This is a genomic window from Streptomyces sp. NBC_01264, from assembly GCF_026340675.1.
In the GTDB taxonomy this organism is placed as follows: Bacteria; Actinomycetota; Actinomycetes; order Streptomycetales; family Streptomycetaceae; genus Streptomyces.
Window position 1 is genome coordinate 5452593 of sequence record NZ_JAPEOX010000001.1, and the last position, 912161, is coordinate 6364753.

The window sequence follows — 912161 nt, forward strand, 5'->3', positions numbered from 1 at the left end:
GTAGACGGCGATGCCGGCGTTCCTCGCGCGCATCAGCATGTCCCGGGCTTCCACGTGCCCGACTAGATTCCCGCGGGTCGTGGTCAGGCCCTTGTCGGCGAGCCACCGGCACCAGCCCTTGATGGTCCCGCCCGACAGGAGCATGTCGATGCCGACCCGGACCGCCTCGGCCTCCTCGGGGACGAGCTGGTCCATGTCGAGGACGGGCACTTCGACCTCCTCGCCCGTCGCCCTGTCGACCTTCTTGCGCGTCTCGCCGGTGGGCAGGCCCCACCCGAACGGACGGATGCCACCGCCCCACTTTCCAGCCTGCGCCTTCTGTAGGCGGGACCGGGCGACGCGTTCGGCCTTGTGCTCCGACTCGTGCCGGGCGACCGCGCCGTGAATGCGCGCCGTCATCCGGCCCGATGAGGTCGACAGGTCGAGGTCGCCGGCCTGCACGGTGTGGGTATCGACGCCGCGGCGCTGGCTCAGGTCGATGTACTCCTCCAGCTCGGTGGGGGAGCGGTGCAGGCGGTCGGTGTGCCAGGCGATGACGACGGTGGCGGTGCCCTGCTCCAAGTCGTCAAGCATGCGGCGGTAGTCGGGCCTCTTCTTGCCCGAGTAGGCGGAGATGTCGTTGTCGATGTAGGTCTCGACGACGTCCCACCCGCGGCTGGCTGCGAGGGCTTTGCAGTCTTCCATCTGGCGGTCGACGCCGAGGTGGGCGCCGGTGCGGTCCTGGGAGATGCGGACGTAGATGACGGCGCGGATGAGCCGGTCGGATCCGGGGCGAATGGGCTTCATCGGCCAAGTCTGGCACCAGCGAGGTGTCTTAGTCTCAGGTTCGGGAAGACCACCCTGCTCAGCGCCCTGCTCGGGCTGGTCGGCCCCGGGGAGCGGATCGTGCTCGCCGAGGACTCGGCCGAGCTGCGGCCCGACCATCCGCACGTGGTCCGGCTGGAGACCCGGCCCGCCAACCAGGAGGGCGCCGGCCAGGTCACCCTCGCCGACCTGGTCCGCCAAGCGCTGCGGATGAGGCCGGACCGCCTCGTCGTCGGCGAAGTCCGGGGAGCCGAGGTCGCCGACCTGCTGGCCGCCCTCAATACGGGTCACGAGGGGGGCTGCGGCACGGTCCACGCGAACGCCGCCGCCCATGTGCCGGCCCGGCTGGAGGCCCTCGGGACGGCCGCCGGGCTCGACCGGGCCGCCCTGCACAGCCAGTTGGCGGCCGCGCTGACCCTGGTGGTCCACCTCGTACGGGACCGGGCCGGCCGGCGCCGGGTCGCCGAGGTGCACGTCCTGGAGCGGGACCCGGCCGGGCTCGTGGTCACCGTGCCGGCGCTGCGCTGGGGCGCCCGGGGGTTCGTACGGGACCGGGGCTGGGAGCGGCTGCGCCCGCTGCTGGCGGGTGCCCGGTGAGCGCCGGGGCGGCGGCGCCGGCGGTGTTCGCCGGGGTGCTGGGGGCCGGGGTGCTGTGCGCTGGGGTGCTGGGCGCCGGAGCGGCGGCCTGGGCCCTGGCCGGGGCCGACGGGGTGTCCCGGCGGGCCAGGGCGGTGCTGGCCGGGTCCGGGCCGCCGGTACCGGTGGGACCGCCGCCCTGGGAGCGGCTGCTGGCCGGGGTCCAGGTCAGGGCCGCGCGCAGCCGGGAGTGGGCCTGCCTCGGGGCAGGGCTGGCGCTCGCGCTGCTGGGCGGGTCGGTGATCCCGCTGCTCGCCGGGGCGGCGGCGGTGCCGCTGGTGCGCCGGTGGCTGCGGACCGGCCGGCGGGCGCGTGCCCGGACGGTGCGGGCCGCCGAGGTGGTGGCCCTGTGCGGCGCGGTGGTGGGCGAGCTCCGCGCCGGGGCGCAGCCGGGCCGGGCGCTGACCGAGGCGATGCGCCGGACGGTGTCGGGCCCCGGCGGGCCGGGAGCCGCGGAGGCCGGGGTCCTGGCGGCCGCGGCCTTCGGAGGGGACGTCACCGCGGCACTGCGGCAGGCGGCGCGGGAGCCCGGCGCGGAGGGGCTGGCGGCGATGGCGGCCTGCTGGCGGGTCTCGGTGGACGGCGGCGCCGGGTTGGCCGCCGGACTGGACCGGCTGGAGGTGGCCCTGCGGGCCGAGCGGGACCGGGAGGAATCACTGCGCGCCCAGCTCACGGGAGCGAGATCGACGACGGCGGTGCTGGCCCTGCTCCCGGGAGTCGGCCTGCTGATCGGTACCGGGCTGGGCGCCGATCCGCTGCGGGTGCTCCTGCACACGCCGGTGGGGTGGGGCTGCCTGCTCACGGGCGCGGTGCTGGAAACGGTGGGGCTGCTGTGGTGCCGACGGATCGTACGGGTGGGGGAGCGGTGATGGACGGCTTCGCCATCCACAGGCTGGGGGCGGCCCTGTGCCTCGCGGCGGCGGCGCTGTGCGCGGGGTCGGTGGTGGCGGCCCGCATCAGGGCGCGGGCCACCCGGCGCCGGCTCGCCCGCCTGCTCGCGGTGGAGGCGGCGCGCAGGCGGCCGCTGCCCGGGCCCCGGCTGCGGGCGGCACCCGCGGCCTGGGCGGGGCCGGCCGGAGCGCTGGCGGTGGCCTGGTTGCTGATCGGCGGGCTCGCGGGCGTGGCGGTCGGCTGCGCGGCGGGGTTCGCGGTCCGCAGGTGGCTCGCGCGGCGACGGCCGGCGGCGGGGGTGGACCTCGGGGAGGCTGAGCGCCAGCTTCCGTTCGCCGCGGACCTGTTGGCCGCGTGCCTGGCTGCCGGAGCGGGGCCGGTGGACGCAGCCGAGGCGGTCGGGGAGTCGCTAGGCGGCCCGGTGGGCGAACGGCTGGCGATGGCCGGGGCGGAGCTGCGGCTCGGAGGCGATCCGGGAGCCGCGTGGGGGAGGTTGGCGGAGATACCGGGAGCCCGCGCCCTGGCCGAGTGCCTGGAACGCTCCGCGCGCACGGGTGCGCCCGCCTCGGAACCCGTCTCCCGGCTCGCGTCGACGCTCCGGGCGGACCGCGCGCGCCGGGCGATGGCCCGCGCGCAGCGGGCGGCGGTCCTCGTCACGGCTCCGGTGGGCCTGTGCTTCCTCCCCGCCTTCCTCGCGCTGGGAGTGGCGCCGGTGGTGATGGGAATGGCCTCCGGCCTCCTCTCCGGCGGGTGAGGACGGCAGTTGGAGGGTTGGGGAGTGCCACCGGAGGGGCCGTCCGGAGGCCTGTCCGCTTGGAGGGGCGCCTGATCTGACCGGGCGAACGATCAGGTAAATGGACGGGCGAATGACCGGCTGGACGACCGGCGAATGATCAGCCGCGTCCGCCACCTCAAAGGCCACCTCAAATGACCACCTGAAATGACCATCTGAGGTCACGTCAAAAAGCTGAATCAACGGGAGGTTCTCATGTCGATCAACTGGTTTCGGATGCGGGCGGTACTGACGGGGCTTGCGGGACTGAGGCGTCGTGCGGGCGATGCGGGAATGTCCACATCTGAATACGCCATGGGCACGATCGCGGCGTGTGCGTTCGCCGCCGTTCTGTACAAGGTGGTGACGAGTGAACTGGTCGCGACGGCACTCCAGTCGACCATCGGGAAGGCACTCGATGCGCCGTTCTGACCACGGATTCGTGACGGCGGAGACGGCCTTGGTGATTCCGGCGCTGGTGCTGTTCGCGGCGCTGCTGGTGTGGGCGCTGATGGCGGCCTCCGCGCAGATCCGGTGTGTGGACGCCGCTCGGGCCGGTGCCCGGGCGGCGGCCCGGTCGGAGCCGGCGGACGCGGCGGTGGCGGCGGCCGTGGCCGCGGCCCCGCCCGGGGCGCGGGTAGAACTCGCGCGGACGGGTGACCTGTGGCGGGTCCGCGTCTCGGCTCCGGCCCCGGGCCCGGCCGCACTGCCGGTACGGCTCACCGCCCTGGCCGCCGCCCTGGCGGAGGACACCGTGGGGCCGCCACCATGACCCGTCGCGGGGATGGCCCGGCGGAGCCGCAGCAAGGCCGCCTGCGGGGCCCGGGCCGGGGTCCGGGCTGGGGCCGGGGTCGTGACCGGGGTCGCGGCCGGGACTGGGGTCGGGACCGGGACCGGGGTCGGGACCGGGGTCCCGGTCGGTGTTGGGGCCGGGACTGGGGTCCGGGCTGGGACGGGGATCGGGATCGGGGGTCCGCCACGGTGTGGGGGGTCGTGGTGGTGACCGTGCTGATGGCGGTGTTCGGCGGGGTGCTCCTGCTCGGGCAGGCGGTGGTCTCCCGGCACCGTGCCGCGGCCGCCGCCGACCTGGCCGCCCTCGCCGCGGCGGCGAGCTGGGCCCACGGCCCGGAGGCCGCCTGCGCCACGGCGGTACGGGTGGCCGTGGCGCAGGGCGCGCAGGTCACCAGTTGCGTGGTGACGGGCGAGGTCGCGGAGATCACCGCCCGCGCCCCCACGGGCCCCTTCGGACCCGGGCTCCGCTCCCGCGCGGGCCCGCCACTGCCCGGGGAGCCCCGGTGAGGGCCTCGTACGGCCCGGTCGCCGGGGAAGGCCGGAGTCCGCCGGAAGCCGCGGCCCCGGAGGGACTCGATCCCCAGGCAGGGCAGGGTCCCACGGGGCCTGGGCCGCCCGGACCCAAGGCCGTGCGGGCAGTGCGGGCCATGCGTGCCCGGTCGGCGCGGTCGGGAGGGCCGTGAGCGCCCCGGCCCAGGAGCGGCCGAGGCCGAGGGCGTCCGCCCTCCTGTCCGGGAGGGGCTGAGGGCGTCTGCTCCCCCGTCCGGGAGGGGCCGAGGTGGCCCGTTGCCCCGTCCGGGAGCGGCCGAGGGGGCCCGTTCTTCCGCCCAGGAGGGGCGAGGGTGCCCGGGAGGTGGGGCTGGGAGGGGGATGGGGTGGACGGCGGGGGTTCGGGGCGGGGGTGGCAGGGGCAGTAGGGGCGATATTCAGCCAATCGCCGACCGATCTGTGGGGCCTTGGTTTCCGGGGTTTCCGGTGGTTGGGCCGCCGTCGGGAACTCAGGGGGTCGCTGGTGGGGCGGGGGGTGGGGATTCCGCGAGGAGGTGGGTGAGGAGGCGGACGGCGCCGCGCTTGTGCAGGGGGTCGTTGCCGTTGCCGCACTTGGGGGACTGGATGCAGGAGGGGCAGCCGGCCTCGCATTCGCAGGCGGCGATCGCGTCGCGGGTCGCCGTCAGCCAGGCGCGGGCCGTGTGGAAGGCGCGCTCCGCGAAGCCGGCTCCGCCCGGGTGGCCGTCGTAGACGAAGACCGTCGGGAGGAGGGTGTCGGGATGCAGCGGGACGGAGACCCCGCCGATGTCCCAGCGGTCGCAGGTGGCGAAGAGCGGGAGCAGGCCGATGGAGGCGTGCTCGGCGGCGTGCAGGGCCCCGCCGAGGATCTCCGGGTTGATCCGGGCCTCGTCGAGCTGGTCCTCGGTGACCGTCCACCACACGGCCCGGGTGCGCAGGGTGCGGGGCGGCAGGTCCAGTTTGGCTTCGCCGAGGACCTCGCCGGTGATCAGTTTGCGGCGCAGGTAGGAGACCACCTGGTTGGTGACCTCCACCGAGCCGAAGCAGAGCCTGCCCCGGCCCCAGGGGATCTCCGTCTCGGTCTCCAGGACGGAGATGGCGGTCGTGTCGCGGGCCGTCGTGGAGAAGGGCGGGTTCGCCTCCTCGACCAGCGCGACGGAATCCTCCAGGTCCAGGTGCTTCACCAGGTACGTGCGGCCCTGGTGGAGGTGGACCGCCCCGTCGTGGACGGCGCTGTGGGACGCCTCCTCGTCCACCGTGCCCAGCAGCCGGCCCGTGGCGGCCTCGACGATCTGGACCGGGCGTCCGCCGCCGCCCCGGATGTCGGTGAGGTCCGAGGCCCGTTCCCGGCGGGTCCAGTGCCAGGCCGTGGCCCGGCGGCGCAGCAGTTTCGCCCCTTCGAGCTGGGGGAGGAGCTCGCGCGCCGCCGGGCCGAAGAGGTCGAGGTCGGGCTCCGTCAGCGGCAGCTCGGCCGCCGCCGCGCACAGGTGGGGGGCCAGGACGTACGGGTTGTCGGGGTCCAGGACCGTGGCCTCCACCGGCTGCCGGAAGAGGGCCTCGGGGTGGTGGACCAGATAGGTGTCCAGCGGGTCGTCGCGGGCGATCAGCACCGCCAGGGCGCCGTGGCCCGAGCGCCCGGCACGGCCGGCCTGCTGCCACAGGGAGGCGCGGGTGCCCGGGTAGCCGGTGATCAGTACGGCGTCCAGGCCGGAGATGTCCACGCCCAGCTCCAGGGCGGTCGTCGCGGCCAGGCCGAGCAGCTCGCCGGAGTGCAGGGCCCGCTCCAGGGCCCGGCGCTCCTCGGGCAGGTAGCCGCCCCGGTAGGCCGCGACCCGCCGGGGCAGCGAGCGGTCCACGGCGGCGAGTTTCTCCTGGGCGATCACCGCGATCAGCTCGGCTCCGCGCCGGGAGCGGACGAAGGCGACCGTCCGGACGCCCTGGACGACCAGGTCGGTGAGGAGATCGGCGGTCTCGGCGGTGGCCGTGCGGCGTACGGGTGCGCCCCGCTCGCCCTTGAGGTCGGTCAGGGGCGGCTCCCACAGGGCGAAGACGACCTCGCCGCGCGGGGAGGCGTCGTCGGCGACCTCCACCACCGGCAGGCCGGTCAGCCGGGACGCGGCGGTCGCCGGGTCGCTCGCGGTCGCGGAGGCCAGCAGGAACACGGGATCGGAGCCGTAGCGCGCACACAGCCGCCGCAGCCGCCGCAGGACCTGGGCGACGTGGGAGCCGAAGACGCCCCGGTAGGTGTGGCACTCGTCGATGACCACGTAGCGCAGGGCCCGCAGGAAGGAGGCCCAGCGCGGGTGGGCCGGGAGGATCCCGCGGTGCAGCATGTCGGGGTTGGTGAGGACGTAATTGGCGTACTGACGCACCCACTCGCGCTCCTCGAAGGGCGTGTCCCCGTCGTAGACCGCGGGCCGGACGGCGTTTCCGAGCGGACCGGCCAGTTCCCGTACGGCGCGCCGCTGGTCGGCGGCCAGGGCCTTGGTCGGGGCCAGGTACAGGGCGGTCGCCCCCCTGCCGTTGGGCGCCTCGGCCCCGTCGGCGAGGGCGGAGAGCACGGGCGCGAGGTAGGCCAGCGACTTGCCCGAGGCGGTGCCCGTGGCGACGATCACGGACTGCCCGTCGAGGGCGTGCTCGGCGACCGCGGCCTGGTGTTCCCACGGATGGTCGATCCCGGCGGCCGCAATCGCGGCTACGACATCAGTTCGGATGCGATCGGGCCAGACCGCATGACGACCCTCCCGAGGGGGCAAGTGCTCCGTATGGGTGATGCGCGCAGCCCGGGAAGGCCCCCGTGACAGCCGGTCCAGGACCGTGTCGGGAGTGGGTCTGATGTCCTCGGGTGCCGTGGGCGGACCGGGACGGTGAGTGTTGGCCATTGGAACCGAGTGTGTCATCGGCGTGCGGGACAATGGTCCGAAGGCGTCGTGCGCGCCTGCCGGTAAGTGATTGAATGCCATCGCGGCAGCCAATCCCTCTCCCACCTCCGGGTGGGGAGGCCCCTGGGGGGCGCCGCTCGATAGCAAGGTGCTGGAGGATCCGTGGACCTGTCCCTGTCGACTCGCACTGTCGGCGACCGTACGGTCGTGGAGGTCGGTGGCGAGATTGATGTGTATACCGCGCCCAAGCTGCGCGAGCAGTTGGTCGAGTTGGTGAACGACGGCAGCTACCACCTGGTTGTCGACATGGAGCGAGTGGACTTCCTCGACTCCACCGGGCTTGGTGTGCTCGTGGGAGGCCTCAAGCGCGTCCGCGCGCACGAGGGCTCGCTGCGTCTGGTCTGCAACCAGGAGCGCATCCTGAAGATCTTCCGAATCACCGGTCTGACCAAGGTGTTTCCGATCCACAACTCGGTGGAAGACGCCGTCAACGCCACCGACTGACGGCGCTCGGCGGCGAAACTGCCGAAGATGGAGCGGGGGGTACCGGGCCACAAGCGGTCCGGGCCCCTGTAAGGCACGCCCGTAGTCCGAGGGGGACGCGCATGGCCACCGTTGAACTGCGCTTCAGCGCCCAGCCCGAACACGTCCGGACGGCCCGCCTGGTCGCGGCCGCCGTGGCGCGGCGGGCCGGTGTGGAGGAAGCCGTCCTCGACGAGGTCCGCCTCGCCGTGGGCGAGGCCTGCTCGCGTGCCGTCGGACTGCACCGCACCAACGGACTCACCGCGCCCGTCCGGGTGGTGCTGACCGAGGAGGAGAAGGTGTTCTCCATCGAGGTCAGCGACGAAGTACCCGGACCGGCCGGCGGTCCGGCTGACGCCGTGCCCGGAATCGACGCCGTACTGGACCCCGACATCGACGGCGAGGACGAGATGGGCCTCGCCGTGATCAGCGGCCTGGTCGACGACGTCGAGGTCATCAGCGGTGAGACCGGTGGAACCATCCGGATGAGCTGGCCCGTCGCGGGGACGTCCGAACTGGCGTAGCCGGCTGCTGCTCGGGCCTTTCCGGCCACTGACGGCTGCCGCTCGGGCCTTTCCCGGCGGCTGACGGCTGCTGCCCGGCCCTTCCCGGCCGCTGGCGGCCGCCGGTCGGCCTCCGGCGCCGGTCGGTCGTTGCCCGGCCGCCGCTGGGCCGCGCACACGTTTCGTGCCCGCCGGGCTGCCTTCGGGCCGCCCGGCGGGTTTTCGTGCTGCCCGGGGGTGGTGCCGTGTCGCCCTGGGTGGGGGCTTTCTGCTGCCCCGGGACGGGGCTGGCGGGTTCTCGTGGGGCCCGGCGGGTTTTCGTCCCGCCCCTTTGGTTTGCCGCTTCCCCGTCGGTTTCGTGCCCCGGTCGGGCTCTGACGCGGGCAGTGCCCGGAGGGTGGTCGTCCGGCGACGGGGGACCGGGCGGGCGCCGGTAAGGCGTGGGAAGCACCGGGTGAGTGGGCGCCGATGATGTTCCGCCGCGCGTGCCGACGTATCTTCCGATCTTATTCAATGCCCTGCCGAGCAGGGCCTTTCGGGTGAGTGTAGATCCATTGAGTGATCGTTCTCCGCCGGGTTTATTGATCGCTGATCAAGCGTCAATGCTTTTGCCCCGTTACCGCTTTCGAGCGTAATGGAGTGACCAGATCTATTGGTGAGGAGCAAGTGCGGGCCAATTCCGTTTCCTGCGTACTGTTTTGATCGGGTCGCGCTCCCTACAATCCGTCCACATCTTGAGCTCATCACGTCAAGGAGGACGAATGACGGGGCTCTTCACCCCTATCGCGCCGGGTCGCACCACGGACCTGGCATCCGCAGTACTCACGGATGACAATCGGCTCATCGTGATCGTCATTGCGGCCGTGGCCATCGCCGCGCTCGTCGTCGCGCAGATCCTGGTCCGCCAGGTCCTCGCCGCCGACGAGGGAACCGACTCCATGAAGGAGATCGCCGCCGCCGTCCAGGAAGGCGCCAACGCCTACCTCGGCCGGCAGCTCCGCACGCTCGGCGTCTTCGCCGTCGTCGTGTTCTTCCTGCTCTTCCTGCTCCCCGCCGACGACTGGACGCAGAGGTCGGGGCGCTCCGCCTTCTTCCTCGTCGGCGCCATCTTCTCGGCCGCCACCGGCTACATCGGCATGCGCCTCGCGGTCCGTGCCAACGTCCGCGTCGCCGCCGCCGCGCGCGAGGCCACCCCCGCCGAGGGCGAGCCGGCCAAGGACCTCACCGAGGTTTCCCACAAGGCCATGCGGATCGCGTTCCGCACCGGCGGCGTGGTGGGCATGTTCACCGTCGGCCTCGGCCTGCTCGGCGCATCCTGCGTCGTGCTCGTCTACGCCGCCGACGCGCCCAAGGTCCTGGAGGGCTTCGGCCTCGGTGCCGCGCTCATCGCGATGTTCATGCGTGTCGGAGGCGGCATCTTCACCAAGGCCGCCGACGTCGGCGCCGACCTGGTCGGCAAGGTCGAGCAGGGCATTCCGGAGGACGACCCGCGCAATGCCGCGACCATCGCCGACAATGTGGGCGACAACGTCGGAGACTGTGCGGGAATGGCCGCCGACCTCTTCGAGTCGTACGCCGTCACCCTCGTGGCGGCCCTCATCCTCGGCAAGGCCGCCTTCGGCGACCTGGGTCTGGCCTTCCCGCTGATCGTCCCCGCCATCGGGGTCGTCACCGCGATGATCGGCATCTTCGCGGTCTCCCCGCGGCGCACCGACCGCAGCGGCATGACCGCCATCAACCGCGGCTTCTTCATCTCCGCCGCCATCTCGATGGTCCTCGTCGCGATCGCCGTCTACGCGTACCTGCCGGGCACCTACAAGGAGCTCCGCGGTGTCGAGGACACCGCGATCTCCGGGCACGCCGGCGACCCGCGGATCCTGGCGCTCGTCGCCGTCGCCATCGGCATCGTGCTCGCGGCCCTGATCCAGCAGCTCACCGGCTACTTCACCGAGACCAACCGGCGTCCCGTCCGGGACATCGGCAAGTCCTCCCTGACGGGCGCGGCAACGGTCGTGCTCGCCGGCATCTCGGTCGGCCTGGAGTCCGCCGTCTACACGGCGCTGCTCATCGGGCTCGGCGTGTACGGGGCGTTCCTGCTCGGCGGCACCTCGATCATGCTGGCGCTCTTCGCCGTGGCGCTGGCCGGCACCGGTCTGCTCACCACCGTCGGCGTCATCGTCGCCATGGACACCTTCGGTCCGGTCTCCGACAACGCCCAGGGCATCGCGGAGATGTCCGGGGACGTCGAGGGCGCCGGCGCGCAGGTCCTGACCGACCTGGACGCGGTGGGCAACACCACCAAGGCCATCACCAAGGGCATCGCCATCGCCACGGCCGTGCTCGCCGCGGCCGCGCTCTTCGGCTCGTACAACGACGCCATCGCCAACGCGGTCAAGGAAGTCGGCGTCAAGGCCGCCGGGGAGATGAACCTCAGCCTGGACATCGCGCAGCCCAACAACCTGGTCGGGCTGATCCTGGGCGCGGCCGTCGTGTTCCTGTTCTCGGGCCTCGCCATCAACGCCGTCTCCCGCTCGGCGGGCGCGGTGGTCTACGAGGTGCGCCGCCAGTTCCGGGAGCACCCCGGGATCATGGACTACACCGAGAAGCCCGAGTACGGGCGCGTCGTGGACATCTGCACCAAGGACGCGCTGCGCGAACTCGCCACGCCCGGGCTGCTCGCCGTCCTCACCCCGATCGCCGTCGGGTTCACGCTCGGCGTCGGGGCGCTCGGATCCTTCCTCGCCGGTGCGATCGGCACCGGCACCCTGATGGCGGTCTTCCTCGCCAACTCCGGTGGCGCGTGGGACAACGCGAAGAAGCTCGTCGAGGACGGGCACCACGGCGGCAAGGGCAGTGCGGCGCACGAGGCGGTCGTCATCGGCGACACCGTCGGCGACCCGTTCAAGGACACCGCCGGGCCCGCCATCAACCCGCTGCTCAAGGTCATGAACCTGGTGGCGCTGCTGATCGCCCCCGCGATCGTGCAGTTCAGCTACGGGGACGACGCCAGCCCGACCGTACGGGCGATCGTCGCCGTGCTCGCCATCGGCGTCATCGTCGGTGCGGTCTACGTCTCCAAGCGCCGCGGCATCGCCGTGGGCGACGACGGGGCGGACGAGGGCGCGACCGCGGAACGGGTGGGCCAGCAGGCCGACCCGGCGGCGGCGGTCTCCTCCTGAGACGGCTCGCGCGGGCCTGAGACGGCCGTCTCGGGCCCGACCCGGTTCCACCCGGCTCGACTCGACTCGACCGTACGCCCGAACGGCGGACGGGGGGCGCGGACTGACGCGCCGTCCGTCCGCCTTTGCGTTTCCCCGATGGTGGACGTGTATCTTCCGGGCCGAGAGCCTTCGAAGGGACCAATCCGGTGAACAAGAAGCTTGCGGCCGCGGTATCGGGCGCTGCGGTGCTGATGCTCGTCCTGTCCGGCTGTGGCGGGGACGACGGCGACAAGAAGACCGACGCCTGGGCCAAGAAGGTCTGCGACAACTGGCAGCCCCAGCTCGAGAAGATCGAGAAGGCGAATGCCGACATCAAGCGGGTGGCGACCGAGAGCAGCAAGCCCGAGGAGGTCCAGTCGACCGACTCGGCGGCCTTCGGGACCATGTCCGAGTCGTACAAGGCGATGGGTACGGCCTTGACGGACGCGGGAGTTCCGCCCGTCAAGGACGGGGAGAAGACCTCGGCCGCGGCGGTCATGGGCTTCGAGTCCACGTCGGCGGGCTACACCGCCCTGAAGACGAAGATGGACGCCCTCGACGCCAAGGACCAGGGCAAGTTCGCCGAGGGCCTCAAGGAGGTCGCGGGCGGCCTGGAGGAAGCGACCAAGGGCGGCAAGGAAGCCCTCGACCAGCTCAAGGCGGGCGGGCTCGACAAGGCGATGAACAGTCAGAAGGGCTGCCAGGTGACGACTCCGTCGCCGGCGAAGTCCTAGCGGTTCCGGAAGTCCTGGCAGTTCCAGAAGTTCCGCAAAGTTCCGCACCGGGGCGGCCGGGATCCTTCGGGACCCCGGCCGCCCCGGCGCATGCCCGGGCGCCTGTCCGGGGGCGGGGCCGCGGACAGGACGGCCGACACTCCGCGGACGGCGCGAGCCGTACGGAGCTGCGCCCCGTCGGGGCCCGTCCCGGGCCGCCGTCCCCGGGCGGGAGCTCGCGGGGCGCGCCGGGCGCCCACGCCGAAGGCCGTGTGGCGCGGGCATTGGCGGCGGCAGCGGCCACAATGGGCGGGTGAGTACCACCAGCCTTCCCCCCGGTCTGCCCGCCCACCTCCCCTCGTCGGCCCGCGCGGCCGAGCTCCGCGCCGCGTTGCTCGCCGCGGGCTTCACCGCCGACGGGCTGCTCGACCTGCTCGGCGCCCCGGCGTACGCCGCCCTGGCCCGCAGCGAGACGGTCCCCGCCCTGCGCGCCACGCGGAGCCACGGCGACGGGCCGCTCGCGAGCCTGACCCGGCTGTTCCTGCTGCGGCAGCCGGTGCCGTACGTGCACGCCGCGGCCGCCCTGCCCGTGGACGCGGCGCTGGCCGACGGCTGGTTGAGGCAGGAGGGTGACGAATTGCACGCCACCGTGGACGTGCGCCCGTACGGCGGTCCCGACGGCGAGGACTGGTTCATCGTCTCCGACCTCGGCTGCGCCGTCGGCGGGGCCGGTGGCATCGGCAGCCGCGAGGAGGGCGTGGTCCTCGGCGTCGGTGGCGCCTCCACGACGCTGGCCGGGATCACCGTCCGTACGCCGGTCGGCTCGGCCCTCGACGTCGGCACCGGATCCGGGATCCAGGCGCTGCACGCCGCCCAGCACGCGACCCGGGTCACGGCGACCGATGTCAACCCGCGGGCCCTGGAATTCACCCGGTTGACGCTGGCGTTGTCGGGAGCCCCCGAGGCGGAACTGCTCGCCGGGTCGCTGTTCGAGCCGGTCGGCGAGGCCACGTACGACCTGATCGTGTCGAATCCGCCGTTCGTGATCTCCCCGGGAGCCCGGCTGACGTACCGGGACGGCGGGATGGGCGGCGACGACCTGTGCCGGACCCTGGTCCAGGAGGCCGGGGCGCGGCTCAACCCGGGCGGATACGCGCAGTTCCTGGGCAACTGGCAGCACGTGGACGGCGAGGACTGGCACGACCGGGTACGGGCCTGGGTGCCGCGCGGCTGCGACGCCTGGATCGTGCAGCGTGACGTGCAGGACGTGACGCAGTACGCGGAGCTGTGGCTGCGCGACGCGGGCGACCACCGCACCGACCCCGCCGAGTACGAACAGCGGTACGAGGACTGGCTGGACGAGTTCGAGGCCCGCAAGACCAAGGCGGTCGGCTTCGGCTGGATCACGCTGCGGCGCAGCGACGCGGCCGAGCCGTCGATCGTGGTCGAGGAGTGGCCGCACTCGGTGGAACAGCCGCTCGGTGAGGCCGTCCTGGAGCACTTCGCGCGCCAGGACTACCTGCGCGACCACGATGACGCGGCCCTGCTCGCGGGCTATTTCCGGCTGACCGCGGAGGTCGTGCAGGAGCAGGTCGGCGCGCCCGGCGCGGAGGATCCGGAGCACGTCGTGCTCCGGCAGAACCGCGGCATGCGGCGTGCCACCAAGGTCGACACGGTCGGGGCGGGCTTCGCCGGGGTGTGTGACGGATCACTGAGCGCGGGGCGGATTCTGGATGCCATCGCCCAATTGGTGGAGGAGGACCCGGTGGTCCTGCGGGACCGGACGCCCGAGGCGATCCGGATGCTGGTGGAGCAGGGGTTCCTGGAGCCGCTGACCGGGGCGGAAGCCGGAGCGGAAGCCGCGGGGGAGTAGGCCGGCGGTGGCCGTGCGCCCGGCGCACACCGGCGTCCGGGCGGTCGGAGCCGGGGCAGGACCTGCGCCGGGGCCGGGGCGGGACCCTGAGCCGGAGCCGGGATGTCACCCGGGGTTCGCCTGCTGTCCGCCCCGGGCTGCGATCCTCCGGTCAGCGGGTTCCGGGGGGAGCCCGAGAGCGGCCCGGGGGATGAGGGGGACGGCATGGAGCACGGTCCGGCGATCTTCGCGGCGGCCGTGTTCCTGCTGTTCGGGGGCGCTCTGCTGGCCTGGACGGGGGCGCGCGCAGTACGCGGCGCGCCGGTGGCCGAGGGTGTGCGCCCCGTCGTGGCCGTACCGCTGGCGCTGCTCGCCGGCGGGGTCTCGCTGGCCCTCGGGGTCTGGTGCCTCGGACGGCTGTGAGGGCGGGGGCGGTGCCGCTCCGGCGATGACGCCCGGGCGGTGCCCGCTCCGGCGGGGGCGCCGGATGGTGTCGCTCCGGCGGCATCGGACCGGCCGTGCGGCTCCGGTGCTGGTCGGACCGGCCGTGGTGGGCGCTTCGGGCCGGCCGGGGCGTGGCTCACGGTTCGTGGCCCCGGCTGATCGGCCGGATGTCGCTCACGCTCCGGCGGCGCGCCGGGTTTCGCCTGGTCGTCCCGAATGCGCGCAGGACCGTAAAGACACAAGAACACCGACGTGAAGAGGGGTCCGGGGGCGGGGCCAGACGGCCCTTCGGCCACCCTGCCCGGTGAGTGCGCAGGGCCTGGCGCGGCATCCGGGCGGCAGAAATGGCACTTGTCGGGTTACCGTTCGAGTGGCCGTTGCGGGCTTCTGCCGTTTGACACGGGGGCGGGTTGTACCGTCACACTCCGCAGCGTCGCCGTACTGCGACCGAGTGCCGACCGGAGAGAAGAGCCAAGTTGTCCCCGACTAGCGAGACCGCAAAGGGCGGCCGCCGACTCGTCATCGTCGAGTCCCCTGCCAAGGCGAAGACGATCAAGGGCTATCTCGGCCCCGGATACGTCGTCGAGGCGAGCGTCGGGCACATCCGCGACCTCCCCAGCGGCGCGGCCGAGGTTCCCGACAAGTACACCGGTGAGGTCCGCCGTCTCGGTGTGGACGTCGAGCACGACTTCGCGCCGATCTACGTCGTCAACGCCGATAAGAAGGCCCAGGTCAGGAAGCTCAAGGAGCTGCTGGCCGAGTCCGACGAACTCTTCCTCGCCACCGATGAGGACCGCGAGGGCGAAGCCATCGCGTGGCACCTGCAGGAAGTCCTCAAGCCCAAGGTCCCCGTCCACCGGATGGTCTTCCACGAGATCACCAAGGACGCGATCCGCGACGCCGTCGCCAACCCGCGCGAGCTGAACCAGCGCATGGTCGACGCCCAGGAGACCCGCCGCATCCTCGACCGCCTCTACGGCTACGAGGTCTCGCCGGTCCTGTGGAAGAAGGTCATGCCGAAGCTGTCGGCGGGCCGCGTCCAGTCGGTGGCCACCCGCATGGTGGTCGAGAAGGAGCGCGAGCGCATCGCCTTCCGCTCGGCCGAGTACTGGGACCTGACCGGCACCTTCGCCACCGGCCGCGCCGGTGACGCCTCCGACCCCTCCACGCTGGTCGCCCGCCTGAACACGGTGGACGGCAAGCGCGTGGCGCAGGGTCGCGACTTCGGTTCGACGGGGCAGCTCAAGAGCGAGGTGCTGCACCTCGACGAGACGAACGCGCGGGCGCTGGCCGCCGCGCTGGCGGAGACCTCGTTCGCTGTCCGGTCGGTCGAGTCCAAGCCGTACCGCCGCTCCCCGTACGCCCCGTTCCGTACGACGACGCTCCAGCAGGAGGCCTCGCGCAAGCTCGGCTTCGGTGCGAAGGCGACGATGCAGGTGGCGCAGAAGCTGTACGAGAACGGCTTCATCACCTACATGCGTACCGACTCCACGACGCTCTCCGACACCGCGGTGTCGGCGGCCCGTGCGCAGGTCACGCAGCTCTACGGCGCCGAGTACCTGCCGGAGAAGCCCCGCGTCTACGCGGGCAAGGTCAAGAACGCGCAGGAGGCGCACGAGGCGATCCGTCCTTCGGGTGATCGTTTCCGCACCCCGGCCGAGACAGGTCTGACCGGCGACCAGTTCCGCCTGTACGAGCTCATCTGGAAGCGCACCGTCGCCTCCCAGATGAAGGACGCGGTCGGCAACTCGGTGACCGTGAAGATCGGCGGCCGGTCGGCCGACGGCCGGGACGCCGAGTTCTCGGCCTCCGGCAAGACGATCACCTTCCACGGGTTCATGAAGGCCTACGTCGAGGGCGCGGACGACCCGAACGCCGAGCTCGACGACCGTGAGAAGCGTCTCCCGCAGGTCGCCGAGGGCGACGCGCTGTCGGCCGAGGACATCACGGTCGACGGCCACTCGACCAAGCCGCCGGCCCGCTACACCGAGGCCTCGCTGGTCAAGGAGCTGGAAGAGCGGGAGATCGGCCGCCCGTCGACGTACGCGTCGATCATCGGCACGATCCTGGACCGCGGGTACGTCTTCAAGAAGGGCACGGCGCTCGTGCCGTCCTTCCTGTCGTTCGCCGTGGTCAACCTGCTGGAGACGCACTTCGGGCGGCTCGTCGACTACGACTTCACCGCCAAGATGGAGGACGACCTCGACCGCATCGCGCGGGGCGAGGCCCAGTCCGTGCCGTGGCTGAAGCGCTTCTACTTCGGTGCGGAGGACGCGACCGAGGTCGTGCCGGCCGATGGTGACGCGCTCGGCGGTCTGAAGGAGCTGGTGACCGACCTGGGCGCGATCGACGCCCGGGAGATCTCCTCCTTCCCCGTCGGCGAGGGCATCGTGCTGCGCGTGGGCCGCTACGGGCCGTACGTGGAGCGCGGCGAGAAGGACTCCGAGGGCCACCAGCGGGCGGACGTCCCCGAGGAGCTGGCTCCCGACGAGCTGACGGTCGAGTACGCGGAGGAGCTCTTCGCGAAGCCGAGCGGCGAGTTCGAGCTCGGCAAGGACCCGATCAGCGGGAACGAAATCGTCGCGAAGGACGGTCGCTACGGGCCGTACGTGACGGAGATCCTGCCCGAGGGCACGCCGAAGACGGGCAAGAACGCGGTGAAGCCGCGGACAGCCTCGCTGTTCCAGTCGATGAGCCTGGACACGGTCACGCTCGAGGACGCCCTGCGCCTGATGTCCCTTCCCCGGGTCGTCGGCGTGGACGCGGAGGGTGCGGAGATCACCGCGCAGAACGGCCGCTACGGCCCGTACCTGAAGAAGGGCACGGACTCGCGGTCGCTGGAGACCGAGGACCAGCTCTTCGCCATCACCCTGGAGCAGGCGCTCGCGATCTACGCGCAGCCGAAGCAGCGGGGGCGCGCGGCCGCGAAGCCGCCGCTGAAGGAGCTGGGGACGGACCCGGTCAGCGAGAAGCCGGTGGTCGTCAAGGACGGCCGGTTCGGTCCGTACGTGACGGACGGCGAGACGAACGCGACGCTGCGGCGGGACGACGACGTCGAGACGATCACGCCGGAGCGGGGCTACGAGCTGCTGGCGGAGAAGCGCGCCAAGGGGCCGGTCAAGAAGACGGCCAAGAAGGCTCCCGCGAAGAAGGCCCCGGCGAAGAAGGCCCCGGCGAAGAAGGCGACGGCGACGAAGACCGCTGCCGCCAAGACGACGACGACGGCCAAGAAGGCGACGGCCAAGAAGACGGTCGCGAAGAAGACGACCGCGAAGAAGACGGCGGCGGCCGCTCCGGCGGACGAGTAGTCGCAGAAGCGGGGCCCGCGCACTGCGCGCGGGCCCCGCTTTGTGCTTTTCAGCCGTCCGGCGTTTGAGGACCGGGGTCTGGGGCGGAGCCCCAGGAGCCTCGGGCGCAGCCCGGGGTCCGAGGGTCAGGGCGGAGCCCTGGGAACGGTGGAAGGGCGGGTAGGGGACCAGCCCCGCGCAGCGGCGGCACGGGCCCGGGGCCGGACCCCGGAAGGTGGGTCCGGGGTCACACTCCGACCTTGTCCACAGCCCTCCGCACCCGCCCAGCGCAGCGGATAGGCTGGGCGGATGACGCGAGCCGAGCAGCCAACGGTCGTGACCGCCACCGCCGAGACCCCCGACACCGCCCCCTCCTACGACGAAGCCCTCGCCGCGGACTCCCGCGAGCGCGCGGTGCGCGCCCTGCTGCGCACCCCCGGGTTGCGCCGTCTGTGGAGCGCGCAGCTCGTGAGCGGCATCGGCGATGCCCTCGCCCTGCTGGTCCTGGTGCTGCTGGTCCTCCAGGCGGCAGTGGACCAGGGGGCCTTCGGCGGTGGTTACGCCGGCTGGGCCCTCGCCGTCGCCGCCGTCTTCGGCGTCCGCGTACTGTCTACCGTCCTGTTCGGCGCGGTCCTCCTCGGGCCGCTGTCCCAGCTCACCGCCCCCGGCGGCAAGCTGGACCGCCGCTGGACGATGATCGGGGCCGACGCGATCCGGCTCGGACTCTTCGTCGTGGCCCCGCTGTGGCTCGACTGGATCGGCCCGAACGCGCTGACCGCCCTGCTCGCCACCGTCTTCGTCTCCGGAGCCGCCGAGCGGCTGTGGGGGCTGGCCAGGGACAGCGCCGCGCCCGGTCTGCTGCCGGCGCCGCCGCCGGAGGGGGCGACCGTACGGCCGCTGCCCGATCACCTCGACGCCCTGCGCCGGCTGAACCTGCGTACCGCCTTCGCCGCCCTGCCGGTCGCCGCGGCCGCGCTGCTCGCCGCGACGCTGATCGGCAAGGCGCTCGGCCTCGGCATCGGCTGGTTCGCCGAGAACCAGGCGGCCCTCGGCTCGTACGTGGCCTCCGGCCTCTTCGCGGCCTCCGTGTCGCTGCTGCTCCCGCTCGTGCTGCCTGCGACGAAGACCCCGCGGCCCCGCTCCCCGCTGGAGGGCCTGCGGGCCCCCAAGGCGGGGGACCGGCCGGAGAAGGGGCGTACGGGGGCCATCCCGCTGCTCGTCCTCGTCTGCGGAGCCGTCGCCGGAGCCATCGCCTCCGCCGCCGCCGTGGCGGTCCTGCACGCCGCGGACCTGGGGGGCGGAGCGGCCGCGTTCTCGCTGTTCGTACTGGCCCTGCTCGGCGGCACCGCGCTGGGCATCCGCGCCACGCAGGCCGGCAAGGTCCTGCCCGCCCTGTCCCGGCGACGCCTGCTGGCGCTGGCCGTCGGCGTGGCCGGGCTGGCGCTGCTGCTGACCGGGCTGGTTCCGGACACCTCGACGGTGGTGTTCCTCTCGCTGCTGGCCGGTGGCGCCGCGGGAGTCGCCGCGAACACCGGGCACACGCTGCTCGACCAGGAGACCGAGGAGTTCCGCAGGGCCCGGGTCACCGAGCACCTGCAGGCCGTCGTCCGGGTCTGCGTGGCCGTCGGGGCCGTGGCCGCCCCGCTGCTGGCCGCCCTGATCGGACCGCACCGGCTGGCCGCCGGCGAGGTCGTCTTCGCGCACGGCGGCGCGGCCTTCACCCTGATGCTGGTCGGCGCCCTGCTGCTGCCGGTCGCCGTCATCGTCCTGGCTAAGGCCGATGACCGCGGCGGCGTACCGCTGCGCCGCGACCTGCGCGAGGCGCTGCGCGGCGGGGAGCCGGTGCAGGCCGCGTCCGACGCCGGGTTCTTCATCGCCCTGGAGGGCGGCGACGGCGCCGGCAAGTCCACCCAGGTCGAGGCGATGGCCGACTGGATACGGGCCAAGGGCCACGAGGTCGTCGTCACGCGCGAGCCCGGGGCCACCCCGGTCGGCAAGCGGCTGCGCTCGATCCTGCTCGACGTGTCGTCCGCCGGCCTGTCGAACCGCGCCGAGGCCCTGCTGTACGCGGCCGACCGCGCCGAGCACGTGGACACCGTCGTACGGCCCGCCCTGGAGCGCGGCGCGGTGGTCATCTCCGACCGCTACATCGACTCCTCGGTGGCCTACCAGGGCGCCGGCCGGGACCTGTCCCCGACCGAGATCGCCCGTATCTCGCGCTGGGCCACCAGTGGCCTCGTACCGAATCTGACCGTGCTGCTCGACGTGTCGCCGGAGACGGCCCGGGAGCGGTTCACGGAGGCGCCGGACCGGCTGGAATCGGAGCCTGCGGAGTTCCACCAGCGGGTGCGGTCCGGATTCCTGACCCTGGCCGCGGCCGACCCCGGTCGCTACCTGGTGGTCGATGCGGGCCAGGACCCGGAGTCGGTCAGCACCGTCGTGCGCCACCGGCTGGACCGGATGCTCCCGCTGTCGGAGGCCGAGGTGGCCGCGCAGGCGGAGGCCCGCCGGCTCGCCCTGGTGGAGGCCGCGCGCAAGGCCGAGGAAGAAGCGGCGCGCAAGATCGAGGAAGCCCGGCTGCTGGCCGAGGAAGAGGCCCGCAAGGTCCGCGAGGCGGAGGAGGCCCGGATCGCGGCCGAGGCCGAGGCCGCCCGCAAGGAGCGTGAGGCGCGGCTGCGCGCCGAGGAGGAGGCCCGCGAGCGGGCCGAGGCCGAGCGGCTGCGGCGGGAGGCCGAGGAGAAGGCCCGCGCGGTGGAGGCGGAGCGGCTGCGCAAGCAGGCGGAGGAGGAGGCCCGGCTGCACGCCGAGGCCGAGGAGCGCCGGCTGGAGAAGCAGCGGCGGGCCGAGGAGGCCCTGCTGAGGGCGGAGGAGGCGCGGCGGCTGGCCGAGGCCTCGGCGGCGGAGGCGGCGGCGAAGTCCGCGGGTGCTGCGGCTGCTGCTGCCTCGGCGTCCGTGGCGGCGGCTGCGCCTGCTGCCCCGGCGGCTCCCGTCGCCCCCGCGGCTCCGCCGGCCCCGCCGGCTTCCGCGCCCAAGGCGGACCTGCGCAAGGACTCGCACCCCCCGCACCCCGACGAGGCCGTGACGATCGAGACCCCGGTCGTCAAGCGGGTCGTGCAGCCGGACGACGTCACCCAGACGGTCCCGGTCCCGAAGGCCGATCCGGCGACGGGTCCGGCGGACGAGACGGCGGTCCTGCCGCCCGTACGCCCCACGGGCGCGGGTGAGGCGCCGGCCACGCGGCCGGCGGCGCCCCGGGCCTCGTACTCCGCGTCGCGGCCGACGGCCCGGCGCCCCGAGGAGAACCCGGCCGACCGGGTCCCGCCGGGCATCTTCCGTGACTCGGGCAACGACGCGACCCGTGAACTGCCGCTGCTCACCGACGTCACCGACGTCACCGAGGCCGGCCGGCCGCGCCGGCCGCGCTCGGACTGGGCGGAGGAGACTCCGCTGGACGATCTGCCGACGCTGGCGGACGAACTGCTGGGGCGGGGCCGGGACGACGAGGACGACCAGGGCCGGGGCCGGGGGCCGCGCCGCGGCTGAGGTGGCCGACTTGGCCGACGCCGCCCGCGCGGCCGACGGCGGTGGCGGGTACGGCGGGTGACGGCCGGGGTCGTCGTGGGGGCCGGCTGACGGGGATTGTCAGGGGGAGCCGCCACACTGGGTGAGCAGACGGCACGGACGGTACGCGAGGGAAAGGCGGTGGGCGGGATGCCCGTATGGGACGACCTGGTGGGACAGGAGCGGGTCCAGAAGCAGCTGGCCGCCGCCGCGGTCGACGCCGACGCCCTGGTCACCGCCATCGAGGCGGGCGAGCCGCCGCCGGCCGCCTCCAAGATGACGCACGCCTGGCTGTTCACCGGACCGCCCGGCTCGGGGCGGGCCACCGCCGCCCGGGCCTTCGCCGCCGCGCTCCAGTGCACCAGCCCGGACCGCGCCCTCGGCGGCGAGCCGGGCTGCGGGTTCTGCGACGGCTGCCACACCACCGTGATCGGTACGCACGCGGACGTGGAGATCGTCCGTACCGATCAGCTGTCCATCGGCGTGAAGGACACCCGGTCGCTGGTGCGCCGGGCGCAGCTCTCCCCGGCCGTCGGACGGTGGCAGGTCATCGTCCTGGAGGACGCCGACCGGCTGACGGAAGGTGCCGGAAACGTGCTGCTCAAGGGCGTGGAGGAGCCCGCTCCGCGCACCGTGTGGCTGCTGTGCGCCCCCTCGCTGGAGGACGTGCTGCCCACCATCCGCTCCCGCTGCCGGCACCTTTCGCTGCGCACCCCGCCGGTGTCCGCCGTCGCCGAGGTGCTCGTGCGGCGTGACGGCATCGAGCCGGCCGTCGCGCAGGCGGCCGCCCGCGCGACCCAGGGGCACATCGACCGGGCCCGCCGGCTCGCCACCGACGAGGCGGCCCGCTCACGGCGCGCCACCGTCCTGAAGATGCCGCTGCGCGTGGCCGACGTGGGCGACTGCCTGAAGGCGGCGCAGGAGCTGGTGGACGCCGCCGCGGAGGACGCCAAGCAGGTCGCGGAAGAGGTCGACACCAAGGAGACCGAGGAGCTGAGGGCCGCGATGGGCGCCGCGGCGGGCACGGGCGGGCGGATGCCGCGCGGTACGGCGGGCGTGATGAAGGAGCTGGAGGACCGGCAGAAGCGCCGGCGTACGCGTACGCAGCGCGACAGCCTCGACCTGGCCCTGACCGACCTCACCGGCTTCTACCGGGACGTCCTGGCGCTCCAGCTCGGCTCCTCGCTGGCCATCGCGAACGAGGAAATACGGCAGGACCTGGACCGGATCGCCCGGGAGTCGGGACCGGAGCGCACGCTGCGGCGCATCGAGGCGATCATCGCGTGCCGGCAGGCGCTGGACCGCAACGTCGCCCCGCTGCTGGCCGTCGAGGCGATGACGATGTCGCTGCGCGCGGGCTGACGGGCGGGCCGGCGCGCGCGACACGTGCGACACGTGCGCCGCGCACGACGCCGGTGACTCAGGTTGACGGCCTCACCCGTTCGAGGGGTCCGCGGGGCGGGCGGCGGACGCCGCCGGTCCGTGCGGGGTGGCGGCCCGCGCCCGGGCGGCCGTCCGCCGCCCGGCGCGGGTGCCACCGCCCGGGTGTGCCCGCAGGCCGTAGGCTCCGGGAATGGACACCAGTCGCCTGCTGCGCACCACCGGGACCGTGATCGCCGCCGCGGGGCTACTGCTCTCCGGGTGCACCTCGGGCGGTTCGGGGACACCCCGCGCCGCCGCGTCGTCCGGGGGGTCCTCGGAGGCGCCGTCGGCCGACCCGACCGCCGTTCCGGCCGCGCTGCGCCCGTACTACGACCAGAAGCTGAGCTGGCGCGAGTGCGGCGTGCCCGGCTTCGACTGCACCACCATGAAGGTCCCGCTGGACTACGAGCACCCCGAGGCCGGGGACATCGACATCGCGGTGTCCCGCCGCAAGGCCACCGACCCCTCCAAGCGGCTCGGCTCCCTCGTGGTGAACCCGGGCGGCCCGGGCGGCTCCGGCATCGGCTACCTCCAGGCGTACGCCGGCATCGGATACCCGGACCCGGTCCGTGCCGCGTACGACATGGTCTCCTTCGACCCGCGCGGCGTGGACCGCAGCAGCCCCGTGAAATGCCTGGACGGCCCGGCCATGGACACGTACACGCAGGTGGACCAGACGCCGGACTCGGCGGCGGAGCAGGCCCTGCTGGTGGCCGCCTTCAAGGAGTTCGCGGCCGCCTGCCAGGCGAACTCGCAGCGGATCCTGCCGCACGTGTCCACGGTCGACGCCGCCCGTGACATGGACGTCCTGCGTGCGGTGCTGGGGGACGAGAAGCTGAACTACGTCGGAGCCTCGTACGGCACCTTCCTCGGGGCGACGTACGCCGACCTCTTCCCGGGCCGGGCCGGACGCCTGGTCCTGGACGGGGCGATGGACCCCTCCCGGCCCGCGGTGGACCTGAACCGGGACCAGACCGAGGGCTTCGAGACCGCCTTCAGGGCCTTCGCGGCGGACTGTGCGAAGCAGCCGGACTGCCCGCTCGGCCAGGGCAGCCCGGAACAGGTCGCGGAGCGCCTGAAGGAGTTCTTCCGCAAGGTCGACGCCCAGCCCATCACCACGACCGACCGGTCGCGCCCCGAGCTCGGCGAGTCGCTGGCGACGACCGGGGTGATCGCCGCGCTGTACGACGAGAACTCCTGGCCGCAGCTGCGCGAGGCCCTCAGGTCCGCGATCCAGGACGGCGACGGTGACGGGCTGCTCGCCCTCGCCGACAGCTACTACGAGCGCGGGCAGGACGGCAAGTACGCCAACCTCATGTCGGCGAACGCCGCCGTCAACTGCCTCGACCAGCCGCCGGCCTTCGCCGGGCCCCAAGCGGTCGAGAAGGCACTGCCCTCCTTCGAGAAGGCCTCTCCGGTCTTCGGCTCGGGCCTGGCCTGGGCCTCGCTGAACTGCACGTACTGGCCGGCGAAGGCCACCGGCACGGCCGAGGAGCTGCACGCGAAGGGCGCCGCGCCGATCATGGTGGTCGGCACCACCCGAGACCCGGCGACCCCGTACAAGTGGGCCCAGGCCCTGGCGGGCCAGCTCGACTCGGGCGTCCTGCTGACCTACGACGGCGACGGCCACACGGCGTACGGCCGGGGCAGCGACTGCATCGACTCGACGATCAACAACTACCTCCTGGAGGGCACCGCTCCGAAGGACGGGAAGAAGTGCTGACCCCGCCGGCTGCCCCCGCCGACCCGCGCCGACGACCCCTGTTCGGGGCACCCCGTTTAACCCTGTAGACTTGGCGCCGCTGCTGATGAGAGCCTCCCACCAGGGAAATTCTTGTCTTCCCAGCGGTGCCGCCTTAGCTCAGCTGGCCAGAGCAACGCACTCGTAATGCGTAGGTCTCGGGTTCGAATCCCGAAGGCGGCTCGGATGAATACTGGCAGGTCAGAGGCCACACAACGATGGGCCCCCGGAAGATCACTCCGGGGGCCCATACGCATTTAGTACACCCTGCTTCGATCATCCGGAGAGGGTGACCGGCGCATTTCGCAATGCCAGTGCGACCTTTCGGCCTACGTCCAGTGCGTCTGCGACCTCGTCAAGCCGGTCCGGGAACAGGTGCCCGTACACGTTCAGCGTCATCGAGGCATCCTTGTGGCCGAGCATCAGCTGGACCACCTTCACGTCCGCGCCAGCCGCGATGGCCAGCGACGCCGCGGTATGCCGCAGCTTGTGAGGCGTCACCCCCATGCCGGCCAGGCCAGCGTCACGTACTGCCGGATCAAAGACCCGGTTGCGGAAGTTGTTGTACCGCAGCGGACCACCCTCGGGGGCAGTGAACAGCAGATCGCCCTGCCCCTTGTCGCGGGCCAGCGTCCCCAGCTCGTCGGCAAATGACCGAGGCAAAGGCACAGACCGCTTCTCGTGGTTCTTCACCGGCCCCAAGGCCAGTTCCCCTCGGACGTCGGTGTAGTTCTGCACGATCCGGATGCGCCGCTGCGGCACGGACAGCCGGCCAGTCTTGATCGCAGAGGCTTCGGCCCACCGGATCCCGCAGTAGCCGAGGGTCAGGATCATCAGCCGGTACTCGCCGGCCGCCTCGGCAAGGTTCTCGAGCTGGTCGTAGGTGAGGTAGACGTGCTCGTCCTCGTCGTCCGGCCGCGGCAGGTCATGGTCGTGGCAGGGGCTCGAGGAAATCCGCTTCGAGAACACGGCGTGCTTCATGGTCATCGAAAGCACGCGGTACGTCTTGACGATCCGTTGCGCTCCGAGGGGTCGTCCGGACTTGCCGGGCTTGTCGCAGAGTTCCGTGATCCAGGCGGAGACGTCCTCCCACTGAATTGCCGAGACCTGCCAGTCTCCCCACTTAGGGATGACGTAGTTGTCGAGGAGCTCCCGGTAGTCGTGCCGGGTGGTCCGGCCGATCTTCCGCTTGGACGCGAACCATTCCTCGGCGACCAGCTTGACCGCGGTCTTCCCGGACTTCGGGTCTCGGTACGAGCCCTTGTCTAGCTTCGCGGTCAGGGCATGTACCTCAGCTTCGGCCTGCGGCAGCTTCTGGAAGGTCAGCGCCTTCGGCTTGTTGTCGGGCCCGTACCAGCGGACCCGCCACCGGCCGGGCGGCAGCCGCTTGGAGCCCTCGCGCTTCGCGGCCTGCCACTTCTCGAAAGCCGCCTGGTAGTCGGCATGATTCTCTCGGTCTTCGATCCAGACTCGGGCCATCAGTCCTCCTTCTTGGTCTCCGGGGCCGGCCCGCGGAAGACCTCCTGGCCAGCGGGTGTACGAAGGACCCACTGGTCGCCTTCCATCACCCAGTCCACCGGGCCGCTAAGGGCCTCGCGCTGGGCCGGTCCCTGCAGCGCTTCGTTGTACATCTTGCGGATCGGGTCGCGATCCCATGCTGGCCGTGAGTCAAGACGGAAGCGCAGCAGGTCCCCATAAGGGGCAGAGGTGGATCGGGCGAGGGGCTTCTGACCGTCCGCCCATTCCCAGGCTGCGCCGACGGTCACCTCTAGACCTTCTGTCAGCGTCAGGGGGGCGGCCGAGTCGCCGTCCGTCGGCAGCAGCAGGGCGGACGGACTGACGCTGAGTGCCACCGCGAGGGATACGAGGTCATCCGCGTCTACTCGCCGCTCGCCTCGCTCGATCTTGCTGATGACGGTCGGCAGCATCGGCCGCCCGATCTCCCCCAAAGCCGCTGACAGATCCTTCTGCTGCATCTGGCGAGCCTTCCGCCACTTCAGGACGTTCGCCGCGACTCGCTTTGACGTGGGGCCGGGGATCACTGCATTGGAAGCCATGATGGCAAGTCTGGGGCATGCAGTAGACATCACGCAAGCTACCTCCATATACTTTCCACATCGGTCCGCAGGATCCATGAGGTGGAGATTTCGTGCCGCATTTCATGCATGAGCGCGACGAGTGGCTCACGCCACGACAGGTCGCTGCGATGGCGCAACTCAGTGAGCAGACCCTGGCCAACCACCGCTACCGGGGGATCGGGATCCCGTTCTCAAAGCTCACCCCCGGGCGGAGTGGTCGTGTGCGGTACCGCCGCAGCGACGTAGAGCGATGGCTCGCCGGGGAACCGATCGCCGCCTGAACGCAAAGCGGCCCCGCCTGGACGCCAATCCAGACAGGGCCTGAGACACCCAACCAGCCCTAGAAAAGCCAAACGGCCACGCGGGAGTGCAATCCCATATGCGCGGCCGTGAAGGAGTCTCGTGAACGAGCTTAAGGCCCCACCGCCAGAGATCGCCACCCACGACCCCAACGAGATCGCCGGCCTCTGGGCCGACGCCAAACGCCTGTACCTCGCCGAGGACTACCCGCCCTACGCCAGCCCCGCCTGGCAGGCACTCCACCCCGACGACCCCGCCCGCCTCGCCAGCGTCCTCGAAGCAGCCGAACTCTGGCGCAAACAGTGGGACGCCCTCGAGTACCTGCCCACCGCCGACTGGTACGCGCACGTCTACGGCGACGCACGCCGCCTCACCTCGCAGGTCATCGCCGCCACCAACCGACTCCGCGCCTACCGGGAGATCCAAGCCGCACGGTCCAGGCGAGAGCCCCACACCCTCGAGGCCACCCCCGGGTGGCCGCCCATCGCCATCCCCGGACAGCCCGGACGCTGGCTCACCCACCGTCAGGAGATGGCGGCTTGACCACGCACCACGAAGCGGATGCTCCGCCGGGGGAAGGTCCCTGGGCGGAGCATCCGCACGATCAAACCGAAGGCCTCACGTCCGAACAGCACTTCGAGAACCGCGTTGCCGGGCTGATCGACGAGCTGCTCGACACCGACGACCTCGACAAGATGCCCTCGCTCGAGCCCCTGCTTGGGGACCTGCTGTACCTGAACACCCTGTCCCGCGTCGTCGGCCCCTCAGGACAGTTCAAGTCCTTTGCGGTCATCGACATGTGCGGCCACATCGGCACGGGTACACCCTGGCACGGCCACTACGTCCGGCAGGGCAGGGTCGTGTACCTGGTCGCCGAGGGCGCCGAAGGCATCCGCAAGCGCGTCCGAGCCTGGGAGCACCACCACCGTCGGAAGATGGCCAACGTCCTCTTCCTGCCCCGCCCCGTCCAGGCCATGGACCCGGAGTGGGAAGTCCTCGCCGAGGCCCTGCACCGTATCGAGCCGGCCTTCGTCGTCGTCGACACTCAGGCCCGCGTCACGGTCGGCGTAGAGGAGAACTCCAACACGGAGATGGGCAAGGTCGTTGACCGCCTCGAGCGCCTCAGAAGCCGCACGGGCGCCTGCGTGCTGGTCATCCACCACACCGGCCACATCGGCGAGCACGGCCGCGGCGCCACCGCCGTGAAGGGCGCCCTGCAGACCGAGCTGCACGTCTCCAAGAAGGGCGACAAGACCTCCAACACGGTGGTCACCATCAAGAGCGGCAAGCAGAAGGACGAAGACACCGAGTCCGACCTGCAGTTCGGTCTGAAGATCGTGGCTATCCCGGGTGAGGCCAAGCCGGACGGCCGACCCGTCACGTCGGTCGTCCTGGTGCCGCGCGAAGAGGTCGACGTGCAGGAGCTCGCCTACGTCGAGGGCTCCATCGAGTGGATCGTCCGGCAGCTGGACATCGCCGAAGTGCCGAACGACTGGGGGCGTGACCGCGTCCTGGCCAAGTGCACCGAACTCGACCTCAAGGTCGGCAAGGACAAGGCCGCATCCGTTGTTCGCGTGCGAAAGGCCCGGGGCGTAACCCTGCCCGCGAGCCTGCCCGGACCGGATCTGTTGACACCTGCCCTAGGGCAGGGGGCAGGTCCGGATGAAACCGCAGATCAGACCTGCCCTGGGCAGGACGAGGGCAGGTCAGGGCAGGCCCCAAACCAGCTGCCTGCCCCCTCCTCTTTTCCAAGGAGGGGGCAGGTGGTGGAGCTGCACCCGGAATGCATCGTCTGCCATACCGCCCTTGATGCCGCTTGGGCCTCGCTCGGCAACGACCGACACGTCGCCTGTTAACCCCCTGACCTGCGGAAGTGGTGGGTTGTGGTGGGTCGCCTGATAACCCCCTATGTGCGCACGCGTAGAGAGTTTCAGAAAACCCACCACAACCCACCACCCACCACCGATTGGAGACCCGTGACCAACCACCAGGAAGCAACCGAGAACGGCGTCATGCAGGCCTTCGACAACTGGCTGTGGGACCGCGGAGAGACAACGCAGGTAGGCATCGAAGCCGCCGCCGGCAAGGCGTTCACCCACTGGCTCGAGAACCACACCGACGAGCTACTAGCCGCCATCGCAAGCGCCGTGGCTCGCAAGCAGTCTCCGTAACCGCCACGGGACGGGCCTGTGTAACGCAGGCCCGTCCCCCCGTGTACACGCCAGCCGTTACACCAAGCCCTCGGAGAGGCCCCGTGAACGTCGACGACATAGTCCGCGCCAAGATCGAAGCCGCTCGCCGGAAAGCGGCAGAAGAGAAGAAAGCCCGAGCCGCTTTTGCTGCTGCCCGTTCTAAGGGTCTGGCCCGCCGGCATGCAGCCAAGCTCCGGCACCTCGCCGAGCAGGCGGAGAAGGCCGCGGGCATGACGAAGGCCCCGGAGCTCGCCAGCCCCGAGGCCTCTGACCCGTCCACCACGCCAACCCATAACCCACACCTATGGATCCATGAGTAACGATAGGTCACGCTTATGGAAGTGACAACGATGTCAGCCCGGCAACCCCTGCCACGGCAACTTCCCCAGACCACACCCTCCCGTAACCACCGGAGCGAACATGACCGACTACCCCCGCAGCTGGCGCATCAACGCCCGCGCCGGGACCACCGTCCCAGCACCCCCCACCGGCCGCGACTGGTACCGCATCCGCAACGCCACCAGCAGCACCGCGGAGATCCTCGTGTACGACGAGGTCGGCTACTACGGAGTGACCGCCAAGGACTTCACCGCGGCCCTCGCAGACGTCACCGCCTCGAGCATCAACGTCCGCCTCAACTCCCCGGGCGGCGACGTCCATGACGGACTGGCCATCTACCAGGCCCTGTTGCGACACCCCGCCAACGTCACGACGTACATCGACGGCATCGCGGCCTCCATCGCCTCGGTCATTGCGATGGCCGGTGATCGGCGGGTGATCGGGCGGAATGCCAGTTTCATGATTCACGAGGCCTCGGCACTTTGCTTGGGTCAGGCCAAGGACATGAAGGAGATGGCCGACCTCCTCGAGCGGATGTCCACCAATATCGCGGACATCTACAACCACCGGACGGGCCGCGGCAGCGTCGCTGACTGGCGCCGCCTGATGAAGGCCGAGTCCTGGTACACGGGCGCCGAGGCCGTGAAGGCCGGCCTGGCCACCGAGGTCGACGACGGCAGCAGCAAGACCGAGGACGCGTGGGCCACCTTCGCCGCGAACCTCAAGGGCAGCCTGGCCGAGCAGACCGAATGGGCCCGCCTGACAGCCCACCTGTCCACCAGCCGCGGCCGTGACCAGGTCGCCCAGTACACCGAGCTCGAGCGGATGACCGCACACCTCTGGAGGAACCAGTGACCACCCTCAACCTCACCGGCTACCCCGCGGAGACCGGCTACTGGATCGAGGTGTCCCAGCCTCGCCTCGACCTGCCCCGCGACCTGATGGAGTTCTTCGGTCGGACCGGCCAGTGGCTGCAGTCGCCGCCCGGGCGGGTCGTGACTGAGCAGCTGTGGCCCGCCCTCGGCGGTGGCATCGCTGACGCGGGCTGGACGCCTCCCTCGCCGACGGTCTCCATCAACCTGACCGGTCTCACCCGGCCGGAGAAGGCCACCCTGGCCCGTCACCTCGACGAGTTCGCCCGGTCCTACTCGAGCACAGGCATGATCCGCGCCCTGGTTGCCGCGATCGTCGCCGAGGACGAGGCCGCTCGGACCGACCCGCACGCGCCCGGCCTGCTCGGCTGACCCACACCCCTGACCCTTAGGAGACACCCATGGCAACCCAGCAGGACATCGCGCGCGTGGCCATCGATCTCGAGGAGGCTGAGGCCACCGTCGAGAAGCTGCGCCGGAAGAGGTTCATCAGCATCGAGGCCGGCGCCAGCTACTCCGCTGCGAAGGGCCGTATCGAGCTGGCCCAGCAGGAGCTCGACCGCCTGAACGCCGAGTGGGAGGCGGAGCAGGAAGCGCTCGCCAACCGGCCCAGCGTTGAGAAGTCCGTCGCGAAGGACATCGACGCCGCGCAGAAGCAGCTCGAGGCGTCCCGCAAGCGACTCACGGAAGCGGCCACGAGGGCCCAGCAGGCCCTCGTTGAGGTCGCGGCTGCATCAGACGACCACAACGCGCTCATAGCCCAGCAGAGCGCCGCGCTGGCTGTCCGCGGCTTGCGTCTCGAGGACAACCACGACCATCAGACCGGTGGCGGGCCGAAGGGTGCGAGGGTCCGCGGGGCCTGGTGGGTGCCGGTCGAAACCCCGGCGCTCCTTGTCTGGGTCATGCACCGCGCCGCGGCGGCAGCTCTGCCCGGCCGGCACCAGCTCGTCGGGTCCCTCAAGTACGCCCACGGGCGATACGAGTTCGAGAGGAAGGCAGCACATTTGCTCGCCGGGGTGCCGGCTCTGTCGCCGCTTCCCGTCGTGCCCATGCTTCGCCCCGACGCGGTCGACCTGAGGGTCCCGGCGTACATCAAATCGCGGCAGCTGGCCGAGGAGCAGATCCGGCGGCGGCTGCAGGGCCACACGAAGCCGGTGATGGGGGACGACGGCGTGCTCTACCCCGAGCCGTGCGAAGCGTCTGCTGCCGTGAAAGCAGAGGTCGAGCAGGAGCTGAAGACGCTCCGCGACAACATCAAGTCCGGTCGCATCGTTGCGAAGTACCCGTGAGCGCCGACGAGCCCACGTACAGCGTGGTCCGCATGGCGGCGGGTGACGGGAAGGGCCTGCCCGTACTGCTGCTGTGCGTCACCGATGACGACGTGGCCGCGGCCCGCGAGCAGGTACGGGCCGGGAATCTTGACCACCTCGCGGTCATCATGATCGTCGTGTCGTTCTTGCACAGCCTCGGCGTGGACCCTGCTGCCCATGACTGGAGCAGCGCCGAGTACATCGGGCTCCTCGAGATGCTGGGCATGCCGCCCTTCGAGTGGTCGCCGCTCGACGACACCGAGCTGACCCGCCTCCTCGCCGAGGCGGTGAGCTCACATGGCCAATGACATTGAGATCAACGTCAGGGTCGCGAACAACACACGGGCCGGCCTGTCCGCCATCCAGCGGTCCATGGATGGCCTGCGGCAGCACGCCCGGACAGCCGGCACATCCCTCACCGCGCTGGCCCCCCGTGCGACTGCTGCGGCGGCTGCCCTTGAGGTCCTCGCGCACGCGGCTGATGAGGCGGGTGACGCACTGCGAACCCTGCAGGGCCGGGCATCTCTGGCCGGCGTCGCACTGGCAGAGGTCCGGACGTCCAGCCAGGGAACATCGACGTCCCTCCGCAGCGTCTCGAGGAGCGCGGGGAGTGCCGACACCCAGATGGAAGCGCTCACCGGCCGGACGCGGGCGCTCCGAGACAACATGAACGAGCTGGACGGCACGTTCAGTCGGGCCGGGGCCAGCATGGGCACGCTCCGCGGCAACCTCGGAACCCTCAGCACGTCAGCCGGTGGGGCTGCAGACGGGCAGCAGAGGCTCATACAGGCCGCTGTCGCCCTGGGCCCGGCACTCATCCCCATCGCCGCCTCGATAGCGCCGGTAGCTGTGGGCCTGGGCGCCGCCGCGGTCGCGGCCGGAGCGTTCGGTGCCGCCTTGGCCCCTCAGCTGCTGGCCATGGGGAAGATCACCGAGGCACAGAAGGCGTACAGCGAATCCCTGGAAGAGAACGGCCGGTACGCCGCGGAGACTGCGCAGGCTGAGAACGAGTGGCTGAAACAGGTTCAGAAGGCGTCGCCTGAGGTGCGGAAGGCCGCTGCCTCGCTCAGCGTGATGAAGGACCAGTACAAGGGCTGGACGGACAGCCTTGCTGGGGACACGCTGCCCGTCGCCACGAAGTCGTTCGCCGCGTTCGGCGCCCTCTTCCCGAAGATGACACCGCTTGTACAGGGAGCCTCGGGCCAGCTCAGCCGGTTCGTGACGCTGGCGGCGGGCGGCATCCAGTCGCCGGCCTTCGACCGGTTCATGGACAGCTTCAGCACCTTCGCGACGGAGACGCTGGCGAAAGCGAACAGCGGCCTGGTCCGGTTCGCCACGAACCTGGACGCGGGGAAGATGTCCAGCGGCATCGCCGAGTTCATGCGCTACGCGAAGGAGAACGGGCCGCTCGTCGCCGAGACGCTCGGCAACCTGGGTGAGGTGCTCGTCCGCATCGTCCGCGCGGCCGCGGACACGGGTGTCTCCGTCCTCTCGCTGGTCAACGCGTTCGCTGGCCTGGTCAACGCGATACCGACGGGCCTGCTGACGGCGCTGGTACAGACGGCCGTGGCCCTCAACGCGGTGAAGCTGGCGGCGGCAGGGTTCGCCGTGGTGGGGCCCGCCATGCTTGCCGCGGCCGGCGGGATCCGCACCTTCATCGCGTCCGCCCGGTTCGCTGGTCTGTCGATGGCGATCTCCGGTGTGGCGGCCAGCCTGACCGCTCTCCAGAAGGCCTCGGTAGTTGTTGCGGTCATCGCAGGAATCGGCATGGCGATGAACTCGCTGGCGGAGAAGGCGCGGGGTGCGCCGCCGGACGTCGACAAGCTCACCCTCTCCCTGAAGGAGCTGGGCGCGACCGGAAAGTTCACGGGTGAGCTGAAGAAGTCGTTCGGTGACATGGATGGGCTGGTCCAGAAGATGGGGCAGCTGCAGGAGGCGACGAAGAAGGCTGGCGACGCGGGCAAGGGTGCGTTCGGATTCAAGATCCCCGTCCTCGACGACATCGGCAATTGGCTGGGCACGAAGTCGGTTGAGATGGCCAAGGGAGAGGAGTCGGCCCGTGCCCTGGGGGACGCATTCAAGGGCATCGACGCAGCCCTGGCTAATGTAGTGAAGAGCGGCAACGCCGACCTCGCCGCCGCCGCCTTCGATGGGATTGCAGAGTCCGCGGCGAAGGATGGGCGCTCGCTGCAAGAGGTCAAGGACCTGATGCCGTCTTACGGCGAGGCTCTGGCCAACGTGGCAGCGGAGCAGGAGATCACAGCCCGGTCCATGGGCCTCTTCGGAGAGCAGGCCGTTGCCGTGCAGGCCAAGCTGGACCTTCAGAAGCAGTCCGCTGATGGGCTGCGGCAGTCCATCCAAGCCCTGAACGACGCCAACAGGTCTGCCCTCGACGGCATGATCGGATTCGAAGCTGCGATCGATGCGGCAGCGAAGGGGGCCGCCGAGAATGCCGGATCCCTCGACATGGTTAACGGTGTCCTCGACCTCAACGGGGAGAAGGCACGAACGGCCGCATCGCTGCTCTCGGCCTTGGCGGCGAAGACCGGCGAGGCAGCGCTGGCGGCCCGTGAGAACGGCGCGTCGTGGGAGACCGTGGGCGGTATCTACGAGCGCGCCCGTGAGCAGATGATTGCCAACGCTCGTGAGATGGGGCTGAACAAGGACCAGGCGAAGGCCCTGACGGACCAGCTCCTGGCCGCGCCAGGTGAGATGACGTCTTATCTGAGGGGCGACATCAAAGACCTGGATGCGAAGCTGAAGGACGCGCGGGCCCGGCTGGCCGCAGCCCCGTCCTCCAAGCAAGTGGCGATCCGTGCGGAGATCTCAGACCTGCTTGCCAAGAAGAAGCAGGCGCAGGCGGCCCTAGACTCCCTCGACTCCAAGACCGTGTATATCCGCACCATCTATCAAAACTTCACGTCTAACCACCCGGGCGGTCAGGCGCAGGCCCACGGCGGGATCATCGGCGCTGCGGGTGGTGGGCCGCGATCACGGATGACGCTTGTCGGTGAGCAGGGACCTGAGCTGGTGGACCTGGCTCCCGGGTCTCGGGTCCGCTCTAACCCTGACTCGAAGCGGATCGCCGCCGGCATGGCCGGCGGTGGGGGTGGCGGAGGCCCGATCCTGGTGCAGGTCATGCTCGACGGCCGGCAGCTCGCCCAAGTGTTGGTCGATCCGCTGCAGTACGAGATCGGCACGCGAGGCGGCAACGTGCAGTCGGTACTTGGAAAGGGGACGGGTAGCTGACACCTCTGACACCCGCTGACACCTCTGACACCCGCTGACACCCCGGAGGGTCGGGCGGCCCTTTTTCTTAAGGTGGGGTGGGGTGTCAGCCGCCCCTGACACCTGACTGACACCCCCGCTGACACCTGCTGACAGCAGCCCTGACACCCCGGCTGACACCTGTCTATCGGCCGTCTAGACCCCGTCTTTTACCCGTCTATAGCCCGTCTAGGGATCTCTGGGCGCCGCTCGGTAGCCGGGCTATAGACGGGGTCTAGACGGGTCATAGACGGGCGACAAGACGGGGCATATGTTGCGGATCGGCGGCTGCTCAACTGCTGCTCACGACTGCTCCGTCGCAGGTCACAGCCGCTCAGGTTGCTGCTCAGGCCCTGCTCGTGGATCTTCTGAGCACCAGCTTGAGCAGCGGATTGAGCGGCTGTGACCTGCGACGGAGCAGAGCTGAGCAGCTCGTGAGCAGTGGACAAACCTGCCGGAACTACCCCGGACGCTGTCCCGGTATGTCCCGGACATCCCCCCGGACAGAGGGCGGGCAGGTTGGACAGTGGCCGGGTGCTGTCCGGCCCGCATTCCGGGGCATATTAGGGCGCTGTCCGGCCCCTGTCCGGGGCCACACCGGGGCCACGCGTGGACACGCAGGTCAGAGCGCTGGCACACCCCAGGGTCACGGCCAGGGCCGTTGGAACATGGGGCGGTCCTACGCCTACAGGATGATCGCCTCTGCCGAGACAGTGTCGCCAATTGGCGACACTGGACTCCCTGTTCCGACCAACGAGGCACAGGCCCGCGAGCTCGCCCGAGTCCCCGAACCGCAGCGCGTCGATGTCTGGCGGGAGACCGTCGAGCGAACCGGTGGCCAGCCGACCGCGGCCGCCCAGGCTTTCAATTCTGAAAGCCTCCCTGCCCGCACTCAAGGTGCCGATGGCAAGAGCTACGCGGCAACGCGGAGCGCGGCCGAGCCAGACCTCCTCGCCGGCGATGACTGGCAGCAGCCTGCGGGCCCGGGCTTCGAGGCCGCCGTCACCCGGCGCCTGCCCGGTATGCACCCGGCAGCACCCCGGCGGACACCCGGCAGGAACGCCCGGTGGCCCCGGACTTCGCCGGCCTCGCGCCGGGTCTATGCCGGGTCTACGCCGGGCTGTTGCCGGGTCTGCGCCGGGTACGTTCACTCGTTCGTTCACTCGGGGTAGACGTGAACGTCTTCCTCTACTACGCGCGCACGTGCGCGCAGGCGCGCGGCGGCGCGTTGGGGGTGAACGGCTCACCCCGGACGGCTTGAGCCGAGCCGTTGAGCCATCGCCGTGGCGCCACAGACAGCCCGCCACGACAGAGGCAAAAGCGCCACGGGAAGGCGCCACGGCGGCACAGCAGGAGGCGCCACGAGAGCGCCACAGCAAAGCGCCACGGGCGGAACTTTGACTGCGACTGCGACTGCGACTGCGACTCTCACTCTGCCCTCCCCCACCCGAGCAGGGGGGATAGGGGGTGAGTCGCAGTCGCAGTCAAAGTAAGAGTGGAAGCTGTGGCGCCCCCATGGCGCTCTGCCATGGCGCCCCGCTTACCGTCCCCGGTAGGAGTCGGGGGCGGGCGACAGGGCGCCACAGTGGAGCGTCAGTTGGCGCCGATAATCGCGGCCAACTGGTCGCGCATCAGCCGCAGGCGGGCCGTGTAGTCCGTCAGCTGGGCGATGAGGTCGTCGGTCTCCTCGACGCCCATGTCGACTGTGTTGTCCCAGCCGTCCAGGGACACGAAGATGACGGCCGCGTCCGGGGCCAGGCCGCCTTCCGTGGTGTGCACCATCAGCCGTGCCGTCAGCAGGGCCTGCACGTCGGGGAAGTCGCCGGACGGGGCCCGCATCGGGACGACGCAGATCGGTGCCGACTCGTGGAAGTCGTCGGACAGCCGGCGGTGGGTGCCGTTGGCCCAGTCAGCGGTGTGGTCTTCGGCGCACCAGTCCGGGCACTCAACTTGCAGGACCAGGCCGGGGACGGCACCGGGTCCCTGGTAGCGCCGCGGTCCGACGCGGACGGTCCGGTCGGTGTCGAGGCTGCCGGCGAGAAGCTGCGTGGACATCAGCGGTACTCCTTCAAGGGCTTGGGAGGCTTGGGCGTAAAGGGCTCCGAGGCCTTCTGAATATTGGGCTCGGAGCCCTACGGGGGATTGGGTCGGAGCCCTTTACCCCCTAGGGCCGGGGCCGCTCCGCAGGGCCGGAACACTTGCGATGCGACCTGCGGTTCGGGGCGCCCCGAAGCAGGGGGGCACTTGCGATACACGCTGCAGCGATGCGGCCCGCAGAAGGCCAGGCATTAGGGATTCGACCTGCGTCGTTCCCGCCTCCGGGAAGGGCCTTCACTTGGATCGCACGCTGCACCGTTCCCCCCTCCGAGGGGAGGGGGGAGATCGGTCACACGCTGGGCTGACCCGGCACCGCGTACCGGTGGGCGTAGGCGGCCAGCTCCGCGTTCTCGAACTCGACCTCGTCCGCCTCCGGGCACCGCCGACCCGCCTCCGGGGAACCCGCCACGGCACCGCACAGGAAGCAGTCAACGAACTCCCACGAGTGGCCGAGCGAGTCCAAAGGAATCGGCCGCGGGATGTACGCGAGCGAGCCGCGCCCCTCATCGAGCCGGACCAGAACCATGCTGCTCATTCGCCCACCCGTCCGTCCCGCGCAATGCGCTGAACCAGCCGCCGGCAGAGCCGGGCCCCGTACAGGTCCCCTGCCCGCTCCGCGACCACCAGCCCCTGGAACGCCACCCCCAGGGGCGGCAGCGTCTCCGTCACACGCCCCAGAGCGGCGGCCTCCGTCGGCCTGCGAACCACCGCGGTCCCCATCACTGGCCACCCTCCTGAAGCGCCTGCAGGCGGTCCCTCAGGGGCAGCAGCCCGTACAGGGCGTGCGCGGTGATCGCCTGCGCGAGGTCGCTCAGACCGGCCGGGTCGAACTCCGGGTGCTCCCCGTCGATCTCAACGACGACCTTTACGTCCCGGCTGCCGGACTCGGAGAACGGGAACTGTGTCAGGTTCGCCCGCAGCAACTCCACCCGCCGGCCCTCAACCTCGACCACCGCCGCGTGCTGTACGCCGTCATGGCGGATCCCGGACCGGTGGTTGCCTGCCGGGTGGTCCACCACGCACCACGAAGGCTCCTCGAGGACGACCAGGCCGTGGTCGAGGGTTTCCACGATCACGGTGCGCGGGGCGGTCACAGCTGCACCCGGCCCTGCTCGCGCAGCTCGACCAGCTGGGCGTGAACCTCGCGGAACCGGGTCAGCTGGGCCTCGAGCGTCAGGATGACCGTGGCCAGCCCGTCCGGGTCGAGGCTCTCCATCCAGTGGTCATCGACGATCTCGACCTGCGCGTGAGGCACACGCTCGTGCAGGTGGCGGGAGAACGGCTCCTGCCGGATGAACGCGGACAAGACCCGGAACTCCTCGACCTTGCCGCTCTCAGCGATGGGCAGGTACACGTCCCGGCTGGCCGTGCAGCACCAGATGTCGTGCGGGTGCTGCGGCGACTCCATGTCCAGGGTGTGGTCGGCGACGCAGCCCTGCAGGCAGGTGACGTCCTGCATGTTGCCGGTCGTGCGGTCGAGGAACGACCACGTGCGGGCCGGCGGGCCGGCGGGGAGGGTCTCGCGGGTCTTCGCCGTCGGCTGGACGGGGACCGCGGTCAGCTTCGGCTCCGGGCGGAACATGCGGGGCAGGTTGGCGGGTACGGTGTTGCTCATGGTTCGACTCCCTGTGTCTGAGGGTTCGGATCCAGGCCCCGTTCCGGCGTTCGCGCGCCGGGCGGGGCTGCTTGCGTTTTAGGCGGCGTCGTACTCGGGGTCGTAGCCGTAGCGGTCCGACCAGTACTCGCGGTCCTCACGGGCCAGCTCACGGGCCTCGACGGTCGGAACGTTCACGGTGACCCGCAGGCCGAACTCGTTCACGGCCGGCGGCTCGGCGAGGACGAACGCCGTCCGGTGGACCGTGTACGCCTCGACGCGGTCGAGACGGAAGGTGCGGGACTCGCCCGACTCCCGGTCCATCGCCTTCAGGACGATGTCGCCGGCCTTCGTGAGCTGCGTGTCGTAGACCTCGATGGTGCGGACCGTCCGGGAACCGTCGGCCTTCGTGTAGGAGATGGTCACCGGGTGCTTGGCGTCCATCGCCTTGAGGAAGCGGACCATCGTGCGGTCCAAGGTCTCGTTCGCGGTGCGGTACATCGTGGCCCCCTTGCTTGACCCGGGCTCCCGGTGTCATGACACCCACGATAGACCCTGGTGTCATGACACCGCAAGGGCTAACCTCAAGGACATGCCGAACGTAGAGAAGACCCCCCGTCAGACCATCCGGGTCGACAAGGAGCTGTGGGATAAGGCCGGCCTGGCGGTAGGTCCCCGTCGCCGAGGCGAGGTCATCCGCGACTTCCTTAGGTGGCTCACCTATGAGACCAACGAGCTTCCGCCCCGCCCTGCAGTACACACGCCGTACACATCAAAGGATGAAGAGGCGGGATAGATCGAGATAGGCAGTGATGCCAAACTTGCAGGTCAGTCGACTGGCGGGACGTATCCGCTGGTCTGGCGGGGCCCTAAAGTGACCTCGTAATGCGTAGGTCTCGGGTTCGAATCCCGAAGGCGGCTCGGATTAGCCCCAGGACTCACTCGCCGTGACCTGGGGCTTTTTCATGCCCGCGATCCGTGCGGGGCTACGCGGGAGTAGCGGGGCCGTGGTGCGCGATCAGTTCTGCGGGTGGGTGGCGTTTCTTCGCGACAGGTGGGACTGCCATGCCCAGCGGGCCAGGCCGCCCACGGCGAGCGAGGTGATGATCGCGCCCCAGTCGATGACGTGGGGGAGGCCCGGGAAGAAGGCGAAGAACGCGAAGGATGCTGCCGTGGCGACAAAGAAGGCGGCCAGCCCGGCGCGGCGGCGCTTGGCTTCCCACGCGGAGTCGTCGGGCGAGGGCTGGGGGGTCATGTGAGGCTCACTTCGTGATGTGGTGGCACTGGCTGACCCGGCGCACACCGTTGACGTTGATGTGAGCGCACGCCTTGCCGTAGCGGGGCAGGGTCTGGGGTGCGTTGTCGCGCATCGGGTGGATCTCGCACTCGGTGTGCGTCCTGCCTCGGGACGTGCGGTAGGTCTTGTTGTCGGTGTCCGCGTAGGTGAAGTCGATGCGCCAGTTGCAGAAGCCCGCGCAGTCGACGCCGGCGTTCTGGTAGGTGATCTTCTTGCCTTCGCCCCGGACGATGTGGGTGAACATGCAGCCCGTTGGCACTTTCATGGTGACCCCGCCGACCTGGTAGTCGAAGCCGGTGACGGGTGTGGAACCGATGGCGCCGGCATGTGCCTGCGCGGGGGGTAAGACGGCGAGCCCGACCGTCGTGGCGAGAGTGGCGATGATCCGGGGTGCTAAGAGCTTGCCCATCGGTGTCCCTGCAGGCGGAGTGTGTCTGCCAGAAGGGAACGCTTGTCGTCGACTCGGAGTTCTGCCCCGACGGGCAGTGCACTACGAAGAGCGATCAACAGATTGGCGTGCTGACCACCCGTAACCGCCGCCCTCGGATGTCGGCTTCCTGCGTGCGTGGAGTGCGGACCGGATCAGCCCGGGCAGCGGTGAGCTGGGTGACTGGCCGTTCCGGCGTCCGCAGTGCCGGCCGAGCTGAGACGGCACGCTGAACTCGGCTGGACCGGGCCCGGTCGTGCCCGGTGTGCGGGAGGGTATGGGGGTGGACGCCGATGTGGTGGCCGGACTCGTTCTGGGGGGGCAGATGCCACCAGGTGTACGTGGTGGTGGACCGGTTCGGTTTTCTGTTCGGCGAGGACGCGGTGCTCGGGATGTTCGCGGGGCAGACTGGCCGCAGGTCGGCGGTGGTTGGTGGGGCGGTAGCCGTGCGAGAGGACAACTGAGATGAGCTTGGCAGGTGACATGATCCTGCTCGCCTTCGATGAGGAGGGCGGTCGGCTTCCCGTCCGGCAGTCCCTGGCCCCGGCGGTGCGTGGGGCATTGCTGGCCGAGCTGCTCGACTGCGGCGCCCTGAGCGATGAGGCGGGTACGGCAAGGACCGTGGGCGGGGCTCCGCGGGATGCCGCGCTGCGGCAGGTGTGGCAGTCGGTGGCGGTGGAGCCCGGCAGGAAGTGGCTGTACTGGGTCCGCAAGGACGGCCGCGCGTCGGTCCGTGAGGTGCTGCGGGGTCTGGAGAAGGACGGACTGCTGGAGCAGAGCGCCCACCGGGTGGTCGGCCTCTTCCCGCTGAACCGGGCCGGCCTCACACCTCCCCGGCCTTGCCGCAGCCGGGGAGGTGCGGGCCGCGGTGGTCGCGGCGGCTGAGGAGGGTCCGGCGGCCGGTGCGGGGGGTGATGCGGCTGGTGGTCGGGTCGTGCTGCTCGCCGGTCTCGCTCACGCGGGCGGGCAGTTGGGCACTGCGCTGGGCGCCGATCGGCGGCACGTGCTCAAGGACCGGCTGACGGGACTGTCCGAGGGCGCCGCCCCGGTGTCGGACGCGGTGCGGAGGGCCGTACGGGACCTCCAGGGCGCGGCCACCTCGTAGCGGCGGCTGCTCCGGAGGAGGTGCCAGTTCCGGAGATGGTGCCAGGTCCGGGGAAGGTGCCGCTGTCGGTGGAGGTTCCGGTGCTGGTTCCGACTCGCCCACCCCGGGGGCCGGGGAGCGTCGCCCGTTGTCGGATCCGGTCGCGTTCGCGGCCACCAAGGCGTCCCGCGAGGTGTCGTTCGGGTCGATCGGGACCAGCGCGGTGCGGCGGTTGTGGGCGGGGGCGCGCTTTGAGGGGTCTGGCTCCGTCCCGATCTGCGGTTCCTGGGGGGTGAGTTCGCGTAGGTGGCCGGCGGGCAGCGGATTGGCGGGGGGCCCGTGGAGAACCACGTTGCGGACCTGGACGCCCCGGTTCGGAGTACGGCTCCACGGACAGGATCTCCTCGCAGGGGGAGGGGGCAGGGTTGTCGATCCGGGTGTCGGTGACCTCCTGCCGTTCCTGGTGCGGTTCGCGCGGTCGCAGGTTGTGGTGAGTCGGTCCACCGCGATCACCGGATCGGTCGTCGGGTGGATGGGTTGCCGGTCGGTCGGTCGGAGGGAGGTGCGGGACGAGCTCGCGTAGCCGGACCTGGGGCCGGGATGCGGCCTTCGCCCGCTTGGACAGCCCCAGTACGCGCATCGCTGCTGGGGGCCCGTCAGGGGTGGCGGCTGGGGAGGCGGGACGCGGGGAGGAGGGACAGGGCCAGGAGGAGGGCGGCCACGGCGTACGTGGTGCGGAAGGTCGTGGTGGTCAGGGTGATCGAGAGGAGGGCCGTGCCGATCGAGGCGCCGATCTGGGAGTTGATGCTCAGGATGGTGCTTGCCGCGGTCAGGCGGAACTTCGGGAGGGTGCGGCTCGCGGTGGTCATGGTCGGCATCAGGACCATTCCGGCGCCGATGCCCATGACGACCGAGGCGGCGACGAAGCGCCAGGGTGCCGCCTCCGGGGATCCGGCCTGGAGGGCGGTCAGGGCCATGCCCAGGGCGCCCGTCGCGATGCCGGTGCGGATCAGGTGGCGCGGGGAGACCTTGTCGACGCGGCGCGAGGCGATCTGCATGACCAGGCCGACCGTGAGGCCGGTCGGCGCGCCCAGCAGTCCGGCCGCCGTCGCGCTCATACCGCGGGCCTGCTGCCAGTACATCGGTGCGAGCAGCATGGAGCCGAAGTAGCCGCAGGTGAAGAGGGCGAGCGTGAGGATTCCGGCGCCGAAGGTGCGGTCGCGCAGGAGGCGCAGGTCGAGGAGCGGCTCGCGGGTGGTGAGGGCCCGTCGGGCGAAGGCCGTCACGAGCGCGGCGCCGGCCAGGGTGGGGAGCAGGGCGTCGGGGGCGGTGAAGCTGCCGCCTTCCCCGGCGCGGGTCAGGCCGTAGAGGAGCAGGGCGAGGCCGGGCGACAGCGTCAGCAGGCCGGGTACGTCCAGCCGGGGCGCGGTGGACGGGTCGCCCGGGGCGTCGGAGTGCAGCAGCTTCGCGGCGAGCAACAGGGCGACCGCCCCCACGGGGAGGTTGACCAGGAAGATCCACTGCCAGGACACCGAGTCGACGAGCCAGCCGCCCAGCACGGGGCCGGCCACCGGCCCGACGATGATGGGCAGCCCGAGCAGGGCCATCACCCGCCCGAGCCGGGCCGGGTCGGCCGTACGCATCACCATGGCCATGCCGACGGGCATGAGCAGTCCGCCGCCGAGGCCCTGTACGGCGCGGAAGGCGATCAGGCTCCCCGCGCTCCAGGCGCACGCGGCGAGCAGTGATCCGAGGGAGAAGAGGATGAGGGCGCCCAGGTAGGTGCGTTTGGCGCCGAAGCGGCCCATCGCCCAGGCCGAGGCCGGGATGACGGCGGCGAGTGCGAGCGTGTAGGCGCTGGCGGCCCACTGGATGGTGGCCAGGGGGGCGTGGAAGGCCTCGGAGAGGCGGTGCAGGGCGACATTGACGATCGTCATGTCGAGCACCGACATGACCGAGCCGACGATGACGACGACGGCCACGCCCGTGGTGCGGTGGGGGCCGCCCGCCGAGGGGGTGGGGGGCGGCCCGGCCGCCCGGCCGGTGAGGGGTGCGGGGTCCGTCGGATCCGACGGGAGGGGGAGGGGCGCGGTCTCCGCCGGAGGTGTTGCCGGCGGGGTCGCGGCTCGGTGGTCGTGGGGCGTACGCATGGTCCTGCCGCCCCTCAGCCCTGGTACGGGCGGCTCGTGCGGGCGGTGCGCAGCGCGCGTCCCCACCAGCTCAGCTGGCCGAGCATCCCCTTGACGGCGCCCTCGGCCACGGCGGTGTCACGCGGAACGCCGTCCGGGCCGAGCCCGGACCACGGCCCGTGCAGGCTGACGGAGTCGCGCACGGTCACGGCGTGCAGCTCGGCGAAGACCAGCCGGAGCTGCTCGACGGCGCGCAGGCCGCCGCCGAGGCCGCCGTAGGAGACGAAGCCGGCGGGCTTGGCGTGCCATTCCTCGCGGTGCCAGTCGATGAGGTTCTTCAGTACCGCCGGGAAGCTGTGGTTGTACTCGGGGGTGACGACGACGAAGGCGTCGGCGGCGGCCAGTCGCGGGCTGACCTGCGCGAGGGCTGCGGCCGCCTGCGGGCTCGGGGAGCCGCCCCAGCCGGGCATGACCAGCGGCAGGTCGATGTCGGCGAGGTCGATGAGGTCGAGGTCCAGGCCGCCGAGGGCGCCGGCCGCGCCGAGGAACCAGTCGGCGACGGCGGGGCCCTGACGGCCCTCGCGGACGCTGCCGAGGATGACGGCGACGCGCAGCGGCGCGTCCTCGCCGGGGGCGGAAGCGGGGGTGGAAGCGTGGGTGGAAGCGTGAGCGGTCGTCATGTCAGGGTCCCCTCGTCAGTGGTGCGGCGGCTCGGTGCCGCTGCTCCTCCGGTAAAGTACAACGAGCGTTGTAAAAAATGCAACGGTCGTTGTACTTATCGTGTGGAGGCGAAGTGAGCAGCGCAACCAGTGCCAAGAACAAGAAGCTGGAGAAGCAGGTCGCCATCGCGAGCGCGTCCTGCAGGGTCTTCGGCCGTGAGGGCTACACCCGGGCGACGGTCGACGAGCTCGCCGCCGCGGCCGGCATCTCGACCCGCACGCTCTACAACCACTTCCCGGGCGGCAAGGCGATGCTCTTCGCCGCCGTCGTCACCTGGACCTCGGGGCAGGTCCGCGACGCCCAGATCGCCCAGATCGCAGCCGCCCTGGACCCCGAACGCCCGCCCCGCCCCGAGGATCTGGAGCGGGACCTCGTCGCCTTCGCGCACCGGGTCATCGGGCTCATGACCGACTACGCCGACCACTTCGCGCTCGTCCGCCACATCCACGCCGAAGCCGACCACGTGCCGCCGGAGGTGCTGGAGGCCTGGGTGAACGCCGGCCCGGGCCCGGTGTCCCGGGCGCTCGCGGACGCGCTGGCGGGCCTCGATGCCGCCGGGCTGATCGACGTACGCGGTGACGCGATGCTGGCCGGCGCCCACTTCATGGCGCTGACCTCGCACTCCATCTCGCAGCTCTCCCACTACGGGGTCCTGCCCCTCCCCAAGGAGCAGACCGACCACCTGATCTCGGGCGGCGTGGGCGCCTTCCTGCGGGCCTATCGGGCCAATTGAGCCCGAAACCGGGGCGCCGCGCCCGGCGGTGGGCTATGCAGGGGCGGGGCCGGGCGAACTCCTTACCGTGGAGCCGGCCGGTGGCGACGCGTGAGGGGGGGCTCTGTGGAGGAGTTGGCGGCGCTGGCCGCGGCGGCGGCCGCGCAGTTCGTGGGACTGGCGGTCTCCGACGGCTGGGAGTCGGCCAAGGGCCGGCTCGCGGGCTTCTTCGGCCGGCGGGGCGGGGAGGCGGACGCGGCGGCCACCGGGGAGGCGGCCACCGGGGAAGCCGCCGGGGAAGCCGAAGCGCTCGCCGAAGGGGCCGCGGGCCCGGCGGAGCTCGCCGTCGTCGACGGACTCGCCGAGGGCGGCCGGGACGCGTGGCGCGGCGGACTGCTGCGCGTACTCCTGGAACGACCCGGGGCCGAGGCGGAACTGCGGGCGCTCCTCGGCGAACTCGGCGGACCGCGCCACGCAGGCGGACAGCCGGGCCTCGTGGTCAACTCCGGCGCGCAGTACGGCCTCTACCAGGGCGCCGTCATCAACGGCGGCGTGAACTACCACGTGACGGCTCCGGAAACCCCCGAGGTGCCCGACGAGATCCCCGCGCTGCGCACCCGCTTCCACAACCGCACCGGCGAACTGGCCGCGATCGACGGGCTGATCCCCGAAGGCACCGACCACGTCGGCGTGCTCCTGCTCGGCGGCACGCCCGGTGTCGGCAAGACCGCGACGGCGACCCGCTGGGCGCACCGGTCGCGGCCCCGGTTCCCGGACGGGCAGCTCTACGTGGACTTCGCCGCCCTGCGCGGTCCGTCCGGCGGCGCGGACGTCTCGGCCGCCGTCGGGATGTGCCTGCGGTCCCTGGGGGTCGGGGAGGACTACCTCCCGCACTCCCTGGCCGAGCGCACCCGGCTGTACCGCAAGCGGTCCCAGGGCCGCCGGATGCTGCTCATGCTCGACGACGTCAGCGACCCCGCGCAGGTCAGGGCCCTGATGCCACAGGGTGCGGGCAGCGCCCTGGTGGTCACGAGCAGCAGCGCCCGGCTCACGGAACTCTTCGCCGACGGGGCCGTACCGCTGGACCTGGAGCCGCTGGACACCGCGAGCGCGCTGCTGATTCTCGCCGACCGCTGCGGGGAGCGGGTGACCGCCGCCGAACCCGGGGCGGCCGAGCGGCTCGTCGCACTGTGCGGCGGTCTGCCCGTCGCCCTGCACATCGTGGCGGCCCGGCTGCTGGCCACCCGCCGGCTGACCCCGGCGGGCCTCGCCGACGAACTGGCCGACGAGTCCCGCCGGCTGACCGCGATGTCCCTCCGAGGGGAGCGCACGGTGTCCGTGTCCGCCGTCTTCGATTCCGCCTACCTCCAACTGGAGCCCGAGGAAGCCCGGTTGTACCGCCTGCTGGGCCTGCTGCCCGGCCGGAGCTTCGACGCCGCCACGGCCGCCGCCGCCGCGGGGCTCGGCGTGCGGGAGACCGAGTCACTGCTCGACGTACTCCAGGACGCGCGCCTCCTGGAGTACGGGCCGGCCGGGCAGGGCCGCTACCACCTGCACGACCTCGTACGGCTGCACGCACGCGAGCGCGCCGCGGCCGAGGAGGGCCCCGGGGGCCACCGGGACCTCGTGGAGCGGGTCGCGCGCCACTACGTCGTGCGCGTCGGGCACGCCGACCGGGCCGTCCGCGCCGAGCGGCTGCGCATCGCGGACTTCGACCCCGGTCCGGAGCCGAGCCCCTTCCCCGGCGGGGCGGACGGCCGGGCGAGGGCCCTGGAGTGGCTGGAGGCCGAGCGGGCCGGCATCGTCGCCCTGCTCCGCGAGGCCTCCGCGCTCGGACTGCGCACGCCCGTATGGCAGCTCGCGGAGGGCTTCACGGCGCTGTTCCTGTACCGCCGCCACCTGGGGGACTGGCGGGAATCCCTCGAACTGGGCGCCGAGGCCGCCGCCGAGGATCTCGTACCGGCCGCCGAGGCGCGGCTGCGCAGCATGCTGTCGCGGCCGCTGATGGACCTGGGGGAGGCGGCGCGGGCCCGCACCGAGCTGGACAAGGCCGTGGCCTGCGCCGAGGTGTCCGGCCGGACCGTGCTGCGGGCCTCGGTCATGGAGTTCCTCGGCCGCTACCTGGACCGCGTCGAGCCGGTCCGCGCCATCGAGGCGTACGAGCGCTCGCTGGCGCTGAACACCGAGGCCGGTGAGGCCCGGGGCGCGGCCATCGCGCTGTTCTTCCTCGGCTGCGCCCAGGACGCCGCCGGGGATCCGGCCCGGGCGCTGGAGACGCTGACCCGGGCGCGGGAGGCGTTCCTCGCCGGAGCGGAACCGGACCGGCGGATGGCGGCCCGGGCGGCCGTCGCCCTGGGCCGGGCCCACGACCGGCTCGGGGAGAGCGCGCGGGCGGTGGCCGTACTGCGCCAGGCGGTACGGGCGCTGGCGGAGCAGGGGGCCACGCACTACGAGGCCGAGGCCCTCCTGGCCCTCGCCGACATGGCGGAGCGGCCGGGCGGCGACCGGTCCGACCTCGCGGCGGACCTGGCACGGGCCCTGGAGATCCACGAGGCGGGCGGCAGCCCCCTCGCGGAGGCCCTACGGGAGCGGCTGCGCGCCGCCCTGGAGGCTTAGGCGCAGTCGTAGTCGTACGAGGCCCTGCCCCGGGACCGTCCCCAGCCGCAGGGTCACCTCCGCGTCGGCGAGGGGCGGGCCCGAGCGCAGGCAGGCGTACACGGCGGCCGCGGCGAGCCCCGGGTCCCCGGAGCCTTCGACGGCCAGGGTCCGGCCGTCGCGCAGTCCGACGAGAACGGCGCCGGGCTCCGCCGTGACCGCCGCCAAGGCCGCGCCGGGCCAGGCCGCCAGGGTGTCCGCGACCCACCCCGCCGGATCCCCCGCAGCGCGGCCGAGCACGACGGACGCACTCTCCGCCAGGTGCCGGTCCGGCTCGGTGTCCTCACAGGCGAGATGGGTGGAGCCGGTCCCGGAGCCGTCCCCGGGGGCCGGTTCCCCGGCCGCCGCCGGGAAGCGGCGCACCGCGATCGGCCCGGCGCCGGGCCCGGTGACACCGGAGCCGCCCCCGGTGGTCACCCACCACGCGGTGCAGGGCGTGGCCCGGGGTGGCTCGGGGAGCGGGAGGGAGGGCGCGCAGGGCGGGGCGGAATCCGGCTCGGCCAGCCGGAGCAGCCGGTACAGGGCGCCGCGCAGCCGGGCGTGGGCCCGCCCCGGCTCGGCGAAGGCCTGCCGCGCGACGGGGACGTAGCGCCCGGGCTCGTACCCCTCGACGGCGGCTGCGACCGTCGCCGCCAGCTCCGTACCCCCCGCTCCGGGCTCCAGGCGGGGCGCGAGCCGGGCGAGCGAGGCGGCGGCGGTGCCGGGGACGGACTCCTCGCCGAAGGCGCCGAGCAGGACGGGTGTGCCGAGGGCGGCTCCGTACAGGGTCACGGAGCCGTGGTCGCCGATCACCAGGTCGGCGGCGACGAGGGCGGACCGCCAGTCGTGGACGGGCGGCACCAGGATCAGACCGGCGGCGAGCGCGGAGGCCAGCTGGGAGGTGCGCAGCTGCCAGGCGCCGTGCCGGGACCAGATGTTCGGGTGGAGGACCAGAGCGACCCGGTACTCGTCGTACGGCAGCGCGGCGAGCAGCCGGGCGGGCAGCTTCGGGTCCTGGCCGATGAGGGAGGACCGGGCCCAGGTGGAGCTGACCACGACGAGCCGCCGGTCGTCCGGCACCCCGAGGGCCCGCCGGTGCGCGGGGCGCCGGGCCAGGCCCGCGAGGAGCTCGTCGTAGCAGGGGTCGCCGACGAGGAGGGTGTGACCGGCGGTCTTGGGATGCGCGGCGAGGAGCTGTTCCTCCTGGCCGGGGTGGGAGACGGCGAGCCAGGCCCGGCCGGCTTCGAGGAGCGCGTCCGGGACGAGCCCGGAGAGCCGGACGCGGTCGGCGCGGGAATCGGGGACCAGCTTCTGGAAGCCGATGCCGTGCGGGAGGACGAGGACGGGGCAGTCGCCCGCCGGGACCTCGATGTTCTCGCTCGCGGAGAGGATCAGGTCGGGTGCGGCTTCGGGGATCCGGTCCCAGGGGATCACGCGGCAGCCGGCGTCGTGGAGGAGGTCGAGGACCCCTTCGCCGAAGGCGGAGGTGGGGTCGTGGGCGAACACCACGGAGATCCGGCCGTCGTCGCGGACGAGGGCGGGCAGGCATTCCAGGACGCGGACGGTCGAGGTGACCGTACGGGCGGCGACGACCAGGGTGCGGTCGGCGTGGAACGTGGCCCAGCGATCGGTGCGGGGGCCCTGGCCGGTGCCGGGTTCCGACCCGGTGCCGGTTTCGGCCGGGGCGGCCGGGCTAGGCGGGGTGGTGTTCATGGCCACCCCGGAAAACTACGTGCCCGCCGCCCGAATCACCGTCGCGGATCGCGGATCGCGGATCGCGGATCGCGGATCGCGGATCGCGGATCGCGGATCGCGGATCGCGGATCGCGGATCGCGGATCGCGGATCGCGGATCGCGGATCGCGGATCGCGGATCGCGGATCGCTCCAGCATGCGCGTATCGCATCCCATGCCGGCAAACAATCCTTTCCCGTCGGCGAAAGCCCAGTTGGGCCGGGGCCTCACACCGTACTGGGGTACCGGCCCTCCGGGTCGCCCGGCCCCCGCACCGGGGCTACGTTGGACGGGTGAGCACGACACGGTTGCGCAGGGCGGCTGTGGGAGCGGCCGCCGCGGGGCTCCTGATGGTGCCCGTGGGGGCCGGCATCGGGTACGCCGTGGACGTGCCGGCACCTCCGGCGGCGAGCAGTGCGGCCGTCTCCGACGAGTTTCCGCAGCTCACCCCCGCCGTGGCGCGGCAGTTGGACGACGCCATCCTGAAGGTGATGGACGAGGCCGAGGTGCCCGGGGTGCAAGTGGCGCTGTCGGCTCCGGGCAAGGGGGAGTACGTACGGGCCTTCGGCACGGCCGACAAGGCCACCGATGCGTCCATGACCGACCGCCTCAACATGCGGATCGGCAGCGAGACCAAGACCTTCACCGTGACCGCGATGCTGAAGCTGGTCGACGAGGGCAGGATCGGGCTGGACGACCCCATCGGCAAGTACGTCGAAGGTTTCCCCAACGGTGACCGGATCACGCTGCGCGAGCTGGCGGGCATGCGCAGCGGGCTGTTCAACTACTCGGCCGACGAGGACTTCTACAAGGCGCTGACCAGCGATCCCGAGCGGCCCTTCACCCGCAGGAGCTGCTCGCCTACTCCTTCAAGCACCCGGTGCTCTTCGAGCCGAACGCGGAGTTCGACTACTGCAACACCAACCTGATCCTGATCGGGCTCGTCGTGGAGAAGATCAGCGGGCAGACGCTCGCCGACTACATCACCGAGGAGGTCGTCGAGCCCGCCGGGCTGAAGAACACCCTCTTCCCGACCGGCGCCGAGTTCCCGGCCCCGCACGCCCAGGGCTACACGGACCAGACCGCCTCGGGGAAGACCGAGGACGCGGCCGACTGGAACCCCTCCTGGGGCTGGGCCGCCGGAGCGATGATCTCCGACCTCACGGACCTGCGGCAGTGGGCCAAGGTGCTGGCCACGGGTGAGCTGCTCACCCCCGCCACCCAGGCCGAAAGGCTCGACGTCGTACCGGCCCTGCCGGGCACCGGCTACGGACTGGGGATCTTCAACGTCCAGGGGTGGATCGGGCACAACGGATCGCTGCCCGGCTACCAGTCGCTGACCGTCTACAGCCCGGAGCAGTCCAAAGCCACCCTGGTGGTGCTGATCAACACCGACATCTCCGCCGAGGGCGAGGAGCCGAGCACGCTGTTCGGCGAGGCGATCACCAAGATCGTGACCCCGGAACACGTCTACACGCTGCCGGCCCAGCCCGTCACCGGGGACGAGAACCACTGACCACGGGGGCGGGCCGCCGCCCCCGGGCGCAGGCTCCGTCCGCCGCACCCGCCTCGCCCGCGCACAATGGCTCCGGCGCGCGGGAGTGGACGAGGGAGAACGATATGAACGGTCGGAACACGGCGGGCGCGGCCCAGGTGGCGGCGGACCCGGGCAAGGTGGTCCTGCGCGAGGCGGGCGAAGCGGATCTGGACACCGCCGCCGAGCTCTTCCGCGGCTACCTGGAGTTCTACGAGGTGGAGATCGAGGACCCGGAGCGCCCGCGCGCCTTCCTGGCGGAGCGGCTGGCGGGCGGGGACTCCTTCATCCTGCTCGCCGAGGTCCCGGGTGCGGGCACGGTCGGCTTCACGCAGGTCTACCCGATGTACTCCTCGCTGGCCATGAAGCCCGCGTGGCTCCTGGGCGACCTGTACGTGGCCCCCGCCGGCCGCCGTACGGGCGCCGGCCGCGCGCTGCTGCGCGAGGTGCTGCGCCGGGCGCGGGAGGCCGGGGTCTCGGGCGTGCAGCTGGAGACGGCGTACGACAACCTCGTCGCGCAGGGGCTGTACGAGGCGGAGGGGTTCGTCCGGGAGGAGTTCCACATGTACTTCCACGACCTCTCCGAGACGGGCTCCTCCGCATCAGGCGGATCAGTCGCATCAGTTTGAGATCGACTGAAACATTCCGCGTTCCCGTCGCGTCATTGGGGTGAGACGGACGCGAGGGGGAGCGGATGGGGGACGGACGCAGAGATGGGTTCCGTGAGTTCGCGACGGGCAGATCGGCGCACTTGTACCGGTCGGCCTGTCTGCTGACGAGCGGTGACACCCATCTCGCGGAGGATCTCGTACAGGAGACCCTCGGCCGGATGTACCTCCTCTGGGCGCGCGTCGCGCGGATCGACAATCCGGCGGCGTACGCGCAAACCGTGCTGGTGCGTGCCTTCCTGACGCACCAGCGCCGCCGGTCGGCGGGGGAGCGCCCGGTCGGGGAGTTCCCCGACGCGGGCGCGCCGGCCGGCGGCGATCCCGTGCTGCGGCTGACGCTGCTGGAGGCGCTGGGGCGGCTGGCGCCGAAGGACCGGGCGGTCCTGGTGCTGCGGTACTGGGAGGACCGCAGCGTCGAGGAGACCGCCGACGCGATGAACGTCAGCTCGGCGGCGGTACGGACCCGCAGCTCGCGCGCGCTGTCCCGGCTGCGGGAGCAACTCGGCGGTTCGCTGGCGGAGTTCGCGGGGCGCTGAGTCCGGCCTCCGCGCGCGTGCACACCCTCTCCGCTCTACCCATCTCATCCCGTGATCCCTTTGGACGGAAGGTCTGATTCCGCATGCCCTTTGAAGATGAGCTCGCCGAAGCCCTCCGGCGTACGGGTGACGGCTTCACGCCCGAAGGGCTCGGCCTCGTGGACGCCGGGGAGCGGCGCGGGCGGCGCATGGTGGCCCGTCGCCGGGCCGCCGTGGCCGGCGGTTCGGCGCTCGCCCTGGCCCTGATCGGCACCGCCGGGGCCTATGCGAACGGGCTGCTCTGGTCGAGCGGCGCGGGCGGGTCGAACGTGGCGTCCTCGCCCGAGCCGCCCGCACCGCAGCCGCCGGTGCCGGCGCCGGGCCGAGACCGTGCCGGCACCGGGGCCGTCACGGCCGATCAGCTGACCGGAGTGCTCAAGCAGCTGCTGCCGCAAGGTGAACTCAGCGACATCGAGGCCAGGGGCACGGACGAGGGCCCGATGGTGACCGGGGCCTTCGACGACGGCGACGGCAAGGGCCGCATCGGCTTCAGCCTCAGCCGGGTGGACCCGACGGGGCAGATGGCCGACGACATGGTGAAGTGCCCCGCCAAGGTCACCCTGGAATACGAAAGTTGCTCCTCCAAGAAGCTCGAGGACGGGTCGCGGCTGCTGCTCTTCAAGGGCTACGAGTACCCCGACCGCCGCGTGGACACCAAGTGCTGGCGCGCCACGGTGGTCACCCCGCAGGGGTTCCTCATCGACGCCCAGGAGTGGAACTCGGCGACGGAGAAGGACTCGCCGATCAGCCGGCCGACGCCGCCGCTGTCCCTCGCGCAGCTCCAGGCGCTCGTGACCTCGCCGCTGTGGCACCCGGCCCTCAACGACCTTCCCGCTGCGCCCGCCGAGTCGTCCGGGTCGGCCTCCTCGCGGCCCTACGCGGGGGCGAAGGCGGTGGCCACCCTGGAGGAGCTGCTGCGCCTGGACGGCATCCCGGTCGTGAGCCGCGACGAGGACGGGTCCGATCTGGGCTACCTGGTCCTCGACGAGGGCAAGGGCAAGTCGCTGGTCTCCCTCCAGATCCAGCCGGCCAGCCCCAAGGAGCCGAACATGTGGGCCGACCTGTTCACGTCCGCCGAGACGCTGCCGAGCGGAACGAAGGTCCTGACCCGGCAGCAGGCCGGGGAGAAGGGCGGGGCCGGCGTCGTCTGGTGGAGCGCCGAGGCGCTGCTCCCGAACGGGACCCGGGTGATCGTGTCCGCGTTCAACGCCGAGAGCCAGAGGACGGCGGCGACCCGCAAGGAGCCGGTGCTGACCCTGGCGCGGATGAAGGAGCTCGCGACGAGCCCCAAGGTGGCTTCGGAGTACGGTCGGTAGGAGCGATCGGCGCTGCTTCGCGTACGCGCTCCTTCGCCTCCGGGCTACTTCGCGTCCGCGTAGCACTCCACGACGGCCGTGGTGAACGGGAAGCGGACCGGGGTCTCGCCGAAGGTGAGGCGGCCGGCCAGCTCGCCCGCCTCGCGGATCGCCGCGACCACGGCCGACGCCTCCTCCTCGGGGCAGTGGACGATGACCTCGTCGTGCTGGAAGAAGACCAGCTCGGCCCGCATCCCCGCCTCCGCGAGGGACCGGCGCAGGGCCGCGAGCAGGAGCAGCGCCCAGTCCGCGGCGCTGCCCTGCACGACGAAGTTGCGGGTGAAGCGGCCGCGCGCCCGGGCGTCGGTCGAGGCGTAGCTGGGGACGTAGCCGTCGGGGAGCTCCTCGGCGTCCCCCGGTTCGGCCGCCGGCGGGCAGGTCCGGCCCAGCCAGGTCCGTACGAGCCGCCCCTCCTCGCCCGCCTTCGCGGCGTCGTCCACGTAGGCCACGGCCCGGGGGAAGCGGCGGCGCAGCGCCGCCAGGTTCTTCAGGCCGTCCCCGGAGGTCTGCCCGTACACCGCCCCGAGCACGGCGATCTTGGCCATGTCGCGGTCGCCGGAGAAGCCCTGGCGGGAGATGGAGGTGTACAGGTCCTCGGGGCGGCCGGCCACCTCCATGAAGGCGGGGTCGCGGGAGATCGCGGCGAGCACCCGGGGCTCCATCTGGTCGGCGTCGGCCACGACGAGCCGCCAGCCGGGGTCGGCGACGACCGCGCGGCGGATCACCTTCGGGATCTGCAGGGCGCCGCCGCCGTTGGTGACCCAGCGGCCGGTGTAGGTGCCGCCGGGGATGAACTCCGGGCGGAAGCGGCCGTCGTGGACCCAGTCCGCGAGCCAGGACCAGCCGTGGGCGGTGTAGATCCGGTACAGCTTCTTGAACGCGAGCAGCGGCTCCACGGCGGGGTGTTCCAGGTCCTGGATCTCCCAGCGGCGGGTGGACTTGAGCTTGATGCCGGCCTCCGCGAAGGCCTTGATGACGTCGGCGGCCAGATCGGGCCGCACGCGCCGCCCGAACGCCGCCGAGACCTCGTCGGCCAGCTCCGCGAGCCGGCGCGGCTGACCGCGGCCCGCGTACCGCTCACCGAGCAGCTCGGTGAGCAGGGCCCGGTGGACGTCGGCCCGCCAGGGCAGGCCCGCACGGTTCATCTCGGCCGCTACGAGGAAGGCCGCCGACTCGGAGGCCACGAGCAGCCGCATCCGGTCGGGGTGGGCGGTGGCGCCCTGCCGCTTCGCCTGGTCGGCGTGGACGGCGATCAGGGCGTCGAGCGGGACGGGGGCGGGCCGGGGGTCGAAGAGCGAGTGCTGGCTGCCGGGTTCCGCGGCGCGCTGCGGGGGATCGGGCGGTACGGGCGCGTTCGTCAGGCGGGCCCAGGCGGCGACCGCGGAACGGGGTTCCCCGAGGCGGCCCTCGTGGGCGAGCAGGAGCAGCTCGGCGTCCTCGATGTCGTGGCAGCGGTCCACGCGGGCGCCGGCGGCGAGGAGCCGGGGATAGACGGCCGGGGTGGACCGCCAGACCCAGCGGGTGCCGGTGGGGGCGGCGCGGATCGCCTCGGCGGGGTCGGTGGTCGTGACACGGGCTCCGCCCGTGGGCCCGTCCAGGGGGGCGGCGTGCCAGCGGCCGTCGCCGTCCTCGGCGAGGGCCCACCGGGGAGTGCGATCGCTCATGAGTGCGAGTGTCCCACCGGGGTCTGACAGCGCCGGTGCGCGGCGCGCTGGCACAGGTGTGCGTCGCTGCGCGGGCGCTGAGTCCCCTACCCGCCCTTCGCCCCTTCCCCGGGGCTCCGCCCCGGACCCCGGTCCTCCTGGCCCACCGCCCGCAGATCGCGGCTGCCAGGGCATGCCAAGCTGAAGAGGTGAGAGACATTGTCGACCGGGCCTGCGAGGCCGCGCTGTACAACCAGGACGACGCCGGGCTGGACGCCGGGGCGTCGGTGCTCGTCGCCGAGGGGGACCGGTGGGCCGGGGTCGGGCAGGCGCTGCTGGCGCGCGGTGAGGAGTACGTCCGCCAGGCCTGGGAGCGCGGGTGGCGGCCGGCCGACGTGCTGCGGCTCGTACGCCGGGACCTGGAGCAGACGCACCTGCGGATCACCGAGGACCTGATCGCCGCCGAGGCGCGGCGGTACGCGCGGCTGCCCGAGCGGTGGACCGACGCCGAGGTGTGGTGGGGGGACGACACGCAGTACGGCGAACGGCTCGTGCTGCGCGAGCGCACCGACCGCTTCAGCCTGGCCGGGACCGTCCTGGAGGTGTTCCGGCTGCTGATCCGGCTGCCGTCCATCGAACCGGTCGGGCCGCTGCCGGGGGACCCGGCCGACGTACTCGAACACGCGCACATCGAGCCCCGCATGCTCGGGCGGATCCGGGCCCTGCTCGCGAAGGCCGAAGCGACCACCTTCCCGGAGGAGGCGGAGGCGCTCAGCGCCAAGGCGCAGGAGCTCATGGCCCGGCACACCGTGGACGCGGCCCTGCTCGCGGTGAAGTCCGGCACGGCGCAGATACCCGGCGCGTGCCGGATCGGGGTCGAGGCCCCGTACGAGGAGGCCAAGGCGGTGCTGCTCGACGCGGTGGCGAGCGCGAACCGGTGCCGGTCCGTGTGGAACAGCGCCTACGAGTTCTCCACCGTCGTCGGCTTCGAGAGCGACCTGGAGGCGGTGGAGCTGCTGTACACCTCCCTGCTCGTCCAGGGGACCGCCGCGATGACCCGTGCGGAGGCCGGGCAGCGGGCGGGTGGGCGCAAGCGCACCAAGACCTTCCGGCAGTCCTTCCTCCTGGCCTACGCGAGCCGGCTGGGCCAGCGCCTCGCCGAGACGGCGGAGCACACGGTGGCCGACACCGTGGCCGAGGCCCCCGACAACCTGCCGGCCCTCGTCGCCCGGGACGTGGCCGTCACCTCGCGGGCCGAGGAGATGTTCCCCCGGACCACGACGACCCGGTTGCGCGGGGCGACCGACCTCGCGGGCTGGGAGGACGGCACGGCGGCGGCCGACCGGGCGCATATGGCGGAGGGCCGCCGGGCCTCCCTGCGGCAGTAGCGCGGATCAGCGCTCGGCGGGGTTCTCCTCGCGCAGCGCACGGGCCTCCGCCTTCAGGATGCGGGCGGACTTTCCCAGGCCGCGGGCCATCTCGGGGAGCTTCTTCGAGCCGAACACCATCAGGCAGACGAGCACGATGATGGCGACGTGCCAGGGTTCCAGGGCGTTCCTGAGCATGGGTGTGTCCGCCTTCCGGTGGGTGCCGGCGGGTTGCCGGGACGGCGCCGGGAACGGCCCGTCGGGCCGATGATCGGCGCATGGCGGGTGGCGGCGCCATAGATCACGCCAAGCCTGAAGAACACCTGAAGCCCGGGGCACGCCCGCGCCCCGGCTGCCCTGCGGGGCTGTCCCCTACCCGCCCTTCGCCCGTTCCCTGGGGCTCCGCCCCAGACCCCGCGCCTCAAACGCCGGCGGGGCTGGATTTTCGCCGGGGTGGGCTGGATTGCCCGCAGGGCAATCCAGCCCGTCCGGCGTTTGAGAACCGGGTGCGGGCGGAGCCCGGGGAACGGTGGAAGGGCGGGTAGGGGACTTCGCCCCGCGCAGCGGCACGCTCCCGGGGTCGGCCCCGACGCGCGGGCCCGTCCGGCCGGGGCTCCCGGGTTCCGCACCCGGCAGGGCTACGCTCGGGGCATGAGCTGGGTCCGGGCGTTGAAGGACACCGCCCGGGCCGGGCTGCGGGTCGAGCGGACCCGGCTGCAACCCCTCCTCGCGCTCCGCGCGGCCGTCGGGCTCGCGATCGTCGTCGGCGTCGGGCTCGCACTGCTGGGGCCGGGCGCCGCCGCCAGTTCCGCGTTCGGTGCGTACATGGCGGCCGTCGCCACCTTCCAGAAGAGCTGGCGGCCCCGGCCCGTCCTCGCGCTCGCCGCGGGGCTGACGCTGGCCGTGTCCACCTTCATCGGCTACCTCGTCGGGTCCTCGCACATCCTGGCCTTCATGTCGCTGCTCGCCGTCTGGAGCTTCGCCGCCGGGCTGATGTGGTCGGCCGGTCCCACCGCCGGCATGATCGCCTCCGGCAACGTCGCGATCATGCTGGTCACCGTCACCCTGCCCACCTCCGTGCCCCAGGCCGCAGGGCACGCCGCGATGATCGCCGCGGGCGGGGTGGTGCAGGCCCTGCTGATCGCCCTGTTCCCCATCCGGCGGTGGGGCGCCCAGCGCGACGCCCTCGCCGACGCGCTGGCCGCCGTGGCCGACTACGCGCGCCGCCTGCGCCAGGACCCGGTCGCCTCCTTCGACCCGCAGCCGCTGATGAGGGCGCGCGACGCGGCCACCGTGACGGCGCGCCAGGCCCGCCGCCGTCCCTCCGAACTGCACGGCGCGCGGGGGCTCGCGGAGCGGATCCGGCCGGTGCTGGCCCTGCTGGCCGATCCCGCGGTCGGGGCCCCGGCCGAGGGCCCGGCGCGGGACCGGGCCCGGGAACTGCTCGCCGCGACCGGGTCGGTGCTCGACGCCGCCGCGTCCGCGATCCGGCACGGGGAGGCGGTGCGGCTGCCCGCCCCGGCCCTGGCGGTGCTCAAGGCATCCGACACCGCCGACCTGTTGCAGGGCGCCGCGCTGCGCGCCGCGCGCCGGCTCTCCGCCCTGCTGGACGACGTACTCGACACCGCCGAGCCGGGCTCCGGGCGCACCGTCGATCCCGACGAGTCGATGCTGCGGCCCACCCTGCCGGCGCTCGCGCCGATGGTGCTGGCCGCCGTACGGGCCGAGCTGCGTCCCGGGTCGCCGATCCTGCGGCACGCCGTACGGGTCACCGCCGTCGCCTGCGCCGGCTACGGCATCGGCCACGCGCTGCCGTTCGGCCACGCCTACTGGGCCCCGATGACCTCCGTCATGGTCATGCGGCCCGATTTCACGCAGACCTACACCCGCGCCGTGGCCCGCTTCGGCGGCACCCTGGTCGGGGTCGCCCTCGCGACGGCCGTGGTCCAGCTCGCACACCCGGGGATGTACGTGTCCGGGCTGCTCGCCGTCGTCAGCGCGGGCCTGATGTACACCTTCATGCGCACCGGCTACGCCGTCTCGATGGTCTTCGTCTCCGCCTACGTCGTGTTCCTGCTCGGCATGGGCGGCCTGCGCTGGGACCAGACCGTGCCGGACCGCGTCACGCTCACCCTGGTCGGCGGGGTCCTCGCGATGATCTCCTACGCCGTCTACCCGGCCTGGGAGACCCCGCGACTGCGGACCCGGCTGGCCGACTGGGTGGCCGCCGGCGGGCGGTACGCGGCAGCCGTGCTCGGGCAGTACGCCGACCCGGCCGGAGCCCACCGCGACGAGGTGCGCGAAGCCCTGCTGGCGCTGCGCGACGCCCGGGTCGCCTGGCAGGAGGCGGTGGACCGGGCCGCGGGGGAACCGGTGCGCCACCGCGGGATCTCCGGGGCCGCCGCCGAGGAAGCGGGCCGGGCCCTGGCCGCGATGGGCCGCCACACGATGCTGCTGGAGGCGCACTTCCCGGACCGGTCCCGGCCCCCGGTGCCGGGCGCGGCCGAGCTGGCCAGGGCGCTGCGCGAGGCGACGGAGGCGGGTGCGAAGGCGGTACGGGAGCGCCGGGTGCCCGACTGGGAGGGGGTCCGGGCGGCGCTGTCCGACGCGGACACCCCCGACCCGGGGGTGCTGCGCGGGGCGGCGCGGCAGCTGCTGGCCTCCCTGGAGGAGGTCTCCGACGCGCTGCGCACCCCACTCCGGCCGGAGCTCCGGCCCGAGTCCGGGGAAGGTCGTCACGCTTAGTGGTGCCTTGCACTCCGCTCGTGCACGTGCATCTGCCCATGCAGGCGTTCATGAACACAGCTATGATCCGGTGCAGTTGACATCTGCACTATCGGGGGCTTCCTGTGGACCACGCGTACAACGGGATGGCAGCTGCAGAGCTTGACGGGGTGACCTGGCAGAAGAGCAGACACAGCAACTCACAAGGTTCCTGTGTGGAGTTCGCGAAACTGCCCGGGGGCGACGTTGCCATGCGCAACTCGCGGTTTCCGGACGGACCGGCACTCGTCTACACGCCGGCCGAGATAGAAGCGCTGCTGCTGGGTGTCAAGGACGGCGAGTTCGACCACCTGATCAGCTGAAGACAGGCTGCACACCAGCCGAAGATCAGCCATGCACGTGCAGCGGCCGGGATTGATCGTCATGATCAGTCCCGGCCGTTTGTGGCATATGCAGTGGTTCAGTCGGTGATTCAGTCCTGGAGCGTGAACAGCGCCCAGACCACCTTGCCGGTCAGCCGCCCCGCGAGCGGGTGCCAGCCCCAGCTGTCGCTGTAGGAGTCGACGAGGAAGAGCCCGCGTCCCGACTCCAGGTCGCTGTTGCGCTCCGTCGCGTCCGGCGCGAAGCACCCGCCGGGCCGGTCCTCGCTGGGGTCGCGCACCGCGCACACCAGCCGGGTGCTCCACCGCATCAGGTGCAGGCGTACCGGCGGCTCGCTCTCGCCCGCGGCCGGCCGGGAGCCGTCCGGGAGGGCATGGCGCAGCGCGTTGGTGACGAGTTCGGAGACGACCAGCGACACGTCGTCGAACCGGTCGTCGAGACCCCACTGGGAAAGGGTGGAACGCGTGAAGGTGCGTGCACCGCGCACCGCTTCGAAGCGGGCGGGCAGGGCGCAGGACGCGGACCCGGAGACAGCCGTGGGGTCGACCGGGGGAAGCCCCTGCCGTAACGGCTCGAGCATGGTCGATCCATTCGTCCCCATGCGAGGCACTCCCGGGATTCGAAAGAACTGCGGGGCACGCAGGTGCGCGGGACCATGGTTCCGAATGCCGGAGCCGGATGCAAGGGCAGATGCACGTGCACGCGCCGGACCTGTCCGACCCCGTGACGGTTCTTGCTCATTTCTTCCTACGCATACTTACGGACTTCTTTTACAGCGCGGCTAAATCCGTTACAGAACGAGTACGGGCAGATGCGTTTTGGTGGCAGACTGCGGGCCTTGAGGGGCACGGGGGCCCCTGCGACGCAGCCGGACGCGCAGCCGTACACGCGTGCCCGTACGTATCCATCCACCGCATGGGGAGGGGCAGGACTCGTGACCGCAGAAGCGAGTGGTTCTGTGGTGCGCCGCATCCTCCTGGGCTCCCAGCTCAGGCGACTCCGAGAATCCCGCGGCATCACCCGTGAGGCGGCCGGTTACTCGATCCGCGCATCCGAATCGAAGATCAGCCGCTTGGAGTTGGGAAGGGTGAGCTTCAAGGCCAGAGACGTCGAGGACCTCCTCACGCTCTACGGAGTCACGGACGGCACCGAGCGGGAGTCCCTCCTGGGGCTGGTCCGCGAGGCCAACGTGGCCGGCTGGTGGCACAGCTACGGCGACGTCCTGCCGGGCTGGTTCCAGACGTACGTGGGCCTGGAAGGCGCCGCCTCCCTCATCCGCATCTACGAAGTGCAGTTCGTGCACGGCCTGTTGCAGACCGAGGCCTACGCCCAGGCCGTGGTCAGCCGCGGCATGCCCGGCGCCGGCCGGGCCGAGATCGACCGCCGGGTCGCGCTGCGCCTGGAGCGGCAGAAGGTGCTCGTCTCCGAGAACGCCCCCGTCTTCCACGCCGTCCTCGACGAGGCCGCGCTGCGCCGCCCGTACGGCGACCGGGACGTGATGCGCGGTCAGTTGGAGCACCTCATCGAGATCTCGCAGCGGCCGAACGTGCACCTCCAGGTCATGCCCTTCTCCTTCGGCGGCCACGCCGGCGAGAGCGGCGCCTTCACCCTCCTGCGGTTCCCCGAGTCCGACCTCCAGGACGTCGTCTATCTGGAACAGCTCACCAGCGCCCTCTACCTCGACAAAGACGAGGAAGTGGGTCAGTACGAGCGGGCGATGCTGCGCCTCCAGGCAGACTGCCCCGACCCCGGACAGACCCGCGATCTCTTGCGCGGCCTGCTTCAACTGTCTTGATGCACACGTACTATGACGCCTGATCAGGCCGTGATATGCAGAGCGTGACGATGACCCAGATGACCACTGGGTCTCCGGTGCAGCGCAAGGAAGCGCGTTCGACGTAAGGGATGGCATGTCCATATTCGAGGACCTGGCTCACCAGTACATCGACGGCGAATGGCTGGCCGGAACCGGGTCGTGGGACATCATCGACGTGAACCCGTACAACGGGGAGAAGCTCGCGGCCATCACCGTGGCCACCGTCGAGCAGGTCGACCTGGCCTACCGGGCGGCCGAGCGGGCCCAGAAGGAATGGGCCGCCACCAGCCCCTACACCAGACGAGCCGTCCTGGAACGCGCCCTGCGGATCACCGAGGAGCGCGAGAAGGAGATCGTCGAGGGGATGATCGACGAACTCGGCGGGACCCGTCCCAAGGCCGAGTACGAGGTCCACCTCGCCATGGAGTTCATCCGCGAGGCCATGCAGCTGGCCGTCCGCCCCGAGGGCCGCATCCTGCCCTCGCCGGTCGAGGGCAAGGAGAACCGGATCCAGCGCCTGCCCGTCGGGGTCGTCGCCGTGATCAGCCCCTTCAACTTCCCCTTCCTGGTCACCCTGAAGTCGGTCGCCCCGGCCCTGGCGCTGGGCAACGCCGTGGTCATCAAGCCGAACCAGAACGCGCCCGTCGTCGGCGGCGGGGTCATCGCCAAGATCTTCGAGGAGGCGGGCCTGCCGGCCGGCCTGCTCAACGTCCTGGTCACCGACATAGCCGAGATAGGCGACGCGCTCCTGACCCACCCCGTCCCCAAGGTCATCTCCTTCGCCGGGTCCGACCGGGTCGGCCGGCACGTCGGCGCCGTCGCCGCCCGCCACTTCAAGCGGACCGTCCTGGAGCTCAGCGGCAACAGCGCGCTGGTCGTCCTCGACGACGCCGACCTCGACTACGCGGTGGACGCGGCCGTCTTCAGCCGCTTCGTCTACCAGGGCCAGGTCTGCATGGCCGCCAACCGGATCCTGGTCGACGCCTCGGTCGCCGAGGAGTTCACCGCGAAGTTCACCGCCCGTGTGCGCGCCCTGAAGACCGGCGACCCGCACGAGGCCGACACCCACATCGGCCCGCTGATCAACTCCTTCCAGGCCGACGCCCTCACCGCGCTCGTCGACCGCGCCGTCGAGTCCGGAGCGCAGGCGCTCGTACGCGGCTCTACGCGCGGCAACCTGGTCGAACCGACCGTCCTGGCCGGACTCCCCGAGGACTCCCCGCTGCTCGGCCAGGAGATCTTCGGCCCCGTCGCCCTGCTCGTCGTCTTCGACGGCGAGGACGAGGCGGTCCGCCTCACCAACGCGACCCCGTACGGGCTGAGCGGCGCCGTCCACACGCGGGACGTCGAGCGCGGGGTCCGCTTCGCGCGGCGCATCGAGACCGGCATGATCCACGTCAACGACTCCACCATCGGCGACGAGCCGCTCGCGGCGTTCGGCGGGGAGAAGGCCTCCGGCATGGGCCGCCTCAACGGCGACGCCACCGTCGAGGCCTTCACCACCCAGAAATGGATCTCGGTCCAGCACGGCCGGACGCAGTTCCCGTTCTAGCCCTGCGGGGGATCTAGACTCGGACGGGTCAGGCGAGGACCAGTCCGGGGGAGAGCCGAGTTGAGCAACATACCGGAGACCGGGCGCACACCCCGGGTCCAGAACCGGCTCGTCATGATCCAGATCGTGGTGTTCTCGCTGCTGCTGACCCTCGGCGGGCGTCTGTGGTACCTCCAGATACGCAACGGCCAGGAGTACACGGACGAGGCGAAGAACAACAACACCCAGCAGGTGGTCCAGCCCGCCGTGCGCGGCTCCATCCTGGATTCCCGCGGGGTCCCGCTCGCCGACAACGAGACCCGCATGGTGGTCTCCGCCAGCCGCACCGAGCTCTCCAAGATGAAGGACCGCGGCAAGGGCGTCCTGACCCATCTCGCCGGGGTGCTGGGCCTCGACCCCGAGGACGTGGTCAACGGCGTCCGGCTGTGCGACGCCAAGACCCCCAAGCCCTGTTGGAACGGCTCCCCGTACCAGCCGATCCCCATCACGGACGAGGCGACGACCGACCAGGTCCTGGAGATACGGGAGCACGCCGAGCAGTTCCCCGGCATCACCGCCGAGCCCACCGCGCTGCGCCGCTACGCCGGCCCCGACGGCGCCAACACCTCCCAGGTGCTCGGCTACCTCTCCCCGGTGACCGACGAGGAGATCACCAAGGCGAAGGGCTCCGGCTCCCCGTACCTGCGCTCGGACCAGGTGGGCCGCAGCGGCCTGGAGCGCACCTACGACAAGGAGCTCCGCGGCAAGGCGGGCATCACCCGCTACGAGGTGGACAACCTCGGCCGGATCATCGGCGAGGGCGTGAGCGACAAGCCGCAGGCGGGCGCGAACATCGTGACCTCGATCGACTCGCGCGTGCAGGCGGTGGCCGAGCGCGAGCTGAACAACGCGATGATCGAGGCCCGCAAGGGCATCGACAAGAACAACACCGGCCGCCACTACGAGGCCGACTCGGGCGCCGTCGTGGTCATGGAGGCCAAGACCGGCCGGGTCGTCGCGATGGCCTCCAACCCGACCTACGACCCGAACGCCTGGGTCGGCGGCATCTCCGCGAAGGACTACGCCTCCCTCACCGACAAGGAGTCGAACTACCCGCTGCTGAACCGCGCCATCCAGGGCCAGGCGGCCCCCGGCTCGATCTTCAAGGTGGTCTCCTCGACGGCCGCGGTCAACGCCGGCTACCCCTTCAACAGGCTCTACGGCTGCCCGAGCTCGTACTCCGTCGGCAGCCAGGTCTTCACCAACTTCGAGTCCCAGGGCTACGGCGACATCACCATCGGCAAGGCCCTGGAAGTCTCCTGCGACACCGTCTACTACGGCATCGCCGACAAGGAGTGGAAGAAGGACGGCGGCATCAAGCCCAAGGCCAAGCCGAGCGACTGGTTCTTCAAGACCGCCCACGAGTTCGGCCTCGGCAAGCGCACCGGCATCGACCTGCCCAGCGAGGTCCCGGGCCGGGTCCCCGACCGCCAGTGGAAGAAGGACTTCTTCGAGGCGAACAAGGCCGCCTGGTGCCGCGACGGCAAGAAGAACGGCTCGTACGCCGAGAAGATCGCCTACGAGAACTGCCGCCAGGGCAACCAGCTCCGCGAGGGCGACGCGATCAACTACTCCATCGGCCAGGGCGACACCCTCGTCACCCCGATCCAGATGGCCTCCGTCTACGCGGCCATCGCCAACGGCGGAACCCTGCACCAGCCCGGCATCGGCAAGGCCGTGGTCAGCGCCGACGGGACCTCGGTCAAGGAGATCGCCCCCAAGGAGCAGGGCAAGCTCCCTATGAACTCCAAGCTCCGCAACGACATCGACGGGGCCCTCGCCGACGTGGCCACCACCGGCAGCGCGGCCTGGCGGTTCGGCGGCTGGCCGCAGAAGCAGATCCCGATGCACGCGAAGACCGGTACGGCCGAGGTCCAGGGCAAGCAGACCACCTCGTGGTTCGCCTCCTACACCGAGGACTACGCGATCGTCATGACCATCTCCCAGGGCGGCACCGGCTCCGGGGCCTCGGGACCGGCCGTCCGCAAGATCTACGAGGCGATGTACGGCCTCGACGAGAAGGGCGCCCAGGACCTGAAGAAGGCCCTGCTCCCCAAGCCGCAGAAGGAACTCCCGCCGGTCCGGCAGGAAAATCAGTGACTCCGGTGATTGCGGACAGGAACTGACCGCAAGGGTTCGTAACGTGGTTCTTGTCAGCAGGCGGGACACGCAGAACGCACCCGCAGAACACACGGAACAGAAGGCGGTCAGGTCATGGCTCAGATTTCCATGGAGATCCCCGGTGACGAGCGCGGCACGCTCCTCGCCTTCGTCGAGGCCCAGCGCACGGCGCTGCGCGAGGCGGCGCAGGGGCTGACCGAGGAGCAGGCGGCGGGCAAGCCCAGCGCCAGCGAGCTCTCCCTGTCCGGTCTGCTCAAGCACGCGGCCAACTGCGAGCTGGGCTGGCTGCGGATGGCCCAGGGCGAGACCGAGTACCCGGGGGGCGACTGGGCCGACGGCTTCCGGCTGGTCGGGGACGAGACCATGCCGTCGGTGCTGGCCTACTGGGACGGGATCCGGCAGGAGACGGAGGCGTTCATCGCCGCGGTCCCCAGCCTCGACGACAGCTTCCCGCTGCCCCCGGCCCCGTGGTTCCCGCAGGACGCCAAGGTCTCGATGCGCTGGATGCTGCTGCACCTGGTGGAGGAGTTCGCCCGGCACGCGGGCCACGCGGACATCATCCGCGAAACCATCGACGGCACCCGCGCCATGGGCTAGTACGGACTGCGGTGGACGGGTCAGTAGCCTGGCCCCATGTCAGCGATCCGCCTCCTCGTCCTCGGCGCCGTCCGCCAGCACGGACGGGCCCACGGCTACCAGGTCCGGGCCGATCTGGAGTTCTGGGGCGCCCACGAGTGGTCGAACACCAAACCCGGGTCGATCTACCACGCGCTCAAGCAGATGGCGAAGCAGGGCGTCCTGCTGGCCCACGAGGTGGCCCCGTCCGCGGCGGGCGGGCCGCCCCGGACCGAGTACGAGCTCACGGAGACCGGCCGCGCGGAGTACTTCAAGCTGCTTCGCGAGGCGCTGTCCTCCGCCGACCAGAAGGCCGATGTCCTCGCCTCCGCCCTCGGCTTCATGGTCGACCTGCCGCGTGCCGAGGCCCTGGCCCTGCTCCGCGAGCGCCTGGGCCGGCTCGCCGCGTGGCGCTCCGCCGTCACGGACCACTACGTCCCCGAGGAGGGCCCCGAGCCGCTGGGCCACATCGGCGAGATCATGCACCGCTGGATCCACTCGGCGGACGCCGAGGCGGACTGGACCCGGGGGCTGATCGCCCGGATCGAGGGCGGCGCGTACTCCTTCGCCGACGACCCGGGCGACGCCTTCGCCGGGGTCCTCGCCCCCTCCCCCTGAGCCGCGCCGCCCGCGGGCTTGCACCTCACGCGGCGTGAGGGACCAGGCTGGACGCGTACCCGAGAAGAGGAGCGGAAAGCGATGGGCTACTCAGTGGGCCAGGTCGCCGGATTCGCCGGAGTCACGGTGCGCGCGCTGCACCACTACGACGAGATCGGGCTGCTCTCCCCGAGCGGCCGCAGCGGAGCGGGACACCGGCGGTACGACGACGCCGACCTCGACCGGCTGCAGCGGATCCTGTTCTACCGGGAGCTCGGCTTTCCGCTCGAAGAGGTCGCGGTCCTGCTGGACGATCCGGAAACGGACCCGAGGGAGCACCTGCGCCGGCAGCACGCCCTCCTGTCCGGGCGGATCGCCCGGCTCCAGCAGATGGCCGCGGCCGTCGAGCACGCCATGGAGGCGAAGAAGATGGGCATCAACCTCACGCCCGAGGAGAAGTTCGAGGTCTTCGGGGATTTCGATCCCGAGGAGCACGCCGAGGAGGCCGAGCGCCGCTGGGGCGACACGTACCGGGAGTCCGCCCGCCGGACCGCCTCGTACACCAAGGAGGACTGGCTGCGGATCCAGGCCCTGGCCGAGGACATCAACCGGCGGTTCGCCGCCCTGCTGGACTCCGGGACGCCCGCGGAGTCCGAGGAGGCCATGGACCTGGCCGAGGAGCACCGCGGCTGGATCAACGGCAGCTACTACTTCTGCACGTACGAGATCCACACCGGCCTCGGCGAGATGTACGTGGCGGACGAGCGGTTCACGGCCTACTACGAGGCGGTCCGGCCCGGACTGGCGGTGTTCGTGCGGGACGCGATCCTGGCCAATGCCGTTCGCAAGGTCCAGGACATCTCCCTGGAACCAGGTGGTGGTGGTGTGCGTTCATAATTGGACGGACACCCCCACCTGATCCAGGAGAGCCCGGAACCCGTGAACACGCTTGCGCTCGGTCCTGAGTGGATCTCCCCGGAGTACCTGATCGGCCATTTCGGCCTGATCGGCATCCTGGTCATCGTCTTCGCGGAATCCGGTCTCTTCGCCTTCCTGCCCGGAGACTCCCTGCTCTTCACGGCGGGCCTGTTCGTCGCGAGCGGCACCATCAGCCAGCCGCTGTGGCTGGTGTGCACCCTGATCGTGGCCGCCGCGATCCTCGGTGACCAGGTCGGCTACATGATCGGCAAGGTCTTCGGTCCGAAGATCTTCAACAAGCCGAACTCCAAGCTCTTCAAGCGCGAGAACCTCGACGCGGCGCACGAGTTCATGGAGAAGCACGGCCCCAAGGCCATCGTGCTCGCCCGCTTCGTGCCGATCATCCGCACCTTCGCGCCGATGGTCGCGGGCGCCACCGCGATGAAGTACCGCACCTTCCTGACCTTCAACGTCATCGGCGGCGTCCTGTGGGGCGCGGGCGTCACGGTGCTGGGCTACCAGCTCGGCCAGTTCGAGGTCATCAAGAACAACGTCGAGCCGATCTTCATCGGCATCGTCCTGATCTCGGTGATCCCGGTGATCTTCGAGGTGCTCAAGTCCCGCAAGCAGAAGAAGGCGGCGATGGAGGCCGGCGGCACGCAGCCCGGCGCCGGCGAGGAGCAGGCCCCGGGCCAACAGCGCAGCGGCCGCCACGCGAAGCGGTAGGGCCCGCGCGAAGGCTCGTACGATGCCCCGCCGACCGGGATGACCGGTCGGCGGGGCATCTGCGTGTCCGGGCCGCGGGGCCCGGCAAGATCCGAAAGAGACGGCCTAGAAGCCGCGGGTGCGCTTCGCCGCGCCGCGCTTGGCCGCACTGGCGGCGCCGGGGATGCGCATGAACAGGCGGGAGGTCTCGGAGCCGAGGTTGACGCCGATCGCGATGGCCAGGGCGATGGCCGCGGCGTTCGTCAGCGAGCCCAGCCCCTCGTTCAGCCGGTTCTCGGCGATCAGCAGGAGCCCGTAGTACGTGGCCGAGCCGGGCAGCAGCGGGCCGATGGCGGCCGTGACGAAGGGGAGCGCCGAGGAGAACCGGTGCCGGGCGAGGAGCTGTCCGAAGAGGCCGACCAGCCCGGCGGCGATCGCGGTGGACGGCACCGGCGGCATCTTGGCGGCGTAGTGCAGGGACCCGTAGATCACCCAGGCGATCCCGCCGTTCAGCGTCACGAACCACACGGTGGAACGTTCCTGCTGGAGCAGGATCGCGAACGTGAACACCAGAACCATCGAGGCGGCGATCTGGAGCAGCGGCCGCTGCTCGATCTGCAGGATGTCCTCCGGCTGCGGATTGGAGCCGAACTGGACGCCGATGTAGAGCACCACCAGGACGCCCATGATGATGCCGATGAAGAGGTACATGACCTCCAGCAGCCGGGCGGAGGCGGTGATGTAGTAGCCGGTCAGACCGTCCTGCACGGCCGCGACCAGGGCCCGTCCCGGCAGCAGCGCGAAGAGCCCGCCGGTGATCACGGCGGAGGAGCGCACGTCGAATTCGGTGAGCTTCAGCGCCACGCCCATCGCGGCCGGGGGCATCGCCGCGACCACGAACTGGTAGAACTCCGGCAGCCCGCGCCCGGCGCACAGCCAGGCCAGCCGGTCGCCGAGCACCGCCCCGAGTGCGGCTGCGAAGAACACCAGCACGCCACCGCCGACCAGCGTGGAGGCCGCGCCGGCGAGCAGCCCGGCGGCGGCGGTGAGCACCCAGCCGGGGTACGGGTGCCGGTTGCGGCGGATCTCGGCGAGCCGGCGGTAGGCGTCCTCCAGCGAGATCTCGACCTCGTGCGCGGTGATGTCGTTGACGAGGGCGAACACGGCCGAGAGCCGGGTGTAGTCCGTGCCGCGGCGGCGGACGGTGCGGTTCGCCGACACGGGGTCGTCCACCAGGGAGGGCTGGTGGGTGATCGACAGCAGGGTGAAGGTGACGGTGGGCTCGCAGCGGTCCAGGCCGTAGCTGCGGGCCACGGCGAACATCGCGGCCTCCACGTCCTCGGCGCCCTCGCCGCCCGAGAGCAGCAGCTCGCCGATGCGCAGCGTCAGGTCGAGCACGCGGCCCACGGCGGGCCCGGTCTCCACGGCGAGGCGCTGCGAGGGCTCCGGCACCGGCCGGACGTCGACCGGCATGCGCAGCACCGTGCGCATGCGGTCCTGCCAGGGGGACTCCTTCAACCGGGTGACGGGGAAACCCGTGGGGCCGGTGTAGGCCGGCGGGGAGTGGGCGGCGCTGTAGGTGTGCGGGGTGGCGAACGCGGACGCCGGCCCGTCGGGGTCCACGGGCAGCGAGGCGAGCCCCTCGGGGACGGCGAACTCCGAGGTCGGCTGGTCCTCCTCGGTCACCTCCGGGTCCACACCGACCCCGTCCGGCACGGAGAACGCGCTGTGCGCCTCGTCCGACTTCGGCTTCCGGTCCTCGGTCCCCGATCCTTCGCCTTCCGCCACGCGTCCTCCCAGTCCCCGACCCAGCCCGTATCAGTATGCGGAACACCTTGATCCGCGGCGAAAGCGCACCGGCCGCCCCGCCCCGGACACGACGACGGGCGGCACCCCGTTCAAGGGGTACCGCCCGCGATGTCACAGGGGCCGGAGGGGCCTCAGGCCCGCTCCGTCACCGAGCCGTGCTCAGTGGTGGCCGCCCTGGGCCTCGAGGCGCTTGAACGAGGCCTCGATCTCGGCCTCGGCCTCGGTGCGGCCGACCCAGTTCGCGCCCTCGACCGACTTGCCCGGCTCCAGGTCCTTGTAGACCTCGAAGAAGTGCTGGATCTCCAGGCGGTCGAACTCGGACACGTGGTGGATGTCGCGCAGGTGCTCCACACGCGGGTCGGACGCCGGCACGCACAGCAGCTTGGCGTCGCCGCCCGCCTCGTCCGTCATATTGAACATGCCGATCGCGCGGCACTTGATCAGGCAGCCCGGGAAGGTCGGCTCGTCAAGGATGACCAGCGCGTCCAGCGGGTCGCCGTCCTCGCCGAGGGTGTTCTCGACGAAGCCGTAGTCGGCCGGGTAGCTGGTCGAGGTGAAGAGGCGACGGTCCAGACGGATCCGGCCGGTCTCGTGGTCCACCTCGTACTTGTTCCGCGAACCCTTGGGGATCTCGATGGTGACGTCGAACTCCACGTCCTGCTCCTCCATGATCAGCTTCAGCAGCTTGATTGCTTCGGGACTGCGCCGGCTCAGCTGCGTGCGTGGCCGGCCCGGCCCTGCCGGGTGGGGTGCCATGCTCGCGGCAAGACGCAATGGTTAAGTGTCCCTCACGCATATGTGTGATCGCGAAAGGGGCTGGTCCGAGGTGCCATTGGTCAAGACGTGGCAGCTCATCGCGGTGTCGGCCGTCGCCGGCCTCGCCCTGTCGGCCGCGACGGTGGCCGCCGCGGGTCCCTGGGACTCCGGCCAGCGTAAGGCCGAGCGGGACAGGGCCGCCTCCTGGGGCCGTACGGGTGGCGCAGATCACGGTACGGACCCCGCCGCGGAGCTCCCGCGGGCGGCCCCCAGCGCTCCCGGAGTGCTCGCGGGCGTGCGCCCGGGCGGAGCCGTCTCCGGCGAGGCCTCCGGGGATCAGGCCGGCGCGGGGGACCCCGGCGCCCTGGCCGCGGCCCTGCGGCCGCTGCTCGCCGACCCCGCACTCGGAACCCTGCAGGGCGCCTCCGTGATCGACACCGCCACCGGGAAGGTCCTCTTCGAGGCCGGGGCCCGCGATCCCATGACCCCCGCCTCCACCGTCAAGATCGCCACGGCGGCGGCCTCCCTCGCGGCCCTCGGTCCCGACCACCGGATCCGCACCACCGTGACCCCGGGCGCCGGACCCGGCCAGATCGTCCTGGTCGGCGGTGGAGACCCCTCGCTCACCGCCAAGAAGAAGGCCCCGGCCGGCTCCGGCGGCAGCCTCGTCGCCCTCGCCGCGGACACCGCGCAGGCCCTCAAGGCCGCCGGCACCACCTCCGTGACCCTCGGCTACGACGACTCGCTCTACACCGGCCCCGTCCTCCACCCGATCGGCGCCAACCCCAACCTCGCGCCCGTCACGGCCCTGACCGCCGACGAAGGCCGCCCCGACGAGTCCTTCTCTGGCCCCGTCAAGCGCAGTGAGGACCCCTCCCGCGACACCGCACGGGCCTTCGCCGCCCTGCTGAAGGAACGCGGGGTCAAGGTCACCGGCGCGCCCGCCAGGGCCAAGGCCCCCGCCGGCGCCGTCCCGCTCGCCGCCACCCTCTCGCCGCCGCTCGCCGGACTCGTCGAGCGGATGCTGACCCACAGCGACAACGACATCGCCGAAGCCCTGGCCCGCCAGACCGCCCTCGCCTCCGGAGCGCCCGCGAGCTTCGACGGCGTCGCCCGGGCCACCGGCGCCAGACTGGCCGCCCTCGGAGTCGACACCTCCGGATCCCGCTTCGCCGACGGCAGCGGCCTGAACCGGGCCGACAAGGTCAGCGCCGGCCTGCTCACCGCCCTCCTCGCCAAGGCCGCCGACCCGCAGCGGCCCGAGCTTCGGCCCGTCCTGACCGGACTGCCCGTCGCCGGATTCACCGGCACCCTGCGGGTCCGCAACTCCGGCACCTCGCCGGCGGCCGGCCTGCTGCGGGCCAAGACCGGCACCCTGAGCGGCGTGAACGCCCTCGCCGGCACCGTCGTCGACCCCACCGGCCGACTGCTCGCCTTCGCGTTCCTGGCCGCGAACACCCCCGACGCGGGCCCCGCCGAGAAGGGCCTCGACAAGCTCGCGGCGGCCGTGGCCACCACTTCCTGAGGATCCCGCCCGCTCCCTGGGGATCCCGCCCGCGCCGAGGTCCACGTACGGTTGACGCATGACGAGCTTCGGTGGTGCGGAGATGGTCGACTGGAACCTCGCGGTGGCGACCGCGACCAGGCTCGTGCGGCCCGGCCCGGAGGTCAGCCGGGACGAGGCGCGGGCCGTCGTGGCGGAGCTGCGCAGGCACGCCAAGACCTCGGAACGGCACGTACGCGAGTTCACGCGGATGATGCCCGAAGGCATGACCCCGGTTGACACGCCCGTCCTCGTCGTGGACCGGGCCGGCTGGGTCAAGGCCAACGTGGCGGGCTTCCGCGAGCTCCTGTCCCCCCTCCTCGGCACGATGCGGGACCGCCGCTCCGGTACCCCCGGCGGCGCCGTGCTCGGCGCGGTCGGCGGCAAGGTCACCGGCGTCGAGCTGGGCATGGTGCTCAGCTTCCTGGCCTCCCGCGTGCTCGGCCAGTACGAGACCTTCGCGCCCGCGGGCCTCGACCTCCCGGGCTCCGCGACGGGCGGCCGGCTGCTGCTCGTCGCGCCGAACATCGTCCACGTCGAGCGGGAGCTGGAGGTGGACCCCCACGACTTCCGGCTCTGGGTCTGCCTGCACGAGGAGACGCACCGTACCCAGTTCACGGCCGTCCCGTGGCTCCGCGAACACCTGGAGGGTGAAATCCAGACGTTCCTCGGAGCCACCGAAATGGACCCGATGAACGTGCTGGAGCGCCTGCGCGAGGCCGCCCAGTCCTTCGCCGGCGCCCGCCCCGCCGCGGAGAACGGGGACGAGGGCCGCTCCCTCGTCGAGCTCGTCCAGACCCCCGAGCAGCGCGAGGTACTGGCCCGGCTCACCGCCGTCATGTCCCTCCTGGAGGGCCACGCCGACTTCGTCATGGACGGGGTCGGCCCCGAGGTCGTGCCCTCGGTCGCCGAGATCCGCGAGAAGTTCCAGCAGCGCAGGGCCAGCGGAGCCGGGCGGCTCGACGCCGCCCTGCGCAAGCTCCTCGGCCTCGACGCCAAACTGCGCCAGTACCGCGACGGGGAACGCTTCGTGCGCGCCGTCGTCGCCCAGGTCGGCATGGACGGCTTCAACCGGGTCTGGACCTCCCCGAACACACTGCCGACCAAGTCGGAGATCGCCAGGCCCGCGGACTGGGTGGCCCGCGTCCACCGCAAGGGGAGCGAGCAGAGCGAGGCGAGCGAAGAGGTGTGACCACAGAGGCGTGAAGATGTCCCTCTGGGGGAAGCAGCGTCACCCGTCCGAGGGACCGTGGGGCGTGGAAGGGCGTGCGATGCTCAGGGAACGGCTCGGTTCTGTCACCATCGACGCACTCTGAGTGACAACCCCTCGCCCGCGGGGGGAGCCGGGCAGCACCCCGGCGCACCACCTCCCCAACGCCTCCCCAGCGCCTCCGAGGCACCGAACTCCACCGAAGGGCACCGGACATGGGTCCCCATCCTGCGGTCGCGGCGATACGCCTGGCGGTCCGCCGCGTACTCCACGACGTCCTCACCGACCTCACCGAACGGGGCGGCCGTCCCGCTCCCGCCCCCGCACCCCGGGTCGGCCGTCCCGGCCGCACCGTCGGCTCCTCGGCCGGTGCCGCCCCCCACGACCCCCTCCCCGACACCGCACCGCTGGTCCTCGTCGCCTGCTCCGGCGGCGCCGACTCCATGGCGCTCGCCTCCGCCCTCGCCTTCGAGGCCCCCAAACTCGGAATCCGCGCCGGCGGCATCACCGTCGACCACGGCCTCCAGGACGGCTCCGCCCTGCGCGCCGCCGAGGTCGTCTCCCGCATGACCGCGCTGCGCCTCGACCCCGCCCTGTCCGTCGCCGTGCGCGTCGGCCGCGACGGAGGCCCCGAAGCCGCCGCCCGCGACGCCCGCTACGCGGCCCTGGACGAGGCCGCCGACCGGCTGGGCGCCGTCGCCGTGCTGCTCGGCCACACCCGCGACGACCAAGCCGAAACCGTCCTGCTGGGCCTCGCCCGCGGCTCCGGCATCCGCTCGCTCTCCGGCATGGCCGAAGTCTCCGGAGGCCCCGGAGATCCCGGCGCACGCGGCGGCCGCAGCCACCGCTACCGCCGGCCGTTCCTCCAGGTGGACCGGCAGACCGCCCGCAAGGCCTGCATGGTCCAGTCCCTGGCCGTCTGGGACGACCCGCACAACATCGACCCCGCCTACACCCGCTCCCGGCTGCGCCACGAGGGACTGCCCGCCCTGGAGAAGGCGCTCGGCAAGGGGGTCGTGGAGGCGCTCGCCCGCACCGCCCAGCTCTCCCGCGACGACGCCGACGCCCTGGACGCCTGGGCCGCCGAGGCCGAGAGCGGCGTACGCGACGAAGACGGCCGCCTGGAGTGCGCCAAGCTGTACGCGCTGCCCCCCGCCGTCCGCCGCCGCGTACTGCGCCGGGCCGTCGTCGCCGCGGGTTCCCCCGCAGGCTCCCTCTTCGCCCGCCACATCGAGGAAGTCGACCGGCTCATCACCGGATGGCGCGGTCAGGGAGCCATCAACCTGCCCGGCCGGGTCGAGGCCCAGCGGCAGGGTGGCAGACTGGTCATCCGGCAGGGCTGATTGATGCTGAAACACGGCTGAGACCTCCGGGGTCACCCCCCGGAGCCCCAGCCGACAACGAAAGTGATGCGGGTGGACGAGAAGGACATGGGCAGCGACCTCCAGTCGGTGCTCATCACCAAGGAAGAGATCGACGCGAAGCTGGCCGAGCTGGCCGCGAAGATCGACGCGGAGTACGCGGGCAAGGACCTGCTCATCGTCGGCGTCCTCAAGGGCGCGGTGATGGTGATGGCGGACCTGGCGCGTGCCTTGTCCACCCCGCTCACCATGGACTGGATGGCGGTGTCCTCGTACGGCGCCGGAACCCAGTCCTCGGGCGTGGTGCGGATCCTCAAGGACCTGGACACCGACATCAAGGACAAGCACGTCCTGATCGTCGAGGACATCATCGACTCGGGCCTGACCCTGTCGTGGCTGCTGTCGAACCTCGGCTCCCGCCAGCCGGCCTCCCTGGAGGTCGTCACGCTGCTGCGCAAGCCCGACGCCGCCAAGGTCGCGATCGACGTGAAGTGGGTCGGCTTCGACATCCCGAACGAGTTCGTCGTCGGCTACGGCCTCGACTACGCCGAGAAGTACCGCAACCTGCCGTTCGTCGGCACCCTCGCGCCCCACGTCTACGGCGGCTGATCCAGCGCCCGACAGGGGAACCCTGGAGCGTTTCCCGCCGTTGGAGCATGGAAAGGCGGGTCTGTCAGCCGTCCCATGAGGCCGCGGGTGACAATGCAGGGGTACATTCCGAAGAACAGTCTTTACTCACAGCAGCATTTACCTACGGGCAGGAGGGACGGGGCGCCTAGCGCCCCGTATGGATGGACGTGAAGCGATACTTCCGTGGGCCGGTTATGTGGATCGTGCTGGCCGTCCTCGCCGTGGTCGTGTTGATGAACGTCGTCGGCTCCGGCGGCGGCTACAAGTCGGTGGAGACCAGCGAGGTCATCAAGGCGATCAACAGTGGCCAGGTGGACAGCGCCAAGCTCACCACCGGTGACAGCCAGATGATCAAGATCGAGCTGAAGAAGGACCAGAAGCTCGGCGACAACGACGGCACCAAGTTCCAGGCCAACTACATCGGGGACCAGGGCGTACAGCTCGCCCAGAACCTCCAGACCAAGTACGAAGCCGGTCAGATCCCTGACGGATACTCCGTCACGCCGGACAAGACCAGCCCGTTCCTGAGCGTGCTGCTCTCGCTGCTGCCGTTCGTCCTCATCGTCGTGGTCTTCCTGTTCCTGATGAACCAGATGCAGGGCGGCGGCTCCCGAGTCATGAACTTCGGGAAGTCCAAGGCCAAGCTCATCACCAAGGACACCCCGAAGACGACGTTCGCCGATGTCGCGGGCTCCGACGAGGCCGTCGAGGAACTCCACGAGATCAAGGAGTTCCTCCAGGAGCCGGCGAAGTTCCAGGCCGTCGGCGCCAAGATCCCCAAGGGCGTGCTGCTCTACGGCCCGCCCGGCACCGGTAAGACCCTGCTCGCGCGTGCCGTCGCGGGCGAGGCCGGTGTCCCCTTCTACTCGATCTCCGGTTCCGACTTCGTCGAGATGTTCGTCGGTGTCGGTGCCTCGCGTGTCCGCGACCTGTTCGAACAGGCCAAGGCCAACGCCCCGGCGATCGTCTTCGTCGACGAGATCGACGCAGTCGGCCGGCACCGCGGTGCGGGCCTCGGCGGCGGTCACGACGAGCGCGAGCAGACCCTCAACCAGCTGCTCGTCGAGATGGACGGCTTCGACGTGAAGGGCGGGGTCATCCTGATCGCCGCCACGAACCGTCCCGACATCCTCGACCCGGCGCTCCTGCGCCCCGGCCGCTTCGACCGCCAGATCGCGGTCGACCGTCCGGACATGCAGGGCCGTCTGGAGATCCTCAAGGTCCACCAGAAGGGCAAGCCGGTCGCCCCGGACGTGGACCTGGGCGCAGTCGCCCGCCGCACGCCCGGCTTCACGGGTGCCGATCTCGCCAACGTCCTGAACGAGGCCGCGCTGCTCACGGCCCGCTCGGACCAGAAGCTGATCGACAACCACGCGCTGGACGAGGCGATCGACCGCGTCGTGGCGGGTCCGCAGAAGCGGACCCGGATCATGTCGGACCGGGAAAAGAAGATCACCGCGTACCACGAGGGCGGACACGCCCTGGTCGCGGCGGCTTCCCCGAACTCCGACCCGGTCCACAAGATCACGATCCTGTCCCGCGGCCGGGCCCTGGGTTACACCATGGTCCTGCCCGACGAGGACAAGTACTCGACCACGCGCAACGAGATGCTCGACCAGCTGGCGTACATGCTGGGCGGGCGCGCGGCCGAGGAACTGGTCTTCCACGACCCGACCACGGGCGCCGCGAACGACATCGAGAAGGCCACGGCAACGGCCCGCGCGATGGTCACGCAGTACGGCATGACCGAGCGTCTCGGCGCGATCAAGTTCGGCGGGGACAACACCGAGCCGTTCCTGGGCCGCGAGATGTCGCACCCGAGGGACTACTCGGAGGAGGTTGCCGCGCTGGTCGACGAAGAGGTCAAGAAGCTCATCGAGACCGCGCACAACGAGGCCTGGGAGATCCTGGTCGAGAACCGCGACGTCCTCGACAACCTGGTCCTCGCCCTCCTGGAGAAGGAGACGCTGAACAAGGAGCAGATCGCCGAGGTCTTCTCGACGATTGTGAAGCGCCCGGCCCGCCCGGCGTGGACCGGCTCCTCGCACCGCACGCCGTCCACCCGTCCGCCGGTGCTCTCTCCCAAGGAGCTCCAGCTGACGAACGCGGCGAACGGTACGTCGGCGGCCTCGGCCGCCGTATCGGTGGAGAAGACCCCGGAGCCCTCCCCGGAGGAGCACCCGGAGGCCTAGTACCTCCCGGAATGGATGCCGCGCCCCCCAGGTTCTAGCCTGGGGGGCGCGGCACTTTCACATGCCCGCGACTGCACAGACAGGAACGAGGAAGAGATGACCGACCCAGTGACCCTGACCGGTGGCGAGGGCACGATCGGCGAGTTCGACGAGAAGCGTGCCGAGGCGGCCGTCCGTGAGCTCCTGATCGCGGTCGGCGAGGACCCGGACCGCGAGGGGCTGCTGGCGACGCCGGGGCGGGTGGCGCGGGCGTACAAGGAGATATTCGCCGGCCTCTACCAGAAGCCCGAGGACGTCCTGACGACGACGTTCGACCTCGGCCACGACGAGATGGTTCTGGTGAAGGACATCGAAGTCATGAGCACCTGTGAGCATCACCTGGTGCCGTTCCACGGCGTGGCGCACGTCGGCTACATCCCGTCCGTCGACGGCAAGATCACCGGCCTGTCGAAGCTCGCCCGCCTCGTGGACGTGTTCGCCCGCCGCCCCCAGGTGCAGGAGCGGCTGACCACCCAGATCGCCGAGTCGGTCATGGAGATCCTCGACCCGCGCGGGGTCATCGTGGTCATCGAGTGCGAGCACATGTGCATGACCATGCGCGGGGTCCGCAAGCCCGGCGCGAAGACCATCACCTCGGCCGTCCGCGGCCAGCTCCGCGACCCCGCGACCCGCAACGAGGCGATGAGCCTGATCATGGCCCGCTAGCCCCCCGGGAGGGCCCGCGCGCTATCGGCGAGCCGGGAGGCCGGGGGCATGGCAGCATCGGGATCATGCTCTACAGGGTTGCCGCAGCTGCCGACGCGCCGGCCATGGCGGCGCTCTTCGCCGCCAACCACCATGACGCACTGAGCGCGCAGGAGCGGGCCCGGCAGGGGTTCGTACAGGGGGCCCTCGACGAGGACGCGTTGCGGGTGATGGCCGAGGGGGGCGGGCTGCTCGTCGCGGACGACGGCGGGGAGATCGCCGGGCTGCTGGGGCTCGTACGGGCCGAGAGCGTGCCGGGGCCGCCAGCGCCCGTGCGCGCGCTGCTGGAGGCCCAGGACTCGCTCCTGTGGGACGGGCGGCCGCTCGGATCCGTGCGCTGGCTGCTCTACGGGCCCGTCGTGGGCGCGGCCACCCCTTAGGCGCGGGCCGGGGACTCCGGGGCCGGGTCCTCGTCGTCCGGGAGTTTCAGGACGTGTTCCAGGAAGAGGGCCGCCGCGACGACCGCCGCGCCCGCCAGGACCGAGAAGCCGGCGTACCAGGTCTGGTCGCGGCGGGCGGGGACGTCGAGGGCGCTGGTGAGCAGGAAGACGCCGACGCCGCCGTAGGCGCCCGCGACCAGGGCCGCCACCAGGGCGCTGGCCTGGCCGAAGACCACCGCGCGGGCCGCCATCAGCGGCTCCACGCCCTTGGCGCCGGGCACCCGCTCGCGCTGGGCCTTCAGGCGGGAGCGCAGCGACAGGGCCGTCGCGAGCAGGACCACCGCGATGGCGCCGAGGACGATCGGCGCGGCCACCGGGACCCCGGGAAGCGTGCCGTACGCGTTCCACAGCCGGGCCCCGGCCCAGGACAGCACCGCGGCGATCGCGAAAATGCCCGCCAGGACCGCCGGCCTCAGTTGCTTCACGTGCGCTTCTCCCGCCATTCCCGCCATCCGCGCCACGCCCGCTCTCCGTGCGTGCGTATCCCGTGATCCTAAGGGTGCGACGGCCCCGCCCCGCGGGCGCGGCTCACTCGGGGAGGCGCAGTTCCAGGTCCGTGCGCTGGGTGAGCCCGGAGAGGCCGACCGCGGCTAGGAGCGCGGAAACGGACCCGTGGCCCGGGATCTGCGCTTCGGGGTCGACGTCGTTCCAGGGGGCCAGCACGAAGGCGCGCTCGTGGGCGCGCGGGTGCGGGAGGGTGAGGACCGGGTCGGCGGAGACCACGTCGGCGTAGGCGATGATGTCGACGTCGATCGTGCGGGGCCCCCAGCGCTCCTCGCGGACGCGGTCGAAGGCTTCCTCGATGGCGTGACCGCGCTCCAGCAGCGAGCTGGGGGGCAGGGTGGTCTTCACCGAGATGACGGCGTTGAGGTACGAGGGCTGCGAGCCCGCCTCCACGCCCCACGGCTCCGTCTCGTAGACGGGGGAGACGGCCTTGACCCGAAGGCCCGGGGTGTCGCCCAGGGCGTCGATGGCGCCCTGGAGGGTCTCCAGACGGTTGCCCAGGTTCGCGCCGAGCGCGACGACGGCCCACTTCGGGTTCGACAGGGTCACGTCCGCCGCGTCGACGGCTTCGACCACGGCGGCGGGAACCGGCTGGACGGTGGGGTCGCTCTGGGCGTTCATTCCGTTGTTCACGCGCGGCTCCGGGTGATCGTGATGGTCACGTCGTCGAAGGGGACGGTGATCGGCGCGTCCGGTTTGTGGACGACGACCTCCACCTGGGCGACCGCTTCGTGCTTGAGGCACTGCTGGGCGATCCGCTCGGCGAGGGTCTCGATCAGGTCCACGGGCTCGCCCTGGACCACGTCGACGACTTCTTCCGCGACTACCCCGTAGTGCACGGTCTTAGCCAGGTCGTCGCCGGCCGCCGCGGGGCGGGTGTCGAGGTGGAGCACCAGGTCGACGATGAAGGTCTGGCCTTCCTCGCGTTCCCGGGGGAAGACGCCATGGTGCCCGCGAGCCTTGAGGCCGCGCAGCGCGACACGATCCACGCGAATCACTCCTGCTTTTCGTAGGTGCTTCCGGTCCGGGACTCCCCGGATCCATGGCCGGAGCCGAGTGCGGTCGGCGTCGTCCATCTTCGAATTTACCTGCGAAATACCTCGGACCCCGCCAGCATCCCGGCCGAGGGGCTAGGAGGACTCCTCCTCGTCGTCCTCGTCGGAGTCCGTGAGGACGGGAGATCCGTGGTGCGACCAGAGCCGCCAGCCCTCCGGTGTGCGTCGGAACACATTCGTGGCGACGACGAGCTGGCCCACCAGCGGGCCCAGTTCCCCGCCGTCCTCGGCGGGTCCGCCGCTGAGGATGTTCTCGGTGCAGGTCACCAGGGCGGTGTCGCCTATGACGGTGACCTTGGTGTCGGTGAGGAAGAACTGGATGTACTCGGTGTGCGACATGATCAGCGCGTAGGAGCGCAGCACTTCGCCGCGTCCCGACAGCACCGGCCAGCCCGGGTGCACGCAGGAGATCTCGTCCTCGAGCCAGAGCGCCGACAGCGAGTCGAAGTCCCCCCGCTCCATGGCCTCGTAGAAGGCCGTGTTGACCTCTTCGACGGATTCGATGTCGGTACGGCTCACCGTGCCCCTTCCTCGCTGCTCCGGGTCGTACGCAGTGCCCCTTCCACGGCGCGGGCCACCCGAACCGCGTCGGCGCTCGCCCGTACCTCGTGGACCCGTACGGCCCAGGCCCCCTGGGAGGCGGCGAGGGCGGAGACGGCGGCGGTGGCGGCGTCGCGTTCGCGGGCGGGCGGCGGGGAGGCGTGGTCGGCGCCGGCCAGCACCCGGCCGAGGAAACGCTTCCGCGAGGCGGCGACCAGCAGCGGGAAGCCGAGGTCGCGCAGTTCGGCGAGGTGGGCGACCAGGGCGAGGTCGTGCTCGGCGTTCTTGGCGAAGCCCAGGCCCGGGTCGACCAGGAGCCGTTCGGGGGCGATGCCGCCGGTGACGACGGCGTCGATGCGGGTGCGCAGTTCCGCGGTGACCTCGGCGAGGACGTCCTCGTAGACGGCGAGGCTGTTCATGCCGTCGCTGAAGCCGCGCCAGTGCATGACGACGAAGGGCACCTCGGCGGCGGCGACGGCCGGGATCATGTCCGGGTCGGCGAGGCCGCCGCTGACGTCGTTGACCAGGGTGGCGCCGGCGGCGACGGCCCGGGCGGCGACGGAGGCGCGCATGGTGTCGACGGAGACGACGACCCCTTCGGAGGCGAGGCCGCGGACGACGGGGACGACCCGGCGAAGCTCCTCCTCCTCGTCGACGCGGGAGGCGCCGGGGCGGGTGGACTCGCCGCCGACGTCCACGAGGTCGGCGCCCTGGGCGACGAGGTCGAGGCCGCGCTTGACGGCGGCGGTGGTGTCGAACCAGCGGCCGCCGTCGGAGAAGGAGTCGGGGGTGACGTTGACGACCCCCATGACCGCGCAGCGGTCCCAGTCGGGGAGGCCTGTCACCAGGCCCCTGGGGGCGGGGCCGCTGTTCGTGTTCATGGTTCCCAGGGTAGGGCCCTTGCCCTGGCCGGGCGGGTGGGCCGGGTGGGGGTGGAGTGCGGGCGGGTGCCGCTGCGCGGGCTGCTCCCCGCCCCGCCCTTCCTCCGTTCCCCGGGGCTGCGCCCCGGACCCCCTCGGGGGCTCCGCCCCCCGGACCCCCGCGCCTCAAACGCCGGCGGGGCTGGGTTCGGCCCGCAGGGCCGGATTCGGCTCAGGCGGCCCGGACCTCGCGTTCCTTTGTCTGGGCCGGGACGGCGGTCTGCACGTGGTGGTGGGCGCAGGTGCGGACCGGCTTGGGGCGGCGGCGGGCGGCGAACAGGCGGGGCAGGGCGAGGGTGACGAAGCCCTCGGCCTGCATCGCGGCGAAGCCGATGCGGGGCAGGTCCCGGGTGGTGCGGAAGACCACGAAGCGGGGCTCCCAGCGCGGGCGGAACTTGGCGTTGAACTTGTAGAGCGACTCGATCTGGAACCAGCGCGAGAGGAACACCAGCAGGCTGCGCCACATCCGCAGGACCGGGCCGGCGCCGATCTTCTCGCCGCGGGCCAGTGCCGAGCGGAACATCGCGAAGTTCAGGGAGACCTTCTCGATGCCGAGCGCCGGGGAGGCCTCCAGGGAGGCGACGATCAGCAGTTCGTTCATGCCGGGGTCGGCGGCGCGGTCGCGGCGCATCAGCTCCAGCGACATGCCGTCCTTGCCCCACGGGACGAAGTGCAGGACGGCCTTGAGGTCGCCGAAGGGGGAGGTGTCGCCCTCCTCGACGCGGTGCGCGGTGGCGATGTAGCAGTCGCCGTCGCCGGGGTCGCCGACGCGGCCCAGCGCCATGGAGAAGCCGCGTTCGGTGTCGGTGCCGCGCCAGGCCTCGGCGGCGCCGCGGACCTGCTCCAGCTCGGTCTCGGTCAGCTCGCTGACCCGGCGGACCCGGGTGGTGTAGCCGTTGCGCTCGATGCGCTTGACCATCTGCCGGACGTTGCGCATGGCCCGGCCGGAGAGGGAGAAGTCTTTGACGTCGACGATCGCCTCGTCCCCGAGTTCCAGGGCGTCGAGGCCGGTCTCGCGGGTCCAGACCTCGCCGCCGGTCTCGCTGCAGCCCATGACGGCGGGGGTCCAGGAGTGGGTCTTGGCCTCCTCCATGAACCGTTCGATGGCGCCGGGCCAGGCCTCGACGTCGCCGACGGGGTCGCCGGAGGCGAGCATCACGCCGGAGACCACGCGGTAGGTGACGGCGGCCTTGCCGCTGGGGGAGAAGACGACGGCCTTGTCGCGGCGGAGCGCGAAGTGGCCCAGCGAGTCGCGGCCGCCGTGCTTGGCGAGCAGCTCGCGGAGCTTGACCTCGTCGTCGGCGGTCAGCCGGGCGGCCGGGTGCTCGGGCCGGAAGGCCAGGTAGATGGTGGTGACGGCGGTCAGCATGCCGAGGGCGCCGAGCGAGTAGCCGACGGTCCAGGAGACCCGGCCGGCGTAGTCGACGGGGCCCTCGAAGCCGAAGAGTCCGTAGACGACGTGGCTGATCTGTTCATAAACACCCGGATTGCCTACGACGCGGCCGGGGTGCGAGTTGACGATGACCAGGCCGAGGCCGATGGAGCCCGCGCTCATCAGCACGAAGTTGGCGAGCGCCTTCCAGCGGCTGCGCGGATCGGGCAGCGCCTTGAATTCACTCTGATGGCGCAACAGGAGTGCCAGCAGCACCGCCGCGATGACCACGCCGATGATCGAGTGGCGGTACGTGAACTGCGCGACGGCGCCGGCCGGCAGCAGCACCACGGCGGCCCGCCAGGCGCGCCGCTTGCGGCGCTTGAGCCCGTGGGCGAGCAGCAGGAGCAGGACGCCGGCGCTGAGGGCCAGGGCGGCGGCGAAGGGGCCGACGGAGCCGGGCAGCACCTCGGTGACCGCGTGGATGCGGCTGTGCCGGAAGCGCGGGAAGACCCCCGCGGCGATGTCCAGCAGGCCGACGACCGTGACGGCGGTTCCCACGACTCCGGGGACGGACTCCGGTCGTGGGCCTCGGAGGATTCGGCTGACAGGCTTCGGAACCTGTCCCGACTTATCGCCATCTATCCTGCTAGACATCGCTTCCCGTTGCTCTGCGAGAGATCATGTGGCCGAAGGCCGCTGGGGCCTTTCGTTGGGTGGTGCGTCCCCTAGGACGACATCGAAGGGGAGCGGGTTCACTCTTCCCTCGAGAAAAAAACTAGTCCTGCCATAGAAAGTCGACTGACTGCTCATGGGTCTCACCAGTAATACGGTTCTGGCGCTGGCCATCCTTGCCGGTGTGCTGCTGTTCGCGGCCACGGTGTGGTTCTGGCCGAAGCTCTCGGGCCGCTCCTGGCGCTCGGTGCTCGGCCGGATCGGCCTCCTCCTTGCGACACAGCTGGCGATGTTCGCGGCGATCGGTCTCGCCGCGAACAAGTCGTTCCTCTTCTACGGGTCCTGGGCCGACCTCTTCGGTCAGGAGACGTCGATCGGCAAGGTCGTCGACCACTCGATGAGCAGCGACGACATCAAGGTGGTCGACAAGCAGCACCTCGACGTGCCCGGCGGTGCCAAGCCCCCGGTCGCCGGACAGATCCTGAAGGTGTCCATAACGGGCCAGAAGTCGAAGATAACGAGCCCCGGGTACGTGTGGCTGCCGCCGGAGTACTTCCAGCCGCAGTACAAGAACCAGAACTTCCCGGCCTCCATCGTCCTCACGGGCTACCCGGGCATGGCGGAGAACCTGATCAAGGGGCTGGACTACCCGATGAAGGCCTTCAGCCTGTCCAAGGCGGGCAAGATGAAGCCGATGATCCTGGTCATGATGCGTCCGACGCCGGGTGCGCGCGACACCGAGTGCGTGGACATACCCGGTGGCCCGCAGACCGAGACCTTCTACGGCCAGGACCTCCCGCAGGCCATCCAGAGCACCTTCCGGGTCGGCAAGAAGCCCGGGAACATGGGCTTCATCGGCAACTCCACGGGCGGTTACTGCGCCCTGAAGATGACCGCGCACTACCCGCAGACCTTCGGCGCCGCCGCCGGCCTGTCCGCGTACTACGAGGCCGCGGACGACCCGACGACCGGTGACCTCTTCCACGGGGACGAGAAGCTGAAGGCCCGCGCGAACGTGCTGGAGTCCATCAAGGCCAAGCAGCCGACCGGTACGTCGTTCCTGGTCACCAGCAGCGAGAAGGGCGAGCCGAACCTCGCCGGCACGAAGAAGTTCATCAAGCTGGTCAAGGGCCCGGACCGGGTCTCCTCGATCATCCTCGACAGCGGCGGCCACAACTTCAACACCTGGCGCCGCGAGATCCCGCCGATGCTGGTGTGGATGAGCGGCAGGATCCAGGCGTAACCGGGCGGCCGGGGGCTCAGGCCTCCTGCAGCCGGGCCCGGCGCAGCGCCCGGTGCACCCCCTCCGGGGTGAGTACGCCGATCAGCGCGCCGGTGTCGGGATCCGTGACCCCGATCCGGCCCGAGTCCTCCTGGAGCAGCAGCGCGAGCGCCTCGCGCAGACTGGCCCCCAGCGCCACTCCGGCGGTGGGGGCCTTCGCGTCGGCGGAGGCCGGGTCGGTGAAGTCGGTGAGTTCGGCCAGGTCGTCCTCGGCCACCGCCGTGACGGCGAGCCGCTTCAGCCCGCGGTCGGCGCCGACGAAGCCGGCCACGTAGTCGGTCGCCGGGGCGCCCAGGACCTGCGCCGGGCTGGCGAACTGCTCGATGGTGCCCGCTCCGTAGACCGCGATGCGGTCACCGAGCCGGACCGCCTCCTCCAGGTCGTGCGTGACCAGCAGGATCGTTTTGCGCACGGTCCGCTGGAGCGTGAGGAACTCGTTCTGGAGCCGCTCGCGCACCACCGGGTCCACCGCGCCGAACGGCTCGTCCATCAGCAGCACCGGCGGGTCCGCGGCGAGCGCCCGGGCCACGCCGACGCGCTGGCGCTGGCCGCCGGAGAGCTGCTCCGGGTAGCGGCCGCCGTAGACGGCCGGGTCCAGCCCGACCAGGTCGAGGAGTTCCGCGGCCCGCGCGCGGGCCTTGGCCTTCGGGGTGCCGATGAGCTGCGGCACGGTGGCCGTGTTCTCCAGCACGGTCTTGTGCGGGAACAGCCCGACCTGCTGGATGACGTAGCCGATGTGCCGGCGCAGTTCGACCGGGTCGGCGGCGGCGATGTCCTCGCCGTTCAGCAGGATCCGGCCGGAGGTCGGCTCGATGAGCCGGTTGACCATCTTCATGGTGGTCGTCTTGCCGCAGCCGGACGGGCCCACCAGGGTGACCAGTTCACCCTCGGCCACCTCGAAGGACAGGTCCGCGACGGCCGTGGTCCCGTCGGGGTACCGCTTGGTCACTTGCTCGAATCGGATCACCCCGCCATCTTTCCCTACCGGCGGGGTCCGTTTGTGAAGGGCGTGTTGCCCGCGTGCGAAGGATTCCGGCCATTGTCGGTGCCGGGGGTTATGGTCGCTCCTACGTACGATCCGTGACGGGGGGTGAGGAGCGATGGCCGGGCAGAGCTGCCTGATGGCGAACGACTGGATCTGCTGGGAGTACGTCACGTCCCGCTCCCAGGAGCTCACCGACGCCACCCTCGAACACGTGTGGATCACGGCCGTGTCGGTGCTGATCGGCATCGCCGTGTCCGTTCCGCTCGCGCTGCTGGCCCGGCGCGGCCGCCGCTGGGCGGCCCCCGTCCTCGGCATCACCACCCTGCTCTACACGGTTCCCTCGCTCGCCATGTTCTCCCTGCTGCTGCCCGTGTTCGGGCTCTCGGCGGCGCTGGTGGTGACCGGCCTGGTGCTGTATTCGCTGACCATCCTCGTGCGCAACGTGCTGGCCGGTCTCGAAGCCGTGCCCGAGGACGTACGGGAAGCCGCGCGCGGGATGGGGTACGGCCCGGGCCGGCTGCTGTGGCAGGTCGAGCTGCCGCTGGCGCTGCCCGCCCTGCTGGCCGGCGTCCGGATCGCGACCGTCTCCACCGTCGCGCTGACGACGGTGGGCTCGATCGTGGGCAAGGGCGGCCTCGGCAACCTCATCGCACCCGCCGTGAACAGTTCCTTCAAGGCCCAGGTGCTCACCGCGTCGGTGCTGTGCGTGCTCCTCGCGCTGGTCGCGGACCTCGCGCTGCTCGGCCTGCAGCGGCTGCTCACCCCCTGGACCCGGGCGAGCCGCGCGAGCCGCCCCAAGCGGGCCGCGCGCACCGCCCGTACCGCCGATGTCAGCGGGGGAGTCTGATGGGAGTGCTGGGACAGGTCTGGGACTGGCTGGCCGACGGGGCCAACTGGTCAGGGGAGAGCGGGGTCTGGCACCGGCTCGGCGAGCACGTGTACGTCAGCGGGATCGCCCTGGCACTGGCCTGCGCCCTCGCCCTCCCGGTCGGGCTGTGGCTGGGCCACCTCGGCAAGGGCGGCGGCCTCGCGGTCAACGTCTCCAACATCGGGCGGGCCGTCCCGGTCTTCGCGGTGCTGGCGCTGTTCATGGTCTCCCCGCTGCGCAACGCCGGGTACGTGCCCACCATCGCCGCGCTGGTCCTCTTCGCCATCCCGCCGCTGCTGACCAACGCCTATGTGGGCATGCGCGAGGTCGACCGCTCCGTCGTGGAGGCGGCGCGGGGCATGGGCATGTCCGGGCGCCAGCTCTTCTGGCGGGTGGAACTGCCCCTCGCCCGCGGACTGGTGATGACGGGGCTGCGCTCGGGAGCCGTCCAGGTCATCGCCACGGCCACCATCGCCGCGATGGTCGGCCAGGGCGGCCTCGGCCGGATCATCACCGCCGGTTTCAACACGTACAACACCCCGCAGGTCGTCGCGGGCGCCCTGCTGGTCGCCGCGCTGGCCCTGCTCGTGGAGGGCGCGCTGGTGGTGGCCGACCGACTGCTGCCGGGCGCGGCCACCCGCTGAGCGGTACCCCGACACGTTTGCCCACCCCTTGAAGGAGATTGAGATGAGCAAGTCCACGCGCGCCCTCGGCGCGGCCCTGGGCGCCGTCGCCCTGACCGCCTCGCTCGCCGCGTGCGGTGGCGACAGCCTGGAGAAGACCAAGGACGGGGGCTCCTCCGCCGCCGCCTCCGGGTCGTCCGAGGGCGGCAAGGGCGGCAAGCTGGTGATCGGCGCCGCGGGCTTCACCGAGTCCAACGTGCTGGCCGAGCTGTACGCGCAGATCCTGAAGGACGCCGGCTACGACACGTCCATCACCACGGTCAACAACCGCGAGCTGTACGAACCCTCGCTGGAGAAGGGTGAGATCGACGTCGTCCCGGAGTACGCGGCGACCCTCGCGGAGTTCCTCAACGCCAAGGTGAACGGCTCCAAGGCGCCGACGGAGAAGCCGGTCGCGTCGAGCGATGTGACGGCGACGGTGGCGGCCCTGGAGAAGCTGGCGGGCCCGCTCGGGCTGAAGGCGCTGCCGGCGGGTTCGGCGGTCGACCAGAACGCCTTCGCGGTGAGCAAGGAATTCGCCACGAAGAACAATCTCAAGAGCCTTTCCGATCTGGGCAAGTCCGGCCTGAAGGTGAAGATCGCGGCCGGTGACGAATGCGCGGTGCGGCCCTTCTGCGCACCCGGATTGAAGACCACCTACGGAATCGACGTTTCCGGTATCGACCCCAAGGGCGTCGGAACCCCGCAGGCCAAGCAGGCGGTCAAGGACGGCGCGGACCAGCTCGTCCTGACCACCACCACGGACGCCACCCTGGACAGCTTCGGCCTGGTCCTGCTGGACGACGACAAGAAGCTCCAGAACGCCGACAATGTGCTCCCGGTGGTCAACACCAAGGACGCCGGCGCCCCCGAGATCGCGGCCGCCCTCGACAAGATCACCAAGGCGCTCACCACCGCCGACCTGGTCGAGCTGAACCGCAAGGTCGACGTCGAGCGCGCCAAGCCGGCGGATGTCGCGAAGGCCTATCTGGAGTCCAAGGGCCTGCTGAAGAAGTAGGAGTTGCGCCTTTCGTGCGCCAAGTGCGGTAACCGCTCGGGAACAGATTCCCGGGCGGCTACCCCACACCCTGTCCACGCCCTGTAAATTTCAGGCCATGCCCCGTGGACGCCACCGCAATCCCGAACCTCTTCACCGGCTGCTCACGCCGAGCGCCGTCGCCTGTGTGTCCGTCGTCGGCGCCGGCGCCGCCTGGCTGCTCGCGGAACCGATGGCGCTGCGCCTGCTCGTGGCCCTCACCGCGGCCGCCGGTCTGGCCGGCGCCGTCGTCATGCGCTCGTGGGACCTGGCGGCGGGCCGCCGGGTCACCGAGCTCGGGCGCGAGCGGGTCAAGGACGAGTGGCGCACGGACGAGCGGATAGCCGAGCTCGAATCCGACCTCGAAGAGGCCCGGGTGCTGCGCGGCAAGCTCGACGCCAAACTGCGCGCCAAGCGGGTCGAACTCGCGGGCCTGCGCGGGGAGCACGCGTCGCTGCTGCGCCGGTACGCCACCGCCGAGACCGAGCGGGCGAGCGCCCTGGAGGGACGCCGGCTGCTGGCCATCGAGGCCGCGGCCCCGGCCGCTGCCGCCGCTCCCAAGGAACTTCCCGCGGTCAGCGAGGAGCGCACCAGCGCCGGTGCGGCCACCTCCGTGGGCTTCGCCCGGGCCCACGCCGCGCTGGTGGCGCTGGCCGCCAAGGCGGCCGGGGTCACCGGGCCCGGCCCCGAGGGCCCCAGCGGCCCGCCCGCCCTCCCGGCCGGCACCACCGGTCCCGGGGCTGCGGCCCTTCCCGCCGGCCGGGCCGCCCCTGCGGCTCCCGCAGCTCCCGCAGCTCCCGCTTCTCCCGCCGGCCCGGCGAAGTCAGCCGGCCCCGCCGGCCCCGCCGGCCCAGCCGTCCAGGCGAAGCCCGCCGAGCTGGAAGCGCACTCCCGTCCCGCGCTCGCCGCTCCGGCCCCCGCGGGCCCGGCGGCCGCCGTCCCCGCGCGCCGCCTCGCTGCCGCCGTGGCCCCGTACGCCGCTCAGCGCCGGCCGGCCTCGCGCGTCGAGGGCGGGTTCGACTTCTTCGGTACGAAGACCGCGGCGCAGGCCCGCGCGGTCATCGAGGCCGTCCAGAACGAGGACCTCGCCGATGTCGTCGGTGCGGAGGCCCTCGCCGTCCACGAGGCGGAGTCCGCGCAGGGCGGGACGGAGCCGGAGTTCAAGGCTCCCGGCGCCGAACACCACGCCGTGGGCCAGGTCATCGACCTGACCGCCCACGACGAGACCGAGCCGATCGACGTGGTGCAGCTGCGCGCGGCCAGCTCCTAGTCCACGGCGAGCTCCTGGCGCAAAGTGAGCTCCTGGCGCAGGGTGAGCTAGCGCAGCGAGTCGAACCAGCGGACCGCCTGGGGCGCCGAGCGGATCGCCGAGGTGAAGTGGTCGGCGTCCGCCCCCTGGTCGACGACCTTCGCCCGGACCCCGTGGCGCGCCAGATCGGCCGCACAGGCAAGGGTGTTGTCGAACGGGACGTCGGTGTCGGCGGTGCCGCCGTAGAGGCGCACCGGCGCGGCGGGTTTCCAGTCGCAGGCGTCGTCGTTGACCTTGAGGGCCGTGCGCAGGGCCCCGCGCGGGGCGCGGATGTTCTCGTACCAGTCCGGGGTGAGCAGCTCCTGCGGTGACGCGGGGAGCCCGGCCACGATCTCCTCCGTCGTGTGGCTCCCGTCGAACAGGCTTTCCACAGCCTGTGCATAAGGTGCGCGGAACGCCTCGGCCGGGTCCGCGTAGAGCGGGTGCAGCCGGTTCTGGGCGGTGAGGAAGTACGTGAGGTAGAAGACGGCGGTGTGCGGTGCGACCCGGCCGTCGGTGATGCCGGGCAGCTCGGAGCCGTCCAGGTCGTACGGCCCGGCGATCGGGGCCAGCGCGCGCAGCCGGAAACCGCTGCCGGGGCGGGAGAGTTCGCGGCCCAGGGCCATCGACACCTGGGCGCCCTGGGAGAAGCCGGTGGCGTACACGTCCCGGGTGACCGGGCGCCCCAGCCGGTCCGCGGCGGTCCGGGCGGCCTTCAGCATGTCGACGGAGGCGGTGACCGAGGACCGGGTGTCCATGTACGGATGCGCGCCGGGCCCGCCCCCGAGGCCCAGGTAGTCCGGGGCGGCGACGGCGCGGCCCGCGGAGGAGTGCAGGTAGGGGGTGAGCCGGTTGTCGCCCGGGCCCCCGGACGGGGCGTCGTCGCGGGTGGCCACCGTGCCGTGGGTGTCGGAGACCAGGTCGAGCCGGTGCGGGCCCCCTCGGGGGAGGACGAACAGGCCGGTGGCGGTGGTCGGGCGGCCCTGCGGGTCGACGGTGGCGTAGGTGAGCCGGTAGGCGGTGACCCCGTACCGGACGGTGGACGCGTCGAAGCCGAGGGTGGCGAGGCGGGCGGTGACGTCCGCGGGGGCGAGCCGCTCCAGGGCGGTGAGGGAGATCAGCTGCCCGCGGCCGCCGTGCGCGGACGCGCCGGACGCTACGGACGCGGTGGACTCGACGGACGCGGGACTCCCCGCCGGGGCGGCGAGCGCCACGGGCGCGGCGAGCCCTCCGGGTACGGCCGCGAGGGCCACGGCGGCGGCGCCGCGGCGGAGCCACTGGCCGCGGTTGCTCTGCTTCTGCTGGGTCGTCATACCCCGAAGCTACGGATCCCGGGCCGGCCCCGACATCCGGCTGCCCCGTGCCTGCCCCGGGTGCTGACCCCCCTAAAAGAGGGGGAGTTGGCCCGGGAGCGGGGACAGGGTGAAGCCGTCCAGAGTGGGGGCGCAGGCGCCGAGGGTCACGCGGGCGCGGGAGCCGGGGCAGGAGACGAGGTCCCCGCGGCCCCGCCCGGCGGGCGGGTCGTGGCGGGCGATCCGCCCGGCGGTGACGGCGCAGTCGCGGCCGCAGGAGGGGCAGGCCCGGCGGGGTGAGAGGGACATCCCCCCAGTCTGCCCTGCCCCTGCGACATCGGCTCCGGCGGTCAGCCCGCGCGGCGGGCGGCCCAGTTTTCGTGGGCCCGGTCCACCCGGGTCCACAGGGCCGTGCGGTCCGTCGGGGTCAGATCGTCGAGCGCGCGGCCGAAGACGCCCTCCAGCACGGCGTAGAACTCCTCCGGGCCGTCGAGCACCCGCTCCGTGTTCCCCTTCACGGGGTCGACCCGGCTCAGCACCCGCCCCCGCAGGGCGTCGATGCCGTCCGCGTCGCGGCGCAGGGCCGCGAAGGTCCGTACGAAACCGGAGTCCGCGGAGGTCGACAGCCGGACGTGCTCGGCCTCGAAGCCGGCCGCTCCCGCCGTCCCGGCGGGCTCCGCGCGGAAGGTCACGAGCGGGGCGGAGCTGCCCGGATGGCGGTAGAGCCAGCGCGCGTCGGGCAGCCGCTCCAGGGAGTAGGCGAAGGCCCCCTGGCGGTACGGGCCTTCGCGCAGCGGCAGCGGCTCGTGCGGGCCGTCCCCGAGCCCGGCGTCCACGTAGAAGACGCGGTCACCGGCGGGCGCCGCCCCCGGCACGCGGACGGTGAGCGCCAGGTGGTCGCCGCTCACGCCCCGCAGGGCTTCCTCGGACTGGGACTCCTTGTACACGCCGCCCACATGGCGGGTGACCTCGTAGCCGAGGTGGTCGAGGAGCAGCGCGAGGGCCCCGTTGAGGTGGAAGCAGTAGCCGCCGCGTCCGGCGGCGAAGCGGCGTGCCGACAGCTCGGGGTCGATGCCGGGGGCGCGGCCGAGCTGGATGTCGAGGTTTTCGTACGGGACGCGCTCCAGGTGCGCCCGCTGGAGGGCGAACAGCCCCTCCACGGAGGGCGCGCCGGGCTCCTCGATGCCGAGCCGCCGCAGGTAGGCGGCGTATATGTCGGAGGTCATGCCCGCAGCCTAGGCGGCGGGCAGGACAGCGGCCGAGAGCCCGGGCAGGACGGCGGCCGAGGGGCCGGGCAGGACGGCGGCCGAGGGTCCGGTCACTTGTCGATGTCGCCGACGACGAAGAACAGCGAGCCGAGGATCGAGACCATGTCCGCGACCAGCTGCCCGGGCAGCAGCACCGCGAGCGCCTGGATGTTGTTGTACGACGCCGAGCGCAGCTTGAGCCGGTACGGGGTCTTCTCGCCCTTGGAGACCAGGTAGTAGCCGTTGATGCCGAGCGGGTTCTCGGTCCAGGCGTACGTCTCGCCCTCGGGCGCCTTCAGCACCTTCGGCAGCCGCTGGTTGATCGGGCCGGGGGCCAGCTCCGCCATCCGGTCCAGGCAGGCGACCGCGAGGTCCAGGGCGTTGTGGGTCTGCTCCAGCAGGACCTCGAAGCGGGCCAGGCAGTCGCCCTCGGTGCGGGTGACGATCTTCAGGACGTCCTGGAGCTCGCCGTAGGCGAGGTACGGCTCGTCGCGGCGCAGGTCGAAGTCGACGCCGGAGGCGCGGGCGATCGGGCCGGAGACCCCGTACGCGTGCACGGCCTCGGCGGACAGGACGCCGACGCCGCGGGTGCGGGCGCGGAAGATCTCGTTGCCGCGCACCAGGTCGTCGTAGACGTGCATGCGGGTGTTGACGTCGGCGATGGCGGCGCGGGCCCGGCCCAGCCAGCCGGCCGGGAGGTCCTCCTTGAGGCCGCCGACGCGGTTGAACATGTAGTGCATGCGGCCGCCGGAGATCTCCTCCATGACGGCCTGCAGCTCCTCGCGCTCGCGGAACGCGTGGAAGATCGGGGTGATGCCGCCCAGCTCCAGGGGGTACGAGCCGAGGAACATCAGGTGGTTCAGGACCCGGTTCAGCTCGGCGAGCAGGGTCCGCATCCACACGGCCCGCTCGGGCACCTCCATGCCGAGCATCCGCTCGACGGCCATGACCACGCCCAGCTCGTTGGAGAACGCGGACAGCCAGTCGTGGCGGTTCGCGAGCATCACGATCTGGCGGTAGTCGCGGGCCTCGAAGAGCTTTTCGGCGCCTCGGTGCATGTAGCCGACCACCGGCTCGGCGCTGACGATGCGCTCGCCGTCCAGGACGAGGCGCAGGCGCAGCACGCCGTGCGTGGAAGGGTGCTGGGGGCCGATGTTGAGCACCATGTCGGTGCTCTCCGCCGCGCCGCCGATGCCGACCGTGGTCTCCGTCATGGCGGCATTGTCTCAGCCGGCGGGGGTGGGTCGCGGCCCGGTCCGGATTCCGGATCCGGGGGCGGCGGCCGAAGGACGACGCAACCCCGGCCCGATCCGGGAGCCACGCGCCTAGGGTGGGGGGATGGACACGGGGACAGAGGGTGCGGCGGGTCCGCCGGAGTGGGTGGGGCTGCGGGGAGGGCTGCTGACTCTGCGCAGGCTCCTGCTGGCGTTGTGGATGTCCCTCTTCGCGGTGGTGACGGCCGTCGTACTGGGGCTGACGGTCGGACCGGGCTGGGCGGCGCTCGGCGGGTTCTGGCTGGTGGTGCTGGCCTGGGGCTGGGTGATGCTCGGCCGGAACTGGCGGTCCTGGCGGTACGCGGAGCGCGCGGACGACCTGCTGATCAGCCGGGGCGTGATGTGGCGGGAGCAGACCGTGGTCCCGTACGGGCGGATGCAGCTGGTGGAGGTGACCTCGGGCCCCCTGGAGCGCCGCTACGGGCTGGCCACCGTGCAGCTCCACACGGCCGCTGCGGCGACCGACGCCACGATCCCCGGACTCGCGCCCGAGGAGGCGGAACGGCTGCGCGACCGGCTGACGGAGCTCGGCGAGGCAAGGTCGGCGGGGCTGTGACCCCGCCGGCGGAGGCGGGTTCGGGAGCGGGTGCGGAGGCCGGCGCCGCGGTCGGGGCCGACGTCGGCGCCGAGCTCGGTTCCGGCGGTGTGGTGGGCACCGAGGGGGTCGGGGCGGCGCCCCGCGAGCCGGACGCCAAGGCGCCCGCGCAGGAGCGGCGGCTGCACTTCCTCACCCCGCTGCGCCGTGCCTGGGTGCCGATCGCCGCGACCATCGGCATCGTCGCCCAGCAGGGCGAGAACGTCACCGACTGGGTGACGGCCGTCTCCGTCGCCCTGCGGGTCCTCGCGCTGGCCGCGCTGGTCCTCGTCTTCGGCGTGTACGGCTTCCTCAGCTGGTGGTTCACGCACTACGCGGTCACCGACACCGAACTGCGCATCCGCAGCGGGCTCCTCTTCCGCCGCACCGCGCACATCCGCCTCGACCGGATCCAGGCGATCGACGTCACCCGGCCGCTGCTGGCCCGCATGGCCGGCGTGGCCAAGCTCCGCATCGACGTCATCGGCACCGACGACAAGGACGAGCTGGCCTTCCTCGCCGAGGACGAGGCCGTCGCGCTGCGCGCGGAACTGCTGGCCCGCGCGGCGGGCTTCGCCCCGGCCGAGGCCGTCGTCCTGGGCGAGGCCCCCGAGCGGTCGCTGCTGCGGGTGGCGCCGCGCGATCTGGCGGTGTCGATGCTGCTCACGCTGTCCGCCTGGGCCGCACTGGCCGCGGGGCTCGCCGGGCCGCTGGTGGTGTGGTGGCTCAGTGCCAGCCCGTGGGCGGCCCTCGTCACCCTGCTCCCGCTGCTCGGCGCGGTCTGGAAGGGCACCGCCGGGCGCTTCCTCGCCGAGTACGACTGGACGGTCGCCGAGTCCCCGGACGGGCTGCGGCTCGACCACGGCATGCTCGACCGCGCCCACGAGACGGTGCCGCCGGGACGCGTGCAGACCGTACGGATCGTCGAGCCGCTGCTGTGGCGCCGGCGCGGCTGGGTCCGGGTGGAGCTGGCGGTGGCCGGCTCGAAGAACGACGTCCTGGTCCCGGTGGCCACCCGGGCCGCCGCCCACGCCGTCGTGGCGCGTGTGCTGCCCGGCGTGGACCTGGGGGGCCTCGTCTTCGAGCCCTCGCCCCGGAGCGGATCGCGCTGGGTGGTCCCGGTGTGGTGGAAGGGGTACGGCCTGGCCGTCTCCGAGGACGTGTTCGCGGCCCGCCACGGCCGCCTGTGCCGGCGTACGGAGATCGTCCCGCACGCCAAGGTGCAGAGCGTGCGGCTGTCCCAGGGCCCCTGGAAGCGGACCCGCGGGGTGGCCGACGTCCACGTGGACACCGGCGCGAACGCCACCGTCACGGCCCGCCTGCGGGGCGCGGCGGAGGCTGCCGACCTGCTCCGCGCCCAGGCGGCCCGCTCCCGCACCTCCCGTGCGGCGGCCCGCCCGGACCGCTGGATGACCTGAGGCCGGACGGGATCCGCGGCCCGCGGGACGGGATCCGCGGCCCGCGGAGCCTGGGCCGGGCCCCTGCCTGGGCCGGGACCTGGCTAGGCCGCCCCGCCGCCGCCCGCGCGGACCAGCCCCGTCTCGTACGCCAGGACCACGACCTGCACCCGGTCGCGCAGGTCCAGCTTGGTCAGGATGCGGCCCACGTGGGTCTTGACCGTGGCCTCCGACAGGACGAGGCGGGCGGCGATCTCGCCGTTCGACAGGCCCTGGGCGACCAGCAGCATGACCTCGCGCTCGCGCTCCGTCAGCCGCTCGACGTCCTTGTTCCGGGGTTCCGCCGAGGTCGACGGGAGCATCGGCGCGAACCGGTCCAGCAGCCGGCGCGTCGTGGACGGGGCGACGACCGCGTCGCCGCTGTGCACGGAGCGGATCGCGGCCAGCAGCTCGCCGGGCGGGACGTCCTTGAGCATGAACCCGCTCGCGCCCGCCTTCAGCCCCGAGAAGGCGTACTCGTCGAGGTCGAAGGTGGTCAGGATGATGACCTTGGGGTGTTCCTCGGGCTCGCAGATGCGGCGGGTCGCCTCGACCCCGTCGAGGCGGGGCATGCGGACGTCCATCAGCACCACGTCCACCTTGGTGGCCCGCAGCACCTCCAGCGCCTCCAGGCCGTCGCCGGCCTCGGCGACGACCTCCATGTCGGGCTGCGCCGCGAGCACCATCCGGAAGCCGGTGCGCAGCAGTACCTGGTCGTCGACCAGCATTACGCGGATGGAGGGGCCGGTGGGGAAGGACATGGTCACCTTTTCTTCAGGGGGAGCAGGGCGCTGATCCGGAAGCCGCCACCGGGCCGGGGGCCCGCGTCGAGGGTGCCTCCGACCATACCGATGCGTTCGCGCATGCCGATCAGCCCGTGTCCGGCGCCGTCCGCGCCGCCGTCCGTGTACAGCTCGTGGGCCGCGCCGCGTCCGTCGTCCTCGACGAGCAGGCCGAGCCCGTCGTCGAAGTAGACGAGCCGGACGCTGGCCTTCGCGGCCGGGCCGCCGTGCTTGCGGGTGTTCGTCAGTGCTTCCTGGACGATCCGGTACGCGGTCAGCTCCACGCCGCTGGGCAGCTTGCGCGGTGCGCCCTCGACCTCGAAGTCCACCGAGAGCCCGGCCGTCCGTACCTGCTCGACCAGGACCTCGATCTGCTCCACGTCGGGCTGCGGCACGTAGTCCTCGGACTCCTGCGGTTCGCCGGTGCGCAGGACGCCGAGCAGCCGGCGCATCTCGGCGAGGGCCAGGCGCCCGGTGCCGGAGATGGTCTGCAGGGCCTCCTTGGCCTGCTCGGGGGCCGCGTCCATCACGTAGGCGGCGCCGTCGGCCTGGACCACCATCACCGACACGTTGTGCGCGACGACGTCGTGCAGCTCGCGGGCGATCCGGGCCCGCTCGGCGGCGACGGCCACCTTGGCCTGCGCCGCGCGCTCCTGCTCCAGGCGCTGGTTGCGCTCGACGAGCTGGGCGTAATAGGCCCGGCGGGTGCGCAGGGAGTCGCCCATCACCCAGGCGAGGGCGAACGGGATCATCATGAACACGACGAAGAGCAGGTTGTCGGTGGTGGAGTTCGACTTGTCCACGCCGTTGCGCAGGAAGTACAGCGCGGAGGCGCTCAGCCCCCAGCCCAGCGCCGTGCGCGAGACCCAGCGGGGCACGTCGGAGGCGGCGACCGTGAAGAGGACCACGAGCATCGCGAAATCGTAGAAGTTCGCATCCGCGCCGATGGCCAGTTGGTAGAGGCCGGTGGCGACGGTGAGCCAGAAGACCGGAACGGTCCACTTGCGTCGCAGCGCGACGGCGCTGCTCAGCGCCACCACACAGGGGGTGGCGAGCAGCGCGGCGGTGGTGCCCTGGTGCATCGAGGCGACGACAGCCATCGAGAACCCGAAGAAGAGGACAGCCCAGAAGCTGTCGACGCCCGTCGGGTGTCTGCGGAGGAAATCGTAGAGGCGCTGCACGTAACCCAGAGTAGGGACAGCCGATAGGTGCTGGAGTCAACCAGAGGGGCGATCCGTGCGACGCGCGAGTACTACCCGAGGTGGAGGCGACCATAACCTTTCAGCGATGAGCACTCAGGGTGAAGGCACGGCGCAGGTGGGTCACGTGCGCTGGCGGACGGCGATGGAGCGGGCCCTGTACGGCCCCGACGGCTTCTACGTATGCCCCGGCGGGCCCGGTCCCTCCGGGCATTTCCGCACGTCCGTGCATGCCTCGCCGCTCTACGCGCGGGCCGTGGCCCGGCTGCTCCTGTGGGTGGACGGGGAGCTCGGCCTCCCGGAGGAGCTGGACCTCGTCGACGTGGGGGCCGGGCGCGGGGAACTGCTGGCCGGGGTGCTCGCGGCGCTCCCGCCGGAGACGGCCGCGCGGGTGAGGCCGTACGGCGTGGAACGCGCGGGGCGGCCCGCCGGGCTCGACGGGCGGATCCGCTGGGTGAGCGAACCGCCCCGGGGGGCCCGGGGCCTGCTCTTCGCCAACGAGTGGCTCGACAACGTACCGCTGGACCTCGCCGAGGACGGGCGCTACGTGGAGGTCGCGCGGGACGGTACGGAGCGTCCGGGCGAGCCGCTGGACGGGGCGGACCGGGCGTGGCTGGAGCGGTGGTGGCCGCAGGCGGGTTCCGGTTCGGGCCGGGCGGAGATCGGACTGCCCCGGGACGAGGCCTGGGCGGCGGCCGTCGCGACGCTCGACCGGGGCCTGGCGGTCGCGGTGGACTACGCCCACACCCGGGAGGCCCGGCCACCCTTCGGGACGCTCACCGGATTCCGGGCCGGCCGGGAGACCGCCCCCGTGCCGGACGGGAGCTGCGACGTCACCGCGCACGTGGCGCTCGACGCGTGCGCGGGGCCGGGGGCGGTGCTGCTGACCCAGCGGGACGCGCTGGCCGCCCTCGGCGTCTCGGGGGCCCGGCCCCCGCTGGCCCTGGCCTCCACCGACCCGGTGGGGTACGTCCGCGCGCTGTCCCTGGCCGGGGAGGCCGCGGAACTCACCGCCCGCGGCGGCCTGGGCGACTTCGGCTGGCTGGTCCAGCCGGTGGGGGTGGGCGGCTGGCCGGGGTAACGGTGGCCGCGCAGCGGCCACCGTTACCCACCCGGGGCGGACTACTCCGACGCGTGGTCGTGGCCCTCGTGGAGGCCACCACCGCTGCCCGAGCCGTCGGTCGGCTGCGCCGGCACCGGCTTCGACAGCGGCGCCAGGTCGTACGCGTAGTGACCCACCGCGTCCGCGATGACGTCGACGTTGATGTCGAGCGCCTTCTGGTCGATGTTCGCGAGGGTGTCACCCTTGCCGTGGTAGTTCACGTCGTACGCGACCCCGGCCTGTCCGCCGAACTTCGCCGCCTGCTCCGGCGTCTTGATGCCCTCGGCGCCCGTGAACGTACCGCCCGAGGGGATGCCGACCGCGATGAACGGGCCGTAGTCCGAGCGGCCCGAGAAGTCGGTGCCCTCGCGCGGGATGTTCTTGGAGTCGAGGAAGTCGTTGATCCCCTTCTCCAGCTGCGCCGAGCCCTCGGGGCCGGGGCCCGAGCCGACCTTGTCCGAGTCGTCGCCGTCGTAGACGAAGTACGCGGCGTTCGGCGAGGCGATCATGTCGAAGTTCAAGTAGAGCTTGATCTGCTTCTTCTGCTCCTCCGTCAGCCCGTCGACGTACGCCTCGGAGCCGAGCAGGCCGAACTCCTCCGCCGACCACCAGGCGAACTTGACCTTGTTCTTGATCTTCGTCTGGCTGCTCGCGAGCCGCTGTGCGACCTGGAGGATGCCGGCCGAGCCGGAGCCGTTGTCGTTGATGCCCGGGCCCGCCGCGACGGAGTCGAGGTGCGCACCGAGGAAGACGGTGTTGTTCGCGTCACCGCCCCGGGTCTCCGCGACGACGTTGTACGTCTTGCGGTTCTCCCGGAACTCGCGGATGTCGAGGGTGACCTCGACCGGCCCCGCGGCGGCGTCGGCGGCGAGCCGCTCGCCCTCGGCCTGCGTCACACCGCCGGTCGGGATCCTGCCCGCGTCGGCCGCGCCGATGGTGCCGTTCAGGGCGCCCGCGGTGTTGTTGTAGATCACCGCGCCGACCGCGCCGGCGTCGGCCGCGTTCTGCTGCTTGACGGCGAAGGCGCAGCCTCCGCGCTTGATCAGCGCGACCTTGCCGGTGAAGGCGCCCGCGGCGAAGTCGGCGGGCTCGCAGCCGCTGGTGCCGTCGGCGTCGACCGGGGCGGCGGCGATCTGCGCCGTCACACCGTTCGCCGGGCCGCTGGCGGTGTACGTCATCAGCTTGATCGGGACGTCGCGGCCGGCCGGGCCGTTGACCTTCAGGGTCTCGGCGATCGTCTCGACGTACACGAAGTCGAACTCGTTCTTGGTGACCTTGTATCCGGCCGCGCGCATGACGAGCTCGACGTACTGGGCCGACTGGACGTGGCCCTTGGAACCCGCCACACGGGTGCCCTTGTTGTAGTCGGCGATGGCCTGGAAGACCTTCAGGTGGTTGTTGGCACCCTTGCCGGTGGAGTCCTTGACCAGCTTTCGGGCCAGGGCGTCACCCCGGGCGGCGTCGCTCTGCGGGCTGCCGGTGGCGCCGGCGGGTCCGGCGAGGAGCAGCGGGGAGACGAGGGCCGCGGCCGCCAGGGCGGCGGTGGCTGCGGCTATACGGCGTGAGGGCATGAAGGTCCTTCCACGGCAGATGCGGGAGCGCATGCGGAGGCGTGCGGCGTCGTCGTCGTGCGTCGTGCGTCGTGCGTCTTTCGTTGGCATGGGCGTACGGGCGTACGGGGGTGCGGCGTACGGCGGTGCGGGGACGCGGACGCAGGTCAGGTGCGTTGCGCCGGTGGGGGAGCTGTGTGAGCGGTGGACGCACGTTAGACATCAAGTGGCGGCCGTGACCAGACCTTTCACTGATTCCGGTTTGTGAAATCCGTATATCGGAGTATCTGAGCCGTCGAAATCCGGCCAACGCCCGCTCTCCGTGCTGCCCGGCTGCCCGGCTGCCGCCGCGCTGCCGCGGGACTACCGCAGGATGCCCTCGATGAAGTCGGAGCCGATCCGCGCGACCGCCGCCAGATCCAGCTGGTGCTGGACGTACCGCCCTTGGCGGCGGGTCTGGAGCAGCCCGGCCTTCTTCAGCACCGCCAGATGACGGGACACCTCCGGTGCGGTGATCCCGTGCGCGGCCGCCAGCTCGCCGGTCGTGTACGGGGCGCGCGCCAGGTTGCGGCACAGCATCATCCGCATCGGATGGGCCAGGGCCTCCATGCGCCGCTGCAGCAGCTCCACCGACCCCGGGGAGGAGGCCAGTTCGGGAGAGCCGAGCGGGTAGTGGATCACCGGGCGCCAGCCGGGGGCGTGCAGCACCAGCAGGTGGGGCCAGCCGAAGTTCGTGGGCACGAACAGCAGGCCGTCGCCTATTCGGTGATCGGTCGCGGTCGTGGACCCGTGGACCATCTTGTCCACCGTGACGGTCTTCAGCTCCTCGTCGACGCTCAGCGCCGAGGAGACCTCCTTCAGTACGGCGGGCAGCCCCTTGCGCCGCAGCACCTCCGTCTTGTGCCGGGCGTCCGCGCTCTGGCGGGGCTCGACGCGGCGCCAGGTCTCCGCGAAGAAGGCCTCGTCGCAGTCCTCCATCAGCCGGCGCAGCCAGACCCGGACACCCGCGGTGTCGTCGAGCACCCGCACGGCGAAGGCCAGCTGCTGCGGACCGCGCGCGGAGGCCGACTCCAGGGCCTTCGCCCGGGCGAGCGGATCCGAGAGCGGGGACGGCCCGCCGCCGTCGTTGTAGAGGGCCAGCCGGCAGTGCTCCAGGGCGGCGGTCACGAACCGCTCGTCGTCCAGCCGGTCGAGTACGTCGAGCTCGGCGGCCAGCGTGCTCGCGGGCAGGCCGGAGCCGCCGGGAATCCCGGCGAAGGCCATGAACAGGTCGGCGAAGGAGCTGCGCCACATGAAATCGCCCTCCAGCAGCCGGTCCGCGAGGTCCGGGTCGAGCGCGGCGGAGGTGGTGGAGGTCCAGGAGGCGAGGCCGGGGTGGTGGCCGGGCTGGGAGAGCGCGTGCAACGCCATGCAGAGCTCTGCGAGGGGGGACGGCGCGAAGCCGATCCGCTCCGCGGGGAGCCCGGTGATGTCGATGGTGACGCTCATCGGATCATTCTGCCGCCGCGGGGGCTGCCTGGGCGCCAGGCCACGCGCCCTTCCCCCACCCGGCCGAGCCCTTGCGCCTCAAGCGCCGGCGGGGCTGGGGGTGGCCTGTGCGGCGGGTTGGCTGCGTCTGGGGGCCGGTGCCGGGGGCGGGGTGGGGTGTTGGCCTGGACTGCATGATTTAGGCGCCCTGTGCCCGACGTTCGATAGTTGTGGCTTCTTTGTGCGCCACAAATCACGCTTTACGTCCCGGCCAACACCCCACCCCGCCCCCGTCCCCGGCCCTGGCCGCAGCCCCCGACCCCGGCCGGGGGGACAGTCAGTCCCGGCCGGGGGCAGTTCAGTCCGGGCCGGGGGACACTTCAGTCCCGGCCGGGGTTTGGTTTTTCAGCCGTCCGGCGTTTGAGGACCGGGGTCTGGGGCGGAGCCCCAGGGGGTCCGGGCGCAGCCCGGGGCCCCCTCCCCAGCCCGTCCGGCGATTGAGGACCGGGTCTGGGCAGAGCCCGGGGGGCCTCCCAGCCCCGCCGGCGTTTGAGGCGCGGGTCAGGGCGGAGCCCTGGGAACGGTGGAAGGGCGGGTAGGGGAGCTCCGCCCCGCGCAGCGGCGCCGTGACCCCGGGGGTCGATTGACGGCCTCGGTCAATCAGCGCGCGCAGCGCCCGCGGGCCGGTTCAGGGTGGACGCATGAGCGCGATCGAGCAGTACCTCGTCGACACCTACCGGGCCACCCAGCACCGCACCCCGATGCCCCCGCCCCCGGGCCGCGACGACGTGGCCGTCCTGCGCGAGGCCCGCCGCTACGGGCAGTTCCGGGCCGTCCTCGACGGCGCCCCGGCCCGCCACCCCTGGCGCTCGGCCCTCCGCCGCCTGCTGACCCGCCGGCCCCTCGTCTGACGGGCGGGCGGCCCTTCGCCCGTCCGGGCCGCAGATGGGCAAGCCGCGCCCGTCCGGGCTACAGGCGGGCGACGAAGTCGGCCACCGCGGTGGCGACTTCCGATTCCGTCCAGGACAGGCCCGGGCGGGTGACCTCGACCTCCGTCACCGACAGGCCCGGCGGGCCGTCGGGGGACCAGCGGCGGAAGAGGACCGTGCCCGTCTCCTCCGCCAGGCGGACACCCGCCTCCGTGAGGCGGTCCGCGTCGTACGGGAGCCACACCTGGAACTGGTGGGTGTGCGGCACCTCCGGGTGGACCCGGAACCAGGGCACCTCCGGAGCCGCGGCGAGCGCCGAGGCCAGGGCGGACGCCACCGTCCGCGCCTTGGCCACGTAGGAGGGCAGCTCCGGCAGCTCCCGTTCCAGCCCGGCCAGGGCGGACAGCGCGGCCGGGAACTGGCGGAAGATCTGGCCCCCGTACCGGTGCCGCCAGACCTTCGACTCCGCCACGAGCGACGCCGATCCGGCGAGGGCGGCCCCGCTGAGGCCCCCGAGGGACTTGTAGAAGGAGACGTACACCGAGTCCGCCAGCGCCGCGATCTCCGGCAGCGTCCGGCCGAAGTGGACCGTCGACTCCCACAGCCGGGCCCCGTCGAAGTGGACCACCGCGTCCCGTTCCCGGGCGGTGTCCACCAGGGCCGACAGCTCCTCCCAGGTCGGGAGCAGGAAGCCCGCGTCCCGGAGCGGAAGCTCCAGCATCAGCGTCCCGAAGGGCTCCGGCAGCTCGGCGAGCTCGGACGCGGTCGGCTGGCGCGGTTCGCCCGTCGGGTGGACGGTCCGCAGCCCCGAGACGACGGACAGCGCGCCGCCCTCCCACCGTTCCGGATGGCTCATCGGGTGCAGGGCGACCACCGGGTTCCCGGTCCGGGCGGCCCAGCAGCGCAGCGCGATCTGCTGGGCCATGGTCCCGGTCGGGAAGAACGCCGCGTCCTCGGTGCCGAGGAGCTCCGCGACCCGCCGCTCCAGCCGCTCCACGATGCCGTTGCCGTAGATGTCGGCCGGCTCCTCGGAGTCCGGGGCCAGCCCGGCCAGCTCCGCCAACAGCTCGCCGACCGTGGCCTCGCGCAGGCTGTACGAGAGCTTGCGCGCCGCGGCCCGCCCCGCGACCACCAGCCGCTCGGCCACCGCATCGGCCGCGTCGGCCGCCTCCTCCTCGGCCCGCTCGGCCGCCGCCTGCGCGTCGGCGAGCCCGGCTGCCGCCGCCCCCGCCGCCCGGTCCTCGGCCCGTTCCGCCGCCGCACCGCCCGCCGGCTCCGCCGCCTGCTTGTCGGCCCGCTCGGCTGCCGCCGCGCCCGCCGCCCGCTCGTCCGCCCGCTCGGCTGCCGCCGCCCCCGCCGCCTGCTTGTCGGCCCGTTCCGAGGCGGCTCGTGCCATTCGTTCCGCCGCCGCGTCCGGTTCCGCGACCCGCTCCGCGTCCGTGACCCGTTCCGGCTCCGCGCCGGCGTTCCGCTCCGCGCCGGCGTTCCGCTCCGCGCCGGCGTTCCGCTCCGTGTCCTGGTTCATCCCCCGATCATCGCCGACCGGCCCGCACGCCAGGAGCTAGCATGGCGACGTATCGTCCGGTACCCCCCGCGGACCGGAACGGAGCGGAAGGCCTCCCCCGCGTGAACACAGCCCCCCAGGCGGAGCGCCCCGCCCGGCTCTCCGTCGGTGTCGTCGGAGCCGGCCGGGTCGGCCCGGCGCTGGCCCGCGCCCTGCAGCAGACCGGGCACCGGCCCGTCGCGGTGTCGGGCGTTTCCGACGCCTCGCGGCGCCGGGCCGAGCGGATGCTGCCGGGTGTGCCCGTCGTCCCTCCCGCGCAGGTGCTGGAGGTCTCCGACCTCGTGCTGCTGACGGTCCCCGACGACGCCCTGCCGTCCCTGGTGGAAGGCCTCGCCGAGACCGGCGCGGTCCGCCCCGGACAGCTCCTCGTCCACACCTCCGGGCGGTACGGGGTCTCCGTGCTGGACCCGGCCCGCCGCGCGGGCGCGCTCCCGCTGGCCCTGCACCCCGCGATGACCTTCACCGGCACCGAGGTCGACGTGCAGCGCCTCGCGGGCTGCTCCTTCGGGGTGACCGCCCCCGACGAGCTGCGGCTCGCCGCCGAGGCCCTGGTCATCGAGATGGGCGGGGAGCCCGAGTGGATCGCCGAGACGAACCGCCCGCTCTACCACGCGGCCCTCGCCCTCGGTGCGAACCACCTGGTCACCCTGGTGGCCCAGTCGATGGAACTGCTGGCCAAGGCGGGCGTGGAGCACCCGAACCGGATGCTCGGCCCGCTCCTCGGCGCGGCCCTCGACAACGCCCTGCGATCCGGTGACGCCGCCCTGACCGGCCCGGTGGCCCGCGGTGACGCCGGTACCGTCGCCGTGCACGTCTCGGAGCTGCGCAAGCACGCCCCGGGCACCGTCGCCGGGTACCTCGCGATGGCCCGTACGACCGCCGACCGCGCCCTCGCGCACGGCCTGCTCAAGCCCGAACTGGCCGAGGACCTCCTCGGTGTGCTCGCCGACGGAGCAGCCCTCCCGGGCCCCGGAACCGGCCCCGGAACCGGCCCCGAGGGAAGCGAAGGGGGCGAGCTGTGATCCTGCTCGATACCGCAGAGGCCCTGCACGGCCTGGCGCGCGCCGCCGCCGGCCGCCGCGCGGTCGTCATGACCATGGGCGCCCTCCACGAGGGCCACGCCACCCTGGTCCGCACCGCCCGCGAGCACGTCGGCCCCACCGGCCAGGTCGTGGTCACGGTCTTCGTCAACCCCCTCCAGTTCGGGGCGAACGAGGACCTCGACCGCTACCCCCGCACCCTCGACGCCGACCTGGCGATCGCCGGAGCCGCCGGAGCCGACGCCGTGTTCGCCCCGGCCGTCGGCGAGGTCTACCCCGGCGGCGACCCCCAGGTCCGGATCACCGCCGGCCCGATGGGCGGCCGCCTCGAAGGCGCCACCCGCCCTGGCCACTTCGACGGCATGCTGACCGTCGTCGCCAAACTGCTCCACCTCACCCGCCCCGACCTGGCCTTCTTCGGCCAGAAGGACGCGCAGCAACTGGCCCTGATCCGGCGCATGGTGACCGACCTCAACTTCCCCGTGGAGGTGGTCGGCGTACCGACCGTGCGCGAGGGCGACGGGCTCGCGCTGTCCTCCCGCAACCGCTACCTCTCCGCCAAGGAGCGCGGCACCGCCCTCGCGCTCTCCCGGGCCCTGTTCGCCGGCCGCGACCGCCTCGCCGCGCAGTCCGCGCTGCGCGCCCGCGCCGAGGCGCAGGCGCCCCCGGCCGGGGACGAGCGGGCCACCGGTCTGGCCCGGCTCGGCGAGATCCGCGCCTCCGCCGACGCGCACGCCGTCGCCGCGGCGGGCGCCGGGCTGCCGGAGGCCGTACGGGCCGCCGCGCGACACGTCCTGGAGGAGGCGGGCCGCCACGATCCGCCCCTCGTACTGGACTACCTGGCGCTGGTGGACCCCCAGGACTTCACCGAGGCCGGCCACGGCTTCACCGGTCAGGCCGTACTGGCCGTCGCCGCGAAAGTGGGCGCGACCCGGCTGATCGACAACATCCCATTGGAGTTCGGAGCACAACCGTGAGCACCACAGGCAGAGGCCCCGCAGCAGCGGGCACCAGCACCGGCATACGGCTCCACGCCCAGGCGCCCGGCTGGTCCGTGGACGCCGATGTCGTGGTCGTCGGATCCGGAGTCGCCGGACTGACCGCCGCGCTGCGCTGCGCGGCCGCGGGCCGCCGTACGGTCGTCGTCACCAAGGCCCGGCTCGACGACGGATCCACCCGCTGGGCCCAGGGCGGCATCGCCGCCGCCCTCGGCGACGGGGACACTCCCGAGCAGCACCTCGAGGACACCCTCGTCGCGGGCGCCGGGCTGTGCGACGAGGCAGCCGTCCGGCTCCTGGTCACCGAGGGCCCCGACGCCGTGCGCCGACTCATCGCGACCGGCGCCGTCTTCGACACCTCCGCCGAGACCGGCGAGATCGAGCTGACCCGCGAGGGTGGCCACCACCGCCGCCGCATCGCGCACGCCGGAGGGGACGCCACCGGCGCCGAGATCTCCCGCGCGCTCGTCGAGGCCGTCCAGGACGCCGGCATCGAGACCGTAGAGAACGCCCTGGTCCTGGACCTGCTCCTGGACGCGCAGGGCCGTACCGCGGGCGTCACCCTGCACGTCATGGGCGAGGGCCAGCACGACGGGGTGGGCGCCGTCCACGCGCCCGCCGTCATCCTCGCGACCGGCGGCATGGGCCAGGTCTTCTCCGCGACGACCAACCCGTCGGTCTCCACCGGCGACGGCGTGGCCCTCGCCCTGCGCGCCGGGGCCGAGGTCTCCGACCTCGAATTCGTCCAGTTCCACCCCACCGTGCTCTTCCTCGGCGCCGACGCCGAGGGTCAGCAGCCCCTGGTGTCCGAGGCCGTCCGCGGCGAGGGCGCGTACCTCGTCGACGCCGGCGGCGTCCGCTTCATGTCCGGCCAGCACGAGCTCGCCGAGCTCGCCCCGCGCGACATCGTCGCCAAGGGCATCATGCGCCGCATGCAGGAGCAGGGCACGCAGCACATGTACCTGGACGCCCGGCACTTCGGCGCCGAGATGTGGGAGCAGCGCTTCCCGACCATCCTGGCCGCCTGCCGCTCGCACGGCATCGACCCGGTCACCGAGCCCATCCCGGTCGCCCCGGCCGCGCACTACGCCTCCGGCGGCGTACGGACCGACCTGCACGGCCGCACCACCGTCCCCGGGCTGTACGCCTGCGGCGAGGTCGCCTGCACCGGGGTGCACGGAGCGAACCGGCTGGCCTCCAACTCCCTGCTGGAGGGCCTGGTCTTCGCCGAGCGCATCGCCGACGACATCATCTGGAACGCGCCCGCGGGCACCGGCCCGGGCATCCCCGTCCCAGCCACCGGCCCCCTCCAGCCCGCCGAGGCGCGCTACGAGATCCAGCGCATCATGACCGACGGCGCGGGCGTGCTCCGCTCCGCCGAGTCGCTGCGCCGGGCCGCCGCCGCGCTCGAAGCCCTGTACGCGACCGCGCTCACGGAGCTGGAGACCCGCGGCAAGACGGCCGTCCCCGGCACCGAGACCTGGGAGGCCACCAACCTCCTGTGCGTGGCCCGGGTGCTGGTCGCCGCCGCCCAGCGGCGCGCGGAGACCCGCGGCTGCCACTGGCGCGAGGACCACCCCGACCGGGACGACGCCGACTGGCGCCGCCACCTGGTCGTCCGCCTGTCGGAGACCGAGCGGCGGGCCCTGGTCGTCACCCCCACGGACTCGGCGGACTTCCCGTCCGTACGGGTCCCCTTGAGCACCGAGAGCACTGACAGCACTGACAGCACCGACAGCCTCAACCGCAACGAAAGCCTGGAGCCGTAACCGTGAGCACGCACGAGCACGACCACAACCACGAGCACGAGCACGCCGAGCTCCCCCTCGTCGGCCAGAGCGAAGCGGGCGGCTGCGGCGACGACTGCGCCTGCGGAGAAGGGGAGGAGTCCGGCCTCGACCCGGCCCTCGCCACACTCCTGGAGGAGGCCGGCCTGGACCCCATCGAGGTCGAGGACATCGCGCACATGGCCCTCTCCGAGGACCTCGACGGCGGGGTCGACGTCACCACCGTCGCCACGGTCCCCGAAGAGGCCGAGGCGATCGCCGACTTCGTCGCCCGCGAGGACGGCGTCGTGGCCGGCCTGCGCATCGCCGAGGCCGTCTTCTCGGTCGTCTGCACCGAGTCCTTCGAGGTCGAGCGGCACGCGGAGGACGGCGACAGCGTCAAGGCCGGCGACGTGCTCCTGTCGGTGCGCTCGCGCACCCGGGACCTGCTGACCGCCGAGCGCAGCGCCCTCAACATCGTGTGCCGCCTGTCGGGCGTCGCGACGGCCACCCGCCGCTGGGCCGAGGTCCTGGAGGGTACCGGCGCCAAGGTCCGCGACACCCGCAAGACAACCCCGGGCCTGCGCTCCCTGGAGAAGTACGCGGTGCGCTGCGGCGGCGGGGTCAACCACCGCATGTCGCTGTCGGACGCGGCGCTGGTCAAGGACAACCACGTGGTCGCGGCCGGCGGGGTCGTCCAGGCCTTCACCGCCGTGCGGGAGGCCTTCCCGGAGGTCCCGATCGAGGTCGAGGTCGACACCCTGGAGCAGGTCGGCGAGGTCCTGGAGGCCGGGGCCGACCTGATCCTGCTCGACAACTTCACCGTGGAGCAGACCGCGAAGGCCGTCGCCCTGGTCGCGGGCCGCGCCACCCTGGAGTCCTCGGGCCGCCTCACCCTGGACACCGCCCGCGCCTACGCCGAGACCGGTGTCGACTTCCTCGCGGTCGGCGCGCTGACCCACTCCTCCCCGATCCTGGACATCGGCCTCGATCTGCGCGAGGCGGTGTAACCGATGCTCCTCACCATCGACGTGGGCAACTCCCATACGGTCCTTGGCCTGTTCGACGGTGACGAGATCGTCGAGCACTGGCGCGTCTCGACCGACCCGCGCCGCACGGCCGACGAGATGGCCGTGCTGATGCAGGGCCTGATGGGCATGCACCCGATGCTCGGCAACGAACTGGGCGACGGCATCCACGGCATCGCGATCTGCTCGACGGTGCCGGCGGTGCTGCACGAGCTCCGCGAGGTGACCCGGCGCTACTACGGCGACGTTCCGGCGGTGATCGTGGAGCCCGGCACCAAGACGGGCGTACCGATCCTGATGGACAACCCGAAGGAGGTCGGCGCCGACCGCATCGTCAACGCGGTCGCGGTCGTCGAGCTCTACGGCGGCCCGGCGATCGTGGTCGACCTCGGGACGGCCACCACCTTCGACGCGGTGTCCGCGAAGGGCGAGTACGTCGGCGGGGTCATCTCCCCGGGCATCGAGATCTCCATGGAGGCCCTCGGCGTCCGGGGCGCCCAGCTCCGCAAGATCGAGCTGGCCCGCCCGCGCAACGTCGTCGGCAAGTCCACGGTCGAGGCGATGCAGTCGGGCGTGGTCTACGGGTTCGCGGGCCAGGTCGACGGGATCGTCACCCGGATGGCCAAGGAGCTGGCGGGCCCGGGCGGAAACCCGGAGGACGTCCGGGTCATCGCCACCGGCGGCCTGGCCCCCGTCGTCATCGGGGAGGCCGCCGTCATCGACGACCACGAGCCCTGGCTCACCCTGATCGGCCTCCGCCTGGTCTACGAGCGCAACGCCCCCGCGTTCGGCTGACCCCGCCCGGGACCGCCGGTCCCGCGGCCCGTCCGCCCTAGCGCCCCGACGGCCCCCGCCCTCCCGCCCCGGAGGCCGGGGGCCGCTTCGGTCACGGCCCGTACCGCCCGTCCCGGCCTTCCCGTCTTTACGGCGCGCTGATGCCCGCCGTGACAATTTCCCCGGAAATGGCCGGAGCACGGCCATCGCGGGGATAACGTGCCCCACGAGATGTTCAGGGAGCCCGTCCCCGGCGCCACCAGCGCCAGTGACCGGAGGAGACGACATGACCGCTCGGCCCGCCTGGCAGAAGTCCTCGTTCTGCGGCGAGGGGGACAACTGCGTGTACGTCAGCGCCGCCCCCGGCACTCTGGTCCGCGTGGCGGACCGCGCCGACCCGGCCCATCTGGTCCTCGCCACCACCCAGGCCGCCTGGGCCGATTTCCTGCGCGTGGTCAAGCAGCCGGACTGAGCCCACCCGGCCCCTTCGCGCGAGGACACGCGCCCTGTACGTGTCCACTCAAGGGATTTTGTCCGATTAGCGCGTATCTTCGGCCCATGCCCACGCCCTACGGATCCCGCGGCGGCATGGCGTTCGGCGCCGATGAGCTTCACGTGCTCAGGCGTTCGCTCGCTCACGCCCTTCAGTCCTCGACGGCCCCCCTGACGGCCGTCGAGGTCCAGGACTGCCTGCGCCTCGCGGCGTCGGTGGACGACGCGGTCCAGGAGGCGGGGAGACTGAGAGCGTTCCTCCTCGCCGACCTGGCGCGGTACAGAGCCGCCCTGCCCGGCAGCCTCTCCGGCTACCTGGAGCTGCTGCAGGACGCCCTGGCGGCCGGCTACGAGCCCGTGCCGGACGACCTGGCCGCCCTCCGGGCCCTGCGCGCCAACCCGGTCGCCGCCGCGCTGCTGGAGCGGGCCCAGACCATCGCGGAGCGCTCCGTACGCCGCAGGCTCTCCACGACGCCCGCTCCGCGCACCCGGCTGCTGACCCTGGCGGGCGGCACCGACAAGGACGACGAGCCCGCGCGGCCGAAGCCCGAGCCGCGCCCGGACGACCGCCCGGCACGCCCCATCCCGACCCCGGGCGAGGTCTTCCCGCCCCGCCGCAAGCCCGCCGCGCCCCCGGAGTCCGGGCGCGCGGTCGGATAGCTAGGCTGGGGGCATGGACTACGTTTCCGCACTCGTGCCCCCCTTCGTGATGGCCGTGTTCTTCATCGCGCTCGTCGTGACGATCGTGAAGAGCCAGGGCGGCTCCAACAAGGCCAAGGAGGACGCGGCCGTCGACGCCGTGCTCGCCCGCGCCGAGGCCGCCCAGCAGTCCCAGCCCCGGAAGTAGGCCCCCTCGGCGGGGAACGGGCGTACGGCTTCCCGGCCGTACGCCCAATTTTGTTGCGCCTGGCCGCCCGGATAGCCGCGCAATTCACCACAACCCGCACTATCGTGCTGCTGTGCCTCGCCCCTTGGGAGAACTCGAAGACGCAGTCATGACGCGGGTGTGGCAGTGGAACCGCCCGGTCACCGTTCGCGAAGTCCTGGAAGACCTGCAGCAGGAACGGTCCATCGCGTACACCACGGTCATGACCGTTATGGACAATCTTCATCAGAAGGGCTGGGTCCGCCGCGAGGCGGAAGGCCGCGCCTATCGATATACGGCGGTCTCCACCCGGGCCGCTTACTCGGCCGCACTGATGAACGAAGCCTGGTCGACGAGCGACAACCCCGCCGCCGCCCTCGTGGCCTTCTTCGGCATGATGTCGGCGGAACAGCGCGAGGCACTCAGGGACGCCGTACGCATCGTGCAGCCGGCGGAACCCGAAGCCTCCCAGGAACCCGAAGTGTCCCAGGAACCCGAAGGGCCCGCCGACTCCCCGGCGGCGCCGCCCGCCGAAGGCGACTCCGCGGCGCCGGGCACCGAGCCGGGGCGATAACGTCCGGGCATGGGTGAGTTTTCCGCTGCACATGCAAAAACAGTGACGATCCGCCGAGCGCGCACCGGTGATGTTCCCGCGCTGCGCCGCCTGCTCGACCAGTACGTCCAGCAGCGGATCCTGCTGGACAAAGCGCCGGTCGTCCTTTATGAGGACATCCAGGAGTTCTGGGTCGCGGAACGCGACTCGGACGGTCAGGTCGTCGGCTGCGGTGCGCTCCACGTGATGTGGGAAGACCTGGCCGAAGTCCGCACTCTTGCCGTCGACCGCGACTTGAAGGGCGTGGGAGTCGGACATCTGGTGCTCGCCAAGTTGCTGGAGACCGCCCGGAGGGTAGGTGTCAGCCGGGTTTTCTGCCTGACCTTCGAAGTGGACTTCTTCGCGAAGCACGGCTTCACCGAGATCGGGGAGACCCCGGTCGAGACCGATGTGTACATGGAGCTGCTGCGTTCCTATGACGAGGGCGTCGCGGAGTTCCTCGGTCTCGAACGAGTGAAGCCGAACACCTTGGGCAACAGTCGGATGCTTCTGCACCTCTGACCGATCACGGCGGGATTTCACAGGAGCCCCCGGCTCCGTGGCCTATGTCCGAATCGCGCACGTTTCCCGACCCGTTGCGGACCCGAACCCGTGACGGGGGGTTTGTGTTTTCCAGGCAAAAGCGGTTTCCTTTCCGCGTACTGCTTTTCGATGAAAGGAAATCCCGGTGGCACAGAAGGTTCAGGTCCTTCTTGTCGACGACCTCGACGGCGGCGAGGCGGACGAGACGGTGACGTTCGCTCTGGATGGCAAGACCTACGAGATCGACCTCACCACCGCCAACGCTGAAAAGCTCCGCGGTCTCCTCGACCCGTTCACCAAGGGCGGTCGCCGCATCGGTGGCCGTGCCGCGACGGGCCGTGCCAAGGGCGGCCGCGCCGCTGCGACGTCCGGCAACCCGGACACGGCGGAGATCCGCGCGTGGGCCAAGGCCCAGGGCATGAGCGTCAACGATCGCGGCCGCGTTCCGCAGGAGATCCGCGAGGCCTACGAGAACCGCTGACCTCCGGTCGGCGCGGTCCCGGTGCGATGCGCGGAGGCCGTACGCAGTCGCGCCCGGTGGCATTGGGTCGCCGCCGCCGCGACCAGGCGTACGAGACCGGGCCCGGTGGCGTCCCCGCCACGGCCGGGCCCGGAGCCCTGCCCCGCAGCGGGCAGGGCGGGCAGCAGTGCCTCACACCCCTGCTCGGGGGGCCGCAGCCACACGGCGGCCCCCCGAGGGCTTTCCCCGGGCCCCACCAGGTGTCCCGGAGGCGTCGGAGCGGTGATCCGGCCACCCGTACCCAGGGCGGCGAGATCCAGGGCCACCCCGCCCCACTCCAGCCAGTCGAGCAGCCCCTCCAGCTCGTCGGCGCTCCCCGGGGCCACCAGGAACCGCATCCTGCGGCCCATGAGCGCCACGGGCCCCGCAGCGTCGCGGCAGGGGCCGCGCAGTACCGCGGCGCCGGCTTCGGCCGGCAGCTCCAGTACGTCGAACCGCACCCCGGTCACGAGCTGAGCGGGCGGACCGCCGGCCACGGGCCAGCCGAGCACGCGTTCGTACCAGTACGCCAGTGCTTCGGTGACGGGCGGCGCGGTGAGGGCCATGCCCGGAGCAACTGCGGAAACGCTCCGGAGTTACGCGGGAGGGGACGCCCGGTGTGACCCAGCGCACTCGCATCAATGCGGAACGTAAACGTCCGGTGGGCCGGAGTCTCACATTCGGGACAGGATCGTGTTCGCCCGTAGCGGAGGGAAGAGTCGTCCACCAGCGTGAACCGACCGCTCTTACGGGTAAGACATTCCTAGTGGATCGGGGCGACACGCTGATTTGCAGGGTCCGAGACCGGCTTCCGTTCGCCATCGGCGTACACGTGTGACGGGTATCTGCCTGGCCTGCGGGAACATCGTCTCGCACCATCGGGTTGGAGCAGTTGTCGGCACTTACAGCCGGGTTTTCCCACGGACGTGAGGGTGAGCCGCGGACGGATGTCGGCAGTTGGAATGAGCTGTCCCGCCCCGCGGGACTAGCATGCGGAAGGACAGGGCGGGGACCGACCCCGAACTGCCCGACCGCTCTGAGGAGCGATAAACGATGTTCGAGAGGTTCACCGACCGCGCGCGGCGGGTTGTCGTCCTGGCTCAGGAAGAAGCCCGGATGCTCAACCACAACTACATCGGCACCGAGCACATCCTCCTGGGCTTGATCCACGAGGGTGAGGGTGTCGCCGCTAAGGCCCTGGAGAGCCTCGGGATTTCGCTCGAGGCTGTTCGCCAGCAGGTTGAGGAGATCATCGGACAGGGGCAGCAGGCCCCTTCCGGGCACATCCCCTTCACCCCGCGGGCGAAGAAGGTCCTGGAGCTTTCGCTCCGAGAGGCCCTCCAGCTCGGCCACAACTACATCGGCACCGAGCACATCCTGCTCGGCCTCATTCGCGAGGGCGAGGGCGTCGCCGCCCAGGTCCTGGTGAAGCTGGGCGCCGATCTCAACCGAGTCCGGCAGCAGGTCATCCAGCTGCTCTCCGGCTACTCCGGCGGAGGCAAGGAGTCGGCCACGGCCGGCGGCCCGGCCGAGGGCACGCCCTCGACCTCGCTCGTCCTGGACCAGTTCGGCCGCAACCTCACGCAGGCAGCTCGCGAATCCAAGCTCGACCCGGTCATCGGGCGCGAGAAGGAGATCGAGCGGGTCATGCAGGTGCTCTCCCGCCGGACCAAGAACAACCCGGTCCTCATCGGCGAGCCCGGCGTCGGCAAGACCGCCGTCGTCGAGGGCCTGGCCCAGGCGATCGTCAAGGGTGAGGTCCCCGAGACCCTCAAGGACAAGCACCTCTACACGCTTGACCTGGGTGCCCTGGTCGCCGGTTCCCGCTACCGCGGTGACTTCGAAGAGCGCCTCAAGAAGGTGCTCAAGGAGATCCGCACCCGCGGCGACATCATCCTGTTCATCGACGAGCTCCACACCCTCGTGGGTGCGGGCGCCGCCGAGGGCGCGATCGACGCCGCCAGCATCCTGAAGCCCATGCTGGCCCGTGGTGAGCTCCAGACCATCGGTGCCACGACGCTGGACGAGTACCGCAAGCACCTTGAGAAGGACGCCGCTCTCGAGCGCCGCTTCCAGCCGATCCAGGTGGCGGAGCCTTCCCTCCAGCACACCATCGAGATCCTCAAGGGCCTGCGCGACCGCTACGAGGCCCACCACCGCGTCTCCATCACGGACGAGGCCCTCGTGCAGGCGGCCACCCTGGCCGACCGGTACATCTCGGACCGCTTCCTCCCGGACAAGGCGATCGACCTGATCGACGAGGCCGGCTCCCGGATGCGCATCCGCCGGATGACCGCGCCGCCGGACCTCCGCGAGTTCGACGAGAAGATCGCGAACGTGCGTCGCGACAAGGAGTCGGCCATCGACTCCCAGGACTTCGAGAAGGCGGCTTCCCTCCGTGATTCGGAGAAGCAGCTGCTGGCGGCGAAGGCCAAGCGCGAGAAGGAATGGAAGGCCGGCGACATGGACGTCGTCGCCGAGGTCGACGGCGAGCTCATCGCCGAAGTCCTCGCGACCGCGACCGGCATTCCGGTGTTCAAGCTGACCGAGGAGGAGTCCTCGCGACTCCTGCGCATGGAGGACGAGCTCCACCGTCGCGTCATCGGCCAGAAGGACGCCATCAAGGCGCTCTCCCAGGCGATCCGCCGCACCCGTGCGGGTCTGAAGGACCCGAAGCGCCCCGGTGGCTCGTTCATCTTCGCCGGCCCGTCCGGTGTCGGTAAGACCGAGCTCTCCAAGACGCTCGCCGAATTCCTCTTCGGCGACGAGGACGCGCTGATCTCCCTCGACATGTCGGAGTTCAGCGAGAAGCACACGGTTTCCCGTCTCTTCGGTTCGCCCCCCGGCTACGTGGGCTACGAAGAGGGCGGCCAGCTGACCGAGAAGGTCCGCCGGAAGCCGTTCTCCGTCGTCCTCTTCGACGAGGTCGAGAAGGCCCACCCGGATATCTTCAATTCCCTTCTCCAGATCCTGGAGGACGGTCGCCTGACCGACTCCCAGGGCCGGGTCGTGGACTTCAAGAACACGGTCATCATCATGACGACCAACCTGGGTACCCGGGACATCTCGAAGGGCTTCAACCTCGGCTTCGCGGCCCAGGGAGACACCAAGACCGGGTATGACCGGATGAAGGCGAAGGTCAACGAAGAGCTCAAGCAGCACTTCCGGCCCGAGTTCCTCAACCGCGTCGACGACACGGTCGTCTTCCACCAGCTCACCGAGGAAGACATCGTCCAGATCGTCGACCTGATGATCGCCAAGGTCGATGACCGCCTGAAGGACCGTGACATGGGCATCGAGCTCAGCACGGAAGCGAAGGCACTGCTGGCCAAGAAGGGCTACGACCCGATCATGGGTGCCCGCCCGCTGCGCCGTACGATCCAGCGCGAGATCGAGGACATCCTGTCGGAGAAGATCCTCTTCGGCGAGCTGCGCCCCGGTCACATCGTGGTCGTCGGCAAGGAGGGTGAGGGCGACGAAGCCAAGTTCACCTTCCGCGGTGAGGAGAAGACTCCGATCTCGGACCTTCCCCCCATCGAGGCGTCGGGCTCCGGCCCGGACCTCACCAAGGGTGCGTAAGCGCTAGCCGCTCACAGCGGTACGAAGGGGCGGCCCCGGGACCGAGAGGTTCCCGGGGCCGCCCCTTTGCCGTGCCCGGCGGCCGGTCAGGCCTCGTAGGCGTCGAAGGCCTCCGTCACCGGCTTCAGCGCCGCCTGCGGGAAGCTGTGGGCCACCTGGGACCGCAGGGCCGAGTTCGACGCCTGGTCCTCGTGGATCATGATGGTCCGCAGCGAGGGCAGGTGCGCGTACGAGGCGAGGCCGGCCAGCGCCGCGGTGTGCACGGCGATCTCCTCCAGGTTCTCCAGCGCCGAGAGCTCCGCCCACGCGGCCTCGCCGCGCGGACGCCACGTGTCACCGAGCCACAGGCTGCGCAGGCTCGTGTGCCGTCCCAGGCCGGCCAGGTCCGGTGCGGCGTCGTCCACGTCGACCACCTCGAGGCGGGCCTCGGGGGAGAAGTCGGCGAAGGACCACGGCCCGTGCCCCGGGAGCAGGGTGAAGGTGCGCAGTCGGGGCCAGGCCGCGAGGGCCGGGCCGAGGGGGACGTCGTTGCCCAGTTCGAGGATCACCTCCTCCAGGGGCAGTCCGTGCAGCGCGCTCAGGTCCCGCAGTTCGGGCCATCCGCGGAAGTCGAGCCACCGCAGCGAGGTCTGGCCGCGCAGGAACTCGGCGTCGGTCCCGCCGGCGAAGTGCAGCAGGCCGAGTCCCGCCACCGGCTGGCGGGCCAGGAAGCGGGTCAGGGCGTCACGGCTCACCCTCTGGTGGACGTGCAGGCCGGGCGGGCCGGCCAAGCCCGTCAGCGCCGCGAGCTGGGCGTCCCGGGTGATGGAGAGGTCGCCGGGGGGCGGGACCATGCGCGCGAGCACCTCGGCCGCGTAGTGCTCGAGGTCGAACCGTTCCCAGACCTGGGTCAGCGTCGCGCGGATCCGTTCGCTCGGGTGGTGGCAGTAGCCGGCGAGGTAGCCGACGGCCGCCTCGGCCCCGGTCTCCACCGCCGCGATCACCGAGAGGTGGGAGACGCGGACCGTCTTCCCGTCGGACGGCAGCAGCTCCAGGACCAGCGGCCCGATCCGCCCGAGCGCGCGCGCCGCCTCCTCGTTCTTCGGGGGGATGAGCCGCAGGGCGGCCTTGTGGACGTCCTGGCGCAGCCCGGGGTCCAGCTCGGCCGCGTACTCCAGTGACGCGAGGGCCAGCAGGACAGACCGGTCGGAGTCGCGGACCAGCAGGTCGCCGATGATCGCCGCACGGTCGTGGGGGCGGCCCTGGGCGACCGCCATGCGGATGACGTCCTCCCACTGGTCGTCGTCCGCGTGCCGGGTCAGCTCGCCGAGTCCGCCCTCGTCCAGTCCGGCCCGGGCCCCGAGGAAGTCCTGGAAGGTGCGGTGGACGAACTCCAGGGTGTCTTCCGTGGGCGCCCGCAGGAGTCCGGTCCGCTCCAGGAAGTGGCGTAGGACGGCCGGGGCGTCGCCGAGCACCTGGGCGGCCGGTACGGCGGGCAGCGCGGCGGCGATCAGGTCCTCGGCCCGCTTCCAGGAGATCTGCGTGCGGCCGTTGCGGATCAGCCAGTAGGCGAGCCGCTGGAGGAGCTGGAGCTGTGGCTCCTCGGCGAGTTCCGGCAGGCGCAGGTCCCGCTCGCGGTCGCGGCGGTGGAGCAGCATCGACAGGGCGGCCGTGTAGAGCTCCTTGCGCCCCGAGGGCAGGAAGCCGTGCCGTTCGCGGTGCAGGGCGCAGATCAGCCCGCACAGCAGCGGGTTGGTGGCGAGCCGGGCCAGCTCCGGTTTGGTGGACAGGGAGGCCAGCAGCTGGTCGCGCAGCTCCGCGCCGGCCTCGGCCGCCCGGTGCCAGCGGGTGACGAACCCGGCCACGTCGGCCCGGTTCATGGGGGCGAGGGTCAGCTCGGCGAACTGCTCGGTGGCCAGCCAGTCCTGCCGGACCGCCGAGGGGCGGGAGGTGACCAGCCAGCGGTTGCCGGGGTAGGCGGTGAGCAGATCGGTGAGCCAGTCGCGGGCGCGCTCCCGCTCCCCCTCCGGGATCTCGTCGATGCCGTCCACCAGGATCAGGCCCCGCCCCGCGTCCATGACGCGGCTCTCCCAGCCCTCGGGGGAGCGGCCCTTGAGCCCGGTGGCGACCAGGAAGTCCTCGGGGGCGGGCAGCCGCTCCGCGTAGCGGCTCAGGCTCCGTAGGGGCAGCACGAAGGGGACGGAGCCGCCCTCGGGCTCGTTCCGGGCGGTGGAGACGGCCAGCCACTGGATCAGGGTGGTCTTGCCGGAGCCGGCCTCGCCGCGGAGCAGGACCCGCGTCTCGGAGGCCAGTACGTCCTCGGTCCTGACGGGTGCGGGGCCGTGGGAGGGGTCCTGCGCCGGGATCGGGGCGGCCGGGATCGGGCCACTGTCTCCGCCGCCGGCGCGGCGGGGACGGGGGGTCGCCTCCAGGCTCACGTAGGCCAGGTCCAGCGGCCAGCGCGCGGAGCCGGGCGCCAGGTCGAGGCCGAAGATCGTCAGGGTGTTGTGCCGGGTGGCCAGATAGGCCAGGTACTTGCGCTCGAACTCCGTGTCCCGGGCGTCCTGGCGGGGGATCCGGGCGAGCAGGACGTCGATCTTGGCGATCAGCTCGGCCTGGCGGCGGGCCTGCTCGACCAGGGCCGCCGGGATGTAAGTGGAGCGGGTCGTGAAGAAGTGCAGGATGTGCAGGCAGGTGGTTTCCAGCAGCCGGTCGTGGAAGAGCTCGGCGTCCCGGCCCAGGCCCGTGGCCGGCGCCGCCCTGCGCAGTGCGGCGGCGAAGGCCGTCGCGCCCATCTCCACCGCCTGGGCGTCCTCCAGGGCCAGGGCCCCGAGGGAGTACAGGGTGGCGGCCAGCGCGGCCGCGACGCCCGCCTCCTCGCCCGCTGGCAGCGGCTGCTCGCCGGGGGCCCGTAAGGCCTCCGCGACGAGCTTGTCGGCCAGCCGGCCCAGGTCGTACCGGGACAGCACGCGCTGCTCGCGCAGGGAGACGTACGAGGAGATCCGCACGGGCCGGTCCACGAGGCCGGCGCCCGCGCCCTCCCCGCGGAAGAGCTTCTTGACGAGGGGCGCCACTACCCCCGAGGCCAGCCGGATCCCCACCACGGATGCGTCCACGAGCCGGAGCGTAGCTCCGGTGTGACGCCGGTCGCAGGGCTTTGGCCCCGGTGGGGAGCCGCCGGAGGTCCCGCGCCGGTGACAAGCCGCACAGGGCAAATCGGACCTACTAGGAGCATTCGTAGAGATCCATGTCCAATTTGCCCCACCGTCGGGCCAGTAGTGGGGCGGTCAACAGGGCTGACAGCCCCCTCCGCACCTACGACCCCGGGTAGTAACGGGGAGGTTTGGGGAAGCGGGGGTGCCCGGGTTACCAAGGATGAGCAAACAAGCCCGGCGCCCGCTCAGCGTGCCGGGTCCTTTCTTGCCCGAAGCACCCGCAGCACCGGCAGGACCCGCAGCACCGGCAGAACCCGCAGCACCGGCAGAACCCGCAGCACCCCGCAGCACCGTCCCCGTCCCCGGCCCGGAGGTCTCCTTCATGTCCGCGAAGCGCGTCAGCACCCGTCGTACCCGTATCGCCATCGGCGCCACCGCCCTCGGCGCGGCCCTGGCCCTCGGTGCCGGGACGACCGCCGCCTTCGCCGACGAGGTGCCCCAGGCCGAGCTGACCGGTACGGTCCAGCTGGTCGCCGAGCAGGCCGCCGCCCAGACCGCGGCCCTCAAGGCGCAGGCCGCGGTGTGGGAGAAGCCGGTGTCGAAGTACACGCTCTCCGCGACCTTCGGCAAGGGCGGCACCATGTGGTCGCACAAGCACTCCGGCCAGGACTTCGCCGTCGCGGTCGGCACCCCGGTGGACGCCGTGTTCGCGGGCACCGTGGTCAAGGCCGGCCCCAACGGCGGCGGCGACGGCCCGGCCTACGGCAACGCCATCGTGATCAAGCACGCGAACAACACGTACTCCCAGTACGCGCACCTCTCGAAGATCCAGGTCAAGATCGGCGAGAAGGTCACCAAGGGCGAGCAGATCGCCCTCTCGGGCAACACCGGCAACTCCAGCGGCCCGCACCTGCACTTCGAGATCCGGACCACCCCGAACTACGGCTCGGCCGTGAACCCGGTGTCCTTCCTGCGGACGGTCGGCGTCAGCGTCTGATCGGCGTCCGACCAGCGGCCTCCGATCGGCCGCCGTCCGGTCAGCCGGTCAGTCGGTCAGCCGGTGACCCAGGCGTGGGTCGCGGTGGCGCGGCCCGCGGGGTCCAGGTCGCCCTTGCGGTGGGCGGCGGCCTGCTCGGGGGTGAAGGCCGATTCGTAGATCCGGATCTGGTTCATCGCCCCCTTGAACGCGCCCGCCCACGCGTCCTGGTGGCGGGCCCGGCCGAGCTGCAGAGGGCCGGAGTTCTGCCAGATCCCCGGCACCGCGGCCTCTCCGGCCTGCTTGCCGTCCACGTACAGGTGGATCATCTTCTTCTCCGCGTCGTACACGGCCACCAGCACCGCCCACGTCTTGACCGTCTTCTTCCCCGTGGAGGAGACCGTCACCACCGTGGGCGTGGCGCCCTTCTCAGTGGTCCGCACGCGGAACACCCAGGCCTGCTTGCCGTCCACCTCGTCCGCACCGAGCTCGATGGAGAACGACTCGCCGGTGCCCTGGCTCATCACGACGTGCGTGCCCTTCGCCGTGGAGGCGTTGTTGACGCGGGCCGCGAGGGTGAAGTTCTTGGTCGTGTCCACGCCCGGCTCGGTGGCCTGGGCGTACGAGTTCGGGTTGCCCTTGAGGGTGAGCTCGTAGCGCGTGTTCACCTTCGGCACCGTGGCCTCGGGGCCCATGCGGATGCTGGTCTTGCCGACGCTGTCCCTGAGCAGGGAGACGTCGCTCGACACGGTGGGGGAGTAGCTCTTCGACGGGGAGCCCTCGGGGTCCGGCGACCCGGAGACGGGAACGGACGGGGACGCGGAGGGGGCGTTGTCGGCCACGTCCTTCGCGCCGGGCTTGCCGTCCCGCAGCAGTACGAACGCTCCGCCTCCGGCGAGCAGCAGCAGTACGGTCACCGCCCCGCCCACCATCCACAGCCGCTTCTTGCGCCGCTCGGAGGCCGACCGGTCGGCCATCGCCTCCCAGTCGGGCTGATCGCCGAAGGCGACGGGCGGCAGGTTCGGGCCGGGTACGGCCGGGCCGGGCTGCTCGTCGAACGGCAGCGGGGGGCCGAAGGCGCCGGACACGGGCGGGCTCGGCGGGTAGCCGTAGCCACCGCTTTGCGGATAGCCGTAGCCGCCGCCCTGCGGGTAGGCGGAGCCGGAGCCGTGGCCGTCGCCTGACGCGGTCCGGTCGGGATCGCCGGGCGGGAACCCGTAGCCGCCCGGCGCGGGTATTCCCGGCGGGAACCCGTAGCCGCCGCCCTCCGGGGTGGGCTCGGGCTGGGGGCTGTGCGGGCGATCCGTACCGTCAGTCATGGTTCGGATGCTAAAACATCGGCGTCCGCAAGCGAACAGCCGATGGTCGCGATACGACACCGATCGAGCTCCGGGCCCTTGTCCCGCCGCGATCCAGGCACCCGCCCCGGCATGGCTTCCGGCGCCCGCCCCGGCACCGCTCCCGCCGCCCGCCCCGCCGCCGGTCCCCGCTCAGTCCTCCCGGCGCAGGATCGGGAAGCTTCCCGTCGCCGTCGGCGCGTGTTCCGGCAGCCACAGCACCGCCACCGCCCCCGCGGCCGCGCCGCCGTGGGCGAAGCCGCCCGGGCCGGCCACGTTGCGGAACGTCAGCCGGGCGCCCAGCACCCGCGCCTGTCCCTCCGCGATGGTCAGCCCCAGCCCGTGCCCGACCCCGGCCCGGTCCGTGGACCCGGTCCGGAACCGGCTCGGCCCCTCCCGGAGCAGGGCCTCGGGGAAGCCCGGTCCGTGGTCCCGGACCCGTACCACCCGGCCTTCGACATCGACCTGGATCGGCGCCCGCCCGTACCGCGCGGCGTTCGCGAGGAGGTTCCCGAGGATCCGCTCCAGGCGGCGCGGATCGGTGCTGACGATCTCGTCCGCGACGATGCGTACGCTCGCCTCCGGCATCAGGGAGGTGACCCGGCGGCTGACGAACTCGCCCAGCGCCACCTCCTGGAGCTCCGCCCGCTCGGACGCGCTGTCCAGCCGGGCCACCTCCAGGACGTCCTCGACCAGCGCACGCAGCGCCTGCGCGCGGTCCCGTACGAGCTCGGTCGGCCGGCCCGGCGGCAGCAGTTCGGCCGCCGTGAGCAGGCCCGTCACCGGGGTGCGCAGTTCGTGCGCGATGTCGGCGGTGACCCGCCGCTCCGCCTCCAGCCGCTGCTGGAGCGCGTCCGCCATCGCGTCGACCGCCCGCGCGAGGTCGTCGGTCTCGTCGCGTACGACGCCCCCGACCGCGTCCCGCACCCGTACCTCGGGATCCCCGTGCGCCACGCGCTGCGCCGCCGCCGCGGCCTTGCGCAGCCGGCGCGAGATCTGGCCGCCGATCAGCACGCCGAGCGCCGACCCGCCGACCACCACGGCCAGGGAGCCGATGACCAGGGCCCGGTCCAGGTCGCGCACCATGTTGGCGCTCTCCCGGAACTGGGTGTGGAGCGACAGCACCTGCCCGTTGCCGAGCGGTACGGCCGCCCACACCTCCGGGAGTCCGCGCGGGTTGTCCTGGATGTAGGTGCCGCGCCGCCCGGACCGGGCCTTCTCGCGCAGCTCCCCGGGCAGGTCCGGGTCGTTGAGCTTGGCGCCCATGGGCGGCTTGCGGCCGGCCTCGGCGTTGCGGGAGATGAACTGCACCCGGTCGAGCTGCACTTCGCGCGCGCTCTCCAGCATCGAGACGCGGGCAGCGCTGTGCACCACCAGGCTCAGTGCGATGGCGGTCAGCGCGCCCACGGACGCGATGGCGAGCGTGATCTTCCAGCGGATCCCGGTCCGCAGGGTGAACCGCTTCATTCAGATTTCATTCCCGCGCTCGTCCCCCGTGCTCGTTCCTCCCAAGGCATCAGGCCTTGAGCTTGTATCCGAATCCCCGAACGGTCTCGATCCGGTCCTGTCCGATCTTGGTGCGCAGCCGCTGGACGTGGACGTCCACGACGCGGGTGTCGCCGCCCCAGTCGTAGTCCCAGACCCGCTCCAGCAGCCGGTCGCGCGAGAGCACGGTGCCGGGGGAGCCGGAGAACTCCAGCAGCAGCCGCATCTCGGTGGGGGTCAGCGCCACCGAGGCACCCGCCTTGCGCACCTCCATGCCCTCCGTGTCGACCTCGAGGTCGCCGAAGAGCAGCACCCCGCGCTCGCCGGAGGCGTCCTCCTCGGAGGCGCCGCCCTGCGGGCCGCCGGCGTGGCCGAAGCGGCGCAGGACCGCGCGGATGCGGGCGACGAGGACGGAGCCGTCGAAGGGCTTGGTGACGTAGTCGTCGGCGCCGGCCTCCAGGCCCAGGACCACGTCGATGCTGTCGGCGCGCGCCGACAGCATGATGACGGGAACGGTGGACTCGTCGCGGATGCGGCGGCACAGGCTCACCCCGTCCATCCCGGGCACCATCACGTCGAGCAGGGCGATGTCGGGCCGGTCCGCGCGGAAGGACTCCAGGCCGGACAGTCCGTCGGGCATGGCCGTGACCACGAACCCGTCGCGTTCCAGCGCCAGGGTCGTGGCCTCACGGATGACGTCGTCGTCCTCCACGAACAGCACATGGGTCTCGGCCATCGGGAGCCTCGCCTCGCCTCGGTACTCGTTGCTCAGTTCTTCGGGCTGACGGCCGGGGCGGGAAGCGTCCCGCCGTCGACCACGTTGCTGTAGTCGGTGTGCACCCGGTCCTGCTCGGTGAACCGCTCGCCGTTCCAGCGGTAGGTGATCAGGTCCTCGCCCGAGGGGTAGGAGAGCGCGTCGCTCTTCCCGTAGACCGGCTTGGTGACGACCAGGTCGCCCCGGTCGATCTCGGCGTAGACGGGCGGCTGCTCGTCCGAGAACACATTCTCGTACGAGGCCCCCTCCGCCCGGTACACGAAGGAACCGCGGCCCAGCGCGTCGGCGCAGGACAGGACGTTGACCACGATGTCGACCTCCGGGCCGCCGGTGACCTTCCCGTAGCTGACGTCCACCGGGTACTCCTTGCCCGAGCAGGGCTTCAGGTCCCGCTTGGTCTCGGCGCTGATCTTGGGGTCCGCCTTGATCAGGGCGATCGGGTCGACCTTGGCGGCCGGTTTCCCGGAGGCCTGGGGGACGAGGGCGGTGGCGGTGCCCGCGTCGTGGTCGGCGGGCGCCGAGGAGGGGGCGCCGGTCTTGGCCACCGACTCGGTACGGGCCGGGCCGCCGTCCCGCAGCCCCGTTCCCCCCGTCGAGCAGCCGACCGCGAACAGCACGGTGCCGACGAGGACGACCGTCCCCGTCGACATCAGTACCACCGAGCTCTTGCCGCTCAGTCTTGGGCCAATCAGGCCGCGCACCGCTCACGCCCCTCGTACCGGATGGTGTGGTCACCGCGCTCCAGCGCGCGCAGGTCCAGGTCCCGGCTCTCCAGTTCCTGCCGGAGGCGGGCCAGTGCGCGGTGCAGAGTGCTCTTCACGGTTCCCGCCGACATGCCGAGCGCCGCGGCCGTCTCCTCGGTGCTCATCTGCTCCCAGTGTCGCAGTACCACCACACTGCGCTGCTTGGGCGCGAGCACCTTGAGGATGTCCATGAGCAGGGCGCGGTCGGCGCGCTGGTCCGAACCGTCCTCGACGGAGGCGTCGGGTAGCTGCTCGGTGGGAACCTCTTCGAGCTTGCGGGCCCGCCACCATTCGGTACGGGTGTTGATCATGACACGGCGCAGGTAGGCGTCGGCGAGGGACTTGTCGGTGATGCCGTCCCAGCGGCCGTAGGTGCGCACCAGTGCGGTCTGCAGGAGGTCCTGAGCGTCGGTCGGGTCCGGAACCAGGCGACGGGCACTGCGCAGCAGCGCGTCCTGCCGGGTGCGTACGTACTCTTCGAATTCGAGTACCTCGCCGTGCGCCATCTCAGACCGCCTCCGTTCCGACCAACCGCTGATCCCGCTGCCTTACGGATTCGACGGTACGGAGGCGTTGTCACGGGCCTGTGCGGGTCAGCCTTCGGTGGGCGCACGGACACCCATAGGTTATGTAACAGAGCCCGTGAGCTGCGGTTTCTCCGGGCAAGCGGAATCCCTGAATCAGCCTCAGGTGGTGGGGGGCACGGTGTTCCCGGCGGTGTTCTCCGTCGCCTTCGCGGGAGCCGCCGGCAGCCGGTACATGAGGCCGGGCAGCGGCTCCACGAGCCCGTCCGAGACCAGCCCGTCGAGCGCGCGGGCCCGCTGCACGGGCTCCTCCCAGACGGTGTCGAGGAGGGACTGCGGCACGGCGCCGACCGCCTCGCGCAGCACCGCGAGGAGCTTGCCGCGCACCTGCCGGTCGGTCCCGGCGTACGTCTGCCCGCGCCGCGGGGGTCCCTCGTGCGGGGGCTTGCCCGCCAGCCGCCACGCGCACAGCCCGGCCACCGGACAGCTCCCGCAGTCCGGGCTCTTGGCCGTGCACACCAGTGCCCCGAGCTCCATGGAGGCCGCCGCCCAGCGGGCCGCGGTGTCCTCGTCCTCGGGCAGCAGGGCCCGCGCCAGGCGCCGCTCGGCGGCGGTCGTGGCGTTCGGCGGGTACTCGACCCCGGTCGCCGTGCGCGCGAAGACCCGGCGCACGTTGGTGTCGAGGACCGCGTGCCGCTGCCCGTACGCGAAGGAGGCCACGGCGGCCGCCGTGTACTCGCCGATCCCGGGCAGGGCCAGCAACTGCGCGTGCTCGCGCGGTACGTCGCCCCCGTGCCGCTCCGTTATGGCGACGGCCGCGCCGTGCAGGCGCAGGGCCCGGCGCGGGTAGCCGAGACGGCCCCAGGCGCGTACGGCCTCCCCGGGGGCGTCGGCGGCGAGGTCGGCGGGCCGGGGCCAGCGGGCGAGCCACTGCTCGTAGACCGGCAGGACCCGGTTGACGGGGGTCTGCTGGAGCATGAACTCGCTGACCATCACCCCCCAGGGGCCGGCCTCGGGGCGGCGCCAGGGCAGGTCGCGGGCGTGTGCTTCGAACCACGCGATGACGGGGGAGTGCAGCGCGGTGGTGGGAATGGTTGCAGTCATGGCAGACGGCATCCTGGCACGTTTCGGGCCCGGGGGCGTCGTGTCGGTCCCCGGTACCCCGACCGGGGTGGTGTCAGGGGGCCGGGTCCGGGCCGGTGACGAGGACGGCCGTGCGGCCGCCGCCGGCCCGTACGGCGGCGACGACCCTGGTCGCCGGGCCGGCGAGCGCGAGGGCGCAGAGCGCGGCGAGGCTCGCGCCCAGCAGCAGGCCCATGGCCACGTCGTGCGGGTAGTGGACGCCGACGAAGACGCGGGAGAAGGCCATCAGCAGGGCCAGCGGAACGGTCAGCAGCACCAGCTTGCGCACGGCCAGGGCCAGCGCCACGGCGGCCGCGCCCGCGATGGTGGAGTGGTTGCTGGGGAAGGACCAGTCACCGGTGGCCGGGCATCTGATCAGCGAGGCCGCCGCCCCGGCCACGGCCCGGCAGGGGCGCTCCTCGTCGACGGTGGACTTCACCAGCTCGGAGGCGACGTAGGCCAGGGCGGTGACGAAGGGGGCCAGGACCGCGAGCGCCACCGCTCGGGGGTCGCGGGCGCCGCGCGAACGCCACCACACGGCTATGAAGAGCGCGCCGAAGACGAGCAGCCCGTACTCGGTCCAGAACTCGAACGCCGATTGCACCCAGGCGGGGGTCGAGTGGGCGAAATCGGTGACGTCGAGGTAGAGGCCGGAGCTGTCCATGGTGACTGAAGGTACCTAAAACGGAATAACGTCCTCATCAGTCCTCATCGGTCCGCATCACCCCGCGGGATGATCATCGGCAAAACAATCCGTGTGCGCGGCATGTGGGCACTGATCGCGCCCCGAACTCTCGTAAGGTTCCGTCCGTGGGATCTCTGCGCAATCCGGTCGGGCCGCTCCCCTCCTCCATCTACTGGCGACGGAGGGCCGTGCTGGCGTCCGTTGCCGCGCTCCTCGCGATGCTCGCCGTATGGACCGTCAGTTCCGGTGCGGGCAAGTCGAGTACCAACGGCAAGGGCCAGGGCGGCTCCGGTCCCGTCACCCAGATCACCCCCGGGCCCTCGGGTTCCGGTCCGGCGATCAGTCAGGCCCCAGGCGGGCGCGGCGAGTCGGGCTCCGGCGGCTCCGGCGCGAGCGCCGGCTCCGGCACGGGCTCCGACCCCGGTACGAGCCCCGGCGCGGGCAAGAACGGCGAACCGGGCGCGGAGCCCGGCGGCGCCGACCAGGGCGGTGCGGGCGGCTCCGGCGGCTCCTCGGCGGGCCAGGTCGTCCCGGCCGACTCGCCGGTGCCCACGTGCGCGCCCGGTGCGCTCGACTGGGAGGTCAAGAGCGTGAAGAACCAGTACGAGCCGGGCGAGAAGCCGCGGCTCGAACTCGTCACGCACAACATCTCGGGCACGACCTGCAAGGTCGATCTCGGCCCGAAGCAGGCGGTGCTGACGATCACTCAGGCGAGCAACCCCAAGGCGGTCTGGTCCTCGGCGGACTGCCCGGCGGGCGCGCCCAGCGTGTTCTACCGGGTCCCCTCGCAGGGCGAGACCAAGCAGGACCTGGAGTGGGACCGCCACTTCAGCGAGGCGACCCAGTGCCAGTCGCCTCCGGCGGGGGTGGCGGCGGCGGACACGTACGTGGTCGAGGTCAGGTCCCCGGGGATCCAAGGGGTGGCCCGGACCTCGTTCGTACTGAAGCCGGAGTAGGCGCAGCGGACAGCACGGAGGGGCCGGACCGCCCGCAAGGCGATCCGGCCCCTCCGTCGTTCACGTCCTAGACGTACCGCTCCAGGATGGAGGACTCCGCCAGCCGGGACAGGCCCTCGCGGACGCTGCGCGCACGCGCCTCGCCGACGCCGTCGACGGTCTGGAGGTCGTCCACCGAAGCCGCGAGGAGCTTCTGCAGTCCGCCGAAGTGCTCCACCAGCCGCTCGATGATCGCCCCGGGCAGCCGCGGAACCTTCGCCAGCAGCCGGTACCCGCGCGGGGACACCGCCGAGTCCAGGGTCTCGGGCGAGCCCGTGTACCCCAGGGCCTTCGCCACGATCGCCAGCTCCAGCAGCTCCGGATGCGTCAGCGCGTCCAGCGCCGGCAGCGCCTCGTCCACCGTGCGGGAACGCTTCGCCGTCGGCTCCGGCACGTAGTCCCGGATGACGAGCTCCCGCTCCTGCTCGATGCCGACCGTCAGCTCGTCGAGCTGGAGGGAGAGCAGCCGGCCGTCCGTGCCGAGCTCGACCACGTACTCCGCGATCTCCGTCGCGATGCGCCGCACCATCTCCAGCCGCTGCGCCACCGCCGTGACGTCGCGGACCGTCACCAGGTCCTCGATCTCCAGCGCGGACAGCGTCCCGGCGACCTCGTCCAGGCGGAGCTTGTACCGCTCCAGCGTGGCCAGTGCCTGGTTGGCCCGCGACAGGATCGCCCCGGACTCCTCCAGCACGCGCCGCTCGCCGTCCACGTACAGCGCGATCAGGCGCATCGACTGCGAGACCGACACCACCGGGAAACCGCACTGCTTCGAGACCCGGTCCGCGGTCCGGTGCCGGGTGCCCGTCTCCTCCGTGTGGATCGACGCGTCCGGCACCAGCTGGACGCCCGCCCGCAGGATCTTGGTGATGTCCTTGTCCAGGATCAGCGCGCCGTCGAGCTTGCACAGTTCGCGCAGCCGGGTCGCGGTGAACTCCACGTCCAGCACGAAACCGCCCGTGCACATGGCCTCGACCGACTTGTCCATGCCGAGGACGATGAGCCCTCCGGTATTGCCGCGAACGATCCGTTCGAGCCCGTCACGCAGGGGCTGACCAGGTGCGACCGCGCTCAGTGAGGCGCGCATCATGGCCTCCTGCTTGGAGCTCGCGCCCGACTTCCCGGATGCTGCTGCCCCGTCCTTGGCTGCCACTGCACTCCTCCGGTCGCGGGATGTACCGCCTGCGTACGGCCGGGCGGACCATCCCGAAGTCTACCGGCGCGGCCCCGGCGCCCGCCGTGCCTTGGCCGGGCCGGGCCGGGGAGCACCCCGTCCGGGCCCGCTGACCTGCGGTTCGGGGCCGCGAGAGGCTCCGCGGGCCGCTCCTGGGGGGCCCGGTCGGCCCGGCCGTCCCCGGCAGGTGTCTGGTCGGCCCGTGCCCGGTCGGGCCCGGTTACTCGGCCGCCCGCTCCTTCGCCGGTGTACGGGACCGCCCGCGCGGCAGGACCCGCAGGGCGTCGCCCATGTCGGCGACCTCGGTCACCTTCATGCCCACCGGGACCTTCCCCGGGTCCACCGGCACCAGCGCGTGCGTGAAGCCCAGCCGGAACGCCTCCGCGAGCCGCCGCTGCACGCCCGTCACGCGCCGGACCTCGCCCGCGAGGCCGACCTCCCCGATGGCGACCAGGTTCTTCGGGAGCGGTACGTCACTGGCCGCCGAGGCCAGCGCCAGCGCGACGGCCAGGTCTGCGGCCGGTTCGGTCAGCTTCACGCCGCCCACGGTCGCGGTGTAGATGTCCCGCTTCCCGAGCGCCGTGATCCGCCCGCGCTGCTCCAGCACCGCCAGCATCATCGAGACGCGCGAGGTCTCCAGCCCGGAGGTGGTGCGGCGCGGCGAGGGGATCTGCGAGTCCACCGTCAGCGCCTGCACCTCCGCGACCAGGGGGCGCTTGCCCTCCAGGGTCACCGTCAGGCAGGTGCCGGGTACGGCCTCGGTGCGGCGGGTCAGGAACAGCCCGCTCGGGTCGGCGAGGCCTGTGATGCCCTCGTCGTGCAGCTCGAAGCAGCCGACCTCGTCCGTGGCGCCGTACCGGTTCTTCACCCCGCGCACGAGGCGCAGCCGCGCGTGCCGGTCGCCCTCGAAGCTCAGGACCACGTCGACGAGGTGTTCCAGCAGGCGGGGACCGGCGATCGCGCCGTCCTTGGTGACGTGGCCGACGAGCAGCGTGGACATGCCGCGCTCCTTGGAGGCCCGGATCAGCGCCCCGGCCACCTCCCGGACCTGCGCCATGCCGCCGGGTGCGCCGTCGATCTCGGGGGAGGCGACCGTCTGCACGGAGTCCATGATCAGCAGCGCGGGCTTCACGGCGTCCAGGTGCCCCAGCACGGCCGACAGGTCGGTCTCGGCGGCGAGGTAGAGGTGGTCGCTGAGCGCGCCGATCCGCTCGGCCCGCAGCCGCACCTGGCTCGCCGACTCCTCGCCGGTGACGTACAGGGTGCGGTGCTCGTCGGAGGCCGCCTTCGCGGCGACGTCGAGCAGCAGCGTGGACTTGCCCACGCCCGGCTCGCCCGCGAGCAGGACGACCGCGCCGGGGATCAGCCCGCCGCCCAGCACCCGGTCCAGCTCGTCCACGCCGGTGCTGCGGGCGGTCGCGGTCCGGACGTCGACCTGCCCGATCGGCACGGCGGCCGTGGTGACCCGGCCGGCCGCGGTGGTGCGGACGGCGGGTGCGCCGCCCAGCTCCTCGACGGTGCCCCAGGCCTGGCACTCGGGGCACCGGCCGAGCCACTTGGCGGTGGAGTACCCGCACTCGGTACAACGGTAGGACGGCCGGTCCTTGGCGGATGAACGAGATGTACGGGCAGCCATGCGGCCCACCGTAGCCGCCGCCACCGACAGCCCGGCGTACACGCCGTGGCGTGCACCGTCAGGGGTGCCGTCAGCACGGCGCCGATCTGTTCACCCGTAAGGGCTAAAACTGGTGAAGGCTTCCGGAGCTCCACCGGCGCGCCGCCTACGGTCGCCAAGTGACCAGCAGCAACCAGGGACACCCCGCTCCGCGCACCGGCGCACACCGGGCGCACGGGCGCACGCCCCCCGAGGCGACCAGGGTGGAGCAGCCGCCACCGTTCCGGTACGAGCCCTACCTGGACGGGCTGTTCACGTACTGCCTCTCGGTCCTGTGCGACCACGACACCGCCACCGACGTGCTCGGCGACGTCCTCGCCGTGGCCGACCGCCATCCCGGCCGCTGCCCCGACGAGGGGGACCGGCGGGCCTGGCTCTACGCCCTGGCGCGCTGGGCCTGCCTGCGCAGGCTGGCCGAGCGGCGGCGCACGCGCCACGGGTACGGTGGAGCGCATTCCGCCCGGCGTGCACCGGAGCACACGGCCGCCGGCCGTGCGCCGGATTCCGCGGCGGCGAGCGCCGACGCGAACGCGGCGGCGAACGTCGCCGCGGCGGCGGGCTCCGGCGGCTCCGGCGGCCCGGTCGGCCCCGGCGATCGCGGTGATCTTGACGTGTACGCCTACCGCCGCACCGAGCTCGCCCGCCTCGCCTGGCCGGAGGCCGCCGGGACCACCCCCGAGCAGCGCGAGGCACTCGAACTCGCCGTCCGCCACCGCCTCGGCGTCCCCGAGCTCGCCGCAGTCCTCGGCACGCCCCCGGCCGCCGCCCGCGAGCTGCTCTCCGGCGCCGCCTGCGAGGTGGAGCGCACCCGCGCCGCCCTCGCCGTCGTGGAGACGGGCAACTGCCCGACCGTGTCCCGGCTCACCGTCGACGGGGGCGACGGCGGCGCGGGCGGGGGAGACGGGAACCTGCTCCTCTCCTCCTCCCTGCGCGCCGAGCTCGTCCGCCACGTCGACGACTGCCCGCGCTGCCGCCGCGTCGCCGAACGCGTGGGGGCCGCGGCGCCCTGGCCCGGCTCGGGCGGCATCAACACGGCCGCCCTCCCGCTGGTCCCGGCACCGCGCACCGCCGTCCACGCCGCGATGCTCCGCTCCGGCGGCCGCCGGGGTGCCGGGACCGGCCCGCGCTTCGACCGCACCGGCTTCCCGATGGACCCCCAGGACCGCGCGGCCCGCCGCGACCGGCTGCGCACCCGCGCCGTGACCACCACGGTCGTCGCCACCGTCGTCGCGGCCCCGGTGCTGGCGCTGTGGGCGGCGTACCGCGGCGCCCCGAGCACCGGAGAACCCGTGGGCAACGGCACCACCCGCATCTCGGCGAGCGAGGCGGAGCTCCCGCAGGCCCGTGCCGACGGCCGTCCCCTGACGGCCTACGAGAACGCGGGCAACGCCGCCGTCACCACCGACGGCCCCGACTTCGCCCCGCCCGACGCGGCCCCGGACGTCTCCGTGGAGGTCATCAGCAGCGGCGCGCCCCCGAGCTCCACCCCCGGCGCCCCCGGCGCCCCGGGCCGGCTGACCGTGACCGCCTCCACCCGCGGAGCGACCACCCTGCTCACCCTCAGCGCCTCGGGCGGCGCCCCGGTCGAGTGGCGGCTGTGGTCCGACGCCCCGTGGCTGCGCGCCAGTACGACCTCGGGCCGCCTCGCGCCAGGAGAATCGGTCACCCTACGGATCACCGTGGACTCCGGAGCCCAGCCCGTCGGGGCCTGGAGCGCGCGGGTCGGGGTGGACCCGGGCGGCGCGGTGATCTCCATCCGGGGCCGGGGCCGCCCGGCCCCCACCCCGCCGGGGCCGCAGCCCACCCCGCCCGGCCCGCAGCCGACGCCGACCCCCACCCCGACGCCCACACCCACGCCGACTCCCACCCCGACTCCGGAGCCCACACCCACGCCGACCCCGACCCCGAGTCCCACGGACGGGGCCACGCCGGCGCCGGATCCGACCCCGGCGCCGTAGCGCCCGTACGGCCTACGGCGCGGGAGCGGGAGTGGGGGTGGGAGCGGGATCGGCCGGGTGCGGGGCCATCGGCAGCAGCGAGGAGAGCCGCGCCTCGCAAAGCCGTACGAGCTCCTCGTACCCCTCCTTGCCCATCAGCTCCGTCAGCTCGGCGCGGTACGACTCGTACACCGGCTTGCCGGCGCCGTGCGCGGACGTGGCCGAGGTGCACCACCAGTGCAGGTCGTGGCCGCCCGGACCCCAGCCGCGCCGGTCGTACTCGCCGATCGACACCTGCAGGACGCGGGTGTCGTCGGGCCGGTCGATCCACTCGTAGGTCCGCCGGATCGGCAGCTGCCAGCACACGTCCGGCTTGGTCTCCAGCGGCTCCTGGCCGCCGCGCACCGCCAGGATGTGCAGGGAACAGCCGGCCCCGGCCGGGAAACCGGGCCGGTTCAGGAAGATGCAGGCACCGTCCCAGCGGCGGGTCTGCTTCTCCCCGTCGTCGTCGTGCTGCGTCCACCCGGTCTCGCTGCCGACGTCGTGGAACTGCCACAGATCCGGCGTCAGCCGCGCCACGTTCTCGGCGACCCGCTTCTCGTCGTCCTCGTCGGAGAAGTGCGCACCGAGCGTGCAGCAGCCGTCGTCCGCGCGGCCCGCCTGGATGCCCTGGCAGCCGCTGCCGAAGATGCAGGTCCAGCGGGAAGTGAGCCAGGTCAGGTCACAGCGGAAGACCTGCTCCTCGTCGGCGGGGTCGGGGAACTCCACCCAGGCCCGCGGGAAGTCGAGCCCCTTCTCGTCGGCCACGCTCTTGCCCTTGACCTTGCTCTCGGCCTTGCTCTTGACCTTGCTCTTGGACTTGTTGGCCTTCTTCGTATTTGGCACAAACCCCAGCCTAAGCGCCCCTTACTCCACCCCTACGCCTTTGGACCAGTAGCGTTTCCCCTCATGAGACTCGGTGTCCTTGACGTGGGTTCGAACACGATCCATCTGCTGGTGGTGGACGCGCACCCCGGTGCGCGCCCGCTGCCCGCGCACTCGCACAAGGTGGAGCTGCGGCTGGCGGAGCTGCTGGACGTGCACGGCGCGGTGACGCCTGAGGGCGTCGAGCGGCTGGTTTCCGTCATCGGGGACGCGGTGCAGGCCGCCGAGGACAAGGGGTGCGAGGACGTGCTCCCCTTCGCGACGAGCGCGGTACGAGAAGCCACGAACGCCGACGAGGTGCTGGCCCGGGTCAAGGCGGAGACGGGCGTGGACCTCCCGGTCCTCAGCGGCGACGACGAGGCCCGGCTGACGTTCCTCGCGGCGCGGCGGTGGTTCGGCTGGTCGTCGGGCAAGCTCCTGCTCCTGGACATCGGCGGGGGCTCCCTGGAGATCGCCTACGGCATCGACGAGGACCCGGACGCGGCCGTCTCCCTCCCCCTGGGCGCGGGCCGCCTGACGGCGGGCTGGCTCCCGGGGGACCCGCCGGACCCGGCGGACATCCGGGCGCTGCGTCGCCACGTACGGGCCCAGATCGCGCGGACGGTCGGCGAGTTCAGCCGCTTCGGGGCGCCGGACCGGGTGGTGGCCACCTCGAAGACCTTCAAGCAGCTGGCCCGGATCGCGGGCGCGGCCCGCTCCGCGGACGGCCTCTACGTCCAGCGGGACCTGACCCGCAAGTCCCTGGAGGAATGGGTCCCGAGACTGGCGGCGATGACCACCGCGCAGCGGTCCGCGCTCCCGGGGGTGTCCGAGGGGCGCTCCAACCAGCTCCTCGCGGGGGCGCTGGTGGCGGAGGGCGCGATGGATCTCCTCGGAGTCGAGTCCCTGGAAGTCTGCCCCTGGGCCCTGCGCGAAGGCGTCATCCTCCGCCGCCTGGACCACCTCGGAAGGTCCACGCCGGTCGGGGCCTGAGATCCTGCGCGGCGGTAGCCGCCGGGTCCCGGTCCCCGGGCCCCTGTGCCTCAAGCGCCGGCGGGGCTGGGGCTTTCCTGTGCGCGGGTTGGCTGCGGGTGGGGGCCGGTGCCGGGGGTGGGGTGGGGTGTTGGCCTGGACTGCATGATTTAGGCGCCCTGTCCCCGACGTTCGATAGTTGTGGCTTCTTTGTGCGCCACAAATCACGCTTTACGTCCCGGCCAACACCCCACCCCGCCCCCGTCCCCGGCCCTGGTCCCGCAGCCCCCGTCCCCGGCCCTGGTCCCGCAGCCCCCGTCCCCGGCCCTGGCCGCAGCCCCCGACCCCGGCCGGGGGGACAGTCAGTCCCGGCCGGGGGCAGTTCAGTCCCGGCCGGGGTTTGGTTTTTCAGCCGTCCGGCGTTTGAGGACCGGGGTCTGGGGCGGAGCCCCAGGGGGTCCGGGCGCAGCCCGGGGCCCCCTCCCCAGCCCGTCCGGCGATTGAGGACCCGGTCCGCGCAGTGCCGGGGTCCCCTCCCCAGCCCGTCCCGGGGCCCCTGTTCTTCAGCCCGTCCGGCGCTTGAGGACCGGGGTCCGGGCAGAGCCCGGGGACCCACCCAGCCCCGCTGGCGTTCGAGGCGCGGGTCCGGGCAGCGCCCGGGGAACGGTGGAAGGGCGGGTAGGGGACTTCGCCCGCAGGGCCAACCCACGGGCCGCCGCCCCAGGGCCCGGCCCGCCCGACCAAGGCCGCGCAGACACCCACGGGGCCCAGAGCTCGGGCCATGCCAGGGCTGCGTAGGGCGGCGGATTGTGCCCCCAGGGCCCGGGTGGGCCAGGGCTGCGTAAGGGGCGGCCCCGTGCCCCCAGGGCCCGGGTGGGCCGGGGCTGCGTAAGGGACGGCCCCGTGCCCCCAGGGCCCGGGTGGGCCGGGGCTGCGTAAGGGGCGGCCCCGTGCCCCCAGGGCCCGGGTGGGCCGGGGCTGCGTAAGGGGCGGCCCCGTGCCCCCAGGGCCCGGGTGGGCCGGGGCTGCGTAAGGGGCGGCCCCGTGCCCCCAGGGCCCGGGTGGGCCGGGGCTGCGTAAGGGGCGGCCCCGTGCCCCCAGGGCCCGGGTGGGCCGGGGCTGCGTAGGGGGGCCCGCCCCGGAGGGGTCGGCGGACGGGGGCTCGGGTCCGCGGGGACCCCGATACCCTGTCCCCGTGGCAGAACCAGTCCGGATCCCGACCGCGAAAGTCGCCCTCTCCACCGCCTCCGTCTACCCGGAGTCAACGGCGACCGCCTTCGAGATCGCCGCGCGCCTCGGCTACGACGGTGTCGAGGTCATGGTCTGGACGGACCCCGTCAGCCAGGACGTCGACGCCCTGCGCCGCCTCTCCGACCACCACCGGGTCCCGATCCTCGCCGTCCACGCCCCCTGCCTCCTCATCACGCAGCGCGTGTGGTCCACCGACCCCTGGACCAAACTCCAGCGCGCCCAGGCGGCAGCCGAGAAGCTGGGTGCGAGCACGGTCGTCGTCCACCCGCCGTTCCGCTGGCAGCGCCAGTACTCCCGCGACTTCGTGACCGGCATCTGGCGGATGGCCGACGAGACCGACGTCCGTTTCGCCGTCGAGAACATGTACCCCTGGCGCTACCGCGACCGCGAGATGCTCGCCTACGCGCCCGAGTGGGACGTCACCAAGGACGACTACCGCCACTTCACGGTCGACCTCTCGCACACCGCGACCGCCCGCACCGACGCCACCGCGATGATCGACCGGATGGGCGACCGCCTCGCCCACATCCACCTCGCCGACGGGAACGGTTCCGCGAAGGACGAGCACCTCGTCCCCGGCCGCGGCAGCCAGCCCTGCGCCGAACTGCTGGAGCGGCTCGCCGCCACCTCCTTCGACGGGCACGTCGTCATCGAGGTCAACACCCGCCGCGCGATGTCCTCCGCCGAGCGCGAGGCCGATCTCGCCGAGGCCCTGGCCTTCACCCGCCTGCACCTCGCGACCGCGGCGCCCACGACCGCCCCCGCCCCCGCCCCCGGCCAAGGCCCCGCACCCAGGACCCGGCGCCGATGACCGCCCCCGCCCCAGGCCCCGTCCCGGACCCCGCCCCGTCCAAGCCCCGCCGCGGCCCCGGCCGCCCCCGCCAGGACGAGGCCGACGACGGCCCCGGCACCCAGGAGCGGATCCGCCTCGCGGCCCGCGCCGAGTTCGCCGCGCGCGGCTACGACAAGACCTCCGTCCGCGGCATCGCCAAGGCCGCCGGCGTGGACCCGGCCCTGGTGCACCACTACTTCGGCAGCAAGGACGACCTGTTCGCCGCCGCGATCGAGCTCAGCATGGAGCCCGCCCTCGTCCTTCCCGCGATCATCGGCGCGGGTCCCGACGGCATCGGCGAGCGGCTGGCCCGCTACTTCCTGGGCGTCTGGGAGAACCCGGTCACCCGGACCCCGCTGCTCGCCGTCGTCCGCTCGGCCCTCACGCACGAGGCCGCCGCGAAGGTGCTCCGGAGGCTGATCCTGCACCGCCTCCTGGAGCGGATCGCGGCCGACCTCGACGTCCCCGACCCGACCTTCCGCGCCGAGCTCGCCGCCTCCCACATGGTCGGCATCGCGATCCTGCGCTACGTCGTCCAGGTCGAGCCCCTCGCATCGGCGGACCCGGAGAAGATCATCGGCCTGGTGGCCCCCACCCTCCAGCGCTACCTCACCGAGGAATGACGGCGCCCCGGCAGCCGTCCCCGTAGGCACCCAGCCGCCGCCCCGGCAGCCGCGCGTCCGTGCCCAATTACTGAGCCGCCCGTCCCGGGATCCGGACCGCCTGCCCGGATCCCGGGCAGGGGGCGTAGCCTCGTAACCGAGCCATATCCACAGTCGCGGCAGGCGCTCGCGTCACCGCACACATGGGGAGAGAACCCGATGCCCGAGCTGAGGTCCCGCACCGTCACCCACGGCCGCAACATGGCAGGCGCGCGTGCGCTTATGCGCGCCTCGGGCGTAGCGAGCGCGGACATCGGGAAGCCGATCATCGCGGTCGCCAACTCGTTCACCGAGTTCGTCCCCGGCCACACCCACCTGGCCCCCGTCGGCCGCATCGTCTCCGAGGCGATCCTGGCCGCCGGCGCCGTCCCGCGCGAGTTCAACACCATCGCGGTCGACGACGGCATCGCGATGGGCCACGGCGGCATGCTGTACAGCCTCCCCTCCCGCGACCTGATCGCGGACTCGGTCGAGTACATGGTCGAGGCGCACTGCGCCGACGCGCTGATCTGCATCTCCAACTGCGACAAGATCACCCCCGGCATGCTGATGGCCGCCATGCGCCTCAACATCCCGGTCGTCTTCGTCTCCGGCGGCCCGATGGAGGCCGGCCAGGCCACCCTCGTCGACGGCACCGTCCGCAAGCTCGACCTGATCGACGCGATGGTGGACGCCTCGAACGACAGCGTCTCCGACGAGGACGTGCTGCGCATCGAGGAGAACGCCTGTCCCACCTGTGGCAGCTGTTCGGGCATGTTCACCGCCAACTCGATGAACTGCCTCGCCGAGGCCATCGGCCTGGCCCTCCCCGGCAACGGCTCGGTCCTCGCGACGCACACCGCCCGCCGCGCCCTGTACGAGGACGCCGGCCGCACCATCGTCGAGATCACCAAGCGCTACTACGAGCAGGACGACGAGTCGGTCCTGCCCCGCAACATCGCGACCCGCCAGGCCTTCGAGAACGCCATGGCCCTCGACATCGCCATGGGCGGCTCCACGAACACGATCCTGCACCTCCTCGCGGCGGCGCAGGAAGCCGGCCTGGACTACGACCTCACGGACATCGACGAGGTCTCCCGCCGGGTCCCGTGCCTCGCCAAGGTCGCGCCGAACGTGGCGCCCGGCGGCACGTACTACATGGAGGACATCCACCGGGCCGGCGGCATCCCCGCCCTCCTCGGCGAACTGCACCGCGGCGGACTCCTCAACAAGGACGTCAACTCGGTCCACTCCGCCAACCTGGAGGACTGGCTCGCGAAGTGGGACGTCCGCTCCGGCACCGCCCCCGAGGACGTCGTGGAGCTGTGGCACGCGGGCCCCGGCTGCCAGCGCTCCGCCTCCGCCTTCTCCCAGTCCGAGCGCTGGGACACCCTCGACCTCGACGCCGAGGGCGGCTGCATCCGCTCCGTGCAGCACGCGTACTCCAAGGACGGCGGCCTCGCCGTCCTGCGCGGCAACATCGCGGTCGACGGCTGCGTCGTGAAGACCGCCGGTGTCGACGAGTCGATCTGGACCTTCGAGGGCCCGGCCGTGGTCTGCGAATCGCAGGACGAGGCCGTCGACAAGATCCTCCGCAAGGAGATCAAGGCGGGCGACGTGGTCGTCATCCGCTACGAGGGCCCGCGCGGCGGTCCCGGCATGCAGGAGATGCTCTACCCGACGTCCTTCCTCAAGGGCCGCGGCCTCGGCAAGGTCTGCGCCCTGATCACGGACGGCCGCTTCTCCGGCGGCACCTCGGGCCTCTCCATCGGCCACGCCTCCCCGGAGGCGGCCTCGGGCGGCTCCATCGCGGTCGTGGAGGACGGCGACCGCATCCGCATCGACATCCCGAACCGCTCCATCGAGCTCCTGGTCGACGACGCCACGCTGGCCGCCCGCCACGAGGCCCTGGGCGGTGTCTACGCCCCGAAGAACCGCGAGCGCAAGGTCTCCGCGGCCCTGCGCGCCTACGCGGCGATGGCCACCAGCGCCGACAAGGGCGCGGTCCGCGACGTCAGCCTCCTGGAGCGCTGACCCACCACCTCGCACCGGCCCCGCCCGACACCCGTCGGACGGGGCCGTCCGCGTCTCACCACCCCGCGGGATCCCCCGCCGCCACGGCGAACACGCTCCCGTCCGGAGCCGACGCGTACACCCGCCCGTCCCCGACGACGGGCGCGGGCAGACTCGCGGCGAAGGTGGCCTTCCCGGACCCCATCCGGGGCTTGGTCTGCCCCAGCAACTTCCCCGTCCCCGCGTCCACGGCGAGCAGCCGCCCGTCGGAGGCGCTCAGGTAGACCCGCCCATCGGCGAACACGGGCCGGGAGGCCTGGGCGAGTCCTGTCTCCAGTCGCCACTCCTCCTTGGCCGGGCCCATGGACACAAGAGCACCCGGGGCGCCGAAGACGTACACGGAGCCGTCCGGTCCCACAGTTGCCTCCGGCTGGTACAGCGGAGTCGCCAGCCGTACGCGTCGCACGGCGTGCGTGCTCAGGTCCACCCGTATGACTGCTTTGGCCCGGGCCCCCTGAGCGTCGACTTCCAGCAGGACGAACGCACCGCCCGCTACGCCGACAGGCCGCAGCGGTCCGGCTGTGCGCGTCTGCCACCGCACGGCCCCACTGGCGGGGTCCACCGCGGACAGCTGCGTCGACTTGCCGTCCACAGCGGGTGTCGCTCCGTACAGGACCGGTCCGGTGGCCCCCTCCGGGGCGCCCCACCAGAGGGACCCACGGCCGCCGACCGGCTTCGCCCAGAGTTCGGTGCCGCTCACAGCGTCCAGCGCGGTGACCAGGCCGCTCCCCGCAGCGATCATGACCTTTGTGCCGAGGGGTACGACCTGCGCTCCCCCGGTGAGGGGTCTGCGCCAGCGCTCGGCGCCCGTCGCAGTGTCCCGTGCCTGGAGCAGCTCACTGCCCTGTGCCGTGAGGAAGAGGAGTCCGCCCGCGTGGAGCGGAGCGCCGACCTCCGCCGGAAGACTGTTCGGTGCGCTCGTTCCCACGCTCCACATCGCGGCGCCGTCCACGGGACTCATCCGGGTGGCCGTCGCTCCCGGTCCCGAGCAGTACAGCGCCGCGGCCTGCCAGGAGCATGCCCGGCCCTGACCGCCCAGTGGCACCGACCAGGGAACGAACCGTGCCGGCTTGGGGCTCTGCGGCGCGGAGAGCCGCTCGGGTGGCTCGGAGTCGGACCCGGACCACACGTACCCGCCGACTGCCCCGGCTGCGAGCAGGAGCCCGAGCACGGCTCCCACGGTTGCCCGGGTCCGTCGTCTGCCGCCCACCGTCGGCACGGGGATCCGCTCCCGCCGGTGCGTGGAGGCCTCTTCCACCGAGGCGGGTCGCCTCGGCTGAGGGATGAAGGCCTGTGTGTCCAAATCAGTCGGGTACGCCACTGCCCGCAGCGCCACGATCAGTGCGTCCGCGCTCGGCCGCTCGGCGGGATCCTTCGCCAGGCACTGTGCGACCAGCGGAGCAAGCCGCTCCGGCAGACCGGTCAGATCGGGCTCGCTGTGCACCACCTGGTACGCCACGAGGTAATGACTGTCGGAGTCGAAGGGCCCCCGCCCGGTCGCCGCGTACACGAGCACCGCCCCCAGGGCGAAGACATCGGCGGCGGTCCCCACCTCCCGCGGCCGCTGGAACTGCTCCGGAGCCATGAACGGCGGGGTCCCGATCAGCTTCCCCGTCTCGGTGCGCAGATCACTGTCGGCCGGCCGTGAGATCCCGAAGTCGATCACCCGCACGCCGTCCGGGGCCATCAGTACGTTGCTGGGCTTCAGATCCCGGTGCACGACACCGGCACGGTGGATGTCCCGCAGCGCCTCCGCGAGTCCGGCCGCGAGCCGCGCCAGCTCCTTCGAATCCAGTACGCCGTCCCGTACCCGCTCGGAGAGCGTCAGGGCGTCGATGAACAGCGTTGCCATCCAAGGACGTTCGGCATCCGGGTCGGCATCCACGACGGGTGCGGTGAACGCTCCGCTCACCCTGCGCGCGGCCGCGACCTCCTGCCGGAACCGGGCCCGGAACTCGGGGTCCACGGCGTGCTGCGGATGCACGATCTTGACGGCGAGTTTCAGCCCCGACTCGGAGATGGCCAGGTGGACGACGCCCATGCCGCCCGAACCGAGCACGGACTCAAGCCGGTACTGCCCGGCGTACTCCGGAAAACCCGCGTAGTCCGTCCGCGCTGAACGCACCGCTCACCACCCCCGCCGGAGCCTAGTCGATGGCCCGTGCGATTCTCCAAGGTCCTGCTACCCTGCGCGAGTTGCGCAGGGCAACGCCCTAGGGGGGTTATTTCGCATGTCCGTTGAGAGCGATTCAAGCCAAGTCGAGAGCCTGACTTCCGGCTCAGGGTTCCCGACGTTTCCGGTCGCGCCAGGCTACCGGGTGAACGTCCGCAGCGGCCCCGGCACCAACTACTCGATCGTCCGGGTCCTCCCGGCCGGTGCGACCGTCGGGATCCGCTGCCAGTGCGACGGCATGTCCATCACCGGCCCGTACGGCACCACCACGCTCTGGGACAACATCGCCAACGGCGAGTTCATCTCCGACGCCTATGTGAAGACGGGCAGCGACGGCTACATCACCAGCCGCTGTGGCTGACCAGGCGGAGGGGGAGAAGCGGATGATCAGCGGCGACGCACTGGGACTGCATCGGCAACGGTGAGTTCATCTCCGACGCCTACGTGAAGACGGGCAGCGACGGCGACGTCGCCACCCGCTGCGCCTGAGGCCATCCGGTCCATCTCACGGCCCGCCCCGTGAGACACCCCGGGCCGACCCCGCCCGGCGGGGGATAATCGCTGGTGTGAGCGACGACCAGCGAGACCAGACCCCCGCCGAGCCGGCCGCCGAGGCCCAGCCGCAGTCCGCCGTGCCCGTAGGCCCCGAGCCCGAGCCGATCCGGTTCTTCGGCACCACCTGGGTGAACCACGACGGCGGCTACGGCGCGCGCCGCGTCGGTGTGGCCGTCGGCGCGCTGGTCCTCGCCGTCATCAGCGCCTTCCTGCTGCGCTTCTCCTACGAGGGCCTGGAGATCGGCAACGTCGGCGCGTTCCTCAGCATCTCGGTCGTCGTCCTCTTCGCGATCGCCAGCTCCATCGCCTTCGTCAAGACCTGGGAATCCTTCAGCTGCCGCCAGCCCCCGTCCTCCGACGAGACCGCCCTCAAGGGTCTGAAGGCGATCGGTTTCATCGGCAGCCTCATCGCGTACTTCCTGCGCTGCTTCGTCGAGGCCCCCGGCGAGAAGCTGCGCCGCACCGAGTACGAGCACGCCGCGGCCGAGTTCGCCCGCCGGCGCAGCTCCCGTACGGGGAACCCGGCCGCCCGCCGCCCCAAGCGCAAGAAGTAGCCCCGGCCAGAAGCGATGTGCCCCAGCCTTGCGCAGGGGCACCGCCGGGAGCATTATTCATCACATGATGAATAACCAAGCGGCCGCCGCCGTCCACGCCGACGGCCTCACCGTCCGCCGCGGCACCGGCCGCAGCCCCCGCACCGTCCTCGACGGCCTCGCCTTCGACGTCCCCCGCGGCCGCATCACCGGTCTCCTCGGCCCCTCCGGCTGCGGCAAGTCCACCCTGATGCGCGCAGTCGTCGGCACCCAGGCCCACGTCACCGGCACCCTCGACGTCCTCGGCCACCCCGCCGGCCACCCCGGACTGCGCTCCCGCATCGGGTACGTCACCCAGGCGCCCTCCGTCTACGACGACCTCACCGTCCGGCAGAACCTCGACTACTTCGCCGCGATCCTCGCCCCCGGCCGCGCCGCCGCCGAGCGCCGCCGCGAGACCGTCACCCGGGCCATCGCCGACGTGGACCTCTCCACCCACACGACCTCCCTCGCCGGCAACCTCTCCGGCGGCCAGCGCAGCAGGGTCTCCCTCGCGGTCGCCCTCCTCGGCAGCCCGGAGCTCCTCGTCCTCGACGAGCCGACCGTCGGCCTGGACCCCGTGCTCCGCCGCGACCTCTGGAACCTCTTCCACGACATCGCAGCCACCCGCGGCGCCACCCTCCTCGTTTCCTCCCACGTCATGGACGAAGCCGAGCGCTGCCACGACCTGCTCCTCATGCGCGAGGGCCGCATCCTCGCGCAGGACACCCCCGAGGCACTGCGCACCCGTACCCACACGGACACCGTCGAAGAGGGCTTCCTCCGCCTCGTCGACGCAGCCAACGCGGAAGCCGCCAACGCGCAAGCCGTCAACGCGGAAGCCGCCACCAGCACGCCCCACGGGAGCACCCGATGAGCACCGCCCGCACCACCGCCACCGCCGCCCGCGTCCTGCGACAGCTCCGCCACGACCCGCGCTCGATCGCCCTGATGCTGCTGGTCCCCGTCCTGATGCTGATCCTGCTCCGCTACGTCTTCGACGGCAGCACACAGACGTTCAACAGCATCGGGGCCTCGCTCCTCGGGATCTTCCCCCTCATCACGATGTTCCTGATCACCTCCATCGCGACCCTGCGCGAGCGCACCTCCGGCACCCTCGAACGGCTCCTCGCCATGCCGCTCGGCAAGGGCGACCTCATCGCCGGCTACGCCCTCGCCTTCGGCGCCATGGCCGTGATCCAGTCCCTGCTCGCCACCGGCGTCGCCCTCTGGGTCCTCGGCCTCGACGTCGTCGGCTCCCCGTGGCTGCTCCTGCTCGTCGCCCTCCTCGACGCCCTGCTCGGCACCGCACTCGGCCTCTTCGTCTCCGCCTTCGCGGCGTCCGAGTTCCAGGCCGTCCAGTTCATGCCGGCGGTGATCTTCCCCCAGCTCCTGCTGTGCGGCCTCTTCGCCGCCCGCGACACCATGCAGCCCGTCCTCGAAGCGATCTCGAACGTCCTGCCCATGTCCTACGCCGTCGACGGCATGAACCAGGTCCTCACCCACACCGACATGACCGCCGACTTCGTCCGCGACGCCGTCGTCGTCGCCGGATGCGCCCTCCTGGTCCTCACCCTCGGCGCCGCCACCCTCCGCCGCCGGACGCCGTGACCGTACTGCGGACAGCCCGTCGCAGTTCCTTGCGCGGGTGCAAGGATGAGGGCGCAAACCGTGCATGCGTGCAAGAACAGTTCGGCGAGGTGAATCGGGCATGACCCAGACAGTCGCAGTCCTCGGTACCGGCAAGATCGGCGAGGCCCTGCTCAGCGGGATGATCCGCGGCGGCCGGCCCGCCTCCAAGCTCCTCGTCACCGCCCGCCGCCCGGAACGCGCCGAGGAGCTCCGCACCCGCTACGGCGTCGAGGCCGTCACCAACGCCGAGGCCGCCAAGCGCGCCGACACGCTCATCCTCACCGTGAAGCCGCAGGACATGGGCAAGCTCCTCGAAGAGCTCGCCCCGCACCTCCCGGCCGACCGCCTGGTCATCAGCGGCGCGGCCGGCATCCCGACCTCCTTCTTCGAGGAGCGCCTCGCCCAGGGCACCCCGGTCGTCCGCGTCATGACGAACACCCCCGCCCTCGTCGACGAGGCCATGTCCGTCATCTCGGCCGGCAGCCACGCCACCGCCGAGCACCTCGCGCACACCGAGGAGATCTTCGGCGGCGTCGGCAAGACCCTGCGCGTCCCGGAGTCCCAGCAGGACGCGGCCACCGCCCTCTCCGGCTCCGGCCCCGCGTACTTCTACTACCTCGTCGAGGCCATGACCGACGCCGGCATCCTCCTCGGACTGCCCCGCGCCCAGGCACACGACCTCATCGTCCAGGCCGCCGTCGGCGCCGCCGTCATGCTCCGCGACAGCGGCGAACACCCGGTCAAGCTCCGCGAGGCCGTCACCTCCCCGGCCGGCACCACCATCAACGCGATCGTGGAGCTGGAGAAGCACGGCGTACGGGCAGCCCTGATCGCCGCCCTAGAAGCGGCCCGCGACCGCAGCCGCGAACTCGCCTCCGGCAACAGCTGACACAGGCCGCCCGTTACGGGGCTGCGCGCGCAGCCCCGTAACGACGCCCGGCCACCGCTCTCCCCTCAGGGCTCCAGCAGCCCGATGGCCCGGTACGCCGCGTCGACCACGGGCCGCGCGATCGCCCGCGCCCGCCCGGCACCCGCGCGCAGCACCGCCTCCACCGTCGCCGGATCGGCCGCCAGCTCCGCGTGCCGTACGCGGACCGGCCGCAGCAGTTCGACGACGGCGTCGGCCACGTCCCGCTTGAGCGCCCCGTACCCGGTGTACCCGTCGGCGAGCGCGGCCGGCTCGCCCCCGGTACAGGCGGCGAGGATGTCCAGCAGGTTCGACACCCCCGGACGCGCGGCCGGATCGTAGAGGACCCCACCCTCCCCGCTGTCGGTGACGGCTCGCATCACCTTCTTCCGCACCACCTCGGGCTCGTCGAGGACGAACACCACCCCTGGCCCGGTGTCCCCCGATTTCCCCATCTTCGACCGCGGGTCCTGCAGGTCCATGACCCGCGCCGCCACCACCGGATGCGTGGCCCTGGGCACGATGAAGGTGTACCCGTACCGCTGGTTGAACCGCACGGCCAGATCCCGGGTCAGCTCGACGTGCTGCCGCTGGTCCTCCCCTACGGGCACCTCACCGGTCCGGTACGCCAGGATGTCGGCGGCCATCAGCACGGGATAGGTGAGCAGCGACAGCCGCACCCCTTCTCCCGAGGCCTGCGCCTTCGCCGCCTTCTCCTTGTACTGCACCATCCGACGCAGCTCCCCGTCCGAAGCCGTGCACTCCAGCAGATAGGAGAGCCGGGCGTGCTCGTCCACGTGGCTCTGCACGAAGAGCGTGCACTTCTCGGGAATCAGCCCGGCGGCGAGCAACACCGTCGCCGCCTGCCGACTGAGCCGGCGCACCCGGGCCGGATCGTGCTCGACGGTCAGGGCGTGCAGATCGACCACGCAGAACAGCGCCTCGTCGGGCTCCTGCTCGGCGGCGACCCACTGACGTACGGCCCCCAGGTAGTTCCCCAGCGTCAGATGCCCCGTCGGCTTGACCCCGCTGAAGATCCTCGTCATGTCCCTGCTCCCTGCTCGTGTCGGTGTGGGCGTCGAAGCCACCGCGTCGGGCGGCCGAGCCACTCCCGGGAGGGGAGAAACGAAAACGGCCGCCGAGATCGGCGGCCGTCGAGCGCGTGCGTGCTCGCGTGGATGGTCGGCCGCCGTCAGGCGGCCCACCAGCGGAGGTCGAGCGTGAGCGCACGCGTAGTCATGGGGGAGAGGCTAGACCCTGAGGGGTGAGGAGGGCGTGAGGTTTCCGGACTCCGCGGGGCGGATCAGCCGCGAGTCAGCCTGGAGTTGACACACTCGTGCTGGATCCGTAAGGTTCTTCGAGTTGTCCGAAGTGAGCAACCGACCCCGGTCGGTCCCCGGACAGCCATCCCGCACTACACATTCGAACGAACGACTCACTTTGTCGTCCCGTTTTCATGCGTATTTGCGAATGAGGAATCCGCGTTCACGGACGCGGCCGCCGATTAGGTTCGGGGGCAAGGAATCCGCTACTGTCTCACTCGTCGCAAGGGCCCAACAGCCCGAACGACAAACCCCGTTGACTGGGAGTCAGGCCCGAAAGGATCTGATAGAGTCGTACTCGCCGGAAAGGGAAACGCGAAAGCGAAGAACTGGAAGGCGGAAAACAAGCGAGACAGACTCTGATAGAGTCTGAAACGCAAGAACAGAACGAAAAGCCCGGAGGAAAGCCCCAGTAAGTGTTACTGAGGGTGAGTACAAAGGAAGCGTCCGTTCCTTGAGAACTCAACAGCGTGCCAAAAATCAACGCCAAAAAGTTGATACCCCGTCCATTTCGGTGGATGAGGTTCCTTTGAAAAAGACCTGTGAGGTCGCGGTTCTGCCGTGATGCTTGCAGGCAATTACACAGCGAGGACGCAGTGGACGGTCGGTCTTATTCCGACATGACTGTCCCGCTCTAAGTGCGTGTGCACCCGATTACGGGTAAACATTCATGGAGAGTTTGATCCTGGCTCAGGACGAACGCTGGCGGCGTGCTTAACACATGCAAGTCGAACGATGAAGCCCTTCGGGGTGGATTAGTGGCGAACGGGTGAGTAACACGTGGGCAATCTGCCCTTCACTCTGGGACAAGCCCTGGAAACGGGGTCTAATACCGGATAACACTCCTGCCTGCATGGGCGGGGGTTAAAAGCTCCGGCGGTGAAGGATGAGCCCGCGGCCTATCAGCTTGTTGGTGGGGTAATGGCCCACCAAGGCGACGACGGGTAGCCGGCCTGAGAGGGCGACCGGCCACACTGGGACTGAGACACGGCCCAGACTCCTACGGGAGGCAGCAGTGGGGAATATTGCACAATGGGCGAAAGCCTGATGCAGCGACGCCGCGTGAGGGATGACGGCCTTCGGGTTGTAAACCTCTTTCAGCAGGGAAGAAGCGAAAGTGACGGTACCTGCAGAAGAAGCGCCGGCTAACTACGTGCCAGCAGCCGCGGTAATACGTAGGGCGCAAGCGTTGTCCGGAATTATTGGGCGTAAAGAGCTCGTAGGCGGCTTGTCACGTCGGATGTGAAAGCCCGAGGCTTAACCTCGGGTCTGCATTCGATACGGGCTAGCTAGAGTGTGGTAGGGGAGATCGGAATTCCTGGTGTAGCGGTGAAATGCGCAGATATCAGGAGGAACACCGGTGGCGAAGGCGGATCTCTGGGCCATTACTGACGCTGAGGAGCGAAAGCGTGGGGAGCGAACAGGATTAGATACCCTGGTAGTCCACGCCGTAAACGTTGGGAACTAGGTGTTGGCGACATTCCACGTCGTCGGTGCCGCAGCTAACGCATTAAGTTCCCCGCCTGGGGAGTACGGCCGCAAGGCTAAAACTCAAAGGAATTGACGGGGGCCCGCACAAGCAGCGGAGCATGTGGCTTAATTCGACGCAACGCGAAGAACCTTACCAAGGCTTGACATATACCGGAAAGCATTAGAGATAGTGCCCCCCTTGTGGTCGGTATACAGGTGGTGCATGGCTGTCGTCAGCTCGTGTCGTGAGATGTTGGGTTAAGTCCCGCAACGAGCGCAACCCTTGTCCTGTGTTGCCAGCATGCCCTTCGGGGTGATGGGGACTCACAGGAGACCGCCGGGGTCAACTCGGAGGAAGGTGGGGACGACGTCAAGTCATCATGCCCCTTATGTCTTGGGCTGCACACGTGCTACAATGGCCGGTACAATGAGCTGCGATACCGTGAGGTGGAGCGAATCTCAAAAAGCCGGTCTCAGTTCGGATTGGGGTCTGCAACTCGACCCCATGAAGTCGGAGTTGCTAGTAATCGCAGATCAGCATTGCTGCGGTGAATACGTTCCCGGGCCTTGTACACACCGCCCGTCACGTCACGAAAGTCGGTAACACCCGAAGCCGGTGGCCCAACCCGTAAGGGAGGGAGCTGTCGAAGGTGGGACTGGCGATTGGGACGAAGTCGTAACAAGGTAGCCGTACCGGAAGGTGCGGCTGGATCACCTCCTTTCTAAGGAGCACAGTACCGATTGCAGACAAACGTTCTGCACGGTCAGCTCAGGGTGGAACGTTGATTAGTTGGCACGGTTTCCTGGATGGATCACAAGTACTGCTTCGGCGTGGAAAGTGACTCACTGACGGGGGATCGTGCTTGGCACGTTGTTGGGTATCTGAGGGTACGGCCGTAAGGTCTTATCTTCGTGATGCCGGCCCCAGTGAACTTCGCCTTTTGGGTGAGGGTGATGGGTGACTGGTCGTTGCTTGAGAACTACACAGTGGACGCGAGCATCTGTAGGCCAAGTTTTTAAGGGCGCACGGTGGATGCCTTGGCACCAGGAACCGATGAAGGACGTGAGAGGCCGCGATAGGCCCCGGGGAGCTGCCAACTGAGCTTTGATCCGGGGGTGTCCGAATGGGGAAACCCGGCAGTCGTCATGGGCTGTCACCCACTGCTGAACACATAGGCAGTGTGGAGGGAACGCGGGGAAGTGAAACATCTCAGTACCCGCAGGAAGAGAAAACAACCGTGATTCCGGGAGTAGTGGCGAGCGAAACCGGATGAGGCCAAACCGTATGCGTGTGATACCCGGCAGGGGTTGCGCATGCGGGGTTGTGGGAATTCTTTTGATCGGTCTGCCGGCCGGTCGGCGAGTCAGAAACCGTTGATGTAGTCGAAGGACATGCGAAAGGTCCGGCGTAGAGGGTAAGACCCCCGTAGACGAAACATCAGCGGCTTGCTTAAGAATCTCCCAAGTAGCACGGGGCCCGAGAAATCCCGTGTGAATCTGGCGGGACCACCCGCTAAGCCTAAATATTCCCTGGTGACCGATAGCGGATAGTACCGTGAGGGAATGGTGAAAAGTACCGCGGGAGCGGAGTGAAATAGTACCTGAAACCGTGTGCCTACAAGCCGTGGGAGCGTCGCTCATTGAGTTTACTCAATGGGTCGTGACTGCGTGCCTTTTGAAGAATGAGCCTGCGAGTTAGCGGTGTGTAGCGAGGTTAACCCGTGTGGGGAAGCCGTAGCGAAAGCGAGTCCGAATAGGGCGATTGAGTTGCACGCTCTAGACCCGAAGCGGAGTGATCTAGCCATGGGCAGGTTGAAGCGGAGGTAAGACTTCGTGGAGGACCGAACCCACCAGGGTTGAAAACCTGGGGGATGACCTGTGGTTAGGGGTGAAAGGCCAATCAAACTCCGTGATAGCTGGTTCTCCCCGAAATGCATTTAGGTGCAGCGTCACGTGTTTCTTGCCGGAGGTAGAGCACTGGATAGGCGATGGGCCCTACCGGGTTACTGACCTTAGCCAAACTCCGAATGCCGGTAAGTGAGAGCGTGGCAGTGAGACTGTGGGGGATAAGCTCCATGGTCGAGAGGGAAACAGCCCAGAGCATCGACTAAGGCCCCTAAGCGTACGCTAAGTGGGAAAGGATGTGGAGTCGCAGAGACAACCAGGAGGTTGGCTTAGAAGCAGCCACCCTTGAAAGAGTGCGTAATAGCTCACTGGTCAAGTGATTCCGCGCCGACAATGTAGCGGGGCTCAAGCGTACCGCCGAAGTCGTGTCATTGCAGCAATAGGGCCAACGCCCGCTGTGATGGGTAGGGGAGCGTCGTGTGCCGGGTGAAGCAGCAGCGGAAGCTAGTTGTGGACGGTTCACGAGTGAGAATGCAGGCATGAGTAGCGATACACACGTGAGAAACGTGTGCGCCGATTGACTAAGGGTTCCTGGGTCAAGCTGATCTGCCCAGGGTAAGTCGGGACCTAAGGCGAGGCCGACAGGCGTAGTCGATGGACAACCGGTTGATATTCCGGTACCCGCTTTGAAACGCCCAATATCGAATCAGGCGATGCTAAGCCCGTGAAGCCGTTCCGGACCCTTCGGGGAAAGGAAAGTGGTGGAGCCGGCGAACCAGACTTGTAGTAGGTAAGCGATGGGGTGACGCAGGAAGGTAGTCCAGCCCGGGCGGTGGTAGTCCCGGGGTAAGGGTGTAGGCCGAGGGGTAGGCAAATCCGTCCCTCATATAAGGCTGAGACCTGATGCCGAGCCGATTGTGGTGAAGTGGATGATCCTATGCTGTCGAGAAAAGCCTCTAGCGAGTTTCATGGCGGCCCGTACCCTAAACCGACTCAGGTGGTCAGGTAGAGAATACCGAGGCGTTCGGGTGAACTATGGTTAAGGAACTCGGCAAAATGCCCCCGTAACTTCGGGAGAAGGGGGGCCAGTCCTGGTGATCGGATTTACTCCGTGAGCTGGGGGTGGCCGCAGAGACCAGCGAGAAGCGACTGTTTACTAAAAACACAGGTCCGTGCGAAGCCGTAAGGCGATGTATACGGACTGACGCCTGCCCGGTGCTGGAACGTTAAGGGGACCGGTTAGTCACATTTCGGTGTGGCGAAGCTGAGAACTTAAGCGCCAGTAAACGGCGGTGGTAACTATAACCATCCTAAGGTAGCGAAATTCCTTGTCGGGTAAGTTCCGACCTGCACGAATGGCGTAACGACTTCTCGACTGTCTCAACCATAGGCCCGGTGAAATTGCACTACGAGTAAAGATGCTCGTTTCGCGCAGCAGGACGGAAAGACCCCGGGACCTTTACTATAGTTTGATATTGGTGTTCGGTTCGGCTTGTGTAGGATAGGTGGGAGACTTTGAAGCGGCCACGCCAGTGGTTGTGGAGTCGTCGTTGAAATACCACTCTGGTCGTGCTGGATGTCTAACCTCGGTCCGTGATCCGGATCAGGGACAGTGTCTGATGGGTAGTTTAACTGGGGCGGTTGCCTCCCAAAAAGTAACGGAGGCGCCCAAAGGTTCCCTCAGCCTGGTTGGCAATCAGGTGTTGAGTGTAAGTGCACAAGGGAGCTTGACTGTGAGACCGACGGGTCGAGCAGGGACGAAAGTCGGGACTAGTGATCCGGCGGTGGCTTGTGGAAGCGCCGTCGCTCAACGGATAAAAGGTACCCCGGGGATAACAGGCTGATCTTCCCCAAGAGTCCATATCGACGGGATGGTTTGGCACCTCGATGTCGGCTCGTCGCATCCTGGGGCTGGAGTCGGTCCCAAGGGTTGGGCTGTTCGCCCATTAAAGCGGTACGCGAGCTGGGTTTAGAACGTCGTGAGACAGTTCGGTCCCTATCCGCTGTGCGCGTAGGAATATTGAGAAGGGCTGTCCCTAGTACGAGAGGACCGGGACGGACGAACCTCTGGTGTGCCAGTTGTCCTGCCAAGGGCATGGCTGGTTGGCTACGTTCGGGAGGGATAACCGCTGAAAGCATCTAAGCGGGAAGCCTGCTTCAAGATGAGTATTCCCACCTCCTTGAGAGGGTAAGGCTCCCAGTAGACGACTGGGTTGATAGGCCAGATGTGGAAGCCCGGTAACGGGTGGAGCTGACTGGTACTAATAGGCCGAGGGCTTGTCCTCAGTTGCTCGCGTCCACTGTGTTAGTTCTGAAGTAACGAACTGTGTTCATGTCCGGTTGGTTAACTTCATAGTGTTTCGGTGGTCATAGCGTTAGGGAAACGCCCGGTTTACATTCCGAACCCGGAAGCTAAGCCTTTCAGCGCCGATGGTACTGCAGGGGGGACCCTGTGGGAGAGTAGGACGCCGCCGAACAATCATTGTGGGAAAGCCCCGCACCAGGAAACTGGTGCGGGGCTTTTCTGCGTTTACGGCCAAAAAGCATCGCCCCGGGATCGGGGACCGTGAAAGCCTGTCCCGCATGGACGACGTGGACCCGATCGAACAGGCTCGACGCCTCGCGCACGACCGCTTTCCCGACGCGCTCTCCGTGATCCTGGCGGGATCCACGGCCGCGGGGCGGGCGACGGCCAGTAGTGATCTGGACATCGCCGTGCTCGTCGAGGACGGCGATGAGACCTTCCGGGAGACGATCCGCTTCGAAGGAAGGGTCGTAGAGCTCTTCGTCCACACCCGCACCGGGCTCGCGGAGCTGTTCGCGATGGACCTGGCCGCCGGTCGGCCCGTTCTTCAGGCGATGTACGCCGCCGGTCTCGTCCTCGTCGACAGGGACGGGGAGGGGGGCCGGGCACGGGCCCTGGCCGAAGCGGACCTGGGCCGAGGGGCGCGGGCGCTGGACGCCGACACCGTCGAGACCAAGCGGTACGGCCTCACCGACGCCCTGGACGACCTGGGCGACGCGAGCGATCCGGTGGAACGCGTGCTCATCGCCGGCTCGGTGCTGGCCGGCGCCGCCGAGCTGCTCTTCGATCACCACCGGGCCTGGCGGGGCGGGGCCGGCAAGTGGTTGCCGCGCCGGCTGCTGGAGGCGGACCCCGAGCTGGGTGGCGCCCTGCTCGACGGGCACCTGGAGGCGTGTACAACCGGAGACCGGACGGCCCTCGCCGGAGCGGCGTACCGTGTGCTCGACCTGGTGGGCGGCCCCCTCCGCGAGGGTTACCGCCGGACCTGGCGGGGCGGCGCCGACCCTGCCGCCGCTCCTGCGGGCGAGGTCTCGGTGGTGCAGAACGTGGCGATCGACTGCGCGGACGCCTACGAGCTGGCCCGGTTCTGGAGCCTGGTGACCGGCCGTCCCCTGGATCCCGAGTACGGACCCGGGGACCACGAGACGCACGTGCCGATGGTGGAGGGGCCGGCGCTGTACTTCAACCAGGTGCCGGAGCCGAAGACGGTGAAGAACCGGATCCACCTGTGTCTGCGGCCCGGGACCTCGCGGGACCGGGAGGTGGACCGGCTGCTGGCCCTCGGCGCCGGCTTCGTGTCCGACCACCGGAACCCCGACGGTTCGGGCTGGGCGGTCCTCGCCGATCCCGAGGGCAACGAATTCTGCGTGCTGCGGAGCGCGTCCGAGCGGGCGGCCGGCCAGTGAGGACCCGCATCGGGGAGCCGTGAGGATCTTTGGATGTCCTGCGGATGCCCGGCATGGGGTCCGGATGGATTTGCCCTGACGGCTCGTAGGGTTGTCGCATGGGCTACGACCTCGTCATCTTCGACAACGACGGCGTGCTGGTGGACAGTGAGCCGCTCGCCAACAGCATCCTCGCCGGGTACCTGACCGAGCTGGGCCACCCGACCTCGTACGAGGAGTCGCTCCGCGACTACATGGGGGCCGCGGTCCACCGGGTCCACGACCTGGTGCGGGAGCGGACCGGGCAGGCGCTGCCGGCCGACTTCGACAGCACGCTGCACGCCCGTACCTTCGCGGCCTTCGAGCGGGAGCTCAAGCCCGTGCCCGGGGTCGAGGGGGTGCTGGCGGCCCTGGTCGAGAGCGGGACGGCGTACTGCCTCGCGTCCTCCGGGAGCCACGAGCGGATCCGGGTCGGGCACCGGGCGGCCGGGCTCGACGAGTGGTTCGAGGAGGAGTGGATCTTCAGCTCGGAGGACGTGGGGAAGGGCAAGCCCGCCCCCGATCTCTTCCTGCACGCCGCCGACCAGATGGGCGTGGCCCCGGCACGGTGCGTGGTCATCGAGGACAGCCCGCTGGGTGTCCAGGCCGCGCTGGCCGCGGGGATGGACGTGCTCGGGTACACCGCGATGGTGCCCGCGGACCGGCTGCCCGGGGCCACCGCGTACTTCGGCGACATGAACCAGCTGGCCGGGCTGCTCGGCCTGGAAGTCGACACCACCGGGTCCGGATACACCGGATACGGCGGCGGGTTCTCGCACTGACCCAATCGATATGTGATCGCTCTACCCACCGGTAGGTCCGACGCCTACGCTGAGCCGCCATGACAGCAGACGTGCGGCTGCGCCGCGGGCGCGGGGCGTTGGGGTTCAGTTTCTTCGTGCAGGGCGTGGCCTTCGCGCTCCTCGTGACGCGGATCCCCGCCATCCAGGACCGGTACGGGATATCCGACGCGCTGCTGCCCGTCTTCCTGGCCGCCGTGCCGATCCTCGCCGGTGTGTCCAGCGTGGTCACCGAGCACCTGGTGAAGCGGGTCGCGCCCAGCACCGTACTGCGCTGGGCGCAGCCGCTCGTACTGCTCGCCCTGCTGGGCGTCGGCGCCGGCAGCGAGATGTGGCACGTGGCGCTGGCGCTCGGGGCGTTCGGGCTGTTCGTGGGGGCGCTCGACGCTTCCATGAACATGCTCGGGGTGAGCCTGCAGGGCGCGTACGGGCGCAGCATCATGCTCGGCTTCCACGCCTCGTACAGCCTCGGCGGGATCCTGGGGGCCTCCGCCGCGTGGGCGGGGGCGCACTGGCACCTCTCGCTGTTCAGTTCCTATCTGCCCGCCGTGGTGGTGCTGCTGCCGCTCGCGCTGCTCGCCAGCCGGTTCTACGTGGACCAGGACGGCAAGGCCGCCGGGACCGGGGCCGCCAAGGGGCTCGGGCCGGGCGGGTTCAAGCTGCTGCTGCCGCTGTGCCTGGTGATGGCGTGTGCGTACATCGGGGACTCGACGGTCTCGAACTGGAGCGCCAAGTACCTCCAGGACGTGCTGGGCAGCTCCGAGCAGCTCGCCACCGTTCCGTACAACGTCTACATGGTGACCACCCTGCTCGGGCGGGCCGTCGGGGACCTCGGCGTACGGCGCTTCGGGGCCGTGGCCGTCGTACGGATCGGGACGGTCGTCGCGGCCGGCGGGTTCGCCGTGGTCGCGGTGGCGCCCGGGGCGTGGGTGGGGATGCTCGGCTTCACGCTGCTGGGGTTCGGGCTGTGCGTGATCGTGCCGCAGACCTTCGCCGCCGCGGGGCGCCTGTTCCCGGACTCCTCGGACACCGCCATCGCGCGGCTCAACATCTTCAACTACGTCGGATTCCTCATCGGGGCGCCGCTCGTGGGCGGGATCGGGGACGCCTGGAGCTACCGGGGGGCGATGCTCGTGCCGATGGTGCTGGTCCTCGTCACTCTTTTCTATGCCCGCTCGTTCGGTACGGAGCCCGCCCGATACGGTGTTCGGCATGAGCGGCGAACCGGTGACCGGGCTGTTGATGTGGGACGAGGCGGTAACGAAGTATGACTTCGGGCCGGGACATCCGATGGACCCGGTGCGCCTGGAGCTGACCATGGGCCTGGTACGGGCCTTCGGGCTCGACCGCGAGCTCGAGGTACGGGCGGGCCGGGCGGCCGGGGAGTCGACGCTGAGGCTGGTCCACCGCGAGGACTACGTCGCGGCGGTGCGCGAGGTGTCCGCCGACCCCGGGGTCGCGGACGGCTCGTACGGGCTGGGGACGGCGGACGACCCGGCGTTCCACGGGATGCACGAGGCGTCCGCGCTGATCGCCGGTCAGTCGGTGGCGGCGGCCGAGGCGCTCTGGCGGGGTGAAGCCGGGCACGCCGTGAATTTCGCCGGCGGGCTGCACCACGCGATGCCCGGCGGGGCGGCGGGGTTCTGCGTCTACAACGATGCGGCCCTGGCGATCGCGCGGCTGCTGGAGCTCGGGGCCGAGCGGGTCGCGTACGTGGATGTGGACGTGCACCACGGGGACGGGGTCCAGGCCGCGTTCTGGGACGACCCGCGGGTGCTGACCATCTCGATGCACGAGCATCCGCGGACGCTGTTCCCGCAGACGGGCTGGCCGGAGGAGACGGGCGGGCCGGCGGCGGAGGGCTCGGCGGTCAACATCGCGCTGCCCGCCGGGACCGGGGACGAGGGGTGGCTGCGGGCCTTCCACGCGGTGGCGCCCGAGCTGTTGGAGGACTTCCGGCCCCAGGTGCTGGTGACTCAGCACGGGGCCGATACGCACTTCGAGGACCCGCTGGCGCACCTGGCGGTGTCGTTGGACGCGCAGCGGGCGGTGCAGGAGGCGTGCCACGAGCTGGCGCACTCGTGTGTCGAGGGCGGGCGGTGGCTGGCGCTCGGGGGTGGCGGGTACGCGGTGGTGGATGTGGTCCCGCGGTCCTGGACGCACCTGGTCGCCATTGCCGGGCACCGGCCGATCCCGCCGGAGACGGCTGTGCCGGGGTCCTGGCGGGATGCGGTGTATGCGCGGACGCGGGAGGTGGCGCCCGGGCGGATGACGGACGGGCGGGTGCCCGGCTGGCGGGACTGGGAGGGTGGGTACGACCCTGCCGACCGGATCGACCAGGCCGTACTGGCCACCCGGCGGGCGGTGTTCCCCCTGCGGGGGCTGCTGGCCTGAGCCCTGCGGGGCCGTCCCCTACCCACCCTTCCACCGTTCCCTGGGGCTCCGCCCCAGACCCCGGTCCTCAAACGCCGGACGGCTGAAAAGACCCCGGACCGGTTGGGCCAACGGGTGGGGGATTGGCCGGAACTGGTGAGGTGTCAGGGTTGGTGCGGGAGCATCGGGAAGGTGTTGAGTACCGGCGCGTTGCGTGCGCATCTGCTGGCCGCCCGGCTTGCCGGGCCCGTGGCCACATCGCGGGAGGAAAGCCTGCGCAGTTACCGGCTGTTCGCGGCGCGGGATCCGCGGGTTCTGCTGGGGCTGGATCCCGCGTGGGGGTGGGGCGAGGGTGATCTGCTGCGGCTGATGGCGCAGAAGTGCGGGGTCTCGGCGGATCCCGCGCACGTCAGCGGGCCGGACGTGATCGATCCGGAGCTGACGGTGGCGGGGCTGGAGGCCTTCGCGGAGCGGCTGCGGGCGGCTGCGGACGCGAGGGCCCCGGTGTTGTTCGGGACCGGTCACCCGCACCGGCTCCTGGGGTTCTACGCCACCTTGGCGGGGGCGTTGTCGGCGGCGGGATGTGATGTCCTCACTCCGGCGCGGGGGGCACCCGTGGACATGCAGACCCGCTTCGGCGTACGCACGCACCGCATCGATTACGTACGAGGGGTCGCACTGGTGCGGGAAGAGGGCGTGCGGCCGGACGGGAGTGGCACCGGCGCGCACTCCCATTCGCCGCTGCCGGTTCGGATCGCGCTCGGGGCGCTGGCGGAGGCCGGCGGGCCGTTGCCGGAGCTGGTGGTGGGGGACCACGGGTGGGTCTGCGGTGCAGGTCAGCTCGGTGTGGAGGCGATCGGGCTGGCTGATACCGATGATCCCGCGCTGTTCGTGGGGGAAGCCGAGGGGCAGGTCTCGGTGGCGGTTCCGCTTGATGACGCGGTGCGCGCGGACTACTACCGACCGCTCACTCGCTATGTACTCAATCGGGCGAGTCTGTCGGGTCGGCAGGAGTGGACGTAGCTCCTCTTCCCCACTCGTATCACACGCCCCTACTCTGGTGAGTGAGCGTGCGACGACGGGGCGTAACCGGAGGGGAAGCCGGTGCCCGTCATGCGCGGAAGGTCAAGGTGTGTCATGGCTGCTGGCGAGAGGCCTCTCAGTGAGGTTCAGTTCCTGACCGTGGCGGAGGTCGCCTCGGTGATGCGAGTGTCGAAGATGACCGTGTACCGCTTGGTGCACAACGGACATCTGCCCGCAATCCGGGTGGGCCGGTCCTTCCGGGTCCCCGAAAATGCGGTGCACGAGTACCTGCGCGAGTCCTTCGTGGGGGTGGAATCGGCCTGAGGGCATGGGCCGGGAGCGCGTGGTTACCCCTCGGGGGCACTCGGATTACAAGCTCAGAGCTCGGGCGGGTAGGCTAGGCCGACGTAGGTCGTGTGGGCCCCGACGCCCCGCACCGAATGAAGAGAAGTGAGCGAGGGTAGTCGTGGGCTCTGTTATTAAGAAGCGGCGCAAGCGGATGGCTAAGAAGAAGCACCGCAAGCTGCTCAAGCGCACCCGCGTCCAGCGCCGTAACAAGAAGTAAACGGCAGCTGTACGTGTTCTCCGCAGCCCCTCCACCATTCTGGTGGGGGGGCTGCGGTGCAGCCGGAGACGGTTGTTCCGATCTAGGGAGGCGCTGAGCTCGTGGGGAAGGTCGTGCTGGTCACCGGGGCTGCCCGGCAGCTGGGGGGCCGCTTCGTGCGGCGGATCCAGCGGGACCCCGAGGTCGAGCGGGTGATCGCGGTCGACGCCGTGACCCCGCCGCACCGGCTCGGCTCGGCCGAGTTCGTCCGTGCGGACATCAGGCAGTCGGGCATCGCCCGGGTGCTGGCGGAGAACGCGGTCGACACGGTGGTCCATCTCGCGGTGACCGGGGGAGCGGCGACGGGCGCGGGCTCCGTCTCGTACGGCACCGTCAAGGAAACGAACGTCATCGGGACGATGCAGCTCCTGGGAGCCTGCCAGAAGTCCCCGACGGTCCGGCGGCTCGTGGTGAAGTCCAGTACCAGTGTGTACGGGGGCACCTCGCGGGATCCGGCCGTCTTCACCGAGACCACGCAGCCCAAGTCGCTGCCCACCGCCGGCTTCGCCAAGGACGCCACCGAGGTCGAGGGATACGTACGCGGCTTCGCGCGCAGGCGGCCCGACGTCGCGGTGTGCGTGCTGCGGTTCGCGAACATCCTCGGGCCCTTCGCCGACTCGGCGCTCGCCGAGTACTTCTCGATGCCGCTGATCCCGACCGTGCTGGGCTACGACCCGCGGTTGCAGTTCGTGCACGAGGACGACGTACTGGACGTGCTGCGCCTGGCCTCGCAGACCAGCGGGCCCGGCGGGCTCAGCGGGACCTTCAACATCGCCGGCGACGGGGTGCTGCTGCTGTCGCAGTGCGCGCGGCGGCTGGGACGGCCGACGGTGCCGCTGCTGCTGCCCGCGGTGACCTGGGTGGGCTCGGCGCTGCGTGCGGTCGGGGCGACGGACTTCTCGCCCGAGCAGATAAGGCTCCTCACGCACGGGCGGGTCGTGGAGACCGCGCGGATGCGCGAGGTGCTGGGATTCGAGCCGATGTATACGACCGCCGAGACCTTCGCCGACTTCACGCGGAGCCGCGGCGGCGGGCTGCTCCCGCCGGAGCGGGTCGCGCGGGCCGTGGACCGGGTGGCCGGGATGCTGGACGTGGACATGGATGGAGCGCAGCGATAGTGGCGGACGCCAAGGTCATTCCGTTCGACGAGGACCGGCCGCGACGGCGGTCCTCGCCCGCCCGGCGGGTACGGGTCGCGCCGGAGGCGCCGCTCGCACCCGCGGCGGAGCCGGCGGCGGAGCCGGTGGTGGAGGCCGTACCGGAGCCGGCCGCGACGGGGGAGGGCTGGGACCAGCGGATCGCGGGCGGGCTGGCGTTCCTGCGGCGCCGGATCACCGGGGAGTACGAGGTCGACGACTTCGGCTACGACAAGGAGCTGACGGACCAGGTCCTGATGTCCCTGATGCGGCCGCTGTACGACAAGTACTTCCGGGTCGAGGTCAAGGGCATCGAGAACATCCCGAAGGAGGGCGGCGCGCTGATCGTGGCGAACCACTCCGGGACCCTGCCCCTGGACGGCCTGATGCTCCAGGTCGCGGTGCACGACCAGCACCCGGCGCAGCGGCACCTGCGGCTGCTGGCGGCGGACCTGGTGTTCATGCTGCCCGTGGTGAACGAGCTGGCCCGCAAGGCCGGGCACACCCTGGCGTGCGCGGAGGACGCGCAGCGGCTGCTGGAGGCCGGGGAGCTGGTGGGCGTGATGCCCGAGGGCTTCAAGGGGATAGGGAAGCCGTTCGGGGACCGGTACAAGCTCCAGCGGTTCGGGCGGGGCGGGTTCGTGTCGACGGCACTGCGTGCGGGGACGCCGATCGTGCCCTGCTCGATCGTGGGCGCGGAGGAGATCTACCCGATGATCGGGAACTCCAAGACCCTGGCGAGGCTGCTGGGGATCCCGTACTTCCCGATCACGCCGACGTTCCCGCTGCTGGGGCCGCTGGGGGCGGTGCCGCTGCCGACGAAGTGGACGATCCAGTTCGGCGAGCCGATTCCGACGGACGGGTACGCGGCGGAGGCCGCCGAGGACCCGATGCTGATGTTCAACCTGACGGATCAGGTGCGGGAACAGATCCAGCACACGCTGTACAAGCTGCTGGTGCAGCGGCGGTCCGTCTTCTTCTGACGGGCCGATTCTGATGGGCTGATGGGCATGCCGAAGCGCCGGCGGGGCTGAGATATCAGCCCCGCCGGCGCTTTCGGTTGGCCGGCGCTAGTCGGCGTCCTCCGCCTTGATGCCCAGGCCTGGGAGCAGGCCGGGGAGGAGGGGCGGGAGGGTGATGTCCGGGTGGGCGGGCGTGGGCGCGGCGCCGGGCTCGGACGGGGTGGACTGACCCTGGGCCGCGGGCGGGTCCAGGAGGTTGCCCGTACCGCCCAGGAGGCCGCGGCCGTCCGGGGGCGGGGTCTTCGGGGAACCCGAGGTCTGGTCCGTCGACGGGTTGGGTGCCGCGGACGGGGTGCCCGGGGAGGGCGCCGTCTGCTGCTTGCCCGCCGGGGCGCTCGGCTTCGTGGACGGGCCGGAGCCGCGGGTCTGCTCCGGAGGCTTCGGGAGCAGGCTCTGGAGCGGCGCCACCTCTTGGTCTATGGCCTGGAAGACCGACTCCACCTCACCGCCCACATCGGTGAGCTGCGCCGGGAGGTTGCCCCGGAGCTTGGCCCACGCGTCCCGGTGTGACCGGGAGAAGGAGGACAGCGCCTGGATGGGGCCGAGCGAGCCGTCCCGTTCGTAGGCGGCCTGGAGCAGCCGGTGGCCCTCCGAGGCGTCGTGCTTCATGCCCGCGAGGGCTCGGCGGATCTCGCCGAGCGACTCGTGGTCGAGTGCGCCGAGACGGCCGCGCTCCATGAGCCGACGGGCTTCCGACAGCCGGCTCGAGGCCTGGTCGAGATAGAGCTCGCCCCGGTCCGAATCGTCGTCGGCCATCCCGAGCCGGATGTCCTCCATGCCCCGCTTCACGGGGTACAGGTGGTCACCCGGGAGGGCGTCCGTGCTGGCAGCGGCCACTCCGCTGAAGGCCCCCGCGGCCACACCTACGGTGAGACCGCCCGCCGCGATGCCCTTGGACCAGCGGGAGCGGGGCCGCAATTTCCGGAGCGAGGTCGCCCGGTGGGCGCCGCGGCCGGTCCGCTGTTCGGGCACTTGAGGGTCGGCGGCCACGCCGCCCCCGGCCCTCTCTTCCATCACCTTGGCTTCCATGGCGGCAATGAGCTGGGCTCGTTGCACCACTTTCACTTCGGGGTCCAGCACCGGGCGCGGCATTCTTTCGCCGAGCACGCTCGCCAGGGCCAACAACCGGTCGTGGTCGGCAGGTTCGGCAGGTGCCTCGGACTGCTCGGCCGCCGGGTCCGGTTCCGAAAGGTCGGACGGGGTCCGCTCCTCCAGGGCCTGGGCGAAGGCGTTCGCCCGCCGGTGCGGAGTCACGTTCGCGATCACTGGCGGCACCTCCTCTCGTCATGACGATCGACTCCCCAAGGTGTCCGGAAGGTTGCCTTCCTTGAGCACATCCACACTTTCGAGTGAGCGGCTTCAGGCAGGGCTTGTCCACAGGGAGCCTGCATTCCCCACAACGAGCGGCGCGGCACTTGGGTTACGGACGAAAGATGATCGGACCACAGCGACATTGGATTCGTCACTGCCGTCCCGGTCGGCGGAGCAGTCGGTGTCATCAAGATCATCAGGGAGGGGTACCGAAATGTGAGAGGAGGGCGGCGTCAGCGGGCGTCGTCGGGGAGGAGGCGGGCCAGGGTGCGGACCGCCCGGTACTGGAGGGTCTTGATCGCACCCTCGTTCTTCCCCATGACCCTGGCCGTCTCGGCGACCGAGAGGCCCTGCAGGAAGCGCAGGGTCACGCACTCCTGCTGCTGCGGATTGAGTTTCCGTACGGCTTCCAGCAGGGCCGCGTTGGAGAGGGACTCCAGGACGGAGTCCTCGGGGGACCGTTCCACCTCGTTGGCGTCGAGCATTTCGCCTGTGGTGACCTCCAGGCGGAAGCGGCTCGACTTGAAGTGGTCGGCGACCAGGTTGCGGGCGATCGTCACGAGCCAGGCGCCGAAGTCGCGGCCCTGCCAGGTGAAGGTGGAGATGCGGCGCAGCGCACGCAGGAAGGTCTCGCTGGTGAGATCCTCCGCGGTCGCCTTACCGCCGACGCGGTAGTAGATGTAGCGGTAGACGGTGTCGCTGTACTGGTCGTACAGGCGGCCGAAGGCATCGGCTTCGCCGGCCTGGGCGCGTTCGACCAGGTCCATCATGCGGGCCTGGTCGCTGTCCGCGGTGGGGCGGCGGGCGGCCGGCGCGGTGGTCCCGGAGGCTGCGCCCCCGGCGGACGAGCCGCCGGCGCGACCGCGTCTGCCCACCGTTGCCCCGCCGTCGGTCAGGGCATAGCAAGGACCGGCCGGGCCGAGTCCGGCGGGGACCGCGGTGGCGAATGCGGGGGCGGTGTACGCGGTGGGGACGAAGCCGCGCAGCTGGTCGAGGACCGTTGCGCGCAGCGTAGCCAGGCCCGAGGCGTCAACCCCGACAGGTGGGTACACGGGACTCCCAGAGGCAGAGCTTCCATCACGTGCAGTGCGGGACCGTTCACCCGTCGTAGCGACAGATGGCGGTGGCATGCGTTTGAGGAGAATAACGCTTCGTACAGGCAGCGCTACACCCAGTTGCTCAAATCACCGGTTACGACACTTCTGTTGCGTGTCGAGGGCATATTCAGGCACGGATGGTGATCGATTCTTGATCGGTTGGGTGCGCGGAATGGCTGCTTCCACGGTGGCTCGCGACCGAGTAGGGCAGCGCGGAGTGCCGCGCCGGGGGCGCGGGTAGAGGTGAGCGAATGCGCCGGGCCGGAGGGTGTGCCGGGCGTGGTGGGGCGGGAGGCCGGGCAGGGCCCCGTAGCCGCTACTTGCGGCGGCGGTGCAGGGCGATCGCGGCGGCCGTGCCGCCCGCGATCGCGCCGACGCCCGCGGCGGCCGGGACGCCGATCTTCACGGCCTTGCGGCCGGTCCGATAGTCGCGCAGGCGCCAGTCGTTGGTGCGGGCATGCTTGCGCAGTTTTGTGTCGGGATTGATCGCGTACGGATGTCCGACCAGCGACAGCATCGGAATGTCGTTGTGCGAATCGCTGTACGCCGCGCAGCGCGCGAGGTCGAGTCCCTCGGCGGCGGCCAGGGCTCGGACCGCTTCCGCCTTGGCGGGGCCGTGCAGCGGCTCTCCGACCAGCCGGCCGGTGTAGACGCCGTCCACGGACTCGGCGACGGTGCCGAGGGCTCCGGTCAGCCCGAGCCGGCGGGCGATGATCGTGGCGGTCTCGACGGGGGCGGCCGTGACGAGCCAGACCTTCTGGCCGGCGTCGAGGTGGGCCTGGGCCAGGGCGCGGGTGCCCGGCCAGATCCGCGTGGCCATGTACTCGTCGTAGATCTCCTCGCCGATGGACATCAGCTCGGAGACCTTGTGTCCCTTGACGATGGACAGCGCGCTGTCGCGGGCGTCCTGCATGTGCTCGGGGTCCTCGACCCCGGCGAGCCGGAACCAGGCCTGCTGCCAGGCGAAGCGGGCGAGTTCGCGGCGGCGGAAGAACTCCCGCTTGTAGAGGCCGCGGCCGAAGTGGAAGATCGCGGCGCCCTGCATGACGGTGTTGTCGAGGTCGAAGAAGGCGGCGGCCAGGTCGTCGCCGGCGACGGGGAACTCGGGCTCCTCGGGCTCCTCGGCCTCGGCGGGCTCCTGCGGTTCCGCTTCCGCGGCTTCGGCGTCCGCGAGGAAGTCCGCACCGTCGAATTCCTCGTCGGCCACCGCGGTCTTGCGGGCGGCCTCGGCCGAGGCCTCGCCTGCCAGCACGCTCCGCGCGGTGGCGGAGCGCCTACGGGGGGTGAGCCATCCCAGAGCGGCCATGACGCGAGCATAGCCACTGTGTTCGGGAGTTCCCGAACCGATGGGAGTCCGGGATATGAACTCTTCCCGCGCCGGACCCGGGCCGGTCGGGGTGCGGGCGCGGGAGAATGGGTGCATGAGTCCTTTGCTGCGCCGTGCCGAGAAGAAGCGTCCGGAGGAGCGGTTGGTCACGCTCATCGGGAAGCCGGGGTGCCATCTCTGTGATGACGCCCAGGAAGTGGTCGAGAAGGTCTGTGCCGAGACGGGCGCACAGTGGGAGAAGAAGGATATTTCGCAGGACGAGGAGTTGTACCGCCTGCACTGGGAGCAGATTCCGGTCGTGCTGGTGGACGGCGAACAGCACACCTTCTGGAGGGTGAACCCTGACCGGCTCCGACGGGCATTGCAGGCTTGAGTCGTCGGACGGTTACCATCGTGGGCGATTTATGGGGTCTCGGGGGCGTATTGGTGAGGAGTGTGTACCGTTTTGCCCCCTTCGGGAATTGAACGGGTTCGGCGTGTCGGCGGTTCCCGGTCCATAGGCCCAAGGCGCGTGACCCCGGTCACTTTGCTCGGACAAAGCGGACACAATCTTTGTGCACGCGTTCACAAAGACATAGCCTGCATTCGACGGGGTGGTCCTGGGACAAGTGGCCACCTGCAGCCCCGCTCATCCCGCAGGAGCATCGTGGCAACTGGCCGAACTCACCGACCGGCGACCCGCAGCCGAGGTATTCCCGAGGCCACTGTCGCCCGGCTTCCGCTGTACTTGCGCGCCCTCACCGCGCTCTCCGAGCGATCGGTGCCCACGGTGTCCTCCGAGGAGCTGGCCGCGGCCGCCGGAGTCAACTCCGCGAAGCTCCGCAAGGACTTCTCCTACCTCGGTTCCTACGGGACCCGCGGGGTCGGGTACGACGTGGAGTACCTCGTCTACCAGATCTCCCGCGAGCTGGGCCTGACCCAGGACTGGCCGGTCGTCATCGTCGGCATCGGTAACCTCGGCGCCGCGCTGGCCAACTACGGCGGTTTCGCGTCCCGCGGTTTCCGCGTGGCCGCGCTCATCGACGCCGACCCGGCCATGGCCGGCAAGCCGGTGGCGGGGATGCCCGTGCAGCACACCGATGAGCTGGAGAAGATCATCGAGGAGAACGGCGTCTCGATCGGGGTCATCGCGACCCCGGCGGGGGCCGCGCAGCAGGTGAGCGAGCGGCTCATCGCCGCAGGGGTCACCTCCATTCTGAACTTCGCGCCGACCGTGCTGTCCGTGCCCGAGGGCGTCGACGTGCGCAAGGTCGACCTGTCGATCGAGCTGCAGATCCTGGCCTTCCACGAGCAGCGCAAGGCCGGGGAGGAAGCGGCCGCGGCCGCTGCCGCCGGGACTCCCGTCGCGGGCACCGGCACCGGGGCGGCTCCGGCCGCCGCCGTCGTGCCGCCCGCCGGGCGGGGCGCCGCCGTCGCGCGCAAGGGCGGGCCCGACGGGGACGTTCCGGCGGTGATGCCGGCATGAGTCTGCTCGTCGTTGGGCTGAGCCATCGCAGTGCGCCCGTGAGCGTGCTGGAGCGCGCCTCGCTGGCCGCCGATGCCAAGGTCAAGCTGCTGCACGACACGCTCGCCGCGGAGCCGGCGGCGGAGGCGGCGGTGCTCGCCACCTGCAACCGGATCGAGCTGTACGCCGACGTGGACAAGTTCCACGCGGGTGTCGCCGAGCTGTCCACCTTGCTGGCGCAGCACAGCGGGGTCGCGCTCGAGGAGCTCACTCCTTATCTGTACGTGCACTACGAGGACCGGGCCGTCCACCACCTGTTCTCGGTGGCGTGCGGGCTGGACTCGATGGTCGTGGGCGAGGGGCAGATCCTCGGGCAGATCAAGGACGCGCTGGCGCTGGGGCAGGAGCTGCACACTGCCGGGCGGCTCATCAACGATCTTTTTCAGCAGGCCTTGCGCGTGGGGAAGCGGGCGCACTCCGAGACCGGGATCGACCGGGCGGGGCAGTCGCTGGTGACCTTCGGGCTGGAGCAGCTCGCCGTGCGGGTGCCGGTGGAGGAGTGGGCCGCGGGGAAGCGGGCGCTCGTCATCGGGGCCGGGTCGATGTCGTCGCTGGCCGCGGCGACGTTGGCGCGGGTGGGTGTCGCCGAGGTCGTGATCGCCAACCGGACCGCCGAGAGGGCGGAGCGGTTGGCCGAGATTCTGGTTGCCTCGGGCACCGGGGTTGCGGCTTCGGCCATTGCGATGTCCGGTGTCGCGGATGAGCTGGGTCGGGTTGACGTCGTCGTTTCTTGTACGGGTGCCACTGGGTTGGTGCTGACCGGGGATGACGTGGCGGCGGCTGTGGAGGCGGGCCCTGCGGGGGCTGTCCCCTACCCGCCCTTCCACCGTTCCCCGGGGCTTCGCCCCGGACCCGATGACGGTGCGGCGCCGTTGCCGGGGGCCAGCCCCCGGACCCCCGCGCCTCAAACGCCGGCGGGGCTGGATGTGCCTGCGGGGCCGGATTCGGCTGGGGTCGACGCTGCCCTCGTTGCGCGGCTTGCCGTGCTTGCGGGGGAGGGGCGGCGGATTGCCGATGCCGGGGCCGTGCGGAGCAAGGTGGTCGTCGAGGAGCGGGACGGGTGTCCCGTCGGGCTCGAGGCGCTGGCTTCCGATCCGGGGCGGACCGCCGATGGGCGGGCCGCGCTCGCCGGGGTGGACGCCGGGTCGCTGGAGCTGCACGGGACCTGGGCCGACCAGGGCGAGGCCGCCGCGCAGCGGCAGCAGCCGCGCAAGGGCGTACGGGACCTGGTGGACGCGCAGCCCGTGCGGCTCGCGCTGCTGGACCTGGCCATGCCGCGGGATATTGATGCTGCCGTGCACCGGATTCCGGGCGTGCGGCTCGTCGACATCGAGTCGCTCGCCGAGACCTCCGCCGATGCGCCGATGGCCGCGGACGTGGACGCCGTACGCGCGATAGTGGCCGCGGAAGTGGCCGCCTTCGGGGCCGCCCAGCGGGCCGCGCACATCACGCCGACCGTGGTCGCCCTGCGCGCCATGGCCGCGGAGGTCGTCGCCATGGAAGTGGCGCGGCTCGACGGGCGCGTGCCCGATCTCGACGAGCGGCAGCGGGCCGAGGTCACCCAGACCGTGCGGCGCGTCGTCGACAAGCTCCTCCACGCGCCGACCGTGCGCGTCAAGCAGCTCGCGAGCGAACCCGGCGGCGCCGGGTACGCCGAGGCGCTGCGCGAACTCTTCGATCTCGACCCGCAGACGGTGGCCTCCGTCAGCCGGGCCGACGAGGCTGACAAGAACCACGACTCAGGACGGGCATCATGAATCCACGTCTCGACCAGCCGCTGAGGCTCGGCACGCGGCGCAGCAAGCTGGCCATGTCCCAGTCCGGGCATGTCGCCGAGGCGGTACGGGTGATCACCGGCCGGCCCGTCGAGCTCGTGGAGATCACGACCTACGGTGACGTGTCCCGCGAGAGCCTCTCCCAGATCGGCGGCACCGGCGTCTTCGTCACCGCCCTGCGCGAGGCCCTCGTACGCGGCGAGGTCGACTTCGCCGTGCACTCGCTGAAGGACCTGCCCACCACGCAGCCCGACGACCTCGTCATCGCGGCCATGCCGCAGCGCGAGGACCCGCGCGACGCGCTCGTCGCCCGCGACGGCCTGACCTTCGAGCAGCTGCCCGACGGCGCGCGCGTCGGCACCGGCTCGCCGCGGCGCAGGTCGCAGCTGCACGCGTACGCCAGGTCGCTGGGGAAGGTCATCGAGACCGTCGCCATCCGCGGCAACGTCGACACCCGGATCGGCTTCGTGCGCGGCGGCGAGCTCGACGCCGTCGTGCTCGCCGCCGCCGGGCTCAACCGGATCGGCCGCGGCGACGAGGCCACCGACCTGATCTCCGTGGACAACATGCTGCCCGCGCCCGGCCAGGGTGCCCTGGCCGTGGAGTGCCTGGCGTCCGACACGGACCTGATCTCCGCGCTCGCCGAGCTCGACGACCCGTACACCCGGGCCGCCGTGACCGCCGAACGCGCCCTGCTCGGCGCCCTGGAGGCCGGCTGCAGCGCCCCCGTGGGCGCGCTCGCCGACCTGCTGGCCGACGGGCAGATTGTCAATGAGATGCGCCTGCGTGGAGTCGTGGGAACCCTCGACGGTTCCACACTGGTGCAGCTGTCCACCACCGGTCCCGTGCCCCAGTCGTACGACGAGGCCATGGCGCTCGGCCGCGAACTCGCGGACGAGATGCTGGCCAAGGGCGCGGCCGGTCTGATGGGGGAGCGGTCGCTTTGAACCCCACAAGCCCAACCACCTCCGCGTTTCCGTCCGTCGCCGTCCAGGGGCACGTCACCTTCCTCGGTGCCGGCCCGGGCGACCCGGGACTGCTGACGCTTCGCGCCGTGGAGGCCCTGGCCGCCGCGGACGTACTGATCGCGGAGCCCGAGGTGCTCGAGGTCGTACGTACGCATGCGCGCGCGGGGGTGGACACGCCACAGCTGACAGTTGCTGACGAGAAGTCAGCAGCCGCCGGAGTCCCGGTCATCCGAGATGCCGCCAATCTTGTCATGGAGGCCGCGCGCTCCGGCAGGCGGGTCGTCCGTGCCGTCACCGGCGACCCCGGGCTCGACGGGAACGCGGCCGAGGAGATGCTCGCCTGCGCCACCGGCGGCATCCCCTTCGAGGTCGTCCCCGGCGTTGCGACCGCCGTCGGCGTGCCCGCGTACGCGGGTGTCCCGCTGACCGGCAAGCAGGGTGCGGACGTGAGGTTCGTGAACGCGCGGACCGCCTCCGCGCGCTGCTGGAGCGAGGTGGGCGCCAGCGACGGCATCCTCGTCGTCTCCGCGACCCTGGAGACCGTCTCGGCGGCGGCGTCCGAGCTGATCGGCGCCGGGCGCAAGCCCGACACCCCGCTCACCGTGACCGTGGCCGGTACGACGACCCGGCAGCGGACGTGGAGCGCGACCCTCGGGACCATCGCGCAGGTGTTCAAGCAGGGCAAGATCCTCCCCTCGCCCGAGGGCGCGCGCTCCGTCATAGCCGTGGTCGGGGAGCACGGCGCCGTCGCGCGCCGCGAGGAACTGTCCTGGTTCGAGTCGAAGCCGCTGTTCGGCTGGCGCGTGCTCGTGCCGCGCACCAAGGAGCAGGCAGCCTCGCTCTCCGACCAGCTCCGTTCGTACGGCGCGGTGCCCCACGAGGTGCCGACCATCGCCGTGGAGCCGCCGCGCACCCCGCAGCAGATGGAGCGGGCGGTGAAGGGGCTCGTGACGGGACGGTACGAGTGGATCGCCTTCACGTCGGTGAACGCGGTCAAGGCCGTGCGCGAGAAGTTCGAGGAGTACGGGCTCGACGCCCGTGCCTTCGCCGGCATCAAGGTCGCCGCCGTCGGCGAGCAGACCGCCGCCGCGCTGGTGGAGTTCGGCGTCAAGCCCGACCTCGTGCCCAGCGGTGAGCAGTCCGCGGCCGGTCTGCTGGAGGACTGGCCTCCGTACGACCCGGTCTTCGACCCGATCGACCGCGTCTTCCTGCCGCGCGCCGACATCGCCACCGAGACCCTGGTGGCCGGGCTGATCGAGCTCGGGTGGGAGGTCGACGACGTCACCGCCTACCGGACCGTGCGCGCCTCGCCGCCGCCGCAGGACACCCGCGAGGCGATCAAGGGCGGCGGTTTCGACGCCGTGCTCTTCACGTCGTCCTCCACCGTGCGCAACCTCGTCGGCATCGCCGGCAAGCCGCACAACGTCACCGTCATCGCGTGCATCGGCCCGGCCACGGCCAAGACGGCCGAGGAGCACGGGCTCCGGGTCGACGTGCTGTCGCCGGAGCCGAGCGTGGGCAAGCTGGCGGAGGCCCTGGCGGAGTACGGGGCCGCGCGCCGCGAGGCCGCGAAGGAGGCCGGGGAGAACGTGTACCGGCCGAGCGAGCGGCGGCCGGGGGCGCGCAGGCGTCGTACGACCTGATGGGCGGCTTAGCCGCGTCAGCGGTGTTACGTGGCAGGGCCCGGGTGCGATGTGCACCCGGGCCCTGTGGCATGTTCGGGCCCGTGACGGATCCCGATGAGGCGGTGGCCGCGCTGTGCGCGGCGGTGGAGGCGTACGAAGACGGGGCGGCCGGTGAGCTCGTGGGCGGGGGCGCGGATCCCGACCGGGTGCTGCCCGACGGTACGACCCCGCTGCTGCGGGCCGTCGAGGGCGGCTCCCCGGCGGTGGTGACGGCCCTGCTGGGCGAAGACGCCAGGCTACGGCTGCCGGAAGCGGAGCAGGGCCGGCTGATGGACGCGGCCCGGCGGTGGTACGAGGCGGGCGCGGAGGCGGAGCTGCGGCGGCTGACGGGGTCGGTGGGCCCGGCGGACACCGTGTGGGTGACGGACTCGGAGTACGAGGTCGTCCCGGAGACCGCCCTCGGCGGGAGGAAGGTACGGGCCGGGCACGGCGCGGTCCTGACCCTGCTGGAGTGGGAGTTCCGCATCCTGGCCCCAGTGGCGGAGCTGGTGGCCCGCGGGGTCCGGTCCCCGAGGAGGGACCACGTGGACCGGAGCGCCTCGCTCCACGTCCTGAACAGCCGCGTCAGCGCGCAGACTTGGGGCCAGGCGGTGGCCTTCCGGCACGATCCGGATCCCCGGCGGCGGGCCTTCGTGGTCGACCACATCCGGTACCGGATGTGGTCGTGGAGCGATACCGCGCACGCGGGCTGGTACGAGAAGGAGTGCAACCGGATCCTCACCGAGTGGGAGGCAGAGGAGACCGACGCGGACGTACTGGGCCGGGTGCTGGACGCGCTGGGCGAGACGGAGGTTCCCACTCGGGAGGCCATCGGGCTGCGGCGTGCCGGGCATCCGGACCCGGGTGTGCGGCGCTGGGTGCCGGGCCTCCTCGACCGGTTCGGCGAGCCGCTGTCGCCGGAGGGGCGGCGGGCGCTGCGGGTCCTGTGCCGTGACGGCGAAGGCGCGGTGCGGGCTTCGGCCGCCGTGGTGCTGGCCCGTGAGGAACCGGGGGAGAGGGAGGACCTGGAGCTCCTGCCGGACCTGCTGAGCGACCCGGACCCGGAGGTCGTGCGCCAGACCGCGTACAGCCTCGGGTCGGGAGCCCTCGGCGCGCCGGGGCTCGCGGACCTGCTGGTGCGGTGCCTCGACGCCGACGATCCGGACATCCGGCTGAGCGCGGCCTATGCCCTGGCCGTACGCGACGATCCGCGCACCCCGGAGGCCTATGCGAAGGTCGGCCCGCTGGGCCCCGAGTACGAGCACGACCACCGGCCGGGCGAGCTGCTGCGGTGGCGGTGGCGGAGGAATCCCGACCCCGCGTAGCGCACACCTGTGGCATGTTTCGGGGCATGACGGCACTGGGGGAAGCGGTTCGGTCGGGGGACGTGGAAGCGGTGGAGGCGCTGGTGAGGGCGGGTGCCGATCCCGACGGGCCGGACGAGGAGGGATTGCCGCCGCTGTGCGCGGCGGTGGCGGCGTTCGCGTACAAGGCCGCCGATGTCCTGGTGGAGGCCGGCGCGGACCCGGACCGGGTGCTGCCCGACGGTACGACCCCGCTGCTGCGGGCCGTCGAGAGCGGCTCCCCGGCGGTGGTGAGCGCGCTGCTGTGGTCCCGGGACCTGCCCGACCCGGGGGAGCGCCTGCCGGAGGCGGAGCGGGCACGGCTGCTGGACGCGGCCCGGCGCTGGTACGGGGCGGGCGCGGAGGCGGAGCTGCGGCGGCTGACGGGGGCGGTCGGCCCGGCGGAGACCTCGTCAGTGGAGGAGGAATGGTGCCAGGTCGAGGAGGTCGCGCTCGGCGGGCGGACCGTGCGCGCGGGACACGGCGCCGTGCTGACCACCCTGGAGTGGGTGTTCGGTGTGCCGGTCGCCTTGGAAGAACTGGTCGCCCGCGCCGTCCGGCACACCGACTCCTCGCACGTGGACTGGTCCGCGGCCGGCTTCCGGCTGGCGGAACGCCTCGCGGAGGGCAGCCGGGAGGTGGTGACCGCTCTGAGACACCACCCGTCCCCCGCCCGTCGCCGCTTCGCCGCCGACTGGCTGCTGAGCCGGCAGTGGTGCCTTGATGCCGACGCGTTCCCCTACGACGACGAGGACCGGGAGGTCCTCGCCGCCTGGGCGGACGTGGAGCCGGACCCCGAGGTCCTCGCGGTGGTGCTGTGGGCCCTCACCGAGCAGGACGTGGGGCATCCGAGGCTGGGGTCCATCGGCCTGAGGTACGCCGGCCACCCGGATCCCGGGGTGCGCGTGCGGGCGGTGGACTGCCTGGGCCGCTCCGACGGGCCGTCCATGGCCGCGGAGTACGAGGCCCTGCGGCTGCTGGCGGGCGACCCCGACGACGACGTGCGGTACGAGGCCGCCCTGAGCCTGCTGGGGGCGCAGCAGGACGTGGACGCCATGTACGGCGTGATCCGCGACCTGGTCCGGGACCCGCTCAGCCCGTTGCGGCCGGCGGCTGAGGAGCGCCTGGCGGAGTCCGGCGACCGCACGGCCGATGCCACGGACCTGCTGCTGTCCCTCCTGGACGCGGACGACACGCTGACCAGGATGCTCGGCGCGTACGGACTGGCCCTGCGGGATCACCCGGACACCCCGTGGGCGTACGCGAAGGCGGAGGAACTCGGACCCTTCCACCCTTCCGACCACCGGGGCAACAACGGCCTCTGGGACTGGGAGAAGCGCAACCGCCCCGCCGGGCCGACGAGCCCGGACGACGGGGCGGGGCCGGGGCGGGACGGGCTCTAGGCTGGTCCCGACTGCTGTCGAAGCTCGAAGAGGCGACTAGAAGATGAGCACGTACGGATCCTTCCCCGGCTCGCGGCCCCGCCGGCTGCGCACCACCCCGGCGATGCGGCGGATGGTCGCGGAGAACCGGCTGCACCCCTCGGACCTGATCCTCCCGGCGTTCGTCCGGGAGGGCATCAGCGAGCCGCTCGCCATCTCGGCGATGCCGGGCGTGGTCCAGCACACCCGGGACACGCTGCGGAAGGCGGCCGTGGAGGCGGTCGAGGCCGGGGTCGCGGGGATCATGCTCTTCGGTGTTCCGGCGGACGAGAACAAGGACGCGCGGGGCACGGCGGGCACCGAGCCGGACGGGATCCTCCAGGTCGCGATCCGCGACGTGAAGGCGGAGGTGGGCGACGATCTGGTGATCATGTCCGACCTGTGCCTGGACGAGTACACCGACCACGGTCACTGCGGGGTCCTGGACGAGCACGGCCGCGTGGACAACGACGCGACGCTGGAGCGCTACGCCGAGATGGCGCAGGTCCAGGCCGACGCGGGCGTCCACGTGGTGGGTCCGAGCGGGATGATGGACGGCCAGGTCGGCGTCATCCGCGACGCGCTGGACGAGACGGGCCACGAGGACGTCTCGATCCTCGCGTACACGGCCAAGTACACCTCGGCCTTCTACGGTCCCTTCCGCGAGGCCGTCGCCTCCTCGCTCCAGGGCGACCGCAAGACGTACCAGCAGGACCCGGCGAACGCGCGGGAGTCGCTGCGCGAGCTCGCCCTCGACCTGGAGGAGGGCGCCGACATGGTGATGGTCAAGCCGGCCGGGCCCTACCTCGACATCCTCTACCGGGTCGCGCAGTCGGTGGACGTCCCGGTGGCGGCGTACCAGATCAGCGGCGAGTTCGCGATGATCGAGGCGGCGGCGGAGAAGGGCTGGATCGAGCGCGACCGGGCGATCCTGGAGACCCTGCTCGGCATCAAGCGGGCGGGCGCGGACACGATCCTGACGTACTGGGCGACGGAGGTCGCGCAGTGGCTGCGGGCCGAGCGATAGCCGCGCACCGGCACGGCTGAGCGGCAGGCGGAGGGACCCGGGCGGGAATGCCCGGGTCCCCTTTTGTGTGCCGGGGCGGGGAACGGCCGGAATCGGTGGGGCCGGGCGTGTTGAGCGGGCCGCGAGCGGGGGGCGGTACAAAGGCGCTCACCTGCCGAATCAGGGCCGCGCCGCAGGACCACATCCCCGAAGGAAGCCTCATGGCCACTGACCAGATCTCGACCGGTTCTGCGCCGACCCGCTCCAGAACGGCGCCGCCCCGTACCGACGCACCGCCGCCCCGTACGGCCCGGCTCGACTCCCTCACCGGCCTGCGGTTCCCCGCCGCGCTGCTGGTCTTCGCCCATCACGCCTTCCTGCCCATACCCCCGCTGCGGCTGCTGGCGGACGACGACACCGAGTACCGGCTGGCCAGTTGGTTCACGCAGGCCGGCGGGCTCGGGGTGACCTTCTTCTTCGTGCTCAGCGGGTTCGTCCTGACCTGGTCGGCCCGGGACCGGGACACGACCACGGGGTTCTGGCGGCGCCGGTTCGTCAAGATCTACCCGAACTACGTGGTCACCTGGGCGCTCGCCCTGTCGCTGTTCGCGCTGTACTACACCTCCGCGGGCGTCGCGGTGGCCAACCTGTTCATGGTGCAGGTGTGGTGGCCGGAGTACATGACCAACTTCAGTGTGAACGCGCCGAGTTGGTCCCTGGCCGTGGAACTGGTCTTCTATCTGTGCTTCCCCGCCCTGCTGGCCGCCTTCAAGCGGATCGACCCCGGCCACCTGAAGTACTGGATCACCGGCGCGGTCGCCACGGTCGTGGCCACCCCCGCCCTCGCGTACGCGCTCTTCCCAAGCGGCGACCGCATTCCCAGCGGCCACGACAGCTCGGTCTCCCAGTACTGGTTCAGCTACGTGCTGCCCCCGGTCCGCATGGCCGACTTCGCCCTCGGCATCCTGGTGGCGCTCGCCGTGAAGCACGGGCGCTGGCGCAACATCGGCATGGTCTGGTCGAGCCTGCTGCTGGCCGCCGGCTACTGGCTGACCTTCCACGTGCCCTACCTCTACGGCCAGCGCGCCGTGATGATCGTGCCGATCGTGCTGCTGATCGCGGCCGCCGCGAGCGCGGACATCGAGGGCCGGCCCAGTCCGTTCCGCCATCGCGCGATGGTGTGGCTGGGCGAGATCTCCTTCGCCTTCTACCTGCTGCACTACATCACCATGTGTTCGCTGCGCTGGGCGCTGGGCGAGGAGCAGATGTACTCGCTCCCGGTCACCCTGGGCCTGCTGGCGGGCGTCGGAGCGGCCACGCTGCTGATGTCCTGGGGCCTCTTCGCCTGGGTGGAGACCCCGCTCGTCCGCCGCTTCGGCCGCTCGCGCCGCCGTACGAAGACCGCCGGCTGAGCCGATTCGCATCGGGTCCCGCCCGGGCGCACCCTGGAGGCAGGGTGCATCGACCCCTGGAGGTGATCCGCCATGACCACGCTCGTCGGGTGGCATGTGGAGCTCGAATTCACCGAGGAGGGCCACCGCACCAGTGCGGCGGCCCTGGTCAGACTCGGGGACGGCTCCGAGATACGGGCGCGCGGGTACGCCATGCGACACCCCTCCGACCCGGAGCAGCTGAAGGTCGGGGAGGAGATCGCGGGCGCTCGCGCGCTGATGGACATCGCATCGCAGATGCTGCAGAAGGCTCACACGGAGATCGACGCGGCGACGGGCCGGCACTCGTACCCGCTGCACTGACCGACGCACCGAGATCCGTACGTCGTGGCCCGTCCGCCCCCGTGGACGGGCCGCGGTGGTGTCGCGGTGGCCTCGTGGTGCTGCCTACCGCGTTCGGCGTTCGAAGACGACGGACGACAGGGCTACGGACGCCAGGCCGATGCCCGCGCACCAGGCCAGGGCGATCCAGGGGGCGTCGCCCGCGGGCCGGGCCAGGAGCAGGGCCCGGAGGGATTCGATCACCGGGGTCAGCGGCTGGTGGTCGGCGAAGCCGTGGAGCCAGCCGGGCATGGTGTCGATGGGGACGAACGCGCTGGACGGGTACGGCAGGAACATCATCAGGAAGGTGAAGCCGCCCGCCGCCTCCGGTGTGCCGACGAGCAGCCCGAGCGTCGCGGCCAGCCACGAGATCGCGGTGATGTACGCGACGAGCAGCGCGGCCGCGGCCAGGTAGCCGGACAGCGAGGCCCGGGGGCGGAAGCCGATGGCGAGGGCGACGGCCAGGACCAGTCCGGTGGAGACGAGGTTGCGCAGGACCGAGGCCGCGACGTGCCCGGCCACGATGGGGATGCCGCCGATGTCCAGGGACCTGAGGCGGTCGATCACGCCTTCCTTCATGTCGGTGGCGACACTGACGGCGGTGCTCGCCGCGCCGAAGCCCGCGCAGAGCAGCATCGCTCCCGGGACCACGTAGGTGACGTAGGCCGTGCCGGTGTCGATGGCTCCGCCGAAGAAGTACACGAAGATGAGCATCAGCATGACCGGCAGCATCAACGCCGTGATCAGGACGTCCGGTTGGCGGCTGCTGATGCGCAGGCTGCGCCCGGTGAGGGCGTAGGCCGCGGTGGCGGTGGTGGGGCGGGTCATCGTGGAAGTGGTCACGGAGCGGCTCCCGTCAGGGTGAGGAACACGTCGTCGAGGGTGGCGCCGCGGACCGTGAAGCGGTCCACGGCCGTGCGGTCCGGGTCGAGTGCGTCGAGCAGGGACCGCACGTGGGCGGCGCTGCCGTCGGTGGGCAGGCTGAGGCCGAGCTCCTCCGGCGCGAGGGTGAGGCCCTCCGCGGTGGCCGCGGGTTCCCCCGCGGTCAGTTCGAGCGCGCGCGGGGCCAGGGCCTCGTAGGCGGCCCGGCCGGTGAGGGTCAGGTCGAGGCGGTGGCCCGCCACGCGGGACTTGAGCTCCGCGGGGGTGCCTTCGGCGGCGATCCGGCCGTCGGCCAGGACGGCCACGCGGTCGGCGAGCCGGTCGGCCTCCTCCAGGTACTGGGTGGTGAGCAGCACGCTCGTGCCGTCGGTGCGCAGTTCCCGTACGAGTTCCCACAGGTCCTGGCGGCTGCGCGGGTCGAGCCCGGCGGTCGGCTCGTCCAGGAAGATGACTTCGGGCCGGGCGACCAGGCTCGCGGCGAGGTCGAGGCGCCGGCGCATGCCGCCGGAGTAGGTCTTCGCGGGGCGCCCGCCGGCCTCGGTGAGCCCGAAGCGTTCCAGTAGCTCGTCGGCCCGCGCCCGGGCCGCGCGCGGGCGCAGTCCGCGGAGGCGGCCCATCATGCGGAGGGTCTCGGCGCCGGTCTGGAGGTCGTCGACGGCCGCGGCCTGCCCGGTGAGGCTGATGGAGCGGCGTACGAGGGCCCGCGCGGACGCGGTGTCGTGCCCCGCGACCCGCGCGGTGCCGGAGTCGGGCTCGGTGAGGGTGGCGAGGATCCGGACGGTGGTGGTCTTCCCGGCGCCGTTGGGGCCGAGCAGGGCGAGGACGCTGCCGCGCGGGACGGCGAGGTCGATGCCGTCGAGGACGCGCAGGGCGCCGTAGGACTTGGTCAGAGCAGTGGCGTGGATGCCGAGGTCGTCCATGGCGGACTCCGTTCTGCGTTCTGCGTATGGGTTACGCGTCATTGCGTAAGTAATACACAGAACTAGGATGTGCGTCAACGACTCATGACGGAGGGTGGAGGGAGGGAGCAGCGATGGCGAACGAAGCGGAAGACGACGGCACCGGGCTCCCGGCGAGCCTGGCGATGGCCTGGGGCCTGCGCGAACGCCCCGGCAAGGGCCCGCGCCCCACCCTGACCCTCCAGCGGATCGTGGACGCGGCGGTCGCTCTCGCCGCGGGGGAGGGCATGGACGCCGTCTCCATGGGCCGGGTGGCCAAGGAGCTGGGCGTCTCGACGATGTCCCTCTACCGGTACGTCACGGCGAAGGAAGAGCTCTACATCCTGATGGCCGATGCGGGCGTCGGCACCCCGCCGGCTCCCTCCGGGAGTGCGGACTGGCGGGAGCTGCTGTCGGAGTGGGCCTACGCGCAGCGGGCCGTCCTGATGGCGAACTCCTGGATCGTGCGCATCCCGCTCACCGGCGCCCCGGTCAGCCCGAACCAGCTCGCCTGGATGGAACGCGGGCTCGCGGCGATGGCGGGGACCGCCCTGCGGGAGGGCGAGAAGGTCTCGGCGATCATCCTCATCGGCGGCCTGGTCCGCAACGAGGCGACGATGGTCGCGGACATGATGGACGCCATCGTGAAGTCAGGCGTCGCACCGGACCAGGTACTGGGCCGCTACGTACGCACCCTGCGGCTGATGACCGGCCCGGACACGCACCCGGCGGTGACGCGCCTGCTGGAGTCCGACGCGTTCTCGGGTGCGGACGAGCCGGACTTCCAGTTCCGCTTCGGCCTGGACCGCATCCTGGCCGGCCTGGCCGCGCTGATCAGCGAGCGGTCCACTCCGTGAGGGCGGCCCAGGCGGTGGGGGTCAGGTCCAGTACGGGTCCGTCGGCGAGCTTGCTGTCACGGACGTGGACGGTTCCGGGGCAGGTGGCGACCTCTACGCACTGGCCGCCTTCGTCGCCGCTGTACGAGGACTTTCGCCAGGCGACGGCCACCTCCAGGCACTGGCCGCCCTCGCTGCCGCTGTAGCTGGACTTGAACCACGTCAGTGCGTTGGTGGCGCTCATGTCTCTCCTAGCAGGCGGTCCAACAGGCCCCGTGTCTGCTCGGTGTTGAGGGCCTGAGTCCGCAGCATTGCATACTTGCGCGCGAGGATGCTGACCTCATTCGGGTCGGAGATCAGGTGGCTGCCGCGCTGGCTTTCCGTGTACGCGAAGTGCTGGTGGTCCGAGGTCTCCAGGAGCGTGAACGGGCCGTTGAGGCCCGCGTGCGAGGTGCGGCCCAGGGGCATGACCTGGAGGCTGACGTCCGGCAGGTCGGAGCAGGCGCGCAGGTGGCGCAGCTGCTCCGCGTGTACCTCGTCCCCGCCCAGCCGGTCCCGTAGGACCGCTTCCCAGACGACGAAGCTCAAGGTCGGCGGGTTGGCGCGGCGCAAGATCTGCTGGCGTGCGATGCGAGCGGCGGTCAGCGACTCGATCTCGGCCTCGGGGTGGGCCGGGACGCGGCAGGTGAAGACGGCCCGGGCGTGGTTCTCGGTCTGGAGCAGGCCCGGTACGACCTGGTTGTCGAACCAGGAGAGGGCGATGGCACTGTGCTCCAGTTCCATGTACTCCTCGGCCCAAGGCGGCGTCACGTCCACGGCGGGCATCTCTGCGGCCGCGACGCTCAAGGTCCCCGGCAACCCCAGGTGCTGGTCCATCAGCTCGGCGACATCCGGCATCAACGCACGCCGCCCCTGCTCGATGGACGCGATCGTTTCCGCGTCCAAACCGACCAGCCCTCCGAGCTGCCTCTGCGTCAGATTCTTTGCGATGCGGGCCGCGGCCACCTGCTTGCCGACCATCTTCATGGTCGTCGCGTTCGGCCGTGCGCGTTTCCTCGGTGGCATGACGATGGACTCCCCACCCTTGCGGATGAACTACCCCGTGCCAACCCGTACTCATCACTGAGTACGGGTTGGCGCTCAGCCACACGCTAGTCACGTAACGCGACGATCGGCACGTGAATCTGCATACTCAACCCGCCCTGGTCCAGGAGCGCCTCTACCTGCGCTCACCCCAAACCATCAGCGCCGCACGACACTTCACACGTGACACCTTGGCCGCATGGGGCAGGGCCTCCTGGCAGGACGACGTGTTGCTCTGCGTGAGCGAGCTGGCGACCAACGCGCTGCGGTACGGGGTCCCGCGCGGTCGGGGCTACCTGCTGCGACTGCTCACGTACGACGGGACCGTCCGCGTCGAGGTCCACGACAGCGGCCCCGGGCTGTCGCGGATCGGGGAGCGGACCTCCGGGCGGGGGCTGCTCCTGGTCGGGGCGCTGGCCGATGCGTGGGGGGTGCTGCCCCGGGCTCCCGGGAAGGTCGTCTGGTGCGAGTTCCGGGGGCTCGGCTGATGTCGCGCGGTCAGAACCAGTGCAGGCAGTGCGGGGGACGCTCCCCGCGGAAGAGGGCGTCGGCGAGGGGGGCCACGCCCGCGTGGTGGGCCCGGACGTGTCCGGCACGCACGAGCGTGCTCGGGGTGGTGCCGCCGAGGTAGATCGAGCCCAGGTCGCGTACGTCCAGGGACAGGTCGGGCTCCCGGTCCGTCGGGACGCAGCCCGCCTTGCCGTCCTGGACGGTCAGCAGGTAGCGGCCGTGTTCGCCGAGGAACGGGTCGTCGACGTCGAGGACGAGCTCGCCGTCCGTGAACCAGCCGCGCGCGGTCAGCGCACGCGGGACGTCCAGCAGCCGTACCCAGAGCCAGTCCATGGCGCCGCCCAACTCGCCGGCGCGGAAGTCCGCGAGCTGCCAGCGCAGCGGGTGATCGGGCGGGACGTGCTTGAACACGACCTGGGAGACCAGGTCGTGTCCGAGTACGAACCGGGCCAGGGCCGTGATGACGGCGTCGTCGGTGGCGATGGTCTCGTCGACGGTCAGCGTGCCGGACTCGACCGAGTAGCTGGCGTACCCGTCCGGGACGCCCTCGGCATCACGGTGGACGGCGACGTGGCGCGGCGCCGGCGAGATCGGGGGTTGCCCCGCGCGCCGGGCCCACCAGCGGTGCGGCCGGGACAGTGCGCCGGGCCGGGCGCGGCGGTACCGGTCGTAGACGTCTTCCAGGATCTCGCCGCAGTCGGCCCGCCGCAGTACCTCGACCGGGTCGTTGTCCGGGTCGCCGTCCGGGCCGGCCGCAGGGGCGCCCGCCAGGGTGCGGGCCCGGGGAGCGGCGAGGGCGGCCCGGTGGCGCGGCACCGTCAGCCGCTGCGTGTAGGTCGCCGGTCCGTAGCCGAACCTGCCGTAGATCGGGGCCTCGGAGGCCAGCAGCACGGAGAGGAACTCTCCCCGGGCCCGGAACTCGGTGAGCTGGTGCCGCATCATCGTGCTGAGCACGCCCCGGCGCCGGTGGGAGGGCAGGACGCCGACGGCGGTCACCCCGGAGGCGGGGACGAGGGTCTCACCGGGCAGGGTGAGTTCGAAGGGATGCGCGGCGGCGGTGCCGACGGGCCGTCCGTCCTCGGTCAGGGCGAGCAGGCAGCGGTCCGTTTCGAGCGCCGACCACCAGAGCCCGCCGCCCTCCGTCGGGGTTTCCGGGAAGCGCCCGAACGCGGCATGGACGGTGTCGACGAAGACGTCGAGATCCTCGTCGGTCGTGGAACGGATCTCCATCGCTGCCGCAGCCTCCTCGGGATACCGGCACCACGACGCGTGGTGTCCGGCCACAGTGCAGGGCCGACCTGTGGCCCGGTCAAACGAATTAAGGCTCAGCCCGCGGCCGTTGACGGCGCTCCGGTCCCATCGGCCCGCTTCAGGCGCTGACCCGGCCGGCCAGGCGGGCCATCGCGACCCGGAGTTCCCGTTCCGCACCCAGGGGGACGATGGCCGCACGGCCCGGGACGCGGACGCCGCCCGTCAGGGCGACCCGGGTGCCGCCTCCGGGGGTCGGGGCGGCGGCCATGCCGATGATCAGGAAGCGGCTCTGGAGCCAGCACCAGCCGGGGCGCAGGACGCCGCGGAAGTGGGCGCGCAGGCCGTACTTGCTGCGGGCCAGGGCTTCCACGCGGTCGCCCGTGACGCGGAGCACGCGCACGGTGCGCATGTCCGGCTGGAAGCGGCCGAACTCGCCCTCCAGGTCCGACATCACCGCCCAGACCGCCTCCAGGGGGGCGGGGAGGGTCGCTTCGACGACCCGGGCCCCCGGGACGCCGGCCGCCATGATGCGCAGGCGGGCGACCGGATCCACCTCGTGTGCGGATGTCATGCGGACCACGCCTTCCGGAAGCTCGTACGGGCCCGGTGCAGCCGGGACTTGGCGGTGCCCGGCGGGACGCCGAGCAGGGCGGCGGCGGACTCCTCGTCGAGGCCTTCGACGTCACGGAGCCAGAGGACGGCCCGGTGCGCCGGCGAGAGGCGGGCCAGGACGTCCTCGATGTCGGCGGCCAGCTGCGGATCGTCCCGGGCGGGTACGTCGGCCAGTTCGGCCGGGCGGTCGCGGGACGCGCGCCGGGCGGTACGGACGGCCTCGCGGACCGCGACGGACCGGACCCAGCCGTACAGCGTCTCCGGGTCGCGGAGGGTGCGCAGCGACCGGAAGACCGCGAGCAGGGTCTCCTGCGCGGCGTCGGGGCCGTCCGCGAGGGCGATCGGGTGGCAGATCCGGGCGATGTACGGGGTCAGGTGGTCGAGGAGGTCGTGCAGCGCGAGGGTGTCTCCGGCCCGGGCCGCGCGCGCGAGGGCGACTCCGCGGTCGCGGGCGGCGGGGGTCAGGGGGCCCGCGGCGGAGCTGCCCGGCGTGCTCACCGGGCCCGTGCCAGCCGGGCCGCGGCCCAGCCGAAGCCGAGGCAGGCGGGGGTGTACAGGGCGAGGTTGAGGGTGCGGAAGGGGCCCTCCGCCGGGCTCGTGAGGAGGCCGGCGGTCCAGCCCAGGCCCGCGAGGCCCCGTACGGCCAGCCCGGCGGCGACCGCGGCCGTCACCAGGCGGGCGGGCCGCCCGCCCCGGCCGTGTGCGTGCGCGAGCACGGCGGCGGCCCCGGTCAGGGTGAGCGCGGCGAGCGGCAGGACCACGGGCGGGCCGAAGGACACCTCGGAGCCGAGCACGGCCAGCGAGAGGGTCCGCTCGTCGGGGGCGGGCCAGGTCAGGCCCGTGGCCCAGTACAGGTGGACCAGTCCGTCGGCGGCGAGCAGTGCGGCGAGCGCGCGGCCGGTGCGCAGGCGTGTCGTGTCCTTCGTCGTGTGCCGCATGGTGTGCCCCCTCGTGATGAAACGCTTCGGCACACAGAGGAGGGGGCCCACAGGGGAAACGTTCCCTGTGAGCCCCGTCACGTACGCCGGACGGCGCCCGTCAGCCGGCGATCTCCGGGCGGGCCTTGATCACCGAGAAGACCGCGCCCTGCGGGTCGGCCAGGACGGCCATGCGGCCGGCCGCCATGTCGAAGGCGGGGGCGATGACGGAGCCTCCGGAGCGGGTCGCGGCGGCCTGGATCTCGTCGACGTCGTCGGCGCTGAAGTACGGGATCCAGTTCGGCGGGGTGCCCGGCGGGAGGTTCTTCAGGTCCATCATTCCGGCCACCGCGCGGCCGTCGACCTGGAACTCCGTGTACCCGGCGGCCTCCGGCATCTCGGACGGGGTCGTGGTGACCGGCAGGACGGAGCTGTAGAACGCGGACGCGGCGGGGACGTCGCTCGTGCTCAGCTCGTTCCAGATGAGCGCGCCGTGCTCGTTGACGATGCCGGCCCCGTCGAAGGTGCCGGCCTGCCACAGGCCGACGACGGCGCCGGTCGGGTCGGCGATGACGGCCATCCGCCCGAGGTCCATGACGTCCATCGCGCTCATGACGACCGTGCCGCCCGCGTCGGTGACGGACTTCAGGGTGGAGTCGAGGGAGTCCGTGGCCAGGTACGAGGTCCACACCGTCGGGGGCATCGGGTCGGGGGTGGTGCCGTCCTGGTTCATCGCCTTCATGATCCCGGCGACCGGCTTGCCCTTGAGGGTGCAGACGGAGTACCCGCCGGTCTCGGGCGGGCCGATCTCGCCCTGCCAGCCGAAGAGGTCGGCGTAGAAGTCGATGGCGGCCTGCTGGTCGGGAACCATCAGGTCGATCCAGCAGGGGGTGCCGGGCTTGTAGGGACCGTTCATGTCGGGCACGGGGCCCTCCGTCGTGGTGGGTAGGGGTTGGACGGCCCGTCCCCTACCCGGGCCGCGTGGCCGGAATCGGACCGTACGGGTGAACGGGGGCGACTTCAGCGCAGGACGCGCTTGCCCGCGATGAACGCGGCGAGGTCGGCCACGCCGAGCACCCGGACGTCCTTTGAGGCGCCCGGCAGGGCATCCCGGTAAGCCGAGATGTCTCGGGGGTCGGAAGTGACGATGACGGCGTGCGGATGCCTGGCGGCGATCACGACGGCGAGTGCGTCCACAGCGTCGGGCCGCTTTTCGGCCGGGATCGCGGCTGAGGCGAGGATCCGGCCGGCTCGCTTGGCGTCGCCCTCCACGTGACCGGCCAGACACACGCCGCACGACAGCGGTGCGGAGGAACGTACGCCGAACACCGTGCACTGGGGGACGGCGCGGGTCAGGGGGGTCCACTGGCCCGGGCGCCAGGCCTGTGCCAGCACGGGCAGTGGTACGACGGGAGGGTGGTCCTGCTCGGTCAGGTACTGGTGCAGGCGCTTGGCGTGCTGTTCGGCGCGGTCCAGCGCGACCAGCATGCCGGTGTCGTACACGAAGACGGGATTGCTCACGCGGCGGAGTCCCGCGCCTCGGGCGCGAGGGCCTGGGCGATGCCCGCCCGTACGGCGGCCATGTCGGCCTCGTCGAACTCCTCGTCCTGGCCCTGCGGCGGAGCCATCGCCTCGGTGGCCGCGATGTCCGCGTCGATCTCGGCGAAGCGGCGAGCGACGAGGACGTCCTCGTCGATCTGCCGCAGAACGGCCGCCGTGACGTACGAGGAGACGTCGATCCCCATGGCGTCGGCGTGCTCCTTCACTCCTGTGCGCAGCGCCGCGTCCATGCTGATGCTGAACCGCTCCTTAGGGGCCATGGAGCGAGCGTAGCACGGCGTGTTACGGCATGCCGGGGAAATGCCGCGGCCCCCGTCTCCCGGTGGGGGAGGCGGGGGCCGCGGGTGCGCCGGGGTGTCCGGGTCAGAGCTTCTCGGGGGTGCGGATGCCCAGCAGGGACATGCCCTTGCTGAGGGTGCGGGCGGTCAGGTCGCACAGGAACAGGCGGTTCTCGCCGACGGTGAGCTCCGGCTCCGGCTTGATGACCGGGCACTCGGAGTAGAACGTCGTGAACAGCGAGGACAGCTGGTAGAGGTACGCGGCGACCTTGTGCGGGGCGTACTCCGCGGCCGCCTCGGCGAGCAGCTCGCCGAAGTGGTCCAGGTGCAGGCCCAGCGCACGCTCGGCCGGGGCCAGCTCCAGCTCCGGGTGCGCGGCCGGCTTGCGGCCACCGGCCTCGTCCGCCTTGCGCAGGATCGACTTGGCACGGGCGTACGCGTACTGGATGTACACGGACGTGTCACCCGTCAGCGAGACCATCTGGTCCAGGTCGAACTTGTAGTCCCGCGAGGCGGACGTGGAGAGGTCCGCGTACTTCACCGCGCCGATGCCGACCTGCTCCGCACGCTCGGTGATCTCCGCCTCGGACAGCTCCTTGCCCTTCTCCCGCACCACGGCCGCCGCGCGGTCGATCGCCTCGTCCAGCAGGTCCACCAGCCGCACCGTCTCGCCCTCGCGGGTCTTGAACGGCTTGCCGTCCTTGCCGAGGACCGTGCCGAAGGCCAGCTGCACGGCCTTGGTGTCCTCGTTCAGCCAGCCGGCGCGGCGGGCCGTCTCGAAGACCATCTTGAAGTGCAGGGACTGCCGCGCGTCCACGACGTAGAGGAGGGTGGTCGCGCCCAGCCCGCCCACGCGGTCGCGGATCGCCGAGAGGTCGGTCGCGGCGTAGCCGAAGCCGCCGTCGGACTTCTGGACGATCAGCGGGGTCGGGTTGCCGTCCGGGCCCTTGACGTCATCGAAGAACACGCAGAGCGCGCCGTTGGAACGGACGGCGACGCCCGAGTCCTCCAGCAGCTTGCAGGTCTCGACGAGCATGTCGTTGTAGCCGGACTCGCCGATCACGTCCGGGTCCTGGATGTCCATGTCCAGCTTGTTGAAGACGGAGTAGAAGTAGATCTTCGACTCGTCCACGAAGCGCTGCCACAGCGCCAGGGTCTCCGGGTCGCCCGCCTGGAGGTCCACCACCCGGGCCCTGGCCCGCGTCTTGAACTCCTCGTCGGAGTCGAAGAGGCCGCGCGAGGCCTTGTAGAGCCGGTTCAGGTTGGACATGGCCTCCTCGCCGGAGACCTCCGTGCCCTCTTCCGCCTTGTGGTCCAGCTCGTGCGGGTGCTCCATCAGGTACTGGATGAGCATGCCGAACTGGGTGCCCCAGTCGCCGATGTGGTGACGCCGGACCACCTTCTCGCCGGTGAACTCCAGGATCTCCACCATCGCCGCACCGATGACCGCCGACCGCAGGTGGCCCACGTGCATTTCCTTGGCCACGTTCGGCTGCGCGTAGTCGATCACCGTCGTACCCGGCTTCGCGGCGAGCGGCACGCCGAGGCGGTCGTCCGCGGCGCGGGCCGCCAGGGTCTCGATGATCGCCTTGTCGGTGACCGTGATGTTGAGGAAGCCGGGACCCGAGACCTCGATCTCCTGGATCAGGCCGGCGGTGTCGAAGCCCTCGACGGCCTCGACCACCGTGGTCGCCAGCTCACGCGGGTTGGCCTTGGCCTTCTTCGCGAGCGCCAGGATGCCGTTGGCCTGGAAGTCGGCCCGGTCGCTTCGTCGCAGCAGCGGGTCGCTCGCACCGGCGTCCGGCAGGGCGGAGGCGAGTGCGTCGGCGACGCGCTGGTTGACGGAAGAAGCGAGGGAAGGGACCGAGGCCATGAGCTGCCGTTCCTGTGAGGTCGTGCCTGAGGGTGCACTTGGGTGTTCAGACAAGTAAGGAGTATCCCACGCGGGCGCCGCACGCCTCGCGGGATATCCGGGCCGTTCCACTGGGTGGAAGCAACCCCGGAGTGCTCCCCTCCGTCTGGGAGAATGGCCCACAGCCAGCATTCGAGATAGAAGGACGTGTCGTGGCTCAGAGCGCGCAGAGCAGCACCGAGACCGACTGGGTCTCCCGTTTCGCGGACGAGGTCATCGCCGAGGCGGAGCGCCGAGCCCCCGGTAAAACGATCGTCGTCGCGTCCGGTCTCTCCCCCTCCGGCCCGATCCACCTGGGCAACCTCCGCGAGGTCATGACCCCGCACCTGGTCGCGGACGAGATCCGCCGCCGGGGCTTCGAGGTCCGCCACCTGATCTCCTGGGACGACTACGACCGGTACCGGAAGGTGCCCAAGGGCATCCCCGGTGTCACCGAGGAGTCCCACGCCCAGCACATCGGCCGCCCGCTGACCGCCGTGCCCGCGCCCGAGGGCTCCGCGTACCCGAACTGGTCCGAGCACTTCAAGGCCGCCATGGTCGAGGCGCTGGCCGAGCTGGGCGTCTCGTACGACCCGATCAGCCAGACCGAGCAGTACACCGCCGGTACCTACCGCGAGCAGGTGCTGTTCGCGATGAAGCACCGCGGCGACATCGACGCGATCCTCGACCAGTACCGGACCAAGCAGAAGCCGGGCGGCAAGAAGCCGCAGCAGAAGCAGGTCGACGAGGCCGAGCTGGAGGCCGCCGAGGGCTCGGGCGCCGCCGCCGAGGACGACGGCAGCGCGGAGGGCACGGAGTACTTCCCGTACAAGCCGTACTGCGGCGAGTGCGGCAAGGACTTCACGCAGGTCACGTCCTACGACGACGAGACCACCGAGCTGACCTACGTCTGCACCGAGGACCAGTTCACCGAGACCGTCAAGCTCAGCGAGTTCAACCGCGGCAAGCTGGTCTGGAAGGTCGACTGGCCCATGCGCTGGGCCTACGAGGGCGTGATCTTCGAGCCCTCCGGCGTCGACCACTCCTCGCCCGGCTCCTCCTTCCAGGTCGGCGGGCAGATCGTCGGGATCTTCGGCGGCGAGCAGCCGATCGGACCGATGTACGCCTTCGTCGGCATCAGCGGCATGGCCAAGATGTCCTCCAGCAAGGGCGGGGTCCCGACCCCGGCCGACGCGCTGAAGATCATGGAGCCCCAGCTGCTGCGCTGGCTCTACGCCCGCCGCAAGCCCAACCAGTCCTTCAAGATCGCCTTCGACCAGGAGATCCAGCGGCTCTACGACGAGTGGGACAAGCTGGAGGCCAAGGTCGCCGACGGCTCCGTGCTGCCCGCCGACGCCGCCGCCCACGCCCGCGCCGTACGCGTCGCCTCCCACGAGCTGCCGCGCACCCCGCGCCCCATGGCGTACCGGACGCTCGCATCGGTGGTCGACATCACCGGCGGACACGACGGGCAGACCCTGCGCATCCTCAGCGACCTGGAGCCGGACCGCCCGCTGATCTCGCTCGACGAGGTGCGCCCGCGACTGGACCGCGCCGAGAACTGGATCACCACCCAGGTCCCGGCCGACCAGCGGACCCTGGTGCGCGAGGAGCCCGATGTCGAGCTCCTGTCCTCCCTGGACGACGAGGGCCGCGAGTCCCTGCGCCGCCTCGTCGACGGGCTCGACGCGCACTGGTCGCTCGACGGGCTCACCACGCTCGTCTACGGCGTGCCGAAGGTGATGGCCGGCCTGGAGCCGGACGCCAAGCCGACGCCGGAGCTCAAGGTCGCGCAGCGGACGTTCTTCGCCCTGCTGTACCGCCTGCTCGTGACCCGGGAGACCGGACCGCGCCTGCCCACGCTGCTGCTCGCGGTGGGGGCGGAGCGGGTGCGCAAGCTGCTCGCCGCAGGCTGATGGCATGAGGAAGGGCCCGCATCCCCGAGGGGTGCGGGCCCTTCCTCATGCCTTTCCACCGGGCTACGCGATGTGCTCGTTCTGCAGGTCCTGCTGGTAGCGCTGCTTCAGCTCCGGCATCATGCGGCGGATCATCGTGGCGCTGCGCGGGTGCACGATCCCGTGGCGGTCCGAGAGGTATATGTCCACCTGCTCCGGGGTGGGCACCTGGTTGTTCTCCTCGATGTACCCGCGGAAGACCTCGTACGCCGCCTCCGCGAACTTGACCTCGTCGAACTCCGCGTCCGCGGGCTCCTCTTCCTGGCGCGGACCCGGTATCGGCAGCTCCTGCTGCTCCGGCTGCCCCTGCTCGGCCTCCGGCTGCTCCGGGCCCGTCGGGGGCATGACCGGGGTCGGCTCCAGCCCCTCGACGTACTGCGGGTTGTAGCCGCCCTCGTACGCGGCCTGCGGCGCACGCGGCGCCGCGAACCAGGCGCTGTTGTGCGCGGCCGGCATGGCGGTCGGGTCCACCACGAAGGGGGCGGCGTCGGGGTGACCCTGCGGGACCACGGCGCCGGCCGGGCCCTCCGCGTACGGGGCCCCGGGGCCGGCGAGCTGGTGCTGCTGCGCGGCCTCGGCGGAGGCGGGGGCGGGGGCAGGGGCGGGGCCAGGGGCAGGGGCGGCGGCAGCGGCGGCCAGGGCCGACGCCGTGGCCGGCTGCTGCGCGCCCTCGGCGCCCGCTGGGAGCGCCGGAGCCGTCGGGCCGTCGGCCGGGGGCGGGGGGATGAGGAGGGGCTCGATGCCCGCCGCGGCCAGGCCCTCGGGGGCGGTCTGGGCCAGCGGGACACCGATGCGGGCGAGGCGCAGCGGCATCAGGGCTCCGACGGGGGCCTTGCGGCGCCAGCCGCGGCCGTAGCGGGCCTGCAGGCGGGCCTGGTAGATCAGCCGGTCCTGCTCCATGCCGACGGCCTGCTCGTAGGAGCGCAGCTCCCACAGCTTCATCCGGCGCCACAGCTTGAAGGTGGGGACCGGGGAGAGGAGCCAGCGCGTGATGCGCACGCCCTCCATGTGCCGGTCGGCGGTGATGTCCGCGATCCGGCCCACCGCGTGCCGGGCGGCCTCCACGGTGACCACGAACAGGATCGGGATCACGGCGTGCATGCCGACCCCGAGCGGGTCGGGCCAGGCGGCCGCGCCGTTGAAGGCGATCGTCGCGATCGTCAGCAGCCACGCCGTCTGGCGCAGCAGCGGGAACGGGATCCGGATCCACGTCAGGAGCAGGTCCAGCGCGAGCAGGACGCAGATGCCCATGTCGATGCCGATCGGGAAGACCAGCGAGAAGGAACCGAAGCCCTTCTTCAAGGCCAGGGCGCGCACGGCGGAGTACGAACCGGCGAAACCGATCCCCGCGATGACGACGGCTCCGGCGACCACGACACCGATCAATATCCGGTGCGTACGAGTCAGCTGCATCGCGGCCACCCGCGATCCCCTCCCCTTGTCGAGCTACGGCAGGGCACAGCGTACGCGCGTACGGGGAAGGGGACGTCGGCGGTCCGGAACCGGGCCCGCGGGCACCGGCCGGGCCGCCGACGGCGCCGTGCGTCCTAGGAGTTCGACGGGGAGGGCGACTGCGACGGCTGCGCGGACTGCTCCGGCTGCGCCGACTGCTGCGCCCCGTTGGCGGCCTGGACCGAGGCCACGGTCTCCTTCGCCGCCGCGATGGCGTCCTGGAGCAGCTTGGCCTGGTCCGGAGCGGTCGCGCCCTCGTAGGCCGTGCCGTTGTAGTCGAGGGTGACGACGACGTTCTGCGTGCGGGCGATGACCGAGGTGTTGAAGAAGTCGCCGTCCTTCTTGGTGGTGAAGGTGACGGAGGTGGCCTGGTCGCCGATGCCGCCCGCCGCCTCCGGCTTCACGTTCTCCGCGCCCTCGACGGCCTTGGCCTTCTCGACCTGCTTGGCGTACTCGTCCTCGGCGCGCTTGTTGCCGGTGCCGACCGAGGCGAGCGGGTCGTAGCGGACCATCGAGACCGACAGCCAGCGGTACTGCGAGCCCTTCAGACCGGCCTCGTCCAGACCGTTCCAGGTGCAGGTGGCACTGCTGGTGAGGTCGTTGGACTTGCCGGCGGTGCCGTTGGCGTCCTTCGCCTTGGGGACGATCGCCCCGATGGTCTTCGCGGAGACCGCCTTGCACGGATCCGGCAGCGTGGCGTACGCGGCCTTCTCCAGCGCCTCCTTGGAGGGCTCGGAGCTCGCCTGGGAGGACGAGGAGCTTTCGGACTTCTTGCCGCTGTCGGTGCCCGACTTCTTGCCCGAGTCGGACGAGCAGCCGGCGACCGTGAGGATCACCGGGACGGCTGCGCAGGCGAGGACGCGGGTGAGGCGCGAGGCTGATCGGTGCATGATTCCTTCAGACGTTGTGGGTCTTCGTGCGGGCTCGGTCGGGCCCTTCGGCGGGCGCGGGACCCGAGCAACGGTAGCCCGACCCGGCGCCCGGCTGCTGTGCGCGCCGTCACGGAGTCCCCGTATGGCCCCCTGGGCGCGGACCGGTCAGTCGTCGAACCGCTCCACCAGGGCCTGCGCCAACTGCCTTGCCCTGTCCTGGGTTTCACCGCTGGGCGGGACCGTTCCGGGGAGCGCGGGCTGGACGCTGTACGCGACGGTGACGATGACATTCGAGGTACGGAACACAATGCGGACGGTGCGCGCCTGGGCGGCGGTGGCCCCGGCCGCGGCGAGCTTGTCGTCGACGAAGGCCTCGTCGCCGAGCCCGTCGAGCACGCGGGAGCCGAGCTCGGGCGGGGCGGAGGGGCTGCTGCCGGCGGAGGGGCTCGTGCTCGCGCCCGTGCTCGCGTTCGTCCCCGCGCCGGGAGTCGGCGCGGTGCTCGGTGCCGGCGCCCCGGACCCGGACGGCGCCCCGGACGGCGTCGGGCTCGCCGAGGGGCCCGGGGCGGGCAGGTTGGCGGCGGTGCGCTGGCGGCCGTAGACCTGGCGCGCCTTGTCGTCGTCGCTGGTCGCGGCCCGGTCGTACGAGACCACGCGCTCGAAGTCCACCGACAGCAGCCGGGTCTCGGTCGGCGTCTGCGCGGTCCAGCGGCAGCGGACGCGCCGGTCGGCGTCGTAGGAGGGGTCCGCGACCCCGGCGTAGAGGGCTTCGAGCGCCTCGGGGGCGAGGCCCTCGGCGGCCGGGAGCATCGCCTTGACCTTCTTGCCGTCGACGGCCTTGCAGGGCATGGGCAGGCTGCGGTACTTGCCGGGCTGCGGGGCCGTACCGGCGTTGCCGCCGCCCTTCGAGTCGCTGTTGATCCCGATCCCGCCGTCGCCGTCGGTGCAGCCGGTGAGACCGGCCGCGAGGGCGGTGAGGATCGCGATGGCTGGCAGGACTCCACGTACTCGTACCGTCTTGCGCTGCACGTTCCACCGGCTCCCTTCGGGAAAATGCGTTGCCGCGGCTCGGGCGCGGATGGACACAATGTCTATCGCACACGCTGGTGCCGGCGCCGGTCCTCTGTCGTATTTGGGGCCATGAGCGAGGCTTTTGCGTTTTCAGGCTTTTGTGGTGTTGACGGGGTGTTGAGGGTGAAATGTCTTACGTAGAAGTTCCCGGGGAGCAGGTTCCCATCCGGATGTGGACGGACCCGACGTCGGTCGAGGACAGCGCGATGCGCCAGCTCCAGAACACCGCCGGCCTCCCCTGGATCAAGGGCCTCGCCGTCATGCCGGACGTGCACTACGGCAAGGGCGCCACGGTCGGCTCGGTCATCGCCATGAAGGACGCGGTCTGCCCGGCGGCGGTGGGCGTGGACATCGGCTGCGGCATGTCGGCGGTGAAGACCTCGCTGACCGCGAACGACCTCCCGGGGGACCTGTCGGGACTGCGCTCGCAGATCGAGAAGGCGATCCCGGTGGGGGCGGGGATGCACCGGGAGGCGGTGGACCCGGGGCGGCTGTACGGGTTCCCGGACCGGGGGTTCGGGGATCTGTGGGAGCGGTTCGACTACGTCGCCGACGCGGTGAAGTTCCGTCGGGAGCGGGCGTTGCGGCAAATGGGCACCATGGGTGGAGGTAATCACTTCTGGGAACTTTGCCTTGATGTGTCCGATTCCGTATGGATCATGCTGCACTCCGGCTCCCGGAACATCGGGAACGAGCTGGCCGACTTCCACATCGGAGTGGCCCGCGGACTTTCGCACAACCAGGGACTGGTCGACCGGGACCTCGCCGTGTTCCTCGCGGCCACGCCGGAGATGAGGGCGTACCGGGAGGACCTCTTCTGGGCGCAGGAGTACGCCAAGTACAACCGCGCCGTGATGATGAGCCTGTCCAAGGAAGTGATCCGCAAGGAGTTCCGCAAGGCGAAGGTCTCCTTCGAGCAGGAGATCAGCTGCCACCACAACTACGTGGCGGAGGAGCGGTACGACGGCATGGACCTGCTGGTCACGCGGAAGGGCGCGATCCGCGCCGGCAGCGGTGACTACGGGATCATCCCCGGCTCCATGGGTACGGGCTCGTACATCGTGAAGGGCCTCGGCAACGAGAAGTCCTACAACTCGGCCTCGCACGGCGCCGGCCGGAAGATGAGCCGGACGGCGGCGAAGAAGCGCTTCTCGGTCCGGGACCTGGCGGAGCAGACCAAGGGCGTGGAGTGCCGCAAGGACTCCGGCATCGTGGACGAGATCCCGGGCGCGTACAAGTCGATCGAGCAGGTCATCGACCAGCAGACCGACCTGGTCGAGGTCGTGGCGAAGCTCAAGGCGGTCGTCTGCGTGAAGGGCTGATCGCGGCTCCCCGGTACAGGAGCCGCGATCGGCAGGAGCCGGCTACACGTACTTGGGCCGGAAGCCGCTCAGCTCATCGGCAACGGAACTGAGCCAACTGCCCGGAGAGTGGTCTCCCGGCGGTTCGAGCTCCATTCCCAGTTCTGCCACGGCGACCGCGTGGTCGGCCTCGTCCAGTCCGGTCTCGGGCAGATCCGACGGGCGAGGGACCTCGCCGCTCTCGATGCTCTGCTTGATGTGGTCGGCGGCCAGCAGGAGCCACCCCTGGATCTCGGCGTCGGGCAGGCCGACGTCCGGAACCGGGTAGAACTCGCCGAGCCGCTGGCGCAGCCGGCCGGGCGGGTTGTGCGCGTAGGCGCGCAGCTGCTGCTCCGCGACGGACAGGGCCCAGGGGCGGGTGTGCCAGGTGTGCCGGAGGTAGGCCTGGAGAGCGCGGCTCGGCCGCTCTTGCTCGTCGTCGGCGGGCTGGCCGAGGTAGGCGCTGATCACCTGGTCCAGCTCGGCGTAGCGGCGGTCGAAGTCGATGGGCTTCATGGACATCGGGGACGGCCTCTACAGGTAGATCGGGACGGTGGAGTGCACGACGAAACCGTGGGGCGCGTCGGGCTCGCGCCGGAGCACGACCCGTGCGGCCCCTACGTCCACCGGCCCGCGCCCGGCGAAGGCCATGGCCTGGAGCACGACGCGGCCGACCGGATCGGGGTGGGAGGGCCAGGCCGCTTCGAGGGCGATACGCGGGCGGGTGGCTTGGGCGAGCCAGCGGTGGATCGCTTGTTCGTTGCGGTTGATCACCTCTTCGGTGGCCCACTGGGCGGTTTCCCGGTCGGGGTAGGTGGCGGTTCTGGTGAGCAAGGACTTCCCCCGTCGGGTCGGAAGGTCAGAAGGATTCGAAAGTCCAGATCAGAGTGACTTCGGTGTCGTTGACCGCGATCAGGTCTGCGTCCCAACGACTTCGACTGAACGGACTGGTCCCGTTGACCGGCTGTTCGTAGAAGTTCGGATGGTCGCCCTTCCAATCGACGTTGGAGTAGAAGCGGGTGCCCTCGGGAAAGCGAGAAAGCAACACCCGGGCGCGGCGCTCCATCTCCGGCCGGTGATCCTCGAAGTCACGTGTCGCGACCAGGTCCTGCGCCGACCGGTCCCATCGGTCGAGTTGGTCAATGAACGACTGCCTGGCTTCGCCGTCCCAGGTCAACACGACCTTCTCGGCCCGTTCGTAGAGTGCGTCCAGCTGCTCGTTGAGTGTCTTGAGGATGGCCTCGAGGTCGCCCGCGAGCTTCTGTTGCGTCGCGAAGTCGACTGATATCCCGGCGTCACCAGACGGCACGGTTCCCCCTCGTGTCCTTGATGGCTGGTCGAGCCGGTGCTACCTGCTCACAGGTCGGCTATTCGGCCGCGTGGCGCGGCGGCCGGTGCGACGTTCGGTGTGGACAGGCCGTCCGCCTCCGCCGCCAGGGCGACGGAGGTCGACGTGGTGACCGTCAACTCCCTTGGGGTGGGGCGGCTTTCCGCGGAAGGAACTGCCCGTCGGGGGATTGACGGGGGGAGTTGGTCTAGACCAAGGTGTGCCGCATGTGGAGATCCCGTGCGGTTCTTGCCGCGCTCGCGTCGTTGTCGCTCACCGTTGGTGCCGCTCAGGCAGCCGACGCCGTCGGGTCCGAGGGGGCCGCTCCGGCCGTTGCCGCGGCCGCGGGGTCGCGGGCCGTCGGGCTGCCGCCCGTGGTGTCGCACGTGCCGACCGGCGAGAAGGTCGTGTTCATCACCATCGACGACGGATGGGCGCACGATCCGGCCGTCGCGCAGACGCTCGTGGATCAGCGGGTGCCCGCTTCGCTGTTCCTGCTGCCGGGGGCGTTCTCGTACGACGCCCAGTACTTCACCGGGCTGGTCGCGCAGGGGCGGTCGGTGAACGCCGAGAACCACACCGTCAGTCATTCCGATCTGACGACCCTGGACGCCGCGGGCAAGGACGCCGAGGTCTGCGGGGCCGGGGAGCAGGTCGCCGCGGCCTTCGGGCGGGAGCCGAAGCTGCTGCGGCCGCCGTACGGGGCCGTCAACGACGACGTGCGGCTGGCCGCGAAGGCGTGCGGGGTCAAGGCGCTGATCACGTGGACGCACGACTTCACGACATGGGGCGAGACGCCGCCCACGCCGCAGCTGAACGCCGGTGACATCGTGCTGCTGCACTTCACGCCAACGCTCGGAGCGGACCTGAAGCGGGCCCTGGACGCGGCGAAGGCCGCCGGGCTGAAGCCGGCGGCCCTGATGCCGCACCTGAAGGGTGCCGGGCTGGTGCAGTAAGGGAGGCCCGGTTACAGCTCGCGGTGGAGCTTCGTGTTCGAGGCCTGGGCGCGGGGGCGGACGACCAGGAGGTCGATGTTGACGTGGCTGGGACGGGTCACCGCCCAGGTGATGGTGTCGGCCACGTCGTCGGCGGAGAGGGGCTCGGCCACGCCGGCGTACACCTTCTCCGCCCGCTCCACGTCGCCGCGGAACCGGGTCTTCGCGAACTCCTCGGTCTTGACCAGGCCCGGGGCGATCTCGATGACGCGGACGGGCTGGCCGACGATCTCCAGGCGGAGGGTCTCGGCGAGGACGCGGGCGCCGTTCTTGGCGGCCACGTAGCCGGCGCCGCCCTCGTAGGTGGCGTGGCCGGCGGTGGAGGAGAGCACGACGACCGTGCCGTTGCCCGAGGCGGTCAGGGCCGGGAGCAGGGCCTGGGTGACGTGGAGCGTGCCGATGACGTTGACCTCGTACATCGTGCGCCAGTCGGCGGGGTCGCCGGTGGCGACGGGGTCGGCTCCGATGGCGCCGCCGGCGTTGTTGACGAGTACCTCGACGGAGGGGAAGCGGTCGAGGGATGCCGCGAGCGCGTCGACGGCGGTGCGGTCGGTGACGTCGAGGGCGTGGGCGGTGGCCTCGTGGCCGGCGGCCGTGATCTCGGCGGCCAGGGCCTCGATGCGGTCCTTGCGGCGGGCGGTGAGGACGACGTGGTAGCCGGCCGCGGCGAGCTGCCGGGCGGTGGCCGCGCCGATGCCGCTGCTCGCGCCGGTGACTACGGCGGTTCGGGTGGCCGTGCTCATGCGGGCTCCTCGTGCGTTCGTGTGCTCGCGCGCTCGTGCGCTTGTACGGGTGGGTACTCGCCAGCATAGGCCGGTCGCCGCGCAGGCCACCGGCCGCGCGGGGGCCGCGGGGGCGGGGGCTCGCCCTCGTTCGTGTGATGGTCCGACCATCGGGCGGGCGGTGGGGCTAGCGTCCGCGCGTGGAGGTGGTCGCGGTGCGCCGAGGTGCCGTACGGAGTGTGGTGATGGCCGGGCTGCTGGTGCTGCTCGGAGGGCTGGGGAGCGGTGTCGGGAACGCCCGCGCCGGGGCCGGGCCGGAGGCCGATGTGGCCTATCACGGGCGGGTCGCCCTGGACGGGGCCCGGCTGCGGATCCTGCTGGTCCCGGAGAACGAGGGTCCGTCCGCCGTGGCGAACGCGACCGTACGGCTGCAGCTGTCGGCCGATCTCGCGGACCGGCAGCAACTGGCGGAGGGCTGTGCGCGGGCCGGGCTGCGCGAGGTGGTGTGCGAGACCGGGGAGCTGCCGCTGCACGGGCGCGGCCGGCACATCGGGCTGGTGCTGCGGCTGAAAGCGGCGGCGCCCGAGGTGGTGGTGCGGGTCGACACGTGGTGGAACGGCGGGGCGGCCGACCGGAACCACGCCAACAACGAGCACGTGGTGCTGGCCCTGGACACGGGGGACACGTACGCGTTCTGAGGCGTACGTGTTCTGAGGCGTACGCGTGGGCCCGCGGTTACGGCGTGCCCACGCCGCCGAACTCGGCCATCGCCTCGTCGACGATCCGCTCCAGCCGGGCGTGGTGGGCGCCGCGCCAGTAGACGCGCTCGCAGTCGGCGCACTGGGCGAAGACCTCGTACGAGCGCTGCGTGCCGCTCTCCAGCCGGTCGCCGACGCTGTCCCTGTCGGCCTCGCGCAGGGTCCCGTTGCACGCGGTGCAGCGGGACCACGGCGTGAGGGCCGGGGCGAACCGGCCCAGGATGTCGCGGACCTGCTCGTCGGGGTTGTCGCTGTAGACGTACGCGCCGGCGAAGAGCTCGCGGCGGCGCAGCAGTCCGCGGTCGCGGGAGAGCAGGACGCGCCGCTCGGCGGCGGAGCGGGTGGCCAGGGCCGGGTCGCCGATGTCCTCGTTCTCGTACGCGGCGTCCACGCCGAGCAGCCGCAGGCGGCGGGCGAGGGTGCCGAGGTGGACGTCGAGGAGGAAGCGCAGCGGGGTGGTCGCGGGGACGCCGGGGAGGTGCTGGGGGCGGTCGACGCCGAAGACCTCCACGGACTCGCCGGCCCGGGGCACGTGGGCGAGGGGCGTCTCGGCGCCGTCGACGAGGATCCGGCCGACTTCGGTGAGCGGGACGCCGGCCGATTCGACGACGTGGCCGAGGCTGGAGACTCCGTCGGTGGTCGTCGGCACACGGGTGCCGCGGCGCGCGGGCGCGGCGAACACGTGCAGTTCGGGGGCGAGGGTGAGCTGAATTCCGGGTCCGTTCACGGGGTTCAGCATGCCATCGCGGGGCGGGGTGCGGCGGGGGATTTACGCGTCCGCGCGCACCTTCGCGTGGGCGTCCGCGGCGTCCGCGGCTTCCGCGTCGTGCAGCTCGCAGTGGGCGTTGACCTGGTCGAAGTGGTTCTCGGCCCAGGCCTTCACGGAGCTGAGCAGGCAGCCGAGGTCGGCGCCGAGGTCGGTGAGCCGGTAGTCGACGCGGACGGGGACGGTGGGCGTGACGGTGCGGGCGACGAGGCCGTCGCGCTCCAGGGAGCGCAGGGTCTGGGTCAGCATCTTCTGGCTGACTCCGGGGATCTTGCGGCCGAGCTCGCTGTAGCGCATGGTCCGGTCCTCGGCCTGGGCGAGGGCGCTGACGATGAGACCGACCCACAGGACACGGCGGTCCTCGGCGGCCCTGCCCTGGCCTTCGTCCGGGACGGCGGCGCCTACGTCGGCCTGATCCCCCACGCGGCCCCGGCGGCGGAGCGGGGCGTCCGCGTGGTGGAACAGGAGGTCGCGGCGGACGGCGCGCACCTGGCCCGCCTGGTGACGCTGGTCGACGCGGGGGAGCTGACGCTCAGGGTGGCGCGCACCTTCCCCCTGACGGAGGTCCCCAAGGCCCACGCCCACCTCGCGGACCCGGGCACCCGCGGCCGCATCGTCCTGACGGTCTGACCCGACCGGGGCCTGCCCCCACCGGGGCCGGGTCCGAAGCCCGGATCACGGCCAGACGAGGCAGTACGGCTGGTGCCCGGCTTCGTGCAGCCTGTGGCTGAAATCCTGCCATTCGTGGAGCAGCTGGTAGACGTTGAAGGCGTCGCGGGGGCCGCCGCGGTCGGGGACCGTGGACCAGATGAAGGCGGCGGCGCCTACCGATTCCTCGCCGATGCCGCGCAGCGGGTCGACGACGGTCATCGGGAGCTTCACGACGGCGTAGTCGGGGTGGAGGACGACCAGCTCCAGCGGGGGCACCTTGTGCAGGGGTATGCCCTCGATGCCGGTCAGGACCATCGCGGCGACCGTCTCCGGCTTGATCTTGGTGAACATGCCGCCCATGCCGAGCTCGTCGCCGCCGAGCTCCTCCGGCCGCATCGTCACCGGGACGCGCGCGGCCGTGGCCCCGTCGGGGGCGCCGAAGTACTTGTACGTCACGCCCATGCCGCGGCCCCTGGGGAGGCCGTCGGGGCCCTGTGCGGGGCCCGGTACGGGTTCTGCCGCGTCCGTGGCACGGCGGCGGTGCTTGCCGCGGCGACGGGCCTCACGGGCCTCCCGGGCGCGCTGCGGGTCCAGGCCGTCCGTGCCCTCGCCCGGTCCACCACCGCGTTGCATATCTCCACCCGACTGGTCTTGCCTGCCCCGGCCCCGTGACCCCCGCCACGCAGCCTGATCATCATGGCAGTGACCTCCCCCGGGGCGGCGCGGTGAAACGCCCGTCCGCAAGTCAGTCGCGGCCTCTGAGACCATGGCTGGTGTGAGCTACCCGTACCCGTATGAAGCCAAAGTCTCGCAGACTCTCTTTGACCGCGCGTCCCTCGTGACGCCTGGCGGCGTGAACTCTCCGGTGCGCGCCTTCCGCGCCGTGGGCGGAACGCCCAGGTTCATGGTGTCCGGTACCGGTCCGTACCTGACCGATGCCGACGGGCGCGAGTACGTCGACCTGGTCTGCTCGTGGGGGCCGATGATCCTCGGCCACGCCCACCCGGCCGTGGTGGAGGCCATCCAGGCCGCCGTCGTCCGCGGCACCTCCTTCGGTACCCCCGGTGAGGGGGAGGTGGCGCTCGCCGAGGAGATCGTCGCGCGCATCACACCCGTGGAGCAGGTCCGGCTGGTGTCCTCGGGCACCGAGGCGACCATGTCCGCGATCCGCCTCGCCCGCGGGTTCACCGGCCGCGCCAAGATCGTGAAGTTCGCCGGCTGCTACCACGGGCACGTGGACTCGCTGCTGGCCGCCGCCGGCTCCGGGCTCGCGACCTTCGCGCTGCCGGACACCCCCGGGGTGACGGGCGCGCAGGCCGGGGACACGATCGTGCTCCCGTACAACGATCTGGAATCGGTGCGGGCGGCCTTCGCCGCGCACCCCGGCGAGATCGCCTGTGTGATCACCGAGGCCGCGCCCGGCAACATGGGCGTCGTGACCCCGGGGGAGGGCTTCAACCAGGGGCTCGCCGACCTGTGCCGGGCCAACGGCGCCCTGTACATCTCCGACGAGGTCATGACGGGTTTCCGTACCTCGCGCGCCGGCTGGTACGGCGTGGACGGGGTCACGCCCGACCTGATGACCTTCGGCAAGGTCATGGGCGGCGGCTTCCCGGCGGCGGCGTTCGGCGGCCGCGCGGACGTCATGGGCCACCTGGCGCCCGCGGGTCCCGTCTACCAGGCGGGCACGCTGTCCGGTAACCCGATCGCCACGGCCGCCGGTCTGGCGCAGCTGCGGCTGCTGGACGAGGCGGCGTACGAGAAGGTCGACGCCGTGTCGCTCCAGATCCAGGGGCTGGTGACCGAGGCGCTCACCAAGGAGGGCGTCGCGCACCGGCTGCAGACCGCCTCGAACATGTTCTCGGTGTTCTTCACCGAGGACGAAGTCCGCAACTACGACGACGCGAAGAAGCAGGAAGCCTTCCGCTTCAACGGCTTCTTCCACTCGATGCTGTCGCAGGGCGTCTACCTGCCGCCGTCGGCGTTCGAGTCGTGGTTCGTGTCCACCTCTCACGACGACAAGGCGATCGAGCGCATCGCGGCCGCCCTGCCGGCCGCCGCCCGGGCCGCCGCGGAGGCCACCGCATGAGCAACCAGGACAGCGCGGAGATCACCGTCGTCCACGTGGTGCGCCACGGCGAGGTGCACAACCCGGACGGGGTCCTCTACGGCCGTCGCGCCGGCTACCACCTCTCCGAGCTGGGCCGCAAGATGGCGGACCGGGTCGCGGAGCACCTGGAGAACCGGGACGTGACCTACGTCGTGGCCTCCCCGCTGGAGCGGGCCCAGGAGACGGCCGCGCCGATCGCGAAGTCGCACGGGCTGGACCTGGCGACCGACGCCCGCCTCCTGGAGGCGGGCAACGTCTTCGAGGGCAAGACCTTCGGGGTGGGCGACGGCGCGCTGCGCAAGCCCGCGAACTGGAAGCACCTGACGAACCCGTTCAAGCCGTCCTGGGGCGAGCCGTACGTCGAGCAGGTCGTGCGGATGATGAGCGCGATCGAGACGGCCCGTGACGCGGCCCGCGGCCACGAGGCGGTGGCGGTCAGCCACCAGCTCCCGATCTGGATCGTACGGAGCTTCGCGGAGAAGCGGCGGCTGTGGCACGACCCGCGCCGCCGCCAGTGCACGCTGGCCTCGCTGACCTCGTTCACGTACCAGGGCGACGCCCTGGTGTCGGTGGGCTACAGCGAGCCGGCCCGGGACCTGGTCCCGGCGCACCTCCTGGCCGGGGCGAAGCCGGTGAAGGGCAAGTCGAAGGCGTTCGGGGCGTAGCGGGGCGCGCAGCACTGCCCGGCTTCCGGGGGCGGCCCGTCGGGCCGCCCCCGGAAGCGTTTCGTGTGCCCGGCCGTGGCCGTCTCACACGGCACACCAGGTGCCCGTTTCCTCAAGCTTCGCCCTCATTTCATACAAGTGGCGCGAAGTTGCCGTGTCGCCTCTGGACTTCGCGCGAATGTCCGTTTGTATGACTTTCCATGAGCGATATGCGCGGCTTCAGCAGAAGAGGGGTACTCGGACTCGGACTTGGTGCCGTCGCTGCGGCCGGCGTCGCCGGGTGCACCGTCGGCGGCCCGTCCGGCACGGGCAACGCCGGACCGCAGGACCCGTCGGGCCCCCCGGGGCCGGCCCCGTCCGGCCCGGTGGTCAAGCCCATCGGCGACGGATCCACCGCCGACACCGGGCCGCAGCCGCACCAGCCGGCCGCCCCCGTACCCCTCCGGCCGGGCGAGACCCCGCCCCAGTTCGTGGTGTTCAGCTGGGACGGCGCGGGGGAGATCGGCAACGGCCTCTTCCCCCGCTTCCTCAAACTCGCCAAGGACCACGGCGCGGCGATGACCTTCTTCCTCTCCGGGATCTACCTCCTGCCCGAATCGAAGAAGAGCCTCTACAAGCCGCCGAACAACCCCGTCGGCGCCTCCGACATCGGCTACCTCAAGGACGAGAACGTCCGCAACACCCTGAAGTACGTGCGCGAGGCCTGGCTCGACGGCCACGAAATAGGCACCCACTTCAACGGACACTTCTGCGGCGGCTCCGGCTCGGTCGGCAAGTGGACCCCGCAGGACTGGCGCAGCGAGATCGACCAGGCCGTGTCCTTCGTCACCAACTGGCGCACCAACACCGGCTGGACCGACCTCGAACCGCTGCCCTTCGACTACCGCAAAGAGCTGGTCGGCGCCCGCACCCCCTGCCTGCTCGGCCAGGACAACCTGCTCCCGACCGCCCAGGAGCTGGGCTGGCGCTACGACTCCAGCTCGCCCGGCGGCCTCCAGCAGTGGCCGGTCAAGCGCGGCGGCCTGTGGGACCTGCCGCTGCAGTCGCTCCCGTTCCCCGGGCACTCCTTCGAGGTGCTGTCGATGGACTACAACATCCTCGCGAACCAGTCGAAGAACACCACCAAGGGCGTCCCGTCCCGCTACCCGGCCTGGCGCACCCAGGCCACCGCCGCCTACCTGGGCGGTTTCAAGCGGGCCTACGAGACCAACCGCGCGCCCCTCTTCATCGGCAACCACTTCGAGGAGTGGAACGGCGGCATCTACATGGACGCCGTCGAGGAGTCCCTCAAGGGCATGGCGGACAAAAAGGACGTACGGCTCGTATCCTTCCGGCAGTTCACCGACTGGCTGGACGTCCAGGACCCCGAGGTGCTGGCCAAGCTGCGCACGCTCGGCCCCGGCCAGGCGCCGACCGGTGGCTGGGGCACGTATCTCACGGCGGTCTGACCCGGCCCCGGTCCGCACCTGACCAGCGGCTTAACAGACCCTCCGGGGGGCGCGGAAGATCCGCGAACCGCACATGCGAAACTTTTCACATGAGCCTTAGCCGCGCCCCCCGCCGCAGCCGCTCGACCAGCGGCCGCGCCATCCTGCTGACCGCGGTGACCCTCGCAGGCGCCCTCACCCTCACGGCGTGCAGCGATGCGGACGGCGGCAGCAAATCCTCCGGTTCCGCCGGAGGCAACTACGTGGTGGGCTCCAGCGGCATCGCCACCGTCGCCAAGGGCGACCGCACCGACGCCCCCAAGCTCGACGGGGAGACGGTGGACGGCAAGACGCTGGACACCACCACCCTCAAGGGCAAGGTCGTCGTCCTCAACGTCTGGGGCTCCTGGTGCCCGCCGTGCCGGGCCGAAGCCCCGTACTTCGCGAAGGTCGCCAAGGAGCTGGAGGCGGCCGGGCAGCCCGTGGCCTTCGTCGGCATCAACACCCGCGACAACACCAAGCAGAGCGCGGCCTCCTTCGAAGAGAACTTCAAGATCACCTACCCGAGCCTCTTCGACCCGGACGGCAAGCTGATGCTCCGCTTCCCCAAGGGCACGCTCAACCCCAACGCCATCCCCTCGACGCTCATCCTCGACAAGGACGGGAAGATCGCCGCCCGCACCCTGGCCGCGGTCAACGAGGAGAAGCTGCGCTCGATGATCGACCCGCTCCTCGCGGAGAAGTGACCTCGTGGTCACCGCACTCTCCGCACTGACGGGTCCCTCCGGCCTCTCCGACGTCGCCTTCTCCGATGTCGTCCTCGCCGCCGACGCGACCGGCGTGAACACCACCGTCCTCAACGGCGCGCTGCTGCTCGCCCTGCCGATCGCCCTGCTCGCCGGGCTGGTCTCCTTCTTCTCCCCCTGCGTCCTGCCCCTGGTCCCCGGCTACCTGTCCTACGTGACCGGCGTCGGCGGAGCCGACCTGGCCGAGGCCCAGCGCGGCCGGATGCTGGGCGGCGCGAGCCTTTTCGTCCTCGGCTTCACGTCCGTGTTCGTCTCGACCGGCGCGCTGTTCGGCTACTTCGGACAGACACTCGACGCGAACAAGGAAGTCATCTCCCGGGTCCTCGGCGGCCTGGTGATCCTGCTCGGCCTGTTCTTCATGGGCGCCATACCCGGTCTGACGATGCGCGAGTTCCGCTTCCACCGGAAGCCGACCATCGGACTGCTCGGCGCACCCCTGCTCGGCGTGCTCTTCGGCCTCGGCTGGACCCCCTGCATGGGACCGACCCTCGCCGCCGTCGGCACCCTCTCCATCGATCAGGCCACCGCGGGCCGCGGCGCACTGCTGACCGTGGTCTTCTGCCTCGGACTGGGGCTCCCGTTCATCGCCACCGCGCTCGCCTTCCGCAAGGCGCTCGGCGCGTTCGGCTGGGTGAAGAAGCACTATGCGTGGGTGATGCGGATCGGCGGCGGCATGCTGATCCTGACCGGTCTGCTGCTCGTCACAGGAATGTGGAGCAGCATCGTCAGCGACATGCAGAGCTGGACCAACGGCTTCACGGTGGGGATCTGAGGACTACACGGACATGAGTACGACCGACAAGGCGTCCGCCGAGGCGCCGCACGACTCCACCACCGACTCCGCCGCCGCGGCCGAAGCAGAGGCCTCCACGCAGGCCGCCGCCGGCGCGCAGCTGTCCACCGCCCCCCTGGAGGACGCCCCCGGCGGTCCCGTGGGCATCGGCGTGCTCGGCTGGGCCCGCTGGTTCTGGCGGCAGCTCACCTCCATGCGGGTCGCGCTGATCCTGCTCTTCCTGCTGTCGCTGGCATCGATCCCGGGCTCGCTGATCCCGCAGAACCAGGTCGACCTGATGAAGGTCGCCGTCTGGAAGAAGGAGCACGCCTCCTGGGTGACGGTCGCCGAGAAGCTCCAGCTCTTCGATGTCTACAGCTCGGTGTGGTTCTCCGCGATCTACCTGCTGCTGTTCATCTCGCTGATCGGCTGCATCCTGCCGCGCTCCTGGCAGTTCGTCGGCCAGCTCACCGGACGGCCGCCGGCCGCGCCCAAGCGGCTCGACCGGATGCCCGCGTACACGACCTGGCGCACGGACAGCTCCCCAGACGAGGTGCTGTCCACCGCGAGCGGCCTGCTCGGCCGCCGCCGCTTCCGTACGGAGGCGGGCAAGGGATCGGTCTCGGCCGAGAAGGGCTACCTGCGCGAGGCCGGGAACCTGATCTTCCACGTGGCGCTGATCGTCATGCTGATCGCCTTCGCCTGGGGCCAGTACTTCAAGTCCGAGGGCGGCAAGCTCGTCCTGCGCGGCAAGGGCTTCTCGAACACGCTCACCCAGTACGACGACTTCAAGTCCGGCGGCCTCTTCGACACGGACGACCTGCCGCCGTTCTCCTTCACCCTGGACAAGTTCGACGCGTCCTTCGAACGCACGGGCCCGCAGAAGGGCACCCCGCGCGACTTCAAGGCGTACGTCACCTTCAGCGACGGCGCGCACGGCAAGCCGGAGAAGCGCGAGATCCAGGTCAACAAGCCGCTGGTGGTGGACGGCTCCAAGGTCTACCTGCTCGGCCACGGCTACGCGCCGGTCATCTCGGTGACCGATCCCACCGGCAAGGTGGTCTACAAGGACGCCGTGCCGATGCTGCCGCAGGACGGCAACCTCACGTCCTCCGGAGCCGTCAAGGTCACCGACGGGTACAAGAACAAGGAGGGGGAGTCCGAGCAGCTCGGCTTCCAGACCTGGTTCATCCCGACCTACGCCGGCAAGAACCAGGGCACGATGCTCTCCCAATTCCCGGAACTGGACAATCCGGCGATGACGCTCAACGCGTACCACGGCAGCCTCGGCGTGGACTCGGGCCTGCCGCAGAACGTCTACCAGCTCGACACGGCCAAGATGGAGATGTTCAAGGACGAGAAGGGCGAGCTCTTCAAGAAGCTGCTGAAGCCCGGCGAGTCCATGGAACTGCCCGGCGGCCAGGGCACCGTGAAGTTCGAGGGCATCGAGCGCTGGGCGACCTTCTCGATCACCCACCAGCCCGGCAGCGGTCTCGCCCTCGCGGGCGCCATTGCCGCCATCGCGGGACTCGCGGGCTCCCTCTTCATCCGGCGCCGCCGGATCTGGGTGCGCGCGACCCGCGGCGCGGAGGGCGTCACCGTCGTCGAGATGGCGGGCCTGGGCCGCAGCGAGTCCGCCAAGCTCCCGGAGGAGCTCGGGGCCCTGGCCGGCGCGCTCCACGAGCGGGCGCCGAGCGCGGCGCCCCCGGCGCCCGCCGCACCCGCGGCGCCTGTCGCCGATACCGATCCCGAATCCGATCCCGAACCCGCAGAACCTGCCGAAGAAGTCGAAGGGGAGCGCGCGTGATGCAGCTCGCGGCCGCAGCCAACGAGAGTCTGGCTCACCTCAGCAACAACCTGATCTACGCGTCCATGGCGGTCTACACCCTCGCCTTCTTCGCCCACATCGCCGAGTGGATCTTCGGCAGCCGCAGCAAGGTGGCCCGTACGGCCGCCGCGCTCACCAACGCGGGGGCCGCCTCCACGGCCAAGGCCGCCGCACCCGCCGTCCAGGTGCGGAGCAAGGGCAGCAGCACCGCCGTCCTCGACAAGCCCAAGGTGGTCACGCGCAGCGCCGCCGGCACCCGTGACGTCCCGGACGGCCCCGGCGCGGCCGGCGGCACCGTCCAGGGCGACCTGTACGGGCGCATCGCGGTCTCGCTGACCACCCTCGGGTTCCTCCTCGCGGCGGGCGGGGTCGGCGCCCGCGCGCTGTCGGTGGAGCGGGCCCCCTGGGGCAACATGTACGAGTTCTCGATCACCTTCTCCACGGTGGCCGTCGGCGCGTACCTGCTGCTCCTCGCGCTGAAGAAGAACGTCCGCTGGCTCGGCCTGTTCCTGGTCACCACGGTCCTGCTCGACCTGGGCATCGCCACCACGGTGCTCTACACCGACAGCGACCAGCTGGTCCCGGCCCTGAAGTCGTACTGGCTGCTGATCCACGTCTCCACCGCGATCATCTGCGGCGCGGTCTTCTACATCGGCGCGGCCGGCGCGGTCATGTACCTCTTCCGCGACTCCTACGAGGCCAAGCTCGTGCGGGGCGGCAAGCCGGGCAGGTTCGCCACCTCGGTCATGGAGCGCTTCCCGTCGGCGGCCTCGCTCGACAAGTTCTCGTACCGCATCAACGCGGCGGTCTTCCCGCTGTGGACCTTCACGATCATCGCGGGCGCGATCTGGGCGGGCGACGCGTGGGGCCGCTACTGGGGCTGGGACCCCAAGGAGGTCTGGTCCTTCGTGACCTGGGTGGCGTACGCCTGCTACCTGCACGCCCGGGCCACGGCCGGCTGGAAGGGCCGCAAGGCCGCCTACCTCGCGCTCTTCGCGTTCGCCTGCTGGATCTGGAACTACTACGGCGTGAACATCCTGCTGAGCGGAAAGCACTCGTACGCGGGCGTCTGACGCGTGGTCGGGTAGGACCGACGGCCGGAGGGGCCGGGCAGCCGAAAGGCGCCCGGCCCCTCCGGCGTTTCCGTCACCAGACGGGGCGCAGCGGCGGGAGGGGGCCGTCCCCGTTCAGGGTCCGGACCAGGCGGCCCAGGTCGGTGCGCAGGGCGGGGAGGTCGACGCTGCCGCGGCCGAGCTCGGCCTCCAGCTCGTGCAGGACGCGGCCGGCGGCCCCCAGGTGGGCGGTCGCGGCCTCGGTCAGGACCACGAGCTTGCGGCGGCCGCCCTCGGGGTGCGGGGTGCGGCGCAGGTAGCCGCGCCGCTCCAGGTCGTCGACGAGCTGGCCGGCGGCCTGCTTGGTGACCCCGAGCCGCTCGGCGAGCTCGGTCGCGGTGGCGCCGGAGGGCCCCAGGGCCTGGAAGGCCATGCCGTGCAGGGGGCGCAGGCCGTCGGCGTAGCCGTCCTCTTCGAGGCGGCGGGTGAACTCGCCGAGCAGGAGCTGGAAGCCGAGTCCGAGGAGGAAGGCCAGCTCGATGTCGGGTGCGGCGTTGTCCGGTGCGGCGTCTTCTCGATGGGTCACGGAAACATGGTGACACAGGTGAGTCAAGCTGCTTTACTCGCATGAGTAAAGCAGCTTGACTCACTCACTCGTCTCCCGTGCCAGAGAAAGCGAAGGGTCCCGCCTTGCGCGTCATCACCCCGTCCCCCGACCACGTCATCACCACCCCGAACGCGACCATGACCGGCTTCGCCTCCCCCGGCCGGGGCAGCGCCGAGCTGAGCACCTGGCACGCGGCCATCCCCGCCGGAACCACCGGCCCCGAGCACTCCGTCAGCCGCGAGCAGGTCTGGACGGTCACCGCCGGCGCCCTGGACGTCACCTGCGGAGGCCGCACCGAGAAGGTCGCCGCGGGCGAAGCGGTGGTACTGCCCCCGGACGTCGTCCGCCACGTCCACGCCCTGGCGGACACCGAGGTGTACGTCGCCATGCGCTCCGACGGCCTCGTCTCCGTGCCCGGCACCGAGGGCACCCGCCCCCTGCCCTGGGCGGTGTGAGCCCGGGCGGGCGACTGCCTGAGCGCGGCCCCCGCGGTGCTGGAACGGATCCGCACGGAGGGCAACCGGAACCCGGTCCACTGTCTGGTGGTCGTACGGGCGGACGGATCCCGGGAGCACATCCGGCTGTCCACCCGTGCCGATGCCCGGTACACGCCACCCGGCACCGCGCTGCTGCTGGTCAGCTGGCGGGGCCGGATCCGGTACGTCGACCACGACCGCCGCACCGCCGGGTCGGCCACCGCCACCGCCGGATCGGCCGCCGCCGGATCGCCCACCGGATCGCCCGCCGGATCGTCCACCGGCGAGGCGCCCACCGGCGAGGGGCCCCGGCCCACGTCCCTCCTCACCGACCACGACCCGCACACCGCCCACCGGACCCCGCTGGCCTGGCCCCTGGGTCTGCTCCCCGCCGGCGCCGCCCTGGCGTGGGGCGGGATCTGGTACGCCCGGCTGTCCTCGTACTCCCGTCGCCGCAGCCCCTGGCAGGTCTGGATGCCGGTCGGCGGCCTGATGGCCCTCGCGGCCTTCGCCGTGCCCTGCGCCCTGCTCTTCGACGGCGTGCGGGAGTCGCTGCGCTGGACCGGGATCGCCGCGGCCGTCGTGACGGCGGTCGCGGCCGTCTGCTGTCTGCGTGCGGCCCGGAATTCCGACCAGATCGAGGTGGTGCCGTGCGCGGACGAGAAGGTGCGGATCTTCCCCGGTCACCTGCTCGGTGACACCGGCGGGCCGGCCGGGACCCGGCGCCACACGCACATCGTCGCGGGACCCGGGGTCCTGGAGTTCACGAACGACCCGAGCGGCAGGCTGCGCGGCACGCCGCTGCCGCCAGGCCTGGTGCTGGAGCGGGTCCGCCACCAGTACGCCACGGACCCGGGCCACGAGGTGCGGGGAGCGGAGCGCGAGGTCTACCACGTCGCCCAGTGCCGCGACGGCGAGGAGGAAGTGCTCATCGCCGTCGAGCGGCGCCACATGCCGTGGCTGGTCGGCGCGCTGACCCCGTAGGCCCCCGGCCCTTAGGCCCCCACCCCGCAGGATCCGGGCCTACTCCTACTCCTACTCCTTGTCCTTCTCCTTCTCGTCCCGCTCCTCGCGCAGGGACTTCAGGAACTCGGGGTTGTCGTCGGGCGCCACCCACGTGCGGCGGCCCTGGCGCGGCCGGGCGGCGCCGCCGGGCACCCGCTTCTTGCCCGCGAAGAGCCACACCACCGGACCGACGATCGAGAAGAGCAGGATGATCAGGACCCAGACGACCTTCGGAAGGTGCTTGACCTCTTCCTCGGGCGTGTTCAGGCAGTCGATGAAGGTGTAGATGGTCAGCGCGATGATCAGCAGGAACGGCAGATAGCGCAGCACGGTGTGGGACCGACCCCCAGAAGAACGGCGCGGACCGGGCAGGTCCGCCGTGGACTCTTCCAGGGTAGAGGCCCCGCCGCGGTTCGGGCTCTGGGAGGGGATGCCACAATTGCCGTCATGGCTTACGACGATCTCCGCTCGCTGCTCCGGGCCCTCGAGCGGGAGGGCGACCTCAAGCGCATCAAGGCCGAAGTGGACCCGTACCTAGAGGTCGGGGAGATCGTCGACAGAGTGAACAAGGCCGGCGGGCCCGCGCTGCTCTTCGAGAACGTCAAGGGCTCGGCGATGCCGCTGGCCATGAACGTCTTCGGGACCGACCGGCGCCTGCTGAAGGCCCTCGGGCTGAAGTCGTACGCCGAGATCAGCGAGAAGATCGGCGGCCTGCTCAAGCCCGAGCTGCCCCAGGGCTTCATCGGCGTCCGCGAGGCCTTCGGCAAGCTCGGCTCGATGGTGCACGTGCCGCCGAAGAAGGTGAAGGGCGAGTCCGCGCCCGTCCAGGAGGTCGTCCTCACCGGTGACGACGTGGACCTGGACCAGCTGCCGGCCCTCTTCACGTGGCCCAAGGACGGCGGGTCCTTCTTCAACCTCGGCCTGACGCACACCAAGCACCCGGAGACGGGTGTCCGCAACCTCGGCCTGTACCGCCTCCAGCGCCACGACAAGCGCACCATCGGCATGCACTGGCAGATCCACAAGGACAGCCGCAACCACTACGCGGTGGCCGCGGCGCGCGGCGAGCGGCTGCCGGTCGCGATCGCCTTCGGCTGCCCGCCGGCCGTGACGTACGCGTCGACGGCGCCGCTGCCCGGTGACATCGACGAGTACCTGTTCGCCGGGTTCGTGGCGGGCAAGCGGATCGAGATGGTGGACTGCAAGACGGTCCCGCTCCAGGTCCCGGCCCACGCCGAGGTGGTCATCGAGGGCTGGCTGGAGCCCGGGGAGACCCTCCCCGAGGGCCCCTTCGGCGACCACACGGGCTTCTACACCCCGCAGGAGCCGTTCCCCGCGCTGACGATCGACTGCGTGACGATGCGCAAGCGTCCGCTGATCCAGTCGATCGTCGTCGGCCGGCCGCCGACGGAGGACGGCCCGCTGGGCCGCGCGACGGAACGCTTCTTCCTCCCTTTGCTGAAGATCATCGTCCCGGACATCGTGGACTACCACCTCCCCGAGTCGGGCGGCTTCCACAACTGCGCGATCGTCTCGATCGACAAGAAGTACCCGAAGCACGCGCAGAAGGTCATGCACGCCATCTGGGGCGCGCACATGATGTCGCTGACCAAGCTGATCATCGTGGTGGACAAGGACTGCGACGTCCACGACCTCCACGAGGTCTCCTGGCGGGCGCTCGGCAATACGGACTACTCCCGCGACCTCACCGTCGTGGAGGGTCCGGTGGACCATCTGGACCACGCCTCCTACCAGCAGTTCTGGGGAGGCAAGGCGGGCATCGACGCCACGAAGAAGCTGCCGACGGAGGGTTACACCCGGGACGGCGGCTGGCCTGACATGGTCGAGTCCGACCCGGCTACCGCCGCACTGGTGGACAGCCGCTGGAAGGAGTACGGCCTGTGAGCGACATCGAGACGGGCGGCCCCGCCCTCTTCATCGGGACCGACACGGTCTACGTGGCCCTGGTCCGCCCGGAACTCGACCCGTCGGACCCCGGCGTCCGCGAGGCCGCCGGGCAGGCGGGCGTCTCGCCCGAGGAGTTCGCGGGCCCCGGCAACGTCTGGGCGCTGATGCTCGACGAGGACGGCGAGGGCGACGGCTTCGAGCTGCCCGGCGCGCGGGACATCGAGGCGGACGACTTCGCGGAGCAGCTCCAGCGCGCCCTGGTCGCGGGCGAGCCGTTCAGCGCGGAGGCCGGGAACTTCCTCCGCCTGGAGGCGAGCCCGTCTCCCACCACCTGGCGGCTGACCGCCCACGTCAACCCGCCCGAGGGCCACGACGCGGGCCCGTGGACCCTGGAGCTCGGCACGCTCCCCACGGCGGACCTGCTGGCCGACCTCGAAGACTTCCGCCGGAGCCTGGCGTGAGCCCGAGACTTCGGATCGGCAGTGACGAGGTCTGGGTCGCTCTGACCGCCCCCGAGCGGGCGGCCGACGGCTGGCGCGTCACCGCCGACTGGGGCGGCGAGTTCACCGCGGACTTCGAGGCGCACGTGGAGGCCGAGGAGGTCGCCGCGTTCGCGGAGCGCCTGCTGGTCCGCACGGGTGCCGCCGGGTACGCGGCCTTCCAGGCCGAGGTCAGCGAGAGCCGTGCCAACCCCTTGCGGTTGGCGGTGATACCGGTGGGCGACGGAGACATCGCGTTCGTCGCCCGGCTCACCCCGGTCGGCCACGACACGACCAATTACCTCGACATGGAGATAGGGCCGGTCCCGCTCGACGGGCTGCGGGCCGACCTCGAAGAGTTCCGGAGGGACCTCGTATGACATCCGCAGCTGAGGGCGTCCTCGGGTCCGGTCCCGCGCCGCAGGCCAACGGCAAGGTGAAGGCCTTCCTGCGGCTCGTGATGATCGAGCACTCGGTCTTCGCGCTGCCCTTCGCCTACATCGCCGCGCTCACCGCCATGTACACGCTCGACGAGCGGATGCACTGGACGAAGCTGCTGCTCGTCACCGTCTGCATGGTGGGTCTGCGCACCTTCGCGATGGCCGCGAACCGGATCATCGACCGGGAGATCGACGCGCGGAACCCGCGGACCGCCGGGCGCGAGCTGGTGACGGGCGCCGTCTCGGTCCGCTCCGCGTGGACCGGCGCCGGGATCGCCCTGGCCGTCTTCCTCGGCTCGGCGGCGCTGCTGAACCCGCTCTGCCTGATGCTGGCGCCGATCGCCGTCGTGCCGATGGTGGTGTACCCGTACGGGAAGCGGTTCACGAACTTCCCGCACGCCATCCTCGGCATCGCCCAGGCGATGGGCCCGGTCGGGGCCTGGATCGCGATCACCGGCGAATGGTCCTGGGACGCGGTGATCCTCGGCCTCGCGGTGGGCGTGTGGATCGGCGGCTTCGACCTGATCTTCGCCTGCCAGGACGTGGCCGCGGACCGCGCGGAGGGCGTCAAGTCCGTCCCGGCCCGCTTCGGCATCCCGGCCGCCCTGTGGGGCGCGCGCGGCGCGCACGTCGTGACCACGGCCCTGCTGGCCTGGTACGCGGTGGCGACGGACGCGGGCTGGCCGTTCTGGGCCGGCCTGCTGATCGTGGTCGGCGCCTTCCTCTACGAGCACACCATCGTGACCCCGCACGACCTGTCCCGCCTGAACCGCGCCTTCTTCACGGTGAACGGCTTCATCGGCATGGCCCTGTTCGTGTGCGCGCTGGCGGACCTGGTGGTCCGGGGGCTGTCGCTGTAGCTCGATCGTGTGTGCCCTGCCTGAACCGGCCGTTCGCAGCCTGCCCGGGTGGCTGGCGTGCGGCATACCATCGAGTGCATGGACAGGGAGGCCGACGTGAGCGTCTCGGAGACCGAGCGCCTGCACTCACAGCTCAGCCGGTTCGAGGACATGTTCCCCGGGTACCGGACGGAGATTGTCGAGGGCAACATCATGATGAGTCCGGTCAGGCCGTATCACAACGAGACGATCTGGGACGTACGGGACAATCTCAAGCCCCAGCTGCCGGCGGATTGGGCGCTCATCAGCGATGTGGCGGTGCCCATGGACGGCGACAACGAGTTCGGCCCGGACCTCGCGGTGATCCCGAAGGCAGAGTGGCGCAAGAACCTCACCGCCTACCCGCCGGACCTGATCGAGCTGGCCGTCGAGGTGGTCTCACCGAGCAGCATCCGCAACGACTACGAGGTCAAGAACCGGGCCTACGCGCGCGCCGGTATCCCTCACTACCTGATCTTCGACCCGTTCCGAGCGGAATGCGTGAAGCTCTGGAACCCCGGGCCCGAGGGATACCGGGGCCGGGACACCTTCCCGTACGGCGGGACGATCATCGTCCAGGCCGGAATCGGCAAGCTGATGATTGATACCGCCGACTTCCCCGTCGACCCCGGCGCCACCGCCTAGACCGCCGCCACCTCCGGCCGGGGCCGGGCCACCGCGGCCACCGCCGCGCCGGCCAGGAGGCCGAAGAGGTGGGCCTGCCAGCTGACCATCGAGTCCGTGGGGAGGGCTCCGGCCAGGAAGGTCGTGCCCCAGACGGCGGCGATGACGACGGCGACCGCGACGCCCAGGGGGCTGCGTTCCACGAAGCCGCGGACCAGCAGGTAGCCGAAGAGGCCGAAGATCAGGCCCGAGGCGCCCGCCGTGATGCTGTGGGGCGGGGAGATCAGCCAGACGGCGAAGCCGTCGGCCAGGACGATGGCCGCGCAGACGGCCAGGAAGCGGCCGATGCCGCTCAGCGCGGTGACGAAGCCGAGGACCAGCAGCGGGACGCTGTTGGAGGCCACGTGGTCGAAGCCGAAGTGCAGGAAGGGTGCCAGGGGTATCCCGCTCAGGCCGTCGGCCTCCCGCGCGGTGATCCCGTAGGAGTCCAGCGCGTGGCCGGTGGCGTAATCGACGGCCTCGATCAGCCAGAGCAGCGCCACCCAGCCCAGCATCAGCTTGGCGGCGGCCGCGGCCCGGCCGGTCAGGCTCCGGGCGAAGGAGCCCGTACCGCCCGGGTGTGTACTGCCTGCGCTCATGACGACCCCTCCGCCGTGTCCACCCCTTGAACGTGCGGACACCTTAGCCAGTGCCCCCCGTCGGTGGCCGGATAGTCTCGGAGGTATGACTGAGGGCAAGCGCACCCCGTGGGTGGTCGGGGTTTCCGGGGCGTCCGGGACGCCGTACGCGGCTGCCGTGATCCGCGGGCTGCTGGCGGCGGGCGAGAGCGTGGACCTGGTGGTGAGCCGGGCGTCCAGGCTGACCCTGCTGGACGAGACCGGGATCGCCTTCCGCGACGCGCACTGGCGGGGCGACCTGGGGGAGTGGCTGGAGCGGGGCGCCGACGGCAAGCCCGGAACCTTCGCGCGTCCGGACCTGGACGGCGTACGCCACTGGGCGGCGGGGGACCTGGCGGCCGGTCCGAGCAGCGGCTCGTACCCGGTCAAGGGGATGCTGATCGTGCCCGCGTCCACGGCCTGCGTGGCCGGGGTGGCGCTCGGGCTGTCGAAGGACCTGCTCCAGCGGGTCGCGAGCGTGACGCTCAAGGAGCGGCGCCGGCTGGTGGTGACGGTACGGGAGACCCCGCTGAGCGGGCAGACGCTGAAGCATCTGGTGAGCCTGGACGAGGCGGGCGCAGTGGTGCTGCCCGCCTCTCCGGCGTTCTACGCGGGTGCGACGCACATCCAGGATCTGGTGGACTTCGTCGCGGGGCGGGTGCTCGACGCGGCAGGTGTGCCGCACGGGCTGTACCGCCGGTGGGAAGGGGAGCTCGGGGGCTCCCGTCCTCCCGGGGAGGCGAGCGGTGGCGCTTAGCCCTTCTTGGCGCGCCTCGGCTTGCGGGTCTTGTCGACGCGGTGTGCGGCGGCGGGCTGGTCGGTGCGGGATCGGTTGGCCAGCTCCTGGAGCTGTCGCATGTGCGCGTAGGCCATCTCGATCGTGTACACGGTGAACCACTCCTGAAAATTGTCAGATCGTCGTTGATCTGTTGAAAGATTCACAGGGTGTCGACCCTGTGCGCCTTTGATTCTATACGTAAACTTGAGGGAATGCCGAATAATGGAAGGTTCCAGGTACATGGACGCGGTGGACAAGCAGCTCATCCAGGCACTTCGTGAGAACGGACGTGCCTCGTACGCCGAGTTGGGCCGGCTCGTGGGCCTCTCCGGCCCCAGCGTCACCGACCGGATCAACCGGCTGGAGACGGCCGGAGTCATCACCGGCTACCGCGCGACCGTGGACGCGGCCTCGCTCGGCCTCGGCGTCACGGCGCTGATCGGCATCTCGCTCTCCGACGCCGCGGACCACGAGGACGTGGCCCGCCGGCTGCGCGACCTCTCCGAGATCGAGGACTGCTGGTTCATCGCCGGCGACGACTCGTACATGCTCAAGGTCCGGGCCGGTGACGTGGACGGGCTGGAGCGGATCATCCGCAAGCTCTCCAGCACCAAGGGCGTCTCGCGCACGCGTACGACGATCGTGCTCTCCACCAAGTGGGAGAACCGGGTCGGGGGCCTGCCGGAAGAGGTCTGAGGGCGCTGAGAGTACGGTTGGGGCGCGGTTGTGGGGCACACGTACCGCGCGGATTCGAGGACAGATGGAGAGGACCGGCATGGACGCTGGGCTCAAGCGTGAGCTGGAGGACAAGGTTCGCTCCGGCGAGCGGCTGACCCGTGAGGACGGCATCGCCCTCTACGAGTCGGACGACCTGGCCTGGCTCGGCGGCCTCGCCCACGAGGTGCGCACGCGGAAGAACGGCGACGTCGTCCACTTCAACGTCAACCGTCACCTCAACATGACGAACGTGTGCACGGCCTCGTGCGCGTACTGCTCGTTCCAGCGCAAGCCGGGCGAGAAGGACGCGTACACGATGCGCATCGAGGAAGCCGTCCGCCTGGCCAAGACCATGGAGAACGAGAACCTCACCGAGCTGCACATCGTCAACGGCCTGCACCCCAGCCTGCCGTGGCGGTACTACCCGCGCTCCCTCTCCGCGCTGAAGGAGGCGCTGCCGAACGTCTCGCTGAAGGCGTTCACGGCGACCGAGATCCACCACTTCGAGACGATCTCCGGCATGTCGGCCTCCGACATCCTGGACGAGCTGATCGAGGCGGGCCTGGAATCGCTCACCGGCGGCGGCGCCGAGATCTTCGACTGGGAGGTCCGCCAGCACATCGTCGACCACAACACCCACTGGGAAGACTGGTCGCGCATCCACCGCCTGGCGCACTCCAAGGGCCTCAAGACCCCGGCGACGATGCTCTACGGGCACATCGAGGAGCCGCGCCACCGCGTGGACCACGTACTGCGGCTGCGCGAACTGCAGGACGAGACCGGCGGTTTCCAGGTCTTCATCCCGCTGCGCTACCAGCACGACTTCGTGGACATGAAGGACGGCAAGGTACGCAACAAGCTCCAGGCGCGTACGACGATGGCGACGGGCGCCGAGGCGCTGAAGACCTTCGCGGTCTCCCGCCTGCTCTTCGACAACGTCCCGCACGTGAAGGTCTTCTGGGTGATGCACGGCGTGCAGACCGCCCAGCTGGCCCTCCAGCACGGCGCGGACGACATGGACGGCTCGGTCGTCGAGTACAAGATCACGCACGACGCGGACAACTACGGCACCCCGAACAAGCTGGGCCGCGAGGACCTGCTGGAACTGATCCGCGAGGCGGGCTTCCGCCCGGTCGAGCGCAACACGCGCTACGAGATCATCCGCGAGTACCCCGGCGCGGACGCGGAACTCCGCGAGACGCCGCAGGCTATGCGGCTCTGACGGCTGACGGCTGACGGCTGACGGCTGACGGCTGACGCCTGACGGCTGACGCCTGACGTCTTGTGGGTCCCTGTGGGCCCTGGGCCCCGGTCCCCCTGTTGGGGGCCGGGGCCTTTTGCGCACCACGCCTAGTAATAGCTAAACTTGATCTATGACCCTTACTTTCATCTTCGACCCGGTCGTCGACCCCGCCCTGGTCGGGGAGTTCGCCGCGCTCTGGACCGACGTGTCCAACGCCGGCGGCGCGGTGGGCTTCGTGCCGCCCGTCACCGTCGAGGACATCCGCCCCGAACTGGACGGGCACCTCGCCGCGGCCTCCGAGGGCCGCAGCCGGCTGCTCGTCGGGCGGGACGCCGCCGGGCGGGTGCGCGCCACCGCCGTCATCGCGCTCAACCGGCAGCAGCTCGACGCGCACTGGGTCTGGGTCTACACCGTCATGGTCGACCCTGCCCTCCAGGGCCACGGCGCCGGCCGCGCGCTGATGGAGGCCGTCGCGGACGCCGCCCGCACGATGGAGGGCATCGAGGCGATCCGCCTCGGCTGCCGGGGCGGGATGGGCCTGGAACGCTTCTACGAGTCCTGCGGGTACAAGGAGGTCGGCCGCGTCCCCGGCGCCGTCCGCGTGGCCCCGGGCGACGACCGCGACGACATCACGATGCTCCTGCCGCTGCGCTGACCTGCGGGATCCCGCGGGTGTGGGGGCGCGGGGGATGCACCGTACCCGGACGATCCTGGCTGCTATGCGCTCAAGGACTGGGGCACCACCTACAAGGACGTGGTCGGCGGGCTCGACCTGTCCGGGACGGTAAGGCCGACCTGATCTTCCTGGGCGAGGAAGGCCGTGCCTGGCTGAACAAGGGCAACGGCAAGGGCGGCTTCGAGAACCGGACGCGGGTCGGCAAGGCCACGAACTGGACGAACGTCCGCATCTCCTGACGGCGCGGGTCCGGGGCGCCGGGCCGGGTGACCCCGGCGCCCTTGTCCGCCGTCCCGGCGTGCTTCACTGGACGGGCACGTACAGCCGTAGGACGACGAGAGAGAAGGGGTCACCGTGTCCCTCAAGCCGAGCGCGACGATCCGTTACACCGCGATGCGCCTGGGGATCTTCGTCGGATGCCTCGTCCTCGTCGCCGGTCTGGTCCGGCTGGGCTGGGTGCCCTCCGGGCTCGGTGACGCCAACCCCGCCTGGGTCGTGCTGCTCGCCCTCGTGCTCTCCGCTCCGCTCTCCTTCGTGCTGCTGCGCAAGCAGCGCGACGAGATGTCCGCGGTCATCGCCGGGCGCGTCGCGGGCGCGAAGGACAAGCTCGCCGCGAACCGCAGCCAGGAGGACGACGCGGTCGACGAGGCCGCGCGCGCCCGCTAGTACGGCACGGACCAGTTAGCTTCATCACACACCGAAATGCCTCGGCACCGGGCTCGCCGCCCGTGACGCCGGGGCTTTCGGTGTTTTTCGGTGTTCTTTCGGGGGGTCGCCGGGATGTGCGGCCCGCGGCGGCCCAGTTGACCCAAAGGAACCCTTTGGGATTCCCAAAGGTGAAGTGTTAGCGTGCTCAACATGTTGACGACAGCCGCGCACCAGATGACCCCGAGCGTTCCGCTCGTGGCGCGCCTGCACGTCGACCTCTGCCGCCGCGCGTCCGCGGCCTGTTGCTGTTGTCGCTGAATCCCGCGACCAGTTCCGCGACCAGCTCTGGCACAGCAGCGGTCCCGCCCGCCCGGCTCTTGGCTTTTCCGGGTGCTGCCGCACCGCACCACCACCCCACCGCAGAAACCGCAGAACCACCCGGAGAGTGTCCGTGTCCGCGTCACCGCAGACCCCTGCCGCCGAGGCCCCCGTAGAGGGCGCCCCGGCGAAGAAGTCCTCCTTCACGTTCCCCTTCTGGGCCCAGATCGTCACGGGCCTCGTGCTCGGCGTTCTGCTCGGCTGGGTCTCCCGCAGCCAGGAGATCAGCTGGCTCGGTACGACCCTGGAGCAGGTGGGCGACATATTCGTCCAGCTCCTGAAGCTGGCCGTCGCCCCGCTCGTCTTCTTCGCCATCCTGGTGTCGATCACCAACCTCCGGAAGGTGAACAACGCCGCGCGGCTCGCCTCGCGCACGCTGCTCTGGTTCATGATCACCTCGCTGATCGCGGTGGCCATCGGCCTCGCCATCGGCCTGCTCACCAACCCGGGCTCCGGCACCGGCCTCACCCCGCAGGACGGCAAGCTGCCGAAGCGCGAAGGGTCCTGGCTGGACTTCCTGACCGGCATCGTGCCGACCGACATCATCACGCCGTTCACCGAGCTGAACGTCCTGCAGATCGTCTTCCTCGCCGCCGTCGCTGGCATCGCCGCGCTCCAGCTCGGCACCAAGGCCCAGCCGGTGCTGAACCTCGCCGAGTCGGTGCTGGAACTGCTCCAGAAGGCCCTGTGGTGGGTCATCCGCCTCGCCCCGATCGGCACCGTCGGTCTGATCGGCACCGCGATCGCCACGTACGGCTGGGACCTGCTCGGCAAGTACGCCACCTTCACGGTGGACGTGTACGTCGGCTCCGCGCTCGTGATGTTCGGCGTCTACCCGCTGCTCCTGTGGACCGTCGCCAAGGTCAACCCGCTCCAGTTCTTCAAGGGCGCCTGGCCGGCCATCCAGCTGGCCTTCGTCTCCCGCTCCTCGGTCGGCACCATGCCGGTCACCCAGAAGGTCACCGAGCGCCTCGGCGTCCCGAAGGAGTACGCCTCCTTCGCCGTCCCGTTCGGCGCGACGACCAAGATGGACGGCTGCGCCGCGATCTACCCGGCGCTCGCCGCGATCTTCATCGCGCAGATCTTCGACGTGCAGCTCGGCATCACCGACTACCTGCTGATCGCCTTCGTCTCGGTCGTCGGCTCCGCCGCCACGGCCGGCCTGACGGGCGCCACGGTCATGCTGACCCTGACCCTCTCCACGCTGGGCCTCCCGCTGGAGGGCGTGGGCCTGCTGATGGCGATCGACCCGATCCTGGACATGATGCGCACCGCCACCAACGTGGCCGGCCAGGCGCTGGTCCCGGTCATCGTCGCGGCCCGCGAGGGAATCCTGGACAAGGTCGCCTACGCCACCGCCTCCTCCTCCCCGCTGGAGGACCGCTCCCCGGCCGTCGACACGGACGCGGACACGGACGTGGACGCCGACGCCGACCCGGCGAAGGTCCTCGTCACCGCCTGACCCCCCCCCACCACACACCCGCCGCAGCCCCCGCCCCCGTCCGGGCGGGGGCTGCGGTGTTCGCTCACGCCGTCAGGCAGTGGTCGAGGAGCGCGTGCATGCGGGGGACGGGGAGGGACGGGTTGGCCGCGGCGCCCTCCGCGGTGCGCAGATCGGCGAGGAGGGTTTCCAGGGACTCCGGTGTCAGGGCCGGGTTGGCGGCGGCTGCCCGGCGTACCGCGTCGTCGGGGTCCCCCAGCGGGGGTTCGGGCAGGGCGGGGTCGGCCGCGGCGAGGGCGCGTACCCCGGGGTCCGGGTGGCCGATGAGGTGGGTCAGTCCGGTGCGGGGGAACGCGGGCAGGGTCAGCAGGTGCGGACGGTGGGCCGGACGGGTCACGAAGACGTCCAGGAGGAGGTGCGGCGGAGCCAGCGGATGGTGACAGGCCAGCCGGATCCGGACCTCCTCGTCCTCGTCCCGTGCCAGGGTCCCGACGAGCTCCGCGGGCAGGCCGGGCCAGCTCGCCGCGACCCGGCGGAGCGCCGGTTCCCCGGACGCCGCGCAGGTGGCGTACCAGTCGGGCGACGGCCCGGGGGTCGGCTTCATGATCGGGCAGGTGCAGTCGAGGGAGTGCCCGAGGACCCAGTCGACCACCGCGAATTCGTCCCGGGTGCGGATCGAGGGCTGGAGGCGGGCACGCATCCGCACGTCCTCGTCCGGATCCCGCCTCAGCTCCGCCACCGCCTCCGGTCCCAGGTCGGGCCGGGCGGCGACCAGCCTGCGGATCCCGGCATCGGGGTGGCGGGCGAGCCGGGCGAGGGCGGCGGCCGGGGTGTGGCGGTTCCGGGCCAGCGGCTGCACCTCGTCGGCCGCGAAGCACCGCTCGACGACCGCGGGCGACAGGGCGCAGGTGCCGAGTACGGACCACGCGTAGCGTGTTCCGAGGGGCGGCAGCTCGGCCTCCACCGCCTCCGGGTCCAGTTGCCGGTTGCCGTCCCGCGCCGCCTTCCGCACCTTGGGGTCGGGGTCGTCGAGCAGGGCGGTGCGCTGCGCGGCGGTGAGCGACTGTCACTGGTGGGCGGCGTACAGACGGAGGGCGGGGTGGTCGTGACCGGCCATGTCCCGCGGGAAGGACAGCGGGACCTGGCGGGAGGACCAGAGCTCCCCGACGATGTCGTCTTCGGTGAGCCTGCCGTCCGCGCCTCCTTCCTCGGCGGTCAGGAAGGTGACGAGGATGTCCTCCGGCAGGGGCCGGACCCGCCGGGGCTTGGGCCGGACGCCGCCGGCGAGATCGGCGCGGACGAGTCCCGAAGGGTCCGACGCGAGGGGAGCGAGCCGTGCGGGGTCGACGTGCAGGTTACGGGCGAGGGCGCGGCGGATCCGCTCGACCGGGTGGTGCAGGGCCGCGTCGATGACGGTGCCGGGCAGGTCGCGGCCCTCGCACATCAGCAGGCCCACCTCACCGGCCGCTTCGTCCAGCAGACGCATCAGCACGTCGGCGGGGGCCGCCGCGTTGAAGGCGACGCCGCGCAGCCACAGTTCACGGAGGGAACGGAGAGAGGAGGACATCGCGTCATCCTGCCACCCCACCTCCTCGCCCGGGGATCAGGTGTGCGAGCCGGATAGGGTGCCCCGAAGCCGGGGACGGGGGATCGGGGACGGGGGAGCTGTGGTGGAACGCCGGAAGTTGATCGGGGCAGCGGTGGGGCTGGCGGTCCTGCCCGTGGGGTGGGCCCTGTGGCAGGTGGTGGACGGGGGCGCGGGCGGGGCCGGAGGCGACTGGCACACCGACGCCGGGCCGTTGGAGCAGGCGTTTCCGCAGCTGGGTCCGCTCACCGGTGCGCAGTGGGTGAGCAGTCGGGACAACGACCGCGACCTGCCGTCGCCGGAGTTGGTGATCTCGGGCTTCTGCCGGCTGGGGCCGGGGAAGCTCGACGAGCTGACGGCGGCCCACGCCTTCGTGCCGGAGGGGCCGCCCGATGACTTCTCCTCGTGGTTCGAGAAGCCGCTCGAGGGCGAGGGGCCGAAGGATCCGCAGTGGATCCGGTCGCCGGAGCTCGACCGCGACGGCAGCGGCCGCACCACCCACCTGTGGTTCGACCGTCGCAGCGACACCGTCCGCTTCTGGGCGCTCAACCCGTACGGATAGCCGGGGAGTACGGATGGCCGGGGAGTCGAGTGGGCGCGGACCACGTCGGGATCCGGTGCCTCAGGACCCCATCCGGCCGGATCCTCCAGGGGCTGCCGCCCGGGGCGGAAGATCAGGAGGGGGTCGGCAGCGATCCCGGCGGGCGCATCATGAAGACGTCGACCGGGTCCTCGGCTTCCACGAGGAATCCGTGACGCTCGTAGAGCCGGCGGGCGGCGCTGCCCTGCAGGACGTTCAGGCCGACGGTCATGCCCTGCGAGTCCGTTCGGTCGAGGACCGCGCCCAGTACGGCGGATCCGAGGCCGCGGCCCTGGTGGTGCGGAGCGAGGTAGAAGTGCTCCAGCCACAGCCTGCCTTCGGCGGGCCGGACCGCGACGCAGCCCGCGATCTCGCGGTCGATGAGGACGACCCACGTGTGCTGCGGTGAGAAGGCGTCCCGCAGCCGCTGCCGTACCCGGTGCTCGTCGTAGCGCCCGAGGCGTTCCAGGTCCGGCCGCATGACCTGGGCCCGCAACTCCGCGATCACCTCCACGTCCGCCGCCACGGCGGACCGCAGCACCCAGTCCGCGCCGCCGGCCGCCGCGCCCGTGACCCGTACGGGCACTGCCGTGTCCGAGCGCGTCCCGCTCCCCATCACCCCGGTATCCATGGCCGGAGTATCTCAACGGGCGACGGCGGCCGGTCCCCCGGGCGGTGCGAAATCCAATGGCTCCGGTGCCGCGGGCCCGGCAAGATCAGACAGAGACGGCCTAGGGGGAGCTGGTTGGACGTGTTCGCGTGCGCGGGGTGCGGTACGGAGCTGACGGCGCCGGTGTCCCGGGTCGCCCTCCCCGTCCACACCCACCACGGGGGGTGGGAGGAGCTGCATCCTCCCCTGATGGAGCCCTCGACGTACGCCGTCGACCCCCTGCCCACCGGACCGCCGTGGCGGCCGTGGGAGGAGGTCGGAGAGGAAGCGGCCGCCCGGCAGGGCGTGTACGCGGCGGCGTACCTCGTCTCCTTCGGCGCGCGGAACAGGGTCGTCATCGCCCCCGGGGACTCCCGGTCCATGGCCCTGATACCCGAGAAGTGCGAGGGCTACTGCCGGGGTGTGGACGGCCGGGCCGGCCCCAACCTGGCCTGCGCGGGGTGCGGGCGGGCCGTGGCGACCCGGGTGGACGACTGCGGATCGTGGCAGACGGTCTGGCTGGAGCCGGACGCGGTCGTACGGGTCCACTCGGGGCTCCCCGCCGGACCGCCGCCCGGCTGGGCCGACCTGGAGCGTGCCGAGCACCGAGTCCCACCCGTCGAAGCCGACGGGTCGTGGAGCCGGCGCTGGGAGGCGGCGGCCGGGGTCGCGCTGGCCCACCTCGTGGTGGCCACCGAGGGCCACCCGGTGACCCTTCCCGGCGGCCCCTTCACCGAGTTGCTCGGCCACGCCGTCCGCCGGTACCTCACCGTCGGGCCCGGCGGCCGGTCCGTGGGACTGGCCGGGCCGGGGATCGCCGCGCCCCGGCCCCGTCCCGACGTCCTCCTCGTCCCCCGCCACCCCCTCACGGGCGAGCCCTGGCGCGCGCCCGGCGACGAGGGGGCCGTGGTGCCGCTCGACAGCGGGGTCTGGGCGTACCTCGTCCACCCGCCCGAAACCTCGCCGATGCCCGCGACGGGGGTGCTCCCGGACGGCGTCCTGCGCGACGACTACCCCGTGCCGCCGTACCCCTGGTATCCGCTGGCACCGCACGCATGGGCCTTCGACCACACCCTGATCCGGCTCCCCGGGGTACGCGCCCTGCGGCCCGGGCCGTGGTGAGCCCGAACCGGGTCGGGCCGGGTCTCAGGCTGCCCGCGCCGCCCGCTCCAGGCGGGGCGTGGTGGGCTTCCCACCAGGCCGGCCGGCCTCGGGGACGCCGGGGTCGGTGGGCTGCATGCCCACCGTGCCGTCCAGGAGTTCGCGGAGGCTGTCGGCGTGGCCGCGTGCTTCACCAGGCCCAGGAGGTTGGTGCCGGTGGGGGTGCGGGTGGGGTGGGGGTGTGGGTGGCGCGGCGTGGAGCAACGGTGAAAAGGCGGGCACAAGGGTGTTCAAGGGTGGTTACCGCTAAGTAAATTACCGCCGGTAACACTCCGTCCGGCCAGAGAGGCACGCCGTGACCGCCGAATCGAGCCTGGTGAGGGTCGTCAGTTCCCCGAAGCCCGGCGAGCCCGTCAAGCCCGTCGAGCCGCTCAAGACCGTGATCGAGGGGCGGGTGCGCCAGGTGTGGGTGCCCCCGCTGGCCCCGGTGCCGGCCGGCGGGTCGCTCGGGGACATCCCCTTCGACAATGCCCGGGAGGCCCCGGGTGAGGCCGTACTCGCCCGCAAGGAGCGGGACGGGACCTGGCGGGACGTCACGGCCGCCGAGTTCGCCGCCGAGGTGCTCGCCGTCGCGAAGGGGCTGATCGCCGAGGGGCTGCGGCCCGGCGACCGGCTGGCCATCATGGCGCGGACCACCTACGAGTGGACCCTGCTGGACTTCGCCGGCTGGGCGGCCGGGCTGATCACCGTACCGGTGTACCCGACCTCCTCCGCGATCCAGGCGCGCTGGATCATCCAGGACTCGGGCGCCGTCGCCTGCGCGGTCGAGGACACCGCGCAGGCACGGATCATCAGCTCGGAGCGGGCCAACCTGCCCTGGCTGCGCCACCTCTGGGAGATCGACACCGGCGCCGTGGCCCGGCTGGTCAAGGCCGGGGAGCACGTGCCCGACGAGGTCGTCTCGGCCCGGCGGGCCGGGTGCGCGCCGGAGTCCGTCGCGACGCTGATCTACACCTCCGGTACGACGGGGCGGCCCAAGGGGTGCGTGCTGACGCACGCCAACTTCTTCGCCGAGGTGGACAACGCGGTGGAGCTGCTGCACCCCGTCTTCACATCGGTCAGCAAGGACCCGGCCTCGACGCTGCTGTTTCTGCCGCTGTCGCACGTCTTCGGGCGGATGGTGGCCGTCGGGTGCATGCGGGCGCGGGTCAAGCTCGGCCACGCGCCGAGCATCCGCGGCGAGGACCTGCTGGCCGACCTGGCCGGCTTCCGGCCGACGTTCCTGCTGGCGATCCCGTACGTCCTGGAGAAGGTCTACAACACCGCGCGGGCGACCGCCGAGAAGATGGGCCGGGCCTCCTCCTTCGACCGGGCGGCGCGGATCGCGCGCAGTTTCGGGGAGGTGGCGGTCGTGGAGGGCAAGCGGCCGGGGCTGGGACTGCGGCTGGGCCGGGCGCTGTACGAACCGCTCGTCTACCGGCGGATCCGGGCGGCGTTGGGCGGCCGCGTCCGGTACATCTTGAGCGGCGGCTCCCCGCTCGGCCGGCGCCTCGCCGCCTTCTACACGGGCGCGGGCATCGAGGTCTTCGAGGGCTACGGGCTCACGGAGACGACCGCGGCCGCGACCGTCACCCCGCCGCTGCGGCCCCGGCTGGGCACGGTGGGGTGGCCGCTGCCGGGGACGGCGGTACGGATCGCGGACGACGGAGAGGTGCTGTTGCGGGGGCCGCACGTGTTCGCGGGGTACTGGAACAGCGGCGTGGCGGTGGGCGGGGAGCAGTGGCTGTCCACGGGGGACATCGGGGAGCTCGACGCGGACGGGTACCTGACGATCACCGGGCGCAAGAAGGACCTGATCATCACCTCCGGCGGCAAGAACGTGGCCCCCGCACCCCTGGAGGACTGGCTACGGGCCCACCCGCTGGTGAGCCAGTGCATGGTGGTCGGCGACAACCGGCCCTACGTCACCGCGCTGATCACCCTGGAACCGGAGGGGCTCCAGCACTGGCGGCAGATGCGCAAGAAGGTGGGCGTGCCGATCCGGGAACTGGTGGCCGACGAGGAACTGCGGGCGGACCTCCAACGGGCGGTCGACGAGGCGAACCGGCTGGTGTCGCGGGCGGAGTCGATCCGCCGCTTCGCGGTCCTGGAGGTCGATTTCACGGAGGACCGGGGCCACTTGACGCCTTCGCTGAAGCTGAAACGGGGCGCGGTCGCGCGGGACTTCGACCGAGAGATCGAGGCCCTGTACCCCCGCCCGTGAGGGCCCGGGCCCTGGTCTGGCCCTGGCCCCGGCTCGGCCCTGGCTCGGTCGCTGCCCGGGTGCGGCGGTGTTGCCGGGGGCCAGCCCCCGGACCCCCGCTCCTCAAACGCCGGAGGGGCTGGATTTTGACTGGCGTCAGCCCACACGTGCACGCGGTGCGCTGAGCCGGGGCTGGTTTGCCCGCAGGGCAATCCCAGCCCCTCCGGCGTTTGAGGAGCGGGGTCTGGGGCGGAGCCCCACGGCCTCGGGCGCAGCCCGGGGCCTGCCGGGTCAGGGCGGAGCCCTGGGAACGGTGGAAGGGCGGGTAGGGGACTCCACCCGCGCAGCGGCACACCGGTTCCCGGCAAGGGCCGAGCGGACCGGGGCGGAGCCCCACGGCCTCGGGCGCAGCCCGGGGCCTGCCGGGTCAGGGCGGAGCCCTGGGAACGGTGGAAGGGCGGGTAGGGGAACTCCACCCCGCGCAGCGGGAAGGTCGCAGCCGGGACTCCGGCCCTCGCAGCGGAGCCGGGCGCAGCCGGGACTTCGCCCCGCGCAGCGGCACGGGCCGCAGCCGGGACTCCGGCCCGCGCAGCGTCAAGGGTCGCAGCTGGGACTCCGGACCGCGGAGCGGTGTTCGCCGGGTGCGTCAAGGGGCCGGACGGGGGATGGTCTCGCGGAGCGGGGCGCGAAGGGCGCGCATAGGGTGGGCTCACTGGTCCGGGGGGCCGCTCCAGGAGGGTGCAGTGCACCGTTCCCGTTCCCGTTCCCGCTCGCGCTCGCGTCCCCACCCCGCCTCCCGGGTCCGCACCCGGATAGCCGCCGGAGTCCTCGGCACCGCCCTGGCCGGCGCCCTGCTCGCGGCCGTACCCGGTCCGGCTCCGGCCCCCGCCCGCCCGGGCATCCCCCGTACGGGGATCCAGTGGGGCGCCTGCCCAGAGAAGCCCGTGCCCGACGGCATGCGCTGCGGCACCCTCACCGTGCCCCTCGACTACGGGGCCAAGGCCACCGCCAAGGCCACCGTCCGCATCGCCCTCGCGCAGCTCCCCGCCACCGGCCCCGCCGCCAAACGCCTCGGCTCCCTCGTCATGAACTTCGGCGGCCCCGGCGCCCCCGGAGTCTCCACCCTCGCCGCCGACCCCAACGCCTTCGCGGAGCTCAACAAGCGCTACGACCTCGTCGTCTTCGACCCCCGAGGCGTCGGCCACAGCGCCCCCGTCACCTGCGGAGGCGGCATCCAGGGGGGAGGCGGCGCAGCCCCCGGCGGGCCCGCCGCCGAGCTCGCCGCCCTCCGGGCCGAAGCCAAGCGCTGCGCGCTCGATTCGGGCCCGGTGCTCCCGTACATCGGTACCGTCAGCGTGGCCCGCGACATGGACCTGCTGCGCCAGGCCCTCGGGGAGGACAAGCTCGACTACCTCGGCTTCTCCTACGGGACGCGCCTCGGCGCCGTCTACGCCGCGCTGTTCCCGCGCCGCACCGGCCGCATGGTCCTCGACGGGGTCGACACCCTCAGCGAGCCGCTCGGCGAGCAGGCGCTGCTGTCGGCGGTCGGCCAGCAGCGGGCGCTGGACGGCTTCCTCGTCTGGTGCGCCCACCGGCAGGGCTGCGTCTACGGCACGAACACCCGTACCGCCAAGGAGAAGGTCCAGGCCCTCGTCACCCGTCTGGACGCGGAGCCCCTGACGGGCGAGGGCGGACTGCGCTTCACCGGGCAGGACGTGGCCGACGCCATCGGGATCGCCCTGTACTCGCAGAAGGCCTGGCCCGCCCTCGCGGACGCGCTCGCCCGGGTCGAGCGCGACGGCGACCCCGTGGGGCTGATGCAGCTCGGCGGTCCGGAGGAACCGCCCCCGCCCGGGGAGGACCCCGCCGAGGGGGCCGGCGCCGCCGTGCCCGCCGACAACGCCGCCGCCGCGCTCGTCGCCGTGAACTGCGCCGACGACCCGGACCGCGGCGACGCCAAGGCCTCCCCGATGGACGTCGCGCGGGAGCTGGAGGCACTCCAGCCGGTGTTCCTCGCCGCCTCGCCGATCTTCGGACCGCGCCAGCTGATGACGGTACTGGCCTGCTACGGGCGCCCCGCCGGCACCGATTTCATCCGCGGGATCGACCGCCCCGCAGGCATCCCGCGGATCCTGCTCGTCGGTACGCGCGGAGACCCGGCCACCCCGTACGAGTGGACGGAGGAGACGGCGAAGCGGCTCGGCAACACCGTGATCGTGGACTACAAGGGCGACGGGCACACCGGGTACGTCGCCTCGCGCTGTGTGCAGGGGTACGTGGACCACTTCCTGATCGACGGCCGGCTGGCCTCCGGGACGCGCTCCTGCCCCGCCGGGGAGTGAAACCGCGGCACACCGCGGCACACGGCACCCTCCCGGACGGGGCAGTATCAACATCGTCTCCCAGGTCAGCAGTTGGGATGCGTGGAGCGGCCCGCGAAACGGTCCGCGAGCCAGTTGCCCGCCGCCGGGGACTGCGTGATGACCCCGCTGACGTGCTCGCCGATCCAGATGGTGTCGAACTCGAGGTTCGTGCCCCGCGCGCACCAGTCGGAGCGCAGCCGGCTGCCGACGGCGTACGGGATGAGCTCGTCGCCGAGCGCGTGGTACTGGAACACGGGCGCGGCCGGGGCGGTGCGGCCGAGCTTGCTCTGGTTCAGCCGGGCCTGCCAGTCCGGCTGCGCGAGCGGGTTGCGGGTGGTCAGGTCGGAGATCCGCTTGAAGGAACCGGCGATGGCGTCGATCGCGACGCAGTTGTCCTTCATGGCGCCGACCAGGACCTTCCCGGCGGGGTTGAGGTAGGAGTCGAGCTTCAGTTCCGGGAAGGCCGCGTCCTGGCCGGCGGCGGCCATGAAGATGAGGCCGGAGCCGTAGGAGCCGTTGTTGAAGTCGGCCACCTTCAGCAGATCGGCCGGGACACCGCCCGTCGCGGTGCCCTTGACCTGCAACTCCGGTGCGTACGAGCCCTGCAGCTCGGCGGCCCAGCTGCTGGCCTGGCCGCCCTGGGAGTAGCCCATGATGCCGACGGGCGTCGTGGCCGACAGCCCGGTCCCGGGCAGCCGGGTGGCGGCGCGGGCGGCGTCGAGGACGGCGTGGCCGGCGGAGGGGCCGACGGTGTAGGTGTGCACGCCGGGGGTGCCCAGGCCCTCGTAGTCGGTGACGACGACGGCCCAGCCGCGCAGGGTGAGCTGCTGGATGAGGTTGGCCTCCAGGGCGGTGCCGTACGGGAGGTTGTTGCTCGGCGCGCAGGAGTCGCCCATGCCCACGGTGCCGACGGCGTAGGTGATCAGGGGGCGCGGGCCGGTGCGGCCGTCCTGCGGGACGATGACGGTCCCGGAGACGACGTTGGGGGCTCCGTCGGCGGTCGTGGAGTTGTAGCGGATCTTCCAGGCCTTGGTGTTGGTGGGCTGGCCGGGGAGCGGGTGGAAGGCGGACGGGGCGCTGCTGACGATGTCGCCGGGGCGGGCGGCGGCCTCGGCCTGGGGCTGGGCCTGGGCCTGGGCGGAGGTGGAGGGGATCGCGGCCGAGAGGGCCAGGGCGGCCACTGCGGCGAGTGCTGAGCTTCGGATGCGCATGGGGCGGCTCTCCCAAGGGTCCGGGTGGGGGTAGGTGAGGAGAAGGTAGTGACCGACCGGTAGGAACGTCGCTGACCGCACAGCTCAGCTTTCCTGGCCCGGGACCGCAGCCGCCCCGCCGGCCCCGCCCACCCTGTCGGCGGGGCCGCGGGGGCGGCACGGACGCGCGATGCTCGGGGCGGAATTCAGCCATGCGGACCAACGGGCATCGCGGGGACGCACCCCAGCTGCCCACCGGCTGGGGTGCGTCCCCGCGCTCATGACGTGTGAGGGCACCCGGTGGACCTCCGATGGGCAGGTCCGGACCGGCACGCTGTACTGGTACACGCCGGGCCCCGCCGGCCCCGCCGGCCCCGCCCGCGGGGGCGACCCGGCAGGAGGAAGGCCCTGGCGGACCGGGCCGAGCTGCGGCGGCTGGTCGCGCGGATCGTCGACGCCATCGAGCATCCGGAGACCGAGCCGGTGACCGTCTCCCCCGAGAGCGCCCCGGCGGCGCGGTACGGGGCTGGCCTCGGCCGATTCGTTGCTAACGGAATCCATGCAACTTCACGGATTTCCCGCGGCTGTAGCAATAAGGGCTTGCCTTCTTAGGAAAGGCAAGCCTTTCTTGCATGTTCGCGATTTGCAATCACATACGAGTTAATTGCTAAAGTCCGCCTCGGGAAGCGATTCCCGCACCGAATCTCACCCCGCCCAGGAGGCGCCAGATGAACGCGGCAGTGCGACAGACGGCCAAGCGTCGGGTCATCCACCGGGGTCCCGCCCCCACCCTGCGGACCGCGCTGCGCGTCGCCGAGCCCGGCACCGGCATCCGCCGAGACGGCCGGACCGCGCCGAGTGCCCGGGGCACCCGAGCCCGCGCCTGTGACTGCGGCGAGCGGACCGAGCGGGGTGGCTGCGGCAGCGGTACGCAGCTGTGCGTGTCCTGCGGAGTCAGCGCCTGCCGGGGCTGCACCGCCCCCGCGTCGGCGTGTACCGGATGCGAGATGAACGCCTGCACCTCCTGCGACGTCGCCGGCGAAGCCTGCGCCACCTGCGCGGTCAGCGCCTGCCGCGGCTGCAACGCCCCCGCCTCCGCCTGCCGCAGCTGCGAGATGAACGCCTGCCGCTCCTGCGCGGGCAACACCTGCGCGGAAGCCGCCCCGACGGGTTGCTCCGCGAGCCTCGCCGTCCCGGCAGCCGCCCCCGTCCCGGTGGCCGCCAGGGCCCCGAAGGGCTCCTGCGGGACCGGCATCGGCGGCTGTGAATGCGGCCTGTTCACCCTCCAGGTGCCCGGCGCTACGCGATAGCGAGCTAGGTCTTGGTGAAAGTGCCGTCGCTGTCGGTCGTGGAGTCACCCATCGCCAGCCACGTGGTGGTTCCAGTCGGGCGGAAGTAGTACCGGATGGTCTGGCCGGGGAAGGGGTACTCGGTCGGGGTCGGTTCGGTTCGGTTCGGTTCGGCTCGGGTCGGTTGGGGTCGGTTGGGGTCGGCCCGGTTCGGTCCGTAGCCCTCGCAGCCCCCCTAGCCCCCCGACGCGATGCGGTACGCCCCCGGCGTCGTGCCCGTCCAGCGGCGGAAGGCGCGGTGGAAGGCCGTGTCCTCCGAGAAGCCCAGGCGGGCCGCCAGCTCCGCGATGGGTTCGCGGCTCTCCGCCAGTCCGGCGATCGCCGCATCGCGCCGTACGTGGTCCTTCAGCTGCTGGAAGGACGTGCCCTCCTGCTGGAGCCGCCGCCGCAGCGTCGCCGGGGACACCGCCAGGCGCGCCGCCACCTCGCCCAGTTCCGGCAGCCGCGGTGAGCACCGCAGGGCCTGGGTGAGGGTCCGGCGGACCTGCTCCGCGACCGTGGTCCCGTACGCCGGCCGGGAGAGGAGGTCGAAGGGGGCTCGCCGCAGCATCGCGTCGAGCGCGGGCTCGTCCCGTACCAGCGGGGCCGTCAGCCAGTGCGCGTCGAAGGCCACGGCCGCGCCCGTGCGCGTCTCGCCGAAGCGGACCGGGCAGTCGAAGAGCAGCTCGTACTCCTCCTCGTGCGGCGGCGCCGGGTACGCGAAGGAGGCGTGGGCCAGGGGGATGCGCCGGCCGATCAGCCAGCTGCTCAGCCGGTGCCAGATGGCGAGCACGCACTCGGTGAGGAAACGCTCCTCGTCCCGCGCGAAGTCGTTCCGTACGGCGAACCAGGCCTGCCCGCCCTCGACTTCGAGCGCCAGCTCCGGCCCTCCCGGGAACAGTCCGTAGAAGGTCGCGGAGCGTTCCACCGCCGCACCGAGATCGCGGCAGCCCAGGGCGGCCCTGCACATCATCGCGAAGGTGCCGGGCCGGCTGGGGAGGGTGGCCAGGCCCAGGAACTCGTCCTGCGTGGCCCGGTACAGCGCCCGGAACAGCCGCGCGAACTGCGCCGGTGTCACCCGCGCCCGGTCGTCGCCCAGCAGCAGCGGCGGAATCTGCGCCTCCTGGAGCAGCGGCACGATGTCGAGCCCGCGGCCGCGCGCCCCCGCGAGCACGGCACGCACGTGGTGCACGGTGACCGTCCGCCTCCCCATGGGTCCGACGGTAGCCGCAATGAGCGCTGAGGTCAGTGGGGGTGACGCTTCCGGATGAGCGCTGGGGTCAGCGGGGGTGACGCTTCCGGTCATGCCGCGGACGGCATCCCGGTGCTTAGCGTCATCGGTAGGACCGTGGGGGACAGACCGAGGGGGAGGCGAGGCCGATGAGCCCGATGGAATCGGTGAGCGGGACGGACGGGGCCGTGCGGCCGCGCACGCTGGCGGTTTTCGCGGAGTGGACCGGGGAGCGGTACGCGGGCGAGATCGCGCTGCGGCACAAGGGGGGAGGGGGTGGTGAGCGTGGTGAGCCGGGTGAGGGCGTCGAGGGTGGGGGCTGGGGTGCCGTTTCCTACGGGCAACTGCGCTCCCGAGTGAGGGAGTCCGGGCGCGCTCTGCTCGGCCTGGGGGTCGCCCCCGGTGAGCGCGTCGCGGTGCTCGCGGAGACCCGGCCGGAGTGGACGTACACCCATTTCGGGGTCCTGGCCGCCGGAGCCGTCCTCGTGCCCGTGTACCCGACGGCCGGGGAGGAGGAGCTCGCCTGGGTGCTGTCGGACTCCGCGGCCGTGGTCGTCGTCTGCGACGACCACGCGCAGGCGGCCCGGGTGGAGGCGCTGCGTGCGAAGCTCCCGGGGCTGCGCGCGGTGGTGGAGATGGACGAGCTGCGCGCCCTTCACGGCCGGGCCTCCGAAGCCGAACTCCTCGCCAGGGCGGCCGCGGTGGAGCCCGCCGCCGACGCCTCCATCGTCTACACCTCGGGCACCACCGGCCTGCCCAAGGGGTGCCGCCTCACGCACGCCAACCTCGGCGCGATCCAGGACGCGACGCTGCCGCTCGTCAAGGGCGGCCCGGGCGACTCCACGTACCTCTACCTTCCGCTCGCCCACCTGCTGGCCCAACTGATCCAGTTCACCACGCTGTTGGAGGGCGGGGAGCTCTGCTACTTCGGCGGCCGGATCGAGGACGTCATCGGAGAGCTCGCGGAGGCCCGGCCGACCCATCTGCCGTCCGTGCCACGGTTGTTCGAGAAGCTGCACTCGGTGGTCCTGTCGCTCGCGGAGTCCCAGGAGGGCGGCGGCGCGCGCTTCACGGAGGCGGTCCGGGTGGGGCTGCTCGCCGCGGAGGGGCGACTGGAGGCCGAGGACCGGGGCGCGTACGAGGCTGCGGAGAAAACCTTGTACTCCCTGGTCAGGGGCGCCTTCGGGGGCCGTCTGAAATGGGCCCTGACGGGCGGCGCCCCGATCGCCCCGGCCACCCTCGACTTCCTGCGGGCCTGCGGGATCGCGGTCTTCGAGGGCTACGGCATGACGGAGTCCGCCGGGGTCATCAGCCTCAACCACCCGGACGAGGTCCGCTACGGATCGGTGGGCCGCCCGATCGCCGGGTGCGAGGTCCGCATCGCGGAGGACGGGGAGGTCCTGGCCCGGGGGCCGATGATCTTCCCCGGGTACCACGCGAACGACGCGGCGACGGCGGAGGCGCTGGACGGGGAGGGCTGGCTGCACACGGGTGACCTGGGGGAGGTCGACGCGGAGGGGTTCCTCTCCATCACCGGCCGCAAGAAGGAGCTGATCATCACCTCGGCGGGCAAGAACATCACCCCGACGGAGTGGGAGTTCGCCGTACAGCGCTCCCGTTACGTCTCCCGCGCCGTCATGATCGGCGACCGCCGCCCGCACCCGGTGGCCCTGATCACCCTGGACGCGGAGGAGATCGCCGCCTGGGCCGTGCGGGAGTCGGTGAGCCTGGATGCCGGTGCCTCCGGCGACCCCGGTGGTCACCCGGCCGTACGGGCCCTCGTCGCGGAGGCGGTCGAGGCGGCCAACGCCACGGTCTCGCGCCCGGCCCGCGTCCGGGCCTTCCGGGTCCTGCCGGGGGAGTTTGCTGTGGAGGCGGGAACTCTTACCCCGACCCTGAAGCTCCGGCGGAGGGCGGTGGCGGAGCGGTACGCGGGGGAGATCGAGGGGCTGTACGGGTAGGGGGTGTCGGGGTGGGCGGGGGCGTTGACAGGGTCCGGGATCCCCCCGGGGAACGGCCGGGAGGGAGGAGGGGGGAGGAGCGGCCGAGTCACGAATGCGCAGCCCCCTCCGGCCGGTGGGCATCCACGCACGGCCCCGGAGGCGACCGCCGCAGGCTGCCGTCCGGGGCCGGCTTATCGGTTCGGACCTTCCTGCTGGGCCTGCTGCTTAGAGTGAGCCCGTCGACCGGCGGGGGAGTCGGTCAGCGGACGGGGAGAGCCATGGCATTCCGTAAGTTCCTGAGCGCGTTGGGCGTCAGTGCGCCGAGTGTGGAGACGGTCGTCGAGAACCCGCGCGTCGGCCCGGGTGGGACCCTGCGTCTCGTGGTCACCGCCGTGGGTGGCGGCGCCGATGTGGACATCGAGCGGGTGCGGCTGGACGTCGTTGTACGGGCCGAGGATCTTGAGTACAACGACAAGACCGCGTGGGAGCACCCCTACACGGTGGTGACGGTCGACCTCGACGGCTTCCGGCTGCCCGCTGGTGAGACCGTGACGGTTCGCGGTGAGGTCGTGCTGCCGTGGGAGATGCCGCTCACACACGCGCTGGGTGCGCCCATCACGGGCGGACGGGCGGCGGTCCGCACCGAGCTGGAGGTGGACAAGGCGGTGGATCAGGGCGACTTCGACGAGATCGAGGTGCACGCCCTGCCCGCCCAGGACGCGATCCTGCAGGCCTACACGGACCTGGGGTTCCGGCTGCGCGAGGCCGAGGTCAAGATCGGGTTCCTCCCGGAGCTCGCGCCGCGCATGGAGTCCCGGCAGACGGAGAGCTGCTGGCAGGAGATCGACTTCTTCTTCCCGGAGAGCGTGAACTGGGGGCTGGAGGAGCTGGAGACGGTCCTCATCGCCCGTGAGGACTCCCTGGACGCCCACCCGGGAGGCTTCCCGCCAGCCACCTTCGTCTACGACGAGCTGGACCAGCAGGCATGGACGGAGAAGCTGGAGGAGCACGTGCGCGCCCACTGGCAGCCGGCGCACGGCTAGGGGTCATCGTTCGGGAGGGCTTGAGTGTGTGCGGCTCCGGACCCGCTTGTTAGGGGATCAGGGCCGCCACGCCATCGAGGATCCGCTCCAGGCCGAAGTCCAGCGGGCTGCCGCCCTGCGGAGCGAAGGCGCCCGCCGCGATCGCCTCCGTCAGGGCGGGGAAGCGTTCCTCGTGGCGCTTCAGGACTTCGGCCGTCAGCTGTGCCCACTCTTCGTTCGCCGACTCGTCGTGGTCGACGTACTGCTGGGCGACGTTGCGAACATGGCCCACGAGCAGGAGGAACGTGTCGTGCCGCTGGGTGGCTGACAGCCCTGTTCCGGCCAGGGCTGCCAAGGCCGTGTCCAGCCAGCCGAGTTGATGAGGGCCCATGATCTGGCGGCGCATGCCGGTCGCCGTCAGGATCCACGGGTGGCGGCGGTACATCGCCAGGCACTGCCGGGCCCACTCGGTCAGCTGCGGGCGCCAGCCGCCGGGGATGTCGCTGACCGGGACCGGGGGGCCGGCCGCGAGGTCGACCATCAGGTCGAGGAGTTCCGTCTTGCCGGGAACGTACCGGTAGAGCGCCATCGCGGTGACGCCGAATTCCTTGGCCACCCGCGCCAGCGAGACTGCGTCCAGGCCCTCCCTGTCGGCGATCCCGATGGCCGCCTCCGCGATCCGGCCCGCGGTGAGCGAGGGCTTAGGGCCCCGGCTCGGCAGCTCCTGCTCGCCCCAGAGCAGCGCGAAGCTCGCCTTCACGCCGCCCTGCTTCCCGGCCTTCTTCGTGGCCACACACGCCTCCTCCGCCGAACCCGTTGACACCTCACTCTAACTGTTTATAACGTATAGCCAACCGCTTACGGCATATACAGTTTCGCTGGAACGGACACTCAGGGAGTCGTCATGCTTGCCGCCATCGTCGCCACCTCCGCAGCCGCCCTCCTCGCCGCGCCGGCGGCCGGGGTCCTCGGCCACCGCGCCCTCAAGCGCTTCCGTAACGCTTCACTGATGAAGATCGACGCTCCGAACGGCATCGATGAGCAGGGCTTCGTCCTCATCGGCGGCATCGAGCAGTGGATCTCGGTCCGCGGCGAGGACCTGGCCAACCCGGTCATCCTGGAACTGCACGGCGGCCCCGGAGCCTCGACCGCGATCTTCGGGCCGCGCACCAGATCCTGGGAGAAGCACTTCACGATCGTCCGCTGGGACATGCGCGGCGCCCTCAAGACCCTCGGCCGCGGCGGTCCGCAGGGACAGGGCGAGATGACCTTCGACCGGATCCACGCGGACGCGATCGAGGTCACCGACCACGTACGCACCCGCCTCGGCGTCGACAAGATCGTCCTGCTCGGCCATTCCTACGGAAGCGCCTTCGGCCTGCGACTCGCCCGCGAGTTCCCCGAGCGCTATTCCGCCTACGTCGGCACCGACCAGAACATCCACGACGCCGGCCGCGACGACTTCGTACACCAGGCCCTGCTCACCCGCCTGCGCACTGCCGGAAAGCGCAAGGAACTGGCGGCAGTCGGGGCGCTCCACCCCGATGAGCAGCAGTGGACGGCCCGCGAACGCGCGATGCACGCCAAGCTGGTGGCCACCAGCGACCCGCTGACCCTGGACACGATGAAGAAGGTCGTCATGGGGTCCCTGTGGTTCTCGCCGCTGCACTCGTTGCGAGAGCTGGGGCTCTTCGTCAAGGGCATGACCCTCTCGGAGCAGATCACCGAGACCACCGCCGGGTTCGACGACTGGGCGGACGGCACGAAGTTCGAGCTCCCCTTCTTCATCTTCCAGGGTGAGAAGGACGTCCTTGCGTCGCCGGAGCTCGCCCGCCGCTTCTTCGACGACGTCCAGGCGCCGGTCAAGGGCTTCGCGGCGATCGAGGACTGCAGCCACTTCGCGGCGTTCCGGCGGCCGGAGCGGTTCCTGGAACTGCTGCTGACCCACGTACGGCCGCACGTCGCCGGCTAGTCGGCTGTCGGCATCGGAGGGTCAGGAGAGGCAGAACTCGTTGCCCTCGATGTCCTGCATCGTGATGCACGATTCGTTGACGTCATCGGCGCGCTGCGTCAGTACGTGCTTCGCGCCGAGTGCCATCAGCCGTGCGCATTCGGCCTCGAGCGTGGCCAGGCGCTCGTCACCCACGAGGCCTGTGCCGACCCGCACATCAAGGTGCAGCCGGTTCTTGACGACCTTGCCTTCGGGAACCCGCTGGAAGAGCACGCGCGGGCCCACCCCCGAGGGGTCGGTGCACGCGAAGTAGACCTCGTCCTCGGGCGGCAGCGTGAGGTGGTATTCCTCCCACGTGGCGAAGCCGTCCGGGACCGCCGGTACGACGTACCCCAGCACCTCGCACCAGAAGGCGGCGAGGCGCGCAGGTTCCGCGCAGTCGAAGGTCACTTGGAACTGCTTGATCGTTGACATCGGCGCACGATAACAGGGGCCCCGCCCATCTCCGAATCACCCAGGGGGGGAAGGGGCGATTCCGCCGCCGGAGCTGTCAAGCGGAATCTGGTGATGATCATGGCTACGTCGAAATGGTCCAATCCCTACTTGGTCGGTCTTACCCGTCCTACACTTCGAGCCGTCAACGCCAAAAAGAGCCAGGGGGGCGCGAAATGGCGGGTAGTAATTCGACGGTCCAAGTTCGTGTGCAAGAGGGTGTGCTGTGGGTCGACGGTGAGGCATATCCGTTGCACAACATCTCCACGTGGGGCAGCGCGTATTGGAGGTGGACAAGGGGGCGGCCTGGCGCAGGTTCATCGGCCGGGCTTTCCTCTGCCTGGTCATCGGCGGAATCGCGGTGGCCATCTTCGGGAACGTCGCCGGAGTCATCGCGGTCGCCGTCTTCGGGTTGCTGGTCTGGCAGCTCGTGAAGGTGATCAGCAGGCCCCCGGTGTACGGCCTGGTCCTCAACACCTCGGGCATCCAGCGCGAGGCGGTGTGGTCGCTGGACCGCACCGAGATCGAGAACCTGGTCTTCGAGATCACCAAGGCCATCGGCCGGCCCAACGCCGCGCCGGTGACCATCAACATCAAGGAAGCCGTCATGGGCGACCAGATCAAGCAGTACGGCGCCGGCAGCATCGGCCGGGCCGAGCACAGCGGCTCCGGGGACATTCGGGGAGGTGGCCGGTGATGGCCGGCGACAGCTACACGCAGCACGGAGCGGGAAGCATCGGACACGCCACGCACTCGGGTTCCGGAGACATCGTGGCCGGAGGCAAATACGTCGGCGGAAATCCGCCGGAGGCCTCGGCGATCGAAAAGCTTCTCGAAGAAGTCCAGGCGATGAGGCGGCGCCTGGACGAGAGCGATCGGGCGGAAGTCGACGCGGCGGTGGAGGAGCTTCAGGGGAATCCCCCCGAGGGGAGATTCCGGAGAATTCTCGCGACCTTCTCCGGAATTGCCACGCTCGTGGGAGAGGCCGGAGTTCCGGTGATCACGGCGGTCAAGGCCCTGATGGGCTGAGGGGTAAGCGGAAGGTGAAGGGAAGGCGAGGGGGCTACGGGCAGTGGCCCCCCTTGTCTTACGCCGACGCTTCCGTGACCCCGCCGAGGAACGCCGACCAGGCGCTGGGGGTGATCGCGAGCTGGGGGCCGGCGTGGATCTTGGAGTCCCTGATGTGGACGGAGTGCGCGCAGTTGGCGACCCCTACGCACTGGCCGCCTTCGCCGCCGCTGTAGCTTGACTTCCGCCAGTCGAAGGCGACTTCGAGGCACTCGCCGCCCTCGCCGGAGCTGTAAGTGCTCTTGAACCAGGCCAGGTCCGTGGTGTTCATTGCCGTTCTCCCAGCATCTTCTCGATCAGGGCAAGGGACTCGTGGGGCGTGAGTGCCTGTGCCCGGATGATCCCATAGCGCTCGCTGTAGACCCTCACCTGTTCCGGGTCGGTGATGAGGTTGGCGTGGCCGTAACTCTCGGTGTAGGCAACCTCGTTGCGCCCCTTGTGGCGTAGGAGGGTGAAGGCGCTGTCCAGGGCAGGGTGTTCGTCGCGGTCCAGCGGCATCACCTGGAACTGGACAGTGCGCAGGCTGCCCACGCTCAGGAGGCGGCCCAACTGTGCACGGTGGACGTCGTTGCCGCCCGTCGGACGCAGCAGGACGGACTGCTCCAGCACGAAGCTGAAGGTAGGTGCGGGCCACCGTTCCAGGATCACCTGGCGGGCGAGCCGGTCCGCCACGCGTTTCTCGATGGTCTCCTCGTCTAGTACCGGACGGCGGTGTCGGAATAGGGCCCGGGCATAGGCTTCGGTCTGAAGCAGACCGGGAATCGCCTGCACGCCGTAGTAGTGCAGCGCCACCGCCCGCGACTCCGCGTCCGCGAACTTCCGGAACCAATCCGGGTGCCGGGTCCGAGCCCGCTTCAGCGCCTCCGTCACGTCGGGGATCGCCGCCAGCAGGATCCCGCCCGCGCCGAGCTCGCGGTCGACGTTCTTCAGGAAGTCCGGCTGGGGTGTCCGTACGCCCCGTTCGATGGAGGACACCAGGTCCTCTCCCACGTGTACGAGCGCCGCGAGCTCCTTCTGCTGGAGGCCCGCCCGTTCCCGTAGCACCTTGATGATCTTGCCGAGCGCCTTGAAGAGGTACGCGGTGCCGTCGACCTCCACCGGTCGTTCCGGTTCTTCCTCGCGCTCCGACAGGTCGTTCATCTGCTGAACCGCCCTCGCCCGTACTGCCCGTACACGCAACAACCGCCGGTCCTACGGGGTTTCCCCCGGAGCGCCGCCGTTCCCGGAAAGCGTACGGCGGACCGGCCACGCTCGGTGAGGGGACGGCCGCAATGGGTGACATGGCACCGGGCGGCCGGGGAGGGCTCAGGCCGTACCGGCCGGGTGGTACCGGTACTTCGATGCCTTCAGGACGTCCTCCGCGTACTTCAGGAGGGGTTCGCCCTTGGGGTCGTCGCTCATCCGTGCCTTCGCGCAGGCCCGGTCGAGTTCGGCGGCGTACTCGTCGATCAGCTTGTCCTCGGGGTAGTCGGGCCACTGCCCGTTGAACTTGAGGAACAGTGCGGCCACGGCCCACTGGTCCTGCGACTGGTAGGCGACGTGCCAGTCGGTGCAGGTGGCGAAGTAGCCGTCCAGCGGGTTCAGTTTGGAGTACTTCTCGTCGCCCTCGTACGAGAGCGGGCGCGGTCCGGCAGGGTCGGGCATCGAATTCGAGTTGGTGGGGGCCGGGGGGTGGACCCGGTGGCCTCCGCCGTCTTCCCGTTGCCGCAGCCGGTGGCGGCGAGGGCGAGGAGGGTGGCGGAGCAGAAGAGGGCCGGGATACGGCGGAGTTGGGGAGTCATGGCTGCCTTGCAGGGAGAGAGGTCCCGACCGCACGCGGGAGTCGACCCAACTTTATGAAGCCATTACCCCGGATTCCCTGGCGGAGGTCCCGAGATGGAGGGGCCTTCGGCCCTGGTGCGGGCGTACCGGCCGTACAGGTCGTCGCCGCCGGTCCTACGGGGGTTCCGCGTAGCGCCGCCGGTCCTGGAAAGCGTGCGGCGGACCGGCCACGCTCGGTGGCGTGACGATGGAACTGAGTGACATGGCGCCGGCTGAGTTCCGGCAGCGCCTCTCCGCCACCCCGCGCGGGGCCCGGCTCGCCCGGCGGCTGGTCGGGGTGCAGCTCGGCGCCTGGGGGATTCCGTACGGCTGCGGGCTCGCCGAGGACGTGGAGCTGGTGGTGGGGGAGCTGGCCGCGAACGCCGTGCTGCACGGGCGGGTGCCCGGCCGGGACTTCGAGGTGCGGCTCGGCTAAGACGGCCTACGGGTCCGGGTGGAGGTGAGCGACGGCCGGGGGGACCGGCTGCCGCCCGAGGCGGAGGCGGCCGTGGACCCCTGGTCGGCGGAGGGCGGGCGCGGGCTGATGCTCGTACGGGCCCTGGCGCGGGAATGGGGCGTCGCGCCGAGGGACCGGGGCGGGCCGGGGAAGACGGTGTGGGCCTGCCTGTGACCGGGGGGTGCGGCCGGGGCGCGGCTATCGTCGGCGCATGCAGCCAAAGGTGGTCCTCTTCGACCTCGGGGGCGTCGTCTGCCGCTTCCATCCGGAGCGGCGGCTTGCCGCGCTGGGCAGGGCATGCGGGATCACTCCCGAGCGGGTGGAGAGCGGGCTCTACGCATCCGGGCTCATCTCACGGTGGGACCTCGGCCTCGATTCCCCCTCGGAGATGCACCGCACGATCCAGGAAAGGCTGGGGTTCCAAGGAAGCATCCGGGCCCTCCAGGAGATCTGGTGCCGTGCCTTCGAACCGGATCTGAAGGTGCTCACGCTGGTCGACGCGGTGCGTCCGCTCCGCACCGCTCTGCTCACCGACAACGACCCCCTGCTGCTGGAAGCGTTCCCGGACCTGTTCCCCCAGGTCGCTTCCCGTTTCGATGACTTGTTCTTCTCCTGCCGTCTGGGAGCTGTCAAGCCCGAGCCGGTGGTGTTCACCCAGGCCCTCGACACGATGGGCTTCGCACCCGCGGAAGCCGTGTTCATCGATGACAGGGCCGCGAACGTCGCTGCCGCCCGCGGGCTGGGGATCACCGCGATCCACTTCCGCGACCCCGTCGGACTCGGCGCCGCACTGGATGCGCTCCTGCCGCGGTGACCGCCGGCAACCCGTGCCGGGGGGGTATCCCCCGTTCCGATCTTGGGGTGTGCCGGATCGTGCCCCGCAGGGGGCGGAATTAGCGTCCAGTCATGACTTCGACTCTGCGAAAGCGCCTGGCCATGGCACTCGGTGTCGTGACGCTGCTCACCGCCGAGGTGGTCCCCGCCGTCGCCCAGACCGCCGGCTCCTCCCCTGCGGAGCAGTTACGCCGGGACACCGAGGCGATCCACGCCCTCGGTATCAGCGGTGTCCAGGCCCGCGTCATCGTGCCCGACGGCCGGGAGTCGGTCGCCACCAGCGGTACCGCCGACCTGAACACCGGGCGCCCGGTCCCTTCCGGCGGCTACTTCCGCATGGCCAGTACGTCCAAGACGCTGGTCGCCACCGTGGTCCTCCAACTGGAGGCCGAGGGCAGGCTGTCCCTGGGCGACACGGTCGACCACTGGCTGCCCGGAGTGGTGCGGGGCAACGGCAACGACGGCAGCCGAATCACCGTCCGCCACCTGCTCCAGCACACCAGTGGCATCCGCGAGGCCCTGCCCGGATACACCACGCCGGAGGAGTACTACCAGCAGCGCCACACCATCTACGAACCCGAGCAGCTGGTCGACCTCGCCATGGCCCAGAAGCCGGAGGATTTCTTGCCCGGCAAGGGCTGGGCGTACTCCAACACCGGCTACGTCCTGCTCGACATGATCATCCAGAAGGCCACCGGTCACCCCGCACACCAGGAGATCGAGAACCGCATCCTGCGCCCCCTGGGCCTGGACCAGACCCGGTGGATGGGTACCGAGTCCACCCTGCCCCGACCCCATGCCCAGGCTTACCAGCTCTTCGGCCCCGGTTCCCGGGTGGACGTCACCGACCAGATACCGGTGGACCACGAGAACCTTTCGTGGGTCACGACCACCCGGGACGAGAACCGCTTCCTCCGCGCGCTGCTCGACGGCCGCCTCCTGCCGGCACGGCAGCTGGCCAAGATGAAGCGGACCGTCCCCGTGAGCGCGAAGGTCCAACGGCTGTGGCCCGGGGGCCGATACGGGCTCGGGCTGGTCGAACGCCCTTTGACCTGCGGAGGAACCTACTGGGGCCATGAGGGCGGGGACGGCGGCTACATCACCCTCAACGGCGTCACCGAGGGCGGGCGTCGAAGCGCCGTGGTCTCCATGTCCGAGGCCCGAGGCGACAGCATGGAGCACATGCTGGAGCAGGAGAACGCGGCCAGTGCCCTGATCGACCACGCACTGTGCGCCGGGGGCCCCGGTACCCCGTGAACGGAGGTGCCATCGGCCAGGGCCTCGTCGTTCCGCTACTTCAGGTTGTCGGTGATCAGCTTCTTGAACGCGTCCGGGGTGATCGAGTCGATGCCCTGGCCCGAGTTCACGGTGAGCTTCGTGCCGTTGATGGAGACGTCCGGCGTGCCCTGCATGTTCTGGTCGTAGAAGGCCTGGCCGACCTTCTCGACCCACGGCATGTAGGTGAGTTCCTTGACCGCCTTGTTGAAGGCGGGCGTGCGCAGCCCCGGGACCTGGTTCGCGAGGTCTAGCAGGGTGGCCGTGGAGCCGAACTTGTCGTCCGTTTCCTTCTCCGGGTGGTTCTTGTAGAGCACCTGGAGGTACTCCATGAACTTCTCCGGGCTCTCGTTCGCCGCCGCGCCCAGCGCGTTGACCGCCCGCTTGGAGCCCTTGCCGCCGCCCAGCGCCTTGTCCAAGAACGTGGCGAAGTGGTACTCGACGCGGTACGTGCCCGCGTCCGCCTGCTCCTTGATGGTCTTGCCGAGGCCGATCTCGACGCCCGCGCAGTAGGGGCAGCGCGGGTCGAGCCATACGGAGAGGACGTTCTTCGCGTCGGCCTTGCCGTACGGGATCACGATCCCGTCCTTGCCGGTGGTGTTGGCCGGCTGGACGAAGGGCTTGCCGGCCGCCTCGTCGTCGGCGGAGGGCTGCGACACGTAGAGGCCGATGCCGACCGCGAGGGCCAGTACGGCGACCAGCGCGCCGCCGATCAGCACGCGCCCGCGCAGCTTCTCGCGCCGGGCCCGGGCCTCGCGTTCCTCACGCATCCGTTCGCGGGCCTCGCGCCGCTGGTCCTTCTTGCTGGTTGCCATTCAACAAGGATAAAGGTCGTAGAGCGCTCAAGTAGGTGCCATTGGTGCGAATCGGGCGGGGACCTAAGTCCCTGGTCCGCGCCCGGGCGAGGGTTCGTGAAGATGGGGCGAATGGTGGGACACATCTCCGGGGGTGGCGGTGAGTCGCGGGCGAAGAACTGATAGACAGTTAACCTCCACGGCCACTCGGCCGTCCGCGCGAAGAAGTTTCGGGCGCGCGGAGTGGTGTATGGGTTATGTGGGTTATGTACGTTTTGCGGGGCCCGGACCGGCCGCCGCTCTGGGGGGATCGCCGCGCTGTGAAGCCACTTCACCGTCACCTCGTCAACACCTCGCGCAAAGTCGTGTGCACGGCCGCCCTCGCGGCCAGCCTGACCACCGCAGCTGTCGTGACCAACACGCCGATCGCGGGCGCGGGGGAAGCCGAGCCGACCCCCGACAGCCCCCAGGCGACCGATCGCGGTGACGCCCGGCTGGAGCTCCCGGACCTGGTCGCCGACCCGCCGCCGGCGCCCCCCGGCGCCGCCAGTCCCGACGGGGCCACCGCGGGCATACCCGCGACCGCCCTCGACGCCTACAAGCGCGCCGGGATCTCGGTGGCCGCGGCCCTCCCCGGCTGCCACCTGCCCTGGCAACTGCTGGCGGGCATAGGCCGGGTGGAGTCCGTACACGCCTCCGGCTACGGGCTCAAGGCGGACGGGTACACCGAGAAGCCGATCCGCGGACCGCGCCTGGACGGCAACGGCTTCGCCGAGATCAAGGACACCGACAAGGGCGAGTGGGACGCGGACCCGGAGTACGACCGCGCGGTCGGCCCGATGCAGTTCATCCCCTCCACCTGGTCCACCTGGGGCGCCGACGGCAACGCCGACGGCAAGCGCGACCCGAACAACATCTACGACGCGGCGCTGGGCGCAGGCCTCTACCTCTGCGCGGGCCAGCGCAACCTGTCCGACGCGGGCGACCTCGACAAGGCGATCCTCAGCTACAACAGGTCGCGCGAGTACGTGAACACCGTGCTCGGCTACATGCGGCAGTACCAGGCCGGCCAGGGCGCGACCCCGGTCCCGGACCCGCCGGCCGGCAACTACCCGACGCCGAACCCGCCGCACCTGCCGACGCCGACTCCCACGCCGACCCCCACGCCGACTCCCACCCCCACGCCGACGCCGCCGCCCAAGCCGCCGAAGCCGCCGAAGCCCACCCCGACCCTGGACAGGCTGGTCAAGATCGGCACGCGGGAGCTCACGGCCGAGGCCGGGACCGAGTTCCCGCGCACCCCGCTCATCAAGGCGGTGCTGACCGACGGCATGCCGGCCGTCGGTCAGCAGATCGTGATCTCGATCGACGACGACACCACCGGCCGCACCGTCTTCGCGGCCGACGGCAAGGACTTCGCGGTCCTGCAGACCGACGAGAAGGGCCTGGTCCGGGTTCCGAAGCTGAAGGCGGGCCGCAAGGCGGGCGACTTCACCCTGCGCGCCACCGCCTACGCGGCTTCGGTCGAGGTCTCCGTGAAGATCTCGGGCAAGGTCACCCCGGCCGAGCCGGTCCCCGTCCCCGAGGCGGACCAGCTGGTCCGCAGCGACGCGAACGCGGGCAAGCCGCTGACCGCGGTGGCCGGAACCGGGATCAAGGGCGTGCAGTTCCTGGCGACGGCCAAGGACAAGCCGGTCGCCGGGGCCAAGGCCACGGCAGGGCTCGGCTCCAAGGACAAGGACGGGAAGTGGGTCCCGGCGGACCCGGCCAAGGCGGGGGAGACCCCGTACTTCCTGGACAAGGACGGCAACAAGCTGACGGAGCTGGCGCTCCCGGCGACCGGGGCCGACGGCAAGATCGACCTGCCGGAACTGTCCACCACGGGCGTCGCCTCGGGCACGTACACGCTCCGCGTGCGGATCTCGGACCAGGTGGTGCTCTTCCTGGAGATCACCGTCACCGCGGCCGAGCCTCCGGTCACCGACAAGCCGGAGACGCAGCCGCCGGTGACCGAGCAGCGGACCCGCAAGGGCTAGGCCGTCTCTTTCGGATCTTGCCGGGCCCGCGACGCCCGGCACCGCGCCTGGCCGCACTGCCGAGGCGACCACGTACGCCCAGTACGCGAACGCCCCGACAGCACGGCCAGGCACGGCACCAGACGCCGCGGACTCGGCCGACAAGATCCGAAAGAGACGGCCTAGGACGCGAAGGCCTGCCGGAGCACCCCGCCGAACTCGGCGGGGTGCGTGGTCAGGCCGGTGTGCCCGCCGGGGAAGTGCAGCAGTTCCCTGCCGAAGCGCTCGGCGAGGTACGCGGCCGGGCGGTAGGGCAGTTCGCCCCGCGAGTCCCGGCCGCCGGCGAGCACGAGCCGGTCCGAGACCGCCTCCAGCCGCTCCAGGTCGGGGGAGTAGGCCATGAAGCCCGGCACGATGCGCCCGAGGAAGTAGGGCAGATCGCCCATCGTCCGCTCGGCCCGGGCGGCCGCGTGCGGCGGCAATTCGGCAGGGGCAGGGGTAGGGGCTGGGACTGGGGCCGGTCCGGGTGCCGGGGCGTCGCCGTCGCTCCTCAGCCCCGCCGCGAACACGCCCATCGCCGGCATCAGTCCCTCCGCCTCCAGGGTGTCCCGTACCCGTGCGAGGAACGCGCGGTGCGCCGGGGCGTCCGGCAGCACCTCCACCACCGGCGGCTCGTGGGCGACGAGGCGTACGAGGCGTTCGGGCCGGGCGGTCAGCAGGTGCAGGGCCGCGATCGCGCCCGAGCTGGAGCCGAAGACCCGGGCGGGCTCGCCGGGCGACAGCAGGTCCAGCAGCCGCAGCGCGTCCTCGGCGTGCTCGGCCACGCTCTGCCCGGCCTCCGGCTCGTCCAGCGAACTGCGGGACAGCCCGCGCGGATCGTAGGAGGCGACGGTGTACTCGGCCGCCAGCGCGTCGGCGACCCCGTCGAAGGCGGCCGCGCCGCCGGTCCCGCCGGGGATCAGCAGCAGCAGCGGGCCCCGGCCGCGCACCTCGTAGTACAGGGTCGCGCCGGGCACGCGCAGGCCGCCGGTGGTCGGGGCGCTCATGCGAAGTCCCCCTTGCGGTGGGCGGAGCGCTGGCTCAGCAGCTGGTGCAGGGCGTCGAGGGACCAGAGCCAGGAGGCCTCGGGCGTCCGCGCGTGGGCGAAACCGCCCGCGGCCTCCAGGGCCACGAACCCGTGGAACGTGCTGCGCAGCAGCCGGGCGGCGTCGGTCAGATCGGGCTCCGCGAGCCCGTAGCCGCGCAGCATCCCGTACGTCAGCGCGATCGCGCGGCGCGGCCCGGCGGCCTGCGCGGCCAGCTCGGGGTCGATCTTGCCCGGGGCCTGCGTCGCCGCGTAGCGGCCGGGGTACTTGTGGGCGTACTCCCGCCAGGCGTTGGCGAACGCCACGAGCGCGTCCTTCCCGGCGAGCCCCGCCGTAGCCTCGGCGATGAGCAGCGTCTTCTCGTCCGCCGCCAGCAGGGCGATCCGCCCGCGGAGGTCCTCCAGGCTGCGGACGTGCGCGTACAGACTCGCGTCCTGCACCCCGAGCCGCCGCGCGACCTGCGCCATGGTCACCCGGTGCAGCCCGACGTCATCCGCCACCTCGGCCCCCACGACGGTGACCTTCTCGGCCGTCAAGCCCATCCGTACCATGCGCCCCCCGGCTCCGTCGAGCGGTGCCGGGGGGCGCTGCGCCCCTGACCTGGTCCTGCGACCCGGCCAGGGCAAAGGCAGGAGCCCCGTCGACTCTGCTCGCGCAGAGAAGACAGGGCTCCTTGGGTACTGCATATCCAACCGCGACTGGTTGGCCCAGGCGACTAGGCCGGGGTGACGTTCTCCGCCTGCGGGCCCTTCGGACCCTGGGTGACGTCGAAGTTCACCAGCTGGTTCTCCTCAAGGGAGCGGAAGCCGGCGGCGTTGATCGCGGAGTAGTGGACGAAGACATCCGGGCCGCCGCCGTCCTGGGCGATGAAGCCGAAGCCCTTTTCAGCGTTGAACCACTTGACGGTTCCGGTAGCCATGAGCCCTCCTATGGGCCAAAGGGTCGCCCTGCTCCAGAACCTGCTAAGAAGTCTGAAAACTACAAAAGCCTGCGGGTCACATTCTCCGCAGGCCTCGTACTGCAAGGGAAACCAAACTGCAACTTGCGTCGAGCCTAGCACGCACCTCCCGGCCGAGACCAGAGGGAAAGATCACGTCACTCGGACGTTTGAGACCCGCCAGACGGCTGACGGAGACGCGGGGGCTAGTCTCGCGATGTGGACGCCTATCGCAGCCGGCCCCGTGTCGGCCACATTCAGTTCCTGAACTGCCTTCCCCTCTACTGGGGGCTGGCCAGAACCGGCACGCTGCTGGACCTGGAGCTGACCAAGGACACCCCGGAGAAGCTCAGCGCGAGCCTCGTCCAGGGCGGCCTGGACATCGGTCCCATCACCCTCGTGGAGTTCCTCCGCAACGCGGACGACCTCGTCGCCTTCCCCGACCTCGCGGTCGGCTGCGACGGTCCCGTCATGTCCTGCGTGATCGTCTCGCAGGTCCCCCTGGACCAGCTGGACGGCGCCCGCGTCGCTCTGGGATCCACCTCGCGAACGTCCGTACGCCTGGCACAGCTGCTGCTCGCGGAGAAGTACGAGGTGCGGCCCGACTACTACACCTGCCCGCCCGACCTGGGCCTGATGATGCAGGAGGCGGACGCGGCGGTGCTGATCGGCGACGCCGCGCTGCGGGCCTCGCTGCACGACGCGCCCCGGCTCGGGCTCACCGTCCACGACCTGGGGACGATGTGGAAGGAGTGGACGGGACTGCCGTTCGTCTTCGCGGTCTGGGCCGCCCGCAAGGACTACCTGGAGCGTGAGCCGGAGGTCGTGAGGAAGGTCCACGAGGCCTTTCTCGCCTCCCGGGACGTGTCCCTGGAGGAGGTCGGCAAGGTCGCCGAGCAGGCGGCCCGCTGGGAGGCCTTCGACGCGGAACTCCTGGAGCGCTACTTCACGACGCTCGACTTCCGCTTCGGTCCCGACCAGCTGGCGGGCGTCCGTGAATTCGCGCGGCGGACGGGACTCACGACGGGCTATGCGCCTGATGTGAACGTGGAGCTGCTTCCGGTGGGCGTGCCGGGGCATTAGCGCGGCTTATGAGGGTATTCGCCTTTCCGTAGAGCGGAATGCTCTGGAAAGGTGAATGCCGCTGCTGTTTACCGCGAATGCGGTCTCCTTTGGCCGGGGTGCGGCGCGGCGCGGCGGTGCCGCCGGGGACCAGTCCCCGGGCCCCTGCGCCTCAAGCGCCGGCGGGGCTGGGGTTGGCCGGTGTGGCGGGTTGGCTGCGGGTGGGGGGCCGGTGCCGGGGGGGGGGTGGGGTGTCGGTCTGGACTGCATGATTTAGGCGCCCTGTGCCCACTTCGACAGGGCGCGGCGTGTTCTTGCGCCACAAATCACGCTTTACGTCCCGGCCAACACCCCACCCCGCCCCCGTCCCCGTCCCGGGTCCCGCAGCCCCCGACCCCGGCCGGGGGGGGCAACTCGGTCCCGGCCGGGAGACAGCTCGGTCCCGGCCGGGGTTTGGGTTTTTCAGCTGTCCGGCGTTTGAGGACCGGGGTCTGGGGCGGAACCCCAGGGGGTCCGGGCGCAGCCCGGGGTTGCTGCTTTCAGCCCGTCCGGCGTTTGAGGACCGGGGCCCCTCCCAGCCCCGCCGGCGTTTGAGGCGCGGGTCCGGGCTGGCCCGGGGAACGGTGGAAGGGTGGGTAGGGGACTTCGCCCCGCAGGGCCCACCACCCGCACCCGCCGTCGGGCCATCGCCCCGGACCAGCGGGCAATGGAACAGATGCCGGCGGGCTTCGCCGGTCCTTGAGGGCGCCCGGTGGCGCTGCTAGCGTGCGTCGCCAAGTCACGGGGTGCGGGGCGGGGGCGTGGGATGAGGATCCGGGAACGGGCGGCGGCGCCGGGCCGCGGAGCCGTGGGGGCGTGCTGACATGGGCATCACGCTGTTCGTGGCCGGGGTCACGCTCTGGGGTACGGCAGCGGGCCTCCTCCTGCCCCGGGCCGCCTACCGGCTCTCCGTCGAAGCGGGCCTGCCCTGGCGCTCGGCCTGCCCGGCCGGCCACCCGCTGACCGGCCCGGCCGGAGGCTGGCTGGGCCTGCCGGTCTGCCCCCGATGCGGTCCGGCACGGCACGCAGCCCCGGACGCGGATACGGGTACGGGTACGGGTACGGGTACGGACCCAGCCTCGGGCTCGGCCCCGGCCCCGGGCTCCGCAGCGGCCTTGGATCCGGCCGCGGACGGCTGGGGCGGGGCCCGGCGCCCCTGCTGGTTCCGGTGGCGGGGGGGCTACGCGCCCGTCGGAGGGGCCGTCCTGGCGGCCGTTCTTGTGTGTCTCGCGCTCGGGGCCGGGGTCGGGGCTCGGCCCGAGTTGGTTGCCTGGCTGGTGTTGGCGCCGTTCACCGTTCTGCTCTGCTTCGTCGACCAGGCCGTGCACCGGCTGCCCGACGTGGTGACCCTGCCGCTGGCCGCCGCCACCGTGGTCGCACTCGGCGTGGCCGCCCTGTTCACCGGTACCGGTGGGTCCTGGACGCGCGCGCTGCTCGGGGGGCTCACCCTCGGGGCCGTGTACCTCGTGCTCCACCTCATCTACCCGCCCGGCATGGGCTTCGGCGACGTCACCCTGGCCCTGACCGTGGGGCAGATCCTGGGCTGGTACGGGTGGTTCGTGCTGTTCGCGGGAAGCCTCGCCGGGTTCACCGCGGCCGCCGTGCACGGGTACGCCCGGGTCGCCCTGCGCCGGGTGGAGCGCGGTACCTCGATCGCCTTCGGCCCCTTCATGGCCGGCGGCGCCCTCGCGGGCGTGATCTACGCGGGCCTGGGTTTGGGGCTGGGGCTCGACCTGGGGCTCGATCTGGGGTCCGGCCCCGTCCTTGGCGCCGGGCCGGTCCCGTGAGCCGGGCCGGTTCCGTGTGTCTGCGGCGACTCGGGGCGTCCCGTAGGGGGCCAGACCGGGAGCGGCAACGGCTGGCGTAGGCTGGATCGGTCCGGGAAGCTCGACCGCAGCCGGGCGCCAGCCGAACGACACAGCCGAAAGGTGACGCACCGGTGACCGACCAGGCCGCTCTCCAGTCAGTCCTCGACCGAGCCGCCACTGGGGGCCGGATCACCCAGGAAGAGGCGCTCGACCTCTACCGCCACGCGCCCCTGCACGCACTGGGCCAGGCCGCCGACGCGGCCCGCCGGCTGCGCTACGCCGGTACCGAGCACATCGCGACGTACATCATCGAGCGCAACATCAACTACACCAACGTGTGCGTCACGGCGTGCAAGTTCTGCGCCTTCTACGCGGCCCCCAAGGACGCCAAGAAGGGCTGGTCCCGCGACCTCGAGGACATCCTGCGCCGCTGCGCGGAGACCGTCGAGCTGGGCGGCACGCAGATCATGTTCCAGGGCGGCCACCACCCGGACTACGGCGTCGAGTACTACGAGCACCACTTCTCCGCCATCAAGCAGGCCTACCCGCAGCTGGTCATCCACTCCCTCGGCGCGTCCGAGGTCGAGCACATGGCCCGGATCTCCAAGGTGTCCGCCGAGGAGGCCATCCAGCGCATCCACGCCGCCGGGCTGGACTCCTTCGCGGGCGCCGGCGCCGAGCTGCTCCCCGAGCGGCCGCGCAAGGCGATCGCCCCGCTCAAGGAGTCCGGCGAGCGCTGGCTGGAGATCATGGAGATCGCCCACAAGCTGGGCGTGGAGTCCACCTCCACCATGCTGATGGGCACCGGCGAGACCAACGCCGAGCGCATCGAGCACATCGCGATGATCCGGGACACGCAGGACCGTACGGGCGGCTTCCGCGCCTTCATCCCGTACACCTACCAGCCCGAGAACAACCGCCTCAAGGGCCGGACCCAGGCGACCGTCTTCGAGTACCTGCGCATGATCGCCATCGCGCGGCTCTTCCTCGACAACGTCGCCCACATCCAGGGCTCCTGGCTCACCGTGGGCAAGGAGGCGGGCCAGCTCTCCCTGCACTACGGCGCCGACGACCTCGGTTCGATCATGCTGGAGGAGAACGTCGTCTCCTCGGCCGGTGCCAAGCACCGCTCCAACCGCATGGAGATCATCGACCTGATCCGCAAGGCGGGCCGCACCCCGGCCCAGCGCGCCACGACGTACGAGCACCTCCTGGTGCACGACGACCCGGCGAACGACCCGGTCGACGACCGCGTGGTCTCGCACATCTCCTCCACCGCCATCGAGGGCGGCACCGCCCACCCCGAGCTGAAGCTCATCTCCTCGAACTGACGCGCCCGTGCTGACGATCCACACCGCCGAACTCCTCGTGACCGGGGCCGTCACCGGACCCGGTGAGGGACCCGCGCCGCTGCCCGGCGGCGCGGTCCTGGTCGAGGGCGACCGCATCGCCCGGGTGGGCCCGTACGAGGAGCTCGCCGCGGCCTATCCGCACGCGCGCGCCCGCAGCTGGCCCGGGGTGCTGACCCCGGGGTTGCTGGTGCGCGGCGGCGACGAGCTGCTGGAGCGCACGTACTACCCGGACGACCCCTACGAGATCACCGAGCTCGGGACCGAACCGATCAGCGGCGCCGAGGCGTTGGCGGACCTGAAGATGACCGAGCCGCGGTGGGGCAACAGCGCGCGGCGCGGCACGCAGAAGCTGCTCGCCCGCGGGGTCGTCGCCGTGGCCGGCCGCTTCACCAGCCCGGCCGTCCGGACGGCGGTGGTCCGCTCCGGGCTCACCGTCGTCCCGCCCGCCCCCTACGAGGGACCGGCCTCCCTGGACCCGCTCGCCGGCCGGACCGCCGCCGAGGATGCCTTCCACGGGGTCCTGGAGCCGGGCGCCCCGGCACGGTTCGCGGTCTTCGCGGTGCCCGGTCCGGCGGAGCTGCTGGTGGAGGGCCCGACGAGCTGCGTGGCCACGGTCATCGGCGGCAGGCTGCTCCACCGCCGTCGCTGAGCCCGGGGGAGTCCGCCCGGCCGGGGCGGTCCCCGCGGACCAGGAAGACGGCCACGCACGCGAAGACGACCATGAGGATGGTGGCCGTCGAGGCGAGCAGGGACCAGCCGCCGGTGTGAGGGGTGACGGCCTCGTCGACACCACCGCTGGAGAAGATGGTCGTTGGGTCCGTGAGGGCGTGGAGGACGATCGCGGACCAGATGGTGCCGGTCAGACGCATGACGAGGTACATGCACACGCCGAAGCCGAAGGTGTAGACGACGGTGACGAGCACCGTGCCCACCTTCATCCCGGACAGCACGTTGGACCCGTGCATGAGGGCGAACAGCAGCGACGAGACCACCATCACGAACCGCTCGGAATGCCCGGCGCCGCGGAGCAGCTCGACCGCGAGGCCGCGCGTCGCGAGCTCCTCGGCGAGTCCCACGCAGACCCCGAGCAGGGCGATGAGGAGGATCTGCTCCGGCCGCCAGATGCTCCAGTCGGTGGCCGCGGCATGGCCGACGACGGCGATGAGCGCGAGCGCGGGACCGATCCACATCCAGGGCCGGCCCACGGCCGTCCGCCTGGCGAAGACCGAGCGGAGCCGGCCGATGGCGGCCGAGAAGCCGAGGAGGGTCACGGCGCCGATCGCGATCGGCAGCACGAGGGCGAAGAAGATGCTCGCGCCCGTCGCCAGTACGTCGTCCTGGTCCACCTCGTCGCCGAAGACGGCGCCGATGGCGCGCCCGACCAGCAGGTAGTACGCCAGATACCCGGCGATCACCAGGACGGCCTTCCCCAGGGTCGGCCGATCGAAGAAACCCCTCCGGGACGTGACCGGGCCGTCGTCCACCGGATGCGCCATGACGGACCAACCTATCTCTACTCTTTTAGGGCTATCGAACAATAAGCCATGGAACCTCCCCTGATGGGTCAATGCGGGCGGCCGGGTGCGGTCCACGGGGGCCTGCGAGAATGGCGGGGCGGTCCGCAGGACCCTGCCGAACCGTTCGCCGGACCATTCGCACCATTCGCACCGCACCCGAGGGGCCCACGCCAGTGACATCAGCTTCCCTGGACAAGCAGCCGCACGAAGTCGCGTCCATGTTCGACGGCGTGGCGGCGAACTACGACCTCACCAACGACGTCCTCTCCCTCGGGCAGGCCCGCCTGTGGCGCAAGGAGGTCGCCAAGGCGGTCGGCGCGCGCCCCGGGCAGCTGGTCCTCGACCTGGCCGCCGGCACGGCCACCTCCTCGCTGCCCTTCGCGGCGACCGGCGCGTACGTCGTGCCCTGCGACTTCTCCCTCGGCATGCTCCGCGAAGGCAAGAAGCGCAACCCCTGGCTCCCGCTGACGGCGGGCGACGCGACGAAGCTCCCCTTCAAGGACGACGCCTTCGACACCGTCACCATCTCCTTCGGCCTGCGCAACGTCCAGGACACCGACGCCGCCCTGCGCGAGCTGTACCGGGTCACGAAGCCCGGCGGCCAGGTCGTGATCTGCGAGTTCTCGCAGCCCACCTGGGCCCCCTTCCGGACCGTGTACACCGAGTACCTGATGCGCGCGATGCCGCCGGTGGCCCGCGCGGTCTCCTCCAACCCCGACGCGTACGTCTACCTCGCCGACTCCATCCGCGCCTGGCCCGACCAGCCGGCGCTGGCCGGGCTGCTGCAGAAGGCCGGCTGGTCCAAGGTGGCCTGGCGCAACCTGAGCGGCGGCATCGTGGCCCTGCACCGCGGCACCAAGCACGCGTAGTACGGGGCCGCGGAGATGGACTACCAGGCCCTGCTGGAGCAGGTCGCCACCGACATCGCCCCGCTGATCGGCAGCGGCGCCACCGCCGAATACATCCCGGCGCTGGCGTCCGTGGACCCCCGGCAGTTCGGGATGGCCATCGCCGACCTCGACGGCAACGTGTTCGGAGTGGGGGACTGGCAGACCCCCTTCTCCGCCCAGTCCATCACCAAGGTCTTCGCACTGGCCCTCGCGCTCGCCGAGGGCGGCGACAGCCTGTGGGAGCGGGTGGGCCGGGAACCCTCCGGCAACCCCTTCAACTCCCTCGTGCAGCTGGAGTACGAGAACGGCATCCCGCGCAACCCCTTCATCAACGCGGGCGCGCTCGTCGTCACCGACCGGCTCCAGACGCTGACGGGCGACGCGAGCAGCGAACTGCTGCGCTTCCTCCGGGAGGAGAGCCAGAACCCGGAGGTCACCTTCGACGCGGAGGTCGCCGCCTCCGAACAGGAACACGGGGACCGGAACGCGGCCCTGGCCCACTTCATGGCCGCCTACGGGAACATCGACAACCCGGTGCCGATGCTGCTGGAGCACTACTTCTGGCAGTGCTCCATCGAGATGAGCTGCGCCGACCTGGCCCGCGCCGGCCGCTTCCTGGCCCGGCACGGGCTGCGCGCGGACGGCTCGCGCCTCCTGACGCGCAGCGAGGCGAAGCAGGTCAACGCGGTGATGCTGACCTGTGGGACGTACGACGCGGCGGGGGAGTTCGCCTACCGGGTGGGGCTGCCCGGAAAGAGCGGCGTCGGCGGGGGCATCGTGGCGGTCGTGCCGGGCGCGTGCACGCTGGCCGCGTGGAGCCCCGGCCTGGACCCCCAGGGCAACTCCGTCGCCGCGGTGGCCGCCCTGGACCGCTTCACGACCCTGACGGGCCTGAGCGTGTTCTAGCCCCTCCTTCACGCGCCGGACTCCGCCCGGACCCGTTCCCGGGGCGGAGCCCCAGGGGCTTTCAGCCCGTCCGGCGTTTGAGGACCGGGGTCCGGGCAGCGCCCGGGGAACGGCGGAAGGGCGGGTAGGGGAACTCCGCCCCGCGCAGCGGGACAGCCGTAGCGGGGTCAGCCCGGCTGGAGGGTCAGGGCGTAGCGGCGGGAGATGCGGGGGCCGCCCGGCACGGGGGAGCGGTCCTGCAGGGTCATGCCCAGCCGCTCCGCCACCGCGATCGAGCGGACATTCGCATCGTCGATCATCGCCACAACATCCGGCACCCCAGCCCCCCGCACCCGCTCCAGCGTCGCCAGCGCAGCCGCGTACGCGTACCCCCGCCCCCATGCGGAGCGCCCGAGCCGCCACCCGATCTCGATCTCCCCGACCGGCCCCCACCCCTTCGACTCCGGCCACGGCTGCGCCCCGGTGAAACCGAGCACCTCCCCGTCCGCGTCCAGCAGGGTCCACAGGCAGAAGCCGAGGCGCGCGTCGTGCATCCGCTGCCGGGCGGTGATCTCCTCGTAGAAGGAGAGCTCGGCGGGGCCGCCGAGGAACTCCATGACGTCGGGGTCGTGGAAGACCCGGTGCCAGGCGTGCGCGTCCTCGTCCGTGGGCACACGGAGCTGGACGACGGGGAGCGGCCGGGTCGGCGAGGTGGTCACAGGGGGCAGCCCTTCGGATCGCGATCTCTCTCGCTGCATAGACTGCACAGGTCTTGTGCCAATGGGCACCCTTTATCGAGCCTTCGGGAGACCCGCCGTGACCGAGCCCCTCTCCGAGCACTCCGCGGACGTGATCGTCGTCGGGGCCGGGCCCGCCGGCTCGACCACTGCTTATTACCTGGCCAAGGCCGGACTTGACGTCCTGCTCCTGGAGAAGACCGCGTTCCCCCGCGAGAAGGTCTGCGGCGACGGCCTGACCCCGCGCGCCACCAAGCAGCTGGTGTCGATGGGCATCGACATCTCCGAAGAGGCCGGCTGGCTGCGCAACAAGGGCCTGCGCATCATCGGCGGCGGCCAGCGGCTCCAGCTGGACTGGCCGGAGCTGGCCTCCTTCCCCGACTACGGACTCGTCCGCAAGCGCGACGACTTCGACGAGACCCTGGCCCGCCAGGCCCAGAAGGCGGGCGCCCGCCTCTACGAGCGCTGCAACGTCGGCGAGCCCGTACGCGATCCCCGTACCGGCCACATCACCGGCGTGACGGCGAAGCTCGGTGAGGAGAAGACCCCGGTCACCTTCAGCGCCCCGCTCGTGGTCGCGGCCGACGGCAACTCCTCCCGGCTCTCCCTGGCCATGGGCCTGCACCGCCGCGAGGACCGCCCGATGGGCGTGGCCGTACGCACCTACTTCACCTCCCCGCGCCACGACGACGACTACCTGGAGTCCTGGCTGGAGCTCTGGGACCGGCGCGGCGCCGAGGACCGGCTGCTGCCCGGCTACGGCTGGATCTTCGGCATGGGCGACGGCACCTCCAACGTCGGCCTCGGCATCCTCAACTCCTCCTCCGCCTTCAAGGAGCTGGACTGGCGCGAGGTCCTCAAGGCCTGGTGCGCCTCGATGCCGGAGGACTGGGGCTACACCCCCGACAACATGACGCAGCCCATCCGCGGCGCGGCCCTGCCGATGGCCTTCAACCGCCAGCCGCACTACACCAAGGGGCTGCTGCTCGTCGGTGACGCGGGCGGGCTCGTCAACCCGTTCAACGGCGAGGGCATCGCCTACGCGATGGAGTCGGGCCAGATCGCCGCCGACGTCATCGTCCAGGCGCACTCCCGCGCCACCCCGGCCCTGCGCGAACTGACCCTGCACAGCTACCCGAAGGTCCTGAAGGAGACCTACGGCGGCTACTACACCCTGGGCCGCGCCTTCGTGAAGCTCATCGGCAACCCGAAGATCATGAAGGTCGCCGCCCAGCGCGGCCTGAGCCACCCGGTGCTGATGAAGTTCACCCTGAAGATGCTGGCCAACCTCACCGACCCGACGGGCGGCGACGCGATGGACCGCGTCATCAACGGCCTTTCGAAGGTCGCCCCCAAGGCCTGACCCTGGCCCTGGCCCTGGCCCGCGGGACCCCGTACGGGGTCCCGTCCGGGGTGTCCCCGGCAGGTGGGGGCGGGGCGTGGACCCGGCGGACGCAGCGGGCCAGGAGGGCCAGGCCGCAGAGGATCAGGGTGCCCGAGGCCGTCCACTCCAGGGTGAGCTCGAGCGGGGAGCCCGGCTTCTGCCAGGGGCGGGTGGTGGTCAGGAGCCAGCCGCCGAGGGACAGCATGCCGAGCCCGGCGGCGGCCGGGGCGGCATCGGGACCGGATCCGGGGCCGGGGGGTTCGTCGGACGGACTGGTCGTCACGGATCACCACTTCCTGGGGCGACTCGGGCGCGCCCGCCCCGGCCATCTTGGCAGGATCCCGCCCGCTCGGCACGGGGCGACCGCCAGACGGGACGGGCGGACAAGTTGGTTTCCAGGCAGGAAGTTTGGCTGACCAGCAGGCGAGAAGGGCCTTGTCCCAGGTCACCCCGGACTGTTCAATTTCCGAGCGTGAACAGGTCTTCCGTCATACGCTCCCGTCCGCTCCGCCGCCCCGCCCTCCCGGCCGCCGTCCTGCTGGCGCTGGTCCTGGCCGGCTGCTCGGATCCGGACGGCGGCAGCGCGCACGGGGAGCCGGAACTGGGCGAGGTGGCCGTCGCCCCCGCCACCGCCTCGATCTCGCTGCCCCTGGACGCGTACACGGACACCGACGCCGAGACGGTCCGCATGGGGCAGGTGCAGCAGCGGCTGCTCTCCCGGTGCATGGCCCGGTACGGGTTCCCGTACGAGGAGGTCATGCCCTCCGGCCAGGCCGGCGCCCAGGGGCCCGAGGGGCGGCACCGGGCGCTCTTCGGGGCGGCCGACGCGGAGTTCGCGGCGGCCCACGGCTACGACACCACCGCGGGCAAGGGGCGGCCGGTCAAGCCCCCGGCCGCACCGCTGAGCGAGAGCGCCACCCTGGTCATGCACGGCGAACGGCCGGGCGGGGCGCAGGGCGCCGCGCAGCCCCCGGACGCCGCGAGCGAGGAGGAGGCCGCGCAGGTGGACAGCGGCATCGACGTCGGGGGTCAGAAGGTGCCGCCCGGCGGCTGCATCCGGGAGGCGTACCGCAGGCTGTACGCGCCGACGAAGGACAGCGTGGACCTGCTGTTCCCGTTCGGCCTGGCCTCGGAGGCGCACGAACGCTCCAAGGGGGACTCGCGGGTGACCGAGGTGCTGAAGAACTGGTCCGCGTGCATGGAGAAGTCGGGGTACACCGGCCTGAAGGATCCCTACGAGGTCGTCCAGAAGCTCGGCCTGGAAGCCGATCTGGGCGGTCCGAAGGCCGTCACCGCGGCCAAGGCCGACGTCGCCTGCAAGCGCGAGGTGAACCTCGTCGGCGTCTGGGCGGCGGTGGAGAAGGCGTACCAGCAGCGGCTGGTGGAGGAGCAGGCCGAGACCCTCGCGCTGTACAAGAAGCAGCGCGAGGCCCGCTACAAGCTGGCGGCGGGGATCGTCTGAGCCGCGGCGCCGGTCAGGAGGGCCGGGGCAGGCAGGCCCGGTAGGCGTCGCGGTGGTCGCGCTTGAGCTCCTGCCACTGCTCGGAGGTGCCGCCGTCCTTCTGCTGCACCTCGGCGGTGACCGGATCCGGGTCCGGATACCAGGAGATGCCCTTCGCCCGCATGCACTCGGAGGCCTTGCGCGCGGCGGCCAGGTCCTGCGCGCTCGCCTGGACGGGGGAGGGCGACGGGAGCAGCGGCAGGCAGGCCCGCTGCGCCGGCGGGTACTGCGGGCTGTCCTTCTCCACGAAGTGCGGGGCCCTGTCGTCCCCGTAGGAGACGGTCATTCCGTGCTGCCGCATGCACGTGTAGAACGGCATGTCCGCCGCCGCGATCGAGGGTGTGGCGGTGGGACCTCCGCGAAGTCCGGGCTTTCCCGCTCCGGAGTCCGTCCCCGGGGATTCCCCGCCTCCGCATGCGGTCAGTGCGAGGCACAAAAGGAGTGACGAGGATATTTCGCGTACACGCACGAGGCGTTTCCCTTGCGGTCGGCGGAGTGGAAGGGCGCGTTGGTGCGGGAGCGGGGCACAAGGCCGCGGGAGAGCGTAATCGGGCACCCGCAAAGCGAACAAGTCCGTTACCCGCCAGCCAGGTTGTGGCCTGAAAAGCTGAGAAGCCCCTTGCCCTGCGGTGTCCCGGAAGGTTTAATCCCGGCCGGAATCAATTTCCTGAAGATGGAGAAATCGTCAATGAGTAAGGCCCTTAACAAAATCGCCGCCGGCTGCGCCGCCGCGGTATCCGTCGGCGCCGTTCTCCTGGCCTCGGCCGGTCCGGCCGCCGCCAACACCGAGCGGAACGGGTATCTGGAAACCAGCGAGTTCGGCCTTTACTACAACTCCAACCAGGGCGGCTGTGTCTTCGACCTGATGTCCTCGGACTGGAACTTCTACAACAACCTCTTCGTCGGGCCGGAGAACTGCGAGGGCCGGAACCGGGTGACGAACGACGACACCGCGTCCTACCGGAACCGGGACACCTACACGTGGAAGGTGGCGACCGAGGTGAACCTCACCGGTCTGATCGGTTCGCTCCCCCCGGGCTACACGGGCAACGCCACCGTCAACTTCAAGAACAAGATCACCTCGGCCACGTTCCTCGACTGACGGGCCGGCGCGGGTCCGCCTCCGCGGCTCCCCGCGCCTGCCCGGACGCCGCCCGGACGGAGCCCCGACGGCGCCGGGACCCCCTCCGAGGTCCCGGGGAGCCCCCGGGAGCCTCCGGACGCCTCCAGGAGCCCCCAGAGCGCCGAAAGGCCGGTACTCCACCCCCGAGCGGGGGAGTACCGGCCTTTCGTGCGTCACCGGGAGCGGCCCGGGGCTGCGGGGAGACGTCGGGGAGACGTCGGCGGAACTGTCAGAGGACGCGCACGGCGCCCGTCGGCTTGTCGTAGCTCAGGGAGCGCTCGACGATGCCGGTGCTGGGGTTCTGCGCGCCGACGAACTTGCCGCCGCCGACGTAGACGGCGACGTGGTACGCGCTGCCCTTGGAGCCCCAGTACAGGATGTCGCCCGGCTGGAGGGCGCTCAGGGAGACCGAGGTGCCGGCCGAGGACTGCGCCTGCGACATGCGCGGCAGGCTGATGCCCGCCTGGCGGTACGCGGCCTGGACCAGGCCCGAGCAGTCGAAGGAGGACGGGCCGGTGCCGCCCATGACGTACGCCTTGCCGACCTGCGCGCGGGCGAAGTTGACGATGGCGGCGGCGGAGCCGGTCGCGGGGGCCGTGACGGTGCCCTTGCCCTGCGAGGAGCCCCCGGAGGAGGTCCCCTTCGACGAGGAGGACGAGGAGGAGCCGGAGTTGCTCTGGAGCGAGGTGCGCTCCGTGCTGCGGCCGGCGCGCTCGGCCTCGGCCTTGCGGTCCGCCTCGGCCTTCGCCTTCGCGTCGGCGTCGGCCTTCTTCTGGGCGTCGGCCTTCAGCTTCTTCGCCTCGGCGGCGGCGCCCGTGCGGGCGGTCTCCTCCAGGGCGTTGAGCTCGCCGTCGACGGCGAGGGCGCGGGTGTTCTCCGCGGCCTTGGTGACGGACGAGGAGACCTCGGCGGCCAGGTCCAGGTTGAGGACCGGCATTTCGAGGGTGGTCTCGTGCGCGGGCTCGGCGGAGGGGGTGGCGCTCGCCGTGCCGGCCATGGCCAGGGTGCTGAGGACGCCACCGGCAACTCCGGCGCGGACCGCGAGCTTCGAGGCGCTGCGGCGGGGCTTCCGGTGGCTGGGTATGTGAGCGGTGAGGGACATGGGTACAACCGCTATCAGGGCACGCCGGTTGCGTTCAAGAAACGTGGTCTGCGCCACAGTTGTGCGCGAAGCGGGCTAACCGGGCGCGTCGGACCTCTTATTGACGCCGTAACGGGCGAATCGGACAGCCGCTCGCAGGGCTGTGATCATGGGCTTTCCGCAATAAGTCCGAATTGATCCCGGGCTTACCATCCGCCCGCACAGATGGCCAAGCCCCGTTTCGGTACCCCGAACTCCGAGTGGCGCAGGTCACAGGAGTGTCACGCCATGCGGACGCTGTGGCCCTCCTGTGACCGAACCGTGAACGCGCCGAGGGGTCGGGGCCGGGTCGGGATCGGGTCGGGACCGGGTCGCGATCGATCCCGGGGCGGCCGTCGGCCGGACGTGGTGGTGTCTCCGGGTGACTTCCGGATGGCCTCCGGCCGCCCTTCGAGTCCCCTCTGCCCCGAGTTCGTGAACGCATGCACGCGTCCACTCCCGTCCTCGCGAGGTCCCCCGACCGGGGGACGCCGATCCCTTTATCATCACGCGCGCCCCCTCGCCAATTTGCGTGCAGGGGCCACGATTTGATAGTGCGACAGGCCTTCCACCTGCGACGACAGGTGCGGATGTCACCTTTGGTGATCATGTGGATGCTTCACGTATGAAGATCACCACTCATTGGGCTTCATGATCGTTCGTCAGGTGGTGGAGATCACAAACTCGTTGTTGTAACCCGTGTCGCAGATCACAGATGGGCGGGCATAAGATGCGCACCAGTCCGGCTTGTGAACTGCCTCACATGCGAGGCGGGGCGCGCGGCGCCGGCAGCGGTCCAACGGTCAAGGACGACTGGAAGGAGCGAGGAGCGTGAATGCGTACGCGCCCATCCTCGTGCTCGGCGCCCTCGGCGCAGGGTTTGCGATCTTCTCCGTGGTCATGGCCACGCTGATCGGTCCAAAACGGTACAACCGGGCAAAACTTGAAGCGTACGAGTGCGGCATCGAGCCCACTCCCATGCCCGCCGGTGGCGGCCGCTTCCCCATCAAGTACTACCTGACGGCGATGCTCTTCATCGTCTTCGACATCGAGGTTGTCTTCCTCTACCCCTGGGCGGTCACCTTCGACTCGCTGGGGATCTTCGGGCTCGTCGAGATGCTCCTCTTCGTGCTCACCGTCTTCGTCGCCTACGCCTACGTATGGCGCCGCGGCGGCCTGGAATGGGACTGAGGGGCTGAATTTCCATGGGACTGGAAGAGAAGCTGCCGAGCGGCTTTCTGCTGACCACCGTCGAACAGGCCGCGGGGTGGGTGCGCAAGGCGTCCGTCTTCCCGGCCACCTTCGGCCTGGCCTGCTGCGCCATCGAGATGATGACCACCGGAGCGGGCCGGTACGACCTGGCCCGCTTCGGCATGGAGGTCTTCCGCGGATCCCCGCGCCAGGCCGACCTGATGATCGTGGCCGGCCGGGTCAGCCAGAAGATGGCGCCGGTGCTGCGGCAGGTGTACGACCAGATGCCCGCTCCCAAGTGGGTCATCTCCATGGGGGTTTGTGCGTCTTCGGGTGGAATGTTCAACAACTATGCGATCGTCCAGGGCGTCGACCACATCGTCCCCGTGGACATCTACCTGCCCGGCTGCCCGCCCCGCCCCGAGATGCTGCTCGACGCGATCCTCAAGCTCCACCAGAAGATCCAGGGCGGCAAGCTCGGCGTGAACCGGGAAGAGGCGGCCCGCGAGGCGGAGGAGGCGGCCCTCAAGGCGCTCCCCACCATTGAGATGAAGGGGCTCCTGCGGTGAGCGAGGACCCGGCCGTGCACAGCGGCCCCCATGCCGGCGACGGCGACAACGTGCCCGCGCCCCGCGGAGCGGCCGGTCCCGAGGTGATCGGCGTCCGCAAAGGCATGTTCGGCGCCAGTGGCGGCGGCGACACCAGCGGCTACGGCGGCCTCGTGCGCACCGTGGCCCTGCCCGGCGCGAGCGCCCGCCCGTACGGCTCGTACTTCGACGAGGTCGTCGACGAGCTCGAAGGGGCGCTGGAGGAGCAGGACCTCGTCCCCGAGAACGCGATCGAGAAGGTCGTCGTCGACCGGGCGGAGCTGACCCTCCACATCGCGCGCGAGCACCTCCTCCTCGTCGCGAGGACGCTGCGCGACGACCCGGCCCTGCGCTTCGAGCTCTGCACCGGAGTGAGCGGGGTGCACTTCCCGGACGACAAGGGCCGCGAGCTGCACGCCGTCTACCACCTGCGCTCGCTCACCCACGGCCGGATCGTGCGGCTGGAGGTCACCGCCCCGGACGCCGACCCGCACGTGCCCTCGATCGTCTCGGTCTACCCGACCAACGACTGGCACGAGCGCGAGACGTACGACTTCTTCGGCCTGATCTTCGACGGCCACCCGGCGCTCACCCGGATCATGATGCCGGACGACTGGCAGGGCTTCCCGCAGCGCAAGGACTACCCGCTCGGCGGCATCGCCATCGAGTACAAGGGCGCCCAGATCCCGGCTCCCGACCAGCGGAGGTCGTACAGCTGATGTCCACTTCCCACAACGCCTCCGCCGACCACGCCTCGGCGCGCGAGACGACCGAGGGCACCGTCTACACCGTCACCGGCGGCGACTGGGACGAGATCGTCCAGTCGGCGGCCCGCGCGGACGACGAGCGGATCGTCGTCAACATGGGCCCCCAGCACCCCTCCACACACGGAGTGCTCCGCCTGATCCTGGAGATCGACGGCGAGACGGTCACCGAGGCCCGCTGCGGCATCGGCTACCTCCACACCGGCATCGAGAAGAACCTCGAGTACCGGAACTGGACGCAGGGCACCACCTTCGTCACGCGCATGGACTACCTGACGCCGTTCTTCAACGAGACGGCGTACTGCCTGGGCGTCGAGAAGCTGCTCGGCATCACCGATCAGATCCCGGACCGCGCCTCCGTCATCCGCGTCCTGCTGATGGAGCTCAACCGGCTCTCCTCCCACCTGGTGTGCATCGCCACCGGCGGCATGGAGCTGGGCGCGACCACGATCATGATCTACGGGTTCCGCGACCGCGAGCTGATCCTCGACGTGTTCGAGCTGATCACCGGACTGCGCATGAACCACGCGTTCATCCGCCCCGGCGGTCTCGCCCAGGACCTGCCCCCGGGCGCCGTGGACCAGCTCCGCGAGTTCGTGAAGACCATGAAGAAGAACCTGCCGGAGTACGACAGCCTCGCCACCGGCAACCCCATCTTCAAGGCCCGCATGCAGGACGTCGGCTACCTCGACCTCACCGGCTGCATGGCGCTCGGCGCCACCGGCCCGGTCCTGCGCTCGGCCGGCCTCCCGCACGACCTGCGCAAGACGGACCCGTACTGCGGCTACGAGAACTACGAGTTCGACGTACCGACCACCGAGTCCTGCGACTCCTACGGGCGGTTCCTGATCCGCCTGGAGGAGATGCGCCAGTCCCTGCGGATCGTCGAGCAGTGCCTGGAGCGGCTGGAGCCGGGCCCGGTCATGGTCGCCGACAAGAAGATCGCCTGGCCGGCGCAGCTCGCGATGGGCCCCGACGGCCTCGGCAACTCGCTCGACCACATCAAGCAGATCATGGGCACCTCCATGGAGTCCCTCATCCACCACTTCAAGCTGGTGACCGAGGGCTTCCGGGTACCGGCCGGCCAGGCCTACGCGGCCGTGGAGTCGCCCAAGGGCGAGCTCGGCGTGCACGTGGTCTCCGACGGCGGCACCCGCCCCTACCGGGTCCACTTCCGCGACCCGTCCTTCACCAACCTGCAGGCCATGGCGGCGATGTGCGAGGGCGGCCAGATCGCCGACGTCATCGTGGCCGTCGCCTCCATCGACCCCGTGATGGGAGGCGTCGACCGATGACAGCCAATCAGCCCGTATCAGGGGTGAGCCTGGGCATGCCCCAGCTTCCGGCACCCGACTTCCCGGCCGACGTGCGCGCCCGGCTCGAAGCGGACGCGAAGGAGGTCATCGCCCGCTACCCCGACAGCCGTTCCGCGCTGCTGCCGCTGCTCCACCTCATCCAGTCGGAGGAGGGCTACGTCTCGCGCACCGGCATCCGGTTCTGCGCCGAGGTGCTGGGCCTGACGACCGCCGAGGTCACGGCCGTGGCGACCTTCTACACGATGTACCGGCGCAAGCCCTCCGGGGACTACCAGGTCGGTGTCTGTACGAACACCCTGTGCGCGGTCATGGGCGGCGACGCCATCTTCGACGAGCTCAAGGAGCACCTCGGGGTCGGCAACAACGAGACCACCCCCGACGGCAAGGTCACCCTCGAGCACATCGAGTGTAACGCGGCCTGCGACTACGCCCCCGTGGTGATGGTCAACTGGGAGTTCTTCGACAACCAGACCCCCGAGTCCGCCAAGGCCATGGTGGACGACCTGCTGGCGGGCCGCCCCGTCGAGCCGACCCGGGGCGCGCCGCTGTGCACGTACAAGGAGACCGCCCGGATCCTGGCGGGCTTCCCCGACGAGCGCGAAGGCGCGGTCGAGGCGAGCGGCGGCGCGGGTCACGCCTCCCTGATCGGCCTGCGCATCGCGCGCGGCGAAGCCCCGCACGCCCCGATCGTGCACCCGCGCGGCGAGGCCACCATCGAGGGAGGGGAGTGATGACCGTGTCCACCGAACTGAGCAAGAACGGCACGAGTCCGGAGAAGCTCCTCGCGCCCGTCCTGTCGGCGTTCTGGGACGAGCCGCGGTCGTGGACGCTGGAGACCTACCGGCGCCACGAGGGCTACGAGGGCCTGCGCAAGGCGCTCGCCATGACCCCCGACGACCTGATCGCCTACGTGAAGGACTCGGGCCTGCGCGGACGCGGCGGCGCCGGCTTCCCCACCGGGATGAAGTGGCAGTTCATCCCGCAGGGCGACGGCAAGCCGCACTACCTCGTGGTGAACGCGGACGAGTCGGAGCCGGGCACCTGCAAGGACATCCCGCTCCTCTTCGCCAACCCGCACTCCCTCATCGAGGGAATGATCATCGCCTGCTACGCGATCCGCTCGGAGCACGCCTTCATCTACCTGCGCGGCGAGACCGTGCCGGTCCTGCGGCGCCTGCACGAGGCGGTCCGCGAGGCGTACGAGGCCGGCTTCCTCGGCGAGAACATCCTCGGGAGCGGCCTCAAGCTCGACATCACCGTGCATGCGGGAGCCGGCGCCTACATCTGCGGCGAGGAAACGGCCCTCCTGGACTCCCTCGAAGGCCGCCGCGGCCAGCCCCGGCTGCGTCCGCCCTTCCCCGCGGTCGAGGGGCTCTACGCCTGCCCCACCGTGGTGAACAACGTGGAGTCCATCGCCTCGGTTCCCGCGATCCTGAACCGGGGCAAGGACTGGTTCAAGTCGATGGGGACCGAGAAGTCCCCCGGCTTCACCCTGTACTCGCTCTCCGGGCACGTCGTCGGCCCCGGCCAGTACGAGGCCCCGCTCGGGATCACCCTGCGCCAGCTCCTCGACATGAGCGGCGGCATGCGCCCCGGGCACCGGCTGAAGTTCTGGACCCCGGGCGGCTCCTCCACCCCGATGTTCACCGAGGAGCACCTCGACGTCCCCCTCGACTACGAGGGCGTCGGCGCGGCCGGCTCCATGCTGGGCACCAAGGCCCTGCAGTGCTTCGACGAGACGACCTGCGTGGTGCGGGCGGTGACCCGCTGGACCGAGTTCTACGCCCACGAGTCCTGCGGCAAGTGCACCCCCTGCCGCGAAGGCACGTACTGGCTGGTCCAGTTGCTGCGCGACATCGAAGCCGGCAAGGGGGTCATGTCCGACCTCGACAAGCTGAACGACATCGCCGACAACATCAACGGCAAGTCGTTCTGCGCGCTGGGTGACGGCGCCGCCAGCCCCATCTTCTCCTCGCTCAAGTACTTCCGCGCGGAGTACGAGCAGCACATCACGGGCAAGGGCTGCCCCTTCGACCCCAAGAAGTCGACCCTCTGGGCCGACACGGAGGTGACCGCATGACCGTACTGCAACCGTCTAGCGGCTCCGCCGCGGGCTACGGCACCTCCGGCGGCGGAGAGGCCGTGGTCCCGCCGGACCACATCTCCCTGACCATCGACGGCATCGAACTGTCGGTGCCCAAGGGAACCCTGGTCATCCGGGCCGCCGAACAGCTCGGCATCGAGATCCCCCGGTTCTGCGACCACCCCCTCCTCTCCCCGGCCGGCGCCTGCCGCCAGTGCATCGTCGAGGTCGAGGGCCAGCGCAAGCCGATGGCCTCCTGCACCATCACCTGCACCGACGGCATGGTCGTCAAGACCCAGCTGACCTCCCCGGTCGCCGACAAGGCCCAGCGCGGAGTGATGGAGCTGCTGCTCATCAACCACCCGCTGGACTGCCCGGTCTGCGACAAGGGCGGCGAATGCCCGCTGCAGAACCAGGCGATGTCCCACGGCAACGCCGAATCGCGTTTCGAAGGCAAGAAGCGCACCTACGAGAAGCCGGTCCCGATCTCCACGCAGGTGCTGCTGGACCGCGAGCGGTGCGTGCTGTGCGCGCGCTGCACCCGCTTCTCCAACGAGATCGCCGGCGACCCGATGATCGAGCTCCTGGAGCGCGGCGCGCTCCAGCAGGTCGGCACCGGCGAGGGCGACCCCTTCGAGTCGTACTTCTCCGGCAACACCATCCAGATCTGCCCGGTCGGCGCCCTCACCTCGGCCGCCTACCGGTTCCGTTCCCGCCCCTTCGACCTCGTCTCCTCCCCGAGCGTGTGCGAGCACTGCGCGGGCGGCTGCGCGACGCGCACCGACCACCGCCGCGGCAAGGTGCTGCGCCGGATGGCCGCGGAGGACCCCGAGGTCAACGAGGAGTGGATCTGCGACAAGGGCCGCTTCGGGTTCCGCTACGCGCAGCGCCCCGACCGGCTCACCACCCCGCTGGTCCGCGGCAGCGACGGGGTCCTGGCCCCGGCGAGCTGGCCCGAGGCCCTGGAGGCCGCCGCCAACGGACTGGCCGCCGCGCGCGGGCGGGCCGGAGTGCTGACCGGCGGACGCCTCACCGTCGAGGACGCCTACGCGTACTCCAAGTTCGCCCGGGTCGTGCTCGACACCAACGACATCGACTTCCGGGCCCGGGTGCACAGCGCCGAGGAGGCCGAGTTCCTGGCGTCCTCCGTCGCGGGCACCGGCAAGGACCTGGACGGCGCCGGCGTCACCAACGCCTCGCTGGAGGCGGCCCCGGCCGTGCTCCTCGTCGGCATCGAGGCCGAGGAGGAGGCCCCCGGGGTCTTCCTGCGGCTGCGCAAGGCCCACCGCAAGCACAAGCAGCGGACCTTCGCCCTCGCCCCGTTCGCCACGCGCGGCCTGGAGAAGGCGGGCGGCACGCTGCTGGCCGCCGCCCCCGGCACCGAGCCCGAGTGGCTCAACGCCCTGGCCTCGCAGGCCGGCCTGGAGGACGGCGGCCAGGCCGCCGCCGACGCGCTGCGCCTGCCCGGCGCGGTCATCGTCGTGGGGGAGCGCCTCGCGGGCGTGCCCGGCGCGCTGACCGCGGCCGTACGGGCCTCCGCCGCGAGCGGCGCCACCCTGGTGTGGATCCCGCGCCGGGCCGGGGAGCGGGCCGCCGTCGAGGCGGGCGCGCTGCCGTCCCTGCTGCCGGGTGCCCGCCCCGCCACCGACCCGCGCGCCCGCGACGAGGTCGCGGCCGCCTGGGGCCTGGACGAGCTCCCGCACCGCTACGGCCGCGACACCGGCCAGATCGTCGAGGCTGCGGCGACCCGGGAACTCTCCGCCCTGCTGGTCGCGGGCGTCGAGCTCGCCGACCTGCCGGACCCGGCCCGTGCGAAGGCCGCGCTCCAGGAGGCCTTCGTGGTCTCCCTGGAACTGCGGCCCGGCGAGGTCACCGACCTCGCGGACGTGGTCTTCCCGGTCGCGGCCGTCGCCGAGAAGCCGGGCGCGTTCATCAACTGGGAGGGCAGGGTCCGGCCGTTCGAGGCCGCGCTCAAGCCCGAGCAGATGACCCGCCGGCTCGCCCCCGCCGACTCCCGCGTGCTGCACATGCTGGCCGACGCGGCCGACCGGCCGATCGCGCTGCCCGACGTACACGCCGTACGCCGGGAGCTCGACGGTCTCGGCCCGTGGGCCGGGGAGCGTGCCGAGGGACGGCCCGGGGACCGGGCGCTGCTGCCCCGTCCCGGCGCGGGAGAGGCCGTGCTCGCCGGGCACCGGCTCCTCCTCGACCAGGGGCTGCTCCAGGACGGCGACGAGGCCCTGGCCGGCACCCGGCACGAGGCAAGCGCCCGCCTGTCGGCCGCCACGGCCGCCGAGACCGGCGTCAAGCACGGCGACGTCCTCGCGGTGACCGGCCCCGCCGGCTCGGTGGAACTGCCGCTGCGCGTCACCGAGATGCCCGACCGGGTGGTCTGGCTCCCGATGAACTCCACCGGCTCCGGGGTCCTCGCCGACACCGGAGCCCGCCCGGGGGAGCTGGTCCGCATCGGCCCGGCCACCCCCGCCGACACCAGCGACTCCCCTGCGGAGGTGGGCGCGTGAACACCGTTCAGATCGCCGCCGAAGACCTCTCCCTGTTCGGCAGGGACGTCTGGTGGCTCGTCGTCGTCAAGGCGGTGTTCTGCTTCGCCTTCCTGATGGTGACCGTGCTGTTCTCCATCGTGTGGGAGCGCAAGGTCGTCGCCTGGATGCAGCTGCGCATCGGCCCCAACCGGCACGGCCCTTGGGGCATGCTCCAGTCGCTCGCCGACGGCGTGAAGCTGATGCTGAAGGAAGACCTGATCGTCAAGCGGGCCGACAAGGTCGTCTACGTCCTCGCCCCGATCATCGCGGCGATCCCGGCCTTCATGGCCATCGCGGTGATCCCCTTCGGCCCCTCGGGCAACGAGGTCTCCATCTTCGGCCAGCGCACCACGATGCAGCTGACCGACCTGCCCATCGCGATGCTCTACATCCTCGCGGTGGCCTCGGTCGGCATCTACGGCATCGTGCTGGCGGGCTGGTCCTCCGGCTCCACGTACCCGCTGCTCGGCGGCCTGCGCTCCTGCGCGCAGATGATCTCGTACGAGATCGCGATGGGCGCGGCCTTCGCCTCGGTCTTCCTCTACTCCGGGTCGATGTCGACCTCGGCGATCGTGGACGCCCAGGCGGACCGCTGGTACATCATCCTGCTGCCGGTCTCCTTCATCATCTACGTCATCACGATGGTCGGCGAGACGAACCGCGCCCCCTTCGACATGCCGGAGTCCGAGGGCGACCTGGTCGGCGGCTTCAACACCGAGTACTCCTCGATCAAGTTCGCGCTGTTCATGCTCGCCGAGTACGTCAACATGGTCACCGTCTCCGCGGTCTCCGTCACCCTGTTCCTGGGCGGCTGGCGGGCCCCGGCGCCGATCTCCACGTACTGGGAGGGCGCGAACCACGGCTGGTGGCCGATGCTCTGGTTCGTCCTCAAGGTCCAGCTGCTCCTCTTCTTCTTCATCTGGCTGCGCGGCACGCTCCCGCGCGTGCGCTACGACCAGCTGATGAAGCTCGGCTGGAAGGTGCTCATCCCGGTCTCCGTGGTGTGGCTGATGCTGGTCGCCACCGTCCGGGCGCTGCGCAACGAGAACTACGACTTCCAGGAGATCGTGCTCTACGTCGGCGGCGGGGTCATCGCGCTCCTGCTGCTGTCCTTCGTCGCGGACCTGTTCCGCGACAAGAAGGAGAAGACGGCCCTCGCGGACGCCGAACAGGCCGCGGCCGCCGAACCCTTCGACCCCCTGGCGGGCGGATTCCCCGTACCGCCCAAGCCCGGCCAGCACCTGGCACCCGTACCGCGCAGGCGGCCCCGCAGTGAGCGGGAGCTCATTGTCAGTGGCGCGGCGAATACTGAAAGTGACCGAGAGGAGGGTGCTGAGAATGTCTGACAAGTCTGACGCCGAGCAGGGCGAGAAGTGGCAGAACCCGGTGGCCGGCTTCGGCGTGACCTTCAAGGCCATGTTCAAGAAGCGCCTCACCGAGCAGTACCCGGAGCAGGAAAAGACCACCGCACCCCGCTTCCACGGGCGGCACCAGCTCAACCGCCACCCGGACGGTCTTGAGAAGTGCATCGGGTGCGAGCTGTGCGCCTGGGCCTGTCCCGCCGACGCGATCTACGTCGAGGGCGCGGACAACACCGAGGAGGAGCGCTACTCCCCGGGTGAGCGGTACGGCCGCGTCTACCAGATCAACTACGCCCGCTGCATCCTGTGCGGGCTGTGCGTCGAGGCGTGCCCGACCAGGGCGCTGACCATGACGAACGAGTTCGAACTGGCCGACTCCAGCCGCGAAGCGCTCATCTACACCAAGGAGCAGCTGCTCTCCGGGCTCACCGAGGGCATGGTCGAGGCACCGCACTCGATCTTCCCCGGCACCGACGACACGGACTACTACCGCGGGCTGGTGACCGGGGCGGCTCCCGGGACGGTCCGCCAGGTGGCCGTCTCCAAGGGCGAGGTCGCTGACAACACCTCCGAGGGGGTGGGCGCATGAGCTCCCTCGCCGCTGCCGCCACCCTCACCTCCTCCGGTGAGGCGGTCCAGTTCTGGATCCTCGGCACGGTCGCCGTCATCGGCGCGCTGGCCACGATCCTGATGAAGAAGGCCGTGCACAGCGCGCTGAGCCTGGCCGGGACGATGATCATCCTGGCGGTCTTCTACCTCGCCAACGGGGCGTACTTCCTCGGCATCGTCCAGGTCGTCGTCTACACCGGCGCGATCATGATGCTCTTCCTCTTCGTCGTCATGCTCGTCGGCGTCACCGCCGCGGACTCGCTGACCGAGACCATCAAGGGGCAGCGCTGGCTCGCCGTCCTGTGCGGACTCGGCTTCGGCATCCTGCTGATCGCCGGCATCTCCAACGCCCGGCTCACCCACTTCAACGGACTCGGCCGGATCAACTCCGGCGGGCACGTCGAGGGCCTGGCCACGCTGATCTTCACCAAGTACGTGTTCGCCTTCGAGATCACCGGCGCCCTGCTGATCACCGCGGCCGTCGGCGCGATGGTGCTCACGCACCGCGAGCGCACCGAGCGGGCCGCCACCCAGCGCGAACTCGCCGAGCGCCGCGTACGCGAGGGCGTACAGCTCCCGCCGCTGCCCGCACCCGGCGTCTACGCCCGGCACAACGCCGTGGACGTCGCGGGCCTGCTGCCGGACGGCACCCCCTCCGAGCTCACCGTCAACCAGACGCTGCGCGCCCGCGGCCAGATCAGGGACGTCTCCGGCCAGGCCCTGGACGACCTGAAGGCCCTGGAGCAGCGGTCCTCCGAGCGGCTCGGCCGCGACGCCCTCGATGCCCGAGAGGAGGCCTCGAAGTGAACCCGGTCAACTACCTGTACCTGTCCGCGCTGCTGTTCACCATCGGGGCGGCCGGAGTCCTGATCCGGAAGAACGCGATCGTGCTGTTCATGTGCGTGGAGCTCATGCTCAACGCCTGCAACCTCGCCTTCGTCACCTTCTCCCGGATGCACGGCAACCTCGACGGCCAGATCATCGCGTTCTTCACGATGGTCGTCGCCGCCGCCGAGGTCGTGGTGGGCCTCGCGATCATCGTGTCGCTGTTCCGTACCCGCCACTCGGCCTCGGTCGACGACGCCAGCCTGATGAAGCTGTAAGGGGCGTTCACAGTGGAGAACCTGATTGTGCTGCTGATCGCGGCGCCCCTGCTCGGAGCGGCGGTGCTGCTCTGCGGCGGCCGCCGCCTCGACAAGGTGGGGCACTGGCTCGGCACCCTGCTCGCCGCCGCCTCCTTCGGGACCGGCGTCGTCCTCTTCGCCGACATGCTCGGCCGCGGAGCCGAGGACCGCACCCTGCACCAGCGGCTGTTCACCTGGATCCCCGTCGAGGGCTTCCAGGCCGACATGGCCTTCCAGCTGGACCAGCTGTCGATGACGTTCGTCCTGCTGATCTCCGGCGTGGGCACGCTCATCCACATCTACTCCATCGGTTACATGGAGCACGACGAGCGGCGCCGCCGCTTCTTCGGCTACCTCAACCTGTTCGTCGCGGCCATGCTCCTGCTGGTGCTCGCCGACAACTACCTGCTGTTGTACTTCGGCTGGGAGGGCGTGGGCCTCGCCTCGTACCTCCTGATCGGCTTCTGGCAGCACAAGCCCAGCGCGGCCACCGCGGCCAAGAAGGCCTTCCTGGTCAACCGCGTCGGCGACATCGGCCTCTCGGTCGCCATCATGCTGATGTTCACCACGTTCGGGACCTTCGCCTTCGGCCCGGTCCTCGGCTCGGCGGACGACGCCTCCGAGGGCAAGCTGACGGCGATCGGCCTCATGCTGCTGCTGGCCGCCTGCGGCAAGTCGGCGCAGGTGCCGCTCCAGTCCTGGCTCGGGGACGCGATGGAGGGCCCGACCCCGGTCTCGGCCCTCATCCACGCGGCGACCATGGTCACCGCCGGCGTCTATCTGATCGTCCGCTCGGGCGCGATCTTCAACGGGGCGCCCGACGCCCAGCTGGTCGTCACCATCGTCGGAGCCGTCACGCTCCTCTTCGGTGCGATCGTCGGTTGCGCCAAGGACGACATCAAGAAGGCCCTCGCCGGATCGACGATGTCGCAGATCGGCTACATGATCCTGGCGGCCGGCCTCGGCCCCGTCGGGTACGTGTTCGCGATCATGCACCTGGTCACGCACGGCTTCTTCAAGGCGGGCCTCTTCCTCGGCGCCGGTTCCGTGATGCACGGGATGAACGACGAGGTCGACATGCGCAAGTACGGCGGCCTGCGCAAGTACATGCCGGTGACGTTCGCGACCTTCGGGCTGGGCTACCTCGCCATCATCGGCTTCCCGGGTCTGTCGGGCTTCTTCTCCAAGGACCTGATCATCGAGGCCGCCTTCGCCAAGGGCGGCACCCAGGGCTGGATCCTCGGCGGAGTCACCCTCCTCGGTGCGGCGATCACCGCCTTCTACATGACCCGCGTCATGCTCCTCACCTTCTTCGGCGAGAAGCGCTGGCAGCCGGACGCAGAGGGCCACGCGCCGCACCCGCACGAGTCCCCGAAGTCCATGACCATCCCGATGATCGTCCTGGCCTTCGGCTCGGTCTTCGCGGGCGGGTTCTTCGCGATCGGCGACCGCTTCCTGAACTGGCTGGAGCCCGTCACCGGACACCAGCACGGACACCCGCCGATCAGCGCCACGGCGGTCACCGCGGCCACCATGGTGGTCCTCGTCATCGGCGTCGCCATCGCCTGGGTGATGTACGGCAGGAAGCCCGTCCCGGTCGTCGCCCCGCGCGGCTCGCTCCTCACCCGGGCGGCCCGGCGGGACCTCTACCAGGACGACTTCAACCACGTGGTCCTCGTCCGCGGCGGGGAGCACCTGACCCGCTCCCTCGTCTACGTCGACCACAGCCTGGTCGACGGCGTGGTCAACGGGACGGCCGCCGGAGTCGGCGGGCTGTCGGGCCGGCTGCGCAAGCTGCAGAACGGCTACGTCCGCAGCTACGCGGTCTCGATGTTCGGGGGCACGGCGATCCTGATCGCCGCGACCCTGCTGATGAGGGCGGTGTGAGATGAGTTTCCCGCTTCTGACGGTGACGGCCGCGGTCCCCGCGGTCGGCGCGATCCTGACGGCGGCCGTCCCGGCCGCCCGCCGGACCGCCGCCAAATGGCTCGCCCTGCTCTTCTCGGTGGCGACCCTGGCCCTGGCCGTGCTCGTCGCGGTCCGCTTCGAGCCCGGTGGCGACCGCTACCAGCTCACCGAATCGCACGCCTGGATCGCGGACTTCGGCGTCCGCTACGAACTGGGCGTCGACGGCATCGGGGTGGTGCTGATCGCACTCACCGCGCTGCTGATCCCCTTCGTGATCGCGGCCGGCTGGCACGACGCCGACCCGCTGGAGACCTCCTCCTCGCGCTGGCGGCCGACCCAGGGCTTCTTCGCCCTGATCCTGCTGGTCGAGGCGATGGTGATCATCTCCTTCGAGGCCACCGACGTCTTCCTCTTCTACATCTTCTTCGAAGCCATGCTCATCCCGATGTACTTCCTCATCGGCGGCTTCGGCGACCGGGCACACTCCGGGTCAGATGAGAACGCGGCCGCGCAGCGCTCGTACGCGGCGGTCAAGTTCCTCCTCTACAACCTGGTCGGCGGCCTGATCATGCTGGCCGCCGTCATCGGGCTCTACGTGGTCGCCGGGAACTTCTCGCTCCAGGAGATCACCGCCGCCCGCGCCGCGGGCACGCTCGACATGGCGACCAACACCGAGCGGATGCTGTTCCTCGGCTTCTTCTTCGCCTTCGCGGTGAAGGCCCCGCTCTGGCCGCTGCACACCTGGCTGCCGAACGCGATGGGCGAGGCAACGGCCCCGGTAGCCGTCCTGATCACCGCCGTCGTCGACAAGGTCGGCACCTTCGCGATGCTCCGCTTCTGCCTCGGACTCTTCCCCGAGGCCAGTAAGTGGGCCACGCCGGTGATCCTGGTCCTGGCCCTGATCAGCATCGTCTACGGTGCGCTGGTCGCGGTCGGCCAGCGGGACATCAAGCGGCTGGTGGCGTACGCCTCCATCTCGCACTTCGGCTTCATCATCCTGGGCATCTTCGCGATGACCTCCCAGGGCCAGTCCGGCGCGACGCTCTACATGGTCAACCACGGGCTCTCGACGGCGGCGCTCATGCTGGTCGCCGGCTTCCTGATCTCGCGGCGCGGCTCCCGGCTCATCGCCGACTACGGCGGCGTGCAGAAGGTGGCCCCGGTCCTGGCCGGCACCTTCCTGATCGGCGGCCTGGCCACGCTCTCGCTCCCCGGCCTCGCCCCGTTCGTCAGTGAGTTCCTGGTCCTGGTCGGCACCTTCGCCCGGTACCCGGTCGTCGGCATCATCGCCACCTTCGGCATCGTGCTGGCGGCGCTCTACACGCTGGTCCTCTACCAGCGCACCATGACCGGCCCCCTCAAGGAGGAGGTCCGCACCATGCCGGACCTGCGCCTGCGGGAGGTCCTGGTGGTCGCCCCGCTGATCGCGCTGCTGATCGGACTGGGCGTCTACCCGAAGGTCCTGACCGACATCGTCAACCCGGCGGTGAAGCACACCATGTCGGACGTCAAGGAGACCGATCCGAAGCCCGAGGTGGCTGTCGAAGCGAAGCACTCCAACGAGGGGGAGGCGGCCAAGTGAGCACCCTGACTGCTGCTGCCCAGAACCTGCTGCCGAACCTGGCGGCCGCGGCGCCGATCGACAAGATCCCGGCCCCGCACATCGAGTACGCTCAGCTGTCGCCCACGCTCATCGTGCTGGGCGCGGCCATCATCGGAGTCCTCGTCGAGGCCTTCGTGCCGCGCAAGGGCCGTTACTACACGCAGGTGTTCCTCGCCGTCGCCGCGCTGGCCTCGGCCTTCGCGGCGGTCGTCGGGCTCGCCGCCGGCGGGTACGGCAGCTCCAAGGCGCACATCGCGGCCATGGGAGCCGTGGCCGTCGACGGACCGGCCCTCTTCCTCCAGGGCACCATCATCCTGGCCTCGGTCGTCGCGATCTTCACCTTCGCCGAGCGGCGCCTGGACCCGGCCGCCCACGGCAACCGGGTGGACTCCTTCGCCGCGCAGGCGGCGTCCGTACCGGGCAGCGAGAGCGAGAAGGAAGCCGTCAAGGCGGGCTTCACCACCACCGAGGTCTTCCCGCTGGCCCTGTTCGCGGTCGCCGGCATGCTGATCTTCCCCGCGGCCAACGACCTGCTGACGCTGTTCGTGGCCCTGGAGGTCTTCTCCCTCCCGCTGTACCTGCTCTGCGCCGCCGCCCGCCGCCAGCGGCTGATGTCGCAGGAGGCGGCCGTCAAGTACTTCCTGCTCGGCGCCTTCTCCTCCGCCTTCCTCCTCTTCGGCATCGCGCTCGTCTACGGGTACGCGGGCTCGGTCTCCTACGCGGCGATCGCGGAGGTCGTCGACGGCACCGTGGCCACCATCGACCCGGCGCTCGCCGACACCATGGGCAACGACGCGCTGCTGCTGATCGGCGGCGCGCTCATCCTGATGGGCCTGCTCTTCAAGGTCGGCGCGGTTCCCTTCCACATGTGGACCCCGGACGTCTACCAGGGCGCCCCCACCCCGGTCACCGGCTTCATGGCGGCGGCGACGAAGGTGGCCGCCTTCGGCGCCCTCCTGCGTCTCCTCTACGTCGTCCTGCCGGGCCTGCGGTGGGACTGGCGGCCGGTGATGTGGGGCGTCGCGATCGTCACGATGCTGGCGGGCGCGGTCATCGCGGTCACCCAGACCGACGTCAAGCGGCTCCTCGCCTACTCCTCGATCGCACACGCCGGCTTCATCCTGGCCGGTGTGATCGCCACCTCGGAGGCGGGCGTCAAGTCCGTCCTCTTCTACCTGGCCGCGTACTCCTTCGTGACCATCGGCGCCTTCGCGGTGGTCACGCTGGTGCGCGATGCGGGCGGCGAGGCCACGCACCTGTCCAAGTGGGCGGGCCTGGGACGTCGTTCACCGCTCACGGCGGCGGTCTTCGCGGTCTTCCTTCTCGCCTTCGCGGGCATCCCGCTGACCTCCGGCTTCTCCGGCAAGTTCGCCGTCTTCCAGGCGGCGGCGGAGGGCGGTGCGGGAGCGCTGGTCGTGGTCGGTGTCATCTCGTCCGCGATCGCCGCGTTCTTCTACATCCGGGTGATCGTCCTGATGTTCTTCAGCGAGCCGAAGGCGGACGGCCCCACGGTCGCCGTCCCGTCCCCGCTGACGATGACGACGATCGCGGTGGGCGTCGCGGTCACGGTGGTCCTGGGCGTGGCCCCGCAGTACTTCCTGGACCTGGCGGGAAGCGCTAGCACGTTCGTGCGCTGACCGTACGGAGTACGGCCGAGGGCCCGGCTTCCCCTTTCCGGGGGGCCGGGCCCTTCGCCGTGCGCGGGGCGGGGGCTATGCGGTGCGCCGTCGCTTCGGCATGATCTCGGTGAGGTCCAGGTCGATGGGGAAGGGGACGGAGACCTTGAGACGGTCGTGGAAGATGCCCGCGGTTCCGTATCTCCCCGTCGACGGGTCCCGTTCGTAGACATAGACCACGGCACGGCCGTCCAGGTGCTCCACGCGCCAGAAGTGCGCGATACCGGCCTCCGCGTACTTGACCGGCTTGACGCCACGGTCACGGCCGATCGATTCGGGCGAGACCACTTCGATGGCCAGACAGACAGCTGCGGCGGGCAGCCTGGTTTGATTCAGGTCGCCCACCGCGCTGTCGTCCACGACGATGACATCGGGTTCGGGGCGGTTGTGGCGGTCGATGTCGATGGTGAACTCGCGGAGGACCTCGTACACGTTCGGAGCCAGCGATTGAAGCTGCCCATCGAAGAAACTGATCGCTCGCATGTGGAACAGAGTCTGCGGACTCACGAAAACCAGGCTCCCGTCGATCAGCTCCGTGTGCGGAGGCAGATTCGGAAGCGTGTCCAGGTCGTCGGCAGTCCAGCCGCCGGGCGGCGGGATGGGCCAGCTGTGTTCCGGGTTCATCAGTGCTCCCATGAGCCGGAGTCTCGCGAGTCCGACCAGCGTATCGCCGGGGAATCCCGGGATGTCGCTCTTAGGAGTGACTGTGCGGGGTGGTGGTTCCCTTGGGGCAGGTCAGGGCCGTGTTCCAGTTGTGGAAGCGGCCCGCCGGGTTGTCCCTGTAGGCCCACAGGTGGAGGTCGTAGTGCTTGGGCATGCCCGCCCAGTGGCCCGGCATGGGTCCGTCGAAGGGGAGCCCGAACATGGTCGGTCGGTCGTCGGTGGTCTTGAAGTCCTGGTCCCGGTCCTTGGACATCCACTCCACCGCCTCCAGCTTGCGGCGGCCGTGCTCGTCCTTCTCGGTGCTGTAGAGCAGCGCCGCCGGCTTGCTGGGATCTGTGGAGCCCCAGTTGGACTCCTTGACGTAGTGGTAGCCCATGGCACCCACCCCGAAGGGGTTGGTCATGCAGGCCTCGCCGTGCGGCACGTACCCGTCCTTCAGGGCCTGCTGCTCGTCCGTGTACTTGGCCGTCACCCGGATGGCCGTGGCCATGTCGCGCATCGCCTTCGCGTTCCTCGGGTCGGGCGCGGGCCCGTCGACTCCGTGGGCGGGGACGGTGGCGACCGTGGCGGCCAGGCCGAGGGATATCGCGGCGGCGCAGGCGAGGAAGGCCATGCGGGGGCGGAGGGACATCGGGGCTCCTGCCGTTCGGGGGTCGGAGTCGGGGCTTGCCACCACGATCCGGGCGCCGCGCCGCCCCTGCACGCGGCGGGGCTCCGGACGGGTGACGCGATGGCGCACCCTGCGGGTAGGGGAACTCCGCCCCGCGCAGCGGCACATCCGCAGCCGGGGCTGCGGGCGGCTCCGCGCAGGGGGCTACAGCCGGGTGGCGTAGGCGCGGACGTCCGCGTCGGGGTCGGTGGCGGCCGTGGCCAGGGCCGACAGGGCGGACGGGTCGGGGCGGTGCGCGCGCAGGGCGAGGACGGTGGCCTTGCGGACGTCCGCGTTCGGGTCGGAGAGGGCGAGGGAGAGCGGGGCCACCGCCACCCCGGCCGGCGCCGAGGACAGCCCGGCGGCAGCCCCCGCGCGGACCTGCCACGCCGGGTCGGAGAGGGCGGAGACGGCCCGCGCCGTGTGGCCGCCGGTCAAGGAGACCGAGGTCAGCGCCGCCGCCCGGACCAGGGGGTCGGGGTCCGACAGCAGCGGGGTCAGGGCGGAGCCCGCCCGCAGGGTGCCGAGGGCCTTGGCCACGGCCACCCGGACCTCCCGGGAGGAGTCCCCCGCGGCCGTTGCCAGCGCGGCCTCCGCGTCCACGGAGACCAGCGCCCGCACCGCCTGGATGCGGACGTCCACGTCGGCGTCCCGCAGGGACCGCTCGTACAGGCCGGTCTCCCCGAGCCGCAGGACCCGTAGGGCTTCGAGGGCCGCCGACCGGACCGCCGGATCCGGCACCGCGAGGCCCGCCCGCAGGGCCGCACCCAGTTCGGGGTCGGGCGCGAGCACCTCCAACAGCTCGCGCAGCGCCGCCGCCGCGGCCGCGCGGACCGCCGGGTCGGGGTCGGCCAGCCGCTCCCCGAGGGCGGGACCGGCGCCCGCCGGGACGGTTTCGCCGAGCACCGCCACCGCCGTGGCGCGGACCGCCGGGTCGGGGTCGTCCAGGTAGGGGAGGAGGGCGGGCAGGCCCGGGGCCTCTTCCGCCAGGGAGAGGAGCTCCAGGATCCGGGGTGAGCCCGGCGCGGATCCGGTGTCCCGGGCGGCGGCCGCCGCGGGGGCCGCCGCCCGGGCCTCGCCGCCCGCCAGGGCCACGCCGACCAGCTCGACCTCGCCGAGGTGCCGGGAGAGCCCGCCCGTCGGGGTGAATTCGGGGACCGGCACCAGATAGGGGTCGACCGGGCGCGCCGTGAACTCCATCGCCCCCGAAGGGGACTTGCGCAGGTCCAGGTGGTGCAGCCAGCCCGCGCCATCGCGCTCGGGGTGGTCGAGCCGCTCGTGGTACAGCCCCCAGCGGGACTCGGTCCGTGCGAGGGAGGCCCGCGCCGCCATTTCCGCGCAGTCCCGGATGAAGGAGACCTCGGCGCAGCGCATCAGCTCGTGCGGGGTCGTGGCGCCCATCTCGCCGATCTCCCTCTCCATCCGGGTGAAGGCCTCCACGGCGAGCGACAGCTTCGCGCCCGTCTTGGGCGGGGCCACGTAGTCGTTCACGAACCGCCGCAGCTTGTACTCCACCTGCGGCTGCGGCGGACCGTCCGGGTGGCGCAGCGGCCGGTAGATCAGCTCGTGGGCGGCGGCGAGCTGCGCGGCCGGCAACTCGCCCTCGTACGGCCGGTACTGGGCGGCGTCCGCTCCCGCCAGATCGCCGAAGACGAACGCGCCGATCATGTAGTTGTGCGGTACGGAGGCCAGGTCCCCGGCCGCGTACAGCCGCGGCACGGTGGTGCGGGCGTGGTCGTCGACGCGTACGCCGGAGGCCGAGTGGCCGCCGCACAGGCCGATCTCCGAGATGTGCATCTCGATGTCGTGGGTGCGGTAGTCGTGGCCCCGGTTCGCGTGGAAGGTGCCGCGCGTGGGCCGCTCAGTGGTGTGCAGAATCGATTCGACGGCGGCGACGGTCTCCTCGGGGAGGTGGCTGAGCTTGAGGTACACCGGGCCGCGGTCGGAGGCCAGTTCGGCGGCGAACTCCGACATCATCTGCCCCGACCAGTAGTCGGAGTCCACGAACCGCTCGCCGTGCCGGTTGACCTGGTAGCCGCCGAAGGGGTTCGCGACGTAGGCGCAGGCCGGGCCGTTGTAGTCCTTGATCAACGGGTTGATCTGGAAGCACTCGATGCCGGTGAGCGCGGCGCCCGCGTGGTACGCCATCGCGTAGCCGTCACCGGCGTTGGTGGGGTTCTCGTACGTCCCGTAGAGATATCCGGAGGCGGGCAGCCCGAGCCGTCCGCACGGTCCGGTCGCGAGGATCACGGCCCCCGCCCGCACGGTCACGAAGGCGCCGGTACGGGTGTTGAAGGCGGCCGCGCCGATCGCCCGCCCGTCCCCGGGATCGGTCAGGACACGGACCGGCATCACCCGGTTCTCGATCCGGATCAGCTCCCGCATCTCACGCCGGCGCAACTGCCGGTACAGCACCTTCTTGACGTCCTTGCCCTCCGGCATGGGCAGCACGTACGAGCCGGAGCGGTGGACCTGGCGGACGGCGTACTCGCCGTGCTCGTCCTTCTCGAACTTCACCCCGTACGACTCCAGCCGCTGCACCATGCCGAACCCGCGGGTCGCCGTCTGGCGGACCGTGGACTGGTCGACGATGCCGTCGTTGGCGCGGGTGATCTCGGCGACGTAGTCGTCGGGCTCGGCGCGGCCCGGGATGACGGCGTTGTTGACCCCGTCCATGCCCATGGCGAGGGCCCCGGAGTGCCGTACGTGCGCCTTCTCCAGGAGCAGCACCCGCGCACCGGCCTCGGCGGCGGTCAGCGCCGCCATCGTGCCGGCGGTGCCGCCGCCGATGACGAGGACGTCGCAGGTCAGTTCCTCGGCGTCGGCGAGCGCGGGGATGTCCATAGGGGGCCTTTCAGAGGGAGTCGAGGATGCGGCGGCGGAGCGCGGAACGGTCCGCGGTCCGCGAGCGGGGGTGCGGTACGCCGATCAGCTCGCCGGTGGCGAGGAGGGCGACGCGGTCGCCGAGGTGCAGGGCCTCGTCCACGTCGTGGGTGACGAAGACGACGGTGGCGCCGCTGCCGGCGAGGACGGTGACGAGGAGGTCCTGCATCTCGGCGCGGGTCTGGGCGTCGAGAGCGCCGAAGGGTTCGTCCATGAGGACGACCCGGGGCGCCGCCGCGAGGGCGCGGGCCAGCTGCACGCGCTGGCGCTGGCCGCCGCTGAGCTGGTGCGGGTGCTTGTGGGCGTGGTCGGCCAGGCCTACGCGGGCCAGCCACTCGGCGGCGGTGCGGCGGCGGTCGGCGCGGGTGGCTCCGCGGATGGCCAGGGGGAGTTCGACGTTGGCACGGACCGTGCGCCAGGGGAGGAGGGCGTCGTCCTGGAACACCAGCGCCCGGTCGGCGTGCGGACCCCTGACCGGGGAGCCGTCCTGCTCGACGACGCCGCGCAGTGGCGGCAGCAGGCCGGCCAGGGTGCGGAGCAGGGTGGACTTTCCGCAGCCGGACGGGCCGACGACGGTGAGGACCTCGCCCGCGTGGACGGCCAGGTCGAGGCCGTCGAGGACGGGGGCGGTGGTGGGGTGACCGAGGCTGACGCCGGTGAGATGCAGGGCGGCGCCCGTGGGTGGGGCGGGGGTGAGGGTGTCTGCGGACATGGTCCGTCCTTCCTGGGTCGCCGAATACGAATACGTGCCGTTGCGCGGGGCGCCCCCTCCACCGGAGCCCGGCTGCGGGTGTGCCGCTGCGCGGGGCTGGGTCCCCGCTGCGACCCTTTGCCGCTGCGCGGGGCGGAGTTCCCCTACCCGCCCTTCCACCGTTCCCCGGGCGCTGCCCGGACCCGGTCCTCAAACGCCGGACGGGCTGAAAAGACCTGGGGCTCCGCCCCAGACCCCGGTCCTCAAACGCCGGACGGCTGAAAAGACCAACCCCGGCCGGGGCCAAATGTCCCCCGGCCGGGACCGAATGCCCCCGAGCTGGGACTGAACTGTCTCCCCCGGCCGGGGTCGGGGGCTGCGGGGCCAGGGCCGGGGGCGGGGGCGGGGTGGGGTGTTGGCCGGGACGTAAAGCGTGATTTGTGGCGCATAAGGAAGCCGCGCCCTGTCGACTGTTGGGGGCAGGGCGCCTAAATCATGCAGTCCAGGCCGACACCCCACCCCCCCCCCGGCACCGGCCCCCCACCCGCAGCCAACCCGGACCCCGGCCAACCCCAGCCCCGCCGGCGTTTGAGGCGCAGGGGCCCGGGGACTGGTCCCCGGCGACCTCACCCCGCCCCACCCCGCGCCGGAAGCCATCGTGTCAACCGGCGCCCCGTGCGTTCGACCGCCGTCGACGTGAGCCAGCCCAGCGCGCCGATCGTGGCCATGCCGACGAAGACCCCGGGGTAGTCCACGACCGTGTAGTCCTGCCAGGTGCGGTACCCGACCCCGTATTCACCCGAGATCATCTCGGCGGAGATCACGCAGATCCAGGACACCCCGATCCCGACCGAGAGTCCGCCGAAGATCCCGGGGAGGGCCCCGGGGAGGACCACCGAGAAGAGGACCCGCCCGCGGCCGCCGCCCATCGTCAGGACGGCCTCCTCCCACACCGGAGCCAGCGCGGACACCGCGTGCCGCGTGGAGACCAGGACCGGGAAGAACGCCGCCGCGCAGGTGATGAAGACGATCCCCTGCTCGTTGGACGGGAAGAGCAGGATCGCCACCGGCACCAGCGCGATCGCCGGGATCGGCCGCAGGACTTCGAGGACCGGGCCCAGCAGGTCCGCCGCGAGGCGGGAGCGGGCGATCGCCGTGCCCGTCGCCACGCCCAGGACGGACGCCAGTGCGAAGCCCGTCACGATGCGCCGCAGGCTGAAGCCGAGGTCCTGCCAGTAGGAACCGGTCGTCGCCCGGTCCGCCAGCGTCGAGGCCACCTCGCCCACGGTCGGGAACTGCTCGAAGCGGAGCCACAGGTTGACGTCGAGGGAGGTCAGGAGCTGCCAGGCGACCAGGGCCGCGGCGAGCGAAGCCAGCCGCAGGAGCCGGCGGCGGGCCGTCATGAGGCCAGGGCCCCCGCTTCGGCGAAGGAGACGATCCGCGCTCCGGACCCGGCCGCCCGCCCGCCGACGTACGCCTTCGCCCCCGACGCGGTGGTGAACGCCCGCAGTTCGGCGCCCTCCGCCACCCAGACCGCCTTGTCGGCGAACCAGAGCGTGCCCGTCACCGCGTCGGGGACGTACGCCGCCCGGACACCGCCCGGGCCCGCCGCCGCCAGCGCCTTCAGCAGGGCCGCCGGTGTCTCGAAGGCCTGCGTACGGTTGTCCTCCTTCAGCCACAGCTCCGGCCGGGCCGGCGCGGCCGCCGGGTAGCCCTGGGTGCCCGTGCCCGTGCCCGCCACGGCACGCGCCAGCGGCGCGGGGTCCACGAAGGCGTCCACGTCGACGGAGTCCACGAGCTTCGCCGCCTTCAGCACGGGCACGTCCTCCTTCAGCGCCGCCAGCAGCTCGGGCCGCAGCGCCGGGTCGAAGGTCGCGATGCCGTTGGCCCCGTTGTAGAGGTAGACGACCTCGGCCGGCAGCCCGGTCTCCTTGGCCACCGACTCGGCCGCCGCGACCGGCTGCGTACGCAGGTGGTCGGTCGCCTTGCGCTGGGCCCGCAGGAAATCGTCGAGCACGCCCGGGCGTTCGGTCGCGAACTTCTCGCGGACCGTGACCCCGTGGAAGGTCGGCAGGTTCAGCTCGGCCCCGTCGTACAGGGCCTTGGCCCGTCCCTCGAAGGCCAGCTGTCCCGGCCAGGCGACGAACTGCGACAGGGCGTCGACGCTGCCCGCCTGGAGCGCCGAAGCACCCACGCTGGGCTGTTGGTTGAGCTTCTCGATGCCCTTCTCGGGGTCGATCCCGGCGCGCTGCAGGGCCCGTACGAGCGTCCCGTCGGCTGCCGAACCGACCGAGGTGGACACCTTCTTGCCCCGCAGGTCGGCGAGCGACTCCAGCTTCGAACCGGGCCCGGTGACCATGGTGTTGAGGCCGCCGCGCAGGTTGTAGCCGGTGACGGAGACGAGCCGGGTGGGCTGCTTCAGTTCCTTGCCGCGCGCCGCGTTGATGAGGAGGGGGAAATCGCCCATCGAGCCGATGTCGATCTTCCCGGCGGTCATCTGTGCGGTGATCGGGGCGCCGGTGGCGTAGTCCTGCCAGTCGACCTTGTAGGTGACCCCGTCCTTCTCGCCGCGCGCCGCGAGCTCCTGCTCGAAGTACCCGAGGGAGCGCAGGAGCGTACCGGCGGTGACGGTGTTGATGGTCTTGGACTGGTAGCCGACGGTCACCGTGACCGTCCTGGAGCCGCCGTCCGCTCCGGAGGCCGCGGAACACGCCGTGGCCAGGGGGAGGCCCAGCAGGAGGACGGGAGCGAGGGCTTTCGTGCGCGTACGCATCGGGAGGGGGCCTTTCACCGGAGCAGGTAGGGCATGTTGACGGTCACCGCGCCGGTGGGACAGCGGGCGGCGCACGGTCCGCAGTACCAGCACTCGTCCACGTGCATGTACGCCTTGCCGTTGTCCTCGCGGATCGCGAGCGAGTCGAGCGGACACATGTCGACGCAGAGGGTGCAGCCGTCGATGCACAAGGACTCGTCGATGGTCACGGGCACGTCGCCGCGCTGGGGGACCAGAGGCATGGCTGTCTCCAGGAAAGGGGGAGCGGAGGGGGTTACGCGGTGGCGGTGCGGTGCAGGAGGCCGCTCATGGTGATCCGGTCGCCGCGGAAGCGGATGAACTCCAGGTCCACGGGCCGGCCGTCGCCGAGGTGGGTGAGGCGCTCCAGCATCAGGACGGCGGCCCCGCGCGGGGCCTGCAGGACGGCGGCCGAGTGCGCGTCGGCGTTGACGGCTTCGAGGGTGATCTCGGCGTGGCCGAGCGGCTGCCCGGTCAGGGACTCCAGCAGCCGGAAGACGTCGGTGTTCTCCAGGTCGCAGCCGATCAGGTCCGCGCCGATGTCCAGGGGGACGTACGTGAGGTCGAGCGAGAGCGGCAGCCCGTTCAGGCGGCGCAGCCGCTCGATGTAGAGCACGTCGGAGTGCTCGGGCAGGCGCAGCCGCTCGGCGACGGGGGCCGGGGCGCGGACGGGGCCGACGGTGCGGACCTCGTTGGTGACCCGGCCGTGTTCGTGGAGGGTTTCGGCGAGGCCCTGGAGGCGGTCGAGGCCGTGCGGGTACTTGGCGCAGACGATGACGGTGCCGACGCCGGGGCGGCGTTCGACGAGCTGTTCGCCGCGCAGTAGGTCCAGGGCCTGGCGCACGGTGTTGCGGCCGGCGCCGTAGTCGGCGGCGAGGGCGTCCTCCAGGGGGAGGACGCCGGTGGGGTAGCCGCCCGCCAGGATCTGGTGGCGCAGCAGGTCGGCGAGCTGTCGCGCCTGGTCCGCGCGCAGCCGCCGGCGGCGCGCGGCGGCGACCGGGACGGTGTGTTCGCGGGTGCGTTCGGCTGGCATGGCACGGAACATACCGAGGGGGCCGGGCCGGTGGTGTTGCCGCAGTGTTGCGCCACCCGCGGGTGCCGGCGTACGGCCATGGCCTGCGCAAACGGAGGGGCGACGGAAAGATCCGCCACCCCGCCGTCAGTGGTCGTCCCAGGTACTGGACTACCGGGTGCCCACGATGCGGCCGGCGACCTCGCCGAGGCCGACCCGGGTGCCGTCGGCGCCCGGCGCCCACGCGGTGAGGGTGACGGTGTCCCCGTCCTCCAGGAAGGTGCGCTTGCCGTCGGCGAGCTCGATCGCGTCGCGGCCGTTCCAGGTGAGCTCCAGCAGCGAGCCGCGCTGGCCGGTCTCCGGGCCGCTGACCGTGCCCGAGCCGTACACGTCGCCGGTGCGCAGGGAGGCGCCGTTGACGGTCATGTGGGCGAGCTGCTGGGCGGCGGTCCAGTACATCGAGGCGAACGGCGGCTGCGCCACCTCCTGCCCGTTGACGGACACGGTGATCCGCAGGTCGAAGCCGCCGGGGCGGTCGGCGGCGGAGTCGTCGAGGTAGGGCAGGAGCGGGAAGTCCCGGGCGGGCGGCGCGACCCGGGCGGCGTCCAGGGCCTCCAGCGGGGTGACCCAGGCGGAGACGGAGGTGGCGAAGGACTTGCCGAGGAAGGGGCCGAGCGGCACGTACTCCCAGGCCTGGATGTCGCGCGCGGACCAGTCGTTGAGCAGGAACAGTCCGAAGACGTGCTCCTCGAAGTCGCCGAGGGCCACGGGGCGGCCCTGCTCCGAGGGGGTGCCGACGACGAAGCCGACCTCGGCCTCGATGTCGAGCTTCACGGACGGCCCGAAGACGGGCGCCGGGTCGGCGGGGGCCTTGCGCTGGCCGCTCGGGCGGACTACATCGGTGCCGGACACGACGATCGTCCCGGCCCGGCCGTGGTAACCGATGGGCAGGTGCTTCCAGTTGGGGGTCAGCGCGTCCCCGTCCGGGCGGAACATCTTGCCCACGTTCGTCGCGTGGTGCTCGCTCGCATAGAAGTCGACGTAGTCGGCGACCTCGTACGGGAGGTGCAGCACGACGTCTTCGAGCGGCAGCAGGTGCGGCTCCACGGCGGGCCGGTGGCCGGGGTCGGTGACCCAGGCGGTCAGCGCGCGCCGCACGTCCTTCCAGGCGGTGCGGCCCGCGGCGAGCAGCGGGTTGAGCGAGGGCTGCCCGAGCAGTCCGGCGTACGGGGACCCGAGCGCGGCCGCGGCCGCGCCGGCGTCGAGCACGTATCCGCCGATGCGGACACCGATCCGGCGCCGATCCTCCCCTTCTCCGGCCGTGGAGAACACGCCGTAGGGGAGGTTGTGCGGCCCGAACGGGTCGCCCTCGGGGAGGTCGAGGGGGCTCTGCTGGGGCATGGGGTGCTGCCTCGCTTTCGACGCGGCCCGGGGGTGTCCCGGGGGCTGGTTGACACGTTACGGGCCTGGTGGGGCGTGCGGGAGGCCGGATTCGGGCACTATTTGTAGGACTTGTCCGAGGGGGTCCGTATCCTTGACACGTGACTTCCGCCCTCCCCTATGCACTCGTGGCCACCGACCTGGACGGGACTCTGCTGCGCGCCGGAGACACCGTCTCGGCCCGCTCCCACGCGGCCCTCGCCGCCGCCCGCGCGGCCGGCGCCCGGCACATCATCGTGACAGGCCGCCCCGTCCCACAGGTCCGCCACGTCCTGGACGGGCTCGGGTACACGGGGCTCGCGGTGTGCGGGCAGGGGGCGCAGGTCTACGACGCGGCGGCCGGGCTGCTGCTGCACTCCGTGGCGCTCGACCGGGAGCTGGCGGAAGTCGCCCTCGGGAAGATCGAGGCGGAGGTCGGAGAGGTCTACGCGGCGGTCAACCAGGAGGGCCTCGACGCGGAGATGCTGATAGGGCCGGGCTACCGGATGTGGCACCCGCACCTCCCGGTGGTAGCGGTGGCCCGGCGGGCCGAGCTCTGGTCGTCCCCGATCAACAAGGTGCTCCTCCAGCACTCCCGCCTCTCGGACGACGAGCTGACGGAGATCGCCCGGGGCGTGGTCGGGGACCTGGTCAACGTCACGATGGCGGGGGAGCACACGGTCGAGCTCCAGCCCCCGGGCATCGACAAGGCGAGCGGGCTGGCGGTGGCGGCGGAACTCCTGGACGTCACCGGGTCGTCCACGATCGCCTTCGGCGACATGCCGAACGACATCCCGATGTTCGCCTGGGCGGCGCGCGGCGTCGCGATGGCGGGCGCCCACCGGGAGCTGCTGGCCGTCGCGGACGAGGTCACCCTCTCGAACGAGGCGGACGGGATCGCGGTGGTCCTGGAGCGGCTGTTCGGCTGATCCGGATCCGGCGCCACGGCTCGGAGGAAGGCATGACCTACCGCCGACCGCCCCGGCCGGCGAGCCAGGCGGCGATCCGCTGCGCGTACTCACGGTTGACGTAGGGGGAGTCGTCGCGCGCGATGCGTTCCAGGTTGCGCAGGACCTTCTCCGAGCGGTCCGGGTGGCGCACGGCGAGCACACAGATGCCGATCTCACCGGTCGAGCAGCAGACGTACGCGCTGCCGTCCAGGGCCATCATCGCGAAGCCCGGGTGACCCGAGCGCACGCCGAGGAACGCCGACGCCGCGCCCCGGCCCATGACGTCCCAGCGGTCGAGGAGCCGGACCCGGGTCCAGAGCGCCGGCGCCCAGTTGCCGGAGTGCATGGGGTCCAGGGCGGCCCGGTGGGAGCGGGTGCCCTGCGGGAGCTGCAGGAGGAACTCGCGCCGCCGGTCGAACAATCCCGAGGACACCGCGAGGTCGTACCAGTCCGCGTTGAGCCGTTCGACCAGCCGCGGGATGTCGTACCGGTGCGAGAAGCTGCCGGTCACGTCCTCCTCGCCGTAGCCGACGACGTACGGCATCGTGCCCGCCGGCACCGCGTTCGGGAGGACCTGGAGGCCGGCCCTGCGCAGAGCCCGGTACACCTTGCGATCGCGTTCCTGGATACCCATCGACGCGCACTTTAACAACGGCCGACCGCCCCCGACCGGCGCGTTCCCGCACCGGAACCGGCCGGACCCACCCCATGCGCACTGTCGCTCCGCGCCGGACTTGGACACACTCGACGGCGGCTCGGCGACCCGCGCCGGGCGGAGGAGGTCCGTCATGCTGATGAGGAAACTGGCCGCCGTCGGAGCGGGCGTGGTGGTCGCGGTGGGCCTGAGCAGCGCACCGGCGAGCGCGACGCCGTCGAGCTCCGCGTTCCAGGACCGGTCCGTGCCCGAGAAGTGCCTGGACTTCCGGGCCGACTTCGGCCCGTACGTCACGACGTGCAACTACGAGGCCTACCAGGTCTGGTACTGGGACAACGAGATCGCGTACACCGCTTTGCGGCAGCGGGCGACCGGCTGTGCCTCACGCTGCGCAACGGTCAGCCGACCATGAAGGCCTGTAGCGCGGCCGACCAGGCGGCGCTGTGGGCCATCGACGACACGTCGACCGCCGGTGCGCTGATCAAGAACAAGGTGAGCCACACCTGTCTGGCGCGGACGGCGAACGACCGCGTCAACGCCGCTACGTGCACCGGGGGTCCCTCGCAGCGGTGGGACGTCATCAACGGTCTGTGATCACGCCCGCGCTCTGACCAGCCGGGTGTGGCCGCCCGGTTCGGCTACACCGCGGCCCGCGGCAGCCTCCGCTCCCACGTGCGGTGGAAGAGGACCTCGTCGCCCTCGCGGCACACCACCTCGTTCGACGTCAGGAAGCCGCCCTCGTCGCACGAGATCTCCGAGCGGGTCACCACCGAGACGTCCCAGGCCAGTTCCGGGCGGTGGAGGCGCACCGTCCAGGTGGAGTGGGTGCGGGCGGACAAGGGGTCCGCCTCCTGGATCTCGTAGATCTCCAGCGCGTCCTCGCTGAACTCCAGCCCGTCGGGGTAGACGCGGGTGCCGCCGTAGCGAGGGTCGACCTCCAGGCGCCACACCCCGCGCGCGACGTCCCGTACGACCAGGCGTTCTGGTCTGGGGGCGTCCAGGGTCGCGGGGTACGAGACGCCCAGCGGCTCCGACTGTTCCGGGGCCTCGAAGAGGATCGGGTCGGCGCCGTCGGCGGACGGATCGCGGACCGGGAGTTCCACCGCGCTGCCCGCCGGGTCCAGGGTCCAGCCCGCCTCCGAGCCGGCGCGGGGCCAGATCCACGGCCAGTAGGCCGAGGAGAGGGCCAGGCGGATGCGGTGGCCGGGCGGGAAGGAGTGCCCGATCCCGTTCAGCTCGAAGGCGACGTCCTCGTACGAGCGCACCGGCCACGGGACCGCCTTGTCCCGGCCCTGCCGGGAGGAGAGGTTCAGCACGCCCCTCGTGACCAGGGTCGAGGAGCCGTCCGGGGCCACGTCGCAGAGGCGGGCGACGACCTGGCCGTACGGGACGTCCATGCGCAGGCGCAGCCTGACCACCGGGCGGCCCAGGATCTCCACCGGGCCGGAGCCGTCCTCGACGGGGAACTCGAAGCAGGCCGACTTCGCGTCCTCCTCGCGCTGGTCGGGCGGCAGGTCGGCGTCGTTGCCGAAGGGGAAGAAGCGGCCCGCGTCCAGGCCCGTGTGCTGGGGGGAGGCCACGACCACCGGGGCGCCCTGGAAGGCGTAGGTGACGGGGTCCACCTTCGGCGAGGGCCAGGACGGGTCGCCGACCCAGCGGCCCGGCAGGGTCGGGTAGGTGGTGGCCGGCGGGTGCGACTCGGAGATCCAGGAGCGGAGCAGGGGTTCGGACATGACGCCCGTGTCCTTGCCCTTGAGCCAGTGGTCCCACCAGCGCAGGGTCTCCTGGAGGAAGCCGATCGCGGGGCCCGGGGGCAGTCCCCGGTCCGGGTACTGGTGCGACCACGGGCCGATCAGGCCCCGGACCCGGTCGGCGGGCAGGGCCGAGACCAGGCGGAGCACCGTGTCGCGGTACGGGTCGTGCCAGCCGCCGACCGCGAGCACCGCCGCCTTGACCGCCCCGTAGTCCTCGCATACCGAGCCGTGGCGCCAGTACGCGTCGCGGGTCTGGTGGGAGAGCCAGGTGTGGACGAGGGGTTCGACGGCGCCCAGGCGTGACAGCCACTGGTCGCGCCAGCCCTCGCCCGCGTAGAGGGGGTCCGGCGGGCGGGAGGCGAAGGCGAGCATGGTCGCCGCCCACGCGTGCATGTCGACGGCGAGGAGGGAGCCGCCCATGTAGTGCACGTCGTTGTCGAAGCGGTCGTCCGTGGAGCAGACGGTGACGACGGCCTTGAGGGCTTCCGGGGCGAGCGCCGCGATCTGGAGGCTGTTGAAGCCGCCCCAGGAGATGCCGAACATGCCGACCGAGCCCGTGCACCAGGGCTGGGCCGCCAGCCATTCGACGACCTCGACGCCGTCGGCGAGCTCCTGCGCGTCGTACTCGTCGCCCGGGTCGCCGCCGCTGTTGCCGTGGCCGCGCACGTCGACCCGTACGGAGGCGTAGCCGTGGCCCGCGTACCAGGGGTGGCGCTGCCAGTCGCGCGGGGCGGTCCAGTCGGTGAGGCGGTACGGGAGGTACTCCAGCAGCGCCGGGACGGGCTCGTCTGTGACCGGCCGCCAGATGCGGGCGTACAGCTCGGTGCCGTCCCGGAGCGGGATCCGGACGTCCTCGTGGGTGGTTCCGTAGGGGAAATCGGTACGGATGATCATCGGGTTCTCTCGCCCATCTCCTCGGGAGGGTCAGCGAACAAGGGGCGTCAGTGCACCGGGTGCATCGTGCGCTTGAGCCACGGCGCGGCCGCGATCACCGCGAGCCCCACCGCCACCGCGATGGCGCCGTTGACTCCGAAGTAGGCGGGGTTGGAGACCTGGCCGTAGACCTTGACCACCTGCGCCTGGATGCCGTTGGCCAGGGCCAGGGACAGGAACCACAGGGCCATGGTCTGGCTGGCGAAGGCCTTCGGGGCGAGCTTCGTGGTGGCCGACATGCCGGAGGTCTCCAGCAGGATGTCGCCGAGTCCGAGCAGCAGGTAGGAGCCGACGATCCACCAGGCGGCCATCTTGTAGGTGTCGCCCGAGTGCCCCGAGGTCGGGATGACCATCAGGAGGAAGGACAGGCCGCCCAGGATCACGCCGATGGCGATCTTGTTGGAGGCGTGCGGCTGCTTGTGGCCCATCCGGACCCACAGCGCGGCGACGACCGGCGCCAGGAGCACCTCGAACGCGCCGAGTGCGGAGGCGTACCAGCCGGCGGGGAAGGTGAAGCCGAGGATCTCGGTGCGGGCGTTCGTCGAGGCGAGCAGCATCATCGTCGAGTACGCCTGGAAGAGGATGAAGTTGAAGGCCACCGAGGCCAGGAAGAGCACGACGTACGGGCGCAGGCGCCCCCGTTCGGCGGCCGTCACCCGGTCGCTGCGGAACATGATCGCGAAGTAGACGATCGGCGCGATCACCGAGACCAGGGTGAGCAGGTCCACGAACCGGCCCATTGTCAGCCAGCCCAGTACCGCCAGAAGGGTGGCGAGGGCGGCGAAGACCAGGATCCCGGCAATGATCTTCGTCACGGCCGAGCGCATCGCGTCGGGCGCGAGCGCGAACTCGGCCGAATGCTTGCGCCCCGCCAGGTGGCGGCGGCCGGCCACGTACTGGATCAGGCCGGCGGTCATGCCGATCGCGGCGGCCGAGAAGCCCCAGTGCCAGCCCTGGTGCTCGCCGAGCCAGGCGGTGATCAGGGGGCCGGCGAAGGCGCCGATGTTGATGCCCATGTAGTAGAGGGCGAAGCCGGCGTCGCGCCGGTCGTCGTCCGTCTTGTACAGCTTGCCGACCATGCTGGCCACGTTCGGCTTCAGCAGGCCGGTGCCGGCGCTGATCAGGCCGAGGCCCACCCAGGTCATGGCGGCGGTCGGCACGGCCATGGCGTAGTGGCCGCAGGCGATCAGGATGCCGCCCCAGAGCACGGCGCGGTACGAACCGAGGATCCGGTCGGCGAGCCACCCGCCGGCGACGGAGACGAGGTAGACCATGGTCCCGTAGGCCGCCGAGACGGAGGCCGCGGTGCCCGGGTCCATCCCCAGGCCGCCGTTGGCCACCGTGTCCGCGAAGTAGAGGACGAGGATGGCCTGCATGCCCAGGAACGAGAAGCGCTCCCAGACCTCCAGCCCGGAGAGCGTGGCCAGGCCCCTGGGATGCCCGAGGAAGGCGTGGTCGTCCCCGGGCGGCGGCTGGTCGGCCTCCGGGTCGGACGAGTCGTCTATATCGGTAGCGGTTCTGGACAAAACGCATTCTCCGGTTGTTTCGGCTGCTCTAGAACATACCGGGGCGCATGGGGCGCCGCCCGGCCGGTACGGTGCCCGTGGCCGGACGGGTGCCCTGGGTGATCGAAAACAGACCCGATACGCTGGCTTGAGTGATGGCAGCGACACATCGACAATCCGTGTGATCGTCAAGGTGATCGTCAGCAGACAGGAGTACCCCTCGTGACCGTCGTCGGGCCGTTCGGACTGAGCGTGCGGGACCAGGCTCTTGAGACCGATGTCCAGGCCGGACTGGCCGCCGTCGAGGCGGGTCTGCTGGAAGCCACCAAGAGCGAAGTCCCCTTCATCACCGAGGCCGCACAGCACCTGGTCCGCGCCGGCGGCAAGCGGTTCCGGCCGCTCCTGGTGATGCTGGCCTCCCGGTTCGGCGATCCCTACGCGCCCGGGATCGTCCCCTCCGCCGTGGTCGTGGAGCTGACCCACCTGGCGACGCTCTACCACGACGACGTCATGGACGAGGCGGACGTGCGCCGCGGCGTGGAGAGCTCCAACGCCCGCTGGGGCAACTCGGTGGCCGTCCTGACGGGTGACTTCCTGTTCGCCCGCGCCTCGCACATCCTGGCGGACCTCGGCCCCGAGGCCGTACGGGTCCAGGCCGAGGCGTTCGAGCGCCTGGTGACGGGCCAGATCCTGGAGACGGCGGGCCCGCGCGACGGCCGCGACCCGGTCGAGCACTACCTCGACGTCATCGCCGGCAAGACCGGCTCGCTGATCGCGGTCTCCGGCCGCTTCGGCGCGATGATGTCCGGCGCCGACGAGTCGGTCGTCGACATCCTGACCCAGTACGGCGAGCGGCTCGGCACCGCCTTCCAGCTCGCCGACGACGTCCTCGACATCGCCTCCGACTCGCACGAGTCCGGCAAGACCCCCGGTACCGACCTGCGCGAGGGCATCCCGACGCTGCCGGTCCTGCGGCTGCGGGAGATGGCGGCGCAGGGCGGCGACCCCGACGACCTGGAGCTCGTACGGCTCCTGGACGGCGATCTGACGGACGACGCCCGGCACGCCGAGGTGCTCGCCCGGCTGCGGGTCCACCCGGCCCTGGAGCGGGCCCGCAAGGACACCGTGCGGTACGCCGAGGAGGCGCGGGCCGTGCTCGCCCCGCTGCCCGACTGCTTCGCGAAGTCGGCGCTGGTCGAGCTCTGCGACGCCGTGGTCCACCGCGCGGGCTGATCGCGGAGCACCGGAGCACCGGAGTACGCGGAAGACAGGGCGAGGGCCCGGCGACCCCTACGGGTGGGGGAGGCCGGGCCCTCGTCATGTCATCCCTGGGGCGTACGCACAGTTGGCTCCGGGGGCTGACGCCCCGACCCCCTCCTCTTTGGTCAGATGGAGACACATCCCCACCAGATCGGGTGAGATTGGCGGCGAGGGGTGGACGTGGTCGCGCTTGTCGGCCATGCAGGACGGGTAGGTCGCCGCCGTACACACAGAGGTAGGGCAGACAGACATGGCAACGAACGCTAAGACTCGCAAGGCCGCTCGGTACGCCGTACCGGTCGCGGTGTTCGGTGTGGTCGCCGGCACGATCGCGATGGTTCCGGCCTTCGCGAACGCCGGGGGACCGGACCTTCCGAAGGTGACGGCCCAGCAGCTCATCGAGAAGATCGCCGCCTCGGACGTGCAGCAGCTGTCCGGCAGCGCCAAGATCAGCACGGACCTGGGACTGCCGAGCCTTCCGGCCGGCCTGCTGGGCGGCGGTGGCGGCGTGACCGGCGGCTCCGCGGACCCGCAGGAGAAGCTCGCCCAGCTGGCGAGCGGCACCCACACCTTCCGCGTGGCCGCGGACGGCCCCGACCGCCAGAAGCTCACCTTCGTGGACGGCAAGGACGAGTACAGCCTCGTCCACAACGGCGACGACGTCTGGGGATACGACTCCAAGTCGAAGGAGGTCTTCCACGAGAAGGCGCCCACCGACACCACGGACGCGGACAGGGGCGGCAAGGGCGCGGACGGCCTCCCGGCCTCCCCGCAGGAGATCGCCCAGGAGGTCCTGAAGGCCGCCGGACCCACCACCGGCATCAGCGTCGGCGACACGGCCCAGGTGGCCGGACGCGACGCCTACCAGCTGGTCCTGAAGCCGAAGGGGACCGGTTCGACGGTCGCCTCGGTGAAGATCGCGGTGGACGCGAAGAACGGCGTGCCGCTGCGCGTGCAGGTGCTCTCCACCGACGGCGGCAAGCCGATCGTGGACGCCGGCTTCACCAAGGTGGACTTCTCCAAGCCCGCCGCCGACACCTTCGCCTTCACCCCGCCCAAGGACGCCAAGGTGACCGAGGGCGCGGCCGGCGAGCACGGCAAGGGCAAGGGCAAGGGCAAGGGCGCCGACGGCGCCGACAAGGGCCTGGACGCGCTGGAAGCCATCCCCGGCCTGGGCGGTCTGACCGGCGGCGCCGACGGCGCCAAGGGCGAGCCGAAGGTCCTCGGCGAGGGCTGGACCTCGATCGCCCGCATCGAGACCGGCGCGACCAACACCCTCAAGGGCCTGGACGACGCGGCCAAGGACAAGAACGCGCCCAAGGGGGCCGCGCAGTTCCTCGACTCGCTCGGCGAGAAGGTCTCCGGGAAGTTCGGCGAGGGCCGCGTCCTGAAGACCCGCGTGGTCAACGCGCTGATCACGGACGACGGCAAGGTCTACGTCGGCGCGGTCACCAAGGCCGAGCTGGTGAAGGCGGCCGACGCCAACAAGTAAGCCGCCGCCGGCAAGTAACCGAAGCGGACGGCCGAGGGTGGGCGGGGACTGTGTCCCTGCCCACCCTTGTGCCGTTCCGGTCCTGCGTACAGCGGCCCCGCTGTACCGTGAAAAGCATGTCGAGACACGTCACCATCCGCCTGGAAGAAGAGTTCCACGAACGCCTGAAGGCGCGTGCGGCGGCCCTGGGCACGACGGTCACCGCGCTGATCACCGAAGTCACGGAACGCGAGCTCGACGAGGACCGGAAGGACTTCCTGTCCGGGATCGAGGAGTTCGCCGACCACTGGGGCTACTTCCAGGAGCGGTTCGGGCATTGAAGATCACCATGGAGTGGGCCTGGACAGCCCTGGCCCACCATCTCCCGTCCGATCCCGCCGTGTGGGATCCCTCCGGAGTGGCCGCCGCCGTGGCCCGGCACCAGAACGACCTCGTCCTGGTCCCCGAACAGCCCGCCCCGGACACCGCGTGGCGGGCCGCTGCGTTTCTGCACACCCTCGCGGTGTGCCCGGCGCTCGAATCCCCGATGAACGAGTTCTACGCCGCCGCCGCCACCCGCTCGTACCTGCGGGTCGCCGGGGCCAAGCAGCTGCCGTCGCCGGAGGAACTCGGCGATCTGGTGGAGGCCGCGAAGCTGGGGCACGCCGATGTCGCCGCGGTCGCGGAGGAACTGCGGTCCCGGATCCAGGAGCCGCTGTCGGCCTCGGTACGGGGCCTCGCGCAGGACACGTAGGAGCTCCGGCAGGACACGTAGGAGCTCCGGCAGGATCCGGGCGGATCCTGCCGGAGCTCCGAAGTGCTAGATCACTTGGCGGGCCGGGGCCCTAGAAGGTGATCTTCCAGCTGTTGATGTAGCCCACGTCCTGCGCCGCGGCGTCCTTGACCCGGAGGTTCCAGACCCCGTTGGCGACCTCCGAGGAGGCGTTGACCGTCACGGACTTGACGATGTTGTCCGCGCTGCCGCCGGTGCGGTTGTGCAGGTTGTACACGCTGCCGTCCGGGGCGACCAGGTCGACGACCAGGTCACCGCTGTAGGTGTGGACGATGTTCACGTCGACCTTGGTGGTGGCCGGCGCGTTGCCCGCGACGCCCGAGACCGTGATCGGCGAGTTCACCGCGGCGGCCGGGGAGTCCGGGATGTTGACGTCCGCCGTGTTCTCGAAGGACGGGCCCGGCGGGACCGGGGTGGCGAACCCGAGGTTCCAGATCGCGTAGGCGATGGCGTCGGAGTTGCGGTCCAGGGCGGTGTCGTTGATGTTCGCCGTGGTGTCGCAGGAGGAGTGGTAGCACCGGTCGAAGGCCTGACCGGAGGTGCCGCCCCACTTCGTCGCCTGGGCCGCCGTCTTGCTGTTGCTGGCGCCGGTGAACAGGCCGCCGACGGGGATGCCGACGTTCTTGAAGGACGCGTGGTCGGAGCGGCCGTCGCCCTCGGTCTCGATCTCGGTGGGGACGCCGAGGCCCGCGTAGTAGTTCTTGAAGGTCTGCTCGATCGTCGGGTCGTCGTCGTAGACGAAGTAGCCCGGGTTCGGCGAGCCGATCATGTCGAAGTTCAGGTAGCCGGAGAACTTCGCCCGCTCCGCCGTCGGCAGGTTGGTGACGTAGTACTTCGAGCCGACCAGGCCCAGCTCCTCCGCGCCCCACCAGCCGAAGCGCAGGTGCTTCGTGGGCGTGAGGCCGGCTCGGGAGACGGCGAGCGCGGTCTCCAGGACGGCCGCGCTGCCGGAGCCGTTGTCGTTGATGCCCGCGCCGGAGGACACCGAGTCGAGGTGCGCACCGGACATCAGGACCGAGTTGGGGTCGCCGCCCGGCCAGTCGGCGATCAGGTTGTAGCCGGTGGCGCCGCTGGAGGTGAAGGTCTGCAGCGTGGTCGTGAAACCGGCCGCGTCCAGCTTGGCCTTCACGTAGTCGATCGAGGCCTTGTAGCCGGCCTTGCCGTGGGCGCGATTGCCACCGTTGGCGGTGGCTATGGACTGCAGCTGCGTCAAGTGCGCCTTGACGTTGGCGAGCGGGATGTCGGGCGGCGTGGGCGCGGCGGCGACCGAGGTCGGCGTGGCGAGCGCGGCGGGGGCGGTGGCGGAGAGGAGGCCGGCGACCGCGAGGGCGGTCACGGCGGCCAGACGCCGGGAGACGGACAGGCTCATGTGGGGGCTCCGGGATTCCGTACTGGGGACGTGTGCGGAAACGTGCGGGGTGGAACAAGTGAGCAACGTGCGTCAGTGCGAGCCTGATGGTCAGTGAGGACATGACAGCCCGTCAAGACCTCAATCCGGTCACACCCGTTCGGAAGGCGGACGGAGCCGCCCGTGGGGCCGGTGCGGGAGCACACTGGGGGGATGAACGTGAACGAAGAGACCCGTGCGGCGGTCGTCGAGGCCCAGTGGACCGACCGGCGGCGGGTATGGGCGGACAGCCTGGAGCGTCGCGGACCCACGGTCTCGAGTCTCGGCACCCTCGCGGTGCTGGAGGCGGCCCACGAGGACCCGCTCCTGCGCCGGCTGTACCCGTACACGAGCCATGGCCACGTGCACTTCAGCAGCACGACCCGCTTCCCCTACGAGGAGGCGGTCCCCTTCGTGATCCCGCTGCCGGACGGGCGGTTCCGCGTCAGGCGGCGCGATCCCTCCGGGGAGGTCGGCGAGGCCGACACGGCCGGGGAGGCCGTGGCCCTGGTGGTCGCGCACGCACCGCCCCGCCTCCGGCTCGCCGCCACGGGGCTGCCGATGGAGGCGTAGGCGGCCCGGGTCCGGCGGACACGCGGACGGGCGCGTCCGAAGACGCGCCCGTCGGCGCCGCGAGCGGTGCTGCCGGTGCTACGCGCTCTCGCGCGCCGGGGTCGGGGCCGGGAGCGGCGCCGGGGCCGGCAGGGTCGCCGGCAGGCCGCCCTGGCGCAGGCCTTCCAGGCGCAGGGCGCGGGACCGGCGGGCGGTGCGCAGGGCGTCCCAGGTCAGGATCGAGAGGGCGAGCCACACCAGGGAGAAGCCGGCCCAGCGTGCGGGCGGCATGGCCTCGTGGAAGTACAGGACGCCGAGCCCGAACTGGAAGACCGGGGCCATGTACTGGAGCAGTCCGAGGGTGGACAGCGGGACCCGGATCGCGGCGGCGCCGAAGCAGATCAGCGGGATCGCGGTGACCAGCCCTGCCGAGGCCAGCAGGACGGCGTGGCCCGGACCCTGCGCGGTGAAGGTGGACTCGCCGCGCGAGCCGAGCCACAGCAGGTAGCCGAGGGCGGGCAGGAACATGATCACGGTCTCGGCGGTCAGCGATTCCAGGCCGCCCATGCCGAGCTGCTTCTTGATCAGCCCGTACACGGCGAAGGAGAAGGCCAGGATCAGAGAGATCCACGGCGGCCGCCCGTACCCGACGGCGAGGACCAGCACGGCCGCGACGGCGATCGCGACCGCGGCCCACTGCGTGCGGCGCAGGCGCTCGCCGAGCACCAGGACGCCGAGCGCGATGGTGACCAGGGGGTTGATGAAGTAGCCGAGGCTCGCCTCGACGACCGCGCCGTTGTTGACCGCCCAGATGTAGACGCCCCAGTTCACGGTGACCAGGGCGGCGGCCACCCCCGTGAGGGCGAGCTTGCGCGGCTGGCGCATCAGCTCGGAGACCCATCCCCAGCGGCGCAGGGCCATCAGGGCCACGCCGACCACGGCCAGGGACCACACCATGCGGTGGGCGAGGATCTCGATCGCCCCGGCGGGCTGGAGGAGCGGCCAGAAGAGGGGCACGATTCCCCACATCCCGTACGAGGCGAAGCCGTAGAGCAACCCCGTGCGCTGGTCGTTCTGTGCCTTCACGGGACCTCCAGAGCTACTTCAAGCCAACCTGACGACGGTAGCGCCGTATGTCCCGAAAGTCATTAGTGTCAGGCGAGATGCTCATGACACTTGGACGGCGTCTCGGCATCCGGGACGGGTCCGGGACGCGACGGAGCCCGGACCCTCGCTGCGGGTCCGGGCTCCGTCGTGGTGCGGCGGACGGCTCAGCCGACGACCGTCCAGGTGTCGTTCCCGCTCAGCAGCGCGCCCAGGTCGCCCTTGCCGCTGCGGTCCACGGCCGTGTCCAGCTGTTCGGCCATGAGCGTGTCGTAGACGGGCCGCCGCACGTTGCGGAAGACCCCGATGGGCGTCTGGTGCAGCGTGTCGGGGTCGGCCAGCCGGGACAGCGCGAACGCGTTGGTCGGGGAGGCCGAGGAGGCGTCGTGGACCAGGATCCGGGACTCGTTCTCGGGGGTCACGGTCACGACCTCCAGGTCGCCGGTGGCCTCGTTGCGCACGACGCCCTTGGCGTCCCCCACGCCGAAGCGGATCGGCTGCCCCTGCTCGAGGCGGATCACGGCCTCCTGGGCCTGCTCGTGGTCCTTGAGGACCTCGAAGGCGCCGTCGTTGAAGATGTTGCAGTTCTGGTAGATCTCCACCAGCGCCGTGCCCTCGTGGGCGGCCGCCGCGCGCAGCACCTCGGTGAGGTGCTTGCGGTCGGAGTCGACCGTACGGGCCACGAAGGAGGCCTCCGCGCCGATCGCGAGGGAGACCGGGTTGAAGGGCGCGTCGAGCGAGCCCATCGGGGTCGACTTGGTGATCTTGCCGACCTCGGAGGTGGGGGAGTACTGCCCCTTGGTCAGCCCGTAGATCCGGTTGTTGAACAGCAGGATCTTGAGGTTGACGTTCCGCCGCAGGGCGTGGATCAGGTGGTTTCCGCCGATGGAGAGCGCGTCCCCGTCACCGGTGACCACCCAGACCGACAGGTCGCGGCGCGAGGTGGCGAGCCCCGTGGCGATGGCCGGGGCGCGGCCGTGGATCGAGTGCATCCCGTACGTGTCCATGTAGTACGGGAAGCGCGAGGAGCAGCCGATGCCCGAGACGAAGACGATGTTCTCCTTCGCCAGCCCCAGCTCCGGCATGAAGCCCTGGACGGCGGCGAGGACCGCGTAGTCGCCGCAGCCGGGGCACCAGCGGACCTCCTGGTCCGACTTGAAGTCCTTCATCGACTGCTTGGCGGCCGCCTTGGGCACCAGCGAGAGCAGGGCGGGGCTGTCGGTCACCTCAGTCATTGATGGCCTCCTTGAGATGGTTGGCGAGCTGCTCGGCCTTGAACGGCATGCCGTTCACCTGGTTGTACGACGCCGCGTCGACCAGGTACTTCGCCCTCAGGAGGGTCGCGAGCTGCCCGAGGTTCATCTCCGGCACCACTACCTTGTCGTAACGCTTCAGGACCTCACCCAGATTCCTCGGGAACGGGTTGAGGTGGCGCAGATGGGCCTGCGCGATGGGGAGCCCGGCGAGCCGCAGCCGGCGTACGGCGGCCGTGATCGGCCCGTACGTCGAACCCCAGCCGATCACCAGGGTCCGCGCGCCGTCCGGGTCGTCGACCTCCAGGTCGGGGACCTGGATGCCGTCGATCTTGGCCTGGCGGGTGCGGACCATGAACTCGTGGTTGGCCGGGTCGTACGAGATGTTGCCCGTGCCGTCCTGCTTCTCGATGCCGCCGATCCGGTGCTCCAGCCCCGGCGTGCCCGGGACCGCCCAGGGGCGGGCCAGGGTCTGCGGATCGCGCTTGTACGGCCAGAAGACCTCGGTGCCGTCCGCGAGCTCGTGGTTGGGCCCGGCGGCGAACTGGACCTTGAGGTCCGGCAGGTCCGCCACGTCCGGGATCCGCCAGGGCTCGGAGCCGTTGGCGAGGTACCCGTCGGAGAGCAGGAACACCGGGGTCCGGTAGGTCAGCGCGATCCGGGCCGCGTCCAGCGCCGCGTCGAAGCAGTCCGCCGGCGTGCGCGGGGCCACGATCGGCACCGGGGCCTCGCCGTTGCGCCCGTACATGGCCTGGAGCAGGTCGGCCTGCTCCGTCTTGGTCGGCAGCCCGGTCGAGGGTCCGCCGCGCTGGATGTCCACGATCAGCAGCGGCAGCTCCAGGGAGACCGCGAGGCCGATCGTCTCGGACTTCAGGGCCACGCCGGGGCCGGAGGTGGTGGTCACGCCGAGCGCGCCGCCGAAGGCCGCGCCCAGCGCCGCGCCGATGCCGGCGATCTCGTCCTCGGCCTGGAAGGTGCGTACGCCGAAGTTCTTGTGCTTGCTCAGCTCGTGCAGGATGTCCGAGGCCGGGGTGATCGGGTACGAGCCCAGGTAGATCGGCAGATCGGCCTGCTGGCCCGCCGCGATCAGCCCGTAGGACAGCGCGAGGTTCCCGGAGATGTTGCGGTACGTGCCGGTCGGGAAGGCGCGGGTGGCCGGGGCCACCTCGTAGGAGACGGCGAAGTCCTCGGTGGTCTCGCCGAAGTTCCAGCCGGCCCGGAAGGCGGTGACGTTCGCCTCCGCGATCTGCGGCTTCTTCGCGAACTTCTGCCGCAGGAAGGTCTCGGTGCCCTCGGTGGGCCGGTGGTACATCCAGGACAGCAGCCCGAGCGCGAACATGTTCTTGCTGCGCTCGGCCTCCTTGCGGGAGAGCCCGAACTCCTTCAGCGCCTCGACCGTGAGGGTGGTCAGCGGCACCGGGTGGACGTTGTAGGCGTCCAGCGAGCCGTCCTCCAGCGGGGAGGCGTCGTAGCCGACCTTGGCCATCGGGCGCTTGGTGAACTCGTCGGTGTTGACGATGATCTCCGCGCCGCGCGGCACGTCCGCGATGTTCGCCTTCAGCGCCGCCGGATTCATCGCCACCAGGACGTTCGGGGCGTCGCCCGGCGTCAGGATGTCGTGGTCGGCGAAGTGCAGCTGGAAGGACGACACGCCGGGGAGGGTGCCGGCGGGCGCCCTGATCTCGGCCGGGAAGTTCGGCAGCGTCGAGAGGTCGTTGCCGAAGGAGGCGGTTTCCGAGGTGAAGCGGTCACCGGTGAGCTGCATGCCGTCACCGGAGTCACCCGCGAAGCGGATGATCACCCGATCGAGACGGCGCACTTCCTTCGTCACGGCGTCCCCGGCGGCTTCGGCGTGGCCGGGATGGCCGGCGGGCTCGCCGTTCGGGCCCGTGCCCGGGGACGTGCGCTGCTCGCCGACGACTGCGCCTTCGGCCCCGTCGGACTGTTCGGCTGGGCTACTGACCTGGCTGGTCACTGAACTGGACCTCCTTCGAGGCGTGAGCACTGCCCAAGTTCCACCCTACGACCGTAGGGATCGCTTCCCCGGGCTGCTCATTTTCTGGACCGCCCCTTCGGCGGTCTGTCCGAATCCGGCCTTACCTGACAGAGTGTCAGTTGATCAAGATCTTAGGTAGGTGAGAACGGCCAGCACGCGCCGGTGATCCCCGTCACTGGGTGACAGGCCCAGCTTCATGAAGATGTTGCTGACGTGCTTCTCGACCGCCCCGTCGCTCACCACCAGCTGTTTGGCCACCGCGGAATTGGTCCGCCCCTCGGCCATCAGCCCGAGCACCTCGCGCTCGCGCGGGGTCAGCCCCGCCAGCACGTCCTGCTTGCGGCTGCGTCCGAGCAGCTGCGCCACGACCTCCGGGTCCAGGGCGGTACCGCCCCGGGCCACGCGGACGACGGCGTCGAGGAACTCGCGCACATCGGCCACCCGGTCCTTCAGCAGGTACCCCACCCCGGTACTGGACCCGGCCAGCAGCTCGGTGGCGTACTGCTCCTCCACGTACTGGGACAGCACGAGCACACCTATCCCGGGGTGGTCGCGCCGCAGCCGTACGGCCGCCCGTACGCCCTCGTCGGTGTGCGTCGGCGGCATCCGCACATCGGCCACCACCACGTCCGGCAGCGCATTCTCCGCAGCCAGCTCCGCCACCGTCTTGATCAGGGCTTCCGCGTCCCCGACGCCTGCGACGACGTCATGCCCCCGGTCGGTCAGCAACCTGGTCAGGCCCTCACGCAGCAGCACTGAATCCTCGGCGATGACCACCCGCACCCTGTCTTCCACGACTTCGTTGCTCCCGCGTCCACTCAAGCCCCGTGTTCCCTGACTCAGCCAAGCATCCCAGTCTTGAGCCCGGATACAGCCGGAGCGCGATCAACGCGTACCCCCGGACCGGCTGTTTCCAGCCCCTGGAGGCCTCCCGGCGGCCGCGCCGCCGAAAGTCAGGTCCTTGGCCCCGCGGCGCGCCGGGGCGAACGGCACCCGCTCGGGGTCGGTCGGGGGCGGTCGGACGGCATGCGAAAGCACGGACACCCACCGGGGCGGGGTGTCCGTGCGGTCGCGCGGTCATCGATGGTGCTCACGATGGTGCTCACGAGGGTGCTCGTACGAGCGGTCGGCCGGAGCGGTCAGCCGGACTGGTCGGTCAGGTCGGGAGGCCTCAGACGGCACGCCAGGGAAGCTCCGCGGTGACGGTGGTCCCGCCACCGGCGGGGGAGTCCACGACCAGCACCCCGTCCACGGCGTCGAGCCGCTCGGCCAGCCCGGCCAGCCCCGAACCGGCGGGTCCGGAACCGGCCACGGCGCCGGCTGCTCCGCCCACTCCGCCCACGCCGTCGTCCTCGACCTGGATCAGCAGCCGGTCGCCGGACTTCCACACGTCGACCCCGGCGGTACGGGCCCTCGCGTGCTTGCTCACGTTCTGCAGCAGCTCCGACACCGTGAAGTACGCGATCCCCTCGATCGCCGCCGCCGGCCGCGAGGGCAGATCCACCGCCACCCGTACGGGCACCGCGCACCGGGAGGCCACCGAGGACAGCGCCGCGTCCAGCCCGCGGTCGGTCAGCACCGCCGGGTGGATGCCCCGGGCCAGGTCCCGCAGCTCCTGCAGGGCGATCTTCACTTCCCCGTGCGCCTCGTCCACCATCTGCGCGGCGGCCCGCGGGTCCTGCGTCAGCTTCTCCTTCGCCAGCCCCAGATCCATGGCCAGCGCCACCAGGCGGGCCTGCGCACCGTCGTGCAGATCGCGCTCGATGCGCCGCAGGTCCGCCGCCGCGGTGTCGACCATGACGCCCCGGTCGGACTCCAGTTCGCTCACCCGGTTCGCGAGCCGCGACGGTCCGAGCAGCCCGGACACGAGGACCCGGTCGACGGTGGTCAGGGCGCGCACCACCCAGGGGGTGGCGAGCGTGAGGGCGAGCCCGGTCGCGCAGGTCGCCGCGATGGCGAGCGGGGAGTCCAGATAGAAGGTGTAGGAGTCACCATTCTGGAAGAGCTGCAGCCCCGGCTGATCGGTGAACGCCGGGAAGACCCAGAACCAGAGCGGGTAGAGCAGCATGGCCCACCCGTAGGCCCAGAAGGTCAGGGCCACGCAGAAGGCGAACACCGCCCACGGGAAGTGGATCACCGAGTACAGCACGTGCCGCCAGGCGCTCCCGCTCTTGAGCAGTGCCCCCATCCGGGCGATCGCCCCGCCCTTCGCCGCCCGGATCGGAGCGGGCTCGGCGATGGCGTGGCCGAGCATTCCGCGCACCCGGGCCCGCTCCACGCGCCCGAACCCGCGGCACATGGCCAGCACCCCGGCCAGCACCGGGACTCCGAGGAAGGTGACGAGCAGCCCGGCGCCGAGGCTGACGCCGGTGATGGCGAGCGAGAAGTACAGGGTGCTGAGCGGCAGCCCGAGCATCAGGTACCCGAACTCCCGCCAGGTCCGCCCCGCGAAGGGAGCCCGAACCACCCTGCCGAACCCACTACCCCCGTGTACGCCGCTACCCATAACCCCGACCGCCCTTCCTCCACTGTGTCCCCCAACCCTCCCGCCCAGCCCCCCACCCCAACCATCCGGCAGGTCGGCCTCTCCCCCGGGGGGTTAACCCCACCCCAGGGAACTCCGCCCGAACGCAACAAGGGGGCCGAACCGCCCTGAGAGCGATCCGACCCCCACCAAATCCAGCCCCGCCGGAGGCCGGCCAAAATCCAGCCCCGCCGGCGTTTGAGGCGCGGGGGTCCGGGCAGAGCCCGGGGAACGGGCGAAGGGCGGGTAGGGGACTCGGCCCGCGCAGCGGCACGTGCGAGCCGGCGCCGGCCTACACGGCCCCGCGCAGCGGCACGTGCGGGCCGTCGCCGGCCGAAATCCCAGCCCCGCCGGCGCTTGAGGCGGAACGGGGCCCCGCCCGGGCCCTACCGGGCCACCCGCTCCCGCCACGGCAGCTCCGCCGTGACCACGGTCCCCGCCCCCTCGGGGGACTCGACCACCAGCACGCCGTCGACCGCGTCGAGCCGCTCACCCAGCCCCGCCAGCCCGGACCCGGCGGCCGAGTCCGCGCCGCCCCGCCCGTCGTCCGACACCCTGATCAGCAGCCGCCCGTCGGCGGAGCCACCCGTGCGCCACACCTCGACCTCCGCGCACCGCGCCCCCGGCCCCGCGTGCTTGCTCACGTTCTGCAGCAGCTCCGAGACCACGAAGTACGCGATCCCCTCGATCGCCTCCGCCGGCCGCGCCGGCAGATCCACCGACACCTTCACGGGAACCAGGCACCGCGAGGCCACCGAGGACAGCGCCGCGTCCAGCCCCCGGTCGGTCAGCACCGCCGGGTGGATCCCGCGCGCGAGGTCCCGCAGCTCCTGCAGGGCGATCTTCACTTCCCCGTGCGCCTCGTCGACCATCGCCGCCGCCCCCTCGGGGTCCTCCAGCAGCTTCTCCTTCGCCAGGCCCAGCCCCATCGCCAGCGCCACCAGCCGCGCCTGCGCCCCGTCGTGCAGGTCCCGTTCGATGCGCCGCAGGTCCGCCGCCGCCGTGTCGACCACGACACCCCGGTCGGACTCCAGCTCGGCGATGCGCCGCTCCAGCTCGTCGGAGGGCGACAGCAGGCCCCGTACCATCGCCCGGTCCACGTTCGCGAGCCCCCGGACCACCCACGGCAACACCGGCCACAGCACGAACAGCCCGGTCAGCGCCACCGTGAAGGTGGCGATCGCCCACGGCAGCCGGATCAGCTCGAACAGCACGGTCCGCCACGCCACCGGGTCCTTGAGGCTCGCCCAGAGCCAGGGGAAGAACCCGCCGGACCGGCCCGGCCCGGGCATCGGCGTCGGCTCGTCGACCCGTACGCCCAAGAGGTCGCGGGCCCGCGCCCGTTCCAGCCGTCCCAACTGGCGAGACAGGAACAGACCGCCTGCGAACAGCGGCAGACCGATCGCGGTCACCGACAGACCGCCCGCGGTCGCCACCATCACCACCGTGTAGACGAACCCGATGAGGGCGGCGGGCAAATTGCTCAGCAGGTAGGCGATTTCCTTCCACGTCACGGCACCGAAGGGTGCGCGTACGGGCGGAGGAACGCCGTCGTCGGGGGGGTGCTTGCTCGCGGTCATGCGCCTACCCTGCCAAGCCCGCGGCCCCTCGTGCCATGGGGTAGCCGGGCCGAGGTAAACGGGGGATAACCCCACCCCGTGGAGCCCAGGCCCTAGACTCCCGTCCGTACCAGATCAACCTGATCGTCGACAGTGGCCGAGGAACGAGGAACGGACGTGCCCGAACCAACGGTATCGACCGTATCCGTGCTCGCGGCGGACTACTTCCGGACGTATTCGGTCGTCGGCCTCCTGGCCGCGCTCGGTGTGCTCTTCGTGGCGGTGGCCTTCGGCGCCAACCGCCTGCTGAGCCCGGCCGTCCCGACCCGCGAGAAGCTGCTGACCTACGAGTGCGGCGTGGACCCGGTCGGCGAGGGCTGGGCGCACACCCAGGTCCGCTACTACGTCTACGCCTTCCTCTACGTCATCTTCGCCGTCGACTCGATCTTCCTCTTCCCCTGGGCGACGGTGTTCGCCGCCGCCGGTTACGGCGCCACGACGCTGGTGGAGATGTTCATCTTCCTCGGCTTCCTGGCCGTCGGCCTGCTCTACGCGTACAAGAAGGGCGTCCTCGAATGGCTGTGACCCCGGCCGGTACCCCGGCCACGGAGTCGGAGCCGCAGCTGCTCCCGGAGCCGAAGCGGCTGGGCGTCCTGTCCCGCCTCGCGCCCGAGCCCATGAAGGTGGTCCTCAACTGGGGCCGCCGCTACAGCCTGTGGGTCTTCAACTTCGGCCTCGCCTGCTGCGCGATCGAGTTCATCGCGGCCTCGATGGCCCGCCACGACTTCATCCGGCTCGGCGTCATCCCCTTCGCACCCGGCCCGCGCCAGGCGGACCTCATGATCGTCTCCGGCACGGTGACGGACAAGATGGCCCCGGCCGTCAAGCGGCTCTACGAGCAGATGCCCGAGCCCAAGTACGTCATCTCCTTCGGCGCCTGCTCCAACTGCGGCGGCCCGTACTGGGACTCGTACTCGGTGACCAAGGGCGTCGACCAGATCATCCCGGTCGACGTCTACGTCCCCGGCTGCCCGCCCCGCCCCGAGGCCCTCCTCCAGGGCATCCTCAAGCTCCAGGAGAAGATCGCCCGCGAATCGCTGGCGGAGCGCTACGCGAACACGCCCGCGCCGTCCCCGGCACAGCTCACGAGCGGCCTGATCACCCCGCCCCCCGCCCCCACCTCCACCCCTGCTCCCGGGACGGACGCGTGAACCTCTACGACTCCCTCCCCGACGCGGCGGGAACGGTCTTCGGCGAGGAAGCGGTCGGCTCCTTCGCGTACTCCGTCCTCACGGTCGACGTCCCCACCGCGAGCTGGATCCCCGCGCTGGAGATCGCCCGCGACAAGCTGGGCTGCACCTACTTCGACTGGCTGAGCGCGGTCGACGAGCCGGGCACCGGCTTCCGCATCTGCGCGCACGTCGTCTCCCTGGAGAACCACCGGGTACGCCGCCTCCTGCTGCGCACCACCGTCCCGCACTCGGCGCCCTCCCTGCCCTCGGCGGTCTCGATCTACGCCGGCGCGGAATGGCACGAGCGCGAGACCTGGGAGATGTTCGGGGTCGCGTTCACGGACCACCCGAACCTCGTCCCGCTCCTCCTCCCCGAGAACTTCGAGGGCCACCCGCTGCGCAAGGACTTCGTCCTCGCGGCGCGCGTGGCCAAGGCCTGGCCGGGCGCGAAGGAGCCGGGCGAGGCGCACGACCCGGACGCCCCGAAGCGCCGCCAGATGCTCCCGCCGGGCGTCCCGGACCCCAACGACTGGGGGCCCATGAAGGGCCAGCTCCCGCCGGCCCCCACCCGCCCCGCCCGCACCCCCCGCGCGGCGGCCGGCACCCCGGGCGACCGCCCGGCCCGCACCCCGCGCACCGCGGCGGGCGCCGCCGGCGACCGCCCGGCCCGCGAAGGCACCCCGCCCGAAGCCCTGAAGCCCCCGTCCGAGGAGACCCCGGCCCGCCCGGCCCGCCGCTCCCGCTCGGTCACGGACGGCTCGGCAAGCCAAACCGCAGCCCCGCCCTCCGGAACGACCCCGCCTTCGGCGGGCACCCCGGCGGCCCCGGCCTCCGGAGCGCCCCTGCCTTCGGCGGGCGCCTCGGCGGCTCCGGCGTCTGGAGCGACCCTGCCTTCGACGGGCACCCCGGGGGCCCCGGCGTCTGGAGCGACCCTGCCTTCGGCGGGCACCCCGGGTGCCCCGGCGTCTGGATCAACCCCGCCTTCGACGGGTGTCCCGGCGGCCCCGGCTTCCGGAGCGACCCCGCCCTCGGCGGGGGCCCCGGCAGCTCCGGCCGACGTGGCCCCAGGAGCCCCTGCGGCTTCGCCGGATGCCCCGCCTTTGGCGGAAGCCTCCGCGGCCTCGGCGCGCCCGGCCCGCCGCTCCCGCTCGGCCGCGGAAGGCTCCGCGAGCCAGGCGGAGTACCCGGCCGACCCGGCGGGCGCCCCGCAGCCGGACCCGGAAACGGGCGCAGCCCCTGCGCGCACGCCGCGCCGTACGCGCTCGGTCGCGGACGGCTCCGCGAGCCAGTCGGCCGCAACCCCGGCCGAAGCCGAGGGCACGCCCGCGGCGGAACCCCAGGCCCCCGCACGCCCGCTCCGCGGCAGCCCGGACGCCCCCTGGCACAACCCGAAGCCCGCCTTCGACACCTCGGCGACGGAACCGGCCGCTCCGGCCACCTCAGCCGACCAATCGGCTTCGGCCGCTCCCGCGACCCCGACCGACCCGGCGCCCCCGGCCCCTGCGGCGGCTCCGGCCAGGGCCGAACCGACCGCTCCGGTGCCCCCGGCACCTGCGGCGACTCCGGCGACGGCCGCTCCGACCGACCCGGCGCCCCCGGCCCCTGCGGCGGCTCCGGCCACGGCCGAACCGACCGCTCCGGTGCCCCCGGCACCTGCGGCGACTCCGGCGACGGCCGCTCCGGCCGTACCGGCGGACCAGGCCGCTTCGGCCGACGGCCCGGCGGGTTCCGCCGAGCCCGGGTCGGAGCAGGAGCCCGAGTCCGAGCCCGAGTCCGAGCCCGAGTACGGGTCCGAGCCCGAGTCCGAGCCCGAGTCCGGGTCCGGGCCCGAGCAGGAGCCCGGGTCCAAGTCCGGCCCCGAGACGGACCCCTCGGAGACGGACGCCACCCCCAACGACCCCAACGACCCCACCGGAGGCGCCGCGTGAACGACGTCCTCGACGTCGCCCTGCGGCTGATCGTCGTCTTCGCCGTCTTCCTCGTGCTCCCGCTCGTCGTCGGGCAGACCGAGCACAAGGTGATGGCCCACATGCAGGGCCGCCTCGGCCCCATGTACGCAGGCGGCTTCCACGGCTGGGCCCAGCTCGTCGCCGACGGAGTCAAGTTCGCGCAGAAGGAAGACATCGTCCCGGCCAACGCCGACCGCCGCGTCTTCCAGCTCGCCCCCGCCGTCGCACTCCTCCCGTACCTCCTCGTCCTCCTCGCCATCCCCATCGGCCCCGGCGAGGGCGCCGTCGGCCAGGTCATCGACGCCGGGCTCTTCTTCGCGCTCGCCGTCATGGGCATCGGCGTGCTCGGCTCGCTCATGGCCGGCTGGGCCTCCGCGAACAAGTTCTCCCTCCTCGGAGGCCTCCGCACCGCCGCCCAGCTGCTCGCCTACGAGCTCCCCATGCTGCTCGCGGCGGCCTCGGTCGCCATGGCCGCCGGCACGGTGTCGCTCCCCGGCATCGTCGGCGCCTTCGAGTGGTGGTGGCTGCCCTGGCAGATCGTCGGCGGGCTCGTCTTCTTCACCGCCGGCCTCGCCGAACTCCAGCGGCCCCCCTTCGACATGCCCGTCGCCGACTCCGAGATCATCTTCGGCGCGTACACCGAGTACACCGGCCTGCGCTTCGCCCTGTTCCTGCTCGCCGAGTACGCCGGCATCGTCGTCCTGTGCGCCCTGACCACCGTCCTCTTCCTGGGCGGCTGGCACGGCCCCTTCGGCGGCGACGGCTTCGGCTGGGTCTGGACCCTGCTCAAGATCGCCGCGCTCTCCTTCGTGGTGATCTGGCTCCGCGTGAGCTACCCCCGACTGCGCGAGGACCAGCTGCAGAAGCTCGCCTGGACCGTACTCATCCCGCTCGCGCTCGCCCAGATCGCGCTCACCGGCATCGTGAAGGTGGCGATCCAGTAAATGCCTCCCATCCCCGGCTCCGGCCTCGCCAAGGGCCTGGCCGTCACGCTGCGCACGATGACGAAGCGCTCGCACACCGCTCAGTACCCCGAGGTACAGCCCGAACTCTCGCCGCGCTCGCGCGGGGTCATCGGCCTGTTCGAGGAGAACTGCACGGTCTGCATGCTGTGCGCGCGCGAGTGCCCCGACTGGTGCATCTACATCGACTCCCACAAGGAGACGGTGCCGGCCGCCGTACCCGGTGGCCGTGAGCGCAGCCGCAACGTCCTCGACCGCTTCGCCATCGACTTCTCCCTCTGCATGTACTGCGGCATCTGCATCGAGGTGTGCCCCTTCGACGCACTGTTCTGGTCGCCGGAGTTCGAGTACGCCGAGACCGACATCCACGAACTGACCCACGAGCGCGACAAGCTGCGCGAGTGGATGTGGACCGTCCCGGCCCCGCCCGCCCTGGACCCGGCCGCCGAGGAGCCCAAGGAGATCGCGGCCGCCCGCAAGGCCGTGGAGAAGGCGGAGGCCGCAGCCGCGGCAGCCGCCGCCGCAGCAGCCGCAGAGGCGAACCCCGACACCACCGCCCCGGACTCGCCCCCGGCCCCGGAAGGAGACGCGTGATCACCGCAGCCGCCCAAGGCAACGGCTTCCTCTCCCCGACCGGCGTCGAGATCGCCTTCGTCCTCGTCGGCCTCGCCACCCTCGGCGCGGCCGCCGTCACGGTCACCACCAAGCAGCTCGTGCACGCCGCCCTGTGGCTGGTCGTCGCCCTCGGCGGGATCGCCGTCGAGTACCTGCTGCTGACCGCCGAGTTCATCGCCTGGGTCCAGGTCCTGATCTACCTCGGTTCCGTGGTCGTCCTCCTCCTCTTCGGTCTGATGCTCACCAAGGCCCCGATCGGCCGCTCACCGGACGCCGACTCCGGCAACCGCCCGGTCGCGCTCGGCGTCGCCCTCGTCGCGGCCGCCGCGCTCGTCTGGGTGGTCGTCGACGCCTTCCGCACGACCTGGATCGACCTCGACGGCCCCGCCCAGGGCTCCACCAAGGTCTCCGGGGAAATCCTCTTCCGCCACTGGGTGCTGCCCTTCGAGGCGCTCTCCGTCCTCCTCCTCGCGGCCCTGATCGGCGCCATCGTGCTGTCCCGCAAGGACACCCCCGACACCGCGCCGCCCGCCACCGACAAGAAGGGGCAGCGCTGATGCACCTCGCCTACCCCGCCGTGCTGGCGGCGCTCCTCTTCTGCACGGGCCTGTACGGAGTGCTCGCCCGCCGCAACGCCATCCTGGTCCTGATGTCCGTCGAGCTGATGCTCAACGCCGTCAACCTCAACCTGGTGGCCTTCGACGTCTGGCTGCGCGACAGCCTGCACGCCGGCCAGGCCCTGACCCTCTTCACCATCGCCATCGCCGCCGCCGAGATCGGCATCGGCCTCGCGATCGTGCTGATGGTCTACCGCAACCGGGGCACCGCGGACGTCGACCGCCTGCGCGACACCGCCGAGGGCCACGAGCCGGACGGCTTTGCCTCCGACAGTGCGCACAGCGCGAACCCTGCGACCGGAGCCGCCGCGTGAGCACCCCGACCCTCGCCGTACTGGTCCCCCTCCTGCCCTTCCTGGGCGCGCTGACGGGACTGCTGTTCGGCCGCACCGCCCCCGGCTTCGTCAAGCCGCTCGCCGTCCTGCCGACGCTGGCCGCCGCCGTCCTCGCGGTCCTGGTCGCCTTCCGCCAGGGCGGCGGCAAGGCGATCGACACGGCGACCGAGCTGACCCCGACCGGCTCGGTACCCATCGAGCTCTCGCTCCACCTGGACGGTTTCGCCGTCATGGTGGCCGTCCTCGTCGGCCTCGTCGCCACCTGTGTGCAGATCTACTCGACGGCGTACCTGCGCGAGGACCCGCGCTACCCGTCCTACGCCGCTCTGGTCTCACTGTTCACCTCCGCCATGCTGCTCGTCGTCTACTCCGGCGACCTGATGGTGCTGTTGGTCGGCTGGGAGGTCATGGGCATCTGCTCGTACTTCCTGGTCGGCCACTACTGGGAGACCGAGGCGGCCCGATCCGCCTCCCTGAAGGCCTTCCTCGTCACCAAGCTGGGCGACGTCCCCTTCCTCATCGGTCTGTTCGCGCTCGCCACCGACGCCGGGTCCTTCCGGATCACCAAGATCCTGGGCACCGTCGCCGCGGGCGGACTCGACCACCCGACGCTGATCGCGCTCCTCCTGCTCGCCGGAGTCGCGGGCAAGTCCGCGCAGTTCCCGCTGCACACCTGGCTCCCGGACGCCATGGCGGGCCCCACCCCGGTCTCCGCACTGATCCACGCCGCGACGATGGTCGCCGCCGGCGTCTACTTCGTCGCCCGCCTCCTCCCCGTCTTCGCGGCTTCCCGGGCCGCGCTGGTGGTCCTGGCCGTCATGGCGGCCGTCACGATGGTCGGCTCCGCCCTCGCCGCCCTGGCCCAGGACGACATCAAGCGGGTGCTCGCCTACTCCACGATCGGCCAGCTCGGCTACATGACCGGGGCCCTGGCCGTCGGCGACCGCGCGGCCGCCGTCTTCCACCTCCTGTCGCACGGCGCCTTCAAGGCGCTCCTGTTCCTCGGCGCCGGCGTGATCATCCACGCCGCGGGGACGAACTCCCTGGCCGCCATGTCCCGCATGGACGGCCTGGCCAAGCGCATCCCCGACGCCTTCTGGACGATGACGATCGCGCTGCTCGCGCTCGCCGCCTTCCCGCCCTTCGCCGGCTTCTTCTCCAAGGAAGCCGTCCTCGTCGCCGCCGAGCACACCGCCGGCGGCCACTCGGAGTTGGCCCCGAGCGCGGCCGGCTGGGTGGTCCTCGTCGCGGGTGTGCTGACCGCCCTGCTCACCGCCGCCTACGCCACCCGGCTGTGGCTGATGGCCTTCCGAGGCCGGGGAACCGCCGCCCCCGACCACGGCAAGGAGCCCGTCGCCATGACCGGCGTGCTGTGGCTGCTGGCCGTCCCGTCCGTGGGCTTCGGCCTGCTGGCCGGACCCCTCTCCGACTTCTTCGACGGCCGCGAGCTCACCCCGTCGCTGACCACCTCGGTCCTCGGCACGGGCGCCGCCGCAGTCGGCGCCGTGCTCACCTACGCCCTGTGGCAGCGCGCCCAGGCCCAGGCCGCCCGGCCCGGGGCCGCCCCGGCTGCCGCCGCCGGAGTCGGCACCCGCACCGCCGGAGCGCCCGCCACCACCGCGGTGTCCGCGGCCGTCGCCGCCGCCGAATCCGCCGCCGAGAGCCCGGAAGTCGCCGAGGTCACCCACGATCACCCGGTCGTTTCCACGGCCCCCGCCGCCGACCCCGGCCGCGCGCTGCTCGGCCCGCTGCACCGGCACGCCGCCGTCGGCTTCCACCTCGACGCCGTCTACGACCGCCTGTTCGTCCGCCCCGTCCGAGCCGCCGCAGCCCTCGTACGCTTCCTCGACCGCGAGGTCGTGGATTCGTACGTCCGTGGCGCGGGCCTCGGCCCCCGGCTGCTCGGCGGCCTCGTCCGCCGCGCCCAGACCGGCAACGTGCAGAGCTACCTGAGCGCCCTGCTCGCCGGCGCCGTGGTCCTGGCGATCGCCACCGCCGTCCTCGCCAACGTCAACGCCGGATCGTGAGCCGTGAGTCAGCCGTGATTGATATCAGCCCGTCCGTGATGCAGTTCCTTCTGGCGTTCGTCGTGGCCGGCCCGCTCGTCGGCGCCGTCGCCGCCCTCCTGCCGGCCCCGCCCGGACTGAAGGGCAAGAGCCCCGAACAGGCCGTACTGCGCCACGGCGTGACCGTGACCGGTGCCATCCTCGCCGCGGCGATCGTCCTCGCCGTGGGCTTCGACCACGACGCCCCGTCCCGCTTCCAGGCGACGACGGACATCAGCTGGATCCAGGCCCTGAACGTCCGGATCCACCTCGGCATCGACGGCATCTCGCTCCCCCTCCTCCTGATGACCGCGCTGCTGTTCTTCCTCTGCGCGCTCTACAGCTACTTCAAGCTCCCCGCGGGCCCCTCCGCGAAGGCCTTCGTCGCCCTGCTCCTGGTCCTGGAGTCCGGCACCCTCGCCACCTTCGCCGTCCTCGACCTGCTGCTGTTCTTCCTCGCCTTCGAGATGGTCCTCATCCCGATGTACTTCCTCATCGCCCGCTGGGGCGGTGCTCAGCGGCAGGCAGCCGCCTGGAAGTTCATCCTCTACACCCTCCTCGGCTCCGTGGTGATGCTGCTCGGCCTGCTGCTGATCGGCCTGAACAGCGGCACCTTCGACATGGTGGCACTCGCCTCCGACAACGGCCGCGAACTGTCCCACACCACCCAGGTCCTGGCCGTTCTCGCCATCGGGATCGGCCTCGCCGTGAAGACCCCGATGTGGCCGCTGCACAGCTGGCTGCCGGACGCCCACACGGCCGCCCCCACCGTCGGTTCCGTCCTCCTCGCGGGCCTCCTGCTGAAGATGGGCACCTACGGGTTCGTCCGGATCCTGCTGCCCGCCACCCCCGACGGCATGGCCACCTTCGCCCCGTACCTGGGTGCCTTCGCCGCCGTCGGCATCGTCTACGGGTCCCTGGCCTGCCTCGCCCTCGCCCGCAAGGGAAACAAGGGCGACCTCAAGCGCCTCATCGCGTACTCCTCCGTCGGCCACATGGGCTTCGTCCTCCTCGGCATCGCGTCCATGACCCCCACCGGCGTGAACGGCGCGCTGTTCGCCAACGTCGCGCACGGTCTGATCACCGGCCTTCTCTTCTTTCTTGTCGGTTCGCTCAAAGACCGTTACAACACGGCCGATCTCGACACCCTCGCCGGAGCCACCGGAGCGGCCCTCTACGGCCGCGCACCCCGCTTCGGAGCCCTCCTCGCCTTCGCCGCCATCGCCTCGCTCGGCCTCCCCGGCCTGGCCGGTTTCTGGGGCGAGATGCTGGCGCTCTTCGGTGCGTTCGACCCCGCCGAGGGCCTGTCGCGGCCCGCGTTCCTCACGTACACGGCCGTCGGCGCGTTCGGCACCCTGCTCACCGCCGCCTATCTTCTGATCGTCGTACGGCGGGTGTGCATGGGCGACCCGAAGGCCGCGCGCGAAAGCGCCGCCGCCCCGGTGGTCCTCGCGGACATCCAGCGCTACGAGTACGCCGCCTGGTCACCGCTCGTCGCCCTCACCCTCCTCGCCGGCCTGTGGCCCGCGGTCCTCCTCGGCCTCACCGACCCGGCCGTCCAGAAGCTCCTCGCCGGAGGGAACTCATGACGGTCCTTCAGCCCCTCGTCCAGCCGCTCGTCCAGCCCCTCGTCATCGCCGCGGCCGGCGCCGACGCGGACACCCCGAGCCTGGTCCAGTCCGTCGACTGGCTCGCCATCGCGCCGGTCGTCATCACCGCGGCCGTCGGCCTCCTCGTGCTGGTCGCCGACCTCTTCGTACCGGAGCGCCGCAAGCCGCTGCTCGGCTGGATCTCCGTGGCCGGACTGGCCGCCGCGACCGCCACCCTGCTGCCGCTGCGCGCCGGCGACCGCAGCACCTTCTGCCTCACCGGCCCCGGCACGGCGGACCCCGCCGCGTGCAGCTACGCCGCCGACCACTTCGCGCTCGTCGTGCAGTTCCTCGTCCTGGGCGGCGCCCTGGTCACCGCACTGCTGTCGGTCACCGCCGTCCGCGAGGCGCGCATGCCGGCCGGCGAGTACTGGTTCCTGCTGCTCTCCTCCGCTGCCGGGGCGGCCCTGCTGCCCGCCTCCCGCGACCTCGCCACCCTGATCGTGGCCCTCGAAGTCGCCTCGCTGCCCGCATTCGCCCTCGTCGGCATGCGCCGCGGTGACCGGCTCTCCTCCGAGGCCGCCCTCAAGTTCTTCCTGTCCTCCGTCACTGCCACCGCCGTGTCCCTGATGGGCGTCAGCTTCGTCTACGCAGCCACCGGCTCCCTGCACCTCACCCAGGTCGCCGACCGGCTCGAGGACGTCCCCGGGCAGCTCGACACCCTCGCCATGGCCGGCGTCGCGCTCACCCTGGTCGGCTTCGCCTTCAAGACGGCCGCCGTCCCCTTCCACTTCTGGGTCCCGGACACCTACGTCGGCGCCCCGCTGCCCGTCGCCGGATACCTGTCGGTCATCGGCAAGGCCGTCGGCTTCACCGGCCTCATCCTCGTCACCGTGATCGCCTTCCCGGCGTACTCCGACGTCTGGGGCCCGGCCCTCGCCGTGCTCGCCGCGCTCACCATGACCCTCGGCAACGCGGCCGCCCTGCGCCAGTCCGCGGACCGGCCGGGCGGCGCCGTACGGCTGCTCGCCTGGTCCTCCGTGGGCCAGGCCGGCTACCTGCTGGTCCCGGTCGCGGCCGCCGCCTACGCCGGCCGCGACCAGATCGGCTCCACGGTCGCCTACGCCCTCATGTACGCCGCCGTGAACCTCGGCGCCTTCGCCGTGGCCGCCCTGGTGGCCCGTACGAAGCCGCTGCACCGGCTCTCCGACTACCGGGGCCTGTACGCCGAGAGCCCGCTCGCCGCCCTCGCGATGGCCTTCTTCCTGCTCTGCCTGGCCGGTCTGCCGCCGGGCATCATCGGGCTCTTCGCCAAGGTCACCGTCTTCCGTTCGGCGGTCGACGCCGGGCTGGGCTGGCTCGCCGTGGTCATGGCCGTCAACGTCGTCGTCGCGCTGTACTACTACCTGCGCTGGACCGCCCTGCTCTTCCGCACTCCCGAGGGGGACACGGCGCAGGACGGCGCCCAGGAGGGCGCACACGGGGGCGCGCAGCCCCGTACGGGCACCCCCTGGCCGGTCACGGCGGCCATCGTGCTCACCGCGGCCACGGCCCTGGTCCTCTCGGGTGCCCCGCAGCTCGTCCTGCGCTTCGCCACGGGCAGCCTCTTCCCGCTGTAGAGCCGCCGGCGGAGTCCTCCTGGAGGGATGCCCGAGCCCGGCCGGAGTCGTGCCGGAGCACCGCCGGAGCCCCGCCGGAGCCGCGCCGGGCCCGGTCGGAGCCGTGCCCGCCCGCGCGCCCGTAACCCGTACGGCCTAACGCGCACCGCGCCCGCCACAGTCCCGCCCCCCGGCCCACCGGGGCGGCGGGGACGGGCGTACCCGGGGAACCTGCCGCCCTCACCTCGCGTTGACCAGGAAGGAAGGGTCCACTGGACCGTAGGCCCTCCGATCCCCAGATCCTGGACGGGTCCCCCTGCCGCACCACTTGGAGGGCGCACCGTGCACCGCCGGCACAACGGGCTGAAGACCGCCGTACTCCTCGGTGGTCTGTCGGCCCTCATCATCCTCATCGGAAGCTTCTTCGGCCGGGGCGGCCTGATCGTCGCCGTCCTCGTGGCCCTCGGGACCAACGCCTACGCGTACTGGAACAGCGACAAGCTGGCTCTACGCGCGATGCGGGCCCGCCCCGTCAGCGAGTTCGAGGCACCCGAGCTCTACCGCATGGTGCGAGAGCTCTCCACGTCCGCGCGTCAGCCCATGCCCCGCCTCTACATCTCCCCGACCGAGGCCCCCAACGCCTTCGCCACGGGCCGCAACCCGCGCAACGCCGCGGTCTGCTGCACCGAGGGCATCCTGCGCATACTCGACGAGCGCGAGCTGCGCGGGGTCATCGGCCACGAACTCAGCCACGTCTACAACCGCGACATCCTCATCTCGTCCGTCGCGGGCGCACTCGCCTCCGTGATCATGTTCCTGGTCAACTTCGCCTGGCTGATCCCCATCGGCCGCTCCAACGACGACGAGGGTCCGGGCCTCTTCGGCATGCTGCTGATCATGATCCTGGGCCCGCTGGCGGCCTCCGTGATCCAGCTCGCCATCAGCCGCTCGCGCGAGTACGAGGCGGACGCCTCCGGGGCCCAGCTCACCGGGGACCCGCTCGCCCTCGCCAGCGCCCTGCGCAAGCTGGACGCCGGCACCAAGCAGCTCCCGTTGCCGCCCGAGCCGCGACTGGAGACCGCGAGTCACATGATGATCGCCAATCCCTTCCGCCCCGGCGAAGGATTGTCCAAGATGTTTTCCACGCACCCTCCGATGGCCGAGCGCATCGCCCGGCTCGAACAGATGGCAGGCCGCAGTCAGTGAAGACCATCCTGAACCTCATTTGGCTCGTCCTCAGCGGAGTCTGGTTGTTCCTGGGCTACTGCCTGGCGGGTGTCATCCTCTGCATCACCATCATCGGAATCCCCTTCGGCATAGCCTCGTTCCGCATCGCGGTGTACGCCCTGTGGCCCTTCGGGTACACCGCCGTGGAGCGGCGCGACGCGGGCGCCGCGTCCTGCGTTGGGAACGTGCTGTGGCTGGTCCTGGCCGGCTGGTGGCTGGCCCTCGGCCACATCGTCACCGGCATCGCGCTGTGCCTCACGATCATCGGCATCCCGTTCGGCATCGCCAACTTCAAGATGGTCCCGCTCTCCCTGCTCCCGCTGGGCCGCGAGATCGTCCCCACAGACGCCCCGTTCGCATCGCGCTGATCCGGGTCGGGCCCGGAGCAGGTTCATCCGCTCGTATTAAGGTTCCGGGTTGCGGACGAGTGGCGCGGACGAGCGGCACGCACAACGGGCAGGGAAGAACCGATGTCGACTGAGCCCTCTGAGCCCTCTGAGCCTTTCGAGTTCTCCGAGCCCTCCATGACCCTCTCGGTGGTCGTGCCGATGTACAACGAGGAGGACGCGCTGCCGGCCCTGGTCGGCAGGCTGCGTCCGGCACTCGACTCCATGGCCATCCGCTACGAGGTCGTCGCCGTCGACGACGGCAGCAAGGACCGCACCGCGGAGCTGCTCACCGAGTTCCAGGCCAAATGGCCCGAGCTGCGCATCGTCCGGCTGCGCGGGAACTCCGGCCACCAGGCCGCCCTCACCGCGGGCCTGCACAGCGCCTCGGGCGCGTACGTGGCCAGCATCGACGCGGACCTCCAGGACCCGCCGGAGAAGATCCCGGAGATGCTCGACCTGGCCCGCGCGGACGGCCTCGACATCGTCTACGGGGTCCGGGCCGACCGGAGCACCGACACCGGGTTCAAGCGCCACACGGCCGGCGCGTACTACTGGCTGGTGCGCCGCCTGGTCGGCAAGCAGGTGCCCGCGCAGGCGGGCGACTTCCGGCTGCTCAGCCGCGCGGCGGTCGACGCGGTTAAGGCGATGCCCGACCAGCACCAGGTGTACCGACTGCTCGTGCCGTGGCTCGGCTTCCCCAGCGGCCAGGTCACCTACCAGCGCGAGGAGCGCGTGGCGGGCGAGACCAAGTACCCGCTGAGCAAGATGCTCCGGCTCGGCGTCGACAGCGTCATCAACTTCTCCGCCGCACCGCTGCGCCTGGCGACCTGGCTGGGCGTGGCCAGCTTCTTCGGCTGCCTGCTGATGGTGGGCGCCACCCTGGCGATCTACCTGAAGGGCGAGACCGTCCCCGGCTGGACCTCGCTGTTCATCGTGATGCTGTTCCTCGGCGGAGTGCAGCTGATCTGCGTCGGCCTGCTCGGCGAGTACATCGGCCGCATTTACACGGCGGTCCAGCGCCGGCCCACTTTCTTCGTCGGGTACGACTCGCACGCCGACGCCGCGAACGCGGAGCGCCAAGCGGACTAAGGCTGCCCCTCAGCCCGGTACGGCGGGTGAAATCGCAGGTCAGGGCAATTGTCAGTGGGGGGTGTCACTCTGTGTGCATGGATGACATCGAGCAGTTGCTGAAGCAAGTCGCCGGCCGCGCGCGCAGCTCCGGGCAGGGGCGGTTCGCGGCCACCGGCACCCTGACCGCGCCCCTCCCGGCGCCCCTGGCCCCCGCGGAGCTGCACCGGGCCGAAGCCGCCCTGGGCTTCGCCCTGCCACCGCTCCTCGCGGCCCTCCACACCCGCGTGGCGGACGGCGGCTTCGGCCCCGAGTACGGCCTGCTGCCCCTGGAGCGCGCCGTCGCCGAATACACCGCGATGCGCGCGTCGGCCTGGCGCTGGCCCGAGGGCGTCCTGCCCATAGCCGACTTCGGATGCGCCCTGCGCGCCTGCGTGGACTGCCGCTCGGAATCCGCCCAAGTCCTGCTGTTCGAACCTAACTCGGGTGATCCGGAGCTCGCCTGGTTCCTGGAATCGCCGGCGCTCGCCGACTGGCTGCGCGGCTGGCTCGACGGCAGCGCCTGGTTCAGCGAGGAATCGGGGGCGGGGGAGGAGTGGGACCTGGAGCTCACCCCCTGGGCGGGCTTCAGAGCCCGGGTGTGAGGCGCCGCCGCACGCCGTAGGCCAGCGCGCCCAGCGCCAGCACCGAGGCCCCCGTGACCGTCGACGCGGCGGGCAGCGAGCAGGCGAGCACCACGCAGCCGGACAGTCCCACCGCTGCCACGGCCCGGTCCTTGACACCTGAATCGAGAGTCCAGGCGGAGGCGTTCGCGATCGCGTAATAGGCGAGCACGCCGAAGGAGGAGAAACCGATCGCGCCCCGCAGATCGGTGGTGGCCGCGAGCACCGCCACCACCGCGCCCACCGCGAGCTCGGCGTGGTGCGGCACCTGATGCCGGGGATGTACGGCGGCCAGCGCGCGCGGCAGATGGCCGTCCCGCGCCATCGCCAACGTGGTCCGCGACACCCCGAGTACGAGCGCCAGCAGCGAGCCCAGCGCCGCCAGGGCCGCGCCCACCCGGACGACGGGAGTCAGTCCGGGCCACCCGGCCGCGCGCACGGCGTCGGCCAGCGGGGCCGCCGACCGCGCCAGACCGCCGGCGCCGAGCACCGACAGCGCCGCCACCGAGACCGCGGCGTAGACGAGCAGGGCGATCCCCAGGGCGAGGGGAACCGCCCGCGGGATCGTGCGCTCTGGGTCACGCACCTCCTCGCCCAGGGTGGTGATCCGGGCGTAGCCCGCGAAGGCGAAGAACAGCAGCCCGGCGCCCTGGAGCAGCCCGGCCGCCGCCCAGTCCGAGCCGCCGAGACGGCCGGCGTCGGCCGCGTCGGAGGACAGGCACGCCACCACGACCCCGGCCAGCACGGCCAATACCACCGCCACGATCACCCGTGCGATCCGGGCGGACTTCTGCACCCCGCCGTAGCTCGCGGCGGTCAGTGCCACCACCGCCGCCACGGCCACCGCGTGCTGCTGCCCGGGCCACGCATAAGCCCCGACCGTGAGGGCCATCGCCGCGCACGAGGCCGTCTTGCCGACGACGAAGCCCCAGCCCGCCAGATAGCCCCAGAAGGGCCCGAGCCGTTCGCGCCCGTACACGTAGGTGCCGCCGGAGGAGGGATACCGGGCGGCCAGCCGCGCCGAGGAGTGCGCGTTGCAGTACGCCACCACGGCCGCGAGCGCGAGCGCCGCGAGGAGCGCCCCGCCGGCCGCGCGCGCCGCCGGGGCCAGCGCGGCGAAGATCCCGGCCCCGATCATCGCGCCGAGTCCGACGGCGACCGCGTCGAAGACGCCCAGGGTGCGCTTCATCTCGTTGTGCGGGGGGTGCGTGGGGTTGGTGGCGTTCACGGGCGGAGAGTAGCCGGGCTAGGTGACGCCTTCCCGGCCGGGGACCGGCGTGCGGCCGCGCTCCCAGCCGTCCAGTGCGGTCAGGCAGGCGTGGTCGAGGTGGCGCAGCCCGCTCAGGTCGAGGTGGACGACGCCGCCGCGGGGCAGTGCTTCCAGCTCGTCGAGCAGTTTGGGCAGCCGCAGGAAGCTGGCGTTCCCCAGGATCCGCACGCGCAGTTCGTCGCCCTCCCACACCGGCTCGATGTGGACGTGAGAGGTCTCCCAGGCCGCCTTGGCGACGGCGAGCCCCAGCCCGGCGAGCACCCCCTCGAAGAGGTTCGTGGCCACGATCGCCGAGGCCGTCGCCACCAGGACGACCGCCTCGCCCCGGTGCGAGCGCCACAGGGCGGCCACCGCCCGCACCGGCAGCAGCTTCCAGCCGGCGTGCAGCAGCACCCCGGCCAGCGCGGCGAGCGGGACGGCCTCCAGCAGCCCGGGGACGGCCACGGCGAACAGCAGCAGCCAGCCGCCGTGCAGGATCCGGGAAGCCCGAGTGCGGGCGCCGGCCTCGACGTTGGCGGCGCTGCGGACGATGACGGCGGTCATCGGCAGGGCACCGAGCAGTCCGCAGAGGGTGTTCCCGAAGCCCTGGGCGACCAGTTCGCGGTCGTAGTCGGTCCGGTCCCCGTCGTGCATGCGGTCCACGGCCGCCGCACTGAACAGGGTCTCGGCGGAGGCGATCAGCGCGAGCGCGACCACGGTCCCGACCGCCCCCACGGAGGCCAGCACCCCGAAGTCCGCCCAGTCGGGCGGTGTCACCGCTGACAGGACGCCCGTGACCCGGACCCGCTCCACGGGCAGCCGCAGCAGCACGGCCGCGGCGGTCGCGGCGGCGACCCCGACGAGCGCCCCCGGGACGAGCCGCAGCCGGTCGGGCATCCGCCGCCAGGCCACCAGCACCGCGACGGTCCCGGCCCCGAGCGCCACGGCGGTCCAGTCGGCGCGCCCGCCGAGTTCCAGCGCCCCGGCCAGTTTCTCCAGGGTCCGTGCGGGGGCCTCCACATCGGCCAGGGCGTACAGCTGACCGGCGATCAGCACGAGCCCGATACCGGCCAGCATCCCGTGCACGACGGCCACGGAGATCGCCCGGAACCACCGCCCGAGCCGCAGCACGCCCATGGCCAGCTGCACCAGTCCGGCAGCCAGGACGAGTACGCCGAGCGCGGGCAGCCCGTACGCCCGTACGGCCTCGTAGACGAGCACGGTGAGTCCGGCGGCCGGCCCGCTCACCTGGAGGGAGCTGCCCCGGAACCAGCCGGTGACCAGCCCGCCCACCACCCCGGTGACGATCCCGAGTTCGGCCGGCACCCCGGAGGCGACGGCCACTCCGACGCAGAGCGGTAGCGCGACCAGGGCGACCACGACGGACGCCCCGAAGTCTTCACGTAACGTGCCGGGCCCGGGCATGCGGGAACCCCCTGTCGAGGCGGTGACGGACACCCCTCACCCTGGTGGGCGCACTGCCCGCCGCCCAAGTGCACACGGAGGGCGCCGCGAGCGCGTACGCCGCTCACGCCCGGCACACACCCACCGAGCGCCGGTCCCACGGCACCGCGCGCAGAGCCCCGCCCCGGCGCTCGCTCCTGCCCCGCGCCCCGCCTCTTTCGCCGCGACGACCGCGGCCCGGCGGTCCTCGAAGGACCGCCGGGCCGGCGTGCGGGCTGAACCGGGGACGAAGCCCGTGATCAGCGGTAGTTCACGAACTGGATCGCGAAGTCCAGGTCCTTGCCCTTGAGGAGGGCCTGGACTTCCTGGAGGTCGTCGCGGCTCTTGGAGCTGACGCGCAGCTCCTCGCCCTGGACCTGGGCCTTGACGCCCTTGGGGCCCTCGTCACGGATGATCTTCGCGACCTTCTTGGCGTTCTCCTGGGAGATGCCTTCCTCGATCGTGGCGAAGATCTTGTACTCCTTGCCGGACAGCTGCGGCTCACCGGCGTCGAGCGCCTTGAGGGAGATCCCGCGCTTGACCAGCTTGGTCTCGAAGACGTCCAGGACGGCCTTGACGCGCTCCTCGGAGTTCGCCTCCATCAGGATCTTCTCGCCGGACCAGGCGATCGTGGCGCCGGTGCCCTTGAAGTCGTAGCGCTGCGAGAGCTCCTTGGCGGACTGGTTGAGGGCGTTGTCGACCTCCTGCCGCTCGACCTTCGAGACGATGTCGAAACTGGAGTCGGCCATGTGCTGTGGCTCCTTGAAGTCGGTGGTGGCGGCCCCGAAGGGCGCGGCCGGACATCCCCGGACCGCTCCGCAAAGCCTAGCCACCGTGCCCACGTGCGGTGCTGATCAATCCGGTGGCGAAGCACCCCCGGTCATCGGGTATCGTTTACGTCGTTGCCACGGAGCGCCGCCGCAAGGCGGAAAGATGGCAGCGATCATGGCGGTGTGCCCGAGTGGCCAAAGGGAGCAGACTGTAAATCTGCCGGCTCAGCCTACCCAGGTTCGAACCCTGGCGCCGCCACGCGAGTGGGACCCTCGCTCATTGCAGAAATGCGATGGGCGGGGGTTTTCTCGTACCCCCGGAACCGTCGGAACCGGGACGCCCGCCGGAAAACCGCTGGGCGGCGAAGCGGGACGGGGCGCATGCTGTTCACATGATCAGCATCAGCATCAGCATCAGCATCAGCATCAGCATCAGCATCAGCATCAGCACCAACACCGGCACCCGCGGCCGAAAGGGCCATGGCGCGTAAGGCGCCCTCGCAGGTCCGGTCGGACCTGCCGCACAGGACGTCCCGAGAGGGCGACCGAGCCGTCGTCGTTCCGGGCGTCTCCTCCCGCACCCTTGTGGAGATCGCCCGCGTCGAGAGCCACCGGTACGAGCCGGGCGCCGCCTACCGGGCCCTGTCCGCCTGGCGCGCGACGGTGTACGGACGAGGACCGTCGTGGATCATCTACCCGAGCTGGGACGAGGACTACCCGTGCTGCCAACCCGTCTGGGGCGGCGATCACCGGGAGACCTTGGAGGTCCTCTGTCTTTCGCTGTCCCGTCGCGCCGTGCGGGAGCTGCGGGCCGTACTCGCGCCGCTCGACGCGCGGTTCCTCGCCCGGACGCTCCCCGATCCGTCCGCCCCGCCGGGTGATCCGTGGTGGCGGCGTCGGCTGGAGAGGGCGTGAGGGGCCCGACGGAGCGGGCGCGGGCGCGGGGTGAGCCCATCGGGCGGATCGGGCGTACCGATGTGGCGCTCCGGTCGTTCATCCGGCGTGAAATGGACTTCTGACGCGCGCGGAAAGGTCGGCGGCGGGGTGCTCCTCGCCCTGCTCGGAGCGGGGATCCCGGCTCTGGTCGGAGCGGCGCTGGACAGCGATGTGGGGGACCCCTACCAGGAGACCCGGCTCTACTTCGGCACCGAGCGGGCGGACGGCCGTCCACCGGTCGGGGAAAGGGAGTTCATGGGGTTCCTCGAACGGGAGATCACCCCCGCCTTCCCCGAGGGGCTGACCCTCCAGAACGGGCGCGGCCAGTGGCAGCGCGACGGGAAGGTCATCCGGGAGATCTCCTACGAGGTGGTGCTGCTGTACCCGGAGAAGGAGGCCGCCGAGCGCGGCGTGCGCATCGAGCGGATCCGGGAGGCCTACGAGCAGCGGTTCCAGCAGGATTCGGTCGGCCGCTCCGACGACCGCCTGACCGCCGACTTCTGACCGGGTTCGCCCCCGGCCGGGGTGCCGTTCGCGTCCCCGGCCGCGGGGCCGGCAAGATCCGAAAGAGATGGCCTAGTTGCCCGCCACGTCCTTGACCGCCACCGGTACCGGGGTCGAGCCCGAGATCAGTTCCAGGGTGAGGCCCGCGGTCGCCGGAGTTTCGAGCAGTTCGGCGAGGACCGCCGCCACGTCGTCGCGGGTGACCGGCCCGCGGCCCGTCTGCGCCTCCAGGCGGACCAGTCCCGTACCGCCCTCGTCGGTCAGCGAGCCCGGGCGCAGGATCGTCCACTCCAGGCCCAGCCGGGTGCGGACGTGCTCGTCGGCCTCGCCCTTGGCGCGGAGGTAGGCGTCGAAGATCTCGTCGCCCTCCCGGCGGGTGTCCGCGCCCATCGAGGAGACCATCAGGAAGCGGCGTACGCAGGCCCGTTCGGCGGCGTCCGCGAACAGCACCGCCGCGCCCCGGTCCACCGTGTCCTTGCGTCCGGCCCCGCTGCCGGGACCCGCGCCCGCCGCGAACACCGCGGCGTCCGCGCCCTGCAGGATGCCCGCCACGTGCTCGACCGACGCCGATTCCAGGTCGCACAGCACCGGTTCGGCGCCCGCCTCCCTGAGGTCGTCGCCCTGTGCCGGATCACGGATGATGCCCGCGACCTCGTACCCGCGCGCGGCGAGCAGGCGCTCCAGCCGCAGCGCGATCTGACCGTGTCCACCCGCGATGACGATGCGCATGCCACGACCGTACGACGAGCCGGGCGCGCGCGCCCGGGAACATGCGGTGAACCCTCAGGGGCCGGGCTCCATACGGCCCTGCCGTGGCAGGTCCAGGGCCACCGCGACGGCGGAGTCGCAGTACTCCCGTACGGCACTCGTCCGGGCTACCACCCGCCCGCGGTGGATCACGATCCGGCTGTACGCGAGGGACAGCACGCTCGCGATCCGGTCCCCGCGCACGGCGAGCAGTTCCGCCGGGAAGCCGGCCTCCACCCGCACCTCCGGGAGGCCCATCGCCTCGCGGGCCGCACCGGCGACCGAGTGGTAGGCCTCGGTGGCGCGGAGCCCGCCCTGGGAGGCCAGGAGGTACGCGGCTTCGAGCGGGTCCCCGCGCCCGACCGGGTTGCCCGCGTCGCGCAGGGCCCCGCTGCCCGCCGCGACGGGTACTCCGGCGGCGCGCAGCAGGCGTACCGGGGCGGTCCGCAAGCCACGCCGCTCCAGGGCCGCGCAATCGCCCTGGGGGAGGCAGGTCACCCCTACGCCGGCGGCCGCCAGTTGGTCGGCGGCCCGGGTCGCCACGTCCAGCGGAAGCCGGGACAGGCCGCCGCAGGGACCGATGGAGACCCCGGGCCGCAGTCCGCCGGCCATGGCCGCGAGCCGGGACAGGCGGGCGGGGTCGTCGCCGTCGGTGTGCAGGTCGACGGGGCAGCCGTGCTCGGAGGCGAGTTCCAGTACGGCTTCGAGGAAGCCGGTGGGGTCGGGGTCGAGGTCGGGGCAGCCGCCGATGACGGAGGCGCCCATCTTCACGGCGTCCCGCAGCATGGCGAGCCCGTCGGCCCCGGCCACCCCGGTCAGCAGGCGGGGAACGGCGACGGCGGTGAGATCGGTGAGCCCGCGCAGGGAGCGGCGGGCCTGGAGCACGGCCTCCAGGGGGCCGAGGCCGTGTACGTCGCCGATGCGGACGTGCGAGCGGACGGCCGTGGCGCCGTGCCCGAGCTGGAGCAGGGCCGCCTCGGTGGCGCGGCGCTGCACCTCGTCGGGGGCGTAGGAGACGGGCCCCTCGCTGTCCGCGGTCAGGGCGGTGTCCCCGTGGGAGTGGGGCTCGGCGGGAGCGGGGAGCAGCAGGTAGCCGGTGAGGTCGACGCGGGCGCCCGTGGCGGCGGGCAGGCTGCCGGCCGTGCCGACGGCCTGGATCCGGCCGCCGCCGAGGCGGACGTCGACGCTCCGGCCGTCGGTGAGGCGGGCACCGGTGAGGAGCAGGGAGGTGGCCTCGGGGGCCGCCGGCCCCGGACTTCCCTGGGTGCCCTCGGGGCCGGGCCCCTGTCCCTGGCCGTGTCCCTGGCCGCTGCCGGGGCGGTTGCGCGGGGAGTGGGACGGCTGCTGCGGTGGGCTGTCGGACATCGCGCTCCTGCGGTGGCTCGGGCGGTTCCTGGGGCCGTGGCCGCGGCCCGCGGCCCAAGATCACGCAGCGTGCTCAGAGCCTAGGGGGCGGGGATGCTCGCTTCGCGGAAGAGGGCAATAGTCGTACCGGTGCGTCTGGGTGGACCGGGCGGGGTCCGCACCGAGTGCGGACGGGGACACATCCGGGGCGCCACCCCGAGGCTGGCCCCGAGGGCCGACCTCCGGGGCCCGGACCCGACCCGGGGGGCCCGGACCCGACCCGGGGGGCCCGGACCCGACCCGGGGGGCCGGGACCCGACCCGGGGCCGGGCCCGGACCTGGCCCGGGGTCCGGCTCCGAGCCCCGCCCGGAGCCCGGCCCGAGGTCAGGCTCCCGGAGCCCGGCGCGGTGCCGGCTGGGAGCTGATCCGGTGCTGACCCGGGGCCAGGCTTTGGTGCCCTGCCCGGTGCCGACCGGGAGCTGGTCCGGTGCTGGCCGAGATCAGGCTCGGGAGCGCGGCCGGGACCCGACCGGGGGCCGACCCGGGGCCAGGCTCCCGGTGCCCTGCCCGGTGCCCTGCCCGGTGCCGACCGGGAGCCGGTCCGGTGCTCACCGAGATCAGCCTCCGGAGCAGGCCCGGACCCGATCCGGGGCGACCGGAGGCCAGGTTCCGGAGCGCGGCCGGGAGACGATCCGGGGCTGACCCGACGCCAGGTTCCGGAGCCTGCCCGGAGCTGGCCTCCGGAGACTGTTCATGGGACCTGTCCTCGGAGGCAGCCCTTGGAGCTGCCTCCGGAGCCCTGGCTGCCTCCTGTTGCCTCCTGCAGTCTGCTCCCGGTGCTTCCGGGGGCTGTGCCTGCGGCCAGCCCCCGGAGCAAATCCCGGCCCTGGTGCTCCTGGGGCCGCCGGAGGCTGCACCTACGCCCTTCCTCCGGGGCCCCACCGCTGCAGCTCCGGGGCCGCGGAGCTCGCCTGTGCCCTCGGAGTCCGCTTGGCGAGCCCGCCCCGAGATCCCGGCCCCACGGCCCCCAGAGCCCGCTCCGGCGCCCGCCCCGCGGCCTGTCCCGCCCCGCCCCGCGGCCTGCCCCCCCCGGCGCCCGCTCCGGGACCTGCCCCGCCCCGCGGCCTGCCCCCCGGCGCCCGCTCCGCCACCTGCCCCGCCCGGAGCCCGCCCAGCGGCCCGTCCGCCCGAGGCCCGCTCCGGGAGCCCGGCTCCGGAGCTCTCGGTGCTGCACTCGCAGCCGTACTGCGCGCACGAAGACCCCGGTGACGAACGCCACGGGTTCCGCGCCCTGTCCCTACGCCTCTACGCTCTGGCTCGGCCTGCTCGGCCTGCTCGGCCTGCTCGGCCTGCTCGGCCTGCTCGGCCTGCTCGGCCTGCTCGGCCTGCTCGGCCTGCTCGGCCTGCTCGGCCTGCTCGGCCTGCTCGGCCTGCTCGGCCTGCTCGGCCTGCTCGGCCTGCTCGGCCTGCTCGGCCTGCTCGGCCTGCTCGGCCTGCTCGGCCTGCTCGGCCTGCTCGGCCTGCTCGGCCTGCTCGGCCTGCTCGGCCTGCTCGGCCTGCTCGGCCTGCTCGGCCTGCTCGGCCAGGCGCGGTCCAGCGGCATCCCCGAAGGCGCCCCGCTCGTGGGCCCCACCACCGAACCCCGGCGCCGTGCCATCCGTGGACCCCGTACCCGTCCGAGGCCGGCGACGCGTCCGCGTCCGCGCGGTCCGCGGCCAGCCACGCGTCCGCCGCCGCCCCGCCCCGTACGGGTCCGAAGTCGGCGACGCCACCGCCCCGTCACCGCCCGGTGCCGCTTCGGCAGTGACTCAGGGTGTGTGCCGGGCGATCCGAGATGTGATGCCTGACACCTTTCGGGGTTAAAGGTGCTCGGAGAGGGTCCCGAGGCGGGTTTCGTGGGGATCGAGAAAGGCCGTGGTGGTGCTCCGAGGCCAGGCCCCGCAAAGGATTTGGGCGATCGGCGGGCAACCGTGTAATGTCTTCCTCGCTCGCCCCAATAGCTCAGTCGGTAGAGCGTCTCCATGGTAAGGAGAAGGTCTGCGGTTCGATTCCGCATTGGGGCTCTGGTGAGAGAGGTTCCCCACCCTCGGGTGGGGAGCGGATCTCATCAAAGCGGCGTAGCTCAGTCGGTAGAGCAAGCGGCTCATAATCGCTGTGTCACCGGTTCAAGTCCGGTCGCCGCTACACACAGTAGCCGATTGCGGGGTCGGTCTCCCGATCGGCTACTCTTTTATGCGTTCATCCGTCCAATTGTCCGTCAAGGAGCACTCACGTGGCTGCCACCGACGTCCGCCCGAAGATCACGCTGGCCTGCGTGGAGTGCAAGGAGCGGAACTACATCACCAAGAAGAACCGGCGTAACAACCCGGACCGTCTTGAGATGAAGAAGCACTGCCCGCGTTGCAACTCGCACACCGCGCACCGCGAGACCCGCTAACAACTGGCGAAGTCTCGTACAACAGGCACAGTCTTACCGTCATGAGGTCGTCCCCTTCATTGGGGGGCGGCCTTGTGTCGTTTCGACAGGTCGAACGGTTCGGTAGATCGACAAGTTCGGCAGATCGACAGTTCGACAAGTTCGGCAGATCGTTTCAACAGGGAGGTAGGGAGTCATGGCGCTCGACCAGTCCTTCGTGGGGCGGAGCTACCCGCCCACCGATCCGTACGAGGTCGGCCGGGAGAAGATCCGCGAATTCGCGGTCGCCGTGGGTGACGCCAATCCGGTGTACACGGATCCCGAAGCAGCCAAGGCGTTCGGTCACCAGGACGTGATCGCCCCGCCGACCTTTGTGTTTGCCATCACGTTCGCGGCCGCCAGTCAGGTCGTCGACGACCCGCAGCTGGGGCTGGACTACAGCCGCGTCGTGCACGGAGACCAGAAGTTCGCGTACACCCGTCCCGTGCGGGCCGGCGACCGGCTGACGGTGACCTCGACCATCGAGGCCATCAAGTCGCTCGCGGGCAACGACGTCATCGACATCCGCGGTGAGGTCCACGACGAGTCCGGCGAGCACGTGGTGACCGCCTGGACGAAGCTCGTCTCGCGGGCGCCCGAGCCCGCCGCTGCCGCCGGTTCCGCTCCCGAGGAGGCCTGAGATGGCTGCCCAGATCCAGTACGACGCGGTCGAGGTCGGCACCGAGCTGCCGGCGGCGTCCTTCCCCGTCACGCGGGCGACGCTGGTGCGGTACGCGGGTGCGTCGGGTGACTTCAACCCGATCCACTGGAACGAGAAGTTCGCCACCGAGGTCGGCCTGCCCGACGTGATCGCCCACGGCATGTTCACCATGGCCGAGGCGATCCGCGTGGTGACCGACTGGGTCGGCGACCCGGGCGCTGTCGTGGAGTACGGGGTGCGGTTCACCAAGCCGGTCGTCGTCCCGAACGACGGGCAGGGCGCGCTGATCGAGGTCACGGCCAAGGTCGCGGCCAAGCTCGACGGCAACCGGGTGCGGGTCGACCTGACGGCCATGAGCGCCGGGCAGAAGGTGCTGGGGATGTCCCGCGCGGTGGTCGCTCTCGCGTAGGCCCCCTTCGAGGGTGAGCTGAAGGGCCCTGACTCGTGAGGAAACTCGCAGGTCAGGGCCTTTTTCGTGTGCGGTTCAGGGAAGGGCTTGCCAAGTTAGTGATTGAGCACTAACTTTGAAGCATGGCAAGGATGAGTGCGGAAGAGCGGCGCGAGAGCGTCATCCTGGCGGCGATGGGCGAGTTCGCGCGGGGCGGGTACTACGGGACCTCCACCGAGGCGATCGCCAAGCGCGTCGGGGTGTCCCAGCCGTACCTGTTCCGGCTCTTCCCGAACAAGCAGGCCATCTTCCTGGCCGCCGCCGCCCGCTGCATGGAGGACATCCGGCGCGTCTTCGAGGAGGCCGCCAAGGGTCTCCGTGGCGAGGAGGCGGTCGATGCGATGAGCGTGGCCTACATGAAGCTGATCGCCGAGCAGCCCGAGAAGCTCCAGATGCAGCTCCAGACGTACGTGGCCGTCGCCGCCGCCGAGGCCGCCGGGGAGCCCGAGTTCGGCGAGATGGTGCGGGCCGCCTGGATGGAGTTGTGGGACACCCTGCACGTGCCGCTCGGGGCGGACGTGAACGAGACGACCAGTTTCCTCGCGTACGGAATGCTGATCAACACCCTGTCCGCCATGGGGTTCCCGCCCGGGCACCGGGTCTGGGACGGCTGTTACCCGGGCGTTCGGTCCGAGTAGGGGTGAGGCGAGGTGAGGCGAGGTGAGGTGAGGTGAGGTGAGGTGAGGTGAGTACGCCTCTCCGCCCAGCCTCTCCGCCCAGCTCCTCCGTCCAGCCCTCGGCACCTCCTCGGCGCCGTCCGTTCGCCGGCCGCGCGCGGGCTCAGTTCTGCCCGTTGAAGTTAGTGATCAATAACTAGTTTTGGGGGAAACGTGCAAGACACCAAGCTTCGTGCGCCCGCGGTCTGGGCACTCGTCATCACCGGAGCCGCCAGCTTCATGGCGGCGCTCGACAACCTCGTCGTCACCACCGCCCTCCCGTCCATCCGCGAGGACCTCGGCGGGAAGCTGGAGGACCTGGAGTGGACGGTGAACGCGTACACGCTCACCTTCGCCGTCCTGCTCATGTTCGGCGCGGCCCTCGGTGACCGGTTCGGCCGCCGCCGGCTCTTCATCGCCGGTACGGCCGTGTTCACCGTCGCCTCCGCCGCCGCGGCCCTGTCGCCCGGCATCAACGAACTCATCGCCGCCCGGGCCGTCCAGGGCGTCGGCGCGGCGATCATGATGCCGCTCTCGCTCACGCTCCTGACCGTCGCCGTCCCCGCCGCCCGGCGCGGCATGGCCCTCGGCATCTACGGAGCCCTCACCGGCCTCGCCGTGGCGAGCGGGCCGCTCATCGGCGGCAGCCTCACCGAGCACATCTCCTGGCAGTGGATCTTCTGGCTGAACGTCCCGATCGGACTGGCCCTCATCCCGCTCTCCCGGATGCGGCTCGGCAAGTCCACCGCCCCGCAGGCCAAGCTCGACCTCCCCGGCACCCTCCTCATCAGCGGCGGGCTCTTCGGCATCGTCTACGGGCTGGTCAACGCCAATGCCGACGGCTGGACCAGCCTTCCCGTGCTCAGCTCGCTGCTGGTGGGGGCCGCGCTCGTCGGCGGGTTCATCCACCACGGCTTCCGCAACGCCAACCCGGTGCTGCCCATGCGGCTCTTCCGCGACCGTGGCTTCTTCGGCATCAACATGGCGAGCCTGCTGATGTTCGTCGGGATGTTCGGCTCGATCTTCCTGCTGAGCCAGTTCCTCCAGGGCGTCCTCGGCTACTCGCCCACCGAAGCCGGGCTGCGCATGCTCCCCTGGACCGCCATGCCCATGATCGCCGCCCCGATCTCCGGGATCCTCTCGGACCGGATCGGCAGCCGCCCCGTCGTGGTCGCCGGGCTCACGCTCCAGGCCATCGGCCTCGGCTGGTTCGCCGTGATCCTGAGCACCGACGTCTCCTACGCCGCCCAGCTCCCCGCGCTGATCATCAGCGGCATCGGGATGGGCCTGTTCTTCGCCCCCGCCTCCAACGCCCTCATGTCCACCGTCGCCCCCGCCGACCAGGGCAAGGCCGCCGGCGCCAACAGCGCCCTGCGCGAGGTCGGCGGAGCCCTCGGTGTCGCCGTCCTCGCCTCCGTCTTCTCCGCCCAGGGCGGCTACCAGTCCGGGCAGACCTTCACCGACGGCACCGTCCCCGCCCTGTGGATCGGCGGCGCGGCCGTCGCCGTGGCCGCCGTCCTGGCCCTGCTGCTCCCCGGACGGGTCGCGGAGAAGGCCCGGGCCGCGGAGTCCCTGCCGACGGGGGAACGGGCGTCGGACGCCCTGCCTTCGGACGGGCTGCCGGCGGACGGCCGGGGCGCGACCCCGGGCGGCGGGCGTGCCCCCGAAAAGGTGGCCCTCTGAGCGGATCCCGCTCGCCGGCCGGTGCCCGCGCGGCGGCCGGCGGGGAGGACCGCAGCCGCCGCGCCGCACGAAGTTCCGTACGACACGTCCGCGAGAGGAAAGGCCCGTCATGCCCGACATCCCCTGGTCCACGCCCACCCGGCCCGCCCCCGGCGCCGAGGTCTACATCATGGCCTCCCGCTTCGAGACCGCGAGCCTGACCGGAGCGCTGCGGTTCTTCCTGAAGTCGCCCGGCATCGTCCTCCAAACGCGCAAGGCTCCCGGCGCCCACGGGGTCGCCCTGCGGGCCCGGGTCCTGCGCCGCACCTTCCTGACCCTCTCCGCCTGGGAGGACCGGGACGCGCTGTACCGGTTCGCGGGCAGCGAACCGCACCGTTCCAGCTCCCGGGCGGCCGCCGCCTACACGAAGGAGGCCGGGTTCGTCTTCTGGACCGTCCCGGCGAGCGAGCTCGCCATCAGCTGGGCCGAGGCGGAGCGCCGCCTCGCCGAGTCGAAGCGGGAGAAGGAGAGGGAGTAGGAGAGGGAGTAGGAGAGGAAGCAGGGGCGTTGACGCCCCGTACGGCCCTGCCTGTACGCGTACGGTCCGTGGCCCCGCCTGCTCGTGGGGACGCGGACCGTACTCTTGTCCACGTGCAGGAACTCCACGACGCCCCCCTCGCCCCGCTGACCACCTTCCGGCTCGGCGGCCCCGCCGCCCGGCTGGTCACCGCGACCACAGACGCCGAGGTCGTCGCCACCGTGCGCGCCGCGGACGAGAGCGGCACCCCGCTCCTGGTCATCGGCGGCGGCAGCAACCTGGTCATCGGCGACCAGGGCTTCGACGGCACCGCCCTGCGGATCGCGACCACCGGGTTCGTGCTCGACGGGACCCGGCTGGAGCTCGCGGCCGGCGAGAACTGGAGCGAGGCCGTGGCCCGCGTGGTCGACGCCGGGCTCGCAGGCATCGAATGCCTCGCCGGGATCCCCGGCTCGGCCGGCGCCACCCCGATCCAGAACGTCGGGGCGTACGGCCAGGAGGTCTGCGACACGATCACCGAGGTCGTCGCCTACGACCGCACGCGCGGGGAGACGGTCACGCTCCCGGCCGCCGACTGCGCGTTCGCGTACCGCGACAGCCTCTTCAAGCACCAGCCCGACCGGTACGTCGTCCTGCGCGTCCGGTTCGCCCTGGAGAACGCGGGCGGCCTGTCGGCGCCGGTCAAGTACCCCGAGACCGCCCGCGCCCTCGGCGTCGAGGCCGGCGACCGGGTCCCCGCGGCGCAGGCACGGGAGACCGTCCTGCGGCTGCGCGCGGGCAAGGGCATGGTCCTCGACCCCGCCGACCACGACACCTGGTCGGCCGGCTCCTTCTTCCACAACCCGATCCTCGGCGACGAGGCGTACGCCGCCTTCCTCGCCCGCGCCCAGGAGCGGCTCGGCCCCGACACCGCCCCGCCCGCGTACCCGGCAGGCGAGGGCCGTACGAAGACCAGCGCGGCCTGGCTGATCGACAAGGCCGGCTTCACCAAGGGCTACGGCGACGGCCCCGCCCGCATCTCCACCAAGCACACCCTCGCCCTCACCAACCGGGGCGAGGCCACCACCGAAGACCTCCTCGTCCTGGCCCGCGAGGTCGTCGCGGGCGTCCACGCGGCCTTCGGCGTCACCCTGGTCAACGAGCCGGTGACGGTCGGCGTCAGCATCTGAGGAGTCCCGGCCCGCCCATGCTCTGTCCCCTGCACGGGGCCGGTACGGACCCCACCCGGCTGGTGGGACGCACGATCCGAAGGGTCGTCGCGTCCTGGCACATCAGCGACGGCGAACGCTCCGAGGCGCCCCTCGACGTCTGGCTCTTCGACAGCGATGGCGAGTCCACCCGGATCACCACCGGGTCCGACGCCTGCCTGATCGTGGAATCCGAGACGCCGCACGAGCCCTACGACATGGGGGAGTGGGGCCGCATCGAGGTCGGTGAGGACCTCGGGGACCACCCCTTCCTGCGCCACCTCGGCGACACCGTGGAATCGGTCGCCGAGTTCGCCCTGCCCGCGCAGGGGCGCACCCACCTGGAGATCGGCTTCCCGGACGGCGCGCGGGTGCGGGCCGACTGCCACGAGGGCGACCTGCGGCTCACGCGCTGAGGCGCTGCCTCGCCCGACGGGTGCCGACGGGCGCCGACGCGCGCCGCTACGAGGCGACCCAGTGGTCGATCCCGGCCAGCAGCTTGTCCTGTACGTCGGCGGGCGCCGCGCTGCCGCGCACCGACTGGCGGGCCAGCTCGGCCAGCTCCGCGTCCGTGAAGGCGTGGTGCTCGCGGGCGATCTCGTACTGGGCCGCGAGCCGGGACCCGAAGAGCAGCGGGTCGTCCGCACCGAGGGCCATCGGGACCCCGGCCTCGAAGAGGGTGCGCAGCGGGACGTCCTCGTGGCGCTCGTACACCCCGAGGGCGACGTTGGAGGCCGGGCAGACCTCGCAGGTGATCTGCCGGTCGGCGAGCCGTTTGAGCAGGCGGGGATCCTCGGCGGCCCGTACGCCGTGCCCGATGCGGGCGGCGTGCAGATCGTCGAGGCAGTCGCGGACGGAGGACGGGCCGGTGAGCTCCCCGCCGTGCGGGGCCGCGAGCAGTCCGCCCTCGCGGGCGATCGCGAAGGCCCGGTCGAAGTCGCGGGCCATGCCGCGGCGCTCGTCGTTGGAGAGGCCGAAGCCGACGATGCCGCGGTCGGCGTAGCGGACGGCGAGCCGGGCCAGCGTGCGGGCGTCCAGGGGGTGCTTCATGCGGTTGGCGGCGATGACGACGCGCATGCCGAGGCCGGTCTCGCGGGAGGCGGCGTCCACGGCGTCGAGGATGATCTCGACGGCCGGGATCATCCCGCCGAGGAGGGGGGCGTAGGAGGTGGGATCCACCTGGATCTCCAGCCACCCGCTGCCGTCGCGCACGTCCTCCTCCGCGGCCTCGCGGACCAGGCGGCGGATGTCGTCGGGCTCGCGGAGGCAGGAGCGGGCGGCGTCGTAGAGCCGCTGGAAGCGGAACCAGCCGCGTTCGTCCGTGGCGCGGAGCTTCGGTGGCTCGCCTGAGGTGAGGGCGTCCGGGAGGCGGACGCCGTACTTGTCGGCGAGCTCCAGCAGGGTCGACGGGCGCATCGAGCCGGTGAAGTGCAGGTGGAGGTGGGCCTTGGGCAGAAGCGTGAGGTCTCGTACGTGCTCCATTTGTTGATCCTGCCGCACATCCGCCTCGGCCTGCAGCCCGATTCCCTGAACGGGGGCTTGCCCGAACGTAAATTCTGGGTCCGGGGGAGGGGCGGGGCGCCGGGCCGCTGCTGCGCGGACCCCGCTCCTCAAACGCCGGAGGGGCTGGATGCGGCCGGCGTCGGCCCGGATGCGCGGCCGGAGAACGCCTGAGCGGCGGCTCCCCGGGTGGGGGAGACGCCGCTCAGGACGGGGTTTCGCAGCCGCCGGAGGCTTAGGCCTTGGCCTCCGCCAGGAGCTTCTGGATGCGGGAGACGCCCTCGACCAGGTCCTCGTCGCCCAGGGCGTAGGAGAGGCGCAGGTAGCCGGGGGTGCCGAAGGCCTCGCCCGGGACGACCGCGACCTCGGCCTCGTCCAGGATCAGGGCCGCGAGCTCGACGGAGGTCTGCGGGCGCTTGCCGCGGATCTCCTTGCCGAGGACGTCCTTGACCGCCGGGTAGACGTAGAAGGCGCCCTCGGGGGTCGGGCAGAAGACGCCGTCGATCTCGTTCAGCATCCGCACCATCGTCTGGCGGCGGCGGTCGAAGGCGGTGCGCATCGCGTGGACGGCGTCCAGGTTGCCGGAGACGGCGGCCAGCGCCGCGACCTGGGCCACGTTGGAGACGTTGGAGGTGGCGTGCGACTGGAGGTTGGTCGCGGCCTTGACCACGTCCTTCGGGCCGATGACCCAGCCCACCCGCCAGCCGGTCATGGCGTACGTCTTGGCGACGCCGTTGACGATGATGCACTTGTCGGCCAGCTCGGGGACGATCGCCGGGAGGGAGACGAACTTCGCGTCGCCGTAGACCAGGTGCTCGTAGATCTCGTCGGTCAGGACCCACAGGCCCTTCTCGACGGCCCAGCGGCCGATCGCCTCGGCGTCCGCCTCGGAGTAGACGGCGCCGGTCGGGTTCGACGGGGAGACGAAGAGGACGACCTTCGTACGCTCGGTGCGGGCCGCCTCGAGCTGCTCGACGGAGACCCGGTAACCGGTGGTCTCGTCGGCCACGACCTCGACCGGGACACCGCCGGCGAGCCGGATCGACTCCGGGTACGTGGTCCAGTACGGCGCCGGGACGATGACCTCGTCACCCGGGTCCAGGATGGCCGCGAACGCCTCGTAGATCGCCTGCTTGCCGCCGTTGGTCACCAGCACCTGGGACGCGTCGACCTCGTAGCCGGAGTCGCGCAGCGTCTTCGCGGCGATGGCGGCCTTCAGCTCGGGCAGACCGCCGGCCGGCGTGTAGCGGTGGTACTTGGGGTTGCGGCAGGCCTCGACCGCGGCGTCGACGATGTAGTCCGGGGTCGGGAAGTCGGGCTCACCGGCTCCGAAACCGATCACCGGACGCCCGGCGGCCTTGAGGGCCTTGGCCTTGGCGTCGACGGCGAGGGTGGCGGACTCGGAGATGGCACCGATACGGGCGGATACGCGGCGCTCGGCGGAAGGCGTTTCAGAGGTCATGCGGCCAATCGTCCCAGACGCGAAACGAGCGCCGCACTCCGTTTCAGTTACCGGACGGCCGCTCTCCGGACGGTGCTGTTCGACGTCAGGGCCCGGACCACGTACACTCAACCGTCGTTGGCCCAAGTCAACCGCTGCAGAGCGTGAGCACACCGTGCACTCGTCTGGATGCGGTAGGTTGGGACACGCAAAGGGTCGTAGCTCAATTGGTAGAGCACTGGTCTCCAAAACCAGCGGTTGGGGGTTCGAGTCCCTCCGGCCCTGCTCCACACTCCTTCTCGGACGTGTGTGCGCAGGTACGTACTTAGATGCAGTGCCGTGCGGCGCAACCGGGCGCGGCTACGGCCACGACCCGGATTCAGGTGAGAGACGTGACGGACGCCCTGGGCTCCATCGACATGCCTGACGCCGAGGATGACACTCGCGAGAAGAAGGCCCGCAAGGGCGGCAAGCGCGGCAAGAAGGGCCCTCTGGGTCGTCTCGCGCTGTTCTACCGCCAGATCGTCGCGGAACTCCGCAAGGTTGTATGGCCCACTCGCAACCAGCTGACGACGTACACCACTGTGGTGATTGTCTTCGTCGTCATCATGATCGGTCTGGTGACCGTGATTGACTATGGGTTCCAGGAAGCCATCAAGTTCGTCTTCGGCTGATCCCCGCGGAGGGCGGCGCCTTGATGGGTGCCGCCCGTTTTCGCATGTTCGACCACCTTTTGTATCCAGGAAGAAGCAGCCACCGTGTCTGACCCGAACCTGAACGCGAGCCCCGACTCCGTCGAGTCCGTCGAGGACGCGCTCGACATCGTCGAGGCTGCAGACGCTGTGGACCCCGACGAGGCCGAGCTCGCCGACGCCGAGGCGGGTGTCGCCGCCGAAGAGGCCGCGCTGCACGTCGAGGGTGAGGTCGACGCCGAGGCCGAGGACGACGCGGAGGCCGAAGAGGCCGACGACGACGAGTCCGACGACGCCGAGGAGTCCGACGAGGACGCCTCCGACGAGGACGACGCCGACGAAGAGGCCTCCGACGAGGACGACGCCGACGAAGAGGCCTCCGACGAGGACGACGCCGAGGCCGTCGAGGCCGCCGACGTCGAGCCCGCGGAGCCCGTCGACCCCATCCAGGCCCTGCGCGAAGAGCTGCGCCTCCTGCCCGGCGAGTGGTACGTCATCCACACCTACGCCGGCTACGAGAAGCGCGTGAAGGCCAACCTGGAGCAGCGCGCCGTCTCGCTCAACGTCGAGGACTTCATCTACCAGGCCGAGGTGCCCGAGGAAGAGATCGTCCAGATCAAGAACGGCGAGCGCAAGAACGTCCGGCAGAACAAGCTGCCCGGTTACGTTCTCGTCCGCATGGATCTGACGAACGAGTCCTGGGGCGTCGTCCGCAACACCCCCGGCGTCACCGGCTTCGTGGGCAACGCGTACGACCCGTACCCGCTGACCCTGGACGAGATCGTCAAGATGCTCGCTCCGGAGCTGCAGGAGAAGGCCGCCAAGCTGGCAGCGGAAGAGGCCGGCCTGCCGGCGCCCGCCGTCAAGCGCGCCATCGAGGTCCTGGACTTCGAGGTCGGCGACTCGGTCACCGTCACCGACGGCCCGTTCGCGACGCTGCAGGCGACCATCAACGAGATCAACCCGGACTCGAAGAAGGTCAAGGGTCTCGTCGAGATCTTCGGCCGCGAGACCCCGGTCGAGCTCAGCTTCGACCAGATCCAGAAGAACTGATCCACAGCCTTCTGGCACACGCTTCCGGACAGGTCAGATTGCCCCCTTGCGGGCGGTCTGACCTGCTCGGTTTTCAGCCTCGCACCGATACCCGTTATCGTAGTGCGGTATGCCTCCATCCGGATGACCGGATTGGCGGCGAAAACTCTCACTAGGACCCGGAGAGAGCAATGCCTCCCAAGAAGAAGAAGGTCACGGGGCTTATCAAGCTCCAGATCAAGGCCGGCGCGGCCAACCCGGCTCCGCCGGTCGGCCCCGCGCTCGGTCAGCACGGCGTCAACATCATGGAGTTCTGCAAGGCCTACAACGCCGCGACCGAGTCGCAGCGTGGCATGGTCGTGCCGGTGGAGATCACGGTCTACGACGACCGCTCCTTCACCTTCATCACCAAGACGCCGCCGGCCGCGCGCCTCATCCTGAAGAGCGCCGGCGTGGAGAAGGGCTCTGGCGAGCCGCACAAGACGAAGGTCGCGAAGCTTACGCGTGACCAGGTTCGCGAGATCGCCACGCTCAAGATGCCTGACCTGAACGCCAACGACATCGACGCGGCCGAGAAGATCATCGCCGGCACCGCGCGTTCGATGGGCATCACGGTCGAAGGCTGATTCAGCCACCCCAGCACCACAGTGGTAGGGCCAAGCGCTGGTCCGCACCACGACTCCACACCTGAAGCCACAACACAGGAGCAGAAGTGAAGCGCAGCAAGACTCTCCGCGCTGCGGACGCCAAGGTCGACCGGGAGAAGCAGTACGCCCCGCTCGAGGCCGTCCGTCTCGCCAAGGAGACCTCCACCACGAAGTTCGACGGCACCGTCGAGGTCGCCTTCCGCCTGGGTGTAGACCCGCGCAAGGCCGACCAGATGGTCCGCGGCACCGTGAACCTCCCGCACGGCACCGGCAAGACCGCCCGGGTCCTGGTCTTCGCGACCGGTGACCGTGCTGCGGCCGCGGAAGCCGCCGGCGCCGACATTGTCGGCGACGACGAGCTCATCAACGAGATCGCCAAGGGCAACCGCCTCAACGAGTTCGACGCCGTTGTCGCCACGCCGGACCTCATGGGCAAGGTCGGCCGCCTCGGCCGCGTGCTCGGTCCCCGTGGCCTGATGCCGAACCCGAAGACCGGCACCGTCACCATGGACGTCGCGAAGGCTGTCACCGAGATCAAGGGTGGCAAGATCGAGTTCCGCGTCGACAAGCACTCGAACCTGCACTTCATCATCGGCAAGGTCTCCTTCTCCGATGAGCAGCTGGTCGAGAACTACGGCGCGGCCCTGGACGAGATCCTTCGTCTGAAGCCGTCCGCCGCGAAGGGCCGCTACATCAAGAAGGCTGCCCTCAGCACCACGATGGGTCCCGGCATCCTGCTGGACTCCAACCGCACCCGGAACCTCCTCGTCGAGGAAGACCCGGCCGCGGTCTGACCGATCCGGGCCTGACGGCCCGCTGAAGTTGCCCGAACGGGCCCTTCGCCCCCTTTCCCGGGGGAGAAGGGCCCGTTCTGCGTTGCACACCGGAAATCGCGAAGTGACCGGACTACCAACCAGTAGGGTCGGATCACCAGAAACGATCACATCAGGGGTGGGGACTCTTGTTCGCGTACCGCAACGACAACCGTAAGAAGACCGCCGGGGCCGCGCTGGCCGCCGTACTGCTCGTGGCCGGAGCCACGGCGTGCGAGAGCGGGCAGAAGGACGGCACCGGGAAGGCGGCGGCCTCCCAGGGCTCCGCGAAGGGCGCCGTGGAGGTGACCCCGGCCGCCTACCTGGAGAAGGTCAAGGCGAAGTCGGAGGAGATCACCTCCCTGCGCTACTCGATGACGGGCACCGCGCAGGGCGAGCAGTTCTCCGGAGACGTGTCCATGCGGCTCAAGCCGTCGGTGGCCATGTCGATGAACATGGCCACCTCGGGCGAGGGCGGGCAGAAGGCCGAGATCCGGCTCCTCGACCAGGTGATGTTCATCGGCTCCGAGGGCAAGTGGATCAAGTTCGACACGAAGAGCCTGGACCCGGTCATGGCGGAGCAGCTGAACAGCGCCGGCGGCACGGCGAGCAAGACCGGCGAGAACCCCGGCGACCGGGCCGGTGAGCTCCTCAGGGCCAAGGACCTCAAGCTCGTCGGCGAGGAGACCATCGACGGGGTGAAGACCAAGCACCTCAGCGGCACGGTCACCCTCGACGAACTGAGGGCCGCGCTGGCCTCCGCGACGCCCGAGGCCAAGAAGCGTCAGGAGCAGTCCGTCACGGCTCTGGAGGCGCAGGGCGTGAAGAGCCTGGCCCTGGACATGTGGATCGACGCATCGGACCACACCAAGCAGGTCCGTACCCGCGCCGACGCGGCCAAGGGTCCGATGGACACGACCATCAAGTTCCTGGACTACAACCAGCCGGTCGAGGTGGCCGCGCCGCCCGCCGACCAGGTCGTCGACCTCGCCGAAATGATGAAGGGCTCGGGCGGAAGCTGACCCCCGGGTCAGGCGCGCACGAGGAACAAGGTCTTCTTCCATGGGGGAGCACGTAATGAACAAGAGTGTCCGGATGCGGAGCGGTGCCGCCCTGGCGGGCGTCGCACTGCTCGTGAGCGGTCTCGCGGCATGCGGCGCGGACGGGCCCGCCACGGGCAAGGGCGGTGGCTCCGGGACGAAGACCGAGGCGGCCGGGCCCCCGAAGCCCGAGGAGGCGGTGAAGGCGGCCTACCTCAAGACGGTCGCCGCCAAGTCCGCCAAGGTCGAGCTGACGACCACCGACCCGGCCGGCAAGATCTCGGGCCAGTCCGGGGCCAAGGGCTGGTACCCGTACAGCCACGACATGCTGCTGAAGCGCGACGGAGCCGACAAGCGGTCGGTCATGATCGGCGAGGTCATCTGGACCAAGCTGGACAAGCCCCTGAAGGGCAAGTCCTGGATGAAGATGGACCTGGCCGCGGACGGGAAGAAGACCGCGCGGCGGGGCGAGGACCCGGCCGAGTACCTCGCGATGCTCCTCGGACAGGACACCGTCCGCTACGTGGGCGCCGAGCAGGCCGACGGGATCGAGACCCAGCACTACAAGGCGATCCTCACCGGCCCCGAGCTACTGAAGGCGGACGAGGCGACGAAGGTCATGGAGGAGAAGAACCGCCAGTACCTCCACGAAGCGGTCAAGGAGATCAAGGAGCTCCGCGTCGACGTGTGGATCGGCAAGGACGGCTACCCCGTCCGCTACGAGTCCACGGAGACGGGACCCGAGAACGGTCCCCTGCAGACGAAGGCGACCTTCTCCGCCTTCGGTACGGCTCCCGCGGTCACTGAGCCGCCCGCGGGGGACACCGTGGACTTCGACGAAGTCATGGGGCGCTGAGCCCCGGACAGGGGCCCTGGCAGGGGATCGGGCCGCCAGGGCCCCGGCGGGTCCGACGGCGCCGAGGGGGGTCCCGAGGGGGGTCCCGAGGGGGGCCCGACGAGGTCCCCGAGGGGCGGATTTGCTCCTCATCGGGTGGTTCCCGTACTCTTCCGGAGAAGCCAAAGACCGCTGGTCGTTGCCGTGCCCGCGAGGGTGCGGTGGCCGAAGGATCCGCTAACTGCGGACGTCCTGCGCAGGTGTTCAAGGAAAGTTCCCGAAACTCGCTTTCGGTTGAGCTACGCCCTGGCGCCTGCGCCGGGGCGTTTCGTGTTTATGCCCCTTCTGAGCGGTCCTCATCACCCGGAAGGAGGCCGACGCACTATGCCGACGCCCAACAAGGCTGCCGCGGTAGCCGAGCTCACGGACCAGTTCCGCGACTCGAACGCCGCCGTGCTGACCGAGTACCGGGGTCTCACCGTCGCGCAGCTCAAGACGCTGCGTCGCTCTCTCGGTGAGAACGCCCAGTACGCCGTGGTGAAGAACACGCTGACCAAGATTGCGGCCAACCAGGCCGGGATCACCGCGCTGGACGAGCACTTCGCTGGTCCCACCGCGGTCGCCTTCATCACCGGTGACCCGGTGGAGTCGGCGAAGAGCCTGCGTGACTTCGCCAAGGAAAACCCGAACCTCATCATCAAGGCGGGTGTCCTTGATGGTAAGGCGCTCACCGCCGATGAGATCAAGAAGCTTGCGGACCTCGAGTCCCGCGAGGTTCTGCTCAGCAAGCTGGCCGGCGCGTTCAAGGGCAAGCAGTCTCAGGCTGCCTCGCTCTTCCAGGCGCTGCCGTCGAAGTTCGTCCGCACTGCGGAAGCGCTTCGCGTCAAGCTCGCCGAGCAGGGCGGTGCCGAGTAATTCGGCTCGCGCACTGATCCACGCCGCCTAGTGCGTGGGTCAAAGCGGGCCGTTACGCCCGCCTCTATATACATCCGGCACCTGCCGATTTAGTGGAAGGATCGCCCATCATGGCGAAGCTCAGCCAGGAAGACCTGCTCGCTCAGTTCGAGGAGCTCACCCTCATCGAGCTCTCCGAGTTCGTGAAGGCGTTCGAGGAGAAGTTCGACGTCACCGCCGCCGCGGCCGTCGCCGTTGCCGGCCCCGCCGCCGGTGGCGCTGCCCCCGAGGCCGCTGAGGAGCAGGACGAGTTCGACGTCATCCTCGAGGGTGCCGGCGACAAGAAGATCCAGGTCATCAAGGTCGTGCGCGAGCTCACCTCCCTGGGCCTCAAGGAGGCCAAGGACCTCGTCGACGGCGCTCCGAAGCCGATCCTCGAGAAGGTCGCCAAGGAGGCCGCTGACAAGGCTGCCGAGTCCCTCAAGGCTGCCGGCGCGTCTGTGACCGTCAAGTAACACCTCTGGGGCCCTTCTGGGACCCATTCCAAGGGCGATCACCCGTAAGGGTGGTCGCCCTTTGGCGTACCCGGAGTGCCTGACTTGCCCCAGTCTCGTTGGGGAGTAGGGTGATCTTCGTTGCTCTGCGGCAGGGTCCTTCGATGATCCGCTCGGAGCAGGGGGCCTTGACGAACTGGACGCGGCGCGCAATTCTCAGATCCGTCGTGAGATCGGCAGGCCCGATCCGAGATCCGAGGCATGGATCGGGTCCGTATCGGGCATGGATCGACTACGAAGAGGGCAGTACTGCTACGCGCTCCGTATGCGAGCCGAGCGGGACACGCGGTTGTTTCAACGACATGGGGAAGGCCTGTTGCCGGTTTCCGGAAACCTGGTCTGGACATCAGTGAGCCTAGTGGCTACACTGACCCTTTGCGCTGCCTGTTAGCTGCCCCCTGCCCGTCGCCAGGGGCATGCCCACGCATGAGCACACTTGATTGAACGGCCCTGAGCTGGTCCTTTTGACCAGATGGGGGGCGCTTGTCTTCTGTGTCAGCTGGGACCGGTACGCGCGTAGTGAGTCCGAGCCCTCGGAAGGACCCCCTCTTGGCCGCCTCGCGCAACGCCTCGACCAATACGAACAACGGTGCCAGCACCGCCCCGCTGCGCATCTCCTTTGCAAAGATCAAGGAGCCCCTCGAGGTTCCGAACCTCCTGGCGCTGCAGACCGAGAGCTTTGACTGGCTGCTCGGTAACGCCGCCTGGAAGTCTCGCGTCGAGTCGGCGCTTGAGAGCGGACAGGACGTTCCCACCAAGTCCGGTCTGGAAGAGATCTTCGAGGAGATCTCGCCGATCGAGGACTTCTCCGGGTCGATGTCGCTGACGTTCCGCGACCACCGTTTCGAGCCGGCGAAGAACTCGGTCGACGAGTGCAAGGACCGCGACTTCACGTACGCGGCGCCGCTTTTCGTCACTGCCGAGTTCACGAACAACGAGACCGGAGAGATCAAGTCTCAGACGGTCTTCATGGGCGATTTCCCGCTCATGACCAACAAGGGCACCTTCGTCATCAACGGCACCGAGCGTGTCGTCGTGTCGCAGCTTGTCCGTTCCCCCGGTGTCTACTTCGACTCCTCCATCGACAAGACGTCCGACAAGGACATCTTCGCCGCCAAGATCATCCCTTCCCGGGGTGCCTGGCTCGAGATGGAGATCGACAAGCGCGACATGGTCGGTGTTCGCATCGACCGCAAGCGCAAGCAGTCCGTCACCGTCCTCCTGAAGGCTCTCGGCTGGACCACCGAGCAGATCCTCGAGGAGTTCGGCGAGTACGAGTCCATGCGCGCCACCCTGGAGAAGGACCACACCCAGGGGCAGGACGACGCGCTGCTCGACATCTACCGCAAGCTGCGTCCGGGCGAACCGCCGACCCGCGAGGCCGCTCAGACGCTGCTCGAGAACCTCTACTTCAACCCGAAGCGCTACGACCTCGCGAAGGTCGGCCGCTACAAGGTGAACAAGAAGCTCGGCGCGGACGAGCCGCTGGACGCCGGCGTGCTCACCACCGACGACGTCATCGCGACCATCAAGTACCTGGTCAAGCTGCACGCCGGTGAGACCGAGACCGTCGGTGAGTCGGGTCGTTCGATCGTCGTCGAGACCGACGACATCGACCACTTCGGCAACCGTCGTCTGCGCAACGTCGGCGAGCTCATCCAGAACCAGGTCCGTACGGGTCTGGCTCGTATGGAGCGCGTCGTCCGCGAGCGGATGACGACCCAGGACGTCGAGGCGATCACGCCGCAGACCCTGATCAACATCCGGCCGGTCGTCGCCTCCATCAAGGAGTTCTTCGGCACCAGCCAGCTGTCGCAGTTCATGGACCAGAACAACCCGCTGTCGGGTCTCACCCACAAGCGCCGTCTGTCGGCGCTTGGCCCGGGTGGTCTGTCCCGTGAGCGGGCCGGCTTCGAGGTCCGAGACGTTCACCCGTCGCACTACGGCCGCATGTGCCCGATCGAGACCCCTGAAGGCCCGAACATCGGTCTGATCGGCTCGCTCGCGTCCTACGGTCGCGTCAACGCGTTCGGTTTCGTCGAGACCCCGTACCGCAAGGTCATCGACGGTGTCGTCACCGACGAGGTCGACTACCTGACGGCCGACGAGGAAGACCGCTTCGTCATCGCCCAGGCCAACGCCGGCCTGTCCGACGAGATGCGCTTCACGGAGAACCGCGTACTGGTTCGCCGTCGTGGCGGCGAGATCGACTACATCGCCGGCGACGACGTCGACTACATGGACGTCTCCCCGCGCCAGATGGTGTCCGTCGCCACCGCGATGATCCCCTTCCTGGAGCACGACGACGCCAACCGTGCCCTCATGGGCGCGAACATGATGCGCCAGGCCGTTCCGCTCATCAAGGCGGAGGCGCCGCTCGTCGGCACCGGCATGGAGTACCGCTGTGCGGTCGACGCCGGTGACTCGATCCGTGCGGAGAAGGACGGTGTCGTCCAGGAGGTCTCGGCCGACTACATCACCGTCGCCAACGACGACGGCACGTACACCACGTACCGCGTCGCCAAGTTCTCCCGCTCTAACCAGGGCACCTCGGTCAACCAGAAGGTCATCGTCAACGAGGGTGACCGGATCATCGAGTCCCAGGTCCTCGCTGACGGGCCTGCGACCGAAGAGGGCGAAATGGCCCTCGGCAAGAACCTGCTCGTCGCGTTCATGCCCTGGGAAGGTCACAACTACGAGGACGCGATCATCCTGTCGCAGCGCCTCGTACAGGACGACGTCCTCTCCTCGATCCACATCGAGGAGCACGAGGTCGATGCCCGTGACACCAAGCTGGGCCCCGAGGAGATCACCCGGGACATCCCGAACGTCTCCGAGGAGGTCCTGGCGGACCTCGACGAGCGCGGCATCATCCGCATCGGTGCGGACGTAGTCGCCGGCGACATCCTGGTCGGAAAGGTCACGCCCAAGGGCGAGACCGAGCTGACCCCGGAAGAGCGCCTGCTCCGCGCGATCTTCGGTGAGAAGGCCCGCGAGGTGCGTGACACCTCGCTCAAGGTTCCTCACGGTGAGATCGGCAAGGTCATCGGTGTCCGCGTCTTCGACCGCGAGGAGGGCGACGAGCTTCCCCCGGGCGTGAACCAGCTGGTCCGCGTCTACGTCGCCCAGAAGCGCAAGATCACCGACGGTGACAAGCTCGCCGGCCGCCACGGCAACAAGGGTGTCATCTCCAAGATCCTTCCGATCGAGGACATGCCCTTCCTTGAGGACGGCACGCCGGTCGACATCATCCTGAACCCGCTGGGTGTCCCGTCCCGAATGAACCCGGGACAGGTCCTGGAGATCCACCTCGGCTGGCTCGCCAGCCGCGGCTGGGACGTCTCCGGCCTCGCGGAGGAGTGGGCCGAGCGACTGAAGGTCATCGGCGCCGACCGCGTCGAGCCCGGTACCAACGTCGCCACCCCGGTGTTCGACGGTGCCCGTGAGGACGAGATCTCCGGCCTCTTCGAGCACACGATCCCGAACCGCGACGGGGACCGCCTGGTCCTCCCGTCCGGCAAGGCGCGTCTGTTCGACGGCCGCTCCGGCGAGCCGTTCCCGGAGCCGGTCTCGGTCGGCTACATGTACATCCTGAAGCTCCACCACCTGGTCGATGACAAGCTCCACGCTCGGTCGACCGGTCCGTACTCGATGATCACGCAGCAGCCGCTGGGTGGTAAGGCGCAGTTCGGTGGCCAGCGCTTCGGTGAGATGGAGGTGTGGGCGCTCGAGGCTTATGGCGCCGCTTACGCCCTCCAGGAGCTCCTGACCATCAAGTCCGATGACGTGACCGGCCGCGTGAAGGTCTACGAGGCCATCGTCAAGGGCGAGAACATCCCCGAGCCGGGCATTCCCGAGTCCTTCAAGGTGCTCATCAAGGAAATGCAGTCGCTCTGCCTCAACGTGGAGGTGCTGTCCTCGGACGGCATGTCCATCGAGATGCGCGACACCGACGAGGACGTCTTCCGCGCGGCGGAGGAGCTCGGTATCGACCTGTCCCGGCGCGAGCCGAGCAGCGTCGAAGAGGTCTGACGGGCCTGACGGGGGGCTCGCTCAAGAGCCCCCCGTCATCCCCGGGACCGTTCAGACCATGATTGAGACTCGACCCCGAAAGAGGGATTGACGCACAGTGCTCGACGTCAACTTCTTCGACGAGCTGCGGATCGGCCTTGCCACCGCGGACGACATCCGAACCTGGTCCCACGGCGAGGTCAAGAAGCCGGAGACCATCAACTACCGCACCCTCAAGCCCGAGAAGGACGGACTCTTCTGCGAGAAGATCTTCGGTCCGACCCGGGACTGGGAGTGCTACTGCGGTAAGTACAAGCGTGTCCGCTTCAAGGGCATCATCTGTGAGCGTTGTGGCGTCGAAGTCACGCGCGCCAAGGTGCGTCGCGAGCGGATGGGCCACATCGAGCTTGCCGCTCCCGTCACCCACATCTGGTACTTCAAGGGCGTTCCGTCGCGTCTTGGCTACCTGCTGGACCTCGCGCCGAAGGACCTCGAAAAGGTCATCTACTTCGCCGCGTACATGATCACGTTCGTGGACGACGAGCGCCGCACCCGCGACCTCCCGTCCCTGGAGGCGCACGTCTCCGTCGAGCGCCAGCAGATCGAGAACCGACGCGACTCGGACCTCGAAGGCCGCGCCAAGAAGCTCGAGACCGACCTGGCCGAGCTCGAGGCCGAGGGCGCCAAGGCCGACGTACGCCGCAAGGTGCGCGAAGGTGCCGAGCGCGAGATGAAGCAGCTCCGTGACCGCGCCCAGCGCGAGATCGACCGCCTCGACGAGGTGTGGGCCCGCTTCAAGAACCTCAAGGTCCAGGACCTCGAGGGCGACGAGCTGCTCTACCGCGAGCTGCGCGACCGCTTCGGTACGTACTTCGACGGCTGCATGGGCGCCGCGGCGCTCCAGAAGCGTCTGGAGTCCTTCGACCTCGACGAAGAGGCCGAGCGCCTCCGCGAGATCATCCGTACCGGCAAGGGCCAGAAGAAGACCCGTGCGCTCAAGCGCCTCAAGGTCGTCTCCGCGTTCCTGCAGACCAGCAACAAGCCCAAGGGCATGGTTCTGGACTGCGTGCCGGTGATCCCGCCGGACCTGCGTCCGATGGTGCAGCTGGACGGTGGCCGCTTCGCGACCTCCGACCTGAACGACCTGTACCGCCGCGTGATCAACCGCAACAACCGTCTGAAGCGCCTTCTCGACCTCGGTGCCCCCGAGATCATCGTGAACAACGAGAAGCGCATGCTTCAGGAGGCCGTCGACGCACTCTTCGACAACGGTCGTCGTGGTCGTCCGGTGACCGGTCCCGGTAACCGCCCGCTGAAGTCCCTGAGCGACATGCTCAAGGGCAAGCAGGGTCGATTCCGTCAGAACCTTCTCGGCAAGCGCGTGGACTACTCCGCGCGTTCCGTGATCGTCGTCGGTCCCCAGCTGAAGCTGCACCAGTGTGGTCTGCCCAAGGCCATGGCGCTGGAGCTCTTCAAGCCGTTCGTGATGAAGCGCCTGGTCGACCTGAACCACGCGCAGAACATCAAGTCGGCGAAGCGCATGGTCGAGCGCGGCCGCACGGTCGTCTACGACGTGCTCGAAGAGGTCATCGCCGAGCACCCGGTTCTGCTGAACCGTGCGCCCACGCTGCACCGCCTCGGCATCCAGGCCTTCGAGCCCCAGCTGGTCGAAGGCAAGGCCATCCAGATCCACCCGCTCGTCTGCACCGCGTTCAACGCGGACTTCGACGGTGACCAGATGGCCGTGCACCTGCCGCTTTCGGCAGAGGCGCAGGCCGAGGCCCGCATCCTGATGCTGTCCTCGAACAACATCCTGAAGCCGGCGGACGGTCGTCCCGTCACCATGCCGACCCAGGACATGGTGCTGGGTCTGTTCTTCCTCACCACCGACGGCGAGCTCCGTGACGTCAAGGGCGAGGGCCGCGCGTTCGGCTCGACCGCCGAGGCGACCATGGCGTTCGACAACGGTGAGCTGGCTCTCCAGTCGGCCGTCGACATCCGCTTCCCGGTGGGCACCATCCCGCCGCGCGGCTGGGTGGCGCCGATCGCCGAAGAGGGCGAGCAGGAGTTCCAGCCGGGCGACAGCTTCCGTCTGAAGACGACCCTGGGCCGCGCGCTCTTCAACGAGCTGCTGCCCGAGGACTACCCGTTCGTCGACTACTCGGTGGGCAAGAAGCAGCTCTCCGAGATCGTCAACGACCTGGCGGAGCGCTACCCCAAGGTCATCGTGGCGGCGACGCTCGACAACCTGAAGGCGGCCGGCTTCCACTGGGCGACCCGTTCGGGCGTCACCGTGGCCATCTCCGACGTCGTCGTGCCCGAGGCCAAGAAGGCCATCGTCAAGGGCTACGAGGAGCTGGACGAGAAGGTCCAGAAGCAGTACGAGCGCGGTCTGATCACCAAGGACGAGCGCACGCAGGAGCTCATCGCGATCTGGACCAAGGCGACCAACGAGGTTGCCGAGGCGATGAACGCGAACTTCCCCAAGACGAACCCCATCTTCATGATGGTTGACTCGGGTGCCCGAGGAAACATGATGCAGATGCGACAGATCGCCGGTATGCGTGGTCTGGTGTCGAACGCGAAGAACGAGACCATCCCGCGTCCGATCAAGGCGTCCTTCCGTGAGGGCCTCACCGTTCTGGAGTACTTCATCTCCACGCACGGTGCCCGTAAGGGTCTGGCGGACACCGCCCTGCGTACCGCCGACTCGGGTTACCTCACCCGTCGTCTGGTGGACGTCTCGCAGGACGTCATCATCCGCGAGGAGGACTGCGGCACCGAGCGCGGCCTGAAGCTGAAGATCGCCGTTCGCGGCGAGGACGGCGTGCTGCGCAAGGCCGACGACGTCGAGACCTCGATCTACGCCCGCATGCTGGCCGAGGACGTCGTCATCGACGGCAAGGTCATCGCGCCGGCCAACGTCGACCTCGGTGACGTGCTCATCGACGCCCTGGTCGCCAACGGCGTCGAGGAGGTCAAGACCCGCTCGGTCCTGACCTGTGAGTCCGCGGTCGGCACCTGTGCCTTCTGCTACGGACGCTCGCTCGCCACCGGCAAGCTGGTCGACATCGGTGAGGCGGTCGGCATCATCGCCGCCCAGTCCATCGGTGAGCCCGGTACCCAGCTGACGATGCGTACCTTCCACACCGGTGGTGTGGCCGGTGACGACATCACGCAGGGTCTGCCGCGTGTCGTCGAGCTCTTCGAGGCCCGTACCCCGAAGGGTGTCGCCCCGATCTCCGAGGCCGCCGGCCGCGTGCGGATCGAGGAGACCGAGAAGACGAAGAAGATCGTCATCACGCCCGACGACGGCAGCGAGGAGACGGCCTTCCCGATCTCCAAGCGCGCCAAGGTCATCGTCGGCGAGGGCGACCACGTCGAGGTCGGCCAGAAGCTGACCATGGGTGCCACCAACCCGCACGACGTGCTGCGCATCCTCGGTCAGCGTGCGGTCCAGGTCCACCTGGTCGGCGAAGTCCAGAAGGTCTACAACTCGCAGGGCGTGTCGATCCACGACAAGCACATCGAGATCATCATCCGGCAGATGCTGCGCCGCGTGACGATCATCGAGTCCGGCGACGCGGAGCTCCTGCCGGGCGAGCTGGTCGAGCGGTCGAAGTTCGAGACCGAGAACCGTCGTGTGGTCACCGAGGGCGGTCACCCCGCCTCCGGCCGTCCGCAGCTGATGGGTATCACCAAGGCCTCGCTCGCGACCGAGTCCTGGCTGTCGGCGGCGTCCTTCCAGGAGACGACCAGGGTTCTGACGGACGCGGCGATCAACGCCAAGTCCGACTCCCTGATCGGCCTCAAGGAGAACGTCATCATCGGTAAGCTCATCCCGGCCGGTACGGGCCTCGCCCGCTACCGCAACATCCGGGTCGAGCCGACCGAGGAAGCCAAGGCCGCGATGTACTCGGCCGTCGGCTACGACGACATCGACTACTCGCCCTTCGGCACCGGCTCCGGCCAGGCTGTCCCGCTGGAGGACTACGACTACGGCCCGTACAACGGCTGAGCTCGTTAGCTAGTACGAAGAAGCCCCCCGCCGCTCCGAGAGGAGAGGCGGGGGGCTTCTTCGTACCTGGGATCAGGCCCGGCGGGATCAGGCCCGTCGGCGGCGGCGCAGGCCCGTCACGGTGACCGAGGCCAGGGCCAGGAGGCCGAGGGTGGCGCCGGCCAGGCCGGGGGTGAGGCCCTGGGGGGGGTGAAGGTGCAGGAGAGCTTGTCCGTGTTCCGGGGGACGTCCAGGGAGAGCAGGCCGTGGAAGCTCTTCACCGGGGCCGAGCACTGCCAGCCGGGGACGGCGGTCATCGCGAAGACGGCGGTGCCGGAGGCCCCCTTCGGGAGGGTGGCCTCGATGCTGTGGCCGCCGGCGGTGACCCGGGTGGCGCCCGTGACCGTGAGGCGGCCGACCGTCGTGGCGAGCGCGGCCCGGTCCAGGCAGCCGGCGGGGTGCGCGCCCGCGGTGCCGCCCCGGGTACGGGTCCGTACGGTCACGTCGACCCGGCCGGAGGCGGGGACCTCGCCGAGGCGTACGACCCCGGCCGCGCGGTCCTCCAGGGGCTTCTCGGTGCCTCCGAAGGCGACGGTGCCGTACAGCCGGGGCGAGTACCAGAAGGCCTCGGAGCCGGGGGTGCACGTGGCGGTGTACCGCTGTTTCGCGGCGTTGCCGCCCCGGGTGACGGGCGGGACCTGGTAGACGGTGGCGCCGAGGACCTGCTCCTGGTGGGCGTAGACGCTGGCCGGGGGGTTGGGGGAGGTGTACGGGGCGGCGCGGACGGTGACCAGGGGCGGGGTGGGGAACGTACGGGCCGTCCAGCTGTTCTTCTCCGGACCCGGTTCGGCGCGGGCGCCGATCGAGAAGATCGCGTCCAGGACGGGGTTGTCGGCGCCGAAGAAGGTGCGGCCGTCGTTCTTGTAGCCGTAGCCGAGGGGTTCGAGGGCCTTGTACGTGGCTTCGGGGAGGTAGCTGCTGTAGTACTGCGGCCCCTCGGCCCGGAGCGACAGGGTGTCGTTGTACGAGGTCTGCGGGGCGCCGGAGTCGGTCCGGTAGGCGGGCCAGCCGTCGACCGAGCGGACGGCGTCGAAGTGGTTCGCGATCGACCTGCTCGAGGTGGCGATCGGCTTCGCCCAGCGTTCGCGGGCCCGGCGGGCGTCCGCGTTGACCGCGGCCGCGGTGGATTCGGCGAAGACGACGCCGACCATGAGGACCGCGGCCACGGGGATCAGTACCCGGCGCTTCTCGCCCAGCGCCAGCAGGACTAGGGCGAGGAGCGACACCGCGCCGCCGCCCAGGACGGCCGGCCAGGTGGCGCCGCCGAAGTCGTTGGTGCGGCGGAGCACGAAGGCGGCGGTGACCAGCAGGGCGGCGGCCGATGCCAGGTGCAGCGGCCGCGGCCGGTTGGCCAGTGAGAGCCAGGCGATGATCACGACGATGCCGCTGAAGACGAAGGTCTCGCGGTACGGGTTGCCGTTCGGCACCGCGAGCCCGTGCCACACGTACTGGGTGGGCGGGAACTGGAAGGAGACGGCGACGAGCAGGACGGCCCCCGCCCACACCAGACGGGTCCTGCGGGCGACGGCCGTGTTGAGGAGGAAGGACCCGGCCAGGATCAGGCCGAGCGAGGCCACGTACAGGCGCGGGCGGCCGCCCCACAGGTGGGTGCCGGGGAGCATGCCGGTCAGGAAGACCTCGAGCCGGACGGGATCGAAGGCGGCCGCCCGGGTGGGCTGCGAGGCCGCGCTGGAGAGGAACGAGGGGAGCAGCAGGGGGAGCGTGAGCAGGATGCCCGTCGCGGCGGCGGTCCAGGCCCGCCCCAGGGCGCGCAGCCGCCGGGACCGGGTCAGATCGAGGACGATCAGGCGGACGGCGAGCAGCACGCAGGCGGCGATCGTCGCCATCATCGCGGTGTAGAAGTTCCCGAACCAGGCGAGGGCGACCAGCAGCGCCACGCCCGGCCAGCGGCGCTCCTCCAGGCACCACTCGACGGCGATGCCCAGGAGCGGCAGCGCGACCAGGCCCCACATCCACATGGGGATGTACGAGGCGTCGCTGAGGGCCCAGCCGCACAGCGCGTAGACGGCTCCGAGGACCCCCCGCTGCCACCAGGGTCCGGGCTGGAGCTTGCCGAGGTAGACGGCCATCAGGGCGGCGGCGGTGCCCATCGTGACCGGGGTGATCGCGAAGACGGCGAGGTCCACGTGGGCGCGGGGGACCAGGACGGCCAGCCAGGAGAAGGGGTTGCCGAGGTAGGTGGAGTAGTCGGACAGGAACTGCTGGCCGAACCCGCCGCGCCAGGTGAAGAGGAGGTCGCCGGCTGACCGGCCGTGGACCAGGTCCCACAGGGCCCGGTGGAACGGGACGTACTGGTTGGCCTGGTCGTTGACGGCCCGGCCGGTGGTGCCGAAGGGGAAGGTGCCCCGGGCCGCCCAGGACGCGCAGAAGGCGCCCGAGGCGATGAGGAACGCGAGGAGCGGGCCGTAGGAGCGGGTGGCGCGGCGTGGTGCGGGCCGGTCCTGGCCGGGGGGTGGACTGCTGTGCGTCGCGGTCTCGGCGGCCAAGGTCCCCAAGGGTGTGCTCCCTGCTGTTCCGCTGTCCGACTAGTGGTATATATGGATGGTTTGTCTGACTCATCAGTTTAGGTCGGAGGCAGGGCCGGCGGACGGTGTGGCGGTGCGGTGTCGCGCCGGTGTTTCCCGGGTCAGGGGGCCCCGTCAGCCCTTCGTCCCGCTGCCGGCGGGGCGGTCCGGACGGGTGTGCGCAGGGTGCGGCCGCCGGTTTCGGGGAGGGGGTTCCTTCTTTCGGTGGAGCGCCGGGGGCGCGGTTGCCCGGCCCGGAGATGGTGCGGGGCCGCCGCTCCCGGGCGGCCCGCCGCGGGGCGCCGTACCGCGTGGGGAGCCTCCGCTTAGCACATCCGCACCACGGCCGCACATCGGAGGGACTGCATCACGGCCTCGGCCTTGTGGCGACTGGTCGTAGGGCCCTTCGGGCTTTCGGGTCAGGGGCTTTTGTTTTGACCGGAGTGGATGCGGTAGGTACGCTCAGACCTTGTGCCTGGGGTGTGCCTGGGCTCCTGTGCGTGTCCATCAACCGCACTCGAGTCATATCAGCCACCGCGATTCATGCGTTTCCACGCTTGCGTGGAGGTCCGCCGGATCCGACACACCCGACCGCGTGGGTCGGCAAATGTTCCAGGTTAGCTTCACTACACGGCACACAGAAACCGGAGAAGTAGTGCCTACGATCCAGCAGCTGGTCCGTAAGGGCCGGCAGGACAAGGTCGAGAAGACAAAGACCCCCGCGCTCGAGGCTTCGCCCCAGCGTCGCGGCGTCTGCACGCGAGTGTTCACGACCACCCCGAAGAAGCCGAACTCGGCGCTGCGTAAGGTCGCGCGTGTGCGTCTGACCTCTGGCATCGAGGTCACCGCTTACATTCCGGGTGAGGGACACAACCTGCAGGAGCACTCGATCGTGCTCGTGCGTGGTGGCCGTGTGAAGGACCTGCCGGGTGTTCGTTACAAGATCATCCGCGGTGCGCTTGACACCCAGGCTGTCAAGAACCGCAAGCAGGCCCGCAGCCGCTACGGCGCCAAGAAGGAGAAGTAAAAAATGCCTCGTAAGGGCCCCGCCCCGAAGCGCCCGGTCATCATCGACCCGGTCTACGCATCTCCTCTGGTGACGTCGCTCATCAACAAGATCCTCCTGAACGGCAAGCGCTCCACCGCCGAGCGCATCGTCTACGGCGCCATGGAAGGCCTCCGCGAGAAGACCGGCAACGACCCGGTCATCACGCTGAAGCGCGCGCTGGAGAACGTCAAGCCGTCGCTCGAGGTCAAGTCCCGCCGTGTCGGTGGCGCCACCTACCAGGTGCCGATCGAGGTCAAGCCGGGTCGTCAGTCGACCCTCGCGCTGCGCTGGCTCGTGGGTTACTCCCGCGCCCGCCGCGAGAAGACGATGACCGAGCGCCTCATGAACGAGCTGCTCGACGCCTCGAACGGTCTTGGCGCTGCCGTCAAGAAGCGTGAGGACACGCACAAGATGGCCGAGTCCAACAAGGCCTTCGCGCACTACCGCTGGTAGTCCCAACCCACATCGAGACCGAGAGAAGACTGAGCCGATATGGCTACCACTTCGCTTGACCTGGCCAAGGTGCGCAACATCGGCATCATGGCTCACATCGACGCGGGCAAGACGACCACCACCGAGCGCATCCTGTTCTACACCGGTGTGTCTTACAAGATCGGTGAAGTCCACGACGGCGCTGCCACGATGGACTGGATGGAGCAGGAGCAGGAGCGCGGCATCACGATCACGTCTGCCGCGACGACCTGCCACTGGCCGCTCGAAGACGTCGACCACACCATCAACATCATCGACACCCCGGGTCACGTTGACTTCACCGTCGAGGTGGAGCGTTCGCTCCGCGTCCTCGACGGCGCCGTCACCGTGTTCGACGGTGTCGCCGGTGTGGAGCCGCAGTCCGAGACCGTTTGGCGTCAGGCGGACCGCTACGGCGTCCCGCGCATCTGCTTCGTCAACAAGCTGGACCGCACTGGCGCCGAGTTCCACCGCTGTGTCGACATGATCAAGGACCGCCTCGGTGCGGTTCCGATCGTGATGCAGCTCCCCATCGGTGCCGAGATGGACTTCCAGGGCGTTGTCGACCTGGTCACCATGAAGGCGTTCGTCTGGTCTGCCGAGGCGACCAAGGGCGAGATGTACGACATCGTCGACATCCCGGACACCCACAAGGAAGCCGCTGAAGAGTGGCACGCCAAGCTGGTCGAGACGGTCGCCGAGAACGACGACCAGATCATGGAGCTGTTCCTCGAGGGCGTCGAGCCCACCGTCGAGCAGCTGCACGAGGCCGTGCGTCGCATCATCATCGGTTCCAAGGGTGAGAGCGGCGCCACCGTCACCGCGGTGTTCTGTGGCACGGCGTTCAAGAACAAGGGCGTTCAGCCCCTGCTCGACGCCGTCGTCCGCTACCTCCCCTCGCCCCTGGACGTCGAGGCCATCGAAGGCCACGACGTGCGGGACGCCGAGGTCGTCGTGAAGCGCAAGCCCTCGGACGACGAGCCCCTCGCGGCGCTCGCGTTCAAGATCATGCGCGACCCGCACCTCGGCAAGCTCACCTTCGTCCGGGTTTACTCGGGCCGCCTGGAGGCCGGCACTGCGGTGCTGAACTCCGTCAAGGGCAAGAAGGAGCGCATCGGCAAGATCTACCGCATGCACGCTAACAAGCGTGAAGAGATCGAAGCGGTGGGCGCCGGTGACATCGTCGCCGTCATGGGCCTGAAGCAGACCACCACCGGTGAGACGCTGTGTGACGACAAGAACCCGGTCATCCTGGAGTCCATGGACTTCCCGGCCCCGGTCATTCAGGTCGCCATCGAGCCCAAGTCCAAGGGTGACCAGGAGAAGCTGGGTGTCGCCATCCAGTCTCTCGCGGAGGAGGACCCCTCCTTCCACGTTCACTCGGACGAAGAGACCGGCCAGACCATCCTCGGTGGTATGGGCGAGCTGCACCTCGAGGTGCTGGTCGACCGTATGAAGCGCGAGTTCAAGGTCGAGGCCAACGTCGGCAAGCCGCAGGTCGCTTACCGCGAGACGATCCGCCAGACGGTGGAGCGTCACGACTACACCCACAAGAAGCAGACCGGTGGTACCGGTCAGTTCGCCAAGGTGCAGATCGCGATCGAGCCGATCCTCGAGGCCGACGGTCCGGCGTACGAGTTCGTGAACAAGGTCACCGGTGGCCGCATCCCGAGGGAGTACATCCCCTCGGTCGACGCGGGTGCGCAGGAAGCCATGAAGTTCGGCATCCTCGCCGGCTACGAGATGACTGGCGTCCGCGTCATCCTTCTCGACGGTGGCTACCACGAGGTCGACTCCTCCGAGCTCGCCTTCAAGATCGCCGGTTCGCAGGCCTTCAAGGAGGCCGCGCGCAAGGCTTCTCCCGTGCTCCTCGAGCCGATGATGGCCGTCGAGGTCACCACGCCGGAGGAGTCCATGGGTGACGTCATCGGTGACATCAACTCCCGTCGTGGCCAGATCCAGGCCATGGAGGAGCGTCACGGTGCTCGCCTCGTGAAGGGCCTCGTGCCCCTCTCGGAGATGTTCGGCTACGTCGGAGACCTCCGCAGCAAGACCTCGGGTCGCGCCAGCTACTCGATGCAGTTCGACTCCTACGCCGAGGTTCCCCGGAACGTCGCTGAGGAGATCATCGCGAAGGCCAAGGGCGAGTAACTCTTCCGAGTACACGCTTTAGGCTTGTCACCGGAGCCTCTGGGGCAACAGGAGTAACCCTCCCGTTGCCCCGGGGAACCGGCTTTCCAGCAAAGATCACCTGGCGCCGATGAGTAAGGCGTACAGAACCACTCTCCAGGAGGACCCCGTGGCGAAGGCGAAGTTCGAGCGGACTAAGCCGCACGTCAACATCGGCACCATCGGTCACATTGACCACGGTAAGACGACCCTCACGGCCGCCATTACCAAGGTGCTGCACGACGCGTACCCGGACCTGAACGAGGCCTCGGCCTTCGACCAGATCGACAAGGCTCCCGAAGAGCGCCAGCGCGGTATCACCATCTCCATCGCGCACGTCGAGTACCAGACCGAGGCGCGTCACTACGCCCACGTCGACTGCCCGGGTCACGCGGACTACATCAAGAACATGATCACCGGTGCCGCGCAGATGGACGGCGCGATCCTCGTGGTCGCCGCCACCGACGGCCCGATGCCGCAGACCAAGGAGCACGTGCTCCTGGCCCGCCAGGTCGGCGTTCCGTACATCGTCGTCGCGCTGAACAAGGCCGACATGGTGGACGACGAGGAGATCCTGGAGCTCGTCGAGCTCGAGGTTCGTGAGCTCCTCTCCGACTACGAGTTCCCGGGCGACGACCTTCCGGTCGTCCGCGTCTCCGCGCTGAAGGCGCTCGAGGGCGACAAGGAGTGGGGCGAGAAGCTTCTCGGCCTCATGGCTGCCGTCGACGAGGCGATCCCGACCCCGCCGCGTGACACCGACCTGCCGTTCCTGATGCCCGTCGAGGACGTTTTCACGATCACCGGTCGTGGCACCGTCGTCACCGGTCGTATCGAGCGTGGTGTCCTGAAGGTCAACGAGACCGTCGACATCATCGGTATCAAGGAGACCAAGACCACCACCACGGTCACCGGTATCGAGATGTTCCGCAAGCTGCTCGACGAGGGCCAGGCGGGCGAGAACGTCGGTCTGCTCCTCCGTGGCATCAAGCGCGAGGACGTCGAGCGCGGCCAGGTCATCATCAAGCCCGGTTCGGTCACCCCGCACACCGAGTTCGAGGCCCAGGCCTACATCCTGTCGAAGGACGAGGGTGGCCGTCACACCCCCTTCTTCAACAACTACCGTCCGCAGTTCTACTTCCGTACCACCGACGTCACGGGTGTTGTCACCCTGCCGGCCGGCACGGAGATGGTCATGCCGGGCGACAACACCGAGATGACGGTCGCGCTGATCCAGCCGGTCGCCATGGAGGAGGGCCTCAAGTTCGCCATCCGTGAGGGTGGTCGTACCGTGGGCGCCGGCCAGGTCACCAAGATCACGAAGTAATTCGTGTTCTGACCTGGTAGCTCGCTGACGCGGGCACCATGTTTGACAGGAGGGCCCCCGCCCCGTCGTTCACGCGACGGGTCGGGGGCCCTTCGTCGTACGAGGCCGTGGACGGGACGGACACCGCGGACGGGTCGGACGGGTACACGAAGAGGGGCGCACCCCCGGGGGTGCGCCCCTCTTCGTGTACGTCGCTCCGCGCGCGGGGTCACTTCACCCGCAGCGACTCCGTGAACTCGATGCAGGCGGCGTAGTCCGGCAGCAGGCCCGAGGCCGCGGCGTCGGCCAGTGAGGGGGCCGCGTCGTCGCGGGCGGACAGCAGCGGGACGTCCGCCGGCCAGTCGATGCCCAGGTCGGGGTCGAGCGGGTGGACCGAGTGCTCGGCCGTCGGGTTGTACGTCTCCGAGCAGATGTAGGACAGCGTGGCGTCGTCCGTCAGCGCACAGAAGCCGTGGCCCATGCCCTCGGGGAGGTAGACGGCACGCCGGTCCACGTCGTCCAGGCGGACGCCCTCCCAGCGGCCGAAGGTGGGGGAGCCGACCCGGATGTCCACGATGATGTCCAGCACGGCGCCGCGCACGCAGGTGACGTACTTGGCCTGGCCGCGCGGGACGTCCGCGAAGTGGATGCCGCGGACCACGCCGCGCTGGGAGACCGAGAGGTTGGCCTGCGCCAGGTTCAGCGGGTGCCCGACGACCTCGGCGAGGTGGTCGAAGCGGTACCACTCCATGAACATGCCGCGCGGGTCACCGTGCTGCTGGGGCGTGATCTCGAAGACTCCCTCAATGGAGAGTTCGCGGAACTTCATCGTGCGGCTTCCTCTTCGAGCAGACCGATCAGGTAGTCGCCGTAACCGCTCTTGGTGAGCGGTTCGGCCAGTGCGCGCAGCTGCGCGGAGTCGATGAGGCCCGCCCGCCAGGCGGCCTCCTCGATGCAGCCGATCTTGAATCCCTGGCGCTCCTCGATGACGCGCACGAACTCCGAGGCCTGCACCATCGAGACGAAGGTGCCGGTGTCCAGCCAGGCCGTACCGCGGTCGAGGATGGTGACGTTCAGCTCGCCGGCCTGGAGGTAGGCGTCGTTGACGGCGGTGATCTCCAGCTCGCCGCGGGCGCTGGGCTTCAGGGCGCGGGCTATCTCCACGACGCGGTTGTCGTAGAAGTACAGACCGGGCACGGCGTAACGGGATTTGGGCTTCTCCGGCTTCTCCTCGATGGAGATGGCCTGGCCGTCGGCGTCGAACTCCACCACGCCGTACGCGGACGGGTCCGCCACCGGGTACGCGAAGACCCGGCCGCCCTTGGAGTCGGTGTGCTGCGCCAGGCGCGTGCCGAGGCCGCTGCCGTGGAAGATGTTGTCGCCGAGGATCAGCGCGACGGAGTCGTCGCCGATGAAGTCGGCGCCGAGCACGAAGGCCTGGGCGATGCCTTCGGGGCGCTCCTGGACGGCGTATTCCAGCCGGATGCCGAACTGCGAGCCGTCGCCGAGCAGACGCTCGAACTGGTCGCGGTCCTCCGGGGTGGTGATGACGAGGATTTCGCTGATCCCGGCCATGACCAGCGTCGAGAGCGGGTAGTAGATCATCGGCTTGTCGAAGACGGGCAGCAGCTGCTTCGACACGGCCCGCGTCAGCGGCCAGAGTCGGGATCCGGTGCCGCCGGCCAAGAGAATTCCACGCATGGCGACAACCCTATGCGAGAGGGCGGGGCAGTTTTCGATTCCGAGCGTGCCGAACGCACCACACGGCTACTGTTCGGATCATGCGCATCCTGGTGAGGGGCGGATCCTGGCCCAGACGGAACGACGAGTTATCGGACAAGGGCATTTCGCGGAACGGCAAGGGGAATGCCGACCACGGAAGTACCCCGCGGGCCGAGCAGAAGGCGGCACCGCAGAAGTGACCGGTGACGGGGGGAAGGGTCGCTGGCTCGTCACGGGCGCGGCCGGGATGCTGGGCCAGGAGGTACTGGCCGAACTGCAGCGCCACGGGATCGAGACCGCCGGCCTCAGCCGCGCGGAGCTCGACATCACCGATCCGGCGGCCGTCCGGTCCGCCGTGGAGGGCGCCGCCATCGTCGTCAACTGCGCCGGCTGGACCGATGTGGACGGCGCCGAGACGGCCGAGGAGGCCGCCGCCGCCGTCAACGGCACCGGCGTACGGATCCTCGCCGCGGCCTGCGCCGCGACCGGTGCGCGGCTGCTGCAGATCTCCACCGACTACGTGCTTCCCGGGGACGCCTCGGAGCCCTACGCGGAGGACGCGGCCACCGGGCCCGTGAACGCGTACGGCCGCTCCAAGCTGATCGGCGAGCGGGCCGTGGCCGAACTCCTGCCGCAGGACGGCTACGTGGTCCGCACCGCCTGGCTGTACGGCGAGCACGGCCCCAACTTCGTCGCCACGATGCTCAAGCTGGCCGCCCAGCGGGACACCCTGGACGTGGTCGACGACCAGCAGGGACAGCCCACCTGGTCCGTCGCGCTCGCCCGGCAGCTCGTGGAGCTCGGACACGCCGCGCTGGACGGCCGGGCCCCGGCGGGCGTCTACCACGCCACCGCGGGCGGAGCGACCACCTGGTTCGGGCTGGCGCGCGAGGTCTACCGGCTGTGCGGCCTGGACCCCGAGCGGATCCGTCCGACCACGTCCGAGTCCTTCGTCCGGCCCGCGGTCCGCCCCGCCTTCAGCGTCCTCGCCCACGATCACTGGGCCCAGGTGGGCCTGGCCCCGATGAGCGACTGGCGGGAGCAGCTGGCCGACGCCCTGGCCACCCCCGGCTTCACGGCCTTGGCCCGGACCGCCAGGGACCGCCGAGTGCGCTGAGGGCGCCACCGGGCGACGTGCCAAGTGCTCCGAGTACGCCGCTGGACAACGCGCCGTGTGTGTGATCGTTGCCTGGGCGCCAGTTTCGGGGTGCCCGAACTCGCTATGCTAGAAGGCCTGGGGCCCCGGCACACGGCCGACGTGAGCGGCCCGGACTTGAGTGGGTTCGGAGACGGCAATGCCGCATCGCGACCTCACACCGATAACTGAGCACTCGTACGTGCCTCGTTCCGTTGGAGCTACCGTGTCCGAATACGACGATGTCTGGCTGGTCATACCCGCCTATAACGAGGGCCAAGTGATCGCCGGCGTAGTCGAGGCGGCCCGGAAGACCTTTCCGAACATCGTCGTCGTCGACGACGGCAGCACGGACGACTCGGCGGAGCACATCGCGACCACCGGCGCCCACCTGGTGCGGCATCCGGTCAACCTCGGTCAGGGCGCGGCCCTGCAGACCGGGCTCACGTACGCACTCGCCCAGCCCGGCGCCCAGTACTTCGCGACCTTCGACGCGGACGGTCAGCACCAGACCAAGGACGTCGAGACGATGGTCGCGGTCCTGCGGGCCGGTGACGCCGACGTGGTGCTCGGCTCCCGGTTCATCGAGCAGAACGGCCAGGTGCCGTGGATCAAGCAGGTCGTCCTGCGCACGGCCGCCGCGGTCAGCCCCACCGCACGCAAGCTGAAGCTCACCGACGCGCACAACGGTCTGCGCGTACTGGGCCGTGAGGCCGCCGAGCGGCTGAACATCACGATGAACGGAATGGCGCACGCCTCCGAGCTCGTCGGTTTCCTCGCCGGCTCCGACCTGCGGGTCACCGAGATTCCGGTCGACATCCTCTACACCGACTACTCGCGCGCCAAGGGCCAGTCCCTGATCAACGGCGTCAACATCGTTTTTGACATTTCACTGCGGGAGCGTGGGCGTCGATGAAGTACTTCTGGATTCAGCTGCTGCTGATCGCGGGTTCGGTGTCCATGGCACTGATGTTCATCCGGACCTGGGGCCAGGCCCAGAACCGGGCCTGGAAGCGCATAGCGTTCTCGGCCTTCGTCGTCGTCAACGTGTACGCGGTGCTCCGCCCGACCGACGTCACCTGGGTCGCCCAGCACCTCGGCGTCGGCCGTGGCACCGACCTGGTGCTCTACGTGATGGTCCTCGCGATGGGCTTCCTCACGCTCAACACCTTCCTGCGCTTCCGCTCGCTGGAGAAGAAGATCACCGACCTCGCCCGGACCGTGGCCATCAACGAAGGCCTCCGGCACAACGACGTCCGGCTCGGCACGAGCGACGAGGCCCCCGCGGCCGTCCCCGCGGCGGCCCCTGCGGCTCCCGCGGCCGCCGTCGCCGAGTCCTCCTCCGGCACGGACTCCGTGAAGGTCTGACGCCCCATGGGGTCCTTCGACTTCATGCTCCCGTACTACGGGGACGTGAGGCAGATGCAGGACGCGGTCCGCAGCGTCCTGGCCCAGACCGACCGGGACTTCCGCCTCGTCGTGATCGACGACGGCAGGGAGCCGGAGGTGCCGGGCTGGTTCGAAGGGCTGGGCGACGCGCGGGTGAGCTACCTGCGCAACGAGCGGAACCTCGGCATCACGAAGAACTTCCAGAAGTGCGTCGATCTCTCCGAGGCCGACCACGTCGTCATCATGGGCTGCGACGACCTGCTGCACCCGCACTACCTGGAGACCGTGCGCGCGATCCTCGACGCCCACCCCGGGATCGGCATGGTCCAGCCCGGCGTCGAGGTGATCGACGGCTCGGGCCGGGTCGCGCGGGGCCTGCCCGACGCGGCCAAGCAGTGGATGTTCGCCCCGCGGGTCAGTGGCCGGGCGGTGATGTCCGGCGAGGAGCTGGCCGCCAGCGTCCTGCGCGGGAACTGGCTCTACTTCCCGTCGATCACCTGGCGCGGCCCGGCGCTGCGCCGGGTGAACTTCCGCGACGGCTACTCGGTGCTCCTGGACCTGGCCCTCGTCGTGGACCTGCTCGAGGCCGGCGAGCGGATGGTGGTCGACGGGGCCACCACGGTCTTCCAGTACCGCCGGCACGCGGCCAGCGAGTCCTCCGTCCAGGCCCTCTCCGGCACCCGCTTCACCGAGTCCGAGCGCTACTTCTCGGCCGTCGCCGAGCGGATGGAGGCCCGCGGCTGGCCCAGGGCCGCCCGCGCGGCCCGGCTGCGCTACGGCTCCCGCCTGCACGCCCTGCGCATGCTGCCCGGCGCACTGCGCCGCGGGAACCGGGCGGGCGTGCGCACGCTGGCCCGGCACGCCTTCGCCGCCGGGCGGGGCTGAGCGACGAAGAACGGCCTGCCACCGGTCCTCGGACCGGTGGCAGGCCGTTCTTGGTACGTCCGCCGGGCGCGGGTCAGTTCTTCTGCGTGCGCCCCAGCGGGGTGTACGTCGAGCACTTGCCGCGGGGTGCGTACTTCGAGCACTTGCCGTTGGGCATGCCCGTCACGTGCGCCGTCCAGCCCAGGGTGCCGAGGGTGTTCTCGGAGGGCTTCCTCGGCATGTAGGCGTCGGCGGTGGCGGAGCCGGCCGAGCCGAAGAGGAGCCCGAGCGCGACCAGCACCCCGATGACCTTGGCCCGGGGCCTGCGTCCGGCAGCCTTCAGGGCGTCCCGGCCCGGGAGCCGCGACTCGTTGGCCCGGGCCCACGCCGTGACGCGCTGCGCGCCGAGGTACACGGCCAGGCCCGCCAGCGCGAGCATGCAGTAGACGATCTGCAGGCTGGTGCGCGGGTACAGCTGCACGGCGCCCTCGGCGGACATGTGCGAGGCGTACCAGTAGCGCAGCAGGAAGGCGCTGCCGGTGCAGGCCAGCAGGGTCAGCACCAGCGGCCGGCGCAGGCCGAGCGCGATGACCGCGCCCAGGCCGACCACCAGCAGGATGGTGAAGAGGCCGACGCCTCCCAGCTCACCCGGCACCGGCCACCCGAGGGAGCGCAGCGGGCCCGGGAAGGCGGTGCCCTGCATGGCGAAGTAGGCCGGGTCGCTGGCGGTGTCGAAGTAGAAGTAGGTGTCCCTGGTCGATCCGCTCGCCCGGAGCAGCCGGATCATGTACGGACCCGCCAGCGCGAGGAAGACGACCGTGGTGGCCGCCAGCGGCAGCACCGCGTCCACCAGCCCGCGCACCCCGCCCGAGCGGGCGCGGCCGGTCAGGACCACGGCGAAGAGCACGACCACGCCGACCGCGGACCACACGAACCAGCCCGAGTACAGCAGGAACAGCGCGGCGAGCAGCGCTCCGAGACCGGCACCGATCGTGAGCGAGAGCTTGCGCCCGTACTTCTCGGACTCCATCACCACCTGCGTGAGCTTCGCCAGCACGGGGATGACGACGACCAGGACGACGGGGGAGTACGGCTTGTACGGCTCCATCAGCGGCAGGGACGCCGTGACACCGATGCCGAGGGCCCACAGCGGGGGCAGCAGCATGCGCCAGGCCAGGTAGGCGGCCGGTCCGGAGATCGCCAGGAAGCCGATCATCACCCACTTGACGGCGACCGAGGCGTTGCCGTCGAAGAACAGCTGGGAGACCCACGCCAGCAGGTGCGGGAAGCCGGGCGGGTACTCGGGCTGCAGTGGCACCCCGTCCATGACGTTGTACGCCCACTGCTGCAGGTTGCCGACGTCGCCGCCGTAGGCGTTGAACGTCCAGGAGGTTCCCCGCAGGGCCACCACGCTGCCGCTCGCGGTCACACCGGTGGCCAGGCCGGCCACGGCCGCCGCGCTGATCCGTACCGCCGCGCCCGGCATCCACCGGGACAGGACCAGGTAGAGCACCACGGTCGCGGCGAGCAGCACCAGGAGCCGCAGCTGGATGCCGGCCAGCCCGCTGACCTGGCCGATCCGCTGCATGGGATTCACGTCGAGGCGCTTGCTCAGCAGGACCAGGAGGAATGCCGCGCAAAGGGACACGGCCGCTTCGGTGGCCGTGAGGGCGAAAGTGCGGCGTATTCGACCACTGGAGCCGCTCGGGGTCCGGTGCTCGGCTACCGGTACGGGCGCGGGAGCGGTGACAGTCATGTCCGTTGACTTTACCGTCACGAGGCCGCTCCCCTCGACGTCGGGCCGCCTGCTCACGGTCCTCTTCCGGGCCCCATTGGTACCGTTGCCGCTGCCGCCACCGCACCCGCGTGCGCGGACGCGGTCTCAAGTGAACGGGAAGTGCCAGGGGTGCAGTCGGGAACGGAAACGAGAGGCGAAGCCGGAGTGGACGAGGCGTCCGATCCCGGGCGGTCCGGGCCGTCGGCCGGGTCCGGGCGGCTTCTCGCGCTGCGGACGTCACTCCTCGGCCGGCGGTGGTTCTGGCCCGCGGCCCTCCTTTCCGGATACGTGGCGCAGGTGCTGCTGCGCCTCTCCCTGGTGTGGGGGAGCACGCACCCGTCGGTACAGGCGGACGAGTCCTCCTACCTCGTCCTGGCCCGGGTGCTCGCGGGGCGGCCGACCACGGAGATGCCGGTCGGATCGGTCATCCCCGGCGGCTATCCGCTGCTCGTCTCCCCGGCCCTGCGGATCGCGGACGACCCGGTCACCGCGTACCAGCTGGTCCTGGGCATCAACACGCTGCTGAACGCGCTCGTCTTCCTCCTGGCCTACGCCGCCCTGCGCAGGCTCGACCTGCCCAAGGGGCTCTCGTTCGCGGTCGCCACGACGGCCGCGCTGATGCCGCCCGTCATCTTCTACTCCGAGTTCGCCATGTCGGACACGGTGTTCCCCGTGGTCCTGCTCGGCTGGCTGATCACGCTGCACGGCTGGCTGAGCGAGGGCGATGCCCGCCGCCGCGCGTGGCACGGGGCGGGGGCCGGCCTGCTGGCCGGCTACGCCATGGCGGTGCACGACCGGGGCGGGGTCGTGGTGGCCCTCACGGCGGCGGTCTTCCTCGGCGCCCTCGTCTTCCGGTGGGCCCCGCGGCGGGCCGCGCTCGCGGCCTGGGGCGGGCTCGCGGTCTCCGTGGTGGGCGCGAAGCTGCTGGCCACCTGGCTGGAGGCGCAGTTCAAGGACCAGCCGCCGAGCTCGGTGGGCACGAAGGTCCTGGACAACCTGGTCGACCCCGAACTGCTGCGCCGCACGGTGACGCGCATGATCGGCCAGCTCTGGTACTTCTCGGTCTCGTCCTGGGGCTTCGGCGCGCTCGCCATCGCCCTGTGCGTGTTCGCGGTGTTCAGCTCCCGCTTCACCCGGGCCTCGCGGGTGGTCTCCTTCGTCATGGTCGCCCTGCTGTGCGGGATCGCGCTCGCCTCGGCCGCGGGCCTGCCGGGCGACCTGCGGATCGACAACTGGGTCTACGCCCGCTACCTGGCCCCGCTGGTGCCGGCGTTCTTCGTGGTGGGTGTCGCGGTGCTGTGGCGGGCGCGGCCCGGCGCGCTGCTGCGGCTGGTGACGGCGGCGGTCCTGTTCACCCTGGTCACGGGCGAGATCGTCGTCCTGGTGGTCGGCAAGGGCCTCTACAAGACGGCCATCATCCCGTGGGCGATGCCGGACGCGCTGTTCCTGGCCGCGCAGTGGACGGGGCTGCACATGGGGCGCACGACCGCCGGCGCCCTGCTGGTGTTCGCCGTCTGCGTGCTCCTGCGGCTCGTCGGCGGGCGCCGGGCGGTGTGGGCCGTGGTGGCGGCGCTGGCCCTGTTCGCCACGTACGCGACGGTGACGGTGCACACGAAGGTGGCCGTCCCGCGCGCGCAGCAGCACGAGGCCGACGCTCTCGGCTTCACCGAGGCGGCGGGGCTGGAGCCGGGCGAGAACCTGGTGATGGACCCGAGCACCAACTGGGAACTGCGGATGGCCCAGGGCTACGAGGTGTACGAGGGGCGGGTCTGGACCAGGGACCTCAAGCACGGCGACCGGCCGCCGGCCGGAGCGGACGCGGCCGTACTGAGGCTGACCTGGAAGGACGCGAGTCCGGAGGCCACTTGGCCGCAGGCGCCCGCGGGCTGGTACGTGGCGGAGACGAGCCGGAAGCACGGCTGGGTGCTCTGGCGCCACCACTGACGCGGCCGGTACGAAGAGGGCCGCGGGACCCCCGCTGCGTGGTGCAGCTTGACCACGCAGCGTGGCGGGGTATTCTCTTCGGCCCGATTGGCCAGGTACGTGTCTCGTATGGCAGACTACTCAAGTTGCTCGGCCGTGTGCCGATGCTGCGCGCCTCCCGCCGGGAGGACCGGAAGCGAGTCCCACAGTACTCGTCGCTCTACCTGCCCCTCGGGGCAGCAATGGGGCGGACGTACGGGAATCTTCTGGGAAGCGTCAGCACGGTGCCAGCCAGGTACTCGGTGGGTGTTCGCCCCCGATCTGCGGTCTTGGGACCGCGCCCCCTTGGATGAGGGAATTTCCGTATGGGAATTTTCTGTAGAGGGAGCGCGACACGCCCGACCGCGTGGGTCGGAGGAGAGCGGCGGAGAGATCCGCAGCCGGCCGAGGACCAGAGCGTTTCCACAACAGACAGGACTACGGAGTAGCCATGGCGGGACAGAAGATCCGCATCCGGCTCAAGGCCTACGACCACGAGGTCATCGATTCGTCGGCGAAGAAGATCGTCGAGACGGTGACGCGCACTGGTGCGTCGGTCGCGGGCCCGGTGCCGCTGCCCACTGAGAAGAACGTGTACTGCGTCATCAAGTCGCCGCACAAGTACAAGGACTCGCGCGAGCACTTCGAGATGCGCACTCACAAGCGCCTGATCGACATCCTCGACCCGACGCCCAAGACCGTTGACTCGCTGATGCGCCTGGACCTTCCGGCCGGCGTTGACATCGAGATCAAGCTCTGAGAGGCGCGGAAAAGATGGCAAAGCAGATCAAGGGCGTCCTGGGCGAGAAGCTCGGCATGACCCAGGTCTGGGACGAGAACAACCGTGTCGTCCCGGTGACCGTGGTCAAGGCCGGGCCCTGCGTTGTTACCCAGGTCCGTACGAACGACGTCGACGGCTACGAGTCGGTCCAGATCGCCTTCGGCGAGATCGACCCTCGCAAGGTGAACAAGCCCCTCAAGGGTCACTTCGCCAAGGCTGACGTCACCCCCCGCCGCCACCTGGTGGAGCTCCGTACCTCCGACGCCAGCGAGTACACGCTCGGCCAGGAGATCACGGCTGCCGTGTTCGAGTCCGGCGTCAAGGTTGACGTCACGGGCAACAGCAAGGGCAAGGGCTTCGCCGGTGTCATGAAGCGTCACAACTTCAAGGGCCTCGGCGCCGGCCACGGCGTCCAGCGCAAGCACCGCTCCCCCGGTTCGATCGGTGGCTGCGCCACCCCTGGGCGTGTCTTCAAGGGCATGCGCATGGCCGGTCGCATGGGCAACGAGCGCGTCACCACCCAGAACCTGACCATCCACGCGGTTGACGCGGAGAAGGGTCTGCTCCTCATCAAGGGTGCAGTCCCCGGTCCGAACGGCGGCCTCGTCCTGGTCCGTACCGCGGTTAAGGGGGCTTGAGTTAATGAGCACCATTGACATCCTTTCGCCGGCAGGCGACAAGGCCGGTACCGTCGAGCTCCCCGCGGAGATCTTCGACGCGAAGACCAGCGTTCCGCTGATCCACCAGGTCGTCGTCGCTCAGCTGGCCGCTGCCCGTCAGGGCACGCACAAGACCAAGCGTCGTGGCGAAGTCCGTGGTGGTGGCCGCAAGCCGTACCGCCAGAAGGGCACCGGCCGCGCTCGCCAGGGTTCCACCCGCGCTCCGCAGTTCGTCGGCGGTGGCGTCGTCCACGGCCCGCAGCCGCGTGACTACTCGCAGCGGACCCCGAAGAAGATGAAGGTCGCCGCCCTCCGCGGTGCCCTCTCGGACCGCGCGCGTCACTCCCGCATCCACGTCGTCACCGGCGTGGTCGAGGGTGCCGCCTCCACGAAGGCCGCCAAGACGCTGTTCGGCAAGATCTCGGAGCGCAAGAACGTGCTCCTGGTCGTCGAGCGCGCCGACGAGGCTGCGTGGCTGTCCGCCCGCAACCTGCCCCAGGTGCACATCCTGGAGCCGGGCCAGCTGAACACGTACGACGTGATCGTCTCTGACGACGTGGTCTTCACTCAGGCCGCTTTCGAGTCCTTCGTGTCTGGCCCCAAGGCCGATGAGACCGAAGGGAGCGACGCCTGATGTCTGAGGCGACCGTTACCAGCAAGACCTTCACTGACCCGCGCGACCTGCTGATCAAGCCGGTTGTCTCGGAGAAGAGCTACGCGCTGCTGGACGAGAACAAGTACACGTTCATCGTCGCGCCCGGCTCCAACAAGACTCAGATCAAGCAGGCCGTCGAGGCGGTCTTCGGGGTCAAGGTCACCGGGGTCAACACGATCAACCGTCAGGGTAAGCGCAAGCGCACCAAGACCGGTTTCGGCAAGCGCGCTGACACCAAGCGCGCCATCGTGACCCTCGCTGAGGGCGACCGAATCGACATCTTCGGCGGCCAGGCCTCCTAACGGAGGTCTAGTCGTCCGGAATCGGACGAGGACTGAGAAATGGGTATCCGCAAGTACAAGCCGACGACCCCGGGCCGTCGTGGCTCCAGCGTCGCCGACTTTGTCGAGATCACGCGGTCCACGCCGGAGAAGTCGCTGGTCCGCCCCCTGCACAGCAAGGGCGGCCGTAACAACACCGGTCGGATCACGGTTCGACACCAGGGTGGCGGCCACAAGCGCGCCTACCGTGTGATCGACTTCCGTCGGCACGACAAGGACGGCGTGCCGGCCAAGGTCGCGCACATCGAGTACGACCCCAACCGCACGGCGCGCATCGCGCTCCTGCACTACGCCGACGGTGAGAAGCGCTACATCATTGCGCCGAAGAACCTGAAGCAGGGCGACCGGATTGAGAACGGCCCCACGGCCGACATCAAGCCCGGTAACAACCTGGCACTCCGCAACATCCCGGTCGGTACCACGATCCACGCGATCGAGCTCCGTCCCGGTGGCGGCGCCAAGTTCGCCCGCTCCGCTGGTGCCTCTGTGCAGCTGCTGGCGAAGGAGGGCGTCATGGCCCACCTCCGCATGCCGTCCGGTGAGATCCGTCTCGTCGACGCGCGCTGCCGCGCCACCGTCGGTGAGGTCGGCAACGCCGAGCAGTCGAACATCAACTGGGGCAAGGCCGGCCGCATGCGCTGGAAGGGCGTTCGCCCCTCCGTCCGCGGTGTCGCGATGAACCCGGTCGACCACCCGCACGGTGGTGGTGAGGGTAAGACCTCCGGTGGTCGTCACCCGGTCTCCCCGTGGGGTCAGAAGGAGGGTCGTACTCGCTCGCCGAAGAAGGCTTCGAGCAAGTACATCGTCCGCCGCCGCAAGACGAACAAGAAGCGCTAGGAGCGGGTTTAGATGCCGCGCAGTCTCAAGAAGGGACCCTTCGTCGACGGACACCTCATCAAGAAGGTGGACGTACAGAACGAAGCCGGTACCAAGAACGTCATCAAGACCTGGTCCCGTCGCTCGATGATCATCCCGGCCATGCTGGGTCACACCATCGCGGTGCACAACGGCAAGATCCACGTCCCGGTGTTCGTCACCGAGTCGATGGTCGGCCACAAGCTCGGCGAGTTCTCGCCGACTCGCACCTTCCGCGGCCACGTCAAGGACGACCGGAAGTCGAAGCGCCGCTAAAGGCGGGGTGGTTACGACTATGACTTACACCGAAGGGACAACCATGGAAGCCAGGGCCCAGGCGCGGTACATCCGCGTCACGCCCATGAAGGCCCGCCGAGTGGTGGACCTTATCCGTGGCATGGATGCCACGGAGGCTCAGGCGGTCCTGCGTTTCGCCCCGCAGGCCGCGAGCGTGCCGGTTGGCAAGGTGCTCGACAGCGCCATCGCCAACGCCGCACACAACTACAACCACCCGGACGCCTCCACGCTGGTCATCAGCGAGGCGTACGTGGACGAGGGCCCGACCCTGAAGCGGTTCCGTCCGCGTGCCCAGGGCCGTGCCTACCGGATCCGCAAGCGGACCAGCCACATCACCGTGGTCGTCAGCAGCAAGGAAGGTTCCCGGTAATGGGCCAGAAGGTAAACCCGCACGGGTTCCGGCTCGGCATCACCACCGACTTCAAGTCGCGTTGGTACGCCGACAAGCTGTACAAGGACTACGTCAAGGAAGACGTCGCCATCCGCAGGATGATGACGTCCGGCATGGAGCGCGCCGGCATCTCGAAGGTTGAGATCGAGCGCACCCGTGACCGCGTGCGTGTGGACATCCACACCGCTCGTCCGGGCATCGTCATCGGTCGCCGTGGCGCCGAGGCCGACCGCATCCGCGGCGACCTCGAGAAGCTCACGGGCAAGCAGGTCCAGCTGAACATCCTCGAGGTGAAGAACCCCGAGGTCGACGCTCAGCTGGTTGCCCAGGCCGTTGCCGAGCAGCTCTCCTCCCGCGTCTCCTTCCGTCGCGCCATGCGTAAGAGCATGCAGGGCACGATGAAGGCCGGCGCCAAGGGCATCAAGATCCAGTGCGGCGGTCGCCTCGGCGGCGCCGAGATGTCCCGCTCCGAGTTCTACCGCGAAGGCCGTGTGCCGCTGCACACCCTCCGCGCGAACGTGGACTACGGCTTCTTCGAGGCCAAGACCACCTTCGGCCGTATCGGTGTGAAGGTCTGGATCTACAAGGGCGACGTCAAGAACATCGCCGAGGTTCGCGCCGAGAACGCTGCGGCCCGTGCGGGTAACCGCCCGGCCCGTGGTGCCGCCGGCGCTGGCGACCGTCCCGCCGGCCGTGGTGGCCGTGGTGGCGAGCGCGGCGGCCGTGGTGGCCGCAAGCCGCAGCAGGCTGCTGGCGTGGAGGCCCCCAAGGCCGACGCTCCCGCCGCCGCTCCGGCTGAGAGCACCGGAACGGAGGCCTGACCGACATGCTGATCCCTCGTAGGGTCAAGCACCGCAAGCAGCACCACCCGAAGCGCCGCGGTATGGCCAAGGGCGGTACTGAGGTCTCGTTCGGCGAGTACGGCATCCAGGCGCTTACCCCCGCCTACGTGACGAACCGCCAGATCGAGGCGGCTCGTATCGCGATGACCCGCCACATCAAGCGTGGCGGCAAGGTCTGGATCAACATCTACCCGGACCGTCCGCTGACGAAGAAGCCTGCCGAGACCCGCATGGGTTCCGGTAAGGGTTCTCCCGAGTGGTGGATCGCGAACGTGCACCCGGGCCGGGTCATGTTCGAGCTGTCCTACCCGAACGAGAAGATTGCTCGTGAGGCGCTCACCCGCGCTGCTCACAAGCTTCCGATGAAGTGCCGGATTGTTCGGCGCGAGGCAGGTGAGTCGTGATGGCGACGGGAACCAAGGCGTCCGAGCTGCGTGAGCTCGGTAACGAGGAGCTCGTTGGCAAGCTGCGCGAGGCCAAGGAAGAGCTGTTCAAGCTGCGCTTCCAGGCGGCCACGGGTCAGCTGGAGAACAACGGCCGGCTCAAGTCCGTCCGTAAGGACATCGCTCGCATCTACACCCTGATGCACGAGCGTGAGCTCGGTATCGAGACGGTGGAGAGCGCCTGATGAGCGAGAAGAACGTGACTGAGACGACTGACCGCGGCTTCCGCAAGACCCGTGAGGGTCTTGTCGTCAGCGACAAGATGGACAAGACCGTCGTCGTCGCTGTCGAGGACCGCGTGAAGCACGCTCTGTACGGCAAGGTCATCCGCCGTACGAACAAGCTCAAGGCGCACGACGAGCAGAACGCTGCCGGCGTCGGCGACCGCGTCCTCATCATGGAGACGCGTCCGCTGTCGGCGAGCAAGCGCTGGCGCATCGTCGAGATCCTCGAGAAGGCCAAGTAATTATCTGAGGCCCTGGGCATCACGCCCAGGGGCCCCTCAGGTTCGTTCCGCCAGGCTCGGTGGGGGCGGTAGCTCTTCGGAGTGATGCCCCCGCCGGGAACCGGCAGACAAACAGGAGATAGACGTGATCCAGCAGGAGTCGCGACTGCGTGTCGCCGACAACACTGGTGCCAAGGAGATCCTTTGCATCCGTGTTCTCGGTGGTTCCGGTCGCCGCTACGCGGGCATCGGTGACGTCATCGTTGCCACCGTCAAGGACGCGATCCCCGGTGGCAACGTGAAGAAGGGTGACGTCGTCAAGGCGGTCATCGTTCGCACCGTGAAGGAACGCCGCCGCCAGGACGGCTCGTACATCCGCTTCGACGAGAACGCCGCCGTCATTCTGAAGAACGACGGCGACCCTCGCGGCACCCGTATCTTCGGCCCGGTGGGCCGTGAGCTGCGCGAGAAGAAGTTCATGAAGATCATCTCGCTCGCGCCGGAGGTGCTGTAAGCATGAAGATCAAGAAGGGCGACCTGGTTCAGGTCATCACCGGTAAGGACAAGGGCAAGCAGGGCAAGGTCATTCTGGCCATCCCTACTGAGAACCGTGTCCTCGTCGAGGGTGTCAACCGGGTCAAGAAGCACACCAAGGCCGGCCAGACCGCTGGTGGCTCGCAGACCGGTGGCATCGTGATCACCGAGGCGCCGATCCACGTCAGCAACGTTCAGCTGGTTGTGGAGAAGGACGGCCAGAAGGTCGTTACCCGCGTCGGTTTCCGCTTCGATGACGAGGGCAACAAGATCCGCGTTGCCAAGCGGACGGGTGAGGACATCTGATGGCTACCACTCCGCGTCTCAAGACGAAGTACCGCGAGGACATCGCGGGCAAGCTGCGTGAAGAGTTCTCCTACGAGAACGTCATGCAGATTCCCGGCCTCGTGAAGATCGTGGTCAACATGGGTGTGGGCGACGCCGCCCGCGACTCCAAGCTGATCGACGGCGCCATCAAGGACCTGACGACGATCACCGGTCAGAAGCCGGCCGTCACGAAGGCCCGCAAGTCCATCGCGCAGTTCAAGCTGCGCGAGGGTCAGCCGATCGGCTGCCACGTCACCCTCCGTGGTGACCGCATGTGGGAGTTCCTGGACCGTACGCTGTCGCTCGCGCTGCCGCGTATCCGTGACTTCCGTGGTCTGTCGCCGAAGCAGTTCGACGGCCGTGGCAACTACACCTTCGGTCTCACCGAGCAGGTCATGTTCCACGAGATCGACCAGGACAAGATCGACCGTACCCGGGGTATGGACATCACCGTGGTCACCACGGCGACCAACGACGACGAGGGCCGCGCGCTCCTCCGTCACCTCGGCTTCCCCTTCAAGGAGGCGTAAGCGAGATGGCGAAGAAGGCTCTCATCGCGAAGGCTGCCCGCAAGCCCAAGTTCGGTGTGCGTGCGTACACCCGCTGCCAGCGCTGCGGTCGCCCCCACTCCGTGTACCGCAAGTTCGGCCTGTGCCGCGTCTGCCTTCGTGAGATGGCTCACCGTGGCGAGCTGCCGGGCGTGACCAAGAGCTCCTGGTAATTCCCTCTCGTCCGCAAGGACTTGAGGAGTACCAGGCACTCTCGGTAAGCATCTGGTCGGCGGATGCCCGGCCGCGCATGCCTTAGGCTTGTGTGGTTGGGCGTCCGCCGCCCATAACGACTTACTACGCCGTAGGTCCCCGCACCGCACCCGTCCCGCCACTGAGTGGGGAGAGGGATGGCGCATACAGGAAACCCCGGCGAGAGAGGCCGAAGGCCACTTCATGACCATGACTGACCCGATCGCAGACATGCTCACGCGTCTGCGTAACGCTAACTCGGCGTACCACGACTCCGTCGTGATGCCGCACAGCAAGATCAAGTCGCACATCGCAGAAATCCTCAAGCAGGAGGGTTTCATCACCGGCTGGAAGGTCGAGGACGCCGAGGTCGGCAAGAACCTCGTCCTCGAGCTGAAGTTCGGCCCGAACCGCGAACGCTCCATTGCGGGCATCAAGCGGATCTCGAAGCCCGGTCTGCGTGTGTACGCAAAGTCCACCAACCTGCCGAAGGTGCTCGGCGGCCTGGGCGTGGCGATCATCTCCACGTCCCACGGTCTGCTCACCGGCCAGCAGGCAGGCAAGAAGGGCGTAGGTGGGGAAGTCCTCGCCTACGTCTGGTAGTCGGGAACGGAGGAAAAGCAATGTCGCGAATCGGCAAGCTCCCCATCCAGGTTCCCGCCGGTGTGGACGTCACCATCGACGGCCAGGCTGTGGCTGTGAAGGGCCCCAAGGGTTCCCTCGCGCTCACGGTCAAGGCGCCGATCGAGATCGTCAAGGGTGAGGACGGCGTTCTGAACGTCACCCGCCCCAACGACGAGCGTCAGAACAAGGCCCTGCACGGCCTGTCCCGCACGCTGGTGGCGAACATGATCACCGGCGTGACCACGGGTTACGTCAAGGCTCTTGAGATCAGCGGTGTCGGTTACCGCGTCGCCGCGAAGGGCTCCAACCTGGAGTTCCAGCTTGGTTACAGCCACCCGATCCTGATCGAGGCGCCCGAGGGCATCTCCTTCAAGGTCGAGTCGCCCACCAAGTTCTCGGTCGAGGGCATCGACAAGCAGAAGGTCGGCGAGGTCGCCGCCAACATCCGCAAGCTGCGGAAGCCCGACCCGTACAAGGCCAAGGGTGTCAAGTACGCCGGCGAAGTCATCCGCCGCAAGGTCGGAAAGGCTGGTAAGTAGCCATGGCATACGGTGTAAAGATCGCCAAGGGCGACGCGTACAAGCGTGCCGCCAAGGCCCGCCGCCACATCCGCATCCGCAAGAACGTCTCGGGTACGGCGGAGCGTCCGCGCCTCGTCGTGACGCGTTCCAACCGCAACATCGTTGCTCAGGTCATCGACGACCTCCAGGGTCACACCCTGGCGTCCGCGTCGACCCTGGACGCTTCGATCCGTGGTGGCGAAGGCGACAAGAGCTCGCAGGCCCAGGCCGTGGGCGCACTCGTCGCCGAGCGTGCCAAGGCCGCGGGTGTCGAGACCGTCGTGTTCGACCGCGGTGGCAACCGATACGCCGGGCGCATTGCCGCTCTGGCTGACGCCGCCCGCGAAGCCGGGCTGAAGTTCTAAGCCCCGTTTTCCGGGACTCACGGACGTAACAGAGAGAGGTAATCCAATGGCTGGACCCCAGCGCCGCGGAAGCGGTGCCGGTGGCGGCGAGCGGCGGGACCGGAAGGGTCGCGACGGTGGCCCTGCCGCCGAGAAGACCGCTTACGTTGAGCGCGTTGTCGCGATCAACCGCGTCGCCAAGGTTGTCAAGGGTGGTCGCCGCTTCAGCTTCACCGCGCTGGTCGTGGTGGGCGACGGTGACGGCACTGTAGGTGTCGGTTACGGCAAGGCCAAGGAAGTTCCCGCGGCCATCGCCAAGGGTGTCGAGGAAGCCAAGAAGTCCTTCTTCAAGGTTCCGCGCATCCAGGGCACCATTCCTCACCCGATCACGGGCGAGCGCGCCGCGGGCGTCGTGCTGCTGAAGCCGGCCGCCCCTGGTACCGGTGTTATCGCCGGTGGCCCGGTGCGCGCCGTTCTGGAGTGCGCCGGCGTTCACGACATCCTGTCGAAGTCGCTCGGTTCTTCCAACGCGATCAACATCGTGCACGCGACCGTGGCGGCCCTCAAGGGCCTGCAGCGTCCCGAGGAGATCGCGGCTCGCCGTGGTCTGCCCCTCGAGGACGTCGCTCCCGCGGCTCTGCTCCGTGCGCGTGCTGGGGCGGGTGCGTAATGGCTCGCCTCAAGGTCACGCAGATCAAGTCGTACATCGGCAGCAAGCAGAACCACCGCGACACGCTGCGTTCGCTCGGGCTCAAGCGCCTGAACGACGTCGTCGTCAAGGAGGACCGCCCCGAGTTCCGCGGAATGGTTCACACCGTCCGCCACCTCGTGACGGTTGAGGAGGTTGACTAACATGGCTGAGAGCAGCCCGCTGAAGGCCCACAACCTCCGTCCCGCCCCCGGCGCCAAGACCGCGAAGACCCGTGTCGGTCGTGGTGAGGCGTCGAAGGGTAAGACGGCCGGTCGTGGTACGAAGGGCCAGAAGGCCCGCTACCAGATCCCGCAGCGCTTCGAGGGTGGGCAGATGCCCCTCCACATGCGTCTGCCGAAGCTCAAGGGCTTCAAGAACCCGTTCCGCACCGAGTTCCAGGTCGTGAACCTGGACAAGCTCGGCGCTCTCTACCCCGAGGGTGGAGAAGTCACGGTGGCCGACCTGGTCGCCAAGGGCGCGGTTCGCAAGAACAGCCTCGTCAAGGTCCTGGGCCAGGGCGAGATCTCCGTGGCGCTGCAGGTTTCGGTTGACGCCGTTTCCGGCTCCGCCAAGGAGAAGATTGCCGCCGCTGGTGGCTCTGTGACCGAGCTCGTCTAAGACGAACTCAGTGACAAATAGCTAGAAACCCGACCGGGGATGCCTCACATATGGGGCATCCCCGGTTGGTCGTTCCATGGAAGGTGCAGACGCCGGTAAGGTGGCCTGCACCTTTGCTTGTACACATTCGTCGATCCCTCAGACCGTCACCTCTGACGCAGTAGCGCGGGGGTCGCAGGAGGCACCGTGCTCACCGCGTTCGCCCGGGCGTTCAAGACGCCCGACCTGCGCAAGAAGCTGCTTTTTACGCTCGCCATCATCGCGCTGTACCGACTCGGATCACACATCCCGGTACCCGGTGTGAGCTACAAGAACGTTCAGATCTGCGTGGACCAGATGGGGGCGGGCAACAACAGCCTCTTCGGTCTCGTCAACATGTTCAGCGGTGGCGCGCTGCTCCAGATCACGATCTTTGCGCTCGGCATCATGCCGTACATCACGGCGAGCATCATCCTGCAGCTGCTGACCGTGGTCATCCCGAAGCTGGAGAACCTCAAAAAAGAGGGTCAGTCCGGCACGGCGAAGATCACTCAGTACACGCGCTATCTGACGGTCGCACTCGCGATCCTGCAGGGCACCGGCCTCGTCGCCACCGCCCGCAGCGGCGCTCTTTTCCAGAGCTGCATGGTCAAGGACCAGATCGTCCCCGACCGCTCGATCTTCACGACCGTCGTCATGGTGCTTACCATGACCGCCGGCACCTGCCTCGTCATGTGGCTCGGTGAGCTCATCACCGACCGGGGCATCGGCAACGGCATGTCGATCCTTATGTTCATCTCGATCGCCGCGGGCTTCGTCGGCTCCCTGTGGGCCATCAAGGAGCAGGGCAAGATCGCGGACGGCTGGGTCGAGTTCGGCGTGGTCATCCTGGTCGGCCTCGCGATGGTGGCCCTGGTGGTCTTCGTCGAGCAGGCGCAGCGGCGGATCCCGGTCCAGTACGCGAAGCGCATGATCGGCCGGCGAGCGTACGGCGGCACCTCGACGTACATCCCGCTCAAGGTGAACCAGGCCGGTGTCATCCCGGTCATCTTCGCCTCGTCGCTGCTGTACATCCCGGCACTGATCGTCCAGTTCAGCGGTTCCACCGCCGGCTGGGCCACCTGGATCCAGAAGCACTTCGTCAAGGGCGACCACCCGTACTACATCGCCACCTACTTCCTCCTGATCGTCTTCTTCGCGTTCTTCTACGTGGCGATCTCGTTCAACCCCGAGGAAGTTGCAGACAACATGAAGAAGTATGGTGGGTTCATTCCGGGCATCCGCGCCGGTCGGCCTACCGCCGAGTACCTGAGCTACGTACTCAACCGGATCACCTGGCCGGGGTCGCTGTACCTGGGTCTGATCGCTCTTGTGCCGACGATGGCGTTGGCCGGCTTCGGAGCGAACCAGAACTTCCCGTTCGGCGGGACGAGCATCCTGATCATCGTGGGTGTGGGTCTGGAAACCGTGAAGCAGATCGAGAGCCAGCTCCAGCAGCGTAATTACGAAGGGTTCCTCCGCTGATGCGAATCGTCCTCGTCGGCCCGCCGGGTGCGGGCAAGGGAACGCAGGCGACTGTGCTTGCCGAGACCTTGTCGATCCCGCACATCTCCACGGGCGACCTGTTCCGGGCCAACATCAGCCAGGGCACCGAGCTCGGACGGCGTGCGAAGGCGTTCATGGACGCGGGTGACCTCGTCCCGGACGAGATCACCATCGGCATGGCCAAGGACCGCATGGAGCAGGAGGACGCCGCCGGCGGTTTCCTGCTCGACGGTTTCCCGCGCAACGTCTCCCAGGCGGAAGCCCTCGACGTGATGTTGAAGGCCGGGGCCATGAACCTCGACGCCGTCCTCGACCTGGAGGTCGAGGAGGACGAGGTCGTCAAGCGTCTCGCGGGTCGCCGTACGTGCCGCAAGGACAGCTCGCACATCTACCACGTGGACTACCGCCCGTCGAAGGTCGAGGGTGTCTGCGACATCGACGGCGGCGAGCTGTACGTGCGCGAGGACCAGACCGAGGAAGCCGTGCGCAACCGGCTGGAGGTCTACCACACCCAGACCGAGCCGATCATCGACTACTACAAGGCCCAGGGCCTCGTGTCGACGATTCCGGCCCTGGGTGAGGTCAAGGACGTCACGCAGCGCGCGCTGGACGCCCTCAAGAAGTAGCAACGAGCAGTTCACCTGTAGTGCAGCCCCGGCCGCGGTGTCCCCAGGACGCCGCGGCCGTACTGTTGAAAGACCCGAATCCGAAGGTGGCAGGTACGTCATGGTCCAGATCAAGACCCCCGAGCAGATCGCGAAGATGCGTGAGGCCGGGCTCGTCGTCGCCGCGATCCACGCGGCGACCCGTGAGGCGGCCGTGCCGGGCGCCACGACGCGGGATCTGGACATGGTGGCCCGCAAGGTCATCGCGGACGCCGGCGCCAAGTCGAACTTCCTCGGGTACGGCGGATTCCCCGCGACCATCTGCACCTCGGTCAACGAGGTCGTGGTCCACGGCATCCCCGACGACAAGACGGTCCTCAAGGACGGCGACATCATCTCGATCGACGCCGGCGCGATCGTCGAGGGCTGGCACGGCGACGCCGCGTACACCGCCTTCGTGGGCTCTGGGCACGCTCCTGAGCTCGTGGAGCTGTCCCGGGTGACCGAGGAGTCCATGTGGGCCGGTATCGCCGCCATGAAGCTCGGCAACCGCCTCGTGGACATCTCGAAGGCGATCGAGACGTACATCAAGCGGCAGCCGCGTCCCACCACGGGTGAGCACAGCCTCGGCAAGTTCGGGATCATCGAGGACTACGGCGGCCACGGCATCGGTTCCGAGATGCACATGGACCCGCACCTGCTGAACTACGTCTCGCGCAAGCGGGGCAAGGGGATCAAGCTCGTCCCGGGCCTGTGCCTGGCGATCGAGCCGATGGTCTCGCTGGGCACCGCCCAGACGGAGGTCCTGGCGGACGACTGGACGGTCATCACCACGGACGGCACGTGGTCCTCGCACTGGGAGCACTCCATCGCCCTGACGGAGGAGGGACCGATCGTCCTGACCTCCCCGGACTGTGGCAAGGCCAAGCTGGCGGAGTACGGGGTGACGACGGCTCCGGACCCGTTGGGCTGAGCGGGGCGGGGCTCCGGCCCCGGGCACGACGGACGGAGTCCGGCGCAGCCGCGCGAAGCATGTGAGGCGCGCCAGCGCCGATCCCGCGAGCGGGGCGTCAAAAAGAGGTCGGCACGTGGTCCTCGCACTGGGAGCACTCCATCGCCCTGACGGAGGAGGGACCGATCGTCCTGACCTCCCCGGACTGTGGCAAGGCCAAGCTGGCGGAGTACGGGGTGACGACGGCTCCGGACCCGTTGGGCTGAGCGGGGCGGGGCTCCGGCCCCGGGCACGACGGACGGAGTCCGGCGCAGCCGCGCGAAGCATGTGAGGCGCGCCAGCGCCGATCCCGCGAGCGGGGCGTCAAAAAGAGGTCGGCACGTGGTCCTCGCACTGGGAGCACTCCATCGCCCTGACGGAGGAGGGACCGATCGTCCTGACCTCCCCGGACTGTGGCAAGGCCAAGCTGGCGGAGTACGGGGTGACGACGGCTCCGGACCCGTTGGGCTGAGCGGGGCGGGGCTCCGGCCCCGGGCACGACGGACGGAGTCCGGCGCAGCCGCGCGAAGCATGTGAGGCGCGCCAGCGCCGATCCCGCGAGCGGGGCGTCAAAAAGAGGTCGGCACGTGGTCCTCGCACTGGGAGCACTCCATCGCCCTGACGGAGGAGGGACCGATCGTCCTGACCTCCCCGGACTGTGGCAAGGCCAAGCTGGCGGAGTACGGGGTGACGACGGCTCCGGACCCGTTGGGCTGAGCCGGACGGGCCCGCGGTCCGGTATGGGCAGGATTGATGATCTATCCTGTAGGGCACACTTTCCGGATTCGTCTTTCGGAAGGCCCTGACGTAGACTGACTCGTCGGCTCCTTTGCACCCGCATGTCCGCATGCGAAGGCGGGGAGCTGATCAAGGTAGCCGATTCGAAAGGCGAAGCGTGGCCAAGAAGCAAGGTGCCATCGAAATCGAGGGCACCGTGATCGAGTCCCTCCCGAACGCGATGTTCAAGGTGGAACTCCAGAACGGTCACAAGGTCCTCGCGCACATCAGCGGCAAGATGCGCATGCACTACATCCGCATCCTCCCTGATGACCGGGTCGTCGTGGAGCTCTCTCCGTACGACCTGACGCGTGGCCGGATCGTCTACCGATACAAGTAGATCTTGTCTTCACTCCCGTCCGGACATCCCGTCCCGGCGCGGGTGGTGGCACTGACCCGGAGAACCTCACCAACATGAAGGTCAAGCCGAGCGTCAAGAAGATCTGCGACAAGTGCAAGGTGATCCGCCGTCACGGTCGGGTCATGGTCATCTGCGACAACCTGCGCCACAAGCAGCGCCAGGGCTGACGCACGCCGACCGACCTGCACTACGCAGTTCTTCGCGCGACGTAAGAAAACGTACATACGCAGAACCCGCCCAGCCCTGACCAGGGCCGGCGGCACCTCCGGCGGGGGCCGGGGACCCGGGCGTACCACCACCCAACAGGAGTGGTCGGCGGTCGGGGTTCGGTTCTGCGGAAGACCCCCGAACACACAGGAGCCATTGAATGGCACGCGTTTCCGGTGTTGACATCCCGCGCGAAAAGCGTGTGGAGATCGCACTTACCTACGTCTTCGGTGTCGGTCGCACCCGGTCCAAGGAAATCCTTGCGGCCACCGGTGTGAACCCCGACACCCGCGTTCGTGACCTGGCCGAAGAGGACCTGGTCAAGATCCGCGAGTACGTGGACGCCAACCTCCGCACCGAGGGTGACCTCCGCCGCGAGATCCAGGCCGACATCCGCCGCAAGGTCGAGATCCAGTGCTACCAGGGTGTTCGCCACCGTCGTGGCCTGCCCGTGCACGGTCAGCGCACCAGCACGAACGCCCGTACCCGCAAGGGTCCGCGTCGCGCGATCGCCGGTAAGAAGAAGCCGGGCAAGAAGTAGTCCTGTTCAGCGGTCTTGCGCTGTAGGACCGACCACCTCCCGTAGGAGATTTAGATGCCCCCCAAGGGTCGTCAGGGCGCTGCCAAGAAGGTGCGCCGCAAGGAAAAGAAGAACGTCGCTCATGGGCACGCCCACATCAAGAGCACGTTCAACAACACCATCGTCTCGATCACGGACCCCGCGGGCAACGTGATCTCCTGGGCCTCCGCCGGCCACGTCGGCTTCAAGGGCTCGCGCAAGTCCACCCCCTTCGCCGCGCAGATGGCCGCCGAGTCGGCCGCCCGCCGCGCGCAGGAGCACGGCATGCGCAAGGTCGACGTCTTCGTCAAGGGTCCCGGCTCCGGCCGTGAGACCGCGATCCGCTCCCTCCAGGCCACTGGCCTCGAGGTCGGCTCGATCCAGGACGTCACCCCCACCCCGCACAACGGCTGCCGTCCGCCCAAGCGTCGCCGCGTCTGATTCGGCGACGCCGGGCTTCGCGCCTGTGCGTCTTTGAGTGTCCGGGCGGTACGAACCCCTCGCGGGGGACGTACCGCCCGTACCCTTGTAGTCCGCAGCCCCTGGCTGCATCCGTCGGGCGTCAAATAGTGGGCGTCCACGAATGAAGGAATCCACATGCTTATCGCTCAGCGCCCCTCGCTGACCGAAGAGGTCGTAGACGAGTACCGCTCGCGGTTCGTGATCGAGCCGCTCGAGCCGGGCTTCGGCTACACCCTCGGCAACTCGCTGCGCCGCACGCTCCTGTCCTCGATCCCGGGTGCCGCTGTCACCAGCATCCGCGTGGACGGCGTCCTGCACGAGTTCACCACCGTGCCGGGTGTCAAGGAAGACGTCACCGACATCATCCTCAACATCAAGCAGCTGGTCGTCTCCTCGGAGCACGACGAGCCGGTCGTGATGTACCTGCGCAAGCAGGGTCCCGGCCTGGTCACCGCTGCCGACATCGCGCCCCCGGCCGGTGTCGAGGTGCACAACCCGGACCTGGTCCTCGCCACGCTCAACGGCAAGGGCAAGCTGGAGATGGAGCTGACCGTCGAGCGCGGTCGCGGCTACGTCTCCGCCGTCCAGAACAAGCAGCTGGGCCAGGAGATCGGTCGCATCCCGATCGACTCCATCTACAGCCCGGTCCTCAAGGTCACCTACAAGGTCGAGGCGACCCGAGTCGAGCAGCGCACCGACTTCGACAAGCTGATCGTCGACGTCGAGACCAAGCAGGCCATGCGCCCGCGCGACGCCATGGCGTCCGCCGGTAAGACCCTGGTCGAGCTGTTCGGTCTGGCCCGCGAGCTCAACATCGACGCCGAGGGCATCGACATGGGCCCCTCGCCGACGGACGCGGCCCTGGCCGCTGATCTCGCCCTGCCGATCGAGGAGCTCGAGCTCACCGTTCGGTCGTACAACTGCCTCAAGCGCGAGGGCATCCACTCCGTGGGTGAGCTCGTCGCCCGCTCCGAGGCGGACCTGCTCGACATCCGCAACTTCGGTGCGAAGTCGATCGACGAGGTCAAGGCGAAGCTGGCCGGCATGGGCCTGGCCCTCAAGGACAGCCCGCCCGGATTCGACCCGACCGCCGCCGCCGACGCCTTCGGCGCCGACGACGACGCGGACGCCGGTTTCGTCGAGACCGAGCAGTACTAAGCACCACCGAGCACCACCAGTAGTGCGAAGACTTTCCCGCGGCGTCCGCCTCGGGGGAACTGACACCGGTACCTGACACGGCCGGTGCAGATATGAAGGAGTAAGACCATGCCGCGTCCCGCAAAGGGTGCCCGTCTGGGCGGCAGCGCCGCGCACGAGAAGCACCTCCTCGCGAACCTCGCGAAGGCGCTCTTCGAGCACGGCCGCATCACCACCACCGAGGCCAAGGCCCGTCGCCTGCGTCCCTACGCCGAGCGTCTGGTGACCAAGGCCAAGAAGGGCGACATCCACAACCGTCGCCTGGTGCTGCAGACGATCACGGACAAGAGCATCGTGCACACGCTGTTCACCGAGATCGCCCCGCGCTACGAAAACCGCCCCGGTGGTTACACGCGCATCACCAAGATCGGCAACCGTCGTGGCGACAACGCCCCGATGGCCGTGATCGAGCTGGTCGAGGCCCTTACGGTCGCCCAGCAGGCCACTGGTGAGGCCGAGGCCGCCACCAAGCGCGCCGTGAAGGAGGCGGAGGCCGCTGAGGCTCCCGCCGCCGAGGAGACCAAGGAGGCCTGATCCCTTCCGGGATCACGCTGAATGGCTCTGAACGGGCCCGCCCCTCACCGGGGCGGGCCCGTTCTGCATGGGTGGGAAAGACGTTGCTGAGAGGATCTGTCACGTGAGTGACGAGGTGGAGCCCGGACACGTCCGGGTCAGGCTGGACCTGAGCTACGACGGCAAGGACTTCTCCGGCTGGGCGAAGCAGCGCGTACTGCGGACCGTCCAGGGGGAGCTGGAGTCGGCCCTGCAGACCGTGATGCGGCTGCCCGACCCGGTGGAGCTGACCGTGGCCGGCCGGACCGACGCGGGCGTGCACGCGCGCGGGCAGGTCGCGCAGTTCGACGTACGGGACGAGGTGTGGGCCGAGCACCAGGACAAGCTGCTGCGCCGCCTCGCCGGGCGGCTGCCGCACGACGTACGGGTGTGGCGGGCCGCCGAGGCCCCCGCCGGCTTCAACGCGCGGTTCTCCGCGATCTGGCGCCGCTACGCCTACCGCGTGGGCGACCACCAGGCCGGCGTGGACCCGCTGGGCCGCGGGCACGTGCTCTGGTACCAGTGGCCGCTCGACGTGGACGCCATGAACGGGGCCGCCGCCGCCCTGGTCGGCGAGCACGACTTCGCCGCGTACTGCAAGAAGCGCGAGGGGGCCACGACCATCCGCACCCTCCAGCAGCTCAGCTGGGAGCGGGACGCGGAGGGGATCATCACCGCCACCGTCCGCGCCGACGCCTTCTGCCACAACATGGTCCGCTCGCTGGTGGGCGCCCTGCTGCACGTGGGCGACGGCCACCGGCCGACCGACTGGCCCGGGAAGGTGCTGGCCGCGGCCGTACGGGACTCCTCGGTGCACGTGGTCAAGCCGCACGGGCTGACGCTGGAGGAGGTCGGCTACCCCGCCGACGAGCTGCTGGCCGCCCGCAGCAAGGAAGCGCGGAACCTGCGGACGCTGCCCGGAGCCGGCTGCTGCTAGTGCGCGCCTAATCCGTTTGGGCGGATCGGGGCCGGACCTGGACAATGCCCCGCATGGGACATCTCGAAGCCAGCCACCTGGAGTACTACCTTCCCGACGGGCGGGTCCTGCTCCCCGACGTCTCCTTCCGGGTGGGGGAGGGGTCGGTCGTCGCCCTGGTGGGGGCGAACGGGGCCGGCAAGACCACTCTGCTGAAGATGATCTCCGGCGAGCTGCAGCCGCACGGCGGAGGGGTCACCGTGAGCGGCGGGCTGGGCGTGATGTCGCAGTTCGTGGGCTCGGTCCGCGACGAGACGACCGTACGGGACCTCCTGGTCTCGGTGGCCCAGCCGCGGATCCGGGAGGCCGCCAAGGCCGTGGACCGCGCCGAGCAGCTGATCCTCACGGTGGACGACGAGCCCGCCCAGATGGCCTACGCGCAGGCGCTGAGCGACTGGGCCGACGTGCAGGGGTACGAGGCGGAGACGCTGTGGGACGTCTGCACCATGGCCGCGCTGGCGATCCCGTACGACTCGGCGCAGTTCCGCGAGGTGCGCACGCTCTCGGGCGGTGAGCAGAAGAGGCTGGTCCTGGAGGCGCTGCTGCGCGGTCCGGACGAGGTGCTGCTGCTCGACGAGCCGGACAACTACCTGGACGTCCCGGGCAAGCGGTGGCTGGAGGAGCAGCTGGCGGCCACCCGCAAGACGGTGCTCTTCGTCAGCCACGACCGGGAGCTGCTGACCCAGGCCGCCGAGAAGATCATCAGCCTGGAGGCGAGCCCGAACGGCTCCGACGTCTGGGTGCACGGCGAGGGCTTCGGCACGTTCCACGCCGCCCGCAAGGAGCGCTTCGCGCGCTTCGAGGAGCTCAAGCGGCGCTGGGACGAGGAGCACGCCCGGCTGAAGGCCCTGGTGCTGCGCCTGCGCGGCCAGGCCGCGATCAGCCCGGACATGGCCTCGCGGTACCACGCGATGCAGACCCGCTTCAAGAAGTTCGAGGAGGCCGGTCCGCCGCCCGAGCCGCCGCGCGAGCAGGACATCAAGATGCGGCTCAAGGGCGGGCGTACGGGCGTGCGCGCGCTCACGGTGGAGAACCTGGAGCTCACCGGGCTGATGAAGCCCTTCTCGCTGGAGGTCTTCTACGGGGAGCGGGTCGCGGTCCTCGGCTCGAACGGCTCGGGCAAGTCCCACTTCCTGCGCCTGATGGCGGGGGAGGACGTCAAGCACACGGGTACGTGGAAGCTCGGCGCCCGGGTGGTCCCCGGCCACTTCGCGCAGACCCACGCCCACCCCGAGCTGTTCGGCCGTACCCTCGTCGACATCCTGTGGACGGAGGCGGCGAAGCCGCTCGGCCAGGCGATGGGCGCACTGCGCCGCTACGAGCTGGAGCGCCAGGGCGAGCAGCCCTTCGAGCGGCTCTCGGGCGGTCAGCAGGCACGTTTCCAGATCCTGCTGCTGGAACTGGCCGGCACGACGGCGCTGCTCCTCGACGAGCCGACGGACAACCTGGACCTGGAATCGGCGGAAGCGCTGCAGGACGGGCTGGAGGCGTACGACGGCACTGTGCTGTGCGTCACGCACGACCGGTGGTTCGCGCGCACATTTGACCGTTACCTGGTCTTCGGTTCAGACGGTGTTGTGCGGGAGACTACGGAGCCCGTCTGGGACGAACGTAGGGTCGAGCGGAAGCGCTAGGGGGAGACCACCCCCGGCTTGGGTCGAGGGGACTTCGTAGTGGGGCTGCGGCCGAGTGTCTGGGTCATGAAATGGGACAGCCCGTCCTCCTGGGACCGGGGGGTGGCCTGGCTGCTGCGGCCGGCCCCGCGGTCCTGGCGGTTCGTGGGCCTGGTGATCCTGCTGTCCGTGGCGGTCGCGGCGAGCCTGCGGGTCAACTGGGGCTCGGACAACGCCTTCGTGGTCAAGGCGGCCGACGCCCTGCTCGCGGGGGTCTCCCCGTACGAGGACAAGCGGTTCCTCTACCTGCCCAGCGCCGTGATCATGGCGATTCCCGAGGCCCTGCTGCCGGCGCCGCTGCTGCGCTGCGTGCTGCCGCTGGGGATGACCGGGCTCGTCGGCCTCGGTTGGTGGGCCTCGCTGCGGCTGTTCTCGGTACCGGTGCGCTCGCGGCTGGCGGTCGGCGGTTTCGCGCTGTTCGCGCTGGCGTACAAGCCGTACATCAACCTCGTGCTGATCGCGAACTGGACGGCCATCTCCGCCGCCGCCCTGCCGGTGGCGCTGCTGCTGGCGCACCGCAAGCACTGGGCCGCGGCCGGGCTGGTGGTGGGGCTCGCCATCGCCTGCAAGCCGATGCTGGTGCCGGTCGGGCTGCTCTTCCTCCTGGCCCGGCAGTGGCGGGGCCTCGCGCTCGCGGTGGGGGTGCCGGTGGGGCTCTCGCTGGCGGGGGCGCTGATGATGCCGCACCCGATGCTGTTCTTCACCAAGACCCTGCCCTTCCTGCTCCAGGGCCAGGATTCCTACGCGCTGCCCTGGGACGCCTCGCCGATCGCCGCGCTGCCGCGGCTGGGGGTGCCCGAGCCGGTGGCGGTGCTGCTGGCCTTCGCGGGGGCCGGCTGCGGACTGTGGGCGACCTGGCGGCGGTGGAAGCGGCCGGTCGAGGCGGACGGTGACGCCGGTGAGCTGAGGCTGGTGGAGACCGCCTGCATGGTGATGCTCGCCGCATTCCTGGTGTCGCGGCCCTCCTTCGACCATTACCTGATCGTGGTGCTCCCGCTGCTGCTGGCGTCGGGGGTGCGGGAGGGCTCGATGCCGCGCTCGCCCTGGTTCTGGGTGGCGCTGGTGCCGCAGACGGCGGGCATCCCGTGGCCCTCGGAGTTCGAGGCCAAGAGGCGGGCATTCAGGGACATGGTGACCCTGTGCTCGCTCGCCGGACTGCTCGCTCGTCGCGCACTGCGCTCCGGACGGGTTACTCTGGAGCCCGTAACAACTGCGGGGTCCCCACCCAGGACCGAACCGGAGTGCGCCGCGTCGCCAGCTCAAACGGCTTCGCGGACCGCGTTTTGACCCGTACGGGTCCTTCTGGGTACTCTGCTTGTTTGTTATGCGTATTGGCTTTCTCATTCTCACGTGAAAGGGCCTTGCGCCGGTCCACCGGACCGATGACAAGCAGTTCAAGCAGTTCGCGCGGGCTCCGTCCCAGCTGCGAACGAGGGCTGTCGTGATCGTCCGTGGTGACCCTGTCAGGACCCTTCCCTCGGGGCTAGCGCCCTATGGGATGACCCACCACTGAAGAAGCGAAGGCATACGCGTGCGTACGTTCAGCCCCAAGCCCGGCGACATCTCGCGCCAGTGGCACGTCATTGACGCCCAGGACGTTGTCCTCGGCCGTCTGGCGACCCAGGCCGCTACCCTCCTGCGGGGTAAGCACAAGCCGACTTACGCCCCCCACATGGACATGGGCGACTTCGTCATCATCATCAACGCCGACAAGGTTCACCTGTCCGGCAACAAGGCGACCCAGAAGATGGCGTACCGCCACTCTGGCTTCCCGGGCGGTCTGCGTTCGGTGCGCTACGACGACCTCCTGGCGAACAACCCGGAGAAGGCCGTCGAGAAGGCCATCAAGGGCATGATCCCCAAGAACACCCTGGGCCGTCAGATGCTCTCGAAGCTGAAGGTCTACTCGGGCGATGTGCACCCCCACGCTGCTCAGCAGCCGGTGCCGTTCGAGATCACCCAGGTCGCGCAGTAGTTCCGGCCACCACACCCCCTAAGACAAGAAACTTCTGAGGAGCATCGTGGCCGAGACCACCGCCGAGACGACCCCCGTCGAAGAGTTCGAGGGCAACGTCGAGGAGTACACCACCGAGACCGCGGACGTAGTCGAGGGTGACTACACGTCCGAGTCCCTTGCCGGTCGCTTCGGTGACCCCCAGCCGGCCGCCGGCCTGGGCCGTCGCAAGAACGCCATCGCCCGCGTCCGGATCGTTCCGGGCACCGGCAAGTGGAAGATCAACGGTCGCACCCTTGAGGACTACTTCCCCAACAAGGTGCACCAGCAGGAAGTCAACGAGCCGTTCAAGCTGCTCGAGCTCGACAACCGCTACGACGTCATCGCCCGCATCTCGGGTGGCGGCGTGTCCGGCCAGGCCGGCGCCCTGCGCCTCGGTGTGGCCCGTGCGCTGAACGAGGCGGACGTGGACAACAACCGCCCGGCGCTGAAGAAGGCCGGCTTCCTCTCCCGCGACGACCGTGCGGTCGAGCGCAAGAAGGCCGGTCTCAAGAAGGCCCGTAAGGCTCCGCAGTACAGCAAGCGTTAATCACGCCCGCTGTTCAGCACGAATCCGCCCCGGCAGCACTCTCTGTGCTGCCGGGGCGGTTCGTTTACCGCCAAAAGCGGCAAATAATTGGCACAACTGCTCACAGCGAAGTGTGAACTCGGGAGGACAACAGTGGGACGACTCTTCGGGACGGACGGTGTACGAGGCGTCGCCAACGCGGATCTGACGGCCGAGCTCGCGCTCGGCCTCTCCGTGGCGGCCGCGCACGTACTGGCCGAGGCGGGCACCTTCGAGGGCCATCGGGCCACGGCCGTGGTGGGCCGTGACCCCCGGGCCTCGGGCGAGTTCCTGGAGGCCGCAGTCGTCGCGGGCCTCGCGAGCGCGGGCGTGGACGTCCTGCGCGTCGGTGTGCTGCCCACCCCGGCGGTGGCGTATCTCACCGGTGCGCTGGGCGCCGACCTCGGTGTCATGCTCTCGGCCAGCCACAACGCCATGCCCGACAACGGCATCAAGTTCTTCGCGCGCGGCGGTCACAAGCTCGCCGACGAGCTGGAGGACCGGATCGAGTCGGTCTACGACGACCACCGCACGGGTGCTCCCTGGGACCGGCCGACGGGCGCCGGTGTCGGCCGCGTCTCCGACTACACCGAGGGCTTCGACAGGTACGTCGCCCACCTCATGGGTGTGCTGCCCAACCGTCTCGACGGCCTCAAGGTCGTCCTGGACGAGGCGCACGGCGCGGCCGCCTACGTCTCGCCCGAGGCCTTCACCCGGGCCGGCGCGGAGATCGTCACCATCGGTGCCGAGCCCGACGGGCTCAACATCAACGACGGCTGCGGCTCCACCCACCTCGGTCTGCTGAAGCAGGCCGTCGTCGAGCACGGGGCCGACCTCGGCATCGCGCACGACGGGGACGCCGACCGCTGCCTCGCCGTGGACGCGAACGGCGAGGAGGTCGACGGGGACCAGATCCTCGCGGTGCTCGCGCTGGCGATGCGCGAGGCCGGGCACCTGCGCGAGGACACCGTCGTCGCCACCGTGATGTCGAACCTGGGCTTCAAGCTGGCCATGGAGTCCGAGGGCATCAACGTCGTGCAGACGGGCGTCGGCGACCGGTACGTCCTGGAGTCGATGAAGGAGCACGGGTACGCGCTGGGCGGCGAGCAGTCCGGCCACGTGATCATCCTCGACCACGCCACCACCGGCGACGGCACCCTGACCGGCCTGATGCTGGCGGCCCGGATCGCGGCCACCGGCAAGTCCATGGCCGAGCTGACCGGGATCATGACGCGGCTGCCGCAGGTGCTGGTCAACGTCCCCGACGTGGACAAGTCGCGGGTCACCACCTCGGGCGAGCTGGCCGCGGCCGTCGCCGAGGCGGAGCGGGAGCTGGGCACGACCGGGCGCGTACTGCTGCGTTCGTCGGGCACGGAGCCCCTCGTACGGGTGATGGTGGAGGCCGCCGACATCGAGCAGGCCCGCTCGGTCGCCGGGCGCCTCGCGGACGTGGTGAAGTCGGTGCTCGGCTAGAGCCGGCCCGAGCGTCATGACGGCGGCCCCGCGCTACGAAGCTCCGTAGCGCGGGGCCGCCGTCATGAGGTGGGGCGGGGGCTCTCAGGCCTTGGCCGGGGTCCGGCGCCGCCAGTGGCCCCGCTGGGTGCGCCACAGGAGCTTTTGGCAGAGCAGGGTCAGGACGCCGGCCAGCATGATGCCGAAGAGGTTCAGCAGGAGCTGCTCCGCCGAGCCCCACATCTGGGCGAACTCGCCGTAGCCGAGGGCCACGGCCGCGTTGGCGGCCGCCGGGACCGTGGTCACCGAGATCGCGACGCCGACCAGCGCGCCGGACTTCGCCGAGGTCAGGGAGAGCACCCCGGCCGCGCCGGCGAGCACCGCCACGACGAAGGAGAACAGGTCCGGCTGCCAGATGAAACTGGTGTTGGGCCGGGGCTTGTCCAGCATGCCGTGGTGGAACAGCCCGAGCGCGTCCATGACCAGGGTGAAGACGGTGGTCGCGACCATCGCGACGGCGAAGCCCACCAGCAGGGCGACCAGCGAGCGGGCGGCCAGCCGGGGGGTGCGCTGCACCAGGCCGGTGCAGACGCCGGCGAGCGGGCCGAACTCCGGGCCGACCGCCATCGCGCCCACGATCAGGATGGCGTTGTCGAGGACCACGCCGCAGGCGGCGATCATCGTCGCGATGATCATGAAGGCGCAGTAGGTGATGGTGAGGGTGGACTCCTCGTGGGTCGCCTCGCTCAACTGCTCCCACAGCACGGCGTCGGCCGCCTCGCCCGGGGCCTCCTCCTCGGCCCGGTCGGCGCGGTCCGAGAGGGAGAGGTCGATGTTCTCGACCGCGATCGAGCCGTCCTTGTCGATGCCGAGCGCGCGGAGCTCGTTCAGGAGCTCGTCGCCCGCCTCGCGCGCCACGTCGCACAGCACGATGTCGCCCGCCGGGATGCGGGCGGCTCCGGGCAGCACGGCCAGATGGGTGGTGCCGACCGTCCCCTCGACGATCCGGACCACGGCGTCGGTCCGGTCCGACGGAATGATCATCCGTAGATGCAGCATGGCCGCACCCTAGCCTCCGGCGGGCCCTGGTTTCCCGTGGCGCTTCCCGTGGTGCTTCCCGTGGCGCTCAGAGCTTGCGCAGGCTCAGCTTCTGCACCTTGTGGTCGGGTCCCTTGCGGACGACGAGGGTGGCGCGGCCGCGGGTGGGGGCCACGTTCTCCAGCAGGTTGGGCTTGTTGATGGTCCGCCACATCGTCTGCGCGTACTCCAGGGCCTCCTCCTCGGAGACCTGGGTGTACTTGCGGAAGTAGGAGAAGGGGTTCTGGAACGCCGTCGCGCGCAGCTTGCGGAACCGGTTGAGGTACCAGCGCTCGATGTCCTCGGGGCGGGCGTCCACGTACACGCTGAAGTCGAAGTAGTCGGCGAGGCCGACCCGGGTGCGGCCGTCCTTGCCGGGCAGGGCGGGCTGCAGGACGTTGAGCCCCTCGACGATCAGGATGTCGGGACGGCGCACGACGAGCCGCTCGTCGGGGACGATGTCGTAGATCAGGTGCGAGTAGACCGGCGCCGTGACCTCGTCCTTGCCCGCCTTGATGTCGGCGACGAAACGGGTCAGCGCGCGGCGGTCGTAGGACTCGGGGAAGCCCTTGCGGGCGGTCAGGCCGCGCCGCTCCAGCTCCTTCATCGGGTAGAGGAAGCCGTCGGTGGTGACCAGCTCCACGCGCGGGTGCTCCGGCCAGCGGGCCAGGAGCGCCTGGAGGAGACGGGCCACGGTGGACTTGCCCACGGCGACCGAGCCCGCGACCCCTATGACGAAGGGGGTGCCCGTCTGGGCGCCGTGGCCGTTGCCGGCGTCGCCGAGGAAGGTGTTGAGGGTGCCGCGCAGGTTGCTGGTCGCGCCGACGTACAGGTTCAGCAGGCGGGAGAGCGGCAGGTAGACGTCGCGGACCTCGTCGAGGTCGATGACGTCGCCCAGTCCCCGCAGCCGCTCGACCTCGTCGGCCGTCAGTGGGAGCGGGGTGCGCTCGCGCAGGGCGCTCCACTCGGCTCTGGTCAGGTCGACGTAGGGGGAGGCCTCGTGGCCCCGGCGGCGCGTGGGGTGCGCGGCGTGCTCGGGCTGCGCGGCGGGCTCGGGCTGCCGGGGCTGCTCGGGCTGCGTCGGCTGGTCCGATCCGTCGGGGCGCTCCGTTGCGCGGTCCGGCGTGCTTCGTGGCGGCGAAGAGATCACACGGCCATTGTCACGGGTCGCGGGCCGGTGTGGGTGGTGTGGTCGGTCACGTGGAGCGGGGTCTTATGGCCTGGGGTGGGTGGGGTTGTGCGGGGGGCGGTCTCGATTGGAGGGCCTTGCGGTCTCTTCGGCATCACGATGAGCGAAGCGAGCGGTTAATCGGTGGGGCGCTGTCACAGGGACCCCGTACGGTGTGGATCACCGCAGCTCAAGACGCCGATCCCGGAACCGGGGCGCCCCGGCGGGCTGCCTTTTTCCGATTTGTCCCGTGGGGGGAACCATCGTGCGCAACGCGCTGCTCCGCCGTACCGTCCTGTCTGCCTCCGCCGCGTCCCTGGTGCTGCTCGTCACCGCGTGCGGCGGTTCCGACAAGGCCGACGCGAAGCCGTCCGGACCGGCTTCCTCGTCCGCCTCCGCACCGGCCGCCAAGGGCAAGACCGACGCGGAGCTCACGCCCCTGCTGGTCTCCCAGGCCGACCTGACGGACCACGTCCTCAAGCCCATCTCGGCGGAGGACGCCAAGGGGGGCGAGGCCTCCACGAGCGACAAGCCCGAGTGCCTGCCGCTGGTCAAGGCCCAGTCCACGGCGGCCATCGGTACCGCCTCCGGCATCGCGCGGATCGCCGTCGTGGCCAAGGGCAAGGAGCCGGCCGCGGACGCCAGCCCCGAGGAGAAGCTGAAGGCCGCGATGGACGCCCTCAAGGCGACCGCCACCTCCGTCACCCTGCAGTCGTACGAGGGGAAGGGTGCGGCCGAGGCCTTCGGGCAGCTCAAGAGCGCGTCCGCGCCGTGCGCCGGCGGCTACACGGCCAACCAGGGGGGCGAGTCCGGCAAGATCAGCAAGGTGACCCCGGCGGCGCCCGTGGCCGGCGGTGACGAGGCCCTGGCCTACACCGTCGTGGGCGACGCCGACGGCGAGCCGTTCACGACCCAGCTGGTGGTCGTGCGCAAGGGCAACACCCTCGCCACCTTCTCCGCGATCAGCCTGGGCGGCGCGGCCGAGCAGCCGACCGCGGTCGTCGCCGCGCAGCTGAAGAAGCTCGGCTGACCCTTCGGCAGAACGCGCGACGGCCCCGCCCCGGCACATTCGCCGGGGCGGGGTTTTTCGTCCGGTTCAGGTACCGGGCAGACGGCCAACTACGGCGTACCCTGCGGCTTATGTGCGGAATCGTGGGTTACGTGGGAGCGCAGTCGGCGCTCGATGTGGTCATTGCCGGGCTCAAGCGGCTGGAGTACCGCGGCTACGACTCGGCGGGTGTCGCCGTGCTCGCCGACGGGGAACTCGCCGCCGTCAAGAAGGCCGGCAAGCTGGTCAATCTGGAGAAGGAGCTGGTCGGGCACCCGCTGCCGGCCGGTTCCACGGGGCTCGGACACACCCGGTGGGCCACCCATGGAGGGCCCACCGACGTCAACGCCCACCCGCACCTCGACAATTCGGGGCGCGTGGCCGTCGTGCACAACGGGATCATCGAGAACTTCGCCGCGCTGCGGGCCGAGCTCGCCGAGCGCGGGCACCGGCTGGAGTCCGAGACGGACACCGAGGTCGTGGCGCACCTGCTGGCCGAGCGGTTCGAGGGTGCCGGCGGGGACCTGGCGGAGGCGATGCGGCAGGTGTGCCGGCGGCTCGACGGGGCCTTCACACTGGTCGCCGTGCACGCGGACCAGCCGGACGTGGTGGTCGGTGCGCGCCGCAACTCCCCGCTCGTGGTCGGCGTCGGGGAGGGCGAGAACTTCCTCGCCTCCGACGTGGCCGCCTTCATCGCCCACACCCGGTCCGCGATCGAGCTGGGCCAGGACCAGGTCGTCGAGCTCCGCCAGGGCGGCGTCACCGTGACCAACTTCGACGGCACGGCCGCGGACGTGCGGGCGTACCACGTGGACTGGGACGCCTCCGCGGCCGAGAAGGGGGGCTACGACTACTTCATGCTCAAGGAGATCGCCGAGCAGCCGAAGGCCGTCGCCGACACCCTCCTGGGCCGGATCGACGCGAACGGCCTGCTCACCCTCGACGAGGTGCGCATCCCCGACTCGGTGCTGCGCGAGGTCGACAAGGTCGTGATCGTGGCGTGCGGTACGGCCTACCACGCGGGCATGATCGCGAAGCTGGCCATCGAGCACTGGACGCGGATCCCGTGCGAGACGGAGCTGGCCAGCGAGTTCCGCTACCGCGACCCGATCCTCGACCAGCGGACGCTGGTGATCGCGATCTCGCAGTCCGGCGAGACGATGGACACCCTGATGGCGCTGCGCCACGCCCGCGAGCAGGGCGCCAAGGTACTGGCGATCTGCAACACGAACGGCTCGACGATCCCGCGCGAGTCGGACGCCGTGCTGTACACGCACGCCGGGCCCGAGGTGGCCGTCGCCTCGACGAAGGCGTTCCTGACGCAGCTCGTGGCCTGCTACCTGGTCGCCCTCTACCTCGGCCAGGTCCGGGGCACGAAGTGGGGCGACGAGATCCGGTCCGTGATCCGGGAGCTGTCGGACATCGCCGCGGCGGTGGACACCGTACTGGAGACCATGGAGCCGGTACGGGAGCTGGCACGCTCGCTCGCGGACAAGAACACCGTGCTGTTCCTGGGGCGGCACGTCGGCTACCCGGTGGCGCTGGAGGGTGCGCTCAAGCTCAAGGAGCTGGCGTACATGCACGCCGAGGGCTTCGCGGCGGGCGAGCTCAAGCACGGGCCGATCGCGCTCATCGAGCAGGACCTGCCGGTCGTGGTCGTCGTACCGTCGCCGCGCGGGCGCTCGGTGCTGCACGACAAGATCGTGTCGAACATCCAGGAGATCCGGGCGCGCGGGGCGCGGACCATCGTGATCGCCGAGGAGGGGGACGAGGCGGTGGTCCCGTACGCCGACCACCTCATCCGCATTCCGGCCACCCCGACGCTGCTCCAGCCGCTCGTGGCCACCGTGCCGTTGCAGGTGTTCGCGTGCGAGCTGGCGACGGCGCGGGGGAACGAGGTGGACCAGCCGCGTAACCTCGCGAAGTCGGTGACTGTCGAGTAGTGGCGTAGTTGGAGCTGTTGTTGTGATTATCGGCGTCGGGATCGATGTGGCGGAGATCGAGCGGTTCGGCGCGGCGCTGGAGCGCACGCCGGGCCTGGCCGGGCGGCTGTTCCTCGACGCGGAGCTGACCCTGCCGGGCGGCGAGCGGCGCGGGACCGCCTCGCTCGCCGCCCGGTTCGCCGCCAAGGAAGCGCTGGCCAAGGCGCTCGGCGCGCCCGCCGGGCTGCTGTGGACCGACGCCGAGGTGTACGTGGAGGCCAGTGGGCAGCCGCGGCTGCGGGTGTCGGGGACGGTCGAGGCGCGGGCGCTGGCGCTGGGCGTGAAGTCCTGGCACATCTCGCTCAGCCACGACGCGGGCATCGCCTCCGCCGTGGTGATCGCCGAGGGCTAGGCCGTCTCTTTCGGATCTTGTCGGCCCGGCAAGATCCGAAAGAGACGGCCTAGGGCGCCTGGCAGCCTTCTTCGGGCAGGCTGGTGGCATGCGTACTGCTTACAGCGTGGAGACCGTACGGGCCGCCGAGCGCGAGCTGATGGCCCGGCTGCCCGAAGGCACCCTGATGCGGCGGGCGGCGGCCGGACTGGCCGCCGTGTGCGTGCGGTTGCTGCCCCGCGTGTACGGGGCCGGCGTGGTGCTGCTGGTCGGCCCGGGGGACAACGGCGGCGACACCCTCTTCGCGGGCGCGAAGCTGGCCCGGCGCGGGGCCGGGGTGACGGCCGTCGCGATGGATCCGGCCCGGGTGCACGCGGGCGGCCTGGCCGCGCTGCGGGCCGCCGGGGGGCGCCTGGAGGGGGCCGTGCCCGAGCGCGCCGACCTGGTGCTCGACGGGCTGGTCGGCATCGGCGGCCGGGGCGCGCTGCGGCCGGCCGCGGCCGCGCTGGTGGAACGGATCCCGGCGGGCGCGGTGGTGGTCGCGGTGGACCTGCCGAGCGGGGTGGACGCGGACACCGGGGAGGTGGCCGGAGCGGCCGTCACGGCGGACGTGACGGTGACCTTCGGGGCGTACAAGCCGGGGCTGCTGATCGACCCGGGTGCCTCGCGGGCCGGCGCCTTGCACCTGGTGGACATCGGGCTGGACCTCGGGACCCCCGAGATGGAGGCCCTGCAGCACGCAGACGTGGCGGGACTGCTGCCGGAGCCGACGGCGACGAGCGACAAGTACCGGCGCGGAGTCCTCGGGATCGTCGCCGGGTCCGCGCGCTACCCGGGCGCGGCGGTGCTCGCGGTGGCGGGGGCGCTGCGGGGCGGCGCGGGCGCGGTGCGCTACGTGGGGCCGCCCGCGGTGGCCGACGCCGTACTGGCCCGCTACCCGGAGACCCTGATCGGGGCCGGCCGGGTGCAGGCGTGGGTGGTCGGGCCGGGGCTGGGCGACGAGGGCGGCCCGGAGGCGCGGGAGGCGCTGTCGCAGCCGGTACCGGTGCTGGTGGACGCGGACGGGCTGCGCGGGCTGGACCCCGCCGAGCTGCGGGCCCGGGCGGCCCCGACCCTGCTGACCCCGCACGCGGGGGAGGCGGCGGCGCTGCTGGGGCTCTCGCGGGAGACGGTCGAGGCGGGGCGGCTGGAGGCCGTACGGGCGCTGGCGGAGCGGTACGGGGCGGTGGCGCTGCTGAAGGGGTCGACGACCCTGATCGCCCCGGCCGGGCCCGGTGCCGTCCGGGTGAACCCGACCGGGACCCCGTGGCTGGCCACCGCCGGGAGCGGGGACGTGCTGTCCGGGCTGGCCGGGTCCCTGCTGGCGGCCGGGCTGCCCGCCGTGGACGCCGGGGCGGTGGCGGCGTACCTCCACGGCCTGGCGGCCCGCCTCACCGGCGGCCCCCTCCTGGCCCACCAGGTCGCGGAAGCCCTGCCGCGGGCTTGGCGGGATGTCGCCGGCCGCTAGGCCGTCTCCGGTTCCGGTTCCGGCGCCGGGGCGCGGTGCTCCGTACCAAGGGTGCGTGCCCCCGGCGCGGGCTGGAGGAGAGTCCCCTACCCGCCCTTCGCCCGTTCCCCGTGGCTGCGCCCCGGACCCCCCGGGGGCTCCGCCCCCGGACCCCCGCGCCTCAAACGCCGGCGGGGCTGGGTTTGGCCAGTGGCGGCGGGGCTGATTTTGCCCGGCGTCGGGCGCCCCGTGCGGGCAGCGTGCCCATGCGGGGCCATCTGTGGGCAGTGCGCCCCGGCAGGGCCGGGCGGGGCAGGGGCCGGGCAGGGCCGGGGTCTGGCCCTGCCTGTTCGGCCCGGTGGGCGGGGCTCTGAGAGACTGTGGGGGATGAACGAGACAGCCGCGCGCGTGTACGCCGAGATCGATCTTGACGCCGTCCGGGCGAACGTACGGGCCCTGCGCGAGCGGGCGCCCCGTTCCGCACTGATGGCCGTCGTCAAGGCGGACGCCTACGGGCACGGGGCCGTGGCCTGCGCCAAGGCCGCCCAGGAGGCCGGTGCGAGCTGGCTGGGGACCGCCACGCCCGAGGAGGCCCTCGCGCTGCGCGCCGCCGGGCTCGAAGGGCCCGTGCTGTGCTGGCTGTGGACCCCCGGCGGGCCCTGGCGGGAGGCCGTCGAGGCCGGTATCGACGTGGCCGTCAGCGCGATGTGGGCCCTCGACGAGGTCCGGGAGGCCGCCCGCGCCGCCGGACTGACGGCCAGGATCCAGCTCAAGGCCGACACCGGCCTGGGCCGCAACGGCTGCCAGCCCGCCGACTGGGAGGAGCTGGTCACCGAGGCCGTCGCCGCCCAGTCCGAGGGGACCGTCCGCGTCACCGGCGTCTGGTCGCACTTCGCCTGCGCCGACGAGCCGGGCCACCCCTCCATCCAGCTCCAGCTGGCCGCCTTCCGCGACATGCTCGCGTACGCGGAGAAGGAGGGCGTCGAGCCCGAGGTCCGGCACATCGCCAACTCCCCGGCCACGCTCACCCTCCCGGAGTCCCACTTCGACCTCGTCCGCTGCGGCCTGGCCGTCTACGGGGTCTCGCCCGCGCCCGAGCTCGGCACCTCCGCCCAGCTCGGCCTGCGGCCCGCGATGGCGCTCAAGGCCTCCGTCGCGCTGGTCAAGACCGTGCCGGCCGGGCACGGGGTCAGCTACGGGCACCACCACGTCACCGAGCGGGAGACCGGCCTCGCGCTGATCCCCGCGGGCTACGCCGACGGAGTCCCGCGGCAGGCCTCCGGGCTCGGCCCGGTGCTCGTCGGCGGCCGGATCCGTACCGTCGCCGGGCGCGTCGCCATGGACCAGTTCGTGGTCGACCTGGACGGGGACGGGGATGACGTGCGCGTCGGCGACGAGGCCGTCCTCTTCGGGGACGCCGAGCGCGGTGAACCCACCGCCGAGGACTGGGCTCAAGCGGCGCATACGATCGCCTATGAGATCGTCACCCGTATCGGGGGCCGGGTCCCCCGCGTGTACCGGGGCGGCTGAGCGAGTGAGGGGTGGCGGGCGTGAGTGAGAACTGGCGCAAGGCGGGCTGGGCCGGCGCCGCCATCGGCGTGATAGCCGCCGGAGCGGCGGCCGGGGTCGCGGTCGAGCGGATCACCGTCGGCCGGGGCATGCGCATGAAGGCGCGCCTCGCGCTCGACGCGACCGCGGACTTCGGATCCCTGCGCGGTTCCCCCGGCACCGCGCGGGCCGAGGACGGCACCGCGCTGTACTACGAGGTCGACGAGCTGCCCGAGGAGGGCCGGCGGCGCCGGCTGCGCCGCAAGGCCCCGCGCCGTCCGACCGTGGTGTTCTGCCACGGCTACTGCCTGTCCCAGGACTCCTGGCACTTCCAGCGCGCCGCCCTGCGCGGCCTGGTCCGGGCCGTCTACTGGGACCAGCGCAGCCACGGCCGCAGCGCGCGCGGCCTGTCCCAGGCCGAGGGCGAGCCGGTCACCTTCGAACAGCTCGGCCGCGACCTGAAGGCCGTCATCGACGCGGCCGCTCCCGAGGGCCCGCTGGTCCTGGTCGGCCACTCGATGGGCGGGATGACCATCATGGGCCTGGCCCAGGAGTGCCCCGAACTCATCCGGGACCGGGTGGTCGGGGTGGCCCTGGTCGGCACCTCCAGCGGCAAGCTGGACGAGGTCACCTACGGGCTGCCCGCCCTCGGCTTCTCGACGGTACGGCGCCTGCTGCCCGGGGTGCTCAAGGCGCTGGGCTCCCAGGTGGAGCTGGTGGAGAAGGGACGGCGGGCCACCGCCGACCTGTTCGCCGGCATGGTCAAGATGTACTCCTTCGCCTCGCGCGACGTCGATCCGGCCGTCTCCCGCTTCGCCGAGCGGCTCATCGAGGCCACGCCCATCGACGTGGTCGCCGAGTTCTACCCGGCCTTCCAGGCGCACGACAAGACGGCCGCCCTCCAGCGGTTCGCGGACATACCCGTCACGATCATCGCCGGGGCCGGCGACATGGTCACCCCACCCGATCACAGCGAGGCCATCAAGGAGGCGGTGCCCTCCGCGGAGCTGGCCGTCCTGGAAGGCGCCGGGCACCTGATGATGCTGGAGCAGCCGGACACCGTGAACCGCCTGCTCGCCGAGCTCCTCGCGCGCACGGGGACGGTGCCCGTAGCGGCTAACGTTGGCGGGCATGGAAGAAGTACCTGACACGGAAACGCACGTCACCGTCGGTTCGCCCGACGCGATGCAGGACCTGGGGCGCGGGATCGCCGCCCTGCTGCGCCCCGGCGACCTCGTCCTGCTGACGGGGGAGCTCGGCGCCGGGAAGACCACCCTGACCCGCGGCCTCGGCGAGGGCCTGGGCGTGCGCGGGGCCGTGACCTCGCCGACCTTCGTGATCGCCCGGGTCCACCCCTCGCTGACCGGCGGTCCGGCGCTGGTGCACGTGGACGCGTACCGGCTGGGCGGCGGGCTGGACGAGATGGAGGACCTGGACCTCGACGTCTCGCTGCCGGAGTCCGTCGTCGTCGTGGAGTGGGGCGACGGCAAGGTCGAGGAGCTGTCCGACGACCGGCTGCACGTGGTGATCCGCCGGGCGGTCGGCCACGAGGAGGTCCTCGACGACGTGCGCGAGGTCCTGGTCCGTGGGATCGGTTCCCGCTGGTCGGCCGGGGCGGGTCTGGAGGGCCTCGCGGGCGTCCTGTCGCCGGAGTAGGCGGAGCGCGGCGGAGCGGGGCGCGGCGAGAAACGTTCCGACAAGTCGTCGGGAAGATATTGCGCGGGCGGTGGGGCGCGTGGTCACATGGTACGGAGGGCTGGTTAGGCGTACCTAATTACGGGCTGGCCCCGGCCAGGAGGCAGCCATGTCGGCAAGAGGAGCAGCGGGCGTGCCCCGCCCGTCCGCCGTGTCCATGGGGGCGCTGCTCGCCGCGGGCGCGGCCGCCAGCGCCGTGTCGACACCGCCGGCGCGGGAGCGCGCACCTGAGCCCGGTCCCGTACGGGAAGGGGCGGCGGGCGACGCCGAGGAGGGCGGCGCACAGGCCGCCCCGGAGTCCGAAGCGGCCTGAAGAGCTTCCCCGTACGAGTGAACTCGGCGTGTCACGGCCGAGCCTGCCGTGACACGGTCAGCCGGTCTGCCGGCCGGGCCGGCCGGTCGGGTCAGGGAACGACGACGACCTTCGAGCCGATCGTCGCGAAGGCCCACATCGCGTCCCCGTCCGCGCGCAGCATGCGGACGCCGCCGGTCTTCTTGGCCTGATCGGGCGCCGGCAGGGTGTTGTCCACGCGGGCGCTGAAGCCGACCGTGACCCCCTGCGGACTGGCGAACCGGACGACGTGCTCGATCGGCACCCCGTCCGAGCCGGTCACCTTGCCCGTGCGGCCGCCCACCGTGTAGCTGCCGAGCGCCGGGTGCACCGTGCTCGGCACCACCGCGAAGGACTGCGTTGCGCCGGTGGGTCCCACCAGCCACACGCGCTTGGCGCTCAGCGAGTACACGACGCGCACCCCGCTGCCGGAGCCCGCCGGGAGGGCCACCGGCTTCGTCGGGTCGGTCGTGGCCGGCCCCGAGTCGCTCGGAGCGGGCACCGGGCTCTGCGCCACGGCCTTCGGCGGGAGCGCGGGGGCGGAGGTGGACGCCTGGTAGCCGAGGAAACCGACGACGGCGAGCGCCCCGACGGTGAGCCCGGCCACGATTCCCGAGCTGCTGCGTGCCACCTTGCTCCACCTCTCCGCATGGTCAGTCGAAACGGTCAGTCGAAAGGGGCAGTCGAACGATCACACCCTGACACCTGGTCCGAAGGTAGCAGCCGGGGTGCCCGCAGACCGGCCGCAAGGGCCGGGGGCCCCGGAGTCGTAGGCTGTTCGCGTGCTCTTGCTCGCTGTAGATACCGCCACGCCCGCCGTCACCGTCGCCCTGCACGACGGCGAGTCCGTCCTCGCCGAGTCGAACCAGGTCGACGCCCGCCGCCACGGGGAGCTCCTGCTGCCCTCCGTCGACAAGGTCCTCGCCGAGGCGGGGGTGAAGCTCGAGGCCGTCACCGGCATCGTCGTCGGCGTCGGCCCCGGCCCCTACACGGGACTGCGCGTCGGCCTCGTGACCGCGTCCACCTTCGCCTCCGTCCTCGGCGTGCCCGTCCACGGGCTGTGCACCCTGGACGGCCTGGCCTACGCGGCCGGTGAGGCCGGGATCGAGGGCCCCTTCGTCGTGGCCACCGACGCCCGCCGCAAGGAGGTCTACTGGGCGCGCTACGAGGACCCCCGCACCCGCGTCGGCGGGCCCGCGGTGGACCGGCCGGCCGATATCGCCGAGCGCGTCGCCGGACTGCCCGCCGTCGGGCAGGGAGCGCAGCTCTACCCGGAGGTCTTCACCGACGCGAGGGCCCCCGAGCACCAGAGCGCCGCCGCCCTGGCCGCCCTGGCCGCGCGGCGGCTGGCGGCGGGGGAGGCGTTCGAGAACGCCGACGGCGTTCCGCCGGCCCCGCTCTACCTGCGCCGGCCCGACGCCGAGGTGCCCAAGAACTACAAGGTGGTCACCCCGCAGTGACAGCCACCTCAGCCGTCGTCCTGCGCGAGATGCGCTGGTGGGACATCGGGCCCGTGCTGGAACTGGAGCACGAGCTGTTCCCCGAGGACGCCTGGTCCGCCGGGATGTTCTGGTCCGAGCTCGCCCACGCCCGCGGTCCCGGCGCCACGCGCCGCTACCTCGTCGCGGAGGAGGCGGGCCGGCTGGTCGGCTACGCCGGGCTGGCCGCCGCCGGTGACCTGGCCGACGTACAGACCATCGCCGCGGCCCGCGACCAGTGGGGCACCGGGCTCGGCGCCCGGCTGCTGACCGAGCTGCTGCGCGCCGCCACCGCCTTCGAGTGCGCCGAGGTGCTGCTGGAGGTGCGGGTCGACAACGTGCGGGCCCAGAAGCTCTACGCGCGCTTCGGCTTCGAGCCCATCGGCTTCCGGCGCGGCTACTACCAGCCGGGCAACGTGGACGCCCTGGTGATGCGGCGGCTTTCCGAGCCCGCAGACCCCGCCGACCCCGCGGACCCCGATTCCGCACTCCCCGACTCCGTACCCCTGCAAGGTGAGACGACCCATGGCTGACGAACCGCTCGTCCTCGGCATCGAGACCTCCTGCGACGAGACCGGCGTCGGCGTCGTCCGTGGCACCACGCTGCTCGCGGACGCCATCGCGTCGAGCGTCGACGAGCACGCCCGCTTCGGCGGGGTCGTGCCCGAGGTGGCCTCCCGCGCGCACCTGGAGGCGATGGTCCCCACCATCGAGCGCGCCCTGAAGGAGGCCGGGGTCAGCGCCCGCGACCTCGACGGCATCGCCGTCACCGCGGGCCCCGGCCTCGCGGGGGCCCTGCTGGTGGGCGTCTCCGCCGCGAAGGCCTACGCGTACGCGCTGGGCAAGCCGCTCTACGGGGTGAACCACCTGGCCTCGCACATCTGCGTCGACCAGCTGGAGCACGGCCCGCTGCCCGAGCCGACGATGGCGCTGCTGGTCTCCGGCGGGCACTCCTCGCTGCTGCTGGCCCCCGACATCACCTCCGACGTACGGCCGCTCGGCGCGACCATCGACGACGCCGCGGGCGAGGCCTTCGACAAGATCGCGCGCGTCCTGCAGCTGGGCTTCCCCGGCGGCCCGGTCATCGACCGGCTCGCACGCGAGGGGGACCCGAAGGCGATCGCCTTCCCGCGCGGGCTGACGGGGCCGCGCGACGCCCCGTACGACTTCTCCTTCTCGGGGCTCAAGACCTCGGTCGCCCGCTGGATCGAGGCGAAGCGCAAGGCGGGCGAGGACGTGCCGGTGCGCGACGTGGCGGCCTCCTTCCAGGAGGCCGTGGTGGACGTCCTGACGCGCAAGGCGATCCGCGCGTGCAAGGACGAGGGCGTCGACCACCTGATGATCGGCGGCGGGGTCGCGGCCAACTCGCGACTGCGTTCGCTGGCCCAGGAGCGGTGCGACGACGCGGGGATCATCCTGCGCGTGCCGCGGCCGGGGCTGTGCACGGACAACGGCGCGATGGTGGCGGCGCTGGGCGCGGAGATGGTCAAGCGGAACAGGGCCCCCTCGGACTGGGACCTGTCGGCGGACTCCTCGCTGCCGGTGACCGACCCGCATGTTCCCGGCCATTCCCACGGCCATTCCCACGGGGACGGCGACAGCCACGGGCACGGTCACGGACACGGACACGGCCATGGGCACGATCACGACCACGTGCACGAGCTGAGCAAGGACAACCTGTACTCGTGAGCACCGTCGCGCTGATGTGGGAGGCCCGGGCCGTGCCCGGGCGGGCCAACGAGCTCCTGGAGTGGGCCCGTTCGCGGATCCTGGCCCAAGACCCGGTGCGGCGCGAGGTGTTCAGCGCCCCGCAGGACCGGGTCCTCGTCATCACCTGGTGGGAGACCGCCGAGGGCATCGGCGCCGAGCTGCCCGAACTTCCGGAGCCCGCCGCGGATTTGATCACGCGGGCGGTCCACCGCTGGCGCTTCGAATCGGTGGAGGTCGGGGGGACGGGCGGAGGCTGAGGCTCCGCCCGGCGGTCCCGCGGACCGTGTGGCGTGCGGATATGGTCATGCACATGCCCCGCCGTGACCTGCCGCCGCCGCCCCCTCCCGCGCACCTGCGCGCCTGGCTCGACGTGAACGCCGTACGGGCCGACCGTGCCCGTTTCCTGGGGGAGCTCGGGCGGCGCAGTCTGGGGCTCGGCCGGCTCCTGCTCCTCTGGGCGGTCGCGGCGGTCTTCGCCCTGGGCTGGTCCTTCGTCGGGATGGCCCTGATGGCCATCGAGACCCACGACCCGTTCGCGTACCTCTTCGGCCTGATCTTCGCCGTGCTCGGCGTGGGCGTGCTGATACCGGCCGGGTTCTGGTTCGCCTGGGGCGCCAAGCGGGACCGGCAGGTCCGCCGGCTGCTGTGCGCCTGGGCGGAGCTGGACCGGGACCCGCCCGTGGACGCCGCCGTGCGCGCGCCCGGGCGCAGCCTGGTCTGGCTGCTGGCCTCCTTCGCCCTGGGCGGGATCGGACTCTGGGTGACCTTCGGCTCGGCGGCGACGGCCCGGCCCGGCTCCGACACCTACGGAGAGGTCGCCTACACCATGGGCCTCGGCATGATCCTGTGGATCACCGCCCTGCTGGGCCTGGGCAAGGCGGGCGCGCACTACCGCTGGGCCCTGCGGGCCTTCGGGGCAGGACGCACCTCCTAGCGCACGTCCTAGCGCACGGCCGGTGCGCGGCTGGTGCACGCCTGGTCCACGGCCAGTCCACGGCTAGTCCACGGCTAGTACACGGCGACGGCGCGGCCCTCGATCCGGTGGACCCGGACCGGGGTGTCGAAGATGCCGGTCAGGACCTCGTCGCGCATGAGTTCCGCCGAGCTCCCGGAGGCGGCGACGCGGCCGTCGCGCAGGGCGACGATCCGGTCGGAGTAGGCGGCCGCGAAGTTGATGTCGTGGACGATGAGCACGATCGTCTTGCCGAGTTCGTCGGCGGCCTGCCGCAACTGCCGCATCATGCGCACCGAATGCTTCATGTCGAGGTTGTTCAGCGGCTCGTCGAGCAGGACGTAGTCCGTGTCCTGGGCCAGCGCCATCGCCACGTAGGCCCGCTGGCGCTGCCCGCCCGAGAGCTGGTCGAGGTAGCGGTGGCTCAGCTCGCCGAGGTCCAGGAACTCCAGCGCCTCTTCCACGAGCGCGGTGTCGCGGGGGGTCGTACGGCCCTGGCTGTGCGGGAAGCGGCCGAAGCCGACGAGCTCGCGGACGGTGACCAGGGCCGTGAAGTGGTTCTCCTGACGCAGTACGGCCAGGATCCGCGCCACGTCCTGGGACTTGGCGGTGTGCACGTCGACCCCGTCGACCGTCACGGTGCCGGCCGTCGGCTCGCAGATCCGGCCGATCACCGTGAGCAGCGTGGACTTGCCCGCCCCGTTCGGGCCGACCAGGGAGGTCACCCCGCCCGCGGCGATGGTGCCGGACACGGGCCCCAGGACGGTCTTGCCCTGGTAGTCCTTGCGGACGTCGCGGAACTCGATCACAGGGATCCCTTTCGGAGCAGGTGGACGAGGAAGAGGACGCCGCCGAGGAACTCGATGACCACGGTGAGCATCCCGGACGCGTAGAAGACGTGCTCCATCACGAACTGGCCGGTCACCAGCGTCAGCAGGCCCATCAGGAAGGCCAGGGGCAGGACGATCGCGTGCCGGTGCGTGCCCGCCAGCTGGTACGCGAGCGTGGCGACGACGAAACCGAAGAACGTCATCGGGCCGACCAGCGCCGTGGACAGGGAGAGCAGGACCGAGACCAGGACCAGGGCCCCGGTCAGCTCCGCCTTGTACGGGACCCCGAGCCCGGTGGCCGCGTCCCGGCCCAGCAGCAGCACGTCGAGGCGGTGGCGACGGCGCCACACGAGGAGGCCGATCACCGCGCAGGCGCCGAGCGCGAGCGGCAGATGGGTCGGGTCGGCGGCGCTGAGCCGGCCGAACATCCGGACGGAGAGCACGTCGTACTGGGACGGGGAGAGCAGCCGCTGCAGGAAGGTCGACAGGCTGGCGAAGGCGAGCCCCAGACAGACCCCGACGAGCAGCATGACGTGCAGGTTGCCGAGCCGGCCCGCGAAGAGGGAGCGGAAGAGGAGGGTGGAGAAGCAGACCATCAGGCCGGTCTGGGCGAGGAGTTTGGGCAGCCCGTCGGTGGCGGCGAGCACGCTGCCGCCGCACACGAAGACCATGAGGGTCTGCATGAGGGTGTAGACGGACTCGAAGCCCATGATCGACGGGGTCGGCAGCCGGTTCCGGGTCACTGTCTGGAACAGCACCGTGCCGACGGCCTGGCAGAACGCCGCCACCGCCATCGCCCCGAGCAGCGTGATCCGGCGCTCGAAGGCGAAGGCGAAGGAGCCCCGGACGAAGAGGAGGAGGAAGGCGGCGACGGCGGGCACGAGCAGCCCCGCCGTGATCAGGATCCGGGTGCGCGGCGCGGGCGCGCGCAGCCCCGTAGCGGAGGCGGGGACGGAGAGGTCAGCCATGGAGGGTCCGCCGCTGTCGCAGGATCATGCCGATGAAGAGGGTGGCGCCGACCGCGCCGAGGATCACCGAGGCCGGGATCTCCAGGGGGAAGACCACCACGCGCCCGATCAGGTCGCACAGGATCATCAGCGCGACGCTGCCGATCACCACCCAGGGCAGGTTGGCCCGTACGTCGTCGCCGCGCAGGAGGGAGACGAGGTTGGGGACGACCAGGCCGAGGAAGGGGACGAAGCCGACGACGATGGTCGTGACGCCGGTCGCCAGGGCCACCATGGACACCCCGATGAGCATGATCCGCTCGTGGCGCAGGCCGAGGTTGGTGGCGACGTCCTTGCCGAGTCCGGCGATGGTGAACCGGTCGGCGGCCAGGTAGAGGGCCGCCACGATCAGGCCGACGACCCAGAGGGGTTCGTACTGGCCGCGCACGGTGCCGCTGAAGCCGCCGGAGCGCCAGGTGGTCAGCATCTGTAACAGGTCGGCGCCGGAGGCGAGGTACAGGGTGAGCGCGCTGACCACCGAGCCCAGCATGATGCCGGCCAGCGGGACCACCACCGAGGAGCGCAGCCGGACCCGGCGCAGCACCCCGAGGAAGGCCATCGTGCCGGCGAAGGCGAAGGCACTGGCCGCGCCCATCCGTACGAGGACGGGGGCGGCGGGGGCGAACAGCGCGAGCAGCAGGATGCCGAGGGCCGCCCACTCGCTCGCCCCGGTCGTGGTCGGCTCCACGATGCGGTTCTGCACGAGCATCTGCATGAACACGCCGCAGACTCCCATCGCGGCGGCCGAGAGGATCAGGGCGAGGGTCCGCGGGACGCGGGAGATGAGGAACATGTCCAGCGCGTCGGGGTCGTCGAGCAGGGTGCGGAGCGAGATGTCGTACCCGCCGACGAACAGGGAGGCGACGACGAGGGCGGCCGTCGCGGCGGTGGCGGCGAGCAGCGGGAGCCGCTGGGGCCTGATGGTGGTGCGCGTACGCACGGGCTCGGGCCGGGGTTCGGGCACGGGCTTGGACATGGGCTTGGACACGGGCTTGGACACGGGCATGGGCATGGGCTGCGCGGCCGGCCGCGGGGTCAGCTCTTGGCGGCGAAGGCCCCGGCGACCTGGCCGAAGGCCTCGGTGTAGGCCTGGATGCCCTCGGTGAGGTAGAAGTCGGGGGCGAGGTGCACGATCTGGTCCTTGGTCCGGAAGGTGGTCTTCGCCCAGGCCTGCTGGCCGTCGACGAGCGCTTTGGCCGCGGTGTTGTCGCCCTTGCCCACGGCGGCGTCGCGGTCGAAGAGGATCATCCAGTCGGGGTTGAGCTGGGCGATGGTCTCGGGAGCCAGGCCGGAGTCGTTGTGCACGGAGGTGCTGTCCTGACCGGCGGGGTCCAGCACGTTCTTCAGGCTGAGCGGGGCCATCAGGCGCCCGATGCGGCTCGCGCCGTTGTCGATCCTCCCGGCGCTGGCGACGCCGAGGAACACGCTCTCGCCGTTGGTGGCCCGGCCGGCGGCCTCCGCGGACGCGTCGAGGGCGGCGACGAGCTCCGCCGCCTTCGCCTCCTGGCCGAAGATGGCGCCCAGGGTGCGGGTCTGCTTCTTCGGGGAGGCGACGTAGCCGCCCTCGGCCTCGTCGTCGGGGGAGACGTCGATGGTCTTGGCGATCTTGTTCAACGTGCCGGTGTGCTCAGCGAAGCGGTAGCCGCCGATGGTCAGGCCCGGTTCGGCCTCGTTGACGGCTTCGAAGAGCGGCTCGCGGTGGCCGCCCGCGTCGGCGACCTTCTCGTCCTTGACCCAGTCCTCGTAACCGGTCTTGGGGAGCAGGGACTTCGGCGCCGCGACGGGGGTGACGCCGAAGGCCTTCAGCGTCGCGAAAGAGGTGTTGTCGAGGGCGGCGACGCGCACCGGCTTGAACGGCACGTCCACCGTGCCGTCGGCCGTGTCGACGGTACGGGACTGCGCGTCGGCGGCCTTGCCGTCGCCGTCGCCTCCGGGGCCGGAACAGGCGCCGAGGACGAGTGCGGCGGCCGTGACCGCAGCCGTGGTGATCGCCGTTTTACGCAGCCGCAGGGGACGCAAGGGTGCCCAACTCCTCGAAAGCACAGGTCAGGACGGGGATCGCCCTGAAACTTAGGTGAGCTAACCTCGGCCTGTGCGGCTGCTGTGCCGTCCGGGGGGAGTTGCGGGGAAGACGAGCCCAAAGCCTGTGGGGGAGGGGCCCAAAGGCCCGCCGGCCGTTCCGTCGGCCGTTCCGCCGGCCGTCCGGATCCCGGCGGACGGGGCGTCAGGGGTGGGGCCTGGGGGACGGGTTGTCAGGGGGCGGGGCGTCAGGGACGCGTTGTCGGTGAGCCGATCAGCATCGAGGGGGCGCCGGCGACGCGGGTCAGGAAGACCGTGGCGGAGTTCGGGCCCTGCGGCTTCACCTTCCTGCGGAGTTCCTCGGGCTCGATCGCGGAGCCGCGCTTCTTCACCGTGAGGATGCCGACCCCGCGCTCGCGCAGCAGCGCCTTGAGCTTCTTCAGCCCGAACGGCAGCACGTCCGTGATCTCGTACGAGGTCGCGTACGGGGTCTCGCGCAGCTCGTCGGCGGTGATGTACGCGATGGTGGGGTCGATCAGCCGGCCGCCCAGCCGCTCGGCGACCTCGGCGACGAGGTGGGCGCGGATCACGGCGCCGTCGGGCTCGTAGAGGTAGCGCCCGACGGGGCCGGCCTCGGGGTCGGGCAGCGGATCGGCGGTGGCCAGCGCGCGCGGGCCGGGCAGCAGGGTGGCGCGGATCTCGCCGGGGGCCGTCCCGAACCACAGGACGGCCTCCTTCACGTCGCCCTGGTCGGAGATCCACTCGGCCTGGGCCTCGGCGGGCACCGCCTCGTGCGGGATCCCGGGGGCGATCTTGATGGCGGCGACCTTCGCGGCCCGGGCGGTGGCGATCGCCCAGGACAGGGGAGGGGAGTAGGACTCCGGGTCGAAGATCCTGCCGCGCCCGCCCCGGCGGGCCGGGTCGATGAAGACCGCGTCGTAGCCCGCGGTGTCGACCTCCGTCACGTTCGCCTCCCGGACCTCGATCAGGTCCGCCAGGCCGAGCGCCCCGGCATTGGCGCGCGCCACGGCGACGGTCAGCGGGTCGTGGTCCACCGCCAGGACACGGATGCCGAGCCGGGCCAGGGCCAGCGCGTCGCCGCCGATCCCGCAGCAGAGGTCCGCGAGGCTCCGTACGCCCAGGGCGGCGAGCCGCTCGGCGCGGTACGAGGCCACCGAGGCGCGGGTGGCCATCTCCCCGCCGCCGGGGGTGAAGTACATCCGGTGGGCGTCCTCGGCCCCGAACTTCGCCACCGCGCGCTGGCGCAGCCGGGCCTGTCCGAGGGCCGCGGAGACCAGTGCGGCGGGGTGTTCGCGGCGCAGCCGGGTGGCGACGGCGAGCTCCTGGGCGGGGTCGTAGTCGCGGAGCGAGTCGAGGAGGGCGTGGCCCTCGGGGGCGAGGAGCGCGGCGAAGTCTTCGGGGGTCACGGGTCCATTGTCGGCCACCGTGGGCCACTCGGAGGAAGGTCGGATTCCCCTCGCGGTGTCGCCCGGGGCGCGTGGCTGGAGGGTGTAAAGATCCCGAACTATGCAGCTAGTCCGACAAAAGGAACATAAGACGCTACACGGTCACCGGATCGCGGCAGTCTCGCGCGGCCGGTTGGGTATGGCCGCGACGGCCGCACTGCTCCTCGCCGCACTCGGCACGGGTTGCGGGGCCGGCGGATCCGAAACGCCGGACAAGGCCGCGAAGGCCAAAGCCGCCGCGGGCGCCGAGAAGGCCGGAGCGGCGGGCGCGCTCGGCACCTACGCCGAGAGGCTGAAGGCCCTCCAGCAGGCGCGGATCGTCGCCGCGAAGAAGTGGGGGCTGAAGAAGCCGCCGCTCGTCGCTCCGCAGGCGCCCAAGGAGAAGCCGGAGATCACCACCCGCGACGGCTTCGAGGTCGAGGGCCAGGACGAGCTGCCCCCGGTCTTCACCACCGTCCCCACGGAGGAGAAGGTCGTCTTCCTGACGATCGACGACGGGGCCGAGAAGGACCCCGAGTTCCTGAAGATGATGCAGGAGCTGAAGCTCCCGTACACCGCCTTCCTGAGCGACTACCTGGTCCGGGACAACTACCCGTACTTCAAGGAGATGCAGGCGGCGGGCGTCACGCTGAACAATCACACGCTCAACCACCGCTACATGCCGGCGCTCTCGTACGAGAAGCAGCGCCAGGAGATCTGCGGTCAGCAGGACACAATCGAAAAGACGTTCGGCAAGCGCCCCACGCTCTTCCGCCCGCCGTACGGGAACTACAACGAGGACACGCTGCGCGCGGCCAAGTCCTGCGGGATCAAGGCCGTTCCGCTGTGGAACGAGGAGGCCTTCCCCAACCGGATGGACTGGCGGGAGTGGGACAAGGACCTGCACCCTGGTGACATCATCCTGACCCACTTCCGGGGCAAGGAAGACTGGAAGGGCAGCATGACTGACATGATCCGTCACGTCATGAAGACCGTCACGGACAAGGGGTACGCCGTGGCTCGCCTGGAGGATTACTTGTGAAGTACGCGCGCCGGTTCGTAGCCGGGACGCTGGCGGCCGGCGCGCTCGCGCTGTCCCTGACGGGGTGCGGGGACAGCGTGGACCCCACCGAGAGGATGGGGCGCAAGACCACGGAGGCGAGGGCGACCCCGTCGCCCTCGGGGGCGGCCTCCCCCTCCGCCACGGGCGAGGGACCGGCGGCCCCGGCGGACGAGGCGTACAAGAAGTGGGGCCTCGCCGGCCCCCTCCGGTACGCGCCCAAGCCCGCCGTCAAACCCCAGATCCCGCCGGTCAAGGCGGGGCGGGTCCAGGTCATCGACCGAATACCCGTCCCGGCGGACGACAAGGTCGTCTTCCTGACGTTCGACGACGGCGCGGAGAAGAACCCCGAGTTCCTGAAGATGGCCGCCGATCTGAAGCTGCCGATCAGCATGTTCCTGACGGACAACATCGCCTCGTCGGACTACGGCCACTTCGAGAAGCTCCGCGACAACGGCTCCGGCAGCACGATAAACAACCACACCCTGACGCACCCGAATCTGCGCACCCTGTCCTTCGAGGCGCAGAAGAAGGAGATATGCGGGCAGCAGGAACGCCTGGAGAAGCGTTTCGGCACGAAGCCGACCCGCTTCCGCCCGCCGTACGGGAACTACAACGACGACACCCTCCGGGCCGCGCACGAGTGCGGGATATCGCAGCTCCTGCTGTGGCGCGTGTCGATGCAGATCAACAACTTCCAGTACGCCGAGGGCTCCGCCCTCAAACCGGGTGACATCGTCCTGGCCCACTTCCGCGGCCCGTCGGAGCTCAAGGGCGCGACGGAGATCCAGATGGCGACCCGGATGCTCCAGCGGATACAGGAGCAGGGGTACCGGATAGGGCGGCTGGAGGACTACCTCTAGGCCGTCCAGGGCTACGCCTCGGGCAGGGCTACGCCTCGGGGCCCGCCGCCGCCATCACCGGCGTGATCGTCGTCTCCGCCGGGCCCCTGGCGTCCGCCTCGCGTTGTCGCTCCGTGCTGTCGGAGATGCGCAGTAGCAGGGCGATCATGATCCAGTTGGCCAGGAGGGACGAGCCGCCCGCCGCCAGGAAGGGCAGGGCCTTGCCCGTCAGCGGGATCAGCCCCGAGACGCCGCCCGCCACGATGAAGACTTGCAGGGCCAGGGCGGACGACAGGCCCACCGCCAGCAGCTTGCCGAAGGGGTCGCGGGCGCCCAGCGCCATGCGCAGCCCGCGCTGCACGAGGAGCGCGTAGAGGATCAGGACGGCCATGACCCCGGCCAGGCCGAGCTCCTCGCCCACCGTCGTCAGGATGAAGTCGCTGCGGCCGGCGAACCCGATCAGTTCGGGATGGCCCATGCCGAGGCCCGTGCCGGTGATGCCGCCCGTGCCGAAGCTGAACAGCGCCTGCGCCGACTGGTCCGAGACGACGCCCGGCGGCCGGTCCTTCCAGTAGTACGACAGCGGGTTCAGCCAGGCGGCCACACGGGCCTTGACGTGCGGTTCCGTCGTGCCCACGACGAAGGCTCCCGCCGAAGCGAGGACCAGGCCGCAGACGATCCAGCTCGTGCGTTCAGTGGCCACGTAGAGCATGACCACGAAGACGCCGAAGAAGAGCAGCGAGGTGCCGAGGTCGCGCTCGAAGACCAGCACCATCAGCGAGATGATCCACACCGTGATGAGCGGGCCGAGCTGGCGCATCGGCGGCAGCCGCATGCCCAGGAACTTGCGGCCCGACAGGGCCAGTGCGTCGCGGTGGATCACCAGGTAGCCCGCGAAGAACACCGCGATCATGATCTTCACGAACTCGCCGGGCTGGACCGAGAGCCCGGCGAATTTGATCCAGCGCTTCGCCCCGTAGGTGTCCGCGCCGAAGAAGGCGGGCGCGATCAGCGCCACCAGGGCCACGGCCATCGTGATGTAGATGAACCGCTGGAGCAGCCGGTGGTCGCGCAGCAGTCCGAGCACCGTGATGCAGGCCGCGACGCCGATCACCGTCCACATCAGCTGGCCGGGAGCGTTCGGCGGGGAATTGTACCGCTCCAGGTACCCCTGGTCGAGGCGGTGCAGCAGCACCAGCCCCAGCCCGGTCAGCAGCAGGGCCAGCGGGAAGATCAGCGGATCCGCGTACGCCGCGAACCGGCGGATGGCCAGGTGCCCCACCAGTGCGAGCAGCGTCATGCTGATCACGAAGCCGGTGAGGCCCGCCGGCAGCTCGTCGTTCATCGCGAGACCGGCGGCGATGTGGCCGGAAATGGTCACCGCGACGACGAGGACCAGGAGCAGTGCTTCCGTGCGGCGGCGCACCCCCGCCGTGGTCAGGGGCTTCAGTCCACGCACGGGACGCCGCCGCCATCGATGGCGGGGGTTCCGCTGCTGCTTCGGGACGGTACCGGCGTGGGGCTCTTGGCGGGGCCCGTGGTGCCCGCGGAGCCCTGCGGGGCGGGCGCGGTGCCCGGTGAGGAGGAGGGAGCGGTGCCAGGCGCGCTCGGGCTCGCAGTGGCCCCGGGCCCGATCCGCTCGGCTATGAACCGCTTTATCTTCATATCGTCTACGACGTTTATCTCGGCTCCATGGTTCCGGTCGAAGCGTTCGATGGGAAGGGTCACAAACTCCACGGCGCCCCCGGACAGGTTCTTCGCCTGCTCCACGAACGACAGCAGGTCCCATCCCCGGTCGGTCACCACGTCCTGCTTCGCCGAGTCGATCAGCTTCATCAGCTTCACCGGATCGGTGAAGGTCCCGGCCTGGTTCAGCTTGTAGGTGGCCCCCGCCAGGAACGCCTGCTGCCGCTTCGTCCGGTCCAGGTCGCCCATGGTCAGACCCATCCGCTGGCGGACGAAGGCCAGCGACTCCTGACCGTTGAGCGTGTGCCGCCCCGCCGAGAAGTCGGCTCCGGAGTTCTTGTCCTTCACCGCGTGGTTCAGACACACCGGTACGCCGCCCAGCGCGTCGGCCAGGTGATAGAAACCGGCCAGGTTCAGCTCGGCGAAGTGGTCGATCGGCACGCCCAGGAAGGTGCGCACCGTCTCGATCTCCGCCTTGCGGCCCGCCTCGCGCCCCTCGCGCTCCAGCTGCCGCCGGTCCTTGACCCCCTGGGCGGACAGCTGCTCCTCGACCTTCGCCTTCGCCCGCCCGTACGCCTCCTTGATCTTGGCCTTGCCGGTGAACCCGGGCACCCCGTGCAGGTCGACGAAGTCGTCGCGCGGCACCGAGAAGGCCTTCGCCTTGCTCCCGTCACCCGGGACGTGCAGCAGGATCAGGGTGTTGGTGTTGTAGCCGCCGACCTCGGAGCTCGCGCCGGCGTGCAGTTTCTCGAGGATCGCCGGCGGGAGGTCCTCGCCGTTCTGGTCCCGGCGGCTGTCCAGGCCCATCAGCAGGATGTTCACATCGCCGTGCTTCGACTTCTCGGCGCCGTCCAGGGCCTTGGAGCTGCCGATGCTGGAGGCGAGGTCGTCGTACAGGTACCAGGCGGTCGCCCCCGCGAGCACCACCAGGGCGCAGCCGGCCGCCAGCAGGGTGCGGGTGAGGCGGGCGCGGCGGGAGCGCCCGCGGCCGTGGGGTGCGGGGGCCTGGGTCCGGGGTTCCTTGGGCTTCCTGCGGTGGGCACTCATCTTGCCGATGCTGCGGGAGCGCGGCTGAAGGAATCCTGAGGCTCCTGAAACGGCCTTCAGGAAGCCGCGCGCCCCGGCACGCGCAGCACCATGCGGGCGCCCCCGGCGGGCGCCGGGAGCGCGCGTACGTCACCGCCGTGCGCCCGGGCGATCTCCCGGGCGATGGCCAGCCCCAGACCGGTGCCGCCACTGGCCCGGCCCCGGTCCGCGTCCAGCCGTACGAACCGCTCGAAGACCCGGTCCCGGTCGGCCTCCGGGATGCCCGGCCCGTCGTCCGTGACCTCCAGCAGGGCCCAGCCGTCCTCGGCCGAGGCCCGCACCACGACCCCGGTACGGGCGTACCGCAAGGCGTTGTCCACCAGGTTCGCCAGCGCCCGCTCCAGCCGCTCCGGATCCCCGGCGGCCGGTACGGGACCCCGCGCGTCCAGCCGGAGCGGAACCCGGGGCCCGGGGCGCCGCGCCGCGTCCTCGGCGGCCAGCAGCGCGAGGTCCACCGGCTCGGTGCGCGGCGCCGGCCCACCGTCCAGCCGGGCCAGCAGGAGCAGGTCGGCGGCGATGCCCTGCAGCCGCTCGGTATCGGCCAGTGCGGCCGCCACCGACTCCCGGTCGGGGTCCCGCAGCGCCACCTCCAGCCGGGACCGGACGGCCGCGAGGGGGTTGCGCAGCTCGTGCGAGGCGTCGGCGGTGAACTGCCGCTGCCGGGCGTCGCTGCGCTCGAGGCGGTCGAGGGTGTCGTTGACGGTCCGGGCCAGCTGCGCGATCTCGTCGGCGCCGCCCGGGTCCGGGACCCGCCGGTCCAGCTCGCTCCCGGTGACCGCCGCCAGCCCGGTGCGGATCGCGGTGACCGGGCGCAGCGCGTGGCCCGTCACCCACCAGGCCAGGGCCGCAGAGAAGAGGATCAGCGGGGGCGCGCCGGCCAGCAGCCCGAGCGCGACGGCCCGGTTGGCGTCGTCGACGTCGCCGAGCACGGTCGCGGCGTAGACGGTGTGCGGGTCGTGCGCCCCCGGCGGGCCGGGCGCGTCCACGGCGACCACCACGCGCCGCTGTGCGCCGGGGCGCGCGGGCGGCAGCACGGCCGACCGCACGTCCTGGCCGGGCGCGGGGCGCAGCTCCGTCAGCTCCGGGGTGTCCTTCAGGTCCCCGCTGGTGGCCACGACCGTCCCGGCCGCGTTCCGTACGAGGACCAGGTCGACCCCGCCCTCGGGCACGGGCAGCCGCCCGGCGGGCGGAAGGCTCCCGGTGTCGTACTGGGCGGCCACCTTGCGGGCGGCCAGCTCGGTGCGGCCGGTGGTGTTCTCGATGAGGTTGGCGCGCAGCAGGGTGTAGAGCCACAGCCCGCCGGCGGCCAGGACGGCGGCCATCGCGAGGGCGGCGGCCGCGGCGCCGCGGGCGCGGAGACTGCCGAGGCGGCGGGGCCGGCGGGGCCGGCGGGGTGCGGCCTCAGCCACCGTCGGGGGCCATCCGGTAGCCGGTGCCGTGCACAGTGAGGATCGAGCGGCGCCCGAACGGGGCGTCGATCTTCCGGCGGAGCGAGGAGACGTAGACCTCGACGATGTTCGGGTCGATGCCGCGCGGGGTGTCCCAGACCTCGTCGAGGATGTCCTGCTTGGGGACGGCCCGGCCGGGCTGCTCCATCAGGCAGCCCAGGACGCCGAGCTCACGGGCGGTCAGCTCGATCTCGTGCGTGCCCCTCCGGCAGCGGCGGCCCTGGGCGTCGAGGACGAGGTCGCCGGCCTGGAGGACGCGGGTCCGGGCGGAGGCGGCGGCGGTGGCGGTGCGGCGGGTGAGCGCGCGGAGGCGGGCGGCGAGGACGACGAAGGAGAACGGTTTCGTCAGGTAGTCGTCCGCACCCGAGTCCAGGCCCTCGGCCTCGTCGTACTCGCCGTCCTTGGCGGTCAGCATCAGCACGGGGGTGGCTACGCCGTGGGACCGCATCCGGGTGCAGATCTCGTAGCCCGAGAGGCCGGGGAGCATCAGGTCGAGGAGGACGACGTCGTACGGGCCTCCGGTGAGCGCCAGGTCCAGGCCGCGGTGGCCGTCGTGGGCGAGGTCGACCCAGTGGCCGTCGGCGGAGAGGCCGCGCCGCAGTGAATCGGCGAGGCTGACTTCGTCTTCGACGACCAGGATCCGCATGCCCCAAGCGTCACATACCGGGCGCCAACCCTTCTCGACGCGGCCGCACACCTCCTCGATGCGGCCGCTCGCACCGCTCGGCCCTGGCGGGCCTCCCGGGCTTCGCGCCGCTACGCCAGCCTCCGGCCGGCGGTGCCCCGGCGGGGCCGCCGCCGCCGTCCCGGCGCGGGGCCCGGTGGGCGGGTGCGGGTGGGCCCTGCGGGGCGAAGTCCCCTACCCGCCCTTCCACCGTTCCCCGGGCCAGCCCGGACCCAGTCCTCAAACGCCGGACGGGCTGAAAAGACCTGGGGCTCCGCCCCAGACCCCGGTCCTCAAACGCCGGACGGCTGAAAAGACCAACCCCGGCCGGGGCCAAATGTCCCCCGGCCGGGACCGAATGCCCCCCCCGGCCGGGACTGAACTGTCTCCCCCGGCCGGGGTCGGGGGCTGCGGGGCCAGGGCCGGGGACGGGGGCGGGGTGGGGTGTTGGCCGGGACGTAAAGCGTGATTTGTGGCGCGCAAAGAAGCCACAACTATCGAAGTCGGGGACAAGGCGCCTAAATCATGCAGTCCAGGCCAACACCCCACCCCGCCCCCGGCACCGGCCCCCCACCGCAGCCAACCCGCGCGCAGGCCAACCCCAGCCCCGCCGGCGTTTGAGGCGCAGGGGTCCGGGGACTGGTCCCCGGCGGCACCGCCGCGCAGGCGGTCCCCGCTGCGAAACCAGCGGCGCGTTCTGGCACTCCGCTTGACCGAGTGCTAATCCCCGGAATAGTCTCGCGTCTGGCACTCGCCCCCGGTGAGTGCCAACACTGCGACAGGTTGATCCGGCACCCGCGACGACGGATCGACAAGGTCGCCACCCAGACAGTTAACTCCGGATCTCCGAAGCGGAAGGTCAGATCGTGACGACCACCAGCTCCAAGGTTGCCATCAAGCCGCTCGAGGACCGCATTGTGGTCCAGCCGCTCGACGCCGAGCAGACCACGGCCTCTGGCCTGGTCATCCCGGACACCGCGAAGGAGAAGCCCCAGGAGGGCGTCGTCCTCGCGGTGGGCCCGGGTCGCTTCGAGGACGGCCAGCGTCTCCCGCTGGACGTCACCGTCGGCGACGTCGTCCTGTACTCCAAGTACGGCGGCACCGAAGTGAAGTACAACGGCGAGGAGTACCTCGTCCTCTCGGCCCGCGACGTGCTCGCGATCGTCGAGAAGTAATCACTTCTCCAGTTTTGCTTTGAGCTACGCCCCTGGTCACCCCTGCTGATGCCGGGCGGCGAGGGGCGTAGCTCGTTCTAGACAGGCGGTCGCGGTGAGCGGCCGGGGATAGCAACGAGAGGGCTGAACCGCTCCCATGCCGAAGATTCTCAAGTTTGACGAGGACGCCCGTCGCGCCCTTGAGCGTGGCGTCAACAAGCTTGCCGACACCGTCAAGGTGACGATCGGCCCCAAGGGCCGCAACGTCGTCATCGACAAGAAGTTCGGCGCTCCCACCATCACGAACGACGGTGTCACCATCGCGCGTGAGGTCGAGCTCGACGACCCGTACGAGAACCTTGGCGCGCAGCTCGTCAAGGAGGTCGCGACCAAGACCAACGACGTCGCGGGTGACGGCACCACCACCGCCACCGTCCTGGCGCAGGCGCTGGTCCGCGAGGGTCTGCGCAACGTCGCCGCGGGTGCTTCCCCGGCCGCCCTGAAGAAGGGCATCGACGCCGCGGTCAAGGCCGTCTCCGACGAGCTCCTCGCCACCGCCCGTCCGATCGAGGACAAGTCCGACATCGCCGCCGTGGCCGCGCTCTCCGCGCAGGACCAGCAGGTCGGTGACCTCATCGCCGAGGCGATGGACAAGGTCGGCAAGGACGGTGTCATCACCGTCGAGGAGTCCAACGCCTTCGGCCTGGAGCTCGAGTTCACCGAGGGCATGGCCTTCGACAAGGGCTACCTGTCCCCGTACATGGTCTCCGACCAGGAGCGTATGGAGGCCATCCTCGATGACCCGTACATCCTGATCAACCAGGGCAAGATCTCCTCCATCCAGGACCTCCTGCCGCTGCTCGAGAAGGTCATCCAGGCCGGCGCCTCCAAGCCGCTCCTGATCATCGCCGAGGACGTCGAGGGCGAGGCGCTCTCCACCCTCGTCGTCAACAAGATCCGTGGCACCTTCAACGCCGTCGCCGTCAAGGCGCCCGGCTTCGGTGACCGCCGCAAGGCGATGCTGCAGGACATGGCCACCCTCACCGGTGCCACCGTCATCGCCGAGGAGGTCGGCCTCAAGCTCGACCAGGCCGGTCTGGACGTACTGGGCTCCGCCCGCCGCGTCACGATCTCCAAGGACAGCACCACCATCGTCGACGGTGGCGGCTCCTCCGACGAGGTCCTCGGCCGCGTCAACCAGATCAAGGCCGAGATCGAGTCCACCGACTCGGACTGGGACCGCGAGAAGCTGCAGGAGCGCCTGGCGAAGCTCGCCGGTGGCGTCTGCGTCATCAAGGTCGGCGCCGCCACCGAGGTGGAGCTCAAGGAGAAGAAGCACCGTCTCGAGGACGCCATCTCGGCGACCCGCGCCGCGGTCGAGGAGGGCATCGTCTCCGGCGGTGGCTCCGCTCTCGTCCACGCCGTGAAGGTGCTCGAGGGCAACCTCGGCCTGACGGGCGACGAGGCCACCGGTGTCGCGGTCGTGCGCCGCGCCGCCGTCGAGCCGCTGCGCTGGATCGCCGAGAACGCCGGCCTCGAGGGCTACGTCATCACCTCGAAGGTCGCCGAGCTCGAGAAGGGCCAGGGCTTCAACGCCGCCACCGGCGAGTACGGCGACCTGGTCAAGGCCGGCGTCATCGACCCGGTCAAGGTCACCCGCTCCGCCCTGGAGAACGCCGCTTCCATCGCGTCGCTGCTGCTCACGACCGAGACCCTGGTCGTCGAGAAGCCGGCCGACGACGAGGGCGACGCCGGTCACGGCCACGGTGGCCACGGCCACAGCCACTGACCTCGTCAGTAAGCGGTAAGCAGTAAGTACGGCAAAGCCCCGGTCACCACCGCTGCCAAGCGGTGGTGACCGGGGCTTTCCCGTCTGCTAGCCGGGCATCATGCCCATCTGGCGCATCAGGCCCGGGGCGTCGTAATACCACCAGTCCTCGGCGATCTGGCCGTTCTCGATCCGGCAGGTCGTAGAGCCCGACATGGTGAATTCCCTGCCGGTCGGCGCGACCCCCATGAACTCGCCCTTGTGCGTGCCCTTCCAGTCCCACAGGGTGGTGACGCAGTCGCCTTCGGCGATCTGCCGCGTCATGTCGAAGGTCATGTCGAAGGAGCCCCGCCACATGCCGACGGTCTTGCGGATGCCCTCGCGGCCGTTGCCCTCGCCGGCGCTCTCCATGATGTCGTGGGTGACGTAGTCGGCGGCGACGCACTCCTCGATGACGTCGAAGTTGCCCTTGCCCACGACCTCCTCGAGGAAGCGGTTGACGACGAGCTTGTTGAGGTACTCGTCACGGACCACGTCGAGGTTCATGAACTTCGGCATGCCCTCGCACAGTGCCACCATCTCCTGGAACATCCGGTCGGTTTCCGGGAGCTGAGAGTTCCTCATGGCCTCTTCGTACGAGGGGAATTCGACGAGGTCCACGTAGTGCGTCCTGGAGTCGCGGTCCCTGCCGATGAGGGTGTGGGTGACCGTGCGCTTGCCGGCGGTCTGCTCGGCATAGCGGTCGATGAGACTGTTCATCTCGTCGAAGCGCTTGGTCTCGTAGTCGATCACTTGTACGAATGTCATCGCGTCGCCTCCCGCGCTGGATGGGACACATCCAGTCTAGGGAGATTTCACCCATATGCCGTGTTTACGCACAGGTCACTGGGGCCCGTACTTGCGCCCCGTACGCGAGGACATCCCGCCCAGCAGCCCCCGCGGGGTCAGCTTCACCACGCCCATCAGCGCCTTGTACCGCGGGTCCGGGATCGACACCGTCCTGCCCCGCGCCAGATCGGCCAGCGCCGCGGCCACCAGCTTGTCGGCGTCGAGCCACATCCAGCCGGGGATGTTGTCCGTGCCCATGCCGGCCCGCTCGTGGAACTCGGTGCGCACGAAGCCCGGGCACAGCGCCATCAGCCGTACGCCGGAGCCGGTCAGGTCCTTGGCCGCGCCCTGGGTGAACTGCACGACCCAGGCCTTGCTCGCCCCGTACGTGCCGCGCGGCAGGAAGGCCGCCACCGAGGCCACGTTGATCACGCCGCCGCGCCCGCGCGAGCGCATCGGCTCCACGGCCGCCGAGGTCAGCCGCAGCACGGCCTCGATGTGGACCTTCAGCATGGTCAGCTCGTCGGCCATGGAAACTTCGAGGTAGCGGCCCTTGTTGCCGAAGCCCGCGTTGTTCACCAGCAGGTCCACCGGGTGCTTGCGGTCGGCGAGGCGCTCCTCGACCGCCGTGATGCCCTCCTCGGTGGAGAGGTCGGCGGCCAGCACCTCGGCCTCGATCCCGTGCCGGTCGTGCAGTTCGGTGGCCTGCTCCCCGAGGCGCTTGGTGTCCCGCGCCACCAGGACGAGGTTGTGCCCCTGGGCGGCGAGCCGCCGGGCGAAGGCGGCGCCGATGCCCGCCGTGGATCCCGTAATCAACGCAGTCGTCATAGGCGCAACCTAGTCGTCCCGCTTCCCGTACTTCTCCACGTGGGCCAGCGCCCTGTCCCGAGCCTCCGGCTCCAGCGCGTCACCCGCCGCCAGGGTGCGCGGCAGCAGGTCCCGCTCGGTGGTGAAGGCGCGGAACCAGAACTCCACCGTCACCTCGTGCTCCGGACGGTGCACGACCTCGACGGTGTCGCCGGGGGAGACCGCGCCCTCCTGGACGACCCGCAAGTAGGCCCCCGGCCGGGCCTCCTGGGTGAACCGCTTGACCCAGGCCTTCTCACCGAGCATCCCCTGGAAGGTCCGGCACGGGATGCGCGCCGAGGCCACCTCCAGGACGAGGTCGGGGCCGACCCGCCAGCGCTCGCCGAGCAGCGCGCCGTTCACGTCGAGGCCGGAGGTGGTGAAGTTCTCGCCGAAGATCCCGCCGGGCAGTTCGCGGCCGAGCTCGCGCTCCCACCAGTCCAGGTCCTCGCGGGCGTAGGCGTACACGGCCTGGTGGTCCCCGCCGTGATGGCGCAGGTGGCAGACGTCGTCCCCTTCTACACCGCTCGCACCGACGCCCTTGGGGCCCGGCGCGAAGACCCGTACGGGGCCAGGCGCGGGGATCTTGCCGTGACCGGTCAGTCCGTCCGGGGCGTCGGTGTGGTCGACGGCCGTCGCGCGGCCGAGGTTCACGGAGATCAGATGCATGGCACCACGCTAGCCGAATGGTCTCAAAGCAGCCGGGGATTATTCGCGCCGGCATCAAAGCACCCCTTATGCTCGAAGGGTGATCGAGGCACGTCATCTCCGAGTTCTGCGCGCTGTCGCCGGAACCGGGTCCTTCTCCGCCGCCGCCCGCGAGCTCGGCTGCACCCAGCCGGCCGTATCCCAGCAGATGAAGGCGCTGGAGCAGTCCGCCGGCACCCCCCTGCTGATCCGCACCGGGCGCGAAATGCGCCTCACCCAGGCAGGTGAGGCGCTGGTCCGCCATGCCGCCGGGATCCTCGCCGGGCTGACGGCGGCGGAGGAGGAGGTCGCGGCCATCGCCGGGCTGCGGGCCGGACGGGTCCGGCTGGTCTCCTTCCCCAGCGGCAGTTCCACCCTGGTGCCGACCGCGCTCGCGGCGATGCGCGCCGAGCATCCGGGGACCCGGATCTCGCTGGTCGAGGCGGAGCCGCCGCGTTCGGTGGAGATGCTGCGCGAGGGGGACTGCGATCTCGCGCTGGCCTTCCGCTACGACGGCGCCTCCGGATCGGCGGCGGAGTGGGAGGACCTCGTGGTCCGGCCGCTGCTGACCGACCGGCTCGTCGGACTGGTCCCCGAGGGGCACCGGCTGGCGGGTGCGGAGCGGGTGGGCATCGCCGAGCTGGCCGACGAGCCCTGGATCGCGGGCTGTCCGCGCTGCCGCCGCCATCTGGTGGAGGTGTGCGAGGCCGCCGGTTTCACCCCGCGCATCGACTTCGCCACCGACGACTACCCGGCCGTGGTCGGCCTGGTCGGGGCCGGGCTCGGGGTCGCGGTGCTGCCGGAGCTCGCGGTGGAGTCCGTACGGGCCAAGGGCGTGAGCACCCTCGTCGTGGAACCGGCCGTCGAGCGGGAGGTCGTCGCGCTGACCCTGCCCGACCTGGCCCGGGTCCCGGCGGTTGCCGCGACCCTGGACCAGCTGGAGCGGGCCGCCCGGCGCTGACGGCCGACCGGTGCCGGCCCGGCATCGCTGGGCCGGGTGGCCGGGGGTGGGGTGGCCGGACCCGGCGCCGGACGGGGCCGCCACGCGAAGAACCGTACGGCGGTACGGCCGGTCGGGTGGCAGCCCGGTCCGGTTCGGGGATCAGAGATCGGAGAAACGTTCCTTCGGTCGTTTCGTGTGGAGCCCGGTCAGTGCGGGGCGATCGGCGTGCTCGGTCCGATCGCGGTCGTCGCCGGGATCAGGCGATGGCGGGCGCGGCCCATCAGTTCTTCGCGTTCGTCCTCGGTGAGGCCGCCCCACACCCCGTAGGGCTCGCGGACGGCGAGTGCGTGCGCGGCGCATTCAGAACGCACCGGGCAGCGCATGCAGACCTCTTTAGCCGAGGTCTCGCGCGCGCTCCTGGCCGCGCCCCGCTCGCCTTCCGGGTGGAAGAAGAGGGAGCTGTCGACCCCGCGGCAGGCAGCCAGCAGCTGCCAGTCCCAGAGGTCGGCGTTCGGTCCGGGGAGGCGGGAGAAATCTGCCATTGGTAGTCCTCTTGGTGCCGGTACTGAGGCGGATACGGTCCATGTCTCCACACCTACTGTCGTAGTAGATGTAAATATGACTCATTGGGAATCTAGCCTCAGACATGCGCCAAACGGAAGGAAAGCCGCCAAATAGGGCATACCGTCATCTGGAGGACACGCGGCGAGTGGCTCCTGCCTCGTGTTCGCTTCCTCACGTAGAGTGCCGAAGGTGTCCGTCCGACCCGTAACTCTTTCGAGTGACCATCGTTGAGAGTGCGAAGGCGGTTGAACCAAGAAGTTCTCGGACATGTGTCCGGGGGCATCGACCGCACAGGTGACGATACGTACCAGCCTGGAGGCTCAAGGTGACGCGCATCAGCAGCTGCGGAGGGCGGTCATGACATCCGTCCTCGTCTGCGACGACTCCCCGCTTGCCCGAGAGGCGCTCCGTCGCGCGGTTGCCACCGTGCCCGGCGTCGAGCGTGTGACGACGGCTGCCAACGGCGAGGAAGTCCTCCGCCGCTGGGGTGCCGACCGTTCCGACCTGATTCTGATGGATGTACGGATGCCCGGGCTCGGCGGTGTGGAGACGGTGCGCCGTCTGCTCTCGGCCGACCCCGGCGCCCGCATCATCATGCTGACGGTCGCCGAGGACCTGGACGGCGTGGCCCTCGCGGTCGCCGCCGGCGCCCGGGGCTATCTGCACAAGGACGCCTCGCGCGCCGAACTGCGGGCCACGGTCACCCAGGCCCTCGCCGACCCGACCTGGAGGCTGGCCCCGCGCCGGCTCCGCTCGGCCGAGATGGGCGCCGCGCCCACGCTCACCGCACGCGAGATCCAGGTGCTGGAGGGCATGAGCCACGGCCGGTCCAACGCGGAGATCGGGCGCGAGCTCTTCCTCTCCGAGGACACGGTCAAGACGCACGCCCGCCGACTGTTCAAGAAGCTGGGTGCGTCCGACCGGGCGCACGCCGTGGCGCTCGGGTTCCGCTGGGGCCTGGTCCGCTGACCGCAGGTCCGCAGGTCCGCCGGCCCTCACCGGCCGGCGGCGCCGCGGGCGGGCCGGCCCGCCCGATGGTGGGGACGGCCGGCCGCTGGGCAGGCCGGCGGGCACGGTCGGACGCCGGGATCCCGCGGTCCCGGCCGCCCTCCGGAATCTCCTGCCGTCCGATCCGCCGCACCCTGATGCGCACCGGGGATTGACGGTGCACAATCCGGGGGACGTGTCGCTTCGGGCGCGATGCCGCATGCTTGAGGGTGTGGCGCATCCTGGAGATGTCGCCGCGGGGACGATTCGGCCGAGCGGGAGGGGAGGGCCAGACCATGAGTTCCGGTGCACCCACCCCGCACGATCCGTCGACGCATAGCGCTTCGACGCACAACACGGGCCGCGGTGTCTCGAATGCCCCGGCGCCAAGGCACCATGGATTGATGCGCGACGACGAGGCCCCGGGGTCACCCGCGACCACAGGGGGCGGCGGAGCCTCCCGGAACAGCGGCGACGGTACCGTCAGCGCGCTCGTGCGCCGTGCGGTCGAGGGCGACGAGCAGGCCACCCACGATCTGCTCGCCTTCGTGCACCCCCTGGCCATCCGCTACTGCCGCTCCCGCCTGTCGCGACTTCCGGGTGACGCTCGTCACTTCGTGGAGGACCTGGCGCAGGAGGTCTGCGTCGCCGTCCTGATGGCCCTGCCGCGCTACCGCGACACCGGACGCCCCTTCGAGGCCTTCGTCTTCGCCATCGCCGCGCACAAGGTCGCCGATCTCCAGCGGGCCGCCATGCGCCATCCGGGCAGTACGGCCGTGCCCTCCGACGAGATGCCGGAACGGCCCGACGACTCCCTGGGGCCGGAGGAGCGCGCACTGCTGAGCAGTGACGCCGCCTGGGCCAAGAAGCTGCTCGCCAACCTTCCGGAGAACCAGCGCGAGCTCCTCGTCCTGCGCGTGGCCGTCGGGCTGACCGCCGAAGAGACCGGGCAGATGCTCGGGATGTCCCCCGGGGCGGTGCGCGTCGCCCAGCACCGGGCGCTGAGCCGGCTCCGCGCGCTCGCCGAGCAGTAGGCCGCGCGGGTCTTCCCGTAGGGCCGTACGGGGTTTTTCCCGTAGGAAGATACGAATCTTGGCATCGATCTTCGTCGTGGAATGAGAGGCGTCGGGATCCCGTTAGCATGGACATCCGCGCTGAGCAAGACCATCTTGGAAGGTGTCATGACTGTGAACGCCGACGGAGTGCCCGACAAATTCGCCACGCTCGGCCTCACTTATGACGATGTGCTCCTGCTTCCGGGGTCGTCGGACATGTCCCCGGACGCCATCGACACGTCCTCGCTCATCTCCCGCAACGTCCGCGTGAACGTCCCGCTGCTCTCCGCCGCCATGGACAAGGTCACCGAGGCCCGGATGGCCATCGCGATGGCCCGCCAGGGCGGCGTCGGCGTCCTGCACCGCAACCTCTCCATCGCCGACCAGGCCAACCAGGTCGACCTGGTCAAGCGCTCCGAGTCCGGCATGGTCACCGACCCGATCACGGTGCACCCGGACGCGACCCTGCGCGAGGCCGACGAGCTCTGCGCGAAGTTCCGCATCTCCGGCGTCCCGGTCACCGACCCGGCGGGCAAGCTGCTCGGCATCGTCACCAACCGCGACATGGCCTTCGAGTCGGACCGCAGCCGCCAGGTGCGCGAGGTCATGACCCCGATGCCGCTGGTCACGGGCAAGGTGGGCATCTCCGGCGTGGACGCCATGGAGCTGCTGCGCCGCCACAAGATCGAGAAGCTGCCGCTCGTCGACGAGGCCGGTCTGCTCAAGGGCCTCATCACGGTCAAGGACTTCGTCAAGGCCGAGAAGTACCCGAACGCCGCCAAGGACAAGGACGGCCGGCTGCTCGTCGGCGCCGCCGTCGGTGTCGCGGGCGACGCGTACGAGCGGGCCCAGGCCCTGATCGAGGCGGGCGCCGACTTCATCGTCGTCGACACCGCCCACGGCCACTCCCGCCTCGTCGGCGACATGGTCTCCAAGATCAAGTCGAACTCGGCGGTCGACGTCATCGGCGGCAACATCGCCACCCGCGACGGTGCCCAGGCGCTCATCGACGCCGGCTGCGACGGCATCAAGGTCGGCGTCGGCCCCGGCTCCATCTGCACCACCCGCGTCGTCGCCGGCATCGGCGTCCCGCAGGTCACCGCGATCTACGAGGCCTCGCTCGCCGCCAAGGCGGCCGGCGTGCCGGTCATCGGCGACGGCGGCCTGCAGTACTCCGGCGACATCGCCAAGGCCCTCGTGGCGGGCGCCGACACGGTGATGCTCGGCTCGCTGCTCGCGGGCTGCGAGGAGTCCCCGGGCGAGCTGCTCTTCATCAACGGCAAGCAGTTCAAGTCGTACCGCGGCATGGGCTCGCTCGGCGCGATGCAGTCCCGCGGCGACCGCAAGTCCTTCTCCAAGGACCGCTACTTCCAGGAGGGCGTGGGCGGCGACGACAAGCTCATCCCCGAGGGCATCGAGGGCCAGGTCCCGTACCGCGGCCCGCTCTCCGCGGTCGTGCACCAGCTCGTCGGCGGCCTGCGCCAGTCGATGTTCTACGTCGGCGGCCGTACGGTGCCGGAGCTCCAGGACCGGGGCCGGTTCGTCCGGATCACCTCGGCGGGGCTCAAGGAGAGCCACCCGCACGACATCCAGATGACGGTCGAGGCGCCGAACTACAGCCGCAAGGGCTGAGCGCGGCAGTACCTGACCAGCACCTGACCAGTACCTGAGCAGCACCGGAGGGGCGGGCCCGCGCGGGCCCGCCCCTCCGGCGTGCCCGGCGCGTGCGTCCGTACAGCGGTCACCGGAACGCGGCGCGCCGGGGTTCGGGGATACTGGACGGGCAGACCCACAGGAAAGGCCACCACACGTGACTGAGATCGAGATCGGGCGCGGCAAGCGCGGCCGCAGGGCGTACGCGTTCGATGACATCGCCATCGTCCCCAGCCGCCGTACCCGGGACCCGAAGGAGGTCTCGATCGCCTGGCAGATCGACGCCTACCGCTTCGAGCTCCCGTTCCTGGCCGCCCCCATGGACTCGGTCGTCTCCCCGCAGACCGCCATCCGCATCGGCGAGCTCGGCGGCCTCGGCGTGCTGAACCTCGAAGGTCTGTGGACCCGGTACGAGGACCCGCAGCCGCTGCTCGACGAGATCGCGGAGTTGGACGAGGAGTCCGCCACCCGCCGTCTCCAGGAGATCTACTCCGCGCCGATCCAGGCGGACCTGATCCGCCGGCGCATCAAGGAGGTGCGCGACTCGGGCGTCGTCACCGCCGCAGCGCTCTCCCCGCAGCGCACGGCCGAGTTCTCCAAGGTCGTCGTGGACGCGGGCGTGGACATCTTCGTGATCCGCGGCACCACCGTGTCGGCGGAGCACGTCTCCGGCGCCGCCGAGCCGCTGAACCTCAAGCAGTTCATCTACGAGCTCGACGTCCCGGTCATCGTGGGCGGCTGCGCCACCTACACCGCGGCCCTGCACCTGATGCGCACCGGCGCGGCCGGCGTCCTGGTCGGCTTCGGCGGCGGCGCCGCGCACACCACGCGCAACGTGCTGGGCATCCAGGTCCCGATGGCCACCGCCGTCGCCGACGTGGCCGCGGCCCGCCGCGACTACATGGACGAGTCCGGCGGCCGCTACGTGCACGTCATCGCCGACGGCGGCGTGGGCTGGTCCGGCGACATCCCGAAGGCCGTCGCCTGTGGCGCCGACGCCGTGATGATGGGCTCCCCGCTGGCCCGTGCCACCGACGCGCCCGGCAAGGGCAACCACTGGGGCATGGAGGCCGTCCACGAGGACGTGCCGCGCGGCAAGAAGGTCGACCTCGGCACGGTGGGCACCACCGAGGAGATCCTCACCGGCCCGTCGCACTCCCCGGACGGCTCGATGAACATCTTCGGCGCGCTGCGCCGCTCGATGGCCACCACCGGCTACAGCGAGCTCAAGGAGTTCCAGCGGGTCGAGGTCACCATCGCGGACTCGCAGCACAGCCGCTGAGGCCCGTCCCGCACCGCATGCGCCGGAGGCCCGGCTCCCCTAAGGGGAGCCGGGCCTCCGGCGTTGTTCCGGGGAAGCCCGGCGCGGGGCTGCCTCAGGCGGCGATCTTCTTGGCGGTGCTGAAGCCGGCGAAGGCGCCGAGGGCGAGGAAGAGGAAGCTCATGAAGGCGTCGTCCTCCTTCCAGACGTCGACCAGGCCGGACACCCCCATCGTGCTCAGCACGTCGCCCAGGCCGATGCCGGTGGCCTCGCTCAGGGCGAGGGCGTAGAAGAACAGCTGGCCGAGGAAGACCGAGGCGACCGAGAGGACGGCGCCGATGACCGGGAGGACCGGGTTGCGGCCGCCGATCTTGCCCGCGGCCAAGCCGACGAGCGCGCCGACGCCGATCGCCGCGTAGCCGATCTCGCGGTCGATGGCGTTCATGATGCCGCCGTACGCCGCGGCGGCGGCCAGGGCGGCGACGACCGCGGCGACGATGCCGAGGCCCAGGTTGGCGGGGCGCGCCGGGGCCGGTGCCTGGACCTGGAGGAAGTCGGCGCCGGACGGGCCCGGTGCCTGGGGCTGGAGGAAGTCGGCGCCGGACGGGCCCGGGTAGGGGGTCGGGGTGGCGGCGGCCTCGGGCGCGGGCGTGGAGTCGGGCGCGGGCGGCTGGATCTGCTGGCTCATGGAGAAATCCCCCCCAGGGATTTTGGGCACACGAGGCCCACACGGCTGACGTGGGGGTGTATGCGCGAGATAAGTCGCCGCAGGCTAGCAGCAGCCTGCGACATCCGTGGAGGGGTTTCGGCCGGGCGGTCCGTGCCCTAGAGGCGGTGAGCCGCGCCCGCGGGGCTGGCGCCGCGGGTGTCCAGGAGCAACTGGGCCTTCACCGCGAGGCCTTGCAGGTCGTAGGTGCGGTGGTGCTGCAGCAGGATCGTCAGATCGGCGTTGGCGGCGGCCTCGTACAACGATTCGGCACGGGGGACGGGCTGGTCCCTGACGCGCCATCCGGCGATGTACGGGTCGTGGTAGCTGATCAGCGCGCCGAGGTCGAGGAGGCGGCTGGCGATCTCGCGTGCCGGGGAGCCCTCCTGGTCGGCGAGGTCCGGCTTGTAGGTGACGCCCAGGAGGAGGACGCGGGCGCCGCGCGCGGATTTGCCGTGCTCGTTGAGCAGGGTGGCGCTGCGCTGGATGACGTACTGCGGCATCCGGTCGTTGATCTCCTGCGCCAGACCGACCATGCGCAGCGGGTGGCCCGGGGTGCGGGTGGTGTGGGGGAGGTAGTTGGGGTCGAGGGGGACTCCGTGGCCGCCGACTCCGGGGCCGGGGCGGAAGGCCTGGAACCCGTACGGCTTGGTCTCGGCGCACCGGATGACGTCCCACAGGTCCACGCCCAGGTCGTGGCAGAGCACGGCCATCTCGTTCATGAGGGCGATGTTGACGTGCCGGTAGTTCGTTTCGAGGAGCTGGACCGTCTCGGCCTCGCGCAGGCCGCGGGCGCGGACCACCTTCTCGGTGAGGCGGGCGTAGAACGCGTGCGCGGACTCGGTACAGGCGGGGGTGAGGCCGCCGATGACCTTGGGGGTGTTGGAGATGCCGTGCGTGCGGTTGCCGGGGTCGAGGCGGCTGGGGGAGTAGGCCAGATGGAAGTCCCGGCCGGCGCGCAGGCGCGAGCCCGATTCGAGGATCGGGCGCAGGTAGTCCTCGGTGACGCCGGGGTGGGCCGCCGATTCGAGGATGACGGTGGTGTGCGGACGCAGCCGGGCGGCGAGCGTGCGGCCCGCCTCGCCGACCGCGGACAGGTCGAGCGCGCGGTCGGCGCCGAGCTGGGTGGGGGCGCAGATGACGGCCGTGCGGACCCGGCCGAGTTCGGCGGGGTTGGTGGTGATCCGGAAGCCGGCCGCCGACATGCGGCGGATCTCGGCGGCGGTGAGGGTGGAGTCCGTCGCCGGACCGCTGTCGTAGCCGACCGTCTCGATCCCGGCGGCCACGGCTGCCTGGGCGAGCGGGAGGCCGAGATGGCCGAGTCCGATGACGGCGAGATCTGCGGGCATGGGGGTGCCGTCCCTTCCCTTCCCTGACATGCATGAGGGGGCGGAGCGCGCAAGTCCTGTGGAGGAGGGGAGCTGGCGCAATGTCAGACTAGGCGTATATATGACAGATATGTCGTATTCGGGGGTCTTGGTCGCCTCCGTGTTATCCACAGGCGGTGGCTGATGTGGGTGCGGCCGGTGAGAATCATGAACGGGCGATGTGAGCGGGATCACCCACGACAGGTGGATGGCCGCACAGGACGGACGGGGCGACCCGCGTCAACGGGAGGCAGGCAGCCGTGAGCACTGGGACAGGCGCAGGGACGGGCACGGGGATGGGGATGGGGGCAGGACTGGGTGGAGGCGGCGGGCGGGCCTCGCTGGGGCCCGTGCAGCGCGCCGAGGCGCTCGCCGGGATGGCCGAGCGGGAGCTGGACGTGCTGGTGGTCGGGGCCGGGGTGGTGGGCGCCGGTACCGCCCTCGACGCCGTGACCAGGGGCCTGGCGACCGGGCTGGTGGAGGCGAGGGACTGGGCTTCGGGCACCTCCAGCCGTTCCAGCAAGCTCATCCACGGCGGGCTCAGATACCTGGAGATGCTCGACTTCGCCCTCGTGCGGGAGGCGCTCAAGGAGCGCGGCCTGCTGCTGGGGCGGCTCGCCCCGCACCTGGTGAAGCCGGTGCCGTTCCTCTACCCGTTGCAGCACAAGGGGTGGGAGCGGTTCTATGCCGGCTCCGGCGTCGCGCTCTACGACGCCATGTCGCTCTCCAGCGGCCACGGGCGCGGCCTGCCGACGCACCGGCACCTCTCGCGCAAGCGCGCCCTGCGGATCGCGCCGGCGCTGCGCAAGGACGCGCTGGTGGGCGCCCTGCAGTACTACGACGCCCAGATGGACGACGCGCGGTACGTGGCGACCTTGGTCCGGACGGCCGCCGCGTACGGGGCGCAGTGCGCCAACCGGGCGAGGGTCGTCGGCTTCCTGCGGGAGGGCGAGCGGGTCGTCGGCGCGCGCGTGCAGGATGTGGAGGGCGGCGGGGAGTACGAGATCCGGGCGAAGCAGATCGTGAACGCCACGGGGGTGTGGACGGACGACACCCAGGCGCTGATCGGGGAGCGCGGGCAGTTCCACGTGCGGGCCTCGAAGGGAATCCACCTCGTCGTCCCCAAGGACCGGATCCACTCCTCCACCGGGCTGATCCTGCGGACCGAGAAGTCGGTGCTCTTCGTCATCCCGTGGGGCCGCCACTGGATCGTGGGCACCACGGACACCGACTGGGACCTGGACAAGGCGCACCCGGCGGCGTCGAGCGCGGACATCGACTACCTGCTGGAGCACGTCAACTCGGTGCTGGCGGTCCCGCTCACCCGGGACGACGTCCAAGGGGTCTACGCCGGCCTGCGGCCGCTGCTGGCCGGGGAGTCGGACGCGACGAGCAAGCTCTCGCGCGAGCACACGGTGGCGCATCCGGTGCCGGGGCTGGTGGTCGTGGCCGGCGGCAAGTACACGACGTACCGGGTGATGGCCAAGGACGCCGTGGACGAGGCGGTGCACGGCCTTGACCAGCGGGTCGCGCCGTGCGTGACGGAGGACGTGCCGCTGGTCGGGGCCGAGGGGTACCGGGCCCTGTGGAACGGCCGGGCGCGGATCGCCGCGCGGACGGGACTCCATGTGGTGCGGGTGGAGCACCTCTTGAACCGGTACGGCTCGCTGACGGAGGAACTGCTGGAGCTGATCGCGAAGGACCCCTCGCTCGGGGAGCCGCTGACGGCCGCCGACGACTACCTCCGCGCCGAGGTGGTCTACGCGGCCTCGCACGAGGGGGCGCGGCACCTGGACGACGTGCTGACCCGGCGGACGCGGATCTCGATCGAGACCTTCGACCGGGGGACGCGATCGGCGCGCGAGTGCGCGGAGTTGATGGCTCCGGTCCTGGGCTGGGACGAGCAGCAGATCGAGAAGGAAGTGGAGCACTACGAGAAGAGGGTGCAGGCGGAAAGGGAATCGCAGCGCCAGCCGGACGACCAGACGGCGGACGCGGCGAGGCTGGGGGCGCCGGACATCGTCCCGTTGTAACTCCGTCACTTCGCGGGCGGAACCGCGGACCCGGGGCTCCCGTCCGTTGCGGAGTAAGGGACAATGAGGGTTCTGCCGGGGCGGGTTACCGGGCACCCCGGCCGCTGCCAGGGCAACCGGAGCAGGCGGCACGAACGCAGAGGGGACGCATGTCGAAGCCGGAGCACACCGAGTCGCCGGAGCCGTCTGTCGGGACGGGATCGCCGGTGCCTCCGGCTGCACCCCCGACGGACCCGAAGGCTCCGGCCGAGCCGCCCGCGGCGGGAGCCGAGAAGCGGGCTGCCGAGGCGGAGCCCGCCACCCCGGCCGGGGGCGATGCCGATGGTGGGGCCGGGCCGCAGGATGCGAAGCCCGGCGCTGCCGGGGCGGAGCCTGCGCCGGAGCCGCGCACGGCTGTGCTGCGGAAGGCGGAGCCGCGCAAGCCCGCCGCGGCGAAGGCCGCTCGCGGGGCCGAGCCCGAGGACGCGAAGCCGGCTGCGGCCGAGGGTGCGAAGCCCGTGGGGGGCGAGGAGGCCGAGTCTGAGGATGCCAAGCCCGCCGGGGTGAAGGCTGAGTCCGAGGGTGCGAAGTCCGCTGGGGTGAAGGCTGAGTCCGAGGGTGCGAAGTCCGCTGGGGTGAAGGCTGAGCCTGAGGGTGCCAAGCCGGCTATGGCCGGGGGTGCGAAGTCCGTGGGTGCGGGCGCCGGGTCCCGGGATGGGAAGCCGGTCGGGGGCAAGGGCGAGCCCGAGGACGTGAAGCCGGCTGTGGCCGGGGACGCGGAGCACGGCCGTGGGGGGTCCGAGTCGGCGTCCGAGGGTCTGAAGGCCGCGGATGCGAAGCCGGCCGGGGTGAAGGCGGAGCTGCGGAAGGCCCCCGTCGTGCGCGCCGAGGGTGGCGTCGAGGACGCGAAGCCGGTGGGCGGGGCCGCGCCGAAGCCTGCCGCGGTGAGCAAGGCCGACGAGGTCGCCGCCGCCGTCAAGGCCGCCGCCGCCAAGGCGGGAGAGGGCGCTCACGACGAGGGCCGGCTGCTCGCGGGCCGGTACCGGCTCGGTGAGGTTCTCGGCAAGGGCGGCATGGGCACCGTCTGGCGCGCCGAGGACGAGACCCTCGGCCGGACCGTCGCCGTCAAGGAACTCCGCTTCGGCAGCGGCGTCGACGAGGACGAGAAGCGCCGCCTGATCACCCGCACCCTGCGCGAGGCCAAGGCCATCGCCCGGATCCGCAGTGGTGGCGCCGTGACCGTCTACGACGTCGTCGACGAGGACGGCCGGCCGTGGATCGTGATGGAGCTCATCGAGGGCCCCTCGCTCGCGGAGTTCATCCGCGAGAGCGGCCCGCTGACCCCCCGCCGCGCCGCGGAAGTCGGCCTCGCCGTGCTCGACGTACTCCGTGCCGCCCACCGCCAGGGCATCCTGCACCGGGACGTGAAGCCCTCCAACGTGCTCCTCGCCGACCACGGCAACGGCCGCGTGATCCTCACCGACTTCGGCATCGCCCAGGTCGAGGGCGACCCCTCCGTCACCTCCACCGGCATGCTCGTCGGCGCGCCCTCGTACATCTCGCCCGAGCGGGCCCGCGGCCAGCGTCCCGGCCCGCCGGCGGACATGTGGTCGCTCGGCGGCCTGCTGTACGCAGCCGTCGAGGGGGTTCCCCCGTACGACAAGGGGTCGGCCCTCGCGACGCTCACCGCCGTGATGACCGAGCCCGTCGAACCGCCGAAGAACGCGGGCCCGCTGACCGAGGTCATCTACGGCCTCCTCGTCAAGGACCCCGCCCACCGGCTCGACGACGACCGTGCTCGGGCGCTGCTCACCGCCGTGATCGACGCCCCCGAGCCGCCGGCTCCCGTAGCCGGTCCGAGCCCCGAGGAAACCCGGCAGATATCGCTCGCCGAGGCCCGGGACGCCGCCGAGCAGGCGGCGGCCGACAAGGCGGCCAAGGCCGCGGAGAAGGCGGAGAAGAAGGAACGCGAGCGCCGTGAGCGCGAGCAGCGGGAGCGTGCCCGCGCGGCGTTGAAGTCGGCCCGCAAGGCGGCCGCTGCCAGCGCCGCCGCTTCGGCCGCCACGGCCGCGGCCGCGACCGCCGCCGAGGCCCCGGCGCCGCGTCCGGCCCCCGTCGCGGCCCCGCTCACCGACGTCATGCCGCGCCGCACCATCGCGCTCGCGATAGCCGGAGTGGTCGTGGCGCTCGCCGTCATCGGCTCGATCATCGCGTACGCCGTCAGCGGCGACGACGACAAGGGAAGTTCCCCGAAGGACGGCAAGGGCGGCAGCCACGCGGCGTCGAGCCCCGCGGCTTCCCCGCCCACGCCCCCCGCTTCGCCCTCGCCCTCCCCCTCTCCCTCGCCGAAGGCCGGCGAGTCGCCCGGCACGGGGGCCGCGTCGCCGGACCCGGGCCAGTCCCAGGGCTCGGGCACCAACCCCGGCCAGGGCCAAGGGTCCACGCCCGGGGGCGCCCTGCCCGGGCTGCCGCCCGGGTTCGCCCAGGTCAACGACCCCGGGTTCCACTTCGCGATGGGCATGCCCGCGGGCTTCAAGCAGACCGGGGTGATAGGGAAGAACGACGGCGTCATCTACAGCCGCGACGGCGGATTCCCGCGCATCCAGATCGACTTCAACAGTTCGCCGAAGGACGATGCCCGCGCCGCCTGGCTGGAACTGGCTCCGAGCGTGGCGGGCAGCAGCAGCAACTACAAGCTGATCCGCCTGGAGAAGGTCGAGTACCGCGGGTACCCGACCGTCGCGGACTGGGAGTTCGAGCGGGACCAGAAGGGCTCGCGGGTCCGGGTGCTCGACCGGGGGTTCAGGATGGACGCGAAGCACGGCTACGCCATCATGATCACTTGCCTCGCGGACCAGTGGGACGCGGCGGAGTGCACGCAGCTGCGCACCACGGCGTTCGACACCTTCCAGCCGCTGGGCTGACCCGCTTTCCGAGCGGGCTCGGGTCAGCCTCGCCAGGGCCGGGACGCGGGCGCCCTGGGCGTCGTATCGTGTTGCGGGGCCTGGGGGACGGGTCCGCAGCTCTCGGGGGAGGCGATGTGGAGGACTACTCGGGCCGGATCCTGGCCGAGCGCTACCGTCTGCCGCTGCCGCCGTCCGACGCCTACGAACTGATCGAGACCCGGGCCTTCGATACGCGCAGCGGTCAGGAAGTCCTCGTACGGCAGGTGCCGTTGCCGGAGGTCGTCGACGCGGAGCTGCTGGACGGCACGCGGGGCGGGCCGTCTGCCGTGCCCGGGGGGCGGCGGGTCCCGCAGGGTGAACTGCCCGCCGTACGCAGGGCGATCGAGGCGGCGCAGGCGGCGGCGTCCGTGCCGGACCATCCGCGGCTGGACCAGGTCTTCGACGTGTTCGCGGAGGGCGGGTCGCTGTGGATCGTGAGCGAACTCGTCCCGGCCAGACCGCTGGCGGCGCTGATCGCCGACGAACCGCTGAGCCCGTACCGGGCGGCGGAGGTGGCGGCGGACGTACTGACCGCGCTGCGGGTACTGCACGCGCACGGGTGGACGCACCGGAACATCACCATGCGGACCGTGCTGATCTGCGAGGACGGGCGGGTCGTCCTGACGGGTCTGGCGGCGGGGGCTGCGGAGGACGCGCTGTGCGGGTACGACCCGGTCCCGCCGCGGGACGGCGCGGATCCCTGGCCGGGTGGTGAACCTGGTGGTGGGCCCGGTGGTGGGGCGGGGGCCGCGGCGGGTCGGGCCGAGAGCGGCGGTGGGTACGGGGGCGGCAGTGGTTACGGGGACGGGTCCCGTGCTGCCCTGACCGGGCCTGGAGGGGACGCGGGGTACGGCGGCTCCTGGAACGGGGCGTCGGCGGATGCCGGTTACGGGGAAGGGGCCGGGCAGGGATTCGGGCCCGGTACCGGGCCGGGCGGCGGGCAGCGGGGCGCGGAGCTCGGAGAACGGTACGACGACGCGTACGGGGGCGGGTCCGGGGACCGTTCCGGGCGGGACGGTGGCGGGGCCGGTGCGGGCACGACCGTCCAGCGGGGCGGGAACGCGGCGGAGTACGCGCCGCTCGTGGCTCCGGGCTACGACACCGGGCCGCGCTACCGGGACCACATAAGCCCCGGTACCGGGGGCGGTCCCGAGGGCTCCGGTACTTACACCAGTACTCCTGGGGCTCCCAGTGCCCCTGGTGTGTCCGGTATCTACGGTGTGTCCGACAACCCTGGTGTGTCCGGTACCTACGGTGTACCCGGCACCCCTGGTGAGTCCGGCACTCCGGGCACGCCGGGCTTGTCCGACACCCAGGGTGCCCCGGGCATCCCGGGCTTGTCCGGCACCCAGGGCACCACTGGCACCCCGGGCTTGTCCGGTACCCCGGGGGCCACTGGCGCCCCGGGTCTGTCCGGTAACACCCCCGGCGCCCCTGGGCTGTCCGGCACCAGCGCTCCCGGCGCCCCGGGCCTTTCCGGTACCGCTGGCGCCCCCGGCACCACGGGCGTTCCGGGCGCCTCTGGCGGGCCCGGTGCCTCCGGCGCCCTCGCACCTTCCGGTAGCCCCCGGGCTCCCGGTGACTCCGGTGTTCCGGGCGCAGCCGGGGACCGGCCCGACCTGAAGGCCGCCGCGCGGGCCGGAGCCATCGCCGCGTACCGCGCCGGGGCCCAGGCCGCCGCGCGGATCACCGAGCAGCGCAAGGCCGGGTCCGGTGCCGAGCCCGCGCCGGAGCCCGAGGCGGAGCCGAGGCCGGCGGGGTCGAAGGTGCCGCAGGGGTACTCGTACCCGTACGGCGGCCCGGACAGCGGAGCGACCTGGCACGGCGCCACCCCGCGCCGCCAGGCCCTGCCGCCGGCCGAGGCGGAGCCGGCTGCCCGTGCGGTGCTGCCGGCGCAGCTGGCCCTTCCCCAGGGCTACCACCAGGCGGACGCCCCGGACACCGGCACGCCCCGGGCCGCCGCCGACGGCCAGCCGCATCCGCAGGAGGGTGGGGAGCGCGGCCCGGGCTACGGGCAGTCCTCGCACGGACCGGGCCACCCGGACCAGGATCAGGCGGGCCTTGACCGGCCGGTCGCGCGGGAGGGCACCGGGTACGACGGTCAGCTCCAGCTCGGCCCGGGCCGCCCGGCTCCGGCGGGCCCCGACCACGGCGCCCCGCAGGGCGCGGCCGGATATGCGGCGGCCCCCGGGGCAGGCGGCTACGGCCAAGGCGGTCGGCAATCCGGGCCGCACGGCGGCGCCGGTTACCCGGCGGCTCCCGGGGCTCGCGGCCCCGGCCAGACGGCCCCGCAGACCGGCCCGCAGGGTAACCCGCAAGGTGCCGCCGGCTACCCCCCGCCCTCCGGGGCCGGTGGCTCCGGGTGGGGGAGTGGGCCGCGGAGTGGGCTTGATGCCGAGCGGGCTCGGCAGACGCGGATGGCCGTCGTCGGGGCCGTGACCGAGCGGTGGGCTCCGGAGCAGGCGCAGGCCGTGCACGGGCCGTGGCAGTTGGCCGCGCCGGTCGGGCCGGCCACCGACCTCTGGGGGCTCGGCGCGCTGCTGTACCGGGCCGTGCAGGGGCATGCCCCGTACCCCGAGGACAGCGTCGCCGAGCTCGTGGAGATGATCTGCGCGGAGCCCCCCGCCTTCGCGGAGGAGTGCGGCCCGCTGCGCCCGGTCGTGGAGTCCCTGCTGCGCCAGGACCCGACCGAGCGGCCCGACTTCGAGGAGCTCCGCGGCTGGCTGCGCTCCCTCGTGCGCTCCGCCCCGGAGCCCGACGGCGGCTTCGCCATGCTGCCGCCGGTGGTGCAGGATCCGGCCAGGCTGCCCGTCACCCGGCGGCGAGCCGACCTGCACGGCCGGCACCGCAGCGCCGAACACCCGCGCAAGCCGCGCTCGCTGGGGCGTTCGCTGTTACTCGGGATCCTCGTCCTGCTCTCGGGAGCGGTGGCCTACGCCCTGTTCTTCATGCCCCGCTCCGGCGATCCGCAGGGCGGCGGGCAGAAGGCGGCCGGGATGAAGCCGCCCGCCGCGACCCAGAGCCAGGGCAAGAACCCGAGTCCGGGTCCGAGCCCGAAGCCGAGCGGGTCCGGCCAGGCCCCGAGCCCTTCCGCGAGCGCGCCCGAGTCCAAGCCGGCCCCGCAGCCGGGCGTCCCCGCTCCGTCCGGGTACACCGCCCAGCAGGACGCCGAGCACTTCTCGATCAACGTTCCGAACGGCTGGGAGCGCCGCGGAATGAACGAGTCCGGTCAGGTCCGCTTCACGGAGGGGGACTTCGTCCTGACCGTCGTCCCCGGCCGGGACAAGGTCCAGGGCAACCCCGACCCGGCCACCTACCAGAAGGACAAGGAGCCCGAGCTGGCCCCGTACCGCTCCTCCACCTGGTCCAGCGTGAGCGACATCAGGTCCACCAAGGTCGGCAACCAGCTCCGCGTCACCGGCCGGTACACCTGGATCGACGGCAACGGCCGTTCCGTCGTGGCCCGCAACTTCGTCGTCGCGCTCGGAGGTTCCTACCACGTCGTGATGGTCACCGGCCCGCAGGACCAGGAGGGCAAGGTCACCGAGGTCTTCGAGCAGGCGACGGCGAGCTACAAGAGCGGCGGCTGATGGTGTCTCAGTACGGCGATTGCGTCACAGTGCGGCCCAACCGCCTCCGAGTGGTTCCGCCGCCGCCCGCGATCTCCGTAGTCTGACCGGAAGTGCACAGAGCGGCGGCGGGGATTCGTGGAACAGCAGACAGGTGCGGGTGCGGTGCTCGCGGGCCGGTACCGGCTCGTGGAGCCCATCGGCCGGGGCGGCATGGGCAAGGTCTGGCGCGCGCACGACGAGCTGCTGCACCGGACGGTCGCCGTCAAGGAACTGACGGCGGGGCTGTACGTCGCCCAGGCCGACCGGGACGTCCTGCACGCCCGGACCCAGAAGGAGGCCCGGGCCGCGGCCCGGATCCAGCATCCGGCGGTCGTCACGGTCCACGACGTCCTGGAACACGACGACCGGCCCTGGATCGTCATGGAGTACATCGACGGCCCCTCCCTCGCGGACGCGGCGAAGACGGCGGGCCGCATCGAGCCCCGGGAGGCGGCCCGCATCGGGCTGCACGTGCTCGGCGCGCTGCGCGCCGCGCACGCGGTCGGGGTGCTGCACCGGGACGTGAAGCCGGGCAACGTGATGCTCGCCAAGGACGGCCGGGTGATGCTCACCGACTTCGGCATCGCCGCGATCGAAGGCGACTCCTCCATCACGCGCACCGGTGAACTCATCGGTTCCATCGACTACCTGGCCCCCGAACGGGTCACCGGCGGTTCCCCCGACCCGGCCTCCGACCTGTGGTCGCTCGGCGCGACGCTGTACACGGCGGTCGAGGCCCGCTCGCCCTTCCGCCGCACCTCGCCCATCGAAAGCCTCCAGGCCGTGGTGAACGAGGAGCCGCCCGCCCCGGCCCACGCGGGCGCCCTGGCCCCGGTGATCACGGCGCTGCTGCGCAAGGACCCGGCGCAGCGTCCGTCGGCCGACGAGGCCGAGCAGATGCTGGTGCAGGCGATGGAGGGCCGGGAGCCGAAGTCGGCGCAGGCGTACGTACCCACGCGCGCGATGGGCTCCGAGGAGCTGGGCGCCGCCCGGAACGAGCCGGCGGACACCACCGAGCTGCCCGGTGAGGGGGAGCGGGGGCGGGCCCCCGAGCCGGGTCCGGAGCCGGTGCTCGTCACCCGGTCAGAGGCCGGACCGGTCCGGCAGGGCGGCCGGGACACCGGAGCCGCGGGCCGGATCCGGCGGGCGGCGGCCGTGGCCGTGGTCGCGGCGCTGCTCGGCGGCGGCGGGGTGTTCGGGATCCTGAAGTACACCAGCGACTCGAAGACGGACGGCGCGATCCCGGGCCGGACGGCCGGTTCGCCGGACACCTTGGCCGGTGGAGCGAGCGGTACCTCGTCCGGTGGTTCGGCCGGTGCTTCGGCCGGTGCCGGGGACGGCAAGGGGCAGACGGAGAAGACTCCGCCGGCGGGCTGGCGGAAGGTCGTCGACAAGGAGGGCTTCTCCCTCTTCGTCCCGGACGGCTGGAAGCGCCGCGAGGACGGGACGCAGATCGACTACACCCGCGACGACGGCAAGCACTTCATCCGGATCGCGGTGGACCGCGCTCCGACGTTCAAGGACCCGTACGCGCACCTGCTCGACCTGGAGAAGCAGGTGCAGAAGCGCTCCGACTACGTGCGCCTGACCCTGCACCCGAACACCTTCCGGGGGCAGGTCAAGGCCGCCCTGTGGGAGTTCGTCTGGACGGAGAAGACCGGGGCCTTCACCGGGCCGCGCAAGGCCGTCGAGCAGATGTACTACGCGCCGGACGGCACCGAGTACGCGGTGTACATGTCGGGTCCGGTCGCGGACTGGGACGTCACCCGGGAGCAGTTCGACATCGTGCTCAGCGGCTGGCAGCCGGCTCCGGCCGCCTGAGCCCGCCCCCGGGGCCCCGGCCGGCTGAGCCCGCCCCGGGCCGGGGCCGCCTGATCCCGCCCCCGGAGGGCCCCCGGGGCCGGGATTTCCGCCATCCCGCCAGCGATCACTGGCGGAAATGGCAAAATCCGGTTACCGGCGGGTACCCAAAACGCCCCCGGGCGCAATACGCTCACGCCCATGACGGACACGCAGGCCCCGGCCCCCCTCCGCAGCGCCCCGCAGCCCACCAACCCGGTCGCCCCCGCCCCGGCCGGCGCCCGGAGCGCCGCCGACGTGGTGACCCCCGAACTGGTCGCCCGGCTGACCCGCGGAGTGGCCGGCTCCGGCCGCACCGCCAACCACAGCCCCTTCACCGGGGACCGGCTCGCGGAGCTCCCCGAGGCCACCCCCGAGGACGTGGAGGCGGCCTTCGCCGCCGCCCGCGCGGCGCAGCCCGCCTGGGCGGCCGTGCCCGTCCGCGCGCGGGCGGCCGTACTGCTGCGCTTCCACGACCTGGTCCTCTCCCGGCAGGCCGAGGTGCTCGACCTGATCCAGCTCGAGACCGGCAAGGCGCGCCTGCACGCCCACGAGGAGGTCCAGGCCGTCTCGATCGCGGCCCGGCACTACGGCCGCAAGGCCCCCTCGTACCTGCGCCCCAAGGGCCACACGGGCGCCATGCCCACCCTCACCAAGGTCACCGAGCTGCGCCAGCCGCGCGGGGTCGTCGGCCAGATCGCCCCCTGGAACTACCCCTTCGAACTGTCCATCGGCGACGCCCTGCCCGCTTTCGTCGCGGGCAACGCCGTCGTGATGAAGCCCGACACCGAGACCGCGCTCACCGCCCTGTGGGCCCGCGACCTGATGATCGAGGCGGGCCTGCCGGCCGAGGTGTTCCAGATCGTCCTCGGCGAGGGCCCGGTCGTCGGCCCCGAGGTGGTCCGGCACGCCGACTACGTTTCGTTCACCGGCTCCACGCGTACCGGCCGCGAGGTCGCCCAGGGCGCGGCCGCCCGTCTGGTCGGGGTCTCCCTCGAACTCGGCGGCAAGAACGCCATGCTCGTCCTGCGCGACGCCGACGTGGAGAAGGCCGCCGCCGGCGCCGTCCGCGCCTGCTTCTCCTCCGCGGGCCAGCTCTGCATCTCCATCGAGCGGCTGTACGTGCACGCCTCGATCGCCGACGAGTTCGTCGCCCGGTTCGCCGCCCGTACGAAGGCCATGCGGCTCGGTTCCTCCCTCGCCTACGGCGCGGACATGGGCTCCCTGGCCGGCGAGCGCCAGCTGGCGGCCGTGCAGCGGCACGTGGACGACGCCGTGGCCAAGGGCGCCACCCTCGTCACCGGCGGCGTCGCCCGCCCGGACATCGGCCCGCTCTTCTACGAGCCGACCATCCTCGACGGCGTCGAGACCGCGATGGCGGTGTGCGGGGAGGAGACCTTCGGTCCGGTCGTCTCCATCTACCGCTTCACCGACGAGGACGAGGTCATCGAAGAGGCCAACGGCACCTCCTACGGCCTGAACTCCAGCGTGTGGACGAAGGACGCCCGCCGCGGCCACGCCGTCTCGGCCCGCCTGCGCACCGGCACCGTCAACATCAACGAGGGCTACGCCCCGGCCTACGGCAGCGCCCAGGCCCCCATGGGCGGCATGAAGGAATCCGGCCTCGGCCGCCGCCACGGCTCCGAGGGCATCCTCAAGTACACCGAGGCCCAGACCGTCGCCCACCAGCGGCTGCTGCCGATGGCGCCCTCCTTCGGGATGGACGACGAGAAGTACGCGGCGTTCATGACCCGCAGCCTCCAGGTCATGAAGGCGTTCCGGCTCCGCTAGGCCGTCCCGCCAGGCCCGTTCCGCCCGTCCGTTCCGTTTGGGAGGCACCGCAGTGTCGTACGACTTCGACTACGACGTCATCGTCATCGGATCGGGTTTCGGAGGGTCGGTCTCGGCGCTGCGGCTCTCCGAGAAGGGGTACCGGGTCGGCGTCCTGGAGGCAGGACGCCGCTTCACCCGCGAGACCCTGCCGAAGAACAGCTGGGACCTGCGCAACTACCTGTGGGCCCCGGCCCTCGGGCTGTACGGGATCCAGCGCATCCACCTCCTCGGCAACGTGATGGTCCTCGCGGGCGCCGGGGTCGGCGGCGGCTCCCTCAACTACGCCAACACCCTCTACGTGCCCCCCACCGCCTTCTTCGAGGACCGGCAGTGGGCGTCCATCACGGACTGGCGGGACGAGCTCGCCCCGTACTACGACCAGGCCAAGCGGATGCTGGGGGTCCGGCTCAACCCCACGGAGACCCCCTCCGACGTCCACCTCAAGGCGGCCGCCGCCAGGATGGGCGTCGCGGACTCCTTCCACATGGCCCCGGTCGGCGTCTTCTTCGGCGACGGGGACGATGCCGAGGGCCAGGCGAAGGTCCGCCCCGGTGACGAGGTGGCCGACCCGTACTTCGGCGGCGCGGGCCCCGCCCGCAAGGCCTGCACCGAGTGCGGCGAGTGCATGACCGGCTGCCGGCACGGCGCGAAGAACACCCTGAACGAGAACTACCTGCACCTCGCGGAGCGGGCCGGTGCCGTCATCCACCCCATGACCACGGTCACCGCCCTCTCCGACCACCCCGACGGCGGCTACCGCGTCCGCACCGTCCCCACCGACCAGCGACGCAGGAGCGCCAAGGGCGCTGCCAAGGTGCTCCGCGCCCGCTACGTGGTCGTCGCGGCGGGCACGTACGGCACCCAGACCCTCCTGCACACGATGAAGGACCTCGGCGAGCTGCCCCGCCTGTCGGACCGCCTCGGCGATCTGACCCGGACCAACTCCGAAGGCCTCGTAGGGGCTCAGACCGATGACCGCCGCTACGGCAAGCGGCACGGCAAGGGCAAGCGGGCGGACTTCACGCGGGGCGTGGCCATCACCTCCTCGGTGCACCCCAACGCCGACACGCACATCGAGCCCGTGCGCTACGGCAAGGGCTCCAACGCGATGGGGTTCATGACGATCCTCCAGGTGCCCTACTCCACCCACCGGGTCCGCGCCTGGTTCGGGCGCACCGCCCGGCACCCCGTCCAGCTGCTGCGGTCCCTCTCCAACCGGCGCTGGTCGGAGCGGACCATCATCGGCCTGGTCATGCAGTCCCTCGACAACTCCCTGACCACCTACCGCAAGCCCGGCGGCATAGGGAAGGGGCTGCTCACCGCCCGGCAGGGCCACGGCGCGCCCAACCCCGTGCAGATCGCCGAGGCCACGCGGGCGGCGACCCTGCTGGCCGAGGAGATCAACGGGTTCCCGGGCAGCAACGTCGGCGAGCTGATGGGCACGCCGCTGACCGCGCACTTCCTCGGCGGCTGCCCGATCGGCGCCTCGCCCGAGGAGGGCGTGGTCGACCCGTACCACCGCCTCTACGGGCACCCGGGCATCTCGGTGGTGGACGGCTCGGCGGTCTCCGCGAACCTCGGGGTCAACCCGTCCCTGACGATCACCGCGCAGGCGGAACGGGCGATGTCCTACTGGCCGAACAACGGCGAGCGCGACCCGCGCCCGGAGCAGGGGGCGGCCTACACCCGCCTGGCGGCCGTGGAACCGGCCCGCCCGGCGGTGCCGAAGGAGGCCTTCGGGGCGCTGCGCCTGCCGTTCCTGGCGGTACCGGAGGTCCCGCCGCGCGCGGCTTCGCCCGCCGAATAGCGGGCGGCGACGCACATCGGCGCGCATCGCCGCGGAAAAGACTTCGGCGGGCACCGCACTCCCCCTCCGAGCGCGCTACCCGCCGAACTACATAGATGACAGCCGTGCGGCTCGGATGGTTGTAGCCGGATCCCGTGACAGAGGTGTGGTGTGCGTCACAGGGTGAAGAGCGCAACCGGACAGGGCCCTCGCGGGTCAAGGTCGGCATGAGAAAGCGCATCTCCCTGCTGGCGGCAGCCGGCCTGGTGGCCGTCGGCCTGGCCGCCACCCCCGCGAACGCGGCGGACCCGGTTTTCACGCTCATCAGCCCGGCGGAGATGGGCCTGCACCCGCACCCGGGGGGCACCGGGAAGCCGCAGCCGACCACGGTCGGTTTCGTCGTCGAGAACGAGACCGGCAAGGACTTCGGCGAGAAGAGCACCTACACGATCGACCTGAGCCCCCTCAAGGGCGTCGCCGACGTGAAGCTCACCCCGGACCGGTCCAACGACTGCACCCTGACGGCGGCGAAGGTCACCTGCACGTACTGGGCGGTCTGGACCCACGGAAGCGAGGTCGTGTCCCTCGACCTCACCGCGGCCAAGGGCAGCAAGACCGGCACGGCCGTCGACCTGACGATGACCGGCGCGGCGGTGGGCGCCACCTTCAGGCCCACCACGACCAAGGTCCGGGTCGGCGGTCCGGACCTGGTGCTGGAAGAGGCCAAGCTGAAGGCGAAGCTCGTCCCGGGTGAGAGCCAGCCGCTCCCGATCGTCTTCGCCAACGCGGGCACCGAGTCCGTCAAGGGCGTGGCGCTGGAGCTGAACACCACGCACGGCATGGGCCTGGTCGAGCAGTACGACAACTGCGCCTACGGCCAGGACGACAGCACGGGCCAGCCCTGGAACGTGGGCTGGGGCAGGACGGTCTGCACCTTCGACAACGAGATCAAGGCGGGCGAGGTCTGGGAGATCGCCGGCGCGCTGACCCTCAAGGCCGCTCCGCACGCCTTCATCGACGGGCTGGTCTACGGCGTGCACGAGGCGGGCTCCGAGCCGAAGTCCACGCAGAAGCGCAGCACGCCCCGCACGGGCAAGAAGCTGGGCCTCAAGGCGCGTTCGGCCAAGGCCGCGCCGCAGGCGGCGGACCTGGACCCGTGGAACAACCAGCACGAGTTCGACTTCCAGGTGAAGAACACCGCCGACCTGGTCGCCGTCCCCACCTCCGTGAAGGGCAAGGCGGGCGAGACCGTCGAGGCCGACCTCGGCTTCCGCAACGACGGCCCCGCGTGGGTCGCCTACCTCCGCTCGGGCGAGGACGTCGCCATGGCTGACATCGTGATCCCGGCGGGCGCGAAGGTCACCAAGGCGCCGAAGTCCTGCAGGGCCGTCACGGCCTCGGCCGGCTACCGCGAGCAGCAGCTGGGCGCCCCGCGCTACTTCTGCCCGACCTCGCACGTGATCGGGGAGAAGGAGAAGTTCGCCTTCCCGTTCGAGCTGAAGATCGAGAAGGTGATCGCGGAGGCCACCGGGTCCGTCACGGTCGGCAGCTGGTCCCCCGAGGGTGCGGCGCCGATCAGCTGGGACCCGCTGCACGCCAACGACAAGGCCGCCTTCGTGATCAACGGCAAGCAGGTCACGCCCACGCCGGCTCCGACCACCCCCGGCCCGAAGCCGACGTCCTCCACGAGCCCGACGGCCACGCCGGGTACGAGCACCACTCCGAGCCCGGGCGCCAGTTCCGGTAACGGCAAGACCCCGAACGGCGGCCTCGCCGAGACGGGCGCCAGCGCGGGGCCGGTCCTGATCGCGGGCGCGGCGCTCGTCGCCGCCGGTGGCGCGGTGTTCCTCGCGTTCCGCCGCCGGTCCACCGGCCGCGCGTAGCACCGGGGGAGAGCGTCAACGGGGGAGATCAGTAGACGGGGGAAACAGAAGAACGGCCGGTCCGGGGCGTCCCCCGGGCCGGCCGTCCTTTGTGTGGTGACCAGGCTGCTGTCCCCTGCCGTCCGGTCACATGAAGGAGCGAGGTCCCACGACGCACGCCCGGCAGGGGGTGCGTCTCATCGCTCCAGCGAGCCACGCGTGGTGCTGCGGTCCCGCACCTGGCTGGCACGGTCATCCGCATCAACGAAGCGCCGCGGGGGCGGTCACGGTCCGGACGGGTGACGAACAGGCGTCACGGGCACCGCGGCGGGGCTCAGACCCGGCCGCGGCACAGCTCCAGCAAGGTCATCGCGAGCGCGGTGCCGGGCTTGCCGAGGGCGTCGCTCCAGTGGGTCAGGACCTCCATCTCCCGCGACAGGTGCACCCGGCGCCCGCCCGAGCCGATCCGGGCCTCCTGGATCACGGTCGAGACGGCCATCCGTTCCTGGATCAGGCCGATGATCCGGTCGTCGATGGCGTCGATCCGCTCGCGGGAGCCGGCGATCAGCTGCTCGGGGGCGATCGTGTTCGGGATCGTGGTCGTCGTCATGGTCATGGTCGGTCTCCTGTGGGTGAGGGCCGGCAGGAGCGGAAACGCCAGAGCGCCCCGGTCCTGTCGGACCGGGGCGCTCTGGGAAGTCAGTGGCTCAAGCGAGCATCACGATGACCCATGGCGACCGGACCGGCCGGTGCCATAGGTAAAGAGGAAGCTCAGCTGCTTGCGCATGGAGGGATTATGACCCTCTGTCCCGCTCCGTGCCAAGCCGGTTCGGACACTGAGACGAAGAGGGGTATCCGTCCCCCGTTAGAATCGACAAAACAACCCCCTCTTCCGCCGGAAGGCCTGCCCCGTGCCAGAAGCCACCTTCGCCACCCACGACAGCGCCCCGGACACGGTGCTCGTCGTCGACTTCGGCGCCCAGTACGCGCAGCTGATCGCCCGCCGCGTCCGCGAGGCACGGGTCTACTCCGAGGTCGTGCCCAGCACGATGCCCGTGGCCGAGATGCTCGCCAAGAACCCGAAGGCGATCATCCTCTCCGGCGGACCGTCCTCCGTGTACGAGGAGGGCGCCCCCCAGCTCGACGGCGCGATCTTCGAGGCCGGCGTCCCCGTCTTCGGCATGTGCTACGGCTTCCAGCTCATGGCGGTCACCCTCGGCGGCACCGTCGACAACACCGGCTCGCGCGAGTACGGCCGTACCCCGCTGGCCGTCTCCAAGGCCGGATCCACCCTCTTCGAGGGCACCCCCGAGAACCAGTCGGTGTGGATGTCCCACGGCGACGCCTGCTCGGCGGCTCCCGAGGGCTTCACCGTCACCGCGTCGACCGACGTCGTCCCGGTCGCGGCCTTCGAGAACGACGAGAAGAAGCTCTACGGCGTGCAGTACCACCCCGAGGTGATGCACTCCACGCACGGCCAGCAGATCCTGGAGCACTTCCTCTACCGTGGCGCGGGCCTCAAGCCCACCTGGACCCCCGGCAACATCGTCGAGGAGCAGGTCGCCCTCATCCGCGAGCAGGTCGGCGACAAGCGCGCCATCTGCGGCCTGTCCGGCGGCGTGGACTCGGCGGTCGCCGCGGCCCTCGTGCAGAAGGCCATCGGCTCGCAGCTCACCTGCGTGTACGTGGACCACGGTCTGATGCGCAAGGGCGAGACCGAGCAGGTCGAGAAGGACTTCGTCGCCGCCACCGGCGCGCGGCTGAAGGTCGTCGACGCCCAGGAGCGGTTCCTGAACGCGCTGGCCGGGGTCTCCGACCCGGAGACCAAGCGCAAGATCATCGGCCGCGAGTTCATCCGCGTCTTCGAGCAGGCCCAGCTGGAGATCCTCCAGGAGGACGGCCCCGCGGTCGCCTTCCTGGTCCAGGGCACCCTGTACCCGGACGTCGTCGAGTCCGGCGGCGGCACCGGCACCGCCAACATCAAGTCCCACCACAACGTGGGCGGCCTGCCCGACGACATCGAGTTCGAGCTCGTCGAGCCGCTGCGCCAGCTGTTCAAGGACGAGGTCCGGATGGTCGGCCAGGAGCTCGGCCTGCCCGCCGAGATCGTCCAGCGCCAGCCGTTCCCCGGCCCCGGCCTGGGCATCCGCATCGTCGGAGAGGTCACCAAGGAGCGCCTGGACCTGCTCCGCGAGGCCGACGCCATCGCCCGCCACGAGCTCACGGCAGCCGGCCTGGACAAGGAGATCTGGCAGTGCCCGGTCGTCCTGCTGGCCGATGTCCGCAGCGTCGGCGTCCAGGGCGACGGCCGTACCTACGGCCACCCGATCGTGCTGCGCCCCGTCTCCTCCGAGGACGCGATGACCGCGGACTGGACGCGCATGCCGTACGAGGTGCTCGCGCGGATCTCCACCCGCATCACCAACGAGGTGCCGGACGTGAACCGCGTGGTCCTGGACTGCACGAGCAAGCCCCCGGGCACCATCGAGTGGGAGTAACCCCCCCACGCGCCCCGCAGTAGGTGACGAGGCCGCCGCTCCCGTACGGGAGCGGCGGCCTCGCCGCGTGTATGGCCTCTTCGGCCGGTCGCGGGTACTTTGCGCCGCGACCTTGAAGGAGGGGCCATGACCGAGCCACCAGCCAGTGCACCCGCACCCGTGCCCGTCGAGCGGCTGGGCTTCGAGATGCCGCCGGTGTTCGCCACCGCCGCGCAGGAGCGCGCGCACCGCAAGGAGCGGCTCGCCGGGGCGCTGCGGCTGCTGGGCCGGCTCGGGTACGAGGACGGGGTGGGCGGGCACGTCAGCGCCCGGGACCCGGAGTTCGAGGACTGCTACTGGGTGAACCCCTTCGGCCGGGCCTTCGGCGCGATCGGCCCCGAGGACCTGCTGCTCGTCGACGGGGAGGGGCGGGTCCGCCAGGGGGAGCGCAGGGTCAACCAGCTGGCCTTCGCCGTGCACGCGGCCGTCCACCGCGCCCGGCCCGCCGTGGTGGCCGTCGTCCGCACGCAGGCCCCGTACGGCAGGGCGCTCGCCGCGCTCGGCGAACTGCTCGCCCCCGTCACGCAGGAGGCCTGCGCCTTCTACGAGGACCACGCGCTGCTCGACGAGTTCTCGGTCGGCGGGGCCTTGGGCGGCGGGGACGTGGGCGGCGGGGACGCCGAGCGGATCGCGAGCGCGCTCGGCCCCTACAAGGCGCTGGTCCTGCGCAACCTCGGGCTGCTGACGGTCGGCGACTCGGTGGAGGCCGCCGCATGGTGGTTCATCGCGGCGGAGCGGGCCGCGCAGGTCCAGCTGATCGCGCGGGCGGCCGGGAAGACGGTGCTCATCAGCCACCACAGCGCCCTCGCGACCCGGGAGCGGTTCGGGTCCGATCTCGCGGCCTGGGTCAACTGCCAGCCGCTGCTGGAGACCTCAGGAGCGGGTCCGTCAACATCATGAACGGTTAATCACCTGCTCTGACATCGTGCGCAATCCGGAACACTGCCGCAGTGGTGCACAATTCGCTGGCATCGCACCGTAGTTCAGAGAGGCGGCACGTTCGTGGCTGTCCAAGAGATGTCCAGAAGCACCCATACCGCGGCCTGTGCCTGCGAGGACTGCACACGAGAGGGGCACCGCCGGGCGGTCGCAGCGTTCCTGGAGAAGCGCGACGAGTTCGCCTCCGGGCAGGGGGTGCCGGCCGCCGTGGCCCACTCCCTCGGGGCCTCCCGCCAGTGGGTCTCCGACGAGCTGACCCTCTCGGCCCGGATGGTCGCCGACCGGGGCCGGGAGGCGGGCAGCTCCTGGCTCTACCTGTTCTCCCGGCGGGCGGTCCTCGCCGTGTGGATCGCCGCGGGGGTGCTGCTCCTGGTCCAGGTCGGCACCGCGCTCGGCACCGGCTGGTCCACGACGCGCACCGCCGGGCTGCTGGCCGCGCTCGTGCTGGCCGCGCTGCTGACGGTGGCGGCCCGCGCGCAGACGGTCCGGGGCGGTCTGCTGGCCCCGCTGGTCGGCGAGGACAACCGGCTGTCCACCTCGAAGGTGGTGCCGAGCGCCTGGCTGGTGCTCACCGCCTTCGCGACGCTGCTGCCCGCGCTGCGGCTCGCGGCCTCCTCGCCGGGACCCGAGCGCCAGGCGCTGTACGAGGGGCTCGCCTTCGACCGGGCGCTGCCGCTGCTGGCGGTGCTCGGGCTGACCTCGGGGGTCGCGGTGCTGGTGCGCCGGGTGGTCTCCGTACGGATCATGGGGCAGCGGCTGCAGAAGCTGCCGGCGGACCGTCCCACCGGGGCGGACCTGCTGACGGACGACGCGGGCCGGGGTTCCTTCCCGGACGCCCAGTACGTGCTGGTCTCCACGGTGGTGCTGGCCTTCGCGGCGGTCTCACTGGCCCGGTTCCCGGACCGGCTGCCGGCGCTGCCGTGGGCGCTGGCGCTGCTGGTGGCGCTGTCGGCGGCCGTGTACCTGGCGGCGAAGTACGCGGAGGGCAGCCGCCCGCTGGTCCTGTCGGTGGTGCGCAGACGCGAGCCCGGGGATCTGGACGCGGCGATCCGGCCCGGGGACGACATCGAGATCCGCGGACTGGGCTTCGTCCCGCCGGGGGCGCAGACACCGGAGATGCTGGCCCGGCTGGTGGTCCGGGTGGGCGCGGTCCATGTGCACGTACCGCTGGTCCCGGTGGCGGGCGGTTTCACCAACCCGTCCGACGCCGTACTGACCGTGCCGGTCCCGGCGGAGGTGGAGCCGGGGCGGATCGAGATCCAGGTCGTCACCGCTGCCGGGGTGGAATCAAACCGGTGCACCATCGACGTGGCCGAGTGAAACGGGTACACATAGCGCGTGACCCGAACTGACGTCCCCTCCGGCGCCCCTGACGCACCCACCGGACAGAGCCGCCGGCGCGATCTGTGCGGTCTGCGCGAGCTCGCCGCCCGCCACGCGCTCCTGCCCCTGCGGATCTTCCTCGGCGTGACCTTCGTCTACGCCGGCCTGGACAAGCTGACCGACTCCGCCTTCCTCTCCGCCACCGGCAGCGGCTCCATCGGCGAACTGATGGACGGGGTGCGCGACACCTCGGCGATCCCGGCCATGGTGGACCTGGCCCTGAAGGCGCCCGTCGGCTTCGCCGTGGCCCTGGCCATCGGGGAACTCCTGGTCGGCCTGGGGGTCCTGGCCGGCCTGCTGACCCGGATCGCCGCCGTCGGCGGGGCGCTGATCTCGCTCAGCCTGTGGCTCACCGTCTCCTGGGCGGTGACCCCGTACTACTACGGCAACGACCTGATCTACCTGATGGCCTGGACCCCGCTGATCCTCGCCGGAGCGCCCTACCTCTCGCTGGACTCGCTGATCCGCTCGCGCCGGTCGCGGCGCACGGCGTAGGTCACCAGCCCCACGACGGCCGCGAAGGCCAGACCGCCCGCGGCCATCATGAGGACGAAGAACCAGGGCGGATCGGCCTCGCCGGCCGCGCCGAGGAGATAGAGCACCCCGGCCGCCATCAGGACCAGTCCCGCGATCAGCCGTCCCGGCTGGAACTCATGACGCCGCACGGGCCACCTCCACCTGTCCCACACCCGCGCTCAGGTGCAGCTCGATCGTGCCGCCGGCCTTGGTGCCCGATTCGGGGGGCAGGGTCGCCGTCCGGGTCTCGGTGCGGTTGCGCACCCGTATGTCCTCGCCGTTGTCGCCCGGCATCTGGATGTCGCCCAGCCTGATCGTCGCCTCCGTCTTCGCGGTGACCTCCCTCGGGAGGATCACCCGCAGCCGGCCCGCGTCGATGGAGGCGCGGACGGGGATGGTCGTGCCCTTGGGCACGTCCACGTGGCTGAGGTCCAAGGTGGCGAGCCCGGTGCCCGCCTCGTACACCGGAGCCACCTCGGACACCGCGGTCGGATGCCAGTCCACGACGCGCCAGTCGGTGCTGATGTCCTTCGGCAGCGCGACCGCCCCGGCCAGCAGGACGGCCGTGATCACCGAGAGGAGGATCGTGCCGAAGCCCGTGCGGCCCTTGAACGAACTCACCGCGAGCCCCAGGCCGAAGACGGCGAGGCCGGCGGCGAAGCCGACCTGCAGGGCATGGCTCAGGGTGCTGCCTTCCCAGACCGCGGCGGTGGCTGTGCTCCCGGCCAGCGCGGCCAGCACGAACACCCGGCCGCCGATGCCGCCCGGGTGCTCCCCGGAGACGCGCTCCCGGAACGGCGGAGCCGTGGCCGGGCCGCTGCCGGGGGCGACCTCGGGCGAGTCCTCGGGGCCCCACAGGTACCCCGTCGAACCGACCGGCCCGGTCGTGCCGTCCTTGACCAGCGGATCCCGCCACCAGGACGGGCCGCCGGGCGTGGGCGGCGCCTGGGTCTCGGGCGGCGCCGGACTGTGCGCGGTGCGGTGCCCCGTGCGGGTCGCCGCCGGGTACACGAACTCGGCGCCCGGCGCGGCCTTCTCCTCGGGAGCCGCGCCGGACCCGCTCCGCCGCCGCTGCGACCAGTACGCCGCGCCGCCCAGGGCCAGGACGGCCAGGACGGAGAAGACCGCCAGGCCGCCGTTGTCCAGCATCGACAGGAACAGGGCGCAGCCCACCAGCGCGGCGAACACCGCCGCCAGCGTCGAGCCCTCGACCCGGCCGGTCAGCAGCTTCTTCACCTCGCTGTCCTCCTCGCCCTCCTGGGGCAGGAGCAGCCACGCGAAGCCGTAGAAGATCAGGCCGACGCCGCCGGTGACGGCGAGGACGCCGAGCACGATCCGGAAGATCACCGGGTCGAGACCGAAGTACCGGCCCAGCCCGCCGCACACGCCCGCGAGCACCTTGTCGCGCTTGGTGCGGCGCAGGGGAGGGCGCTCGGCGAGCGGCGAAGCGGAGCCGGCGCCCGGGCCGGCCGCGCTCCGGCCGGCTCCAGCGTCCGGCGGCGGGGAATCGTGTACTTCGGTCATGCGTACATGGTGACGGTCCGGCGGCGCCGCGGGCATCCGGATCTACCCTGGCGCAACCCTGATATCCCCCCGAGAGAACTGGGGGGCTGCCCTGATGCCACGGGCGCCGCGCGCGTGTGACCATCGGTGACATGCCCGTAGCAGCCGCCCCCCGCCCGCCGTACGCACCGGACTCCGACGAGACGCCGCAGCGCAAGCTCTACCGCAGCGCCGACGGCCGGATGCTCGGCGGAGTCGCGCGCGGCCTCGCCGGGCACCTGGGCCTGCCCGTCGTCTGGGTCCGGCTCGCCTTCCTCGGCCTGCTCATGTGGGGCGACGGACTCGGCGTGCTGCTCTACGCCGCGTTCTGGGTCTTCGTACCGCTCGGCGTCGGCGGCCGCAGCGGCCACCGCTCCTACTTCGACACCCTCCCCGACGGCACCCGGCGGCTGCGCAAGCCCGAGCGGGGCCAGATCACCGCGCTGATCGCGCTGTGCGTCGGCGCGGGCATCTTCATCTCCAAGGTCCAGGTCGGCGGCAGCTCCGGACGGTACGTGTGGCCGACCCTGCTCGTCGGAGCCGGCGTGGTCCTCGTCTGGCGCCAGGCCGACAACGCCCGCCGCGCCCACTGGAACGCGGCCGCCGGCCGGCACGCCCGGCTGCTGCAGGCCGCCCGCGCGCTCGCGGGCGTCGCCCTGGTCGGCGTGGGCCTGACCGTCTTCATCGTGGTCCGAGGCTCCGCCGCCCAGCTGGGCAACGTCCTGACCGCCACCCTCGCCGTCCTCGTCGGTGTCGCCCTCCTGGCGGGACCCTGGCTGATCCGGATGACCCAGGACCTCTCCGAGGAGCGCCTGATGCGCATCCGCGCCCAGGAGCGCGCCGAGGTGGCCGCCCACGTCCACGACTCCGTACTGCACACCCTCACCCTGATCCAGCGCAACGCCGAGGACGTCGGCGAGGTGCGCCGCCTCGCCCGGGCCCAGGAGCGGGAGCTGCGCAACTGGCTGTACAAGCCCGAGGGCACCGGCAAGGACGAGGGCGAGGAGCCGACGACGCTGGCCGAGGCGGTGAAGAAGACCGCCGCCGAGGTGGAGGACCACCACGGGGTCCAGATCGAGGTGGTCGTCGTCGGCGACTGCCCCCTCGACGAGAAGCTGGCCGCACAGATGCAGGCCGCGCGCGAGGCGATGGTCAATGCCGCCAAGTACGGTGGCGACGGCGGTCCCGTCCAGGTGTACGCCGAGGTGGAGGGCCAGACGGTGTTCGTGTCCGTACGGGACCGCGGACCGGGCTTCGACATGGACGCGGTACCGGACGACCGCATGGGCGTACGAGAATCGATCATCGGCCGGATGCAGCGCAACGGCGGGACCGCGCGACTGCGGTCCGCGCCCGACGGCGGCACGGAAGTCGAGCTGGAGATGGAGAGGGCGGCGAAGGCAGCATGACCGAGGACAGCGCGAGCACCGGCGGCGTGACCAGGAGGGTCCGGGTGGTGCTCGTCGACGACCACCGGATGTTCCGCACCGGGGTACAGGCCGAGATCGGCGAGACCGAGCGGACCGGGGTCGAGGTCGTCGGCGAGGCCGCCGACGTGGACCAGGCCGTCACCGTCATCACCGCCACCCGCCCCGAGGTGGTGCTCCTCGACGTCCACCTGCCCGGTGGCGGCGGCGTCGAGGTCCTGCGCCGCTGCGCCCCGCTGATGGGCGCCGTCGAGGACCCGGTGCGGTTCCTGGCCCTGTCGGTGTCGGACGCCGCCGAGGACGTCATCGGAGTCATCCGGGGCGGCGCCCGCGGCTACGTCACCAAGACCATCACCGGCACCGACCTGGTGGACTCGGTCTTCCGCGTCCAGGACGGGGACGCGGTGTTCTCGCCGCGCCTCGCGGGCTTCGTGCTCGACGCCTTCGCCTCCACGGACGCCCCGCCGGTCGACGAGGACCTGGACCGCCTCACCCAGCGCGAGCGCGAGGTGCTGCGGCTGATCGCGCGCGGGTACGCGTACAAGGAGATCGCCAAGCAGCTGTTCATCTCGGTCAAGACGGTGGAATCCCACGTCTCGGCGGTGCTGCGCAAGCTCCAGCTCTCCAACCGCCACGAGCTGACCCGCTGGGCGACGGCCCGCCGGCTGATCTGACCGCGGGTCGCCACCCCGGAGTTCAGGCGGGCCGCGAGGCGCCGGCCCAGGGCATCGAGTCCACCGGGGCGACGCGGACCGTGGAGCCGGGGCGCGGGGCGTGGATCATCTGGCCGTTGCCGATGTACATGCCGACGTGCGTGACGCCCGAGTAGAAGAACACCAGGTCGCCGGGGGCCAGCGCGTCGCGCGAGATCCGCCGTCCCGCGTTGATCTGCGTGTAGGTGGTGCGCGGCAGCGAGACCCCGGCCGCGCGCCAGGCGGCCTGGGTCAGACCGGAGCAGTCGTAGGAGCCCGGGCCCGTCGCCCCCCACACGTACGGCTTGCCGATCGCCCCGTACGCGAAGGCCACCGCGCGGGCCGCGCGGGAGCCGTCGGAGGGCGGCGGAGCCTGGGTGGCGGGGCCGCTCGAGGCGGGGCCGCTCGGGGTCGGGCCGGCCGAGCGGGCCTCGTAGGCCGCACGCTGCTCGGCCGTCAGCTTGGCCAGCAGCCGCTGCGCGGCGGTCAGCTTCTCCTCGATCTCGACCTTGTGGCCCGCGAGTTCGCGCTGCCGGGACCGTAGCTCGACGAGGCGCCCGGTGGCCTGGTCCTTGAGCTTCCCGACCTCGTCGAGCCCCCGCCGCACGGCCGAGATCTCGGCCGCGTTGCGGTTCCCGGCGCGGGTGATGAGCGCGGCCCGGTCCAGGTACTCCTGCGGATCGTCGGACATCGCGAGCTGTACGGCGGCGCCCAGCGTGCCGCTGCGGTACTGGGTCGCGGCCAGCGAACCGAGGGCGGAGCGGGCCGTGTTGAGCCGGTCGGTCTTGCGGGCGGTCTCGTCCCGCAGTCCGTCGAGCGCGCGCTGCGCCTCGTCGGCCTTCTCCTTCGCCCCGTTGTACCGCTCCGTCGCGGCCTCGGCCTCCTCGTAGAGCCGGTCCATCTCCGCCTTGACCTGTGAGGGCGTCGGCTGCGGATCGGCGTGGGACGTGCCTTCGAACGCGGTGGCGGTGGCAGCGCCCGCGAGGGCGAGGGTGGCGGCGGTGGTGCGTACGGTGCTCCGTGCCGTGCCGCCGTTGAGCGGGCGCTGCCTGGGCTTTCGATGACTGGCCACGAGGGCCTCACGTCCTTCCTCCGTCGGTGCTTGGGGGAGGACGCTAGACCCGAAGGTAACGGGCAGATGACGAGATGATCGGAAGTGGCCGTACGTGACTGGACCTGGTGGTTCGGGTGTCCGTACCTGGGTCGGCTCTATCCGCGGATCTCCGTCAGGCGGGCGAAGACGACCACATTGCCGTCGTAGCCGTCCCTCTTCGAGAAGCCGCCGCCGCAGGTGATCACGCGGAGTTCGGGGGCGCCCTTGGGGCCGTAGATCCGCGTCGCCGGGAAGTCGTTCTTACCCACGACCTCGATGCCGTAGACCGTGAACACGGCGGTGCGGCCGTCCTGTCGGTCCACCTCGATGTGCCGGCCCCGCTCGAGCGAGCCGAGGGTGTAGAAGACGGCCGGACCCTGCTCGTTGTCCACGTGACCGTCGATCACCGCCGTGCCCCGGGTGCCCGGGGCGGGGGAGCCCCCGTACCAGCCGGCCAGATTCCTGTCCTGCGGCGGCGGGGCGTCCACCCAGCCCTCGGCGTCGAGTCCGACGCGCGTGACGGGGGCGTCGACCTGTACGGCCGGGATCCGGATCCGGGTCGGCGGGGAGTACTTCAGCGGCTGCGGGGCCGGCGGGAGGCGGCGCGCGGCCTCGTCGTGGGCCGGGTCACTGACCAGGGAGGCTGCCTGCGCGGGCTGCGGCGGACCGCCGTTCAGGTCGAGCCCGTTGGTGAGGAGGAAGGTGCCGCTGAGGGCGACCACGGCAACGACGCCCCAGCCGCCGCGAGGCTTCGTACGCTCCTGGGGGCGGGGCATGACGCGCGCTCCTTCCGGGGGTGCGGGTGCGTGTGGTGGGGGTGCGGGGGTACTGGACCGGGCCCGTCCGGTCGCCAGGGGCGGGGCGGACGGGCCCGGCGGTTCAGGGGGCCGGTGGTCAGACATCCCATGCCGTTTCATGTCAAGAGGGATAGAGCTGGGCGTGGTGTGACCAGGCGGTTGCTTCGTCGTAGTGGGTGCGGGTTTTGAGGCATCCGTGGAGGATGCCGACGAGGCGGTTTCCGACCTGGCGGAGGGCAGGGTTGTAGCCGGCGTCGCGGGCGCGCTGCTTGTCGTAGTAGCGGCGGGCGCCGGGTGAGGTGTTCAGCGCGGAGAACGCCTGGAGTTGCAGGGCCGAGGCGAGGCGGTTGTTGCGGACGTAGCGGGCCTGGACGGTGTGGCTCTTGCCGGAGGCCCGGGTGATAGGGCTGGTCCCGGCGTAGTTCTTGCGGGCCTTCGCGTTGTCGTAGCGGGTGGGGTCGTCCCCGAACTCGGCGAGCACCCGGGCGCCGGTGATCTCCGCGATGCCGGGCATCGAGAGGTAGATCTCAGCGTCCGGGTGCTCAAGAAAATGTGCCTTCACCTGCCTTTCGAGCTCGGCTATCTGCTCGTTCAGACTGATCAGCAGGCGCGCGTGGGCTGTCGCGGCGGCCGCGTAGGCGGCGGTCACCGGTTCGGGCAGACCGAGGTGTTCTTCTCGCAGCGCGGTCTGGATCGTGGCGGCTTTCTGGGGCCGGTTGTGCCGGCGGTGGCGGGTCAGGACCGCGGTGATCTGGGGGCGCGTCAGCTTCGCCGCGGTGGCGGGCGTGGGCGCCTTGATCAGCAGCTCCAGTGCGTCCGTGCTGGTCAGCGCCAAGTCGGCGTAGGCGTCCAGGGCCGCGGGGAAGTACTCGCGCAGCGTATTGCGCAGCCGCTGGAAGGTGCGGGTGCGTTCCCAGATCAGTGTCTGGTGGGCACGGGCGACGACCTTCACGGCCTGGGCCTGCTCGCTGTCTCCAGCGACGGGCCGCAACTGGTCACGGTCGATACGGACCATGTCTGCCAGCGCGTGCGCATCGCCTTTATCGCTCTTGGCGCCGGAGGTTCCGTAGCGTTCCTTGAACCGGTTGACCTGCCTCGGGTTGATCGCGAACACCTGGTAGCCGGAGGCGATCAGGGCCTGCACCCACGGGCCGCGATCGGTCTCGATCCCCACCACCACCTCGGCGGAGTCCACATCCGCGCCACCGTACTTCGCGATGAGCGCGTGCAGTTTCGCGATGCCCTCCACCCCCTCGGGCAGGGTCGCGACGGCCAGCTTGCGGCCCGTCCCGTCCTGGACCTCGACATCGTGATGGTCTTCGGCCCAGTCGTCACCGATCAGCAGCAACAGTTCTCTCCCGCTCGTATCCGTTCGTTCAGTTGCACAGCAGCCTGCGGAAGGCACGGCACGCGGCCTAATGGATCCAGTGCTCACGCCCGTGGGCGGGCACGCCATCCCATCAGCGGTCATGGCCTCCCGGCCGACCAGCAGGGGCACGGTCTGACCACAGAACTCGAACGGCTCCGGCATCGGAAGTGCTCACCTGCTGGCGGCTACAACATCAAGTCTCTACGACCCGATACGTCCCATTAGGCGTTGCCGTCCGCACGGCGGCGCATCAGGAACACGCCACCACCGAGCGCACCGGCCAGCAGCACGGAACCGGCCGCGATCTCGGTGCCGTTCAGGCCGCCCGCGCCGCCGCCGAGGCCGGCCTTGACGCCCTTGGAGGGGGTGGTCGTGCCGGTGCCGGTGCCGGTGCCGGTTCCGATCGAGTGGCTCGCGACCGTGAGGGTGGTCGTGCCCTTCTCGCCCTTGCAGTCGAAGGTGACCTCGTACCGGGCGCCCGGCTTGGCGTCAGCGTCCACCGTGACGGTGGCGGACTTGCCCTCGTTGAGCTCGACCGCGTCGAAGACGCCCGAGGAGACCTTGACCAGCGGCTCCTGGCATTCGGTGGCGTTCAGCGTGACGGTGCCGCCCGGGGCGACCGTGGCGGGGGAGACGGTGAAACCGAAGGACGTGACGTTGGGCGTGGTCCCGCCGTCGTCGGCCGAGGCCATCGGCGCGGCGAGCGCGAAGGCGGCGGTGGACAGCAGGGCTACGGACGCGACACGTAGGGAAAGCATGGTGAATCCTCCGGGTCCCCGAGGCGCAGCAGCGAACAATTTGTCCGCAAAGGGAAGGAAATGCTCCTCGATGTGCTCGACGCTAGGTCCGGTTGGCCGAACCTGCGAATCGAACGGCACGAACGGACCAACGGAGAGGGTGAGTTGGCGGGCGCACCGCCAACTCCTCTGATACGGACGGTGAGCGCCACGCCGGACCGCCCGCCGTGCGGTGGCGCTGAGTGACGGACACGCCGACGGGGCGGGCCGTCGACGCCGGCCCGCTCATCCCGGGCGGACGCTCCCGTAGATCGGCTGGTAGTAGACCGATTCCTCGCGGACGGACGACCCCGGCCGCGGGGCGTGGATCATGCGGCCGCCGCCGATGTAGATCCCGACGTGGCTGATGTCCGCATAGAAGAAGACCAGGTCACCCGGGCGCAGGTCCAACGCCCCGATCCTCGGCGCCGCCTTCACCTGGTCCCAGGTGGTGCGCGGCAGCGTGATCCCCGCGGCCCGCCAGGCGGCCTGGGTCAGGCCGGAGCAGTCGTACGAGCGCGGGCCGGTCGCGCCCCAGACGTACGGCTTTCCCAGCTGGGCCCGGGCGAAGGCGACCGCCCTGGCGCCGGACGCCGACGCGGGGGCGTCGGCGGGTCGCGGTCCCGAGGCGGCCGGGGGCCGCGGGGCCAGGGCCCGCGCCCGCTCCGGCGCGGTGAGCCGCGCGAGCAGTTCGTTCGCCTCCGCGAGCCGGAGCTGGACCTCCTGCTTGCGCCCGCGCAGCTGCTCCTGCGCCCGTTCCAGCTCCGAGACCACGACGGCCGCCTCCCGGCGCTTGCCGGCCGTCTCCGCCCGGGCCCGGGTGTACTGGGCGAGCAGCGCGTCCTCGCGGCCGCCGAGCCGGTTCAGCAGGTGCGTCTGCGCGAAGAAGGCCTGCGGATCGTCGCTGAGCAGCAGGGTCGCGGTCCCGCCGAGCCCGCCGGCCCCGCGGTACCGGTCGGCGGCGTAGCTGCCGAGCAGCCGCCGGGCCTCGTTCAGCTTCTGGGTGGTGGCGGCCACCTGGTCCATGAGCGCCGACAGCAGGGCCCGCTGCTCCTCGGTCCGCCCGGCCGCGGCGTCGTAGGCCTGGGTGGCCGTGCCCGCCTGCCGGTGCAGCTCGTCCACGCGGGTCCGTACCTCCTCCACCGAGGGGCGGGGCGCCGGCGCCGCCGCGGCCTGGTGGGGGAGGAGCAGGCCTAAGGAGGAAAGGGCCGCGGTCGTGACGACCGCGGCGGGGGCGTTCGGATGTCTTCGGGTGCGCGGCTTGCGGTGGTGGGGGGAGGGATGGGACGAGGGGAATCCGTACGTGTACACGGGCCGGCACCTCCTTCCGGTTGGCGGAGCACGCTAGCGGCGGAGGGGTCGCTCCGGAAGGGGGCGGGAGGGGTCCGCAGGGCATATGCCGCCGAATTTTTCGGGGCGGGGCCGGGATTTTCCCGGGGGCGGGACGGGGATTTTCCGGGGGCGGGACCGGCTGTCGGTCCCGCCCCCTAAACTCGGAAGGCGATGAGCAGCCTCTTTGACGACAGCTTCCTGGCCGACCTCTCCCCCTCCGAAGAGGTCCCCCCGCCGCCCGAAGACCACGCCGCCCCCGAGACGGGCGCGGACGATCTCTTCGGGGGCCGGTTCGACGCGCCCCTCTCCGGGGACGCGTACTACCGCGACGGCGCCCCCAGGCCCGTCATCGACCCGGCGGCCCTCCTGGAGGGGCTGAACACGGAGCAGCGCGCCGCCGTGGTGCACGCGGGCTCCCCACTGCTCATCGTGGCCGGCGCCGGCTCCGGCAAGACGCGCGTGCTGACGCACCGCATCGGCCACCTGCTGGGCGCGCGCGGGGTCCACCCCGGCCAGATCCTGGCGATCACCTTCACCAACAAGGCCGCCGGTGAGATGAAGGAGCGCGTCGAGGGCCTGGTCGGCCCGCGCGCGAACGCCATGTGGGTCTCCACCTTCCACAGCGCGTGCGTGCGCATCCTGCGCCGCGAGTCCAAGCGGCTGGGTTTCACCTCCTCCTTCTCGATCTACGACGCGGCCGACTCGAAGCGCCTGATGGCGCTCGTCTGCCGCGACCTGGACCTGGACCCGAAGAAGTTCCCGCCGAAGGCCTTCAGCGCCAAGATCTCGAACCTCAAGAACGAGCTCATCGACGCGGACGCCTTCGCCGGGCAGGCCGCGGACGGCTTCGAGAAGACCCTCGCCCAGGCGTACGCGATGTACCAGGGGCGCCTCGGCGAGGCCAACGCGCTCGACTTCGACGACATCATCATGACCACCGTCCACCTGCTCCAGGCCTTCCCGGACGTCGCCGAGCACTATCGGCGCCGCTTCCGGCACGTGCTGGTCGACGAGTACCAGGACACCAACCACGCCCAGTACACGCTCGTGCGCGAGCTGGTCGGCACCGGCTACCCGGACCTGCCGCCCGCCGAGCTGTGCGTGGTGGGTGACGCCGACCAGTCGATCTACGCCTTCCGCGGCGCGACGATCCGCAACATCCTCCAGTTCGAAGAGGACTACGCGGACGCGACCACGATCCTGCTGGAGCAGAACTACCGCTCCACCCAGACGATCCTGTCCGCCGCCAACGCGGTCATCGAGCGCAACGAGAACCGCCGCGCGAAGAACCTGTGGACGGAGGCCGGCAGCGGCTCCGTCATCACCGGCTACGTCGCGGACACCGAGCACGACGAGGCGCAGTTCATCGCCGACGAGATCGACCGGCTGACGGACGCGGGCGACGCGAAGGCCGGCGACGTCGCGATCTTCTACCGGACCAACGCGCAGTCCCGTGTGTTCGAGGAGATCTTCATCCGCGTCGGACTGCCCTACAAGGTCGTCGGCGGCGTCCGGTTCTACGAGCGCAAGGAGGTCCGCGACGTCCTCGCGTACCTGCGCGTCCTGTCGAATCCCGAGGACAACGTCCCGCTCCGCCGGATCCTGAACGTGCCCAAGCGCGGGATCGGCGAGCGCGCCGAGGCGATGATCGACGCGCTGGCGATGCGCGAGAAGATCACCTTCCCGCAGGCGCTTCGCCGGGTCGACGAGGCCTTCGGCATGGCCGCCCGCTCGACCAACGCCGTCAAGCGCTTCAACGTGCTGATGGAGGAGCTCCGTACGATCGTCGACTCCGGCGCCGGCCCGGCCGTGGTCCTGGAAGCGGTCCTGGAGCGTACGGGCTACCTCGCCGAACTCCAGGCCTCGACCGACCCGCAGGACGAGACGCGCATCGAGAACCTTCAGGAGCTCGCGGCCGTGGCGCTCGAGTTCGAGCAGGCACGGGAAGCGGCGGCGGCCGAGGCCGCCGAGAACGGCGCCCCGCCGGTGGGCCCCGGCACGCTCGCCGAGTTCCTGGAGCAGGTCGCGCTGGTCGCCGACTCCGACCAGATCCCGGACGAGGACACCGACGGCAACGGGGTCATCACCCTCATGACCCTGCACACCGCCAAGGGCCTCGAGTTCCCGGTGGTCTTCCTGACCGGCATGGAGGACGGGGTCTTCCCGCACATGCGCGCGCTGGGACAGACCAAGGAGCTGGAGGAGGAGCGCCGCCTCGCCTACGTCGGCATCACGCGGGCGCGCGAGCGGTTGTACCTGACGCGGTCCAGCATGCGCAGTGCCTGGGGCACCCCGTCGTACAACCCGCCGTCGCGGTTCCTGGAAGAGATTCCGGCCGAGTACCTGCAGTGGAAGCGGACGGGCGCGGCGCAGAAGCCGGCCGGCCCGATGCGCAGCTCCGGGTACGGGTCCTCGGGCTCGGGCGGCGGCGGATCGAAGGCCACCTTCGGCACCTCGCCGGAGGCCTTCCTGTCCTCTTCGCGTACGAAGTCGGGCCCGTCGGGGTTCGCGACGCGGCGGGCCTCCGACAAGCCGGTCATCGCGCTGGTGGTCGGGGACCGGGTCACGCACGACCAGTTCGGGCTGGGCACGGTCATGGAGGTCAGGGGAGCGGGCGCGGACGCGCAGGCCACCATCGACTTCGGGGACGAGAAGCCGAAGCGGCTGCTGCTGCGGTACGCGCCGGTGCAGAAGCTCTAGCGGGAGCCGAGGCGAGGCCGGACGTCCCGCGCCGCGGGTAACTGGAAGGGCCCGCCCCCTCGGGGGGCGGGCCCTTCCACGTCGTGCGCCGTCCTAGTTCGGGTTCAGGCCCTTGGCGCGCAGCCAGGCCTGCGGGTCGACCGGGGAGCCGCCGCCCGGCCTCACCTCGAAGTGGAGGTGCGGGCCGGTGGAGTTGCCGGAGTTGCCGGAGTACGCGATCACGTCGCCGGCCTTGACCTTGCCGGAGCGGATCTTGGCGCTGCTGAGGTGGCAGTACCAGGTCTCGGTGCCGTCGGCCGCGGTGAGTATCACCATGTTGCCGTAGGCGGAGTTCCACTGGCTGCGCACGGTTCCGTCGGTGGCCGCCATGACCGAAGTCCCGTAGGACACCGGGAAGTCGATGCCGGTGTGCACGGACATCCAGTTGACGCCCGCCTGGCCGAAGCCGGCGCTGAGGCCGTGCCGTGCGACGGGGAGCGCGAACTTGGGGCGGGCCGCTTCCTTGGCCGCGGCCTCCTCCGCCTTCCGCTTCTTCTCCTCGTCCTGGCGCAGGCGCAGGTCGATGCGTTCCTGGGTGCGGCTCGCGCGGTCCGCGAAGTCGCCCGCATCGGCGCTGAGGGCGGTGAGCTGCGTGTCGAGCTTGCTGTTCGCCGCGACCGGCTTGATGGAGGCCGGGTCGGGCGCGGCCAGGGTGGTGGTCTCCTCGGACGGCTTCTCCGTACCGGTGAGCCCGCCCACGGAGGCGGCGGCCACACCCGCGACACCCATCACGCAGGCCGAGGGAACGGCCACGGTCAGCAGCGCGGAACGCTTGGCCGGGGTACGACGCCGGTTGCTGGCACCGGCCTTGGCGGTGCTCGCCTTGGCGACGGGCTTCGAGGCGGGCTTGGAGCCGGCGCGGCGCGAGGGGCGGGGCCCGGCCGGGGTCACGGGCATGGTCTGGGTGGGGAGGTCGTGGACCTGGGAGTCCGGATCCAGGTCCAGGTCCAGGTCCAAGTTCCGGGCCAGGTCCGCGTCCGTGTCGTCGGTCTCGACGTCGCCATGGGCATCGGCACCGGCGGGGAGGAACTCGAAGACGGCGGTCTCGGTGTAGGCCGTCTCGGCCTCGACCTCGGCCTCGGGCGAGGAGGGAGCGGTGGCGTAGGCCTCGTACCCGTAGTCGTAGGCGTACTGCTGCTCGTAGCCGTGGGCGTGTGCCTGGGCCTGGGGCTGATCCTGCGTCGGCTCCGGGGCTTGCTGCTCGTAGCCGCCGCTGTAGCCGTAGGTCTGCTCGGTGGCCGTGTTCCAGGCGGTGGCGTCGTAGGTTCCGGTCTCGGTCCCGTAGCCCGGGACCGACCAGTGGCCGGTCTGTTCGGCGGACGTGTCGTAGCCGAACGCGGTGGACTGGTAGTCCAGGGAGACGCCGCCCTGCGTGGGGACGGTCGAGAGGTAGCCGTCGGGTGCGGCGTAGCCGGCGTAGCCGTCGGCGGACGGCTGCGCGTAGTCGTTCTGGGGGGCGGTCCATGCCGTGGTGTCGTACGAGCCGGTGTCGTAGGAACCGTAGGTGGAGCCGTAGTTGTAGCCCTGGTCCTGCGTTTCATAGCGCGTAAACGCTGAATCGCCAGCGAAAGTGGTGGTGGAAAGGCCGTCATACCCGAAATCGGGGTACTGGCCCGACGAGGGGCGGTCGTTCACCAACTTCTCTTTCGCCTCGGCAGCGGGGGGCCTGGGTGGCCGAGGAATGTGGGGTCCTCGGAGGAGAGCAGTGGCGTGACTGTACCCGGCGGTTACTCGCAACGACAATCTTCGGAGGGATTCGTGCTCGGCGGAACCGGGCATTCGGCCGCCTTTCGGTCGGCCGAAGACCCAGCCTTGGCCTTGAGTTCGAAAGACGTTCGACTGGGCGCCGCTTTTCGCTCCCACGGTCGAGGTCCCGGCGGGCGCCCGATGGGGTGGCCGGTGGGGTGGCAGGTGGGCTGACTGCTGGGGTGGCCGGCCGGTCAGGCGACGGAAGCTGCGCCGGGGTGCGGGAGGGCGGTCGGCCTGGGCCCGTCGAGTGCGCGCCGGACCGCCGCGATGACGGTGGGGTGCGCGGGCAGGGCGAGGTGTCCGATGCCGGTGACCTGCACGTTCTCCACGAGCAGGTCCGGGTGCTCGATGCGGGCCGTCCCGGTCGGGTCCATCAATGCGTCGAACTCGCTCCAGAACGCCACGCACCGGGTCAGGCAGCCGGGCGCGGGCGCGCGAAGTTCGGCGATCACCTCGGAATCCGGGCGCATTTGCCGGACCAGGGGGTGCGCGTCCATGAACGGCGCCACGCGGGTGCCGGAATGCGGGGTGCCGAGCGTGACGAGCGTGCGGACGCGCGCGTCGCCGCCGAGGCGCTGGACGTAGTACCGCCCGACCAGTCCGCCGAGGCTGTGCCCCACGAGGTCCACCCGGTCCTGACCCGTGCGCTCGCACAGCTCCTCGACGCGGCGGGCGAGGTGCCGGGCCGTGACGCGCAGGTCGCGCGTGAAGGGGGAGTAGTTGTACGACTCCACCTGCCGCCGGCCGCAGGCACCCAGGGTGCGGCGCAGCAGGACGAAGACGGAGCGGTTGTCGGTGAATCCGTGGAGCAGGAGGACCGGCGGGCGCTCGTGGGCGGTGGTGGTGGTTGCTGTGGCGGCGGGTCGCTCCGGGAGTACTCCGGTGGGATACAGGAGGATGTGCCCGCCGAGCACGATCGCTTCCAGTACACCGGCGCGCAGCGCGGCCCCGGACATGGTCAGTCCCATGGACGGCCCCCCCCGTAGGTCATGGCGACTCGGGACCGGGGCGTCCTACCGCCCCGTGCCGGGCGGCTGTCGGCGCGGAGCGGTGGTACGCCATCCCACGTGTGATTTCCCCCTCGTGGTTGACCGCGAAACGGGGGTGTGCGCGATGCTGTACTTAACGTTCGTTCACTCGGGAGGCAGTGCGATGGGTGTGACCGGTCCGATCCGTGTGGTGGTGGCCAAGCCGGGCCTCGACGGCCACGACCGAGGCGCCAAGGTGATCGCGCGGGCCCTGCGGGACGCGGGCATGGAGGTCATCTACACCGGCCTCCACCAGACCCCCGAACAGATCGTCGACACGGCGATCCAGGAGGACGCCGACGCGATCGGTCTCTCGATCCTGTCGGGGGCGCACAACACGCTGTTCGCGCGCGTGCTGGAACTCCTCGCGGAGCGCGATGCGGAGGACATCAAGGTGTTCGGTGGCGGGATCATCCCGGAGGCGGACATCGCTCCGCTGAAGGAGAAGGGCGTGGCCGAGATCTTCACTCCGGGGGCGACGACTACGGCCATCGTGGACTGGGTGCGGGCGCACGTCCGCCAGGCGGTGTAGCGGCGGGGCGCGGCGCGGCGGTGTCGCCGGGGACCAGTCCCCGGGCCCCTGTGCCTCAAGCGCCGGCGGGGCTGGGGCTTTCCTGTGCGCGGGTTGGCTGCGGGTGGGGGCCGGTGCCGGGGGCGGGGTGGGGTGTTGGCCTGGACTGCATGATTTAGGCGCCCTGTGCCCGACGTTCGATAGTTGTGGCTTCTTTGTGCGCCACAAATCACGCTTTACGTCCCGGCCAACACCCCACCCCGCCCCCGTCCCCGGCCCTGGTCCCGCAGCCCCCGTCCCCGGCCCTGGCCGCAGCCCCCGACCCCGGCCGGGGGCAGCTCGGTCTCGGCCGGGGGACATTTGGCCCGGGTCAGTGGGTAGGGGGCGGGGTTAGTTCTGTGTGTAGGGCGGCTCGTAGGCGCAGGGTGGCTACCAGGCGTTGGAAGGCTTCCGACCAGTACGCCGCCGCACCGCCCTCCTCCACCGGCTCCGCCGCCAACGCGTCGAGCCTCCCCGCCTCCGCAGGATCAAGGCACCGCTCCGCCAGTCCCATCACTCCGCTGAAGCTCCACGGGTAGCCGCCCGTCTCCCGCGCGGAGTCCAGCGCCTCGATCACCACTCTCCCCAGGGCCCCCGCCCACGGCACCAGACATACCCCGAGCAGTTGGAACGCCTCCGACAGCCCGTGTGTGCGTATGAACTCCGCGACCCAGGCAGCTCGTTCCTCTTCTCCGAGGGTGGACAGGAGTTTCGCCCGCTCCGCCAGCGACGCCGTCGCCGGTCCCGCCGCGGGTGGTGCGGACGCCTCGCCGAGCAGGGCCTGCGACCACGCGGGGTCGCCCTGGCGCACCGCGGCCCGGCACCAGGCCGCGTGGAGTTCCTCCGCCCAGCCCTCGGCCACCGGCAGGGCCACGATCTCCGCCGGGCCGAGCCCCCCGAACCGGTCCCGCCAGCACGACAGCGGCGCGGACTCCACCAGTTGCCCCAGCCACCAGGCCCGCTCCCCGCGGCCGGCCGGAGGCCGCTTGACCACGCCGTCGCGCAGCATCCCCGCATCGCACTCGGCCGGCGGCGTCACCCCCTCCGGGCCGACGCAGGTCAGTGCCCGCTCCGCCATCCGCCCGGCCAGCGCCGAGGTCGGCAGCGCGGACAGCAGTTCGGCGGCGGTCGCCCGGACGTTGCGGCTGCGGTCGCCCAGTGCCGCCTCCAGGAAGGGCTCGTCGCCCGCCGACAGCCCCACCCGCAAGGAGTCGAGGAACATCAGCCGGTCCTCGGCCCGCTCGGTGCTCCACGTGGTCTCCAGCAGCCGTGGTCCGGCGGCCGCCTCGTGGGCCCGTACGAGACCGAGCAGCGCGACCCGCTCCGCGAACAGCCCCTCCTGCCACAACCGCTCCACCGCCACCGAATCCTCGGCGTCCGGCAGTTCGCCGGCGCCCCCGGATCCCCCGCGCAGCGCGAACCGCCAGTCCGGATTGAGCCGGGCCAGCCACAGCCCGCGGGTCCCGGCCAGGGCCAGTGCCTGTGGCCGGAGGTCGCTGCGGGCCCGGGCGACGTCCAGCAGCGCGGGTATCAATGAGGCCGGTGCGCGGTACCCGTGCTGTGCGGCGGCGGCCAGCCACTGCGGCAGCAGCTCCGTCAGGTCCGGGGCGGCCCCCCGCCGCCCGCTGCCGCTGCCCGCGCCGGCCCGGCCCGCCAGCAGCTGCGCGAGCCGCCGCCCGGCGGCCTCCGGCGGCTCCGGACGCGGGTCGTGCGGCGCGGGCTCGGGGCGCGGCCCCGCCTCGGCGGGTCTCAGCCCGGCCCGGCGCCGTACCGTCTGCACGGCCGCGGCCCCGAGCAGGGCCCCGGGACTGCCCCGGCGCCGCTCGGTACCCAGCAGCGCGGCGCCCACCAGGTCGTCCCAACTCCCGCTCGTGTAAGCCGCGTCCGTCGTTCTTTCCGTGGTCGTGCTCACTGGATCCCCTCCCTGTTCGCTTCGCGTGCTCGCCGTGTGCAGGTGCCGTGCTCCGGTCCCGCCCCCTCCGCGGGACCGGAGCAGCTCGATCTCCTGTGGCACACACGGCCGCACCTACGGCCTCAACTGGCGTGGTTGTCGTCCACGAAAGCCCCCCGGCTTCACTCGTTTCGATTACGTCGGCGCCCCCGCGCCGCCGCCTTCCCCCTGCGCCCGCTCAGCCCAGCACCACCGGCTCCGAGGAGTCCGGATGCCAGGCCGTCAGCGGGGTGAATCCGAGGTGTCCGCATTCGCCGAACACCGTCAACGGGCCGCCGCCCGAGAGTGCGGCCAGCTGCCACAGCCCGGTCCCGGGCCGGCTCCCGGCCCCGGTCAGGGGCACGGGCAGGGCGGACGTCCCCTCCGCGTCCGCCAATTGCCAGGCCTCCGAGGCCTGTTGTTCCCCCTGCGCTCCTTCCTGTCGTCCTCCCGGTATCGGCACCACCGGGCCGAGCACCACCGGCCAGGACTCCAGCCAGGGGTCCTCGCGCAGTGCCGCCCCGTACGCCTCCAGTGCCGCGGTCGTGCTCACGCCTGCCGGCGCGGTCCGGCACGGTGCGGCCGGCCCGAACCCCTCCCCGAGGTCCGCGCGCAGCCCCGCCGAACCGGGCCGGAAGCGGGCTTCCGCCTCCAGCGCCAGGCCGACGGGCAACGCCAGCCCCGGCGGTCGCCCGGGCGGGCCGAAGTCCAGGACCAGAGCCGGTCGTCCGCTCCTCAGCCCGCGCAGCCATGTCCGGCGGGTGATGAGACGGCCGTCCGGCGACGCCGTGTCGTACTGGGCCAGCACGAGCCAGTGGTCCCGTACGGCCTCGCCTTCCGTCCGGGACTGCAGTCCCAGACGGCTGCGGACCGTCTCGACCAGCGGTTCCGGCAGCCCGGAAACGCCCAGCCAGGCCCGGTCCAGCAGGTGCAGCAGCGCGGCCTCCTCCAGCATCCGGGCGGGCCAGCCGGTGCCGCAACTGGGTATCGTCCCCAACTCCCTGACCCGGGAGGCCAGTCCGGGCGCCTGGGCGTCGACCATTCGGGCGGCGGTCTCCTCCCAGGCCGCGTATCCCGCCCGTTCCTGACCGGCGAGGCCGCCGCGGACCAGGTCCGCGAGCCGCTGTTCCAGCTCGGTGACGCCCGCGCCGATCCGGGCCGCACGCCGCTCGGCCCGCTTGCGGGCCCCTTCGGCGTCGGCCGGTCCGGAGCGGCCGGTGGCGGGGCGCGCGGCCTTCGCCGCCCGCTCCGCGAGCCACTCGCCCGCCCAGTCCGGAGCCCCGGACGAGGTGTCGAGCCCCTCCGCGGCCCAGAGCAGCAGCAGGCCGAGCGCGTGCTTGCACGGGAACTTCCGGCTCGGGCAGGAGCACTTGTACGCCGGCCCGGACAGGTCGACGACCGTCCGGTACGGCGTGCTGCCGCTGCCCTTGCACAACCCCCACACCGCACCGGAAGCGGAACCTCCGGTCTGTGACCACGGCCCCGCACCGCCGAGTCTGGCCCCCGCCTTGCGTGAGGCATCGTCAGGAGCCAGAGCCAGTACCTGTTCCGCCGTCCAGCGGACACCCTGCTCAGTCATGTGTCCCACCGTAGAGACCCCCACTGACAATCGCTCTGACCTGCAACGACGCATCTCCTGGGGTCCGTTGTCAGTGGTCGGGTGCATCGTGGTTCCAGCAGTCGTCAAGCGGCTGCGGAGCATTGGAGGGGGACCATGGCCACGACGGGGAACGAGACCACCGCAGAGGCGCTGCGACCGCACGCCGAAGACGCCTTCGCGCACGAACTGAAAGCCCTGGCGGCAGCCGACGACCGGCCCCGCCCGGTCCGCTGGAAGCTCTCCCCGTGGGCCGTGGCGACGTACCTGCAGGGCGGCACGCTCGGGGACGGCACCGTCATCACACCCAAGTACGTCGGCCCGCGCCGGATCGTCGAGGTGGCCGTCACCACCCTCGCCACCGACCGCGCGCTGCTGCTCCTCGGAGTGCCCGGCACCGCCAAGACCTGGGTGTCCGAGCACCTCGCGGCCGCCGTCAGCGGAGATTCCACCCTCCTGGTCCAGGGCACCGCCGGCACCCCGGAGGAGGCCATCCGCTACGGCTGGAACTACGCCCGCCTCCTCGCCCACGGACCGAGCCGCGAAGCACTCGTACCGAGCCCGGTCATGCGGGCCATGGCCGAGGGCATGACCGCCCGCGTCGAGGAGCTCACCCGGATCCCCGCCGACGTCCAGGACACCCTCATCACCGTCCTGTCCGAGAAGACGCTCCCGATACCGGAGCTCGGCCAGGAGGTGCAGGCCGTGCGCGGCTTCAACCTCATCGCCACCGCCAACGACCGCGACCGCGGGGTCAACGAGCTCTCCAGCGCGCTGCGCAGGCGCTTCAACACCGTCGTCCTGCCGCTGCCCGCCACCGCCGACGCCGAGGTCGACATCGTCGCCCGCCGCGTCGACCAGATGGGCCGCGCCCTGGACCTGCCGGCCGCCCCGGAGGGCCTGGAGGAGATCCGCCGCGTCGTCACCGTCTTCCGCGAGCTGCGCGGCGGAGTCACCGTCGACGGGCGGACGAAGGTCAAGTCGCCCAGCGGCACCCTGTCCACCGCCGAGGCCATCTCGGTGGTCACCGGCGGCCTCGCCCTGGCGGCCCACTTCGGGGACGGCGTCCTGCGCCCCTCCGACGTGGCCGCGGGGATCCTCGGGGCCGTCGTCCGGGACCCGGCCGCCGACCAGGTCGTCTGGCAGGAGTACCTGGAGGCCGTGGTCCGCGAGCGCGAGGGCTGGAAGGACTTCTACCGGGCCTGCCGGGAGGTGACGGCATGAGCCCGCTGCTCCTGGGCGTACGGCACCACGGGCCCGGCTCGGCCCGTGCCGTGCGGGCCGCCCTGGACGCGGCCCGGCCCGCGGCGGTGCTGATCGAGGGGCCGCCGGAGGGGGACGCCCTGCTCCCGCTGGCCGCGGACCCGGGGATGCGGCCGCCCGTCGCGCTCCTCGCCCACGCGGCCGACGATCCCGGCCGGGCCGCGTTCTGGCCGCTGGCCGGCTTCTCCCCGGAATGGGAGGCCATCCGGTGGGCGCAGGAGCGGGAGCTGCCGGTCCGGTTCATCGACCTCCCGGCCGCGCACTCCCTGGCCGTGCCGGAGAGCGGGGAGGAGGCCGAGGACGGGGCCGGCGACCCGGACGGGGATGGGAGCGGCGCGGCGCCCGGGTCCGTACGGCTGGATCCGCTGGCCGTGCTGGCCGCGACCGCCGGGTACGAGGATCCCGAGCGGTGGTGGGAGGACGTGGTCGAGCACCGCGGCGGAGCCGGTCCGGCGGCCGACCCGCTGGGCGTGTTCGAGGCGCTCGGGGAGGCCATGGGCGCCCTGCGCGAGGAGTACGGAGCGGGCGGGCACCACCGGGACCTGGTGCGCGAGGCGTACATGCGCCAGCGGATGCGGGCCGCGCGCCGGGAGTTCGGCGACGACTACGCCGTGATCTGCGGGGCCTGGCACGTCCCGGCCCTGCGGGCGAGGACCACCGCGGCCGCGGACAAGGCGCTCCTCACCGGGCTGCCCAAGGTCAAGGTGGAGACCACCTGGGTGCCCTGGACCCACCGGCGCCTCGCCCGGGCCGGGGGGTACGGCGCGGGCATCACCTCGCCCGGCTGGTACGCGCACCTCTTCGCGGCCCGGGACCGGCCCGTGGAGCGCTGGCTGACCAAGGTCGCGGGCCTGCTCCGCGAGGAGGACCGGCACGTGTCCCCGGCCCACGTCATCGAAGCGGTCCGGCTCGCCGACACCCTGGCCGCGATGCGGGGCCGGCCGGTGCCGGGGCTCACGGAGACCCTGGAAGCCGTCCGGGCCGTGATGTGCGACGGCTCCGACATACCGCTCGCACTGATCGAGGACCGGCTCGTCGTCGGTGACGTGCTCGGCGAAGTCCCCGACGCGGCGCCCGTCGTACCGCTCCAGCGCGACCTGACCCGGCAGCAGCGCTCGCTGCGGCTCAAGCCCGAGGCGCAGGACCGGGAGCTGGAGCTCGACCTGCGCAAGGACACCGACGCGGCCAAGTCCCTGCTGCTGCACCGGCTGCGGCTGCTCGGCATCGACTGGGGCGTACCGACGGCCTCCCGGGGGAGCACGGGCACCTTCCGCGAGACCTGGCGCCTGCGCTGGGAGCCGGAGCTCGCGGTGCGGGTGGCCGAAGCCGGCATCTGGGGGACCACCGTCCTCGGGGCGGCCACCGCCAGGGCCGAGGCCGACGCGACGGGCGCCGGGGAGCTGGGCGAGGTCACCGCCCTCGCGGAGCGGTGCCTGCTGGCCGGGCTGTCGGGGGCCCTGCCCGCCGTCCTGCGGGCCCTCGCCGACCGGGCGGCGCTGGACACCGATGTGGCGGGCCTGGCCAAGGCCCTGCCCGCGCTGGCCCGTTCGCTGCGCTACGGGGACGTACGGGGCACCGACGCGGCCGCGCTGGGGACGGTGGCGGCCGGGCTCGCGGAGCGGATCTGCGTGGCGCTGCCGCCCGCCTGCGCGGCGGGGCTGGACGCCGACGCGGCGGAGGAGCTGCGGGGGCACGTGGACGGGGTGCACGGCGCGATCGGACTGCTCGACGCGGAGGGGCTGCGGGAGCGCTGGGCGGCGGTGCTGCGGACCCTGGCCGGGCGGGACACCGTCCCCGGGCTGATACGCGGGCGGGCGGCGCGGCTGCTGCTCGACGACGGGCGGCTGCCGCCCGAGGAGACCGCGCGGCTGATGGGGCTCTCGCTGTCCCCGGCGTGCGCGCCGGCCGACGCGGCGGGCTGGATCGAGGGGTTCGCGGGCGGGGGCTCGGGCGGCGGCACGCTGCTCGTGCACGACGAGCGGATGCTGGGGCTGATCGACGGCTGGCTGGTGTCGGTGCCGGAGCGGGCGTTCGTCGATGTGCTGCCGTTGCTGCGGAGGACCTTCGGTGGGTACGAGGCGGGGGTGCGGCGGACGCTGGGGGAGCTGGTCCGGCGTGGGCCCGGCCGGGGGCGGGCCGGTGGGGCGGGTCCGGGGGCGGCTGCGCCGGCCGGCTTCGGTCCGGAGCTGGACCCGGTCCGGGCGGATGCGGTGGTGGACCTGGTCCACCTCCTGCTGGCGGGGGCGCCCGCCTGAGGGGGCGGGCCGGGTGGGGGCCGGTCCGTGCGGGCCGGCCCGGGCCGGCCGTGCCGGGCCCCCGCCGGCACCTGCCGTGCGGGCCGGGCGTGCCGTGCCGGGATCCGGCTGGCACGTGCCGTGCGGGCCGCGCCGGGCCCCGGTAGGTGCGTGCCGGGCGGGCTGGGCGGGGCCGGGTGTGCCGCTGCGCGGGGTGTGGTCCCCTACCCGCCCTTCCACCGTTCCCCGGGGCTCCGCCCCGGACCCGCTGTCGGTGCGGCGCCGTTGCCGGGGGCCAGCCCCCGGACCCCCGCTCCTCAAACGCCGGAGGGGCTGAGTTTGCCTGCGGCGAAGGGCCAAGGGGTCCGGGGCACAGCCCCGGGGAACGGGCGAAGGGCGGGTAGGGGACCTCCGCCTTGCGCAGCAGCACCGGTTGGCCGGGTGGTCGGTATCGCTTCGAGAGTGGGAGATGGGCAGATGGCTGGTACGGAAGCCGCGGAGCGGTTGCGGCGGTGGCGGATGGTGCTCGGTGGGGGAGAGGCTGACGGGACCGGGTGTGCGCTGAGCGGGGCCGACGCCGGGATGGACGCCGCGCTCGGGGCGCTCTACGGGGCCGACGGCGGCGGGGGGAGGAAGCGGGCGGGGGAGCGGTCGGGCGGGCTCGGGGGGTCCGCGCCGCGGGTGGCGCGGTGGCTCGGGGACATCCGGACGTATTTCCCCACCTCCGTGGTGCAGGTCATGCAGCGGGACGCGATCCAGCGGCTCGGCCTGTCCGCGCTGCTGCTGGAGCCCGAGATGCTGGAGGCGGTGGAGCCGGACGTGCATCTCGTCGGCACCCTGCTCTCCCTCAACAAGGCCATGCCCGAGACGACGAGGGAGACCGCCCGCGCCGTCGTGCGCAAGGTGGTCGAGCAGGTGGAGAAGCGGCTCGCGAGCCGGACGCGGGCCACACTGACGGGCGCGCTCGACCGGTCCGCCCGAGTCAGCCGGCCGCGGCACGCGGACATCGACTGGGACCGGACCATCCGGGCGAACCTGAAGAACTACCTGCCCGAGTACCGGACCGTCGTTCCCGAGCGGCTGGTCGGGTACGGCCGCGCCGCGCGGGCGGTGAAGAAGGAGGTCGTGCTGTGCATCGACCAGTCCGGTTCGATGGCGGCCTCCGTCGTCTACGCCTCCGTCTTCGGGGCGGTGCTGGCCTCGATGCGGTCGATCGCGACCCGGCTGGTCGTCTTCGACACCGCGGTCGTCGATCTGACCGACCAGCTCGACGATCCCGTCGACGTGCTCTTCGGTACCCAGCTCGGCGGCGGCACCGACATCAACCGTGCGCTCGCCTACTGCCAGTCGAAGATCACCCGCCCCGCCGACACCGTCGTCGTCCTCATCAGTGATCTCTATGAGGGCGGCATACGCGACGAGATGCTGAAGCGGGTCGCGGCGATGAAGGCGGCGGGCGTGGAGTTCGTGACGCTGCTCGCGCTGTCCGACGAGGGCGCGCCCGCCTACGACCGGGACCACGCCGCCGCCCTCGCCGCGCTCGGCGCCCCGGCCTTCGCCTGCACCCCCGACCTGTTCCCGGAGGTGATGGCCGCGGCGCTGGAGAAGCGTCCCCTGCCCGTTCCGTGACCCCTTCCGCGACCCGTCCCGGGCAGCCCTTCCCGGGCCCGCCCATCGGCGGATCGCACGAAGATGCAGTTCAACCGTGAGGCGATCTGTGACAGGTATCACCGCTCAGGTGTGATCTGCGATTTAGGGACCTACGTCCCACGGGGATAACCTGCGGGACGGACATGCCGCGTCCACGGTCACCGTGTGCGCCTTCCTTGTGACAGCGCCGTCACGTTGCCCTCCGCGGCACGCCCACGCAGATAGCAGACAACCGCGAATCACTGCGAATCTTTGAAGACAAGGGACGGACGCGCGTGGACCTGTTCGAGTACCAGGCGAGGGACCTCTTCGCCAAGCACGGTGTACCGGTGCTGGCCGGTGAAGTGATCGACACGCCTGAGGCGGCGCGCGAGGCCACGGAGCGGCTGGGCGGCAAGTCGGTCGTCAAGGCGCAGGTGAAGGTCGGCGGCCGAGGCAAGGCAGGCGGCGTCAAGCTCGCCGCCACCCCGGATGAGGCCGTCGCCCGGGCGACGGACATCCTCGGGATGGACATCAAGGGCCACACGGTCCACAAGGTGATGATCGCCGAGACCGCTCCGGAGATCCTGGAGGAGTACTACGTCTCGTACCTCCTCGACCGCACCAACCGCACCTTCCTGGCCATGGCCTCGGTCGCGGGCGGCATGGACATCGAGCAGGTCGCCGAGGAGACCCCGGAGAAGCTCGCCAAGGTCCCGGTGAACGCCAACGAGGGCGTGACCATCGAGAAGGCCCGCGAGATCGTCGCGCTGGCGCAGTTCCCGGCCGAGGTGGCCGAGAAGGTCGCCGAGGTCCTCGTGACCCTGTGGGCGACCTTCATCGCCGAGGACGCGCTCCTCGTCGAGGTCAACCCGCTCGCGAAGGTCGCCAACGGCGACGTCATTGCGCTCGACGGCAAGGTCTCGCTCGACGAGAACGCCGAGTTCCGCCAGCCGGGCCACGAGGAGTTCGTGGACCACGCCGCCGCGAACCCGCTCGAGGCCGCCGCCAAGGCGAAGAACCTCAACTACGTGAAGCTCGACGGCGAGGTCGGCATCATCGGCAACGGCGCGGGTCTCGTCATGAGCACCCTCGACGTCGTCGCGTACGCCGGCGAGAACCACGGCGGCGTCAAGCCCGCCAACTTCCTGGACATCGGCGGTGGCGCCTCCGCCGCCGTCATGGCCAACGGTCTCGAGATCATCCTCGGCGACCCGGACGTCAAGTCCGTCTTCGTCAACGTCTTCGGTGGCATCACCGCCTGTGACGAGGTCGCGAACGGCATCGTCCAGGCCCTGAAGCTGCTCGAGGACAAGGGCGAGGCGGTCACCAAGCCGCTGGTCGTCCGCCTGGACGGCAACAACGCCGAGCTGGGTCGCAAGATCCTCTCGGACGCCAACCACCCGCTGGTGCAGCGCGTGGACACCATGGACGGCGCGGCCGACAAGGCCGCCGAGCTCGCGGCTGCGAAGTAAGGGCAGAGGTCACAGACTCACATGGCTATCTTCCTCAACAAGGACAGCAAGGTCATCGTCCAGGGCATGACCGGTGCCACGGGCATGAAGCACACCAAGCTGATGCTGGCTGACGGCACCGACATCGTCGGCGGCGTGAACCCGCGCAAGGCCGGCACCACCGTCGACTTCGACGGCACCGAGGTCCCGGTCTTCGGCTCCGTCGCCGAGGCGATGGAGAAGACGGGCGCCAACGTCTCCGTCCTCTTCGTCCCGCCGGCGTTCGCCAAGTCCGCCGTGGTCGAGGCGATCGACGCCGAGATCCCGCTGGCCGTCGTCATCACCGAGGGCATCGCGGTGCACGACTCCGCCGCCTTCTGGTCGTACGCCTCCAGCAAGGGCAACAAGACGCGGATCATCGGCCCGAACTGCCCGGGTCTGATCACCCCCGGCCAGTCCAACGCCGGCATCATCCCGGGCGACATCACCAAGCCCGGCCGCATCGGTCTCGTGTCCAAGTCGGGCACGCTGACCTACCAGATGATGTACGAGCTCCGTGACATCGGCTTCTCCTCCGCCGTCGGCATCGGTGGCGACCCGGTCATCGGCACCACGCACATCGACGCCCTCGAGGCGTTCGAGGCGGACCCCGACACCGACCTGATCGTCATGATCGGCGAGATCGGCGGCGACGCCGAGGAGCGTGCGGCGGACTTCATCGCGAAGAACGTCACCAAGCCGGTCGTCGGCTACGTCGCGGGCTTCACCGCCCCCGAGGGCAAGACGATGGGTCACGCCGGTGCGATCGTCTCCGGTTCTTCTGGCACCGCACAGGCCAAGAAGGAAGCCCTCGAGGCCGCCGGCGTGAAGGTCGGCAAGACGCCGACCGAGACCGCGAAGCTGGCGCGCGAGATCCTCAACGCCGCGAAGTAAGCGGCGGCGAGCAGGAAACAGCAGCCTTCGGCTGTACGTGCAGACGGGCGTGGCCCGCACCCTGTGAGGGGTGCGGGCCACGCCCGTCTCCGTGTGCGGGTGACGTCGGGCGGGCCGCTATTCGAGGCTCGGCGAGATCCGGGAGGGGCCTGCCGCCGGATCGGACAGCAGCTTGTCGTGGAGCTGGCGTCCCTCGTCCGTGAGATGCTGCGGGCCGCCGTGCGGGGGCACGCCCGACACGCTCGCGCCGGGGGCGCGCGGAGGTTCGTACTCGGTCGGGGCGGTCACCCAGGTGTACGCCGTCGCCGCGGCGATGACCGCCGACACCCCGACCACCGCACGCGTCCACAGCCGGTTCCGGTGCTCGCCGGCCACCCGTACGACGGCTGCCGCGCGCGGCTCCAGCAGCGCGGCCGGCCGCAGCGTGCCGAGCCGTTCGCGCAGCACCGCGGACTGCTTCGCGGGCGGTACGCCGTCCAGTTCGGGGAGCACGTCGGCGAGGTCGGCGTGCGCGTCGACGAGCCGGCTGCCCGCGGTCGGCGTGGAGGCCTCGGTCTCGGCGGCGGTGTCGGGGAGGTCGAGTCCGACCCCGTCGTAGAGCAGCACGGTGCGGCGGTGGGCCGGGGGCAGCTCGAGCATCGCGTCCAGGAGGACGCGGTCCGCGGGATCGGCCGGGGGCTCGTCGGGGTGCCGGTGGGAGCGCCGGAAGCGGTGCCAGGGGGAGAGCGCGTACTCGTACGTGGCCGCGCGCACCCACCCGACCGGATCGGGGTCGGTGGCCACCTCGGGCCAGCGGTCCCACGCCTGCTGGAAGGCGCGCTCCACGGCCTCGCAGGCGAGGGAGTGGCGGCCGGTGAGGAGGTAGGCCTGGCGGGCCAGGGCGGCGGCGGTGCGGTCGTAGAGGGCGTCGAAGGCGGAGACCGGCGTGGCCTTCGGGGCGGCCTCGGCCGTGGTGTCGTCGGGGTCGGCGCCGGGGTCGACCCCGGGTCCGGTGCCGGCGCCCACGGCCGGACCGCCCGCCTTGTCGGTGCCGCCCCCGGGCTCCGCCGACGCGAAGTCAGGCAGGGAGTCGGACACGGAGCCTGAAGGGGAGTCGGAGTCGGACGCGGAGTCCCGTGCGGGGTCCGGGTCGGAGCCCGGCCCGGTGGCCGCACCGGAGCCGGACCCGGTGGTGCTCGTCCGGGCGACGGGGTTGCCCGTGCCCGGTGCGGCGGCCTTCCCGGAGCGCGGATCGGAGTCCGGTCCGGAGCCGGGGTCTGAGCCGGTGTCAGAGGTCGCGCCCGTACCGGTGTTCGTGCCCGTACCCGTACCCGTACCCGTGCTCGGGAGGAGGGGGCCGCCGGGGCGCAGGGCCGCGCGGCCGCCTCCACCGTGGCCGCCGCCCGTCGCGGCTGCGGCCCCGGCCTTGACCGGGGACTTGGCCTCGTGCCGGGGCATCCCGACGGGGGGCTTCGCGGCGCGCTTGACGGCGGCCTTGGGCCGGGTCTGTGCGCCGACCGGCCGGGTGAGTCCGCGCATCATGCGCAGCCCGAACGGGACCCCGGAGGCCTCCGCGTCCACGGGAGCGGCGCCGGCCGCTGCGCCAGTGCCCTCGGCGGCGCTGTCGGGCGGCCCGCTGAACGCACCTGACGCCTCGTCCGCGTCCGTGTCCGACCCCGCGGGGCCGGTTGTGGTGCGGTCGCCGGGGGCTGACGCCCCGACGGCCCGCGCGTCGGTCCGCGGTGCGGCCGTCCCGTTGGCCCAGGCGGGCCGCCGCGTGGGCCGGTCGGGCGTACCGGTGGTGGCCTCCGACGCCCCGGCGCCGCCGCTGCGGACCTGCGCCGGGTCGGTGGCGGAGCCCGCGTCAGGCCCTTCGGCCCGGTCCGGGCCGTTCCGGGCGGGCGAGCCCTCGGCCCGGGCCGTGGGGCCCGAAGGGGCGGAGTCCGGAGAGGTGTCGGCCGACAGGCGGGACAGGAGCTTGGAGTAGGCCTCCAGCTTGCGGCCCCGGGGGTTGCTGCGGCCGGTCTCCCAGGATCGGACCGTGTTCGAGGTGACGCCCACCGCCGCCGCGACCTCTTCGTGCGTCAGATCGGCCGCTTCGCGCAGGCGTCGGCGTTCCTTCGGGGTGGGGAGGCCCAGCTCCGTGACGCTTTGTGTCATGCCACACTCCCCGCGACCCGGACGCCCTGAGCGAAAAAGTACATAAACGTATATTGAGCGACACCACGGTCATTCGCCTGTTACCCGCCCATAGCGCGTGTCGTTGGCACCATTACGGCGTGACCCAAGTGACCGAACGCGGGACCTCGTTGCCCACGCCCCCACGGGCCCCCGCACGGCGCCGTTCACCGGCCGCCGCCGCGTGTGTCGTGGGTGGCGCCGTCGCCGCGGTGCTGGGGCTCGGCTCCCTCGCCGTGCTCGTCATCGTGCTGTGGATCAGTTCCCCCTACCCCGACAGCGGCCCGGGCGGCGCCCTGCACCTCGCCGCGGGCCTCTGGCTGCTCGCCCACGGGACCGACCTCGTCCGCTACGAGACCCTCTCCGGGGTGCCCGCCCCCGTCGGCCTGACCCCGTTGCTCCTGGTGGCCCTGCCCGCGCTGCTCATCCGGCGCGCCGCCCGGCTGGGCGGCGCCGCGCAGGAGGACCGGGGCGCGGAGCCGCTGCCCGCGGGCGTGGTGTTCTCCGCCGTGCTCTGCGGCTACCTCGGGGTCGGCGCCCTGGCCGTCGTGTACGCCGCGGCCGGGCCGATGCCCGCCGACCCCCTCAGCGCGGCCTGGCACCTCCCGGTCGTCGCCGCCCTCGCCGCCGCGGGCGGGGTCTGGGAGGCCCGGGGGAGACCGCTCGGGCAGCTGCCCGGCCGCTTCACCCGGCCCCGCTACGCCCTGGCGCTGCGGGCCGGGGCAGGCGGGGTGGTGGTGCTCCTCGGCGGCGGAGCCCTGCTGGTCGGCGCCGCGCTGGCCTGGCACGGGCCGGAGGTGCAGGGCTCGTTCGCGGCGCTGACCGGGGTCTGGTCGGGCCGCTTCGCGGTGCTGCTGCTCGCCCTCGCGCTGATCCCGAACGCCGTCGTCTGGGGGGCCTCCTACGCCCTCGGCCCCGGCTTCGCGCTGGGCACCGGAGCCGCCGTGACCCCGCTCGGCTTCGCCGGCTCGCCCGCGCTGCCGGGCTTCCCGCTGCTCGCGGCGCTTCCCGCGCAGGGCCCCGGCACGCCGCTGACCTGGGCCGCCGGCGCGGTGCCGGTGGTGGCCGGGCTGGCGGTGGGCTGGTTCGCGGTGCGCCGGGCCCGCGACGTCTCGTACGGGGAGACCGCGCTCACGGCGGCGCTGGGCGCGCTGGTGTGCGCCTTGGTGACCACCGCCCTGGCCGTGGCTTCGGCGGGGCCGCTCGGATCCCGGGAGCTGGCGGCCTTCGGCCCCGTGTGGTGGCAGACGGGCGGGGCGGCGCTGGGCTGGACGCTGGTCCTCGCGGTGCCGCTGGCCGTCACCGTGCACGCCTGGCGGAACCGGCCCGCGCAGGGGCTGGACGCCGAGGCCTCCGGGGACGGCTGGCACGACAGCGGCGTGCGCGAGGTCCGCTGGGCGGCCCTGCGCCGTGCGGCGGGCACCTTGGTCCCGGACTTCTCCGGCACGCCGGCGGAGGGTGCCGGGCCGCCCCCGGCCCAGGTTTCGCCGGAGGGGCCGGAGGCGGGGACCCGGCCGGTGTCCGCACGGCCGAAGCGCCCGGTGCTGGTCATGCCCGGCCTCAAGCTGGACCTGACCCCGATCCCACTCCCCGCGCTGCCGGCGGAGCCGCCGCCCTTGATGGCGCCCGGACCTGAAGTGCTCGTAGCGGCTGCCGGAGCGCCTGTCCTGGTGCCCCCCGGCCCGTCCCCGCTCGTGCCGCCGGTGACCGGAGCCCGCGTACTGACGCGCCGCAGGCCGCCGGAGACGGCGGACACGGGAGCGGACCCGGGCCGGCCCGCACGGCCCGGGCCGGAGGCTGCCGGGCCACAGTAGTAGTCAGCGCTGGACCTCGAGACCGGCTAGCGCTGGACCTCGAGCATCTTGCCGATGAAGTTGTCCGGCAGCAGATCGTTGCACTGGAGCTCGGCCGCCTTGGTGAGGGCGTCCTGCTTGCAGACGTAGAAGTCCTTGTACGTGAGCTGCACCGCGTACGAGGACAGCGCCAGCAGGATCGCCAGCGAAGCCGTCACCAGACCGCTCGTCGCCGCCGTCCGCTGGGGCCGGGCGGCGGCGCCCATCGCCGCCAGTCCGCCCCGGGCCGCCCCGGGAGCGGCGACCGCGTCCGTGGCGGCGCCCCGGCCCGTACCCGTACCCACGTCCGCCGCCGAGGCGCGCGGGCCGCGGGGGCCGTCCGAGGCGCCCGGCGCCCCGTCCCCGGCGGGCTTCACCGGGGTTCCGCGCAGCGCGCTGATGCCCCAGTACAGGGCGAGCGCGCCCAGCAGCAGCCCCATCGACGGGATGCCGAAGACCCCGAAGAAGAAGCCCCACATACCGGCCAGCAGCGCGTACCGCGCCCGCCGCTGGATCGGGTCGGTGGGGTCCCAGCGCGCCGGTCCCGACCCGGGGTCCGCGCCCGGCCCCGAGCCTGGATTCTGCTGGTCGCGGCCGTCACCGCCGGCCCGCGGCTCCCAGAGCTGGTCGGGCCGCCCTTCCGGGGGCGCCGCGAAGGGGTTGTCGTCGGTGGGGCGGTCGGGCTGGGGGCGGTCCGGCATCGGGTGTGTTTCATCCCCTGTGTCGTGGACGCCCGCTGGGACGTCCGAGGCCTGTTTACGGCGTGTACGCCAGACGCTACCGCCCACCCGTCCCCCCGTCCCTCGGGGGCCGTCCGGTGTGCCGGTATCGTTGCAGGCGGTCGGTCGCTTCGTATGGTCCCCCGTATCCAGGGGGCCCACGGTTTCGTGCGATCACACAAGACGAACGACGCGCCCCCGGTTCAGGCCGGGAGGCGCCCCCGCTCGACGAGAAAGGGCCTCCCATGGCCGCCTCCCGCCTGGTCGTGCTGGTCTCCGGATCCGGCACCAACCTCCAGGCCCTGCTCGACGCCATCGACGCCCACCCCGGCGGACCCGAGGGCTTCGGCGCCGAAGTCGTCGCCGTGGGAGCCGACCGCGAGAACATCGCCGGCCTGGAGCGCGCCGAGAAGGCCGGGATCCCCACCTTCGTGTGCCCGGTCAAGGCCTACGCGAGCCGTGCGGAGTGGGACGCCGCCCTGACGGAGGCCACGGACGCGCACGCGCCGGACCTCGTGGTCTCCGCGGGGTTCATGAAGATCGTCGGGCCGGAGTTCATCGGCCGCTTCGGTGGCCGGTTCGTCAACACCCACCCGGCCCTCCTCCCGGCCTTCCCGGGCGCCCACGGCGTACGGGACGCCCTCGCCTACGGCGCGAAGGTCACCGGCTGCACCGTCCACTTCGTGGACGCGGGCGTGGACACCGGTCCGATCATCGCTCAAGGTGTGGTCGAGATCCGGGACGAAGAGGACGAAGCCGCTCTGCACGAGCGGATCAAGGAAGTCGAGCGCGAGCTGCTCGTCGACGTCGTGGGGCGCCTGGCCCGGCACGGCTACCGCATCGAGGGACGAAAGGTAACAATCCAGTGACCGCCGCAGAGGCCGCAGGGACCGTAGAGACCGTGACCGCAGAGGGCGAGGACCTCGCCGCGTCGAAGCGCCCGATCCGGCGCGCGCTCATCAGCGTGTACGACAAGACGGGCCTGGAAGAGCTGGCCCGCGGTCTGCACGAGGCGGGTGTCGCCCTCGTCTCGACCGGCTCCACCGCTTCGAAGATCGCCGCCGCCGGGGTGCCCGTCACCAAGGTCGAGGAGCTGACCGGCTTCCCCGAGTGCCTGGACGGCCGGGTCAAGACCCTGCACCCGCGCGTGCACGCCGGCATCCTCGCCGACCTGCGCCTGGAGGACCACCGCAACCAGCTCGCCGAGCTGGGCGTCGAGCCCTTCGACCTGGTGGTCGTCAACCTCTACCCCTTCCTCGCGACCGTCCGGTCGGGCGCGACCCCGGACGAGTGCGTCGAGCAGATCGACATCGGCGGCCCTTCGATGGTCCGCGCCGCCGCCAAGAACCACCCCTCGGTGGCCGTGGTCACCAGCCCGGCGCGCTACGACGCCGTGATCGCCGCCGCCCAGGGCGGCGGTTTCGACCTCACCGCCCGCAAGCGGCTCGCGGCCGAGGCCTTCCAGCACACCGCCGCGTACGACGTGGCGGTCGCCTCCTGGTTCACGAACGCGTACGCCCCCGAGCCGGAGGCCGTACTGCCCGAGTTCCTGGCCGGCGCCTGGGAGCGCAAGTCCACCCTCCGCTACGGCGAGAACCCGCACCAGGCGGCCGCGCTGTACACGGACGGGCAGCCGGGCGGGCTCGCCAACGCCGAGCAGCTGCACGGCAAGGAGATGTCCTACAACAACTACGTGGACACCGACGCGGCCCGCCGCGCCGCATACGACCACGAAGAGCCCTGCGTCGCGATCATCAAGCACGCCAACCCGTGCGGCATCGCGGTGGGCAAGGACGTCGCCGAGGCCCACCGCAAGGCGCACGCCTGCGACCCGGTCTCCGCCTTCGGCGGGGTCATCGCCGTCAACCGCCCGGTGAGCGTCGAGCTCGCCGAGCAGGTCGCGGAGATCTTCACCGAGGTCATCGTCGCCCCCGACTTCGAGCCGGGCGCCGTCGAGGTCCTCGCGAAGAAGAAGAACATCCGCGTCCTGAAGGTGGCGGGCACCCCGCACCAGCCGGCCGAGCTCAAGCCGATCTCCGGCGGCGTGCTGCTCCAGCAGAGCGACCTCGTCCGGGCCGAGGGCGACGACCCGGCCAACTGGACGCTCGCCACCGGCGAGGCCCTCTCCGCCGACGAGCTCGCCGACCTCGCGTTCGCGTGGAAGGCCTGCCGCGCCGTCAAGTCCAACGCGATCCTGCTCGCCAAGGACGGCGCCTCGGTCGGCGTCGGCATGGGCCAGGTCAACCGCGTCGACTCCGCGAAGCTGGCCGTCGAGCGGGCGGGCGCCGAGCGCGCGCAGGGCTCGTACGCCGCCTCCGACGCCTTCTTCCCCTTCGCGGACGGGCTGGAGATCCTGACGGCCGCCGGCATCAAGGCCGTGGTCCAGCCGGGCGGTTCGATGCGCGACGAGCTGGTGATCGAGGCCGCGAAGGCGGCGGGCGTGACGATGTACCTCACCGGGACCCGGCACTTCTTCCACTGACCCGGACCCGTCAGCCCGTACGTACACGGCGAAGGCCGCGACCCGCACCGCTGCGGGTCGCGGCCTTCGCCGTATGCGGATCCGTGCGGCTCACGCGCTCACGCGGGGCGTACGGGGCCCTGGCCCGCGCCGGTGGTCCCGATGGCGCGGGCGATCTCCGCGAGATCGTCCGCCGTGAGGGTGACCGAGCCCGCGCCGATCCAGCCGTCCACCTGCCGGGTGGTACGGGCGCCGACGATCGCGCCGGTCAGCCCCGGCCAGGCCAGGGTCCAGGCGATGGCCACCTCGGCCACCGAGACCCCGTGGCGGGCGGCGACCGGGCGCAGCGCCTCGGCGAGCGCGAGGTTGGCGGTCAGGCCCGTGGTGAAGTCGTGGTGGGAGGAGCGCCAGTCGTCGGCGCCCAGGTTCGCCGCGCGCTCGGCGGTGAAGGTGCCGGTGAGCAGGCCCGACTGCATCGGCGAGTAGACGATGACACCGGTGCCGTGGGCCTCGGCCCAGGCGATCTCGGCGGCCGCGGAGCGGTTGATCGCGGAGAACGGCGGCTGGATGACTTCGACGTGGGCGATCCGCTCGGCGGCTTTCAGCAGGTCGGGCGTGTGGTTGGACAGGCCGATCGCCCGTACCTTGCCCTCGGCCTTCAGATCGGCCATGACCTGCCAGTACTTCTCCAGCGGCGTGGCGTTGGGCGAGACCGCGCCGAAGCCGCCGCCCGCGTACTCCAGCGACTCGCCGGTGTCGGGGTAGTGCACCTGGTAGAGGTCGATGTGGTCGACGCCGAGGCGTCGCAAGGATTCCTCGACCTCGCGCCGGACACTGGCCGGCTTCATGATCCGCCGGGGCGAGGCCGCCGGGTCCTCCGGTTCCCAGACCAGGCCGGCCTTGGTGAAGACGTACGGGCGCTGCGCCCGCGGCAGGCCGGCGATCGCCTTGCCGACGAGCTCCTCGGAGTGGCCCAGGCCGTAGACGGCGGCGGTGTCGATCCAGTTCACCCCGCTCTCCACGGCATGGCGGATCGCCGCGACGGACGCGTCGTCGTCCGTGGCGCCCTGGGGCCTGTCGTCAAACTCCCGTCTGCCGCGCGGCGTCTGGCACGCGCTCTCGCCGCACCGGGCGGAAGGCCGAGTACGTCCAGTACGCGGGCTTCCACCCGGCACGCCGAGAGCACGCACCAGACGCCGCGCGGCCGCCCTTCGGGCGACGACGGGAGTTTGACGACAGGCCCCAGCCGAAGCGCCAGCCTGAGCCGGCCACGGCCCAGGAGCCGAAGCCGACGCGGGTGATGTCCATGCCGGTGGTGCCGAGCGGGGTGGTGGGAAGGGCGTTCATGATCCGTGGTGCTCCTGTACGGAAAGGGGTGGCGGCCCCGGCCGCGCCGGTGTCCGCGGCGCCGTTCTCCCCGGCGCCGACCCCCATGTTTCGCCGGATCCGGGCCCGCACCCAGGGCTCCGCTCAGCCTGGGAACGGCCCGGACCTGGGTCTGGTGGAACCCCCCTCACCAGGCCGGGGGCCGTCCCTTGATCTAATGGCCGCACGGGGCGGAGCAACGGGGGAGGGGTCGTGGTGCAGTCGGATCAGGCGAACGGCAGGGCCGAGCTCGGCGCCTTCCTGCGCTCCCGGCGGGCGCGGCTGCGTCCCGAGGACACGGGGCTGCGGACCTTCGGCGAGCGCCGCCGCGTACCGGGCCTGCGCCGGGAGGAGCTCGCCCAGCTCGCCGGGGTGAGCGTCGACTACTACGTGCGCTTCGAGCAGGGCCGCGCCGCCAACGTCTCGGACGCGGTGGTGGGGGCCGTGGCCGCCGCGCTGCGGCTGGACGGGACCGAGACGGGTCATCTGCACCGCCTCGTGCGCACGGCCTCCGGGGCCTCCCGCGCGCCGGGCGCCGCGCCCGCCCCGGCCGCCCCGGCCGCGCAGCGGGTGCGTCCGGGCCTGATGAACCTGCTGGCGTCGATGCCCGGGACGCCCGCCTTCATCGTGGGCCGCCGCACCGACATCCTGGCCTGGAACCCGCTGTTCGCCAGGCTGATCACCGATTTCTCGGCCCTGCCGGAGGCGCGGCGCAACAAGGCCTGGCTGGTCTTCCTGCACGAGGAGACCCGCGGCCGTTTCGTGAACTGGGAGACCAAGGCGCGCGATCTGGTCGGCTATCTCCGGCTGGACCGCGGCCGGCACCCGCAGGACCCGGACTTCGCCCGGCTGGTGGCCGAACTCTCGGAGCACAGCGTCGAGTTCAGGCGGCTGTGGGAGCTGCAGGAGGTGCGCGAGAAGACGCACGGCGGCTACCACCTGCGCCATCCGGAGGCCGGGGAGTTCACCCTCGCCTACGAGAGCCTCAGCCTGCCCGACGACCCCGACCAGACCTTGATCATGTACACCGCCGAGCCCGGTTCCCCCTCGGAGGCGGCCCTGCGGATCCTCGCCGCGAGCACGCTGGATCCGGCCACCGTGCTCACCGGCGCGCCGGCGTAACGGGGCCCACCGGCGCCCACCGGGGCGCCGTCGTGGCGACGCCCACCGGTGAGCCGGCCGTACGGCCCGGCAGGCCGTGTGCGGGTCAGTACTGCGGGCGGCGGAAGTACTCGCCGGCGGCCGTGTTGGCCAGGCCGATGAGGATCCACAGGCCCAGGCCGAGCGAGATCACGCCGGGGACGACCGAGAGCAGAATGGGGGCGCCGCCGGACTCGTGCATGCTGCTGAGCGTCACGAGGTTGATGATCAGGCCGCCCAGGGCGAAGAAGGTCTGGAGCGAGCCGTAGATGATGCCGGAGACCCGGACGCCGCCGCGGCCCTTGCCCAGCTTGGCGGCGGTCAGGATCGGCCACAGCGAGAAGCCGACCATGACGATGCCGCCGATGACGAAGCCGACGCCGAGGGCGGCGGCCGCGTCGCTCGAGGAGGAGCTGCTGGAGTCGGAGAGCTCGGAGGCGAACACGGCCCCGATGACGGCGACGGCCAGGCCGCCGAGGGCGGTGAGGATGCCGAGTATGAACAGGATGACCCGGGCCCCCTTCACCCCGCCCGGCATCGGCATCGGCGTCCCCGGGAAGCCTGGGACGCCCGGGTAGGCCTGCTGCGGGTAGGCGTAGCCGCCCTGCTGCGGGATGCCCTGGGGGGCCTGCTGGGGGTAGCCGTAGGCGGGCTGGCCGCCCTGCGGCTGCTGCGCGTACGGGTTGTTCGGGTCGCCGAAGCTCATGTGGGGTGTTCCTCCGTGGAAAGTGCGGGGACGCACGGCACGCGCGGAGGAGTCACTGCGAAAGGTGCGGCCCGCCCCCCGGCACTGCCCGCGGCACTACTTTCCCCGCATCGTCGTCGGGCCGCACCGGGCTTGTCCAGCGGGAACGCCGTCCGCCCGGCACTTGTTGTGCAAGTGCAACGAAGCCCGAACGAAGCCCGAACGAAGACGGACAGGTCCGCGCCAGGTCACCGGACAGGTGGCCGGACCGGTCGTACGGGAGGCCGCGACTGGATCCGCGGCCGCTCCATCCGGGAGGATGGGTCCATGACTGCCCAGATTCTCGACGGCAAGGCCACCGCAGCCGCGATCAAGTCCGAACTGACCGCCCGCGTGGCGGCGCTCAAGGCCGGGGGCATCACCCCGGGCCTCGGCACCCTGCTGGTCGGCGACGACCCGGGCAGCCGCTGGTACGTCAACGGCAAGCACAAGGACTGCGCCGAGGTCGGCATCGCCTCCCTCCAGCGCGAACTGCCCGCGACGGCCTCCCAGGAGGACATCGAGGAGGTCGTGCGCGAGCTCAACGCCAACCCGGAGTGCACCGGCTACATCGTGCAACTCCCGCTTCCCAAGGGCATCGACACCAACCGCGTCCTGGAGCTCATGGACCCGGCGAAGGACGCCGACGGCCTGCACCCGATGTCACTCGGCAGGCTGGTCCTGAACGAGCCGGGCCCGCTGCCGTGCACCCCGTACGGGATCGTCCAGCTGCTGCGCCACCACGGCGTGGAGATCAACGGCGCGCACGTGGTCGTCCTCGGCCGCGGGATCACCGTCGGCCGGTCCATCGGCCTGCTGCTCACCCGCAAGTCCGAGAACGCGACCGTGACCCTGTGCCACACCGGTACGCGCGACCTCTCCGGGCTGCTGCGCCAGGCGGACATCGTCGTCGCGGCGGCCGGCGTGCCGCACCTGGTCAAGCCGGAGGACGTGAAGCCGGGCGCGGCCGTGCTCGACGTCGGCGTCAGCCGCGACGAGAACGGCAAGATCGTCGGGGACGTGCACCCCGGGGTCGCGGACGTGGCCGGCTGGATCTCCCCGAACCCGGGCGGCGTCGGCCCGATGACCCGGGCGCAGCTCCTCGTCAACGTGGTCGAGGCCGCCGAGCGGGCGGTTCCCCGTGCCGGCTGAGCGCGCGCCGGAGCCCGCAGCGGCCTCCTCGGCCTCCTCGGCCTCCTCGGCCTCCTCGGCCCCCTCGGCCCCCTCGGACGCCGGGGACGCGGAAGTCCCCAGGTCACGCCGCTTCCCCTCCGTCACCCGGGACACCGCGCGTCCCGAGGGCGGCGGCCGGGCCGCGCCCGGTGACGCCCCGGCTCCGGCCCGGCAGTGGCCGATGCTGGCCGTCCTCGCCGCGACGGCGGCCGGACTGCTGCTCACCGCGATGGGCCATCCGCGCGTCGGCTGCCTGCTGATCGGGATCGCACTGATCGGGGGCTCGGTGATGCGCGGCCTGCTGCCCTCCGTGGGCATGCTCGCGGTGCGCTCCCGCTTCACGGACATGGTCACGTACGGCCTGCTCGGCGCGGCGATCACGCTGCTCGCACTGGTGATCGAGCCCAACCCGTGGTTGAACATCCCCTTCCTGGAGACCGCGGTCCGTTTCACGGTCCGCTAGGCCGTCTCGGAACCCCTCGGGGGCGCCCCGTGTGCCCCGCGCCACACGGGGCGGGGGATTGGGGTGGTCCAGGGTCGGATAGCCTGACGGCGGATGTCTCTTCACGTCAAGATTTACTGGGCCACGGAGCGGCGTCCTCCCAGCACATGGGGCAGGGACGCCCCACCGCCAGCTGTCTAACGGAGAAGGCCATGACCCGCACTCCCGTGAATGTCACCGTCACCGGCGCCGCCGGCCAGATCGGCTACGCGCTGCTCTTCCGCATCGCCTCCGGCCACCTGCTCGGCGCGGACGTGCCGGTCAAGCTCCGTCTTCTGGAGATCCCTCAGGGCATGAAGGCCGCCGAGGGCACCGCCATGGAGCTCGACGACTGCGCCTTCCCGCTGCTCGCCGGCATCGACATCTTCGACGACCCGAACAAGGGCTTCGAGGGTGCCAACGTCGCGCTGCTGGTCGGCGCCCGCCCGCGTACCAAGGGCATGGAGCGCGGTGACCTGCTCTCCGCCAACGGCGGCATCTTCAAGCCGCAGGGCGCCGCGATCAACGCGAACGCCGCGGACGACATCAAGGTCCTGGTCGTGGGCAACCCGGCCAACACCAACGCGCTCATCGCGCAGGCCGCCGCCCCGGACGTACCGGCCGAGCGCTTCACCGCGATGACCCGCCTGGACCACAACCGCGCGATCTCGCAGCTGGCCGCCAAGACCGGCGCCGCCGTCTCCGACATCAAGCGCCTGACCATCTGGGGCAACCACTCGGCGACCCAGTACCCGGACATCTTCCACGCGGAGATCGCCGGCAAGAACGCCGCCGAGCTGGTCAACGACCAGGCCTGGCTGGCCGACGACTTCATCCCGACCGTCGCCAAGCGCGGCGCGGCGATCATCGAGGCCCGCGGCGCGTCCTCGGCCGCCTCGGCCGCCAACGCCGCCATCGACCACGTGCACACGTGGGTCAACGGCACCGCGGCGGGCGACTGGACCTCCATGGGCATCCCGTCGGACGGCTCCTACGGCGTCCCGGAGGGCATCATCTCCTCCTTCCCGGTCACCACCAAGGACGGCCGCTACGAGATCGTCCAGGGCCTGGACATCAACGAGTTCTCCCGTGCGCGCATCGACGCGTCCGTGGCGGAGCTCGTCGAGGAGCGCGACGCGGTGCGCGAGCTCGGCCTGATCTGACCGTTTCCGTACGGCCCGGCCGCGCAGGCCCCCGTACGAGCGCTACGAACACCCATGCGCCCCGGCCGAACCTGGCCGGGGCGTTTGGCGTGGATCTTGGCCCGGGGCGGGGGAACTGGTCTACGAGACGGCCCGGATACTGGTCCGATGAGTTCGCTCTCCACCCACCATCGGTTCCGGGACCCGCGCAGCACGGCGTACGACTTTCTCGAGTCGATCCTCGTGCGCTGTCCCGGCTGCGGGAAGGCCGCGCACGTCGTGGCAGCTCCGGAGCCGGTCGGAGCGCGGGATCGGGACCTCTTCGCGCCCAGGCGTCTCGTCTGCCGGAACTGCGGGCTGGCGAAGGCCTGGAGCGGTGGGGGCGTGGCCCTGTACCGGGGCCGGAACGGGCCGGCCACGGACCCGTACTTCGGAGTCCGTCTGTGGCTGCAGGCCGAGACCCGGCACGGGTGGGTATGGGCCTACGGCCCCGAACACCTGGACCTGATCCGGCGGTTCGTGCGGGCGTCGCTGCGTGAAGGGATTCCCTGGTACGACCACGGCCGGCGGATGACCGTGGTCGCCCGCCTGCCCGCGTGGATGCAGCAGGCCGGGAACCGGGACGAGGTGCTGCGGGCCATCGCCCGCATCCACACCTCACCGCGCGGCTCCTGACCTGGGAACACCGGCCCTTTCAGGGGGCGAGGGCCGTCACTTGTACATCCCCGGGGTGTAGTGACCCGGGGGCAGGCGGGTGGTGACGCCGATGCGGTTCCAGACGTTGATCGCGGCGATCAGGGCGATCACCTGGGCCAGTTCCTTCTCCTCGAAGTGCTTCGCGGCCCGTTCGTAGACCTCGTCGGGAACGAAACCGTCGGTCAGGACGGTCACGGCCTCCGTCAGCTCGATCGCGGCGAGCTCCTTCTCCGTGTAGAAGTGCCGCGACTCCTCCCAGGCGCCGAGCAGCAGCAGCCGCTCCACGTCCTCGCCCGCCGCGAGGGCGTCCTTGGAGTGCATGTCGATGCAGAAGGCGCAGTGGTTGATCTGCGAGGCGCGCAGTTTGACGAGCTCGACCAGGGTCGGGTCCAGACCCTTGGCGGCGGCCGTGTCCAGGGCCACGGCGGCCCTGTAGAACTCCGGGGCGAGCTTCGCCAGCTGCATGCGGGGGGTGTGCTCGGGTGCCTTTTCGTCATGGGTCATGCCATCAGCCTAGGAGCCAGGCGGCCCGCCTGTATGGTCCACATCCATGACGGATTCGTGGGCCACTTTCGGTGCCGACCTGCATCTGGAACCGGTCCCCGGGCGTGGCGTCCGGGCCGGGCTGGTCGAGGCGCTGCGCGAGGCCGCGCGCAGCGGGCGGCTGGCCCCGGGGACCCGGCTGCCGTCCTCGCGGTCCCTCGCGGTGGACCTCGGGATCGCCCGCAACACCGTCGCCGAGGCCTATGCCGAGCTCGTCGCCGAGGGCTGGCTGACCGCCCGCCGGGGCTCCGGGACCCGGGTCGCGGAGCGGGCCCGGGTCGGGGCCGGGGTCGGCCTCGGGGCGCGGCGTCCCGCGGCGGCCGTGCCCGTACGGCGCCCCGTGCGCGCGCAGACCTCGTACAGCCTGAAGCCCGGTTCCCCGGACCTGGGCGGCTTCCCGCGCGCCGCCTGGCTCGCGGCGGCCCGGCGGGCGCTGACCGAGGCGCCGAACGAGGCCTTCGGGTACGCGGACCCGCGCGGCCGGGTCGAGCTGCGCGAGGTGCTCGCCGGGTACCTGGCGCGGGCCCGCGGGGTGTACGCCGACCCCGAACACATCGTGCTGTGCGCGGGCTTCGGCCAGGCCCTGATGCTGCTCGCGCGGATGCTGCGGGCGCGCCGGATCCGGGAGACGGCGGTGGAGGGGTACGGGCTGGACGCGCACCGGGAGCTGCTGACCGCCGCCGGGCTACGGACGCGGCCGCTGGCGGTGGACGGGGCGGGGGCCCGCACCACCGAGCTGGCCGGTTCGGGCGCGGGGGCGGTCCTGCTGACGCCGGCGCACCAGTTCCCCACGGGCGCCGCGCTGACGCCCGGGCGGCGGTCGGCGGCGGTGGACTGGGCCCGGTCCACGGGCGGGCTGATCCTGGAGGACGACTACGACGGGGAGTTCCGCTACGACCGCCAGCCGGTCGGCGCGCTCCAGGGACTGGACCCGGACCGGGTGGTCTACCTGGGCACGGCGAGCAAGTCCCTGGCGCCGGGGCTGCGCATGGGCTGGATGGTGCTGCCGGGACCGCTGTTGGAGGAGGTGCTCGCGGTGAAGGGCCGGACCGACTGGAGCTCCAGCGCGCTGGACCAGCTGACGCTGGCCGAGTTCATCCGGTCGGGGGCGTACGACCGGCACGTGCGGGAGATGCGGCTGCGCTACCGGCGGCGGCGTGACGAGCTGGTGGCGGCCGTCGGGGACCGCGCGGAGGTGTCCGGCATCGCGGCGGGGCTGCACGCGGTGCTGGACCTGCCGCCGGGCGGGGAACGGGCCGCGCTGAGGGCGGCCGCCTGGCAGGATCTGGGGCTGCTGCCGCTGTCCTTCTTCCGTCACCCGGCGGCGGCGATGCCCGCGCGCGAAGCGCTGGTCGTCGGCTTCGGGACTCCGTCCCAGAGCGCGTGGGCGCCTACGCTGGCCGCGCTGGTCGCTGCGCTCCCGTGAGGGGGCCCTGCGGGAGCTGTCCCCTACCCGCCCTTCGCCCGTTCCCCGGGCTCCGCCCGGACCCGGTCCTCAAACGCCGGACGGGCTGGATTTGGCCGGCGGTAGCCCGCGCGTGACCGCCGGTGGTTGGGGAAATCCAGCCTCTCCGGCGTTTGAGGAGCGGGGCCTGGCGCGGAGCCCCAGAAGCACCGGGCTGCGCCCGTTCCTTCCTCACGTGCCGGACGGGTGAGCCGGCTCCGCCGGGGGTTCGCCGAAGCGGGCCAGGGCCAGGGCTCCCGTTACGGCCACCACGAAGCCGGCGACGGCCAGCCAGGTCAGGCCCTCGCGGGTGCGGTCGCCCAGCCAGGCCACGCCCACCGCCGCCGGGCCGATCGTCTCGCCCAGCACCATGCCGGCCGTCGCGGCCGTCACCGAGCCCCGCGCCAGCGCCGAGGTGAGGAGGAGGAACGCGGAGCCGCCGCCGAGGAGGAGGGCGTAGAACGCCGGGTTGGAGAGGGCAGAAAGGGAGATGTCGTCGATGAGGCGGACCGCCACCTCCACCACCCCGAAGCCCGTCCCGGCGGCCAGGCCCAGCGTCAGTGCCCGGCTGCGGTCCGGCAGCCCGCCCGCGACGGCCCCGACCACCAGCACCAGCCCGGCCACCGCCAGCAGCCCCAGCTTCAGCGCGAGCGTGCCCTTGCCCGAGCCCTCCTCCCCGGAGGCCAGACCGAGCATCACCAGCCCCGCGCAGACCACCGCGACCGCGCCCCACTCCGTCCCGCTCAGCCGTACCTTCAGCAGCCGCGCCGCGACCACCGCGGTCACCGCGAGGCTGGCGGCGAGGGCCGCGCCCACCGCGTAGATCGGGATGTGCCGCAGGGCGATGATCTGGAGGACGAAGCCGATCCCGTCCAGCCCGAGTCCGGCGAGGTAGCGCCACTGGCGCAGCGCCCGTAGGAGGAGGGCGGTGTCGACCCCGGACCCCGTCCCCGGCTCCGCCGCCCGCGCCGCCACCGCTTGCAGGACCGACGCCGTGCCGAAGCAGACCGCCGCACCGAGCGCGCAAATCATCCCAATGAGCACGAACCGACTCTAGGTCACGGATCCGGCGTCGGCCGGATTCCGTCGGCCGGGGCGGCCGTTCTAGTCTGTGCGCAGCCGGCCACCCCAGGGGGAGCGAACAGTCCATGGACAGCAGTAGTAGCAACGACACCACGCGTACCAAGCGCCGCATGCGCTCCGGCACCGTCGCCCTCGGCGGCATGGGCCTGCTCGCCGCCGCCCTGGTGGCGTGCGGAAGCAGCAGCGAGCCCGACAAGCGCTGCGCGGACCGCGCCACCCTGGAGAAGCTGAACTCCAAGGAGTGCAAGAGCGGCGGCCGCGGCGCGTACTACTACGGCGGCTCCGTCGCGAAGAACAGGGTCAGCGGCGGCAGCTTCGACAAGTCCGCCGTCACCCGCGGCGGCATCGGCGGCAGCCACAAGAGCTCCTCGGGCGGCTGATCCAGCGTGCAGCGACACACCATCGAGCCCCGCCCCGACTGGCAGAAGACCGTCGAGGAACAGGGGCTGATCTACCCCCTGACCCGCTACCCCGACGACTCCCTGCGCCCCTACTGGGACGAGAGCGCGTACTACTCCTTCACCCTCCCCGAGGTCGAGGCGCTGGAGAACGTGGTCGAGGAGCTGCACGCCATGTGCCTGGCGGCGGCGCAGCACATAGTCGACCAGGACCGCTTCGCAGACCTCGGCATCACCGACCCGAAGCTCGCCGCGCTGATCGCCGAGTCCTGGCGGCGCCGCGCCGAACAGCCCTCGCTCTACGGCCGCTTCGACCTGCGCTACGACGGCTCCGGCAGCCCCGCCAAGCTGCTGGAGTACAACGCGGACACCCCCACCTCCCTCGTGGAGGCGGCCAGCCCGCAGTGGTTCTGGATGGAGGAACGCTTCCCCGGCGCCGACCAGTGGAACTCCCTCCACGAGCGGCTCGTCGACGCCTGGCGCCGCCAGGCGGAGCTGCTGCCGCCCGGCCCGGTGCACTTCGCGCACTCCGAGACCGACGAGCTCGGCGAGGACCTGATGACGGTCGCCTACCTCCAGGAGACCGCCGAGCAGGCCGGCCTGGAGACCCGGGAGCTGTCGGTGGAGCGGATCGGCTGGGACAGCCTGTCCGGCCGGTTCGTGGACGAGAAGCTCGGCTTCATCCGCGCGATCTTCAAGCTCTACCCGTGGGAGTGGCTGGCCACCGACGAGTTCGCCCCGCAGGTCCTCGGCACGTACGACCACGGCGGCGGCTCCGGCACCACCACCTGGATCGAGCCCCTGTGGAAGATGCTGCTCTCCAACAAGGCGCTGCTGGCGGTCCTGTGGGAGCTCTTCCCCGAGCACCCGAACCTGCTGCCCGCCTACCTGGACGGCCCGCGCGAACTCGCCACCACCACCGGCTACGCGGCGAAGCCGCTGCTGGGGCGGGAGGGCGCGGGCGTCACCCTGCACCCGGTCGGCGGCGAGCCGTTCGCACCGGAGGAGGACGAGACCTACGTCTTCCAGGGCCTCGCCCCGCTGCCCGACTTCGACGGCAACCGGGTGGTGCTCGGCGCGTGGGTCGTCGAGGACGAGTCGGCGGGCCTCGGCATCCGCGAATCGGCGGGGCCGGTCACGGACGAGTACGCCCGCTTCCTGCCCCACGTCATCCTCTAGGGGGCCCGGACCCGTCAGGCGCCGAGGACCGACCTGAGCTGGTCCAGCCCCCAGTCCAGGTCCTCCTTGGAGATCACCAGCGGCGGCGCGATGCGGATGGTCGACCCGTGGGTGTCCTTGACCAGCACCCCGAGCTCCATCAGCTTCTCGGAGATCTCCCGGCCGGTGCCGCGCGACGGGTCGATGTCCACGCCCGCCCACAGCCCGCGGCCCCGTACGGCGGTCACCGCACCGCCGCCGACCAGCAGGTTCAGCTCCCGGTGCAGGTGGTCGCCGAGTTCGGTGGCGCGCTGCTGGTGCTCGCCGGTGCGCAGCATCGCGATGACCTCCAGGGCGACGGCGCAGGCCAGCGGGTTGCCGCCGAAGGTGGAGCCGTGCTCGCCCGGCTTGAACACGCCGAGCACGTCGAGGTCGGCCACCACCGCCGACACCGGAACGACCCCGCCGCCCAGCGCCTTGCCGAGGATGTACACGTCGGGGACGACCCCCTCGTGCTCGCACGCGAAGGTCTTCCCGGTGCGGCCCAGGCCCGACTGGATCTCGTCGGCCATGAACAGGACGTTCCGCTCGCGCGTCAGTTCCCGTACGCCCTTCAGGTATCCGGGGGGCGGCACGAGCACCCCGGCCTCACCCTGGATCGGCTCCAGGAGCACGGCGACGGTGTTGGAGGTGACGGCGTGGGCGAGGGCGGTGAGGTCCCCGTACGGGACGATCTCGAAGCCGGGGGTGTACGGACCGAAGTGGTCGCGGGCGTCGTGGTCGGTGGAGAACGACACGATGGTCGTCGTGCGGCCGTGGAAGTTGTCGGCCGCCACCACGATCTTGGCGTGGCCGTCCGGTACGCCCTTGACCTCGTACCCCCACTTGCGGGCGGTCTTCACCGCCGTCTCCACGGCCTCCGCACCGGTGTTCATGGGCAGGACCGCTTCCTTGCCGCACAGCGCCGCGAGCTCGGTACAGAAGTCCGCGAAGCGGTCGTGGTGGAAGGCGCGGGAGGTCAGGGTGACCCGCTCCAGCTGGGCGCGGGCGGCGTCGAGCAGCCGGCGGTTGCCGTGGCCGAAGTTCAGGGCGGAGTAGCCCGCGAGCATGTCGAGGTAGCGGCGCCCCTCCACGTCGGTCATCCACGCGCCCTCGGCGGTGGCGACGACGACGGGCAGGGGGTGGTAGTTGTGCGCGCTGTGCGCGTCGGCGGAGCGGATGGCATCAGCAGTTGTCGACACGGGGTCTCCGATCGTCCGTCAAGCCGGTGACGAGGGTGGCGTCACCCTCCATCCTCGCTCGCATCGCGGACGGAGAAACCTTTCCGGCGGCGCGCCCGCTAAGGTGTCGGACACGCACGGCGACTGGCGCACGGAGAACCAACTCCGGGGGAGCCGTGCGCGCACGACCGCACACAGGGCCGCTCGCCTGGGCCTCGCGGGGACGAGATCCGACATCGACCCCGGAGGAACCGCCATGAGCGCGAACCACCACCCGTACCGCCACCCCGCCCTGCTCGCCACCGACCCCGAGCTGGCGTCCTTCGTCGCCGCCGAGGAGACCCTCCAGGCGGAGACCCTCCGCCTCATCCCGAGCGAGAACTACGTGTCCTCCGCCGTGCTGGAGGCCTCCGGCACGGTGCTGCAGAACAAGTACAGCGAGGGCTACCCGGGCCGCCGCTACTACGAGGGCCAGCAGAACATCGACCGCATCGAGGCACTGGCCGTGGAGCGGGCGAAGGGCCTCTTCGGAGTCGACCACGCCAACGTGCAGCCGTACTCCGGCTCGCCCGCCAACCTCGCGGTGTACCTGGCCTTCGCGAAGCCGGGCGACACGGTGATGGGCATGGCGCTGCCGATGGGCGGGCACCTGACGCACGGCTGGGGGGTCTCGGCGACGGGCTCCTGGTTCCGCGGCGTGCAGTACGGGGTCCAGGCGGAGACCGGTCTCATCGACTACGACGCCGTACGGGACCTCGCGCTGGCGGAGCGGCCCAAGCTGATCTTCTGCGGCGGTACGGCGCTCCCGCGCACGATCGACTTCGAGGCCTTCGCGTCGATCGCGAAGGAGGCGGGCTCGGTGCTCGTCGCCGACGTGGCGCACATCGCCGGCCTGATCGCGGGCGGGGCGCACCCCTCCCCGGCGGGTCACGTGGACGTGATCTCGACGACCACCCACAAGACCCTGCGCGGGCCGCGCGGCGCGATGCTGATGTGCCGCGAGGAGCACGCGAAGGCCATCGACAAGGCGGTCTTCCCCGGCCTCCAGGGCGGCCCGCACAACCAGACGACGGCCGGAATCGCGGTGGCGCTCCACGAGGCGGCGCAGCCCTCGTTCGTGTCGTACGCGCACGCGGTCGTGGCCAATGCGAAGGCGCTGGCCGCGGCTCTGCTGGAGCGGGGCTTCGATCTGGTGTCGGGCGGTACGGACAACCACCTGATCCTGATCGACCTCACCGGGAAGTCGGTGTCCGGGAAGATCGCGGCGAAGGCGCTGGACCGGGCGGGGATCGTCGTGAACTACAACACGGTGCCGTTCGACCCGCGCAAGCCGTTCGACCCGTCGGGGATCCGGATCGGTACGCCGTCGCTGACCTCGCGGGGGCTTCGTGCGGAGCACATGCCGGTGGTCGCCGACTGGATCTCTGACGCGGTCTCCGCGGCGGCCAAGGGTGACGAGGCGGCCTTGGCCGTGATCCGCGCCGAGGTCGCCGACCTCATGGCCGCCTTCCCGGCCCCGGGCCTCCCGATCGCCTGATCCCCCCCCGGGTGGGGGGTCCGGTCCCTGCGGGGCTGGATCCCCTACCCGCCCTTCCACCGTTCCCCGGGCTGCGCCCGGACCCCCTGGGGCTCCGCCCCAGACCCCGCGCCTCAAACGCCGGCGGGGCTGGATATGGCCGACGCCGGCGAAAATTCAGCCCCGCCGGCGTTTGAGGCGCGGGTGCGGGCGGTGCCCGCGAAGTGCCGCGCAGCGGCACCCCCCGGACCTCGGCGGAAAGCGGTCGCTCGGCCGGGGCAAGATCCGGACGGCGCGCTACCGCCGGGTACCCGGGCGGGGGACGGGCGGGCCGGGGGCGACCCGCCCGGTTCCGGCCAGTGGCGGGGCCGAGCCCCGTGTCGCACCTGAGAGAATGGGGCCATGGCTTCTGATCGTCCTCGCGCGCTCTCCGGCATCCAGCCCACCTCCGGTTCGTTCCACCTCGGGAACTACCTCGGAGCCATCCGGCAGTACGTCGCCCTCCAGGAGACGCACGACGCCTTCTACATGGTCGTCGACCTGCACGCGATCACCATGCCGCAGGATCCGAAGGATCTGCGCGCCAATACCCGGCTGTCCGCCGCACAGCTCCTCGCCGCCGGTCTCGACCCCGAGCGCTGCACGCTCTTCATCCAGAGCCACGTGCCCGAGCACGCGCAGCTCGGCTGGGTGATGAACTGCATCACCGGGTTCGGCGAGGCCAGCCGGATGACCCAGTTCAAGGACAAGTCCGCGAAGGGCGGCGCCAACAACGCCACCGTCGGCCTGTTCACGTACCCGATCCTCCAGGTCGCCGACATCCTGCTCTACCAGGCGAACGCCGTCCCCGTCGGCGAGGACCAGCGGCAGCACATCGAGCTGACCCGGGACCTGGCCGAGCGCTTCAACCAGCGCTTCGGGCAGACCTTCACCCTCCCCGCCGCGCACATCGTCAAGGAGGTCGCGAAGATCTACGACCTCCAGGACCCGGCGATCAAGATGTCGAAGTCGGCTTCCTCGCCCAAGGGTCTGATCAACCTCCTCGACGAGCCCAAGGCCACCGAGAAGAAGATCAAGAGCGCCGTGACCGACACCGAGGCCGTGGTCCGGTTCGACGCGGAGAACAAGCCCGGCGTCAGCAACCTGCTCACGATCTACTCCACTCTCACGGGCGAGTCGATCCCCGCGCTGGAGGCCGCGTACGAGGGCAAGGGCTACGGCGCGCTCAAGACCGATCTGGCCGGCGTGATGGTCGATTTCGTCACACCGTTCAAGCAGCGGACGCAGGAGTACCTGGACGACCCGGAGACCCTGGATTCCCTGCTGGCCAAGGGTGCGGAGAAGGCCAGGGCGGTCGCCGCCGAGACCCTGGCACAGGCGTACGACCACCTCGGTTTCCTGCCCGCGAAGCACTGACGGGCACCGAAGAGAAAGAGGGCCCTGGCGATCTGGGGGGTGCTGCCGCCACACTGGGGCGGCAGCACTCGTGCGACGCACATGCGGAGCACAGACCACGCACAGGACTACAGGCGGAGGAGAGCTACGTGGGGACCGTAACGCTCGGCGTTTCGATCGCGGTCCCGGAGCCGTACGGCAGCAGCCTTCAGGAGCTGCGCGCCGGCTTCGGGGACGCCGCCGCGCACGGCATTCCCACGCACGTCACCCTCGTACCGCCGACGGAGGTGGCCGCGGAGCGGCTGCCCGAGATCCGCGCCCACCTGGCCGAGGTCGCGGCCGCCGGCCGCTCCTTCGTGATGCGGCTGGCCGGCACGGGCACCTTCCGTCCCCTCTCGCCGGTCGTCTTCGTCCAGGTCGTCGAGGGCGGCCCCGGCTGCACCCGTCTCCAGGGCCAGGTCCGCGACCCGGACGGGCCGCTCAGCCGGGAGCTGTCCTTCCCGTACCACCCGCACGTCACGGTCGCCCACGGGATCTCCGAGGAGGCGATGGACGTGGCGTTCGCCGCCCTCGCCGACTACGAGGCGCAGTGGATCTGCTCCGGGTTCGCCCTCTACGAGCAGGGCTCGGACGGGGTCTGGCGCAAGCTGCGGGAATATCCGTTCGGCAACGGGGCAAGCGGTGGAGCGAGCGCCGTACCGGCGCAGCTCGGCTCGGCCACGGACAACAGCGCGGCGGCGGCCGCCACGGGCGAGGCGACCGTACGCCGTTCCTGACGCAGGAACCGGAACCGGAAACCGATCCTTCGCAGGACCAGGGCATGGAACGGCCGAGCCGTCGGGCGAAAAGTCACAATCGACGACCGTAGTCCCCAAAAGCGGCAATCCCGGCTATTTCCGACAGCTCATTTACGGTGACGGTATGGACTGGCTGACGAAACTCCCGCTGATCGGGCCCGTGGTGTCCGCCTTGATGCGGACCCACCTGTGGCGTTCGTACCAGCGGCTCGACCGGGTGCACTGGAGCCGGCTCGCCGCCGCCATCACCTTCATCAGCTTCCTGGCCCTCTTCCCGCTGATCACCGTGGCCGCCGCGATCGGCGCCGGGCTGCTCACCCAGGACCAGCTCGACAAGCTCCAGACGAACCTCGCCGAACAGGTCCCCGGCATCTCCGACCAGCTCGACATCAACGCCCTCGTCGCGAACGCCAGCACGGTCGGTCTGATCGCCGCCGCCGTGCTCCTCTTCACCGGAATCGGCTGGATCACGTCGATGAGGGACTGCCTGCGCGCGGTGTGGGAGAAGGACGACGAGGACGAGGGCAACCCCTTCGTCCGAAAGGGCAAGGACGCGCTCGTCCTCATCGGCCTGGGCGGCGTCGGCCTCTGCTCGGCCGCCGCCTCGATCTTCGGGTCCAGCGCGGTCGGCAAGGCCGGCGACTGGCTGGGCGTACCGCGCGAAGGCGCGGGCGGCGGCCTGCTGCGGGGCGGGGCCTTCCTCGTCGGAGTGGTCGCCGCCTTCCTGCTCCTGCTCTACGTCCTGACCCTGCTCCCGGGCGTCGAACCGCCCCGCCGCCGCCTGATCGAGGCGGCCCTCATCGGCGCGGCCGGCTTCGAGCTGCTGAAGCTGCTGCTCAGCGGCTACATGCGGGAGGTCGCCACGAAGAGCATGTACGGGGCCTTCGGCGTGCCGATCGCGCTGCTGATCTGGATCAACCTCACGGCGAAGCTGCTGCTGTTCTGCGCGGCGTGGACCGCGAGCCGCGACGATGCGGACGGGGACGGCGTGGAGGACCCGGAGCCGGCCGGGACCGACACCGGCACCGGCACGGCCGCGGAGCCCGCGGGCACAGGCACCGGCACGGCGGGGCCCGCCGGCTCCGCTACACCTGGCCGCGAGCCCGGCGGCCGCGCCCCCGCGGCCAGCGCCGGTTGACGGCGTAGGCCCCGCCGGCGACCACGGCCAGCACCCCGCCCGCCACGCCGAAGGCGGTACCGATCCCGCCGTCGGAGCCCGCGCCGGACGCCGACACGTTGTTCTCGTGGGACTGGGCCGGGGAGCCGAGGGAGGCGGTGTCCGCGCTCTTCGGCGGCACCAGCTCGCCCACCGGCTTGACCTTCCCGGCGGCCGCGAAACCCCAGTCGAGCAGGTCGGCGGTTTCCTCGTACACGGGGTTGGCGCCCGCGCCGTCCGGGTTCATCACCGTGACCAGCAGCTTCTTGTCACCGCGCTGGGCGGCGCCGGTGAAGGTGGCGCCGGCCATCGAGGTGTTGCCGTTCTTCACCCCGGCGATGCCCTTGTAGGGAGCGAGACCGCCGGCTCCCGTCATCAGCCGGTTGCTGTTCTGGATCTCGAATTCCTCGCGCGGCTTCCCGGGTTCCTGCTTGCCGGGGAACTTCGCGACGGCCGTGCCGCAGTACTCGCGGAAGTCCTGCTTCTGCAGACCGGAGCGGGCGATGAGGGTGAGGTCGTAGGCGCTGGAGACCTGGCCCGGCGCGTCGTACCCGTCCGGGGACACCACGTGCGTGTCCAGGGCCTGGAGCTCCTCGGCGTGCGCCTGCATGTCCTTGACGGTCTTCTCGACGCCGCCGTTCATGGCCGAAAGTACATGCACGGCGTCGTTCCCGGACTTCAGGAAGACCCCGAGCCACAGGTCGTGGACGGTGTACTCGAGGTCCTCCTTGACGCCCACCAGGCTGGAGCCGGCGCCGACCCCCTCCAGCTCCCGGTCGGTCACCTTGTGGACCTGCTCCTTGGGCATGGTCGGCAGCACCGTGTCGGCGAAGAGCATCTTCATGGTCGAGGCCGGGGGGAGCCGCCAGTGCGCGTTGTGCGCGGCGAGGATCTCGCCCGTCTCGGCGTCGGCCACGACCCACGAACGGCCCGTCAGGTGCGCCGGCAGCGCGGGCGCTCCGGGCAGCAGGCTGACCTGCGTACCGGGCTGCCCGAGCGACGAGCCGCCGACCGTGGACATGGAGGCGGGTGGCGCGGGCGCCTTGGGCGGCTGCCCCTTCCCGTCCACCGGTGGCGTCGGCGCGGCGTACGCGGGCGAGGCGAGCAGCGCCGGGACCAGCAGGGCGGGTAGCGCGGCGGAAAGGACCGTCAACGCGGTCTTCTTGGCAGACACGCAGGTGAAAGTACATCCCGATGCTGTGCTTACCGTCACGGACCGGCCAACCCGCCGCAACCACCGCCGGGACAGCCCACCCCGGCGCGTCCGTCCTGGGGACGAAACCGATACTGGGCTCATGAGACTCAGCCGCGCCGCATCCTGGTTCCTGCTCGCCTTCGGAGTGTGGAGCTGGTTCATCTGGGTGTCTTTCGTCCGGAACCTGTGGAAGGACGGCAGCGGTCTGGCCTTCGACGATGCGGGGGACCCGACCGGATACTTCTGGGTCCACCTTCTCCTGGCGGTGGCGTCCTTTCTCCTGGGGACGGCCGTCGGAGTGATCGGGTTGCGCGGGGTGCGGGCACTGCGGCGCGAATCACGTACGGAGGCGGGCGCGTGACGATCGTTCTCATCGCGGCCGTGGCCCTGCTGGTCCTGGCCCTCCTGGTCCTGGTGCACCGCTGGCTCTGGATCCGCCTGGTCCGCGACACCACCACCCCCGGCGGCGCGATCCGCCGCACGGGCACCGCCCTGGCCTTCGCGCTCCCCCTCCTGTCCGTGGCCGCCCTCGTCGCGGGCCGCGCGGGAGCCCCCTTCTGGCTGGAGCGCACGGTCGCCTGGCCCGGCTACCTCTGGCTGGCCGTCCTCCTGCTCTCCCTGGCGATGCTCCTGGCGGAGCCCGTCCGAGCGCTGTGGCTCCGCCGGTCGAACGCAGCCACCGAGCAGGCGGACTCCACCCCGGAGCCCGGGCCCACCGAGCCGACGGACCCCCCCGTCCCCGCGGGCTCCGGGGCGGAGCCCCGCTCCGGCGCCGCAGGCGCGGGCACCTCGGGGCCGGGGGCGCAGCCCGGCAGCCTCCCGGCCGCCGCAGGCGTGGCCACCCCGGGGCCCGGGGCGGAGCCCCGCAACGTCCCGGCAGGCGTGGCCGCTCCGGGGTCTGGGGCGGAGCCCCAGTTTCGGGAAGGGGCGGGGAGGGGAACTGCGCCGCAGGCCACCCTCGAAGCCACCGCCGCCCCCGTGGCCCCGGCCGGGCGGCACACCACGACGGCAGACCCGGCGGAGGCCAACCCCGCGACGGCCAACCCCGCGACGGCCAACCCCGGAACGGGCAGCCCGGCGGCCGCCCCCGCGGAGCCCGCCCCCTCCGGCGTCAGCCGCAGGCGCTTCGCGCGGATCGTCGCCGGCACGGCCGCCGCCGCCACAGCCGGCACCGTCGGCTACGGCACGTACGGCGTCCTCCGCGGCCCCCGCGTCAAGCGGGTCCAGGTCCCCCTGGCGAAGCTCCCCCGCGCGGCCCACGGCTTCCGCATCGCCGTCGTCAGCGACATCCACCTCGGCCCGATCCTGGGCCGCGCCCACACCACCCGCATCGTCGACACCATCAACCGCACGCAGCCCGACCTGATCGCCGTCGTGGGCGACCTCGTCGACGGCAGCGTCGAGGACCTCGGCCCCGCCGCCGAACCGCTCCGCGGCCTCCGCTCGCGCCACGGCTCGTACTTCGTCACCGGCAACCACGAGTACTTCTCCGGCGCCCAGCAGTGGGTCGACCACGTCCGCGAGCTCGGCCTGACCCCGCTGGAGAACGCCCGCCGCGAGCTCCCGTACTTCGACCTCGCCGGGGTCAACGACATCGCGGGCGAGAGCGAGGGCCACGGCCCGGACTTCCAGGCCGCCCTCGGCGACCGGGACCGTACCCGCACCGCCGTGCTCCTCGCCCACCAGCCGATCGTCATCGACGATGCCGTCCGCTACGGGGCCGACCTCCAGCTCTCCGGCCACACCCACGGAGGGCAGCTGTGGCCCGGCGAGTACGTCGCCGAGCTCGCCAACCCGACCGTCGCCGGGCTGGAGCGCTACGGCGACACCCAGCTGTACGTCTCGCGCGGCGCGGGCGCCTGGGGCCCGCCGGTCCGGGTCGGCGCGCCGTCGGACATCACAGTCGTCGAACTCGCCTCATATCAGGCCTGAACCCCCCGAACCCTCAACGCCACGCCACAAATCGGCCTTCCCGAGGCCGAAATTCCGTGATGGGATGTGACCGATAATCGGATAACAGGTCGCTCACTTCGGTGTGCGCCCGCGTGGGGTGGAGTCAAGGATGCTGCGGTCTGTCCGCTCGAAAGTCATCGCGGCCGGGCTGGTCCTCGGCGTGGCCGGCGTAGCCACCTGGCAGTTGCTGCCACAGACCGGCGGCGGCGGGGAGCCGATCCGCGTCGGCACGAGCGACGTGGTCTCCTCCCTCGACCCCGCGGGCGCGTACGACGCCGGCTCCTGGGCCCTGTTCAGCAACGTCTACCAGTCGCTGCTGACCATCAGGCCCGGTGCGGACACCCCGGTCCCCGACGCCGCCTCCGCCTGCAACTTCATCGGCGACAAGCTCACCACGTACCAGTGCGAGCTGCGCCCGGACGTGAAGTTCTCCTCCGGCCGCGAGATCACCGCCGAGGACGTGAAGTTCTCCTTCGACCGGATCAAGGCGATCAACTCCGACCAGGGCCCGGCGCCGCTGTTCAACACCCTGCAGTCGGTCAAGGCCGAGGGCCGCACCGTCACCTTCAGCCTCTCCGCCGGGGACGCCACCTTCCCGTTCAAGATCGCTACGGGCGCCGCCTCGATCGTGGACAAGGACAAGTACCCGGCCAAGGCCCTGCGCGAGGAGGAGAAGGTCGACGGTTCCGGCCCCTTCACCCTCGGCGACTACACGGCCGGCGCGAGCGCCGAGCTCAAGCCCAACGCCTCGTACAAGGGCCAGGGCAAGATCTCCAAGAGCCCGGTCACCGTGAAGTACTTCAAGGACTCCGCGCAGCTGGAGCAGGCCTGGACCGACCACGGGATCGAGGTCGCCCACCGCGACATGCCCCCGGCGGTCCTGGCAGGCCTGAACCCGGGCCTGGAGGACACCCGGTACCAGGCCTCGGGCGGTACGGAGATCCGCAGCATGGTCTTCAACCTCCGCCCCGGCTCCCCGGCGGCCCAGCCCGCCGTCCGCCAGGCCGTCGCCGCCACCGTGGACCGCGCCAAGGCCGCGACCGAGGTCTACAAGGGCACCGTCACCCCGCTCTACTCGCTCGTCCCGGCGGGCGTCGCCGCCCACAGCACCCCTTTCTTCGACGCCTGGCCCTCGCCGAGCGGGGTCACCGCGAAGAAGATCCTCAAGGACGCCGGCGTCACCACCCCGGTCGCGCTCACCCTCGGGGTCAACGAGCGCGGCGCGAACGTGGCCGAGGCGGAAGAACTCAAGGCGCAGCTGGAGTCCACCGGCCTCTTCAAGCTGACCCTCAAGCAGGTCGCTAAGTGGAGCGACTTCCAGAAGGCCTACGCGGCGGGCGAGTTCGACGCCTACACCATCGGCTGGATCGCCGACTTCCCCGACGCGGACAACTTCCTCGCCCCGCTCGTCGGCGCCGACAACTCGATGAACAACGGCTACTCCGACAAGGCCGTCGACGCCCTCATCGCCCGGACCCAGTCCTTCTCGGACCGCGGCGCCGCCGCCAACGACTTCCGTGACCTGCAGAAGCTGGTCGCGCAGCAGGTCCCGATGATGCCGATCTGGCAGAAGAAGGACTACGTGATGTCCCGCGAGGCCGTCACGGGCGCCCAGTACCTCTCGGACGGCACCGGCGTGTGGCGCCTGTGGGAGCTCAGCTGGCTGTAGGACCCGCTGCGGGCCCTACCTGCGGGCCCTACCTACGGACCCACCTCCGGACCCTCCTCCGGCCCCGCGTCGGGGTCGGAGGCCCGCTTGCGGCCCGGACGGGACACGGCCGACTGGGCCATGCCCGGCAGGAAGTCCGTGAACAGCTCGTGCACTTCGCGCACCAGCGGCCGCAGCACCCGGAACCGGGCCAGGATGATGCCCCGGGTCGTGAGCTGCGCGCCGCGCTGCGCGAGCTTGCGCGTCTTCTCGCTGTCCGGGGAGCGATCGAAGACCCAGTAGAGGACCAGGCCCATCTGCGAGAGCCACATCAGCTCAGGCAGTACGTCGGCCAGCTCGTCGGGGACCTTCGTCTTTGCTCCCGCCAGTACCTCGCGGTGCATGTCGATCGCGGTCTTGCGGGCCGCCTCCGACTCCGGGGAGAACGGGCTGAGCGGGCTCTCGGGGTCCGCGGCGTTCTTGAAGAACTGCGAGGCGAACTCGTGGTACGGCGCCGCGATGTCCAGCCAGCTGGTCAGGACGCCCGCGAGCCGCTTCTGCAGATCGGTCTCGTTGTCCAGGATCGGCCGGACCGCCGCCAGGTGGGCGGCGCCGATCCGGTCGTAGAAGCCCTGGACCAGGTGTTCCTTGGACTCGAAGTAGTAGTAGGCGTTGCCGACCGATACTCCGGCCTCCTTGGCGATACCGCGCATCGTCGTCTTGTCGAACCCGCGCTCCTGGAAGAGGCGGAGCGCGGTCTCGAGGATGAGCGTGCGGGTCTGCTCGCTCTTGGGAGCCTTCTGATCAGTCACGGTCCCGAGCCTATCGGGGCGCGGAACACTGGTCGTCACAGGCCGGTTCCCCTTCGTTCGCCGGTGAGCCGTCCCGCAGCGCTTCGCGCCAGGTGGAGGCGGTGTACATGGCCGCCCTGGCGAAGGGCCGGCCGGCCGGGGTGGCCAGCCAGTTCGCCTTCGGCCGGTGCTCGGCCAGCGCCCACAGGCACACGATGAAGGCGTCCGTCCCCCTCCACACCTGTCCGGAGTCGCCGATGACGGTGATCTCCTTCAGCGTCGAGGCGTGGTCGAGCCGCGGGAACCGCTGCCGCGCCGCGGCGGAGGCCGCCGGGACGAGGCGGAGCGGTACCAGCTGGCGCTGGCCGAGCAGCCAGTGCCGGATGTGCACGCAGAGCGGGCAGTTCGCGTCGTAGAGCACCGTCAGGTGCCGGGTCGCGGTGGTGGCCACGGGATCAGGCCCCGGTGGGTGCGGTCCACCCCTGGGGCGCGGTCCACCCCTGCGGGGCGACCGGCGGGGTCCCCTGGCGCTCCATGATCCCCCGGCGGCGCATCTTGTTCAGCACCCAGACGTTCCCGAGGTGCATGAAGCCGAGGACCAGGAGCACGACTCCGAGCTTGACCGACAGGGCTTCGAAGAGCCCGCGGGCGGCCACGATCTCCTCGGCCGAGCGCAGGTACAGGGTCACGAAGCCGATGTTGACCAGGTAGAAGCCGACCACCAGGAGCTGGTTGACGGCGTCCGCGAGCTTCTCGTTCCCCTGGAGGACGTCGCCGATGAAGACGCGGCCGTTGCGGCTGAGCGTGCGGGCCACCCAGACGGTGAGTCCGATGCTGATGAGCAGGTAGATGACGTACGCGACCACGGTGAGGTCCATTGCCCTCAGCCCCCTTGAACGTGTTCAACTGCTGACAGCACTGACTGTAGACCTATTTTTGAACAGGTTCAAGCGAATGTGCGGGGCGGTCCCGGTCAGCGTCCGGAGAGGAACTCGATGAGCAACCGGGTGATCTCCTCCGGGCGTTCCAGGGAGGGCAGGTGGCCGGCCCAGGGCAGCTCGAGTTGGACGGCGCCGCGCACCAGGGAGGCGAGTTCGGCGGGGACCTCGCGGAAGTCGGGGATGTCGTGCGCGCCGCCGACGGCGAGGACGGGGGCGGTGATGGCGGCAGGCTCGAAGGCGGGCTCGGGGAGGTCGTGGTCCCCGTCGGCGGCCAGGGCGCCCCGCAGGTTCCCGAGCTGCATGGCCCGCACGAGGGCGTGCGCGGCCTCGTCGGCGTCCGGACCGAGCCACTGGCGGGCATTGAGCCCGGCGGCGCCCTCCAGGTCGCCGGCGTCCAGCAGGGCGGCCTCGGCGGCGTTGAAGGCCAGGAGCGCCGGGCCGCGCCGCTGCGCGGGCCGGGCGGGACACAGCAGCGCCAGCGCGCCCACCAGCTCCGGGTGCAGCGCGGCCAGCGTCAGCGCGATCCGGCCGCCGTACGAGCTTCCGACGAACGAGGCCCGCCGGATGCCGAGGTGCTCCAGCAGCTCCCGTACGTCCCCGTGGTCGCTGTACGGGGCTTCGGCGGCGGGGGAGTCCCCGCAGGTCCGGAAGTCCGGCCGGACCACCCGGAACCCGGCGGCGAGCAGCGGCCGCCACTGCGGCTCCCACATCCGCCGGTCACACACGGAGGAGTGCAGCAGGACGACGGCCGGGGCGTCGGCGGGACCGTCCACATCATGAGAAATGATCATCCAGTGATCTTCGGGGGCCGTCCCCCCGTCCCGCCACCGGATTCCCCTCCGGTCGGCGGGACTCGGCGGACTCACATGCTCAGTGCGCGCGCCTGGTTGATCTGGCTCATGACCCACATGTAGGTGCCCGGGTCCACGGCCGGGATCATCGTGGTGTGGTGGCGGCCGCCGCTGTGGACCGTGATCTGGACGAAGCCCGTGGTGCGGCGCTCCTTCATCAGGAGGAAGAACAGGCCGAGCAGGCAGAACAGGAAGAAGATGACGGCCAGCACGATCGCGTGCGCCGGGATCTTCTCCTCGGTCCGGGAGAGGTCCGTGGCGTTCCAGATCGCGCCCCTGAGCGGCATGTTGCCCGACGGGGTGATGATCTGGTCGCCGGCGATCGTGATGTCACCCAGGGAGAGCCCGGCGGCCGGGTAGCCCATGGGGGGCGTCGGCGGCATCTGGGCCGGAATGCCCTCTCCGGCGATGGTCGGCTGGTAGGCCGGGGGCTGCGGATACCCGTACCCGGGCTGGGACGGGTCGGCCGGCGGGTAGCCGTACCCGGGCTGGGGCGGACCGGCCGGCGGGTAGCCGTATCCGGGCTGCGCAGGGGCGCCGTAACTCGGCGTGCCGGGACCCCAATGGTTGTCTCCCCGGCCGCCACCCTGATTCGGGTCGCCCGCGTACGGATTCGGCTGCTGCTCACTCATGATGTCGATCCTTACACAGCCTTCCCCGGCCCAGAAGGCCGATTGTCGGTGCCCCCTCCTAATCTCCTGACATGGGAAGCGTGATCTTCGTCGACGAGACGACTGCCGGGGGCCGCGGTGACGGCTGGGGGATGGAAATCGCCGAAGAGCGACTCGCACTGCGCGAGTTGATCCGGAGGCGGATATTCCAGGAGGTGGCCGAGGGAGGGGCGGCGCAGTCCGGGGCGGCTGCGACCGCGGCCGGGAGCCGGCTCGTGCGTCCGGCCGCGGCGGACCGCCCGGTCGATCCGCAGGCGCAGACCGAGGCGGCCCTCGCCGCCTTCGGGCGCAACGGCTTCCTCGTCCTGGTGGGGGACCGCCAGATCACCGACCTGGACGAGGAGATCGACCTCCCGCTCGGCACGGAGGTCACCTTCCTCAAGCTCGTTGCCCTGGTGGGTGGCTGACATGGCCGCCGATCTCGATGCGGCGACCCGGCAGGCCTTCGAGCAGCTGGGGCGGACGTACCACACCCGCGGCGGCAGTTGGTCGACGCGGGTGCACGGCTGGCTGGCCGCCGGACACTCCGTCCCGGCCGCCGCCGTAGCCACCCTGCGGCGCAGCGCCCTGATCTCGTCCAGCGTCTCCGACCTGAGTGCCGCCCTGGGACAGCTGGACGGTCCCGCCCTCAACGTCGGCGAGCGGTGGGCCGACGAGGCCCTGGCCGACGGGCGCTGGGACGCGCTGCTCGCCCACGCCGCCACCGCCACGGCCGCCCGCCCGCCCGAGCGCCAAGTGGGAGAAGACCGCCCGCGCGCTCCTCACGGACGCCGGAGCTGGTCCCGACGCCCTGCGCGAGGCCGTCGCCGGCTGGTTCGCACTCGTGGACCGCCCGCGCACCCTCCCCCTGACGGACACCTGGTACGAAAATCAGCTCGACCCCTTCAACGCCAACGCCTTGCGCGGTCTGGCCTGGCTGCTCGCCCTGTTGCCCCCGCACCCCGGGACACCACGCGCGCTCGGCAGGCTCGTGGAGACCTGCCTGCGCAAGATCCCGGGCCTTGGCCCGCGCAATCCCAAGGTGGCCAACGCGGGAGTCGTCGCCCTGTCCCGGACCGAGGGCGAGGCGGCCCTCGCCGAACTGGCCCGGCTGGCCGCCCGGGTGACGTTCAAGGGCACCCTCAAGGTCATCGACACGGCCCTGACCGCGCGGGCCGCGGCGCTCGGGCTCAGCCGGGAGGAGATCGAGGAGCTGGCCGTGCCTGCCTACGGCCTCACGGAGGTCGGCCGCGCCGAGTTCCGGCTCGGCGAGGCCACGGCCCTGCTGGAGGTCCGCGGCGCCAAGGCGTCGCTGTCCTGGCGCAACGCGGCGGGCAAGGCGGTCAAGGCCGTCCCCGCCGCCGTCCGCCAGGAGCACGCGGAGGAGCTGGGGGAGCTCAAGGCCGCCGTCAAGGACATCGACAAGATGCTCTCCGCCCAGGCGGAGCGCCTCGACCGGCAGTTCCTGGCCCGCCGCACCTGGACCTACCGCGCCTGGCGCGAGCGCTACCTCGACCACCCCCTGGTCGGCACCCTCGCCCGCCGCCTGGTCTGGACGGTGGACGGTACGCCCGTCGCCTTCGCGGACGGGGAGGCACGCACCCTCACCGGCGACCCTGTCACGGAGGGCACCGTTGTCGAGCTGTGGCACCCGGTCGGCCGAGGGGCGGCCGAAGTCGCCGCCGTGCGCGAGCAGCTCGAAGAGCTCGGCGTGACCCAGCCCTTCAAACAGGCCCACCGCGAGGTGTACCCGCTCACCGAGGCGGAGCGGAACACGGGGACGTACTCCAACCGCTTCGCCGCCCACATCCTGCGCCAGCACCAGTTCCACGCGCTGGCGGCCGCCCGCGGCTGGCGCAACCAACTCCGGCTCTGCGTCGACGACTCCGCGCCGCCGGCCACCCGCGAACTGCCGCAGTGGGGGCTGCGCGCCGAGTACTGGCGTGGGCAACGACCCCACCTGGTCCGACGGCGGACCCGGGGGCCGGTTCCGGGAGTACTGGACCTCGTACGGCTTCGGCGAGCTCGGCCAGAGCGCCGAGACCCGGCGGGCGCTGCTGGAGCGGCTGGTGCCGAGGCTGGCGATCGCGGACCGCTGCCGCGTCGAGGGCCGGTTCCTGCACGTCACCGGCGAGCTGCGCACGTACAAGATCCACCTGGGCTCGGGCAACATCCTGATGGAGCCGAACGACCAGTACCTGTGCATCGTGCCGAAGGCCGGCGGCTCCCCGGACGCGGGCTACCTGCCCTACGAGGGCGACCGGACCCTCGCGGTGATCCTCAGCAAGGCGATGCTGCTGGCCGATGACACGGCCATCACGGACCCGACGATCACCAGCCAGATCCGCCGGGCCTGACGCCCTGGGCCTGACACGCCGAAGGCCCCGCCCCCGGTGCGTGAACACCGGGCGCGGGGCCCCCGTACGGACTGCCTACGACGGAATCAGAAGCGGCGCGTGATGAGCGCCCGCTTCACTTCCTGGATCGCCTTCGTGACCTCGATGCCGCGGGGGCACGCGTCGGTGCAGTTGAAGGTCGTGCGGCAACGCCACACGCCGTCCTTGTCGTTGAGGATCTCCAGGCGCTGCTCGCCCGCCTCGTCACGCGAGTCGAAGATGAAGCGGTGCGCGTTGACGATCGCCGCCGGGCCGAAGTACTGGCCGTCGTTCCAGAACACCGGGCACGAGGACGTGCACGCGGCGCACAGGATGCACTTGGTGGTGTCGTCGAAGCGCTCGCGGTCCTCGGCGGACTGCAGGCGCTCGCGCGTCGGCTCGTTGCCCTTGGTGACCAGGAACGGCATGACGTCCCGGTACGCCTGGAAGAAGGGCTCCATGTCGACGACGAGGTCCTTCATCACCGTCAGGCCCTTGATGGCCTCGACCGTGATCGGCTTCTCCGGGTTGATGTCCTTGATCAGCGTCTTGCAGGCGAGCCTGTTCTTGCCGTTGATCCGCATCGCGTCGGAGCCGCAGATGCCGTGCGCGCACGAGCGACGGAAGGTCAGCGTGCCGTCGAGGTCCCACTTGATCTTGTGGAGACCGTCGAGCACGCGCTCCTTCGGGTCGATCTCGATCTGGAAGTCCTGCCAGGTCGACTCGTCCGAGATCTCCGGGTTGAACCGGCGGATCCGGAACGTGACCGTGATGAAGGGCGAGGCCGCGGCCGCGGCCTCCATCGCGTCCGTCTTGGACAGGGTCGGGGTGGCCATCAGTACTTACGCTCCATCGGCTGGTAGCGGGTGACGACGACCGGCTTGTAGTCCAGGCGGACGGAATCCTTGCCGTCGTCGCCGACCTCGCGGTACGCCATGGTGTGGCGCATGAAGTTGACGTCGTCGCGGTTCGGGTAGTCCTCGCGGTAGTGACCGCCGCGGGACTCCTTGCGCGCCAGCGCGGACACGGCCATGACCTCGGCCAGGTCGAGCAGGTTGCCCAGCTCGATGGCTTCCAGCAGGTCCGTGTTGAAGCGCTTGCCCTTGTCCTGGACGGACACGTTCAGGTAGCGCTCGCGCAGCTCCGCGATCTTCTCGACCGCGGTCTTGATCGTCTGCTCGGTGCGGAACACCATCACGCAGGCGTCCATCGTCTCCTGGAGCTCCAGGCGCAGGTCCGCGACCCGCTCGTTGCCCGTGGAGTTGCGCAGCCGCTCGACCTGGTCGATGACCTGCTGCGCCGGGTTCTCGGGCAGCTCGACGTAGTCGTGGGCGTGGGCGTACGCGGCGGCCGCGATGCCCGAGCGCTTGCCGAAGACGTTGATGTCCAGCAGCGAGTTGGTGCCCAGGCGGTTCGCGCCGTGCACCGACACGCACGCGACCTCGCCGGCCGCGTACAGGCCCGGGACGACGGTGGTGTTGTCCATGAGGACCTCACCCTCGACGTTCGTCGGGATGCCGCCCATGGCGTAGTGCGCGGTGGGCTGGATCGGGATCGGGTCCGTGTACGGCTCGATGCCCAGGTAGGTGCGCGCGAACTCGGTGATGTCCGGGAGCTTCGCGTCGAGCTGCTCCGGCGGCAGGTGCGTCAGGTCCAGGTACACGTGGTCACCGGCGGGACCGCAGCCGCGGCCCTCACGGATCTCGGTGTAGATGGAGCGCGAGACGACGTCACGGGACGCGAGGTCCTTCATGACCGGCGCGTACTTCTCCATGAAGCGCTCGCCGTCCTTGTTGCGGAGGATGCCGCCCTCACCGCGGGCGCCCTCCGTCAGCAGGATGCCCATGCGCCAGATGCCCGTCGGGTGGAACTGGAAGAACTCCATGTCCTCGAGCGGCAGGCCGCGGCGGTAGCAGGCCGCCTGGCCGTCACCCGTGAGGGTGTGCGCGTTGGAGGTCACCTTGAAGAACTTGCCGGTGCCGCCGGAGGCGTAGATGACGGACTTCGCCTGGAACACGTGGATCTCGCCGGTGGCGAGCTCGTACGCGACCACGCCGGCCGACTTCTTGACGCCGTCCTCCTCGACCAGGAGCTGGTCCAGGACGTAGAACTCGTTGAAGAACTCCACGCCCTCCTTGACGCAGTTCTGGTAGAGCGTCTGGAGGATCATGTGGCCGGTTCGGTCCGCGGCGTAGCAGGACCGGCGGACCGGCGCCTCGCCGTGGTTGCGGGAGTGCCCGCCGAAGCGGCGCTGGTCGATGGTGCCGTCCGGGGTGCGGTTGAACGGCAGGCCCATCTTCTCGAGGTCGAGGACCGCGTCGATGGCCTCCTTCGCCAGGATCTCGGCGGCGTCCTGGTCGACCAGGTAGTCACCGCCCTTGACCGTGTCGAAGGTGTGCCACTCCCAGTTGTCGTCCTCCACATTGGCGAGCGCGGCGGCCATGCCGCCCTGCGCGGCGCCCGTGTGGGAGCGGGTGGGGTAGAGCTTGGTCAGCACGGCGGTGCGGCTGCGCTTCGTCGACTCGATGGCGGCGCGCATGCCTGCGCCGCCCGCCCCGACGATGACGGTGTCGTACTTGTGGATCTTCATTGGTTTCGCCTCAGCCCCGTTGCCTAGCGGATGTTCGGGTCGAAGGTGAAGATCACCAGCGTGCCCAGAAGAATGGTGAACACCGTGGCGGTGTAGAGCAGGCCCTTGAGCCACAGACGCGTGTTGGCGCGCTCCGCGTAGTCGTTGATGACGGTACGCAGACCGTTCGCGCCGTGCAGCATCGCGAGCCACAGCATCAGCAGGTCCCAGCCCTGCCAGAACGGGGAGGCCCAGCGGCCGGCCACGAAGGCGAAGCCGATCTTGGACACCCCGCCGTCCAGCACGAGCTGGATCAGCAGGTGGCCGAGGACCAGGACGACGAGCACGATGCCCGAGAGGCGCATGAAGAGCCACGCGACCATCTCGAAGTTGCCGCGCGTCGAGCGCGGCGTCTTGCTGGTGCGCTTGCGCGGGGCCTCGATGTACGGCGCCGGGTTGTCGACGTCGTAGAGGGACACGCCCTCCACGTCACCGATGCCCTTTTCGAAAGAAGTGTCAGAAGACATGCGTGTCACTTCCCGAAGAGTTCGAGGTAAGCGTGTCCGAGGACGGGGTACAGCGCCCCGACCATCAGCACGACCCAGATGCCCACCACGGTCCAGAGCATCTGCTTCTGGTAGCGGGGGCCCTTGGACCAGAAGTCCACGGCGATGACACGGAGACCGTTGAGCGCGTGGAACAGGATTGCGGCGACGAGGCCGTACTCCAGCAGCGCGACGATCGGAGTCTTGTAGGTAGCCACGACATCGTCGTACGCCTCGGGTGAGACGCGGACGAGAGCGGTGTCGAGGACGTGTACGAACAGGAAGAAGAAAATGAGGACGCCGGTGACTCGATGAGCCACCCAGGACCACATTCCTTCCCGGCCGCGGTACAACGTTCCAGCCGGCACGGAAAACCCTCCGGAAGCGGGGCGGGGGCCAGCCGGCTTCTTTGTCGGTCGGGCCCGGCCGGGTACGGTCCTCCGGCCCCGGACATCGTAGCGACGCTTTGTCGGTTCCCTTGCGCGGGGGCCATCGGTGTGATCAAACAGGCACGGACGGACTATCCCACAGGGGCGAATAGCCCGAATTCGGCAGCAGATACCCCATCTGCCGAGGTCAGCCAGTGTGTCAGGTCGGCGAGTCGGACCTGCGCGACGCGACGGAGCTCATCCGCGGAGATCGCGCGCTCCTCGTCCACGTCCAGCTCCATCCGCCGGCGGATCGCGGCCAGCAGCTGGTCCGCCTGCTCCTCCGGAGTGGTCCCGTCGAGGCAGATCACGAAGGCGTGCCCGAAGGTCCGCTCGTACTCCCCGTGCGCCGCGTCGAGCGCGAGGAGCGCGGCGTACGAGGCCCCGTGCTCCAGCTCCGGCGGGAACTCGCAGGCCAGCGCCTCGGAGAGGTCCGCCTGGGAGAGGTCGTACGAAGCCTCGTCCGCGGCGGCGAGTAGCGCGCCGGAGTCGGGGTAAGGGCGGTGGGCGGCCACCCGGTGGGCCCAGCGACGGCTGCCGCAGCAGTGCAGCAGCGCGGAGTGCGCGGCCTCGGGGGACAGGGCGTTGAACCGCGCGAGTCCGCCGCCGTCGAAACGGCCGTCGTCGTGGAGGGGGTGGGAGCCGTGGGAAGGGTCGGAGCCTCCTCGGGCCTGTGCCGGAAGGTGGCTGGACAGCGTGGGGCTCCTGGTGGCGTGGCGCGGGTGTCCCGCCACGCTATCGACGCGGAGCCGGGTGTGTCGTACCCATTCCGGGATTTCACCCGGAAGTGAGCCGAAAGGATGACGGGAGCGCGTGTCGGGCCGGTGCGGGGCGACTCGGGGACCCGTGGGAGGCCGGGCATGACGGCCGCGGGATCGGCCGGGAAGGGGAGGGCGACCAGGGCCGCCACCCCCCACAGGAGAGGCCCCGGCCGCCATCCGTCGCGGACTCGTGCGACAAGCCCGCACCCCTCTCAGCGTCTTCGGTGCGTTTTGTGTCACACCTCGCTCCGCGCAGGGATGGTTGCGCGTTGTACAACTCGTGGACGAAGGTGCTTGAAAGCCGTAACGTGCTGATTTGCGCCACACAAACGGGACTGTGAACGGGTTGGGGATTTTGCTGGGGGACGACGCGGAGCTGACCACCGCGGTGCTCGCGGCACAAGACGGCGACGAGCTCGCGTTCCGTTCTGTGTACCGCGCCGTGCACCCGCGCCTGCTCGGATACGTCCGCACGCTCGTCGGCGACGGCGACGCCGAGGACGTCACCTCCGAAGCCTGGCTGCAGATCGCCCGCGACCTCGACTCCTTCACCGGCGACGCCGACCGCTTCCGCGGCTGGACCGCCCGCATCGCCCGCAACCGCGCCCTCGACCACATCCGCATGCGCGGACGCCGGCCCGCCGTCGGCGGGGACGAGACCGAGCTGACGGGCCACGCCGCCGAGTCCGACACCGCCGGCGAGGCCATGGAGTCCCTCTCCACCTGCCGCACGATGGAACTCATAGCCCAGCTCCCGCAGGACCAGGCCGAGGCCGTCGTCCTGCGGGTGGTCGTCGGCCTGGACGCCAAGAGCGCGGCCGAGACCCTGGGCAAGCGCCCCGGAGCGGTACGCACCGCCGCGCACCGGGGCCTGAAGAAACTGGCCGAACTGATCGGTGCGGACGTCGACGGGGCCTTCGACCCGTCCGACCCCGATTCCGGGATCGGCTCCGCCGTCGCCGTCGGCTCCGGACGGGTGCGCGGCCTCGGCGATAATGACGGGAGTCGCACACGGGACGCGGGGGGCGGGCGGGACCTCGACGCCGTACCGGCGCAGAGGGTCCGCGCCGCGGGCCTCGTGGAGCAAACCGGTGTGACGGATTCACGTTGGCGGACGCAGAAGGACATGTGATGGCCGACGAGCGCGACAGGTGGCTGGACGAAGCCGCGGCGGACAGAATGCTGCGCGGAGAACCGGCCGCACCTGGCGCCGACCACCCTGCCCGGGTCCGGGCCGAGCGGCTGCGCGCCGCCCTCGACGCACTTGCCGAGCCGCCACCCGCGGCCCCGGGCGGGCTTCCGGGGGAACTGCGCGGGGAGGCGGCCGCCGTGGCCGCGTTCCGCGCGCGCGGTTCCGTACTCCGGGCGCAGGCGCAGACGCGGGCCCCCGACTCAGCGCTGTTCGGCTCCGCCGACACGGTGGTCGAGCTCGGCGCGCCCGCCGGCCCGGTCGCAGGTGCCTCCCGGCGCGGCCGGCCGGTCCGCTTCGCCCTCGCCGCCGCCGTGGCGAGCGTCGCCGTGGGCGGCCTCGCGGCCGCCGCGGGCACCGGACTGCTGGACCGCGGCGCCCGGAACACCGCGGGCGAGCTGCCCGCGGTCTCCGTGACGGCGGGATCCTCCCCGGCGGTCCTGGCGGACGGCGGCTACGCGACACCCCTCGCGCCCTCCCGCACCACTTCGCCGCGCGGTGAGCCCCGCGGCGGCATCCCGAGCCCGGGCAACACCCCGGGCGCGGAAGGACGTACGCCGACGGGCCCCGGGGGCGCCACCGGGGTGACCGGCGACACCGGTACGCAGCCGTCCGCGGAAGGCTCGGCCGGAGACAAGGGCGGCCGGGGGGACAGGTCCCGCCAGGGCGGCGCCGACGGCGCGGCGACCGGCCTCGCGGGTGGTTCGGACCGGGACCGGGAGGGCCGCACCGGAGCGGTGGAGCTCTGCCGGGACTTCCGGGCGGGGCGGCTCGACGAGGCCGGCCGCGAGAAGCTCGTGCGGCTGGCCAAGGGGCTGTTGCGGGTCCCGCGCTACTGCCAGGCGGTGCTCGGCCTGGCCACCGGCGGAGGATCGGGCGGAGATGCGCCGGGCAAACCGTCGGGCTCCGGGCCGGGCCGGGGACCGTCCTCGGGACCGGACTCCCCGTCGCGCTCGCTGGGGCTGGTCCCGGCCGGGACGGCTGCGCCGGAGCGTCCGGACGCGGGTTCGCGCCGCTGAGGACCGGGTACCGGACACTGGCCTGAAACGGTTCGCGTCCCGCCTGTAACACTTTTCGAACCTGCGGCGCAGTACATAACGAGCCGACTGGTCATCGGCCGCGCATGAGCCGGGGTTCCCCCCGTACCCCTGGGCTCTGCGCAACCGGCGCGGGCGGGATTCGTTCCCCCGATCCCGCCCGCGCCCTCAACTTCCGACCGCGGATCACCAGTAGACGACGACCTTGTCGCCCACCTTCACCGCGTCGAACAGCGTCGCCAGCTTGGCCTTGTCCCGGACGTTCACGCAGCCGTGCGAGGCGCCGGCGTAACCGCGGGCGGCGAAGTCCGCCGAGTAGTGCACGGCCTGGCCCCGGCTGAAGAACATCGAGTACGGCATCGGCGTGTGGTAGATCGTCGACGTCCAGTCCTTGGCCTTCCACTCCACCTTGAACTCGCCCTCGCGGGTCGGGGTGTTCTCCGAACCGAAGCGCACGTCCAGCGTGGAGACGATCTTCCCGTCGATCATCCAGGCGAGGGTGCGGCTCTCCTTGCTGATGCACATCACCCGGCCCGTCATGCAGCGCGCGTCGGGAGCGTCGGGCTCGTTGACGGTCGGCGGGCGCAGCTCGGCGGCGGTCGGCTTCTTGGTGGCGTTCTGGATCTTCTTCCACGTGGGCTCGTCCACGCCGCCGGTGGCGGACAGGCCGTTCTTCGACTGGAAGGACTTCACGGCGGCGGTCGTCTTCGAACCGTAGAAGCCGGTCGGAGCGACCGACATCAGCTTGAGCTGACGCAGTCGGGCCTGCAGCTCGCGGACCAGCTCGCTGTCGTCGCCGTTCGCCATGATCTGCTTCACGGTCGGGGTGGGCGAGGCGGAGGGCGAGGGCGAGGCGGACGGCGACGGGGAAGCCGACGGCGAGGCGTCGCCCGGCTTCGGGTCCGTCGACGGCGAGGCGTCGGGAGTGGCGACCGCCGTGGGCGATGCGGGAGCGGAAGAACCGGAGCCCGCGGCCTCCGGCTTCTGCGGTCCGCAGGCGGTCGCGGCAAGTGCGACGGCGGTGGCCAGGCCGAGTGCGCGGATTATTACCTTCTGGCGGTGCATTGCAGTCCCCCGATTTCTACGTGTGTATCTAGGTGATGCGACGTGGGCGTGGTCAGTTGCAGGGACGGCCGCGATGTTGCGCCATTGTGACCAGCGGTCGCAGAACGGTCGCAGAGCGGTAGCCGCGGGGACGTTTTATCAGCCCGGGGCCCCTCTGATCCACGTAAGGAGCGCACCCCATGCAGCGGCACGAGCGGCACACCGAGAGCGGGATCCCGATCGCGCCCGTCTACCGTCCGGGCGACCTCGCCGGCTGGGACCCCGGGACCGAACTGGGGGAGCCGGGGGAGTACCCGTACACCCGGGGCGTCTACCCGACCATGTACACCGGACGGCCCTGGACCATGCGCCAGTACGCCGGTTTCGGTACGGCCGCCGAGTCCAACGCCCGCTACCGGCAGCTCATCGCGGGCGGCGCCGCCGGGCTGTCCGTGGCCTTCGACCTGCCCACCCAGATGGGTCACGACTCAGACGCCCCGCTCGCGCACGGCGAGGTCGGGAAGGTGGGCGTGGCGATCGACTCGATCGAGGACATGCGGGTGCTGTTCGACGGGATCCCGCTCGACCGGGTGTCCACCTCGATGACGATCAACGCACCGGCCGCGCTGCTGCTCCTGCTCTACCAACTGGTCGCCGAGGAACAGGGGATCGAGCCGGGCCGGCTGACCGGCACGGTCCAGAACGACGTGCTGAAGGAGTACATCGCACGGGGGACCTACATCTTCCCGCCCGGACCCTCCCTCAGGTTGACGGCCGACGTCTTCCGCTACTGCCGGGCCGAGCTCCCGAAGTGGAACACCATCTCCATCTCCGGCTACCACATGGCCGAGGCCGGGGCCTCGCCCGCGCAGGAGATTGCCTTCACCCTGGCCGACGCGATCGCGTACGTACGGACCGCGCTGGCCGCCGGGATGGAGGTCGACGCGTTCGCGCCCCGGCTGTCCTTCTTCTTCGTCGCCCGCACCACCCTCCTGGAGGAGGTCGCGAAGTTCCGTGCGGCCCGGCGGATCTGGGCCCGCGTCATGCGCGAGGAGTTCGGGGCCCGGGACCCGAAGTCCCTGATGCTGCGCTTCCACACCCAGACCGCCGGGGTGCAGCTGACGGCGCAGCAGCCGGAGCTCAACCTGGTGCGCGTGGCCGTACAGGGCCTGGCCGCCGTGCTGGGCGGCACCCAGTCGCTGCACACCAACTCCTTCGACGAGGCGATCGCGCTGCCCACCGAGAAGGCGGCCCGCCTCGCGCTGCGGACCCAGCAGGTGCTGGCGTACGAGACGGACGTGCCGCACACCGTCGACCCCTTCGCGGGGTCCTACGCCGTGGAGCGGATGACGGACGAGGTGGAGGCGGCGGCGCTCGACCTGATGGCGCGGGTCGAGGCGATGGGCGGGGCGGTGGCCGCGATCGAGGCGGGCTTCCAGAAGGAGGAGATCGAGCGGAACGCCTACCGGATCGCCCGGGAGACCGAGAGCGGCGAGCGCGTGGTGGTCGGGGTCAACCGCTTCGCGCTGGACGAGGAGGAACCGTACGAGCCGCTGCGGGTGGACCCGGCGATCGAGGACCGGCAGCGGGCCTCGCTGGCCGCGCTGCGGGCGGGCCGCGACGGGGCGGCCGTGGACGAGGCGCTCGCGGCGCTGCGGGAGGCGGCGGCGGGCACGGAGAACGTGCTCTATCCGATGCGGGAGGCGCTGCGGGCCAGGGCCACGGTGGGGGAGGTGTGCGGGGCGCTGCGCGAGGTGTGGGGGACGTACGTGCCGGCTGATTCCGGCTGGTGACCTTGGCCGGTACCGGTCTGGTCCCAGTCCGTGAAATGCGGTGGCGGGACAGGTGTGTCCTCATGGGACACTCCTGCACATGCTGGGTGTCACAGATCTTCCGACGTACATCGCCGGCCTGGTACTGATCATTTTGCTGCCGGGGCCGAACTCGCTCTACGTGCTCTCCGTCGCCGCGCGCGGCGGAGTCCGCCAGGGGTACCGGGCCGCCGCCGGCGTGTTCACCGGGGACGCCCTGCTCATGACCCTGGCCGCGGTCGGCGCCGGGGCGCTGCTGCAGACCAGCCCGATCGTGTTCGGCGTCGTCAAACTGCTCGGCGCCGGGTACCTGACCTGGCTCGCCATCGGCATGCTGCGGGGGGCCTGGACCATGTGGCGCGCCCGCCGCGAGCGCGCCGCGGCCGCCGAGCCCGCCCCCGGGGCGAGCCCGGCCGCCGCCGCGGTGAAGGCCGGCGAGAGCGAGCGGCCCTACCGGCGGGCGCTGCTGATCAGCGTGTTCAACCCGAAGGCCATCCTGTTCCTGATGTCCTTCTTCGTGCAGTTCGTGGACACCGCCTACGCCTACCCGGCGCTGTCCTTCCTGCTGCTGGGCACCCTGATGCAGATCGGCAGCTTCCTCTACCTGACCACGCTGATCTTCGGCGGCAACCGGCTGGCGGCCGCCTTCCGGCGCCGCAAGCGGCTCGCGGCCGGGGCCAGCTCGGCGGCGGGCGTGCTCTTCCTGGGCTTCGCGGCGAAGCTCGCCGTCAGCTGACCGCCCTGCGCAGCAGCCGGGCCACGCGGCGCGCGGCGCGGTTGCGCGGCAGGAAGGACAACTGCGCCGGGATGCCGCCCGGCAGGCCCAGGGTGGTCAGCCGGCGGCGGGTGAAGTAGCGCCAGGTGTCCGGGGTCAGGTGCGCGCCCAGCCACTCCTCGACCTCGGTGCGGCGCTCCGCCAGGATCTTGGGCTGCATGGTGAAGCCCACCGCCGTGATCATGCCCGTCAGCTCGGCCGCGACCCGTTCGGGCCCCGGCGGGGTCCAGGAGCGTACGGCCTCGGGATCCGCGAGGTCGGGCAGCAGGGCGTCGGCCAGCACGAGCGGGATCCGGTTGCTGTTCGGGTACGGGGACAGGCGCGCGAGGACGGCCCCCGTGCCGGTCCGGGCCACCGGCAGCCCGTACAGGGTGGCGGCGGTCAGCAGTCCCGTGGAGAAGCAGCCGACGACCAGCGCCGGGTGCAGCCGCTCGTAGAGGGTCTCGGCGAGCACCGGGGTGCTCAGCACGGTGAGCCGGACGCCGAGCCGCTCGGCCTCCTCCTCCGCCCGGCGGGAGTAGGCGGCGGGGGCGCTGGGGTGCGGTTTGAAGACCAGCTCGCGGTGGCCCAGCGCGTGCGCGCCCCGGACCATCTCCGCGTGCAGTTCCTCCTCCTCGTCGGCCGGTACCAGGTCGAGGGCGGAGAGGTACTGGCCCAGCAGGAGCGCGGGTGCCTCGGAACCCGCTCCGGCTGACTCCGCGGGCGTCTGCTCCGCTCCTTCGAGCTCACCGATGACCTTGAGGAAGGCGGCGGTCGGGATCGCCTCGGCCCGTACGCCGAACTCGGTCAGCAGCAGCGGCTCCAGGCCCGGTACGAGGTCCAGGTGCAGCACCCGCCGTACGCGCATCCCGAGCCCGGGGTCGAGGCGGAAGCGGGTGGGGCCGTAGCTCATCAGCCCGTCGGCGTAGACCTCCATGGCCGCTCCGGGGAAGAGCCGGCACAGGCTCTGGGCGGGCGGCACCTGGAGGGATTCCACGATCAGTTCGACGCGGTCGGTGCCCAGTCCCCAGGAGGAGCGCAGCTGGCGCTCCCACAGCGGGACGTCCTCGGGGCGCGGGCTCCAGGTGCTGGGGTGCATCGGGGCGATGACGGCGTTCCAGTCGAGGACCTCGTCGAAGCGGGTGCTCAGGGTGGCGAAGCCGGGCGCGTCGGTCAGGCCGGGGGCGATCTCGGCGGTGACGGAGTGGTTGCTGGTCAGCAGGATCCGGCGGCCGACGGGCGGGAAGAGGTCCGCGTCGAGGGCGGCCGCGAGGGTGGCCGTTCCGTAGAGGGTGGAGGCCATGAAGATCTGGGTGACGTTCACGCGGTCACCCCGGCGGACGCGGCGGGGGCCGAGGGAGCCGATCCGGCCGTGGAGCGCTTGCGGAGCCGACGGAGCACGGCGGCCCGGTCGGCGTCCATGGTGTCCAGTGTCTGGTCGAGGACCTGCTGGGGCATTCTGCCGAGCGCGGCCGTGCTCATCGAGCGGAGTTTTTTGGCCACGGGAGGTTCGAACCTTTCGATGGACCCGACATGGTGCGCGATAATTGCGCAATAGGTTCGGACGGCCTTCGGGAGGAGAAGATCGGAATCCCGGTCGGCGGCCGTTTCGGTCAGCACCTGATCGAATGCGCGAATGAAATCGAGCTGACGCTCGTCGCCGATCTGCGTCAGCGAGGTGGAGACCCCGCGGCGGTAGAAGATTCCGGGCAGGCCGACCGGCGCGAAGGAATCCGCCTCCCGGTGCAGCCGCCAGATCCACGGCCGGTCCTCCGCCGTCCGCAGACCGTCGGTGAAGTGCAGCAGCCCGCGGTCCAGCAGCCGCCGGTGGTACATCCCGGCCCAGGCGTACGGATAGTCCACCGAGGTCGCGCGGGTGACGGGCAGGATCCCGGTGCGCGGATCGGCCACCACCGAGTCCGGCCCGTAGGGGACGCGCTGCACCACGCGCGTCCTGTCCGTGCACTGGACGTGGTCGGTACGGACGAAATCGCAGCCCAGGGCCTCGATGGCGGCCAGGGTCCGGGCCAGATGGCCCGGCGCCAGCCAGTCGTCCCCGTCCATGAAGGTGATGTACTCCCCGCGGGCCGCGTCCAGTCCGGTGTTCCGGGCCGTCGCCAGGCCGCCGTTGCGCTCGTGTCTGAGGTGCACGGCGCCGGGCAGCTCGCGGGCCGCCCGCTCGAGGAGCGCGGGCGTCCCGTCCGTCGAGCGGTCGTCGACGAGCAGGAACTCGAAATCTTCCCGGGCGTTGAGTTCGAGGCTTTTCAGGGCATCCGGCGCATACGTCTGCACGTTGTAGAACGGCACGACAACAGAGAGCTTGAGCACGTCCGAGACATTAGGGCGCCGCTCGTCATTCACCGTGGCCCGCACGCGGATTCCACGTGAACGACGAACGGCAGGGACGTTAACCCGGACGCTTTCGCGCGGATTCGACGGGTTGTTAACCCGCTGTTGTGCGTTCGTTGGGCCGATCACCGAAAAGCCGGAATAACTTCTGCCGGGTGCCAGCAAGCAACCGCGCGGCCCCTCCGCCCGCCCTCCGTGTGGCCGTACTCGCCGATTCCGACACCCGCTGGAAATGGGGAGCGCTCACCGCCCGCCGTCTCTCCGCCGAGCCGGACTCCGTCCACCTGACCGGATTCCTGCTCCGCGGCCGGGCCACGCCCACCGCCCGCCAGCTCGGCGAGGTCGGGGTCCGGGCGGACCGGCTCACCGAAGTCACCTGCGCCGAGTTCCTCGCCGAACTCTCCGCGCCGCAGGGGGAGTCCGCGGGCGCCCACGACCGCGCCCACGACCGCGCCCACGACCGTGCTTACGACGTGGTCATCCTCGCCCTGGTCGGCGGCGCCGCCCAGGCCGTCCTGCACGGGGCCCGCGCCCTGTGGCCGGAGCCGGGCGCGCGGCCGGTGTTCGTCACCGGGTACGTCGGAGTCGTCTACGAGAAGCTCGCCGACGGCCTGCTGCTGCGCCACGGGGCCGACCTGGTCCTCGCCAACTCCCGCCACGACGCCGAGCGGTTCCGCGCGGTCTACGAGGGTGTCGGCGCCGACGCCGGAGCCCTCGTGGAGACCGCCCTCCCCTTCCTCGAACCGGCCGACGCCGACACGTACGACCCCGTCGGCACGGCCGGCACGGTCCACCGGGTGGTCTTCGCGGTCCAGCCCTCCGTGCCGGACAACCGCGCGGACCGCACCTACCTGCTGCGCCGCGCCGCGGAACACGCCCGGCTGCACCCCGCGCGCGAGGTGCTGGTCAAGCTGCGCAGCCGGCCGGGGGAGCACACCACGCACCTGGAGGAGCTTCCGTACCAGCGCCTCGCGCAGCAGCTCCCCGGCGGCCTCCCCTCCAACTGCCGTCTGGTGTACGGGAACATGGGCGAGGTCCTGGACGCCACGGACCTGCTGGTCACCGTCTCCTCCACGGCGGCCCTGGAGTCCCTGCACCGGGGCATCCCGACGGCCGTGCTCACCGACCTCGGCGTCCGCGAGACCCTCGGCAACCACCACTTCCTGGGCTCCGGCTGCATGGCCTCCTGGACCCAGCTCGACGAGGGCCTGCTCCCGAAGGCCGATCCGGACTGGCTGGCGGCCCAGGGCGTGGGCATGCCGGTGACGCCGGCCGGGGGGCCCGGGGAGCCCGGTGCGCGCGACCCCTACACCGCGGCGCGGGCACGCCTCACGGAGCTGCTGGCCGGGGGACCGCTCCCGGCCGTGGAGCCCTACTACACGCAGGACACCGCGCCGGGCTACCTTCCCGGGATCCTGGCCCGGCACCACCTCGGCCCCGACGGGCACCCGCTGCCCGGTGCGCCCGGGACCGCGGCCGGGGGTTCCCGGCTGCGCCGCCGGCTCCGCGCCCACCTGCGCGAAGCCGCCCGGGGTGCCTACCGGCACGGCGTCCAGCGCGTCGCGCCGGTGATCCGCCGCCTGGGGGAGCTGTGAGCCCCCGCCCGGCCGGAGCCGTCACGCGCGCCGCCGTCGCGCGCGCCGCGGCCACCCGCGCAGCCGCCACGCGCGCCGTCGCCACGAGCGCCGCCGCCCCCACTGCTCCTGACGCCACCGCCGCCGTCCCCGCCCCGGCCACCGCGGGATCCCTCCGCGAAGCCCGCGCCGTGCCCAGGGTGCTCGCCGTGATCCCCGCACGCGGGGGGTCCAAGGGCGTGCCCGGGAAGAACCTGGCCGACGTCGGCGGGATGCCGCTCGTGGTCCGGGCCGTCCGGGCCTGCCTGGGCGCCGCGACCGTCACCGACGTCCTGGTGTCCACCGACTCCGAGGCCATCGGCGAGGCCGCCCGCGAGGCCGGGGCCGTGGTGCTGCGGCGGCCCGCCGGGATCTCCGGGGACACCGCCACCAGCGAGGCCGCCGTGCTGCACGCCCTCGACTCCTTCGAGGAGCTGCACTCCGTCACGGTCGACGTGGTCCTGCTCGTGCAGTGCACCAGCCCCTTCATCACCGTCTCCGACGTGGAGTCCGTCGCCGCCGCCGTCGCGTCGGGCGCCGCCGACTCCGCGCTCACCGCGGCCCCCTTCCACGGCTTCCTCTGGCGGGCGGCCCCCGACGGCTCCGGGAGCGGGGTCAACCACGACGTCTCGTACCGCCCCCGCCGCCAGGACCGCCCCCAGGACCTCCTGGAGACCGGCGCCGCCTACGCCATGGACGCCGCCGGCTTCCGGACCGCCCGCCACCGCTTCTTCGGGCGGACCGTCCCGGTCGCCACCGACCCGGCACGGGTGCTGGAGATCGACGATCCCCACGACCTGGCCCGCGCCCGCGCCCTCGTACCCGTACTCACCCCCGTGGCCGAACCGGCCGCGACTCCCCTCCTCACCGCAGTCCACACCCCGGTGCCGGCACCCGTGCCCGCACCCGCTTCCCCCCGTACACCCCACGCTCCGAAGGACAGCCCTGCCATGACGGTCACCCCCGCCCCCCGCCTCCGGACCTTCGGCTCCCGCATCGCCGGCCCCGGCCACCCCGTCTACGTCGTCGGCGAGATCGGCATCAACCACAACGGCGAGCTCGGCAACGCGCTGGCCCTCATCGACGCCGCCGCCGAAGCCGGCTGCGACGCCGTGAAGTTCCAGAAGCGCACCCCCGAGATCTGCACCCCCCGCGACCAGTGGGACATCGAGCGCGACACCCCCTGGGGCCGGATGACCTACATCGACTACCGCCACCGCGTGGAGTTCGGCGAGGACGAGTACCGCGCCATCGACGAGCACTGCGCCAAGCGCGGCATCGACTGGTTCGCCTCCCCGTGGGACACCGAGGCCGTCGCCTTCCTGGAGAAGTTCGACGTCCCCGCCCACAAGGTCGCCTCCGCCTCGCTGACCGACGACGAGCTGCTGCGCGCCCTGCGCGCCACCGGTCGCACCGTCGTCCTCTCCACCGGCATGTCCACCCCGAAGCAGATCCGCCACGCGGTGGAGGTGCTCGGCAGCGACAACATCCTGCTCTGCCACGCCACGTCCACGTACCCGGCCAAGTCCGAGGAGCTCAACCTGCGGGTGATCAACACCCTCCAGGAGGAGTACCCGAACGTCCCGATCGGCTACTCCGGCCACGAGACGGGCCTGCAGACCACCCTGGCCGCCGTCGCCCTGGGCGCCACCTTCGTCGAGCGCCACATCACCCTCGACCGCGCGATGTGGGGCTCCGACCAGGCCGCCTCCGTCGAGCCGGGCGGCCTGACCCGCCTGGTCCGCGACATCCGCACCATCGAGACCGCGCTGGGCGACGGCATCAAGCGGGTCTACGACTCGGAGCTCGGCCCGATGAAGAAGCTCCGCCGCGTCCAGGGCGAGCTCGCCTCGGTCTGATCCCCGACGCGCCCCTCGCACCATCCCCCGGACTCTGTCCGGGGGGACCCCCAGGGCCCTGGCGGGCCTCCCGGGCTTCGGGGCGCTGCGCCGGACTCCGTCCGGCGTCACGCCGGCCGTGGCCGCACCCGTCCCCCACCCTCCGACGAGGAGCACATGGTGACCCGCTCAGCCCCCGCCCCGACCCTGGCCTTCGTCGAAAGCCCGGTCCAGCTCCTCAACGTCCTGGAGTGGGCGCACGCCCAGGGCTTCGGCCGTCTCCTCGGAGCCGTTCCGCGCCAGCCGGCCCGCGGCGGCGGGAACGCGTCCGGGGCGGCCGGGGAGCGGGGGCCGGCCGGGGCGGGTGCCGCGGCGGGCCTGCGGATCGTGGTGCTTCCGCCCACCGACCCCATGTCCCGGGGGCAGCTGCGCCGGATGGCGGGGCTGGCCCGGGACGAGGGGCACGAAGTGCGGTGGCAGGAGGCCCGCGGCGGCCGGCTCGCGCCGGTCAGGGCCTTCGGCGCGCTCGCGCGCGAGGTGCGGGCGGCCGGGCGGGTGGTCGTGGGGGATCCCTTCTCCCGCTACGTGCAGCTCCTGCTCACGATCGTCCGGGCCGAGGAGCTCGTCGTGGTCGACGACGGCACCGCGACCATGGAGTTCGTCGCCCAGACGGCCCGCGGCGAGCGTCTCGTGCGCTGGCACCGGGTCGGCGGCGGCGGTCTCGCGGGCCGGCTGCGCGAGCTGGCGTACGCGCCGGTCTCCGCGACGGCCCGGCGGCGGTTCACCCCGGGTTCCGGCGGCAGCCGGCGCGTCGAGGTGTTCAGCTCGATGCCGGTCACCGCGCACGGCGGGATGACCGTACGGCTCAACGACTTCGCCTGGACCCGGGCCCGCTTCGGCCCGCCCCTCCTGACCAAGGGCACCGATCTGGTCGGCACCTCGCTGGTGGAGACCGGCGTGGTGGACCCGGACCGCTACCTGGAGGCGGTGCGCGTCCTGACCCTGGAACACGGCGCCACCCGCTACTTCGCCCACCGCCGGGAATCCCCGGAGAAGCTGCGCCTGCTGAGCGAGGCGACCGGGCTGGAGATCGTACGTCCGGACCTGCCGCTGGAGCTGATCGCCCGGCGGGGCCCGGTCGGCCGGACGATCGTCAGCTTCCCCTCCACGGTCGTCCACACCCTGCCCTACGCGCTGATCGGCACCGGCGTGACCGTGGCCGTATGCGATGTCGATCCGAGCTGGCTCACACCGTCGGCTTCCGAGCGGGCCCGCGGTTTCCTCGCCGGAGTCACCGACACTGCCCGTGATGTGCACAGACTTCCTGCTCAGACGGCTCCGGCGGCCGGATGAGTGCATGGATGAGCGCGCGAGTTTACCCGCGCCTTCATCCGGTCATGCGTCCAGAGGCCGGGTTTCTTTCCCCTAACGGCATGAACTTTTTGTGATCTCCAGCCAGTTGACCCATGGGTGGGCCTACCCTTAAACGGGTGAACCAGTTGATGTCCCGCGAGTCCCAGACCGCCCAGCCCGCCGCGCCCGGCCGGCCCGAGCTGCCCGGCAAGCTTCCGGACCACCTGCGCGCCGAACTGATCGCCTTCCGCCGGGACTTGCACATGCATCCCGAGCTAGGACACCACGAGTTCCGCACCACGGCGGCGATCAAGGCCCGGCTGGAGAAAGCGGGCCTGCGTCCCAGGGTGCTGAAGTCGGGCACCGGGCTCATCTGTGACGTCGGCACCTGGGACGGCGTACGTCCGATGCTGGCCCTGCGCGCGGACATCGACGCCCTGCCCATCCCGGATGCCAAGACGCACGTCTCGTACCGCTCGACCGTCCCGGACCGCGCCCACGCCTGCGGCCACGACGTGCACACCGCCGTGGTGCTCGGCGCCGGCCTCGTCCTCGCCGAGCTCGACCGCAAGGGCGAGCTGCCCCGGCCGGTGCGGCTGCTCTTCCAGCCCGCCGAGGAAGTGCTCCCCGGCGGCGCCACCGAGGCCATCGACTCCGGGGTGCTGGACGGCGTGGGCAAGATCATCGCCCTGCACTGCGACCCCCGGGTCGACGCCGGCCGCATCGGCCTGCGCACCGGCCCCATCACCTCGGCCTGCGACCGGCTGGAGGTCACCCTCGAAGGGCCCGGCGGGCACACCGCCCGTCCGCACCTGACCACCGACCTGGTGACGGCGGCCGCCCGGCTCGCCCTGGACCTGCCGGCCCTGCTGACCAAGCGGATGGACGCCCGCTCGGGCATGTCGGTGACCTGGGGCCGGATCGAGGCGGGGCACGCCTGCAACGTGATCCCGATGCACGCGGAGCTGTCCGGAACCGTTCGGTGCCTGGACCTGAACTCCTGGCACGAGGCCCCCGACCAGATCCACGCGATCATCGACGAGATCGCCTCGATGCACCGCGCCAAGTCGGAGATCACCTACGTGCGCGGAGTCCCCCCGGTCGTCAACGATCCGATGGTCACCGAGCTGCTGCGCGAGGCGATGAGCGCCCGGCTCGGAGCCGACTCGGTCGAGGACACCGAGCAGAGCCTGGGCGGCGAGGACTTCTCCTGGTACCTGGAGCACGTCCCCGGAGCCATGGCGCGCCTGGGCGTCCGTACGCCGGGGGACACCGCGAAGCGGGATCTGCACCGGGGTGATTTCGACGTGGACGAGGCCGCGATCGGGGTCGGCGTGGAGTTCTTCACGGCCGCAGCCCTGCTCGACGGCCACCCCGTCGACCAGCGCGCGGGCCGACGCACCGGACTCGCGGGGTCGGGCGGGTAGAAGTTCTTACAACATCGGCGATTGATCCGGCGGACGCGTCCGGCCCTTGGTACACATGGGTCGGGCGCGTCGGCAGTCACCAATCGGTCACTGTCTGGTTCACGACGATCCGATAACGACTCATGAACGGGCCTTTAACTGACATCTACGCGCGTTACGATCGCGGCGAAACCAGCGCCGGTCGTGGCGCTTCGGTCAGGTTTTGAAGGAGCCTCCCCTTGCGCCGGATCACCAGGATCGCCACCGTGGGCATCGCGTCCGCAGCGCTGGCCCTCTCGGCCACCGCCTGCGGCGGTAAGAAGTCCTCGGACTCGTCGTCCGATTCCTCCTCCTCCGCGGAGAAGTCCGCCGCCATCGCGTACGACATCGGTGGCCGCGGCGACCAGTCGTTCAACGATGCCGCCTACGAGGGCCTTCATAAGGCCGAGACGGACCTGAAGATCAAGGGCGCCCAGGCGGAGCCCACCGACGGCGAGGGCGAGGCCGACAAGGTCCAGCGCCTCACCGAGCTGGCCCGCAAGGGCAACAACCCGGTCATCGGCGTCGGCTTCGCCTACGCGCCGGCCATCAAGAAGGTCGCCGAGAAGTTCCCGGACACCACGTTCGGCATCATCGACGACACCTCGGTGCAGGCGAAGAACATCGCCAACCTCGTCTTCAACGAGGAGCAGGGCTCCTACCTGGCCGGCGTCGCCGCCGCCAAGGCGTCCAAGACCGGCACGGTCGGCTTCATCGGCGGTGTCGAGGTTCCGCTGATCAAGAAGTTCGAGGCGGGCTTCGCCCAGGGCGTCAAGGACACCAACCCGAACGCCAAGGTGCTCACCCAGTACCTGACCCAGCCGCCGAACTTCGACGGCTTCGCCAAGCCCGACCTGGGCAAGGCCGCGGCCGAGGGCCAGCTCGACAAGGGCGCCGACGTGATCTACTCGGCCGCCGGTCTGGCCGGCTCGGGTGCCATCGAGGCCGCCTCCGCCAAGGGCAAGTGGTCCATCGGCGTCGACTCGGACCAGTACAACCAGGCCGGTCTGGCGAAGTACAAGGACTTCATCCTGACCTCGGTCACCAAGGACGTCTCCGACTCGGTCTACAACCTGATCAAGTCGGTCCAGGACGGCAAGCCGGAGTCCGGCGAGGTCCGCTACGGCCTGGACAAGGACGGCGTCGGCCTGGCCGACTCCAACCCGAAGTACAAGGAGATGACCGACCTCGTCGCCGCGGTCGACAAGGCGAAGGCCGACATCATCGCCAAGAAGGTCACGGCCAAGACCGCCCCGTAAGGCGTCGTCCGACCTGCATCGCGCGTGATCCCCGGGGTCCGGGCAGCGGTCTCCATCGCTCCCGGGCCCCGGCCCGTGTCACGTGGTTTCATGTGATCTTGTGGCCGGTTGGCCGCAAGTTTTCACTTTCGACAGTGCTACGCGCGTAGAAGCATCGTGGACGCGATACTTTCTCCACCCCGCCCTGTCCCCTCCCTGCCTTCAGCTCCTTCCGCGCCAAGGAGAGTGCGTCATCAACGCGTCCAGCCCGCCCCCCGCCGTAGAACTGCACGGCATCACCAAGCGCTTCCCCGGCGTCGTCGCCAACAAGGACATCGCGATCACCGTCCGCAAGGGCACGGTCCACGCCCTGATCGGTGAGAACGGCGCCGGCAAGTCGACGCTGATGAAGATCCTCTACGGCATGCAGAAGCCGGACGAGGGCACCATCGCCATCGACGGGGAGCAGGTCTCCTTCAGCAGCCCCGGCGATGCCATCGCCCGCGGCATCGGCATGGTGCACCAGCACTTCATGCTCGCCGACAACCTCACCGTCCTGGAGAACGTGGTCCTCGGCGGCGAGAAGCTCTACGGCATCGGCGCGAAGGCCCGTAAGAAGATCAAGGAGATCTCGGACGCGTACGGCCTCGGCGTGCGTCCCGACGCCCTGGTCGAGGACCTCGGGGTCGCCGACCGCCAGCGCGTGGAGATCCTCAAGGTCCTCTACCGCGGCGCGAAGATCCTCATCCTCGACGAGCCGACCGCGGTCCTCGTGCCGCAGGAGGTCGACGCGCTCTTCGACAACCTGCGCGAGCTCAAGTCCGAGGGCCTGACCGTCATCTTCATCTCGCACAAGCTGGGCGAGGTCCTGAAGGTCGCCGACGACATCACCGTCATCCGGCGCGGCACCACGGTCGGCACCGCCGACCCGCGGACCGCCACGACCAAGCAGCTCGCCGAGCTGATGGTCGGCTCCGAGCTGCCCTCGCCGGAGACCCGCGAGTCCACGGTGACCACCGTCCCGATGCTCAAGGTCGAACGGCTGACCGTCGCCGAGGGCGGGGCGCCCGTCGTCACGGAGGACACCGCGCGCACGCCGGGCCTGCCGGACGCCAACCTGCGCGACAACGCGGTCGCCGGACGCCTGCTGCTCGACGGGATCAGCCTCACGATCCACAAGGGCGAGATCCTCGGCATCGCGGGCGTCGAGGGCAACGGCCAGACCGAGCTCATCGAGGCCCTCATGGGCATGCTGACCCCCGACGCGGGCGTCATCACCCTCGACGGCAAGGACATCACCAAGTCCCCGGTGCGCAAGCGCCGCGAGGGCGGCATCGGCTACATCCCCGAGGACCGCCACCGGCACGGTCTGCTGCTGGAGTCCTCCCTCTGGGAGAACCGCATCCTCGGCCACGTCACCGAAGCCCCCAACTCCAAGCGCGGCATCATCGACCCGAAGGCCGCCCGCAAGGACACCGAGCGGATCGTGCGCGAGTACGACGTCCGCACGCCCGGCATCGAGGTCACCGCGGCCTCGCTCTCCGGCGGCAACCAGCAGAAGCTGATCGTCGGCCGCGAGATGAGCCACAACCCGAAGTTCCTCATCGCCGCCCACCCCACCCGCGGTGTGGACGTCGGTGCGCAGGCGCAGATCTGGGACGCGATCCGGGAGGCCCGCCGCGAAGGCCTGGCGGTCCTGCTGATCTCCGCCGACCTGGACGAGCTCATCGGCCTGTCCGACACCCTGCGCGTGATCTACCGCGGCCGCCTGGTCGCGGACGCCGACCCCGCGACCGTGACCCCGGAGGAGCTCGGCACCGCCATGACGGGTGCTGCATCCGGACACCTCGACGCCACAGACGCCACCGACAACCACTCCGCCGCCGGCACGGATGCCCGTACCGACTCCCCGGAGGACGAGGCCCGATGAAGAAACTCGACAAGGACCGGCTGCTCCTCGGCGTCGCCGGGCCCGCGCTCGCGCTGGTCACCGCCTTCCTGCTGACCATGGCCGTGCTGGGCGCGACGGGCATCGACCCGATCGAACCCCTGCGTCTGATGGTGGAGAACGCCGGTTACGAGGACGTCCAGATCCTCATCGTGAACCAGGCGGGCACGTACTACCTCGCGGCCCTGGCCGTGGCCGTCGGCTTCCGGATGAACCTCTTCAACATCGGTGTCGACGGTCAGTACCGCCTCGCGGCGATGCTGTCCGCGGTCGTCGGTGCCGCCGTCTCGCTGCCCGGCCCGCTCCACATCCTGCTGATCGTGGTCGTCGCCATGCTGACCGGCGCCTTCTGGGCCGGTATCGCCGGCATCCTGAAGGCCAGGCGCGGAGTCAGCGAGGTCGTCTCCACGATCATGCTGAACGCCATCGCGACCAGCCTGATCGCCTGGCTGATCCTGGCGAAGAACCTCGGCGTCCAGCCCGCGGGCTCCAACGACCTGACCACCGGTGAGATCGCGAAGTCCGGCTGGTTCCCGGCCCTCACGATCGGGGACGGCCTGGAGATCTACGGCTTCACCTTCATCGCCTTCGCGCTGGGCATCGTCTACTGGTTCGGGCTGAACCGGACCCGCTTCGGCTTCGACCTGCGCGCCACCGGTGCCAGCGAGTCCGCCGCCCAGGCCTCGGGCGTCGACGCCAAGAAGATGATCGTCACCGCGATGCTGATCTCGGGCGCGGTCGCGGGCCTCGCGGGCATGCCTCAGCTGCTGGGTGAGACCCACACCTACAACCTGGCCTTCCCGACCGGCATCGGCTTCACCGGCATCACCATCGCGCTGCTCGGACGCAACAGCCCGGTCGGCATCTTCTTCGCCGCGTTCCTGATGGCCTTCATCGACAAGGCCTCGGCCTCGCTCGACCAGGCCGGGTACGCGAAGGAGATCGGCACGATCATGAAGGGCCTGATCGTGATCGCGGTCGTCGTCTCCTACGAGCTCGTCCGCCGTTACGGGATCCGACGTCAGCAGCAGAAGGTCGGCGAGGAGCTGGCCGCGGGCCACGCCATTCCGACCGAGAAGGAGGTCTCGGCGTGAGCACCAGCACCGTTTCCGCGACCAGCGCCGCACCCAAGAAGCAGGGCGGACGCACCAAGCTCACCCTCCCGTGGATCATGCTGATCGTCGCGGGCGGCCTCGCGCTGATCTCGCTGGTCCGCGTGATCAGCGGAGCCAACGACCTGACCTCCATCGGCCAGGTCTCCGGAGCGCTCTCCCTCGCCGTGCCGATCGGCCTCGCCGGACTCGGCGGCCTGTGGGCCGAGCGCGCGGGCGTCGTCAACATCGGCCTCGAGGGCATGATGATCCTCGGCACCTGGTTCGGTGCCTGGGCCGGCTACCAGTGGGGCCCCTGGACCGGCGTCGTCGCCGGCCTGATCGGCGGCGCCATCGGCGGCCTGCTGCACGCGATCATCACGGTCACCTTCAACGTGAACCACATCGTCTCCGGTGTGGCCATCAACATCCTGGCGCTGGGCTTCACCCAGTACCTGTCGAACTTCACGTTCGCCGAGGCGCCGGGCGGCTCCTCCAAGCAGTCCCCGCGCGTCGATCCGATCTACGAGATCACCGTGCCCGGGTTGTCGGACTGGATGGCCACCCTCCAGGGCAAGCACTGGTTCTTCGTCTCCGACCTCGCCGGCGTCGTCGGCGGCCTGGTCACCGGCCTGTCGCTGCTGACCGTCGTCGCGCTGCTGCTGATCCCCGGCACCTGGTGGGTGCTGTGGCGCACCACCTTCGGCCTGCGGCTGCGCTCCTGCGGCGAGAACCCCGTCGCCGCCGAATCGCTCGGCGTCAACGTCTACAAGTACAAGTACATCGCCGTGATCGTCTCGGGCGCCCTCGCGGGCCTGGGCGGCGCGTTCCTGTCGATCGTGGCCAGCCCGATCTACCAGGAGGGCCAGACCGGCGGCCGCGGCTACATCGGTCTCGCCGCGATGATCTTCGGCAACTGGATGCCGGGCGGCATGGCACTGGGCGCCGGACTCTTCGGCTTCACCGACAGCCTCAAGCTGCGCGGCGGCGCCGAGAACGTCCACGCGATGCTGCTGCTCATCGCGATCCTGCTGGTCCTGGTCGTGGCCTGGCAGCTCTACAAGAAGCGCTACGTCCCGGCCGGTGTCTCGGCGTTCTTCGCCGTGCTGCTGTTCCTCTGGTACGCGCTCACGGACCAGGTGCCCAGCCAGTTCGTGGACGCGGCCCCGTACCTGACCACGCTGCTGGTGCTCGCGCTGTCCGCGCAGCGCCTGCGGATGCCGAAGGCGGACGGCATGCCGTACCGCAAGGGCCAGGGCAAGTGACGGCCGCTCCCGACTGGGAGGCCCTGCGCACGGCCGCCCGGGAGGCCATGGCACGGGCGTACGCCCCGTACTCGGGCTTCCCGGTCGGCGTCGCGGCGCTGGTCGACGACGGCCGCACCGTCGTCGGCTGCAACGTGGAGAACGCCAGCTACGGGCTCGGCCTGTGCGCCGAGTGCGGGCTGGTCTCCTCCCTCCAGGCCACGGGCGGCGGCCGCCTGACGCACTTCACCTGCGTGGACGGCAAGGGCGAGATCCTCGTCCCCTGCGGCCGCTGCCGCCAGCTCCTCTTCGAGTTCGGCGGCGCCGAGCTCCAGGTGGAGACGCCGGAAGGCGTCCTGCCGCTCTCCGCGATGCTGCCGCAGGCCTTCGGGCCGGACCACCTGAGATAGCCGCGCGACGGCCCTCCGCCCTGCCGGGCGGGGGGCCGCCGTCCTTTCCTCCGTACGTACCCCTCCCTCTCTCTATGCGCGTAGAAGGAAGCACTTCCATGGACGTCATCTCCGTCATCCGCACCAAGCGCGACCGCGGTGAACTGAGCCCCGAGCAGATCGACTGGGTCATCGACGCGTACACGCGCGGCGTGGTCGCCGACGAGCAGATGTCGGCGCTGGCGATGGCCATCCTGCTCAACGGCATGAACCGCACCGAGATCGCCCGCTGGACCGCCGCGATGATCGCCAGCGGCGAGCGGATGAACTTCGACTCCCTCTCCCGCCCGACCGCGGACAAGCACTCCACCGGCGGCGTCGGCGACAAGATCACCCTGCCGCTGGCCCCGCTCGTCGCCGCCTGCGGCGCGGCCGTGCCGCAGCTCTCGGGCCGTGGCCTCGGCCACACCGGCGGCACCCTGGACAAGCTGGAATCCATCCCCGGCTGGCGCGCCCTGCTCTCCAACGAGGAGATGCTGCACGTCCTGGACACCACCGGCGCCGTCATCTGCGCGGCCGGCGACGGCCTGGCCCCGGCCGACAAGAAGCTCTACGCGCTGCGCGACGTGACCGGCACCGTCGAGGCGATCCCGCTCATCGCCTCCTCGATCATGTCCAAGAAGATCGCCGAGGGCACCGGCTCCCTCGTCCTGGACGTGAAGGTCGGCACCGGCGCCTTCATGAAGAACATCGAGGACGCGCGCGAGCTGGCCCGCACGATGGTCGGCCTGGGCACGGACAGCGGGGTCAAGACCGTCGCCCTGCTCACCGACATGTCCACCCCGCTCGGCCTCACCGCCGGCAATGCCCTGGAGATCCGCGAGTCGGTCGAGGTCCTGGCCGGCGGCGGCCCCTCGGACGTGGTCGAGCTGACCCTGGCCCTGGCCCGGGAAATGCTGGACGCCGCGGGCATCAAGGACGCCGACCCGGCGAAGGCCCTGGCCGACGGCCGCGCGATGGACGTGTGGCGCCGGATGATCGCGGCCCAGGGCGGCGACCCGGACGCGGCCCTGCCCGTCGCCCGCGAGCAGCAGGTGGTCACGGCCCCGTCCTCGGGCGTCCTGACCCGCCTGGACGCGTACGGGGTGGGCGTGGGCGCCTGGCGCCTGGGCGCCGGCCGCGCGCGCAAGGAGGACCCGGTCCAGGCGGGCGCGGGCATCGAGCTCCACGCGAAGCCGGGCGACACGGTGGTCGCGGGCCAGCCCCTGATGACCCTGCACACGGACACCCCGGAGAAGTTCGACTACGCCCTCTCCGCGCTGGACGGCACCTTCGACATCGCGGCGGCGGGGACTTCCTTCTCCGCCACGCCGATCGTGCTGGACCGCATCGCCTGACCTGCGGGTTCTCACTCGGGTGAACGGGACCGGTAGACCCTTGCCGGTCCCGTTAGGCATGCTGGGATCGGTGACGAACCGAATGAGGAGCACACCATGAGCGCACTCGCAGTCGAGCATCAGCCTCCGAGCGATGACGACTGGGACCTGCTTGTCCGTTTCTGGGAGGAGACGGACTGGCAGGAGGGCTTGACGGTGGAGATCATTAAGGGGATCGTCACCGTGGCACCACCGCCTACCGGCAACCACAGCTTGATCGCGGCGAAACTGATGGCCTGCTTGCAGCCCGGTATCCCCAAGGACTGGGGACTGCACCAGACCCTTGGGGCCGTTGTCCCATCCAAGTCCGGGCTCTACATCCCCGATCTGCTGGTTGTGCCCGACGCCGTCGTGAAGGGGGCGCCCTTCATCCCGGCTGCGGCGGCCGAACTCGTCGTCGAGATCACGTCCCCCTACAACGCCAAGCATGATCGAGTCGACAAGGCCGTCGGATACGCTCGGGCCGGCGTGCCGTTCTATCTGCTCATCGATGCGTTTGCGCCCCATGGCCCCACGCTCACCTTGCACGGTGAGCCGAGGGGAGACTTGTACCGGGTCCTGCAGGTCGCAAAGTTCGGCGAGGTGTTCCACCTGCCCGCCCCCTTCGACGTGGACATCGACACCTCGCTCTTTCCCACGCCTGAGGATTCCTGACCCCGGCTGTCGATGAGTTCCACCGGCCCGGGCAGTCACCCTCTCGTGGAAGAGACCAGACTCGTGCTGCCCGGCCCCGGACCGACTCCGCGGGACACCGCCCTGCTCTGCGACCGGCTGACCCGGCTGTACGCGGCCGGCGCCCCGGCCGTGGAGTGCGACGTCGGCGCCGTCACCGCCCCGACCCTCGCCGCCGTCGAGGCCCTGGCCCGGCTGCGGATCACCGCGGCCGGCCGCCCCCTCCGGGTCACCGGGGCCGCGCCCCCGCTCCGCGCGCTACTGCACCTCGTGGGACTCATCGAGCTGCTCGAGGAGCCCGAAGAGCGGGAACCACCGGGGGGTGTCCAGGAAGGCGTTGAGCCCGACGATCTTCCCGTCTGACACCTCCAGCACCTGGAGCGCCCACGGGGTCCACCCCGGCCGCCCGTCCTCCCGCGGCCGGTACTGGCCGAAGGCCGGCATGCCGTTCGCCGTGGTCGGGACCAGCCGGGAGCCCTTGCAGCCGATGCCCTGGTTGAGGTGCCAGGCCGCGATGTCCTCGTGGCCCTGGAGCCACAGGTCGAACGGCGGCATCGACAGCACCGCGTCCTCGTGGAGCAGGGTGGTCAGCCGGGAGATGTCGTACGCCTCGAAGGCGGCGAGGTACTGCTCCAGCAGCTTGGCCTGGTCCGCGTCCAGCGGATCCGCGGACTCGCTCTCCCGGATCCGGGTCGCGGCGAGCGTCGCGCGGGCCCGCTGCAGGGCGCTGTTCACCGAGGCGACGGTGGTGTCCAGCAGGGTGGCGACCTCGTCGGCCTTCCAGGCCAGGACCTCGCGCAGGATCAGTACCGCCCGCTGCTTCGCCGGCAGGTGCTGGAGCGCGGCGACGAACGCGAGTCGTACGGACTCCTTCGCCAGCGCCATCTCCGCCGGGTCGGCGGTCTGCGGCAGCACCCGCCCGTCGGGCACCGGCTCCAGCCAGGTCACCTCGGGCCGCTCGTTGAGCACGGCGGAGGCCTGGTGCTGCGGGGCGCTCAGGTCCATCGGCCGGGCCCGCTTGTTCCCCGCGTTCAGCAGGTCCAGGCAGACGTTGGTGGCGATCCGGTACAGCCAGGACCGCAGGGAGGACCGCCCCTCGAACTTCGCGTAGCTCCGCCAGGCACGGATGTACGTGTCCTGCACCGCGTCCTCGGCGTCGAAGGCCGATCCGAGCATGCGGTAGCAGTAACCGGTGAGCTCCACGCGGTAGCGGTCGAGCGCGGCGTCGAGGTCGGGTGCGAGGTCGGTGGCTTCGGTCATGTCCCTTGATCCCCCTGGGTAGTTCCCGGTCCTTCGGAACCTACCCGAGGGGTCTGACAACCGCAGCCCGGCACGCGGCGGCGGAACGTTCCGCTAGACCTGCCACCGGGCCCGGACCACCCCGTCCGGATCCGGCAGAACCCCGGTGAACAGGGGGTCGTACTCATCGGCGGACGCCGGCAGCAGCGCCGCGGCCCGCGCCCCGGAGAGCACCTCGACCAGCTCCGCGCGGTCCTCCTCGTCGACGAGGCCGCTCCGGATCCGGCCGTCCGCGTCCTCCCACACGCACTCCAGAGAGAACTCCTCCGGCAGCCCCGCGATCAGCCCGGCGGTGTCCGCGGACAGCCCCGGCCAGACGTTCAGACGTGCGCGCGGGGCGAGCCCGGCACGCAGCGCGCCGAGCCGTCCGCCCACCTCGCCGCCACCGTCGATCCGGTGCCACCGGGTCCAGGCGTGCTGCTCCTCGACGAGCCCCGCCTCGCCGCGCGCCGCGCTCGCCCGTACCCGCTCCCAGAACTCCTCGTCGGCGGCCCGCAGCTCGTACGACTCGTCGAACTCGGGATCGTACGGCGAGACCTCGATCGGCTCCGCGAAGATCCCGAGCTCCCGGGTGCGGACCACGGCCGCCCCGCAGGCCGTGCGGGAGCCCACGTAGACGTACAGGTCCCACCCGACCTGCACGGCGAAGACCTCCCGGCCCTCCTCCGTGGCCTCCAGCCGGCAGTAGGGGCCGTCGCCGCGGAGCATGCCGCGCAGGAGTTCCAGCGCCGCGGGCACCGTCACCCGCGCGCCGTCGTGGAACCCGGCCGGGCCGTCGGGGAACAGCCCGGCCAGTCCGTACCCCTCCACCGCGGGCTCCCGCCCGAAGTGCGCGGACCCGCCGAAGACCTGCGGTTCCCGCACGGTGAGCAGTTCGACGCCGCTCTCCCGCGCGAAGGCGGCGATAGCCGCCAGGTACGCGGCCTCGACCGGCCCGTGGTCGCTGTCGGTGTCCTCCGTCCCCCGGTAGGTCCCGTCGGGGGCCCGGTCGGCGGGGTCGTACTTGGTCACCCGGTACGCGTGGGGCAGGAACGGCATCTCAGACCTCCTCCTCGGCGGCCGCGGCTGCCGTGACCGGGGGGCGGGGGAGGGGCGGGCGGTCCGGGAGGGGCCATGACGCCGGGGGGTGGAAGTCGCACCAGGTGCCGTCGAAGGGGTAGGCCGCCGCGTCGATGAGCCGCGTGACGCGGACGCCCTCCGCGCGGATGGCGGAGGCCTCGGCCTCGGTCCAGTACACCGGGTGGCCCGTCTTCGCGGCGAAGGACTCCTCGTCCTTCCACTCCCACGCGCGGTCCGGAGTCACCGTGATGTCGAGCTCCTGGTCGGTCACGTGCACGTCCGCGCCGTCCCGGCTGCGGACGCGGGATTCGAGGTTCACGTACCAGCTGCGGAACTCCAGCTCGATCGTGAAGCTCCACCACACCGCGTGCCCCGCCCCGGCCGGCTGCAGGATCAGCGCGCCCCCGTGCCGCCACCGGTCGGGCCGCAGCGGGTACGAGCCCTCCGGCGGCAGGTCCCGCAGATGGGTGCCGGGCGGGATGGTGGCGCGCCAGAGCGGGGTGCCGGGGGCCACCCACAGCAGCAGGCCGCCCTCGCCCGACTCCACGACGCGGGCCGGGACGATCATGCTGACCGTGCTGCCGAGTATGAGGTGAATGTTGACTGTCGACATGACCGGCGATCATGCCATCCGCGGATTGCGGGACTCTTGCCCGGGAGCCCTCGGCGGTGCGGCGGACCGCAGCCCCTCAACGCGCCGCCGGCGCCGCGATCCGGGCGCTGCGGGCCGCGTGGGACCCGTACAGGGTGATCGTGACGACCCCGGCCACCGCGAGCAGCGCGAGGGTGACCGTGGCCGCCCAGCCCGCCGAGTTGTAGGCGAGGGCGCCCAGCGTGCCGCCGGCGCTGGATCCGACGTAGTACGCCGACTGGTAGAGCGCCGAGGCCTGCGCGCGGCCCGTCTTCGCCGTACGGCTCACCGCCGCGGACGCCACCGCGTGGCCCGCGAAGAAGCCCGCCGTGATCAGGATCAGGCCGAGCAGGATCGCGGTGAGGGACTCCGCGAGGGACAGGAACAGGCCCGCCGCCGTCGTGGTCACCGCCAGGTACAGCGCACCGCGCCGGCCCAGCCGGGCCACCAGCTGCCCGGCCGCCGCCGAGGAGACCGTACCGACCAGGTAGACCAGGAAGATCGAGCCGATGAGGCCCTGCCCGAGCGAGAACGGCTCGTCCACTAGGCGGTAGCCGATGACCGTGTACACCGCCCCGAACACGGTCATGAACAGCGCCCCGATCCCGTACAGCCGCAGCAGCAGCGGATCGCGCAGGTGCCCGGCGACGGTACGTCCCACCGCGCGCGGGTTGAGCGAGGCCGCCCGGAAGAACCGGGCCCGGGGGAGGAGGATCAGGAACGCCGCCGCGCAGGCCAGAGACATCAGGCCCACCGTCAGCAGCCCGCCGCGCCAGCCCCAGGCCTGGGCCGCCCAGCCCGTGACGAGGCGGCCGCTCATGCCGCCGATGGAGTTGCCCGCCACGAACAGGCCGATCGCGGCGACCAGCGCCTTCGGCTTCACCTCTTCCGCCAGGTACGCCATCGCGGAGGCCGGGACGCCGGCGATCGCCGCGCCCTGGACGGCGCGCAGCGCGATCAGCCACTCCAGGTTAGGCGCGAAGGGCACCAGCAGGCCGACGCCGACCGCGGTCACCATCGAGCAGGTCATCATCCGGGTCCGGCCGAAGCGCTCCGAGAGCGCGCTGAGCGGCAGGACGAACAGGGCGAGCGCGCCGGTGGACGCGGAGACCGTCCAGCTGGCCTGACCCGCCGTCACCCCGAAGCCCTCGGAGATCGCGGGCAGCAGCGCCTGGGTGGAGTAGAGGAGGGCGAAGGTGGCCAGTCCGGCGGCGAAGAGCGCGAGGCTGAGGCGGCGGTAGCCGGGGCGGCCGGGCTCGTGCGCCTCGGGTGCGGAGGCGGGGAACGACGGGGTGGAGGCACCCGTGATGACGGATGCCCCGGTATGAGCGGGAGGCATGCCTACGACGGTAGGGCCGTCCTTTTCATGCGTCCAATGCACGGATTCGCGATAATCAATCCATCCATGCATCACCACAGGTCAGATGGGTGCCTATCGATGAGTCGTTACGAAGAAGACATGGCCGTGACACAGGCCCTTGCCCCGCGCCTCGCCTACTTCGCCGCCGTCGCCCGGCACGAGCACGTCACCCGCGCCGCGCAGGAGCTGGGGGTCCCGCAGTCCACCCTGTCGCGGGCCATGGTCCGCCTCGAACAGGACCTGGGCGTCACCCTGTTCGCCCGCAAGGGCCGCACGGTCGCGCTCACCACCGCCGGCCGCACCTTCCTCGCCTCGGCGGAACGCTCGCTGGCCGAGATCGCCCGCGCCGCCGGCTCCGTACAGCAGGACGCCGACCCGTCCTTCGGCAAGGTCGCCTTCGGCTTCCTGCACACCCTGGGCTCCGAGACCGTACCCGGGCTGATCCGGGCCTTCCGGGCCGACCACCCCGGCGTACGGTTCTCGCTGGTCCAGAACTACGGCGAGGCCATGATCGAGAAGCTGCGCGCCGGAGAGCTCGACCTCTGCCTGACCTCGCCGGTCCCCGACGCACCCGACCTGGTGGCCCGCCGGCTCGACGAGCAGCGGCTGCGCCTGGTGGTCCCCGACGACCACCGGCTCGCCGCGCGCAAGCGGATCCGCCTCGCGGAGGCCGCCGAGGAAACCTTCGTCACCCTGGAGCCCGGCTACGGGCTGCGCCGCATCACCGACGACCTGTGCGCGGAGGCCGGTTTCACGCCCCGGGTCGCCTTCGAGGGGGAGGAGGCCGAGACCCTGCGCGGGCTCGTCGCCGCGGGCCTCGGCGTGGCGCTGCTGCCGCCGCCCGCGGTGGCCCGGCCCGGGGTCGTCGAGCTGACGGTCACCGCCCCGCGCGCGGTCCGCGAGATCGGGGTCGCCTGGCTCGACGGGCACCCGGACACGCCTCCGGTGGCGGAGTTCAAGCGGTTCCTGCTGTCCCGTCGGGGGCGGCTGATTCCGGAGCTTCAGCCGGAGGGCGGGTGAGCGGGGCCGCCGCGGAGGCCGCAGCCGCCGTGGCGGACAGCAGGAACCCGGCCTGGAAGCGGGACTTGGCCCCCACCGCCCGCATGATCTCGGCGATGTGGCGCTGACAGGTCCGCTCCGACATGCCGAGGCGCCGGGCGATGACCTTGTCCTCCAGCCCCTCCGCCAGCAGCCGCACGATGGTCTGGCGCAGCTCGTCGGAGATGGAACGGGCCTGGTCCGGCCCGACGGTGGTGCTGAAGGGCTCGGCCTCCGCCCAGCAGCGCTCGAAGGTCTGCGCCATGAAGTGGACGACGTTGGGCTCGCGCACCACCAGCGCCGCCTTGATGTCGTCCTGCACCTCCATCAGCCCGGTGTGCCCGTCGACGAGGATCATCCGCATCAGCCCGTCGCCGACGGTACGGACCTGCGAGCCGAGCGCGGTCACCCGCTCGACGTAGGCGGCCGTCGGGCGGGAGTAGCGGGCGGTGTGCTGGTAGAGGGTGCGCATCCGCACGCCCCGGGCCAGCATCGCCTCGTCCCGCACCACCGCCCCCTCCAGGGTCGCGGTGCTGCGGCCGCCGCCCGGGTGGCAGGTCAGCACCTCGGACTCGGCCGAGGCGACGAGCTCCCCGATCAGGTCCTGCAGCGCGGCCGGGTCGGTGACCAGCTCCAGGGCGTTCGCCCGGCCCCGGTCGCGCAGGTCGGTACCCGCGTCGTAGGCGGGGAGCAGGTCCTCCAGCCGCACGCGCAGCCGGTCCATCTCGTCGTGGGTCTCGCGCACCCGCAGGGCCAGCGGCGCCAGCGTGCGGGCCACCGCGGCCCGCGGGGACACGGCGCTCCAGCACGCCCGCGCCGGCTCGCCGGGGTGGCCGTCGTCCGTGGCGGCGGTGGCCGGGCGGGAGCGCGGCTGGATCAGGTGGGCGGCCGCGAGTTCGGCGAGGGCGGCGCCGACGGACTCGCCGAGCGCCTCGCCGGCTTCCGCCTCGGAGAAGGCGTGCCGCTCGGCCGCGTACGCGTATAGACGCCGGGCCACGGAGCTCAGTTGGTCCGTTTCATCCGATGGCATATGCATATTCGTCCCGGCTTGTGCCGATTCGTAAACCCCTCGTGTTCCCGCAAGGCACCAAGACGATGCCCTCCGATCTTCGTGAGGATAGGCCTAACCGGCACAGTGGTACCACGGCGTTCTCGGGGGAGGGCGCGGGCACCTTCGAGTCCGCGCTTCGCCGTCCAGGCACCGCGCCCTCACGTGGGCGCGTGCCTGCAAGGTGGTCGCGCCGGGCCCGCCCGTGTCGTCCGACCGGGAGGGGGCGGCGCGGCCGGCACGGACGGCCCCGCGCGACCACCGCCACATCCGGGTGCGCGGCCACCGCCACGTCCGGGCGCGCGGCCACCGCCGCATCCCGCCGCGCGGCCGCCGTCAGCCGCGCAGGGACCGTCCGTAGCCCGAGGCGAGCGGCATCCGCAGGCCCAGCGGCGGGGGAGCCGCCAGCGCGTCGGTGACCGGCCGCGAGTAGGGCCCGCAGAACACGGAACCGAGCACGAAGTCCACGGACAGGGCCACGACTTCGTCCTGGTGCTCGCGCAGCCCGTGCCCGTCGGAGTGCACCTCGAAGCGGCACGTCGTGCGGTTCGCCTTCTTCGCCCGCGTGGCCAGCCGGTACGACAACTCCGGGTCGCTGCGCGCGTCGTTGGTGCCGTGCACGATCAGGACCCGGCGTCCCGAGAGCTGCTTCACCGGTTCGGGGGAGTCCGTGTCGGACTGCCGGGGGAGCGAAGGGGCGAGCGCCAGCACGGAGTTGACGGCCTCGTGGCCGGCCGCCGCGAGCGCCGCCCGGCCGCCCGCGTCGTACCCGGCCAGGCACACCGGGACGTCCCCGTAGCGCCGGACCACCTCGTCGGCGGCCCACTCGGCGTCCCCTTCACGGGTTCCCGCACCGTGGATGACCTGGTGCGTGACCAGCCCGTCCGCCGCGCCCGCCCGGGCCAGGGCCCGCGCCAGCGGACGCACCGGACCGGGGGACAATCTGGACGCTCCGGGGAGAAGGAGCACCACACCACTGACCGTTGAGACCGAGCCGGTCGCGCCGGCCGCCCGCCCCAGGCGGGCCCCGCGCGCCGGCGGCGCATGCTGTGCCATGACGGAACAGTCTCAGACGTCGAGGTGTACGCCACCCGTCCGCGCGGTCACTGTTACATATCGGGGGTGGACTCCGTCTCACCGCTCTACGCGCGTAGGAGCTAGAGTGCCCAGATGACGAGCGAGACCCCCAACCTGCCCACCCCGGATCAGATCCGCCGCTCCCCGAAGGTGCTCCTGCACGACCACCTCGACGGTGGCCTGCGCCCCGGGACCATCATCGAGCTGGCTCGCGAGGTCGGCTACGAGAACCTTCCCGAGTCCGACGCCGACAAGCTCGGCATCTGGTTCCGGGAAGCCGCGGACTCCGGTTCCCTCCCGCGCTACCTGGAGACCTTCGCCCACACCTGCGCGGTCATGCAGACGAAGGTGGCCCTCTTCCGGGTGGCCGCCGAGTGTGCCGAGGACCTCGCCGAGGACGGCGTGGTCTACGCGGAGATCCGCTACGCGCCCGAGCAGCACCTGGAAGCCGGCCTGACCCTCGAAGAGGTCGTCGAGACGGTCAACGAGGGCTTCCGCGAGGGCGAGCGCCGCGCCAAGGCCAACGGTCACCGGATCCGCGTCGGCGCGCTGCTGACCGCGATGCGGCACGCGGCCCGCGCGCTGGAGATCGCGGAACTGGCCAACCGCTACCGCGACAACGGCGTCGTCGGCTTCGACATCGCCGGCGCCGAGGCCGGGTTCCCTCCCACCCGCCACCTCGACGCCTTCGAGTACCTCAAGCGCGAGAACAACCACTTCACCATCCACGCGGGCGAGGCCTTCGGTCTGCCGTCGATCTGGCAGGCCCTGCAGTGGTGCGGCGCCGACCGGCTCGGCCACGGCGTGAAGATCATCGATGACATCGAGGTCGCCGCCGACGGTTCCGTGACGCTGGGTCGCCTGGCCTCGTACGTCCGGGACAAGCGGATCCCGCTGGAGATGTGCCCGACGTCGAACCTGCAGACGGGCGCGGCGGTCTCCTATGCCGAGCACCCGATCGGCCTGCTGCGGAAACTGCACTTCAGGCTGACCGTCAATACCGACAACCGGCTGATGAGCGGTACCAGCATGAGCCGCGAGTTCGAGCACCTGGTCGATACCTTCGGGTACTCGCTCGAGGACATGCAGTGGTTCACCGTCAATGCGATGAAGTCCGCGTTCATTCCTTTCGATGAACGACTGGCCATGATCAACGACGTGATCAAGCCCGGTTATGCGGAGCTGAAGTCGGAATGGCTGTTCCGTCAAACCGCTTCCACCAGCGGTTCCGTCTCGGCCTAGGCCATGGCGTGACGGACTGAAAGCGCCCGGGAGGAGCAATTCCCGGGCGCTTTCTCGTATTTAACGATGTTTGCGGGAGGGGGTTTGAAGTGACTAGTTTGCGGAGCCGCTCATTTCCCCGTCGCAAGGACGATTCTTCATGAAGCAGTCAGCTGCCAAGACCCTCGGTGTTGCCGCTCTCGGCGCCGCCTTTGCCGCCGTCGCCGCCGGTACCGCCTCGGCCGCCGTTCCCGCCGTCGGTCTCGGTGACGCGCTGGGCACCGTCACGGGCGCGGTCCAGGGTGCGACCAGCCAGCAGCACGTGAGCGCCGAAGAGGGGCAGCAGGCCCCCGACGCGGCAGACCCGCTCGCCCCGGTGACCAGCCTGCTCGGCGGTCTGCCGACCAACAACCTCGGCGGCTGATCCACTCCGGATCCCCGGTCGGATCGGTACGCGATTCACACGCGACCCGTACGCGATTCGTACGCACGGCCACGCGGCGCACACCTCTTCGAGCAGGTGTGTGCCGCGTCGCGGCGTGTGCCAGGATCACCGCCAACTGCCCGCCACACACCTGGGTATGAGGTTTCGATCATGCGCATGAAGGCACGAACGGCCACGGCCGTGCTGCTCCCCGCCCTGCTGTCCGTGACGGTGGGCTGCGGGAGCACCAACACCCCCGCCTCCGGCAAGGGACCGGACCCGAAGGGCTCCGCGAGCGCACCCGGGAAGTCCGCGTCGGCGGGCACGTCCGGCGCGGCGGGAGCCGCCGGCTCCTCGGGCACCGGCGGAGCCGGTGAGACGGGCGCCACGGCCGGTACGGGCGGACCCCGGCGCGGTTCCAGCCGGCTGGAGCGCGCCGCCCTGGAACAGGGCGACCTGGCCGGCTACCAGATCTCCGCGAACGGCAAGAACCCGAACGCCCCCGACGGCCAGCCGCAGGCGGACCGCAAGGCCTGCCAGCCGCTCGCCGACATCATGGGGGACAAGCCCGACCCGGCGGCCCGCGAGACCGTCAACCGGGGCGTCGGCTCCCAGAAGCAACTGGGCCTGGCCGTCTCCGCCTCCGTCAGCTCCTACGCGGAGTCCGACGCCAAGGCGCTGATCGCCCGGCTGAAGGACGCCGTGGCCGCCTGCGCGACCGGCTTCACCGCCACCGTCGAGAAGCAGACGGGCACGTACCGCGAGGTGAAGGCGGCCGACTACAAGACCGGCGGCGACGAGAGCGTCAGCTGGACCACGACCGCTGCCGCCGAGGGCGTCACCGCCCAGGTGCACCTGGTCGTCGTACGCCAGGGCGACACCGTCGTGCGCCTCATGGCGCTCAATGTCACGGGCGGCCGTCAGACCCCCCAGGTTCCGCACGAGGTCGCGGACAAGCAGCTCCAGAAAGTCCGCGCCGCGCGCTGAATTCCGAATCTTCCCGCTCCGGCTCTTCCCGCTCCGGCTGTTCCTACCAGCCGGTGGCGGCGGACGTGGCGCTCGACTTCTCGTTCGGCAGGAGCACCCACAGCGCCAGGTAAAGCAGGAACTGCGGGCCGGGCAGCAGGCACGAGACGACGAAGATGATCCGCATCGTGTTCGCGGATATTCCGAAGCGGCGCGCCAGACCGGCACAGACTCCGCCGATCCATCGTCCGTCACGGGGGCGGGCAAGGGCGCTCATGGTCTCTCCTCGGTCGTTGTGCGGTCCGCGGGACGCTTTCCCGCGATGCCTCAATACTCCCGCTGAACAGAGGACAGAACGTCGGTCCAAGGGCCGAGCCCGACCCTGGTAATTCTCGGGGTCGCCCCCTGAGAACGCCTCAGCCGCAATCTCAGGGCCGGGACGACGGCCAGGTGCGCGAGCATCACGCCGAGGGTGTTCAGCAGGACCGAATCCACGTCGACCACCTGCCCCGGCACCGCCATCTGGAACATCTCGATGCCGACCGAGACCAGCGCGCCCGCGGCGGCCGTCCGGGCCAGCGAGGACCACGTGGCCAGCGGTGAAAGCTCCACCCGACCGCTGATCAGCGGCAGCAGCACCCCGAGCGGGGCCAGCAGCGCCAGCCCGCCGCCGATCCGGCGGGCGGCCTCCAGGGGCCCGTAGGAGAGGTCCGCCCTGATCCCCTCCAGCGGGGTCAGATTGGCGGCCGCCGCCCAGGGCACGTCCAGTGGGCGCAGCATCAGCCAGCCGACGAGGAGGAGGTGGGCGACCAGCAGGACCGCGGCGAGGATCCGGATCCACTGCTGTACGACGGCGCTGCCGCTGCCCTTGACACGCTTGCCCTTGAGACGGTGCACGCCAGAGGAGACGCGGGTTGCGATGCCCGCGGTTCCGGGGAAACCGCCGGTCAGCCCGTGGCGAGCAGCACAATCAGGATGAGCGCGCCGACCACGGCGGGCGCGATGATCTCGTACGACCAGGTGACCTTCACGGAGCCCTGGGCGCCGGGGCGCGAGGCGCCGCGCTCTTGCAGTTCCCGCAGCTCTTCCACGTTCTGGTCCGCGGTGGCGCGGAGGACTTCCTGGTCCGGCGTCCCGCCCTGGCCGTTGCCCGCGCCGAGCCGGCCCGCCTGGCGGCGGGTGGCCTTCTTGCGCTCCCGCAGGGAGACCGGGATGGACCACAGCTGGTACGTCGACCCCTCCGCCAGCACCTCGGCGGAGAACCGGGCGCGCACGACGTCGACGGCGGCCCAGGGCAGCTCGATGGTCCGGAAGGGGTTGCGCACGCGCATCCGGTCGGCGCCGGCGAAGACGGCCGGACGGAGCGTGAACGCGACGATGAGCGGGGCCGCGCACAGGGCGATGGCGAGGGCGATCCACGGGACGTTCCCGGAGCCCCGCACCACGGAGTCACCGCAGAGCCACGCGAGCAGCACCAGCAGCACCACCCCGGTGACGGAGGCCATCGGGGAGCGGTAGACCCGGTCGTCGTACGTCGGCTCTTCGGTGGGCTGATCGCTGCTCATGCGGCCGATTGTGCCTCAAGCCGTCTCACCCCACGAGATCGGCATACAAGATGATGTTGTCGGGGCGGTGGCCGTCGGTGATTTCACCGCCGCAGGTGATCACGCGCAGCTCGGGGCGGGCGGTGTTCCCGTAGACCTTGTCGGTGGGGAATCGTTTCTTGTCGACCTGCTCCAGCTCGCGGACACGGAAGACGGCGGTGCTCCCGTCCTTGCGGGAGACGGTGACCTCGTCGCCGACGCGGACCTTGGCGACGTCTTTGAGCACGGCCGGGCCGCGCGCGGTGTCGAAGTGGCCGATCAGCACGGCGGGCCCGGTCTCGCCGGGGGTGACGCCCTTGTCGTACCAGCCGATCCGGTCCCCGTCGGCCACCGAGGGCACCTCGACGGTGCCGTCGGCGGCCAGGCCGAGCGACAGCAGGGGCGAGGCGTCGACCCCGGCCGCGGGGATCCGTACGCGTACGGGCGCGGAGGCGGCCATCGGGGCGGCCGTCGCGGGGGCCGCCGGGGCGGAGGTGGGGGTGACGGCGGGCGGCGCCGAAGCCGAGGCGGCGGCCGGGGCGCCGGGCGCGGCGGACGGCGCGGCGCCGCCGCATCCGGTCAGCGCGGCGGCGAGGAGCACGGCGGCGACCAGCGGGCGGCGGGCGGTGCGGCGGGACATGTGGGGCTCCGGCGGAACGGGCCGCGGCGGGCCACCCGTGGGGTGGCCCGCCGGAGGCGAGCGGGGATCGGAAGGGGTGTGGGTCAGCCCTGGGCGCGGCGGCGCCGCAGCACCGCGCTCGCCCCGAGCGCGCCGAAGGCCGCGACCAGACCGACGCCGGCCGCCACCGTGGCGGTGTCACTCGTCCCCTCGGCCGGGACGACGGCGCCGGCGGCGACCCCGCCCTTGGGGACGACGCTGGTCTGGCCCGCGGGCTTCGGCTTGTTGCCGGCCGGGGTGGACGCGCTCGCGGACGGCTTCGGCTTGGGGGTGACGGGCTTCGTGTCGTTGGTGAACTCGTAGTCCGGCTTGCACCCCTTGGGGAACGCGGGGAACGAGGTCCGGCCCATCGGCATGTCGCCGCCCTGGGTCTTCCACTCGAAGACCGGCGTGGCGCTGCTGGGGTTCACGATCCGGGCGATGATGCCCGCGGACTGGGGCAGCGAGGGCTCCTTGCGGCTCAGGGTGGCCCAGGGGGCGTCGCCGTCCCCGGCGGTGCGGAGCGTGGCCACCGGACCGTACTCCGCGACGCGCAGCTCGGCCATGACGCCCGCACCCATGTCCACCTTCTTGAGTCCCGAGCGGCAGTCGACGCCGGGCTCGCCCTTCGGCAGCGGGAAGGACTTCTCGGTGCCGCCGTCCGTGGCCACGACGAGGAGCGGGGTGGCCGACTCCAGGTGGGTGAGGGCGAAGAGCGTCCCCTGGATCTTCTCCTTGGTGTGCGACCGGTCGAGGGACACCAGCGGCTTCGGCCTGGTCGCGCCGTCCTCCACGACGTGGATCACGGCGCGGGGCCCCTCCTTCACGGTGTTGCTCACGAACGCGATCAGGTTGTCGCCGATGTCGATCTTCTGGACCGGGGACGCGCCCGCCTTCGTCGAAGTGGCCGCAGGCGCCGCCGGGGCCGCGAAGGCGGCGCCCGCGGCCGGCGCGAGCAGTGCGCCGGCGAGCGCGGCGGTGACGATCGAGGTGCGGAGGGCGGTACGCATAACGACTCCTGAGGCGTGGGTGAGGAAAGTGGAGGAGAGTCGCATGCCGCGTTGAGTCTGTTCGGTCTCGTTCACCGGGTCAGGTGTGGCGGGGCTGCTGAGAAAGAACTTACGGATCTTGTGCGTGTGGACGATCTGCTTCCCGTCCTGGCCGCGTAACAGCAAACGGGGGGGTCCGATTCCGAATGAATCGGGGGGAGGGGGTGACAGGTCGCTACGCGCGTAGATATGCTCATGTGGTGACCATGCCCACCACCCTCACCGCATTCGCTGACGTGACGACGTCCGACAGTGCGCTGCGCCGCTTCCTGCACGGGCTGCCCGGCGTCGACGCTGTCGGCCTGGAGGCCCGCGCGGCCTCCCTCGGCACCCGCTCGATCAAGACGACGGCCAAGGCGTACGCCATCGACCTCGCCATCTCGATGATCGACCTGACGACGCTGGAAGGCGCGGATACCCCGGGCAAGGTCCGGGCGCTCTCCGTCAAGGCCGCCAACCCCGATCCGACCGACCGCACCACGCCCATGACGGCCGCCGTCTGCGTGTACCCGGACATGGTGGCCACCGCCAAGGCAGCCCTGAACGGCGCCGACGTCAAGGTCGCCTCCGTCGCCACCGCCTTCCCGGCCGGCCGGGCCGCCCTGCCCGTCAAGCTCGCCGACACGGCCGACGCCGTGGCCGCCGGCGCCGACGAGATCGACATGGTCATCGACCGTGGAGCCTTCCTCGCCGGCCGCTACCTCGACACCTACGAGCTGATCCGCTCCGTCAAGGCGGCCTGCGTCCGCCCCGACGGCAGCGCCGCCCGCCTCAAGGTGATCTTCGAGACCGGCGAGCTGTCCACGTACGACAACATCCGCCGCGCCTCCTGGATCGGCATGATGGCCGGCGCCGACTTCATCAAGACGTCCACCGGCAAGGTCGGCGTCAACGCGACCCCCGCGAACACGCTCCTCATGCTCGAAGCCGTCCGCGACTTCAAGGCGCAGACTGGAATCCAGATCGGCGTGAAGCCGGCCGGCGGCATCCGGACCACCAAGGACGCGATCAAGTTCCTGGTCCTGGTCAACGAGACCGTGGGCGAGGACTGGCTGTCCAACCACTGGTTCCGCTTCGGAGCCTCCAGCCTGCTCAACGACCTGTTGATGCAGCGCCAGAAGCTGAGCACCGGCCGCTACTCCGGTCCCGACTACGTGACGGTGGACTGATCGACATGGCATCGCTTTTCGAGTACGCACCCGCCCCCGAGTCCCGCTCGGTCGTCGACATCGCGCCCTCCTACGGGCTGTTCATCGACGGCGAGTTCACCGACGCGGCGGACGGCAAGGTCTTCAAGACCGTCTCCCCGGCCTCCGAAGAGGTCCTCGCCGAGATCGCGCAGGCCGGTACCGCCGATGTGGACCGCGCCGTGAAGGCCGCCCGCAAGGCCTTCGAGAAGTGGTCCGCGCTGCCCGGCTCCGAGCGCGCCAAGTACCTCTTCCGCATCGCCCGGATCATCCAGGAGCGCAGCCGCGAACTGGCCGTCCTGGAGACCCTCGACAACGGCAAGCCGATCCGGGAGACCCGCGACGCGGACCTCCCGCTCGTCGCCGCGCACTTCTTCTACTACGCGGGCTGGGCCGACAAGCTCGACCACGCGGGCTACGGCGCGAACCCGCGCCCCCTCGGCGTGGCCGGCCAGGTCATCCCGTGGAACTTCCCGCTGATGATGCTCGCGTGGAAGATCGCCCCGGCGCTCGCCACCGGCAACACCGTCGTGCTCAAGCCGGCCCAGACGACCCCGCTGTCCGCGCTCTTCTTCGCGGACATCTGCCGCCAGGCGGGCCTGCCCAAGGGCGTCGTCAACATCCTCCCCGGATTCGGCGACGCGGGCGCGGCCCTCGTCGAGCACCCGGACGTGAACAAGGTCGCCTTCACCGGCTCCACCGCCGTCGGCAAGGCCATCGCGCGCCAGGTCGCCGGCACCTCCAAGAAGCTCACCCTGGAGCTGGGCGGCAAGGGCGCCAACATCGTCTTCGACGACGCCCCCATCGACCAGGCCGTCGAGGGCATCGTCAGCGGCATCTTCTTCAACCAGGGCCAGGTCTGCTGCGCGGGCTCGCGCCTCCTGGTCCAGGAGTCGATCCACGACGAGCTGATCGACTCGCTCAAGCGCCGGCTGACCACGCTGCGCCTGGGCGACCCGCTCGACAAGAACACCGACATCGGCGCGATCAACTCCGCCGAGCAGCTCGCCCGGATCACCGCCCTCGCGGACACCGGCGAGGCGGAGGGCGCCGAGCGCTGGTCGGCGCCGTGCGAACTGCCGAACGCCGGCTACTGGTTCGCCCCGACGCTCTTCACGAACGTCTCCCAGTCGCACACCGTCGCCCGTGACGAGATCTTCGGTCCGGTGCTGTCCGTGCTGACCTTCCGTACGCCCGACGAGGCCGTCGCCAAGGCGAACAACAGCCAGTACGGCCTGTCCGCCGGCATCTGGACGGAGAAGGGCAGCCGCATCCTCGCGGTGGCCAACAAGCTCCGCGCGGGTGTGGTGTGGGCCAACACGTTCAACAAGTTCGACCCGACCTCGCCCTTCGGCGGCTACAAGGAATCGGGCTTCGGGCGCGAAGGCGGCCGTCACGGCCTGGAGGGGTACCTCGATGTCTGAGTCGTCGACGCAGGCGCGTCTGAGCGTCTTCAAGACCTACAAGCTGTACGTCGGGGGCAAGTTCCCCCGCTCCGAGAGCGGCCGGGTGTACGAGGTGACTGACTCGAAGGGCAAGTGGCTGGCCAACGCCCCGCTGTCCTCCCGCAAGGACGCCCGTGACGCGGTCGTCGCCGCACGCAAGGCCTTCGGCGGCTGGTCGGGCGCGACCGCGTACAACCGCGGCCAGATCCTCTACCGCGTCGCCGAGATGCTGGAGGGCCGCCGCGAGCAGTTCGTCCGCGAGGTCGGCGAGGCCGAGGGCCTGTCCAAGACGAAGGCCGCGGCCGTCGTCGACGCGGCGATCGACCGCTGGGTCTGGTACGCGGGCTGGACCGACAAGATCGGCCAGATCGTGGGCGGGGCCAACCCGGTCGCGGGTCCCTTCTTCAACCTCTCCACCCCGGAGCCGACGGGTGTGGTCACGGTCGTGGCCCCGCAGGACTCGTCCTTCCTGGGGCTGGTCTCCGTGATCGCCCCGGTGATCGCCACCGGCAACACGGTCGTCGTCATCGCCTCCGAGAAGGCGCCGCTCCCGGCGCTCTCCCTCGGCGAGGTACTGGCCACCTCCGACCTGCCCGGCGGCGTCGTCAACATCCTGTCCGGCAAGGCCGCCGAGATGGGCCCGCACCTGGCCTCCCACCAGGACGTCAACGCGATCGACCTGGCGGGCGCCGGCGAGGCGCTGGCCAAGGAGCTGGAGATCGCGGCCGCGGACAACCTCAAGCGCGTCCTGCGTCCACAGCCTGTGGACGACTGGAGCGCGGACCCGGGCACGGCGCGCATGACGGCGTTCCTGGAGACCAAGACCGTCTGGCACCCGACCGGGTCGCTGGGCGCGGGCGGGTCTTCCTACTAGAAGCCCTTCCCCCGCATACGGGCCCCGGCAGCGTCCCCCGCGCTGCCGGGGCCTCTTCGTGCCTACGGCTTCGGGAGCACCGGTCCGAGCAGCGAGGAGACCGCCGTGGTGGGCAGCTCGCCGACCGACGGCCCCTGGGTCAGGATCCCCGTGACCATGCCGGTGCCGACGGAGGGGAAATCCGCGACCTTGGTGGCGACGCCGTTGTCGAGGGGGTCCACACCGGTGTGGGCCAGGGGATTCACCTTGAGGTTCGCGATCGGGTTGGAGACGCCCGCCAGGGCCGCCGGAACGTCGAGCTCGCCCGCCTGTGCGCCGCCGACGGCCATCGCCAGGGCCGCGCCGGCCATCGAGAGGGTCAGGCCTGCGGAGCGCAGCGCCTTGGGTTGGGGGGCTTTGGGGGCCGCGTGACGTGCCATGGATTCCCGCCTGTGGGCTCGTGTGGGGACGTAGTCGTGCGCGCACGCAGCGTAGCGATGCGGGCTCGTCCACCGGTACCTCGACTTGGGCGCCATCACTCGTTCGAGGAGATCCCTGGGAGATCGCAGTGAAGGCGACGCATCACGCCGTTACGTTCGCGGCATGAAGGCGCCGACCGAAGTCGAGGAGCCCGGGTACGCTCGGTTCACCTACCGGCTTCGCGTATCGTCGACCGCGCTCGTCAAGCTGTCGGCTGAGTGGGCGCGGTGCCGGTGGGTCTGGAACGAATGCACCGCGCGGTCGAAGAAGAGCCACGCCGAGGGTGAGAAATGCGGTCCGGCCCGGCTGGACAAAATGCTGACCGAGGCCCGCAACCACATCACCTGGTTGGGCGACGGCAGCAGCGTTCCGCAGCAGCAGCTCATCCGGGACTTCGAGAAGTCCCGCGCCATAGCCCTGAAGGACATCAAGGCCGGGTTGCCGATGCGGCAGCGGGCGGGAATGCCCACGTACAAGAAGAAGTACGCGGCCGATCCGAGTCTCAACTACACCCGCCGAGGTTTCCGCATCCGGGACGGCCGTCTCCATCTTGCGGGCGGCATCGCCCTGACCGTGGTGTGGTCCCGGGTTCTTCCGGTGGATCCGTCGTCGGTACGGATCTTCCGCGACAGCCTCGGCCACTGGTACGCGTCCTTCGTCATCCCCGCCGAAGTGCAGCCGCTCCCGGAAACGGGTGCGGTGATCGGGATCGACTGGGGCGTGAAGGAGACCGCGACCACCACCAGTGACGCGCACGACCTCCCCCACGCCGAGTACGGCAAGAAGGCAGCAGCCGGGCTCGCCCGCTATCAGCGGACGATGGCCCGACGGAAGCCGGCGAAGGGCAAGCCCGGGTCGAGGGGCTACCGGGCGGCGAAGAAGCTGACCGCGAAGCTCCACAAGAAGGTGGCCCGGCAGCGGCAGGACACCGGCCGCAAGTGGGCGAAGTCCGTGGTCCGCGATCACGACGCCCTCGCGGTGGAGGACTTCCGGCCGAAGTTCCTCGCCAAGTCGGCCATGGCCCGCAAGGCCGCCGATGCGGCGATCTCCGCCACCAAGCGCGAGCTGATCAATATGGCCCGCAAGCACCAGCACGTTCTGTACCTGGTGCACCCGTCGCACACCACCATGGACTGCGGGCGGCGCGGAGCGAGAGCCAAGCACGCACTGCCGCTGTCGGAACGCACATACGCGTGCACCGCGTGCGGAGCCGTCTCTCCCCGGTACAAGAACTCCGCACACGTGATGCTCGTCCGGGCAGGACTCGACCCGGCTGGCGCTGATCGTGGAAGACCTGCCGGCCCGCCGGGCCGCCAGGCTGCGTGAGCCAGGATTCCCCGTCTTTTGTCTTTGGGAGGGGGAGGAGTCAAACTGTTGTTCCGTGAGCTGTTCCTCTCCTTTGCCTACGCGTGTCGTCCTGCTGACCGGGCCCTCGGGCTCCGGCAAGTCCTCGTTGGCGGCCCGTTCCGGGTTGCCCGTGCTGCGCCTGGACGACTTCTACAAGGACGGCGACGACCTCACCCTCCCGCGGGTCGAGGGCAGCGCCGACATCGACTGGGACTCCCCGCTGTCCTGGGACGCGGAGGCGGCCGTGGCCGCGATCGCCGAGCTGTGCGCGGCCGGGCGGACCGAGGTTCCGGTCTACGACATCGCCACCTCCTCGCGGACCGGCACCGAGGCGCTGGACATCTCCCGCACCCCGCTGTTCATCGCCGAGGGGATCTTCGCGGCGGACATCGCGGTGCGGTGCCAGGAGCTGGGGCTGCTGGCGGACGCGATCTGCCTGCGCGGGCGGCCCAGCACCACCTTCCGGCGGCGCCTGGCCCGTGACCTGCGCGAGGGCCGCAAGTCGGTGCCGATGCTCCTGCGACGCGGCTGGCGGCTGATGCGGGCCGAGCGGGGCATCGTGGCCCGGCACACCGCGCTGGGGGCTCACGCCTGCGGCCGCGACGAGGCGCTCGGCCGCCTGGCCGCCGCCGCTGCGGGGCGTCACCGGGCCGCGATCCCGGCGTAGCGGCAACGTGAAAAGGCGGGACCCCGCGGACCCCCGGCCGCGTGATCCCGCCTTTTTCCCCCGTGGCCCCCGTCCCACCCCCGCAGGACGGGCCCCCTGGCCCGATGGTCTTTGTGTACCGGCCGCCGTTACGCGACCAGGTCCTCGAAGGACTCCGCCTCGTCGCGGCCGAAGCTCAGCGCCTCGTCCTCGCGCATGCGGCGCAGGGAGCGCCAGATGCTCGACTTCACCGTGCCGACGCTGATGCCGAGGATCTCCGCGATCTCCGGGTCCGTTCGGCCCTCGTAGTACCGGAGCACCAGCATCGTGCGCTGCGGCTCCGGGATGCGGGTGAGCGCCTGCCACAGCACGGCGCGCAGCTCCGTACCGCCCATGGCGTCCGTGTCCGAGGCCGTCTCCGGCAGCTCTTCCGTCGGGTACTCGTTGAGCTTGCGCCGGCGCCAGGCGCTGATGTGCAGGTTCGTCATCGTGCGGCGCAGGTACCCGCCGACGGCGGCCTTGTCGCTGATGCGGTCCCAGGCGCGGTACGTGGAGAACAGCGCGGTCTGCAGCAGGTCCTCGGCCTCGTAGCGGTCGCCGGTCAGGTGGAAGGCCGTCGCGTAGAGGGCGGCCCGCCGCTCCTGGACGTACGCCGTGAACTCGGCTTCGTTGGAGGAGTCCGGGACGTCCGCGGAGCCCGGCGTGCGCTGGGCGGGGACGGAGGGGCGCTCGTAGGTCTTCGCGTCGATGGCCACCACGTGCGCCGGCCGCCGGGAAGGGGCCGTCGCCGTACGGATTGCCGTGCGGCGGTTCACATCGTGCAGCCGCGTGACAATCGCGCTGGTGTTGAGGCTGTGCAGCGTGTTCATCTCGCGCCCCCCGTCGTGGAGTCTGTCTGGTCCGTTGCCTAGAAGACTGCCCGGCCGACATAACCGGGGTGTCCTTCGACTGTCACAGGCCTGTCACAGGGTCCGGGTGGGGCGGGGTCGGGGCCGCGGCGGGATTGGAGGCCCCCGGAGGTCGAAGTCCCGCGGGGCGATGGGACAGAATGAGCGCGTGCCTTTCCTGTTGCTCATCGAGGACGACGACGCCATCCGCACGGCCCTCGAACTCTCCCTGTCACGCCAGGGCCACCGTGTGGCCACCGCGGCGACGGGCGAGGACGGCCTCAAACTGCTGCGCGAGCAGCGGCCCGACCTGATCGTGCTCGACGTCATGCTGCCCGGCATCGACGGCTTCGAGGTGTGCCGGCGCATCCGCCGCACCGACCAGCTGCCGATCATCCTGCTCACCGCGCGCAACGACGACATCGACGTGGTCGTCGGCCTGGAGTCGGGAGCCGACGACTACGTCGTCAAGCCCGTGCAGGGGCGGGTGCTCGACGCCCGCATCCGGGCGGTGCTGCGCCGCGGCGAGCGCGAGTCCACCGACACCGCGGTCTTCGGCCCGCTGGTCATCGACCGCTCCGCCATGACGGTGACCAAGAACGGCGAGGACCTCCAGCTCACCCCGACCGAGCTGCGGCTGCTCCTGGAGCTCAGCCGCCGTCCCGGCCAGGCGCTCTCGCGCCAGCAACTGCTGCGGCTGGTGTGGGAGCACGACTACCTCGGTGACTCGCGCCTCGTCGACGCCTGCGTGCAGCGGCTGCGCGCCAAGGTCGAGGAAGTGCCCTCGTCGCCGACCCTGATCCGTACCGTGCGGGGCGTCGGCTACCGGCTGGACTCCCCGCAGTGATCCGAGCCCTGTTCGCGGGCCGGCGCTGGACCAGCCTGCGGCTGCGGCTCCTCGTCGTGTTCGCACTGGTCGCGCTGACGGCCGCCGTCTCCGCGTCCGGGATCGCTTACTGGCTCAACCGCGAGGCCGTCCTGACCCGGACCCAGGACGCCGCCCTCGGCGACTTCCGGCAGGAGATGCAGAACCGGGCCGCGGCCCTGCCCGCCGACCCGACGCAGGAGGAGCTGCAGCACACCGCCGAGATGATGGCGGGCAGCAGCCCCGGCTACAGCGTGCTGCTGGTCGACGAGAAGAACGGCCGCAAGGTGTCCGGTACGGCCGGTCCCGACGCCTTCTCGCTGGCCGACGTACCGAAGTCGCTCCAGCACGCCGTGGACGACCGGCAGAAGACCACCTCGGCCAACGACGCCGCGTACCACGTGTACTGGCAGCGCACGAAGCCGAACGGGAACCCGTACCTGGTCGGCGGCACCCGGATCGTGGGCGGCGGCCCGACCGGCTACATGTACAAGTCCCTCGCCCAGGAGCGCGACGACCTCAACGCCCTGGCCTGGTCGCTGACCATCGCCACCGGGCTCGCACTGCTCGGGTCGGCGCTGCTCGCGCAGGCCGCCGCCCGTACGGTGCTGCGGCCCGTGCAGCGGCTCGGCGACGCGGCGCGGCGGCTCGGCGAAGGGGAGCTGGACCACCGGCTGGAGGTGTCGGGGACGGACGAACTCGCCGACCTGGCCCACACCTTCAACAAGACGGCGGAGGCGCTGGAGAAGAAGGTCGCCGACATGAGCGCGCGGGAGGAGTCCAGCCGGCGGTTCGTCGCGGACATGTCCCACGAACTGCGCACGCCGCTGACGGCGCTGACGGCGGTCGCCGAGGTGCTGGAAGACGAGGTCGAGTTCCTCGATCCGATGATCGCACCGGCGGTGGGCCTGGTCGTGAGCGAGACCAGGCGGCTGAACGACCTCGTGGAGAACCTCATGGAGGTCACCCGCTTCGACGCGGGCACGGCGCGCCTCGTGCTGGACGACGTGGACGTCGCCGACCAGGTGACGGCGTGCATCGACACACGGGCGTGGCTCGACGCGGTCGAAATCGACGCGGAGCGCGGGATCGTGGCGCGGCTCGACCCGCGGCGGCTCGACGTGATCCTCGCCAATCTGATCGGCAACGCGCTCAAGCACGGCGGATCGCCGGTGCGGGTCTCCATCCGGGTGGAGGGGGACTGGCTGGTGATCGCCGTACGGGACAACGGGCCGGGCATCCCCGAGGCCGTACTGCCGCACGTCTTCGACCGGTTCTACAAGGCGAGCGCGTCGCGGCCGAAGTCGGACGGCAGCGGGCTCGGCCTGTCCATCGCGATGGAGAACGCGCACATCCACGGCGGCGACATCACCGCGGAGAACGGGGCGCAGGGCGGTGCGCTGTTCACGCTGCGGCTGCCGGTGGACGTGGGGAAGGTGATCGCCGGTGGTGGCGACGACGAGGCGTAGGGCGGCGGAGCGCGGGACGCCGGGGAGCGGGACCGTGCTGCGCGGGAGCGCGAGGCGCGGTGTGGTGCTCGGCGCGACGCTCGGTACGACGGCCGTCGTGGTGGCCCTGGGCCTGTTGTCCCTGGGCGTCCTGACGGGCTGCGGGATCCGGGCGACCACCGTGCCGGTGGACGTGGGACCGGCGCCCTCGCGGGTCTCCTGCAAGACCCCGGCGGGTACCGCGTCGTCGGGAACGGGCGGAGTGCAGGGCGTCCGGGCCACGGTGGAACTTGTCTGCGGGGCGCAGCTGGTGGGCGTCCAGCGGGTGGTGCCGCTGCCGGAGAAGCAGCCCGCGCGGGACGTGGCGGTGCTCGTCACCCAGGCCCTGCTGGAGATGCTCCAGCGGGAGCCGTCGGCGGAGGAGCGGGAGGCCGGCTTCACGACCGAGGTACCGGCGACGCTGACGGCCTCGGCGCCGCGGGCGGGCGATCCTGCGGGCACGGTGCGGCTGAGCCGCAAGCCCGAGGACCTGCCCCCGGTGGCGCTGTCGCAGCTGGTGTGCACGCTCGCGGAGACCGACGTGCTGTCGGCGGGGCCGGGCCCGGTGGTCCTGGGCGGTCCCGACGCGGATCCGCCGAGGGCCTGGGAGTGCACGGACGCCGTCCGCTCCCGCCCGGAGTCGGTCGCGACCCTGGGCGACGTGGTCCGGCCGACGCCCACTCCGGCGCCCTCGGCTTCCTGACCCGGTACGACGAAGGCCCCCCGAGCAGCGGCTCGGGGGGCCTTGGTACTGCCCGGTGCGTCGCCGGACGGAGTCCGGCGCAGCGGCGCGACGCCCGCGCAGCGGTGCGAGCGGCGCGTGAAGGATCAGATGCCGGCCGCCGCCGCGAGGTCCTTCTTGATCGCGTCCAGGACCTCCTGGCCGCGGGCGCGGGCCGGGAGCAGGTCCGAGGCCTCCGCCACCGGGACCACGACCTCCAGGTAGCACTTCAGCTTGGGCTCCGTGCCGGACGGGCGGACGATCACCCGGGCCTTGTAGTCGCCCTCCAGGTAGTAGCGCAGCCCGTCCGTGGGCGGGAGCGTCGCCGTGCCCTCGTTCAGGTCCTCCGCCGAGGTGACCCGCAGGCCCGCCAGCGAGACCGGGGGCTCCGCGCGCAGCGCCGCCATCGCCGAGGCGATGACCGACAGGTCCTCCACGCGGAACGACAGCTGGTCGGTGGCGTGCAGGCCGTGCTCCATCGCCAGGTCGTCCAGCAGGTCGGTCAGGGTCCGGCCCTGCTCCTTGAGCTCCGAGGCCAGCTCCGCGACGAGCAGGGCGGCCGTGACGCCGTCCTTGTCGCGGACGCCCTCGGGGTCCACGCAGTAGCCGAGCGCCTCCTCGTACCCGTAGCGCAGGCCCTCGACGCGGGAGATCCACTTGAAGCCCGTCAGGGTCTCCTCGTAGCCGACGCCCGCGGCCTCCGCGATCCGTCCCAGGAGGGAGGAGGAGACGATGGACTCGGCGAAGACGCCCCGCGCCCCCTTGTGCACGAGGTGGGCGGCGAGCAGCGCGCCGACCTCGTCGCCGCGCAGCATCCGCCAGCCGGAGGCCGCGGAGGTGTCCGGGACGGCCACCGCGCAGCGGTCGGCGTCCGGGTCGTTGGCGATCACGATGTCGGGGTCGACGCGGGCGGCCGTCGCGAAGGACAGATCCATCGCGCCCGGCTCCTCCGGGTTGGGGAAGGCCACCGTCGGGAAGGCCGGGTCCGGCTCCGCCTGCTCGGCCACCAGGACCGGGGCCGGGAAGCCGGCGCGGGCGAAGGCGGCCAGGACCACGTCCTTGCCGACGCCGTGCATGGCCGTGTAGACGGTCCGCACGCCCCGGGGGGACCCGGGGGTCAGGACGGCGTCGGTGCGGGCCAGGTAGGCCTCCAGGACCTCGTCGCCGAGGTCCTGCCAGCCGTCCTCGGCCCGCGGTACGTCGGCCAGCGCGGCGATCGCGTCGATCTGCGCGGCGATCTCCGCGTCGGCCGGGGAGACGATCTGTGAACCGTCGCCGAGGTAGACCTTGTAGCCGTTGTCCCGGGGCGGGTTGTGGCTCGCGGTCACCTCGACGCCGGCGACGGCGCCCAGGTGCCTTATGGCGTACGCGAGGACGGGCGTCGGCAGCGGACGGGGCAGGACGGCGGCGCGCAGCCCGGCGCCGGTCATCACCGCGGCCGTGTCGCGGGCGAAGTCGGCCGACTTGTAGCGGGCGTCGTAGCCGACGACGACCAGGCCGCCGGCGTGGCCCTGGGCCTTGAGGTAGGCGGCGAGGCCCGCCGCGGCGCGGATGACCACGTTGCGGTTCATCCGCATCGGGCCCGCGCCCAGCTCGCCGCGGAGTCCGGCGGTGCCGAACTGCAGCATGCCGGAGAAGCGGTCCGCCAGCTCGGCCGCGACCTTGGCGTCCGCCGACGCTTCGATGAGCTTCGCGAGCTCGTCGGCCGTCTCCGGGTCCGGGTCCTCGGCCAGCCAGGCCTGCGCCCGTGCGATCAGATCGTCCTGCACGTCCTGCACTACCTCTCGTCGGTCGGTCGGGTCGCTCGTTCAGATCCCGGCGAGGACCTGGGTCAGCAGCTTGCCCATGCGCGAGGCCGAGTCGCGGCCGGCCTGGAGCACCTCTTCGTGGTTCAGCGGCTCGCCGGAGAGGCCCGCCGCGAGGTTGGTGACCAGCGAGATGCCGAGCACCTCGGCGCCGGCCTCACGGGCGGCGATGGCCTCGAGCACGGTGGACATGCCGACCAGGTCGGCGCCCATGACGCGGATCATGTTGATCTCGGCCGGGGTCTCGTAGTGCGGGCCGGGGAACTGCACGTAGACGCCCTCTTCGAGGGTCTCGTCGATCTCCTTGCACATCGCGCGCAGGCGCGGCGAGTACAGGTCGGTGAGGTCCACGAAGTTCGCGCCGACGATCGGCGAGGTGGCCGTGAGGTTCAGGTGGTCGCTGATCAGGACCGGCTGGCCGGGCTTCATGCCCTCGCGCAGGCCACCGCAGCCGTTGGTCAGGACGATGGTCTTGCAGCCGGCGGCGACGGCCGTGCGCACGCCGTGGGCGACGGCGGCGACGCCGCGGCCCTCGTAGTAGTGGGTCCGGCCGAGGAAGAGCAGCGCGCGCTTGTCGCCGATCTTGTACGAGCGGATCTTGCCGCCGTGGCCCTCGACGGCGGGGGGCGGGAAGCCGGGCAGCTCGGTGACCGGGAACTCGGCCTCGGGCGCGCCGAGCGCCTCCGCGGCGGGGGCCCAGCCGGAGCCCATCACGAGGGCGACGTCGTGGGTCTCGGCGCCGGTCAGTTCGCGCAGGCGGGCGGCGGCGGCGTCGGCGGCGGCGAAGGGGTCGGTAACAGATGCGTTCACGCGGAAGAGCGTAGCCGCTCTCGGCCTACGCGCGTAGATGGCACCGCTCACGGTATTCGGATCGTTGCTTTGTCGTTTCCGACCAATTGTCCCGGGCGCCGTGCGCGAGGTGCGCGGGCACCGGCTCAGCAGGGGCGCTTGCGCAGTTCCATCACGTAGTCGTGCGGGGCGCCCGCGGATTCGGCGGCGTCGGCGAGTTCGCCCAGGTAGCGGGCCGAGGGCAGGCCGCCCTCGTAGCCGTTGAGCACGTACACCCAGGCCGCCTCCTCGCCGTCCAGCGTGTGCACGCGCACCCGCATGCGGCGGTAGATGTCGAGCCCGACGCCCTCCCACCGGTCCATGGAGTCCTCGTCGAGCGGGGCCACGTCGTACAGCGCGACGAAGACCTGGTGGCGCGGCGCTTCGACGATCGTCGCCAGCGCGCCCTCCCAGCCCATCTGCTCGCCGCCGAAGGTCAGCCGCCAGTCATTGATCCAGCCCGTTCCGCGCAGCGGCGAATGCGGAGCGCGGCGCGTCATCAGCCGCGGGTCGAGGTTGCCGGCGTACGCGGCGTAGAGCGACATGAGACCGAGGGTACGGGAGGGGCGGCCCGGACAGCGCTCCCGGCAGCGTGGGGGGCCGACGTCCCGGATGGTGGGACCGGGCGTGAAGCACCTTGATGCGTGCGGGACAATGACGTACGGAATGCATCCCCCGGGGAGACCCCCCGGAAGCCCCGGCCGGGGCGGCAGCCGGCCGGGTAGACGTGAGGCGGAGTTTTCGTGACCCGGATCGTGATCATCGGCGGCGGACCCGGCGGGTATGAGGCGGCCCTCGTGGGGGCCCAGCTCGGCGCGGAGGTGACCGTCGTGGACTGCGACGGTCTGGGCGGCGCGTCGGTGCTCACCGACTGCGTGCCCTCCAAGACTCTCATCGCGACCGCCGAGGTCATGACGACCTTCGACTCGTCGTACGAGGAGCTCGGCATCGTCGTCGCGGACGACACCCCGCACATCGAACAGGCCGCGCGCGTCGTCGGCGTGGACCTCGGCAAGGTGAACCGGCGCGTCAAGCGCCTGGCGCTCGCCCAGTCCCACGACATCACCGCCTCGGTCACCCGGGCCGGCGCCCGGGTCGTACGGGGCCGCGCCAAGCTGGGCGGCCCGCAGGGCATCGACGGCACGCGCGACGTCATCGTCACCGCGGCCGACGGCTCGGAGACGATCCTCACCGCCGACGCCGTGCTCATCGCGACCGGCGGCCACCCCCGCGAGATCCCCGACGCGATGCCCGACGGCGAGCGGATCCTGAACTGGACCCAGGTCTACGACCTCGATGAGCTCCCGGAGGAGCTCATCGTGGTGGGCTCCGGCGTGACCGGCGCCGAGTTCGCCGGCGCGTACCAGGCCCTCGGCTCCCGGGTGACCCTCGTGTCCTCCCGCGACCGCGTGCTCCCCGGCGAGGACCCGGACGCCGCCGCCGTGCTGGAGGACGTCTTCAGGCGCCGCGGCATGAACGTCATCGGCCGCTCCCGCGCCGAGTCCGCCAAGCGGGTGGGCGACCGGGTCGAGGTCACCCTCTCCGACGGCCGGGTCATCAGCGGCACGCACTGCCTGATGGCGGTCGGCGCGGTGCCCAACACCAGCGGCATGAACCTGGAGGAGTCCGGGGTCAAGCTCAAGGAGTCCGGGCACATCTGGACCGACAAGGTCTCGCGCACCTCCTCGCCCGGCGTGTACGCGGCCGGCGACGTGACCGGCATCTTCGCCCTCGCCTCGGTGGCCGCCATGCAGGGCCGCATCGCGATGTACCACTTCCTCGGCGACGCGGTGGCCCCGCTGAACCTGAAGACGGTCTCCTCGAACGTCTTCACCGACCCCGAGATCGCCACCGTCGGCTACACCCAGGCCGACGTGGACTCCGGCAAGATCGACGCCCGGTGCGTGAAGCTCCCGCTGCTGCGCAACCCGCGCGCCAAGATGCAGGGCATCCGGGACGGCTTCGTGAAGCTGTTCTGCCGTCCGGGCACCGGGATCGTCGTGGGCGGCGTGGTGGTCTCCCCGCGCGCGAGCGAGCTCATCCACCCGATCTCGATCGCGGTCGACAACAACCTGACGGTCGAGCAGATCGCAAACGCGTTCACCGTGTACCCCTCGCTGTCCGGTTCGATCGCCGAGGTCGCCCGCCAGCTGCACACGCGGAAGGCCTCCGGCGAGGCGTAAGTACCGATAACGGCCCTTGTGTGCAAGGGCTTTGGAGTCAACGGTCGGCCCGTCGCGGAGCAGGTGCGCGGCGGGCCGACCGCGTATACCACTAACTGCCTCACGGTACGGACAACTTCGGAATTCCGGCGCAAGGAGCTGAAAGCAGACGGTCACCCGGGTTACTGTCAGTTTCGTGTTCGCTGCAGAACGTCGCCAATTGATCCTCGAAATGGTGCGGGCCAACGGAGCGGTTTCGCTCCGGGAGCTCGCCCGCGTCGTCCAGACCTCCGAAGTGACCGTACGGCGGGACGTGCGGGCACTGGAGGCAGAAGGACTCCTCGACCGCCGGCACGGCGGTGCGGTACTGCCGGGCGGTTTCACGCGTGAATCCGGCTTTCCGCAAAAGTCCCATCTCGCGACGGCGGAGAAGACCGCCATCGCCGATGTCGCGGCCGGACTCGTCGAAGAAGGCGAGGCCGTGGTCGTCGGCGCCGGCACCACCACCCAGGAGCTGGCCCGCCGGCTCGCCCGGGTGCCCGGACTCACCGTCGTGACCAACTCGCTGCTCGTCGCACAGGCACTGGCCCATGCGAACCGGGTGGAGGTGGTGATGACGGGCGGAACCCTGCGCGGGTCCAACTACGCGCTGGTCGGCAGCGGTGCCGAGCAGTCCCTCCAGGGGCTGCGGGTCTCGCGGGCCTTCCTGTCCGGCAGTGGCCTGACCGCCGAGCGCGGGCTGTCCACGTCCAACATGCTCTCCGCGAGCGTGGACCGGGCGCTGGTGCAGGCCGCGGCAGAGGTGGTGGTCCTGGCCGACCACACGAAGCTCGGGACGGACACCATGTTCCAGACCGTGCCGACCGATGTGATCACCCGTCTGGTGACGGACGAGCCGCCACCGCACGACGACCGGGCCGGTACGGAGCTGCAGGCGCTGGCGGACCAGGGCGTGCAGATCACCGTGGCCGGAGCGAGTGCCTCCGGCGGTGGCGAGGGGATGGCCGGGCGTCGCCCGCGCCGGGAATCCCCGCTCCCCGTCCAGCGGCGGGGCGGGCCGACGGCCCAGCTCCGCAGCGCGGGACCGTTGCACGAGCAGCAGGCGGAGCGTGCGCGGGTGGCGGACATGCGGCGGCGCTAGGTCGTCTGCGGCGCCGTTGCCGGGGGCCAGCCCCCGGACCCCCGCTCCTCAAACGCCGGAGGGGCTGAAAAGATCGCCTCAAACGCCGGCGGGGCTGGATAAATCCAGCCCCGCCGGCGTTTGAGGCGTGGGGTCTGGGGCGAAGCCCCAGGGGCTTTTCAGCCGCGCCCGGGGTTCCGGGGCGCGGCCCCGGAACCCCGGCCGAGGACGTCAGTCCTTGATCTCGCAGATCGCCGCGCCGGAGGTGAGCGACGCTCCGACCTCCGCCGCGAGGCCCACGATCGTGCCCGAGCGGTGCGCGTTGAGCGGCTGTTCCATCTTCATGGCTTCGAGGACGACGATGAGGTCGCCCTCGTTGACCTGCTGGCCTTCCTCGACCGCGACCTTGACGATCGTGCCCTGCATGGGCGAGGCCAGGGTGTCGCCGGAGGCCGCCGGGCCGGACTTCTTCGCCGCGCGGCGCTTGGGCTTCGCGCCGCCCGCGGCCGCCGTGCGGGCCAGGGTCATGCCGAGCGAGGACGGGAGGGAGACTTCGAGGCGCTTGCCGCCGACCTCGACGACCACGGTCTCGCGGCCCGGCTCGTCCTCGGAGTCGTCCGCGGAGGGGACCACGAACGCGGGGATCTCGTTGACGAACTCGGTCTCGATCCAGCGGGTGTGGATCGTGAACGGGTTCGCGGTGAAGGCGGGGTCGACGACGACCGCGCGGTGGAAGGGGATGGCGGTGGCCATGCCTTCGACCTCGAACTCGGCCAGTGCGCGGGCCGCCCGCTGCAGGGCCTGCTCGCGCGTGGCACCCGTAACGATGAGCTTGGCGAGGAGGGAGTCCCAGGCGGGCCCGATGACCGAACCGGACTCCACCCCCGCGTCCAGGCGGACGCCCGGGCCGGTGGGCGGGGCGAACCGAGTGACGGTGCCCGGAGCCGGCAGGAAGCCGCGGCCCGGGTCTTCGCCGTTGATGCGGAACTCGAAGGAGTGGCCGCGCAGGACGGGGTCCCCGTAGCCGAGCTCCTCGCCGTCCGCGATGCGGAACATCTCGCGGACCAGGTCGAGGCCGGTGACCTCTTCGGTGACCGGGTGCTCGACCTGGAGGCGGGTGTTGACCTCGAGGAAGGAGATGAGGCCGTCGGCGGAGACGAGGAATTCGACGGTTCCGGCGCCGACGTAGCCGGCTTCCTTCAGGATCGCCTTCGACGCGGCGTACAGCTCGGCGTTCTGGGCGTCCGTCAGGAACGGCGCGGGGGCCTCCTCCACCAGCTTCTGGTGGCGGCGCTGCAGCGAGCAGTCACGGGTGGAGACGACCACCACGTTGCCATGTGAGTCGGCCAGGCACTGGGTCTCCACGTGGCGCGGCTTGTCGAGGTACTGCTCGACGAAGCACTCGCCTCGCCCGAACGCGGCCACGGCCTCGCGCACGGCGGAGTCGTACAGCTCGGGGACCTCTTCGAGGTTCCGGGCGACCTTCAGACCGCGGCCGCCGCCGCCGAAGGCGGCCTTGATCGCGATCGGCAGACCGTGTTCCTTGGCGAACGCGACGACCTCGTCCGAGCCGGAGACCGGGTCGGGGGTGCCGGCGACGAGCGGGGCGCCGGCGCGGAGCGCGATGTGGCGGGCGGCGACCTTGTCGCCGAGGTCGCGGATGGCCTGCGGGGGCGGGCCGATCCAGATGAGGCCCGCGTCGATGACGGCCTGGGCGAATTCGGCGTTCTCGGAGAGGAAGCCGTATCCGGGATGGATGGCGTCCGCACCGGAGTCGGCTGCGGCCTGCAGGATCTTGGAGATGTCCAAGTAGCTGGCGGCCGGGGTGTCACCGCCCAACGCGAAAGCTTCGTCGGCCGCGCGGACATGCGACGCATCCCGGTCCGGGTCGGCGTAGACGGCTACGCTCGCGATCCCGGCATCCCGGCAGGCCCGAGCAACGCGGACTGCGATTTCGCCACGGTTGGCGATGAGCACCTTGCGCACGATGGCTCCCTCCTTGAAACAAGCTGAGTTTAGGGACAGCCCACACGGCCTTTCGACCCTTCCCCGGTGGTGACCTTGCCCACACGGACTGTGATCCGAGTCGACCCCGGGTCGATAAAACCCTTGTGGCGCCCCAAGTCAGGGGGATCCCCGACTGCACAGTAACCCTGCCGTGTGTCCGGGGTCTCTGTTCCCCGGGTCAGCGGGCCGGGGTGATTCTTTGTCGAATCCCTACGAACGGCCCATGCATTCGTTGCACGGGCGCCGTGTCGCCACCGGGGCGCCGCCGTACGGCAGCGCGACCGTAACGAAGCGACCCCGGCCCCTTGTCCCAAGGTTTACCCGTTAGTAGCCTCCAGGCGTCGAGCGGGCTTGTGCATGCGGGGTGGGGGCGTCGTGGCTGGTGTGGGTGGCGTGGGTGGCATGGTGCTGCGGAGATCCGTGGCCGGAGCGACCGCGGTCGTACTCGTCGTGGAGGCGGCGGTGCTCGGCTTCGTCCACCTCGTCCTCGGGCGGACCACCGAGAACCAGTCGATGTCCATCGCGGGCGCCGATCCGGATGTCATGTCCAAGGCAACCTATGCGCTGGGCGCCGGCATGGCCGCGTTCCTGCTCGCCTGCGCCGTGTTCCTCCTCGTCGCTGCGATCCGCGACCGGGCCCCGGGCGCCTTCGCGCGCGTGCTCCTCATCAGCGCCGCCATCGTCCACGGACTGCTAGGCGCCCTCGTCGTCGGCCTGGTGGGCTGGGGCGCCTTCGCGGTGATGATGCTGATCCTCTGCCTGCTGGTGCTGAGCCTGACGCTCTACGCGGCCAAGGGCGCGGGCGGGGCCGGCAGCGCCGCGAGCGGCCCCGTGGAGGGCTCCAGCGGCCCCCAGGGCGGCTTCGGAGGCCCGGGCGGGCCCGAAGGCGGGCCGCGCGGCGGTGGGGCCGGTGGGGCCACTGGTGGGCCCGACGGTGGTCGCGACGGCGGGTCCGGCGGCGGGCCCGACCGCGGCCCCGGCGTCCGGGACGCGGCGCCGGGTCACCCGCTCGCGGACTTCGGGGACTTCGGCAGGGTCGGGGACGTCAAGCCCACAAGTCCGTGATGGACACGCCCAGTTCGGCCAGCAGCGAGCGCAGCAGCGGCATGGAGATCCCGATCACGTTGCCGTGATCCCCGTCGATCCCCTCGATGAACGGGGCCGACAGCCCGTCCAGGGTGAACGCTCCCGCCACGTGCAGCGGTTCCCCGCTCGCCACGTACGCCGCCACCTCCGCGTCCGTCGGCTCGCCGAAGCGGACCGTCGTCGACGCCGTGGCTGAAACCTGGCGGCCGCTCGCCGTGTCGATCACGCAGTGCCCGGTGCGCAGCACCCCGGCGCGCCCGCGCATCGACTTCCAGCGGGCCGTGGCCTCCTCGGCGTCCGCCGGCTTGCCCAGCGCCTCGCCGTCCAGCTCCAGCACGGAGTCGCAGCCGATCACCAGGGCTCCCGCGGCCTCGTCCAGGGCCGCCACGACGGCCGCCTTCGCCTCGGCCAGCGCGAGAGCGAGCTCGGAGGGGGAGTCTGCGGTGAGGGCGTCCTCGTCGAAGCCGCTCACGATCACGTGCGGGGCGAGCCCGGCCTGCCGCAGCAGGTTCAGCCGGGCGGGCGAAGCGGAGGCGAGGACGAGGGCGTGGCGGGGGGCGGCAGCAGTCATGCCCGCCATCGTAGGGGCGGCCCGGGGGGCCCGGCTCGCGGCGTCAGAAACCGCCCACGCCCAGTACGTACACCACGACGACCATCGCGATGACGACGATCACCGTCATCCGCCGGACCATCGCCTCGGCGTCGCGCATGTCCTTGGGCGGCTCGTTCTTCGGGTCTGACCAGAGCATGCTCCGATCCTGACCCCGAGCACTCCTGTGGCGCCTGAGTACGGGTACTCAGGCGCCACGGGCAGTTCACGCCATCTTCATTTCCGCTCCGTACGTCCCGCCACGACTACGCGGGCCAGTACGTACGGCCCCACGCGCCCGGACCGGGGCGCGGCAGGGTCCGCCGGGCCACCCGGCCCGGCGCCGCCCACGCGTCGCCCACCCGCGCCGCGCCCGACGGCTCCGACGCGAGGGCCGCCGCGCGCGCTCGGACCACCGCCAGTGCGGCGGCCAACTCCTCCGGGGTGGGGTTCCCCTTGACGACCTTGATCACCACGGGACTGCCTCCTAGCGTCCTACCAGCGTCCTAGAGCGGGATGTTGCCGTGCTTCTTCGGGGGCAGGGACTCGCGCTTGGTGCGCAGCTGCCGCAGCCCCTTCACCACGTGCGCCCGGGTCTCGGACGGCATGGTCACCGCGTCGACGTAGCCGCGCTCGGCGGCCGTGTACGGGTTCAGCAGCGCGTCCTCGTACTCGGTGATGAGCCGCGCCCGGGTCTCCTCGGCGGTGCCGGCCTCCTCCGCTTCGGCGATCGCGCGGCGGTGCAGGATGTTGACCGCGCCCTGCGCGCCCATGACGGCGATCTGCGCCGTCGGCCAGGCGAGGTTCAGGTCGGCTCCGAGGTGCTTGGAGCCCATTACATCGTAGGCACCGCCGAACGCCTTGCGCGTGATGACGGTGATCAGGGGGACGGTCGCCTCGGCGTACGCGTAGATCAGCTTGGCGCCGCGCCTGATGATTCCGTTGTACTCCTGGTCGGTGCCCGGCAGGAAGCCCGGCACGTCGACGAAGGTCAGCACCGGGATGTTGAAGGCGTCGCAGGTCCGGACGAACCGGGCCGCCTTCTCGGAGGCGTCGATGTCCAGGCAGCCGGCGAACTGCATCGGCTGGTTGGCGACGACCCCGACCGGGTGCCCCTCGACGCGGCCGAAGCCGGTGAGGATGTTCGGCGCGAAGAGCGACTGGGTCTCCAGGAACTCCGCGTCGTCGAGCACGTGCTCGATCACCTTGTGCATGTCGTACGGCTGGTTCGCGCTGTCCGGGATCAGCACGTCGAGCTCGCGGTCGCTGTCGGAGACCTCGGTGTCGGCCTCCTCGGGGAAGGCCGGGGGCTCGGAGAGGTTGTTCGACGGGAGGTAGGAGAGGAGCGACTTCACGTACTCGATGGCGTCCTTCTCGTCACCCGCCATGTGGTGTGCGACGCCGGACACACTGTTGTGCGTGCGCGCCCCGCCCAGCTCCTCGAAGCCGACGTCCTCGCCGGTGACGGTCTTGATGACGTCCGGGCCGGTGATGAACATGTGCGAGGTCTGGTCGACCATGACCGTGAAGTCGGTGATGGCCGGGGAGTACACGGCGCCGCCGGCGCACGGGCCGACGACCAGGCTGATCTGCGGGATCACGCCGGAGGCGTGGACGTTGCGGCGGAAGATCTCGCCGTACATGCCCAGCGCGCTGACGCCCTCCTGGATGCGGGCGCCGCCGGAGTCGTTGATCCCGATCAGCGGACAGCCGGTCTTCAGCGCGAAGTCCATGACCTTCATGATCTTCTGGCCGTAGACCTCGCCCAGGGCCCCGCCGAAGACGGTGAAGTCCTGGGAGAACAGGGCGACGGGCCGCCCGTCGACGGTCCCGTAGCCGGTGACGACGCCGTCGCCGTACGGCCGGGTCTTCTCCAGCCCGAAGTTCGTCGACCGGTGCCGGGCGAACTCGTCCAGCTCGACGAAGGACCCCTCGTCCAGCAGCAGGGCCACCCGCTCACGCGCCGTCAGCTTGCCCTTGGCGTGCTGCTTTTCCACCGCCCGCCCGGACCCGGCGTGCGTGGCTTCCTCGACGCGGCGCTGCAGATCCGCGATCTTCCCCGCGGTGGTGTGCATGTCGATCGGCTCTGACGGTTGTGACATCGGGGTCGCGGCTCCCTGCGTGGTGTCAACTGCCTGGTGACTTACTTGGTTTTTACTAGCTACTGGTGCGTAGCGTATCGGCGGGCATGGCGCTCGGCGGTGCGGCGTTTGACACACCTAATGTGGCTTGCATGACGCCATCAGATGCATCAGGCGGAGCTTCGAACGGAGCTCCCGCGGGCCGTTGGTCGAGTCTGGACCGGCCGCCCTTGAACGTTGCCGCGCTGCAGCGGGCCCTCGTGACCGGTGAGGGGCTGTGGAGCTCGCTGGAGGTCGTGTCCTCCACCGGGTCCACCAACAGTGATCTCGCCGCCCGGGCCGCGAAGCTGCCCGAGGGGGCCGTCCTCGTCGCCGAGGAGCAGACCGCCGGGCGGGGCAGGCTGGACCGGAGCTGGGTCGCGCCCGCCCGGTCCGGACTGTTCTTCTCCGTGCTCCTGAAGCCCGGGCCCTCGGTGCCGCAGGAGCGGTGGGGCTGGCTGACGCTGCTGGCCGGGGTGGCCACGGCCACCGGGCTCTCGCGCGCCGCCGGGGTGGACACCGCCCTCAAGTGGCCCAACGACCTCCTGGTCACCGTCGACGGTGAGGAGCGCAAGACCGGCGGGATCCTCGCCGAGCGCGTGGGCGACGGGGTCGTCCTCGGGATCGGGCTCAACGTGACGCTGACCGACGCCGAGCTGCCGGTGGACACCGCCGGGTCGCTGGTCCTGGCCAAGGCCACCGTCACCGACCGGGACCCGCTGCTCAAGGCCGTACTGCGCTCCCTGGAGCAGTGGTACGGAAACTGGCGCGCGGCCGGCGGCGATCCGGCGGCCAGCGGCCTGCAGGAGACGTACGCGGCGGGCTGCGCGACCCTCGGCAAGCACGTGCGGGCCGAGCTGCCGGGCGGGCGCACCCTCACCGGGACGGCCGAAGCGGTGGACACCGACGGGCGGCTCGTCGTACGGACGGCCGAGGACAAGCACGAGGCCGTGGGGGCGGGGGACGTCGTCCATCTGCGGTCCGTGCGGTAGCCCGCGGGGGACCGCCCCGGGTGACGGAGTAGGGGAGTGAGCTACGGCACACCTGCCGTATGGTTTAGGCGATCCCGGTCCCACGGTGATCACCCGGTTCGGCAGTGCGCACGGCAATGGACAGGAGGCGGCCCTTGACCGTCGACGACCCTCGGTCCAGCGCGCCCGCCCCCGGCACGACGACGGGCGGCTCCGGCAGCTCCGGCAGCTCCGGCGCTTCGGGCGGCACCTCGGGCGGTTCGGGAGTCCACGCCACCCCGATCGGGCGCGAGCAGCACACTCCCCACCACGAGGTCGACCACACGGCGCAGCCGACGGCCGACCCGCTCGCCATCCGCCTGGAACAGCTGATCCTGGGCGCCGAGCGCCGGTACACCCCCTTCCAGGCGGCCCGTAGCGCCGGGGTCTCGATGGAGCTCGCCTCCCGCTTCTGGCGGGCCATGGGCTTCGCGGACATCGGCCAGGCCAGGGCCCTGACGGAGGCCGACGTACTGGCGCTGCGCCGGCTCGCCGGCCTCGTCGAGGCCGGGCTGCTGAGCGAGCCGATGGCGGTCCAGGTGGCGCGGTCCACCGGGCAGACCACGGCCCGGCTCGCGGAGTGGCAGATCGACTCCTTCCTGGAGGGGCTGACCGAGCCGCCGGAGCCGGGGATGACCCGCACGGAGGTCACGTACCCGCTGGTCGAGCTGTTGCTGCCGGAGCTGGAGGAGTTCCTCGTCTACGTGTGGCGGCGCCAGCTCGCGGCCGCGACCGGGCGGGTCGTGCAGGTGGCGGACGACGAGGAGATGGTCGACCGGCGCCTCGCGGTGGGCTTCGCCGACCTGGTGGGCTTCACGCGCCTGACGCGGCGGCTGGAGGAGGAGGAGCTCGGCGAGCTGGTCGAGTCCTTCGAGACGACCTCGGCGGACCTGGTGGCGGCGCACGGCGGCCGGCTGATCAAGACGCTGGGCGACGAGGTGCTGTACTGCGCCGACGACGCGGCGACGGCGGCGGAGATCGCGCTGCGGCTGATCGAGACGATGGAAGCCGATCCGCAGATGCCGGAGCTGCGCGTGGGCATCGCCTTCGGGACGGTGACCACCCGCATGGGCGATGTCTTCGGGACCACGGTGAACCTGGCCTCGCGGCTGACGTCGATAGCCCCCAAGGACGCGGTCCTGGTGGACGGCGCGATGGCCCAGGAGCTGGGCCGCACGGGCGCGGCGCCGGTCTCGGAGAAGGAAGCGGAGAACGAGGAGGGCGGCGGCACCTACCGCTTCGCGCTCCAGCCGATGTTCCAGCGCCCGGTGCGTGGTCTCGGCGTCGTCGAGCCCTGGTCGCTGACGCGCCGGAGCCCTAAGATCCCCGGATAACGTTCGTTAACCGGGAGGGTCCCTGTGTCCGAGTTCGTGGTTGTGCACCGGCATGAGGGCGGGGTCGCCGAGCTGGTTCTGGACCGGCCCAAGGCGATGAACGCCGTGTCGACCGAGATGGCGCGGGGGATCGGTGCCGCCTGCGCCGAGCTCGCCGCGGACCCGGCGGTACGGGTGGTCGTGCTCTCCTCGACCGCCGAGAGGGCGTTCTGCGTGGGCGCGGACCTCAAGGAGCGCAACTCCTTCTCGGACGCCGAGCTGCTGCGCCAGCGGCCCACCACGCGGGGTGCGTACGGGGGAGTGCTGGAGCTTCCGATGCCGGTGATCGCGGCGGTGCACGGGTTCGCGCTGGGGGGCGGCTTCGAGCTGGCCCTCGCCTGCGACGTCATCGTCGCCGACGAGACGGCCGTCGTCGGGCTGCCCGAGGTGTCGGTCGGGGTGATCCCGGGCGGCGGCGGTACGCAGCTGCTGCCGAGGCGCGTGGGGGCGGCGCGGGCGGCGGAGCTGATCTTCACCGCGCGGCGGGTGGAGGCCGCGGAGGCGCTGGGCCTGGGCCTGGTGGACTCGGTGGTGCCGGCGGGGACGGACCGCGAGGCCGCCCTGGCGATGGCGGCGGCGATGGCGGCGAACTCCCCGGTGGGGCTGCGGGCGGCCAAGCGGGCGCTGCGGCTCGGGCACGGCATGGATCTGGCGGCCGGGCTGGAGATCGAGGACGCGGCGTGGCGGACGGTGGCCTTCTCCGGGGACCGGGCCGAGGGTGTGGCGGCGTTCAACGAGAAGCGGAAGCCGGAGTGGCCCGGGGTGTGAGGTGCCGGCGGGGCCGGCGGGCCGGCTGCCCCTACGGTCACCCGGTGTGATCTTGATGCCACCGAATGTCGCGCCAATTGTCACTAAATCGGACAAAACTCCCTAACCTGGGGTGATGGGTGTTGACGGGCGGCTTCGAGCCGTTGTGGGCCTCGCGCAGGCCATGGCCGCCGCGTGCGCGCCGCGGGACAGTGTGCGGGCCGCCGCGCGCGGGGCGAGGCTGGCGATGGACGGATCGTTCGCCGCCATCTCCGCGTGGGAGCGGGAGCGGGGGCGCCTGCGGGTGCTCGTGAACGAGGGGGAGCGCCGGGACGGGGAGGAGGAGTTCCCCGAGGACGAGTCGTACCCCGTGCACGATTTCCCCGAGATCACGGAGTTCCTGCACGAGCGCTGGGTCGGCGGGGGCGGGCCCCACGCCTGGGTGGACAGCGCGGTCGGGGACCGGCCGGGACGCCGCGGCGATGCGCTGCGGCGGCGCGGGCGCGGTACGTGCGTGGTGGCCCCGATCGTGCTGAGCGGGCGGGCCTGGGGCGAGCTGTACGTGGCCCGGGACGAGGGCATGGCGGACTTCGACGAGGACGACGCGGAGTTCGCCACCGTGCTCGCGGCGGTGATCGCGGCCGGGCTCGCGCAGAGCGACCGGCTGGAGGAGGCCCGGCGGCTCGCCTTCACCGACCCGCTGACCGGGCTGGCCAACCGGCGGGCCGTGGACATGCGGCTCGACGAGGCGCTGGAGGAGCACCGCAGGGGCGGGGCCGAGGTGGTCGTGAGCCTGGTCGTCTGCGACCTGAACGGCCTCAAGAAGGTCAACGACACCCTCGGGCACGCGATGGGCGACCGTCTGCTGGAACGTTTCGGCTCGGTGCTGAGCCTGTGCGGGGCGATGCTGCCGGGTGCGCTGGTCGCCCGGCTGGGCGGGGACGAGTTCTGCCTGGTCAGCGTGGGGCCTTCGGCGGACGAGGTGGTACGGGTCACCGAGGAGGTGTGCCTGCGGGCCGCCGAGCTGGAGCTGGGGGAGGGGGTCGCCTGCGGGGTCGCCTCCACGGGGGACCCGATCGGGCCGGTGAAATCGTCCCGGCGGTTGTTCCGGCTGGCGGATGCGGCGCAGTACAAGGCGAAGGCGGCGCGGTCGGCGAAGCCGGTGGTGGCGGGCCGGGACACTGCCGTGGTCCGCCTCGCCGACGCGGAGCCCGGCGGCCCGGGCGACCGCCGCCGCTTCCGCGGCCGGGCGTAGCCGGGGCGGGGCGTAGCCCTGGCCGGGCAGCCTTGGCCGCGGACCCGGCCGGGCCTGTGCCCCGCCGCGGCCCCGGCCCCGCCGCGGCCCCGGCCCCGCCGCGGCCCCGGCCCCGCCGCGGCCCCGGCCCCGGACCGGCCCCGGCCCCGGACCGGCCCCGGCCCCGGACCGGCCCCGGCCCCGGACCGGCCCCGGCCCCGGACCGGCCCCGGCCCCGGACCGGCCCCGGACCGGCCCCGGCCCCGGACCGGCCCCGGCCCCGGCCCCGGACCGGCCCCGGCCCCGGACCGGCCCCGGCCCCGGACCGGCCCCGGCCCGGACCGGCCCCGGCCCGGACCCGGGCCCGGCGTTCGGCCCTGGCCGGGCGGGCGGCCCGGCCCGGCGCGCGGGCCCGGCCCCGCCTCGGCGCGCGGCCCCGGTCCCGGCCTGCCGTGCGGCCCCGGGCCCGCCTCGGCGTGCGGCCCGGCCTCGGTCGGCGATCCCGCCCCGGCGTGCGGGCGAGGCCGGGCTGCGGGTGTGCCGCTGCGCGGGGCGGAGTTCCCCTACCCGCCCTTCGCCCGTTCCCCGGGCTCCGCCCGGACCCGCGCCTCAAGCGCCGGCGGGGCTGGGTGGGTCCCCGGGCTCTGCCCGGACCCCGGTCCTCAAACGCCGGACGGGCTGAAGGACAGGGGGTACCGGGCTCCGCCCCGGACCCCCTGGGGCTCCGCCCCGGACCCCGGTCCTCAAACGCCGGACGGCTGGATTGGTGCGGGCTTCGCCCCGGAGACCGGTTCTCGCTTCGGCGGGGCTGGAGTCGGTCGGGCCGACTCATGCAGCCTCGTCGGCGTTTGAGGCGCGGGGGTGCGGGGGCCGGCCCCCGGAACGGCGCCGCCGGCGGGGTCGGGTCCGGGGCGGAGCCCCGGGGAACGGGCGAAGGGTGGGTAGGGGATTCCGCCCCGCAGGGCCGACCCAGCCGCACCCGCCCACCGGACCCCGCGCCGGGACGGCTGTGGCGTGCACGCCGACCGGCCACCGCCGGACGGAGTCCGGTGCAGCGGCGCGAAGCCGGTGAGGCCCGCCAGGGCCGCACCGCGCGAGCGGCGCGTCAAGAAGGAGTCCGGCGCAGCGGCGCGAAGCCGGTAAGGCCCGCCAGGGCCGCACCGTGCGAGCGGCGCATTGAGAGGGGTGACATGGAGGGATTCAGTCCGTACGCTGCTGAATATGGATATGCACACTGTCGTGGTGGGAACGTCCGGGACCACCGCCGAAGACGTGATCGCCGTCGCCCGCGGCAACGCCCGCGTGGAGCTCTCCGCCGAGGCCGTCGCCGCGCTCGCGGCGGCCCGCGAGATCGTGGACGCGCTCGCCGCGAAGCCCGAGCCCGTCTACGGGGTGTCCACCGGGTTCGGGGCGCTCGCCTCCCGGCACATCAGCCCGGAGCTGCGCGCGCAGCTCCAGCGCAACATCGTCCGCTCGCACGCCGCCGGCATGGGCCCGCGCGTCGAGCGCGAGGTCGTGCGGGCGCTGATGTTCCTGCGGCTGAAGACCGTCGCGTCCGGGCACACCGGCGTCCGGCCGTCCGTCGCGCAGACGATGGCCGACGTGCTCAACGCCGGGATCACCCCCGTCGTGCACGAGTACGGCTCGCTGGGCTGCTCGGGAGACCTCGCCCCGCTCTCGCACTGCGCGCTCGCGCTGATGGGCGAGGGTGACGCGGAGGGCCCCGACGGAGTCGTGCGGCCCGCCGGGGAGCTGCTCGCCGAGGCCGGGATCGAGCCGGTCGAGCTGCGCGAGAAGGAGGGGCTCGCCCTCCTCAACGGCACCGACGGCATGCTCGGCATGCTGGTCATGGCCCTCGCCGACCTCGGCAGGCTGTACACCGCCGCCGACATCACCGCCGCGCTGACCCTGGAGGCGCTGCTCGGCACCGAGAAGGTGCTCCAGCCCGAGCTGCACGCCATCCGCCCGCACCCGGGGCAGAGTGCCTCCGCCGCGAACATGGCCGCCGTCCTGAAGGGTTCCGGGCTCGTCCGGCACTACCAGGAGGAGACCGCCCCGCGCGTGCAGGACGCCTACTCCGTGCGCTGCGCCCCGCAGGTCGCCGGCGCGGGCCGCGACACCATGGCGCACGCCGCCCTCGTCGCCTCCCGCGAGCTGGCCGCCGCCGTCGACAACCCGGTCGTGCTGCCCGACGGGCGCGTGGAGTCCAACGGAAACTTCCACGGCGCCCCGGTCGCCTACGTGCTCGACTTCCTCGCCATCGCGGCCGCCGACCTCGGGTCGATCGCCGAGCGGCGCACCGACCGGCTGCTCGACAAGAACCGGAGCCACGGCCTGCCGCCGTTCCTCGCGGACGACGCCGGCGTGGACTCCGGGCTCATGATCGCCCAGTACACGCAGGCCGCACTGGTGAGCGAGATGAAGCGGCTCGCGGTTCCCGCCTCCGCCGACTCGATCCCCTCCTCCGCCATGCAGGAGGACCACGTCTCGATGGGCTGGTCGGCCGCGCGCAAGCTCCGTACCGCCGTCGACAACCTGACCCGGATCGTCGCGATCGAGATGTACGCGGCCACCCGCGCCATCGAGCTGCGCCACGGGCTCACCCCGGCGCCGGCCAGCCAGGCCGCCATCGCCGCGGCGCGTGCGGCGGGCGTGCAGGGTCCCGGTCCGGACCGGTTCCTCGCGCCCGACCTGGCCGCCGCGGACGCCTTCGTTCGTTCGGGTGGACTCGTGGACGCCGTCGAGACCGTCACCGGTCCCCTCGCCTGAGGTCAAGCGGAAGGGTGCGGCCCCCGGGGGATCCCCCGGGGGCCGCACCCTTCCGTGGTTCCGCGGGCTGTTTACACCGCGCGCGAACGGCGTACGGAGAAGGCCACGAAGCCCGCTCCGGCGCCCAGGCAGAGCGTGCCGCCGAGCAGGTAGGGCGTGGTGTCCACGCCGCCCGTGTCGGCGAGCGCGAGGGCGGGGCCGGGCGCGGAGACGGCCTGGACCTCCACGTTCGCGGCGGCGGGCGCGCCGGAGGCGGCCTTCGCGTGCCCGGGCGCGGTGGCGTTGGCCGAGGGGACGAACCACAGGACGGCGAGGAGGGTGGTCGCTCCGAGAGCGGTGAGTGTTGATCGACGTGCGGACACGGTGCGATCCCCCTTGTGGCAGCAGCGAATTGGCCCCGTGCGGTGATGCTACGGAAAGGGGCGGGTCGTGGGAAAGCCGGGGCTGCCGCGGGATTACTCTCCGTCGTATGAACCCTTCTGAGACCTCACGATACGTCCGCCTTCGAGTGGATTTGGTCCTCGAAGTGCCGGACGTCGACGCGCTCACCGGAGCCGCCCTCGCGCACATCAAGGCCGACGAGTTCATGCCGGACGAGGAGCGCGGCCACGCCGAGGCGGCCGTCCGGGAGGACGAGTCGGAGGCCCTGGCCTACCTGGTGGACCCCACTGACCTGGTCGCGGACATCCCCGGGGTGGAGCTCGCGCAGGCCTCCTGGAGCAGCGAGCCCGTGGAATACGACCCCGAGTCCATGGAGTGGGACCTCGACGAGGAAGATGGGGAGCTCGACGAAGAGACTGACAACGCCTGACGGTGGGGTTGACCACATTCGAACGGAATGAGGCGGCACCTCGGGGTGTAATGCGTTGTCAGGACGAGGCAGGGGGGTCATGCCCCCTGCCCGGGGAGTTCGGGGTTCAGGCAACGATGGAGTGGCGTGTGAGGACGGACAGCAAGCGGCGGAGAAGGTCCCTGGTGGCCATATCCGCTGTACTCGGCGGCGTACTGGTGCTCGCGGGATGCGGCGGTGACGACGGCAAGGCGCAGACGCCGAAGGCCAGCGGGGAGGCGTCGGCCAAGTCCCAGGCGGACGTGGACGCGGCCGCGGCCAAGGACGCCTCGCAGGCCAAGATAGTCATCACGCCCAAGGACGGCGCCACCAACATAGGCCTGAACGACGCGGCCACGGTGGCCGTCACCGAGGGCACGCTCACCGCGGTCGAGCTGAAGAGCTCCGAGGGCACGAAGGTGGCGGGCAAGATAGCCGCCGACGGGAAGAGCTGGAAGCCGGACGGCACGCTGAAGCGCTCCACGAAGTACGCGCTGTCGGCGACCGCGAAGGACGAGGCGGGCCGCGAGGCGCACGAGAACGCCTCCTTCACCACCGTCTCCCCGCAGAACAGCTTCGTGGGCTCCTTCATCCCCGACGCGGGTCAGACCGTCGGCGTGGGCATGCCGGTGTCGATCACCTTCGACAAGCAGATCAAGGACAAGAAGGCCGTCCAGGCCGGCATCACGGTCACCTCCAGCAGCGGCCAGGAGGTCGTGGGCCACTGGTTCAGCACGCAGCGGCTGGACTTCCGCCCGGAGAAGTACTGGCAGGCGGGTTCCACCGTCACCCTGAAGCTGGCGCTGGACGGGGTCCAGGGCGGCCCGGGCATCCAGGGCGTGCAGAGCAAGACCGTCACCTTCAAGATCGGCCGGAGCCAGGTCTCCACGGTCGACGCGAAGAGCAAGAAGATGACGGTCACCCGTGACGGCGCGGTCCTCAAGACCATCCCGATCTCGGCGGGCTCCCCGGAGAACCCGACCTACAACGGTCAGATGGTGATCTCCGAGAAGTTCAAGGAGACCCGGATGAACGGCGCCACCGTCGGCTTCACGGACGACGACGGCAAGGGCGAGTACGACATCAAGGACGTGCCGCACGCGATGCGCCTGTCCAACTCCGGCACCTTCGTGCACGGCAACTACTGGGGCCCGGACTCGGTCTTCGGCAGCGCCAACACCAGCCACGGCTGCGTCGGTCTGAACGACGCCAAGGGTGCGAACGACCCGAGCCAGCCCGCGGCCTGGTTCTACGACAACTCCCTCATCGGAGACGTCGTCACGGTCGTCAACTCCCCGGACAAGACGATCAAGCCGGACAACGGCCTCAACGGCTGGAACATGGGCTGGGCGGAATGGAAGGCCGGCTCGGCCGTCTGACCTGATCCACGGCACCACAGCTTCACCCCGACGAAGCAACAGACGGACGGCGGGGAGCCCCGGCCAGGGGGCTCCCCGCCGTCCGTCCGCGCGTACCCCCGGATGCCGCCATCCCGCATTCCTGTACGCCACCTGTGAGTTCGTGTTCTCATCCGGCTCTTATGGACGCCTTATCCGGCCGTCACGGGTGCTGCCTAGCTTCGGCCGCATGTTCTTCACCTACCTCCGGCGCGAGCTGCGCCGCCGCAGGAAGGCGGCGCTCGTCGTCGCCTCCGGGCTCGCCCTGGGCATCGCCCTCGTCATCGTCGTCACCTCCGTCTCGGCGGGCATGACACAGGCCCAGGGCAAGGTCCTCCAGTCGCTCTACGGCCTCGGCACGGACATGACCGTGACCAAGGCCCAGACCCCGCCGGCCGAGGGAGACACCACGGCCCGGCCCCGGTTCAGGTTCGACGCGCAGGGCGAGGGCGACGCGAACGCCGGGGCCGAGCAGAGCAGCGACCTCGTGATGCCCCAGGGCTTCCAGACCCTCGACGCCTCGACCGTGGACAAGGTGTCCGGCCAGGCCGGGGTCGCGCAGGCCGTCGGCGGCCTCAGCCTCCAGGTGATGAAGGTCAACGGGCAGTTCAAGCGCGGCGAGTTCAAGCGCGCGGAGGGCCAGACGGGCGGCGGAGCCGCCACCAAGCCGGGCGCCACGGGCGGCGGCCAGGGCGGTACGGTCGAGGGCGGCGGCGCCGACTTCGACGTCAACTCCTTCTCCGTCTACGGCGCGGACGTCGCCCACCCCGAGCTGGGCCCGCTCACCACCTCCAGGATCACCTCGGGCCGCACCTTCGCGGCGGGTGAGAGCGACGCGGCCGTCGCCGTCGTCGACAGCGCCCACGCCACCAAGAACAAGCTCGCCGTCGGCTCCGAAGTCACCGTCAAGGGAACGAAGTTCAAGGTGATCGGGATCGCCACCGCCGACAGCGGCGACGCGGCCGCCAACGTCTACCTCCCGCTCAAGCAGGCCCAGACCCTCGCCGCGACCCCGGGCAAGATCACCACGGTCTACGTCCAGGCGAAGGACTCCCAGGCGATCGGCTCCGTCAAGCAGGCCATCCAGAAGAACGTCCCGGACACCACCGTCACCACCTCGGCCGACCTGGCCGACACCGTCTCCGGTTCGCTCTCCACCGCCGCCTCGCTCGCCTCCACCGTCGGCACGTGGCTCTCGTACGCCGTCCTCCTCGCCGCCTTCCTCGTCGCCGGCCTGCTGACCTCCTCGGCCGTGTCCCGGCGCGTCCGCGAGTTCGGCACGCTCAAGGCGCTCGGCTGGAAGAGCGGCCGCGTCACCGGACAGGTCGTCGGCGAGGCCCTGGTCAACGGGCTCATCGGCGGCGCACTGGGCATCGGCCTCGGGCTCGCGGCCGCGTACGCCATCACCGCGATCAGCCCGCAGCTGACCGCGCAGCTCGCGGGTGGCGCCGGCCGGGGTCAGGGCCCGGGCGGGGGCGGCGGCGGGATGATGCGCTCCGCGCAGCAGAGCGCCGGCAAGGCCCTCGACATCGCGCTCACCGCACCCGTCTCGGTCTCCACCATCGGCCTGGCCGTCGCCCTCGCGGTCGCGGGCGGACTGATCGCGGGCGGCTTCGGCGGCTGGCGCGCCTCCCGGCTGCGGCCGGCGGACGCCCTGCGCCGCGTCGAATAGCCCCCGCCCCCGCCGCCGGTCCGCCCCCGCGGCCCCGCATCCCCGCCCGTCCCACCGCCCCGCAACCCCGAGGGAACGAACCAGAGATGTACCAACTCACCGGTGTCACCAAGCGCTACCAGCGCGGCAAGGAATCCATCGACGCGCTCGCCGGCGTCGACCTGACCATCGAGGACGGCGGCCGGCTCGTCATCCAGGGCCCCACCGGCGGCGGCAAGTCCACCTTGCTCCAGATGCTCGGCGCCCTCGACCGCCCGACGGCGGGACAGATCGTCCTCGACGGACTCGACCTCGCCACCGTCTCCGAATCCCGCCTCACCCGGGTCCGCGCGGAGAGCATCGGCTTCGTGTTCCAGTCCTTCAACCTGATTCCCACGCTCACCGCCCAGGAGAACGTGGAGACGGCCCTCGTCCCGCTCGGGCTGAAGGCCCGCGAGCGGCGTGACCGGGCCGCCGAGGCGCTGGACTCCGTAGGACTCGGCGAGCGGATGGGGCACCTGCCCGGGGAGATGTCAGGCGGTCAGCAGCAGCGCGTGGCCATCGCGCGGGCGCTGGTCAAGCGGCCCAAGGTGCTGCTGGCCGACGAGCCCACCGGCAACCTCGACGAGTCCATGCGCGACGAGGTCATGGAACTGCTCGAAGGGCTCTGGAAGGAACACGGCCTGACCTTCGTCATGGTCACCCACGACAGCGCGCTCGCGAAGCGGGCCCCGCGGGTGGCGACCATCCGCCGGGGGAAGGTGACCGTCACCGAAAACGCCTGAGCGCTCCGCGCCCTCAGGTTTAGGGTCCGGAACATGATGATCACCGCACTCTCCGTGCCCCCGACGGACCCCGAAGTCGACCACTGGTGGGCCGTCCTGGCAGCGGCCAGGACGGCAGACCTGCCGGGGACTCCGCCGCCCTCCCGGACGGAGGTGGCCGGAGCGCTCCGGGTGCCCTCGGCGCGGGGGCGCTCGGTGCACTGGGCGACGGAGGAGGCGGTCGCCTCGCTGGTCCTCTTCACCGACGGGGCCAACGACCACACCGCGCACCTGGCGGAGCTGACCGTACGGCCGGACGCGCGGCGGCGCGGTGTGGGAACGGCCCTGTGGGCGCGGGTCCGCGAGGAGCTGCTCGCGAACGGCCGTACCTCGGTGTCGGCGGAGGTGGACCTGGGCGGTCCGGGGCAGGCGTTCGTGGAGTCCGTGGGCTTCGAGAACGTCCTGTCGATGGCATGGAGGACGCGCCGTCGGGGGAGCTGGACCAGCAGATCCAGACCTGGACGGCGGAGCGGCTGCACGCGGCCCACCGCAGGATCCTGGACCAGGGAGGCGCCCTGACCACGGTCGCCGCCGTCACCCCGGACGGCGAGGTGGCGGCCTACACGGAACGGGTCCTGACCGACCCGGCGGGCCCGCGCGCGCTCCAGTACGACACCGTGGTCGTCCCGGCCCACCCGGGCCACGGCCTCGGCCGCGCGGTCAAGCTCCGCATGCTCGCCGAGGCGGCGACCCGCCACCCGGCCCTGCGCACCGTCGTCACCTCGGTGGCGGACGACAACACCCCGATGCTCGCGGTCAACGAGGCCCTGGGGTACCGGCGCGAGCGCGGGGTCGGGTACTTCCAGCTGAAGCTGTAGCTCCGGCCGGGGGACGCCGCGCTGCGGGGCGCTACGGGGCGGATTCCCCGACGGGGCCGGGGGCGTGCTTCCGGCCCGGGGCGGCCGGGGACGCCGACCAGGAGGCGAGGAGGCTGAGGGCGTCGGCCGAGGGGGAGCCCGGGGCCGCGTGGTAGGTGACCAGGAACTGCGCCGGGTCGTCCGGGAGGGCCAGCGTCTCGAAGGAGAGCCGGAGCTCGCCGACCAGCGGATGGCGCAGCCGCTTGACGCCGTGGATCTTGTTGTCGGCCACCGTGTGGGCCGCCCACAGCCGGCGGAACTCCTCGTTCTTCACGGACAGTTCGCCGACCAGCGCGGACAGCTGCTCGTCGTCGGGGAACTGTCCGGCGTACACGCGCAGGTTGCTCACCACCTCGCACGCCCGGCATTCCCAGTCCGCGTACAGCTCCGCCGTCGCCGGGTCCAGGAAGACCAGCCGCACCAGATTGCGTTCCTGCGCGGGGAAGGCTCCGAAGTCACCGAAGACGGCCGCGGCCAGCGGGTTCCAGCCTATGACGTCCTGGCGCCGCCCGACCAGGTACGCCGGTACGCCGTCCATCGCGTCCAGCAGCGTCCGCAGCTCCGGCCTGACCTGCTGGGGGCGCGGGGTCTGGCGGCGCTTGCGGGGCTTGGGGCCGGCCAGGTGGCTCAGGTGCGCACGCTCCGTACCGTCCAGGCGCAGGGCCCGCGCGATGGCGTCGAGGATCTCCGCCGACACGTTCTGGCCGTGCCCCTGCTCCAGGCGGGTGTAGTACGCGACCGACACCCCGGCCAGCTGCGCCAGCTCCTCGCGGCGCAGGCCGGGGACCCGGCGGTGGCGCCCGTAGTCGGGCAGGCCCACGTCCTCGGGCCGCAGCCGGGCGCGCCGGGAGCGCAGGAACTCGCCGAGCTCGGCTCGCTGATCAAGGTGGTCCATTACCCCAGTATCGCCGCGCGGGCGCGCGGAGCGGGGGAGCGAGCCTGACCCCGCCAAGGGTAGGTCCGCCAGACCTAGGCAGGGCAGGGGGATGGGTGTCCGGGGCGGGGAGGTGCAGGCTGTGAACACACAGCGGCCCGGCAGGGCGGTCTGCACGGAGGTCCCCTACCTGGGCCTCGTACGGCGGTCCCGTACCTCGGGCCCGTACAGCGGGCCTGTACGGCACTCCCGTACGGCAAGGCCCGCACCCGCAGCACCGCACACCAGGTCCGCACCGCAGGTCCCCGTACCGCAGTCTTCCGAGGAGCCCCATCGTGTCCGTCACCCAGGTCGCCGCCTACGCCGCTCCCGCGCCCAAGGCCCCGCTGGAGCGCATCACCGTCCCGCGCCGTCCGGTCGGCGCGCACGACGTCCTCATCGACATCAAGTTCGCCGGCATCTGCCACTCCGACATCCACCAGGTCACCGACGGCTGGGGCGAGGGCATCTACCCCATGGTCCCGGGCCACGAGATCGCCGGTGTCGTCACCGAGGTCGGCCCCGGGGTCACCAAGTTCGCGGTCGGCGACCGGGTCGGCGTCGGCTGCTTCGTCGACTCCTGCCGCGAGTGCGAGCAGTGCCTCGCCGGGCAAGAGCAGTACTGCGCCAAGGGCATGACCGGCACGTACAACGCCCTCGACAAGAACGGCGAGCCCACGTACGGCGGTTACTCCACGCACGTCGTCGTCGACGAGAACTACACCGTCCGCATCCCCGACGCCCTCCCCCTCGACATCGCCGCCCCGCTGCTGTGCGCCGGCATCACCCTCTACTCGCCGCTCAAGCACTGGCAGGCCGGCCCCGGCAAGCAGGTCGCGATCGTCGGCCTCGGCGGCCTCGGCCACATGGGTGTCAAGATCGCCCACGCGCTCGGCGCCGAGGTCACCGTCCTATCCCAGACCCTGCGCAAGCAGGAGGACGGGCTCAAGCTGGGCGCCGACCACTTCTACGCCACGAACGACGAGGCCACCTTCAAGGAGCTGGCCGGCCGCTTCGACCTGATCGTGTCCACCGTCTCCGCGCCGCTCGCGCTCGACGCCTACCTGGGCCTGCTCAAGGTGGACGGGGCCCTGGTGAACGTCGGCGCCCCGGAGGAGCCGGTCTCGCTGAACCTGTTCTCCCTCATCGGCGGCCGCAGGACGCTGGCCGGCTCGGCGATCGGCGGGATCGCCGAGACGCAGGAGATGCTCGACTTCTGCGCCGAGCACGGGCTCGGTTCGGACATCGAGGTGATCCGTGCCGAGGAGGTCAACGAGGCCTACGTGCGCGTCCAGTCGGGCGACGTCCGCTACCGCTTCGTCATCGACACCTCGACCATCTGACCGGCGCCTGACGGCGGCCCCCCGGGTGCACGTCACCCCGGGGGCCGCCGTCGCACGCCTGCCGTCGCACGCCTGCCGTCACACGCTTTTCATGCCCCGTGCATGGTCCCGGCGGCCGTCCGCGCGGACGATCTTCCCATCAGCCTTCTGCCACCGGGGAGTTCGAGATGTCCAGCCGCCGCCATTTCCTCGCGGGGTCCGCGGCCGCCGCCGTAGGCCTCGCGGCCCTCCCGCAGGCCGTCCAGCCGGCGCGGGCGGCCGCCGCCGGGACCCCGGCGGGGGCGGAGGCCGGGGCCGAGGGGCCGCCGAACCTCGTGGTGATCCTGGCCGACGATCTGGGCTACGGCGACCTGGGCGCGTACGGCCAGAAGCTGATCACCACCCCGCGCATCGACCAACTGGCCGCCGAGGGGCTCCGGTTCACCGACGCCTACGCCGCGGCCGCCGTCTGCGCGCCCTCCCGCGCCGCGCTGCTGACCGGCCTGCACACCGGCCACGCCGCCGTCCGGGCCAACCCCTCCAGCGGCGGCCAGGGCAGCCTCGGAGCGGGCGACACCACCTTCGCGGAGGTGCTCCGGGCACGCGGGTACCGTACGGGCCTCTTCGGCAAGTGGGGCTTCGGACCCGAGGCCGGGGACCAGCCGAGCCACCCGTCCGCGCGCGGCTTCGAGGAGTTCTACGGATACATCGACCACGGGCACGCCCACCAGTACTACCCGGCGTACCTCTGGAACGGCAACGCCAAGGAGACCGTCCCGACGGGCACCTTCGCCCCCGACGCGATCGCCGCGCGCGCCCTCGGCTTCATCGACGCCCACGCCGCCGGCCCCGCCCCCTTCCTGCTCTTCCTCACCCCGAACCTCCCGCACGCCCCGAGCGAGATCCCCGACGCGAGCGCCTACGCCTCCCAGCCCTGGACTCAGGCGAACAAAGCGCACGCGGCGCAGATCAGCCTCCTCGACGCGCAGGTCGGCGCGGTCGTGGACCGGCTGAAGGCGCGGGGCGTCGCCGAGCGCACGGTCGTCCTGGTGGCCTCCGACAACGGCCCGCACGAGGAGGGCGGGGTGAACCCGGACCTCTTCGACGCCAACGGCCCGCTGCGCGGCTACAAGCGCAACCTGTACGAGGGCGGCGTCCGCGTCCCCCTCGTCGCCTGGTCCCCGGGCCGGATCGCCGCCGGCACCACCAGCGCCCGCCCCACCCCGCTCTACGACCTCCTGCCCACCCTCGCCGACCTGGCGGGCGGCGCCCCGGCCCCCTCCGACATCGACGGGCTCTCGGCGGCCCCCGTCCTGAACGGCGCCCCGGCTCTCGCCCCGGTCCACGACCACCTGTACTGGTACCGGGACGAGCAGGGCGTCACGAGCCGGGCCAACGCGCAGGACGGCGGCCGGGCGAAGCAGGTCGCGGAGGCCATCCGCAAGGACCGGTGGAAGGCCGTACGGTTCGCGCCGGCGCGGGACCGGACCGTACCGGACGCGCAGTGGCGGTTCGAGCTCTACGACCTCACGGCGGACCTCGCCGAGCAGCGCGACGTGGCGGCGGCGAACCCGTCGGTGGTGGCCTCCCTCACCGCCGCGCTGCGCGCCTCCTGGGCGGACACCTACGTACGCCGCCCCTGGGGCCTGACCACGACCGCCGACCCCTCCGCCGGATCGCTCACCACCACCCTGGCCAACGGCACGGCCCGCCCCTGGGCGGACGCCCGGGTGTCGCTGGACGTCCCGGCGGGCTGGACCGCGACCCCGGCGGGCCCCGCCACGGCCGCCTCCCTTGCCCCGGGAGCGTCCCTGACGACGGTGTGGACCCTGACCGTCCCGCAGGGGGCCGGGCCCGCCACCCTCACGGCGTCGGCCACGGCGGGCGGCTCCGCCTTCACCGCGCGGACCCCGTACGCCCCGCTGCCGGCCCCGCCCACGCGGGACAGCTACCTCAGCGACCTTCCCTGGGTCTCGGCGGCCAACGGCTGGGGCCCGGTGGAGATCGACCGCTCCAACGGCAAGCAGGCGGCGGGCGACGGCACCCCGATCGCCTTCGGCGGGGTCAGTCACGCGAAGGGCCTCGGCGTGCACGCCCCGTCGGAGATCGTCTACCACCTGGGCGGCCGCGGGAACCGCTTCACGGCCCTGGTCGGCATCGACGACTTCTCGAAGAAGCAGTCGGCGTCCGGAGCCACCCGCGCGACCGTGCGCGGCGACGGCCGGATCCTCGCCACGACGGGCACCCTGACCGGCGCCTCGGGCCCCACGGCCCTCGACGTGGACGTCCGCGGCATCCGCCTCCTCCACCTGGTGGTGGAGGACGCCAACGCCAACTCGGCCTTCGACCACACCTCGTGGGCGTCGGCGCGGGTGACGGTGGTCTGACGGCGGCCCCGGAATGAAGGGAGCCCCGGACCCCCGCACGCGGCGGGGGTCCGGGGCTCCGGTCGTGGTGCCGGTCAGCCGTCGGCGCGGGCCACGCCGATCGGGCAGGAGACGCCCGTGCCGCCGATGCCGCAGTAGCCGCCGGGGTTCTTGTCCAGGTACTGCTGGTGGTACGCCTCTGCGGGCCAGAAGGGGCGCTCCGACGCCGGGAGGACGGCCGTGGCGATCGTGCCGTGGCCGGCGGCGGTCAGGACGCGCTGGTAGGCCTCGCGGGAGGCTTCGGCGGTGGCCTGGGCGGCGGGGGAGTGGGTGTAGACCGCCGAGCGGTACTGGGTGCCCACGTCGTTGCCCTGGCGGAAGCCCTGGGTGGGGTCGTGGGACTCCCAGAAGAGCTTCAGCAGGGCTTCGTAGGAGACCAGCGTCGGGTCGAAGACGACCCGGACCACCTCGGTGTGGCCGGTGCCGCCCGAGCAGACCTCTTCGTAGGTCGGGTTCTCGGTGAACCCGCCCTGGTAGCCGGCCAGGGTGGTCCACACCCCCGGGGTCTGCCAGAACTTGCGCTCGGCGCCCCAGAAACAGCCGAGGCCGAAGTCCGCGACCTCCAGATGGGCGGGGTACGGGCCCGCGAGGGGGTTGCCGAGCACGGTGTGCACGGCGGGCAGACCGAAGAGCGGCTCCGCGCGGCCGGTCAGGGCTTCCTCGCGGGTGGGGAGCTCGGGCGTGCGGCGGTACGAGAACATGGATTCCCTCCTTGTGGTCTACCGGCAACGGCGGACGGGGGGCCGGGATTCCCCGGGCCGTCGCCGGACGGAGTCCGGCGCAGCGGCCCGAAGCCCGCGCAGCGGTGCGAGGGGCGCGTCGGGAAGGAGTCAGTGCGGGAGCGTCGCCGGGGAGCCGCCGTTGGCCTCGTAGCCGGCCACCGCCAGGGCGCGGTAGATCGCGTACGAGGCGGCCGGGTCCGGGTCGGCGGACCAGGGGAGGGCGCCGACGTAGCCGTCGACGTGGCGGATCTGGTCCATCGCCTCCGCCCAGCGCTCCCCGCCGACCAGGAAGAGGATGAGCAGGTGGCGCACGTGCGCCAGCATCGGGTCGTCGGGACGCGCGCTGTGCACCGCGTACAGCGCGCCCTCCACCGCCCGGGTCACGGACGCGCTCTGGTGGAAGCTGCGGATCAGGACCACGTCCGGGACGTGCTCGTAGAGCGCGAAGAGCGGCAGCGCCGCCAGCAGGGAGCCCCGCGGGGCACGGGCCGCCGCGTGGTGGGTGAAGGCGTCGGCCTTCTCCCGGGAGCCGTGCCACTTCTCGCACCAGTAGTTCAGCGCCGCCAGGTGCGCGCCCATGTGCTGGGGCGCCCGGTCGATGATCTTCGCCCACAGGGCGTCGTACTCGGGCTCGGAGTAGTGCAGCATGCGAGCCACGGACAGCTCGATGATGTACGGCACCGGGTCGCCCGGGGCCAGCAGCGCGGCCTTGTGGCAGGACTCCCGGGCCTCCTCCGCGATGATCCGTACGTCGGCCTCGCTCATGCCCTCCGGACGCCGCCACATCTGCTGCGCCAGCAGCTCGGCGTGCACCTGCGCACCGGCCGCGTCCTTCGGCGCCTCCAGCCGCCACGCCTTCAGCCACGCGGCCCCGGCCCCGGGCTCCTGGGAGAGCTCCAGCGCCGCCGAGCCGGCGAAGGCCTGCACGCGCTGCCAGCGCACCTCGCCCTCCCGGGGGGTGCCGGCCAGCAGCTGGGAGGCGGCCTGCCACTGCCCGGTGCGCCGCACGTGGTCGAGGGCGTCCATCAGGTCCTGGTCGGGGCCGGGGATCCGGACGTCGAGCTCCTCCTGCAGGGCGAATCCGTAGGCCGCCGGGTCGGCGGCGTCCGGGCTCCCGGGCTCGACCAGGCGCAGTCCGCCGCGCCTGCGCCGCAGGATCGGTGAGAGGGCGGCGAAGAGCAGACCCATCGCGAGCAGGAACCACAGAATCTCCATGACCCCAGCGAACCAGACCGACCCGTCCGAAAGCCAATAGGAGGCAAAGAGACCGGGGGAGGGGACCGTCGGGCACGTGCCCCCGCACGCCCCGGGGCGGGGCCGCGGCGGGGTCGGACGGGGCATAGCATCGAGCCATGAGCGACGACAGCCACGAGCACCAGAGCTTCGAGACCCGTGCCATCCACGCGGGCAATACGGCGGACCCCCTGACCGGCGCGGTCGTGCCCCCGATCTACCAGGTGTCCACGTACAAGCAGGACGGCGTCGGCGGACTGCGCGGCGGTTACGAGTACAGCCGCAGCGGCAACCCGACCCGTACCGCACTGGAGGAGAACCTCGCGGCGCTGGAGGGCGGCCGGCGCGGCCTCGCCTTCGCGTCCGGGCTCGCCGCCGAGGACTGCCTGCTGCGTACGCTGCTCTCCCCGGGCGACCACGTGGTCATCCCGAACGACGCCTACGGCGGCACCTTCCGCCTCTTCGCGAAGGTCGTCTCCCGCTGGGGCGTCGAGTGGTCGGTCGCCGACACCTCCGACCCGGCTTCGGTGCGCGCGGCGATCACCCCGAAGACCAAGGCCATCTGGGTCGAGACCCCCTCCAACCCGCTGCTCGGCATCACGGACATCGCCGTCGTCGCCGACATCGCGCGGACGGCCGGCGCCAAGCTGGTCGTGGACAACACCTTCGCGTCCCCCTACCTGCAGCAGCCCCTCGCGCTCGGCGCGGACGTGGTCGTGCACTCGCTGACCAAATACATGGGCGGTCACTCCGACGTCGTGGGCGGTGCGCTCGTCGCCGCCGACGCGGCCCTGGGCGAGGAACTGGCCTACCACCAGAACGCCATGGGCGCGGTGGCGGGGCCCTTCGACTCGTGGCTGGTGCTGCGCGGCATCAAGACCCTGGCCGTCCGCATGGACCGGCACGCGGAGAACGCGGGCAAGATCGCCGAGATGCTGGTCCGTCACCCCAAGGTGCACACGGTCCTCTACCCGGGCCTGCCCGAGCACCCGGGCCACGAGATCGCCGCCAAGCAGATGCGCAACTTCGGCGGCATGATCTCCTTCCGGGTCACCGGTGGCGAGGAGGAGGCCGTCGCGCTCTGCGGCCGGACCAAGATCTTCACCCTGGGCGAGTCCCTCGGCGGCGTCGAGTCCCTCATCGAGCACCCGGGCCGCATGACCCACGCCTCGGTGGCCGGCTCGGCCCTGGAGGTCCCGGGCGACCTGGTCCGCCTGTCGGTCGGCATCGAGAACGCCGACGATCTGCTGGCCGACCTCGCGCAGGCGCTGGGCTAGCCGACCGGCAGGAGCAAGCCGTACGGGATCTCCCCGTCCCCGTTCACCAGGGCGGGGAGACCTCGGCCGAAGGCGTCGACCAGGCGCCGGTCAGCGAGGCCCACACCACGAAGGCCACCACCGCCGCCCACAGCAGGGCCCAGCCGGCCCGTCGCAGGGCCCTGCGGCGGCGCAGCAGCCGGTCGCCGCGCGCGGCCGCGCCCGCCGCGAGATCGGGCGGCACCGCCGGGTAAGGCCCCTCCAGAAGCCGCCTGACCTGGGCTTCGCCGGGCTCGGGGCGGTTCACGCCGCCTCCCGGTGTCGAGGGTCCGGCCCTGACCCGGTGGTGGCCGCGGGGGCCGCGCGCAGCCGGGCGACGGCCCGGTCGCACAGGGTCCGCACCCGCTCGGGCGTCAGCCCCAGCTGCGCGGCCGTGACCTCCTCCGCGACCCCTTCGTAGAGCCGCAGCACCACGACGAGCCGCTCCAGCGGGGTCAGCCGGCCCAGCACCCCGCTGCCCCCGTGGTGGCGGCGGCCGGTGTGGGCGAAGGCGGCGCACAGCTCCTGGCGGGTGTGGTCGTACGGGTCGTCCCCGCGCAGCCTGCGCCAGTTCGCGTACGTACGGGCCAGCGCGGTGGCGAGCAGTGCGCGCGCGGCGGGTGCTCCGGCGGTGGCCGAAGCTTCGGCCGCGGGCGTCGCGGGCTCCGCCGTCAGCAGGATCGCGACGCGCAGGAGCCGCCCCGCCGCGCCCGCGACGAAGGCCTCGAACTCCGCGTAGGGGCCCGGCCCGTGGTCCACAGTCCACATAGTGCGGCCGGAGGGACCGCCTCGGAAGGGGTCGGGAGCCAGTCGGGCCCGGGCGGGCCCGGTGTCAGGAGGCGGGGCCGGCCTCGGACCCGGGCTCGGCGCCGGCCGACATCAGCTCGGACAGCGAGACGTTGAAACGGGTCAGCAGACCGGTGAACGCCTCGCGCTCCTCCGCCTCCCAGCCGTCCGTCACCCGGGCCATCAGCTCGCGCCGCGAGGAGCGGACCTCCTCCAGCCGCGCCAGCCCGCGCGGGGACAGCGCGAGCACCACGGCCCGGCCGTCCTCGGGGTGCGAGGTCCGCTTGACCAGGCCGCTGTCGACGAGCGGGGCGACCTGGCGGGTGACCGTGGAGGAGTCGATGCCCATGCCGCCGGCGAGCGCCTTCACGCCCATCGGGCCTTCCAGGTCGAGCCGGTTCAGCAGCAGGTAGGCGGCCCGGTCCATGGAGTTGCGGGCCTGGCCGACCCCGCCCAGGCGGGTCTGCTCGGCGCGCCGGGCGAAGACCGCCACCTGGTGCTGGAGCGCGTCGAGGAGTCCGGCTTCGGCGGGCGCGCCGGCCGGCGCGGGCAGGTCGGAACTGGCCGGGGTGGAGGGCATGGCCGTGGGCTCTCTTCGCATGGGGCCGACAAGGATGGGGGACAGAGTACGCGGCCGTGCGACGGCTCGTACGCCTCGTACAAGAACTGATACGGCAGCGGTGAAACGGCGACTACGAGCCGTCCCGCATGGCGAGATATCGCCGCTCCGGCGCGCCGCCCGCCCGGCTCCCGCACTGGCTGTGTACCCGGGCGCACCCGCCGCGCTCACCCGTCCCGCCCAGCACGGCGGAGCGCGCGACGGGCCGGCTGCGAGACTGGCCGTATGAACTACCGCGTGCCGCAGCCCGTCCCGCAGGTCATCCTCGACGACATCCGGGGGGCCCAGAAGATGCTCTCCGGCGTCTCCCGGGTGACCGCGATGGAGGGCAGCCGGTACCTCTCCAGCCTCACCGGCTCCCCGGTCCACTTCAAGTGCGAGAACCTCCAGCGCACCGGCTCCTTCAAGCTGCGCGGGGCGTACGTGCGCATCGCGGGCCTGCGCCCCGAGCAGCGGGCCGCCGGGGTCGTCGCCGCCAGCGCGGGCAACCACGCCCAGGGCGTGGCCCTGGCCTCCTCCCTCCTCGGGGTCCGCTCGACCGTGTTCATGCCGGTCGGGGCGCCCCTGCCGAAGGTGGCCGCGACCCAGGACTACGGGGCCGAGGTGCGGATGCACGGGCAGGTCGTGGACGAGACGCTGGCCGCGGCCCAGGAGTACGCGGACCGCACGGGCGCGGTGTTCATCCACCCCTTCGACCACCGCGACATCATCGCGGGCCAGGGCACGGTCGGCCTGGAGATCCTGGAGCAGTGCCCCGAGGTGCGCACGATCCTGGTCGGCATCGGCGGCGGCGGGCTCGCCGCCGGGATGGCGGTCGCGGTGAAGGCGCTGCGCCCCGACGTCCGGGTGATCGGGGTCCAGGCGGCGGGCGCGGCCGCGTACCCGCCCTCGCTCAAGGTCGGGCACCCGGTGTCCATCGACAACCCGAACACGATGGCGGACGGCATCAAGGTGGGCCGGCCCGGCGACATCCCCTTCAAAATCATTGGCGAGCTGCTCGACGACGTCCGTACGGTGTCCGAAGACGCGCTCTCCAGCGCGCTGTTGCTCTGCCTGGAACGGGCGAAGATGGTGGTCGAGCCGGCCGGGTGCAGCCCGGTGGCCGCCCTGCTGAGCGAGCCCGAACGGTACGGGGACGGCCCGGTGGTGGCCGTGCTGTCCGGCGGCAACATCGATCCGCTGCTCCTGCAGCGGATCCTGCGCCACGGCATGGCGGCCGCCGGCCGCTACCTGTCGCTGCGGCTGCGGGTGACCGACCGGCCGGGGGCCCTGGCCGGTCTGCTGGGGGAGTTGTCAGTGGTGGATGCGAACGTGTTGGACGTGAGCCACGTGCGGACCGATCCGCGCCTGGGGCTCACGGAGGTGGAGGTGGAGCTGCACCTGGAGACGAAGGGGCCGAAGCACTGCGCGGACGTCGCGCGGGCGCTGCACGGCGCGGGGTACACGGTGATGAGCTAGCGCGCTCACCCCCTCGGGGCGGCACCCCCGGGATGACACTCCCCGATCCGGTGGCGAGACGCGATATGACGCGATACGGTGTCGCCCGTTCGGCCGAGCGAGGTCGGCTCGGCGCCCATAGGATTCGCGTAGGAATGTCACGATTCAACCGGTTCGATTCGCACTGGGAGCACCCATATGCCAGGCGCCATCTACGCCGAAGGTCTGGTCAAGACCTTCGGCGACGTACGGGCTCTGGACGGCGTTGACCTCGATGTACCCGAAGGCACGGTCCTCGGCCTGCTCGGCCCCAACGGCGCGGGCAAGACGACGACCGTCCGCGTCCTGACCACCCTCCTCCAGCCCGACAGCGGCAAGGCGGTCGTGGCCGGGATCGACGTCCTCAAACACCCCAACGAAGTCCGGCGCTCGATCGGCCTCTCCGGCCAGTTCGCCGCCGTCGACGAATACCTCACCGGCCGGGAAAACCTCCAGATGGTCGGCCAGCTCTACCAGATGGGCGCCAAGGCGGCCAAGGCCCGGGCCACCGAACTGCTGGAGCGCTTCAACCTCGGCGACGCCGCCGACCGCACCGCCAAGACGTACTCCGGCGGCATGCGCAGGCGCCTCGACCTCGCCGCGGCCCTCGTCGTCAGCCCGCCCGTGATGTTCATGGACGAGCCCACCACCGGCCTCGACCCGCGCAACCGCCAGCAGCTGTGGGGGATCATCCAGGAACTCGTCGCCGGCGGCACCACCCTCCTCCTCACCACCCAGTACCTGGAGGAGGCAGACCACCTCGCGCACGACATCTGCGTCGTCGACCACGGCAGGGTCATCGCGCGCGGCACCTCCGACCAGCTCAAGGCCCAGACGGGCGGCGAGCGCGTCGAGGTCGTCGTGCACGAGCGGGACCACATCGCCACGGCCCGCGAGGTGCTCGCCGGCTTCGGCAAGGGCGAGACCACCGTCGAGGAGCACACCCGCAAGCTGACCGTGCCGGTCTCCGGCGGCGCCAAGCTGCTCGCCGAGGTCATCCGTGAACTCGACGGGCGCGGCATCGAGATCGACGACATCGGCCTGCGCCGTCCCACCCTGGACGACGTGTTCATCTCCCTGACCGGCCACGCGGCGGAGCTCACCGCCGAGGAGAACGCAGAGGCGCCCGCCGACGCGAAGTCGGCGAAGGGCGCGAAGTCGGCGGGCAGCCGCAAGGACCGTAAGGAGGTGGCGAAGTGACCCTCACCTCCACGACCCCGGAGCTGGCGGCGCCCCGCCCGCGCGGCGGCATCGTCCAGGGGATCAACGACTCCCTGGTCATGGCCAAGCGCAACCTGATCCGGATGTCCCGGATCCCCGAGATGGTCATCTTCGGGCTGATCCAGCCGATCATGTTCGTCGTGCTGTTCAGCTACGTCTTCGGCGGCTCGATGATGATCGGCGGCTCCACCAGCGCCAGCGACTACCGGAACTTCCTGATGGCCGGCATCTTCGCGCAGACCGTCACCTTCGCCACCGCCGGAGCCGGCGCGGGCATCGCCGACGACATGCACAAGGGCCTGATCGACCGCTTCCGGTCGCTGCCGATGGCCCGCGGCGCGGTCCTCACCGGCCGCACCCTGGCCGACCTCGTCCAGACCGCCCTGACCATGGTCGTCCTGGCGATCGTGGCGCTCCTGGTGGGCTGGCGCATCCACGAGGGCGTACCGAAGGCACTGGCGGGCTTCCTCCTGCTGCTGCTCCTGGGCTACGCCTTCTCCTGGATCGGCGCGCTGATCGGCCTGTCGGTGCGGACCCCGGAGGCGGCCACCTCGGGCGGGCTGATCTGGCTGTTCCCGGTCACCTTCATCTCCAACGCGTTCGTGCCCACCGAGAACATGGCGGGCTGGCTGCAGCCCATCGCGGAGTGGAACCCGTTCAGCGCGACCGTCCAGGCCTGCCGGGAACTGTTCGGCAACCCGGGCGTGTCACCCTCGGACGCCTGGCCGATGACGCACCCGGTCTGGGCCTCGCTGCTCTGGTCCGTGGTGATCATCGCGGTGTTCCGCACCCTCGCCGTACGCAAGTACCGCTCGGCGACGGCGTAGCCATCGCCCTCAGCACGAAGCCCCGCCGAGCAGCGGCTCGGCGGGGCTTCGTGCTGAAAAGAAAGGGGGGTGATCAGCCGGTGAAGGGCTTGACGTCGAGGATCTTGACCGACGCCTGCTTGCCGTTCGGCAGCTCGTACTGGGCGTCCTCGCCGATCTTCTTGCCCAGCACGCCGGAGCCCAGCGGGGACTGCGGGGAGTAGGTCTCGAAGTCCGAGGACGCGTACTCGCGCGAGGCCAGCAGGAACTCCATGGTGTCGCTCTCGTCACCGTCGAAGGCGATCTTGACCAGGGTGCCCGGGGCCACCTCGCCCTCGGAGGCGGGGGCCGTGCCGACCTTGGCCTTCTCCAGGAGCTGCGTGAGCTGGCGGATGCGCAGCTCCTGCTTGCCCTGCTCCTCCTTGGCCGCGTGGTAACCGCCGTTCTCACGGAGGTCGCCCTCCTCACGGGCCGCCGCGATCTTGATCGTGATCTCCGACCGTGCGGGACCAGAGAGGTACTCCAGCTCGGCCTTCAGCTGGTCGTACGCCGCCTGGGTCAGCCAGGTGACGCTCTCGCTCGTCTGGGTCACGGGTGCTCCTCGTCGGTACAGGGACTACAAAGCCGCCAGCGGCGGACGAAACCACGAGCCTAACAATTCGGGAAGAAAAGGGGGAGGACGCCAGGTGTGTGAACTGCGTCAGGTCACGTCGCGGAGCACGCCCCGGGGACGGCTCAGGGCACCCCCCCCAGGGCACGCCTCGGGTCAGTTCGCGGAGCCGGCCGCGCGGCAGCCGATGATTTCGATCATCGTGGCCCGGCCGGTGGTCTTCAGCGTCACCATCTCGTCCACGCGCCCGCTCTTCTGTGCGAACGTGAAATCGGCCCGGCCGACCTCGCCGTGCGCCTCGTCCTGCGAGCTCAGCGTGCACACACCGGTCACCGAGGCCTCCTTGCGCACCTCCAGGTGCACCTCGACCGCGGAGTCGGAGACGACCTTGTACTTGATCAGCTCGGCGCTGACGCTCTGCCCGGCCACGTAGTCCCAGCCGATCCAGCCGACCACACCCAGCAGGGCGACCCCCAGGACCGACCCGACGACCTTGAGCTTGCGGTCGGCACGCTCGTCCGCCGACCGGCCGTAGCGGCCCTCGGGCAGGTCCTCGCGCACCGCGCTCATCGATCGTTCCCTTCGAGGTGGGCGAACACCGGGATCCCGGGGTGCCCCCGGAATTTTTCCACCCTCCGATTCGGTCACTATAGGAGCGCCCGCCCTGACGACTCAAAGAGGATCCTGTCTTGACCGAGCAGCTTCGACTGATGGCCGTCCACGCCCACCCCGACGACGAGTCGAGCAAGGGCGCGGCCACCATGGCCAAGTACGTGTCCGAGGGGGTGTCCGTGCTGGTCGTGACCTGCACGGGCGGCGAGCGCGGCTCCGTCCTGAACCCCAAGCTCCAGGGCGACAAGTACATCGAGGAGAACATCCACGAGGTGCGCGCCAAGGAGATGGACGAGGCGCGCGAGATCCTCGGCGTCGACCAGGAATGGCTGGGATACGTCGACTCCGGACTGCCCGAGGGCGACCCGCTGCCGCCCCTGCCCGAGGGCTGCTTCGCCCTGGTGGACGTCGACGAGGCCGCCGGCCGCCTGGTGAAGAAGATCCGCGCCTTCCGGCCGCAGGCCATCACCACGTACGACGAGAACGGGGGCTACCCGCACCCCGACCACATCATGACCCACAAGATCTCGATGGTGGCCTTCGATCACGCGGCCGACACCGAGAAGTACCCCGAGGCCGAGTTCGGCCCGGCGTACCAGCCGCAGAAGCTCTACTACAACCAGGGCTTCAACAAGCCGCGCACCATCGCCCTGCACGAGGCGCTGCTCGCCCGCGGCCTGGAATCCCCGTACGGCGAGTGGCTGGAGCGGTGGAAGGAGTTCGAGCGCAAGGAGCGGACCCTGACCACCCACGTGCCCTGCGCCGACTTCTACGAGATCCGTGACAAGGCCCTCATCGCCCACGCCACGCAGATCGACCCCGACGGCGGCTGGTTCCGCGTCCCGATGGAGATCCAGAAGGAGGTCTGGCCGACGGAGGAGTACGAGCTCGCGAAGTCCCTCGTGGACACTTCCCTCCCCGAGTCCGACCTCTTCGCGGGCATCCGGGAGAATGCGTAGCTATGAGCGCTACGCACGAAGCAATCGCCCAGCTCCTCCCGCTGGCCGGCGACACCTTCGACAAGAACAAGGTGACCCCGGGCATCCTCGGATTCATCGTGTTCGCGGCCCTCGCCCTCGGGGTGTGGGGCCTGATGAAGTCGATGAGCCGCCACATGGGCCGCGTCGACTTCAAGGAAGCCCCGGAGCCCGTACCGGCTTCGGCTTCGTCTACTACGGAGGGCACGCGCGCCCCGTAGGGGCCGTACCCGTCCGGTGACCGCCGTCCGGCCGCCCTGCGCGGCCGGACGGCGGGTCTCCGCGCGCCCTACACCGAAGGCAGCGGTACCGGGACGCCCATGATCTCCCGCGAGTGCAGGTTCGGTACGAGCGACAGCCGCCACGCCTGCCAGCCCTCCGACGGGTCCACCCCGCGCGCCAGGATCACCGTGTAGGACTCCAGGCAGTCCTCCAGCCGCCCGTCCCGCATCGGATGCGGGGCCGCCGCCAGCCGCGCCAGCTCCGTCCGCGCCTCGTCCGGGGCCGCCGGGATCGCGTACGGCAGGAGCGTGCAGCGCAGGAACCGCGCCCAGTCCTCCCCGCGCCGGTCCCCGTAGGAGATGAACAGCCGCACCGCCTCCTCGCACAGGTCCACCGCCTGCGCGATCCGCCCGTTCCCCGCGTCCACCACCGCCAGCTCCAGACAGGTCCACGCCTCCCCGTGGGCCAGCCCGATGCGGCGGAAGTCCGCCCGGGCGTCCACCAGCAGCTGGCGGGCGAACCCGGAGTTCCGCAGGTTCCCCGTCTGCGCCGCCCGCTGGTCGCGCGTGACCCGGCCCGAGTGGTGGCGGGCGTGCGCCAGCCCGTACACGTCCCGCATCCGGGAGAACATCGTGCGCGCCCGCTCCAGCTCCCGCACCGCCCGGTCCCGCTCCCCGGCCTCCTCCAGCGCCTGCCCGAGGTAGTACAGCGTCCACGCCTCGCCGCGCGCGTCCTCCGACTCCCGGTGCCGGGCCAGCGCGTCCCGCAGCCGGTCCAGCGCCGGCCCCGGATCCCCGTCGACCACCCGGGCCCGGCCCAGCTGGGTCAGCGCCCACGCCTGGCCGCGGTCGTCGCGCGTGCGCCCGTACAGCTCCAGCGCCAGGCGCAGCTCCGCCTCGGCGCGCGGTACTTCGCCCAGCCGCAGGTACACCTGGCCCAGCTGCAGGTGCGCCCAGGCCTCGCCGTGCACGCTCTCGCTCTCCCGGTGCAGGACCAGCGACTCGCGCAGCAGTCGCAGCGCCTCCGCGAGGTGCGCACGGTCGCGCTCCACCGCGCCCAGTGCGTGCAGGCCCCACGCCCGGTCGCCCGCCAGCTCGTCCGGAGCCTGGAGCACCAGGGCCTCGCGGATGCGGGCCGAGGCCTCGGGCAGGTTGCCCTGGTGGTGCAGGGTGATGCCCAGCGAGACCAGGGCCATGCCCGCGCCCGCCTCCTGCCGGGCCTCCTTGTACTGGTCGACCAGCGAGGTCAGCGTGGTGCGCGACTTGTCCAGCTCGCCGAGCTGGCGGGCCGCGATACCCGTACGCCACTGCACCGAGCGCACCAGCAGACCCTGGTCGACGGCCTGCGTCAGCTCGTTGATCTCACCGAGCCGGTACAGGTCACCGCGCAGCAGGCAGAAGTCGCAGAGCGCGCCCAGCAGGTCCAGCACCGCCTGCTGGTCCACGCCCTCCGAGTGCCGCAGCGCCGCCGTGATGAAGCTCGACTCGTCGTCCAGCCAGCGCAGCGCCGCGTCCAGGGAGGCGAAACCGTGCCCGCCGACCGTGCTCGCCTTGGACAGGGCGTTCGCCCGCGTCGACATCTTCCCGTCGACCATCCGGATCACCGAGTCCGCGAGCTGCGCGTACGTACGGATCAGCCGCTCGTGCGCCGCCGCGGCATCGGCCCGGTCCTCGTCCTGGGCCAGGCGCGCGGCCGCGTACGCGCGTACCGCGTCGTGCATCCGGAACCGGTCCCCGCGTACGTGGTCCAGCAACCCCGCCCGCGCCAGCTCGCGCAGCAGCCGCCCGGCCTCCACCTGGTCCGCGTCGATCAGCGCCGCCGCGGCCGCCGCCCCGAGCGAGGCCCGCCCGGCCAGCGTCAGTCGGCGCAGCAGCCGGCGCCGCTCCTCGGGCAGGGCCGCGTAGGCCAGGTCCAGGGCGGCGTCCAGGGAGCCGCCCCGGTGGCTGCCCTGGACGCCGCCCCGGGCCCCGGGGGACTCGCCGACGGCCCCGAGGGGGGCCAGTACGCGCAACGCCAGCGGCAGACCGGCACCGAGCGCGAGCAGCGCCCCTGTGGCGGCCTCCGCCGGCTTCGGGCCCCCGGCTGCCGTCGGGTCGGCTGTCGTCGGGTCCGCCACCGTCGGGTCCGCCACCGCCGCCCGGACCAGCTCCGCGCCCGCCTCCTCCGCCAGCCGGGTCACCGGCAACTGGTACACCCAGGCCGCCAGCTCCGCGGGCAGCTCCAGCGGCTCCCGGGCCGTGACCAGGACCAGGCTCTCGGACCGCTCGGGCACGAGCATCCGTACCTGCGCGGCGTCCACGGCATCGTCCAGCACCACCGCCACCGGCGTGCCCTTCACGTGCTGGTGGTACAAGTCGCCCAACCTGCGCACCTGTTGCTCCGCCGACGAACCCTCACGGAACAGCAGCTGCTCGCGCGGCGCACCGAGCCGGTTCATCAGGTGCAGCAGCGCCTCGCGCGTCGGCAGCGGGCTCTCCGAGGTACCTCCGCCGCGCAGGTTCACCACGCAGGCACCCCGGAACTGGTCCCGCAGCGCCTGCGCGGCGTGCAGCGCGAGCGTGGTCCGGCCCACCCCGGGCTCCCCGTGCAGCACCACGACCACCGGGCGCGTCTCGGTGCTCGCCCGGGCGCTGTGCACCCACTGCGTGATGCGGGCCAGCTCGGCCCGCCGCCCGACGAACGCACCGTCCAGCGCCGGGAGTTGTCCGAAGGACTGCTCCAGCATGGCCCGCCGCCGGGCCTCGGCACTGCGATTGGCCCCGCGCAGCGGAAGGGCGGAGACGTTGTTGCCGTTCACCGCCTTGGGAGGGGTGTGCAGCGCCGCCGCCACCTTGCGCTGCTGCTCCAGGAAGGGGCGTATCCCGCGCACCTCCAGCGCCGACAGCCACTTCAGCTTGAGCTGCTCCGCCCCGCCCGGGCGGCCCGCCTCCCCGGCCCGCCGGTTCGCCGCGGGCAGGTGCAGGGCCGTCACCTTGACCACAGTCGCCGTCGCCCCGGCCACGCCCACGACGGCGCCGGCGGTCAGCGCGGTACCGACCGCCACGCTGAAGGCCAGGTCCGCCACCACCGCGGCAGCGGCCGCGACCCCGGTGACCAGCAACGCCGTCGAGGTGTTCGCCCGCCGGAAGGCCTCGCCGAGCGACTGCTCCCCGGCGGCCGCCTCGTCCAGCGCCCGCACGTACGCCTCGTACTCGGTGGCCGCACTCGCCGCGAGCGAGTCCAGCGCCTGCCTGCCCCGCTCCAGCAGCGCCGCCTTGGCCTCCGGGGTGCCGGCCGCCCCACCAGCTCCCCGCCGGGACTCCTCCTCCACGGCCCGCCCCAGCAACCGCTCGGCCTCACCGCGATGACTGTCCCGCATCGGCAATCCCCCTCAGAGAGCTCCGGCACCGTGCCACAAGTGTCCGTCGGGACGGGCGTGAGCGCGAGAGAATCTGAGCTAGTTCAGAGGGAGTTGGAGCGCAACCGGTCGTTTATGGTGTCCCGATGGGCAGACGCCGGGGACCATCGGGACGGTGCGCGGCACTGGCGGGCCTCCTCCTGGCGGTGAACGGCTGCGCGCTCCTGCCGGAGGAAGAGGTTCCCGAACGCGGCTTCTGGCTCCGCTACGAGAAGCCGGCGGCGGCCGACCGGGACAGCGCCCGCTTCGTGAAGACCTGGCAGCTCCCCGAGCTCACCCTCGCCGCCCTCAACTCGTACGTGGACCTGCCGTACCTGGTCACCCTCGTCGTCACGTCCTGCCACGGCGAAGGGACCGGCTACGACCCGGACACCCGGCGCATCGAGCTCTGCTACGACGACGTGGCCGAGGACCGCGAGCGCCTCGACGACGAGGAACTCTCCGAGGTGGTCCGCGAAACGATCTACCACGAGGCCGGCCACGCCCTGATCGACGCCCTGGACCTCCCGGACGAAGGGGCCCGCGCCGAGGAGGACGCCGCCGACCGCTTCGCCCAGGTGGCGCTCCTGACCGGCGACCCCGAGGGCGACGAGACCCTGCTGGCGGCAGCCCGCGCCCACGACCTGTCGGCCGCCGCCGAGGCCACCCCCGACCCCACCGACGAACACGCCCCGGACGCGGCCCGCGCGGAATCCCACCGCTGCGCGGTCCACGGCGCCTTCCCGACCCGCCACAAGGACCTGGCAACCCCCTCCCGCACCGACTGCACGGCCACCTGGACCCGAACCCGCGACACCTGGACCCACGCCCTGGCCCCGCTCCTGCGGCACGCGTAACCCCTTCCCCGGTTCGTCCGCTATGCGGAACATCGGACGAACTATCGAAAGGGGAAAGGGTCATGGATGACATAGCCCGGGCCACCGAGGGCGGCCTCATCCCGGTCGCCTCGTACGCACGCACCTCCCAGGACCCGCCGCAGGGCGACGCGCGCGGCGTGCGCCACCAGCACCGGATCAACGAACGCACGGTCCGCGAGCACGGCTGCGTCGTCGTCGCCACCTACACGGACAACGCGCGCAACGCGACCAAGGACGACCGGGAGCGCCCCGCATTCGACCACCTCCTCACGGACCTGCACCGCGGCCACGCATTCACGGCGGGTCCCTTGCGCGGAGTCGTCGCTGTCGCGGACCGGGACGGCCTGCGGGATCCGTACAGCAAGGCCGGCCTGCTGCGAGGCGCCGCATCACTCCAAGGGGCGGTCGCGGAGGGCGAGATGCGCAGCCGCCGCGTCCAGGACTGGCACTGGTCGCGCGCCATGGACGGCCTGCCGCACAGCGGGCCGCGGCCCTTCGGGTGGCAGGAGGACCGGCAGAGTTCTCGGCAGGGAGCCTGTCCATGCATCGGGGCCCTCTGAGCCCACGATTGACCAACCGCAAGGCTGGCCCGAAGTATCTCGTCACCGGGTTTCTGCGCTGTGGTGAGTGCGACCAACTCATGGGCGGCAGCAAGAGCGCCCGCAGTCGCAAGAGTCCGTACAACTACATCTGCGTCTCGGGGCGTGGTTGCGGCCGATGCGCCATCAGTGGTCCGCTCGTCGAGGAGGCCGTGGAGAGGCTCCTCTTTTCCGGCGACGGGCAGACCCGGATCCGGCTGCCGGAGCCGATGCGGCAGCGGTGGCAGTCGGGCGACACGGGATTCGAGGAGAAGCGGAAGGTAATTGCCTCGGTTTTCACCCACCTCGTAGTCAAACCAGGAAAGAAGGGCTGCCCCACCTGGGATCATTCCCGCGTGATACCGGTATGGAAGTGGGCTGATCGCATCAGGCCGCCGAACCGGCGGCCTGATGGCCCCGTCGTGAGGGGCTCGCTAGTCGGTGCGGCAGGATGGGAGTATGCCGAATCGCCTTGCGAACGAGACCTCCCCGTACCTGCTCCAGCACGCCGACAATCCCGTCGACTGGTGGCCGTGGTCTCCGGAAGCCTTCGCAGAGGCGCGTGAGCGCGGCGTGCCCGTCTTGCTCAGCGTTGGTTACTCTTCGTGTCATTGGTGCCATGTATTTAGCTTCGAAAGCTTCGAAGATGAACTCGTCGCCGCCTACATGAACGAGCACTTCGTCAACGTCAAGGTCGACCGCGAAGAGCGTCCCGACATCGACGCCGTCTACATGGAGGCCGTGCAGGCCGCCACCGGGCAGGGTGGGTGGCCCATGACCGTGTTCCTGACGGCCGACGCCGAGCCCTTCTACTTCGGGACCTACTTCCCGCCCGAGCCCCGGCACGGGATGCCCTCCTTCATGCAGGTGCTCGAAGGCGTGCGCACCGCGTGGGTCGGGCGGCCCGAGGAGGTGGCGGAGGTCGCGCAGCGGATCGTACGGGACCTCGCGGGGCGGCAGCTCGACTACGGGAAGGCCGGCACCCCCGGGCCCGAGGAGCTCGCGAAGGCGCTGCTCGGGCTGGTGCGGGAGTACGACTCCACGCGCGGCGGGTTCGGCGGTGCGCCGAAGTTCCCGCCGTCCATGGTGCTGGAGTTCCTGCTGCGCCACCACGCCCGGACCGGGGCCGAGGGGGCGCTGGAGATGGCGGCCGATACGTGTGAGGCCATGGCGCGGGGCGGGATCTACGACCAGCTCGGGGGCGGGTTCGCGCGGTACTCCGTGGACCGGGAGTGGGTCGTGCCCCACTTCGAGAAGATGCTGTACGACAATGCGCTGCTCTGTCGGGTCTATGCCCACCTCTGGCGCACCACCGGGGACGATCTCGCGCGGCGGGTCGCCCTGGAGACCGCCGACTTCATGGTCCGTGAACTGCGCACCCGTGAGGGCGGCTTCGCCTCCGCGCTGGATGCCGACAGTGAGGACCCGGAGACCGGCAAGCACGTGGAGGGCGTCTACTACGCCTGGACCCCGGCCCAGTTGCGCGAGGTGCTCGGGGAGGAGGACGGGGATCTGGCCGCCGCCTGTTTCGGGGTGACGGAGGAGGGGACCTTCGAGCACGGGATGTCGGTGCTCCAACTGCCCTCGCAGGGGCCGGACATCGGTGAGGAGCGGCTCGCCGGGTTCAAGGAGCGGCTGCTCGCCGCGCGGCAGGCGCGGCCCGCGCCCGGGCGGGACGACAAGGTCGTCGCCGCCTGGAACGGGCTGGCCATCGCGGCCCTCGCCGAGTGCGGGGCCTTCTTCGACCGGCCCGACCTGGTCGAGCGGGCCACGGAGGCCGCCGATCTGCTGGTCAGGGTGCACATGGACGGGAGGGCCCGGCTCGCGCGGACCAGCAAGGACGGGCGGGTCGGGGCGAACGCCGGGGTGCTGGAGGACTACGGGGACGTCGCCGAGGGGTTCCTGGCGCTGGGGGCCGTCACCGGGGAAGGGGTCTGGCTGGAATTCGCCGGGTTCCTCGTCGATCTGGTCCTGGCCCGGTTCACCGCCGAGGACGGCTCGCTGTACGACACCGCGCACGACGCGGAGCAGCTGATCAGGCGGCCGCAGGACCCGACCGACACCGCCGCTCCCTCCGGCTGGACCGCCGCCGCCGGCGCGTTGCTGTCGTACGCCGCGCACACCGGTTCGCAGGCGCACCGTACGGCGGCCGAGCGGGCGCTCGCGGTGGTGCACGCGCTCGGGCCGCGCGCTCCGCGCTTCATCGGGCACGGGCTGGCGGTGGCGGAGGCGCTGGTCGACGGTCCGCGCGAGGTGGCCGTGGTGGGTCATCCGGAAGATCCGGCGCGGGCGGAGCTGCACCGGGTCGCGTTGCTGGGGACGGCTCCCGGGGCGGTCGTGGCGACGGGTCTGCCGGGGGCCGCGGACGGGAGTGGTGGGGAGTTCCCCCTTCTGGCCGAGCGCACGCTCGTGCACGAGCTCCCGACGGCGTATGTCTGTCGACATTTCGTCTGCGCGCGGCCTACGACCGATCCGGTCGAGCTGGCGGAGCAGTTGGGTACGGTTCGTCCCTGAAAGTACGGGAGTGCCGTCAATTCCGTTTGTTTCAAGCTCAGTTCGGCAACGTGGTTTTTATCTCGACAGCGCCTGCGCGTCATGTTCCCTGCCTAGTCTCATGACTTCGGAGTCACCGATCAGTCACTGTCAGCGCCGTGGGGCGCCGGCGTAGAGCGCACCGGGGGTTGCGCGAGCGGGGGGAAGTCGGGGACGGGGCGAGGGTGGCGGGCTGGGGAGCCCGCCGCCGCGCAGGCCCGTCCCCGGGGGGTTGTGAGATCGCCGCCTGGGGTTGCGGCACGTCTGTGGGGGACGCTTTGTTCATATCCGTGTTCATTTGTGTCGTATCGCTCGCGCTCTTCTGGATGGCGGCGTTCACGCTCTGGTGGCAGATGCACGCGTGGCGGACGCCCGAGACGCTCGCCTCGACCCGCTTCGACAGCCCCGACGGCGGCGGCAGGCTGGCCTTCTCCCTGCTGCTGCCAGCCCGGCACGAGCAGGCGGTGCTGGAGCACACCATCGAACGGCTCCTGGAATCGAGCCACCGCGACTACGAGATCATCGTGATCGTCGGCCACGACGATCCCGGGACCGCGGAGGTGGCCGAGCGGGCCGCGGCCCGCGCGCCCGGTCTCGTCCGGGTCGTCACCGACCACCACGAGGTCAAGAACAAGCCGAAGGCCCTCAACACCGCCCTCCCGCACTGCCGGGGCGACATCGTCGGGGTCTTCGACGCCGAGGACCAGGTCCATCCCGAGCTGCTGTCCCACGTGGACCACGCCTTCCGCGCCACCGGCGCCGACGTGGTCCAGGGTGGGGTCCAGCTCATCAACTTCCACTCCAGCTGGTACAGCCTGCGCAACTGCCTGGAGTACTTCTTCTGGTTCCGCTCCCGGCTCCACCTGCACGCGGAGAAGGGGTTCATCCCGCTCGGCGGCAACACCGTGTTCGTGCGCACCGAGGTCCTGCGCGAGGCCGGCGGCTGGGACCCGAACTGCCTCGCCGAGGACTGCGACCTGGGCGTGCGGCTGTCCTCCGTCGGCAAGAAGGTGGTCGTCGCCTACGACTCCGACATGGTGACCCGCGAGGAGACCCCGGGGTCGCTGGTCAGCCTGCTCAAGCAGCGCACCCGCTGGAACCAGGGATTCCTCCAGGTGTACCGCAAGAAGGACTGGCAGCAGCTGCCCGGCCGCGGTCAGCGCTGGCTGGCCCGCTACACGCTCATGACCCCCTTCATGCAGGCCACTTCGGGGGTGATCATCCCGGTGAACTTCGCCGTCGCCGTCTTCCTCGACGTGCCCGTCGGGGTCGCGATCGTCACCTTCCTGCCGATGATCACCGCGATGGTGACCTTCGTGTTCGAGGTGGTCGGCCTGCACGACTTCGGCCGCCAGTACGGGCTACGGGTGCGGTTCGTCCACTACGTCAAGCTCGTGGTCGGCGGCCCGTTCTACCAGGTGATGCTGGCCGGCGCCGCGATCCGCGCGGTCTGGCGCGAGCAGCGCGGCCGCAACGAGTGGGAGCTCACCAGCCACACCGGAGCCCACCTCGCGTCCCCGTCCGGCGACGCCCCGAGCAGCGCGAACAGCCCGAGCAGCACGAGCACCCCGAACACCCTCACCCGAGAGGACAGCCACCGGTGACCGCCACCCTGCCCACGGCCACTGATCCCGAGCCCGGTTCGACCATCACCGACCCCGTCACCGCGCCCGCCGTCGCCGACGTAGCCGTCGACGCCGCCACCGACGCCGCCCGCATCCCGCGCCAGCGCACCGGCGGACTCGGGGTCCGCCCCGCCGCGCCGGCCCGGCCGCTCGTCCGGTTCCGCTCCTCGCGCCCCGACCTGCTGCTGTGCGGGGCGCTGCTGCTCGCGATCCTGCTCGTACAGGGCTGGAACATCACGAACTTCCCGACCCTCAGCGACGACGAGGGCACCTACCTCGCCCAGGCCTGGGCCGTCCAGCAGGGCAAGGGACTGGCGCACTACACCTATTGGTACGACCACCCCCCGCTCGGCTGGATCCAGATAGCGGGCCTGACGTACCTGCCGTCCCTGTTCGTGCCCGACGCGATGACGGTCGCGCCGATGCGGTTCTCGATGCTCGCCGTCTCCGCCGCCAGCTCGGTCCTGCTGTACGTGCTCGCGCGTCGGCTCTGGCTGCCGCGCTGGGCGGCCGGCCTGGCCATGGGCCTGTTCGGGCTCTCCCCGCTGTCCGTCGTGCTCCAGCGGGAGATCTTCCTCGACAACATCGCCGTGATGTGGATGCTGCTGGCCTTCTGCCTCGCCGCGTCCCCCAGCCGCCACCTGTGGCACCACTTCGCCTCCGGACTGGCGGCCGCCACCGCCGTGCTGACGAAGGAGACGATGCTGGTGGTGCTCCCGGCGCTGCTGGTGACGATGTGGCGCCACAGTCACCGGGACACCCGCAAGTTCGCCGTCACCGGAGCCGTCACCGCCTGCGTGCTGATCGGGATCACGTACCCCCTGTACGCGCTGCTCAACGCCGAGCTGCTGCCCGGCTCCGGCCACGTCTCCCTCATCGGCGGGATCGTCTACCAGATGGGCCGGGCCGGCTCCGGCTTCATCCTGGACCCCGGCTCCGGCTCGCACGGGGTCTTCCAGTCCTGGCTGTACTACGACACCGTGCTGCCGCTCGGCGGACTGGCCGGCGCGGTCCTGCTCCTCGTCACCATCCGGTGGTCGGTCACGGCCCGGGCGCTCGCGGGTCCGGCGCTGGCCGTGGTCATCCTCGCCCTCGTCGCCCTGCGGCCCTCCGGCTACCTCCCGGCGATGTACGTGATCCAGGCGCTGCCCTTCCTGGCGCTGGTCCTGGCCGGGGGCGCGGCCAGTGTCACGCACGCCGTGCTGCGCCGCCGCCGCGCAGCGGGGGAGCGGCGCGCCCTGGCCTACGGGCGCTGGGCGCTGGTCGGAGTCCTGGCCGTCGCGGCCGCCGGGTACCTCGTACCGCGCTGGTACGACGGCAACCGTACGGCGCTCACGGCCGACGCGAACGCCCCGTACCGGCAGGCCGCGGCCTGGCTCGGGCGCGAGGTGCCCGATCCGGCGACGACCCGGGTGCTGGTCGACGACGCGCTGTGGCTGGACGCCGTCCACCACGGGTTCGACCCGGGGCTCGGCGCCATCTGGTTCTACAAGGCCGATCTGGACCCGGCGGTCACCAAGACCCTGCCCGGCGGCTGGCGGGACATCGACTACGTGGTCTCCTCGCCCACCGTCCGGCGCGACGCGGCGCAACTGCCCAACGTGAAGGCGGCGCTGGAGCATTCGACGCCGGTCGCCGTCTTCGGTGCGGGCGAGGACCGCATCGAGATCCGGCGTACCGACCCCACGGCCTCCACCGTCAACGGGAGTTGATCCGGCATGAGCGAAGATCTGTGGGCCCCGCCTGCCCTGCACGCACCGCACGCACCGCAGGCCCCGCACCTGCCGGAGGCCGTCGTCGAGGCGCCCGCCCCGGGCAGTGTCACCCTCATCGTCCCGACCTTCAACGAGGCTGGAAACATAGCCGAGTTGCTGAGCAGGCTGGCCGCGTCGCTGCCGGCGCACCTGCCGGTGTCGGTGCTGTTCGTCGACGACTCCACGGACGACACCCCGGCCGTCATCGAGAAGGCGGCCCTGGAGTGCGCCTTCCCGGTGGCGGTCCTGCACCGGGATAGCCCCGAGGGCGGGCTCGGCGGCGCCGTCGTGGAGGGGATCGGACGGTCGGACACCGACTGGATCGTCGTCATGGACGCCGATCTGCAGCATCCGCCCCACCTGGTGCCCGAGCTCGTCGGGGAGGGCGAGCGCACCGGCGCCGACCTGGTCGTGGCCTCCCGCTACATCGCGGGCGGCAGCCGGGCCGGGCTCGCCGGGGGCTACCGGATCGCCGTCTCGCGCGGGGCGACCTGGCTGGCCAAGGGGCTCTTCCCGCGCGCCCTGCGCGGGATCAGCGATCCGATGAGCGGGTTCTTCGCGATGCGCCGCTCGGCGGTGACGCAGGAGGCGCTGAAGCCGCTGGGCTACAAGATCCTGATGGAGCTGGCCGTGCGCTGCAAGCCGGCGCGGGTGGCCGAGGTGCCGTTCGTCTTCCAGGAGCGCTTCGCGGGGGAGTCGAAGTCCACCGCCCGGGAGGGCCTGCGGTTCCTGACCCACCTCGCCTCGCTGCGCTCGGCGACCCCGTTGGCGCGGATGATCGGCTTCGGGCTGGTCGGGCTCTCCGGCTTCGTCCCGAACCTGGCCGCGCTGTGGATGCTCACGCACACCGGGATGAACTACCTGGTCGCCGAGGTGGTGGCGAACCAGGCAGGGGTGCTGTGGAACTTCCTCCTCATCGAGACCCTGCTGTTCCGCGACCGGCGCCGGCACCGCCACTGGGGCGACCGGCTCGGGCGCTTCACGCTGCTGGCCAACGCCGATCTGCTGCTGCGGATCCCGCTGATCGCGGTGTTCGTCGGCACGTGGGGCTTCGGCGTGCTGTCCGCGACGGCGCTCGCCCTCGTCACCACCTTCGTGCTGCGGTTCGCGGCGACGGAGGCCCTCGTCTACCTCCCGCGCAAGGCGGGCCGTACGCAAACGAGTTGAGCCGCACGAAGGGATGCTCCCCATGGGAAGGAAGATCCGGCGCAGGGCAGGGTGGCGGGCCGCTCTGCTGGCCGTCGGGGCGATGACCGGTGGCCTGCTGCTGACCGCACCGCAGCAGGCCACGGCCGGACCGCCCAACCTGCTCACCAACCCCGGTTTCGAGACGGCCGGTCCGGCCGGTTCCGACATGCCGTCCTGCTGGTCGAAGTCCGGCTGGGGCGACAACGACTTCACCTTCGCCACCGTCGCCGACGCGCACTCCGGCACCAAGGCGATGAAGGTCTCGCTCACCCGCCGGGTGGACGGCGACCGCAAGGCCCTGGTCACCGAGAACGGCACCTGCGCCCCGACGGTGGTGCCGGGCAAGCAGTACGACCTGTCGGCCTGGTACAAGTCGAACACCCCGGACGTGTCGGTGACGGTGTTCCGCCACGACGCGGTGGCCGGCTGGCAGTACTGGACCGATCTGCAGAATCCCCCCGTCAGTGCCGCGTGGGCGCGCACGGAGGTCCGTACGCCCGCGGTCCCGCCGGGCACCGACAAGATCGCGTGGGGACTGTCCGTCTACGGGGTGGGCACGCTCACCACCGACGACTACGCGCTGGAGGAGGTGGGCGCGGTCCCGCCGCAGCCCACCTGCACGGGTACGGCCACCGAGTGCGCCAAGGGCAAGTGGGAGGTGATCGCCGCCAAGAACCCGGTGCGTTCGATGCACGCCGTCGTGCTGAAGAACGGCAAGGTGCTGCTGATCGCGGGTTCGGGCAACGACATCGCCCAGTTCAACGCGGGCACCTTCACCTCCGCCGTCTACGATCCGGCGAACGGCTCGTTCAAGACGATCCCGACGCCGGTGGACATGTTCTGCTCCGGGCACGTCCAGCTGTCCGACGGCCGGGTGCTGGTGATGAGCGGGAACAAGGGCTATCCGTCGGCCGACGGCACGATCGGCTACCAGGGGCTGAAGGACTCGTACACCTTCGACCCGGCGACCGAGAAGTACACGAAGACGAACGACATGAACGGCGGGCACTGGTACCCGTCGGCGACGATCCTCGGCAACGGTGACGTGATCTCCTTCGGCGGGCTGAAGGAGGACTCCACGGGCAACGTGACCGCGGAGAAGTTCTCGGCGGCGCAGAACAAGTGGCTGCCGATGAACGAGGTCAACCAGACCTGGTCGTACTGGGGCCTGTACCCGTCGATGATCCTCATGCAGGACGGCCGGCTCTTCTACTCGGGCAGCCACACCTTCGGCAACGGCACCCCGGGCACCGGCGCCTCGGTGTACGACTACGGCGCCAACACCATCACCGACGTACCCGGCCTGCGCAACAAGGACGAGCGCGACGAGTCGGCGAGCGTGCTGCTGCCCCCGGCCCAGGACCAGCGGGTCCTGACCATCGGCGGCGGCAACAACGAGCGCAACCCGGCGGCGAACCGGCTCACCGACATCATCGACCTGAAGAAGCCGAGCCCCGCCTACACGGCCGGCCCGGACATCCCCCAGGGCCTGGTCGACCAGGGCCAGGGCAAGCGGCCGCAGACCGGCGCCGAGGGCAAGATGTTCGTGTCCGCCGTGCTGCTGCCGGACGGCAAGGTGTTGGAGACCGGCGGCGGTCTGCACGACCGGGCCGACCCGGTGTACGAGGCCTCGTTCTTCGACCCGACCACCAACACCTACCAGCCGGGCCTGGCCACCGACCCGATCCCGCGCACGTACCACTCGGCGTCGTTCCTGATGCCGGACGGCCGCGTCATGTCGGTCGGGGACAACCCGGGCAACGGCACGTACAACCACAACGTGTCGATCTACACCCCGCCGTACCTCTTCAAGGGGGCGCGTCCGCAGATCACCTCGGTGATCGACAACCAGTGGGTGTACGGGGACACGCAGCGCATCACCGTCAACCGGGCGGTCGCCAAGGCGGAGCTGATCCGTCCGGCGGCGGTCACCCACTCCTCGGACCCCAATCAGCGGTTCGTGGACCTGCCGCTGACGGTGGTGAACGGGACCACGATCGACCTGAACGTCACCAGCAACCCTAACCTGGCCCCGCCCGGCTGGTACATGCTCTTCGCGGTCGACGCGAACGGCGTCCCCTCCATCGCGCAGTGGGTGCACCTGGGCGGCCCGTCGGCCCTGGCGGCGTCCGCCGAGCCCCCGACCGCGCACGAGCACACCTTCGCGAACGAGCTGGCGGCGCCGAAGAAGAACCCGGCGAAGCGGGACTCGGCCCCGGTGGCCCCGAACGTGGCCGGCTGCGACCGGCACTACGGCACGGCCAACGTGTGCGTGCCCACGCGGTTCCCGGCGGAGGTGAAGGCGACGACGAAGGCCCGCTGCGACTGGCTGGCCGCCCACAAGTACCCGGCCCGCCTGAAGGTCAACGGCAGCGACCCGCTCCGGCTGGACCCGGACGGCGACGGTTACGCCTGCACGTAGGCGCGCGCCGTCCCTGGGCGCGCGCCGTACCGGGGCGGGGCCCCGTCGCTCACGCGGCGGGGCCCCGGCCCGTCTAGTGCGTGTACGCGGCGATCGAGATGCCCACGTAGTGGGCGACGAAGGCGGCCAGGGTCAGGGAGTGGAAGACCTCGTGGAAGCCGAAGAAGCGGGGGGAGGGGTTCGGCCGCTTCATGCCGTAGATGACGCCGCCGACGCTGTAGAGGAGGCCGCCGACGATGACCAGGACCAGGACGGCGATGCCGCCGGTGCGCAGGAAGTCGGGGAGGAAGAAGACGGCCGCCCAGCCCATGGCGATGTAGCAGGGGGTGTACAGCCAGCGCGGGGCGCCGACCCAGAAGACGCGGAAGGCGATGCCGGCCGCGGCCGCGATCCAGACCGCCCAGAGCAGGGTGCGCCCGGTGGAGTCGGGCAGCAGCAGGACGGTCAGCGGGGTGTACGTGCCCGCGATGATCAGGAAGATGTTGGCGTGGTCGAGCCGCCGCAGGATGGCCTCGCTGCGCGGGCCCCACGTACCGCGGTGGTAGACGGCGCTGACTCCGAAGAGCAGGCAGGCGGTGAGCACGTACACCCCGCACGCCACCCGGGCCCGGGTCGAGTCGGTGAAGGCCATCAGGACGAGGCCGGCGATCACCACGGCGGGGAACATGCCGGTGTGGAGCCAGCCGCGCATGAGCGGCTTGGCCTCCTGATCGGCGGTTTCGACCATCGGAGCGGCCACGGCAGCGGCGTCGGAAGTCATACCGGCCATGCTACCTACGGTTGCGTAGGTTTCCGTTAGTGCGCTTTACGGAAGATTGACCGGAGTGGCGATGCTCACGTGAGAGGCCCCCTGGACATATGCGCACACGCACCGGATGATCAGATGAGTGCGGTCGACACCGGATGAGCGGAGCGCGAAGCGTCCGGGTCGCGGCCCCCACGGGGCAATCACAAATCAAACCCCTCAACAAGGAGCGATCGTGGCGCGCGACATCGCGGCTGGCACCACTTCCGACGTCCCCACCAAGCACCAGGAGCTGGTCTCCTGGGTAGAGGACATCGCTGCCCTCACCCAGCCCGACCGCATCGTTTGGTGTGACGGCTCCGACGCCGAGTACGAGGCCCTCTGCGAGGAGCTCGTCGCCAAGGGCACCTTCAAGAAGCTGGACCCGGCCAAGCGCCCGAACTCGTACTACGCGGCCTCCGACCCCTCCGACGTCGCGCGCGTCGAGGACCGGACCTTCATCTGCTCCGAGAAGGAGGAGGACGCGGGCCCGACCAACCACTGGAAGGCCCCTTCCGAGATGAAGGAGCTGTTCGCGGGCAAGGGCGAGGAAGGCGGCATCTTCCGCGGCTCCATGAAGGGCCGCACGATGTACGTCGTCCCCTTCTGCATGGGCCCCCTCGGCTCGGAGCTCTCCGCCATCGGCGTCGAGATCACCGACTCCGCCTACGTCGCGGTCGCCATGCGCACCATGACCCGGATGGGCCAGGCCGTCCTCGACGAGCTCGGCACCGACGGGTTCTTCGTCAAGGCCGTCCACACCCTCGGCGCCCCGCTCGCCGAGGGCCAGGACGACGTGCCGTGGCCGTGCAACACCACCAAGTACATCTCGCACTTCCCCGAGACCCGCGAGATCTGGTCCTACGGCTCGGGCTACGGCGGCAACGCCCTGCTCGGCAAGAAGTGCTACGCCCTGCGCATCGCGTCCGTCATGGCCCGCGACGAGGGCTGGCTCGCCGAGCACATGCTCATCCTCAAGCTCACCCCGCCGGCCGGCGAGAGCAAGTACATCGCCGCCGCGTTCCCGAGCGCCTGCGGCAAGACCAACCTGGCGATGCTGGAGCCCACCATCCCGGGCTGGACCGTCGAGACCGTCGGTGACGACATCGCCTGGATGCGCTTCGGCGAGGACGGCCGTCTCTACGCGATCAACCCCGAGGCCGGCTTCTTCGGCGTCGCCCCCGGCACCGGCGAGCACACCAACGCCAACGCCATGAAGACCATGTACGCGAACACCGTCTTCACCAACGTCGCGCTCACCCCGGACGGCTCCGACGTCTGGTGGGAGGGCATGACCGAAGAGGCGCCCGCGCACCTGATCGACTGGAAGGGCAACGCCTGGACCCCGGAGTCCGACACCCCGGCGGCCCACCCCAACGCCCGCTTCGCCGTCCCCGCCTCGCAGTGCCCGACGATCGCCGCCGAGTGGGAGGACCCCAAGGGCGTCCCGATCTCCGCGATCCTCTTCGGCGGCCGCCGCGCCTCCGCCGTGCCGCTGGTCACCGAGTCCTTCGACTGGAACCACGGCGTCTTCATCGGCTCGAACATCGCCTCCGAGAAGACCGCCGCCGCCGAGGGCAAGGTCGGCGAGCTGCGCCGCGACCCCTTCGCCATGCTGCCGTTCTGCGGCTACAACATGGGCGACTACATGGGCCACTGGGTCGACGTCGCCAAGGACAAGGACCAGTCCAAGCTCCCGAAGATCTACTACGTGAACTGGTTCCGCAAGAACGACGCGGGCAAGTTCGTGTGGCCCGGCTTCGGCGAGAACAGCCGCGTCCTGAAGTGGATCGTCGAGCGCCTCGACGGGACCGCCGAGGGCGTGGAGACCCCGATCGGCGTCCTGCCGACCGTCGCCTCCCTGGACACCGACGGCCTGGACCTGCCCGCCGCCGACCTGGAGTTCCTCCTCGCGGTCGACAAGGAGGTCTGGCGCGACGAGGCCTCGCTGGTCCCGGCGCACCTGAACACCTACGGTGACCACACGCCGAAGGAGCTGTGGGACCAGTACGAGGCGCTCGTCGAGCGCCTGGGCTGATCCCCTCGCCCCTCCCCGTGCCCCTCCCCGTGCCCCTCCCCGTGCCCCTCCCCGTGCCGGTTCCCGGCACGACCCCTGAACCCCTGTGGCCGGCTGTCCCCGGCCTCGGGCTGACGCGGGATTCCCCGACCTAGGGTTCCCTGCGGCCTTCCAAATAGGTCGTGTGCGTCTGCTGACGGCGGGCTTCCGTTTCACGGAGGTCCGCCGTCATGCGTTCCGCCTCCTCCCGCAGCAGCGTCAGCTGCCGCTCCAGGTGGCGCTCGGGCGATTCACCGCCCGGCGTGAGCCGGGTCCACCAGCGGGTCCGGTTGTAGGTGTCCACGCACTCCGGCACGTCCGTGCGGATGGCCCGGGTCAGCGCGTGCACCGCCTCCGGGTCGGCGGCCAGGACCCCCGCCACCCAGCCCGGCTCCAGCATCGCCGCGTACAGCTCCAGCAGCCCGGTCAGTACCTCGGCGGGCTCCGACGGCAGGTCCACCTCGCCGACGTACTCCTGGAGCCGCGTGAAGTCCTCCCGTACGAAGCCCAGTTGCTCGGCGGGCTCCGGCGGTACCGGTGGCGCCGGCACTTCCGGCGGGGCGACGAGCGCGCCCGCCCCGTACAGCCCGGCGACCACCACCGGCCAGTACGTGCCGGCCACCCCGGTGAGGGTCAGGCCCACGCCGACGACCCCGCAGGCGCTGCCGGCCAGGTTCTTCTTCGACTCCAGGAACCGCAGGACCCTACTGGTAGCCACGGATCTCCTCGAAGGCTCCGTCCAGCGAACCGTTGCCCTCGGTGGCGTCGAAGAGCCGCCCGCCGGTCAGTTCGGTGATGTGGGCGAGTTCCTTGCGGTCCGAGTCGCCGAACAGCACCGCGAAGACCGGGGTGTGCTTCTGCGTCTCGGGCAGTCCCGCGTAGAAGGCGTCGAACTGCTTGGCCCCGGCGCCCGCGGTGTTCTCGCCGTCCGTCATCAGTACGATCGAGGTGAACGCGTCCGCGTTGCCCTTGCCGAGCTGCTGGTACGCCGCCTGCAGACTGCTGTAGATGGCCGTTCCGCCGTCCGGCTGCAGCGACTTCACGTCCGCGCGGATCGCGTCCAGGGCCGGTCCGGGGTTGCCCGGTTCGACCGTGTGCGTCAGGACCTTCTTCACCTTGTCGCCGAAGGGCAGCAGCGTGACCTCCTCGCGGTCCCGGAACCGCTCTCCGGTACCCGAACTCCCCGTCCCCGTCAGGTCGGTGAGCGCCGACTTCAGCCGGCCGATCCGGTCCTCGTCCGCCATCGAGCCCGAGGTGTCCAGTACGTACACCGTGCGCGAGGGGCGGCGCAGCTCGTTCTCGTAGCTGGCGAGCAGTCCGTCCGCCACCGAGCGGGTGCCCGGGAAGGGGAGCTCGCGGCGCTTGTCCGGGCTCAGCCCGGCCGCCGGGGTCACCCCGGCCGCCACGGGCCGCCGGAAGGTCGTCTCGGTGATCGTCTTCTGCGCCTCGGCGCCGCTCAGGTACTCGGTCAGCGCGCGCCCCGACTCGCGGGCCCCGGCCGGGGCCGAGGTCAGCAGGGTCAGCGGGTAGTGGGCCGTGACCACGCCGTCGACCGGCCGGATCACCGTCAGGTTCGTCTTCGCGTCCCGGTTCATGGACAGCAGCACCGACTCGTAGTTCACCAGCGCGTCCACGTCCCCGCGCTGGGTGTAGGCCGCGGCCAGCCAGCCCGAGGAGCCCGAGGTCAGCTTCTGCCCGGTGAAGAACCCCTTCAGCATCGGCTGGGCCTTCGCCACGTCCGCGTCCGTCAGCGCCGCCTGTGCGCCCGAGAGCCCGGAGGCCACCGAGATCAGGGCGGAGAAACCGGAGTTGGAACGCACCGGGTCGGTCATCCCGTACGTCAGCTTCCCGGCGGCCACGGCCTCGTGGACCGCCGACCAGGTCACCGACTCGGGCTTCCAGCCCAGCCGGGCCAGCGCCTCGGGCTTCACACCGAGGGCGACCGGTGAGGACATCACCGGGGTCTCGCTCGACAGCTTGCCCGCGGCCTCGGGCCGCAGCCGCAGGTAGTCGTTGGAGGACAGCCAGATGGCGTCGTACTTGCCGTCCGCCTTGCCGGAGGCGATCTGCTCGACCGCGTCGAGGGTCCCCGACATGGTCAGCTCCACGCCGACCCCGGTGGCGGTCTTCGCCGCCTTCAGCACCGCGTCCATGTCGGACAGCTCGCTGGAGGCCAGGACCCGCAGCTTGCCCTCCTGGTACGCGGTCTGCTTCGGCTTCGGGTGGTCGGAGTCCTCCGTGCACGCGCTCGCCCCGAGCAGGGCGGCGGCGAGCGCCACCGCCGCGGCGAGCCGTCTGCGCAGCACGGCGCCGTGGATGCTCATGCCGTTCATCGGGTGTCGCCGCCTTCCAGGGCGCTGGTGGTGCGGGTGCGCGCCAGGTACGCGGAGGCGTGCTGGAGTTCGCCGGTGAGGGACTCCACGGTGGCGGCCATGTTCTCGGTGGCCTGCACCTTGAAGGTGTCGATGGTGTCGAGCGTCTTGTAGATCTGGGCGAAGGCCGTCCGCAGCGTCTCCGCGCCGACGGCCGGGTCGGCGGCGATCCGCTGGATCTCCCCGCTCTGCGTGGACAGCATCTCCGCGTTGCCGCGGATCAGGCCCTCGGTGGTGTCGCGCAGGGTGTTGATCTGCTTGATCACCTCGCCCTGGGTGTTCAGGGCCTGCGCCAGCATCACGGCGATCCGCAGCGCGGACACCGTGGTGGTCGCGGCCCGGTCGACGCCCTTGATCAGCTCTTCGTTGTTGCGGCGGACCACGTCCATCGCCAGGTAGCCCTGGGCGCAGACGGCCAGCTGGGTCAGCAGGTCCTGGTGCTTCTGCCGTACGGGGAAGAGCACGTCCACGCGCAGCGCATCGGCCTGCTGGGGGTCGCTCTGTCCGGCGATCCGCTGCTCGACGGCCGCGTCCAGGGCCTCGGTGAGCACCGCGTACTCCTGGAGCTTGCCCATGGTCTCCCACAGGCGGGCCCGCTCGGTGTGCAGGGCGGCGTTGTCGCGGCGCAGCTCGTCCTGGCCGCCGCGCAGCGCGCCGACGATCCGGTTGAGGGTGGTCTGCGAGGAAGCGTACTTGGCCAGGTGGTCGCGGAACTTGTTGCCGCCGGGCAGCTTGGAGAGCAGCTTGCGCACGCCCTTGGTGGAGCTGTCGCTCGGGTCCAAGTCCTCCACCGTGCGGCGCAGTTCGACCAGCGACCCCGCGACGCGGGCCTGGGCGTCGCCGCCGCCGTCCGTGCCGAGGGAGCGTACGGCCCGCTCCAGCATGCGGTTGGACTGCTGGGCGGCGCCGCGGATGTCGGCGGAGCCGAGCCCGGTGATCTCCCCGATGCGGGTCGCGAACTCGGGGGAGAGGCTGTCGATGCCGGCCAGCGAGCCGACGTACTCCCCGGCCCGGCGGGCCATCTCCTCGCGCACCCCGTCCTGGAGCGGTACCAGGCCGGAGGCCTGCTCCCGCTTGACGGGTGCGACGGGCTCGGGGGCGGTGAGGACGAGCGGGCTGTCTTCAGGTGGTGTCAATGTCATGGTGTTCAGTTCCCCCCTATCCCTTGGAGCGCGCGGCCAGCGCCATCAGGACCTTGACGGTCGGTGCGCCGACCTGACGGAGGCCGGTGAGCCCCGAGTTGAGGTACGCGGTGTGCGGCGCGGTGGCGGTGTTGAACTCGGCCACCCCCTCCGTCGGCCGGAACCCGTGGCGGACCACGAGCGAGCGCAGCTTCGGGTCGGTGGCCAGCAGGGTGCCGAGCTCCGCGGCCTTCTCGCTGATCGGTACGAAGGTGTGCGGGGAGTTGACGGTGGTGTCGGGGTAGAGCACCACCATGTCGCCCGGATCCTGCTTCTGCTGGAGCAGGCTGGCCACCTGGGACTCGTAGGCGAGGATGAGCGGTTCGCCGCTGCCGCTGATGAAGGCGCGGAAGGGGCCGTCCGTGCTCTGTTCCATGGAGCCCTGGACGGAGATCAGCTTCTTCATCAGCGGCGCGGTCCGGTTGATGCCGACGTCGTCGGAGACGACGGTCAGGCCGTTGGCGACGTTCGAGGTGGTGGCCAGGAAGAGCGCGCCCGAGTTGGAGGTGGTGGGGTCGGTGGTCTTGATGAACACCGTGCCGGCCAGCTCGGGGTACTCGCTGGTCCCGCCCTGGAGCTGCTGCCAGGTCTTGTCCTCGGCGGCGGCCTTCAGGAAGGGGTCGAGGAGGAGGGTGCCGGAGTTCTTGCCGGACATCTTCGCGAGGCCGTGGGCGGACAGCACCTTGGCCGCGTTGCCCCGGGCGATGACGACGAGCGGGGAGAAGAAGGGCTTGGCGTTCTGTGCACCCTTCACCCCGGCCTTCTCCTCGATCTCCGCGGCCGGTTCATTGCTGCTGGGGAAGGCGAAATCGAAGTCCCTCAGGGCGAGTTGGTTCATCGCCCAGGAACCTGAGGTTTCGGTCTTCACGGTGAAGCCCTTGTCAGCAAGGGCCTTGACGACGTCGGGGTCGCGGAAGAACTCGGACTTCTCCGAACCGATGACGCCATGCACGGTCTTCGTTGCCGTGCCCTCCGGCTTCTTTCCTCCGATGGCGATGACGGCTATCACGCCGCCGACCAGGAGGATCGCCAGGGCGATTCCTAGGATGCGTCTCACGGGTGCAGAGTGCTCGCGGAAGCCCACATTCCGCGCGCAGTTGAGTGAACGCCAGGTGACGAGGCGGTCCCACTTCGAAATGCTGTGTGGGCCCGTGAGTGCTGGTGACCGGGGCGGGCGCCCGGGAGGATCGTGCCATGGGCGTGAGCGCGTTGAAGTGGCAGGGCTGGCTGGTCGCCCTGGTGTTCGTGGCGGGACTGCTGGTCTTCGCCCCGTTGGGGCTGTACGTCTGGGCGGGCGGCGCTCCCGCCGCGCGGCCGGCGGGGGCGGCGCGGGCCGACGTACGGATCACCGGTTGCCGGATCGATCCGGCGAGCCGGCGGGTGGTGGCCTCGGTCGAGGCGGTCAACGGCTTCCCGGAGCCGGGGGCTTACGTGGTCACGGTGGAGTTCCGCGAGCCACCTCCGGCAGCCCGTGGCCCCCAGGTCCTGGTCAAGATCCCGGGTGTCGGCCCGGCCGCGACGGAGCGGGCCGAGGTGGTCGGGCCGGTCTGGCCCCCGGCTGCGACCCCTTGGTGCGGCGTCGCGGCTGCGGAGTTCGCCCCGGACCCCACGCCTCAAACGCCGGCGAGGCTGGATGATGCCGCGTAGCCGCATTCTCAGCCCGTCCGGCGTTTGAGGACCGGGGTCCGGGGCGGAGCCCCGGGGAACGGGCGAAGGGCGGGTAGGGGACAAGCCCCGCAGGGCCCGGCCCACGGGGCCGGGGAGGCGCGGCCGCAGGCCCGCCGGGAAGCTCCGGCCGCGGCCGAGGGGGGTGCACGTTCAAGCCCCGCAGGGCATGGCGCCCGGTCCGGAGCCTCCGCGGCCCCGGACCGGGGCCGTCAGTGGGCGCCGACGAGGTCGAGCGCGGCGGCGTGCGCGTCCATCCGCTCGGCGGCGAGGATCGCGACCGTGGTGTCGGCGCGCGAGGCGGCGACGAGCAGGGCGCGGGCGGCGAGGTCGTGGGCACGCTGGTGCAGCGAGGCGGTGGCCCCGGCGTCGGACTCCCGGCCGGGTCGGCGGGCCGCACGGGCGGGCTCGGACCCGCGCAACCGGGTCACCTGGGCGGCGACGACGGCGGCGGCCTCGTCGAGGCTGAGCTCGTCGGTCACGGCGAGCAGCGCGGCGAGATGCCCGGCGAGCTGGATGTCCAGGGCCTCGGCGCGGCTGCTGCGGGGGTAGTCGCCGCGGTGGACGCCTATGCGGGGGTCGACCGCCTTGGTGCGAATCGGCTCGTACATGGGGGCCTCCTGCGTGGTCAGGAGACCATCCTACATTGGATTAGTTCTAAAGTTGAGCTGAATCTTGATTCCGGGCGTCGGCTTGAATGCGACTTGTCGTCCCCGTGAGTAACGTTCAACCTTCTACTTTCGGTGCACGTATGTGCGGAAGTGCGTGCAGGTTGACGGTATGGGTATTCGGGGTGGGCGCGATGGCTGGGGCCGTGGACGTGTCAGGTGTGTCGAGCGTGTCGGACATATCGGGCGTAGAGGCTGTGGTGCGGAGCGATGCGGCGCTCCTGGAGGAGGACCTGGCGGCCTTCCTGGCCTCCCTGGTCACCCCGCCCGCGCCCGAATCGGTCTACGAGGCGGCGCTGGCGCGTTCCCTGTACGGGCCGGTCGCCGACGCCGTCGGCTCGAAGGTGGGCCAGGAGGCCCTGGCGCCGGCCGCGGGAGCGCCCGCGTGCCGGGCCCCGCTGCGGCCCTCGATGGTGTTCTGGGCCTACCGCAACTACCGGGGCTTCCCCGACGAGGCGGGCGAGGCCGCCGAGGACCTGGCCGCCGTCCGCCGCGCGGCGGTGGCCGTGCGCGTGCTGCTGAAGGCCGCGGTCGCCCTCGACGACATCCAGGACGGGAGCGGCGTCCGCTACGGCGAGGCCGCCCTCCACGTCACCCACGGCGTCCCGCTCGCCCTCAACACGGGCTCCCTGCTGATCGCCGCGGCGCTGGAGCACGCGGCCGACCCGGCCGTCGTACGGAGCCTGCTGCAGTCCGTCGGCCGGGGCTTCACGGGCCAGGCCGTCGACGTCTCCACGCGCACCGCGCTCACCCGCGCGCAGCTGCTGGCCGCGCCCCTCGGCGAGCGGGTGGCCTTCTGGGAGTCGATGGCCGCCCTCAAGACGGGCACGCTGTTCCGGATGCCGCTGGACGCGGCCCTGGCGGCCCTGGGCGTCGTGGAGGACGAGCGGCGGGTCCTCGACGAGGCGATGCGCGACCTCGGACTGGCCAGCCAGCTGTTCAACGACCTGACCGACTTCGTGCCCGGGTTCGGCGGCCGGGGCACCCACGAGGACTACGGCCAGTTGAGCAACCGCGTCTTCCTCGAACTGCTCGACTCCGCGCCCGCCGGCCGACGCGCGTCGGGGGAGCTCGTGGGGGCAGGGCTCAAGGAGTTCGTGCTCGGCCATCCGGAGCTGCGGGCGACGCTGCTGCGCCTCGCGGCGCAGGCGGTGGAGCTGAAGCGCTCGGCGATGGAGGCGGTGCGCGGGGTGTGCCGCGGCGAGCGGAGTGCGCGGTACTTCGAGGTGACGATCGAACGCAAGGGCCACCTCGTCGACCGGCTGCACACGACGCTCCAGAAGGGTGAGGACGCATGAGCGCCACGGACCGCTCCACGGTGGTCGAGCGCATCCGGACCGGCATCCGCGGCCGGCACGCGGAGCTGGAGGGGACGCCCTTCTCCACCGCCATGCTCGCCGGGACGCTCCCGCTGGACCGATACGTCGACCAGCTCGCCGCCTACCGCAAGGTCCTGGAGGCACTCGAGGCCGAACTCTCCCGCGCCACGGGCCCGTGCGTCACCTCGGTGTGGTCGGCGGACCTGGTCAAACTGCCCCTCATAGACCGCGACCTGATGCACTTCGCCGAGGACGGGGTGTTCCCGGCGTCCGTCGCGGCCGGCCCGGCGGACGCCTTCGTACGGGAGATCCGCGCCGCCGCGGCCTCGGATCCCCGGGCCCTGCTCGGGTTCCTCTACGTACTGGAGGGCTCCACGATGGGCGGCATGATCCTGCGCCGCTGCGTGGCCGAGGCGTACGGGCTGTGCGATACGGACGGCGTGGCGTACTACGCCAGCGGCGACCGCGAACGCTGGGCCCGCTTCACGGCGCGCCTGAACGCGGCGCTGCCCGGGCCCGGCGAGCAGGACGGCGTGATCGCCGCCGCCGGCCGGGCCTACCACCACATCGCCGCGATCTCCGTGGCCCTGTCGACCGGACTCGGCGCCGCGGTCGCGTAGGAGGGCGCGGCCCTACGGCTGGCTGTACCCGTCGAGGAAGTTGCCGATCCGGGTGACCGCGTCGGCGAGGTCCTTCGCGTTCGGCAGGGTCACGATCCGGAAGTGGTCGGGCTCGGGCCAGTTGAAGCCCGTACCGTGCACGACCATGATCTTTTCCTCGCGGAGCAGGTCGAGGACCATCTGCCGGTCGTCCTTGATCTTGTAGACGGACGGGTCCAGCTTCGGGAACAGGTACAGCGCGCCCTTGGGCTTCACGCAGGTGATACCGGGGATCTGCGTCAGCAGGTCGTACGCCGTGTCGCGCTGCTCCAGGATCCGACCGCCGGGCAGCACCAGGTCGTTGATCGACTGCCGGCCGCCGAGCGCGGTGGCGATGGCGTGCTGGGAGGGCATGTTGGCGCAGAGCCGCATGTTGGCCAGGATCGTCAGGCCCTCGATGTACGACGAGGCGTGCTTCTTGGGCCCGCACACCGCCATCCAGCCGGACCGGTAGCCGGCGACGCGGTAGTTCTTGGAGAGGCCGTTGAAGGTGAGCGTCAGCAGGTCCGGCGCGATGGCGGCGGTGTTCGTGTGCGTGGCGCCGTCGTAGAGGATCCGGTCGTAGATCTCGTCCGAGCACACGATCAGGTTGTGCCGGCGGGCGATGTCGGTGAGCCCGCGCAGCATCTCGTCGTCGTAGACGGCGCCGGTCGGGTTGTTCGGGTTGATGATCACGATCGCGCGGGTGCGGTCGGTGACCTTGCGCTCGATGTCGGCGAGGTCCGGCATCCAGTCGGACTGCTCGTCGCAGCGGTAGTGCACGGCGGTACCGCCGGCCAGGCTGACGGAGGCGGTCCACAACGGGTAGTCCGGCGCCGGGACGAGCACCTCGTCGCCGTCGTCGAGCAGCGCCTGCATGGACATCTGGATCAGCTCGGAGACCCCGTTGCCGATGTAGACGTCCTCGACGTCCAGCTCGATGCCCTTGGTCTGGTAGTGCTGCATGACCGCGCGGCGCGCCGAGAGCAGGCCCTTCGCGTCGCCGTAGCCGTGGGCGTTGCCCAGGTTGCGGAGCATGTCCTCAAGGATCTCCGGCGGGCACTCGAAGCCGAAGGCCGCGGGGTTGCCGGTGTTGAGCTTGAGGATGCGATGACCTGCTGCTTCGAGCCGCATCGCCTCTTCGAGGACGGGTCCGCGGATCTCGTAGCAGACATTGGCGAGTTTCGTTGACTGGATCACCTGCATGACGGGAGCTTACGGGTCCGGGTGCGGGTGCGCTCCGCTATTTGACCGGGAGCGGTGGACCGGGCCGCGGACCGATATGTCCCCTTTCGCGCAATGCCTGGGTGTGGGCGCCGAGAGTCCTTGGAAATCGCGGCCGGCGCACCGCTGCGGCCTGCGGAATGGGTGGGCCGGGCGGAGGGGGCCGGACCGGTGTTGCGCTCGTCACCCCGGCTCGTCCTAGGGTGTGCGCGGCGCGCGACGGTGATCAAGGAGAGCGGGGGCCGCGGGAGATGGTCGATATGGCCGGTACGAGAAGCCACGGCGGTGGCGGGGGTGCGGAGGGCGCCAGGGGCGCCAAGGGTGACGGCGGGCGCGGCGGACATGGCAGCCGGGGCGGCGGCCCGGGGGCGGATCTCGCCTCGGTGCTGCGCTTCGCGACGGAGCTGTGCGCCTGGGTGGCGGCGCCGTGGGCCCTGGCCGGCTGGTCGGTGACGGCCGCGGTGGCGAGCGTGGTGCTGCTGATCGGGCTGCCCACGGTGTTCTCGACCCCGGGGGACAAGGCCCAGGTGATCGTCGCGGTACCGGGCGGGGTGACCGTCGCGCTGGTGCTGCTGCAGCTTGTCGTGGCCGTCGCGGCGTCCTGGTCCGCCTGGCCCGCGTGGGCGGCGGCCTCGGTGACGGCCCTGGCGGTGGCCTGCCTGATCGCGGAACGCCCCCGCTGGCGCGGGCTGCTGGCGGCGGCGCGCGCCAGCGGGGCGGCCCGGCGGGAACGGGAGAACGCGAAAGGGGCGGGGCACCACTGGTCGGTCAGTGGTGCCCCGCCCCTGCTTTCGGGGTGGGACTCAGGCGGTGTCGGCCGCCGGTGTCGCCGGGTCGGTGGGGTCCGCCGGGGTCATGGTGGTCGCCCCGGAGCGGATCCGTCGTACCCGGCCCTGGGCGTCCAGGTGCTGGAGGTCCCGGTGGATGGTCATCCGGCTGACGCCCAGGTTCCGTACGAGATCACCGACCCGTACGCGGCCCTTGGCCCGTACCTCGCCCGCGATCAGCTCGCGCCGCTCCCCGCAAGGCATTCCCCGTCCGGGGGTGCGCTGCGCCGAGGGCACGATTACTTCGCCTCGGCCTTCAGGATCTCGGCGAGCTCCTCGTCGGACTCGCGACCGGGGGTCGGGAGGTTCCACTTGGTGATCGCGAAGCGGAAGATGAAGTAGTAGAGCGCCGCGAAGCAGAGGCCGATGCCGGCCAGGCCCCACGGGTTGGACGCGATGCCGAGGTTGAGGAAGAAGTCGATCGCGCCGGCCGAGAAGCCGAAGCCGTCCTTCATGCCGAGCGACCAGGTCAGCGCCATGGACACACCGGTCAGGACCGCGTGGATCGCGTACAGCACCGGGGCGATGAACATGAAGGTGAACTCGATCGGCTCGGTGATGCCCGTGACGAAGGCGGTGAGCGCGAGGGAGAACATCATGCCGCCGACGACCTTGCGGCGCTCGGGGCGTGCGCAGTGGGTGATGGCGAGGCAGGCGGCCGGGAGGGCGAACATCATGATCGGGAAGAAGCCGGTCATGAACTGCCCGGCGCTCGGGTCACCGGCGAGGAAGCGGGCGATGTCGCCGTGCGCGCCGTTGTACTCCCCGGCCTGGTACCACGGGAAGGAGTTCAGCAGGTGGTGCATGCCGACCGGGATCAGCGCGCGGTTGGCGACACCGAAGATGCCCGCGCCGACGGCGCCGGAGTTGACCAGCCACTCGCCGAAACCGTGGATGCCCTTGCCGAGCACCGGCCAGATGAGGCCGAAGACGATGCCGGTCACCAGGCCCGCGAAGGAGGAAAGGATCGGGACGAGGCGGCGGCCGCCGAAGAAGCCCGCCCAGTCCGGCAGCTTGGTCCGGTAGAACTTCTGGTAGAGCAGCGCGACGATGATGCCCATCACTACACCGCCGAGGACGCCGGCGTTGACGGGCGCGTCGACCAGGACGACCTTGTGGTCGACGATCGACTCGACCTGCGGCACGGCGCCGTCGGTGAAGGTCCCCAGCACCTTGGAGAAGACCAGGTAGCCCGCGACGGCCGCGAGGCCGGTGGAGCCGTCGGCCTTCTTCGCGAAGCCGATCGCGATGCCCACCGCGAAGAGCAGCGCCAGGTTGCCGAAGATGGCGTCGCCGCCGGCGGCCATGTACTTGGCTATCTGGTTGCACCAGCCCGGCAGCGAGTCGCTGCCCAGCATGTCCGGCTGGCCGAAGCGCATCAGCAGTGCGGCGGCCGGCAGCACGGCGATCGGCAGCATGAGGCTGCGGCCGAGGCGCTGCATGACCGCCATCGCGGCCGAGTTCTTCTTGGCAGACGGCGCCGTCTGCTCGGCTGTACTCACGGTTGCTTCCTCCAGCGGAAACGGGGGGTGTTGCCAAGGCGGGCAGCGCTTGTGTGGGCTGGGCAACAGCTAAGGGAAATGCGCTATTTGCAGCGCGATGTTCCAGTTGTAACACGGTTAAAACGGCATAAACCCAAGGTCGGACGGACTGTGGACCTACGACCCGAAGGCTGGGGTCCGAGGTCCTCCGGAGCGGGTGCCCTCCGGCGATGTCTCAGGGTCCGGGTACCTTCCGGGGAGGGGAGGGGGCATGCATCAATTGACGATCATCCGTGGGGACGCGAGCAGTCCGCAGGCCCGCGGACCGAAGATCATCGCGCACATCTGCAACGACCTCGGGGGCTGGGGGAAGGGCTTCGTCCTCGCGCTCTCGAAGCGCTGGAGCGAGCCGGAGGCCGCGTACCGGGCCTGGCACCGGGGCCGCAGCGGGAACGACTTCGCGCTCGGCGCGGTGCAGCTCGTCCAGGCCCGCCCGGACATCTGGGTCGCGAACATGGTCGGCCAGCGCGGCATGCGCACCGGCAGCGGCGGCCCGCCGATCCGCTACGAGGCGGTCGAGCGCTGCCTCGTGCACCTGGCGGCGCACGCCGCCGAACTGGGGGCCTCCGTCCACATGCCGCGCATCGGCTGCGGCCTCGCGGGCGGCAAGTGGTCGCGCATCGAGCCGCTGGTCCGGGACGGGCTGTGCGCGAAGGGGATACCCGTCACGGTGTACGACTTCGACTGAAGGGTCCGGGCTGGATGGCCCGCAGGGCAATTCCAGCCTCGCCGGCGTGTGAGGCGCGGGGTCTGGGGCGGAGCCCCAGGGGGTCCGGGCGCAGCCCGGTAGCCCTGTTTTCAGCCCGTCTGGCGTTTGAGGACCGGGGTCCGGGCAGCGCCCGGGGAACGGTGGAAGGGTGGGTAGGGGACTTCGCCCCGCAGGGTCCACCACCCGTGGCGGGGCCGTCAGCGCAGGGCGGCTGCCGGGACGGCCGTCGCGCCGAAGCCCCTGGCGAGCAGCCAGCCGGCCAGGGCCAGTTCCCAGGCGAAGACCGGGAGGGCGGCGGCCGCCCCCGCCGGGGAGAGCTGCTCGTAGGCGCCGAACGTCACGGCTACGGCCGACGCGCAGATCAGCGGGCCGCCGACCAGGCCGAGCACGGCGATGAAGCGGGGCACGAGCCGGGCGCGGTAAGCCACGTACGCGAGCAGGACGGTGTTCAATCCGAGGGCGATGTTCGGCCCGAGCAGGAACGTCCAGTCGTGCAGCGCCACCAGCGCGGCATCGGCGCCGTCCGGCGCCCCCGCGTCCCGCCGCAGCGTGACGAGCGCCAGGACGGCGGCGATCCCGAGGGCGATGACGGCCGCCTCCAGCAGCCGCCCGAAGGCGTACCCGAGCGCGAGCCCCTCGCCGTGGCGCCGCAGGACGGGGAACAGCGCCGCCCCGGTGCCGGCCACCGCCACCACCAGCACCACCTCGCAGAGCGCCCCGAGCAGGGCCTGCGTGTCGGCGCCCGGCGCGAGCCGGCCCTCCGCCGCGCCCAGCAGGGGCCGGTACAGCGCCGCCCCGGCCATCGCCGCGACCTCGGTCAGCAGGAACAGCAGCCCGGCGGCCACCGCGGTTCTCCGGTCGGGACTCATCTTCTCGGCACCCCTCGCTCGACAGAGGTGTACGCCGTACACCTCGCAGCGACCATAGGTGTACTGCGTACACTCGTCAAGGTCAGGGTGTAGACCGTCGAGGCGGGAAGGGACCGGACCGGATATGACCCGGCAGGAAGCCACGCACACGCAGCGGATCCCCCTGAACAGGGACCGCGTCCTGCGCGCCGCCGTCGCGCTCGCCGACGCCACCGGCATCGACGCGCTCAGCATGCGCCGGCTCGCGCAGGAGCTGGACGTCGTACCGATGGCGCTCTACAAGCACGTGGCCAACAAGGAGGAGCTGCTCGACGGCATGGCCGACGCCGTCGTCGGCGAGATCGACCCGCCGGCCGCGGGCCCCGACTGGCAGCACGTGGTCCGCGGGCGGATCCTCTCGGCCCGCCGGGTCCTGCTCCGCCACCCCTGGGCGGCCCGGGTCATCGAGTCGCGCACCGGCCCCACCCCGGCGGTGCTGGCGTACCTGGACTCCATGGCCGGGCTCTTCCGGGCGGGCGGCCTCTCCGCCGACCTGACGCACCACGTCATGCACGCGATGGGCAGCCGCCTGCTCGGCTTCAGCCAGGAGCTGTTCGACACCTCGGCCGCCTCCGGCCCACCGGACCCCGCACTGGCGGCGCGCTTCCCGCACATCGCGGAACTGGCCGCGACGGCCGCCCACGACGACGGCTCCACGGTCGGTGGCGGCGGCTGCGACGACCAGTTCGAGTTCGAATTCGCCCTGGACCTGCTCCTGGACGGCTTCGAAGCCCTCCGCAGCCGGGGCTGGACCTCCGCGTAGGCGGCCGCGGCGGCCCCCGTCAGTGCTCGATGATCACCAGGGGGATCTCGCGGGGGGCGACCGCCGTCTGGTGGTCGTCGTAGGCGGGCCAGAGGGCGGTCAGGGCCTCCCAGTACGTCTCCCGCTCCGCCGGGGTCGCCGTCCGCGCACGGGCCTGCGCGGTCAGGGCGCCGACCTGGAGGCGGACCTCGGGGTGGGCGGTGAGGTTGCGGTACCAGGAGGGGACGCCGGGCGTGCCGTCGGCCGCGATGGCCAGGACGATGTGGCGGCCGTCGTCCCGCACGTAGATCAGCGGCGTGCGGACGGGCCGGCCGGAGAGCCGGTCGAGGGTGGTCAGGAGGAGCGTCGGGACCCCGTGCCAGAGATGTCCGTCGGCGCCGGAGCTGTCCACGTACGCGCGCACATGCGTGGAGACCTGTCCGGCCGGCGGGTCGGCGGGGTGGTCCCAGTCGACCGGTTCACCGGAGCAGGAGGTCGTGCCGGTCGTCCGCGTCGTGCGCATCGTTGTCGTCCTTAGGAATCGGCCCCCTGGGCGCCTAACGAGCATGCACCGATTCTGGATGCGCACCGGCCCGCACGCACCTCGGGGCGGACCGGAACCCCGGTCCGCCCCGCTCCGCGCCCGCCTAGGGGAGGTAGCGTTCGAGCGCCCTCGCGCCCTCCTTCTCGATCAGCTTGCGTGCCTTCTCGACCCGTTCCGGCGTCGGGTCCTGGCCGCGTGCCATGACGAGGTCCTCAGGGTCGAACGGGTGCTCCGACCCCGTCCAGAGGTGGGCGGGACGCTGGGGCTGCTGGTCCGATTCACTGTCCATGGCTACCTCCTGCTGTGTCCCCCTGGCCCCATCCTCCGGCCCTGCCCCCATGAACGCACCTCGGCGCCTCAGGCGCTGTTGACCGCCAGCACCACCGTCAGCGCGACGACCGCCCCGCAGATGCCCAGGTTCACGATCCGGTGCTCCCAGAACACCGCCACGAACTCCCGGATCGTGGCGCTCGGCCAGAAGTACTTCGCCGTCGGCGAGCCCAGCACCTGGCCGTTCACCCCGGCCTTGCGGGCCATCATCGCGGCGCGGAAGGCGTGGAAGTTGTTGGTGACCACCACGCAGCGGTAGCCGGGGTCGGCCGACTCCATGACCGTCCGGCTGAACAGGAGGTTCTCCTCCGTCGTGCGGGAGCGGTCCTCCAGCCGTACGTGTTCCTCCGGCACGCCCTCGGCGATCAGCCAGTCGGCCATCGCCCGCGCCTCCGCGAGCTTCTCGTCGCCGCCCTTGCCGCCCGAGGTCAGCAGCAGCGGCACCCGCCCGCCCCGGGCGATCTGCGCGTCGTGGATCTCCCGGCCCTTGCGCAGCCGCGAGGCCAGCAGCGGCGGGACCCGGTCGCCGCCGATGAGGCCGGAGCCGAGCATCACCACGTAGTCGACGTCCCCGCGCACCTTGATCCGGCCGTAGAGGAAGGCGTAGGCGAGGAAGCAGAGGAAGAGGAAGGAGACGTATCCGGCGAGGAAGACCACGCCCCCCGTGACCGCGTCCCACATCTGGGAGCGCCGGGTGCCCGCGGTCAGGACGAACGCGATCAGGGCGAAGATCCCCACCCCCGCCGTGAAGGCGAGCAGATTGGCCGGGCGGCGGCCCTCCTTGCGGACCATCGTCACGCCGTTGGCGATGAGGAAGATGCCGAGGGCGACCGTGCCGAGCGAGGGGATCAGGAAGACCAGCGCGACGATGATCCCGGCGAGGCCGAGGGGCAGGTCGGGGACCAGGGTGAGCAGCCCGACCGAGGTGAATATGAAGGTGAGCCCCAGATAGACCGCGTTGCGGAAGCGCCGGCGGTCCTCCCGGACGCTCACGGCGAAGAGGGTGAGGAAGAGGACGGCAGGTACGAAGGCGTACATGCCGATCATCGTAAGTGCGGAGTACCGGAGTACCGGAGTACCGGAGTACCGGAGTACCGGAGTACCGGAGTACCGGAGTACCGGAGTACCGGAGTACCGGAGTACGGCCGACCGGCGGACGGATGCTAGCGGCCGCCGTGCGGTGTGCGACGCACGGCCCGCCCGGCCAGGACGTCCGTCCTGCGCCCGTCCCGTACGACGAAACGCCCGTCGATCAGGACGTACGGGATCCCGGTGGGCAGCGTGCGCGGGTGCTCGTACGTCGATCCGGCCGCGACCGTCAGCGGATCGAAGAGGACGAGGTCGGCCCGGTGCCCGACGCGCACCAGCCCCCGGTCCGGCAGCCGCAGCCGGGCGGCGGGGCGGCCGGAGAGGTGGGCGACGCACTCCTCCAGGGACAGGACGCCCAGCTCGCGCACGTAGTGCCCGAGGTAGTGCGGGAAGGTGCCGTAGGCCCGCGGGTGCGGTTTCGCGCCCTGCAGGATGCCGTCCGAGCCGCCCGTGTGGACGGGGTGGCGCATGATCGCCCGTACGTTCTCCTCGTGCCCGACGTGCTGGAGGATGCTCGGTCCGAGCCGGTCGCCCAGCAGCAGCGCCCGGGCCGTGTCCCAGTCGGGGACGCGGGTGCCGACGTACGCCCCGTAGGCCGGATCCGTGGTGCCGGCGATCTCGATCGTCGACCAGTCGACCGGGACCCCGTGGCAGCCGTCGGCGCCCTCCACCTCCAGCGCGTACCGGATCCGCTCGGCCTCGGCGTCGTCGGCGAGCCGGGCCAGCACCGCCTCGGGTCCGCCCTCGTTCGCCCAACTGGGCAGCAGGGCGACCAGGGTGGTGCAGCCGGGGGTGTACGGGTAGCTGTCGAGGGTGATGTCGGCTCCGCCGGCCAGCGCCCCGTCGAGCAGGGCGAGCAGCTCGCCCGCCCGGCCCTGGTTCTCCCCGAAGTTCATCGTGGCGTGCGCCAGGTGCAGGGCGCAGCCGGCCTCGCGGGTCAGCTCGACCATCTCGGCGTAGGCGGCCAGGGCGCCGCGGCCGTACGAGCGGTGGTGCGGGCAGTAGTAGCCGCCGTACCGGGCCACCACCCGGCACAGCTCGGTCAGTTCGGCGCCGGACGCGTACATGCCCGGGGTGTAGGTGAGCCCGGAGGACATCCCCACGGCGCCCTGTTCGAGCCCCTCGGTGACCAGGGTCCGCATCCGGTCGAGCTCCGCGGGGGCGGCGGGGCGGTCGCCCCAGCCGACGACCTGCGCGCGGACGGTGCCCTGGGGGACCAGGTAGGCGGCGTTGACGGCGATGCCCCGCCCGCCGTGGGCCCGGTCCAGCCGGTCCAAGTATCCGCCGACCGTGCGCCAGTCGAAGTCGAAGTCGATGTCCTCGCCGGTGCCGTTCCAGCCGGCGATGGCGGCCCGCACCTCGGTCAGCGTGCGCTCGTCGGCGGGGGCGTAGGACAGGCCGTCCTGGCCGAGGACTTCGAGGGTCACGCCCTGGGCGGCCTTCGCGCCGTGGTCCGGATCGCGCAGCAGGGCCAGGTCGCTGTGGGCGTGCATGTCGATGAAGCCGGGGGCCAGGGCGAGCCCGCGGGCGTCGAGCGTGTGCCGCCCGCCGCCCGCGATCCGGCCGCCCACCTCGGCTATGCGGCCCTCGCGGATCCCGACGTCGGCGATGCGGGAGGGCCCGCCCGTGCCGTCGACGATCCGGGCCCCGCGGATGACCAGGTCCATGGGCTTAGAAGAAGGTCCGGACGTACTCGGTGACCGTGCCGTCGGCCTCCACCACCGGGATCAGCGGCCACTTCTCGAAGATCGTGCACGGGTGGGACATCCCCAGCGCCACCCAGTCGCCGACCTGCACGTCCTCGGCGGAGTCGGTTTCCAGCCAGGCGTGCTGGTCGGAGAGCTTGAGGACGCGGATCCCGGTGCCCGGACGCTCGGCGCCGGTCAGGGGGTCGCGGACCAGCTCCACCTCGGGCAGCCCCAGGTCGTAGGCGATGTCCCGCTTGCCGGCGTTGACGAACGCCTGGGTGGGGGAGGGCCGGGAGACCACCTGAGTCCAGAGCCGGAAGGCGGGGCGCAGGCCGCCCTCCTCGGGGACCCGGTTGAAGGGGGTGAGGCGGGTGTACCAGCCGTGGTCGTGGGAGACGTACGCCCCCGAGCGCAGCAGCTTCAGGACCGGCCGCGAGAGCTCCGGCAGCTCGGCGAACACGTCGGCGACGGCGTCGAACCAGGCGGAGCCGCCCGCGCTGACCACGATCTCCTCCACCCCCTCGAACCGCCCGGCCTTGTCGAACTCGGCGGCCAGGCCGATGAGTCGGCGCAGGTAGGCGTGGACGGAGTCCGGGTCGGCCCCGGGCACCTCCGCCTCGTACCCGGCGATGCCGACCAGGCGCAGCGTGTCCGTGCCCGCCACCGCGTCGGCGACGGCCCGGCAGTCCTCGTCGGTACGGGCCCCCGTGCGGGCGCCCTCCCCGGCGCCGAGCTCGACGACCACGTCGACCCGCTGCGACTGGCCCCGCAGGGCCAGGTCCATGAGCTGGACCCCGCGCACGGAGTCCACGTAGCAGACGAAGCGGAAACCGGGGTCCGCGGAGAGCTCGGCGGCCACCCAGCGCAGGGCGGCGGCGTCGACGAGCTCGTTGGCGAGGAAGATCCGCTGGATGCCGAACGCCCGGTAGACGCGTGCCTGGTGGGGGACGGCGGCGGTGATGCCCCAGGCGCCGTGCTCCAGCTGGCGCCGGAACAGCTGCGGGGCCATGCAGGTCTTGCCGTGCGGGGCGAAGGCCAGGCCGTGGCGCTCGGCGTAGGCGCCGAGGGCGGCGAGGTTGTGGCTCAGCGCCTCCGCGTCGAGGGTGAGCACGGGCGTGGTGAACCCGCCGGTGTACAGACCCCGCCGCTCGGCCGTCAGTTCGCCGACGGTGAGGCCCGCCTGCCCGGCGTCCGGGGGGAGTCCCTTGAACCGGTGGTCCACCGGTTCCTGGGCGAGGGCCTGGACGGGATCGCTGGGCATGTGTGTGGGCCTCCCGGGCATTGCGGTTCGCCTTGCGGTTGTTGCGTACAGTGCAACAGTCGTTGCGTGTGTCGCTGCATGCTGTCTAACATCCCGGGTGACGACGGGTCAACGGGTCCGGGGCGGTCCCGGGTCTGTACGGAGAGTGCGGAGGCGCGCTGAGTGAGCCAGTCGGTGGAACGGGCGCTCCGGATCCTGCCTGCCCTGGCCAAGGGCCCGGCCGGGCTCGGCGAGGTCGCCGAAGTGCTCGACGTGCACAAGAGCACGGCCCTGCGGCTGCTGAGGACCCTCCAGGAACACGGCTTCGTCTACCGGCAGGGCGACGGGCGCTACCGGCTCGGTGCCTCCCTCTTCGCGCTGGCCTCCGAGTCCATCGAGAACCTCGACGTCCGCGAGATCGCCCATCCGCACCTGCTGGAACTGAACCGGACCACCGGCCACACCGTGCACCTCGCCCTCCACCAGGACGACGAGGTCGTCTACGTGGACAAGGTCGACAGCCGCTATGCGGTGCGGATGTACTCGCGCATCGGCCGGCCGGTCCCCCTCACCGTCGCCGCCGTCGCGAAGCTCCTGATCGCCGACCTGCCGGAGGCCGAGCGCCGCGCCCTGGCCGCGCGCATCGAGTACCCGGCCTACACCTCCCGCTCCACCCCCGACGCCGCCGCGTACCTGCGCGAGCTGGACCTCGTACGCGCCCAGGGGTGGGCCACCGACATCGGCGGCCACGAGGAGTCCCTGAACTGTCTGGCCGCCCCCGTCCGCGGACCCGACGGCCGTGTGGTCGCCGCGATGTCCGTCTCCGCCCCCGGCGTGGTCCTCTCCGTCGTGGGGCTGCTCGAACTCCTCCCGCTCGTACGGCAGACCGCCGACGCCATCGGCCGCGAGTACTCAGGCTCGGGCCCCGTGCAGGAACAGGAAGAAGACAGGCCATGACCGACAAGATCGCGATCACCCCCAGCACCCACACCGACCCGCCCGCGAGGTTCTCGCACGGCGTCCGCAAGGGCAACATCCTCCAGGTCGCCGGCCAGGTCGGCTTCCTCCCGCACGTGGACGGGCAGGAGCCCACGCCGGCCGGCCCCACCCTGCGCGAGCAGACCCTCCAGACGCTGGAGAACGTCCGCTCCGTACTGGAAGCGGGCGGCGCCACGTGGGACGACGTGATGATGCTGCGCGTCTACCTCACCGACACCACGCACTTCGGAGAGATGAACGAGATCTACAACGCCTACTTCGAGGAGCAGAACCTGAAGGCGGCCCCCTCGGCCCGCACCACGGTGTACGTGGGCCTCCCCGGCGGCCTGCTGATCGAGATCGACGCGCTCGCGGTGCTCGACGCCTGAGGCCGAAGCCGAGGCCGAAGCCGAGGCCGAGGCCGAGGCCGAGGCCGACGCCGACCGCCTTGCGCCGCACCGGAGTTGGCGGCCGGGGGCATACGTCTCACATTATGTGCATAACGGAGCGAACCCCCCCACATCCTGTGTATCTTGAGCGCGCTTTGTACACACCATGTGGGGGGAACTCTCTTGCGCAAGCGCTCCGTCATAGCCGCGGCCGTCGCCACCGGCACCCTGGCCTTCCTCGCCGCCACCCCGGCCCAGGCCGCCGAGTCCGGCTCGGCCCTGAAGATCCGCGGAGTCCAGTACGACGCCCCCGGCGCGGACTCCAACAGCTGCTCCACGGGCAACACCCGTGACGAGTACCTGACGATCAAGAACTACTCCACCACGGCGAAGGTCAACCTCAAGGGCTACGTCGTCAGGGACGCCACCGGCAACAGCTACACCTTCACCGCCAACCACTACCTGGAGCCCGGTGACTTCGTGAAGCTCCGCGGCGGCAAGGGCGCCGAGTCCGACGCCTCCAACGTGGCCTACCGCGGCAGTTGCAACTTCATCTGGAACAACGACCGCGACACGGTCTACCTGAAGACCCCGTCCGGCGCGACCGCGGACTCCCACGCCTACACCAAGAGCGGGTCCGACCGCGACGGCAACGGGTACATCACCTTCCACGGCTGACGGGCCGCCGACCGGCTCTCTCCGGCGACCGGGCATTGGGTACGCTCACCGATGACTTCGGGGCGCCGGCGGGGGCCGGGACGCCGCTAGGCAGGGATGGGTCCTCATGAGCAGCGCACCTTCGGCAGGCATCTTCCAACCGCTCAAGGCGGACGACCCGGAGATCGTGGGCGGCTACCGGCTCGCGGCGGTGCTCGGCGCGGGCGGCATGGGCAAGGTGTACCTCTCGTACACGCCGGGCGGCCGGCCCATCGCCATCAAGGTCATCCGGGCCGAGTTCAGCGAGGACCCCGAGTTCCGGCGGCGCTTCCAGCAGGAGGTGCGCTCCGCGGAGCGGGTCCAGGGGCTCTACACCGCCCCGGTCATCGACTCGGACACCGAGGGCGAACAGCCCTGGCTGGCCACGGCCTACGTGCCCGGTCCCTCCCTCGCGCACGCCGTCGCCCACCACGGCGCACTGCCGACGCGCAGCGTGCTGCTGCTGGCCGTCGGGGTCGCCGAGGCCCTGACCGTGATCCACGGTGCGGGCATCGTCCACCGCGACCTGAAGCCCGCTAACGTCCTCCTCGCCTCCGACGGCCCGCGCGTCATCGACTTCGGCATCGCCCGCGCCGCCGACTCCACCGCCCTGACCAGCACCGGCGTCAGCATCGGCACCCCGGCGTTCATGGCGCCCGAGCAGGCGTCGACGGGCACGATCACCCCGGCCACCGACGTCTTCGCCCTCGGCCAGATCGCCGCCTTCGCGGCCATCGGTTCCTCCGTCTACGGGGACGGGCCCTCGCACGCGGTGCTCTACCGGATCGTCCACGAGGACCCCGATCTCAGCGCGCTGCCCGAGGACCTGCGGCCCCTGGTGACCCGCTGCCTCAGCCGCGACCCGGCCGACCGGCCCGCGCTGAGCGAGGTCATCGCGCTGTGCAACGAAGCCGCGGGCACCGAGCCGCTGCGCCAGGGCGAGGACTGGCTGCCGCGCGCGGTCGCCGGTGCCATCACCGAGCGGGTGCACCTGCTGCCCGCCCCGGCCCCCACCCCGCCCCCGCGGCCGGTCACGCCCGTCCCGACGGAGGTCTCCGCGCAGCCCCCGGCCCCGAGCGCGCCTCCGGCGTCCGCCGCCGCGCCCGCGCATGCCGCGCCGACGCAGGCCGCTCCGGCCCAGCCGGGCCCGCCGCGGCCCGCCCCTGCGCAGCCGGGACAGGCGACCGTGCCGACCGGCTACGGGACGCCGCAGCCGTACGCGCAGCCCGCGTACGCGCAGCCTCCGCGCCCCCAGCCTTCGTACGCGCAGCCCGCGTACGCCCAGCCGACGTACTCCCAGCCCAACTACACGCAGCAGCGCCCCGGCTGGGGGCAGCCCACCTACCCGCCCGCGCCGACCCGCCCCAAGCGGACCGGGCTGATCGTCACCCTGTCCGTCGTGGGTGCGGTCATCGGGCTCGCCGTCCTCGGGTCCCTGCTGCCGGACGGCGACAAGGGGAACGGCGCGGCCGGGTCACCCGGCAGTACGGGGGGCTCCAGCGCCTCCCCGGGCAAGGCCCAGAAGCCCGTCGACCCGCAGCCGGTCTCGTACAAGGGCATCGAGATGCCCGGATCGCACCGGCTGCTGCTCGCCGACAATCCGCCGCGTCCGGCGGAGGAGCCGAACGGCGCGGGCGTGCGTTACGGGAAGGGCGATCTCTGGTACTACCGGGACACGACCTTCGGCAATGACGAGCTCGGCACCGCGAACGGGAAGCTGGTCCTGCTGAACAACTCGGAGAAGGGCTCGCTGGACACCTGCCGCAAGGTGACCCGCTTCACCGAGAAGATCACCCTCGATCAGCTCACGACCGGGTCCGAGGTCTGCGTCCTGAGCGACGCCGGGCACATCGCGGTGGCGACCTACCGCGGCAAGTCGGGGTCGAAGGAGTCGAGCCAGTACATCACCCTCGACCTCACGATCTGGCGCAACGCCGAGCAGGCGAAGAAGGACTAGCCGCCGACCGCGCCGGCCGCGCCGATCGCGAGCCCGACGAACGAGCGGACCAGCGGGCTCGGGTCGCCCGCCCGCCACGCCACCACCGCGCGGCTCGGCTCCATGTCGGACAGGGGCACCACGGTCAGGCCCGCCCCCGGGTCGTGGTCCAGGAGGGTCAGGCCGACCGTGCCGTTCCACAGGACGGCCTGCCGGCATTCCCGCACGGCGCGCACCTGCGGGCCCTCCCGGGGTGCGCCGCCGCTCCAGTACGACTGCCAGGCCGCGTCGGTGCCCTCTGGGAACCGGAACCAGCGGCGGTCGGCCAGGTCCGCCAGCTCCAGGACGTCGCGGCCGGCCAGTGGATCGTCGGCGCGCAGCAGCGCTCCGACCGGATCGGCGCGCAGGACGCGTACGGTCAGGCCGGCCCGGTCGAACGGCGCGCGGGTCAGGGCGACGTCGACCAGTCCGGTGCGCAACCCGCAGGTGGGATCGGTCAGATCGGCCTCGCGGATCCGCACCTCGGCGTCCGGATGCCGTCGGCGGTAGGCGTCCGCCAGCCGGATCACGTCGGGGGAGGCGCTGTCTCCCAGGATCCCGACGGTGATGCCCGCGGCGCCGGCCGCCGCGGCCACGCGCGCCCGTACCCGCTCGGCGTGGTCCAGCAGGGCGCGGGCCTCGTCGAGCAGCACGGCCCCGACCTCGGTGAGGGCGACCCCGGCGGAGGAGCGGACGAAGAGGGCGGCGCCGGTCTCGGTCTCCAGCTGCCTGATCGCCCGGCTCAGCGGCGGCTGGCTCATGTGCAGCCGGGAGGCGGCCCGTCCGAAGTGGAGTTCCTCGGCGACGGCCACGAAGTAGCGCAGGGTACGGAGCTCCATGCGGCGACGATACCCGTACGGTATCGAGCTGCCGGAAAGGGTCTTGGACGGGCGCGGCCTCCCGGCCGTGGAATGGGACCCATGAACGTCGCCTTCTGGATCACCGCAGGCCTGCTGGCCCTCTTCTACCTCTACGCGGGCGGGGTGAAGCTGGTCCGCAGCCGCGAGGAGCTCCGCCCGATGATGGCCTGGGTGGACAGCACCCCCATGACGGCCGTCCGGGCCATCGGGGCCGTCGAGGTGCTCGGCGCCGCCGGCCTGGTCCTCCCGCCGCTGACGGGCATCGCGCCCTGGCTGTCCCCGGCCGCGGCCGGCGGATTCGTCCTCCTGCAGATCGGTGCGACGGTGGTCCACCTGGCCCGCGGTGACCGCCGGATCGCCCTCAACCTCACGCTCCTGCTCGCCGCGGCCGTGACCACCTGGCTCGCGACGGCGCGCCTCTGACGGCGAAGGGGCGCCCCCCTGGCGGTGGGGCGCCCCGGCTCACACGGGATCGGCACTACGGGCGTGCCGTACTACGGGCAGTACTGCGCCTGCTTGCCGATCGAGCGGTACATGCAGTCCGCGTTCTCCAGGAGCTGCAGCACCGCGTCCTTGTTGCGCGCCGTCTCGCGGTCGATGACCTCGTCGGGCGGGTAGAAGCCGCCGCCGCCCGAGCCCGTCGGGTACATCTCGAAGGTGTAGGCGAAGATCTTCTGGTTGCCCCACAGCCAGTCGTCGATGGTCCCGTCCGTGATGTACAGGTCGCTCGACTGCTCCGGCGTGTAGCCGTTGCTGGCCGCCATGCTGGTGCCGATCTTCTTGTACACGGCCAGGTCGTCGGCCGTCAGTCCGGGCGCGGTGTCGTTGTACGTCCACCCGAACGGCCACAGCACGAGCTCGCTGTACGTGTGGAAGTCGATGGCGGCCGTGATCTGCTGCTTGCCGCCGACCACCCGGCTGCGCACGAAGTCCGAGACCACCTTGACCTCGGGCGCCGACTCGGCCGCCGCGCCCCGGTAGGTCTCGGAGCTCTTGCTGCTGCTGGAGCCGCCGCAGCAGCCCCACTTGTAGTTCCAGTTGCGGTTCTCGTCGGTGCCGACGTAGGAGGAGCCGGCGTTGGGCTGCCGGTTCTTGCGCCAGGACCGGTAGGAGCCGGAGGCGATGTCGTACTCGCCGCCGTCCGGGTTGAGGTCCGGGATGATCCAGATCTCGCGGCCGTTGACCATGTTGGTGACGCGCGAGTCCGTCCCGTACTTGGAGCCGAACTCCTTGAGCAGGTACAGGGCCATCTCGACGGTCAGGTGCTCACGGGCGTGCTGGTGCGCGGTGAAGAGCACCTCGGGCTCGGCCTCGTCGGTCGCGACGTTGTCGCTGATCTTGATCGCGACGAGGTCCCGGCCCTGGTACGACTTGCCGATGACCCGCTTGCTCATGAGCGCGGGGTACTGGGCGATGCGCTGGTCGATCTCCGCGCTCGCCTCGGCGTAGTTGTGGTAGAGCGCGTCCTTCGACGGGAAGTCGTTGATCCCGGCGGCGATGTCGCGCGCGTCCCGGCGGTCCGGCGGTCCGGGCAGCGCGGTCAGCTTGTAGCCGAGGGCGCGCAGCTTGGTCGCCTGCATCGTGTCGGCGCTGACGACGACCGAGCGGGCGTCCACCTCGTCGATCGAGACGCCGGTACGGAGCAGGGAGGTGCGTTCGGCCGCCGTGGACGGGCCCTGGATCTCGTACTGGACGATCGACTCGTCCTGGGTGGCGGTCGACGGGGTGGGCGGCGGGGCTGCCGTCGCGCTCAGGCCGTAGGCGGGTGCGCCGAGCGCGAGCGCGAGAAGGGCAGCCGTGACGGCGGCCCTTCGGCGGTGGTGGAGCCGCATGCGTTCTCCTGGGTGGGAGTGTGGGGGTAGCCGTGCGGACGCGCACAGCGTGCTCTCGTGGCATGTCCGGGTCAAGAACCCCAAATCAGCCACCCCCACACACCTACCTGCTACGGCAGGCCGTGGACCTTGGGACCCACCGCGTTGGACCAAGCGCTACCCGCTTTGGCGTCCCAGTTGGTCGACCAGGTCATCGCGCCGCGCAGACCCGGGTAGGTCTTCGACGGCTTGAAGCTCCCGCAGCCGGTGCCCCTGGCCAGGCAGTCCAGGGCGTTGTTCACGATGGTCGGCGAGACGTAGCCGCTGCCCGCGCCGCTGGGGGAGGCCGGGACCCCGATGCCCACCTGTGAGGGGTCGAGCCCGCCCTCGAGCTGGATGCAGGCCAGCGCGGTGAGGAAGTCCACCGAGCCCTGGGAGTAGACCTTGCCGTCGCAGCCGAGCATCGCGCCGCTGTTGTAGTACTGCATGTTGACGACGGTGAGGATGTCCTTCACGGCCAGAGCCGTCTTGAAGTAGCCCCCCTGGGTCGACTGCATGTCGATGGTCTGCGGAGCCATGGTGAGGACGAGGGAGGGGCCGGCCTTCGCCGCCAGCGCGCGCAGCGCCTGGGTCATGTAGGTCGGGTTCAGGCCGTTCTCCAGGTCGATGTCGATCCCGGTGAAGCCGTACTCCTGCATCAGCGCGTACGCGGAGTTCGCGAGGTTGGTCGCGGACGTCGAGTCGTTGACCGCGATGGTGCCCTTCTCGCCGCCGATGGAGAGGATGACGGACTTGCCGGCCGCCTTCTTCGCGGCGATGTCCGCCTTGAACTGGGGGACCGTGTAGCCGCCGAGGCCGGCCGAGTCGAGGTTGAAGGTGATGGCGCCGGGCGTGCTGGTGGCGTCGGCGAAGGAGACGGCGATGATGTCGTACTGCGCGGAGACGTCGGAGATCTTCTGGACGGTCGCGCCGTTGTTGAAGTTCTGCCAGTAGCCGGTCACCGCGTGCCTGGGCACCGAGGGGTTCGGGTTCCCGCCCCCGCCGCTCGTGGTGGTGCCGGGGACGGCCGCGCCCTTCGCGCCCTCGCCGGCCGCGTTGTACGCGCTCACCTGGAAGGAGTACGTGGTCGACGCGGCGAGCCCGGTGATCTGCGCCGAGGTGCCCGAGGTCACGGTCTGGACGCGGACGCCGTCCTGATACACGTAATACCCGGCGGCCCCGCTGACCGCGTTCCACGAAAGGGTGAGCCCGCTGGAGCTCTGGCCGGAAACGGCGCTGCCGGACGGCGCGCCGGGGATGGTCGGCGAGGGGTCGGTGCCGCCTCCGCCGTCGGGGCCGAAGACGCTGAACTCGTCGACCACGAAGCCCGGCTGGCCGTACCAGCCGTGGGTGTAGACGGTGACCTGGGTGGTGGACGGGCCGGTGGTGAAGGTGGTGGCCAGCTTCTGGAAGCCGCCGCCGGTGCCGGGGGTCCAGGTGGAGACGTCCTGCGTGCCGGTCCCGGTCGCGCCGAGGTACACGTACGAGCCGTTGACCTGCTCGCTGAGCGTGTAGGTCGAGCTGGGCTTGACGGTGACGACCTGGCTGCACCGGGCGTTGTCCTGGCCCGACGGGGTGGCCTTGAGGGCGCCGGCCCCCGCGAAGACGGGGGAGGAGACGACGGCGCCGCTGCCGGAGGTGCAGGTCCAGTTGGCGAGGCCGGACTCGAAGCCGCCGTTGCGGGCGACGTTGACGTCGGCGGCCTGGGCGGTGCCGGTGGCCAGGGCCGTGAGCCCGCCGGCGGCCAGGGTGACGGCGAGCGGGACGGCGAGGGAGCGTATGCGGTTCACGTGGGCTCCGGTGGGGGGAGTGGGGAAGTGAGAACGCGTCAGAACGGGTGGTGTGGCACGTGCTGCGGGACAAGTGGGGTGCCCCGCAGTCAAGTTGGTCTAGTCCAATCCCCATGTCAAGAGTGTTTGCAATATGGCTTGAACTGATCGACCTGTCCGTCGTCTTGCGATCCTTGTTGTCCGGATTTTCCCGCCCCCCGTGACACGTGCCCGTGGCACGGGAATGTGTAAGGCCCTGCCCTGCCAGGAAGGACGTGGATATGGTGCTGGGGCAAGGGGGAAGGGTGTTGATCGTTTGCGGTCGCGCAGCATGCGCGCACCCGCCGCGGTCAGGGGAACGCCCGTGGATGACGGGGTGAACGGGGGGATGCGCGTGCCGATCGCCATTGCTGTCACCAGCGCCGATCTGGTGCTGCCGGCCCCGGACCGGCACACCCCGGCCGCCGCCGTGCTGCCGCCGCCCGAGGAGCTCGACCTCGACGGAGCACTCGCCCAGACGGCCGGCCTGCTGGAGCGCCACGGCCACCTGGTGGTCCTCGTACCGTCCTGGCTCCGCGTCTCCGCCGTCCGCCGGCTGCACACCGTCCGGTCCATCCTGGAGACCGACCGGATCGCGCTGGTCGACGTCGATCTCCCGCCACTGGGCTTCGCCCTGCTGGTACGCCAGCTGCGCCAGCTCAGCGTCTGCGACTTCAGCCCCGGAGTGCTCGCCTCCGCCGCCCGCCTGCTCGCGCACTACATCTACGCGGGCGCCCTGCTCGGCTCGGTCGCCAAACTGGACCGGGTGCCGGTCGGGCTCAAGGCACACGCCAAGTCCTGGTCGCCGAACGCCCAGTTCGCCGTACTGGCCCACCTGACCCCGCACCTGGTCAAACTGGGCTCGGGCTCCGGCGGAACCCACGGCGGCGGCGCCACGTTCCCCCCGGGCCCCGACTTCGCCACCCACCTCACCTTCGCCCGCGGCCAGCTCACCTCCGACTGGGTGGCCTCCGACCTCGCCCCCGCCTGGCGGGTCCAGGGCGTCATGGAGAACCCGCTGCCCGCCGACTCGCCCGCCTGGTGGGCCACACCGAAGCTGGTGGAGTTCGCGGCCGCCATCCCGGACCCCTCGGTGCTCTACCAGCTCGTCGCCTCGGTCCGCCGCGAGGAATGCCGCTGGTGCGGCTTCGAACTCATCGGTGACCGCTGCGGCTTCTGCGCCGCCCCGCTCCTCGCACCGGCCCCGCCGCCGGCGACATCCACGGGGACCTCCGCGGCGCAGCTCCGTCCCAGATCCAGATCCAGACACTGACCGGCCCGAACGAATGAAGAACGGCGAGGTAAGACGGCCATGAACTCACGCCAGCGCCGCGGCGTCATCCTGCTGATCCTGTCGGTCCTGTGCGCGCTCGCCGCCTTCGGTGGAGTCCTCGTGGTCGTGGGAGACGTGAACTCCAAGGTCGGCAACGAGGTCGTCGCCTACCGGGTGAAGGGCGACATAGCCCCGTACACCCCCCTGGCGCCAGGCCAGTTCGAGCAGGTCACGGTCCCCCAGCGGTGGCTGTCCGAGACCGCCGTCACCGACCTGGCCGCCCTCAAGGACAAGCTGGCGCTCACCGGCCTGAAGAAGGGCTCGCTGCTCCAGAGCGACATGTTCGTCGACAAGCCGAAGCTCCAGGCCGGGGAGCAGGAGATGGCCATCCTCATCGACGCCTCGACGGGTGTGGCGGGCAAGATCACCCCCGGCGCCAAGGTCAACATCATCGGCACGTTCAAGAGCAAGAAGGCGGACGGCCCCGACCAGTCGGTGGTCATGGTGGCCAACGCCCGCGTCATCAACGTCGGCAAGCTCACCCCCCTCGACCCCAAGGACAGCGACAAGAAGACCACCACCGACGCCGTCCCGATCACCTTCGCCCTGTCCGCCAAGGACAGCCAGCGCGTCGCCTACGCCGAGTCCTTCGCGGTGCACGTACGCCTGGCCCTGGTGGCACCCGGCACCGACTCGGCGCCCAACCCGGGCGACCGCTTCTACACCCTCGAAGGGGACAAGTGAGGCGCCGATGACCACTCGCATCCTCCCCGCGGTCGGCGACCCGGAGTCCGCCCGCATCATCGCCACCCTGCTCAGCCAGCTCCCGGGCGCCGAGCCGGCCGCCCCCGTCCCCGACTCCACCGTCCTCCTCGACACCCTCGCCCGGCTCGCCTCCGAGTCCATCGACGAGCTGCCCGAGGTGGTCCTCGTACACGAGCGGATCGGTCCGCTCCCCGTCCTGGACCTCATCCGCGAGGTCGCCCTGCGCTTCCCGGCCGTCGGGGTCGTCCTCGTCACCTCCGACGCGAGCCCCGCGCTGTTCTCCGCCGCCATGGACTCCGGCGCCCGCGGCCTGATCGGCCTGCCCCTGGCCTACGAGGAGCTCGCCGCCCGCGTCCAGGCTGCCGCCCAGTGGTCCGTGGGCGTGCGCCGCCACCTGGGCCGGGGCCCGGACCTCCCCAGCGGCCCGGGCGGCAGGGTCGTCACCGTCACCGGGGCCAAGGGCGGGGTCGGCGCCACCTTCGCGGCCGTGCAGTTCGCACTGGCGGCGGTCGCGGCCGGGCGGCGCACCGCCCTGGTCGACCTGGACCTCCAGGCCGGGGACGTCGGCTCCTACCTCGACGTGCAGTTCCGCCGTTCCATCGCCGACCTCGCCGGCATCCAGGACATCTCCCCGCGCGTCCTCCAGGACGCCGTCTACGACGACCGCACCGGCCTCGCGCTGCTCCTGGCCCCGGCCGACGGAGAACGGGGCGAGGAGGTCGACGACCGGGCCGCCCGGCACGTGATCGCCGCCCTGCGCGCCCGCTACGAGCTGGTCGTCATCGACTGCGGCACCCAGGTGACCGGCGCCAACGCGGCCGCCGTGGAACTCGCCGACGTGGCCGTCCTGGTCACCACCCCCGACGTGATCGCCGTACGGGCCGCCAAGCGGATGGTCCGCATGTGGGAACGGCTCCAGGTCAGGAAGGCGGAGGAGACCACCATGCTCGTCAACCGCTGGACCAAGCAGACCGAGATCCAGCCCGCCCTGATAGAGAAGATCACCAAGACCCGGGCCGTACGCACCCCCGTGCCGGCCGCCTTCAAGGAACTCCAGGCCGTCGTCGACGCGGGCCGGGTGCAGGACCTCGACAACCGCTCGACCGTGAAGCAGGCCCTGTGGACGGTGGCGGGCGAACTGGGCCTGCTGAGCCCCCCGGAGGCCCAGGAAGCCCCGGCCGGCTCGGCCGCCCCGACCGCCGAGCCCGGCGCGGCCCTGGCCGTACGCGGCTCCGGGCCGGTGGCCCGGATGCGCGGCCGGGGCGACCGGGGCGCACTCGGGCCGTGGTCGCGGCGCGGGCGGGAGGGCTGAGGGGTGTCCGGGCGGAGACGGGACCGGGTGCGCGGCCGGATACGGGACCGGATACGGGGCCGCGGGGATCAGGGGCAGGTGGCGTTCGAGTTCGTCGGCATGCTGCCCTTCATCCTGCTGATCGTGGTGGCGGTGTGGCAGTGCGTGCTCATCGGCTACGCGTACTCCCTGGTGGGCAACGCGGCGGACGAGGCGGCGCGGGAGGGGGCGGTGCACGGCGACGCTGCGTGTGATGCGGCCGGGCGGAAATACATCTCCGGCGGGTGGGACAACGTCACCGTGAACTGCACGCCGTCGGGGAACCTCTACAAGGCCACGGTCTCGATGAATCTTCGCGTCCTGTTCCGGGGCTTCGACATCGGTGTCCCCATCACCGGCCACGGCGGCTCCCTGAACGAGCTGGAGGAGGACTGAGATGAACCGGATCCGCGCGATCCGCGGCGGTGATCGCGACCGGGGCCAAGTCGCCCTGGAATACATCGGGTTCCTGCCCTTCCTGCTCCTGCTCGGGCTCGGCGGCATCCAGCTGGGCTGGACCGCGTACGTGACGCAGCAGGCGCAGACGGCCGCGCGTACGGCGGCGCGGGTGGAAGCGCGCTATCCGGGCGAGGGGGTGGCGGCGGGCCTGGAAGCGATCAGGCCGAACCTCGTGGCGGGAGCAGTCATCGAGCGTTCTGTGACGCGCGACTCGATCAGGATGAAGGTGACGCTCACGATCAACTCGGTCGTGCCCGGAATCGGCTCCCGCCCCGTCGAACGGACCGCCGTCATGCCCAACGACGACCCGAGGTGACCGGACCATGAGCCTGCGTTCCAGGGTGAACACCCCCGACGACCGCCACAACCCGCGCGAGGACGGCCGCCTGGTCTCCTCGTACCGCGCCAAGCTGCTGGAGGAGATCGACCTCGCCGAGATGTCGGCGCTCGCTCCGGCCGAGCGCCGCGCGCGACTGGAGCGCGTACTCGGCCACATCATCAGCCGCGAGGGCCCGGTCCTCTCCACCGCCGAGCGCGCCCAGCTCATCCGCCGCGTCGTCGACGAGGCCCTCGGCCTCGGCGTGCTCGAACCGCTCCTCGAAGACCCGACCATCTCCGAGATCATGGTCAACGGCCCCGACCAGATCTTCGTGGAGCGCGCGGGCCGCGTGGTGCAGCTCCCGCTCCGCTTCGCCTCGCACGAGCAGCTGATGCAGACCATCGAGCGCATCGTCTCCACGGTCAACCGCCGGGTGGACGAGGCGAATCCGATGGTCGACGCCCGCCTGCCCAGCGGCGAGCGCGTCAACGTGATCATCCCGCCGCTCTCGCTGACCGGCGCCACCCTCACCATCCGCCGCTTCCCCCGCGCCTTCACTCTCCACGAGATGATCGGCGTCGGCTCCCTGGACGAGCAGATGGTCCTCCTGCTGTCGGGACTCGTCGCGGCCAAGCTGAACGTGATCGTCTCGGGCGCCACCGGCACCGGCAAGACCACCCTCCTCAACGCCCTCTCCGGCCTGATCCCGGAGGGCGAGCGCATCATCACCATCGAGGACTCCGCCGAGCTCCAGCTCCAGCAGGCGCACGTCATCCGCCTCGAGTCCCGCCCGGCCAACGTGGAGGGCAAGGGCGAGATCACCATCCGCGACCTCGTCCGCAACTCCCTGCGCATGCGCCCCGACCGCATCATCGTCGGCGAGGTCCGCGGCGGCGAGACGCTCGACATGCTCCAGGCGATGTCCACCGGTCACGACGGTTCGCTGGCCACCGTGCACGCGAACAGTTCCGTCGACGCCCTGATGCGCCTGCAGACCCTCGCCTCGATGTCCGAGGTGGAGATCCCCTTCGAGGCGCTCCAGGACCAGATCAACAGCGCCGTCCACGTCATCGTCCAGCTCACCCGCTTCGGCGACGGCACGCGCCGCATCACCGAGATCTCCCTCCTCGACTCGCACGGCCGCGAGCCCTTCCGCATCACGACGGTCTGCCGCTTCGCGGCGATGCCCATGGGCCCCGACGGCCGCGTCCACGGCCGCTTCGAGTACTACCCGCTGCCCCGCTGGCTCGCGGACCGCCTCTACATGAACAACCAGCCGATCCCGCAGGCCTTCGGGGTCGAGCCGGTGGCCCCGGACCCGCTCACCGACCCCCTTCCCGCCCGCATCACCCGGACCGCCTTGTGAACCCACTGATCCTCCTCACCCTCGGCGCCACGCTGCTGGCCTGCGTCCTGGTGGTCGCCGGGCTCCATGCCTACGCCGCCGGCCGCGCCCAGCGCGCCGCGCTCATCGAACGCCTCTCGGCGACCGGCCTCCCCGCGCCCCTCGGCCGCACGCGCCGCTTCCCGGGCGTGGACCGGCGCCTGCGCAGGACCAAGCTGGGCCGCGGCATCGAGCGCAAGCTCGGGGTGACCGGCCTGGACCTCACCGTCGGCGAGTACTTCGTCTACATGCTGGCCACGGTCGCCGGGCTCTGGCTGGTTTCGGCCTCCTTCCTGGCTCCCTTCTTCGGCCCGGTGGCGGGCCTGATCGCCCTCTGGGGCGCCAATGCCTTCCTCAACTGGCAGCGGTCGCGCCGCACCGAGCGGTTCATCAACCAACTCCCCGACCTGTCGCGGATCCTCGCCAACGCCACCCAGGCCGGCCTGGCCCTGCGTACGGCCATCGGCATGGCCGCCGAGGAGCTGGAGGCACCCGCCGGCGAGGAACTGGCCCGGGTCGCCGACCGGCTCGCGGTGGGCCATTCCATCGAGGAGGCCCTGGGCGAGATCGAAGAGCGGCTGCCCTCCCGGGAGCTGGTCGTCCTCGTCTCCACCCTCGTCCTGTCCGCCCGCGCGGGCGGCGCGATCGTCGGCAGCCTGCGCAACCTGACGGTGACGCTGGAGCAGCGCAAGGAGACCCGTAGGGAGGTCCGTACCCAGCTGTCCCAGGTCACGGCCACCGCGTACCTGGTGCCGGTGATGGGCGTCGGCTCGCTCCTCCTCGTGGACGCGATGATGCCCGGCGCCCTGGACCGGATGACCGGAGCGGGCATCGGACAGACCGCCGTCCTGGTCGCCCTCGGCCTCTTCGCCCTCGGATTCGTCGCCATCCGCCGCCTGTCCAAGATCGACGTATGAGGAGGCCGGCATGATCGCGCTGCTCCTGGCCCTGGCCTTCGCCCTGTCGGTCCTCGGCGTGTTCCACGGCATCCGGCTCTACCGCGCCGACACCAAACTCCCGTCCGACCTGATGCTGGCCCTGGAGGTCGGCGCCACCCGCACGACGGCCGTCGGCTCCCTCGTCGACCGCATCGGCATCCGCTACGCGCCGCTGATACTGCGCCTGATGGGCCCCGACCGGGTGGCGCGCAAACGCCGCCAGATCGACACGGCGGGCAACCCGTCCGGCCTGACCATCGACCGCTACGCCGCCCGCCGCGCCGTGTACGCCTTCCTCGGCGGCGTCGGGGCCTTCGCCATGCTGATCAACGGCCAGTTGATCCTGGCGCTCCTCATGGTGGCCTTCGGCCTGTTCTGGATCGAGGCCGGCCTCTGGTCGGCGATCCGGATCCGCCGCGACCACATCGACCGGACCCTGCCGGACTTCCTGGACGTCCTCGCCGTGGTCGTCAGCGCCGGGCTCGGCTTCCGGCCCGCGCTGGAGCGGGTCGCGGACAAGTACGAGGGCCCGTGGTCCGACGAGATCCGGATCACCCTCCAGCAGATGACCATGGGCGTCAGCCGCCGCCAGGCCTTCGATGAACTGCGCCGGCGCAACGACTCCGAGCAGGTCGCGCAGTTCGTCACCGCCCTCCAGCAGGGCGAGGAACTGGGCTCCCCGATCGTCGACACCCTGATCGCCATCGCCGAGGACATGCGGCGCACGGACGCCCAGAACGCCCGCCGCCGGGCCGCCAAGGCCGTCCCGAAGGCCACCTTCGTCGTCACGATGTTCATGCTCCCCGGCACCATGATCCTGCTCATCGGCGGGTTCGTGTACGGAGCGGACGTCGACTTCGGCGCCCTGTTCGGGGGCGGCTGAGCCATGCCCGCCTCGCTGGACGACGTCACGGAGTTCGCCGCCGCACGGGACCGGCCGTCCCCCCGCCCCGCGGTGCACCTGCCGATCGCCCTCCAGGCCAACGCCCTGCAGGCGCTGTGCCGCCAGGTCTTCGCCTTCCGCCTCGTGATGATCGCCCTCGCGACGCCGGTGGTGCTGAGCCGTACGGCGCCCGGGGCGCCGACCCACCTGGCGGGCGGCGCGGTCCTGCTCACCTTCCTCCTCTCCTACGTCCTGTTCCGCGACTGGGAGCGCTTCGGACCGCTGCTCCTGCGCCACCGCTGGCCGCTGGCGGTCGACTGGGCCCTCTTCGGCGGACTCCTGTTCCTGACGGCCACCCCCGGCTCCCCGCTCCTCCTCGCCTCGGTGTGCACCCCGCTGCTCGCCGGGATCGTCTACGGCCGGCCCGGCGCGGCCGTGTACGCGCTGGTCCAGGCTGCCGTGGTGGCGCTCGTCGCCGAAGCCCTGACGCTGGCGGTGCTCTGCGTCCTGGCGGGCGCGGCCGGGTCCTCCCTGCGCGGCCTGCTCCTCCGCTTCGGAACGGCCGGGCAGGCTCTGCTGGAGACCCGCGCCCGCCTGGCGGTGACGGAGGCGGTACAGGCCGAACGCGAAGCCCTGGCCCGCGAGTTGCACGACTCCGTCGCGAAGACCCTGCACGGCCTCGCCCTGGCCGCCGACTCCCTGACCCGTACGACGGACCCGGCCGCCCTCCGCCGCCAGGCCGCCGTGGTGTCCGGCGCGGCCCGCCGCGCGGTGGCGGAGTCCCGGGACGTACTGACCGACCTGCGCCGGGACACGGCCGCGCCGGGGGTGTCCCTGGCCGCGGAACTCCGCGCCCGGATCGATGCCGATGCGGCCGAGCTGCGCGTGACCGGCACCCTTCCGGTGGTGCCCTCCCCGGTGGCCCGGCACCTGCTGGCGGTCACGGGCGAGGCCCTGGAGAACGCCCGCCGCCATGCGGGAGCCGCCCGGATCACGGTCGCGGCGGCCGTCGCCGCCTCCGAACTGGTGCTGGTGATCGAGGACGATGGCCGCGGCCTCCCGGACGGCGTCGACCTCGCGTCGCTGCGCGGCGCGGGCCGCTTCGGCCTGCTGGGCATGGCGGAACGCGCGGCCGCGATCGGCGCCCGCCTCCACATAGGAGCCCGCCCGGGCGGGCAGCCGGGGACACAGGTCCGCCTGGCCCTTCCCCTCTCGGCCCTGGCGACGGGGAGGGGCGTCTGATGGCGTCGCCGCTGCGCGTGCTCATCGCCGACGACAACCCGGTCGTACGGGCCGGCCTGGCGGCCCTCCTGGGCACCGCGGAGGGCATCGAGGTGGCGGCGGAGGCCGCGGACGGGCGCGAAGCCCTCCACCTGACCCGCCTCCACACCCCCGACGTCATCCTGCTGGACGTCCGGATGCCCGGCGTGGACGGCATCTCGGCCCTGCCGCACCTCGTGCGGCTCGCACCCGTGCTGATGCTGACGTACAGCCAGGAGGCGGAGATCGTCCGGGAGACGCTGCTGCTGGGTGCGGGCGGCTACTTGGTGCACGGCGAATTCACGCCGGATCACCTGGTGGCGGCCGTCCGCGACGTCCGCGCGGGGCGGGCGCACTTCAGCCCGACGGCGGCGAGCGCGGTGCTCGCGGAACTGCGGACCTCTTCGCATCCGCAACGAACTGTGGGACAGTCGTCGGAGAGGCTTCCCAACCATGCTGTGTTCGGGCTGAGTTCACGTGAGGAGGAGGTCATGGGTCTCATCGCTTCCGGCATGAGTAACCAGCAGATCGCAGCCAGTTGCTTTATCAGCGAGAAGACGGTCAAGAACCACATCAACCGGATCTTCGCGAAGCTCCAGACGGCCACGCGCAGCGAGGCGATAGCCCGTTGGCTGGGAACCGCCCGTCCGGGGGTGGCTGGCCATGGGTAGACGGAGTGCGCAGTGGGTCCGTAATTGGGTCCCGGGACCCTTTGCAACTGCTGGTGCGTCGACGTACCGTCCGCGAACCGATAACGGCGCCGGCTCTGGAGAGGACTCCCATGCAGAACCTCAGACTGCTCAAGGCGATCGTCGAGCGGAAGAACCGCGTGCGGCGGGGTGGGGACGAGGGGCAGACGGTCTTCGAGTATCTGGGGATCATCGTGATCATTGCGCTGATCATCACGGCGATCATCGCGTCTGGGCTGGCAGGCGACATCGTGGGTGCCATCGATGGGGCCTTGGCGGACATTGTCGGCGATTGACCGGCCCGGGCTCGGGTGACAGGGGCCAGGTCCTCCCCTTCTATGCCGCGATGATGGCCTGCCTGCTCTTCGCCGCGTTGGCCTTCGTCGCCGTCGGGATGGCGGGGGCCACGCGCAGCGATGCGCAAGGTGCCGCCGACGCGGCAGCGCTCGCCGCTGCCCGGGAGACCAGGGACAACCTGCTCGTGGGCATGGATCTCCTCACGCTCACACCCGCCGACTGGGAGGACATCCTTGACGGTGATCGGCTCGACCCGAATGGGGCTTGCGCGAAGGCGAGCGATTTTGCCGCCTCGAACGGTGCCACTGCGGAGTGCAGCGCTGGGGTTTTGAGGTTCACCGTCACCACGGAGACTGACAAGGCGGTTGGGGACACGGTCATCCCCGGAACCGAGGACATGAAAGGCCACGCCGCAGCGACTGCCGTGATCGAGCCTCGGTGCACTTTGAAGCCGGGGCCGACCCCCACAGCGACACCGTCGCCCAGCGCGACACCCGGTCCGGTCGCCATCGATTGCAGGGGCGGAGGCGTGGTCACGGTGGACCCCTCGACACCAGGTTCATTGACCAAGCTGGCGAGGCAGCTCTTCAATGTGCGACTGATCAACTGACAACGAACCGAAGGACAAGGAAGCGGAGAACATGAGCATTCGGCAGAAGGTGAAGGTCCGCGGGGGAGCGGCCGTTGCGGTTGCGGCGGTCTTGGCCCTCGCGCTGGCCGGGTGCGGCGGAGCAGGTGAGAAGCCGAAGGAGTCCCAGGGGTCCGAGACTCCCCAGAACCAAGGAAGCAGCCCTGAGCAGCCCGCGCCCAGCGCAAGCAAGGGCTCGGGGCCTCTCGAAGTAATTGCTACGGCACAAGGGCCTTCCGGTCTCGTAATGGAAATCAATTCGGCTGTTCGCGACCCAGATGGCTATGTCACCGTAAGCGGTCAGATCAAGAACACAGGATCCGAGAGGTTCACTAGCCTCGGGGCCTTGCGCGGTGAAGAAAGGACGGCCAGTCCCGGGTCCGTTGCCGGCGCAAGCTTGGTCGACGCTGTTGGCAAGAAGCGCTACCCCGTGCTGCGTGACACAGAGGGACGATGTGCATGCACTACCGGTCTCACGTCCATCAAGGGTGGGGAGAGTGCCGCCTTTTTCGCACAGTTCCCCTCGCCGCCGGCTACCACCACCGATGTCTCCTTCAGTCTGCCGATCTTTGCCGCGGCCACCGTCAAACTCTCCGGGTGACCCCATGACCAAACGTCATCGCATCACGGCAGCCACGGCCGTCGCCGGTCTCATCATCGCGGGCGTCCACTTCACCGGGGCGACCAGCGCGCAGGCCGACGACGTCACGCCATCCGTACCTCCCGGGACGGAACCTTCTGCCTCGACGCCCGTGCCCATCAAAGCCGATTCCCCAGGGTTGAAGCTGCCCCAAGGGGGTGTCCTCGCACCTCCCAAGGTGCTGGACATGGTCGAGGTAGTCGAAGACATCGGCGGCGAGGAACGGCGTCAGGAGACGAACCAGACGGTCATGATGGCGCTCCAGTCCGAGGTGATGTTCCCCGAGGACAGTGCCATCTTCAACGCCCAGGCCGCCGCCCGTATCCAGGCCATCGCGCAGGAGATCAACACCCAGAAGGCCACCACCGTCCGAGTCTTCGGCTTCACGGACGACCAGGGCAGCTACGAGCACGGCAAGGAACTTTCCAAGAAGCGTGCCGACGCGGTCCAGGCCGAGCTGGCGAAGACGGTGACCAACCCGGGCGTCACCTTCGACGTACGCGGCTACAGCGAGGACTACCCGATCGCCGACAACGGCACCGAGGAAGGCCGCAAGAAGAACCGCCGCGTGGAGATCACCTTCCCGCGCAGCATCAAGTAGGCCGCGACCCCGTCGCCCGCTCCGGCGGGGGCGGGGTCAGTCCGTCAGCAGGTGGTCGGCCTTGCCGGCCTTGATGTCCCGGATGAGTTGTTGCAGTGCCTGGCGGGTGTCCGTGAGGTAGGTGTCTTCTTGGCCGGAGAGTGCGATGTAGCTGTTGCCGTCCCCGTCCACCCCGATCCGGTAGCAAGCGCTGGCCTCAGCGCAATAGGGGTCTTCCCAAGTGATGTCGGCCATCGTTCCCCTCACAGTTGGCGCGCCACATCGTGGATGAAGTCACGGGACTTGTCAGGCGCAAGGCTAAGCCGTTCCGTCCAGTCCAATTGGGCGCGATATTTGGCTAGTTGGACTTCGGTGTGCAGGAAGTCGGGTCCGTGCGTGTTGTCGCTCTGCACGGTGTCGAGCTGCGGGACCGGCCCCTCCAGGTAGTTGACCGTCTGGCCGGCACCGGGGAACCCTCCGGCCTCGAAGGGGAGGACGCGGATGGTGACGGTGTCCCGCTCGGAAAACTGGAGAAGGTGCTCCAGCTGAGCCCTCGCTACGAGGCGGCCACCGAACTGCATCCGCAACGCCGCTTCGTGCAGGATGGCGACGTACTCGGGCGCCGAGGCGCCTTCCAGTACCTGCTGCCGTTCCAGTCTATGCGCCAGTCGCAGGGCGGCTTCTGGCTCTGGGAGGGCCGGTACTGCGAACCGGAAAATGGCAAGTGCGTGATCACTGGTTTGCAAGAGTCCGGGAATGTGCACCGAATGCGCGCACCGGATCCGTGTCGCGTGGGATTCCAGCTCGGCGATGTCGAGTATCGCCGACGACAGTCGGCCCCGGTAGTGCTCCCACCAGCCGCGCTTCTGGGGCTGCGCCATGTCGACGAGTGCGTCGATGTACCGCTCGTCGGCGCAGTCGCAGTGACAGGCCAGCGACCGGAGACGCTCCTCACTGATGGTGCGGATTCCCTGCTCGATGGCGGAGATCTTGGAGCGGTCGACACCGAGGAGTCCTGCGGCGGACTCGGCGGAAACGTCTGCGGCCAGCCTCAGCTTGCGTAGCTCGGCACCCAGTCGCTTCTGTCGTTCGGTCGGCGAGGTCCTTGGGGGCATGGCTGCAGTCTGCCGTGTCGATGGCCCAGGGATCCACAGTGGGCAAACTTCCGTACTGCGGTGGCGAATTCACCACCAACTTCGCTACCTTGGGTAGTGCACCGCTCACGCAAGGGAGTTGGAAGTGCATCGCCGCAGCATGCCTCGGCCTCGGCGACGAGCCACTGCCCCCACCAAACGCGAGAGCAACCCGTGCGCGTCGAGCTCACCGAAGTTGCGTCCTCATCCGCGTTGCGACAGGGAGTCCGTCATGCTCAGCCCCTTCATGCCCCCCAGCCCCGGCTGTTTCGACGCTTGCCCGCCAAGCGACGAGCCGCCGTCGCCCGACGGGCTGTCGTGCAGCCTGACCGTGCCCGGGGAGCCGTACAGCGCCCAGATCGCGCGCAGCACCGTACGGTCCGTGCTCCACGCACACCACCTCGACCGGGTCGTGCCCGCCGCCGTACAGGTCGTCGGCGAACTCATCGCCGCTGCCTGGTACTTGGACCCCGGCCGGAGTCTTTATCTCGCCCTCCGTCACCGCGAAGCCGCCCTCCGCCTCACGGTCTACGACGGGCACACTCCTCACACCCACCCCCGCCTCGCCGCCCACTGCGAGGCCCGTCGCCGCGCCGCCCTGCGGGTGATGGCCGCCGTCGTGCGGGACTGTGGCGGAGCCTGGGGCTTCGGGGAGTCCCGGGAACCCGGCGGCGGGACCCGGACCTGGGCCAGCCTGCCGGTCGAAGGGGCCGCCGGGTACCTGGCCTCCTGAGAGGGCCCTTCAGTTCTGTACGTAGACGGATTGGTCCAGGTAGCGGTCCTGTTCCAGGTTGTCGAGCATGAAGGCGGCGAGGTCGGCCCGGGAGATCCTGCCGAGGATGGATTTTCCCCGGTAGTCCCCGTGCCGGTAGGTGCCCGTGGCGGGGCCGTAGGTGAGGGTCGGCGGCTGGACGATCGTGTACGTGAGGCCGGAGCGGCGTACGTACGCGTCCTGCCGCTCCTTGGCCCGGAAGCCGGTGCGCACGAGGAGACGGACCGCGCCGACCGTGCCGCGCATCGCGGGGCCGAGCCGGCGCCGGCTGATCGCGCTGGTGCCGAATCCCGTGAGCACCTCCACGCGCTCCACGCCGGTGTTCCGCATCGCCGCGAGTACGGCCCGGGTGCCCGTGTCGCAGATGGGGTCGCCGAGGGTGATGATCGCTGCTCGGGCTCCGGCGAGGGCCTTCTCCAGGGCCGGTGGGTGGTCGAGTTCGGCGACCGCGACCGTCAGCCCCGGATGGCGGAGCGCGATGTGTTCGGGGTCGCGGGTGACGGCGACGACCTCGTGGCCCCTGCGCAGGGCTTCGGGGACGAGTGCGGAGCCGACGCTGCCGCTGGCGCCGAAGACGGTGATTCTCATGGCGGTGCTCTTCTGTTGTCGTCGCGGGAGCCGGTGCGGGTCGCCGTGTCAGGAGGAGGAGGTGGCGGGCAGGCTGGTGATGCAGAGTTGCAGGAGCATGGCGAGGATGTCCTCGACGAAGCTCCGGCGGCGTTGGCCTCGGCGAACTTCTTGAACTCCGCCAGGCCGTGGTACTCACCGAGGCTGCCCCCGCGCCAGACCATGTCCTCGGCCCAGTAACGCTCCAGGGCGGAGAGGTCCCCGGTGTTCAGGACGTTGTCGATGAAGTTCCGGACGACGGTGATGTTGTCCTGCGTGTTCGTGCTCGTGCTCGTGTTCGTGCTCATGGTGGTGCTCCTTGCCGTGTGTGGGTGGGTCCGTGCGTGGGTGGGTCAGGCGGAGAGGCGGGTGGTGAACCAGGACGCGATGCGTTCGGCGACGCGGTGGCCGGTCTTGGGCGCCATGTTGTTGAAGCCGTGGACGCCGTCGGGCCAGACGTCGAGGTCGGCGTGGTTGCCGGCTGCCTGCCAGCGGGCGGCCATGAACAGGCTGTCGTCCAGGAGCGGATCGAGGGAGCCCACGGTGAAGAGGGCGGGCGGCAGGCCGTCCAGCCTCGCGAAGACCCGGCGCCGTACATCCACCGGATGCCGGACCACGCGGGCGCGCCCCGGGCGCGGGTCGACCTGCGGCTGTTCGGAAGCCGGCTGGCCCTGGAGGTCACGGGAACCAGCAGCGGCGTGAGCGTCGAAACGTTCGGGGCCACCGAGCAGGAGGGTGTGAGCGTGGCCGATGTGCGGCGGAAGCCGAAGGCGGGTGCGCCCGCGGCCTGACCCCGGCCGCGATCCCCAGAGCACGTGGACGGGGTCAGAGCAGGAGGGCGATGGCTGTCGCCACCATGACCGCCGCCGTCGCGGCGTGGACTCCGTAGGCGGTGGCCTTCGGCCCGCCGCTGCGCAGCACGATCACCGTGTCCGCGACCGGCATCACCGCGAACGTCAGCAGGTACCAACCCAGCACCGACGTCGGCGCGGTGAGCATCAGGACGAACATGAAGACCCCGCACACGATCTCGCGCGCACCCTTCACGTGCAGCCAGGACCGGAAGGCGGGGTCGTCGACCGGTGTATCGGGGATGCCGAAGCCGGTGGCGTTCTGCGGCTTCGCGAGGGCCATCGCGCCCATGGCGATGAGGGCGGCGCCGAGCAGGCCGGCGAGAACGGTGGCAAGGGTGGTGAGCATCGGTTGTCCTGTCCTGTTCGTTGACGTGGTCGTTCGGGGAGCGGGGGAGCTTGGGGAGCGGGGGCGGGGGAGCGGGGTGGGTCTCAGGGGACGAGGACGATCCGGCCGCGGACGCCGCCCTTGGCCATGGCCTCGTAGGCGTCGGCCGCATCGGCGAGGGGTACGACGGCGTGGACGCGGGCCGGCAGCTCCCCCGTCGCCGCGCGTTCGAGCAGTCGGGCGAGGAGGGGGCCGTCGGGGCGGGCGAAGAGGACCCCGACGGTGATGCCGCGCTCCTCGGGAAGGCGGGGCGCGGGCTGCACGCCCACGAAGCGGCCGCCGTCGCGCACCGCCCGCAGGGCGTCCTCCTGCAGGGCTCCGGCGTCGGCGACGGCGTCCCAGCCCTGCCCGACCCCGGTGGCGAAGTCGGCGCCGAGGCCCCGTACGAACGGCTCGTCGGCCGTACGGGCCGTCCCGGTCACCTCCCAGCCGCGGTCCTGGGCGAGTACGGCGGCGTACGCGCCCACCGCGCCGGCCGCGCCCGTCACCAGCAGGCGGCGGCCCCCCGCGGGCGCCTCGCCGAGGAGGTCGACGAGCTGGGCCGCGGCGGTGGCGTTGAGCGGCACCACGGCCGCCTCGACCAGGTCCAGGGCGTCCGGTACGACGGCGACCTTCGCGGCGGAGACCAGGAGGTGTTCGGCATGGGATCCGTGGTCGCGGTCGAAGCCGTCGAGGAACCCGGCGACCCGGGTGCCGACCCGGAGCTCGACGCCCGGTCCGACGGCGTCGACCGTGCCGGCGAAGTCCCAGCCGAGCCCGGTGTGCTGAGGCTGGTCGACCAGGCCGAGCCGGTGGAAGACGCCCCCTGCCACCCCCAGGTCCACCGGGTTGACCGCCGCGGCCGCGACCTCGACCCGGATCTGGTCCGGCCCCGGCTCGGGCAGGGGGACGGTGACCGTGCGGATCGACCGGGGTCCGGACGGGACGCGGACCACGGCGCGGCGGGAAGTGGTGTGCTGCATCTCAACTGCTCCTTCGTGGAGGCCCGGTGAGGTGGACGGCCTTGCCATCGCTCGGGCATGTCACCACCATGGAGCCACCTGCTCATCGGCGGGAAGGAGGCACCTGAAGGTGCCTAAGTGACCGAGTGGAGACGCGAGTTATGGCGACGAGGACCGCGGCGGAGCGACGGGCCGAGGCCAAGGCGGAGTACGACGCGTTCTTCGCGCAGTGCCCCAGCCGCCAACTCCTGGAGCGGATCTCCGACAAGTGGGTCGCCCTCGTGCTCGCCGCCCTGGGCGGGGACGGACCGGGGACCAACCCCGGTGACGAGCCGATGCCCATGCGCTTCTCCGAGCTGCAACGCCGGATCTCGGGCGTGAGCCAGAAGATGCTGACGCAGACGCTGCGCGCACTGGAGCGCGACGGGATGGTGACCAGGACCGTGACCCCCACGGTGCCCGTCACCGTCAGCTATGAGCTGACCGGTCTCGGCCGCTCGCTCCAGGGGCTCATGAAGGGGATCAAGGCCTGGGCGGAGGGCCACATGGAAGAGGTCCTCACGCATCGCGGCGGCTTCGACCAGGGGCAGGGCGCCGCCGCCGACTGACGGACGAAGTGGTCCCGGATCGCGGGGGATCAGTCGCGGCGGGCGAGGTTCAGGCGGGCCGCCTGGCGGGTCAGGTGCTCGCGTTCCGCGAGGTTGGAGGCCTGGTGGGCCGCCTCGGCGTACAGACGGGCCGCGGTGGCCAGGTCGCCGTCGCGTTCGTGGAGGTACGCCGCCACCGCGGTGTGGCGGGGGAGCGCGGCGTCCAGTTCCGCGAGGGCCGCGAGGCCGGCCCGGGGGCCGTCGGCCTCGCCGACCGCCACCGCCCGGTTGAGGCGTACGACCGGACTGCCGGTCAGGCGCACCAGCTCGTCGTACCACTCCACGATCTGCACCCAGTCGGTCTCCTCGGTGGCCTGCGCGTCGGCATGGAGCGCGGCGATCGCCGCCTGGGCCTGGAACTCGCCCAGCCGGTCGCGGGCGAGCGCGGCATGGAGGATGCCGATGCCCTCGGCGATCAGCGCCGTGTCCCACCGGGTGCGGTCTTGCTCGGCGAGCGGGACCAGGCTTCCGTCGGGGGTGGTGCGCGCGGCCCGCCGGGCGTGGTGGATCAGCATCAGGGCGAGGAGCCCCGACACCTCGGGGTGGTCGATCGAGGCAGCCAGGCCGCGGGTGAGACGGATCGCCTCGGCGGCAAGGTCTATGTCGCCGGAGTAGCCCTCGTTGAAGACCAGGTAGAGCACGCGCAGGACCGTACCGACGTCGCCGGGGCGGTCGAAACGGACGTCGGCGACGGTCCGCTTGGCGCGGCTGATGCGCTGCGCCATGGTCGCCTCGGGGACCAGGTAGGCCGCCGCGATCTGGCGCGTCGTCAGCCCGCCGACCGCGCGCAGGGTGAGCGCGACGGCGGAGGAGGGGGTGAGGGAGGGGTGGGCGCACAGGAAGTAGAGCTGGAGCGTGTCGTCCACCGCGGGAGCGGGGCCCGGCGCCGGCTCCTCCTCCACCCGGTCCTCACGCCGACGGCGGGCGGTGTCCGCCCGCGTCGCGTCGAGGAACCGCCGCCAGGCCACGGTGACCAGCCAGCCCTTCGGATCCCGGATGGGGTATCCCCTGCTCGAAGAGCTTGGGGAGGGATCCTCGGGCCAGACCCGCACCGCTTCGAGCAGCGCCTCCTGCACGGCGTCCTCGGCCGCCGCGAAGTCGGCTCCGCGGCGGACGAGGATTCCGAGGACGTGCGGAGTGAGGCTCCGGAGCAGGGCCTCGTCCACGTCAGTGGCACTCGGGAACGGTGGGCGGGGCGGACAGGAAGGGGCGCAGCTCCAGCCACTCGTGGATGGGCCTGCCGCCCGCGCCGGGGGCGGCCGACAGCTCCCCGGCCAGCTCGACGGCGCGGTCGTAGCCGTCCACGTCGATGACCATCCAGCCGGCGATCAGGTCCTTGGTCTCGGCGAAGGGGCCGTCGGTGACGGGCGGGCGGCCCTCGCCGTCGTAGCGGACCCAGGTCCCCTCGGGGGCGAGCGCCTGACCGTCGACGAACTCGCCGGTGCCCTCGAGCTTGGCCGCGAAGTCGTGCATGTACTGGATGTGGGCCGTGATCTCCTCCGGCGTCCACTCGCTCATGGGGACGTCGTTCGCGCAAGCCGGGGCGCCGCGGTAGTGCTTGAGAAGCAGGTACTTGGCCATGATGGTCTCCTCCGTGCTGTGCGGCCATTGTGGCCGCTTCCACGGAGGAGACGGAGCCGGGCACGGGTTCTCGACATCTTCTCGACGTCACCGCCGAAGTTTTTTCCACGGGATTCGAGGAGGCGGTTCGGGCGGCGGTCCGGGGGCGGTGCGGAGGCGGTGCCGGCTGCTTCAGGTGCGGTAGACGTGGTCGCTCTTCAGCCAGCCGTCGGCGTCGCGGTCCTTCCAGGTGCCGTCCTCGTGGCCCTTGCCGTGGCAGTGCCACCAGCCCCAGCTCCAGCCGTGATGGTGGCGCTTGTTCTGGGCCAGCCCGTGCCAATGGCAGTAGCTGGTGCCGTGATCGTGGTGCTCGTGATCGCCGTCACCGCTGTGGGCGGGCGCCACCGCGGTGGCGGAACGGGGGGTGGTCGGCGCGGCCGACGCGCTGGAGGACAGCAGGGTGCCCGCTGTGACCAGGGCGGCCGAGGCGGTGAGGACGGCGAGACGGCGCCGGGTGCGGGGCAGGGGGGTCAGGGGGGTCATGCGAAGTCACCTCCGGCGAGCAGGGACGGAGAACGATGGGTCACCTGCTCTCCGTGGACCCACTCCTCCATTAGCCCCGGGGCGGTGCGCGGAGTCATGCCCCTGGAGTTCGGGGCTTGACGGTCCGGGTGCGCAGGGTGCGCCGCGTGCTCTACGTGCGAAAACGCCTTCGGTGCGCGCCGGGGCTCGGGGGCCTCGGTGCGCACCGAAGGGGATCGGGCTGGGTCAGTCGGTCAGGGGCGGTTCGTTCAGCAGGTGGGGATGCGGTTCAGGTTCGCGGCGTAGCGGGCGGCGATCCAGCCGCGGCCGTCGGCGAGCTTGTACCAAAGGGCGTTGCCGTCGACCGCCGTGCCGTTGGTCTTGCACATCACCTGGACCTCGGTGCCGTACTTGACCACGCCGCTCTTCTTGTACTGGGTGCCGGGGCCGGTGCGGATGTGCAGCTTGTCGCTGACGATGCCGGCCTTCGGCTTGCCGGGCTGGTCGCCCTTGCCGCCGTGGTCCTTGCCACCGTGGTCCTTACCGCCGTGGTCCTTGCCGCACTTGCAGTCGCCGGGCTTGCCCTGGTCGCCCTTCGGGCCCTTGGGACCCTGCGGTCCCTGCTCGCCCTTGGGTCCGCCGGGCCCGCGCTCGCCCTTCGGGCCCCTCGGGCCCTGCTCGCCCGGCTTGCCCTTCGGCCCGCCCGGTCCGCGCGCTCCCGTGGGTCCGGCCTGGCCGGTGTCCCCGCGGTTGCCCTTGTCGCCCTTCTGGCCCTTGTCACCCTTCGGACCCTGGTCGCCCTTGTCACCCTTGTCGCCCTTGGGTCCGCCGGCCGGGCCGGTGTCGCCCTTCGGGCCTGTCGGGCCGGTGTCGCCCTTCGGGCCGCCCGCCGGGCCCGTGTCGCCCTTCGGGCCGGGTGCCCCGGTGTCGCCCTTCGGACCCTGCGGGCCTCCGGCCGGTCCCTGGTCGCCCTTCGGGCCCGTAGGGCCGGTGTCGCCCTTCGGACCCTGGTGGCCCTTGGGGCCCTCGGGCCCCTTCGGCCCGCGGTCGCCCTTCTCGCCGCGGTCCCCCTTCTCACCGCGGTCGCCGCGGTCCCCACGGTCGCCCTTCTCGCCGCGCTCGCCCTGGTCGCCCTTGTCCCCCTTGGGGCCGGGGCGGCCGTGGTGACCGGGCTTTCCGTCGTGGCCCGGCTTCCCGTCGTGGCCGTCGTGTCCGTCGTCGCCCTTGGGCCCCGTCACCGGGGTGGACACCGCGTACAGGGCGGGCGAGGAGCCCGCTCCGGCCGCCCACTCGCCGCCGTCGAGCGTGGTGCCCTCGGGAGCGTCGGCGTCCACCCGTACGAGTACGCCCAGCCGGGTGTCGCTCTCCGCCGGGAAGGCGAAGCCCGCGCGGGTGCCCGCGTCGCAGGTCAGCTGGCGGGAGTTGCCCGAGAGGGTGCAGGGTGCGCCCGCACGGTCGCCGTTCCAGTAGAAGCGGGCCTCGGGGAAGGTCGTCCGCTCCGGCGCGGTGATCCGGAATCTGCTGCTGAGCGCCGACTTCTCGCCGGTCTCCGCCACGATCACCACACGGCCGGTCTTGCCGGCGGCGATCGAGGGGACGTACGGCTGGGAGAACCGGAGGTGCGGCGAGCCGGCGGCGAAAGCCGGCACGGCCGGCAGCAGGCAGCTCGCGGTGACGGCCGCGACGACCAGGGCGGCCGACGTGCAGCGGGAAGCAGACAAGGGTGTTTCCTCCGCGAGGAAAGGCGACGGAACCGGAGGACGACCGCCGAATGCGGTCTTCCGGTGGACAAAAGTGCCAACACCAGTTAAAAGCTGACAATGCGACCCGGTTGTGTACGACGCGTAACCGATCACTCGGCAGCCGCGTGAATCCCTCCGCCGTGGCCCCCGCTGTCCCGGACCAGGACGTACGCCGCCTCGCGCGCCCGCACCGCCGCCGCCGGCCCCGGTTCCAGGGCCGCGACCACCGTGGCCCCCTCGACCAGCAGCAGCAGGTGCTCCGCCAGGCCCTCCCGGCCGGGACCGGCGATGCCGGCCAGCAGCGCCCGTAGCTCCGCCTTGTGACGGCGTACGACGTCCAGCACTCCGGCGGGGCCCGCGCCCAGCTCCCCGTACGCGTTCAGGAACGCGCAGCCGCGGAAGTCCGGCTCCGAGAACCACCCCGCGAGCCACTCGAAGACGGCCCCGACGGGATCGTCCTGCCCCGCGGCCACCGCTGCGCCCAGGCTCCCCATCCAGCGGCGGTCCCGGCGCTCCAGATAGGCGGTGACCAGGGATTCCTTGGCCGGGTAGAGGCGGTAGAGCCGCTTGAGCGGGATGCCCGACTCCGCACGGATGCGGTCCATGCCGACAGCCTGGATGCCCTCGGCGTAGAACAGCGCCTCCGCGGCGTCCAGCAGACGCGTGCGGGCCTCGTCGTCGGTCGTCGGGGTGGCTGCGGGGGCGGAGGCGGAGGTGGCGGGCATGGAAGCAGCGTAGACCAGAATCGCTTGCGTCGAGAACGACCGTTCTCTAGTCTTGCGACAACGGAGAGAACGACCGTTCTCTCCCTCGCCCCCGCCCCCGCCCCGCAGAACCCGAGAGGTGTCCCGACGTGACTGCCACTCCCTCCTCCGTACGACCGCCCCTGCCGCCCTTCACGGCGGAGTCCGCGCGAGCCAAGGTGCAGGCCGCCGAGGACGCCTGGAACAGCCGTGACCCCGAGCGCGTCGCCCTCGCCTACACCGAGGACTCCGCCTGGCGGAACCGCGACCGCTTCCTGACCGGGCGCGCCGAGATCCGCGCCTTCCTCGCCGACAAGTGGGAGCGCGAGCTGGAGTACCGGCTGCGCAAGGAGCTGTGGGCGTACACCGACAACCGCATCTCGGTGCGCTTCGAGTACGAGTGGCACGACGCGAGCGGCCAGTGGTGGCGCAGCCACGGCAACGAGCAGTGGGAGTTCGACGCCGCGGGCCTGATGCGCCGCCGGGAAGCGAGCATCAACGACGTCCCGATCGAGGAGTCGGACCGCCGCCTCTGAGGCCGGATCCATGCCGGAGTTATGCTGGCGGGGACCCCTTGGGAGGCAACGTGACCGAGCGCAAACCGCCTGGTGTCAGCTTCGAATCCTTCGTGGACCGTCAGATCAGACAGGCCGGTGAGCGCGGGGAGTTCGAGGAACTGCCCGGCTTCGGCAAGCCGCTGGCCTCGCTCGACGCCCCGTACGACGAGCTGTGGTGGATCAAGGGAAAACTGCACCGCGAGGGCTTCGCGGTCCTCCCGGCGGCGCTCGCGCTGCGCAAGGAGGCGGAGGACGCCCGGGAGGCGCTCGAGTCCGCCCGCACCGAACGCCAGGTCCGCGACCTCCTCACGCAGATCAACGACAAGATCCGCACGGCCCTGCGCAGGCCCCCGCCCGGCCCCCCGCTGAACGTCCAGGAGTTCGACGTGGAAGCTGAGGTCACCCGCTGGCGGGAGTCCCGCGAGGCGGGGAACGCTTCGCAGCGTTCGAAGTCCGACCGGTAGGGGCGTCCGCCGTGCCCTCGGTGCACGCGGTGCCTTCGGCGCCGGTGTGCAGGTAGCTGTAGCCGGCGTTCCTGCGGGTCCTGTGGCCCGCTTGCCCAGCGGTGATGGGGACGGCTGGAGCGGTCACCCATGCGCGCTTCGCCCAGGGGCGCGGCAGCGGTAGGCCCATCGCCGGGTGGTCAGTGCCCATGAGCCGCATCTCTTCTTCGCGCCGACGCGCGAGGAGGCGGCGGTGCGGAAGCGGCGGGCTGGTCCGCTGGCCGGGAATCGGATCGCGATCTTCGGGGTTGGTGGGGATGAACCGTTGATCGCCATCAACGGGGTTGGTGGGGGATGAGCCGTTATTGGAGGGCCATGCGAGCGATTCAGGTGTATGAAGTGGGCGGTCCCGAGGTGCTGCGGGAGGCCGAGGTGGACCAGCCGCGGCCGGGTCCGGGCGAGGCGGTCGTGGAGGTCGCCGCGTCCGGGGTCAACTTCCTCGACGTCTACTTCCGCGAAGGCCGGTACAGCCTCCCGCTGCCCTTCACCCCGGGCGCTGAGGGCGCCGGGACGGTCGTCGAAGTCGGACCCGGCGTCGCTGACGTCGCAGTCGGGGACCGGGTCGGTTGGGTGGAGATTCCCGGCACGTATGCCGAGCGGGCCGTCGTGGACTCCTCCCGGCTGGTGCCGCTGCCCGACGACATCGACTTCGAGACGGCCGCCGCCGTGCTCCTGCAGGGCATGACCGCGCACTATCTCGTCAAGGACGCCTACCCGGTTCAGGCGGGCGACACCGTGCTCCTGCATGCGGCTGCCGGCGGCATGGGACTGCTCTTGACCCAGCTCATCACCCATCTCGGCGGCAGGGTGATCGGCACGACGTCGACCACGGCGAAGGCCGAGCTGGCGAAGCGTGCCGGGGCCGCCGAGGTGATCCTTTCCTCCGCGGTCGACGATCTCGCAGCCGAGGCGAGGCGGCTCAACGGCGGTCAGGGACTGCCGGTTGTCTTCGACGGCGTCGGCGCGCACACCTTCGATGCGAGCCTCGCCAGCCTGCGAGCCCGCGGCCATCTCGTGCTCTTCGGCGCGGCCAGTGGTGCCGTGCCGCCGTTCGATCCGATGCGGCTCGCCCAGGGCGGTTCGCTGACCCTGATCCGGCCCAGCCTCGGGGACTACATCGCCGATCGGTCCGAACTGCTCCGACGCGCCGCCGATGTGTTCGAGTGGGTGCGCTCCAAGGCGCTCGAGGTCACCGTGACGGGCCGCTACGCGCTGTCCGAGGCCGCCCAGGCCCACAGCGATCTGGAGGCTCGGCGTACCACCGGCAAGCTGCTCCTCGTGCCCGATCCGGCCGCTGTCGGACGCCGCGAGGAGACGCGGAGCTGATCGCGGGTGACGAGGTCGGGGATCTTGGAGACGGAGATGTCGAGGGCACGGCCGACCGTCATCGCCCAGATCCCCGACAGCGTCGGGCACTGACCCCCGGGGCGTCGTGCCCCTGGAAGGGGGCTCAGGGGGACCCAGGGTGATCTGGCCTGGACGGGGTGTTCGCCCATGCCGGGGTCGGCGTGTTCCAGCGGACGTCAGGCTCTGCTCGCCCCCAGTGCGGCCAGGGCCTCGGTGACGCGGTCCGCCTGGTGGGTGGCGCCGAGGAGGTTCGGGTGGAGGACGGTGCAGGCCTCGCCCCGGGCCGGGATGGAGCGGCAGAGCTCGGAGGGCGGATCGCTCTGCTCGCCGGGCCCGGTCAGGCTGTCCTTGATCCCGTACATCCAGCGCTGCTCGGCGGTCGCGCACACCCCGTGCCCGGTGCTGGAGAAGTACGTGTCCACATACACCGCGCCGCCGCGCCGGGCCTGCTCCCGCAGGAGGGTGTTGACCCGCCGCTCCAGGCCGTCGAGCCAGGGCATGTCGCCCTTGGCGACGGTTCCGAGCTGGTGCCAGGACCCCCAGCCGCAGCCCGCGGCCTGGTCCACGATGGCCGGATACCCGACGACTGCCACCCCGGCGCGCGGGGCGCGCGTGCGGATCTCCTTCAGCAGGGCCGCGAAGTCGGCCTCCAGCGCGGTGAACCGGGCGTCGAGCCCGGCGGCGCCCCCGCCCCGCGCGTAGTGGTCGGCGCACGGGCTCCCCGTACCGAAAGTGGCCAGGCCGCGCTTCACGCAGGTCTCCACGATCTCGGAGAAGCCCACGGAGTTGCCGCCCGCGCCGACCGTGACGAGATCGGCGGCGGCCGTAACGGCCCTGATCTGCGCCGGTTTGGCGGCCCATGCCCTTCCGCAGCGCACATCACCAAAAGTAGCCGACATGACTACGGAGAGTAATCGTCTGGGGTTTTGTTCGTTCGATCGAGTGAACGAGGAGCGGCTACGCCTGTCCGTGGGCCTGGGTGATCAGGTCCGTCGCGACCTCCAGGGCGGCCAGCCGGGTCTCCTCCGGGTCGCCCTCCACGTGCTGGAGGAACATCATTCCCGCGTGGAGGGTGAACAGGGCGCTCACGCACCGCACCTGATCGGCCAGCGGGGCGTCCTCCTTGCCGGTCCGGAGCAGCTCCACCAGGGCGAACAGCCTCTTCTTCACCGTCTCGCCGATGGTCAGCTCCCGCAGCGAGGCCTGGTTCTCCTGCATGAAGCGGTACAGCGAGGCGCCGCCCGCCATCGCCTCGCTGTAGCGGCGCAGGACCTCCCGCTTCATCTCCAGCGTGCGCGGCTGCTCCTCGGCCCACTGGATCAGCTCGTCGATGGGCCGCGTCAGGTCCTCGAACAGGCTGATGATGATGTCTTCCTTGGTCTTGAAGTGGTAGTACAGCGCCGCCTTCGTGACCCCCAGCCGCTCCGCGATCTCCCGCAGCGACGTCTTCTCGTACCCCTGCTCGGCGAAGAGTTCCAGCGCGACGTCCTGGATGCGCTGCCGCGTATCGCCACGGCGCTGCTGCGGACCGCTGCTGGACATGACTCTCCCCTGACTTTTACTTACTTGACGCCCGGCTAGTTACGGGTCTACCTTCCACAGTGTAGTCAACTAGCCGGTCGGCAAGTAAGTCCCAGGGCCGGTACGTATGCGCCAGGGGAGTGGAACATGGTGGAGAACAAGAAGAAGGCCGGCACCTCGGAGGAGGTGAAGCCGCGCAGCGTACGGGTCGTCCTGATGGCGCTCATGATCGCGATGCTGCTCGCCATGCTCGACAACATGATCATCGGCACCGCCATGCCCACGATCGTCGGCGAGCTCGGCGGCCTGGAGCACCTCTCCTGGGTCGTCACCGCCTACACACTGGCCACCGCCGCCTCCACTCCCATCTGGGGCAAGCTCGGCGACATGTACGGGCGGAAGGGCTCCTTCCTCACCTCGATCGTCATCTTCCTGGTCGGCTCCGCGCTCAGCGGCATGGCCCAGGACATGGGCCAGCTCATCGGCTTCCGCGCGATCCAGGGCCTCGGCGCCGGCGGTCTGATGGTCGGCGTCATGGCGATCATCGGCGACCTGATCCCGCCCCGCGAGCGCGGCAAGTACCAGGGCATGATGGCCGGCGTGATGGCCCTCGCCATGATCGGCGGACCGCTGGTCGGCGGCACCATCACCGACCACTGGGGCTGGCGCTGGTCCTTCTACATCAACCTCCCGCTCGGTATCGTCGCCCTGGCCATGGTCACCGCGGTGCTGCACCTCCCGAAGAAGGACCGGGGGGAGCGCCCCAAGATCGACTACCTCGGCGCGGCCCTGCTCACCGTCGGCATCACCTCCACCGTCCTCGTCACCACCTGGGGCGGCACCGAGTACGCCTGGGGCTCCACCGAGATCATCGGCCTGATCGCCGTCGGCATCGTCTCCATCGCCGGCTTCCTCTACGCCGAGACCAAGGCCGCCGACCCGGTCATGCCGCTGCACATCTTCCGCAGCCGCAACTTCACCCTCATGTCCGTGATCGGCTTCCTGGTCGGCTTCGCGATGTTCGGCGGCGTGCTGTACCTGCCGCTCTTCCAGCAGTCGGTCCAGGGCGCCTCGGCCACCAACTCCGGCCTGCTGCTCCTGCCGATGCTGCTCTCGATGATGGTCGTCTCGCTGATCGCGGGCCGGGTCACCACCAGCAGCGGCAAGTACAAGATCTTCCCGATCATCGGCGGCGGGCTCATGGTCGTCGGGCTCTTCCTGCTCGCCACCATGGACACCGGGACGAGCCGCCTGATGTCCGGTGTGTACATGGCGGTGCTCGGCGCCGGGCTCGGCTTCCTGATGCAGATCACGATGCTGGTCGCGCAGAACAGCGTCGACATGAAGGACATGGGCGTCGCCTCCTCCTCGGCGACCCTGTTCCGTACGCTCGGCGGCTCCTTCGGCGTGGCGCTGATGGGCTCCCTGTTCACCAGCCAGGTCACCAACACGATGACCGACCGGCTCGGTCCCGAGGCCGCGGTCAAGGCGGGCTCCGCCCAGCTGGACGCGGCGAGCCTGGCGAAGCTGCCGGAGGTCGTCCGGGACGCCTACCAGCACGCGGTGGCCGCCGGTACGCACTCGGCGTTCCTGCTGGGTGCGGGGATCGCCGTACTGGGCTTCGTGGCCGCGTGGTTCGTCAAGGAGGTCCCGCTGCGGGGCGCCGGTCCGGCCGGCGCGGGTGGTGGTGGCTCCGCGAAGGCTGAGGTGGCGCCGGAGGCGGCCGTCATGCACTGAGCTGCTCTCGCTCTGGTGTGGGGTGGGCCCGGCCCGGTGGATCTACGGATCCTCCGGGCCGGGCCCACCCGTATGTGCGGGGCGGCCTCGCGGCGCGGGGCCTTCCCCCACCCCGCCCGTTCCCGAAACCGGGCTCCTCCCGGACCCGTTCGGGGGCTCCGCCCCCGGGCCCCCGCTCCTCAAACGCCGGAGGGGCTGGATTTGGCTGGTCTGGGCTGGGTTTGGCTAGTGCAGGGCTGACTTCTCCTGCCAGTCCGTCCAGGACAGGTTCCACTCGGCGAAGCCGTTGCCGGGGGATACCGTTTCCTTGCCGCCCGTGACGTCGAAGACGTCGCCGATCTGGGCTTGGTCGTAGAACCACTTGGCGTCCGCCGTCTTCATGCCGATGCAGCCGTGGCTCCTGTTCGCCGAGCCGATGTAGCTCTCCGCCCATTCCGCCTGGTGCGCGAACGTGCCCGAGACCGTCAACCGCATCGACTTGTCGACCCACTGGTCGTAGCCGGTCAGGCCGACCGAGGCGGCCGTCATCTTGATCTTTCCCTCCTTGGCCATCAGGGGCATCTTTCCGCTCCACGTCGGCGTCTTCGCCGGATCGCCCGCCGTGATCGGGATCGACTTCAGCACCTGGCCGTCACGCTCCAGCGTCAGTTCGTGGGCGGCGATGTCCACCTTGGCTATCTGACTCCTGCCGATGGTGGCGGAGGTCGTGTACGACTTCGTCAGGTAGCGGCCGTCTCCCGTGGCGACGCCCGACAGGGGGGCCTCCAGCGTCACCTGGGTGCCCGGCTTCCAGTACTCCTTCGGCCGCCAGTCCAAGCGGTCCTTGCCGGTCAGGGTCTCCGTCAGCCAACCCCGCGAACCCTCGGTGCCGTTGTTCGTGGTCACCTTCAGCCGCCGCTCGATCGCGGCCCTGTTCCCGGCCGCGACCTTGTGGTCGAAGGCCAGGGAGAGGGGCTTGCCCACGCCGACCGTCGTGCCGCCCGCGGGCAGCACCGTCACCGTCTCCGTCTGCTCCTTGGAGGGTTTGAGGGTGTGGAAGGTCGACTCGGACGCGGTCTCCTTGCCGTCCTGAGCGGCGGCCGTCGCCCTCACCTTGTATGCGGTGTCCACCGCCAGAGCCTCCTTCGGGGTGAACACCCCGTCCGCGAGCGTGCCCTCGGCCGGCTTCCCGTCGGGTCCGGTCACGGTCAGCGCCGTCAGCGTGCCGTGGTCCACCCGCGCCGTGAGCGGCCCGTCCGGCTTGACGTCCTTCGCCCCGTCAGCCGGTACGAGGGTCAACTCGGCCGCCGGGCGGGAGGACTCCGAGGCGTCCCCGGCGCCCCCGCACGCCGTCACGGACAGGGCGAGCGCGGCGAGCAGGGCCGGCAGTGCGTACGGTCGGATTGTCGCTGCCTTGCGCATGGGTGGGTGAACCTCCGGATAGCGCCCGGGTCTTGGGACCGGGATGCCCGGTATGAGGCCGGTCCGCCCGGCCTCGGTTTCAGCCGGGACGGGATTCGGGACGATGGGGGACCAAAGTCCTGCAACCTGGAATTTATGGGCCATTCGGCTGGAACCCCGAATCCACCGCCGACGTCCTGACCAGTGCGAGCTCACACGGGGACGTCGATCTGGGGAGTTGAGACAGCACATGGGGTTCATGACGCGTACGCGGATGCGGGGTACGAAGGCACGGATCGCCGTCGCCGGAGCGGTGGTGGCGGTGGCCGCGACGGCATGGGGAGTGACGGCGGTCGTGGACCCGGGTCACGAGACCAACCACCAGAACGTCTCCCGGCAGACCGACGACCCCGCCCAGGGAGGCGGCGAGCCCCAGGCCCCCGGGAAGCCGGGCGGACAGGTGCCGGACGGCATAGCCCACGCGTCGGAGAGCGGCGGCGACGCGGTCAACATCACCATCGACGACGGGCCCGACCCCCAGTGGACCCCGAAGGTGCTGGAGGTGCTGAAGAAGTACGACGTGAAGGCGGTCTTCTGCATGATCGGACCGCAGGCCAAGGACCACCCCGACCTGGTCAAGAAGGTCGTCGCGGGCGGGCACCGGCTCTGCGACCACACCACGGACCACAACACCGGGATGGACAAGAAGCCCTTCGCCTACCAGCAGCAGCAGATCCTCGACGCGAAGAAGCAGATCGAGGACGCGGCCGGCGGGGCCAAGGTGCAGTACTACCGGGCCCCCGGCGGCGCGTTCACCCCCGAGAGCCGGGCCCTGGCCGCCGCCAACGGCATGCGCCCGCTCGGATGGAACGTCGACACCAAGGACTTCAGCAAGCCGGGCGTGGCCGCGATCGTGGCCGCGGTCAAGGCCGAGATCGGCAACGGCCCGACCGTCCTCTTCCACGACGGCGGCGGCGACCGCACCCAGAGCGTCGCGGCGCTCGACCAGGTCCTCGCCTGGCTGAAGGAGCAGGGCCGGCCCACCGGCTTCCCCGTGGTCACCGGCCCCAGCGCCTGACACGCCGTCCGGTGGCGAACGGGTGAGGGTCGACGCCCCGGCGCCGCACGAGGTGTTCCCTGGTCGCGCACGCAAGCCCGCACGCAGGCGCGTACGCGAGCTCGTGCGCGAGCCCGTACGCCCGACCAGGAGGTCTCCGTGGCCATCGCCCCAGGGAAGCTGTCCGACCCCGTCGTCGGCGCCCTCGTCAGCGCGGTCAACGCGCACGACAAGGCCGCCTTCCTCGCACTCCTGACCGCCGACGCGACCATGTCCGACGACGGAACGGAGCGCGACCTCAACGAGTGGATCGACCGGGAGATCTTCGACTCCGGCGGTCACATGGACGTCGAGTCCGAGTCCGACGGCGGCCGCACCCTGACCGTCGGCTACCGCAACGACACCTGGGGCGAGATGCGCACCTCCTGGCGGTTCGTCATCGCCCCCGGCGGAGGCCGCATCAGCCGCTTCGAGACCGGTCAGGCGTAGGAGCCGCGGGAGGCCGGGGGGACGGCAGCACGGCCCGGGTGTCCATCCCGTACGGGTGAAAGGGTGCCCGGGGTCGTTCCGGCCCGCCGGAGGGTCCCGTTGGGCCGGGCATGAACCGCACGCGCACCGCCGCCCTCGTCCTCGCCGCCGTCGCCGCGGCCCTCGCCCCGGCCCTCGCGGCCACCGCCGCGGACGGTACGGCGTACCTCCAGGACCCGAGCGGCGGGGAGAAGGCGATGAAGTCGATGTGGACCAAGGACGACATGCACAAGGTGGAGGCGCAGTTCCGCTTCATTCCCTCGATCCAGTACAAGACGGTCATGCGCCGCGGCCCCAAGGGCGCCGAGGAGTACGAGCGCAAGGCCCCCGACCCCAAGACCCTGGCCTGGGAGCCCGCGTACGAGTTCGCGTGGTCGGTGGCGGATTCGCAGGGGGTCAAGAAGGTGCTGACGACCAAGGACGGCAAGCAGGTGCTCGTCCTGCACGCGGTCCTGCGCGACGCCCGGCGCGCCGAGGTGGCCCAGGTGCACCAGGAGCTCAAGAACCGGCCCGCGACGGGCCGTACGAAGGTTCCGGGCGGCAAGCGCGTCGCCTGCGACACCGGGACCTACACGGTGGAGTGGTCGGTCACCCGCACCGGCTACGGCACCCTCAAGGGGTCGCTGCCGTGGGACTCCAGCTGCGAGCAGTACCGCACGGCCTTCACGCCGCGGAACCAGGGCGCGAGCTAGCCGGGGCCGGATGAAGGGCAGGGGCCCGGGCCGAGGCCGGGGCAGGAAGTGGGCCGGCCGCCCCGCGCGCCTTGTGGGCGCTTGCGGGCGACTGGGCCTCGGCCTTGGATCAAAGCCGTACCAGCCATGATGCCGCCCGGGGTGCGGGGCGGCAGGGGGCGAAGGTCCCTTTGCGCGGGGGCTTTCGGGGGTACTTCCGCATCGGCGGGGAGCCGTGTCGCGTCTGCGGCGGCCTGTGTCAGCGCGCCTTCTTGGCCTCGTTCGCCTTGGAGGCGATCTCCTCCAGGACGGCCTTCGGGTCGCCGGAGGGGTCCACGGCGCGGCCGATGTTGCGCTTGATGGTGTCGCTGATGACCACCCAGGACGGGTCGTTGACCGGGTAGAGCTGCGCACCGCGCAGGGCGTTCAGGAAATGCTGGTCGTTCTCGTCCATGCCCGAGGAGCCGGCCATGGTGCGGGAGGCCGAGACGGTGGACGGCAGCAGGTGGTAGCGGCTGGCGAAGTCCGACAGGTTCTTGTCCCGGTAGACGAAGTCCAGGAACTTGCCGATCTCGTCGCGGTGGCCGTTCTGCTTGAAGGCCATCATCCAGTCGGCCACGCCCACGTTCGGCGGGACCTGTCCGGTGTTCAGCGTGTCCGAGACGGGCATGGCGACGGCGCCGACCTTGATCCCCTTGTTGCGCGCCTCGTGGGCGAGCTGGGGGTAGCCGTTGAGCATGCCGACCTCGCCGTTCACGAAGCCGGCGAAGGCGTCCTTGCGGTTGAGCTGCGACGGGGGAGTGGGGCCGAGCAGCCCGGGGGTGACCAGGTGCTGCTTGATCCACTTGAAGGTCAGGATGTTCTGCTCGGAGGCCAGGCTGTAGTTGCCGCTGCTGTCGGCGTAGCCGCCGCCGTTGCTGAGCTCCCAGATCATCGCCTCGGCGTGCGCCTCCTCCGGGCCCAGGGGCATGGCGAACGGGGTCGTCACCCCCTTGGCCTTGAGCGCCACGGCCGCGGCCTTCAGGTCCAGCCAGGTCTTGGGCTGCCAGCCGTTCTTGGAGTCCTTCGGGATGACCCCGGCCTCGGTGAACAGCTTCTCGTTGTAGAAGAGCAGACGGCTGCTCGCCACGAAGGGCAGGCCGTAGAGGGTGTTGCGGACCGAGCCGGCGTCGGCGAGGGGCTGGAGGAAGTTCGCCTCGGCGCTGACCGAGAGGAGCTCGGGCGCGGAATAGAGCTCGCCCTGCGCCGCGAAGTCCGAGTAGCCGCCCATGAGGGCCATGTCCGGGGCGTTGCCGGCCTTGACCATGCGGGAGACTTCGCGGTCGATGTCGGCCCACGGCAGGAGCTCGACCTGCACCTTGATGCCGGGGTTCGAGGCGGTGAAATCAGCCGTCACCTTGTCCCAGAAATCCTTGGAACTGTTGGTCGCGGTGTCGCCGTATTCGGCGGCGACGAGGCGGAGGGTGCCGCCGTCATCAGCGCTTCCGCCGGAGCTGCCGCAGCCGGCCAGCGGTATCAGCAGACCGAGCACGACCGTGGTGGCGGCCGCGCTGAAGATTCTTCGTCGCACGGGTGGGTTCCCCTGATTTTCTTTTGAGTCGCGTTATTACTTATGAGTTGCTCCGGGCTAGGTGTCCCTCCATGGCCCGTTGGCCGGAATTCTCTCCTGAGGGAGGGCGATTGGTTCCATTGGGTCGGCACTTGTGGTCAATGCTCCAACTGCGGCATTTCCGAATGGTGTTTTCCGATATGTGATCAACAATTCGGACGCGCGTAGACATGCCGAAACGCCCGTTTCCGGCCATGGAGCGCGGCGGAACGGGCGTGAGGGGCGGGAGCGGGCTTCCAGGGGGAGCGGCGGGCGGGACTCAGTCCGCGAAGTCGCCCGCGTACGGATCGGGCTCGCCCGTTTCGGGATTGCGCCCTTCCTGCCAGCGGCGCTGGGCCTTCTGCCAGTGCACGAAGCTGAGGTGGCCGCCGTCCCAGAAGGTGATGCCGACCGGGCTCACGTCGAACTCGTCGTTGCAGAGCAGGTAGAGGAACTCGGCCATGCCGTACGGGTACACCGCGAAGGAGTCGGCGGTGTGCCGGCCGACCACCAGGACGGGCCAGAGGTCGGGGTCGGGGTCGGTCGTCAGCCAGCACAGGATGTCGGAGCCGCCGGTGACGCCCCAGGCCAGGATCGACTCAGGGTCCACGTCGAAGGCGGCCCGGCCGCCCTCCGCCTCCCAGACCTGGCGGGCGTTGGCCGTCTCCTCCGCCATCTGCGCGGGGTCCCACTGGAGTCCGGGCTTGGGAAGCGGAAGCAGCACGCTGGCCTCGCCGTTGATCGAGCCCGCACCGAAGCGGCCCATGAAGGCGACGTAGTCCGAGGGGAACCGGCTGCCCCAGACGGCCTCGGCCGCCTGCCAGTCGATGTCCTCGTCGGCTCCGTGGGTCGCCGGCATGATCTGCTCCAGCGCTTTGACGCGCGCGTTCTCGGTCATGCCGCTCCCCTGCCACCCCAGCTCAACCGCCCCAACCTACCGCCGGTGCGGGGTGGCGCCTAGCGACAGGTGAGACGGACCCGGAGCGAGGAGCCGACGTGCAGGCCCCAGGTGGCCATGGCTCCGGCCTCGGCCTCCAGGACGTGGCGGGCGCGCAGCCGGGGGAGGCCGAGCCGGCCGGGGGGCATGGTGGTCAGTGCGATGACGGTCAGCCGGCGGTCGAGGTGGGCCACGTCGATGGCGAAGCGCATCCGGAAGGTGTGCACGCTCGAGGCCGGGGTGAGGAGCATCGCCCCTTCGATCCCGTCCCGCCCGAGCAGCCCCCGCGTGCGGGCCCGGTAGGAGGCGGCGACCTCCAGGGGCACCTCCACCGCCACCGGTACCTCCACCGGCACCGCCACGGCCTCCGGGTCCTCCAACGGCTCCGGGTGGCCCGCGAGACCCGCCCGCCCCCGGTCGACGCGGAGCGTCCCCGTGCCGTCCCGCCACCGCTCCCTGTTCCCCATGCGGGCCACCCTAGGGGGCGTCCTGCCGATCGGGCCGGGCTCCGGCGTCAAGCCGGCGCACCGGAGGGGGTCCCCCGGGGGAGGGACGGCCGCGCGTTGCTCCGTACGGGCTCCCGGCGGGGCCCCGCAAGGGCTGTGGGGGCCGTCCCGGCTCTGCGCAGTGCGCCGGTACGGCTGCGGAGAGTAATCGTGTCGCGGTGGTGCGCGCAGCAGGCTTTACGAAGGGTTATGGTGGAACCCCCCCCTCGGGCCGGTCCGTATCCCCCCCACGGACCGGCCCGTTTTTTGTTTCCGCGCAGTCGCCGCGCAGTCCCGGCGCAGCGCCGGGCAAAGGCGCAGGTCAGCCCCGCTGGGCCCAGATGTTGGCGCCGGGGGTGGACACCGCGAAGGAGTCGATCTCCTTCAGCTCCTGCTCCGACAGCGGTGCGCCGGCCAGGGAAGCCACGTTCTCCTCGAGCTGCTTCACGCTCGACGCGCCGATCAGCGCCGAGGTCATCCGCTCGTCCCGCAGCACCCAGTTCAGTGCGAGCTGGGCCAGCGTCTGCCCGCGCCGCGCCGCGATCTCGTTCAGCCCGTTCAGGCGGCGCACGACCTCGTCCGACAGCAGGTCCGGGTTGAGGGACTTGCCCTGGGTGGCCCGCGAGCCCTCCGGGATGCCCTTGAGGTACTTCCCGGTCAGCAGGCCCTGCGCGAGCGGCACGAAGGAGATGCAGCCCATGCCGGCCTCCTCCAGGGTGTCCAGCAGGCCGTCGTCCTCCGTCCAGCGGTTGATCATGGAGTACGAGGGCTGGTGGATGAGGGGACGCACGCCCATCTCCCGCAGCAGCCGGGCCGCCTCGGCCGTCTGCTCGGCGGTGTACGAGGACACGCCCACGTAGAGCGCCTTGCCCTGCTGGACCGCGGACGCCAGCGCGCCCATGGTCTCCTCCAGCGGGGTGTCCGGATCGAAGCGGTGGGAGTAGAAGATGTCGACGTAGTCGACGCCCATCCGCTTCAGCGAGGCGTCCAGCGACCCGAGCAGGTACTTGCGGCTGCCCCACTCGCCGTACGGCCCCTCGCGCATGAGGTAGCCGGCCTTGGTGGAGAGGACCAGCTCCTCGCGGTGGGACGCGAAGTCCTGCGCGAAGATCTTGCCGAAGTTCAGCTCGGCCGAGCCGGGGGGCGGGCCGTAGTTGTTCGCCAGGTCGATGTGGGTGACGCCGAGGTCGAAGGCCCGGCGCAGGATCGCCCGCTGGGACCCGAGGGACTTGTCGTCGCCGAAGTTGTGCCAGAGGCCGAGGGAGATGGCGGGGAGCTTGAGGCCGCTGTGGCCGGTGCGCCGGTAATCCATGGAGTCGTAGCGCGAGGGCTCTGCCTGATAGGGGTTGTTTTCAGTCACGTTGTCCTCCCTATCACGGACTTGTGACAGGACCGAGTTGGGTGCCGGATCCCGTCGCGCAGTAATGTGGCGGACCTGGGGGGATCACCGCATTCCGCACGGGGGAATCGCTCGGAGGGGCTGGAAGATCGTGAAGCTGCGCGACCTGGTACGCCGTCCTGTGTACAGGCTCTACGCACGCCGGGTGGAAGGCCGCATCGACCATGACGAGACGCCCAAGCACATCGGCGTGATCCTGGACGGGAACCGCCGCTGGGCCAAGGCGTCCGGAGGCACGACGGTGCAGGGCCACCAGGCCGGCGCCGACAAGATCTCCGAGATGCTGGGCTGGTGCACCGAGACCGACGTCGAGGTCGTCACCCTGTGGATGCTCTCCACGGACAACCTGGACCGTCCCGAGGTCGAGCTCCGCCCGCTGCTCAACATCATCGAGAACACCGTCCGGGGCCTCGCCGCGGACGGCCGCTGGCGCGTCCACCACGTCGGCAACCTCGACATCCTGCCCGCCGGGACCCAGAGCGTCCTGAAGGAGGCCATGGAGGCCACCCGCGAAGTCGACGGGATACTCGTCAACGTCGCGGTCGGCTACGGCGGCCGCCAGGAGATCGCCGACGCGGTCCGCTCGCTCCTGCTGGAGCACGCCTCGAAGGGCACCTCCTTCGAGGAGCTCGCCGAGATCCTCGACATCGAGCACATCGCGGAGCACCTCTACACGCGCGGCCAGCCCGACCCGGACCTGGTGATCCGCACCAGCGGGGAGCAGCGACTGTCCGGATTCATGCTGTGGCAGAGCGCGCATTCCGAGTACTACTTCTGCGAGGTCTTCTGGCCGGCCTTCCGCAAGGTCGACTTCCTGCGCGCCCTGCGCGACTACGCCGCCCGGCACCGGCGCTACGGCAGCTGACTCCGCCCGGCAGCCCCCCTCTACGGCACCTGACCTGCGGTTGTCCGATTTCCCCCCGGCGCCTCACGGCCACCTCACGGCGTGCTCGGACTCCTCCGTGGCGCGCCGTCCCCGTGTTCCCGTACGTCCTTGCGGCCTCCCTGGGCCCCTCGCGCGAGGCCTTCACCAGGGATTCACCGAGCGTCCGTCATATGCCATGGCATGGCTGGACCCATTCGGGGAATATCCCTTGCAGGTCGATGCCCGATCCACGGGTGTCGAGTCTCAGCGGACGGCATGGGGTCGTCCGCCCGGGAGGCCCTTTGCACCAGGACGCGCGTGCGGTTCGCACGGACGGACGGGAGGGCCGGAAGTCGGCCCGCGCAGGGGTGCCGATGACCGGTCCGGTCTTCATGGCCCGACCTCTTCCGAGGGGGTACGTCCTTCCGTGGTGACCAGCACAAAGAGCCGCCTGCCCGACAGGCGGACCTACGTCCTCGACACCAGCGTCCTGCTGGCAGACCCCAACGCGATCTCGCGATTCGACGAGCACGAGGTCGTGCTCCCGATCGTGGTGATCACCGAGCTGGAGGCAAAGAGGCATCATCCCGAACTCGGTTATTTCGCCCGTCAGGCCCTGCGCCTGCTCGACGAGTTCCGGGTTCTCCACGGACGCCTCGACGCACCCATCCCGCTGGGCGATCTGGGCGGCACCCTGCGCGTCGAGCTCAACCACTCCGATCAGAGCGTCCTGCCCGCGGGCTTCCGGCTGGGGGACAACGATTCGCGGATCCTCGCGGTCGCCCGCAATCTCCAGGCCGAGGGCTACGACGTCACGGTCGTCTCGAAGGATCTCCCGCTGCGCATCAAGGCCTCCTCCGTGGGGCTGATGGCCGAGGAGTACCGCGCGGAGCTCGCGATCACCGATGCCGGCTGGACCGGCATGACCGAGCTCGCGCTCTCCGGGGAGCAGGTGGACCTGCTCTTCTCCGAGGAGCGGCTCTACGTGCCGGAGGCCGCGGAACTTCCCGTGCACACCGGTCTGGTCCTCCAGTCCGAGCGCGGCAAGGCGCTCGGCCGGGTCACGGCCGACGGCAACGTGAAGCTCGTACGGGGCGACCGCGAGGCCTTCGGGCTGCACGGCCGCAGTGCCGAGCAGCGGATCGCGCTCGATCTCCTGCTCGACCCCGAGATCGGGATCATCTCGATGGGCGGCCGGGCCGGCACCGGAAAGTCGGCGCTGGCGCTGTGCGCGGGGCTGGAGGCCGTACTGGAGCGGAGGCAGCACCAGAAGGTGATGGTCTTCCGGCCGCTGTACGCGGTCGGCGGCCAGGACCTCGGCTACCTCCCCGGGGACGCCAACGAGAAGATGAGCCCCTGGGCCCAGGCGGTGTTCGACACCCTCTCGGCGGTCGCCGGGCGCGCGGTCATCGAGGAGGTGCTCAACCGCGGGATGCTGGAGGTCCTGCCGCTCACGCACATCCGCGGCCGCTCGCTGCACGACGCGTTCGTGATCGTGGACGAGGCGCAGTCACTGGAGCGCAACGTCCTGCTGACCGTTCTGTCCCGTATCGGGGCCAATTCGCGGGTGGTTCTCACCCACGACGTGGCCCAGCGGGACAACCTGCGGGTCGGCCGGTACGACGGTGTCGTCGCCGTGGTCGAGAAGCTGAAGGGGCATCCGCTCTTCGCGCACATCACGCTGACGCGGTCCGAGCGCTCCCCGATCGCCGCGCTGGTCACCGAGATGCTGGAGAACCTGTAGGGCCCGGCGGGCGGTCCGCAGGGACCGCAAAACAGCTAAAACGCGCATAGCGGGAAGGCGAGTTGGCGCCGCCCGGCAAAGGCCAGAGAGCCTAGCCGGGCGGCGCTCGCGTGCACAGGGGTTTACCGAAACCAGCGGTGACATGCCAGGTGTGACCTTTCCCACGCAACGGAGAATTGCCCTGCGGCGTCGGGGTCCGGCAGAGTCTGTTTTCCGTCAGGCCCCGCATACGGCACACCTGTATCTCCCGTGAGATGCGCGCTCCACCGCTAACTCCACAATCGATGGCCGTATGCCGCCCGGAGCATCACGCGGCACTTCCGCAAGGGAGTTGCCCACGGGCCCGCGCCTCCAGTGACCGCACCACCATGGAGGCCAGCGTCAAGGGCACTATTGCGCCCGCGCAGTCACTGCGGACGCTGCTGGAAGGAAACCGTGTGAGCCGGATCTCGGTTCGGGGATTCGCGGTGGCTTCGGCCACTGCCGTCACCACCGTCGGCGCCGTCGTGGGTGTTGCCACTGGCGACCCCGCCTCGAACGATCTCGAGACGACCGCGTCCGGGACGCTCCTCGCTGACATCCCGGTCGGCGAGCAGGCGCAGGTCCAGAACGCGTCCCTGACGCAGCAGGCCGACTCCATCGCGCACGCCGCCGACGCCGACGCCAAGCGCTCGGCGGAGGAAGCGGCCCGCGTCCAGGCCGCCCAGGACGCCAAGTCGAAGAAGGCCGAAGCGCAGAAGGCCGCCGACGAGAAGGCGAAGAAGGAGCGCGAGGAGAAGGAGCAGGCTGCCAGCCGTTCCGCCTCCCGCGACGGGTCCTCCTTCGCCCCCCAGGCCTCCTACACGGTCGCCCAGGTCAAGGCGATCGCCCAGCAGATGGTCCCGGCGGGGCAGTTCCAGTGCTTCTCCAAGATCATCAACCAGGAATCCACCTGGAACTACCGGGCCGTGAACGCGTCCTCGGGCGCCTACGGCCTCGTCCAGGCCCTGCCCGGCTCGAAGATGGCCTCGGCCGGCGCCGACTGGCGCACCAACCCCGCCACCCAGATCGAGTGGGGTCTGAACTACATGAACAAGCGGTACGGCAGCCCGTGTGCGGCCTGGAGCTTCCACCAGGCCAACAACTACTACTAGGCCGCCGGAGCGAGAGCGCCCCGCGCGCCTCGACCCCGAAGAGCCCCGCACCGTCCTACGGTGCGGGGCTCCTCGCGTGTACGGTCTTTGAGGCGTGCCCCGGTGCGCGGACGCGCGGTCCAGGGCGGGGGGAAGGGAACGACATGGCGAAGACAGGCTGGCTCGGCCGGCTCGGCAAGAGCCTGAGCGACGTGGAGGCCCGGCTCGCGGAGCGGCGCGCCGAGGTCGAGGCCGAGACCTCCGGGGACCGGCCGGCCCCCGGGCACGGCCCCGCCACGTCCGCACCGGCTTCCCCGGCGACCGCCTCACCGGCCCCCTCCACGCCGTCCCCCGCGTCCCCGGCCGCCGCGCACATCGATTTCGCCGTCCCCGCGCGCCCCGACCCCGTGTCCGTCATCCCGTGGGGCGTGCGCGTCGCCGCCGAGGCGAGCTGGCGGCTGCTGCTGCTCGCCGGGATGCTCTGGGTCCTGATGCGGGTGATCAGCGAAGTCCGCCTGGTCGTCCTCGCCTTCGCCGCCGCCCTCCTGGTGACCGCACTGCTCCAGCCCTTCGTGGTCCGGCTGCGCCGGCTCGGCATGCCCCGGGGACTGGCCACGGCCGTCACCGCGATCCTCGGGTTCGTGGTCATCGGGCTGGTCGGCTGGTTCGTGGTCTGGCAGGTCATGGACAACCTCGACGACCTCTCCGCCCGGCTCCGCGAAGCCATCAACGACCTCAAACTCCGCGCGCTGGACAGCCCGTTCCACGTGACCGAGAAGCAGATCAACGAGATCGCCAAGAACCTCAGCGAGACCATCGGCACCAACACCGAGCAGATCACCTCCGCCGGCCTGCAAGGCGTCACGGTCCTCGTCGAGGCCCTGACGGGCATGCTGCTCGCGATGTTCTCCACGCTCTTCCTGCTCTACGACGGCAAGCGCATCTGGACCTGGTCCATGAGCCTGCTCCCGGCCGCCGCACGGCCCGGCGTCGCCGGCGCCGGTCCGCGCGCCTGGCGCACCCTGACCGCGTACGTGCGCGGCACGGTCCTCGTGGCCCTCATCGACGCCGTGTTCATCGGCCTCGGCCTCTACTTCCTCGACGTGACGATGGCGGTGCCGCTGGCCGTCTTCATCTTCCTGTTCGCCTTCATCCCGCTCGTCGGCGCGGTCATGAGCGGCGCCCTGGCCGTGGTCGTGGCCCTGGTGACCCAGGGGCCGTTCACGGCGCTGATGGTGCTGCTGGTGGTGCTGGCCGTGCAGCAGATCGAGGGCCACGTGCTCCAGCCCTTCATCCTGGGCCGGGCGGTACGGGTCCACCCGCTCGCGGTGGTGCTCTCGGTGGCGGCCGGCGGACTGGTCGCCGGCATCGGCGGAGCGGTGGTCGCCGTGCCGCTGGTCGCCGTCACCAACACCGTGGTCGGCTACCTGCGGGCCTACTCGCGCGAACAGCTCCACCACGGGCTCTCCCCGGTCGGCCCCGGGCCGCACGGTGCGACGGCCCTCGGCCAGACGGCATTCGAGGCGGAGGAGACACGCACGGGTGATAACGGAGCCTGAGTTCGACGGCGGCTCGTCCGGCATACCGGGGCCGGAGGGGCCTCGGGAGCCGTTGGAACCCCGGGCCGATGAGAGGTCCCCGTGGCGGCCCGGCCGCCAACCCTGGCGGTGGGCGCTCGGCGGGGCGCTGACAGCCTCCCTGCTGTGGGCGGGCGCCTGGTGGGCCGTGGCCCCGCAGGACGGCCGCCCGCCGCTGCGGTACGCGCTGCCCGCGAGCCTGTGCGACGAGGCGAAGCTGCCCACGCTGTCCCGGCTGGCCGAGGTGAGCCAGTGGAATCCCACCCCGAAACTGTTCGAGCACCCGGGAGTGGACCAGGCGTACTGCCAGCTGGGCACCTCGAGGGACCCCTCGGACGGGCTCCGGCTCACGTACCAGATCCAGACCTCGATGTCCCTGCACAAACGGACCGACCCCGCCCCGGAGTTCGGCGCGGATCCGGCGCCCGCGGGCTGGACGGGCCTGAGCCGCTTGGCCCCGCACTCGGTGCCGGGGCTCGGGGAGCGGGCGCTGATCTGGGAGATGGAGTACGAGCAGTCCTGGCGGCTCGCCGTCCTCGACGGGGGTGCGGTGTTCACCATGGACGTGACCGTGTGGGCGTTCGGCTCGGACGCGGTCGACGGCGAGGGCAACCTGATCGTCGACTCCGGGCCCCCGCAGGATCCGCCGAAGGCCGACGCCGACGCCGTCCAGGCTGCGATGATCGACGATATGAACGGCCTGATGAAGGCGCTGCGCGAGTAGGTCCGGGGGCGCGGGGGACGGGGGACACGGGGATGATCGGCGAGCCCGAGATCGACGGGGACTGGCACACGGCGAGCGGGTCGGAGGGGGCCGCGGAGGCCCTCCCGGGCGCGGGCGAGCCCGAGCGGGATCGCGTACGGAGCACGCGCAGGCCTTGGCTGTGGGCGCTCGGCGGCGCGGTGGCCGCCTCGGCGGTCTGGGCGGGCACGCTGGCCGTGCAGGATCGTTCCGCCGACACGCCGCGCATCGATTACCGGCACTCCGCCAACCTGTGCCGGGACGCCCCGCTCAAGCTGCTGACCCAAGTCGCCGGCAAGCCCTTCGAGAGCAACGAGAACAGCCGCGGCGAGAGCCCCGCGCAGGACTGGGCGTCCTGCCGGTTCGGCCTCATGTACGAGGAGGATTCCGTCTCGTACGGGGCCCATCTGCTGGTCGAGCTGCACAAGAGGACCGACCCCGGGCCGGAGTTCGCCACCGGCCACGGGGGCGCCACCTACCTGCGGATGGACCCCGCGGAGCGCCGCGAGGTGCCGGGCCTGGGTGACCGGGCGGTGCTCGACCGGACGTACATGGGCGACGGGGACCGGCTGATCGTGCTGGACGGCGGGGCGGTCTTCACCCTGACCGTGGAGTGGTACCGCGGCGACGGGGAGGGCTCTGGGGTCGATGTGGACGCGATCGAGGCGGCGATGATCGAGGACGTACGGATGCTGATGGCTGCGCTGCGGCGCTAGGACCCGTCGGATCTCTCCGGGTGCGAAAGGGCCCCCGCGGCCGGATCGGCTGCGGGGGCCCTTGGGTGCGTACGGGGCCTGCTACTCGCCCGCGAGCACGGCCTCGGAGTCGAGGGTGACCGCGACGGCCTGGATCACCGAGGCGATCTTGAAGGCCTCCTGGACCGTCTCGCGGTCCATGCCGGCCTTGCGCAGGACCTGCTCGTGCGAGTCCAGGCACTGGCCGCAGCCGTTCACCGCGGAGACGGCGAGCGACCACAGCTCGAAGTCGACCTTCTCCACGCCGGGGTTGCCGATGACGTTCATCCGCAGGCCCGCGCGCAGGGTGCCGTACTCCGGGTCGGAGAGCAGGTGGCGGGTGCGGTAGAAGACGTTGTTCATCGCCATGACCGCGGCGGCGGCCTTCGCGGCGGTGTACGCCTCCGGCGACAGGGCGGCCTTGGCCTCCGGCTCCAGCTCGCGCAGGACGCGCGGGGAACGGGCGGCGATGGCGCAGGACAGGACGGTGCCCCACAGCTGCTGCTGCGTCAGGGTGTCCTGATTGCCGATGACCGAGCCGAGGTTCAGCTTCAGGTCCTTGGCGAAGTCCGGCAGGGCGGACTTGAGGGAGTCGAGGGACATCGCTCACTCACCGGCCAGCAGCGCACCGGCGTCGATGGTGCTGTCGCCCTTGTTCCAGTTGCAGGGGCACAGCTCGTCGGTCTGCAGGGCGTCGAGGACCCGCAGGACCTCCTTCGGGTTCCGGCCGACGGAACCGGCGGTCACCATGGAGAACTGGATCTCGTTGTTCGGGTCCACGATGAAGACGGCGCGCATCGGCAGGCCGTCCGAACCGAGGATGCCGAGGTCGGCGCAGAGCTCGCGCTTGATGTCGGACATCATCGGGAAGGGCAGGTCACGCAGGTCGGCGTGGTCCTTGCGCCAGGCGTGGTGCACGTACTCGGAGTCGAGCGAGAAGCCGAGGATCTGGGCGTCACGGTCGGCGAACTCGTCGTTCAGCTTGCCGAAGGCGGCGATCTCCGTCGGGCACACGAAGGTGAAGTCGAGCGGCCAGGAGAACATGATCTTCCACTTGCCCTCGTAGGTCTTGTGGTCGATCTGCGCGAACTCGGCTCCGGCCTCCAGCGAGACGCAAGCGGTCAGGTCGTAGGTGGGGAACTGGTCGCCGACAGTGAGCACGTGCTCTCCTTGCGCAGGGGAAAGTGGCCCTTTTGGGGGCTTTCCGAGGGGGTTGGACGTATCTCACATGCTGACACAGCCGCATTGATTGCAGAAATAGCTAGCCTGGTGCCAAGTGATCGGAGGTGCCTATCAATGGCGGTGGTTCACATGGGCCCCAGGGGGTCGAAACAGGCGACGCTCGCCCAGCTGAGGGCCTTCGCCGCGGTCGCCGAGCACCTGCACTTCCGGGACGCGGCCGCCGCGATCGGGATGAGTCAGCCGGCGCTCTCCGGGGCCGTGTCCGCGCTGGAGGAGGCGCTCGGGGTGCGGCTGCTGGAGCGGACCACCCGCAAGGTGCTGCTCACGCCCGCCGGGGAGCGGATCGCGGGCCGCACGCGGGCCGTGCTCGACGCGATGGGCGGGCTGCTGGAGGAGGCCGAGGCGGTACGGGCCCCCTTCACCGGGGTGCTGCGGCTCGGGGTGATCCCCACCGTGGCCCCGTACCTGCTGCCGACCGTGCTCGGGCTCTTCCACCGCCGCTACCCCCGGCTCGACCTCCAGGTGCACGAGGAGCAGACGGCCTCGCTGCTGGAAGGACTGACCGGCGGGCGACTCGACCTGCTGCTGCTCGCCGTACCGCTCGGGGTGCCCGGGGTCACCGAACTGCCGCTCTTCGACGAAGACTTCGTCCTGCTCGCCCCGCGCGATCACCCGCTCGCCGGCCGCAGGGACATCCCGCGCGAGGAACTGCGCGGTCTGCGGCTGCTCCTGCTCGACGAAGGGCACTGCCTGCGCGACCAGGCCCTGGACATCTGCCACGACGCGGGACGCGTCACCGGAGCGGACGTCACCACGACCGCCGCCGGGCTGTCCACCCTCGTCCAACTGGTCGCCGGCGGGCTCGGGGTGACGCTGCTGCCGCGCACCGCGCTGCGCCTGGAGACCGCCCGCAACGAGTACCTGGCCACCGGCTACTTCGCCGAACCGGCACCCTCGCGGCGGATCGCCCTGGCCATGCGGACGGGCACGGCCCGCGAGGAGGAGTTCCGCGCCGTCGCCGACGCACTGCGCGAAGCCGTACGCCCGCTCCCCGTCTGGCTGACGGACTAGGAGCGGGCGTACGGGGCTGCGCGCGGCCGGGGGCTACTCCGTGCGCAGCCCGTCCGGGCGCATCAGGCGCAGCAGCGCCGGCAGGCTGAGCAGGGTGACCAGGACGGCCACGCCCCCGCCGATGCCGACCATCCCCAGGACCGCGGTCCACCTGATCGTGATCGTGGAGCCCGTCATCTGTAGCAGCACCACGCCGAGCGCGAGCCCGACCACCGTGGCCAGGGCCAGGCCCAGGCCGATCGGGAGGGCGGTCTGCCAGAGCACGGAGAGGCTGAGCGTGGAGCGCTTGGTGCCGAAGGCGACCAGCGCCGACAGCAGCTTCTTGCGCTCGCGCAGCTGCTCCAGCTGGGAGACCAGCAGGCTGGCGCCGATCAGCATCAGCACGAGGGCGGAGCCCACGAACAGGCCGGTCCGGATGGAGGAGTAGCGGTCGTTGACCTCGGTGGCCTGGACCGTCATGGAGACGGACATCGGGTCGGCCTTGAAGGCGGCGTTGCGGGCCAGCTCCATCGCGTCGGGCACCTTCGGGTCCAGCTTCACGTACACCTGGGAGGACTGGTAGCCGCGCATGCCCTTCGGGGCGGCGGCCGGGGTGACCAGCAGCCCGGTCAGCATCTCGCCCATGGGGCCCTTGCGGGGCCGCACGGTGCGGGCGTCGGCGGGCACGGTCCAGGCGACCGGCTTCGTGACGGTGTCCTCGCTGTCCTTGAAGATGTTCCCGGCGAACAGCTTCTCGCCCGGCTTGGCGGTGTCGCCGGTCATGCCCTCGGGCTTGGAGGCGCCGCCGATGACGAAGGCGTCGCCGTCCTTGCAGGAGGGCAGCTCCGCCAGCTCCCTGAGGGTGGCGCAGGTGCCGGTGGTCACCGAGATCGCCATGTCCGAGTAGCTCATGTCAGAGCTGCGCCCGGCGTTGGTCGAGGACTGCGCGACGGCCTGGGTGACGCCCTTGGTCCCGGTCAGGGCCTGGGCGACGGCCTCGCCGCCGGCGCGGGTGCGCTGCATGACGGAGAGCGAGGCACGGCTGGGGTCGTGGCCGGTCTCGCGGGTGTACGAGTCCTCGGTGGATGCGAAGAGCATCTGCAGGGCGATGGCTCCGGCGACCGCGACGGCGATGCCGTTGACCAGCCGGGCGGAGCTGCCGCTGGTGAGCTGGAGCCGGCGGGCGGCCAGCTGCCAGGAGACCGGGCCCGCGCCGCCGATCCGGCCGACGACCCGTTCCAGCACCCAGGGGAGCAGGACGGTGATGCCGACGAGGAGCAGGACCACGCCGCCCGAGACCTGCCACTGGTTGAACTGCCCGCTGTCGTTGCCCTTGCCGATCAGCGGGGCCAGCAGGCCGAGTCCGGCCAGCGGGAGCAGCAGCCGCCACCAGATCCGGCGCTTGGCCGGGGTCGTCGTACGGACCACGCCGAGCGGCTCGATGACGACGCCGCGCAGGGCGAACAGGGTCACGGCGACGGCGGCGGCGGGCACTGCGATCGCGATGAGCACGGCCAGCCAGGGCGCCGGGTTGAGGTCGGAGGCGAAGACGCTGCGCTGGTAGAGGTCCATGGCCGGGCCCAGCTGGCGGGCGACCAGGAAGAAGCCGGTGCCCAGCGCCAGGCCGATCAGCGATCCGGCGGCGGCCTCGCCGGCGGCGATCCGGCGGACCATCCGGCCGTCGGCGCCGACCAGGCGCAGGGCGGCGAGCCGGCGGTCGCGGCGGTCGCCGCCGAAGCGGACGGCGGCGCCGATGAAAACCGCGACCGGCATCAGCAGGGCCACGAAGGTGAGCACCACGAGGAGGGTGAGGACGGGGTCGAGGGGCTCCTTCTCCTGGGTGTTCTCGAAGGCGGTGACCCGCTGGACGTAGTTGGGCGCCTCCTTCTGGATCTCGGCGAGCCGGTCGCTGCCCGCGTAGAAGTAGAGGTCGCCGGGGCCCACCAGGCCCGCGTCGCCGATGGTCCCGACGATCTTCCCGTCGAGGCGGTCGCGGAGCAGCTTGCCCTCGCCGGTCTTCATCAGCCGGTCGAGGGCGGGGGAGACGACCAGTTCGCCGGCGCCGGGGTACTTCTTCACGCCCGGGGGCAGCGGGGCGTCCGGGCCCTCGGGCTGGACGAGCCGGCCGTCGACCCCGTAGGCGCGGTAGGTCTGGTTCACGTCGGTGATCAGCAGCGTGTCGCGCCCGGGCTGCTCGGCGCTGGGCGAGGTGAAGGTCTGGCGGGCGACGGCGCGGGCGTCGCGGGCGGCCAGGGCGCTGGGGACCGCGCTGGTGACGAGCAGCAGGGCGACGCCGAGGCCGACGCCCAGGCCGGTGAGGAGGGTGCGGGTCCAGCCCTGGCGGCCGCCGCCGAAGGCGAAGCGGACGCCGAGGCGGAGGTCGCGGAGCCAGACGGCGAGTGCGCTCTGGCTGCCGGGTCCGCTGTGGGTGCCGTGACTCATACCGCGCGCTCCATGTCGCGGGACTTGCCGTCGCGCACGACGATCTCGCGGTCGGAGTACGCGGCCACGCGGGTCTCGTGCGTGACGAGGACGACCGCAGCGTTCGTGGACCGGGCGGCCTCGGTGAGCAGCTGCATGACGAGCTCGCCGTTGAGGGAGTCGAGGGCGCCGGTGGGCTCGTCGGCGAAGATCAGCCGGGGGTTGGTGACGAGGGAGCGGGCGACGGCGACGCGCTGGCCCTGGCCGCCGGAGACCTCGCCGGGGCGCTTGCCGCCGAGGTCGTCGACCTGGAGCCGTTCCATCCACTCCAGCGCGGTCCGCTCGGCCTGCTTGCGCTTCACGCCGGTGAGGCGGAGCGGCAGGGCGACGTTCTCGACGCAGGTGAGCTCGGGGACGAGCTGGCCGAACTGGAAGACGAAGCCGAACTCGCCGCGGCGCAGGGCGCTGCGCTCGGCGTCGTTCATGGCGGAGAGCTCGCGTCCGGCGTAGGTGATGGTTCCCGAGTCGGGGGTGACGATCCCGGCGAGGCAGTGCAGCAGGGTCGACTTGCCGGACCCGGAGGGGCCCATGATCGCGACGACCTCACCGGCGTGGATGGAGAACTCGGCGCCGTCGAGGGCGTGGGTGGTGCCGTAGGTCTTGCGGAGGTCGGTGGCGCTGAGCAGAGTGCCGGCCGGGGTCATCGCTGTATCTCCTGGGCGAGCTGGTCGAGACGGGCGGCGGTCAGTTCGAGCCACCGCAGGTCCGCCTCGAGGTGGAACAGGGCGTGGTCGCAGACCAGCTGGTCGGCGAGGTCCCCCTTGCGCTTGCGGTGGGTGAGGATGCGCATCAGGCGCAGGTGCTCGGCGCGCTGGGTGTCCAGCAGCTCCTGGGCGCTGCGGCCGGTGAGGAGGGCGAGCACGACCTTCGTGTAGAGGGTCGACTGGAGGTACGGCTCGGGCTTCTCGGGGTGGGCGAGCCAGCCTTCGACGTCGGTGATCCCGGCGTCGGTGATCGCGTACCGCTTGCGCTCGGGGCCGCCGCCGCTCTCCACGCCGTCGACCTCGACCAGACCGTTCTTCAGCAGCCGGGACATGGTCGAGTAGACCTGCCCGTAGGCGAGCGGTTTGTCGTGGCCGAATCTCTCGTCGAAGCTCCGCTTGAGGTCGTAACCGTGCCGCGGGCCGGCTTCGAGGAGGCCGAGGAGTGCGTGACTGATGGACATGCCGAGGACTATACACATGGTGTATACCCTCGATGTATAGAAGCTGCCGAGGGCAACCATCGCCCGGAATGTCTGCCCTTCGGAGGAACCCGACCGCGCGGGGGACGGCCCCGGGCCCGGCCCGTGATGTTGCTGGCATCTTGAAGGTTCAGGCGAGCACCCACCGGCAACTTCGTCCAGGTCGTGCGCTCCTACGCGTCCGGGCACCTGCCCGTCTCCGAGGTCAAGGGGCCGGACTTCCCGGTCCTCGGAGACCACTTCTCGCCCGTACTGGCCCTGTTGGCGCTCCTGTACTGGCTGCGGTCCTCGGTGAAGGTGCTGCTCGTGGCGCAGACCGTGCTGGTCGCCGGGAGCGTGCTGCCCCGCTGGCCTTCTGGGCCCGCCGGACGGTGGGCTCCGCGGCCGCCGCGGTCACCGGCACCTGCTACGGCCTCGCGTGGGGCATCGCGAGCGGGGTCTCCTCCGACTTCCACGAGTGGGCCTTCGCCCTGCGGTGGTCGGGGTGTGCGAACACGTTGCGGCTGCCGCCGCTCCGGCCGGCGGCGGGCCCGCTTCCGCCGCTGTGTCCGACGCCGGTTCGCCGCTGCCTCGGGGGCCGGTCCGGGCTTCCCGTCGGTCCACTTCATCCGAGCCCCGCATTCGGTGAGGGACCCCCCGGGTGACGCGCAGGGCGTACCGGGGCGGCTTCAGGAATCCGGAGAGGCGCGGGGGCGGCCCCGGGGCGGGATGGGGCGCGCCCCGCCGGGGAGCCGGCCGGCTTCGGACAGGACGCGGCGGAGCAGGAACTCGATCTGCGCGTTGGCGCTGCGCAGTTCCTCTCCCGCCCACCGCGCGAGCGCGTCGTGCACCTGCGGGTCGAGCCGCAGCAGCACCTGCTTGCGGGCCTGCCGCGCGGGCTTGGCGGCCGCCGCCGGACCCTCGGCCGTACCGGGGGGATCCGTGCCGGGGGAGTCCGCGCCTTCGTCGGGGGTCACTGGTAGAGGGTGCCCGTGTTGACCACCGGCTGGGCCGCGCGATCGCCGCACAGGACCACCATCAGGTTGGACACCATCGCCGCCTTCCGTTCCGGGTCGAGGTCCACGATCTCCTGCTCCGCGAGTCGGGTCAGGGCGAGTTCGACCATACCGACCGCGCCCTCGACGATCTGCTTGCGCGCCGCGACGATCGCCCCGGCCTGCTGGCGCTGGAGCATCGCGGAGGCGATCTCCGGGGCGTACGCGAGGTGGGTGAAGCGGGACTCGATGATGTGGACGCCGGCCGCCTCGACGCGGGCGGACAGTTCGACGGCGAGCTTCTCGGTGATCTCCTCGGCGTTGCCGCGCAGCGACAGGCCGCCGTCCTCGTGGGCGTCGTAGGGGTACTCGATGGCGATGTGCCGGACGGCCGCCTCGGTCTGGGTCTCGACGAACTCGGTGAAGTCGTCGACCTCGAACACGGCGCGCGCGGTGTCCTCGACCCGCCACACCACCACGGCCGCCAGCTCGATCGGGTTGCCGTAGGCGTCGTTGACCTTCATGACGGGCGTCTCGTGGTTGCGCACGCGGGTGGACAGCCGCCGGCGGGAGGTCAGGGGGTTGACCCAGCGCAGTCCGTCGGTACGGATCGTGCCGCGGTAGCGGCCGAACAGCTGGACCACGCGGGCCTCGCCCGGCGCGACCGTGTTCAGCCCGCCCATGGCGATGAAGGCGGCGAGCGTCAGGACGACGCCCGCCGCGATCAGGCTCGCCTTGGCCGCGTCGGTGCCGGACACCGCGCCGAGCGCGATCAGGCCCGCCCCGGCGGCCACGCCCGCCAGGCCGAGCAGCAGCGCCAGTGCGCCGCCCACGCTCCGCGCGGGGAACTCCCGTACGCCGCTCGCGGTACCACCCGTGGTGTGCGTCATGATCTGCCCCGTTTCTCCAGTGGCGGCCGGTCGAGCCGCTTAGCAAAGTGATATCACTTTTTCGGCTCGGGCGGGAGTCGGGCGAGGATTGGATGGGGGTCGGGCGGGAGTGCGACCCGGCGCCCGGCAACCTTCCGGGCCCCGTTCGCGTCGGTTCCAGTGGGGTGGGTGCTCATTGTCACGTCCGATTTGCCCGCTATGCGCACCCGTTGGCCGGTTTTTGTCACAGGCTCCGGTGTTAGCTTTCTGAGCTGACGTCGGGGGGTAATCGAGCGGAGCGGGAGCGATGGGCCGAGCAGAAGCGCGACGGGCGCAGCAGCAGCGCGGTGCACGGCGAGCGCCGCGCGGGCGCGGCAAGGGCAGGGGCGGGAAACAGGGCGGCAAGCCGACCGGCATACGCCGCTTCTTCACCTGGAAGAAGATCCTCGGAACCTTCTTCGGGGCCGTCCTGCTCGGCATGGCGGCCCTGGTCGGCCTCTACTTCTACGTGGACGAGCCGGACCCCAACGTCGACGCGCTGACCCAGAACAACGTCTACAAGCTGGCCGACGGCACCGTCATCGCCCGCGTCGGCAAGATGAACCGCCAGATCGTGCCCATCGCGAAGATCCCGGCGGACGTGCAGACGGCCTTCATCGCGATCGAGAACAAGTCCTTCTACGAGGACCGGGGCATCGACCTCAAGGGCATCGGCCGCGGCCTGTTCAACACCGTCACCGGCAAGGGCACGGCCGGCGGCTCGACGATCACCCAGCAGTACGTCAAGAACTTCTACCTGACGCAGGACCAGACGGCGACCCGCAAGCTGAAGGAGCTGATCATCTCCCTCAAGGTCGACCAGTCGAAGGAGAAGCCCGAGATCCTCGCGGGCTACCTGAACACCAACTTCTACGGCCGCAACGCCTACGGCATCCAGGCCGCGGCCCAGGCCTACTACGGGGTCGACGCCGAGAAGCTGACCCTGGAGCAGGGCGCGTACCTCGCCGCGGTCCTCCAGGCCCCCAGCCAGTACGACTGGGCCACCGCCGGACCGAACGGCAAGCGCCTCGTCATGGTCCGCTTCAACGCAGTCCTCGACAACATGGTCGAGATGGGCAAGCTGGACGCGGCCAAGCGCAAGGACATGAAGTTCCAGGAGCCGATCAAGCCCAAGGCGCTGCCCGGCATGGAGGGCCAGAAGGGCTACCTGATCCAGGCCGCCGACGAGGAACTCAAGCGGCAGACCGGCATGACCGAGGCCCAGCTCAAGGCCGGCGGCTGGGACATCACCCTCACCGTCGACCCGAAGAAGCAGGCGGCGCTGGAGAAGGCCGTCCAGGACGAGCTGGAATCCAAGCTCGACCGCAAGGGCCGCCCCGTCGACGCCGCCGTGCAGGCGGGCGCCACCTCCGTGGACCCGAAGACCGGCGCGATCCTCGCAATGTACGGCGGCACCGGGCAGAGCGAGCAGTGGGCCAGCAACGCCCTGCGCAAGGACTTCCAGCCCGGCTCCACCTTCAAGCCGGTCGTGCTCGCCTCCGCCCTGGAGAACAAGGCGACCACTCAGGGCGGGAAGCCGATCACGCCCAGCACCCTCTACGACGGCACCAGCAAGCGTCCCGTGGTCGGCAGCGACATCCCGTTCAACCCGCAGAACCAGGACGACGAGGACTACGGCGACCCGATGCTGACGGTGCAGTCCGCCACCAACTCCTCGGTGAACTCCGTCTACGCCCAGATGATCGTGGACGTCAAGCCGAAGAACGTGAAGAAGACCGCCCTGGAGCTCGGCATGGTCGACCGCGAGGGCTGGCCCGAGGACAGGCCGGCCATGTCGCTCGGCACCATGACCGCCGATACCGTCGAGATGGCCGGCGTCTACGCCACCTTCGACAACCACGGCAAGAAGGTCACGCCGAACATCATCAAGTCCGCCAAGCACGCGAGCCGCGAGTACAAGCCGGTCCGCGGTGTCGGCGACACGGCCATCAGCCGCAAGACCGCCGACACCGTCACCAAGGTGCTCACCGGCGTCGTCAAGGACGGCTCCGGCAAGGCCGTGCGGAGCTCGGCCTACGAGGCCGCGGGCAAGACCGGTACCTCCGAGAACAACTACTCCGCCTGGTTCACCGGGTTCACGCCCGAACTCGTCACCGTCGTCGCGATGTTCGGCGAGGAGCCCGGTACCCACAAGCAGACCACCCTGACCGGTACCGCCGGCGGCGGCCGCGCGGGCGGCTCCAGCTTCCCGGCGGCGATCTGGAAGGAGTACACCCTCGCCGCGCTGGGCGGCGTGGACACGGACTCCTTCGACCTGGAGGAGGCGGACATGGGCAAGGTCCAGTCGCCGACCACCAGCAACTCCCCGTCGGGCACGCCGAGCGGGACGCCCAGCGGAACACCCAGCGGCACCCCGTCGCCGGGCCGGACGCCGAGCAAGACGCCCAGCGAGACGCCCAGCGGAACGCCGAGCGGAACGCCCAGCAAGACGCCCAGCAAGACGCCGAGCCCGACCGCGTCCTCGTCGAAGTCGAACACGCCGAAGCCCCCGCCGCCGGAGGAGGAGCCCGAACGGTAGGGCCCCGCAGGACCGGTACCCGTACCGCGTACGCACCACTGCCCCGCGGCTTCGCGCCTGCGGGGCAGTGGTGCGTTCGGGGCCCGGTACGGGTACGGGCGGCGGTCCGGTCAGCGGCGGTCCTGAGCCCCGGGCAGCGCGAGCTCGAACCAGACGACCTTGCCGCTGCTCAGCCGGGTGGCGCCCCAGCGGCGGGCCATCCGGTTGACCAGGAACAGGCCGCGGCCGCCCTCGTCGTCGTCCCTGGCCCGGCGCTGGCGCGGCAGCTGCGGGGAGTCGTCGCCGACCTCGCAGCGCAGTACGTCCGTCCGCAGGAGGCGCAGGGTCACGGGCCGTTCGGCGTACCGCACGGCATTGGTGACCACCTCGCTGACCAGCAGCTCCAGCGAGTCCTCCAGCTCCTCCAGCCCCCAGCGCGCCAGCGCGCGGCGGGCGAACCGGCGCGCCCGGCCCGGAGCGGTCTCCTCCGGGTCCAGGAACCAGTACGCCACGTCGCTGGGCGCGATCCCGTCGAAGCGGGCCGCGAGCAGCGCGATGTCGTCGTCCCGGTCACCGGGGCCGAGCATGTCCAGGATGTCGTCGCACAGGGCCTCCAGCGGCGGCGGGTGGTCCAGGCCCGTCAGCTGCGCGGTGGTGGCGAGGCGCTCGCGGAGCTGCTCGATGCCGGTCCAGACGTCGCGCAGCCGGGACTCGACGAGGCCGTCGGTGTACAGCACGAGGGTGGCCCCGGCGGGGGCGTCCAGCTCCACGGCCTCGAAGTCCACGCCGCCGACGCCGATGGGGGCGCCCGGGGGCACGCGCAGCACCTCGGCGCGGCCGCCCAGGTGCAGCAGGACCGGCGGCGGGTGGCCGGCGTTGGCGATGGTGATCCGGTGCGACACCGGGTCGTAGACGGCGTAGAGACAGGTGGCCATCCGGTCGGAGCCCAGGCGCTGGGCCTGCTCGTCCAGGTGGTGCAGTACCTCGGCGGGCGGCAGGTCGAGCTGCGCCAGCGTCTGGGCCGTCGTACGGAGCTGTCCCATGATCGCGGCGGAGGTCATGGAGTGGCCCATGACGTCGCCGACGACGAGTGCGACCCGGCTGCCGGGCAGGGGTATGGCGTCGTACCAGTCACCGCCGACCCGGGCCGTCTCGGCGGCGGGCAGGTAGCGGCTGGCGAGCCGGACCCCGGTGGGCTGGGGGAGGCTGTCGGGCAGCATCGTGCGCTGGAGCTCGTCGGCGATGTAGGCCTCGCGGCCGTAGAGCACGGCCTTGTCGATGCCCAGCGCGGTGTGGGTGGCCAGCTGGGCGGCGACCAGCAGGTCGTTCGTCTCGAAGGCGGGCCGCTCGGGGGTGCGCAGGAACACCGCCGCGCCGATGACGCGGCGGCGGCCCCGCAGCGGCGCGAGGATGGCCCGCTGGCCGCGCGGGACCGGGTGGTCGGCGCCCAGCAGCTCCGGCAGGGCGGCGCGGGCGGCGGCGGAGGACCCGAAGACGGGGCGTACGCCGCGCAGCACCTCGGCGAGGGCGCCGCCGGGGCGGATCTCGCAGAGCTCGGCCGCGGGCAGGTCACCCTGCGGGCCGACCAGGGCGAGCTGGCTGAAGTCGAGCTCGCCGTCGGGGGTCATCGCGCCGGCGGTGGCGGCTCCCGCTCCGGCCGCGGTTCCCGCTCCGGTTCCGGTTCCCGCTCCGGTGAACTCGTCGATCGGCCGGAGCCGGTCGGTTCGGCGGAGCCTTAAAACGACCGGTCCGACGGGGCGTTCGTCGCCGACCGGCAGCGGATCGCGCAGGTAGACGAGGATGGCGTCGGAGAAGGTGGGCACGGTGGCCCGGCACAGGCCGAGCACGATCTCGTCGAGGTCGATGCCGCGCGCGATCCGCCGGGTGGCGGCTCCGACGAAGCGCAGCCGGTCGCCCTCGCGCCGCGCGATGGTCGCCTCCGAGCCGATGCCGCTGACCTGTCCGGCGGCGGCCTGCCCGGTGGCGGCGGCCTGCCCGGTCGTGCCTGGCCGTCCGGCCGCCACCCGGGCGGCTTCGCTGTCGCGGCTGCGGGCGCCGCCGGCCTCCGAGGCGGCGGCCTCGTCACGGCCGGCCCGGACCCGGGCGGCGCCCTGGCCGGGCGCGGCGGCAGGGTCGCCGGGCTCCTCGGAGGCGGACGGTGCCTCCCCGGTGGCCCGGGGACGGGGCAGGTCCGCCGCCTGGCGCTGAGCATGCGTGCGTACGGCCTCGGCCGCCGGAAGCGGGGCCTTGCCGTGGCCCAGTTCCTCCGCGCCGTGGCCGGGACCGTCGGTCCGACCGCCGGAGGCAACCGGCCGGGGGCCCTCCTGAGAGGTGGGGTACTCCGTCACGCGTGGCATTCCGTCCGTTTGCGCTCGATGTGCGCTGCACTCAACTCGGTCAGTCGCGGTATACCCGCTCAGCGGCGGGGACACCATCACCCCGCGTTTCCGCGTCCCGCTCGTTACCTCTCGTCATCGCGTCGGCCTAGGTTAAATGCTGTTCTGCTGGCGACAATTGACCGCCGACGCCCCGGCGGAGGACGATCCTACGATTGCCCCCCGGGGGCGCATCAAGGGTCTCATGAGGTCATATGCGCCGGAGTGCGGTCCCAGTCCTCCGGCAGGGCCGGTACGCCCCAGGCCGGGTCCGGTCGCCAATCCTGCCAGCCTTCGGAGAACGGCGGACCCCAGGCCCGGATCACGTCCACCGCCGCGCGGCCGGCCTCGCGTACGCGCCGGGCCTGTTCCGGGCCCATCAGACCCGACCGCTGGGCCTGCGCGAACTCGTCCTCGTCCCGCCACTTCCAGGTGCGGTCAGGGTAGACGGAGATGTCCAGGAAGTGGTCCTCGGAGTCGATCCCGCCGGACCACCGGGTCCGCGGCTCCTCCAGATTCACGTACCAGCTCTTGAATTCCCAGCCGTGGTCCCAGAACAGCCACACCGACCAGGGATCCCCGGGCCGGGCCAGCTTCAGCACCCCGGCACCGAACCAGCGCGACCGTACGGTGGTCCGCGGCGCGGTGTACCGGGTGGCGAGCGGCTCCTCGTGGACCGGGGTCCCGTCGGCGAGCACCGGCTTGACGCACTCGGTCCCCGGGGCCATCCACACCGCGAGCAGCTCGTCGGTGTCGCGCACCACGGTCACGGGCCGGCAGATGTGGACGGCGCCCTTCGCGTCGGGCGCGTGATCGCGGTAGCGCCAGAGGATCTGCTCCCCGGGCGCCCAGCGGGCGGCCCCGGCGGGGCCCCGGTCCGGGCCCCGGTCCGCGCCCCGACCCGCGCCCCGACCCGAGCCCCGGTCCGAGCTCCTTGCGCTGCCGCCCCCGCGGCCTCCGGTACCTGTCATGCGCAGATCTTAGGGCGGGGGTCCGGAGGATCGCCGCGCTGCAGGTCACCGAGGAGTCCGGGGGCGGGAAACGACCGGATCCGGACCCCGGGCCGGGGCCGTGGGCCCGGGGTCAGGGGTGGGTCATCCGCAGCACGTCCAGTGCTTCGTCGAGCTGCTCCAGGGTGAGGTCGCCGCGGTCCACGTAGCCCGACTCCAGGACGACCTCCCGGATCGTCTTGCGTTCGGCGAGGGACTTCTTGGCGACCTTGGCGGCCTCCTCGTAGCCGATGTACCGGTTCAGCGGGGTCACCACGGAGGGCGAGGACTCGGCGTACTCCCTGGCCCGGGCCGTGTTGGCGGTGATTCCGTCGACGGTGCGGTCGGCCAGCAGGCGGCTCACGGAGCCCAGGAGACGGATGGATTCCAGGAGGTTGCGGGCCATCACGGGGAGCATCACGTTGAGCTCGAAGTTGCCCGCGGCGCCCGCCACCGCGACCGCGGCGTCGTTCCCCATGACCTGGGCGGCGACCATCAGGGCGGCCTCCGGGACGACCGGATTGACCTTTCCGGGCATGATCGAGGACCCCGGCTGAAGATCCGGGAGATTGATTTCGGCCAATCCGGTGCGCGGGCCCGAGGCCATCCAGCGCAGGTCGTTGCAGATCTTGGTGAGGGAGACGGCGACCGTACGGAGCATTCCGGAGGTCTCCACGAGGGCGTCCCGGGCCCCCTGGGCCTCGAAGTGGTCCCGGGCCTCGGTCAGCGGCAGCCCCGTCGCCGCCGCCACCTCGGCGATCACGGCGGCCGAGAACCCGGGCGGGGTGTTGATCCCGGTGCCCACGGCGGTCCCGCCCAGCGGCAGTTCGGCCAGCCGGGGCAGCGCCGCGCGCAGCCGCTCGACGCCGTAGCGGAGCTGGACCGCGTACCCGCCGAACTCCTGGCCCAGGGTGACCGGGGTGGCGTCCATCAGGTGCGTCCGGCCGGACTTGACCACCTGGGAGAACTCGGCGGACTTGCGTTCCATCGCGCCGGCCAGGTGCTCCAGGGCGGGGATGAGCGCGCCGGTGACGGCGGCGGTGGCGGCGATGTGGATGGAGGAGGGGAAGACGTCGTTGGAGCTCTGCGAGGCGTTCACGTGGTCGTTGGGGTGGATCGGGCGGCCGAGGCGCTCGGAGGCCAGGGTGGCGATCACCTCGTTGGCGTTCATGTTGGACGAGGTGCCGGAACCCGTCTGAAACACGTCGACGGGGAAGTGCTCGTCCCAGCGGCCCAAGGCGACCTCGTCGGCCGCCGAGGCGATGGCGGCGGCGATGTCCGCGTCGATCACGCCGAGCCGGGCGTTGACGGTGGCCGCCGCGGACTTGATCCGGGCCAGCGCCTCGATGTGGGACCGCTCCAGACGCTGCCCGGAGATGGGGAAGTTCTCCACGGCGCGCTGGGTCTGAGCTCGCCATTTGGCGTGCGCGGGGACGAGTACGTCGCCCATCGAGTCGTGCTCGGTGCGGAACGCCTCGGGGGCGTCGTCGTTCTGTGAAACGTCGGTCATCTGTGGTGCCTCCTGAAAAAGTTGAGCAATTGTCTTGTTCGGACTGTTCCCAACTCGCCTACCGGCCAGTAAATACCGGGGGTAACACCGAGATCGGGGAGGCGTTCATGGCACGTGCCCGTACACAATCAAGGATCAGGCTCAGATCTACCTTCGCCGCCGTCGCGGCGGCGGCGGCCGCCCTCGGGGGCGTCACCGCCATCACCCCCATGGCCCACGCGGCGACCCCCGCGACCACCACCGCGGGGTCCGCCGGGGCCGCGGTCACCCCCCTCACGCCCGAACTGGAGGCCATCCGGGCCGCCGAGGCCGTCAAGATCTACGGCGACTCCGCGATCCGCCCGCTCGCGGACCGCAAGACCGGTCTGATCTCGCTCGGCGACAGCGAGATCTCGGGCGAGGGCATCGGCAACTACGACCCCGCGACCAACACCCCGTCCAACCAGTGCCACCGCTCGCCGGACACGGCGATCCACCGCACCGGCATCGCGGCCGACTACACCTTCAACGTGGCCTGTTCCGGCGGCTACACGGGGAACATCAGGATCGGCGGCAGCAAGCAGTACGCCGACGAGCTGGTGCAGAGCGACAGCCTGGCCATCAAGGCCCGCAACACGAAGATCAAGATGGTGCTGCTGGTCGCCGGGGCCAACGACGACCTGCAGTTCGGCCCGGTCATGACCGACTGCGTCACCCGCTGGGTGCTCAGCCAGGGCACCTGCGAGCCGAAGTACGGTCCGGGCTGGCAGGCACGCGTCGACGGGCTGAAGCCCAAGGTGCAGTCGACGATCGGCGACCTCAAGTCTGTCATGCGCGACGCCGGTTACGCCGACTCCGACTACAAGCTGGTCGTGATGGGCTACCCCAGCCCCATCGGCCCCGACTTCAACGACAACCCCAACTTCCCCGGCAAGCTCCCCGGAGGCTGCGCCGGCTACGACTCCGACGCCTCCTGGGGCCGCAACTACGCGGTGCCCACCTTCGAGAAGGGCATGCGCGCGGCCGCCCTCGCCGCGGGCGCGACCTACCTCGACAACTCGCGGCTCTTCCAGGGCCACGAGGTCTGCATGGAGGACACCTGGGCCCGCGGCCTCTACCTCGACCTCGGGGACCACTTCCCGTGGGACGAGAACACCGCCCGCCAGTCCTTCCACCCCAACTACCGCGGCCACGGCGCCTTCGCGTCCTGTCTGACCCAGCTCTACGCCTCCGGCCTGCGCGAGGCCTCCTGCGCCGACCCGGCGAGCACCGGCACCCCCGTCCTGCAGGCCGGGGCCTGGGACGACCTGTACAAGCCGCTGAAGAACGAGGCGACGGGCAACTGCGTCGACTCCAGCGGCAGCTCCAGCGCCAACAACACCAAGGTCCTCGGCTGGGACTGCCACGGCGGCCGTAACCAGGGCTGGTGGTACGACTCCGCGAAGAAGTCCCTCCACGTCGAGCTCACCCACGACCGCTGCCTGGACGCCCCCGGCGCCAACTACGGCAACGGCACCGGCCTCATCATCTGGAACTGCCACGGCGGCGCCAACCAGCAGTTCGTCCGCGACGGAGCCACCGTCCGGCCCGCCGCCGCCCCGGGCATGTGCCTGACGGTGGCCGCGGCGCACGAGCCGCTGCGCCTCCAGACCTGCAACGGCTCGGCCAACCAGCGCTTCGTGTAACCGCCCCCGGACCCGCACCCTTACCCCCGTGGGTCCGGCGTCCGGTACGACCCCCACACCCGGCCGGCGCACCCCGGCCGGGTCCTCATGGGCTCAGGGCTCACAGGTCCAGCAGCAGCTTGCGCACGTCCCGGGGCCGGTTGGTGATGAGCGTGTCCACGCCCAGGCGGACGCAGAGCTCCACGTCCTCGGGCTCGTCCACGGTCCACACGCGCACCTGGAGACCCTTCGCCTTCAGCCGGCCCACCAGACCCGGGTCCTGCCGTACGAGATCGATGCCCGGGCCCGCGTGGGTGGCGTACGGGGGCCGTACCGGCCGGATCCTGCGCTCGATCAGGTACACGGCGGGCAGTCCCGGCGCGAGGCGGTGCATCCGGGTCAGCGCGGACCGGGAGAAGCTCATCACCTCGACGCGGCCGCTCGCGCCGTCGGCGAGCCCGTACTCCCCGAGCAGCGACACGAGCTCGGCCTCCAGGCGGCCGCCCGCGCGGGTGGGGTGCTTGGTCTCCACGGCGAGCCCGACGGGGTACGGCGCGGCCAGCGCCTCCTTGAGCAGGTCCTCGAACAACAGCACCCGGGTCCCGGCGTGGCCGGACCCCTTCCACGCCCCGAAGTCGAGGGCGCGCAGCTCCTCGTACGTCATCTCGGAGACGACCCCGCGCCCGTCGGAGGTCCGCTCCACCCGCCGGTCGTGCACACAGACCAGCCGGTGGTCGGCGGTGAGCCGCACATCGCACTCGAGCGCGTCGGCCCCGTCGGCGATGGCCTGCCGGTAGGCCTCAATGGTGTGCTCGGGATGCTCGTGGGAGGCCCCGCGATGGGCGATGACCCGCGTGGCGCGGGCCGTGGACAAGGTGGACGGCCGGTTCATGGGTCAGACGTTAACCGGGTGCGGAAGCCGTCCCGGGAACGGCATGCTGCACCGGTGGACGAACAGTTCGTGACATTGCACCGCGAGCCCTGCGGGTCCTGCCGGACGGTGTGCCGCTCAAGGCCGTCCGGGAGGTCTACGAGTTCACGTTCCCGGAGCTGGCGGTGGTGCGGGCCCACGGCCTGGACGCGACCCCGGTCGAGGCGCAGCTGTTGCGCGGAACGCGGAGCGGGCCCCGGGGGTGATCACCCCCGGGGCCCGTCACACGGGGCGGTCGCGCCCTGCCGGCTACGCCAGGCCCGGGCCGCGGAGCGGGATGTGGGTGAAGGTGGGTTCCGGGGCAGGGTTCTGGAAGAAGTCGTTGCCCTTGTCGTCGACCACGATGAAGGCCGGGAAGTCCTCGACCTCGATCTTCCAGACGGCTTCCATGCCGAGCTCCTCGTACTCCAGGACCTCGACCTTCTTGATGCAGTCCTGGGCGAGGCGCGCCGCCGGGCCGCCGATGGAGCCGAGGTAGAAGCCGCCGTGCTTGCCGCAGGCGTCGGTGACCTGCTGGGAGCGGTTGCCCTTGGCCAGCATGACCTTGGAGCCGCCCGCCGCCTGGAACTGCTCGACGTAGGAGTCCATGCGGCCGGCCGTGGTCGGGCCGAAGGAGCCGGAGGCGTAGCCCTCGGGGGTCTTCGCGGGGCCCGCGTAGTAGACCGGGTGGTCCTTCAGGTACTGCGGCATCTCCGCGCCGGAGTCGAGGAGTTCCTTGATCTTGGCGTGCGCGATGTCGCGGGCCACGACCAGCGGGCCGGTGAGGGACAGGCGGGTCTTCACCGGGTGCCGGGTGAGGGTCGCGAGGATGTCGTCCATCGGCTGGTTGAGGTCGATCGAGACCACGTCCGCCGATTCGGAGTCGGACAAGTGGTCGTCCGTCGTCTCCGGGAGGAAGCGCGCCGGGTCGCGTTCCAGCTGCTCCAGGAAGACGCCCTCGGCGGTGATCTTCGCGGTGGCCTGGCGGTCCGCGGAGCAGGAGACGGCGATCGCGATCGGGAGGGACGCGCCGTGGCGGGGGAGGCGGACGACGCGGACGTCGTGGCAGAAGTACTTGCCGCCGAACTGCGCGCCGATGCCGATCTTCTGGGTGAGCTCGAAGACCTGCTGCTCCAGGGCCTCGTCGCGGAAGCCGTGGCCCAGCGGGGAGCCCTCCGTGGGGAGTTCGTCCAGGTAGTGGGCGGAGGCGTACTTCGCGGTCTTCAGGGCGTGCTCCGCCGAGGTGCCGCCGACCACGATCGCCAGGTGGTACGGCGGGCAGGCCGCCGTGCCGAGCGAGCGGATCTTCTCTTCCAGGAACTTCATCATGGAGGCCTCGTTGAGGACCGCCTTGGTCTCCTGGTAGAGGAAGGACTTGTTGGCGGAGCCGCCGCCCTTGGCCATGAAGAGGAACTTGTACGCGCCGCCGTCGGTCGCGTACAGCTCGATCTGCGCGGGCAGGTTCGAGCCGGTGTTCTTCTCCTCCCACATGGTGACCGGGGCCATCTGCGAGTAGCGCAGGTTCAGGCGGGTGTACGCGTCGTAGATGCCGTGGGACAGGGCCGCCTCGTCGGCGCCCTCCGTCAGGACGTTCTGGCCGCGCTTGCCCATCACGATCGCCGTGCCCGTGTCCTGGCACATCGGCAGGACGCCGGCCGCGGCGATGTTCGCGTTCTTCAGGAGGTCGAGGGCGACGAACTTGTCGTTCGCCGAGGCCTCGGGGTCGTCGATGATGCGGCGCAGCTGCGCGAGGTGCGCGGGGCGCAGGAAGTGCTGGATGTCGTGGATGGCCTCTTCGGCGAGCTTGCGCAGCGCCTCCGGCTCGACCTTGAGGAACGTACGGCCGTCGGCCTCGAAGGTGGAGACGCCTTCCGAGGTCACCAGGCGGTACGGGGTGGAGTCCTCGCCCAGGGGCAGCAGGTCGGTGTACGCAAACTCTGGCATGACGGCAGTCATTCCCTCACTCGGCAGACGGCGCTGACGACCGTTTGGCAGCGCGGTATCCAGCGTAGGACCTCTTCCGGCGGCTTTTGTTGTGAGGTAAGGCTCACTGGCCAGTATCGCGATCTATCGTGTCTCGCTATGCTGGGGCTCGTGGACCTGGAAAAGCAGCCCTCATCCGTGCCGGCCCCCGCGCCGGCCCCCGCGCACGCCCCCGGGCTGCGCGCCTCCGACGCGGACCGGGACCGGATCGCGCAGATCCTCGCCGACGCCGTCGCCGAAGGCCGGCTGACCGCCGAGGAGCACTCCGAGCGGCTCGACTCGCTGTACGCGGTGAAGACGGTCGCCGAGCTGGGCGTGCTCGTACGGGACCTGCCCGCCCCCGGCGCCGACGGCCGGCCGGAGCCCGCGTACGTGGGGGCGCCGGCGGGCGCCCCGGTCGAGACGGTCGTCGCCGTGTGCAGCAGTTCTTCCCGCAAGGGCCGCTGGCGGCCGGGCGCGCACACCCGCGCGGTCTCGGTCCTGGGCGACATCACCATCGACCTGACCCAGGCGGTCTTCGAGCAGCAGGTCACCGAGTTCAACGTGACCAGCGTCCTCGGCAACGTCGAGATCCTGGTGCCGGAGAACGTCACCCTGCGCGGCTACGGCAGCGGGGTGCTCGGCAACTTCGAGGTGCGGGGCATGGGGCTCGGCGCGACCGACCCGCAGGCCCCGGTCGTGATCGTCCGCGGCTTCGCGCTGCTGGGCAACATCGAGGCCCGTCCCAAGGCGGGCGCCCGCCTGGTGGACCTGGCGAACCGGCTCCGCAAGGGCCGGGAGAGCTCCCTGTAAGGCCGACACGCCCACAACTGGCGCTGAAATCAGGCTCTTTGGCCGGTACGGGCCCGTAGGGTCGGAATCATGACCGCATCCACATGGGACCTGCTCGACCAGGCGTACGAGGCCCTGCGCTCCGTCGCCGCCGCCCTGCCGGCCGATGCCCTCGGCGCGCCGACGCCGTGTGACCAGTGGAATGTCGGCCAAGTGCTCCAGCACGCGGCCGGCGACCAGCTCGCCTACGCGGGCCGCCTCACCGGCGGGCCGGGACCGGCCGAGGACCCCTTCGCGCCCACCGGCGCCCTGACGGGCAGCCCCACGGAGCTGCTGGAGCCCGCCCTGGCCGCCGCCGCGGAGGCCTTCGCCGGGGTCGAGCCGGGCGCCGCCGAGGTGGCCGTGCCGCTGCCCCCGTTCACCCTGCCCGCCGGGACCGCGGTCGGCGCGGCCGCCCTCGACGCCGCCGTGCACGCCTGGGACCTCGCGGTCGCCACCGGCCAGGCCTCCCCGCTCACCCCCGCCCTGGCGGCGGCCCTGAGCCCGGCCGCCCGGGTGCTCGCCGAGCCGCTGCGCGGGTTCGCGTACGCCCCGGCGCTCCTTCCCGCGCCCGATCCGGACACCGATCCGGTCGGTGCGCTGCTCGCCTTCCTGGGCCGCCGCCCCGACTGGACGCCCTCCGCGGGGTTTACGTCCGGGTGACGGGAGCGGGGCCGGGCGGGGGCGTACGGAGGTCGCGCGGGGGCCGTGCGGGGGCCGCGCGGAGCGGGCCGGGGCGGGAGCACCTTTCGGTCGAACCGGCCGGATCGGCGGCACACGGTGCATAGGGGCGCGCACAGCGGGTAGGGACAGGTGCGTCGCCTCTCTCGCTCGCGTATACGTCGTCAGGAGTAGACCGTGCCGCATCCGCCGCGCCAGTCCCTGCAGGTAGCCGCCGTCCAGAGTCTTCAGGGGCGCCCGGCGGCGGTCGTCCCGAAGCCGCGGGTGCCGGCCAGGGAAGAGGACGGCTCATGGCACGCGGACGCGGTGTGCCGGCGCGACGAGGCCGGGCTCTTCTTCGCCCCCTCCAAGGAGCCGACCGCCGCCCGGCTGTCCCGTGAGGACGCTGCCAAGCGGGTCTGCGCCCGCTGCCCCGTCATGGTCGCCTGCCGGGAGCACGCACTCATCCAGCCCGAGCCCTACGGGGTCTGGGGCGGGCTGACGGCCGCCGAGCGCCGGGTGGTGCTGGCCCGCCGGCGGCGCCGGGCGGGGGAGCTGCGCGAAGCCTCGTGAGCCACGGCCTCGTGGGACCGGAGCCTCGTAGCGAGCCGTCCCGTCAGGGACATACGGAAGGGGCGCCCCGCCGCACGCGGGAGCGCCCCTTCCGTATGTCCGCCGTGTCCGTGCCGCCGATGTCCTACTTGGCGCGGTCGAAGTCGATCGCGCTGTACGCGCGGAGCTTCGAGAGGCGGTGGGTCGAGTCGATCTGCCGGATCGTGCCCGACTTCGAGCGCATGACCAGCGAGGAGGTCGTCGCGGTCTCCGAGCGGTAGTGGACGCCGCGCAGCAGCTCGCCGTCCGTGATGCCGGTGGCGACGAAGAACACGTTGTCGCCGGAGACCAGGTCGTCCGTGAACAGGACGCGGTCCAGGTCGTGGCCCGCGTCGATCGCCTTCTGGCGCTCGGCTTCGTCCTTGGGCCACAGCTTGCCCTGGATGGTGCCGCCCATGCACTTGATCGCGCACGCCGAGATGATGCCCTCGGGGGTGCCGCCGATGCCGAGCAGCAGGTCGATGCCGCTGTCCTCCGTGACGGCCAGCACCGAGCCGGCGACGTCGCCGTCGGAGATGAACTTGATGCGCGCGCCGGTCTCGCGGATCTCCTTGACGATGCCCTCGTGGCGGGGACGGTCGAGGATGATCACCGTGACGTCCTCCACGGCCATGTTCTTGGCCTTGGCGACGCGGCGGATGTTGACGGAGACCGGGGCGTTGATGTCGACGAAGTCGGCGGCCTCGGGACCGGTGACCAGCTTCTCCATGTAGAACACCGCGGACGGGTCGAACATGGTGCCGCGGTCGGCGGCGGCCAGCACGGCGATCGCGTTCGGCATGCCCTTGGCGTTCAGGGTGGTGCCGTCGATGGGGTCCACGGCGATGTCGACCTCGGCACCGGTGCCGTCGCCGACCCGCTCGCCGTTGAAGAGCATCGGGGCTTCGTCCTTCTCGCCCTCGCCGATGACGACGACGCCGTTCATCGAGACGGTGGAGATCAGGGTCCGCATCGCGTTGACGGCAGCGCCGTCGGCGCCGAGCTTGTCACCGCGTCCGACCCAGCGGCCCGCGGCCATGGCGGCGGCCTCGGTGACCCGTACGAGTTCCAGGGCGAGGTTGCGGTCGGGTGCCTCCGGAGAGACTTCGAGCTGGGGCGGCAGGTTGTGCTCGGTCATCGGAGCGCACCTTTCTGTACGGCGACGGCCGGGAGTGAGGGTCCCTGGACTCTATCGGTACGTCGACATATTGAGCAGACCGGGTCACGTATGAGCGCTATATCGGTCAGCTGATTGTCCTGAGCGGACATCTTGCGCCGCCCGTGGCGCGCCATGGCGACCCCGGCGGTGATCGCCCGGGGGCATGCGCGACGATGGTGTCGTGGCAGGTATGAAGGGCAAGCAGACGGTCGTGGACATGATCCGGTCCCTCGCGGTGATCGGACTCGTGGTCGGGGGGATCTATTTGGTCATCCCACATGACGAGAAGGCCGACCCGACGAAGGTGGTCGACTACCGCGTCGAAAGCCTCACGGCCCGGCGCGCGGCGCCGTACCCCGTGGCGGTGCCCGTCGGGCTGCCGCCGGAGTGGCGGGCGACCTCGGTCGGGTACACGCGCAAGGAGGCCAGCGCCTGGCACCTGGGCTTCCTGGACCCGGAGCAGCAGTACGTGGCGGTGGAGCAGTCCGCGGACGTCTCGGACAAGTACATCGGGAAGGTCACCCGGCAGGCGACGGCCACCGGGGAGACCCAGCAGGTCGGCGACCAGGTCTGGGAGCGCTGGGACGGCGCGAAGTACGACGCCCTCGTGCGGCACGAGCAGGGCTACGTCACGGTGGTGACCGGGACGGCCTCCTTCGAGCAGCTCGGCTCGATGGCTGCGGCGCTGGAGTTCAAGCAGGGTTCGTAGGCGCTTCTCAGGCGCTTCTCAGGCGCTTCGTAGGTACTTCGTAGACGTGAAAAGGCCGCGCCCCCGGGAATCCGGGGAGCGCGGCCTTCTGCGTTCACTGCCTGCGGGGCTGGGCTCAGACGGTCGTGATGACCTGGTCGAACTCCAGGCGCGGGGAGCGCGGGAACCAGGCGTCCTCGCCCGGCTTGCCGATGTTGATGACCATCACCGGGGTGTGGTCGCCGTCCAGGAACTCCTTCTGGAGGCCGGCGAAGTCCAGGCCGGTCATCGGGCCGGCGGCCAGGCCGGCGGCGCGGACGCCGATGATGAAGTACGCGGCCTGCAGCGCGGAGTTGACCAGCGCGGACTGCTCGCGGACCGGGCGCTCGGAGAAGAAGGCGTCCTTGGCCTGCGGGAAGTGGGGGAGCAGCTGCGGGAGCTCCTCGTGGAACTCGTTGTCCGCGGACAGGATCGCGACCAGCGGGGCGGTGGCGGTCTTGGCCTGGTTGCCCTCGGCCATGTGCTTCACGAGGCGCTCGCGGGCCTCGGGGGAGCGGACCAGGGTGATGCGCAGCGGCGTCTGGTTGAAGGCGGTCGGGCCGAACTTCACCAGGTCGTAGATCGCCTGGACCTGCTCCTCGGTCACCGGCTCGTCGGAGAACGTGTTGGCGGTGCGGGCCTCGCGGAAGAGGAGGTCCTGAGCGGCGGCGTCGAGAACGAGAGACATCGGAAAGCCTTCTTCTGTGCGGGAATGCTGAAGCGATGTCCGAAACACTACGACGGAGATAGGTGAAAGTTCAACTAAATCTGTCCGCGGGTGAGGGAGGTCACTCGGCTCCCGCTCCGCCGGCCCCCTCCGCCGCCTCGCGCGCCGCCAGCGCCGAGTCCAGCCGGGCGCGGGCCCCCTCCAGCCAGTGGCGGCACACCTTCGCGAGTTCCTCGCCGCGCTCCCAGAGCGCGAGGGAGTCCTCCAACGAGGTGCCGCCGGCCTCCAGCTTGCGGACGACCTCGATGAGCTCGTCCCGGGCCTGCTCGTACCCGAGCGCCGTATCGGTTTCGGCCATTCCCGCTCCCATCTTAACTGTGTAGTACAACGAAATGTGTTGCGGCAGAGTGAACTGCCCGCCCTAACGCTCCTCGGTGGCGGTGACCCGCACCGGGAACTCCCCCTCCGCCACCCGCGCCCGCAGCACGTCGCCCTCCGACACGTCCGCGGGCGAGCGCACCACGTGCCCGTCCGCCCGCTGGAGCACCGCGTACCCGCGCTCCAGGGTGGCGGCCGGGGACAGCGCCACCACCCGGGCGAGGGTGTGCGCCAGCTCCGAATCGGCCCGGTCCAGCAAGTGCCCCAGGGTCCGGCGGCCGCGTGCCAGCAGCGCGTCCACCTCCGCCTCCCGGGTCTCCACCATCCGCTGGGGATGGACGAAGACCGGCCGCGCGAGCGCGTGGGCGAGCCCCCGCTCCTCCCGGTCGAGCAGCCCTCGCACGGCGCGCAGCCCCCGGCCCTGCAGCTGGCGCACCCGCTCCAGCTCCTCGCCGACGTCCGGGACCACCTTCTTCGCCGCGTCCGTGGGCGTGGAGGCCCGCAGGTCCGCGACCAGGTCCAGCAGCGGGGAGTCCGGCTCGTGCCCGATCGCCGAGACCACGGGGGTACGGGCGGCCGCGACGGTCCGTACGACCTCCTCGTCGGAGAAGGGCAGCAGGTCCTCCACGCTGCCGCCGCCGCGGGCCACGATGATCACGTCGACCTCGGGCATGGAGTCCAGCTCCTTGACGGCCCGGACCACCTGGGGCACCGCGTGCACCCCCTGGACGGCGACGTTGCGGACCTCGAAGCGCACCGCCGGCCACCTGCGCCGGGCGTTCTCCAGGACGTCGCGCTCGGCCGCCGAGGCCCGGCCCACCACCAGCCCGATCAGCTGCGGCAGGAACGGCAGCGGCTTCTTGCGGTCCAGCGCGAAGAGCCCCTCGGAGGCGAGGGAGCGCTTGAGCCGCTCCAGCCGGGCGAGGAGCTCGCCGATGCCGACGGGCCGTATCTCGGTGGCCCGCAGGGACAGCTGTCCGCGCGGGGCGTACCACTCGGGCTTGGCGAACACGACGACGCGCGCGCCCTCCGTCACGGAGTCCGCGACCTCGTCGAAGACCTGCCGGAAGCAGGTCACGCTCAGGGAGATGTCGTGCGAGGGATCGCGCAGCGTCAGGAAGACCACCCCCGCCCCCGGCCGCCGCGAGAGCTGCGTGATCTGCCCTTCCACCCACACCTGGCCGAGACGGTCGATCCAGCCCCCGATGAGCCGGGACACCTGACCGACCGGCAGCGGCGCGTCAGCCGACGAATTCAGACCCATGCACGCAGGCTAACCGCCAGAACTGACACCGGCGTCGGGCTCGGAGCCTTGATCCCCTCCGCGCCGCCCCCGCTGGGCCACCAGCAGGCACAGGCCCACCAGCAGCCACACCGCCCCCACCAGTTGCGCCGTCCACGAGGCCTCGACGATCACCGCGATGGTCACGGCGGCGCCGAGGACCGGGATGACCAGGTGCTTGAACCAGTCCGGGGCCCCCTCGCGCCGCTTGACCACGAACCAGCCGACCAGGGAGGCGTGCAGCAGCGTGAACGCCACCAGCGCCCCGATGTCCACCACCGAGACCAGGTGGTCCAGCCCGTCGTCGCGCCGGGCCGCCCACACGGCCGCGATCAGCGTGACCGTCGCCGCCACCAGCAGGGCCGGGCGCGGGGTCCCGTGCGAGGTACGGGCGAGCGCGCGGGGCAGCCGCCGCTCGCGGGCCATCGCGAAGAGCAGCCGGCCCGCCGCCGCCTGCCCGGCCAGGGCCGCGAAGGCGGCCCCGATGGCCTTGCTGACGGCGACCAGGTCGTGCAGCCACGTCCCCACGGAGGCCTCGACGGTCGTGTAGAAGGCCGAGCCCTGCTTCCCCGGGTCGGCCGCCAGCTCCGCCGCCGAGAGGGGGCTGAGGAGGGCCGCCAGGTAGGTCTGGGCGATGAACAGCACCCCGGTCAGCGCCAGGCAGAACAGCACCGCCCGCGCCACCTTCGCGCTGCCGCCCGTCACCTCCTCGGCGAAGGAGGCGATGGCGTCGAAGCCCAGGTAGGACAGGACCGCCACCGAGACCGCGCCGAGCACGGCGGCCATGGAGAACGCGCCGAGCGAGCCGTCGCCGGTGAAGGGGGAGAGCCAGTCGCGGTGGGCCGCGCCCCGGGCCAGTACGGTCACCGCCGAGACCAGGAACACCAGCAGGACCGCGATCTCCATGGCCAGCACGGCGAAGCCCACGCGCGCGGCGGCCCGTACGCCCCACAGGTTGAGCAGGGTGGTCACGACCACCGCCAGGGCCGTCCACACCCACCGGGAGACCTCCGGGACCAGCGCGTTCATGGCGATCCCGGAGAACAGGTACGCGACCGCCGGGATCAGCAGGTAGTCGAGCATCGCCATCCAGCCGGCGATGAGTCCGGGGCCCTCCCCGAGGCCCTTTCGGGCGTAGGTGAAGACGGATCCGGCCTGCGGGGCCACGCGCACCATCTGCGCGTAGGAGAAGGCGGTGAAGGCCATCGCGACGGTCGCGAAGAGGTAGACGAGGGCGACGGCGCCGTGCGATGTGGCGTCGAGGGTGCCGAAGACGCCGACCGGGGCCATGGGGGCGATGAAGAGCAGCCCGTAGACCACCAGGTCCCGGAAACCGAGACTGCGGCGCAGCGAGGTGCCGGGCACGGCGGAGGGGCCGTCGGCCGGGCCGGCCGGGCCGGGCGGCGAACTGGGATCCGTCGCGGACGCCATCTTTCCTCCGGGGGTATGGCCGGTGTGAATGCCGGTGTGGATACCGGTGTGGATGTTCGACCCAGTTTGTGCCGAACGGGGGACCCGCGGCCTGCTGGACACCCCCGTACGATGGAGCCCATGACTGCTGACGCCCCCGCTACCGCATCCCGCCGCGTTCTGCTCGCCGCCCCGCGCGGCTACTGCGCGGGCGTGGACCGTGCCGTGATCGCCGTCGAGAAGGCCCTCGAGCAGTACGGCGCGCCGGTCTACGTGCGGCACGAGATCGTGCACAACAAGTACGTCGTGAAGACCCTGGAGAACAAGGGCGCCATCTTCGTGGAGCGGACCGAGGAGGTCCCCGAGGGCTCCATCGTGATGTTCTCCGCGCACGGCGTGGCCCCGGTGGTGCACGAGGAGGCGGCCCGCGGCAAGCTCGCGACGATCGACGCCACCTGCCCGCTGGTCACCAAGGTGCACAAGGAAGCGATCCGCTACGCGAACGAGGACTTCGACATCCTCCTCATCGGCCACGAGGGCCACGAGGAGGTCATCGGCACCTCCGGCGAGGCCCCGGACCACATCACGATCGTGGACGGCCCGCACGACGTGGAGAAGGTCACCGTCCGCGACGAATCGAAGGTCGTCTGGCTCTCGCAGACCACCCTCTCCGTCGACGAGACGATGGAGACGGTCGACGCCCTGAAGACCAGGTTCCCGCTGCTCGTCTCGCCGCCCAGCGACGACATCTGCTACGCCACCTCGAACCGCCAGGAGGCGGTCAAGGTGATGGGCAAGGACTGCGACCTGGTCATCGTCGTCGGCTCCAAGAACTCCTCGAACTCCATCCGCCTGGTCGAGGTCGCCGTCGACGCCGGCGCGAAGGCCTCGTACCTCGTGGACTTCGCGAGCGAGATCGACGAGGCCTGGCTGGAAGGCGTCACCACCGTCGGTCTGACCTCGGGCGCCTCGGTGCCGGAGGTGCTGGTCGACGAGGTGCTGGAATGGCTGGCCGCGCGCGGGTACGGGGACGTGGAGATCGTCAAGACGGCCGAGGAGTCGATCGTGTTCTCCCTGCCCAAGGAACTGCGCCGTGACCTGCGCGCGGAGGCGGCGGAGCTCGTGGCGGCGCCGGGCGCGGCCGCGAACGGGTCTTCGGACGGGTCTTCGGGCGCACAGAAGTAGGCATCTCCCCGGCAGAGCGCTCCGGCGGGACTTTTCGTACGGTGAGTCCATGGAGATCTTCGGCGTGGACATCGGCGGTTCCGGGATCAAGGGCGCTCCCGTGGACCTGAACCGTGGCGACCTGGCGCAGGAGCGCCACAAGGTACTGACACCGCAGCCGGCCACCCCCGACGGGGTGGCCGGCTGCGTCGTCGAGGTGGTGCGCCACTTCGACTGGGACGGTCCCGTGGGGGTGACCTTCCCCGGGGTGGTCACGGGCGGGGTGACCCGGTCGGCGGCCAACATGGACAAGGCCTGGGTCGGCGTGGACACGGCGGCGCTGCTCTCCTCGAAGCTCGACGGCCGCCCGGTCACGGTCCTGAACGACGCGGACGCGGCCGGGGTGGCGGAGATGGCCTACGGGGCGGGGCGCGGGGTCGACGGCACCGTCATCCTGCTCACGCTGGGCACCGGGATCGGCAGCGCGCTGTTCACGGACGGGCACCTGGTGCCCAACAGCGAGCTGGGGCACCTGGAGCTGAAGGGCCACGACGCGGAGACGCGGGCCTCGGTGAAGGCGAAGGACGACGGGGACCTGACCTGGGAACACTGGGCGCGCCGGGTCGGGAAGTACCTGGCGCACGTGGAGATGCTGTTCTCCCCGGACCTCTTCATCATCGGCGGGGGCGTGAGCCGCAAGCCGGAGAAGTTCCTGCCGCTGATCGAGGGCGTACGGGCGCGGATCGTACCGGCGGAGCTGCAGAACAACGCGGGCATCGTGGGCGCGGCGATGGCGGCGCACTCGGCGGCGTCGGCGTAGCAGCGGGCCCCGCCGCGCTCAGGCGACGCGGCGGGGCATCCGGCGGCGGCCCATGAGGACGGCCTTGCGCACCACCGTGATCAGCGCCGCCACGAGCGTGCCGGCGTACAGCCAGCCGGCGTGCAGGGACAGCGCGGACACCAGACCCATCACCTCGCCGGCGAAGCCGCCGGAGCCGCCCGAGACGGGCCACACTCCGGCGGCGAAGGCGATCGGGGCGGTGATCGGCGCGGTGATGAGGTCGGCGGGCCGCACCCACAGGGCGGTGGCGGCCGCGACGGGCAGGAAGAGCAGGCCGTAGACGAACAGTGAGGCGTCGAACAGCAGCCAGTCGAGGCCGCCGATCAGGAACATCGCGGCGCAGGCGAAGAGCCCGCCGCCGAGCCCGGTCAGCCGGGGCCGGGGCAGCCGGCGTACCGGGGGCCGGCCGGGGGCCCGCTCCGCTGGGTGACGTACCGTACGCGCCTTGTATCGCTCCACCCCTCAAAACTAGGCGGGGAGGCAGCCGATCACGTGCCCGGACACGCGTACATCGGGGCCCCCTCATCGGAAAGTAAACTGTCCGGTGGCCCACTCCGGGCCGCCGCCCCCTCCAGCTACGGGAAGTCGCCAACGTGTCGCTCACGATCGGAATCGTCGGCCTGCCGAATGTCGGCAAGTCGACCCTGTTCAACGCCCTGACCAAGAACGACGTGCTGGCGGCCAACTACCCGTTCGCCACGATCGAGCCGAACGTCGGCGTCGTCGGCGTTCCGGACGCTCGCCTCGGCGTCCTGGCCGGCATCTTCGGTTCCGCCAAGCTCCTCCCGGCGACGGTCGACTTCGTCGACATCGCCGGCATCGTGCGCGGTGCGTCGGAGGGCGAGGGCCTCGGCAACAAGTTCCTCGCGAACATCCGCGAGTCGGACGCGATCTGCCAGGTCATCCGCGCCTTCAAAGACGAGAACGTCGTCCACGTCGACGGCAAGGTCTCGCCGAAGGACGACATCGAGACCATCAACACCGAGCTGATCCTCGCGGACCTCCAGTCCATCGAGAAGGCGGTGCCGCGCCTGACGAAGGAGTCCCGCCTCCAGAAGGAGAAGATCGCGGTCCTAGCGGCCGTCGAGAAGGCCGTGAAGATCCTCGAAGCGGGCGACACCCTCTTCTCGCACGGGATCACGAAGGGCACGGAGCAGGGCGACCTCCTCCACGAGCTGCACCTCCTCACGGTCAAGCCGTTCCTGTACGTCTTCAACGTGGACGAGGACGAGCTGACGGACGACGCCTTCAAGGCCGAGCAGAGCGCGCTGGTGGCCCCGGCCGAGGCGATCTTCCTGAACGCCAAGCTGGAGGCCGAGCTCATCGAGCTCGAGGACGACGAGGCGCTCGAGCTGCTCCAGTCCGTCGGCCAGGAGGAGCCCGGCATGGCCACCCTCGGCCGCGTCGGCTTCGCCACCCTGGGCCTGCAGACCTACCTGACGGCCGGCCCGAAGGAAACCCGCGCCTGGACCATCAAGAAGGGCGCCACCGCCCCCGAGGCCGCCGGCGTGATCCACACCGACTTCCAGCGCGGCTTCATCAAGGCGGAGATCATCTCCTTCGAGGACCTGGTCGCCTGCGGCTCGGTCGCCGAGGCCCGCTCCAAGGGCAAGGCCCGCATGGAGGGCAAGGACTACGTCATGCAGGACGGCGACGTGGTGGAGTTCCGCTTCAACGTCTGAGCGAGACTTCAGAGCCTCCCTGACCTGCGACGACGCAAGTCAGGGAGCTTTGCTGTCCGCAGCGGTCCGCGCGCGATGCCGCGACCGGTGCGTAGGGGCGCCGACCGTCGAATCCGCTTCTGCCATTCCGACCACACGGGCATATGCCTCGGCACCGACACGGACGGACACCATAGTGGGAGAGCGCCGACGGCGCGTCCGACGTGCGCGCGCTGCCGGGCGGTCTGTCGAACACCACGCACGGCGAGGGCGTGGTCCGGGGCGTCGGCTACGCCGTCGGCATCAAGAACGTCCCTGCGGGCTCGTCCGGGAGAAGGTCCTGGAGATCGGCCGGCGCAAGTTCGGTGACCGGCACCCGGCGTGGGCCGGCGCCGGACTCCTCCTGGAGGACGGGAAGGTGGTCACCGGCCTCGATCTCCACCACCTCGTCCTCCAGGACCTCCGCGACCACGGCCAGCACCTCGCCCCCGGCCCACGTCCTGGGCGGTGGCGAGCTCCACGACCTTGACGAGCCCGAGCTCGGTGTCCACCTCCACGACCGCGCGGTGCGCGGCGAAGGAGTACTGGACGTGGCCGTTGCCCTGACCGGTCCGCAGGTCGAAGGCCTCGGTGGGGCGGTGGCGCCACTGCGACCCGTACGGGGTCCGGGGCATCGGCGAGGCGCCGACCCTGTCGTCCACCCCGGCCGTCCTCGCGGCGATCCGCGCCGCGACCGGCCTGGAACTGAACAGGACCCCGGTCCGCCCGGAACACATCACCGGGTCCTGACACGGCCAAGTGGCGGCCAACTCGGGGGTCAGTTCGGCCCAAGTGCCCCGGCGGATGGTGGGACTCCGAAGTGTCGTTATACAGAACGCCGTTGACCAGTGAACACCGGGAGCGACGCGGGTCTGGACGGAGGTCTCATGAGGCGGAACTCGATACACAAGCAGGGGCTCTATCTCGGGTCCGTGCCGGAACGGGCGGCGGTGGCCCACGGCTCGACGACGCTGACCCTCGACCACGATCTCGACGTCCTGCCCGAGGCGGGCCGGCACCTGACGGTCACCGAACTCGCCGGGTACGTGGAGGACCTGGCGGGCCGGATCTCGGCCGCCGGGGTGAAGGCCGGTGACCACGTGGTGGTCCACAAGGCCGCCAACTTCGACGTCTGGCTGCTGGCCACCGCGGTGGCGCGTACCGGCGCGGTCCCGGTCATGCTGTCGCACACGCTGGACGGGCCGACCCTCGCCGCCCTCATGGAGCGGCTCGACGAGCCGCACCTGCTCACGGACGGCCCCAAGCTGGAGGCGCTCGCCGACCTGCCGCTCGCCGAGCTCACCCGGGGCGTGATCAGCGTGGGCGCGGCCGCGCCCGGAGTGGTCTCGCTCGCCGAACTCGCCGGCTCCCCGGGGGTGCGCCCCGCCCTCCAGGGCCCGGACGAGCCGGCGATGATCACGCACACGTCCGGCACCACCGGGATACCCAAGCTGGTGGTGCACACCCCGCGGACGATGCGCGCCCGGCTGCGGCCGCAGCTGGTCCTGCTGGCGCTGATGCGCAAGCGGGAGACGGTCGCCATCCACATCGCCTTCGGCCATTCCCGGATGTTCGCGGCGATGGCCCTGTGCCTCGCCAAGGGCATGCCGGTGCTGCTGGTCAACCGCGGGGCCCCCGAGGAGGTCGCCGAGTTCTTCCTGAAGCACCGGCCCGGACTGATCGAGGCGCTCCCCAACTCCTTCCTGGCGTGGGAGAACCTGGCCGACGATCCCCGCAGGCCCTTCGCCTCGGTGAAGTACTTCAGCAGCACCTTCGACGCGATCCACCCGAGGACGGTCCGCCGGCTCCTCGGGGCCTCCGCGCGCAGGGCGCAGTTCTTCCAGATCTACGGGCAGAGCGAGGTCGGCCCCGCCGTCGGCCGGCCGTACTACCGCTGGTCCGCGCACCGGATGGACGGACGCTGCGTGGGCTACCCGCTGCCGGGCAGCGCGCGGGTGAGGCTCGTGAGCCAGAACGGCAAGCGGCCCTCCGCGCAGAACCCCGGGCTCATCGACGCCCGTTGGGGCGGCATAGCCAAGACGTACCACGGTGAGCAGGAGCGCTACGACGCCAACGTGCACGACGGCTGGTGGCGCACCGGCGACGTCGGCTACCGCAGCAAGTTCGGCTGCCTGCACATGCTCGACCGTGAGATCGACATGATCCCCGGGGTGGGCAGCAGCCTGGAGATCGAGGACCTCGTGCTGGACAGGCTGGAGGAACTGGTCGAACTCGTCGTCGTCCTGGGCCCGGACTCCCGGGGCGTCCCGATCGTCTGCACCCACGGCGACGTGCCGCTCGACCGGGACCGCTGGCGCACGGCCGTCGCCGCCTACCCCCAGCTGGCCGATCCGATCCAGATCCCGCTGGCCGAACTGCCCCGTACGGCCACGATGAAGACGCGCCGGGTGGAACTGTCCCGGCGGCTGGAGGAGAAGCTCCTGAAGCAGGGCTGAGCCGGCCGCCCTCCACGCTCCCGGCGGACGGGTTCTCGGACGAGAACTTCCGGTCCGCCGGGAGTTCGGCATGCCCGCGCGCGGTGGCGCGCGGCCCGCGGATCCCCGCCAAGTCGGCCGCAAGTCGCGGAACAGTGGACGGCAAGATCGGTGTCCGAGTCTTGCCCACATGAAGCGTCAAGATGATGACAGCCATGAGTGAGGCGACCGGGGGCACCGAAGAGAGCCCGGTGCACGTTCTCTACGCGGCCATCGAGGAGTCGGCCGGCCTGCTGGACGTGGAGTGCGCGCGGGACAAGGTCCTGCCCATCCTGGACATGTACGGCGACGCCCTCGCGCAGGCCGTGGTCGCGTTCCGGCTCGGGACCGGCCAGAAGCATGAGGGCGAGCTCGACTGCCGGTTCACGACCCCGCTGGACGTGGACCCGTACGCGCTCGCCGTGGAACACGGTCTGACCCCGGCGACCGACCACCCCGTCGGCGCCCTGCTCTCGGACATCCGGGACGCCTGCCCGATCGACAGCTACGGAATCGACTTCGGGGTCGTCCGCGGTTTCAAGAAGATCTGGCTGGTCTTTCCCCGGAACGACCTCCAGGCGATTGCGAAGCTCGCCGCGATTCCGTCGATGCCGGCCGCTCTGGGCGAGAGCATCGAATTCTTCGACCGGTACGGAATGGGCGAAACGGTCGGCCTGCTCGGAATCGACTACAAGAACAGGACCGTCAACGTGTACTTCGGCGAGCCCCCCACGGGCGGCTTCGCACCGGAGGACGTGCGCTCGATGCTCCGCGAGGTCGACCAGGCCGAGCCGAGCGAGCAGATGCTCGCACTCGGCCGGCAGGCCTTCGGCATCTACGTGACCCTGAACTGGGATTCCCCGAAGGTCGAGCGGATCTGCTTCGCCGTGGCGACCGAGGACCCGACCTCGCTGTCCGTCCGGCTCGACCCCAAGGTCGAGCGGTTCGTGAAGCACGTCCTGGCGGCCGATCCCACCACGAAGTTCGTGTACGCCGTCGCCTCCCAGCCCGACGGCGAGTACTACAAGCTCCAGTCCTATTACCGGTGGCAGTCCGGAGTGCTCGACATCATGCAATTGGAAGACGGAGCGCTGGACAGCCCCGTTTAACGACCCTCCTTCACCTGCGCATCGCTCATTTCGGGCTGTCATTTTCTGGAAGGACGAAGACGAACATGGGAACCATCGAAGTTCCGGTCCTGATCGTGGGCGGGGGCGGGACCGGCCTGTCGGCCTCCGCCTTCCTGTCCGACCACGGGGTCGGCCACGTGCTGGTGGAGCGCCGCGCGGACACCTCGCGGCTGCCGAAGGCGCACTACATCAACCAGCGCACGATGGAGGTCTTCCGCCAGCACGGTCTGGACGCGGAGGTGCTCGAACAGGGCGCGCCGCTGGAGAAGTTCGGCAAGGTCCGCTACCAGACCACGCTGACCGGCGCGGGCCCGCTGGACAAGCGGCTGATCCACGAGATGGACGGCTTCGGCGGCGGCGAACTCAGCGAGAAGTACGCGGCGGCCGGGCCCGCCCTGTCGGCGAAGCTGCCGCAGGTGCGGCTGGAGCCGATCCTGCGCGAGCACGCCGAGCGCCGCAATCCCGGACGCGTCCTGTTCGGCCACGAGCTGACCTCGATCTCCGAGGAGGGCGACCGCGTCACCGCCGAGGTCCGCGACCTCGCGACCGGCGAGATCACCACGGTCGTGGCCCAGTACGCCATCGCGGCGGACGGCGGCCGTACGGTCGGCGCGGCCCTCGGCGTGACCATGCAGGGCCTGCCCTCCCTGTTCGACGCCACGACGGTCTACTTCTCCGCGGACCTGTCGGAGGTGTGGAACGAGGGCTCGCTCATCACCTGGTTCCTCAACCCCTACCGCCAGGACCTCTCCAGCGCCCTCATCGAGATGGGGCCGACCTGGGGGAAGAACTGCGAGGAGTGGGGGCTGCACCTCCACCTCGCCGGCATCGACCGCACCGATCCCGAGGCGGTCACCGCCCGGATCCGCGAGGTCCTCGGTCTGCCCGAGCTGGACGTGACCCTGCACGACGTGACGAGCTGGACCGTGGAGGCGGTGCTCGCCGAGCACTACCGCTACGGACGGGTCCTCCTCGCCGGTGACGCCGCGCACCGCCAGCCGCCCGCCGTCGGGCTCGGCCTGAACACCGGCATCCAGGACGCGCACAACCTCGCCTGGAAGCTGGCGGCGGTCGTCTCCGGCAAGGCTCCCGACACCCTGCTGGACACCTACGAGGCGGAGCGCAGGCCGGTCGGCCAGTTCAACCTGGGCTGGGCCATGTCCGCGGCCTCCCACCACCAGGTGGTCATCGACGGGGCCGTCGGCCTCGGCCAGCACATCCCGGCGGAGCGCCGGACCCCGGTGTTCTTCGGCTACTTCGCCCCGACCCCCATCGGCGCCGCCCAGCGTCAGCGGGCCGCGGAGATCTTCGCGACCCACCGCGGCGAGTGCCAGGCCCACGACGTGGAGATCGGCTTCGCCTACGAGGCGGGAGCCGTCGTCCCCGACGGCAGCCGGCCGCCGGTCCGCGCGGCGCTGGGCGACGTGTACGAGCCCACCACCCGCCCGGGACACCGGCTGCCGCACGCCTGGATCGAGCGGGACGGCCGTCGGCTGTCCACGCACGACCTGACCGGCGTCGCCACCGGCTTCGTACTGATCACCGGGCCGCAGGGGACGGCGTGGTCCGAGGCGGCCGCGCGGGCGTCCGAGACGTTCTCGGTCCCGGTCGTCGTGGCGGCCGTCGGCGCGGGCGCGGAGTACGCCGACGTCGACGGTGCGTGGGAGGCCGTCCGGCAGACGGCCGCCGACGGCGCCGTGCTGGTCCGGCCCGACAACCACATCGCCTGGCGCAGCGCGGGCGGCGAGGAGGACCCGACCGCGGCCCTGGCCGCCGCGCTCGCGCAGGTCCTGGAGCAGAAGGCCCCGTAACTGGGCCTCCGTAGCTGAGCCCCGTAGCTGGGCTCCGCATCAGGGAGGGCGCGGTCAGCGCCCTCCCGAGTGCCCCGGCACTCACCCGTCCGGTCCGAAAGATCTCCTGGTAGAAGAGGCAGCGCAGCACATGATCGATCGCAGAAAGTTCCTTGTCGGCGCCGGTGGAGCCGCCCTCGCCGTGACCGGCGCGTCCGCCGTCTTCCCCGCGGCGGCCTCCGCCTCCGTGAGCTCCCGGACCCGGTCCGGGATCCGGTGGGGCCGGCTGGACGAGCGGCTCAGCGGACACCTGGTCCTGCCGTCCGACGCCGACTACCAGCGCGCGAGGCAGCTCTACCAGGTCCAGTTCGACGCCGCGAACCCGCGCGCGGTCGCCTACTGCAAGACCCCCTCCGACGTGGCGAGGTGTCTGACCTTCGCGCAGCACCACGACATCGAGGTCGCGGCGCGCAGCGGTGGCCACAGCGCCGCCGGCTACTCGACGACCCAGGGCCTCGTCATCGACGTGTCGGGGCTCAACGAGGTCACCCTCGGCGCCGGCAACGGCACCGCCCGGATCGGCACCGGCGCGCAGCTCGTCGACATCGCCAACACCCTGGCCCCGGCCGGTCTCGGCATATCCGGCGGCTACTGCCCGACCGTCGCGGCGGGAGGGTTCTTCCAGGGCGGCGGCATGGGCCTGTTCACCCGGTACATCGGCATGGCCTCGGACAAGGTGACCTCGGCGAAGGTGGTCCTCGCCGACGGCCGCGTCGTGACCGCCTCGGCGGAGCAGCACCGGGACCTCTTCTGGGCCCTGCGCGGCGGCGGTGGCGGCAACTTCGGCATCGTGACCTCCTACGACGTCACCCCCTCGCCCCTCACCAACGTGGCGGCCATCAATATCGTCTGGCCCTACGCCCAGGCGCTGGAGATGCTGGACGGCTGGGCGAAGTGGCTGGTCGACGCGCCGCACTCGATCGGCAGCGGCATGAACGTCACGCTCACCGACGCCGCTCCCGGCACGGTCCCGACGGCGTCGATCTTCCTCGGCTCCGTGGACACCGGTCCCGCCTTCGACGCGGAGATCGCCCGTCTCCTCTCGATCGTCGGCAAGCCCCCGGTGTTCCAGCAGAAGTTCACCGCCCCGTACAAGAACGTGATGATGCAGCTCTACCGCTGCGCCGAGCTCACCGTGGACGAGTGCCACCGCGACGACACCAGCCCGGGTGGCAAGGTCCCGCGCGCCGCGTTCGGCGCCTGGCGCAGCCGTCTGTTCAAGCAGACGATGCCGCGCGAGGGCTGGGCGAAGGCCCTGGAGGTCTTCGAGAGCGACCGGATGCCCGGCCAGATGCGCCAGCTGCAGATCTCCGCCCTGGGCGGAGAGGCCAACAAGGTGGCGCGCACCGCCACCGCGTACGTCCACCGCGACACCCTCTTCTCGGTCAGCTTCCTGACCGCGAACGCCGTCGCGCCCGTCTCCGACGAGGCCAAGGCCTCGGCGAACCGGTGGGTCGACGCGGGCTTCGCCGCCATCGACCCCTACTCCAACGGCGAGACGTACCAGAACTTCATCGACGCCCGGCTGCCCGACTGGGAGCGCTCGTACTACGCCGAGAACTACCAGCGGCTGCGCACGGTCAAGGCCAAGTACGACCCGTACAAGTTCTTCCGGTTCGCACAGGGCGTCCGCTGATCCCCAGCCGTTCAGATGAGGAGCCTTCCGTGTACATAGCGGATCTGGAGTACGCGGCGCCGATGCCGTGGCCCGCAGAAGTCGACCCCGATCACGTGCGCGAGGCCACGGACCGGCTGATCGCACACGTCGCCGGCCGGGTCGACGCCGACGGCGCCCTGCGCGAGGAGTGCCAGAGCCGGGTGCTGGAATCGGCGCTCGCGCTGTCCCTGATGACGCGCACCGGCGCGGACCCCTCGCCGGCCCGGGACCGGCTGCTCGACTTCCTGCGGGCGCACCAAGGCACCCCGGACAAGCTCGAACGCGTCCTCGCGACGCTCGCCGTCGCGCGGGCCACCGGCCGGACCTCCGCCGGTGACACCGAGCTCGTCGCCCAGCTGACGGAGGGCGTGCTCGGCGACGCGCCGGGGTTCATCTCCGCCCGCCGCCGCATGATGGTGTGCGCGGTGCTGTCGGTGCTCGGCTGCCCGCTGCCGCCCGAGGTCCTGGCCGCGGTCGCCGACGAGGTCCCCTCCGACCCCCTGCACTCCTGGGCCGCCGTGCAGCAGGCCTCCGTGACGCTGATCCTCGCCGCCGCCGCGGGGGTGGACAACAAGGTCACCGCCGCCGCACTGGAGACCCTGGCCGCCACGGACCCCGCGACGACGGTCTGGGAGGGCTACGCCCTGATGCACCTGCTGGTGCTGCACGGGCTCGCCGGTTTCCCCAGGAACGAGGAGACCGTGCGCAGCGGGCTGCGGACGCTGCTGCGCCACCAACGCGCCGACGGCGGCTTCCCGTTCGTCCTCGAGATGCACAACTGGTGCACCTCGACGGCCGGTACGGCCCTCGTCGCGGCGGGCGCCCCCACGGAGCTGCTGCGCCGGATGGCGGGGATGCTCGTCGACCACCAGGGCGGCGCCCCGACGCGCTCGCTCTCCCGCGGGGCGACGCTGACCGACGGCTGGTCGATGTCGGAGATCGTGGCGCAGAACGACGTGGACGACACCTCGTGCGCCCTGGAGTTCCTCCAGGCCATCGACCCGGTCGCCTACGGGGACTCCGTGCGGCGCGGGGTGGCGGGGCTGCTGGCGGTGCAGGGCGCCGACGGCGGGTTCCCCACGTACGTCGCGGGGGCCTCCTCGGAGCCGTGCATGACGGCCGCGGCCATCTGCGGACTCGCCGCGCACCCGGACACGCTGCCCGCGCGGGAACGCGCCCTGGCCTTCCTCGTCGGGAGCCAGCTCGAGGACGGAGGTTTCGAGCCGGGCTGGAGCCGCAGCCGGCTGCACACGATCTTCCGTGCGCGCCTCGCCGCCTGCACCGCGGGGCCGCGGGACCACCACGTGGCCCGGATGGCCGAGCGGATCGAGCGCACGGTGCTCGAGACGCAGAACGAGGACGGCGGCTGGGGGATGCAGCCGGGTGACCCGAGCGACGACATCAGCACCGCGTACGGGTTGATCACGCTGTGCTACGGGACCGATCACCGGCCCATCGGACGCGCGCTGTCCTGGCTGCTCGCGCGCCAGAACGCGGACGGCGGCTACGGCGGCCCTCCCGACATGGTCGGCCCGCGCCCGTTCCCGTACAGCTTTCCCATCCTGACCGATGCTCCCGTACTCCTCGCATTCGGCCATGTCCGCTCCCGTATCTGGGACATGGAGACCCTGCTCCAGGGAGCGAACTGAGGGCCGGAGCCGAACCGTTCGCGCGGCGTTTGAGGAATCGCCCACTCAACGTCACCACGGCCGCTGAATAACCGGAGGGAGGAGGGGGTCTTGGACCTCCTCCTCCCTTCATGCGGGGTCAACGTGCCCTAGCCTCTTGCCTGTTAACGACTCAGAAGCACCATCGCGACGTTCTTTACCCTTCGACGGAAGACCGAGGAATTGACATGATGCGCAAGATAGCGGCCCTGCCCAGTGGAAGGCTGGGAAAATGGGTCGTCATCGCACTCTGGGCGGCCCTGCTCGTTCCGGCCCTCATGCTGGCCGGAAAGCTCGGAGACGTCGAAGAGAACGACAATTCGGCCTGGCTGCCGGGCAATGCGGAGTCGACCGCCGTGGTGGAGCGGGCCGAGAAGTTCATGTCGGCCGACACCCTGCCCGCGGTCGTGATCTACGACCGGTCCGCCGGCGTCACCGATGCCGACCTGGCCAAGGCCGAGGCCGACGTCGAGGCCTTCAAGGGCATCGCGAACATCGTCGGGCCGGCCCAGGGGCCGACCAAGTCCGCGGACGGCAAGGCCATCCAGACGGTGGTCCAGGTCCGGAAGGACAAGTCGGGCTGGGAGGGCATCGGCACGGTCGTCGACTCGATGACCGAGGTCGGCAAGAAGAACGCCGACGGTCTCGGCTTCCACGTCGCCGGACCGGGTGGCTATGCGGCCGACTCGATCAAGGCGTTCAGCGGGGGCGGGGCCCTGACGACGATCACCGCGCTCGTGGTGGTCGCGATCCTGCTGCTGACCTACCGCAGCCCGCTGCTGCCCCTGCTGCCGTTGCTGACCGTGGGCGTCGCCCTGGTCACCTCGGAGGCGGTGATCTACGTACTGGCGAAGAACGCCGGCCTGGTCGTCAACAAGCAGACCAGCTTCATCCTGACCGTCCTGGTGTTCGGCGCCGCCACCGACTACGCGCTCCTGCTCATCTCCCGTTACCGGGAAGAGCTACTGAGGCACGAGGACCGGCACGACGCGATGGCGGAGGCCCTCTACCGCTCCAGCCCCGCGATCATCGCCAGCGCCGCGACCGTCGCGGTCAGCCTGATGCTGCTGATGCTGGCCACCCTGAACTCCACCCAGGGCCTCGGCCCGGCCTGCGCCGTCGGCGTCCTCGTCGGCCTGCTCGCCATGATCACCCTGATGCCGGCCCTGCTCGTGGCCTGCGGCCGCTGGATCTTCTGGCCGGTCAAGCCCACCTACGGCGCCCCCGCCACCGCCGAGAACGGCATCTGGGCCCGGGTCGGCACCGCCGTCTCCGGCCGGCCGCGGCTCGTGTGGATCGGCACCGCGCTGGCGCTCGCCGTCATGGCGCTGGGCGTGCTCGGCCTCAAGGCCGACGGGCTCGCCAACAAGGACCAGTTCACCAACACCCCGCAGATGGCCGTCGGCGAGAAGATCCAGTCGGAGCACTTCCCGGCAGGCTCCGGCGACCCCATCTTCGTCGTCAGCAAGGCCGCCTCGGCGGAGCAGGTACGCAGCGCGCTGCTCGCCGTCCCCGGCATCGTGAGCGTCACGCCCCCGACGGCCAAGGACGGCGAGGCCGTCATGCTCGGGGAGCTCAAGGACGACCCCAGCAGCACGACCGCGATGAGCACGGTCAAGAAGGCTCGGAACGCGGTCCACGCGGTCGGGGGCGCCGACGCCCAGGTCGGCGGCAGCTCGGCGGTCATGCTCGACACGCAGACGGCCGCCGCCCGCGACTCCAAGGTGATCATCCCGATCGTGCTGGTCGTGGTGCTGCTGATCCTCATGCTGCTGCTGCGCTCGGTCGTCGCGCCGATCCTGCTCATGGGCACGGTGGTGCTGTCCTTCGGCGCGGCCATCGGCGTGAGCAGCCTGGTGTTCAACCACGTCTTCGGCTTCGCGGGCGCGGAAGCCTCCTTCCCGCTGCTGACCTTCGTCTTCCTGGTCGCGCTGGGCATCGACTACAACATCTTCCTGGTCACCCGGGTACGTGAGGTGTCGGCGGAGCACGGCACCCGGCGCGGCGCGCTGCTGGGCCTGTCCACCACCGGTGGTGTGATCACCTCGGCGGGTCTGGTGCTGGCCGGCACCTTCGCGGCGATGGCCTCGCTGCCGCTGGTGTTCGCCGCCGAGCTGGGCTTCGCGGTGGCCTTCGGAGTCCTGCTGGACACCATGATCGTCCGCTCGGTGCTGGTCACGGCGCTGACCCTGGACGTGGGCCGCTGGATGTGGTGGCCCAGCAAGCTCTTCCTGCGGGAGGAGGACCCCGAGCCCCAGGTGCGGACCCCCGACCTGGAGCCCGCCCTAGGCGCCAAGTAGGCACGTCGGCGCCGAGGAGGCACGTCGCGACCCCGTACGTCCGAAGGGCCTCCCGGTACCGGCCGGGAGGCCCTTCGCGGTGGGGTACGCCGCCGCACGTGCCGCCGGCTCAGCGGTCGCGATAGGCCACCTGCTCGGCCATCTTCACCAGGCGCTTGTGCCAGTCGTCCGCCAGCGGCGCGTCGTCGAGCGCCGCGCAGGCCGTCGCGACGAGCTGGTCGATCTGCTCCTCGACCTCCTGGCGGACACCCGAGGCGAGCAGCGCGTCGCGGAGCTCGGCCGGGTCCCAGCCGCCGCTGCGGCCGTCCTCCACGAGCCGTGCCACCCGCTCGTCCTTGGTGGCCGCCAGGGCCAGCAGCAGGGTCATCTTGTGCTCCACGAGGTCCAGCCCGGCGGGCTTCCCGGTCGCCGCCCCGTCGCCGAAGGCGTCGAGCAGGTCGTCGCGGAGCTGGAACGCCTCGCCCGCCGCGACCCCGTACCGCTCGAACGGGCCCAGGAATTCGGGCCGTCCGGCGATGGCCGCGCCGAGCGCGAGGGGCCGGTGGATGGTGTAGTTGCCGGACTTGCAGACGGCCACCCAGCGGGACAGCGCCGGATCGGCCGTCAGCTCGGCGGCGAGGGCGATGTCCAGCTGCTGACCGATGATCACCTCGGTGACCAGGTCGTTCCAGATCCCCAGGGCCGGGCCGGTCAGCCCGCTGGCGAGCCGGTTGGCGTAGCTGAGCGCCAGGTCGCCGGCCAGGATGCCGATGCCCTCGCCGAACCGGCGGTGCTCGCCCGCCCAGCCGTGCTCCGCGTGGAGGGCGGCGTGCTTGGCGTGCACGGTCGGAGTCCCGCGCCGGGTATCGGAGTTGTCCATGATGTCGTCGTGGATGAGGGCGAACACGTGCAGGAGTTCCAGCGCGGCGGCCGCCGCCACGACCGTCCGCTCGCCCTCCTCGTCCGCCGGGCCGCCGACCGCCAGGTAGCCGCTCACGCAGAAGGCCGGGCGCAGGCGCTTCCCGCCCGCCCTGACGATGTCCGCGACCGCCCCGACCGGCACCGCGACGCGGGCGTCGACGGCCCCCCAGCGCTCGGCCTCGGCCTCCAGGAGTTCATCGATCACGACGCCGACCCGGGCCAGGAGCTTGTCGCAGGCGTCACGGTCCACGCCCGCGCTCCCGGTGGGGGCCTGCGGCGCGGGCCGGTCCGGTTCCGCGGAAAGTTTGAACAAGACGTTCTCCTTGGAAGTCGCCGCAGGATTTCGGGCTTTCCGAGCTGCGACGGTCATCCTCGGTCGAATGGCTTGCCGGGGACTGAGGGGCGGATTGGTATCGGCTTGGCGCAAGCCGATACCAATCCGGGAAATAGTCGCGGCCAAGTCGCCGGTTGACTTGGGGGATTCTAGGCGCACGGAAAGGAGTCCTTGACGAATCTGTCGCGCCTCGGTGATCCTCTTCGTGCAACCCACCCATTACCTGAGGGGGCGGCCGGAAAGCCGCCGGATCTCTGCCTCGCCAGTCAACCGGCCTGGAGCGGGCGGGCCTTGACGCACCCCGTCGGCCCGTTTCCGCAGGTCGTCGGGCCGCTCGCTCGTGAGCGGGAATTCGCACAGACTATGAGGAAATCAATCACATGAGCGGGCTCATCCTGCCCCCAGGCCAGGGGCGAAAACTGGTCACGAAGGCACAGGACGTGACCTTCAAGGTCACCGCGGCGGACGGCTCCTCCATCTCGGTATTCGAAGTGATCGTGCCGCCGGGCTTCGATGTAGGGGCCCACGTGCACACCAAGTCGCAGGAGTTCTTCTATGTCCTGGAAGGGGAATTGGAACTCCTGGCGTTCGAGCCCGCCGAACGTACGGAGGACACCTGGCGCACCTGGGAATCCGAAGCCGGTGACAAGGCCGTCCGCGCGACCGCGGGCAGCTGCATGTTCGTCCCCCCGGGCACCCCGCACGCCTTCCGCAACGCCTCGGACACGCCGGCGCGCATGCTCTTCCAGAGCTATCCCTCGCCCGATCACGAGCACTATTTCGAGGAGATCGTCGAGATCTTCTCCGTTGGCCCCTCGGTGGACGCCGAGGCCGTCCGGCAGATGCGCGAACGCTATGACGTCGAGCAGATCACGCCCCTGCGCTTCGAGCCGCCCGTCCTTCCGGATCTTCGGTCCGCGACCGACCGCACCGCGTAACGAGAGGTGACCACCATGGACAGGATTCCCCTCGTTCACGCGAGTCTGGGAGAGAAGGAACTGGCCGCCGTAGCCGAGGTGTTCTCCTCGGGCTGGCCGGCCGGCCAGGGCCCCCAGGGCAAGGCGCTGGAGGCCCAGCTCGTCGAGCGCTACGGCGTCGGTGACGCCGTCTCCCTCAGCAACTGCGGGGCCGCGCTGCACCTGGCGATGCTCGCCCTCGGCGTCGAGCCGGGCGACGAGGTGATCGTCGCCGACTACACCTTCCCGGCGCCCGCCCACGCGGTGCGCTACGTCGACGCCGTCCCCGTCTTCGCCGACGTGCGCGCCGACACCGGCACCGTGGACCCGCGGGCGGTGGAGAGCCTGATCGGGCCGCGCACCGTCGGCATCATCGCGGTGGACACGGTCGGCCTGCCCGCCGACTACGCCGAGCTGAACGCGATCGCGGACCACCACGGACTGTTCGTGGTCGAGGACGCCGCCTGCTCGGTCGGCGCCACCTACCAGGGCCGCCAGGCCGGCACGCTGGCACCGGTGGCCTGCCTGTCCTTCCACGGGCGCAAGGGAGCCAGCAGCGGCGAGGGCGGCGCACTGCTCTCCGCCGATCCCGTGATCGGGCAGGACGCGCGGCTGCGGTCCTCCTTCGGCATCGGCAGCATCTTCGACCAGTCGCAGATCGTCGGGCTGCCGATCCCCGAGTTCACCGACATCGGCTACAACTACAAGATGTCGGACATCGCCGCCGCGATCCTGCGCGTGCAGATGGGCCGCATCGACGAACTGCTGGTCCGCCGGAGCGCCGTCGCCGCCCAGTACGGCGAACTCCTCGCGGAGGAGGAGCTCGTGACGCTCCCGCACGTGCCCGGGGACCGCACCCACGCCTGGCAGTCCTACATGGTGACCCTGGACCCGCGGGTGGACCGCGCCGGACTCGCCGCCGCGCTGCGCGCCCAGGACATCGGCTGCGGACACGGCACCTGGGCGACCCACGTGCAGCCGGTGTACCAGTCCAAGCGCAAGTGCCCGGTCTCGGCCGACCTGTTCGCGCGCAACCTGGCCATCCCGATGCACGCCGAACTGACCGAGGCGCAGGTCGAGCGGGTCGTGAGCGTCCTGCGGACCGAGCTGCGCACCCACGCGCGCGCCCGCTGAACCCCCGGCGCGGCAGCGGAACTCGGCTGCTGCCGCGCCGCGCCGCTTCGCGAAGCGCCGTCTCCCGCGCCTCTCCCGCGTCTCTCCCGTACGTCCCCACGTCCCTGACCGAGCCGGAACCCGTATCTGAGGAGTGTTGGTGCTTACGGTCTCCCTTGTCGGCGCGGGGCCGCGCGGTTTCGCGGTCCTGGAGCGGCTCTGTGCCAACGAGCGCACATCCCCGTCCCACCGAGCGGTGACCGTGCACGTGGTCGAGCCGCACGCACCGGGCCCCGGAAGGGTGTGGCGCACCGGGCAGCCGCGCCAGCTGCTGATGAACACCGTGGCCTCGCAGGTCACCGTCTACACCGACCACAGCGTGCTGATGGACGGCCCCGTCGAGGAGGGCCCCAGCCTGTACGCATGGGCGGCCGAACTCGCCCGCGACGCCGAGGAGCCCGGGGTACGGGACCGGATCCCCGCCGAGGCGCTGGCCGAGGCCCGCCGGCTGGGCCCGGACGACTACCCCACCCGCGCGTGCTACGGCGCCTACCTGGAGGACGCCTTCCGCGCGGTGACCGCGGCCGCGCCCGGGCACGTCACCGTCGTCGAGCACCGCACCCGGGCCGTGGCCCTGACCGACGCAGCCGCGTACGGCGGTCCGCAGACCCTGGAACTGGCCGACGGCACGCTCCTCACCGGCCTCGACGCCGTGGTCCTCTCCCTGGGACACGTGCCCGCCCGGCCCACCCGGGGCGAGAGCGCGCTCGCGGAGGCCGCCGCCGCGCACGGGCTGACGTACATCGCCCCCTCGAACCCCGCGGACGTGGACTTCTCCGTGGTGGCGCCGGGCGAGACGGTCTTCGTCCGCGGCCTCGGGCTGAACTGCTTCGACGTCCTCGCGCTGCTCACCGAGGGCCGCGGCGGCACCTTCGCACGCCAGGGGGACGCGCTGCGCTACCTGCCCTCGGGCCGGGAGCCGAAGATCGTCGCCGGGTCGCGGCGCGGTGTGCCGTACCACGCGCGCGGCGAGAACCAGAAGGGCCCGTACGAGCGCCACGAGCCGCGGCTGCTCACCCCGCAGGCCATCGACCGGATGCACCGGCGGGCGGCGGACGGCGAGCGGCTGCACTTCCTCACCGACCTGTGGCCGCTGATCGCCAAGGAGGTGGAGGGCGTCTACTACGGCACCCTGCTGACCGCCCGGGGACGGGAGCGGCAGCGCGCGTCCTTCGTCGAGCACTACCTCGCCGCGCCGGACCCCGAGTCCGAGGAGCGGCTCCTGGACTCCGCGGGCATCGCCCCCGCGGACCGCTGGGACTGGGAGACCTTGGCCCGGCCCTACCGGGGCCGCGACCTGCCGGGCCGCGCCGAGCACCGGGCCTGGCTCCTCGGCCACCTGGCCGAGGACGTGCGCCAGGCCAGGGCCGGCAACGTCCGCGGCCCGCTGAAGGCGGCCCTGGACGTCCTGCGCGACCTGCGCAACGAGATACGCCTCGCGGTCGACCACGGAAAGCTGGAGGGCGCCTCCTACCGGGACGACCTCCAGAGCTGGTACACCCCGCTCAACGCGTTCCTGTCCATCGGGCCGCCCGCCTCCCGCATCGAGGAACTGATCGCGCTGATCGAGGCCGGGGTCGTGGAGGTCATGGGCCCCGGCGTCCGGGTGCGCGCACCGGCGGCTGACGGGAGCGACGCCGGTCCCGCGGTGTTCACGGTCACCTCCGACGCCGTCCCCGGGCCCCCGGTGGCGGCCACGGCCCTCATCGAGGCCCGGCTGCCGGAGCCGGACCTGCCGCGCACCGCGGAGCCGCTGTTGCGGGCCCTGCTGGAGAGCGGGCAGGCAGCCCGGCACCGCATCGAGGGCGCCTGCGGCGTCGCGTACGAGACCAAGGGCCTGGCCGTGACCGGGCGCCCCTACCGGCTCCTCGACGCCCAGGGCCGGGCCCACCCGCGCCGGTTCGCCTACGGCGTGCCCACCGAGGCGGTGCACTGGGTGACCGCCGCCGGAAGCCGCCCCGGGGTCAACTCCATGACCCTCGGCGACGCGGACGCCATCGCCTGCGCCGTGCTCGCCCTGCCCGGCACCCCTCGGACGGCCGGTCCGTCCGGACGGTACCGGCCTTCGCCCACCGATCCCGTCGAGGTGAACGCATGAGCGCCGACCAGCGAACCGGCACGCCCGGCACGCCCGAACCGGCCGGGTGCGGCCCCGACTCCGGGCTGCTGTCCCCGGTGCGGGCCGGCACGCCCGCCGAGGCCGTCACCTCCGACCTGGCCTGGCTGCAGGCCATGCTCGACGCGGAGGCCGCCCTCGCCCGCGCCCAGGCCGAGGCCGGAGGCGTGCCCGCCGAGGCGGCCGCCGCCATCAGCCGTGCGGCCCGCGCCGAACGGCTCGACGTGCGCGCACTCGCGCTCCTCGCGCGCGAGACCGCCAACCCGGTGGTCGGACTGGTCCGGGAACTCACCCGGCTGGTCGCCGCCGAGTCCCCGGAGGCCGCCGAGTTCGTCCATCACGGCTCCACCAGCCAGGACGTCTTCGACACCGGCGCCATGCTGGTCGCCGACCGCACGCTGCGGCTGATCCGCGCGGACCTGGAACGGGCCGCCGAAGCCCTGGCGGTCCTCGCCGCCCGCCACCGGGACACCGCCATGGCGGGCCGCACCCTGGCCCTGCACGCCGTACCCACCACCTTCGGCCTGAAGGCGGCCGGCTGGCGCCGGCTCCTGCTGGACGCCCGCGACCGGGTGGCCGCCGCACTCGACGGAGGCCTGCCCGTATCGCTGGGCGGAGCGGCCGGGACCCTCGCCGGATACCTGGAGTTCGCCCCGCCGGGAGAGGACGGCCGACGTGGTCACGGCGAGTACGCGGACCGGCTCCTGGACGCCTACGCCGCCGAGACCGGCCTCGCCCGGCCGCCGCTGCCGTGGCACGCGCTGCGCACGCCGATGGCCGATCTCGCGGCGGCACTGGCCTTCGTCACGGGCGCCCTGGGCAAGATCGGCGTGGACGTGCAGTCGCTGACCCGGACCGAGGTGGGGGAGGTCTGCGAACCCGCGGTGGAAGGGCGCGGCGCGTCCTCGGCGATGCCGCACAAGCGCAATCCCGTACTGGCCACCCTGATCCGCAGCGCCGCGCTCCAAGTGCCGCTGCTCGCCGCGGGGGTGACGCAGTGCCTGGTCTGCGAGGACGAGCGCTCGGCGGGGGTGTGGCACGCCGAGTGGCAGCTGCTGCGCGAGTGCCTGCGGCTGGCCGGCGGAGCCGCGCACACCGCCGTGGAACTGGCCGAGGGGCTGGTCGTACGGCCCGAACGGATGCGGGAGAACCTGAAGTTGACGGGAAGTCAAGTGGTCTCGGAGAGGGTGTCCGCCGTCCTGGCGCCCCGGATCGGCAAGGCCGAGGCGAAGGAACTGCTCACCCGGGCCTCCGCCGAGGCGGAGCGCACGGGAGGCTCGCTGGCCGAGGTCCTGGGCGCGATGCCCAAGGTGAAGCGGCACCTGACGGACGCCCAGATCGTCCGGCTGCTGGATCCGGAGGGCTACACCGGCGCCGCACCGGCCCTGGTGGACCAGGAGCTGGCCGGCGCCGGCGGGGTCCCGTACGCGCAGACGCGGTAGGCAGGGCGGCGACCGGTTCCACCGGCGGCGCGGGGAGGCCCCGTCCGGGGGCGGACGACCTTCGGGGTCGCCGCCCGCGGACGGGGCTTCCTTGTGTCCGGGGCCCGGTCGGGGGCGAGTTTCGGCCAGGTGTGCCCCCGCGGGCCCACCATCCCCCACCGTCCCAATCCTCCGGGCCCCGGTGAAAGGACCGGCTAAAGGCCCTTGGTGAAAGGTGCGGATGAATGGAGGCGGGGAAGGCAAGTCGCCGCCAAGCCAGTAGCAAGCGCCATACGGGATGTTGGGGAACGTACACGCTGTGAGGGCAGCAGAAAATTCTCTACATCAGAGAGACAGATGCCAGGTATGCCAATTCTATGTAAGCCTTCGGTGAGCGTGCCGGAACACATCATCACGATGGAAGACACTCTGGCATTCGCCAGGGAGGCGCATGCGGGCAAGCCGCAGCTTCCGCTGGCCCTTCGACTGATAGAGAACACGGGGGTGCGGAAGCGCCACCTGGTCCAGCCGATCGAAAAGACGCTGAGCCACCCCGGATTCCAGGAACGCAATCGCATCTACGAGATCGAGTCGAAGAAGCGGTGCCCGGAAGTCATAGAAAAGGCCCTGGAGAACGCGGGCCTGGTGGCGACGGACATCGACGCGATCATCTACGTCTCGTGCACCGGGTTCATGATGCCCTCGCTCACCGCGTGGCTGATCAACGAGATGGGGTTCCGCTACGACACCCGGCAGCTCCCCATCGCGCAGCTCGGCTGCGCCGCGGGCGGTGCGGCGATCAACCGCGCCCATGACTTCTGCGTGGCCCACCCCGAGAGCAACGTCCTGATCGTCTCCTGCGAGCTGTGCTCGCTGTGCTACCAGCCCACGGCCGACGACGTCGGCTCGCTGCTGTCGGACGGGCTGTTCGGCGACGCGGTCGCGGCCGCCGTGGTGCGGGGCAGCGGCGGCGCCGGCGTCCTGCTGGAGCGCAACGCCTCGTACCTCATTCCGCACACCGAGGACTGGATCTCGTACTCCGTCCGCGACACCGGATTCCACTTCCAGCTCGACCGGCGAGTTCCCGGAACGATGGAACCGATCGCTCCGGTGCTGGGCGACCTGGCCGCGCTCCACGGCTGGGACATCGGCGATCTGGATTTCTACATCATCCACGCCGGGGGCCCCCGCATTCTGGACGACCTCGCCAAGTTCCTGGGCGTCGACCGGGTGGTCTTCCGGCACAGCTGGTCCACGCTGACCGAATACGGGAACATCGCCAGCGCGGTCGTGTTCGACGCACTTCGCCGGCAGTTCGAAGAAGCCGAGCGCCTGACGGCCGGATCCACCGGTGTCATCGCCGGATTCGGTCCGGGAATCACCGCGGAAATGGTCCTGGGGAGCTGGGTTCCGGCGGCCCCGCAGCAAGTGGAAGCGAAGCCGGCCGCCCGGTCGGTGCCGCGTCAGCTCTCGGGAAGCATGGTGGGGACGGCATGAGCAACGGCCAGCCGACGTCGGATCGGATCATGCGGCTCATCACCGGGTACTGGGCGACCGGCATCCTGGGCACGGCGGCGACCCACTCCCTCTTCACCCACTTGGAGGAGGGCGCCACCTCTGCCGCCCACCTGGCCGACCGCGCCGGGATCTCTGAGCGGGGCGCGCAGGCCCTCCTCGACGGCCTGGTCAGCATCGGCCTGGTCGAGCAGGCCGCCGGCGCCTACCGCAACACCGCCGAGGCCTCCGCCTTCCTGGTGGAGGGCCGCGCCGAATCGCTGAGCGGGTTCGCCAAGCTCAAGATGGGCCACATGGGCAGCCTTTCGGTGCTGCCCGAGGTCGTCCGCACGGGCGGCCCGCTGTCGGACGCCGTGGTGGAGGTGGCCGACAACCCGCACTGGGAGCAGCTGGTCCAGGCCATCGCCGCGCAGTCGGTTCCCGTCGCGAAGATCGCCGCCGAGGCCCTGGGCCTCTCCGGGGCAGGGGAGATCTCGATCCTCGACATCGGCGGCGGCTCGGGCATCTGCTCCGGCATCTGGCTGGAACTGAACCCCGCCGCGCGCTCGACGCAGCTCGACTGGGAGCCCATCAACTCGATCGCCCGCCGGCTGCTCACCGAGCGGGGCGTGGGCGATCGCGTCAGCTACATCGACGGGGACTTCCACACGACCGGGTTCGGCGACTGCGCGCACGACGTCGTGATGTACTCCAACATCGCCCACCAGGAAGGGCCGGAGGAGAACGTCGCGATCTTCGCCAGGGCGCGCGGCGCCCTGAAGCCCGGCGGCACGCTGGTCGTCTCCGACTACATCGTCGAGGACGACCGCAGCGGCCCCGCCTTCGCGCTGACCTTCGCCTCGGAAATGCTGCTCAAGAGCAGGCGCGGGGGCACCTGGACCAGGGCGGATTACCACGCCTGGCTCACCAAGGCGGGCTTCGGTGAAATCACCTTCCGGAGCACGCCTTCGCCGACCACGTTGATCTTCGCGCGGTAGTCGACGGCCCTAATGCGGAGCGCCGGTCGGAGGGGAAACGGAATGATCCCCGCCCCGGCGCTCCGAGCATGATCAGTGGCGGGCGAACGTCACCGCACGAGGGAGCGAGGGATTCCGACCGTTGCCCGGATCTACCTCCTCGGGCCTATGCCTTCCGGCTGGCTAAAGTTCAACTCACCAGATTTTAAACGGGGGTTGTCATTCTTGATCGCCATGCTGGATCCTTCCTGGTGCAGAGGTGACGACTCTCGTCATCCGGCCGAGGCCGGGACGTACGCATCTTTCGGGGGAGCTTGATGAGTACAGAGGCAGTGAACGAAGAAATTGATTTCGGTGAGTTGGCCACTGACCTCAGGGGAGGCGGTGGGCGAGGTACGGACATTGTCGTCGGACAGCGTTTGGGAGGCAGTAGCAGGGGAACACGGAGCGTCGCCGAGCTGGAACGGGAAGTACGGGAACTCCGCCACGCGAACGAGACGCTGAAGATGTACTTCACGATGGCGCTGGAGCTCGACCTCCAGTCCCCGCCCCCCGCCGCCGTCTTCGACACGGCCCGCGAGCGGACCGGTGCGCACGCCGTCGCGCCCCGGCCCCCCGCTCCGCGGCCGCACGGAGGCGTCCGGTGGGCGCAGGAGGATCCGGAGGAGGACCGGGACGTACCGCCGACCAAGGTGGAGTTCAGGGTGCTCGGTCCGATCGAGGCGACCATCGGCGGACGCTACGTGGACCTCGGGGCCACGAAGCAGCGGGCCGCGCTCACCCTGCTGGTCAGCCAGGTGGGCCAGCCCGTATCGGTCGACGTGCTCGTCGAAGCGCTCTGGGACGGCCAGCCGCCCCAGTCGGCGATCTCCTCGCTGCACGCCTACATCGCCAACCTGCGGCGGGTGCTGGAGCCGGACCGGGCGCCGCGCAAGCCCGCGAAGGTCCTGCGCACCCTAGGCCGCGGGTACTTACTCGACAGCAGTGCCGTCGACGTCGACGCCCACCGGTTCGGCACCTGCGCGACCGCCGGCTGGCAGGCACTGGACCGGTGCGACCCGCAACGGGCCCTCGAGCAGTTCGAGGCCGGACTCGCCCTGTGGCGCGGGGAGGCGTACGCGGAGGTCTCCGATGCCACCCACGTCTCGCCCGAGGTGGTGCGCCTCGAGGAACTGCGGCTCTCGGTGGTCGAGGGCCGCTGCGCCGCACTGATCGCCGTGGGCGCCCACGAAGTGGCCGTCTCGGAACTGGCGGGCTTCACCCAGTCCCACCCGCTGCGCGAATACGGCTGCGAACTCTTCAGCCTGGCCCTGTACCGGGCCGGACGGCAGGCCGACGCGCTCTCGGTGCTGCGGATGCACCAGCGGCGCATGGCCGAGGACCTGGGCATCTCGTCGAGCCCCGCACTCCAGCGCCTCGAGGTCGAGATCCTGCGCCAGGCCCCGACCCTCGACTGAGCCGGAGCCGGAGCCGGAGCCGGAGCCGGGGCCGGAGCCGGAGCCGGAGCCGGGCCGGGGCCGGGGCCGGAGCCCGGGCCGGAGCCGAGCCGTCGGCCTCAGACCGAGGCCGACGCGACACCACCACCGGCTACTTCACCCCACCGCGCCCTGCGCCGCCCTGTCCGGCGGCGCAGGGCGCGGGCCGTCGGAAGCAGGGTGCACAGCGCCGACAGCGCGGCGCAGACACCGGCGACCGCACCCATCGCGAGCCAGGGCACGACCACCGGCGAATCCACCCCGAGGACCGCGAGGGCGGCGCGCACGCCCGCCAGGTTGACCGCGGTGACCGCCGTTCCGAGAAGGGCTCCGACCGAGACCGCGAGCAGGGACTCGGCCGCCGTCACGGCGAGGACCTGGCCGCGGGTGGCTCCGGCCAGCCGCAGCAGACGCAGGTCGCCGGCCCGGTCGGAGGTGGCCATCAGCAGGGTGTTGGCCAGCGCGATCGCCGTGTAGACCAGGGCGATGCCCAGGACCAGCACATAGCCGAGCATCGTGATCCGGTTCGTGCGCGGGTGCGTCGCCGCCAGCCACTCCTGCGTGGTGCGGGCCGTGGCCCCGTACCGGGCCGCCGCCTCGCGGACCGCACCGGCCGCGGACGCGGGGGCCCTGACCTCGATGCGCGAGACCTTCGCGCCGGGCGCGTTGCGCGGGGTGACGTAGGCCCCGTTGTCGCCGGTCCCCGTCCGCATCACGGCCACGATCCGCAGCCGGGCGGCGGTGCCGTCCGCGCGCCACAGCGGTACCGAGTCGCCGACCCGGTGCTGCCACCACTCCTCCGTGACGACGATGCCGCCGTCGTCCAGGTCCGCCACCGACCCCGCAACCACCGACAGCCGCGAGACGTCCGCCAGAGCCGCCGGGTCCACCGCGAAGGCCTCCGTCGGCACCTTCACGAACCCCTCCTCCAGCACCGTCAGCCGGGTGTCGGCCACCGCGAGGACGCCCGTCGCCGGGACACCGGTGATCGCCACGGAGTCCGGCAGCCGCCCGCCGGCCAGTACGTAGTCCGCGCCCGTCCGGGCCCGGGCCTCCACCGCCTTCGCCTCCTTCAGGGTCGAGGCCGTGCCCAGCAGCGATCCGGTCAGCGCGACCATCACCAGCACCGGCGCCGCCACCGCGGCCGTACGGCGGATCCCGGCGGCGGCGCTCGCCCGCACCAGCCGGCCCGCGTAGGAGGTCAGCCGGGCCGGGACCCACATCAGCAGCCGTACGACGGGCCGTACGAGCACCGGGGCCAGCAGCCCGCACGCGGAGATCAGCAGCATCGGCTGCACGGTGTACGTCTTGCGCTTGAGCAGCTCGCCCGGTTCCGAACCGAGCCGCCACCCCACGAAGACGACCGCGCCCAGCAGCAGCCCGCCGCCGGCCACCCACCGCCCCGGGGTCATGGGCCGCTCGTCGGTCACGGCCTCGCGCAGCGCCTCCAGGGCAGCGACCCGGCCGGCCCGCCGGGAAGCGGCGTAGGCACCCGACAGCGCGACCAGCAGACCCGTCCAGAACGCCGTGTGCAGCGGCCAGCTCTGGTCCCCGATCGCGTACCCGGCGGGCGCCAGCCCCTGCGCCACGGTCCAGCCGGCCATCAGCGGCGCACCCGCCGTGCCCAGGGCGACCCCGGCCGCGGACCCGACCAGCCCGACGGCCGCCGCCTCCGTCATCACCAGGCGCCGCAGCTGCCCAGGCGTCGACCCGGCCAGCCGCAGCAGCCCCAGCTCGCGCCGCCGCGCGGCCACCGCGTACGAGAAGGTCGACGCCACCACGAACACCGCCACGAACGAGCTGATCCCGCCCGCGGTGCCGAGCATCGAGTTGAGCCCCACCACCTCGGCCCCCGGCGGCAGCGCCGCCGACGCGGCGAGCCCCAGTCCCATCACGGTCATCAGCGCGACCCCCAGGGCCACGGCGACGAACGTTCCCACCTGTGTCATCCAGCGCCGCCGCAGCGACCTCAACGCGATCTTCAGCATGCTTCCAAGCCAACCGGCCGCGCGGCCCTCGGTCAGCGGGGCAGGGGCGAGTCCGCAGGGTATGGCCAGCCCTACCGCGCCGCCCCCGCCCGCCGCCTACGGTGGGCGCATGCCGCTCTCCCTCCCGGTCCCTGGCCGGTACCTGCGCAGCGCCCGGCCATGGCGCGCCGCCGGCTACCTGCTCGGCGGCGCCGTCACCGGACTCCTCGTCTGCGCCGTGCTGACGCTGCTCGCCGTCTGCGGGGCCGTGCTCGCCGTCGTCCTGGTCGGACTCCCGCTGCTCGCCGCGCTCGCGCTGGTCGGCGTCCCGTTCGCGGCCGTCGAGCGCCGACGGCTGCGGCTGTTCGACCCCGGCTCGGAGCCCCTGCCCGACCCGCACCGCGATCCGGACCGTACGGGGCCCGCGGCGTGGGCCGGCACCCGCTTCCGCGAGCAGGCGACCTGGCGGGAACTGGCCTACGCCGTACTCGCCGCCACCCTGCTGTGGCCGCTGGAGCTGCTCGCCGTCGGGGTCGCCCTGCTGGTACCCGCCGGGCTCCTGGCGACGCCGGTCCAGCTCGCCCTGGACGGGGAACAGGCAAACCCCCTCAAGATCCACGCCATCACCGGCTACCCCGAGGCCCTGCTGTGTGCCGCCGCCGGACTGCTGCTCCTCCCGGTCCTCCTCCACGCGCTCGGCGCGGCGGCGGCCGCCCGCGCGGCCCTGGCCCGGCTGATGCTCGGCCCCGGCCAGGGCGACCTGGCGGTCAAGGTCACCGAGCTGACCAGCTCCCGGGCCCGGCTGGCGGCCGCCTTCGACGCCGAACGGCGGCGCATCGAGCGGGACTTGCACGACGGGGCGCAGCAGCGGCTCGTCGCACTGTCCATGACGCTGGGCCTGGCCCGGCTCGACGCCCCGTCCGGCAGCCGGCTCGCCGGGCAACTGGCCGCCGCGCACGCCGAGGCCGGGCTCGCCCTGACCTCGCTGCGGGAGCTCGTCCACGGCATCCACCCGCAGGTGCTCAGCGACCGGGGCCTGCCCGACGCCGTCGCCGACATCGCCGACCGCTCGCCGATCCCCGTCGACACCGACTTCGACCTCCCCGGCCGGCTGCCCGAACAGGCCGAGTCCGCCGGGTACTTCTTCGTCAGCGAGGCCCTGGCCAACGCGGCCAAGCACAGCGGGGCCGGCCGGATCGCCGTCACCGGGCGGCACGACGGAACCCGCCTCACCGTGGAGGTGAGCGACGACGGCCGCGGCGGCGCGGACGCGGGGCGGGGGAGCGGACTGACGGGGCTCGCCGACCGGGTGTCCGTCGTGGACGGCAGACTGACCCTGACCAGCCCTCCCGGAGGCCCGACCCTGCTGCGTGTGGAGATCCCTTGCATCCCGATGGAACCGAAGACGCCGTAGGGGCCGGCCCCGGCCGGCGGCCCCTGCGCGTGGTCCTGGCCGAGGACTCCGTCCTGCTCCGCGAAGGCCTCGTCGGCCTGCTCGACCGCTTCGGCCACCGCACGGTGGCGGCCGTCGGCGACGCCGCCGCGCTCGAAGCGGCCGTCGCCGAGCACCGGCCGGACATCGTCGTCACCGACGTGCGGATGCCCCCGGACCACACCGACGAGGGCCTGCGGGCGGCCGTGCGGCTGCGCGGACTCCGGCCCGGCCTGCCCGTCCTGGTCCTCTCCCAGTACGTACAGCGCTCGTACGCCGCCGAGTTGCTCGATTCCGGCGACGGGACGGGCGTCGGGTACCTGCTCAAGGACCGCGTCGGGCAGGTGGAGGAGTTCCTCGACGCCGTCGCCCGGGTGGCGGCCGGCGGGACCGTCGTCGATCCCGAGGTCGTGCGCCGGCTCATCAGCCGCCGGCGCGACCCCCTGGAACGGCTGACGGCCCGCGAGCGGGAGGTCCTCGCGCTGGTCGCGGAAGGGCACTCCAACGCCGAGATCTCCCGGCGGCTCACCGTCTCGGAGGCGGCGGTGGGCAAGCACATCGGGAACATCCTGATGAAGCTCGACCTGCCCCCGGCGCAGGAAACCCACCGCCGGGTCCTCGCGGTCCTGGCCTACCTGCGGGGCTGACGGGCTCGACGCCCTGGAGGTGACCCGTCCCGAATCCGGGTCACGATTTTGCGCTGATTTGGAACTTTCCGGGGGATTCACGCATCAGGACTAGGGGAGCGCCCAGTCCCTGCTGTCCCACCGGGGGGCAGTCATGACCGTTCGGAGCGAAGTTCGTGCACCAGGACCAGCCCTACCGACCCGATGACCACCCGGCGTACGGCAACCAGGCGTACGTCCCCCCGCACATACCCGGGCCCCCCGCCGGCCCCTCGCCCGACGGACCCCCGCGGCGCTCCCGGCGCGCCCGCTCCGGCCGCCCCCGCTCCCGCCGCGTGCTGTGGACCAGCGCGGCCCTCGCCTTCGTGCTCCTCCTCGGCGGCGGTGGCTTCGCCGCCTGGAAGCTGGAGTGGTTCTCCGGCAACGGCTCCTCGGTGAGCTTCGGCCGGCCCTCGCCCCCCGCCGGCGCGGGGACGGCGCAGGGGAACCCGGGGCAGACCCCCGCGAGCCCGCCCGCGCCGACCGGCGACCCGGACGTGCGGCAGGCCACCGGGCCGGTCTCCGCGTTCAAGCAGACCGCCAAGCTGGACGACGGCACGATCATCGCCAAGACCCGCCTCAAGGGCGCCAAGTCCGGCTTCGAGGGCGACGTCTGGGTGTGGACGCCGAAGGAGTACGGCGACCCGAAGTACGCCAAGAGCGGCTTCCCGGTGCTCATCGCCCTCCCCGGCGGCAACGGCTACCCGGACAACTACTGGGCCGACCGCAGCCTCGGCCTCCAGAAGGCCATCGCCGAGGGCGTCAAGGCGGGCACCAGCCTGCCGTTCATCGTGATCATGCCGGTGCTCAACCCGGACGCGAAGCACTACTACGACGGCTCCGACATCCCCGGCCGGGCCAAGATGGGCACCTGGATCGCCGAGGACGTCCCGGACTTCACCCGCGCCAACTTCCGTACGTACAAGTCCCGCGACGGCTGGGCCTTCATGGGCTCCTCCTCCGGCGCCTTCGTCGGCATGAAGCAGGTCCTCCAGCACCCGGACCGGTTCAAGGCCGTGATCGCCAGCGGCGGCGAGATCCGCCCCGATTCCCCGCTCTGGAAGGGACACCAGGCGGAGATGGACGCGAACGACCCGGAGAAGCTCGCCCAGAAGCTGATCGACACGGGCGGTCCCGAGGTCTACATCAACTTCCAGGTCGGGACCAGGGAGACCGGCAAGGAGAGCATGGCGCAGTTCAAGCAGAAGTACGGCAAGGGCCCGGTCAAGGTGACCATCCGGGACATCCAGAACGGTGAGCACAACGGCTGGCACTACGTGCGCGGCATGAAGGAAGGCTCACTGGAATGGGTCAGCAAGGTCCTCAAGGGTCCGAAGGCCGAAACCGGCTGACCGGCGTGGCCCTCGCCACGTCCACCCGTCCCAGGCAACCCATCCGGTCGTTCATACCTCTGTTAAGGATGTAAGGGGGACCAATCGGTCCAGCCCGCGCTCCCAGGGGCGCCGGAGAAGGAACGGGAACGATCCGTGCACCAAGACCTGCAGGGTGACAGGGCCGCCGCCACCGGGGACGTCCCCGACCCGACCGAAGACGCCCCGGCGACCGGGGGCGACGCCGCGACCGGCGCCCGCCGCCCCCGGCGCCGGCTCCGCCGGATCCTGATCGGCGGGGGCCTCGGGCTCACCCTCCTGGCGGGCGGCGGGGCCGCGTACCAGTTCGGCCTCTTCTCCGACATAGGCGATCCCGTCTCCTTCGGGAAGCCCCCGGCAGAGGTCTCCGCCGCCTCCGACACCGGGCCGGGCGTACGGATGCCGACCGGGCCGAAGGCCTCGTTCGTCCGGACCTCCCGGCTGCCGGACGGCACCCAGATCGCCAAGACCACCCTGACGGGCAAGAAGTCCGGGTTCACGGGCGACGTCTGGGTGTGGGTGCCGAAGGAGTACGACGACCCGGCGTACGCCGCCAGCGCCTTCCCGGTCCTGATCTCCCTGCCCGGCGGCCGCGGCTACCCCACGAACTACTGGGGGACGGGCCCCGGCCTCGGCCTCCAGCAGGCCGTGAGCGACGGGGCCAAGTCCGGCAAGAGCCTGCCCTTCATCCTGGTCATGCCGGTGCACAACGCCGACACCAAGCACCACTTCGACGCCTCGGACATCCCCGGAGAGCCCAAGATGGGCACCTGGATGGTCGAAGACGTCCCGGATTTCACGAAGGCCAATTTCCGGACCTTCACCTCCCGCGACGGCTGGGCCTTCATGGGCTCCTCGGCGGGCGGATTCGGCGCCTTCAAGCACGTCCTGAAGCACCCCGACCGCTTCAAGGCGGCCATCGCGAGCGGGGTCGACATCGTCCCCGATTCCCCGCTGTGGAAGGGAAACACGCAGGCCATGGACGAGGACAACCCCGAGAAGCTCGCCGCGAAGCTGATCGCCGCGGGCGGCCCGGACGTCTACGTGAACTTCCAGATCGGCACCAGGGAATCAGGCCGCGAGAAGGCCGAGCAGTTCATGAAGGACTACGGCAAGGGTCCCGTGCACACCACGCTGCAGGTGATCCAGGATGGTCAGCACAACGGGAAGTCCTACGTACGCGGGATGAGGGAGGGCGCACTGGAGTGGATCAGCAAGGTGATGTCCACACCCACCCCGAAGCCCCGGCCGGCCCCGAGCGGCGGCGCGAGCGGCACCGCCGCCGCGCGGTGAGCCCCGGCATCAAGGCGATCGGGATCGGCTCGGCCGCCCTCGCGGGGACCGCCGCGCTGCTCGCCGTGGTGTTCGTCAGGGGCTCCGGCGGCTACGAGAACCACGCCGCGCTCGCCTTCCCCACCGTCGGCGTCCTCATGGCGGGCGGCGAGCACTGGTGCACGGCCAGCGTCGTCGACAGCCCGCGGGGCGATGTCGTCGCCACCGCCGCCCACTGCGTGGCCCCGGCCGGCGAGGACGGGCGGCCGGGCGAGGCCGCGCACGACGGGCTCGCCATCGGCGAGCTCGCCTTCGCCCCCGCCTTCACCGGCGAGGGCTCCGGGAAGCAGCCGCTCGGGGTGTGGAAGGTGCGCTCCGTCCAGGTCGACGAGCGCTGGACGAAGTGGGGCGAGGACACCGCCGACTTCGCCTTCCTCAGCGTCGAACCGGACGCGCAAGGGCGCAGCCTGCAGGAGGTCGTCGGCCGCGGGGAGGCCCCGAAACCCGTCTGGACCTCCGGCTACGAGCGGGAGGTGACCGTCGTCGGCTACCCGGAGTCCGGGCACAACCCCGAGAACAAGCCCGTCGCCTGTACGACGCGGAGCCAGCACGACGAGGACGACCCCGCCATGCTCTACATCAACTGCTCGGGGTTCTGGACGGGGACGAGCGGCAGCCCGTGGATCGCCGACCGGGGCGGGCCGGGGCGGCCCGGCCAGCTCATCGGGGTGCTGAGCGGCGGGGACACGGACGTGGACTCCACGGCCGCGCTGTTCGACGACCGGGCGAAGGCCCTGTACGAGCGGGCCGCGAAGCCCGCGGGCTGAGGCCGGGTACTGAGGCCGGGTACCGAGGCCGAGGTGCGTCAGCTGCGGCGCTCGGTGCTCACGATCACGCACACCGCCGCCACGACGATCGCGCCGCCGAGCAGGAGGGGCCAGGTCAGGGCCTCGTCGAGGATGAGCCAGCCCAGGGCGACGGCCACGACCGGATTCACGTAGGCGTACGTGGCCACGAGCGAGAGTGGAGCCGCGCGCAGCAGCCACACGTACGCGGTGAAGCCGACGAGCGAGCCGAACAGCACCAGGTAGCCCAGCGCCAGCCAGGACGCGGTGGAGTACGAGGTCAGGTCCAGCCCGCGCTGTTCGCCGCGGCACAGGCCGACGAGGATCCCGCCGATCCCGCCCGCGAGCATCTGGTACGCGCTGCCGGTGAAGGGGTTCGCGGGCAGGGTCAGCTTCGAGCCCGAGAAGGAGCCGAGCGACCAGCACACCGAGCCGGCCAGCACCAGGAGCACCCCGCCGAGCGCGATCTCGCCGCCGAGCCCGGGGCTGGTCAGGACGGCGAGCCCGCCGAGCCCCAGCAGCACCCCGGCCACGGTGCGCGCCGAGGGGCGGTCCCCGGAGCCGGCGCGCAGGACGACCAGCCACATCGGGACGGCGGCCACCAGCAGGGCGGCGAGCCCGGAGGGGATCGAGGTCTCGGCGAGGACGACGAGGCCGTTGCCGCCGAGCACCAGCAGCAGCCCGACCAGGACGGTGGCGCCCACCTGGGCCCGGGTGGCCTTGAGGGCGGCCGGGCCGTCGCGCCAGGCGACGATGCCGGCCAGGAGGAGACCGGCGGTGATGAAGCGGGCCCCGGCGGAGAGGAACGGGGGCATGGTCTCGACGACCACGCGGATGCCGAGGTAGGTCGAACCCCAGACGACGTAGACGAGGGCGAGGGCGAACCAGACACGGGCCGATGAGGTGCGCATGACGCGGAGCCTATGTCGTTGGCCTCTGCATCCATCGAGGGGTCCCCGGAGCGGGGCGCTCCGGGGACCCCCCCGGCGGCATCCGCCCGCGCGGCCCCGGTCGGGCGGTCCCGGCCGGGCCGCCGGGTACGGGGCCGTCCGAGGCGGCCCGCCCAGGTCAGGCCGGTGCGGCCAGGCCCGTCTTGGCGCCCGCGCCGCAGAGCGGGACGACGGCGGTGCGGCCCTGGAGGGGGTCTTCGGGGGCGGTGGGGCCGACCGCGGCCCAGCAGGCGGCGGCCGTGGGTTCCACGAACAGCCCGCGCCGGGCCAGGTCGAGCTGCGCCGCCCGGATCCGGTCGTCGGTCACGGTCAGGAAGGTGCCGCCGGACTTGCGGACGGCCGCCAGGATCTGGCGGGCCCGCGGCGGGGCCGGGATCGCGATCCCCTCGGCCAGGGTGGGGAGTTGGGGTACGGGGTCGGCGTCCTCGGCGCCCGCGCGGAAGGCGGAGGCCAGCGGGGCGACGGCCGCCGACTGGACGGCGATCAGCGTCGGCGGGCGGACCCCGCGGCGGGCCAGCTCCTCCACCGCCAGCGCGGCCCCGAGCAGCAGCGTGCCGTTGCCGACCGGGACGACGATCACCTCCGGGAGGTGGCCGCCCAGCTGCTCCCAGATCTCGTAGACGTATGTCTTGGTGCCGTGCAGGAAGTACGGGTTGAAGACGTGACTGGCGTAGAACACCCCCGGCAGGTCGGCCGCTTCGCGGGCCGCCACCGCCGTCGCCTCGCGCCCGCCCGGCACCACCGTCACCGTCGCGCCGTGCGCGCGCATCTGCTCCGTCTTCTTCGGCGAGGTGCCCTCCGGCACGAAGACCTCGCAGGCCAGTCCGGCCCGCGCGCAGTAGGCCGCGAAGGCCGTCCCGGCGTTGCCGCTGCTGTCGGCCACCACCCGCCGCGGCCCCAGCCGGCGCGCGACCTCGGCGAGCATCACCGCGCCGCGGTCCTTGAAGGACAGGGTGGGCATCAGGAAGTCCAGCTTGGCGTGCACCCGCTCCGACAGCGGCACCAGCGGGGTGTTCCCCTCCGCCAGCGTGACGGAGAAGGCCCCGGTGAGCGGCAGGGCGGAGCCGTAGCGCCAGAGCGAGCGGGGTCCGGCCGCGGGATCCAGTACGGCGTCCGGGTCGGGGGTGAAGTCGAGGTCCCACGGGCCGCCGCACACCGGGCAGCACCAGGGGGCCGTCCGCGCGTCGGCCCGGGTGCCGTCTTCGGCGCAGACGTAGCCGGGTAGTGCGTGCGTCATGTGCGGTGAGCCTTTGCTCGTTCATGGCTGAGGTATGGCACGGATGTTACGCGTTCGTTGTCCTCTTGTGGTGGAGCGACTCCGTGGGTCAACCTTTCGTCAGCGGCGCATCGTTGGGCCGAATTGCTTGTCATGGGCATGGCTAAAAACCATGCCCTGACGGCAGCGCCCATCGGCCGCGCACCCCCCGCAGCGCACCACCTATGAGGAGGACCCCTCACATGTCCGCGACGCGTCACACCCGCCGGAGGATCGCCGGCATCGGAGCGACCGCCACACTGGCCCTCGCCCTCGGAGCAGCCCTCGCCTTACCCGCCTCGGCGGCCCCGACCGCCCCGCAGGGCGTCATCGAGAACGCCGGCGCCGAGGGCACCGTCTCCGGCAGCTACATCGTGACCTTGAAGGACTCCGCGGCGCGCTCCACCGCCGACAGCGGCAAGGCCGTGGCCAAGCGGTACGGCGCGCGGATCGACCGGACCTACAGCGCGGCCCTCAACGGCTACTCCGTCGAGGTCTCCGAGGCGCAGGCCAGGAAGCTCGCCGCCGACCCGGCCGTCAAGTCCGTCGTGCAGAACCGGGTGTTCACCGTCGACACCACCCAGCCCAACCCGCCGTCCTGGGGCCTGGACCGGATCGACCAGGCGGCCCTGCCGCTGAACCAGAGCTACACCTACCCGGACAAGGCCGGCGAGGGTGTGACCGCGTACATCATCGACACGGGCGTCCGTAAGACCCACCAGGACCTCGGCGGCCGCGCCTCCGACGGCTACGACGCCATCGACAACGACAACACCGCCCAGGACGGCCACGGCCACGGCACGCACGTCGCCGGCACCGTCGCGGGCACCTCGTACGGCGTGGCCAAGAAGGCCAAGATCGTCGGCGTGCGCGTGCTCGACAACAACGGCTCCGGTACCACCGCCCAGGTCGTCGCGGGCATCGACTGGGTGACGCGCAACGCCGTCAAGCCGGCCGTGGCGAACATGTCGCTCGGCGGCGGCGCGGACTCCGCGCTGGACACCGCCGTGCGCAACTCCATAGCCAGCGGCATCACCTACGGAGTCGCGGCGGGCAACGAGTCCACCAACGCCAACACCAAGTCTCCGGCCCGCGTGGCCGAGGCGATCACCGTCGGCGCCACCACCAACACCGACGCCAAGGCGAGCTACTCCAACTACGGCGCGATCCTGGACCTCTTCGCCCCCGGCTCCAACATCACCTCCTCGTGGGGCACCGGCGACACCGCCACCAACACCATCTCCGGCACCTCGATGGCGACCCCGCACGTGGTCGGCGCCGCCGCCCTCTACCTCGCGGCCAACCCGGCGGCCACCCCCGCCCAGGTCTCCACGGCCCTGGTGAACGCGGCCACCCCGAACGTGGTGACCAGCCCCGGCACCGGCTCCCCGAACCGGCTGCTCAACATCGGCACCTCCACCACCCCGCCGAACCCGGGCACCCGCTTCGAGAACACCGGCGACTACGCGATCGCCGACAACGCCACCGTCGATTCGCCGATCACCGTCAGCGGGATCTCCGGCAACGCGCCGGCCACGCTGAGCGTCTCGGTCGACATCAAGCACACCTACATCGGTGACCTCAAGGTCGACCTCGTCGCCCCCGACGGCACCCTGTACAACCTGCACAACCGCACCGGCGGCAGCGCGGACAACATCATCAAGTCCGTCACGGTCAACGCCTCCTCGGAGGTCGCCAACGGCGTGTGGAAGCTCCGGGTCAACGACAACGCGAACGTCGACACCGGAAAGATCGACTCCTGGGCGCTCCAGTTCTGACGCCCGGGCGGTAGTGACGCGATGAACCTCGGGGGCGACCGTTTCGGCGGTCGTCCCCGCTGCGTACCATTCGCGCATTCGTTCGCCCGCTTCCTGGAGCCCCGTGAGCACGCAGCCCCCCTACCAGTGGCCCGCCCCGCCCCCGCAGGGGTACGCGTACGGGCCGCCCCCGCTCAACGGCTTCGCGCTCGCCTCCCTGCTCGTGGGGATGCTCTGCTTCCCGCCCCTCGGCATCGTCTTCGGGATCGTGGCCCTCACGCAGATCAGGAAGAAGGGCGAGCGGGGCAAGGTCCTCGCCGTCCTCGGCCTGGTGGTGTCGGTCCTGCTCTCCGGCGGCCTGGTCCTCGGCGCGGAGCGGGCCGCGGACACCTTCTTCGCGCGGGCCCGCGCGATGGGCGCGGCCGAGCCCTACGAGGACGTGGAGGGCGAGCTGACCGACCTCGACGACCTGGGCGCCGGCTCCTGCTTCAACGTCCCCGGCGGGGACCTGCTCGAGGAGAACCCCTTCGTGTACCGGATCGGCTGCGCGCAGGTCCACGACGCCGAGGTCACCCTCGCGCACGCGCTGGGCGGGTCGCGCTTCCCGGGCGAGGAGGAGCTGAAGGAGTCGGCGGCCCAGGACTGCTGGCGCGCGCAGGACGCGTACGCGATGGACACCTGGGCGCTGCCCCCGTACGCGGAGATGTTCTACTTCGCGCCCTCGCGCGAGCGGTGGGAGGGCGGGGACCGGCTGCTCGTGTGCGTGATCGGCACGGCGGAGCAGGAGCAGCGGGGCAGTCTGCGCAAGGATGCCGGGGTGCTGGCGCCGGAGCAGGTGGCCTTCCTGCAGGTGATGAACGCCGCCGATCTGGCACTGGGCCACGCACCGGACGCGGACGTGGACGAGGCGCTGGAGCAGTACCGGGCCTGGGCGCGGGAGATGGACGGAGTGCTGGCCGCGGAGTCGCGGCTGCTGGCCGGCGAGAAGGCGCGGCCGCAGCTGGCCGGGCCGGCGGGAGCGCAGCGGGAGGCGGTGGAGGCGGCGCGGCGGGAATGGCGGCGGGCCTCGGAGGCGCAGACCGGGGACGGCTTCGTGAAGGCCTGGGACCGGGCGCTCGCGGAGCTGCCCGTGGCGACGGAGAAGGCGCTGCGCGGGGCGTACGGTCTGTCGACGACGGTGCCGGAGTGGCTGGAGGAGCCGCAGGGCGACGCCTCGGCCGGGCCGTCCGTGGAGCAGGCCTCGGCGTGAATGTTGCTGCTGTGACGCGTGGGTTTGAGTGACCAGGCTTCATCACTTCGGGTGAAACTCTGGCCCTTGCTTGCGGGGGACAACCGTCGGTTGCCAGGCTGTAGCTGTCTGTCAACCTGATGGGAGTGGCCTGTGACTTTCGGCGAGCAGCCGGCCTATCTGCGCGTCGCCGGGGATCTGCGACGGAAGATCGTCGATGGGTCCCTGCCTCCGCACGCCCGGCTCCCTTCGCAGGCCCGGATCCGCGAGGAGTACGGGGTCTCCGACACGGTGGCACTGGAGGCGCGCAAGGTCCTCATGGCGGAAGGCCTGGTCGAGGGCCGGTCCGGATCCGGCACGTACGTACGCGAACAACCCGTCCCGCGGCGCGTGGCCCGCTCCGGCTACCGCACCGGCGGGGTCTCGACCCCCTTCCGGCAGGAGCAGGCGGAGGCGAGCGCGCGCGGCACCTGGGACTCCAGCAGCGAACAGGCCGCCGCCCCGGCGGACATCGCGAAACGGCTCGGCATCGAGCCGGGCGAGCGGGTGATGCGGACGCGGTACGTGTACCGCGACGCGGGCGAGGCGATGATGCTGTCGACCTCCTGGGAGCCGCTCGCCGTGACCGGCCGGAGCCCGGTGATGCTGCCGGAGGAGGGCCCGCTGGGCGGGTCCGGGGTGGTGGACCGGATGGCCGCGATCGACGTGGTCGTGGACAACGTGGTCGAGGAGGTCGGTGCGCGGCCGGGGCTGGCGGAGGAGAACATGCAGCTCGGCGGGGTGGCGGGGCACGTGGTGCTGGTGATCGGGCGCACGTACTTCGCGTCCGGCCGGGCGGTGGAGACGGCGGACGTCGTCATCCCGGCCGACCGCTACCGCCTGGCGTACCACCTACCGGTGAGGTGAACCCGGGCCGCCCGGCCGGGTGCCGTGCCACGGCCGGGCGGCGGCCCCGGGGTGCGCAGGCCTGTGCACCGTGCGGCGCCGCTGCCGGGGACCAGCCCCCGGACCCCCGCGCCTCAAACGCCGGCGGGGCTGGATTTCGGCCGGCGTCAGCCGCGTGTGCGGGCGGCGCCGCCGGGCACAGCGGCGGGCTGGATCGCCCGCAGGGCAATGCCGGACGACCAACGGTCACGTGCGGGCTGACGCCGGCCAAACTCAGCCCCTCCGGCGTTTGAGGAGCGGGGGTCCGGGGGCGGAGCCCCTGGCAACGGCGCCGCACCGGAACGCGGACAGGGGGTCCGGGGGGTGTAACCCCGTCGTGACGCGGGTGCCCGGGGTGTAACCCCGGGGCAATGCCCAAGGGTGACGGGCCGTCACGCATGGGCCCTGCCTTCCGGCGGTATGACCGATACCGTCACCCCCGCCCCGGCGCCCGCGCCACCCCGCCGGAGCTACGCCAAGCTCGCCGCCGACGAGAGCCGCGAGGACTACTCGCTCAGGTACGCGCCCCACTCCTTCCGCCGCTGGGGCCCCGGCACCGTCGCCGGCACCGCCCTCGGCGGCATCGCCTACCTCGCCGACTTCGCCATCGGCGCCTCCATCGTCTTCGCCTACGGCTTCACCAGCGGGGCCGCCGCGATCCTGGCTGCCGCCGTCGTCATCTTCCTGACCGGCATCCCCATCGCCCGCGCCTGCGCCAAGTACGGCCTGGACATGGACCTGGTCACCCGGGGCGCAGGGTTCGGGTACTTCGGCTCCACCCTCACCTCCCTCATCTACGCCTCGTTCACCTTCATCTTCTTCGCGCTCGAAGGCTCGATCATGGCCCAGGCCATGCACCAGGCCGTCGGACTGCCCGTGGAGATCGGGTACCTGATCACCACGCTCATCGTCATCCCGATCGTCTTCAAGGGGATGGGCGCCCTCGCCAAGGTGCAGGCCTGGACCCAGCCGATCTGGCTGATCGGGCTGGTCCTGCCCTTCCTCGTGCTCGCCTTCGAGGCCCCCGACGCCTGGGGCGCCTTCGCGCACTTCGGCGGTACGGAAGGAGCCGGCTCCGGCTTCTCCTGGATCGGCTTCGGCTTCGGCACCGGCATCGCGCTCTCGCTCATCGCGCAGATCGGTGAGCAGGCCGACTACCTGCGGTTCATGCCCGCCAAGACCCCGGCCAACAGCCGCCGCTGGAACCTCGCCGTGCTCGCCGCCGGCCCCGGCTGGGTGATCATCGGCGCCGCCAAGCAGCTCGGCGGCGCCTTCCTCGCCTTCGTGGCCCTGGAGGCCGTCGGCAAGACCCACGCGCTGGAGCCGATCGCCCCGCAACTGGAGGCGCTGCGCCCCTGGCTCGGCGGTCTCGCGCTGCCCGTCGCCGCCCTGTTCGTCATCGTGTCCCAGATCAAGATCAACGTCACGAACGCCTACAGCGGCTCGCTGTCCTGGTCGAACTTCTTCTCCCGCGTCACCCACCGCCACCCGGGCCGCGTCTGGTACATCTTCCTCAACCTCGGCATCGCGCTGACGTTGATGGAGCTGAACATGTTCGCGATGCTCGGCAAGCTGCTGGGCTTCTACTCCAACGTCGGCATCGCCTGGATCGTCGCCGTCGCCGCCGACCTCGTGATCAACAAGCGGCTCGGGCTCAGCCCGCCGTACATCGAGTTCAAGCGGGCCTACCTCTACTCGGTCAACCCGGCCGGGTTCGGCTCGATGGTGATCGCCTCCACCGTTTCGATCCTCGCCTTCTTCGGCCTTTTCGGGACATCCGCGGAGGCCTTCTCCACCTTCATCGCGGCCGGACTCGCGCTCGTCCTCTGTCCGTTGATCGCCTGGGCGACGAAGGGGAAGTACTACCTGGCCAGGCCGAACACGGTCAACGGCCCGGACGTGGTGGTCGAGGACGTCACCGCCACCCACCTCTGCTCCGTCTGCGAGTCCGCGTACGAGCTCCCGGACATCGCCGACTGCCCGGTCGTCTCCGGCGCGATCTGCTCGCTCTGTTGTTCCCTCGACGCGACCTGCGGGGACGTCTGCCGCAAGGCGAACCCGGGCAGTGCGGTGATCCTGCCGCTGCCGACCGTGCGCCGGGTCTGAACCGGCGCGCACGGCCCACTCGTACGCATGGCCGGATGCGTACGCCTGCGAGGTACCTCTTCGTGAAAAACCGTATCCGCTGAGTAAAGGTCGGGCGTAGGCTCGGGCATATGCGCAATGCGGTTTCCCGGGCAGGTACGTCGGCGGAGGGTGAAACGCGATGAACGACAGCGGTGCCCTGCTCCCGTGGCTGGTCATACGTGAGGACGACAACGGCAACCGCTACCGGGTGGGCCGGTACGCCACCCGGGCCGAGGCCCAGAAGGTCGCCGACAGCCTCGAAAGCAGAGGGCACAAGCAGCTCTACTGGATCGAGCGGCTCGGTCAGGTCGGTCAGGACAGCACCGCCGGCAGGACCGGCACGAGGAACTGAGCGGTGCGGCGCACCCGTCGCCGCTGCCATAGGCTCCGCCCATGACTGTACGAGTGGTCGTGGGCGGAGCCCTTTGTCATGAGGGGCGCCTGCTGGCCGCCCGCCGGAGCGCGCCCCCGGAGCTCGCCGGCCGCTGGGAGCTCCCGGGCGGCAAGGCCGAGCCGGGGGAGTCCGTACCCGAGGCGCTCGTGCGCGAGCTGCGCGAGGAGCTCGGCGCGGAGACCGAGGCGCTGGAGCGGATCCCGGGGGAGTGGCCGCTGAAGCCCGGCCTCGTCCTGCACGTGTGGACGGCCCGGCTGCTCTCGGGCGATCCGCTCCCGCTGGAGGACCACGACGAGCTGCGCTGGCTGGGTCCCGAGGAGCTGGACTCGGTGGACTGGCTCGACCAGGACCGCCCGGCCGTCGCCGAGGCGGGCCGCCGGCTGAGTGCCACGGGCTGAGTGCGACGGGCTGAGCGCCGCCGACGGCGTTCGCGGGGTCCGCGGGGGCGCGTGACGCGCACGCGCTAGGCCGTCTGCGCCACAGTGCGCCGGTCCGTGGGGGGCCGAGTGGTACGACGCCGTGAATATCGGGTATGTCGCTATTAATCCCTATCTCGCACTCGTACACGAGGCTCTGTTCTCCCTGTCGAACCGGACTGGGGTCGCCAGTCGGCCCGGGAAGTGATCGGCGTGATCGACACAGACGGTGAATGCGCCGAATGGGCCTTTCCCGCCGAACCGGGTGCCGTCCGCACCGCCCGCCACGCGGTCCGCGGCACCCTTCGCGACTGGGGTCTCGACTCCGTCGGCGACGTCACCGTACTGCTGGTCAGCGAGCTGGTCACCAACTCCCTGCGGTACGCCTCCGGCCCCATCGGAGTCCGTCTCGTACGGCGCAATCCGGCCGTCGCCGACGCTCCCTCGGGTCCGGCACTTCTCGTGGAGGTTTCGGATCCGCTTCCGGATCCGCCCCGCGAACGCGTCGCCGCACCCGACGACGAGGGGGGTCGCGGACTCCACCTCGTGGCCGTCTCCGCGCAGCGCTGGGGGACCCGCCACGGGAAGTCGGGGAAGACCGTGTGGTTCGAATTGGCTCTTCCTGGTGAGTAACAAGGTGAGGGGCAGCCGACGATCACACGGCTTGGCTGGAAAACAACGGGATCTTTTTGTGATCGCGAAGGCCGTGTCGTAGAGCGCCGTAGTGCTGAATACTTCGGTCATGGCCGGTCCGGTTGCGGTGAGCTGGAGGGGACGGTCGCGTGAGCGAGATACCTGCACAGGCACATCAGGCCCGTGTGCCCGGGGAAGCGTCTGGGGAGACCTGGCGCGACTCCCTGTGGCACAGCAGCCCGCCTGGCTCGATATATGACTACATAAAGGTCGCTTCCTTCTCGATCGGGCCCGATGGCCTGATCGACCAGTGGAGTCTGCGCGCCGAGGAACTCTTCGGGCTGACCGCGGCCGAGGCCGTCGGCCGTGACCCCGTCGACGCCTTCATGCCCCCGGAGCTGCGCGCCGGCGCGCACCGAAGGGTGGCCGAGATTCTCGACGGCAAGGAATGGACCGGCCTGATCCCCTTCCGGATCCCCGGCGGGGACGGTGCGCACGGGGTGGCTGAGATCTATGTGATGCCGACCCAGACCGAAACCGCCGAGCGGGCCGCGCTCTGCGTCGTGGTCGACGTACGCGCGCTGCGCCGGATCGAATCCGATCTGGCCGCCTCACAGGCGATATTCGGTCAATCTCCCTTCGGATTCCTGCTCTTCGGCACGGACCTCACCGTGCAGCGGGCCAACCGCCGCTTCGCGACCGTCTTCGGCGGCGCCGCCGAGGAGCACCGCGGCCGCACCGTCCACGACTACCTGCCCGCGCACGAGGCCGACCGGATGGCCGAGGCGCTGCGCCGGGTCCTGGAAACCGGCGACTCGGTCAACGACCTCCAGATCACCGGCGCCGCCCCCGGCAGCCGGGACAACCGCCACTGGTCCATCAACCTCTACCGGGTCCACGGCGGCACCGGCCGCCCCATCGGAGTCGCCGGCATCGGCATCGACGTGACCCGCCGCCACCTCGCCGCCCGCGAGGCCGCCGGGGTCCGGCGCAACCTGGCCCTGCTGAACGAGGCCGGACACCGCATCGGCAACTCCCTCGACCTGGAGACCACCGCCCGCGAGCTCCTCGACGTCACCGTCCCGGGCTTCTGCGACCTGGCCGCCGTCGACCTCTACCAGGGGCTGCTGCTCGGCGACGACGACCGCCCCGCCCGCCCCCAGGGCCCGGGCGTGCCCAGCCTGCCCGGCTACGGACCCGGTCGCGCGCCCTCGGCGCCGCTGCGCCGGGTGGCCTTCTCCTCGGCCGTGTCGGACGCCCCGCTGTCGGGTCCGGGCGCGCTGGTCTCCGTAGGGGAGGTGCACCGGTACCCGGCCGGCTCGCCGGGGGCGTTCGCCCTGCGGACGGCGCGGCCCCGGCTGGTGGAGGGCGGCGGAGCCGAGTCCGGTGACCTCGTGCAGTCCACGCTCGTCGTCCCGCTGGTCGCGCACGACACGGTGGTCGGGCTCGCGCAGTTCTCCCGTACCAAGGGCAGCGAGCCCTTCGGCGAACGCGACCGGGCGGTCGCGGTGGAGCTCGCCGCGCGCGCCGCCGTCTGCATAGACAACGCCCGGCTCTACCGGCGCGAGCACGAGCGCGCGCTGATACTCCAGCGCAGCCTGCTGCCCCCCGGCGACCCGGAGGCCGCCGGACTCGACATCGCCTGCCGCTACCTGCCGGGGAACGCCGCCACCGAGGTCGGCGGCGACTGGTTCGACGTCATCGAACTGCCCGGGCACCGTACGGCGCTGGTCGTCGGCGACGTCATGGGCCGCGGACTGCGGGCCGCCGTCGCCATGGGCGAACTGCGCACCGCCGTACGGACCCTCGCGCTGCTGGACCTGGAACCGGCGGAGGTGCTGACCGCGCTGGACGAGATCGCCCGGGGCCTCGGCGCGCCCGGCGGCTCCCAGCAGGCCTCCCGGGCCGCACTGTCCCGGGACGCCGACCGCTCCGAGGTGTACCTCGCGACGTGCGTCTACGCCGTCTACGACCCGGTCACCCGCCGCTGCACCATCGCCAACGCCGGCCACATGCCGCCGGTGCTGGTGGAACCGGTCGAGGAGGGCGGTACGCCCCGCCCCGGACTGCTGCTGGAGATACCGACGGGCATGCCGCTGGGCGTGGGCGGGGAGCCCTTCGAGGAGGTCGAGGTCGAACTCCCCGAGGGGGCCCTGCTCGCCCTGTACACCGACGGCCTGGTCGAATCCCGGACCCACCCGCTGGAGGAGGGCCTGCGCGGCCTGCGGGACGCGCTGGCCGACCCCGCGCGCCCGCTGGAGGAGGTCTGCGACCACGTCCTGAACACCCTGGACACCCGGCACGGCGAGGACGATATCGCGCTGCTGATGGCCCGGGTCCAGGGCCTGCCGGTGGACGCGGTCGGCGACTGGCAGCTCCCGCGCGAGGCCCGCTCGGTGGGCCGGGCGCGCGAGCTGGCCCGGGCGAAGCTGCCCGCGTGGGGGCTGGAGGGACTGCTCGACACCACCGAACTCCTGGTGAGCGAGCTCGTCACCAACGCCCTGCGGTACGGCGAGGGCGAGATCCGGCTGCGCCTGCTGCTGGACCGGACCCTGGTCTGCGAGGTCTGGGACGCCAACCTGGTCCAGCCCCGCCGGCGCCGGGCGCGGGACACCGACGAGGGCGGCCGAGGCCTCCAGCTGGTCGGCCTGCTCTCCGCGGGCTGGGGCACCCGCCGCACGCACCGGGGCAAGACGGTCTGGTTCGAACTCCCGCTCCCGGGCGCGGTGGCGGAGTCGGTGGCGGAACTGTCGGCGGAGCAGCTGCTGAGCATGTACGGGTGAGCGCCCCGTCCGGGGTCGCGGCGCACGGGGGAACGAACGGAAGCACACATGAGTACGGGCAAGTGGCTGGTGGCCGCGCTGTGGCGGTACGTGGTGGCCGCGGCGGTCGGCGTGGGGGTCCTGGCGCTGGTGCTGGGCGCCACGGAGGGGCTCACCGACGGGGTGTTCTCGCTGGGACTGCGGGTGGTGCTGGTGGCGGTGCCCCTCCTCACGGTCGGCACCATGCTCGTGATCGCCCCGCTGGCCGGGCGCCGGCACGAGCCGCCGAGCGGCGGCCCGATGCGGATCCGGGGCGGCTGGATGGTGGTGCTCGTCCTGGTCCCGGCGCTGCCGCTGCTCTTCATCGGCCCGCACCTGTTCCTGATCCTGCTGGTCACGCAGCTCGGCTACGCCGCCTTCGTGCTGCCCTGCCGGGACGCCCGCGACACGGCGCAGGCCCTGCGCTCGCTCACCGACCCGGAGGTCCCGGCGGAGCGGCGGGCCGAGATCGCGCGAGGGGTCGCCGCCCTGCGGACCAGGCCCGTGGTCGAGTCCCTGATGGGCGCCGCCGTGGACCGGGACCCGGAGGTCGCCGAGGCGGCGCTGGAGTCCCTGTACGGGATCTGGCGGCGCGACGGGGTCGTCGGCGAGGACCTGGTGCTGAGGCTTCCCGAGCAGGGCCGCGAGCAGGTCCGGGCCCTCGGCGTCAGGGTGCGCAGCCCCTGGTGAGAAACGGGTGGGGGCCGCCCCCGCGGGGGCGGCCCCCAGCTCACGTCCTAGGCGGCCTTGCCGGCCTTCAGGGCGGCCAGCCGGGCCTCGATCTCCGAGGTCTTGCCGAGGTCGTCCAGGGACTCGAACTGCGCGTCCAGGGAGGAGGCGGCCAGCTCCTGCTTGCCCAGGGCCATGGCCTCCTCGCGGCGGACCTTCTCCTCGAAGCGGCCGATGTCGCTGGTCGGGTCGAGCACGTCGATGTTCTTGACCGCGTCCATCATCGTGTTCTGGGCCTGCGCGGTCTTGGCCCGCGAGACCAGCTCGTCGCGCTTGGCCGTCAGTTCCGTCAGCTTGGTCTTCATCGAGTCCAGGCCCGACTTCAGCTTGTCGACCACCTCGGTCTGCGCGGCGATCGTCGGCGCGGCCGTCTTCGCCTCCTTCTCCGACTGCATCTGGCGGCCGAGCGCGACCTTCGCGAGGTTGTCGAACTTGTCGGCGTCGGCGGCCGACCCGGAGGCCCGCAGCTCGTCGGCCTTCTTGCTCGCCGCGAGCGCCTTGCCGCCCCACTCCGCGGCGGCGTCCACGTCCTCCTTGTGATCCGCCTCCAGCATCCGCAGGTTGCCGATGGTGGTGGCCACGGCCTGCTCCGCCTCGGAGATGTTGTTCGTGTAGTCGCGGATGAGCTGGTCCAGCATCTTCTGCGGGTCCTCCGCCTGGTCCAGCAGGGAGTTGATGTTGGCCTTGGCCAGCTGGGTGACGCGGCCGAGGATGCTCTGCTTGCTCATGTGCGGTGTCTCCTTGGGGACGGGGAAGCGGGGGAGCGGGGGACGGGTGTCGGGGGAACGAGGGGGAGGTCCCTGCGAAGGGGGGCATGCGAGGGGCCGGGAAGCGGTGCGTCAGAAGCGGCCGCCGCCGCCCATGCGGCCGCGGGTGCCGCCGCCGCCGAAGGAGCCGGGGCCGCGTCCGCCGCCCCCTCCTCCGCCGAAGCCGCCTCCGAAGCCGCCGCCCCCACCGCCGCCGAAGCCGCCTCCGCCGCGGCCGCCGCCGAGGATCTCGCCGAGGATGATCCCGCCGAGCACCGCGCCGCCCATGCCGCCGCCCTGCTGCCGGCCGCCACCGCCGTACGGGTTCTGGTAGCCCCGTACGTCCTGTTCGGCCAGTTGCTGCGCCTGGCGCGCGAGCGAGTCCGCCTGCTGGGCCTCGGCGAGCGCGCCCGCCGGGTCCGAGCCCGCCAGGGCCGTGGACCGCTCGAGGTGGCGCTGGGCCTCCGCGAGCCGGGTCCGGGCCTGGCTGCCGATCGCGCCCCGGCTGGTGGTGATGTAGTCCGTGGCCGCGCCGATCGCGCTGCGGGCCGTCAGCAGGGCCTGGTCGAGCAGGGCCGCGGCCCGCTGCCGGCCCGACTCCCGTTCGCGGGCCCCGGCCAGCGCCTCGTCGAGGGCCGCGTCGGCCTCCTCCACGCGGCGCAGCGCGTCCAGCGGGTCGTACCGGCCGGCGATCTGTTCCTGGCGTACGTCGGCCAGTACGGCCTCCGCCCGGCTGATCCGGCCGCGCAGATCGGCGGTCGAGCCCTCGGTGGTGCCGGTCAGCAGCCCGCGCGCGTCGGCGAGGTCCGTGTCCGTCTCGTTGAGCGCGCCCGGTAGCTTCCCGGCCGCCTCCGCCAGCTCCTGCGCGCGCCGCTCCACCGCGTCGACCAGCGTGCCCGCCTGGTCCACGGCGCCCTCGGCCGCCCGGACGTGGACGGCGGCCTTGCCGTTGTCTCCGGCGCCGATCGCGGCGCGGGCCTCGCCGAGGCTGGTCGTCGCGAACAGCAGCCGGTCCTTGGCCTGTTCGGGGTTGGAAGCCACCGGGGCCGCCGCGGAGTCCGCGTACTGGCGGCCGAGCGCCGTGAGGGTCGCCACCGCCGTGGTGGTACGGCCCGTCAACGCGCGGAAGTGGGCCTCCACGGTCTCCAGCGCCTGCGGGGCGTTCTTCTCCAGGTCCCGCAGCCGGTCGAAGTCCGCCGTCTCGGCGTCGAGCCGCCGGCTCGCCTCCGTGCAGCGGGCCACGATCTCGTCCAGCATCCGGCGGCGGGTGGCGTCGTCCTCCGGGTACGCGTCGTCGAGCTGCTGGCGCAGCCGGAAGGCGGCCGTCAGCTCGCCCTTCCCGAACTCCACCGCCTGCGTGAAGGCCGCCACCGCCTCCTCGCCGAACTGCGCGGTGGCGAAGCCGAGTTCCTCGGTGCTCGTGCGGATCGCGTCGTCCGTCTCCACCAGCAGGGCCTTGGCCTTGGCGTCCAGCTCCGGCAGCGGGAGCGGGGCGGGGCCCTGCCCGGACCAGCCGGTGGTCTTCGAACCGCCGCTGCCGCCGCCCTGCTTGCGCTTGCGGCGGGTGTACGCGTACGCGCCGAGGGCGCCGGCCGCGCCGACCGCGACCACCGGGAGGACGAAGTCCCCGGCGCCGCTCTCGCCGCTCGCCGCGGCGCCTCCGGGGTCGGCCTCGCCGGGCACGATGGCCGGCACGGGCACGGGCTGTCCGCCGAGCACCGCGTTGTAACCGTTGGCGGCGCCGATCGCGGCGCCCGCCCAGTCGTTCTGCTTGAGGGCCGGCTCGATGGCGGTCTGCGCGACCGCCGCGAGCTGCTCCTCGGTGAATCCGGAGTCGACATCGGCCGAATAGGCGTACTGCCGGGCCCCGGTGGCGACGGCCAGCAGGACGTCGTTCTGGCCGAGGCCGTTCTTCTGGGCGGTGGCGTCGGCCCAGCTCTGCGCGGACCGGCCGGAGAAGTCGCGCACGTACGTGACGAACAGTTGGACCTTCCGGTCGGCGTAGAGCTTGTCCAGCGCGGCCGTGACCTCGGGCTTGCGGTCGCCCAGGGCGCCCACGCGGTCGGTGATCTGCCCCTGCTGGGACAGGGTGACGGGGTCGTCGGCCCGGGCGTCCGGGGCGGTGGCCGTCGCCCAGCCGGTGAGCGAGAGCAGCCCGGCGGCGAGGGCGAGGCCGGTCCGGGCGGGTATCCCGGCGGTGGTTCGGCTCTTCGTGCTGCTTCGCGTCCTGCTTTTCGGCGGAGTCACATTTGGGAGGGTATGGGCGGATTCACCCTCCCGCACCCGGAGCCCTCCCGGCTACGGCAGGCCGTACGCCGTCAGTTCCGGGCGGGACAGGACCAGGTGGTCGCCGATCAGCAGGGCGTCGGCCCCGGCCAGCGGCGGGTGGTCCCAGTGCCGGCGCGCTCGGCCCGAAGCCGGGTCCAGGACCGCCACGTGCGGGTCCGACGAGCGACCCAGGAGACCGCGCCGCCCGCCCTGGGGGACCTTGACGTACAGGCCCTGCGGACGCAGTCCCAGCAGTTCGAACCCGCACCCCGCCCCGCCGCACCGGGCCGCTTGGCGCTGCCAGCGCAGCGCGCCCGTGTCCGCGTCGAGCGCCAGGACCGTGTCCCAGCCGTCCCGGCCCTCCCGGCCTTCCCTGCCCTCCGGCGCGTGCGAGACCGCGTACACCGTGCCGCGTTCGACGAGCGGGCCCTGCGTCAGGGGGCCCGGCGCGAAGCGCCACACCTCCCGGCCGGAGCCCTGGTCCAGGGCCAGCAGCGCGCCCTCGTCCAGGAGGTGGACGAGGCCGCTCCCGGCGAGCCGCGGATCGTGCAGCGTGCGCGCCGTGGGGCGGGACCGCTGGAAGGACCACACCGGGCGGCCGGTCGGCAGGTGCAGCGCCCGCAGCCGCAGATCGTCCGAGCACCAGGCAGTCGCCCACCGCGGCGGGGGAGCGCGTCGCCGGGTCGGGGACGGGCCGCTGCCACAGGATCTCGCCCGTCGCCGCCCGCAGCGCGGTCAGGTCCCCCGGCGCCCCGTGCACCAGCACCGGCCCGACGCTCCGCAGCGGCCGCGGCCCGGGGAGGTCCGCGCCCTCGGTGCCGGGCAGGTCGATCCACCAGCGCACCCGGCCGTCCCGCGGCTCGCGCGCCAGCAGCCGCACGCCCGGCGCGCCCTGCCTGCGCACCTCGACGTAGACCGTGCCGGCGTCCGCCGCGCAGGACACCAGCACCCGCCCGGCTCCCGGCAGCGGCGGCGCGGCCGCGCCCTCGTCGGCGGAGGCCGTCCAGCGGGTCGCGCCCACGTCGGCCCGTACGCAGCCCACCTCGGGCCCCGACCGCCACACCACATGGGCGCCGGCCGCGTACACGGCGTCCGGCCGGGCGCCCGTGTGCCATGCACGGACCCCTGGCTGCGCCCTGTCCCCGCCGGCCTTCCTCGTGGCCGCCGGGCCGCTGAGGACCGCGGTCCCCGGGGGCGGCGGGATCCCGGCGTCGGCCGCTGCCTCCGCAAGCCAGGGCGTGCCGCCCGTCGCCACGCACTCGCGGGCGATCCGGGCCAGGGCCCCCGCCCGCTCCGCCGCGTCCGGCAGGTTCCGGGCCCGGCCCGCGCGCTCCCGCGCCGCCGCCGGGTCCAGCGGCGGCCGGGTCTCCCGCTCGACGAGGGCCCGCGCCGAGGCCAGCGAGGCCAGGGCGTGGCCGGCCTTCTCGTCGGCGGCCTCACCCGGGTCGTTGCGCAGCAGCCGGGCGGCCTGGTTCCGCAGCCGCTCCGCCTGGACGAGCTGCCCCCGCTCGGCGTGGTGCGCGGCCTCCTCGCGCAGCCAGGCCGCCCGCTCCTCCAGGAACCGGGGCAACTCCTCCTCGGCCTGCGCCAACGCCCTGGCCCCGCCCGCCGGGTCCCCGGCCTCGGCCCGGTCGTGCGCCACCTGGCACAGCGCCAGCAGCCGGCCCCCGGCGGAGCCGATGCGCTGAGCCGCAGGGCCGCCGCCAGGTCGTTCGGGGCGACCGCCAGCACCATGTCGTAGGTGGCGGCCCCGCGCAGCCCGGCGTCCTGGATCAGCGCGAGGCCCAGTTCGGCCTCGGCGGGATCGGCCGCCGCGACGGCCGTGGCGATGCGGGCGCCGAGCCGCTTCTCGGCCGGGCCGTCCGCGAAGTGGGCCGCCGCGATCTGCGCGGCCTGCTCCGGAGCGACCTTGGCCAGCTGCTCCGCCACCGCGCGCAGCGGGCCCGACCGGTTGGAGCCGAACACGGTGAACAGTGCCTGCTGCGCGTCGGTCAGCAGCCGCCGGGCCCGGGCCGGGGCGTGCGCGGAGACGTCCTTGGCCAGCCCGGTCAGCAGCCGGGCCACCCGGGCACCGTCGCCCCCGCCGCCGTCCCACGCCGCCGCCTCGGCGTCGGCCAGCAGCCGCCCGGCGAGCCCGCCGTCGAAGCGGGCCGCGGCATCGGCGGCGACGGCCAGCACCTCGATCCGCGCCTCGGCGCCGGCGGGCACGGCCCGGAGCGACTCCTCGGCCTCCAGCAGCAGATCCCGTACGAACTCCCGTACGGGAGCGGGAACGGGCCCGGCATCCGGCACGGCGGCGGGCCCGAAAGCGCCCCCGGCATCCGGCGCGGCGGCGGGCCCGAAGACACCCCCGGTGTCCGGAGCGGAGATCGGCCCGAAACCGCCCCCGGTGTCCGGCGGGGGCACGGAGACCGGCCCGAAGGAGCCCCCGGGAACCCCGACCGGTTCCGCCCGGTACGGCACGTGCTGCGGCGACCCCGGCGACCCCTGCGACCCCGGGCCCCCCGGGGTCGCCGGACCGCCCGGAGCCGTCACGGCCGTACGCCCCACGGGCACCTCCGAGCCGACCGGAGACCCCGATCCCGATCCCGACCCCGCCCGCAGCAGCGCCCGCAGCTCCCCGGCCACCACCTCCGCCGACTCCGGCCGGTCCGCCGGGGCCTTCTCCAGCAGCCGCAGCACCAGCCGCTCCACCTCCGGCGCGACCTGGGCGCCGGCCAAGCGCAGCGGGAGCGGCGGGTCCTCGATGTGCCGGCGCATCAGGACGTAGGGGCTCTCGGCCTCCCCGTAGGGCGGCTCCCCGCTCAGCAGCGCGTACAGCACGCCCCCCAGCGCGTACAGATCGCACCGGGCGTCCACCCGCTCGCCCCGCCACTGCTCGGGGGCCATGTACGGCGGGCTGCCGAAGATCCGGCCGGTGACCGTCCAGCCGGCCGTGGCGTCCGAGGAGTGCGCGATGCCGAAGTCGCAGATCTTCAGCCGGCCCCCGGGCAGCAGGAAGAGGTTGGCCGGTTTCAGGTCCCGGTGTATCACCGAGCGCTCGTGCGCGGCGGCCAGCGCCTCGGCGGTCTGCGCGGCGAGGTCCAGCGCGACCGCCACCGGCATCCCGCCCGGGGCCCGGAGCAGTGCCGTGCGCAGGTCCTCGCCGGCGAGCAGCTCCATCACGATGAAGAGCCGCCCGTCCTCCTGGCCCACGTCGTGCACCACGGTGATGCCGGGGTGCTGGAGCCGTGCCCCGATCGTGGCCTCGCGCCGGAAGCGGGCGACCAGCTCGTCGTTCGTGGCCGCCTCCAGCAGTACCTTCACCGCGACGGCCCGCTCCAGCGCCGTGTCGTGTGCCCGCCACACCTCGCCCATGCCGCCCTGGCCGAGCCGCTGTTCGAGGCGGTACCGGTCCGCCAGCTGATCCCCCACCCGCACCGTGAATGCCCCCTGACTTCACGTCAACGACGTTGCTCAGGGGGCATTCTGTCCTGCCAAGTGAACGATTGGGGGCGGCTATTGGCCGGAGCGGCGACCGATCTTGTTCCCCAGCCACACCAGCGGGTCGTACTTGCGGTCCACGGCCCGCTCCTTCAGCGGGATCAGGGCGTTGTCGGTGATCTTGATCCCCTCGGGGCAGACCTCCGTGCAGCACTTGGTGATGTTGCAGTAGCCGAGCCCGTGCTCGTCCTGCGCCGTGCGCTTGCGGTCCAGGCCCGCCTCGGCCGCCGCGTCCAGCGGGTGCATGTCCAGCTCCGCCACCCGCATCAGGAAGCGCGGACCGGCGAAGGCCGCCTTGTTCTCCTCATGGTCGCGCACCACGTGACAGGTGTCCTGGCACAGGAAGCACTCGATGCACTTCCTGAACTCCTGCGAGCGCTCCACGTCGATCTGCTGCATCCGGTACTCGCCCGGGGCCACCCCGGCGGGCGGCACGAAGGCGGGCACCTCGCGCGCCTTCTGGTAGTTGAAGGACACGTCGGTCACCAGGTCGCGGACGACCGGGAAGGCCCGCAGCGGGGTCACGGTGATCGTCTCCTCGCGGGAGAAGGTCGACATCCGCGTCATGCACATCAGCCGCGGCCGCCCGTTGACCTCCGCACTGCACGAACCGCACTTGCCCGCCTTGCAGTTCCAGCGCACCGCGAGGTCGGACGCCTGGGTGGCCTGCAGCCGGTGGACGATGTCCAGGACCACCTCCCCGTCGTGCACCTCCACGGTGAAGTCGCGCAGCTCACCGCCCTCCGCGTCGCCCCGCCAGATCCGGAACGCGGCATCGTAGGTACTCACTCGTACAGCTCCTCTTCGGCGAGGTACTTGACCAGCTCTTCCTTCTCGAAGAGCGCGAGCAGGTCGGATCGGATGGGGTCGGTGCGCACCCGGGTCAGCTCGATCCGGTCCGCGGCCGGGTCCGAGGGGGCCAGGTTTCCGTCGGGCACGGTGACGGGCCGGCACAGCAGGTTCACCGGCCGCCAGGACCGCTCCATCGCCGGGCAGTCCTCGCGGGTGTGCCCGCCCCGGCTCTCGGTGCGCTCCAGGGCCGCGCGGGCCACGCACTCGCTGACCAGCAGCATGTTGCGCAGGTCCAGGGCCAGGTGCCAGCCCGGGTTGAACTGCCGGTGCCCCTCGACCCCGGCCCGGGAGGCCCGTACGCGCAGGGCCGCGAGCTTCTCCAGGGCCTGGGCCATCTCGCCCTCCCGGCGGATGATCCCGACGAGGTCGTTCATCGCCGTCTGGAGTTCCTGGTGGAGGGTGTACGGGTTCTCCGCGCCCTCGGCGGCGTGGAACGGGGCCAGGGCCTCCGCGGCCGCCGCGTCGATCTGCGCCTGGGACACCTCGGGCCGCCCGCCGACGGCCGGGGCGTCCCGGGCCGCGTACTCGGCGGCGTGCAGCCCGGCCCGGCGGCCGAAGACCAGCAGGTCGGACAGGGAGTTCCCGCCGAGCCGGTTCGAGCCGTGCATCCCGCCCGCGACCTCACCGGCGGCGAACAGGCCCGGCACCCCGAGGGTGGCGGCCGTGTCGGACTCGACCGCGATGCCGCCCATCACGTAGTGGCAGGTCGGGCCGACCTCCATCGGCTCGGCGGTGATGTCCACGTCCGCCAGCTCCTTGAACTGGTGGTACATCGACGGGAGCCGCCGCTTGATCCTCTCGGCCGGCATCCGGGTGGACACGTCGAGGAACACCCCGCCGTGCGGGGAGCCGCGCCCGGCCTTGACCTCGGAGTTGATGGCGCGGGCCACCTCGTCGCGGGGGAGCAGCTCGGGCGGGCGCCGGTTGTGGTCCGGGTCCTCGTACCAGCGGTCGCCCTCCTCCTCGGACTGCGCGTACTTCTCCTTGAACACGTCCGGGATGTAGTCGAACATGAACCGCTTGCCCTCGCTGTTGCGCAGCACCCCGCCGTCGCCGCGCACCGACTCGGTGACGAGGATCCCCTTCACCGAGGGCGGCCAGACCATGCCGGTCGGGTGGAACTGCACGAACTCCATGTTCAGCAGCGGCGCCCCGGCGAGCAGCGCCAGCGCGTGGCCGTCGCCCGTGTACTCCCACGAGTTGGACGTGGTCTTGAAGGACTTCCCGATCCCGCCCGTGGCCAGCACCACCGCGGGGGCCTCCAGGACGAAGAACCGCCCGGTCTCGCGCTCGTAGCAGAAGGTCCCGGAGACCCGCTCTCCGTCTTTCAGGATCCTGGTGACCGTGCACTCCTGGAAGACCTTGAGCCGGGCCTCGTAGTCCCCGTACTCCTTGAAGTCCTCCTGCTGGAGCTGGACGATCTTCTGCTGGAGGGTGCGGATCAGCTCCAGCCCGGTCCGGTCGCCGACGTGTGCGAGCCGCGGGTACTCGTGCCCGCCGAAGTTGCGCTGCGAGATCTTCCCGTCGGGCGTGCGGTCGAAGAGCGCGCCCCAGGTCTCCAGCTCCCAGACCCGGTCGGGGGCCTCCTTGGCGTGCAGCTCCGCCATCCGCCACTGGTTCAGGAACTTGCCGCCGCGCATCGTGTCGCGGAAGTGCACCTGCCAGTTGTCGCCCTCGTTGACGTTGCCCATGGAGGCGGCGATGCCGCCCTCCGCCATGACGGTGTGGGCCTTGCCGAAGAGGGATTTGCAGATCACGGCCGTACGGGCGCCCCGCTCGCGCGCCTCGATCGCGGCCCGCAGCCCGGCGCCGCCGGCCCCGACGACGACCACGTCCCACTGCTGCCGTTCCACTTGGGTCACTAGAAGATCCTCGGGTCGGAGAAGGCGCCGCTGGCCACCAGGTACACGTAGAAGTCGCACGCGGCGACGCTGATCAGGGAGGCCCACGCCAGCTGCATGTGTCGGGTGTTGAGGCGGCTGATCCAGCCCCACAGGCGGTAGCGCACCGGGTGCTTGGAGAAGTGCTTCAGGCGGCCGCCCATGATGTGCCGGCAGGAGTGGCAGGACAGTGTGTAGGCCCAGATCAGCGCGATGTTGACGACGAACAGCAGCGTTCCGAGACCCACGTGGCCCCACTCGTACTGCTCGTTTCGGAAGGTCAGCACGGTGTCGTACGTGAGGATGCCCGCGACCGGGACCGCCGCGTAGAAGAAGTACCGGTGCATGTTCTGGAAGATCAGCGGGAAGCGGGTCTCACCGCTGTACGAGGCGTGCGGCTCGGCGACCGCGCAGGCGGGCGGCGAGGCCCAGAAGCCCCGGTAGTAGGCCTTGCGGTAGTAGTAGCAGGTCAGCCGGAAGCCGAGCGGGAAGACCAGGATCAGCAGCGCGGGGGACAGGCCCCACCAGCTGCCGAAGAGGTCCAGGTTCGGGCCGCCGCGCATCTCCTGGCAGTTCTCCGCGAGGCACGGGGAGTAGAAGGGCGAGACGTACGGCGCCGCGTAGTAGTCGGCGTTGGCGAAGGCCCGCCAGGTCGAGTAGACGATGAAGGCGAGCAGCCCGGCCGCGGTACCGGCGGGGGAGAGCCACCACCGGTCGGTCCGCAGGTGCCGGGCCGCGATCGCGGCCCGCGGGGCGTCGTGGACGCCGCCGGGCCGCTGTGGGGATGGTTGGGTGCCTGTGGCCAAGAGGGACTCCGGGTGGAGTGATGAGGGGTGCCCCGGGACCCGGCCGCCGTTGCTGCGGGTGACCGGGTCAGGTGGGGTCGGTATGGGGTGTGCGGGAGGGGTGGATCAGGGGGCGCGGCGATCGCGGGCGCCGAGGCCTTCGTCGTCGGCGTCCGTCCACAGGGTGCTGTCGTACGGGGTGTCCGGAACGCTGACCATCGCGCTCTCGCCGGCGCCCCTGGAGGCGGCCGGCGCCTGCCGCGCTGTGTTCTTGACGTCCCTCTCCAGCTGCTCCACCGAGCGGACCAGCTCGTTCAGGTTGCGCCGTACGGCGGTCAAATCGTCTTGCAGGGACATGACTTGCCCTCACTTCCGCTTGCGTGCGGTGGCAACGCTCATGTGCGCCTGCGAGTGTCGCGCCTCCCGTCCCCGGTTGTGAAGGGACGTGCAGCGATTGCGGGCGCGCAGGCGCGAATCGTGCGCCCCTCCCGACCCCATTTTCGTCCCTCTTACGGGGGAAAGCCCGTCCGGAAAGCAAGCCGGATTGGTCCGCACGGGTGGGGTTCGCGGCGTGGCGAGGGTCTGCTGCGGCGGGTGTGGCGGGGTGTCGATTTCAGTGGGTTTCGGCACCCAGTGTGATCAGCTCCATATACCGCCGAACGTGATCAAAACATCCGCTTTCACGGCTCCCCCCACGCCCCGTCCCGGAGGTACCACCCATGTCCCAGAGAAGGCGCAGGTCCTTGGCGCTCCTGACCTCGGGAGTTCTTGCACTGCCGCTGCTCGCGGGCTGCGGCGCGGGTGAAGACGAGGGCGGCCCGGCCGCCGCCGGGCAGGACATCGCGGCCACCACCCGCGACAAGGTCCGCGACGGCGGGGTGCTGCGGTGGGCCGTGGACTCCATGCCGGGCACCCTCAACGTCTTCCAGGCGGATGCGGACGCCACCACCCACCGGATCGCCGGGGCGGTACTGCCCCAGCTGTTCGTGCTGGACGGCAAGGGGCGGCCGGTGGCCAACCCCGACTACCTGGAGAAGGCCGAGGTCGTCGAGCGGGAGCCCAAGCAGGTCGTCCTGTACAAGCTCAACCAGCAGGCGGTCTGGAGCGACGGCCGCGAGATCGGCGCCGCCGACTTCGTCTCCCAGTGGCGGGCCCTGAACGGCAAGGACTCCGCGTACTGGACGGCGCGCAACGCCGGATACGACCGGATCGAGAAGATCGAGCGCGGCAAGACGGACCTGGAGGTCAAGGTCACCTTCGTCCGGCCGTACGCCGACTGGCGCTCCCTCTTCAGCCCCCTTTACCCCAAGCAGGTCACCGGCACCCCGGAGACCTTCAACGAGGGGGCCCGGGGCGCCCTGAAGGTCACCGCAGGGCCCTTCGGACTGGGCGCCGTCGACAAGAAGACCGGTACGGCCTCGCTGACCCGCAACCCGCGCTGGTGGGGCAGCCCCGCCAAGCTCGACACCCTGGTCCTCACCGCGGTGCCCCGATCGGAGCGCCCGGCCGCGCTGGCCGCCGGCAAGCTCGACCTGGCGGAGATCGACCGCACCGGGGCCGACCGGATCGCCCTGGCCCGCCGCGACGCCGCCAAGGCCGACGGGTCCCACGGCCCGGCCGCCTCCGTGACGGCCGCGCAGGCCACCCTCTCGTGGGCGCTGGCCTTCGGACTGGACGAGGACAAGGCCAAGGAGGCGCAGGCCACCCGCCAGAAGCAAGCGGAGTCGGTGAAGCGGTACGCCGAGGAGCAGAGCGCCCTGCGCGGCTTCACCGTCCGCAAGTCCCTGGAGCCCGCCTACACCCAGCTCGCCATGAACGGGGCGAGCGGCCCCCTCGCCGACGAGCGGGTGCGCCGCGCCGTGGCCCGCGCCCTGGACCGCCAGGCGCTCGCCGACATCGTCCTCAAGCCGCTCGGCCTGCCCGCGAAGCCGGTGGGCAGCCACCTCGCGCTGGCCGGGCAGCAGGCGTACGCAGACAACAGCGACGCCCTCGGCGGCCAGGACACCCAGGCCTCGCAGGCCCTGCTCGCGGACGCCGGCTGGCGCCGGGGCGGCAAGATCACCGAGCCGGCCGGTGCGAAGGCCGGCTCGGAGGCCGAGAAGGGGACGGACGACTCCAAGACCCCCGCCGTCCCGGCCGCCGCGGGCCCGGGCACCGGGAACGACGGCCTCTACATCGTCGGCCAGGACGACGAGCGCAACGGCGACGGGCGCCCCGGGGACCCGGCGGGCCCGGGCCTCCCCGAAGGCGAGTACCGCCACCCCGCCTCCGACGGCGAGATCGTCGACGCGGACGCCTTCGCCGAGAGCGGGCGCGGCGGGCAGGACCACCCCTCCCCGGTGCTCGCCCCGGGCCCGTTCGCGGCCCTCCAGGAGCAGCACCTGCGCACCCAGGCCGAGGCCCAGGCCGACGCCGTGGACGACGGCAAGCGCAGCCCGGCCCTCGACGCGGAGACCGCCGCCGAACCGGCGGACCCGGCCAAGGCGAGCCCCGCCCCGGCCCCCGCCAAGCAGGCCGTACGCACCTCCGGCAACATGCTCGCCAAGGACGGCAAGCCGCTCGCCCTGCGCTTCGTCCTGCCGGCCGGTCCCGGCTCGGAGGCGCTGCGCACGGTCGGCGAGCGGATCGCGCAGATGCTCCGACACGTCGGCGTGCAGACCGAGCTGACCAAGGTGGCCGACGAGAGCTTCTTCAAGGACCACATCGCCTCGGGCCAGTACGACCTGGCGCTCTACTCGTGGCCCGCGACGGCCTACCCGGCGACCGACGCCCGGCCCATCTTCGCCAAGCCGGAGCCGGCCGCCGACGGCTCGCTCCTGGTCGAACAGAACTACACCCGGGTCGGCACCGACCACATCGACCAGCTCTTCGACCAGGCGCTCGGCGAGCTGGACGAGGCCGCCTCCCGCGACCTGATGCGCAAGGCCGACGCCCGGATCTGGGCGACGGCCGGGTCCATCCCGCTCTACCAGCGCCCCGAGCTGGTGGCCGTGAAGCCGGGCCTCACCAACGCGGGCGCCTTCGGCCTCGGAGCTCCGCGCTACCAGGACATCGGCTGGAAGAAGCCGGAGCCCGCGGCCAAGGCCAAGAACGCGAAGAAGTAGAAGGGGCGACGCGGGGAAGCGACGCGAAGAAGTGATGACGAACAGGTGCATCCGGGGTTGATTCGAAGGTCTCAAGCTCAGATGTGACTCAAGTCCCTTGCCCGCCGGATCACCCGGCGGGCAAGGTCGTAGACACCCGTTGACCCGCGTGTTTACCGGATCCACCCTCACCGGAGTTCCCCCACCCAGGACTCGGTCGTGCTCAGTCGTCCGGCCTCTTGACAGACCCCCCGGCAGGCAGTTCCCGCCAACCGACGTACGATGGGGTAAGGCCGTGGCAGGTTTTCCGCCCGGTCGAGGCGCGCGTGCCGGACCGTACGCGTCGCCATCCACGATCCCGGGAGAAGCGCCGAAGTGCCCACGCGCCACGACATCCGTAACGTCGCCATCGTCGCCCACGTCGACCATGGCAAGACGACCATCGTCGATGCCATGCTCAAGCAGGCCGGTGCCTTCGCCGCCCACCAGCACCTCGACGACCGCATGATGGACTCGAACGACCTGGAGCGTGAGAAGGGCATCACGATCCTCGCCAAGAACACGGCGGTGAAGTACCACCCGAAGGACGGGTCGGCCCCGATCACGATCAACATCATCGACACCCCCGGCCACGCCGACTTCGGTGGTGAGGTCGAGCGCGGTCTGTCGATGGTGGACGCCGTCGTCCTGCTGGTGGACGCCTCCGAGGGTCCCCTGCCCCAGACCCGCTTCGTCCTGCGCAAGGCCCTGCAGGCGAAGATGCCGGTCATCCTCTGCATCAACAAGACGGACCGCCCGGACTCCCGGATCGACGAGGTCGTCAACGAGACGTACGACCTCTTCCTCGACCTGGACGCCGACGAGGACCAGATCGAGTTCCCGATCGTCTACGCCTGTGGCCGTGACGGCGTGGCCTCGCTGACCAAGCCGGAGGACGGGACCGTCCCCGCGGACAGCGACAGCCTGGAGCCCTTCTTCTCCACCATCCTGGCCCACGTCCCGGCCCCGGTGTACGACGAGGAGGCCCCCCTCCAGGCCCACGTCACCAACCTGGACGCGGACAACTTCCTCGGCCGCATCGCGCTGGTGCGCGTCGAGCAGGGCGAGCTCCGCAAGGGCCAGACCGTCGCGTGGATCAAGCGTGACGGCACCATCTCCAACGTCCGCATCACCGAGCTGATGATGACCGAGGCGCTCACCCGCAAGCCGGCCGAGGTGGCGGGCCCGGGTGACATCTGCGCGGTGGCCGGTTTCCCCGACATCATGATCGGCGAGACCCTGGCCGACCCGGAGAACCCGATCGCGCTCCCGCTGATCTCGGTCGACGAGCCGGCGATCTCCATGACCATCGGTACGAACACCTCCCCGATGGTCGGCCGCGGCGGCAGCGGCAAGGGCGCGGACGCCAAGTCCGCGGTCAAGGACCGCAAGGTCACCGCCCGCCAGGTCAAGGACCGTCTGGACCGCGAGCTGGTCGGTAACGTCTCGCTCCGCGTCCTCGACACCGAGCGTCCCGACGCCTGGGAGGTCCAGGGCCGTGGTGAGCTCGCGCTCGCCATCCTGGTCGAGCAGATGCGCCGCGAGGGCTTCGAGCTGACCATCGGCAAGCCGCAGGTCGTCACGCAGATCGTCGACGGCAAGGTGCACGAGCCGGTCGAGCGCATGACGGTCGACGTCCCCGAGGAGCACATGGGCGCGGTCACGCAGCTCATGGGCGTCCGCAAGGGCCGCATGGACAACATGTCGAACCACGGCTCCGGCTGGGTCCGCATGGAGTTCGTCGTCCCGTCGCGCGGCCTCATCGGCTTCCGTACCGAGTTCCTGACCGGTACGCGCGGCACCGGCATCGCCCACTCGATCCACGAGGGCCTGGAGCCGTGGTTCGGCCAGCTGGTGACCCGTAACAACGGTTCGCTGGTCGCCGACCGCTCCGGTTCGGTGACGCCGTTCGCGATGATCAACCTGCAGGAGCGCGGTGTCCTGTTCACCGAGCCCGGCACCGAGGTGTACGAGGGCATGATCGTCGGCGAGAACTCCCGCGCCGACGACATGGACGTGAACATCACCAAGGAGAAGAAGCTCACCAACATGCGTGCGGCTTCGGCGGACAACACCGAGAACGTGGTGCCCCCGCGCAGGCTCTCCCTGGAGCAGTCCCTGGAGTTCTGCCGCGACGACGAATGCGTCGAGGTGACCCCGGAGGCCGTCCGCATCCGCAAGGTCGTCCTGGACCAGAAGGACCGCTCGCGCTCCGCGTCGCGCGCCAAGTCCGGCAAGTAGTCGCGTAGGACCTAGGTCACACCTGGGTCCTGCCGAACGGGCCTTTGTGAACAGCCCCCTTCGTCACGCACACCGTGACGAAGGGGGCTGTTCACATTTGTCAAGCGGATTGTTTCGATCCGGTGTCCGCATACCGACCGTGACACTCCGGAAGAAGAGCTAACCGTCCGTTTCGTTCATGTCTGTCTCCTATCCGTTTGTCCGGATTTCGGGTTTTAGCCGTAGTGCGATGTTGTGAAAACGAGACCACTTAAGTGTGGTTTACGGTCAAGGCGTCCCTGAGGATGGCTCCATTGAGCTCGGGTCAATGGGTCACACGCTGTGGGGAGCGTCGACTCACGAGCATCACGCCGAGGGGTCCGGATGCCGCTGTCAGGGGTGTCAGCGCGACCGGTGCCCTCATGTATCGACAGTGACGCCTGAGGAGGCAATTACCCATGCGCGGAGCAACGAGCGCCAAGTGGGTCGCGGGTGCCGTCATCGTGGCGATGGCCGCGACGGCTTGCAGCACCAGCAGCGATTCCAAGTCCGCCGGCGGCAAGACCGGCGGCAACATCACCGTGGTGCTCGGCGAGCCGCAGCACGGTCTGGTGGGTCAGAACACCGCCGAGTCCGAAGGTGCCGAGGTGCTCAACGCCCTCTTCACCGGCCTGGTCGAGTACGACAACAAGACCAACGAGCCCAAGCTCGCGGTCGCCCAGTCCATCGAGACCACGGACTCGAAGCTCTGGACGATCAAGCTCAAGGACGGCTACACCTTCCACAACGGCGAGAAGGTCGACGCGCAGTCGTTCGTCCGCGCCTGGAACTGGGGTGCCAACCAGACCAACGCCGCCGAGTCGCTGCCCTTCTTCGACAAGATCGAGGGCTCCGAGGAGCTGGCGCCGGGCAAGGACAAGACGCCCACCGCCACCGAGCTCAAGGGCCTGAAGGTCGTCGACGAGAAGACCTTCACCGTCTCGCTGAAGGCTCCGTTCTCCCAGTTCAAGACGATGCTGGGCTACAACGCCTTCTACCCGCTGCCGAAGGCCTTCGAGGCCGACCCGAAGAAGTTCGGCGAGGCCCCCATCGGCAACGGCGCCTTCCAGATGGACGGTGTCTGGGACCACAACAAGCAGATCAAGGTCAAGCGCTTCGACGCTTACCCGGCCGAGGGTCGCGCCAAGCTCGACGGCGTCACCTTCAAGATCTACGACAACCTGGACACGGCGTACAACGACCTTCGCGCCGACACCCTCCAGATCGTCGACAAGCTCCCCGTCTCGGCGATGGCCTCCGTCGCCCAGGAGTTCGGCGACCGCTACATCTACAAGCCCGAGTCGGCCGTCGGTTACGTCGGTCTCCCGCTGGCCACCAACCCCGAGGCGTTCGGCAAGGTGGAGATCCGCAAGGCCATCTCCATGTCGATCGACCGGGAGGCCATCGCGAAGACCATCTTCAACGGCACCCGCAAGCCGGCCGATGACTTCATCAGCCCCATCATCCCGGGCTACCGCAAGGGCGCCCTGGGCGAGGCCGGCACGTACAACCCGACCAAGGCCAAGGAGCTCTTCGCCCAGGCCGGCGGCATCCCCGGAAACAAGCTGGAGCTCGGCTACAACGCCGACGGCGGCCACAAGGAGTGGATCGAGGCCGTCGCGAACCAGCTGAAGGCGAACCTCGGCCTCGAGGTCACCGCGAAGCCGTTCGCCAAGTTCGGCGACCTGCTGACCGACCTCGGCGACAAGAAGTACAAGGGCGCCTTCCGCATGGCGTGGTCCATGGACTACCCGGCGGCCGAGAACTACCTCCGTCCGATCTTCTCGAAGGTCGCGATCGAGAACGGCTCCAACTACGGCGGCTACGTCAACGAGGAGTTCGAGACCCTCATGGCCAACGCCGACAAGGCGACGGACCCGGCCGAGGGCCTCAAGCTGTACCAGCAGGCCGATGACATCATCATCAAGGACCTGCCGTACATCCCGGTCTTCACCTACATGTCTTCTTCGGCCTACTCCAAGACCGTGAAGAACGTCGAGATCGACGCCCAGGGCCGCATGGACCTGGCCAAGGTCGAGCTCAACTAACACCGCTCTTCACCAAGGGGACACCGGGGGCGGGCAGACGGAATCAGGTTTCCGTCTGCCCGCCCTATCCCCTGTTCTTCCGTTGGAGGTCTGATGGGCCGCTACCTCATCCGCCGACTCATACAGGCGATCCCTGTACTGCTCGGTGCCACTTTCCTGATCTACGTACTGACCTTCTGGCTGCCGGGCGACCCGATCCAGGCCCTGGCCGGTGAGAAGCGGGCAGACCCGCTCGTCGCAGCCATGCTGCGCGAGAAGTACCACCTGAACGACCCGTTCCTGGCGCAGTACTGGAACTACATCACCAATGTGTTCCAGGGCGACTTCGGCGAGACGTTCAACGGCCGCCAGGTCATCGACCTCATCTCCGAGGCGTTCCCCTACACCCTGAACCTCGCGCTGGTCGCCTTCGCCATCGAGGCCGTTGTCGGCGTCCTCGCCGGCATCATGGCCGCCCTGCGCCGCGGCAAGTTCCTCGACCAGCTGGTCCTGATCAGCACGCTGATGGTCATCTCCATCCCGGTCTTCGTCACCGGTTTCGTGCTTCAGCTGACCCTCGGCGTCGAGTTGAAGAACAACTGGGGGATCGACTTCTTCCCCGTCTCCTTCAACGAGGCGGACGGCCTGCGCGCGTACCTGCTGCCGGCCTTCATCCTGGCCTCCACCTCCCTCGCGTACGTGGCCCGACTGACCCGTACCAGCCTGATGGAGACGATGCGCGCCGACTACGTGCGTACCGCGACCGCGAAGGGTCTTCCCCGTCGCCGTGTCGTCGTCAACCACGCGCTGCGCAACGCCCTGATCCCGATCGTCACCTTCCTCGGTGCGGACCTGGGATCCCTGATGGGCGGTGCGGTCATCACCGAGCGCATCTTCAACATCCACGGCATCGGTGGCCTGATCGCCCAGTCGATTCACCTTCAGCAGGGCACGGTCCTGGTGGGAGTGGTGACCCTCCTCGTCCTGGTCTACGTGGTGGCCAACCTCGTCGTGGACCTTCTCTACGCCGTGCTCGACCCGAGGATCCGCTATGCGTGACACAACTACGGTGGGGGACGAGATGACCGACACTCAGACCGCCGGTGCCCCCACGACCACCGGTGCGCCGGACGACCAGCAGGGCAAGAAGAAGGAGCGCGTCGCCAGTCTCTGGTCGGACGCCCTCGGCGATCTGCGCCGCAACCCGGTGTTCCTGATCGGCGCCTTCCTCGTGCTGTGCCTGCTCGTGCTCGCCGCCGTGCCGCAGTGGTTCACTGCCGGCAGCCCCTTCGCGAACGACGCGTGCATCCTGCAGGACTCCCTGAAGCGGCCCAGCTCCGGCCACTGGTTCGGGTACGACATCCAGGGCTGTGACATCTACACCCGTACGGTGTGGGCCACCCGGAACTCCGTGATCGTCGGCATCGTCACCACCACGCTCGTCCTCGTCGTCGGAGGCCTCCTCGGCCTGGTGGCCGGCTGGATCGGCGGCATCGTGGACAGCCTCCTGTCGCGCTTCACCGAGATCTTCTTCGCCATCCCGCTGCTCCTCGGCGGCATGCTGATCATGTCGGGCCTGGGCAAGGGCAACGCCTGGACCGTGTCCGTCGTGATGGCGAGCCTCGGCTGGCCGCAGATCTTCCGCATCATGCGGTCCTCGGTGCTGCAGAACAAGAACAACGACTACGTGATGGCGGCGCGCGCCCTCGGCGCCGGCAGCCTGCGCATCACGCTCCGGCACATCCTCCCGAACGCCGTCGCCCCGGTCATCGTCATCGGTGCGATCAGCCTCGGTGTGTACATCGGAGCCGAGTCCGCGCTGTCCTACCTCGGCATCGGTGTCCAGCCCCCGGAGATCTCCTGGGGTCTGATGGTCAGCGACGCCTCCGTCCGCTGGCTCCAGGCTCCGCACGTGCTCCTGTTCCCGGCCGCCGCGCTGAGCATCACCGTGCTCGCGTTCATCATGGTCGGCGACGCGGTGCGCGACGCCCTCGACCCGAAGCTGCGCTGAGGAAGGGCGTACCGTGATCATCATCGACAAGACCTCGAATGTCCCCGCGCCCCGATCGGCGCCGGAGGACACCCCCCTTCTCGAAGTGCGCGACCTGCACGTCGAGTTCCACACCCGCGACGGTGTCGCCAAGGCCGTCAACGGTGTCTCGTACTCCGTCAACGCGGGCGAGACCCTCGCCGTCCTCGGCGAGTCCGGCTCCGGCAAGTCCGTGACGGCGCAGGCCATCATGGGCATCCTGGACATGCCCCCGGGCAAGATCCCGCAGGGCGAGATCCTGTTCCAGGGCACCGACCTGCTGAAGCTGCCGGCCGAGGAGTTCCGCAAGATCCGCGGCCGGAAGATCGCCATGATCTTCCAGGACGCGCTGTCCTCGCTGAACCCGGTGCACACCGTCGGAGCCCAGCTCGGCGAGATGTTCCGCGTACACCGCGGGATGTCCAAGAAGGACTCCACGGCCAAGGCCGTCGAGCTCATGGACCGCGTGAAGATCCCCGCCGCCAAGGCGCGCGTGGGGGACTACCCGCACCAGTTCTCCGGCGGCATGCGCCAGCGCATCATGATCGCCATGGCGATGGCCCTGGAGCCCGACCTGATCATCGCGGACGAGCCGACCACGGCTCTCGACGTGACGGTCCAGGCGCAGGTCATGGACCTGCTCGCGGAGCTCCAGCGCGAGATGAACATGGGCCTGATCCTGATCACCCACGACCTCGGCGTCGTCGCCGACGTCGCGGACAAGATCGCCGTCATGTACGGCGGCCGGATCGTCGAGAACGCCCCGGTCCATGAGATCTACAAGCGCCCGGCGCACCCGTACACCCGGGGCCTGCTGGACTCGATCCCGCGCCTGGACCAGAAGGGCCAGGAGCTCTACGCGATCAAGGGCCTGCCGCCCAACCTGCTCAACATCCCCTCCGGCTGCGCCTTCAACCCGCGCTGCCCGAAGGCGCAGGACATCTGCCGCACCGAGGTGCCGGTCCTGCACCCGGTGACCGAGCAGGACGGCGCCGAACTGGCCGGCCGCACCAGCGCGTGCCACTTCTGGAAGGAGCAGATCCATGGCTGAGCTCACCAAGAACGCCCCCGAGCGCGAGCCGATCCTCCAGGTCCGCAACCTGGTCAAGCACTTCCCGCTGACCCAGGGCATCCTGTTCAAGAAGCAGGTCGGCGCCGTCAAGGCCGTCGACGGGGTCTCCTTCGACCTCTACCGGGGCGAGACCCTCGGCATCGTCGGCGAGTCCGGCTGTGGCAAGTCCACCGTCGCCAAGCTGCTGATGAACCTGGAGCGCGCCACCGCGGGCGAGGTCTTCTACAAGGGCCAGGACATCACCAAGCTGTCTGGCAAGGCCCTGAAGGTCGTCCGCCGCAACATCCAGATGGTGTTCCAGGACCCGTACACCTCCCTGAACCCGCGGATGACGGTCGGCGACATCATCGGCGAGCCGTACGAGATCCACCCGGAGGTGGCCCCCAAGGGCGACCGGCGCCGCAAGGTCCAGGAGCTCCTGGACGTGGTGGGCCTCAACCCGGAGTACATCAACCGGTACCCGCACCAGTTCTCCGGCGGCCAGCGCCAGCGCATCGGCATCGCCCGCGGCCTCGCGCTCAACCCGGAGATCATCATCTGCGACGAGCCGGTCTCCGCGCTCGACGTGTCGGTGCAGGCCCAGGTCATCAACCTGATGGAGAAGCTGCAGGACGAGTTCGACCTCTCCTACGTCTTCATCGCGCACGACCTGTCGATCGTCCGGCACATCTCGGACCGCGTCGGCGTCATGTACCTCGGCAAGATGGCCGAGATCGGCTCCGACGAGCAGATCTACGAGCACCCGACCCACCCGTACACCCAGGCGCTGCTCTCCGCGGTGCCGGTGCCGGACCCGGCCGCCCGCGAGGGCCGCGAGCGGATCATCCTCACCGGTGACGTCCCCTCGCCGGCCAACCCGCCGTCGGGCTGCCGCTTCCGCACCCGCTGCTGGAAGGCCGAGGAGAAGTGCTCCGTGGAGGAGCCGCTGCTCGCCATCCCGGAGCGCTTCAAGGGTGTCGATTCGCCGGCCGCGCACGAGTCGGCCTGCCACTTCGCGGAGGAGAAGGCCATCCTGGCCGTCTGATCCCGCGGGAGAAGCACCGAAGGCGCCCGGTACCGGATCTCCCGGCACCGGGCGCCTTCGCGTCCGCGGGCGCCGTCCGTACGGGCCCCGCGCGCCCCGCGCATCCGCCGTGCGGGGAAAGCCGGTTGCGGCGGCGCCCCCGGCGGTCCGAGAGTGGTCCGATGAGCGACCTGCTGAACATGCGGCCCGCCGGGCCCTCGGACGCCGAGGACATCTGCGGTCTCCTCAACGCCGTCGACCTGATCGAGATCGGCCGTCCCGAGACCGACCTGGCCGCCGTCGAGGCCGACCTGAACCACCCCGGCGTGGACCTGGCGAGGGACTCCTGGCTCGCCTTCGAGGGCGGCCGGCTCGTCGCCTACGCCATGGTGTGGGCGGACTCCGGCCCGGGCCGCGTCGACGGCGACCACTACGTCCTGCCGGGGCACCGCGCGGCCGCCGTCCGGCTGCTGGAACTCATGGAGGTCCGGGCCCGCGAGCTCGCCGCCGGCGCGCCCGAAGCCTGCCTGCGCCTCCAGCTCAACGTCGAGCCCACCCTCGACGCCGACCTGCTGCCGGGCCGCGGCTACCGCATCGTGCGCCGCTACCAGGTGATGACCCGCGCCGTCGACCGGGCCGACGCACCCCCGGTGCCTCCCGCGGGGCTCGTGCTGCGGCCCTGCGACGGGGACGAGGCGGAGCGCCGCCGCGCCCACGCCCTGATCGAGGAGGCCTTCGCCGAGCACTTCGGCCACGTGGACCGCCCGTACGAGCCCTGGCTGGACCACATCGACGGCCATGGCCTCGACTGGTCGCTGGTGTGGATCGCCAGCCTGCCCGAGCTGGGCGACGTAGGGGTCCTGCTGACCCGCGACGACCGCACCCGGATGGGCTGGGTCAGCCACCTCGGCGTCCGCCGGGAGGCCCGCGGCCGGGGCGTCGGAGGCTTCCTGCTCCGCCACGGCTTCGCCGCCCACGCCGCGCGCGGCCGCTCCACGGTGGGCCTCGGCGTGGACACCGCCAACGAAACCGGAGCGCTCGCCCTGTACGAGGCGCACGGCATGGCGCTGCACTACGCCGTGGTGACCTGGGAGCTGAAGCTGGGACCGTCCGTATTGCACTCGCAGGGGTGACAGGCGGGGGACGCGAGGGTGCAATCGGTCCAACGAGGAGTGTGCGGGACCCCTCATAGGGTGACATTGGGCCCTAAGTGAGTCTTGGGATCCAGTAGGAGGCACTCCATGCGCGGAGCCACCCACGCCAAGTGGGCCGCATGTGCGGCGGCCGTCGCCCTCGCGGCGACCGCCTGCGGCGGCGGAAGCGACAGCGGCGGAGGCGGCGCGGACGGCATCGTCAGCTCCTCGTGGGGCGACCCGCAGAACCCGCTGGAGCCCGCCAACACCAACGAGGTCCAGGGCGGCAAGGTCCTCGACATGATCTTCCGGGGGCTCAAGCGGTACGACCCCGAGACCGGCGAGGCGAAGAACTTCCTCGCCGAGAACATCGAGACCACCGACAGCCAGAACTTCACGATCACGCTGAAGGACGGCTGGAAGTTCAGCAACGACGAGCCGGTCACCGCGCAGTCCTTCGTGGACGCCTGGAACTACGGCGCGGACGTCACCAAGAAGCAGAACAACTCGCCCTTCTTCTCCGACATCGTCGGCTACGCGGACGTCCACCCCGAGAAGGGCGACCCCAAGGCCAAGACCATGTCCGGCCTGGTCGTCAAGGACCCCAAGACCTTCACGGTCGCCCTCAAGGAGAAGTTCTCCACCTGGCCCGAGACCCTCGGCTACCAGGCGTTCTCCCCCCTGCCCAAGGCCTTCTTCACCGACCACGACGCCTGGCTGAAGAAGCCCGTCGGCAACGGCCCGTACACGGTGGACTCGTACACCAAGGGCACCGGCATGAAGCTGCGCAAGTGGGACGCCTACACGGGCGAGGACAAGGCGCTCAACGGCGGAGTGGACCTGAAGGTCTACACCGACAACAACACCGCCTACACCGACCTGATCTCCGGCAACCTCGACCTGGTCGACGACGTACCGGCGCAGCAGCTGAAGAACGTCGCGAACGACCTCGGCGACCGCTACATCAACCAGCCGGCCCTCATCATCCAGACCCTCACCTTCCCGCTGTACGACCCGCAGTGGAACAAGGAAGGCATGGACAAGGTCCGCCGGGGCATCTCGATGGCGATCAACCGCGACGAGATCACCAAGCAGATCTTCCGCGAGACCCGCACCCCGGCCAAGGACTGGACCTCCCCGGCCCTCGGCGACAAGGGCGGATTCTCCGCCACCGCCTGCGGCGAGGCCTGCTCCTTCAACCCCACCGAGGCCAAGAAGCTCATCCAGGAGGGCGGCGGCCTGCCCGGCGGCAAGGTCTCGCTGACCTCCAACGTGGACACCGGCTCGCACCGCGACTGGATGGACGCCGTCTGCAACAGCATCAACAACGCGCTCGGCGAGGGCCCGGTCTGCACGGTCAACCCGATCGGCACCTTCGCCGACTTCCGCAACCAGCAGAGCAGCTTCAAGCTGACCGGCCCGTTCCGTTCCGGCTGGCAGGCCGACTACCCCCTGATCCAGAACTTCCTCGAGCCGCTCTACTACACCGGCGCGTCCTCCAACTACGGCAAGTTCAGCAACCCGGAGTTCGACAAGCTCGTCGACGCGGCGAACCGCGAGAGCGACGCCGCCAAGGCGACCGCCACCTTCAAGGACGCCGAGAAGATCCTCGCCGAGCAGATGCCGTCCATCCCGCTCTGGTACCAGAACGGCAGCGCGGGCTACGGGGAGCGCGTCTCGGACGTGAAGCTCAACCAGTTCAGCGTCCCGGTGTACGACCAGATCAAGGTCAGCTGACCCGCCCCCGGAATCGAACCTGGAGCAGTCCATGGGACGTTATGTGATCCGGCGACTGCTCCAGATGATCCCCGTGTTCATCGGCAGCACGTTCCTGATCTTCTTCATGGTGTACGCGCTGGGTGACCCGGTCGCCGCCCTCTTCGGCGACAAGGCTCCCGACCCCGCCACCGCCGCGCGCATCCGCAAGGACCTCTACCTCGACCAGCCCCTGTGGAAGCAGTACCTGCACTACATGGGCCAGATCTTCCAGGGCGACTTCGGCACCGCCTTCAACGGCCAGAAGGTCACCGAACTCATGGCCTCGGCCTTCCCGGTGACCCTGCGCCTGACCATCGTGGCGATCGCCATCGAGATCGTCGTCGGCATCACCCTCGGCGTGATCAGCGGCCTCAAGCGCGGCAAGTCCATCGACAGCGGCGTGCTGGTGCTCACCCTCGTCGTCATCTCGGTGCCCACCTTCGTGACGGGCTACCTCCTCCAGTTCGTCTTCGGCGTCACATGGGGATGGGTACGCCCCACCGTCTCCCCGGACGCCCCCTTCAGCGAACTGATCCTGCCCGGCATCGTCCTCGCGCTGGTCTCCCTCGCCTACGTCACCCGGCTGACCCGGACCTCCATCGCCGAGAACGTCAAGGCCGACTACGTCCGCACCGCCGTGGCCAAGGGCCTGCCCCGCCGCCGGGTCGTCACCCGCCACCTGCTGCGCAACTCGCTGATCCCCGTGGTCACCTTCATCGGCACCGACATCGGCGCCCTGATGGGCGGAGCCATCGTCACCGAGCGGATCTTCAACATCCACGGGGTCGGCTACCAGCTCTACCAGGGCATCCTGCGCAACAACTCCCCGACGGTGGTCGGCTTCGTGACCATCCTCGTGATCGTCTTCCTGCTGGCGAACCTGCTCGTCGACCTGCTCTACGCGGTCCTGGACCCGAGGATCCGTTATGCCTGAGCCCGATCCGGAGCGCGCCGCCTACGATCCGTTGGGACCCGGCCGCTACGAGTCCGTCGCCCCGACCGGCCAGGGAGGGGCCATGGATCTCGCCCTGGAAGAGGGCGAAAGCCTGGAGAAGGAGCTCGGGGGAGGCCCCGCGGGGCCCGCCGGCCCCCAGGAGAGGGCCCGCTCCCTGTGGTCCGACGCCTGGCACCAGCTGCGCCGCAACCCCGTCTTCATCGTCTCCTCCCTACTGATCCTCTTCCTCGTGGTCATCTCGATCTGGCCCCAGCTCATCGCGAGCGGCGACCCGCTCCAGTGCGACCTGTCCAAATCGCAGCAGGGCTCCTCCCCGGGCCACCCCTTCGGCTACGACACCCAGGGCTGCGACGTGTACACCCGCACCGTCTACGGGGCCCGGGCTTCCATCACCGTGGGCATCTGCGCCACCCTCGGCGCGGCCCTGCTGGGCTCCGCGCTCGGCGGGCTCGCCGGGTTCTTCGGGGGCTGGGGCGACGCCCTGCTCTCCCGGGTCGCCGACATCTTCTTCGGCATCCCGGTGGTCCTCGGCGGCCTGGTCTTCCTGTCCGTGGTCACCAGCACCACCGTCTGGCCCGTCGTCGGCTTCATCGTGCTGCTGGGCTGGCCCCAGCTGGCCCGCATCGCCCGCGGCTCGGTCATCACCGCCAAACAGAACGACTACGTCCAGGCCGCGCGGGCGCTCGGCGCAGGCAACGCCCGGATGCTGCTGCGGCACGTGGCGCCCAACGCCATCGCGCCCGTCATCGTCGTCGCCACCATCGCGCTCGGCACCTACATCGCCCTGGAAGCCACCCTGTCCTTCCTCGGCGTCGGCCTGCGGCCGCCCACGGTCTCCTGGGGCATCGACATCTCCAACGCCGCCTCCCAGATCCGCAACGCCCCGCACATGCTGCTCTACCCGGCGGGCGCGCTCAGCATCACCGTGCTCGCGTTCATCATGCTCGGCGACGCGGTGCGCGACGCCCTCGACCCCAAGCTGCGCTGAGGAGCCCCGCACATGCTGCTCGAAGTGCGCGACCTGCACGTGGAATTCAAGACGCGGGACGGCGTCGCCAAGGCCGTCAACGGGGTCAACTACTCCGTGGCCGAGGGCGAGACCCTCGCCGTGCTCGGCGAATCCGGCTCCGGCAAGTCGGTCACCGCCCAGGCCGTCATGGGCATCCTCGACATGCCGCCGGGCCGCATCGCGGGCGGCGAGATCCTCTTCAAGGGCAAGGACCTGCTGAAGATGAAGGAGGACGAGCGCAGGAAGGTCCGCGGCGCCGAGATGGCCATGATCTTCCAGGACGCCCTGTCCTCCCTCAACCCGGTCCTGAGCGTCGGCGCGCAGCTCGGCGAGATGTACGAGGTCCACCGCGGGATGTCCCGCAAGGACGCCCGGAACAAGGCCGTGGAGCTGATGGACCGGGTCAAGATCCCGGCGGCGCGGGAGCGGGTGGGGGACTACCCGCACCAGTTCTCCGGCGGCATGCGCCAGCGCATCATGATCGCCATGGCGATGGCCCTCGAACCCTCGCTCATCATCGCGGACGAGCCGACCACCGCCCTGGACGTCACCGTCCAGGCGCAGGTCATGGACCTGCTCGCGGAGCTCCAGCGCGAACTGAACATGGGCCTGATCCTGATCACCCACGACCTCGGGGTCGTCGCGGACGTCGCGGACAAGATCGCCGTGATGTACGCCGGCCGCATCGTCGAGGCCGCGCCCGTCCACGAGATCTACCGGAATCCCGCTCACCCCTACACCCGGGGCCTGCTGGACTCCATCCCGCGCCTGGACCAGAAGGGCCAGGAGCTGTACGCCATCAAGGGCCTGCCGCCCAACCTGCTCGCCATCCCGCCCGGCTGCGCCTTCAACCCGCGCTGCCCGATGGCCCGGGCCGCCTGCCGCACCGACGTACCGCCGCTGGCCGAGGTCGGACCGGACCGCTCCAGTGCGTGCTTCTTCTGGAAGGAGTGCCTCGGTGGCTGAGTCCATCCTCGTGGTGGAGGACCTGGTCAAGCACTACCCGCTGACCCAGGGCATCCTCTTCAAGAAGCAGGTCGGCGCCGTCAAGGCCGTCGACGGGGTCTCCTTCGACCTGCGGGCCGGCGAAACCCTCGGGATCGTGGGGGAGTCGGGCTGCGGCAAGTCCACCGTCGCCAAGATGCTGGTCAACCTCGAACGCCCGACGGCCGGCTCGATCACGTACAAGGGCGAGGACCTCGCCAAGCTGTCCGCCAAGGGCCTCAAGGCCGCGCGCCGCAACATCCAGATGGTGTTCCAGGACCCGTACACCTCCCTGAACCCGCGGATGACGGTCGGCGACATCATCGGCGAGCCGTACGAGATCCACCCGGAGGTGGCCCCCAAGGGCGACCGGCGCCGCAAGGTCCAGGAGCTCCTGGACGTGGTGGGCCTCAACCCGGAGTACATCAACCGGTACCCGCACCAGTTCTCCGGCGGCCAGCGCCAGCGCATCGGCATCGCCCGCGGCCTCGCCCTCCAGCCCGAGATCATCGTCGCCGACGAGCCCGTCTCCGCCCTCGACGTCTCCGTCCAGGCCCAGGTGGTCAACCTTCTGGAGCGCCTCCAGGACGAGTTCAACCTCTCCTACGTGTTCATCGCGCACGACCTCTCGATCGTCCGGCACATCTCCGACCGGGTCGGCGTCATGTACCTGGGCCGGATCGTCGAGATCGGCACCGACACCCAGATCTACGACCACCCCACCCACCCGTACACCCAGGCCCTGCTCTCCGCCGTCCCGGTCCCCGACCCGGCGGCCCGCGCGGGACGCGACCGGATCATCCTCTCCGGCGACGTGCCCTCCCCGGCCAACCCGCCGTCGGGCTGCCGCTTCCGCACCCGCTGCTGGAAGGCCGAGGCGCGCTGTGCTTCGGAGGTCCCGCTCCTGGAGATCCCGGCCTTCCTCCCGGGCGGCCCGACGGCCCATCCCTCGGCCTGTCATTTCGCATCCGAGCGGGTCGTCCTCCCGCCGGCACCGCCTCCGGGACCCGCATCGGCACCGCCTTCGGAACCGCCTTCGGGACCACTGACCAAGGAGTGAGCAGGAGGCTCCCGGGACCGCTCATTTCTCGCCACAGCTGTGAACGGCACCCCGCTTCCCACAACTCGGTTTACATGCAGGCAACTTGACCGTTTCTGTCCCGAGATCTGGGCCGGGCAGCCTGGATTCGTGCGGCCGTGCGGGTGCCGACAGCCGGCCGGGGAGGCGTACAGCTTCCCCGGCCGGCACTCCTGTGACCCCGGACGTGCGCGCCGTGCGCCCCTCGTGCTGCCGGAATCGATCGATGTGGCGGTACGGATAGTTATGATCCGTAGCGCACGGTGGGTATGACTCTGCCGAGCACCGAGTTGCGAGTACGCGAACCCGATGTCCGCTCGACGTGGAGGTGAAACGCCGTGGCACTATCGATCTCGGCCGTGGTGCTGCTGGCAGTCGTCGTCTTCCTGCTGGTCCGGCGTTCGGGCCTGAAGGCGGGTCACGCAGTGGTCTGTGTACTGCTCGGCTTCTACCTGGCGAGCTCGACCGTGGCTCCGACGCTCTCCCAGCTGACCAACAACGTGGCGAGCATGATCAGCGGCCTCAAGTTCTAGGGACGTTCCGGTTCCGGGGGCGGGGCCGCCGTTTCTCGTAGGGTTACCCCCATGAACGGTCTTCCCGCCCATCGGCTCCTGCTCGTGCACGCGCACCCGGACGACGAGTCGATCAACAACGGCGTCACCATGGCCAAGTACGCGGCCGAGGGCGTCCATGTCGCGTTGGTGACCTGCACGCTCGGCGAGGAGGGTGAGGTCATCCCGCCCGGCCTCGCCCACCTGACGGCCGACCGCGACGACACCCTCGGCTCCCACCGCGTCGGCGAGCTCGCCGACGCCATGAAGGAACTGGGCGTCACCGACCACCGTTTCCTCGGCGGCCCCGGCCGCTTCCGGGACTCCGGGATGATGGGCGCCGAACAGAACCACCGGCCCGGCGCCTTCTGGTCGGCCGACGTGGACGAGGCGGCGGGGTACCTCGTGGAGGTGATCCGCGAACTGCGCCCCCAGGTCCTCGTCACCTACGACCCGGACGGCGGCTACGGCCACCCCGACCACATCCAGGCCCACCGCGTGGCCACCCGCGCCGCCGAACTGGCCGCGGAGCCCGCGTACCGCCAGGAGCTCGGAGAGCCGCACGCCATCCAGAAGCTCTACTGGAACCGTGTACCGCGCACGGTCGTCGAGGAGGGCTTCGCCCGGCTCCGCGAGGCCGGGAGCGAGGTGCCCTTCCCGGCGCCGGCCGCGCCGGACGACGTGCCGGGCGTGGTCGCCGACGAGCGGATCACCGCCGAGATCGGCGGGGACGAGGCTGCCGAGCAGGCGTTCGTGGCCGCGAAGACCGCCGCGATGCGCGCCCACGCCACCCAGATCGCGGTGGACGGGCCCTTCTTCGCGCTCTCCAACGACCTCGCGCAGCCGCTGTTCACCCACGAGTACTACGAGTTGGTAGCGGGTGTGCCGGGGGTCCCGGCGGGCGAGCGCGAGCGCGACCTCTTCGCGGGGGTGCGGGCATGACCGGGCCGGCGGCCCTCGGGGCCGGGGCGCGGATCGCCGCCCTGCTGGGCCTGTTGGCGGCAGGGGTGCTGACCGGCCTGGCCGGCTGGCTCGTGGTCGACCTGTGGTTCCCGGGCGGGCTGGTGCTCGCGCTCCTCGCGCTCTTCGGCCTGTTCCTCGGCGCCCGGATCGCCCTGGGCACCGGCATCGGGGTGGGAGCGGCCGCGGGCGGCTGGTTCCTCTCCTACGTGCTCCTCGGTGTGCCCCGGCCGGAGGGGGACTTCCTCCTTGGTTCGTCCGGAATCAGCATGTACGTCTACCTTTTGGGTGGAGCGGTACTCGCTGTGATGTGCGCCACGATGAACCTCTCGGCGGACCGGCCGCTTTCGGCCGCCCGGAACGCCAGGTGACGCGGCGTCGGACGCGCGCGACGCCTTGACGAGCGGCTCGGCCACCGCCCGCGCGCACCCCCGGCGGCCGGGCGACAGGTGCTCAGGAGGGGTACGCGGGGGGCGCGCAGGAGGTCAAGGGGAACGCTTCGTTCCCGGCGGCCGGGTGCACGCGGGCGGTGGCCAGTATGGTGGACCGGCCGCCGAGCTGCCCGCGCACGCTATGACGGGCGGCGGAGCCGATCGGGAGAACCTGCCTTGAGCCGTGAAACTGACAGTCCGCCCACCGGGCCCAACGGGCCCGGCGCGGCCGCCTACCCCTCGGGTACGCCGCCGTACGGATCAGGCCAGTATCCGTCCACGACAGTGCCCCCCGGTCCGGGCACGGCGACCATCCCGGAGGAGAGTTCAGTGACCGCACCGCCCGCGAAGCCGTCCACACCCGATTCCGACGGGCCGAAGACGGAGACCCAGCTGACGACCCGGATCCGGATCAACATCCCGGGTTCGCGGCCGATTCCGCCCGTGGTCGTACGTCAGACCATGCCCGAAGCCGAGGCGGGGCCCGCGCCCGAGCCCGCCGCCGCCCCGGCGCCCGCGCCCGAACCGAGTGCGGGCGAGGAGACGGCCAGCAACTGGTTCGCACCGCGCAAGGCGGGCCCCGCGCCCGCCCCGGCCCCCACCCCGCAGCAGGCTCCGGCCCCGGCGCGCGGCCCGGCACCGGCCCAGCCCGGCGGCCCGCGCTTCGACGGGCCCCCGCAGCAGGGCTTCGCCCAGGGCCCGGCGGGCCCGCGCCCGGGCGCGCCGATGGGCCCCGGTCCCGGTGCGCCCATGGGCCCCGGCTCCGGTGCGCCCATGGGAGCCCGCCCCGGCGGCCCCGGCGGCCCCGGCGGCCCCGGCGGGCCGCGCTTCGACGGGCCCCCGCAGCAGGGCTTCGCCCAAGGCCCGGCAGGCCCGCGCCCCGGTGCGCCGATGGGCCCCGGCCCCGGTGGACCCGGTGCCGGCCCCGGTGCGGGCGCCGGTTACTCCGCGCCGCCCGCAGGGCCCGGCGGTCCCCGTACGGGTGCACCCGTCGGCCCGCCGTCCGGCGCCGGAGCCGCGTACGGCCCCGGCTCCGGTCCCGTCGCCCAGGCCCTGGGCACCCCCGTCCCGCCGGCCCCCGCATGGCCCGGCACCGGCCCCGGCCGCGGCCCGGACGGGCCGACGGGCGGGCCCGCGCTGGGTTCCGTACCGGTGGGAGGGGCGCAGGAGCCGGGCTGGCCCGGCCCCGAGCTGGACTCCACCGGGCAGCTGCAGTCCGTGCCCGCCCCGGAGCCCGCCCACCAGGCCAGGCCCCAGGCTCCCGCGCCCGCCGCGGCCCGGCCCGCCAAGAAAGGCCGCAACAAGCTGGTCCTCGTCGGCGGAGCCCTCTTCGCGCTGTTCGGCGTGGCCTACGGCGCCGGCCTGCTCCTCAACCACTCCGACGTCCCCAAGGGCACCACCGTGCTCGGCGTCGAGATCAGCGGCACCCGCGACGAGGCCGTCGCCACGCTCCAGACGTCCTTCGGCAACCGCGCCGCGGCCCCGCTCCAGCTCACCGTGGGCGGCAAGAAGGTCGAGCTGAAGCCGGAGAAGGCCGGCCTGAGCCTGGACAGCCAGACCACCGTCCGCAACGCGGCGGGCAGCGACTACAACCCCGTCACGGTCATCGGCTCCCTGTTCGGCAGCGTGCGCGAGGCCGAGGCCGTCATGCCCACCGACGAGGAGAAGCTGCGGGTCGCCCTCCAGGAGCTGGCCGGCACCGCCGGTTCCGTCACCGAGGGCACCATCACCTTCGACACCGGCAAGGCCGTGGCCGTGCCCGGCAAGGCCGGTTCCACGCTCGATGTGGACGGCTCCGTCACCATGGTGACCAAGGCCTTCCGCGACATGGTCGCCAGCGGCCGGGCCGAACCCGTCGCCCTGCCGGTCGCCACCAAGGACCCGGTCATCGGCAAGGCCGAACTGGACCGGGCCATGAAGGAGTTCGCCCAGCCCGCGATGTCGGCTCCGGTCGTCGTCAAGGCGGGCGGCAAGTCCATCCCGCTCGGCGCGAAGTCCCTGCCGAAGATCCTGAGCATGCAGGCCGTGGACGGTCACCTCGTCGAGAAGTACGACCTGGAAGCCCTCAAGACGGCCTACGGCAACACCTTCGACGGAGTCCTCATCATGCGCGGCACCGGCCAGAAGACCGCCGTGACCCCGCAGGACGTAGCCGTGGTCCTGGGCAAGGCCCTCCGCGGCAAAACCACCGCCGAACGCACAGCGGTCATCGAAACCAACCCGAGCTGATCCCACCCGAACCGGAGCCCCTCCCCGAACACGGCGGAGGGGCTCTTTCTTTCAGCCGTCCGGCGTTTGCCCCGCGCAGCTGAACCAGGCCGGGCGGCCTAGTTCAGCAGGGCCCGCGCAGCCATCGCCTCGGCACGAATCCGCACCGCGGCCGGCGGATCGATCACGTCCACAACCACCGCGTAGGACTCCATCTCCGCCGCCCCCGCCACGAACTCCCCCCGCTCCACCAGCAGCTTCGCCCGTTCGTACCGCAGGGCCGCCGGATGCGAGGGCAGCAGCAGCGCCAGCTCCAGCGCCCACAGGGCCACCCCCGAGTGCTCGGGCCGCGACGATGCCCACGCCCGGATGTTGTTCAGGATCCGCAGGACGATGTCCATCGTGCGCGCCGCGGTCCGCGGCCCCGCCGCCAGCTCCGCCGGACCCGCGCCCAGCGAGGCGCCCCCCGCGAAGGGGTCGACGACCACGCCCTCCTCCGGGTCCCCGAAGCCCACCACGAAGTGCCCCGGCAGGGCCAGCCCGTACACCGGGGCCCCGGCCCGCCGCGCCACCTCCAGCCAGACCACGGACAGCAGGATGGGCAGCCCCCGGCGCCGCCGCAGCACCTCGTGCAGCAGCGAGGACGAGAGCCGGTCGTAGTCGGCCGGGGTGCCGTGGAATCCCATCCGCCCGCCCAGCAGTTCGCTGACCGCCGAGGCCCACGCGCGAGCGCCCCGCAGCCCGTACGGCAGCATCCCCGCCAGCCGGTCCAGCTCGATCTGCGCCCAGTCCATGGCCCGTTCGTCGAGCTCCGGATCGCCCTCCGCGGCCAGCAGCAGGCACAGGGTGGCCAGGTCGGGCCGCTCCGCCCGCGCCTCGGCGGCGAACCGCTCCCGCCAGGGCGAGGTCACTGCGCCGACCGGCGGTAGTGGTGGTACGCGTGGTGCGTCCCGAAGCCCATCCCCCCGTACAGCCCCAGGGCCCCGGCGTTGTCGCTCTCCACCTGGAGCCACGCGGCCGACGCGCCCTCCTCCAGCGCGCGCCGCGCCAGCGCCACCATCACGGCCGAGGCGAGGCCGCGGCGCCGGTGCTCCGGGTCGACCTCGACGGCCGCGAATCCGGCCCACCGGCCGTCCACCGCGAGCCGCCCGATCGCCCGGCCCGGTACCGCCGCGAACCACACCGAGGGCCCCGCCGTCAGGACGCGGCGCGCGGTCTGCGGGTCCTTCACCCGCCCGTAGCGGGAGAGCCAGTCCTCCTCCGGAGTACGGGTCAGCCGTACGTCCGCGACCACGGCGTCGGCCACGTCCAGGTCCGCCACCGCCGCCAGACCGCCGACCTGCACCTGCGCCGACACCTCGCGGACCCAGCCGCGGTCCTCCAGCTCCGCGCACAGCAGCTCCTGCGTGCCCGCGGCCCCCGTGGCGGTCTGGATGTAGGCCGGAAGGCCCCGCCGCCCGTACCAGGCCGTCACTCGCGCGAGTGCATCGTCCAGCGGAATCCCGGGATCGCCGAGCGGCAGTACGGAGTTGGCCCGGCGGGTGAATCCGCCGGCCGCGCGCAGCGTCCACTCGCCCAGCGGCTCGCTCTCCAGCGGCACCCAGGCCCGGGCGCCGACCCGCGCGAGCTCCTCGAAGGAGGCCGCGGGGCCCCTGCGGCGGGCCGGCGCGGCGGGTACGACCTTGCCCGCCACCAGCAGGGATTCCGGGATGCGGACGGATTCGCCGGTCTTTCGTGTGATCGTCACCACACCCGCGTTCCAGGATGTGAGAACCCCTACGGTGTCCGTGAAACAGGGGGTCCCGGTCGAGCCATGCTCCACCTGTCGCACAGAGACACGTTTGCCCACGTCAGCGGGTGTAATCCGGATCTCCAGCCGTCCACCGGCAGTGATTTCCACAGCTCTGTCCGCCCCTCCTGTTCGGATCGTGCCCGGGAACGGAGATACTAGAGGCGGGCATCGACGACGCCGCGCTCCCGCGCGATATGGAAAGCCCTTATGAGGAGGAACGAGAGCGTGACCTACGTCATCGCGGAGCCTTGTGTCGACGTCAAGGACAAGGCATGCATCGAAGAGTGCCCCGTCGACTGCATCTACGAGGGCCAGCGGTCCTTGTACATCCACCCGGACGAGTGCGTCGACTGTGGTGCGTGTGAGCCGGTCTGCCCGGTCGAGGCCATCTTCTACGAGGACGACACTCCGGAGGAGTGGAAGGACTACTACAAGGCGAACGTCGAGTTCTTCGACGAGCTCGGTTCGCCCGGTGGTGCTTCCAAGCTCGGCCTGATCGAGCGCGACCACCCCTTCATCGCAGCGCTGCCCGCCGGCATCAACGGCGAGCACTGACCTTCCAGGCAGGAGCGCCCCTCGGTCCCGTACGGCTCGCAGCCGCACGGGACCGAGGTGTTTTGACAGTTCAGACAGCACAGGAACGCACGTGACATTCGGAGAGCGAGAGCGCAACGTGGCCGCAGTCTCAGCCCGTCTTCCCGTCTTCCCCTGGGACAAGCTGGAGCCGTACAAGGCGACGGCGGCGGCCCACCCGGACGGCATCGTCGACCTCTCGGTCGGCACCCCCGTCGACCCGGTGCCGGAGCTGATCCAGCGCGCCCTGATCGGGGCCGCGGACTCCCCGGGCTACCCGACGGTGTGGGGCACCCCCGCCCTGCGCGACGCGATCACCGGCTGGGTGCGCGAGCGCCTCGGCGCGAGCAACGCCGGGCACCGCAACGTCCTGCCGGTCGTCGGCTCCAAGGAACTGGTGGCCTGGCTGCCCACCCAGCTGGGCCTCGGCGCGGGCACTGGGACATTGAAAGACCAGGTGGCGTACCCCCGGCTGGCCTACCCGACGTACGAGGTCGGCGCGCGGCTGTGCGGCGCCGAGCCGGTGGTCTACGACGACCCCGCCACGGATCTCGACCCGGCCCGCGTGAAGCTGCTCTGGCTCAACTCCCCGTCCAACCCCACCGGCAGGGTCCTCCCCAAGGAGGAACTCGTACGGATCGTGGCCTGGGCCCGCGAGCACGGGATCCTGATCTTCAGCGACGAGTGCTACCTGGAACTGGGCTGGGAGGCCGAGCCCGTCTCCGTCCTGCACGACGAGGTCTGCGGGGGCTCCTACGAGGGCATCGTCGCCGTCCACTCGCTCTCCAAGCGCTCCAACCTGGCCGGGTACCGGGCGGCCTTCGTCGCCGGCGACGCCGAAGTCCTCGGCGAGCTGCTGCTGATCCGCAAGCACGGCGGCATGATGACCCCGGCCCCCGTGCAGGCGGCCACCGTCGCGGCCCTGGGCGACGACGCGCACGTCGAGGAGCAGCGGGTGCGCTACGCGGCCCGCCGCGCGGCGCTGCGCACGGCCCTGGAGGCCCACGGCTTCCGCGTCGAGCACAGCGAGGCCAGCCTGTACCTGTGGGTGACCCGCGACGAGCCCTGCTGGGACACGGTCGCCCACCTGGCCGGCCTGGGCATCCTGGTCGCGCCGGGCGACTTCTACGGCGAGGCGGGCGCGCACTTCGTCCGCGTGGCCTTCACGGCCACGGACGAGCGCGTCGAGGCGGCGGTCAAGCGGCTGAGCTGATCCGGCCGGACCCGTCAGGGGTCCGACCGGAACCGTGAACGGCCCGAGGGGCCCGGGAGTTCGTGCTCCCGGGCCCCTCGGCGTTCATGGCGGCGGCTGCTAGCCGAGGCCGGGCAGCCCGCCCGGAAGACCGCCGGGAAGACCGCCAGGCAGTCCGCCGGGCAGGCCGCCGCCCGGCAGCCCGCCACCGGCGAGCGGCAGACCCGCCAGCAGGCTGCCCGCGGCGCCGGTCACCTCGTCGGCCGGCGCGGGGGCCGGAAGGGCCGAGGCGGACACGGCATCGGTGGCGGTGTCGCCCGCGGCGGCGACCGTCGCGTCCGGCGCGGTGAGCGCGCCCAGCTGCGGCACGGACTCCAGGCCCGCGGCGCTGGCCGCGCCGGCCGCACCGACCACGGGCGCTGCCCCGGCTGCGACGAGCAGCGCGGCACGGGCGATCCGGCGGGTCAGGGGGAAGGACATGTTGCTCCTAAGCGGTAGCGGCTGAGTACGCCGTGACAACCGCTCGCAGGGGGGCGCGAGTTGCGGAGCCGGTGGGTAAAGGATCAGTAACGGATCGTTTAATCGGCTTCCGGGCCGACCGCTCGGAACATGCGCCGACCTGCGGTTGTGTGCCCGCCGGGACCCCCGTGTCCGCCGTACGGGTCACCCCCGAACGGGCGACAGGCCGCACGCCTGTCCACCAGGACTTCGCGGGACGTCAGCCGCGCACGAAGATCCGTACCTGGCCCGGACCCGCGGCGGCGGGATCCCCGGCGCCGTTCCCCGAGCCCGCCGCGCCCCGGTCCTGCCAGCGGTCGCCGTCCTTGCCCGCGACCCAGGACTTCCCGCCGTACGAGACCCGCGTGATCCCCAGCTCGCGGGAGCCGGCCACCGCCCACTGCGCGAGCACCCGGCCGGTCCGGGCCGCCGGATCCCCGCCGCCGGGCTTCGCCACCAGGGTCACCTCGGACTCGGCGGGCGCTCCGGCGCCCTTCCCGGTGCCTTGACCGGACGCCGGACCGGCCGGGGCCGCGGGCAGCGTGTACAGGGGGGTCTTGCCGAGCAGCCGGGTCAGCTCCGCCCGGACCTTCGCCGGATCGCCGGCCCGGACGGGCGCGGGCCCGGTACAGGTCAGGTGACCGGCGCCGGTGAAGGCCGCGGTCAGCACGGTGGCGTCCGGCTCGTGCTTCGCGTAGGCCTGCGGGAAGCCGCTCAGCTGAACCTTCTGCGCCGCCACCGTCAGCGGGAGCCGCGAGTACCCCTTGATCTCGGCCAGCCGGTCGTAGAAGATCCCGGCCGAGTACACGGGGTCCATGATCTGGCCCGGCGTGCCCCAGCCCTGCGAGGGCCGCTGCTGGAACAGGCCCAGCGAATCGCGGTCGCCGTGGTCGAGGTTGCGCAGGGCCGACTCCTGCATCGCGGTCGCCAGCGCGATCGTCACGGCCCGGTCGGGCATCCCCTTGGAGACCCCGACGGCGGCTATCGTCGCCGCGTTCGACGCCTGCTCGGGGGACATCTCGTCGAACTGGCCGGAAGCCTTCGTACCGCTCTTCCCGTCGGCCGAGGCCGTGCAGTAGGGCACGCCCGCGTTGTCGTTCGACTCGCGCTGCACCACGAAGTACCCGGCGACCGCCACCAGCACCAGGAAGCCCGCGGCCCAGCGGAGCGGGCGACGGCGGCGGCGAGGGCGGGAGTGATCGGTCTGCGGCACGCCGCCCACCGTACTTGAGCCATATGACGCGTCCATCGGCCGGACGGACAAGGCCTCGCCGCAGCCCGGGGTATTAGGGTCAGCTCATGTCCGAATCCGAGCTGGACCTCACCCTGGACGCCGCCGAGCTGACCGCCCGGCTCGTCGACATCCCCTCCGTGAGCGGCGACGAGAAGGTACTCGCCGACCTCGTGGAACACGCCTTGCGCGGCCTGCCGCACCTGACCGTGGACCGCTTCGGCAACAACGTGGTCGCACGCACCCACCTGGGCCGCGCCGAACGCGTCGTACTCGCCGGGCACCTCGACACCGTGCCGATCGCCGACAACGTGCCCTCCCGCCTCGACGAGAACGACGTCCTGTGGGGATGCGGCACCACCGACATGAAGTCGGGCGTGGCCGTGCAGCTGCGCATCGCCGCCACGGTCCCCGAGCCCAACCGGGACCTCACCTTCGTCTTCTACGACCAGGAAGAGGTCGCCGCCGACCTCAACGGCCTCGGCAAGGTCGCCGAAGCCCACCCGGACTGGCTGACCGGCGACTTCGCCGTCCTCCTCGAACCCTCCAACGCCGAGGTCGAGGGCGGCTGCCAGGGCACCCTGCGCGTCCTGCTCCGCACGTCCGGCGAGCGCGCCCACTCCGCGCGCAGCTGGATGGGCTCCAACGCCATCCACGCGGCGAGCCCGATCCTGGCCACGCTCGCGGCGTACGAGCCCCGCAAGCCCGTGATCGACGGCCTGGAGTACCACGAGGGCCTCAACGCGGTCCGCATCGACGGCGGCGTCGCCAACAACGTCATCCCCCACGCGTGCACGGTGACGGTCAACTTCCGCTTCGCCCCCGACCGCAGCACGGACGAGGCGATCGCCCACGTCCGCGAGGTCTTCGCGGACTGCGACATCGACGAGTTCGTGATCGACGACCTCTCCCCGGGCGCCCTCCCCGGCCTCTCCCACCCGGCCGCCGCGGCCTTCATGGAGGCCGTCGGCGGACACGCCATGCCGAAGTTCGGCTGGACGGACGTCTCCCGCTTCAGCGCCCTGGGCGTCCCGGCGGTCAACTACGGCCCGGGCGACGCCCTGCTGGCCCACAAGGCCGACGAGCGGGTGGAGACGAAGGCGATCCTCCACTGCGAGGAGCGGCTCCGCGCCTGGCTGACCAGCCCGTCGACCGGGCGGTAACGGCGTCCGGCCGTCCCCTGCGGAGCGGGACGGCCGGTACCGGGGAACCGTTGCGGGCGGCTCAGAACCTCGGGTCCGGGGACTGGGCCGCGCACAGCTCCGCGGCCTCCTCCGGCGTCTCGACGGAGGGCGGGGAACCGTCGAGCGGCTGGCGCGCGGTCTCCTTCATGCAGGCCACGGCGATGATGCCGACCAGCGCCGCCCCCATCGAGTAGTAGGCGGGCATCAGGTTCGAGCCGCTCCAGCTGATCAGGGCGGTGACCACCAGCGGGGTCGTTCCGCCGAAGAGCGAGGTCGACAGGTTGTACCCGACCGACAGGGAGCCGTACCGGACCCGCGTCGGGAACAGCGCGGGCAGGGCGGCGGACATCGTCGCGAGCATGCAGACGAGCGACAGCCCCAGCGCGATCATGCCCAGCCCGACCGCGAGGACCCCGGCCTGGCGGATCAGGAGGAACGCGGGCAGGGAGAGCAGGAAGAACCCCGCCATGCCCGTCATCAGCACGGGCTTGCGGCCGAAGCGGTCGGAGAGCTTGCCGACCCGGCTGATCACCAGCATCAGGAAGGCCATCATGCCGAGCAGGACGAGCAGGCCGTGCGTCTCGCTGTAGCCCAGCTCGTCGGACAGATAGGTCGGCAGGTACGACAACACCAGGTAGACGTTGATGTTGTACGCGCCGACCAGGCAGACGCACAGGACCAGCGTCGGCCAGTAGTCGCGGAAGATCTTCGCGAGGTCGCCCGTGGTGGTGGTCTCCGCGGAGGCCGTAGCCTCCGCGGCCTCCGCGGCGGGCGCCTTGACGCCCTCCAGCTTCTGGAAGGCGGGGGTCTCGTCCAGGCGCAGCCGCAGGTAGAGGCCGACCAGGCCCAGCGGCCCGGCGACGAGGAAGGGGACGCGCCAGCCCCAGGCCTCCATCTGGCCGTCGTCGAGCACGGCGTACAGCGTGGTGACGAGGCCGGCTGCGCCGACGTACCCGGCCAGGGTGCCGAACTCCAGGAAGCTGCCGAAGAACCCGCGGCGCTTGTCGGGCGCGTACTCGGCGATGAAGGTGGAGGCGCCGCCGTACTCACCGCCGGTCGAGAAACCCTGCACCATGCGGAAGAGGATCAGCAGGGCGGGGGCCCACAGGCCGATCGCGTCGTGCGAGGGGATGAGCCCGATCGCGAACGTGCCCACCGCCATCATGATCATGGTGAGGGCCAGGACCCGCTTGCGGCCGAGCCGGTCGCCCATCGGGCCGAAGAACATCCCGCCCAGCGGCCGGACCAGGAAGGCCACGGCGAAGGTGGCGAACGAGGACAGCAGCTGGGTGGTGTCGTTCCCGGACGGGAAGAAGACGTGCCCGAGGGTGACGGCCAGGTAGGAGTAGATGCCGAAGTCGAACCACTCCATGGCATTGCCGAGCGAGGCCGCCTTGACGGCGCGCATCACCGTCGCCTCGTCCGTGACGGTGATGTCCGTCCTGCGGAGTCTGGGATTCCTGCGCTGCCTGACGGCACGGAACAGGATCGGGTGGCGCTTCACCGCTGCGGGATCGGCCACCTGTGGGGGGTTGGGGGCGGCCATGGGCCGGTCCTTTCCTCGGTGGGTGCTCCAGCAATCCCGTCTGTGCGGTGATCGTGTTCGCAAACGGTCCGGGCGGCCGAATGCGATGTGGATCACACCGTTCCTTTGCGGCCACGCCAGGAACTCGTCGAGTTCCGTTGGTCGTCACCCCCGTGCGCCTAACCTGATCCAACGATCAGCAGGAGGGAGCACATCATGGGCAACCCTGAAGGGTCCGCTCGTCGTCGGCCCGAGGAGCAGCAGCTCGGGCCGGTGCTGAGGAGGCGGGGCCAGGTGCAGGCCGGCAGTACGACGGACCAGCGGCTGCTGGATTCGGCCGGGCCCTCCGAGTGGGTGCACACCGATCCGTGGCGGGTCCTGCGCATCCAGTCGGAGTTCATCGAGGGCTTCGGCACGCTGGCGGAGCTGCCGCCGGCGATCAGCGTGTTCGGCTCCGCGCGGACGCCCGTGGGCTCGCCGGAGTACGAGGCGGGCGTGCGGATCGGCGGCGCGCTCGTGGAGGCCGGCTTCGCGGTGATCACGGGCGGCGGTCCGGGCGCGATGGAGGCGGCCAACAAGGGCGCGCGGGAGGCGGGCGGCCTCTCGGTCGGCCTGGGCATCGAGCTGCCCTTCGAGCAGGGGCTCAACGAGCACGTCGACCTCGGGCTGAACTTCCGCTACTTCTTCGTCCGCAAGACGATGTTCGTGAAGTACAGCCAGGGCTTCGTGGTCCTGCCGGGTGGGCTCGGGACCCTCGACGAGATGTTCGAGGCCCTGACCCTGGTCCAGACGCAGAAGATCACCCGCTTCCCGATCGTGCTGTTCGGCACGGCGTACTGGAGCGGGCTCATCGACTGGCTGAAGAACACGGTCATCGCCCAGGGCAAGGCCTCGGAGAAGGACCTCTACCTGTTCCACGTCACCGACGACGTGGACGAGGCGATCGCACTCGTGACGAAGGAAGTCGGCTTGTAGGACCGCCGCTGACGGCTGGGCCGGCCCCCGGCGGGCGACCGCCGGGGGCCGGTGGTGCCGCCGGGTGGGCTCAGGCGAGGCCTCGGCGGGCGACTGCCGGGGGGCCTGGATCGTGCGGACCATGTCCAGGAACTCCTTCTTCACGCCGCTCTCGCGCGCGGTTCGGCGCCGGGGCGCCTCACCGGCTTCGAGCGGCTGCGCCGGCCTCCGGCCGTCGGCTCAGGCGAGGCCTCGGCGGGCGACTGCCGGGGGGCGGTGGCCCTGGATCGTGCGGACCATGTCCAGGATTTGTTTGGTCTCCGCGACTTCGTGGACGCGGTAGACCTGGGCGCCCAGCCAGGCCGAGACGGCCGTCGTGGCCAGGGTGCCCAGGAGGCGTTCCTTCACCGGCTTGTCGAGGGTCTCGCCCACGAAGTCCTTGTTGGAGAGGGAGACCAGGACCGGCCAGCCCGTCTCCGTCATCTCCGAGAGGCGGCGGGTGGCCTCCAGGGAGTGGCGGGTGTTCTTCCCGAAGTCGTGGCCCGGGTCGATCATGATCGACTCGCGGGGGACGCCCAGCGCCGCCGCGCGCTCGGCCAGGCCGACCGTGACGCGCAGGATGTCCTCCATCACGTCCTCGTACTCCGTCCGGTGCGGCCGGGTCCGCGGCTCGACCCCGCCCGCGTGGGTGCAGACGATGCCCGCGCCGTAGCGCGCGGCGACCTCCGCGAGCTTCGGGTCCACCCCGCCCCACGCGTCGTTGAGGAGGTCCGCCCCGGCCTCGCACACGGCCTCGCCGACCTCGTGGCGCCAGGTGTCGACACTGATCACCACGTCCGGGTGGCGGCGGCGCACCTCGGCCACGAAGCCCACCGTGCGCCGGGCCTCCTCCGCCGCGTCCACGTGGTCGCCGGGACCGGCCTTCACCCCGCCGATGTCGATGATCGCCGCGCCCTCGGCCACCGCCTGCTCGACCCGGGCCAGGGCCGGCTCGTCCTGGAAGGTCGCTCCCTGGTCGTAAAAGGAGTCAGGGGTCCGGTTCACGATGGCCATGATCACCGGCTCGTGGTCGTCGAACTCGCGCCTGCCCAGTCGCAGCATCCTGCTCTTTCCTCCTTCGGCGACCCTCGCGCCTCGCCTGCGACCTTAACCTGGTGGCCGGAGTCTCTCAGGGGAGTTGATCGTGTTCGCGTTCTTGCTCATCGCGCTGGTCGTGGTCGTCGCGGGAGTCACCCTCGCGGTGGCCGGCGGGGGGTCCGAGGCCGTGCTCCCGGATGCCGAGCCCGACCGGCTGTCCGACGCCCTCCCGGAGAACCGGCCCGTCGTACGGGCGGACATCGACGAGCTGCGCCTGCCCGTGGCCCCGCGGGGCTACCGGATGTCCGACGTGGACGACGTACTGGAGCGGCTGGCGGCGGAGCTTGCGGAGCGTGACGCGCGGATCGCCGAGCTGACCGCGGCGGGTGCCGGTGCGGGCGCGGGTCCGGGTGCCGGCGTCGCGGAGTCCGCCGGTGCCTCCGTGGACCTGACCAAGGGAGCCGAGCAATGAGCGGGGTGGTCGCCGGCCCCGACGGGGGCCTGCGGTGCCCCTGGGGGCTGGCCACCGAGGACTACATCGCGTACCACGACAGGGAGTGGGGCCGTCCGGTCCACGGGGACGACGCGCTGTACGAGCGGCTGTGCCTGGAGGCCTTCCAGTCGGGGCTGTCCTGGCTGACGATCCTGCGCCGGCGCGAGGGGTTCCGGGCGGCCTTCGCGGGCTTCGGGATCGCCCGGGTGGCGGAGTTCGGGGCGGCGGACGTCGACCGGCTCCTCGCGGACGAGGGGATCATCCGGAACCGGGCCAAGATCGAGGCGACGCTCGCCAACGCGAAGACCCTGGCCGGGTGGGAGGCGGGGGAACTGGACGCGCTGATCTGGTCCCACGCGCCGGAGCCGGGGCGGGCACCGAGGAGCACCACCGAGATCCCGGCGGTGACCCCGGAGTCCACGGCCCTGGCCAAGGCCCTGAAGAAGGCGGGCATCCGCTTCGTGGGCCCCACGACGGCCTACGCCCTGATGCAAGCCTGCGGCCTGGTCAACGACCACCTGGCCCGATGCGTGGCCCGCGACCTGCCCTGACCCTGCCGGGTCCGCCCTGCGGGGCCGTCCCCTACCCGCCCTTCCACCGTTCCCCGGGGGCCAGCCCCCGGACCCCCGCTCCTCAAACGCCGGAGGGGCTGGAATGTGCCTGGCCGGTGCCGGATGGCGCGGAGCGCCATTTCAGCCGTCCGGCGTTTGAGGACCGGGGTCTGGGGCGGAGCCCCAGGGGGTCCGGGGCGCAGCCCCGGGGAACGGGCGAAGGGTGGGTAGGGGACTCCGCCCCGCGCAGCGGTAAGGGGTGCTGCGGGGACGGACACCGCGTGCGTCCGGCGGAGCCGCTAGCGGCCCAGGTAGTGCGGAGCCTGCTTCGCGAGGAAGGCCGCCACGGCGATGCCGTGGTCCTCGGAGGCCCCGGCCCGGGCCTGCAGGACGTCCTCCTGGTCCAGCGCCTCGGAGAGGGACCGCGAGGCCCCGTACGCCAGGGATTCCTTCAGCGCCGCGTAGGCGACCGTCGGGCCCTCGGCCAGCCGCCGGGCCACGGCCAGCGCCTCGGCCGCCAGCTCCTCCGACGGGACGACACGGTTCGCGATGCCGAGGTCCAGGGCCTCCTGGGCCTTCACGGACCGGGGGAAGAGCAGCAGGTCGGAGGCGCGCGAGCCGCCGATCAGGCGGGGCAGGGTCCACGAGACGCCCGAGTCGGCCGTCAGGGCGACCCCCGCGAAGGAGGTGTTGAAGGAGGCGGTGTCCGCGACCACGCGGAAGTCCGCCGCCAGGGCGAATCCGAAGCCCGCGCCCGCCGCGACGCCGTTCACGCCCGCGACCACCGGCTTCGGCATCTCCGTCAGCGCCCGGACGATCGGGTTGTAGTGCTCCGTGACGGTGTTCATCGTGAGCGAGGAGCCGTGCTCCTTGTCGGCCGCGAGGAACCCGACGTGTTCCTTGAGGTCCTGGCCCACGCAGAACGCCCGGTTGCCGGCCGCGGTGAGCAGGACCGCCCGTACGGCCGGATCCGCGGCCGCCGCCCGGGCCGCGTCGCGCAGGGCGACCTTGGCCTCGGTGTTCATGGCGTTCATGGCCTCGGGACGGTTGATCGTGATGGTCGCGAGTCCGTCGGTCACTTCGTAGAGCACGCTGTCGGCCATGGCGGGGGTCCCCCTTCGTCGCGGGCTGGCTACCGGCCGGTACCGGCCGGTGCAAAGGTCAGCATGGCGGACCGGGGCGGGGTCGCACATGTGATGTGCGTCAAATAAACGGAAGGGCAGAGGCGTGCCGCGGCGGCGAAGTATCGCAGGCGTGTCCCCGAAATGAGTGGTTTTGGTCAAGCGCGTTGCACAAGCGTTCCCAGCCGATGTTGGTCATCGGGTCCTGACATGCGGGATAATGGCCTGGAAGCAATGTGTTCGATGCCGGGTACTAGGCGCCTGAATGGAGCCGTCGGCTGACGATGAACTGGTTTCAGGAAGGGGAACGAGCATGGCGGCCATGAAGCCGCGGACGGGCGACGGCCCGCTCGAGGTCACCAAGGAGGGGCGGGGCATCGTCATGCGCGTACCGCTCGAGGGCGGCGGTCGGCTCGTCGTCGAGCTGACTCCGGACGAGGCGGACGCCCTGGGTGACGCCCTGAAGAAGGTCGTCGGCTGATCCCCCAGGGATAACTGACAGTACTTTCGCTGCATTCTCTGCACTGCCCCGGCCGCGATCTGCGGTCGGGGCAGTGTTGTGTACCCGGGGGACCCCGGACCCGTGACCGGACTCATGACCCGCACCCATGCCCGCACCCTGATCGCCGGAGCCGTGCCGTGACCTTCTCCCCGCCCGCGCCCCCCGCCTTCGCGGACTGCACGCCCCGCCAGAAGGCGGCCCGGGTCCTCACGGAGGTCCTGGCGCCGGGGTACCTGGTGGTGGCCCAGCTGCTGCTGATCGGCTGGCACAGCACGGGGTCGTGGTCCGGTCTCGGCTGGGGGCTTCTCGCCGCCCTGTTCTGCGGGGTGGTCCCGATCGGGATCGTGCTGCTCGGGGTCCGGCGCGGGGCGCTGACCGACCAGCACATCCGGGTCCGGCGTCAGCGGGTCGTCCCGATGGGGCTGAGCCTGGTCTCGGTGATCGCGGGAATCACCCTCCTGCGCGTGCTCGGAGCCCCTGCCGACGTGTTCGCGCTCGTCGTCGCGATGCTGGTCGGCCTTCTTTCCTCGCTGCTGGTGACGGTCGGCTGGCAGATATCCATCCACATGTCGGTGGCCGGCGGCACCGCGATGGTCCTGCTGCTGGTCTTCGGTCCGGCGGTGCTCCCCGCCGTACTGATCGCCGCCGCCATCGGATGGTCCCGGTGGGCCCTGAAGGCGCACACCGCGGCGCAGCTCCTCGCCGGCACCGCCCTGGGCGGTACGGCCGCGCTGACGTTCGCGCTGCTGCGCTGACCCGCCGGGTTCAGCGTCGGACCGCGCACAGCAGGCCGTCGCCCACCGGGAGCAGGGCGGCCTCCAGGGCCGGGCTCTCGCGGACGCTGCGCAGCAGCTCGCGGACGCGGAGCACCTCCACCGGCTGGGCCGCGGAGTCGACCGTACGGCCGTCCGAGAAGACTCCCTCGAAGCAGACGAGGCCGCCGGGGCGCAGCAGGCGCAACGATTCAGCGAGGTAGTCCAGCGACTCCGCCGGGTCCCCGTCGCAGAAGACGAGGTCGTATCCGCCGTCGGCGAGCCGGGGCAGTACGTCCAGGGCGCGGCCCGGGATGAAGCGGGCGCGGTTGCCCGCGAAGCCGGCGGCGCGGAAGGCCTGGCGGGCGAAGGCCTGCCGGTCCGCTTCGGGATCGACCGTGGTCAGGACCCCGTCGGCGCGCATTCCGTGCAGGAGGTGGATGCCGGACACGCCGGTTCCCGTGCCGATCTCGGCGACCGCCTTGGCGTCCGCGGTGGCGGCGAGCAGGCGCAGCGCGGCCCCGGTGCCGGGGGAGACGGACCGCAGTCCCGCTTCCCTGGACCGGTCGCGGGCCCATCGCAGAGCGTCGTCTTCGGCGACAAACGCGTCGGCGAACGCCCAGCTCGTCTGCCGGTTGCCGGTAATGACCCTCTCCTGTCCCCATAGTTGGCGCAACGGTGACTGTATCCGCTGGAGTCGGGAACCCGCAGATGGGACCGGGCGTTGAGAGCAGTAGAGACGCAAGAGCGGCCTGGGGCCCGGAGCCCGTGCAAAGTTACTGCAAAAATGCTTATCCAGAGCTGACGGGAGGGGTGGCTATGGTAGGGATTCCGCTGGACACCACCAGAGCCGACAGGGGAGGTGCGGCTGCGCCTGTGGATCGTGGGGGTGTCCTCCGACGCCTCTTCTGGTCGGCCGGTGAGCCGAAATCCGTGACCAACATTGCTGACCGTTTCCGCACCGTAGACACCGCAACCACCGCGACGTTCGCCGCCGATGCGGGCTCCCAGGCGTGGACCCCTCCCTCGTGGGAGGAGATCGTCAGCACGCACAGTGCGCGGGTCTACCGCCTCGCCTACAGGCTGACGGGCAACCAGCACGACGCCGAGGACCTGACGCAGGAAGTATTCGTCCGCGTCTTCCGCTCGCTGTCCACGTACACGCCCGGCACGTTCGAGGGCTGGCTGCACCGGATCACCACGAACCTCTTCCTCGACATGGTCCGCCGCAAGCAGCGGATCCGCTTCGACGCCCTCGCCGACGACGCCGCCGAGCGGCTGCCGAGCCGCGAGCCGTCCCCGCAGCAGGTGCTCCACGACACCCACTTCGACGCCGACGTGCAGCAGGCGCTGGACACCCTCGCGCCCGAGTTCCGTGCGGCCGTGGTGCTCTGCGACATCGAGGGCCTGTCGTACGAGGAGATCGCCGCCACGCTCGGCGTGAAGCTCGGCACCGTCCGCAGCCGTATCCACCGCGGCCGTTCCCACCTGCGCAAGGCGCTCAAGCACCGGTCTCCCGAGGCCCGTGCGGAGCAGCGCGCGCTGGCCGGTGTGGCGCTGGGCGCGCCCGGCGCCGGGGGAGAGGGCGGAGCCGAGTGAGCGGGATCAGTCCGTCCTCCCCGTCGCCTGCCGAACACCACCTGGGCGACCGGCTCGCTGCCCTGGTGGACGGGGAGTTGAGCCACGACGCGCGCGAGCGGGTCCTGGCCCACCTGGCGACCTGTGCCAGGTGCAAGGCCGAGGCCGATGCGCAGCGTCGCCTGAAGACCATGTTCGTGGAGAGCGCGCCGCCTCCGCTGTCGGCCGGGCTGCTGGCGCGGTTGCAGGGGCTGCCCGGAGGCGGCCCCGAGGGCCCGACCGGGCCGTCAGGGCCTGCCGGTCCCTTCGGCCCGTCGGCGGGAGCCGACCCCTTCCCCTCCTTCGGCTACGCGCCCGCGGCCGCCGCCGCGCCGCCGCAACAGGGCTTCCGGATACACGAGGTGGGCCGTCAGCGGCGCCGCTTCGCGTTCGTGGCCGCCGGAGCGGTGTCGCTCGCCGCGATCGCGCTGGGGGGCTCGCTGCCGATGGAAGCGGTCGAGCCCAATGCCCGGGGCGAGGCACCGGCCGCGCGTACGGGACCCGTCGTCCCGGTGTTCGACGCGGTGGTCCGGGAGAAGCGCCTGCCGAAGCCGGGCGTCATCCCGACGCTCCACCCGGCCGCCCCCCTGGCGCCCCCGGCGCCCTCCCGTCCGACCACGTCGGCCTCCGCCCGCCCGGTATCCCTGTACCGCTAGGTCCGGTGCCGGGCCGTGCCCGGCCGTCCGGTGGCTCCGGTCCCGCCCGGGTGCCCGTGCTTTCGCCCCGCCGGGGCGGGCGGCGCGGGCGACCTGGTTGAATCTCCGCCAGATGCGCCGCCCCGGGCGGCCGGCGGAGATCGACAGGTAGGCGGGGAGCGCCCATGTCCGACAGCCAGCAGACCGATCCGGCGGCGGATCCGGTCCCCGCCCTCCTGCCCCGGTGGTGGAGCCGGCCCGCGGTGACCGCCGGGGCGCACGAGGCCTCCGTACCGCCGCCGCGGGCGGCCGAGTCGCCAGCGGACCCGGATCCGGTGGCAGCGCAGGGCCCGGCCCCCGCACCGGTGCCCCAGTGGTGGAGCCGGCCCGCGCAGCCGGTCGCCGCGCACGAGGAACCCGTACCGCCCCCGCCGAGCGACGCGCAGGCGGACCCGGAGCCGCGGTACGACCCGTGGGGTGCGCGGCCGCTCCAGCCGGTGGACCACGGCCGGGAGGGCTCCCGCCGGCTGCGGCTGCGCCAGGGCATCCTCATCGGCCTCGGCATCGCCCTCCTGGCCGGCGGCATCGGCGGTTACGCCGGAGTCCTCGCCGAGCGGCAGGCCGGCACCCGGCTCGAACTCCCGCAGGCGGCCCCCGCCGACCGCGGCCGGGCTCCCGACAGCGTGGCCGGGATCGCCGCCACCGCACTGCCCGGTGTGGTCACCCTGCACGTCAACGGCGCGGAGAGCAGTTCGACCGGCACCGGCTTCGTCCTCGACGGGCAGGGCCACATCCTCACCAACAACCACGTGGTCAACGGGGCCCGGACCATAACGGTCACCTTCAGCACCGGTGAGAGCGTCCCCGCCGAGCTGGTCGGCGGCGACACCGGCTACGACCTGGCCGTCGTCAAGGTCGAAGGGGTACGGGGCCTGCGCCCGCTCGCGCTCGGCAACTCCGAGAACGTCCAGGTCGGTGACCCGGTGGTGGCCATCGGGGCCCCCTTCGACCTCTCCAACACGGTGACCGCCGGAATCATCAGCGCCACCGGCCGCCCCATCACCGCCGGGGGAGACAAGGGCGACGGCAGCGACGTCAGTTACGTCGACGCCCTCCAGACCGACGCCCCCATCAACCCCGGCAACTCCGGCGGACCGCTCCTCGACGCCCGGGCCCAGGTCATCGGCATCAACAGCGCCATCCGCGGGGGCGACGGCGGGGACAGCTCCGGGCAGCAGCGCGGCAGCATCGGTCTCGGCTTCGCCATCCCGGTGAACCAGGGCAAGCGCGTCGCCGAGGAGCTGATGCGCACCGGCCGCGCCACCCATCCCGTCATCGGCGTCACCCTGGACATGGAGTACTCCGGCGACGGGGCCCGGGTCGGGGAGAAGGGCGAGGGCGGGAAGCCGGCGGTCACCGCGGGCGGGCCCGGAGCCCGCGCGGGGATCCGGCCGGGCGACGTGATCACGAAGGTCGACGGCGTACGAGTGCACGGCGGCGACGAGCTCGTGATCAAGATCCGGGCCCACCGGCCGGGCGACCGGCTCACCCTCACCGTGCTGCGCGAGGGCAGGGAGCGCACGCTGGAAGTGGTCCTCGGCTCGGCGAACGGTTCGTGACGGCCGGGTGAAAGGCGAACCCGTCCGCTAATCAGCCGGTCCTGGTGTATTGGCCTGCGGACCCGGCCGGGTACCGTGTGACAGGCCTGACGTGAAGAGAGCCGAGGAGCGGGGCAAGGTGTTCAACGACATAGGCGCACTCGAGCTGGTCACGATCGTGGTGCTCGCCATTCTCATCTTCGGCCCGGACAAACTGCCCAAGGTCATCCAGGACGTCACGGGCGTCATCCGGAAGATCCGCGCGTTCTCGGACAGCGCGAAGCAGGACATCCGCTCCGAGCTCGGGCCGGAGTTCAAGGACTTCGAGTTCGAGGACCTGAACCCGAAGAACTTCATCCGCAAGCAGCTGACCGAGAACGAGGACCTCAAGGAGATCCGGAGCAGCTTCGATCTCCGCAAGGAACTCAACGACGTCACCGACGCGGTCAACGGCAAGGAGCCCGAGGCGGTCCCGGCCGCCGACGGCAGCCCCGCCGCCGCCGCGCCGGGCGCCGGGCCGGACATGGTCAAGAAGCCCGCGACCCCCGCGCAGGAGCAGCTCACGCGCTTCGACGCCGACGCGACCTGACGCCACCGGGGACCACGCGCGCGCCCGCCTGCCCGGTGAACCGCGGTCGGATGGCTATCCTCCTTTGAGTCCGGATCCAGGACGCCCGAGGGGGGTGGGCCGTTCCGGAGCCCACGGAACGAGAGGCCGCTCAGATGGAGACGACGAGCAGTAGCCGGGTAGGCACGCAGCCCGCCGAGGCACAGACGCCAGCCCCCGCACTGGCAGCAGACCCTCCGCAGTCCCCCGACGCGGCCGCCCCGCCCGTCCCTGCCGCCCGCCGGGCGGCCGAGGGGTACCTGCGGGCGGACTTCCCCTGGTACGGCCTGGACGGGGCCTTCACCGGCCCCCGCTGGCTGATGCAGGTCGCCGCCGGCGCGGACGGCAGCGTGGAGCACGGCTCGACCGGTCACGGTGACGAGCCCTCCGCCCGGGGCGAGATCGCCACCGGGGAGAAGGAGCGCTTCGCGGTGGTCGTCACGGTGGCGAGCAACCCGCTGCGGCGCACCGCCGACGGCACCGGCGTCCTGGAGGCCACCTCGGTCTCCTCGGCGGCCTGGCTGGCCGGCTCGGGGCTGCTGGCCTACAGCTGGCCGGGGCAGATGGACCACAGCCTGCGCGACGACTGGCTCGACCAGCAGACCGAGGCGGCGTGGGAGCTCGCGGACGACCTCGGCGGTGAGGACTGGTCGACGCTGTCGCTGCCGGTGGACGGGGAGCCGACGCCGTTCCACTACCGCGAGTCGGAGTTCGGCTGGGTCCTGGCCGGATCGACCGGGAGCGGGGTGCACCTCGGAGCCTACGGGCGGGGGATGAGCGCCTACGGGATCGGCTTCTCGGTGATCGGCGACCTGGCGGCGTACGAGTAGGCCGCACGGGCAAGGACACGAAAAGAGGGGGGGCCGGCGAGGAAACATCCTCGTCGGCCCCCCTCTTTTCCTACGTCAGAACTTGTTGCGCGGGGTGATGCCCAGGGACATGCCGGCCAGGCCGCGGGCCCGGCCGCCGAGCTTGCCGGCGATGGCGCGCAGGGCCGCGCCGGCGGGGGAGTCGGGGTCGGACAGGACGACCGGGGTGCCGTCGTCGCCGCCCTCGCGCAGCCGGACGTCGATCGGGATCGAGCCCAGCACCGGCACGTTCGCGCCGATCGTCTTCGTCAGGCCGTCGGCGACCTTCTGGCCACCGCCGGAGCCGAACACGTCGACCATCTCGTCGCAGTGCGGGCAGGGCAGCCCGGACATGTTCTCGACGACGCCGACGATCTTCTGGTGCGTCTGCACGGCGATCGAGCCGGCCCGCTCCGCGACCTCGGCCGCCGCCTGCTGCGGGGTGGTCACGACGAGGATCTCGGCGTTCGGCACGAGCTGCGCCACGGAGATCGCGATGTCGCCCGTGCCCGGCGGCAGGTCGAGCAGCAGGACGTCCAGGTCGCCCCAGTACACGTCGGCCAGGAACTGCTGGAGGGCCCGGTGCAGCATCGGACCGCGCCACACCACGGGTGCGTTGCCCGGGGTGAACATGCCGATGGAGATGACCTTCACGCCGTGCGCCGACGGCGGCATGATCATGTTCTCGACCTGGGTGGGGCGGCCCTCCACGCCGAGCATGCGCGGCACGCTGTGGCCGTAGATGTCGGCGTCGACGACACCGACCTTGAGGCCGTCGGCCGCCATCGCCGCCGCCAGGTTCACGGTGACCGAGGACTTGCCGACGCCGCCCTTGCCGGAGGCGACCGCGTAGACGCGGGTCAGCGAGCCGGGCTGGGCGAAGGGGACCTCGCGCTCGGCGGTGCCGCCGCGCAGGGTCGCCGCGAGGTCCTTGCGCTGCTCGTCGCTCATCACGTCCAGCGTGACGGAGACCGAGGTGACGCCGGGGACCCGCTGCACGGCCTCGGTGACCAGGTTGGTGATGGTCTCGCGCATGGGGCAGCCCGACACGGTCAGGAACACGGTGACGGCGACCTCGCCGCCGTCGCCGATCTCCACCGATTTGACCATGCCCAGCTCGGTGATGGGCCGGTGGATCTCGGGGTCGTTCACCGTCGCCAGCGCGTCCAGGATCGCGTCCTGCTCGGGCACGGCAGCGGCGGAGGCGGAGCTTGTGTCGGTAGCCATGCCCCGATGGTACGGCTCGGTGGCGGGCCTCAGGAAAGCCCGCTAGCGGTCGCCTTCGTCACTCTCCGCGGGGAATAGCCGCCGCTCGTCCATCTCCTTGATCAGATCCTGGAACTCGGACCGGATCCAGTCGCGCGTGGCGACCTCGCCCAGACCCATCCGCAGGGCCGCGATCTCCCGGGTCAGGTACTCGGTGTCGGCGAGCGAGCGCTCGTTCTGCTTGCGGTCCTGCTCCAGGTTGACCCGGTCCCGGTCGTCCTGGCGGTTCTGCGCCAGCAGGATCAGCGGGGCCGCGTAGGAGGCCTGGAGCGAGAGCATCAGGGTCAGGAAGATGAAGGGGTACTGGTCGAAGCGCACGTTCACCGGGGCGAAGATGTTCCACAGCACCCAGATGATGATGACGACGGTCATCCAGACGATGAACCGGCCGGTGCCGAGGAACCGGGCGACCCGCTCCGAGAGCCGCCCGAAGGCCTCCGGGTCGTACTCGGGCAGCAGCCGGCGCCGGGCCGGGCGCGGCAGGTCGAGCCGGGTGCGCGAGCGCGTCAGCGCGCTCGCCCCCGACGACTGGCCCGCCTTCGCCCGCTCGCCGCGCTCGAAGGAGGAACGTTCCGCCCGCTCCGCGGCGGCCTCCGCCAACCCGTGCTCGCGGGCCTGCGCCCGCGCCTGCTCGCGCCGCTCCCGGATCTGCTCCTTGCGCCGCTCGCGCGGCTGCTCGCCGCGCCCCCGCTCAGTCCCCACGGAGGGCTCCTTCCGCACGCTCGGAATCCTCGGGACCCCCGGGGCCCTCCGAATGGAAGTCCGTCTCCCGCCAGTCGTCCGGCAGCAGGTGGTCCAGTACGTCGTCCACGGTGACCGCGCCCAGCAGCGAGCCGCTTTCGTCGACCACCGGGACCGCGACCATGTTGTACGCGGCCAGGTAGCTGGTGACCACCGGCAGCGAGGAGTCCGGCCGCAGCGGCGCCAGCCCCGTGTCCACGATCGAGCTGACCAGGGTGAACGGCGGATCGCGCAGCAGCCGCTGGAAGTGCACCGTGCCCAGGTACTTGCCCGTCGGCGTCTCGTCCGGCGGCCGGCACACGTACACCTGCGCCGCCAGCGCCGGCGACAGGTCCGACTGCCGTACGCGGGCCAGCGCGTCGGCGACCGTCGCGTCGGGCCGCAGCACGATCGGCTCCGTGGTCATCAGACCGCCCGCGGTGTTCTCCTCGTACGACAGCAGGCGTCGCACGTCGGCGGCGTCGTCCGGCCGCATCAGCGTCAGCAGCCGTTCCTTGTCGTCCTCCGGCAGCTCCGAGAGCAGGTCGGCCGCGTCGTCCGGGTCCATCGCCTCCAGGACGTCGGCCGCGCGCTCCTCCTTCAGCTTCCCGAGGATCTCCACCTGCTCGTCCTCGGGCAGCTCCTCCATGACGTCCGCGAGCCGGTCGTCGTCCAGCGCGCTCGCCACCTCGGCACGCCGCTTCGGCGTCAGGTGGTGCAGGACGTTCGCCACGTCCGCGGGGCGCATCTGCTCGAAGGTGGCGACCAGGTTCTCGGCGCCCTGCCCGTGCTCCTCCAGCGAGAAGCCCGTCACGGCCGACCACTCCACGGTCAGGGTCTCGCCGCGCCGCCGCAGCGCACCCGACTTGCCCTTCCGTACGAAGATCCGGTCGATCTCCCAGTCGCGCCGGGCCGGCAGCTGCTGGATGGCCACGTCCAGGACGGTGACCTCCTCGTCGTCCGCGACCAGGCGCACCCGCCGGTCCAGCAGCTCGCCGAGGATCAGCCGCTCGGTGGGACGCTGCTCGAAGCGCCGCATGTTGACCACGCCGGTGGTGATCACCTGGCCGGACTCGACGCCCGTCACCCGGGTCATGGGCAGGAAGATCCGCCGCCGGCTGACCACCTCGACCACCAGGCCGAGCAGCCGGGGCGGCCGGCCGCCCACGCGCAGCATCGCGACGAGGTCGCGGACCCGGCCCACCTGGTCGCCGTTGGGGTCGAAGACGGGCACACCCGACAGATGCGAGACGAAGATCCGTGGGGCGCCTGCCGCCATCCGAGCGCCTCCTACGAGCTGCGTCATCCGTCGATCACCGGTACTGCCGTCCCTCAGGTTAGCCCGTACCGCACCCAACCTCCTGGTGGGGCCGTCCGCCCGGGCCTGCCCCGGGCATCGGCGCCGTGCCCGCGCGACCTCCGCACGCGCGTCCCCACGGGCTGCGCCCGGGTGCCGCGCCGGGGCCCGCGTACGGGCGGGTACGCTGCCAGCTGCTCGCCGACGCAACGAGAGGGGCACCCACCCGTGACCGCCTATTTCCCCGCCCCGCGGCTGCGCCGGGCCGCCTTCGTCAGCGCCCTGTGCGCGGGCCTGGCCGTCGTAGGCACGGGGTGCGGAGCGGACCCCGACGAGGGGACGAACGGCGTCGGGAAGCTGTCCGCCGACCAGATCGAGGACAAGGCGAAGACGGCCGTCACCGGGGCGCAGTCGGTCCACCTCTCCGGCACGCTCGTCAGCGGGGGCAAGTCCTTCACCCTGGACATGCGGCTCGGGGCGGACGGCGGCTCCGGCGAGGTGAAGGCCCAGGACGACACCACCTTCCAGCTGCTGCGGGTGGGGGAGCAGCTCTACCTCAAGGCGGGCGCCGCGTTCTGGGGCCAGTCCGAGGCGGCGGGCAAGCTCGGCGACAAGTTCGTCAAGGTGCCCGAGGCGGACCCCTCGTACAAGCAGTTCCGCGGGTTCACCGACATGCAGGTCATGCTCGACGGGCTGCTCGGCCTCGACGGGAAGCTGACCAAGGGCGAGGACTACACCAAGGTCGGGCTCACCCGGGCCGTCCAGGTCTCGGCGGACAAGGGCAAGGGCGGCAAGCTCTCGGTCTCCCTGGAGGGCACCCCCTACCCGCTCCTCATGGAACGCGCGGGCGGCGCCGGACGGGTGACCCTGGCGGAATGGGGCGCGCCCGTCGAGCTCACCGCGCCCGCGCCGGACCAGACGGTGGACTACGGCTCCGAGCTGCCCACGACCAAGGAACAGGAGGGCGGCTCCGGCCAAGGCTCCGGCCAGGGTGCCAACCCGCAGGGCTAGGCCGTCTCTTTCGGAACTTGCCGGGCCCGCCGCACGTCCCTAGCGGGCGGCCTTCTTCTTCCGCTTCAGCAGCAGCTTCGGCAGACCGGCCGGGATCGGCTGCCGGGTCGTCGCCGGGGAGCCCAACGGAGCCGCCGCCAGCGAACCCTCGGGCAGGGCCGCCCGGACCGACTCCGGCTCCAGGCGCAGCAGCCGGCACTCCCGCGCCCAGCGTTCGGTCATCTCGGCGGAGTCGGGCGCGTTGAGCCGCTTGCCCTTGAGCTCGGCCACCGCGGCCTCCCACGGCTCGCTGCCGGGCACGAGCTCCCGTACGGTCGCCGTCCACGCGACGAGCCGGCCGCCCTTGTCCTTGCTGCGCACGGTCACCTCCGCCGCCGCGCCGTCCGCGAGCCCCGGGAACGGCTGCTCCCCGGGCCCGTCGCCGAGCACGTGCGCCGCGCCGTCCACCCAGGCGTGCCACAGGCCGCGGTCCGCCCCGGAGCCGCGGACCCAGATGAGGCCGGACTTCTTGGTGGCCTCCTCGACGAGGGCCAGATCGAGCGCGCTGAGAGTCATGCGCACAGGGTAGCCAGCGCCCCCCGGCCCCTCACAGCCAGCCGTGGCGGCGCAGGGCCCGGTGGATGGTGAAGCAGGTCCCCGCGATGGTGGCCATCACCATCGGATAGCCGTAGCGCCACTGGAGCTCCGGCATGTGCTCGAAGTTCATCCCGTACACCCCGCAGATCATCGTGGGCACGGCGATGATCGCCGCCCAGGAGGTGATCTTGCGCATGTCCTCGTTCTGCGCGACGGTCGCCTGCGCCAGGTTGGCCTGGAGGATGGAGTTCAGCAGCTCGTCGAAGCCGACGACCTGCTCGTGCACCCGGGCCAGGTGGTCGGCGACGTCGCGGAAGTACTTCTGGATGTCGGGCTCCACCAGCCGCATCGGGCGCTCGCTGAGCAGCTCCATGGGGCGCAGCAGCGGGGAGACGGCCCGCTTGAACTCCAGCACCTCGCGCTTGAGCTGGTAGATCCGGCCCGCGTCTCCGCCGCGCGCACTGCCCTTGGCGGGGGCGGCGAAGACCGCGCTCTCCACCTCGTCGATGTCGTCCTGCACGGCCGCGGCGACGGCGATGTACCCGTCGACCACGTGGTCCGCGAGGGAGTGCAGGACGGCGGAGGGGCCCTTGGCGAGGAGCGCCGGGTCGTCCTGGAGGCGGTGGCGCAGGCCCTTGAGGGAGCCGTGGCCGCCGTGCCGGACGGTGATGACGAAGTCGGGGCCGGTGAAGCACATCACCTCGCCGGTCTCCACCACCTCGCTGGTGGCGGTGAGTTCGGCGTGCTCGACGTAGTGGATCGTCTTGAAGACGGTGAAGAGGGTGTCGTCGTACCGCTCCAGCTTCGGACGCTGGTGCGCGTGCACCGCGTCCTCCACCGCGAGCGGGTGCAGCCCGAACACGGCGGCGATCCCGGCGAACTCGGCCTCCGTCGGCTCGTGCAGGCCGATCCACGCGAAACCGCCGTCCTCGCGGACCTCGCGCAGCGCCTCACGGGGCGTCAGGCAGGAGATGCCCCGTGCGCGCCCGGCGCGCCGGCCGTCGCGGTAGACGGCGCAGTCGACCACCGCGCTGATGGCGGACGGGTCACGGGTGGTGTCGTAGCCGGGCTGGGCCGGGGTGGACCTGCGCAGCGCGGGGCGGACGGCGGCACGGAGGTAGGGCAGCATCGACATGGCAGGCTCCTTCGCGCGCACGGCTGCGGACCGTACGGGTGGGAGGTCCTTCCGGATGACGCGCTCACCGCGGTCGGCAGGCCGGGCGGGCAGGCGGAAGGATCAGGACGGGAGGACACAGTTCTTCCGTCGCTCTTCGACCGATCCGGCGCGTGTTTCGAAGACGCGCAGGTCAAAGGGGGCGCGGCGCGCCCGTCGGCGAAGTGGAAGAGCGAGAGGTACCGCACGTACTGTGCGATCGACTTCGATGCACCGCAGCCCCACCTCCTCCGGCCGGTCCCCCGTAGGGGACGTCCTGTCGCCGGGGCACTGAAACTTCTCTTCTGAGAGCGTCCCCGACCAGCGGTCAACGATATCAGCCGACGGATGGTCAAGAGCCGCTCTTTACCCGGCTGATACGAGTTCTATGCTCGCTCCATGGCAGAAATTCTGGCCCTTGTGGAAGCCCGGCTGCGCGCCGCCCTCGGCGAACCCGACGCCCGCGCCGCCGTCACCTTCCTGGGCACCGACCGGTTCGAGATCCTCCGCTTCACCGAGGGCGACCTCGTGCGGTACGCGACCCTCGGCATGTCCGCCCAGCCCATGACCGACCCCACGACGGTGGTCGCCGACCCGGTCCGCGGCCCGCGCGCGGAGCTCGTACTGACCGTACGGGGCGGGCTCGCGCCCACCGACAAGCTGCTGCGGCCGCTGGCCGTGCTGGCGGCGTCGCCCCAGGTGGAAGGACTCGTCGTGGCGCCCGGCGCCTCACTGGACGTGGGCGAACCCCTCTGGGACGGGGCCCCGTTCACCTCGGTGCTCGTGGCGGAGCCCGGCGGTCTGGTGGAGGACCTGGTCCTGGACGACCCGATGGACCCCGTCTCCTTCTTCCCCCTCCTGCCGATGACGGCGAACGAGGCGGCGTGGAAGCGCGTCCACGGCGCGGCCGCCCTCCAGGAACGCTGGCTCGCGCGCGGCACGGATCTGCGGGACCCTCTGCGTACGGCAGTCGCACTGGACTGAGCATCCGGCCGCCGCCCGGCCGCCCGGACGGGTGACCACGTCTTGACGGGGCGCGTGGCGGGGAGGAGCGTGGCTTCTTATGAGGGGCGAACCGAGTTGCCCGAAGTGTGGTGGCCGGGTCAGGGCGCCCGGTCTTTTCGCCGACTCCTGGCAGTGCACGGTGCACGGCACCGTCCATCCACTGCAGCCCGTGATCCCGCCGAGCGTCGAAGGCCTCGGCGTGGTGGTGCACCGGGCGCAGGTGCCGGTGTGGATGCCCTGGCCGCTGCCCGTCGGCTGGCTCTTCACCGGGATCGCCTCCGCCGGTGACGACCGCAGTGGCGGCCGGGCCACGGCCGTGGCCTGCTCCGGTCCCGGTCCGCTCGGCGGTCTCGGTGAGCTGCTGCTGATCGCCGAGGAACTGGGCGTCGGCCTGGGCGCGCGGTTCGCCGGCCTCGACGCACCCGACCCGGGCCCCTTCATGAACGTCTCCGCCCCGCCGCACGCCAAGGTGGTCGCCGCCGGGCGCCCGACACCGCTCTGGCACGTCACCGGCGTCCCCGACGACCGGGCCGTCTTCGCGGGCGAGGCGCGCGGGCTGTGGCTGTGGGCGATCGTCTGGCCGGAGCAGTCGGGCCTGCTGATGTACGACGAGCTGGTGCTGACCGACCTGCGCGACGCGGGATCCGAGGTCGAGCTGCTGCCCTGCGGAGCCTTGAGCCCCCGCATTATTTCCTGACCTACCGGACGACGCGGGCCCGCGCCCCGGCGCGTCAAGAGGGGAAAAGCGGACGCTATCCTGGAGTGTCCCCCGTCCGCGTGTGAACCCTGGAGTTCGGCTGTGCGCATCGATCTGCACGCCCACTCCACGGCCTCGGACGGTACGGACACCCCCGCCGAGCTGGTGCGCAATGCCGCCGGTGCGGGGCTCGACGTGGTGGCGCTGACCGACCACGACACCGTGGCCGGATACCGCGAGGCCATCAATGCGCTGCCCGAGGGGCTGACCCTGGTGACCGGCGCGGAGCTGAGCTGCCGTCTCGACGGCATCGGCATGCACATGCTGGCGTACCTCTTCGATCCGGAGGAGCCCGAGCTCTCCCGTGAGCGGGAGCTCGTACGCGACGACCGCACCCCGCGCGCGCAGGCCATGGTCGGCAAGCTGCGGGACCTCGGCGTGGACATCACCTGGGAGCAGGTGGACCGGATCGCCGGTGCGGGCTCCGTGGGCCGTCCGCACGTCGCCGCGGCCCTCGTCGAGCTGGGTGTCGTACCCACCGTGTCGGACGCGTTCACCCCGCACTGGCTCGCCGACGGCGGCCGCGCGTACGCCGAGAAGCACGAGCTCGACCCCTTCGACGCGATCCGCCTGGTCAAGGCGGCCGGCGGGGTCACCGTCTTCGCCCACCCCGCCGCCGTCAAGCGCGGCACCTGCGTGCCCGAGAGCGCGATAGCCGCCCTCGCCTCGGCCGGCCTCGACGGCATCGAGGTCGACCACATGGACCACGACGACGCCACCCGCGCGCGCCTGCGCGGCCTGGCCGCCGATCTCGGTCTGCTGACCACCGGGTCCAGCGATTACCACGGCAGCCGCAAGACCTGCCGCCTCGGGGAGTACACAACCGACCCCGAGATCTACGGCGAGATCACCCGCCGTGCCACCGGGGCGTTCCCGGTCCCCGGCGCCGGTGGACGCCCGCGCGGCTGACCACTGCCGCCGCCCCTCCCGCTCCACTTCCTCTTTTTGATACACCCCTCTCCTGCAAGGCATCACTGTGCTCGATTTCGCCGTCTTCGGATCCCTCTTTCTCACGCTTTTTGTGATTATGGACCCCCCGGGGATCACGCCCATCTTCCTCGCGCTGACCTCCGGCCGCCCCGCCAAGGTGCAGCGCCGCATGGCCTGGCAGGCCGTCTGCGTCGCCTTCGGCGTCATCGCCGTCTTCGGCATCTGCGGCCAGCAGATCCTCGACTACCTGCACGTCTCCGTGCCGGCCCTGATGATCGCGGGCGGGCTGCTGCTCCTGCTCATCGCGCTCGACCTGCTCACCGGCAAGACCGACGAGCCGAAGCAGACCAAGGACGTGAACGTCGCGCTCGTCCCGCTCGGGATGCCGCTGCTCGCCGGACCCGGCGCGATCGTCTCGGTGATCCTGGCGGTGCAGAAGGCCGACGGGGTCACCGGTCAGTTCTCGGTCTGGGCCGCGATCGTCGCGATGCACGTCGTGCTGTGGGTGGTGATGCGCTACTCGCTCGTCATCATCCGCGTGATCAAGGACGGCGGCGTGGTCCTCGTGACGCGCCTGGCGGGCATGATGCTGTCCGCGATCGCCGTCCAGCAGATCATCAACGGCGTGCTCCAGGTGATCGAGAGCGCGTAGCGCCGACCCCCGCGCATGCGAACGCCCCCGCACCGGGATCGGTGCGGGGGCGTTCGGCGAATAGGTGGACGCGGTCAGTTGGACACGGTCTCAGCCGGTCGGATCAGGATGCGCTGGCCTACGGCCGCGGCCTGCTGCACGATCCGGTTGACGGAGGCCGCGTCCACGACGGTGCTGTCCACGGCAGATCCGTCGACGTCGTCCAGGCGCAGAATCTCGAAGCGCATGGGGCTTCTCCCTTCGTCAGTGTTTTTCCTTGTACAGGGTTAACGAAGTGTAAGCCGCAAACATTCCCTACGCTAAGGAAATTTTTTCCTTGTCTAACTACTAACGGGTATCGGAGGCCCAGAACGCCGCCAGCGCGGCCGCCACGGCCGCCGGATCCTCCGCGTTCGGAGAGTGTTCCGTCCCCGGGACCACCACCCGCGCCGCGCCCAGCCGACGCGCCATCGCGTCCATCTCCGACACCGGCCACACCGGGTCCGACTCCCCGGACAGCACCAGCGTGGCCAGCCCCGGCGCCGCGGCGACGAGCTCGTCGATCCGGTCCGGCTCCTCGATCAGCGCCCGGCCGGTGACCATCAGCTGCTCGGGGACGGTCCCGAGCCAGCGCGCGCGCAGGAAGGCCGCCAGGGCGGGGTCCTCGGGCGGCGCGTCGCGCGGATCCATGGCGCGCATGGCCGCCCAGATGCCGGGCATGTCGTCGCCCATCGCCTCCAGCGCCGAGATCAGCAGCTTCGTACGGCCCTGCTGGTCCGCGCAGACCGCGCCCGGGCCGCTGCTCAGCAGCGTGAGGCTGGCGTACGGGGCCGGGTCGCGGACCACGGCCGCCCGGACGATCAGCCCGCCCAGCGAATGCCCGAGCAGGTGCACCGGACCGGCCGCGTCCAGGGCGGCGGTCTGCGCGAGGACGTCCCGCGCCAGTTCCGCCAGGGTGTACGGGGCCTGCGTGCGCGGGCCGCCGCTCTCGTGCTGCCCGCGGCCGTCGACGGCGACCACCCGGTATCCGGCGGCGGCCAGCGGCCCGAGGAGGCCGATGAAGTCCTCCTTGCTGCCGGTGTAGCCGGGCACCAGCAGCGCGGTGCCGCGGGCCGGCCCGGCGGGCACGGCCTCGTGCACGGCGAACTCACCACGGCCCGTGGCCAGGCGGTACGCACGGGCTGCGGGCGGGAGCGCGAGGGTCGGCGGCTTGCTCATGGCCCGAGGTTACCGGCCCGTACGCCCGTACGGCAGCACCGCGCGGACCCGGGTACGCCGATGGCCCCGGCCCCCTCGAAAGGGGACCGGGGCCATCGGAAGGGCGTTACGCCTCCGGGGTCTCCACCGCGGCGACGGCCTTGCGGGTCCGGGTGCGCTTCGGCTTGGCCGGAGCCTCCTCGGCGGCAGGAGCGGCGGCCTCGGCGGCCGGAGCCTCCGGGGCGACGGCGGCGACCTTGCGGGTCCGGGTGCGCTTCGGCTTGACCGGGGCCTCCTCGGCAGCCGGAGCGGCGGCCTCGGCGACGACCTCGGCGGCCGGAGCGGCAGCGGCGACCTTGCGGGTCCGCGTGCGCTTCGGCTTGACCGGAGCTTCCTCGACCGCGACCGCGACAGCGGCGACGACCGGAGCGACCGGAGCCTCGACCACGGCGGCCTGCGCGACGACCTCGACCACCGGGGCGGCGGCCGGAGCGGCCGCGGCCTTGCGGGGGGCGCGGACACGCGGGGCGGCGCTGGTGCGGGGCGCGCTGCTCCGGGGGGCGCTGGTACGGCGCTCCCGGACCGGCTCGGACGGCGGGGCGATCTGGAAGTCCGGCTCCGGCTCCCTGACGAAGGGGGCCAGGGGCTCCAGCTTCGCCGCCGGGGCGACGAAGGTGGCGGCCGGAGCGGCGGACCGGGTCCGGCGACGGCGCGGCTTGCGCGCCTCGTCGGCGGCCGCAGCCTCCGGAGCCTGGACCGCCGGAGCGGCGGCGACCGGGGTGACCTCGGCGACCGGGGTGACCTCGGCGGTCACCGGGGTCAGGAGCTCGGCGCCCTGGTCCGAGCCACCACGGGTACGGCGGCGCTGACGCGGCGTACGGGCGGGACGCTCCTCGGCGACGGCCGGGGCGGCGGCACCACGGCCGGCGTCACGACCGGAGTCGCGGCCACGCTCACGGCCACCGTCACGGCCGGCGTCGCGACCGCCACGGCCACCGCGGCCGCCGGTCTCGCCCAGGTCTTCCAGGTTCTCGGCCTTCAGACCGGCCCGCGTGCGCTCGGCGCGCGGCAGGACGCCCTTGGTGCCGGCCGGGATGTTCATCTGCTCGTACAGGTGCGGGGACGTGGAGTACGTCTCCACCGGGTCGTGGAAGTCCAGCTCCAGCGCCTTGTTGATCAGCTGCCAGCGCGGGATGTCGTCCCAGTCGACCAGGGTGACGGCGATGCCCTTCTTGCCCGCGCGGCCGGTACGGCCCACACGGTGCAGGAAGGTCTTCTCGTCCTCAGGCGTCTGGTAGTTGATGACGTGGGTGACACCCTCGACATCGATACCGCGCGCGGCGACGTCGGTGCAGACCAGCACGTCGACCTTGCCGTTGCGGAAGGCGCGCAGCGCCTGCTCGCGGGCGCCCTGGCCCAGGTCGCCGTGGACGGCGCCCGAGGCGAAGCCGCGCTTCTCGAGCTGCTCGGCGATGTCGGCCGCCGTGCGCTTGGTGCGGCAGAAGATCATGGCGAGCCCGCGGCCCTCGGCCTGCAGGATGCGGGAGACGAGCTCCGGCTTGTCCATGTTGTGCGCACGGAAGACGTGCTGCGTGGTGTTGGCGACGGTCGCGCCCTCACCGTCCTCCGAGACGGCGCGGATGTGCGTCGGCTGGGTCATGTACCGGCGGGCCAGTCCGATGACCGCGCCCGGCATGGTCGCCGAGAACAGCATCGTCTGACGCTTGGCCGGCAGGTAGCTCATGATCCGCTCGACGTCGGGCAGGAAGCCCAGGTCGAGCATTTCGTCGGCCTCGTCGAGGACGAGGGCCTTGACCTTGGAGAGGTCGAGCTTCTTCTGGCCGGCCAGGTCGAGCAGGCGGCCCGGGGTGCCGACGATGACGTCGACGCCCTTCTTGAGCGCCTCGACCTGCGGCTCGTACGCGCGGCCGCCGTATATGGCGAGGACGCGGACGTTGCGGACCTTGCCCGCGGTGAGGAGGTCGTTGGTGACCTGGGTGCAGAGCTCGCGGGTAGGAACCACCACGAGGGCCTGCGGGGCGTCGGTGAGCTGGTCCGGCGTGGAACGGCCGGCCTCGACGTCCGCGGGGACGACGACGCGCTCCAGCAGGGGGAGGCCGAAACCGAGCGTCTTGCCGGTACCGGTCTTGGCCTGGCCGATGACGTCCGTGCCGGACATGGCGACGGGGAGGGTCATCTCCTGGATCGGGAAGGGGGACACAATGCCGACGGCCTCAAGGGCTTCGGCCGTCTCGGGAAAGATCCCGAGGTCTCGGAACGTAGTCAGGGTGCTGCCTCTTCTGTGAGACGCGGCGCGAGGCGGCGAAGGGGGTCGTACCGTGCCGGGCTTGCAGTACTACTACGTACGTACGAAGCTGCGCGGGACCACTAGCCATCGCTCAGGCGCTTTATGCCGCTGAGGGGGCCCCTCGTGGGAGGCGGTACGTATGAACGTACGCATCACGCCGAGGGCGGTCGGGTGGAGCCGATCGGGCCACCGACCGGGCATCCTCATTCGGATGGCCCGCCGAGTGTTCGGCAGGCGCATTACCACTGTACCCCGGAATCGCGCAGCTGTGTCGGGTGAATTCACCAGGTAGGCGCGTTTACGTGGACTGAGCAGGTGGTTCACGGTGCCTTTCGGCGAGCTATTGTGCGGTGCATGTCGACCGTTGAAAACGCATCGCCCGCCGACGAAAGCGCCCCCGCCGAGGCAGCCGGTATCGCCGCCCAGGACTGGGCCACGGCCTCCGCCTCGCCGCAGTACCGGGCCGCCGTGGTGGATCTGCTCGGGGCGCTCGCGTACGGCGAACTCGCGGCCTTCGAACGCCTCGCCGAGGACGCCAAGCTCGCGCCCACCCTCGGGGACAAGGCCGAGCTCGCGAAGATGGCCTCCGCCGAGTTCCACCACTTCGAGCGCCTGCGCGACCGGCTCTCCGCGATCGACGAGGACGCCACCGCCGCGATGGAGCCCTTCGCGAAGGGCGTCGACGACTTCCACCGCCAGACCGCGCCGTCGGACTGGCTGGAAGGCCTGGTCAAGGCGTACGTCGGCGACTCCATCGCCAGCGACTTCTACCGCGAGGTGGCCACCCACCTCGACACCGACACCCGAGGCCTCGTCGTGAGCGTGCTCGACGACACCGGCCACGGCGGTTTCGCCGTCGAGAAGGTGCGCGCCGCCATCGAGGCCGACCCGCGCTGCGGCGGCCGGCTCGCGCTGTGGGCCCGCCGGCTGATGGGCGAGGCCCTGTCGCAGGCCCAGCGCGTGGTCGCCGAGCGCGACGCGCTCTCCACCATGCTGGTCGGCGGCGTCGACGGGATGGCGGCCGGCTTCGACCTGGCGGCCGTCGGCGAGATGTTCACCCGGATCACCAAGGCGCACACCAAGCGCATGGCGGCCCTGGGCCTGGCGGCGTAGCCCCGGCCCCCTGCCGGCCGTACCGGCAGACGCACCTCGGCCCCCGCGCGGAAGCTCCGCGCGGGGGCCGACGTCATGGGCCAGTGGGCGTCACGGTTCAGTGGGGCCGTCTAGCCCCTCGTCGGAACCGAAAACGGAGTCCGGACGGACGGCCTCGCAGTCCGGCCCGCGGGCCGCAGCAGCAGGGACAGGACCACCGCCGAGACCAGCGCGCCACCGAGGAACGTCGCGAACAGGTTGTTGTGCCCGGGGCCCAGCGCGGTGTGCGTCAGATAGGCCCCGAAGAGGGCGCCCGCCACTCCGCTCACCAGCACCACCCGCGAGGAGGGCAGCCGCGGGCCGAGCGCAAGGACGGCCGCCCCGGCCAGGGCGAGGCCCAGGAGAGCGGAGCCGAGCGACTCGATCAGCAGCATGGGGGTTCCTCTCAGACGACGGACGTACCGGGGCGAACGGGCAGCGTGTCTTACTCCGGTCCTACCCGAAGCGGAGGAAACGGAAACGGCCCGGCGGAGTGGTCCGCCGGGCCGTTCTCGGTACTTCCGGGTGCTGCCGGGTACTTCGGGATGCTTCTCGGAGCCGCTCGGCTCAGAGCGCGCCGAAGCCGACCTTGCGCACGCTGGGCTCGCCCAGGTCGACGTACGACAGGCGCTCGGACGGCACCAGGACCTTGCGGCCCTTGATGTCCGTGAGGCTCAGCAGCGGCGCCGAGCCGGACAGGGCGGCGGTGACGATGCTCTCCAGCTCCTCGGCACTCAGGTCGCTCTCGAGCACGATCTCCCGGGGTGCGTGCTGCACGCCGATCTTGACCTCCACGGCCTTGTCCCTCCGACGGTCCGGTTCGCGCGATCAGCCGCGCCGTTACCCGGTCCACATTAGCCCGGAGAGGGGACCTGTCCGCCGCGCGGCGAAAACGCTCGCAGCGAACAGCCGCCGGTCAGACCGGTGGGGGCCGCCGCGGCCGGCCCGGAATGCCGGGCCGGCGCAGCTCAGACGTCCGTCGGGTGCAGCGGGAAGCCGGCGATTCCGCGCCAGGCCAGCGAGGTCAGCAGCCCCACCGCGGTGTCCCGGGCGACCGGGCTCTCGCTGGAGAGCCAGTACCGGGCCACGACCTGGGAGACTCCGCCCAGGCCCACGGCCAGCAGCATCGACTCGTCCTTCGACAGGCCGGTGTCCTCGGCGATGACCTCCGAGATGGCCTCGGCGCACTGCAGCGAGACGCGGTCGACGCGCTCGCGCACCGCCGGCTCGTTGGTCAGGTCCGACTCGAAGACGAGCCGGAAGGCGCCGCCCTCGTCCTCGACGTACGCGAAGTAGGCGTCCATCGTCGCGGCGACGCGCATCTTGTTGTCGTTCGTCGACGCGAGCGCGGTGCGCACGGCGAGCAACAGGGCCTCGCAGTGCTGGTCCAGGAGCGCCAGGTAGAGGTCGAGCTTGCCGGGGAAGTGCTGGTAGAGCACCGGCTTGCTGACTCCGGCACGCTCCGCGATGTCGTCCATGGCCGCCGCGTGATAACCCTGCGCGACGAAGACCTCCTGGGCGGCGCCCAGGAGCTGGTTGCGCCGGGCCCGGCGCGGAAGTCGCGTGCCCCGCGGACGCGCTGCCTCGGTCTGCTCGATGGCTGTCACGCCGCCTCCCACTTTCTTTAGAACACAGTGCGCCTTGCGTCGCGCGGCCATCGTACTTTTCGGTAACCGAATCTGGAGGGTTCAAGCCGAGTTTTCTCGCGGTACGGACCGCCGGTTACCCCTTGGAGATGCTGGTCAGCGCTGGCTCAGCGGTAATCGTCCTCGTCCAGGGTCACCACCCGGGTCTGCTCGGCGGCGTCACCGTCGGAGGCTTCGCGCTGGCCCACGGGGGTGAGCGGATCGTCCTCGACCGGAGTCAACTCCGCGTGCTGCTCCGCCGCGTCCGCCTCGGGGGCTTCCACATCGAGGGTTTCCCCGAGCTCTGACTGGAAGGTGTCCGGTTCCGCAGGGTCGACAGTCATGGAGCACCCCTTTCCACTTTCCACTTACGAGCCTAGGAGGATCGCGCATACCCCGCTAGGCGGTTCCGCAAGCGTCTGTGACCGCGAACACAAGAGGAGTCGCGTGATCGTCTCGTAACATTGCCCCATGTCTTCGACCGAGCTGCCGGGTGTGCGGTCCGCCGACCCCTCGTCTTCCGGCCAGTCCTCCCAGGTGGGAGCCGTGCGACTGGCCGAGGGGGAGCAGCTGCGCACCGACCGGCTGCCCGGGCTGGAAATGAACGTACGGGTACGCCCCGCGCTCCGTGCCGGCCTGCCGGCAGCGCTGTTCGTCCACGGGCTCGGCGGGTCCTCGCAGAACTGGTCCGCGCTCATGGCGCGGCTGGCCGATTCCGTCGACGGCGAGGCCCTGGACCTGCCCGGCTTCGGCTGGTCCCCGCCGCCCGCCGACCGGGACTACTCCGTCACCGGACTCGCGCGCGCCGTCATCCGCCACCTCGACGCCGCCGGACGCGGACCGGTGCACCTGTTCGGGAACTCCCTCGGCGGGGCCGTCTCCACCCGGGTCGCGGCCGTCCGGCCCGACCTGGTGCGCACGTTGACGCTGGTCTCCCCGGCCCTGCCCGAACTGCGCGTGCAGAAGTCGGCGGTGCCGACCGCGCTGCTCGCCGTACCCGGCATGGCCGGGCTCCTCGACCGGCTCACCCGCGATCTGAGCGCCGAGCGGCGCACCCGGGGGCTGACGGACCTGTTGTACGGGGACCCCTCACGGGTGAAGCCCGAGGTGTTCGAGGCGGCCGTCGAGGAAATGGAACGCCGGCTCGCGCTGCCGTACTTCTGGGACGCGATGACGCGTTCCTCGCGCGGCATCGTCGACGCGTACACCCTCGGTGGGCAGCACGGACTGTGGCGCCAGGCGCAGCGGGTACTCGCGCCGACCCTGTTGGTCTACGGTGGCCGGGACCAGCTCGTCTCGTACCGTATGGCGCGCAAGGCCGCCGCGGCCTACCGGGGTTCGCGGCTGCTGTCCCTGCCGGAGGCCGGACACGTGGCGATGATGGAGTACCCCGACGTGGTCGCGGCCGCGTTCCGGGAGCTGCTGGACGCCTCCGCCGACGGGCGCGGCGCCGAGCCGGACCCGGGCGCGGCGGACGCGGCCGTGGCGGGGCGCACCGCGCACGCCGCGCACACCGAGAAAACCGACGAGGACGGCAAGGGCTGACGACGTGGGACGACATAGTCGCAAGGAGCCCGGCCGGGCTCCCGGCCCCGGCTCAGGCCATCCGCAGCCGGCCGAACAGGCCGGCGCCCGGGCCGCCGCCCCGGCCCCGGCCGGGTGGGCCGAACCGGCCGCCGCCCCCCGCGGGCAGGCGGCCCCGACGCGCCGCGAGCCGGTGTCCGGCGCGCGCGGCGGCCACCCCGAACAGCACGAGCCCGGCGGAGCCTGGGGCACGACCTCCGGTACCGGTGTGACCTACGGGGACTGGCGCGGCGCCCCGCGCACCCGCCCGCCGGCCACGGACCACGGCACGCCGGGTCACGGCACGCCGGTCTACGACACCTCGGGTCATGGCATGCCGGTCTATGACACTTCGGGTCATGGCATGCCGGTCTACGACACTTCGGGTCATGGCATGCCGGTCTATGACACTTCGAGTCATGGCATGCCGGTCCACGAAACTCCGGGTCACGGCACCCCGGTCTATGACACCTCGGGTCACGGCATCCCGGTCTTCGACACCTCGGGTCACGGCATCCCGGTCTACGAAACTCCGGGTCACGGCACCCCGGTCTACGACACTTCGGGCCGTGGCATCCCGGTCTACGACACGTCGGGCCGTGGCATCCCGGTCTACGGCACCCCGGGTCATGGCACCCCGGTCTACGACACCTCGAGTCACGGCACCCCCGCGGCCGGCTTCCCGCGGGGCGGCGCGGACTCGCCGATGACCGCGACGGGTTCGCACCGCAGGATCGTCCCGGTCCACGAGGACGTCTTCGCCACGACGGGCTCCTTCCGCGGGGTCCCGGTCGCCGCGGACGTCTTTCCCGAGGACGCCTTCGCCGGGGACGTCTTCCCCGAGGACCCCTTCACCACCAGCGGCGCGTACCGCCGGATCCCCGCGCCGCGCGCGCCGGTCGTCACCCCCGCCGAAGAGGCGCGGGAGGCTCAGGAGGCGCCGTCGGCGGCCGGGCGCGGCGGCAAGGGCCGTACGTACGCCGGGATGGCCGCCGCGGCGGTCACCGTCGCGCTCGCCGTCATCGTCGCGGGCCAGGCGGCCTCCGAGAGCGACAGTGGCAAGAACACCCTGCGCGCCGCCGACGACGGCAACAGCCACACCGCCCAGGGCAACGCCGCCTCCCGCTCCGACGACCGGCCCACCCCGGACGCCTCCGCGGCGCTCCAGGCCGCGCCGGAGCTCTCGTACGACCAGAAGATGGCGCAGCAGTTCCCGATCGACGAGAAGCTGCGCGGCCCCGGCGCCTTCGACACCGTGCCCGGTGTGGCGAAGGCGCCCGGCAAGGGGAAGGTGGTCCGCTACCGCGTCGACGTGGAGCAGGGGCTCGGCCTCGACGCGCAGCTGTTCGCCGAGGCCGTGCAGCGCACGCTGAACGACGACCGGAGCTGGGGCCACGGCGGTACGAAGACCTTCGAGCGGGTGCCGGGCGGCGAGGCCGATTTCGTGATCACCCTCGCGAGCCCCGGGACCACCGGGGTCTGGTGCAAGAAGTCCGGACTCGACACCACCATCGACAACGTCTCCTGCGACTCCGCGTCGACCGACCGCGTGATGATCAACGCGTACCGCTGGGCGCAGGGCTCGGCGACCTTCGGCGCGGACCAGATGTTCGCCTACCGCCAGATGCTGATCAACCACGAGGTCGGCCACCGGCTCGGCCACGGACACGTGAGCTGCCAGACGGCGGGCGCGCTCGCCCCGATCATGCAGCAGCAGACGAAGTCCCTGGACATCAACGGCATCCACTGCAAACCCAACCCCTGGGTGTATCCCGGGAATTGATCAAGCGCTTTGACAAATTGTTCGATGGTCGGTCATTGTTCTCCGCATGTCGCACTTCCACACCACCACCGCGAGCGCCGCCATTGAGCTGGCGCTGCTTGGTGTGACCGCGCACAGCGTGGCTGACATCCTCTGTCGCTGACGCCTCCCTGAGCGCGCGACTTCTTCTTTTCTCCGTTGTTCCGCCGCGCCCGGGGCTTCCAGCCCGCAGGTGCGGCTTCTTCCGCTCTTCCGTCCCCGCCGTCGGCACGCCGCCGACCGCTCCGACGTGGACCGCTGCCCCTCGCGTGGCCTTTTCGGTATCTCCTTCACTTCCCTTCCCGCCCGAGAGGTCCCTTTCCCATGGCCCGTCAGTCCCTCATATCGCGCCGCGTGGCCGCGGTCGCCGTCAGTGTCGTCCTGGCCGGGGGCGCCGCCGCCTGCGGGCCCAAGGACGGCGCGGACAAGGCATCCGCCGGTGACAAGCCGGGCGCCGCCGGGGCCGCCCCGCAGAAGGGCGGCACCCTGACCGTCCTCAACAACGAGCCGCAGACCGACTTCGACCCGGCCCGCCTGTACACCTCCGGCGGCGGCAACGTCCCCTCGCTCGTCTTCCGCACGCTCACCACCCGCAACCGCGAGGCGGGCCCGGCCGGCGCCAAGGTGGTGCCCGACCTGGCCACCGACCTCGGCAAGCCCAACGCCGACGCCACCGAGTGGACGTACACGCTCAAGGACGGGCTGAAGTACGAGGACGGCTCGCCCATCACCACCGCCGACATCAAGTACGGCATCGAGCGGTCCTTCGCCGCCGAGCTGTCGGGCGGAGCCCCGTACCTGCGCGACTGGCTGGTCGGCGGGGAGTCGTACGAGGGCCCGTACAAGGACGGCGGCAAGGGGCTCGACTCGATCGTCGTGCCCGACGCGAAGACGATCGTCTTCAAACTCCGCAAGCCCGAGGGGGAGTTCCCCTTCCTCGCGACGCAGACACAGTTCGCGCCCGTGCCCAAGGCCAAGGACACCGGGGTCAAGTACGAGGAGCACCCCGTCTCCTCCGGCCCGTACAAGGTCGTCAAGAACGACAACGACGGCGAACACCTCACCCTGGAGCGCAACGAGAACTGGGACGAGAAGACCGACGAGGAGCGCAAGGCCTACCCGGACAAGATCGACGTCCGCTCCGGGCTCGACGCGGCGGTCATCAACCAGCGCCTGTCCACCAGCTCCGGCGCCGACGCGGCCGCCGTCACCACCGACACCAACCTCGGACCGGCCGAACTCGCGCAGATCGGGGGCGACAAGCAGTTGAGCGCGCGCGTCGGCACCGGGCACTTCGGCTACGTCAACTACCTCGCCTTCAACCCGAAGGTCGCCCCCTTCGACAACCCGAAGGTCCGCCAGGCCATCTCCTACGCGATCAACCGCACCAGCGTGATCAACGCGGCCGGCGGATCCGCCCTCGCCGAGCCCGCCACCACCTTCCTGCCCGAGCAGGAGGCCTTCGGCTTCGCCCCGTACGACCACTTCCCGGCCGGCAAGACCGGAGACCCGGCCAAGGCCAAGGAGCTGCTGGCCGAGGCGGGCTACAAGGACGGGCTGACCATCACGCTCACCCACTCCAACGCCCAGAACCGGCAGACCAGCCCCGAGGTCGCCACCGCCGTGCAGCAGGGCCTCGCGGCCGCCGGGATCACCGTCAAGCTGGAGGGGCTGGAGAACAACGCCTTCAACGAGAAGCGCTGGGACGTCAAGAACACCCCCGGCTTCTTCCTCTCCCGCTGGGGCGCCGACTGGCCCTCCGGCGCCCCCTTCCTCGCGCCGATCTACGACGGCCGGCAGATCGTCACCAACGGCAGCAACTACAACCACGCCCAGCTCAACGACCCGGCCGTCAACGCCGAGATCGACGAGATCGCCAAGCTGACCGACCTCGCGGCGGCCGGCAAGCGCTGGGGCGCCCTCGACAAGAAGATCGGCGAGCAGGCGCTCGACGTACCGCTCTTCCACCCGGTCTACAAGCGGCTCGTCGGCAAGGACGTCAAGAACGTCGTCATCAGCGACTGGACCGGCGTCCTCGACATCTCGCAGGTCTCGGTCAAGTGACGCTCCTCGCCCAGCAGTCGGCGGCCGGGCCCGGGGTCAGCGCCCCGGGCCCGGCCGCCGACCGGCAGGTCTGGCGGCGGCTGCGGACCCGGCCCTCGGCCGTGGCCGCGGCCGCCGTCCTCGCGCTGCTCGTCCTGCTCGCCCTCACCGCGCCGCTGTTCGCCCACCTCACCGGCCAGGACCCGAACGCCTACCACGACGAGCTCGTCGACTCCGCGCGAGGGGGCGTCCCGCTCGGCTCCTTCGGCGGGATCTCCGGCGAGCACTGGCTCGGCGTCGAACCGGGCACCGGCCGCGACCTGTTCACCCGGCTGCTCTACGGGGCCCGGATCTCCCTGCTCGTCGCGCTCGGCGCCACCTTCGTCCAGATCCTCGTGGGCGTGGGCGTCGGACTCGCCGCCGCCCTCGGCGGCCGGTTCGCGGGCCAGGTCGTCAGCCGGTTCACCGACGTGATGATCGCCCTGCCCCTGCTGGTGATCGCCATCGCCCTCACCGCGATCGTCCCGGCCGGGTTCCCGCGGCCGCTGCTGCTGATCCTCGTCATCGGGCTGCTCGACTGGGGCGGCGTCGCCCGGATGGTGCGCGCCCAGACCCTCTCCCTCAAGGAGCTGGACTTCGTGGACGCCGCGCGGCTCTCCGGCAACGGCACCCTGCGGATCGCCCGCCGGGAGCTGCTGCCCTCGCTGGCCGCGCCCGTCATCACCCTCGCCGCGATCAAGGTGCCCACCGCCATGGTGGTCGAGGCCTCGCTGTCCTTCCTCGGGGTCGGCGTGAAACCGCCCACCCCCTCGTGGGGACAGATGCTGTCCAGCGCCCAGACCTGGTTCCGCGCCGACCCCACCTACGTCCTGCTCCCCGCCGGACTGCTCTTCGTCACCGTGCTCGCCTTCACGGTGCTCGGCGACGCCGTCCGTACGGCCCTCGACCCGCGCGAGGACTCGCGGCTGCGGGTCGGCACCAGAAAGGAGCGCAAGGCGTGACCCGCTTCGTGCTCAAACGGACCGGCGGCGCACTGCTCGTGCTGCTCACGCTGTCCGTCGTGATCTACGCCCTGTTCTACCTCGCCCCCGGCGACCCCGCCCGCCTCGCCTGCGGGGAGCGCTGCAACCCGGCGCAGATCGCCCAGGTGCGCGAACAGCTCGGGCTGAACGAGTCGGTGGTCGCGCAGTACCTGCACTTCCTCCAGGGACTGCTGGTGGGCCGGGACTCCTCCGGCGGCGCCGGGATCGTCCTGCACTGCGACGCGCCCTGCCTCGGATTCTCGTACCAGAACGACCAGCAGGTCACCGAGCTGCTGCTGGAGCGGCTCCCCGCGACCCTGTCGCTGGCGCTGGGCGCGCTGGTGATCTGGCTCGTGATCGGCGTCGGCACCGGACTGCTGTCCGCGCTGCGCCGCGGCGGGTTCACGGAGCGGGCACTGACCGTGCTCACCCTCGCCGCCACCGGCACCCCCGTCTTCATCCTCGGGCTGCTGCTGCTCATGGCCGTCTGCGCCTACCTCCAGTGGCTGCCCTTCCCGACCTACGTACCGCTCGGCGAGGACCCCGAGCAGTGGGCGTGGAACATGCTGCTGCCCTGGGTGACCCTCGGCTTCTTCGAGAGCGCCAAGTACGCCCGGCTGAGCCGCAGTTCCACCCTGGAGACGCTCGCCGAGGACCACATCCGCACCTTCCGCGCCTACGGGGTGGGGGAGCGGGCCATCGTGACCCGGCACGCCGTGCGGGGCGCGGTGGCCCCGGTGATCGCGCTCAGCGCCGTGGACTTCGGCACGATGGTCGGCGGCGCCGTGCTGACCGAGTCGCTGTTCGGGATCCCCGGACTCGGCAAGACCCTCATCGACGGCGTACGGGTGGTGGACCTGCCCGTGGTGGTGGGCGTCGTGCTCGCGATCGGCGCGGCCGTCGTGCTCGCGGGCGTCGTCGCGGACGTGCTGTACGCCGTCGCGGACCGAAGGGTGGTTCTGTCGTGACGCACGCTCCGCTGGTGGACGTCACCGGCCTCACCGTCGAGTTCCCGGTCGGCCGGCCGGGGGAGTACGTACGGGCCGTCGACGGGGTGTCCTTCACCCTGGAGCCCGGCCGTGCGCTGGGCATCGTGGGGGAGTCGGGAAGCGGCAAGTCGACTGTCGCGGCAGCTCTGTTGGGGCTGCACCATGGGACCGGCGTGCGGCTCGGCGGCACCGTCCGGGTCGGCGGCACCGACGTGGGCACGGCCTCGGCGGGGCAGCTGAGGGAGCTGCGCGGGGCCGTCGCCGCGATGGTCTTCCAGGACCCGCTGAGCTCCCTGGACCCGTACTACGCCATCGGTGACCAGATCGCCGAGGTGTACCGGGTACACGCTCCCGTATCGCGGCGTGCGGCCCGGGCCCGGGCGGTGGCGGTGCTCGACCGGGTGGGCATACCCGACGCGGTACGCCGCTCCCGGGCGCGGCCGCACGAGTTCAGCGGGGGCATGCGGCAACGGGCCCTGATCGCCATGGCGTTGGCGTGCGAACCGAAGCTGCTGATCGCGGACGAGCCGACCACGGCGCTGGACGTCACCGTCCAGGCGCAGATCCTCGACCTGCTGCACGGGCTGCGGGAGGAGCGCCGGCTCGGGCTGCTGCTGGTCACGCATGACGTGGGGGTCGCGGCGGAGAACGTGGACGCGGTGCTCGTGATGCGGGACGGGGCGGTGGTGGAGCGGGGCCCGGTGGAGTCCGTGCTGTCGGCTCCGGCCGATCCGTACACCGCGGCGCTGCTGGCGGCGGTGCCGCGGCTCGACGCCGTGCGGGTGCCCCGGCCGGGGGCTGCACGGGCACTGCCCGTGCCCGCGCCTCAAACTCCCCCAGCTACCGCTGGGAGGGGCACCCGGACGGGGCTGGATTTCCCCGTCGTCGAGGCCTTCTCGCTCCGGAAGGAGTTCGGCCGCGGGAAGCGGCGGGTGGAGGCCGTGGGTGGGGTGTCGCTCGCCGTGCGGGGCGGGGAGACGCTGGGGATCGTCGGGGAGAGCGGCAGCGGCAAGAGCACGCTCGGGCGGATGCTCGTCGGGCTGCTGGAGCCCAGCTCCGGGCAGGTCCGGCGGGACGGGGCCGAGAGCGCCGGGGTGGTGCCCGGGGTGCAGATGGTGTTCCAGGACCCGGTGTCCTCCCTCAACCCGCGCCGCTCCGTCGGCGAGTCCATCGCGGACCCGCTGCGCGCGGCGGGGGAGCGGGACCGGTCGGCGATCCGGGCCCGGGTCGGCGAACTGCTGGTCCGGGTGGGGCTGGAGGAGGCGCACTACGACCGGTACCCGCACGAGTTCAGCGGAGGCCAGCGCCAGCGCGTCGGCATCGCCCGGGCGCTCGCGCCCAGGCCCCGGCTGATCGTCTGCGACGAGCCCGTCTCGGCCCTCGACGTGACCACGCAGGCGCAGGTCACCGCCCTGCTGGCGGAGCTCCAGCAGGAGCTCGGCATCGCGCTCGTCTTCATCGCGCACGACCTCGCGGTGGTGCGCCAGGTGAGCGACCGGGTCGCCGTCATGCGCGGCGGGGTGATCGTGGAGGAGGGCCCCGTCGACGAGGTCTACGACCGGCCGGCGCACGCCTACACCCGGGAGCTGCTGGCCGCCGTACCGTCCCTCGATCCCGCCCTGGCCGCCGGCCGCCGGCTCGGCCGGCGCCGCTCGGAGGGAGTCCTCGCGGGGGCCTCGTAGACCGGTCCTCAGTAGTTCTTAGCGTGCTCGAACGCGAACCGTACGGGAAAGTTACGACTCTTCACCCCTTCCGGTGGCGCGACGGACAACCGTCCGTCGCGCCTTCGGCATATCCGCTTGAGTTCGTATCCGGCGGGTCGCCGGACCGACGGAGACCGCCTGAAACGGGAGATCGGGGGTGCCACTCGTGCGGATCGGACTGCTCACGGAAGGTGGTTATCCGTATGCCACGGGGGAAGCGAGGCTCTGGTGCGACCGGCTCGTGCGCGGGCTTCCCCAGCACGAGTTCGAGCTCTACGCCCTGAGCCGCAGCGCCGAACAGGAGGAGCGCGGCCGGGTGCCGCTGCCCTCCCACGTCACCCGGGTGCGGACCGCCCCGCTGTGGGCGCCGGCCGACGACGGGCGCAGCTACCGGCGCCGCGAGCGCCGTCGCTTCGCCGCCGCCTTCACGGAGCTGGTCCGCGGGATCTGCGGAGCCGACCCCGCGCGGTTCGCGGACGGGCTGTACGGGCTGGCCGCCCTCGCCTCGGACCAGGGCGGGCTGTACGCGGCACTGCGCTCCGAGACGGCCGTACGGGCGGTGGAGTCCGCCTGCCGCGCCCCGGAGGCGAGCAGGGAAGTGCAGCGGGCGCAGGTCGCGGACCTGCTGGAGTTCGTGGACGAACTGGAGCGGATGCTGCGGCCGTTGTCCCTGGACTGGTACGAGGACCTGCGCGAGGTCGACGTCTGCCACGCGGCCGCGGGCGGGGTGGCGGCGCTCCCCGGGCTCCTGGCCAAACGCTTCTTCGGAGTGCCGCTCCTGGTCACCGAGTACGGGGTCCAGCTCCGGGCCCACTACCTCGCGCAGTCCGCCCGGGACGAGCGGCCCGCCGTACGGGCCCTGCTCGCGGCGTTCCACACCCGGCTGGCCGGCGAGATCTACGCCCAGGCCGACCTGCTCACCCCCGGCAACGCGCACGCCCGGCGCTGGCAGGAACGATGCGGGGCCTCCCGCGAGCGGCTGCGCACGGTCTACCCCGGGATGGAGGCGGACCGATTCGCCGCGGTGGGCGAGGACCCGGCGTGCGGGGACCCGCACACGCTCGTCTGGGTCGGCCGGGTGGACCCCGCCAAGGACCTGATCGCCCTGCTGCACGCCTTCGCCGAGGTGCGCAGGGCCGAACCGCACGCACGGCTGCGGATCTTCGCGACCGCGGGCGGATCGGGCGACCAGGCGGTCGGCCACGGCTACCTGGCCGACTGCCGCTCGCTCGCCGCTCAGCTCTTCCCCGACGAGGCCGCCGACGCGCACGCGGTCGGCGAGAACCCGGTCACCTTCGAGGAGATCGGCGGACCCGACGTGCCGTCACCGGCCGACGCGTACGGCTCCGGGCGGGTGGTGGTGCTCTCCTCCGTCATCGAGGGCTTCCCCATCACCCTGGCGGAGGCCATGTTCTGCGGCCGCGCCACGGTCTCCACCGACGTCGGCGCCGTCGTCGAGGTGATCGGCGGGACCGGGCTCGTGGTGCCGCCGCGCAATCCGCGTGCGCTCGCCGAGGCCTGCGTCACGCTGCTGCGGGACCCCGAGCGGGCGCAGCGGCTCGGGTCGGCCGCCCGGGCACGGGCCCTCGAACTCTTCACCGTCGAGCAGAACGTCGCCGCCTTCGAGGACTCCTACCTGCGGCTCCTGGCCCACGGCCCGGCCCGGCCCGACGACGCCGGGGTGCCCTTCGAGCAGCCGCCCGAGGCCCGGGTCCCGGGCCACTGGGCCACCCCGACCTGGGCCACCCCCCACCCCGTGCCCGTGCCCCCGTCGCCCGCCGCTTCCGAGGGCCCGGCCCCCGGCCCGGCCGACGCACCGGCCCCGGAGGGCGCCGCCGACGCGCCCCCGGACCCGGGTGCGCCGCCGGACCCGGGCGCGGCCCCCGGCCCCGCCGACGGCTCCCGCCCGGGCGCGGACCGCGTCATGGTGCCCGCCGCGCGGGCCGCGCACACCGCCGGTTCGGAGGCCTCCGCGTGACCGTGCCCCTGGACGAAGCCGTCCCCTCCCTGGACCCGCCCCCGCCCCCGCCCCGCAGGGCCCGCTCCGGCGGGGATCCCGTCAAGGCGCTGCTCCACCGCCACCGGGAGCTCTGCGAGCACGCCGTGGACCCGCTGGAGATCGCCGCCGGGCTGGAGGCGCACGGCATCACCGACCGCACCGCCGCCCGGTTCCGCCACCGGGACGTCTTCTCCCTCGCGGAGGAGCTCTACGCCCGGACCGCCCGCGACGGCGCCCCGCCCGCCCCGCCGGCCGGGATCCCCGTCCACGCCAGGGCCGTACGGGGCTTCGGCTACGCGCTGCTGCCCGGGGCCCTCGCCCTCGGCGCGGCCGCCGCCGGGGTGCCCTGGGCCGGAGCGCTGGCGGTGCTCGTCACCGTGGCCGCGCTCGGCCGGCCCGGCCGGGCCGCCGGGGGCCGGTTCCCCGCCGCCGTGTACCTGCTGGCCGCCGCCGCCCTCGGCTGGGCCGTGCACCGCCACGGCACCCCGCTCGGCGTCGCGCTGGCCGTGGCCGCCGCCCCGGGACACCTGGCCGGCTCCGTCTTCGCGGCCCGCGCCCGGCGCAGGCTCGCCGGGAGCAGGGCCCTGGAGGACTTCGCCGACGGGGTGAGACCGCTGCTCCTCGGGACGCTCGCGCTGTACACCGCGGCCGCAGCGGGAGCGGCCGTCCTGGCCGGGGCCCCGCCGGCGGTGGCCGTACCGCTCGCGGTGCTGCTCTTCCTGACCCGGCTGCTGCTCGGTCACGGAGCCCCCCGCGGAGCCCTCGCGGCGGCCCTGGCCCTCGTACTCGCCCTGCTCCCCGTCCCGGCGGCGCCGTTCGCCGCCGCGGTGGGAGTGCTCGTACCCGCCGTCCTCGCGCTGTCGCGGGCATCCGCGCACGCGCAGCGGCCCTGAAACCTTCGGAAGCAGACACCGAAGCGCCGTACCCCCTACCACCCCGATCCACCCATCCAGCAAGGAGAAACAGGGACATGACCGGCCAGCCAACCAACCAAGGGGCCGCGCGATGAGGGTGTTGCTGATCGGAGCCAACGGATACCTCGGGCGCTACGTCGCGGACCGGCTGCTCGCCGACCCCGCGGTCCAGCTCACCGCGCTCGGCCGCGGCGACGACGCCGACGTCCGCTTCGACCTCGCCACCGGCAGCCCCGGGGCGCTCACCCGGTTCCTCGACGCCGTCCACCCGGGCGTGGTCATCAACTGCGCCGGAGCCACCCGGGGCGGCGCCCGCGAGCTCACCCGGCACAACACCGTCGCCGTCGCCACGATCTGCGAATCGCTGCGCCGCAGCGGCTGCGGCGCCCGGCTCGTCCAGCTCGGCTGCGCCGCCGAGTACGGGCCGAGCCAGCCCGGGTCCTCCACGGCCGAGGACGCCGTGCCCAGACCGGGAGGGCCGTACGGAGTCAGCAAACTGGCCGCCACCGAGCTCGTGCTCGGCTCCGGGCTGGACGCCGTCGTGCTGCGGGTCTTCTCGCCCGTCGGCCCCGGCACCCCCGCCGGATCCCCCCTCGGCCGGCTCGCCGAGGCCATGCGGCGCGCGATGCAGTCCGGGGACGGCGAGCTCAAGCTCAGCGGGCTCGGCGTCCAGCGCGACTTCGTCGACGTACGGGACGTGGCGCGGGCGGTGCACGCCGCCTCGCTGTCGGCGGCCCAGGGCGTCGTCAACATCGGCACCGGCCGGGCGGTCCGGCTGCGCGACGCGGCCGCCGTGCTGGCGCGGGTCGCGGGGTACGGAGGCTCGCTGCACGAGATCGACGTACCGCAGCACGGACAGCACGCCCAGCACCCGCAGGCGCACGGGCACCCCGGGCGGCCCGCCGGGCTCGCCGCCATCGGCTCCCCGCGCTCCGAGGCCACGGCCGAGCAGCTCGCCGCCGCGACGGCCCAGCCGCCGTACCCCTACCCGGACGGCTGCGGAGCCTGGCAGCAGGCGGACGTCCGTACCGCCCGCGACCGGCTCGGCTGGCGGCCGCGGATCAACCTGGAGGAGTCCCTCGCGGACATCTGGATGGAGGCGGCGTGCCGCATCTGACCACCCCGTCGGCCGCCGGCCAGGCGGCCACCGAGGCGGGCCGGCTCGGTTTGGGGGTACCCGGGTACGCGCATCCGCTGCTGGCCCCGGTGGAGTGGGCCGAGCTGACCCGGCCCGGCACCCCGCTGCACTGGGCCGTCCTCAACGTCACGGACGGGCCGGGCGGCCGACCCGACCCGCACTGCACGGAGGCCGCCGCGAAGCTCCGCGGCTCGGGCGGGGCGGTCCTCGGGCATCTCGCGATGCGAGACGGTGAGCGGTCCTTCGGGGAGCTCGTCTCCGACGCCCACCGCTTCCGGGACTGGTACGGGGCCGACGGCTTCTACCTCGCGGACGCCCCGGCCGGGAAGGCGGAACTGGACTCCGTACGCCGGGTCGCGGAGACCCTGCGGGGGCTCGGGGACGGCCTGCGGATCGTCCTCGGGCACGGCACCCATCCCTACGAGGGGTACACGGAGACCGCCGACCAACTGGTCACCTTCTCCGGTACCTGGACCGACTACCGCTGGTCGCAGGTGGCGGAGTGGACGGCGGACCATCCGCCGGAGACGTTCTGCCACCTCGTGCACGGAGTACCGCGCACGCACCTGGAGGAGGCGCTGCGGATCGCCCGCTGGCAGGGTGCGGGGACCATCTGGTTCACCGACCGGCGCGGGGCCGCGGACCGGGATCCCTGGGCGTCGATGCCCGGGTACTGGGACGAAATCGTCTCGCGGATCGGACCGGGTGTCTCGGAATGAAGGAGGGCGTGGCAGTGTTACGGGAAGAACCACCGTTAAGACTTAATCATCTACGGAGTCCCCGTGTCGCTGCCACCCCTGGTAGAGCCAGCTGCTGAGCTCACCGTTGACGAGGTCCGTCGGTACTCCCGCCACCTGATCATCCCCGACGTGGGGATGGACGGCCAGAAGCGCCTGAAGAACGCCAAGGTGCTGGCCGTGGGCGCGGGCGGCCTCGGCTCGCCCGCCCTCATGTACCTGGCCGCGGCCGGTGTCGGCACGCTGGGCATCGTGGAGTTCGACGAGGTCGACGAGTCGAACCTCCAGCGCCAGATCATCCACAGCCAGGCGGACATCGGCCGTTCCAAGGCCGAGTCGGCCCGCGACAGCGTGCTGGGCATCAACCCGTACGTGAACGTGGTCCTTCACGAAGAGCGGCTCGAAGCCGACAACGTGATGGAGATCTTCAGCCAGTACGACCTCATCGTCGACGGCACGGACAACTTCGCCACGCGTTACCTCGTGAACGACGCCTGCGTGCTGCTGAACAAGCCGTACGTCTGGGGCTCGATCTACCGCTTCGACGGTCAGGCCTCGGTCTTCTGGTCCGAGCACGGTCCGTGCTACCGCTGCCTCTACCCGGAGCCGCCCCCGCCGGGCATGGTCCCGAGCTGCGCCGAGGGCGGCGTGCTGGGCGTGCTCTGCGCGTCCATCGGGTCCATCCAGGTCACCGAGGCCATCAAGGTCCTCACGGGCGTCGGCGAGTCGCTGGTCGGCCGGCTGATGATCTACGACGCCCTGGAGATGCAGTACCGCCAGGTCAAGGTCCGCAAGGACCCCGACTGCGCGGTCTGCGGTCCGAACGCGACCGTCACCGAGCTCATCGACTACGAGGCCTTCTGCGGCGTCGTGTCGGAGGAGGCCCAGGAGGCCGCGCTCGGCTCGACGATCACTCCCAAGCAGCTCAAGGAGTGGATCGACAACGACGAGCCGATCGAGATCATCGACGTCCGTGAGATCAACGAGTACGAGATCGTCTCGATCCCCGGCGCGAAGCTGATCCCCAAGGGCGAGTTCCTGATGGGCACCGCCCTCCAGGACCTGCCGCAGGACAAGCGCATCGTCTTGCACTGCAAGACGGGTGTCCGCAGTGCGGAGGTCCTCGCGGTCCTGAAGTCCGCGGGCTTCGCGGACGCGGTCCACGTCGGCGGCGGCGTCATCGGCTGGGTCCACCAGATCGAGCCCGAGAAGCCGGTCTACTAGCAGCCGGTCCACTGGCAGTCACCCGAAGGGGCCGTCCCTCGCTCGCGCGAGGTACGGCCCCTTCGGCGTGTTCCGGCGTGCTTGCGGGGTCTAGACGGGCGCGGTCGGCGTCGGAGACTTCGACGCCGTGCAGACCGTGCCCGCGCCGGGCACCTTTCCGTCGAGCAGGTAGGAGTTCACGGCCTGCTGCACGCACGGGTCGCCGCTGTTGTAGGCGCCGTGCCCCTCGCCCTTGAAGGTGAGCTCCACGCCGACCCCGGGGCCGAGCCGCTCCACCATCTTGCGGGCGCCCTCGTACGGGGTCGCCGGGTCACCGGTGTTGCCGATCACCAGGATCGGCGCCGAGCCGGGGGCGGAGACGTCCGGGGTGTTCCAGGCGCCGGCGACGGGCCAGTCGGTGCAGCCCATCATGGCCCAGCCGAGGAAGTCCCCGAAGACGGGCGAGGCGGCGCGGAACTCCGGCAGCTTCGCCTTGGTCTGGGCGAGGGTGTACCGGTCCTTGGAATCGGCACAGCTGATGGCGGTGTTGGCCGATCCGATGTTGCTGTAAGTGCCCTTCGGGTCGCGGCCGTTCAGCGCGTCGGACATGGCGAGCAGCAGCTGCCCCTGGCCGCCGTCGGCCTCGTCCAGGCCCTGTTCCAGCAGGGGCCAGGCCTCCTTGGAGTACAGGGCGAAGGCGATGCCGTTGGTCGCGGAGTCCTCCGTGAGCAGCCGGTCGCCGGAGCCGGGGATGGGCTTGACCGCCAGCTCCTTCTGGAGCTTGATGATGTTCGCCTCGATCTCCTTGACGGTGCTGCCCTGCAACTGGCAGGAGTCGCCGCGGTTCACGCAGTCCTGGGCGAAGTTGTCGAGCGCGAGCTGGAAGCCCTTGGCCTGGCCGAGGGCGCCCTCTTCGGAGTTCTTGGTCGGGTCGACCACGGCGTCGAAGACGGCCCGGCCGACGTTCTTGGGGAAGAGGTGGGCGTAGACCCCGCCCAGCTCGGTGCCGTAGGAGATGCCGAAGTAGTTCAGCTTCTCGTCGCCGAGGGCCTGGCGGAGCCGGTCCAGGTCCCGGGCCGCGTTCTCGGTGCCGACGTGGGGCAGCACCTTGCCGGACTTCGCCTCGCAGGCTTCCTTGTACTTCTTGGAGGTGGCGAGGAACTGCTTCTCCTCCTCCGGGGTCGAGGGGCTGGAGTCGGCGGCGTAGTAGTACGCGTCCAGCTGCTTGTCGTCCTCGCACAGCACGGGCGCGCTGCGGCCGACCCCGCGCGGGTCGAAGCTGACCAGGTCGTACCGCTCGCGCAGGGCGCCGTAGTCCTTCGCCGCACCGGGCAGGGTGCTGATGCCGGAGCCGCCGGGGCCGCCGAAGTTGAAGACGAGCGAGCCGATCCGCTTGTCCTTGTCGCGGGCCTTCGCCCGGATCAGGGCCAGCGGGATCGTCTCCCCCTCCGGCTCGGCGTAGTCGAGGGGCACGTCGAGGACGGCGCACTGCCAGTCCTTGCCGGGGACCTGCCCGACTCCCTCGGCGGGGGTGGGGGCCTGGCACTCGCCCCACTTGGGCTTCTTGATGCCCTGCGCGGCGCCGTCCTTGCCCCTCTTCTCCTTGCCTCCACCGTCGGAACAGGCACTGGTGGCGAGCAGTGCGGCGGCGGTGGCGGCGGCAGCGGCGACCCGCAAGGCGTGTGTGGGCATGTCTTCATCCTGTGCGCGTGTCGCGCGCCCCGCCCCCGCGCTGACCCATCCGGGTCATACGGGCCGTGTGGGGGCGGGGCGCGCGAGCGGTCACTGGGCGGCCGTGGCGGCGGGGATGTCGACGCCGGCGGCCCGGCGGGCCGGCCAGAGGGAGGCGAGCAGGGCGCCCGCCAGGGCGAGCAGCACCCCGAGGGCCAGCTGTCCCCAGGGGATGACCAGCGCGTATCCGGCGACGCTCTCCTGGAGGGTGTTGCCGAGGGCCCAGCCCATGAAGACGCCCATGACCGTGCCGACGGCCGCGCCGAGGGCGCCGACGAGCAGGGCCTCGATGCGGATCATCCGGGTCACTCCGGCGCGGTCCAGGCCGAGGGCGCGGAGCGTGCCGATCTCCTTGCGGCGTTCGAGCACGGACATCGCGAGGGTGTTGGCGATGCCCAGGGCGGCGATCACCAGGGCCATGCTGAGCATCGCGTAGAAGATGTCGAGCTGGTCGCCGATGCCGCTGGTGTCCTCGGCCCGGATGGCCTCCTTGTCGAGGACGGACAGGGCGGGGTTGTCGCCGAGCGCCTTGACCACGCTCGCGAGCTGGGCCCGGCCGGGTCCGCCCGCGGTGGCCACGACGATCGCGTCGGTGTGCGGGGTGGAGTCGAAGCGGGCGACCAGGGAGTCGGGTGCGGTGATGCTGGGCAGCACCTTGCTCTGCTCCTCCGCGTGGTAGATCGCACCGATGGTGACCTCGCCCTGCTGGTCCAGCCGCTTCACGGGGAGGCTCTGGCCGACCTTCCAGCCGTTGGCCCGCGCCTTGTAGTCGGCGACGGCGACCTTGCCCTGGCCGAGGCTGTCGAGGGAGCCCGAGGTCACCTCGTAGCGCAGCAGCCGGCCGATGGCGGCGGGGTCGACGCCGGTCAGGACGGAGGGGACGCCGCCGATCCGGTACTCGGTGGACTGGTTGAGCGGGCTGAAGGTGGCGCCCGACAGCTTCTTGAGGGGCTCGGCGGTGGCGGGGGTCATCCGCTGCCCGCCCGAGGGGGCCTGCACCAGGTAGTCGCCGGTGATGTCGCGGGTGGTCGCGCCGTCGAGGTACTGGGTGGCGGAGGCGCCGAGGACGGACAGGCCCGAGGCGAGCGCGAGCGCGATGGCGAGCGCCGAGGCCGTGGCGCCCGTACGCCGGGGGTCGCGCACGGTGTTGCGGGCGGCGAGGTCGCCGTGCACCGGGCTGAAGCGGAGCAGCAGCGGGCGGAGCAGGGCGGTGAACGGCCGGGACAGCAGCGGGATGAGCGCGAGCGCGCCGGTCAGGGTGAAGGCCGCGCCGAGGGCGATGACGGTCCGGGCGTCCTTGGTGTCCGACGCCGTGAGGGCTCCGTACAGGGTCATGGCCGTTCCCGTGAGCAGGAGGGCGGCGCCGATCCCGGTGCGCAGGGACCCGGCCCGCGCGGGCGCGGCGGGCTCGGCGGCGCCGAGGGCTGCGACGGGCGGGATGGCCATGGCGCGGCGGACCGGCACCCAGGCGGCGATCACGGGCAGGGCGGTGCCGACCAGCAGCGCGATGATCACCGTGGAGGGCAGCAGGGTCAGCGGGGCGTCCGGGCTCTCGGCGGAGGAGAAGAGGGCCTGGAGCAGGGCGGCGACCCCGGTGCCGGCCACGATGCCGGCCACGGAGGAGATCAGGCCGACGAGGACGGACTCGGTGAGCAGGATCCGGCGGACCTGCTTGCGGGTGGCGCCGACGGCCCGCATCAGGGCCAGCTCACGGGTGCGGCGGGAGACCAGCATCGTGAAGGTGTTGGAGATCAGGAAGGTGGCCACGAACAGGGCGACCGCGGCGAAGCCCACCATGATCTGGCTCATGGTGTCGCTGCCGGTGGAGGCCATGTTCGCCTGGATCCGGGCGAGCTGGGCGCCGGTGACCGCGGTGGAGTCCTTGGGGATCACCGCCTGGACCCGGCCGAGGAGCTCGGTCACGTCGGTGCCGGGTGCGGCCGTGATCTCGATGTCGGTGTAGTGGCCGGGTTCGAGGTACAGCCGCTGGGCCGTGGCGTTGTCGAACAGCGCCAGACTGCCGCCGGGGGAGAGCTTCGAGGCATCGGTGTGGAAGACGCCGCTGAGCCGGTAGGACTCGGCGCCGGTGCTCGTACCGATGCGCACGCTGTCACCGATGCGGTAGCCGCCCTTGGCCGCGGAGGCCTCGTCGAGGGCGACGGACTTGGCGTTGACCGGGCCGGATCCCTCCTTGAAGGCGTAGGCGGGGTCCTTTCCGTCCTTGGCCGGGGCGAAGTTGCCGCCCTTGCGGAAGTCGGCGCTGCCCAGCAGCCGGCCCTCGGGGTCGGCGACGGCGGCGAAGCCGCTGACCCGGCCCGCCGCGGCGGCGACGCCGGGGACCTCGGCCAGGGCGGCCGCCGTACGGGCGTCGAGGGTGCCGGGCGGGCCGCCCGGAACGCCGTTGGGCGAGACGTTGAGGGAGATGCGGTCGTAGCCGGCGCTCGCCCGGTCGGTGTTGGCCTGCTTCTGGCTGTCGCCGTAGACGAGGCTGCCGGTGACGAAGGTGACGCCGAGCATGACCGCGAACACGGTCATCAGCAGGCGGGCCTTGTGCGCGAGCACGTTGCGCAGGGCGGTACGGAACATGGGATGCGGATCCTGGAGGGGCGGGCCCGGGGGAGCGGGCGGGCGGCTGGTTCGGTGCGGGGGCGCGGAGGGGTCAGCTCGTGCGCGAGCGCGCGTCGAACGCCTTCATCCGGTCCAGGACCCGCTCCGCGGTGGGCCGTGCCATCTCGTCGACGAGGTGGCCGTCGGAGAGGAAGACCACGCGGTCGGCGTAGGAGGCGGCGACCGGGTCATGGGTGACCATGACCACGGTCTGGCCCAGCTCGCGCACGGAACTGCGCAGGAAGCCCAGGACTTCGGCTCCGGCACGGGAGTCGAGGTTTCCGGTGGGCTCGTCGCCGAAGATGATCGCGGGCCGGGAGACCAGGGCCCGGGCCACCGCCACGCGCTGCTGCTGCCCGCCGGAGAGCTGGGCCGGGCGGTGCGAGAGCCGGTCGGCGAGTCCGGTCATCGACACCACGTGGTCCAGCCACTGCCGGTCGGGCTTCCGGCCGGCGATGGTCAGCGGCAGGGTGATGTTCTCCAGCGCGGTCAGCGTCGGCAGCAGGTTGAACGCCTGGAAGATGAAGCCGATCCGGTCGCGGCGCAGCCGGGTCAGCTGCTCGTCCTTCAGGGAGCCCAGCTCGGTGGTGCCGATGCGGACGGAGCCCGAGGTGAAGGAGTCGAGCCCGGCGGCGCAGTGCATGAGCGTGGACTTGCCGCAGCCGGAGGGGCCCATGATCGCGGTGAACTCGCCCTCGCGGAAGGCGATGTCGACCCCGTCGAGGGCGACGACCCGGGTGTCCCCGGTGCCGTAGACCTTCGAGAGGCCGGTGGTGGCGGCCGCGATGCCGGTCGGCGCGTGGTGCGGGTGCGGGGCAAGGGGGGCGGCGGTCACGGGGACTCCTCTTCGGGTGCGGGAACTGCACTCCGAAGGGTGTCGGGGGGAGGTATCGGCGGCCCGGGCCACGGGGTATCGGGGGCCGCTCCGGTCTGTATCGATCTTGTAGCCATCGGGCGCTGCCCGGCTGCCCGGCCGCCTAGAGGGCCGGTCAGGCCGGCAGGCGCAGGACGGCCACGGCGCCGCCGTCCGGGGCGTTGCTGAAGCGGAGTTCGGCGCCGAGCACCCGGGCCTGGCCCACGGCGATGGTGAGGCCCAGGCCGTGGCCCGTACCGCGCTCCGCCGCGCCCGTCTGGAAGCGGCGCGGGCCGTCGCGCAGCAGGTGCGGGGGGAAGCCGGGGCCGTGGTCGCGTACGACCACCGTACGGTCCTCGACCGTGACCCGTACCGGGCCCTTCCCGTGCCGGTGGGCGTTGACGACGAGGTTGCCGACGATCCGCTCGAGGCGGCGCGGGTCGGTCTCCACGTGCTCGCCCTGCCCCGTGACGTCGACCTCGGTGGTCAGGCCGGTGCGCGTCACCGCCTCGGCCACGACCGCGCCGAGCGGAACCCGGGCGTGGACCGGGAGTTCGGCGCCCGCGTCGAGCCGGGAGATCTCCAGCAGGTCCTCGACGAGGCCGCGCAGATCGCGTACGCGGGCCCGGAGCAGGTCCTCGGTCTCCCCGGGCGGGAGCAGGTCGGCGGTGACGAGCAGGCCGCCGACGGGCGTGCGCAGTTCGTGGGCCACGTCGGCGGTGAACCGGCGCTCGTCGCGCAGGCGCCGGCTGAGGGTGTCGGCCATGCGGTCGACGGCCACGGCGATGTCGGCCACCTCGTCGCCGCCCCTGGTGGGTCCGGTACGGGCGTCCAGGTCCCCGGCGGAGATCCGGACCGCGGTCTCGGAGACCCGCCGCATCCGGCGGCCCAGCACCTCGGCCCCGAAGGCCGCCAGGGGGGTGATGACCGCGAGGGCGATCAGCGAGGCCACCGCCATGGTCAGGTCGAGCCGGTGGAGCTCGCGGAACTCGGTGTAGTTGGTGATCTGGACGGCCAGCACGGGGCTGCCGGGACCGCTGACCCGCTGGGCGCCCCAGACGGTCGGGTCCGTGCTGCCGGGGACGTTCCCGCCGTAGGACACGTGCGGGTCGTCGTCGATGGGCTTGCTCAGCGCGTAGGGGAGGTCGGCCGGGTCGAGGCGGGCGTCGCTCGTGAGGGCCCCCGACCGGCGGTAGACGTCCGTCGCCGAGATCACGTCGTCGCGGGCCTGCCGTTCGGCCCGGTGCCGGATGTCGTGCTTGGTCCAGACGTGCACCAGCAGGCCCACCACCAGTGCGACCAGGCAGGCCGTGGCCGCGGCCAGAGCGGCGATCTTCCAGTGCAGGGTCACCCGGGGCCGCCGCGGCTGCTCGAAGGCGGGCACCGGGCTCAACGCCTGAGCTTGTAGCCGAAACCGCGGACCGTTTCGATCCGGTCCCGGCCGAGCTTGCCGCGCAGCCGCTGCACGCACAGGTCCACGACCCGGCTGTCGCCGTCCCAGCCGTAGTCCCAGACGTTGCGCAGCAGGGTGTGGCGCTCCAGCACGATGCCCGGGTGCGCGGCGAACTCCAGCAGCAGCTTCAGCTCGGTCGGGGTGAGCGCCACCGGGGTTCCGCCGACGGCCACGTCCAGGCCGCCGGTGTGGATGGTCAGGTCCCCGAAGGTCAGCAGCTCGCCCTCGGACGGTCCCGCCGTGTCGGCCGCGGGCTGGCCGGCCGCCGCCGCGGCGGGGGCGTAGGTGGCGCGCCGCAGCAGTGAGCGGATGCGGGCCACGAGCACGTTGGTGTCCACGGGCTTGACCACGTAGTCGTCGGCCCCGGCCTCCAGACCGGCGACGATGTCCAGCCCGTCGCCGCGCGCCGACATCATCAGGACCGGGACCAGGCTGGTCTCCCGGACCTTGCGGCACAGCCCGATCCCGTCGAGGCCGGGCAGCATCACGTCGAGGATCAGCAGGTCGAAGTCCTCGTCGCGGAAGTTCTCGAGGCCGGTGAGTCCGTCGGCGGCGGCCCGCACGGTGTACCCGTAGCGCTCCAGGGAGACGGTGAACGAGCGGCGCATCAGCTCGTCGTCCTCCACCAGCAGCACGCGGACGGGCCGCGGGGAGGCGGGAGCCGGGGCGGGGGAGGACACCTAGGAGGACTCCTGTTCGGCGGACGGGTACCTGTGAAGAACGATAGGGCCGTGGCAGGCGCGAACGCGCAGGCCACGGCCCCGGGGGTCGAACGGATGGAGAGCCGAGCGTCCGCCGATACCCGCCCGATACGAACGAGGACCGGGCGGCCCTGCGGCTGGGACCTACGGCTGGGCCAGGATCTGCTTCGCCGCCGCGCGCCCCGTCGCGACGCAGGCGGCCACGCCCACGCCCTCGTACGCCGCTCCGCACAGGGCGATGCCGGGGAGCTTCCCGGCGGCCTCGCGGATGCGGGCGACGCGCTCGCGGTGCCCGACGCCGTACTGGGGCAGGCCCCGGTCCCAGCGGGTGACGCGGGTGGCCAGGGGTTCGCCCATGGGGCCCACCGCGTGGTGGAGTTCGGCGATGGCCGAGCGGACCAGGTGGCGGTCGGGGCGGCTGAGCAGCTCGTCCTCGCCGATGCGGCCGATGGAGGCGCGGAGCACGAACGTCTCGGGGGCCGAGTCGTGCAGCCAGGACCACTTGTTGGAGAGGAAGGAGGCGGCCTTCAGGGTGTGCCCGTCGACCGGCGGGACCAGGAAGCCGTTGCCCTGGGGGAGGAAGTGGGCCTGGGCGCGGGAGAAGGCCATGGTGATGACGGCCGTCGAGGCGTGCGGGATCGAGGAGAGCTCGGCCTCGGCGAGCGGGGAGTGCGGGCGCAGCAGCTCCGCCGCCGCGAAGGCGGGCAGGGCGAGGATCACCGCGTCGGCCTCCATGGTCAGCGCGCCGTCGCCGGTCATCGCCTGGACGCGCCAGCGGCCGCCCGCGCTCTGCTGGAGCGAGCGGGCGGTCGTCCCGGTGAGGATGCGGGCTCCGCAGGCTTCCGCGACGGCCGCCGGGAAGCGCCCGGTGCCGCCGACGACGCCCTGGACGGCCACGGCCCCCGAACGGGGTGCGCCCGCCGCGCGCATCCGGCGCAGGGCCGGGAGGAGCGGGGTGCCTTGCTCGGCGAGGGCCGCGATGCGGGGCATGGCCGCGCGCAGCGAGAGCCGGTCGGCGAGGCCGGCGTAGACGCCGCCCAGCATGGGTTCGATGAGCCGGTCCACGGCCTCCTGGCCGAAGCGGCCGGCCAGGTACTCGGTGACCGAGCAGTCCTCGGTGAGCGGGGTGGCGGGGAGGGTCTCCTCGGCGGCGACCCGTGCGACGCCCTCGGGGGAGAGCAGTCCGGTGCCGACCAGCGCGGAGGGGTCGGTGGGGACGCCCATCACGTGTCCGGCGGGCAGCGGGCGCAGGGCGCCGTTGGTCCAGATGGTGGTGGCGGCCTTGGCGGGATCGCAGAGGGCCTCGCCGAGGCCGACGGCGGCGGCCAGTTCCACGGCCTCCGGGCGCAGGGCCATGAGGGACTCGGCGCCCTCGTCGACGGTGATGCCGGCGATGGTGCCGGTCCGGAGCTTTCCGCCCACCTTGGCGTGGCTCTCCAGGACGGTCACGTCGGCCTGGCCGCGCAACTGCCACGCGGCGGCCAGACCACTGATCCCGCCACCGATGACGATCACTGAACGCATTGTGTTCTCCCGTGGCCGCGGCCGTGGTCGATATATTCCCACATGAAACTTATGTGAGCGGAGTGGTTCAGCGCCTCATGCTTTCGGCCAGAGCCCTGATCTCCTCCTGATACGGGAAGCTGCCGGGCTCGTACGCGCAGTACGGGTCCGCTTCCAGCACGTCGCGCGTGAAGCCGTACGCCCGTGAGCGCGACCCCCCGCACACCGTCTTGAACTCGCACGCCCCGCACTTCCCGCGCAGCAGCGACGGGTCGCGGAGCTGGGTGAAGAGCGCCGAGCCCCGGTAGATCTCGGTCAGCGGGTGGTTCTTCACGTTGCCCGCCGAGAGGGGCAGGAAGCCGCTGGGGTGCACCTCGCCGGTGTGCGAGATGAAGACGAAGCCGCGGCCCGAGGAGACGTCCATGGGCGGCCGGCGCACGGCCCGCCGCTCCCCGTCGAAGACGCCCAGCTCGAGGGCGCGGGCCGAGAGGCGCTCGTACAGGGCGCCCAGGACGGGCTTCTCGCCGCGCGCGTCCAGGACGGTGCGCTGCAGGACGACCCGCCGGAAGTGGTGGCCCTCCGTGGTCTTGGTGGCCATCACCGCCCCGCAGTCGTACAGGAAGTGCAGGACGTCCTCGATCTCCGCGGCGGTCAGGGAGTCCAGCTGTTCCCCGCGCCCGGTCGGGACCAGCACGAAGCCCGACCAGAGCATCGCGCCCTCGCGCTTGACCAGCGCGGCGATGTCGGCCAGGTCCTCCAGGCTGTCGCGGGTGACCGTGGTGTTGATCTGCACCTTGAGCCCGAGCTCGCGGGCGGCCCGCCAGCCCTCCAGCGTCCAGTCGTAGACCCCGGGCACCCCGCGGAAGGCGTCGTGCCGCTCGGCCGTCGAACCGTCCAGGGAGAGCGAGAGCGCGATGGCTCCCGCTTCCCGCACCGCTACGAGGTTCTCCCGGGTCAGCGTCGGCGTACCCGACGGGGACACCGCGACCCGCAGGCCGAGCGAGGTCCCGTACGCGACCAGGTCGGTGAGGTCGGAGCGCTGGAAGGGGTCCCCGCCGGTGATCACGAAGAGCGGGCTGGGCTTGCCGAAGGCGGCGATCTGGTCCATCACCCGGCGGGCGTCCGCCCCGTCGAGCTCCTCGGGGTGGCGCAGGGTCTGCGCCTCGGCCCGGCAGTGCAGACAGGCCAGCGGGCAGGCCCGGGTGGCCTCCCAGATGACGATGAAGGGCCGGTCGGAGACCGCGTGGCGGGGGCTGCGGACGACGCTGTGGGCGGGGCGGGGATGCGCGGGACCGGGGCGGGAACCGGCGCGGTCGGTGCGGTCGGTGCGATCCGTGCGGGGATTCACGAGACACGCTCCCAGCCGCGCTTGCTCGCGCGGTTGGCCAGCTGCTTCGGGTCCCGCTTGCGGTAGACCACGTACGGCCGGAACAGGTACTTCAGCGGCACCGAGAACATGTGCACCAGGCGCGAGTACGGGATCAGCGCGAACAGGACGAAGCCGAAGACGATGTGGATCTTGAAGGCGAGCGGGGCCGCCGCCATCAGGTGGTAGTCCGGGGTGAAGGTGAACAGGCTGCGGAACCAGAGCGAGATGCCGTCGCGGTAGTTGTACCCGTCCATCATCCCGGCCGAGTTGAGCATCGTGGCCGTCAGCCCGAGCACCATCGCGCCGAGCAGGAACGAGTACATCAGGTGGTCGCTGCGCAGCGTCGCCCTGCGCACGGCCGGCACCTTGAAGCGCCGGTAGACGAGGATGCCGATGCCCGCGGCGGCGGCGACGCCCGTGAGCGTGCCGGTGCCCAGTGCGATCAGGTGGTAGGCGTGGTCGCTCACGCCCACGGCGTCGGTCCAGCTCTTCGGGACGAGCAGACCCACGACGTGGCCCAGGACCACGAAGAGCATGCCGAAGTGGAAGAGCGGCGAGCCGATGCGCAGCAGCCGCGACTCGTGCAGCTGCGAGGAGTGCGTGGTCCAGCCGAACTTGTCGAAGCGGGCCCGCCAGACCGTGCCCGCGATCAGCAGGGCGATCGAGACGTACGGGAGTACGCCCCACAGGAGGAGGTCCATCAGGCGGGCATCCTTTCGGAGGCGGCCGCAGCGGCTCGGGCAGCCGTCGTGGGCCAGGGGAGGTCGGTCGGAGTGGCCGACGGGAAGTCGGCGGGCATGTCGAGGCCCGGCCCGAAGGGCTCCAGCGCCGAGCCCGCGCCCACCAGCTCCTGCGGCGGCCCGTTCCGCGCGAGGGCCTTCGCCTCCGCCTTGGTCTCGGGGGAGGGCCCGGGCAGGGTCGCGCAGACGGCCTCGAGGACCCGGGCGTACGGGGACCCGGACTCGGTGAGCGCCAGCCGCAGCAGCTCCAGCCCGGCCCGGTGCTCCTGGAGCAGCTCGGTGCCGGCCTCCTCCTCGCGGGCGGCGAACTCCAGGGCCACCGGCAGGAAGTCGGGCAGTTCCGTAGCTGCGAACTCCAGCCCGAAGTCCCGGTAGATCCGCTTCAGCCGGACCAGGGACAGCCCGCGCCGGCGGGTGTCGCCGTCGACCCACCAGGTGAGGTAGAGGCAGCGCCGGTTGCGGGTGTCGAAGGTCGAGGTGTACTGGGAGCACAGCTCGATCGGGGTCTGCACCGCGGCCTCGTCGAGGAACGCCCCGAGGAGTCGGGCCGGTTCGGCGGGCGCCCCGGCGAGGGCCGCACGGAGCCGCGGGAGTTCGTCGTGGAAGTAGTCGCCGGGGTACTGCAGCACGCAGCCCGCGACCAGCCGTACCAGTGCATCGCCACTCATCGGCTGCCGGATCACGGACGCCTCCTCGTATCACCGAGATTGAGCATCACCCGGGGTTCGGGCAGCGCGCCGACGGGGCAGCCCTGATCCACGTCGTTCAGCGGGTGGGATTCGGCGAGCGCGTCGGCGTCGGCGCGGGCGGCGCTGGGGATGACGAAGCGGTCCTCGATCTTGGCGATGGCCAGGAGCCGGAACATGTCCTCCATCTCCTGCCCGGACAGCCCGACGGCGTTCGCGATCGACTCGTCCCGCTCCTCGCCCAGGTTGACCCGGCGCATGTAGGCGCGCATCGCGGCCATCCGGCGCAGCACCGCCTCCACCGGCACGGTGTCGCCGGCGGTGAGCACGGCGGCGAGGTACTCGACGGGGATGCGCAGGGACTCGATGGCGCCGAACAGGTTCCCGGCGTCCTCGCCGTCGCTGCCGGTGGCGGCGACCGCCTCGACGACGGGGGAGAGCGGCGGGACGTACCAGACCATCGGCATCGTCCGGTACTCCGGGTGGAGCGGGAGGGCGACCTGGTAGGTGGCGATCAGGTCGTAGACCGGGGAGTTGCGGGCCGCGTCGAGCCACTCGTCGGTGATGCCGGCCGCGCGGGCGGCGGCGATCACGGCGGGGTCCGAGGGGTCCAGGAAGCACTCCACCTGGGAGGGGTACAGATCGTGCTCGTCCTCGACGGCGGCGGCCTCGGCCACCTTGTCGGCGTCGTAGAGCATCACGCCGAGGTAGCGCATCCGGCCCACGCAGGTCTCCGAGCACACGGTCGGCATGCCGACCTCGATGCGCGGGAAGCAGAAGGTGCACTTCTCGGCCTTGCCGGTCTGGTGGTTGAAGTACACCTTCTTGTACGGGCATCCGGTCACGCACATCCGCCAGCCGCGGCACTGGTCCTGGTCGACCAGGACGATGCCGTCCTCCTCGCGCTTGTACATCGCGCCGGAGGGGCAGGAGGAGACGCACGCGGGGTTGAGGCAGTGCTCGCAGACGCGCGGGAGGTAGAACATGAAGCTCTGCTCGAACTCGAAGCGGATCTTCTCGCCGACCTCGTCGCGGATCTTCTCGATCATCGGGTCCTGCGGGGCGTGCGTGGGCGCGCCGCCGAGGTTGTCGTCCCAGTTCGGACCCCACTCGATCTTGTCGATGGGCTCGCCGGTGAGCTGGGAGACGGGCCGGGCGGTGGGCATGTCGTCGCCCGCCGGGGCCTCGGTGAGGTTCTTGTACTCGTAGGTCCAGGGCTGGTAGTAGTCGTCGATCTCCGGCAGGTCCGGGTTCGCGAAGATCTTGCCCAGCTTGGCGAGGCGGCCGCCCGCCTTGAGGCGGAGCTTGCCGGAGCGGGTGCGCTCCCAGCCGCCCTTCCACTTCTCCTGGTCCTCCCAGCGGCGCGGGTAACCCTGGCCGGGGAGGGTTTCGACGTTGTTGAACCAGACGTACTCGGTGCCCTGCCGGTTGGTCCACGCCTGCTTGCAGGTGACCGAGCAGGTGTGGCAGCCGATGCACTTGTCGAGGTTCATGACCATCGCGACCTGTGCCATCACGCGCATGTTGTTAGAACTCCACCTTCTGGTCGCGGCGGCGGATGACCGTCACCTCGTCGCGCTGGTTGCCGGTCGGGCCGAGGTAGTTGAAGGCCCAGGTCAGCTGGGCGTAACCGCCGATGAGGTGGGTGGGCTTGAGCATCACCCGGGTCAGGGAGTTGTGAATGCCGCCGCGGCGGCCGGTCTTCTCCGTCTTGGGGACGCCGACCGTGCGCTCCTGCGCGTGGTTCATGTACACCGTGCCGGGCGGCATCTTGTGGGAGACGATCGCGCGGGCGGTGATCACGCCGTTGCGGTTGACCGCCTCGATCCAGTCGTTGTCCGCGACCCCGATGGCGTCGGCGTCCTGCGGGGACATCCACACCGTCTGGCCGCCGCGGCCCAGGGTCATCATGTAGAGGTTGTCCTGGTACTGGCTGTGGATCGCCCACTTGTTGTGCGGGGTCAGGTACCGCACGGCCACCGACTTCGCCTTCTCGTCCACGGTGCCGAGCTCGGGCTCCCCGTAGAGGGTGTGCATGTTCAGCGGCGGCTTGTAGACGGGGAGGGACTCCCCGACCTCGTGCAGCCAGTCGTGGTCGATGAAGAAGTGCTGGCGGCCGGTGAGGGTGTGCCAGGGCTTGAGGTGCTCGGTGTTGATCGTGAAGGCCGTGTACCGGCGCCCGCCGGACTCGGAGCCCGACCACTCCGGCGAGGTGATCACCGGGACGGGGCGGGCCTGGGTGTCGGCGAAGGTGATCCGCTTGCCCTCGGCCTCGGCGGCCAGGTGGGCCATCGGGGTGCCGACCTTCTTCTCCAGGGTCTCGAACCCCTGCGTGGCCAACCGGCCGTTGCTGGTGCCGGACAGCGAGAGGATCGCCTCGCAGGCCTGCTGCGCGGTCTCCAGGCGCGGACGGCCGTCGGCGACGCCGCCGCGCACCGTGCCGTTCTTCGCACCGAGGTAGGCGATCTCCTCGGCCACGTCGAAGGTGACCGCCTTGGTGGTCACGCCCAGCTTGTCGACGAGCGGGCCGAGCGCGGCGAACTTGCTCCCGACCGCCCCGTAGTCACGCTCCACGACCGCCAGGTTGTACATGGTCCGGCCCGGTACGGGCTCGCACTCGCCCTTCGACCAGTCCAGCGCGACCCCGCCGGGCTGCGCCATCTCACCGCCCGGGGTGTCGTGCTGGAGGGCGGTGGCGACCAGGTCCTTGCGCACGCCCAGGTGGGTCTTCGCGAGCTCGCCGAAGCGCTCGGCCAGCCCCTTGAAGGCGTCGTAGTCGGAGCGCGCCTGCCACGGCGGGTCCACGGCCGGGGTGAAGGCGTGCAGGAAGGGGTGCATGTCCGTGGAGGACAGGTCGTGCTTCTCGTACCAGGTGGCCGCCGGGAACACCACGTCGGAGAGCAGCGTCGTGGACGTCATCCGGAAGTCCATGGACATGAGCAGGTCGAGCTTGCCCTCCACGTCCTCCTCCCGGTACGTCACGTCCTTGGGCGTGCAGCGCGGCCCGTCCTCGGGCAGGTTGGAGTGGGTGCCCAGCAGGTGCTTGAGGAAGTACTCGTTGCCCTTGGAGCTGGAGCCCAGCAGGTTGGCCCGCCATACGTTGAGCACGCGCGGCCAGTTGTGCGGGGCGTCCGGGTCCTCGCCGGCGAAACCGAGCTCGCCGCTCTTGAGCTGCTCGACGGCGGAGGCCACCGGGTCCTCGGCCTCGCCCAGCTCCAGCGGGTTGCGGTCGAAGGTCGGGTACGAGGGCATCCAGCCCATCCGGGTGCTCGCCGCCAGGCAGTCCGAGCCCGTCATGCCCTCGAAGGCGCCCTTGGCCAGCGGGGAGGCGAGCGCCTCCGCCGGCAGGGTGTCGTAGCGCCACTGGTCGGTGTGCAGGTAGAACCAGGCCGCGCCGATCATCTGACGCGGCGGGCGCGACCAGTCGGAGGCGGCGGCCAGCGTCGCCCAGCCGGTGACCGGGCGGCACTTCTCCTGGCCGACGTAGTGGCCCCAGCCGCCGCCGTTGCGGCCCTGGCAGCCGGTGAGGGTGAGCAGGGCCAGGAAGGAGCGGTAGATGGTCTCGGAGTGGAACCAGTGGTTGGTGCCCGCCCCCATCAGGATCATGCAGCGGCCCTCGGACTGCTCGGCCGTCTGCGCGAACTCCCGCGCCACGCGCGCCGCCTGGGCCGCCGGGACCGAGGTCAGCGACTCCTGCCAGCCGGGGGTGCCCGGGGCGCTCGCGTCCTCGTAGCCGGTGGGCCACACGCCGGGCAGGCCCTCGCGGCCGACCCCGTACTGGGCCAGCATCAGGTCGAAGACCGTGGTGACGAGCTTGCCGCCCAGTCGCCGTACGGGCACGCCGCGGCGGATCGTACCGCCCCGCTCGTCGTCCTCGAAGCGGGGCAGGACGATCTCCACGCTCTCGTCGGCGGTGCCGTGGAAGGTCAGCCGGGGAACGGTGTCACCGAGGTCGAGGTTCCACTCGGGCTTCTCGTTCTTGCCCCAGCGGTGGCCGAGCGACCCGTTCGGCACCACGGTCTCGCCGGTCGCGTCGTCGACCAGCACGGTCTTCCACTGGGCGTTCTCCGTCTCCTGGCCGAGGTCGGCGGCGGTGACGAATTTGCCCGGAACCAGGCCCTGTTCGGTTTCGGTGAGGGAAACCAGGAAGGGAAGGTCCGTGTACCGGCGGACGTAATCCGTGAAGAAGGGGGTCTGCTTGTCGACGAAGAATTCCTTGAGGATGACGTGGCCCATCGCGAGGGCCAGCGCACCGTCCGTACCGGGGTGCGGGTGCATCCATTCGTCGGCGAATTTGGTGTTGTCCGCGTAGTCCGGGGAAACGGTGACGACCTTCTGGCCGCGGTAGCGGGCCTCGGCCATCCAGTGGGCGTCCGGGGTGCGGGTGACGGGGACGTTCGAGCCCCACATCATCAGGTACGCGGCGTCCCACCAGTCGCCCGACTCCGGGACGTCCGTCTGGTCCCCGAAGACCTGCGGGGAGGCGACCGGGAGGTCGGCGTACCAGTCGTAGAAGGACAGCATCGGCGCGCCGATGAGCGAGTGGAACCGGGCTCCGGCCGCGTGCGAGGCCATCGACATCGCCGGGATCGGCGAGAAGCCGGCGACCCGGTCCGGACCGTGCTCCTTGATCGTGTGCACGTGCGCGGCGGCGACGATCTCCGTCGCCTCCTCCCACGTCGCCCGCACCAGCCCGCCCTTGCCGCGCGCCTGCTGGTACGTACGCCGGCGGACCGGGTCGGACTGGATGTCGGCCCAGGCCTCCACCGGGTCACCGAGGCGCGCCTTGGCCTCGCGGTACATCTCCAGCAGGGTGCCGCGCACGTACGGGTAGCGCACCCGGGTGGGGGAGTAGGAGTACCAGGAGAACGAGGCGCCGCGCGGGCAGCCGCGGGGCTCGTACTCGGGGCTGTCCGGGCCCACGGAGGGGTAGTCCGTGGACTGGGTCTCCCAGGTGATGATCCCGTCCTTGACGTAGACCTTCCACCGGCAGGAGCCGGTGCAGTTCACGCCGTGGGTCGAGTACACGACCTTGTCGTGGCTCCACCGGTCGCGGTAGAAGGCCTCCGCGGCGCGGCCGCCGGTGTGGTGGACGGTCCGCAGGTCGTCCGAGACCTCCGCGGTCCTGAAGAAGCTGCCCGCCCTGATCAGCGATTCGGCGGCGTCCTGGTGTCCGTCGCGTACGTGGCGCTCGTGCAAGGCGACCCTCCAGGCCGGAAAGAAAAGGCGGTGCGTGGGGTCCGGGCAAGATGACCCGCAGACGACGCTACGCCCGGTGCGGAAGCGAATCCGATGACAAAGGTCCCGTACGGGCGTGACCTAATTCCGGTCTTTCATAGGTCGAGTGGATGTCACGCTGGAATGAATCAACTCCGGTGCACAGCCGGAAAATTACGAGCCTGAATACCAATTACCGGAAGGCTGGGGAACGTGCCGCCGAAGAAGGGCTCCTGGATCCCGGACCAGCACGGGGCGTGGGCGATGCTCACGGTGCCCTTCCTCGCGGGCGCCTTCCTCTCGCCGCGGCCCGGATGGCAGCACGCCCTGCTCCTGGCGGCCTGGCTCCTCGGCTACGCCGCGGTCTTCCACGCCCAGCAGTGGCTGCGTCTGCGCAGGGTCGCCGCCGGGCGCCCGGCGGTGGCGCGGCGGCACGTCCGCCCGGCGCTCGTCCTCGGGGCGGCGACCGTCCTGGCGGGGATCCCGCTCGCGGTGCTCCACCCCTGGCTGCTGCTCGCGGGCGCGGCGGCGGCGCCCTTCGTCGCCGTGAACTCCTGGTTCGCGCGGCGGAACCGCGAGCGGGACCTGGCCAACGGACTGGCCGCGGTGGTCCCGGCGTGCGGGATGCTGCTGGTGGCCGCGCGGCTGGGCGGGGGCGGGCTGCCGTGGGCGCCCGCCGCCGCCTGCCTGCTGTACTTCGCGGGCACGGTCCCGTACGTGAAGACGATGATCAGGGAGCGGAACTCCCGTACGTACTACCGCGGCTCGGTGGCCTACCATGCGGTGGCCACCGCCCTGGCGGCCTGCCTCTCCCCGTGGCTGGCCCTGCCCTTCGCGGCCTACCTGACCCGGGCCGCCGTGCTGCCCGGGCGCGGACTGAAGGTGGCGGTGGTCGGCGCCGTCGAGATCGTGGGATCGGCGGCGCTGCTGACCTCGCTGCTGCTGATCTTCTGAGGGCCGCGGCGAGGGGCCGCGGCGCGTTTCAGCGGAGGGGCAGCGAGCGGAACTCGTCCAGGACGGCGAAGCCGGTGCTGTCGTACAGGCTCATCGCCACCTCGTTGCCGCCGAAGACGTTGAACATCATCGCCTCGTCGCCGCCCTGCCGGGTGGCCCACTCGCCGACGGCCATCGCGGCCCGGCCGTACCCTTTGCCGCGGTGCTCCTCGTACACCTCCAGCGAGAAGCCGAAGGTGACGCCGGGCAGGTAGCCGTGGTTCACCCAGCCCGTGCCGATCACCTGCCCGTCGGCCTCCATCGCGTAGAAGGCGTGCCCGGGGGTGCGGTAGCCCTGCGGGAGGGATTCGGCGAAGTCCGCGTCGGACTTGGCCTTGGCCTGCTCCGGGGTCAGGGCCCCGGCCCGGAGGATGTCCGCGATGTAGGCGGCCTCCTCGCCCGCGTACCAGCCGGGGTACTCCTCCTCGGTGAGCGGGCGTACGGCGAGGCCCGGCGGCAGGGCCGGACGTTCGGCGGCGGCCCGCATCCGGTTCTGGCCCCGCACGCGGTAGTCGGCGAAGACCGCGTGCGCGCCGTCGGCGGCGCCGGCGAGCCGGACCTCCACCCGCCCGGCGCCCCGCTCGGCGCACCAGCGCTCGGCCCACTCGCGGGCGGCCGTCGCGGCCGGGCCCGGCTCCGCCGTCAGGTCGTGGATCCGGCCCACGGTCGCCCCGTTGTCCTCGGACACCCCGACCGCGATCCATCCGGCGCTGTCCGTGGCCACGGCCCAGCCGTCGACACCCCTCAGCGCCCGCTCCAGCAGGGCCCGGGAGAGGGGCTCCGAGCACCCCGCGGCCCGGTACCCGGCGAGCACCCGCTCCTCGAAGCCGTCCCGCCATGCGCCCCGGTCGGTGACGACCTGTATTTCGCTCATCCGGCCACCCTAGGCAGGGCCGCCGACCGGACTCCAGGGGATTAGCGCGGCTGGACGGCTGGGCGGCTAGATGGCTTCCTTGCGCGTCAGGAAGTTGAAGGAGATCCATCCCGGCAGCACCGGCAGCCAGAACGTCACCACGCGGAACAGCAGCACCGCCGAGAACGCCACCTGGCCGTCCAGCCCCGCCGCGACCAGGCCCAGCGTCAGCGCGCCCTCCACCGCTCCGATGCCGCCCGGGGTCGGCGCGGCCGAACCCAGGGCGTTGCCGGCCAGGAAGACCACCGCGATGCTCGCGTAGCTGATGTCCGCGCCGCCCCCGAAGGCGCGGATCGAGGCGTCCAGGCACATCACGAAGCAGCCCGTCAGCAGCAGCATCCCGCCGATGCCGGTCAGCAGCTTCTGCGGCCGCTGGAGCACGTCCAGCATGCGCGGCACCACGCCCGCGAACAGCGCCCGCACCCGGGTCGCCACGAACTTCCGCAGGAAGGGCACGGCCGTGACCACCAGCACCAGTACGGCCACCGTCAGCAGACCCGCGATGACCGTCCTCGACGGGGTCATCTCGGGAGTCTTCTCGGTCCCCGTCAGATAGCCGAAGGACAGCAGCAGCAGGATGTGGCTCGCCAGCCCGAAGAGCTGCGAGGCGCCCACGCTGGCCACCGCGAGCCCCGGCCGGATGCCGGACCGCTGCAGGAAGCGGGTGTTCAGCGCGACCCCGCCGACCGCGGCCGGAGCCACCAGCTTCACGAAGGATCCGGCGACCTGGGCCACTACGGTCCGCAGGAACGACACCCGCTCGGGCACGAAGCCCAGCAGGCTCATTGCCGCCGCGAAATAGGTGAGCGCCGAGAAGGCGAGCGCCACCCCGACCCAGCCCCACTGCACGTCGCCGATGGTCTTGTCGAACTCGACGTGCGCGATCTGCGTGACCAGGAAGTACGCGCCGAACGCGCCCGCGATGAACGACACCAGGGTGCGCGGCCGGATCCGCTCCAGCCGGGCCGGTTCCACCGGCGCCTGCGGTCGGATCAGCAGCACCTGCTGGCGGATCTGGCTCAGCAGATCCTCCTCGCGGGCCCCGTCCAGCGCGTCGTCCAGGGCCTTCTTCTCGGCCTTCTTCTCGACCTTGTCGACGGCGGAGCGCGCCGAGGACGAGGCGGAGTCGGCCCCGCGCGCCACCTTCGCCGCCCGCGAGGACTCCAGTACGGCTTCCCTCTCGCGGTCCGCCCGCTCCCGCGCCAGCTTGCGCAGCGTCGCCCGGGTGGAGCGGCTCAGCGCGATCGGCTGGAGCAGCGGCAGGCAGTCCGCCACCGCGTCCGGGCCGAGCACCGACACCGCCGAGGCGACCGAGCGCTCGGCGCCGACCCGTAGGCCGAGGGTGGTGAGCAGCTGCGCGATGTCCATCCGCAGCACGAGGTCACCGGCCGCGATCTCGCCGCCGCGCAGGTCGGTCAGGGTGATGGTGGCCGCGGCCGGGTCGCCGCCGGTGCCGCTGCCGGAACGATCCACCACGAGGGCGTCCCCGGTGAGCCGCCGGTGGGCGATCCGCCGGGACTGCAGGGCCCGTACCTGCTCCCAGGCGTTGCGGCTCAGCTCGTCGGTGATCTCCTCGTCGGCCAGCGAGTCCAGGCTCCGGCCGCCCAGGTGCTCGTAGACGAGCATCACGGCGTCGGGACCCAGCTCGGAGGTGGCGATGAGCTTGGGCGCGTTGGCTCCGGCGGCGATGGCCGCGTACGCGAGCAGCGCCTCCTGCTCCAGCGCCTGGCGCAGGGACTGCAGACTGCGCCGCGTGGTGATCCCGCGCAGCGTGAGGCGGCGCCAGACCCGGTAGTAGAACCCCTGGGCCTGCTGCTCCCGGTCCACGACGGTGACGTCGAGCGGCGGGCCGTCCTCCAGGGTGACGTGGTAGCGCCGCCCGCGGTCGCTGACCTCGGTGCTGTCGCCGCCTTCCGGGGACTCCGCGCGCATCGCGCTGACCGGCTGGAAGCCGACCCGGCGCAGGCCCGCGAGGAGGTTCTGCCCGGTGGGGCGGACGTTCGGCGAGCCGACCGCGTACAGGGTTCCGTACGCGACGCTCCAGCCGATCAGCACGGTCAGGATGATCGAGAAGGGAGTGGTGTAGCCGCCGACCAGCATCGCGAAGGCGTCCAGCAGCAGGACCACCCACAGCGCGACGCGCCAGCGCGGGCGCCGGGTCATCCCGACGGCGGTCATGTACGCGATCACGGGCGCGAGGTACCCGTGCACCGGATCGGTGAGGGCCCCGCCGGCCCCGGTGGGGCGGGTGAGGGCTTCCTGGATGGTCTCGGGGGCCCCCTGGGAGACCCAGAGGTCGGTGGCGAGGGTGACCCCGTGCGCGAGGACCGCGGCGAGCACGCCGTCGGCGATGCGCAGTCCGTCGCGTTTGATCAGCCGCTCGATGGCGAAGGCCACCGGGACGAGGAGCACCGCGATGCTCGACACCAGCCCGGCGACCTTGATCAGCACGTCGGGCGCCTGCCCGGTGCCGTTGCTGATGTCGGCCTCCAGACCCGCGGTGGTGCCGTGGGCGAAGGCGGCGATGCCGAGGACCACGGCGATGCCGAGGATCCCGACGAGGAGGCGCACGAGGTCCGAGGGGCGGTGCACACGGGCGGCGAGCAGCGGCTCGTCCACCTCGACCTGGTCGGCGGCCGTGGGGGTGTGGCCGTGCGGGGTCTCGAGGTCGTGGGGGGCCGGGGCCGGGGCCTGGGCCGGAGTCGCGGCCGGGGTCATGGCCGGGGCCGGAGCCTCGGGGGCCGGGGCCTCCGTGGCCGCCTTCTGCAGCGCGGACGGGGCCGGCGGCAGGTCCGCGTGGATGTCCTCGCGGCCCGGTGGCGGGCCTTCGTCTGGGCGCGCGCCGTCGTTCGTCGCCGCGCCGTCCGGAGGACTCACACCCTGCTCCCTTCCCGTCACTTCCGTCTCTTCTTGATCACGTATCACGCGTCACCGCCCGGAAGATGGTGGCACGGACCGACGGCCGTGGGGGGCAGCAGGGTGCGAGCCGGTGCGGAACACCGGCTTCCGCGTGCTTGCCGCTCCCCTGTCGGTCCGGTGCGGCACCATGGGCCGAATGAGCGAAGAGCTGCCGGCGTACGCGGAGCGGGTGCTGGAGGCGGCCGAGCGGATTCCGCCCGGCCGGGTGATGACCTACGGCGACATCGCGGAGTGGCTCGGCGAGGGCGGACCCCGTCAAGTGGGCCGCGTCATGGCGTTGTACGGGGGAGCGGTGCCCTGGTGGCGCGTGGTGCGGGCGGACGGCCGTCCGCTGCCCGGCAGCGAGCGCAGGGCGCTGGAGAACTACCGGGCCGAGGCCACCCCGCTGAGGCTCACCGGCGACGGCGAACCGCGGCTCGACATGCGTCGGGCGCGCTGGGACGGGGACGCCAGGGGGGACGAAGGTCACATGTGACAGCTTCGGCCATGCGCGGCCCGCAGGGGCGGTCGAAGAGACGTGCGAAGCCCCGTACGGGGGACGCGTGGGACTGGATGGCAGTGAGCACGGCGGGGAGGCCGGCCGTACGGACGGGAGCCCCTGGGAAACTGCGCCCGCCGCGCGTAGTGCCGTAGCGTTGCCCCTTCGACTCCGCACCGGGCTCCGGCCCGAGACGTCACCGCGGGAGCAGCAGGAGCAGCAGCAACCGCTGCGGCAGCGACCGCCGCAACGGCAGACCCACCAGGACCGGCACCCCACGTGAACACCTCTTCCTCCGACGGCCACCGCTCCGAGCGGCGGCGTACACGGACCCCGGACGCGTACCGCCTGGTGCGTACCGGTGCGGAACGGGTGGATCCCCCTGTGCTGGACGCAGCGCAGCGGGCGGTGGTTGAGCACACCGGCGGACCGCTGCTGGTCCTGGCCGGACCGGGCACCGGAAAGACGACCACGCTGGTCGAGGCGGTCGCGGCCCGCGTGGAGTCCGGGACCGACCCCGCGCGCATCCTGATCCTCACCTTCAGCCGCAAGGCCGCCGTGGAACTGCGCGACCGCACCGCCCTGCGGCTCGGCGGCGCGCGCGCCCCGCAGGCCACCACCTTCCACTCCTTCTGCTACGGACTGGTCCGCGCCCACCAGGACGCGGAACTCTTCGCGGACCCGCTGCGCCTCCTCTCCGGCCCGGAGCAGGACGTCATGGTCCGCACCCTCCTCGAAGGCCAGCGCCGGCTCCGCTCGATCCGCTGGCCGGACGACCTGCGGGCCGCGCTGACCACGCGCGGCTTCGCCGACGAGGTCCGCGCGGTCCTGGCCCGCGCCCGCGAGCTGGGCCTCGGCCCTTCCGCCCTCTCAGACTTCGCGACGCGCCTCGGCCGGCCGGACTGGAAGGCGGCGGCGGCCTTCCTCTCCGAGTACCTGGACGTCCTGGACCTCCAGGGCACCCTGGACTACGCGGAACTCCTCCACCGCGCGGTCCTCCTCGCGGAACGCACCCCGACGCTCTCGTCCACGTACGACGTGATCTACGTGGACGAGTACCAGGACACGGACGCCTCGCAGCTGCGCCTGCTGCGCGCCCTGGCGGGCCCCGCCGGCCGGCTGACCGCCTTCGGCGACCCCGACCAGTCGATCTACGCCTTCCGCGGCGCGGACATCAACAACATCCTGGACTTCGAGACCTCCTTCCCCGGAGCCGGGGTCCACGCCCTGACGACCTCCCGCCGCTCCTCGTCGGTCCTCCTGACCGCCACCCGCCACCTCACCACCCGCATGCCGATGCCGCGCCTGCCCTCGGCGGCCGTACGGGCCCACCGCGCGCTCGCCTCGACCCGCGAGGGCGGCCGCGTCGAGGTGTTCACCTACCCCACCGCCGGCGCGGAACTGGACAACATCGCCGACATCCTGCGCCGGGCCCACCTGGAGGAGGGCGTGCCGTGGCAGGACATGGCCGTCCTGGTCCGCGCGGGCGGCCGCACCCTGCCGCAGATGCGCCGCGCCCTGATCGCGGCGGGAGTCCCGGCCGAAACCGACGGCACGGACTCCCCCCTCCGCCACGAGCCGGCCATATCCCCCCTCCTGACGGCCCTGCGCACCCTCGCGGAATCCGCCCTCGGCCCACCGGACCACGAGGCCGTACCCGGCCCCACAGCCGACCCCGAGTCCGCCCCGGCCGAGTCCGGGGACGAACTGCCCGACGGTGCCGGTATGAGCGAGCTCGCTCGCGATTCCGGGGCGGCCGGGCGGGAGACCCCTCCCGCCGCCGAAGGCGGCACCGGCCTGTCCGTCGTCCGGGACGCCGTGCCCGGCTCCGCCGCTGCCGGGGCGGGCGAGCGTGCTCGCGATTCCGGGGCGGCCGGGCGGGGCACCACCCCCGCCGCCGAAGCCGGCACCGGGCCGTCGGACCGGGAGGCCATGCCCGGCTCCGGCCCGTCCGGCCTCGTGGCCGGCTCCGAGGGTGCCCCGGCCGTGGCCGGGGACGAGCGGCCCGACGGGCCCACCACCGGGCACGCCGCAGGCGAAGGGTGGATCGGGGTCGAGGCCGCGCTCGTGCTGCTGTCCTCGCCGCTCGGCGGGATGGACGCCGCCGACCTGCGCCGCCTCGGCCGCGCGCTGCGCGACGAGGAGCGGGCCGCCGGGATCAAGACGCCCGCGCCCTCCGACGTGCTCCTCGCCCGCGCCCTCGCGGAGCCCGAGCGGCTCGTCGCCCACGACCCCGCCTACGCCCGCGGAGCGCAGCGCCTCGGGCTGCTGCTGCGCAAGGCCCGCGAGCTGCTCGAAGGCGGCGGCACCGCCGAGGAGGTCCTGTGGACCCTCTGGGACGGCACGCCCTGGCCGCAGCGCCTCGAACGCAGCGCCCGCCGCGGCGGCCCCGCCGGCCGCAACGCCGACCGCGACCTCGACGCCGTCTGCGCGCTCTTCGACACCGCCGCCCGTGCGGAGGAACGTACCGGCGGCCGCGGCGCGCTCAACTTCCTCGAACAGCTCGAAGCCGAGGACATCGCCGGAGACACCCTCACCCCCCGCGCCGTCCGCCGCGAAGCCGTCCGCCTCATGACCGCGCACCGCTCCAAGGGCCTGGAGTGGGGACTCGTCGTCGTCGCGGGCGTCCAGGAAGGGCTCTGGCCCGACCTGCGCCGCCGCGGCTCCCTCCTCGAAGCCGACCGCATCGGCCGCGACGGCCTCGCCGAACCCCTCACCCCCGGCGCGCTCCTCGCCGAGGAGCGCCGCCTCTTCTACGTCGCCGCCACCCGCGCCCGCGACCGCCTCGTCGTCACCGCCGTCAAGGCCCCCGCCGAGGACGGCGACCAGCCCTCCCGCCTCCTCACCGAGCTCGGCGTCCCCGTCAAGGACGTCACCGGCCGCCCCCGCCGCCCCCTCGCCGTCCCCGCGCTCGTCGCGGAACTCCGCGCCACCACCGTCGACCCCGACGCCTCGCCCGCCCTGCGCGACGCCGCCGCCCGGCGCCTGGCCCGGCTCGCCGTCCTCACCGACGACGAGGACCGCCCGCTCGTCCCCGCCGCGCACCCGCAGCGCTGGTGGGGGCTGTACGAGCCCACCCGCAGCAGCGTCCCGCTCCGCGACCGGGACCACCCCGTGGCCCTGTCCGGCTCCGCCCTGGAGCAGCTCGCCACCACCTGCTCCCTCCAGTGGTTCCTGGGCCGCGAGGTCAAGGCCGACGCCCCCTCCACCGCCGCCCAGGGCTTCGGCAACGTCGTCCACGTCCTCGCCGACGAGGTCGCCTCCGGCCGCACCCCCGCCGACCTCGCCGTCCTGATGGAGCGCCTCGACTCCGTCTGGGACTCGCTCGCCTTCGACGCCCCCTGGAAGTCCCGCCAGGAGAAGGACAACGCCCGCGCCGCCCTGGAGCGCTTCCTGCGCTGGCACACCACCGACCGCGGGGGCCGGGCGGCCGTGGCCACCGAGCACGACTTCGACGTCACCCTCGAAGCGGGGGAGTACGCCGTCCGGGTACGCGGCTCCATGGACCGCGTCGAGGCGGACGCGCAGGGCCGCGCGTACGTCGTCGACTTCAAGACCGGCAAGTCCGCGCCGACCGCCAAGGAGGTCGAGCGCCACCCGCAGCTCGCCGTGTACCAGCTCGCCGTACGAGAGGGAGCCGTCGACGAGGTCTTCGACGGCCTGCGACCGACGCCCGGCGGCGCCGAACTCGTGCAGCTGCGCCAGGGCGCCGCCCAGCGCGACGGCGGCGACACCGTGCCCAAGATCCAGGCGCAGCAGGCCCTGGAGGGCGGAGCCCCCGGCGAATGGGTCGGCGACCTCCTTGCCACCGCCGCCGGCCGGGTCCTCGACGAACGCTTCGCGCCCGTCCTCGGCAAGCACTGCGACCACTGCTCCTTCCGCGCCTCGTGCAGCGCCCGCCCGGAGGGCCGCCAGACGGTGGAGTAGGGAGGGAATCCCAGCCCCTCCGGCGTTTGAGGAGCGGGGTCTGGGGCGGAGCCCCAGGAGGGTCCGGGCGGAGCCCGGGGAACGGTGGAAGGGCGGGTAGGGGACTTCGCCCCGCGAAGCGGAGCACACGCGCGGCCGGTCCGGGCGAGCCGGCCTGCCAGCCCTCCCGACCCGGCGGGCCGTCTCTGGCGGGCGGGACTGTCAGCGGGGGCGGCTAGCCTTTTCACGTGTCCGCGCGTCCGTCCGTCCTCACCGATCCCGAGCAGCTCAAGGAGCTCCTGGGGATCCCCTTCACGCCCGAACAGATGGCCTGCGTCACCGCCCCGCCCGCCCCGCAGGTCATCGTGGCCGGCGCCGGCTCCGGCAAGACCACCGTCATGGCCGCCCGCGTGGTCTGGCTGGTCGGCACCGGCACGGTCGCGCCCGAGCAGGTCCTCGGCCTGACCTTCACCAACAAGGCCGCCGGCGAGCTCGCCGAGCGGGTACGGACCGCCCTCGCGCGCGCCGGGATCAGCGACCCCGACCCCTCCCCGGCCGAGGCCGGCTCCGCCGGCGGCGAGCCGCGCATCTCCACGTACCACGCCTTCGCCGGACAGCTCCTCAAGGACCACGGACTGCGCATCGGCCTGGAGCCCAGCGCCCGGCTGCTCGCCGACGCCACCCGCTTCCAGCTCGCCGCCCGGGTGCTCCGCGAGGCCCCCGGCCCCTACCCCTCCCTCACCAAATCCGTTCCCGACCTGGTCAGCGACCTGCTCGCGCTCGACGGGGAACTCTCCGAGCACCTCGTACCGCCGGAGCGGCTGCGCGCGTACGACACGGAGCTCCTCTCCGCCCTCGCGGACGTCAAGCTCAGCAACGAGGACCTGCGCAAGGTCCCCGAGGCGGTCCGCGGCCGCCTGGAACTCCTCGAACTGGTCTCCCGCTACCGCGCCGCCAAACACTCCCGCGACCTCCTCGACTTCGGCGACCAGATAGCCCTCTCCGCGCGGCTCGCCACCACCCGCCCCGAGGTCGGAGCCCTGCTGCGCGAGGAGTTCCGCGTCGTCCTGCTCGACGAGTACCAGGACACCTCGGTCGCGCAGCGGCTCCTGCTGTCCGGGCTGTTCGGCGCGGGCACCGGGCACGCCGTGACCGCCGTCGGCGACCCCTGCCAGGCCATCTACGGCTGGCGCGGCGCCTCCGTGGCCAACCTCGACGACTTCCCCGAGCACTTCCCCCACGCCGACGGCAGCCCCGCCACCCGCTACTCCCTCAGCGAGAACCGGCGCAGCGGCGGCCGCCTCCTGGACCTGGCCAACGAGCTCGCCGCCCCGCTGCGCTCCCTGCACGAGGGCGTCGGGGCCCTGCGCCCCGCTCCGGGCGCGGAGCGCGACGGCTCCGTCCGGTGCGCCCTGCTGGAGACCCACGCCCAGGAGCTCGACTGGATCGGCGACTCCGTCGCGCACCTGGTCCGCACCGGAACCGAGCCGCGCGAGATCGCCGTACTGTGCCGCTCGGGCGGCGACTTCGCACGGATCCAGGCCGTCCTCGTGGAGCGCGACGTCCCGGTCGAAGTCGTCGGCCTGTCCGGCCTCCTCCACCTCCCGGAGGTCGCGGACCTCGTCGCCGTCTGCGAGGTGCTCCAGGACCCGGGCGCCAACGCCGCGCTCGTCCGGCTGCTCATCGGACCGCGCTGGCGCATCGGCGCCCGCGACCTGGCCCTGCTGGGCCGCCGCGCCCGCACCCTGATCTCCCGTTCCCCGTCCTTCTCCTCGTCCGACGACGACCGCCTCGCGGCAGCCGTGGAGGGCGTGGACCCGGCGGAGATCGTGTCGCTGGCCGACGCCCTGGAGACCTTCCTGGACGGTGCGGGCCAGTCCGCCCCCGATCAGCTGCCCTTCTCCGCCGCGGCCCGGGTCCGCTTCGCGCACCTCGCCCAGGAACTGCGCGACCTGCGGCGTTCCCTCTCGGACCCGCTGATGGACGTACTGCACCGGGTCCTGGCGACGACCGGCCTCGACGTGGAGCTGGCCTCCTCCCCGCACGCGCTGGCGGCCCGCCGCCGGGAGACCCTGTCGAGCTTCATGGACGTGGCGGCCGGCTTCGCCTCCCTGGACGGCGAGGCCTCCCTCCTGGCCTTCCTCGCCTTCCTCCGCACGGCGGCCCAGTACGAGAAGGGCCTGGACCACGCCCTGCCCGGCGGCGAGAACACGGTCAAGGTCCTCACGGCCCACAAGTCCAAGGGCCTGGAGTGGGACGTGGTGGTCGTCCCCGACCTCTCCGCCGGCTCCTTCCCGAAGGAGAAGGCCCCGGAGGCCTGGACCTCGTACGCGAAGGTCCTCCCGTACGCCCTGCGCGGGGACGCGCCGACCCTCCCGCCCACCCCGGAATGGACCTCGGCGGGCCTGCGCGCCTTCAAGTCGGCCCTGAAGTCGCACAAGGCCGTCGAGGAACTCCGCCTCGGCTACGTCACCTTCACCCGCCCGCGCTCGCTCCTCCTGGCCTCGGGCCACTGGTGGGGCCCGACGCAGAAGAAGCCGCGCGGCCCGTCCGCGTTCCTGACCGCCCTGTACGAACACTGCGCCGCGGGCGACGGCGAGATCGAGGCCTGGGCCGACACCCCGCCCCCGGACACGGAGAACCCGTCCCTCGCCACGGCCGCCACCCCCGACCACTCCTGGCCCCTCCCCCTGGACCCCGCCTCCCTCACCCTCCGCCGAGCGGCCGCCACCCTGGTCGAGTCCTACCTCCACCCACCCCGCGAGACGCCCCAGGGCACCCCGGTCCGACCGGGGTACGCCGACCACCCCGGTACGCCGAGGACCACCCCGGAGGACGCCTACCTCTGGCCCCCGCACTGCGAGGACCCCGCCTACGACGAGGAGCCCCCGGCCCCGTGGCCGGACCCGTCCGACGAACCCGCAGGGGCGGATGCCCCATGGCCCGACCCGGCCGACGGGCCGACCGCCGGGGGCGGCACCCGGCCGCAGGCCGGGCCGGGCAGGGGTGCGCCCGGCGGCCACACGGGCAGGGCCGTGCCCGCCGTCGCGGACCCCACCCCGCAGGGGGTCCGGGGCGCAGCCCCGGTTTCGGGAAGGGGAGGGGTGGGGGAAGAAGAAGCCCCCCCGACCCCCGACCCCCTCTGGCCGGATGACACCGACTGGTCCACGTCCCGCCCGCGCCCGCCCGCGCCCGGCAGCACCGACGACCTGTGGCCGGAGGACGACGACCCGACCTGGTCCACGTCCCGCCCGCGCCCCGCCGCGCCCGGCACCGACACCCCCAGGCCAGAGGCCGGGCCCGGCCCCGGTCCCCTCACCCCCGAGGACGCCAGGGCCATCGCCTCCTGGGACCGTGACCTCGACGCCCTGGAGGGCGAGCTCCGCCGTGCCCGCGAGGCCGTCCGGGACGTGGAGCTCCCGGCCGCGCTCTCCGCCAGCCAGCTGCTCCGCCTCGCCTCCGACGAGCAGGGCTTCGTACGCGACCTCGCGCGCCCCATGCCCAAGCCCCCGCAGCCGGCCGCCCGCCAGGGCACCCGGTTCCACGCGTGGGTCGAGTCCCGCTTCGACGAGCTCCCGCTGCCCCACCTCGACGTCCTCGACCCGCTCACCGACCTCCCCGGAGCCGCGGCCCCGTCGGGGGACGGCTCCGGGGACGCCTCCGACCAGGACATCGCCGACGAGGCGGACCTCGACTCCCTCAAGGCGGCCTTCGAGCGGAGCCCGTACGCCGACCGGACCCCGTACCGCATGGAGGTCCCGGTCCAGCTCACCCTCGCGGGCCGGGTGATCCGCGGCCGGATCGACGCCGTCTACCGCACCGGGGACGGCGACGGGGACGGCGACGGGGAGGAGGACGGCTACGAGATCGTCGACTGGAAGACCGGCCGCACCACCGAGGCCGACCCCCTCCAGCTCGCCGTCTACCGCCTGGCCTGGGCGGAAGCCACGAACACCCCCCTCGCCCAGGTCACGGCAGTGTTCCTGCACGTCCGCAGCGGCCGCGTCATCCGCCCCCGCAACCTCCCCGACCGCGCTCGTCTTGAGCAGATCCTCCAAGGCAAAACGGACACGGAAAGGGACCGTCGAACGGACGGCTAGGCTCGTGGTCATGAGCGACACCCCGGCGGACAGCGTCGTCCGCACGTACATCGACACACACCGCGCCGCCTTCCTCGACGACCTCGCCGACTGGCTCCGCATCCCCTCGGTCTCGGCCCAGCCCGAGCACGCGGACGACGTACGGCGCAGCGCCGACTGGCTGGCCGCGAAGCTGGGGGAGACCGGTTTCCCGGTCACCGAGGTCTGGCAGACGGCCGGCGCCCCCGCCGTCTTCGCCGAATGGCCGAGCGAGGACCCCGCCGCCCCCACCGTCCTCGTCTACGGGCACCACGACGTGCAGCCCGCCGCCCTCGCCGACGGCTGGCACACCGACCCGTTCGAGCCGGTGATCAAGGACGGCCGGATGTACGGGCGCGGCGCCGCCGACGACAAGGGCCAGGTCTTCTTCCACACCCTCGGTGTCCGGGCCCACCTCGCCGCGACCGGCGCGTCCGCCCCCGCCGTGAACCTCAAGCTGATCGTCGAGGGCGAGGAGGAGTCGGGTTCCCCGCACTTCCGCGCCCTCGTGGAGCGCGAGGCCGCCCGCCTCGCCGCCGACGTCGTGATCGTCTCCGACACCGGCATGTGGTCCGAGACCACGCCCACCGTCTGCACCGGCATGCGCGGCGTCGCCGACTGCGAGATCGACCTGTTCGGCCCCGACCAGGACATCCACTCGGGTGCCTTCGGCGGCGCCGTACCGAATCCGGCCACCGTCGCGGCCCGCCTCGTCGCGGCCCTGCACGACGAGGACGAGCGGGTCACGGTCCCCGGCTTCTACGACAACATCGCCGAGCTCACGGACGCGGAGCGCGAGCTGATCGCCGAGCTCCCCTTCGACGAGGCCGAGTGGCTCCGTACGGCCAAGTCGTACGCGGCCTCGGGCGAGGCCGGCTACTCCACCCTGGAGCGCGTCTGGGCCCGCCCGACCGCCGAGGTCAACGGCATCGGCGGCGGCTACCAGGGCCCCGGCGGCAAGACCATCGTGCCTGCCTCGGCGCACCTGAAGCTGTCGTTCCGCCTCGTCTCCGGGCAGGACCCGTACGCGATCCAGACGGCCGTCACGGCCTGGGTCGCGGAGCGCGTCCCGGACGGAATCCGGCATTCCATCACCTTCGGCGCCCCGACCCGGCCGTGCCTGACCCCGCTGGACCACCCGGCGCTCCAGTCCGTCGTACGCGCCATGGGCCGGGCCTTCGGCCAGAAGGTCCGCTTCACCCGCGAAGGCGGATCGGGCCCGGCGGCCGACCTCCAGGACGTGTTGCACGCCCCCGTCCTCTTCCTCGGCATCTCGGTGCCCTCCGACGGCTGGCACTCGCCGAACGAGAAGGTCGAGCTCGACCTGCTCACCAAGGGCGTCGAGACGGCCGCCTACCTCTGGGGCGACCTGGCCGCCCACTGGAAGCCGGCCTCCGCTTGACGCCGCCCCACGCGCCCGCGCCGGCGCACCCGCACACGCCACCGCACACCCGTCCGTCCTGCTGAGCCTGCCTGTGTCCCACCACCGGGGGAGTTGGAAGTACCTGTGAGCACCCATACCGAGTCCGAGCGTCCGATCTCGCTGGCAGCGCCCAGCGGCATCGACCGCGCCGCGCACCACCGCCTCGACGAGGCGTGGCTCGCCGCGGCCTGGAGCCACCCCAGCACCCGCGTCTTCGTCGTCTCGGGCGGTCAGGTCCTGATCGACGACACCCCCGACGGCGGCACCTCGATCGTGATGACCCCGGCCTTCGAGGCCCCGGTCACCGAGACCCACCGGTACTTCCTGGGAACCGACGAGGACGGCGTACGGTACTTCGCGCTGCAGAAGGACTCGCTGCCCGGCCGCATGGACCAGTCGGCCCGCCCGGCCGGGCTGCGCGAGGCCGGAATGCTGCTCTCCCCGCGGGACGCCGGGCTGATGGTGCACGCGGTGGCGCTGGAGAACTGGCAGCGCATGCACCGCTTCTGCTCCCGCTGCGGCGAGCGCACGGTGGTCGCCGCGGCCGGGCACATCCGCCGCTGCCCGGGCTGCGGGGCCGAGCACTACCCGCGGACCGACCCGGCGGTGATCATGCTGGTCACGGACGACCAGGACCGCGCGCTGCTGGGCCGCCAGGTGCACTGGCCCGAGGGCCGCTTCTCCACCCTCGCGGGGTTCGTGGAACCGGGCGAGTCGATCGAGCAGTCGGTCATCCGCGAGGTCTGGGAGGAAGCGGGCGTCAAGGTCGGCGAGGTCGACTACGTCGCCAGCCAGCCCTGGCCGTTCCCGTACAGCCTGATGCTGGGCTTCACGGCGCGCGCCGTCACCTTCGACATCGAGGTCGACGGGGACGAGATCCAGGAGGCCCGCTGGTTCTCCCGCGACGACCTGCGCACGGCGATCGAGGCCGGCGAGGTCCTCCCCCCGGCGGGCATCTCCATCGCGGCCCGCCTGGTCGAGCTCTGGTACGGAAAGCCCCTCCCGAAGCCGGTCACGACCGCCTGACGGGAACCACCCGTACACCGAAAGGCACCGGCGAAGGCCCTCGCTCAGGCGGGGGCCTTCGCCCGTCTCCGTCTCCGCCCCTCGTCCTCCGCCCCGGCGCGTCAGGTCATGTTCAGGTACGGCAGCGGGCCGGCCGGCTGCTCCGCGCTCACCCGGCGGATGTCGAGGGTGATGCGAACGGGGCCATCTCCTCGGAGAGCCAGGGCGAGTCCTTGCCGCCGGTCGCGATCACGTAGACGTCGGTCAGGGCCGAGGTGGCGATCAGCGACTGGGCGACGAGCGCCGGTCCGGCCGGGTTGCGGAAGAGGTAGCGGGGCACGCGTATCGCGGCTTCCCCCACGGGCACGTTGTACTGGCTCATGCCCGGTCCCCCTGGTCCCCCGGGTTCCCCTGGTCGGCCCGCTCCCCTTGGCCGGAGAGCCGGTCGAGGCGGGTCCGCTGGGCTTCGGTCAGCCGGAGGCCCTCCGCGGCGAGGTTCTCCTCCAGGTGGGCGATCCGGGACGTGCCCGGGATCGGGAGGACGACCGGCGAGCGGTCGAGCAGCCAGGCGAGCGCGACCTGCGTGGGGGTGGCTCCGGCCTCGGCCGCGACGGCGGCGATCTCGGCCGTCGCCCCGGACCGCCCCCAGGCGACGGTGGCCCAGGGCAGGAAGGCGATGCCCGCCGCCTCGCACGCGGCGAGCACGGGCTCGTGCGCCCGGTCGAGCAGGTTGTAGCGGTTCTGCACGCTCGCGATGTCGGTGATCTCCCGGGCCGCGGCGAGTTCGCCGACGGTGACCTCCGACAGCCCGATGTGGCCGATCTTTCCCTCGGCCCGCAGGTCCCGCAGCGCGCCGATCTGGTCGGCGAGGGGCGTCCCCGGGTCGAGGCGGTGCAGCTGGAGCAGCCCGATCCGCTCGACGCGCAGCCGCCGCAGCGCCTGCTCGACCTGCTCGCGCAGCGCGGCCGGCCGCGCGTCCTGCGTCCACTCGCCCGACGGGACGGCCCGGACGATGCCGACCTTGGTGGTGACCTGGACCCCGTCCGGGTAGGGGTGCAGGGCTTCGGCGAGCAGCTCCTCGTTGGCGCCCCAGCCGTACATGTAGGCGGTGTCGATCAGCGTGACGCCCAGCTCGACGGCCCGCCGGGCCACCGCGAGCGAACCCGCACGGCCCGGGCCCGGGTCCGTGGGCAGGCGCATGGCCCCGAAGCCGAGCCTGCGCACTTCCAGATCCCCGCCGATGCGGAACACGGTGGTACTCACGTGTCGGTTCCTCCCCCTTGACCGATTCGATCAAGGGCTCACGCTAACAGGCCAGTTGGCCGGTTCCTCAGGTTCCCCGGAACGCAGAAGCCCCCGCCGGGGCGGGGGCTTTCCGTGCGTGGTGCTCAGCACATCGGACGGCGGGACATCAGACCGCGAGGGCCTGCTTGACCTGGGCCAGGCTCGGGTTCGTCATGACCGACTCACTGCCCGCGGAGGAGGTGACGAGGACGGTGGGAACCGTCTGGTTGCCGCCGTTCGCCTTCTCCACGAACGCCGCGGACGCGGGGTCGTGCTCGATGTTGATCTCGGTGTAGGCGATGCCTTCCCGGTCCAGCTGCTTCTTCAGCCGGTTGCAGTAGCCGCACCAGGTCGTGCTGTACATCGTGACCGTTCCCGCGTCCTGCATGCTGCGCTCTCCATTCGTGGATGCTCGTTGGTCCGTTTGGCCCGAGTGCTTGAACGTACGGGACCGCGCGCCCATTCCCTTCCCGGGGTGCCCGTACCCCGGGGCCCGCGCCCGGCGCCCGCACCTCGCTCCGCTGCGACTGTCGTCCTGTCGTCCTGTCGTACGAACGCGGGCGGCCTGTGGACGGATTTCCCGGCCTCCCCGGGAGACCTGGCAAGCTGGCTGGGTGACATCAGCAACGCACTCCTCATCCTTCACGCCCGGCGCCGACTCGGCCGACTCGGCCGACGCGGTGCTCCTGGGCCTGGACCCGGAGCAGCGCGAGGTCGCGACGACCCTGCGCGGGCCGGTGTGCGTGCTCGCGGGCGCCGGTACGGGCAAGACCCGGGCGATCACCCACCGCATCGCCTACGGGGTCCGTTCCGGCCAGCTGATGCCGGCCAGTGTGCTGGCCGTCACGTTCACCAACCGCGCCGCCGGCGAGATGCGCGGCCGCCTGCGCGAGCTGGGCGCGGGCGGGGTGCAGGCGCGGACCTTCCACTCCGCCGCCCTGCGCCAGCTGCAGTACTTCTGGCCCAAGGCGGTCGGCGGGGACGTGCCCCGGCTGCTGGAGCGCAAGATCCAGTTCGTCGCGGAGGCCGGCGCGCGCTGCCGCATCCGCCTCGACCGGGGCGAGCTGCGCGATGTCACCGGCGAGATCGAGTGGGCGAAGGTCACGCAGACGGTGCCCGCCGACTACCCGGCCGCCGCCCGCAAGGCCGGCCGCGAGGCCCCCCGCGACCTGGCCGAGATCGCCCAGATCTACGGGACGTACGAGCAGCTCAAGCGCGACCGAGGCATGATCGACTTCGAGGACGTGCTGCTCCTCACCGTCGGCATCCTGCAGGACCGCCACGACATCGCCGAACAGATCCGCACCCAGTACCAGCACTTCGTCGTCGACGAGTACCAGGACGTCAGCCCGCTCCAGCAGCGGCTGCTGGACCTCTGGCTCGGCGAGCGCGACACCCTGTGCGTGGTCGGCGACGCCAGCCAGACGATCTACTCCTTCACCGGCGCCACCCCCGACCACTTGCTGAACTTCCGCACCAAGTACCCGCAGGCCACCCTGGTCAAGCTGGTCCGCGACTACCGCTCCACCCCCCAGGTCGTCCACCTCGCCAACGGGCTCCTCGCCCAGGCCAAGGGCCGCGCCGCCGAGCACCGCCTGGAGCTGGTCTCCCAGCGCGAGACCGGCCCCGACCCGGTCTACGCCGAGTACCCCGACGAGCCCGCCGAGGCCGAGGGCGTCGCCCACCGGGTCCGCGACCTCGTCGCGGCGGGCGTGCCGGCCGGGGAGATCGCGGTGCTCTACCGCATCAACGCCCAGTCCGAGGTCTACGAGCAGGCCCTCGCCGACGCCGGAGTCCCCTACCAGCTGCGCGGAGCCGAGCGCTTCTTCGAGCGCGCCGAGGTCCAGAAGGCGATCCTCGCCCTGCGCGGAGCCGCCCGCTCCGGAGGCAACGACCGGCTGCTCGACGACGTCGTCGAGCTCGGCTCGCAGGTCCGGGCCGTGCTCAGCTCCACGGGCTGGTCCCATGAGCCGCCCGCCGGTTCCGGAGCCGTCCGCGACCAGTGGGAATCGCTGGCCGCGCTGGTCCGGCTCGCCGAGGACTTCGCCCGCGGCCGGCCGGCCGCGACCCTGGCCGACCTCACGGTAGAGCTGGACGAGCGCAAGGCCGCCCAGCACGCTCCGACCGTCCAGGGCGTCACCCTCGCCTCGCTGCACGCGGCGAAGGGCCTGGAGTGGGACGCCGTGTTCCTCGTGGGCCTGACCGACGGCATGATCCCGATCACCTATGCGAAGACCGACGAACAGGTCGAGGAGGAGCGCCGGCTGCTCTACGTCGGCGTCACCCGGGCCCGGCACCACCTGACGCTCTCTTGGGCCCTCTCCCGGACTCCGGGCGGCCGCGGGTCGCGGCGGCCCAGCCGCTTCCTGAACGGCCTGAGGCCGGGCTCCCTGGCGCCGGGAAGCAGGCCGGGCGGTCCGATCGAGCCCGGGGCCCGCAAGCGGGGCCGCCGCGGCCCGGCCGTGTGCCGGGTCTGCCGCAAGACCCTGACCGACGCGGGCGAGCTGAAACTGATGCGTTGCGACGACTGTCCTTCGGACATGGACGAAGGGCTCTACGAGCGGCTGCGCGACTGGCGCGCCGTCCAGGCGAAGGAGCAGGGCATGCCCGGCTACTGCGTCTTCACGGACAAGACGCTGATGGCCATCGCGGAGGCCGCACCCTCGCAGGAGGGCGAGCTCTCGATGATCTCCGGGGTGGGTGCCCGGAAGCTCGAGCGGTACGGAGCCGATGTGCTCGCCATCTGTGCAGGTGAGGAGCCTGGGGCGGAAGATTCTGACGACGCGTAGAAACTCGTCGGGTTTCTGCTCGATTCGACGTCTGCGCAGGTCAGGGGTGGAGCGAGAGGGGCGATCGTAGATCGTTTCTCACAATCTCTCACACAGAGGGATTCTGAGCCCCTCCGTGGAAGCCGTCCCACGCGGTCGCAGCCGACCGCAGATCCTCGATCCCGGGGTGGACGTAGCGGCGCTTCGTGAACGAAGCGTTCGTGTGGCCGGCCCATGCGGCAAGGACGACGTCCGGAACGCCGTTCACCGCCAGGTACGTCAGGCAGGAGTGCCGGGCGTCGTACAGACGGACCCGTCGCAGGCCGGTGCTGTCCATGAGCCTGTACGCGTACTCGCGCAGCTGCCGGGTGTTCATCGGCAGCCCCAGCTCGTCGACCGCCACGTAACCCGTGTCGGTGTACCCCTCGCCCGCGGCCAGCTTCTCCCGGGCCTGCTGCGCCTTGAAGCGCTTCAAGGCCTCGAGCGGCCCCTGGGGGAGCGGCAGGGCACGTTCCCCGGACGACGTCTTCGTGTCCTTCTCGAGGACCCGCACGTTCCCGATCATCGTCCTCGTGTTGGCGATCTCCACAGAGCCCGCCTTCAGGTCCATGTCCGTCCACCGCTGGCCGCAGACCTCAGCCGGCCGAAGACCCATCAGGGACAGCAGCAGCGGGGCGTACAGGCGATCCTGCTCGATCCCCTTCACGAAGCGCTGCACCTCGCTGACCGACCAGGGCGCCGCCCGCGTCCGGTCCCGCTTGTCCGTCTTCTTGTCGGCCAGGGAGACCCGCACGTACTGGGCGGGGTTCGTCGAGATGTGCTTGCGGACGACCGCTCTGGCCAGTGCCTGCCGTAGGCGGTTGAGCACCACCACGGACGTCGATACCGCCAGGCGCGTACCGGGCTTCCCTCCGCTGCGCCGGCCGCTGGCCACCAGCTCGTCGACGAACTCCTGTACGTGGTCCTCGGTCAGCTCCTGCAAGCGGATGTGCCCCAAGCGCTCCCGCGGGTGCAGCAGGTTCAGCTCGTAGGTCGTAATGGACGTCTCCTCGACGTCGCGGCGCTTGTACTCCAGCCACTGGTCCAGCCACTCGGCAACGGTGAGTTTGCTCGGGACGATCAACGTCCCTCCGGACCGTTCCGTCTGAATCCGCGCACGCTCGGCCAGGACTTCCTTCTTGGTGTCCTTGGTGATCGTGAGCTGGATCCGCTTGCCGTTCTCGTCGTGGCCAGCATCGACGACCGTGCGATACCGAACGGTGCCGTCTTGCAGCGTGATCTTCTTGATGGGGTCCGGCATGCCTTGCTCCTAGGTCTTGAACCACTGTCCGAGCGGGTGCAGTTGCGGGGAGCCCTGAGACCTCCCTGCGCGCGTTGCGGCCTGGACGTACATATGGCGATCGGCTTGCGGTGATCTACAGCAGGCCCGGGTGCTCCTCGCCCGGCCGGCGACGGCCCGGCTTCTGACTGGCCGCTCGGGCCGCTGCAGCCTCGCGGGCCGTCTTCTGCCGGTGGCAGGGATCGCACACGCCCTGCAGGGCCTCGAGGCGGTGGTCATCGGTCATGGCGCGGATGTGGTCGGCGACCGTCGCGGCACGCACTCGGCACAGGACGCAGGTCACGTCCCGAGCGAGAACCTGCCTGCGGAGCGCCTGCCAGTTCTTCGGCAGCCGGCTCTTCCGCTTCGACGTGCCCCAGTTGTGGGCCATCAGGACTCCATTCATGCAGGCCGGAGGGGTGGGGAGGCGCCCCCCGACGTGGTCACCGGGGATCGCAGAGGTATTGCCGCTAGGGCTGGCTACGGGTCTGGGGGTTTTGGGTCTTCCAAGCTGGGGGCTGCAGGTACGACGTCACGTCCTCGCCGGCCGCCCACGCCTGGCGGGCGACGGACCAGCGGATCCGGGCGTAACCGACCTCCAAGGGGTCCTCGAGGTCATCCACCCACCAATCGGCGGGGTCGAACGCGGCCAGCTCTGGCGGGGGCTCCCCGAAGCGGGCCCGGGTACGGCGCCGGCTCATCCGGCCCGCCCCCAGCGGACGAGCGCGGCCTGGCGGGCCTGCGACGAACGGGCCCGGCGGTCCCGCTCCTCCCCGGCCTCGTCATCCTGAAGCTTCAGAGCGGCCAGGAGGCGGGCCACAAGGGCGCGGTGCTGCCGCAGCTCCTGTACCAGCGGGTTGGCGACGTCCTGGCCCATCGAGCCCTTGACGACCAACTGGGCGTCCTGCAGCTCAGCGTGCATCCGCTCGATGAGATCGACCTCCCGGCAGGCGTCCTCGAGGACGCGCAGCTCGTCGGTACGGAGATCGTTCTCCTCCGTGATCACCTTCCAGAGGCGCGATCCCTGCAGGCCAAGCCCCACGGGCGGTTCGTACAGAGCCATCACGGCCCCCTTTCAGGTCCTGAAAAACACAGCGCAATCAGCACGCAGAAGGTCAGGTGCTATACGGCTTCGATCCGGGAGAACCGGGGGGAGGGGGGTATTGCCCCAACCCTTGCGGGTGCCCCGGACGGACCGTGTGGCCCGTCCGGGGCTTCGGCGCTGGTGCGGCTCGAGGTAGCCGGCTCCGCACCATCGGTTCGACGCTCGTCGAGAGATCACGATGTCGATGCCGTTGACGCCGAGTTCGTGGGTCACGCGCTGAGCGCCTGCGCGACGTAGGCCTCGGCGGTCCGAGGGGAGAGGGCTGACCGGTGGGCGTGGCCGGCGTTCCGCCAGAGCTCCACCTGGGAGCTGCGTTCCCTGACTTCACCGGGCGTTGCGAGGCTGAGGGTGAGCTGGTCCTGGCGCACGAGGTACACCCAGCGTGCGACGGGCTGCTGCCGCAGGTCCCGCCAGTCGTGCAGTACCGGAGCCATGCTCTGCCAGTCGCCGTTCATGACGGCCTGCACGGTGGGCTGAGGGAAGTGGGCGACGGCGAACAGGGCGTTGTCCCTGCCTCCGTCTCCTCCTGCGACGCTCACGATGTCGGCTCGGTCGTTGACGAGCTGTTCCAGCAGGGCAGCTGCTCCCTCAGCCTTGGTGTAGGCGGTCGAGTGGACGGGGTTGTTCCAGTCCAGTCGCGACGCCTCGATGAGGGAGGGGTCGTCGGGCAGCTTGGCCGCAGCCTTGGCGACGACACCGACCAGGGTGGTGAACTCCGCGACCAGGCCACCGATCCACTTGGGCACGGCGTCCTTCGTGGCGCTGATGAATCGCTGGTCGGCTTCCTCGGTGAATAGATCGGCGGCCCGCCGAGTGACGTCGGCGAGGCGGAGCTCCTCGGCGTGCTGCCGGATGACGGCGGCGGCTTCGGCTGCGGTGGCCGGGAGGGCCGGCCGTTCGGGGTCGGGGGTACGTGCGGTGTCGAGCACTGCGGTCTGCAGGCGCCGGGCTTCGTAGACGTCTTCGGGTACGGGCAGCTTCCGACGCTCGGCGGCGCGGACGGCCTTCTCGGCGTCGTTGACGCTGGCTCGGGACATCACGCGGCCTCCATGTCCTCGGTGGCCAGGGCGCTGGCCTGGTGGTCGTCGAGGTTGGCGATCGGGCTGGGCTTGGCGAGGAGGAACTGCATGCCGTGCTTGGTCTCCCAGAAGTCGTCTCCGGTGCCCGGCAGGCTGTTCCACTCCTTCGCGGCGTCGGCGAAGGCCGGCGTGCTGGCGGCGTACTGGTCGACGACTTCGGTCCAGCCGTAGGTGTTGGCGTGGGCGGCGACGGCCTGGGCGAGGGTGCGGTCGCCGTCGCGTTCGGCGCGCTGGAGCGTCTCGGCTGCGATGCGCGGGTTGTCGATGGCGGCGGCCCGGTCGGCGGCGTCCCGCCTGGCGAGGACGGTGCTGGGGTCCGCGGTGCCGGTGCTGCCGAACATCTTCCGGTTGAGCTGCTCGCGCCGACTGGACAGCTCGGCAAGTTCGGCCTGCCGCTGCTGCTCCAGCTGTTGGGCGGCCTGCGTCCAGGCCTTCGCGCACAGCACCTTCTTGGCGTGGTCGCTGTAGGCGCGGTTTGCCTGGATGCGGTCGAGCTGCTGCTGGTAGCGCTCGCGGATCTGCTCGGCGTTCATGAGGGGTTCCCTTCGGTGGCTTCGGGGTGGGGCTGGTGGTTGGGGCAGATGGGTGCGTGGGCGTCGGTGCAGGGCCCGGCGGCGAGGGTGTGGAGCCGGGCCCCGCAGCCGTTGAGGCAGAGGCGGTACCGGCCGCGCCGGACCGGTGTCCCGCAGGCCTGGCAGAGCCGCGGTGGGCGGCGCCTGGGGCGGGTCACCGCCCGTCCTTGGCGTACTTGTCCCGGTGGGCCCGGGTGGCGCGTTTGGGGCTGCAGGCCGCGCAGATACTTCGGCAACCTGAGGGGCTGTTGCAGAGGCTGCACATGCGCCCGCTGCGCTGCTTGTCCTGCTTGCGGCTCACGCTCTGTTACTCCGATCTGCGGGGCGTGGAAAAACGCTCTCTGTGTAGGGCCCAAGTGCGTACCCCCTGTTTGCGGGCAGGTTCGGGCCCGTTGACCTGCATCTCTGCTCGATCGGCGGGGGTACGCAGGGCTGCGTACCCCCTGCCCCCCTGAGGCCTGGGGCGGGGTGGGGGTACGCACTGCTGCGTACCCCTCTCGCATGGGGTCTGGCCTGCAGGTATGGCGTTCCCAGGTGGGGGTACGCACGTGGGGCGACCAGAGGGCCTGTTTTTCTACGGGGGTGGGGGGTGCTGTCACTCTCCGTCCTCCTCCGTGGTGGCGAAGACGCTCGGGTGGAAGACGTACATGCGGACCTTGGAGCCGTTGAGCTTGCGGCCGAGCAGGTAGGCCGGGCGGTAGGAAGGGCTCTCGATCAGGAGACCGCTCTCCCGCCAGCTGGGGATCACCGATTCGAGTTCGTACCCGGACCTCTTCAGCGTTTCCTTTAGCCGCTCGGGGAGGAGCCCGATGGTGGGTTCTTCGTCGATGTGGAGGTCACGGCCGATCCATCCGCTGAACGGCTGCTCGTTCGCTGTGCCGGGCGCCCACAGCGCGCGTCGGTTGGCGGCGACGTACTCGCGGACTACGTCCAACGCCATCTCGCCGCGGTTGTCGGTCTGGTCGGATACCGCGAACAGGCGGCGCCACACGTCCATCTGCGGGGCCGCGAACGGGACGATGCCCCATTCGCTGGCGAGCTCGGCGGCCAGCGCCAGGCAGGCCACCAGGGGAGCCCGCCGGGCCGACATGTCGCTGTCGTACCGGTGAGCCTCCGTCAGGGCCTTGTGCCGGGCGGCCAGGGCCCGCTTGCCCGGTCCGGCGATGGCTTCGATGAGCGCTTCGATGAAGCGCGGGCCGGCGGTGCCGAAGTTCTCGGCGCATCCGTCGCGCACCTCGATGGCTGCGGATGCCGACTCGGCGCCTCCCGTTCCGAACGGGGCTTCCTTCACCGTCAGGACGCGGGCGCCGGCCCCCTGGTCGGTGGTAAAGGTGAGCACGGACTGTTCTCCGGTGGACACCATGACCGTCCGCCAGGGGAGCCCGGAGGGCCACCCGCCGCCGCGGGCCTGGCCGTGGTTCTTCGGGATGGAGTAGAGCAGGGCGTGCACCATCTCGGGGTCACGGACCAGCTTGGTCTCGTCGAATACCACGGGCAGGCCGTTGACCAGGTTGAGACGCTTCTCGGCGGCGAGCATCGTGGTGCGCCAGGAGTACATCCCGTCGGCCTTCTCGCTGGGGTCGGCCCAGACGCTCATCCCCCCGGCCGCGGCCGTCGTCTTGCCGCGGGTGGAGCGCCCGCTGATGTCGACGGTGAAGGAGTTGACGCCAACGAGCTCGAGGAGCGGGGCGGCGAGGCAGGCGTACAGCGCCATCTGCGCCGCCGGGTACGCCTCCATCCCCTTGATGGCGGCCTGCCAGCCCTCGAACGTCCCGGCCGGCTGATGGGCTGCAAGGGCTGGCTTCTGCTCGTCGTACTTGACCTCCACCCGGTGCGGGCTGTCCTGAGCGGTGACGAACGATCCATCCTTCTGCCAGCCGAGTTGGCGGGCCAGGTGGACGCGGGGGATCTTGCTGCGGTTGAGGGACTCGAACGCGGCCAGGTAGCGCTCGGTCAGCTTGGCGTCGGACTCAATGACGGGCAGGCCGGCGTCTCCGAGGGTGGCGACGAGGATGCGGCCCCGCCTGACCACGGACCGGGGGACGGTCCGGGTAACGACCCGGGACCCGTCCACCCACGCCAGCTCGACGGCCTGGTCCCCAATGGGGTCGACGTACACGCAGTGGACGACCAGCGGGGCCCAGCTGATCCGCACGTCGACAAAGACGTCCTTGGAGATCTGCTTTTCGACCCACACGCCACCGTGGTTGATGCTGTAGCCGGACGGCATCCGTACCCCTTCGGGTACGAGCCGCGTGTCCGACCATTCGGCGGGGGCGGCCTGCTCGTCCGTGTCAGGCTTCTCGAGGGTTGCTTCGGTGGTCATGGCGCTCCCGCAGTCGTGCGCCGTGCGGACGCAATGGTTCTCTGGGCTTCGGCCTCAGCCAGGCCACGGCGGACGGCCGCTTCTACGAGCGCAGCCTCGGCATCGCAGGCCGCGATATGCCCGTCCATCACGTGCGCCCAGGCCTTTGCCGCAGCCCAGTACAGGCGGTCGTTGCGCGTGCCGTCGGGCGCCCCGAGCACGACGTTCACGAGCCCATCCAGGGCGGCGGTGGCCTTGTCGCCGGTAGGTACGTACTGGCGCGCGGGTCGGACGATCGGCGCGGGAAGCATCAGCTGGATCAGTTCCGCCGGGGCAGGCAGTACCTCGATCTCGCCGAGGGCGGGGTGAAGCACGTATTGGCCGCTGCTGCCCTGACTGCCAGGGCCGACGACGTAGCCGCCGGTACCGCGGACGTCGATCCCGGGGCCGAGTCGGCCGGCGCTGTTGGGGATGGTGACCCCGGCGGGGACGGCGAACCAGAGGTGGAACCCGCCGGACGGGGTGCAGACGGTGAGCGTGCGGGGCACCGTGAACCCGTGCTGGGTGGCCAGCCGGTTGAGTTCCGCGACGCCGTCCACGCCGTTCTTGCGGTCGAGATCGAGGCCGATCATGCGCCCGCCGCAGGCGATGCCGTATCCGTCCGCTCGTGGGGCGAGCTCGAACAGGCAACGGACATCAGCGGCAACGGTGGTTGCGTCGTACACGCCGTGTCCCGGCTGACCGCACTGCCCTTTGCAGTTGTGGCCCCGCTGGTGGGGCGAGGGGATGGCGGGGACCTTGTTCCGGGTGGGGAAGACGGCGTTCCCTCGGGCCGCTGCCTGCAGGGCCTCACGGAAGGCTGACTGCCAGGCCGCGTACCGGGCGCCGTCGCGCTCCTTGGTCCAGGCGTTCATCGTGCCTCCCTCAGCCAGCCGGCGACCGTGATGATCGCGTCGAGCACGGGTTCGTCGTCGGCCCGGTGGAGTTCGCCGAGCTGGGCGATGTACTCGGCGCGGTTGGGGTTGTTGTCCTGCCAGCACATGGCGCTGATCAGGGCGGTGAGGGCGGCGTGGCTGTAGTGGGTGATGGACTCTTCGGCGTGCTCGGGGCCGAGAGCTTCCTGCAGGAGGTCCAAGACGTGGCGGTCGTCGCTCATGCGGCCACTGCCTCGGTGCGGAGGACGACGACGTACTCGGTGCCGCACGGCCCGGTCTTGACGACCGAGCGGACCAGCGCCAAGGGCGCGCGATGCAAGTGCGGGTGTCCGCAGCCGGGGCAGCGCTCGATCCGGATCTGGCGGTGCCACTTCCGGGATCGAGACCTGTAGGTGTCGAGTCGACCCGCTACGCGCGGGGCTTGCTCCTGTGAGAGGCTGGGCGTAGTCGAACCGCCAGCCGCGGGGACTTTCGAAGAAGGGCTACTGCCGAGGTAGCCCTTCTTTGCGTTCTGGGTCATGAGGCTTCTCGGTCCTCCCCGGAGAGCAGACGAACGAGGTCTGCGGTGATGACGACGCGGAACCTGCCGAGCGGAATTGTCTTGACGGGCGCATCTCCCCGCCTGATGGCGTCGTACAGGTAGGTCCTGCCGCAGCCGAGGGCCGTTGCGGCCTGGTCGATGCTGACGGTTGCCGGCCACTTCCGGATGTCGGACAAGGTGGGCGCGGAGACGTCATTAGCGGCACCTCGCTGGCGGCGGGAGCCAGCCTGCTTCGGGGTACTCACGCTGCGGCTCCGTCCTGCTCGCCGTCCCAGCGGTCGAGCTTGTCGGGGTCGTAGAGCCATCCCTGGCCGCGCTTGACGGCGCCGGGGATGTAGCCGCTGTTTCGCCACCGTCGAACGGTGGCCGGTGCGACGCGGTAGCGGCGGGCCACTTCCTGGGTCGTCAGGTATTTGTCGATGCGTTCGGCGAGCGCCATTTCCGTTGACCTTTCATGGCTGAACGGTTGGATGTGCATCCACGACAACTGGGTCTGTTGTAGCACGGGTGTCATGGATGCGCAATCATGGGTGGCGTGGATGTGCATGCCCGTTGACTAGCGGTGGAATCGGGCATAACGTCGGCTCGTGATTACCGACGCGGACCTCCCGACGCCATGGCGAACCGTTGCCTCGCCCATCGATCAGAAGCAGGCGACCGCGCTCGACGCGGTAGCTGGACTACAGACCGGCTTGGACGATCTGGCCCTGGTCTCTTGGGACTTGATTGAGAACGCCGACACGGGTCGGCGCATCATGCTGCGTATGGGATCTGGCGCCTCTGGGGTCGAGATCACGGGGATCTACGTCCCCGGCCCCAGCCCGGTTGGGATCGGTGAGCTGCGGAACATTCCGCTGCCGGCCATCGAGGCAGCGGTCCGGGCTCGGACCGCGCGGGCGACAGCAGAGGTCGGTGCCGCCCTGGCAGCGGGCCTTGACGCCGACGAGGGTCCGCTTGGCAATCCCGCAGGCCCCAACGACACCCGCTTCTACGGCCGGCTCGCCCTGCGGTACCTGCGAGTCGCCGGTACGTCGCACCGCCCGGCCACCGACTTGGCGAAGGAGGAAGGGGTCACCCCCCGGACCGTCCAGCGGTGGATCTCTCACGCTCGGGAGCTTGGACTCCTGCCGCCAGGACGGAAGGGGCGAGCCTCCTAATCGCTGCACACGTGGGCCCCGTGGCGTACCTGCTGCGGGGCCCTTTACCGTCGTTACCTTGCAGGTCACGGGGCCCTACCTCCCCCGCTACCGGGGTAAAGAGGTCCCGCTACTTTGGGGGCCTCGAGGAGGGCGTGCCGAACCTCGGATCGGGGGTGCCGGAAGGGGCCGGGTAGGGCCCCTCCCCGCTACCCGGCGAAGGGCACGGCGCCCTCGATGTCGCGGCGTTGGTAGCCGGCGCCGTTGACTCCGTCGATCTTCACTTGCTTGCTGGTGCGCTTCACCCCGGCCTGGTCGAGGTCCTTGGCCAGGCGGTCGGCGTCGTAGTCGCCGTAGGTGTCTTCGTCCATGTTGGACAGCCGGTCGAGGAGGTCCCGCGTGAACATGCGGGGGCTGTGCTTCATGGCCTCGAGGACGTCGGAGATGATGGCCGGCACTCGCAGGCCCTGCTCCTCTGCGCCGGTCACGAGGTCACCGGCGGCGTCTCCGGTGAGCTGCCCGATGTCCTTGCGCATGGCACGACCCTTGGCGCACATGGCGTTGAACTCGGCGGTGGTCAGCAGGTCGTTCTTGACGGTGGCGAAAGACGCCGGCCCGGTGACCAGGACGACGACGCCCTTGTGGTCCTCGGACAGCACCGACGCATCGGCGCCCATCGAGGCCTTGCCCTTGCCCAACACCATGTCCGAGGACGTCTGGTCGGTGACCTGCGTGCACGCGCGGATGGTGATGATCTCGCGGAGCTTCGTCGGGACGCTCTCGGCGTCGGGGCGCTGGCTGGCGTAGTTGGAGATGAAGCCGGCGGCCGGTCCGCGGCGGGCGATGCGGGCCATGTCGTCGATGACGGCCTTGCGTTCCTTCTCGTCGCCGATGGCGATGAAGCATTCCTGCAGCTCATCGACGGTGAAGAAGATGAACGGCATGTTGTACTTCTCGACGATGTACGGGGTCAGCTTGCCCTCGGGGCAGATGCTGGTGGGCAGCTCCCGCAGGATCGCGAAGCGGCGTTCCATCTCCGACAACATCTCCTGCAGCATCGCCTTGAACGCCTCGATCGCGTCGTCCTCGGCACCGAGGACCAGGCGGTGGGCGACCTGCCGCATCTGCATCCAGTCCTGCCCGCCCTTGAAGTCGGCGACGTAGTGCCGCACCCACGGGTCGAGGAGGCCGGCCGCCGTCAGCAGGCGCTGCGTGAACGTCTTGCCGCGGCGGGGCAGGCCCCCGAAGAACATCGACTGCCAGACCACCGGTACGGCCACCCGGTTGCCGCGGGCATCCTGCCCGAACGGGACCGCGTCCCACACCGAGAACCGGTCCAGCTTCACCAGCGGCGACGGGATCGGGTCGGCCAGGTACGGGTCATCGTCGGCAACCCACATTGACACCCGCGACGCGTTACCGCCCTGCGCTGCGCGGACGCGGGACATGACGACCTGAATCTCGTCTACGCCGAGCTCGGCGGCGAGGGTGGTCCGCTTGGCGAGAACGTCCGCAGCAGTCTTCCCGCCGCCCTTCGGCAGGTCGAAGACAACCGCCCAGCCGCGGCCGTCACGGACCGGCCCCATGATGCAGGCGACCTTGGGTCCGTCTTCGTCGCCCTTGCCGCTTTTCAGGAGGCTGGCGGCGCGCAGCGCGTCGTTGAGCTGCTGGGCGCTCATGTCGACGCGCAGAGGCGGGACACCGTGGTCGAGCAGCTGTGTCTTGTCGCCGCGGCCGAGGTAGGCGAGCGGGGTGACGACGGCGCCGGTCATGCCGGTCAGCAGCAGAGGCGGCGCCAGGTAGAAGCCGAGCGCAGCAGCGGTAACACCGACGGCTGCCGCCCCGAACCGCCAGCGGCGGGAACGGGTACGGATGCCGTGGGCGAGCTGGAGCTGAGCGGCCAGCTCGACGTCTTCGGGCTTCAGCCTCGACTGCGCCCGCAGCGCCTTGTACACGGCGGTGTGGTCCTGCGCGGACAGGGTCGGCCACAGGCCCACGGCGGCCCGGTAGAAGCCGCGGGAGGCCAGCCACACCGTCTTGACCGCGTACTTGGGGACGCGGATGCCGTGGAAGCGGGTGTGCCACCAGCACAGCCGGCCGAGGGCCGTGGTGTTGGCCTTCAGCAGTGCCGGGGTACGGGCCCACGCAGGCAGTACGGGCGCGTCGGGGACGGTCAGCCAGTCGGCCAGCGGGTTGTCCGGGCGGTCGACGGCCTCGACGGTCGGGGCGGGCGGTTCGGGGCGCTCCGAAGCGGCGGGCGCGGGGACGGGTACGGGCTTGAGAAGGGTGATCGGGTGGCCGTTGACCGGTCCAAGGATGGTGTCCGTCATGCTGGTCACTCCTGGTTTCCGTTACGCATTCCGTTACGGGCTGGGGCACGGGGCGGCCGGCGACCTTGCCGGGATGGCGGCCGCCCCGTGGTGTAGCTACTTCTGCTGCTGCTTCTCTTCGCGCTTGCGGGCGCCCTCGATGACCTTCTCGAACTTCTTCTCGAGGTCGCCCTGGTAGACGGTCTGGGAGGCGATGCCACGCTTGGCCATCCGGGCGGTCAGCCACGCGAGCTTGGCGATCTCACCAGCGGTGTACTTCGGATCCTGCATGGCGGCGGTCCTTTCGGGGCTAGGAGGCGGTGACGCGGGGCCGGCGGCTGGTGTTCCCGCCGGTCGTCGAGGGGTTGGTGGCCGGGCTGGTCCCGCCGATCAGGTGGTCGGCGGGTGCGACCTGCCGGTCGTAGCGCTGTCGGGGGTGCGTGCTCTCGTTCGGCCGGGCCTGCTCGGGGCTCGGTTCGTCGCGGCGAGGCATGACGGGTGGTCCTTCCGTTGGTCAGGCGGTGTGGGCGAGCAGGTAGCGCGGGGCGAGCCAGGCGGCGGGCGGGGAGCCGACGTTGTGCGGGTGGGCGGTCCATTCGCCGCCGGTGCCGCGGGTGAAGGCGGTCGGCGTGATCGTGACGGTCAGATCGCCGCGACCGAGGTCCTCGTGGAGCTGGGCCAGGTCGTCGGGGCCGAGGATGTCGAGGGTGTAGGCGGTAAGGGCGGCCAGTGCCCGGTCCTGCGTGAGGTCGGGGCCGACCACGATCAGGTGGCCCTCGGGGACCTCCGGGTCACCGAGTTCGGCGACGAGGAGTCCCGCGTACTCCCCGCCCATGTCGGCGGCGGTCGGCACGAACGGCTCGTCCGGGTTGTCGGCGTCCTCGCAGGCGGCGTTGCAGTACGGGTAGCCGCCAGGGGCGCCGCAGAGCAGGCACTCCACCACGGTCACCGGCCGATCGAGTCGACGCGGCCGTCCTCGACGACGACGGCGAGGAAGCAGGTGCCGCACTCCCAGTCGTCGGAGGTGCCCATGAGCGTCAGCTCCATGGGCTGGCCGTGGCAGACGATCGGGGTACCGGTCCCGACGTACTCGCCGACAGTCAGGTCGGTGGCGGTGATGGTCTCGGTGCTCACTGGTTGGTCTCCTTCGCGTCCTGCTCGTCCAGGTCCTTGTGGTACTCGGCCTCGTCGGCCTGCCAGATCTCCTCGTCCAGCTGCGCCAGATCCGCCATGCGGCGGTCGTAGGCATCCATCTCGTCGTCGGGTTCGGGCATAGCTGTGCCTCCAGTGGTCGAGCCGGGGGTGAGCTAGCGGGGTGTGTTGCAGCAGAGGCAGCGGCGGGGGTTGCGGAGCCCGTTCCAGGTGTCGCAGTGACGGCACCTCCAGCGGGCGAGCAGCGCGCTCACCGGTACGCGGCGCGGTCGAGCTTGCTCCGCTCCCGCCGCACAGTCGCCTCGACGGACGCCTGCTTGGCGTCCGGGACCTTGGCGAGGATCGCCTCGACGGCTTCCTGCTTGGAGGCTCCGGCGGTCAGTTCGATGCGGGCCAGGTGCGAGAGGTTCGCCTCAGGTTCGGACGGTTCGCGAACCGTGTTCGCCCTGTTCAACGCGGGTTCCCGGAGCCGGGAAGGCTCCTCGTGTTCGCGGACCTGTTCGGCCGTGATCACATTCCCGCTGCCGCGAAAGTGATCAAGCCCTGCCAGTTCGTTCAGGTCCCGCTCGGCGGCCAGGAGCTCCAACCGTGCGTGAACTTCCGCCTTCGCGGCCTGCCGGCGTGCGCTGGCGATGGCGAGCTTGGCGTTCGCCTTGCTCATCTCCGCGGCGACCCACTGGGAGTCGGCTGGTGACAGTTCCTTGTCGACGTGCTTGAACACCGCCCACCACAGAGCCTTCGACACCAGCGACACTGCGGCGCCGACTGCGGCCATCTCCCAGCTGCCGATCTCCATGCCATGCAGGAAGATCGCGGCGGCGGCCACGAGGACCAGGCCGAGGCCTACCTTGCGCGGGAGCTCCTGTTTCTTGGGGTCGAAGCGGGCCAGGTACTCCAGCACCAGCACCGACAGCCATGCGATGTCGAAGACCGCGCCGGCCGCGTAGCCGACCCCGCCGCCGAGCAGCTGCCCGATGCTCACCGTCGACCAGACGATCGCCACGAGCGTGAGCGCCAGGACCAGACCGGAGACGCCGACAAGGGCGATCGTGTCCTTGTCGCGGGGCAGCTTCGGCATCCGCACGCTGTACGGCTCGGACACCTGGTTCGTGGTGCCGTCGATGGTCCGGTCGACCAGGCGGTGCCGGATCTCTTCAACGAACTTCATCGGAGACTCCTTCGGCTACGCGCACCACGCGGTGGGCGGCCAGGTTGGCGCCGTGCCGGTCAGCGGCACGGTTGGCGATGATCAGGGCGGCCATCAGGGCCGGAATCTCGGGGAGGGGCCGGGCCGACCGGCGGAGGGAACGCAGCGCGGCGTTCTCCGTCGGCCGGCGGATCGGCCAGTGCGAGGTCACTCGGATTCCCGCAAGGCCTGCAGGCGGTCCCGGAGGGGGAGCAGGCCGTACAGGGCGTGCGCGGTGATCGCGGCGGCCAGGTCGCCGATGCCGGCCGGGCTGAACTCGGCGTGCTCCCCGTCGATCTCCACGACGACCGTTACGTCCCTGCTGCCGTGCTCGGCAAACGGGAACTGCGACAGGTTCGCCTTCAGGAACTCGACCCGCCCGCGGCCAGCGACGTCCACCGAGGCAGCGTGCTCGACTCCGTCGTGGCGGATGCCGGACCTGTGGTTGCCGGCCGGGTGCGCGATGACGCACCACGAGGGCTCCTCGAGGGCGACCGGCCCGTGGTCGAGGGTCTCCACGGTCACCGTGCGCGGGGCGCTCACGCTGCCACCGCCGGGAGCGCCGCGTGGACCTCGGTCTTGAACGGCTCCGGCAGCGACCCCATCGGCAGGCCGAGGGCGGCGCAGAGCAGGTAGCGCGGGAAGAAGTCGAGCTCGAAGTCACCCAGGTTCGGGGAGAGCGTCAGGATGATCCGGCCGTTGTTCGCCACAACGACCATTCCGAAGAAGCCGGGGTCGGTGATCTCGGAGGTGACGACCCGGACGTCGTACTCGGCGACCAGCGCCGCCAGGTCGGCCTCGAAGATGTAGTCGAACGTCTTGTGGCTGGCGGGCACCTGCTCGGCGACCAGGCGCAGCCGGGCCGGCGCTATGGCCTTGGTGGCGGCGTTCACAGCGCCACCGCCAGCTCGCTCGTCGGGATGCCGCGCTCGTCGGCGTAGGCCTTGAGAGCGGAGCGGGGGATGCGAATGGTGCCGCGGCCGGCGCCGACGCGGTACGAGCCGAGCAGGCCCGTCCGGACGGCGAGGTAGACCGTGGAGACGTCGACACCGAGTGCGACGGCCACGTCCTTGACCCTGAGCGGCCGGAGGCGCTCTACGGGCTGCCTCTGGGCATGCGGGATAAGCTCAACGTGCATCTGAGACCTCAACTCTTGGATGCGAGGCCCTGGCGGGCGCGGTGTTAGAGCACCGCGATCACCCCGCCAGGGCTTTTCGTTTGCCTTCCACTAGAGTCAGTCCTAGAACTGCTCCCCAGTGGATGACTTGAAGGTACGCCCGCCACCCCTCCAAAGCAAGCAGTTCTAGAACTAAATCCAAAGATGCCAAAGGAGAGCCATGAAGCCATACGAGAAAATTGCCGCTGACCTGCGGCGTCGCATCGAAGCGGGCGAATGGGCTGCGGGGGACACGCTGCCTACGACTGACCAGCTTGTGGCCCACTATGAGCACTCTCGGCAGACTGTCCGGACTGCAGTTGAGGTGCTCGCCCGCGACGGGCTCGTTCGAGTCGTCAAGCGCAGCGGGACGATCGTTCAGGACAGGTCGGTGGGCCGGCGGCGCATCGCTCGGTCGACCACCGTCATGCGTGACCCGCTCCGCGGATACGTCTTCCCGGCGGCGAGCCGGCCGGATGAACCGTGGGAGGTTCACGGTCAGCCCAAGCGCATGCTTGCGCCGATTCCCTCCGGCGTCGCTGAGCGGCTCGGCCTGGAGGCTGGCCTGGAGGTGATGCGCAGGCGCCGGGTTACCAGCCCTGCAGGGGAGCCCCCCTTCCAGATCGCCGATGCCTGGATCCACCCTGACGCCCTCCGGGAGGCGCCCCAGGCAGGAGAGATCAGCACAGGGCCGGGGGGTTACCTGGACCGAATCGAGGAAGCCGGCCATGGCCCCCTCGAGTGGGAAGAGACCACACGGATTCGCATGCCGGCCAAGGAAGAGGCCAGCCTGCTCCAGGTCGCCATGGAGATGCCTGTCTGGGAAATGACCACGGTCGGGTTCTCCGCCCGGACGGGGCAACCTGTCGAAGCGTCTGTCCGCGTGATCCCCGCCGATAGGGCAGAACTGGTCTCCAAGCTCCAGCGAGGCCCCTCGGCGCAGTGGCCCGTGGAACCCGTGACTCCGAAGGCGTGACGTGTGCGGGGCTGGATCACCTTGACCCCAGACGTACAGCGATGCCCCCGCCCGGTCCCAGGGCGGGGGCATCGCTGTCTCACAGGCGTCTCACGGACGCATGCACCCGCCTGCGTCTGACGCGGTCCCGACCTGCACAAACACGAGCGTGGCGGACGTAGCGACCCCGACACGGACGACATCTCGAAACTCGTCGGAAAAATAGTTTGCACATGCCCAGCGAAGCCCCATAGGTTCTTAGCAACGGAAACGGTGGCTTCTCCGAAGCCCCTGATCCGTGCTGTACTTATCCGAATACGCATGGGACCAGGCCTCCGGGCCGAAGTCCCCGAGACGCCGAGAGGAGGCGAGACCAGTGACCAGCTTCATCACCACCACCAAAATGACCGATCGCTCGGTCGCCGCTTCCTGCACGCTCGGCTCCTCCACGCTTCTTGCCCTCACGGGTACCGGTCTGTCCGCCATTTGCGCTGACAGCCCCGTTCTGCCCGCCGCGCCCAGCGCGCTGCCGGTCAGTGAGCGCAATGAGCGACGGACCAAGGCACCGGTGGCAGTACTGGCAGCAGAAGCCCAGGCGCATGGCGCCTATGCCTTTGCGGCCGCAGCCGGTGCCGGATCCCAGACGCAGAAGCAGACGAAGAAGCAGCACCACCTGATGTGGGCCTACCGCGGGCTCGAACCCTGGAGTGATCCAGCCTGATCTGACGATCAGGCCGGCGCCTTCAGGGCCGCGGAACCCCACCCGGGATCCGCGGCCCTTCTGTTTGTCCCCGAACAGGGGACGACGGACCGAAGGGGCGAGGTACCCCAGCCGCCCCCGGCCGACCGGCCGGAACGACTAGACGAACAAGACGAGGAAGAAACCACCGTGCAACTCGAAGCGCACGCCCCGTCCGTACCGAAGACCCAGACCCTCTCCCCGCCCGCAGTAGTCCCGGAGGACTCCACCTTGACTCCCCTCACCGCGCTGACCGCGCTCGACGACGCCATCGAGAACCTCGGCGTGCCCGTCGCCTGTCGCACCTACGACCCCGAGGTCTTCTTCGCCGAGTCCCCGGCCGACGTCGAGTACGCGAAGTCCCTCTGCGGCACCTGCCCGCTGGTCGAGGCCTGCCTCGCCGGTGCGCTGGAGCGCCGCGAGCCCTGGGGTGTCTGGGGAGGCGAGCTCTTCGTCCAGGGTGTCGTCGTCGCCCGGAAGCGTCCCCGTGGCCGTCCGCGCAAGAACCCGGTTGTTGCGGCATGACCGCCAACGGAACCATCGACCGCCCCCTCACGCACGACCCCCTGAAGCAGGCCCTCATGTCCCCCCACGCCACCACGAGCGAGCAGCCGCACGGCGCCGCCACCGCAGACTTCATCACCGCCGGCGCGAACACCTCGCGTCAGAACAGGACCCGCGAAATGCAACTCATCCCAGAAGCCCTGGCTCGTGCCCATATGGACGACCGCATGCGTGAGGCCGACGGCGAGCGTCTGGCCCTGCGCCTGGTCGCCGCGCGGCGCATGCAGCGTCGGGCCGAGCGCGTCTCGCTGCGCGCCCGGCGCGCGCTGGCCATGGCCGTCATGCACTGACTGAGAGCTGGAGACAGCTCGTAGGAAACCACCGGGGGACCGGCCCGAAGGGGCCGGTCCCCCGGTGCGTTGCGGACCTCTCCCCGGGCGCGCGGGGATATCGTCTGCAGGTGGACCAGCCGACTCCCCACCCGGCCCCGCCGGGAACCGAGGCCCCGCCCGTCGTCTGCGCGCGCTGCGGCGCCCAGTCCCCGGCCGGCCCCCCGCCCACGTGGACGTGCTCCGTGGAGAACGGGACCAGACAGTACTTCTGCGTCGACTGCGCGCGTGCGAACCTCCGCGCCATCGAAGGCCGCCTCGACTCCGCCTGGTGGTGAGCGCCCGCCGTGACCGCCCGCCGGCGCCCGTGCGTGCCCGCCGCGTCCCGGCTCAGCCCTCTTCGGGCAGGAACCCCGGCAGCCAGGAGTCCAGTTCCTCGCGGAGCCTGACCGTGGCACCGAGCTGACACAGCACCCCGATGGTGCTCAGCGTCACCCGGTGGATCAGCAGGTAGGAGGGCGGCAGATTGATCTGCCGGCCCAACTGGTGCGCGGGGGAGCGGGGATCGGCGATCCGCGCGGCCTGGCCGCGCAGCCAGGTCCGGGTGAAGGTGAACTCCTCGGCCTCGGCCGGTTCGAGCATCGGCCTCAGGTAGTCGAGCACCGCGTCGGCCTCCAGCTCGATGGAGTCGCGCACGAACCCCTCCCCGCGCAGGTGCCCGTAGACCCCCTCGGCGTCACCGTCCAGCGCCATCCGCAGCGAGCGGCCGATGGGCTTGGGCCAGCCGCCCGGCAACCGGTCGACCGTCCCGAAGTCCAGTACGCCCAGCCGCGTCCGGCCGTCCGCCCCGGCGATCAGCCGGAAGTTCCCCGGGTGCGGATCGGCGTGCAGCAGCCCGGTGCGCGCGGGGCCGGAGAAGAGGAACCGGGCCAGCAGCTGTCCGGCGCGGTCGCGCTCCTCCGGGGTGCCGTCGGCTATCACCTCCGACAGCGGAGTCCCCTCGATCCAGTCGGTCACCAGAACCTGGTCGCCCTGGTGCACCACGTCCGGCACGACCACGTGCTCGTCGCCGTCGAAGGCGTCCGCGTGCGTCCGCTGGGCCTCGGCCTCCAGCTCGTAGTCCAGCTCCTCCGAAACCCGGTCGCGCAGCTCCTTGATCAAGGGCTTGATGTCCATGCCCGGGATCAGCGGCCCGAGCAGCCCCGCGAACCGGCTCAGCTGCTTCAGGTCCGACAGCAGGGCCTCGCCGGCCCCCGGGTACTGGACCTTGACAGCCACCTGGCGGCCGTCGTGCCACACCGCCCGGTGCACCTGCCCGATCGAGGCCGCCGCCGCGGGCTTGTCCTCGAACTCCTCGAACAGCTTCCGCCAGTCCGCGCCGAGCCGCTCCGCCAGCACCTGGTGCACGGTGGCCGCGGGCAGCGGCGGGGCCGCCTCCTGGAGCTTCGTCAGCGCGGCCCGGTAGGGCCCGGCGACCTCCTCGGGCAGCGCGGACTCGAAGACCGAGAGCGCCTGGCCGAATTTCATGGCGCCGCCCTTCAGCTCTCCCAGTACGCGGAACAGCTGCTCGGCGGTGCGCTGCTGGAGCTCGCGCGCCACTATCTCCGCCGACTTGCCGCCGATCCGCTTGCCGAGCCCCCAGGTGGCCCGGCCCGCTATGCCGAGCGGCAGCGCGGCCAGCTTGACGGTACGGGTGACCGCCTTCCGGGGAAGATCAGACATGCGCCCCTCCATTTCCCAGACAGCTGAGCCGCAAGCGACGGTCCGGGGGAGTCCCCCGAAGGCCTTCCCGGCCAAAGGCATCCTGTCATGACCCCCTGCGCCCGCCCCGTCCGAGTGCCCTGCGCTCCAGCCCGGCACCCAGTGGGAATCCACCGGGTCGGCAGACGCCGCCGTCCTGCGTGGGCCAGCATGGACGGACGACGCACGGTGTACTCGTCGTGTGCGCGTCGGGGGAGGGGCAGGGGGATGGCGGGGCGGGGGCCTTCGAGGCAGGAACTGATCCGGCGACGCCGTTCCGTCGGCTTCATCGGCAGACAGGGCGAGGTCAGCGCCTTCCGGGAGGCCCTCAGACAGCCCCCGGAGGAAGCGGCGCAGTTCCTCTTCCATGTCCGTGGCCCGGGGGGCGTCGGCAAATCGACCCTCGTACGGCACCTGGATTCCATCGCCCGCGAGGCCGGGGCGGTCACCGCGTACGTGGACGAGTCGGTCGCGGACGTCATCGAGACGATGGAGGCCGTCAGCGCCCAGTTCGCCCAGCGCGGCCTGGCCATGAAGGCCTTCGACAAGCTGCTGGCCACCTACCGCCAGCGCCGGCACGAGGCCGACGCCGGACTCCTCACGGCCACCACCGGGCCCGACGCGGCGATCACGACCGCCCCGCCTCCGTCCCCTTCCAGCGTGATCGCCTCGCAACTCGGCCTCGTCGGGCTCGGCATGATCCCGGGAGCCGGCGCGCTCACGGGCGCCGTCGACCCGAACCAGGTGGCCATCGCCGCGGACCGGGTCAAGGCCCTCCTCAGCACCCGCCTGCGCAACCACGGAGATGTCGAACTGGTCCTCTCCCCGCTGGACGCGCTGACCCCGGTGTTCCTCGAGGAGCTCGCGGAGGTGGCACGCAAACACCCCTGGATCGTGCTGTTCTTCGACACCTACGAGCGCACCGGGCCCATGCTGGACACCTGGCTCCGCGATGTCCTGGGCAGCGAGCGCTACGGGGAGTTCCCCGCGAACGTGCTGGTCACCCTGGCCGGACAGTCGAAGCTGGCCGCCCGCACCTGGCAGGACTGGCACGACCTGGTCACCGACTGGCCGCTGGAGGTCTTCACCGAGCCCGAGGCGCGCCTCCTCCTCACCGGAAAGGGAATCACCGACGAGCGGGTCGTCGAAGTGATCCTGCGCCTGTCGGGCCGCCTCCCCGTCCTGGTCTCCACCCTGGCCGAGACGCAGCCGGGCAGCCTGGAGGAGCTGGAGGAGATCGGGGACCCCAGCGGCACCGCCGTCGAGCGGTTCCTCAAGTGGGTCCCCGACCCCGCCGGCAGGGCCGCGGCCCTGGCCTGCGCGTTCCCGCAGGAGCTGGACGAGGACGTCTACCGGGCGGCCGTCGAGGAGGAGGCGGCCGAACTCTTCGGCTGGCTCCGGTCGATGCCCTTCGTCACCGACCGGTCCGGCCACTGCCGCTACCACGAGGTGGTCCGCGGCGCGATGCTGCGCCTGCAGCGCAGGCAGTCCCCGATCCGGTGGGAGCAGCTCCACACCCGGCTGGCCGACGCCTTCCGGCTGCGCCGCGAGCGGTTGGAGGAGGCGCCGGCCCCGTCCGAGGGGTGGTGGTCGGACGAAACCTGGCGCGGCCACCGCCTCCAGGAGGCCTACCACCGCCTCTGCGCCGACCCCCGCACGGCTCTCCCGCCCCTCCTCCGCGACCTGGTCGACGCCTACGACCACGGCATCACCACCCTCCACCGCTGGACCGCGACCCTGACCGCGGCGGCCCGCGACACCGACTCCCCGGCTCTGACCCGCTGGTCCGAAGACCTCCGCGCGGCCCTCGACCAGCCCGCCCCGGGCACCGCGGCGCTGACCCTGCTCCTGACCCGGGCCGGACTCGACCACGAGGGGCGTGCCACCACCCTGATCCTGCGAGGCCGGGACCACCGCGTCGCCGAGGACTACGTGCAGGCCGTGGCCGACTACACCCAGGCCCTTGCTCTGGACCCCGGGGCGGTGCGTGCCCACCTCGGCCGGGCACTGACCCATCTGCTCACATCGAGCGACGACGAGGCGATCGCGGACTACACCCGGGTCATAGAAGTCGATCCCGGCCACGCTTCCAGCCTGATCGACCGCGGGATGCTGTACCGCTGGGCTGACAGGTACGAGGAATCCCTGGCCGACTTGAACCGCGCGGTGGAGACCGTCCCGGACGATCAGTGGGCGCTCGCCGAGCGCGGCGCCACGTATCACGCGATGGCCCGATACGAGGAAGCCCTGGCCGACTTCGCACGTGCCCTCGCGGCCCAACCTGCGCACGAGACCCTGACCTTGGTCCGCCGGGCCGACACCTTCGAGGCGATGGGGCGTCATGAGGAGGCGCTCGATGATTTCAGGAGTGCCATCGAGCTCTCCCCGGACTACGGCTGGGCCTATTTCGGCCGCGCTCACACCCTCCGCGATCTGGGACGGTACGAAGAGGCCTTGGCCGACTTCACGAGGGCCGTCGAATTGAGTCCTGACGACGCATCGACGGTAGCCGGGAGGGCCGACACCTGCCGGGCGGTTGGGCGGTACGAGGAAGCACTGGTCGACTACACCCGGGCCATCGAACTCGACCCGGGCTACGGGTGGGCCTTCACCGGTCGTGCCGACACCGCCTTGTCGTTGAGACGGTACGACGAGGCCCTGGCCGACTGCGGGCACGCCATCGCGCACGATCCGAACGCTCCGTGGGCCTTCTACCTGCGCGCGACGGCGTGGATCGGGCTCGGCCGCTTCGACCGGGCGTGCACCGACTTCGACCAGGTTCACGCGCTCACCCCCGACGACAGCTGGGTCTTCAGGCGGAGGGGCGATTGCCGCATCATGCTGGGCACGTACGAGCAAGCCCTGACCGACTACAGTCGTGCGGTCGAGCTCCGACCCGGTGACGCCTCCACGCTCACCGCACGCGGTGCGACTCACCGCCTGCTCGGCCACTACGACGCGGCGTCCGCAGACCTCGCTCGCGCCAGCGAGCTCGACCCCGACGACGGGTGGACGCACTACGAGTCGGCTGTCGTCATGACCGCGCTTCAGCACCCGGACCGCGATCACCACCTGACGCGTGCGGTGGAACTGCTGAACTCTCCTGCTGCCGGCGAACGTTCTGCCTCCGAGGTGGGCGACCTCCTGCTCGTCCACTGCCTGTGGCTGCGCTGGGAGCAGGCCGAGCGGTACCTCGCGGAGTTTCTGGACGCCGCTCCGCCACCTGGACAGGTACGCGAGTTCGCCGTCGCTCTCCGCAGCCTCGTCCCCGTGGTCCCGTCGGCCGAGCCCCGGATCGAAGTGTTCTGCCAACTTCTTGAGGAGCAGCTCGCCGAGCCTCCCCAGCAGCCCCCTCACGCCCCCACCCCCTGAGCCACCGGGACCCGCGACGCCTCGCACGGGCAGTCCGGATGCGGATGTACCGGGGTGGACTCCCAGTGGAGGGCCGGGAGGGAGGCCTCCCAGCGGGTGGCCGTGGAGGCGGGGAGTTCGCCGTCGAGGAAGGACAGGGCGTGGGCCGCGGCCAGGCCGGCCACGGCGGTCGAGAGGCCGAGGTCGCAGGCGGCGGCGGTGCGGCGGCGGTGGGCGGAGCGCCACTGGACCAGCATGCGCGGCCAGGCCGGATCCCGGTCGATCCGCTCGCGCTCCATGCAGCCCGCGCACGCCGTGGCTCCGGGGAGGACCAGCGGGCCCACCAGCCCGGTGCCCTCCAGCACCCCCGCGTAGAGGTGAGGGGTGCCGGTGGTGATCCAGTCGGACGCCGTCTGCGGATCGGGGGCCCAGGACTGCAGCCCGTCCCGGGGCGCGACCACCACCAGGGCCAGCCCCGGCTCGGGCCCCTCGCTCTCCCCGGCACGCGGTCCGCGTCCGGGCGCCGCGTCGCGGACCGCCGTCCGCGCGGCCTCGGCGCGCAGCCGTCCCACGCTGCCGGGGCCCAGACCGCCCGGCGCCACGTCCGCGGGCTGGGTCCGACCCCCGTCGAGCACCTCGACCCGGCCGATGCCCGCTCCGGCCAGGACCGAGGCGATCACCGCGCCCACCCGGCCGCTCCCGCGCACCTGAACCCGTATCACCCGGCGGGCGGCGACCCCCTGTAAGTCCCCGCCCGGCCGGGGGTGGACCAAGGACAGCGACCCCAGGTCCGGGCCGAGCCGCTCCAGGGTCTCCGGGCGGTCCCGCACCGCCTGGGCGCGGGGGCCGCCCGCCGTGGCGTCGTCGAGCAGCCCGGCCGCCGCCAGCCTGCGCACCACCTCGTCGACCCGGCCGTCCGGAAGCCCCATCCCCTTGCCCTCCGTCCGGAGCAGCTCCATGCCCCGCGTCCCGTCGATCAGGTCGAGGAGCGAGCCCGTCGCCGTGTCCACCGGGCCGAGCACCACCGCGTGGGCGGGCGTCACCCCGAATTGCACCGTCTGCAGATCCCGCCATGCCCGTGCCAGCGCCGGCTTCACCTTCGGATACATCGCGGTCCTCCCTCGATTCACGGTTCGATTCGCGCGCCGCATTCCCTGGGGCCGCGTCGCTTTCCGCAAGATTGCCCGGCCTGAGAAAAGCCTGCGCAACTTTGTCCACAGGTGGGGGGTATTAGGTATATGAAATGAATGGATGGGGTTCTTTGGGCTGCCCGTGCTCCGCCCCCGGCCCGCCCGTGCCGCCGACTGCGCATCGGTTCGTGTTCGACCCCGGGAGGGGCGGGACTTCCGCCGTGGCGAGCGGGTACCGTCATGGCGTGTCAGCCGATCCACCGCAGAGCGCCGTCGAAGTCCGCCGGAGCGCGCGCCGCCGAAGGACCGTGTCCGCCTACCGCGAGGGTGACCGTACGGTCGTCCTCATCCCTGCCCGGATGTCCGAGGCCGAGGAGCAGCGCTGGGTGGGCGTCATGCTCGACAAGCTGGCGGCCCAGGAGAGCAAGCGCACCCTCGGGGACGCGGAACTCGCCGAGCGGGCCGGCCGTCTGTCCGAGCAGTACTTCGGCGGCCGCGCCCGCCCCCGCACGGTCCGCTGGGTCACCAACCAGAACACCCGCTGGGGCTCCTGCACCCCGGCCGAAGGCAGCATCCGGCTCTCGCACCGCATCCAGGCGATGCCGGAGTACGTCGTCGACTACGTGCTGCTGCACGAGCTGGCGCACCTCCTCGTGCCCGGCCACGGTCCCCGTTTCTGGGAACTGCTGGAGGCGTACCCGCGCACCGAGCGGGCGCGCGGGTACCTCGAAGGGGTCGTCGCCGCCGAACGCCTTCCGAAGGTTCCGGCCGCTCGCGAGGAATGATCCGCATTTACCCGCTATTTGTCCGGGATGTCATACCTCGTGATATGTACCGGGTCGGTACCGACTTGGCCGGATGTCCGAGGTTGGCGTTAGCCTGAGCGGCACGCATTCACAGTCGGGATGGGGGACGGTCTTACGTATGGCCAGGGAATTCCAACGCGGTCACAAGGCCAAAATCAGTGATCTGACGGCGGGCACGGACCTCTACGTGGGTGTCCAGATCGCCGGGCCCGGGCTCGCCATCGACATCAGCTGCTTCGGCCTCGACGTCAACGAACAGCTTTCGGACGACCGCTACTTCGTCTTCTTCAACCAGCCGAAGTCGCCGGAGGAGTCCATCCAGCAGCTCGGCGCGCAGGCCGGCGACACGGAATCCTTCCGGGTGACCCTGGACCGCATTCCGGCCAACATCCACAAGCTCTCCTTCGCCGCCTCGATCGACGGCGCCGGGCAGATGTCGCAGGTCGGACCCGGCTACATCCGCATCGTGGCGGGTGGCGAGGAGGTCGTCCGGTACTCCTTCTCGGGCTCGGAGTTCAGCACCGAGCGCGCGCTGATGATCGGCGACTTCTACCTCAAGGACGTGTGGCGCTTCGCCGCCGTCGGCCAGGGCTTCGACGGAGGTCTCGCCGCGCTGCTCCAGAACTTCGGCGGCGAGGTCGCCGAGGAGGAGCAGCCCGCGCCGCAGGCGCAGGCCCCGGCCGGTGCCCCCGGCTTCGCACCGCCGCCGCAGGGCAGCGCCCCCGCACCGTCCTTCGGTGCTCCCGTCCAGGCGCAGCCCCCGGCCCCGGCGCCCTCCTTCGGTGCGCCGCCCCAGGCTCCGGCGCCCGCCCAGGCCCCCGCCCCGGCGCCCTACCAGCAGCCCGTCCACGCGGCCCCCACCATGGCCGCACCGACCGGTGCCCCCCTGGCCCCGCCCGCCCCCGCGCCCTACGGGCAGGTTCCGCCGCCCGCCCCGGCCCCCGTGCCGTACGGGCAGCAGCCGCAGCCCTCGTACGGCCAGGTCCCCGGCCAGCAGCAGCCCGCCTTCGGGCAGCAGCCCCAGGGCTACGGCCAGCCCGCCCAGGCGGTGCCCGCCGCCGGCGCCGGACTCGCCGCCGCCCTCCAGCCGTACAAGGAAGCCCCCACCGGAGTCCGCTGGACCCCGCAGAACCAGCAGCTCATGCGCGTCGACCTGGCCATGGGCGGCCAGGCCGTCCTCGCCCGCCAGG

Annotated in this window: 854 protein-coding genes, 5 tRNA genes, 3 rRNA genes, 15 pseudogenes and 1 riboswitch (2 of these 878 cut by a window edge); of the genes and pseudogenes, 534 read left to right on the forward strand and 343 right to left on the reverse strand. The window is 71.5% G+C overall.

The window, feature by feature from the left end:
* Window positions 1-786, reverse strand: the 5' portion of a protein-coding gene (locus tag OG435_RS25530; protein ID WP_266880109.1) for a recombinase family protein. Its footprint begins 717 nt before the window's first position; 786 of the gene's 1503 nt are visible here — the first part of the coding sequence; the start codon lies at window positions 784-786; the stop codon falls past the left edge of the window.
* Between the two features lie 42 nt (window positions 787-828).
* On the opposite strand from OG435_RS25530, the pseudogene OG435_RS25535 reads away from it, so the two are divergent.
* From OG435_RS25535 to OG435_RS50730, 6 genes and pseudogenes are all read left to right on the forward strand, one after another.
* A pseudogene (locus tag OG435_RS25535) lies at window positions 829-1401 on the forward strand (CpaF family protein); the annotation flags it as partial.
* On the forward strand, window positions 1398-2309 hold the full coding sequence (locus OG435_RS25540; RefSeq protein ID WP_430625680.1) for a type II secretion system F family protein: 912 nt from the start codon (window positions 1398-1400) through the stop codon (window positions 2307-2309). The pseudogene OG435_RS25535 and the gene OG435_RS25540, both read left to right, overlap by 4 nt.
* Entirely contained in the window at window positions 2309-3085 is a 777-nt protein-coding gene (locus OG435_RS25545; protein ID WP_266880111.1) for a type II secretion system F family protein, read from the forward strand. Before OG435_RS25540 ends, OG435_RS25545 begins: the two co-directional genes overlap by 1 nt.
* Window positions 3086-3319: 234 nt before the next feature.
* Window positions 3320-3535 (forward strand): DUF4244 domain-containing protein, encoded by a 216-nt coding sequence (locus tag OG435_RS25550; protein ID WP_430625681.1) that lies wholly within the window; start codon window positions 3320-3322, stop codon window positions 3533-3535.
* Window positions 3522-3875, forward strand: coding sequence for a TadE family type IV pilus minor pilin (locus OG435_RS25555; protein ID WP_266880113.1), 354 nt, complete (start codon window positions 3522-3524; stop codon window positions 3873-3875). Before OG435_RS25550 ends, OG435_RS25555 begins: the two co-directional genes overlap by 14 nt.
* 221 nt (window positions 3876-4096) lie before the next feature.
* On the forward strand, window positions 4097-4402 hold the full coding sequence (locus tag OG435_RS50730; protein ID WP_430625682.1) for an Rv3654c family TadE-like protein: 306 nt from the start codon (window positions 4097-4099) through the stop codon (window positions 4400-4402).
* A 491-nt stretch (window positions 4403-4893) separates the two neighbouring features.
* Here the strand turns inward: OG435_RS50730 and OG435_RS25565 are convergent, their stop codons facing one another.
* The gene (locus OG435_RS25565) at window positions 4894-7365 is read right to left on the reverse strand and encodes a DEAD/DEAH box helicase (RefSeq protein ID WP_266880115.1); all 2472 of its coding nucleotides are present in this window, start codon (window positions 7363-7365) and stop codon (window positions 4894-4896) included.
* An 81-nt stretch (window positions 7366-7446) separates the two neighbouring features.
* Between OG435_RS25565 and bldG the strand changes: the two genes are divergently transcribed.
* From bldG to OG435_RS25610, 9 genes are all read left to right on the forward strand, one after another.
* The gene (gene bldG / locus OG435_RS25570) at window positions 7447-7788 is read left to right on the forward strand and encodes an anti-sigma factor antagonist BldG (RefSeq protein WP_243339893.1); all 342 of its coding nucleotides are present in this window, start codon (window positions 7447-7449) and stop codon (window positions 7786-7788) included.
* Between the two features lie 101 nt (window positions 7789-7889).
* Entirely contained in the window at window positions 7890-8330 is a 441-nt protein-coding gene (locus OG435_RS25575; protein WP_266880118.1) for an ATP-binding protein, read from the forward strand.
* 740 nt (window positions 8331-9070) lie between these two features.
* The gene (locus OG435_RS25580; protein ID WP_266880120.1) at window positions 9071-11488 is read left to right on the forward strand and encodes a sodium-translocating pyrophosphatase; all 2418 of its coding nucleotides are present in this window, start codon (window positions 9071-9073) and stop codon (window positions 11486-11488) included.
* A gap of 188 nt (window positions 11489-11676) precedes the next feature.
* Entirely contained in the window at window positions 11677-12243 is a 567-nt protein-coding gene (locus OG435_RS25585; RefSeq protein WP_266880122.1) for a small secreted protein, read from the forward strand.
* A gap of 292 nt (window positions 12244-12535) precedes the next feature.
* A complete protein-coding gene (locus OG435_RS25590) occupies window positions 12536-14095 on the forward strand; it encodes a DUF7059 domain-containing protein (protein ID WP_266880123.1) in 1560 nt (519 codons plus the stop codon).
* 204 nt (window positions 14096-14299) lie between these two features.
* Window positions 14300-14497, forward strand: coding sequence for a hypothetical protein (locus OG435_RS25595; protein ID WP_266880125.1), 198 nt, complete (start codon window positions 14300-14302; stop codon window positions 14495-14497).
* A gap of 497 nt (window positions 14498-14994) precedes the next feature.
* Window positions 14995-17826, forward strand: a complete 2832-nt coding sequence (gene topA, locus OG435_RS25600; RefSeq protein WP_266880127.1) for a type I DNA topoisomerase — start codon at window positions 14995-14997, stop codon at window positions 17824-17826.
* Window positions 17827-18114: 288 nt separating this feature from the next.
* On the forward strand, window positions 18115-21348 hold the full coding sequence (gene tmk, locus OG435_RS25605) for a dTMP kinase (protein ID WP_266880129.1): 3234 nt from the start codon (window positions 18115-18117) through the stop codon (window positions 21346-21348).
* A 168-nt stretch (window positions 21349-21516) separates the two neighbouring features.
* Entirely contained in the window at window positions 21517-22728 is a 1212-nt protein-coding gene (locus OG435_RS25610) for a DNA polymerase III subunit delta' (RefSeq protein ID WP_266880130.1), read from the forward strand.
* Between the two features lie 72 nt (window positions 22729-22800).
* Here OG435_RS25610 and OG435_RS25615 read toward each other — a convergent pair whose 3' ends face one another.
* Entirely contained in the window at window positions 22801-22947 is a 147-nt protein-coding gene (locus OG435_RS25615; protein WP_266880132.1) for a hypothetical protein, read from the reverse strand.
* On the opposite strand from OG435_RS25615, the gene OG435_RS25620 reads away from it, so the two are divergent.
* Together OG435_RS25620 and OG435_RS25625 are read left to right on the forward strand one after the other, a co-directional pair.
* Window positions 22940-24511 (forward strand): alpha/beta hydrolase, encoded by a 1572-nt coding sequence (locus OG435_RS25620; protein ID WP_266880134.1) that lies wholly within the window; start codon window positions 22940-22942, stop codon window positions 24509-24511. The genes OG435_RS25615 and OG435_RS25620 overlap by 8 nt on opposite strands.
* Before the next feature lie 127 nt (window positions 24512-24638).
* Window positions 24639-24712 (forward strand) — tRNA-Thr (locus tag OG435_RS25625).
* A gap of 93 nt (window positions 24713-24805) precedes the next feature.
* Here the strand turns inward: OG435_RS25625 and OG435_RS25630 are convergent.
* Window positions 24806-26008: a tyrosine-type recombinase/integrase gene (locus OG435_RS25630; protein WP_266880136.1), complete on the reverse strand. Its 1203-nt coding sequence runs from the start codon at window positions 26006-26008 to the stop codon at window positions 24806-24808.
* Window positions 26008-26586 carry a helix-turn-helix domain-containing protein gene (locus OG435_RS25635; protein ID WP_266880138.1) on the reverse strand — a complete coding sequence of 193 codons (579 nt, stop codon included), beginning with the start codon at window positions 26584-26586 and terminating at the stop codon, window positions 26008-26010. The genes OG435_RS25630 and OG435_RS25635 overlap by 1 nt, the downstream gene beginning before the upstream one ends.
* Window positions 26587-26690: 104 nt before the next feature.
* Here OG435_RS25635 and OG435_RS25640 point away from each other — a divergent pair, with 104 nt between their 5' ends.
* The 10 genes from OG435_RS25640 to OG435_RS25685 all read left to right on the forward strand — a co-directional run bounded on the left by OG435_RS25640 (window position 26691) and on the right by OG435_RS25685 (window position 34869).
* Window positions 26691-26888 (forward strand): helix-turn-helix domain-containing protein, encoded by a 198-nt coding sequence (locus tag OG435_RS25640; protein WP_266882058.1) that lies wholly within the window; start codon window positions 26691-26693, stop codon window positions 26886-26888.
* A gap of 121 nt (window positions 26889-27009) precedes the next feature.
* Entirely contained in the window at window positions 27010-27450 is a 441-nt protein-coding gene (locus OG435_RS25645; protein WP_266880140.1) for a hypothetical protein, read from the forward strand.
* Window positions 27447-28763 (forward strand): AAA family ATPase, encoded by a 1317-nt coding sequence (locus OG435_RS25650; protein ID WP_266880142.1) that lies wholly within the window; start codon window positions 27447-27449, stop codon window positions 28761-28763. Before OG435_RS25645 ends, OG435_RS25650 begins: the two co-directional genes overlap by 4 nt.
* 120 nt (window positions 28764-28883) lie before the next feature.
* The gene (locus OG435_RS25655; protein WP_266880144.1) at window positions 28884-29078 is read left to right on the forward strand and encodes a hypothetical protein; all 195 of its coding nucleotides are present in this window, start codon (window positions 28884-28886) and stop codon (window positions 29076-29078) included.
* Between the two features lie 83 nt (window positions 29079-29161).
* Window positions 29162-29419: a hypothetical protein gene (locus OG435_RS25660; protein WP_266880146.1), complete on the forward strand. Its 258-nt coding sequence runs from the start codon at window positions 29162-29164 to the stop codon at window positions 29417-29419.
* 100 nt (window positions 29420-29519) lie between these two features.
* Complete coding sequence (locus tag OG435_RS25665; RefSeq protein WP_266880148.1) at window positions 29520-30293, forward strand: head maturation protease, ClpP-related; 774 nt, start codon at window positions 29520-29522, stop codon at window positions 30291-30293.
* A complete protein-coding gene (locus OG435_RS25670) occupies window positions 30290-30682 on the forward strand; it encodes a hypothetical protein (RefSeq protein WP_266880150.1) in 393 nt (130 codons plus the stop codon). Before OG435_RS25665 ends, OG435_RS25670 begins: the two co-directional genes overlap by 4 nt.
* 29 nt (window positions 30683-30711) lie before the next feature.
* Window positions 30712-31599: a hypothetical protein gene (locus OG435_RS25675; protein WP_266880152.1), complete on the forward strand. Its 888-nt coding sequence runs from the start codon at window positions 30712-30714 to the stop codon at window positions 31597-31599.
* Window positions 31596-31928 carry a hypothetical protein gene (locus OG435_RS25680; RefSeq protein WP_266880154.1) on the forward strand — a complete coding sequence of 111 codons (333 nt, stop codon included), beginning with the start codon at window positions 31596-31598 and terminating at the stop codon, window positions 31926-31928. The genes OG435_RS25675 and OG435_RS25680 overlap by 4 nt, the downstream gene beginning before the upstream one ends.
* Window positions 31918-34869: a hypothetical protein gene (locus OG435_RS25685; protein ID WP_266880156.1), complete on the forward strand. Its 2952-nt coding sequence runs from the start codon at window positions 31918-31920 to the stop codon at window positions 34867-34869. The genes OG435_RS25680 and OG435_RS25685 overlap by 11 nt, the downstream gene beginning before the upstream one ends.
* A gap of 1611 nt (window positions 34870-36480) precedes the next feature.
* On the opposite strand, the gene OG435_RS25690 is transcribed toward OG435_RS25685, so the two are convergent.
* The 7 genes from OG435_RS25690 to OG435_RS25720 all read right to left on the reverse strand — a co-directional run bounded on the left by OG435_RS25690 (window position 36481) and on the right by OG435_RS25720 (window position 40284).
* The gene (locus OG435_RS25690) at window positions 36481-36942 is read right to left on the reverse strand and encodes a DUF6907 domain-containing protein (RefSeq protein WP_266880158.1); all 462 of its coding nucleotides are present in this window, start codon (window positions 36940-36942) and stop codon (window positions 36481-36483) included.
* A gap of 331 nt (window positions 36943-37273) precedes the next feature.
* Window positions 37274-37519 carry a hypothetical protein gene (locus OG435_RS25695; protein ID WP_266880160.1) on the reverse strand — a complete coding sequence of 82 codons (246 nt, stop codon included), beginning with the start codon at window positions 37517-37519 and terminating at the stop codon, window positions 37274-37276.
* A gap of 184 nt (window positions 37520-37703) precedes the next feature.
* On the reverse strand, window positions 37704-38078 hold the full coding sequence (locus OG435_RS25700; protein WP_266880162.1) for a DUF6907 domain-containing protein: 375 nt from the start codon (window positions 38076-38078) through the stop codon (window positions 37704-37706).
* Entirely contained in the window at window positions 38075-38599 is a 525-nt protein-coding gene (locus tag OG435_RS25705) for a DUF6907 domain-containing protein (RefSeq protein WP_266880164.1), read from the reverse strand. Before OG435_RS25705 ends, OG435_RS25700 begins: the two co-directional genes overlap by 4 nt.
* 78 nt (window positions 38600-38677) lie before the next feature.
* A complete protein-coding gene (locus OG435_RS25710) occupies window positions 38678-39079 on the reverse strand; it encodes a WYL domain-containing protein (protein WP_266880165.1) in 402 nt (133 codons plus the stop codon).
* A 517-nt stretch (window positions 39080-39596) separates the two neighbouring features.
* Window positions 39597-39833: a hypothetical protein gene (locus tag OG435_RS25715; protein ID WP_266880167.1), complete on the reverse strand. Its 237-nt coding sequence runs from the start codon at window positions 39831-39833 to the stop codon at window positions 39597-39599.
* Window positions 39834-39840: 7 nt separating this feature from the next.
* Window positions 39841-40284, reverse strand: a complete 444-nt coding sequence (locus OG435_RS25720; protein WP_266880169.1) for a hypothetical protein — start codon at window positions 40282-40284, stop codon at window positions 39841-39843.
* A gap of 483 nt (window positions 40285-40767) precedes the next feature.
* On the opposite strand from OG435_RS25720, the gene OG435_RS25725 reads away from it, so the two are divergent.
* Both OG435_RS25725 and OG435_RS25730 read left to right on the forward strand, forming a co-directional pair.
* Window positions 40768-41187 (forward strand): GOLPH3/VPS74 family protein, encoded by a 420-nt coding sequence (locus OG435_RS25725; protein WP_266880170.1) that lies wholly within the window; start codon window positions 40768-40770, stop codon window positions 41185-41187.
* 49 nt (window positions 41188-41236) lie between these two features.
* The gene (locus tag OG435_RS25730) at window positions 41237-41407 is read left to right on the forward strand and encodes a hypothetical protein (protein ID WP_266880172.1); all 171 of its coding nucleotides are present in this window, start codon (window positions 41237-41239) and stop codon (window positions 41405-41407) included.
* A gap of 635 nt (window positions 41408-42042) precedes the next feature.
* On the opposite strand, the gene OG435_RS25735 is transcribed toward OG435_RS25730, so the two are convergent.
* Both OG435_RS25735 and OG435_RS25740 read right to left on the reverse strand, forming a co-directional pair.
* Window positions 42043-43536, reverse strand: a complete 1494-nt coding sequence (locus OG435_RS25735) for a DHA2 family efflux MFS transporter permease subunit (protein WP_266880174.1) — start codon at window positions 43534-43536, stop codon at window positions 42043-42045.
* Window positions 43537-43550: 14 nt separating this feature from the next.
* On the reverse strand, window positions 43551-44195 hold the full coding sequence (locus OG435_RS25740) for an NADPH-dependent FMN reductase (protein ID WP_266880176.1): 645 nt from the start codon (window positions 44193-44195) through the stop codon (window positions 43551-43553).
* 113 nt (window positions 44196-44308) lie between these two features.
* Between OG435_RS25740 and OG435_RS25745 the strand changes: the two genes are divergently transcribed.
* Together OG435_RS25745 and OG435_RS25750 are read left to right on the forward strand one after the other, a co-directional pair.
* Window positions 44309-44968, forward strand: a complete 660-nt coding sequence (locus OG435_RS25745; RefSeq protein ID WP_266880178.1) for a TetR/AcrR family transcriptional regulator — start codon at window positions 44309-44311, stop codon at window positions 44966-44968.
* A gap of 105 nt (window positions 44969-45073) precedes the next feature.
* The gene (locus OG435_RS25750; RefSeq protein WP_266880180.1) at window positions 45074-47563 is read left to right on the forward strand and encodes an ATP-binding protein; all 2490 of its coding nucleotides are present in this window, start codon (window positions 45074-45076) and stop codon (window positions 47561-47563) included.
* Here OG435_RS25750 and OG435_RS25755 read toward each other — a convergent pair.
* Complete coding sequence (locus OG435_RS25755; protein ID WP_266882060.1) at window positions 47528-49294, reverse strand: hypothetical protein; 1767 nt, start codon at window positions 49292-49294, stop codon at window positions 47528-47530. The genes OG435_RS25750 and OG435_RS25755 overlap by 36 nt on opposite strands.
* Before the next feature lie 35 nt (window positions 49295-49329).
* Window positions 49330-49473 carry a hypothetical protein gene (locus OG435_RS25760; protein ID WP_266880181.1) on the reverse strand — a complete coding sequence of 48 codons (144 nt, stop codon included), beginning with the start codon at window positions 49471-49473 and terminating at the stop codon, window positions 49330-49332.
* Between the two features lie 191 nt (window positions 49474-49664).
* Here OG435_RS25760 and OG435_RS25765 point away from each other — a divergent pair.
* From OG435_RS25765 to OG435_RS25780, 4 genes and pseudogenes are all read left to right on the forward strand, one after another.
* A pseudogene (locus OG435_RS25765) lies at window positions 49665-50830 on the forward strand (serine hydrolase domain-containing protein).
* A gap of 104 nt (window positions 50831-50934) precedes the next feature.
* Window positions 50935-51477: a GNAT family N-acetyltransferase gene (locus tag OG435_RS25770; protein WP_266880184.1), complete on the forward strand. Its 543-nt coding sequence runs from the start codon at window positions 50935-50937 to the stop codon at window positions 51475-51477.
* 65 nt (window positions 51478-51542) lie between these two features.
* On the forward strand, window positions 51543-52052 hold the full coding sequence (locus OG435_RS25775) for a SigE family RNA polymerase sigma factor (RefSeq protein ID WP_266880186.1): 510 nt from the start codon (window positions 51543-51545) through the stop codon (window positions 52050-52052).
* Window positions 52053-52135: 83 nt separating this feature from the next.
* A complete protein-coding gene (locus tag OG435_RS25780; protein ID WP_266880188.1) occupies window positions 52136-53407 on the forward strand; it encodes a hypothetical protein in 1272 nt (423 codons plus the stop codon).
* 44 nt (window positions 53408-53451) lie between these two features.
* On the opposite strand, the gene OG435_RS25785 is transcribed toward OG435_RS25780, so the two are convergent.
* Window positions 53452-55110: a bifunctional 3'-5' exonuclease/DNA polymerase gene (locus OG435_RS25785; RefSeq protein WP_266880190.1), complete on the reverse strand. Its 1659-nt coding sequence runs from the start codon at window positions 55108-55110 to the stop codon at window positions 53452-53454.
* Window positions 55111-55298: 188 nt separating this feature from the next.
* On the opposite strand from OG435_RS25785, the gene OG435_RS25790 reads away from it, so the two are divergent.
* Window positions 55299-56477 (forward strand): DUF2786 domain-containing protein, encoded by a 1179-nt coding sequence (locus tag OG435_RS25790; protein WP_266880192.1) that lies wholly within the window; start codon window positions 55299-55301, stop codon window positions 56475-56477.
* A gap of 6 nt (window positions 56478-56483) precedes the next feature.
* Here OG435_RS25790 and tatA read toward each other — a convergent pair whose 3' ends face one another.
* Window positions 56484-56654 (reverse strand): Sec-independent protein translocase subunit TatA, encoded by a 171-nt coding sequence (gene tatA / locus OG435_RS25795; RefSeq protein WP_266880194.1) that lies wholly within the window; start codon window positions 56652-56654, stop codon window positions 56484-56486.
* A gap of 453 nt (window positions 56655-57107) precedes the next feature.
* Here tatA and OG435_RS25800 point away from each other — a divergent pair, with 453 nt between their 5' ends.
* Window positions 57108-59201: an FUSC family protein gene (locus OG435_RS25800; RefSeq protein WP_266880196.1), complete on the forward strand. Its 2094-nt coding sequence runs from the start codon at window positions 57108-57110 to the stop codon at window positions 59199-59201.
* 104 nt (window positions 59202-59305) lie between these two features.
* Complete coding sequence (locus OG435_RS25805) at window positions 59306-59542, forward strand: DUF397 domain-containing protein (RefSeq protein WP_112450436.1); 237 nt, start codon at window positions 59306-59308, stop codon at window positions 59540-59542.
* A gap of 110 nt (window positions 59543-59652) precedes the next feature.
* On the opposite strand, the gene OG435_RS25810 is transcribed toward OG435_RS25805, so the two are convergent.
* Window positions 59653-60162 (reverse strand): ATP-binding protein, encoded by a 510-nt coding sequence (locus OG435_RS25810; protein WP_266880199.1) that lies wholly within the window; start codon window positions 60160-60162, stop codon window positions 59653-59655.
* A 333-nt stretch (window positions 60163-60495) separates the two neighbouring features.
* On the opposite strand from OG435_RS25810, the gene OG435_RS25815 reads away from it, so the two are divergent.
* The 7 genes and pseudogenes from OG435_RS25815 to OG435_RS25845 form a co-directional block, all read left to right on the forward strand.
* Window positions 60496-61356, forward strand: coding sequence for a helix-turn-helix domain-containing protein (locus OG435_RS25815; RefSeq protein WP_430625683.1), 861 nt, complete (start codon window positions 60496-60498; stop codon window positions 61354-61356).
* A gap of 115 nt (window positions 61357-61471) precedes the next feature.
* Window positions 61472-62929: an aldehyde dehydrogenase family protein gene (locus OG435_RS25820; RefSeq protein ID WP_266880201.1), complete on the forward strand. Its 1458-nt coding sequence runs from the start codon at window positions 61472-61474 to the stop codon at window positions 62927-62929.
* Window positions 62930-62989: 60 nt separating this feature from the next.
* Window positions 62990-65059 (forward strand): annotated as a pseudogene (gene mrdA, locus OG435_RS25825) (penicillin-binding protein 2); the annotation flags it as partial.
* Window positions 65060-65182: 123 nt separating this feature from the next.
* On the forward strand, window positions 65183-65686 hold the full coding sequence (locus OG435_RS25830; RefSeq protein WP_266880205.1) for a DinB family protein: 504 nt from the start codon (window positions 65183-65185) through the stop codon (window positions 65684-65686).
* 36 nt (window positions 65687-65722) lie between these two features.
* The gene (locus OG435_RS25835; RefSeq protein WP_266880207.1) at window positions 65723-66322 is read left to right on the forward strand and encodes a PadR family transcriptional regulator; all 600 of its coding nucleotides are present in this window, start codon (window positions 65723-65725) and stop codon (window positions 66320-66322) included.
* 81 nt (window positions 66323-66403) lie between these two features.
* The gene (locus OG435_RS25840; protein ID WP_266880209.1) at window positions 66404-67198 is read left to right on the forward strand and encodes a MerR family transcriptional regulator; all 795 of its coding nucleotides are present in this window, start codon (window positions 66404-66406) and stop codon (window positions 67196-67198) included.
* A 42-nt stretch (window positions 67199-67240) separates the two neighbouring features.
* A pseudogene (locus tag OG435_RS25845) lies at window positions 67241-67891 on the forward strand (DedA family protein); the annotation flags it as partial.
* A 159-nt stretch (window positions 67892-68050) separates the two neighbouring features.
* Here the strand turns inward: OG435_RS25845 and OG435_RS25850 are convergent.
* Together OG435_RS25850 and OG435_RS25855 are read right to left on the reverse strand one after the other, a co-directional pair.
* Entirely contained in the window at window positions 68051-69712 is a 1662-nt protein-coding gene (locus OG435_RS25850; protein WP_266880211.1) for a threonine/serine ThrE exporter family protein, read from the reverse strand.
* Window positions 69713-69892: 180 nt separating this feature from the next.
* A complete protein-coding gene (locus OG435_RS25855) occupies window positions 69893-70387 on the reverse strand; it encodes an inorganic diphosphatase (protein WP_030756147.1) in 495 nt (164 codons plus the stop codon).
* Window positions 70388-70559: 172 nt separating this feature from the next.
* Between OG435_RS25855 and dacB the strand changes: the two genes are divergently transcribed.
* The 7 genes from dacB to OG435_RS25890 all read left to right on the forward strand — a co-directional run bounded on the left by dacB (window position 70560) and on the right by OG435_RS25890 (window position 78549).
* Entirely contained in the window at window positions 70560-72014 is a 1455-nt protein-coding gene (gene dacB, locus OG435_RS25860; protein ID WP_430625684.1) for a D-alanyl-D-alanine carboxypeptidase/D-alanyl-D-alanine endopeptidase, read from the forward strand.
* A 58-nt stretch (window positions 72015-72072) separates the two neighbouring features.
* Window positions 72073-73224: a zinc-dependent metalloprotease gene (locus tag OG435_RS25865; protein ID WP_266880215.1), complete on the forward strand. Its 1152-nt coding sequence runs from the start codon at window positions 72073-72075 to the stop codon at window positions 73222-73224.
* Between the two features lie 233 nt (window positions 73225-73457).
* On the forward strand, window positions 73458-74585 hold the full coding sequence (gene tilS / locus OG435_RS25870) for a tRNA lysidine(34) synthetase TilS (RefSeq protein WP_266880217.1): 1128 nt from the start codon (window positions 73458-73460) through the stop codon (window positions 74583-74585).
* A 66-nt stretch (window positions 74586-74651) separates the two neighbouring features.
* Entirely contained in the window at window positions 74652-75212 is a 561-nt protein-coding gene (gene hpt, locus OG435_RS25875) for a hypoxanthine phosphoribosyltransferase (RefSeq protein WP_030158549.1), read from the forward strand.
* A 182-nt stretch (window positions 75213-75394) separates the two neighbouring features.
* Entirely contained in the window at window positions 75395-77425 is a 2031-nt protein-coding gene (ftsH, locus tag OG435_RS25880) for an ATP-dependent zinc metalloprotease FtsH (protein WP_266880218.1), read from the forward strand.
* Between the two features lie 96 nt (window positions 77426-77521).
* On the forward strand, window positions 77522-78130 hold the full coding sequence (gene folE, locus OG435_RS25885) for a GTP cyclohydrolase I FolE (protein WP_112449909.1): 609 nt from the start codon (window positions 77522-77524) through the stop codon (window positions 78128-78130).
* Between the two features lie 65 nt (window positions 78131-78195).
* Window positions 78196-78549, forward strand: a complete 354-nt coding sequence (locus OG435_RS25890) for a hypothetical protein (protein WP_266880221.1) — start codon at window positions 78196-78198, stop codon at window positions 78547-78549.
* Here the strand turns inward: OG435_RS25890 and OG435_RS25895 are convergent.
* From OG435_RS25895 to OG435_RS25920, 6 genes are all read right to left on the reverse strand, one after another.
* Complete coding sequence (locus OG435_RS25895; protein WP_266880223.1) at window positions 78546-79034, reverse strand: DUF3180 domain-containing protein; 489 nt, start codon at window positions 79032-79034, stop codon at window positions 78546-78548. The genes OG435_RS25890 and OG435_RS25895 overlap by 4 nt on opposite strands.
* 103 nt (window positions 79035-79137) lie before the next feature.
* A complete protein-coding gene (gene folK, locus OG435_RS25900) occupies window positions 79138-79734 on the reverse strand; it encodes a 2-amino-4-hydroxy-6-hydroxymethyldihydropteridine diphosphokinase (protein ID WP_266882064.1) in 597 nt (198 codons plus the stop codon).
* Window positions 79735-79742: 8 nt separating this feature from the next.
* A complete protein-coding gene (folB, locus tag OG435_RS25905; RefSeq protein ID WP_030010912.1) occupies window positions 79743-80102 on the reverse strand; it encodes a dihydroneopterin aldolase in 360 nt (119 codons plus the stop codon).
* 141 nt (window positions 80103-80243) lie between these two features.
* On the reverse strand, window positions 80244-80687 hold the full coding sequence (locus OG435_RS25910) for a nuclear transport factor 2 family protein (RefSeq protein ID WP_266880225.1): 444 nt from the start codon (window positions 80685-80687) through the stop codon (window positions 80244-80246).
* A complete protein-coding gene (gene folP, locus OG435_RS25915; RefSeq protein WP_266880227.1) occupies window positions 80684-81589 on the reverse strand; it encodes a dihydropteroate synthase in 906 nt (301 codons plus the stop codon). Before folP (OG435_RS25915) ends, OG435_RS25910 begins: the two co-directional genes overlap by 4 nt.
* Before the next feature lie 211 nt (window positions 81590-81800).
* The gene (locus tag OG435_RS25920) at window positions 81801-83657 is read right to left on the reverse strand and encodes a phosphatidylglycerol lysyltransferase domain-containing protein (protein WP_266880229.1); all 1857 of its coding nucleotides are present in this window, start codon (window positions 83655-83657) and stop codon (window positions 81801-81803) included.
* Between the two features lie 154 nt (window positions 83658-83811).
* Here OG435_RS25920 and OG435_RS25925 point away from each other — a divergent pair, with 154 nt between their 5' ends.
* A complete protein-coding gene (locus tag OG435_RS25925; RefSeq protein WP_266880231.1) occupies window positions 83812-84918 on the forward strand; it encodes an alpha/beta hydrolase in 1107 nt (368 codons plus the stop codon).
* A 16-nt stretch (window positions 84919-84934) separates the two neighbouring features.
* On the opposite strand, the gene OG435_RS25930 is transcribed toward OG435_RS25925, so the two are convergent.
* Window positions 84935-85924, reverse strand: coding sequence for an ABC transporter ATP-binding protein (locus OG435_RS25930; protein ID WP_266880233.1), 990 nt, complete (start codon window positions 85922-85924; stop codon window positions 84935-84937).
* Between the two features lie 133 nt (window positions 85925-86057).
* Here OG435_RS25930 and OG435_RS25935 point away from each other — a divergent pair, with 133 nt between their 5' ends.
* The 4 genes from OG435_RS25935 (at window position 86058) to OG435_RS25950 (ending at window position 89778) form a co-directional block, all read left to right on the forward strand.
* Entirely contained in the window at window positions 86058-86789 is a 732-nt protein-coding gene (locus OG435_RS25935) for an ABC transporter permease (protein ID WP_266880234.1), read from the forward strand.
* A complete protein-coding gene (locus tag OG435_RS25940) occupies window positions 86789-87454 on the forward strand; it encodes an ABC transporter permease (RefSeq protein WP_266880235.1) in 666 nt (221 codons plus the stop codon). The genes OG435_RS25935 and OG435_RS25940 overlap by 1 nt, the downstream gene beginning before the upstream one ends.
* Window positions 87455-87497: 43 nt before the next feature.
* The gene (locus OG435_RS25945; RefSeq protein ID WP_266880237.1) at window positions 87498-88490 is read left to right on the forward strand and encodes an ABC transporter substrate-binding protein; all 993 of its coding nucleotides are present in this window, start codon (window positions 87498-87500) and stop codon (window positions 88488-88490) included.
* 97 nt (window positions 88491-88587) lie between these two features.
* The gene (locus OG435_RS25950) at window positions 88588-89778 is read left to right on the forward strand and encodes a hypothetical protein (protein WP_266880238.1); all 1191 of its coding nucleotides are present in this window, start codon (window positions 88588-88590) and stop codon (window positions 89776-89778) included.
* A 47-nt stretch (window positions 89779-89825) separates the two neighbouring features.
* Here OG435_RS25950 and OG435_RS25955 read toward each other — a convergent pair whose 3' ends face one another.
* From OG435_RS25955 to OG435_RS25970, 4 genes are all read right to left on the reverse strand, one after another.
* Window positions 89826-91109 carry a lipase family protein gene (locus tag OG435_RS25955; protein ID WP_266880240.1) on the reverse strand — a complete coding sequence of 428 codons (1284 nt, stop codon included), beginning with the start codon at window positions 91107-91109 and terminating at the stop codon, window positions 89826-89828.
* A gap of 72 nt (window positions 91110-91181) precedes the next feature.
* Window positions 91182-91397 (reverse strand): hypothetical protein, encoded by a 216-nt coding sequence (locus tag OG435_RS25960; RefSeq protein ID WP_266880242.1) that lies wholly within the window; start codon window positions 91395-91397, stop codon window positions 91182-91184.
* A 41-nt stretch (window positions 91398-91438) separates the two neighbouring features.
* Window positions 91439-92314 carry an arylamine N-acetyltransferase family protein gene (locus tag OG435_RS25965; protein WP_266880244.1) on the reverse strand — a complete coding sequence of 292 codons (876 nt, stop codon included), beginning with the start codon at window positions 92312-92314 and terminating at the stop codon, window positions 91439-91441.
* Window positions 92315-92406: 92 nt separating this feature from the next.
* Entirely contained in the window at window positions 92407-93549 is a 1143-nt protein-coding gene (locus OG435_RS25970; protein WP_266880246.1) for an NADH-quinone oxidoreductase subunit D, read from the reverse strand.
* A gap of 124 nt (window positions 93550-93673) precedes the next feature.
* Between OG435_RS25970 and OG435_RS25975 the strand changes: the two genes are divergently transcribed.
* Both OG435_RS25975 and OG435_RS25980 read left to right on the forward strand, forming a co-directional pair.
* The gene (locus OG435_RS25975) at window positions 93674-94165 is read left to right on the forward strand and encodes a PH domain-containing protein (RefSeq protein ID WP_266880248.1); all 492 of its coding nucleotides are present in this window, start codon (window positions 93674-93676) and stop codon (window positions 94163-94165) included.
* Window positions 94162-95601, forward strand: a complete 1440-nt coding sequence (locus tag OG435_RS25980) for a PH domain-containing protein (RefSeq protein WP_430625685.1) — start codon at window positions 94162-94164, stop codon at window positions 95599-95601. Before OG435_RS25975 ends, OG435_RS25980 begins: the two co-directional genes overlap by 4 nt.
* Before the next feature lie 83 nt (window positions 95602-95684).
* Here the strand turns inward: OG435_RS25980 and OG435_RS25985 are convergent, their stop codons facing one another.
* Entirely contained in the window at window positions 95685-96380 is a 696-nt protein-coding gene (locus OG435_RS25985; RefSeq protein WP_266880250.1) for a response regulator, read from the reverse strand.
* A gap of 2 nt (window positions 96381-96382) precedes the next feature.
* Complete coding sequence (locus OG435_RS25990; RefSeq protein ID WP_266880252.1) at window positions 96383-97582, reverse strand: sensor histidine kinase; 1200 nt, start codon at window positions 97580-97582, stop codon at window positions 96383-96385.
* A 106-nt stretch (window positions 97583-97688) separates the two neighbouring features.
* Between OG435_RS25990 and OG435_RS25995 the strand changes: the two genes are divergently transcribed.
* On the forward strand, window positions 97689-98681 hold the full coding sequence (locus tag OG435_RS25995; RefSeq protein ID WP_266880254.1) for an SAM-dependent methyltransferase: 993 nt from the start codon (window positions 97689-97691) through the stop codon (window positions 98679-98681).
* 41 nt (window positions 98682-98722) lie between these two features.
* Here OG435_RS25995 and OG435_RS26000 read toward each other — a convergent pair whose 3' ends face one another.
* Complete coding sequence (locus OG435_RS26000) at window positions 98723-100273, reverse strand: M28 family metallopeptidase (RefSeq protein WP_266880255.1); 1551 nt, start codon at window positions 100271-100273, stop codon at window positions 98723-98725.
* 342 nt (window positions 100274-100615) lie between these two features.
* A complete protein-coding gene (locus OG435_RS26005; protein WP_266880257.1) occupies window positions 100616-101740 on the reverse strand; it encodes a DUF5937 family protein in 1125 nt (374 codons plus the stop codon).
* 680 nt (window positions 101741-102420) lie between these two features.
* Here OG435_RS26005 and OG435_RS26010 point away from each other — a divergent pair.
* Window positions 102421-102630: a hypothetical protein gene (locus OG435_RS26010; RefSeq protein ID WP_266880259.1), complete on the forward strand. Its 210-nt coding sequence runs from the start codon at window positions 102421-102423 to the stop codon at window positions 102628-102630.
* A 58-nt stretch (window positions 102631-102688) separates the two neighbouring features.
* Here the strand turns inward: OG435_RS26010 and OG435_RS26015 are convergent, their stop codons facing one another.
* A complete protein-coding gene (locus OG435_RS26015) occupies window positions 102689-104044 on the reverse strand; it encodes a threonine aldolase family protein (protein WP_430625777.1) in 1356 nt (451 codons plus the stop codon).
* A 170-nt stretch (window positions 104045-104214) separates the two neighbouring features.
* Between OG435_RS26015 and OG435_RS26020 the strand changes: the two genes are divergently transcribed.
* The 11 genes from OG435_RS26020 (at window position 104215) to OG435_RS26070 (ending at window position 112791) form a co-directional block, all read left to right on the forward strand.
* Window positions 104215-105234 (forward strand): Rossmann-like and DUF2520 domain-containing protein, encoded by a 1020-nt coding sequence (locus OG435_RS26020; protein WP_430625686.1) that lies wholly within the window; start codon window positions 104215-104217, stop codon window positions 105232-105234.
* Window positions 105231-106229, forward strand: coding sequence for a pantoate--beta-alanine ligase (gene panC / locus OG435_RS26025; protein WP_430625687.1), 999 nt, complete (start codon window positions 105231-105233; stop codon window positions 106227-106229). The genes OG435_RS26020 and panC overlap by 4 nt, the downstream gene beginning before the upstream one ends.
* The gene (locus OG435_RS26030; protein ID WP_266880262.1) at window positions 106226-108019 is read left to right on the forward strand and encodes an L-aspartate oxidase; all 1794 of its coding nucleotides are present in this window, start codon (window positions 106226-106228) and stop codon (window positions 108017-108019) included. Before panC ends, OG435_RS26030 begins: the two co-directional genes overlap by 4 nt.
* Window positions 108020-108021: 2 nt before the next feature.
* A complete protein-coding gene (nadC, locus tag OG435_RS26035; protein WP_266880263.1) occupies window positions 108022-109026 on the forward strand; it encodes a carboxylating nicotinate-nucleotide diphosphorylase in 1005 nt (334 codons plus the stop codon).
* A gap of 3 nt (window positions 109027-109029) precedes the next feature.
* On the forward strand, window positions 109030-109839 hold the full coding sequence (locus tag OG435_RS26040) for a type III pantothenate kinase (RefSeq protein WP_266880265.1): 810 nt from the start codon (window positions 109030-109032) through the stop codon (window positions 109837-109839).
* 265 nt (window positions 109840-110104) lie between these two features.
* The gene (locus tag OG435_RS26045; RefSeq protein WP_266880267.1) at window positions 110105-110290 is read left to right on the forward strand and encodes a DUF397 domain-containing protein; all 186 of its coding nucleotides are present in this window, start codon (window positions 110105-110107) and stop codon (window positions 110288-110290) included.
* An 86-nt stretch (window positions 110291-110376) separates the two neighbouring features.
* A complete protein-coding gene (locus OG435_RS26050) occupies window positions 110377-110970 on the forward strand; it encodes a hypothetical protein (RefSeq protein WP_266880269.1) in 594 nt (197 codons plus the stop codon).
* Window positions 110971-110983: 13 nt separating this feature from the next.
* A complete protein-coding gene (locus tag OG435_RS26055; RefSeq protein WP_266880271.1) occupies window positions 110984-111157 on the forward strand; it encodes a hypothetical protein in 174 nt (57 codons plus the stop codon).
* Window positions 111158-111269: 112 nt separating this feature from the next.
* Window positions 111270-111749, forward strand: a complete 480-nt coding sequence (locus OG435_RS26060) for a BlaI/MecI/CopY family transcriptional regulator (protein ID WP_266880273.1) — start codon at window positions 111270-111272, stop codon at window positions 111747-111749.
* A 9-nt stretch (window positions 111750-111758) separates the two neighbouring features.
* On the forward strand, window positions 111759-112289 hold the full coding sequence (locus OG435_RS26065) for an amino-acid N-acetyltransferase (protein ID WP_266880275.1): 531 nt from the start codon (window positions 111759-111761) through the stop codon (window positions 112287-112289).
* A gap of 166 nt (window positions 112290-112455) precedes the next feature.
* Window positions 112456-112791, forward strand: a complete 336-nt coding sequence (locus OG435_RS26070; protein ID WP_266880276.1) for a histone-like nucleoid-structuring protein Lsr2 — start codon at window positions 112456-112458, stop codon at window positions 112789-112791.
* Here OG435_RS26070 and OG435_RS26075 read toward each other — a convergent pair.
* Entirely contained in the window at window positions 112776-113375 is a 600-nt protein-coding gene (locus tag OG435_RS26075) for an SCO3374 family protein (RefSeq protein ID WP_266880277.1), read from the reverse strand. The genes OG435_RS26070 and OG435_RS26075 overlap by 16 nt on opposite strands.
* Before the next feature lie 487 nt (window positions 113376-113862).
* Here OG435_RS26075 and OG435_RS26080 point away from each other — a divergent pair, with 487 nt between their 5' ends.
* On the forward strand, window positions 113863-116388 hold the full coding sequence (locus OG435_RS26080) for an ATP-dependent Clp protease ATP-binding subunit (protein ID WP_250752819.1): 2526 nt from the start codon (window positions 113863-113865) through the stop codon (window positions 116386-116388).
* A gap of 86 nt (window positions 116389-116474) precedes the next feature.
* Here the strand turns inward: OG435_RS26080 and OG435_RS26085 are convergent, their stop codons facing one another.
* Window positions 116475-119483 (reverse strand): NACHT domain-containing protein, encoded by a 3009-nt coding sequence (locus OG435_RS26085; protein ID WP_266880281.1) that lies wholly within the window; start codon window positions 119481-119483, stop codon window positions 116475-116477.
* A gap of 421 nt (window positions 119484-119904) precedes the next feature.
* Between OG435_RS26085 and OG435_RS26090 the strand changes: the two genes are divergently transcribed.
* On the forward strand, window positions 119905-120519 hold the full coding sequence (locus tag OG435_RS26090) for a M23 family metallopeptidase (protein ID WP_266880283.1): 615 nt from the start codon (window positions 119905-119907) through the stop codon (window positions 120517-120519).
* A gap of 56 nt (window positions 120520-120575) precedes the next feature.
* On the opposite strand, the gene OG435_RS26095 is transcribed toward OG435_RS26090, so the two are convergent.
* The 7 genes from OG435_RS26095 to OG435_RS26125 form a co-directional block, all read right to left on the reverse strand.
* Complete coding sequence (locus tag OG435_RS26095) at window positions 120576-121817, reverse strand: LamG-like jellyroll fold domain-containing protein (protein ID WP_266880285.1); 1242 nt, start codon at window positions 121815-121817, stop codon at window positions 120576-120578.
* A 171-nt stretch (window positions 121818-121988) separates the two neighbouring features.
* Window positions 121989-123302, reverse strand: a complete 1314-nt coding sequence (cseC, locus tag OG435_RS26100; protein WP_266880287.1) for a two-component system sensor histidine kinase CseC — start codon at window positions 123300-123302, stop codon at window positions 121989-121991.
* 49 nt (window positions 123303-123351) lie between these two features.
* Window positions 123352-124056, reverse strand: a complete 705-nt coding sequence (cseB, locus tag OG435_RS26105; protein WP_266880289.1) for a two-component system response regulator CseB — start codon at window positions 124054-124056, stop codon at window positions 123352-123354.
* A 32-nt stretch (window positions 124057-124088) separates the two neighbouring features.
* Window positions 124089-124745: a hypothetical protein gene (locus OG435_RS26110; protein WP_266880291.1), complete on the reverse strand. Its 657-nt coding sequence runs from the start codon at window positions 124743-124745 to the stop codon at window positions 124089-124091.
* A 38-nt stretch (window positions 124746-124783) separates the two neighbouring features.
* Window positions 124784-125344, reverse strand: coding sequence for a SigE family RNA polymerase sigma factor (locus tag OG435_RS26115; RefSeq protein ID WP_266880293.1), 561 nt, complete (start codon window positions 125342-125344; stop codon window positions 124784-124786).
* Window positions 125345-125524: 180 nt separating this feature from the next.
* A complete protein-coding gene (locus tag OG435_RS26120; protein WP_266880295.1) occupies window positions 125525-126466 on the reverse strand; it encodes an A/G-specific adenine glycosylase in 942 nt (313 codons plus the stop codon).
* 73 nt (window positions 126467-126539) lie between these two features.
* Window positions 126540-127148, reverse strand: coding sequence for a phosphatase PAP2 family protein (locus OG435_RS26125; protein ID WP_266880297.1), 609 nt, complete (start codon window positions 127146-127148; stop codon window positions 126540-126542).
* A gap of 146 nt (window positions 127149-127294) precedes the next feature.
* Here OG435_RS26125 and OG435_RS26130 point away from each other — a divergent pair, with 146 nt between their 5' ends.
* Window positions 127295-128125 carry a hypothetical protein gene (locus tag OG435_RS26130; protein WP_266880299.1) on the forward strand — a complete coding sequence of 277 codons (831 nt, stop codon included), beginning with the start codon at window positions 127295-127297 and terminating at the stop codon, window positions 128123-128125.
* Window positions 128126-128192: 67 nt separating this feature from the next.
* Here the strand turns inward: OG435_RS26130 and disA are convergent, their stop codons facing one another.
* Complete coding sequence (gene disA / locus OG435_RS26135; protein ID WP_243339766.1) at window positions 128193-129317, reverse strand: DNA integrity scanning diadenylate cyclase DisA; 1125 nt, start codon at window positions 129315-129317, stop codon at window positions 128193-128195.
* A gap of 241 nt (window positions 129318-129558) precedes the next feature.
* Window positions 129559-130974: a DNA repair protein RadA gene (gene radA / locus OG435_RS26140; protein ID WP_266880302.1), complete on the reverse strand. Its 1416-nt coding sequence runs from the start codon at window positions 130972-130974 to the stop codon at window positions 129559-129561.
* A gap of 158 nt (window positions 130975-131132) precedes the next feature.
* On the opposite strand from radA, the gene OG435_RS26145 reads away from it, so the two are divergent.
* Window positions 131133-132971 (forward strand): BACON domain-containing protein, encoded by a 1839-nt coding sequence (locus tag OG435_RS26145; protein ID WP_266880304.1) that lies wholly within the window; start codon window positions 131133-131135, stop codon window positions 132969-132971.
* A gap of 12 nt (window positions 132972-132983) precedes the next feature.
* Here OG435_RS26145 and OG435_RS26150 read toward each other — a convergent pair whose 3' ends face one another.
* On the reverse strand, window positions 132984-133835 hold the full coding sequence (locus tag OG435_RS26150) for a hypothetical protein (RefSeq protein ID WP_266880306.1): 852 nt from the start codon (window positions 133833-133835) through the stop codon (window positions 132984-132986).
* A gap of 63 nt (window positions 133836-133898) precedes the next feature.
* Between OG435_RS26150 and OG435_RS26155 the strand changes: the two genes are divergently transcribed.
* The 4 genes from OG435_RS26155 (at window position 133899) to ilvD (ending at window position 139583) form a co-directional block, all read left to right on the forward strand.
* Window positions 133899-134846: a Ppx/GppA phosphatase family protein gene (locus OG435_RS26155; RefSeq protein WP_266880308.1), complete on the forward strand. Its 948-nt coding sequence runs from the start codon at window positions 133899-133901 to the stop codon at window positions 134844-134846.
* A 1174-nt stretch (window positions 134847-136020) separates the two neighbouring features.
* Complete coding sequence (locus tag OG435_RS26160; protein WP_266880310.1) at window positions 136021-136887, forward strand: sugar phosphate isomerase/epimerase family protein; 867 nt, start codon at window positions 136021-136023, stop codon at window positions 136885-136887.
* The gene (locus OG435_RS26165; RefSeq protein WP_266880312.1) at window positions 136884-137531 is read left to right on the forward strand and encodes a TetR family transcriptional regulator; all 648 of its coding nucleotides are present in this window, start codon (window positions 136884-136886) and stop codon (window positions 137529-137531) included. Before OG435_RS26160 ends, OG435_RS26165 begins: the two co-directional genes overlap by 4 nt.
* Window positions 137532-137729: 198 nt before the next feature.
* A complete protein-coding gene (gene ilvD / locus OG435_RS26170) occupies window positions 137730-139583 on the forward strand; it encodes a dihydroxy-acid dehydratase (RefSeq protein ID WP_266880314.1) in 1854 nt (617 codons plus the stop codon).
* A gap of 55 nt (window positions 139584-139638) precedes the next feature.
* Here the strand turns inward: ilvD and OG435_RS26175 are convergent, their stop codons facing one another.
* The gene (locus tag OG435_RS26175; RefSeq protein WP_266880316.1) at window positions 139639-141747 is read right to left on the reverse strand and encodes a protein kinase domain-containing protein; all 2109 of its coding nucleotides are present in this window, start codon (window positions 141745-141747) and stop codon (window positions 139639-139641) included.
* 106 nt (window positions 141748-141853) lie between these two features.
* Here OG435_RS26175 and OG435_RS26180 point away from each other — a divergent pair, with 106 nt between their 5' ends.
* The 5 genes from OG435_RS26180 (at window position 141854) to proC (ending at window position 145443) form a co-directional block, all read left to right on the forward strand.
* A complete protein-coding gene (locus tag OG435_RS26180) occupies window positions 141854-142156 on the forward strand; it encodes a peptidase (protein WP_266880318.1) in 303 nt (100 codons plus the stop codon).
* Window positions 142157-142361: 205 nt separating this feature from the next.
* Window positions 142362-142904, forward strand: a complete 543-nt coding sequence (locus OG435_RS26190; protein WP_430625688.1) for a hypothetical protein — start codon at window positions 142362-142364, stop codon at window positions 142902-142904.
* 64 nt (window positions 142905-142968) lie between these two features.
* Window positions 142969-143799, forward strand: coding sequence for an ABC transporter ATP-binding protein (locus tag OG435_RS26195; RefSeq protein ID WP_266880320.1), 831 nt, complete (start codon window positions 142969-142971; stop codon window positions 143797-143799).
* Window positions 143796-144533 (forward strand): ABC transporter permease, encoded by a 738-nt coding sequence (locus OG435_RS26200; protein ID WP_266880322.1) that lies wholly within the window; start codon window positions 143796-143798, stop codon window positions 144531-144533. Before OG435_RS26195 ends, OG435_RS26200 begins: the two co-directional genes overlap by 4 nt.
* A 100-nt stretch (window positions 144534-144633) precedes the next feature.
* Entirely contained in the window at window positions 144634-145443 is an 810-nt protein-coding gene (gene proC, locus OG435_RS26205) for a pyrroline-5-carboxylate reductase (RefSeq protein WP_266880324.1), read from the forward strand.
* A gap of 65 nt (window positions 145444-145508) precedes the next feature.
* Here proC and trpS (OG435_RS26210) read toward each other — a convergent pair whose 3' ends face one another.
* Complete coding sequence (trpS, locus tag OG435_RS26210; protein WP_266880326.1) at window positions 145509-146507, reverse strand: tryptophan--tRNA ligase; 999 nt, start codon at window positions 146505-146507, stop codon at window positions 145509-145511.
* 943 nt (window positions 146508-147450) lie between these two features.
* On the opposite strand from trpS (OG435_RS26210), the gene OG435_RS26215 reads away from it, so the two are divergent.
* The 13 genes and pseudogenes from OG435_RS26215 (at window position 147451) to OG435_RS26275 (ending at window position 160746) form a co-directional block, all read left to right on the forward strand.
* Window positions 147451-148975, forward strand: a 16S ribosomal RNA gene (locus tag OG435_RS26215).
* A gap of 284 nt (window positions 148976-149259) precedes the next feature.
* Window positions 149260-152383, forward strand: a 23S ribosomal RNA gene (locus OG435_RS26220).
* A gap of 74 nt (window positions 152384-152457) precedes the next feature.
* Window positions 152458-152575: ribosomal RNA gene (gene rrf / locus OG435_RS26225) — 5S ribosomal RNA — on the forward strand.
* Together the 16S, 23S and 5S rRNA genes form the textbook arrangement of a ribosomal RNA operon.
* Before the next feature lie 106 nt (window positions 152576-152681).
* Window positions 152682-152870, forward strand: a pseudogene (locus OG435_RS26230) (nucleotidyltransferase domain-containing protein); the annotation flags it as partial.
* 570 nt (window positions 152871-153440) lie between these two features.
* Window positions 153441-153809, forward strand: a complete 369-nt coding sequence (locus OG435_RS26235) for a VOC family protein (protein ID WP_266882095.1) — start codon at window positions 153441-153443, stop codon at window positions 153807-153809.
* A 98-nt stretch (window positions 153810-153907) separates the two neighbouring features.
* Window positions 153908-154609, forward strand: coding sequence for an HAD family hydrolase (locus OG435_RS26240; protein ID WP_266880328.1), 702 nt, complete (start codon window positions 153908-153910; stop codon window positions 154607-154609).
* A 59-nt stretch (window positions 154610-154668) separates the two neighbouring features.
* On the forward strand, window positions 154669-155898 hold the full coding sequence (locus OG435_RS26245) for an MFS transporter (protein WP_266880330.1): 1230 nt from the start codon (window positions 154669-154671) through the stop codon (window positions 155896-155898).
* Window positions 155870-157021: an acetoin utilization protein AcuC gene (locus OG435_RS26250; RefSeq protein WP_266882097.1), complete on the forward strand. Its 1152-nt coding sequence runs from the start codon at window positions 155870-155872 to the stop codon at window positions 157019-157021. Before OG435_RS26245 ends, OG435_RS26250 begins: the two co-directional genes overlap by 29 nt.
* Before the next feature lie 171 nt (window positions 157022-157192).
* Window positions 157193-158023 (forward strand): phosphatase, encoded by an 831-nt coding sequence (locus OG435_RS26255; RefSeq protein WP_266880332.1) that lies wholly within the window; start codon window positions 157193-157195, stop codon window positions 158021-158023.
* Window positions 158024-158137: 114 nt separating this feature from the next.
* Complete coding sequence (locus tag OG435_RS26260) at window positions 158138-158347, forward strand: helix-turn-helix domain-containing protein (protein ID WP_162688852.1); 210 nt, start codon at window positions 158138-158140, stop codon at window positions 158345-158347.
* Between the two features lie 142 nt (window positions 158348-158489).
* Window positions 158490-158588: a 30S ribosomal protein bS22 gene (locus OG435_RS26265; protein WP_003948845.1), complete on the forward strand. Its 99-nt coding sequence runs from the start codon at window positions 158490-158492 to the stop codon at window positions 158586-158588.
* Window positions 158589-158689: 101 nt separating this feature from the next.
* Entirely contained in the window at window positions 158690-159745 is a 1056-nt protein-coding gene (locus OG435_RS26270) for an NAD-dependent epimerase/dehydratase family protein (RefSeq protein ID WP_266880337.1), read from the forward strand.
* The gene (locus OG435_RS26275) at window positions 159745-160746 is read left to right on the forward strand and encodes a lysophospholipid acyltransferase family protein (protein ID WP_266880339.1); all 1002 of its coding nucleotides are present in this window, start codon (window positions 159745-159747) and stop codon (window positions 160744-160746) included. Before OG435_RS26270 ends, OG435_RS26275 begins: the two co-directional genes overlap by 1 nt.
* 87 nt (window positions 160747-160833) lie before the next feature.
* On the opposite strand, the gene OG435_RS26280 is transcribed toward OG435_RS26275, so the two are convergent.
* The 3 genes from OG435_RS26280 to OG435_RS26290 form a co-directional block, all read right to left on the reverse strand.
* Window positions 160834-162051, reverse strand: a complete 1218-nt coding sequence (locus OG435_RS26280; RefSeq protein WP_266880341.1) for a DUF5667 domain-containing protein — start codon at window positions 162049-162051, stop codon at window positions 160834-160836.
* 278 nt (window positions 162052-162329) lie between these two features.
* Window positions 162330-163148 (reverse strand): ECF subfamily RNA polymerase sigma factor, BldN family, encoded by an 819-nt coding sequence (locus tag OG435_RS26285; protein ID WP_266880342.1) that lies wholly within the window; start codon window positions 163146-163148, stop codon window positions 162330-162332.
* Window positions 163149-163509: 361 nt separating this feature from the next.
* Window positions 163510-164499, reverse strand: coding sequence for an HAD family hydrolase (locus OG435_RS26290; protein WP_266880343.1), 990 nt, complete (start codon window positions 164497-164499; stop codon window positions 163510-163512).
* 115 nt (window positions 164500-164614) lie between these two features.
* Between OG435_RS26290 and OG435_RS26295 the strand changes: the two genes are divergently transcribed.
* The 10 genes from OG435_RS26295 (at window position 164615) to OG435_RS26340 (ending at window position 175955) form a co-directional block, all read left to right on the forward strand.
* Complete coding sequence (locus OG435_RS26295; protein WP_250741030.1) at window positions 164615-164893, forward strand: glutaredoxin family protein; 279 nt, start codon at window positions 164615-164617, stop codon at window positions 164891-164893.
* A 273-nt stretch (window positions 164894-165166) separates the two neighbouring features.
* The gene (locus OG435_RS26300) at window positions 165167-165985 is read left to right on the forward strand and encodes a redox-sensing transcriptional repressor Rex (protein WP_266880346.1); all 819 of its coding nucleotides are present in this window, start codon (window positions 165167-165169) and stop codon (window positions 165983-165985) included.
* On the forward strand, window positions 165982-167781 hold the full coding sequence (locus OG435_RS26305; protein WP_266880347.1) for a glutamyl-tRNA reductase: 1800 nt from the start codon (window positions 165982-165984) through the stop codon (window positions 167779-167781). Before OG435_RS26300 ends, OG435_RS26305 begins: the two co-directional genes overlap by 4 nt.
* The gene (gene hemC, locus OG435_RS26310) at window positions 167778-168746 is read left to right on the forward strand and encodes a hydroxymethylbilane synthase (protein ID WP_266880349.1); all 969 of its coding nucleotides are present in this window, start codon (window positions 167778-167780) and stop codon (window positions 168744-168746) included. The genes OG435_RS26305 and hemC overlap by 4 nt, the downstream gene beginning before the upstream one ends.
* The gene (locus OG435_RS26315; RefSeq protein ID WP_266880351.1) at window positions 168743-170410 is read left to right on the forward strand and encodes a bifunctional uroporphyrinogen-III C-methyltransferase/uroporphyrinogen-III synthase; all 1668 of its coding nucleotides are present in this window, start codon (window positions 168743-168745) and stop codon (window positions 170408-170410) included. The genes hemC and OG435_RS26315 overlap by 4 nt, the downstream gene beginning before the upstream one ends.
* A gap of 83 nt (window positions 170411-170493) precedes the next feature.
* Complete coding sequence (locus OG435_RS26320) at window positions 170494-171756, forward strand: HEAT repeat domain-containing protein (RefSeq protein ID WP_266880353.1); 1263 nt, start codon at window positions 170494-170496, stop codon at window positions 171754-171756.
* 14 nt (window positions 171757-171770) lie between these two features.
* Complete coding sequence (locus OG435_RS26325) at window positions 171771-173177, forward strand: HEAT repeat domain-containing protein (protein ID WP_323187905.1); 1407 nt, start codon at window positions 171771-171773, stop codon at window positions 173175-173177.
* 43 nt (window positions 173178-173220) lie between these two features.
* Window positions 173221-174222, forward strand: coding sequence for a porphobilinogen synthase (gene hemB, locus OG435_RS26330; protein ID WP_266880357.1), 1002 nt, complete (start codon window positions 173221-173223; stop codon window positions 174220-174222).
* Window positions 174223-174422: 200 nt separating this feature from the next.
* Window positions 174423-175613, forward strand: a complete 1191-nt coding sequence (locus tag OG435_RS26335) for an acyltransferase family protein (RefSeq protein WP_266880359.1) — start codon at window positions 174423-174425, stop codon at window positions 175611-175613.
* 72 nt (window positions 175614-175685) lie between these two features.
* Window positions 175686-175955, forward strand: a complete 270-nt coding sequence (locus OG435_RS26340; RefSeq protein WP_266880361.1) for a DUF1876 domain-containing protein — start codon at window positions 175686-175688, stop codon at window positions 175953-175955.
* An 84-nt stretch (window positions 175956-176039) separates the two neighbouring features.
* Here OG435_RS26340 and OG435_RS26345 read toward each other — a convergent pair whose 3' ends face one another.
* A complete protein-coding gene (locus OG435_RS26345) occupies window positions 176040-176801 on the reverse strand; it encodes an ABC transporter permease (RefSeq protein WP_266882099.1) in 762 nt (253 codons plus the stop codon).
* An 11-nt stretch (window positions 176802-176812) separates the two neighbouring features.
* Window positions 176813-177775, reverse strand: a complete 963-nt coding sequence (locus OG435_RS26350; protein ID WP_266880362.1) for an ABC transporter ATP-binding protein — start codon at window positions 177773-177775, stop codon at window positions 176813-176815.
* Window positions 177776-177888: 113 nt separating this feature from the next.
* On the opposite strand from OG435_RS26350, the gene OG435_RS26355 reads away from it, so the two are divergent.
* The gene (locus OG435_RS26355; RefSeq protein ID WP_266880364.1) at window positions 177889-178650 is read left to right on the forward strand and encodes a TetR/AcrR family transcriptional regulator; all 762 of its coding nucleotides are present in this window, start codon (window positions 177889-177891) and stop codon (window positions 178648-178650) included.
* On the opposite strand, the gene OG435_RS26360 is transcribed toward OG435_RS26355, so the two are convergent.
* Both OG435_RS26360 and OG435_RS26365 read right to left on the reverse strand, forming a co-directional pair.
* The gene (locus OG435_RS26360; protein ID WP_266880366.1) at window positions 178628-178873 is read right to left on the reverse strand and encodes a DUF397 domain-containing protein; all 246 of its coding nucleotides are present in this window, start codon (window positions 178871-178873) and stop codon (window positions 178628-178630) included. The genes OG435_RS26355 and OG435_RS26360 overlap by 23 nt on opposite strands.
* Complete coding sequence (locus OG435_RS26365; protein WP_266880368.1) at window positions 178870-179694, reverse strand: helix-turn-helix domain-containing protein; 825 nt, start codon at window positions 179692-179694, stop codon at window positions 178870-178872. Before OG435_RS26365 ends, OG435_RS26360 begins: the two co-directional genes overlap by 4 nt.
* 113 nt (window positions 179695-179807) lie before the next feature.
* On the opposite strand from OG435_RS26365, the gene OG435_RS26370 reads away from it, so the two are divergent.
* Window positions 179808-180200, forward strand: a complete 393-nt coding sequence (locus OG435_RS26370) for an ATP-binding protein (RefSeq protein ID WP_266880370.1) — start codon at window positions 179808-179810, stop codon at window positions 180198-180200.
* Window positions 180201-180210: 10 nt separating this feature from the next.
* Here the strand turns inward: OG435_RS26370 and OG435_RS26375 are convergent, their stop codons facing one another.
* The 8 genes from OG435_RS26375 to argS form a co-directional block, all read right to left on the reverse strand.
* Entirely contained in the window at window positions 180211-181452 is a 1242-nt protein-coding gene (locus OG435_RS26375; RefSeq protein ID WP_266880372.1) for a GNAT family N-acetyltransferase, read from the reverse strand.
* A 139-nt stretch (window positions 181453-181591) separates the two neighbouring features.
* Window positions 181592-182044: a hypothetical protein gene (locus OG435_RS26380; RefSeq protein WP_266880374.1), complete on the reverse strand. Its 453-nt coding sequence runs from the start codon at window positions 182042-182044 to the stop codon at window positions 181592-181594.
* Window positions 182041-182583 carry an RNA polymerase sigma factor gene (locus OG435_RS26385; RefSeq protein ID WP_430625689.1) on the reverse strand — a complete coding sequence of 181 codons (543 nt, stop codon included), beginning with the start codon at window positions 182581-182583 and terminating at the stop codon, window positions 182041-182043. The genes OG435_RS26380 and OG435_RS26385 overlap by 4 nt, the downstream gene beginning before the upstream one ends.
* Complete coding sequence (locus tag OG435_RS26390; RefSeq protein ID WP_266880376.1) at window positions 182580-183023, reverse strand: DUF3995 domain-containing protein; 444 nt, start codon at window positions 183021-183023, stop codon at window positions 182580-182582. Before OG435_RS26390 ends, OG435_RS26385 begins: the two co-directional genes overlap by 4 nt.
* A 100-nt stretch (window positions 183024-183123) precedes the next feature.
* Window positions 183124-183918 carry a VOC family protein gene (locus tag OG435_RS26395; protein WP_266882103.1) on the reverse strand — a complete coding sequence of 265 codons (795 nt, stop codon included), beginning with the start codon at window positions 183916-183918 and terminating at the stop codon, window positions 183124-183126.
* 104 nt (window positions 183919-184022) lie between these two features.
* Window positions 184023-184523, reverse strand: coding sequence for a hypothetical protein (locus tag OG435_RS26400; RefSeq protein ID WP_266880377.1), 501 nt, complete (start codon window positions 184521-184523; stop codon window positions 184023-184025).
* Entirely contained in the window at window positions 184520-184822 is a 303-nt protein-coding gene (locus tag OG435_RS26405) for a hypothetical protein (protein ID WP_266880379.1), read from the reverse strand. Before OG435_RS26405 ends, OG435_RS26400 begins: the two co-directional genes overlap by 4 nt.
* Before the next feature lie 103 nt (window positions 184823-184925).
* Window positions 184926-186713, reverse strand: coding sequence for an arginine--tRNA ligase (argS, locus tag OG435_RS26410; RefSeq protein WP_266880381.1), 1788 nt, complete (start codon window positions 186711-186713; stop codon window positions 184926-184928).
* A 191-nt stretch (window positions 186714-186904) separates the two neighbouring features.
* Between argS and lysS the strand changes: the two genes are divergently transcribed.
* Window positions 186905-188647: a lysine--tRNA ligase gene (gene lysS / locus OG435_RS26415; RefSeq protein ID WP_266880383.1), complete on the forward strand. Its 1743-nt coding sequence runs from the start codon at window positions 186905-186907 to the stop codon at window positions 188645-188647.
* 63 nt (window positions 188648-188710) lie between these two features.
* Here lysS and OG435_RS26420 read toward each other — a convergent pair whose 3' ends face one another.
* From OG435_RS26420 to OG435_RS26430, 3 genes are all read right to left on the reverse strand, one after another.
* The gene (locus OG435_RS26420) at window positions 188711-190099 is read right to left on the reverse strand and encodes a DUF2637 domain-containing protein (RefSeq protein WP_266880385.1); all 1389 of its coding nucleotides are present in this window, start codon (window positions 190097-190099) and stop codon (window positions 188711-188713) included.
* A 134-nt stretch (window positions 190100-190233) separates the two neighbouring features.
* Window positions 190234-191028, reverse strand: coding sequence for a DUF3558 family protein (locus tag OG435_RS26425; protein ID WP_266880387.1), 795 nt, complete (start codon window positions 191026-191028; stop codon window positions 190234-190236).
* Between the two features lie 147 nt (window positions 191029-191175).
* The gene (locus OG435_RS26430; RefSeq protein ID WP_266880388.1) at window positions 191176-192039 is read right to left on the reverse strand and encodes a DUF3558 domain-containing protein; all 864 of its coding nucleotides are present in this window, start codon (window positions 192037-192039) and stop codon (window positions 191176-191178) included.
* A gap of 170 nt (window positions 192040-192209) precedes the next feature.
* On the opposite strand from OG435_RS26430, the gene OG435_RS26435 reads away from it, so the two are divergent.
* Entirely contained in the window at window positions 192210-193403 is a 1194-nt protein-coding gene (locus tag OG435_RS26435; RefSeq protein WP_266880390.1) for an RtcB family protein, read from the forward strand.
* Window positions 193404-193445: 42 nt separating this feature from the next.
* Here the strand turns inward: OG435_RS26435 and OG435_RS26440 are convergent, their stop codons facing one another.
* The 3 genes and pseudogenes from OG435_RS26440 to OG435_RS26450 all read right to left on the reverse strand — a co-directional run bounded on the left by OG435_RS26440 (window position 193446) and on the right by OG435_RS26450 (window position 194730).
* Window positions 193446-193943 carry a hypothetical protein gene (locus OG435_RS26440; RefSeq protein WP_266880391.1) on the reverse strand — a complete coding sequence of 166 codons (498 nt, stop codon included), beginning with the start codon at window positions 193941-193943 and terminating at the stop codon, window positions 193446-193448.
* Between the two features lie 12 nt (window positions 193944-193955).
* A pseudogene (locus tag OG435_RS26445) lies at window positions 193956-194267 on the reverse strand (RNase A-like domain-containing protein); the annotation flags it as partial.
* 13 nt (window positions 194268-194280) lie between these two features.
* Complete coding sequence (locus tag OG435_RS26450; protein ID WP_266880395.1) at window positions 194281-194730, reverse strand: WXG100 family type VII secretion target; 450 nt, start codon at window positions 194728-194730, stop codon at window positions 194281-194283.
* Between the two features lie 245 nt (window positions 194731-194975).
* On the opposite strand from OG435_RS26450, the gene OG435_RS26455 reads away from it, so the two are divergent.
* Window positions 194976-195704: a polysaccharide deacetylase family protein gene (locus OG435_RS26455; protein ID WP_266880397.1), complete on the forward strand. Its 729-nt coding sequence runs from the start codon at window positions 194976-194978 to the stop codon at window positions 195702-195704.
* Between the two features lie 11 nt (window positions 195705-195715).
* Here the strand turns inward: OG435_RS26455 and OG435_RS26460 are convergent, their stop codons facing one another.
* A complete protein-coding gene (locus OG435_RS26460; protein ID WP_266880398.1) occupies window positions 195716-196486 on the reverse strand; it encodes an SDR family NAD(P)-dependent oxidoreductase in 771 nt (256 codons plus the stop codon).
* 179 nt (window positions 196487-196665) lie between these two features.
* On the opposite strand from OG435_RS26460, the gene OG435_RS26465 reads away from it, so the two are divergent.
* Window positions 196666-197163: a hypothetical protein gene (locus OG435_RS26465; RefSeq protein ID WP_266880400.1), complete on the forward strand. Its 498-nt coding sequence runs from the start codon at window positions 196666-196668 to the stop codon at window positions 197161-197163.
* Between the two features lie 37 nt (window positions 197164-197200).
* Here OG435_RS26465 and OG435_RS26470 read toward each other — a convergent pair whose 3' ends face one another.
* Together OG435_RS26470 and OG435_RS26475 are read right to left on the reverse strand one after the other, a co-directional pair.
* Window positions 197201-197950 (reverse strand): Mut7-C RNAse domain-containing protein, encoded by a 750-nt coding sequence (locus OG435_RS26470; protein ID WP_266880402.1) that lies wholly within the window; start codon window positions 197948-197950, stop codon window positions 197201-197203.
* 42 nt (window positions 197951-197992) lie between these two features.
* On the reverse strand, window positions 197993-198412 hold the full coding sequence (locus OG435_RS26475; RefSeq protein WP_266882105.1) for a winged helix-turn-helix transcriptional regulator: 420 nt from the start codon (window positions 198410-198412) through the stop codon (window positions 197993-197995).
* Here OG435_RS26475 and OG435_RS26480 point away from each other — a divergent pair.
* Window positions 198404-198619: a zinc-binding dehydrogenase gene (locus tag OG435_RS26480; RefSeq protein ID WP_323187946.1), complete on the forward strand. Its 216-nt coding sequence runs from the start codon at window positions 198404-198406 to the stop codon at window positions 198617-198619. The genes OG435_RS26475 and OG435_RS26480 overlap by 9 nt on opposite strands.
* Window positions 198620-198664: 45 nt before the next feature.
* Here the strand turns inward: OG435_RS26480 and OG435_RS26485 are convergent, their stop codons facing one another.
* Window positions 198665-199273 carry a hypothetical protein gene (locus OG435_RS26485; RefSeq protein ID WP_266880404.1) on the reverse strand — a complete coding sequence of 203 codons (609 nt, stop codon included), beginning with the start codon at window positions 199271-199273 and terminating at the stop codon, window positions 198665-198667.
* A gap of 133 nt (window positions 199274-199406) precedes the next feature.
* On the opposite strand from OG435_RS26485, the gene hemL reads away from it, so the two are divergent.
* The 7 genes from hemL (at window position 199407) to ccsB (ending at window position 207321) form a co-directional block, all read left to right on the forward strand.
* Window positions 199407-200729, forward strand: a complete 1323-nt coding sequence (gene hemL, locus OG435_RS26490; RefSeq protein ID WP_266880406.1) for a glutamate-1-semialdehyde 2,1-aminomutase — start codon at window positions 199407-199409, stop codon at window positions 200727-200729.
* Window positions 200726-201415, forward strand: coding sequence for a histidine phosphatase family protein (locus tag OG435_RS26495; RefSeq protein ID WP_266880408.1), 690 nt, complete (start codon window positions 200726-200728; stop codon window positions 201413-201415). The genes hemL and OG435_RS26495 overlap by 4 nt, the downstream gene beginning before the upstream one ends.
* Window positions 201416-201624: 209 nt before the next feature.
* Window positions 201625-202863 carry a hypothetical protein gene (locus OG435_RS26500; protein WP_266882107.1) on the forward strand — a complete coding sequence of 413 codons (1239 nt, stop codon included), beginning with the start codon at window positions 201625-201627 and terminating at the stop codon, window positions 202861-202863.
* Window positions 202864-202952: 89 nt separating this feature from the next.
* Window positions 202953-203588 carry a TlpA family protein disulfide reductase gene (locus OG435_RS26505; protein WP_266880410.1) on the forward strand — a complete coding sequence of 212 codons (636 nt, stop codon included), beginning with the start codon at window positions 202953-202955 and terminating at the stop codon, window positions 203586-203588.
* A gap of 25 nt (window positions 203589-203613) precedes the next feature.
* Window positions 203614-204420 (forward strand): cytochrome c biogenesis CcdA family protein, encoded by an 807-nt coding sequence (locus OG435_RS26510; RefSeq protein ID WP_430625778.1) that lies wholly within the window; start codon window positions 203614-203616, stop codon window positions 204418-204420.
* A 13-nt stretch (window positions 204421-204433) separates the two neighbouring features.
* On the forward strand, window positions 204434-206227 hold the full coding sequence (resB, locus tag OG435_RS26515; protein ID WP_266880412.1) for a cytochrome c biogenesis protein ResB: 1794 nt from the start codon (window positions 204434-204436) through the stop codon (window positions 206225-206227).
* The gene (ccsB, locus tag OG435_RS26520; RefSeq protein ID WP_266882111.1) at window positions 206227-207321 is read left to right on the forward strand and encodes a c-type cytochrome biogenesis protein CcsB; all 1095 of its coding nucleotides are present in this window, start codon (window positions 206227-206229) and stop codon (window positions 207319-207321) included. Before resB ends, ccsB begins: the two co-directional genes overlap by 1 nt.
* A gap of 73 nt (window positions 207322-207394) precedes the next feature.
* Here the strand turns inward: ccsB and OG435_RS26525 are convergent, their stop codons facing one another.
* On the reverse strand, window positions 207395-207886 hold the full coding sequence (locus OG435_RS26525; protein ID WP_266880413.1) for a MarR family winged helix-turn-helix transcriptional regulator: 492 nt from the start codon (window positions 207884-207886) through the stop codon (window positions 207395-207397).
* A 104-nt stretch (window positions 207887-207990) separates the two neighbouring features.
* Here OG435_RS26525 and OG435_RS26530 point away from each other — a divergent pair, with 104 nt between their 5' ends.
* Window positions 207991-208362 (forward strand): cupin domain-containing protein, encoded by a 372-nt coding sequence (locus OG435_RS26530; protein WP_266880415.1) that lies wholly within the window; start codon window positions 207991-207993, stop codon window positions 208360-208362.
* A 36-nt stretch (window positions 208363-208398) separates the two neighbouring features.
* Window positions 208399-209367, forward strand: a complete 969-nt coding sequence (locus OG435_RS26535; RefSeq protein ID WP_266880416.1) for a hypothetical protein — start codon at window positions 208399-208401, stop codon at window positions 209365-209367.
* Window positions 209368-209418: 51 nt separating this feature from the next.
* Here the strand turns inward: OG435_RS26535 and OG435_RS26540 are convergent, their stop codons facing one another.
* Window positions 209419-209718, reverse strand: coding sequence for a PLD nuclease N-terminal domain-containing protein (locus OG435_RS26540; protein ID WP_266880418.1), 300 nt, complete (start codon window positions 209716-209718; stop codon window positions 209419-209421).
* A 117-nt stretch (window positions 209719-209835) separates the two neighbouring features.
* Between OG435_RS26540 and OG435_RS26545 the strand changes: the two genes are divergently transcribed.
* The 5 genes from OG435_RS26545 to OG435_RS26565 all read left to right on the forward strand — a co-directional run bounded on the left by OG435_RS26545 (window position 209836) and on the right by OG435_RS26565 (window position 213738).
* On the forward strand, window positions 209836-211293 hold the full coding sequence (locus OG435_RS26545; protein ID WP_266880420.1) for a menaquinone biosynthesis decarboxylase: 1458 nt from the start codon (window positions 209836-209838) through the stop codon (window positions 211291-211293).
* Entirely contained in the window at window positions 211290-211757 is a 468-nt protein-coding gene (locus tag OG435_RS26550) for a hypothetical protein (RefSeq protein WP_266880422.1), read from the forward strand. The genes OG435_RS26545 and OG435_RS26550 overlap by 4 nt, the downstream gene beginning before the upstream one ends.
* Window positions 211754-212155: a hypothetical protein gene (locus tag OG435_RS26555; protein WP_266880424.1), complete on the forward strand. Its 402-nt coding sequence runs from the start codon at window positions 211754-211756 to the stop codon at window positions 212153-212155. Before OG435_RS26550 ends, OG435_RS26555 begins: the two co-directional genes overlap by 4 nt.
* Window positions 212152-213075 carry a menaquinone biosynthesis prenyltransferase MqnP gene (gene mqnP / locus OG435_RS26560; RefSeq protein ID WP_266880426.1) on the forward strand — a complete coding sequence of 308 codons (924 nt, stop codon included), beginning with the start codon at window positions 212152-212154 and terminating at the stop codon, window positions 213073-213075. The genes OG435_RS26555 and mqnP overlap by 4 nt, the downstream gene beginning before the upstream one ends.
* A gap of 78 nt (window positions 213076-213153) precedes the next feature.
* Entirely contained in the window at window positions 213154-213738 is a 585-nt protein-coding gene (locus tag OG435_RS26565) for a Uma2 family endonuclease (RefSeq protein WP_266880428.1), read from the forward strand.
* Here the strand turns inward: OG435_RS26565 and OG435_RS26570 are convergent.
* The gene (locus OG435_RS26570; RefSeq protein WP_266880430.1) at window positions 213735-214355 is read right to left on the reverse strand and encodes a rhomboid family intramembrane serine protease; all 621 of its coding nucleotides are present in this window, start codon (window positions 214353-214355) and stop codon (window positions 213735-213737) included. The two genes, OG435_RS26565 and OG435_RS26570, sit on opposite strands and share 4 nt — an antisense overlap.
* An 85-nt stretch (window positions 214356-214440) precedes the next feature.
* On the opposite strand from OG435_RS26570, the gene OG435_RS26575 reads away from it, so the two are divergent.
* Window positions 214441-215130: a UbiX family flavin prenyltransferase gene (locus OG435_RS26575; RefSeq protein WP_266880431.1), complete on the forward strand. Its 690-nt coding sequence runs from the start codon at window positions 214441-214443 to the stop codon at window positions 215128-215130.
* On the opposite strand, the gene OG435_RS26580 is transcribed toward OG435_RS26575, so the two are convergent.
* A complete protein-coding gene (locus tag OG435_RS26580) occupies window positions 215127-215261 on the reverse strand; it encodes a hypothetical protein (RefSeq protein ID WP_266880433.1) in 135 nt (44 codons plus the stop codon). The two genes, OG435_RS26575 and OG435_RS26580, sit on opposite strands and share 4 nt — an antisense overlap.
* A 130-nt stretch (window positions 215262-215391) precedes the next feature.
* Between OG435_RS26580 and OG435_RS26585 the strand changes: the two genes are divergently transcribed.
* The 6 genes from OG435_RS26585 to OG435_RS26605 all read left to right on the forward strand — a co-directional run bounded on the left by OG435_RS26585 (window position 215392) and on the right by OG435_RS26605 (window position 220275).
* Window positions 215392-215847, forward strand: a complete 456-nt coding sequence (locus tag OG435_RS26585) for an Lrp/AsnC family transcriptional regulator (RefSeq protein WP_266882113.1) — start codon at window positions 215392-215394, stop codon at window positions 215845-215847.
* 79 nt (window positions 215848-215926) lie between these two features.
* Window positions 215927-217090, forward strand: coding sequence for an aminofutalosine synthase MqnE (gene mqnE / locus OG435_RS26590; RefSeq protein ID WP_266880434.1), 1164 nt, complete (start codon window positions 215927-215929; stop codon window positions 217088-217090).
* Window positions 217091-217241: 151 nt separating this feature from the next.
* Window positions 217242-217766, forward strand: coding sequence for a GNAT family N-acetyltransferase (locus OG435_RS26595; RefSeq protein WP_266880435.1), 525 nt, complete (start codon window positions 217242-217244; stop codon window positions 217764-217766).
* Window positions 217767-218180: 414 nt separating this feature from the next.
* Window positions 218181-218453 carry a DUF4229 domain-containing protein gene (locus OG435_RS26600; RefSeq protein ID WP_430625779.1) on the forward strand — a complete coding sequence of 91 codons (273 nt, stop codon included), beginning with the start codon at window positions 218181-218183 and terminating at the stop codon, window positions 218451-218453.
* 192 nt (window positions 218454-218645) lie between these two features.
* Window positions 218646-218753, forward strand: a complete 108-nt coding sequence (locus OG435_RS50170) for a putative leader peptide (protein ID WP_323182336.1) — start codon at window positions 218646-218648, stop codon at window positions 218751-218753.
* Window positions 218754-218880: 127 nt separating this feature from the next.
* Window positions 218881-220275: a dicarboxylate/amino acid:cation symporter gene (locus OG435_RS26605; protein WP_266880437.1), complete on the forward strand. Its 1395-nt coding sequence runs from the start codon at window positions 218881-218883 to the stop codon at window positions 220273-220275.
* 64 nt (window positions 220276-220339) lie between these two features.
* On the opposite strand, the gene OG435_RS26610 is transcribed toward OG435_RS26605, so the two are convergent.
* Entirely contained in the window at window positions 220340-221266 is a 927-nt protein-coding gene (locus OG435_RS26610) for a hypothetical protein (RefSeq protein WP_266880438.1), read from the reverse strand.
* A gap of 54 nt (window positions 221267-221320) precedes the next feature.
* A complete protein-coding gene (locus OG435_RS26615; RefSeq protein ID WP_266880439.1) occupies window positions 221321-221821 on the reverse strand; it encodes a hypothetical protein in 501 nt (166 codons plus the stop codon).
* A 103-nt stretch (window positions 221822-221924) separates the two neighbouring features.
* Here OG435_RS26615 and OG435_RS26620 point away from each other — a divergent pair, with 103 nt between their 5' ends.
* Complete coding sequence (locus OG435_RS26620) at window positions 221925-222401, forward strand: hypothetical protein (RefSeq protein WP_266880440.1); 477 nt, start codon at window positions 221925-221927, stop codon at window positions 222399-222401.
* Window positions 222402-222513: 112 nt separating this feature from the next.
* Here OG435_RS26620 and OG435_RS26625 read toward each other — a convergent pair whose 3' ends face one another.
* Window positions 222514-223050: a GNAT family N-acetyltransferase gene (locus OG435_RS26625; RefSeq protein ID WP_266880441.1), complete on the reverse strand. Its 537-nt coding sequence runs from the start codon at window positions 223048-223050 to the stop codon at window positions 222514-222516.
* A gap of 228 nt (window positions 223051-223278) precedes the next feature.
* On the opposite strand from OG435_RS26625, the gene OG435_RS26630 reads away from it, so the two are divergent.
* The 3 genes from OG435_RS26630 to OG435_RS26640 all read left to right on the forward strand — a co-directional run bounded on the left by OG435_RS26630 (window position 223279) and on the right by OG435_RS26640 (window position 228753).
* Window positions 223279-224190: a hypothetical protein gene (locus tag OG435_RS26630; RefSeq protein WP_266880442.1), complete on the forward strand. Its 912-nt coding sequence runs from the start codon at window positions 223279-223281 to the stop codon at window positions 224188-224190.
* Between the two features lie 334 nt (window positions 224191-224524).
* Window positions 224525-226432 (forward strand): AMP-dependent synthetase/ligase, encoded by a 1908-nt coding sequence (locus OG435_RS26635; protein WP_430625690.1) that lies wholly within the window; start codon window positions 224525-224527, stop codon window positions 226430-226432.
* A gap of 722 nt (window positions 226433-227154) precedes the next feature.
* On the forward strand, window positions 227155-228753 hold the full coding sequence (locus OG435_RS26640) for an alpha/beta hydrolase (RefSeq protein WP_266880443.1): 1599 nt from the start codon (window positions 227155-227157) through the stop codon (window positions 228751-228753).
* A gap of 65 nt (window positions 228754-228818) precedes the next feature.
* On the opposite strand, the gene OG435_RS26645 is transcribed toward OG435_RS26640, so the two are convergent.
* Entirely contained in the window at window positions 228819-229985 is a 1167-nt protein-coding gene (locus OG435_RS26645) for a lipase family protein (RefSeq protein WP_266880444.1), read from the reverse strand.
* 707 nt (window positions 229986-230692) lie between these two features.
* Between OG435_RS26645 and OG435_RS26650 the strand changes: the two genes are divergently transcribed.
* A complete protein-coding gene (locus OG435_RS26650) occupies window positions 230693-231274 on the forward strand; it encodes a hypothetical protein (RefSeq protein WP_266880445.1) in 582 nt (193 codons plus the stop codon).
* A 214-nt stretch (window positions 231275-231488) separates the two neighbouring features.
* Here OG435_RS26650 and OG435_RS26655 read toward each other — a convergent pair whose 3' ends face one another.
* Complete coding sequence (locus tag OG435_RS26655) at window positions 231489-232505, reverse strand: AraC family transcriptional regulator (protein ID WP_266880446.1); 1017 nt, start codon at window positions 232503-232505, stop codon at window positions 231489-231491.
* Between the two features lie 167 nt (window positions 232506-232672).
* Here OG435_RS26655 and OG435_RS26660 point away from each other — a divergent pair, with 167 nt between their 5' ends.
* Together OG435_RS26660 and OG435_RS26665 are read left to right on the forward strand one after the other, a co-directional pair.
* Window positions 232673-234484 carry an AMP-dependent synthetase/ligase gene (locus OG435_RS26660; RefSeq protein ID WP_266880447.1) on the forward strand — a complete coding sequence of 604 codons (1812 nt, stop codon included), beginning with the start codon at window positions 232673-232675 and terminating at the stop codon, window positions 234482-234484.
* 260 nt (window positions 234485-234744) lie between these two features.
* Window positions 234745-235509, forward strand: a complete 765-nt coding sequence (locus OG435_RS26665; protein WP_266880448.1) for a sporulation protein — start codon at window positions 234745-234747, stop codon at window positions 235507-235509.
* A gap of 49 nt (window positions 235510-235558) precedes the next feature.
* On the opposite strand, the gene OG435_RS26670 is transcribed toward OG435_RS26665, so the two are convergent.
* The gene (locus OG435_RS26670; protein ID WP_266880449.1) at window positions 235559-236281 is read right to left on the reverse strand and encodes a TetR/AcrR family transcriptional regulator; all 723 of its coding nucleotides are present in this window, start codon (window positions 236279-236281) and stop codon (window positions 235559-235561) included.
* Window positions 236282-236392: 111 nt separating this feature from the next.
* Here OG435_RS26670 and OG435_RS26675 point away from each other — a divergent pair, with 111 nt between their 5' ends.
* Window positions 236393-237460 carry an alpha/beta fold hydrolase gene (locus OG435_RS26675; RefSeq protein WP_266880450.1) on the forward strand — a complete coding sequence of 356 codons (1068 nt, stop codon included), beginning with the start codon at window positions 236393-236395 and terminating at the stop codon, window positions 237458-237460.
* 21 nt (window positions 237461-237481) lie between these two features.
* Here OG435_RS26675 and OG435_RS26680 read toward each other — a convergent pair whose 3' ends face one another.
* Window positions 237482-237913, reverse strand: a complete 432-nt coding sequence (locus tag OG435_RS26680) for a VOC family protein (RefSeq protein WP_266880451.1) — start codon at window positions 237911-237913, stop codon at window positions 237482-237484.
* Between the two features lie 286 nt (window positions 237914-238199).
* Here OG435_RS26680 and OG435_RS26685 point away from each other — a divergent pair, with 286 nt between their 5' ends.
* Window positions 238200-238628 carry a DUF6232 family protein gene (locus OG435_RS26685; protein ID WP_266880452.1) on the forward strand — a complete coding sequence of 143 codons (429 nt, stop codon included), beginning with the start codon at window positions 238200-238202 and terminating at the stop codon, window positions 238626-238628.
* Entirely contained in the window at window positions 238628-238960 is a 333-nt protein-coding gene (locus OG435_RS26690) for a hypothetical protein (RefSeq protein WP_266880453.1), read from the forward strand. The genes OG435_RS26685 and OG435_RS26690 overlap by 1 nt, the downstream gene beginning before the upstream one ends.
* Before the next feature lie 58 nt (window positions 238961-239018).
* Here the strand turns inward: OG435_RS26690 and OG435_RS26695 are convergent, their stop codons facing one another.
* The 3 genes from OG435_RS26695 to OG435_RS26705 all read right to left on the reverse strand — a co-directional run bounded on the left by OG435_RS26695 (window position 239019) and on the right by OG435_RS26705 (window position 240643).
* The gene (locus OG435_RS26695; RefSeq protein ID WP_266880454.1) at window positions 239019-239270 is read right to left on the reverse strand and encodes a DUF397 domain-containing protein; all 252 of its coding nucleotides are present in this window, start codon (window positions 239268-239270) and stop codon (window positions 239019-239021) included.
* Window positions 239267-240139, reverse strand: coding sequence for a helix-turn-helix domain-containing protein (locus OG435_RS26700; protein ID WP_266880455.1), 873 nt, complete (start codon window positions 240137-240139; stop codon window positions 239267-239269). Before OG435_RS26700 ends, OG435_RS26695 begins: the two co-directional genes overlap by 4 nt.
* 165 nt (window positions 240140-240304) lie before the next feature.
* Window positions 240305-240643: a hypothetical protein gene (locus OG435_RS26705; RefSeq protein WP_266880456.1), complete on the reverse strand. Its 339-nt coding sequence runs from the start codon at window positions 240641-240643 to the stop codon at window positions 240305-240307.
* Window positions 240644-241001: 358 nt separating this feature from the next.
* On the opposite strand from OG435_RS26705, the gene OG435_RS50735 reads away from it, so the two are divergent.
* The 4 genes from OG435_RS50735 (at window position 241002) to OG435_RS26720 (ending at window position 243347) form a co-directional block, all read left to right on the forward strand.
* Complete coding sequence (locus tag OG435_RS50735; protein ID WP_430625691.1) at window positions 241002-241235, forward strand: hypothetical protein; 234 nt, start codon at window positions 241002-241004, stop codon at window positions 241233-241235.
* Window positions 241236-241259: 24 nt separating this feature from the next.
* A complete protein-coding gene (locus OG435_RS50740) occupies window positions 241260-241430 on the forward strand; it encodes an ATP-binding protein (RefSeq protein WP_430625692.1) in 171 nt (56 codons plus the stop codon).
* 37 nt (window positions 241431-241467) lie between these two features.
* Window positions 241468-242070 (forward strand): HAD family hydrolase, encoded by a 603-nt coding sequence (locus OG435_RS26715; protein ID WP_266880459.1) that lies wholly within the window; start codon window positions 241468-241470, stop codon window positions 242068-242070.
* A gap of 92 nt (window positions 242071-242162) precedes the next feature.
* Entirely contained in the window at window positions 242163-243347 is a 1185-nt protein-coding gene (locus OG435_RS26720; RefSeq protein WP_266880461.1) for a serine hydrolase domain-containing protein, read from the forward strand.
* 35 nt (window positions 243348-243382) lie between these two features.
* Here the strand turns inward: OG435_RS26720 and OG435_RS26725 are convergent, their stop codons facing one another.
* Window positions 243383-244180, reverse strand: a complete 798-nt coding sequence (locus OG435_RS26725; protein ID WP_266880463.1) for a thioredoxin domain-containing protein — start codon at window positions 244178-244180, stop codon at window positions 243383-243385.
* Window positions 244181-244479: 299 nt separating this feature from the next.
* Here OG435_RS26725 and OG435_RS26730 point away from each other — a divergent pair, with 299 nt between their 5' ends.
* Entirely contained in the window at window positions 244480-246195 is a 1716-nt protein-coding gene (locus OG435_RS26730; RefSeq protein WP_266880465.1) for a lytic transglycosylase domain-containing protein, read from the forward strand.
* 161 nt (window positions 246196-246356) lie between these two features.
* Here the strand turns inward: OG435_RS26730 and OG435_RS26735 are convergent, their stop codons facing one another.
* From OG435_RS26735 to OG435_RS26745, 3 genes are all read right to left on the reverse strand, one after another.
* Window positions 246357-247220: an alpha/beta fold hydrolase gene (locus tag OG435_RS26735; protein ID WP_266880467.1), complete on the reverse strand. Its 864-nt coding sequence runs from the start codon at window positions 247218-247220 to the stop codon at window positions 246357-246359.
* On the reverse strand, window positions 247217-247810 hold the full coding sequence (locus OG435_RS26740; RefSeq protein ID WP_266880469.1) for a TetR/AcrR family transcriptional regulator: 594 nt from the start codon (window positions 247808-247810) through the stop codon (window positions 247217-247219). The genes OG435_RS26735 and OG435_RS26740 overlap by 4 nt, the downstream gene beginning before the upstream one ends.
* Window positions 247811-247974: 164 nt before the next feature.
* Window positions 247975-248178 carry a cold-shock protein gene (locus tag OG435_RS26745; RefSeq protein ID WP_112451444.1) on the reverse strand — a complete coding sequence of 68 codons (204 nt, stop codon included), beginning with the start codon at window positions 248176-248178 and terminating at the stop codon, window positions 247975-247977.
* Between the two features lie 237 nt (window positions 248179-248415).
* Between OG435_RS26745 and OG435_RS26750 the strand changes: the two genes are divergently transcribed.
* From OG435_RS26750 to OG435_RS26765, 4 genes are all read left to right on the forward strand, one after another.
* The gene (locus OG435_RS26750; protein ID WP_266880474.1) at window positions 248416-249279 is read left to right on the forward strand and encodes a menaquinone biosynthetic enzyme MqnA/MqnD family protein; all 864 of its coding nucleotides are present in this window, start codon (window positions 248416-248418) and stop codon (window positions 249277-249279) included.
* 842 nt (window positions 249280-250121) lie between these two features.
* A complete protein-coding gene (locus OG435_RS26755) occupies window positions 250122-251084 on the forward strand; it encodes a prepilin peptidase (protein WP_266880476.1) in 963 nt (320 codons plus the stop codon).
* Between the two features lie 152 nt (window positions 251085-251236).
* Window positions 251237-252436, forward strand: coding sequence for a cyclic dehypoxanthinyl futalosine synthase (mqnC, locus tag OG435_RS26760; RefSeq protein WP_266880478.1), 1200 nt, complete (start codon window positions 251237-251239; stop codon window positions 252434-252436).
* A gap of 7 nt (window positions 252437-252443) precedes the next feature.
* Window positions 252444-253106 carry an imidazolonepropionase-like domain-containing protein gene (locus OG435_RS26765; protein ID WP_266880480.1) on the forward strand — a complete coding sequence of 221 codons (663 nt, stop codon included), beginning with the start codon at window positions 252444-252446 and terminating at the stop codon, window positions 253104-253106.
* Here OG435_RS26765 and OG435_RS26770 read toward each other — a convergent pair.
* Window positions 253072-253953 (reverse strand): CPBP family intramembrane glutamic endopeptidase, encoded by an 882-nt coding sequence (locus OG435_RS26770; RefSeq protein WP_266880482.1) that lies wholly within the window; start codon window positions 253951-253953, stop codon window positions 253072-253074. The genes OG435_RS26765 and OG435_RS26770 overlap by 35 nt on opposite strands.
* Before the next feature lie 194 nt (window positions 253954-254147).
* Here OG435_RS26770 and OG435_RS26775 point away from each other — a divergent pair, with 194 nt between their 5' ends.
* Both OG435_RS26775 and OG435_RS26780 read left to right on the forward strand, forming a co-directional pair.
* Window positions 254148-254843 (forward strand): demethylmenaquinone methyltransferase, encoded by a 696-nt coding sequence (locus tag OG435_RS26775; RefSeq protein WP_266880484.1) that lies wholly within the window; start codon window positions 254148-254150, stop codon window positions 254841-254843.
* Window positions 254844-254858: 15 nt separating this feature from the next.
* Window positions 254859-255770, forward strand: a complete 912-nt coding sequence (locus OG435_RS26780) for a glutaminase (protein ID WP_266880485.1) — start codon at window positions 254859-254861, stop codon at window positions 255768-255770.
* Window positions 255771-255937: 167 nt separating this feature from the next.
* On the opposite strand, the gene OG435_RS26785 is transcribed toward OG435_RS26780, so the two are convergent.
* On the reverse strand, window positions 255938-256468 hold the full coding sequence (locus tag OG435_RS26785) for a GNAT family N-acetyltransferase (RefSeq protein ID WP_266880487.1): 531 nt from the start codon (window positions 256466-256468) through the stop codon (window positions 255938-255940).
* 97 nt (window positions 256469-256565) lie between these two features.
* On the opposite strand from OG435_RS26785, the gene OG435_RS26790 reads away from it, so the two are divergent.
* Entirely contained in the window at window positions 256566-257849 is a 1284-nt protein-coding gene (locus OG435_RS26790) for a geranylgeranyl reductase family protein (protein WP_266880489.1), read from the forward strand.
* Here OG435_RS26790 and OG435_RS26795 read toward each other — a convergent pair.
* A complete protein-coding gene (locus OG435_RS26795) occupies window positions 257815-258153 on the reverse strand; it encodes a hypothetical protein (RefSeq protein WP_266880491.1) in 339 nt (112 codons plus the stop codon). The two genes, OG435_RS26790 and OG435_RS26795, sit on opposite strands and share 35 nt — an antisense overlap.
* Window positions 258154-258342: 189 nt before the next feature.
* Here OG435_RS26795 and OG435_RS26800 point away from each other — a divergent pair, with 189 nt between their 5' ends.
* Complete coding sequence (locus OG435_RS26800) at window positions 258343-259332, forward strand: hypothetical protein (protein WP_266880493.1); 990 nt, start codon at window positions 258343-258345, stop codon at window positions 259330-259332.
* 13 nt (window positions 259333-259345) lie between these two features.
* On the opposite strand, the gene OG435_RS26805 is transcribed toward OG435_RS26800, so the two are convergent.
* Window positions 259346-259690, reverse strand: a complete 345-nt coding sequence (locus OG435_RS26805; protein ID WP_266880495.1) for a hypothetical protein — start codon at window positions 259688-259690, stop codon at window positions 259346-259348.
* 369 nt (window positions 259691-260059) lie between these two features.
* Here OG435_RS26805 and OG435_RS26810 point away from each other — a divergent pair, with 369 nt between their 5' ends.
* Window positions 260060-260473, forward strand: coding sequence for a hypothetical protein (locus OG435_RS26810; RefSeq protein ID WP_266880497.1), 414 nt, complete (start codon window positions 260060-260062; stop codon window positions 260471-260473).
* A gap of 250 nt (window positions 260474-260723) precedes the next feature.
* Here OG435_RS26810 and OG435_RS26815 read toward each other — a convergent pair whose 3' ends face one another.
* On the reverse strand, window positions 260724-261596 hold the full coding sequence (locus OG435_RS26815; protein WP_266880499.1) for a C40 family peptidase: 873 nt from the start codon (window positions 261594-261596) through the stop codon (window positions 260724-260726).
* Window positions 261597-262445: 849 nt separating this feature from the next.
* On the opposite strand from OG435_RS26815, the gene OG435_RS26820 reads away from it, so the two are divergent.
* Genes OG435_RS26820 through nuoN form a run of 14 tightly spaced genes read left to right on the forward strand, consistent with a single transcriptional unit; the run spans window position 262446 to window position 278340 of the window.
* Complete coding sequence (locus tag OG435_RS26820; RefSeq protein ID WP_030010013.1) at window positions 262446-262805, forward strand: NADH-quinone oxidoreductase subunit A; 360 nt, start codon at window positions 262446-262448, stop codon at window positions 262803-262805.
* Between the two features lie 14 nt (window positions 262806-262819).
* Window positions 262820-263374, forward strand: a complete 555-nt coding sequence (locus OG435_RS26825; protein ID WP_243339941.1) for a NuoB/complex I 20 kDa subunit family protein — start codon at window positions 262820-262822, stop codon at window positions 263372-263374.
* Complete coding sequence (locus OG435_RS26830) at window positions 263371-264111, forward strand: NADH-quinone oxidoreductase subunit C (RefSeq protein WP_266880502.1); 741 nt, start codon at window positions 263371-263373, stop codon at window positions 264109-264111. Before OG435_RS26825 ends, OG435_RS26830 begins: the two co-directional genes overlap by 4 nt.
* Complete coding sequence (locus OG435_RS26835; protein WP_266880504.1) at window positions 264111-265451, forward strand: NADH-quinone oxidoreductase subunit D; 1341 nt, start codon at window positions 264111-264113, stop codon at window positions 265449-265451. Before OG435_RS26830 ends, OG435_RS26835 begins: the two co-directional genes overlap by 1 nt.
* A complete protein-coding gene (gene nuoE, locus OG435_RS26840; protein WP_266880505.1) occupies window positions 265448-266203 on the forward strand; it encodes an NADH-quinone oxidoreductase subunit NuoE in 756 nt (251 codons plus the stop codon). Before OG435_RS26835 ends, nuoE begins: the two co-directional genes overlap by 4 nt.
* Window positions 266203-267552 (forward strand): NADH-quinone oxidoreductase subunit NuoF, encoded by a 1350-nt coding sequence (gene nuoF, locus OG435_RS26845; protein ID WP_266880506.1) that lies wholly within the window; start codon window positions 266203-266205, stop codon window positions 267550-267552. Before nuoE ends, nuoF begins: the two co-directional genes overlap by 1 nt.
* On the forward strand, window positions 267549-270077 hold the full coding sequence (locus OG435_RS26850; protein ID WP_266880508.1) for an NADH-quinone oxidoreductase subunit G: 2529 nt from the start codon (window positions 267549-267551) through the stop codon (window positions 270075-270077). Before nuoF ends, OG435_RS26850 begins: the two co-directional genes overlap by 4 nt.
* Entirely contained in the window at window positions 270074-271444 is a 1371-nt protein-coding gene (gene nuoH, locus OG435_RS26855) for an NADH-quinone oxidoreductase subunit NuoH (protein ID WP_266880510.1), read from the forward strand. Before OG435_RS26850 ends, nuoH begins: the two co-directional genes overlap by 4 nt.
* Window positions 271437-272048, forward strand: a complete 612-nt coding sequence (gene nuoI, locus OG435_RS26860; protein ID WP_266880511.1) for an NADH-quinone oxidoreductase subunit NuoI — start codon at window positions 271437-271439, stop codon at window positions 272046-272048. Before nuoH ends, nuoI begins: the two co-directional genes overlap by 8 nt.
* A complete protein-coding gene (locus OG435_RS26865) occupies window positions 272045-272875 on the forward strand; it encodes an NADH-quinone oxidoreductase subunit J (RefSeq protein WP_266880513.1) in 831 nt (276 codons plus the stop codon). Before nuoI ends, OG435_RS26865 begins: the two co-directional genes overlap by 4 nt.
* The gene (gene nuoK, locus OG435_RS26870; protein WP_112449176.1) at window positions 272872-273171 is read left to right on the forward strand and encodes an NADH-quinone oxidoreductase subunit NuoK; all 300 of its coding nucleotides are present in this window, start codon (window positions 272872-272874) and stop codon (window positions 273169-273171) included. Before OG435_RS26865 ends, nuoK (OG435_RS26870) begins: the two co-directional genes overlap by 4 nt.
* A gap of 12 nt (window positions 273172-273183) precedes the next feature.
* A complete protein-coding gene (gene nuoL / locus OG435_RS26875; protein ID WP_266880516.1) occupies window positions 273184-275079 on the forward strand; it encodes an NADH-quinone oxidoreductase subunit L in 1896 nt (631 codons plus the stop codon).
* A gap of 1 nt (window position 275080) precedes the next feature.
* Window positions 275081-276682, forward strand: a complete 1602-nt coding sequence (locus tag OG435_RS26880; protein WP_266880517.1) for an NADH-quinone oxidoreductase subunit M — start codon at window positions 275081-275083, stop codon at window positions 276680-276682.
* Window positions 276683-276720: 38 nt separating this feature from the next.
* Complete coding sequence (gene nuoN / locus OG435_RS26885; protein ID WP_430625780.1) at window positions 276721-278340, forward strand: NADH-quinone oxidoreductase subunit NuoN; 1620 nt, start codon at window positions 276721-276723, stop codon at window positions 278338-278340.
* 75 nt (window positions 278341-278415) lie between these two features.
* Here the strand turns inward: nuoN and OG435_RS26890 are convergent, their stop codons facing one another.
* The 9 genes from OG435_RS26890 to fahA form a co-directional block, all read right to left on the reverse strand.
* A complete protein-coding gene (locus OG435_RS26890; protein WP_266880519.1) occupies window positions 278416-279015 on the reverse strand; it encodes a Uma2 family endonuclease in 600 nt (199 codons plus the stop codon).
* Between the two features lie 58 nt (window positions 279016-279073).
* Window positions 279074-279673 (reverse strand): hypothetical protein, encoded by a 600-nt coding sequence (locus tag OG435_RS26895; protein ID WP_266880521.1) that lies wholly within the window; start codon window positions 279671-279673, stop codon window positions 279074-279076.
* Window positions 279674-279856: 183 nt separating this feature from the next.
* Entirely contained in the window at window positions 279857-282535 is a 2679-nt protein-coding gene (locus OG435_RS26900) for a fumarate reductase/succinate dehydrogenase flavoprotein subunit (protein WP_266880523.1), read from the reverse strand.
* 10 nt (window positions 282536-282545) lie between these two features.
* Window positions 282546-283286: an ABC transporter ATP-binding protein gene (locus tag OG435_RS26905; RefSeq protein WP_266880525.1), complete on the reverse strand. Its 741-nt coding sequence runs from the start codon at window positions 283284-283286 to the stop codon at window positions 282546-282548.
* A 605-nt stretch (window positions 283287-283891) separates the two neighbouring features.
* A complete protein-coding gene (locus tag OG435_RS26910; RefSeq protein ID WP_266880526.1) occupies window positions 283892-284668 on the reverse strand; it encodes an ABC transporter permease in 777 nt (258 codons plus the stop codon).
* Window positions 284665-286038, reverse strand: coding sequence for an ABC transporter substrate-binding protein (locus OG435_RS26915; protein WP_266880528.1), 1374 nt, complete (start codon window positions 286036-286038; stop codon window positions 284665-284667). The genes OG435_RS26910 and OG435_RS26915 overlap by 4 nt, the downstream gene beginning before the upstream one ends.
* A 14-nt stretch (window positions 286039-286052) precedes the next feature.
* Window positions 286053-286280, reverse strand: a complete 228-nt coding sequence (locus OG435_RS26920; RefSeq protein WP_030710222.1) for a 4Fe-4S dicluster domain-containing protein — start codon at window positions 286278-286280, stop codon at window positions 286053-286055.
* A gap of 32 nt (window positions 286281-286312) precedes the next feature.
* Window positions 286313-287089: a GntR family transcriptional regulator gene (locus OG435_RS26925; protein WP_266880530.1), complete on the reverse strand. Its 777-nt coding sequence runs from the start codon at window positions 287087-287089 to the stop codon at window positions 286313-286315.
* 150 nt (window positions 287090-287239) lie between these two features.
* Window positions 287240-288469, reverse strand: coding sequence for a fumarylacetoacetase (fahA, locus tag OG435_RS26930; RefSeq protein WP_266880532.1), 1230 nt, complete (start codon window positions 288467-288469; stop codon window positions 287240-287242).
* Window positions 288470-288609: 140 nt separating this feature from the next.
* Here fahA and OG435_RS26935 point away from each other — a divergent pair, with 140 nt between their 5' ends.
* Entirely contained in the window at window positions 288610-289416 is an 807-nt protein-coding gene (locus OG435_RS26935) for a Cof-type HAD-IIB family hydrolase (protein ID WP_266880534.1), read from the forward strand.
* 37 nt (window positions 289417-289453) lie between these two features.
* On the opposite strand, the gene OG435_RS26940 is transcribed toward OG435_RS26935, so the two are convergent.
* Entirely contained in the window at window positions 289454-290071 is a 618-nt protein-coding gene (locus tag OG435_RS26940; RefSeq protein WP_266880535.1) for a hypothetical protein, read from the reverse strand.
* A 154-nt stretch (window positions 290072-290225) separates the two neighbouring features.
* Here OG435_RS26940 and OG435_RS26945 point away from each other — a divergent pair, with 154 nt between their 5' ends.
* Both OG435_RS26945 and OG435_RS26950 read left to right on the forward strand, forming a co-directional pair.
* Window positions 290226-290504: a hypothetical protein gene (locus OG435_RS26945; RefSeq protein WP_266880537.1), complete on the forward strand. Its 279-nt coding sequence runs from the start codon at window positions 290226-290228 to the stop codon at window positions 290502-290504.
* On the forward strand, window positions 290390-290686 hold the full coding sequence (locus OG435_RS26950) for an RICIN domain-containing protein (protein WP_266880539.1): 297 nt from the start codon (window positions 290390-290392) through the stop codon (window positions 290684-290686). Before OG435_RS26945 ends, OG435_RS26950 begins: the two co-directional genes overlap by 115 nt.
* Before the next feature lie 44 nt (window positions 290687-290730).
* On the opposite strand, the gene OG435_RS26955 is transcribed toward OG435_RS26950, so the two are convergent.
* On the reverse strand, window positions 290731-292740 hold the full coding sequence (locus tag OG435_RS26955; RefSeq protein ID WP_266880541.1) for a CocE/NonD family hydrolase: 2010 nt from the start codon (window positions 292738-292740) through the stop codon (window positions 290731-290733).
* 47 nt (window positions 292741-292787) lie between these two features.
* On the reverse strand, window positions 292788-294305 hold the full coding sequence (locus tag OG435_RS26960) for a peptide MFS transporter (RefSeq protein WP_266880543.1): 1518 nt from the start codon (window positions 294303-294305) through the stop codon (window positions 292788-292790).
* A 201-nt stretch (window positions 294306-294506) separates the two neighbouring features.
* Here OG435_RS26960 and OG435_RS26965 point away from each other — a divergent pair, with 201 nt between their 5' ends.
* From OG435_RS26965 to OG435_RS26980, 4 genes are all read left to right on the forward strand, one after another.
* On the forward strand, window positions 294507-295517 hold the full coding sequence (locus OG435_RS26965) for a polyprenyl synthetase family protein (RefSeq protein ID WP_266880545.1): 1011 nt from the start codon (window positions 294507-294509) through the stop codon (window positions 295515-295517).
* 277 nt (window positions 295518-295794) lie between these two features.
* A complete protein-coding gene (locus tag OG435_RS26970; RefSeq protein WP_266880547.1) occupies window positions 295795-297036 on the forward strand; it encodes a LolA family protein in 1242 nt (413 codons plus the stop codon).
* Between the two features lie 116 nt (window positions 297037-297152).
* A complete protein-coding gene (locus OG435_RS26975; RefSeq protein WP_266880549.1) occupies window positions 297153-297356 on the forward strand; it encodes a ribbon-helix-helix domain-containing protein in 204 nt (67 codons plus the stop codon).
* On the forward strand, window positions 297353-297769 hold the full coding sequence (locus OG435_RS26980; protein ID WP_266880551.1) for a hypothetical protein: 417 nt from the start codon (window positions 297353-297355) through the stop codon (window positions 297767-297769). The genes OG435_RS26975 and OG435_RS26980 overlap by 4 nt, the downstream gene beginning before the upstream one ends.
* Window positions 297770-297860: 91 nt before the next feature.
* Here OG435_RS26980 and OG435_RS26985 read toward each other — a convergent pair whose 3' ends face one another.
* Window positions 297861-299177: a M28 family metallopeptidase gene (locus tag OG435_RS26985; RefSeq protein WP_266880553.1), complete on the reverse strand. Its 1317-nt coding sequence runs from the start codon at window positions 299175-299177 to the stop codon at window positions 297861-297863.
* A 192-nt stretch (window positions 299178-299369) separates the two neighbouring features.
* Between OG435_RS26985 and OG435_RS26990 the strand changes: the two genes are divergently transcribed.
* Window positions 299370-299768, forward strand: coding sequence for a DUF6193 family natural product biosynthesis protein (locus OG435_RS26990; RefSeq protein ID WP_266880555.1), 399 nt, complete (start codon window positions 299370-299372; stop codon window positions 299766-299768).
* A gap of 78 nt (window positions 299769-299846) precedes the next feature.
* Here OG435_RS26990 and rarD read toward each other — a convergent pair whose 3' ends face one another.
* The 6 genes from rarD to OG435_RS27020 all read right to left on the reverse strand — a co-directional run bounded on the left by rarD (window position 299847) and on the right by OG435_RS27020 (window position 308204).
* Window positions 299847-300833: an EamA family transporter RarD gene (gene rarD / locus OG435_RS26995; protein WP_266880557.1), complete on the reverse strand. Its 987-nt coding sequence runs from the start codon at window positions 300831-300833 to the stop codon at window positions 299847-299849.
* Window positions 300834-301018: 185 nt separating this feature from the next.
* Complete coding sequence (locus OG435_RS27000; RefSeq protein ID WP_266880559.1) at window positions 301019-302086, reverse strand: 2-oxoacid:ferredoxin oxidoreductase subunit beta; 1068 nt, start codon at window positions 302084-302086, stop codon at window positions 301019-301021.
* Window positions 302079-304079 carry a 2-oxoacid:acceptor oxidoreductase subunit alpha gene (locus OG435_RS27005; RefSeq protein ID WP_266880561.1) on the reverse strand — a complete coding sequence of 667 codons (2001 nt, stop codon included), beginning with the start codon at window positions 304077-304079 and terminating at the stop codon, window positions 302079-302081. The genes OG435_RS27000 and OG435_RS27005 overlap by 8 nt, the downstream gene beginning before the upstream one ends.
* A gap of 144 nt (window positions 304080-304223) precedes the next feature.
* Complete coding sequence (locus OG435_RS27010) at window positions 304224-304883, reverse strand: response regulator transcription factor (protein WP_308313410.1); 660 nt, start codon at window positions 304881-304883, stop codon at window positions 304224-304226.
* Window positions 304884-305271: 388 nt separating this feature from the next.
* Entirely contained in the window at window positions 305272-306606 is a 1335-nt protein-coding gene (locus OG435_RS27015) for a sensor histidine kinase (RefSeq protein WP_266880566.1), read from the reverse strand.
* A 404-nt stretch (window positions 306607-307010) separates the two neighbouring features.
* A complete protein-coding gene (locus OG435_RS27020; RefSeq protein WP_266880568.1) occupies window positions 307011-308204 on the reverse strand; it encodes a sensor histidine kinase in 1194 nt (397 codons plus the stop codon).
* 156 nt (window positions 308205-308360) lie between these two features.
* On the opposite strand from OG435_RS27020, the gene OG435_RS27025 reads away from it, so the two are divergent.
* The 14 genes and pseudogenes from OG435_RS27025 to OG435_RS27090 all read left to right on the forward strand — a co-directional run bounded on the left by OG435_RS27025 (window position 308361) and on the right by OG435_RS27090 (window position 322453).
* Window positions 308361-308768, forward strand: coding sequence for an NADH-quinone oxidoreductase subunit A (locus tag OG435_RS27025; protein WP_266880570.1), 408 nt, complete (start codon window positions 308361-308363; stop codon window positions 308766-308768).
* Entirely contained in the window at window positions 308759-309394 is a 636-nt protein-coding gene (locus tag OG435_RS27030; RefSeq protein ID WP_266880572.1) for an NADH-quinone oxidoreductase subunit B, read from the forward strand. The genes OG435_RS27025 and OG435_RS27030 overlap by 10 nt, the downstream gene beginning before the upstream one ends.
* Window positions 309391-310077: pseudogene (locus OG435_RS50745) on the forward strand (NADH-quinone oxidoreductase subunit C); the annotation flags it as partial. The gene OG435_RS27030 and the pseudogene OG435_RS50745, both read left to right, overlap by 4 nt.
* 1262 nt (window positions 310078-311339) lie before the next feature.
* Window positions 311340-312308, forward strand: coding sequence for a complex I subunit 1/NuoH family protein (locus OG435_RS27040; protein ID WP_266880574.1), 969 nt, complete (start codon window positions 311340-311342; stop codon window positions 312306-312308).
* Window positions 312309-312920: a NuoI/complex I 23 kDa subunit family protein gene (locus tag OG435_RS27045; RefSeq protein ID WP_266880576.1), complete on the forward strand. Its 612-nt coding sequence runs from the start codon at window positions 312309-312311 to the stop codon at window positions 312918-312920.
* Complete coding sequence (locus OG435_RS27050; RefSeq protein WP_266880577.1) at window positions 312917-313498, forward strand: NADH-quinone oxidoreductase subunit J family protein; 582 nt, start codon at window positions 312917-312919, stop codon at window positions 313496-313498. The genes OG435_RS27045 and OG435_RS27050 overlap by 4 nt, the downstream gene beginning before the upstream one ends.
* Window positions 313498-313872 (forward strand): NADH-quinone oxidoreductase subunit NuoK, encoded by a 375-nt coding sequence (gene nuoK / locus OG435_RS27055; RefSeq protein ID WP_266880578.1) that lies wholly within the window; start codon window positions 313498-313500, stop codon window positions 313870-313872. The genes OG435_RS27050 and nuoK (OG435_RS27055) overlap by 1 nt, the downstream gene beginning before the upstream one ends.
* Window positions 313869-315920 carry an NADH-quinone oxidoreductase subunit 5 family protein gene (locus OG435_RS27060; protein WP_266880579.1) on the forward strand — a complete coding sequence of 684 codons (2052 nt, stop codon included), beginning with the start codon at window positions 313869-313871 and terminating at the stop codon, window positions 315918-315920. The genes nuoK (OG435_RS27055) and OG435_RS27060 overlap by 4 nt, the downstream gene beginning before the upstream one ends.
* 38 nt (window positions 315921-315958) lie before the next feature.
* A complete protein-coding gene (locus OG435_RS27065) occupies window positions 315959-317527 on the forward strand; it encodes a complex I subunit 4 family protein (RefSeq protein WP_266882119.1) in 1569 nt (522 codons plus the stop codon).
* Window positions 317524-319146, forward strand: a complete 1623-nt coding sequence (locus OG435_RS27070) for an NADH-quinone oxidoreductase subunit N (protein WP_266880580.1) — start codon at window positions 317524-317526, stop codon at window positions 319144-319146. Before OG435_RS27065 ends, OG435_RS27070 begins: the two co-directional genes overlap by 4 nt.
* A 321-nt stretch (window positions 319147-319467) precedes the next feature.
* Window positions 319468-320331, forward strand: coding sequence for a zinc metalloprotease HtpX (gene htpX / locus OG435_RS27075; RefSeq protein ID WP_266880581.1), 864 nt, complete (start codon window positions 319468-319470; stop codon window positions 320329-320331).
* Window positions 320328-320720: a YccF domain-containing protein gene (locus OG435_RS27080; protein ID WP_266880582.1), complete on the forward strand. Its 393-nt coding sequence runs from the start codon at window positions 320328-320330 to the stop codon at window positions 320718-320720. The genes htpX and OG435_RS27080 overlap by 4 nt, the downstream gene beginning before the upstream one ends.
* A gap of 102 nt (window positions 320721-320822) precedes the next feature.
* Window positions 320823-321830 (forward strand): glycosyltransferase family 2 protein, encoded by a 1008-nt coding sequence (locus OG435_RS27085; protein ID WP_266880583.1) that lies wholly within the window; start codon window positions 320823-320825, stop codon window positions 321828-321830.
* A gap of 77 nt (window positions 321831-321907) precedes the next feature.
* Window positions 321908-322453: an SMI1/KNR4 family protein gene (locus tag OG435_RS27090; protein WP_266880584.1), complete on the forward strand. Its 546-nt coding sequence runs from the start codon at window positions 321908-321910 to the stop codon at window positions 322451-322453.
* On the opposite strand, the gene OG435_RS27095 is transcribed toward OG435_RS27090, so the two are convergent.
* From OG435_RS27095 to OG435_RS27105, 3 genes are all read right to left on the reverse strand, one after another.
* Window positions 322437-323660 carry an APC family permease gene (locus OG435_RS27095; RefSeq protein WP_266882121.1) on the reverse strand — a complete coding sequence of 408 codons (1224 nt, stop codon included), beginning with the start codon at window positions 323658-323660 and terminating at the stop codon, window positions 322437-322439. The two genes, OG435_RS27090 and OG435_RS27095, sit on opposite strands and share 17 nt — an antisense overlap.
* Before the next feature lie 57 nt (window positions 323661-323717).
* Window positions 323718-325145 (reverse strand): SulP family inorganic anion transporter, encoded by a 1428-nt coding sequence (locus OG435_RS27100; protein ID WP_266880585.1) that lies wholly within the window; start codon window positions 325143-325145, stop codon window positions 323718-323720.
* Between the two features lie 278 nt (window positions 325146-325423).
* The gene (locus tag OG435_RS27105) at window positions 325424-325912 is read right to left on the reverse strand and encodes a YajQ family cyclic di-GMP-binding protein (protein ID WP_243333311.1); all 489 of its coding nucleotides are present in this window, start codon (window positions 325910-325912) and stop codon (window positions 325424-325426) included.
* 198 nt (window positions 325913-326110) lie between these two features.
* On the opposite strand from OG435_RS27105, the gene OG435_RS27110 reads away from it, so the two are divergent.
* From OG435_RS27110 to OG435_RS27120, 3 genes are all read left to right on the forward strand, one after another.
* A tRNA-Tyr gene (locus OG435_RS27110) sits at window positions 326111-326192 on the forward strand.
* A gap of 221 nt (window positions 326193-326413) precedes the next feature.
* Window positions 326414-326848: a hypothetical protein gene (locus tag OG435_RS27115; RefSeq protein WP_266880586.1), complete on the forward strand. Its 435-nt coding sequence runs from the start codon at window positions 326414-326416 to the stop codon at window positions 326846-326848.
* Window positions 326849-326935: 87 nt separating this feature from the next.
* On the forward strand, window positions 326936-327373 hold the full coding sequence (locus OG435_RS27120; protein WP_266880587.1) for a DUF3574 domain-containing protein: 438 nt from the start codon (window positions 326936-326938) through the stop codon (window positions 327371-327373).
* A 72-nt stretch (window positions 327374-327445) separates the two neighbouring features.
* Here OG435_RS27120 and OG435_RS27125 read toward each other — a convergent pair whose 3' ends face one another.
* Window positions 327446-328102: an SDR family oxidoreductase gene (locus OG435_RS27125; protein ID WP_266880588.1), complete on the reverse strand. Its 657-nt coding sequence runs from the start codon at window positions 328100-328102 to the stop codon at window positions 327446-327448.
* 54 nt (window positions 328103-328156) lie between these two features.
* Window positions 328157-329485: an amidohydrolase family protein gene (locus OG435_RS27130; RefSeq protein ID WP_266880589.1), complete on the reverse strand. Its 1329-nt coding sequence runs from the start codon at window positions 329483-329485 to the stop codon at window positions 328157-328159.
* 1245 nt (window positions 329486-330730) lie between these two features.
* Here OG435_RS27130 and OG435_RS27135 point away from each other — a divergent pair.
* From OG435_RS27135 to OG435_RS27185, 11 genes are all read left to right on the forward strand, one after another.
* On the forward strand, window positions 330731-331312 hold the full coding sequence (locus OG435_RS27135; protein ID WP_266880590.1) for a hypothetical protein: 582 nt from the start codon (window positions 330731-330733) through the stop codon (window positions 331310-331312).
* 143 nt (window positions 331313-331455) lie between these two features.
* Window positions 331456-331528: transfer RNA gene (locus OG435_RS27140), tRNA-Thr, on the forward strand.
* 48 nt (window positions 331529-331576) lie between these two features.
* Window positions 331577-331649: transfer RNA gene (locus OG435_RS27145), tRNA-Met, on the forward strand.
* Between the two features lie 88 nt (window positions 331650-331737).
* Complete coding sequence (rpmG, locus tag OG435_RS27150; RefSeq protein ID WP_003956487.1) at window positions 331738-331902, forward strand: 50S ribosomal protein L33; 165 nt, start codon at window positions 331738-331740, stop codon at window positions 331900-331902.
* Between the two features lie 175 nt (window positions 331903-332077).
* Window positions 332078-332560, forward strand: a complete 483-nt coding sequence (locus OG435_RS27155; protein WP_266880591.1) for a MaoC family dehydratase N-terminal domain-containing protein — start codon at window positions 332078-332080, stop codon at window positions 332558-332560.
* Window position 332561: 1 nt separating this feature from the next.
* Complete coding sequence (locus OG435_RS27160) at window positions 332562-332990, forward strand: MaoC family dehydratase (RefSeq protein ID WP_266880592.1); 429 nt, start codon at window positions 332562-332564, stop codon at window positions 332988-332990.
* Window positions 332991-333112: 122 nt separating this feature from the next.
* Window positions 333113-333667 (forward strand): TetR/AcrR family transcriptional regulator, encoded by a 555-nt coding sequence (locus OG435_RS27165; protein ID WP_266880593.1) that lies wholly within the window; start codon window positions 333113-333115, stop codon window positions 333665-333667.
* Between the two features lie 192 nt (window positions 333668-333859).
* The gene (locus OG435_RS27170; protein ID WP_266880594.1) at window positions 333860-335368 is read left to right on the forward strand and encodes a DHA2 family efflux MFS transporter permease subunit; all 1509 of its coding nucleotides are present in this window, start codon (window positions 333860-333862) and stop codon (window positions 335366-335368) included.
* A 109-nt stretch (window positions 335369-335477) separates the two neighbouring features.
* Complete coding sequence (locus OG435_RS27175) at window positions 335478-335885, forward strand: DUF3291 domain-containing protein (RefSeq protein ID WP_266880595.1); 408 nt, start codon at window positions 335478-335480, stop codon at window positions 335883-335885.
* Between the two features lie 113 nt (window positions 335886-335998).
* Window positions 335999-337054 carry a UDP-N-acetylmuramate dehydrogenase gene (locus OG435_RS27180; RefSeq protein WP_266880596.1) on the forward strand — a complete coding sequence of 352 codons (1056 nt, stop codon included), beginning with the start codon at window positions 335999-336001 and terminating at the stop codon, window positions 337052-337054.
* Between the two features lie 17 nt (window positions 337055-337071).
* The gene (locus OG435_RS27185; protein ID WP_266880597.1) at window positions 337072-337488 is read left to right on the forward strand and encodes a hypothetical protein; all 417 of its coding nucleotides are present in this window, start codon (window positions 337072-337074) and stop codon (window positions 337486-337488) included.
* Between the two features lie 46 nt (window positions 337489-337534).
* Here OG435_RS27185 and OG435_RS27190 read toward each other — a convergent pair whose 3' ends face one another.
* Both OG435_RS27190 and OG435_RS27195 read right to left on the reverse strand, forming a co-directional pair.
* Window positions 337535-338554: an adenosine deaminase gene (locus tag OG435_RS27190; protein ID WP_266880598.1), complete on the reverse strand. Its 1020-nt coding sequence runs from the start codon at window positions 338552-338554 to the stop codon at window positions 337535-337537.
* A gap of 253 nt (window positions 338555-338807) precedes the next feature.
* Entirely contained in the window at window positions 338808-340034 is a 1227-nt protein-coding gene (locus tag OG435_RS27195) for a pyridoxal phosphate-dependent aminotransferase (RefSeq protein WP_266880599.1), read from the reverse strand.
* A gap of 191 nt (window positions 340035-340225) precedes the next feature.
* Between OG435_RS27195 and OG435_RS27200 the strand changes: the two genes are divergently transcribed.
* The 11 genes from OG435_RS27200 to OG435_RS27250 all read left to right on the forward strand — a co-directional run bounded on the left by OG435_RS27200 (window position 340226) and on the right by OG435_RS27250 (window position 354548).
* Window positions 340226-340298 (forward strand) — tRNA-Trp (locus OG435_RS27200).
* A gap of 107 nt (window positions 340299-340405) precedes the next feature.
* Window positions 340406-340687, forward strand: a complete 282-nt coding sequence (gene secE, locus OG435_RS27205; protein ID WP_030298162.1) for a preprotein translocase subunit SecE — start codon at window positions 340406-340408, stop codon at window positions 340685-340687.
* An 84-nt stretch (window positions 340688-340771) separates the two neighbouring features.
* Window positions 340772-341758 (forward strand): transcription termination/antitermination protein NusG, encoded by a 987-nt coding sequence (nusG, locus tag OG435_RS27210; protein WP_266880600.1) that lies wholly within the window; start codon window positions 340772-340774, stop codon window positions 341756-341758.
* Between the two features lie 170 nt (window positions 341759-341928).
* On the forward strand, window positions 341929-342363 hold the full coding sequence (gene rplK / locus OG435_RS27215) for a 50S ribosomal protein L11 (RefSeq protein WP_266880601.1): 435 nt from the start codon (window positions 341929-341931) through the stop codon (window positions 342361-342363).
* 86 nt (window positions 342364-342449) lie between these two features.
* Window positions 342450-343178 carry a 50S ribosomal protein L1 gene (gene rplA, locus OG435_RS27220; RefSeq protein ID WP_243333339.1) on the forward strand — a complete coding sequence of 243 codons (729 nt, stop codon included), beginning with the start codon at window positions 342450-342452 and terminating at the stop codon, window positions 343176-343178.
* 167 nt (window positions 343179-343345) lie between these two features.
* On the forward strand, window positions 343346-344218 hold the full coding sequence (locus OG435_RS27225) for an LppX_LprAFG lipoprotein (RefSeq protein ID WP_266880602.1): 873 nt from the start codon (window positions 343346-343348) through the stop codon (window positions 344216-344218).
* Between the two features lie 55 nt (window positions 344219-344273).
* Window positions 344274-345092, forward strand: coding sequence for a hypothetical protein (locus OG435_RS27230; protein WP_266880603.1), 819 nt, complete (start codon window positions 344274-344276; stop codon window positions 345090-345092).
* Window positions 345093-345455: 363 nt separating this feature from the next.
* Complete coding sequence (gene rplJ, locus OG435_RS27235) at window positions 345456-345986, forward strand: 50S ribosomal protein L10 (protein WP_215023401.1); 531 nt, start codon at window positions 345456-345458, stop codon at window positions 345984-345986.
* A 110-nt stretch (window positions 345987-346096) separates the two neighbouring features.
* Window positions 346097-346480 (forward strand): 50S ribosomal protein L7/L12, encoded by a 384-nt coding sequence (rplL, locus tag OG435_RS27240; RefSeq protein WP_266880604.1) that lies wholly within the window; start codon window positions 346097-346099, stop codon window positions 346478-346480.
* 588 nt (window positions 346481-347068) lie between these two features.
* Complete coding sequence (gene rpoB / locus OG435_RS27245; RefSeq protein WP_266880605.1) at window positions 347069-350551, forward strand: DNA-directed RNA polymerase subunit beta; 3483 nt, start codon at window positions 347069-347071, stop codon at window positions 350549-350551.
* Between the two features lie 97 nt (window positions 350552-350648).
* Entirely contained in the window at window positions 350649-354548 is a 3900-nt protein-coding gene (locus OG435_RS27250; protein ID WP_243333344.1) for a DNA-directed RNA polymerase subunit beta', read from the forward strand.
* Between the two features lie 116 nt (window positions 354549-354664).
* Here the strand turns inward: OG435_RS27250 and OG435_RS27255 are convergent, their stop codons facing one another.
* The gene (locus tag OG435_RS27255; protein ID WP_266880606.1) at window positions 354665-357103 is read right to left on the reverse strand and encodes a YfhO family protein; all 2439 of its coding nucleotides are present in this window, start codon (window positions 357101-357103) and stop codon (window positions 354665-354667) included.
* 664 nt (window positions 357104-357767) lie between these two features.
* Here OG435_RS27255 and rpsL point away from each other — a divergent pair.
* The 4 genes from rpsL (at window position 357768) to tuf (ending at window position 362124) form a co-directional block, all read left to right on the forward strand.
* Window positions 357768-358139, forward strand: coding sequence for a 30S ribosomal protein S12 (rpsL, locus tag OG435_RS27260; RefSeq protein ID WP_007265893.1), 372 nt, complete (start codon window positions 357768-357770; stop codon window positions 358137-358139).
* A 3-nt stretch (window positions 358140-358142) separates the two neighbouring features.
* Window positions 358143-358613 (forward strand): 30S ribosomal protein S7, encoded by a 471-nt coding sequence (rpsG, locus tag OG435_RS27265; RefSeq protein ID WP_215023410.1) that lies wholly within the window; start codon window positions 358143-358145, stop codon window positions 358611-358613.
* A gap of 39 nt (window positions 358614-358652) precedes the next feature.
* Window positions 358653-360782, forward strand: a complete 2130-nt coding sequence (gene fusA, locus OG435_RS27270; protein ID WP_266880607.1) for an elongation factor G — start codon at window positions 358653-358655, stop codon at window positions 360780-360782.
* A 148-nt stretch (window positions 360783-360930) separates the two neighbouring features.
* Entirely contained in the window at window positions 360931-362124 is a 1194-nt protein-coding gene (gene tuf / locus OG435_RS27275) for an elongation factor Tu (protein WP_254387373.1), read from the forward strand.
* A gap of 208 nt (window positions 362125-362332) precedes the next feature.
* Here the strand turns inward: tuf and rfbC are convergent, their stop codons facing one another.
* Together rfbC and rfbA are read right to left on the reverse strand one after the other, a co-directional pair.
* Window positions 362333-362932: a dTDP-4-dehydrorhamnose 3,5-epimerase gene (rfbC, locus tag OG435_RS27280; protein ID WP_266880608.1), complete on the reverse strand. Its 600-nt coding sequence runs from the start codon at window positions 362930-362932 to the stop codon at window positions 362333-362335.
* Window positions 362929-363804: a glucose-1-phosphate thymidylyltransferase RfbA gene (gene rfbA, locus OG435_RS27285; RefSeq protein ID WP_266880609.1), complete on the reverse strand. Its 876-nt coding sequence runs from the start codon at window positions 363802-363804 to the stop codon at window positions 362929-362931. Before rfbA ends, rfbC begins: the two co-directional genes overlap by 4 nt.
* Window positions 363805-364021: 217 nt before the next feature.
* Here rfbA and rfbD point away from each other — a divergent pair, with 217 nt between their 5' ends.
* From rfbD to OG435_RS27305, 4 genes are all read left to right on the forward strand, one after another.
* A complete protein-coding gene (gene rfbD / locus OG435_RS27290) occupies window positions 364022-364942 on the forward strand; it encodes a dTDP-4-dehydrorhamnose reductase (RefSeq protein ID WP_266880610.1) in 921 nt (306 codons plus the stop codon).
* Between the two features lie 244 nt (window positions 364943-365186).
* A complete protein-coding gene (locus tag OG435_RS27295; protein WP_266880611.1) occupies window positions 365187-365876 on the forward strand; it encodes a glycosyltransferase family 2 protein in 690 nt (229 codons plus the stop codon).
* Window positions 365873-366328, forward strand: a complete 456-nt coding sequence (locus OG435_RS27300; RefSeq protein WP_266880612.1) for a DUF2304 domain-containing protein — start codon at window positions 365873-365875, stop codon at window positions 366326-366328. Before OG435_RS27295 ends, OG435_RS27300 begins: the two co-directional genes overlap by 4 nt.
* A gap of 6 nt (window positions 366329-366334) precedes the next feature.
* Window positions 366335-367234, forward strand: a complete 900-nt coding sequence (locus OG435_RS27305) for a glycosyltransferase family 2 protein (RefSeq protein ID WP_266880613.1) — start codon at window positions 366335-366337, stop codon at window positions 367232-367234.
* A gap of 73 nt (window positions 367235-367307) precedes the next feature.
* Here OG435_RS27305 and OG435_RS27310 read toward each other — a convergent pair whose 3' ends face one another.
* Window positions 367308-368969 (reverse strand): hypothetical protein, encoded by a 1662-nt coding sequence (locus OG435_RS27310; RefSeq protein WP_266880614.1) that lies wholly within the window; start codon window positions 368967-368969, stop codon window positions 367308-367310.
* A 186-nt stretch (window positions 368970-369155) separates the two neighbouring features.
* Between OG435_RS27310 and OG435_RS27315 the strand changes: the two genes are divergently transcribed.
* The 40 genes and pseudogenes from OG435_RS27315 to glmM all read left to right on the forward strand — a co-directional run bounded on the left by OG435_RS27315 (window position 369156) and on the right by glmM (window position 395017).
* A complete protein-coding gene (locus tag OG435_RS27315; RefSeq protein WP_266880615.1) occupies window positions 369156-370934 on the forward strand; it encodes a hypothetical protein in 1779 nt (592 codons plus the stop codon).
* Between the two features lie 469 nt (window positions 370935-371403).
* The gene (gene rpsJ / locus OG435_RS27320; RefSeq protein ID WP_003948644.1) at window positions 371404-371712 is read left to right on the forward strand and encodes a 30S ribosomal protein S10; all 309 of its coding nucleotides are present in this window, start codon (window positions 371404-371406) and stop codon (window positions 371710-371712) included.
* A gap of 14 nt (window positions 371713-371726) precedes the next feature.
* Window positions 371727-372371: a 50S ribosomal protein L3 gene (gene rplC, locus OG435_RS27325; RefSeq protein ID WP_266880616.1), complete on the forward strand. Its 645-nt coding sequence runs from the start codon at window positions 371727-371729 to the stop codon at window positions 372369-372371.
* A gap of 4 nt (window positions 372372-372375) precedes the next feature.
* Window positions 372376-373026 (forward strand): 50S ribosomal protein L4, encoded by a 651-nt coding sequence (rplD, locus tag OG435_RS27330; RefSeq protein ID WP_266880617.1) that lies wholly within the window; start codon window positions 372376-372378, stop codon window positions 373024-373026.
* Window positions 373026-373349, forward strand: a complete 324-nt coding sequence (rplW, locus tag OG435_RS27335; protein ID WP_030154694.1) for a 50S ribosomal protein L23 — start codon at window positions 373026-373028, stop codon at window positions 373347-373349. The genes rplD and rplW overlap by 1 nt, the downstream gene beginning before the upstream one ends.
* Window positions 373350-373388: 39 nt before the next feature.
* Window positions 373389-374225: a 50S ribosomal protein L2 gene (rplB, locus tag OG435_RS27340; protein ID WP_254387362.1), complete on the forward strand. Its 837-nt coding sequence runs from the start codon at window positions 373389-373391 to the stop codon at window positions 374223-374225.
* Window positions 374226-374237: 12 nt separating this feature from the next.
* Window positions 374238-374519, forward strand: coding sequence for a 30S ribosomal protein S19 (gene rpsS / locus OG435_RS27345; RefSeq protein ID WP_023539342.1), 282 nt, complete (start codon window positions 374238-374240; stop codon window positions 374517-374519).
* 43 nt (window positions 374520-374562) lie between these two features.
* A complete protein-coding gene (gene rplV, locus OG435_RS27350; RefSeq protein ID WP_007265904.1) occupies window positions 374563-374910 on the forward strand; it encodes a 50S ribosomal protein L22 in 348 nt (115 codons plus the stop codon).
* The gene (rpsC, locus tag OG435_RS27355) at window positions 374910-375752 is read left to right on the forward strand and encodes a 30S ribosomal protein S3 (RefSeq protein WP_254387361.1); all 843 of its coding nucleotides are present in this window, start codon (window positions 374910-374912) and stop codon (window positions 375750-375752) included. The genes rplV and rpsC overlap by 1 nt, the downstream gene beginning before the upstream one ends.
* Before the next feature lie 5 nt (window positions 375753-375757).
* Window positions 375758-376177, forward strand: coding sequence for a 50S ribosomal protein L16 (gene rplP, locus OG435_RS27360; RefSeq protein ID WP_030026326.1), 420 nt, complete (start codon window positions 375758-375760; stop codon window positions 376175-376177).
* Window positions 376177-376401 (forward strand): 50S ribosomal protein L29, encoded by a 225-nt coding sequence (gene rpmC, locus OG435_RS27365; protein ID WP_008739703.1) that lies wholly within the window; start codon window positions 376177-376179, stop codon window positions 376399-376401. Before rplP ends, rpmC begins: the two co-directional genes overlap by 1 nt.
* Window positions 376401-376682, forward strand: coding sequence for a 30S ribosomal protein S17 (gene rpsQ / locus OG435_RS27370; RefSeq protein WP_243333368.1), 282 nt, complete (start codon window positions 376401-376403; stop codon window positions 376680-376682). Before rpmC ends, rpsQ begins: the two co-directional genes overlap by 1 nt.
* A 124-nt stretch (window positions 376683-376806) precedes the next feature.
* The gene (gene rplN, locus OG435_RS27375) at window positions 376807-377175 is read left to right on the forward strand and encodes a 50S ribosomal protein L14 (protein ID WP_003956455.1); all 369 of its coding nucleotides are present in this window, start codon (window positions 376807-376809) and stop codon (window positions 377173-377175) included.
* Window positions 377176-377177: 2 nt separating this feature from the next.
* Window positions 377178-377501, forward strand: coding sequence for a 50S ribosomal protein L24 (gene rplX, locus OG435_RS27380; RefSeq protein ID WP_215023444.1), 324 nt, complete (start codon window positions 377178-377180; stop codon window positions 377499-377501).
* Window positions 377501-378052 (forward strand): 50S ribosomal protein L5, encoded by a 552-nt coding sequence (rplE, locus tag OG435_RS27385; protein ID WP_030388859.1) that lies wholly within the window; start codon window positions 377501-377503, stop codon window positions 378050-378052. The genes rplX and rplE overlap by 1 nt, the downstream gene beginning before the upstream one ends.
* A gap of 5 nt (window positions 378053-378057) precedes the next feature.
* Entirely contained in the window at window positions 378058-378243 is a 186-nt protein-coding gene (locus tag OG435_RS27390; RefSeq protein WP_003956452.1) for a type Z 30S ribosomal protein S14, read from the forward strand.
* 223 nt (window positions 378244-378466) lie between these two features.
* Window positions 378467-378865 carry a 30S ribosomal protein S8 gene (gene rpsH / locus OG435_RS27395; RefSeq protein WP_008739698.1) on the forward strand — a complete coding sequence of 133 codons (399 nt, stop codon included), beginning with the start codon at window positions 378467-378469 and terminating at the stop codon, window positions 378863-378865.
* A 20-nt stretch (window positions 378866-378885) separates the two neighbouring features.
* Entirely contained in the window at window positions 378886-379425 is a 540-nt protein-coding gene (gene rplF, locus OG435_RS27400; RefSeq protein WP_243333369.1) for a 50S ribosomal protein L6, read from the forward strand.
* Between the two features lie 2 nt (window positions 379426-379427).
* Window positions 379428-379811, forward strand: coding sequence for a 50S ribosomal protein L18 (rplR, locus tag OG435_RS27405; RefSeq protein WP_030008471.1), 384 nt, complete (start codon window positions 379428-379430; stop codon window positions 379809-379811).
* A 46-nt stretch (window positions 379812-379857) separates the two neighbouring features.
* The gene (gene rpsE / locus OG435_RS27410; protein WP_008739695.1) at window positions 379858-380460 is read left to right on the forward strand and encodes a 30S ribosomal protein S5; all 603 of its coding nucleotides are present in this window, start codon (window positions 379858-379860) and stop codon (window positions 380458-380460) included.
* On the forward strand, window positions 380460-380642 hold the full coding sequence (gene rpmD, locus OG435_RS27415; RefSeq protein WP_112447741.1) for a 50S ribosomal protein L30: 183 nt from the start codon (window positions 380460-380462) through the stop codon (window positions 380640-380642). Before rpsE ends, rpmD begins: the two co-directional genes overlap by 1 nt.
* A gap of 1 nt (window position 380643) precedes the next feature.
* Complete coding sequence (rplO, locus tag OG435_RS27420) at window positions 380644-381099, forward strand: 50S ribosomal protein L15 (RefSeq protein ID WP_243333371.1); 456 nt, start codon at window positions 380644-380646, stop codon at window positions 381097-381099.
* Window positions 381100-381285: 186 nt separating this feature from the next.
* The gene (gene secY, locus OG435_RS27425) at window positions 381286-382602 is read left to right on the forward strand and encodes a preprotein translocase subunit SecY (protein ID WP_266880618.1); all 1317 of its coding nucleotides are present in this window, start codon (window positions 381286-381288) and stop codon (window positions 382600-382602) included.
* Window positions 382602-383249, forward strand: coding sequence for an adenylate kinase (locus OG435_RS27430; RefSeq protein ID WP_266880619.1), 648 nt, complete (start codon window positions 382602-382604; stop codon window positions 383247-383249). The genes secY and OG435_RS27430 overlap by 1 nt, the downstream gene beginning before the upstream one ends.
* A gap of 100 nt (window positions 383250-383349) precedes the next feature.
* Window positions 383350-384201: a type I methionyl aminopeptidase gene (map, locus tag OG435_RS27435; protein WP_266880620.1), complete on the forward strand. Its 852-nt coding sequence runs from the start codon at window positions 383350-383352 to the stop codon at window positions 384199-384201.
* Window positions 384202-384311: 110 nt separating this feature from the next.
* Window positions 384312-384446 (forward strand): annotated as a pseudogene (locus OG435_RS27440) (type I methionyl aminopeptidase); the annotation flags it as partial.
* A gap of 110 nt (window positions 384447-384556) precedes the next feature.
* Window positions 384557-384691 (forward strand): annotated as a pseudogene (locus OG435_RS27445) (type I methionyl aminopeptidase); the annotation flags it as partial.
* Between the two features lie 110 nt (window positions 384692-384801).
* A pseudogene (locus OG435_RS27450) lies at window positions 384802-384936 on the forward strand (type I methionyl aminopeptidase); the annotation flags it as partial.
* A 178-nt stretch (window positions 384937-385114) separates the two neighbouring features.
* Window positions 385115-385336 carry a translation initiation factor IF-1 gene (gene infA / locus OG435_RS27455; RefSeq protein WP_003956442.1) on the forward strand — a complete coding sequence of 74 codons (222 nt, stop codon included), beginning with the start codon at window positions 385115-385117 and terminating at the stop codon, window positions 385334-385336.
* Between the two features lie 74 nt (window positions 385337-385410).
* Window positions 385411-385524, forward strand: coding sequence for a 50S ribosomal protein L36 (rpmJ, locus tag OG435_RS27460; protein ID WP_003956441.1), 114 nt, complete (start codon window positions 385411-385413; stop codon window positions 385522-385524).
* A gap of 200 nt (window positions 385525-385724) precedes the next feature.
* Window positions 385725-386105: a 30S ribosomal protein S13 gene (rpsM, locus tag OG435_RS27465; protein ID WP_053682609.1), complete on the forward strand. Its 381-nt coding sequence runs from the start codon at window positions 385725-385727 to the stop codon at window positions 386103-386105.
* Between the two features lie 54 nt (window positions 386106-386159).
* A complete protein-coding gene (gene rpsK, locus OG435_RS27470) occupies window positions 386160-386564 on the forward strand; it encodes a 30S ribosomal protein S11 (RefSeq protein WP_006376016.1) in 405 nt (134 codons plus the stop codon).
* A 156-nt stretch (window positions 386565-386720) separates the two neighbouring features.
* A complete protein-coding gene (locus tag OG435_RS27475; RefSeq protein ID WP_008739666.1) occupies window positions 386721-387743 on the forward strand; it encodes a DNA-directed RNA polymerase subunit alpha in 1023 nt (340 codons plus the stop codon).
* 108 nt (window positions 387744-387851) lie between these two features.
* Window positions 387852-388316, forward strand: a complete 465-nt coding sequence (gene rplQ, locus OG435_RS27480; protein ID WP_215023458.1) for a 50S ribosomal protein L17 — start codon at window positions 387852-387854, stop codon at window positions 388314-388316.
* A gap of 103 nt (window positions 388317-388419) precedes the next feature.
* Entirely contained in the window at window positions 388420-389271 is an 852-nt protein-coding gene (truA, locus tag OG435_RS27485; RefSeq protein ID WP_266880621.1) for a tRNA pseudouridine(38-40) synthase TruA, read from the forward strand.
* A 53-nt stretch (window positions 389272-389324) separates the two neighbouring features.
* Complete coding sequence (locus tag OG435_RS27490; protein ID WP_430625693.1) at window positions 389325-390944, forward strand: ABC-F family ATP-binding cassette domain-containing protein; 1620 nt, start codon at window positions 389325-389327, stop codon at window positions 390942-390944.
* 66 nt (window positions 390945-391010) lie between these two features.
* Window positions 391011-392270, forward strand: coding sequence for a glycosyltransferase family 87 protein (locus OG435_RS27495; protein WP_266880623.1), 1260 nt, complete (start codon window positions 391011-391013; stop codon window positions 392268-392270).
* A gap of 244 nt (window positions 392271-392514) precedes the next feature.
* Window positions 392515-392958 carry a 50S ribosomal protein L13 gene (gene rplM, locus OG435_RS27500; protein WP_112447734.1) on the forward strand — a complete coding sequence of 148 codons (444 nt, stop codon included), beginning with the start codon at window positions 392515-392517 and terminating at the stop codon, window positions 392956-392958.
* A gap of 46 nt (window positions 392959-393004) precedes the next feature.
* Window positions 393005-393526, forward strand: a complete 522-nt coding sequence (gene rpsI / locus OG435_RS27505) for a 30S ribosomal protein S9 (RefSeq protein WP_243333386.1) — start codon at window positions 393005-393007, stop codon at window positions 393524-393526.
* Window positions 393527-393658: 132 nt separating this feature from the next.
* Window positions 393659-395017, forward strand: a complete 1359-nt coding sequence (gene glmM, locus OG435_RS27510; RefSeq protein WP_266880624.1) for a phosphoglucosamine mutase — start codon at window positions 393659-393661, stop codon at window positions 395015-395017.
* Between the two features lie 84 nt (window positions 395018-395101).
* Here the strand turns inward: glmM and OG435_RS27515 are convergent, their stop codons facing one another.
* Both OG435_RS27515 and coaA read right to left on the reverse strand, forming a co-directional pair.
* Entirely contained in the window at window positions 395102-396055 is a 954-nt protein-coding gene (locus OG435_RS27515; protein ID WP_266880625.1) for a DUF389 domain-containing protein, read from the reverse strand.
* 67 nt (window positions 396056-396122) lie between these two features.
* Window positions 396123-397223 (reverse strand): type I pantothenate kinase, encoded by a 1101-nt coding sequence (gene coaA, locus OG435_RS27520; RefSeq protein ID WP_266880626.1) that lies wholly within the window; start codon window positions 397221-397223, stop codon window positions 396123-396125.
* A gap of 268 nt (window positions 397224-397491) precedes the next feature.
* On the opposite strand from coaA, the gene OG435_RS27525 reads away from it, so the two are divergent.
* The 8 genes from OG435_RS27525 (at window position 397492) to OG435_RS27560 (ending at window position 405644) form a co-directional block, all read left to right on the forward strand.
* Window positions 397492-398271 (forward strand): hypothetical protein, encoded by a 780-nt coding sequence (locus OG435_RS27525; protein ID WP_266880627.1) that lies wholly within the window; start codon window positions 397492-397494, stop codon window positions 398269-398271.
* Between the two features lie 110 nt (window positions 398272-398381).
* On the forward strand, window positions 398382-400232 hold the full coding sequence (gene glmS / locus OG435_RS27530) for a glutamine--fructose-6-phosphate transaminase (isomerizing) (protein ID WP_266880628.1): 1851 nt from the start codon (window positions 398382-398384) through the stop codon (window positions 400230-400232).
* A 22-nt stretch (window positions 400233-400254) separates the two neighbouring features.
* Window positions 400255-400623 carry a holo-ACP synthase gene (locus tag OG435_RS27535; protein WP_250751491.1) on the forward strand — a complete coding sequence of 123 codons (369 nt, stop codon included), beginning with the start codon at window positions 400255-400257 and terminating at the stop codon, window positions 400621-400623.
* Between the two features lie 88 nt (window positions 400624-400711).
* Window positions 400712-402109: an NAD(P)H-hydrate dehydratase gene (locus OG435_RS27540; RefSeq protein WP_266880629.1), complete on the forward strand. Its 1398-nt coding sequence runs from the start codon at window positions 400712-400714 to the stop codon at window positions 402107-402109.
* A gap of 366 nt (window positions 402110-402475) precedes the next feature.
* On the forward strand, window positions 402476-403618 hold the full coding sequence (gene alr / locus OG435_RS27545) for an alanine racemase (RefSeq protein ID WP_266880630.1): 1143 nt from the start codon (window positions 402476-402478) through the stop codon (window positions 403616-403618).
* Window positions 403619-403638: 20 nt separating this feature from the next.
* On the forward strand, window positions 403639-404784 hold the full coding sequence (locus OG435_RS27550) for an alpha/beta fold hydrolase (protein ID WP_266880631.1): 1146 nt from the start codon (window positions 403639-403641) through the stop codon (window positions 404782-404784).
* On the forward strand, window positions 404768-405292 hold the full coding sequence (gene tsaE / locus OG435_RS27555) for a tRNA (adenosine(37)-N6)-threonylcarbamoyltransferase complex ATPase subunit type 1 TsaE (protein ID WP_266880632.1): 525 nt from the start codon (window positions 404768-404770) through the stop codon (window positions 405290-405292). Before OG435_RS27550 ends, tsaE begins: the two co-directional genes overlap by 17 nt.
* 172 nt (window positions 405293-405464) lie before the next feature.
* Window positions 405465-405644, forward strand: coding sequence for a hypothetical protein (locus tag OG435_RS27560; protein WP_266880633.1), 180 nt, complete (start codon window positions 405465-405467; stop codon window positions 405642-405644).
* 91 nt (window positions 405645-405735) lie between these two features.
* On the opposite strand, the gene OG435_RS27565 is transcribed toward OG435_RS27560, so the two are convergent.
* A complete protein-coding gene (locus OG435_RS27565) occupies window positions 405736-406293 on the reverse strand; it encodes a hypothetical protein (RefSeq protein ID WP_266880634.1) in 558 nt (185 codons plus the stop codon).
* A gap of 151 nt (window positions 406294-406444) precedes the next feature.
* Here OG435_RS27565 and tsaB point away from each other — a divergent pair, with 151 nt between their 5' ends.
* From tsaB to OG435_RS27590, 5 genes are read left to right on the forward strand one after another with little or no spacing between them, the layout of a single operon-like run.
* The gene (gene tsaB / locus OG435_RS27570; protein WP_266880635.1) at window positions 406445-407122 is read left to right on the forward strand and encodes a tRNA (adenosine(37)-N6)-threonylcarbamoyltransferase complex dimerization subunit type 1 TsaB; all 678 of its coding nucleotides are present in this window, start codon (window positions 406445-406447) and stop codon (window positions 407120-407122) included.
* Between the two features lie 29 nt (window positions 407123-407151).
* Entirely contained in the window at window positions 407152-407673 is a 522-nt protein-coding gene (gene rimI / locus OG435_RS27575; protein ID WP_266882123.1) for a ribosomal protein S18-alanine N-acetyltransferase, read from the forward strand.
* Entirely contained in the window at window positions 407666-408829 is a 1164-nt protein-coding gene (gene tsaD / locus OG435_RS27580; RefSeq protein WP_266880636.1) for a tRNA (adenosine(37)-N6)-threonylcarbamoyltransferase complex transferase subunit TsaD, read from the forward strand. Before rimI ends, tsaD begins: the two co-directional genes overlap by 8 nt.
* Window positions 408826-409107, forward strand: a complete 282-nt coding sequence (locus tag OG435_RS27585; protein ID WP_266880637.1) for a hypothetical protein — start codon at window positions 408826-408828, stop codon at window positions 409105-409107. The genes tsaD and OG435_RS27585 overlap by 4 nt, the downstream gene beginning before the upstream one ends.
* 53 nt (window positions 409108-409160) lie before the next feature.
* Window positions 409161-409784 (forward strand): hypothetical protein, encoded by a 624-nt coding sequence (locus tag OG435_RS27590; RefSeq protein WP_266880638.1) that lies wholly within the window; start codon window positions 409161-409163, stop codon window positions 409782-409784.
* Window positions 409785-409858: 74 nt separating this feature from the next.
* On the opposite strand, the gene OG435_RS27595 is transcribed toward OG435_RS27590, so the two are convergent.
* From OG435_RS27595 to OG435_RS27615, 5 genes are all read right to left on the reverse strand, one after another.
* Window positions 409859-410611, reverse strand: coding sequence for an ABC transporter ATP-binding protein (locus OG435_RS27595; RefSeq protein WP_266880639.1), 753 nt, complete (start codon window positions 410609-410611; stop codon window positions 409859-409861).
* On the reverse strand, window positions 410608-411600 hold the full coding sequence (locus OG435_RS27600) for an iron chelate uptake ABC transporter family permease subunit (RefSeq protein WP_266880640.1): 993 nt from the start codon (window positions 411598-411600) through the stop codon (window positions 410608-410610). The genes OG435_RS27595 and OG435_RS27600 overlap by 4 nt, the downstream gene beginning before the upstream one ends.
* Window positions 411593-412645 carry an ABC transporter permease gene (locus tag OG435_RS27605; protein WP_430625694.1) on the reverse strand — a complete coding sequence of 351 codons (1053 nt, stop codon included), beginning with the start codon at window positions 412643-412645 and terminating at the stop codon, window positions 411593-411595. The genes OG435_RS27600 and OG435_RS27605 overlap by 8 nt, the downstream gene beginning before the upstream one ends.
* A 29-nt stretch (window positions 412646-412674) precedes the next feature.
* Window positions 412675-413658 (reverse strand): ABC transporter substrate-binding protein, encoded by a 984-nt coding sequence (locus OG435_RS27610; RefSeq protein ID WP_266880642.1) that lies wholly within the window; start codon window positions 413656-413658, stop codon window positions 412675-412677.
* 248 nt (window positions 413659-413906) lie between these two features.
* Window positions 413907-415085: a THUMP-like domain-containing protein gene (locus tag OG435_RS27615; protein ID WP_266880643.1), complete on the reverse strand. Its 1179-nt coding sequence runs from the start codon at window positions 415083-415085 to the stop codon at window positions 413907-413909.
* Between the two features lie 100 nt (window positions 415086-415185).
* Between OG435_RS27615 and OG435_RS27620 the strand changes: the two genes are divergently transcribed.
* A complete protein-coding gene (locus OG435_RS27620) occupies window positions 415186-416145 on the forward strand; it encodes a polysaccharide deacetylase family protein (RefSeq protein WP_430625695.1) in 960 nt (319 codons plus the stop codon).
* Entirely contained in the window at window positions 416142-417026 is an 885-nt protein-coding gene (locus OG435_RS27625) for a polysaccharide deacetylase family protein (RefSeq protein ID WP_266880645.1), read from the forward strand. The genes OG435_RS27620 and OG435_RS27625 overlap by 4 nt, the downstream gene beginning before the upstream one ends.
* Window positions 417027-417054: 28 nt before the next feature.
* Here OG435_RS27625 and OG435_RS27630 read toward each other — a convergent pair whose 3' ends face one another.
* Genes OG435_RS27630 through OG435_RS27645 form a run of 4 tightly spaced genes read right to left on the reverse strand, consistent with a single transcriptional unit; the run spans window position 417055 to window position 421871 of the window.
* Window positions 417055-418464, reverse strand: coding sequence for an FtsW/RodA/SpoVE family cell cycle protein (locus OG435_RS27630; RefSeq protein ID WP_266880646.1), 1410 nt, complete (start codon window positions 418462-418464; stop codon window positions 417055-417057).
* Window positions 418452-419738: an LCP family protein gene (locus tag OG435_RS27635; RefSeq protein ID WP_266880647.1), complete on the reverse strand. Its 1287-nt coding sequence runs from the start codon at window positions 419736-419738 to the stop codon at window positions 418452-418454. The genes OG435_RS27630 and OG435_RS27635 overlap by 13 nt, the downstream gene beginning before the upstream one ends.
* Window positions 419739-419794: 56 nt before the next feature.
* Window positions 419795-421186: a sensor histidine kinase gene (locus tag OG435_RS27640; protein ID WP_266880648.1), complete on the reverse strand. Its 1392-nt coding sequence runs from the start codon at window positions 421184-421186 to the stop codon at window positions 419795-419797.
* Window positions 421179-421871, reverse strand: a complete 693-nt coding sequence (locus OG435_RS27645) for a response regulator transcription factor (RefSeq protein ID WP_266880649.1) — start codon at window positions 421869-421871, stop codon at window positions 421179-421181. The genes OG435_RS27640 and OG435_RS27645 overlap by 8 nt, the downstream gene beginning before the upstream one ends.
* A gap of 884 nt (window positions 421872-422755) precedes the next feature.
* On the opposite strand from OG435_RS27645, the gene groES reads away from it, so the two are divergent.
* Window positions 422756-423064, forward strand: coding sequence for a co-chaperone GroES (groES, locus tag OG435_RS27650; protein WP_008739621.1), 309 nt, complete (start codon window positions 422756-422758; stop codon window positions 423062-423064).
* A gap of 136 nt (window positions 423065-423200) precedes the next feature.
* A complete protein-coding gene (gene groL, locus OG435_RS27655) occupies window positions 423201-424832 on the forward strand; it encodes a chaperonin GroEL (protein WP_266880650.1) in 1632 nt (543 codons plus the stop codon).
* A gap of 87 nt (window positions 424833-424919) precedes the next feature.
* Here groL and OG435_RS27660 read toward each other — a convergent pair whose 3' ends face one another.
* From OG435_RS27660 to OG435_RS27670, 3 genes are all read right to left on the reverse strand, one after another.
* Entirely contained in the window at window positions 424920-425618 is a 699-nt protein-coding gene (locus OG435_RS27660) for an ester cyclase (protein WP_266880651.1), read from the reverse strand.
* A gap of 75 nt (window positions 425619-425693) precedes the next feature.
* Complete coding sequence (locus OG435_RS27665; protein WP_266880652.1) at window positions 425694-426467, reverse strand: SDR family NAD(P)-dependent oxidoreductase; 774 nt, start codon at window positions 426465-426467, stop codon at window positions 425694-425696.
* A gap of 9 nt (window positions 426468-426476) precedes the next feature.
* Window positions 426477-427154, reverse strand: a complete 678-nt coding sequence (locus OG435_RS27670) for an MOSC domain-containing protein (protein ID WP_266880653.1) — start codon at window positions 427152-427154, stop codon at window positions 426477-426479.
* Between the two features lie 79 nt (window positions 427155-427233).
* On the opposite strand from OG435_RS27670, the gene OG435_RS27675 reads away from it, so the two are divergent.
* Entirely contained in the window at window positions 427234-428133 is a 900-nt protein-coding gene (locus OG435_RS27675) for a LysR family transcriptional regulator (RefSeq protein WP_266880654.1), read from the forward strand.
* A gap of 188 nt (window positions 428134-428321) precedes the next feature.
* Here OG435_RS27675 and OG435_RS27680 read toward each other — a convergent pair whose 3' ends face one another.
* Window positions 428322-428657 (reverse strand): WhiB family transcriptional regulator, encoded by a 336-nt coding sequence (locus OG435_RS27680; RefSeq protein ID WP_250744119.1) that lies wholly within the window; start codon window positions 428655-428657, stop codon window positions 428322-428324.
* Between the two features lie 379 nt (window positions 428658-429036).
* Here OG435_RS27680 and OG435_RS27685 point away from each other — a divergent pair, with 379 nt between their 5' ends.
* The 4 genes from OG435_RS27685 (at window position 429037) to OG435_RS27700 (ending at window position 433656) form a co-directional block, all read left to right on the forward strand.
* A complete protein-coding gene (locus tag OG435_RS27685) occupies window positions 429037-429648 on the forward strand; it encodes a response regulator transcription factor (RefSeq protein ID WP_003948568.1) in 612 nt (203 codons plus the stop codon).
* 422 nt (window positions 429649-430070) lie between these two features.
* Window positions 430071-430700: a sigma-70 family RNA polymerase sigma factor gene (locus OG435_RS27690; RefSeq protein WP_266880655.1), complete on the forward strand. Its 630-nt coding sequence runs from the start codon at window positions 430071-430073 to the stop codon at window positions 430698-430700.
* 147 nt (window positions 430701-430847) lie between these two features.
* Complete coding sequence (guaB, locus tag OG435_RS27695) at window positions 430848-432353, forward strand: IMP dehydrogenase (protein WP_266880656.1); 1506 nt, start codon at window positions 430848-430850, stop codon at window positions 432351-432353.
* A gap of 178 nt (window positions 432354-432531) precedes the next feature.
* Window positions 432532-433656, forward strand: a complete 1125-nt coding sequence (locus tag OG435_RS27700) for a GuaB3 family IMP dehydrogenase-related protein (protein ID WP_266880657.1) — start codon at window positions 432532-432534, stop codon at window positions 433654-433656.
* Window positions 433657-433750: 94 nt separating this feature from the next.
* Here the strand turns inward: OG435_RS27700 and OG435_RS27705 are convergent, their stop codons facing one another.
* Together OG435_RS27705 and OG435_RS27710 are read right to left on the reverse strand one after the other, a co-directional pair.
* The gene (locus tag OG435_RS27705) at window positions 433751-434323 is read right to left on the reverse strand and encodes a hypothetical protein (RefSeq protein WP_266880658.1); all 573 of its coding nucleotides are present in this window, start codon (window positions 434321-434323) and stop codon (window positions 433751-433753) included.
* A 137-nt stretch (window positions 434324-434460) separates the two neighbouring features.
* On the reverse strand, window positions 434461-435690 hold the full coding sequence (locus OG435_RS27710; RefSeq protein WP_266880659.1) for a nucleotide sugar dehydrogenase: 1230 nt from the start codon (window positions 435688-435690) through the stop codon (window positions 434461-434463).
* 320 nt (window positions 435691-436010) lie between these two features.
* On the opposite strand from OG435_RS27710, the gene OG435_RS27715 reads away from it, so the two are divergent.
* From OG435_RS27715 to OG435_RS27745, 7 genes are all read left to right on the forward strand, one after another.
* Complete coding sequence (locus OG435_RS27715) at window positions 436011-437741, forward strand: glycerol-3-phosphate dehydrogenase/oxidase (RefSeq protein ID WP_266880660.1); 1731 nt, start codon at window positions 436011-436013, stop codon at window positions 437739-437741.
* A gap of 149 nt (window positions 437742-437890) precedes the next feature.
* Entirely contained in the window at window positions 437891-440644 is a 2754-nt protein-coding gene (locus OG435_RS27720) for a serine/threonine protein kinase (protein ID WP_266880661.1), read from the forward strand.
* A 116-nt stretch (window positions 440645-440760) separates the two neighbouring features.
* The gene (locus OG435_RS27725) at window positions 440761-444255 is read left to right on the forward strand and encodes a hypothetical protein (protein WP_266880662.1); all 3495 of its coding nucleotides are present in this window, start codon (window positions 440761-440763) and stop codon (window positions 444253-444255) included.
* A gap of 117 nt (window positions 444256-444372) precedes the next feature.
* Window positions 444373-446097 carry a serine/threonine-protein kinase gene (locus OG435_RS27730; RefSeq protein WP_266880663.1) on the forward strand — a complete coding sequence of 575 codons (1725 nt, stop codon included), beginning with the start codon at window positions 444373-444375 and terminating at the stop codon, window positions 446095-446097.
* A gap of 180 nt (window positions 446098-446277) precedes the next feature.
* Window positions 446278-447906, forward strand: a complete 1629-nt coding sequence (locus tag OG435_RS27735) for a succinic semialdehyde dehydrogenase (protein ID WP_266880664.1) — start codon at window positions 446278-446280, stop codon at window positions 447904-447906.
* A gap of 52 nt (window positions 447907-447958) precedes the next feature.
* The gene (locus tag OG435_RS27740) at window positions 447959-449755 is read left to right on the forward strand and encodes a GMC oxidoreductase (protein ID WP_266880665.1); all 1797 of its coding nucleotides are present in this window, start codon (window positions 447959-447961) and stop codon (window positions 449753-449755) included.
* A 206-nt stretch (window positions 449756-449961) separates the two neighbouring features.
* Complete coding sequence (locus tag OG435_RS27745) at window positions 449962-451617, forward strand: peptidase (protein WP_266880666.1); 1656 nt, start codon at window positions 449962-449964, stop codon at window positions 451615-451617.
* A gap of 313 nt (window positions 451618-451930) precedes the next feature.
* Here the strand turns inward: OG435_RS27745 and OG435_RS27750 are convergent, their stop codons facing one another.
* Window positions 451931-452212: a chorismate mutase gene (locus OG435_RS27750; protein WP_266880667.1), complete on the reverse strand. Its 282-nt coding sequence runs from the start codon at window positions 452210-452212 to the stop codon at window positions 451931-451933.
* Window positions 452213-452507: 295 nt separating this feature from the next.
* On the opposite strand from OG435_RS27750, the gene guaA reads away from it, so the two are divergent.
* The 4 genes from guaA (at window position 452508) to OG435_RS27770 (ending at window position 456950) form a co-directional block, all read left to right on the forward strand.
* Window positions 452508-454094, forward strand: a complete 1587-nt coding sequence (gene guaA, locus OG435_RS27755; RefSeq protein WP_266880668.1) for a glutamine-hydrolyzing GMP synthase — start codon at window positions 452508-452510, stop codon at window positions 454092-454094.
* A gap of 126 nt (window positions 454095-454220) precedes the next feature.
* Window positions 454221-455033 (forward strand): class II aldolase/adducin family protein, encoded by an 813-nt coding sequence (locus OG435_RS27760; RefSeq protein WP_266880669.1) that lies wholly within the window; start codon window positions 454221-454223, stop codon window positions 455031-455033.
* 102 nt (window positions 455034-455135) lie between these two features.
* Complete coding sequence (locus OG435_RS27765; protein ID WP_266880670.1) at window positions 455136-456392, forward strand: hypothetical protein; 1257 nt, start codon at window positions 455136-455138, stop codon at window positions 456390-456392.
* 84 nt (window positions 456393-456476) lie between these two features.
* A complete protein-coding gene (locus OG435_RS27770; RefSeq protein ID WP_266882125.1) occupies window positions 456477-456950 on the forward strand; it encodes a DoxX family protein in 474 nt (157 codons plus the stop codon).
* Here OG435_RS27770 and OG435_RS27775 read toward each other — a convergent pair.
* Together OG435_RS27775 and OG435_RS27780 are read right to left on the reverse strand one after the other, a co-directional pair.
* On the reverse strand, window positions 456896-457120 hold the full coding sequence (locus OG435_RS27775) for a hypothetical protein (protein WP_266880671.1): 225 nt from the start codon (window positions 457118-457120) through the stop codon (window positions 456896-456898). The genes OG435_RS27770 and OG435_RS27775 overlap by 55 nt on opposite strands.
* Entirely contained in the window at window positions 457107-458495 is a 1389-nt protein-coding gene (locus tag OG435_RS27780; RefSeq protein ID WP_266880672.1) for a PspC domain-containing protein, read from the reverse strand. The genes OG435_RS27775 and OG435_RS27780 overlap by 14 nt, the downstream gene beginning before the upstream one ends.
* A gap of 131 nt (window positions 458496-458626) precedes the next feature.
* Between OG435_RS27780 and OG435_RS27785 the strand changes: the two genes are divergently transcribed.
* The gene (locus tag OG435_RS27785) at window positions 458627-459922 is read left to right on the forward strand and encodes an ATP-binding protein (protein ID WP_266880673.1); all 1296 of its coding nucleotides are present in this window, start codon (window positions 458627-458629) and stop codon (window positions 459920-459922) included.
* Window positions 459919-460614, forward strand: coding sequence for a LuxR C-terminal-related transcriptional regulator (locus tag OG435_RS27790; protein ID WP_243333471.1), 696 nt, complete (start codon window positions 459919-459921; stop codon window positions 460612-460614). Before OG435_RS27785 ends, OG435_RS27790 begins: the two co-directional genes overlap by 4 nt.
* Window positions 460615-460636: 22 nt before the next feature.
* Here OG435_RS27790 and OG435_RS27795 read toward each other — a convergent pair whose 3' ends face one another.
* From OG435_RS27795 to OG435_RS27815, 5 genes are all read right to left on the reverse strand, one after another.
* Entirely contained in the window at window positions 460637-461704 is a 1068-nt protein-coding gene (locus tag OG435_RS27795; RefSeq protein ID WP_266880674.1) for a C40 family peptidase, read from the reverse strand.
* 137 nt (window positions 461705-461841) lie between these two features.
* Window positions 461842-462501 (reverse strand): class F sortase, encoded by a 660-nt coding sequence (locus tag OG435_RS27800; RefSeq protein WP_266880675.1) that lies wholly within the window; start codon window positions 462499-462501, stop codon window positions 461842-461844.
* 142 nt (window positions 462502-462643) lie between these two features.
* Window positions 462644-463870, reverse strand: a complete 1227-nt coding sequence (locus OG435_RS27805; RefSeq protein ID WP_266875563.1) for an IS110 family transposase — start codon at window positions 463868-463870, stop codon at window positions 462644-462646.
* Between the two features lie 242 nt (window positions 463871-464112).
* Window positions 464113-464649 (reverse strand): hypothetical protein, encoded by a 537-nt coding sequence (locus OG435_RS27810; protein WP_266880676.1) that lies wholly within the window; start codon window positions 464647-464649, stop codon window positions 464113-464115.
* 264 nt (window positions 464650-464913) lie between these two features.
* Window positions 464914-465978, reverse strand: a complete 1065-nt coding sequence (locus OG435_RS27815; protein ID WP_266880677.1) for a C40 family peptidase — start codon at window positions 465976-465978, stop codon at window positions 464914-464916.
* A 192-nt stretch (window positions 465979-466170) separates the two neighbouring features.
* Here OG435_RS27815 and pcrA point away from each other — a divergent pair, with 192 nt between their 5' ends.
* Complete coding sequence (gene pcrA, locus OG435_RS27820; RefSeq protein ID WP_266880678.1) at window positions 466171-468699, forward strand: DNA helicase PcrA; 2529 nt, start codon at window positions 466171-466173, stop codon at window positions 468697-468699.
* 93 nt (window positions 468700-468792) lie between these two features.
* Here the strand turns inward: pcrA and OG435_RS27825 are convergent, their stop codons facing one another.
* Both OG435_RS27825 and OG435_RS27830 read right to left on the reverse strand, forming a co-directional pair.
* The gene (locus tag OG435_RS27825) at window positions 468793-470517 is read right to left on the reverse strand and encodes a peptidoglycan DD-metalloendopeptidase family protein (protein WP_430625696.1); all 1725 of its coding nucleotides are present in this window, start codon (window positions 470515-470517) and stop codon (window positions 468793-468795) included.
* Between the two features lie 161 nt (window positions 470518-470678).
* The gene (locus OG435_RS27830) at window positions 470679-471455 is read right to left on the reverse strand and encodes an esterase/lipase family protein (RefSeq protein ID WP_266880680.1); all 777 of its coding nucleotides are present in this window, start codon (window positions 471453-471455) and stop codon (window positions 470679-470681) included.
* 184 nt (window positions 471456-471639) lie between these two features.
* Here OG435_RS27830 and OG435_RS27835 point away from each other — a divergent pair, with 184 nt between their 5' ends.
* Entirely contained in the window at window positions 471640-472047 is a 408-nt protein-coding gene (locus tag OG435_RS27835) for a cobalamin B12-binding domain-containing protein (protein ID WP_266880681.1), read from the forward strand.
* A gap of 349 nt (window positions 472048-472396) precedes the next feature.
* Here OG435_RS27835 and OG435_RS27840 read toward each other — a convergent pair whose 3' ends face one another.
* On the reverse strand, window positions 472397-473977 hold the full coding sequence (locus OG435_RS27840; RefSeq protein ID WP_266880682.1) for a DUF5691 domain-containing protein: 1581 nt from the start codon (window positions 473975-473977) through the stop codon (window positions 472397-472399).
* 217 nt (window positions 473978-474194) lie between these two features.
* The gene (locus OG435_RS27845) at window positions 474195-475574 is read right to left on the reverse strand and encodes an SWIM zinc finger family protein (RefSeq protein WP_266880683.1); all 1380 of its coding nucleotides are present in this window, start codon (window positions 475572-475574) and stop codon (window positions 474195-474197) included.
* 135 nt (window positions 475575-475709) lie between these two features.
* Between OG435_RS27845 and OG435_RS27850 the strand changes: the two genes are divergently transcribed.
* From OG435_RS27850 to sucD, 5 genes are all read left to right on the forward strand, one after another.
* On the forward strand, window positions 475710-476816 hold the full coding sequence (locus tag OG435_RS27850; protein WP_266880684.1) for an ATP-binding protein: 1107 nt from the start codon (window positions 475710-475712) through the stop codon (window positions 476814-476816).
* Entirely contained in the window at window positions 476813-479110 is a 2298-nt protein-coding gene (locus tag OG435_RS27855; RefSeq protein ID WP_266880685.1) for a DUF5682 family protein, read from the forward strand. The genes OG435_RS27850 and OG435_RS27855 overlap by 4 nt, the downstream gene beginning before the upstream one ends.
* A gap of 456 nt (window positions 479111-479566) precedes the next feature.
* Complete coding sequence (locus OG435_RS27860) at window positions 479567-480718, forward strand: VWA domain-containing protein (protein ID WP_266880686.1); 1152 nt, start codon at window positions 479567-479569, stop codon at window positions 480716-480718.
* Between the two features lie 296 nt (window positions 480719-481014).
* Entirely contained in the window at window positions 481015-482193 is a 1179-nt protein-coding gene (gene sucC, locus OG435_RS27865; RefSeq protein WP_266880687.1) for an ADP-forming succinate--CoA ligase subunit beta, read from the forward strand.
* 21 nt (window positions 482194-482214) lie between these two features.
* On the forward strand, window positions 482215-483105 hold the full coding sequence (gene sucD / locus OG435_RS27870) for a succinate--CoA ligase subunit alpha (protein ID WP_266880688.1): 891 nt from the start codon (window positions 482215-482217) through the stop codon (window positions 483103-483105).
* 117 nt (window positions 483106-483222) lie between these two features.
* Here sucD and OG435_RS50750 read toward each other — a convergent pair whose 3' ends face one another.
* A complete protein-coding gene (locus tag OG435_RS50750; RefSeq protein WP_430625697.1) occupies window positions 483223-485244 on the reverse strand; it encodes a helix-turn-helix domain-containing protein in 2022 nt (673 codons plus the stop codon).
* A 119-nt stretch (window positions 485245-485363) separates the two neighbouring features.
* Here OG435_RS50750 and OG435_RS27885 point away from each other — a divergent pair, with 119 nt between their 5' ends.
* Window positions 485364-487076, forward strand: coding sequence for a cell division protein PerM (locus tag OG435_RS27885; protein WP_266880689.1), 1713 nt, complete (start codon window positions 485364-485366; stop codon window positions 487074-487076).
* 26 nt (window positions 487077-487102) lie between these two features.
* On the opposite strand, the gene OG435_RS27890 is transcribed toward OG435_RS27885, so the two are convergent.
* On the reverse strand, window positions 487103-487795 hold the full coding sequence (locus tag OG435_RS27890; protein ID WP_266880690.1) for a hypothetical protein: 693 nt from the start codon (window positions 487793-487795) through the stop codon (window positions 487103-487105).
* A 263-nt stretch (window positions 487796-488058) separates the two neighbouring features.
* Between OG435_RS27890 and purN the strand changes: the two genes are divergently transcribed.
* Window positions 488059-488682, forward strand: a complete 624-nt coding sequence (gene purN, locus OG435_RS27895) for a phosphoribosylglycinamide formyltransferase (protein WP_266880691.1) — start codon at window positions 488059-488061, stop codon at window positions 488680-488682.
* Between the two features lie 32 nt (window positions 488683-488714).
* Window positions 488715-490295 (forward strand): bifunctional phosphoribosylaminoimidazolecarboxamide formyltransferase/IMP cyclohydrolase, encoded by a 1581-nt coding sequence (gene purH, locus OG435_RS27900; RefSeq protein WP_266880692.1) that lies wholly within the window; start codon window positions 488715-488717, stop codon window positions 490293-490295.
* 98 nt (window positions 490296-490393) lie between these two features.
* Here purH and OG435_RS27905 read toward each other — a convergent pair whose 3' ends face one another.
* Window positions 490394-491284: an aldo/keto reductase gene (locus OG435_RS27905; protein WP_266880693.1), complete on the reverse strand. Its 891-nt coding sequence runs from the start codon at window positions 491282-491284 to the stop codon at window positions 490394-490396.
* Window positions 491285-491354: 70 nt separating this feature from the next.
* Window positions 491355-491621 carry a hypothetical protein gene (locus tag OG435_RS27910; protein ID WP_266880694.1) on the reverse strand — a complete coding sequence of 89 codons (267 nt, stop codon included), beginning with the start codon at window positions 491619-491621 and terminating at the stop codon, window positions 491355-491357.
* 231 nt (window positions 491622-491852) lie between these two features.
* Here OG435_RS27910 and OG435_RS27915 point away from each other — a divergent pair, with 231 nt between their 5' ends.
* Window positions 491853-492761 (forward strand): helix-turn-helix transcriptional regulator, encoded by a 909-nt coding sequence (locus tag OG435_RS27915; protein WP_266880695.1) that lies wholly within the window; start codon window positions 491853-491855, stop codon window positions 492759-492761.
* A gap of 85 nt (window positions 492762-492846) precedes the next feature.
* Here the strand turns inward: OG435_RS27915 and OG435_RS27920 are convergent, their stop codons facing one another.
* A complete protein-coding gene (locus tag OG435_RS27920) occupies window positions 492847-493485 on the reverse strand; it encodes a hypothetical protein (protein ID WP_266880696.1) in 639 nt (212 codons plus the stop codon).
* Window positions 493486-493791: 306 nt separating this feature from the next.
* Here OG435_RS27920 and OG435_RS27925 point away from each other — a divergent pair, with 306 nt between their 5' ends.
* The 4 genes from OG435_RS27925 (at window position 493792) to OG435_RS27940 (ending at window position 496974) form a co-directional block, all read left to right on the forward strand.
* On the forward strand, window positions 493792-494655 hold the full coding sequence (locus OG435_RS27925; RefSeq protein WP_266880697.1) for a bifunctional methylenetetrahydrofolate dehydrogenase/methenyltetrahydrofolate cyclohydrolase: 864 nt from the start codon (window positions 493792-493794) through the stop codon (window positions 494653-494655).
* Window positions 494645-495139: a DUF3017 domain-containing protein gene (locus tag OG435_RS27930; RefSeq protein ID WP_266880698.1), complete on the forward strand. Its 495-nt coding sequence runs from the start codon at window positions 494645-494647 to the stop codon at window positions 495137-495139. Before OG435_RS27925 ends, OG435_RS27930 begins: the two co-directional genes overlap by 11 nt.
* A gap of 191 nt (window positions 495140-495330) precedes the next feature.
* Window positions 495331-496320 carry a malate dehydrogenase gene (locus tag OG435_RS27935; RefSeq protein WP_112446534.1) on the forward strand — a complete coding sequence of 330 codons (990 nt, stop codon included), beginning with the start codon at window positions 495331-495333 and terminating at the stop codon, window positions 496318-496320.
* A gap of 147 nt (window positions 496321-496467) precedes the next feature.
* Entirely contained in the window at window positions 496468-496974 is a 507-nt protein-coding gene (locus OG435_RS27940; RefSeq protein WP_266880699.1) for a hypothetical protein, read from the forward strand.
* Window positions 496975-497010: 36 nt separating this feature from the next.
* Here OG435_RS27940 and OG435_RS27945 read toward each other — a convergent pair whose 3' ends face one another.
* Window positions 497011-497499, reverse strand: coding sequence for a carboxymuconolactone decarboxylase family protein (locus tag OG435_RS27945; RefSeq protein ID WP_266880700.1), 489 nt, complete (start codon window positions 497497-497499; stop codon window positions 497011-497013).
* A gap of 46 nt (window positions 497500-497545) precedes the next feature.
* On the opposite strand from OG435_RS27945, the gene OG435_RS27950 reads away from it, so the two are divergent.
* Entirely contained in the window at window positions 497546-498964 is a 1419-nt protein-coding gene (locus OG435_RS27950; RefSeq protein ID WP_266880701.1) for a PLP-dependent aminotransferase family protein, read from the forward strand.
* Window positions 498965-499174: 210 nt separating this feature from the next.
* Here OG435_RS27950 and OG435_RS27955 read toward each other — a convergent pair whose 3' ends face one another.
* Window positions 499175-500014: a hypothetical protein gene (locus OG435_RS27955; protein WP_266882127.1), complete on the reverse strand. Its 840-nt coding sequence runs from the start codon at window positions 500012-500014 to the stop codon at window positions 499175-499177.
* 116 nt (window positions 500015-500130) lie between these two features.
* Here OG435_RS27955 and OG435_RS27960 point away from each other — a divergent pair, with 116 nt between their 5' ends.
* Both OG435_RS27960 and OG435_RS27965 read left to right on the forward strand, forming a co-directional pair.
* Window positions 500131-500445 (forward strand): hypothetical protein, encoded by a 315-nt coding sequence (locus OG435_RS27960; RefSeq protein WP_266880702.1) that lies wholly within the window; start codon window positions 500131-500133, stop codon window positions 500443-500445.
* Window positions 500446-500451: 6 nt separating this feature from the next.
* Window positions 500452-501642, forward strand: a complete 1191-nt coding sequence (locus tag OG435_RS27965) for a glutathionylspermidine synthase family protein (protein ID WP_266880703.1) — start codon at window positions 500452-500454, stop codon at window positions 501640-501642.
* 14 nt (window positions 501643-501656) lie between these two features.
* On the opposite strand, the gene rocD is transcribed toward OG435_RS27965, so the two are convergent.
* Entirely contained in the window at window positions 501657-502862 is a 1206-nt protein-coding gene (gene rocD / locus OG435_RS27970; RefSeq protein WP_266880704.1) for an ornithine--oxo-acid transaminase, read from the reverse strand.
* 109 nt (window positions 502863-502971) lie between these two features.
* A riboswitch (ZMP/ZTP riboswitch) is annotated at window positions 502972-503062 on the forward strand.
* 35 nt (window positions 503063-503097) lie between these two features.
* Here rocD and glyA point away from each other — a divergent pair.
* From glyA to OG435_RS27990, 4 genes are all read left to right on the forward strand, one after another.
* The gene (gene glyA / locus OG435_RS27975) at window positions 503098-504378 is read left to right on the forward strand and encodes a serine hydroxymethyltransferase (RefSeq protein WP_266880705.1); all 1281 of its coding nucleotides are present in this window, start codon (window positions 503098-503100) and stop codon (window positions 504376-504378) included.
* Between the two features lie 381 nt (window positions 504379-504759).
* Window positions 504760-505773: a tryptophan--tRNA ligase gene (gene trpS / locus OG435_RS27980; RefSeq protein ID WP_266880706.1), complete on the forward strand. Its 1014-nt coding sequence runs from the start codon at window positions 504760-504762 to the stop codon at window positions 505771-505773.
* Window positions 505774-505901: 128 nt separating this feature from the next.
* Window positions 505902-506528, forward strand: coding sequence for a 2'-5' RNA ligase family protein (locus tag OG435_RS27985; RefSeq protein WP_266880707.1), 627 nt, complete (start codon window positions 505902-505904; stop codon window positions 506526-506528).
* Between the two features lie 145 nt (window positions 506529-506673).
* Window positions 506674-507687: a YihY/virulence factor BrkB family protein gene (locus tag OG435_RS27990; RefSeq protein ID WP_266880708.1), complete on the forward strand. Its 1014-nt coding sequence runs from the start codon at window positions 506674-506676 to the stop codon at window positions 507685-507687.
* Here OG435_RS27990 and OG435_RS27995 read toward each other — a convergent pair.
* Window positions 507635-508879, reverse strand: a complete 1245-nt coding sequence (locus tag OG435_RS27995) for a D-alanyl-D-alanine carboxypeptidase family protein (RefSeq protein ID WP_323187914.1) — start codon at window positions 508877-508879, stop codon at window positions 507635-507637. The two genes, OG435_RS27990 and OG435_RS27995, sit on opposite strands and share 53 nt — an antisense overlap.
* A gap of 121 nt (window positions 508880-509000) precedes the next feature.
* Here OG435_RS27995 and OG435_RS28000 point away from each other — a divergent pair, with 121 nt between their 5' ends.
* The 3 genes from OG435_RS28000 to OG435_RS28010 all read left to right on the forward strand — a co-directional run bounded on the left by OG435_RS28000 (window position 509001) and on the right by OG435_RS28010 (window position 512522).
* Complete coding sequence (locus OG435_RS28000; RefSeq protein ID WP_266880710.1) at window positions 509001-509261, forward strand: SCO4848 family membrane protein; 261 nt, start codon at window positions 509001-509003, stop codon at window positions 509259-509261.
* Window positions 509258-510832 carry a metallophosphoesterase gene (locus OG435_RS28005; RefSeq protein WP_266880711.1) on the forward strand — a complete coding sequence of 525 codons (1575 nt, stop codon included), beginning with the start codon at window positions 509258-509260 and terminating at the stop codon, window positions 510830-510832. The genes OG435_RS28000 and OG435_RS28005 overlap by 4 nt, the downstream gene beginning before the upstream one ends.
* A gap of 133 nt (window positions 510833-510965) precedes the next feature.
* Window positions 510966-512522 carry an ABC transporter substrate-binding protein gene (locus tag OG435_RS28010; RefSeq protein ID WP_266882129.1) on the forward strand — a complete coding sequence of 519 codons (1557 nt, stop codon included), beginning with the start codon at window positions 510966-510968 and terminating at the stop codon, window positions 512520-512522.
* A 32-nt stretch (window positions 512523-512554) separates the two neighbouring features.
* On the opposite strand, the gene OG435_RS28015 is transcribed toward OG435_RS28010, so the two are convergent.
* From OG435_RS28015 to OG435_RS28035, 5 genes are all read right to left on the reverse strand, one after another.
* Window positions 512555-513313 (reverse strand): TetR family transcriptional regulator, encoded by a 759-nt coding sequence (locus OG435_RS28015; RefSeq protein WP_266880712.1) that lies wholly within the window; start codon window positions 513311-513313, stop codon window positions 512555-512557.
* A 10-nt stretch (window positions 513314-513323) separates the two neighbouring features.
* Window positions 513324-513743 carry a thiol-disulfide oxidoreductase DCC family protein gene (locus OG435_RS28020; protein ID WP_266880713.1) on the reverse strand — a complete coding sequence of 140 codons (420 nt, stop codon included), beginning with the start codon at window positions 513741-513743 and terminating at the stop codon, window positions 513324-513326.
* A 4-nt stretch (window positions 513744-513747) separates the two neighbouring features.
* Entirely contained in the window at window positions 513748-514170 is a 423-nt protein-coding gene (locus OG435_RS28025; RefSeq protein WP_266880714.1) for a hypothetical protein, read from the reverse strand.
* 95 nt (window positions 514171-514265) lie between these two features.
* On the reverse strand, window positions 514266-515024 hold the full coding sequence (locus OG435_RS28030) for an alpha/beta fold hydrolase (RefSeq protein WP_266880715.1): 759 nt from the start codon (window positions 515022-515024) through the stop codon (window positions 514266-514268).
* A 71-nt stretch (window positions 515025-515095) separates the two neighbouring features.
* Complete coding sequence (locus OG435_RS28035; RefSeq protein WP_266880716.1) at window positions 515096-515716, reverse strand: hypothetical protein; 621 nt, start codon at window positions 515714-515716, stop codon at window positions 515096-515098.
* 71 nt (window positions 515717-515787) lie between these two features.
* Here OG435_RS28035 and OG435_RS28040 point away from each other — a divergent pair, with 71 nt between their 5' ends.
* Both OG435_RS28040 and OG435_RS28045 read left to right on the forward strand, forming a co-directional pair.
* The gene (locus OG435_RS28040; protein ID WP_266880717.1) at window positions 515788-516162 is read left to right on the forward strand and encodes a hypothetical protein; all 375 of its coding nucleotides are present in this window, start codon (window positions 515788-515790) and stop codon (window positions 516160-516162) included.
* Between the two features lie 188 nt (window positions 516163-516350).
* Entirely contained in the window at window positions 516351-518042 is a 1692-nt protein-coding gene (locus OG435_RS28045) for a DUF4132 domain-containing protein (protein WP_323187915.1), read from the forward strand.
* Between the two features lie 135 nt (window positions 518043-518177).
* On the opposite strand, the gene OG435_RS28050 is transcribed toward OG435_RS28045, so the two are convergent.
* The 5 genes from OG435_RS28050 to OG435_RS28070 form a co-directional block, all read right to left on the reverse strand.
* Window positions 518178-518945, reverse strand: coding sequence for a succinate dehydrogenase iron-sulfur subunit (locus OG435_RS28050; RefSeq protein ID WP_266880718.1), 768 nt, complete (start codon window positions 518943-518945; stop codon window positions 518178-518180).
* The gene (gene sdhA / locus OG435_RS28055; RefSeq protein WP_266880719.1) at window positions 518945-520699 is read right to left on the reverse strand and encodes a succinate dehydrogenase flavoprotein subunit; all 1755 of its coding nucleotides are present in this window, start codon (window positions 520697-520699) and stop codon (window positions 518945-518947) included. Before sdhA ends, OG435_RS28050 begins: the two co-directional genes overlap by 1 nt.
* Before the next feature lie 23 nt (window positions 520700-520722).
* Window positions 520723-521205 carry a succinate dehydrogenase hydrophobic membrane anchor subunit gene (locus OG435_RS28060; RefSeq protein ID WP_250744034.1) on the reverse strand — a complete coding sequence of 161 codons (483 nt, stop codon included), beginning with the start codon at window positions 521203-521205 and terminating at the stop codon, window positions 520723-520725.
* A 5-nt stretch (window positions 521206-521210) separates the two neighbouring features.
* Window positions 521211-521591: a succinate dehydrogenase, cytochrome b556 subunit gene (sdhC, locus tag OG435_RS28065; protein WP_266880720.1), complete on the reverse strand. Its 381-nt coding sequence runs from the start codon at window positions 521589-521591 to the stop codon at window positions 521211-521213.
* A gap of 152 nt (window positions 521592-521743) precedes the next feature.
* Window positions 521744-522385 (reverse strand): 2-oxo-4-hydroxy-4-carboxy-5-ureidoimidazoline decarboxylase, encoded by a 642-nt coding sequence (locus tag OG435_RS28070; protein ID WP_430625698.1) that lies wholly within the window; start codon window positions 522383-522385, stop codon window positions 521744-521746.
* A 382-nt stretch (window positions 522386-522767) separates the two neighbouring features.
* Here OG435_RS28070 and OG435_RS28075 point away from each other — a divergent pair, with 382 nt between their 5' ends.
* Entirely contained in the window at window positions 522768-523544 is a 777-nt protein-coding gene (locus OG435_RS28075) for an RNA polymerase sigma factor (protein ID WP_266882133.1), read from the forward strand.
* A complete protein-coding gene (locus tag OG435_RS28080; RefSeq protein WP_266880721.1) occupies window positions 523544-524620 on the forward strand; it encodes a hypothetical protein in 1077 nt (358 codons plus the stop codon). The genes OG435_RS28075 and OG435_RS28080 overlap by 1 nt, the downstream gene beginning before the upstream one ends.
* A gap of 204 nt (window positions 524621-524824) precedes the next feature.
* Here OG435_RS28080 and OG435_RS28085 read toward each other — a convergent pair whose 3' ends face one another.
* Entirely contained in the window at window positions 524825-525703 is an 879-nt protein-coding gene (locus OG435_RS28085; protein ID WP_266880722.1) for a L,D-transpeptidase family protein, read from the reverse strand.
* Between the two features lie 179 nt (window positions 525704-525882).
* Here OG435_RS28085 and OG435_RS28090 point away from each other — a divergent pair, with 179 nt between their 5' ends.
* The gene (locus OG435_RS28090) at window positions 525883-527475 is read left to right on the forward strand and encodes an acyl-CoA mutase large subunit family protein (RefSeq protein WP_266880723.1); all 1593 of its coding nucleotides are present in this window, start codon (window positions 525883-525885) and stop codon (window positions 527473-527475) included.
* Between the two features lie 79 nt (window positions 527476-527554).
* Complete coding sequence (gene leuE, locus OG435_RS28095; RefSeq protein ID WP_266880724.1) at window positions 527555-528229, forward strand: leucine efflux protein LeuE; 675 nt, start codon at window positions 527555-527557, stop codon at window positions 528227-528229.
* Here the strand turns inward: leuE and OG435_RS28100 are convergent.
* Both OG435_RS28100 and OG435_RS28105 read right to left on the reverse strand, forming a co-directional pair.
* Window positions 528222-529571 carry a polysialyltransferase family glycosyltransferase gene (locus tag OG435_RS28100; RefSeq protein WP_430625699.1) on the reverse strand — a complete coding sequence of 450 codons (1350 nt, stop codon included), beginning with the start codon at window positions 529569-529571 and terminating at the stop codon, window positions 528222-528224. The two genes, leuE and OG435_RS28100, sit on opposite strands and share 8 nt — an antisense overlap.
* Complete coding sequence (locus OG435_RS28105) at window positions 529568-530575, reverse strand: glycosyltransferase family 2 protein (protein WP_266880725.1); 1008 nt, start codon at window positions 530573-530575, stop codon at window positions 529568-529570. The genes OG435_RS28100 and OG435_RS28105 overlap by 4 nt, the downstream gene beginning before the upstream one ends.
* A 176-nt stretch (window positions 530576-530751) precedes the next feature.
* Here OG435_RS28105 and OG435_RS28110 point away from each other — a divergent pair, with 176 nt between their 5' ends.
* From OG435_RS28110 to OG435_RS28170, 13 genes and pseudogenes are all read left to right on the forward strand, one after another.
* Window positions 530752-532191: a DUF6716 putative glycosyltransferase gene (locus OG435_RS28110; protein WP_266880726.1), complete on the forward strand. Its 1440-nt coding sequence runs from the start codon at window positions 530752-530754 to the stop codon at window positions 532189-532191.
* 188 nt (window positions 532192-532379) lie between these two features.
* A pseudogene (locus OG435_RS28115) lies at window positions 532380-532733 on the forward strand (cytidylyltransferase domain-containing protein); the annotation flags it as partial.
* A 426-nt stretch (window positions 532734-533159) separates the two neighbouring features.
* A complete protein-coding gene (locus tag OG435_RS28120) occupies window positions 533160-534068 on the forward strand; it encodes an N-acetylneuraminate synthase family protein (protein WP_266882137.1) in 909 nt (302 codons plus the stop codon).
* Between the two features lie 156 nt (window positions 534069-534224).
* A complete protein-coding gene (locus tag OG435_RS28125) occupies window positions 534225-535400 on the forward strand; it encodes a hypothetical protein (RefSeq protein WP_266880727.1) in 1176 nt (391 codons plus the stop codon).
* A 149-nt stretch (window positions 535401-535549) separates the two neighbouring features.
* Entirely contained in the window at window positions 535550-536827 is a 1278-nt protein-coding gene (locus tag OG435_RS28130) for an amidohydrolase (RefSeq protein WP_266882139.1), read from the forward strand.
* Window positions 536828-537045: 218 nt separating this feature from the next.
* On the forward strand, window positions 537046-538104 hold the full coding sequence (locus OG435_RS28135) for a BMP family lipoprotein (protein ID WP_266880728.1): 1059 nt from the start codon (window positions 537046-537048) through the stop codon (window positions 538102-538104).
* 265 nt (window positions 538105-538369) lie between these two features.
* Complete coding sequence (locus OG435_RS28140) at window positions 538370-540013, forward strand: ABC transporter ATP-binding protein (RefSeq protein ID WP_266882141.1); 1644 nt, start codon at window positions 538370-538372, stop codon at window positions 540011-540013.
* Window positions 540010-541125 carry an ABC transporter permease gene (locus OG435_RS28145; protein WP_266880729.1) on the forward strand — a complete coding sequence of 372 codons (1116 nt, stop codon included), beginning with the start codon at window positions 540010-540012 and terminating at the stop codon, window positions 541123-541125. Before OG435_RS28140 ends, OG435_RS28145 begins: the two co-directional genes overlap by 4 nt.
* Window positions 541122-542387, forward strand: a complete 1266-nt coding sequence (locus OG435_RS28150) for an ABC transporter permease (protein WP_266880730.1) — start codon at window positions 541122-541124, stop codon at window positions 542385-542387. Before OG435_RS28145 ends, OG435_RS28150 begins: the two co-directional genes overlap by 4 nt.
* Complete coding sequence (locus OG435_RS28155) at window positions 542384-542776, forward strand: cytidine deaminase (RefSeq protein ID WP_266880731.1); 393 nt, start codon at window positions 542384-542386, stop codon at window positions 542774-542776. Before OG435_RS28150 ends, OG435_RS28155 begins: the two co-directional genes overlap by 4 nt.
* A 98-nt stretch (window positions 542777-542874) precedes the next feature.
* Entirely contained in the window at window positions 542875-544152 is a 1278-nt protein-coding gene (locus OG435_RS28160; protein ID WP_266880732.1) for a thymidine phosphorylase, read from the forward strand.
* A gap of 96 nt (window positions 544153-544248) precedes the next feature.
* Window positions 544249-544845, forward strand: a complete 597-nt coding sequence (locus OG435_RS28165) for a Uma2 family endonuclease (RefSeq protein ID WP_266880733.1) — start codon at window positions 544249-544251, stop codon at window positions 544843-544845.
* 45 nt (window positions 544846-544890) lie between these two features.
* Window positions 544891-545226 (forward strand): STAS domain-containing protein, encoded by a 336-nt coding sequence (locus OG435_RS28170; RefSeq protein WP_266880734.1) that lies wholly within the window; start codon window positions 544891-544893, stop codon window positions 545224-545226.
* On the opposite strand, the gene OG435_RS28175 is transcribed toward OG435_RS28170, so the two are convergent.
* From OG435_RS28175 to OG435_RS28190, 4 genes are all read right to left on the reverse strand, one after another.
* Window positions 545122-546123: a sigma-70 family RNA polymerase sigma factor gene (locus OG435_RS28175; RefSeq protein ID WP_266880735.1), complete on the reverse strand. Its 1002-nt coding sequence runs from the start codon at window positions 546121-546123 to the stop codon at window positions 545122-545124. The two genes, OG435_RS28170 and OG435_RS28175, sit on opposite strands and share 105 nt — an antisense overlap.
* Window positions 546124-546216: 93 nt before the next feature.
* On the reverse strand, window positions 546217-547200 hold the full coding sequence (locus OG435_RS28180; protein WP_266880736.1) for an RNA-binding protein: 984 nt from the start codon (window positions 547198-547200) through the stop codon (window positions 546217-546219).
* A 1-nt stretch (window position 547201) separates the two neighbouring features.
* Window positions 547202-547834 carry a DUF402 domain-containing protein gene (locus tag OG435_RS28185; RefSeq protein ID WP_266880737.1) on the reverse strand — a complete coding sequence of 211 codons (633 nt, stop codon included), beginning with the start codon at window positions 547832-547834 and terminating at the stop codon, window positions 547202-547204.
* A 76-nt stretch (window positions 547835-547910) separates the two neighbouring features.
* The gene (locus tag OG435_RS28190; protein ID WP_266880738.1) at window positions 547911-549191 is read right to left on the reverse strand and encodes an MFS transporter; all 1281 of its coding nucleotides are present in this window, start codon (window positions 549189-549191) and stop codon (window positions 547911-547913) included.
* 66 nt (window positions 549192-549257) lie between these two features.
* Between OG435_RS28190 and OG435_RS28195 the strand changes: the two genes are divergently transcribed.
* On the forward strand, window positions 549258-550232 hold the full coding sequence (locus OG435_RS28195; protein WP_266880739.1) for a LysR family transcriptional regulator: 975 nt from the start codon (window positions 549258-549260) through the stop codon (window positions 550230-550232).
* Here OG435_RS28195 and OG435_RS28200 read toward each other — a convergent pair.
* Together OG435_RS28200 and OG435_RS28205 are read right to left on the reverse strand one after the other, a co-directional pair.
* On the reverse strand, window positions 550168-551280 hold the full coding sequence (locus OG435_RS28200) for a helix-turn-helix transcriptional regulator (RefSeq protein WP_266880740.1): 1113 nt from the start codon (window positions 551278-551280) through the stop codon (window positions 550168-550170). The two genes, OG435_RS28195 and OG435_RS28200, sit on opposite strands and share 65 nt — an antisense overlap.
* A 354-nt stretch (window positions 551281-551634) precedes the next feature.
* Window positions 551635-552354 (reverse strand): alpha/beta hydrolase, encoded by a 720-nt coding sequence (locus tag OG435_RS28205; protein ID WP_266880741.1) that lies wholly within the window; start codon window positions 552352-552354, stop codon window positions 551635-551637.
* A gap of 114 nt (window positions 552355-552468) precedes the next feature.
* Here OG435_RS28205 and OG435_RS28210 point away from each other — a divergent pair, with 114 nt between their 5' ends.
* From OG435_RS28210 to OG435_RS28220, 3 genes are all read left to right on the forward strand, one after another.
* On the forward strand, window positions 552469-553617 hold the full coding sequence (locus tag OG435_RS28210; RefSeq protein WP_266880742.1) for an adenosine deaminase: 1149 nt from the start codon (window positions 552469-552471) through the stop codon (window positions 553615-553617).
* A gap of 139 nt (window positions 553618-553756) precedes the next feature.
* On the forward strand, window positions 553757-554020 hold the full coding sequence (locus tag OG435_RS28215; RefSeq protein ID WP_266880743.1) for a hypothetical protein: 264 nt from the start codon (window positions 553757-553759) through the stop codon (window positions 554018-554020).
* Window positions 554021-554197: 177 nt separating this feature from the next.
* Window positions 554198-555007, forward strand: a complete 810-nt coding sequence (locus OG435_RS28220; protein ID WP_266880744.1) for a hypothetical protein — start codon at window positions 554198-554200, stop codon at window positions 555005-555007.
* A 43-nt stretch (window positions 555008-555050) separates the two neighbouring features.
* On the opposite strand, the gene OG435_RS28225 is transcribed toward OG435_RS28220, so the two are convergent.
* The 5 genes from OG435_RS28225 to OG435_RS28245 all read right to left on the reverse strand — a co-directional run bounded on the left by OG435_RS28225 (window position 555051) and on the right by OG435_RS28245 (window position 558237).
* Window positions 555051-555263 (reverse strand): PspC domain-containing protein, encoded by a 213-nt coding sequence (locus tag OG435_RS28225; protein ID WP_266880745.1) that lies wholly within the window; start codon window positions 555261-555263, stop codon window positions 555051-555053.
* Window positions 555264-555313: 50 nt separating this feature from the next.
* A complete protein-coding gene (locus OG435_RS28230; RefSeq protein WP_266882143.1) occupies window positions 555314-555817 on the reverse strand; it encodes a VanZ family protein in 504 nt (167 codons plus the stop codon).
* Between the two features lie 116 nt (window positions 555818-555933).
* Window positions 555934-556551 carry a PH domain-containing protein gene (locus tag OG435_RS28235; RefSeq protein ID WP_266880746.1) on the reverse strand — a complete coding sequence of 206 codons (618 nt, stop codon included), beginning with the start codon at window positions 556549-556551 and terminating at the stop codon, window positions 555934-555936.
* 25 nt (window positions 556552-556576) lie between these two features.
* A complete protein-coding gene (locus OG435_RS28240) occupies window positions 556577-557209 on the reverse strand; it encodes a class F sortase (protein WP_266880747.1) in 633 nt (210 codons plus the stop codon).
* Window positions 557210-557292: 83 nt separating this feature from the next.
* Entirely contained in the window at window positions 557293-558237 is a 945-nt protein-coding gene (locus OG435_RS28245) for a hypothetical protein (RefSeq protein ID WP_266880748.1), read from the reverse strand.
* A gap of 245 nt (window positions 558238-558482) precedes the next feature.
* On the opposite strand from OG435_RS28245, the gene deoC reads away from it, so the two are divergent.
* Genes deoC through OG435_RS28260 form a run of 3 tightly spaced genes read left to right on the forward strand, consistent with a single transcriptional unit; the run spans window position 558483 to window position 561782 of the window.
* Entirely contained in the window at window positions 558483-559445 is a 963-nt protein-coding gene (deoC, locus tag OG435_RS28250; RefSeq protein ID WP_266882145.1) for a deoxyribose-phosphate aldolase, read from the forward strand.
* Window positions 559446-559450: 5 nt separating this feature from the next.
* A complete protein-coding gene (locus tag OG435_RS28255; protein WP_266880749.1) occupies window positions 559451-560887 on the forward strand; it encodes an aldehyde dehydrogenase family protein in 1437 nt (478 codons plus the stop codon).
* Complete coding sequence (locus OG435_RS28260; RefSeq protein WP_266880750.1) at window positions 560880-561782, forward strand: aldehyde dehydrogenase family protein; 903 nt, start codon at window positions 560880-560882, stop codon at window positions 561780-561782. The genes OG435_RS28255 and OG435_RS28260 overlap by 8 nt, the downstream gene beginning before the upstream one ends.
* 62 nt (window positions 561783-561844) lie before the next feature.
* Here the strand turns inward: OG435_RS28260 and OG435_RS28265 are convergent, their stop codons facing one another.
* Window positions 561845-562201 (reverse strand): hypothetical protein, encoded by a 357-nt coding sequence (locus OG435_RS28265; RefSeq protein ID WP_266880751.1) that lies wholly within the window; start codon window positions 562199-562201, stop codon window positions 561845-561847.
* Window positions 562202-562364: 163 nt separating this feature from the next.
* On the opposite strand from OG435_RS28265, the gene OG435_RS28270 reads away from it, so the two are divergent.
* Complete coding sequence (locus OG435_RS28270; protein ID WP_266880752.1) at window positions 562365-563567, forward strand: RNA-guided endonuclease InsQ/TnpB family protein; 1203 nt, start codon at window positions 562365-562367, stop codon at window positions 563565-563567.
* A gap of 55 nt (window positions 563568-563622) precedes the next feature.
* The gene (locus OG435_RS28275; protein WP_266880753.1) at window positions 563623-564255 is read left to right on the forward strand and encodes a uridine kinase family protein; all 633 of its coding nucleotides are present in this window, start codon (window positions 563623-563625) and stop codon (window positions 564253-564255) included.
* 128 nt (window positions 564256-564383) lie between these two features.
* On the opposite strand, the gene OG435_RS28280 is transcribed toward OG435_RS28275, so the two are convergent.
* Window positions 564384-565103 carry a SigE family RNA polymerase sigma factor gene (locus OG435_RS28280; RefSeq protein WP_266880754.1) on the reverse strand — a complete coding sequence of 240 codons (720 nt, stop codon included), beginning with the start codon at window positions 565101-565103 and terminating at the stop codon, window positions 564384-564386.
* A 187-nt stretch (window positions 565104-565290) separates the two neighbouring features.
* Here OG435_RS28280 and afsQ1 point away from each other — a divergent pair, with 187 nt between their 5' ends.
* Genes afsQ1 through OG435_RS28295 form a run of 3 tightly spaced genes read left to right on the forward strand, consistent with a single transcriptional unit; the run spans window position 565291 to window position 568176 of the window.
* The gene (gene afsQ1 / locus OG435_RS28285) at window positions 565291-565968 is read left to right on the forward strand and encodes a two-component system response regulator AfsQ1 (protein WP_254382550.1); all 678 of its coding nucleotides are present in this window, start codon (window positions 565291-565293) and stop codon (window positions 565966-565968) included.
* Window positions 565965-567455, forward strand: a complete 1491-nt coding sequence (locus tag OG435_RS28290; RefSeq protein ID WP_266880755.1) for a sensor histidine kinase — start codon at window positions 565965-565967, stop codon at window positions 567453-567455. Before afsQ1 ends, OG435_RS28290 begins: the two co-directional genes overlap by 4 nt.
* On the forward strand, window positions 567433-568176 hold the full coding sequence (locus OG435_RS28295) for a hypothetical protein (RefSeq protein ID WP_266880756.1): 744 nt from the start codon (window positions 567433-567435) through the stop codon (window positions 568174-568176). Before OG435_RS28290 ends, OG435_RS28295 begins: the two co-directional genes overlap by 23 nt.
* A 125-nt stretch (window positions 568177-568301) precedes the next feature.
* Here the strand turns inward: OG435_RS28295 and OG435_RS28300 are convergent, their stop codons facing one another.
* The 3 genes from OG435_RS28300 to OG435_RS28310 form a co-directional block, all read right to left on the reverse strand.
* Window positions 568302-569963, reverse strand: coding sequence for a phospho-sugar mutase (locus OG435_RS28300; RefSeq protein WP_266880757.1), 1662 nt, complete (start codon window positions 569961-569963; stop codon window positions 568302-568304).
* A 39-nt stretch (window positions 569964-570002) separates the two neighbouring features.
* Entirely contained in the window at window positions 570003-570809 is an 807-nt protein-coding gene (locus OG435_RS28305) for a purine-nucleoside phosphorylase (RefSeq protein ID WP_266880758.1), read from the reverse strand.
* Between the two features lie 125 nt (window positions 570810-570934).
* Window positions 570935-571372 (reverse strand): gamma-glutamylcyclotransferase, encoded by a 438-nt coding sequence (locus OG435_RS28310; protein ID WP_112449900.1) that lies wholly within the window; start codon window positions 571370-571372, stop codon window positions 570935-570937.
* Window positions 571373-571570: 198 nt separating this feature from the next.
* Here OG435_RS28310 and OG435_RS28315 point away from each other — a divergent pair, with 198 nt between their 5' ends.
* Both OG435_RS28315 and OG435_RS28320 read left to right on the forward strand, forming a co-directional pair.
* Entirely contained in the window at window positions 571571-573010 is a 1440-nt protein-coding gene (locus OG435_RS28315; protein WP_266880759.1) for an NAD(P)H-quinone dehydrogenase, read from the forward strand.
* A 175-nt stretch (window positions 573011-573185) separates the two neighbouring features.
* Window positions 573186-574130, forward strand: a complete 945-nt coding sequence (locus OG435_RS28320; RefSeq protein WP_266880760.1) for a DeoR/GlpR family DNA-binding transcription regulator — start codon at window positions 573186-573188, stop codon at window positions 574128-574130.
* A 210-nt stretch (window positions 574131-574340) separates the two neighbouring features.
* Here the strand turns inward: OG435_RS28320 and OG435_RS28325 are convergent, their stop codons facing one another.
* A complete protein-coding gene (locus OG435_RS28325) occupies window positions 574341-576095 on the reverse strand; it encodes an acetyl/propionyl/methylcrotonyl-CoA carboxylase subunit alpha (RefSeq protein ID WP_266880761.1) in 1755 nt (584 codons plus the stop codon).
* Window positions 576096-576518: 423 nt separating this feature from the next.
* On the opposite strand from OG435_RS28325, the gene OG435_RS28330 reads away from it, so the two are divergent.
* On the forward strand, window positions 576519-577181 hold the full coding sequence (locus tag OG435_RS28330; protein ID WP_266880762.1) for a hypothetical protein: 663 nt from the start codon (window positions 576519-576521) through the stop codon (window positions 577179-577181).
* On the opposite strand, the gene OG435_RS28335 is transcribed toward OG435_RS28330, so the two are convergent.
* The 4 genes from OG435_RS28335 to OG435_RS28350 form a co-directional block, all read right to left on the reverse strand.
* Window positions 577162-577782: a Maf family protein gene (locus tag OG435_RS28335; RefSeq protein WP_430625700.1), complete on the reverse strand. Its 621-nt coding sequence runs from the start codon at window positions 577780-577782 to the stop codon at window positions 577162-577164. The two genes, OG435_RS28330 and OG435_RS28335, sit on opposite strands and share 20 nt — an antisense overlap.
* A 34-nt stretch (window positions 577783-577816) precedes the next feature.
* Window positions 577817-577951, reverse strand: a complete 135-nt coding sequence (mmpB, locus tag OG435_RS28340; RefSeq protein ID WP_266880764.1) for a morphogenic membrane protein MmpB — start codon at window positions 577949-577951, stop codon at window positions 577817-577819.
* A gap of 106 nt (window positions 577952-578057) precedes the next feature.
* The gene (locus OG435_RS28345) at window positions 578058-578267 is read right to left on the reverse strand and encodes an acyl-CoA carboxylase epsilon subunit (RefSeq protein WP_266880765.1); all 210 of its coding nucleotides are present in this window, start codon (window positions 578265-578267) and stop codon (window positions 578058-578060) included.
* A 30-nt stretch (window positions 578268-578297) separates the two neighbouring features.
* Window positions 578298-579893, reverse strand: a complete 1596-nt coding sequence (locus OG435_RS28350) for an acyl-CoA carboxylase subunit beta (protein WP_266880766.1) — start codon at window positions 579891-579893, stop codon at window positions 578298-578300.
* A gap of 131 nt (window positions 579894-580024) precedes the next feature.
* Between OG435_RS28350 and OG435_RS28355 the strand changes: the two genes are divergently transcribed.
* The 5 genes from OG435_RS28355 (at window position 580025) to hutH (ending at window position 587044) form a co-directional block, all read left to right on the forward strand.
* Entirely contained in the window at window positions 580025-580903 is an 879-nt protein-coding gene (locus OG435_RS28355) for a biotin--[acetyl-CoA-carboxylase] ligase (protein WP_266880767.1), read from the forward strand.
* 134 nt (window positions 580904-581037) lie between these two features.
* Complete coding sequence (locus OG435_RS28360) at window positions 581038-582255, forward strand: adenylate/guanylate cyclase domain-containing protein (protein ID WP_266880768.1); 1218 nt, start codon at window positions 581038-581040, stop codon at window positions 582253-582255.
* A gap of 24 nt (window positions 582256-582279) precedes the next feature.
* Window positions 582280-583062: an enoyl-CoA hydratase/isomerase family protein gene (locus OG435_RS28365; protein ID WP_266880769.1), complete on the forward strand. Its 783-nt coding sequence runs from the start codon at window positions 582280-582282 to the stop codon at window positions 583060-583062.
* Between the two features lie 115 nt (window positions 583063-583177).
* Complete coding sequence (locus OG435_RS28370; RefSeq protein ID WP_266880770.1) at window positions 583178-584296, forward strand: GGDEF domain-containing protein; 1119 nt, start codon at window positions 583178-583180, stop codon at window positions 584294-584296.
* Between the two features lie 1206 nt (window positions 584297-585502).
* Window positions 585503-587044, forward strand: coding sequence for a histidine ammonia-lyase (hutH, locus tag OG435_RS28375; protein ID WP_266882147.1), 1542 nt, complete (start codon window positions 585503-585505; stop codon window positions 587042-587044).
* A gap of 71 nt (window positions 587045-587115) precedes the next feature.
* Here hutH and OG435_RS28380 read toward each other — a convergent pair whose 3' ends face one another.
* On the reverse strand, window positions 587116-587406 hold the full coding sequence (locus OG435_RS28380; RefSeq protein ID WP_266880771.1) for a hypothetical protein: 291 nt from the start codon (window positions 587404-587406) through the stop codon (window positions 587116-587118).
* 164 nt (window positions 587407-587570) lie between these two features.
* Between OG435_RS28380 and OG435_RS28385 the strand changes: the two genes are divergently transcribed.
* From OG435_RS28385 to OG435_RS28410, 6 genes are all read left to right on the forward strand, one after another.
* Entirely contained in the window at window positions 587571-587855 is a 285-nt protein-coding gene (locus tag OG435_RS28385; protein ID WP_266880772.1) for a hypothetical protein, read from the forward strand.
* A 116-nt stretch (window positions 587856-587971) separates the two neighbouring features.
* Window positions 587972-589252, forward strand: a complete 1281-nt coding sequence (locus OG435_RS28390; RefSeq protein WP_266880773.1) for a L,D-transpeptidase — start codon at window positions 587972-587974, stop codon at window positions 589250-589252.
* 208 nt (window positions 589253-589460) lie between these two features.
* Entirely contained in the window at window positions 589461-590942 is a 1482-nt protein-coding gene (locus tag OG435_RS28395) for an ABC transporter permease (RefSeq protein ID WP_266880774.1), read from the forward strand.
* Window positions 590943-591028: 86 nt separating this feature from the next.
* Window positions 591029-591706, forward strand: coding sequence for an ABC transporter ATP-binding protein (locus OG435_RS28400; RefSeq protein WP_266880775.1), 678 nt, complete (start codon window positions 591029-591031; stop codon window positions 591704-591706).
* A 33-nt stretch (window positions 591707-591739) separates the two neighbouring features.
* A complete protein-coding gene (locus tag OG435_RS28405) occupies window positions 591740-592264 on the forward strand; it encodes a GNAT family N-acetyltransferase (protein ID WP_266880776.1) in 525 nt (174 codons plus the stop codon).
* Window positions 592159-592563, forward strand: coding sequence for a GNAT family N-acetyltransferase (locus tag OG435_RS28410; protein WP_266880777.1), 405 nt, complete (start codon window positions 592159-592161; stop codon window positions 592561-592563). The genes OG435_RS28405 and OG435_RS28410 overlap by 106 nt, the downstream gene beginning before the upstream one ends.
* 31 nt (window positions 592564-592594) lie before the next feature.
* Here the strand turns inward: OG435_RS28410 and OG435_RS28415 are convergent, their stop codons facing one another.
* Entirely contained in the window at window positions 592595-593497 is a 903-nt protein-coding gene (locus OG435_RS28415; RefSeq protein WP_266880778.1) for a helix-turn-helix transcriptional regulator, read from the reverse strand.
* Window positions 593498-593811: 314 nt separating this feature from the next.
* Between OG435_RS28415 and OG435_RS28420 the strand changes: the two genes are divergently transcribed.
* Window positions 593812-594858, forward strand: a complete 1047-nt coding sequence (locus OG435_RS28420; RefSeq protein WP_266880779.1) for an NAD(P)-dependent alcohol dehydrogenase — start codon at window positions 593812-593814, stop codon at window positions 594856-594858.
* A 167-nt stretch (window positions 594859-595025) separates the two neighbouring features.
* Entirely contained in the window at window positions 595026-597224 is a 2199-nt protein-coding gene (locus tag OG435_RS28425) for a sulfatase-like hydrolase/transferase (protein WP_266880780.1), read from the forward strand.
* 74 nt (window positions 597225-597298) lie between these two features.
* Here the strand turns inward: OG435_RS28425 and msrA are convergent, their stop codons facing one another.
* A complete protein-coding gene (msrA, locus tag OG435_RS28430) occupies window positions 597299-597964 on the reverse strand; it encodes a peptide-methionine (S)-S-oxide reductase MsrA (RefSeq protein ID WP_266880781.1) in 666 nt (221 codons plus the stop codon).
* 129 nt (window positions 597965-598093) lie between these two features.
* Window positions 598094-599200: a hypothetical protein gene (locus tag OG435_RS28435; RefSeq protein WP_266880782.1), complete on the reverse strand. Its 1107-nt coding sequence runs from the start codon at window positions 599198-599200 to the stop codon at window positions 598094-598096.
* Window positions 599201-599337: 137 nt separating this feature from the next.
* On the opposite strand from OG435_RS28435, the gene OG435_RS28440 reads away from it, so the two are divergent.
* Window positions 599338-600495: a cystathionine gamma-synthase gene (locus tag OG435_RS28440; RefSeq protein WP_266880783.1), complete on the forward strand. Its 1158-nt coding sequence runs from the start codon at window positions 599338-599340 to the stop codon at window positions 600493-600495.
* A gap of 43 nt (window positions 600496-600538) precedes the next feature.
* Here OG435_RS28440 and OG435_RS28445 read toward each other — a convergent pair whose 3' ends face one another.
* The 3 genes from OG435_RS28445 to OG435_RS28455 all read right to left on the reverse strand — a co-directional run bounded on the left by OG435_RS28445 (window position 600539) and on the right by OG435_RS28455 (window position 601879).
* A complete protein-coding gene (locus tag OG435_RS28445) occupies window positions 600539-600781 on the reverse strand; it encodes a hypothetical protein (RefSeq protein ID WP_266880784.1) in 243 nt (80 codons plus the stop codon).
* The gene (locus OG435_RS28450; protein WP_266880785.1) at window positions 600778-601272 is read right to left on the reverse strand and encodes a sigma factor-like helix-turn-helix DNA-binding protein; all 495 of its coding nucleotides are present in this window, start codon (window positions 601270-601272) and stop codon (window positions 600778-600780) included. Before OG435_RS28450 ends, OG435_RS28445 begins: the two co-directional genes overlap by 4 nt.
* Before the next feature lie 73 nt (window positions 601273-601345).
* Window positions 601346-601879, reverse strand: a complete 534-nt coding sequence (locus OG435_RS28455; RefSeq protein ID WP_266882149.1) for a MarR family winged helix-turn-helix transcriptional regulator — start codon at window positions 601877-601879, stop codon at window positions 601346-601348.
* A 264-nt stretch (window positions 601880-602143) separates the two neighbouring features.
* Between OG435_RS28455 and ilvA the strand changes: the two genes are divergently transcribed.
* The 3 genes from ilvA to OG435_RS28470 all read left to right on the forward strand — a co-directional run bounded on the left by ilvA (window position 602144) and on the right by OG435_RS28470 (window position 605442).
* A complete protein-coding gene (gene ilvA / locus OG435_RS28460; protein ID WP_266880786.1) occupies window positions 602144-603376 on the forward strand; it encodes a threonine ammonia-lyase in 1233 nt (410 codons plus the stop codon).
* Between the two features lie 177 nt (window positions 603377-603553).
* Window positions 603554-604594: an ATP-binding cassette domain-containing protein gene (locus OG435_RS28465; RefSeq protein ID WP_266880787.1), complete on the forward strand. Its 1041-nt coding sequence runs from the start codon at window positions 603554-603556 to the stop codon at window positions 604592-604594.
* Window positions 604591-605442, forward strand: coding sequence for an ABC transporter permease (locus tag OG435_RS28470; RefSeq protein ID WP_266880788.1), 852 nt, complete (start codon window positions 604591-604593; stop codon window positions 605440-605442). The genes OG435_RS28465 and OG435_RS28470 overlap by 4 nt, the downstream gene beginning before the upstream one ends.
* 73 nt (window positions 605443-605515) lie before the next feature.
* On the opposite strand, the gene greA is transcribed toward OG435_RS28470, so the two are convergent.
* Window positions 605516-606013 (reverse strand): transcription elongation factor GreA, encoded by a 498-nt coding sequence (greA, locus tag OG435_RS28475; RefSeq protein ID WP_250751585.1) that lies wholly within the window; start codon window positions 606011-606013, stop codon window positions 605516-605518.
* Between the two features lie 174 nt (window positions 606014-606187).
* Window positions 606188-606601, reverse strand: a complete 414-nt coding sequence (locus tag OG435_RS28480; RefSeq protein ID WP_266880789.1) for a DUF4307 domain-containing protein — start codon at window positions 606599-606601, stop codon at window positions 606188-606190.
* A gap of 119 nt (window positions 606602-606720) precedes the next feature.
* On the opposite strand from OG435_RS28480, the gene mca reads away from it, so the two are divergent.
* A complete protein-coding gene (gene mca, locus OG435_RS28485) occupies window positions 606721-607602 on the forward strand; it encodes a mycothiol conjugate amidase Mca (protein ID WP_266880790.1) in 882 nt (293 codons plus the stop codon).
* A gap of 2 nt (window positions 607603-607604) precedes the next feature.
* Window positions 607605-607841 (forward strand): hypothetical protein, encoded by a 237-nt coding sequence (locus OG435_RS28490; RefSeq protein WP_266880791.1) that lies wholly within the window; start codon window positions 607605-607607, stop codon window positions 607839-607841.
* 68 nt (window positions 607842-607909) lie between these two features.
* On the opposite strand, the gene OG435_RS28495 is transcribed toward OG435_RS28490, so the two are convergent.
* Window positions 607910-611200, reverse strand: coding sequence for a tetratricopeptide repeat protein (locus tag OG435_RS28495; RefSeq protein WP_266880792.1), 3291 nt, complete (start codon window positions 611198-611200; stop codon window positions 607910-607912).
* A gap of 125 nt (window positions 611201-611325) precedes the next feature.
* On the opposite strand from OG435_RS28495, the gene OG435_RS28500 reads away from it, so the two are divergent.
* The 8 genes from OG435_RS28500 to OG435_RS28530 all read left to right on the forward strand — a co-directional run bounded on the left by OG435_RS28500 (window position 611326) and on the right by OG435_RS28530 (window position 622195).
* Window positions 611326-612075 (forward strand): DUF4344 domain-containing metallopeptidase, encoded by a 750-nt coding sequence (locus tag OG435_RS28500; protein ID WP_266880793.1) that lies wholly within the window; start codon window positions 611326-611328, stop codon window positions 612073-612075.
* Window positions 612076-612137: 62 nt separating this feature from the next.
* Window positions 612138-612656 (forward strand): recombinase family protein, encoded by a 519-nt coding sequence (locus tag OG435_RS28505; protein WP_266880794.1) that lies wholly within the window; start codon window positions 612138-612140, stop codon window positions 612654-612656.
* Window positions 612638-613240 (forward strand): zinc ribbon domain-containing protein, encoded by a 603-nt coding sequence (locus OG435_RS50375; RefSeq protein ID WP_353962782.1) that lies wholly within the window; start codon window positions 612638-612640, stop codon window positions 613238-613240. Before OG435_RS28505 ends, OG435_RS50375 begins: the two co-directional genes overlap by 19 nt.
* Window positions 613134-615188, forward strand: coding sequence for a thioredoxin domain-containing protein (locus OG435_RS28510; protein ID WP_266880795.1), 2055 nt, complete (start codon window positions 613134-613136; stop codon window positions 615186-615188). Before OG435_RS50375 ends, OG435_RS28510 begins: the two co-directional genes overlap by 107 nt.
* 296 nt (window positions 615189-615484) lie before the next feature.
* Window positions 615485-616810, forward strand: a complete 1326-nt coding sequence (locus OG435_RS28515) for a glycosyltransferase (protein WP_266880796.1) — start codon at window positions 615485-615487, stop codon at window positions 616808-616810.
* A 113-nt stretch (window positions 616811-616923) separates the two neighbouring features.
* Window positions 616924-618543: an ArnT family glycosyltransferase gene (locus OG435_RS28520; protein ID WP_430625781.1), complete on the forward strand. Its 1620-nt coding sequence runs from the start codon at window positions 616924-616926 to the stop codon at window positions 618541-618543.
* A 6-nt stretch (window positions 618544-618549) separates the two neighbouring features.
* The gene (locus tag OG435_RS28525) at window positions 618550-619752 is read left to right on the forward strand and encodes a glycosyltransferase (protein ID WP_266880797.1); all 1203 of its coding nucleotides are present in this window, start codon (window positions 618550-618552) and stop codon (window positions 619750-619752) included.
* A 22-nt stretch (window positions 619753-619774) separates the two neighbouring features.
* A complete protein-coding gene (locus tag OG435_RS28530) occupies window positions 619775-622195 on the forward strand; it encodes a galactose oxidase-like domain-containing protein (protein WP_266880798.1) in 2421 nt (806 codons plus the stop codon).
* Between the two features lie 73 nt (window positions 622196-622268).
* Here OG435_RS28530 and trhA read toward each other — a convergent pair whose 3' ends face one another.
* Entirely contained in the window at window positions 622269-622955 is a 687-nt protein-coding gene (gene trhA, locus OG435_RS28535) for a PAQR family membrane homeostasis protein TrhA (protein ID WP_266880799.1), read from the reverse strand.
* 220 nt (window positions 622956-623175) lie between these two features.
* On the opposite strand from trhA, the gene OG435_RS28540 reads away from it, so the two are divergent.
* On the forward strand, window positions 623176-625017 hold the full coding sequence (locus OG435_RS28540; RefSeq protein WP_266880800.1) for a phosphoenolpyruvate carboxykinase (GTP): 1842 nt from the start codon (window positions 623176-623178) through the stop codon (window positions 625015-625017).
* 130 nt (window positions 625018-625147) lie between these two features.
* On the opposite strand, the gene OG435_RS28545 is transcribed toward OG435_RS28540, so the two are convergent.
* The 4 genes from OG435_RS28545 to OG435_RS28560 are packed head-to-tail and all read right to left on the reverse strand — an operon-like array spanning window position 625148 to window position 629645.
* Entirely contained in the window at window positions 625148-625753 is a 606-nt protein-coding gene (locus OG435_RS28545; RefSeq protein WP_266880801.1) for a hypothetical protein, read from the reverse strand.
* Window positions 625740-627368, reverse strand: a complete 1629-nt coding sequence (locus tag OG435_RS28550) for a substrate-binding and vWA domain-containing protein (RefSeq protein ID WP_430625701.1) — start codon at window positions 627366-627368, stop codon at window positions 625740-625742. Before OG435_RS28550 ends, OG435_RS28545 begins: the two co-directional genes overlap by 14 nt.
* Complete coding sequence (locus OG435_RS28555) at window positions 627365-628549, reverse strand: toxic anion resistance protein (RefSeq protein WP_266880802.1); 1185 nt, start codon at window positions 628547-628549, stop codon at window positions 627365-627367. The genes OG435_RS28550 and OG435_RS28555 overlap by 4 nt, the downstream gene beginning before the upstream one ends.
* Window positions 628550-628565: 16 nt before the next feature.
* Window positions 628566-629645 (reverse strand): substrate-binding domain-containing protein, encoded by a 1080-nt coding sequence (locus OG435_RS28560; protein WP_266880803.1) that lies wholly within the window; start codon window positions 629643-629645, stop codon window positions 628566-628568.
* Between the two features lie 143 nt (window positions 629646-629788).
* On the opposite strand from OG435_RS28560, the gene OG435_RS28565 reads away from it, so the two are divergent.
* Entirely contained in the window at window positions 629789-630235 is a 447-nt protein-coding gene (locus tag OG435_RS28565; RefSeq protein ID WP_266880804.1) for a hypothetical protein, read from the forward strand.
* A gap of 230 nt (window positions 630236-630465) precedes the next feature.
* Here OG435_RS28565 and OG435_RS28570 read toward each other — a convergent pair whose 3' ends face one another.
* Complete coding sequence (locus OG435_RS28570; protein WP_266880805.1) at window positions 630466-630864, reverse strand: hypothetical protein; 399 nt, start codon at window positions 630862-630864, stop codon at window positions 630466-630468.
* Window positions 630865-631091: 227 nt separating this feature from the next.
* Here OG435_RS28570 and OG435_RS28575 point away from each other — a divergent pair, with 227 nt between their 5' ends.
* Together OG435_RS28575 and OG435_RS28580 are read left to right on the forward strand one after the other, a co-directional pair.
* On the forward strand, window positions 631092-632219 hold the full coding sequence (locus OG435_RS28575; RefSeq protein WP_266880806.1) for a polyprenyl synthetase family protein: 1128 nt from the start codon (window positions 631092-631094) through the stop codon (window positions 632217-632219).
* Window positions 632216-632860: a biliverdin-producing heme oxygenase gene (locus OG435_RS28580; protein WP_266880807.1), complete on the forward strand. Its 645-nt coding sequence runs from the start codon at window positions 632216-632218 to the stop codon at window positions 632858-632860. The genes OG435_RS28575 and OG435_RS28580 overlap by 4 nt, the downstream gene beginning before the upstream one ends.
* Window positions 632861-632872: 12 nt before the next feature.
* Here the strand turns inward: OG435_RS28580 and OG435_RS28585 are convergent, their stop codons facing one another.
* From OG435_RS28585 to OG435_RS28595, 3 genes are all read right to left on the reverse strand, one after another.
* Window positions 632873-634084 carry a pyridoxal phosphate-dependent aminotransferase gene (locus tag OG435_RS28585; protein WP_266880808.1) on the reverse strand — a complete coding sequence of 404 codons (1212 nt, stop codon included), beginning with the start codon at window positions 634082-634084 and terminating at the stop codon, window positions 632873-632875.
* 821 nt (window positions 634085-634905) lie between these two features.
* Window positions 634906-635133 (reverse strand): DeoR family transcriptional regulator, encoded by a 228-nt coding sequence (locus OG435_RS50380; protein WP_353962784.1) that lies wholly within the window; start codon window positions 635131-635133, stop codon window positions 634906-634908.
* 35 nt (window positions 635134-635168) lie between these two features.
* On the reverse strand, window positions 635169-636380 hold the full coding sequence (locus tag OG435_RS28595) for a PTS transporter subunit EIIC (protein ID WP_266882155.1): 1212 nt from the start codon (window positions 636378-636380) through the stop codon (window positions 635169-635171).
* A gap of 301 nt (window positions 636381-636681) precedes the next feature.
* On the opposite strand from OG435_RS28595, the gene OG435_RS28600 reads away from it, so the two are divergent.
* On the forward strand, window positions 636682-637158 hold the full coding sequence (locus tag OG435_RS28600; RefSeq protein WP_266880809.1) for a macro domain-containing protein: 477 nt from the start codon (window positions 636682-636684) through the stop codon (window positions 637156-637158).
* A gap of 218 nt (window positions 637159-637376) precedes the next feature.
* Here OG435_RS28600 and OG435_RS28605 read toward each other — a convergent pair whose 3' ends face one another.
* On the reverse strand, window positions 637377-638048 hold the full coding sequence (locus tag OG435_RS28605) for a DUF4386 domain-containing protein (protein WP_266880810.1): 672 nt from the start codon (window positions 638046-638048) through the stop codon (window positions 637377-637379).
* A 124-nt stretch (window positions 638049-638172) separates the two neighbouring features.
* Here OG435_RS28605 and OG435_RS28610 point away from each other — a divergent pair, with 124 nt between their 5' ends.
* Complete coding sequence (locus OG435_RS28610) at window positions 638173-638850, forward strand: TetR/AcrR family transcriptional regulator C-terminal domain-containing protein (protein ID WP_266880811.1); 678 nt, start codon at window positions 638173-638175, stop codon at window positions 638848-638850.
* A gap of 19 nt (window positions 638851-638869) precedes the next feature.
* Here OG435_RS28610 and OG435_RS28615 read toward each other — a convergent pair whose 3' ends face one another.
* The 5 genes from OG435_RS28615 to OG435_RS28635 all read right to left on the reverse strand — a co-directional run bounded on the left by OG435_RS28615 (window position 638870) and on the right by OG435_RS28635 (window position 643741).
* Complete coding sequence (locus OG435_RS28615; protein ID WP_266880812.1) at window positions 638870-639352, reverse strand: nitroreductase/quinone reductase family protein; 483 nt, start codon at window positions 639350-639352, stop codon at window positions 638870-638872.
* A 124-nt stretch (window positions 639353-639476) separates the two neighbouring features.
* Window positions 639477-639662 (reverse strand): hypothetical protein, encoded by a 186-nt coding sequence (locus OG435_RS28620; protein WP_266880813.1) that lies wholly within the window; start codon window positions 639660-639662, stop codon window positions 639477-639479.
* A gap of 68 nt (window positions 639663-639730) precedes the next feature.
* On the reverse strand, window positions 639731-640741 hold the full coding sequence (locus OG435_RS28625; RefSeq protein WP_266880814.1) for a YdcF family protein: 1011 nt from the start codon (window positions 640739-640741) through the stop codon (window positions 639731-639733).
* A 125-nt stretch (window positions 640742-640866) separates the two neighbouring features.
* The gene (locus OG435_RS28630; protein WP_266880815.1) at window positions 640867-642459 is read right to left on the reverse strand and encodes an N-acyl-D-amino-acid deacylase family protein; all 1593 of its coding nucleotides are present in this window, start codon (window positions 642457-642459) and stop codon (window positions 640867-640869) included.
* A 4-nt stretch (window positions 642460-642463) separates the two neighbouring features.
* Window positions 642464-643741 carry an amino acid deaminase gene (locus OG435_RS28635; RefSeq protein WP_266880816.1) on the reverse strand — a complete coding sequence of 426 codons (1278 nt, stop codon included), beginning with the start codon at window positions 643739-643741 and terminating at the stop codon, window positions 642464-642466.
* A 162-nt stretch (window positions 643742-643903) separates the two neighbouring features.
* Between OG435_RS28635 and OG435_RS28640 the strand changes: the two genes are divergently transcribed.
* The 4 genes from OG435_RS28640 (at window position 643904) to OG435_RS28655 (ending at window position 647740) form a co-directional block, all read left to right on the forward strand.
* Window positions 643904-644677: an IclR family transcriptional regulator gene (locus OG435_RS28640; RefSeq protein WP_266880817.1), complete on the forward strand. Its 774-nt coding sequence runs from the start codon at window positions 643904-643906 to the stop codon at window positions 644675-644677.
* Window positions 644674-645087 carry a RidA family protein gene (locus tag OG435_RS28645; protein ID WP_266880818.1) on the forward strand — a complete coding sequence of 138 codons (414 nt, stop codon included), beginning with the start codon at window positions 644674-644676 and terminating at the stop codon, window positions 645085-645087. The genes OG435_RS28640 and OG435_RS28645 overlap by 4 nt, the downstream gene beginning before the upstream one ends.
* Before the next feature lie 183 nt (window positions 645088-645270).
* A complete protein-coding gene (locus OG435_RS28650) occupies window positions 645271-645765 on the forward strand; it encodes a lamin tail domain-containing protein (protein ID WP_266880819.1) in 495 nt (164 codons plus the stop codon).
* Between the two features lie 106 nt (window positions 645766-645871).
* Complete coding sequence (locus tag OG435_RS28655; RefSeq protein ID WP_266880820.1) at window positions 645872-647740, forward strand: serine/threonine protein kinase; 1869 nt, start codon at window positions 645872-645874, stop codon at window positions 647738-647740.
* On the opposite strand, the gene OG435_RS28660 is transcribed toward OG435_RS28655, so the two are convergent.
* Window positions 647737-648597 carry a LysR substrate-binding domain-containing protein gene (locus OG435_RS28660; protein ID WP_266880821.1) on the reverse strand — a complete coding sequence of 287 codons (861 nt, stop codon included), beginning with the start codon at window positions 648595-648597 and terminating at the stop codon, window positions 647737-647739. The genes OG435_RS28655 and OG435_RS28660 overlap by 4 nt on opposite strands.
* Before the next feature lie 81 nt (window positions 648598-648678).
* Here OG435_RS28660 and OG435_RS28665 point away from each other — a divergent pair, with 81 nt between their 5' ends.
* On the forward strand, window positions 648679-649041 hold the full coding sequence (locus OG435_RS28665; protein WP_266880822.1) for a DoxX family protein: 363 nt from the start codon (window positions 648679-648681) through the stop codon (window positions 649039-649041).
* 71 nt (window positions 649042-649112) lie between these two features.
* On the opposite strand, the gene OG435_RS28670 is transcribed toward OG435_RS28665, so the two are convergent.
* On the reverse strand, window positions 649113-650450 hold the full coding sequence (locus tag OG435_RS28670; protein ID WP_266880823.1) for a M14 family metallopeptidase: 1338 nt from the start codon (window positions 650448-650450) through the stop codon (window positions 649113-649115).
* 110 nt (window positions 650451-650560) lie between these two features.
* On the reverse strand, window positions 650561-652258 hold the full coding sequence (locus OG435_RS28675) for a chitinase (RefSeq protein ID WP_430625702.1): 1698 nt from the start codon (window positions 652256-652258) through the stop codon (window positions 650561-650563).
* Between the two features lie 367 nt (window positions 652259-652625).
* On the opposite strand from OG435_RS28675, the gene OG435_RS28680 reads away from it, so the two are divergent.
* The 13 genes from OG435_RS28680 (at window position 652626) to OG435_RS28740 (ending at window position 663742) form a co-directional block, all read left to right on the forward strand.
* Window positions 652626-653549, forward strand: coding sequence for a hypothetical protein (locus tag OG435_RS28680; RefSeq protein ID WP_266880824.1), 924 nt, complete (start codon window positions 652626-652628; stop codon window positions 653547-653549).
* Window positions 653550-653588: 39 nt separating this feature from the next.
* Window positions 653589-654293 (forward strand): Flp pilus assembly protein CpaB, encoded by a 705-nt coding sequence (cpaB, locus tag OG435_RS28685; protein ID WP_266880825.1) that lies wholly within the window; start codon window positions 653589-653591, stop codon window positions 654291-654293.
* A gap of 7 nt (window positions 654294-654300) precedes the next feature.
* Window positions 654301-655626, forward strand: coding sequence for an AAA family ATPase (locus OG435_RS28690; protein WP_266880826.1), 1326 nt, complete (start codon window positions 654301-654303; stop codon window positions 655624-655626).
* A gap of 78 nt (window positions 655627-655704) precedes the next feature.
* Complete coding sequence (locus OG435_RS28695; RefSeq protein WP_266880827.1) at window positions 655705-656040, forward strand: TadE/TadG family type IV pilus assembly protein; 336 nt, start codon at window positions 655705-655707, stop codon at window positions 656038-656040.
* Window position 656041: 1 nt separating this feature from the next.
* On the forward strand, window positions 656042-656419 hold the full coding sequence (locus OG435_RS28700; RefSeq protein ID WP_266880828.1) for a TadE/TadG family type IV pilus assembly protein: 378 nt from the start codon (window positions 656042-656044) through the stop codon (window positions 656417-656419).
* Between the two features lie 7 nt (window positions 656420-656426).
* Complete coding sequence (locus tag OG435_RS28705; protein WP_266880829.1) at window positions 656427-657788, forward strand: CpaF family protein; 1362 nt, start codon at window positions 656427-656429, stop codon at window positions 657786-657788.
* On the forward strand, window positions 657785-658723 hold the full coding sequence (locus OG435_RS28710; protein WP_266880830.1) for a type II secretion system F family protein: 939 nt from the start codon (window positions 657785-657787) through the stop codon (window positions 658721-658723). Before OG435_RS28705 ends, OG435_RS28710 begins: the two co-directional genes overlap by 4 nt.
* Before the next feature lie 13 nt (window positions 658724-658736).
* A complete protein-coding gene (locus tag OG435_RS28715) occupies window positions 658737-659627 on the forward strand; it encodes a DUF5936 domain-containing protein (protein ID WP_266882159.1) in 891 nt (296 codons plus the stop codon).
* 3 nt (window positions 659628-659630) lie between these two features.
* Entirely contained in the window at window positions 659631-660869 is a 1239-nt protein-coding gene (locus OG435_RS28720; RefSeq protein WP_266880831.1) for a sensor histidine kinase, read from the forward strand.
* Window positions 660869-661558 carry a response regulator gene (locus tag OG435_RS28725; RefSeq protein WP_266880832.1) on the forward strand — a complete coding sequence of 230 codons (690 nt, stop codon included), beginning with the start codon at window positions 660869-660871 and terminating at the stop codon, window positions 661556-661558. Before OG435_RS28720 ends, OG435_RS28725 begins: the two co-directional genes overlap by 1 nt.
* A 110-nt stretch (window positions 661559-661668) precedes the next feature.
* Window positions 661669-661872, forward strand: a complete 204-nt coding sequence (locus tag OG435_RS28730) for a hypothetical protein (RefSeq protein WP_266880833.1) — start codon at window positions 661669-661671, stop codon at window positions 661870-661872.
* Window positions 661869-662483 carry a pilus assembly protein TadG-related protein gene (locus tag OG435_RS28735; protein WP_266880834.1) on the forward strand — a complete coding sequence of 205 codons (615 nt, stop codon included), beginning with the start codon at window positions 661869-661871 and terminating at the stop codon, window positions 662481-662483. Before OG435_RS28730 ends, OG435_RS28735 begins: the two co-directional genes overlap by 4 nt.
* 623 nt (window positions 662484-663106) lie before the next feature.
* Complete coding sequence (locus OG435_RS28740; protein WP_266880835.1) at window positions 663107-663742, forward strand: OmpA family protein; 636 nt, start codon at window positions 663107-663109, stop codon at window positions 663740-663742.
* 36 nt (window positions 663743-663778) lie between these two features.
* Here the strand turns inward: OG435_RS28740 and OG435_RS28745 are convergent, their stop codons facing one another.
* A complete protein-coding gene (locus OG435_RS28745; RefSeq protein WP_266880836.1) occupies window positions 663779-663976 on the reverse strand; it encodes a hypothetical protein in 198 nt (65 codons plus the stop codon).
* Between the two features lie 8 nt (window positions 663977-663984).
* Window positions 663985-664836, reverse strand: a complete 852-nt coding sequence (locus OG435_RS28750) for a helix-turn-helix domain-containing protein (RefSeq protein WP_266880837.1) — start codon at window positions 664834-664836, stop codon at window positions 663985-663987.
* Between the two features lie 250 nt (window positions 664837-665086).
* Between OG435_RS28750 and OG435_RS28755 the strand changes: the two genes are divergently transcribed.
* Window positions 665087-665587, forward strand: a complete 501-nt coding sequence (locus OG435_RS28755) for an ATP-binding protein (protein WP_266880838.1) — start codon at window positions 665087-665089, stop codon at window positions 665585-665587.
* Between the two features lie 9 nt (window positions 665588-665596).
* On the opposite strand, the gene OG435_RS28760 is transcribed toward OG435_RS28755, so the two are convergent.
* Genes OG435_RS28760 through OG435_RS28770 form a run of 3 tightly spaced genes read right to left on the reverse strand, consistent with a single transcriptional unit; the run spans window position 665597 to window position 666834 of the window.
* On the reverse strand, window positions 665597-666214 hold the full coding sequence (locus OG435_RS28760) for an NAD(P)-dependent oxidoreductase (protein WP_266880839.1): 618 nt from the start codon (window positions 666212-666214) through the stop codon (window positions 665597-665599).
* Window positions 666211-666540 carry a nuclear transport factor 2 family protein gene (locus OG435_RS28765; protein WP_323187919.1) on the reverse strand — a complete coding sequence of 110 codons (330 nt, stop codon included), beginning with the start codon at window positions 666538-666540 and terminating at the stop codon, window positions 666211-666213. Before OG435_RS28765 ends, OG435_RS28760 begins: the two co-directional genes overlap by 4 nt.
* A 45-nt stretch (window positions 666541-666585) precedes the next feature.
* Window positions 666586-666834 carry an alpha/beta hydrolase gene (locus OG435_RS28770; protein WP_266880840.1) on the reverse strand — a complete coding sequence of 83 codons (249 nt, stop codon included), beginning with the start codon at window positions 666832-666834 and terminating at the stop codon, window positions 666586-666588.
* A 3-nt stretch (window positions 666835-666837) separates the two neighbouring features.
* Here OG435_RS28770 and OG435_RS28775 point away from each other — a divergent pair, with 3 nt between their 5' ends.
* Window positions 666838-667023: a hypothetical protein gene (locus tag OG435_RS28775; RefSeq protein WP_266880841.1), complete on the forward strand. Its 186-nt coding sequence runs from the start codon at window positions 666838-666840 to the stop codon at window positions 667021-667023.
* Between the two features lie 34 nt (window positions 667024-667057).
* Here the strand turns inward: OG435_RS28775 and OG435_RS28780 are convergent, their stop codons facing one another.
* Complete coding sequence (locus OG435_RS28780) at window positions 667058-667432, reverse strand: DUF4267 domain-containing protein (RefSeq protein WP_266880842.1); 375 nt, start codon at window positions 667430-667432, stop codon at window positions 667058-667060.
* A gap of 83 nt (window positions 667433-667515) precedes the next feature.
* The gene (locus OG435_RS28785) at window positions 667516-668433 is read right to left on the reverse strand and encodes an NADP-dependent oxidoreductase (protein WP_266880843.1); all 918 of its coding nucleotides are present in this window, start codon (window positions 668431-668433) and stop codon (window positions 667516-667518) included.
* A 140-nt stretch (window positions 668434-668573) separates the two neighbouring features.
* Between OG435_RS28785 and OG435_RS28790 the strand changes: the two genes are divergently transcribed.
* Entirely contained in the window at window positions 668574-669020 is a 447-nt protein-coding gene (locus OG435_RS28790) for a winged helix-turn-helix transcriptional regulator (RefSeq protein WP_266880844.1), read from the forward strand.
* Between the two features lie 29 nt (window positions 669021-669049).
* On the opposite strand, the gene OG435_RS28795 is transcribed toward OG435_RS28790, so the two are convergent.
* The 5 genes from OG435_RS28795 to OG435_RS28820 form a co-directional block, all read right to left on the reverse strand.
* Window positions 669050-670225 carry an RNA polymerase sigma factor gene (locus OG435_RS28795; RefSeq protein ID WP_266880845.1) on the reverse strand — a complete coding sequence of 392 codons (1176 nt, stop codon included), beginning with the start codon at window positions 670223-670225 and terminating at the stop codon, window positions 669050-669052.
* Between the two features lies 1 nt (window position 670226).
* Window positions 670227-670640 (reverse strand): YciI family protein, encoded by a 414-nt coding sequence (locus OG435_RS28800; RefSeq protein WP_266880846.1) that lies wholly within the window; start codon window positions 670638-670640, stop codon window positions 670227-670229.
* A gap of 171 nt (window positions 670641-670811) precedes the next feature.
* The gene (locus OG435_RS28805) at window positions 670812-671162 is read right to left on the reverse strand and encodes a hypothetical protein (RefSeq protein WP_266880847.1); all 351 of its coding nucleotides are present in this window, start codon (window positions 671160-671162) and stop codon (window positions 670812-670814) included.
* 248 nt (window positions 671163-671410) lie between these two features.
* Entirely contained in the window at window positions 671411-672862 is a 1452-nt protein-coding gene (locus tag OG435_RS50185) for an SH3 domain-containing protein (RefSeq protein ID WP_323187920.1), read from the reverse strand.
* 131 nt (window positions 672863-672993) lie between these two features.
* Window positions 672994-673608 carry a TetR/AcrR family transcriptional regulator gene (locus tag OG435_RS28820; protein WP_266880848.1) on the reverse strand — a complete coding sequence of 205 codons (615 nt, stop codon included), beginning with the start codon at window positions 673606-673608 and terminating at the stop codon, window positions 672994-672996.
* Window positions 673609-673736: 128 nt separating this feature from the next.
* Between OG435_RS28820 and OG435_RS28825 the strand changes: the two genes are divergently transcribed.
* The 3 genes from OG435_RS28825 to OG435_RS28835 all read left to right on the forward strand — a co-directional run bounded on the left by OG435_RS28825 (window position 673737) and on the right by OG435_RS28835 (window position 676012).
* Window positions 673737-674162 (forward strand): nuclear transport factor 2 family protein, encoded by a 426-nt coding sequence (locus tag OG435_RS28825; RefSeq protein ID WP_266880849.1) that lies wholly within the window; start codon window positions 673737-673739, stop codon window positions 674160-674162.
* Between the two features lie 50 nt (window positions 674163-674212).
* The gene (locus OG435_RS28830) at window positions 674213-674647 is read left to right on the forward strand and encodes a DUF1992 domain-containing protein (RefSeq protein WP_266880850.1); all 435 of its coding nucleotides are present in this window, start codon (window positions 674213-674215) and stop codon (window positions 674645-674647) included.
* 354 nt (window positions 674648-675001) lie between these two features.
* The gene (locus OG435_RS28835) at window positions 675002-676012 is read left to right on the forward strand and encodes a quinone oxidoreductase family protein (RefSeq protein ID WP_266880851.1); all 1011 of its coding nucleotides are present in this window, start codon (window positions 675002-675004) and stop codon (window positions 676010-676012) included.
* Window positions 676013-676209: 197 nt separating this feature from the next.
* Here the strand turns inward: OG435_RS28835 and OG435_RS28840 are convergent, their stop codons facing one another.
* Together OG435_RS28840 and OG435_RS28845 are read right to left on the reverse strand one after the other, a co-directional pair.
* Window positions 676210-676932 carry a GDSL-type esterase/lipase family protein gene (locus OG435_RS28840; protein ID WP_266880852.1) on the reverse strand — a complete coding sequence of 241 codons (723 nt, stop codon included), beginning with the start codon at window positions 676930-676932 and terminating at the stop codon, window positions 676210-676212.
* A gap of 58 nt (window positions 676933-676990) precedes the next feature.
* Entirely contained in the window at window positions 676991-677575 is a 585-nt protein-coding gene (locus tag OG435_RS28845; protein WP_266880853.1) for a TetR/AcrR family transcriptional regulator, read from the reverse strand.
* A 126-nt stretch (window positions 677576-677701) separates the two neighbouring features.
* On the opposite strand from OG435_RS28845, the gene OG435_RS28850 reads away from it, so the two are divergent.
* Window positions 677702-679291: an MDR family MFS transporter gene (locus OG435_RS28850; protein ID WP_266880854.1), complete on the forward strand. Its 1590-nt coding sequence runs from the start codon at window positions 677702-677704 to the stop codon at window positions 679289-679291.
* Between the two features lie 225 nt (window positions 679292-679516).
* On the opposite strand, the gene OG435_RS28855 is transcribed toward OG435_RS28850, so the two are convergent.
* Window positions 679517-680692 carry a L,D-transpeptidase gene (locus tag OG435_RS28855; protein WP_266880855.1) on the reverse strand — a complete coding sequence of 392 codons (1176 nt, stop codon included), beginning with the start codon at window positions 680690-680692 and terminating at the stop codon, window positions 679517-679519.
* Window positions 680693-680930: 238 nt separating this feature from the next.
* Between OG435_RS28855 and OG435_RS28860 the strand changes: the two genes are divergently transcribed.
* The 3 genes from OG435_RS28860 to OG435_RS28870 all read left to right on the forward strand — a co-directional run bounded on the left by OG435_RS28860 (window position 680931) and on the right by OG435_RS28870 (window position 682948).
* A complete protein-coding gene (locus tag OG435_RS28860; protein WP_266880856.1) occupies window positions 680931-681749 on the forward strand; it encodes a polysaccharide deacetylase family protein in 819 nt (272 codons plus the stop codon).
* 138 nt (window positions 681750-681887) lie between these two features.
* Window positions 681888-682217, forward strand: a complete 330-nt coding sequence (locus tag OG435_RS28865) for a nuclear transport factor 2 family protein (RefSeq protein ID WP_266880857.1) — start codon at window positions 681888-681890, stop codon at window positions 682215-682217.
* A 110-nt stretch (window positions 682218-682327) separates the two neighbouring features.
* Window positions 682328-682948, forward strand: coding sequence for a hypothetical protein (locus tag OG435_RS28870; RefSeq protein ID WP_266880858.1), 621 nt, complete (start codon window positions 682328-682330; stop codon window positions 682946-682948).
* Between the two features lie 238 nt (window positions 682949-683186).
* On the opposite strand, the gene OG435_RS28875 is transcribed toward OG435_RS28870, so the two are convergent.
* The 4 genes from OG435_RS28875 to mgrA all read right to left on the reverse strand — a co-directional run bounded on the left by OG435_RS28875 (window position 683187) and on the right by mgrA (window position 687297).
* The gene (locus OG435_RS28875; protein WP_266880859.1) at window positions 683187-684497 is read right to left on the reverse strand and encodes an extracellular solute-binding protein; all 1311 of its coding nucleotides are present in this window, start codon (window positions 684495-684497) and stop codon (window positions 683187-683189) included.
* 298 nt (window positions 684498-684795) lie between these two features.
* Entirely contained in the window at window positions 684796-685413 is a 618-nt protein-coding gene (locus tag OG435_RS28880; protein WP_266880860.1) for an SMI1/KNR4 family protein, read from the reverse strand.
* 59 nt (window positions 685414-685472) lie between these two features.
* Entirely contained in the window at window positions 685473-685919 is a 447-nt protein-coding gene (locus OG435_RS28885; RefSeq protein ID WP_266880861.1) for a DUF192 domain-containing protein, read from the reverse strand.
* A gap of 340 nt (window positions 685920-686259) precedes the next feature.
* Window positions 686260-687297 (reverse strand): L-glyceraldehyde 3-phosphate reductase, encoded by a 1038-nt coding sequence (gene mgrA, locus OG435_RS28890; protein WP_266880862.1) that lies wholly within the window; start codon window positions 687295-687297, stop codon window positions 686260-686262.
* Window positions 687298-687427: 130 nt separating this feature from the next.
* On the opposite strand from mgrA, the gene OG435_RS28895 reads away from it, so the two are divergent.
* The 6 genes from OG435_RS28895 (at window position 687428) to OG435_RS28920 (ending at window position 694092) form a co-directional block, all read left to right on the forward strand.
* Window positions 687428-688201: an isoprenyl transferase gene (locus OG435_RS28895; protein WP_266880863.1), complete on the forward strand. Its 774-nt coding sequence runs from the start codon at window positions 687428-687430 to the stop codon at window positions 688199-688201.
* Between the two features lie 427 nt (window positions 688202-688628).
* Complete coding sequence (locus OG435_RS28900) at window positions 688629-689945, forward strand: PhoH family protein (RefSeq protein WP_266880864.1); 1317 nt, start codon at window positions 688629-688631, stop codon at window positions 689943-689945.
* 419 nt (window positions 689946-690364) lie between these two features.
* Window positions 690365-691078 (forward strand): transglycosylase SLT domain-containing protein, encoded by a 714-nt coding sequence (locus tag OG435_RS28905; protein ID WP_323187948.1) that lies wholly within the window; start codon window positions 690365-690367, stop codon window positions 691076-691078.
* A gap of 143 nt (window positions 691079-691221) precedes the next feature.
* Window positions 691222-692616 (forward strand): AI-2E family transporter, encoded by a 1395-nt coding sequence (locus tag OG435_RS28910; protein ID WP_266880866.1) that lies wholly within the window; start codon window positions 691222-691224, stop codon window positions 692614-692616.
* Window positions 692600-693358 (forward strand): hypothetical protein, encoded by a 759-nt coding sequence (locus OG435_RS28915; RefSeq protein WP_266880867.1) that lies wholly within the window; start codon window positions 692600-692602, stop codon window positions 693356-693358. The genes OG435_RS28910 and OG435_RS28915 overlap by 17 nt, the downstream gene beginning before the upstream one ends.
* Before the next feature lie 32 nt (window positions 693359-693390).
* Window positions 693391-694092, forward strand: a complete 702-nt coding sequence (locus OG435_RS28920; RefSeq protein WP_266880868.1) for a hypothetical protein — start codon at window positions 693391-693393, stop codon at window positions 694090-694092.
* A gap of 81 nt (window positions 694093-694173) precedes the next feature.
* Here the strand turns inward: OG435_RS28920 and OG435_RS28925 are convergent, their stop codons facing one another.
* Together OG435_RS28925 and OG435_RS28930 are read right to left on the reverse strand one after the other, a co-directional pair.
* Window positions 694174-694713 carry an alkyl hydroperoxide reductase gene (locus tag OG435_RS28925; RefSeq protein WP_266880869.1) on the reverse strand — a complete coding sequence of 180 codons (540 nt, stop codon included), beginning with the start codon at window positions 694711-694713 and terminating at the stop codon, window positions 694174-694176.
* 3 nt (window positions 694714-694716) lie between these two features.
* The gene (locus tag OG435_RS28930) at window positions 694717-695271 is read right to left on the reverse strand and encodes a peroxiredoxin (RefSeq protein ID WP_266880870.1); all 555 of its coding nucleotides are present in this window, start codon (window positions 695269-695271) and stop codon (window positions 694717-694719) included.
* 135 nt (window positions 695272-695406) lie between these two features.
* Between OG435_RS28930 and OG435_RS28935 the strand changes: the two genes are divergently transcribed.
* Window positions 695407-696363: a hydrogen peroxide-inducible genes activator gene (locus OG435_RS28935; RefSeq protein ID WP_266880871.1), complete on the forward strand. Its 957-nt coding sequence runs from the start codon at window positions 695407-695409 to the stop codon at window positions 696361-696363.
* A 33-nt stretch (window positions 696364-696396) separates the two neighbouring features.
* On the opposite strand, the gene OG435_RS28940 is transcribed toward OG435_RS28935, so the two are convergent.
* From OG435_RS28940 to OG435_RS28950, 3 genes are read right to left on the reverse strand one after another with little or no spacing between them, the layout of a single operon-like run.
* Window positions 696397-698784, reverse strand: coding sequence for an ABC transporter permease (locus tag OG435_RS28940; RefSeq protein ID WP_266880872.1), 2388 nt, complete (start codon window positions 698782-698784; stop codon window positions 696397-696399).
* Entirely contained in the window at window positions 698781-699467 is a 687-nt protein-coding gene (locus OG435_RS28945; RefSeq protein WP_266880873.1) for an ABC transporter ATP-binding protein, read from the reverse strand. Before OG435_RS28945 ends, OG435_RS28940 begins: the two co-directional genes overlap by 4 nt.
* Window positions 699464-699988, reverse strand: a complete 525-nt coding sequence (locus OG435_RS28950; RefSeq protein ID WP_266880874.1) for a PadR family transcriptional regulator — start codon at window positions 699986-699988, stop codon at window positions 699464-699466. The genes OG435_RS28945 and OG435_RS28950 overlap by 4 nt, the downstream gene beginning before the upstream one ends.
* A 183-nt stretch (window positions 699989-700171) precedes the next feature.
* Between OG435_RS28950 and OG435_RS28955 the strand changes: the two are divergent.
* A pseudogene (locus OG435_RS28955) lies at window positions 700172-700297 on the forward strand (DUF2079 domain-containing protein); the annotation flags it as partial.
* Window positions 700298-700674: 377 nt separating this feature from the next.
* Here OG435_RS28955 and OG435_RS28960 read toward each other — a convergent pair.
* Entirely contained in the window at window positions 700675-700962 is a 288-nt protein-coding gene (locus OG435_RS28960; RefSeq protein ID WP_266880875.1) for a hypothetical protein, read from the reverse strand.
* Window positions 700959-701870 carry an SPFH domain-containing protein gene (locus tag OG435_RS28965; protein WP_266880876.1) on the reverse strand — a complete coding sequence of 304 codons (912 nt, stop codon included), beginning with the start codon at window positions 701868-701870 and terminating at the stop codon, window positions 700959-700961. Before OG435_RS28965 ends, OG435_RS28960 begins: the two co-directional genes overlap by 4 nt.
* Before the next feature lie 286 nt (window positions 701871-702156).
* Here OG435_RS28965 and OG435_RS28970 point away from each other — a divergent pair, with 286 nt between their 5' ends.
* Window positions 702157-704427, forward strand: a complete 2271-nt coding sequence (locus tag OG435_RS28970) for a transglycosylase domain-containing protein (protein WP_266880877.1) — start codon at window positions 702157-702159, stop codon at window positions 704425-704427.
* A 110-nt stretch (window positions 704428-704537) separates the two neighbouring features.
* Here OG435_RS28970 and OG435_RS28975 read toward each other — a convergent pair whose 3' ends face one another.
* From OG435_RS28975 to OG435_RS28985, 3 genes are all read right to left on the reverse strand, one after another.
* Entirely contained in the window at window positions 704538-706754 is a 2217-nt protein-coding gene (locus OG435_RS28975) for an ATP-binding SpoIIE family protein phosphatase (RefSeq protein ID WP_266880878.1), read from the reverse strand.
* 230 nt (window positions 706755-706984) lie between these two features.
* Window positions 706985-707752, reverse strand: coding sequence for a cytidylyl-2-hydroxypropylphosphonate hydrolase (gene fomD, locus OG435_RS28980; RefSeq protein ID WP_266880879.1), 768 nt, complete (start codon window positions 707750-707752; stop codon window positions 706985-706987).
* 112 nt (window positions 707753-707864) lie between these two features.
* Complete coding sequence (locus OG435_RS28985) at window positions 707865-709280, reverse strand: class II fumarate hydratase (RefSeq protein WP_266880880.1); 1416 nt, start codon at window positions 709278-709280, stop codon at window positions 707865-707867.
* A 107-nt stretch (window positions 709281-709387) separates the two neighbouring features.
* Between OG435_RS28985 and OG435_RS28990 the strand changes: the two genes are divergently transcribed.
* Window positions 709388-710944 carry a ricin-type beta-trefoil lectin domain protein gene (locus OG435_RS28990; RefSeq protein WP_266880881.1) on the forward strand — a complete coding sequence of 519 codons (1557 nt, stop codon included), beginning with the start codon at window positions 709388-709390 and terminating at the stop codon, window positions 710942-710944.
* Between the two features lie 100 nt (window positions 710945-711044).
* Here OG435_RS28990 and OG435_RS28995 read toward each other — a convergent pair whose 3' ends face one another.
* Entirely contained in the window at window positions 711045-711815 is a 771-nt protein-coding gene (locus tag OG435_RS28995; protein ID WP_266880882.1) for a glycerophosphodiester phosphodiesterase, read from the reverse strand.
* 110 nt (window positions 711816-711925) lie between these two features.
* Between OG435_RS28995 and OG435_RS29000 the strand changes: the two genes are divergently transcribed.
* Window positions 711926-712060: a hypothetical protein gene (locus tag OG435_RS29000; protein ID WP_266880883.1), complete on the forward strand. Its 135-nt coding sequence runs from the start codon at window positions 711926-711928 to the stop codon at window positions 712058-712060.
* Window positions 712061-712103: 43 nt separating this feature from the next.
* Here the strand turns inward: OG435_RS29000 and OG435_RS29005 are convergent, their stop codons facing one another.
* On the reverse strand, window positions 712104-713777 hold the full coding sequence (locus OG435_RS29005; protein WP_266880884.1) for a fumarate hydratase: 1674 nt from the start codon (window positions 713775-713777) through the stop codon (window positions 712104-712106).
* Window positions 713778-713927: 150 nt separating this feature from the next.
* Between OG435_RS29005 and OG435_RS29010 the strand changes: the two genes are divergently transcribed.
* The 3 genes from OG435_RS29010 to OG435_RS29020 all read left to right on the forward strand — a co-directional run bounded on the left by OG435_RS29010 (window position 713928) and on the right by OG435_RS29020 (window position 715859).
* Entirely contained in the window at window positions 713928-714608 is a 681-nt protein-coding gene (locus OG435_RS29010; RefSeq protein WP_266880885.1) for a DUF1707 SHOCT-like domain-containing protein, read from the forward strand.
* A 69-nt stretch (window positions 714609-714677) separates the two neighbouring features.
* Entirely contained in the window at window positions 714678-715289 is a 612-nt protein-coding gene (locus tag OG435_RS29015) for a TIGR03086 family metal-binding protein (RefSeq protein ID WP_266880886.1), read from the forward strand.
* Between the two features lie 195 nt (window positions 715290-715484).
* A complete protein-coding gene (locus tag OG435_RS29020; RefSeq protein WP_430625703.1) occupies window positions 715485-715859 on the forward strand; it encodes a WhiB family transcriptional regulator in 375 nt (124 codons plus the stop codon).
* Between the two features lie 124 nt (window positions 715860-715983).
* On the opposite strand, the gene glpX is transcribed toward OG435_RS29020, so the two are convergent.
* The gene (gene glpX, locus OG435_RS29025) at window positions 715984-717015 is read right to left on the reverse strand and encodes a class II fructose-bisphosphatase (protein WP_243335787.1); all 1032 of its coding nucleotides are present in this window, start codon (window positions 717013-717015) and stop codon (window positions 715984-715986) included.
* A gap of 211 nt (window positions 717016-717226) precedes the next feature.
* Between glpX and OG435_RS29030 the strand changes: the two genes are divergently transcribed.
* Entirely contained in the window at window positions 717227-717745 is a 519-nt protein-coding gene (locus OG435_RS29030; RefSeq protein ID WP_266882167.1) for a DUF4245 domain-containing protein, read from the forward strand.
* A gap of 115 nt (window positions 717746-717860) precedes the next feature.
* Here OG435_RS29030 and OG435_RS29035 read toward each other — a convergent pair whose 3' ends face one another.
* The 4 genes from OG435_RS29035 to OG435_RS29050 form a co-directional block, all read right to left on the reverse strand.
* Window positions 717861-718451 carry a malonic semialdehyde reductase gene (locus OG435_RS29035; RefSeq protein WP_266880887.1) on the reverse strand — a complete coding sequence of 197 codons (591 nt, stop codon included), beginning with the start codon at window positions 718449-718451 and terminating at the stop codon, window positions 717861-717863.
* A gap of 100 nt (window positions 718452-718551) precedes the next feature.
* Window positions 718552-718788 carry an exodeoxyribonuclease VII small subunit gene (locus OG435_RS29040; protein ID WP_266880888.1) on the reverse strand — a complete coding sequence of 79 codons (237 nt, stop codon included), beginning with the start codon at window positions 718786-718788 and terminating at the stop codon, window positions 718552-718554.
* A gap of 63 nt (window positions 718789-718851) precedes the next feature.
* The gene (xseA, locus tag OG435_RS29045) at window positions 718852-720072 is read right to left on the reverse strand and encodes an exodeoxyribonuclease VII large subunit (protein ID WP_266880889.1); all 1221 of its coding nucleotides are present in this window, start codon (window positions 720070-720072) and stop codon (window positions 718852-718854) included.
* 9 nt (window positions 720073-720081) lie between these two features.
* Window positions 720082-721521 carry an APC family permease gene (locus OG435_RS29050; RefSeq protein WP_266880890.1) on the reverse strand — a complete coding sequence of 480 codons (1440 nt, stop codon included), beginning with the start codon at window positions 721519-721521 and terminating at the stop codon, window positions 720082-720084.
* 111 nt (window positions 721522-721632) lie between these two features.
* On the opposite strand from OG435_RS29050, the gene OG435_RS29055 reads away from it, so the two are divergent.
* Window positions 721633-722685: a 4-hydroxy-3-methylbut-2-enyl diphosphate reductase gene (locus OG435_RS29055; RefSeq protein ID WP_266880891.1), complete on the forward strand. Its 1053-nt coding sequence runs from the start codon at window positions 721633-721635 to the stop codon at window positions 722683-722685.
* 49 nt (window positions 722686-722734) lie between these two features.
* Entirely contained in the window at window positions 722735-723484 is a 750-nt protein-coding gene (gene ppgK, locus OG435_RS29060) for a polyphosphate--glucose phosphotransferase (protein WP_266880892.1), read from the forward strand.
* 18 nt (window positions 723485-723502) lie between these two features.
* Here ppgK and OG435_RS29065 read toward each other — a convergent pair whose 3' ends face one another.
* Window positions 723503-723964 carry a DUF6542 domain-containing protein gene (locus OG435_RS29065; RefSeq protein ID WP_323187921.1) on the reverse strand — a complete coding sequence of 154 codons (462 nt, stop codon included), beginning with the start codon at window positions 723962-723964 and terminating at the stop codon, window positions 723503-723505.
* 134 nt (window positions 723965-724098) lie between these two features.
* On the opposite strand from OG435_RS29065, the gene ychF reads away from it, so the two are divergent.
* Window positions 724099-725187, forward strand: a complete 1089-nt coding sequence (ychF, locus tag OG435_RS29070; RefSeq protein ID WP_266880893.1) for a redox-regulated ATPase YchF — start codon at window positions 724099-724101, stop codon at window positions 725185-725187.
* A 268-nt stretch (window positions 725188-725455) separates the two neighbouring features.
* Here ychF and OG435_RS50755 read toward each other — a convergent pair whose 3' ends face one another.
* Both OG435_RS50755 and OG435_RS29080 read right to left on the reverse strand, forming a co-directional pair.
* Window positions 725456-725638, reverse strand: coding sequence for a hypothetical protein (locus OG435_RS50755; RefSeq protein WP_430625704.1), 183 nt, complete (start codon window positions 725636-725638; stop codon window positions 725456-725458).
* 16 nt (window positions 725639-725654) lie between these two features.
* A pseudogene (locus OG435_RS29080) lies at window positions 725655-725816 on the reverse strand (molybdopterin cofactor-binding domain-containing protein); the annotation flags it as partial.
* Between OG435_RS29080 and OG435_RS29085 the strand changes: the two are divergent.
* The 7 genes from OG435_RS29085 (at window position 725797) to OG435_RS29115 (ending at window position 736283) form a co-directional block, all read left to right on the forward strand.
* Window positions 725797-725955 carry a hypothetical protein gene (locus OG435_RS29085; RefSeq protein ID WP_266882323.1) on the forward strand — a complete coding sequence of 53 codons (159 nt, stop codon included), beginning with the start codon at window positions 725797-725799 and terminating at the stop codon, window positions 725953-725955. The pseudogene OG435_RS29080 and the gene OG435_RS29085 overlap by 20 nt on opposite strands.
* Before the next feature lie 137 nt (window positions 725956-726092).
* Window positions 726093-727661, forward strand: coding sequence for a class I adenylate-forming enzyme family protein (locus OG435_RS29090; RefSeq protein ID WP_266880894.1), 1569 nt, complete (start codon window positions 726093-726095; stop codon window positions 727659-727661).
* Window positions 727662-727855: 194 nt separating this feature from the next.
* Window positions 727856-728788: an aromatic prenyltransferase gene (locus OG435_RS29095; RefSeq protein WP_266880895.1), complete on the forward strand. Its 933-nt coding sequence runs from the start codon at window positions 727856-727858 to the stop codon at window positions 728786-728788.
* Window positions 728789-728853: 65 nt separating this feature from the next.
* Entirely contained in the window at window positions 728854-730620 is a 1767-nt protein-coding gene (locus OG435_RS29100; protein ID WP_266880896.1) for an FAD-dependent monooxygenase, read from the forward strand.
* A 130-nt stretch (window positions 730621-730750) separates the two neighbouring features.
* Window positions 730751-732295: an FAD-binding oxidoreductase gene (locus OG435_RS29105; protein WP_266880897.1), complete on the forward strand. Its 1545-nt coding sequence runs from the start codon at window positions 730751-730753 to the stop codon at window positions 732293-732295.
* Window positions 732296-732324: 29 nt separating this feature from the next.
* Complete coding sequence (locus OG435_RS29110) at window positions 732325-733965, forward strand: prenyltransferase/squalene oxidase repeat-containing protein (protein ID WP_266880898.1); 1641 nt, start codon at window positions 732325-732327, stop codon at window positions 733963-733965.
* A gap of 206 nt (window positions 733966-734171) precedes the next feature.
* The gene (locus OG435_RS29115) at window positions 734172-736283 is read left to right on the forward strand and encodes an MMPL family transporter (protein WP_266880899.1); all 2112 of its coding nucleotides are present in this window, start codon (window positions 734172-734174) and stop codon (window positions 736281-736283) included.
* Window positions 736284-736392: 109 nt separating this feature from the next.
* Here OG435_RS29115 and OG435_RS29120 read toward each other — a convergent pair whose 3' ends face one another.
* Window positions 736393-737496 (reverse strand): polyprenyl synthetase family protein, encoded by a 1104-nt coding sequence (locus tag OG435_RS29120; RefSeq protein ID WP_266880900.1) that lies wholly within the window; start codon window positions 737494-737496, stop codon window positions 736393-736395.
* 401 nt (window positions 737497-737897) lie between these two features.
* On the opposite strand from OG435_RS29120, the gene OG435_RS29125 reads away from it, so the two are divergent.
* The 7 genes from OG435_RS29125 (at window position 737898) to OG435_RS29155 (ending at window position 747111) form a co-directional block, all read left to right on the forward strand.
* A complete protein-coding gene (locus OG435_RS29125; RefSeq protein WP_266880901.1) occupies window positions 737898-738455 on the forward strand; it encodes a cupin domain-containing protein in 558 nt (185 codons plus the stop codon).
* 15 nt (window positions 738456-738470) lie between these two features.
* Window positions 738471-739607, forward strand: a complete 1137-nt coding sequence (locus tag OG435_RS29130) for a DegT/DnrJ/EryC1/StrS family aminotransferase (RefSeq protein ID WP_266880902.1) — start codon at window positions 738471-738473, stop codon at window positions 739605-739607.
* 139 nt (window positions 739608-739746) lie between these two features.
* Window positions 739747-741744 carry an FAD/NAD(P)-binding protein gene (locus OG435_RS29135; RefSeq protein ID WP_266880903.1) on the forward strand — a complete coding sequence of 666 codons (1998 nt, stop codon included), beginning with the start codon at window positions 739747-739749 and terminating at the stop codon, window positions 741742-741744.
* On the forward strand, window positions 741741-743204 hold the full coding sequence (gene pcaB, locus OG435_RS29140; protein ID WP_266880904.1) for a 3-carboxy-cis,cis-muconate cycloisomerase: 1464 nt from the start codon (window positions 741741-741743) through the stop codon (window positions 743202-743204). Before OG435_RS29135 ends, pcaB begins: the two co-directional genes overlap by 4 nt.
* 345 nt (window positions 743205-743549) lie before the next feature.
* Window positions 743550-744680: a type III polyketide synthase gene (locus OG435_RS29145; RefSeq protein WP_266882169.1), complete on the forward strand. Its 1131-nt coding sequence runs from the start codon at window positions 743550-743552 to the stop codon at window positions 744678-744680.
* Window positions 744677-745675: a class I SAM-dependent methyltransferase gene (locus OG435_RS29150; RefSeq protein WP_266880905.1), complete on the forward strand. Its 999-nt coding sequence runs from the start codon at window positions 744677-744679 to the stop codon at window positions 745673-745675. The genes OG435_RS29145 and OG435_RS29150 overlap by 4 nt, the downstream gene beginning before the upstream one ends.
* Before the next feature lie 398 nt (window positions 745676-746073).
* Window positions 746074-747111, forward strand: a complete 1038-nt coding sequence (locus OG435_RS29155) for an AfsR/SARP family transcriptional regulator (RefSeq protein ID WP_266880906.1) — start codon at window positions 746074-746076, stop codon at window positions 747109-747111.
* 98 nt (window positions 747112-747209) lie between these two features.
* On the opposite strand, the gene OG435_RS29160 is transcribed toward OG435_RS29155, so the two are convergent.
* Window positions 747210-749117 (reverse strand): FtsX-like permease family protein, encoded by a 1908-nt coding sequence (locus OG435_RS29160; protein ID WP_266880907.1) that lies wholly within the window; start codon window positions 749115-749117, stop codon window positions 747210-747212.
* A 109-nt stretch (window positions 749118-749226) separates the two neighbouring features.
* Between OG435_RS29160 and OG435_RS29165 the strand changes: the two genes are divergently transcribed.
* From OG435_RS29165 to OG435_RS29185, 5 genes are all read left to right on the forward strand, one after another.
* Window positions 749227-750510: a sensor histidine kinase gene (locus tag OG435_RS29165; RefSeq protein WP_266880908.1), complete on the forward strand. Its 1284-nt coding sequence runs from the start codon at window positions 749227-749229 to the stop codon at window positions 750508-750510.
* Window positions 750511-750539: 29 nt separating this feature from the next.
* Entirely contained in the window at window positions 750540-751175 is a 636-nt protein-coding gene (locus tag OG435_RS29170; protein ID WP_323187949.1) for a response regulator transcription factor, read from the forward strand.
* A 155-nt stretch (window positions 751176-751330) separates the two neighbouring features.
* The gene (locus OG435_RS29175; protein WP_430625705.1) at window positions 751331-752545 is read left to right on the forward strand and encodes an alpha/beta hydrolase; all 1215 of its coding nucleotides are present in this window, start codon (window positions 751331-751333) and stop codon (window positions 752543-752545) included.
* A 264-nt stretch (window positions 752546-752809) separates the two neighbouring features.
* On the forward strand, window positions 752810-753856 hold the full coding sequence (locus tag OG435_RS29180; RefSeq protein ID WP_266882173.1) for an alpha/beta hydrolase: 1047 nt from the start codon (window positions 752810-752812) through the stop codon (window positions 753854-753856).
* Entirely contained in the window at window positions 753769-754662 is an 894-nt protein-coding gene (locus tag OG435_RS29185; RefSeq protein ID WP_266880910.1) for a trypsin-like serine peptidase, read from the forward strand. The genes OG435_RS29180 and OG435_RS29185 overlap by 88 nt, the downstream gene beginning before the upstream one ends.
* A 38-nt stretch (window positions 754663-754700) precedes the next feature.
* Here OG435_RS29185 and OG435_RS29190 read toward each other — a convergent pair whose 3' ends face one another.
* Together OG435_RS29190 and OG435_RS29195 are read right to left on the reverse strand one after the other, a co-directional pair.
* Window positions 754701-755591: an EamA family transporter gene (locus OG435_RS29190; protein ID WP_266880911.1), complete on the reverse strand. Its 891-nt coding sequence runs from the start codon at window positions 755589-755591 to the stop codon at window positions 754701-754703.
* A 157-nt stretch (window positions 755592-755748) separates the two neighbouring features.
* Window positions 755749-756867 carry a pyridoxal-phosphate dependent enzyme gene (locus OG435_RS29195; protein ID WP_266880912.1) on the reverse strand — a complete coding sequence of 373 codons (1119 nt, stop codon included), beginning with the start codon at window positions 756865-756867 and terminating at the stop codon, window positions 755749-755751.
* 221 nt (window positions 756868-757088) lie between these two features.
* Here OG435_RS29195 and OG435_RS29200 point away from each other — a divergent pair, with 221 nt between their 5' ends.
* From OG435_RS29200 to OG435_RS29240, 9 genes are all read left to right on the forward strand, one after another.
* Window positions 757089-758663, forward strand: a complete 1575-nt coding sequence (locus OG435_RS29200) for a S8 family peptidase (RefSeq protein WP_266880913.1) — start codon at window positions 757089-757091, stop codon at window positions 758661-758663.
* 103 nt (window positions 758664-758766) lie between these two features.
* Window positions 758767-759891: a DUF4190 domain-containing protein gene (locus OG435_RS29205; RefSeq protein WP_266880914.1), complete on the forward strand. Its 1125-nt coding sequence runs from the start codon at window positions 758767-758769 to the stop codon at window positions 759889-759891.
* A gap of 132 nt (window positions 759892-760023) precedes the next feature.
* The gene (locus tag OG435_RS29210) at window positions 760024-760776 is read left to right on the forward strand and encodes a GntR family transcriptional regulator (RefSeq protein ID WP_266880915.1); all 753 of its coding nucleotides are present in this window, start codon (window positions 760024-760026) and stop codon (window positions 760774-760776) included.
* A gap of 438 nt (window positions 760777-761214) precedes the next feature.
* Window positions 761215-762900 (forward strand): purine-cytosine permease family protein, encoded by a 1686-nt coding sequence (locus OG435_RS29215; protein WP_266880916.1) that lies wholly within the window; start codon window positions 761215-761217, stop codon window positions 762898-762900.
* A 160-nt stretch (window positions 762901-763060) separates the two neighbouring features.
* Window positions 763061-763273, forward strand: a complete 213-nt coding sequence (locus tag OG435_RS29220; RefSeq protein WP_266880917.1) for an SPOR domain-containing protein — start codon at window positions 763061-763063, stop codon at window positions 763271-763273.
* A gap of 41 nt (window positions 763274-763314) precedes the next feature.
* Complete coding sequence (locus OG435_RS29225; RefSeq protein WP_266880918.1) at window positions 763315-763713, forward strand: (deoxy)nucleoside triphosphate pyrophosphohydrolase; 399 nt, start codon at window positions 763315-763317, stop codon at window positions 763711-763713.
* Between the two features lie 222 nt (window positions 763714-763935).
* On the forward strand, window positions 763936-764364 hold the full coding sequence (locus OG435_RS29230; protein WP_266880919.1) for an ATP-binding protein: 429 nt from the start codon (window positions 763936-763938) through the stop codon (window positions 764362-764364).
* Window positions 764365-764549: 185 nt separating this feature from the next.
* Complete coding sequence (locus tag OG435_RS29235) at window positions 764550-767147, forward strand: SpoIIE family protein phosphatase (protein WP_266882175.1); 2598 nt, start codon at window positions 764550-764552, stop codon at window positions 767145-767147.
* Between the two features lie 48 nt (window positions 767148-767195).
* Window positions 767196-767855, forward strand: a complete 660-nt coding sequence (locus OG435_RS29240; protein ID WP_266880920.1) for a hypothetical protein — start codon at window positions 767196-767198, stop codon at window positions 767853-767855.
* Between the two features lie 47 nt (window positions 767856-767902).
* Here OG435_RS29240 and OG435_RS29245 read toward each other — a convergent pair whose 3' ends face one another.
* From OG435_RS29245 to OG435_RS29280, 9 genes and pseudogenes are all read right to left on the reverse strand, one after another.
* Window positions 767903-768622: a PspA/IM30 family protein gene (locus tag OG435_RS29245; RefSeq protein WP_266880921.1), complete on the reverse strand. Its 720-nt coding sequence runs from the start codon at window positions 768620-768622 to the stop codon at window positions 767903-767905.
* Between the two features lie 111 nt (window positions 768623-768733).
* Complete coding sequence (locus tag OG435_RS29250) at window positions 768734-770794, reverse strand: TPM domain-containing protein (RefSeq protein ID WP_266882178.1); 2061 nt, start codon at window positions 770792-770794, stop codon at window positions 768734-768736.
* Window positions 770795-770938: 144 nt separating this feature from the next.
* Window positions 770939-771538 (reverse strand): PQQ-binding-like beta-propeller repeat protein, encoded by a 600-nt coding sequence (locus OG435_RS29255; protein WP_353962785.1) that lies wholly within the window; start codon window positions 771536-771538, stop codon window positions 770939-770941.
* A gap of 94 nt (window positions 771539-771632) precedes the next feature.
* Window positions 771633-773003, reverse strand: a pseudogene (locus OG435_RS50385) (hypothetical protein); the annotation flags it as partial.
* 542 nt (window positions 773004-773545) lie between these two features.
* Window positions 773546-774328 (reverse strand): annotated as a pseudogene (locus tag OG435_RS50390) (serine/threonine-protein kinase); the annotation flags it as partial.
* Between the two features lie 78 nt (window positions 774329-774406).
* The gene (locus tag OG435_RS29265) at window positions 774407-775180 is read right to left on the reverse strand and encodes a succinate dehydrogenase/fumarate reductase iron-sulfur subunit (RefSeq protein ID WP_266880924.1); all 774 of its coding nucleotides are present in this window, start codon (window positions 775178-775180) and stop codon (window positions 774407-774409) included.
* Complete coding sequence (locus tag OG435_RS29270; RefSeq protein WP_266880925.1) at window positions 775177-777105, reverse strand: fumarate reductase/succinate dehydrogenase flavoprotein subunit; 1929 nt, start codon at window positions 777103-777105, stop codon at window positions 775177-775179. The genes OG435_RS29265 and OG435_RS29270 overlap by 4 nt, the downstream gene beginning before the upstream one ends.
* The gene (locus OG435_RS29275; RefSeq protein ID WP_266880926.1) at window positions 777105-777929 is read right to left on the reverse strand and encodes a hypothetical protein; all 825 of its coding nucleotides are present in this window, start codon (window positions 777927-777929) and stop codon (window positions 777105-777107) included. The genes OG435_RS29270 and OG435_RS29275 overlap by 1 nt, the downstream gene beginning before the upstream one ends.
* Before the next feature lie 105 nt (window positions 777930-778034).
* Window positions 778035-778265 carry a hypothetical protein gene (locus OG435_RS29280; RefSeq protein ID WP_266880927.1) on the reverse strand — a complete coding sequence of 77 codons (231 nt, stop codon included), beginning with the start codon at window positions 778263-778265 and terminating at the stop codon, window positions 778035-778037.
* Between the two features lie 362 nt (window positions 778266-778627).
* Between OG435_RS29280 and OG435_RS29285 the strand changes: the two genes are divergently transcribed.
* From OG435_RS29285 to OG435_RS29365, 17 genes are all read left to right on the forward strand, one after another.
* A complete protein-coding gene (locus OG435_RS29285; RefSeq protein WP_266880928.1) occupies window positions 778628-781012 on the forward strand; it encodes an ABC transporter family substrate-binding protein in 2385 nt (794 codons plus the stop codon).
* Window positions 781013-781366: 354 nt separating this feature from the next.
* On the forward strand, window positions 781367-783271 hold the full coding sequence (gene typA / locus OG435_RS29290) for a translational GTPase TypA (protein ID WP_266880929.1): 1905 nt from the start codon (window positions 781367-781369) through the stop codon (window positions 783269-783271).
* A gap of 437 nt (window positions 783272-783708) precedes the next feature.
* Complete coding sequence (locus OG435_RS29295) at window positions 783709-785337, forward strand: peptide ABC transporter substrate-binding protein (protein WP_266880930.1); 1629 nt, start codon at window positions 783709-783711, stop codon at window positions 785335-785337.
* A gap of 93 nt (window positions 785338-785430) precedes the next feature.
* The gene (locus tag OG435_RS29300) at window positions 785431-786375 is read left to right on the forward strand and encodes an ABC transporter permease (RefSeq protein ID WP_266880931.1); all 945 of its coding nucleotides are present in this window, start codon (window positions 785431-785433) and stop codon (window positions 786373-786375) included.
* Window positions 786368-787327 (forward strand): ABC transporter permease, encoded by a 960-nt coding sequence (locus tag OG435_RS29305; RefSeq protein WP_266880932.1) that lies wholly within the window; start codon window positions 786368-786370, stop codon window positions 787325-787327. Before OG435_RS29300 ends, OG435_RS29305 begins: the two co-directional genes overlap by 8 nt.
* 13 nt (window positions 787328-787340) lie before the next feature.
* Window positions 787341-788396: an ABC transporter ATP-binding protein gene (locus tag OG435_RS29310; RefSeq protein ID WP_266880933.1), complete on the forward strand. Its 1056-nt coding sequence runs from the start codon at window positions 787341-787343 to the stop codon at window positions 788394-788396.
* Window positions 788389-789441 (forward strand): ABC transporter ATP-binding protein, encoded by a 1053-nt coding sequence (locus OG435_RS29315; protein WP_266880934.1) that lies wholly within the window; start codon window positions 788389-788391, stop codon window positions 789439-789441. Before OG435_RS29310 ends, OG435_RS29315 begins: the two co-directional genes overlap by 8 nt.
* Window positions 789442-789602: 161 nt before the next feature.
* The gene (locus tag OG435_RS29320; RefSeq protein ID WP_266880935.1) at window positions 789603-790553 is read left to right on the forward strand and encodes a GNAT family N-acetyltransferase; all 951 of its coding nucleotides are present in this window, start codon (window positions 789603-789605) and stop codon (window positions 790551-790553) included.
* A 108-nt stretch (window positions 790554-790661) separates the two neighbouring features.
* Entirely contained in the window at window positions 790662-792290 is a 1629-nt protein-coding gene (locus OG435_RS29325) for a peptide ABC transporter substrate-binding protein (protein WP_266880936.1), read from the forward strand.
* 31 nt (window positions 792291-792321) lie between these two features.
* Window positions 792322-793245: an ABC transporter permease gene (locus tag OG435_RS29330; RefSeq protein WP_266880937.1), complete on the forward strand. Its 924-nt coding sequence runs from the start codon at window positions 792322-792324 to the stop codon at window positions 793243-793245.
* Window positions 793238-794254, forward strand: coding sequence for an ABC transporter permease (locus OG435_RS29335; RefSeq protein ID WP_430625706.1), 1017 nt, complete (start codon window positions 793238-793240; stop codon window positions 794252-794254). Before OG435_RS29330 ends, OG435_RS29335 begins: the two co-directional genes overlap by 8 nt.
* A gap of 12 nt (window positions 794255-794266) precedes the next feature.
* On the forward strand, window positions 794267-795241 hold the full coding sequence (locus tag OG435_RS29340; RefSeq protein WP_266880938.1) for an ABC transporter ATP-binding protein: 975 nt from the start codon (window positions 794267-794269) through the stop codon (window positions 795239-795241).
* Complete coding sequence (locus tag OG435_RS29345) at window positions 795234-796319, forward strand: ABC transporter ATP-binding protein (RefSeq protein ID WP_266880939.1); 1086 nt, start codon at window positions 795234-795236, stop codon at window positions 796317-796319. The genes OG435_RS29340 and OG435_RS29345 overlap by 8 nt, the downstream gene beginning before the upstream one ends.
* A gap of 356 nt (window positions 796320-796675) precedes the next feature.
* Window positions 796676-796870: a hypothetical protein gene (locus OG435_RS29350; protein WP_250741735.1), complete on the forward strand. Its 195-nt coding sequence runs from the start codon at window positions 796676-796678 to the stop codon at window positions 796868-796870.
* 51 nt (window positions 796871-796921) lie between these two features.
* Window positions 796922-797830, forward strand: coding sequence for an N-acetyl-1-D-myo-inositol-2-amino-2-deoxy-alpha-D-glucopyranoside deacetylase (gene mshB / locus OG435_RS29355; protein ID WP_266880940.1), 909 nt, complete (start codon window positions 796922-796924; stop codon window positions 797828-797830).
* Window positions 797827-798219 carry a DUF6113 family protein gene (locus OG435_RS29360; protein WP_266880941.1) on the forward strand — a complete coding sequence of 131 codons (393 nt, stop codon included), beginning with the start codon at window positions 797827-797829 and terminating at the stop codon, window positions 798217-798219. Before mshB ends, OG435_RS29360 begins: the two co-directional genes overlap by 4 nt.
* Window positions 798220-798456: 237 nt before the next feature.
* On the forward strand, window positions 798457-800508 hold the full coding sequence (locus OG435_RS29365) for a hypothetical protein (RefSeq protein ID WP_266880942.1): 2052 nt from the start codon (window positions 798457-798459) through the stop codon (window positions 800506-800508).
* A 98-nt stretch (window positions 800509-800606) separates the two neighbouring features.
* On the opposite strand, the gene OG435_RS29370 is transcribed toward OG435_RS29365, so the two are convergent.
* Both OG435_RS29370 and OG435_RS29375 read right to left on the reverse strand, forming a co-directional pair.
* Complete coding sequence (locus OG435_RS29370) at window positions 800607-801398, reverse strand: transglutaminase-like domain-containing protein (RefSeq protein WP_266880943.1); 792 nt, start codon at window positions 801396-801398, stop codon at window positions 800607-800609.
* Window positions 801395-802387, reverse strand: coding sequence for a GNAT family N-acetyltransferase (locus OG435_RS29375; RefSeq protein WP_266880944.1), 993 nt, complete (start codon window positions 802385-802387; stop codon window positions 801395-801397). Before OG435_RS29375 ends, OG435_RS29370 begins: the two co-directional genes overlap by 4 nt.
* A 117-nt stretch (window positions 802388-802504) precedes the next feature.
* Between OG435_RS29375 and fdxA the strand changes: the two genes are divergently transcribed.
* Window positions 802505-802834, forward strand: coding sequence for a ferredoxin (fdxA, locus tag OG435_RS29380; RefSeq protein WP_030713714.1), 330 nt, complete (start codon window positions 802505-802507; stop codon window positions 802832-802834).
* Window positions 802835-802952: 118 nt separating this feature from the next.
* A complete protein-coding gene (dapC, locus tag OG435_RS29385) occupies window positions 802953-804065 on the forward strand; it encodes a succinyldiaminopimelate transaminase (RefSeq protein ID WP_266882182.1) in 1113 nt (370 codons plus the stop codon).
* 99 nt (window positions 804066-804164) lie between these two features.
* Here the strand turns inward: dapC and OG435_RS29390 are convergent, their stop codons facing one another.
* The gene (locus OG435_RS29390) at window positions 804165-804524 is read right to left on the reverse strand and encodes an ATP-binding protein (RefSeq protein ID WP_266880945.1); all 360 of its coding nucleotides are present in this window, start codon (window positions 804522-804524) and stop codon (window positions 804165-804167) included.
* A gap of 238 nt (window positions 804525-804762) precedes the next feature.
* Window positions 804763-805791: a hypothetical protein gene (locus OG435_RS29395; RefSeq protein WP_430625707.1), complete on the reverse strand. Its 1029-nt coding sequence runs from the start codon at window positions 805789-805791 to the stop codon at window positions 804763-804765.
* 50 nt (window positions 805792-805841) lie between these two features.
* On the opposite strand from OG435_RS29395, the gene dapE reads away from it, so the two are divergent.
* A complete protein-coding gene (gene dapE, locus OG435_RS29400) occupies window positions 805842-806936 on the forward strand; it encodes a succinyl-diaminopimelate desuccinylase (RefSeq protein ID WP_266880946.1) in 1095 nt (364 codons plus the stop codon).
* A gap of 61 nt (window positions 806937-806997) precedes the next feature.
* On the opposite strand, the gene OG435_RS29405 is transcribed toward dapE, so the two are convergent.
* Window positions 806998-808503 carry an MFS transporter gene (locus OG435_RS29405; RefSeq protein WP_266880947.1) on the reverse strand — a complete coding sequence of 502 codons (1506 nt, stop codon included), beginning with the start codon at window positions 808501-808503 and terminating at the stop codon, window positions 806998-807000.
* A 195-nt stretch (window positions 808504-808698) separates the two neighbouring features.
* Here OG435_RS29405 and OG435_RS29410 point away from each other — a divergent pair, with 195 nt between their 5' ends.
* Window positions 808699-809457: a TIGR00730 family Rossman fold protein gene (locus tag OG435_RS29410; RefSeq protein WP_266880948.1), complete on the forward strand. Its 759-nt coding sequence runs from the start codon at window positions 808699-808701 to the stop codon at window positions 809455-809457.
* Window positions 809458-809676: 219 nt separating this feature from the next.
* Here the strand turns inward: OG435_RS29410 and folP (OG435_RS29415) are convergent, their stop codons facing one another.
* Window positions 809677-810537: a dihydropteroate synthase gene (gene folP / locus OG435_RS29415; protein WP_266880949.1), complete on the reverse strand. Its 861-nt coding sequence runs from the start codon at window positions 810535-810537 to the stop codon at window positions 809677-809679.
* Window positions 810538-810613: 76 nt separating this feature from the next.
* Here folP (OG435_RS29415) and OG435_RS29420 point away from each other — a divergent pair, with 76 nt between their 5' ends.
* Both OG435_RS29420 and OG435_RS29425 read left to right on the forward strand, forming a co-directional pair.
* Window positions 810614-810985, forward strand: a complete 372-nt coding sequence (locus OG435_RS29420) for a DivIVA domain-containing protein (protein WP_266880950.1) — start codon at window positions 810614-810616, stop codon at window positions 810983-810985.
* Entirely contained in the window at window positions 810982-811557 is a 576-nt protein-coding gene (locus tag OG435_RS29425; RefSeq protein WP_266880951.1) for a DNA-3-methyladenine glycosylase I, read from the forward strand. Before OG435_RS29420 ends, OG435_RS29425 begins: the two co-directional genes overlap by 4 nt.
* A 299-nt stretch (window positions 811558-811856) precedes the next feature.
* Here the strand turns inward: OG435_RS29425 and OG435_RS29430 are convergent, their stop codons facing one another.
* A complete protein-coding gene (locus tag OG435_RS29430) occupies window positions 811857-812660 on the reverse strand; it encodes an enoyl-CoA hydratase/isomerase family protein (protein ID WP_266880952.1) in 804 nt (267 codons plus the stop codon).
* A gap of 331 nt (window positions 812661-812991) precedes the next feature.
* On the opposite strand from OG435_RS29430, the gene OG435_RS29435 reads away from it, so the two are divergent.
* Both OG435_RS29435 and OG435_RS29440 read left to right on the forward strand, forming a co-directional pair.
* Window positions 812992-813159 carry a DUF3117 domain-containing protein gene (locus OG435_RS29435; protein WP_003966491.1) on the forward strand — a complete coding sequence of 56 codons (168 nt, stop codon included), beginning with the start codon at window positions 812992-812994 and terminating at the stop codon, window positions 813157-813159.
* Between the two features lie 158 nt (window positions 813160-813317).
* On the forward strand, window positions 813318-813935 hold the full coding sequence (locus OG435_RS29440; protein ID WP_266880953.1) for a hypothetical protein: 618 nt from the start codon (window positions 813318-813320) through the stop codon (window positions 813933-813935).
* 10 nt (window positions 813936-813945) lie between these two features.
* Here the strand turns inward: OG435_RS29440 and OG435_RS29445 are convergent, their stop codons facing one another.
* The gene (locus OG435_RS29445) at window positions 813946-814608 is read right to left on the reverse strand and encodes an O-methyltransferase (protein ID WP_266880954.1); all 663 of its coding nucleotides are present in this window, start codon (window positions 814606-814608) and stop codon (window positions 813946-813948) included.
* A gap of 143 nt (window positions 814609-814751) precedes the next feature.
* Here OG435_RS29445 and sigE point away from each other — a divergent pair, with 143 nt between their 5' ends.
* The 5 genes from sigE (at window position 814752) to OG435_RS29470 (ending at window position 819219) form a co-directional block, all read left to right on the forward strand.
* Window positions 814752-815531, forward strand: a complete 780-nt coding sequence (gene sigE, locus OG435_RS29450) for an RNA polymerase sigma factor SigE (RefSeq protein WP_266880955.1) — start codon at window positions 814752-814754, stop codon at window positions 815529-815531.
* A complete protein-coding gene (locus OG435_RS29455) occupies window positions 815528-816205 on the forward strand; it encodes an anti-sigma factor family protein (RefSeq protein ID WP_430625708.1) in 678 nt (225 codons plus the stop codon). Before sigE ends, OG435_RS29455 begins: the two co-directional genes overlap by 4 nt.
* A 164-nt stretch (window positions 816206-816369) precedes the next feature.
* Window positions 816370-817803, forward strand: a complete 1434-nt coding sequence (locus OG435_RS29460; RefSeq protein WP_266880956.1) for a S1C family serine protease — start codon at window positions 816370-816372, stop codon at window positions 817801-817803.
* Between the two features lie 118 nt (window positions 817804-817921).
* The gene (locus tag OG435_RS29465) at window positions 817922-818371 is read left to right on the forward strand and encodes a sec-independent translocase (RefSeq protein WP_266882186.1); all 450 of its coding nucleotides are present in this window, start codon (window positions 817922-817924) and stop codon (window positions 818369-818371) included.
* A gap of 134 nt (window positions 818372-818505) precedes the next feature.
* Window positions 818506-819219, forward strand: a complete 714-nt coding sequence (locus OG435_RS29470; RefSeq protein ID WP_266880957.1) for a hypothetical protein — start codon at window positions 818506-818508, stop codon at window positions 819217-819219.
* A 75-nt stretch (window positions 819220-819294) separates the two neighbouring features.
* On the opposite strand, the gene OG435_RS29475 is transcribed toward OG435_RS29470, so the two are convergent.
* From OG435_RS29475 to OG435_RS29485, 3 genes are all read right to left on the reverse strand, one after another.
* The gene (locus OG435_RS29475; RefSeq protein ID WP_266880958.1) at window positions 819295-820464 is read right to left on the reverse strand and encodes an Mrp/NBP35 family ATP-binding protein; all 1170 of its coding nucleotides are present in this window, start codon (window positions 820462-820464) and stop codon (window positions 819295-819297) included.
* A 42-nt stretch (window positions 820465-820506) separates the two neighbouring features.
* Window positions 820507-821103, reverse strand: coding sequence for a DUF1003 domain-containing protein (locus OG435_RS29480; RefSeq protein ID WP_430625782.1), 597 nt, complete (start codon window positions 821101-821103; stop codon window positions 820507-820509).
* Between the two features lie 91 nt (window positions 821104-821194).
* Window positions 821195-822502 (reverse strand): magnesium transporter MgtE N-terminal domain-containing protein, encoded by a 1308-nt coding sequence (locus OG435_RS29485; protein WP_266880959.1) that lies wholly within the window; start codon window positions 822500-822502, stop codon window positions 821195-821197.
* A gap of 246 nt (window positions 822503-822748) precedes the next feature.
* Here OG435_RS29485 and OG435_RS29490 point away from each other — a divergent pair, with 246 nt between their 5' ends.
* Window positions 822749-823531, forward strand: a complete 783-nt coding sequence (locus OG435_RS29490) for a hypothetical protein (RefSeq protein ID WP_266880960.1) — start codon at window positions 822749-822751, stop codon at window positions 823529-823531.
* A 39-nt stretch (window positions 823532-823570) separates the two neighbouring features.
* On the opposite strand, the gene OG435_RS29495 is transcribed toward OG435_RS29490, so the two are convergent.
* Both OG435_RS29495 and OG435_RS29500 read right to left on the reverse strand, forming a co-directional pair.
* On the reverse strand, window positions 823571-824086 hold the full coding sequence (locus OG435_RS29495; protein WP_266880961.1) for a hypothetical protein: 516 nt from the start codon (window positions 824084-824086) through the stop codon (window positions 823571-823573).
* Window positions 824087-824117: 31 nt separating this feature from the next.
* On the reverse strand, window positions 824118-825242 hold the full coding sequence (locus OG435_RS29500) for a magnesium and cobalt transport protein CorA (RefSeq protein ID WP_266880962.1): 1125 nt from the start codon (window positions 825240-825242) through the stop codon (window positions 824118-824120).
* A gap of 417 nt (window positions 825243-825659) precedes the next feature.
* Here OG435_RS29500 and OG435_RS29505 point away from each other — a divergent pair, with 417 nt between their 5' ends.
* From OG435_RS29505 to OG435_RS29520, 4 genes are all read left to right on the forward strand, one after another.
* Entirely contained in the window at window positions 825660-826244 is a 585-nt protein-coding gene (locus OG435_RS29505) for a suppressor of fused domain protein (protein ID WP_266880963.1), read from the forward strand.
* Window positions 826245-826323: 79 nt separating this feature from the next.
* Window positions 826324-826962, forward strand: coding sequence for a DUF6758 family protein (locus OG435_RS29510; protein WP_266880964.1), 639 nt, complete (start codon window positions 826324-826326; stop codon window positions 826960-826962).
* A 102-nt stretch (window positions 826963-827064) separates the two neighbouring features.
* Window positions 827065-827931, forward strand: coding sequence for a PHP domain-containing protein (locus OG435_RS29515; protein WP_266880965.1), 867 nt, complete (start codon window positions 827065-827067; stop codon window positions 827929-827931).
* Between the two features lie 67 nt (window positions 827932-827998).
* Window positions 827999-828604, forward strand: a complete 606-nt coding sequence (locus OG435_RS29520) for a MarC family protein (protein ID WP_266880966.1) — start codon at window positions 827999-828001, stop codon at window positions 828602-828604.
* 74 nt (window positions 828605-828678) lie between these two features.
* Here the strand turns inward: OG435_RS29520 and OG435_RS29525 are convergent, their stop codons facing one another.
* From OG435_RS29525 to OG435_RS29535, 3 genes are all read right to left on the reverse strand, one after another.
* Window positions 828679-828831, reverse strand: coding sequence for a hypothetical protein (locus tag OG435_RS29525; protein ID WP_243335969.1), 153 nt, complete (start codon window positions 828829-828831; stop codon window positions 828679-828681).
* A 100-nt stretch (window positions 828832-828931) separates the two neighbouring features.
* Entirely contained in the window at window positions 828932-829801 is an 870-nt protein-coding gene (locus OG435_RS29530; RefSeq protein WP_266880967.1) for an alpha/beta fold hydrolase, read from the reverse strand.
* A gap of 106 nt (window positions 829802-829907) precedes the next feature.
* Window positions 829908-831977: a DEAD/DEAH box helicase gene (locus OG435_RS29535; RefSeq protein ID WP_266880968.1), complete on the reverse strand. Its 2070-nt coding sequence runs from the start codon at window positions 831975-831977 to the stop codon at window positions 829908-829910.
* Window positions 831978-832442: 465 nt separating this feature from the next.
* On the opposite strand from OG435_RS29535, the gene OG435_RS29540 reads away from it, so the two are divergent.
* Complete coding sequence (locus tag OG435_RS29540) at window positions 832443-833201, forward strand: ferritin-like fold-containing protein (RefSeq protein WP_266880969.1); 759 nt, start codon at window positions 832443-832445, stop codon at window positions 833199-833201.
* A 110-nt stretch (window positions 833202-833311) separates the two neighbouring features.
* Here the strand turns inward: OG435_RS29540 and OG435_RS29545 are convergent, their stop codons facing one another.
* The 4 genes from OG435_RS29545 to OG435_RS29560 form a co-directional block, all read right to left on the reverse strand.
* Entirely contained in the window at window positions 833312-833614 is a 303-nt protein-coding gene (locus OG435_RS29545) for a hypothetical protein (protein WP_266880970.1), read from the reverse strand.
* 172 nt (window positions 833615-833786) lie between these two features.
* Complete coding sequence (locus OG435_RS29550; RefSeq protein ID WP_250741766.1) at window positions 833787-834014, reverse strand: DUF3107 domain-containing protein; 228 nt, start codon at window positions 834012-834014, stop codon at window positions 833787-833789.
* 173 nt (window positions 834015-834187) lie between these two features.
* On the reverse strand, window positions 834188-834826 hold the full coding sequence (locus OG435_RS29555) for a TetR/AcrR family transcriptional regulator (RefSeq protein WP_266880971.1): 639 nt from the start codon (window positions 834824-834826) through the stop codon (window positions 834188-834190).
* 146 nt (window positions 834827-834972) lie between these two features.
* A complete protein-coding gene (locus OG435_RS29560; protein ID WP_266880972.1) occupies window positions 834973-835188 on the reverse strand; it encodes a hypothetical protein in 216 nt (71 codons plus the stop codon).
* A gap of 127 nt (window positions 835189-835315) precedes the next feature.
* Here OG435_RS29560 and OG435_RS29565 point away from each other — a divergent pair, with 127 nt between their 5' ends.
* The 12 genes from OG435_RS29565 (at window position 835316) to moeZ (ending at window position 849977) form a co-directional block, all read left to right on the forward strand.
* The gene (locus OG435_RS29565) at window positions 835316-836389 is read left to right on the forward strand and encodes an alpha/beta fold hydrolase (protein WP_266880973.1); all 1074 of its coding nucleotides are present in this window, start codon (window positions 835316-835318) and stop codon (window positions 836387-836389) included.
* Window positions 836390-836393: 4 nt separating this feature from the next.
* Complete coding sequence (locus OG435_RS29570) at window positions 836394-838190, forward strand: DUF3152 domain-containing protein (RefSeq protein ID WP_430625709.1); 1797 nt, start codon at window positions 836394-836396, stop codon at window positions 838188-838190.
* A gap of 46 nt (window positions 838191-838236) precedes the next feature.
* On the forward strand, window positions 838237-838332 hold the full coding sequence (locus OG435_RS50190; RefSeq protein WP_323187924.1) for an Ms4533A family Cys-rich leader peptide: 96 nt from the start codon (window positions 838237-838239) through the stop codon (window positions 838330-838332).
* Window positions 838333-838532: 200 nt separating this feature from the next.
* A complete protein-coding gene (locus tag OG435_RS29575) occupies window positions 838533-840272 on the forward strand; it encodes an ABC transporter substrate-binding protein (protein WP_266880974.1) in 1740 nt (579 codons plus the stop codon).
* Window positions 840269-841252: an ABC transporter permease gene (locus OG435_RS29580; protein ID WP_266880975.1), complete on the forward strand. Its 984-nt coding sequence runs from the start codon at window positions 840269-840271 to the stop codon at window positions 841250-841252. Before OG435_RS29575 ends, OG435_RS29580 begins: the two co-directional genes overlap by 4 nt.
* Window positions 841249-842241 carry an ABC transporter permease gene (locus OG435_RS29585; RefSeq protein ID WP_266880976.1) on the forward strand — a complete coding sequence of 331 codons (993 nt, stop codon included), beginning with the start codon at window positions 841249-841251 and terminating at the stop codon, window positions 842239-842241. Before OG435_RS29580 ends, OG435_RS29585 begins: the two co-directional genes overlap by 4 nt.
* Entirely contained in the window at window positions 842238-843944 is a 1707-nt protein-coding gene (locus tag OG435_RS29590; protein ID WP_430625710.1) for a dipeptide ABC transporter ATP-binding protein, read from the forward strand. Before OG435_RS29585 ends, OG435_RS29590 begins: the two co-directional genes overlap by 4 nt.
* A gap of 187 nt (window positions 843945-844131) precedes the next feature.
* Complete coding sequence (locus tag OG435_RS29595; protein ID WP_266882194.1) at window positions 844132-845943, forward strand: DUF3492 domain-containing protein; 1812 nt, start codon at window positions 844132-844134, stop codon at window positions 845941-845943.
* Entirely contained in the window at window positions 845940-846857 is a 918-nt protein-coding gene (locus tag OG435_RS29600) for a hypothetical protein (protein ID WP_266880977.1), read from the forward strand. The genes OG435_RS29595 and OG435_RS29600 overlap by 4 nt, the downstream gene beginning before the upstream one ends.
* 112 nt (window positions 846858-846969) lie before the next feature.
* The gene (locus tag OG435_RS29605) at window positions 846970-847995 is read left to right on the forward strand and encodes an NAD-dependent epimerase/dehydratase (protein ID WP_243335987.1); all 1026 of its coding nucleotides are present in this window, start codon (window positions 846970-846972) and stop codon (window positions 847993-847995) included.
* Complete coding sequence (locus OG435_RS29610; protein WP_266880978.1) at window positions 847983-848735, forward strand: spherulation-specific family 4 protein; 753 nt, start codon at window positions 847983-847985, stop codon at window positions 848733-848735. Before OG435_RS29605 ends, OG435_RS29610 begins: the two co-directional genes overlap by 13 nt.
* Window positions 848736-848798: 63 nt before the next feature.
* Window positions 848799-849977: an adenylyltransferase/sulfurtransferase MoeZ gene (gene moeZ, locus OG435_RS29615; RefSeq protein ID WP_266880979.1), complete on the forward strand. Its 1179-nt coding sequence runs from the start codon at window positions 848799-848801 to the stop codon at window positions 849975-849977.
* Window positions 849978-850067: 90 nt separating this feature from the next.
* Here moeZ and OG435_RS29620 read toward each other — a convergent pair whose 3' ends face one another.
* The 11 genes from OG435_RS29620 to OG435_RS29670 all read right to left on the reverse strand — a co-directional run bounded on the left by OG435_RS29620 (window position 850068) and on the right by OG435_RS29670 (window position 866798).
* Window positions 850068-851648, reverse strand: a complete 1581-nt coding sequence (locus tag OG435_RS29620) for an alpha/beta hydrolase (protein ID WP_266880980.1) — start codon at window positions 851646-851648, stop codon at window positions 850068-850070.
* 90 nt (window positions 851649-851738) lie between these two features.
* Window positions 851739-854273, reverse strand: coding sequence for an ABC transporter permease (locus OG435_RS29625; RefSeq protein ID WP_266880981.1), 2535 nt, complete (start codon window positions 854271-854273; stop codon window positions 851739-851741).
* Window positions 854274-854346: 73 nt separating this feature from the next.
* Entirely contained in the window at window positions 854347-855129 is a 783-nt protein-coding gene (locus OG435_RS29630) for an ABC transporter ATP-binding protein (protein ID WP_266880982.1), read from the reverse strand.
* A gap of 154 nt (window positions 855130-855283) precedes the next feature.
* Entirely contained in the window at window positions 855284-856531 is a 1248-nt protein-coding gene (locus OG435_RS29635; protein WP_323187950.1) for a HAMP domain-containing sensor histidine kinase, read from the reverse strand.
* A 5-nt stretch (window positions 856532-856536) separates the two neighbouring features.
* Window positions 856537-857280 carry a two-component system response regulator CseB gene (cseB, locus tag OG435_RS29640; RefSeq protein ID WP_266880984.1) on the reverse strand — a complete coding sequence of 248 codons (744 nt, stop codon included), beginning with the start codon at window positions 857278-857280 and terminating at the stop codon, window positions 856537-856539.
* A gap of 165 nt (window positions 857281-857445) precedes the next feature.
* Window positions 857446-858825: a protoporphyrinogen oxidase gene (hemG, locus tag OG435_RS29645; protein ID WP_266880985.1), complete on the reverse strand. Its 1380-nt coding sequence runs from the start codon at window positions 858823-858825 to the stop codon at window positions 857446-857448.
* Between the two features lie 67 nt (window positions 858826-858892).
* The gene (locus OG435_RS29650; protein WP_266880986.1) at window positions 858893-860152 is read right to left on the reverse strand and encodes a TIGR04053 family radical SAM/SPASM domain-containing protein; all 1260 of its coding nucleotides are present in this window, start codon (window positions 860150-860152) and stop codon (window positions 858893-858895) included.
* Complete coding sequence (narI, locus tag OG435_RS29655; protein ID WP_266880987.1) at window positions 860149-860874, reverse strand: respiratory nitrate reductase subunit gamma; 726 nt, start codon at window positions 860872-860874, stop codon at window positions 860149-860151. Before narI ends, OG435_RS29650 begins: the two co-directional genes overlap by 4 nt.
* Complete coding sequence (narJ, locus tag OG435_RS29660) at window positions 860874-861581, reverse strand: nitrate reductase molybdenum cofactor assembly chaperone (protein ID WP_266880988.1); 708 nt, start codon at window positions 861579-861581, stop codon at window positions 860874-860876. The genes narI and narJ overlap by 1 nt, the downstream gene beginning before the upstream one ends.
* 11 nt (window positions 861582-861592) lie before the next feature.
* Window positions 861593-863122 (reverse strand): nitrate reductase subunit beta, encoded by a 1530-nt coding sequence (gene narH / locus OG435_RS29665; protein WP_266880989.1) that lies wholly within the window; start codon window positions 863120-863122, stop codon window positions 861593-861595.
* Between the two features lie 4 nt (window positions 863123-863126).
* A complete protein-coding gene (locus tag OG435_RS29670) occupies window positions 863127-866798 on the reverse strand; it encodes a nitrate reductase subunit alpha (RefSeq protein WP_266880990.1) in 3672 nt (1223 codons plus the stop codon).
* Between the two features lie 231 nt (window positions 866799-867029).
* Here OG435_RS29670 and OG435_RS29675 point away from each other — a divergent pair, with 231 nt between their 5' ends.
* Window positions 867030-867770: a YwiC-like family protein gene (locus OG435_RS29675; protein ID WP_266880991.1), complete on the forward strand. Its 741-nt coding sequence runs from the start codon at window positions 867030-867032 to the stop codon at window positions 867768-867770.
* Window positions 867771-867798: 28 nt separating this feature from the next.
* Here OG435_RS29675 and OG435_RS29680 read toward each other — a convergent pair whose 3' ends face one another.
* Together OG435_RS29680 and OG435_RS29685 are read right to left on the reverse strand one after the other, a co-directional pair.
* Complete coding sequence (locus OG435_RS29680) at window positions 867799-868683, reverse strand: GNAT family N-acetyltransferase (protein WP_266880992.1); 885 nt, start codon at window positions 868681-868683, stop codon at window positions 867799-867801.
* A 66-nt stretch (window positions 868684-868749) separates the two neighbouring features.
* A complete protein-coding gene (locus tag OG435_RS29685; protein ID WP_266880993.1) occupies window positions 868750-871647 on the reverse strand; it encodes a lysylphosphatidylglycerol synthase transmembrane domain-containing protein in 2898 nt (965 codons plus the stop codon).
* A 130-nt stretch (window positions 871648-871777) separates the two neighbouring features.
* Between OG435_RS29685 and OG435_RS29690 the strand changes: the two genes are divergently transcribed.
* The 5 genes from OG435_RS29690 to nudC all read left to right on the forward strand — a co-directional run bounded on the left by OG435_RS29690 (window position 871778) and on the right by nudC (window position 882592).
* Window positions 871778-872116, forward strand: coding sequence for an MGMT family protein (locus tag OG435_RS29690; protein WP_430625711.1), 339 nt, complete (start codon window positions 871778-871780; stop codon window positions 872114-872116).
* Window positions 872117-872398: 282 nt separating this feature from the next.
* Window positions 872399-876046, forward strand: a complete 3648-nt coding sequence (locus OG435_RS29695) for an ATP-dependent helicase (RefSeq protein ID WP_266880995.1) — start codon at window positions 872399-872401, stop codon at window positions 876044-876046.
* A gap of 227 nt (window positions 876047-876273) precedes the next feature.
* A complete protein-coding gene (locus tag OG435_RS29700) occupies window positions 876274-880125 on the forward strand; it encodes a UvrD-helicase domain-containing protein (protein ID WP_266880996.1) in 3852 nt (1283 codons plus the stop codon).
* Window positions 880126-880135: 10 nt separating this feature from the next.
* On the forward strand, window positions 880136-881545 hold the full coding sequence (locus tag OG435_RS29705; RefSeq protein ID WP_266880997.1) for a dipeptidase: 1410 nt from the start codon (window positions 880136-880138) through the stop codon (window positions 881543-881545).
* A gap of 93 nt (window positions 881546-881638) precedes the next feature.
* On the forward strand, window positions 881639-882592 hold the full coding sequence (nudC, locus tag OG435_RS29710; RefSeq protein WP_430625712.1) for an NAD(+) diphosphatase: 954 nt from the start codon (window positions 881639-881641) through the stop codon (window positions 882590-882592).
* Window positions 882593-882740: 148 nt separating this feature from the next.
* Here nudC and OG435_RS29715 read toward each other — a convergent pair whose 3' ends face one another.
* The 3 genes from OG435_RS29715 to OG435_RS29725 form a co-directional block, all read right to left on the reverse strand.
* Window positions 882741-882953 carry a hypothetical protein gene (locus OG435_RS29715; protein WP_266880999.1) on the reverse strand — a complete coding sequence of 71 codons (213 nt, stop codon included), beginning with the start codon at window positions 882951-882953 and terminating at the stop codon, window positions 882741-882743.
* The gene (locus OG435_RS29720; protein WP_266881000.1) at window positions 882950-883834 is read right to left on the reverse strand and encodes an aldo/keto reductase; all 885 of its coding nucleotides are present in this window, start codon (window positions 883832-883834) and stop codon (window positions 882950-882952) included. The genes OG435_RS29715 and OG435_RS29720 overlap by 4 nt, the downstream gene beginning before the upstream one ends.
* A 148-nt stretch (window positions 883835-883982) precedes the next feature.
* On the reverse strand, window positions 883983-884243 hold the full coding sequence (locus tag OG435_RS29725; protein ID WP_266881001.1) for a mycoredoxin: 261 nt from the start codon (window positions 884241-884243) through the stop codon (window positions 883983-883985).
* Window positions 884244-884469: 226 nt separating this feature from the next.
* On the opposite strand from OG435_RS29725, the gene OG435_RS29730 reads away from it, so the two are divergent.
* Window positions 884470-886644 carry an ATP-dependent DNA helicase UvrD2 gene (locus OG435_RS29730; RefSeq protein ID WP_266881002.1) on the forward strand — a complete coding sequence of 725 codons (2175 nt, stop codon included), beginning with the start codon at window positions 884470-884472 and terminating at the stop codon, window positions 886642-886644.
* A gap of 88 nt (window positions 886645-886732) precedes the next feature.
* Here OG435_RS29730 and OG435_RS29735 read toward each other — a convergent pair whose 3' ends face one another.
* The 12 genes from OG435_RS29735 to OG435_RS29790 form a co-directional block, all read right to left on the reverse strand.
* Window positions 886733-887923: a site-specific integrase gene (locus OG435_RS29735; protein ID WP_266881003.1), complete on the reverse strand. Its 1191-nt coding sequence runs from the start codon at window positions 887921-887923 to the stop codon at window positions 886733-886735.
* A gap of 115 nt (window positions 887924-888038) precedes the next feature.
* A complete protein-coding gene (locus OG435_RS29740; RefSeq protein WP_266881005.1) occupies window positions 888039-888332 on the reverse strand; it encodes an HNH endonuclease in 294 nt (97 codons plus the stop codon).
* 79 nt (window positions 888333-888411) lie between these two features.
* A complete protein-coding gene (locus OG435_RS29745; RefSeq protein WP_266881006.1) occupies window positions 888412-888642 on the reverse strand; it encodes a hypothetical protein in 231 nt (76 codons plus the stop codon).
* Entirely contained in the window at window positions 888639-889004 is a 366-nt protein-coding gene (locus tag OG435_RS29750) for a P27 family phage terminase small subunit (RefSeq protein ID WP_266881007.1), read from the reverse strand. Before OG435_RS29750 ends, OG435_RS29745 begins: the two co-directional genes overlap by 4 nt.
* Before the next feature lie 251 nt (window positions 889005-889255).
* Window positions 889256-890083 (reverse strand): hypothetical protein, encoded by an 828-nt coding sequence (locus tag OG435_RS29755; protein WP_266881008.1) that lies wholly within the window; start codon window positions 890081-890083, stop codon window positions 889256-889258.
* Window positions 890083-890658, reverse strand: a complete 576-nt coding sequence (locus tag OG435_RS29760) for a hypothetical protein (protein WP_266881009.1) — start codon at window positions 890656-890658, stop codon at window positions 890083-890085. Before OG435_RS29760 ends, OG435_RS29755 begins: the two co-directional genes overlap by 1 nt.
* Window positions 890655-890855 (reverse strand): hypothetical protein, encoded by a 201-nt coding sequence (locus OG435_RS29765; protein WP_266881010.1) that lies wholly within the window; start codon window positions 890853-890855, stop codon window positions 890655-890657. The genes OG435_RS29760 and OG435_RS29765 overlap by 4 nt, the downstream gene beginning before the upstream one ends.
* 437 nt (window positions 890856-891292) lie before the next feature.
* Window positions 891293-893023 (reverse strand): DUF927 domain-containing protein, encoded by a 1731-nt coding sequence (locus OG435_RS29770; protein ID WP_266881011.1) that lies wholly within the window; start codon window positions 893021-893023, stop codon window positions 891293-891295.
* Window positions 893020-893916, reverse strand: a complete 897-nt coding sequence (locus OG435_RS29775; protein ID WP_266881012.1) for a bifunctional DNA primase/polymerase — start codon at window positions 893914-893916, stop codon at window positions 893020-893022. Before OG435_RS29775 ends, OG435_RS29770 begins: the two co-directional genes overlap by 4 nt.
* Complete coding sequence (locus OG435_RS29780) at window positions 893913-894158, reverse strand: hypothetical protein (RefSeq protein WP_266881013.1); 246 nt, start codon at window positions 894156-894158, stop codon at window positions 893913-893915. The genes OG435_RS29775 and OG435_RS29780 overlap by 4 nt, the downstream gene beginning before the upstream one ends.
* A gap of 295 nt (window positions 894159-894453) precedes the next feature.
* Entirely contained in the window at window positions 894454-894723 is a 270-nt protein-coding gene (locus OG435_RS29785) for a DNA-binding protein (protein ID WP_266881014.1), read from the reverse strand.
* Window positions 894720-895025, reverse strand: coding sequence for a helix-turn-helix domain-containing protein (locus OG435_RS29790; RefSeq protein ID WP_266881015.1), 306 nt, complete (start codon window positions 895023-895025; stop codon window positions 894720-894722). The genes OG435_RS29785 and OG435_RS29790 overlap by 4 nt, the downstream gene beginning before the upstream one ends.
* A 40-nt stretch (window positions 895026-895065) precedes the next feature.
* Here OG435_RS29790 and OG435_RS29795 point away from each other — a divergent pair, with 40 nt between their 5' ends.
* Window positions 895066-895635 carry a helix-turn-helix domain-containing protein gene (locus OG435_RS29795; protein WP_266881016.1) on the forward strand — a complete coding sequence of 190 codons (570 nt, stop codon included), beginning with the start codon at window positions 895066-895068 and terminating at the stop codon, window positions 895633-895635.
* Window positions 895636-895823: 188 nt separating this feature from the next.
* Here the strand turns inward: OG435_RS29795 and OG435_RS29800 are convergent, their stop codons facing one another.
* The 11 genes from OG435_RS29800 to OG435_RS29850 form a co-directional block, all read right to left on the reverse strand.
* The gene (locus tag OG435_RS29800; protein ID WP_266881017.1) at window positions 895824-897944 is read right to left on the reverse strand and encodes a cell division protein FtsK; all 2121 of its coding nucleotides are present in this window, start codon (window positions 897942-897944) and stop codon (window positions 895824-895826) included.
* 96 nt (window positions 897945-898040) lie between these two features.
* Complete coding sequence (locus tag OG435_RS29805; protein WP_266881018.1) at window positions 898041-898214, reverse strand: DUF6257 family protein; 174 nt, start codon at window positions 898212-898214, stop codon at window positions 898041-898043.
* A 19-nt stretch (window positions 898215-898233) separates the two neighbouring features.
* A complete protein-coding gene (locus OG435_RS29810) occupies window positions 898234-898416 on the reverse strand; it encodes a hypothetical protein (protein WP_266881019.1) in 183 nt (60 codons plus the stop codon).
* 21 nt (window positions 898417-898437) lie between these two features.
* Window positions 898438-898872 (reverse strand): hypothetical protein, encoded by a 435-nt coding sequence (locus OG435_RS29815; RefSeq protein ID WP_266881020.1) that lies wholly within the window; start codon window positions 898870-898872, stop codon window positions 898438-898440.
* Complete coding sequence (locus OG435_RS29820; protein WP_266881021.1) at window positions 898869-899057, reverse strand: hypothetical protein; 189 nt, start codon at window positions 899055-899057, stop codon at window positions 898869-898871. The genes OG435_RS29815 and OG435_RS29820 overlap by 4 nt, the downstream gene beginning before the upstream one ends.
* Window positions 899054-899197, reverse strand: coding sequence for a hypothetical protein (locus tag OG435_RS29825; protein WP_266881022.1), 144 nt, complete (start codon window positions 899195-899197; stop codon window positions 899054-899056). Before OG435_RS29825 ends, OG435_RS29820 begins: the two co-directional genes overlap by 4 nt.
* A gap of 128 nt (window positions 899198-899325) precedes the next feature.
* Window positions 899326-900243, reverse strand: a complete 918-nt coding sequence (locus OG435_RS29830) for a hypothetical protein (RefSeq protein WP_266881023.1) — start codon at window positions 900241-900243, stop codon at window positions 899326-899328.
* Window positions 900230-900433 (reverse strand): hypothetical protein, encoded by a 204-nt coding sequence (locus OG435_RS29835; RefSeq protein WP_266881024.1) that lies wholly within the window; start codon window positions 900431-900433, stop codon window positions 900230-900232. Before OG435_RS29835 ends, OG435_RS29830 begins: the two co-directional genes overlap by 14 nt.
* Window positions 900430-900804 (reverse strand): DUF6907 domain-containing protein, encoded by a 375-nt coding sequence (locus OG435_RS29840; RefSeq protein ID WP_266881025.1) that lies wholly within the window; start codon window positions 900802-900804, stop codon window positions 900430-900432. The genes OG435_RS29835 and OG435_RS29840 overlap by 4 nt, the downstream gene beginning before the upstream one ends.
* Complete coding sequence (locus OG435_RS29845) at window positions 900801-901154, reverse strand: hypothetical protein (protein ID WP_266881026.1); 354 nt, start codon at window positions 901152-901154, stop codon at window positions 900801-900803. The genes OG435_RS29840 and OG435_RS29845 overlap by 4 nt, the downstream gene beginning before the upstream one ends.
* Window positions 901151-901399, reverse strand: a complete 249-nt coding sequence (locus OG435_RS29850) for a helix-turn-helix domain-containing protein (RefSeq protein ID WP_266881027.1) — start codon at window positions 901397-901399, stop codon at window positions 901151-901153. Before OG435_RS29850 ends, OG435_RS29845 begins: the two co-directional genes overlap by 4 nt.
* A 199-nt stretch (window positions 901400-901598) precedes the next feature.
* Between OG435_RS29850 and OG435_RS29855 the strand changes: the two genes are divergently transcribed.
* The 5 genes from OG435_RS29855 to OG435_RS29875 all read left to right on the forward strand — a co-directional run bounded on the left by OG435_RS29855 (window position 901599) and on the right by OG435_RS29875 (window position 904282).
* On the forward strand, window positions 901599-902393 hold the full coding sequence (locus tag OG435_RS29855; protein WP_266881028.1) for a GntR family transcriptional regulator: 795 nt from the start codon (window positions 901599-901601) through the stop codon (window positions 902391-902393).
* A gap of 355 nt (window positions 902394-902748) precedes the next feature.
* Window positions 902749-903093, forward strand: a complete 345-nt coding sequence (locus OG435_RS29860; RefSeq protein ID WP_266881029.1) for a hypothetical protein — start codon at window positions 902749-902751, stop codon at window positions 903091-903093.
* 168 nt (window positions 903094-903261) lie between these two features.
* Entirely contained in the window at window positions 903262-903636 is a 375-nt protein-coding gene (locus OG435_RS29865; RefSeq protein WP_266881030.1) for a WhiB family transcriptional regulator, read from the forward strand.
* Entirely contained in the window at window positions 903633-903965 is a 333-nt protein-coding gene (locus tag OG435_RS29870) for a hypothetical protein (RefSeq protein WP_266881031.1), read from the forward strand. The genes OG435_RS29865 and OG435_RS29870 overlap by 4 nt, the downstream gene beginning before the upstream one ends.
* 110 nt (window positions 903966-904075) lie before the next feature.
* Complete coding sequence (locus tag OG435_RS29875; protein ID WP_266881032.1) at window positions 904076-904282, forward strand: hypothetical protein; 207 nt, start codon at window positions 904076-904078, stop codon at window positions 904280-904282.
* A 52-nt stretch (window positions 904283-904334) separates the two neighbouring features.
* On the opposite strand, the gene OG435_RS29880 is transcribed toward OG435_RS29875, so the two are convergent.
* On the reverse strand, window positions 904335-905666 hold the full coding sequence (locus OG435_RS29880; protein ID WP_266881033.1) for an ABC1 kinase family protein: 1332 nt from the start codon (window positions 905664-905666) through the stop codon (window positions 904335-904337).
* A gap of 246 nt (window positions 905667-905912) precedes the next feature.
* Here OG435_RS29880 and OG435_RS29885 point away from each other — a divergent pair, with 246 nt between their 5' ends.
* On the forward strand, window positions 905913-909056 hold the full coding sequence (locus tag OG435_RS29885) for a tetratricopeptide repeat protein (RefSeq protein WP_266881034.1): 3144 nt from the start codon (window positions 905913-905915) through the stop codon (window positions 909054-909056).
* On the opposite strand, the gene OG435_RS29890 is transcribed toward OG435_RS29885, so the two are convergent.
* On the reverse strand, window positions 909038-910144 hold the full coding sequence (locus OG435_RS29890; protein ID WP_266881035.1) for a ThiF family adenylyltransferase: 1107 nt from the start codon (window positions 910142-910144) through the stop codon (window positions 909038-909040). The two genes, OG435_RS29885 and OG435_RS29890, sit on opposite strands and share 19 nt — an antisense overlap.
* Window positions 910145-910410: 266 nt before the next feature.
* Here OG435_RS29890 and OG435_RS29895 point away from each other — a divergent pair, with 266 nt between their 5' ends.
* Both OG435_RS29895 and OG435_RS29900 read left to right on the forward strand, forming a co-directional pair.
* Window positions 910411-910950 (forward strand): M48 metallopeptidase family protein, encoded by a 540-nt coding sequence (locus OG435_RS29895; RefSeq protein WP_266881036.1) that lies wholly within the window; start codon window positions 910411-910413, stop codon window positions 910948-910950.
* A gap of 139 nt (window positions 910951-911089) precedes the next feature.
* Window positions 911090-912161 carry the 5' portion of a TerD family protein gene (locus OG435_RS29900; protein WP_266881037.1) on the forward strand. Its footprint extends 533 nt past the window's final position, so the window shows 1072 of its 1605 coding nt (coding positions 1-1072); the start codon lies at window positions 911090-911092; the stop codon falls past the right edge of the window.

Excerpts from the sequence above, each read along its gene's own strand:
- OG435_RS25545 (WP_266880111.1), top strand. The coding sequence starts at position 2,309 with ATGGACGGCTTCGCCATCCACAGGCTGGGGGCGGCCCTGTGCCTCGCG.
- OG435_RS25550 (WP_430625681.1), top strand. The coding sequence starts at position 3,320 with ATGTCGATCAACTGGTTTCGGATGCGGGCGGTACTGACGGGGCTTGCG.
- OG435_RS25555 (WP_266880113.1), top strand. The coding sequence starts at position 3,522 with ATGCGCCGTTCTGACCACGGATTCGTGACGGCGGAGACGGCCTTGGTG.
- OG435_RS25565 (WP_266880115.1), bottom strand. The coding sequence starts at position 7,365 with ATGGCATTCAATCACTTACCGGCAGGCGCGCACGACGCCTTCGGACCA.
- OG435_RS25575 (WP_266880118.1), top strand. The coding sequence starts at position 7,890 with ATGGCCACCGTTGAACTGCGCTTCAGCGCCCAGCCCGAACACGTCCGG.
- OG435_RS25580 (WP_266880120.1), top strand. The coding sequence starts at position 9,071 with ATGACGGGGCTCTTCACCCCTATCGCGCCGGGTCGCACCACGGACCTG.
- OG435_RS25595 (WP_266880125.1), top strand. The coding sequence starts at position 14,300 with ATGGAGCACGGTCCGGCGATCTTCGCGGCGGCCGTGTTCCTGCTGTTC.
- tmk (WP_266880129.1), top strand. The coding sequence starts at position 18,115 with ATGACGCGAGCCGAGCAGCCAACGGTCGTGACCGCCACCGCCGAGACC.
- OG435_RS25610 (WP_266880130.1), top strand. The coding sequence starts at position 21,517 with ATGCCCGTATGGGACGACCTGGTGGGACAGGAGCGGGTCCAGAAGCAG.
- OG435_RS25620 (WP_266880134.1), top strand. The coding sequence starts at position 22,940 with ATGGACACCAGTCGCCTGCTGCGCACCACCGGGACCGTGATCGCCGCC.
- OG435_RS25630 (WP_266880136.1), bottom strand. The coding sequence starts at position 26,008 with ATGGCCCGAGTCTGGATCGAAGACCGAGAGAATCATGCCGACTACCAG.
- OG435_RS25635 (WP_266880138.1), bottom strand. The coding sequence starts at position 26,586 with ATGGCTTCCAATGCAGTGATCCCCGGCCCCACGTCAAAGCGAGTCGCG.
- OG435_RS25640 (WP_266882058.1), top strand. The coding sequence starts at position 26,691 with ATGCATGAGCGCGACGAGTGGCTCACGCCACGACAGGTCGCTGCGATG.
- OG435_RS25665 (WP_266880148.1), top strand. The coding sequence starts at position 29,520 with ATGACCGACTACCCCCGCAGCTGGCGCATCAACGCCCGCGCCGGGACC.
- OG435_RS25675 (WP_266880152.1), top strand. The coding sequence starts at position 30,712 with ATGGCAACCCAGCAGGACATCGCGCGCGTGGCCATCGATCTCGAGGAG.
- OG435_RS25685 (WP_266880156.1), top strand. The coding sequence starts at position 31,918 with ATGGCCAATGACATTGAGATCAACGTCAGGGTCGCGAACAACACACGG.
- OG435_RS25690 (WP_266880158.1), bottom strand. The coding sequence starts at position 36,942 with ATGTCCACGCAGCTTCTCGCCGGCAGCCTCGACACCGACCGGACCGTC.
- OG435_RS25695 (WP_266880160.1), bottom strand. The coding sequence starts at position 37,519 with ATGAGCAGCATGGTTCTGGTCCGGCTCGATGAGGGGCGCGGCTCGCTC.
- OG435_RS25705 (WP_266880164.1), bottom strand. The coding sequence starts at position 38,599 with ATGAGCAACACCGTACCCGCCAACCTGCCCCGCATGTTCCGCCCGGAG.
- OG435_RS25710 (WP_266880165.1), bottom strand. The coding sequence starts at position 39,079 with ATGTACCGCACCGCGAACGAGACCTTGGACCGCACGATGGTCCGCTTC.
- OG435_RS25715 (WP_266880167.1), bottom strand. The coding sequence starts at position 39,833 with ATGACCCCCCAGCCCTCGCCCGACGACTCCGCGTGGGAAGCCAAGCGC.
- OG435_RS25720 (WP_266880169.1), bottom strand. The coding sequence starts at position 40,284 with ATGGGCAAGCTCTTAGCACCCCGGATCATCGCCACTCTCGCCACGACG.
- OG435_RS25725 (WP_266880170.1), top strand. The coding sequence starts at position 40,768 with ATGAGCTTGGCAGGTGACATGATCCTGCTCGCCTTCGATGAGGAGGGC.
- OG435_RS25735 (WP_266880174.1), bottom strand. The coding sequence starts at position 43,536 with ATGCGTACGCCCCACGACCACCGAGCCGCGACCCCGCCGGCAACACCT.
- OG435_RS25740 (WP_266880176.1), bottom strand. The coding sequence starts at position 44,195 with ATGACGACCGCTCACGCTTCCACCCACGCTTCCACCCCCGCTTCCGCC.
- OG435_RS25755 (WP_266882060.1), bottom strand. The coding sequence starts at position 49,294 with ATGAACACCACCCCGCCTAGCCCGGCCGCCCCGGCCGAAACCGGCACC.
- OG435_RS25760 (WP_266880181.1), bottom strand. The coding sequence starts at position 49,473 with ATGCTGGAGCGATCCGCGATCCGCGATCCGCGATCCGCGATCCGCGAT.
- OG435_RS25770 (WP_266880184.1), top strand. The coding sequence starts at position 50,935 with ATGAACGGTCGGAACACGGCGGGCGCGGCCCAGGTGGCGGCGGACCCG.
- OG435_RS25775 (WP_266880186.1), top strand. The coding sequence starts at position 51,543 with ATGGGGGACGGACGCAGAGATGGGTTCCGTGAGTTCGCGACGGGCAGA.
- OG435_RS25780 (WP_266880188.1), top strand. The coding sequence starts at position 52,136 with ATGCCCTTTGAAGATGAGCTCGCCGAAGCCCTCCGGCGTACGGGTGAC.
- OG435_RS25785 (WP_266880190.1), bottom strand. The coding sequence starts at position 55,110 with ATGAGCGATCGCACTCCCCGGTGGGCCCTCGCCGAGGACGGCGACGGC.
- tatA (WP_266880194.1), bottom strand. The coding sequence starts at position 56,654 with ATGCTCAGGAACGCCCTGGAACCCTGGCACGTCGCCATCATCGTGCTC.
- OG435_RS25800 (WP_266880196.1), top strand. The coding sequence starts at position 57,108 with ATGAGCTGGGTCCGGGCGTTGAAGGACACCGCCCGGGCCGGGCTGCGG.
- OG435_RS25810 (WP_266880199.1), bottom strand. The coding sequence starts at position 60,162 with ATGGGGACGAATGGATCGACCATGCTCGAGCCGTTACGGCAGGGGCTT.
- OG435_RS25820 (WP_266880201.1), top strand. The coding sequence starts at position 61,472 with ATGTCCATATTCGAGGACCTGGCTCACCAGTACATCGACGGCGAATGG.
- OG435_RS25830 (WP_266880205.1), top strand. The coding sequence starts at position 65,183 with ATGGCTCAGATTTCCATGGAGATCCCCGGTGACGAGCGCGGCACGCTC.
- OG435_RS25835 (WP_266880207.1), top strand. The coding sequence starts at position 65,723 with ATGTCAGCGATCCGCCTCCTCGTCCTCGGCGCCGTCCGCCAGCACGGA.
- OG435_RS25840 (WP_266880209.1), top strand. The coding sequence starts at position 66,404 with ATGGGCTACTCAGTGGGCCAGGTCGCCGGATTCGCCGGAGTCACGGTG.
- OG435_RS25865 (WP_266880215.1), top strand. The coding sequence starts at position 72,073 with ATGACGAGCTTCGGTGGTGCGGAGATGGTCGACTGGAACCTCGCGGTG.
- tilS (WP_266880217.1), top strand. The coding sequence starts at position 73,458 with ATGGGTCCCCATCCTGCGGTCGCGGCGATACGCCTGGCGGTCCGCCGC.
- hpt (WP_030158549.1), top strand. The coding sequence starts at position 74,652 with ATGCGGGTGGACGAGAAGGACATGGGCAGCGACCTCCAGTCGGTGCTC.
- ftsH (WP_266880218.1), top strand. The coding sequence starts at position 75,395 with ATGGACGTGAAGCGATACTTCCGTGGGCCGGTTATGTGGATCGTGCTG.
- folE (WP_112449909.1), top strand. The coding sequence starts at position 77,522 with ATGACCGACCCAGTGACCCTGACCGGTGGCGAGGGCACGATCGGCGAG.
- OG435_RS25890 (WP_266880221.1), top strand. The coding sequence starts at position 78,196 with ATGCTCTACAGGGTTGCCGCAGCTGCCGACGCGCCGGCCATGGCGGCG.
- folK (WP_266882064.1), bottom strand. The coding sequence starts at position 79,734 with ATGAACGCCCAGAGCGACCCCACCGTCCAGCCGGTTCCCGCCGCCGTG.
- folP (WP_266880227.1), bottom strand. The coding sequence starts at position 81,589 with ATGAACACGAACAGCGGCCCCGCCCCCAGGGGCCTGGTGACAGGCCTC.
- OG435_RS25920 (WP_266880229.1), bottom strand. The coding sequence starts at position 83,657 with ATGTCTAGCAGGATAGATGGCGATAAGTCGGGACAGGTTCCGAAGCCT.
- OG435_RS25925 (WP_266880231.1), top strand. The coding sequence starts at position 83,812 with ATGGGTCTCACCAGTAATACGGTTCTGGCGCTGGCCATCCTTGCCGGT.
- OG435_RS25935 (WP_266880234.1), top strand. The coding sequence starts at position 86,058 with ATGGCCGGGCAGAGCTGCCTGATGGCGAACGACTGGATCTGCTGGGAG.
- OG435_RS25940 (WP_266880235.1), top strand. The coding sequence starts at position 86,789 with ATGGGAGTGCTGGGACAGGTCTGGGACTGGCTGGCCGACGGGGCCAAC.
- OG435_RS25945 (WP_266880237.1), top strand. The coding sequence starts at position 87,498 with ATGAGCAAGTCCACGCGCGCCCTCGGCGCGGCCCTGGGCGCCGTCGCC.
- OG435_RS25950 (WP_266880238.1), top strand. The coding sequence starts at position 88,588 with ATGCCCCGTGGACGCCACCGCAATCCCGAACCTCTTCACCGGCTGCTC.
- OG435_RS25955 (WP_266880240.1), bottom strand. The coding sequence starts at position 91,109 with ATGACGACCCAGCAGAAGCAGAGCAACCGCGGCCAGTGGCTCCGCCGC.
- OG435_RS25960 (WP_266880242.1), bottom strand. The coding sequence starts at position 91,397 with ATGTCCCTCTCACCCCGCCGGGCCTGCCCCTCCTGCGGCCGCGACTGC.
- OG435_RS25965 (WP_266880244.1), bottom strand. The coding sequence starts at position 92,314 with ATGACCTCCGACATATACGCCGCCTACCTGCGGCGGCTCGGCATCGAG.
- OG435_RS25970 (WP_266880246.1), bottom strand. The coding sequence starts at position 93,549 with ATGACGGAGACCACGGTCGGCATCGGCGGCGCGGCGGAGAGCACCGAC.
- OG435_RS25975 (WP_266880248.1), top strand. The coding sequence starts at position 93,674 with ATGGACACGGGGACAGAGGGTGCGGCGGGTCCGCCGGAGTGGGTGGGG.
- OG435_RS25985 (WP_266880250.1), bottom strand. The coding sequence starts at position 96,380 with ATGTCCTTCCCCACCGGCCCCTCCATCCGCGTAATGCTGGTCGACGAC.
- OG435_RS25995 (WP_266880254.1), top strand. The coding sequence starts at position 97,689 with ATGAGCACTCAGGGTGAAGGCACGGCGCAGGTGGGTCACGTGCGCTGG.
- OG435_RS26000 (WP_266880255.1), bottom strand. The coding sequence starts at position 100,273 with ATGCCCTCACGCCGTATAGCCGCAGCCACCGCCGCCCTGGCGGCCGCG.
- OG435_RS26005 (WP_266880257.1), bottom strand. The coding sequence starts at position 101,740 with ATGAGCGTCACCATCGACATCACCGGGCTCCCCGCGGAGCGGATCGGC.
- OG435_RS26010 (WP_266880259.1), top strand. The coding sequence starts at position 102,421 with ATGAGCGCGATCGAGCAGTACCTCGTCGACACCTACCGGGCCACCCAG.
- OG435_RS26015 (WP_430625777.1), bottom strand. The coding sequence starts at position 104,044 with ATGGCACGAGCCGCCTCGGAACGGGCCGACAAGCAGGCGGCGGGGGCG.
- OG435_RS26020 (WP_430625686.1), top strand. The coding sequence starts at position 104,215 with ATGGCGACGTATCGTCCGGTACCCCCCGCGGACCGGAACGGAGCGGAA.
- OG435_RS26040 (WP_266880265.1), top strand. The coding sequence starts at position 109,030 with ATGCTCCTCACCATCGACGTGGGCAACTCCCATACGGTCCTTGGCCTG.
- OG435_RS26045 (WP_266880267.1), top strand. The coding sequence starts at position 110,105 with ATGACCGCTCGGCCCGCCTGGCAGAAGTCCTCGTTCTGCGGCGAGGGG.
- OG435_RS26050 (WP_266880269.1), top strand. The coding sequence starts at position 110,377 with ATGCCCACGCCCTACGGATCCCGCGGCGGCATGGCGTTCGGCGCCGAT.
- OG435_RS26055 (WP_266880271.1), top strand. The coding sequence starts at position 110,984 with ATGGACTACGTTTCCGCACTCGTGCCCCCCTTCGTGATGGCCGTGTTC.
- OG435_RS26065 (WP_266880275.1), top strand. The coding sequence starts at position 111,759 with ATGGGTGAGTTTTCCGCTGCACATGCAAAAACAGTGACGATCCGCCGA.
- OG435_RS26075 (WP_266880277.1), bottom strand. The coding sequence starts at position 113,375 with ATGGCCCTCACCGCGCCGCCCGTCACCGAAGCACTGGCGTACTGGTAC.
- OG435_RS26080 (WP_250752819.1), top strand. The coding sequence starts at position 113,863 with ATGTTCGAGAGGTTCACCGACCGCGCGCGGCGGGTTGTCGTCCTGGCT.
- OG435_RS26090 (WP_266880283.1), top strand. The coding sequence starts at position 119,905 with ATGTCCGCGAAGCGCGTCAGCACCCGTCGTACCCGTATCGCCATCGGC.
- OG435_RS26095 (WP_266880285.1), bottom strand. The coding sequence starts at position 121,817 with ATGACTGACGGTACGGATCGCCCGCACAGCCCCCAGCCCGAGCCCACC.
- cseC (WP_266880287.1), bottom strand. The coding sequence starts at position 123,302 with ATGAAGCGGTTCACCCTGCGGACCGGGATCCGCTGGAAGATCACGCTC.
- cseB (WP_266880289.1), bottom strand. The coding sequence starts at position 124,056 with ATGGCCGAGACCCATGTGCTGTTCGTGGAGGACGACGACGTCATCCGT.
- OG435_RS26110 (WP_266880291.1), bottom strand. The coding sequence starts at position 124,745 with ATGTCGACGGGGACGGTCGTCCTCGTCGGCACCGTGCTGTTCGCGGTC.
- OG435_RS26115 (WP_266880293.1), bottom strand. The coding sequence starts at position 125,344 with ATGGCGCACGGCGAGGTACTCGAATTCGAAGAGTACGTACGCACCCGG.
- OG435_RS26120 (WP_266880295.1), bottom strand. The coding sequence starts at position 126,466 with ATGACTGCAACCATTCCCACCACCGCGCTGCACTCCCCCGTCATCGCG.
- OG435_RS26125 (WP_266880297.1), bottom strand. The coding sequence starts at position 127,148 with ATGGACAGCTCCGGCCTCTACCTCGACGTCACCGATTTCGCCCACTCG.
- radA (WP_266880302.1), bottom strand. The coding sequence starts at position 130,974 with ATGGCTGCCCGTACATCTCGTTCATCCGCCAAGGACCGGCCGTCCTAC.
- OG435_RS26155 (WP_266880308.1), top strand. The coding sequence starts at position 133,899 with ATGAGACTCGGTGTCCTTGACGTGGGTTCGAACACGATCCATCTGCTG.
- OG435_RS26165 (WP_266880312.1), top strand. The coding sequence starts at position 136,884 with ATGACCGCCCCCGCCCCAGGCCCCGTCCCGGACCCCGCCCCGTCCAAG.
- ilvD (WP_266880314.1), top strand. The coding sequence starts at position 137,730 with ATGCCCGAGCTGAGGTCCCGCACCGTCACCCACGGCCGCAACATGGCA.
- OG435_RS26180 (WP_266880318.1), top strand. The coding sequence starts at position 141,854 with ATGTCCGTTGAGAGCGATTCAAGCCAAGTCGAGAGCCTGACTTCCGGC.
- OG435_RS26195 (WP_266880320.1), top strand. The coding sequence starts at position 142,969 with ATGATGAATAACCAAGCGGCCGCCGCCGTCCACGCCGACGGCCTCACC.
- OG435_RS26200 (WP_266880322.1), top strand. The coding sequence starts at position 143,796 with ATGAGCACCGCCCGCACCACCGCCACCGCCGCCCGCGTCCTGCGACAG.
- proC (WP_266880324.1), top strand. The coding sequence starts at position 144,634 with ATGACCCAGACAGTCGCAGTCCTCGGTACCGGCAAGATCGGCGAGGCC.
- trpS (WP_266880326.1), bottom strand. The coding sequence starts at position 146,507 with ATGACGAGGATCTTCAGCGGGGTCAAGCCGACGGGGCATCTGACGCTG.
- OG435_RS26240 (WP_266880328.1), top strand. The coding sequence starts at position 153,908 with ATGGGCTACGACCTCGTCATCTTCGACAACGACGGCGTGCTGGTGGAC.
- OG435_RS26245 (WP_266880330.1), top strand. The coding sequence starts at position 154,669 with ATGACAGCAGACGTGCGGCTGCGCCGCGGGCGCGGGGCGTTGGGGTTC.
- OG435_RS26250 (WP_266882097.1), top strand. The coding sequence starts at position 155,870 with ATGTGGGACGAGGCGGTAACGAAGTATGACTTCGGGCCGGGACATCCG.
- OG435_RS26260 (WP_162688852.1), top strand. The coding sequence starts at position 158,138 with ATGGCTGCTGGCGAGAGGCCTCTCAGTGAGGTTCAGTTCCTGACCGTG.
- OG435_RS26290 (WP_266880343.1), bottom strand. The coding sequence starts at position 164,499 with ATGGCCGCTCTGGGATGGCTCACCCCCCGTAGGCGCTCCGCCACCGCG.
- OG435_RS26295 (WP_250741030.1), top strand. The coding sequence starts at position 164,615 with ATGAGTCCTTTGCTGCGCCGTGCCGAGAAGAAGCGTCCGGAGGAGCGG.
- OG435_RS26305 (WP_266880347.1), top strand. The coding sequence starts at position 165,982 with ATGAGTCTGCTCGTCGTTGGGCTGAGCCATCGCAGTGCGCCCGTGAGC.
- hemC (WP_266880349.1), top strand. The coding sequence starts at position 167,778 with ATGAATCCACGTCTCGACCAGCCGCTGAGGCTCGGCACGCGGCGCAGC.
- OG435_RS26325 (WP_323187905.1), top strand. The coding sequence starts at position 171,771 with ATGTTTCGGGGCATGACGGCACTGGGGGAAGCGGTTCGGTCGGGGGAC.
- hemB (WP_266880357.1), top strand. The coding sequence starts at position 173,221 with ATGAGCACGTACGGATCCTTCCCCGGCTCGCGGCCCCGCCGGCTGCGC.
- OG435_RS26335 (WP_266880359.1), top strand. The coding sequence starts at position 174,423 with ATGGCCACTGACCAGATCTCGACCGGTTCTGCGCCGACCCGCTCCAGA.
- OG435_RS26340 (WP_266880361.1), top strand. The coding sequence starts at position 175,686 with ATGACCACGCTCGTCGGGTGGCATGTGGAGCTCGAATTCACCGAGGAG.
- OG435_RS26345 (WP_266882099.1), bottom strand. The coding sequence starts at position 176,801 with ATGACCCGCCCCACCACCGCCACCGCGGCCTACGCCCTCACCGGGCGC.
- OG435_RS26350 (WP_266880362.1), bottom strand. The coding sequence starts at position 177,775 with ATGGACGACCTCGGCATCCACGCCACTGCTCTGACCAAGTCCTACGGC.
- OG435_RS26355 (WP_266880364.1), top strand. The coding sequence starts at position 177,889 with ATGGCGAACGAAGCGGAAGACGACGGCACCGGGCTCCCGGCGAGCCTG.
- OG435_RS26360 (WP_266880366.1), bottom strand. The coding sequence starts at position 178,873 with ATGAGCGCCACCAACGCACTGACGTGGTTCAAGTCCAGCTACAGCGGC.
- OG435_RS26365 (WP_266880368.1), bottom strand. The coding sequence starts at position 179,694 with ATGCCACCGAGGAAACGCGCACGGCCGAACGCGACGACCATGAAGATG.
- OG435_RS26375 (WP_266880372.1), bottom strand. The coding sequence starts at position 181,452 with ATGGAGATCCGTTCCACGACCGACGAGGATCTCGACGTCTTCGTCGAC.
- OG435_RS26380 (WP_266880374.1), bottom strand. The coding sequence starts at position 182,044 with ATGACATCCGCACACGAGGTGGATCCGGTCGCCCGCCTGCGCATCATG.
- OG435_RS26390 (WP_266880376.1), bottom strand. The coding sequence starts at position 183,023 with ATGCGGCACACGACGAAGGACACGACACGCCTGCGCACCGGCCGCGCG.
- OG435_RS26395 (WP_266882103.1), bottom strand. The coding sequence starts at position 183,918 with ATGAACGGTCCCTACAAGCCCGGCACCCCCTGCTGGATCGACCTGATG.
- OG435_RS26405 (WP_266880379.1), bottom strand. The coding sequence starts at position 184,822 with ATGGCCCCTAAGGAGCGGTTCAGCATCAGCATGGACGCGGCGCTGCGC.
- argS (WP_266880381.1), bottom strand. The coding sequence starts at position 186,713 with ATGGCCTCGGTCCCTTCCCTCGCTTCTTCCGTCAACCAGCGCGTCGCC.
- OG435_RS26420 (WP_266880385.1), bottom strand. The coding sequence starts at position 190,099 with ATGCAGCTGACTCGTACGCACCGGATATTGATCGGTGTCGTGGTCGCC.
- OG435_RS26425 (WP_266880387.1), bottom strand. The coding sequence starts at position 191,028 with ATGCACCGATCAGCCTCGCGCCTCACCCGCGTCCTCGCCTGCGCAGCC.
- OG435_RS26435 (WP_266880390.1), top strand. The coding sequence starts at position 192,210 with ATGTCTTACGTAGAAGTTCCCGGGGAGCAGGTTCCCATCCGGATGTGG.
- OG435_RS26440 (WP_266880391.1), bottom strand. The coding sequence starts at position 193,943 with ATGTCCATGAAGCCCATCGACTTCGACCGCCGCTACGCCGAGCTGGAC.
- OG435_RS26455 (WP_266880397.1), top strand. The coding sequence starts at position 194,976 with ATGTGGAGATCCCGTGCGGTTCTTGCCGCGCTCGCGTCGTTGTCGCTC.
- OG435_RS26460 (WP_266880398.1), bottom strand. The coding sequence starts at position 196,486 with ATGAGCACGGCCACCCGAACCGCCGTAGTCACCGGCGCGAGCAGCGGC.
- OG435_RS26485 (WP_266880404.1), bottom strand. The coding sequence starts at position 199,273 with ATGCAACGCGGTGGTGGACCGGGCGAGGGCACGGACGGCCTGGACCCG.
- hemL (WP_266880406.1), top strand. The coding sequence starts at position 199,407 with ATGGCTGGTGTGAGCTACCCGTACCCGTATGAAGCCAAAGTCTCGCAG.
- OG435_RS26495 (WP_266880408.1), top strand. The coding sequence starts at position 200,726 with ATGAGCAACCAGGACAGCGCGGAGATCACCGTCGTCCACGTGGTGCGC.
- OG435_RS26500 (WP_266882107.1), top strand. The coding sequence starts at position 201,625 with ATGCGCGGCTTCAGCAGAAGAGGGGTACTCGGACTCGGACTTGGTGCC.
- OG435_RS26505 (WP_266880410.1), top strand. The coding sequence starts at position 202,953 with ATGAGCCTTAGCCGCGCCCCCCGCCGCAGCCGCTCGACCAGCGGCCGC.
- resB (WP_266880412.1), top strand. The coding sequence starts at position 204,434 with ATGAGTACGACCGACAAGGCGTCCGCCGAGGCGCCGCACGACTCCACC.
- ccsB (WP_266882111.1), top strand. The coding sequence starts at position 206,227 with ATGCAGCTCGCGGCCGCAGCCAACGAGAGTCTGGCTCACCTCAGCAAC.
- OG435_RS26545 (WP_266880420.1), top strand. The coding sequence starts at position 209,836 with ATGGCTTACGACGATCTCCGCTCGCTGCTCCGGGCCCTCGAGCGGGAG.
- mqnP (WP_266880426.1), top strand. The coding sequence starts at position 212,152 with ATGACATCCGCAGCTGAGGGCGTCCTCGGGTCCGGTCCCGCGCCGCAG.
- OG435_RS26565 (WP_266880428.1), top strand. The coding sequence starts at position 213,154 with ATGGACAGGGAGGCCGACGTGAGCGTCTCGGAGACCGAGCGCCTGCAC.
- OG435_RS26570 (WP_266880430.1), bottom strand. The coding sequence starts at position 214,355 with ATGAGCGCAGGCAGTACACACCCGGGCGGTACGGGCTCCTTCGCCCGG.
- OG435_RS26575 (WP_266880431.1), top strand. The coding sequence starts at position 214,441 with ATGACTGAGGGCAAGCGCACCCCGTGGGTGGTCGGGGTTTCCGGGGCG.
- OG435_RS26585 (WP_266882113.1), top strand. The coding sequence starts at position 215,392 with ATGGACGCGGTGGACAAGCAGCTCATCCAGGCACTTCGTGAGAACGGA.
- mqnE (WP_266880434.1), top strand. The coding sequence starts at position 215,927 with ATGGACGCTGGGCTCAAGCGTGAGCTGGAGGACAAGGTTCGCTCCGGC.
- OG435_RS26595 (WP_266880435.1), top strand. The coding sequence starts at position 217,242 with ATGACCCTTACTTTCATCTTCGACCCGGTCGTCGACCCCGCCCTGGTC.
- OG435_RS26600 (WP_430625779.1), top strand. The coding sequence starts at position 218,181 with ATGCGCCTGGGGATCTTCGTCGGATGCCTCGTCCTCGTCGCCGGTCTG.
- OG435_RS50170 (WP_323182336.1), top strand. The coding sequence starts at position 218,646 with ATGTTGACGACAGCCGCGCACCAGATGACCCCGAGCGTTCCGCTCGTG.
- OG435_RS26615 (WP_266880439.1), bottom strand. The coding sequence starts at position 221,821 with ATGTCCTCCTCTCTCCGTTCCCTCCGTGAACTGTGGCTGCGCGGCGTC.
- OG435_RS26625 (WP_266880441.1), bottom strand. The coding sequence starts at position 223,050 with ATGGATACCGGGGTGATGGGGAGCGGGACGCGCTCGGACACGGCAGTG.
- OG435_RS26630 (WP_266880442.1), top strand. The coding sequence starts at position 223,279 with ATGGAGCCCTCGACGTACGCCGTCGACCCCCTGCCCACCGGACCGCCG.
- OG435_RS26645 (WP_266880444.1), bottom strand. The coding sequence starts at position 229,985 with ATGCGCATCCGAAGCTCAGCACTCGCCGCAGTGGCCGCCCTGGCCCTC.
- OG435_RS26650 (WP_266880445.1), top strand. The coding sequence starts at position 230,693 with ATGAACGCGGCAGTGCGACAGACGGCCAAGCGTCGGGTCATCCACCGG.
- OG435_RS26655 (WP_266880446.1), bottom strand. The coding sequence starts at position 232,505 with ATGGGGAGGCGGACGGTCACCGTGCACCACGTGCGTGCCGTGCTCGCG.
- OG435_RS26660 (WP_266880447.1), top strand. The coding sequence starts at position 232,673 with ATGAGCCCGATGGAATCGGTGAGCGGGACGGACGGGGCCGTGCGGCCG.
- OG435_RS26665 (WP_266880448.1), top strand. The coding sequence starts at position 234,745 with ATGGCATTCCGTAAGTTCCTGAGCGCGTTGGGCGTCAGTGCGCCGAGT.
- OG435_RS26675 (WP_266880450.1), top strand. The coding sequence starts at position 236,393 with ATGCTTGCCGCCATCGTCGCCACCTCCGCAGCCGCCCTCCTCGCCGCG.
- OG435_RS26680 (WP_266880451.1), bottom strand. The coding sequence starts at position 237,913 with ATGTCAACGATCAAGCAGTTCCAAGTGACCTTCGACTGCGCGGAACCT.
- OG435_RS26690 (WP_266880453.1), top strand. The coding sequence starts at position 238,628 with ATGGCCGGCGACAGCTACACGCAGCACGGAGCGGGAAGCATCGGACAC.
- OG435_RS26695 (WP_266880454.1), bottom strand. The coding sequence starts at position 239,270 with ATGAACACCACGGACCTGGCCTGGTTCAAGAGCACTTACAGCTCCGGC.
- OG435_RS26700 (WP_266880455.1), bottom strand. The coding sequence starts at position 240,139 with ATGAACGACCTGTCGGAGCGCGAGGAAGAACCGGAACGACCGGTGGAG.
- OG435_RS26705 (WP_266880456.1), bottom strand. The coding sequence starts at position 240,643 with ATGCCCGACCCTGCCGGACCGCGCCCGCTCTCGTACGAGGGCGACGAG.
- OG435_RS26715 (WP_266880459.1), top strand. The coding sequence starts at position 241,468 with ATGCAGCCAAAGGTGGTCCTCTTCGACCTCGGGGGCGTCGTCTGCCGC.
- OG435_RS26720 (WP_266880461.1), top strand. The coding sequence starts at position 242,163 with ATGACTTCGACTCTGCGAAAGCGCCTGGCCATGGCACTCGGTGTCGTG.
- OG435_RS26725 (WP_266880463.1), bottom strand. The coding sequence starts at position 244,180 with ATGGCAACCAGCAAGAAGGACCAGCGGCGCGAGGCCCGCGAACGGATG.
- OG435_RS26735 (WP_266880467.1), bottom strand. The coding sequence starts at position 247,220 with ATGAGCGCCCCGACCACCGGCGGCCTGCGCGTGCCCGGCGCGACCCTG.
- OG435_RS26740 (WP_266880469.1), bottom strand. The coding sequence starts at position 247,810 with ATGGTACGGATGGGCTTGACGGCCGAGAAGGTCACCGTCGTGGGGGCC.
- OG435_RS26745 (WP_112451444.1), bottom strand. The coding sequence starts at position 248,178 with ATGGCTACCGGAACCGTCAAGTGGTTCAACGCTGAAAAGGGCTTCGGC.
- OG435_RS26755 (WP_266880476.1), top strand. The coding sequence starts at position 250,122 with ATGGGCATCACGCTGTTCGTGGCCGGGGTCACGCTCTGGGGTACGGCA.
- OG435_RS26770 (WP_266880482.1), bottom strand. The coding sequence starts at position 253,953 with ATGGCGCATCCGGTGGACGACGGCCCGGTCACGTCCCGGAGGGGTTTC.
- OG435_RS26780 (WP_266880485.1), top strand. The coding sequence starts at position 254,859 with ATGGACTACCAGGCCCTGCTGGAGCAGGTCGCCACCGACATCGCCCCG.
- OG435_RS26805 (WP_266880495.1), bottom strand. The coding sequence starts at position 259,690 with ATGCCGTTCTACACGTGCATGCGGCAGCACGGAATGACCGTCTCCTAC.
- OG435_RS26810 (WP_266880497.1), top strand. The coding sequence starts at position 260,060 with ATGAGTAAGGCCCTTAACAAAATCGCCGCCGGCTGCGCCGCCGCGGTA.
- OG435_RS26815 (WP_266880499.1), bottom strand. The coding sequence starts at position 261,596 with ATGTCCCTCACCGCTCACATACCCAGCCACCGGAAGCCCCGCCGCAGC.
- OG435_RS26825 (WP_243339941.1), top strand. The coding sequence starts at position 262,820 with ATGGGACTGGAAGAGAAGCTGCCGAGCGGCTTTCTGCTGACCACCGTC.
- OG435_RS26835 (WP_266880504.1), top strand. The coding sequence starts at position 264,111 with ATGTCCACTTCCCACAACGCCTCCGCCGACCACGCCTCGGCGCGCGAG.
- nuoE (WP_266880505.1), top strand. The coding sequence starts at position 265,448 with ATGACAGCCAATCAGCCCGTATCAGGGGTGAGCCTGGGCATGCCCCAG.
- nuoF (WP_266880506.1), top strand. The coding sequence starts at position 266,203 with ATGACCGTGTCCACCGAACTGAGCAAGAACGGCACGAGTCCGGAGAAG.
- OG435_RS26850 (WP_266880508.1), top strand. The coding sequence starts at position 267,549 with ATGACCGTACTGCAACCGTCTAGCGGCTCCGCCGCGGGCTACGGCACC.
- nuoI (WP_266880511.1), top strand. The coding sequence starts at position 271,437 with ATGTCTGACAAGTCTGACGCCGAGCAGGGCGAGAAGTGGCAGAACCCG.
- OG435_RS26865 (WP_266880513.1), top strand. The coding sequence starts at position 272,045 with ATGAGCTCCCTCGCCGCTGCCGCCACCCTCACCTCCTCCGGTGAGGCG.
- OG435_RS26880 (WP_266880517.1), top strand. The coding sequence starts at position 275,081 with ATGAGTTTCCCGCTTCTGACGGTGACGGCCGCGGTCCCCGCGGTCGGC.
- OG435_RS26890 (WP_266880519.1), bottom strand. The coding sequence starts at position 279,015 with ATGGGAGCACTGATGAACCCGGAACACAGCTGGCCCATCCCGCCGCCC.
- OG435_RS26895 (WP_266880521.1), bottom strand. The coding sequence starts at position 279,673 with ATGTCCCTCCGCCCCCGCATGGCCTTCCTCGCCTGCGCCGCCGCGATA.
- OG435_RS26900 (WP_266880523.1), bottom strand. The coding sequence starts at position 282,535 with ATGGACATCCCCGCGCTCGCCGACGCCGAGGAACTGACCTGCGACGTC.
- OG435_RS26905 (WP_266880525.1), bottom strand. The coding sequence starts at position 283,286 with ATGTCCGCAGACACCCTCACCCCCGCCCCACCCACGGGCGCCGCCCTG.
- OG435_RS26910 (WP_266880526.1), bottom strand. The coding sequence starts at position 284,668 with ATGACGGCCCGCCGCCGGCTCCTGCGGCTGGCTTCGCTCGCCGCGGCC.
- OG435_RS26915 (WP_266880528.1), bottom strand. The coding sequence starts at position 286,038 with ATGCGTACGCGCACGAAAGCCCTCGCTCCCGTCCTCCTGCTGGGCCTC.
- OG435_RS26920 (WP_030710222.1), bottom strand. The coding sequence starts at position 286,280 with ATGCCTCTGGTCCCCCAGCGCGGCGACGTGCCCGTGACCATCGACGAG.
- OG435_RS26925 (WP_266880530.1), bottom strand. The coding sequence starts at position 287,089 with ATGCCAGCCGAACGCACCCGCGAACACACCGTCCCGGTCGCCGCCGCG.
- fahA (WP_266880532.1), bottom strand. The coding sequence starts at position 288,469 with ATGCCCCAGCAGAGCCCCCTCGACCTCCCCGAGGGCGACCCGTTCGGG.
- OG435_RS26940 (WP_266880535.1), bottom strand. The coding sequence starts at position 290,071 with ATGGGTATCCAGGAACGCGATCGCAAGGTGTACCGGGCTCTGCGCAGG.
- OG435_RS26945 (WP_266880537.1), top strand. The coding sequence starts at position 290,226 with ATGCTGATGAGGAAACTGGCCGCCGTCGGAGCGGGCGTGGTGGTCGCG.
- OG435_RS26955 (WP_266880541.1), bottom strand. The coding sequence starts at position 292,740 with ATGATCATCCGTACCGATTTCCCCTACGGAACCACCCACGAGGACGTC.
- OG435_RS26970 (WP_266880547.1), top strand. The coding sequence starts at position 295,795 with ATGGCAACGAACGCTAAGACTCGCAAGGCCGCTCGGTACGCCGTACCG.
- OG435_RS26975 (WP_266880549.1), top strand. The coding sequence starts at position 297,153 with ATGTCGAGACACGTCACCATCCGCCTGGAAGAAGAGTTCCACGAACGC.
- OG435_RS26985 (WP_266880553.1), bottom strand. The coding sequence starts at position 299,177 with ATGAGCCTGTCCGTCTCCCGGCGTCTGGCCGCCGTGACCGCCCTCGCG.
- OG435_RS26990 (WP_266880555.1), top strand. The coding sequence starts at position 299,370 with ATGAACGTGAACGAAGAGACCCGTGCGGCGGTCGTCGAGGCCCAGTGG.
- OG435_RS27000 (WP_266880559.1), bottom strand. The coding sequence starts at position 302,086 with ATGACTGAGGTGACCGACAGCCCCGCCCTGCTCTCGCTGGTGCCCAAG.
- OG435_RS27015 (WP_266880566.1), bottom strand. The coding sequence starts at position 306,606 with ATGGGTAGCGGCGTACACGGGGGTAGTGGGTTCGGCAGGGTGGTTCGG.
- OG435_RS27020 (WP_266880568.1), bottom strand. The coding sequence starts at position 308,204 with ATGACCGCGAGCAAGCACCCCCCCGACGACGGCGTTCCTCCGCCCGTA.
- OG435_RS27030 (WP_266880572.1), top strand. The coding sequence starts at position 308,759 with ATGGCTGTGACCCCGGCCGGTACCCCGGCCACGGAGTCGGAGCCGCAG.
- OG435_RS27045 (WP_266880576.1), top strand. The coding sequence starts at position 312,309 with ATGCCTCCCATCCCCGGCTCCGGCCTCGCCAAGGGCCTGGCCGTCACG.
- nuoK (WP_266880578.1), top strand. The coding sequence starts at position 313,498 with ATGCACCTCGCCTACCCCGCCGTGCTGGCGGCGCTCCTCTTCTGCACG.
- OG435_RS27065 (WP_266882119.1), top strand. The coding sequence starts at position 315,959 with ATGCAGTTCCTTCTGGCGTTCGTCGTGGCCGGCCCGCTCGTCGGCGCC.
- OG435_RS27070 (WP_266880580.1), top strand. The coding sequence starts at position 317,524 with ATGACGGTCCTTCAGCCCCTCGTCCAGCCGCTCGTCCAGCCCCTCGTC.
- OG435_RS27085 (WP_266880583.1), top strand. The coding sequence starts at position 320,823 with ATGTCGACTGAGCCCTCTGAGCCCTCTGAGCCTTTCGAGTTCTCCGAG.
- OG435_RS27090 (WP_266880584.1), top strand. The coding sequence starts at position 321,908 with ATGGATGACATCGAGCAGTTGCTGAAGCAAGTCGCCGGCCGCGCGCGC.
- OG435_RS27095 (WP_266882121.1), bottom strand. The coding sequence starts at position 323,660 with ATGAAGCGCACCCTGGGCGTCTTCGACGCGGTCGCCGTCGGACTCGGC.
- OG435_RS27100 (WP_266880585.1), bottom strand. The coding sequence starts at position 325,145 with ATGCCCGGGCCCGGCACGTTACGTGAAGACTTCGGGGCGTCCGTCGTG.
- OG435_RS27105 (WP_243333311.1), bottom strand. The coding sequence starts at position 325,912 with ATGGCCGACTCCAGTTTCGACATCGTCTCGAAGGTCGAGCGGCAGGAG.
- OG435_RS27115 (WP_266880586.1), top strand. The coding sequence starts at position 326,414 with ATGGCGCGTAAGGCGCCCTCGCAGGTCCGGTCGGACCTGCCGCACAGG.
- OG435_RS27125 (WP_266880588.1), bottom strand. The coding sequence starts at position 328,102 with ATGCGCATCGTCATCGCGGGTGGACACGGTCAGATCGCGCTGCGGCTG.
- OG435_RS27130 (WP_266880589.1), bottom strand. The coding sequence starts at position 329,485 with ATGTCCGACAGCCCACCGCAGCAGCCGTCCCACTCCCCGCGCAACCGC.
- OG435_RS27155 (WP_266880591.1), top strand. The coding sequence starts at position 332,078 with ATGGCGCTCGACCAGTCCTTCGTGGGGCGGAGCTACCCGCCCACCGAT.
- OG435_RS27160 (WP_266880592.1), top strand. The coding sequence starts at position 332,562 with ATGGCTGCCCAGATCCAGTACGACGCGGTCGAGGTCGGCACCGAGCTG.
- OG435_RS27165 (WP_266880593.1), top strand. The coding sequence starts at position 333,113 with ATGGCAAGGATGAGTGCGGAAGAGCGGCGCGAGAGCGTCATCCTGGCG.
- OG435_RS27175 (WP_266880595.1), top strand. The coding sequence starts at position 335,478 with ATGCCCGACATCCCCTGGTCCACGCCCACCCGGCCCGCCCCCGGCGCC.
- OG435_RS27185 (WP_266880597.1), top strand. The coding sequence starts at position 337,072 with ATGCTCTGTCCCCTGCACGGGGCCGGTACGGACCCCACCCGGCTGGTG.
- OG435_RS27190 (WP_266880598.1), bottom strand. The coding sequence starts at position 338,554 with ATGGAGCACGTACGAGACCTCACGCTTCTGCCCAAGGCCCACCTCCAC.
- OG435_RS27195 (WP_266880599.1), bottom strand. The coding sequence starts at position 340,034 with ATGACCTCTGAAACGCCTTCCGCCGAGCGCCGCGTATCCGCCCGTATC.
- rplK (WP_266880601.1), top strand. The coding sequence starts at position 341,929 with ATGCCTCCCAAGAAGAAGAAGGTCACGGGGCTTATCAAGCTCCAGATC.
- OG435_RS27230 (WP_266880603.1), top strand. The coding sequence starts at position 344,274 with ATGAACAAGAGTGTCCGGATGCGGAGCGGTGCCGCCCTGGCGGGCGTC.
- rplJ (WP_215023401.1), top strand. The coding sequence starts at position 345,456 with ATGCCGACGCCCAACAAGGCTGCCGCGGTAGCCGAGCTCACGGACCAG.
- rplL (WP_266880604.1), top strand. The coding sequence starts at position 346,097 with ATGGCGAAGCTCAGCCAGGAAGACCTGCTCGCTCAGTTCGAGGAGCTC.
- rpsG (WP_215023410.1), top strand. The coding sequence starts at position 358,143 with ATGCCTCGTAAGGGCCCCGCCCCGAAGCGCCCGGTCATCATCGACCCG.
- fusA (WP_266880607.1), top strand. The coding sequence starts at position 358,653 with ATGGCTACCACTTCGCTTGACCTGGCCAAGGTGCGCAACATCGGCATC.
- rfbC (WP_266880608.1), bottom strand. The coding sequence starts at position 362,932 with ATGAAGTTCCGCGAACTCTCCATTGAGGGAGTCTTCGAGATCACGCCC.
- rfbA (WP_266880609.1), bottom strand. The coding sequence starts at position 363,804 with ATGCGTGGAATTCTCTTGGCCGGCGGCACCGGATCCCGACTCTGGCCG.
- OG435_RS27300 (WP_266880612.1), top strand. The coding sequence starts at position 365,873 with ATGAAGTACTTCTGGATTCAGCTGCTGCTGATCGCGGGTTCGGTGTCC.
- OG435_RS27305 (WP_266880613.1), top strand. The coding sequence starts at position 366,335 with ATGGGGTCCTTCGACTTCATGCTCCCGTACTACGGGGACGTGAGGCAG.
- OG435_RS27310 (WP_266880614.1), bottom strand. The coding sequence starts at position 368,969 with ATGACTGTCACCGCTCCCGCGCCCGTACCGGTAGCCGAGCACCGGACC.
- rpsJ (WP_003948644.1), top strand. The coding sequence starts at position 371,404 with ATGGCGGGACAGAAGATCCGCATCCGGCTCAAGGCCTACGACCACGAG.
- rplC (WP_266880616.1), top strand. The coding sequence starts at position 371,727 with ATGGCAAAGCAGATCAAGGGCGTCCTGGGCGAGAAGCTCGGCATGACC.
- rplD (WP_266880617.1), top strand. The coding sequence starts at position 372,376 with ATGAGCACCATTGACATCCTTTCGCCGGCAGGCGACAAGGCCGGTACC.
- rplW (WP_030154694.1), top strand. The coding sequence starts at position 373,026 with ATGTCTGAGGCGACCGTTACCAGCAAGACCTTCACTGACCCGCGCGAC.
- rplB (WP_254387362.1), top strand. The coding sequence starts at position 373,389 with ATGGGTATCCGCAAGTACAAGCCGACGACCCCGGGCCGTCGTGGCTCC.
- rpsS (WP_023539342.1), top strand. The coding sequence starts at position 374,238 with ATGCCGCGCAGTCTCAAGAAGGGACCCTTCGTCGACGGACACCTCATC.
- rplV (WP_007265904.1), top strand. The coding sequence starts at position 374,563 with ATGGAAGCCAGGGCCCAGGCGCGGTACATCCGCGTCACGCCCATGAAG.
- rpsC (WP_254387361.1), top strand. The coding sequence starts at position 374,910 with ATGGGCCAGAAGGTAAACCCGCACGGGTTCCGGCTCGGCATCACCACC.
- rplP (WP_030026326.1), top strand. The coding sequence starts at position 375,758 with ATGCTGATCCCTCGTAGGGTCAAGCACCGCAAGCAGCACCACCCGAAG.
- rpmC (WP_008739703.1), top strand. The coding sequence starts at position 376,177 with ATGGCGACGGGAACCAAGGCGTCCGAGCTGCGTGAGCTCGGTAACGAG.
- rpsQ (WP_243333368.1), top strand. The coding sequence starts at position 376,401 with ATGAGCGAGAAGAACGTGACTGAGACGACTGACCGCGGCTTCCGCAAG.
- rplX (WP_215023444.1), top strand. The coding sequence starts at position 377,178 with ATGAAGATCAAGAAGGGCGACCTGGTTCAGGTCATCACCGGTAAGGAC.
- rplE (WP_030388859.1), top strand. The coding sequence starts at position 377,501 with ATGGCTACCACTCCGCGTCTCAAGACGAAGTACCGCGAGGACATCGCG.
- OG435_RS27390 (WP_003956452.1), top strand. The coding sequence starts at position 378,058 with ATGGCGAAGAAGGCTCTCATCGCGAAGGCTGCCCGCAAGCCCAAGTTC.
- rpsH (WP_008739698.1), top strand. The coding sequence starts at position 378,467 with ATGACCATGACTGACCCGATCGCAGACATGCTCACGCGTCTGCGTAAC.
- rplF (WP_243333369.1), top strand. The coding sequence starts at position 378,886 with ATGTCGCGAATCGGCAAGCTCCCCATCCAGGTTCCCGCCGGTGTGGAC.
- rplR (WP_030008471.1), top strand. The coding sequence starts at position 379,428 with ATGGCATACGGTGTAAAGATCGCCAAGGGCGACGCGTACAAGCGTGCC.
- rpsE (WP_008739695.1), top strand. The coding sequence starts at position 379,858 with ATGGCTGGACCCCAGCGCCGCGGAAGCGGTGCCGGTGGCGGCGAGCGG.
- rpmD (WP_112447741.1), top strand. The coding sequence starts at position 380,460 with ATGGCTCGCCTCAAGGTCACGCAGATCAAGTCGTACATCGGCAGCAAG.
- rplO (WP_243333371.1), top strand. The coding sequence starts at position 380,644 with ATGGCTGAGAGCAGCCCGCTGAAGGCCCACAACCTCCGTCCCGCCCCC.
- OG435_RS27430 (WP_266880619.1), top strand. The coding sequence starts at position 382,602 with ATGCGAATCGTCCTCGTCGGCCCGCCGGGTGCGGGCAAGGGAACGCAG.
- map (WP_266880620.1), top strand. The coding sequence starts at position 383,350 with ATGGTCCAGATCAAGACCCCCGAGCAGATCGCGAAGATGCGTGAGGCC.
- rpmJ (WP_003956441.1), top strand. The coding sequence starts at position 385,411 with ATGAAGGTCAAGCCGAGCGTCAAGAAGATCTGCGACAAGTGCAAGGTG.
- rpsM (WP_053682609.1), top strand. The coding sequence starts at position 385,725 with ATGGCACGCGTTTCCGGTGTTGACATCCCGCGCGAAAAGCGTGTGGAG.
- rpsK (WP_006376016.1), top strand. The coding sequence starts at position 386,160 with ATGCCCCCCAAGGGTCGTCAGGGCGCTGCCAAGAAGGTGCGCCGCAAG.
- OG435_RS27475 (WP_008739666.1), top strand. The coding sequence starts at position 386,721 with ATGCTTATCGCTCAGCGCCCCTCGCTGACCGAAGAGGTCGTAGACGAG.
- rplQ (WP_215023458.1), top strand. The coding sequence starts at position 387,852 with ATGCCGCGTCCCGCAAAGGGTGCCCGTCTGGGCGGCAGCGCCGCGCAC.
- OG435_RS27490 (WP_430625693.1), top strand. The coding sequence starts at position 389,325 with ATGGGACATCTCGAAGCCAGCCACCTGGAGTACTACCTTCCCGACGGG.
- OG435_RS27495 (WP_266880623.1), top strand. The coding sequence starts at position 391,011 with ATGAAATGGGACAGCCCGTCCTCCTGGGACCGGGGGGTGGCCTGGCTG.
- OG435_RS27515 (WP_266880625.1), bottom strand. The coding sequence starts at position 396,055 with ATGCTGCATCTACGGATGATCATTCCGTCGGACCGGACCGACGCCGTG.
- glmS (WP_266880628.1), top strand. The coding sequence starts at position 398,382 with ATGTGCGGAATCGTGGGTTACGTGGGAGCGCAGTCGGCGCTCGATGTG.
- OG435_RS27540 (WP_266880629.1), top strand. The coding sequence starts at position 400,712 with ATGCGTACTGCTTACAGCGTGGAGACCGTACGGGCCGCCGAGCGCGAG.
- alr (WP_266880630.1), top strand. The coding sequence starts at position 402,476 with ATGAACGAGACAGCCGCGCGCGTGTACGCCGAGATCGATCTTGACGCC.
- tsaE (WP_266880632.1), top strand. The coding sequence starts at position 404,768 with ATGGAAGAAGTACCTGACACGGAAACGCACGTCACCGTCGGTTCGCCC.
- rimI (WP_266882123.1), top strand. The coding sequence starts at position 407,152 with ATGCGCTGGTGGGACATCGGGCCCGTGCTGGAACTGGAGCACGAGCTG.
- tsaD (WP_266880636.1), top strand. The coding sequence starts at position 407,666 with ATGGCTGACGAACCGCTCGTCCTCGGCATCGAGACCTCCTGCGACGAG.
- OG435_RS27590 (WP_266880638.1), top strand. The coding sequence starts at position 409,161 with ATGCCCCGCCGTGACCTGCCGCCGCCGCCCCCTCCCGCGCACCTGCGC.
- OG435_RS27600 (WP_266880640.1), bottom strand. The coding sequence starts at position 411,600 with ATGGCTGACCTCTCCGTCCCCGCCTCCGCTACGGGGCTGCGCGCGCCC.
- OG435_RS27605 (WP_430625694.1), bottom strand. The coding sequence starts at position 412,645 with ATGCCCGTGTCCAAGCCCGTGTCCAAGCCCATGTCCAAGCCCGTGCCC.
- OG435_RS27620 (WP_430625695.1), top strand. The coding sequence starts at position 415,186 with ATGCAGCTAGTCCGACAAAAGGAACATAAGACGCTACACGGTCACCGG.
- OG435_RS27635 (WP_266880647.1), bottom strand. The coding sequence starts at position 419,738 with ATGAGTGCCCACCGCAGGAAGCCCAAGGAACCCCGGACCCAGGCCCCC.
- OG435_RS27645 (WP_266880649.1), bottom strand. The coding sequence starts at position 421,871 with ATGCGGATCCTGGTCGTCGAAGACGAAGTCAGCCTCGCCGATTCACTG.
- groL (WP_266880650.1), top strand. The coding sequence starts at position 423,201 with ATGCCGAAGATTCTCAAGTTTGACGAGGACGCCCGTCGCGCCCTTGAG.
- OG435_RS27660 (WP_266880651.1), bottom strand. The coding sequence starts at position 425,618 with ATGACATTCGTACAAGTGATCGACTACGAGACCAAGCGCTTCGACGAG.
- OG435_RS27665 (WP_266880652.1), bottom strand. The coding sequence starts at position 426,467 with ATGACGACTGCGTTGATTACGGGATCCACGGCGGGCATCGGCGCCGCC.
- OG435_RS27670 (WP_266880653.1), bottom strand. The coding sequence starts at position 427,154 with ATGCATCTGATCTCCGTGAACCTCGGCCGCGCGACGGCCGTCGACCAC.
- OG435_RS27680 (WP_250744119.1), bottom strand. The coding sequence starts at position 428,657 with ATGGCAGATTTCTCCCGCCTCCCCGGACCGAACGCCGACCTCTGGGAC.
- OG435_RS27685 (WP_003948568.1), top strand. The coding sequence starts at position 429,037 with ATGACATCCGTCCTCGTCTGCGACGACTCCCCGCTTGCCCGAGAGGCG.
- OG435_RS27690 (WP_266880655.1), top strand. The coding sequence starts at position 430,071 with ATGCGCGACGACGAGGCCCCGGGGTCACCCGCGACCACAGGGGGCGGC.
- guaB (WP_266880656.1), top strand. The coding sequence starts at position 430,848 with ATGACTGTGAACGCCGACGGAGTGCCCGACAAATTCGCCACGCTCGGC.
- OG435_RS27705 (WP_266880658.1), bottom strand. The coding sequence starts at position 434,323 with ATGAGCCAGCAGATCCAGCCGCCCGCGCCCGACTCCACGCCCGCGCCC.
- OG435_RS27710 (WP_266880659.1), bottom strand. The coding sequence starts at position 435,690 with ATGCCCGCAGATCTCGCCGTCATCGGACTCGGCCATCTCGGCCTCCCG.
- OG435_RS27715 (WP_266880660.1), top strand. The coding sequence starts at position 436,011 with ATGGGGGCAGGACTGGGTGGAGGCGGCGGGCGGGCCTCGCTGGGGCCC.
- OG435_RS27720 (WP_266880661.1), top strand. The coding sequence starts at position 437,891 with ATGTCGAAGCCGGAGCACACCGAGTCGCCGGAGCCGTCTGTCGGGACG.
- OG435_RS27735 (WP_266880664.1), top strand. The coding sequence starts at position 446,278 with ATGACGGACACGCAGGCCCCGGCCCCCCTCCGCAGCGCCCCGCAGCCC.
- OG435_RS27745 (WP_266880666.1), top strand. The coding sequence starts at position 449,962 with ATGAGAAAGCGCATCTCCCTGCTGGCGGCAGCCGGCCTGGTGGCCGTC.
- OG435_RS27750 (WP_266880667.1), bottom strand. The coding sequence starts at position 452,212 with ATGACCATGACGACGACCACGATCCCGAACACGATCGCCCCCGAGCAG.
- OG435_RS27760 (WP_266880669.1), top strand. The coding sequence starts at position 454,221 with ATGACCGAGCCACCAGCCAGTGCACCCGCACCCGTGCCCGTCGAGCGG.
- OG435_RS27780 (WP_266880672.1), bottom strand. The coding sequence starts at position 458,495 with ATGACCGAAGTACACGATTCCCCGCCGCCGGACGCTGGAGCCGGCCGG.
- OG435_RS27785 (WP_266880673.1), top strand. The coding sequence starts at position 458,627 with ATGCCCGTAGCAGCCGCCCCCCGCCCGCCGTACGCACCGGACTCCGAC.
- OG435_RS27790 (WP_243333471.1), top strand. The coding sequence starts at position 459,919 with ATGACCGAGGACAGCGCGAGCACCGGCGGCGTGACCAGGAGGGTCCGG.
- OG435_RS27800 (WP_266880675.1), bottom strand. The coding sequence starts at position 462,501 with ATGCCCCGCCCCCAGGAGCGTACGAAGCCTCGCGGCGGCTGGGGCGTC.
- OG435_RS27810 (WP_266880676.1), bottom strand. The coding sequence starts at position 464,649 with ATGCTTTCCCTACGTGTCGCGTCCGTAGCCCTGCTGTCCACCGCCGCC.
- pcrA (WP_266880678.1), top strand. The coding sequence starts at position 466,171 with ATGAGCAGCCTCTTTGACGACAGCTTCCTGGCCGACCTCTCCCCCTCC.
- OG435_RS27825 (WP_430625696.1), bottom strand. The coding sequence starts at position 470,517 with ATGCCCGGTTCCGCCGAGCACGAATCCCTCCGAAGATTGTCGTTGCGA.
- OG435_RS27830 (WP_266880680.1), bottom strand. The coding sequence starts at position 471,455 with ATGGGACTGACCATGTCCGGGGCCGCGCTGCGCGCCGGTGTACTGGAA.
- OG435_RS27835 (WP_266880681.1), top strand. The coding sequence starts at position 471,640 with ATGGGTGTGACCGGTCCGATCCGTGTGGTGGTGGCCAAGCCGGGCCTC.
- OG435_RS27845 (WP_266880683.1), bottom strand. The coding sequence starts at position 475,574 with ATGACTGAGCAGGGTGTCCGCTGGACGGCGGAACAGGTACTGGCTCTG.
- OG435_RS27850 (WP_266880684.1), top strand. The coding sequence starts at position 475,710 with ATGGCCACGACGGGGAACGAGACCACCGCAGAGGCGCTGCGACCGCAC.
- OG435_RS27855 (WP_266880685.1), top strand. The coding sequence starts at position 476,813 with ATGAGCCCGCTGCTCCTGGGCGTACGGCACCACGGGCCCGGCTCGGCC.
- OG435_RS27860 (WP_266880686.1), top strand. The coding sequence starts at position 479,567 with ATGGCTGGTACGGAAGCCGCGGAGCGGTTGCGGCGGTGGCGGATGGTG.
- sucD (WP_266880688.1), top strand. The coding sequence starts at position 482,215 with ATGGCTATCTTCCTCAACAAGGACAGCAAGGTCATCGTCCAGGGCATG.
- OG435_RS50750 (WP_430625697.1), bottom strand. The coding sequence starts at position 485,244 with ATGACACAAAGCGTCACGGAGCTGGGCCTCCCCACCCCGAAGGAACGC.
- OG435_RS27890 (WP_266880690.1), bottom strand. The coding sequence starts at position 487,795 with ATGCCGGACCGCCCCCAGCCCGACCGCCCCACCGACGACAACCCCTTC.
- purN (WP_266880691.1), top strand. The coding sequence starts at position 488,059 with ATGGCCGCCTCCCGCCTGGTCGTGCTGGTCTCCGGATCCGGCACCAAC.
- OG435_RS27910 (WP_266880694.1), bottom strand. The coding sequence starts at position 491,621 with ATGAACGCCCTTCCCACCACCCCGCTCGGCACCACCGGCATGGACATC.
- OG435_RS27920 (WP_266880696.1), bottom strand. The coding sequence starts at position 493,485 with ATGAGCTTCGGCGACCCGAACAACCCGTACGCGCAGCAGCCGCAGGGC.
- OG435_RS27925 (WP_266880697.1), top strand. The coding sequence starts at position 493,792 with ATGACTGCCCAGATTCTCGACGGCAAGGCCACCGCAGCCGCGATCAAG.
- OG435_RS27935 (WP_112446534.1), top strand. The coding sequence starts at position 495,331 with ATGACCCGCACTCCCGTGAATGTCACCGTCACCGGCGCCGCCGGCCAG.
- OG435_RS27940 (WP_266880699.1), top strand. The coding sequence starts at position 496,468 with ATGAGTTCGCTCTCCACCCACCATCGGTTCCGGGACCCGCGCAGCACG.
- OG435_RS27945 (WP_266880700.1), bottom strand. The coding sequence starts at position 497,499 with ATGACCCATGACGAAAAGGCACCCGAGCACACCCCCCGCATGCAGCTG.
- OG435_RS27950 (WP_266880701.1), top strand. The coding sequence starts at position 497,546 with ATGACGGATTCGTGGGCCACTTTCGGTGCCGACCTGCATCTGGAACCG.
- OG435_RS27955 (WP_266882127.1), bottom strand. The coding sequence starts at position 500,014 with ATGATTTGCGCGCTCGGTGCGGCGGTCTGCTTCGGCACGGCGTCGGTC.
- OG435_RS27960 (WP_266880702.1), top strand. The coding sequence starts at position 500,131 with ATGGACAGCAGTAGTAGCAACGACACCACGCGTACCAAGCGCCGCATG.
- glyA (WP_266880705.1), top strand. The coding sequence starts at position 503,098 with ATGAGCGCGAACCACCACCCGTACCGCCACCCCGCCCTGCTCGCCACC.
- trpS (WP_266880706.1), top strand. The coding sequence starts at position 504,760 with ATGGCTTCTGATCGTCCTCGCGCGCTCTCCGGCATCCAGCCCACCTCC.
- OG435_RS27990 (WP_266880708.1), top strand. The coding sequence starts at position 506,674 with ATGGACTGGCTGACGAAACTCCCGCTGATCGGGCCCGTGGTGTCCGCC.
- OG435_RS28000 (WP_266880710.1), top strand. The coding sequence starts at position 509,001 with ATGAGACTCAGCCGCGCCGCATCCTGGTTCCTGCTCGCCTTCGGAGTG.
- OG435_RS28025 (WP_266880714.1), bottom strand. The coding sequence starts at position 514,170 with ATGGACCTCACCGTGGTCGCGTACGTCATCTACCTGCTCATCAGCATC.
- OG435_RS28030 (WP_266880715.1), bottom strand. The coding sequence starts at position 515,024 with ATGATCATTTCTCATGATGTGGACGGTCCCGCCGACGCCCCGGCCGTC.
- OG435_RS28035 (WP_266880716.1), bottom strand. The coding sequence starts at position 515,716 with ATGAGTGAGCAGCAGCCGAATCCGTACGCGGGCGACCCGAATCAGGGT.
- OG435_RS28040 (WP_266880717.1), top strand. The coding sequence starts at position 515,788 with ATGGGAAGCGTGATCTTCGTCGACGAGACGACTGCCGGGGGCCGCGGT.
- OG435_RS28050 (WP_266880718.1), bottom strand. The coding sequence starts at position 518,945 with ATGGCCACCCCGACCCTGTCCAAGACGGACGCGATGGAGGCCGCGGCC.
- sdhA (WP_266880719.1), bottom strand. The coding sequence starts at position 520,699 with ATGAAGATCCACAAGTACGACACCGTCATCGTCGGGGCGGGCGGCGCA.
- OG435_RS28060 (WP_250744034.1), bottom strand. The coding sequence starts at position 521,205 with ATGTCTTCTGACACTTCTTTCGAAAAGGGCATCGGTGACGTGGAGGGC.
- OG435_RS28080 (WP_266880721.1), top strand. The coding sequence starts at position 523,544 with ATGGCCGACGAGCGCGACAGGTGGCTGGACGAAGCCGCGGCGGACAGA.
- OG435_RS28085 (WP_266880722.1), bottom strand. The coding sequence starts at position 525,703 with ATGCACCGCCAGAAGGTAATAATCCGCGCACTCGGCCTGGCCACCGCC.
- OG435_RS28090 (WP_266880723.1), top strand. The coding sequence starts at position 525,883 with ATGCAGCGGCACGAGCGGCACACCGAGAGCGGGATCCCGATCGCGCCC.
- leuE (WP_266880724.1), top strand. The coding sequence starts at position 527,555 with ATGCTGGGTGTCACAGATCTTCCGACGTACATCGCCGGCCTGGTACTG.
- OG435_RS28120 (WP_266882137.1), top strand. The coding sequence starts at position 533,160 with ATGACGGTCACCCCCGCCCCCCGCCTCCGGACCTTCGGCTCCCGCATC.
- OG435_RS28125 (WP_266880727.1), top strand. The coding sequence starts at position 534,225 with ATGGTGACCCGCTCAGCCCCCGCCCCGACCCTGGCCTTCGTCGAAAGC.
- OG435_RS28130 (WP_266882139.1), top strand. The coding sequence starts at position 535,550 with ATGTCCCGCGAGTCCCAGACCGCCCAGCCCGCCGCGCCCGGCCGGCCC.
- OG435_RS28145 (WP_266880729.1), top strand. The coding sequence starts at position 540,010 with ATGAAGAAACTCGACAAGGACCGGCTGCTCCTCGGCGTCGCCGGGCCC.
- OG435_RS28160 (WP_266880732.1), top strand. The coding sequence starts at position 542,875 with ATGGACGTCATCTCCGTCATCCGCACCAAGCGCGACCGCGGTGAACTG.
- OG435_RS28165 (WP_266880733.1), top strand. The coding sequence starts at position 544,249 with ATGAGCGCACTCGCAGTCGAGCATCAGCCTCCGAGCGATGACGACTGG.
- OG435_RS28175 (WP_266880735.1), bottom strand. The coding sequence starts at position 546,123 with ATGACCGAAGCCACCGACCTCGCACCCGACCTCGACGCCGCGCTCGAC.
- OG435_RS28180 (WP_266880736.1), bottom strand. The coding sequence starts at position 547,200 with ATGCCGTTCCTGCCCCACGCGTACCGGGTGACCAAGTACGACCCCGCC.
- OG435_RS28185 (WP_266880737.1), bottom strand. The coding sequence starts at position 547,834 with ATGTCGACAGTCAACATTCACCTCATACTCGGCAGCACGGTCAGCATG.
- OG435_RS28190 (WP_266880738.1), bottom strand. The coding sequence starts at position 549,191 with ATGCCTCCCGCTCATACCGGGGCATCCGTCATCACGGGTGCCTCCACC.
- OG435_RS28195 (WP_266880739.1), top strand. The coding sequence starts at position 549,258 with ATGCATCACCACAGGTCAGATGGGTGCCTATCGATGAGTCGTTACGAA.
- OG435_RS28200 (WP_266880740.1), bottom strand. The coding sequence starts at position 551,280 with ATGCCATCGGATGAAACGGACCAACTGAGCTCCGTGGCCCGGCGTCTA.
- OG435_RS28205 (WP_266880741.1), bottom strand. The coding sequence starts at position 552,354 with ATGGCACAGCATGCGCCGCCGGCGCGCGGGGCCCGCCTGGGGCGGGCG.
- OG435_RS28210 (WP_266880742.1), top strand. The coding sequence starts at position 552,469 with ATGACGAGCGAGACCCCCAACCTGCCCACCCCGGATCAGATCCGCCGC.
- OG435_RS28215 (WP_266880743.1), top strand. The coding sequence starts at position 553,757 with ATGAAGCAGTCAGCTGCCAAGACCCTCGGTGTTGCCGCTCTCGGCGCC.
- OG435_RS28220 (WP_266880744.1), top strand. The coding sequence starts at position 554,198 with ATGAAGGCACGAACGGCCACGGCCGTGCTGCTCCCCGCCCTGCTGTCC.
- OG435_RS28225 (WP_266880745.1), bottom strand. The coding sequence starts at position 555,263 with ATGAGCGCCCTTGCCCGCCCCCGTGACGGACGATGGATCGGCGGAGTC.
- OG435_RS28235 (WP_266880746.1), bottom strand. The coding sequence starts at position 556,551 with ATGAGCAGCGATCAGCCCACCGAAGAGCCGACGTACGACGACCGGGTC.
- OG435_RS28240 (WP_266880747.1), bottom strand. The coding sequence starts at position 557,209 with ATGTCCCGCCGCACCGCCCGCCGCCCGCTGGTCGCCGCCGTGCTCCTC.
- OG435_RS28245 (WP_266880748.1), bottom strand. The coding sequence starts at position 558,237 with ATGCGTACCGCCCTCCGCACCTCGATCGTCACCGCCGCGCTCGCCGGC.
- deoC (WP_266882145.1), top strand. The coding sequence starts at position 558,483 with ATGCCCACCACCCTCACCGCATTCGCTGACGTGACGACGTCCGACAGT.
- OG435_RS28255 (WP_266880749.1), top strand. The coding sequence starts at position 559,451 with ATGGCATCGCTTTTCGAGTACGCACCCGCCCCCGAGTCCCGCTCGGTC.
- OG435_RS28260 (WP_266880750.1), top strand. The coding sequence starts at position 560,880 with ATGTCTGAGTCGTCGACGCAGGCGCGTCTGAGCGTCTTCAAGACCTAC.
- OG435_RS28265 (WP_266880751.1), bottom strand. The coding sequence starts at position 562,201 with ATGGCACGTCACGCGGCCCCCAAAGCCCCCCAACCCAAGGCGCTGCGC.
- OG435_RS28270 (WP_266880752.1), top strand. The coding sequence starts at position 562,365 with ATGAAGGCGCCGACCGAAGTCGAGGAGCCCGGGTACGCTCGGTTCACC.
- OG435_RS28280 (WP_266880754.1), bottom strand. The coding sequence starts at position 565,103 with ATGAACACGCTGCACAGCCTCAACACCAGCGCGATTGTCACGCGGCTG.
- OG435_RS28310 (WP_112449900.1), bottom strand. The coding sequence starts at position 571,372 with ATGTCGCTCTACGCCGCGTACGCCGGCAACCTCGACCCGCGGCTGATG.
- OG435_RS28330 (WP_266880762.1), top strand. The coding sequence starts at position 576,519 with ATGGTGCTGCGGAGATCCGTGGCCGGAGCGACCGCGGTCGTACTCGTC.
- OG435_RS28335 (WP_430625700.1), bottom strand. The coding sequence starts at position 577,782 with ATGGCGGGCATGACTGCTGCCGCCCCCCGCCACGCCCTCGTCCTCGCC.
- mmpB (WP_266880764.1), bottom strand. The coding sequence starts at position 577,951 with ATGCTCTGGTCAGACCCGAAGAACGAGCCGCCCAAGGACATGCGCGAC.
- OG435_RS28350 (WP_266880766.1), bottom strand. The coding sequence starts at position 579,893 with ATGTCACAACCGTCAGAGCCGATCGACATGCACACCACCGCGGGGAAG.
- OG435_RS28355 (WP_266880767.1), top strand. The coding sequence starts at position 580,025 with ATGACGCCATCAGATGCATCAGGCGGAGCTTCGAACGGAGCTCCCGCG.
- OG435_RS28370 (WP_266880770.1), top strand. The coding sequence starts at position 583,178 with ATGGGTGTTGACGGGCGGCTTCGAGCCGTTGTGGGCCTCGCGCAGGCC.
- hutH (WP_266882147.1), top strand. The coding sequence starts at position 585,503 with ATGCACACTGTCGTGGTGGGAACGTCCGGGACCACCGCCGAAGACGTG.
- OG435_RS28390 (WP_266880773.1), top strand. The coding sequence starts at position 587,972 with ATGGAGTGGCGTGTGAGGACGGACAGCAAGCGGCGGAGAAGGTCCCTG.
- OG435_RS28395 (WP_266880774.1), top strand. The coding sequence starts at position 589,461 with ATGTTCTTCACCTACCTCCGGCGCGAGCTGCGCCGCCGCAGGAAGGCG.
- OG435_RS28400 (WP_266880775.1), top strand. The coding sequence starts at position 591,029 with ATGTACCAACTCACCGGTGTCACCAAGCGCTACCAGCGCGGCAAGGAA.
- OG435_RS28405 (WP_266880776.1), top strand. The coding sequence starts at position 591,740 with ATGATGATCACCGCACTCTCCGTGCCCCCGACGGACCCCGAAGTCGAC.
- OG435_RS28410 (WP_266880777.1), top strand. The coding sequence starts at position 592,159 with ATGGAGGACGCGCCGTCGGGGGAGCTGGACCAGCAGATCCAGACCTGG.
- OG435_RS28415 (WP_266880778.1), bottom strand. The coding sequence starts at position 593,497 with ATGGACCACCTTGATCAGCGAGCCGAGCTCGGCGAGTTCCTGCGCTCC.
- OG435_RS28425 (WP_266880780.1), top strand. The coding sequence starts at position 595,026 with ATGTCCAGCCGCCGCCATTTCCTCGCGGGGTCCGCGGCCGCCGCCGTA.
- msrA (WP_266880781.1), bottom strand. The coding sequence starts at position 597,964 with ATGTTCTCGTACCGCCGCACGCCCGAGCTCCCCACCCGCGAGGAAGCC.
- OG435_RS28435 (WP_266880782.1), bottom strand. The coding sequence starts at position 599,200 with ATGGAGATTCTGTGGTTCCTGCTCGCGATGGGTCTGCTCTTCGCCGCC.
- OG435_RS28440 (WP_266880783.1), top strand. The coding sequence starts at position 599,338 with ATGAGCGACGACAGCCACGAGCACCAGAGCTTCGAGACCCGTGCCATC.
- OG435_RS28455 (WP_266882149.1), bottom strand. The coding sequence starts at position 601,879 with ATGCCCTCCACCCCGGCCAGTTCCGACCTGCCCGCGCCGGCCGGCGCG.
- ilvA (WP_266880786.1), top strand. The coding sequence starts at position 602,144 with ATGAACTACCGCGTGCCGCAGCCCGTCCCGCAGGTCATCCTCGACGAC.
- OG435_RS28465 (WP_266880787.1), top strand. The coding sequence starts at position 603,554 with ATGCCAGGCGCCATCTACGCCGAAGGTCTGGTCAAGACCTTCGGCGAC.
- OG435_RS28480 (WP_266880789.1), bottom strand. The coding sequence starts at position 606,601 with ATGAGCGCGGTGCGCGAGGACCTGCCCGAGGGCCGCTACGGCCGGTCG.
- OG435_RS28490 (WP_266880791.1), top strand. The coding sequence starts at position 607,605 with ATGAGCGCTACGCACGAAGCAATCGCCCAGCTCCTCCCGCTGGCCGGC.
- OG435_RS28495 (WP_266880792.1), bottom strand. The coding sequence starts at position 611,200 with ATGCGGGACAGTCATCGCGGTGAGGCCGAGCGGTTGCTGGGGCGGGCC.
- OG435_RS28500 (WP_266880793.1), top strand. The coding sequence starts at position 611,326 with ATGGGCAGACGCCGGGGACCATCGGGACGGTGCGCGGCACTGGCGGGC.
- OG435_RS28505 (WP_266880794.1), top strand. The coding sequence starts at position 612,138 with ATGGATGACATAGCCCGGGCCACCGAGGGCGGCCTCATCCCGGTCGCC.
- OG435_RS50375 (WP_353962782.1), top strand. The coding sequence starts at position 612,638 with ATGCATCGGGGCCCTCTGAGCCCACGATTGACCAACCGCAAGGCTGGC.
- OG435_RS28510 (WP_266880795.1), top strand. The coding sequence starts at position 613,134 with ATGCCGAATCGCCTTGCGAACGAGACCTCCCCGTACCTGCTCCAGCAC.
- OG435_RS28525 (WP_266880797.1), top strand. The coding sequence starts at position 618,550 with ATGAGCGAAGATCTGTGGGCCCCGCCTGCCCTGCACGCACCGCACGCA.
- OG435_RS28530 (WP_266880798.1), top strand. The coding sequence starts at position 619,775 with ATGGGAAGGAAGATCCGGCGCAGGGCAGGGTGGCGGGCCGCTCTGCTG.
- trhA (WP_266880799.1), bottom strand. The coding sequence starts at position 622,955 with ATGACTTCCGACGCCGCTGCCGTGGCCGCTCCGATGGTCGAAACCGCC.
- OG435_RS28550 (WP_430625701.1), bottom strand. The coding sequence starts at position 627,368 with ATGAACGGCATGAGCATCCACGGCGCCGTGCTGCGCAGACGGCTCGCC.
- OG435_RS28555 (WP_266880802.1), bottom strand. The coding sequence starts at position 628,549 with ATGACATTGACACCACCTGAAGACAGCCCGCTCGTCCTCACCGCCCCC.
- OG435_RS28570 (WP_266880805.1), bottom strand. The coding sequence starts at position 630,864 with ATGTACGAGCCGATTCGCACCAAGGCGGTCGACCCCCGCATAGGCGTC.
- OG435_RS28580 (WP_266880807.1), top strand. The coding sequence starts at position 632,216 with ATGAGCGCCACGGACCGCTCCACGGTGGTCGAGCGCATCCGGACCGGC.
- OG435_RS28585 (WP_266880808.1), bottom strand. The coding sequence starts at position 634,084 with ATGCAGGTGATCCAGTCAACGAAACTCGCCAATGTCTGCTACGAGATC.
- OG435_RS50380 (WP_353962784.1), bottom strand. The coding sequence starts at position 635,133 with ATGCCTTGCGGGGAGCGGCGCGAGCTGATCGCGGGCGAGGTACGGGCC.
- OG435_RS28595 (WP_266882155.1), bottom strand. The coding sequence starts at position 636,380 with ATGGCGGTCATGCAGCGCCTCGGCCGCAGCCTCATGCTGCCGATCGCC.
- OG435_RS28600 (WP_266880809.1), top strand. The coding sequence starts at position 636,682 with ATGCATCAATTGACGATCATCCGTGGGGACGCGAGCAGTCCGCAGGCC.
- OG435_RS28605 (WP_266880810.1), bottom strand. The coding sequence starts at position 638,048 with ATGAGTCCCGACCGGAGAACCGCGGTGGCCGCCGGGCTGCTGTTCCTG.
- OG435_RS28610 (WP_266880811.1), top strand. The coding sequence starts at position 638,173 with ATGACCCGGCAGGAAGCCACGCACACGCAGCGGATCCCCCTGAACAGG.
- OG435_RS28615 (WP_266880812.1), bottom strand. The coding sequence starts at position 639,352 with ATGCGCACGACGCGGACGACCGGCACGACCTCCTGCTCCGGTGAACCG.
- OG435_RS28620 (WP_266880813.1), bottom strand. The coding sequence starts at position 639,662 with ATGGACAGTGAATCGGACCAGCAGCCCCAGCGTCCCGCCCACCTCTGG.
- OG435_RS28625 (WP_266880814.1), bottom strand. The coding sequence starts at position 640,741 with ATGTACGCCTTCGTACCTGCCGTCCTCTTCCTCACCCTCTTCGCCGTG.
- OG435_RS28630 (WP_266880815.1), bottom strand. The coding sequence starts at position 642,459 with ATGGACCTGGTCATCCGCGGGGCCCGGATCGTCGACGGCACGGGCGGG.
- OG435_RS28635 (WP_266880816.1), bottom strand. The coding sequence starts at position 643,741 with ATGCCCAGCGATCCCGTCCAGGCCCTCGCCCAGGAACCGGTGGACCAC.
- OG435_RS28645 (WP_266880818.1), top strand. The coding sequence starts at position 644,674 with ATGACCGACAAGATCGCGATCACCCCCAGCACCCACACCGACCCGCCC.
- OG435_RS28655 (WP_266880820.1), top strand. The coding sequence starts at position 645,872 with ATGAGCAGCGCACCTTCGGCAGGCATCTTCCAACCGCTCAAGGCGGAC.
- OG435_RS28660 (WP_266880821.1), bottom strand. The coding sequence starts at position 648,597 with ATGGAGCTCCGTACCCTGCGCTACTTCGTGGCCGTCGCCGAGGAACTC.
- OG435_RS28665 (WP_266880822.1), top strand. The coding sequence starts at position 648,679 with ATGAACGTCGCCTTCTGGATCACCGCAGGCCTGCTGGCCCTCTTCTAC.
- OG435_RS28670 (WP_266880823.1), bottom strand. The coding sequence starts at position 650,450 with ATGCGGCTCCACCACCGCCGAAGGGCCGCCGTCACGGCTGCCCTTCTC.
- OG435_RS28680 (WP_266880824.1), top strand. The coding sequence starts at position 652,626 with ATGCGCGTGCCGATCGCCATTGCTGTCACCAGCGCCGATCTGGTGCTG.
- cpaB (WP_266880825.1), top strand. The coding sequence starts at position 653,589 with ATGAACTCACGCCAGCGCCGCGGCGTCATCCTGCTGATCCTGTCGGTC.
- OG435_RS28690 (WP_266880826.1), top strand. The coding sequence starts at position 654,301 with ATGACCACTCGCATCCTCCCCGCGGTCGGCGACCCGGAGTCCGCCCGC.
- OG435_RS28700 (WP_266880828.1), top strand. The coding sequence starts at position 656,042 with ATGAACCGGATCCGCGCGATCCGCGGCGGTGATCGCGACCGGGGCCAA.
- OG435_RS28705 (WP_266880829.1), top strand. The coding sequence starts at position 656,427 with ATGAGCCTGCGTTCCAGGGTGAACACCCCCGACGACCGCCACAACCCG.
- OG435_RS28720 (WP_266880831.1), top strand. The coding sequence starts at position 659,631 with ATGCCCGCCTCGCTGGACGACGTCACGGAGTTCGCCGCCGCACGGGAC.
- OG435_RS28725 (WP_266880832.1), top strand. The coding sequence starts at position 660,869 with ATGGCGTCGCCGCTGCGCGTGCTCATCGCCGACGACAACCCGGTCGTA.
- OG435_RS28730 (WP_266880833.1), top strand. The coding sequence starts at position 661,669 with ATGCAGAACCTCAGACTGCTCAAGGCGATCGTCGAGCGGAAGAACCGC.
- OG435_RS28740 (WP_266880835.1), top strand. The coding sequence starts at position 663,107 with ATGACCAAACGTCATCGCATCACGGCAGCCACGGCCGTCGCCGGTCTC.
- OG435_RS28745 (WP_266880836.1), bottom strand. The coding sequence starts at position 663,976 with ATGGCCGACATCACTTGGGAAGACCCCTATTGCGCTGAGGCCAGCGCT.
- OG435_RS28750 (WP_266880837.1), bottom strand. The coding sequence starts at position 664,836 with ATGCCCCCAAGGACCTCGCCGACCGAACGACAGAAGCGACTGGGTGCC.
- OG435_RS28755 (WP_266880838.1), top strand. The coding sequence starts at position 665,087 with ATGCTCAGCCCCTTCATGCCCCCCAGCCCCGGCTGTTTCGACGCTTGC.
- OG435_RS28760 (WP_266880839.1), bottom strand. The coding sequence starts at position 666,214 with ATGAGAATCACCGTCTTCGGCGCCAGCGGCAGCGTCGGCTCCGCACTC.
- OG435_RS28765 (WP_323187919.1), bottom strand. The coding sequence starts at position 666,540 with ATGAGCACGAACACGAGCACGAGCACGAACACGCAGGACAACATCACC.
- OG435_RS28775 (WP_266880841.1), top strand. The coding sequence starts at position 666,838 with ATGCCGGACCACGCGGGCGCGCCCCGGGCGCGGGTCGACCTGCGGCTG.
- OG435_RS28780 (WP_266880842.1), bottom strand. The coding sequence starts at position 667,432 with ATGCTCACCACCCTTGCCACCGTTCTCGCCGGCCTGCTCGGCGCCGCC.
- OG435_RS28785 (WP_266880843.1), bottom strand. The coding sequence starts at position 668,433 with ATGCAGCACACCACTTCCCGCCGCGCCGTGGTCCGCGTCCCGTCCGGA.
- OG435_RS28790 (WP_266880844.1), top strand. The coding sequence starts at position 668,574 with ATGGCGACGAGGACCGCGGCGGAGCGACGGGCCGAGGCCAAGGCGGAG.
- OG435_RS28800 (WP_266880846.1), bottom strand. The coding sequence starts at position 670,640 with ATGGCCAAGTACCTGCTTCTCAAGCACTACCGCGGCGCCCCGGCTTGC.
- OG435_RS28805 (WP_266880847.1), bottom strand. The coding sequence starts at position 671,162 with ATGACCCCCCTGACCCCCCTGCCCCGCACCCGGCGCCGTCTCGCCGTC.
- OG435_RS28820 (WP_266880848.1), bottom strand. The coding sequence starts at position 673,608 with ATGCCCGCCACCTCCGCCTCCGCCCCCGCAGCCACCCCGACGACCGAC.
- OG435_RS28835 (WP_266880851.1), top strand. The coding sequence starts at position 675,002 with ATGCGAGCGATTCAGGTGTATGAAGTGGGCGGTCCCGAGGTGCTGCGG.
- OG435_RS28840 (WP_266880852.1), bottom strand. The coding sequence starts at position 676,932 with ATGTCGGCTACTTTTGGTGATGTGCGCTGCGGAAGGGCATGGGCCGCC.
- OG435_RS28845 (WP_266880853.1), bottom strand. The coding sequence starts at position 677,575 with ATGTCCAGCAGCGGTCCGCAGCAGCGCCGTGGCGATACGCGGCAGCGC.
- OG435_RS28850 (WP_266880854.1), top strand. The coding sequence starts at position 677,702 with ATGGTGGAGAACAAGAAGAAGGCCGGCACCTCGGAGGAGGTGAAGCCG.
- OG435_RS28855 (WP_266880855.1), bottom strand. The coding sequence starts at position 680,692 with ATGCGCAAGGCAGCGACAATCCGACCGTACGCACTGCCGGCCCTGCTC.
- OG435_RS28860 (WP_266880856.1), top strand. The coding sequence starts at position 680,931 with ATGACGCGTACGCGGATGCGGGGTACGAAGGCACGGATCGCCGTCGCC.
- OG435_RS28870 (WP_266880858.1), top strand. The coding sequence starts at position 682,328 with ATGAACCGCACGCGCACCGCCGCCCTCGTCCTCGCCGCCGTCGCCGCG.
- OG435_RS28880 (WP_266880860.1), bottom strand. The coding sequence starts at position 685,413 with ATGACCGAGAACGCGCGCGTCAAAGCGCTGGAGCAGATCATGCCGGCG.
- OG435_RS28885 (WP_266880861.1), bottom strand. The coding sequence starts at position 685,919 with ATGGGGAACAGGGAGCGGTGGCGGGACGGCACGGGGACGCTCCGCGTC.
- OG435_RS28910 (WP_266880866.1), top strand. The coding sequence starts at position 691,222 with ATGGCGAAGACAGGCTGGCTCGGCCGGCTCGGCAAGAGCCTGAGCGAC.
- OG435_RS28920 (WP_266880868.1), top strand. The coding sequence starts at position 693,391 with ATGATCGGCGAGCCCGAGATCGACGGGGACTGGCACACGGCGAGCGGG.
- OG435_RS28925 (WP_266880869.1), bottom strand. The coding sequence starts at position 694,713 with ATGTCCCTCGACTCCCTCAAGTCCGCCCTGCCGGACTTCGCCAAGGAC.
- OG435_RS28935 (WP_266880871.1), top strand. The coding sequence starts at position 695,407 with ATGGCGGTGGTTCACATGGGCCCCAGGGGGTCGAAACAGGCGACGCTC.
- OG435_RS28940 (WP_266880872.1), bottom strand. The coding sequence starts at position 698,784 with ATGAGTCACGGCACCCACAGCGGACCCGGCAGCCAGAGCGCACTCGCC.
- OG435_RS28945 (WP_266880873.1), bottom strand. The coding sequence starts at position 699,467 with ATGACCCCGGCCGGCACTCTGCTCAGCGCCACCGACCTCCGCAAGACC.
- OG435_RS28950 (WP_266880874.1), bottom strand. The coding sequence starts at position 699,988 with ATGTCCATCAGTCACGCACTCCTCGGCCTCCTCGAAGCCGGCCCGCGG.
- OG435_RS28965 (WP_266880876.1), bottom strand. The coding sequence starts at position 701,870 with ATGACGCACACCACGGGTGGTACCGCGAGCGGCGTACGGGAGTTCCCC.
- OG435_RS28970 (WP_266880877.1), top strand. The coding sequence starts at position 702,157 with ATGGGCCGAGCAGAAGCGCGACGGGCGCAGCAGCAGCGCGGTGCACGG.
- fomD (WP_266880879.1), bottom strand. The coding sequence starts at position 707,752 with ATGACAGGTACCGGAGGCCGCGGGGGCGGCAGCGCAAGGAGCTCGGAC.
- OG435_RS28985 (WP_266880880.1), bottom strand. The coding sequence starts at position 709,280 with ATGACCGACGTTTCACAGAACGACGACGCCCCCGAGGCGTTCCGCACC.
- OG435_RS28990 (WP_266880881.1), top strand. The coding sequence starts at position 709,388 with ATGGCACGTGCCCGTACACAATCAAGGATCAGGCTCAGATCTACCTTC.
- OG435_RS28995 (WP_266880882.1), bottom strand. The coding sequence starts at position 711,815 with ATGAACCGGCCGTCCACCTTGTCCACGGCCCGCGCCACGCGGGTCATC.
- OG435_RS29005 (WP_266880884.1), bottom strand. The coding sequence starts at position 713,777 with ATGCCAGAGTTTGCGTACACCGACCTGCTGCCCCTGGGCGAGGACTCC.
- OG435_RS29015 (WP_266880886.1), top strand. The coding sequence starts at position 714,678 with ATGACCGCATCCACATGGGACCTGCTCGACCAGGCGTACGAGGCCCTG.
- glpX (WP_243335787.1), bottom strand. The coding sequence starts at position 717,015 with ATGACCGAGCACAACCTGCCGCCCCAGCTCGAAGTCTCTCCGGAGGCA.
- OG435_RS29030 (WP_266882167.1), top strand. The coding sequence starts at position 717,227 with ATGAAGGGCAAGCAGACGGTCGTGGACATGATCCGGTCCCTCGCGGTG.
- OG435_RS29035 (WP_266880887.1), bottom strand. The coding sequence starts at position 718,451 with ATGTCTCTCGTTCTCGACGCCGCCGCTCAGGACCTCCTCTTCCGCGAG.
- OG435_RS29040 (WP_266880888.1), bottom strand. The coding sequence starts at position 718,788 with ATGGCCGAAACCGATACGGCGCTCGGGTACGAGCAGGCCCGGGACGAG.
- xseA (WP_266880889.1), bottom strand. The coding sequence starts at position 720,072 with ATGGGTCTGAATTCGTCGGCTGACGCGCCGCTGCCGGTCGGTCAGGTG.
- OG435_RS29050 (WP_266880890.1), bottom strand. The coding sequence starts at position 721,521 with ATGGCGTCCGCGACGGATCCCAGTTCGCCGCCCGGCCCGGCCGGCCCG.
- OG435_RS29055 (WP_266880891.1), top strand. The coding sequence starts at position 721,633 with ATGGAGCCCATGACTGCTGACGCCCCCGCTACCGCATCCCGCCGCGTT.
- ppgK (WP_266880892.1), top strand. The coding sequence starts at position 722,735 with ATGGAGATCTTCGGCGTGGACATCGGCGGTTCCGGGATCAAGGGCGCT.
- OG435_RS29090 (WP_266880894.1), top strand. The coding sequence starts at position 726,093 with ATGAGGCGGAACTCGATACACAAGCAGGGGCTCTATCTCGGGTCCGTG.
- OG435_RS29095 (WP_266880895.1), top strand. The coding sequence starts at position 727,856 with ATGAGTGAGGCGACCGGGGGCACCGAAGAGAGCCCGGTGCACGTTCTC.
- OG435_RS29100 (WP_266880896.1), top strand. The coding sequence starts at position 728,854 with ATGGGAACCATCGAAGTTCCGGTCCTGATCGTGGGCGGGGGCGGGACC.
- OG435_RS29105 (WP_266880897.1), top strand. The coding sequence starts at position 730,751 with ATGATCGATCGCAGAAAGTTCCTTGTCGGCGCCGGTGGAGCCGCCCTC.
- OG435_RS29115 (WP_266880899.1), top strand. The coding sequence starts at position 734,172 with ATGATGCGCAAGATAGCGGCCCTGCCCAGTGGAAGGCTGGGAAAATGG.
- OG435_RS29125 (WP_266880901.1), top strand. The coding sequence starts at position 737,898 with ATGAGCGGGCTCATCCTGCCCCCAGGCCAGGGGCGAAAACTGGTCACG.
- OG435_RS29130 (WP_266880902.1), top strand. The coding sequence starts at position 738,471 with ATGGACAGGATTCCCCTCGTTCACGCGAGTCTGGGAGAGAAGGAACTG.
- pcaB (WP_266880904.1), top strand. The coding sequence starts at position 741,741 with ATGAGCGCCGACCAGCGAACCGGCACGCCCGGCACGCCCGAACCGGCC.
- OG435_RS29145 (WP_266882169.1), top strand. The coding sequence starts at position 743,550 with ATGCCAATTCTATGTAAGCCTTCGGTGAGCGTGCCGGAACACATCATC.
- OG435_RS29150 (WP_266880905.1), top strand. The coding sequence starts at position 744,677 with ATGAGCAACGGCCAGCCGACGTCGGATCGGATCATGCGGCTCATCACC.
- OG435_RS29160 (WP_266880907.1), bottom strand. The coding sequence starts at position 749,117 with ATGCTGAAGATCGCGTTGAGGTCGCTGCGGCGGCGCTGGATGACACAG.
- OG435_RS29165 (WP_266880908.1), top strand. The coding sequence starts at position 749,227 with ATGCCGCTCTCCCTCCCGGTCCCTGGCCGGTACCTGCGCAGCGCCCGG.
- OG435_RS29190 (WP_266880911.1), bottom strand. The coding sequence starts at position 755,591 with ATGCGCACCTCATCGGCCCGTGTCTGGTTCGCCCTCGCCCTCGTCTAC.
- OG435_RS29195 (WP_266880912.1), bottom strand. The coding sequence starts at position 756,867 with ATGACGCACGCACTACCCGGCTACGTCTGCGCCGAAGACGGCACCCGG.
- OG435_RS29200 (WP_266880913.1), top strand. The coding sequence starts at position 757,089 with ATGTCCGCGACGCGTCACACCCGCCGGAGGATCGCCGGCATCGGAGCG.
- OG435_RS29215 (WP_266880916.1), top strand. The coding sequence starts at position 761,215 with ATGACCGATACCGTCACCCCCGCCCCGGCGCCCGCGCCACCCCGCCGG.
- OG435_RS29220 (WP_266880917.1), top strand. The coding sequence starts at position 763,061 with ATGAACGACAGCGGTGCCCTGCTCCCGTGGCTGGTCATACGTGAGGAC.
- OG435_RS29225 (WP_266880918.1), top strand. The coding sequence starts at position 763,315 with ATGACTGTACGAGTGGTCGTGGGCGGAGCCCTTTGTCATGAGGGGCGC.
- OG435_RS29240 (WP_266880920.1), top strand. The coding sequence starts at position 767,196 with ATGAGTACGGGCAAGTGGCTGGTGGCCGCGCTGTGGCGGTACGTGGTG.
- OG435_RS29245 (WP_266880921.1), bottom strand. The coding sequence starts at position 768,622 with ATGAGCAAGCAGAGCATCCTCGGCCGCGTCACCCAGCTGGCCAAGGCC.
- OG435_RS29280 (WP_266880927.1), bottom strand. The coding sequence starts at position 778,265 with ATGTCCCTGCAAGACGATTTGACCGCCGTACGGCGCAACCTGAACGAG.
- OG435_RS29285 (WP_266880928.1), top strand. The coding sequence starts at position 778,628 with ATGTCCCAGAGAAGGCGCAGGTCCTTGGCGCTCCTGACCTCGGGAGTT.
- OG435_RS29295 (WP_266880930.1), top strand. The coding sequence starts at position 783,709 with ATGCGCGGAGCAACGAGCGCCAAGTGGGTCGCGGGTGCCGTCATCGTG.
- OG435_RS29300 (WP_266880931.1), top strand. The coding sequence starts at position 785,431 with ATGGGCCGCTACCTCATCCGCCGACTCATACAGGCGATCCCTGTACTG.
- OG435_RS29305 (WP_266880932.1), top strand. The coding sequence starts at position 786,368 with ATGCGTGACACAACTACGGTGGGGGACGAGATGACCGACACTCAGACC.
- OG435_RS29315 (WP_266880934.1), top strand. The coding sequence starts at position 788,389 with ATGGCTGAGCTCACCAAGAACGCCCCCGAGCGCGAGCCGATCCTCCAG.
- OG435_RS29320 (WP_266880935.1), top strand. The coding sequence starts at position 789,603 with ATGAGCGACCTGCTGAACATGCGGCCCGCCGGGCCCTCGGACGCCGAG.
- OG435_RS29325 (WP_266880936.1), top strand. The coding sequence starts at position 790,662 with ATGCGCGGAGCCACCCACGCCAAGTGGGCCGCATGTGCGGCGGCCGTC.
- OG435_RS29330 (WP_266880937.1), top strand. The coding sequence starts at position 792,322 with ATGGGACGTTATGTGATCCGGCGACTGCTCCAGATGATCCCCGTGTTC.
- OG435_RS29335 (WP_430625706.1), top strand. The coding sequence starts at position 793,238 with ATGCCTGAGCCCGATCCGGAGCGCGCCGCCTACGATCCGTTGGGACCC.
- OG435_RS29340 (WP_266880938.1), top strand. The coding sequence starts at position 794,267 with ATGCTGCTCGAAGTGCGCGACCTGCACGTGGAATTCAAGACGCGGGAC.
- mshB (WP_266880940.1), top strand. The coding sequence starts at position 796,922 with ATGAACGGTCTTCCCGCCCATCGGCTCCTGCTCGTGCACGCGCACCCG.
- OG435_RS29360 (WP_266880941.1), top strand. The coding sequence starts at position 797,827 with ATGACCGGGCCGGCGGCCCTCGGGGCCGGGGCGCGGATCGCCGCCCTG.
- OG435_RS29390 (WP_266880945.1), bottom strand. The coding sequence starts at position 804,524 with ATGTCCTTCCCCCTGACCCGCCGGATCGCCCGTGCCGCGCTGCTCGTC.
- OG435_RS29395 (WP_430625707.1), bottom strand. The coding sequence starts at position 805,791 with ATGGACGCGTCATATGGCTCAAGTACGGTGGGCGGCGTGCCGCAGACC.
- dapE (WP_266880946.1), top strand. The coding sequence starts at position 805,842 with ATGTCCGAATCCGAGCTGGACCTCACCCTGGACGCCGCCGAGCTGACC.
- OG435_RS29405 (WP_266880947.1), bottom strand. The coding sequence starts at position 808,503 with ATGGCCGCCCCCAACCCCCCACAGGTGGCCGATCCCGCAGCGGTGAAG.
- OG435_RS29410 (WP_266880948.1), top strand. The coding sequence starts at position 808,699 with ATGGGCAACCCTGAAGGGTCCGCTCGTCGTCGGCCCGAGGAGCAGCAG.
- folP (WP_266880949.1), bottom strand. The coding sequence starts at position 810,537 with ATGCTGCGACTGGGCAGGCGCGAGTTCGACGACCACGAGCCGGTGATC.
- OG435_RS29425 (WP_266880951.1), top strand. The coding sequence starts at position 810,982 with ATGAGCGGGGTGGTCGCCGGCCCCGACGGGGGCCTGCGGTGCCCCTGG.
- OG435_RS29430 (WP_266880952.1), bottom strand. The coding sequence starts at position 812,660 with ATGGCCGACAGCGTGCTCTACGAAGTGACCGACGGACTCGCGACCATC.
- OG435_RS29435 (WP_003966491.1), top strand. The coding sequence starts at position 812,992 with ATGGCGGCCATGAAGCCGCGGACGGGCGACGGCCCGCTCGAGGTCACC.
- sigE (WP_266880955.1), top strand. The coding sequence starts at position 814,752 with ATGGTAGGGATTCCGCTGGACACCACCAGAGCCGACAGGGGAGGTGCG.
- OG435_RS29460 (WP_266880956.1), top strand. The coding sequence starts at position 816,370 with ATGTCCGACAGCCAGCAGACCGATCCGGCGGCGGATCCGGTCCCCGCC.
- OG435_RS29470 (WP_266880957.1), top strand. The coding sequence starts at position 818,506 with ATGGAGACGACGAGCAGTAGCCGGGTAGGCACGCAGCCCGCCGAGGCA.
- OG435_RS29475 (WP_266880958.1), bottom strand. The coding sequence starts at position 820,464 with ATGGCTACCGACACAAGCTCCGCCTCCGCCGCTGCCGTGCCCGAGCAG.
- OG435_RS29485 (WP_266880959.1), bottom strand. The coding sequence starts at position 822,502 with ATGGCGGCAGGCGCCCCACGGATCTTCGTCTCGCATCTGTCGGGTGTG.
- OG435_RS29495 (WP_266880961.1), bottom strand. The coding sequence starts at position 824,086 with ATGACTCTCAGCGCGCTCGATCTGGCCCTCGTCGAGGAGGCCACCAAG.
- OG435_RS29500 (WP_266880962.1), bottom strand. The coding sequence starts at position 825,242 with ATGTCGATGCTGCCCTACCTCCGTGCCGCCGTCCGCCCCGCGCTGCGC.
- OG435_RS29505 (WP_266880963.1), top strand. The coding sequence starts at position 825,660 with ATGGCAGAAATTCTGGCCCTTGTGGAAGCCCGGCTGCGCGCCGCCCTC.
- OG435_RS29510 (WP_266880964.1), top strand. The coding sequence starts at position 826,324 with ATGAGGGGCGAACCGAGTTGCCCGAAGTGTGGTGGCCGGGTCAGGGCG.
- OG435_RS29525 (WP_243335969.1), bottom strand. The coding sequence starts at position 828,831 with ATGCGCTTCGAGATTCTGCGCCTGGACGACGTCGACGGATCTGCCGTG.
- OG435_RS29530 (WP_266880967.1), bottom strand. The coding sequence starts at position 829,801 with ATGAGCAAGCCGCCGACCCTCGCGCTCCCGCCCGCAGCCCGTGCGTAC.
- OG435_RS29535 (WP_266880968.1), bottom strand. The coding sequence starts at position 831,977 with ATGACCCTCCCCGTCGCCATGTCCGGCACGGACGTCATCGGCCAGGCC.
- OG435_RS29540 (WP_266880969.1), top strand. The coding sequence starts at position 832,443 with ATGTCGACCGTTGAAAACGCATCGCCCGCCGACGAAAGCGCCCCCGCC.
- OG435_RS29545 (WP_266880970.1), bottom strand. The coding sequence starts at position 833,614 with ATGCTGCTGATCGAGTCGCTCGGCTCCGCTCTCCTGGGCCTCGCCCTG.
- OG435_RS29560 (WP_266880972.1), bottom strand. The coding sequence starts at position 835,188 with ATGACTGTCGACCCTGCGGAACCGGACACCTTCCAGTCAGAGCTCGGG.
- OG435_RS29565 (WP_266880973.1), top strand. The coding sequence starts at position 835,316 with ATGTCTTCGACCGAGCTGCCGGGTGTGCGGTCCGCCGACCCCTCGTCT.
- OG435_RS50190 (WP_323187924.1), top strand. The coding sequence starts at position 838,237 with ATGTCGCACTTCCACACCACCACCGCGAGCGCCGCCATTGAGCTGGCG.
- OG435_RS29575 (WP_266880974.1), top strand. The coding sequence starts at position 838,533 with ATGGCCCGTCAGTCCCTCATATCGCGCCGCGTGGCCGCGGTCGCCGTC.
- OG435_RS29605 (WP_243335987.1), top strand. The coding sequence starts at position 846,970 with ATGAGGGTGTTGCTGATCGGAGCCAACGGATACCTCGGGCGCTACGTC.
- OG435_RS29620 (WP_266880980.1), bottom strand. The coding sequence starts at position 851,648 with ATGCCCACACACGCCTTGCGGGTCGCCGCTGCCGCCGCCACCGCCGCC.
- OG435_RS29625 (WP_266880981.1), bottom strand. The coding sequence starts at position 854,273 with ATGTTCCGTACCGCCCTGCGCAACGTGCTCGCGCACAAGGCCCGCCTG.
- hemG (WP_266880985.1), bottom strand. The coding sequence starts at position 858,825 with ATGCGTTCAGTGATCGTCATCGGTGGCGGGATCAGTGGTCTGGCCGCC.
- narI (WP_266880987.1), bottom strand. The coding sequence starts at position 860,874 with ATGGACCTCCTCCTGTGGGGCGTACTCCCGTACGTCTCGATCGCCCTG.
- narJ (WP_266880988.1), bottom strand. The coding sequence starts at position 861,581 with ATGAGTGGCGATGCACTGGTACGGCTGGTCGCGGGCTGCGTGCTGCAG.
- narH (WP_266880989.1), bottom strand. The coding sequence starts at position 863,122 with ATGCGCGTGATGGCACAGGTCGCGATGGTCATGAACCTCGACAAGTGC.
- OG435_RS29680 (WP_266880992.1), bottom strand. The coding sequence starts at position 868,683 with ATGAGCGAAATACAGGTCGTCACCGACCGGGGCGCATGGCGGGACGGC.
- OG435_RS29690 (WP_430625711.1), top strand. The coding sequence starts at position 871,778 with ATGAGCGAAGAGCTGCCGGCGTACGCGGAGCGGGTGCTGGAGGCGGCC.
- OG435_RS29705 (WP_266880997.1), top strand. The coding sequence starts at position 880,136 with ATGAGCGACACCCCGGCGGACAGCGTCGTCCGCACGTACATCGACACA.
- OG435_RS29715 (WP_266880999.1), bottom strand. The coding sequence starts at position 882,953 with ATGAGCCAGTACAACGTGCCCGTGGGGGAAGCCGCGATACGCGTGCCC.
- OG435_RS29725 (WP_266881001.1), bottom strand. The coding sequence starts at position 884,243 with ATGCAGGACGCGGGAACGGTCACGATGTACAGCACGACCTGGTGCGGC.
- OG435_RS29735 (WP_266881003.1), bottom strand. The coding sequence starts at position 887,923 with ATGCCGGACCCCATCAAGAAGATCACGCTGCAAGACGGCACCGTTCGG.
- OG435_RS29740 (WP_266881005.1), bottom strand. The coding sequence starts at position 888,332 with ATGGCCCACAACTGGGGCACGTCGAAGCGGAAGAGCCGGCTGCCGAAG.
- OG435_RS29745 (WP_266881006.1), bottom strand. The coding sequence starts at position 888,642 with ATGAGCCGGCGCCGTACCCGGGCCCGCTTCGGGGAGCCCCCGCCAGAG.
- OG435_RS29750 (WP_266881007.1), bottom strand. The coding sequence starts at position 889,004 with ATGGCTCTGTACGAACCGCCCGTGGGGCTTGGCCTGCAGGGATCGCGC.
- OG435_RS29755 (WP_266881008.1), bottom strand. The coding sequence starts at position 890,083 with ATGTCCCGAGCCAGCGTCAACGACGCCGAGAAGGCCGTCCGCGCCGCC.
- OG435_RS29760 (WP_266881009.1), bottom strand. The coding sequence starts at position 890,658 with ATGAACGCCGAGCAGATCCGCGAGCGCTACCAGCAGCAGCTCGACCGC.
- OG435_RS29770 (WP_266881011.1), bottom strand. The coding sequence starts at position 893,023 with ATGACCACCGAAGCAACCCTCGAGAAGCCTGACACGGACGAGCAGGCC.
- OG435_RS29775 (WP_266881012.1), bottom strand. The coding sequence starts at position 893,916 with ATGAACGCCTGGACCAAGGAGCGCGACGGCGCCCGGTACGCGGCCTGG.
- OG435_RS29780 (WP_266881013.1), bottom strand. The coding sequence starts at position 894,158 with ATGAGCGACGACCGCCACGTCTTGGACCTCCTGCAGGAAGCTCTCGGC.
- OG435_RS29790 (WP_266881015.1), bottom strand. The coding sequence starts at position 895,025 with ATGCACATCCACGCCACCCATGATTGCGCATCCATGACACCCGTGCTA.
- OG435_RS29800 (WP_266881017.1), bottom strand. The coding sequence starts at position 897,944 with ATGACGGACACCATCCTTGGACCGGTCAACGGCCACCCGATCACCCTT.
- OG435_RS29805 (WP_266881018.1), bottom strand. The coding sequence starts at position 898,214 with ATGCAGGATCCGAAGTACACCGCTGGTGAGATCGCCAAGCTCGCGTGG.
- OG435_RS29810 (WP_266881019.1), bottom strand. The coding sequence starts at position 898,416 with ATGCCTCGCCGCGACGAACCGAGCCCCGAGCAGGCCCGGCCGAACGAG.
- OG435_RS29825 (WP_266881022.1), bottom strand. The coding sequence starts at position 899,197 with ATGCCCGAACCCGACGACGAGATGGATGCCTACGACCGCCGCATGGCG.
- OG435_RS29830 (WP_266881023.1), bottom strand. The coding sequence starts at position 900,243 with ATGAAGTTCGTTGAAGAGATCCGGCACCGCCTGGTCGACCGGACCATC.
- OG435_RS29850 (WP_266881027.1), bottom strand. The coding sequence starts at position 901,399 with ATGCACGTTGAGCTTATCCCGCATGCCCAGAGGCAGCCCGTAGAGCGC.
- OG435_RS29855 (WP_266881028.1), top strand. The coding sequence starts at position 901,599 with ATGAAGCCATACGAGAAAATTGCCGCTGACCTGCGGCGTCGCATCGAA.
- OG435_RS29870 (WP_266881031.1), top strand. The coding sequence starts at position 903,633 with ATGACCGCCAACGGAACCATCGACCGCCCCCTCACGCACGACCCCCTG.
- OG435_RS29880 (WP_266881033.1), bottom strand. The coding sequence starts at position 905,666 with ATGTCTGATCTTCCCCGGAAGGCGGTCACCCGTACCGTCAAGCTGGCC.
- OG435_RS29885 (WP_266881034.1), top strand. The coding sequence starts at position 905,913 with ATGGCGGGGCGGGGGCCTTCGAGGCAGGAACTGATCCGGCGACGCCGT.
- OG435_RS29890 (WP_266881035.1), bottom strand. The coding sequence starts at position 910,144 with ATGTATCCGAAGGTGAAGCCGGCGCTGGCACGGGCATGGCGGGATCTG.